The sequence below is a fragment of the Mesorhizobium sp. B2-8-5 genome (genome assembly GCF_006440675.2).
GTDB lineage: Bacteria > Pseudomonadota > Alphaproteobacteria > Rhizobiales > Rhizobiaceae > Mesorhizobium.
In genome coordinates this window covers 4,410,570-5,290,777 of the sequence record NZ_CP083951.1, presented here as the reverse complement: position 1 = coordinate 5,290,777, position 880,208 = coordinate 4,410,570, and the positions used below count along the sequence as shown (strand labels likewise).

The following is an 880,208-nucleotide window of genomic DNA, read 5'->3' as shown; positions in this document are numbered from 1 at the left end:
GCCCAGGGAAGCGGAGTGCGAGATCTTCAACATCTCCGGCGGCGAAATGCTGCCGGTCCGCCGCATTGCCGACGAGGCCTGCGCCCGCGCCGGTATCAAGGCGCGCTGGCGGCCGACGCCGCTCATGCCGGCGATGCTGGCGGCCGGCCTGATGGAAGCGGTGGCGCTCCGGTTGCCTGGCCGGCCCGAGCCGCCGGTCACGCGCTATGGGCTCGGTCTCTTCGCCTATGCGCAAAGCCTCGATCTCTCCAAGGCGAAGCGGATGCTTGGCTGGGCACCGAAGATCTCGTTCGAGCAAGGGCTTGACCGCACGTTTTCCGGTGGGGCGCAGGCATGAGGATCGTCTTCGCCAACAGCGCCTGGGTGAGCGCCGCCGAGCGATTGATCCTGCGCGGCGGCAGTTGGCAAAGTGTCAAGCTGCGCGTCCGCTACGGGCTGATCTTTCACCCAACTGCCGGGCCGGTGCTCATCGATACCGGCTATACGCAGGAAGCTTTGAGCGGGGCGCGACGCGGCCGGATGCTGCGGCTCTACGGTGCGCTGCTGAAACCCGAGCTCAATGCGGCCGAACAGGTCCTGCCGGTGCTTCGGCGTTTCGGCCTGTCGCCCGATGACATCCGCACAATCATTGTCACTCATTTCCACGTCGACCACATTTCGGGCCTGTCGCTGTTCCGCAACGCTCGCTTCATCGCCAGCGATGCCGCCTGTGCGCGGGTCAAGGCGCGCAGCCCGAGGCAGAATCTGCGCCATGGCGTCTTTGCCGAACTCTTCCCGCTGGATTTCGAGGCGAGGCTGGAGGGCCTGTCCGCGAAGCGGAGGGTCGAGGCGCGCGAGGATGTACCCGGCGGCGCCGATCTCTTCGGCGACGGCAGCGTGATCGCGGTCGATCTGCCTGGACATGCCGATGGCCAGTTCGGCCTGCTGTTCAATGGCCTCGACCGGCCGCTGCTCTACGCCGTCGATGTGCAATGGCTGCTCACAGCCTTGACCGAAAACCGCACGCCGGGTTTCCCTGCCACGCTGATCGCAGAGGATGCCGCGGCGATCGAGCCGACCAGCGCCATGCTGCGCCGCTTCCTCGCCACCGGCGGCGAGGTGATGCTCTGCCATGATCCCGCTCCGACATCTTATGATCTCGCGCCGGAGGCCGCATGAGCGGGCTGGCGGAAGCGGCAGGCTGCTTCGCCCTGACACGCTGGGTGTCGCGCAAGACCCGGCCCGGCTTCGAACGCTGGCAGGCGGCCGCCTTGCGGCGCTTCCTTGACCGCGACCTGCCGCGCGCGTCCTTTTACGGCAAGGCGCCGGCGCACCTCACCGACTTGCCGATCACCGACAAGGCGCTGCTGATGGCGCGCTTCGACGAATTCAACATCCACGGTCTCACCGCCACGCAAGCCTGGGCGGCCCTGGCGCGCGATGGCCGCGCCGGATCGCTCACGGTCGGCGCCAGCACCGGAACATCGGGCAATCGCGGCTTGTTCGTGATTTCCGAGGCCGAAAAATACCGCTGGCTGGGCGCGATTCTGGCCAAGGCGGCGCCGGATCTTCTGTGGCGCGGCATGCGCGTCGCCGTCGTCCTGCCGCAGAACACCGGGCTCTACGACAGCGCCCGCAAATCGCGCCTGATCAAGCTCGCCTTCTTCGATCTGACCGCAGGGCCGGAGAGCTGGCGCGGCGCGCTCGAAATGTTCGACCCGACGGTCATCATCGCGCCGCCAAAAATCTTGCGCCATTTCGCGGCCGAAAACTTCCGGCTCCGGCCGAAGCGCGTCTTCTCCGCCGCCGAGACGCTCGATCCGGTCGATCGCCCGGTGATCGAAAATTTCTTCCGGCTGCCACTCGACCAGATCTATATGGCGACCGAAGGCCTGTTCGCGGTGACCTGCCGGCAGGGCGGACTGCATCTTGCGGAAGACTCCGTCTTCTTCGAATTCGAGCCGGCGGGAGAGGGGCTGGTGACGCCGCTGGTGACGGCCTTTCGCCGCCAAACCCAGATCATGGCGCGCTACCGGATGAATGACCTTTTGCGCCTGTCCGGACAGGCTTGCGGCTGCGGCTCGCCGCTGCGCTGCGTCGACGAGATCGTCGGCCGCATGGACGATGTCTTCCGTCTTATGTCACAGGACGGCCTGATCCTGGTCACGCCCGATGTGCTGCGCAACGCCGTGCTCAAGGCCGACCGCCGCATTGACGACTTTCGCCTCGTCCAGACCGCGCCGGACAGGGTCGAGCTCAGGCTTCCACCGACGTTCGCGGAGGAAGCGGCTGTGGCCGCTCATCAGGCAGTCCGCGCGCTGCTGGAAATGCGAAAGGCGGTCGCTACCGTGACGCTCATCCGCGCGCCGCTGCCGCTGGAAACAGGCCGCAAGCTGCGCCGCGTCGAATGCCGCCTGGAGCCGGCGCGGTGAGCGGCGCGGCGATGATGGAAAGGCCTGCGCAGCAGGCCGACCGGGTCGAGAACAAGCCGGCAAAGGTCGAGGCTTTTGTGAGGCTTTTCAACGAGGTGCCGGTGCGCGATCTCATCTCTAACCTGAAGACGAAAGTCGAGACGTTCGAAGTCGCCAGGCGGATTTTTCCGCTGACGCTGAACGACGCCGATGAAGCGCCCAACTGCTATATCTGCTGCCCGACCTGCGCCTATATCGACTATGCGATGGACGAGACGCGCAACTTCGCCGCCCACCCGCTGCTGCAACGCGCGCTCAACGCCCTGATTGGGGCGTGCGCGCCGCTTGTCAGGGCAAGCGGCCTCGACCATCAGGCGCAGGTCAACAACTGGCTTTATTCGACCAACCCGGTGCCGTTGCTCGACCGGCCGGCGGCCGCGTCGCTGCGCGCGGCCCTGACCGGGCGTTTCCCCGATCGCGCCATCGTCATCCGCTCGTTGAACGATATCGCCGATCCAGCGACCATGGCCGCCTTGAAGGCCGAGGGATTCCGCATGCTGGCGGCGCGCCAGATCTACATCTTCGCCGACCGCAGCGCATCGCCCGCAATGACGCGCGACATGAAGCGCGATCGCGCCCGCCTGCGCGCGACGCCGTTCGAGCGGGTCGGCAATGGCGATTTCACTGAGGCCGATTATGCGCGCGCCGAGCAGCTCTACAATATGCTCTATCTCGACAAATACACGCCGCTCAATCCGCACTACACGGCTCGCTACATCGCCGAAATGCACCGACGCGGCATCATCGGCCTGGCGGGGCTGCGCAGGCCGGGCGGCGAGCTGGTCGCCGTCACCGGCCTGTTCGAAAACGGCGGTACGCTGACCCAGCCCATCGTCGGCTACGACACGGGCTTGCCGGTGGCCGACGGGCTTTATCGCATGATGATGGCGATGGGGCAGGACCACGCCACGGCGCGGGGCCTGTTCTTCAACATGAGCGCGGGTGCCGCCGATTTCAAACGCCGGCGCGGCGCGGTCGCCGCGATCGAATACAACGCCGTCTATGCCGGGCATCTTGCGCTTCGCCGGCGCCTGGCGATCCGCGTCATGGAGACCGTGCTGGCGCTGGTCGGCATTCCCCTGCTCAGGAGGTTCGAATTGTGAGCGAGCGGCGTGGGGAGGATCATTGGCAGGCGGCGGCGCTGTCCGCCGATATCGGCAAGCGGCCGAAGCGCATTCTGTTCGACGGCGCGCCGGTGGTGCTGTTCCGCTCGGCGCAGGGCATCGCCGCGTTGTTCGACCGCTGTCCGCACCGGCTGGTCGAGCTGTCGACCGGCAAGATCGTCGGCGGCGAGATCGAATGCCCCTATCACGGCTGGCGTTATGACGGCGAAGGCCGCTGCACCGCGATCCCCGGCCTTGTTGGCGCCATGCCGCACTACCGGGTCCGCCGCTACGCGGCGATCGAGCGCGACGGCGTCGTCTTCATCTCGTCCGGCACGCCGCGGGGCGAGCCTTACCTGCACTGCATGCAGGGCAGGGATATCATCGCGCGGCGGGTTCGCTCATCGACGCAGTCGACGGTGATCGACGCCGCCGAGAACATCCTCGACGCCACCCACACCCACTTCACCCACAAAGGCCTGCTGCGCGGCCTCACCTCCAAGCGCCATCTGGTTCGGGTCGAGGTGACCGGCGGCGAGGGCTGGGTCGAGGCCAGCTACACTGGCGAGGACCGCCAGCAGGGCCTCATCAGCCGGTTGCTCGAAGGCGAGCGCGCGAAAACCATTGGTCGCTTCCGTCATCCCGGCATCGCCGAGCTCGAATATTGGGGCAAGGACGGGCTGGTCCTGGCCACCACCTTTCACCTCCGCCAGGCCGACGAACGCACCGTCGAGGGCGTCGGCTGGCTTATCGGCCGGCGCCAAGGCCTGTTCGGCGAACTCAAGGCGCTGGCCTTCAAGCCGCTCTTCACCGTCGCGCTGCACCAGGACCGCCGGGTGCTGAAATCGGCCAGCGACAACGCTCGGCTGCCGCCGCAGGCCCTGCCGGTGATCGGCCCGCTTGATTTCTTGCGCCGCGACATCGCCGCGATCATGGAAGGGAGGATGCCGGCGGCGGCAGGTGAGGCAAGGGTGCATTATATCGAGCTGTGAATTATAGTTCACATACCTTGATTTGAATGTTTTCGTGAATTATAGTTCACGCATGATCGAGGTCCGGCAGACCGCCGATTTCACCAACTGGCTGGACGCGCTTCGTGACACCGCGGCTCGACAGCGCGTCGTCGCCCGCATCCGTCGGGTCGAGATCGGTAACATCGGTGATGTCAAATACTTCGATGGCATCGGCGAGCTTCGGATCGACCATGGCCCAGGCTACCGGCTCTACTTTGTGAAGATTGGAAACGCCGTGATCATACTGCTCTGTGGCGGCGACAAGTCCAGCCAAAGGCGCGACATCGCAAGGCGAAACAGATGGCAAAGGAGATATGACGATGCCTCTCGAAACCACCCGCTTCGACATTCTCGACCACCTGAAAACTCCGGAGGATCGCTTGGCCTACATCGAAGCTGCCTTCGAGGATGGCGATCCCGCGCTCATTACGCACGCGCTCGGCGACGTAGCGCGCTCCATAGGCATGACGGCCGTGGCGAAAGAGGCTGGCGTTACGCGCGAGGCGCTTTATAAGGCGCTGAGCGAAAAGGGCGATCCGCGCCTCAGCACGCTGTTGGGCGTCACCAAGGCGCTGGGTTTGCAACTTGAGGTCAAGCCTATCGGCCCGGGCTCGCTCAGGGCCTGAAGCGCCTCAACCAGGCCCATTCCATTCGATATCACGCGTCGACGCCGCCTGCAGGCCGATGCGTTGGCGCAATGCCACTCGCGCAACCTCCAGCAGCGCCGGCCATTGTGCCTTCACCGGCGCGGAATCGCCTGGCCAATCGAGCAATTCCTCGCCCATTCGCATCGCTTTGCGAAAGCGGCCGAGGCCGCCTGAACGCAACGCCGCAGGCAGGCCATAGATCCACATCGCGAGTCGCACGGTTTGCGGCGCGGACACATCGGGAATGACTTCCTGACCGTCGCCGAGCACGGCATCCACAAAGCGCGCCGGATTGCGGAAGAAATGCAGGCCGCTCACGGCGCGCGGGTTGCATTCGAGCGGCAGCACGCGGCCATCCGCCTCGCGCATCAGGTCGAAGGAGATCTGCCCGGTCCATGCGGTGCCGGCGACGATGCGCTCGACCAGATCGCGCGCGGCATCGTCCTCGACCCGCTCGAAGAAGATGCCGGCGCCTTTGCCGGCGCGGTAGAGCGAGCGGTAGAGCCCAAGCGCCTTGAGCCTGCCTTCTTGCGCCACCGCATAGGCGCTGATCTCCTTGCCCTCGACAAAACGCTGCGCCACCCAGGGCATGGCGGGCGAGGGCACGATCGCATCGAGGAAATCCGGTGTCGGACGCAGCAGAACGTGGCTGGCGAAGCGCGACCAGACCGGCTTGAACACCAGGTCGCGTGAGCGGCCACGTACCGCCTCCAGATCGTCGCGGGAATTGAGAAGCGTGGTCTCCGGCACCGCCAGGCCAAGCTGTTCAGCCAACCGGATGAAGCTGTGCTTGTTGTGAACCTGCGCCAGCAACCCGATATCGGGGGCGAACAGTTGCGCCGGCATGGTCCTGCCGCGCCAGGCGAGCGCGAGGTGAAAGACCTCCTCGCAGGTCGGGACGACCATCTCGACGCCTTCCGCTCGGACCAGCGCCTCGACCGCCTCGGCATAGGCTTGCGGCTCGAAGCGCGGCGGCGGCAGCCGGCAATAGCGCGCGCAGGCCTTGCTCGCCGCCGCGATGGGCCGCGCCGGCGTGTCGGCCAGGATCACCCTTTTCCCGGCGCCATGGAGAAGGCGCGCCAGATGCAGCGCCACCGGCGCGCGTGCCCCTGTAATCAGGATGGATCTGTCAGCCCTCGGCATCGGTCATTCGCGGTCGTTCCCGTCGCGAGGACCGATGCGCGAAATCAAGGCGATTGGCAATGCAGCTGGTGCCGGCCAGTCTGCCCGATCACTTCCGGCGCGCCTTCGGCTTTTCCACAGCCGCCGGCTTGCTCGGCCAGTGCCAGCCATCGCCCTCGCCATGCGCGGGCTGCGGCCGCGCCACATAGGCGAGCGCGCCATTGGCCTCGAGATAGACGCGCGACAGCATCTCGGCGAGCACGCCCGACGTCACCGCCTGCAGCCCGGCGATCACCAGGAAGAAGCCGGTGATCAGCATCGGCCTGGTGCCGATATCCTGTCCCAGGAAAACCTTGATCGCAAAGAGATAGGCAAGAATCAGCGAGCCGAGCACGCCGAGCACGATGCCGATGCCGCCGAAGAAATGTCCGGGCCGCGTGCGGTAGCGCAGGAAGAAGAACATGAAGACGAGATCGAGCACCACGCGGAAGGTGCGCGAGATGCCATATTTCGACTGGCCGTGGATGCGTGCGTGATGCGTCACCACTTCCTGGGCGATGCGGCGCGGCGTCGTCACCGTCGCCAGCCACGCCGGGATGAAGCGGTGCATCTCGCCATAGAGCCGCACGCTGCGGATGACGCTGCCACGAAACACTTTCAGGCTGCAGCCATAGTCCTTGAGCTGCACGCCGGTGACGCGCGCGATCAGCCTGTTGGCGATGCGCGAGGGCAAGCGGCGCATCCAGAAACCTTCCTTGCGGTCCTTGCGCCAGCCGGCGACGAGGTCGAGATCCTCGGTCAGCAGGCGGTAGACCATGCGTGGAATGTCGAACGGGTCGTTCTGCAGGTCGCCGTCGAGTGTCGCGATGACGTCGCCGCGCGCGGCGTCGAGGCCGGCCTGCATGGCCGCGGTCTGCTTGTAGTTGCGCACCAGTTCCACGCCATGCACATGCGGCCCGTATTGAGCCGCCAGCCGGCGGATCTCGGCGGGTGTGGCGTCGGTGCTGCCGTCGTCGACCAGCACCACTTCCCAGGGCTGGCTGTAATTCTCCATCGCCTGATGGATGCGGACGAGCAGCGGCTCGACATTGTCAGCCTCGTTATACATCGGGATGACGATGGAGAGCTTGTGCTCGGGCATGACGGCGCCCTCGGGCAGTCCCGATGCGGGAATGGGAAGCACGTTCATGGCGGTCATTTCCTTGCCGGTCCTGCCGTCGGGGTTTCCGGCAGCGTCGATTTCGAGGGGAACAGCCAGGCGATCGCACCGGTTGCGACCGCCGAGCAGAGGATGAAGAGATGCAGCGCCAGCGCCGCCTGCAGGCCATCCTTCATGGCAATGCCGGAATAGAGCAACGCGGCTGCGGCGCCCGCCTCATAGGTGCCGAAGCCGGCGACGCCCTGCACCGGCAGGATGGCCGCGGCTTCCGCGCCGACGGCGCCCGGAAAGGCGGTCTGGAAGGAGATGTTGAGCAGCATTGCGAGCAGCCATCCCTGCACGCCGAGCTTCAGCGCCCAGTTGGCGATCGTCCACCACCAGCCATAGCGTGAGCGTCCCGTCGCTTCGGTGAAGATATCGCGCAATTTGCCGAGCTTCGAGACGATCCTGCCGCCAGTGGTCCAGTTATGCGGCGCGCGCGCCCAGCGCGGCAGATACCATGCGGCGGCGATCAGCGCCGCGATGCCGGCGGCCCTGAGCGCCGGATGCAGGCCCGGCCAGACCAGGCAGGCCAGCACACCGACGACGAAAGCGTCCTGCAGCCGAAACCAAAGCAGCGAAGCGCTGGCGCGCACGATCGAGACGCCGAACACCTGGCGCAAGAGGATCGGGAAGGCCGTCTCGCCGCCGCGGAACGGCACGACATTGATCATCGCATTGTGGATCAGGATGACGCGAAGCACGGCGCCGAAGCGGCCGTTCACATCGTCGCGAAACTCGTCGCAGACACGCAGCGCCCTGAGCACATAGGTAACGAACAGCGCCGCCGCCACCGCCACGAAAGCGCCGGGCGTGATGGAGGCGAAAGCATCGCCCACCATCTTCCAGCGCTGGTCGCTGGCAAGCCATGCCAGCAGCGCCAGAGTGACGATTATCGATATCGCTCGCTTCAATCAGGTCTCCAATGGGCCGCCCGGCCGGGGCGGAAGCGCTGTCCCGAGGGCCTGCAAAGCGGCAACTCTCGAATGTCGGCCCGGCCGGCGGCGGTCCGACATCGGATCCGTGCCAGCTTTTTCAAGGCGCTGTTCCTATAGAGCAGCGGCGGCGGCGAATCCACAAGCTTGGTTGGAGCGTCGATCGAGGCGGCGAAAGGCGGGCGGGGTTCGCGCCCGCCCGCTTTGCCGGATAAGCTATGCCGGGATAAGTCTTACTGCCCGGCCATCTCTTTCTTGAACTGGTCGAAATCGACCTGCATGCCGTTGAAGATGGTGCTCCAGTGGCGTGTCAGCGCGGCCATCGCGACGGCTTCCTGGATCTCCTCGTCGGTGGCGCCGGCGTGCTTGGCGTTCTCGGTGTCCGACCAGATACAGTAGCTGCACGGGATCTGCGCCGCGACCGCCAGCGAGATCAGCGACTTCTCCTTCGGCGTCAGCGCCGTTTTGTCGCTGAGCTCGATGGCCTTGACCTCGGCCCACGCGCCGGGCAGACCGGCTTTCGGGAACTGTTTCACGAAGCTCGGCACGCCGCCCATCGTCGACTGGATGTCCTTGAGGGTGGCGTCATAATCATCGGCCCGGGCGGGCGCGGAAGCCAGAGCAGTGGCAAACACGCTCGCGGCGGCGATGAGCGAGGCGGAATGAAGGCAGGAATGCACGGTTGAGACGATGCGATTGACTGACATGATCTTCTCCTCTGGTTTTTGTTAGCCTTACGTTGTAAGGTGTGTGGAAGATGAACCTTACAGTGTAAGTTGTCAAGCGCCGCCATGGATGCACAGAGCAAAAAAAAGCGACCCCGCGGAAAGCTCTCCCGCGAGATGATCGAGGACGCCGCCTTCGAGGTGATCGAGCGGGAAGGGCTTTCCGGCTTTTCGATGCGCAAGCTCGCCGCCAGGCTCGGCTGCGAGGCGATGAGCATCTACCACCACTTCCCCTCGCAGGCGCATCTGTACGAGGCGCTGGTCGACCGGCAGATGAGTAGGCTTGTCATCCCTGACAACAGCCTGCCGTGGCGCGAGCGGGCGCGCGTCGGCATGCAGGAGTTCCGCCGCGTCGCCACCGAGCACCCGGCCTTCGCGCCCTTCATCGTCGTCTATCGCATGAACTCGCCGCCCTGCCTCGCCAAGCTCAACGCCATCATCGGCCTGTTCGAGGATGGCGGTTTCGGCCCCGAGCTCAGCGCCCGCCTGTTCCGCGCCGCCGGCTATTATCTGATGGGCGCGATCCTCGACGAGACGGCCGGCTACGCCAAGGGGCCTTCGGCGGTCACCACCGTCAGCGACGAGGAACTGGCGCGCGACTATCCGAGCGTCATTAAGGCCGGCGCCTATTTCGGCGCCAGCGGCTTCGACAAGACTTTCGAGCTTGGCCTGGAAATGTTTCTGGACGAGATGGAGCGGGTCCGCGAAGCTGCCCGAAACGAACCCGCCAAAAAATAGCGGCGATCTCGCCCAGAAAACCAAGGCTCTGAATGCGCTTCCTCTTTGTCCTTCTCCTCATCGCCGGTGCCGCCATCGGCATCTTCTATCCCTGGGCGATGAGCAATTTTTCCGGCCATGCGATCGGTACTTACCGCGTCTATGAGGGAGGCCGCTTCCGGCCGGTCACCGTGCAACTCGCCGCAAGCGACGCGCCGGTGCGGGTGCTGGTCGACTTGACCGCGCGGGCCGAACGGGTCGCGGGCCAGCAGCGCACGGTGCTGACGCTGACCGCGGCGAACGGCGGCCGCACGGAGCTGGCGTCGGCGCTCTCCTTCAACCACACCGACAATCCCCGCCAGGCGAGCCCGCAGCTGCCCGACAAGATCTTTCGCGACGAGGGCGGCGTCATCGATAGGGTCACGCCCGGTCCTTATGTGTTCACCGTCGGCCCCGGCGATGCCGACGGCATCGACATGCGCGCGGTCGATCTTATCCTGCGCGCCGGCACCGGCTCGATCGACGAACGCGCGCAGCCGGCCGGCTATACGCTGATGGGCGTCGGCCTTGCCGGACTGGCGCTGTCGCTGGTCTTCGGGCGCCGCGGCGGAGGCGATCCGCAGAATCCCAATTCGCAGCCGCCACCGCCACGCTGGGGCCGCAACGGTTCGCCACGAGCATGATGCCGAAAAGTGTGAAGCGGTTTTCGGTCGACATCATGCTCTCTAGAGGTAGGCGCGCATGAATTATCGCCACGCCTACCACGCCGGCAATTTCGCCGATGTCGTCAAGCATGCCGTGCTCGCGCGCCTCGTCGAATACCTCAAGCAGAAGGATAAGGCGTTTCGCGTCATCGACACCCATGCCGGCATTGGCCGCTACAACCTTGCCTCGGTGGAGGCAGGCAAGACCGGCGAATGGCAGGGCGGCATCGGCCGGCTGGCCGAGGCGACGCTCGAGCCGCGGGCGGCGGCGCTGCTTCAGCCCTATCTGGAGGCGGTGCGCGCGCAAAATCCCGACGCCGGCCTCAAGCACTATCCCGGCTCGCCGCTGATCGTGCGACATCTCCTGCGCAACCAGGACCGGTTGACGGCGGTCGAACTTCACCCCGAGGATGCCGCACGGCTGAAATCCGTCCTCGTCGGCGATTTCCAGGCGAGGGTGATCGAGCTCGACGGCTGGCTGGCGCTGGGCGCGCAACTGCCGCCGAAGGAGAAGCGCGGCCTCGTCCTCATCGATCCGCCCTTCGAGGAGGAGGGCGAGTTCTCCAGGCTCGTCGATGGCCTGCTGAAGGCGCATCGGCGCTGGCCGGGCGGCATCTATGCGCTCTGGTACCCGATCAAGGATCGCAAGGCGGTGACCGCTTTCCGCGCGGCGCTGAGGGAGACCGGCATTCCAAAACTGCTCGACATTGCCTTCGATATCCGGCCTGCCTCGAACGAACCCAGCCTCGACGGCAGCGGGATGGTGGTGGTCAATCCGCCCTACACGCTGGAAGGCGAATTGAAGGTGCTGTTGCCCGCCCTTCACAAGGCGCTTGCTCTCCGGCAGCCGTCGCGATGGACGCTTGATTGGCTGGCGGGCGAGTAGGGCGACCGCGCGCCTAAGCCAGCGCCGTAGGCGTCACACCGGTCAGCCGCCGGCTTTCGCGGATCAGATGCGCCTGGTCGGCATAGCCGGCCTCGATGGCGAGCAGCGCGGTCGAAGCTTCGCCCTGCTGCTGTTGCAGGCGCCGGAACCGGTGGAAGCGCAAGATGCGGTCGAGCGTCTTCGGGCCATAGCCGAAGGCGTCCTCGAAGCGGCGTCGCAGCGTCCGTTCGCTCATATGCAAATGGCGTTGCAGGAAGGGAACCAGCGGCGTTTCCGGCGACAGGCCCTCGTCGAGGACACCAAAGGCCCGGCCCATCCGCGGGTCCAGCGCGTCGCGGCCCTCGGTGTGCATGCCCACCGTCTCTTCCAACTGCCGCAGCATGGCCGGCAGATCGGTCGTAGCCTTGATGCGATCCGACAGTTCGCGGGCACGCGTGCCCCATAACTCCTCGAGGTCCAGCCGCCCGCCGACGATTTCGCTGGCCGGCACGCCGAGCCAGCCGGCGGCCGCGCCCGGCCGGAAGCGGAAGCCGACGATCACCGCGCCGGCGGCAGGCGTCTCGATCTGTGGCTCCCTGTCCGGCCCGGCAACGCGGAAGCGGCCGTCGATCCATTGCAGGTCGATCGTCGCGTCAGGCGTGATGACGATGGGCGGAGCGGCGCGCTCGTCCATGCGGTGGACCCAGATCGCACAGAAGGCATCTGCCAGGCCTTTGCCAGCGGGCCGTTCCCGGAAGAAGCCGGTTGTCTGCGCCAGGACCGGTTCCATCTCTTCTCCGATCTGCTCCGGCGGATGCCGGATCGGTGCGACGGTCAATTTGGCCGAAATCTTCAAGGCCGGCCACTTCATCCATGGCAGAACAGACGCAGCCTGATGGCGCCCATCGGCGCGTTTGCCGACCAGATCCGATTTCGGATGTTGGTTTCGAATATAGAAAGGAGTGAGAGAAATGAAAGCTCGCATCACCGTATTGACGCTCGGCGTCGACGATCTGGAAGCGTCGCTCAAATTCTATCGCGACGGCCTCGGCCTGCCGACCGAAGGCATCATCGGTCGGGAATTCGAGCATGGCGCCGTCGCCTTCTTCGAGCTCGCCGGCGGCCTGAAATTCGCCATCTACGAACGCGCCAACATCGCCTGGGATGCCACGGTGCCGCAGAGCGGCCGCAGCCCGACCGAGCTCACCATCGGCCACAATGTCGGCAGCGAGGCCGAGGTCGACGCCGTGATGGCCGAGGCCGTCAAGGCCGGGGCGCGCGTGGTCAAGCCGGCGCAGAAAACCTTCTGGGGCGGCTATGCCGGCTATTTCCAGGATCCCGACGATCACCTGTGGGAGGTCGTCCACAACCCGGCCTCCGTCCCCGAGGACTGAGCGGAGCGAAGCAGATCATCGAGAGGAGGCCGCCATGCCTGGTCAAACCGTTCAAGCGCTTGGCGCTCTCCTCATCGGTGGCGTGTTCGTCTTCGCCGGCATCGAACATTTCCTGAAATTCGGGGCGATGCGCGGCTATCTGGCCGCGCAGAAATTTCCGGCTCCGGCCTTGATGCTGGCCGCCGGTTCGGCGGTCGAGATCGTTGCGGGTTTCCTGCTTGCCGTTGGCATGGCCCGGCCCTTCGCCGCCGGCGCGCTGGTCATCTTCACGCTGGCGACGAACGCGATGCTGCTGCGTTTCTGGGCCAGCGAGGAACCGGAGCGCCAGGTGCTGCGCAATGCGTTCCTGATCAACATCGCGGTCATCGGCGGGCTGCTGCTTGCCGGCACGTTTTAGGCTGTATGGAGGTTCAGGCGATGCCGGTATGACCTGAATCTCCATGCAACCCAATTAGCTGGTCAAGTCTGGAACGAAGTTTTGCGGAAACCATTGTTTTCGCGACCGCTTGACCGCCGCCAAGCGAATCCGCACAGTGTGCGGAACCGACCTTGAGAGGCTGTCATGACTCGCTTCGCCCATTCCGCCCTTGCCGCGCTGGTTGCGCTGTCCACTCCCTTTGCCGCTCCGCTGGGCTTCACCCAGGCGGCGCAGGCCGCAGACCTTTCCGTCTACAGCGGCGACGATGGCAGCGTCTGCGGCGAAAGCTGGGTGCTGAGCAAGATCACCGACCGCTTCTCCTACCAAGTGCATCACGTGCCGCACCTGCCGGATGTCGCGATCACAGATTTCCGCAACATCCGCCAGCATCGCTACGAGCCGGCGAGCGACGAATGGCCGATCGGCCGCCACTATTGCCGCGCCACCGTCAACCTGTCGGACGGTCGCGACCGCTCGATCTTCTACCTGATCGAGGAAGGCCAGGGCTTTGCCTCGATCGGCGACAATGTCGAATTCTGCGTCTCGGGCTTCGACCGCTGGCTGGTTTATAACGGCCGCTGCCGCGTGCTTAGGTAAATTTTCCGGCTGATAGGCAGGCCGGAGGGGCGCTGTCCCGCCGGCCTATCCTTTTCTCTCAACCATCACCGTCACCAGCCCGCGCCAGCAGCAGCGCGCGCTCCCGCTCATTTGCTGTCAGCTCGGCGGCGCGGCGGAATTCGGCGCGGGCCTCCTCCATCTGTCCGAGCCTCGCCAGAAGGTCGCCGCGCACCGTGGGCAAGAGGTGCGACTCTTTCAGCCGCAGTTCGTCCCGCAGCGCATCGGCGATGGCCAGCCCTTGCGCCGGTCCGAACGCCATGCCGGCGGCGACCGCCCGATTGACCTCGACGATGGGCGAGGGCGCCGCCAGCGCGAGCGCTTGGTAATAGGCGGCAATGGCGATCCAGTCGGTGTCGGCCGCGCTCACCGCGCGGGCATGGCAGGCGGCGATCATTGCCTGCAGCTGATAGGGACCGGGCGTCGGCGTGAGCGCCATCGCGCGTTTCAATCGGTCGAGGCCGCGCCGGATCAGCGACCAGTCCCAGCGGCCGCGGTTCTGGTCGAGCAGCAGGATCGGATTGCCGGCTCCGTCGGTGCGGGCGCCGAAGCGCGAGGCGCCGAGTTCCATCAGCGACAGCAGTCCGATCGCCTCCGGTTGCTCCGGCATCAGCGTCGCCAGCAGGCGGCCGAGGCGCAGTGCCTCGTTGCCGAGATCGGCGCGCAGCCAGTCCGGTCCGGAGGACGTGACATAGCCTTCGTTGAAGATCAGGTAGATCACCTCCAGCACAGCAGTCAGGCGCTCGCGCCGCTCTTGCCCGCGCGGCGTCTCGAAGGCGATGCCGGCGTCGCGCAAGGTCCGCTTGGCGCGCACGATCCGCTGGGCGACGGTAGCCTCGGGCACCAGGAAGGCGCGCGCGATCTCCGGCGTCGACAGTCCGCCCAGCATCCGCAGCGCAAGCGCCGCGCGCTGCTCTGCCGGCAGCACCGGATGGCAAGAGGTGAAGATCAGTCGCAACAGATCGTCGTCGATATCCTCGTCGAGCGCCGCCTCGATGTCGGGCATGGCGCACTCCAGCTCGGCGAGATCGACGGCCAGCTGCCGATGCTTGCCGTCGATCAGCACGGTGCGGCGCAGCCGGTCGAGCGCGCGGTTCATGGCGACCCTGGTCAGCCAGGCGGCCGGGTTGTGCGGAATGCCGTCGCCGGGCCAGCGCTCCAGCGCCTCGACAAAGGCATCCTGCACCACCTCCTCGGCCAGCCCGACATCGCGCAGGGTGCGGGTGAGCCTGGCGGCGAGTTTCGGCTGCTCGATCCGCCAGACCGCTTCGACCGTTGCAGTCGTGGTCAATCCTTGAGCTCGTCGAACCCGTCGACGACCTTCTGGACGTCCTCGGGAAAATCGTTCATCTCGAAAACGCGCCGGACCTCGATGACGTCGTTTTCTCCGGCGGGGCAGCGGCGTGCCCATTCGATGGCTTCCTCGGGCGAGCGCACGTCGATCATCCAATAGCCGCCGAGCACTTCCTTGACCTCGGCGAACGGGCCGTCGGTGACGGCTGGCTTGCCGCCATTGAAGGAAACCCGCGCGCCCGAGGACGGCGGATGCAGCCCGTCGAGCGCAAGCAGCACGCCGGCCCGCTTCAGCTCTTCATTGTATTTCATCATCGTCGCCACGGCCTCGGCTTCGGGCCTGACGTCGGGAGCCGCGGTCGCGTAGCCGCCGGGGATCATCAGCATCATGAAACGCATCTTTGTGTTCCTTCGGTTTGCAGAATGCGATGATACGACGAACGGCGATCGTCGGAATCGACAGTCGATACGAATTTAATTGCGATGCCGGTAACCGAGGAGGCGCGGGCATGCGGCCGGCGCCAGCCTGTCTGCCGTCGCTGCCTCAGGCTGCCCTGCCGCCCGATACGTAAGCCTCGATCAGCTCGACCAGTTGCCTCTGCAATTCCGGCGCGTCGAGCATGTTGCGCCGTGCCGCGTTGTGGATCACGCCTTCGATCGCCGAGGAGAGCACGCGCGCCATCGTCTCGGTATCCTTGCGGCGCTTGCGGTACTGCGCGACGGCCGCCGCGTAATGTTCGAGATAGCGCGTCTGGAACGAGGCATGCGCGGCACGCGAGCCGCGGTCGCCGGGCGCCTCGTCGAGGAGCACCTGGTGCAACGTCGGATGGATCGAGTGCGCGCCGATCATGCCGCGCACCAGCTCGCGCGCGAATTGCCTGAGCGGCTTCTCGTCGGCCGCCGCTTCGCGAATCACCGACAGCACATGATCGAAGTGACGGCGCCGGATCGCTTCGACCAGAGCGAGCTTGTCGGGGAAATATTGATAGAGCGAGCCGATGCTGACGCCTGCGGCCTCCGCCACCTTGTTGGTGGAAAAGCCCGCCCAGCCGAGCTCGCTAAGAACGCGAGCACCGGCTTCGATGATCGCCTCGACGGTGGCGATCGAACGCGCCTGGCGCGGCTGCTTGCGCATGCGCGCGGCCGGCTTTGCAATGCGAGTAGACATCCTGGCCCGTCTCCCGAGAATATAAACAGGATACTCACATTCATTTCACCAACGCAAATGGGCCGGAACATGAGCGCCAAGACCTTGCTGAAGAGCCTGCTTGTCTATCAGGCCTGGGCGAATGATGAGCTCGCGGGAAAGATTGCGGGGATGGATCCCTCCCGCGATCCCGAGGAGCGGCGCGCCGCGATCCACCTGATGAACCATATTCATGTCGTGTCGCGGATTTTTGCCGCGCATCTGAGGGGCGTCGCCCATGGCTATGCGAGCGACAATACCCGGACACGCCCGAACCGCGCGCGTTGCGCGTCGCCTTGGCCGAGATCGACGGCTGGTATCTCGACTATCTTGAAACCGTTGCGGAGCAAGAGCTTGCCGACCCGGTCGCCTTCACCTTCACCGACGGCGACAGGGGCTGCATGACGAGGCAGGAGATGCTGACCCATATCGTCTTGCACGGCAGCTACCATCGCGGCGAGATCGGCCGGATGCTGGCCAGGACCGCGCACTCGCCGCCCTGGGACACCTACGCCGTCCATCTGCACGGGGTCGAGCCGGCGCGCCGCCTGCGGCGCGGACGCCAACCGGCGGGCGCTTGATTGTGGCGCCTGAATATGAGCCTTAAGCTCACTTTAAAGCGCTCAAGCTTTGGCCGTCGCGCATGGCCGGTTCATCTGTAGATGTTTCTGCTGGACAAGATGAAGTCGACGTCCGACGGCTTCTTGTCTATTATGAGCACTCTGCTCACATTGTGATGCAAGGTTATGCCGCCGGTCGGTGGAGGATCGGGCGATAGAAGCCGCGCGAAAATCTGTGGGCCAGGCCGTCACTTCGAAAGTGACAGATTCGCTCACAATTTTTCAATGAGATGCATCTTCGAGCGTTTCGTGTAACCAAAATTCAATAACTGAAAATCATTGTGTTGCTTCGCTGGCTAGACAGTCGCGAGTCAGATATGCATAGACACGCCGGGTCACTCACGACCATCGGCAAAACGCAAGGGGCATCGCATGGCAAAGACGACAACCAAGGCGCCGGCGGCGAAAGCGCCGGCAAAGAAGCCGGCAGCTAAGGCTGCCGCGAAACCTGCAGCAGTGAAGAAGGCAGCGGCCAAGCCCGCCGCCAAGGCTCCGGCCAAGGCAGCGGCGAAGGCTGTGGCTAAGCCCGCCGCCAAGAAGCCGGTGGCGAAGGCAGCGGCCAAGCCCGCCGCCAAGGCCGCGGCGAAGCCGGCGGCCAAGCCTGCCGCCAAGAAGCCGACAGCCAAGGCCGCGGCCAAGCCCGCCGCCAAGGCTCCGATGAAGGCCGCCGCCGCCAAGGCACCGGCCGCTGTCAAGAAGGCAGCTCCGGCGAAGAAGCCGGCCGCCAAGAAGTAATCGCGTAGCTTCGCTCGCGAACCGCAACAGGTGAGGGCGGGTGCCACCTTGGCATCCCTCTCGCCAATTCGGTGTCAGAGCGAGCGGAGTTGGAGCGGACGCTCCTCCTAAAAGCTCTCGGAAATTTTGCCGCCAGGCAAAACGTCCGGGAGCTTTTTCTTTGGGGTGCCTGCGCCGGCAAGATGCATTGGCCAATCCGGATTGCCCGGCTGGCCGTTGCCCTTCGGATCCCGATCGGTCAACAGTGCCGTAAACAACTGGGAACCCGATCATGCCGAAACTGCTCTACGCTTCCACGTCGCCCTACAGTTCGAAGGTCCGCATGGCGGCCGCCTATGCCGGCATCGCGATCGACCTCGTGCCGGTCAAGACGGAGGACAAGCCCGCCGATCTGATCGCGGCCAATCCGCTCGGCAAGATCCCGGCGCTGGTGCTGGAGGACGGCCGCTCCATCCATGACAGCCGCGCCATCACCCAGCATCTCAACCGGCTGTCGAAGAGCGCCCTCTTCCCGCGCAATCCGGACAAGCGGCTCGCGGCGGAAGTTCTCGAGGCGCTGGCCGACGGCATCTGCGACTGCGCCCTGTCGATGGTCTACGAGCGCCGCACGCGGCCGGAGGCGATGGTCTACCAGCCCTGGCTCGACCGCCAGTGGACCAAGATCGCCACCGCGCTCGACTTCATCAACGCCAACCCGCCGAAGCTGCCGAAGAAGATCACCGCCGGCCACATGGCGCTGCGCGCCGCCCTCGGCTATCTCGCGTTGCGCTTTTCCGGCCAATGGGAGAAAGGCCACAGCCGGCTCGTGCGCTGGGCCGCGAGGTTTGACGAGAAGTTCCCGGAGCTGAAGGCAAGCGTGCCGGGGTGAGAACTGCCAATTTCCCTCTTTGCGGGGGAGATCAGCAGCTTCGCCGCGGCACTTCTCCATAACGCCGCCCCCACTTGAACCCCATTCCCTTCCATGCTTGCCTGGCATCACCCAAGTCGGAGTGGTGAAGATGGCAAAGCCCTCAACCAGCGCCGCGCCGGACCCGATGGTCGCACGCCTGCGCGCCGCCCTCGGCCGGCGCGCCTTCACCGAGCAGAAGATGTTCGGCGGCACCTGTTTCATGATCAACGGCAACATGCTGATCGGCACCTCGAAGCGCGGGCTTCTGGTACGCGTCGGCAAGGGCGCGCATGCGGCGGCCGCGGCACTTCCTCATGCAAGCACGATGGAGATGGGTGGACGCTCGATGGAAGGCTATATCCGTGTCGCGTCCGAAGGGACGGCAACCGACGCCGATCTTGCCGGTTGGCTCGGCCGCGCATTGGCTTTCGTCGAGACGCTGCCGGCGAAGGCGAAACCGCCGAAGCGGTCGAAATGAGGACGACTGAGGAGCTCGCAGCCCTTCTGTCTTCCGCGGACACAAAAAAACCGGGCGCAAGGCCCGGCTTTTCCGTGTCGTGGCTTTTACGACTTAGAACTTCATACCGACGCCGAACGTGACGCGGTTGTCCGAAGACTTGACCTTGCCCGTGTCGCCGAAGTTCTTGCTGCCGTAGTCGGTGTAGCGATACTCGACGCGGCCGAACACGTTGTCCGTGATCTTGATGTCGGTACCGGCGCCGGCGGTCCAGCCGAGCATGGCCTTGCTGTCGTTCACGCCGGTGACGCTGTCGTCGATCTTCTGGTTCTTCGCAGCGAGACCACCCGTGCCGTAGAGCAGGATTTCCGGGGTCACGGCATAGCCGAGGCGAGCGCGCAGCGAACCTTCGATGCCGGTCTTGGCCGAAAGGCCGTTGTCCGAACCCTTGGTGCCGTTGTAGCCGAGGTCGGCTTCAGCACCGTAGACGAAGTTATCCTGCTGCCAGTTGTAGCCGCCGAAAACGCCGCCGATGAAGCCCTTGGTCTTGGCGTCGACGCCCGGGGCCTTCACATGGCCGCCGAAGCCGTAGCCGAGATTGATACCGGCATAGGGGCCGGCCCAGGAAGCAACCGGAAGCTCGGCAACCGGGGCGGGAGCCGGCGGCTCCTCGGAAACGACGTCGGCCGCGAAGGCGGTACCACCAAGGGCGAACAGCCCGAGCGCAGCAGCGAGCGGCGCGAATTTGAGATTGGTCTTCATTGTTATACTCTCCTTAAGCCACAAGACACTTAGGCTTGTTTGTTCATGAAACGCCCCGGCCCGTCCGGGGGGATAAACGGGCTTGGCGCTCAACGGTTCCAAATGTCGTGCTGAAATGCGGCTGAAGCGAACCTGAACTTGGGTCATATCCCGGCGCGAATGAGGCCGAAAGTTGACGTTGCATCTTCGCAACAGCGAATGTCAGCAGGCTAAATATGTTGCGCTGCACACCGCTTGGTTCAAGGGGTCCAGCGACATATATTGCCGGGAGCGGTGCCCCGAATCCGGCGGGGCGGAAGCGCGTCCGGGCCGCTTCGCCACATTCTTGCCCCAGGTGGAAATGGCATTTAACGCTTGGCCCGTCATATTGTGCCGGCTTCCCGGAATCGTGAAGCCGATTGAGGATTGACAAGATGAGACAAGCCACGGCTGTCGCGCTGGTGACGGGTGGAGCAAGACGGATCGGCAAGGCGATCGTCGAGGACCTTGCCGCCAATGGCTTTGCTGTCGCCATCCACGCCAACCGGTCAAGCAACGAGGCCGAGGCGCTGGCGGAGAAGATCGCGGGCGAAGGCGGCCGCGCCGCCATGGTAGCCGCCGACCTCACCGACATGGAAGCCGTGGGCGGCCTTGTCGGTCGCGCGCAAGCGGCGCTCGGACCTGTCACGCTGCTGGTCAACAACGCTTCCCTGTTCGTCGACGACCGGGTCGAGGATTTCGACTGGCAGGCCTGGGATCGCCACTTCGCCATCCATGTGAAGGCGCCGGCGCTTCTGGCGCGGACCTTTGCCCGCGCCCTGCCTGAAGGCGAAGAGGGGCTGATCGTCAACATCATCGACCAGCGCGTCTGGCGGCCGACGCCACGCTATTTCTCCTATGCGCTGTCGAAATCGGCGCTGTGGACGCAGACCGAGATGCTGGCGCAGGCGCTCGGACCGCGCATCCGCGTCAATGCCATCGGTCCTGGCCCGACGCTGAAGAACAAGCGACAGGACGACGATGATTTCGGCAAGCAGGTCGACGGCCTCATTCTGAAGCGCGGCCCGCAATTGCCCGAATTCGGCGCCACGATCCGCTATCTCTGGCAGGCGCGCTCGGTGACGGGCCAGATGATCGCGCTCGACGGCGGCCAGCATCTTGCGTGGCAGACGCCCGATGTGACAGGCATGGTGGAATGAGTCCCGTAGCCCAAAGACATAAAAGAAACGGCGCCGCCGACGATCTGCCGCCCGATGTCGATCTCGACATCGAGGACGAGGCGGCGGAGGAGATCGTCGAGCCGGAGTCGATCCCGACCGGGCCTGACATCGCCTTCACGGCCATAGACTGGACGCCTCATGCCGGCGACGCCGACGGCATGGTCGGCGCCGAGGTGATCCAGACCTTCGTCAAGCGGCTGCCCAACCAGCCCGGCGTCTACCGCATGATGAACGCCGCCGGCGACGTGCTCTATGTCGGCAAGGCGCGCAGCCTGAAGAAGCGCGTCACCAACTATGCTCAGGGGCGGTTCCACACCGCCCGCATCGGCCGCATGGTGCGCGAGACGGCGACGATGGAGTTCGTCGTCACCCGCACCGAGATCGAGGCGCTGCTGCTGGAGGCCAACCTCATCAAGCGGCTGAGGCCCCGCTTCAACGTGCTGATGCGGGACGACAAGTCGTTCCCTTACATCCTCTTGACCGGCGACCATGTCTCGCCCGGCATCTACAAGCATCGCGGCGCGCGCTCGCGCAAGGGCGACTATTTCGGCCCTTTCGCCTCGGCCGGCGCGGTCGGGCGCACCATCAATTCGCTGCAGCGCGCCTTCCTGCTTCGAAGCTGCACCAACTCCTTCTACGAGAACCGCACGCGGCCGTGCCTGCTCTACCAGATCAAGCGCTGCGCCGCGCCTTGCACTGGCGAGATCTCGCATCAGGGCTATGCCGAGCTGGTCGCCGAGGCCAAGGATTTCCTCTCCGGCCGCAGCCAGAAGGTGAAGACTGAAATCTCGGCCGCCATGCAGCAGGCGTCCGAAGAGCTCGATTTCGAGCGCGCCGCCATCTACCGCGACCGTCTTGCGGCGCTCTCGCATGTGCAGGCGCATCAGGGCATCAACCCGCAGACGGTGGAAGAGGCCGACGTCTTCGCCATCCACCAGGAAGGCGGCCAGACCTGCATCCAGGTGTTCTTCTTCCGCACCGGCCAGAACTGGGGCAACCGCGCCTATTTCCCCAAGGCCGATCCGGCGCTGGAGCCGGCGGAGGTGCTGGGTTCGTTCCTGGCGCAGTTCTATGACGACAAGCTGCCGGCGCGCGCGCTGCTTCTGTCGCAGACCGCGCAGGAACAGGAACTGCTCGCCGAGGCGCTCTCCACCCATGCCGGCCGCAAGATATCCATCTCGGTGCCGCAGCGCGGCGAGAAGAAGGACCTGACCGACCATGCGCTGCAGAACGCGCGCGAGGCACTCGGCCGCAGGCTGGCCGAGACCTCGACCCAGGCGCGCCTGCTCAAGGGTTTTGCCGAGACCTTCGGCCTGGAAAAACCGCCGGTGCGCATCGAGGTCTACGACAACTCGCACATCATGGGCACCAATGCGGTCGGCGCCATGGTCGTCGCCGGGCCGGAGGGGTTCGTGAAGAACCAGTACCGGAAATTCAACATCCGCTCGACCGAGATCACGCCAGGCGACGATTTCGGCATGATGCGCGAAGTGATGCAGCGGCGCTTTTCGCGGCTGCTCAAGGAACATGGCGACGTTCAGCCCGGCCCGGCGGTCGAGGACGAAACAGGCGAGGAAGATCTGGTCGCCGGCAATGGCGGCTTCCCGGCCTGGCCGGACGTCATCCTGATCGACGGCGGCCAAGGCCAGATGACGGCGGTGCGCCAGATCCTCGCCGATCTCGGCGTCGAGGACCGGGTGGTGGCCATCGGCATCGCCAAGGGCCCGGACCGCGACGCCGGCCGCGAGCGCTTCTTCGTCAAGGGCAGGGACTCCTTCATGCTGCCGGTGCGTGATCCGGTGCTCTATTTCGTCCAGCGCCTGCGCGACGAGGTGCACCGTTTCGCCATCGGCTCGCACCGGGCGCGGCGCAAGAAGGAGATGGTCAAAAGCCCGCTCGACGAGATCGCCGGCATCGGCCCGGGCCGCAAGCGCGCCCTGCTGCTCGCCTTCGGCACCGCCAAGGCGGTCAGCCGCGCCGCGGTCGAGGACCTGGTCAAGGTCGACGGCATTTCCGAGCATGTGGCGAAGCTGGTCTACAATCACTTCCACGAGAGCTGAGGGCTGGTCGCGTGCACGGAAGGTTGACCAAGGCGTCCGTGTGGTGAGGGATGTTGCACCTTGGCGATTAGCTCAAACGCCCACCACGTCGTCATTCCAGGGCGGAGCAAGGAGCGCAGCGACGCGGCGCAGACCCTGGAATCCATTCCGTTACCTCTACGCGTTGCAGCGGTTCAGAAAACCTCCGTTCCGCGCGAGGTCACGGAATGGATCCTCGGGTCTGCGCGTCCGCTTCGCTCCCGCTCCGCCCGTGGATGACGAAGTTGCCTGGGCTTCGCCAATCCCCAACGTTGCAAAAAGAGCTTACATCGAAGTTGCCAATCTCTGCCTCTGACGTGAGATGCCCAGGCCAGAGAACGCCGACCTTCGCGCCATTTTTCCCTGTCCAATCGAATCTCGCCTGTTGACCCCCTACATTCGCTTCTGATTTGAGTACGTCTGGCGGAGGAGATTTCCCGAGACAACATGGCACAACGCGCGTTCAACCTGCCGAACATCCTCACCTATGCCCGCATCGTCGCGGTGCCGCTGGTCGTGCTGTGCTTCTTTCTCGAGGGGCATCTGAAGTCGTCCGACTTCGCCCGCTGGTCGGCGCTGGTCATTTTCCTGCTGGCCTCCATCACCGATTACTTCGATGGCTATTTCGCGCGCGCCTGGCAGCAGACCTCCAACATCGGCAAGATGCTGGATCCGATCGCCGACAAATTGCTGGTCGCCACCTGCCTGCTCCTGCTTGCCGCCGACACCGACCGCCATGGCGGCATCGCCGGCTGGTCGCTCTGGGCGGCCATCATCATCCTGTGCCGCGAGATCCTGGTTTCGGGCCTGCGCGAATATCTGGCCGCCTTGAAGGTGTCGGTGCCGGTGACCCAGCTCGCCAAGTGGAAAACCACGATCCAGATGGTCGCCATCGCCTTCCTGCTGGTCGGCCCGGCCGGCGACAAGATCTTTCCGCTGACCACCCAGATCGGCCTGGTGCTGCTGTGGGTCGCGGCGCTCGTCACGCTCTACACCGGCTACGACTATTTCCGCGCCGGCCTCAAGCACATCATGGACGAGTGAAGACAATGCCCACGAAGCTCATCTATTTCGCCTGGGTGCGCGAGCGGATCGGCAAGCCGGAAGAGGACGTCGAATTGCCTTCCGGCATCGAGACGGTCGCCGATCTGCTGCGCTGGCTGAAGTCGCGCGGCGAGGAGTATGAGAACGCGCTGCAATACCCCGACGTCATCCGCGTCGCCATCAACCAGGAACATGTCGGCCACCGCGAGAAGATAGCGGGCGCGCGCGAAATCGCGCTGTTTCCGCCGATGACCGGGGGCTGAGATGGCCGGCGCGGTCGTGCCCGCCATCCGCATCCAGCGCGAGGATTTCGACGTCGCCGCCGAGATAGCCGGCCTGACCGAGGGCCGGACCGATATCGGCGCCGTGGTCACCTTCTCCGGCCTTTGCCGCGACGAGCAGGGTGCGCTGTCGGCGCTCGAGCTCGAGCACTATCCCGGCATGGCCGAGGCCGAGATCGGCCGCATCGCCGCGCAAGCCCTCGAGCGCTGGCCGCTGCAGGGGCTCACCGTCATCCATCGCCATGGCAAGATAGCGCCGGGCGAAAACATCGTGCTGGTGGTCGCGGCCTCGTCGCACCGCCAGGCGGCCTTCGAGGCGGCGAATTTCCTCATGGATTACCTGAAGTCGCGCGCGCCCTTCTGGAAGAAGGAGCATCTCGCCGACGGAACTCAAGGTGGCTGGGTCGAGGCCAAGGAAGCCGACGATCACGCCGCGGACCGCTGGAAGAAACAAGGCGAATAATGCATGTCGCCCAGAAGTGTGCAGCGGTTCTGGGGCAACGACATGCATCAGAAAAAAACTCCCGTTCGGCCATCGAACGACCGCAATCCTTCCCAAGCTTGCCAATCGGTTTGATTTGCTTGGCGGAGCAATCTCATGCTGGACGGGATCGCGGAGTTCTTCATCTTCGGGCTGGTGCCGCTGGTCGTCGGCGTGCTTGCCGTGCCGGAAATGACCAATGCCGGCGAAAAGACGATCGCGGGCGAGGTGACCTATCGCGAACGCATCGCCCTGCCACCCGATGCCGTGCTCGTGGTCGAGCTCACCGACGTCTCGCTGGCAGACGCACCGGCGACCGTGATCGCCAAGCGCAGGATAGCGCCCACCGGCCAGGTGCCGATCAAATTCGACATCGGCTTTGACCCCAAGGCTATCCAGAAGGGCCGGACCTACGCGCTGCAGGCCCGCATCACGGTCGGCGAGCGGCTGATGTTCATCCCTGATACTCGTCATCAGGTCGATCCGCTGGACGGCAAGCCGCAGACGGTTTTGCTGAAAATGGCGCACTGACGTCGTGCGCCGCGCCTGACCGCGCGACTTTTCCGCCTCGAAACCGTGTTCGCCGGAATAAGCCGGCAACGCCAGGCGTTGACTTATGCAGATGGCGGGCAGGCAAAGGGACGATGTCCCTTCACTTAACCGCCAGACCGAATGCGCGGATCGATCTGGCACTCAAAGGAGACCAGATATGAAAAAGCACACGCTCTTTCTCGCAGTCACAAGCATATCGCTGATCGCCTTGGCCGGTTTTGCCAGGGCGGACGATCACCTGTTCAACGCCACGCAGCACGGCCTCAGCTCCGACAGCCAGCCTTTCCAGACCAACAAGGCCGGCCACAGCGGCGACCTTGCGCCTGGACAGGGCAGTCCGTTCGCCGGCGAGGAGACGAAGACGCCGTCTACCGATACCGAGGCGGCGAACGCCCATGCGAATGTGAAAGACCGTCAAGCCAAATGACGTCTGCCCGCCGGGGGGGCCGGCGGGTTTTAAGAGCAATTCCAGGAAAGTGGGACGCGGTTTTCCGTCCGGAATTGCGTGAAACAAAGAGATATTCGCCATTTCCAGGAAATGGTGAAACGCTCTAGCATGCCGGACCGCGTCAACAGCGCGAATAAAAATCCCGTTCGGCCATCGAACGACCGCTATCCTTCCCAAGCCTGCCGGTTTGATTTGCTTGGCGCGAGTTGAGGTCTGTCCGGGTTCCATTCAGCCCAGTTCGATTTGCGGCATGCGCCAGGAACTCAAGCCTGCGGCGTCGCCGCCGCCGGTGTCAGGCCGAAGCGGCGCATAAGGTCCATGATCCTCGCCCGGTCCGGCGGGCCGCCGGCGCCAAAAATGGCAAAGGCCTCGCGGAAATAGTCCGGGCTGATCGCCGCGGGTGTGACCACGCACAACACTTTGGCGGTTTCCGCGGTGTTGTTGTCGAAGCGATGGACCGCGCCGCGCGGAATGCAGAGAGCCTGTCCCACCCCGACCTCGTGTCTCTGGCCGTCGACCGTGAGCGTCAGTACGCCCTCGATGCCGTACATCGTTTCTTCGTAGTGGTCGTGGCTGTGTGCCGGGGCGAGCAGCCGCTGCGAGCCGGGCACGGTCAGTTCGAAGGCCGCGATGCTGCCGTTGGACTGGTCGCCGGTGAGCAGGAAGCGAATGGCGAGGCCGCCGTCATCGCCGATCGTTTCTTCCGCCGGATTGACGCGCACATTGCTGGCTTTCCCTAGCATTCCATCCTCCCATGTGGTAAATCGAATTTACCGAAATGAGTAAACTCAATTTACCAGAATGTCAATGCCCCAATCCACGGACGATCCTCCGAAAAAACCGCCATTGATCGGCGCGCTGTTGCGCGTGCCGGCCTTGGCCATCCACCGCAAGCTGATCAGGGATTTGCGGGCATCCGGCTTCGACGATTTGAGCCCGCCGCATATGGCCGTGATCCAGTATCCAGGACCGGACGGGATGCGTCCGAGCGCGCTTGCCGAGCGGGCCGCGATGAGCAAGCAGGCCATGAACCAGTTGCTGAAGACGCTGGAGGGGATGGGCTATATCATCCGCAGCGCGGCGCCCGACGATGCCGGTGGGACCGTCGTGAACTTCACCGACAGGGGCAGGGCCGCTTACCAGAAGATGGCGGACATCCTGCTCGATATCGAGCGGGAATGGGCCGAGGAGCTTGGGCCGAAGCGCTTCCAGGAATTGAAGACGCTGCTCGGCGATCTCTGGGACACGCCGCTGATCCGCTGATGGCACCAATTGACCGCGCCGCCTCGACCCCCTAGGCTCCCTCGAAAATGGGGATGGGGTTCCCCCGAAACCGCCCTTATGGGCTGATGACTCCTGCCAGGCGTGCTCTCGCGCGGCAGGATTTGTTTTTCCCGCTCGCATCATGCCTGATTTCGTGAAGTGGTTCCGATGCGGAATCGCGTTTGGAAAGGCATTGAAGCGATGACCCTTGCGGCTTGCGCCCTGGTCCTGATCGGCGGTTTCCTCGGCGGCATTTCCCGCTTTTTCCTCTCCGGCGTGGTCGGCCGTGCCATCGGCGAGACCTTTCCCTGGGGCACGTTGCTGGTAAACGTTTCCGGCGCCTTGGCCATCGGCGCCTTCGCAGGCGCGGCGCGGGCTGTCGGCGGCGTATTCGCCGGCGATCTCGTCCGTGACCTGATCGTCGTCGGCCTGTTCGGCGGCTACACCACGGTGTCGTCCTTCTGCCTGCAGACGCTCAACCTCGCGCTCGACGGCGAGGGACGGCTCGCCGCCTTCAACGTCGTCGCTTCGTCGGTTCTGTGCGTGCTGTTCGTCGCGCTCGGCTTCTGGGCCGTCGCCTGGGTAGTGGGCTGAGCGATGATGGACGGACAGATGGCGATGCGGCTCTATCTGGCGGTCGGCTGTGGCGCGGCGATCGGCTCGCTGGCCCGCTTCCTGTCGAGCTATGTCATCGTCTCGCTGCTCGGCATGAACGCGCTTTGGTCGACTGCTTTCGTCAATGTCGTCGGCTCGTGGGTCATCATGGCCTTCGCCACGCTGACCGGGCCGGACGGGCGCCTGATGGTCGGCCCGGCCAGCCGCAATTTCGTCATGGCCGGCCTCTGCGGCGGCCTCACCACGTTTTCGGCGATGAGCCTCGATACATTTATCCTGCTGTTCGACGGCGACTGGCCGCTGGCCGCGACCTATCTCATCAGTGTGGTCGGCCTGTCGTTCGCCGCGGCGTGGCTGGGCTATCTCATGGCGTCCAGGCTCAACCGCTTGCCGGCCGACAGGTGATCGGGCCAACAGGCGATAAGGGAGGAAAAACATGGAACTTCCCGCGCAATGCGCGCTGCTCAGGATATTCTTCGGCGAGGACGACAGAGCAGCCGACGGCAAGCCGCTGCATGAGGCGATCGTCATCAAGGCGCGCGAGACCGGCATGGCGGGCGCGACGGTGCTGAGGGGCCCGCTCGGCTTCGGCCGCTCGAGCGTGCTGCATACCGCCAAGATCCTGCGCCTGTCGCAGGATCTGCCGATCGTCGTCGAGATCGTCGACGCGCCGCAGAAGATCGATGCGCTGATCCCTGAGATCAAGGCGCTGATCACCAGGGAGAAGGTCGAGGTCATCCGCTACGGCGATGGCGACTGAACCCAAAAACAAAGGGCCGGCGAAGCGCCGACCCTTTTCCAGATTTCGACCTACAGGCTCAGCCGACGATCTCGGTGTCCGAGAACCAGTACTTGATCTCCTGCGCGGCGGTCTCCGGCGCGTCCGAGCCGTGCACGGAGTTCTCGCCGATCGACAGCGCATGTACCTTGCGGATGGTGCCCTCGGCGGCGTTGGCCGGGTTGGTGGCGCCCATCACTTCGCGGTTCTTGGCGATGGCGTTCTCGCCCTCCAGCACCTGCACGATCGTGGGCGCCGACGACATGAATTCCACCAGTTCGCCGAAGAACGGGCGATCCTTGTGCACGGCGTAGAAACCTTCGGCCTCGCGGCGGCTCATCCACACGCGGCGCGATGCGACGACGCGCAGGCCGGCATCTTCCAGCATCTTGGTGATGGCGCCGGTGAGATTGCGCCTGGTCGCGTCCGGCTTGATCATGGAGAAGGTGCGTTCGATCGCCATAGGGTCGTCCTTGTTGTGGGAATGGAAATTGGAGTGGCGGGCTCTATACAAGTCGCCCGGCGGCTTGCCAAGGGGAGGCGGCTTCTGGTCAAGGCGAGCCGTTTGCGGGATAATAAGGCTGCTGCATGCGCCTCGGGCGCGAGGTCCGGAGCGTCGCGGCGGCGGAGCCCGAGGCGATGAACCGGCCTTATCTCAGACGCGGCGACATGGCAGGCATAGTTCTCATGGCGGTCATGTGCGCCGTGATCATCTTCGTCCTGCTGGCCCTGCCGCCGCGAGATCACAATTTCGGCTTCGGCCCGGAATGGCAATGCACGCGCATGGGCGAGGGCGACCCGATTTGCGTGAGGCTGGTCTACAACGGCAAGACGACCAAGGCGCCCCAGAAATAGGCGCTAAAGCTCGATCTCAACCGTCACTGTAGGCTCATCGCCCGCCTTGAGGCCTTCCTGCTGGCGCACCGAGGCCTTGATCGGCAACAGCAGGCTGCCGGACGACTTGTCGGGAAAGAGCAATGTTTGCCACCTGGTCTTGCCGATCGCCGCCGTGATGCCGAGCGAGCCCCAAGGGCGCGCCAGCCCCGCCGTCGCCGCCTTGATCCGCGCCGCGACGTCCGTCGGCAGCGTCATGAAATGCCAACCTCCCTTGCCGGGATAGACCCAGATCTCGGCCCGCGTCTCATAGCGCAGCATGGCAGTCCCGCGCTCACGCCGCAGCCGCGACCTGCCGGCCGATCCCGCCATGCAGGTCGAGGCAGCGCTCGAACCAGCGCGCGATGCCGTCGGCATCGTCGAGCAACTGGAAAGGCGAGGCGATGCGGCCCCATTGCAGCGCCCCGAACACGATGTAATCGACAAACAGAGGCGCCTCGCCGCCGATGAAGGGCTGGTAGGTCAGCGTCGAGCGCAGCGGCTCCAGCGCGGCGCGGAAGGCCGAGAGCCCGGCCTCGCGATTGGCCACGACCTCTTCCAGGCGCTTGCCGTAGCGTTGTTCGCGGTTCTCGCGGAAATAGGCCGCGTTCGGTTCGTCCTGCATCGCATGCAGATCGGTCAGAGCCACCGCCGCGATATAAGGGTGGATGGTGAACTGCGACCAGCGCTCGATGAAGCGCGCCGTCGCCTTGCCGCCTTCGCCGCAAAACAGCGTCGGCCGTTCGGGGTAGGCTTCGTCGAGATAGAGCGCGATGGCGAAGGAATCGGCCACCACGCGCTCGCCGTCGCGGATCACCGGCACCGTCTTCGATACGCCGCCCTCGACCTTCGGCACCTCCAGGAAGCGCGTCGGCACCTTGGTGGCGGCGAGCCCCTTGTGCGCCAAGGCCATCTTGGTCTTCCAGCAATGTGGGCTGAAGGGGCGGGCGGTGTCATGGCCGACAAGGTCGTAAAGCAGAATGGTCATTGGCGGGTCCGTTGCTGCGGGTTACGAAGGGGCTGGATTCGGGTTAAGCCGGGTGGGAAGAATGAAGCAGCATTTCATGATGTTTGCGGCCTACAATCAATGGGCCAATGGCCGCCTCTACGATGCCGCCGCCGATCTTGGCGAAGACGAACTCGGTCGCGACGTCGGCGCCGTCTTCGGCTCGATGCTCGGCACGCTGAACCATCTGCTCGCCGTCGACCGCGTCTGGATGAAGCGTTTCACCGGCGAGGGCGACGCGCCCTCGAACACCGCCGCCATACTCTACCACGCCTTGCCGGCCCTGAGGCTGGCGCGCGAGGCCGAGGACAGGAGGGTCGTCGACTGGGTGACCGGGATGGGCGACAAGGCGCTCGCCGGCCGTTTCTCCTACATGACCGTGGACATGCGCACCGTCTCGCTGCGCCTTTCGCCTGCGCTCAGCCATTTCTTCAACCACCAGACCCACCATCGCGGCCAGGCGCATATGGTGCTCACGGTGCTCGGCCGGCCCTCGGTGCCGCTCGACCTGGCGCTGTTCCAGCGCTCCGAGGAAGGTCGCGCCTACGCCTGAAAGCGCGTTGGCCGGAAGAAGTGCTCGATGCGAGTTCTCCGGTAATAGCCGGTCAAGTGGCATATCGGGCTGCATTGTCCATGAATGGCTGAGTTTGCGGCCGGGTTGTTATTGAGAAGTTTTCCAAATTTAAGAAAAGTCAAGGCAACGGCCAACCGGGAGTGTCGAACCGGCCGTGAGGCTCCGCGGCATTCTCCTACCGCGTCGCCGGCTGCGGCGGCGCGCTGACGAGAACCTCCGGCCAGTCGGAGAGCCCGTCACTAAAGGCGATGCCGACGGCGTGTTAACCACACTTGCGTTGAAGCTAATATGTTAGGACTTCTTTTGCGCTCGCGCTGCACAATAAGCCAGTTGCAGTGGGAGCAATGACATGCGCATCGATTTGTCCCCCACGAGTTGGGGCAGGGTCGTGGTGGTCACCGCCGCCGGCACCGCCTTTTTCATTGCCGCCGCCTTCTTCGTCGATTCCTTCAATTTCCCCTCGCTGTCGCCGCAGGCGCTGCTGTGGGCGCAACTCACGGACCTGTTCCTGCCGCTCGTCCTCGGCGGCTCCTTCCTGTTCTTCCTGATGTGGAAGATGCGCCAGCTGGCGATCACGCAGAAGGAACTCAGCGTCATTGCCGCGACCGACAGCCTGACGGCGGTCTTCAACCGCGGCGCCTTCTCGATGCTGGTCGAGGCCTATCTCGAGCGGGCGCGGGGCCAGACGGTCGCCGATGCCGGCGCGCTGCTGATCGTCGATGCCGATCACTTCAAGTCGATCAATGACCGCCTCGGTCACGATTGCGGCGACCAGGCGCTGAGGTTGATCGCGGCGACGATCAAGGGGCAACTGCACGGCGCCGACATTGTCGGGCGTATCGGCGGCGAGGAATTCGCGGTCTTCCTGCCCGGTGCCGACGCCGCGCGCTCCTTCCTGGTCGCCGAATCCATCAGGTGCCGCATCCGCGAGGCCGAGTTTGCACCCGGCGGGCGGCCCTGGCCGCTTTCGGTGAGCATCGGCGGTACCGCCTTCCGCGGCCCGACCACCTACCACGACATGTTCGAGGTCGCCGACCGCCATCTCTACAAGGCCAAGTCCAATGGCCGCGACCAGGTGAGCTTCGAGAGCCCGCGTGGCGGGCTGGCGGGCGACGCCGCCGGCACGGTCCACTAAATCATTTCCAGGAAAGTGCGATCCGTTTAGGCCCGGCAACCGCGCCGTAGCCGCCCGTTGCCGTGCCTGCGGCCCCGGAAGCCGAGGTCAACGGTGGCTGCGGTTGAGCAGTGGCCTGTGCTGGCGGATCAACTGGCGCTCGACATCGAGATAGGGCCTGATCAGGCCGGCCGCGGTCGTGGTCGGCTCCGGCTGGTGCACCACCGCCGTCAGCGTGCCGTGTTCGGTGAGCAGGTTCAGCCACTTCAGCGCCTCCCATTTCGGTGTCGCGCCGCCGCGGCCGGTGAGGCTGCGGTTGATATAGCCGGGATAGGAAAGCAGGCGCTTGCCGGCCGAGGCGCCGCAGGTGCCGATCCTGACTGGCTTGCCTCCGGCGGTGATCCAGGCATAGACGGCTTCGCCGAGTTCGCACACCGTGGGATCGGTTATCGTCACCCGGATGGAGGATCTGTCCCGGCTGAGCCGCATTTCGGCCGCCGGCTTGAAACGCTCGTGATCGAGAAACATCCGCCCTCCTTGCCGCGCGTCCGCACTGACATGGTGAACGCGAGCGGTCCGTGCGGTGTTTCACGCAGCGCTCGAAAAGTTTCATAGGGTGTCGCGGCGCCGCGCATGCCTAGAGCCGGATGATTTCAGGTCTGTTCGACCTGAAATCTGAATCCTGCTCTGAATCAAAGAGATAGAGCATGATGTCGCCCGAAAACCGCTTCACGCTTTTCGGCATCATGCTCTGCCATCAACGGTCCGTTCATCCTTTGGCGGCTAGTGTCGGAGGCTGGCCTCAGCCGATCCGCGAGCGACCGTGTTCGACCTTATCGATTTCAAGGCGGTGCTGGTCATCGCCCTCATCTTCATTCCGCTCGAGCAGCTTCTGCCGCTGCATGCCGAGCAATCGGCGACGCGCCGGCACTGGCTGAACGACGTTGTCTATCTGCTCTTCAACGGCATCGTCATCAAGCTCGGCATGTTGCTGGTGGTCGGCGCGGCGATGCTTGTGGTGCAGCGTTTCGTTCCCGAAGCGCTCACCGCCGCCGTCCAGTCGCAGCCTTTATGGCTGCAGGCAATCGAGGCTCTGCTCGTCGCCGATATCGGCTTCTACCTTGCCCATCGCGCCTTTCACGCGCTGCCGTTCCTGTGGCGCTTTCACGCCATCCACCACTCGATCGAGGAGATGGATTGGCTGGCCGCCCACCGCGTGCACCCGGTGGACCAGATCCTGACCAAGTCGGCTTCGTTCCTGCCGCTGTTCGCGCTGGGTTTTTCCGGCGAGGCGGTTCTTATCTACGTGCTGATCTATCACTGGCAGTCGGTGTTCATCCACTCCAACACGCGCATCAAATTCGGGCCGCTGAAATGGCTGATTGCCTCGCCGCAGTTCCATCATTGGCACCATGCCAACGAACGCCAGGCCTATGACAGGAATTTCGCCGGACAGTTGCCCTTTCTCGACCTGATCGGCGGCACCTTGTTCATGCCGCAACGAATGCCGGAAAAATACGGCGTCGACGAGCCGGTGCCGCAATTCTATCACCAGCAACTTATGTATCCCTTCGTCGCCGCGGCCGAACCGGCCGCGCCGACCGTTGAGGCCGCGCCCGCCGCCGCCAAGCCGGAATGACGGCACGGAAAAGCCCGCCACTGAGGGTGGGTTTTTCGCGGCAGGGTAGTCCTTTGCCGTAAAACTCAGCCGGCGAAACCGCCATATCCGCGCGCCACCGGCTTGACCGAGACGACCGGCTGCTCCGAGGGCCAGAGCACCCCCGCCGTCACCGCGAAGGTGATCAGCGCATCGCGCGCCGCCTCGGCCGAGATTTCTCCACTGCGCGCTGCCTCGCAGGCCTTCACCGCGGCGCCGTAGCTGAGGCGGCGGCGCGACGGCGGAAACTCGGTCAGGAAGTCATGCATGTCGAACAGCGAGGCGATCATGCGCTTGTGGCCGGCGCCGACGCTGAGGGCGACCGGGGTGAAGAACATCCTGTCGTACATTCGGACCTCGTCTATTGGCTGTGGAAGCGGGGGCTGCCGCCTCCGGTCTGGAGGGAGGACGCCACACAACGCGGCTTGCGGCGAGTGGTTCCGCGCGTGCCGATTTTTCCGTACTGGACGTGATCCGTCGCGCAGGCGGCCTATTTCCACATCCCGCGCATGCGGGAACCGAGATCGACCTTGACGCCCGGTTTCTGGCGCGGGTCGTCCTTGAGCGCGGCGCTTGCCCAGGACGACTGCTCGAAGGCCGAAAGCATCGAGGCCGAGATGAAGCGGGTGCGCGAGGCATAGACGTGGCGGTCGCCGCGAGCCGGCTGGTTGTGCGGATAAAAGCGCTGCGGCACGACGAGATGCAGGCTGTCCTTGGCTCTGGTCATCGCCACGTAGAGCAGGCGCCGCTCCTCCTCGATGTCCTCCTTGGTGCCAACGCCGAGATCGGCCGGGATGCAGCCGTCGACGGTGTTGAGCACGAAGACGTTCTTCCACTCCTGGCCCTTGGCCGAATGAATGGTCGACAGGATGAGGTAATCCTCGTCACGATGCGGCGGCCCGGCCTGGTCGCTGGTGGCGTCGGGCGGGTCGAGGGTGAGCTCGGTCAGGAAGCGCTCGCGCGACGGATAGGTCGATGCGATCTGTTCGAGCTGGATGAGGTCGGCGCGGCGCGTGATCGCATCCTCATGGATACGTTCCATATGCGGCTCGTACCAGAGCCTGATCCGCTCGAGGTCGGCCGGCCATTTGGCGCCGGCGCGCAAGCCGCCATAGATGTCGAGGAAGACCGGCCAATCTTGCGCGGCGCGCTGCGGCGGCCGGAAGCGGGCAAGGCCCAGCGTCTCGTCCAGCGATGTCGCCATGGCGTCCACGATCTGCGAGGCGGCGGATGGGCCGATGCCTGGCATGAGCTGCAGCACCCGAAAACCGGCGACGCGGTCGCGCGGGTTTTCGGCGAAGCGCAGCATCGCCAGCATGTCCTTGACATGCGCGGCATCGAGGAATTTCAGGCCGCCGAACTTGACGAAAGGGATGTTGCGGCGCGTGAGCTCGACCTCCAGCGGCCCGCTATGGCTCGAGGTGCGGAACAGCACCGCCTGCGCCTTCAGCGCCGTGCCGGCCTCGCGCTCCGCCAGGATCGCCTGGCAGACATAATTGGCCTGCTCGGCCTCGTCGCGCACGCTGACCAGCTGCGGCTTGTGCGATGATCGCCGCTCGGTCCACAGATTCTTGGTGAAGCGCTCGCTGGCCTCGCCGATCACCTTGTTGGCCGCGCCCAGGATCGTCTCGGTCGAGCGGTAATTGCGCTCCAGCATGACGACCGCTGCTTCTTGCGCAAACTGTCTTGGAAAGTCGAGGATGTTGCGCACTTCCGCAGCGCGGAAGGAATAGATCGACTGCGCGTCGTCGCCAACGACGGTCAAGCCCGCGCCGTCCGGTTTCAGCGCCAGAAGGATCGAGGCCTGCAGCCGGTTGGTGTCCTGGTATTCGTCGACCAGTACATGGTCGAAGCGGCTGGAAAGATGCGCGGCGATCTCAGGCTCCGCCGCCATCTGCGCCCAGTAGAGCAGCAGGTCGTCGTAATCGAGCACGTTCTGCGCCTGTTTGGCCTCGACATAGGCCGCGAACAGCGCCTTGAGCTGGTCCGCCCATGCCGCGCACCACGGGAAGGCCGAGCCCAGCACTTCACCCAGCGGCGCCTGCGCATTCACCGCCCGCGAATAGATCTGCAGGCAGGTGCCCTTGGTCGGAAAGCGGCTTTCGGTTTTCGACAATCCCAGCTCGTGCCGGGCAAGGTTCATCAGGTCGGCGGAATCCTCGCGATCGTGGATGGTGAAGGCCGGATCGAGGCCGATCTGCTCGGCATAATCGCGCAGCAGTCGCGCGCCGATGCCGTGGAAAGTGCCGGCCCAGGCGAGCGCGTCGGCGATGATGGCCGCGTCGCGCCCCAGCACCTCGCCGGCGATGCGCTCAACGCGCTTGGCCATCTCGGCAGCGGCGCGACGGGAGAAGGTCATCAGCAGAATGCGGCGCGGATCGGCGTCCTTGACGATGAGATGGGCGACGCGATGCGCCAGCGTGTTGGTCTTGCCGGAACCGGCGCCGGCGATCACCAGCAGCGGCGCGGCCACCTTGCCGTCGCCATGCATCACCGCCAGCCGCTGCTCGTCGTTCAGCCGGGCAAGATAGGCGGGCGCCTCGAAGGACGAATCACGAGCGGCGATGTTCATCGCCCATCAAGCATCGTTTCCGCTTTGTTCGCAACCGGTATGGCGCTGGCGATTGGCGAAAGCCGACGCGACAGACGATCTTCCCCAGAAGGGGAGATTCTACCGCTTCGGCTCGACTCCCATCGCCGCCGACTGTCGCCGCAGCGCGCGTCTCTCGTCGCCCGGCATGTCCAGCGGTGCGACATCGCCGGGAACCTCATCGATGATCCTCATGGCGACGCGGTAGGCGGTGTAGGCAAACAGACCTGTTAACAGCAGGCGGATCATGGCCATCTCCTTATGCGGTTCGATCGGGTCTCAACCGGGCGCGCGCAGGTTGGTTCCCCTCCAGCCAGCCAAACCGCGCCACGCAACCAAACCGCCACCGCTTCGTTGCCCTTGAGATCAAGGAGCAAACGAGAGGAGCTTGTCATGAAGAAGCTTCCTGTGCTGCTGGCTCTTGCGGCAGGGCTCGTGCTCGTCGCCTGTGACAACAGCGTGCAACCCACCAAGGCGCCGGGCGCTGAAGTCAACCAGAACCCTCAGGTCGACAAGAACCCGGTGCCGAAATCGACCACCGGTGGCGACCAGCAGGGTACAGCGCCGAAGCAATAGGGCAGGGCGGGCTGAATTGTCGTCAGCCTGAAACGAAGAAGGCCGGCGCTGCTTGGGAGGAAGCTGATAGCGCCGGCCAAGCGGGAAAATCAGGCCCGCCGCGGGACCAAAGATAGCTGAGTCTCGACCCTGCGTCATGGTGCGATCGCGGTAGCCGGCTATACAGCCTCGAGCAAATCACCGGAAAATCCCGAAATTCTGCAAGGCTCCACCATTGTGGGGTCTCTGATGCTGCCTTGGGTGACGCGCGATCGGAGCCAACTATGAAGACTGTTGCAACAACTGCCCTTGCTCTCGCCGCGCTCACCGTCGCTGGGCCGGTCATCTGGACGGTCGCGTATAACCATCAGCAACATCTCGGCGACCGGGAACTCATCTCGATCGCTGCCGAGGATGTGGTAAGAGTTGAGCTTGGGGCGATCGCCTACGCCTCCGCCGAGGAACTGCTGTCAAGCAACCCCGGCTGCTGTATCGTCAGTCACTCCAATCACGAGTGGCTGCGGTTTCCGGCGCGCCTCTACGAAGACGGCGTCTCAATCGTGCAGATGAGCTATCTCATCGAAAGGACGCCGAAACCGGAATATTACTTCCGCGAAGTCGCGATCGATGCGGATGGCCGAATATTGGAGACCAGGGGCATTGAGACAGACATGCAAGAGCATTGGTAGCCGGCAATCGCCGCCCGTATCGGCGCATTCTCAATATCGAGGCATGGATGACTAGGAAGCTTGCATTGGGCGCGTTGGCAACAACAGCAATTCTATTGGCAGTATTGGCAGCGGCGTCGTGGTATTCCGGTGAGTTGAATGGGTACTGCGGTGAAACGGGCCAGATCGCATCCGACGCTGCGTTGATTGAGAGCGCGCTCATTCTGGAAGCCCGGGAGTCGGATTTTCCCCGCGCAATTTCCGGCGCCGCTGCCGCAGGCGAATACGCAAAAGATAACCCCGATTGCTGCGCCGTCGAGCGATGGGATCATCCGTTCATGACAAGTCCCTTTTTGACTGTCCTGTCGGGGACGCGTGGATTTGCTGTTACCCTAATCTATCCGCGGAAGCATCCGGATGCTGACGGCGCCTACCAGCAAACAACCAATATAATAGATGGCTGTGGTACGTCGATCGACAGGTACTCGATGTCAAGTGTGCGAAAGCCGATGGCGACGCAGTATTAAAAGGGTTCGAGCATCTCCATTCGAGATGCCGGTGGAAGCCTTTATCAGCACCAGCGACCACACTTTCGCGGAATATCTTGCGCGGCCGGTGCTGGATTCGTTCCAGCGCGCATTCGTGGGGCCTCACGCCACCGCCGAGCGCGCTTGTTGTCCGCCGGCGATCTCGATGTCCAGCTGGCGCTGCGTCAGCGCCGCTTCGGACATGAGCCACTGCTTGAACAGCTCCACCTTGCGGGCGCCGAGCGCCTTGATCGGGCTGACGAAATACCAGCCCGCCGTATTGGGGTGGTGGACCGCGAAAGGAGCCACCAGCCGTTCGGCGCGGATATCGCTTGCCATGTAGGCGCGGTTGGCGACGGCAAAGCCCATTCCGGCATTGGCCGCCTCGTAGGACATCATGCAGCTATCGAAATAGACGCTCCTGGTTTCGCCAAGCACGAAGCTCGCGCCGGCAAAGCCCAGCCACGACTGCCAGTTCTGCGTGCAGGTGTCGGAATGAAGCAGCGTGAAATAGCGCAGGTCTTCCGGCGTCACCTTCGACAGCGGCTTGTCGCCCAGCACATCGTGGAAGAGCTTGCGGCTGCAGACCGGTGTCAGGTCTTCCTTGAACAGCAGTTCCGAGGTGAGGCCGGGGAAGTTGCCGTCGCCATATCGGATCTCGAGATCGTATTCCGAGGTTGAGAATTCATGCGTGGCGTAAGAGGTCGACACCCGCATTTCGATGTCGGGATATTGCCGCTGGAAGGCCGAAAGCCGCGGGAACAGCCAGCGCGCGGCGAAAGTCGGCAGCACGCAGATCCGCAGCACATGCGCCTGCGACTGGCCCGTAGCCTCCATGCTGGCCGCCACGATCCGCTCCAGCGCCTCGCGGACGCGCGCCACGTAGGTCTCACCCTCCGGCGTCAGCGACACGGCATTGCCGCCGCGCTCGAAGATCTTGAAGCGAAGCTGATCCTCCAGGCTCTTCACGCGCTGGCTGACGGCGGAAGCGGTGATGAACTGCTCTTCGCCGGCACGCGTGAAATTCTTGTGCCTCGCGGCGCTCTCCACGATTTTCAGCGAGTTGAGGTTGACCTGACTGAGCAGACGCACGGGGTTTCGTCCTTAAGCTGGGCTTACGCTACCACCAGCATTCCTAAATTTACAGGGGTAGGCGTTTAAATGACTGTTAACCAAGTGTTGCCCCCACCTTGGAGAAAGTAGAATGAACGCCCATACAATTCCCGAACTGCGTTGCGCAATGAGTCGCGAGGCCATCATTGGTCATGAGACGTCCTGGAAAGTGTCTGGTTTCGGCGTCGCCCAGTATCGTCACGGTTACGACCCCGCTCTGCTTGCCGCCATCGAGGAAGCCGCCCTGAAGTTGAAGGCCAGCCATGCCGTGCACAAGCACCTCGACCTCACCTTCATCACCGGCGCCGACCGCTTTATTCCAGAGATCAAGGAGCTTTTGCACGACAAGCTGCGCCTGGAAAGACTGTCCGACATGATGGGCACCAAGCTCGAGCCGTATCCACTGTCGATCGTCGGCTCGACCGTCACCTTCATGAATCCGAAAGACGGTGCGGTCGAATGGCATTGCGACGGCGTTCCGGTGACCGAACTCATTCCGCTGTCGATCAGCGACCCGCTCATCGGCGGCCATCTTGAGATCTATTGCGACGATTCCGAGACCGGCCGCTCGATCCTGGAATCCGGCCGCGATCTGCCGCGCAACAAGATCATGCGCATCGACCACAAGATGAACTATGCCACGCTCGGCCAGTTCCTTGGCGTGCTCCACCGCACCGCGCCGATACAGCTCGGCGAGCGCGTCACGCTGGTGCTCAACCAGCGTTCGGCGATCAAACCCTATGTCGACGATAACCGCATGTTCTACCTTGCCGCCGACAACGACCATGACCGTGCCTGGGTGAACGAACTGGCGGAGGATGTCTGGACCAACCAGCTGCCCGCCTACCGCCGCCATGCCGAGGAGCATCCCGTGCCGCAGCCGACGTCGGAAGCGGTTTCCGGCGCGGCGAGGGAGTCGTGGTAATGAGCCACGACCCGGTCGACCGTCAGCCGCTGTCAAGGTCTCTGAGCCTCGGCCCGGTCGCGCCGGAAAGTCAAAACCGTTCCAGCGTCGCCCCCGGGGCGGCGCTGGCCTTCGCCCTCGGCGCCGTGGCGCTGTGGGCCACCAACGCCCTGGTCGGCAAGACGCTGCTTGCCCTCTATCCGGTGTCGCAAGTGCAGTTTCTGCAGTTTTGCGGCGCGGCCATGGTCTTCGCGCTGATCCGGCTGACGAGCACTCCTCCTTTCCCCCTTGTCGGGGAAGGTGGATCCGCGCTTGCCGCTTACCTTGTCGGCTTCGTGGGCCTGGTCGGCACGATGGTGCTGCAATATATCGGCTTCGCCTCGATGCCGGTTATCGAGGCAAACCTCGTCGCCTACACTTGGCCGCTGATGACCGCCGCGGCGGTTATCCTGCTTGGCCGTCCGCGCCGTCCGCTGCTGCTCGGGCTGGCGGCGGCGCTCGGCTTCGTCGGCGTGGCGCTGGTCATTTCGGGCGGCCGCGCGCAGACCTGGTTCCAAGGCGGCAGCCTCGTCGGCTACCTTGCCGCTTTCGGCTCGGCGCTCTGCATGGCCTTTTACTCGCTCGCCGTCGGCCGCCTTGCCGTGTCGCCGGAGCGCCTGCTGTTGCCCTCGGCGCTGATCGGCGTCGCGCTCACCTTTGCCTGGTGCCTGCATGACGGCGTCGTGCGCCCGACCGGTGCGCACCTTCTGCTCGGCCTCTATCTCGGTGCCGGCCCGATGGGGCTCGGCTATTATTTCTGGTCGCGCGCGGCGAAGCTCGATCATGGCGGCAGGATAGCGGTCGTCGCCTATCTGACGCCGATTGCTTCCACATTTCTGCTGACGCTCTCGGGCGAAAGCCTGTCGATGACGGCGGTTGCCGGCGCCGTCCTCGTCATCGGCAGCTGCCTTGCGGTCGGCGTCGAAGGTACGGAGACCCGGAACGATGTCCAAGACGGCCGTTGACGATGACGAACGCCGCGCCAGGCAGGAGGCGTACTGGCTGGTCAGGGAGTTTGGCGCGGAGGCGCCGCTCTATGCGGCCATGAAGGCCGAAAAGGCCATCGAGCAGAAGGATTTCGGCCGCTGCGCGCGCTGGAAGCGCGTGCTGGAGATCCTCGCGGACAAGCCGCCCGCGGAACTCAGGCGCGGTGTCGCCGCCAAATGACCGATTTGCCGTGGGGCCGCCGAATCGCGCATGTTCGATTATCCGACGGTAGATTATCGCGGCCGTGCCGGAACTTGCCCTGAACTTTGATTTTCAGCAACTTTCATGGCGAATCGAAGTGCTATAGCGCCTTTTGCGCATCCAGGCGGACCGCCTGAGCTATAAAACGCTGGCTATAGCTATTAGAATTCCTAACTTGCGCGTTTCCAGTCCGCGTAGAAACATCGCCCGGTATTGAGTTTCGTAGATTTACTGATTATGGACGGTCCGTTGGGGGACAGGTCCAATTCGATACACCGACGAAAGTCTTAAAAAAGAGCTGGCGATTTGAGGGCCAGCAGAAGGTGAAAAAATTGTCCAACATCGACGACAAGACTGCAATCGAGCTGACCGCCGACATTGTCTCGGCCTATGTCGGCAACAATCCGCTCCCCGCCTCTGGCCTGCCTGATCTGATCGCCAGCGTCAGCGCCTCGGTTCGCAAGCTCGCCAGCGGCAGCGTTGTCAAGGAGGCGGTGGCTCTGACGCCCGCCGTCAACCCGAAGCGCTCGGTTTTCCCCGACTACATCGTGTGCCTGGAAGATGGAAAGAAGTTCAAGTCGTTGAAGCGCCACCTCGCGACCGACCATGGTCTGACGCCGGACGAATACCGCGCGAAATGGGGTCTGCCAGCCGACTATCCGATGGTGGCGCCCAGCTATTCGGCGACCCGCTCGGCGTTGGCCAAATCCTCAGGCCTCGGCCGCAAGCCAGCCGGCGGCGACGCGGGCAAGGGCAAGCGCAAGGCCAAGGCCTGAGGCATGTTGCCCGCAACAGATGATGTCGCGCCATTACCATGGCGCGACCATCTGGCCGCCCTCGGCGCGTTGCGCCGTGGCGTAGCCGCCCAGTCCTCGGTGGACGCGGCCAACGGCGTCAGGGCGCGGCGCATCCTGTTTTCGCTGGGCGATCCCTCCGGCGACATGCTTGCCGCGCTCGACGCGCTTGACCGGTTCGAGCGCGCCATCGTCGAATGCGACGACCCGTCGGCCATCGAAGCGCGAAGACTGAATTGCTTGGTTATCCTGGACCGCCTTGCGGCAAACAGTTCGCCGCGCGCCTAGACTAGCGGTGGGCCTGAGGCGGCTTGACCGGCCGGGCTCGCTTGGAATCCTGCTCGCCGGCAAGGCTTTCCGCCTCAACCGCTGTCATTTCAAGGAGATAGACAAGCATCTGGTAGCGCGTGCGCGAGAGCATTTTGGCCAACTTGCGCGTGATCTCCGCGACATATCGCAACGTTCGTAAATCGCTGGGCGCTCTATCCATCGTGAGCTCCTGATATGGCCAAGTTATTTGGGCCAAGTTACGTGAACCAAGTTATCGTTGGCGCCCACTCACGACTCACGGCGCGCCTACAGGTTTGCAGGTTTGCGGCAAAACTGAAAATCATTTTTGATAAGCATCATGCCTGGCCCGGAAGATTTTGCCGTCCTTTTTTGGTGGTATCGCCACTCGTGGTGCTAATATTGAACCAAAGCCGAACTTGCGGTCGTCTTGCCGCGCTGGGCTGATTTTCCGCCAGGGAATGTTGATCGTAACAGCCCGGCTATGGCCGCTCAGTCCTTATAAGCAGAGCAGAAGCCCGGCGGGTTGTTTTTGCCGATCATGGCGCAGCCGCGCTTGATCTCATCGATCATCATGCTGCAGACATTCTGCCCGTTGCAGGGCGGATTGGTCGCCGGCGACACTTGGATGCACTGCGAGACATACTGGTCCGACTTCGCCTTGCCGGCGGATTGCACGCATGGCCGCGTGTCGTTCTGGCTTGCCTGGGGAGGGGCGGGTTTCGCGGGCGCGGTGCCAGCCGTCGCGGGCGCGGCACTGCCGCCGCTTTGCGGCACGCAGGAGAGATCGCCTTCGGGGCATTGCAATTGGTGCTGCAGCTGCGCCAGCCGCGCCCTGGTCAACTCCGCCCTGCAGGTCTCGACGAGGGTCGAGTACACCGAGCCATCGGCATAAGGCTGGGTGCGGAAGGCGCACTCCTTGTCGCGGAACGGAATCCAGGCGCGCTGCGCGTCGCGCAAGCGCTTCAGGTTGGCGGGAGCGAGACGTCCCGCCAGCGCCTTGTAGACTGCGTTGAGGCCCGCGTCGGCCGAAGCGGCATTCGCTGCCGTGCAGGTAGCAAGGTCGGCCTGCGTCTTCGCTGCCGCGCAGTCGGTGGCTGCCGCGTGGGCCGATGGCGTGGTGAGAAACAGGCTGGCAGCGCCCGCGAAAATCCCGATCACCAGTGAAGCCGAAATGAGCGTGGTCTTGCCTGACATCTGATCTGCCCTCTGCTTGAATCGAACCCCGCCGCTCGCGCCAGCATAGGTTGAGACAACAGCCGCGATCAACGCCAATCCCACGACGCGGCAAGTAAAGCGTGACCGGCGCGGATTGGCTACGACGGAGCAGCGCCCAGTCTCAGGACGGTGCCTCGCCGCTCTCCGCGATCGCTGCGGAGGCTGGAAGGGCAGGGTGCTGTCCTGCCGGCCACTATCTCCGTGTTTTGACGCAATTCCGGACGGCGGCTACGGCGAAGGCGCCGAGCCCAACCGCACACACTTTTCCTGGAATTGCTCTAGTCGTTCATAGGCGACGCCTAAAACACACTCCCGGAATCGATCTGGATCAACAGGTGTTCCGGCGCCCGCGTCTCTGGTCTGTTCGCAATCTTTCCCGCCTGCGGAGAGGTTGGTTGGGCCTGCGGCCCACTCGCGGGCTCAGTCGGGACAGCAGTTTGAGCAGCCTGGTCCTCGAACAGAACCACCTGCGTCGCCAGCGCGGTTGTCGTGGCGACCTGGAAGAAGATGAAGGCTAGGGCGAGATAGCGGATCACGGGCCTCCAAACGCTTCGGCCGGCAACTGGTTCCAGTCCGTCGTGTTTTCTGCTGAACGGCCAAGGCATGTCGCCCAGAAGTGTGCAGCGGTTCTGGGACAACGACATGCAGCAAAACAAAGGCTTAAAGCGCGTCGCCTGAATCCGCTTCAGCGCGACGCGCTTTTAAGTCAGCGCGGCGGGCCTCATCCGAGCCCCTGGCTCTTGCGAAGCGTCGATCTCCCGTGCAAAAGCCGGCCATGCTTATCATCAACGACCTTACGCTGCGCATGGCGGGGCGACTGCTTCTCGATCATGCCTCATTGACCCTGCCGGCCGGCACCAAGGCCGGTCTCGTCGGCCGCAACGGCACCGGCAAGACCACGCTGTTCAAGGCGATCACCGGCGATTTCCCTTCGGAGACCGGCTCGATCAGCCTGCCGAAGAACACCCGCATCGGCCAGGTGGCGCAGGAAGCGCCCGGCACCGAGGAGCCGCTGATCGACATCGTCCTGAAAGCCGATGTCGAGCGCCAGGCCCTGCTCGAGGAGGAAAAGACCGCGACCGATCCGCACCGCATCGCCGAGATCCATACGCGGCTGGCTGATATCGACGCGCATTCGGCCGAATCCCGCGCCGCCACCATCCTTGCCGGCCTCGGCTTCGACGATGCCGCGCAGCGGCGGCCGGCCTCGTCCTTCTCCGGCGGCTGGCGCATGCGCGTGGCTTTGGCTGCCGTGCTCTTCTCCGAGCCCGACCTGCTGCTGCTCGACGAGCCGACCAATTATCTCGACCTCGAAGGCACGCTGTGGCTGGAGAACTACGTCGCGAAATATCCGCGCACGGTTTTGCTGATCTCGCACGACCGCGACCTGCTCAACCGCGCCGTCAACTCGATCGTCCATCTCGACCAGAAGAAGCTGACCTTCTGGCGCGGCGGCTACGACCAGTTCGAACGCCAGCTCACCGAGCAGCGCGAGCTGCAGGAAAAGAGCCGCGTCAAGCAGGAAACTCAGCGCAAGCATATGGAATCCTTCGTCGAGCGTTTTCGCGCCAAGGCTTCCAAGGCCCGGCAGGCGCAGTCGCGCCTGAAGGCGCTGGAAAAGCTGAAGCCGATCGCCGCTGTCGTGAACGACACGGTACGGCCGTTCTCCTTCCCGGAGCCGGTGAAGACGGTGGCTTCGCCGATCGTGGCGCTCAATGGCGTCAATGTCGGCTACACCGAGGGCAGCCCGATCCTGAAGAAGATGACGCTGCGCATCGATGCCGACGATCGCATCGCGCTGCTCGGCGCCAACGGCAACGGCAAGTCGACCTTCGCCAAATTGCTCGCCGGCCGGCTGAAGGCCGAGACCGGCACGGTGACGGTTGCGCCCGGGCTGAAAGTGGCGATCTTCGCCCAGCACCAGCTCGATGACCTGCGTCCCGAGGAAAACGCCTACGAGCATGTACGCCGGCTGATGCCGGACGCGCCGGAAGCCAAGGTGCGCGCCCGCGTGGCGCAATTCGGCCTTGCGACCGAGAAGATGAACACCGCTGCGAAAGACCTTTCCGGCGGCGAGAAGGCGCGGCTGCTGATGGGTCTGTCGGCTTTCGAGGGCCCGAACCTCTTCATCCTCGACGAGCCGACCAACCATCTCGACATCGACAGCCGTGAATCGCTGATCCATGCGCTCAATGATTTTCCGGGCGCGGTGATCCTGATCTCGCACGACCGGCACCTGCTCGAAGCCACCGCCGACCGGCTCTGGCTGGTCAAGGACGGCGCGGTCAATCCCTATGACGGCGATCTCGAGGATTACAAGACCTTGGTCACCGGCGTGTCGTCCAACCGCCGCGAGCAGAAGGAAGCCGACAAGGCGTCCAAGGCCGATCGCCGCCGCGAAGCCGCCCAGCGCCGGGCCGCATTGGAACCGCTGGCGAAGGAAATCCGCGCCACCGAGGCGCTGATGGACCGCATGCGCAAGCGCATCGACCTGATCGAGGACGAGCTCGCCAATCCGGCGGTCTACGAGAAGGATCCCTCGACCGCCACGCGGCTGGCCAAGGAGCGCTCGCAACTGGCGCAGACGCTGGCGCAGAACGAGGACAAGTGGCTGACGATGTCGGCGGAATATGAGGAAGGGATCGCGGAATAGCGCGGTTTCTCCTTCTCCCGCAAGGGGAGAAGGAGGAGCTCTATCTGGCCCTACACCTCGTCCCTAAAACCCGCTACACACCCCGCATGAACCAGCACGCCAAGCTCCGGATCGGCCATTCGGCCTGTCCGCATGATTGCCCCTCCACCTGCGCCCTCGAAGTCGAGTTGCTCGATGACAACCGCATCGGCCGCGTCCATGGCGCCAAGGCGAACAGCTACACGACCGGTGTCGTCTGCGCCAAGGTCGCGCGCTATGCCGACCGCGTGCATCATCCCGACCGACTGCTGAAGCCGTTGGTGCGCGCCGGCGCCAAGGGTGAGGGCGCCTGGAAGGAATCCAGCTGGGAAGCCGCGCTGGACCTCGTGGCGGAAAGATTCATAGCGGCCGAGGCGAATTACGGCTCGGAGACGGTCTGGCCTTATTTCTACGCCGGCACGATGGGGCTGGTGCAGCGTGACGGCATCCAGCGGCTGCGCCACGCCAAGCAATACTCGGGCTTCTTCGGCTCGATCTGCACCAATCTCGCCTGGACCGGCTGGATGATGGGGGCGGGCGCCTTGCGCGGGCCCGATCCGCGCGAGATGGCCAAGTCGGATTGCGTGGTGATCTGGGGCACCAATGCCGTGGTCACGCAGGTCAACGTCATGACCCATGCGATGAGGGCGCGCAAGGAACGCGGCGCGAAGATCGTCGTCATCGATATCTATGACAATGCCACGATGAAGCAGGCCGATCTCGGCCTTGTCCTGAAGCCCGGCACCGATGGCGCGCTCGCCTGCGCGGTCATGCACGTGCTGTTTCGCGATGGGCTGGCCGACCGTGCCTATCTCGAAAAATACACCGACGATCCGCGCGGGCTGGAAGAGCATTTGAAGACGCGCACGCCCGAATGGGCGGCCGCCATCACCGGGCTCAGCGCCGATGAGATACAGGCTTTCGCGCATTTGGTCGGCACGACGAAGAAAACCTACTTCCGCCTCGGCTACGGCTTTGCCCGCCAGCGCAACGGCTCGGTCAACATGCACGCCGCCTCCTGCATCGCCGCCGTCACCGGCGCGTGGCAGTATGAGGGCGGCGGCGCTTTCCACTCCAACTCCGGCATCTTCAAGCTGAACCAGGATGTGCTGGAAGGTACAGCGATGCGCGACCCGAAGGTGCGCTATCTCGACCATTCGCGCATCGGCCCGGTGCTGACCGGTGCGGCGGATGCGCTCTATGGCGGTCTCCCGGTGACGGCGATGCTGATCCAGAACACCAATCCGGCCAATGTCGCGCCGCAGCAGCGGCTGGTGAAACAGGGTTTTATGCGCGAGGACCTGTTCACTTGCGTGCACGAGCAGTTCATGACCGACACGGCCAAGCTCGCCGACGTCGTGCTGCCGGCCACGATGTTCCTGGAGCATGACGACATCTACAAGGGCGGCGGCAACCAGCACATCACGCTCGGCCCCAAGCTGATCGAGCCGCCGGAAGGGCCGCGCACCAACCACTACGTCAATGAGGAGCTTGGCAGGCGGCTGGGCGTCGGCGACCGGCCGGGTTTCGGCCTGACCGAGCGCGAACATATCGACATCATCCTCGGCAAGCGCGGGCTGGGCAGCTTCGACAGCCTGAAGCAACAAAAGTGGGTCGACCTGCAGCCCGGCTTCGACGACGCGCATTTCATCAACGGCTTCGGCCATGCCGACAGGAAGTTCCACTTCCGGCCGAATTGGACCGGGCAGTCGGCGCCCAACCGGCCGCCGAAAAGCATGGGCCTGTTCGGCCCGGTCGGGCGGCTGCCGGAATTCCCCGACCATGTCGAACTGATCGAGTTGGCGGATGAGGAGCATCCGTTCCGGCTGGCGACCTCGCCGGCGCGCAACTTCCTCAATTCCAGCTTTGCCGAGACGCCGGTCTCGAAGGCCAAGGAAGGCAGGCCCGAGCTGCTCATCCACCGCGAAGATGCAGCAGTGCTCGGCATCGAGGATGGCGGCCGCGTCGAGGTCGGCAACCGGCGCGGCGACCTGGTGCTGCATGCCAGGTTCTTCGATGGCGTGAAGCGCGGCGTGGTGATCGCCGAAGGCATCTGGCCGAACAGCGCGCATGAACGCGGCGAGGGCATCAACGTGCTGACCGGCGCCGATGCTCCGGCGCCCTATGGCGGCGCTGCCGTCCATGACAACAAGGTCTGGCTCAAGGCGCTTTGATCGCTTCGGATTAGAAGCGCAAGCGCCCAGAACGCGGATCTGCAGGCCGCACCGCCAGGCATCAATCCGCAAGGGCGTTGCAGATCACCAGTTGGGATTCCGGCCTTCGAGATCGTCTTCCGGGATGATCGGCGGTCGGCGGTCAAGACTGGTGAAAGGGTCCAGATAGGCTGCCTTGCGTGCATTGACCATCGAACTGAACATGGTGTTGAACGTCGCGAGCATTGCCAGCCTCGGGATGCTTGGCCGCGGCAGTTTGAGACGCCGGACGGCAGTTGGGCCGGTGGTGAGGATGTCGGTCATGATGCCCTCCTGTGGCGGCGACAATGGCAGCGCTTCCCACCCAGGTCCTTGGCTTAAACCTGAAGAGTCCTGAATCGCTCTGAAATTGCTTGAAGCGAAGAATCCCAAACGGCCCTGAAGTTCGCCTTCAGGGTCATCTTGGATTATCCTGCCCGCGAGGGTGGTTCTTGGCCAATGGACTTGGAGTTTGGGAACTATCGTTTGAGACGAGCCGAACGGCAGTTGCTGGGCCCGAAAGGGCCGGTGGAGCTTTCGGCACGTTCCTTCGACATCCTCGCCATGTTGCTCGACAGGCCCGACGAGGTGATCGGCAAGACCGAACTTTTCGATGCGGTCTGGCCCGGCGTGGTGGTGGAGGAGAATACGCTGCAGGTCCACATTTCGGCGCTGCGAAAACTGCTGTCTGCCGAGCTGATCGCAACCGTGCATGGTCGCGGTTACAAATATGCAGGCCCCAGGCCCTTCGCGGTTACGGCAGATGATACGGCGGCGTCCAGACCGTCCATCGCCATACTTCCCTTCGACAACATGAGCGGTGACCCGGAGCAAGACTATTTCAGCGACGGGATTACCGAAGACATCATCGTCGAGCTCGGCAAATATAAGGAGTTTCTGGTCATTGCGCGGAACTCCTCCTTCCAGTTTCGCGGCAAGGCGCATGACCCGGCCGAGGTGGCGAGCAAGCTTGGTGTCCAATATGTCGTCGAAGGCAGCGTGCGGAAGATCGGCAACAGGGTGCGGATCGCCGTACAGCTAACCGATGCGTCGTCGATGGCTCATATCTGGGGCGAACATTACGACCGGGAACTCGACGACATTTTCGCCATCCAGGACGAAATCACCCGGATGATTGCAGCGCGTCTGGCCCGGCAGGCCAGAACCGCGATTGCGTCGCGCGCCAGGGCCCGGCCGACCAACAACATGTCGGCCTACGAGTTTTACCTACGGGCGCTGCAACTGGCAGCCGTTTATGACACGGTGCTCGAAGCGGAACCGTTTCTGCACCAGGCGGTAAAGCTTGATCCGCAGTTTGCTGCTGCCCACGCCATGCTAAGCTTTGTGGAGTCCATCAAGTACTATTGGGACTACAACAATCCCGGCCATTTGCATTCCGGACTGGAGATCGCAAGAACAGCATTGGGCCTTGATCCCGACGAAGCCTATGGACATCTCGCCACCGGCTTCGCTCACTTGTACCTCCGTCAATTCAGGCAATCTGAAATCAGCCTTGACCGGGCCGTTGCGCTCAATCCGAACGATCCGTTCATTCTTAGCATCCGTGCTATTTTCCTCAATCACACTGACAGGCCGGAGCAAGGGCTTGATGAAATAACCGAAGCCCAGCGCCGCGACCCATACGCCGTGGGATGGTATGACGACTTCCGCGGCGTTCTGCTGACGACGGCTGGGCGATATCGCGAGGCGGCTGCCTGCTACGCGAAAATGGCCACTGTAACGCCGTGGTCGCTCATTCGTCTTATCATATGCCATTCCGAACTCGGCGAAATCAGGCAAGCGCAAGACGTGCTGGCGAAGGTCAAGGCACATTATCGCGGACTAAGCCTTGACCAGATCATCGATACGGAAGTGGATTTTTATCAGGACGCCACCGTATGCAGCCGCTATCGCGCGATCCTCGATCGTGTTGACAAGGCGGAATAGGCCCGTTGCGGCTTATTGCCTTGCTACTTCGCCGCCTGAGCGTCCAGCGTCTTGATCTCGTCCGCGGCCGCCTTGCGGGCCGCCGCATCGACACCGGACGCGCCTTTCTCCTTGGCGAAGGCAATGAGGGCAGTGCGCGTGTCCTCGTCGCATCCGTCCGAACCCACGCCGTCGACGCCGGCTTTCTTAGCGGCGGCGAGCACGGAGTCGCAGGCGTCCGGAGCGAAGGCGAACTGACCCATGATGGCGCCGAGCGTGAGCGGATCCTGCAGGCGCGGATCGTCGCGGATCGCCTGGATGGTGGCGCTGCCCACCACCTTGGATTTGCGATCCTGCGCGATCTGCGTCAGGTCGAAGATGAACTCGAATTCCGCCTTGTCGACGCCGGCAGGCTTCGACACAAGAATGTCCAGCCCATAGCGGGTGACTTTCTCGGGCGTGACCACCGCGCGCACCACCTTTGCCTGATGGTAGTTGCGCACCAGCGCCCAGCGCGACGGGAGGTCACCGTAACCGGCGAGCAAATCGAGCTGCTTGATGGCGGCGATCTTCTGCTTGTCGGTCTTGGCGGCCTGCGCCTGGGCGAAGACCTTCTTGCCGATGCGGTCGATGATTTCGTTCGCAAGCAGGCCTGAAGCCGGCGCGGCCTGTTGCGTCGCCGCGGTCTGGACGGGGATTTCGGCGAGCGGGCCTTTGGCGTCGACCCAGGCGGCCAGCGCCTTGCGCGCGTCCGGGCCGAAATGGCCCTTCGGCTCGCCGGTGTAAAAGCCTTCGCTCTTCAGCGTCGTCTCGATCGCGGCGCGGATCTCGTCGGGCAGCGCCTTGCCGAAACCGACGAGGTTGTCTTCCGCGAGCCCTGCCGGCGCCTCGCGAAAAGCATCCATCACCGCGGCCGCGATCGCCGCCGTTCCGGCGCTGGAGGCCGGTCCGGAAAAGAGGCCGCTCAGTTCGATGCTTGCCGCGTCGTTGCCGAGCACGCCGGCGCCCATCCTGCCGATGCCGTCATTGTAAAGCGCGATGCGGTCGGTGATGCCTTCGCGCAGCGTCATCAGATGGTCGAAACTATCGAAGGTGAAGGCGTTGGCGAGCTTGCTCTTTGCCTTCAGCGAGCCGCGCCGAGCCGCCTCGCGCCAGGCATGCAGTCGCTCGCGCGGGTTCTTGTCGATGCCGAGACCGTCGTCATAGGCGTCGCCCAGCAGCACCATCGCCTCGACGCTGCCGAGGTTGGCGGCGTTGATCAGCATCGCCGTCGCCTTCTGGTCGTCCTGTGGATAGACCGCGCCTTTGCGCATGAGCTTCGCCTGCAGCAGATAGGCCTGCTGCTCCTTCTTGGCCTCGCCTTCGTCGATCAAGGCTTTCAATTGATCGTCGCTCAAGCCGTCGTCGCGGCGCGACGGCTGGTAGCTGGTCGAATCCAGATTGGCATATTGGGTCGAGGCGTAGAGCCAGAGCGCGTCGCGGTCGCCGGCGTCCGCCAGCGGCTTCAGCATGGCGCGCGCCAAATCCTCGTTCTTGAACTGCTGATTGTCAGAGAGCTGCAGCCGCGCCAGCGCCAGCGCGGCACCTGGCTCGCCGGCGTCGGCGCCGTCGCTCAGGCGCCCGACCAACTGGTCCGGATTGTCGATCTGCATGCCGTCATAGTCGAGGAGCACGCCCGCAAGCCTGATGTCGGCGTCGAGATCCCACGAGGCGTTGAGCAGTTGGATCGCCTCGCGTGGCTGGCGGCCGACGAACTTGCCGTCCATGAGCAGGCCGGCGAGCATCGGCCCGGCCTCGGCGACATTCTTGGTGGCGGCACGCAGCATGGCGATGGCGCGCTTGCCGTCGGCGGGGCCGCCTTCGCCCTTGGCCAGCATGTCGGCCAGCATCGGTATGGCATATTGATCGCTGCCGACGCGCGCCTCCAGCAACTGCCTGGCCTTCGCCGCATCCTGCGAGGTCCCGCGGCCCAGCCGCAGCGCCTTGATGTAAGCCAGCGCCGATCGTCCGGAGCCGTTGGTCCCGGACTGGAAATCCGTCTCGACGGCATGAAAGGCCTTTTGCTGCTCGTCGCTCGTGAAGCCGTCTTCCGTCAGCGTCGTCCGCGCAATCAGCAGCGGCATGGCGGCGCGGAATTGGCTGTCCCATTCGCCGGGCGACTGGCCCTGGGCCGGCGCGTCGATGACGCGTTGCGCGGTCTCGACCACCTTATGCGCGTCGCGGCGCAGCAGCGGCCCTTCGATATACTGACGGAGCAGCGTTTCAAGCGCCGTGAGATGACCGGCAGCGCCGGCCTTCTGCAAGGCATCGAGCGCCATCGCCCGTGTGACCGGCGGTGGACCGGCATCGGCGCCGTCGTGCCGATGCACCGAATAGACCTCGTAGAGCAGATAATTCGCCTCCGGGCTGCCGCCGTCGGCGAGCAGCTTGATCTGCGGGAGGAGAAAGGTAAGTCCCGCCTGGTTGAGCGCGACCTGGACCCGCAGCCATTCAAGCGTCAGCCGCTTTTCCTGCGGCGCGCCGAGCATTGCCGCCTGGCATTTGTCCGCCAGGGTTTTGAGCTTGCTGAGGTCAAAGTCTTGCGGGAAGAGCTCGCCATACTGGACAGGCGGCGCCTTGGCTCCAGGATCGAGCGGCACCGAGGCGCCCCGGTCGCATCCACTGATCGCCTCGGCGAGCGCCGCCTTGTTCGCCGTATCGTCGGGTTTTTCCGAAGATGTCTGGGCCGCGAAGGCCCCGCCGGCAAACGGCGTCAAAGCGAGGCAAGAAAGAACCAGGGTATGCACTGGCCGCAGCATGGGCGTCCCCCCTCGGACACGGTCCGGGTGCAGCCGGACGCACAGGCGCTAAAGTAGCACATCGCACGAGTGATGATGAGTGTGGCGCTTCACATTCACGCAGCGTTGCCTAAGACTGCACCACGCTTTGCGATCTGGCCCAAATGGCTCCGGTCGCATCCGCCAGCTCCGGCGTCTATAGAGGCCCTTGTCTCGGCAACGAGGGAGGATGTCGTGGCCAAGGTCTCGCTTCTGGGCATTCCGCATGACGAGAATTCGTCCTATTTGCGCGGGCCGGCCGAGGCGCCGCCGCTGATCCGGCGCGAACTCGCAAGCGACGCCTACACTTCATGGTCGGAAACAGGTTTCGATCTGACGGACCGCTTCGTCGATCACGGCGACATCGATTTCACCCAGCCCGGCGACCCGTGGCAGCGGATCGAGGCCGAGGTCGGCCGCGCGCTCGACGCCGGCCATCCGCTGATCTCGCTCGGCGGCGATCATGCGATCTCCTGGCCGGTGCTGCGCGCGGTGCGCCGTCGCCACCAGAGCCTCACGATCGTCCATATCGACGCGCATCCGGACATCTATCATGCCTATGAAGACAATCCGCGCTCGCACACCTCGCCCTTTGCCCGCGTCATGGAGGAGAAGCTGGCCGACCGGCTGATCCAGATCGGCCTGCGCACCGTCAACGATCACCATCGCGACCAGTTCAAGCGCTTCGGCGTCGAGGTGGTTGAGATGCGGCATTTCAGGGAAGGGCTGCAGCTCGACCTCAAGACACCCGTCTATATCTCGATGGACATCGACGCTCTCGATCCGGCCTTCGCCCCCGGCATCTCGCACCGCGAGCCGGGCGGCTTCACCACCCGCCAGGTCATCGGCCTGATCCAGGCAATAGACCAACCGATCGTCGCCGCTGACCTGGTCGAATACAATCCGCGCCAGGACCTCTCCAACGTGACGGCGCTGGTCGCCGCCAAGCTGGTCAAGGAAATCGCCGGCATGATGCTGAAGACCAACGGCGCCGCCTGAATCAACGCTTGAATCAATTTGCCAGGGCGGCGTGCTAGAGGATTGTTCCGACTCAGCTTTCGACAGGATCGCCATGCCGCAGCCGCTCAGGATAGCCGTCGCCGGCGCGCTCGGCCGCATGGGCCGGCAGATGGCGCAAACCGTCGCGGCCGATCCGCGGCTGCAGCTCGTCGCGCGCTTCCATCGGCCGGGCAGTACGGACCAGGGACTGCTTGAGCGCGACGAAGCGCTGGCGCTTGCCGATGTGGTCGTCGATTTCACCACGCCCGCGGCTTCCGCCGAGTTGGCCAAGGCCTGCGCCGCGCGCGGCGGTCCGGCGCTGGTGATCGGCTCGACAGGTTTCGACGGCGCTGAACTGGAGGCGATTGCCGACGCCGCGAAGAAGATCGCCGTCGTGCGCTCCGGAAGCTATTCGCTGGGCCTCAACGTGCTGACCGGGCTGGTCGAACAGGCGGCGAGCGCACTCGGCGCAGAAGACTGTGACGTGGAAATTCTCGAAGCGCATCACCGCATGAAGGTCGACGCACCGTCGGGCACGGCGCTGATGCTCGGCGAAGCGGCGGCGCGCGGGCGCGGCGTCGAGCTGGACGATGCGGCGCAGCGCACCCGCGACGGCCACGTCGGTCCGCGCCCCACCGGCGAGATCGGCTTTGCCGTTGTGCGCGGCGGCAGCATCGTCGGCGAGCACAGCGTGAGCTTCCTCACCGAAGGCGAGACGCTCACGCTCTCGCATGCCGCCGGCGACCGCTCGATGTTCGCGCGGGGCGCCATCGCGGCGGCACTCTGGGTCGCCGGGCGGCCACCGGGCGAATATGATATGCGCGACGTTCTCGGCTTCACTGCCTCGTGACCGGGAACCACGCCGGATTCCATTCCACGGCCGCCAAAACGGCTGAAAGCCAGCTGAAAGCTTGGCCATGCCATGACGGTTTTGTGGCGTTCGCCACATGAGCGGCCTGGGAGCGGCCGGCAGGAGGAAATGCGGCGCGGCGCGCCGCCCAGTGGAGGAAATTACGTGACCGGTTTCATCTCTAAACGCGCGCTGCGCTCGATGGCGCTGACGCTTGCCATGGTTGGCGCTGGCGCATCGGCGGCATCGGCTGCCGACAAGATCACCATCATCGTCGGCGGCATGGAAAAGCAGATCTATCTGCCGGCCGTGCTCACCCAGCAGCTCGGCTATTTCAAGGATGAAGGGCTCGATGTCGAGCTGATCAACTCGCGCGCCGGCGTCGAGGCCGAAAACGAATTGCTGGCTGGCGCCGTACAGGGTGTCGTCGGCTTCTACGATCATACCGTCGACCTGCAGTCGAAGGGCAAATACATCCAGTCGATCGTGCAGTTCAGCCAGGCGCCAGGCGAGGTCGAGCTGGTCTCGGCCAAGCATCCCGAGATCAAGTCGCCGGCCGACTTCAAGGGCGCGACGCTCGGCGTCACCGGGCTCGGCTCCTCGACCGATTTCCTGACGCAGTATCTCGCCGTTCGCAGCGGCCTGAAGCCGGGCGATTACACGCTGCTTCCGGTCGGCGCCGGCAACACCTTCATCGCCGCCGTCAAGCAGGACCAGATCCAGGCCGGCATGACCACCGAGCCGACCATCGCCAAGCTCCTCCAGACCGGCGAGGCCAAGGTGTTGGTCGATATGCGCACGCCCGAAAAGACCAAGGCAGCACTTGGCGGCGACTATCCGGCGGCCTCTTTCTACGTCCAGTCGAGCTGGCTCGAGGGCCACAAGGACGAGGCGCAGAAGCTCGCCAATGCCTTCGTCAAGACGATGAAGTTCATCGCCGGCCACTCGGCCGAAGAGATCGCCGACAAGATGCCGAAGGACTATTACGCCGGCAGCAAGGAGCTCTATGTGCAGGGCCTGGCCGGCGGCAAGGCGATGTTCACGCCGGATGGCCGCATGCCGGCCGATGGACCGGAGACCGTGCTGAAGGTTCTGTCGACTTTCTCCAAGAGCCTGCAGGGCAAGCAGATCGACCTGTCGAAAACCTACACGACCGAGTTCGTCGACGCCGCCAAGTAAGCATCAACAGGCGAGGGCGGGCCGATCGGTCCGCCCTTGGAGCAATTCCAGGAAAAGTGTGAAACGGTTTCCGCCCGGAATTGCGTCAAGCAAAGAGATAGAGCGGTTTGGCGTGAAACGACGAACCGCTCTAGAGAACAACGACTTGCGCCGGCTGCCTGAATCAATTCTGCAGCGGCGCCTTCCGGATGCCAAGCTGCGGCAAGCCCTCTGGCTTTAGCCAAAGGCATCCTCGCACCACCACGATAGGAGTGTGCCATGCAGTTGCAGACCATGGCGGCGGAGAAACTGTCTCCGGCCGCGCCGCCGGCCGATGCCGCGATCGCCATCGACGACGTGACGCTGCGCTTCGTCACGCCCGACGGGCACATGATGACGGCGATCCGCGATTTCACCATGACGGTGGCGCGCGGCGAGTTCGCCTGTGTCGTCGGGCCGACCGGCTGCGGCAAGTCGACGACGCTCAACCTGGTCACCGGGCTGTTGCGTCCGACCACCGGCAATGTCCGCGTCATGGGCAATCCGGTGACCGACATCAGCCGCGACATCGGCTTCGTCTTCCAGGCCGACGCGTTGTTTCCGTGGCGCAGCGTCATCGACAATGTCGCCGCCGGCCCGCTTTTCCGCGGCACGCCGAAGAAGGAAGCCTACGAGAAGGCGCGCGACTGGATCGGCCGTGTCGGCCTTTCGCGTTTCGAGAAACATTATCCGCACCAGCTTTCGGGCGGCATGCGCAAGCGCGTGGCGCTTGCCCAGACCTTCATCAACCAGCCCAAGATCCTGTTGATGGACGAGCCCTTCAGCGCGCTCGACATGCAGACCCGCACGGCCATGCAGGACGAATTGCTGGGCCTCTGGTCGGGGCTGAAATCATCCGTCGTCTTCGTCACGCATGACCTCGAGGAAGCGGTGGCGCTGGCCGACAAGGTCTATGTGCTCACCGCCGGTCCGGGCACGGTGAAGAGCGTCTACCGCATCGACCTGCCGCGCCCGCGCGTCATGGCCGACATCCGCTACGATCCGAAATTCATCGAGATCGCCAAGGTGATCTGGAGCGATCTGCGCGAGGAAGTGCAGCTCGGCCAGAGCCGCGGCCTCCAGGCCGGCCATTGACAGGAGACACAGCATGACCGCCATTTCTCCCACCGATCAGGCCGCCGCCCGTGCCACTTCGATCGTCGCCGCCGAAGCGCAGGCAAGGGCACGGCTGCGCAAGCGCCATGCTCTGGTGATTGGCCTGCGCCTCGCAATCCTCGTCGTCTTCCTTGGCCTTTGGGAACTCTGCGCCGATTACAACATCATCGATCCGTTCTTCTTCTCCAGCCCGTCGGGCATCTGGGAACAGATCTGGTCCTGGATCACCGAAGGCACCTCGCAGGGGCCGCTCTGGCTGCAGATCTATGTGACGCTGGAAGAGACCTTCCTCGGCTTCGCCATCGGCGCCATCGGCGGCATCGTGGCCGGCATCATCCTTGGCCGCAACAAGCTGCTGGCGGACGTCTTTTCGATCTACATCAAGATAGCCAACTCGGTGCCGCGCGTGGTGCTTGGCTCGGTGTTCATCATCGCGCTTGGCCTCGGCATGGCGTCCAAGGTGGCGCTGGCTGTCGTCATGGTGTTCTTCGTTGTCTTCGCCAACGCCTTCCAGGGCGTGCGCGAGGCCGACAGGGCGATGATCGCCAACGCCCAAATCCTCGGCGCCTCGCCGATGCAGATCACCACCTCGGTCATCATCCCTTCGGCGATGAGCTGGATCCTCGCCAGCCTGCATGTCTCCTTCGGCTTCGCGCTGGTCGGCGCCGTGGTCGGCGAGTTCCTCGGCGCCAAGCAGGGCATGGGTCTCTTGATCTCCACCGCGCAGGGCGCCTTCAACGCCAACGGCGTCTTCGCCGCCATGATCATCCTGGCGGTGATGGCGCTGGTGGTGGAGTTCATCATCACCCGCTTCGAGAACTATGTGGTGAAGTGGCGCCCGGCGCCGTTCAACGAGCAGGGGGCTTGATTGATCACCGCACACCATCATGTTTGGTGTGCGGTTTCCCCTAAGGTGTATGACAAAGTCATGCGTTTGTGCTATATTGAGGGCATCGAGGAGACGAGTCATGCGAAACTCCCAGCCCCTGACGATCACGCTGCCGCTTGAGATGGCACAGATGGTGAAAAATAAGGTTGCCTCGGGCGAATACGCCACCGAAAGCGAGGTCATCCGCGATGGCCTACGTACGCTTGCGGCGCGTGACGCGGCGGTTGAACGCTGGCTGCGCGAGGAAGTCGTGCCGACGATGCAGGATGCGCGCGCCAATCCTGAGAAGCTTTTGACAGCCGAGCAGATGCGCCGCAATCTCTCGGAGCACATCAACGCGATCGTCGCCAAACCACGCTCCGGTGCATGAAATACCGGGTCAGATTCCACGCTGCAGCCGAGCGAGACATAGCCGAACTGCTGAGCGAACTCGCGCCGAAGGCTGGCGTGGAAATCGCGTTGCGCTTTGTCGGGCGCATTGTCGATTATTGCCTCGACTTTGAGACTTTTCCCGAGCGCGGCACACGTCATGACGAAATCGCTCCGGATTTGCGCACGGTAGGATGGCGCCGACGCGCGACGATCGCGTTTGAAGTCGCCGGTGACAAAGTGATCATCTTGCGGATTCTCTACGCCGGCCGGACGCTTGAATTGCCGGACGAAGAGTAAAAGGGTCGCCACTCGACCTGATCACGCAAGCGGCAGCCGCACCTCGACTTTGAGCCCGCCCGCGGCGGCGTCGCCCAGCGTGACGCTGCCGCCGGCATTCTCGACCACCTCGCGCACGATGGCGAGACCAAGACCGCTGCCTTCCTCAGCCGAGCCGGCGAGGCGGTAGAAGCGCTCGAAGACATGCTCCCGCTCTTCCGCCGGGATTCCCGGTCCGGCATCGCTCACCGTAAGCTCGGCCTCGCCATCCGTCGTCGCCAGCCTCACCGTGACGCTACCGCCAGATCTGGAATAGCGCAGCGCGTTGTCGACCAGGTTGACGATCATCTCGCGCAGCATCGTGCCGTCGCCGACCACCGTCACCGGTCCGTTTTCCTCGAGGCCGAGGTCGATGTCGCGGTTGATCGCCGCCGGCGCTTGCGCTTCCAGCACATGGCGGGCGGCTTCGGTGAGGTCAATGCGGTCGGCGCGCGGCCGTCGGCTGCCAGGTTCCGCCCTCGACAGCGTAAGCAGCTGTTCGGCCAACCGCGCCAATTTGCCCGAGCTCGCCTGCAAGGCGACCAGCGCCTCCTGGCGCCGGTCGGCCGCGGTTTCGCGCAAGGCATAGCTTGCCTGCGTCGACAAGAGCGCCAGCGGCGTGCGCAGTTGGTGCGCGGCATTGGCGATGAAGCGCCGCTGCGCCGCCATCTGCGCCCGCACGCGCTCCATATAGGCGTTGAGCGCTTCGATCAGCGGCCGGATCTCGCTCTGCGCGCCCGGGACCTCGACTGGATCGAGATCGCTGCGGCTTCGCGAGCGCACCGCGTCGCGCAGCCGGATCAGCGGCGCCAGCCCGCGGCGCAGGCCAAGCAGCACGAACACGCCGGCAATAGCCACCAAGGCAAGCTGCTGGGCGAAGGCGCTGAGCCACAGGCGCTTCACCATCGCGTCATGTCCGGCGAGCGTGACGCCGACAGTGACCTTGATCGGCGAATCCGTGCCGGCGCCGATCACGGCATGGCTGAGCGTGGCCAGGCGCAGCGGGTGATCGCGATAGGCAGCCTCGATGCTGCCGCGCTCCGGCGCCACGGGCAGATCGGGATAGCCGGTCAGCAGCCGCCCGCCGGCGGTCTCGACCCGGTAATAGACGCTGTCCCGGTCGCCGGTGTCGAACATCTCGATCGCCGCCGGCGGCACGGTGGCGTCGAGCGCGCCGTCGGCCATTGCCACCTGCTCGGCGATGGCGCGCGCCGAGCCGACCAGCATGCGGTCGGTGACGAGATCCGCGGTCGCCAGCGCGTTGCGCTGGCTGGTCCACAGATTGATGGCGGCGAGCCCGGCAAGCGGCAGCACCACCCAGGCCAGCAATTGCAGGCGAAGGCTGCCGATCCGAAACCTGTCGATCCTCATGGCGCCGGATCGTCGTGGCGCAACAGGTAGCCGAGGCCGCGCAAGGTGGCGATCTGGACGCGCGATCCCTCCAGCTTCTTGCGCAGCCGGTGCACGTAGATCTCGATGGCGCTGGGGTCGGCGTCGGTTTCGAAATCGTAGATCGCGGTCGAGAGCGCCGCCTTGCTCACCGTGCGGCCGGCCTTGACGACCAGCTGTTCCAGCACGGCGTGCTCGCGCGGTGTCAGCGACAACGTCGCGCCGGCAAGCGAGAACAGGCGTGTATTGGTGTCGAAGACCAGATCGCCGCAGGCAATGACCGGCGCGGTGCGGTCGTTGGCGCGGCGCAACTGCACGCGGATGCGCGCTTCCAATTCCTCGATCTGGAAGGGTTTCGCCAGATAGTCGTCGGCGCCTTCGTTGAGGCCCTTGACCCGGCCGTCGAGGCTGGCATTGGCGGTGAGCACGATCACCGGCACCGGGTTGCCGCGCGCCCGCAACCTTTTCAGCACCTCCATGCCGCCCATGCGGGGCAGGGCAAGGTCGAGGATGATCAAGGCATGGTCGCCAGCGGCCAAAGCATGCTCGACATCCTCGCCGTCATGCACGACGTCGACGACATAGCTCGCCTGGCGCAGCGTCTTGCTCAGCCAATCGGCCAGTTCGCGGTTGTCCTCGACAAGCAGCAGCCGCATCGTTTGTCGCTGTTTCCTCCCAATGGCGTCGACCGACGCCAAAGCGCGGCAGGCGGCGTCCAAATTGGTTCCCGAGGCAACCGATAGTATCGATCCGCGCGCAAGGCAAACGTGGTTTCCCGGCGGTCGCCATCCCGGTCGCGGCACCTGCCGAGCCGCTTGTTCGGTCGGGCAAGCGAGGAAATCGAACCGGTCGGTTCAATTAATGTTGACGGTTCGTGTAGCTATGGTGAACACCGGCAGCCCTTACCAGGATGCCGTATCGCGCGACCTTTTCTGTAACCGATTGATATTAAACGATAAGAATGTGGCCGCTGCGTCCTTCGCCCAATTTCAAGATCGAACCGAACGGTTCGGTTCGCAACTTTTCGTGATTGGAAATGGCAATAAGGCCGACCCATTTCGGGGTGGTCCGAGCGACGCGAATTTCCATTACGGCACGCCACTAGACGGACATGACTTTTTGAAATCTGGAGTACCTAAAATGAACAAGATTGCTTTTGCCGCCGCTGCTTTCCTCATTGCCACGGGCAGCGCTTTCGCCGGCAGCGACCATTACAACCCCAACGACGCCAGCCAGTCGGCCGTGACGGCCCCTGCGGGCAACGTCGACCGGACCGTTACCGGCTCGATCAACAAGTTCGAACAGCGCTTCATCAAGAATGCGCCCAGCTCGAACCAGCAGGAATCCGGCCAGGGCCTCTGGGGCAACCACTAAGCTGGTTCCAGTCTGACCAAAATCTGACCATCAACCCATCATCCTTGAATTTGGAGTAACTCAAATGACCAAGATCGCTCTTACCGCTGCCGCCCTCCTCGTCGCCACTGGCGCCGCTTTCGCTGGGTCCGACCACTACAACCCCAACGAAGCCAACCGGCCGGTCGACACCTCGATTACTGCTTCGGTCAAGACTTCGGACGCGAACGTCCAGAAGCCGGCGACCCAGGCTCCTGCCCAGGATCTGTTCGGCAACCGCTGAATGCCCTGGTCTTCCAAGACGTCAAAGCGGCGGGCTTGTCCCGCCGCTCTGTTTTTCTAAGGCCGGCTGCTCCCGGGCAGGCTTTTTCAGGGTTGATCAAGCATTCATCACGAAGCGGTGATGCTGTAACGATGCCCCTGGTGCCGTCGAAGTGGGAGTAAGGGCCGATAGACGGGGCCGATGCCAAGGAAATTCAAGTGTGTCGAACGAGCGGGCAGCACCCGGGCGATGTCCGAGGCTACCCCTGTGCCGATCCACTAGGTCATCTGATCGTCGATCGCGCCTGATCAAACAGCGCAACCCGAAACCAGGAGTATTTGAAATGACCAAGATCGCTCTTACCGCCGCCGCCCTGCTTGTCGCCACTGGCGCCGCCTTCGCTGGGTCGGACCACTACAACCCCAATGAGGCCAACCGGCCGACTGCTTCGGTCGACAGCTCGTTCACCGCTTCGATCAAGAATTCGGGCGCGAATGTCCAGAAGCCGGCGGCCCAGGCCGCTGATCAGGATCTTTTCGGCAACCGCTGAATGGCCTGGTTCCAAGACCTCGAGCGGCGGGCTTGTCCCGCCGCTCTGTTTTTCTACAGCCGGCTACCGGCATTGTGAAATCGCTTCACAAGTATTTGTATCACAAGCATTTGTAATCGTTTGTCTTTTTCTCGGCGAAGTTTGGGCCGACGCTGCCGGGGCCGCTAAAGAAAGCGAGCGGGCCGGGAATAAATCCCGGCCGCCGCGGGTCTTGTCGGCAGCGGGGTCATCCTCCCAAGGCCTCCGCCCCGATGAAGCCGAACGAACAAGGAAAACCGAAATGACCAGGATCGCTCTCACCACTGCCGCAATGCTTCTCGCGATGGGCTCCGCCTTCGCCGGCAGCGATCACTACGACCCCAATGACGTCAACCGGCCGACGGCCGGCGTCGACAGGGCCTATACGGCTTCGGTCGGCAAGCGTGAGGTTGCCAAGCAGGCCGATGTCGACACCTCGATGACGACAGGTTCGGCTGGATCCAAGGCTTGGTCCGACCCGGGCCAGGGCATCTGGGGCAACTGATCTTTGACGCTTTGAACTGTCAAAGGCGGCGGACTTGCTCCGCCGCCTTTTGTCTTATGCGGCGAGCAGCACCGATCCAGTGCGAGGAGATCGACGGTTCGCTCTAGGCCAAATCCTTCGGCCGAACACAATGCGTCAGGCGCGCGCCGTGGAAGTCGAGGTCCACCCAATCCTCGTCCAGCGTGAACCGCGCGAGCGCCGCCGTCGGGAACTTCGCTTCGATCTTCTTGAAGACAGCCTCATCCGATCCGGCGCCGGCCAGCCGCAGCGCAAAATGCTGCAGGCCGGGATTGTGGCCGATCACCAGCAGGCTCTCCGCCTTGGCCTGCCGCACACGCGCCAGGATGGCGCCGGCCGCCGCCTCGTAGAGTTCCTCGGCAAATTGTGCTGGCACATGCTTGGGCAGTTCGGCCGCGACCAGCCGCCAGGTGTCGCGGGTGCGCAGCGCCGGCGAGACCAGCGCCAGGTCCGGCAGCCAGCCGCGCCGGGCAAGCTCGCGCCCTATCAGCGGCGCCGTCTTCAGCCCGCGTGGCCCGAGCGGCCGATCGAAATCGGCGAGGGAGGGATTGTCCCAGCTCGACTTGGCATGGCGCAGGATAAGCAGTTGTTTTACGGGCATTGACGACTCTACGGCGTGATCCGCGCCAGCTGTTCGAGGTCTCTCTCCTCGCGCAGCGGATCCGGCGCCATCACCACCGAGGTGGCGTTTTCGGCATCGTCGGCGAAATGGGCAAGCACGGTGTGGCCCTTTTCCATGCGCGCCTTGCCTTCGGCGACGAGCCCCAGCGCCAGCGGGTAGAGCCGGTGCTCGACCTTCAGCACCCGCGCGGCCAGCGTGTCCTCATTGTCGCCGACCATCACCGGCACGGCGGCCTGGGCGATGATCGGGCCGTCGTCCATCTCGGGGGTGACAAAATGCACCGAGCAGCCATGGATGCGAACGCCGGCGCGGATCGCGCGCGCATGCGTGTCCAAACCCTTGAAGGCCGGCAGCAGGGCAGGGTGGATGTTGACCATGCGTCCCTGCCATTTCTCGACGAGGCCGCGGCCGAGGATGCGCATATAGCCGGCCAGGGCGACGATGTCTGCGCCGAAGCCGGTGAGCGCGGCATCGATCGCGGCGTCATAGGCATCCTTGCTCGGATGGTCGGCGCGCTGGATGACCTTGGTGGCGATGCCGCGCGACTGGGCGATGCCGAGGCCGGCCGCGTTGGCGCGGTCGGAAATGACGCCGACGATTTCCGCCGGATAGCTTGGATCGGCGGCCGCGGCGATCAGCGCCGTCATGTTGGAGCCGCGTCCCGAGATCAGGACGACCGTGCGTTTCCTGCTCATAGGCCGATCGAGCCCCGATAGATGACGCCAGCGTCTCGGCGCGGCACGATGCGGCCGATCGGCGTTACCGTTTCGCCGGCTTCCTGCAGCACTGCCGCCACTTGCGCCGCCTGGCCGGAAGCGACGGCGAGGACCATGCCGATGCCGCAGTTGAAGGTGCGCATCATTTCTTCCGGCGCCACGCCGCCGGTCTTGGCCAGCCACGAGAACACCGGCGGCACGTCGATTGCCTCGAGATCGAGCTCGGCGGAGAAATCCTTGGGCAGCACGCGCGGAATGTTTTCCGGGAAACCGCCGCCGGTGATGTGGGCCAGCGCCTTGATGCCATGCGTGTTGCGGATCGCCTTCAGGATCGACTTCACATAGATGCGCGTCGGCTCGAGCAGCGCTTCCGCGAGGCTCAGTTCCTCGTTGAACGGCGCCGGATCGCTCCAGCCAAGGCCGCTCGTGGCAACGATGCGGCGCACCAGCGAAAAGCCGTTGGAGTGCAGGCCGGACGAGGCAAGGCCGAGCAGCATGTCGCCCTCGACGATGTCGTCGGTCGGCAGCAACTGGCCGCGTTCGGCAGCACCCACGGCAAAGCCGGCGAGGTCATAGTCCTTGTCGTGATACATGCCGGGCATTTCCGCCGTCTCGCCGCCGATCAGCGCGCAGCCGGCCTGCCGGCAGCCTTGCGCGATGCCGCCGACGATCGAAGCGCCCTGGTCCGGGTCGAGCTTGCCTGTGGCGAAATAGTCGAGGAAGAACAGCGGCTCGGCGCCCTGCACGACGATGTCGTTGACGCACATGGCGACGAGGTCGATGCCGATCGTATCGTGCTTGCCGGCGTCGATGGCGATCTTGAGCTTGGTGCCGACGCCGTCATTGGCCGCGACCAGCACCGGGTCGGTGAAGCCGGCGGCCTTCAGGTCGAACAGCCCGCCGAAGCCGCCGATCTCACCGTCGGCGCCCGGCCGGCGCGTCGTGCGCACCAGCGGCTTGATCTTCTCGACCATCAGGTTCCCGGCATCGATATCGACGCCAGCCTCGGCATAGGTGAGCCCGTTCTTGCGCTTGGCCTGGTCGCCTTTGCTCATGGTCGGCTCGTCCCTGTTTGTCATTGCGGGCTCTTCGCATGAATGGTTTCGGGGAGCAAGGATGACGGTCGTCGAGGCGGACAAAACCGTGGAAAGTGGGCGAGGCGATCGAGCTGTCAATCTCCTCCCTTGCGGGGAGATGTCCGACAGGACAGAGGGGTCCCGCCAGCTTTGCGAGTATGGCAGTCAAATTTCCTCTAGAATGGGTGCGACCGTTTCATCCACCCACATACGCCCGTGGGGAACACTAATCTCTTTTCCCACGGTTCGTTGTTGCGATGCCAACCCCTGTTGTTGGTAAAACGCATACTGAACACGCGTCGGATCCTCGCGGCTGCTCGCCGGATGCCCTTCCTGGACATCGCGCCAAATCGAGCCCCAGTCGGGTTTCCAGATTTCGACGAAGCTGCGGAATAGCGCGAGCACGATTTCCGTCCCAAAAGGCTTCGCCTCGGCCATGCAGTTGAGCTCCAAGCAAGCATTGTTCTGACTGTCTTGTGACAGAAAATCGGAACACGCCGCACAATGGATCGACGTTGACGCTTCCACGTCTCCACGGCGCTGGTTCCAGAGGGAAATGCAGTAACCCAATTCTGGAATGGGCTGTCGCGGCGGCATGTCCGTCTTGCTTTGGCCTTTCTCCAGCAGGTGCAGCAGGTTACCGGCTGCCGATGTGTCGATAGGTTCGGATGCCATCGCCTTTTTAAGGGATCTTCCCAATGGAGCCCAGTTGGCGAGCCTCTTATCGGCTGCAGCTAACGCTCGGAAATGCGCTTGAAGTTGCGGGATCAAATCCTCGGCTGTGCGTTTCCTCGGGCCCCAATAGGCGTAGATGTTTACCGACATGCGCGACTCCCCTTGGCGTGCAGCCTATCAGCTTCTTTAGGATCTCGTGTCCAATACCGGCGTTCCTTCGCGCCCTCTCTGGCCCTGCCCGGCCATCTTCCCACGAGGGGGAGATAGCAGTTCCTCCCTTGCGCCCACCCGCTATCTCACTCATTCTTTTTCTCTACAACACGACGGGACATCACGTGACCCTTCCCAACATGATCACGATCATGCGGCTGCTGCTCGTGCCCGCGGTGGTGCTCGCCATGCTGCAGTCGCTTTGGGATTGGGCCTTCGCCGGGTTCCTCGTCGCCGGCATCTCCGATGGCATCGATGGCTTCATCGCGCGTCGCTGGAACGAGTCGTCCAGCCTCGGCGCCTATCTCGATCCCATCGCCGACAAGCTTCTGCTGGTCTCGGTCTTCGTCGTCATGGGTTTTGCCGGCGAACTGCCGCTCTGGCTGGTGGTGACCATGGTCTCGCGTGACGGGTTGATCGTCTGCGCCGTGCTCTTGTCCAGCGTCATGAGCCATCCGGTCGAGATGAAGCCGCTCTTCGTGTCGAAGGCCAACACCGCGGCCCAGATCGTGCTGGCGGCGCTTGCGCTGGGCGAGTTGGCCTTCTCGGTGCATCTCGGCCCGTTGCGGACCGCGCTCATATTGCTGACCGGGGTCTTGACCGTGGCTTCGGCCGCAGCCTATCTCGTGGCTTGGCTAAGGCATATGAGCGGCTATGGCGAAGGCTCCCGGACGAGCAACTCCCAGACCGGCGACATCAAGTCGGGCATCGGCAAGTCGGGCGGCTCCAACACGGGCGCCTGACAATGACGCCGCGGTGATCGCGGCCGACGACAGCTCGGGCGGGCTTCGCCGCCAGGCCTTCTTCTGGCTGGCCACGGCTATCCTGCTGGCGCTGTTCCTCTATGTCTTCTCGGGCATCCTCCTGCCTTTCGTCGCCGGCATGGTGCTCGCCTATTTCCTCGACCCGGTCGCCGACTGGCTGCAGCGGCTCGGCCTCTCGCGCCTGATGGCGACGGTAGTGATCCTGATTGCCTTCATCGTCGTCGTGGTGCTGGCCTTCGTTATCCTGGTGCCGGTGCTGGCCACCCAGATGGCCGATTTCGCCCGCAAGCTGCCGGAATATCTCACCCGCCTGCAGTCGCTGATCACCAGCTTCGACCCGAAATGGCTGGAGCAGCGCTTTGGCGTCAACGCCGCCGGCCTGCGCGACGGGCTGAACTCGCTGCTCACCACCGGCTTCGGGCTGCTCACCACCGTCTTCACCTCGATCTGGAGTTCGGGCGTGGCGCTGGTATCGGTCGTCAGCCTGTTCGTCGTCACTCCGGTCGTCGCCTTCTACATGCTGCTCGACTGGGACCGCATGGTGGCGGTGGTCGACAGCTGGGTGCCGCGCGACTATGTCGAGACGGTGCGCGCGCTCGCCCGCGACATCAACACCGCCACCGCCGGCTTCGTGCGCGGTCAAGGCACGCTCTGCCTGGTGCTCGGCGCGATGTATGCCACGGGTCTGACGCTGACCGGGCTGAACTTCGCCATCCTGATCGGCTTCTTCGCCGGGCTGATCTCCTTCATCCCCTATGTCGGTTCCTTGACCGGGCTGGTGCTCGCCGTCGGCGTCGCCTTCGTCCAGTTCTGGCCGGACTGGACAATGATCGTGGCGGTGGCCTGCGTGTTCTTCGTCGGCCAGTTCATCGAGGGCAACATCCTACAGCCGAGGCTGGTCGGCAAAAGCGTCGGTCTGCATCCGGTCTGGCTGATGTTCGCGCTGTTTGCCTTCGGCGCGCTGTTCGGCTTCGTCGGCCTTTTGATCGCCGTCCCGGCCTCGGCGGCGATTGCCGTGCTGGTGCGCTTCGCCATTGGCCGCTATCTCGAATCGCCGCTTTACAAGGGTCACGCCGCCCGGCCCGTGCCGCCATTGCCAGCCGATCGCGGCGGCGGCCATCGTTCGAAGCGGGGCTGAAATGGCTGCTCAGCCAGCCGATACGCCGCGCCAGCTGCCGCTCGATCTCGGCCACGGCACCGGCTATTCGCGCGACGAACTCGTCGTCTCGGGCACCAATGCGCAGGCGGCATCGCTGATCGACCGCTGGCCGGACTGGCCGTCGCCGGTGGTCGTGCTGGCAGGGCCGCCCGGTTCCGGCAAGACGCATCTCGCCCGGATCTGGCAGGATCGGACGCACGCCGTCGCCATCGATCCCGGCCGGATCGACGAGCACATTGCCGGTCTCGGCACCAGGCCGGCGCTAATCGACGATATCGACAAGTGGCCGATCGACGAGCAGGGCCTGTTCCACCTGATCAACGCCGTGCGCGGCGCGGGCTCGACGCTGCTTTTGACGGCGAGGCGGTTCCCCTCGGCCTGGCGCGTCGCGCTGCCCGATCTCATCTCGCGGCTGAAGGCGGCGGCGACGGTCGAGATCCACGAGCCCGACGACCTTTTGCTTGCCGGCGTCATCACAAAGCTGTTCGCCGACCGCCAGGTCGAAGTCGAGCCGCATGTGGTGCAATACCTGGTGCGCCGCATCGAGCGTTCGCTCGGCACCGCGATGCGCGTTGTCGAGCGCCTCGATCGCGCAGCCCTCGAACGCAAGACGCCGATCACCCGCGCCTTGGCCGCCGAGACCGTCAGCGCCATGGACGAGGGGCAAGGCGAGTTCGATATCTGAGGCCTGTCACGCCCATAGTCCGGCCAGATGCCGGGCCAAAAGATAGACTCCCGTGTGCGCCGCCACATAACAGGCGGCGACTAGGATGAAGAACATCAGGCCGGCGGACCGCGACCGGGCTACGCCGCCATTCCTCTTGCTGGGCCGGTTGTTCCAAACCCACAGGGCAGCGCACAGAATTGCCCAGACCACCATCACCGCAACCGTAAAGCCGTAATAGGCCAGATAGGCCGGGCCGATCAGCGACAGCAGAGCCTCGAGAACGGGCATCGAAAATCCCCCTGGTTCGAAGTCTAGACCGGCGACAAAGTTGGAGGCGAGGGATTATTCGAGCCACGGCGGGCGTTTCCGTGATCAACCCGTGGGAGCACGCGGCGTAGCCGTCCCATTCCGGAACAGTCTTTTCCGGCATCGCTCTTGCAACGCGGACAATGCCGGCTGATCCCGGCCCCGGTCGCGTTCCAGATCGGGTTGTAGGCTCGCCGGGCTCGAGGTGTTGGGGTTCTCGCCCGGCGGGTTTACCGCCGATTCGCCCGCGCCGTTGAATGGCTGGTTCCGCTTGCCCGTGAGCCTGTCCCGCGCCGAGCAGCAAGCTGCCGCCACCCATGGCGAGGCCGCATTGACGCGCGTCGTTGAAGAGGGGAGGATCATAGGTCGCGGAGCACCCATGTCAGCTGCCCTGGAAACATCCGCAACGACGATGATGTTGGTGTTGGCGTCCCAATTGTCTCTGTCTTCCGGCTGTAATGCAGGGACGGCGAGACCGATTTGGTCTAGGAAGGAAGCAATGGTCGGAGTGGCAGGATTTGAACCTGCGACCCCCTGATCCCAAATCAGGTGCGCTACCAGGCTGCGCTACACTCCGACGTCCCGCGGCGTATAGGGGGCGCACGCCCGGAAGGCAACACAAAAACCGAGGTCGGAACTGACGATGCCGCTCAGCGCTTCAGGCTGGCGATCTTCCTGGCGATCGCAGCGCCCTGGATCCTTGCATTGGCAAAGCAGCCGCGAATACTCGGCCGCATGCCGGTGAACCAGAGTCCGGGCAGTTTCGGGTCGTTCGCGGCGCCGTTGAACAGCGGCACGCCCTTGGCGTCGAGCACGCCGAGCCCGCCCAGCATCGTCTCCAGCCCGGTGCGGTAGCCGGTGGCGGCAATGACGATGTCGGGCGCGATCGTCTGTCCATTGTCCAGCACGACGCCGTCCCGCCTGAATTCGCGCAGCTGCGGCACGACGATGATGCGTCCGGCCTTGATGGCATCGACCGCGCCGTCGTCGGCGGCGATCGCCGTATAGTCGGAGCCGAGCCGGCTGGCGCCGCCCGACGGGGCAGGAGGCAGGCCGTATTTCGTCAGATCCCCGAACACCAGGCGCTGCGTTGCCGCCATGGCCGCGTCCGCGAGCCGTGTCGGCAGGCTTGCCATCACCGGCGAGATGCGATGCACCGCGATCTTGCCGATGCGCTTGGGCAGCAGCGAAGGTCCGTTGCGCGCCGAAAGCCACATCTGGCCCGTCTCGACGCGGGAAAGATGGTTGAGCGCGTCGAAGCCGGAATTGCCGGCGCCGACCACCAGCACCTTCTTGCCGGCATAGTCGCTCGCCTTGCCGAAATCGGCCGAGTGGATGATCGATCCTGAAAAATCCGCCATGCCCTTCCAGGCCGGGATGAAGGGTTGCCGGTCGCGCCCGGTGGCGACCACCACATATCGCGCCGCCTTCAAGCCCGCGCTTGTCCGCAGCAGCCAGTGGTCGCCACGAAATTCGATCCCGTCGACCTTGACGCCGAAGGCGATCGGCAGCCTGTGCGTCTCGGCGAAATCGTTGAGATGGCGGATGACGGCGCTGCGGTGCGGGAAGGCCGGCGTTCCCGCGGGATAGGAAACGCCCGGCAGCGAAGAAAGATCGCGATGCGTGTTGAGGTGCAGGTTGTCGTGGCGGCGATGCCAGGGCTCGGCCAGCCGTTCCTCGCGTTCCAGGATCTGCATCGTCACGCCGGCCTTGGCCAGCGCATGCGCGGCGGCAAGCCCCGCGGCGCCCGCGCCGATGACAACCGCGCCTTCCAGTATCGCTGGCTCGCCGACCCCCGACGGCAAGACTTTCGCTTCCGCGCCCATACGTGTCTTTATCGCCGTCATCATGCCTTCAACTGGCACGACCATGTATCTGACATATGCCGCCCACGGGCCAAAAGGAATAGGCCTATGTTGCAAAGACCTCCGGCATTGTGTCGCGGATTTTTGCAAGCGCCGGCTAATGAACCGGGTCGGCGTGGCGATGCACCAGCTTGAACGCGCCGTCCTCCAGCCGGAACACTTCCGTGACCCGCAAGGTCATCTCGGTCGCCTCGCCGTTTCTGCCCATGCGCGCCTTGGCATGCTGCAAGCCACTCCAGAAGGCCAGATCGCCGCTTGCCGACGCCTGCAGCACCTCGAGGTCGGTGTTGCCGCCTTTGTGGAAGCTCGCAGCATCGCGCTCGTAACGGCCGGCAACCGCTTCGGCCCCTTCGAGATGGTCGCCGCGCGGCGAAAAGAACGTCGCCGGCCCGGCACGGGTGACGATCGCTTTCAGCGAGGAGGCGTCGCCATTGACATAGTCCCCGGCAATCTTCTCGCGCTGTTTCATGAAGGCATCGAAGGACGAGCCGCCAGGATGCACCGTCCTGATCCAGGTCTCCAGGCTGGCCATGAAATTCTCGAGGAAGGTGGCGGTGTCGGCGTTGGTCACCGCGCCTTTGTCGTCCAACAGCTCCGAGACATTGCCTATATAGGCCTCCGGCTGCTGCATCACCGGCATGTCGAGGAAGACGAAGGTTTGTCTCAGCGCATGGTTGGAGCCGAAGGCGCCGATCTTGCTCGGGCTGACGCTGACGACCCCCGCGGGCAGGCCCTTGAACACGCTCTTGCCCGGCGGCCGCGAGCCGACATCGAGCGCATTCTTCAGACAGCCCGGGATCGAGCGGTTGTATTCCGGGGTGACGAACAGCACCGCGTCGCATTCGCGTATCGCCGCGCGGAAGGCCGACCACGCCGCCGGCGGGCTGTCGCCGTCCAGATCCTCGTTGTAGAGCGGCAACTCGCCGATCTCGATGAAGCGGCAGCGCACCGAATCCGGCGCGCGGGCGGCGAGCGCCTTGGCGATCTTGCGGCTGAAGGATTGGGCGCGCAGGCTGCCGACAAGCACGGCGAGCTGCAGGACGGGGTGTTCGGTTGCATTGGTCATGGCGAACGTCCGCTTCTGATGGATGGTTCACGGGAAGGCTGGCTCCGGCCGGCCGCCCGACCTTTCGATAATGTCGCCGGCGCGGCGAGGTTCCCAGCGCCGTGGGAACGCAGGGGCGCTTGCGGCCTTGCCGCCGCGCCCATTGCACAGTAATGACGGATTGGCGTGAAATCGGGGCTTCCGTAGAATCCCCGGAGGCGCTGAACGAGGTGCCCGGTCTTCGGGCGGCAAAGAGGTGGTCATGTCCGCGCGCATTTTCAGTCCAGCCAAAACCGCGATGCAGTCCGGCAAGGCCAAGACCGGACATTGGGTGCTGGAATTCGATCCCGCCCAGCGCAAGAAGATCGATCCGCTGATGGGCTACACCACCTCGGGTGACATGCTGAGCCAGGTGAAGCTCACCTTCGACACGAAGGAAGAGGCGATGGCTTATGCCGAGAAGGAAAAGATCGCCTATCGCGTCGAAGAGCCGAAGGAAGCCAAGCGCCGGCAGATTTCCTATTCGGACAATTTCCGCTATGACCGCAGGACGCCCTGGACGCACTGACTTCCCGAGTCTTGCCTCGCCTTGGCGTAGCGCGCATCAGCCGGCCCGGCCGGCCGACGGTCCCGTAGCTCAGCTGGATAGAGCACCGGCCTTCTAAGCCGATGGTCGCAGGTTCGAATCCTGCCGGGATCGCCAGTTTATTCAACGGCTTACGGGACTTGGCTGATTCTGGATCCAACCTTCGCCAACGGCTCGGTCGCGAAAACCTCGTCAGAAATCACTCACCGTCTGCCCGGCCGGGCCGCCGAGATAAGTGTTCCACACATAATCCCGAAGCATTTCCCGATGCTCCACCGTCCGGTGGTGGTACCCCGGTCTTTCGGGGTATGACACGCCGGCGAGGTGAAAGAAGGCGCCGTCGATGAACTCATGGTGCCCGACCACGCCGGCCATGGTCATTGGGCTTTCACGCACCAATGCGACGGCCACATCCTTGTCGGCGTCCAACTCAGAGTAAAAGAGCGCCCAATTTGCGCCTCCAGTATCCAAGCCGAGATTGAGGCGGGGTTCGAAGTTCAGCTGATGGCCAGCTACGGCCGAGAACCGGTAGAAGCAAAAGCCCGCCCACAGGTTCCAGTGCCGGTCTCCCGGCTTTGGCTTGTAGATGTGGTTTTCCCCCGGAAGGAATTTCTTCCCGTAGGCCGCCTTGTCTTCCAACTTGGATGGAATATCGAAGGGGGCGACCGGGAAGCAGTCGTGATCGATGAAGCCGAACAGCTCCGGCTTCAAATGCCTCACGATATTGTTGAATGCCCACGTGATCGCCGATCCGTGCGATCTCGACAGATGCTTCTCAATCCGCATTGGCAGCGCGAGATAGGGGACGCCCCGAATTCGGCAGATGCGGGCAATGGCCTCCCTGGCCTCAGGTTTTGTTGAATTGTCGACGACCACCAGCGTCATTCCCGGCGGCTGGATTTCCCACGCCTTCGTCAAGGCGTCGATCACCCACGGCGTGTTGAAAGCGATCGTAATGCAAACGCGCGATACGCTTGCGTCCAGCAACTGCTTGGCGAGCAGGTGCCCGGATGCCCGTCCTCGACTTTCGAAAATCTTGTAGACGAGTCGGTTGCGAAGCATCTTGGCCTGGATGACGGCCTGGCTTCTGCTTAGTCTGTCCACGATTGGTTTGAATGCCAAGGCTGCCTCTCGAAGCGGCAAACCCCCCGATACTCCTTTGCTTGGCAGCGTAAGAAAAATCAAGCAGCCTGAAGATTTCATCGGGCGGGCAACCCGGCCTCAAATTGACTATCGACACGCATTGGTGCGAACTCGGGATCGCCAGCGCACCGGCGACGATCTGACGACAGCAAACTAAAACGACCACCTCCGCCGCTGGCGCCAAAGGTCCAAGGGGGATCGCCATAGGCGATACCAACCGGCTCTCCTAATTTGCTCGGCAATTGGATAGTCACCGTACGTCTTGAAGAACTGCAGAACGAGCGGACTGGCGAAAGCCTTCTTGCCCCGCGTGTTGTAGTTCCTGATTTTCAGACGGTGAGGGCCTATCGTTCGATTGACTTGAGATAAGGCAATACCGATGCAGAATTGTTCTGCGGCGTCTATCTTTGCGATCTCATGGACGGCAAGCATAGGCGGATGGGCGTCGAGTAGAGCAGATAGGTTGTGGCGGTGTACACCAAGAACGCCGCTGTTCCACATTGGCTCATGGCCGGTCACGACGTAGGCGCCGATCCGAATATTTTGGCCCGCCAGCCTCGGTGTCCAAGCGTGCGGTTTCTCGCGAAGGCGCATAATAGAACGGCTGGGCGATATGGCCTCGAATGCCCTCGAGATGTCGCCAACCGGGTACATGTCCGTATCCATGTAGAGTAATCGGTCACAGCGTTTCAGGATCTCGGCTAGGCACCCGGCCTTGATGCCGAAATGGTAGCGACCGTCGAAGGACATAAGGTCCTTTTGCTCCGCGGAGATCGCCATCGTCTCGACCGGATAACCGCGGAACATATCCGGCCCATCGGTTGCCACTATGATCTTGGCGGCCGGACAATAATGCAGAAGCTTCAGCGCGCTGAGCAGGGCGCCCCGATGATAAATCTCATTCTCGCCATAGGCGATATAACCAAAGACGTCATTCATTGATCAAATGGGAGATGTGTCTGAGACGCTTCCACTACTAACACACGCATGCGCAATCCATTCAAAAGTTTCCCAGTTCAAGTGAGCAGCTAGCCGGGTTCTCGGTAGATTAGCCCCTTGCTCCTGTCCAAAGTTCGCAGTTGATGGTTCCGACGATCCGAGTCTATGTCGCGTGAGCGTTGGGAGAAGGATCTGAATGTCGTCGATTTCCAGATGGTTCAAGGACGCGCGCTCCAAATTGCCGGACCACGTAAAGGTCGGCCGCCACACTTACGGCGTGACATGGCGAAAGGTGTTGTTTCCCACAAGGGACGCTCCGCTGGAGATCGGCGCCTTCTGCTCGGTTGCCGGTCGAGTGCTTTTCATTTGCTCTGGCCAGCATCCAACCGACAGCGCAACATCATTCCCGATCTACAGCCGATTGCTGAAGCAGCCCGAGCCGATCGTGAATGGCGGCAAACCGGCCGGCATCACCGTCGGCAATGATGTCTGGATCGGCAACGGCGCGATGATACTGCCGGGAGTGGAGATCGGCGATGGCGCGATTGTCGGCGCCGGAGCCGTCGTCACCAAAAAAGTGCCGCCCTACGCGATCGTCGGCGGGTCTCCGGCCACCCTGATCAGGTATCGATTCCCGGAGGAGACCATATCGAAGCTTCTGGCGATCCAATGGTGGCGCTGGGACGATGACAAGATCAAGAGCGAGGCGGCCTCGCTCACCGGCCTGATCGAGGCTTTCGTCGAGAAGCATTTTGTGGCAGGCACCGCGGCGAAATAAGGGTTGCGGTGGCGAATGACCAAATCGTGTTTCTTCCTGGCCACGGACGCCAACTACTTTCCATATGCGTGCCTGACAGCGCGCCGGATAATTGATGTCTCGACACCGGTCGACGGCTTTCTGCTCTACACCGGCGCGAGCGAACCGGACCTTGAAGTCGCCCGCCATCTGCTGAAAGGCAAGGTCGAGCTGGTCGATGTCACGGATTTCATGACGAATTTCGGCTTTCGTTTTGGAACATACAGCATTGCCGCTTACGTTCGGCTTTTCGCCGACCAGTTTCCGGTTTTCGAGCCATACGATCGCATCGCATACACGGATTGCGATGTCCTCTTCAACAGAGACATCAATGACCTGACCGGGCAGCGGCTGCGCGCCCCGCTGCTCGCCGCGCATGACGACTATATGTATTTCAGGCCTTCATACCGGCAAAAGCTCAAGCTGGCGCCCGGCGCGCCTTATTTCAATTCCGGTGTGGTCGTCTTCGATATGAACGCTGTCCGGGAGAAGGCCCTGCTGGAGCGGACGCGAAAGACCGCCATTGATGGCAAGATGAATGACCAAAATGCTCTGAACGTCGCCTTCGAGGGCAAATGGCAGACGATGCACCCAAACTGGAATCTGCAATCGCTCGGGACAAGGGAATTTCGCTTCTCGCAGGCCTGGGCCAGGCATTTCGCGGGCGGCAAGCCGTGGGGCAATCAGGTCGGCGTCGAACTCGAAGCGCTGGGCATCTGGCGCGACCTGGCAAAGGACACGCCCTGGCGCAAGCCGTTCGAGCAGCGCATACCCTTCGAGCGCGGCGTGATGAAGCGCTTCATCCGGCGCTTCGACGCTGTTGCCGGTCTTTTCGGCAAGGACGTGCAACGCCGCCGGGCCAAGTATGACGGCACGAAGATGCATCGGATCTACGCCCGGCAGGCGGATGAAGGAGCGATGGCGGTCCAGTTTCCGGAAGTGCTTGGCGGATTCGCCTGATCGGGTCGCGCAAGCCTGGTTTCGCCCTCCGCCGCTGTGGATAGTAACCACCCGGTTACCACGCGCCGGCGCTTGCGTTGCGGCCCGGCATCCGACTCGCCGAAATGGAAGGGCCTGAACCCGTCAGCCCCCGAAGCCCAGCGGCCGTCGTTTTCATGTGCCCCCACGGGATGCGTGCTTGAACGTGTTCCGGAGCATGCGTCGGCCGCCGCTTCGCCCTCATGGAAAACAAAAGCCCGCCGCGGCAATGGGAAACCGCGACGGGCTTGGCGGCGTCCCCGGTGGGACGCCATGGGAAATCGAGGCTACGCCAGCAGGCCGGCGACCTTGGCCGCCTTGCGCAGTGTCTTGCGGGCTTCCACCGGGCTGCGCAGACCGTCGAGCGCATCGCGGCAGACGCGGCTTGCCGAGCGCCAGGCGCCGTCGCGCGCCTGTCCCGGCCAGCGTTGGTCGAGGCATTCCATCGCTTCAAAACAGCTTGATACCTTGCGCTGGCCGTTTGGCTGGAAATCGATCACGACCGGTTCGGAAAACCAGACATCGTTCATCACTTCCTCCGTTCTTATGATCGTCTTTTGGGCAAGCAAGCGACGCCGGATGGCGTCGATGCAGGCCGAGGGCGATTGCCGACCCGCGCGTTAACCAATCACCGCGCATTAGGTTCCGAAGAATTTCAAACCGACGATTGGCAGCGTCCGGACGGGCCCCATGGGCCGGCGGATACGCGATCCGGACTGCTGAAAAATCGCGTGACCAAAGTCACTGACGTGCCCTCGCGGACGGCACTAATGAATCCGGCAGGCTGATGAAAACGCGGGAAGACCTCTCATGCTTATCGCCGTGCTCGCATCCACCATGACCGTCGCCACCTTGATGGCGACCGCTTTCGGACTCTACGAGGAAATGCGGATGAGCCGTGCCCGCGCTGAAACTGATCGTTTGCGCGCGTTTGGAACGGCGCGTCGGTTTTCCGTCAAGTCGCGCGATCGATAGGCCCGACGCCGCCAGGCATGTTCACTCCGCTTCAGTTGGCCATGTGCATCTTTCGGGCCGGAATCCTGCTTTCTCCGGCGGTGTTCGCGGTGCTGGTGCTCTTGTGGCTTTACTATCGATAGGCCGGCTTGTGGAACGCCGATCCGCTCTATTCCACCAGCACATGCGCCTCGCGCGCGGCGACAACAAAGGCCTCCCTGGCATTGTCCGCCGCGACGTCGCCGCGGATCGCCCGGCGGCACTCGCGCAGCGCCGCGCCGTGCGGCGCGCTGCCGGCATCGCGCCATTGGCCGGTCAGCAGTTCGACAGCCTGCTCGGCGTTGGATATGTGGCGGATCGAGCCGGAAACGCCGACGGCGACTTCGACCGGCCTCGAAAACCATCCTTGGATCATCGCCAACCTCCCGAAAAATGTCGGAGAACGATATATTTTACCGTAGAGTTGCTCCGCGAAACGTCAACTTAACGTGAAGCCGTCTCACCGATGCGGCACGCGCTGCTCACCGTCCAAGCGGCCTTCGCGAAAGCTCCATCAGTTCCGCCTCGTCGGTGATGCCCGCCATGTAATTGGCGAGGATGCGCGAGGCGCGCGCCTCCTTCTGCTCGGCGGTCTCGCCCTCGACATTGCCGTTTTCGTAGACACGGCCGAGCATGGCCGTCTCGTCGGGGGTGAATGTGTTGCGTACGACGGACATGGCTTCCTCCTACAGCCCGGTCCCCTTTGCCCGGCTAATATTAGCACGCTTCGAGATTGGGAGTGAGTCGCGGCAACATCGTGGCCGAGGTCTCTTCGACCGGTTACGCCGGCTGCGGTGCTTGCATGCCCGCGGTTGGCCATTGCTTTGCCGGCCTCGTTATATTCTTGCCGAATGAGCGCTTCGCTGATACGCATTAGCAGCGTGGAATTTTTCCGAGTCTGCATTGACTTGCGCCCAGAAAAGCACCGCGCGTTCTGTCCGAGACCAACAACCCCGACGTGGTGGCAACCGGGTTACGAAGGGGTTCTGGTTGAAAAGAAGCAGGGCAGGTCCCGTGTCCAAATCGGGGCATGCTCACCAACGCTCTGGAACTCTGAAGCCATCGCCCCCATGGCCTTCGGAAGAGCATGAACCACGGGGAAATCGATGGTCACCAAGAAACTTACCGCCAACGCAGAAAGTGCGGCAGCCTTTCTCGCGGTGATGGGCAACGAGAAGCGTCTGCTCATCATGAACTACCTGGCCGAGGGCGAACTCTCTGTCGGCGTGCTCGCTGACAAGGTCGAACTCAGCCAATCGGCGCTGTCGCAACACCTGGCCAAACTGCGCAGGTTTGGCCTGGTCGAAACCCGCCGCGATCGTCAGATGGTCTATTACTCCTGCAAGTCTTCGGCAGCGCGCGAACTCCTGGCGCTGCTCGATGGCCTGCTGGCCATGGACAAGCCGCTTGCCGGACCGGCAAGGCAGGCCTTTGTCGAGAGGATGCGGCGGCCGCAGGCCGCCTGAACTGCCTGCACGCACGGACGAGGCCGGGGGGCCTTCGTCCGGTGCGGCGCCTCGATGGCGTGGACGAGAATAGACGGCAATGCGACAGGCAAAGCGCTGGTTTGCGTTTTGCCGGTTTGTTGTAGTCTTACGAATTCTTAATTTAGCGGCCACAAGTCTGCCGGGAAAGCGTCCGAAACGGGAAGACCTGTCAAAAGGAGCCCTTCGGAATGGCCCTCGCCATGACCTACACGTCCACTCAGAAGTTCCTTCACTGGACACTATTCGCGCTCGTCGTCCTGCTCTACGCCCTGACCTATGGTGACGCTTTTTATTCCCGCGGGGATCCTGCGGTCGCATTCTTCTGGCGGTTGCACATTTCGTTTGGTCTTCTCCTGGCCGCGCTCGTGTTCTGGCGAATGGTGCTGCGCGGCCTTAGGCGCGCGCCTGGCCTTCCGTCGGAAATGCCCGCTGCCGAGCAGGCAGCGGCGAAGATCGGGCATTTCATTCTCTATGCCCTGCTCATCGCCATCCCCGTCCTCGGGATCCTGTTGACCTGGTTCCGGGGCGACACGTTGAGCTTCTTCGGCCTGCTTACGATTCCCGCACCCTTCGCCCCGGACAGGGTGACCGCACGCACTATTCGCGAGCTTCATTCGCTCTGCGCGAACGGCATATTGATCATGGCCGGCTTGCACGCCATGGCTGCGCTTTATCACCACTTCATTCGCCGAGACACGGTGCTGACCAGAATGTTGCCGCGGAATCGGTAGTCAGCTGGTTTCCGCTCCATCACTTTTGATTGAAGGCGCCGTGACGGCGCGATCGCGGACGCTCGCAAGACTATGATAACGTGCCTCTTTTTGTTGGTGTCGCCTGATCCTGCCGGGCCGAAGATTACAGATTTGTAAGTCGCCGGGTCGGGCGCTGTTGGCTAAATTTCGAGTCGATCCACACCCCCGGATCATGACGGTGCCGAGCTTCCACTTCGGCTCCGTAAGAGGCTCGCCGCTCCCGGCGGGCCTCTTTCGTTTGCGGTCCCGTGCCTTGCCGCGCTCACCAGGAGCGATCACCGGCTTGGTGTCGTCGGGAAGCTCCTGACTGGCAATGTGGACTCTCGATACCCCGTCGCCTATCGTCTCGCCTGGTTCATATTGCGCAATGGTCCCAGCCGGGGCTCCTGATCCGCGAAGCGCCGGGCAGCGTAGCGTTTTTTGATCTTCGGTGCTGTCGATGTTTGATACGCAAAAAGCCAAGGCCGCTTCGCGCCTGTTGGTGGCCCACTGGGACAATGGCACCCGTCTCGATGCGATACCCGAGACGGTGCGGCCGCAAACGCGCTCCGAAGGATATGCCGTCCAGTCGCATGTGATGGATCGCTCCGCGGCTCCGCTTTTCGGTTGGAAGATCGCCGCAACCAGCCTTGCCGGTCAAAGGCATATCAACGTCGACGGTCCGATGGCCGGGCGCCTGCTGGCGGAGAAGGCGGTCGATGTCGGCGGAGCCGTTTCGCTGGCGACGAGCAGGATGCGCGTGGCCGAGATCGAATTCGCCTTTCGCTTCGGCCGCGAGCTGCAGCCGCGCGCGGAGCCCTATGAGATCGCCGAAGTGATGGATGCGGTGGCGGCATTGCACCCGGCGATCGAGATACCGGACTCGCGATACGACGATTTCTGCGCGGTCGGCGCGGCGCAGCTCATCGCGGACAACGCCTGCGCCAATCTGTTCGTCATCGGCGAGGCCGTGGAAGACGATTGGCGCGACGTGGATCTGGCGAAGCACCCGGTGGTCGGGTTCGTCGCCGGGAAGTCGCGCCATGACGGATCGGGGGCGGCCGTGCTGGGTGACCCCCGGATTGCCCTTCAATGGATCGTCAACGAATTGTCGGGCCTCGGCATCGCGCTACAGCCTGGGCAGGTGGTGATAACCGGCACCTGCGTCAAGCCGATAGAAGTCGAGCCCGGCGATGAAGTCACCGGCGATTTGGGCAGGTTCGGCCGCGTCTCGGTCAGGTTTGTCTGATCGGCCGTTTCAGCGCACGGCGCGCTGCCTTGTGACGACGCTGCGCACGGCGAGCACCAGCACGGTGACGATGATCAGGATCACCGAAGGTGCCGCGATCGCCGGATCGATGTTGTCGCGCAGGCCCATCCACATTAGCCGCGGCAGGGTGATGGCGTTCACCGAGGTGATGAACAAAGTCACGCCGATCTCTCCCAAGGAGAGCACGAGGGACAAAAGGGCCGAGGTGATGATGCCGATCCGTCCGAAGCAACCTCAATCAATCTGGAATTAGGCGGATTGCTGCAACTCTTTGTCCAATAGCCGGACGGTGCTTCCTTCTTTCCTCAGTTCTGAGATGATCTGTCCGACATTCTCCCTTGTGAACCATTCTTCGGGATCAAAATTGGACCCGCCCCAAACTTCCAGGATCGGCACGCAGAGACGCTTCAACGTGCCGAAATAATCCTCCAACAACTCGGCTCGACCGACTACCAGCTGAGTAAAATATCTATCTTCGACCGCTTTGAGACGCGTATGTACACGCATGCCGTAGTCCATACCTCTCCCAAGGATACGGTCCTTCATTCCTCGATGATCGGTGAACAGCGCAATTTTTTCGGCATCTGGCGCATTGGCCGTCGTAATCGCGGCGTGAGCAAGCAGGCTGTGCATCCTGATGAATATGTTCACCGACGTGAGGAACGGATGATCAACGCGACCCTTCAGGCGATGATAATCCTCTCGGTAGCTCTTGGTCGTGACGAAGACAGAGTTCCCATAAGCCCGCCAATAGTCGTACTCACCAAAATAGACCGATCTGCCGTCAACCCGGATACCCTCGACTCCGGTGACATCCTTACCGTCGATGTTCCACAGCCGAGTACGAGGTGACACGTCAGAATTGGTCAACACAATGAAGTCGTGCCATCCAAACGACGCAACGTAGTTCATTTCTTCACTGGCAGTTTTGAGTAGCTTATGTGGACGCTCAAGGGTGAGGAAGTTGTTTGCTGAATCCAAGAGCGCGTAGCTTGACACGACGTGTTTGCCAGCAATCTCTCGCACTTGCTGATCAGTTTCAGTGGTCCCAAAGTCGAGAGCATTGATTTGCGCGATAAACTCCCAGCGCGCACTTTCCGTGAGTGCATCGATTGTTGTCCAATCAACGCCCGGTCCAGTGGCAGGTGCCGCACTCATGTTTTCTACAAGGATTTTCAGAACGGAAGCGGTCACAGATTCCGTGATGGCCTTTGTCATTGCCTGAGTGCGCGTGAGTTCATCCTCTTCACGCGTTTGAACGGCTTCGACATCCCGGAACCGCATGCACCGCTTTAAGATTGTGTCCCACTGCTGATATCTCGATATTTTCACTGATTCTGGACCGACGCTCCGCACGTAGATATGCATGAAGCTGCTTTCGTCTTTGGCTCCAATTGGTGTGGTGCCGTGGGACGGGATATGAACGACCGGATAAGTGACCCCGTTGGTAAACTCGGTAAAGCGAACCTCGCACTGCAAGGTAGGTTCCAGGCGGGTTTTCAAGAGGTTATGGATCGCGTCTGAACGGAAGTGTTCGAGGGGAAAGGCCTCAGACCGCGCCTCCGGATTGCCGTCGTTATCAACCCCAAAATAAACACGACCGCCGCCGTGATTGGCAATCGCAGCGATGTGCCGGGCAATCTTCGCCTGGCCTTCCTTGTTCGACTTCGAGATATCCATCCAAGCTTTAAATTCAACATTTAGCGTTTCGCTGCGGTGCCGCAGGTCCACTTCCATTTGCTGAACATCGGTCAAGACAGCCATCTGTGGGTCCAAACTCTTTCCGTGATGAAATCAAGATGGAGAGTTAAGTGCACGGAGATCAAGGTCTGTTGTGGAGGCGGTGAAGAACGATTGTGGACAAAGGGCTTGAGGGTGGAGAACGGTGGTATGAGCAAGGAACCATAGCGTAGCGGCCGGCGTGGGAATTCAGCCGGTCGCCTGGCAGCGATAGGCTGACGGCATCGCAGGCGGTTAGGTCAAGGGCGGGCATTTCTTTCCGGAGGAGCATGCTGAAGGCACAGCAGCGGCGCTAGCGAAATTTTTTGCGGCGTGAAGGCTCGCCTACTGTCCGCCGCGCATCTTCACCGCCACACTCCGCACGGCGAGCACCAGCACGGTGATGATGATCAGGATCACCGAAAGTGCCGCGATCGCCGGATCGATGTTGTCGCGCAGGCCCATCCACATCAGCCGCGGCAGGGTGATGGCGTTCACCGAGGTGATGAACAGCGTCACGCCGATCTCCTCCCAGGAGAGCACGAAGGACAGCAGCGCCGCGGTGACGATGCCGAACTTGATGTTGGGCATGATGACGCGCGTCGCGCGTTCCCAAACGCTGGCGCCAAGGCCGCGTGCGGCAAGATCGATACGGCGGTCGAGCTGGCTGAGCGACACCAGGATCAGCACCGTGGCGAAAGGCACCGTCATCACCGAATGCGCCATGGCCACACCCAGCCAGGTATCGTAGCCGAAGAAGGAGGTGAGGCCGGAGACCGAGGTGAGCAGGAAATAGAGCGTGACGGCCGAGACCACCGGCGGCACCACCATGGGCAACAGCACGAAGCCGACGAGGGCGGCGGTGAAGCGCGGCTGGAACATCCACACGCCGAGGCTGAAGGTGAGGGCAAGCGCGGTGGAAAGGATGCTGCTGACGACGCCGATCCTGAGCGAGAGCAGAATCGATTCCAGCCAGCGCGGATCCTCGATCAGCGAGCGGTAATGGCGCAGCGACAATTCACCGGTCGGCATGGTCAGCATGCGGCTCGGCGTCAGCGACACCGGGATGACGGCAAGCAGCGGCATCAGCAGGAACAGCGCCACCAGCACGGCGAGGATGAGCGAGACGGGGCCGGGGCGATAAGTCGGCATCGCGCTACACCAGTTGTTTCGGTTTGACGTAGCGGAACAGAAGCGCCATCAGCGCGCCGACGAACACCACCAGAACGACGCTGATCGCCGCGCCAAGCCCCCAGTCCGGGCTCTGGAAGATGCGCAGATAGATCAGCTCCGCGATCATCACGCTGCGGCCGCCGCCGAGGATTGCCGGCGTGACGAAGAAGCCCAGCGAAAAGACGAAGGTGATCAGCGCCGAGCCGATGATGCCGGAGCGCGTCATCGGCACGAACACCGTCCAGAAAGTGCGCATGCGGCTGGAGCCCAGGCCGCGCGCCGCGAGCAGCACGCGTTCGTCCAGGCTGCGCATGGCGGACGCCAGCGGGAACACCGCGAAGGGGATCAGGAAATGCGACATGCCGACGATGACGCCGAACTCGTTGCGCACCAGGGTCAGCGGCTCCGAGATGAAGCCGATCGATTGCAGCCAGATGTTGATCAGGCCGCGGTTGGAGAGCAGCGCCACCCAGCCGAAGGCGCGCGTCAGCACCGAGATCCAGAACGGCACCAGGATGCAGAATTCGGCAAGCACGCGCTGCGTCGGGCTGCCGCGCACCCAGACAACGGTGATCGCATAGGCGGCGGTGACGGAGACGACGGTGACGATCGCCGCGATGCGCAGCGTGCGGATGAACACCGACTGCACGAGGTCATCGGTAAGCAGGGCGTGGTATTGCTCCAGCCCTGGCGTTGGAAGCGTAAAACTCCACTTCACCACGCCGAGGAACGGCCAGGCATAGGCAAGGATAAGGAACAGGAGCAGCGGCGCCATCAGCAGCGCCGCGCCCATCCTGTCGGAGAGGGTGCCTCTCATCGGTTGGAAAATCTCGGCCGGTCAGGCCGAGATGATCTTGGTGTATTCGTCGAGTGCGGCGCCGTAATTCTTGGCGTACCACTCCATGTCGAGCGGGATCTGCTTCTTCATGTTTTCCGGATCGACAGGGTTGATGCGCTTCTTGTCGGCCGGGATCAGCGCGTCGGCCGCCGGGTTCGCCGGGCCTTGGCCGAGCTTGTCGAACATGACGAGCTGCTTTTGCGGATCCTGCGCGCTGGCGATGAACTTCATCGCAGCGTCCTTGCCGCCGGGGTTGTTCTTCAGCACCGCGAGCGCGCCGGGCGAGATCAGGCCCTGGTCCCAGATGAACTTGATCTGGCCGCCCGAGTCCTGCTCGATCAGCGAGGCGCGGGTCGACCACACGATCGCCATCGAGGCCTCGCCGTTGAGCAGAACGCTCTGGCTTTCGGCACCGCCGCCCCAGTAGGAGACGACGTTTTCCTTGAAGGCGGCGATCTTGTCGTGCGCGCGCTTCAGGTCGAGCGGATAGAGCGAGGCCGGCGCGATGCCGTCGGCCAGAAGGGCCGCTTCCCAGCTCGACACGCCCCATTTGTAGAGCGAGCGCTTGCCAGGGAACTTCTTTACGTCGAAGAAGTCGGCCATGCCGGTCGGCGCGTTGGAGCCGAACTTCTGCGAGTCGTAGGCGATCACATAGGAGAAGAAGTAGGTCGAAGCGGCATATTCCCAGCCGAAGCCCGGACGCATCTTGTTCTTGTCGACGACCTTGTAGTCGATCGGTTCGAGCATGCCCTGGCCGCCGAGCGTGATGGCCGAGAACGGATCGACGTCGACCAGGTCCCAGGTCGGCGCGCCGCTCTTGTACTGCGCGGCGATCGCGCCCTCGGTCGGGCCGGAACCGTCCATCTTGACCGGGATGCCGGTGTCCTTGGTGAAGGCCTGGCCATAGGCTGCGTCGTAAGCCGTGATGGCGTCGCCGCCCCAGTTCACCAGCACCAGCCCTTTGGTGTCGGCGAAAGCACCGGTCGAGCGCAAAAGCATCGGCGTACCGGCGAGCACGAGGCCCGCGAGCTGCGCGAATTGCCGGCGCGAGATCTCGCCGCGCTTGGTCCGCTCGGCGAGGGATTCGATGGCCTGTTTCCGAGTCTTGTTGTTCATATCGTCGTTCATGTCAGTTCCCCTTGTTGTCGTTGATTTGAACCGGAAGCCGATGCGGCGATTTCAGGCCGCGGCGGCGCGCTCTATTGTCCTCCGTCCGGAAGGAGGAAACCTTTTTCCGCCGGCCAGGTCAGCCAGACGGAATTGCCTTTGCTCAAGGCCGCGGCCGCGACCTCGTTCGGCACCGAGACGGTGACCTTGGCGCCTTGGCGCGTGGTGAGGTCGAGTTTGGTCGCGGCACCGAGATAGGTCGAGGCGACAGCGGTCGCCGCGATGCCGTTCTCGTTGACCGATGCTTCCGGCGCGATCGACATGTCCTCGGGTCGGATGGCGAGGATGGCGTCGCCCTTTATCGTCTCGGCCTTGCAGCGCATGTTGACGGCGCGGTCCTCGCAGAGCCCGGTCGCGCCACTGTCGGCGGGGCGCACGCCCTTCACCGGCAGCATGTTGATCTCGCCCAGGAACTCGGCGACGAAGCGGTTGGCCGGCCGGTCGTAGACCTCGTCCGGCCTGCCGACCTGCAAGAGCTTGCCGTGGTTGAAGATGGCGACGCGCGACGACAGCGCCAGCGCCTCGCTCTGGTCGTGGGTGACGAAGACGAAGGTGGTGCCGGTTTCCTGGTGCAGCCGCTTCATCTCGGACTGCATCTGGCCGCGCAGGCTCTTGTCGAGCGCCGAGAACGGCTCGTCGAGGAGCAGCACGCCCGGCTCGAACACCAGCGCGCGGGCCAGCGCCACGCGCTGCTGCTGGCCGCCGGAAAGCTGCGCCGGCAGTTTCTTCTCATGGCCCTTGAGGCCGACGCGCTCGACCATCTCGCCGACACGTTGCTTGATTTCCGAGGCGGATTTCTTGCGCACCTTGAGCGGGAAGGCGATGTTCTGTTCCACGCTCATATGCGGGAACAAAGCGTAGCCCTGGAAGACCATGCCGGCGGCGCGCTGTTCGGCCGGCCGGTTTGTTATGTCGACGCCGTCGCTGAAAAGCTTGCCTTCGCTCGGCTGCACGAAGCCGGCGAGGATCATCAGGAAGGTGGTCTTGCCGGAACCTGACGGTCCAAGCAGCGTCAGGAACTCGCCGCGGCCGATATCGAGCGACAGATTGTCCAGCGCTCGGAACGAGCCGAAGCTCTTGCCGATCCCGTTCGCCTTGATTTCTGCGGCCCGGCCGGGTTGCTGCATCCTGGCTCTTTCCTCAGTTCCCAATGAAATCGTAGGCATGGCTGCGGCTCACCGCAACCGAATAGTTTTCGCCTGATCGGCAAATTCGATTCACGTCTGAGAGAGGGAGTGGCGCTGGAACTGCAAATCTCCCCCCTTTGGGCCCCAAGGGGGAGATTGGCTCTCCATCGCCCCGCTCAATCTAAAGCCTGTTCTCCAACAACTTCGCCCTTAGCCAGTCGCTGAACGCATTCAGCACCGGATGCCCGGCCTTCGCATGCTCGAACACCAGGTAATACGAACGCGGCGAGGGGACCGACGCCTCGAACGGCTTGACCAGCCGGCCCTCGCTCAACGCCCGGCGACCGGTCAGCTCGTCGCCCATGGCAATGCCTTGGCCGGCGATCGCTGCCGAGAAGACGAGGTTCATGTCGGAAAAGAAGATGCCGCCTTCGGTATCGGGATTTTCCACCTTGGACAGCGCCAGCCAGCGTGCCCAGTCCTCAGTGTCGGAAAGATGCAGGAGATTGGCGCGCAGCACGTCGGCGGGTTTGGAAAAGCCGCCGATCTTGTTGAGCAGGGTCGGGCTGCACAACGGCGTGAAGTGGACTTCGCAAAGCAGTTCCACCGCCCGGTTCGGCCAGTTGCCGACGCCGAAGGCGATGAAGGCGTCGGCCTCCGGGTTGGAGACGTCGTCGAGCCGCCGCGGCGTCAGCACGGAGAGCGCCACGTCCGGATACATCTGCTGGAATTCGCCGATATGCGTGCACAGGAACATCGAGGCGAAGCCCGGCGGGCACGAGATGCCGAAGGAGCCGCCGACGCCGGCGCCGCTGTTTTGCGTTCCCGCGTCGCCAAGCACGGTCAGCGCTTTCCTGACATCGGCAGCATAACGCTGACCGCGCGGGGTGAGGGCCACACCCTTGCCGATGCGCTGCAAGAGATCGAAGCCGAGATCGCGCTCGAGCAGTCGCAACTGATGCGAGACAGCACTTCGGGTGAGGTGAAGCTCGTCGGCGGCGCGCCAAACGCTGCCGTGACGGGCGAAGCTGTCGAGGGCGCGCAGCGCCTGCGTGGAAGGTATGCGCAAGGGGCCTCAGGTGAACCGAATTTGCACGAACCGGGAAAACATATCACTTTTTGATGAGCCGCTTCACTGCTTTCTTTGAGCCATGGACAAACCGGTGACGACCTCGGCGCAAGAAACCGCGCTCGCCTGCATCGACAACATCCAGCCGCTGCTGTCGGCATGGACGCGCACCATCTTCGATTTCGGCGAGACCGCCTGGCGCGAGTATCAATCGGCCGCCTGGTATGTCGATCGGCTGAAGCGCGAAGGCTTTTCGGTCGAGGAAGGCTCGGGCGGCATGCCAACCGCCTTCTGCGCCCATTGGACGAATGGCGATGGGCCGGTGATCGGCATGTATGGCGAATATGACGCCGTGCCCGGCAACTGCCAGGATGCCGCGACGGTCAAACGCGCGCGGCCGGGCCTGGGCGTCGAGGCCGGCGGGCACACCGATCCACATTCGGGCCTCGGCATCGGCAACCTCGGCGGGCTTCTGGCCACCAAGGCGGCGATGCTGGAGCATGGCATCAAGGGCACGCTGCGTTTCACCGGCGAGCCAGCCGAGAAGGTGAGGGGCTCGAAGCCGATCCATGCCGCGAAGGGCTATTATGACGGCCTCGCCGGCATGATCTCCTTCCATCCCTTCTACATGCTGCCGCTCTGCAACACGGCGCGCTGGGACACGCATTGCGGCGCCGCCTATTCGATGATCTACCGCTTCATCTGCGACGAACCCGAGAATTGGACGCGCGTGGCGAGCGATGGTGCGCCGATCCCGCAGGCGCATTCGGCGGTCAGGGCGCCCGGCGCCAACGATGCGCTGATGATGATGTACATGGCCTCCAAGGCGCTGCGCGATTCCATGCTGACGCATCAGGGCGGCTGGTCGATCAGCGAGGCGATCCTGACGGCAGGGCAGGCGACCGCCGACAATCTGCCGGCGGGGCTGGCCGAAATCCAGTACATGATCCGCGTGCCGACCATTGCCATGGCCGAGCAGGTGACCGCCGTGCTCGACCGCAACGCGGAAGCGGCGGCGAAGATGAGCGGCTGCCGCTACGAGCGCCACTGGGTATCGAAGTCGCGCCCAGGACTGGCCAACCACGCCATGGCCGACATCACCTATCAGTCACTCTCGACCGTCGGCGCGCCGCGCTGGGACGAGGCGGCGAGGGTCATCGCCCGCGAGGTCCAGGTCAACGCCGGCGGCGAGGCGACCGAGAACCCGTTCATCGACGAGCTGGAGCGGCTGATCACGCCGCGCGACGCGGAAGCGATCCTGCGCCGCGACCTGCCGCCGTCGCAGCTGAACTCCACCTCGGACGACTACACCGACATGAGCTGGCACGCGCCGACGTCGCGCTTCTATGTCGCCCGTCCGGCGCTGCGCTCGGCAAACGGCCACGCCTATCCCTCCTGGGTTATGAATGCGCTGGGCGGTATTTCCGCCACCATCGATCCGATGGTGACCTGCGCCGCCAAGACGGTCGCGCTGACGGCGCTGCGCCTGCTGGAAGACAAGGCCGCGCGCGAAGCCGCCATGGACGAATTCGTCAAGCGAACCGGCGGTGGCGTCGGCGGCTCGAACTGGATCGCGCCGCTTTGCGACTACGAACCGCCCATCCATTTCCGCTGGCCGGAATATGTCACCACGCCGCGCGGGCGCGGCTGGTGGATCCCGGCCGCTTCCACCGCATAACTGACCAACAACGACACCAGCTCGAGGAGAACTCCATGACTGTCCATGACCGCATCGTCGCCGAGCCGTTCTCGCTGCAGCGCCGCAACCCCAATGGCGGCACCAAGCCGCTGACCGCGTGGGGCTTCGCCAATGAGACCGACGTGCTGACTGACGTCCTGCTCGGCTCGCCCAATTTCCTGCGCCACCTGTCGACCAGTTCGCTGTCGAGAAAATATCTGCGCGAGGCCCCCTGCAACGTCCAGATCGCGCAGGCGCAGCACAAGGACCTCGTCGCGGCCTATGAGCATTTCGGCGTCAACATCCACTGGCACGAGCCGACGCCGGAACTGCCGATGCAGGTCTATTCGCGCGACTCCAGCGTCATGACGCCTTACGGCGCCTTCATCACCGCCATGGCCAACTGGTGGCGGCGCGGCGAGAACTATGCCGCCATCCGCACCTATGAGAAGCTCGGCATCCCGATCTACGACATGGTGACGGCTGGCACCTTCGAGGGTGGCGACTTCAACGTCATCGAGGAGGGCGTGGTGCTGATCGGCTGCGGCGGCGCCCGCACCCAGGAAGAGGGCGCGCGCCAGGTGCAGGACTGGTTCGAGAAGGAAGGCTGGGAGACGCGTCTTGCCTTCATCGACGAATATTACGTCCATATCGACCTGATGGTGGTGCCGATCGCCGAAAAGCTCACCGCCGTCTGCCTTGCCTGCACCGAGCCCGGCATCGTCGACTGGCTGAAGGGCAAGGGCCACGAGATCATCGACGTGCCCTTCCAGGACACGATGGCGCTCGGCTGCAACTTCATGTCGCTCGGCAAGGATAGGGTGATCGCGCCGACCTCCAGCAAGACGCTGATCGAGAAGCTGAAAGCTCAAGGCTTCGAGGTCGCGGCCGTCGACATGAGCGAAATCTCCAAGACCGGCGGCGGCATCCACTGCATGGCGCAGGCGCTGAAGCGCGTGCCGGCCTAAGGGGCCTTCGAGGTTCGGCGATCGCCCGCGATGAATGTCTATCCCTCTGGCCGCAGGCCAGGGGGGATATTGGTCGCGCGGCCTGTCAGGAGATTGCATCGTTCCGGTTCCGGCCACTCCGATCCTGCGCTAGGCTTCAGCCAACCGAAACAGGATTGCCGCAAGGATGATCGTTCAGGCCTGCATCAACGGCGCGCGACCCGCCGATTTCCACCCCGCCTTGCCGCTCGACCCCGAGGCGATGGCGCGTGACGCCGCCGCCTCCATCGCTGCGGGCGCCGCCGAGTTGCACGTCCATGCACGTGGCGCCGACGGGCGAGAGAGCCTTGCGCCGGAAGCGATGGACAGGACGGTCGCGGCACTCCGCCGCGCCTGCCCGGGCACACTGATCGGCGTCTCCACCGGCGCCTGGATCGAGAACGACGACCTGCGCACGCTTGTCGCCATCTCCGGCTGGCGCGAACTGCCTGACTATGCCTCGGTCAATCTCAGCGAGACGGCCGCGCCCGTGGTCATGGAAAGCCTGCACCAGCGCGGCATCGGCATCGAGGCGGGCCTGGCGTCCGTCGCCGACGCCGAACGACTGGTCGGCCTCGATCATGGCGGCCGGGTGCTGCGCGTGCTGATCGAGATTTCCGAGCAGACGCTGGACGAGGCCTTTGCGGTGGCCGACGGCATCGAGAAGGTGCTGGAACGCGCCGGCATCCGCCGCTCGATTCTGCTGCATGGCGAGAACGCGACGGTATGGCCCTTCGTCGAGCGCGCGGCGGCGCGGAAATTTTCGACCCGAGTGGGATTGGAGGACGGCAAGGAATTGCCGGACGGCAGCGTGGCGGACGGTAATGCGGCGCTGGTGGCGGCGGCGATCGGGATTTATCGCAGAGCGTAGCCACAGCCAATCTCCCCCCTTGCGGGGGAGATGTCCGGCAGGACAGAGGGGAGTGTGAAGGAACGCCAACGCTGGCGACTTTCCATCAATAACCCGCAGACGCAGCAGCTACAAACAGCTGAAAGGTCGGCGGGACAGCACCCCCCTCTGCCCTGCCGGGCATCTCCCCCGCAAGGGGGGAGATCAGCAGTTTCGGGCTCACTGCGTATCGGCGTTGGCCCTCAACTCGGCGCGCTTCTCATCCGACACCACGGCAAGGTCGAGCACCTTCTGCAGGCCTGCCGCGTGCCGGAAGGTGGGTTCGGCCTGCACGCCACTCCTCACCGCCTCGACGAAGCGCTGGTAGTTGGTCGGCACCATGCCGGCATCGAGCTCCTCCCATTTGGCGTTCTCGACGTTGCTACCGACACACGCCTTCAGCATCGAGCCATCGAGATTGTGCACCACCTCGATGGCGCCCTTGTCGCCATGGATGCGCAGGCGCAGTTCGTTGATGTGGCCGGTGGCCCAGCGGCTGGCATGCACCACGCCGAAGGCGCCATTGGAGAAATCGAGCGTCATGGCGAAACTGTCGTTGGCGTCGAGCTGGTACTCGCCGATGCGGTTGTCCGGCGCCTTGTCGAAGGCGCGCAGTCGGCAGAACACATGGTCGATATCGAGCGCCGCGCCATAGCTGGCGAAATCGAGGATGTGGATGCCGACATCGCCGAGCACGCCGTTGGAGCCGTGGCCGCGCGACAGCCGCCATAGCCACTTCGGATCGGTGCGCCAGTCGCCCCAGAATTTCGACACCAACCAGCTCTGCAGATAGGAGGCCTCGACATGCCGCACCGTGCCGATCTCGCCGGCCTGGACCATCCGGCGCGCCTTCTGCAGCGCGGCCACGTTGCGATAGGTGAGGTTGACCATGTTGACGATGCCGGCGGCTTCCGCGGCATCGGCCATTTCGCTCGCCTTGCCGAAATTTTCCGCCAGCGGCTTTTCGCACAGCACCGGCTTGCCGGCAGCGACCAGCGCCATGGTGGTCGAGTGGTGGATGCGGTCCGGCGTGACATTGGCGACCGCGTCGAAATCGCCCCAGTCGAGCGCCGCCTCCAGCGAGGTGAAGCGCTTCGGAATCTTGAAGCCGTCTGCGTACTCGCCGACACGTTTTTCATCGACATCGACGGCCGCCGCCAATTCCACGCCCTCGATGGCGCCGAAACGGCGGGCATGTTCCTGCGCCATCCAGCCGGTACCGAGTATCAAAAGCCGCATTTTCTGCTCCTCCGAGCGATTTGGTTCGATTCAATCATGTGGGGCGAATGTGAGCCAGGCGCGGTATCCGCGCAATCCCAAGCGAAGCAGGGAAGTGCTTTTTTAGCGGAAGCCGGCCTCGCCATGCGCGTGCAGCTTGGGCCCGCGCTCCTCGATCGGCTCCAGCGCTTTCTCGACCGGCACGTTCGGCGCATCGAGGATGGCCGGCTTCGACCCATGCGGGTTGTGCGCCCACTTCACCGCGTTGCGCAGCACTTTCTGGACCGTCGCATCGTGATAGGTCGGGTAGGTTTCGTGTCCGGGGCGGAAGTAGAAGACATTGCCGGCGCCGCGCCGGTAGGTCAGGCCCGAGCGGAACACCTCGCCGCCCTGGAACCAGGAGATGAAGACTGTTTCCAGCGGCTCCGGCACGGCGAACTGCTCGCCATACATTTCCTCGTTTTCGAGCTCGAAGAATTCGCCGACGCCGTCGGCGATGGGATGGCTGGGGCTCGTCACCCAAAGCCGCTCGCGCTCGCCGGCCTCGCGCCATTTCAGCGTGCAGGGCGTGCCCATCAGCCGCTTGAAGATCTTCGAGAAATGGCCGGAATGGAGCACGATCAGCCCCATGCCTTCCCAGACACGTTTTGCGACGCGCTCGACCACCTCGTCGGTCACCGCGCCATGGTCCTTGTGGCCCCACCAGACGAGCACGTCGGTTTCGGCGAGGCGGGATTCCGGCAGGCCGTGCTCGGGCTGCTCCAGCGTCGCCGTCGAGGCGGAGATGGCCTTGTCCGCATTCAGCGCCTTGGCGATGGTCGCGTGCATGCCTTCCGGATAGATGCCGGCGACCACCTCATTGGTCCGCTCATGGATGTTCTCGCCCCAGACGACAGCGCGAATTGTCATGGATAGCCTCGTGTGTGATTGGGAGCCGCCCCGCGCCATAGATAGCGCCTTCGCCCGGTATTGAAAGCGGTTTTCGACCTTCGCCTCGCTGTGCATGGAGCCCGGCATGAAAGTCGCCTTACCAGCCAGCGATATACGTCCTTATGCTTCGACGTTAATTCAACCCTCGCACAGCCAATTGGCAAGCGCCGCGCCTCGGTTACAATGTCCGCCATGGGCGAAGTGCTTGTAGGGACAGCGATCTTTGCTTGCCTGGCGGGGGCCTCGCTGGTCAGCTTGATGGTGCACGAGCGCTTCCCCGCTCACCACCTCAGGGACGACACCAGCGCGGTGGTGCGGCTTGCCGCGAACCTTTTCGTGGTGATGTCCTCGCTTATGCTCGGTCTGATGATCAACTCGGCCAAGAACACGTTTGAGTCCATCAACGGCAACGTACACACCTTCGCCACCGAGATTATTCTGCTCGACCGAACACTCCGGCATTACGGGCCGGAGGCGGACAGCGCCCGGCAGTCGCTCGCTGCCTATGTCCAACGCGTCGTCGACACCTCCACCGCCGACAGCGACACAACCGTCGTCCCGAACAGGCTGTCGGAACTGCTGCTCTATCAGGTCGGAGACATCCTGGCGGGATTGACGCCCGCGGATGCCAAGCAGACCGCCGCGCAACAGGCTGCGACGCAGCAACTCCAGAAGCTGATCGAGCAGCGCTGGATACTGGCCGAGCAATCCGAGGGCGCCATCCCTGCGCCGCTGATCGTGCTGCTCGTGGCATGGCTGACGCTTATTTTCGCCAGCTTCGGCTTCAGGGCACCGCACAATGGCACCGTCGTCTTCACATGCCTCGTTTCCGGAGCGCTGGCGGCGGCGGCGGTCTATTTGATCATCGACATGGACAGTCCCTTCTCAGGCCCGATCCAGGTCTCGTCGACGCCCCTGCAAAGGGCGCTGGCTGAACTAACGACGCAATGAGTTCACCGGCTAGGTTGCCCCGCCAATTCAATCAGCAGCCTTGCCGCCACCTCGGCGCCGTCGGTGCGGATCTTGCCGGCCACTGCCGCAGCACGCGTGCTAGTTTCGGGCGCCAGCGCCACATCCAACGCCGCCGACAACGACTCCGCGCTCGGCACCGCACCGTCATTCGCCCCTATGCCCAGTTCTGCCACCCGCCGCGCCCAGTAAGGCTGGTCGCCGATCTGCGGCACGATCGCCTGTGGCGCTCCCGCCCGCGCAGCGGCAACGGTCGTGCCGGCGCCGCCATGGTGGATGACGGCGGCGACGCGGCCGAACAGCGCCTGCTGGTTGACCTCGCCGACGGCGAAGCAGTCGTCGCGGTCGTCGACGGGGCCGAGCTCGGCCCAGCCACGCGCGATGACCGCGCGAAGGCCCCTGGCGCGGATCGCTTCGATGGCAGTGAAGCCGGCTTCCCTGGCGACCGATATCGAGCCGAAGCCGACATAGACAGGTGGCGGGCCTGCATCGAGAAAGGCCTCCAGGCCATCAGGGAAGGGCCGCTCGTCCGGCAGGATGAAGGCGCCGGTCTGGACGGCGTCGATCAGGTCCGAGTCCGGCCATGGCCCGAGCGTCGGGTCGCAGGCGAGCAGGACGGGATTGCCGTAGACATAGTCCCGGACATTTTCCACCGGGAGCAGCCCGAGCGATGCGCGCTGGCCGTTGACCGCCTCGCCGAAGAGCGCGTTCTTGGTTCGGATATCCATCTCCCACAGCAGCCGGTTGTCGGTCACGCCGGGCGGCAGCGGATGGCTTGGATATTCATGCGGCCGGTTGTGCGGCGACGGCAGCCAGACGGGGCAGAACGTGCCGAGCATATAGCGCATGCCGTGTTGCTCCGCGACCATTCGCGCGGCGGCGCAGGACGGGAAGAGCCCGAACGCCAGCACGGCGTCGCAGCCTTCGGCGGCTGTGCTAAGCGCCTCATATTGCCTGGCGACGATCTCGGCCGCCTGGGCGGAAATCAGCCTGGCCCGGTCCTCGGGCGACGCCGATCGCGACCGGTTGATCATTTCCTTCGCCCATTCGCGCACCGGCGCGAAGGCCGGGGCCATCGTCACGCCGGCGCGGGCCAGGAGGGCCGCAAACTCCGCGTCGCCTGGCGCGCTCACTCTGGCCTCGACGCCGTGCGCCTGCAACGCCGCGCCCAGCGCCGCCAGCGGTTCGACGTCGCCACGCAAACCGTAAGTCGACAACAGGATACGCATTCCGTGCTCCGTTGTGGTTTTTCGGAGCAGCGTTGATACGCCATGGCCGTGGGCTTGCCGCAAGCCCGGGCTGCGCCATATCTACCTTCTGGGAAGGGTCGTTATCGCTTCCTCCGATGAGGTTGCGATCGTCGCCATGGCTTTAAGCGACGGCAAACACCTGGGCGCGTCTTGGCGCCAAGCCCTTCGGATCAGCAAGTGGGGATCGATAACAGCCGGCGACCAGCGCGCCGGCCCGGTTTGGCTTAACCCTGGCGGCCTTCCTGGGCGACCTGGGTGGGGGACCTTGTGAGCCGCGGGACGACGACAAGACGCTTGATCTTGCCCTTTTTGTAAGCGGCGAGGAAGCGGTGGTAGTCCCTGAAGACGACGCAGCCATTGGACTCGGCGCGGCCGCCGCGCAGCATGTAGGTATGCGCGAGCAGGCCGTTGCGGCCGTATTTGTTCCTGCCGCTGGCCGGCGTCAGCCGGATCGCCTCGACGCCATGGAAGCGCGATTCACGGATGGACAGATTGTATGTGTCGGGCGGTGTCGGACCGACATTCTTGCGGTCCACGAAGCGTGGCTGGTCGACCATCGAACCAAGTCCCGAATGCGCCTCCAGCTTCGAGCCGTCGGGCATGTAGACGGTCCTCGCCGAAATATCGTAGACAGCGACGCCATTGCCCGTGGAGGGACCGTTGAAAAGATTGCGGAACGCGCTGCCGAGGCCGCCTCTTTCCGGCGTGTCAGGCTTGGCATAGGCGAGCATCTCTGACGCCTGCGCCTTGCGCTTGGCGGGCTTGGAGTCGGCCCCGAGCGGCTTTGAGCCCGGCACGCCCGGCAGGGCCTGGTCGCCGTTCCTGGGCGAGACCGCCGTCGGCGCGCTTTGCGCGGTGTCGGCCGGCTGCGGCTTGGCCCTGGCCGTCTGCGGCTTCGCGGTCTCTGGTTTCTGCGGCTTGGCCGCGTTCTGTTCGGGCGCCTCGGCAGCGCGCTCGAGCGTGGTGCGCGGGCGAAGGCCGGGCACGGCGATGGTGTCGGGCAAATCGTCCTGCGGCGGCAGCGAGGCGACCTGGTACTCGCCGTCCTGGCCGTTGTCCGGGGTGTCGGCGACATTTGGCGCGTCGCTGTTTTCGAGCGCGACGGCGGTTGGAACGTCCGCCGTATCCTCCTGCGCCACGTTGGCAAGCGCCAGCGCCAGTTCGGAAGCGCCGGCGATTTGGGCCGGCTGCGAACCGAAGCGGGCTTCCGCCGGGGCATCCGGCTCAGTGCCGCCGAAGCGGCTGGCCGAGGGCAGGCTGGCAAGCAGGAACGGCGCGTTCTCGGCGCGGGCAAAGGCTTCGGCAAGCTTCTGCGGCGAAAGCGCGGCCTTTTTCACCACGCCGTCGAAACGGTCGGCGGCTCCGGCGGCCGAAGCCACCACCATCACCTTCTCCTGCGCGACGCTGTCGGGCGCCGGCAGCCTGAGGCGCGCCATCTTGCCGTCGTGGCCTTCATTCTTCGGTTTTTCAGCAGCTTGGCCGTTATGTCTGAAGCTTGTCGCGAGGCTGAAACAGCCGGCGTCGCAGCCACCGATGAGCGAGCCCGCCTGGTAGCCGCCATTGGCGGAAAGGCGCGGCGCCCAGGCGTTGGCGATCAGCCGGCGCTGGTCGCCAAGCGCGATGTTGCGCGGCGAAAGCAGGCCTTGCGGCAATCCATTGGAAGCTGCGGTCAGCGAGGTGCTCACCGAATAGAGCCCCGCCAAGGTGGCGACAGACCATAGGGCGAGAGCGGCGCCGACAGCAGGCACCACGACCCAACGATGACCAGACTTTTTCGAAGTTACCCCCCCATCAGGAGCGTCACCCCGGCTTTTCAAACGCAAAAACGCCATACGACCACTCTCAATCGGCATGCCGGTTTGCGGACCTGGCACCCGTCACGATCACAGTTCGCTGGTGCCCCCTGCACCTTCACGCGTCTGTTGCCGATTGATTCAAAAGATGGACAAAGATGGTTAACCAATCCCTCCACCAATCGCCGATTTGGCGACGGTCCATACGAAAAAAGAGCTCTCAGTGGTCTGCGCCACGGTAGAAATGCTCTCCCTCACCCGACTTGCTGCCCGTTTTTCCGGCCCCTGTCAAGAAACCGTAAAGGCTGGAACCGCAGCGTCTTCAGCCGGCTAGAGGTGGATTTGGGTCAAAATGCGACGGCTTGCAGAGTAGCGGAACAAGCCAGCCGCGAAACCTTTGGGCCTGGCGACGCGGCTTCTGGGTGGCTGGCGGCCAGTTGTTTTTGCGAAAATCACCCCAAAAAAGTCACCCGCCTGCCATCGGAACGATCCCAGCCCCGGCCTTAGGCGAAGCCAAGCCTGATCGGCTGCCTCGCTTGTCCTTGGACTGGCGCTTCATCAGGCGGACCGATGGCGGAGCACGGTTCGCCACTCATGCCAGATCAGCGCCATCACCACGGCATCGAAGAAGGTCAGCACCAGCAGGCCTGGCGAATGCGTGTAGGAGTAGCGATAGACCTGGTAGGCCATGAAGGCGCCGAGCGCCGCCAGCGAGGCCGGGTAGGACCAGAGCTTGCCGCGCAGCAGGCCGATAACCAGAAGCAGCTTAATCAATCCGTGGCTGAGCAGGTAGAAGGCATAGAACTCCTTGCTCGCGACGGAGAACTCGGCGGCCATACGCGACAAATGGGTGGCTATGAAGTCGTTGGGATCCTCGACCAGTTCCTCCTGGGTGAACATGTTGACCCAGGAAGCGATGGTTTCGGTGGTGACGAGGTAAAGCAGGACGGCGCCGATGCACTCGATCAAGGCATGGGCACCTTTTAGCCATACGCTGATCTCAAAGAGCTGGTGAATGCGGTGCTCGCCGGCGGGCTTCAACGATCGACCTTACTTTTGGACCAGGGACATCAGGTAGGAATGGACGCTTCTCTCACGCACTGGATCAGCGCGGCTGCCGGCATCAGCCCCCTCCTTGATAGGACAATGATCGCTATCTCACAATTCGGCGTGCCGCTGATGGTGATTGCGGTCGCCATGCAATGGTGGTCCAGGGACGATCGCCTCCACGTGCGCCATGCCTGCCTGTCCGCCGGCCTTTCCTTCCTGATCGGGCTGGCGATCAACCAGGCGATCCTGCTCTTCGTCCATCGGATCAGGCCGTACGACGCCGGCGTCACGCATCTTTTGATCGCGCCCAGCGCCGACTGGTCATTCCCCTCCGATCACGCGACCGCCAGCATGGCCATCGTCGCCGCCTTCGCCATGCAGGCGCTGCCGCGCCGTACGCTGGCGCTGTTCGTGATTGCGTTCGTCATCTGCTGGTCCAGGATCTTCATCGGAACGCATTATCTCAGCGATGTGATCGGCGGCGCCGCCACCGCCGCCATCGGAGCGCTGGCGGTCCGGCTGACCTATCGGGAGAATTCACGGCTCGACGCCTTCGCCACAAGGATCCTCTGAACGCGCCGCCAAGGCGCCCGACTGCGGAGCGGGATGATGGGACGGCGCATCACAAAAATGACGCCTGGCGTCTCAACCGCGCGAAATCCTTGGGGATTGCCAGGCGCTCCACCAGCCTGGTCAGGCCTTGGTGCTCGCCAGTCATTCACTTGCTGCCTTGCTGTACGGCGCCCGGCACGATCAGCGCTCCCTGGTCCGGCCCCGAATATTTGAAGCCGATAAAAAACAGGGCAATGATGAAAACACAGATTGCCAGCACCGTGACGAGGGTCCTTCCCGGGTTTTCGGCTGGCGGTCTGTCTTCCATGGCAATTCGCCTCGGGATCTAAACTCGGCGACAATGCCGGGGTTCCCGCGCCTCACCGGCGTCAGGGCTGACGCCTCGCCACGAAATTCTTAGAGAGGCGGCTCCGAGCCCGCGGCGCGCATCACAAAAATGACGCGCTCGCTCCGCTATATGCTAGGCTTGATGTGCCAAAACAGGGTTCATCGTTATGGATGCCAGCGAATTGCAGGCCATAGGCGATACGCTGATGCGCGTTGTCACCCCCGATATGAAACCGAAAGACCTGCTCAAGGCGGTAAGAAAACTGCATCCGGATGCCAAGAAGAAGGACATCGCCCGCGCGGCCTTCCACGCCATCATCGCCAATGCCGACCAGGATCTGGGCAAGTCGCGCAATCTCCAGGCCTTCGCGCTTGCCGAGCGCACCCAACAATCGGAATAAATTGCTGCGAATTGTAACCTGGGGCTTGCCGGAAACTTAATAAGCAATCTCTAATTTAATAGTTCGGCCGGCAGCTAGCCCCAACCGGTAATTAGATCCCATGACCAAAAACCTCGGCAATGCCAAACCCAGTGCTCCTGCTAAGGAGATAAACACCTCGCTGTTCAGCAAGGCCGCGCCGGCGGTGTTTCCGCTGGTCGTCGCGGCGCTCGGCTATCTCGTCGGCCGGCATTTCTTCGGCTTTTGACGCGGCCGGCTTGCGGCGCGCGTTATTTCCGGTCAATCCGATCGCAATTGGCCAATGACAATTCGGCCGTCTTGACTATGCCCTTTGGTCCTAGGGCCTAGGTCGTTCTTGTCCTTGGCCGGCCCCAAGCGCATCCTCACGACAGCCGGCGGCCTCGCAAACTCCGGTCAGGCCCGGCCGCCGAACCCAGTATCACCCCCCAAGGCTGCCGGGCCGCCGGCGCGCGGCGAGTTGATCACTCTCGCACGGCCAAGTGACGGGCTGCGCGATCCGCAGTTCCGTTCGGACGCCTTCCAAATCCGCTGCCGACCGAACGCCATGGCGAAGTCGAATTCCGCTGCGCGACGTGCAATTGCTGCGCCATACTCGTTTTTATTCGTGAGGCTTCGCAAACAGGTCGAATAACGGCGAGCCGCTTTGCACTAAAAATCAATAACCCCTGCTTTTCGGCAACTCCAGGCGCGCTAGATCGTATTGGGTCGGAGACAGGCAATTCTTCGAGCGAAGAGCAGGAGCTGTATATGGTAACAAGCGAGCCAGACAGTGTCCGCGTAAAAGCCGTCAATAACCAATGGATCGTGCGCGTCGTCGACGGCGGCAGGCTGACGCAGCAAGTGTTCGATGTCCACGCGCAGGCCGAGGTCTTCGCCGAGGAGGAGCGGCTGCGATTGGGGCTGCCCGGGGAGCCTCCGGCGGAGGAGCCGGTCAGGCCGCTGGGAAGTGGGCGGGCTCGCTGACGGACCGCGGGGGATTGTTGTCCAATGAGGATCGAACGGCTCGCGGATAGCAGACGCCGGCGGTTGGCCCAGCTGCGGCATTGAGAAGGCCAGCGCGCAGAGGCAGGTCGCGCCGCCTACCCCAGATGCTCGGCTCTCAGCTTCTGCTTCATCCGCTCAAGCGCCGGCTGGCCGCCGGCCGCCAGCTCATCCGCTATCTGCGCGAGCTTGTCGTCTGCCTGTCGATATTTGCCGCCCCATGCGCCGAGCGTGGCGAGCACCGGCAAAAGGTCGATGCCGGCATCGGTCAGCCGATAGATCGCCTTCAGGCCGTGGCTCGGGTCGTCGCTGCGGGTGAGGATGCCTTCGTCCTGCAGCGTCTGCAGCCGCTCGGCCAGCGTGCGCGACGAGATGCCTTCGTCGGACTGCAGGAATTCGCGAAAGTGCTTCTTCCCGGCGAAGATCAGGTCGCGGATGATGAGCAGCGTCCAGCGGTCGCCGAGCAGTTCGAGCGACAGGTTGATCGGGCAGCCGGATCTTCCCTTGGTCGACATCGGTATGGTTCCATTTTTAAATCACTTTACTATTGACATCGTTCTCGCGTTGCGTCAAATGGTTCCGAAAGTAAATCATTTGAGCACAGAGGAGCGTCATGAACCAGCAAGCGAACCGCACGGTGGTGGTCGTCGGTGCAACCAGCGAGGTCGGCGCCGAGGTCTCGGCAAAGCTGACCAGGGCAGGGCATGCGGTACGCGGCGTCGCCCGCAGCCTCGGCGTTGCGCTTGATGACCAGGCGGCGCTCGACGCCGCCTTCTCGGGCACCGACGGAGCCTATGTGATGATCCCCTTCGATGTCACCACGCCCGATCTGCACAGGTTCGAGGACCAAGTCGGTGCACGGCTGGCATCATCCATCGCCAAGGCCGGCCTGCGCCGCGTCGTGCTGCTCAGCGGCCTCAATGCCCATCTCAGAATGGGTACCTCGCTTGGCGCCGCTCTGATGGAAGAGCGGCTTGCCGCACTAGGCCTGGAGGAGCTCGTCTATCTGCGCGCCTCCTTCTTCATGGAGAATTTCGTCAAGGGCATGGGCTTCGTCGAGCAGGCGGCGTCCGGCGTCTTCGCCTCGCCCTTCCGCGGCGACCTGCCGATGCCGTTGATTGCCGCCAAGGACGTTGGCGGGCGCGCCGCCGCCCTGTTGAGCGCCGAACATTTTCTGGCCCGGCGCGTCGTCGAATTGCACGGCGGCGGTTCCTACACGCTCGAACAGGCCACCACGATCCTGGGCCGGGCGATCGGCAAGGATGTCGCCTATCATGAAGCGCCGTTCGCCGAAGCGCGGGCCGGCATGGTCGCCAACGGCATATCGGCGAGTTTTGCCGATGCGCTGGGCGAAACGGCGGCAAGCTTCAACAGAGGCGAGCGCTGGGCGCTGGAGGCACCCTCAGCCGAAAACGCCACGCCGACCAGCTTCGAAGCCTGGGCGCAGGCTTTCGCCCGTTCGCGCTGAGCCGCCTGAACCTTCACGGCAGAAATTCCTAGCGAGGAGACCCAAAATGAAAAAGCTCATCCTTCAGATGCAGATGTCGGTCGACGGCTTTGTCGGCTCCGATGAGGATCGTCGCTGGCAGCTCTGGGAATGGGGCGATGACAATGCCTGGGACGAAGAACTCAAGCAGGATTTCAACGCTGTCTTCCAAACAATCGACACCATCCTGTTGAGCCGCAAGATGGCTGAGGAGGGGTATCTGACCCATTGGGGCAACGCGGCGAGAAAATACCCGAAGGATCGCTTCTATGCCTTCGCGCGATGCATCGTCGAGGCTGAGAAGGTTGTGGCGAGCGACAAGCTCGAGGCTTCGCGCTGGGAACGCACCCGCGTCGTCAGTGGCGACCTGCCGCGCGAGGTCGACGCGCTGAAGCAAGGCGCGGGCGGCAACATCGCCGTGTTCGGCGGCGCGGGCTTTGCGGCCGCGCTGATCGCCGCCGGCTTGGTCGACGAGTTCCAGCTCTTCATCAATCCGGCGGTTCTGGGCAGCGGCCGCCGCATCTTCGAGAAGGGCGGTTTTGCCAAGCTGAAGCTCCTCGGCTCGAAGCCCTATGCCAGCGGCATGGTGGTGAGCCGCTACGCGCCGGCACAATGAGGAGCGACACCGAGGTCGCGCCGGCTTGAATCAATCCGTCAGTGCGTCTTCTCAACCGCCTGTTTGGCCGTGCCTTTCGCGCATCGGCGGCGAGCCGCCTCCGCTGACCAACCGCAGGTGCGCGCCTGGCCGGCCGGGTCGTGGCCAAGCCGCCTGGTCGTTGCCCGCGGCGACGAACCAGCGGGCCTCGCGCGATGTCAGGCCGATAAGCACCCGGCCGGCATACTCGGCAGGCGCGCCATTGCCCGCATCGAACACCGCCCAACTGCCGCCGGGCGGCTCCTGCACCGCGACGAACCTCATCGCAGACTCCATCTGTGAAGAGGTAGGCAATATAGCAGGCGCGACTTGGCGTTCCTATGACGTGGCTCACATTGGCACACTTTTGCGGTGGATAGCACGGCTCCGGCTGCAAGCACGCCGTGTTCCACCAGTCTCCTTGGCTGCCGGTCGCCCTATTGACCAGCCTGGTCGGCGTCGGTCAGCGTGCCGAGGAAGGCGACGATGTCGTCGATCTCGGCGTCGCTCAGAGCCGGCTTGTCGCCCGGCTTTTTGCCGTTGAAGGGTGGGTCGGTGTTGAGGTTCGGCCAGTAAGCCTTTGGCAGATCGTCGAATTTGTCGACCGTGCCGTCCGCCTTCTTCGGATACCAGCGCCCGGGATCCGTATCGCGGCTGGCGTAGAAGGCGACCGCCTCGCGCAGCGAGTGGAAATAGCCGTTGTGGAAGAAACTCTTTCGCAAGGCCACGTTGCGCAGGGTCGGCGTCTTGAACAGGCCGCAATATTCGGCGCGGCCCCTGAAATCGGCGCGCAGCGGTCCGCACAGGCCGAGGTCGACATAATTGGGATCGGCGTTGGCGGGGATCGCCCGATTGCGCGGCACGGCGATCGCGATCAGGCCGTAGTCGGTGAACTGCGGCGGCTCGCCGTCATTGGCGGGCTCGCTGAGATGGCAGCTCGCGCAATTGCCCTTCGCTTCGTCCTCGAACAGCATGCGGCCGCGCAATTCCTGCGCCGAGAGCTGCGCCTTGCCGGCGAGGAAAGCATCGTAGCGGCTGGAATAGGGATAGAAATCGGCGCTGCTCTGCTCGAATGTGCCGAGCGCTTCGACCGCGGCGTCGAAGGCATCCTGCGGGTGCTCAAACACATCGGCGCCGAACGCCGCCTCGAAGGCGCCGGCATAGGGCGCCTTGCGCAGCGCCGCGACCACCTCGGCCTCGTCCTTGTTGCCCATCTCGAAGGGCGACAGCAGCGGGATCCTCGCCTGGTCCTTGCCGTGGTCGGCGCGGCCGTCCCAGGTCAGGCCGCCGGTCGGGCCATTGTCGACGCTCTCGTCGCCTTCGTCCTCGGAGTCGTAGAAATGCTCGGTGAAGGCAGGCGCCGCCTGCAGGTAGCGCAGCGACGGCACGGCGCGAACGCCGGGCTGGTCGAGCTTGGCTCCGCCCATCTCGATGGGTGCCGCCGAGGCCGGCCCGAAGGCGTGATTGGGATCGTGGCAGGACGAGCAGGCCTGCTTGCCCGAGGCGGAGAGCGAAGGGTCAAGGAACATCTGCCGCCCGAGCGCCGTCAGCGCGTCGGCGCGGGCGAAGGCTTCCTGGCGCGACATCGGCCCGGGGTGGACACCGGACGGCTCCGCGGTGCTCGCAGGCGCGGTCAAGCCGACGATCGAGGCCGCCAGAAGGGTGATCGCGTGATTTTTCCGTCCCATCGTCTGTGGCGACATCCCTGATTTCCTTCGCCCGATTTCGTTCGCGACGTAAGGATCGAGTGCAACGGATTGATGACTGGCTTTCTCGCTCACGAAACCGTGTTCGGACACTGCGGAAATGTCACATGGGTGACAAGGCTCCGAAGTAGCTCGGCATTGATGCAGTTGCGTTCCTGCATTGCCGTCCTCCAGCCATTCCCAAGCCACGAGGCATTTCCCGATGACCCGATTCTTTCTCTCCCCCCGGTCCTTCCTCTCGCTTTGCCTTGCCTCCACGGCGCTGGCATCGTTCTCCGCTACTGCCCACGCGGCTCCTCCCGGCTACGACAAGATCGACACCGTCGTCGTCATCTACGCCGAGAACCGCAGCTTCGATAACCTCTACGGCGGCTTCCCCGGCGCCAACGGCCTGGCCAACGTTTCGCCCGACCAGGCGCGTCAGCTCGACCGCGACGGCAAGCCGCTTTCCGAACTGCCGCCGGCCTGGGGCGGCTTGACCGGCAAGGGCGTCACGCCGGCGGTGACGGAGGCGCAGAGCGCGCATCTGGCCAACGCCACCTTCGCCATCGACGATCCCAAGGGCTTCAACGAGGGCACCAACGTCGTCACGCACGACCTCTGGCACCGCTTCTACCAGGAGCAGATGCAGATCGACGGCGGCCGGAACGACAAGTTCGTCGCCTGGGCCGATTCCGGCTCGCTAGTCATGGGCCACTATGACGGCTCCAACCTGCCGATGTGGGCGATCGCCAAAAAATACGTGCTGGCGGACAATTTCTTCCAGGGCGCCTTCGGCGGCTCCTTCCTCAACCACTTCATGCTCGCCTGCGCCTGCGCGCCTTATTATCCCAATGCCGACACCAGCCCGGTGAAGGGCCAGATCGCCGTCGTCGAGCCGGATGGCGTGACGCTGAAGCCGGCCGACAACTCGCCCGCCTCGGCGCTGGGCGGCGTGCCGAAATTCGCCAATGACGGCGCCATCACGCCCGACTTCTACGCCGTCAACACCATGCAGCCGCCTTACCAGCCGAGCGCCAACAAGCCGGCTGAGGGCGGTGACGCAGCACTTGCCGATCCGGCTGCGCCCACTACGCTGCCACCGCAGCACGAGATCACCATCGGCGATCTGCTCTCGCTCAAGGGCATTTCCTGGGCCTGGTATGCAGGCGCCTGGCAGGCGGCGCTCGACGGCAAGAACGCCACGCCCGTGCCGAACTTCCAGTTCCACCACCAGCCCTTCAACTATTTCGCGGCCTATGCCCCGGGCACGGCCGCGCGGGCCGAGCACATCAAGGATGGCGGCCTTGACGGCGTGGAGTTCATCAAGGCGATCGACGACGGCAAGCTGCCGTCCATCACCTTCTACAAGCCGCAGGGCAACCTCAACGAACATGCCGGCTATGCCGATGTGACCTCGGGCGACCAGCACTTGGCCGACCTCGTTTCGCATCTGGAGAAGAGCCCGCAATGGGCTCATATGCTGGTCGTCATCACCTATGATGAGAATGGTGGCTTCTGGGATCACGTCACGCCGCCCAAGGCCGACCGCTGGGGCCCGGGCAACCGCATCCCGGCCTTCATCATCTCGCCCTATGCGAAGATGGGCACGGTCGACCACACCCAATACGACACAACCTCGATCCTGCGTTTCATCACCGCCCGCTACGACCTGCCGGTGCTGCCGGGCATCGTCGCCCGCGACAAGGCGCTGCGCAACAACGATCAGCCGCCGATGGGGGATTTGACGGCCGCGCTCGATCTGACGAAGTAGCGTTTCAGAACTGGGTTCCTCTCCCCCGCCAGAGGCGGGGGAGAGGTGTCCGCGAAGCGGAAGGGGGCCTTCGTAGGGCGCTCCCCCTTTCCGTCTCGGCTTCGCCGAGCCACCTCTCCCCCATTTCATGAGGGCGAGGAAACGCCAATCGCCCACGGCCTGCCTCGGCGATTGCCTCAGTGAATTCCCGTCCGCTATCAATGTCTCCGAATTGGAGACCACGCGATGGCAGACCTGAAAGTCAGAACCCGAAACGCCGGCGCGCTCGCCGTCCTGCCGCCGGGCGGCCTGCCGGTGGTCACGACACCGACCGGCGGCACCGTCGATGTGGTCACGCAGGTCAGCGCGTCCGGCTTCAGCCCGCTCGACCTGCTCTACGCCTCGCTGGCTGCCTGCATGGTACTCAGCGCCCGCATCGCCGCCACCCGCCTAGGGGTCGCCGACCGGCTGGGCGAGGTGAGGGCGGATGTGACCGGCGACAAGGCGAAGGACGAGCCGTCGCGGCTGGAAACCTTCAATATTCGCCTGACGATCGCCGGCGACCTCGATGCCGCGACGAAAGAGCGGATCCTGGCGGATGCCGAGGATATCTGCACCGTCTCAAACACGCTGCGCGGCGCGCCGGCACTTCACGCGAAGCTCGGGTGAGGCCGATGGCGCATCTTTCGCCGATCGACTACGCCACCGCTTCCGCCGAGATCCGCGCCGAGCACGACCGCGAGCTCGCGCTGCGCGGCCGCATGACCAACATGAAGCGCATCCTGCTTCACTCGCCGGCCGCGCATCGCATCTACGCCGAATGGTTCACGCTGCGCGACCTCTTGCGCCCCACGCTCGACGACCGCGCCATCTGGCTGTTTTCGAAGGCGATCGCCGAAACGATGCGCGCCGAGATCCCGGTGACCTTCTTCCGCCGCGCGCTGATCGAGAACGGCCTCGATCCCGAGGCGATTGAGCCGTCGACCGACGAGGCGCTGCTGATCGGTTTCGGCAAGGCGGTCGCAGTGGACGCGAATGCCGTCCCGGACGAGACCTGGGCCGCGCTCAAGGCGCGCTACGACGAGACGCTGCTCATCAACCTCACCGCCTTCGCCGGCATCATGGTGGCGACCTGCGTGTTCACCAATGCGGTCAAGGTGGATCTCGATCCGGAGTTGGAGACGTATCGCAGGCGGTGAAGCTGCTGATCTCCCCCGCAAGGACGGAGATTGGCAGCTCGAGCGCCTCGCCACTTTGCCATGAATCGGGTGGTTTGGCCCCGTCGCTCGCCCCACTTTGATGGCAAGCAAGGAGGCAACCCATGACCATCCATTCTCTGAACACCAAGCGCGTCGGCCGCTCCGCCGAATCCCGCGTCGACGCGCAAAACTGGCATGCGCTGGTGTCTGATCTGAACGCCCATGGCTGCGCCGTCGTGCCCGGCCTGCTCTCGCCCGAGGAATGCGCCGATATCGCGGGCCTCTATCCGCATGAAGAGCATTTCCGCAGCCATGTGATCATGGCCCGTCACGGCTTCGGCAAGGGCGAGTATCGCTATTTCAAATATCCGCTGCCTGACCCGATCGAGGGCCTGCGCACCGCGCTCTATCCGCGCCTCGCCACGGTCGCCAATGACTGGAACGAGAAGATGGGCGTGGCGCAGCGTTATCCGGCCGAACACGCCGCCTTCCTGAAGCGTTGCCACGACGAAGGCCAGGTGAGGCCGACGCCGCTTCTGCTGCAATACGGCCCCGGCGACTTCAACTGCCTGCATCAGGATCTTTACGGCGCACTCGCCTTTCCGCTGCAGGTGGCGGTCCTGTTGTCCGAGCCGGGTGAGGATTTCACCGGCGGCGAATTCGTGCTCACCGAGCAGCGCCCGCGCATGCAAAGCCGCGCCGAGGTGGTGCCGCTGAAGCGCGGCGATGCGGTGATCTTTGCGGTTCACAACCGGCCGGTGCAAGGCACGAAGGGGTACTATCGCGTCAACCTGCGCCATGGCGTGAGCCGCTTGCGGTCAGGGCGGCGGCATACGGTCGGGATCATCTTCCACGACGCGAGGTGAGTAGGCAGTAGGCAGTAGGTTAGGTCGAGGCCGAGAAGCGATGAGGGGTTCCTTTATCCCGCGCATTCGATTATTGGCCCTACTCCCTACTCCCTACTCCCTACGAGCCCATGATCCGTCTTGAAAATATCGGCAAGCAGAACGGCCGACAGATCGTCTTCATCGAAGCCTCGGCCGCCTTGCAGAAGGGCGAGAAGGTCGGATTGGTCGGCCCGAACGGCGCCGGCAAGACGACGTTGTTCCGCATGATCATCGGACAGGAGCAGCCGGACGAGGGCCAGGTCTCGGTCGATCGCGGCGTCACCATCGGCTATTTCAGCCAGGATGTCGGCGACATGGGCGGTTTGAGCGCCGTGGCAGAGGTCATGGAGGGCGCAGGGCCGGTCAGCGCGGTGGCCGCCGAGATGCGCGAGCTCGAACACGCCATGGGCGATCCCGACCGCGCCGACGAGATGGACCAGATCATCGAGCGCTACGGCGAACTGCAGCACCGCTTCGAAGAGCTCGACGGCTATGCGCTCGACGGCCGCGCCCGCGAGGTGCTCGACGGCCTCGGCTTCAGCCAGGAGATGATGGACGGCGATGTTTCGAAACTCTCCGGCGGCTGGAAGATGCGCGTCGCGCTGGCTCGCATCCTGTTGATGCGACCCGACGTGATGCTGCTCGACGAGCCGTCGAACCATCTCGACCTCGAAAGCCTGATCTGGCTGGAGAAATTCCTCAAGGATTACGACGGCGCGCTGCTGATGACCTCGCACGACCGCGAGTTCATGAACCGCATCGTCAACAAGATCATCGAGATCGACGCCGGCGCACTAACCTCCTATTCAGGCAATTACGAATTCTACCAGGAGCAGCGTGCGCTGGCCGACAAGCAGCTGCAGGCGCAGTTCGAGCGCCAGCAGGCGATGCTGGCCAAGGAAATCGCCTTCATCGAGCGTTTCAAGGCGCGCGCTTCCCATGCCGCCCAGGTGCAGAGCCGGGTGAAGAAGCTCGACAAGATCGACCGCGTCGAACCGCCGAAGCGGCGCCAGACGGTGGCCTTCGAGTTCCAGCCGGCGCCGCGCTGCGGCGAGGACGTGGCGACGCTGAAGGGCATCCACAAGGCCTATGGCAGCCGCAATATCTATTCGGGCCTCGACTTCCAGATCCGCCGCCGCGAGCGCTGGTGCGTGATGGGCGTCAACGGCGCCGGCAAGTCGACGCTTCTGAAGCTGGTCGCCGGCGCCTCCGAGCCGGACGAGGGCTCCGTCGCGCGCGGCCCGAGCGTCAAGATGGGCTATTTCGCCCAGCATGCCATGGAACTGCTCGATGGCGAGCGCACCGTCTTCCAGACGCTGGAGGACTCGTTTCCGCAGGCCGGTCAGGCGCCGCTGCGCGCGCTTGCCGGCTGCTTCGGCTTCTCGGGCGACGAGATCGAGAAGAAGTGCCGCGTGCTGTCGGGCGGCGAGAAGGCGCGGCTGGTGATGGCGCTGATGCTGTTCGACCCGCCCAACCTGCTGGTGCTCGACGAGCCGACCAACCACCTCGACATCACCACCAAGCAGATGCTGATCGAGGCGCTGGCGCAATATGAAGGCACCATGCTCTTCGTCTCGCACGACCGCCATTTCCTGGCGGCACTCTCCAACCGCGTGCTGGAACTGACGCCAGACGGCATCCACACCTATGGCGGCGGCTATACCGAATATGTCGCGCGCACCGGCCAGGAAGCACCGGGGCTGAGAGGGTAGGCAGCAGGGCCGGCCCTCGGCCGACAGCGCTTCATCTGGCGTCAGAGCGCGTCGTAGACGGCGTCGATCAGGGCCTTGCGGCGCGGGTCCACATCGTCGAAACCCACCATGCGGTTGGTGACATAGCCGAACCCAACCCCGGCGCCGGGGTCGGCAAAGCCGATGGCGCCGCCCCAGCCGGTATGGCCGAATGTCTGCGGCGATGCGCGGCGGGCATAGACAGGATCCTCGATCTGATAGCCGGCGGCGAAGGCGGCTGGCAGCGCGAAGCTGTCGTCCATGCCGCGAAAGCGCGGCCTCGCGGCTTCTTCGATCGCCGCGCGGCCGATCAGGGGCTTGCCCTCAAAGCTCCCGCCCGCCGCCATCATGCCGTAGATACGCGCTAGCGCATGAGCTGTTGACTGGCCGTTGCCGCCCGGCACCTCGGCGGCGCGCCAGGCGCGGTCGTTGGGCGCCAACGCGCGGGGCGTTGGGTTGTCGCATGCATGGGGAAACGGAGAAGCGCGCACGAAGTCGACCCAATCGGACGTCTTCGAGCCCTCGATCATCTCGGCGGCACGGGAATCCTGGGCTTGCGGCAGGCCGACATGGAAATCGGCCCCAAGCGGGACTGCGATCTCTTCCGCGATGAAGCGGCCGATGCTGCGCCCGTCGACGCGCCGCAGCACCTCGCCGGCAAGATGGCCGTAGGTCAGGGCATGGTAGACGCAGCGGCTGCCGGGCTCCCATAGCGGCGACATGGTGGCAAGCGCGTCGGCATAGGGCGCCCAGGCGAGCAGGCCAGCCTCATCCATCGGCACGGCAAGACCGTTCAGCCCGGACTGGTGCGACATCACCTGGTCTAGCGTGATGTATTCCTTGCCGCCCGCCGCGAATTCCGACCAATAGCGCGCCACCGGTGCGGCATAATCCAGCTTGCCGCGCTCCACCAGCATCGCGATCGCCAGCGCCACGACGCCTTGGTCGAAGACCAGACGTTGACCAGCGTGTCACGCCGCCACGGGCGGGTGCGCGCGGCATCCGCATGGCCGCCCCAGAGATCGACGACGGTCCTGCCGTGGGCCACGACCGAGACGCCGCCGCCATGCTCGAGGCCTTGAGCGAAACACCAGGCGAACGCATCGCGCACTCCGGCAAAACGCGGATCGCAGACGCCGTCTATGGTCATGCGCGAATTCCCACCAAATGCGCCTCAACCGAACAGCTTGGTCACAAAGCCGCTGAACCAGGCAAGCTGCGCTGCGTGGTGGGCCGCCATCAACCTGTCCTGTTCGTCCCGGTCCTGCGCGCCGAGCGTTCCGTAGGGCGCGGCTTGCCGTTCCTGCCAGCGCCGAAAGCCGGCCGGACCCTGCTCGGCATGGAATTGCAGCGCATAGGTCTTGTCGCCGATCCGGAACGCCTGATTGGGGAACGTGTCGCTCGAAGCGAGATGCACGGCGCCGGCCGGCACGGCGAAAGTATGAAAGTGGTTCTGCGGCAGGAAGAGCGGCCGGTCGAGGAAATCGCCGGCCTCGGCCGTCGGCGTGATCTCGAAATAGCCGAACTCCCGGATGCCGCTTTCCACCGGCCCGACATCGGCGCCGAGATGCCAGGCGATCTGCTGCGCGCCCTGGCAGATGCCGAGCAGCGGCAGATCGTTGTCCAGGCAATGCTCGATCAGCGCGGCTTCGTCGTTTAGGAACGGGTGTATGTCGGTGTCGAAGACATTGAACGGACCGCCATAGATCACCGCTCCATCGACGGACCCGAGGTCGATCGGATCGCCCTTGAACGGCATCGCAGTCGTGATCGCATGGCCGTTCGCCTCCAGCGTCGTCTGGACATGATCGTCGCCCGGCTCTTCCGAATGCCTGACCAGAACAATGCGCTTCATAGGAACACCTGCCGCTCATGCCGTAGGAATACGATAAAGCTAAGCGGGCTGCCGAAAATGTGCCAGCGCCCAGTTCCGACTGGACGCCGGCAGGCCGCGCAAGCGCGGCGCCGGGGGCTCACCCTCTCGCCAAGCCGCGATCGATCAGCCGCGCCAGGCGCGCCGAGAAGGCCCTGGCGTCGGCCGGCTTGTCGCCGTCGAGCACGCGCGCCTCGTCGTAGAGCAGGTGCGCTGCGTCTTCCTTGAACGCTTTTTCTTCGTCGCCGAGCTTTGCCAGCGCCGCCACGCGCTCATGGCGCGGGTTGATCTCGAGGATCGGCTTGGCGGCCTTGTCGAGCCGGCCGGCGGCGTTGAGCAGACGTTCGAACTGGCGGTCCGGGCCATGCTCCGGCGCGACCAGGCAGACGGCGCTTTCGGTCAGCCGGTCGGAGGCCTTCACGTCCGAGACCTCGTCGCCGAGCGTGGTCTTCACGAAGGCAAGGAACGTCGCGATGGAGGATGGCGTCTCGGCATCCGGCTTTGCTGCGTCCTCGGGCAGCGCAACATCGGCAAGCTCGGCCGCGCCCTGCGTCACCGACTTGAACGGCTTGCCGTCGAACTCCGGCGCCATCGTCACCCAGAAACTGTCGACCGGGTCGGTGAGGAGCAGCACCTCGATGCCGCGCGCGCGAAACCCTTCGAGCTGCGGCGAGGCCTCCAGCCGGGCGCGGTCGTCGCCGGCCATGAAGAAGATCGCCTTCTGGCCTTCCTTCATCGCTCCAACATAGTCGGCAAGGCTGCGCCAGCGTTCGTCCGACGCTGTCGAGCGGAAGCGGGCAAGCTTCAGCAGCTGCTCGCGCCGCTCGTAGTCCTCGTAAAGCCCTTCCTTCAGCACGACGCCGAAATTTTCCCAGATTTTGGCGTAGGCTTCGGCATCGTTGTCGGCGAGCTTTAGGAGATCGCCGAGAACGCGGTTGGTCACGCCCTTGCGGATCGCGGCGAGCAGGGGGCTTTCCTGGATCATCTCGCGCGACACGTTGAGCGGCAGGTCGGCGGAATCGACCAGGCCGCGCACGAAGCGCAAGTAGCGCGGCAGCACGTCGGCGTCGTCGGTGATGAAGACGCGCCGCACATAAAGCTTCATGCGGCCCTTGCGGTCCTGGTCGAACAGGTCGAACGGCCGCGATCCCGGCACGAAGGCGAGCACGCTGTATTCCTGCCGGCCCTCGGCGCGGAAATGGATGGTCGAGGCCGGCTCGTCGTACTGGCCGGCGATGCTGCGGTAGAAATCGGTGTATTCCTCCGGCTTGATCTCGCTCTTCGTGCGCACCCAAAGCGCCGTGCCGTCGGCGATGTCGCGTGGCTCGCCGCCGGGTTTCTCTACGAGCGTGATTGGTACCGGCACATGGCCCGACTGCGACTTCGCCAGCCCCTCGAGCCGATAGGGCGTGGTGTAGGAAGAGGCGTCCTCCATCAGATGCAGCACCACACGGGTGCCGCGCCTGGGCGCCGCCTCGAGCGGCGCCGGCGCGATTTCATAGGTGCCCTTGCCGTCGGACGACCAGCGGAAGGCCTCGTCGCTGCCGGCCTGGCGGCTGATGACGTCGACCCGGTCGGCGACCATGAAGGCCGAGTAAAACCCGACGCCGAATTGGCCGATGAGCTGCGTGTCTTCCGCTGCCTTGCCGGCCTCTACGCGCTCCAGGAAGGCGCGCGTGCCGGAGCGCGCGATGGTGCCCAGCGCCTCCGCCATCTCGTCGCGGCTCATGCCGATGCCATTGTCCTCGACGACAAGCTCTCTGTTGTCCGGGTCGGCCGCGATCGTGATGCGCGGCTTGGCATCGTCACCCAGCAACTCGGGCCGGCTCACCGCCTCGAAGCGCAGCTTCTCGCAGGCATCGGCCGCGTTGGAGATCAGCTCGCGCAGGAAGACGTCACGGTCCGAATAGACCGAATGCACCATCATGTGCAGCAGCCGCGAGACGTCCGCCTCGAATGTCCTGGTTTCCGTATTCTGATCCGTCATCTCGCCTTTCCCAAATCTCCACTCTGCCTGACGCGCCAGAAGCGTTTCGGGGATTCATCCCACGATTGTTCAATTGTGCCGCGGCCCGGGCGGGACCGGCTTCGGCAGGACAATATCGGGATGCGAGGGGAAGGCAACAAGAGGCGGCGAGAGGTATGTGGAAAGCCGACTCCATCGAACGCTCTGCGATCGGATCGGCAGGGGGACTTTGTTTTTAGTGCTCGTTTGTGGCTTTGAAAGTCTTCGCATCGCTCATGTGAATGATGACAAGCAGCTCGCTGTCTTTCCCTTTTGCTGAGCATGCTTTCAGCACCTGCCCTGAGAGAAAACTAACATATGTTAAGAGCGGAAGAAGGGATCACCTAGGGCGGAACCGCATAAGGTTGGGACCGGCGATAACCTTAATTCTGGTTTCCTTTGCCCAGGCTTCCCGAACCGAAGGTAAAGGGATAGATTAGCAATTCGTTAAGTACGCTTGGGGCGAGCGTAAAAGGTGTGTCGTCGATCGTAAGGAATGTGCCGTGATGAATTTCAAGTCTCTGATCAAGCGGGCCGAGGACGTCGATAAGGAATTTCAGGAACTCCAATCGGATCTGGCGGAAGCATTCGAGGACGTTCTTAAAGATGATGAACAGCAGCCCTCGGAGGACGATGCCGTTGCCGGCCAGGAACTGGTGGCAAGCGACGAGAATCCGCCTGCTGAAGAGCCGTCCGGCACAGCGACATCGCGGCTGACACCGCATACCCAGACGCGGCTGGCCGCGCTGGAGGCCGTCGCCGGGCTTTTCCGGGATGGCCAGAGCCATCTGCAGGAGATCGAGGCGAAGCTGGCCGAGATCGCCACCGCGCACCATATGACGCGCGAAGTCCTCAACGTGTTCCATCGCGACGTGTTGCGCTCCAACGAGCTGGAACTGGCAAACCTCGCCCTCACCACGGAACACAAAACGCTTTCAGAACAACTGCTTGACGCCGCCCGCAGGCAGCGCGAACGCGACGGCGCGGCCGAGGCGTGGCAGCAGCGCGAGGCGAGTCTCGTTCAGGACCGGGAGCAACTGCGCTCAGCGCTTGCGGCCGTGCGCCTGGAGCTGGTGGAGATGGGCAACGAGAGCACCAGGCGCGAGACGGAGTTCGGCGAGATCGCCAAGGCTCTGGCGGCCAAAACAGTGGAGCTCGACAGACGCGGCGCCGAGAACAAGCTGCTGCGCGAAAAGCAGGTCGGCCTCTCGGTCGATCTGGAGCAGGCGCAAAAGCGCGAGGAGGAGGCCCGGCACAGGTTCGACGAATTCGCGGCAACCCACGCCGGCGAAACCGCTCACATCGCCGAGCTGATGGCTCAACTCGGCAACCACGAAAAAGAGGAAACCCGACTGCAGAAAACGCTGGAGGCAACGCAAGCCAAGCTTGCCGAAACCGCCGAGATGGCGCGGATCGCCGAAAGCGACAGTGCCGCCGAACTGGCGCGCGGTCAGGCGGAAATGCGCGGTTTGCGTGCTGAGATCCAGGAACTGCAATCGCGCCTGGATCACGTCTCCGCCGACAACGACGAAGCCACGGCCGAGATCGCCAGGCTCAGGGCGCAGTTGAACGATGCCGTCACCGAACGCCAGATTGCGGAGGAAAGGCTCGCCGTTCTCAAGGACGAGAGCGAAACCGACAAGAAGAACCTGTCCGCGGTCAGCACCAATCTCTCACAGCTTTCGCTGCAGCAGGCGTCCGAGCAGATCCAGCTCGATATCCAGAAGCAGGAATGCGAGGATCTGCACGCCGAAGTCGAAGCGCTCAATGCCCGCATCCGGGAATTGCTGCCTTACGAGCGGCTGCATAGGGTGACCGACGCAAGGTCGCGCAAGGATGCCCCGCCTCAGGCCAATGGGATCATCGCGGAAGCGGGGCGCGCCACCGCCCGGCGTGTTGCTCGGCGCAACATGCGGGCAAACGGAAGCTGAGAAATCGCTGCGTAATTCCGGAGATCGCTCTGCCGGCTATTGCCCCGCCATGCCGTCGGCAAGATCCTGCGCCTGCTTGAGCAGCGCCGGGAAGGACGGATCACCTGGCAGGCGCTGGGCCATGCAGGCGCGGTAGTCGGCGTCGCCCTTTTCCCAGGCGGCGTTGGCGGCATCGGTGGCGGTCGAGTCGTCCTGGTCCGCGCCATCATCGCTCTGCTGGGTTTTCTGCGCGGCGGCGTCGGCGGCTGCCCACAGCGAACCGCACGCCGCGATCTTCGGCACGGCGGGCGAGGCGGGCGCTTCGGCAATCAGCACGCGGTCGCCCTTCACGACCGCCACGACGACGTGCTGGTCGTAGATCGGTCCGACATCCTGGGTCCAGCCACCGAGCCGGGCGACCGCCGCATCGGCGCCGTCGGGCTTCTTCAGCGAAAAATCGAGCGTGCCGGAGAATGCCGCGTCGCTGCCGATGGCCTGGGTGTAGAAACTGTCGAGCTTCAGCGCCGCGCCGATATCGGCGGGCAGCTTGAAATCTGCTTCCGTTTCGGCCGATTTGGATTTGAGCCAGCGCTCGGTCAGCCCGCGCGTCGAGACGACGATGCTCGGACCGTCGTCGCTCTGGGCATATCGCAGCCCGTCCAGCATGCCATAGCCGATGTCGGAAGCGTTGAGGCTTTCGATGTTCATGGTGCCCGTCGTTGGAAAGCCCTTGACCGCAAGCGGGCCGAGAATGGCGGCGAGACGCTGCTGCAGGTCGGCCAGCGCCTTCTCGTTCTGGGCATCGAGGGTTTCGATTGCGCTGTTCGCGCTTTCCTGCGCGGTGATGTCGGCAATCGCCTTGTCGCGCGCCGCGACGTAATCGTCTTCCGGCGAGGCGGCGAGCGCCGTGCTGCCCGCCAGTGCAAAGAGAAGCGTTAAAACCAACCGCATGCTGCATCCCAAGATAAGCGATCAAGAACCCTTGCGAGCCATCGCCCGACTTGGCGGCTTTTGCGTGGCGGAAATCAAGGCAGCGGCAAATCTTTATTCCGCTTTGCGCTTCTCCACCTCGGCCTTCCGCAGCAGGAACCGCTGGATCTTGCCGCTTGGTGTCTTCGGCAGTTCGCTGACGAACTCGACCTCGCGCGGATAGGAATGCGCCGACAGGCGCTTCTTCACATGCTGGGCGAGTTCCTCGGCCAGCGCCTCGCTGCCCTTGAAGGCGGGCGCCAGCACCACGAAGGCCTTGACGATCTCGGTGCGCTGCGGATCGGGCACGCCGACCACCGCCGCCTCGTTCACCGCCGGATGCTCTATCAGCGCGCTTTCGACATCGAACGGCCCGATGCGGTAGCCGGACGAGGTGATGACGTCATCGGCCCGGCCGATGAAGGAGACCGAGCCGTCCGGCTCATATTCCACCGTGTCGCCGGTGCGATAATAGCCGCCCACGATCGCCGGCGTCTCGGCCTCGTGGTAGCCGCCGAACCAGCGCAGCGGCGATCTGGCGATATCGACCGCGAGCACGCCCGGCTGGTTGGGGCCGAGCTCGTTGCCTTCGTCATCCAGAACCACCATGCGGTAGCCCGGCGTGGCGAAGCCGGCCGAGCCTGTGCGCACGATATGCGCCAGCCCATGATGGTTGTTGACCATCATGCCGTTCTCGGTCTGGCCGTAATGGTCGTGGATCGGCGCGGCGAGGTTGGCGTCGAACCAGCGGATCACTTCCGGGTTGAGCGGTTCGCCGGCGCTGCTCACGACGCGCAACCTGCCTTTGACGCGCGCCGCGGCCTCGGGCCCTTCCGCCATCAGCAAGCGATAGGCCGTCGGCGAGCCGGCGAGGCTGGTGACGGCCAGGCGCTCGATGATGTCGTAGGTCGATTGGGCGTTGAAGGCGCCTTCGTAGAAGGTGGTGGCGATGCCGAGCTGCAACGGCCCCGTGATGGCGTAGTAGAGCCCATAGGCCCAGCCGGGATCGGCGATGTTCCAGAAGATGTCGTCGGGCGTGAGCCCGATCGCGTCGCGCATATAGGCGCCGAAGGCGAGCAGCGCGCTGAGCGGCACCGGCACGCCCTTCGGGTGCCCGGTGGTGCCGGAGGTCGACATCATCATGAACAGGTCCGGGCCCTTGCGCATCACGGGCTCGCAGTCGGGGGAGGCGGTCGCGAGCGCCGCGCGGAAATCGATGTCGCCGGCGGGCAGCATGTCGCCGCGGCCAAGGATGGTGGCGATGCGCGGACGGTTCTCCACCTCGTCGAGCTTGGCGCGGTTGGCGGGATTGGTCACCACCAGCCTGGCCTTGCTGTAGCTCAGGCGATGCTCGACCGCCTTCGGCCCGAAAGCCGTGAACAGAGGCTGGTAGACCGCGCCGACGCGCCATGTGCCGAGGATCAGCGCCCCCAATTCAGGGATGCGCGGCAGCATGCCCGCCACGACATCGCCAGGCCGTACGCCAAGTTCCTTCAGCATTGTGCCGACGCGGCCGGACATGTCGGCGAGGTCGTCGAAGGAATATTCGCGCAATTCCCCGCCGGCCGAGATCGCGCGGAGCGCCAGCCGGCTCTCGCCCGTGTAGCGACCGCAGCATTCGACATAGGCGTTGATGCCGGTGGCCGGGTCGCCATGAAGGCGCGCGATCTCGTCCTCGATGCGGAATTGCGCAACGGCATCCTCATAGCGCGGCCGCGCTTGCGTCTTGGTCATCGCAATCCTCCCTCGGCGGCGCAGATCTCCCCATGATCGCCGCTGGGCGAGATTGCATGAAAAGAGGACGCGGGTCGATTGCGGCGAAAGTCGAGAGTGAGGCGACGACGGTTGCGCGAAGGAACGCAAGCTTTCGCCGCTCAAAGCGTTTCCAACCAGCAAGTTAGTGGCCAGCTAGCTTTGCGGCAGTTGAATTCCCTGCGCTTCCATGTGCCGTTTCCAGCGGCCGCGCAGCTCAGCCGGCCGGCAGCCGATGCGCTCGTCGAGAAAAGTCGCGGCGGATATCCGGTCGGTGCGGAAATGACGGAAATCCTGGCGCAGCTCGCACCAGGCGGCGAGCAGCCGCACCGTTTCGGCATAGCCGATCATCGTCGGCCAGACGACGCGCTCACTCTCGTCGCCCTGTTCGTTGCGGTAGAAGATACGGATCTTGTGGCCGTTGCGGATCGAGGCCCGCGCCCGCGCGATATCCAGCCCGTCGGGCAGGCTCGCGCGGCTGAGCGGCGCGCCGACGCTGGGCTGGCTGACGAAGGGGCGCAGCCGCTCGGGTACGACGGTGGTGATCTTGGCGATCAGGTCGCGCGCCGCGCCCGCCAGCACCGCATCGCCCTTGTCGGCCACCCATTGCGCGCCGAGCACCGCCGCCTCCAGCTCGTCCGGCGTCAGCATCAGCGGCGGCATGTCGTAGTCGCGGTCGAGCACATAACCGAGGCCGGCCTCGCCCTGGATCGGCACGCGCTGTCCGATGAGGTCGGCGATGTCGCGATAGACCGAGCGGCGCGAGATTTCGAGCTCTTCGGCGATCTGGCCGGCGGTGATCGGCCGGCTCGAGCGCCGCAGGATCTGGATGATCTGAAACAGTCTGTCGGCGCGGCGCAAGGCATGTCTCCTGTTGCCACTATGCTGGCAGCAGGCCTGGTCCACAAGTCGGGGCAGGGTGCCTGAACGGGCGCGTCCAGCCGCGAGGATTTCTTCGTCGGCCAGTCCACGGAGACGACCAAATGAATTTCGTTTCGACCCGCATCATCACGACCGACGTCAAGCGGCTCGTCGCCTTCTACGAGACGGTCACGGGCATCAAGCTCACGCTCTACACCGAGGATTTCGCCGAGCTCGTCACCGCGGCCGGCACGCTGGCGATCGGCAGCACGCGCACGCTTCGACTCTTCGGCGGCGACCATGTCGCTAGCCCCGCCGAGAACCGCAGCGCCATCGTCGAGTTCCGCGTCGCCGATGTCGATGACGCGTACCGTCGGCTGGGCGGTTTCATCGATGGCGCGCTGGTGCAGGCGCCCACCGCCATGCCATGGGGCAACCGCTCGCTTCTGTTTCGCGATCCCGACGGCAATCTGGTGAATTTCTTCACCCCGGTGACGGCGGAGGCGATCAGGAAGTTCGAGCGGTGAGGCAGATCGACAGGGGCGGGCGCATTTCGCCAGTGTTTCCCCTCCTGCCCATCGTCCGAAGCTGCTGCGGAGGATAGTCGTGCAAGGATTGGCCGCGTGCGCACCACCCTGTACTATGGCCTGGTGAATGCAAGGAGGGGAGGGCGCGCATGCGGCTTGATCGGAATCTCTGTCGTTTCAGGATTTGGTCCGTCGTCGCGGGGTTCGCATTTTGGCCCCATGCGACGGCGGCTGACCCCATCGCGCCCGAGCGGATCACTGCCGCGCTATCCAGGCTCGAAGTGCTGGCGCAAGGCGCCGTCGCCAATGGTGATGTTCCCGGCCTCGCCATCGCCGTCGTGCACGACGACGAGGTGGTCTTTCTCAAGGGGTTCGGTCATCGCGAAGCCGGAAAGCCGGAGGCCGTCGATGCCGACACGGTGTTCCAGATCGCTTCGCTCTCCAAGCCGGTCTCGGCCACGGTCGTAGCCGCGCTGGTCAGCGACGGAGCAGTATCCTGGGATTCCAAGGTCGTCGACCTAGATCCGGCCTTCCGGCTTGCCGATCCCTATCCAACCAGTGAGCTCACCATCCGCGACCTGTTTTCGCATCGCAGCGGGCTTCCAGGCACCGCTGGAGACGATCTCGAGGACATAGGCTATGATCGCGCCACGATCCTCCACCGCCTGCGCTTCGTGCCGCCATCGTCGAGCTTTCGCGCCGGCTACTCCTACTCCAATTTCGGACTGACCGAAGGCGCCGTCGCGGCCGCCAAACCGACAGGCAAGCCCTGGGAAGAAATCGCCGAGGAGAAACTCTACCGTCCGCTCGGCATGGCCTCGACCAGCTCCCGTCACGCCGACTTCATGAGGCGCGCCGATCGCGCCGCGCTCCACGTCAGGGTCGACGGCGTCTGGGCTGCCAAGATCAGGCGCGATCCGGACGCCCAGGCGCCTGCCGGCGGCGTCAGCTCAACCGCGCGCGATCTCGCGCAATGGGTACGCCTCCTGCTCGGCGACGGCTCCTATGCCGGCAAGACCCTGATTGCCGCCGATGCGCTGGACCAGACCCACGTGCCCTTGATGACGCGCGGCAAGAACCCGGTCTCCGGCGGCGAATCCTTCTACGGCCTTGGCTGGAACATCGAATTCGGCCGGCACGGCCTGAGCTGGAGCCATGCCGGTGCCTTCAGCGTCGGCGCCCGCACCCTGGTGACGATCTTTCCAAAGGAGAAGCTCGGTATCGTCATCCTCGCCAACGCCTTTCCGACAGGAGTGCCGGAGGGGCTGTCCGACAGCTTCGCCGATCTCGTCTTCGACGGTAAAGTCGAGAAAGATTGGATCGCGGCGTGGAACGGCATCTATGTCGGGCTGTTCGGCCCGATGATCGAGGCGGCCAAGGCCGCCTATGCTAGCCCGCCGCCCAGGCCGACCCCGTCCCGGCGCGCCGGCGCCTATGCCGGCCGCTATGCCAACGACTTCATCGGCGATGCCGTGGTGTCGGGCGCCGGCGAGGGCCTTGTGCTCAAGCTCGGACCGTCAGGGGCGCGATCCTATTCGCTGGCGCATTTCGACGGCGACCGCTTCATGACCTTCCCTGACGCGGAGACACCCGACAGGCCCGCCGGCGTCAGCTTTGCCGTCGGCCCCGACGGCAAAGCGTCGGCGATGACCATCGATTTCCTCGACGACAATCACATGGGCACGCTGCGGCGTATCCCCGATTGAAAGCGGTCGGGCGGTCAGGACGCCCGCCCGTACTGGAGCAGCGCGAAACAGTCGCCGCTGCCTGATTTCGACTGCATCAGCACCGGCTTCGACCGGTCGAGCCATTGCTGGTGCGATTTGGCATCGGCCTCGATCTCATCGACCGGGACAGCTTTGACGAAGCCGCGCCCCTGGCTGAAAAGCCAGCAGGCCCGGGCCAGATGCCTTCTGGCGCGCTGGCGCAGCAAGTCGGCATCGTAGAAGATGTCGAGCACCTCCTGTTTGATCCTGCGTCCCTTTTCGGGATCGGCGACCCCTGTCTGCGCCGGCTCGCCGCCGATCGTCTGCTGCAGGTCCTTGTAGTCGAGCGCAAGCTGTGTGGTGGCGTATTTGATCTCGCTCTCGTCGCGCACGATGTCGAACCACAGCCTGGGATCAAGCTCATTGACGACGAAGGAGGATTCGAAATCGCGCGACAGGTTCAGTATTTCGAAGTCGCCAAGATCGACGTCGCGCTCGACCAGGAGGATCTTGGCCGCCTGTTTGCCGAGCTCTGTCCCCTGTAGGCTGACGGCGGTGTTCTTGCCGCCGAGATCGGGGCTGAGATACGGGCCGCCCTCATCCAGCAGCTCGTCGAACTCATCGAGCGACTGCATGACCGGCGCGCCGCGGGCGATGCGTGCGGCGAGCTTGGCGAGCACCTGCTGCAGCTCGGTCTCGCGTTTGCGCTGGTCCTGGTAGTTCTGTTGGAAGAAGAAGATGAACAGCGAGACGCCGATGCCGATCAGGATCACCCCCAGCTGCGAGAAGACGTTGCGGTAGTATTCCAGCAGTTTTTCGCGGTGGCGCACGTCGTCGCGCACGCTGAGGGCTACGCGCAGATTGACGATCAGCGAGAGGATCAGCAATCCCGCGCCGACTAGGATGAGACCGCCGATGAGGAGGTAGCCATGACCTGCGCTGAAATTCATCTGTGTCGTCCCGAAGCCCCTGAGAGCGCAGACTAAAGCTATTTCGCTCAAATACCTATGGTGCTGCTGGAGCCGCGACGTCGCTCGCCATTGACCCCGCCGTCGATCGGGCCGATATCCCGCGCGAATTGCCACCCGAGATCCCGATGACCTCAGACCTCAGAGAACCGGCCGCCGCGGACGATCCTGATTCCGCCCGAAAAAATGGCGCCGCCTGGCAAGACGACGTCCGCGCCGGTGTGCGCCATGTCCGCGACCTCGCGTCCCTGCCGCTCTCGCCAGCCGAGCGCGCCGCCGCGCAGGAAGCCGCAACCGCGCACAAGGTGCGCGTGCCCAAACCCTATCTCGATCTGATAGACTGGAACGACCCTGACGACCCGATCCGCGCCCAAGTGATCCCGTCGCCCGACGAACTGGTCGCCGCCGAGGGCGAGCTCGACGATCCGATCGGCGACCATGCCTTCAGCCCGGTGTCCAGGCTGACGCACCGCCATGCCGACCGCGTGCTTCTGTTCCCCACCTATCAATGCGCGGTCTATTGCCGCTTCTGCTTCAGGAAAGAGTCGCTGACCTCGATCGGCCGCGGCTATACGCGCGAGGCACTGGAGCCGGCGCTGGCCTATATCGCCGGACACAAGGAAATCCGCGAGGTGATCCTGACCGGCGGCGATCCGCTGTCGCTGCCCGACAAGGCGCTGGCCGAAATCCGCGCCCGCCTGGAGGCGATCCCGCATCTCAGGCTTCTGCGCATCCACACCCGCGTGCCGGTGGCGCTGCCGTCGCGCATCACACTCGGCCTGGTCGAGGCGCTGCATGGCCGGCTGATGGTGACTGTTGTGACCCACTTCAACCATCCGCGTGAGCTCACCGCCGAAGCCGAGGCGGCCTGCCACACGATGCGGCAGGCGGGCTTCGTGCTGCTCAACCAGAGCGTCCTGCTGAAAGGCGTCAACGACAAGGTCGAGGTGCTGGAGGAGCTCTGCCGCGAGCTGATGTACCGGCTGGGCGTGAAACCCTATTATCTGCACCACGGCGACCTCGCGCGCGGCATGGCGCACCGCCGCACCACGATTGCCGAAGGCCAGGCGCTGGTCGCCGAACTGCGCCGGCGCCTCTCCGGCATCTGCAACCCGACTTATGTCATCGACCTCCCCGACGGCGGCGGCAAGGTGGCGCTGGCCGCGAGCCATATCGAGGACCGCGAAGGCGATACCTGGCGGATCAGCGGCCAGGACGGCAAGGTGCGGGAGTACAAGGAAGTGATTGTCTAGACCGCCACGATCTGCGTTACCGGCGTTCGGCGACTGCGCGTGCCCGCCCGACTTTGGCCCCATTGCGCGGCACAAGGAACTCCATCCCGCGCCCTGCATTCTATGAGAGGGGGGTGAAGGAGCGTCGCGTGAAGGCTTTGTTGGGAATTGCCGGCGGCTTCGTGCTGACCTTGGCCGTGTTTGCCAGCGGGCTTGCCTTCGCCACCTGGCTGCTCGCCGCCAAGCCGGTGCGGCAGGCAACGCCTGCGATCGGCGTTTCCGAGCTCTGGACGAAGGATGCCCAGCCGGTCGATCGGCAGGAACAGAACCTTCAACGCATTCCCGCCCGACAGGTAGTGGCTGCGCCCGCCAAGACTGGCGAGCCGGCCAAGACGGATAGCGGAACGCAGACGGCGGCGCTTGGCGGGGCCACGGCGCCTCCTGCGGCACCGCCACTGCAGCCATTGCCCGACGTCTCTGGCCCGGGCCAGCCAGCGCCCGACGCCGGCGTGGCCAAACAGCCGGCGACAGTCGATCAGCAGGCGCAGCAGCAGCAATTGCCCGTCGCCCACTTGCAATGGTGCGCCACCCGCTATCGCAGCTACCGCCCGGCGGAAAACAGCTACCGCTCCTACAGCGGCGAGCTGCGCCCCTGCGTCTCACCCTATTACGATCCCGGCGACGGCCGCACCGCCTCGACGGGCGCAGGCCAGAATGACCAGACAGCAGCGAGCGATCGCCAGAACGCCATGCCTGACGACCGGACGAGCGACGATCAGATGAGCGACGACCAGGCCGAGATGGAAGGCTACGCCCCGTCGGCCGACGGCTACGCCACCACCTATGGCGGCCCGCCGGAAGAGATTTCGCCCGAGGCAGAGGCCACCCGGGAACAGGCATCGGGTCGCCCGGTATCGGGCGACCACGTCGACTACTGCTTCAGCCGCTACCGCTCCTACGATCCGCAGGACAACACCTACCAGCCCTTCGACGGCGGTCCGCGCCGCCAGTGCGAGTAAGATTTCTTCGAACCCTAGCTGGAGGAGCGCTGTCCCCGCCCGCGTCTCCATGGTTCCGCACCCGGTACCCGCCAGAGACCAAGCTGAAACACACGCTTCCTGCAACCGGCATGCCCGCGAAACGCTCAAGCTCGATTGTCGCGCATCCCAACACCCAGGAGGATGCGCCGATGACACCCGACCAGATCAAGCTTGTGCAGGAGAGTTTTCGCGAGGTCGTCCCGATCAAGGAAGCGGCCGCGGCCTTGTTCTACGAGAAGCTGTTCGCTCTCGACGGCAGCCTCAGGACGCTGTTTCGCGAAACCGACATGAAAAAGCAGGGCGCCAAGCTGATGGCGGCGCTGGGCTTCGTGGTGCATGGGCTGTCGCGCGCCGAGACGATCCTACCCACCGTCCAGGAGCTCGCCCGGCGGCATGTCGGCTACGGCGTCGAGGAACATCACTACGCCACCGTCGGCCAGGCGCTGATCGAGACGCTCGAGGTGGGCCTGGGCGAAGCCTTTACACCGCAGGCGCGCGAGGCATGGGCAGCGGCCTACGGCCTGCTGGCGAGTGTGATGATCGCCGCCGCGCGGGACGTGCAATTGGCTGCTTGAGGAAGCCTATTTCTCCTCCTTGATTTCTGGGCGGAGAAAATCATGGGCGAGAAAAGAGGGCAGCGCGGCCGCCGGATTGAGGTCAGGCCTAGTCGAAAACGGTGATTTCTGAGAACCGGAGCGGAGCGTTCTTGAAGTACGTGAGCACCGGAAGCGCAAGAAATCGCCGTTTGCAGGCCGGCCTCACCTGAATCCCGCCACGACCTTCCCCGGATTCATCACATTACCCGGATCGATCATCCCTTTGATAGCCTTCGCCAAATCCCGCTTCACCGGGTCCGCGTGCCGCTCATAGGCATCGCGCTTCTCCAGCCCGACCCCGTGCTCGGCCGAGAATGAGCCGCCGGCCTCGCGCAGACCCTCGTAAAGCACGTCCTCGATCGCTGCGTGCCGCTCATGCGAGACCGGCCCGTCGCAATTGATCGAGATGTGCAGATTGCCGTCGGCGAGATGGCCGTAGACGTATGGTGCATAAGAGGCGTCGAGCGTCTTCAGCCCCGCCGCGATGCGCGCCACATATTGATCCAGCCCGCCGCCCGGCACGGACACATCGAAGGAGGGCGCCATGGGATGCGCGCGCTCGATCTGCTCGGTCTCCTCGCGCAGCCGCCACATCGCGGCGGCTTGCGCCTCGGAGCTCGCCACCAGCCCGTCGATGATGCTGGCCTCTTCCCAGACCGCCGCCAGCCCGTCCTCCAGCACTTGTCGAGCCGCCTCGATGCTGTCGGAGCCGAGCCCCAGCACCAGAAGGCAGGGCGCGTCGAGGGGCAGGCTGCCTGGCGCATAGTTCAGCGCCCGCTGCATGAGCGACGCGAAATTGCGCCACAGGATCTCGGCGCCGGTGAGCCGGGCGCTGGTCAAGTCCAGAAAATGCCGCACGATGCGCTGCGCGTTTCGTGCGTCCGGCACGCCGACAAGCGCGGTGGCGCTGGCGCCGGCAACCGGATCGAGCCGCACCGCCACGCGGGTGACGATGCCCAGCGTGCCCTCCGCGCCGATGAAGAGATGTTTCAAATCGTAGCCGGCGCTGGTCTTGAGCACCCGGGTGAGATCGCAAAACACCCGCCCGTCCGGCAGCACGGCTTCCAGACCGAGCACGCGGTGGCGCATCGTGCCGTTGCGAAACGCCATGATGCCGCCGGCATTGGTGGAAACCATGCCGCCGATCGTGGCGCTGCCGCGCGCGGCAAGGTCAATGCCCGGGTCCAGCCCATGCCGGGCCGCCGCCTCCCGCAACGCGCCGAGCGTCACGCCCGCCTGCACGATCGCCACGCGCGCGAACGGGTCGATCTCCTCGATTTGGTTCAGCCCGCCGAGATCGCAGATCACCTGGCCGGAGCAAGTCGCTGCCCCGCCCGCCAGCCCCGTGCGACCACCTTGGGGGACAAGGCTGATGCCATGCTCCGCACAGAATTTCACCAGCGCCGCAACACCCTCGACATCGCGCGGCCGCACCAGCGCCGAGGCGCCGAAATTGCGGGCATCGAAGCCGGGATCGCGCGACGCGAGCTCGGCGGCGTTCCAGATGGTCGAGGTGGCGCAGGCAATGCGAAGGGAGGTGATGAGGGCTTTGTCGTCGCTCACGCTGGCTGGCTCCATCCAGGAATCCTTATCCTATAGATGCAGCAAAGCATGTGAGCCACCCGCCTTGGCGGGATCAGGATGTCCTGTGAGCGTCTTCCCGCCGTTTGACGTCTTGGATGTTCAGTTCGACAACCAGCTTTTCGGCCCGGCGTGTCCTGATGCCGACCATGATCTTCTGCTCGACCTCGGCAGGTTGGCCGGTGAAGATGTCGAAGACGGTCCAGCTGTTTGGCCGGTCCATTCGAAGCGCGTAACGGTTTGCCATGCTCACATTCCTTTTCGTTTGCGCCTCAGGCGACGGGCCGACCTTGTCAGGCCTTCACCATGACAAATACCGACACCGCCAAGGCGACGATCCAAAGCATCACATACAGCTTCAAGGCGAGCGATCCGTGTGAAGAGAGAGTCGCCAGCCCACGTGTCGCCGCATGCTCCAGGCGCTTGGATCTGACTGGCTCCGCCACGCTGGCGGCCGGCGCCTTGGCGTCGAATTTGCCGAAGGCGTGAGGCGTCGGTTCAGGCATGGAGAGGATCCCGAGTATCGAGGTGGTGGCGGGTGCCGGGAGCGGCGCGCCGGATGACGCGATTGCTTGGGAGAGCGGATTTCAAGGGTGCTTCTTCCTGTGTCGGCAAAGGCGAGGATGCCTGTCTTTATAGACCGCCTGACGGGCGATAGATAGGAATGCCGAAATCAACAGCTGGATTCCGTAAAAATATCGGGCGGAATAATTACGAGACTCGGAAAATATCAGCACGGATGAGAAGAATTTCTGTTTGTTTTTCAGTCTCCAAGCGACGCTTTTTATTTAACCAGGAAAAATAAAGCGCGTCCGCCATCTTGTTCGCAGCGTAATTGGGGTGCATACATAAAATTCGTTGATTTGGTCGAGGTGGCTTTCGTCATAGTGAAGCCTCGCCATCCGCCTCCGAATTTTCGATAGCGAATGCACTGCGCCGCTCCTGGCGCGGCAACTCGCTTCGTTTGAACCCTGAAATGATGCCGGCGTTGACCACGGATGTACTGGCAGCGTCGGACATCGTTTCGGCGGTTCGGCTGGAATTGAAGCGGAAGGCGCATGCGCGCGTTTCCGCAGGAAGCCGCAAGTGACCACTCGCACCACGCCGACCGTCGTTCGCTTCAATGCGGCGTTTATGCTGCCGGGCTTCGATGCGCCGCGGCCGCCCGGCGACTACCGCGTCGATCTCGACGAGGAATCCCTCGAAGGGGCTTCGCGCAGCGCATGGCGCCGCGTGGCCGCCTTCGTTCACCTGCCGGCGATCTCCGCAAAAGAGTCCACGCGGCAAATGGTACCGATCGAACCGGCCACGCTCGAGGCCGCGCTCGTCGAGGACGGGAGACAACCATGACAACCCTCTTGCAACGCAACGCACGCCCCATCCAGCACGGGGCTCCCCCTCGTCTTTTTGACATCGGACAAGCGGTCCGGCTGAAGGGCGGTGTTGGCGCCGGTCCGAAGACTGACGAAATCTATCGTGTCACCGGCACACTGCCGCCAAAGGGAAGCTCCCCACAATACCGCATCCGCAGCGACGGCGAACCGCATGAGCGCGTGGTGACCGAGGACAGTTTGGAGCGCGTCGAGACGCCGGCATCGGACAATGGCATTGCCCTCATCGAAAGGACGTTCGGACATGGCCAGGCCACATAAGCGTTCCAACCGCGAGGCCAGGAAGCCGAAGCAGGAAAGTCTGTTTGGCAATCAGATCCAGTGCGCCGTCATCAATGCCCAGGCGAAGGCCAAGGACTGCGGCGGACCCCGATGAAGGTCGTGATCGAATTTTATCGCACGCGTGTCGCCGACGACGCGCGCGCCGTCATCGGCCGCGAGACGGCGCTGGCGGCCGATCTCGATAACGCCATCGCGATCGCGCGGCTCTTGGCGAGAACGCTGAACATGCCGCAATGGCCGGACGCCGTCACGATCTCCGAAGCCGATGGCGCAGCCCTTTATTCGGAGATCATTGCCGCGCAGGGAGGCGGGGAAAGACGGGTATGAACAGAACCATCCCCAACGACGAAACCGAGCGGGTTCAAAATACCGTATTCGGCGGCTCGCGACATAACGGCGGCATCTTGGGCCATGACTTCAGCGACCTTCAATATGGTCGCCGCGTCGAATTTGATCATTCCTGGACCGTCTACCACGTCTTCACGGGAATTCCCGCCTATGTCGACGGCGTTCCGATGGTCGGTCTCACCCATGCGCATGCGACGAAAAGGATGTTGGATCTCAATCGTCGCAATGCCGCGGGCCGGAAGGAATGGAACGGGACCCGGATGGCACTTGAACATACCGAAATGCGGGCGGATCAAACATGACGCTTGCCTTTCCAAATCCCAGCCGAAGTTTCGACGAGACGCGCAACGCCGTATGCTTCATTGGGCATGACGGTATGTTCCAGGTCCGTTTTTTCGTCGAAGTAGAGGCATTAGGCACATTTGGCGACCATCCTGGCGGCAGGGAAACTGCCGAGAACGCATACCTTTCGGCATTCGACGCGTTGCGCGGTTCCATCCAAGACGCCGCAAGCAAAGCTTATGCGCGCGAGCGGCGGAACTCCTACACCTTGACCTCCACCGGTTTCCGATAGGCGGGGAGCCGATATCGAAAGAACGAGCATGCAGGCAAGCGATGCGGCGGCTGGCAGTCCCCCTGGCTGTCGTCTTACGTGAAAGGATAACGCCGATGCGTTCGATGAAAACCCCCGAGGCACCGCCGGTCGCTATCAAGCCGGTCGTGAGGCGCTCAGACATCATGCCAGTGCGGCTGACGATCAGGAAGGACGAGGCAGCGCGGCGCAAACTCGCGGACACCGACGGGACAGTCAGGCGGGCACGCGAGATCGCGGAACGCAATCGCCTGATTTGATATTCCGCCACCGTCCGTTTGGGCCTTCTATCCTATGACCGGTTGCGACCCCAGGCATACCCAAATCCAGGCCGTACAATGATCCAGCGGGAGAAATGCCATGGCGATGAAGCCCAACTATCGATACGAGCGCAGTAAGCGCGATCAGGCGAAAGCGGCAAAGAAGGAGGCGAAGCTCGCGGCCAAAGAGGCGAAAGGCAAGGTAGTGGAGCAGGAAAACGAGCCGGAGCGGAATACTGACAACGGATGATGCCGCGTCAGGCCAGCCTTGGGGACTGCGATGACAAAGCGAGAGTCCGACCACTTCGAAATCGATGTCGAATGCCCTCGGTGCCACCACCAGGCCAAAACACGCGTAGGCTGGATTCGCACTCACACCCAGATGGAGTGCGAAAATTGCGGCGACATCATCGATATTGAAAACAGGAATTTCAGGTCCCGTGAGGAGCCTTAGGAGGTCACCAGAATAGCGGCCTCGCGGGCGGCGACTATGAACGCCTTTCGCGCGAATGAGGCCGGGCGGCGCCCACTATTCGTATCCGCGCAGGCCTGAACGGCCGCACGATGCTTTTCGCTGCGTTTGCCGCGCCATCTTCTGAGCAGGAAGTCCAGGCACGCGGCCGCGTCGCCGATTGTCTCGTGCCCGCCGCCAGTCAACTCGGTGACAACCGTCACTGGCTGGTCGAATTTTTCATTAGCCATTGCTGGGCTTAGGCCGGCGCCCCCAACATAGCAAGCATTGTTCTTACGGATCTGTCGAAAGGCGACCTCGATCGGGTCGCTCCGGCCGCGCGAAACAAAAAATAGTTTAGACGCGCGAACGCGGGTCATATCCATACGAAGCGACAGCGAAGCTTCTGGACAGTCCGAAGCGGAGCTTCTGGACCGTCCGAAGCGAAGCTGCTGGACAGCCCGACCCGTTTAGCAAGAGGTCAAGCCGGACTGTCCTCGCCGCATCAGCGAGAGTCCACTGTGCGCCCACATTTCCTGCCTGGCTAGCGGAACTATCGAGAAGCGAGCGCCGTTGGGGACGAAAGGGGAATGCAATGGCGCGCGACAAAAGCCAGCCGACGCTTGACGATATCGTCAAGCGGCTAGTGCGGCAGACCGGCATCACCGAAGCTCAGGCGCTCGAACTCATTTACCTTGTCGGCCTGAACTGGCCATCTCTTGTGAGAGAGGCAAAGGCGCTCAAGGCCGGGAAATCATAGTCGGGTCCATGCGCCTGGCATTCGACGTCCCTTGCACGACAAATCCACTTGCATCCTTGCGCGTTCTTTCGTCGCTTGTACGCTGGCGCCGATTGCCGACTGGCTGGAGCAGCTCAATCATCCGTCTGCGACGACGTACTCTGCCGCGACGCTTCCAGCCATCGTAGCCACGGCCGATCCCGCAGCAGACCTAGCTCACCCAGATCGAGCACCCCACCTTCTGCCCCGTGGCCGGGTCCCGCACCGTCTTCGCGAACGTCCGGCGCAGCCCAACCCTGCTGGATGCGACATCCTTGCCGGCGAGATAGGCCGGGTCGCCGACTTCCCAATGGTAGCGTGTGTTTGCAGGCGCCCGTCTCCAGGTGAATTTCGAGCGGTAGGCCACCTTGCCAGGCGTGGTGTCGGCGAACCGGCAGTTGATGGTCGCCGGCATCATGCCCTTGGCGCTCATCGCGCTGACCGCCTTGTCGGCATCGTCGGTCGTCAGCCATTGGTCTATGCTGCTCGTCCGGTATGCGTCCGTGCCAGTTGGCTGGTGCGTCATACATCCTGCAAGCAGCATCAGCGCTACCATGGCGGCCCCTGTCTTGCCTGCTCGCTTGCTGTCTTGCCGATCGATGCCCATGCCCGTCTCCTTCCTGAAGAGAGTGGAAAGTCTCGGGCAAGAGGATGGTCCGCGCGCATCGCTTCGTATATTAGGCGCTTCACACGCCTTGCGAGCTTGGCCGCTATCTCCTCGCGTTGGCAGGGGGAGCGATCGCCCCTGGCACAATGTCGGTGTTTTGGGCCACCTTTATCTGCCAGCCGGCCTGTTCCTTCCCCACCACCAGAAGCAGGATGCCTCCCCGTGTTCCGGCTGGCGAGCCATCCGGAGCAGAGGCGCCGGTCAGGGTCCATCTATAGTGCACCGATGCAAGGCCAGGAGACAACTCGACTACGGACGAGACGACACCCTCCAACCGGCTGTCGCGAAACATAGTCCCATGAGTCGCGCGGTGGGCCGCTTCGATCTCTGCGCGGCTTTTCCACCACATGCCCACGACATTGACGAAATTGGCATCCTCGGAAAACAGCGCCGTGAAGTCGTCCATGTCATGTCTGTTCCAGGCATCGGCAAAGGCAATGGCCGCATCCTCTGGTCTGCCGACCTCCAACCTCATGACATGATCTCCCTTGCTTTGCGCCAGGTTGGGGTGAGACGATAGCGGCATCGGCGGGCCCTGTCACCGCGTTGCCACAGAACTTAGCCGCGCCACTTCCTTAACGGCCCCGATCCCCAAAATTAACCTTTTGTTAACCATTGCCCCGGCACCTTTAACCATTGAGTAAGGATTCGCCTGGACGTGACCTTCGCCGCCCCTTTGCACAACAAATCGATCCGCTTTCGCGCTCGTTCCTTCGTCGCTTTCACGCTGACGCCGGAGGCGCCGATCGCCGACTGGCTGGAGGGATTGGATCACTGGATCGCCAACTCGCCGGGCTATTTCAACGGGCGTCCGGTGGTGCTGGATCTGAACATTTTGCAGCCGGGGCCGGAGGAGATTGGCGCGCTTGTCGGCGTGCTCGGCTCGCGCGGCATCCGCGTCTACGCCATCGAACTGGAAGGCGCCGAGCTCGGGCCTGATTTGCCGCCTCTGCTCGCCGGCGCCAAGGAGGCGACCGCCGAGGGACTGCTCGGCCGGGCAGCCCGCAAGGCGCGAGCGGAAGAACTCGAAATGACCGCCGCCGGGGAGCGGGTGCAGGTGACCCAAGAAACCATCCAAGCGGCGGCGTCGGCCGAGGCTCCGCAGATCGAGATGTCCGGCGACGAGCCGGTCGATCCCGAGCTGGCAAGGCTCGAAGCGGTGCGGATCGAGCCGGCGCAGACCGAGGCGGGGCAGGGCGCCGAGAGCGTGCGGACCGAGCCTTCGGCCGGCACTTTGATGATCAAGGCGCCGATCCGCTCCGGGCAGTCGGTCTTCCATCCGCATGGCGACGTGATCGTGCTGGGCTCGGTCGCGTCCGGTTCCGAAATCGTCGCCGGCGGCTCGATCCATGTCTATGGCACGCTGCGCGGCCGCGCGATCGCCGGCTCGGAAGGCAATATTTCGGCGCGCATCTTCTGCCGCAAGAACGAGGCCGAGCTGCTTGCCGTCGATGGCTGGTACACCACGGCCGAGGAGATGGAAGGCGTCTCGCGCGGCAAGGCGGTGCAGGCCTTCCTCGACAACGACGCGCTGTGCGTGGTGCCGCTCGGCTAGTCCGGCGGCGCAAGCTTCGGACCGGTTTCGCGTGCCAAAGTTGTTAACGAGTCCGCCGTGCCGCGCACGGCCAGAGAATAAAAACCGCCAATGGAGGCTGGATATATGGGCAAGGTAGTCGTGGTCACATCGGGCAAGGGGGGCGTCGGCAAGACGACCTCGACGGCCGCGCTCGGCGCCGCCGTGGCCAAGACCGGCAAGAAGGTGGCGCTGGTCGATTTCGACGTCGGCCTGAGGAACCTCGACCTCATCATGGGCGCCGAGCGCCGCGTGGTGTTCGATCTCGTCAACGTCATCCAGGGCTCGGCGAAGCTGTCGCAGGCGCTGATCCGCGACAAGCGGCTGGAGACGCTCTATCTGCTGCCGGCCTCGCAGACGCGCGACAAGGACGCGCTGACCGAAGAGGGCGTGGCCGAGGTCATCGCCCGGCTGCGCTCGGTGTTCGACTACGTGTTCTGCGACAGCCCTGCCGGCATCGAGCGCGGCGCCCAACTCGCCATGCGCTTCGCCGACGAGGCGGTCATCGTCACCAACCCGGAAGTGTCGTCGGTGCGCGACTCCGACCGCATCATCGGCCTGCTCGACGCCCGCACCATGAAGGCGGAGCAGGGCGAGCTGGTGCAAAAACACGTGCTGGTCACCCGCTACGACGCGGCGCGCGCCTCGCGCGGCGAGATGCTGTCGATCGACGACGTGCTGGAGATACTCTCCACGCCGTTGCTCGGCATCATCCCGGAAAGCCAGGATGTGCTGCGGGCCTCCAACCTCGGCTCGCCTGTCACGCTCTCGGAACCGCTCAATGGTGCCGCAAAGGCTTATCTCGAAGCGGCAAGACGCCTGGAAGGCGAGGACCTGCCGGTGGTCGTCCCCTTCGAACGCAAGGGCTTCCTCGACCGGCTTCTCGGAAGGAGGGCCGCATGAGCATCCTCGATCTCTTCAAGCGGCGCACCAGCGCGCCGGTAGCGCGCGAGCGGCTGCAGCTGCTGCTCGCCTATGAGCGCCAGAGCCGCGGCCAGCCGGATCTCGTCTCCATCCTGCGCGAGGAGATCATGGCGGTCATTGCCAGGCATGTGCAGATCGACCAGGACTACCTCCAGGTCTCGATGGATCGCGGCGCCACCATGTCGACGCTGGAGATCGACATCCAGATCCCCAACAAGAGCGCCGCGCCGCTCGCCATGGCGGGGTGAGTTGATGGGGTAGGCCGATCCGCGCAGCGGATCGGGGAGGGGCGTGCCCTGACGCTCGTCATCCTCGGGCTTGACCCGAGGATCCATTCCGTGACCTTGCCACGAGTTCGGCCGTGGAGAATTCTACAATCGTTGCAACGCTTTAATGCATGTCGCGCAAAAGTGACCTCGGTTTTGCGACAACGACATGCATCAAGCAACGACCTAAAGCGCGTCGCGTGAATCCGTTTCGACGCGACGCGCTTTAGCGTAACGGCATAGATCCTCGAGTCTGCGCGCGTTGCTTCGCTCCTTGCTCCGCCCTGGGACGGCGAAGGCGACAAGCCTCGCTCCCCTTGCCCCATCGATCCGCCTCCCGCTGCCTCACGACAGCGTGGCGCCCGCGTCCTATCTCCATATCTAAACTAGGGATGGAGCCAGGATTGACCGCAGCACAGGAAGCTAACCAACAGGCCCCTGTCGGCGCCATGCCGGTGCTTGGCCTGCTCGGTGCAATGCTCTCCGTGCAGGTCGGCGCCGCCTTTGCCAAGGGGCTGTTCCCGGTTCTGGGCCCGGAAGGCACGACCATGCTGAGGCTCGCCATTGGCGCGCTGATGCTGGCGGCGGTGCTGAGGCCCTGGAAAGTGCTGCCCTCGCGCAAAAACCTGCCCTGGCTCGCCGCCTACGGCATCACCGTCTGCGCCATGAACATGTTGTTCTATGCCGCGCTCGAGCGCATTCCGCTCGGCGTCTGCGTGGCGCTCGAATTCACCGGGCCGCTGTTCGTCGCCACGCTCGGCTCCAGGCGGCTGCTCGACCTTGTCTGGGTGGCGCTGGCCGTCGTCGGCATCGTGCTTTTGTCGCCCTTTGCCGGTATCAGCCGCGGGCTCGATCCGACAGGCGTGGCGCTGGCGCTGGCGGCGGGCGCCTGCTGGGGGCTCTACATCATCTTCGCGCAGAAGGCCGGCGCCGAACTCGGCGTGCGCACCTCCGCCTACGGCATGGCGATCGCCGCCGTGCTGGCGCTGCCCTTCGGCTTCAACGCTGCTCAGGCCTATCTCACCGATCCGCACATCATGGCAGGCGCCGCCGTGGTCGGCCTGTTCTCCAGCGCGCTGCCCTTCTATCTGGAAATGCTGGTGCTGGTCCGCATGCCGGCCAAAGTTTACGGCATGCTGGTCTGCCTGGAGCCGGCGGGCGGCGCGCTCACGGGCTTTCTATTCCTGCATGAGAAGCTCGACCTTTTGCAATGCGCAGGCGTCGCCGCCGTCATTGCCGCCGCTTTCGGCACGGCGGTTGCGGCGCGGCGGCCGATGCCGTTGCCGGCCTGAATCCATCTTCCGAACCAAGGCGATTCCTGGAAATGCGCGAAGCGGTCAGGCCCGGCGCTTCGCCGTGGCCTTCCGTCCGGAGCTGCTTCAAAACAAGGAGGCGCGGTGGTTTGCCGTTTCCGTGAAACAGTGAACCGCTTCGGAGCCCGCTGCTCGGAATTGGTAGGCTTTGGAAAATGCACCTCTGCGGCGGCAATGTTCGGCCGCACCCAGTGGTTGAAATAAGACTTAGGTCCTATGCAAGAATTGCAATAGGTCCGAGTGGACAAGACAAGGGTCGTGGGCCACTTCCTTATGCCTTGCCGATTGGGGATGCTTATGCTGCGACATTGCCGGTGGGGTAGTTCGGCTGACGGGCTGAAGGGTTGGCATGGGGAGAGCGGAATGCGCGCGTCGCGCGGGGGCTGCAGGCTAGTCTTGCCAGCACTGGCAGCGTTGGCGCTTGTCGTCACGCCTTTCAGTCTCTCCATTGATGGTCTCGTCGTGACCAAGGCCTATGCCGGCAAAGGCGGCGGTGGCGGTGGTAATGGCGGCGGTGGAAACGGGAACGGCGGCGGCAACAGCGGCGGGAACGGCAACAGCGGCGGCAACAGCGGGAACGGGAACGGCAATAGCGGCGGCAACAGCGGGAACGGCAACGGCAATAGCGGCGGCAACAGCGGGAACGGCAACGGCAACAGCGGCGGCAACAGCGGGAACGGCAACGGCAACAGCGGCGGCAACAGCGGGAACGGCAACGGCAACAGCGGCGGAAACAACGGCAATAATGATGGCAACAGCGACAATGGCAACAGCAGCGCCAGCGCGGCAAGCACCGCCGATGTCGATAGTCACGTCAATGCTATAACCGGCGACAAGGTCGAGGCCACACGCAACAGAATCCAGGTCACGCACCGCAATGGAATGAAGGAGAAGATCGAGAACGGTCGGTTCAGGATGGAAGACAAGTACGGACGCACCATCGTCGACCGGAAAGCCACCATGGCCGATCTCAATCGCCTGAAGAATCTGTGAGACAGAGTTTGTGAGAGCGAGGTTTTATCGGGATTAGATCTTAAGGGACCGGAGGTCAGCGCTGCAAAATCAGGTTGCCACCTTTTGCTTCGTCTCTGCGGTCCTGATCGTCTTGCGGTAGAACTTGGCTACTCACCTTACCCCCGCCTTCGTGCGGGGGTAATTTTTTGCGCGGCAAGACCTGTCCGTTGCGACATTGGTCAGCCATGGCGCCGGAAATGGTCCGACTGGCCGGGGCATGGGTCGTGGGCCGCTTTCGTCGCCTCGCCGGATGTGAATTCTTGCCCTGGTCAAGACACCGGTTCCGCCTCGGCTGTGCCGTGAGCGGAACTTCGGCCATGCCGAGGCAGAACCGGAACGAAGAGAAAATATGCGAAACCGCCTCTTCAGCAGGCTTGCTTGGCTCGCGCTGCGCGCGTTTAGCGCGCTGGCGCTGACCGTTGCGCCTTGGCACGTCATCTTTGAGGGTTCGCCGAGGATTGCCGTAGCCACGGCCGATGCCGGCAACGGCAATAGCGGCGGGAACGGTGGTAATGGCGGCAACGGCAGTGGCGGCAATTCGGGTTCCGCCGGCGGCTCGAACTCAGGCAATAGCGGCAACAGTGGAAACAGCAATGCCGGCGGCAATTCCGGCAACAGCAATGCCGGCGGCGGCAACCCCAATGCCGGGCCGGGCAACAACAGCGGCAAGGGCAATACCGATCCCGGCGGTAAGAACAATACTGATCCTAGCGGTAAGAACAGCTACACCAACGCGGCAACCGGCGACACGCTCTCGATCGATGGCGACAAGGTTACCGTCATCCATAGCAACGGCATGAAGGAGCAGGTCCAGAACGGCCGTTTCGAGATGAAGGACGCGCAAGGCCGCACCATCATCGAACGGCAGGCGACGGAGGAAGATCTGTCACGCCTGCTGAACCTGTGAGGGTTGAAGAATTGAAGAAAGAGGGAACCTAGTTCCTCAGTTCCTTTCCCTCGCCTCGTGCATCAGCAGCGCCGCCTCGGTGCGGTTGCGCACATTGAGCTTGGCCAGCACCCTGGTCATGTGATGCTTGACCGTCTTCTCCTGCAGCGACAGCCGGGCCGCCACCTCTTTGTTGCTGAGCCCCTCCGCGACCAGTTTCAGGATCTCGGCCTCGCGGCCGGTGAGTTGGCCGAGCGGATCGGGCTTGCTGCCGGTGGGCTGCAAAAGGTCGGAAAGCAGCCTCGCCGACAGGCTCGGCGATACGTAGCTCTGGCCGTTGGCGACGTCGCGCAGGATCTCGGCCAGCGCCTTGGAGCCGACGCCTTTCAGCACATAGCCGCGCGCGCCGGCCTTCAGCGCCAGGGCGACGTCGGCGTTGGTTTCCGACACGGTGAGCATGACGATCTTCTGCTCGGGCATCGCTGAAAGGATGCCGGCCAGCGCGTTGAGGCCGCCGCCCGGCATGCTGATGTCGAGCAGGAGAATATCGGGTGTGCTGGCGCGCGCCAGCCTTTCGGCGTCCTCGGCGCTGGCGCCTTCGCCCACAAGTTCGAAGCCGCCTATCTCGCCGAGGCTGCGCGCCACGCCCTCGCGAAACAGGGGGTGGTCGTCGACTATTGCGATGCGGATGGATGTGCTCACGGTTGCTCCTCGACAGACAAGGTGATCACCAGCCTGGTTCCTCCCGGGCCGGTCAGCGTTTCGAACTGCCCGCCTATGCTTTCGATCCGTTCCCTGAGGCCGGCAAGCCCAAGGCCTTCGCTTCGGGCCGGGTCGAAGCCGGGGCCGGTGTCCAGCACCTCGACCAGGAGCTTGCCGCCCTTCGTCGTGGCTCTGACCTGCTGGCCTTTGCCCTTGCCGTGGCGGTAGGCGTTGTTCAGGCCTTCCTGCACGAAGCGATAGATGCTGATCTTTTCCGAGGTGCCGAGCTCCGGCAAGCGCTCGGGCAGAGTTAGCAACACTTTGGTGCTGGTGCGCCGCTCGTGCTCGGCCACCGCCAGCCGCAAGATATCGGCGATAGCCTGCGTTTCGATCTGCGGCAGCACCAGCCCGTTGCAGATGCCGCGTATCTCGCGCATCGCCTCGCCAAGCGTCTTGTGGATGCCGGCGATCTCGGCCTCGCGCAGCGTGCTCGATGTGGTCGGATCGACCAGCACCGGGCTGTCCATCCTTAGCGCGGCGAGCGCCACCAGTTGCGCCGGCCCGTCATGCAGGTCGGCGCCGATACGCCGCAGATACCGCTCGTTGATGGCGGTGGCGCGGCGCGAGGCGCGCTGGACGCGTTGGCGCAGCGACGAGTTCTGCGCCAGCGCCGCCTGCAATTCGGCAACCTTGGCCTCTAGCGCAGCCTGTTGGGTGACGATGGTGCGGCTGCCGCGGAAAACGATGCCGGAGAGCAGCGCCAGCGCCGCCGCGGTGGCGGCCGCCACCACCAGCCACGTCCATCTGAGCGCCGAGTTCAGCGTTTCCTGGAAATCGTCGGCGACCTCGTAGAATTCCGACACCGCCACCACTTCGCCCGACCAGGGCTCGCGCACCGGATTGTAGATCTCGAACAGCGGCGCGTTCACCGCTTTCTCGTCTCCCGATTCGGGATCGTCGCTGAGGTTGTTGTATTCGGCCACGACATTGCCGGCGAAGGCCGACTTCAGATTGGCGTTGGGCGGAAAGGTTCTGCCGATCAGGGCCGAGTCGTCGGAGTAGAGCACCATGCCGTCGCGTCGCCACAGCTTGAACGACACCAGCCTCTTTCCGAGCGCGCCCTGGCCGAGCGTCTCGTCCAGCGCCCGCTTGACCGAATCGTCGAGCTCGCGGCTCTTGCGCAGGTCAGGCAGCAGCGGCGCGATCACGCTGTCGACATAGAGCGCTGTCGTGGTGGCGGAATTGTGCATCACCCCTTCGCGAATCTGCGACGTCACCCACAGCCCGACCACGAGCATCACCGCCAGAAGGCCGATGCCGCCCGCGATCACGAACTGCCAAGCCAGCGACAGCCCGCTCCAGATTCGTGCAAGTCGCCTGAAATATCTCCCAAACATCGGCCCCGCTCACCCACCCGCTTGCAAGATTATAGGCGAGGGACGGCAATTGCGACACCGACCTTGGTCCGTGCCCATGGGGAAGGTTAATGGCGACGGGTTTGCGCGCTCTCGAACGGGCTTGGCTTCGCCAGCGGCGAGGGTGGCTCTCCCCGAGCGGCAAAAGCCCGCGTCATTCCTGTTGACGGGGAAGACGCGGGCCGGCTGCCACCTGAAATCATGGATGATTTTAGCAATTGCGAGACAACCACCAATCGAGCGCTGGGTCCATACCAAAAGACGTATAACCTGCAAGATATAACCGCCCGCGCCTTGACCCGAGGCGGTCTTTTTTGCGGTTCTTGGCAACGCACTATGGACGCCGGCACAAAAAAACAAAAAAGAAACCAGCGGCTGTCGATCTTTGAGCTCGAAGCTCTGCGGGAAGCTTTCAGGCAGTCCGTTCGTGAGAACGACGTCGCGGAAGCGGAATGGGCGCAGCATGCCGAGCTTTTCGTCAGGAGGGCGCTGCAAAAGGGCGGCCGTCTTACGCGGGCTTGAGCGTTCGGGCGTGGAGCACTTCCAGGAAAAGTGTGAGCGGGTAGGCTCTGCGCTTTCCCGTAGCCTTCCGTCCGGAATTGCGGCATCACGTCTCCAGCCGGTCGGACCATTGCGCTGGCGCGTAGGACCTCAGCGACAATTGCGGGCGCAACGGGAAACGGACACTCTGTCCTTGCGCCGGCTTCCCCCCAAGGAAACCCAATGGTCGGCGCTTTAGCCCGGCTTGTCCGTCAAAGAGCCGTACTCTTTTACCGCCAAGGCAAGCCGGGCTACCTCAGCCGCCGATCCGGCGCGCGCTCATGCTCGATACCGCTTGAAACAGGGCGCAAACTTAAAGAAATGCGCCTTCGCGCGTACCGTGACGCGTGGAGATCCTGCCGCGCCACCGTCGAACAGGGAACGCGTTAGGGTCGAGGCGTCCGACCCGCCGCTTTCGACGGAACGAAAAGCGGGACAAGCGCGTTTTCCGCCGCTATGTCGAGGATCCTTCACCATCGCAAGGCCGAAAGGCCTTTTCAGGCCTCGGTTGCCGAGGCCGAGCGCCTGGCGCGCGCGCAAAAGAATGCCAGGCTGAAGGATCTTCGCACGCACGCTTCGTGGCTGGTGCTCGATCCGCAGGCAAACTTCCAGGAGGAGATCGACTGTTCGGCGTTGTTCGGCGACGACCTGTCGATCCGAAAGGTCGTCCACGACGGCTAATGCATGTCGCGCAAAAGTGTGTAGCGGTTTTGCGATAACGACATGCATGAAAACAAAGGCTTAAAAGCGCGTCGCCAGAATCCGCTTCAGCGCGACGCGCTTTTAAAGCAATTCCAGGAAAAGTGTGTAACGGTTTTCCGTCCGGAATTGCATAAGCACAGAGAGTTAGAGCGGTTCGACGCTTCCGCGAAACGCTCTTTAGCAAAGCGGCGGCTCGAGCCTCAGACCGGCTGTAGCCCGACTGCGCCATCCTCGCGCGACATCTCGATGAGCCGCGCGACCGCCCATGGCGCCATCAGCGCAAAGAACGCCGTGACATCGAGGAAGAGCGACCGTGCCAGATCGAACCCGCTGTGGTCGTAGCAGACTGCGAACTCCATCACGCCTGACCCCTAATTGAACCCACCCATTGCGCCTGCCATTTCACGCGCTCGGCCAGCATGGCCCTGATTTGCATAAATTACAAGGGACAGCTAATTTAGCTGCCGAGTGAGATTCCGCCGGCATGCGCGGCTGCGCTGGCTGAAGGATCTAGGCCGGCTTCGGCCAGAACAGCCAGGCGAGGGCCAACGCCGCAAGCACCCAGAGCGCGATCATGGAAGCGAGCCCGGCCTTGCTCACCGGCTTCTCGCGTCGCGCGGCCTCATCGCGGAATTCCTGCATCAGATCGGACGGGACCAGCTTGACCGCGAGCATGATGCCGACAGGCACGATCAGCAGGTCGTCCAGGTAACCGATGATCGGGATGAAATCCGGGATAAGATCGATGGGGCTCAGCGCGTAGGCCGCGACTGCGCCCGCGGCGGCTTTTGCATACCAGGGCACACGCGGATCGCGGGCGGCGATCCAGAGCGCAACCACATCGCGCTTGATCTTGCGCGCCCACCGCTTCGCCGTATCGAATGTCGACATGCCGCTTATATATGGGTGCGCGGGTCTTCAGGCCATTTGGCGATCGATGGCTCGGCCTCTCAGGCGCAGTCCTTCAACTCGACAACCTCGACGCCGAGGCGGAAGGCCTGGCCATCGGCATAGGAGCGCGCATATTGCTCGGCTTCGAAGGGAAAGATGAGCGTCGTGCCATAGGCGGTGACGCGCACCGTCCACTTCTGGCCCCTGACGAGTTCAACGCCGTGAAGCTTCGCCGTAACCATCTCACCCTCCTCAGATCCGGCACTTCGGCGACATCCGCATAACGTCGCCAAAGTCATTTGAATACAAATAATCCGACCTAATCGTGTCGTTGCGGTCTCGATTCCGACATTGGGTCGTTTACGTCCGTGAAATGGTTCACCGACAGCGGCGCTTTTTTGCGGATGGGCCGCGAGCGGGCTGGATGGCCTGCCTGGAACCGCGACGGCCCCAGGCGGGTTAGGTTCTTGGCTCACAAGGAGACCGCCATGATCCGCAAGCTGAAATCCGGCGAATACAGGCTCTATTCGCGCAAAATCGATCCGAGGACCGGCAAGCGCCGCAATCTAGGCACCTTCAAGTCGCGCGAAGCGGCGGAAAAGCACGAACGCGAAGTGCAGTATTTCAAGCGCCACTAGACCGGTCATCGTCCCACGACAGAATCGCGGCTCGGCCCCGGCTCACCCATGCGGTCGCGGCGGGGTGCGTGGGCGAGGGTGGCCCGGCACGTTCGAGCCGATATGGTCGAGGTCGCAACGTCGCGTCACCATCTCGACCGACCGGGTGTCGACGGTCACGCGCCCCAGAACCTGCACAGTCGTGCGTCCGAGATCCTCGTCGACATGCACGACCTCGCCCTCGAGTCTGAACTTGTCGCCAGCCTTGGCATTGGGCTCGACCATCGAATATTTATGGCTGTCGCCGTCGAGCCTCAGCATCACGCGGTTCTCGTTGCGTTCGACCACGGTGGCGATGACAGCCACCCTGTCGCCTATTTCCACTGTCGGCCGTGTCATCGCGGCCTCCTTTCCGCCTCGGCGATACCTGGCCGACGCAGCCGGCTGGCGCCACGCTGTGTGCCGGCAGCCGCTGAAATAAACGGCAAAACAAGCATTTGGTTGCCGCCGGCCGCCTGCAGCCGCGGGCGGCCGATCACATGAAGCCGGGATTTCGCGGCAGATACTGCGTCCAGTCGCCATAGCCGGGCGATGCCATCAGCAGCATCGGGAAGGTGATGCGCATGCCTTGATCGATCGCGAGGCCGAGCGCGCTCCCGCATGTGCCCGGCAGGAAGGCCGATACCTTCTCGGCCGAGCGATCCGCCGCCAACAGCAACGCCGTTGCAAAGGCATCGCGAACGATATCGGGCCTCGTCACCGCCAGGGGGCCGATATGCCCGCCGGCGTTGATGTATCCGTAGCCGACCGCCTCGCCGCCAGCAAAGAGCAGGACGCCTGTCGTCGACGGATCGGTGCGCAGGTAGCGATGATGCTTCACTCGCGAGGCGCCCAGGGCACGGGCGTCGATCTCGGCAAGTTTCTCCATCGTCGCGGCGCTGTCGTCCATTTCGACGGCGCGCAACGGCGGTTCCGGCAACGCCTTGGTCACCCGTTCGCGCGCGGCGCTGAGAAGGTAGATCGGCGTTTTGGGAAACAAGCCGTGCCGCATGTAAAGCCCCTGCGACACACGATTGAAGGTGAATGTTATAAGTGCCTTGTGGGCTGCGCCTGATGCGCGGGCATGCTCCATGGTCCGTTCCAGCAGCGTGTTTCCGATGCCGCGGCCTTGTCGGCCAGGATCGACGAACAGCTGGGCGAGGAACCAGATATCGCCGCATACCCAGCTCCAGGCGAAGCCGGCAATGTCCCCGTCGTCTTCCGCCACCCACAGGCCGCCGGGGTCGTCCTCGAGCGAAAACAGCTGGAAGTTGGGAGGGCTCGTCGCCGCCATCGGGCCAAAGCCGTGCCGAGTGGTAAGCTCATTGATGCTGGCCACCACCAGCGCATCGGTCGCCACAAGATCATCGGCGCGAGCAGGTCTGTAAACGAGCGACATTGAACAACCTCAGCCACAGAGCGTGAGCCGCAACGCCGATCGTATCAGTTGTCCATGCCTGCCGTCTCGGGCGCCATCAGCAAGCATCGTCCGGGGTCCGAGGCCGCGTTGACCCCCGGCGTTTGCCCACCGATGGCAAGCACGGCAAGCGCCAGCGCCACGCCCAGCGCCTGCCAGCGGCTGATGGTTTCGCCGAGCACGAGATAGCCGAGCGCCAGGGCGAAAGGCGAGGTGAGCGAGAAGAGCAGCGCCGTGATGCGCGGGCCGACCGAATAGATGGTGGCGAAATAGGTCGTGCTGGCAATGCTGATGCCGGCGAAGCTCGATCCGGCAAGCAGCCAGAACTCCCTCGCTCCCATCGTGTGCCAGCCGCCGATCGCCAACGACACCGAGCCGGTCATCACGAAGGTTGCGAGCATCTGCCAGCGGGCAAGCTGGAGCAGGGGAACGCGGCCCTTGAGCTCGCTCAGGAACATGGAGCTCAGCGCGCTGCATAAGGCGGCGGTGACGGCGAAGGCATCGGGGGCGAACATGGCTGGCGGCTGCGAATCCGGAACCGGACAATTGCCGATGCTCACGCCGGCGCGCAGCGCTCGGCTAGGCCGCGCGGGCGCGCGGCGTGCCGAAGATGGACCATGCGGCGGCGACGAGCGCCGCCATCGTGGCAAGCAGCACGCAGAGGCTCGGCAGGTGGAAGACCATGTCGCGCCATCTGGGCTCGACGACGGCGCCGGTGCTGAAAGACTCGCCGCTATACTGGCACAGGATCCACGACGCGCCGCTGCGCACCATGTCGGCGTCGATATCGGAGATCAGTGCTTTCGCGTTGCGTTCGGCTGAGGGCATCGTCGCCATATGGGTGAGCAGCGCCTTGGCGGTGGCGAGGTAGGCGTGGCTGCATTCGTTGAAGGGGCTCTCCTCGTCGCCGAGGCTGCCCGGCATCAGGCCCCAGAGGCAATAGGTGAATTGCAGATTGCCGTGATTGTAGAGCCGCCGGAAGGTCGGGTCGGTCGCGGTCTGGCGCCGGGCGAGCTCGAGGATCTCGCCGCGGTAGCGGGCGATCACGGCCATCTGGCCGTGTGTCAGGCTCGGGATCTGGATGCCGGGAGGAGGCGGGGCGAAGGATCCGCTATGCGCTTCGGCGGGTGCTGCCGCCGTCATGATCGAAAGGGCGGTCGCCAAAAAGAAAATGGCCGCCAGGGCAAGGAACCGTGGCGGCCGACGCATCGAATTTCAGGCGAAGCGGCGGGCAGGGCTGCGCTGGTCGCGCGCCGCGACCACGCGCTCGGCAACCGCGCCGAAGCCGAGCCCGACGACGGTCCATAGCACAAGCTGGATGCCGAGCGAGGCGACGCGGAACTGCCACAGCATCGTCGCCGAGAAGTTCTCCGGTACTTCGTTGATGTCGGGCAGGGCTGCCTTCACCAGCGCGAAGACGACGAGGAAGGCCAGCCCAGCCACGATCGAGGCGTTCCAGGCGCCGAGCCGGGTCCACAGCCGCTGCGCCAGGCCGACCGCCGCCACCATCGCCGCGATCGAGACCACGATCATGATGAAGAACAATTCCGTGCGGTAGCCGATGGTCTCGGCATTGCCGACCGCGGGCGGGTTGGCCGGGTATTTGAGGCCGGGCACCACGATCACCGCCAGGAAGCCGAGCAGCGCGATGAGCGCCGAAGTGCCACGGGGCCCAAGCGAACCCAGCCGGCCATAGGCATAAGCGAAGACCAGCGAGAACAGCCCGCCGAGGGCGGCGCCATAGACCAGCACGCCGGTTGCGAGACCGATGCCGGCCTGCGTGACGCGGCTGACCATCTCGGGCTCCGGCGCCTCGCCGGCCGCCTGGGCCTGCTGTTCCTCGAAGGCGATCGCCTTGTCGACCTGCGGCTCGCCATAGACGCGGGCGAAGGCGAATGCCAGAATCCCCGCAACCAACCCGACAAGCATGCCGCGCAGCAAAAGTTTTCCGACCATGTCGTTAACCCTCTAAGCAATTCCAGGGAAAGTGCGTAGCGGTTTTCCCGTCCGGAATAGCGTTAAGCCAACCCAGCAATTCCAGGAAAACTGCGTGCCGGTTTTCCGTCCGGATTAGACCAAAATCGAAGCGAGTTCAGCGATGCTGAACCGTCTTAGTGGCAGGGGAAGCCGAGCAGGTGGCGGCCGTCATGCACGAATTCGTGCACATAGGTGCCGCGGATCAGCGACGTTGCGCCTTCTTCCGCCCCGACGAAATAGATCGCCAGCATCAACAGCAGGCCGGCGAAGATGGCCCACGGCAGAAGCTCGCGAACCGGAATCGCAACCGGACCGTAGCTGGGGGCGAAGGTGGTGTCGGACATATTGACCTCCCGTGGGATACTGCGTCCCGTTGATCGAACAATGCTGCGGAATAAGGCCTGACTTTCGGCTGGTGCCGATCACAGTGGCGCGACCGTGCCGGACTCGCACCGGCTTCCAATCCCGTATAGCGCTAAAACACTTGTCAGCACTTCGTTCGCCTGTCAACGACATGTAATGGCCAACACGGCTTCGCGCGGCCGAAATTTCACTGGACCACGGAGTTTTGGGATGCTCGCCCGCCTTACGATGATCGCAAGCGGCGCGACGCAGGCCATGCGTAAGGGGCGCTTTCCGAGTAACGAGGGGCTGGAGCCGCAAGCCATCGACCGCGCCGCTGCGCTGGCCGCTGCGCTGCGCAGCGCCGACCGCGTCTGGACAAGCCCGGCGCTGGCCGCGCGGCAGACGGCGGAGGCGCTCGGCCTGGCGGCGACGGTCGAGCCGCTGCTTGCCGAGCAGGATTTCGGGCGCTGGGCCGGCAAAGGCTTCGAGGAGGTGCAGGCAGAAGATCCGGAAGGCATGGCGGCCTGGTTCGCCGATGCGGAAGCGGCGCCCCATGGCGGCGAGTCGCTTGCCGCCGTGGCCTCGCGCGGCGCCGCACTGATGGAGCGCCTGGCCGCCGAGAGCGGCCACACCATCGCGCTCACGCACGCCCTGCCGATCCGCGCGGCCATGGTGCATGTTCTGGGCGCGCCGCTTTCCTCGGTCTGGAAGATCGACATCGAGCCGCTGTCGCTCACCGAGTTCCGCGGCGACGGCCGCCGCTGGGTGCTGCACGCGAGCGGGGTCATCGCCTCTGGTTGAACCCTCTGGGCATGAAAGATCCCGATGAACGCGGTCGGCCTATGAAGCTGCCGTTCCGCGTTTCAGTGATTGCTAACGGAACGGAAACGCCTCGCTGCTATGGTGCTGCCCTGTTGCGAGGAGAGCCTTGCCTGAGGAGCCCGCCGGATATGGCCAATTTTCCCGAGACCGAGCGCCGTCTTCATGCGCGCGAATTCGTGCTCAAGGAAGCCACGATCATCGCCGCCGGCGTCAGGATCGGCTGCTCGGTCAGAAATCAGCACGAGCAAGGTGCGGAATTGCGCGTCGGCGCCGATGTGGAGATCCCGGACCGCTTCCTGCTCGAGGTCCCGGCCGACGATACGGCCTATCGCGCTTTGGTGCGGTGGCGGCGCAACGACCGCGTCGGCGTGGCGCTCTACAGCAACGCGCCGAAGGACTGATGCGCGGCCGTCCCCACCAATTCGTTACTTCATCCTGCCCAAGGCGACGTGCAGCCTGGCATATCGGGAACGCAACCGCCGCGAGCGCGTTCATTGCCGGACCAACAGGGATTTGCGAATGAGCAGGACAGCCGTTTGGGTGGCGCTGCTCGCCATTTACCTGTTGCAGGCCAATGGCCCATGGTGGATCTCCTGTGGTTGTGCAGGGATGAACCTCTGATCGGCTGAGGGTTCCGCCGACGAAGCGAAAGCTGCTCAGCGAAGCGCCACCCACCCCGTCACGAGGATGAGAACCAGCGTGACCAGCGCGCCCGAGACATAGAGGATCGTCCTGACGCTGCCGCCCTTGGCGGCGTTGCCGCCGCGCAGGTAGATGACCATGTGTACGAGACGTATCGCCAAGTGAACCCAGACGAGCACGGCGAGCGTCACCGGCTCGACGCCGACCATCATCGCCAGCAACACGGGCACGACGAAGGGCGCGAGCGCCTCGACCGAGTTCATGTGGACGCGATCGATCCGGTAAAGAGAGTTGTCGTCGTCCGCCGGGATCACCGGCCCTGAAAGCTTGTCTGCAAAACCCTTGGACGAGCCTGAGTAGATCGCCAGCGCGACCGACAGGAGGCAGAGCGCAAGCACGCCGAGGGTGCTCAACCAATAGGCTTCCATTATGTCCAGTGCTCCTCCGATCGCCACCGTGCGGGCCATGCCCCGGGAGGTGCTGTCAGGCCGCCCGGGCAAAAAGCGCTTGGAACCGCTGCAGGTAGAGCGGCCAGCCCTGATCGCCGTCGACCCCGCTGCGTACGCCTTCCCAGCCTTGGCCATGCCGTTCGATATGGCGGTGCTCGATTTCGACCCGGGTCCGGTTTTCCGCCTCGGCCGTGAAGCGGACCTCCCACTCGCTCGTCCTGGCGAGGTCGGTTTCGATCTGCCAGCGCGGGCTGATGTCCCAGCTCAGAAGCAGCCGGTCGGGCGGATCGTAGGCCAGCACGCGGGCGAAGCGGCACTCTGAGCCGTCGACCCCGCGGTCGTAGACGTGGCCGCCGACGTGCGGCTCGAAGATCGTTTCCGCGATCGGCACGGCAAGCAGATTGTGCTCGCGCGGCTTGAAGCTGCCGAAATCCTCGGTGAACACTTTGAAGGCGCGCGCGATCGGCGCCTCGACGACGACGGAATGCCTTACGGGAGCAGGTGCCGGTTGCTTGATCATGTCTCGTCCTTTGTCGGTTGCTCGACGGCCAGCTTGTAGGCCGCAAGCGTCTTCACCCAGAACTGATCGATCTCCGCGCGAAACGCCGCGAGCCCGTCCGGATCGATCCGGTAAATGCGCTCCTTGCCGGAGCGCGTATCAGCCACCAGTCCGGCATCCTTGAGCACCTTCAGATGCTGCGAGACGGCCGGCCGCGTCACGGGCAGCGCATTAGCGAGCCCGCTGACCGAACTGGGTCGGTCGACCAGCAGTTCGAAGATCGTGCGTCGCGTCTGATCGCCGAGCGCAGTCCAGTATTTCGCGTTAGTAGCCACTAACGCGAAAATTAGGACGATGCGTCTGACCTGTCAACCCGGATGGAGAGTGCCACCTGTGGCCGGTCCGATTGGCTGGCCAACCGCCTCTTGGGGCAAGATTTTCCGTTCATTTCCGTGAAATCAGCGCAAACGCCGGGGATTGGTGGAGGCCGCCCCAACCTCGTCATTCTTTGGCGGAGCAGGGAGCGAAGCGACGCGGCGCAGACCATAGAAATCCATTCCGTGACTTGGAAGCGACGCCACGGTGCAGAATTTTGCTCTGTTGCATTCCTGGGTGAAGGCAACGGCCTGGATTCGAGGGTCTTCGCGACGGAGCTTCGCTCCTGCTCCGCCCTGCAAACGATCGCGATGGGCGTTTCGGCCAATCTCCAACGCGTCCCACCTGCCAACGCAAACAGAGCCGACCGGTCAAAATCTCAGTGCAGTGCCACTAATCGACACCGCGCTTGCGTGCTTGCAGATCGCGCGCCGCTTGCTCGATCACAGCGCGGTCGTTGCCCAGCCTGTCGAGCAGCTCTTGCGCCTCGTCGCCCGAAATGCCGGTGCGCATGGCAAGCGCCTCCACCGTCAGCACGTCCGCGCTGTCGATCTCGCGCGTTTCGGGCAGCGCATCGTCCGCCGTCAGCGGCAGGGCGGCCTCGCGGTCGATCTCCAACTCCGCCTGATGCCAGTGCCGTTCATGATTGCCCAGGATGCCGCCCTCGCGCTGAAAGATCTCATAGGCACGCTGCCTGATCTTCTCGGTCCGATCGTCGTCGTCCATCGCCGTTCCTCCTTGCGTGTCACAAGAACGCAGGACAGGGCGGAACGATCCGCGTCGTTCACGAAGTGATCGCCGGCACAATTCCGGCCCTCCACTGCGCAGATTTCTGCCTGGAGTTACGGCCCGTATATCGCAACTGGCTTGCCGAACATGCCGGGCTCGGGTTTTACGCCGAGCCCCGGCCCCTGCGGCACGGCGATGTGCCCTTGCTTGATGACGACCGGGTGCTTCTGGTCGAAATGGCCCTTGATGTATTCCTGGGCGATCCAGGTGCCCTCCATGCGGCGCGGCTCGACGGTGGCGGCCAGATGCACGCAGGCCGCCGCGATGATGTCGCCGCCCCAGGCGTCGTCGCAGCTGTGCGGCAGCGAGCGGATGGCGCAGAGGTCGCGCACCGTCGTCATCTTGGTGAGGCCGCCAAGGCGCGTCACCTTGAAGCCGAAGCCGTCGGCGATGCCGAGCGAGATGGCCCTCAGCACGGCGTTCTGGTCCTCGGTGCTTTCGTCGAGATAGACCGGATGCGTCACGCGGCCCTTCAGCGTCGCGACCTCGTCCATCGTGTTGCAGGGCTGTTCGAAGACGAAGGGGATTTGCTGGCAGAGCCGGTCGAGGTGGATCGCGGCGGCGACCGTCAAGCCTCGGTTGCCGTCGACAGCTAGCCGAGCCTTGTAGCCGACCGCTTCCCACACCTTGTGGACGACGGCCACGTCCTCTTCCAGGTTGCGCCCGCCGATCTTGACCTGCAGGCGCGGGTAGCCGTCCCTCACCTTGTCGGCGGCGATCCGCGCCGTCTCGTCCGGCGCCCCGACGATCAGCGAATAATAGGCCGGCACGCGGTCGGTCAGCGCGCCGCCCAAAAGCGTCGAGACCGGCACGCCGAGCTTCTGGCCGAGCAGGTCGAGGAACGCCATATCGAATGCGGCCTTGGCGTAGCCGTGCCCGCTAAGCCGCTCGTCCATCTGTTTCGCCAGCTGCCTGATCGAGGCGACCTCCGAGCCGGTCAGGCCCGGCGCGATTTCGGCGATCGCGGCGCGGGCGCCAAGCGCATGATGCGGCTGGTAGACCGGGCCGATCGGACAGGTCTCGCCCCAGCCGGCAAAACCATCATCTGTGACGATTTCGACCAGTGTGGAGTCGAGCGCCTCCACGTCGGCGCTGGCCATGCGGTAGACACCGCCTTTAACCGGCAGTTGCGCCGAATAGACGTTGATGCGGTCGATACGCATACGGGCTTCCCTCCGAAGGACACGTCGGCAACGGGGCCTTTGCAGGCCCCGCCTATTACATCCGCGCCCTGGCCGAGGTCGGGTCGTAAGGCGAATCCGCGATCACTTCGGCGGCCCTCCATTCGCCCAGGATCGCGACGTCGAGCTTCGTGCCGGGTTTGGAAAACCGTTCGGGCAGCAGCGCCAGCGCCACGTCATGCCCGAGCGCGTAGCCATAGCCGCCCGACGTGATGCGCCCGACCAGCGCGCCGTCGCTGTAGAGTCCTTCGTTGGCAAGGGAGCTTGCGCCTTCGGTGTCGATCCTAAGCGTCACCGAGCGGCGCTGGTCGTTGCGCTCCTTGTATTTCAGCACCGCGTCGCGCCCGACGAAGTCGCCCTTGTCGAGGCGGATGAAACGCTCCAGCCCGCTCTCCAGCGCGTTGAGCTCGGGATTCATGTCGCGGTACATGGCGCGATAGGATTTCTCGAGCCTGAGCGACTCCAGCGCGTGCAGCCCGACCAGCCGCATGCCGTGCTTCTCGCCTTGCTTCAGGATCGCGTCGAGCAATTGACGCTGATAGGGCAGGGGATGGTAGAGCTCCCAGCCCAGCTCGCCTTCATAGTTGACGCGCAACAGCCGCACGTCGCTGGCCAGAGCCACATTGCCGGTCTTGACGCCGAACCACGGAAAACTTTCGTTGGAAAGGTCGATCTCGGTGAGCGGCTGCAGCACCTCGCGCGCCTTGGGTCCGACGACCGTGAAACAGCCGCGATCGTTGGTGACGTTCTTCAGGCTCACGCTGCCATCGGCGGGGAGCAGCCTGGACAGATCGTCGAAATTCCAGCGCTCGGCACGCGGCGTCGAGATCAGGTAGAACAGATCATCGCCGAGGCGCGCCACCATATATTCCGCCTGCACGCCGCCGTTGGCGGTAAGCTGATGCGCCAGCGTCACCTTGCCGACCGCCGGCAGGCGGTTGGCGATGATCCCGTCCAGCCAGGCGGCCGCGCCTCGTCCCGACACTTCGAACTTGGTCATCGGCGTCATCTCGACCAGGCCGACGGCATTGCGCACAGCGAGCACCTCCTCGCCGACGAGGTTGCCCTTCGGCGTCCAGCGCCAGCTATACTGGTCCTTCGCCTCGACGCCGTCGCGCGCGAACCAGTTGGGCATCTCCCAGCCATTGAGCACGCCCCAGACGGCGCCGAGCTCCGTCAGCCTGTCATAGGAGGGCGCGGTCTTTTGCGGCCGCGCGGCGGGCATGTCCTGTCCGGGATATTTCTGCTCGGCATGCGTGCCCCAGGCCTCGCGCACCTTTTCGCGCGTCCAAGCCTTGTTGGCGTAATCGCCGAAGCGGCGTGGATCGAGGTCGGAGACATCGAGGCTGTTGCCGCCTTCGACGATCCGCTCCGACAGATAATAGCCGATCGTGCCGCCCCACAGGATGCCGCCCGGCACGCCCTCGGCCAGCCACACATTGGGCAGGCCCCAGGCCGGACCCATCAAGGGCAGCTCGTCCGCCGTCATCTGGAAGGGGCCGCGCACATTGGCCTTGATGCCGACGCGTCCAAGCGCCGGGACGAGCTGCAGCGCCTGTTCCCAGTTCCACGACACCGCGTCGAAATCCTCTTCCAGCAGGTCGGCGCCGAACCAGGCGGGAACGCCATCCTCGGCGAAGAGCTTCAGGTGCTCGGTGCGCTCGTAAGGCCCGAACATGAAGCCGTCGCCTTCCTCGCGCAGATAGCCCTCGAAACCTTCGTCGCGCAGGATCGGCATTTCGGGCCGGCCCGCGCGCTTGCGCTCGACCACCTCCGGTACGGCTTCGGTGATCCAGTATTGATGCAGGATCGGGATCGCCGGGATGTCGAGGCCGAGCAGCGCGCCGGTCTGGCGCGCGTAATTGCCGGTGGCGCAAATCACATGCTCGCAGGTGATGTCGCCCTGGTTGGTCTGCACCACCCACTCGCCGCTGGCCGTCCGTTTGAAGCCGGTCACCTCGGTGTTGAGATAGACCTTGGCGCCGAGATCCCGCGCGCCCTTGGCCATGGCATGCGTCACGTCGGCCGGCGCGATATGGCCGTCGTCCGGATGATAGAGTGCGCCGAGCATTTGCTTGTTGTCGAGCAGCGGCCAGAGCTTTCGCGCCTCGTCGGGTGTCAGCAACTGCGCCTGCATGTTCTGCACCTCGGCGACGCTCATATAGCTCTTGTATTCGTCGAGGCGGTCTCTCGAATTGGCGATGCGCAGCTGTCCGCATTTGTGCCAGCCGACCGGCTGCCCGGTCTCGGCCTCGAGCCCTTCATAGATCTCGATGGTCTTGTTGATCATCCGCCCGACATTGATGTTGCGGGCGTAGGACGGGATCAGCCCGGCCGCATGCCATGTCGAGCCGGCGGTCAGCTGCGTGCGCTCGAGCAGCGCCACATCCCTCCAGCCGCGCTTCGCCAGGCCATAAAGGATACCGGCGCCGACGCATCCTCCGCCGACGATCACCACGCGCGCATGTGTCTGCATCAAACCACCGAAACCATATCATTGTTGAACGAGCGCCGCCGAAGCTACAGGCGGGGAAAGCCCGTGTAACGTCTTCAAAAACTGGGGGTCATGATAAGCTGGATTTATGCAACAGGTTACAGCGTGGCGGCCTCGCGACCCGCCGGCATTTCACTGTGCTTGCCCGTCTTGCGCCGTCTCTTGTTTGAAGTCGACTTTGGTGCCGGGCTTGACCATGGCGGCGAGATCTTCGGCATCCCAGTTGGTGAGCCGGATGCAGCCATGCGAGAAGGTCGTGCCGATCTTGCCCGGATCGGGCGTGCCGTGGATGCCGTAGCTTTCGATCGTGAGATCGATCCAGACGACCCCGACCGGATTGTTCGGTCCCGCGGCGATGGTGAAGGGCCGCTTGCTCCTCACCCCCTTGAAGGCGAACTTCGGATTGTAATGGTAGGTCGGATTGTGGACGACGCGCTTGACCTCCGCCGCGCCACTCGGCGCCGGCTTTTCCTCACTGCCGATCGAGGCGGGATAGACCGCAAGCGCCTTGCCTGACGCATCGAGCGCGCGCACCTGGCGGGCGCCCTTGTCGACCTCGACGCTGGCGACGGTCGCGGGAGGGTCGCCGCGGCCGATATCAGGCACCACCAGCGTGGTGTCGGCCTTCCTGAAAACGGTTTTGGGATTGAGCAGCCTCAGCAGTTGTTCGCTGACATGGAAGCGCTCCGCCAGTTTTTCCCGCGCGTTGCGATAGCCGAGCCGCTTCAGATGCGCCATCCGCTCCATGCGGGCGGGGATGCGCCTGGTGAACGGCCCGCGCACATCCTTGGCCGTGATCTCGTAGTTTATCAACACCGGGCCGGCGAAAGTCGCTGTGAGCTTGTCCCAGGTCTCCCGGGTGAGCTTGCCGTCGGAGGGCAGTCCGTTCGCCGCCTGGAAGGCTGCGACGGCCTTGGAAAAATTGTCGGAAAGGCGGCCGTCGATCAGGCCGGGAGAGAAGCGGGCGCGATCAAGCAGGATCTGCGCCCTGAGCACCATCGGATCGACGCCCTTCGGCTCGCCCTCGCTGAATTGCGCCTGGTTGACAGCGGCGAGGTCGAGCTTGGCTGCCAGCGTCCCGCCGCACGCGAGCGCGAGCGCCAACGCAACGACACCAAGCAGCCTGACCATCGACGTCACTCCAGGATCGCGACAAGAGCCTGTCTCTATGACGCGGCACGGCCGATGTGGTTCCTGTCGCGGGGAGTCGCACGAAGATCATCGCGAGTGTGCGCTTTCTCCTATAGACATTTGAATTTTAAGCTGGAAACCAGTTCCCATGAACGCAAAGAACTGGCATTATCGTGCCAGGGCCTGCGCATTTTCTGATTCCATGGCCCCTCGTGCTGGTAACCGACGGCTCCCCAACGCCCCCCGCCCATGCCGTCGGTTGCCCTGTTGGCGCTTTCCGGTCTGAGCCCCATGGGCTTCGTCAGTAGCGGCTGGTCATCGGCTGGAATTGAGCTTCTGGATGCGCCCCTTATCCAGCCGGAATACGCCGTCCGTGCCGCCTTGGATCTCGAAATCGGTTTGCAACTCGTCCCATGAGCCGAGATATTTGCCGCACTCAGCGCAATGGATCGCCGTTTCGGGTTGAGCATCGGCCGGAATTTGCAAACGGATGGTGCCGCAAAACGGGCATTCCAGTTTGTGGTCCAGATACTCGCCAGCCATGGTTGTGCAACATCGCGCAATCGGCACGTCTTCGCAAGGCTGGGATTTTGGCAAGCCTTTGCTTCAGCCCGGCCCGATCTCCTCAAACAGCCAATCGCGAAACGCCTTCACCTTGCGCTGGCGGATCGCCTCCGGCGGGTAGACGAGGTAAAAGCTGGAGACCGCTTTCAGCGCATGGTCGAACGGCCGCACCAGCCGGCCGGTGGCGAGATCGGCGGAAACCAGCATGGTGCGGCCGAGCACCACGCCTTCGCCCTGCACCGCCGACTCCACCGCGAAGGTGGCGGAGTCGAAGGTGAGGCCGCTGTTCGGGTCGATGCCCTCGACGCCGGCACTGGCAAGCCACGCCGCCCAGTCGATGCGGTAGCCGTCGCGGATCAGCGTGTGGTGCCTGAGGTCCTGCGGGTGCTTGAGCGGACGCGGCCCTTCCAGAAGCTTCGGGCTGCAGACCGGAAAGACCTCCTCGCCGGTGAGGAATTCCGACGTCAGCCCGTGATAATGCCCGCCGCCATAACGGATAGCGACGTCGATGCCGTCGCCGCGGAAATTGGTCAGCTTGCCGGTGGTCGAGACGCGCACGTCGATGTCGCCATGCGCGCGGTGGAAACGGTAGAGCCTCGGCACCAGCCACTTGCCGGCAAAGCCGTCCGAGGTGCTGACATTCAGCGTCGAACCCGAATGGCGCAAGGTCGCCGTCTGCGTCGCCAGCGCGAGCTGGTCGAGCGTCTCGCGCACCGCAGCCGCATAGGGCTCGCCGACCGGTGTGAGCCGCACCGAGCGCGTGGCGCGTTCGAAGAGCTGCACGCCGAGCTGTTCCTCCAGATGTTTTATCGCCCGGCTGACGGCGCCATGCGTGAGATTGAGCTCGTCCGCGGCCCTGGAAAAATTCAGGTGCCGGGCGGCAGCCTCGAAGGCCGGGAGGGCATTGAGCGGCGGCAGTCTGCGGGTCATGGCCAGATCGATTTGTGAGTGTTGGTAACAAATCCTTGCCAAACTTTGGTTTGTCCGTCGAGCTTTTTCCAGCCAAAAATCCTCACAGAATTTGTGATCAACACTCACTTCAGATCAAACCTGCGAGGACACCATGGCCACCGTTCACCCCTTCCTCTGGTTCAACCTCGACGCCGAAGTCGCGCGCGACTTCTATCTGTCCGTTTTCAAGAACAGCCGCGCGTTGCAGAGCATCGAGTTCACCGACAAGCCGCACGCGATCTTCGACTTCGAACTGGAAGGCCAGCGCTTTACCGCTTTGAATGCCGGCGGCGTGCCGCCCTTCAACGAGCGCATCTCGCTCTACATCGAGACTGAGGACCAGGCCGAGACCGACTATTTCTGGAACGCGCTGACTGCCGACGGCGGCTCGGAGCAGCCCTGCGGCTGGCTGAAGGACAAATTCGGCGTCTACTGGCAGGTCATTCCCAGCGAAGCCCTGCGGCTGATGAACGACCCGGATCGCGCAAAGGCCGACCGGGCTCGGCAGGCGATGTATTCGATGAAGAAGATCATCCTCGCCGATATCGCGGCCGCCCACGCCGGCCGCGCCTGATTTCAGTCCATCACGGAAAGACGGAGAAGACCCGTGACCAGTCTCCCTATGACATCGCTTAATGGAAAGAAGATCATTGTCGTCGGCGGCAGCTCCGGCATAGGTTTCGGCGTCGCGGCAGCGGCGCTTGCAAGCGGCGCGGAGGTGGTGATCGTCGGCCGTTCGGCCGAAAAGCTGAAGACCGCCGAAAAGCGGCTCGGCGGGGCAGGGCGCGTGACTGGCATCGCCGCCGATATGGCCAATGAGGCCAAGGTGTCCGGCTTGTTCGAGGCAGCCGGCGCCTTCGATCATCTGGTCGCGACGGCCGGCACGCCACCGCCCAATGATCCGATCGGCGAGACCGACATGGATTTCGTACGCGGCTTCGTCGACGGCAAGCTGATCGGCGCGGTGATGCTGGCCAAGCATGCCGTGCGCACGCTGAACAAGGGCGGCTCGATGATCTTCACTTCCGGCATCAACAAGGACCGCCCGCCGGTCCCGGGCGGCTCGGTGGTCTCGGCGGTCGCCGGCTCTTTCAGCTATTTCGCCCGCGCGCTGGCGCTGGAGCTCGCGCCGACCCGCGTCAACATCGTCTCGCCCGGCTGGGTCGATACCGAAATGTGGGACGAGATCGTCGGCGAGGCCAAGTCAGGTTATTTCGAGCAGATGGGCGCGCGTATCCCGGCGGGAAAGATCGCCAAACCCGCCGACATCGCGCCCGCCTATCTCTATCTGATGCAGAACGAATTCATGACCGGCGAGACCGTCCACATCGACGGCGGGCAGCGGCTGGTGTGAGCGGGCAGGGCCAGACCTCTGTCTGAGGATCCGGCCTCATCCATCGCCGCCGCAAGGGCCGGGCGTCGCTTTCCAGGCCTTCGCCGGGCAATGGCGTTTCCGGCGGAACGCCAATATAGATGACGCTTGAATGAGCAGTGCCTCCGCTTCGTCGAGGAATGCCATGCGAAGGGTCATCGTCACCACAGCCATGTGGATTGGCGCCGCGACAGGCGCCAACGCCCATGACTGGTACGAAAACAAGGTCGACCCGGTAACGAACTTCAAATGCTGTGGCGGCACGGATTGCCGCCCCATACCGGAGTCTGCCGTGCAATCCATGGCCGACGGCGGCTATGTCTATCTTCCCGAAGGTTTCAACATCCCGCGAGAGCGCGTGCAGGAATCGCCGGACGGCCGCTACCATATCTGCGAGAACCATTACGTCATAACCAACCAGCCCTATCTGCGCTGCTTCTTCGCGCCGCGGCTCAAGGTCTCGCGGCTGCTCCCGCGCTGATCAAACGATCGCTCCTCGACTACGCTTAGGTCTGGTGATCGACATCAGCCGAATGCTCGGCCTGCGCGTATCCGAAATAGTCCATGATTTCCCGCGCTTCGCCGGCGTCGAAACGGCAAGCCACTTCCGTCGGCAGCCTGGATCGCCAGCCGCCCCTATAATCGGTGATCGGCTGGTTCACCTGGGCGTGCCGGCGAGCGGAATGCGCCGTGCGAACCGCCTTTTCCCGCCCCCATACAACAGGCTGCTTGTGATAGTTCAGAATGCCCGGATCGAAGGCCACGCCGATGAAGCGGCACAGCCGTTCGATGGAAAGCGCCGGCGATTCGATGAAGTCCTCATAGCGCCATAGGATGCTTTCGCCCTTTTCGACGCGAAGCATCGAAGCCTTGCTGTCGGCGATCCATCTTTGGAAGGCCTTGTCGAAATCGCCCTCATAACGCTGCCCGAGCGACGCCACGACATCCCTGCCGTCGCGCGTGACGACGATAAAGCGCGCGCCCGGGATCGTCTCGGTGATCTGCCTTGTATGGTGGATATGGTTCGGAGTCTTTTCGACCCAGACGCTGCGGCGTGAAATGGCCGCCTGCAATAAGACCAGGCTTAGCTTGGTCCATCGCGCTCCACTGTTGGAGACAAAAGCGCTTGTCTCGCGTCGAATGGCGAAGACATCCGGATGGGCAGCCAGTATCCGGGCGAGCAAGGTCGATCCCGTATGCCCACAACCGCAAATGAATATAGAAACCTTGGGCTTCGGAAGAAGCCGCACCACACCCCTGTGCACGATTTTATTCTCCCCCGGAAATTTTAATGAACCTTCTTCTTCCGGAGATTGCAACGGGAAATGCTTATATGCGGTCGGCGACGAACAGATAATTGCCGCTGACGACAGTGATCTGGAGGGCCGGGGCAAGCGCCGGGCGTCCGGCTGGTCCAGCCGGCGGAAACGACCAAGACGTTCTGCCGTCAAACGCGGTGCCGAAGCGCCGCGACGACCACCGCCATCGCCGGCGAGAGCTGTCGCCGGCTTGGGTAATAGAGGTGGTAGCCTGGAAAGGGCAGGCTCCAGTCGTCGAGCACGAGCCTCAGCCGGCCCTCGGCCACATGCTGGCTGACGAGGTCTTCCGGAACATAGGCTATGCCGTATCCGTTCAGCGCGGCGTCGACCATGGGGATGGTCGTGTTGAAGGTAAGTTGGCCCTCCACCCGCACCCTGAGCTCGCGGCCCTTTTTCTCGAACTCCCAGGCATAGAGCCCGCCGAACGTCGTCTGTCGCAGGCAGATACAGTCATGCGCGACCAGGTCCTGCGGTGCTTTCGGGATGGGGCGGCGCGAAAAATAGTCCGGCGAAGCCACCGCCACCAACCGCCAGTCGGCGCCGATGCGCACCGCGATCATGTCCTTGTCGACGTTCTCGCCGAGCCGCACGCCGGCGTCGAAGCGCTCCTCGACGATGTTGCGCATGCCGTTGTCGCTGTAGAGCTCGACGCGCAGGTCGGGATAGTCACGCAGCATCGGCTGCAGCTTCGGCCAGACAACCATCCGCAGCGCATGGTCCGACAGTGTGATACGCACCGTGCCGGCGGGCCTGTCGCGGAAGGCGACCAGGCTCGACAGGTCGGACTCGATGCCTTCGAACCGCGGGACCAGCGACTGGTAGAGCCGCTCGCCTGCTTCCGTGGGCGCTACGCTCCGCGTCGTGCGGGTCAGCAGCCGCACGCCGAGCCGCGCCTCCAATTGCTTGATCGTATGGCTGAGCGTCGATTGCGACGTGCCGAGCTCGGCCGCCGCCCTGGTGAAGCTGCGCTCCCTGGCCACCGTCAGGAACCACAGCAAATCCTTCAGATCCTCGCGCTGCATGGGGCACCATCCTGGCTCGGCCGCTCGTTCAAGCTGTGGCGGTTCGTGGCCACCACTCGTCAATTCATATCAAGAATGGATAAGTTCATGCAGATTGCAATGGCTAATGTGAATAGTGCCAGTGATCTATATAGCCGCCAGCGAAATGACTGGAGGGCCCGACGGCGGGTCGCGGCATATGGATACGACCTACGACAGCCAATTGGCGAAAGCCCAAGCGGTGAAAGCGCCCAGCGCGTGGGGAGCGGTGACATGCCTGTCGCTGCTCACCTTCGTGCTGGTGGCGTCGGAGTTCATGCCGGTCAGCCTGCTCACCCCCATTGCCAATGAACTCGCCATCTCCGAGGGTCAGGCCGGCCAGGCGATCTCCGTCTCCGGCTTCTTCGCGGTCCTCGCCAGCCTGTTCGGCAATGCGCTCTTGTCGCGGCTGGACCGGCGGACCGTCATTGTCCTCTACACGGCCATCCTCGTGGTCTCCGGCCTGGCGATCACCTTCGCGCCGAACTATCTCGTCTTCATGCTCGGCCGGGCCCTGATCGGCGTGTCGATCGGCGGCTTCTGGTCCTTGTCCACCGCTATCCTGGCCCGCATCGTGCCTGGCGCCGACCTGCCCAGGGCGATCGCCATGCTGCAGGGCGGAACGGCCTTCGCCTCGGTGATCGCGGCGCCGCTCGGAAGTTTTCTCGGCGGCCTGATCGGCTGGCGCGGCGCCTTCTTCATCGTCGTTCCGATCGGCCTCCTCGCGATTGTCTGGCAGCTTGCCGTCCTGCCGAAAATGCCCGCGGGTGAGCAGGCTTCGGTCGGCAAAATGCTGGGCCTGCTCGGCAATCGCGTCTTCGCCATCGGCATGGCGGCCACCACGCTCGCCTTCATGGGCCAGTTCGCGCTCTCCACCTATCTGCGCCCCTTCCTCGAAAACGTCACCGGCCTTGAGGTGAATACGCTGTCGCTGGTGCTGCTTGGGCTGGGGCTTGCGGGCCTGGTCGGCACGTCGGCGGTCGGGTTCCTGCTCCGCTTGCATCTCGCGGCCGTGCTGGTCGGCTTGCCGACGGTTCTGGCGCTCATCGCGTTGCTGCTGGTCGCGCTCGGTCCGTTCGCCATCGCGGCCGCCGTCCTGCTGATCGCCTGGGGCCTGTTCACCACGCCGATTCCCGTCGCCTGGAACACCTGGATGACCCGGGTGATCCCGCACGATCTCGAGGCGGGCGGCGGGCTGCAGGTCGCGCTGATCCAGTTCGCCATCACCTTCGGCGCCTTCGCTGGCGGGCTGCTGTTCGATGCCGCCGGCTGGTGGAGCCCCTTCGCGCTCGGCGCCGTGCTGCTTCTCGGTTCGGCGCTGCTTGCCGCCGCGGCGACAGCGCGCGGGAGCAGCCATAGATGACGCGACAACCGGTCAGCCGGCGAACGCTGCTCTGCGCCGCGCTTGCAACCGTGGTCATGCCGCGGCCGGCCAACAGCCAACAGGGCAGGGACCCGGCCAACCAGGAGCCGACCGACATGAGGATCAGGATGACGTTCGATGGCCGGACCATGACCGCCACGCTCCACGACAATCCTTCTGCGCGGGACTTCTTCCCGATGCTGCCGCTGGATCTCAAGATCGAGGACTACGCGCACAATGAGAAGATCGCCTACCTGCCGCGCAAGCTGACCGGGGAGGGCAGCGGTCCATTTGGCAACGAGCAGCCCTACGATCTCTGCTATTTCATGCCCTGGGGCAATCTGGCGATGTTTTACGCCGATTATCGCCATCCCGGGCTGATCAGGCTCGGCCGCTTCGACGGGGGCCAGGAGGCCTTGCACGGTCGCGGCGCTTTCCCTCTTCACATCGAACGCATTTGACGACGTAAAGGAGATTACCATGGACATTCTTCGCGCAGGCACGCGGCCTTCCGGCAAGGGTCCGGCAAGTTGGTTCACCGGCACCGTGCGGATCGATCCGCTCTTCAATCCCTTCGACGCCGAGCGGGTGCAAGGCGCGCAGGTCACTTTCGAGCCCGGCGCCCGCACCGCCTGGCACACGCATCCGCTCGGACAGACGCTGATGGTCATTTCCGGCCTCGGCCGCGTGCAGCGCGAGGGCGGCCCGGTGGAGGAGATCCGGCCGGGCGACATCGTCTGGTTCGCGCCTGGCGAAAAACACTGGCATGGCGCGTCCCCTGCAACCGCCATGACCCACATCGCCCTCCAGGAGGTCAAGGACGGCAAGGTCGTCGACTGGCTGGAACACGTCAGCGACGCCGATTACGGCGCCTGAGCTTCCTGCCCGACCCTGTCTGATTGAACGAAAGGAAAGCAAATGCTCGCAACTGTTCTTCACAAGCCCGGCGACATCCGCTGCGAGGAAGTCGCCGATCCGAAAATCCTGCGCCCGACGGACGCCATCATCAAGCTCTCGGCCAGTTGCATCTGCGGCTCGGACCTGTGGCCCTATCGCGGGCTGCAGCCGGTCGACGGCCCGCAGCACATGGGTCATGAATATTGCGGCATCGTGGTCGAGGTGGGCTGCGAGGTGCGCAATGTCCGTCCCGGCCAGTTCGTCGTCGGCTCCTTCTGCCTCTCCGACAACACCTGCCCGCATTGCCGCTTCGGCTTCCAGTCCTCCTGCGAGCAGCGCGAGTTCATGAGCGGCGCCCAGGCGCCTTACGCCCGCGTGCCGCTGGCCGACGGGACGCTGGTGACGACTTCCGAGGTTCCGCCGGTGGAGCTTATCCCTGACTTGCTGGCGGTGTCGGACGTGCTCGGGACCGGCTGGTACGCGGCCGATGCGGCCGAGGTGTGCGAAGGATCGACGGTGGTCGTCGTCGGCGACGGCGCGGTCGGCCTGATGGGCGTGCTCGCGGCCAGGGAGATGGGCGCCGAGCGCATCATCGCCATGAGCCGCCATGCAAGCCGCCAGAAACTCGCGCGCGAATTCGGCGCCACCGAGATCGTGTCCGAGCGCGGTGAGGAAGGCATTGCGCGCATCAAGGAGCTGACCAGGGGCGTCGGCGCGGATTCGGTGCTGGAATGTGTCGGCACGGGAGAATCCTTCGACCAGGCACTGGCCTGCTCGCGGCCCGGTGGCACGATTGGTTATGTCGGCGTGCCGCATGGCGTGAGCTTCGACGGCCAGCGCCTGTTCTTCGGCCAGAAGCGCATGCTGGGCGGCCCGGCGCCGGTGCGCCGCTTCCTGCCCGACCTGATGGAGCGCGTGCTGCAAGGCCGCATCAAGCCCGGCAAGGTCTTCGACCTCAAGCTGCCGCTGGCCGAGGTGGCGGAAGGCTACCGCGCGATGGACGAGCGCCGCGCCGTCAAGGTCATGCTCGAGGTCTAGGTTTCGCCGGCAGGTGGCCGCGAGCCCTCGGCAGTCGGGCCGAGGACCCGCGCATGTCAGTACCGGGGCACTTCGGCCCACAGTTTGGTGGCAAAGCCGCGCTTGTCGAGCACCCATGACTGGCCGGTGATCACCGCCTTGCCAGCCGCGCATTTGTAGGCATAGACGGCGTCGTGTCCCGTCGCGAAAGCCGGCACGACGTCGACATTCGGGTTGGTCCTGCAGAACTCGTCCGCGCCGGGATTGTCGCGCGCGGCGTTCATCTTCGCGCAGGGCAGGTTGGCGCCGACGAAGCAGGCCAGCAGCTTGCCGTTCATGCAGCGATAGTTGGCTTGCGTCGCAAGCTCCGATTCCTGCGGCGCGCTCTTGGCCTCCGGAAACAGCTTCTTGAATGCCTTGACGGTGCCGGCGTGAAGCGCGTGCGAATAGGGGCGGACCGTGTCGTCGTTCTTCACCTGGCGGCAGAGCTTGTGGAGATCCTGCGCAGCCGCCGCCGTGGCGTTGCCGGCGGCAGCGGCGGTAAAGGCAAGTGCCGATGCAAAAAGGCCGATTGCCGAAAGACGAAACGCCGCCATTGTGACCTCCTCGGACTGGCCGGAGCAAAATCCGCGGAAAACCGTTAGGTCCGATTAAGACCATGCAGGAAGCCGCAAGGATGGCACAATCTGTCAACAAAAAGGAACCGCTCGCCTTCCACTTTGCCGATGACGGGCTGGTGCCCAACCATCCGCGCTGGCCGATGCTCGTCTATCCCGGCGCGGTGCAACTGCCGGACGACGTCGATCCGGCGGCCGTCTTTGAGGGTATTTTCGGCGCCAATGGCTGGGGCGACAGCTGGCGAGACGGCATCTACGGCTTCGTCCACTATCATTCGCGCATCCACGAGGTGCTGGGCATCGCGCGCGGCGCCGCCGAGGTCCGCTTCGGCGGCGATAAGGGCAAGGTGCTCGAGGTCAAGGCGGGCGACGTGGCGGTGCTGCCGGCCGGCACCGGCCACCAGCGCCTGTCCGCCTCGGCCGATCTTCTGGTAGTCGGCGCGTATCCGCCCTTCGGCACCTATGATTTGTGCCGGAGCCCGGAGCAGCACGCCGAGGCACTGCGCACGATCCCGAAGATCGGCCGGCCGGACAAGGATCCGGTCCATGGCGGCGACGGGCCGCTGCTGAAAGCATGGAGCGAAGGCTGAAATGGCAAGGATCGTCGCCATCGAGCATCTGACGCTGGACGGTGTCTTCCAGGCGCCTGCGCGCGCCGATGAAGACACGCGCAACGGTTTTGCACATGGCGGCTGGGGCATTGCGGGCAGCGACCCGCAGATGCAGGAGGTCATCGGACGCGCCATGGCCGGCGGCTGGTCGCTGCTCGCCGGCCGGACGACCTATGAGGATCTTCACGAAGCCTGGGCTGTCCGCCAGCCAGCCAGTCCGATGACCAGGGCGCTGACCGGCGCGCAGAAATTCGTCGCCTCGCATGACGCCGGCTACGAACCGCGCTGGGAGAATTCGACGCTGCTTGCCGGCGATGCCGGGGAGGCCGTGCGCGCGCTCAAGCAAGGCCACGACAAGACGCTGGTCATGTTCGGCAGCGGCAAGCTGCTGCGCGCGCTGATGCGGCACGGGCTGATCGATGAGCTGGTGCTGATGGTCCACCCGCTGGTGCTGGGGGAAGGCTCGCGCCTTTTTGAGCCGGGGCAGGCGCCGTCGGCGCTGAAGCTGTCGGACCTGGTATCGACCGCGACGGGCGTTGCGGTCCTAACCTACGCGTTCGACGGGGAGGGCGCGGCGGAGCGGCTGCGGTAGAAACCGGGCCGCGGCCCACAGCCTATGGATAATGTGTCTTCTTCGGCGCGTAGGTCGACGGATCGAAATCCAGTTCCTTCGGCAGCGGCTGGCTCGAGCACTGCAGGTGTATCTGGCGGGCGAGCAGCCGTCGCTGCTGCTGCTCGTGCTCCTTGGCGGCCGCGACTAGCCCCATGCTGTAGGGGCCAACCAGCACGCCGAAGCCCCAGCCGGGGTTCTGCTTCTCGCGGGTGGCGTAATCCGAGGCCGCCTTGCGGGCCTGCTGGCATTCCGGCGACGCCCATTTCGGATCCTGCTGGGGAAGCGAGGCGCCATAGTCGACTGGGGAGGATACGCACCCAGCCGCTGCCGCGCTCAGCGCGACGATCACCGCAATTCTCATTGTTTGAGTCTCTGCTAATTTAGGGCGAAGACTACACGGAACGCGTCTTCGCACAAGCGAGACGGCTCGAAAGCGGATGGAAGGACCGAGGGCCGCATCGTCGCACTTCGAGCCCGGTTCCCGGATTCTTTTCAACGCCCCGTTCCATTTCCACCCGCCATTTCGTCCTTGGTTCGTCCATCGCAAAAAGGAGAACCGCAATGGCTGGAATGATCGTCATCTACAAGCAGCCGGCGGACGCGCAGGCGTTCGACAAGGATTATTTCGAGACGCACATACCGCTTGCCAAGAAAATTCCGGGTCTCAGGAAATACGAGGTCAGCCGGGGGCCTATCACGGTGCTGGCCGGACCATCCGACATCTACCTGATCGGGATGCTGCATTTCGACGATCTCGACGCCATGAAGAAGGGTTTCGCGAGCCCGGAAGGAAAAGCGGCGGGCGCTGATCGCCGGCTTTACGCACCTGACGAGTCGGGCGTCCAGATGTTCCTTTTCGACAGCAGGGAGGTTTAGAACCTGCGGCTGAGATAAGCCGATCCGCCGAGGCCAAAGCGCCACTCGGCTTCCACGCCCTTGGTCAGGCCGATCCGGCGACCGGCGAGGATCGCGGCCGGGTCGGCTTCGGAACGGGCGAATTCGAAAGGTGGTGCGGTCAGCGGCAGGCGGTTGTGCGAGCCGTCGATGCCGAGCGCCTGGCAAAGCTTGCCGGGGCCTGAGCAGAGCAGCCGCTCGTCATCCATTCCGCGCCGCGCGCGCATGGCGGCGATACCGGATTGCGGTTGGATGGCGCGGATCAGCACCGCGCTGCCCGGCAGGCACACCGCGTTCAGGCACCAATGCAGTCCATAGGAGCGGTACACGTAAGCGGTGCCGGGCACGCCATACATCGGCGCGTTGCGCGGCGTGCGGCCGCGAAAGCTGTGCGAGGCGGGGTCGTCGGGCCGGTACGCCTCGGTTTCGACGACGATGCCGCCGACGCCACTGAGGTCGAGCCTCGCGCCGATCAGCGCGCGTGCCACGACAACCGCGTCGCGGGCGAAGAAGTCGGCGGCGGAGCCAGCACTAAATGGCATGGTGATTGACGTCGATCGGGCAGGCCATCTTTGGCGCGCCGCTCAACCCAAAAGATTGCGCGCCGTGCGCATGAAGATCCGCGAGCCGATCGGGATGAGATCGTCGGGGAAATCATAGTCGGGATTGTGCAGCGAGGGGGTGCGCTCGCCGGCGCCGAGGAAGAACATCGCCGACTTGGCATTGTGGCCGAAAATGCCGAAATCCTCAGAGGCGCGCATCGGCAGCGTCTCCTCGCTGCGTAAAACGCCTTCCTCGTCGAGCGCGCGGTTGAGATGCTCCACCGCGTCCGGCGCGTTGACGCTGGCGACGAAGATTTCGTGATAGTCGAAGCGCACGGTAACGCCGTGCCTGGCGGCGATTTTTGCCGCAAGCGCTTCCGCGGCGGCGACCTGTTCGGCCATGCGCTCGTCGCGGCGCGTGCGCAGCGTCGCCCACACTTCCGCGTAGCCGGGCGCGATGCCGAACACGGCTTCGCCCATCGCGCAATGGGTGACGGTCACCATGCCGAAATCCTCATCAGCGAAGGTCCCGCGCCCGAGCGCTGGGAGCGCCGGCATCAGCTCGCTCACTGCCGGCATCGGCGAGGTGCCGGTTTCCGGCATCGAGGAATGCGCGGTCTTGCCCTCGAGCACGATGCGCATGCCGCGCGAGGCGCAGTTGACGGTGCCGGCCTTCAGCCGCGCCTCGCCGAACGGCACGCCCGGCAGGTTGTGCAGCGAAAACGCGAAATCAGGCTGAATCTCGCCGAAGCGCGGATCGGCGACAACGCCGGCCGCGCCGTTGCCGGTTTCCTCGGCCGGCTGGAACATCAAGACCACGCGGCCGCGTGCCGGCCTTTCGCGCCCGAATTGACGGCCGAGCGCCGCCAGGATCGCCGTGTGCCCGTCATGGCCGCACATATGCGACTTGCCTGGCACCTGCGAGGCATGCGCGACGCCCGAAAGCTCCTCGATCGGCAGCGCGTCGAGCTCCGATCGGAACAGCACCGTCGGCCCGGCCTGTCCGCTGTCATAGACCGCAGCCACGCCATGGCCGCCGAGCCCGGTCAGCACCTTGTCCGGCGCCGTATCGGCGAGGAAGGCGACGACCTCGCTCGCCGTCTTCTCCTCCTCGTTCGAGATTTCCGGCTGGCGGTGCAGCTTGCGTCGCCATTCGGTCAGCTCGACGATGTCTCGATTGGTGAGGGTCATGGGTTGGGGCTCCGATTGGCTTGCCGGTCACACAAACACGATAGGGTTTTTCTCGCGCCGTGCCATGCCGATCAATTCCGATGGTCCATCGGCCTTCGCAAAAACAAAGCCGCTATCTGACCACCTTCACCTGCGGCAGGTCGCGGCTGATCGGGCGGAAGCCGACGCCGTAATACATGTACCGGGCGGCCGGATCCGCCGGGGCGCCGCGGCAGGCGACCAACATGCGCGTGGCGCCCGCGGCTTTCGCCAGCCGCATGCCGTGCAATTGCAAGGCGGTGCCCAGTCCGCGCCGGCGAAAATCGCGATGCGTGCCGACCGGTTCGAATTCGGCGGTCCGCGTCGTCTCGTCCAGCCAGATGATCGCGGTGGCGGCCAGCGTGTCGTCGGGCGCGGCGATGAGCACATGCAGGTCGCCCCGGTACGGCCAGGTCCGCCGCACGCGTTCGAACGCGGCCTCGTTGAAGCGCGACGCCGGCGACCTCATCGTACCAGTCGAGGATTTGCCCGAGCATCGCGGCGCGGTGCGGATGCGTCTGCCAGATCAGATTGGCGGTCTCGACCTCGTGCACCGTGCCGCCGCCGGGCGGCACCCGATGGGGCAGGCAGGCCCATCCCCATGCCGCCAGCCGCCCATCCACGAACCACAGCCGATGCCGCCAGAAGGGGCTGAGCGCATCGAAATCCTTGGCCCAGACCCAGGCCAATTCGCCGATTGTCGCATCGCCGTTAAGCAGTTCCGGCCGCAGCGCCGTCACGTCCTGGGCGAGGCCCTGCATCAGCCTGAGCTCGGTCGGGCCAAGAGTGTCCATGCTCCACCGTTTATTCCGGCAGCCCCGCGAGCCGCAGCGCGTCGGTCACCTCATCGATAATCCCAGGCGCAATCCCGACGGCCGCCGTCCAGCCGCTGATCGTGAAATGCGCATCGAGCGCCATCAGCCGCCTGGCGGAGGCCTTTGCCTCCTCGATCCGCCCGACCCTGGCCAGCGGCGCCGCTAGCCAGCCATGCAGGATGCTGAAGCCCGGGGTCATCTCTACCGCGCGGCGGCCGGCAATGATGGCTTGTTCATGCCGGCCAGACAGAAAATTGCCGAAGCCGATAATGCCTTGCGGCACGCAGCTCATGGCGTCGAGCGGCGAGAGCCGCATCGCCTGCTCGCACCAGGCGATGGCGCGTGCCGCATCGCCGCCATAGGCCACCGGCACGCAGCCGAAGGCATAGACGAAGGCGCAGGAGGCGCTGAGCAAAAGCGCCGCGGCAAACGCCTCGTCGGCAAGCCTGCGGTCATGCTCGACCAGACCGATGGTGAAGCCGGCCAAGGCCAGCGCCATGGCGTCGCCCGACCCATGTTCGATCGCCGCATGAGCGTGGCGGGCCGCCCTGTCGCGATGCTCTGCTTTGAGACCGCCGCGGATGAACAGGGTCTGGTGTGCCCAGGCGGCAAAGCCGTGGGCGAGTGCGTAGGTCGGCTCGATGGCCAGAGCCTGGTCGAGCAGCGGCAGGCCCTTGGCCGCACCTTGCGGCATGAAAGTGTAGACGGCGGGGAGCGCCCGTAGCAGAAGGTCGTAGGCATCGAGACTGTTGGGCCGCTGGCGCTTGACGCGTTCGATCTCGGCCCGGCGCAGGTTGGGCTCGATCGCCGCCACCACGGAGATGGTGATCTCGTCCTGCAGCGCGAACACGTCGGTGAGGTCGCGATCGTATCGCTCGGCCCACAGATGGCTGCCGTCCTCGGCATCGATGAGCTGTCCGGTGATGCGCACGCGGTTGCCCACCTTGCGCACCGACCCTTCCAGCACATAAAGCACGCCGAGCTCGCGCCCGACCTGCTTTACGTCCACCGCGCGGCCCTTGTAGGTGAAGCTCGAATTCCGCGCGATGACGAACAGCCAGCGGATACGCGACAGACCGGTGATGATGTCCTCGACCATGCCGTCGGCGAAATAATCCTGTTCCGCATCGCCGCTCATGTTCTGGAAGGGCAGCACGGCGATCGACGGGCGGGCGGAAGGCTCGGGGCAGGGCGGCTCCTCTACCGAAGGGAGCGGCTGCGCCCCGCCTTCCTCGCGCACGCTGCCGACGAAGCGAAAGCCGCGGCGCAGGATGGTTCGGACGAGCCGCTGCTGCTCGCCGCTGTCCTGGAGGGCATTGCGGGCAGCGTTGACGCGGCTGGCCAAAGTCGCGTCGGAAACGATGCGGCCCTGCCACACGGCGTCGACCAGGTCGTCCTTGCTCACCACCCGGTCGCGGTTGCGGATCAGATATTGCAGAAGATCGAACACTTGCGGCTCGACGGCGATCAGGTCGCTGCCGCGGCGCAATTCGCGCCGGTCGCCGTCCAGTGCAAAGTCCTCGAAATGATACGCCAAAATCAATTGCTCCGGGCCGCGCCGTGAATATGGGACACTCTAATCGCGTCGGGCACGCAAAATCAAAGCGATCTCAAGGGAAAATCAAGAAGTCCTGAAGGCCGCCTGAAAGCGAGCCCGGCCGCGCCGTCGCATAGTCCTCCTGCAAGCAACGCAAACAACTTTGAACAGGAGAACTCAAAATGTCGACCACCGCAGCAATCATCGCTTCCGCCGCGCTCGCTCTCGGCGCAACCGCATCGGCAACCTTCGCGGCCAAGGCCGAGCCAGCGAAATCCGTCGTCCTCGTCCATGGCGGCTTCGTCGACGGCTCGGGCTGGGACGGCGTCTACCAGCAGCTGAAGAAGGACGGCTACGACGTCACCATCGTCCAGAACCCGACCACCTCCTTGGCCGACGACGTCACCGTCACCAGGCGCGCCATCGCCGCCGCCAAGGGCGACGTCATCCTGGTCGGCCATTCCTATGGCGGCGTCGTGGTGTCGGAAGCCGGCACCGATCCCAAGGTGAAGAGCGTCGTCTATATCGCCGCCTTCGCGCCGGACGCCGGCGAGTCGGTCTCCTCGCTGATCGCCAACCCGCCTGCTGGCGCTCCGGTGCCCCCGATCCTGCCGCCCGTCGACGGCTTCCTGATGCTGGACAAGGCGAAGTTCGCCGCCTCCTTCGCCGCCGACGTCAAGCCCGAACTCGCGTCCTTCATGGCCGACTCGCAGGTTCCGTGGGGTGTGGCGGCGCTTGAAGGCAAGGTCACTCAGCCGGCCTGGAAGGTGAAGCCGTCATGGTACCTCGTCGCCACCGACGACCACATGATCCCGCCGCCGGCGCAGCGCCAGATGGCCAGCCGCGCCAAGGCGACGACGGTGGAAGTGGCCGGCAGCCACGCCGTCTATGTCTCCAACCCCAAGGCCGTCGCCGACCTTATCGAAAAGGCCGCCGCCGCGAAAAACTGAAACCGCTTTATCCTTGCGAACAGCCCGGACGCCTGGCGGCGCCCGGGCTTTCCGGCTGCCGCGCCGGCCCCTGATCGAGAAATGCACCGTAAACCGCTGAAATCCTTAACACGATTTTCATTCCGCTCGCCTAACCACTATGGCCATGACAGGGCATGATGAGCGGCTGGTTGCAGGTCTCTCCTCTGAGGGACGCAGCGAAGCCGTGGAAGCAGGCATCCTGCGCGACCAGCTTGCGGATCTGAGCAAGTGCGTCTTCATCTCGATGCCCATAGGCACGGTGCTCTCGGCCCTGATCCTGGCGGTGCAGCTCTTGTCGGGCGGCGGCCTTGCCGCGGTGCTGTGGTTTATCGCGATCGCCTTGATCAATGGCGCGCGTGTGGTGCTTGCCGCTGTTCAGTCGGATGCTGCCGACGACAGGCCGGAGGCGGTGGGTGCGCGGCTTTCCCTCTATGGCCTGCTGGCGCTGGCGTCGGGCGTCGCCTGGTCTTTCCTGGCGCTGCTCAGCGACGGATACACCACGCCGCAGGCGCCGCTCTATCTGATCGTGCTTGCCGGCACCTCGGCCGGTTCGGTCACTTATGGAACCTCCTACGTGCCGGCTTCGATCAACTTCATCGTGCTGCCGCTTCTCACCGCCGCCGGCTGCGTGTTCGCGCAAGGCGGCGTCGAAAATGGCGTGCTCGCCTTCACGATCCTGCTTTTTCTCGGCGGCATGATCAGGAGCGCGCTGCTCGGACAGTCCCGTTTCCGCGAGACCAGCCGCCTCAAATACGAGGCGCGCGAATTCGCCGCCGAGATGGAGCGCAATTCCAGGCGGGACCCGCTGACCAACCTTCTCAACCGCTACGGGCTGGAGCAGGCGATCGCCAAGCTCGGGCTTTCCGACGGCCCGTTCGTCGCCATGCTGATCGACCTCGACGGCTTCAAATCCGTCAACGACACCTATGGCCACAACATTGGCGACGACCTTTTGGTCAAGGTGGCGCGCCGGATCGAGGACCACGCCCCGCGGGGCGCTACGATCGCGCGCATCGGCGGCGACGAGTTCGTGCTGCTTTTCTCCGCCGACAGGTGTCCGCAGCAGGCCGGCGAGCTTGCGTCGGCCATCATCGCGGCCATCGCCAATCCGGATCCGGAGCTGAATTCGGTGCGCGTCGGCGCCTCGATCGGCATCTATCAGGCGGAAAAGCCACGCCTGACGGAAATGCTGCTCAAGGCCGATTTCGCGCTCTATGCGGCCAAGCGCGGCGGCAGGAACGAATATTGCCTGTTCGACGCGGAGCTCGACGCCGCGCTGGAACGCAAGAACCGCATCGAGCGCGACCTGCGCGGCGCGATCGAGGCAGGCCGGCTCTGCTCCTGGTTCCAGCCGCTGGTGCGGCTCGACAGCAACGCGGTCGTCGGCTTCGAGGCGCTGCTGCGCTGGCATCATGACGTCCATGGCGCCATCTCGCCGCCCGAGATCGTCACCGCCGCGCGCGAAACCGGCCTGCTTTCGCTTCTTACCGAGACGGTGTTCCTCAACTGCTGCGCCATGATCGGTGAACTCGTGAAGCAGGGGCGCGGCGATGTTCGGGTCGCGATGAACCTTTCGCCGCGCGAGCTCGAGGCCGGCAATGTCGACGACATGATCCTTACCGGCCTGCGGGCGAACAATGTGCCCGCCGCGATGCTCGAGATCGAGATCACCGAAGAGGCGCCGGTCGACCGCGACCGGGTCGACGAAAAGGTCGGGCATCTGGCGGATGCCGGCATATCGATCGTGCTCGACGATTTCGGCACCGGCTTCTCGACCCTGGTGTCGCTGAAGGACAGCCGCATCCGCAAGATCAAGATCGACAAGGATTTCGTCCGCGACCTGGCGAAATCCGTCGAAGACCAGGCGCTCGTCGAGGCGGTCATCGGCCTTGGCCGGACACTGGGGATCGAGGTGATGGCCGAAGGCGTCGAGACCGACGCCGACCGCATGATCCTGCGCTCGCTGGGCTGCATGATCGCGCAGGGCTATCTGTTTTCGGCGGCGCTGCCGATGCGAGACGCGCTTGCCTTCGACGCCGCCGGCAAATCGGCCGCGGAAGCTCATTTCGAGCCGCAGCGCAATCCCCGCAGCGGCAACGCCGCCTGATCGGTCGCTCGCCCGTGACCCACCAGGCAAGCAGCTTCGAAAGGGTAGGGTTGCCGTGAGGCGCGGCACTCGGAGCGGCGGAGCGCTCCGAGGTGTGACGGGCGTGACTGATCGGGCCGAGGCTTGATTGCCACGTGGTTCCCCCAATCCGTCGCTGCTTCGCAGCGCCACCTTTCCCCCCTCCGGAGGGAAAGGAAGGGAGCCTTGCTGGACGAGCGTCGACGGCAAAAGCTTGGCGCCCTTCCTCTACCCCGTCGATCGGGGGAGAGGTGGCTCGGCGAAGCCGAGACGGAGTGGGGGTCGACCAGAGCTACATTAGACAATGCATGCGGTTCCTCGCCCCCGCCAAAGGCGGGGTGGCTCGGCGAAGCCGAGACGGAGAGGGGGAGCGCCCTCGGCGATTGGCGTGGGCGGCCCGCATGAAACCTTTTGATTTTTGGGCCGTTGTCGCGCGATGCCCCCGGCCAAGCACAAACCGAAACCGGCCGACAGCGCCACGCAGCGCGGTGCAAGCAAGCCGCGTTCGGCGCCGCTGCGCCAGGACAAGCCGCGCCAGTCGAAACCGCGTGGCGCCCCGAAGCCGCGCGCGCAGAAGGCGCGGCAAGACAGACTTCAAGAAGACCAGCTGAAGGACGACGAAGTCCGGCAACGCAAGCCACAGGCAGGCGAGAACCCGCCTGGGCAAAAGGCGCCCGCCGAAGCAGCACCGGAAGCCATCGGCCATGCCGGGTCGCCGCCGCCGGAGGCCGCCGAGCCGGGTCCCGCGCTTTCGCCGGAGGAAGCCGAGCGGGCGCGCAAGAAATACCTTTTGCGGCGCTTCTGGATCAGCGGTCGCGGCTATTGGGGTTTGCACGGCGACAGGCTCGCCTGGCCCCTGACGATCGGGCTGCTCACGCTGATCTGCGTCAATGTCGGGTTCCAGTACGGCATCAATCGCTGGAACCGCGCGATCTTCGACGCCATCGAGCAGCGCGACGCCCACACCGTCTATTGGCTGAGCGGCATCTTCCTGCCGCTGGTCGCCGGCAGCATCAGCCTGGTGGTCGCGCAAGTCTACCTGCGCATGACCATGCAGCGGCGCTGGCGCTCCTGGCTGACCACGGCCGTCATCCAGCGCTGGCTGGCCAGCGGCCGCTACTACCAGCTCAACCTCGTCAAGGGCGACCATGCCAACCCCGAGGCCCGCCTGACCGAGGACCTGCGCATCGCCACCGAATCGCCGGTCGATTTCATCGCCGGCGTCCTCAACGCCTTCCTGTCGGCCTCGACCTTCATCGTGGTGCTGTGGACGATCGGCGGCGCGCTGAGTTTTACGCTGGGCGGCTCCACCATCACCGTGCCCGGCTTCCTCGTCGTCACCGCGGTCATCTACGCGGCGATCACCTCGACCTCGATGTTCGCCATCGGCCGCCGCTTCGTCCAGCTTTCCGAGGACAAGAACCAGGCCGAGGCCGAGTTCCGCTACGTGCTGACGCGCGTGCGCGAGAACGGCGAGAGCATCGCGCTGCTCGGCGGCGAGGAGGAGGAGAACGCCGGCATCGACCGCACCTTCGCCGGCGTGCTCGGCCGCTGGGCACGGCTCACCGGCCAGCACATGCGCACGGCACTGGTCTCGCAAGGCTCCAGCCTGTTCGCGCCGGTGGTGCCGGTGCTTCTGTGCGCGCCGAAATTCCTCGACGGCTCGATGTCGCTGGGCCAGGTGATGCAGGCGGCCTCCGCCTTCGCCATCGTGCAGGGCGCCTTCGGCTGGCTGGTCGACAATTATCCGCGCCTGGCCGACTGGAACGCGTCGGCCCACCGCATCGCCTCGCTGATGATGTCGCTGGACGGGCTGGAGCGCGCCGAAGAGAACGACAAGCTCGGCCGCATCCAGCGCGGCGAGACCGAAGACGGGGCGATGCTCAGCCTCAACGATCTTTCCGTGACGCTCGACGACGGCACCGCCGTGGTCAAGGAAACCGAGGTGATGATCGAGCCCGGCGAGCGCGTGCTGGTCTCGGGCGAATCCGGCTCGGGCAAGTCGACGCTGGTGCGCGCCATCGCGGGTCTCTGGCCCTGGGGCAGCGGCAGCGTCGATTTCCACCCCGGCAAGCGGCTGTTCATGCTGCCGCAGCGTCCCTACATCCCGTCCGGCACGCTGCGCCGCGCCACCGCCTATCCCGCCGCCGCCGACAACTGGAAGACGAAAGAGATCGACGCTGCCCTCGACAAGGTCGGCCTCTCCTATTTGAAGGACCGGCTGGAGGAAGAGGCGCCCTGGGACCAGACGCTGTCGGGCGGCGAGAAGCAACGCCTGGCCTTCGCCCGCCTGCTGCTGCACGCGCCGGACATCGTGGTCCTCGACGAAGCGACCTCGGCGCTGGACGAGAAGAGCCAGGACAAGATGATGCGGACGGTGATCCAGGAACTGCCCCAGGTAACCATCATCAGCGTCGCGCATCGCGCCGAGCTGGAAGCCTTCCACACGCGAAAGATCACGCTGGAACGGCGCCAGGACGGGGCGCGGCTGGTCAGCGACGTCGAGCTCGCGCCGAAGAAGCGCGCGCGAGGCCTGCTGCAGCGCGCGCTGTGGGGCAGCGGCGGGAATGGCAGCAAGGGGTAAGGGCACTCTAACGTGGCGCGTAATCGCCAGCGGCGCTCCCCCGCTCCGTCTCGGCGCTGCGCACCGAGCCACCTCTCCCGCACCTTTGGCGGGGGCGAGGAACCCAAGCTTGCAAAGGCCGCGCCCTTGCCGATTGGCATTTCCTCGCCCCCACAAAGTGGGGGAGAGGTGGCTCGGCGAAGCCGAGACGGAGCTGGGGCAGCGCCGGCATCCGCGATGTTGCACCCCACCTTTGTGCCAACCGACGAACCTTGACGCCGCAACACACCCCAGTCTGTAATCGCCGCAGGGAGGAACCATGGAAAAAATCATCCTGGATTGCGACCCGGGGCACGACGACGCCATCGCCATCCTGCTTGCGGCCGGCAATCCGAACATCGACCTTCTCGGCGTCACCACGGTTTCGGGCAACCACAATGTCGAGAACACCACGCGCAACGCGCTGGCCACCTGCACGGCCTATGGCATCGAGGTGCCGGTGGCGAAGGGCTCGCCCGGCCCTTTGGTCGGCGATCAGGTGCTGGCGATCGAGATCCATGGCGAGACCGGGCTCGATGGCCCCGTGCTGCCGCCGGCCTCGTTCGAGCTCGACAGGCGGCATGCCGTCGACTTCATCATCGATACCGTCATGGCGCATGAGCCGAAGACCGTCACGCTGGTGCCGGTCGGTCCCTACACCAACATCGCGCTCGCGGCCCGCAAGGACCCGCGCATCGTCGGCCGGGTGAAGCGGGTCGTGGCGATGGGCGGCAGCTTCACGCGCGGCAACATCACACCGGCGGCCGAGTTCAACGTCTATGCCGACGTGGAAGCCGCCGACGTGGTGTTCCGCGCCGGCTGGGACGTCACCATGGTGGGCCTCGACCTCACGCACCAGGCCTTGGCCACGCCCGAGCTGCAGGACAGGGTGCGCGCCGTCGGCGGTTCGATCGCCAAATTCATCCTCGATATCTGGGAATTCATCGCCACCACGCATGGCGGCCTCCTGCAGATCGAATATCCCGCCGTGCATGACGCCTGCTGCGTGGCGGCCATGATCGACGCAAGCGTCTTCACCACGCAGAAGGCCGACATCCGCGTCGAGACCGCCGGGCGCTGGACCAGGGGCATGACGGTCTGCAATTTCGAGAAGATGGGCGGCATGCGCCATTTCGGCGGCACGGCGAGCGAGCAGGTGAACTTCCGCCACAGCGTGGCGATGAAGCTCGACCATCAAAAATTCTGCGACCTGATCGTCGACGCGGTCGAGCGGCTGAGCGGCAAGAAGGCCGGCCGAGGTCGCGGCCTTGGCGGTTAGCGTTCCTCGCCTCCATGAAATGGGCTACGGCATGCACACATTCCACGCGGCTGGCCTTTGGCGATAGCGTGCATGGCAGCTTGGCGCATGCATTGTCTTATGCAGCGCTGGTCGACCCCCACTCCGTCTCGGCTTCGCCGAGCCACCTCTCCCCCGATCGACGGGGTAGAGGAAAGGCGCCAAGCTTTTTTGCGTTCAACGCCCGTCCAGCAACGCTCCCTTCCTTTCCCTCCGGAGGGGGGAAAGGTGGCGCTGCGAAGCAGCGACGGATTGGGGGAACCACATGGCAATCAAGCCTCGGCCTGATCAGTGGCGCCAGTCACAGAAGATGTGTGCATAGCGTAGACAAAGTGGGGTAGAGGTGGCTCGGCGCGCAGTGCCGAGACGGAGTGGGGGCCAGCGTCGGCGTCTGCGATCACGCGCCAAACATGCCCGCACTGAACAGTCTGTAGAGCGGCTCGCCGTTTCCAGGCAACGAAGAACCGCCTAGAGTTCCGCATGACAGACTGGAACCACCGGGGAGGGGAGCAGCGATGACCGACGCCATGCCACATGATCCAAGACCGCTTGCGGAGATCGCCAGCTATCACGCCCACATCTATTACGGCGACGCGGCTGAGCGCCGGCAAGCCGAATGGCTGCGCCAGCGCATCAGCGAGCGTTTTCGCGTGCGCCTCGGCAACTGGCGCGACGAGCCGGTCGGCCCGCACGCTGAGGCCATGTACCAGGTCTCCTTCGCCACCGAAGTCTTCGCCACGCTGGTCCCCTGGCTGATGCTGAACCATGGCGGCTTGAGCATCCTCATCCACCCCAACACCACCAACCCCAAGCGCGACCACCTGATCGACCCGATCTGGATAGGGCAGGCCCTCGGCGTGCATGGGGAAGTGCTGGGGGAGGAGGATGAGGCGGAAGAGGCGCTGGAGGTGAATACGGCGCCGACGCTGGGGGTGTGATGGGCGGCGCCGACAAGTTCTACTAAACAGCCGGCGGTCACAATGTTCAGTGTGCCGCAGAACTCCTAGTGAGAGTCAAGGCGGCTCGATTCAGATGCAATCGCCGTTTGTTAATCGGAGGTTTGTGCGTCTAAGATTCAACTTAGATGCCATCCATTTCAAAATTCACTGGACCACCGCGTTCATACGCTTTGGATATGAATTCGTCAAAGATGGCTTGGTTTCCCACAACGATTCTTTCTGGCATTCCCAGTTGTATGTACCGGATTGCCTCGCTGCAGGCGATAGCCGCTTCCAGCGCTGCCATTATATCTTGCTTCGGCACCGTGGCCGCTTCTCGCACCTTCACACGTAACTTCCCAAACCAGTCTGGATCGCCTTCCAGCACTGAGACGAACGTCGCGCGAAAGATTAATATGTCTGCGTCTGAGGGAATTAGGCGACGGGCAACCAGCCGTTCGAGCACATCTTTCGCCAAAGTGAGCCTGAGCGCGCTCGCCATGATTTCTACCCAGCTTAGTGCTCGCCGTAAGTTAGAAATTGCCGAGGGTACGAATTCGGCAAGATGAAATAGAAGGCGGTAAACGAAGGATGCGCTTTCCTTGCCCCCTACAGGGAGGAGTGTAGCTAGTACTGTTTGCGCTCCAAGCGCTATAAAGCTGTTTCCTGCCGTCGCATGCGACGGCGCATCCATTCCATGCGTGTCGCAGGCGCTCAGTATGACGATTGGGCGGCTACGCATCCTTGGCCGGAGTTGCCACACGTCTACCAATTCGGTGCCGATGCTCAGGCCTCCGACGCCATTACCGCTGTCATGTGCCCCATGACCGTCGAAGATCATAATAGGTGCGTCGGATGAGTTTACCGTTTCGACAAACTCATCCACCGTGGTCACCCGGCGGAAGTCCAGAGTGATGCGATTAGGCAGAGCATCATCGAGGCGGTCGAGCGCATGGCGCATGTCATCGCGAAGGGGATCGTCGGACGCGAAAGCACTAACTATTAGCACGTGCATTAGATCGTTAGGTAAGACAGCAGTCCAGGGCCGGCTGACCAGCTCTCCCATCATCAGATTGCCTGGCGTCGCGTTGATTCTGGATGTGTCATAGCGCATCGCGAGCGGAATTCCGTCTATTGGGAGAAGTTCGAGTGGTGCATCGGCGACTATCTTTATGGGTCCTCCGTGCTCCTTCAGAAAAGCGATCCGCTCGGCACCGACTGCCCTTTCCAGCGCGGCTTGGACGCGACCCAGGAGCTTAGGCGACTTCGAGCGCGCGTGGGGGTTCGGCGCTCGAATGTTTCGTGCAAGCTCTGAGAGTTGGGGAAAAACGTGATTCACTTCGGGCCGGAGACGTACGACCGCTGCACAACTCTGCGCGGCCATAAGGCCGACCCCGATGGTGTGGGTCACGAGTTCATGCTGGCGTTCGGCGATCAGTGTGGTCCACTCTTTGCTAGTCGCGAGCATGCGAAATTGTTCCTTATCAATCCGATGCGCGAGCCCCTTCTGATTTTGCACACGGCGCAGCATCATCATCGTCGCGGCGGCCAGGGGAGTTCCTTTGGGCGACAGGCGTTTATATTGATGGCGGAATAAAGCAGGTTCGGTGAGGACAACCTTCGGGTCCGGGAGATACAGACGGTTCCATTCGCGTAGCCCGTTCCCGTCTCGTGCCTTCAATACAGCTCTCGCACTTTCAAGTATTAATCGAGTGTAGTCGGCTTCATGCACGCTTGACCAATGTGGTACCTTTTCACCCAACGCACGCCCCATTCGTCGAAGGACCATTTGGTTTGGAATCGTGCAGTTGTGGCCTATCTCTGGTAGATCGACTGCAATCGGCTTTCGCTGGTCCCAGCGCGGGAGTGCGGCAAGGACCGCCTCAGCGCGGTCCGAAGAAATTTCGTCAGCGTGTTGGGAAAAGAGCGCAAAACAGTAATCACGAAGGGTGAGCAAGGTAAACTCGTCAGGCGGAATTCCTCGGGTCGAGCTTGCAGTTGTCACGTGAAGTACAGGCCTCGGTTGGCGCTTGATCCACGCTGCGGCGCGCTGGGCAGCGCTGTCCGTTCCAGTTAACAGCACCACGCAAAATCCCAGCTCATCCATAATGAGCGACTCAAGTGCAGGCACCATTAGCGGCCGCCAGGCTTGGTGATTCGCGCCACCCATACGCTGGGCGAGGAGAGGGCCTAACGGCCAAATCGGCTCCAAGACGTTTGCAGGCATCTCGACTAATGCCTCCATAGCCCATCGAAGAGGAGGCCACCCGCGCCCGAAGCCTTGGAAGATCGACATTTGCTCGATGGGCTCGTCATCCATGACGAGGAAGTATGATATCACGAGGGGGTCGATGGTCCCCGTGCGACAATCCGGTAAGCGGCCGGGCCAGCCCTCGGATAATGGTGTCGGCCGCAATCGAGAACGGGCCTCTGCTGTCATTCTACTCACAGTCCCCAGGTCGCCAATACCGTCAAGCAGCCTACCGACCTACAGCGGAGACAATCAATATGACGGACCAAACGATGGCACAAATTATGCGAGCCTCCTTGATCTCCATTCTACATCTACTGAGGCATCGATTCGCCAAATGGCAGGTGCGTGCGAAAATTCGCGGCCGACTACACGGGAGCAAGTTAATAAAGTAGGAATCAATCCGGCAATAGACTGGATCAGAGTTTGACCGAGCGCCGATGCCACAGACCTAAATTGGAGCGAAAATGGATGATTCAAACGACCTATTTGGTTCAATAGAGCCAAATAAGAAAAAAACCTCGAAGCAAATAGCACTCTTCAACCATAAAGGTGGTGTCAGCAAGACGACAACAGCCTTTAATCTCGGTTGGATGCTGGCCGAGAAGGGGCAAAAGGTTTTACTCGTTGACTGCGACCCGCAATGCAATTTGACCGGTATGTTTCTTGGGTTTACCGGAGTAGAAGACATAGAGAAAATTTATAACCAGCCCGGGATTAGAAATATCAGGGACGGCTTGGCTCCTGCATTTGAATCGAAGCCAATTCCACTATCTCCGGTTATCTGCGAAAAAATGAAAAAGCAAGAAAACTTGCTGCTTCTGCCGGGTCACATTGGATTGGCTGAATATGAAACGACCCTTGGAATAGCGCAGGAACTGTCTGGTTCTCTTGTAACATTACAAAATTTGCCTGGGGCGCTTTCACATTTATTTCAGATAACAGCATCGGCCAACGACGTGGATATAATTCTCGTTGATATGAGCCCAAGCCTCGGTCCCATCAATCAAAATATTTTGTCCACTAGCAATTTCTTTTTGGTCCCCATGGCTCCCGATTATTTTTCGGTAATGGCGACCGACTCGCTCGCCTCCGTGCTTCCAAAATGGCGAGATTGGTTGACTAAGGCGCTTGGCTCGAAGGTTTTGCAGGAGGCGACGTATCCACTCCCCAATGTGGCGCCAAAGTTTCTCGGAACCATTGTTCAGAAGTATCGTATTAGGAACGAAAAGACGCCTTCTACCGCCTTTCAAAAATGGATCGACGAAATAGAATCCAAGGTTACCAAGACTCTCTTACCGGCACTTGCGGAGAAAGGTATGCTGCTCCCCGAAGCGGCGTATAAGTCTGTGGGTCTGAAGATGGGTGAGCCATTATTGCAGATGTCTGATTTTAATGGGCTTATCGCTCAATCGCAAAAGCACAGCGCGCCAGTATTCGCATTGACCGACGAACAGCTTGAGCAGACTGGCATAGTATTGGAGAGAACCAAGAAATCCATGGCTCAGTTTGAGGGATTGTTTTCACAGGCGGCTGATCGCGTAATTAAGCTAATAAATTTCAGTCAATGACTGTTGCTGCTCAGCAATTCAAGGAAAATATAAAGCGAGTACATGCCCTTCTGGCGCTATACGACGCGCTCACGAGGCAAACAACATCGATTGTTGATCTTAGTGACTTGCTTCGTACATGTCACGTTATGGCCGTAAGTGCGGTCGACCATTACGTCCATGAAGTTACTCGAAGCGCCATGATGGAGATTTTTGATGGTGAGAGAACTCCGACGCCTGCTTACAAGCGGTTCAAGATCAGTATGGAATGCCTCTCGGGTATGGCGACTGTGGCGGCAGCACGAAGCAATGTTGAGGCCGAAATACGTCATCAGCACAGCTTCCTCTCATTCCAGCAACCTGACAAGATTGCCGATGCAATACGCCATGCCGTGGAAGTGAAGCTTTGGGATGAAGTTGGCTTTGCTATGGAAAAGCCTGCAAAAGACGTAAGGGATCGGCTAACTCTGATCGTTGACCGTCGAAATAAGGTTGCACACGAAGCAGATTTAGATCCAACTTATCCCAATACTCGATGGCCAATAAAGTCCTCCGACGTCGCTGATACGCTGAACTTTCTGACTGACATGGTTAGAGCGATAGATTCGCTAATCGGGTGAGTGTTTGGATTGCGAACGAAAGACTTCTAAGCGGGTGCCCGGCCGCTGGCCCGAGCCAGCAGGCCGGCGGGTTGATCGAGACAATTGGAACCGACTGGGGTTCGCTCCTTCGCGAAGCTCATTTTCTGAAAGAGCAGGGCAAATGAGGGAGCGCGGCGCGGAGTTCTTGGCGGATGGATCATCGATAATGTGATGCGCGGCAATGTGAGCGCGGACTTCGTCTCGGTTGCCGAACTGACGACCAAGCTGTTCGCCGATGCCAGGCCAGCAGGTATCGCCGAGGAGGAGATTGAAGTGGAAGGCGGAAGCGCATACGAGGCGATCCAGGCGGCGATAGTCGGCTCCGAGCACAGCGGCAAACCGTAACGATCGGATGGCCATCCATGGGAACATTAGTGTGCCCTAAAAGTTCTCTCAGCAAGTGTCGCACACCCAGGTGGAACCATGGCCGAGTTGGCATTTGCTTTTGTGTATTATTCGGGCCTGACCGGCCACGACATGGTCGGCGCCGTCGTGTCTTTGACTGCGGGGCTTCTTCTCTACAACGTTGTGCACGAAGACCGGCCAAACCGATAGCCGGCCCGACAGTCATGAGCGGCCCAGCTCGAAAGCGGGGGGGTGCCCACGAGCCGGGCCTGACCGGCGGGGACACGGACTAGATGCAGGGCGCCGGCTGACATTGCTATATAAGCGCATGCTAAATTATAGCCATCCGAACGCAGGACGCTTTGGTCTCCCGCGCGCAGGGCCTATGGGGTCGCGCGTCCCCACTCACCCCCCCGCCAATCTCGGCAGCAGAAAAATCTCCGCCCCCGGCGGCAATTCCTTCGACCACGTATCCCGATAAATCACCCCGTCGATCGCCACCGCGATCCCGCGGTCGATCCATGGCTCGATCCCGGGATACTGTTCCGCCAGCTTGCGGAACAGCTCCCTGATGTCCTTGGCCTCGATCTCGTGCTTGGCCTTGCCGCCGGCGACGGCGCTGAGCGAGCCCCAGAGCGTGACGGCGACCATTAGTTCCTCATCGGACGTGAGCTGAAAACCGCTTCGCGCTTTTCGGCATCAGCCTTCCCGCTCCGCCTCCAGCGCCGCCAGAATGCGCGGCGGCGACATCGGGATGTGGGTCATGCGCACGCCCACCGCGTTCGACACCGCATTGGCGATCGCCGCCAGCGGCGGCACGATCGAGGTTTCGCCCACGCCGCGCACGCCATACGGGTGGTTGGGATTGGGGATTTCCAGGATCTGCGTGTCGATCATCGGCAGGTCGGAGCAGACCGGGATGCGGTAGTCGAGGAAGCCCGCGTTCTGCAGCCGCCCGTCCTTGCCGTAGATATACTCCTCGTTGAGCGCCCAGCCGATGCCTTGCGCGGCACCGCCCTGGTACTGGCCCTCGACATAGGTCGGGTGCACCGCCTTGCCGGCGTCCTGCACCACCGTGTAGCGGATCACCCTGGTCGAGCCGGTCTCGGGGTCGACCTCGATGTCGCAGATATGGGTGGCGAAGGAGACGCCGGCGCCGTCGGCGACGAGCTCGCTATGGCCGGCGATCGGGCCGCCGGTCGTGCCCGACTTGGCGGCGATGTCCTTCAGCGACAGCGGCGACAGGTTGCCGTATTTCTCGCCCTTGGCGATGGCATGGCCCTTTTCCCAGACCACGTCGTCGACCGGGATGTCCCACATCTGCGCGGCCCGATCTTTCAGGATCTTGATCGCGTTGCGGGCGGCCGAGATCGTCGCCATCGAGGAGGAGAAGGTGCCGCGGCTGCCGTCGGTCATGTCGTTGTAGCCCAGCGAAGACGTGTCGGCGACGATCGCCTTGACGTTGGAGTAGTCGATGCCGAGCTCTTCCGCCGCCACCAGCGACAGCGAGGCGCGGGAACCGCCGACATCCACCGTGCCCACGGCCAGCGACACCGAGCCGTCCATGCCGATGTTGAGGTCCGTGCAGGTCTGGCCGCCGAAGTTGAACCAGAAGCCGCAGGCCATGCCGCGCCCCTGGTTGGCTTTCAGCGGCGCCTTCATGTGCGGATGCTTCTTCACCGCCTCCAGCGTCGGCCCGATGCCGATCGGCCCGTAGACCGGACCGTAGGAGGCGCGGGTGCCTTCCTGCGCGGCGTTCTTGATGCGGAAGTCCACCGCGTCCATGCCGATCTCGCGGGCGAGCTCGTCGATCGAGCTTTCCACCGCGAAGGCGGCCATCGGCGCCGACGGCGCGCGATAGGCCGCGGTCTTCGGCCGGTTGACCAGCACTTCGAAGCCGACGGTCTTGACGTTCTCGAGCTTGTAGCAGGCGAACGCCGTCATCGCGCCGATCTCGGCCCAGGAGCCGGCATAGGGCCCGCAGCTATAGCGCAGCGTCGCTTCCGCGGCGGTGATGGTGCCATCCTTCCTGGCGCCGATCTTGACGTCGATCGAGGTGGCGCTGGTCGGGCCCGAGGCGCGAAACACCTCGTCGCGGGTCATCACCAGTTTTACCGGGCGACCGGCCTTGCGCGACAGGGCAAGCGCCACCGGCTCGGCCCAGACATGGGTCTTGCCGCCAAAGCCGCCGCCGATCTCCGACGAGGTGACGCGCAGCTTCGAGGCTTCGAGCCCAAGCAATTGCGCGCAGTGCTGGCGGTAGACGAAATGGCCCTGCGTGCAGACCCACAGGTCCGCTGTGCCATCCGGGTTGACGCTCGCCACGCAGGCATGCGGCTCGATATAGCCCTGATGCGTCTGCTCGGTCTTGAACGAGCGCTCGACGATGAAATCGGCCTGGGCAAAACCCTTGTGCACATCGCCATGGCCGAACTGCGTGCGCTTGGTCACGTTGGAGGGTTTCGCCGGCTTTTCCTCCAGCCCCTCGGTGAAGACCTGGTCGTTGATCAGCGGCGCATGGTGCTGCGCCGCCTCGTCGACATCGGTGACATGCGGCAGCACCTCATAGTCGACCTCGATCAGCTTCAGCGCCTGGCGGGCGATGCGGGCATCGATCGCCGCCACCGCGGCCACCGCATGGCCGTCATAGAGCGCCTTCTTGCGTGCCATCGAATTGTCGAGGATGTCGTACATGGCGGCATCGCCGTCGGTGAGGTCGGGCAGGTCCTTCGCCGTGATCACCGCCTTCACGCCGGCGAGCTTTTCCGCCTTGGACGTGTCGATCTTCTTGATGATGGCGTGCGCGTGCGGGCTGCGCAGCACACGGCCGACCAGCTGTCCAGCCATGTTGAAGTCGGCGCCGTAGCGGGCGCGTCCGGTCACCTTGTCGATGCCGTCGGGGCGGATCGGCCGCGTGCCGACCGAGGAGAAATTGCGTCCGGAGTAGCGCGGATCGAAATTCATGATCAGGCTCCCTTCATCACGTTGGCCGCGTCCTGGACGGCGCGCACGATCTTGTCATAGCCGGTGCAGCGGCAGAGATTGCCGGCGAGGCCAAAGCGGATTTCCTCCTCGGTGGGCGAGGGGTTCTTGGCCAGCAGGTCCTTGGCCGCAATCAGGAAACCTGGCGTGCAGATGCCGCATTGCAAGGCCGCGTGCTCCAGGAATTTCTGCTGCAGCGGATGCAACTGGTCGCCATGCGCCATGCCTTCGATGGTCTCGATCTTGCGGCCCTCGGCTTCCGCGCCGAGCACCAGGCAGGAGCAGACCAGGCGGCCATCGACGATGACGCTGCAGGCGCCGCAGTCGCCGGTGCCGCAGCCTTCCTTGGCGCCGGTCAGCCCCAGCCGGTCGCGCAGCACGTCCAGCAGCGTCTCGTCGGGCTGGCAGAGATATTCGACGGCGTCGCCGTTGATGGTGGTTGATACAGCTACACCGGCCATTATTTGCCTCCCGCACGCTTGTAGGCGATAGCGGCGGCCCTTTGCGCCAGCACGCCCGCGACTTTCCGTCTGAATTCGATGGTGCCGCGCTTGTCGTCGATCGGACGGCAAGCGCCGGAGCAGATCTTCGCCAACCGCTCCAGCGTGGCTTCGTCGAGCTTCGAGCCGATCAGCACCTGGCCTGCTTCCTCGACCAGAAGCACCGTGGGCGCCGCGGCGCCGAGCGCCACGCGGGCGGTCTTGATCGCGCCGTGATCGTCCAGCGTCAGGTTCACGCCGGCGCTCACCACCGCGATGTCCATCTCGGTGCGCGGAATGAAGCGCAGATAGGCGTCGCCCGCATGGTCAGGCCGCTTCTCCAGCAGGATCGCCTCGATGATCTCGCCCTTGGCGAGAGACGTGCGGCCCGGTCCGGTCGGCACGCTCTCCACGGCGATGGTGCGCTTGCCCGAAGGCCCGGCGACGACCGCTTGTGCCGCGGCCGCCACCAGCGCCGGCACGCTGTCGGCGGCGGGCGAGGCGTTGCACAGATTGCCGGTGATGGTGCAGCGTCCCTGCACCTGCTTGGAGCCGATCAGATTGGCCGCCTCGACCACGCCCGGCCATGCCTTGCGGAGCGCCTTGTTCTCGCCCAGCACTGCGCAGGGCACCGCGGCGCCGATCCGAAACCCGTCAGCCATTTCGGTGACGTCGGCCAAGCCGCCGATTGCCTTGATGTCGACGATCAGCTCAGGCTCGATGAAGCCGCCCTTCATCCTCACCAAAAGGTCGCTGCCCCCGGCCAGGATCGCGGCCGGTCCTACCGCCTTGGCGAGTTCGCCAACGGCATCTTCGATTGAAAGCGGACGTATGTAACGCATCGTCTCCCCTTGGTCGTCGCTATGTCAGCGACCGTTATAAAGCGTCTGGTTATAATGGCCATCCCGTTCGTGCATGTCCGGGTTGGGCCAGAGCGATGCTCCAGATGCGCCCAGCGGACGGGCCAGGGCGGCGGGCACAGCGGATGCGGCCAAATCGCCTAGGGGGTTCCCTCACTCCGTCTCGGCGCTGCGAAGCAGCGACGGAGCGGAGGAACCACCCATGCGATTGCCCTGAAGAAGGTGCGGGCAGGCGGATGAGGGGCGACGCCACCTCAATGATTGGAATAGCTGTTATTCGTCAAGCGATTGCCGTTCCCGATGTCCATACCGCCTCGAACGACACGTTGCGCAACCCGGCCTTGCGGACCCGTTCGACGAACACCTCATTGACGAAGACCGGGGAGGCCCGCATCGGCAGCTTGAACACTTCCGCCGTCCCGATCCTTTCCGCGTCGAAGGCGTAGCGCTCGATCGCCAATATGTCGCCGTCCTCGAAGCGGACGATCTGCGAGCGCGCCTCGTCCAGCGCGTCGATCACATTGGTGACGTTGAGCAGCCAGACCTTCTCGCCGCGCAGCGCGACGAGCTCGCCATAGGGCCGCAGCGCCGCCGCCAGCGCGTCGACGGCCGGCTGGCGCAAAAGCGGCGCGTGCTCGCCGAGCCAGGGAAAATCGGAATAGAGCCGCTCGCCTTCCTCGACGCGCCGCATCAACGGCGGCTGCCAGCCCTCGAGCGAGCGTCCGTCGAGGCCGAAGAACTCCTCGTAGGTCTCGTCATCGACCGGCAGCACCCATTCCTGCCCTTCCGACACAGCGAATTGATGGATGGTCGTCATCGCCCGATGGCTCCGCGGTTTTCGATGAAGGTCCGGCGATGATGGCGCCGTGCCGGATTGCGACGCCCGGCGGTCGCCGAAAGCGCGCGCGAGGAATCATGCAACGGTTCAAACCGCTATTCAAGGCCACGTGCTATCCAGTCCGCTCGCCGGTTGATAAACGTCGCGGCTGGCGGTCCAGGATGGCGCCTGGCTCGAATGAGAGGTTGGCTCGCGAATGGCCAAGAAGTTCGCATTTCTCCTGGTGCGCGATTTCACCTTGTCGCCGCTGTCGCTGTTCATCGACACGCTGAGGCTGGCCGGCGACGAAGGCGACCGCAGCCGCAGGATCGAGTTCGACTGGGAGATCGTCGGCGAGCGCGGTCTGCCGATCCGCGCCAGCTGCGGCGTCGAATTGCTGCCGACCAGGGCGATGGGCAATCCGGAGGATTTCGACAATGTCGTGGTGGTCGGCGGCCTGCTCGACACCAACCGCAAGCTGAGTTCGGAAAAGGAGGCATTCCTGATGCGCGCCGCCGAAAAGGGCGTGCCGCTCACCGCGCTCTGCACCGGCAGCTTCGTGCTGGCGCGCTATGGCCTGCTCGACGGCTACAGCGCCGCGGTCAGCTGGTTCCACATCAAGGATTTTCGCGCCGAGTTCCCCGATGTGAGCGCCCATGCCGACAGCCTCTATTCCGTCGACCGCGGCCGCGCCACCTGCGCCGGCGGTACCGGTGCGGCCGACCTCGCCGGCTATTTCGTCTCGCAATTCATCGGCCAGAAGGCGGCGGAGAAGGCGGCGAAAATCCTGGTGCTCGACCGCATCCGCTCCAGCCGCGACGTGCAGCCGGTCGGCGACCTTTTCCCCGCCGCCGCGAGCCGCGCGGTGAAGCGGGCGCTGCTCCTGATGGAAAGCAATCTGCAGGAGCCGATCCCCGTGGCCGAGATCGCCGCCAGGCAGAACTGCTCGCGCCGCCAGCTGGAGCGCCTGTTCGGCGCCGAGCTCGGCATCGGCCCGATGGCCGCCTATCTGGCGCTGCGGGTTCATTACGCCAGGTCGCTTCTGGAAGGCAGCGACCTGGCGATCGGCGAGATCGCCTATCGCTGCGGCTTTGCCAATGCCGGCCATTTCAGCCGCGTCTTCCGCCAGCAGACCGGCATCACGCCGACCAATCTCAGGCACCCGAACCGCGCGGCTGCAGCCGCCGCGAAATGATCGGGATGTCTCTGGTCGGGTCGCATGCCCGGCCTGGCCGATTGCGCCGGCGCGGAAACGAACCGTAGCTTCGTGACGAGCGGCGGTTGCGCCGCTGTTTCAACAAGTCGAATTCGCCTTCGGAGAGCCATGCCGCATTATCCCGACGCCATGCCCGGATCGAAAACCCTGTTCGAGCGCGCCAGGAAGGTGATGCCGGGCGGCAACACGCGCACCACGGTCTTCCTCGATCCGTTTCCGATCTACGCCGCGCGCGGCGAGGGCTGCAGGGTCTGGGATGTCGACGGCAATTCCTATTACGACTGCATCAACAATTTCACCTCGATGATCCATGGCTACGCGCATCCGGACATCACCGCGGCCGTGGCAGATCAGCTGCCGTTTGGCACGGCCTTTGGCGCGCCGACGCTGAGCGAGATCGAGCTCGCCGAGCTTCTGGTCGAGCGGCTGCCCTCGGTCGACCAGGTCCGCTTCACCAATTCCGGCACCGAAGGCGTGATGATGGCGATCAAGGCCGCACGCGCCTTCACCGGGCGGCCGAAGATCGTCAAGATCGAGGGCGCCTATCACGGCTCCTACGATTTCGCCGAGGTCAGCCTCGACTCGTCGCCCGCCAACTGGGGCGACCTGCCGAGGTCGACGCCCTATGCCAGGGGCACGCCGCGCGGCGTGCTGGACGACGTGATCGCCGTGCCCTTCAACGACAGCGAGGCGCTGCGCGCCGTCTTCGCCGCCGGGGGCGACGGCATCGCGGCGGTGCTGATCGACCCGATGCCCAACCGCGCGGGATTGATCCCGGCGCGCCGGGACTACCTTCACGCCATGGTGGAGATCGCCCACGCAGCGGGCGCGCTGGTCATCTTCGACGAGGTCATCTCGTTTCGCCTTGGATGGTCGGGCGCGCAAGGGCTGTGGAGCATCGAGCCCGACCTGACGGCGCTTGGAAAAATCATCGGCGGCGGTTTTCCTGTCGGCGCCGTGGGCGGGCGCGCCGATGTCATGGCGGTGTTCGATCCGACCGCCGGCAAACCAGCGCTTCCGCATGGCGGCACCTTCACCGCTAATCCGGTCACCATGCGCGCCGGCCTTGCCTCGATGCGGGCGCTGACCAGGGAAAGCTTTGCCCATCTCGACCGGTTGGGCGCATTTCTGCGCGAAGGTGTCACCGCCTCATTTGAAAAGTATGAGCTTGCCGGCCAATGCGTCGGCCTGGGCTCGCTGTTCAAGGTTCATTTCACGTCGCATCCGGTCACGGATTACCGCTCCATCTATCCCGGCCAGGCTGAGCGGAAAAAATTCGACGCCTTCCACAAGGGCCTGCTTGGCCGTGGCGTGCTCTCCGCCAGCTACGGCCTGTTCGCGCTGTCGACGCCGATGACCGAAGCGGATGCCGGCGCCATTCTTCAAGCGATCGACGAGACCTTGGGCGACGTCGCCGCGCAGTCGTGAAAGCAGGCGGGCCACAGATGACGGTTGCTCCTCATGTCGCGGTGATCGGCGCGGGCACGCTCGGCATGTGCACGGCGCTCGACCTTGTCGAGCAGGGCGCGCGCGTCACGGTGCTCGAAGCCCAGTCGATCGCTTCTGGGTCGAGCGGCCGGTCGGTCGGCGTCGTCGGATCGCAACTGACCGATCCGTTCGAGATCATGCTGCGGGTCCATTCGCTGCGCCGGTTCCGCCAATGGGAGGGCGAGGGGCTTCGCTTCAACCATATCGGCTATCTGCGTCTGGCGCGCACGCCGGCGCAGATGGCGCTGTTCGCGAGATCGGTCGAGATCCAGGGCGAGGCGGGCTTGAGGTCGCGCCTGCTCCGCGCCACCGAACTCAGGAACCTCGTGCCGCACATCAATCCTGACGGGCTCGAAGGCGGGTTGTTCGGGCCCGACAACGGCTTCCTCGACCCGCACGAAATGTGCAATTTCCTGGCCGGCATCGTCCGCGCCAAGGGTGGCGAGATCCGCCAGTACCGCAAGCTGCTTGGCGTGCAACGACGGCCGGGCGGCTATACGCTGGAAACCAGCGGCGACCCGATCGATAGCAAGCGACGACCGATCGATTGCGATGCCGTGGTCAATGCGGGCGGTGCCTGGGCGCCGCAGGTGGCCGCGCTTTTCGGCCAGCGTCTGCACATCTGGCCCGAGCGCCACGAAGCCGTCGTCATCCATCTCGACGAGCCGCTCGGCTACACCATGCCGATGGTCATGGACCTCGTGAACGGCGAAGGCAGCGGGCTCAACTTCCGCCACGAAAAGCCGGACGAACTGATCGCCGAAATCCACAAGGTGAAGTCGATCGCGCCCGAGGATCCCGACAACTACAACGACCAGTGCGAGGAGCAGTCGAAGGTCGACCTGGCGGAGCTGCTTCTGGAGCGCGTGCCCGATCTGCCTGGCGCGCGGCTCGGCCGGGGCTGGGCGGGCCTTTATCCCGTGACAGCCGACCATCGCCCCTTCGTCGGGCCGATAGATCTTTCGGAGCCGACATTGATCACCGCTGCCGGCGCCGGCGGCTACGGCATCCAGCTCGCCCCTGTGATAGGGCAAATCGCGGCGGGTTGGGTGCTTCACGGCGCGCCGGTTTCGGTCCCTGGTTCGCAAAGCCTCGCGCCATCGGCCGGGCGAAACATCCCGGGTCACTGACCGATACGTTTCAGGCCAAGCCGGATGCCTAAGATGCGAGCTTTGCCGTTAACCATCAATTAACTATCCGATCGCCTTTAATAGGGTTCTGGAGGATACTGATTTTGGCCGCGGGCGATGATCTCGCGACTGCCAAAAAATAGAAAAGAGCGGCGGATACCGTCGCCGTCTGCCGGGGAGGCGCCCAGCATCTTAGATGAGGGAGCGCCGGAATGAACATCGAGGAAGCGATCACTGCGGCGACAGCCGGGTCGAGCGCGCTTCTGTCCTGCCTTGGCCAGCCGGTCGTGGCCTATCACGTCACGGCCATCATGCGTGAAACCGACGCAAGGCATGCGCGGCAGATGCAGCTCGCCTTGCTGCGGCGGAGCATCGAGGCCCTTGTCGACGACGGCCTTGAAGACATCGAAGCCGAACGATTTGCATCACAGTTCCATGGTCGCGTCGGCTCGGCCTGGGAGCACCTGCATATGGCCAGCGACACGCCGCATTGATCTCTGCCGGACGGCTTTGTCGGAGCCATATGTAACACCCCGCGGGATGAGGTAGACTACCGGCTACGTCTGGGCTGACGTTCATTGAACGGGGGGCATGCGATGCAGGCGATACCGATAGTCCATCAGCCGGAACCGCCGGCCATCGCCGCGGTATCATCCCTGGGCGGCTATCCCACCGCCGTGCTGTGCTGGCTGCTCTCGGCCGGCGTGTACATCGCCGCCAAATGGGTGGCGCCGGAAATGCCGCCATGGGGGCTGTGCTTCTGGCGGCTCTTGCTGGCCTGCGCCATCCTTTTGCCGATCGTGCACCGCCATCACGGCGCGATGATTGCGCTTCTCAAATCCCGGCCCTTGGAGATCGTCGCCGTGGGGGCGATCGGCCTCACGCTCTGCCAGGGCATGATCTACCATGGCCTGAACGACACCGACGCCACCACGGCCGGCATCATCATGGCGATGTCGCCGATCATGACCATGGTGCTGGCGCGCTTGGTGCTTGGCGAGCCGCTCGGACTCTGGAAGTCGCTCGGCGCGGTTGCGGCACTTGCCGGCATGCTGGTGATCGTCGCGCATGGCAAGCTGGATGCGCTGGTGCAACTGCGGTTCAACATCGGCGAATTGTGGATCGTCGGCAGCGCCTTCTGCTGGGCGCTCTATACGGTGCTGCTGCGCCGCTCCAAGTTCGGCCTCGAGCTCTTGCCGCTGGTCGTGCTTCTGCTCGGCGCCGGCGCGCTGGTCGCGCTGCCGTTCCACCTGTGGGAAATCTTCAACGACGAGCGCTCTGCCCTGAACGGCAATGGCCTGCTCGCGCTCGCCTATCTGGCGGGGCCCGGCGGGGCGCTGATGTATTATCTCTACAACAAAAGCGTGGAGGCGCTGGGCGCAAGCCGGGCAAGCATGCTGCTCTACCTGCAGACGCTGTTCGTCGCCGTGCTTGCCTATCTGCTGCTTGGCGAGAGCCTGCACGACTACGATCTGCTCGGCGCTGCCTTCATCGTAGTCGGGGTCGTGTTGGCGACGGTCATCAAGCCGAGGGCGCTTGCGGCAAAGGCGTGAGGGAACGGCAAATAGCGTCGATCGGCTGTCCGCGCCGCCAGTCGATTTGGTTCCTCGGGCCGTGAGCCGTCCGGACCACGCTTCCCTAAATTAGCCGATTTTGCTATGGCGAGCGGCTGCCTTTGGCGGCGCCGGCCAAGGCCGAAGGGGGATCATGGCGATCGACAAGCGCGTGGACGCATGAACGGCGATCAGCACATGCTGGAACTGCGCGTGCTTGGCGATTTTCAGGTTATGCGCGACGGCCAGCCGCTTGACCTGCCGCCGTCGCGCAAGACGCGGGCGCTGCTCGCCTACCTTGCCGTCACCGCCAGGCAGCACCAGCGCGAGCGGTTGTGCGAGATATTCTGGGACATCCCCGACGATCCGCGCGGCGCCTTGCGCTGGAGCTTGTCCAAGATCCGCCAGGTCCTGGGCGGTGTTGAAACAGCCCTTGCCGCCGATCGCAACGCGGTCGTGCTCAATGTCGCGACGGATTACGCGCGGCTGGCGCCGCTGGTGAAGGCCGACCTTTCCTCCCGCTCGACCGAGGAGCTCGAAGCCGTCCTGGCCTCGATCCGTGGCGGCTTTCTCGCCGACCTCTCGCTCGAGCGCTGCTTCGACTATGAAGCCTGGCGGCAGGCCATCGCCAGCGAGGTGGAGATAGTCGAGCTCGGCATCCTGCGCGAGCTGGTCGAGCGCCTGGCGGACCAGCCGCGGCGGGCGCTGCCCTTCGCCCAGCGCCTGCGCAGCCTCGTGCCCGACGATGCGAGGCTCGCCGCCGAGACCGAGGCGCTGGAGGACAGGGTCCGGTCGGCCGCTGCTCAAGCCACGGGTCGCGCATCGCAGTCCGGTTCCGCCCGGCGGCCGCAAGCCCCGTTGAAATCCGCGTCATCGCAGGATCCCGGCCGCGGCGTGCAATTCTGCCGTGCTCTCGATGGTACCAGGCTCGCCCATGCCAGCACCGGCAGCGGCCCTGCGATCCTGCGCGCCGCGCACTGGATGTCGCATCTCACCTTCGACTGGGACAGCCCGATCTGGCGGCACTGGATGCGGGAACTGTCGCGCCGGAACCGGCTGGTGCGCTATGACGAGCGCTGCAACGGCCTGTCGCAAAGGCATGTCGTCGATATCTCGTTCGAGACCATGCTGTCGGACCTCGAATGCGTGGTCGAGGCAACGGGGCTCGACCGCTTCACCTTGCTCGGCCTGTCGCAGAGCTGCGCGGTTTCGATCGCTTACGCCATCCGCCATCCCGAGCGCGTCTCGGGCATGATCCTTTATGGCGGCTACGTCAAAGGCTGGCGGGCGCGTGGCGACGCGGGCGAGATCGCGACGCGCGAGGCCGCCGCGACGCTGATGCGCGAGAGCTGGGGCAAGCCGAACCCGATGTTCCGCCAGGCGTTCTGCTCCATGTTCATCCCCGGCGCCACGCACGAGCATTTCGCCTGGATGGACGATCTGATGCTGCGCACCGTCTTGCCCGACGATGCCTGGCGCCTGCAGAGCGCCTTTTCTGTGATCGATGTCAGTGACTTGCTGGAGGAGGTGCGCGTGCCGACGCTGGTGCTGCACGCGCGGGACGACAACGTCGCTCCCGTCGAATCCGGGCGCACCATGGCCGCCGGCATTCCCGGCGCCCGCTTCATCGAGCTCGAGAGCCAGAACCACATCCTCCTCGAAGGCGAGCCCGCCTTCGAGGAGTTTATCGACCACGTCCGCGCCTTCATCGCCGAGACGGCGGGCGCGTAGCCAAGCGGTCCAGAAGCTCTCAGCCCCCGGCCAATGGCACGGTGAACACCGTGGCGGTGCCGGTGAGGCAAAGCTCGCCGGCTTCGTTGCGCACCGATGTCTCCAGCTTTGTGATCGGCTTGTCGGCGCGCACGTCCTTGACCTCGACGCGGCCGGTGATCAATTCGCCGACGCCGACCGCCTTGACGAATTTCCACGAGACTTCGAGGAACACCGAGCCGGGGCCGGGCAGATCTTCCGCCACTACCGCGTTCAGGATGCCTGAGGTGACGCCGCCCTGCACGATGAGCCTGCCGAACACCGAAGCCTCGGCCAGCGCCTTGTCGTAATGCAGCGGATTGCGGTCGCCGGTCATCTCGGCGAAGGCGTCGATATCCTGAGGCTGCGTGCGCCGCGAGCGCTCGGCGAAAGCGCCCAATTGCGGTCGCCCTTTGATGACACCGACCCACCCGTCCTTCATCACATGCACAGTCATGGTCTTGCTCCGGTTCGGTTGCGATTGAGGTTCGAGCCGGCCAAGGCCGGCGGCTCGTCCTGGTTGGCCGGCGCCCGGTGGGCCGTCGGCCGCGATGCAGGGGAAGGGGCGCGGCGGGCCGGCATGGGCTGCCCGGCCAGCGCCTGCACCTCTGCCTTCAGCACGGCGCTGAAGCGGCGATGCCGCTCGCCGATATCGTCGAGCGTCCAGTCGAAGCCGGCGATCGCGTCGGTGGTATCCAGGATCTGGTTGGCGATCAGGTCGCGCTGCCGCTGCCAGATGGCGAATGCCGCGTCGGACCCATCGAGGATGGCGCGCGCGAGGCTCTCGGCGTCGCGTAGCGCATCGGAAATGCCGTGCGAGGTGATCGGGTCGCGGAAGAAGCCGGCGTCACCCACCAGCGCCCATCCGGGGCCGTGCGCCTGACGGATATAGCCCGGCACGCCCCGGAACGCCTGCAGGCGGGCCTCCTTCGGCGCCTGGGCCGCTTGTGCTGCCAGCGCCGGCGAAAGCGCTTCGAGCACGTCCATGCGGGCGCGGGCGTGGCCGAGGCGGAAGCGCTGGTCGAACAGGCTCGTCGGCACCGAGGCGACGATGCAGGCGAGGCCGTCATTGGTCGGGATGAACGAGCCGGCGATCCCGTCGCGGAAGTACCAGTGATAGCCGGCGCCCGGCTCGACCGGCGCATAGCCATAGACATGGGCGGCCGACACTGCGCCGCGCCGCAAGGGCTGGGCGTCCACGCATTTTGCCACCAGCGAGCCGATGCCGTCGGCGCCGACCACGATATCGGCGCTGACCCTTACGGATGCGCGGCCAGCGGCGCGGATTTCGATGCCGCGCACCCGCCCGCGCGTGTCGGCGAAGAGGTCGCCGACCGCCACCTCATGCAGGACCTCCGCGCCGGCCTTGCGCGCCGCATCGACCAGGATGCGGTCGAGCACCGTGCGCCGCGGCGCGATCAGCCCGGGGAGGTCCGAACCGGCGGCTAGCGGGACGGCGATCTCCTCCTCGCCATAGTGGAAGGTCGTCGTCTCGATCGGCGGCGTCCCGGCCTTGAGCAGCGGCTCGAGCAGGCCCCAGCGCCAAAGCTGCAACACGGCCGGCCGCATCAGCGCATGCGTCGACAGCGTGTCGGAGCCGTACGGCTTGCGGTCGATCGCAAGCACCTTGAGACCCGCGCGGGCGAGCAGCATCGCGGTCGCCGCACCCGCGCAGCGGGCGCCGACGATGATGGCGTCGTAGTGGCCGCGCCTGGGGGTGGCCATGAGGGAGATGGGATTGGTTGCCATGGTGGTCGTGATCCTCAGGCCGCCTTGCGGCCGTTGCAGTCGAGATGACGCGAGATTTCGGCGGCGATCGCCTCGGCGTCCGCGCCGACGCCGCCGATGAAGTTGGAATCGCGCTTGCGCAGGAAGCGGAAGCCGAGCGCGTAGAGGCCGGGCAGGCAGGTGACGCCGCCCTGATGCGCGAGCTCGCCGTCGGCGCCGAGCGCCAGCGGCTCCAGCCAGCCGAGCGAGCGCGCATAGCCGGTGGCCCAGATGATGCTGCGGATCGATCCGTCGGTGAGCGACAGCTGTTCTGCGCACGCCGCCGGCATCGCAACCGGCTCGGGCCGGTATGGTGTCGCCGCGCCCGTGAAGCGGTCGATCTGGCCGAGCAGGCGCGCCTGCTTCGCTTCCGCCGCGGCCATGTGCTGGCCAAGGTCGCCGGCGAAGGCGATCTCGCGGTCGCCGACGCCGCGCACCCGCCCGGTCAGCTCCACGCCGAGCGCCTGCAGCGTGGCGAGATCGACATCGGCCCTGTCGGGCCGGCCGGCGAGCTGCAGCGACGGCTGGCGTCGCGCGCCTTCCGGATTGGCGAGGTCTTCCCGGCGCTGCGCCATCAGGCCCATTGCGCACAGCCAGAAGAAGATATCCTGGCCGCGCCATGTTCTGGGCAGGCGCGTATGCTTGCCGACCGAAAGCACCACGCGGCGTCCGGCACGGGCGAGCTCGTCGGCGATCTGCACGCCGGAGGACGAGGCGCCGACGACCAGCACGCCGCCGCCCGGCAACTCGCCGGGCGAGCGATATTGCGAGGCGTGAATGCTGAGCGGTCCGCGAAGGGTCTCAGCCGAAAAAGGGATGACCGGCCGGTCGCAATGTCCCGTCGCGACGACGACCGCGCGCGCCGACCACTCGCCGGCGCCGGTGCGCAAGGCAAAGCCGTCGCCGGTCCGCTTGACAGATGTGACCTCGACATTGGTCTCGACGGGCGCATGCCACTGCCAGGCGTAGCGCTCCAGGCTTTCCACGAAAGCCCCTTTGCTCATGAAGCCGTCGGGATCGCCGCCCTCATAGGGCGAGCCGGGCAGGGCGTTCAGCCAGTTCGGCGTGAGCAGCCTGAGCGAGCGCCAGCTCTGCGAGCGCCAGCGCTCGCCGATGCGGCCGCGCTCCAGCACGGCATGGTCGATACCGGCCTGGCCGAGGCAATGGCTGAGCGCAAGGCCAGCCTGGCCCGCGCCGATGATGACGACCACGCGTCTCATGGTTCTGGTCCGTCTGGGAGGAGGCAGGCGGCCCGGATCGGTCCGGATCGCCTGCCGGCTTCGGCTCACTGGATGGTCTTGATGCCGACGGTGACCGGCACGCCCTTGGTCAGCACGTCGAACACGGCCGAACGGGCGCGCGACTGCTCGACCAGCTGCTGCAGCTTCTCGGCCGGCGCGTCGCCTTCGATCTCGAACGACACCTGGATGTTCTGGAAGCCGTTGCGGACCTCGTCGGAAATGCCGAGGATGCCGCGCAGGTCGATGTCGCCGTCGACCGAGCACTTCACCTTGGTGAGCTTGATCCCGCGCGCGGCGGCAATGTTGGCGACGCCAGCCATCAGGCAGCCCGCCAGCCCGTGCAGCAGCCATTCGACCGGGGTCGGCGCATTGTCGGCGCCGCACAGGATCGCCGGATGGTCGGCGTCGGCATAATGCGGCTTCTCGTGCTTCTGCTCTTGGCCAGCGCCGAAGAAGCCATTCATGACGGTCTTGCTGTGCGTGCCCTCGATCCACTCGTTGTGGGCGCGGAACTGGAATTTTGCCAGCTCCGGCTGCCCGGCGACGAAATTGATCGTCGCCAGAAGGTTCGGCGTGTCGACGCCATTGAGCGGAAGCCGTGCAGGTTTGGTGTTGGGTTGCATCTTCATCTCCAAAGGTTCGTTTGCGGCTTGGTTGCCGTGACGGCCTCTGTTTGCCGATGGAGCGTTTGAACCAGAGTGGGTGCGACCGTGGAATTTTTCATACGTCTACCGTTGGAAATTGCGTTGGATGTATCGTTTGAAACGAATGTCGACGCCCGAATGCGCCGGAAACGCAAAAGCCCCCGGCGTGGGGAAGCCCCGGGACTTGTCGAGAGCGTGGTGACGACCGCCATCGGGGGTCATCCGGCGTTGCGGAAGTCCATCCCGTCGGCGTCGGAGGCGTAGCGCATCGAGGTGTAATGGTCGATTTCCGAACGGGCGATACCCAAGTCCTTGAGCAGATGATCGGGCATGGCCTGCATGGCGGCGCGGTCGCTGCGCATCCTCATCGCACGATAGGCAAGCCGCAGCGCACGGCCGGCAAAGCCAATCAGGCTGAGGTCTGCGCCGCTGGGTTCACAGGCGGTGTGCTCCAAACTCGTCATTGTCGTCTCCATCTCTTTGTGGCGTGATCATTCACGTCACCAATGGGAGGACTTGTCGCCGACGACCGGGGGAGCGAGCGTTGGAGCGGGCGTCGAAATTGCCGTGGGAATCTGGTGGTATCTCAGTTTGAAAATATCGTCCTTTGCCAATGCGGCACGGAGCGCTTCGTCGCGAAGTCCTTGGCCTTCTTATTATATCAGTGCTAGCGTATATACGGCTGCGTTACTATGCTCATGTTCAGAGGGGAATTAACTCATGCGCAAACAGAAAACGCTTGGACTGGCGCTTCTGGCTTCTAGTTCGCTTTTCCTCGCCGACGTCGCTTTAGCGAAAGATGCCTACAAAACACCATGCAGGGCGGATGCCCAGCGACTGTGCAAGATGGTCGACAATGCAAAGGGGTTGAGCTGTCTTAAACAGCACATCAGTGAGCTCACTCCTGCCTGCAAAGCGTTTCTCTCCAAGCAATGAACTGTAATAGCCGTCAAGGGTCGTACTGATTACAGGGCGGTGGCGGCCTTCAGGAAATCCGCCGCCCGGCCTCGTCTAGCAAGACGCAATCGTCCGCGCCGAAGCTGAGTTCGATCGCTTCGCCTTCGCGCAGAACGCGGCCATCGATCGGGGCGTTGGCGCGGATGTTCGTCTTGCGGCCTATGTCGACCTCGTAGATGGCGCTGCCGCCGAGATAGGAGGCCGACACGACCCGGCCAGGCAACCGGTTGGCGTCCGCCTTGGCACCCACCGCGAGTTTCTGCGGCCGCACCACGACGGTTACGGCGCTGCCCTGCGGCAGCGCCTTGGGTGAAAGCACATTGACCGTCTGGCCGCTGGCCAGCTTGACTATCGTCGGCCCGTCCGATCTGCTCACCGTGCCCGAAAGCATGTTGGCCTTGCCGAGGAAGTCGGCGACGAAGGCGGTGGCCGGCCGCTCATAGACCTCTTCCGGCGTGCCGATCTGCTCGGCCGAGCCGGCATTCATCACCACGATACGGTCCGACATCGACAGCGCTTCTTCCTGGTCGTGCGTGACGAAGATGGCGGTGATGCCGGTTTCCTTCTGGATCTTCTTGATCTCGACGCGCATCTCCTCGCGCATGTTGGCGTCGAGCGCCGAGAGCGGCTCGTCGAGCAGAAGCACCTGCGGCTCGAAGACGATGGCGCGCGCCAGCGCGATGCGCTGCTGCTGGCCGCCCGACAGCTGCGAGGGCAGTTTCTTTTCGCTGCCCGGCAGCCGCACCATATCGAGCGCCTGGCCGACCTTGCGCCTGATCTCAGGCTTGGCGACGTTGCGGTATTTCAGGCCGAAGGCGACATTGTCGAACACGGTTTTGTGCGGGAACAGCGCGTAACTCTGGAACACCAGCCCGATATTGCGCTTGTAGATCGGCACGTCGTCGACGCGCCGGCCGCCGATCATGATCTGGCCGGCCGAAATGTCGACCAGCCCGGCGATGGAGCGCAGGATCGTCGTCTTGCCGCAGCCAGACGGCCCGAGCAGCGTGACGAAGCTGCCCTTGCGGATCGACAAAGAGAAATCGCGCACCGCGACGAACTTGCCGTAAGCGATGTCGATGTTGCGGAACTCGACCGCCGGGCTGTTCGCCGCGGCGGCCGCGCTCGCGCGTTCCGCCCCGGCCGAGGTCGGCCGGGGATTGAGTGTCGTATCCTTGCCGTCAGGCACCTTTCGAGATCCTGTTCCACTGCTTGGTCCAGGCGTCCTCGTTGGTCGCCCAGTAGGTCGGATCGGCGAAGGTCAACGCCTTCATCGTGCCGGTGGGGTCGAAGGCCGGCAGCTTCGCGATCTTGTCGGTCAGCTTGACCTTGGTCGGGTCGAGCGACGGCGGGTAGCTTTGGCCCTCGGCCACCGCGATCGAGGTCGCCGGGTCGAGCATGAAGTTGATCAGCTCCTCGCATTCGGCCATCGGCGAGCCCTTCAGGATCAGCATGTCCTCCATCCACGCATAGGAGCCGGCCGGATCGAGATAGCCGATCGGATGGCCCTGGTCCTGCAGCGCGGCGACCCGGCCCGACCAGGCGTCGGTCACCACGATCTCGCCCTTGGAGAGCAGGTCCATAAGTTCCGCGCCGGAGCTCCAGAACTTCTTGGCGAGGTCGCGCGTCTCGCGCACCTTGGCCCAGATCGTGTCCATGTCCTTGAGGTTGTTGGGATCCTGTCCGGTGGCCAAAGCCGCGTACCAGACACGCGTCGTCATGTCGGAATAGCCGCCGACCTTGCCGGCATATTTCTTGTCGAGCAGAAGTGCTGCGCCCTTTTCCTCGGCTTCCTCCGGCGAGATCACCTTGGTGTTGTAGGCGATGCCGGTGGTGCCGTAGTCGTAAGGCACGGCCGACAGCTTCGGCGTCAGCTTGCGGAAGGGCTCGATCATCGGCTGCAGCACATTCACCATGTTGGGAATGTTGGCCTCGTTGATCTCCGAGGTCAGGCCGCCATTGACGTATTTGATATAGTAGTTGACGCCCGACGAATGGATGACCTGGTAGTCGCCGGGCTTGGCGGTCTTGATCTTGGTGATGATCTCGTCCTCGTCGCCGAACGTGCCTTGCACCACCTTGATCTTGGTCTTGGCCGTGTAGGGCTGGAAGGCGAATTTGTCGATCGCGTCCTGCACCGTGCCGCCCCAGCCGTCGAAGCGGACTTCCTCGACCGCGGCGAGCGCCCGTCCCATCCACGGCATGGAAAGCCCCGCCGATGCGGCGGCGGCCGCCGTCAGCGTCAGGAAAGTGCGGCGGCTCAGATCGCCATTGGCATACCGGTCGTGCAGCCGTTCCAACCGCTTGGTCGTCGTCAGTTTCATCGTACTTCCTCCTTTGGTTCGCCGCGTCTCTTCAACTTCGTCAGGCTCTGCAGGATCAGGCCGCCGATCAACGGGATGCCGACGGTCACCAGGATCATCACGGTGCCGAGCGCGTTGATCTCGGGGCTGATCGAGATTTTCAGCATGGAAAGGATCTGGGTGGGCATGGTCTCGACGCCTGCCGGCCGCCAGAACAGGCTGGCCGAGGTGTTGTCGAACGAGATGGTGAAGGCGAGCAGGACGCCGCCGACGACCGCCGGGATCAGCAGCGGCAGCGTGATCTCGCGAAAGGACGAGAAGCGCGAGGCGCCGAGCGACAGCGCCGCCTCCTCATAGACCCGCCTTATGCCCACCATGCGCGCCTGCGCGATCAGCACCACATAGGGCACGGCAAGCAGGATATGGCCGAGCACCAGAAGCAGCATCGTGCGCGGCTGGTCGATCGCCTTGATCAGCACCAGAAGGCCGACGCCGAGAATGGTTTCCGGCACCAGCGCCGGCAGGATCACCAGCGTGCTCAGCGCCTGCTTACCTGGGAACTCGAAACGCACCAGCGCGAAGGCCGTGACGACGCCGATGGCGGTGGTGGCGACAGCGGTGACCAGCGCGATCCACAGCGAGGTGCGGAAGGCCGTCAGCACCGCTTCATTGCCCATCAGCTTGGCGTACCATTGCAAGGAAAAGCCGGTCATCGGGAAGCCGCCGAACATCGAGGCGTTGAACGACAGGATGACGGTCGCCACGATCGGCGCGAACATGAAGATGTAGACGCAGAGCGTGACGAAGCCGGTCAGCCGCCAGGCCCATTTGCCTTCCCTGTTCGGTCGCGCAGCCTTCATCCTGCCAACCCCTTCACAATCTGCGACATGCCCATGTAACGGGTGTAGATGGCGGCGAAGAAGCCGAGCACGACGAACAGCACGATCGACAAAGTGGCGCCCATCGGCCAGTTCAATTCGCCCATGATGGTGTCGTAGATCAAATTGCCGAACAGCGCGTCGCGGCCCGAGCCGAGCAGTTGCGGCGTCACATAGCTGCCGGCCGCCAGCACGAAGCAGAGCAGCAGCCCCGCCGCCAGGCCCGGCAGGGAGAGGGGCAAGGTCACCTCGCGGAACGCCTGCGCGCTGGTGCAGCCCATCGAGCGCGCGGCCGAGATCAGCGTGCGGTCGATACCCTCGAGGCTGACATAGACGTTGAGGATCATGTAGGGCAGGAGGAAGTGCAGCAGTCCCAGGATCACCGCGCCCTCGTTGTAGAGCATCTGCAGCGGCTCGTTGATGATGCCCATCTTGAGCAGAGCGACGTTGATGACGCCCTGTTCGCCCAGGATGTTGATCCAGGAAAAGGTGCGGATGGTGAAGCTGATCCAGAACGGCACGATGAGCAGGAGCAAGAGCAGCCATTTGTGCCTGAAGCTCGTCGCCCAGATGAAATAGGCCGGGAAATAGCCGAGCACGCCGCACAGCAGCGCGGTGATCGCGCCGACCCTCAGCGTCTTCAGAAGGAAGCCGGAATAATAGCTGTCGGTGAAGAATTCCTGCCAGTTGGCGGTGGTCAGCGCGCTGGTCTCGACGCCGGCGGTGACGAAGGTGAAGAACGTATAGGCCGCCATCACCGCGATCGGCAGCACCAGGAAGAAGATCAGCAGCAGAAGCACCGGTGCAACCAGCATCCAGGCCAGGCGTGGATCGTACAAGGTCCAGCGATTGTTCATGCGCACCCGAAGGTAGGCGCCTTCTTCGAGGCGCGCTTATGTTCCCGCAGTGAAGATTGTTTCATTGCCGCCGCGATGTCTACAGGCGGTGGCCCAAATTCGATTCAGCCAGGGCGTCGCGCGCCGATAGGAACATGTGGGCCTGGGGGTGTCCAGGCTGACTATAACTAGCAGTCCGACAAGGCGGTCTATGGCGCCAGCGCCAAATACGCGCTCGATGCGAACTGGACGTTCAAGTCTGAATATCTCTACACCGATTTCGGCAAATCGACCGTCAGCCCCGATATCCCTCTTGAAAACGACGTCGCATTCCACCGGGTTCGGGCCGGCCTGAACTACAGGTTCTGACCGTTGCAAATCTCCGGCCCGGCAAGGCTGTCGAAGACCCTGGTGATGCCATATCGGCGCCACTCAATACCGCCGGGCCAACCGTCGCTCGAAGAAGCCGAAGCCGGTCGTCACCAATACCGCCAGCAGGAAATATCCGAGCGCTGCGGCAAACAACGGCTCGTAGACGCGGAAGGTCTGCGCGCGGACGAGGTTCGCCGCGCCCATGAGTTCGAAGACCGTGATTGTGGAGGCCAGCGCCGTCCCCTTCAGGAGCAGGATATTCTGGCCGCCGATCGCCGGCAGCGCCAACCGGAAAGCCTGGGGCAGAAGCACGGAAATCATGATCCGCGTTTTCGACAGGCCGAGCGACTGGCCGGCCTCGCGCTGCCCGTCCGGTATCGACTGTATCGCGCCTCTCCATATCTCGCCGCAATAAGCCGCGGTGTTCAAAGACAGGGTGAGGAACGCATAGCAATAGGCGCCCCGCAACATGGGCCACAACGGGCTGTAGCGGATCGAAGGCACGCCGGCGAGAAGCTGGCCGACGCCGAAGTAGCAAAGGTAGAGCTGGACGAGCAGCGGCGTGCCCCGGAAGGCAAGGATGAAGGCGACCGCCGGATAGCGAAGCCATGCCTTGGCCGACAAGCGGGCAAGCGCCACCGGAATGGCCAGCAGATTGCCGACGAGGGCGCAGCCGACAAACAGGATGACGGTGGTCTGGATGCCGGCCAGGAGCTGGCTGGCGAGGTATTGCCCGAATTCTGTCATGCTATCTGCGCCTCCCGGTCTTGACGGTGGATGTTTCCAGAGCGTGGAAGAGCATCGCCGACAGGCTCGACATCACCAGGAACACGAGGGCGATCGCGCAATAGAACGGGAAATAGGCGCGCGTCGCCCCGGCGGCCATCTTGCCGGCGAGAACCAGCTCCGTGAAGCCGATGAGGCTGACCAGCGAGCTTTCCTTCAGGACGACCAGCCACAGATTGCCGAGCCCCGGCAATGCCAGCGGGATCATCTGCGGCAGCGTCACCAGGAAGAAGGTCTGGCGGCGGGTCAAGCCAAGCGCGTGGGCCGCTTCGGCCTGGCCTCGCGGGATGGCGGCGATCGCGCCGCGAAGGACTTCCGTGCTGTAGCCGCCCTGAACGATCCCGAGCGACAGCGTCGCCGCGACGAAGCCGTTGATCTGAAACTCGGAAGCGAGCCCGGTAAAGGTCACGACCGAACGCACTGCATCGGTCGCGGTATAGTAGACGAGAAAGATGATGAGGATGTCCGGGATGGAGCGGATGATCGTCGTGTAGGCGACGGCGACGAAAACGGCCGTCCGGCGCTTCGAAAGCTTGGCCAGGGCGCCCGCAAGGCCAAGCGCCAGGCCGACGATATAGGCGCTGATCGAAATTTCCACGCTTAGCAAAGCGCCGCGAAGCAATTCGTCGCCCCAGCCCTTGTCACCGAAACCGAGCAAGGTCAGCCAAGACACGATCGAATCCATGCGGCAGGTTCCAATGAGGATGGTGCCGGCCAGAACGGGTGACCGGCACTAGGGCATGATGCCGAAAGGTGCGAAGCGGCTGTCGGACGACATCATGCTCTAGTTCTCGGATTCAGATTTCAGGTCGATACGACCTGAAATCATCCGGCTCCGTGCATCCGATGATCAATCGCCGTAGATGTCGAAGTCGAAATAGCGCTTGGTTATCGTGTCGTATTCGCCGCTGGCCTTCACCGCCTTGAGCGCCGCATTGAGGCGGTCCCTGAGGGCTGTGTCTTCCTTGCGCACGCCGCCGCCGTCTCCGTAGCCGAACATCTTCTCATGCGGCAGGGTGACCTTGATTTCATAGGCCTGGCCTTCCGGCTTTTTCAGGAAGTCCTGGATCTGGATTCCCGCCGCCGCCATCAGGTCCACGCGACCGGCTGTCATGTCGGCGATTTCATCGTCGAGTGTTGGATAGATCTTCACGTCGCCAATGCCGTTCAACTTGTCCTGCATGTAAGTCGCCTGCAGGCTCGCACTCTGCGCCGCCACGGCAACGCCCTTGAAAGTGTCCGGCTTTGCTACGTCGAATTGTCGGGTGTCGGCCTTTGCGCCGACAAGCACGTTGGGCGAATAGTAGTACTTGTCGGTGAAGTCGATAACCTCCTTGCGCTTGTCGGTGATCGACATGGAGCTCCAGATCACGTCGAATTTCTTGGCCAACAGCGCGGGAATGATGCCGTCCCAGGCGATATCGACGATCTCGCATTTCGCCTTCATTTGCGTGCAGACGGCATTCATCAGGTCGATTTCCCAGCCTTGCCATTTGCCGCTGGCGTCCTTGACCGAGAAAGGCGCGTATGGCTCGGCGGCGACGCCGAAACGGATGACGTCGTCGGCTGCCGAGGGAGCGCTGGCGGCGCCGAGGGCCGCCGCTATCAGCGATGCGATGACTGCAAGCTTTTTCATGATGGTTCCCCTTTATTGTCTCTGTTGGATTATCTTTTCGCGATGATGATTTCTCAGGCGATGTTCGAAAACGCTAACAGGTCAAATCAAGGCGATCTAATGCCCTCTGCGGCTGGGTTCATCACCAATAGTTATGACAGTGATGAGGCTTTGGATGGTGCAGTCAGGCCCAAGCCTCGACCGCGATCGAAGCCGTCGTCGGAGTGCTGCGATCGGTCCAACCATAAGTTTTCCCCGCTAGCCTCGTTTCGAAGGAAATAGGCTCGGCCCTGTCCGCCAAATCTCGATTGTGGCATCGTCGATCAGTTCTTTCCCATGGCGACGGAAATGACGGTAGCGAGATCTCGTGCGACTTGAGCTTGCCAGATGAAAAGCGATGCTTGCGGGTCCATCGAGGAGCTGGGCGAGAGGATCGCTTCCGGCCTCTCGCCGGTGAAGGTCGTGGAAGGTTGCCTGGAAAGGATCCACGATCTGAATGGGCAGATCAGGGCGATGATCTTCGTGAGCGAAACCGAAGCCCTCGATGCCGCGCTTCAGGCAGAGCGCGAAATCCGATCAGGCCGCCGGCGCGGTCCGCTGCACGGCGTGCCCATCGCGATCAAGGACGTTGTCGATGTGAAGCACTGGCTGACCACCGGGGGTTCCCGATTGTTCGGCAACCGGGTCGCCCAAGACACCGCGGCCTGCGTCGCCAACCTTCAGGCGGCGGGCGCGATCGTCATCGGCAAGACCAACCTTCACGAACTCTGCGCCGGCGGTCACGACAATCCGTGGTTCGGCAAGGTCGTCAATCCGCTCGACAGAAGCCGTGGCACGGGCGGCACCAGCAGCGGATCGGCCGCCGCGGTCGCCGCGGGCTTCTGCGCGGCGGCGATCGGCACCGATACCGGCGGGTCGAACCGGTCGCCGGCCGCCGCAACGGGACTATTTGGTTACAAGCCGAGCAACGGCTTGATCGATACGAACGGCGTGATGGGCATCGCGCCTTCGCTGGACTGCGTCGGCGTGCTGGCGCGCTCGGCGAGGGATGTTCGCCTGATGACCGAGGCGCTGGCGGGAACGCGGCTCAGCGTTCAGGATGGGAAGCAAAGCGCGTCGAGGACCGGAATGACGATCGGCATCTGCCCCGATCTGACCGGCGCTCCCGTCGACAGCACTGTCGAGACCGCATTGGCCGCGCTGTTTGATCGTTCAAACGTTCGCACGGTGGAAATCGCCTTCGACGGCAGGGAGGAATTCGTCGCCGCGGGCCTGACGATCCTGCAATACGAATTTGCGCAGATCTACCGGGAGCCGATCGAGCGGAATCCTGATCTGGTTGGCGAGGCGGTTCGCGCTTTCCTGCAGGATGGCATCGGCATCGGCGCGGACGTCTACGACAGAGCCGTAGAGGTTCGCGAGGAAGCGCGCAGGCGGGTCATGGCAAGGATGGCGGGCCTGGATGCGCTGGCCGTCCCGACGGCGCCCGGATCGGCGCCGCGACTGTCGGACGAGCTCACGCAGGTGAATGGGGAATTGGTGTCGTGGGGCATGGCCGGCGGCCGGTTCCGCCGCTGGGCGAACATGCTCGCCATGCCGGCTTTGGCTGTGCCCCTGGATGTGCCGGGCGGCCTCCCGGTATCGGTACAGCTTGCCGCTCTTCCCGGCCGGGATGCAGCCTTGCTCGATCTGGTCGAGGCGTTGACCGGAAGCTGACCCGCTTCTCGCGAACAGCCGAAGTTCATAACCTGCAGGAATAAACTTCATTCGCGGGGCTATTGGAACGACGGCTATGCTTCGTTAACATCGGCCTCGCCGTGGGTTGCTTCGGCGGCGTATCGATCGACGGGTGGTCAGCGGCCATGAAGTTCACTGAAAGGGACACGATTGCGAAAGACGCGGAGTTCACGCCCCGCGAGATCGAGATTTTCGCTTCCGTGATGCTGCATGGCACGACGACGAAGGCGGCCGATGCGCTGGACATCACGCAGCCCGCCGTCAGCAAGATGCTTCAGCAGCTCACCGACAAGGCGGATTTCCAGCTGTTCAGGAAAAGCCGCCAGCGGCTGATCCCGACCCCCGAAGCACACATGCTCTATGCCGAGGTGCAGCGGGTTTTCGAATCCGCGCGTGGCATCTCCCGCGCCGCCAGGGAAATCCGCGAGCTGCGCAGCGGCAGGCTGAATATCTGCGCGCTGCCGGCCTTCGGCTCCACGCTGCTGCCGTCCATCATAACCAGTTTCTCGAACCAGCATCCGTCCGTATCCATTTCGCTCGATATCCGCAGCTCCGCGACGGTGGTGCAGAGGGCAAGCCGCAACCAGCTCGACATCGGCATCGGCGTCACCGCGTCGGACGAGAACCCCTCCATCGTCAGGCGCGCGCTGACCGCGACGCCGCCTGTATGCGTCATGCCGGCGGGGCATCGGTTGTCTGAGCTCGACGTCATCCAGGCGGACGATCTCGACGGTCTCGACTTCATCTCGATGGGTTCCGCTGATCCCATGCGGCGGCAGCTCGATGCCTTGTGCGAGGAACGCGGCGTCAAGCGCCTGCTGAAGGTGGAGGCGAGCCTTTCCAGCGCCTGCATCGCGCTCGTCGCCGCCGGGGCGGGCGTGACGGTCGTCGACCGGCTGTCCGCCTGGCTGGCGCGCGACTTGCCGATCGAGATCAGGGACTTCCGGCCGCATCTCGATTTGAATCTCAGTGTCTACCGGCCCTGGGGCGTCATCGCATCGACGGCGGCGGACGCCTTCACCGAGCATCTTATCCAGACCACGCGAAGCTTCATGAACGGCGTGGACGCCGGAATCAGCGCCTTGAGGTCGAGGTCGGCTTAGCCGGCATCGAGATCTAACGGAGCGGCAGGCTGCGGAACAGGCGCTCGATATCGGCTTCGTCATTGTAAACGTGCGGCGACACGCGCATCCTGGTGCCGCGCAGCGTGATATGGACATTGACGCGCTTCAATTCCTGCGCCGCATCCGGCGACAGGCGATCGCCGATATCGAGGATCGAGATATGCGGCGTCGGGTGGCGCGGACGCGCGACCGGGAGCCCCCGATTTTCCGCCTCGGCCCAGACCCACTCGTTGAGGTGGCGAAGGCGCTCGAACACCCGGCTGACGGTCCATTCGCGGATGAGTGTCATGGCGGCGATCGCCACCGGCAGGACCGCGAAGTCGGAGCGTTCGCCCATGTCGAAGCGCCGCGCGCCCGGCAGAAACTCCGCCACCGTCACCTTGTAGAAGTCGGACCGGTCGCCGCCCAGGCGGTTCCATGAATGATGCTCCAGCGTGCGGCCCTCTTCGTGCCAGCGCGGATCGGCGTAGAGGAAGGCCAGGCGATAGGGACCGAGCAGGAATTTGTAGGTGGCAAAGACCAGGAAATCCGGCCGCACGCGACGGACGTCGAAGGGTACCGCGCCCACCCATTGGGTGCCGTCGACGACAAGCGCGGCGCCTGCCGCCCGCGCGGCTTCCGCCACGGCCTCGAGGTCGATCGCCATGCCCTCGAACCAGTGGACGAGGGTGCCGGCAACGACCGCGATCGGACGGCCCGAGTTGCGGATTGCCGATACGATCGCGCCGGTCCAATCCCCGTCGGCCGGTTGCGCGACGATGTCGACAAGAGCGCCCGAGCGCTGCGCCAGATCGTACCAGACATATCGGTGCGAGGTGTGCTCGTTCTCCATGAGAAGGATCGCCGAACCCGCCGGAACCGCCACGTTGGCGGCCGCGATCGCCATGCCGTAGCTGGTGGCGGCGACGATGGCGATGTCGTCGGTGGCGGCGCCGACCATCGAGGCGGCGAGCTGCCGCGCCTGTTCCACATCGTCGTAATAGGAAGCGATGGTCATCTTCCAGGGTTCGGCCTTCACCCTGACGCCTGCCTCTCCGGCCGCGACCGCGGCATTCGGGATCGGAGACATGTAGGCGGCGTCGAGATAGGCCGTCTCGCGGGGTATGGAAAAGAGATCGCGCTGGCAGCTCAGCATGGCGTCACAACCTGAAATCGATCGAAGTGCCCAGCCCGGCCTCGCGGGCGCGAGCATAGACAAGATTGGCAAGCTCGATGTCCTGGGCCGGAACACCGAGGGACCGGTAAAGGGTGATGTCGGCATCGCCGGCACGGCCGGGCTTGATGCCGGCCAGCACGTCGCCGATCTCGCCGCGAATATGGTCGCGGCCGATCTCGCCGCTCTCTATCGCCTCGACCAGTTCCCCCGCGGCCACCAGCGCCATGGGCAGGTAATCGACCCAGATCTTCGATCTGCGCACGCATTCGAGGTCGATCTCGCGGCATGAGGCGACGCTCGCGCCGACCGCGTTGACGTGGACGCCGGGCGGCAGCCATCTGCCGAACAGCACCGGCTGCTTGGACGATGTCGTCGTGCAGATGATGTCGGCTCCGCGAACGGCCTCGCCGGCATCGCGATGCGCCTCCGTCTCGAAGCCGTCGACCGATAGGCTCTCGGCGAAGCGCCGCGCCTTTGCAAGATCGCGGCCCCAGACATGGATCGCCCGGATCGGCCGCACCTGCGAGATGGCCTCGACGTGCCGGCGGGCCTGCTCGCCATAGCCGAGGACGGTCAGCATGGAACTGCCCGGGCGCGACAGCGCCCTCGTGGCGACCGTGCTGGCGGCCGCGGTTCGCCACGCCGTCAACTCTCCCCCGTCGATCAAGGCCACGGGCCGCCCGTGATCCTTATCGAACAGGAAGACGCCGCCGCGGTGAGACGCGAGCCCGTGGGCGAAATTGCCGGGAAACACCGACAGCACCTTCGCCCCGAACAGCGGCCGGTCGTCAAGCGCGGCATACATCAGCGACAGGCAACTGCCTGCCGCTCCCGGCAGGTCGAGCGCGCGCCTGATCTGCTGGCGGGCTGCGCCGTTCGAGGTCTTGAGCAGCGCCGCCTCGGTCGCTTCAAGCGCCAGGGGAAGCGTCAATGCCTGGCGGATCGCGTTCCTGTCGATCAGCAGGAATTCGGTCTCGGCATTCACCTTGCGGTCTCTTCCATTCCACCGACCTCCATATATGCCAGCGTGTGCGCCAGGCTCCGCCGAGCCTAGCATCGCCTTCGCAAGCTCTTGCCCACGACTTTCATAACTTCGTGCGAGAAGCTGCCCATGCGGCATCATGCGCCGACGAATGCATCCGTCGGATCGCGGCACGCGTCGGTTCATAACTTTTGGCCACCAACGGCAGCGGCCAGTTCAATTGACCGTGATTGCCCGCCCGTTGCAATGTTTTTCAGCCAACTCGGATGTCGAGCTGGATATCCGCGGCAAATCATCTGCGCGAAAAAAATAGTACCGATGGAATAGGCAATATCAGAGATAGAAATACACTCGTGATGTTGGTAATTCGGCCATAGAGTGGAATGAAATGCCTAGCCAATATTAAAATAGCTGATTGGCAGGAAGAGTAAAATATTATCGGAGGTTATCAATATGCTCGTCGTGGTCATCGGTTCCGGCATTGTCGGCAGCTCTGCTGCTTATGAATGCGCCAAGGCGGGAGCGGAGGTTGTCGTGCTGGAGGCCGAGAGGATAGCGGGAGGAACGTCGGCGGTAAGCTTTGCCTGGACGAACGCGACAACCAAGCGGCCGCGGCCCTATTTCGATCTCAACGTCGCGGGCATGCGCGCCCATCTCGAACTGAAGCGCGACTTCGGCGCCGCTCCCTGGTTCACGCAAACCGGCAGTTTCGATTGGCGCACGGTGCCGGAGTCGATGGATGATTATTTCGAGAACTTCCGGCAGATGAAGGAGTGGGGCTACGGCGTCGAGTGGATCGACAAGAAGTTGGTCGCCGAGATGGAGCCCGATATCGACATCGCTGCCATTGGCGATTGTCCGGTCTCCTATTATCCGGAGGAGGGCTGGGTCGATCCGGTCCTTTATTCGGCCTGGCTTTTGCGGGCGGCCAAGGAGCGCTGGGGCGCCAAGGTCAGGGTCAACGCGCGCGTGACCGAGATCGAGACCGAAGGCGGCCGCGTCGGGGCGGTTCGCACGGCAGATGGCGAGCGCTACGCCGCCGATGCCGTGGTGAACTGCACCGGCGGCTGGTCCAGCCAGAGGCTCGGCGATGCCCAGGGCATCCCGCTGTCCTCGACGATCGGCGTGCTCGCCTTCACCCCGCCGGTGGCGTTGACGCTGCGCAGCCAGTTGCATGCCGACGATCTGGATATACGGCCGGACGGTGCGGGCCGTATCATGATCCACAAGGTCTCGGTGGATCTGACCTTCAAGAAGCCGCAGCCGCTGAGCCCCGCGGGCGACGAGGCGAAGACGCTGCTGGAGGCGGCAGGCAAGGTCTTGCCTTCGCTTCGCGCCGTGGGTGTGGAAGCGATCCGCACCACCGTGCGACCCTTCCCGGAGGACGGCTACACCTGCGCCGGCGCGATGCCGGACGTCGCCGGCCACTATATGGCCGTGACGCACAGCGGCGTCACCATCGGTCCGCAACTGGGCAGGGTGGTCGCCGACGAGGTCGTACGCGGCAAGATCCATGACGAGATGGAGACGTTTCGTCCGCAGCGCTTCTTCCAGGCCAGCGCAAAACGCGCCGCCACCGCGCATGCATGATCCCTCTTCGAACGCAGGCCCACGATGGTGAAGATTGAAAGATACCAGAAGAACGAGAAGCTCAGCCGGATCGTCGTCCACAACGGAACGATCTATCTTTCCGGTCTGACCGCCGATGACAAGGAAGCCGACACGGCCGGCCAGACCAGGCAGATACTGAAAAAGGCCGATGCGCTTCTGAATGGCGTCGGCGCGGATCGATCGCGGCTGCTGTTCGCGCAGATCTGGTTGAAGGACGTCGAGGATTTCGATGCGATGAACAAGGCCTGGGTCGACTGGCTCGACGGCGCCGAGCCACCGGCCCGTGCCACGGTCGGAGCAAGCTTCGCGCTGCCCGAAATACTTGTCGAAATCCAGCTTACCGCGGCAAGCTGAGGATAGCGCTGCGAAGCGGCGTGCGAACCTGCGAAAAGCCGCCGCTACCTTTCCCTGAATGCCCTTGCGAACGAGTCCATCATCGGGCGTACCAGATACTCGAAGAAGGTCCGGTCGCCGGTGCTGATGAAGGTGTCGACCGGGGTGCCGGGATAGAGCTGTTCTCTCTTGATGTCCTGGGGCAGGGCATCGGTGATTTTCAACCTGGCGCGGAAATAGGGTTCGTGAGTAGCCTCGTCGATCAGCCGATCGGCGGAAATCTCGCTCACCGTGGCCGGGACTTCCGGCGTCAGGCGGGCGTTGAGCGCGGAGAGCCTGAGCTTCGCCTGTTGGCCGACATGCACCTGGTCGATGTCCTTCGGCCGCAGCCTGGCGTCCACCACAAGGCCGGATGACGTGGGCAGGATCTCCATGATCTTTTCGCCAGGCGACACCACGCTGCCTTGCGAATTGTAGGTCGACGACACCACGATGCCCGCCGCCGGCGCGGTGATCGTCGTGCGCTGCAGCACCGCTTGCGCCGCGCGCATCCGCTCCTCGATGTCGGCGAGATTGGTGCGCACATCGTCGAGCTTGGTCAGCGCTTCCTCGACGCGCTGCGTGGTCGCGCGCTCGGTCTGCGCCTGCGCCTCCACGATCTGCGTGTTGGCCGAGGCGAGGTCCGCCTCCAGCGCGCCGGCCTGCCCGACCAGGTCGGCCTCCGAGCGCAGCAGCTGCGAATATTCGGTGCGGTTGGTGAGGCCCTTGTCGAGAAGGTCGGTCTTGATGCCGAGCTCCTTCTTCACCACCTCGGCCTGCTGTTCGATGGCGAGTTTCTGCGCGTTCAAGCCCTTGACCGACTCGCGGTGCATGGCGACGCGCTGCGCCAGGATCGATTGCTCCGAGCGGAACCGTGCAAGCCTGGCGTCGAACTCCTTCTGCTGTTCGCGGATGAGGTCTTCGAATTCCGGCTGGAACGGCGCTGGCGCGGGCTCGACGATCGGCGCCAGCCTGGCGAGGCCGTCGCGCTCGGCCTCCAGCCGCGCGGCACTGGTCTTGAGCGCGATCCACTGTCTTGTCAGGCGGTTGAGATCGGCTTCCGCGGCGGTCCGGTCGAGCATGATGAGGTTCTGGCCTTCCCGCACGTGGTCGCCTTCATGCACCAGCAACTGCCTGATGATGCCGCCGTCGCGGTGCTGGATCAGGATGTTGCCGCCGGTCGCCGCGATCGTGCCTTGCGTGATCACCGCGCCGGCCAGCGGCGCTTTAGCCGCCCAATAGCCGAAGCCGCCGACCATCAGCGCGATTGCCGCGTAGCCGGCGAAGGCCGCGCGCCGGAAATCGGTGCGCGGGCGGCCGTCGAAGGTGAGGCTCTGCGTCATCGTTCAGGACCCATAGCGGATGCTCTGCGAGGCGCGGATGGTCGGTGCGAACGATCCGGTCACCACTGTGCTCTGCCGCGTGCCCTTGCCCGGCTGGCGCAGCACCTCCGCGCTCGGCCCGAACGCCTCGATGACGCCGCCGCGCAGAACCATCACGCGGTTGCAGGCCGCGGCGATGGAAGGGCGATGCGTGATCACGATCGTGGTGACGCCGGCGGCGCGCGCGGCGGCAAGCACTGCCTCGAGTGCCGCCTCGCCGGCGCCATCGAGATGCGTGCTCGGCTCGTCCAGCACCAGGATGCGCGGGTTGCCGTAGAAGGCGCGCGCGAGCCCGATCCGCTGCCGCTCGCCGCCGGACAGCGTCCCGGCGATCACCGTCTGGTAGCCGTCGCGCAGCGAAAGGATCAGCTCATGCGCCTCGGCGCGTTTTGCCGCCTCGACGATTGCCGCGTCGTCCGCGTCCGCGTCGAAGCGGGCGATGTTTTCGCGGACCGAGCCGGGGAAAAGCTCCACTTCCTGCGCCAGATAGCCGATATGCCGGCCGAGCTGGTTTTCGTCCCAGGTCCTGAGTTCCGCGCCGTCGATCCTGACCGAGCCGCCGCTCGGCTGGGCTGCCCCGACAAGCAGCCGCGCCAGTGTCGACTTGCCGGCGCCGCTCGGGCCGATGATCGCTACCGCCTCGCCGGGCCTGATCGCAAAACTCAACCGCTTGAGGATCGGCTCGGCGCCGAACGTGGCATTCGGCGCGATGAAGAAAAGATCCTGCGCCGAAATCGCGCCGGTCGGGTCGGGCAAGACGAGCTTGCGCGCCTCTGCCGGCTGCGCCGAAAGGGCGCCCTCGAGCCGCGTCCAGGCGCGCCGCGCCTCGACGAGCTGCCGCCACGAGCCGATCAACTGATCGAGCGGCTGCAGCGCGCGCGACGACACCAGCGAGGAGGCGAAGATCATGCCGGCCGTCATCTGGCCCTTGAGCACCAGCCATGCGCCGGTGCCGAGGATCGCCAGCTGCAGCATCATGCGCAGCGCCCTGGAAGCGCCGCTGAAGACGGCGTTGGCGCTGGCCGAACGATCATGCAGGACAAGCGCCTCCGCCACATGCCGGCCCCATGCGCGCGCGGCGTTTTCCACCATGCCCATGGCGCGCAGCGTCTCGGCGTTGCGGGCAAAGGCCTGCTCGGCCCGGCTGGCCAAGGCCGAACGCTCCGCCGAGAGCGCATCGTTCCTGCCGATGGCGAACTGGTTGGCGAAGACCAGCACGACGAGCAGCGCCGCGCCGCCGAGCGTCACCCAGAACAACAGCGGATGAATCAGGTAGAGCAGCGCCAGGAAGACCGGCGCGAAGGGCAGGTCGAACAGCACCGCCACGCCGCGCGAGCGGATGAAGGCGCAGACCGAGGCGAGGTCGGTGAGCGGCGACGGCGCGTTCCTGGCGCCGAGCGAAGCGGCGAACATTCTTGCGCCAAGCCTGTCATTGACCGTCGCGGCGACGCGCTGCGTGTAGACTGCGCGGATGGCGTCGAGGAAGCCGAGGAAGCCGAGCGCCGCGATCGCGATGACCGACAGATAGACAAGCGTCTCGAGGCTGGAGGAGGGCAGGACGCGGTCATAGATTTGGAGCAGGTAAAGCGGGATCACCAGCAGCAGAAGGTTGATGAGCAGCGAGAACAGCCCGACATCGGCGATGGCGCGACGCAAGACTGGCCGCAATCCCGACTGTCCCGTCATTTCCCGCACTCCTCTCCAACCCGGATCACGGGCAGTCGCCTAACGTCCGAATCAGGCCGAATGCTCGCTTGCCGTGCCGAGATGCTGCTGCGTGCTGCTTGCGGTGTGGCTGGTCAGCGCCGCCGCCTGGCTTGGCAAGTCGTTCAGCGTATAGGCCCTGATATAGTCGATCTTCATCTCGGCCGGTGTGGCGAGATGGTCCGGCGGCGCGCCGGCTTGGCCGCCGATCGCAAGGTCGACCAGCATGTACATCGGCTTGTTCATATCCGACGGCGTCGCCGCTTCGGCGACCTGCACGCCGTCATAGGTCCAGACCAGCTTGTCCGGCGTCCACAGCAGGCCATACGTGTGGAAGCCGGCGGTGTCCATGGCGTTCACCGTGGATCCGACAGTCGTGTGCTGACCCGTCTGGTTGGTATGCGCGGTCATCAGCAGCGAATTCGGGTTCTGGCCATACTTTTCGATCACGTCGAGTTCCGGCGGCCAGGAGCCGTCCTCCGGCAGCAGCCAGAAGGCTGGCCAGGCGCCGGCATTTTCCGGCAGGTCGGCCTTCATTTCGAAATAGCCATAGGTCTGCGAGAACGAGTCATGCGTGGTCAGGATACCGGAGGTGTATTCGTAATTGTTGATCAGCGGCTTGATGTCGGCCGGCGCCTGCGCGGCGGTGATGGAGAGCACGCCGTTCTGCACGCTGAACGGATGCACCGAGCTGGTCGGGCCGTAGTTGGCGTCGATGTACCATTGCAGCTCGCCATTGCGGGCGAGCGTGCTGCCGTTCGCCGCGCCCCACCAGAAGTTGGTGTCCCAGGTGCCGCCCTGGCTGTTGTGAAGGTTCAGCGTGTTGAACTCGTCGCTGAAGGACAGCGTCATGCCGGACTTGTCGATCGGCAGCTCGAACTGGTTGGGCTGCAGCTTGTCGATCGTCATGTTCTTGAATTCGAGAATCTCGCCCGACCCGAGATTCAGCATCACATTGGGCCCCGCCTGGATCAGGTTCTCGTGGATGGCGGCGAACGACGTGAATCCGTAGCCATCGAGGCGCACGGTATCGTTCGACGCGAAATTGACGATCGAGTCGCTCCCGTTGCCCTTCGCGATGATGAAAGTGTCGGCGCCGCCGCCGCCATCGATCAGGACGTCATTGCCCGCGCCGCCGTCCAGGGTCTGGCCGCCCGCCGTGGCGGTGATGATGTTGTCCAGCGCATTGCCGAAGGCGTAGTTGTGGGCGTTGGTGACGACGAGGTTTTCGACATTGTCCGGCAGCGTGTAGCTCATCCATGTGTTGATCGTGTCGACGCCCTGCCCAGGGTTCTCGAACACCTTGTTGCTCGCCGAATAGAGGTAATAGATGTCGTCGCCGGAGCCGCCATACATGGTGACGTTGACACCGCTGGCGCCCCAGATGGAGTCGTTGCCGGAGGTGCCATACAAGGCAGGTCCGGACGAGGCCGCCGAAAGCCAATGGTTGGAAGCGCCGCTATAGTAAAGAGGAACGCCTACCGCGTTGACGACGAAGCTCATCGGAGAATCCTTCCGCGCTGCCCCGCCCGGAGGTTCATTGCAGGTTCAAACGACCACTTCGAACCAATTTGCAACGTGGACTATGGTTCCCGAAAACAAGCAATTAGTACAGAGAAAATTGCCAGTATTTTTATCGATATTTTGTGAAGATAGAATAAGTGGTATCTAATACAATCATGGCGTGAGTTATTCTCAATTTACTTAATTTTGCAAGATTTTCTGCCACAAGATTGTGCAGACAGCTGCGAATGGATGCGTTTGTCGCAGCGGTGCCACAGGTGGTGGCCGATCGAGTCTTGGCTTTTAGGATTGGAGCGTCCGCTCACGTCTCGCCCATCGCGATCGACTTTTCGAACGCCGCCTCGAGCCCCTTGGCGACGGCATCGTCGAACCCGGCTTCGCACATCGTCTCGATCGCGGCGGCGGTGGTGCCGCGATAGCCGAGGAAGGTCTTTACCGTGTCGGCTGGCGAAGCGTCGTTCAAGTCGAGCAGTTGGCCAGTGCCGGTCAGCACCGTGTTGACGGCGCGCTGCGCGACTTCGGGCTTCAGGCCAAACGCGACGGCGTGGCGCATCATGGCGTCGGCCAAAAGGGCGGGGAAGGCCGGGCCGGATCCGGTCAGGCCGGTGAGATAGTCGATGTCGCGTTCGCTGCCGACCTCGTCCTGGCTGCCGCAGGCGCAAAAGATCGCGCGCACGATGGCGCGGTCCTCGCTGGTGGCATCGCTGCTGGCGATCCAAGGCGTGTAGGATTTCGCGACCTCGGCCGCGGCGTTGGGCAATGTGCGCACAACCCGGCGCGTGCCATGCTTCGCGCCGATCTCGGCAAGGCGGATGCCGGCCATCACCGAAATCACCAGCTTGCCCTTGGCGTCGATGGCGAGCGAGGGCCAGTCCTGCGGCCGTACCGAAAGCATGATGATGTCGCAGCGGTCGGCGAGCGCCTGGTTGTCGTCGGTCCAGAACGCGCCGGCAAAACGATCCGGCTTGGCGCTCCGGTAGGAGAGGGCAAGGTCCTGTGCGCGAACGATGCCGGCCTGAAGCGCGGCATCCGCGATGGCGCCGCCCAGCCAGCCCGCGCCGCCGACGATGCCGAGTCTGATCGAAGCGTTCATGTCTGTTCCCCTCCATTGGAAGGCGCACGGTAGCCGCCCGACTCTAGATCAAAAGATAGAGCATGATGTCATCCGAAAAACCGCTTCACACGTTTCGGCAACATGCTCTAGTCAAAAAATTTGACAGCCTCTGTCGGATCGGCTGGGGGCCGCCCGTCCTTGGGGCATCGATCAACAAAGCAAGGATACCGAGATATGCCGAGCACAATCCACCTGCATCGCGTCCTGGCGACCAAGCCGGAAAAAGTCTACCGCGCATTCATCGAGGCCGATGCGCTGGCCAAGTGGCTGCCGCCGAATGGCTTCACCTGCACGGTCCACGAGTTCGAGGGCAAGGTCGGCGGCAGCTATAAGATGTCCTTCCGCAACTTCACCACCGGCGACAGCCACGCCTTCGGCGGCGAATTCGTCGAGCTCGTTCCGGGCGAACGCCTGCGCTACACCGACCGCTTCGACGACCCCAACCTGCCGGGCCAGATCGAAGTGACCGTGACCTTGAAGAAAGTGTCGGTCGGCACCGAGATCAACATCACCCAGGCCGGCATCCCGGACGCCATCCCCGCCGAGGCCTGCTATCTCGGCTGGCAGGAATCGCTGCGCAACCTGGCCAAGCTCGTCGAGCCCGAGATCAACCAGTAAGTTGAGGTGGGCGGCGGCCGGTGCAACGGCCGCCGCCTTACCCAAGGTAAGTAAAATTTCACCAAGCGCTGTTAAAAGCCGCTTCCATGGATCGCAACAAGAACAACGACCTGTTTGTCCTGATGGCGGCGCTCGCCGCCATCGCGATCTACAACATCGCCTGCGGCATCAGGACAGGCGAAGTCCGCGGCAAGTTGCATTGGGTCGCCCTCGCGGACGATCCGACTCGATTCTGGAACATCGTGGTCGGCAATTCGATTGTCCTGGTGGCGTCGATAGCCTTCCTGTGCGTTCTGTGCGTGCTAAAATCCCGTAAGCTCGGATGATCCGAGGCGACATACCTTTCACACGACGATAAGCAAAATTTCATCGGGCGCGGCTAAACGTGCTCCATGGACCGCAACAAGCACGACGCCGTCTTTGTCCTGGTGGCGGCACTCGGCGCCTTCGCCATCTATAACCTTGCCTACGGCCTCAAGACCGGCGAAATCCGGGGCAGGCTCAGCTGGATTTCGTGTGTGGACGACCCGGCGCGTTTTTGGAGCAACGTTTTCGGCAATGTCGCCGCTGTCGTTGCCTTGTTGGGCTTTCTCTGGCTGTTGCATCTTCGCCGTCGCAAATGACGTTGTGCCCGGCAATAATACCGGGCGCCGGCCGCTGCGGCGTGGACTTACAGCGCCCTTGTGATGCCGCCGTCGACGCGGATGTTCTGCCCGGTGATGTAGGCGGCCCCATCGGAAGCCAGGAACGAGATCGTCGCGGCGATCTCTTCAGACGTGCCGTAGCGCTTCATCGGCACGCTGTCGCGACGCTCATTGGTCGTCGGCAGGCTGTCGATCCAGCCGGGCAGCACATTGTTCATGCGGATGTTGTCGGCGGCATAGGTGTCGGCGAAGATCTTGGTGTAGACGGCAAGCCCGGCGCGCGCCACGGCCGAGGTCGGGAACATCGCGCTCGGTTCGAATGTCCAGGCGGTCGAGATGTTGATGATGACGCCTGACTTCTGCTTCTGCATCACCGGCGTCACCAGCCGGGTCGGGCGCACGGCGTTGAGGAAATAAGTGTCGATGCCCTTGTGCCAGTCCTCGTCGCTGATCTCGATGATCTCCGCGCGCGGTCCGTGGCCGGCGCTGTTGACCAACACGTCGATGCGGCCCCAGCGTTCCAGCGCGCCGTCGGCAAGGCGCTTCAGGTCTTCGTTCGACTGGTTGGAGCCGGTGACGCCGAAGCCGCCGAGTTCCTTGCCCAGCGCCTCGCCCTTGCCGGAGGAGGAGAGCACGCCGACCTTGAAACCGTCCGCCGCCAGCCGCTTGGCCGCCGCAGCCCCCATGCCGCTGCCGCCCGCCGTCACCAGAGCTACTTTTTCCGTCGCCATGTCCTGATCCATCCTGGGTGTTTAGGTTGAAAGCGATCCTGTTAGCATGCGGAGCGCGGGGGATGAACCGGATTGGATTGCGCCAAGGCGTCCGCGATTGGCGGTACGCGCGCTGGCTAAGGCGCTCATCGCCATCTTCGACGGCCACGCGCCGGCCGATGCGAGATTATCCGAAGCGGTTGGCCGCAACGCCGCGCTCGCCGGGCTTGAGCGCGAACAGGCCGCCCTCGGAGGGATTGGCGGCAAGATGCTCCGCGCTCATCGTGAAACGCGCGGAGGTCACGAACAGCGTGTCGAGACCCGCGCCGCCGAAGGCGCAGCTCGTCGGCCAGCTGCAGGGCAGTTCGACGATCCGGTCCAGCTTGCCGTCGGGCGCGATGCGGGCGAGGCAGCTCCCGCCGACCACCCGGCAGTTCCAGACATAACCCTCGGCGTCGAGACAGGAGCCGTCCGGCAGGCCACGCTCGAAACCGGTGAAGAAGGGCAGGCGTTCGCCGAGCCGGCCGGCCTTCTCGTCCCACTCATAGCTGTAGAGCGCGTTCTTCGTCGTATCGGCGGTGACGAAGCGGCCGTCCGGCAGCCACGCCATCGTGTTGGTGATGCCGAAGCGGTCCTCGCTGAGCGACGCCGCCTTGCCGTTGGGACCGACCTGGTAGAGCCCGCCCTCGTCGCTTGCGATGGCCAAGGGCGCGTCGTCCGATCCGATATTGTTGGCCATCGTGCCGACCCAGAACGAGCCGTCCGGCGCCACCACGCCTTCGTTCAGTCTTGTGCCCGGCCGGTCGGCCTCGATCGTCGCCAGCGTCCGGAACGGCCCGCCGAAATCCCACAGCGCAATCGCCTTGCGCAACCCGACGACGGCGCCGCCATCGGCGCGCAGGCCGACCGAGGTGACGAGGTCGTCCGTCGGCCAGTTCTCATGCGCTCCGGTCGACGGGTTCAGCCGATGGATCCGGCGGCCGATGATATCGACCCAGACCAGCCTGCCGCGGCGGTCATCCCACACTAGGCTCTCGCCGACCACGTCGCGCGCGTCGAAGATCAGGCCGGCTTCCGTTTCGCGCATGAGACTTCTCCAGGGCAGGTTCCAGAAATCGGCTTGACATATAGCTTTTGCATGAAATATGAGCAATTGAATAACAACCTGTCATACAGGTTTTGAGGGAGCGGCATGCAGGAGCAGACAGATCCACCGGGCGAACCGAATCCCGGACTGGTCAGCACGGCGATCCAGGCGATCTCCCAGCACATCCGCTCGCAAGGCCTGGCGCCGGGCGATCCGCTGCCCAGCGAAGCCGCCATGACGCGCCAGCTCAACGTCTCCCGCACCGTCGTGCGCGAGGCCTTCCGCTCGCTGTCGGCGATGCGGCTGATCGATATGAGCGCCGGGCGCCGCGCCACCGTCGCCAAGCTCGATACCGGCGCCATGTCGATGGTCATCGAGCACGGCATCACCACCCAGCAGATAAGCGTCCAGCAGGTTTATGACGTCAGGCGCACCATCGAGATGCGCACGGTTGCACTTGCCGCACTGCGCCGTACCGACCAGGAGGCCAAGGCGATCGCCCGGTCGGCCCGGCTGATGCGCGAGAATTTCACGAACCCGGAGACCGTCATGGAACATGACATCGCCTTCCACGAGGCGATCGCGGCGGCCTCGCACAACCCGGTCTTTTCGCTGATCGTCACCGCCTTCAGCGGTGTCACGCGCCGCACCTGGGTGATCGGCTGGCGGACCCGCTCGTCCGGCGAGGCCCAGCTCAAGATGATCAAGGGCCATGAGGACATCGCCGACGCCATCCTCAAGGGCGATCCACGGCTGGCGGCCGAGCACATGGCCGAGCATTTCGACAAGAGCGTCAAGGCGCTGCTCGACGCGGGGATTGCCTGATGAAGATCCGCGCCATCGAAACCGTCCGCATTGAGGAGCGGCCCAATTTGCTCTGGGTCGAGGTTCATACCGACGAGGGCATCACCGGGCTCGGCGAGACCTTCTTCCTGTCGCGCACCGTCGAGGAATATCTGCACGAATATGTCGCGCCGCGGGTGATCGGCCGCGACCCGCTGCAGATCGACCTCCTGGCCGCCGACCTCGTCGGCTATCTCGGCTTCCGCTCCAGCGGCGCCGAAGTGCGCGGCAACTCGGCCTTCGACATCGCGCTGTGGGATATTTTCGGCAAAGCCACCGGCCAGCCGGTCGCGCAACTGCTCGGCGGCTTCAGCCGCCGTTCGATCCGCACCTACAACACCTGCGCCGGCACCGAATACATCAAGGACGCCAAGGGCCAGACGACGGCCAATTACGGCATCGGCGCCGGGCGCGACTATGACGACCTCAACGCCTTCCTCACCCGCGCCGGCGACCTGGCCGGGGAACTGCTGGAGGACGGCATCACCGCCATGAAGATATGGCCGTTCGACCACGCCGCGGAAAAGACGCGTGGCAACGACATTTCCGCCGCCGACCTGAAGGCGGCACTGGAACCGTTTGAAAAGATTCGCAAAGCCGTCGGCGACAAGATGGACATCATGGTCGAGTTCCACTCCATGTGGCAGCTCCTGCCGGCCATCAGGATCGCGGAAGCGCTGAAACCCTACGCCACCTACTGGCACGAGGATCCGATCCGCATGGACAGCCTCGGCGACCTCAGGCGCTACGCCGCGGCAAGCCCGGCGCCGATCTCGGCCTCGGAGACGCTGGGCAGCCGCTGGGCTTTTCGCGACCTGTTGGAGACGGGAGCGGCCGGCATCGTCATGCTCGACATCTCCTGGTGCGGCGGCCTGTCGGAAGCGCGCAAGATCGCCTCGATGGCCGAGGCCTGGCGGCTGCCGGTGGCGCCGCATGACTGCACCGGTCCGGTCGTGCTCGCCGCCTCGACGCATCTTTCGCTCAACGCGCCCAATGCGCTCGTCCAGGAAAGCGTGCGCGCTTTCTACCGCACCTGGTACCGTGATCTGGTCACCGCGCTGCCGGAAGTGAAGGACGGCATGATCACCGTGCCGCCCGGGCCGGGGCTTGGGCTGGCGCTCAGTCCGGACCTCGGCCGCGCCTACACCGTCCATCGCCGCGTCAGCGACGGGACAAGCATTTGAAAAATCCAAAGGGAGGAACAGACATGAAGAAACTCACCGCAATGCTATTGCTCGGCGTCGCCCTGATCGGCGGCCAAACCGTGGCCCGCGCCGACGGGCTCAACATCGTCTTCACCCACCATTCGTCGGCCTCGAACACGTTCTGGCAGGCGGTAAAGAAAGGCTTCGACGATGCCTGCGCCAAGGTCGAGGCGAACTGCAACATGGTCTTCACCCAGACCGAGGGCTCGGTCGAGCAGCAGGTCGCGAACATGCGCGCCGCGCTTGCCGCCAAGCCCGACGCGCTTTTGACCTCCATCGTCGACGACCACGCCTTGGACGACGTCATCAAGGAGGCGCGCGACGCGGGCGTGCTGGTGATCGCCGTCAATGTCGACGACACCGAGGGCACCAAGGGCAATGCCCGGCAGGCCTTCGTCGGCCAGGGTTTCAAGCCGGCCGGCTATTCGCTCGCCAAGGCGATTTCCGAGAGCTTCCCGAAGGATGGCCCGATCAAGGTGCTGGTCGGCATTTCGGCGCCCGGCCAGAATTGGTCGGAAAGCCGCGGCGCCGGCATCATGCAGTTCCTCGATGAGTACAAGGCCGCGCATAAAGACCGTGACGTGTCCTGGGAGCGCATCGACAGCGGCACCGATCTCGCCATCACCTCCGACCGCGTCGGCGCCTATCTGAACGCCCATCCCGACACCACGGCCTATTTCGACACCGGCTTCTGGTGCGCCGGCGTAGCGCGCGTGCTGGCCGATCGCGGCGTGGCGCCCGGCAAGGTGCTGCTCGGCGGCTTCGACCTCGTTCCGGAAGTGCTGCAGCAGATGCAGAAGGGCTATGTCCAGGCGCTGGTCGACCAGCAGCCCTACATGCAGGGCTTCATGCCGGTGATGGAGGCCTATCTGAACAAGAAGATCGGCCTTGCTCCGTCGGATATCGACACCGGCCAGGGCATCGTGCGGCCGAAGCAAGCCGACAGCATCATGGCGCTGTCCGCCCAGGGACTGAGATAAGCTCTCCAACAGCGAGACCCGCATCGGCGGCGCCAGCCGTCGCCGATGCGTCTTAATCCCGAATCCCGGAGCCTTTCGTTGAAGCGCCTGTTCAAGACCTATCTCGAAAAACCGGAGCTGGCCGGACTGATCCTTCTGGTGCTGCTCATCGTCCTGTTCCAGGTGCGCTCGCACGGCGTGTTCCTGAACGCCGACAATCTGCGCGGCATCCTCGGCATCCTGCCGGAGGCCGGCCTCGTCGCCATCGGCGTCACCATCCTGATGATCAGCGGCGAGTTCGACCTCTCGGTCGGGTCGGTGTTCGCGCTGATGCCGATGTCGATGGCGGTGCTGATGGTGCATGGCTGGCCGTTCCCGCTGGCGCTGCTCGCCGGACTGCTGGTCGCGGCGGCGATCGGCTTCATCAACGGCTACATCACCATCCGCTTCGCCATCCCCAGCTTCATCACCACGCTCGGCATGCTGTTCATGGCGCGCTCGCTGACGGTCGTGGTCTCCGGCGGTTTCCCGCCGCTCTTACCCGCCGACCTGCCCAACTGGTTGTTCACCTCCTTCGTCGGGCCGGGCAATATGTTCCGCATGTCCTTCCTGTGGTTCGTTGCGGTCGCGGTGCTGACCTCGCTGATGCTGTCGCGCACCAATTTCGGCAACTGGATCAAGGCCACCGGCGGCTTCCTGCCGGCCGCCGCCTCGATGGGCATCCCGACCGCCAGGGTCAAGATCGTCTGCTTCATGCTGTGCTCGGTGCTTTCCGGCTTCGCCGGCATGCTGCAGGTGCTGCGGCTGGGCTCGCCGCTGCCCTCGATCGGCGAGGGGATGGAGCTGCAGGCGGTCGCCGCCGCGGTCATCGGCGGCGCCTCGCTCACTGGCGGCATCGGCACCGTGATGGGCGGCATCATCGGCACGACGCTGATCCGCGTCATCGACAACGGGCTTGTGCTCAGCCACGTCGACGCCAACTGGTTCAAGTTCGCCATCGGCTTCCTCACCATCTTCGCCGTCGTCGCCAATGCCTGGATGCGAAAACGCGCCAAGGCGATCAAGATGGAGGGCTGAGCCGTGGGCGACGCGATCATCTCGGTGCGCGACCTGCACAAATGGTATTCCGGCGTGCATGCGCTGAAGGGCGTCTCGCTCGACTTCAAGCGCGGCGAGGCGCTCGGCCTTGTCGGCGACAACGGCGCCGGCAAGTCCACGCTGATCAACATCCTGTCCGGCGTCCACCGCGCCGACCAGGGCGAAATCCAGGTCGAGGGTAGGGCGGTCAGCATCGCCACGCCGCGCGACGCCATGGATCTCGGCATCGAGACCATCTACCAGTACAACTCCATGGTCCCCACCATGTCGATCGCCAGGAACCTGTTCATCGGCCGCGAGCCGACCCGCTTCTCGATCCTCGGCGTCGGCATCCTCGACCAGAAGAAGATGGCAGAGGAAAGCATCTGCGCCATCGCCAATGTCGACCTGCATTTGCGCTCGCCGGAGGCCCTGGTTGGCGAGCTCTCCGGCGGCCAGCGCCAGGGCGTCGCCATCGCGCGCGCCATGCATTTCAAGTCGAAGGTGATGATCCTCGACGAGCCGACCAACCATCTCTCGGTCAAGGAGACAAACAAGGTGATCGGCTTCGTGCGCGGCCTGAAGGAGCAGGGGGTGACAGGCGTCTTCATCAGCCACAACATGCATCACGTCTTCGACTGCTGCGACCGCATCGTGGCTATGGCGCGCGGCGAGGTGGTGCTGGACAAGCGTATCGAGGATACCTCGATCGACGAAGTCCATTCCGTGCTGTGAGGAATAGGCGATGAAGGCGCTCGTTGGTCGTAAGGTGCTTCTGACGGGCGGGCTGGGCTCGCTCGGCCGGGCCCAGGCGGTGGCACTGGCGCGAGCCGGCGCGCGCGTGCTGTTGCTCGACCGCCCTGATGCCACGGGCGCGGCGGAGATAGCCGCTGGGTTGGCCGGCGAGGCCGCAGGCGACATTGCCTTCATAGGCTGCGATCTCAACCGGCTGGCCGAGGCGGAAGCGGCGGTTGCCGCGCTTGCGGCGAAGGAAGGCGGCATCGACATCCTGATCAACAACGCGGCGCTGATCATCAACCGGCCGTTCGAGGAATTCTCGCTCGCCGAGTATGAGGACCAGATCCGCGTCAACTCTTCGGCCGCCTTCGCGCTGGCGCGGGCCTGCGCTCCAGGCATGAAGGCCAAGGGCCACGGCAAGATCGTCAACTTCTGCTCGATCACGCTCAACGGCCGCTGGGACGGCTACGTCCCCTATGTCGCGTCGAAAGGCGCCATGCTCGGCCTCACCAAATCGCTGGCGCGCGAGCTTGGGCCGCATGGCATCAGGGTGAACGCCGTATCGCCGGGCGCGGTGGTCTCGGAGGCGGAAGAGCGCGTCTTCGGCGATCGGCTGAAGGAATACAATGACTGGATTCTCGCGAACCAGAGCCTGAAGAAGCGCATCGAGCCGGGCAACGTCGCCGATCTCGTGCTGTTCCTCGTCTCGCCTGCCTCCGACATGATCAGCGGCCAGAACATCGCCGTCGACGGCGGCTGGTGAGGGCTGGCATGGTTGAGCTTCGCGATGGCCGCGCGCGGCTCGTGCTCGCGCCCGACAAGGGTGGCGCGATCGCCCGTTATGATGCGCTTGTCGGCAGTGCGCGGGTTCCGCTTTTGCGGGCAGGGGACGACACCGGCACGTCCGGTTGCCAACTCCTCGTGCCGTGGTCGAACCGCATCTCCGGCGGCGGCTTCACCTTCGACGGCCGCTTCCATGCCATCGGGCCGAATGTGCCCGGTGAAGCCTTGCCGATCCACGGCGACGGTTTCCAGAAGTCCTGGCGGCTTGCCCGCCATACCGACACCGAGGCCGAGCTGATGCTCGATGACGGCGCGATCGGTCCTTACCGCTACGCGGCCTCCGTTGTGTACTCGCTACACGACGGCGCTCTCGAGGCCCACCTTACGGTGGAGAACAGTGCCGGCATGCGCTTGCCCTATGGCCTCGGTTTCCATCCCTGGTTTCCGCGCGGCGCCAGGACCACGCTGAAGGCGAAGGCAGGGCGGGTTTGGCTGGAGGATGAGCGCCATTTGCCAACAGGCGTCGCGCCGCTTGCTGAGCATCCGTGGTGGGATTTCTCGCGGCTCTCGCTTTTGCCGGCGGGTTGGGTAAACAACGCCTTTGTCGGCTGGGATCGTCGCGCTACCATCGTCCAGCCGGCGCAGGGGATTGTGCTTGAGCTGGCAGCCTCGCCGGAGCTGGACGTGTTCATCCTCTATTCCCCGTCGCATGATGCCGGCTTCTTCTGCTTCGAGCCGGTGTCGCACCCGGTCGATGCGCATCATGGCCAGGGGCTGACGGTGCTCGATGATGGGGCGACGATGAGTGTGACGATGCGGCTGGATTGGGTGGAGCTGGGCGCAGGCCCCTTTACAACTCCTTCTCCGCCAGTTCCCTGAACCCGTCCGGCACCGAGCGCGCGCCTTCCAGCGCCACCGTGCCGTAGCCGACGGCCTCCTTGCCGAAGCGCTGCCGGATCTTGTCGATGGCGCGGTCTGCGCCGAAGCGCGCGAGACCTTTTCGGCTGCCGGGCCTGAGCTTCTCGTCCGCCAGGCCGAGCGGCAATTCGAGCTGCAGCTCGGCATGCTCCTCCAGATGCGAGACCGAGATGGCGAGCAGCGAGATGTCGCGCTCGCCCGGATGGGCGACCAGCACACCGCGCACCAGCTCCTCGGCGATCTCGGCCAGCATCGCGGTCGCCTGGATCGGCTGTTCGAGCGTAATCGAGCGGCTCACCGCGCGCATGTCGGCGAAGCGCACGCGCACCGTGACCGTGCGCCCCGGCCGGTCCTTGGCGCGCAAGCGGCTGGCTACGCGGTCGGCCAGATGCAGCAGCGTCGGCACGAAGGCGCGCGCCAGCGCCGGCTTCCTGCCCAGCGCCGATTGCGCGCCGGCCGAATGCGCGCGCCGATGCGTCTCGAGCTTGCGCGGGTCGCGGTTCCAGGCAAGCGCGGCAAGCTTCTGGCCGGCGGCATGGCCGATCAGCCGCTCCAGCGCCCCGCTATGCGTGCGCGCCAATTGCCCGATCGTCTCGACGCCGATTTCCGCGAGCCTGGCCTTGGTCGCGGGGCCGACGCCCCACATCAGCGTGACGGGCAAATCGTGCAGGAAGGCGAGCTCGGTGCCGGGCTCGACCACCACCAATCCGTCTGGCTTGGCGACCTGCGAGGCGATCTTGGCGAGATGTTTTGTCCGCGCCACGCCGATCGAGATCGGCAGGCCGAGCTCGGTCTTCACCCGCGCGCGGATTTTTCGCGCGATCTCTTGCGGAGGGCCAAACAGATGCGTGCAGCCGGCGACATCGGCAAAGGCCTCGTCGATCGAGATGCGTTCGACCACCGGCGTGAAATCGTCGAGCACCTTGATCGCCGCATCGCCGAGACGCTGGTACTCGGAAAAATGGCCGCCGACGAAAATGAGCCGCGGGCAGAGCTCGCGCGCCTTGCGGCCGGACATGCCGCCGCGCACGCCGAAGACCTTGGCCTCATAGGAAGCCGCCAGCACCACGCCGCCGCCGACGGCGATCGGCTTGCCGCGCAATGACGGATCGAGCAACTGCTCGACGGAGGCGTAGAAGGCATCGAGATCGGCATGCAGGATGGTGGCGGCAGCGGCGTCCTTAGCGAGCATCCTGCGCTCCCGTCTGCAGCGCCCGCTTTGCCGCGGTGCAGTATTAGATTTCTCTGTTGGAAAAGGCTGATTTAGGGAACATAAAGAGAACAAAAGCAGTCTAGTGTCAAGGCCCCTATGAGCCTGCTTTCTGTGTCTTCATACAAATGAATGAGCCTGCCTCATTCATTCGAACGAGGCAGCGATCGCACCTGCGAAGGGATCAAGGTGACGTCGCCTTGATCCCGCAGCTTGGCTGGTGCAGCTTCGTAGCCGCCCATCGGCTGGATCCGGCCTATGCTGGTTTGGCGTATTGCTCGGCGCTCAGCACCTCGATGCACTGGAAGGGCTGATTGCCTTCCACCCAGGCGTCATGGCCCGGCGGGATGGTATAGGACGTGCCGGCCTCGAAGGTCTTTTGCGTGCCGTCGGTCATGCGCACGGTGATCGATCCGGACACGACGTAGCCGACATGCGAGACCTGGCAGCTGTCGGTCTTGACCACCGGCTTCACGCATTCGGACCATTTCCAGCCCGGCTGCATGTTCATTCGCGCCAGGGAATAACCCGGCAGCCGGACGATTTCGACGCGCGTCTTGGCGGGCGCGCGGACCTCGTCGGGAGTGTTGTGCGATTTGGATTCGAGTTTTGTAACCTGCATTGCAGCTTCGGCCATGGTATCCCTCCATGCGTGAAGCGGCGCCTGACGTTGCGATCGTCGGCGACCGCGACGTTATTTATAAGCCTTACTATGAGTTATTGCTAATGTAATCGGAGCGACCGCGAGCTCGGCCGGGCGCTTGGCGCGTCGTCGTGGAAGACGGATATGCCAAGCCCTCGGGCGACGGTCCGGGGCCATGCTCAGACCGAAGTCTCATCCATCGAACGCAGAGGCCCGAGGCGCCGATTTCCGGGAAACAACAACGGCCCCATTTCATTGGCTAGCAAGCCGCCGGACAAAGTCCCTTCATCGGCGGTTGACGATGGGTGCCCGCCATTCCTGCGATATGGCGGGCATTCCTTTCGCCCTGGAAACTCTCTTGGAGTGCTGGCCGTGCAACCCGGCAACGTGATCGCGAACCTGTTTGCCGCGCTGCTTTTGGCGGGATTGATCGGCGGCGTCTTCCTCCTCTTCGGCAGGCCGCTCTGGCCACAACGCCATGCCCAGATGGTGGTCCTTCTTCCGATCGACACGATGGCCACCAGATCGGTGCGCAAGGCCTGTGCCGAGCCATGCCTGCCTGCTCGCTTCGATCTCAAGCTTGCGCCAGTCAGGCCATCCGCCGAACGCAGGCGAGGGAACCAGTCCGCGCCTCGTACCGTTGATTGAGCGAAGGGATGGCGCAGGCGGAGGCCGCCATGCATAATTTCGAACTCATCGATCTTTTGTGCGTCATCGACGCATGTGCGAGCGACCTGTCTGCCGGGCGCCTGGTGCCGATGTCGAAGGCCGTCGAGGAATTTCGCGTCCTGACCGGCGATTTCGTCTCGTCGGATGCGGATGCGGCCAACGCCTTGACGCAGGTCGCGCTCGAGCGGGGCTGCGCGGTGCTCTTCGACGAGCAGGCGGGCGCGGATATCATAGGCGAGTTGTGATCTTCCCTAGAAGCAATTCCAAGAAAGGCGCGAGCGGTTTTCCGTCCGGAATTGCGTTCAAAGGGATGACGAGATTGGCGTTCATTTCGCCAGGGTGATCATCCGTCCCGCATACATAGCGCGGTTCCCAAGCTCGGCCGTGCAATCCGATTTAACGGCGGAACTCCCCGTCATTGCGACAGTGTCGCCGACCAGCCGCAGGCAACTGCCCTCGGCGTTCATGTCCGAATTTCCGGCATAGGTGATGGCAGCGTCCGGGGCGTAGATGAAACCGCTCACCACCGAGCCGGATCCGCCGTTCAGCGTCAGCGCCTGGGTGTTGCCGCGCGCCTGGTAGATTGTGATGCCGGCGTAGGGGCCGCTGGCCGGCGGCGACAGGTTCACCTGCTCGTTGGCGTTGATGATGAACTGCGAGTTCTCCATCAGGAAGATCGTCACGCCCTGGCCGCTCAGGCTGCCGTTGCCGCCTGGCTTTATGGTGACGTTGCGCATGATGTAGGTGCCCGGATTGAGGGTAATATTTCCCGACAGCGTCTTGTCGCAGTAGGTACCCGGCGAAAGCGTTATTGTCTTGCCGTTCGGCACGGGCAGGCAGAGCGTGTAGGGAGGCGGAACGACGTCGGCCAGCGGATCGAACGAGGCATACTGGTTTTCCTGCGGCGCGCCGCAGGAAAGGGTGGCGCTGGGCGGCGTCAACCCTTGCGTGCCGCCGACTGTCGAGACGCAGCCAGCGCTGACGATCGCCGAGCCACCCCGGCTGACGGCGTCGGCGGCGTCCGAATTGGCCGCGATCACGCAACCGCTCATCGCCACATTGGTGGAGCCCTGCAGGCTGACCGCACCGTCGGCATTCTGATCGAGCGCGAGCACGCAGGCCTGCGCGCCGGGCTTGATCTTGACCGAGGCGGAGCGCGTCGCCGGCCAGGCCGGCATGCCGGGGACGAAGGCCGGTCGGCTGATGCTCGACGAAACCGAAATGAAGTAGGCGCTCGGATCGCCGCTGGCCCCGGCCTGGAAGGCGGCGACGCTGCCCGTATATTCCTGCGCGTCGGCGGTGCTCATATTGGCCGCGAAGAAGGTCTGGCCGAGTTGCTGCACGTCGCTCGCCGACATGCGCGCCTGGTATTTCGTACCGATTGCAAGGTCGGCCGCGTCAAGCGAATTCTGCAACTGCGCGGCGTCGTCGCTGGTGCCGATCAGGTTGATGGACCCTGCCAGGGCAAGCATCAGCGGCACCATGGCCACCGCGGTCGCGACCGCGAAGTTGCCGCGCCTCGAAGCCCAGAAACGTGCAAACATGGAAGTCCGCCCTCGTCGTATATGCGAAAGTGATAGGCACGCTGTCTCTACGGGCGATTTCCAAAAAAGATAAAATGCAGAAAGTGCTAAAATATATGGTTTTACTAATGGTTACATCTTAAGTCTGAGCGTTTCTGGGCCTTAAGTCTTAGTGTGCGCGGCGCAAGGCGGGGTGGCAGCCGGATGCAGTCCTAACAGCGCAAGTCGAGCGAAATAATTAGGCATTCGTTCATATGATAATGATGACGTAACGGCTGGGATAGCTTGGGTGCGCTCGGCCATGGCCTTTTCAGGTCGGTTCATCAGAAATCTTTTTTCTGGACTGGTCTCTCGACGCTTTTGCGAAGGCAAGGGCGGCAATGTCGCGACCATCTTCGCGCTGACCCTGCCGGTCGTCATCGGCGGCGCCGGGCTCGGCGTCGAGACCTCCTATTGGTACTATTCGAGCCTGAAGCTGCAGGCGATCGCCGACGCGGCCGCCTATGCCGGCGCGTTGGAAAAGATCGCGGGGTCCGACACCGCCACCATCACCGCCGCCGCCACGACATCGGCCGCCTCGAACGGGCTGGGCGGCGGCACCATCGTCGTCAACACCCCGCCGGCGTCCGGGCCGAACACGGCCAAGAAGGCGGTCGAGGTGATCCTCAACCAGAACCTCGACCGCATGTTCACCTCCATCTTCACGCAGACCAAGGTGCCGGAGCAGGCGAGGGCGGTGGCACTGATCACCGATGCCTCCAAAGCTTGCGACATAGCTCTCAGTCTCACGGCTTCGCAGGCGTTGCTCTTCTCCGGCAACACCAACGCGAAGAAAATCGGCTGCGTTGACATGGCGAATTCGAACGCCTCCGACGCAATCAAGATCCAGGGCTCGGCGGCTGTCCAGACCGACTGTCTGATCACCGTCGGCGGCATGGTGCTGAACAATCCGCCAACGATGGTTTGCAAGTCTCCGATCACCCAAGCCCTGCCAGCGGCCGACCCGTTCGCCAGCTTGCCGGCTCCCGCGACCTCAAACCCATGCCAGAAGATCAACGGCAACAAGACGACGCAAACGATCCAGCCCGGGACCTACTGCAGCGGCATGAACCTCAACGGCAATATCACGCTTTCCCCCGGTGTCTACGTCGTCCAGGGCGACTTGAAGATCAATGCGGGTGCCGTCATCCAAGGCAGCGACGTCACGATCTTCATGGCCGGCAGCAACACCGTCAGCATGAACGGCAACGCCACCGTGACGCTGGCCGCCCCGACCACGGGCACCTATTCCGGCGTGCTGTTCTACGGCGACCGGACAGGGACGGCGGCGCAAAGCACTTTCAACGGCAACGCGACTTCGCTTTTGACCGGCGCAATCTATTTTCCCAGGCAGCAGGTCAATTACCTTGGCAATTTCTCGGGTAAGAACGGCTGCACCCAGGTTGTTGCCGACACCATTCAGTGGTCGGGCAACTCGACCATCAACCAGGACTGCTCGAGCCTCGGGATGAAGGACATCCCGGCCACCCAGTCGGTTGCGGTGGTCGAGTAGCGGCCATGCGGCTACGGGCAATCCGCTTCGGCAGGGACCGCGCCGGCATCGCCGCGGTGGAGCTCGCGCTGGTGATGCCGGTGCTGTGCGCCGCTCTTCTGGGCGTCTTGGACGGCTGGTCCTACGTCACCAGCTCGCTGGCGATGCGGGCAGGGGTGAAGACGGCCGCCAACCTTGTCATGGCAGGCGGCACCGACGACAGCGCCACCCAGGCCGCGGCGCTGGCGAGCTGGGAACACAAACCGGACGATGCGGCGATCGCGGTGAGCCGTGCCTACAAATGCGGAACGACCGTGGTCACCTCGACCACCATCTGCAGCGGGCCGAAAGTGCCCTCGGTCTTCGTCCAGATCCAGGCGTCGGGCACCTGGAAGCCGCCTTTCATCTTCGGCGTCTTCCCGCGCGACACGTCGATCGGTCATCTGCAGGTGGTCCGTGTCCGCTAAGCAAAGACGTCAAGCATTTGTCGGCGACATCTCGGGTGGCGCCGGTCTCGAGTTCGCGCTGGTTGCGCCCTTCCTCATCATGCTGCTGTTCGGCATCTTCGCCTTTGGCTGGTCGATGAACAACATCTCCAGCGTGCGCTATGCGCTTGAAGCCTCCGCGCGCTCCCTGCAGCTCAACAACACGCTGACGCAGGCCGACATCCAGGCGGTCGCGACGCAGAAACTGCAGGCGCTGGGCCTGCAGAACGTGAACGTCACCATCACCACCGACCCGGCGAGCGGCGGCTTCCGCATGGCGCACGTCAACGCCAGCTACGCCTTCGTCATCAGCTTTCCTTATTTCAGCGATTATCCGATCAGCTATACCACCTCGGTGACCGTGCCGCTGGTCGGCGGCTAGAAGGTCGATCGCCGCCCAATATCAAGCTGGAACATTAGCGATCTCTAAATCGTGTAAGTTTCGCGCCAGCCCGGAGTGCTAAACTAGGAATTTGCCTGTCATCCATATCGGAAGCGCAGCCATGACCTCTGTTGTTGGAAGCCAGCACGCACCGGCTTGGTGCATCATCCGAGCAAACCTCCTGCGTCGTCGGAAGCCTTCCCGGGCAAGAGTGGCGAAAGCGTTGGCCACCTTGCAAAGGCCTCGGTTTGCGAGACGGATGACAGCGAGCCGAATGCGCAAGGAAAAGCCGCGTCCCGCATAGCTCGGATGGATCTGACGGTCCTTTCCCCGACCGGTTCAGGTGAACACCAGGAGCCGGGCGCCGCGGTACCCACGGATCAGGATGCAGGCGACACGCAAGCCTCGGATCCTTCGCTTTAGGCGCGTCGCGCCGGGCGGACGTTCCGGGTTTGCACGGTTTCGCCCGGGCGGGAATGTCCTTGGGACCATGGTCTGGCGAGACAAGGGCCCTCATTGTTCCAAACGGCCCAAGCGCGCTCGGCCCTTTGTATTTTCATTAAATTTCAATGCGTTAACACGCTATCTGGCGGAGATCGCCGGGCCGCGTCGGCCATGCTCTCATTTCGCGACCGCAATTGCTTAAAGTTTATCCGACGCCGTTAGGAAATTCTCATAAGAGGCTGCCTAGCGGTTGGGCCATGACGACGATTCATCTGCGGAGAAGCAAAATGACATTGCGAAAGACACTTCTGGCATCTCTTGCCATTCTGGCGCTTGCCGCGGCCCCCGCGCTTGCCGACGCTGGCGGCAATGGCGGCGGCAACGGCCATGGCGGCGGTAATGGCGGCGGCAATGGCAATGGAAACGGCGGCGGCAATGCCGGTGGTAATGGCAACGGCAACAGCGGCGCCTCGCACGGCAAGTCGGCTTCGGCTCCGGGGCACAACAAGGGCACCGACAGCGCCTCGAACGACAGCGCGTCCGACGACAGCTCGACCGACAACACGACCACGGCCGCCACGTCGAAGGAGAAGAACCTTCATGCCAAGCTCGGCCGGTTGAACTCGCTGAAGCGCAATCTGAGCGCCTACGAGCATTCCAAGAGCAAGAAATTCGCCGGCGTCCAAGCTTACGTGACTCAGGCCGCGGCGGCCAAGAACGCGCAGGCCAAGCTCGACGCCGCGAACGCCCAATTGACCACCGACCAGAGCAAACTCGCCGACCTCACTCAGCAACTCGCCGATCTCAACGCGACCGACACGACCGGCTTCACGCCCGAGCAGCAGGCCGCTCTCGATGCGCAGGTTGCCGAGGTTCAGGGGCAGATTGACGCCCAGAACACGGCAATCACCGCCGACAATCAGGCGGTCACCGATGCCCAGGCCGCGGTTGACAACGCGCCGCCCCCCACTGACGCGTCCTTGGACGCGGCCCTTGCCGAGATGGCCAACAAGCCGGTCGACGCCGACGTCACCGCCTGGGCCAAGGACACGCTGGCGGGCAAGATCGACGCGCAAGCCGCCGCCACGGCGACAACACCGTAAGGCCGGGCGAACCGACCAGAGGATGAACGAAAAGCCGCCGGGCCCGCCCGGCGGCTTTTTTGTCGGTATGTCGCCGGCCGTGCACTCGCGATTTCAGAAAGAAAATGGCTCGCCTCGATCGAGACGAGCCAAAGCGGGAGCCGCACTGTTGGTGTCGGCTCCCGCTACAGGTTGCCACCTGATTTCACGAATGCTTGCTTTCCTGGGCGATGAAAAGCATGGCGCCGGCCTGGCGGTGAGGATGTTCGGCGCAAAATATCGTGTTACGATACACTTATCGTTGGCACGACAGGCCAGCAACAACTTTTGATGTTCGAACGCCAGCCACGCGGGTATTGCTTCAAACAAGCTGTTGGCGAGGCGTCCTCGTAATCACCCCGACGGGTCGGCACCGGTCCAATGCGTCGGCACGTCAGACCTCGGTCACCTTGTATTCGGCGAAATACAACGCCAATGTAACCCTGCACTCCTCGTCTTGCCCGTCATGGTGCATGGCTTAGACTCCGCCGCCCCCGGCGAACCGAGCCCAGATATGGGGAGTTGAGAAGACGACAGTCGATTCCTCAGGGATAGGGATGTAGCTGTTCCTTCATCGAGCCCCGCCACTGGTTCAGGCGCCAGTCGGCGGGCTTTTGATGGTCGGCCTAACTCGCGTGATCGAGCAGGCGGGTGGCGTCGGGGCGATCCCGGCCCTGTTTGGTCCCGGCGTGATCGATGCCTTCCACGGTGATCGCGAACGTCCCGTTCTCGGTCCTGCCGATGAAGCCCTTCGCCTTGAGGTACCACAGATGGAATTCCAGGTGCTCGCGAGGGCAGCCCGACAGGCGCTCGAGCTCGTCGTCACCGATGCCCGGATTGTTGACGTCCCGCCGGCGCCTCACATAGAGGAGCGACAGCAGATTGGCCTGGATGACGGTATCCCTCTCCATGCCGCCGCCGTCGCGGGCTCCTTCCGTGAGTTCGTGACGAAGGCCAAGATGCTCCCGGTAAAGGATGTCGTACTGAGCCCGTTTGACTGGGTCCCGCAGCGTATTGTGGGCTTCCACGATCTCGCTGAAGCGCGCTTCGTTGCCTGTTTCCCGATTGTCGGGGTGATAGCGCATGGCAAAGTAGCGGAAAATCCGCTCGATGGTCTCAGAATTGGCGTTCGGGCTTATTTCCAGAAGTTCGTAGTAGTCAATGAACATGTAATCGTGCTTCCGAAATTACGGAAACCACCCCCGTCGCGAAGCATTGCTCAAATGCTGCGGACGTGCAAGGCGCATCGCCTTGCCGTGCTGCACCATCGGTTCTAGCAGAAGGATGGGACGCTGAAGCCCATGCTTTCACCCGCCGGCTGAAAAGGGGGCGACGTCCTGTCTGGTAGTGCCTTGGTTCCGATGGCCGATCGGCAAGGGCTTGCGCTGTTCAAGGTCGGAAAACCCTACCGTGTCAGTCCGCTATAGCGGTGGAATAAATTCCGGGTTCTGTTACGTTAGCGCCGTCTGAAATTCAGGTGGCAACCTGGATGGGGCCGACCTCAAGCCCGGCTCCTTTTTGGCTCGCCTCGAAAGAGGCGGGCCATTTTTTTGCAAAGCCGTCGACAATCTCGCGGCTTTCGCCCGAAGCCCCACTGACTTAGGTACGCCATGGCTAATATGGCTTGCAGGATGTAGACTTCGCGGAGTCGGGTTTACAGAGGCATTGGGAGGACAACAAAATGCCACGGGTATCGGAGCTTTTCTTCAAGACGGCCATCGTCTTTCTTATTCTGGGCATCGCCGCCGGGCTGCAGATGGCGATTTCGGGCGATCACGGTGCGTTTCCCGCGCATGCCCACATCAACCTTCTTGGCTGGGTCACCAGCGCCATCTTCGGCGGCTACTATGCGCTCAACCCGGCCAAGGCCGAGCGCCGCATCGCAATGATCCATTACGGCCTCTATACGGTCGGCATCGTGATCATGCTGCCGGCGCTCTACTGGATGCTGGCGGCAGGCCATCCGGAGATCGAGCCGGTCGTGGCGATCGGCTCGCTGATCGTCGCCGCTGCGGTGCTGGTCTTTGGCTTCGTCGTCTTCTCGTCTTCGGAGACGGTCCGCTCGGCTTCGCCGGCCACCGCGCGTTAACTCGGCGAACCACAGGATTGCAGCCGGCTCGGACCACGGTTCCGACGGCTGCAAGCCGGCCGTTTGCGTTGCGCCGCATTGACGTGGTGAAAGGCGGCCCGCCGGCGACAATACAAATTTGATGGCGCCTCGGAACTTTAGCACCGAGGCGTAGCCCGGTCCCTGCGTTCGAGCGGAGAATGCGGAGCGCCGGCTATTGCGGTGCGACGACCTCTCGAAAACGAAAAGACGGTCGGTCAGCAGCCCGGCCGCAAAGCGCCGCTCAAAGCGATTAAGGCAGCAGTTTCGGGAACAGCCACAAGATGAGAGCGTGGATGATGCCGTCGCGCTCGAACGGGCCGGGTATCTTGGCCGGTGCCGAGCTTGCGTCCGCCTTGCGTTCGTCGGTCACGCGGGTCTCGCCATGCACGAGCCAGAGCACGGCCACGAAATAGCCGGCCTGCAGAACCACTGCCGCCAGGAATGTCCAGCCGATCGCCATCCAGACAGATCCCGTGGAGGCGTAAGTCCAACCGAGGATCACCAGAAGCGTTGCCACCATTCCCACAAGAAACTGCGGAAAATACATCTGCCCATCCGAGCGCCGCGGCCACATTCGGTCGTCGACGATCTCGCCCATATCTCTACCCATCTCGACCCATGCACCTTTTCCTAGTGGACCGCAAGCTTGAACGATTTGCCGGCGGGCCCATCGCCCTTTCGTCCGATCCGATAGGGACTAGGGACGCAGGACTTCCGGTGTGACAACTGGGAATTGCGCCAAATCGTTCCCGAGGCTCAACATTCAACGCATGCCTAATGAACACGCGCAGGCGATTGCCCGTGTGTTCGGTTGTCTCTGCACGCAAAAAGGCCCGCCGCGTGGCGGGCCCTTGTCTGTCCTGCTATCCGGATCAGGTCAGGATCAGCACGATCTTGTAAGTGTCGGGGTCGACGATGACGATACGTCCGTCGGCCAGCACGAAATACTCGTAGGATTCGTAGGCAGGCACGATCTTGACGATGCGCGCCGGCAGGCGGTGCAGACGCACCTTGTGCCGCGGAACCTCGACGCCGACAGAGATGTCGAAGCTGACGTCGCGAACCGGTTCGACCCTGGTCTCGTGAATGATCTGCGTGACCTGCGTCTTCTGCTCCACCGTCACGTTGTTGATCGAGGCCGTCTTGTTCTGGTCGGTCTCGACATTGGTGTTGCCCTGGGCGTTCTGTTCGGTGTTGGTACCGGTCTTGCCCTGCGCGTTCTGCTCGGTCTGCATCTTGGTGTTGCCGCCCTGAGCGTTCTGCTCGGTGGTGGTTGTGCCGGACTTACCCTGGGCCTGCTGATCGGTCTGGGTCTTCGTCTTGTTCTGGGCATTCTGCTCGGTTGTCGTACCGGTCTTGCCCTGCGCGTTCTGCTCAGTCTGCATCTTGGTGTTGCCCTGAGCGTTTTGCTCGGTGCTGGTCCCGGTCTTGCCCTGAGCCTGCTTCTTCTTCAGCTGTGTATTGTCCTGAGCATTCTGGTCGGTATTGGCGCCGGCCTGACCCTGGGCCTGCTCATCGGTCTTCATCTTGGCCGTGCCCTGGGCCTGCTCTTCGGTGTTGGCGCCGGCCTTGCCCTGAGCGTTCATCTCGGTCTTCGATTTCGTCTCGCCCTGAGCCTGCCCGCCGGCCTTGCCGCCCTTTTGACAATCGGCCGTGCCGGCCGCGCAATTGTCGCCGCCGCTCGGCTGTGCGGATTCGGTCTGCGCCATCGCGGCGCCGCAACCGACGCCGAGCGCGATCATACTTGTGATAAGCAGATGTTTCATGGGATTTCTCCTCGGAAAATTCGGTCCCTTCACTAGGAAAACCCGGCCCGAAAAGCATTGTTCCGAAATTGCCGCGCCGCGCGCCGGTGACGTTTCTTCGGACGTGCCTGTGACGTTCCCCCGAAAATGGTGTCGGCGAATTTTTTGCAGGAACAAGGCTTGTCGGCCGGCGTTACGCACATTGCCTACCGGCTGTGAAATCGCAGGCGCAGCGTGAGAGGCAATCTATCCAAATCAAGGAGAAGATCGATGAAAATGCACCTCACAACCGCAGCCGCGGGCCTGCTGCTTCTGGCCGGCATCGGCGCCGCCGCCGCCGAGGATGTTATTATCCAGCCCGAACAGGAAACGGTCATCCGCGAATATGTGCATAAGCAGCCGCTGGCGTCGGTCAAGCTTCCCGGCGTCAAGCTCAGCATCGGCAGCGTCCTTCCCGACACCGTCGAATTGCACGAGGTACCGAACGTCAAGTACCGTTACGTCGTCGTCGACAATCAGACGGTCATCGTGGATCCCGGCACGCGCAAGATCGTCCAGGTCATCCAGTAGGATCATTCGCAGCTGAGTTGACGGCCTTGCCGCGGACTGCGGCCGGGCCGTTAACCAGTATTAATTCGTGACCACATGCTAACGGAACCTTCGTTCCGGGCTCGCGTTGCCGCTGCTGTGTTCGAAATTGCCTCATAGAGAACACAAGCATGCGCAGGATGCGGGAATCGGGCGGCGGCGAAACAGGCACGGGTTGGGGGAGGAGACTGACCAACATGTCGAAACGAGAAATCGGAACATCCCGTTCGCTCGGGATGCGTGTCGCCGATCTCAAAGCCAGGATGCGGGACGCCCGGATCACCGAGCATGAGATGAAGACCTTCCAGAAGGTCGCGGCCATCATGGGGGGCGGCGAGGGCTCCCTACGCATAGACGCGGACGATCTGATCGCCGCGTCCTTCGTCACCGAGGCCCCGGGCGAATCGGCACCGAGCTGACAGCGGCCTCCAGCCGAATCCCGATCGATCCAGTCGACCTCCAGCCGCAAGGCGGCGGTCTGCAGGCAAACGGATGCAACGGACGTCAGGGCGCGCCCGGTTGATCCGGGATTCGCAGGCCAAATCCTAAAACTTGCGGTCAAGGCCAATGCGCACGGCGTCCTGGCGGATGGTCGTCATACGCGTTGTGAGGCGTGATCAACAGACGCTGCCGCTCCAGCGGGCGCCGCTGGCCCTGCGGGCGTCATGCCCGTCGCTGCCGACCGGCCTTTGACCGGCGAGGGACTATCCAGGCACGTGTCGGTTCTGTGCCCGGCTTTCGCGTACCCGGCTTCGCCTGACCTTTGCTTCGCGCAGCACCGCGACCGGATCGGCGCCGGTCCATTCGATTCCGGCCTTCCGCGCGAAGACCAGGAACGCCTGCCGCGCCTTGTCGAGATCGATCTCTCCGGTCCGCGCCGCCTCACAGGCGCGGAATGCGTTGGCGTAGCTATCGCCCCGCGTGGCCTGCGGCCATTCCTTGAGAAAGTTCTGCATCCCGGTGAGCGTGGCGATCTCGCGCTTGAAGCCGGCGCCCACGGCAATGGCCACGGGGGCCCGAAGTTCGATGTCGCTTCTGATGGGGCCTTCTTGCATGACTGCGGCATCCTTTGATTTTCAAAGACTTGGGCAGTTTCAATGCCTTCCAATGCAGAGCCGATGCGAAGGTTCCGCCAAATCAATTAGTCGTGGCTGACGGAACAACACCCTGCCGGCGGCGTTTGCCCCGGGAGCTCCCATGTTCGACCTGCCCGTGTTTCCGCCCCGCGGAGGCCAGGCGGAGCTCGCCAACGCAACAGGAGATAAACGATGAAAACCACCCTCATTCCAGCTGTCGCCGGCCTGGCTCTGATGGCCGGCATCGGCATCGCGGCCGCGGACGAGGTGATCGTCACCCCCGAGCAGCAGACCGTGGTCAGGGAATATGTCCACAAGCATCCGATCGCCTCGGTCAATGTGCTCGGCCTCGAGCTCGGCGTCGGCTCGACCGTGCCTGACACCGTCGAGCTGCAGCAGGTTCCGGACGTCCAGTACCGCTATGCGGTCGTCAATGACCATACGGTGCTGATCGATCCCGGCACGCGCCGCGTTGTTCAGGTGATCGAGTAGATTTAGTCCTGAAAGAGCCCGATCCTCTCCCCGGAGCATCGGGGAAGGATCGGGCTCTTCTCGTATCCGGGCATAAGGCCTAAGATAAACAGCGGTTTGGGAGGCAACGAAGCGCGGAAGGAGTCGTTGCCATGCATCATCCACACGTCGAATCACCTGACATTGCCCGCCAAGTCGACAGACTGCTGGCCGAACGCGGCGATGGGCTGCTGTCGATCAAGCAGGCGGTCGCGCTGCTGCGCGAGCGCACCGGAACCGATCGTTCCGACGCCGACCTGGCCGGACTGATCGTCAAGAAGGCCGCGTATCTCGGCATCGCGGTGCTTTCCGACGAGAAGTGAGCCATCACCGGATATTGCTTCAAGATGCGTTTGCGCGCCGCGTCTACACCCAAGACGGCACGCGAAAATTGGGCTAATGTTTGGCTGGGGAACAGTCCCAAACCGTAGGAGGCGACAAAGTGACGGACGACAGGCACGAACGCATTCGCCAACGCGCGCACGAGATTTGGGAGCAGGCCGGCCGGCCTGAAGGCGCGCATATGGAGCACTGGGACCAGGCGACGGCCGAGATCGATGAGGCGGGCAGGCCGAAGAAAGCCGCCAAGAAGGCCGCTGCCGCCAAGGTCGAGAAGCCGAAGGCCGCGAAGGCGGAGAAGCCTGCCAAGGCCCCCAAGGCGCCACCCAAGTCGAAAGCCAAGGGCTGATCGCGTCCTAAAGGATTACGGGCAGTCGTCAGACCGTCTGCCGCATAGTTGACCCACCGGCGACGGCGACCTGCAAAGCCGCGGCCTGCGCCAGCTGCGCGGGCCCACCTCGGCGAGCCTGCCGGGCAGATCGCCCGGCATCGCTTGATATTAGAGAGTGTTAATAAGCCTCGACGCCACAGCTGCAAATCATCGGGGAATTACTGATCAGGTTGAACTGTTTACTGTAGCTTGGCTGCAATATGTGTTCAATAGATGAAATGCTCCCAGTAAAAGTCAGGCATTGAGCGGAAGGCGCAGTTGACTCCGCGCGCTCGCATGCGCCTTTTTCATGCGAGGCTTTCTCTCAACATCCAACTTCGGGGATCAGGCATGCGGGGTATCAACCGTGTCATTTCATTTGCGTTTCTAGCTGTGGCGGGCGGTCTCTCTGCGCCTTGCCAGGCAGCGCCGGTCGAGTACGTCAGGGTCTGCACGGCTTATGGCGCGCAATACCATTACAGTCCCGGCACCGCCACCTGTATCAATGCCAACACGGGCGAGACGCGCAGCTTGACGGAGGACGGTGTGGTCGACGGCAAGACGGCGTTGGCGAGCAAGGTCGACGACATTGACCGCCGCGTCCAGCGCGCCTTCGAGGGTGCATCGGTGGCCTCAGCGCTGGCCGGCCCGGACCTGGTGCAGGGCGAGCATTTCGGCGTGCGCGTCAACTGGGGCAATGCCGGTCAATCCAACGCCATGGGTGTCACCGGCGCGGCGGTTCTTGGCGAGGGCTTCATGCCTGGCGGCAACGGTCGGCTGGCCGGCGCCGCGGGCGTCGGCTTCTCCGGCAAGACGGTCGGCGGCAATGCCGGCCTGCAGTTCACCTGGTAAGCGCGACCGAGGGGCAATCAATGTTCAGATATCTTCTTGCGCCGGCGATCCTCGGCGCGGCAACGCTCCTTGCGGCGCCATCCCAGGCGGCAGTCGCGTATGTCAAGATCTGCTCCGCCTATGGAGCCAATTACTACTATAGCCCGGGCACGGACACCTGCATCAATGCCCAGACTGGCGTGACCAAGAAGCAGGTCGACGACGGCAATGGCGGCGAGATGACCGAGGTCGGTAAGACGGCGCTCGCGGCCCACGTCGATGACATCGACAACCGCATCACGCGCGCCTTTGAGAACGCCTCGATCTCGGCCGCGCTCGCAGCGCCCGATCTCGTCCAGGGCGAGCATTTCGGTGTGCGCGTCAACTGGGGCAATGCCGGCTATGCCAATGCCTTCGGCATCACGGGCGCCGCGGTGCTGAGCGAGGGCTTCGACCATGGGGGCCGGCTGACCAGCACGCTCGGCATTGCCTTCGCCGGCAGCCAGGTCGGCGGCAATGTGGGGCTGCAGTTCAGCTGGTAGGGGAGGCTATCGTCTCCCTTGCTTTCCGGCGTATTGCGCGACCGCGCAAATGAGGGCCAGCGCCGCCATATCGCAGGCGGTCCGCGACGGCGACGGTCCCCTGGCGAAAAGCACCGCGTCCGCGACGGGGATCGTCAGGCCATGCTTTCTGGCGAATGACGTGACTTCGTAGGGCTGGTCGTCAGGCTGTATGTCGATGTCGATACGCTGGTCCATCAAACGAGTTCCTCCCTGGTACGCGGCTTTACCCTCCTTCGCCTGAGACGAATTTAACCACCCGCCGCTCAGCCGCGTCCACCAATTGCCAATTGTATGAAACGATGCATTTTTCGACGGGCGGCCCAAGGGTTGTAGGGGGAGCTGCCTGCCTCACCACGCATCGCTCGACCGGGCAAACCTCATGCGGGCCGCGATCATCGCGCTTTCGCATTCGCTGATCAGCCTGAGATTGCGCAGATACCGCGCCACCGTCTCCGGGAGCCAGGCGGCGCAGGCCTCGACATAGGCGCGGCCATGCACCAGCGTGCCGGTCGAAAGCCGCTCGTCCTTCTCGGCGATCACCTTCAGATATTGCCGGATGAAACGGATGTCGTCGGCGATGTCCTGGCTGGCCATGCGCCAGGCGCCGGCAACGCGTTCGCGCTCGGCGAACGGCAGTGGCGAGAGCAAAGGGCGGGAGAGGTCGGCGAAAGCGCCACGGTTCGCGGTATTCAAGCAAGTCCCCTCAAAGGAAGGGAAATATCGTACTTTATGTACGAAAAACAATCAAGCCGGATTCGTACATTTTGAACGACACTGCGGTTGCGATACCGCGGTTATAAGAAATCTGCGAAAATCTTGTAACCCGGCATCTCCCTTAGGGAGATGGGGCCCTTGGCTCAATTGGCCTCGCAAAAAACCGCTTTCCCATTCGCTCGAACAGTGCTTTAACGCGGCCATCCACAGGGGTGCTCCGTACGGTCGGGGCTGAGATGGCGGCGGCAAGCCTCCGGACCCTAAAGCTGATCTGGATAATACCAGCGGAGCGAGGCGGGCCATGTTTTCCGGCGCACAGATTTCCCTTTATCCCATGGCTGACGATTTCGTCGGCGTCATCCTTGGCGCGTTGGGCGCGCTCGATCCTTACCGCGACAGGCTGAGGATCGAGACCGACGATATCTCGACGCTGCTGGTCGGGCCGCCCGAAGTGCTTTTTCCCGCCATGCGCGACCTGTTCGTCGCGGCGGCGAAGAGCGGCAGGCACTGCGTGCTGTCGGCCGCGGTCTCGCGCGGCTGCCCCGGCGAGCCGGACGACCCGATCTGCCGCTCGGACGAGATAGGCGGCCCGGCGATTCCGCTTGAGGAGCGCAAGCGCGCCGCGCTCCGCGCCGTCGAGGCGACGCCCTCGACCGACCAGCCGGTGGCGGCGCAATTCTCGCTCTATGTGATGGGCACCGGCGACCACATGGACGAGATCTATGGCTGCATCGACTTCCTGAAAAACTCCGGCGTCTTCGACCGCTCGAAGAATTTCTGCACCAGGCTGCGCGGCGATGCCGGCGCGGTGTTCGCCACGCTCGCCGAAGCCTTCTGCCGCTTCGGCCCCGGCGCGGGCCACGTGACGCTCGACATAACGATTTCGGCGAACAGCCCGACCGCGGTTTGAGCCGCGTAGCGCTGCCGAGGTAGATGTGATGGCTGTTTCGTTCGGTTCTACACCGCAAGAAGAGTCTTCCGAGATTGGCGAAAGCCGGGGTGCCGTCCAATCTCCCCCCTTGCGGGGGAGATCAGCCCTTGCTTCCGCCTTCGCCAGGATCTTCCCCGCCGCCATCGCTTTCGCTCTTCTCCTCATCGCCTGGGAGCTCTACGCCCGCCTCGGCGGCATCGCGTCCACCGTGCTCCCCGCGCCCTCGCGCGTGCTGGCGCAAGCCTGGGAGAACCGCTCGGCGCTTGCCGACAACACGCTGCCCACCATCCGCGCCACGCTGGCGGGCTTTGCCTGCTCGCTCGTTGCCGCCTTCATCCTCTCGGCGCTGGTCGACTTCCTGGCCCCGTTGCGCCGGGCGCTGTTCCCGCTGCTGATCGCCAGCCAGACCTTGCCGCTGGTGGCGATCGCGCCGCTGGTGGTGCTGTGGTTCGGCTTCGGGCTGCTGCCAAAAATCCTGCTCGTGGCGCTGGTCACCTTCTTCCCGATGATGGTGGCGCTGGTCGAAGGCTATGCCGCCACGGCCAAGGAGATCAGCCAGATGCTCGCCGCGATGGGAGCAGGGCGCTGGCGCATCTTTTGGCTGGCGCGGCTGCCGTCGGCGCTGCCCTATTTCTTCGCCGGACTGCGCATCTCCATCACCTATGCCGTGGTGGGCGCCATCTTCGCCGAATACGCGGGCGCCGCGAAGGGGCTCGGCATCTACATGCTCAGCGCCAAGAACAATTTCCGCCCCGACCTGGTGCTTGCCGCCGTCGCGGTCAGCTCGGCGCTGACGCTGGCGCTGTTCGGCCTCGCCGTGCTCGTCCAGCGTCTCGCCATGCCCTGGGAAAATGCAGAGGGCGAAAGGGCGGGGCGCGACGGCGGCAAGCCTGTCGGGGAGGGCCGGCCATGACCCGGCTCGAGCTCCGCGACGTGCGAAAGAACTTCGGCGCGCTCGAGGTTCTGGCCGGCGTCTCTCTCCATGTCGGCGCGGGCGAGTTCGTCTCGATCCTCGGTCCTTCCGGCGCCGGCAAGTCGACATTGTTCCAACTGCTCACCGGCGCGATCCGGGGCGAGGGCGAGATGCGCTTCGACGGCGCGCCGCTCGATGGCGCCCGCTTCGCCTTCATGCCGCAGCGCGACGCGCTGATGCCGTGGCGGCGCGTTATCGACAATGCGGCGCTGGGGCTCGAAGTCCAGGGCATGAAGCGGCGCGCGGCGCGCGAGCGCGTGGCGCCGTTGTTCGCCGAATTCGGCCTTGCCGGCTTCGAGCGCGCCTGGCCGGCCGAACTGTCCGGCGGCATGCGCCAGCGCGCCGCGCTCCTGCGCACCGTGGTGCAGCAGCGCGACATGCTTTTGCTCGACGAGCCGTTCGGCGCGCTCGACGCGCTCACCCGCGCCGCCATGCAGCGCTGGCTGGAGACGATGTGGCGAAACTATCGCTGGACGGCGCTGCTCATCACCCATGACGTGCGCGAAGCAGTGCTTCTGTCCGACCGTATCTATGTGCTTTCGGCACGGCCCGCGCGCGTGGTGCGTGAGGTGGCCGTGCCGCTGCCGCGCCCGCGCACCGAGAGCGCGGCGCTTGCCCGCGAGGCCGCGGCGATCGAGGCAGGCATCCTCGACACGCTGCTTGGCCAGTCCGATCCGAATTTCCGACCATCCGATGGAGAATTGAAATGACCGATCTGACCCGCCGCCAGGCGCTGTTTCTGGCCGCCGGCCTGCCTCTTGCCGGGGCCGTCACGCACGCCCGTGCCGCCACCACGCAAAAGATCACGGTCGCGCTCGACTGGACCGTCAACACCAACCACATCGGTCTGTTCGTCGCCCGCGACAAAGGCTTCTATCGCGACGCCGGCATTGACGTGGAAATCCTGCCCTATGGCGATACCGGCTCGGGCACGCTGGTCGCCAACCGTGTCGCCGATTTCGGCATTTCCGGCTCGCTCGGCCTGTTCACCCAGAAGAGTGCTGGCGCCGACCTGAAGGCCGTCTACGCCGTCGTCCAGTCGGAGACCGGCCGCGTCGTCTTCAACGCCGACCGCGCGGCGATCAAGAGCCCGAAAAATCTTGACGGCCTGACCTATGGCGGCTTCGGCAGCGCCTGGGAAAACGCGCTGCTGCGGACCATCATCCGCCATGACGGCGGCAAGGGCGATTTTTCGACCGTGACGCTGGGGACGTCCGCATACGATGCGCTGGCCAACGGCTCGGTCGATTTCACGCTCGAAGTCTCGACATGGGAAGGTGTCGAAGCGGAACTGAAAGGCCTCAAGCAGCGCAGCTTTCGCTACGCCGACTACGGCGTGCCGGACGAGCACACCACGCTGATCGTCTCCAGCAACGGCTTCCTTAGCGCCAATCCGAAAGCCGCCGCCGCTTTCGTCAAGGCGACGCGGCGCGGCTATGCCTTCGCGGTCGATCAGGCGCTGGAGGCGGGCGAACTGCTGATCGCCGCCAACAGGGACACACTCGCCAACCCGGCGCTGATCGACGCCTCGCTGAAGGCGCTGAACGACGGCCATTTCCTGAAGAGTGCCAACGGCGCCATCGGTACGATGGACAAGGCAAAGATGGAGGCGATGGGCGGGTATCTGTTTGCCTCGGGGATATTGCTCGACGGCAATGGCAAGGCGTTGAAGGAGAAGCCGGACATCGAGGCGTACTTCAGCAACGGGTTTCTGGGCGCCTGAGAGGACGAAGGAACGCGGTGTCGCGCCGGAACCCGTCCGGAAATCCGGTGCGGAGCCTAATTCTCAACGATGGCGCGAAGCAGCGCGGTTTTGATGTGCCACCCGGGTTCGCCATGCAGTAACAGGGCGGCCTCATAGAATCTCGCCATGGCCGGGCACAGGCCCGGGAAGTCCTGGTTGGCGTTCGAGATAGCCTCCATCTCGGCCGACGTGCCGCCGATCTTTGTGAAAACGTCGGCGACCAGCGACCAGTCCTGATCGCCGGGCACGGCCGCCGGTAGGCCGCTTCTTTTGGCGGCGCCGAAGGCGCGGAACAGCGCGGCGCCGATCCTGTCCAGGTCAGCCAGGAAATCGTGGCCGGGCGCACTGATCGCGTCCGGCCCGTTGCGCAGGTAATTGTTGCAGGTGGCCGGTGTTTCGCGCGCCATGACATGATTGAGCATGTCGAGTTGCGCCGAAAGCGCTTCCGAAGCGTTGCTGTCGGGGGTCGTGGGTAGGAGTGGCGCATATCTATGCCTCAGATCGGCGACCGCCTGTCTGCTGATATTGCGCACTTATGTTTGGCTTCCGGCCTGGGCCGCGGCAGTGATCTTGCGCAGCATCGCATCGTAGTCGTCCGGAAATTCGCGGGCGATAGCCTCGAATATCTGGAGATCCTGCTTCCGGATCTCGGCATCGATGTCGGCGGTGGTCAGCGTCTGGGGCGGCATCTTTACTGACTGATAGTGGTGATGTCTGCCGCTGCCGAACATCGTTGGCATCACGTTAGTCCCAACGATGCTTACGGGGACGACCGCCGCGACTTGCAACCATTTCCAAGGTGACATCCGCCTGCGCTCCGACACCCTTCTCACTCTGCCCCAAGGCTCAGCGCCTTCTTGCGGTCGGCTTCCGCACGCTTGCGGTTGCCCTTGGCTTCCCACACAGCGCTACGCGATTTGTATGCGCCAGCGAAATTTGGCCTTAACTTGATCGCTTGGTTGAGGTCGGCGATGGCGCCGTCATAGTCCGCTTTGCGGGCGCGGATCGTGCCGCGGCCGAAGTAACCGAAAACGTTATTGCGATCGAGTCTAAGAACCGTTTCGAAATCGCTGAATGCCCCTGTGTCTTCGTGGTGCTTCATGCGGAACATGCCTCGACCGGCATAGATCCTTGCGTTCATTGGATCGAGACGGACGGCGTTTTCGTAATCCGCCGATGCCCCGTCATAGTCCCCCTGGTAGCTGAGGACGCGGCCGCGATCGCTGTAAGTGTCACCGATGTCGGGGCCGATAGTGATCGCCTGGCTGAAATCGGCGATGGCACGGGCATAGTCGCCCTTCGTCTCCCAAAGGATGGCGCGCGCTACATATGCGTCTCGGAAGGTGGGGAACAGGGCAATCGCTTTGCCATACTGCGCGATGGCGCCGTCATAGTCATCCCTGCTGTCCAGCACTTGTGCATTGTTGAAAGCCGCCCTGGCTCCAGGCGGAATGCCACCCGCCGAGGTCGCCGCTCCGCTCTCGATCTTGCCTGACGTCCTTGCCTTCGCCGCCGCCGCAAGCTTGAGGCCCTTGCGGGCGAGGCTCATCTCCGGATCGAGCTTCAGCGCCTGGTCGAAATCGGCGATCGCCCGGCCAAAGTCACCCTTGGCAGCGAAGGCGCCGCCGCGCCCGAAATAGGCCTGCGCGTCATTGGCGTCGAGCTCGATTGCACGGCTCAAATCGGCGATGGCGCGATCCGGTTCGTTCTTTTTGGTCCACGCGACGGAACGGCCCATGTAAGCGTCCGAGTAGTCAGGGTAGAGCCCGATGACCTTGTTGTAGTCCTCGATCGCCGCGTCGTATTTGCCTTTGTCGACAAGCGCGATGGCCCGTCCGACATAGGGCGAGGCATCTTGCGGATCGAGCGCCATCGCCTTGTTGAATTGGGCGATCGCACGATCATATTGGCCCTTGTAGTAGAAGGCGTAGCCGCGATCGACCAGAGCGTTTAGCTTCTTCGAGGATGGCGCGATCGCGTTGCCGCCGGCACCGCCTTTCTTCTGCGTGGCCATCGCTGCTTTGCGCGCGGCGGCGTAGTTTGGATTGTGCGGGTCTAGTTTGGCAGCTTGGTCGAGGTCGGCAATGGCATCGGCGTAGTTTTTGCCGTCGGCTCGCACCATACCGCGTCCGTAGTAGCTTGCGGCGTCTTTCGGATCGATCTCGATCGCCGCTGAAAATGCCTCGATCGCTCGCTTCGGGTCTCCCGTGGCGTACCAGGCCGCTCCGGAACAGAAGAAAGCGCCGCTCGCTTTCGGGTCGAGCCTGATGGCCTTGATGCAATCATCAAGCGCGCCGTCCGCGTCGCCCGCTGCGGCCTTGGCCAGACCACGGCGCATGAGCGGCGCGGCCGCATCGGGAATAATGGCGATGGCCTTGTCGTAATCGGCGATCGCGCGGGTAAAATCCTTCTTGCCATCAAACGCCCTGCCACGGCTGAAATAGGCGAGCGGGCTCTTAGGATCGATAGCGATGGCCTCTTCATAGGCCTCGATCGCTTCGTCATACTTTTCTTCGTGCAAGAGGCTGTCGCCGTTGGCCACCGCGACGAGGACGCGGGGATCACTGGTGTCGATAAGCTTCGCCAACTTCGGATCGGCAAGCGAAAGATCGTCACTCGCACCAGGCTTGACCGCAGACGGGGTTTCTGCTGGCGCAACTGCGGTGGCGCTCTGTTCGTTCGCCGTTATGTCGGAGCCGTCCGCTTTGGTCATGCCATCGGCAGGCTCCCCGCTGACGTCCGCCGCTGCCTTGCGGGCTACGGCATAGTCACCATTGCCGGGATCGAGCTTGAGCGCCTGATCGAAATCGGCGATGGCGCCGGCATAGTCTTTCCGATCCGCCCGCACCATGCCGCGCGCGTAGTAGCTGGCGTCATGCCCGGGATCGATCCCGATCGCCACCGAATAAGCGGCGATGGCGCGCCCGGTGTCGCCCTTGGCGTGCCAGGCCATGCCTTTGCAATAGTGGGCGTCGCGCGCCTTCGGGTCGAGCGTCGCTGCACGATCGCAATCGGCAAGCGCGCCATCGACGTCGCCGGACGTCACCTTGGCGAGCCCCCGGTGAAAATACGCGGCGGCAAAATTGGGGGCAAACTGGATGACCCTGTCGAAGTCGGCGATCGCCTGGCCATAATCGCGTATGGCGGCCCTGGCCCTGCCGCGGCCGAAGTAGCCGAAGCGGTTGTCGGGTTCGAGCGCGATCACCACGTCATAGGAGCCGATCGCCTTGTCGTATTTGCCCATGCCCAGCCAGGCATCGCCTTCCAGGATCGCTTGGAGCGCGCGCTGGTCTTTTGTCTCCAAGGTCTTTGCGGCCAGCGTGTCGTCCGTAGCCGCCAAATTCGGACGGACGATTTGTGGCTTTGGAGCAGCGGCCGCCGCCTTCGGCTGCTCAGGGTCCCGCGACGGTTCAGTTTTGCCCTCATCGCCGGCAGCCTGCTCGTCGCAGCTTGCCGACCGTGCGGAATCCAACTCCACGGCGCGCCGGCAATCCGCCGCCGCGCCGGCCTGGTCGCCCTTGAGCGTCCTGGCGCGGCTGCGGCCCAGATAGGCGTCGGCATTGTCGGGGTCGAGGCTGATCGCCTTGTCGAAATCGAGCAGCGCGCCGTCGACGCCGTATTTCGACAACCGCATCTGGGCGCGCTCGAGCAGTGTCTTGGCGGTCGCCGGATCCCCGCTTGGCTGCGTAGCGGTCGGCTGTTGGCCAGGCAGATTTTCCCAATACGTGCCTGCGCGTTTCCGATCGAGTTCGACCGCTCGCCGGCAATCGCCGATGGCGAGGTCGAAATTGCCGACGAGTGCCTCGGCGATCGAGCGGTTGTAATAGGCATCTGCATTGTAGGGATCGAGGCCGATGACAAAGCTGAATGTATCTATCGCGCCCTTGGGGTCGACCTGCATCGCCTGCAACCCCGATTTGAGGTTCCAAGCAATGGCGGCGGAGTTATCCTGCTTGGCATATAGTTGCGGCGGCGCATATGACTCGGCGACTGCAGCACGGGTTGCCCGTTCGCCCTGCTCCTGCTGATTTGGACGCTGAGCCTTTCTTTGCGGTAGTCGGCGTTGGCCGGATCGAGCGCGATCGCTTTGTCGAGGTCCGCAATTGCCTTGTCGGGATCCTTCGCCTCCCAGACGACTGCCCGCTCGAAATACGATTTTGGATCGTCGGAGCTGATGGCAATCGCTTTGTCGAGGTCGGCAAACGCCTCTCGTGAATTGCCGATCTGGGCCATGGTCATGCCGCGCACGCGGTAAGCTTGGGCGTTGGCCGGATCGCGGCGAACGGCGTCATCCAGATCGGCGATAGCGCGGGCATAATTCTTCTTTGAGGCCCAGCTCTTGGCGCGGTTGAAGTGGAAAGCGGAACTTGCTGGATTGAGCCGGATCGCCTCGTCGAATGCGGCGATGGCGCGGGTATGGTCGCCCTTTTCCTGCCACTCTACTCCAATCGCATTTTGAGCAGAAGCTGGGTTTGGGTCGGTCGCGCCGTCGCCCGGCTCACCGAAAGCCTCGACAATCAGTCGCGTGCAATCGCGCCCCTTGTCCGCATCGATATTGGCGATGCGCTTGCAATCGGCCTTGGCTCGCTTGCGATCACGCTCGGCGATCGATGAGCGGGCCCGGTCTAGGTAAGGAGCGATAGGGTCAATACGGACGCTCTCCGCTTTGTCGTAGTCGGCCTGGGCTCGCGCTGCGTCGCCCTTGTCTTCCCACACAACGCCGCGCACGCCATAGGCCATTTCATTGGCGGGATCGATGTCGATCGCCTTGTCGCAATCGGCGATAGCCCGATCATGCTCGCCTTTCTTGTTGAGCGCCCGCGCGCGATCGGCATATCGGCTTGCATCATCCGGCGTAAGCGCGATCGCTTTTGTGTAGTCCGCGACGGCCCGGTCGAAATCCCCTTTGCTCTCCCAGGCGATGGCGCGATTGGTAAATGCGCGGACGTAAGTCGGATCGAGCGCGATCACCTCGTTCATATCGGCGATGAGGTGGGCAATATCGTTCCTCTGTGCATAGGCCAGGCCGCGCACAAAATAGGCGCTTACGCGAAGATCAGGCACCTCGCCTCTGTCCTCGGCGATTGCGGTGCAGGCGGCAACCTGCCGGTCGGCGGAAAATTTGCTCTCGCTGAAGCAAGTGTTGTAGTCTTTGCCAGCCGCGAATGTTTTGCCGCCGAAAGCACCAAGCACAACCACCCCTGCCAGCGCCAGGAGCGGCCCGCGCGAAAGCCAGGCAACAAACGCGCGCATCAGCGCGGCGGTGTGGCGTGACATGATTGATCCTCCCCCCGGAGTGATCGCGACTGCTCTCGCGGATACCTATATAGTTCTGTTTTTGTTCCCTAATGCAAGCAGAAATTGCGGTGGCTGCATTTATGCCCTTGGATGGGCCAAGTGGCGCTTGGCGAGGACCTTGCGAGAGGGAAGCAAAGCAGCGCCTCAGCTTGGCGGCATCGCTCCCAACGGCTCACATATCGATCATCGACCTTTTCACCCGCCCGATGATGGTGATCGCGCCCTCCAGCTCCGGCGGCGGGATATCCATATAGGACGCCGGCTGGAACGGCGGGTTGTCGTTCGGGCGGTAGCGCTTGTAGGTGGCGCGTCCCGTCTCGTCCGAGATCACGTAGCAGCCATTGGTCACCAGCCGCTTGTCGCGCAAATTGACGAAGATGATCGAATCCGGCGGCGAGATCTTGTTCATCGACGGACCGTCGACGCGCAGCGCGATCCATTCGCCCTCCTCGAGGTCGGCGGTGGGGATGGTCGGATAGTCGGAGAGGTTGACCACGCTGTCCTGGCTGCCGAGCTCGCCGGCGCTGATCCACGACACGATCGGCACGTCGACGGTGACGGGCGAGGGCATGAGGCTGACGGGCGCCGCTTCCGCGCCATCGGCATTGAACAGGAGCCAGCCGGGGTCGACGCCGAACAGCCGGCCGTATTTCTCCGCCGCTTTCCGGGACAATGGCCGATTGCCGTTCTCATGGCTGATCAGCGTGTTCTTGTTGATGTCGCGCAAGGCCCGCGCCGCATCGCTGGGCGAAGCATAGCCGGCCTGGGCGCGCGCCTGCTGCAATCTGTGCCGGGAATCCATCATCGTACAAAATGCCTGAAAATAATCGTCCAAAGTGTACGATTATGCTTGCGCGTCATTCGTACATAACGTACGCTTAGCGCATGATCGTACATTCCGCAAGCTCTTCCGCATCGCCCGCCGGCGGATCCGCCCAGCCCGCCGGCATTCCGGAGCTTATTGATTCCTGGCAGAGCATCGGCGCCTTCGCCGCCGACGTCGGCTGCGGCTACGAGGCGGCGCGGCAGATGCGCCGGCGCGGCCGCATCGCGCCGCAGCACTGGCCGCATGTGATGGCGGCAAGCCGCAGGCACGGCATCGCCGGCGTCAGCTACGAATCGCTGGCCGGCCGCGCCGCGGCCGCCATGCAAGGGGAGGCGGCATGAACGCGCCTCCCTCGATCCATGAATTCCAATCGCCCGGACCGTCCTCCTCCCCGGTCCGGGCGCTTTCCGGGGCGCTTGCCCCGGATCCGGTCGAACCGCCCGCACCCCGGTTCACCGGAGCGGCCGGAGCCGTTCCTCCCCCGGCTCCGGCCGCCACTTGTGGCGGCGCATCCTGCATCCGCACCGAGGACGGAACCGTCATCCTGTTCGACCGGGCGACGGGCCTTGCGGTGTCGGGCCTGACCCGCGCCGCGGCCGAGGCAGCGCTGCTTCGGCTGACCAGCACCGCCTGACTTCAACCGATCGCTGACCTGACCGCGGCCTCGCGGCCGAACCCTGGCGCTCGTCCGCGCCTTCGACAAGCAAATGGAATGAGAAGAATGGCCGCCGCCTACACGCAAAAGGAAATCGACGAGATCGCCACCTGGCTGAAGGAGGGGCTTTCGGCCTCGCGCATCGCCGGCCGCTTCAGCGCCCTGCGCGGCGCTCCGGTCTCGCGCAACGCCATCATCGGCATCGTCCACCGCAACACGGGCCTGAGCGCCATCGGCTTCGCCAATCCCAAGGGCGGCCGCGCCGGCGGCCGGCCGAGGAAGCATGCCGCACGGCCGGATCGCCCCGGCCGGCGCGCCAGGGTGGCCGCTGGAGGCGTGACGCTCTCCGAACCTGCAGCGCTTGCCAGATATGCCGAGCTTGTAGAAGGCGCCGGCGCTGAAGCGCTTGATCTCCGCCTAACTGGGGGCGATGCCCAGTCCACCCTCCGCAGCCGCAGCGCAGCTGCTGCGGAGGACGGGCGGGACAGAGGGGAGCGCTGTCCGGCCGACCTCTCAGCCTGTGGCATCACCACACAAACGGACGCCGTCACCGCCCGCGCTCCCAAGCCAAAGAAATCCAAACCCCGCAAACCCGCGCGCATGCTTCCGCCCGCCTGGCTCACCCCCGGCGGGCGCGAGAAATCCGAAGCGCAGCGCTACAAGCTGCCCGCGCCGCCGCCGCCGGTAAACCCCGGACGCCAGCCGCATGTCGCGGCGATGCGTTTCCTCGACTGCCTGTTCGGCCGCTGCCGCGCGCCGCTCGACTTGGCGCTGCGCGAAACGCCGGAAGACGATCCCGCCGGCGCGCGCCCGGCACCGGACATGCTGTGCTGCGGTTTGCGCACCGCGGGCACGCGAAGCTACTGCGCGCATCACCATGCCAGGTTCCACGGCCATCGCGGGAGGGGGATGTGAGAGGCGAGGCGTATGCGCGCTTGTGTTCCTCGCCCCCGCCGATAGCGGGGGAGAGGTGTCCGCGAAGCGGACGGGGATAGCGCCGACGACGGTAGGACGAAACGCCGCGCGGCGAGAACCCGCTGTCGAGCTTGGCGCTCCACGAAAAACCCCTCTCCGTCGCGGCTTCGCCGCGCCACCTCTCCCCACTTCGTGGGGCGAGGAACCTTGATCCATGCGCGAAGGAACTCAGCCTCTCCCGTTGGCCATCCACCCCGCCACCCACAAAGGACCGCTCCATGCCCCGCAAAGCCGCCAAGAAACCGCAACCCCCGAAACTCCCCAAAGGCGAGGCCGAGCAGGTGCGCATCCGCCGCGAGGTCGGCCACGACTTCGCGCTGAAGACTGACTCCTTCGGCCGCCAGCGCCTCACCACCGGCACTGCGGAGGCGCGGCGCGTCTATGAGGTGTCGAACGGCGGCTACACCTCCACCGGCGGCGTCGTGCGCCTGCGCAATGTCGACCCGCTGGTGGGCATCACCTCGCTCAGCCGGCAGCAGCGTGAGGCAGGAGGGCGCTTCCGCGACGACTTCGAGCGCAGCCAGCGCGAGGGCCTGCAGCCGCAATCCTGGAGCGAGCGCGTCGACGGCGGCCGGATTGGCGGCGGCGTCCCCGACCGCGTGCTGTCAAACGGCCGGGCGCATGCCCACGCTGCCGCTGCGCTCGCCCATTGGGAGGTGGCGGACGTGGTGCGCAAGATCTGCCTCGAAGGCCAGTCGGTGAAGGCCATCGCCGAACGCACAGGCGAAGGGCGCGACGTGGTGGTCAAGCTGCTGAAGGTCGGGCTGGACCTGCTCGCGGTGCACTACGGGATGATAGGGCGGAAGGCGGGGTGAATATTGAGCATCATCTTTACTGAGGAATAACTACAGAGCTACATTGCTGCTGCTGAATTGGCGCGGGACAGCTGTACATATCGTGCGCAAGCATCATGAGACGCTTGGATTGACCAATGAAACATCCCGACGGCACCCTTGCCAGACTTGGCGACAAAGTCCTCGTCTGGGAAGGGAACGAAGGCGTCGTGATCCGCTCCATGGATACTGACGAATATTTCGAGCAGTACCCCAAGGAAGCCTTCGGCTATCTGGAACAAGGGATCATGGTCCTGTCCGAAAAGGCGGGGCTGATCCACTACGTGAAGCCCGAGGAGGGAATGCAGCTGATCGAGTGGAAGAAGTAACGCCCGCCGAAGCAATTTCAGGCACAACCGCTTTGCATCCCAAGATCACTGACGTTCGGCGCCGCCCCTCATCCGCCCTTCGGGCACCTTCTCCCCGTAAACGGGGCGAAGGAAGAGGCGCGGCGCCGGCGACAGCCTCTTTCTCGCCGTTCACGGGGAGAAATGCCCGGCGGGGCAGCGCTGACCGAACGCTTCTCAAGCTCCAGTCTTGTCTGTCTTCGTTGGCTCCTCGCCACCCTCGGGCTTCACCTCCCACCCAAACACACTCCGTCCCCCCAGCAAATGCGACTGGTCCATCTCGCCGGCGACGATCTCCTTCAAGCTCGGCCCCGTCACGTAGCGCTCCATCCGGCGTGACTCGCCGTCCAGCCGCCTGAGCGCCTCCAGTTCCTCGGTTCGTCCGAGCTTTGCCTTGCCCACCGCCGATTTCAGCACGCCGATCGTCTCGTCATAGACCTTCAGCGGCACGGGGAAGGGCTGGCGGTCCTTGCCGCCATGGGCGAGGGAGAAGCGGGCCGGGTCGGAGAAGCGAAAGGGTGCGCCATGCACCACTTCCGAGACCATGGCCAGCGCCCGCACCGTGCGCGGGCCGACACCGGGAACCAGCAGCAAATCAGGAAAATCCTTCGGGCCGCTTTCAATGGCTGAGGCGATGTTGCCGTGCAGGCGGCGCATGACGATGTCGCTCTCGCGCACGTCGTGATGCGCGGGCATGACGAGGTTGGGCAGCAGCGGCTGCGCGGCGGGCTCAGGTTCGGGCCGCGGTTCCAGCAGGGCAAGCTCGGTGAGGATCTTTTCCGGGCTCATGGTCTTGAGCAGCTCGATCTGGCCGCCGCGGGCTTTTTCGGCGCGACGGTCGGTGAGGTTGACGATCTGCCCTTGGGCCTCGCCCTCGATCGCCGCATGCGGCTGGTCGACGAAGCTGGTCAGCCCTTCCGACAGCCAGTGATAGCGGCGCGCCTGGCGGGCGTCGCCGTTCATGCCTTGCTGCACCACCACCCAGCGCCCGTCATCGGTGACGATGAAGCCGTGCAGATAAAGGTCGTAGCCGTCCTGCACGGCGGCGCTGTCCACCTTGGCGACGAGCCGGCTGACGGTGGCCAAAGCCTCACCGTTCAGCCCGACACGGTCGCCGATGGCCAGCAGCTCGCCGGGCGTCTTGCGCGAATGCGCGCCGCGCCCGCCGCAGACATGGATGCCGAGCTCGTTGCTGAGCGGATTTAGCCCCCGCTTCAGCGCGCCGATGACCGAGGTGGTGATACCGGAAGAATGCCAGTCCATACCCATCACGGCCCCAAAAGACTGGAACCAGAAGGGATGCGCAAGGCGCCGCAAAAGCTCGTCGCGGCCGTAATGGTGGATGATCGCTTCGCACAGCACGGCGCCGAGCTTCGTCATGCGCTCGCCCAGCCATTTCGGAACCTGCCCGCCATGCAGCGGCAGGTCGGCGCTGCCGCTTCGCTGCGTCACCTTTCGTTCTCCCTGGAACCGGCAGGGGAATCGCATATGGCGTTTTTTGGGTTGAGTTTAGGCTGAGAAAGGATTCTTTGGAGAGGCAGTTGAGCGAAGGAGCGACTGCCATTTCCTGCCTTGAGAGCTACTTTGGCGCGGTGCCTGATCCCCGCGCGCCCAACGCCACGCACCGGCTTGGCGACCTGATCGTGATGATGATCGCGGCAAGCCTGTGCGGTGCCAGTAATGCGACGGAATTTGCCTTGTTCGCACAGGAGCGCAAGCAAGCGCTGTCGCGGCTGATCGACTATGACGCAGCTCCCAGCCACGACACTTTCTCGCGGCTGCTGCGCCTGCTCGACCCGGAGGCCTTCGGTCGCGCTTTTGCCGCCTTTGCCGCCGCTTTCGCCCGAGCCAGCCGAGAGACGCCCGAGGTGGTATCGCTTGACGGCAAGGCTTTGCGGCGGGCCTACGAGAAGGGCTTGGCAGCCAGTCCGCCGTTGACGGTGTCGGCCTTCGCGGCCGAGACCCGGCTGTGCCTGGCGGCAGTCTCGCCGAGTGATGGTGAGAACGAAGTCGAGGCCGCGCTCAAAGTCGTCGAACTCATTGATCTTACGGGCAGATTGGTCACCGCCGACGCGCTCCACTGTCATACCCGAATGGCTGCGGCCATTACCCAAAGAGGTGGCGATTACCTGCTTGCGCTGAAGGGCAACCGGCGTCATTGGCTGCGCCGTGCCAACTTGAAACTGGCCGACGCGACCCCTTCCATTGCCGAGCGGACCGAGACCAGCCACGGCCGCAACGAATGGCGGCAAGCCGAGATCGTGGCGGCGGCCGAGCCGCTGATGCCTGGCCACCTGGCCTTCATCCGCATCACCAGCCGACGCGATCAGGCCAAGCCGTTGATGCGCCTGTTCATGGCCTCCACGCTCATGTCGCCTCAGCAGGCGCTCGACCTCACTAGAGCTCATTGGCAGATCGAGAACGGCCTGCATTGGATGCTCGATGTCCATCTTGATGAGGATCTCAGCCGGGCCCGCAAGGACAATGCTCCCGCCAACACAGCCCTTCTCAATCGCCTCGCTAGAAACATCCTTCAGGCCGCCGATGCTGCCAAAGTCCCCATCAGCCATCGCATCAAGAAATGCGCCTGGAACGACGACTATCTCATCAATGCAATCACTCATATGCGATAGCCCTGCTGGAACCGGCGACTTAGATGGCATTTCGGCGGAGATTTGCAAGCGGCGGATCTCCCCACAAGGGAAGATCAGCTTGTCGGTGTGCAGCCGCTGCTACCTGCGCCCGTAGAGCCTGTGATGGTGCCGGTAATGGTGCCTGTGGTGGTACCGGTGGGGATAGACGTAGTAATGTCTATGATACCGATGGTACCGGTAGTGGGGATAGCGGACCACGTAGCCGGGATAATCGTCGTAGTAGCGCGGGCCGTAGTAGCGGCCGCCGTAATCGTAGAACGGGCCGCCATAGAACGGGCCGCCGTAGAACGGATAGCCGCCAAACGGTCCGATACCGAGGCCGAAGAATCCCTGAGCGTCTGCCGGCGCGACCGTGGCCACCGCCGACGCGAGGGCGATTGCGGAGGCGAGTAGAAGCTTTTTCATGGCAACCTCCTCCTGAAGGTTCGCATCGACAACGCTTGGCGCGCCGAAAGGCTGCCAAGGAACTGGCGCGCCTGCCCGGAAAATCGCCGGGATTTGAAGTCGCACTCACCCGCCGGCGGTGGACATGGCTAACCGCAGACGCGCACCTGCCGCATGAACCGATGGTCATGACTGCGGGTTCTTACCATTTCGATCCGGCAATGGCGGCGGGCGTGTGCGGCATTCGGCGGGGCGACATAGAAGCTGTCATGGTCGTCATGCTCACCGGGGGCGTAGTTGAGATAGGGGCCGCCCCAATAAGAGCCATAGACCGGCACGGAGCCGTAGCTGTCGTAAAAATCGCCGAATGGGCCGTAGTCGAAATAACTGCCGCCGAGGAATACATTGCCTGCATCCGCAGGCATGACGGTGGTCGCAGCCGAAGCCAGGGCGAGCAGCGAGGCAAACACCAATTTGCGCATGACAAGCCTTCTCCTGAGGTTCGCCATGATAACGCGCGGCACGCCGAAAAAGTCCGGCCGCGTCGCGCAATCAGCAAGATTTGAAGGCTTTGTGAGCGCCGGGAGCCGCCCCGGGGCGGGATCGGCGATCGCGCGGGACGCCGGAGGCGGTTCCCGCGCGATCCACGTTGGCGCGCTTAGTAGCGGTTGTAGCCATTACCGCACACCCGCACTTCCTCCACCACGCGGTGGTGGCGGCGCCAGTGGGTCACCAGTTCGGTGCGGCAATGATGGCGATGATAGCGGTGATGGTAGCGCACCACATAGCCGCCATTATCGTAATCGTCATTGTAGACGTGGCGGTAGTAGCGGTGCGGATAATAGCCGCCATAATAGTCGTCATCATAGCCCGGCCCGATGCCGATACCAAGCTGAACGCCGCCGGCGCTGGCCGGCGCGATCGCGAACGCCGAGGCGATGGCGATCATCGAAGCAAGCAGAAGCTTTTTCATCGCTGCCTCCTTGAGTTTGCAGGACGCCCCTTCGGCAAGACAACGGTTTCGAGCGGTGCATGTTCCCGAAAACCGTCGGGTTGCCGCCCTTGGACAAGGCACTGGCCGCGGCGCCAGCCGCTTGGTCCGGCGCATTGCTGCCTCTCCGTAAGGCAATGAGCTCAGATATTTATTAGCGTATCTGCAACCGACCGGGCGGCGGCGCGTCGCACGCCGGCGAAATATCTCTGATCATTGCCAGGCAGCAGGGAGGCTCGATGGTGTACTGCCCGCCCGTCTGCATGGTCGGCAAGCCTTCGACCGCGACCCAGCCCGACAGATCGTCGCCTTTGGCATGGGTCGACGCGGTGACCGGCGCGCTTTCGAACAAGGCGGCGGTCACGTTGAAAACCCGCCGACCGCCGCCGGCCGGCGCGCCGGAAGCAATTGCAGGCCGCGGAGGAAGGGCGGGGCGTCCGCCAGTCGGCATGACAATGGAGAAAGAAAACTCGCCGGGCTTGCCCCTGGTGCCCAAAGCCCACACGCCCGGCGAGATTTAAGACCTGATCCCCCGATCAGGACCGGCGGGAGGACACCGGCAATCTCTTTATAGCAAGGCTGATGCCAGTCCCGAAACGGGACAGTGATGCTCAATGCCGCAAACTCTGTGCGACGCCTGTTAAGTGTTGCTAATATGCCACGGCCTATCGCCTCAGACAGCTATCGGTTCCGTAGGCATCCGTCGCCGCTTCGCCTCGCTTTGTCGCATCGCCGCGTGCACCGCATGCCGCCATCGGCTATCTCATCCCCAGCCAATTCCGGCGACCCCAGGAGCATCCGATGACCAGACCCACCATTCTCAAATTCGGCCCCGTCGAGCATGCCGAAGGCGGCGACCTGCCGGGCTGGATCGCTGTCGAAGGCTCGCCGACCATGCAGACGGCCGTGCAGCACACCACCGAGGACGGCAAGGTGATGTCCGGCACCTGGCGCGCCTCGCCCGGCACCTATCACGCCACCTACACCGACTATGAATTCGTCCACATGATCGCCGGCCGCATCATCATCACCCCCGACGGCGGCGAGCCGGTCGAGGTCGGCCCCGGCGATGCCTTCGTCGTCGAGGCGGATTTCAAGGGCACCTGGAAGATCCTCGAGCCGGTGACCAAGCATTTCGTCGTCGTGGTGGAGTAGGGGGCTGCGCTGAACCTGCTGATCTCCCCCACGAGGGAGGAGATTGACAGCTTCAGCGCCCCACCTTCGAGATCACCCTTTTCTCCACCTCCGGCTCCAGCGATTCCGCGAATGGCGTCGCCATATGGTGCTGGTCGCGGAAGGCGAGCTTGCCGTCGATGAAGACGTGGCAAATGGTGGCGCTGCAGAAGCGGTCGGTGAGGTCGACGTAAGCGGCGTTGGGAATGCTGTCGACGATGTCGCGTTCCACCGCCGCCATGGCGTCGTTGGCGGCGTAGGCGCGCGTCTGGTCGCAGCGCGAGGGCGTCTCGTCCCGCCACAGCGCCCGCGCCACGCAGGTGTCGACATTGGCGTTGTTGAACGGCACGTCGCGGATGAAGGCGACCTTGAGCCCAGCCTTGCTCAGGCTGGTGAGGGTGGAGCGCAGGCCGGCCCGCCAGTCGGCGTCCTGGCTCCGCGTGTCGCCGCTGCGGCCGGCCATTTTGCGGCCGCTGGTCAGCGCCAGCTCCGAGATGACCACCAGCGCCGGTCTCGCCTCGATGATCTCGGCGATCGCCTGCTCGCGCCAGCGGTCGCACTCGCTGTAGGGACGCTTGAGCTCGGACGACCAGACGCTGATGCGCGAGGCGCGGCAGGAATTCTTCAGCCAGGTCACCACCCGGTAGCCATTCTTCCGGCCCGCCTCGATCAGCGGCGTCGACCAATGGTCGGCATGGGAGTCGCCGAAGAGGGCGATGAGGCGCTGGCCATCGCCGAACACGCAAGGCTTCGGCGTCACGCTCTGGTAATCCTGCACGCAGCCGGCTTCGGCCCGGGCCGTCGACGGTTCGGCGGCGCTGGCGGCGATGATGCGCTGTTCCGGATCGAGGTCGTGCACGGCAAGCCTGGCACTGCCATAGGCGGCTGCGACGCCGGTGCCGGTCAGGAGGAGGGCCGGCACCAGCGCCCGCGCCGCACTGGCCATCAGCCAGCCGTTGCGACGGATCGGGTTCTCGATGAGATGATAGCTGAGAATGGAGAGCGCCAGCGTCACCGCGAGGCACAGCAGCCGCTCGGCCGGCGTCAGCTCCGGCGCCAGCATGCTGGCATAGACGATGACCGGCCAATGCCACAGATAGAGCGAATAGGAGAGCTTGCCGATCCATTGTAAGGGCGGCAGCGCCAGGGCGGCATTCACGCAATTCCATTCGGAATTGCGCGAGCCGTCCCTGGCGCCGGCCGCTCCCGCCTTGAGCAGAAGGACCGTGCCGGCAACCGGCAGAAGCGCCAGAAAGCCGGGGAAGGGAGCGTCCTCGCTGAAGGTGAGATATGCGGCCCCGATCATCGTCAGGCCGGTCAGGCTTAACGCCCGCCCCAGCAGCGGGCGCTCCTGCAACAGCCGTGCCGGCGCCATCGATACGAGGCCGCCGGCGGCAAATTCCCATGCGCGCAGCGGCGAAAAATAGAAGGCCCAGGGCTGCGACACGCTCGTCAGCCAGGCACAGGCGATGAAGGAGACGAGGCCGACGGCGCCGATCGCAATCATGATGGCGCGCTTGCCGGGCTTCATCCAGGCGGCCAGCAGCAAAAGCGCCGGCCAGGCAAGATAGAATTGCTCCTCGACCGACAGCGACCAGTAATGGATGAACGGGTTGCTCGTGGCGTCATTGGCGAAATAGTCGAACGACCAGCGGATCAGCCACAGATTGATCATATACGCCGAGGCGAACATCGCGCCCTTGGAATAAAGCGCCTGCTCCTCCGGCGACAGGATGAGCGCGCCGGCGCAGAGCGTCGCGGCGATGACGAAAAGCGCCACCGGCAGCAGGCGCCGCGCGCGCCGGGCGTAGAAGCGCAAAAGGTCGAGCCGGCCGGTCCCGGAAATCTCGGCGGCGAGATGGCGGGTGATCAGATAGCCCGAGATGACGAAGAAGATGTCGACCCCGGCAAAGCCGCCGGGCAGCGCGGTGAGGCCGAAATGGAAAGCGACGACGCCCGCCACGGCCACCGCCCGCAAGCCTTCGATGTCGGGCCGGAAATCCTGCGCAGGTGTTGACACGAATACGAACCTCACGATGCTTGTTCGTATCCCGCCTCCCTAAAGCCTCGGCCCTATGCGCCGATATCGCAATGCAACAAATCTAACGCGGTGCAACATAAGGGGAGGGCGAGGGCGGCCCTCTCGATCTCCCCCGCCATCACGCCTTCTTCAGGAACTCTGTCTTCAGCACCAGGCCCTTGACCTGCTTGGTGTTGCATTCGATCTCGCCGGGATTGCCGTTGAGCCGGATGTTCTTCACCAGCGTGCCGCGCTTGATCGTTTCCGACGTGCCCTTGACCTTGAGGTCCTTGATGAGGATCACGGAGTCGCCGTCTTTCAGCGGCGTGCCGTTGCTGTCTTTTACGATAAGGTCCGTCATGGCGGTCTTTCATCGGTTGGATGGCCTCGGCCCGCCTATCGCGCCGACCACGGCCTGGTCAAGCTGCGCTGGAACCAAGGGAGGCTCACCACCCAATCATCACTTCGGCCTCGATCTCGACCGGGAAGTTCAGGGGCAGGGCGGCAACGCCGACGGCGGTGCGGGCGTGACGGCCGATCTCAGGGCCGAAGACCTCGAGGATGAGCTCCGAAAAGCCGTTCATCACCGCCGGCGTCTCGGCGAAGCGCAATGCCGAATTGACCATGCCGTGCACGCGGCACCAGCCCGTGATCCGGTCGAGGCTGCCGAGCTCGCGTTTGAGGCTGCCGAGCATCGACAGCCCGACCTTGCGGGCCGAAGCCCGCGCCTCGCCCAGCGACACGCTCTCGCCGACCGCGCCGAACGGGCCGGCAAGCGAGCCGTCCGGCTCCTGCGGCCCGTGGCCGGAGATATAGGCGCGGTCGCCGCGCACATTCACCCAGGGAAAGGGCAGCACCATGCCCGGCGGCAGTTTCAACGGCGGTGGCAGTACGATGCCGAGCGCGGCAAGCTTTTCGTCGGCACCCGGCATGGCACGGCCTTCCTTCTCGCACAGCGCCATTGCGGCGCCGTTGCCGAGCTTTCCGGTTCGCTGGCCATTCGTCAAGAACGGCTTGGATCCGAAGAAGAATGATCTGGGGGCGACTGGTCGGAAGCCTGACCCGCGCGGATCGTGGCCTTGCATCCGCGCGGGCAGGCGCCGCCCCCGCCGGCGGCGCCAAGCCCCCAGCCGTCAGGCTGGCGGCTGTTGGTTCGGCCGTCCGGCCGCTGCTTTCCCCGCCGATCCCAGATGATGAACCGGCTATGGGTCCCCGGAATGGCTACCTTTTGTCTTACGCGGTAGCGGACCAAAACCGTCGAGCACGGCTTCCGGAATTGCTCTAGAAGTGAAGGTCCAGGGGCTGCGGATAGGCTTGGCCCGGTTCGGCGCCCTTCGACGTCAGGCCGGCCGAAGGCACGATGCCGCCGGTGGCCGTCTGATCGAGCGGCTGCCGGCTCTTCTCGGCGCCGGTCTTTGTTTCGGTCAGCGGGATTTTCGTTTTGGCTTCGGCGGCTTGCGACAGCGCAAGCGCCATAATAAGCGCGGATAGAAGGATTTTCATGGCAGCTCCCTGAATTCACCCCGAAGCGACCCTAGCGCCGCTTGTCTCGTCGCGAAGGCCACGCGCGCGGAACACTGTGGAATTCTTTGGAATTCCAGTAATATTAGTGGATGGAAAACAAACGCCGCCGCCGGGAATGGAGATTGTTTGCCGGCGCGCTAGCCAGGAGCGTCGGAGAAGCTCGGCGATTCCCGCCGGAACGCCGAACTGCTTAGGCGGCGAAGAACATCGGGGACCTTTTGCATGGCGCAGCAAATCGCGCAAAAACTAAGGCTGACTTCGGCCTTGCTGGGAACGGTGACCCGCAAGGACCTGGCGGCGGCGTTCCGCGCCGTCAACCCGAACACCGCGTTCGATCTCGGCCGCGCCGACAAATGGTTGCAAGGCCGCGCGCGGCCGCGACAGATGAGCGTCTATGACGACTGGGCGAGGCTGCTCGAACTGGAGCAGTCCGGCGCCTGGATCGCCGAGAGCGAGCTACCGGCCTTCACCGCCGCCATCGCGGCCCGCCACGGCGTCGACAGCGCCGAGCTGGAGCGACGCGCCGGCATGCAGTTCGATGCCTCCTCGCATGACGAGCGCGGCGCCGGCTCCGGGCTTGCCGGAACCTATGCATGCTATTCTCGCGCCTGGTCGCCCTATTATCGCGGCCAGTTGATCAAGGGCCGCCTGTCGATCGAGGCCGGGCCAGGCGTGCATGGGCTGACGGCTACCTATGGCGAGACGTTGCCGACGGGGCACTTGCAACTCGTCGGCCCGGTGATGCCGGCAAAGCGCGGTGTCTATCTGCATCTCAAGGATGTCGGCGGCGACACGCAGTTCTTCCTGTGCCTGTTCCCGCAGACACAGCCGGTCAGCGTGCTCGGCGGCTATATGTGCGGCTCGGCCGTCATTGGTCCCGAAGCGCAGCCCTCGCTGACCCGGATACTGCTGGTGCGGCTGCGCGATGCGGCAACCGGCGCCGCGACATGGGGCGGGTACCTGCCGGCCGGCGGTTCGATTGCCGCCGACCTGGTAAGCCTCGGTATCGGCCTGGAACATCCGGAAGCGGTCGACCGGCAGCTCGACCAGTTCCTTGACGCCTACAGCGATGACGGCGCTATCCAGATTTCACCGGGAGAGTTCCGCGCCATCCTCGACGTGTTCGACCGCCATTGGCTGCAGCACTCGGGTTGACCTAACGCGGTCGTAAAGTTCCATCGGGGGGCGGCGCCGGATGTTGCCGGCAGCCACAGCCCGCACGGTTGTGGTCAGCCCTCATTGCACGTCGATCACGCGAATGTTCTTTGACGCGAATCCGGTTGGCGTTACCGCTACGCGCGTAAAAACTGGGCAAAGGGCTTCCCATGAAGAAGACTTACGAGAAGCCGGTGCTGTCGAAGCGCCAGAAGCTGTCGAGCGTCGTCGCGAACGCCTCGAATCCCGCGCCGAAACACAGGCGCACCGATCACATTGGCTGGCGAGCCGATCGGCTCGCCAGCCAAATTTACGCGCTCGCCGAATTATCCTTCCGCCAAATTTATCCTTCCGCTTGACGCGGCGGACGCCGGCCATATCTTGCTGTCCTGATTTCATCGTCGACCGGGCCGAGACAGCCGATGAAGAAGCCATATCGCAAACCGACGCTTGCCAGACGTGACAGGCTTTCGGCGGTGACCGCCGCAGTGCCATCCTCGGGCTTCACGTTCTGAGTTTCTCAGGAACGCGCCGCAGGCTTTGATCGGTTTTAAGCAAGCACTTTTAAAGCTGAAAGCTGGACCGGCCAGGAGCGGGCGGCACACTTCGAAGGTGCCCGCCCGTCCGGCGCCGCCGCCAAGCTGCTGAAACCCCGTCCGTCCCCAACAGCAACGGTCATGGCGTGACCAGTGGTTTGCGGAGTGCCATTGGCGCGGTGTCCTGTCAACGCCGCCGGCGAGCGGCCCGGGAGCGCCTTTTAGCCGCCTTTTCGTGCCCGAAGCACGCTTTGCGGTCATGCCGGGGCCAAGCCAAGAAGCCCCGAAATAGCGGAATTCCGGGCTTTTCCGATGCCCACCAGGCCGCGCCGCACATATATGCCTATCCGCTTGAATAGGCTGATTTTTCGCCGGCCGGCATGTCACTTCGACCCCGACTTTTTTTGGGTGCAATTCGGCAGTGCAGCATTCGCGCCCGGCGAAGACGGGTCTCGCCGTTGAAAACGGCATCGGACCCATTTGTGTGCCGTTTCATGATCCGCTCATGAAAGACGTGATACAATGTCGCCAACGAATGGGGGAAGTTGCGATGGCCAATCGGTTGTTCGAGGTTCTTGCCAGACGGCGGTCATGGCTGGATCGGATCGCATTGGGGCTGCTTGTCTTTCTGGCGACTCTGGTCGCCGCGCTGATGGGCGGCGCCAGCACCTGAAGCAATTCCGGGAAAAGTGCGAAGCGTTCAAAGCCACGGATCGCCTATTTCCTCTGTCCGATTGCTTTGAATTCGAAGATCGTGGGCCTGAGCCTGACCGGCCTCGGCCGCTCGGTGAGGTCGACGACGCGGACCCACCTGTCAGCGCCGGCACGCAACGTGACTTTCCGGCCAAGCGCCTTCTCAGCCGCCTCGAAAGGCGTCTTGGCTTCCGCCGAATGCACCGCGACGACGGCTCCGCCGTCTATTTCCTCGACGCGATAGGTTTTCATGCGCGCCTCCAGGGCGCCCGCCGTTTCGCTTCTCGCGCAAGCGCCTTTTATATTAGAAATGGCGAATAAAATGCAAGATTCCCACGCCCGGCCATCAGCTGATCGGGGAAGCCTGTACATTGGAGGGCGCGCTGTAGCCGCGCAGGCCGGTTCCGTTGCAGGCCCGGCAGGAAACCAGTTGTCCCGGGCAATTGTCGTGCAATGCACCCGAGGGGTAGCATGTGCCGTTCGACGCCACCTGCTTCCCGCACTCGAACACCTTGCCGGCGCCCAGGCAGCGGGGGCAGGCGAACTTCCTGAATTCGCTCAAGCGAGCCTCCGGCTGTTTCACAGGCGCCCGGGAACGCGCTGATTGCGCCGCGGGTTCCATGACAGACACGGTTTGTCCTGCGTGCGATAGTATACATTAGTTATGGCTAATATTTATAGGGATATCGCCTGCAACGCGCGGTTGGTTCCGTGGGGCCGGCGTATCAGGGCAAGGGTTCCTCGCCGTGGTGAAAGGAGGGAGAGGAAAGGCGGCACACCTCTTTCACCAGCCCGCGCAGCCAGCGATGCGCCGGATCGGCATCGAGCCTCGGGTGCCACAAGAGCGAGATCGTCAGCGCGGCGAGCTTCACCGGCAGCGTGAAGGTGAACAGGCCCTCGCGCAGGGTGCCGGTATAGCGCTCCGGCACGGTGGCGATGAGGTCGGAGCCGCGTGCCAGCGCCAGCGCCTCGGCAAAGCCGCCGACCACGGTCGTGACTTTCCGCGTCAGCTCGGCGCGTTCCAAGGCGTCGTCCACCGGGCCGCGGTCGAGGCCGCGGCGCGAGATCAATATGTGTCGGCCGGCGGCGAAGCGGGCGGCGGTGATGCGGCCTTCGCTCAAAGGATGGCCAGCGCGCGCGACGCCGACGAAGCGGTCGCGGAACAGCGCCTGCGCGCGTATCTCGGGTCCGGTCGAGCCGCCGACCACGCCGGTCTCCAGATCGACCGCGCCCCCGCGCATCGGGCCGCTGTCCTTGTCGGGCTTGGGCACGAAGCGCAATTGCACGCCCGGCGCCTCCTCGGCCACGCGGGCCAGCAGCGCCGGACCGAAATTCTCGACGAAACCATCGCTGTTGCGGAGAGTGAAACTGCGGTCGAGCCGCGCAAGCTCGAGCCGCTCGGCCGGCCGCAGCACCGCTTCAGCTTCCGTCACCAGCCGGCCGACCTCGGCGCCCAGCTCGATGGCGCGCGGCGTCGGCACCAGGCCGCGTCCGGCGCGCACCAGAAGCGGGTCGCCGGTTGTCTCGCGCAGCCTCGCCAGCGCCCGGCTCATCGCCGAGGGGCTAAGCTTCAGGCGCCGCGCGGCCTTGGCGACACTGCCTTCGGCAAGCAGCACATCCAGCGTGACGAGCAGGTTGAGATCGGGTCGCGACATGGCGCGACCATAGCATGGATCCGTCAGACGGACATGGCGTCTGATGCACTGTTCAGGTGCAAACGCTGCGTGTTCCGCCATGTCGATCGCACGCTTATCTTCCCCGGCAAGTTCAATCGACGGAGAAGATCATGGCCGACATCGCCGAAACCCGCGCCGCGCCTGGAAGCCATTCGGCGGCGGGCGCGCTGGCCAGCCTGTCGCTTGCCATGCTCGTCTCCTCGCTCGGCACCAGCATCGCCAATGTCGCGCTGCCGACGCTGAGCGTGGCCTTCGCCGCGTCCTTTGCGGCGGTGCAATGGGTGGTGCTGGCCTATCTGCTCGCTATCACCGTTCTGATCGTCATCGTCGGGCGCCTCGGCGATCTCGTCGGCCGCCGGCCGCTGCTGATTGTTGGCCTGGCGCTGTTCAGCGCCGCCTCGTTTGCCGCCGCGCTCGCGCCGTCGCTGGCCTTTCTGATCGGCGCCCGCGCCGTGCAAGGCCTGGGCGCGGCGGTGATGATGGCGCTGACGATGGCTTTCGTCGGCGAGACGGTGCCGAAGGAACGCACCGGCAGCGCCATGGGTCTGCTCGGCACCATGTCGGCGGTCGGCACGGCACTGGGGCCTTCGCTTGGCGGCGTGCTGATCGCCATTCTCGGCTGGCGCTCGATCTTCCTCGTCAACGCCGGGCTCGGCGCCGTCGCGCTGCTCGCCGCCTGGCGCTTCCTTCCAGCGGCGATGCCCGCCAGCGAAGCGGCTGGCATCGTCCGCCGAGCGATGCCAGCCGGCATCGTCCGACGAGCGACAGGTGTCCATGGCGAGGCGAGGGGTCGTTTCGATATGCTGGGCACGCTGCTGCTTGCCGCCACGCTTGCCGCCTATGCGTTGTCCATGACCATGGGGCGCGGCCATTTCGGCGGCCTGAACATCGCGCTGCTTGGCGCGGCCGCGGCTGGCGCGGTGCTGTTCGTTGTCGTTGAGGCCAAGGTGGCATCACCCCTGGTCAAGCTCGCGCTGTTGCGCGACCCGGTGCTGGCGCCGAGCCTCGCCATGAACGCGCTGGTTTCGACGGTGATGATGGCGACGCTGGTCGTCGGCCCGTTCTTCCTGTCGCGCGCCTTGGGCCTCGGCGACGCGGCAACCGGGGCCGTGCTGTCGATCGGGCCTGTCGTCTCGGCACTGTGCGGCGTCATTGCCGGGCGCGTCGTCGACCGCCTCGGCGCGGCGGCGATGGTCACCGCCGGGCTGATGCTGATGGTCGCCGGCTGCGTCGCGCTGGCCGCCCTGCCAGGCCTCTTCGGCGTTGCCGGCTACGCGGCGGCGATCATACTGCTCACTCCGGGCTACCAGCTCTTCCAGGCGGCCAACAACACAGCCGTCATGGCCGATGTCGACAGGAACGAGCGCGGCGTGGTGTCGGGCATGCTCAGCCTGTCGCGCAATCTCGGTCTCGTCACCGGCACGGCGGTGATGGGCGCGGTGTTCGCCTTCGCCGTGGGGACGGGGAACATCGCGGCGGCGCCGCCTGAGGCGGTTGCCGGCGGAATGCGGTTCACCTTCGCCGCGGCGTCGATGCTGGTGGTGGTCGCAGCGGTGATTGCGGTGGCTGGACGAAGGAGCGAGTGATCTTCCTTGGACCTCTCAAGGGAGAGATTCCAGCCTTCCGTGATCGCGTAATTTCGCCGCCGGCCGCGAAGACTATCTTTGCCTTGCGGCGGTGCCCATTCCGCCTTCGGCCGGTGCCTCGGCTACCCCAACGGACCCCATCCACTGCGGCACCGGCCCATCCTCCCACCTGATCTCGATCGAGCGCCGGAAGCGGATGGCGATGTCCGTCTTGCCCCGGAACCAAAGCGGCGGGCAGCGGTTTACCGGCGAAGGGATGATTCAGAAATTAGGAAAAGAGCAATGAAAACAGTGCTTCTTGCTGCCCTGGCGCTTTTTGTCGCCGCCCCCACCGTGGCTTCCGCGGCCGAGGCCGATATCGTCATCGGCACGCATCACAGGCATCATTACCACCACCGCCCGGCGGTCATCATCAATGAGGAAGGCCACCGCCTGCATCACCGCCATCACGGCACGGTCGCCTTCTATGACAATGGCGAACGCGGCTGGCGTCACCGCCATCACCGCCGTGACGACACCGTCGTCGTCACCGGTTCGATCGGCCACCGGCACCATCATCGTCCGGTCGTCGTCGAGGGCGGCTCCGACTACTGAGGTTCCATCGATCATCGAAGACAAATCCGGTCCGGCTGGCGCGTTATGGCGCATCAGCCGGACCGGATTTTTATGATGCGTCGGGAGGATGCAATCTCCCTACGCTGCGCTTTTCAGCACGCCGGCCTGAACCAGTGCCGCTGCTGGGTTGAGGCTGTCCACCAACCCGGTCGGGATCAGGATGGTGGCGCCTCGCTCCTTGGTCGTCTCATAGATGATGTTCATGGCGCGCAGTTGCAGCGCCGCCGGATGATCGGCATAGGTGGTGGCGGCCTCGACGAACTTGGCCGCGACTTCGGCCTCGGCTGAGCCCAGGATGACGCGCGCTTCCTTCTCCCGCTCGGCCTGTGCCTGGCGCGACATGGCGTCCTGCAGCGCCACGGGGATGGCGACGTCGCGGATCTCGACCGACATCACGGTGATGCCCCATTGGGCCGTCTTGGCGCCGATGACGTCGCGCAGATGCGCGTCGGCGGCCTGGCGGTCGGCAAGCAGCGAGGAGAGCATCGAGGAACCGATCATCTCGCGCAGCGAGGTCTGCGCCACGCGGTCGATCGCCTCGCGGTAGTTGGTGATTTCCAGCGCCGCCTGGCGCGCGTCATGGACGTGCCAGAAGATGACGGCGTCGACATTCACCGGCACGGTATCCCTGGTCAGCGCCTCCTCGGCGTTGAAGGCGGTGGTCTGGATGCGCTGGTCGATGACCGCCACGACATTGTCGAGGACCGGGACGATCATGAACAGGCCGGGACCGCGCACACCCAGCAGATTGCCGGCGCGCAGCACGACGAAGCGCTGCCAGGTGTTGGCCATCTTCAGCGAGGCGGCGATCAGCGCCGCGATGACGAAGAACGGCCCGCCCGCCCATGGCCCGGCAAGCGCGCCGACGCCGGCGCCGATGAGCGCAAAGACAGCGGTGAGGAAAAGGGTGATCGGATTCATGGATAAAGCTCCTGTGTCGCGGCCGGTGACAGGGTCGCGCGATGCCGCAACGGGCCTCGCGAGGAGCGTCGGCGGCCCGGGATGGACCGCCTGGCCGGCATTCTGGGATCGATCACGCTTGTCGCGAGGGCAATCATCGCCGGCGGAGATTTATATGGTGCGGGACGAAAGGTTTCGCCATGGGACTGGCCACCGACGCGCAACCGCATAACAACCGCAAGTGGCCGGCCTCGTCGTGCTGCACACGCAGCTTGTCACCAACGAGCGTGACCTGCTGCCCGCCGCCGTCGCCCAGCCGCCGGACTTCTGCTACGTCAAGAACACGCGCGGCCAGTCCAGGCGGACAAGGCGCTCTACGCTGCCAAGGCAGGCGGACGCGACGCCACGCGGCTGGCTGTGCCAGACGGTGGCTTCCAAGCAATTCCGCTTCCACGGAAGGCGTGAAAAGCGATGGAACGCGCGGGCGCCAGCGCGCGCTCAGGCATCAATCCGCCTCGCCGCCTGAACCCTTGCCGCACGCTGCCAGCACCTTGCCGATTGCGGCGCCTGAGCCTTTCAGCGGAAAGCTTGCCGCGCCATATTTGTCGGCGGAAACCGTCACTTCGCCCTTGCCGCGCAAGAGCGCCAGCAACGGGTCGGCGGGACCGGAGAGCTCGGCGGTGAAGTAATTGTACATCGCCTCGAGCTCGAGCTTTTTGGTCACGCTCTTGCCCCCGGCCTTGAAGGTGAAGGAGCCGCTGATGCCGGGCTCGAGCTGTCCGCCGGCGGCGCCCAGATCATAGCTCAGCACCGGTCTGTCGAAGCAGGCCAGCATCAGATGCGCATCGCCCTTCGGCCCGCCGCAGACCGACGCCGTCATCACGCTGCCGCCCTCGTCTTCTTCCATCTTGGCGGACCAGGCGCAGGAGGCGGCATGGGCGGGCGCTGCGGCCAGCAGGGTGGCCGCGATGGGAGCAGCCATGATGAATTTTGCCAATCCGTTTTGCATGGTCGCCCTCCGAGACATGTGGCGACCATACAGGACTTATGATGGCGTGGCATCCTCGGGAATGCGAAGGAAATGGCGCTTAACACCTTTCCGAAGCGCGGATTGCAGCCTCGACCTTGCCGAGCGCCGGCACCACTGCCTGGAACGCGCTCCGTGCCGCCGATGTCGGGCCGGGCTCGGTCGTCGTGCTGCTCGGCACGGGCGGCGTCTCGATCTTCACGCTGCAGCTCGCCAAGGCGGCCGGGGCCACCGTCATTACTTGGTCCTCGGACGAGAAGCTCGATCGGGCCAAGGCGCTCGGCGCCGATCACCTGATCAACTACCGCGCGACCCGACTGGGACGGCAAGCTGCTGGAGCTGATCGGTCGTCGACAAGGTGTTTTCGCAGAACGAGGCAACCGAGGCCTACACTCACATGGCCGCCGGCGGCCTGCATTTCGCAAGCTGGTGTTCGGGTTGGACTGGTAGCCGACGTTGGAGATTGGCGAAAGAGAATGGGCGACTGATCTCCCCCACGAGGGATCCCACGTGGGGGAGATTGGCGGCTTTGCCGCCGGCTCCACAGCCTGGATCCGCTTTCCGCTACGATCGACAGGGCGCCGCCGATTCGAGCTGACATTTCCGAGTATTCTTGAAATTTTCCGATCGGGTCGATGAAATTCGGGTGAGTTCTTGTCCAGAACAGCAACGGAATTGTCCTGGCATGCATAGATATTTTGCGGCTCTGGACAAGATGTGAACTGGTCCAATACGGTGCCCGTCCAAGTGAAGACGCGCGCGCAGAAAGGCCAGGTTGCTCTTGAAAAAGAACGTCTTCTCGTCGCTCGACCTGCCTGGGCATCTCGACGACCGCGCGCGCTTCGCGCTCTGGCAGGACATCCACGTCGCCGAGATATGGTCGGTCGAATATGCCATCGCGGCCAACCAGCCATTCGCGGCCGAGATCGAAGCCACGCCCGTCGGGCCGGTGGTGCTGGGGCAGATGGCCGGAACCATCCGGCATGCCAGCCGCAAGGCCCGCAACATCGCCGACGACGGCCGCGACGGCTATCTCCTCTTGATCAACCATGGCGACACCAGGCTGAGCGGCGCCCAGGCCGGCCGCGACTACAGCGTGGGCAAGGGCGAAGCCGCGCTGGTATCTGCCTCGGAGGCGCTGGAAATGAGCGGCGGCGACAGCAATGTCTGGGCCAACATCGTCGTTCCGCGCGAGATCCTGGAGAGTGCCTTCGCCCATGTCGAGGACCGGCTGGCACTGACCGTGGCGGCCGACAATGAGGCGCTCGGCATGCTCAGGCGCTATTGCAACTTCCTGGAAGCTGGTCCGGCTCTGGTGTCGCCGGACCTTGTCACCCATGCCACCGAAACGATCGTCGATCTGATCGGCCTGGTAACCGGCGCCAAGGGCGAGCCCGCCGAGCTCGCTGGCATGCGCGGCCTGCGCGCGGCAAGGCTCCAGGCAATCCTCGACAAGATCAGGGACAATTTCGCCGATCCGTCCATCTCGGCCCAGCGCGTTGCCCAGCAGTTGCGGCTCTCGCCCCGCTATGTCCATGACCTCTTGCAGGAAAGCGGGGTGAGCTTCGCCGAGCGCGTTCTCGAATTGCGCTTGCAAAGGGCCCATCGCATGCTTTCCGACAGGCGCAACGACCGTATGCGCATCAGCGAGATCGCGCTGCTGAGCGGCTTCTCAGACGTCTCCTATTTCAACCGCTGCTTCCGCCGCCGCTTCGGCTCGACGCCGAGCAGCGCCAGATAGTTCGCCGGCCAGGGCTAGCGCGTAGCAATGCTGATCTCTGTTTGCGCGAACAGGTAGGAACCCGGCCTCGCGCCGGGTTTCTTGCTTGTGCCGGAAACGAAAAAACGCCGGCCGACGTGAGCCGGGGAGGCGCCAATGCCGCGGTCGCCGGGAGTGAGCGCGCGCCTGTCGGCTGATGCCGAACTGCCACACTGGCCGGACATGCGCGGCAGCGCTTTCCGGGACAATTCCAGTGCGGTGCAGCCCAAGACGCGGGCTGCGAACAATGCAACATCGGGGCTCTTGACGTTAACTGGATCCCGCTGAGCATTTCGGCAGCGGGGTAGCGCAACACCCTGGGGGCAGCAAACAACAATGAAAACGATTCTTCTCGCTACGGCCGTTATTCTCGCATCTGTCGGCATGGCGCCCGCGGCGGACATCAATGAAACCTTGCCCATTGCCGCCGATTACCACTGGTCCGGGCTCTATGCCGGCGTTCACTTCGGTTACGCTGCCGGAAAATCCAATCTCTTCATCTCTGGCGGTGGTATTGGGGGCACCGATATTAACGCTCCTGTCGATCCGGACGGTTTCATTGGCGGCATCCATATCGGCTTCAATCAGGAGATGGCGAACCGCTTCGTGCTCGGTGTTGAGGCGGACATCGCGTACAGTAACGTCGAAGGACTGACGACCCTTGCCAATGGCGGCAGCACTATTCTTAAGAGCGAGCTCCAGTGGTCGGGGTCGGCGCGGCTGCGCGCCGGCTATGCGTTCGATCGGACGTTGCCTTACATCACTGCGGGCGTGGCCGCGGCCAAGTATGAAATTATCGGCATCACCGGCACCTCCAGTGGTGACATACCGCTCCACGACGACACCCATGTTGGCTGGACGGTTGGAGCCGGCGTCGAGCACGCCTTCACCGATAAATGGATCGCTCGGGTCGAGTACCGCTACTCCGATTTCGGCAGCAAGGCTCTCTCGATCGCATCCGGTCTTCCCACGGCGACGAGCGTCGATCTCAAGACGCACGATCTGCGGGTCGGCCTCAGCTACAAGTTCTGATCCGACAGACCGCACGAAACCCTGGCCTCGCACCGGGGTTTGCTTGTGGCGGGGGGAAAGGCGACAGGAATGAGCAGGCCGGTCGGCTGGTGGCCGGATGGCCACACTGGCGCGTCAAGTGCGGCAGCGCTTTCCAGGACAATTCCGCTGCGGTCCAGCCCAAGACGCCGGACGGCGAACAATGCAAGACCGAGCCCGGCATTCGTCCGGACCGCAGGACGCATATTCGAATTCGGGGGCTCCTAATGCATCGCTTTTCAATCATCGCTGCGTCGCTGGTCGCCACGACGTTCGCGTACGCCGCCGACGCACCGCAGCCGCTGGCCGGAGAGACGGTGGTGACGCCGCATATTTCCGGCTACGGCGAGATCTACCTGGGCGGGCTTCGCTTTACCAGCATCGGCGACACCGTGCACGCCGCAGGGGGCGCCGCCCGCGTCAACATTCCGTTCGCCCAGCGCTGGAACTTCCAGGGCGACCTCACCTATGACCGGATCTGGGACGACGATTTCGCTCATTGGGGCGGCGTTGGCGGCGCGATCCACGGATACTACCGGGACCCCGACAGATTTGCCGCCGGTGTGTTCGCGACTTATACGTCGGTGGACTTTGGCGATTTCGACGGGAAGGCGAGTTCCTGGGTGGTCGGTCCGGAAGCCCAGATCTACTTTGGCAATCTTACCCTTTACGGCCAGGCGGCCTTTGGCCGGGCAAACGAGGATTCCCTCAACTCCGACCAATGGAACGTCCGCGCCGTCGCACGCTACTTCGTCCAGGATAACCTTCGCCTGGATGCGGAACTCAGCTTCAGCAGAACGGACCAGGGGGTGAACCTGGACGTATCCGGCGGCGCTCTCCAGGCCATGTACCGGTTCAACGACACACCGTGGTCAGTGTTCGCGCGCTATCAATTGGAGCAGATGAAGATCGGTTCAACCGACCTCGGCGAGACCCACAAATACCTGGTGGGTCTGCGCGCCTCCTTCGGCAGCAAGTCGCTGTTGGAGGAGGATCGCAACGGCGCGGCCATGGACACCTACCGGCCCAACGAGGTGAAGAATTTGAGCGTGAAATGATCGGTGCCGCCTACATCGCGTGGGGTGCTGTTCCGCTGTCTTCCGGCGACAAGCACCCTCACCGGACCGGCTGAAACAGCTCCGCCAGATTGCCGGATGGATCGATCAGCAATATCTGCGATCCGCCTGGACCCGGGACGATTTCATTGCGGAAGCTGAGACTCGCCGCCCGCAACCGGTCAACCTCCTCCGCAAGATCCTCGACGATCAGATGGATGCGGTTCCAGCCTCCAGGGCCTGGCCGCTTGCCGTCGGGCATTGGCCGGCCCGCCGAACTGGTCGGACTGTTGTTGCGGGTTCTGTCATCGCCCCAGCTGTTTCGTTGCCAAAGCAGGTTTCTTCGATCTGGTGGAAGGGCCGACCGCGAGGTCGTCGGGATTTGGCGAAAGCGACGGAGCCGTAGCCTCTACCTTGAGCGGAAAATTACTCGATCAATTTCTCCAGCGTGATCGGCAAATCCCTTATCCTCTTGCCCGTCGCATGGAACACTGCGTTGGCAATCGCCGGCGCGATGCCGACGATTGCCAGTTCGCCCACGCCCTTGCCCCCAAGGGCGGAGGAGTGCGGGTCGGGGATGCCGACCGAGATCGTCTGGATGTCGGGGATATCGGCGTTGGTCGGCAGCATGTAGTCGGCGAAATTGCCGTTGACGATGCGGCCGTGGCGGCGATCGACGATGCCTTCTTCGAGCAGCGCCTGGCCGATGCCCATGATGATGCCGCCCTTCCACTGGCTTTCCGCCAGCTTGGGGTTGTAGAGCCGGCCCGAGTCCAGCGCCGACACGACGCGCGACACGCGCACCGTGCCGAAATCCTCGTCGACGCGCACCTCGACGAAATGCGCGCACCAGGAATGGCGCGAATAGTCGCCTTCGGTGTGCGGGATCGACATGGCTATCGTGGTATAGTTCTTGTAGCGCTCTTCCGGCGTCGTGCTGGCCGGCAGCGTGTCGCCCTTGGCTTCGATCTGGTCGCGGCCGATCGCCACCATGAACTCGGCGATCGACAGCTCCGGCCCTTCGCCACGCGGCGAGGCGATGCGGCCGTCCTTTACCAACAGTGTATTTGCCTGCAGCTTCTGGAAGGGCGAGCGCGGGTCGGAAAGCGCCAGCCCGATCAGCTCGTCCAGCGCCTGGCCGGCCGCCTTGTAGACGGCGCCAGTCATGACGCCGGCAAGCCGCGAGCCGCCGGTGACACCGGCGCGGGCGAAGTGCGAGTCGCCGAGCTTCACCGACACATGCTCCACTGGCACGCCGAGCGTTTCGGCCGCCGTCTGCGCCAGGATCGTGTAAGTGCCCTGGCCCATGTCGATGGAGGAACTTTCGACCTCGACCGAACCGTCGGCCATGAGCTTCACCACCGCCTCGCCATGTGCGCGCCGCACCGGATAGGTGCCGGCCGCCATGCCCCAGCCGATGAACTGGCGGCCGTCGCGCATCGAGCGTGGCTGAGGCGAGCGCTTGGCCCAGCCGAAGGCTTCGGCGCCGGCGGCAAACGCCTCGCGCAACTGGCGTGTCGACCATGCCTTCTTCGCATGCGGATCCTGTTCGGCATAGTTGATCAGCCGCATCTCCAGCGGATCGATCCCGAGTTCATGGGCGAGCTCGTCGATGGCGCATTCGATGCCGAAGGCGCTCGGGTTCTCGCCCGGCGCACGTTTTGCTCCCGGCACCACCGTGTTGACCCGCACGACATTCTGCTTTGAGGAGAAGTTGGGCGTGGCATACATGATCGAGGTGACCGAGCCGAGCGGCTCGACCCACATGCCGTCGACGGCCGTCTCGTTGACGCCGCGATGCACGATCGACTGGATCCTGCCGTCTCTGTCGGCGCCGATGGCAACGGTCTGCCGCGTCGCGGCGCGGCCGCCATAGGACGTGAAATTCTGCGGACGGTTGAGCACCAGCTTCACCGGACGTCCGAGCATCCTGGCGGCAGCCGCCGCGACCGCGCTGTGCGCCAGCGCCAGCGCCTTGGAGCCGAAGCCGCCGCCGATATAGGGCGAGACCAGCCGCACATTCTCGAACGGCACGCCGAACCACTCGGCATAGGTGCGGGCCATGCCGTCGAGCCACTGGCTCGGCTCCCAGATGGTCAGCTCCTCGCCCTCCCACCGCGCGATCAACCCATGCGGCTCCATCGCTGCCTGGAATTCGCGCGGCGTGTTGTAGGCCGCGCAGATGCGCACGGGCGCTGCGGCGAACGCCGCCTGCGCGTCGCCCCATTCCTTGGTCATGGCGTCAATCGGGATGCCGTCGCCGGCCCTGCCGTCGCTCAGGTCGACGATGGCCGGGCTCTCGTCATACCAGACCTTGACGAGTGCGGCCGCCGCCACCGCCTGCTCGAAAGTCTCGGCCACCACGGCCGCGACATGCTGGCCGGAAAAGGTGACCTCGCGCACGAGCGGCGCGTAGGTCGGCTGCGACGCCGGGTTGCCGAGCCAGTCCGACGCGCCCTTCAGCTCCATGATGGTGTCGGGCGTCAGCACGGCGAGCACGCCGGGCGCGGTTTCGGCCGCGCGCGTGTCGATCGCGGTCACCTTGCCTGCGGCTATCGTCGCGCCGACCAGCACCGCATGCGTCAGCCCCTCAAGCTGCTGCTCGAAGGCGTATTTCGCTGCGCCCGTGATCTTGGCCGGGCCGTCGACGCGCGACAGGCGCCCGCCGACCGCTTCGAGGCGCGCGCTGTCGGACGCGGCGTGTTTCATGTCATGAACGGTCATGCCGTCTCTCCCAATTTGAGGATGGCGCGGGCGATCACGCGCGGCGCCAAGGCGATCTTGTAGTGGTTGGCGCCATGGTCGACGGCGCCCTCCATGGCGAGCACGCTCGCCTCGCGGACCGTGGCTTCGTCGAGCGCCTTGCCCTTCAGCGCCTCCTCGACGGCGCGCACGCGCCACGGCTTGGTGGCGACGCCGCCGAGCGCGACACGGATGTCGCGGACGGTGCGGCCGTCGCCTTCGAGCTCCAGCCCTACTGCTGCGCTGGCTGCGGCGAATTCATAGGACTGGCGGTCGCGCACCTTGATGTAGGTCGAGCGCCTGGCCGCGGCCGAGCCGGGGATTTCGATGGCCGTGATGACCTCGCCGGGGCGGATGTCGTGCTCCTGTTCGGCGGTTGCGCCGGGGGCGAGGAAGAAGTCCTCGACTTTGAGCTTGCGTTCGCCAAGATCGACCTCGGCGTCGAAGGCGACGAGCGCCACCGCCAGATCGCCCGGATAGGTGGCGATGCAGGCTTCGCTCGCGCCGAGCACCGCATGGCCGCGCGTCACCCCGCCGATCGCCGAGCAGCCGCTGCCCGGCGCGCGCTTGTTGCAGGCCGGGAAGTTTTGCGGATCGCGGAAATAGGGGCAGCGCGTGCGCTGCATCAGGTTGCCGCCGATGGTCGCCATGTTGCGCAGCTGCGCCGAGGCCGCCTGCCAGAGCGCTTCCGACACGGCCGGGAAAAGGCTTTTCACCTCGGCATTGTCGGCGACATGGCTCATCTTCGCCAGCGTGCCGATCACCGCGCGCTCGGCGGTGACATCGATGGCGTTGAGCCCTTCGATATGGCTGATGTCGATGACGGTCGAAGGTTCGGCGACGCCGCATTTGGCGAGGTCGATGAGCGTCGTGCCGCCGGCAAGCAGCATGGCGCCGGGAAGGGCGGCGGCGTTGCGCGCGGCTTCCACGCTGTCAGCGCGGAGGTAGGAAAAATCTCTCATGAGCGCAGCTCCTGTGCGGCCTGGCGGACGGCGGCGACGATGTTCGGGTAGGCGCCGCAGCGGCAAAGATTGCCCGCCATGTATTCGCGGATCTCTTCGTCGGAGCCGGCATGGCCCTCGCGGATGCAGGCCACCGCCGACATGATCTGCCCCGGCGTGCAGTAGCCGCACTGGAAGGCGTCCTGCTCGAGGAAGGCGGCCTGCACGGCGTGCAGCGTGCCGTCCTCGTCGGCGAGCCCTTCGATGGTGGTGATCGAGCGGCCCTCGACCTGGGCCGCCAAGGTCAGGCAGGCAAGCACGCGCTCGCCGTCGACATGGACGGTGCAGGCGCCGCACTGGCCCTGGTCGCAGCCCTTCTTGGTGCCGCTGAGATGCAGCCGGTCGCGCAGCGCGTCGAGCAGCGTCACGCGCGGCTCGACGTCGAGCGCATGGTCGCGGCCGTTGATGGTGAGGTTGAGGGAAAGCGTGGTGGGACTGGCCTTGCCGTTCAAGACGTGGCCGTCTTCGGGAGGATCGATGATTGTCTGGCTGGTCATAGGGCGTCGGGCTCCGATTGCTGGACGCTAGGCGGATGGAAATGGGGCTTGGGAGGAGAGGGGCAAGGGTAACGGCAGCCTGGGGACGCGACCTTCGCGGTCGTCATCCTCGGGCTTGACCCAAGGATCCATACCGTGACGTTTGCCGAGAAACGCGGCAGGCCAGAATTCTGCACCGGAGCCGCTCGCAGGGTATGGCATGGATCCCAGAGGCTGCGCCGCGTCGCTTCGCTCCTTGCTTCGCCCCAGGATGACGAACTCACGAGCGGATTCGCCAACCACAGGCGTCGCAGAACGCGCGCGGCTCCAGCGGGCAGGGAAAGCTTTCCGTCCTTCTCTACGTGACATACCGCTTCCCCTGGTTATATGATAAAGCCACTCCACTAAAACGGAGGTGCCTCCGTTTATTTAACTGGGGTCTGGCCAGTCATGGTTCAACCCCCCATATTGCGTTGGTGGAGAAAAAAGTGCCCGACCGGGAAATGACCGCTGAAGCGACGCGCGACGCGCAGGCGCCAAAGCCGCTACGCGCCGATGCGCAGCGCAACCGCGACAGACTGGTCGAGGTGGCGGCGCAGACTTTCGCGAGCGACGGCGTCGATGCCTCGCTGGAGGAGATCGCCAAGCGGGCGGGGGTCGGCATAGGCACGCTCTACCGCCATTTCCCGACGCGCGAGCATCTGGTCGAGGTGGTCTACCGCCGCGAGGTGGAAGGGCTCTGCCAGGCGGCTGACGAACTGGCGCGCGAGCATCCGGCCGATGTCGCGCTGGAGCTCTGGATGCAGCGCTTCGTCGACTACATCGCCACCAAGCGTGGCCTCGCCACCAGCCTGCGCCTATTGCTCACCACCAATTCGACGCTGTTCTCCGATACGTCCGGCCGCGTCTCCGGCGCCATGCGAGGCCTGATCGAGGCCGCCGCCGCCTCGGGGAAAATCCGCGCCGACGTCGACGCTTCCGATGTGATGCACGCGCTGGGCGGCATCTACTCAGCGCCGAACACGCCGGATTGGCGAGAACGGTCGGGGCGGCTGGTGAAGCTTTTGATGGATGGGTTGCGGTTCGGGGCGAGGGGCTGAGGCGCCTCAGCTGCCGGCGGCGCCAGCTCCACCCCGACTGGCATTCCCCAACCCACGGCCTACATAGTCGGCACCACCCTCCCTCCCAAAAGGATTCCCCCATGTCCGAACAGCTCACATTGAACGACGGCGCCGCCATCCCCCAGATCGGGCTCGGTGTGTGGCAGGTCGATCCCGACATCACCGCCAAGGTCGTTCGCTGGGGCGTCGGGGCCGGCTACAGGCTGATCGATACCGCCGAGGGTTATCGCAACGAGGAAGGCGTCGGCGAGGCGATCCGCGCCGCCGGCGTGCCGCGATCCGAACTCTTCATCACCTCCAAGCTGCGCAACGGCGCGCATCAGCGTGACGCAGCGCTGCGCGCCTTCGACGATACGATGCAAAAGCTCGGCATCAACAAGATCGACCTCTTTCTCATCCACTGGCCGGTGCCCAGCCAGAACAAATATGTCGAGGCCTGGAAGACGCTGGTCGAGCTGCAGAAGGCCGGCCGGATAAAATCGGTCGGCGTGTCGAACTTCAACCAGGAGCATCTGGAGCGCATCATCGGCGAGACCGGCGTGACGCCGGTCGTCAACCAGATCGAACTGCACCCGCGCTTCCAGCAGCGCGACAAGCGCGAGTTCCACGAGAAGCACAACATCCATATCGAGAGCTGGAGCCCGCTGGGCAGCGGCCGGCTGCTGGCCGATCCGACGCTGGAGAAGATCGCGGAGAAGCACGGCAAGTCGGTGGCGCAGGTCATCATCCGCTGGCATTTGCAGGAAGGGCTGATCGTCATCCCGAAGTCGATCCACCAGGAGCGTATCGCCGGCAATTTCGACGTCTTCGGTTTCGAGTTGGACGCGGACGACATGCAGACCGTTCACGGTCTGGATTCGGCCGACGGCCGGACGGGACCCGATCCGGCCACGGCGGCGTTCTTGTTCTGAGGCGCTGCGCCCCTTTGAGCAGTTCTGCCGACGACATGCCGCCGCTCATCCGGTGAGCGCAGAGATGGTCTTTCGGGACGTCAATCCGGCGACGAAGCTTCGTATCTCGTCAACCAGGCGGTCGCAATCTTCACCCCAGATCACGTGGTCTCTGCCGGCCAGCTCGACGTATCTGGCGCCTTGGATGTGGGTTGCCAAATAGCGCCCTTCCTCTGGGCGTACCCAACGGTCGTCCGTCCTCTGCACGACCAGCGTCGGGACGCGGATCGCCGGCAGGATGTCGCGAACGTCGACTTCGGTACCCCAGCGCCAGAGCGCGATTGCATCGGCGGGCGAGGCCGAATTCCGGAGATAGGCGGCGAACCATTCGCGTTCGACCATGTTTTCGGTCAGGCTCGGCGCTGCATTGCTCATGTCGGCGGGCTTGCCCCATTGCCGCTCCATGGCCGCTACATCGTCGTCCACCTGCGCTACAGTTCTTGCCCAGGGATACTCTTTTGACCAAGTGCCCTTGGCGTAGGTTCCGTTAAGCACCAGCGCGGACGTACGCTCGGGATAGGTGGTGGCGAAAAGCATGCACATCGGACCGCCCTCCGAGCTGCCGAACAACACCGCTCGCGTGGAGCCGACTGCGTCCAGTACCGCACGCACATCCTCCATGCGCTCTTCCAGCGTCGGCAGGCCGACATTGCGGTCGGATAGACCGGTGCCGCGTTTGTCGAATCGGATCAGCCGTGAAAAGGTGCCGAGCCGCTTGAGCACATGCGCGAAGCGCGGCGAGCCCCAGGCAAGGTCGAGATTGGAGACCCAACCGGGCACGTATATGAGGTCAATCAGCCCTTCGCCGGTCACCTGATAGGCAATGTTGATTCCTGCCGATTTGACGTAATGGGTGGTCGGTGGCATCGGCTCGCCGCCGGAAAGGCTCCCACCGGCATTTGCCCCCGAACCGGCCGCCGGCTCGGCGGCCGCAACCGGACGCTTCGAGTAGGGCGATGAACTCATCCGGCGTGTCCGCAGAGCCTCGTACAGTTGGCGCGTTTCCAGTTCTGGCGGCAGCCCGAGATCTCTCTCCAGCGCATCACGGCAGAGCTCATACTGTTTAAGAGCAAGGTTGATGCGGCCCTGCGCGGCATAGGCTCTCATCAATGCCCGGTGGATATCTTCGCGCAGAGGCTCCATTGCGAGCAGTCGCGCAGCCGTGCGCGCACAGGATGAAAGGTCGTTCGAGGCGCTGTAATGCGCCACCAGCCTGTCCAGCGCTGCAACCGCGATCGTTCTCAGGCGCTCGCGTTCAACCCGAAGCCAGTCCTCGAACGGCTCCTCTTTCAAGCCAAGACCGTCGAGCAGCTCGCCGCGGTAGACGGCGAGTGCCTGCTCGAGGTGTTCGGGCGACGATCCTGTCGCAAGCGTCTCGAACCGGGCGACATCGAAGTCGATCTCGTCGAGATACAGGGCGACACTGGCGCCGTCCGTCACAAACCGTCCGCTGCCGCACTTGTGCATGGCCTTTCGGATGGCCGAAACGGCTTGCCTGAGGCTCATCCGGGCCTGGGTTTCGCCATTCAAGCTCCAGAGCAGGGCGGCCAGCTTCTCGCGCGATTGTGCCTGTCCGGCTTGCAGAGCGAGATAGGCCATCATCGCCCGCGCCTTGCGGCTCAAGGTTGGAGTAGCCGCGCCAGTACCGGCGAGACCAAATCCGCCCAGAAGATAAAGATGAGGCCCTATCATTGGGTTCGGCCCCGGCCACGGTTATGGCAATTCTTTCGCTTCGCCCCTGCTAATTCAACCGCTATCTGTCCCAAGCGGTCTTTTTCACGTTTCGATCACGCTGCCTTCTCCAGCTTTATCACGGTCGCGCCAGAGAGTTGGCCGAACCTGAAACGTGGGAGAACCTCAATGCTGCCATTCAGCCCGACCGACTGGCCCTTCCGGCAAGATGACGGTTTCTACCGGCCCCAAGGCAACCCACCCGCAATCTTTCGTCACGACATCGCCCAGGCGCGGTACTTGGAGCGGCAGCTAGCTCAACGGTTTCCCGGCGCTCCCAGAATAAGTCTGCCAATGCTCGTGAGCCGGCTTCTTGCCTTGGCGGCGTCGGCCCGCGCAGCGCTCTCTCGCCGGCGTGCCGGGCGAGGACCCGCCTCGTTTCGGCTTTGAAAGCCTGCCTTCCGATCCACGGCGGGCTTCACCCTAGATCCCGTCTCCGTCCACCAGCGGCACGTCCTCGCCCTCCCATGGGCTCGGCATCGACCCGCGTCCTGCGGTCGGCAGCGGCATCCAGCATCTGAGCTCCGGCTCGGCATATTCGACGATGCGGCCGGGCGAGGAGTCCGACGCCCGCCAGCCTTCCTCGCCGAACTGGTCGGCGCGCGACCAGTAGGCCATGTCGACCTCGGCCGGCCCCTGTTCGGAGGAGCGCACCGTCACCAGGATGCGGCTGCCGTCCCGCGGCGCGCTCGCCATGTTGCGCCACTGTTCGGTCTCGTCCATGCGATCTCCTCCTGCTGAACCAATTCCAGAAAAACCGGCCGTCGCAATAGTCGCTGCCCGCCGGGAAGGGGTCAACCCGAACTTGGAGCGCGACAGGCTTTTCATTCACAACTAATATGTCATTGGCCGCAATCGGACAGACGACGATGGATGAAGGATTGCTGTCTCCAGTGACCCGGCTCGGGCCGGTCCATCTCAGGGTGACCGACATGCCGGCGGCCTTGAATGTCTGGCGCGACGCGCTCGGGTTGGCGCTGCTTGGCGAGGACGCCACCATGGCGGAGCTTGGCGCCGGCGGCCGGACGCTGATCGTGCTCCATGCCGGAGCGGAGGCACCACTGCCGCAGAAGTCGCGCGATCTCTTTCACGTCGCCATCCATATCACCAGCCGCCGCGATCTCGCGCATACAGCCGCCCGCCTCAAAGCATCTGGCTTACGGTCCAGCGCCCAGGATCACCTGATTTCGGAATCGCTCTATGTCTCCGATCCCTCCGGTAACGGCATCGAGATCTGCTTCGACACGCCGGAGCGCTTGCTGCGTCGCGAAATGTCGCCCAACGGCCGCGTGACGCTGATTGCCACCGACGGCAGCGCGCATTCGGGGCTCGAGCCGCTGGACGTGTCGGGCCTGCTGCGCGACCTCGGCAACTCCGGCCATATCGAGCCGAGGATGGCGCAGGATGCCTTTATCGGCCACATCCATTTGCGCGCCCGCGCGCCCGAGATGCTGATGAAATTCTATCTCGGCGTGCTCGGCTTCCGGCCGCATATCCAGTCCCGGACCTTCGGCATGTTCGACTGCGGCACGGAGCGCCGCGCCCATATGGTGGCCTTCAACATCTGGGCGCGCGACGAGCTGCGCGAGCCGCCGCCGGGTGCAGCCGGCCTCGACCATTTCACCATCGAGCTTGGCTCGGCGCAGGAGCTCGCCGCCGTGGAGCGCAGGCTCGAAGCGGCCGACATACCGGTGAAAAGGGACGGTCGCGTTATCTCGACCGCCGATCCGGAAGGCAACCGCCTGCGGCTCGTGGTCCAGGGAGATTGATCGTAGCCGCTGGAAGACGTGGAGAAGTGGAGGAGGGGAAATGTCGCTCAAGGTGATTGGAACCGGCTTTGGCCGGACCGGGACGGATTCGATGCGTGAGGCGCTTACCATGCTCGGTTTCGGCCCTTGCCATCATATGTCGGAGGTGATGGCGCATGAGGAGCAGAAGGCGCTCTGGCGGGCGCTGGCCAAGGGCGCCGCGCCCGACTGGGATAGGCTCTTTGCCGGTTATAAATCCTGCGTCGACTGGCCCTCGGCGCATTACTGGCGCGAGCTGATCGAAATCTATCCCCAGGCGCGCGTCATCCTGACCTGGCGCTCGCCCGAAAGCTGGTGGGAGAGTTTCGAAAAGACGCTCCTGCCCGCCATCGCCGGCAGCACGGACCATGACTCGCTCGGCGTCTCGCTCGTTTCGAAACAGGTTTTTGACGGCCGCCCGCAGGATCGCGCCCACGCGATCGCGATCTATCGGGACAATGTCGAGGCGGTGCTGAATACCGTGCCGGCCGAACGTCTGCTGGTCCACAAGCTCGGCGACGGCTGGGCGCCGCTTTGCGCCCATCTAGGCATTCCCGTGCCGGACGAACCCTATCCCAGCCGCAACTCGACCCAGGAGTTTCGGACGGCGCTGTCGCTGAATTAGACGAGTTCGGGTCGATGAATACAGGCATCCGAACTTTCCGGTCGCTCATCGCATCCTGTCCCTTGTGATATGATCAGGAAAGGGGATCAGGCCATGGGGCAAGCCAGTTTTGATCGCGGTCGAGGCCAGCCCGATGCGCCGCTGGTGATGGCTGCGCGCTTCGGCGAGGCGAACGGTTTCGGCCTGTTGTTCGAGCGCTACCGTCCGCAACTCCATGCCATGGCCCTGTCGATGCTGGGCTACACCGGCGATGCCGAGGACGCGGTCCACGACACGTTCCTCACCGCGCTCGTCCGGCTGGACGGCCTTCGCGATCCCGCCGCCGTCGGCGGCTGGCTGCATTCGATTCTCAGGAACCATTGCCTGATGGCGCTGCGACGGCGCCGGCCCTGTGCCGGACCCGCCGAAACCGAGCGCGCATTCCGCGAGCTTGCCGACGAGGAACGCATCGAGAGCCGCATCGAAAGCCGCGACCTGCGCGACTGGGTGTGGGCTGCGCTGGCGCATCTGCCGGAAATGCAACGCGCTACCGTGATGCTGCGCTATTTCGGCAGCTCGCCGGGCTACGAGGAGATATCGACCGTTCTGGGCGTGCCGGTGGGCACAGTGCGCAGCCGGCTGGCTGACGCCAAGATCAGGCTTTCGGAGCTGCTGCTTGCATCGGCCGGCCTGCCCGACAGGGAGCATCAGAAGCTGGTGGCGGAGCGGCTGGCTTTCTACACCGAGGAATACCGCTCGCTGCAGCGCGGCGGCAAGGAGCGTGTGCTTTCCCACTATGCCGAGGAGCTCGACATCGCCTTCGCCGGCGGGCCGCGCGGCATTGGGCGCCATCTGTTCGGCGAGGCCATCGACGAGGATGTCGGCGCCGGGGTTCGCCATGAGCCGGTGCGGGCGCTGGTCAGCGCCAACGTCACCGTGCTCGAGGGCGATTTCGTCAACCCACCCGAGAACCCGTTCCATTGCCCGCCAAGCTTCGCCATCGTTTTGATCCACGGCGAGCGCCAGGTGCGCATGATGCGCGTCCACACCTGCGAACGGCCGCCGCGCCTCGAGGAATGACATCTTCGTGAAGTTCGCCGGCCCAGCGAACTTTTCGATCCGCCCCATCATCCTGTCTAGGTCACGCGGCCGATTGCCGGCGCGTCAACCACAGCAAGGAGGAATTCCGATGTTTGCCTTTCTCGCAGTCAGATTGAGCCGCGCCGTCGTTCTGGGCTCGCTTGCCATGCTCGCGACGCCGTTGCTTGCCAATGCCGACGATTACGATGCGACGCTGACGGACATCCAGTCGACGATGGGCGGCGTGCCGAGCTTCGTGAAACAGTTCCCGAAAGCCGGTCTGCCCGGCGCATGGGCCGAGGTCAAGGCCATCGAGCTCAGCGACAAGACGGCGCTGCCGCCGAAGGTCAAGTCGCTGATCTCGCTGGCGGTCGCGGCGCAGATTCCCTGCAGCTACTGCATCTGGTCGGACACGCAGGACGCCAAGCGCGCCGGCGCCACCGACGAGGAGATCCAGGAAGCCGTCGCCATGGCGGCTCTGACCCGCCACTGGAGCACCATCTTCAACGGCATGCAGGTCGACTTCGAGCAGTTCAAGAAGGAGATGGGCGGGCAGTGAGACGGTAAGGGGTTGAGGGACTGGGGCAGCAGGGAAATCTGCAGGCTATCGCTTCCTGCTGCCTTACTCCCCCAACACAGGGAGAACATTCACATGACCGCCACTCTTGCCACCGACACCACCTTCCTGACCGCCACCCAACTGGCGGCGGCGATCCGCGAGCGGAGCGTGAGCGCAAGCGAGGCGATGGAGGCGCAGCTGGAGCGGATCGCCGCCGTCAATCCGCTCCTCAATGCCATTATCACCCTCGACGAGAAGGCCGCGCGCGACGGCGCCAGGGCAGCCGACGAAGCCATTGCGCGCGGCAAGACCGTCGGGCCGCTGCACGGCGTGCCGATTACGCTAAAGGACGGCCACGCCACCGCCGGCATGCGCACCACGATCGGCCTGAGGGCCTGGGCCGACCATGTACCGACGGTTGACAGCACCATTGCCGCGCGCCTGCGCAAGGCCGGCGCCATCATCATCGGCAAGACTAATGTGCCGCCGAGACTGCGCGACCTGCAGACCGTTAACCCGATCTTCGGCCGCACGGGCAACCCCTGGGATGTCACGCGCACGCCGGGTGGTTCCAGTGGCGGCGCGGCGGCAGCGGTAGCCGCGGGGCTCGCTCCGCTGGAGATCGGCAGCGACGCCGGCGGCTCGATCCGCGTGCCGGCGCATCTGTGCGGCGTCTATGGCTTCAAGCCGACGCAGGCAACTGTGCCGATCACCGGCAGCTATGCAGATCCCCCCGACATACCGCGCAGCTTCCGATTGCTGTTCGACATAGGGCCCCTTGCACGTGGCGTCGACGACCTCATCCTTGCCCACCGCGTTATCGCCGGCGCCGACGGCCTCGACACCGAAGTGCCGCCGGTGGCGACGGACGAGGAGCCGGAGCCGCCGCTCGACCGGCTGCGCATAGCCTTCGCGCCGGAATTCCCCGGCGTGCCGACCGCTCGCGATATCGCCGATGCGATTGCCGGTCTTGCCAGCGCGATCGACGCCAGCGGCGCACGGGTCGGTCAGGCCCTGCCGTCACATGATTTCGCCGCCGAGCGGGCGCTGTTTTCGGACTTCATCACCTGGTATTCGCAGGCCTTCCAGCCGCCGCTGGAAAACTCGCCCACGCTGTCGACCTATCTCGAGGCGCTCAATCAGAGGGACGAATTCATCTACGCGTGGGAGCGCTTGTTCGGCGATTGGGACGTGCTCGTCTGTCCGGCGATGATGTGCACTGCTTTTCGCCACCGGGAGATGGGAATGCCGATTCCGGTCGATGGTGTCGAGACGCCCTATTGGAGCGCGCTCAGCCACGCCTGTCGCTTCAACCTGACAGGTCATCCGGCCGTCGTCATTCCGATCGGCCTCGACCGAGAAGGCCTGCCGATCGGCGCCCAGCTCGTCGGCCGCCGCCATTCGGACATGAAGCTGCTGGCGGCCGCCAAGGCGCTGTCGCGCCTGACCGACGGCTTTGTCAGGCCGCCGGGATTGTGATCGCGCGGCACGCTCCAGCAAGCATGGCTGAAATCCTTGGCGCGCCGCTGTTTCACACATGCACGTCGCCGAAGGACAGCTCGCCGTCATCGGCGCGGACCAGGAACGCGGCGGCAAGCAGCGCGAGATAGCAGGCGGCCACCCCGCACACGACGACGACGCCAGGGATGGGGCCCAGTGTCGCTACCCGGAACGTGTCCACGAGCGAGGCACCGAAGCCGATCGGAGAGCCTTCGCGCGACAGGCTCGGCGTGGTGATCTTCAGGATCCAGGCTAGCAGCAGGATCGTGTACATGAAGATGTAGTTGCGGCGCAGCCGCCTGATCAGCGCCGCGCGCTGCGAGATCAGGAAACGCGGCGAGCGCAGGCCTTCGCCGAGGATGGCGAGCCAATTGGAGGCATAGTCGGGCTGCGGCGAAAAGATCTGGGCGAAGTAATAGCGCTCGAACTGCCGCACGCGGGCGCGGTAGACGTCGAAAAAGCGGTAGCGCCGCGCCTCGATCCACAAAAGCAGGGTGATCAAAAGCATGGCGAACAAAAGCACGCCGTGATGCGCGCTGGGCGTCGACAGCGACACCGACAGCATCGCCGCCACCACGGTGATCGCCCAGTTGCTGGTGCGGTCGAGCCGGTCGCGCCAGCCCGCCATGCGCGCGATCTCGGCGCGATGGAAATGCGACAGCGTCGTGGTGAATTCGGGAGAACTAAGCTTCAGCGCCAGCGTATCGGAAGCGCGCGGCGGCGCGGCCGCTTCGGTTGATTTTGCTGGCGCGGCCGCCTCTGTCGGCCAAGCCGCGTCGGTTGGTTTTGCGGCCCTTGTCTGGGACATCCCTCTGCCATGCGCCTCCCGCCGCCATGGCCGGCCGGCCCGAGATCGGCCGGCCATACCCAATCCTCATAACGTGCGGCCGGCCAGAATGTTCCCGCCTTTTCAGGCGGATAAGTCAGGATGCAAGCGGGGGAAGACCACCATTCGCGCGCCGCGGAAAGGGCAGCACATCGGCTATCGGCCTGGCATGCTGGGCTGCTGCCACCGCCTCGATCACAAGGTCGAGCGCCGCAAGCGCCGCGCGGCTCGTTTCATCGTCGCCACGCAGGTAATGGCAGGCCCGGTCAAGGTGCAGGTGGGCGGCGGCAAAGTCGCTTTTCATTAGCTTCTCCTTATTGCCCGCCACGGCGCGACCATCGCCGAGTCGCTTTACCGGGAAGCAAAGATCGGCGGCGGCATTTGAATAGAATTGTAGGAAACGGCGCCCGAACTGCTGATCTCCCCCCTTGTGGAGGGCAGAGGGGCGCCGTCTTGCTGCATGTCGCACGCCGGACCTGCAGATGTTAACGCTTCTGGCTGTGAAGCCGCGTTCCTTCGCGCCCCCCTCTGTCCTGCCGGACATCTCCCCCACGAGGGGGGAGATTGGCAGCTCCGACGCCGTGCAACCGAACCACCGGCCAAACCGTTATGACGCGAAATCGAGGGGAGACAGCTTGTCCAAAATACTCAATCGGCGCCGGTCGGTCGTGTTAGCCGCCGCTGCGCTTCTGCTGATGCCCGTCGTCGCCTTCGCCGCCGAGAAGACCGGCATGTCCTCGGAAGGCATTTTCGTCGCCGAACTCATCCTGCTCCTTGTCGTCGGTCGCGGCATCGGCGAGGTTCTGGAAATACTGGGCCAGCCGGCGGTGATGGGACAGCTGATCGGCGGCATCCTGCTTGGGCCTTCGCTGCTTGGCTGGGTCTGGCCGGCGGCCGAGCGGCTGGTCTTTGCCGGTGACGCCTCGCAAAAGTCGATGATCAACGCCATCGCCCAACTCGGCGTCTTGATGCTGCTCCTGCTCACCGGCATGGAGACCGATTTGAGGTTGGTGCGCCGCGTCGGCCGCGCCTGCTTTTCCATCTCGGCCGCGGGCGTGGCCATGCCTTTCGCGCTCGGCTTCGTCGCCGCCCAGTTCATGCCGGCCACGCTGCTTGCCGCCGGCAGCGAGCGCATCGTCGCCGGGCTGTTCCTCGGCACCGCGCTCTCCATATCCTCGGTCAAGATCGTCGCCATGGTGGTGCGCGACATGAACTTCATGCGCCGCGACCTCGGCCAGATCATCGTCTCCTCGGCCATCATCGAGGACACGATCGGCTGGGTGATCATCGCCATCACCATCGGCATCGCCACCAAGGGGCGCATCGAGATCGGCAGCCTGGCCTTCACCATCGCCGGCGTCGCCGCCTTCATGGCGTTTTCCTTCACGCTAGGGCGCCGCATCGTCTTCGACGCCATCCGCTGGACAAACGATACTTTCCGCTCGGAATACGCGGTCGTCACCGTCATCCTCGCCATCATGGGCGCCATGGCTTTGATCACCGACCTGATCGGCGTGCACACCGTGCTCGGCGCCTTCGTCGCCGGCATTTTGGTGGGCGAGTCGCCCATCTTGTCGCGCCACATCGAAGGGCAGTTGCGCGGCATCATCACCGCGCTGTTCATGCCGGTCTTCTTCGGCGTCGCCGGCCTGTCGGCCGATCTCACCGTGCTTATCGATCCGCAGCTCGCGCTACTCACCGTGGCGCTGGTGGTGATCGCCTCGATCGGCAAGTTCGGCGGCGCCTTCATTGGCGCGGAAGTCGCCGGCATGAGCCGCGCCGAAGGCATCGCTGTCGGCTGCGGCATGAATGCGCGAGGTTCCACGGAGGTCATCGTCGCTTCGATCGGCCTGTCGATGGGCGTACTTTCGCATAACCTCTTCACCATGATCGTCACCATGGCGGTCATCACCACTTTGATCATGCCGCCGACCTTGCGCTGGGCGTTGCGTCGCCTGCCGATCGGCGAGAAGGAAAAGAAGCGGCTGGAGCGCGAGGAGGTCGACCAGCGCGGATTCGTCGCCGGTCTGGAGCGGCTTCTGGTGGTGGTCGACGAGGGCGTCGTCGGCCGCTTCGCCGCCTATCTTGCCGGCGTCATCGGCGCCGGCAAGCCGACGACGGTGCTGCATTCCAGCGGCGAGATCGATGCCGAGCCGACCGAGGGGCTGCATCTGGAGGAGATCGAGAAGGGTGCGGAGGACAGCCGCGAGGCGGCGAAAAAGGGCGACGAGACGCCGGCGCGCGAAGCGCCGGTCACCCGCCGCCAGCACGAGGTGCTTTCGGCCGAGGCGGTCGCCAAGGAGGCGCGCAAGGGCTACGGCATGCTGCTCGTCGGCCTCGGCCGCGCGGTCACCCCCAAGGGCGGCTTCTCGCATCGGCTGAATGAAGTCGCCGGCGCATTTGACGGGCCGCTCTGCCTGGTGTTGAAGCCGGCGGCCGCTGGCCGCCAGATGCCTCGGCTCGGCCCGGGATCCGGCAAGATACTGGTGCCTGTCAACGGCACGGCGGTTGCGCGCCGAGGCGCCGAACTGGCTTTGGCCATCGCCGCCGTCACCGGCGCGCCGGTCAAGATGCTCTATGTCGCCAGGGTCGGCCGCGACGAGCCGCGCGACACGGTCTCGCATCGCCGCCGAGAAGCGGTGTTGAAGGACATCGTGGCCCTTGCCGACCGCTACGGCGTCGAGATCGAGACGGCAATCCGCTCGCGGGCCGCCGCCGCCGATGCCATCGCCCGCCAGGCCGGCCGCAGCGTGGCGTTGATCGTCATGGGCGTGGCGCGGCGCCAGGGCGAGGAGCTGATTTTCGGCGAGACGACGACGGCCGTCCTGCGCCGCGGCCCATGCCCGGTGGTGCTGATCTCCGACGAGCGGGTGAAACGCGACGAGAGCGACCGCGAGGCCGTACGCACGGGGACTGGGGCAGGGTGATTGGCCGATCTCCCCCGCAGGGAGGGGATTACTCGCTCCCTCGGCGTCGCCTCGTCCTCACTTGCCTTCGAAGAACGCGTGGATCGCCGCTTCCAGTTTCTCGATGAGCTCGCCGTTGCGGGTGCTGCCGGCCCAGATCAGGGCGTTGAGCCGCATGTCCTTGTTGAGGAAGTTTACCTTCCTGGACTCGAGCAGATAGTCAGCGACCGCAAAGTGCCGCCCCTTGATGGCTTCGATGAGGGCGCTGTTGCGTCCAGTCTTGTCGGCCGCATTGACGTCCGCGCCGTGCTCGACCAGCAGCTTGACGGCATCGAGATGTCCGTTCCTTGCCGCTTCGATGAGCGCCGTCCTGCCGTAATAGTCGGCACGGGCATCGATATCGATACGGGGATGGGCCGCCAGCGCCTGGATGCAGGCGTAATGGCCCTTGGCCGCCGCCAGGCTCAAGGGCGTGCTCTTCCATTTGTTCCTGGAATTGACGTCGATTGCCGGATCCGCGATCAGCGTCATGAGCGCCGCGATGCGGGCATTATGGGCGGCAAGATGCAGCGCCGACCAGCCGTCTTCGTCGGCCTGGGTGATGTCGGCGCCTGCCGCGAGTTCCGCCCGAACGGCTTCGGTGTCGCCCTTCTCCGCCGCGATCAGCAGGTTGGACCACCCCCTGGCGTCGTCGGCTTCCACGCTTGCGCTCACTGCGATGCTCTCCGGACCACGATCGCGCCGAAACCACTGGATATTCGTCGGCCGGCGCTCACCGATCGCGGCTTTTACGGAGCGTTTCACACTCACCGGCGTCCGGCAACGGATTTCGAGCCGGTGCAACTGCCAATCTCCCCTACAAGGGGGCACAAGGGGGGGAGATCAGCAGTTTCCTCACGCCATCTGCAGCTTCTGCCGACTGGGCTGCGGCGGGAAGGCGATGGCGATGCCGGCCGCGCCCAGCCCGATCAGTGCCGAGCCGATGAACAGCCAGTGATAGCTGGCGGTGGCGTCGTAGATCATGCCGCCGGCCAGCGGCCCCAGCGACATGCCGAGGCTGGAGAGCATCGTGGCCGCGCCGAGGATGGTGCCGATGATGCGCAGGCCGAAATATTCGCGCGCCAGCACAGCGTAAAGCGGCATCACGCCGCCATAGGTGGCGCCGAAGATGACGGCCAGAAGGTAGAACTGGTCGAGCTGGCCGACGGTGAGATAAGCGGCGATCACCAGCCCCTGGATGGCGAGCCCGGCGACCAGCACCGGCTTCACGCCCAGCCGGTCGCCGAGCACGCCATAGAGAATGCGCCCGCCAAGGCCGGCGAGCCCCTCGACGCTGTAGATCGATACGGCCGCCATCGGCGCCACGCCGCAGGACATGGCATAGCTCACCATGTGGAAGATCGGGCCCGAATGCGCTGCGCAGCAGGCGAAGAAGGTCAAGCCCAGCACGATGAATTGCGGCGAGCGCAGCGCCTGGCCGACGCTCATGCCGGGATCGTCGGCGGCGGGCGCCGGCGTCCCATCGGCGGTAGTGATTGCCGCCGCGGGTTGGCGCACCAGGAAGACGGCGGGCAAGAGCAGCACCCAGGCCATGATGCCGATATCGAACATGGCGGTGCGCCAATCATAGGCCGTGATCAGCCAGCGCGCGAAGGGCGAGATGGTCATCGGCGCGACGCCCATGCCGGCCGAGACCAGCGAGACGGCCAGGCTGCGGTTGGTGTCGAACCAGGCGGTGGTGAGCGCGATCATCGGCGCGAAGAAGGCGCTGGCCGCAAGGCCCACGATCACGCCATAGCTGAGCTGGAAGACCAACAGCGAATTGGCGCGGCTCGCCACCACCAGCGACAGGCCGAGCAGCACCGCGCCCGCAAGCACCACGGGCCGCGCGCCGACCCGGTCATAGATCGCGCCCCAGGCGAAGCCGCCGAGGCCCATCACCAGGAAGTTCAAGGTCATGGCGCTGGAAATGCCGGTGCGCGACCAGTTCGTGTCGAGCGACATCGGCTCCAGAAAGATCGCCAGCGAAAACATGGCGCCGAGCGCCACGCAGGTCATCAGCGCGCCCGCCGCGACGATGACCCAACGATAGGAATGGTTCATGGTTCTGCTCCCATGCCGAAAGGCATCCTGTTTGATGCGGCACGGTTTTTCCAGTCCACCGGGCCGTTTGCGTCCGAAGGACGCCAGGGCGGGAGCCGATCCTACAATCTGGTTGCATTTTTTATCCGGATTTTTGGCGCCCAAGAGAGTGGAAAGGCGCCGACGAGGAAAGTCAGCGCTCTGCGAAATCCCCCTCTCTGGCATTTTCCAAGCACTTGCTTGGGGACAAGTCCGCTCGCAAATGCCGGAAAATGCTATCTCCCCCCTCGTGCGGGAGATGTTCGGCAGGACCGAGGGGGCGCTGTCCCGCCAGCGTCTCCAACTGTCAGCAGCCTGCAGACCCCCGCGTTGACCGCACAGCAGGCGCTTCTAGATTGAGCCGCAGCATTCAGAAGGAGGCGTCACCCATGGAACTCTATCGCGGCCGGCTCATCGACCATCTGCACCTGGTGGTGCGCGACCTTGAGGCCAGCCGGCATTTCTATGGCGCGGTGCTTGAGGTGCTGGGCATCCCGATCGGCGGCGAAGCCGAGGATTACTTCTGGGTGGACGAGCTGTTCATTTCCGGCATCGACAGCCGCGCGTCGCGCGGCGCGCTCACCGGCCGCCACCATTTCGCTTTCCAGGCCAAGGACCGCGCCATGGTCGACGCTTTCTACCAGGCGGGGCTCGCCGCCGGCGGCAAGGACAATGGCGCGCCGGGCGAACGCCACTACCATCCCGGCTACTACGCCTGCTTCCTGCTCGACCCCGACGGCAACAACATCGAGGCGGTGTTCCACGGCGAAGCGAAGCGAAGTGCTGCGGCGGTGGAGATCAGTTTTTAGGCGCGGCGCCCAGAAACGCCGCGATCAGCTTCAGCATGTTGCCGTCCCGCCCGAACTCGACCTTGTCGAAGTCGCGGCTGTCCTGGCGCTGCGCCTTGGAGAGCTGGTCGAGATAGGCCGTCAGTTCCGCCCTGACCTTCTTGCAGCCGGGATCGTTCTGGGCGGTAAGGCCAGTGCTGAAGGCGACGATCTTGTCCACCATGTCGACGATGCCGGCGCCGTGCACCTTCTCATGCGCGATCAGCCCGGCGGCGAAGGCGTCCCAGCGCCCCTGCAAGGCTGAGCCAAGCTTTCCCGCCGGCTTGGGCAGCGTGTAGGTGATGATCAGCTTCGGCCGCGCCGTCTTCAGCACGCAAGCATTGCCTTGCGGCTGGTAGTCGCGCTGCCAGGTCAGCTTGAAGAAAGTATGCGCGATCACGCGCCGCGCGTTGCCGGCCGAATCTTTGCCGATCACCGGCCCTTTCTCCCCGATCGAGAGATAAAGCTGTTCGGCGCTCTGGCCTGAGACGGCATAGGTCTCGATTTTCTCGACGGGTTTCCAGTCGGCGAGCGCCGGCGTGGACGAAAGCAGGGCGGCGAGGAGGAGGGCGGGCTTCATCGGGCGAGCCATAGCATCGCGCCTCGTTCTGGAGAAGCCGGCCCGCGGATTTTTGGAACCCGCTTCGCCGGTCGCTCGTTTCCTTGGGCAATCATCCCGACCATGGGGGAGGACAAGATGACCCGCAACGATATCATCTCCGTGCTTGGACCGGTCGACGAGGCCGTCATCGCCGACATCGCGCTGACCGGCGCCAGCCTTGAGGAACTGCGCGAGGCCTTCGCCTGGATCGGCGCCGACGAGGCGCTGGTCAACGAGGGCCACGCCATGCCCGGCGTCCGCGTGGCGAAACTGATCGAAATCCTCGACCCTCCCGAGGACGAGCCCGAGACGCCGGGCGCGATAGAGTAGGGCAGCGACGCTTTATCTCCCCCACTTGCGTACCCTCGATGGGGAGATAGGCGGCGTGCCGCCCCTCTAGGTATTCTCACCTACTTGTCCCTCTGCTCCTCTCGTCATAGCCTGCGTCGCCTGGGCGGGAGGAGAGGTTCTTGGACACCAATGTCGTCATCGTCGGCGCCGGCCCTGCCGGGCTCGCCGTCGCGGCCTGCCTCAAACAGGCGGGGCAGGATTTCGTCATTCTGGAAAAGGCCAGTGAGGTTGCACCGGCCTGGCGGCGGCATTACCGGCGGCTGCATCTGCACACGGTGAAATCCTTCTCCTCGCTGCCCTTCGTGCCGTTCCCGAAAAGCCATCCGCGCTACGTGCCGCGCGAAAAAGTGGTCGATTATCTCGACGCTTATGCCGGGCGTTTCGGGCTCAAGCCGCGCTTCGGCGTCACCGTCAAATCGGTCCACCGCGAAGGCGAGCGCCTGCTGGTCCAGACCAATGCCGGGCTGTTCGATGCACGCAAAGTGGTGGTGGCCACCGGCAACAATGCCGAGCCCATCACGCCACGCTTCCCCGGCATCGAGGCCTTCAAGGGCAAGGTGCTGCACAGCGCCGCCTATACTGAGGCCGCGCCTTACGTCGGCAAGGACGTGCTGGTCGTCGGCATGGGCAATACGGGCGCGGAAATCGCGCTCGACCTCGCCGAAAGCGGCGCCAGGCCCACCATCTCGGTGCGCAAGGGCGTCCACATTGTGCCGCGCCAGCTGTTCGGCGTGCCGATCCAGATGGTGGGCATCGCCAGCCGGCCGATGCCGCAGGCGCTGAACGACTGGATGTTTCCGAAAATCCTCGATCTGGCGCTGGGCAAGCTGGAGAGATACGGCATCGTGCGGCCGAAACAGGGCATCCTGCAAGGGATCGAAGCCGGCCGCATTCCGGTGATCGATGTCGGCACGGTGGCGGCGATCAAGGCCGGCCGGATCGGCATCGCGCCGGATATCGCAAGCTTCACCGCCGACGGCGTGAAGTTCGTCGATCGCGTTGAGAAGAAATTCGACGCGGCGATTTTCGCCACGGGCTACCGCCCGGCCTATGACGGCTTCCTCCCGGCGGAGCTCAGGCCGGACAAGAGCGGCGTGAATGCTCGCGCGACGGAGCTCGGCGTCTATCTCGTCGGTTTCTATAACCCGGTCACCGGCCTGCTGCGCGAGATCGGCATCGAGGCGAAGGCGGTGGCGAAGGATATCGCAGGGCAGTGAGGGCGAAGCGTCGAAGCTGCTGGTCTGCCTGCTCGAGGTTGAGATGAGGCGCCTGAATCGGGTGGCTCTCACATCGCCCTCCATGCGAAGCCATCCCATCACACCGAGGACCGCTCAATGCTCACGCTCTACGACTATCTCCCCTCGCAAAATGCCTGGAAGGTTCGCGTCCTGCTCGGCCTGCTCGGTATCGCCTACGAAACCCGTATCGTCTCGATCTTCGAGGGCGAGAGCCACACGGAGGCCTTCCTGAAGCTCAACCCGGCGGGCGCCGTTCCGGTGCTCGCCGTGGAGAATGGCCAGGCGATCGCCGAGTCCAACGCGATCCTCGTCCTCGTTGCGGAAGGCACGTCCTATCTTCCGGTAGACCGGCTTGCCCGCGCCAAGGTGATGCAGTGGCTGTTCTTCGAGCAGTATTATGTCGAGCCGGTCATCGGCTCGCTGCGTTTCTGGACGCTGACCGGCCGCCTGGAGCGCAACCAGGCGCTAGTTGCCGGCAAGCGCGAAGCGGGCGCGCGGGCACTTGGCGCGCTGGAGCGCAGCTTGGTCGACACCCCTTTCCTGGTCGGCGACGCGCTCACCATTGCCGACATTGCTGTCTACGCCTACGCCCACCGCGCAGAAGATTGCGGTTTTGAGCTTGCCGATTATCCGGCGGTCGGTGCCTGGATGGGGCGCGTCAGCGAGGCGATCGGCCCGGACTATCCGGTGCATCCCTACAGCATCGATCCGCATTCGCACGCCTGAGCCACCGGAACACAGCGGCGGGACAGGGCGTTCTCCAAAGGCAGCGTGTCGGGCGTCGCCTCATCGGCACCGCCTGCTTCGCGTCCCAGCCATGGAGATCCGCAATGGTTCGCACCATCGCCGTCGCAATCCTCGCCACTGGCATGATCAGCCTGCCTGCCAAGGCGGCCGAGCAATATTGGGTGGCCCGAGACGCGGTCTCGAAGCAGTGCGAGATCGTGCCGAAGAAGCCCGACGGAACGCTTGTCATCGACCTCGGCAAGAAGAAATACGCCAGCGAGGGTGAGGCGAGGAAGGCGATGGAGGCGATGTCGGACTGCAAGAAGAACTAATGCATGTCGCGCAAAAGTGTGCAGCGGTTTTGCGATAACGACATACATGAAAACAAAGGCTTTAAAGCGCGTCGCCTGAATCCGCTTCAGCGCGACACGCTTTTAGCCGCTGGGATAACGCCTACCGGTCCACAAGAGACATCGTCCGCTCGTTGTAGCGCGGCCCTGACACCTTGTCGGGCGTCAGCGCCATGTCGAGCCCGAGCATCTCGGTGGCGTCGAGCGCGATGTCGGCCGCCGCGACATTCTCTTCCAGATAGGTCCGGCGTTTGGTGCCGGGGATCGGCACGATGTCGATGCCGAAATCGGGGCCTTTGGCGAGCAGCCAGGCGATTGCGATCTGGCCGGGCTTCACCCCCTTGGCGTCGGCGATGTCTCGCACCGTGGCGGCCGCGGCGACATTGGCGTCGAAATTCTCGCCCTGGTAGCGCGGGTCGCCGCGGCGGAAATCGCCTTCGGGATAGTCTTCCGCGCGCCTGACGTCGCCGGCGAGGAAGCCGCGGCCGAGCGGCGCGAACGGCACCAGGCCGATGCCCAGCTCCTTCAGCGCCGGGATGATCTCCGGCTCGAGGTTGCGCTCCCACAGCGAATACTCGCTCTGCAGCGCCGAGACAGGATGCACGGCATGCGCGCGGCGGATGTTGGCGATGCCCGCTTCCGACAGGCCGAAGAAGCGCACCTTGCCCTCGGCCACCAATTCGCCGACCGCGCCCGCGACGTCTTCCATCGGCACCGACGGGTCGACGCGGTGCTGATAAAGCAGGTCGATGCGGTCGGTGGCGAGCCGTTTGAGCGAAGCGTCGACCACCTCGCGTATATGCTCGGGCCGGCTGTCGGTGCCGGACTGCTTGCCGTCGGCGATGCGGAAGCCGAACTTCGTCGCGATCGTCACCTGGTCGCGCCGGCCTTTCAGCGCGCGTCCAAGCAGTTCCTCGTTGACGAACGGCCCATAGACCTCGGCGGTGTCGAGAAAGGTGCAGCCGAGCTCGATCGCCCGGTGCAGCGTCGCGATCGACTCCGCCTCGTCGGCCGGCCCATAGGCCTGGCTCATGCCCATGCAGCCGAGGCCGATGGCCGAGACTTCGAGCCCCTGGCTGCCGAGTTTGTGTTTGCCGAGGCTCATGCGTCTTGCTCCGCCGAATTTTCGATCCGGCTAAATTATAGGGCTGGGCGTGAATGCGTCCAGCGCTGGCCCTATTGACGGCGCAATCGTCGCCATCCTTGCCCGGCGATGACTCCACTGTGGTGACAGCCAATGCGGCACGACAGACTTGTCCTGATATTGCTCTGGCGCGAGCTGGTCGCCGGCCTGCGCGCAACGCCGCGCCGCGATCTCGCCTGGATTGCGCTCGGCGGCGGTGGACTTCTGGCCTATGCGGTTGCGGATATCGTCGTCGCCCTGCATGCCGCGGGTCCGAAGCTGCGGCACGACCAGCTTTTGTGGATGCTTGGACTGCCAGTCGCTTTCGCCGCGCTGGGATGCCTGGCGGGCAATGCAATGTCGCGCCTTTGCCTTTCTCGCGCCTTTGCCCCCTTTCTCAAGGCGCTGCCGCTCGCTTCGGCGGAGCGCTGTCGCATGGCGGCGGTAGGAGCCTTCGCGCTCGGCCTTCCACTCACGCTGATGATCGCCACGGCGGTCGGCTTCGCCTGCGCTGTCATCGGAAAGCCGTTGGCGCCGGCCTGGGGCTTGGGCGCGGCCATCCTGTTTGCCTTGAGCTTCGGCATGGCAGCCTTTTGGCGCCTGCGGCGGCGGCCGCGCCTTGTCGTCGATGCGGCGAGCGAGGCGGCGCCGGTCGAAAGGCCCTGGCTGCGCCGCCTCGACCAGGCGCGTCCAAGCTGGCTTTCCAGCTGGGCCTGGAAACTGCCGGCCGGCAATATACGGCCGTCTTGGAAGCTGGCGACCGCCAGCCTGCTGCTCGGGCTTGCGGCCATCCTTGGCGTATGGGCCAGCCTGGCCGGCCGAACGGCTGGGCCGGCGGCTGTCGCAGGCCTGGCGGGCGGCATTTTTGTTTTCATGCTCAGCCTGCGCTGCCAGCCGCTCGGCTCGCCGGTGCTGCGCACGGCGCCCATCGGTTTTACCCGCGTATGGCTGCGGCTGGTACGACTGCCGCTGCAATTGTCGCTCGCCTTCTTTCTGCTGCCGGCCGGCGCGGCGCTCGCGGCCGAACCGTCGGCCTGGTCGGTGCCGGTCGCGAGCGGCCTTTGGCTGCTGGTGCTGAACGGCGCCTATGCGGTGTTCGGCGCCTATTTCCTCAATGCGCCCTTCGTCGCAATGCTGAGTTTCGCCGGCGCGCTCGCCTATGCCGGCTACGAGACGCTCGAATATGGCCGTACCGTGCTGATCGGCTTGGCGGCGCTGGTGTTTTTCTTGTGGCACCGAACCCGACAGAGATATCGCAATGGCTGAAGTCCTCACCATTAAAGAGCTCAGCGCCGGCTATCGCGGGCGCATTGTCGTTCGCGGCATCGATCTTTCGCTCCGTCGGGGCGATATAGTCGGCCTGCTCGGTGCCAATGGCTCGGGCAAGTCGACGCTCATCAGGGCGATCACCGGCCAGATCCCGTTGATCGGCGGCAGCGTGGCGATCGACGGCATCGACCTCGCCGCCGCGCCGGAACGCGCCAAAGCCGGCTTCGGCCTTGCCATCGAGCCCCACGAGCTGCCGGCGCTTTCGGGACGCCAGTATATCGAGCTCGTCGCCTCGATCCGTGGTTGCGCGCCAAACGACCTGCCAAACGGCGACCTGCCGGGCGGCGACCTCCTGGAGCGACTAGACCTTGGACGCTGGATCGACCGCCCGATCGCCGAATATTCGCTCGGCACGCGAGCCAAGATCGCCATCGTCGCGGCGCTTCTCGGCCGGCCGCCGCTTCTGATCTTCGACGAGACGCTGAACGGCCTCGACCCGGTCGCTGCCTGGGAGGTGAAACGCGTGATCACCGCGCTCTGCGCGAGCGGGCGGCGTGCCGCCATCGTCTCGACCCATGTGGTGGAGGCCGTGCCGGCGCTCTGCAATCGCGCGGTGCTGATGGCCGACGGCAGCCTGAGCCGAAGCTGGGATGCGGCTCAGCTGGCCGAAGCGGGCAGGGCGCCTGGGGCGTTTGAGGAAAGCGTCATGCAGGCGTTGCGCATGCGGGCCGCTGCCTGATGTCGACCTAAGCCCTCGGCAGCATGCGGCGCATGATCAGCGATGCATGCCCGCCGACGCCGTGTGCCGCGTCCCGGCGTTCGACCACTTCGAAGCCATGCTTGCGGTAGAAGGCGATCGCGCGGTCGTTGCCTTCGATCACTTCCAGCGCGATGCTGGGGATGCCGGCATGCGCGGCAAGCACCGCGTGCAAAAGGTCGACCGCGAGACCGCTGCCGAACGCCTGCGGCTCGATATGGAGCCGCTCCAGCATGACATCGCCCTTTGCGTTCATCGCCGCCATGGCGTAGCCGGCGATCGAGCCGTCGGCGCCTTCGGCGACGAAGGACATCTTGTCCTCGTCGTCGAGCTCGGCCGCGAGCTGGTCCGGCGCATGCCTTTCGTCGGAAAGCCGTGCCACGGTTTCGTCGCCCATGATCGGCGCATAGGTCCGCCGCCAGGATTGGCCGAGCAGCCGCGATACATCGGCCAAGTCGTTCCTCGTCATCGCCCGGATGCGGGTCATCTTCGTGGTCCTTGTTACAACCTGAAGATAGGGCGAAGCGCGGGGCGCGGCCAACCCCGCGCGAGCGGCTCCGGATGCAGCAGACGCAAGAGGGATGCCTTTCGGCTCAGGCAGCGCTGGGCGCCGGCAATTCTTCGCGATCGCGCATCTTGCGCCCGAGGATCACCAGCTGGCGCGCCGTGTTGTTGCGCAGGCGGCGCAGCCGCCATTCGAGCCCCGTCTCGATGGTGATCCGCTTGGCGTAGATGCTGGAGCGCATGCCGGCTTTGTCGGTGGCGACCTTCACCGGATCGTCGTAGAAGGCGCAAATCTTTTCGGCGTCCATGCCGGGCGTCGAGAGCCATTGCGGGATATAGGTCGACGCAAGCCGGTCGACGTCGGTCACCACCCGGTTGATGCCGATGCCGGGCGTCGGGCACGTCGTCCAGAACGCGTCGCCGATGGTGACGACGCCGGCGCGACGATGCTGCCTGGTCGTCGTCAGGCTGACCTGCCTCACTTCGACGGCCCCGGCGACGGCGAAGTTGCCGCATTGCCTGGCGATCTCCGGCATCAGCTCGCAAAGCATTTTCTGCGGATTTTCGCGGAACGCCCGCGTCCATTCCTCGGCCACGGTGCGATAGGCGAACATGTTGCCCCGCATGCGGTCGCCGATCGGGAAGACGCTGAGATAGGCGACACGATCCGCCGGGTTCCTGGCGTAGCAGGCAAGGGCCGGGTAGGCGCATTGTTGCGGCGTGATCGCGAGGTCGAATCCGATCGATAGCGAATGCGCCTTCGATTCCTCGACGCGTTCGATGCCGATGGCGCGTCGCACCGCCTCGCCGTAGCCGGTGGCCACCACGAGCAGTCGGGCATCGATGACGGAACCGTCGGTCAGCACCAGGCGCTGCCGGTCCGGCCCGGTCGAAACCTCGGCGACCTTGCCCACCGTCAGCGGCACCTGCCGAGGCAGGGCCTGCCGCATGCCGTTGACCAGCGCGCCGTAGGAGAAAGCAAATTCCCATTTCCGTTCGCGCCGGAAGAACTGGCCGAGGCGGAAGACGTGGATGTCGGTCATCGGCGTGACCAGGGGCCTGATGGCAGGGCCAAGGCCGAGCTTCTCGAACACCTGCATCTGCTTCATGCCGATCTTCTCGGCCCGGAACTCGTCGTGATGCACCAGATGCGGGTCGACCAGCGCCACCTTGCGGCCGGCTTTGCCCAGCACCGCGGCCAAGCTCGTGCCCGCCAGCCCGGCGCCAACGATCGCCACTTCGACTTCGGCCGCGCCAGCCTGGACGGCGGGCGTTTCGCGGCCCTGTGCGGTGCTCATTGTTCTGCTCTCCACAGCCCACGGCGAAATATCTAGAGTAGCTGAAACAATCTCAAGCAACCCAGGCGCGAGCAGGGTAGCAATGGAAAATTAGGTTAATCCGCGGCACTGCCCGACACGTGCCGCCGGTCGATAGCCCGCCGCCGAGCCGATAGAGACGGCAGCGGGCCATTGGTGCGACGGGAGTGCTGTCCCGCCGAGCAGGAGACACTGCTCGCCACGATCTAACTCAGCTTCGCCAAGGATCGCGACTTACGGATTGGTAAGATCGCTCACGATCATGTTCCCGGGCCGGGCCGGCGTCTTGCCGGTTTGGTCGAACGCAGTTTCCCCTGGGTCACGCCCGGCGCCACTCGGTTTTCCCGCCTCGCGGAACCGTCGGCCGAAGATCATCAGGTGCCGCGCGGTATTGTTGCGCAGGCGGCGCAGGCGCCATTCAAGCCCGGTCTCGGTCGTGATGCGCCTGGCATAGATGCTGGCGCGCATGGCTCTTTCGTCGGCGGCGATCTTGATCGGATCGTCGTAGAAGGCGCAGATCTTGTCGGCCGCCATGCCGGGCGTTTCGAGCCAGGCGGGGATATGCGTCGAGCCGAGGCAATCGACGTCGGTAAGCACCCGGTGGATGCCGTCGCCTTGCGCCGGGCAGGTCGTGGCGAACGCATCGCCGATGAAGACGACGCCGTCGCGGCGATGGCCCTGCGTCGTCGTCAGGCTGACCTGCCTCACTTCGACCTCGCTGGCGACGGCGAAGTTGCCGCACCGCTCGGCGATCTCCGGCATCAGCTCCATGAGCATCTTTTGCGGGTCTTCGCGGAACGTCCGCACCCACGGATCGGCGACGGTCCGGTAGATGAACATGTTCGCCCGCATCCGCTCGCCGATCCGGAAGATGGTAAGAAAGGCAATGCGGTCGGCGATCCGCCTTCCATAGAAGGTGAGGGACTGGAGGCCGAATTCCGGCGGGGTGATCGCCAAATCGAAGCCCATCGTCAGCGAATGCGCCTTCGATTCCTCGACGCGCTCGACGCCGATGGCGCGTCGCACCGCCTCGCTGTAGCCGGTGGCCACCACCAAGAGCCGGGCTTCGATGACGGAGCCGTCGGTGAGCACCAGGCGCTGGCGGTCCGGTCCCGTCGAGACCTCCGCGACCTTGCCAATCGTCAGCGGCACTTGCGGAGGCAGAGCCGCGCGCAGGCCGTTGACCAGCGGCGTGTAGGAAAAGGCGTACTCCCAGCCTTGCTTGCGCTCGAACAGCTGGCCGAAGCGGAAGACATGGACGTCGGTCATCGGCGTGACGAGAGACCTGAAGACCGGGCCGAGGCCGAGCTTCTCGAAAAGCCCCATCTGCTCCGCCCGGGTTTTCTCGGCCCGGAACTCTTCATGGTGGATGCGATGCGGATCGACCAGCGCGACCTTGCGGCCCGCCTTGGCGAGCGTCATCGCCAGAACGGTGCCGGCGAGCCCGGCGCCGACGATCGCCACTTCGACCTCGGACCGCCCAGGCGGCGCGCCAGCTGTCTCGTGGTGCTCTGCGATGCTCATTTTCCGTCTCCAGGGGCCGCCGGGATGACATCATGCCGCCGCGTCCTCCAACGCGGCGCCATTGCCGAACCATCTATGAATTCCAGTCCGCCTGCCTCGTTGAGTGTATGCAGCTTGCGGCCGGCCCAGCCGGCGCCTGGGTTGAGGATCGTTTCGACGGTCTGTTCCATGCCGCTATCGTCGAGTCGGGTGACCCGCGCTATGCCGAGCCCGGCGCCATAGCTCCTGCGGCAATCCTGCACCGGGCGCAGGAGCTGGCCGCCGCGGCTGACCATGCGGCCCGCCGGCCGTGCCGAGGCGATGTCGATCAGCAACGGGTTCTTCGGATGCGCCGTCCACGGTCCACGGAAATCCGGCGCCGACCACAGATGCAGCTGGTCCGAGAAGGAGCCGCCGCCGTCGCGCACGGTGGCGAACATCCACCAGCGTCCGCCATGCTCGGTGAGCGTGGCGTCGCTGGCGACGATGTCCGACAGAAGCGTCGCTTCCTTCACCCAGCCGCCCGGGAAGGCGGTGGCGCGGTAGAGATCGACGCTGCGGTTGGCGCCACTTTCCGGAACCATCCACATCTGGCCGTCGCGCTCGAAGACGAAGGGGTAGGAGAGGTGGTAGGGCAGTTCCAGAACCGGTTTCGGGGTGCCGGCCGGTCCGTTCGGACCGAAAGCCACGGCCGAAAGGATCGCCTTGCCGGTGCGGTGGATGTAATCCTCGACGAACAGCGTCACCTGGCCGCGATAGAGCACCGGGAACGGGTCCGCGTAAAAGCGGCTGCCGTCGTCCGGCAGATCGCGCCAGCCCGATTGCGGATGGGCGCGCAGCTCGTAGAGGTCCTTGCCTCCGGTCTCGCGCCAGCCGACCCGCCAATGCGGGGCGTTGTAGCAGAGATGGTATATCTGCTGCACGATGCGGCGCGCCGTCGCCTTCGCCGCACGCACGCCGAGCTTCGTGGCCGACGGCATGGCCGGAGCCGGCGCCTCGGATGACGGTTCGGGCAGCACCGGAAGCGACGAGCGCGCGGCACCGCTGACCGCCGCGACGATCAGGCTGGCGCTACGCGCCAGCCTGTCCTGGAAGGAAGCCAGCGCGATTCCGTGATATTCGGTGCCGAGCCGCCCTTCGGCGACGGTCGCACCGTTCTGTTCCAGACGGGCGAGCGGGGTGCGGCCGGCAAGGATCAGCGCCAGCAGGGCCTCTTCGCCGCAGGCGCCGTCATAGGTCAAGCGCCAGATCCGTCGACGCTGCGGCTCGACATCGCCGATGAGATCGACGGTGATATCGGCCGGCGCGGACGCTCTCGCATGGCCGGCCAGTGTCGAAAGTGGCACACGCCTTGCCGTGCCATTGGCGGGCAGCCGATGGATCAGCGTCTCAAGTTGGAACAGCGCCTCGGCGGCGCGCGGCACGCCGCCCGCCGCCGGCCGGGCGTCGACGGCAAGCTCGACGCCGGGCAGCAGCGACAGCCGCTCAGCCAGCGCCACATGGAAAGCGCGCACGCAATCGCCGTCGAGGCGCAGGGTCAGGCGCATCGCCAATCCCCGGGCGACTCATATCCGGTGCCGGCGGACCAGCCGGCCAGGTCAAGCTCCCGACGCATGCGCACGATGTCTCCAATTTTTACGCTGCACTTAAATTTCTACTGCGTTGGTGCAAACTTCGTGCCAGTACCGCATCAATTTATGAACATAATTAACAGTGTTTTAATCGTTGCCGGGAATAGCTAGGCCAACGCCGCATTTCTCGTCTTGCCGGCCGATGGAGCGTTGTCGGAGCGACCTTTGCAATCACCCCTGCTCATGGTGCCTCAGCCGAACGCTCCGGAGGCGATCGCGCCGGCGCCGGCCTATTACGCGCCCGCGCCTGCCACGGTCGAGCTTGGCGATCTCGGCCGCATCCTGCTGCGCCGGCGCAAGCTGATCTTCGCAACCGTCGCGCTGCTCACCATCGCAACGCTGATCTACACCTTTCTGACGCCGGCGCTCTACTCCTCGACCGCGCAGATCATCATCGATCCGCAAGACCTCCAGGTCGTCACCAACGATGTCAATCCGAGCCGCATTTCGCCCGATGGCGGCATCACCCAGGTCGAAAGCCAGGTGAGCGTGGCCCAGTCGAACGGCGTCCTGCTGCGCGCCATCAAGGCGACCAACCTGACCGAGAACCCGGACTTCAACGGGCAGGGCGGACTTGGCCGCTGGCTGGGCATGTTCTTCGGCTCCGGCGACGGTGACAGGACGGCTGAGACGCTTGATGCGCTGCGCCGCCGCCTGGCGGTGAAGCGCGATGACAAGGTGCTGGTCCTCAACATCATCATCACCGCCAAGAGCGCCGACCTGGCGGCGGAACTCGCCAACGCCATCGCGCAGGCCTATCTCGACGACCAGGCGGAAGCGCGCTCGAAGGCCGCCGCCGACGCTTCCGACGCGATCAGCGCCCGGCTTGATGACCAGCGCAAGCGCGTCGAGGAGGCGGCCAACGCCGTCGAGACCTACAAAGCCGAGCACAACATGGTGATGGCGGCCGGCAATCTGGTCAGCGACCAGGAACTGACCGACCTCAACACGCAGCTGACCGCCGCGCAGACCCGCACCGCGCAGCTCAAGGCGCAGGTCGACCAGCTGCGCCGGCAGGGCGGCGCGCCGGACGCGACGTCGGAGGCGATGCGCTCGCCGGTGATCGCCAGCCTCAGGGCGCAGGAGGCGACGCTGGTCGATCAGATCGCGCAGTTCGGCACCGAGCTCGGGCCGCGCCATCCCTCGATGATCTCCGCGCAGCAGCAGCTGAGCGACCTGCGCAAGCTGATTTCGCGCGAGCTCGGCCGCCTCGTCACCGCCGCCGAGACCGATTACGAACGCGCCTTGGCCAACCAGAAGGCGCTGGAGGCCAAGGTGGCGTCGCTGAAGGGCAAGTCGCTCGACACCGACCAGGCGTCGGTCAGGCTGCGCGAGCTGCAGCGCGATCTCGACGCCGTGCGCACCGTCTATGCCAATTACCTGCAGCGTGCCCAGGAAACGCGCGAGCAGACCAACGTCAACAGCACCAACGCCCGCATCATCTCGCAGGCCATGCCGGCGCTGAAGAAGAGCTGGCCGCCGAAGGGGCTGCTTGTGTTCGGCGCGATCTTCGGCGGGCTGGCGCTGGGCGTCGGCATGGCGCTGATCGCCGAATATCTGTCGCCGACCGTGCTGTCCGCCAACCAGATGCAGTCGGCCATCGAGGCGCCGGTGCTGGGCGTGTTGCCGGGCAAGGCGCGGCGCCGCTCCGGCGGCGCGGCGCAAAAGACCGACGCCGTGGCGGGGCTCGCGCTGCAGCGCATCGCCGCCGCCACCAGGCGTCCGCCGGACTGGCCGCTAGTCCCCTCGATCCTGGTGGCGTCGTCGCCCGAGGACAAGGCCCAGCGGTCGAGGGTTGCATGGCAACTCGCCAACGCGGCGGCGGCCAGGGGGCGCCGCGTGCTGTTCATCGACATCAATGCCGGCAAGGGCCAGAAGGATCCGCAGCCCGGCGTGCTCGACGTGCTGCGCGGCGAATATCCGCTCGACGCGGTCAGCCGCTATGCGCCCGGCAGTTCCGTGGCGCTTATCGGCAGAGGCCGGCCGACCGCGGTGTTCCAGGAAGCGCAGGCGCTCTATTTCGCCCATCGCATGCTGGCCGAGGCCAATCACAGCTTCGAGCTCGTCGTCGTCGACGGCGGCGCGCTGGCGGACGACCTCAACGTCCTGCCGCTGGTCGCCATGGCCGACGAGATCCTGCTCGTCGCTAGGCTGAACGCGACGCCGATGCGCGACGTCGCCTCTACCTCCGAAGCGGTCTCGGTCATGGGGCGGCTGCCGACCGGTGCCATGCTGGTCGACGAGGCGGCCTGACATGGCCTCGACCCTGGCTGGTTCCGCTGGGCCTGTTCCTGCTTCGGGCCACGGCATGGCCGGCCCGCGCACTGTCCCTGTCGACACGCTGACCCGTCTCGGCATCACCGTCGCTGTGCTGCTTCTGTTTTCCGTCTCCGGCGGCATGCTGTGGCTCGCCGGTTACAATTACGACGGCCTGCAGGGCAGTCCGCTGAGCAAGATCCACCCGTCCACCTATCTCTTCGTGCTCGTCTTCGTCTGGCGCTCCTGCACCTTCGGCAATCCGGTCGGTTATGCCGTCTACGTCGCCAACAAGCGGCCGGCCACGACGCTGATGGCGGTGATCTCGACGGTGCTTCTCTTCGTCGTCATCCTCAGGCAGCGTCCCGGCATGGCCGGCATGATCGACACGTTCGTCGCGCCGGCGCTGCTCGTGCTGCTGCTCAGCGAGGATGACGAGAAGACCTTTGCCCGGCTGCAGACCGTCATCCATGTCGTCATGACCGTGAATGCGCTGCTGGCGCTGTTCGAGTTCGGCACCAAGCATCTCGTGTTCCCGTATCGGTTCGACGGCGCGGTGTTCGTCAACGATCTGCGCTCGACGGCGTTGCAGGGGCACCCGCTCTCCAATGCCACTGTCACCTCCATCTATGTGCTGTCGCTGCTGTCCGGCTCGCGTTCCCTGTCGACGCCGCTCAGGCTGGCGCTCGTCGGCCTGCAGTTCTGCGCGCTGGTCGTCTTCGGCGGCCGCTCGGGAATGGTGCTGACGATCCTGCTCGGCGGCGTCTATTTGCTCATCCGCGGCGTGGCGCAGCTCACGACCGGACGCGTCAACCTGCTGGGCGCTGCGCTGGTGATCATGCTCGCCGCGCTGCTGCCGCTGGCGCTCGCGCTCGCCGGTTACTACGGCTTCTTCGACGCGCTGCTCGAACGTTTCGTCTCCGACAGCGGCAGCGCCAATGCCCGCGTCGAGATGTTCGATCTCTTCAGGCATCTGGAACTGCGCGACCTGATCGTCGGACCCGATGTCGACCTGCTCGACAGCATGCGCCGCATCAGCGGCCTGGAACAGGGCATCGAGAACCCGATCCTGCGCCTGACACTTTACCAGGGGGCGTTCTTCACGCTTCTGATCTTCTTCGGCTTCGCGCTGTTCATGCACGAGGTCGCGCGCCGCTGTCATCCGGGTATCTGGCTGCCGATGCTGGGCTGGCTCATCCTGCTCAACACCTCCGAAAGCATCGCCTCCAAGACGACGCTGATGACCAAATTCGTGGTGATGGCGCTGGCGCTTTATCGGCCGGCGAGGGTTGTGCGTCAACGGATGCAGGCATAGCGCTCTACGGCGCCCCCCCTGTCCTGCCGGACAGGGGGGGGCGCGACGGAACTCCGCAACTCGCATTATGCGTTCACAGGCTGACCAGCCTCACTCCTCCGTGTCCCAAGCAACACCAGCGGCACCGCGACCAGATTGATCGCGATCACCGAAAGCCAGATGGCGCCCGGCCATTCTCTTCGCGTGGCGAAGTAGAAAGTCGAAAAGGCGAGCGGGGCGACTATGGAGGCGAGGCTGACGGCCGAAGCCAGCACGCCCTGCAACTGCCCCTGGCGTTCCGCATCGACCTGCCTTGTCGCCAGCGCCTGGAAGGCCGGCGTGCCGATGCCGGAGAGTGCGAAGACCGGCATGATGGCGAACACCATCCAGCCTTGGTCGGCGAAGGCCATTGTGGCGAGGGCGATGCAGGCAAAGCCGATGCCGGCGACGAAGGCCTTACGCTCGCCGAGCAGCCGCGCGGCCGGACCGGGCAGGAAGGCCTGCGCCAGCGTCTGGCAAAGGCCGAATGCGCCCAGCGAAAGTCCGATCCAGAGGCCGTTCCAGCCGAACGTGTCGAAGCCCCAGAGCGCCCAGCAAGTGCCATAGGCCTCGCCGGCGCCGGAGAGGATGAAATAGACCAGAATGATGGGAAGCAACCCTTTCATCGAAAACACCCAGCGCAAGGGCTTCAGCGGGTTGAGCGCTGCAAGATCGATCCTCTGCCGGGCCGGCATACGCGGCTCCGGCAGGACGAAGACGGCCAGGAGCAGGTTCGCGGCGTTGAGCAGCGCGGCGGCAATGAAGGGCAGCCGGATCCAGTGGTCGCCGAGCACGCCGCCCAGAACCGGCCCGATGATGAAGCCGATGCCGAACATGGCGCTGAACAGGCCGAAGCGGCCGGCGCGCTTATCATGCGGCGTGATGTCGGTGATGTAGGCCGTTGCCACGGAGATGTTGGCGCTGGTCAAGCCGGCGATGGCGCGACCGATGAACAGCATCCAGAGCTGCGGCGCGAAGGCCATGATAAGGTAGTTGATCGCGGCGCCCGCCAGCGAAATCAGCAGGACCGGACGGCGACCCAGATTGTCGCTCAAGGCGCCGAGGACCGGCGCGAAGAGGAACTGCATCGCCGCGTAAAGCGCGGTCATGATGCCGATATACGCGACGATATCGGGGCTGTGCGTCACCTCCTCGAGGAGGCGCGGCAGGATGGGAAAGACGAGCCCGATGCCGACGGCGTCGAGGCAAATGGCGGCAAAGATGACGATGACGGGTTTGTTCATGAGGGATTGATCTCCGGGAGTGAAGGCCGTCTTGCTCATGGCGGCAAAGGGGTCGAACCTCGCCCCGCCTGGGCATCAAACGTCGGTATACTGAGTTTAAATTTATACTGAGTACATATATCGGCGATCGATGGCGCGGAGTCAATGGAAATATGTACTGAGTACAAAAATCATGCTACCGGAAGCCATGCCAGAACCGTCCGACCGCCGCTCCAGAAAGCGCCTCGCCACCAGCAAGGCCATCTCCGATTCCGCCACGCGCCTGTTCATGGAGCGCGGCTTCGATCATGTGACGGTGGACGAGATCGCCGAAGCCGCCGACGTCGGGCGCATGACGGTCTTCAACCACTTCCCGCGCAAGGAGGACATGTTCTTCGACCGCGACGAGGAGGGGCGCGAGATGCTGCGCGAGGCCGTGCGCCGGCGTGAGGCCGGTGTCGCGCCACTGGAGGCGTTGCACCTGCTCGCGCGCAGGCTGGTCGCCGAACGCAGCCCGGTAGTCGAATTCTCCGCCAGAAGCGAGCGCCTGGTGCCGACGGTCGCCGGCAGCGAAACGCTGAAGGCGCGGGCGCGGGCGATCCGCGACGAACTGGCCGACCTGGTGGCTACGGCGCTGGCCGAAGCGGTCGGGCGCGATCCCGCCGATCCCGACGCGCAGCTCGCGGCCAGCCTGCTGCTGGCAACGTGGACTGTCGCCTTCCTCGAGGCGCATCGAACCTTCCGGCAGACCCGCAGCCGGGAGAAAGCGAACGATGTTTTCCTGGCGCTCGTCGACAAGGGGGCTGCAGGCCTGAAAGCCGCGATGACCGGCACGCCTTATCTGTGAGCAATGCAGGCTCGACGTCCCGAACGAAGCGCGGGCTGTCGGCCAGCTCTTGGGTGAAACCAGACCTTTAGCGCGATTTATTGATTCAACAAGTCAAGCGCGCGGCATCGTCAGCCCGAGCGCTTCGACCATCGCCGGGTCGAGCGCGCGCGTGGTGTCATCCATCATGCCCATGCCGTCGAATAGGTCCCAGAATGCCCAGGGGAAGCCGGCGGCTTCGGCGCTTTGCCGGACATCGGCGATGTAGCGGGCGCGGTCGGGATTGGGCGCTGCGGTGTATCGGGCATCGGTGCGCAGCGCGCCGAATTCACCCATGATGATGCGCTCAGGCGTGATGCCGTTTCTGTCCGCCCAGTCGCTCACCTGCTTCAGGTAGCCGTCGATGAAGCGGCGGTCGGGCTGGGCGTCGAAATAGACTTTCAGCACCTTTTCGGTCTCTTCGTAGGCGGCCCTCTTGGCCTCGTCGGACCTTTCCGTGTCCGCAGCCATCCTTGCCCTGACCGAGGCCAGCGTCTTGTCGAGCGAGCCCGCCGAAGCCGGCCACGGCACGTTGTTCAGCGCGCGGTACACCGGCTCGCGCATCCACGGCGCGCCCTGATGGCTGAACAGATAGGGTTCGTAGAAGTGGAAGGTGAACAGGATCGGCTCGAATTCCGCCAGCGGCGCCGGATCGAGCGCGGTCAGCCCGCGCACCATCGAGCCGCAGCCGCCGGTGGCGAGCAGCGGCAGCTTTCGCGCCGAGCCCCGCGCGGCGGTCAGAAGCGCGGCCTGAACCGTGAGCCAGACATCGGAAGAACAGTCCTGCGGCGGTTCGTTGACCGGCTCCAGCGCGACCCTGCCGGGCGCCATGCCTTCGAGCATGCCGGCCACCTCGCCGACGAAGACGTGGTAGCGCGCAAACTCAGGCGCGCTGGTGCTGGAATACATGGGGTCGGGATTCCAGTAATGCGTAGCGCCATTGGCTTGAACGTTGACGATGACGCCGAGATCGGCGGCGACGGCCGCGTCGATCGCCGCGCTCAGCATTGCCATGAGGTCGGCGCGCTGGCCCGCATCGGCTGCAAGGAAAGGGCCCGGATCGACGGGCAGGCGGATGAAATCGAGGCCGCTGGCGCGCAGCCGGACAAGGTCGGCCAGTGTCGGCACCGGCCGCTGCGATTGGAAGGGCGGCCAGTCATAGTCGGTGCGGGGCGCGGGAAATTCGCGCGTCAGCGCAAACCACGGCCAGGTGTTGACGCCGCGCCTGAAAGGCCATGCGCCGGTTGCGGCCTGCGCCGAATATGAGAGTGGCGAGACCACTGTCGCCAGTGGCGCCGTTGCCGCGGCCAGTGCTGCGCCGAGGATACGGCGGCGCGACCAGCCGGCCGTGTGTGGGCCAGTCATGCGTGCTTGGCGCGGTCGGCTTTCGCCGGCGCGGCGGTGGCAACGCCGAGCTGCCGCAGCGCTTCCTTCTCATAAGCGCTAAGCACGTCTTCCCAGCGGAAGGCCTCGCGGGCGCGGGCCCGCGCCGCCTTGCCGCAGCGTGCCGCCAACGCGTCGTCGGCCAGCGCCTCGTCGATACGTTGGCTCAGGGTCTCGGTGTCGCTGAAATAGATCGCCGCATCGCCGGCGACCCAGCGGTTGTAGCGGTTGTCATGCGCGATCACCATGTTGCCGGCGGCCAGCGCCTCGACCAGCGAGGGGTTGGTGCCGCCCACAGTATGGCCGTGCATATAGGCGCGCGCATGATAGCGCAGCGCCTTCACCACCGCCTGGTCGTAGATCGCGCCCGGCATGATCACCGCGTTGCCCGCCGCAGCGCGCACGGCGCGGTGGTAAGGAATGTCGTCATTGAGCGTGCCGAGCACCACCAGCTTCATGTCGCCGCGATCGCGGCGGCGGAAGGCTTCGATGATCGGCAAGATGTTGTTGTCGGGCTCGATCCGCGCGATCGAGACCAGATATTTGCCAGGCTCGAGCCCGAGCGCGCGAATGGGTTCCTCCGGCGCCGAGGTCACCGGGTCCGCGCCATAGGCGATCGTGGCGATGGCGCTGCGCTGCCGCCTTGTCGCCAGATGGTCGGCGATCGCCGGGTGGTCGGCGACGAGCCGGTGCGAGAGCCAGGCGCCGATCCATTCGTTGAGCCAGAACCAGCTGCGCGCCGCCGGTCCCCATTTCGGCCGCCGCCACTCGATGCCGTCCATATTGGTGAGGATCTTGCGCCCTCTGAGCCTCAACCAGGTCAGGAACACCGCGCCGTTATAGCCCAGCACCAGGCAGACACCCGGCCGCCTGGCCGCGTCGAGCACGCACTGCCAGTCGAATTCCAGCGTCGCGCGCGGACCCTTGGAGGCAACCTCGATGGTGATGAGCTCGATGCCGCGCCAGGTCTCGCTCGTCACCCTTTGACCGACGCGCTCGACCTCCTTCTGGCAGTAGACGCCGACCTTCCAGCCGCGTCCGGCCAGGAAAAGCGCCAGCCGCTCGGCGAAGGTTTCGAAGCCGCCGTGAGAAGCCGGAATGCCGCGCGTCCCCAGGATCAGGATCGAAGGCTTTTCGATCAGGGTGGAAGGTCGTTCCGGTTTCAAAATAAAGGATTCCCCGGGGTCCGGTCATGGTTGTTGTTAAATCAATGACACGCCCAGCAACTTCCGTGCCAGGGTACCCCCAGGGCGAATATTCACATGAAGGTGTAAAATTTCTCTTCAGAACGCATGGCTTGCTTCATTATCGGTCAACTTTCGCGACGTATCTGTATCGATACGGGGCACGGCCGGGTTCCTGGGTCGCAGCAGGGCGTTCAAGACCCGGCATGATCCTTGCTCCCGGGCCTGCAGTGGCCACCGCTGGGTAAGGCGGCGTGCGGATTTGGCATGAAGTTCCTTCCGCGCTTGAAGGGTCCGGTGCTGAGCGGACCCGGGGTGCAAGGTGGAAAAGATAGCGATGCGCATCGCCTGCGTTCATCAGGGCTACGAGCTCTATGGTTCGGACCGCAGCTTCGCGGAGAGCGTGGCTGCGCTGCGCGCCGCGTTTCCGGCCGCCGAGATCGAGGTCGTGCTGCCGCGCGAGGGGCCGATCGTCGATATCCTCAAGCCGCATGCCAGCCGCATCGTGTTCGAACCGCTCTGGGTGCTCCGGCGCCAGGCGATGCTCAAGCTCGCCACCATTGAGATGGCGCGGCTGCCGGCGGCGCTCTGGCGCGCCTGGCGGCGCATGCGCGACAACGACCTGACCTATATCAACACCTCGATCATCGCCGACTATGCGCTGGCCGCGCGGCTCCTGCCGCGCAAGGCGCTGCTGCACATCCACGAGATCCCGGAAGGCGTCCTGCGCAAGGTGCTTGTCGCGCTGATGAGCTGGAGCAAGGCGGATCTGATCTTCAACTCGCGCGCAACGCGCGCCACCTTCGGCGATCCGCCGGCCCTCGATGCCAAGGGGCGGCGCACACATGTCGTCTACAACGGCGTTGCCGGTCCCGCCGCGGCCCTGCCGGTGACCTATGATGGCAGCCGCCCGCTCAAGGTCCTGCTGCTTGGCCGCGTCAACCGTATCAAGGGGCAGGAGGTGCTGCTTGATGCCGTCGCCTCGCTTCCCGCCGAATTGCGCGACCGCGTCGAGGTCCGCCTGGTGGGCGGTGCCTTCGAGAGCATCGAACGCGAGCAGGCGTTGGCTGAACTGGTCGGGCGCATGGGGCTGACCGGGCATGTCGAGGTGCTGCCTTTCGTCTCCGACCCCGCCGACCATTATCGCTGGGCCGACATCGTCGCGGTGCCGTCGCGCCGCCCGGAGTCGCTCGGCCGCGTCGCCATCGAGGCGATGGGCTGGGGACGGCCGCCTCTGGTGTCGGCGATCGGCGGGCTGGTGGAAGTGGTGGCCGATAGCGAGACCGGCTGGCATGTGCCGCCGGGCAACTCAGCCGCCCTTGCCGGCAAGCTCGGCGAAATCATCCTGCGGCCGGATCTGTGGCGCGACTTCGCCGCCGCCGGTCGCGCGCGCTATGAGGCGGTCTTCAGCGAGCCGATCGCCGCCGCCGCGATCGTGGCGATCGTGGCCGACAAGCTTAAGGCGACGCCGCCGCGGCAGGGGCGGGCGCGTGTCGCCCGCGAGGCGGAGACGAGCCCGTGAAGTTCACCTTCCCGGCCCATCTGGTGCGGCGCCTCATGCTGATGATCGGCGGCGAGGCGATGCAGAGCGGCTTCCATTTCGCCCTCAACATCGCGCTGTTGCATCTTTTGTCGGCCGAAGGTTACGGGCTCTTCGCGCTGGCCATGGTGATGGGCGGCGTCGGCTTGTCCTATATCCGCTCGCTCACCGCCGTTCCCGCCACAATATGGATGAGCAAAAGCGCCAACAGCGCCGGCGTCGACGCCTACGACGTGACCTTCGGATCGGCGGCGCTGGTGGTGGCGCTGCTGATGGCATTGGGCACCGGGCTGCTGATGCGCCTCCTGGGCGACCCGAGCGGCATCGGCGCCGCCTGCTTCGTCGGAGCCTGGTCGCTGCGCAGCCATATGCGCACCGCCTTCTTCGCGCGCCGCATGCAGCTCGTCGTCTCCATCAGCGACGCCGTGTTCACGATCGCGGGCATAGTGCTCGCAGGAGCGGCGATCTGGTTCTTCGCGGACGCGCTTCAGGCCACCTTCTACGCGCTTACCGCGGCCAATATGGTCGGCATCGCCGTGCTGGTGAGGCTGGCGCGCCGCAGGCTGCGTATCTCCTTCCGGGCCCCGACCTTGCGGCGCTATGCAAAGCTCTGGCCGCAGCTTTGCTGGTCGGGGTTCAGCGCCACCACCACCAACATCCAGGGGCAATGCCTGGCCCTGCTGGTCGCCGGCATCGCCGGACCCGCGGCTTACGCGCCGCTGGCGGCGGTGCTGGTGCTGTTTGCGCCGCTGCGCATCTCCAGCCTTGCCTTCTCGAACATGACGCAGCCGGAACTCGCAAAGCTGGTGCGCAACAAGGAGTTCGACCGCGTGTGGACGCAGGCCAAGATCTGGGCGCTCGTCATGGGGCTTGGCAGCCTGGCCTATGGTTGCGGCATCCTGTTCATCTTGCCGATGATCAAATCCCAGGCCCTGCAGCATGCCTCGGTCGGGCTGATCGGGCTTTTCGCCATCGCCAATTATGTACCGATTATGGCCTATGTCATGCCGCGCGTGGTCCTCGAGATCCTCGGCGATTTCCGCATCGTCGCATTCATCACCATGGCCGGCGCGATCGTCGGGCTGGCGACGATCGGGATTCTGCTGGCCATCGCGCCGTCGACATGGTCGCTGGCGGGCGCCGCGGTCTCCGAGACCTTCGTGCTCGTGGCCTCATGGTATTTCGCTGCTCACCGTATGTGGAACTCCAAGCACCCGAACGAGCAGCGCCCCAGCGTGTTCGGCGCCTGGCGCCGCGCGGCCACGCTGGCAGTGCAGAGACGATAGGAGAATGATGTGGTAAGCCAGGCAATGCCGATGGCCGCAATGACGACCGGCTTGGCCGACGATGAGGCCGCACCGCACGCCGCCGGCGCCGCCAGCGGCGCTTACGTGGCGCAACTGCACACCAGTCTCGAAGCGGTCAAACCGCTCTGGCTGCGTCTCGAGACAGAGGGCGTGTGCACCGGCCACCAGCATTTCGCCTGGGCCGAAGGGATCGTCGAAGGGCTCGTGCCGCAAAAAGCCGATCTCGCCATCGTCGAGGTGAGGGACGCCGCCACGGGCGAGCCGAGGATGCTTGTGCCGCTGATGCGCCGCCGCGCATTCCACCATTGGGTGATCGAGTGGCTGAGCTGCGGCGTGTGCGACTATTCCGCGCCTTTGCTCGCCGACGCGACGCCGTGGACCAGGCAATCCGCCGAGGCTGCCTGGACGGCTGTGCTTTCCGTGCTGCCGCCGGCCGACCGCATCCACATCGTCGGTATCCCGAAGGAGGTCGGCGGTGTCGCCAATCCCCTGGCGCTGCTTGCGCCGGCGCGCGATTCCATCCACTCGCACTACGGCATCGCCATGGACGGCGACGCCGAAACCGTCGTCAAGCGCATCTGCCGACCGTCCTTCGTCAAGGCGCTCAACAAGGACTTGCGTCGGCTCGATCGCAATGGCGGCCTGGCCCTGGTCGAGGCCGACACGCCGGCCCTTGTGGACTCCATCTTCGGCAAGCTGGTCGAGATGCGGCTCAGCCGTTTTCGCGAGCTCGGCCGGTTCGATCTGCTCGCGCAGCCGCCGGTGGTCGATTTCTACCGCGAAGCCGCGCATCGCGGCCTGACGGACGGTTCGGTGCGGATCTTCGGCCTGCGCGCCGGCGAGGTCATGGTCGCGGTCCAGTACCTGGCGGCTCATCTGGGCACCTTGCATGCGCTTCTGATCGCGATCGACCAGGGCGCGGTGCCCAATGTTTCGCCCGGGCTCTGCATCATGGGCGAGCTGATCCGATGGGGGCGCGGCGCCGGCTTCGACTATTTCGACCTGTCGGTCGGCAACCAGAGCTACAAGGAACATATGGGCGCGGTGAAGTCGGTTCTGTCCGAACTTTGCTATGGCATTACACTGAAGGGCGTGGCGGCGAGCGAGGCCATCAAATACCGCGGCCGGGGCGTGGCTTTCGTGCGTGACAACCCGCGCCTGTTCAAGGTCGCGCAGGAGTTCATGCAGCGCTGGCGGCGACTGCGGGCGCCGCGGTGAACGGCAGCCTGCGTCCGGCAAATTGACTCATATTGAGCTCTCCGCCATGTTTATGGGCGGCCGCATCTCCAGCGGCGGCGTGTTCGAGTGAGGCCATGGTCAGTCCTGTCGCCAGAGAAAAGTCCCGCCGCGCCGCGGTGAAGACCGCGCTCGACCGCCACAGGGTCTATGTCACCGCGCAGCGTTTTTCCGGCGGTTCCTACAGCGCCCGCGTGCTGGTCGACGGCGAGGCCTACTGGGTCGACGAGTTCCGGCTGAGCCAATTGCGGCAGGGGCTGACGCCGGCCGAGCTGGAACTGACGCCGGCGATTGACGATTGATCCAGTTCCCTTGCTCCGCCGCGATGTAGGAAAATCCGAAATGCTGGCGGGACAGCATCCCCCTCTGTCCTGCCGGACATCTCGCCCGCAAGGGGGGAGATCAGATGTCATCACCGCTTTCGCCAATCGCCAACGCTGCAGAAGAGGCGCCGGCAGCCAAGCTGCCAATCTCCTCCCTTGCGGGCGAGATGTCCGGCAGGACAGAGGGGAGAGCGACGGAACGCGGCGCCGGCAAGGCGAGCTTGCCATCCCTCCCGCCTGACCCATGGCCGCCAACCTCAAACCCTACCGCGCCAAGCGCGAATTCTCCCGCACGCCCGAGCCGGCGGGCAGCCTCGCGGGCGGAGAGGGCAACCGCTTCGTCGTCCACAAGCACCACGCCACGGCCGACCACTACGATCTTCGCCTGGAAGTCGGCGGCGTGCTAAAAAGCTGGGCGGTCCCGCGCGGTCCTTCGCTCAACCCGGCCGACAAGCGTCTCGCCGTCGAGACCGAGGACCATCCGATCGAATATATCGACTTCGAGGGCGTCATCCCCGAGGGCGAATATGGCGGTGGGCCGATGATCGTCTGGGACACCGGCACCTGGGCGCCGATGGAAGATGTCGAGAAGAGCCTCAAGACCGGCGCCTTCAAGTTCCGCCTTGCCGGCGAGAAGCTCAATGGCGGCTGGATGCTGACGCGGCTGAAGCCCAAGCCCGGCGAGGATGAGAACAAGAAGAACTGGCTGCTCTTCAAGGAGCGCGATCTCGCTGCCGATTCCAAGCTCGACATCCTCGAAGCGCGGCCGGAAAGCGTGAAATCGGGACGGCACATCGAGGAACTGGTCGCCGTGAAGAAACCGCCGCGCTTGCCGCCGAAAGCCGGTTCGCTGAAGCCCGGCGCGCTGCCCGGCGCTGTGAGAGGCGACCCGCCAAGCCGCGTCGAGCCGCAGCTCGCCACGCAGGTGCCGAAACCGCCGGGCGGCGATGATCCCGCCGGGCGCACCGGCGAGCTCTGGCTGCACGAGATAAAATTCGACGGCTACCGCACCATGGCGCATGTGGTGGATGGAACGGTGAGATTGATGACCCGCGCGGGCATCGACTGGACGAAACGCTATGGCGATCTCCCGCAGGCCTTTTCGCGGCTGCCGGTCAGCCGGGCAATCATCGACGGCGAGATCATGGTGCTCGACGACAAGGGCATCTCGCGCTTCGCGCTGCTGCAGGACGCGCTGGCCGAGGGCGCCGGCTCGAAACTGCATTTCTACGCCTTCGACCTGCTTCACCTCGACGGCTGGGACCTGCGCAAGGCGCCGCTGCAAAAGCGCAAGGCCCTGCTTGCCGAACTGCTCGCCGGCCAGGCCGCCAACGCCGCCATCCAGTATAGCGACCATGTCGAGGGCGACGGCCGCGGGCTCTACCAGCAAGCGACGGAACTCGGGCTGGAAGGCGTCGTTTCCAAACGCGCCGACGCCATCTACCAAAGCGGCCGCACCAAGAGCTGGACCAAGGTGAAGGCGCAAGAGAAAGGCGACTTCGTCATCGCCGGCTACACCGTTTCCGACCGGGCTGAAGGGTTGGCGGCGCTGGGCATGGCCGAATTCGAGAATGGCGAACTGCACTATCGCGGCAAGGTTGGCACCGGCTTCGACAGCGATATGGCACGGGATCTCCTCGCCCGGCTGGAACGGCTGACCGCCGGCGCTACGCCGCCCGAAGGCGCGCCGCGCGAGATCATGCGCGAGATGCACTGGGTGAAGCCGCTGCTGTCGGCCCGCATCCACTATGCCAACCGCACCGCCGACAATTCGCTGCGCCACGGGGTCTTTCGCGGCCTGCGCGATATCGGCGGGCTCACCACGCCGGTGCCGGTCAAGCGCAAGCGGCTGATCGCCGAGTCCGATCTTGCCACCATCTGGGTGACCAATCCGGAACGGCGGCTGTTCGGCAAGACCGGGCCGACCAAGCTCGACATCGCCGTCTATTACGCGCTGGTCGGCGATTTCATGCTGCCGCACATCATCGGCCGTCCGGTCTCGCTGGTGCGCTGCCCGACAGGGCGGCCGCAGGATTGCTTCTTTCAGCGCCACGCCTTCACCGGCATGCCGCCTTCGGTGGCGGTGTTCGAGAGCAGCAATTCGGAAGGCGAGACGAAAACCTATCTCTCGGTCGAGGACGCCAAGGGCTATCTGGCGCTGGCGCAGTTCGGCGTGGTGGAATTCCACACCTGGGGCACGCACCGGTCAAAACTCGACAAGCCCGACCAGATCGTCTTCGACCTCGACCCCGGCGAGGGGATTTCCTGGCGCGAGGTGGTGGAGGCGGCGGTCCACATCAAGGGCGGGCTGGAGAGCCTTGGCCTGGTGCCTTTCGCGAAAACCTCCGGCGGCAAGGGTATCCACATCACCGTACCGGTGACGCGCAAGCAGAACTGGAAGAAACTGCACCAGGTGAGCAGCGCCATTTCGACTTTGCTGGCCGCGAGCGCGCCCGACACCTTCACCACCACGATGGGCAAGGAAAACCGCAAGAAGCGCATCTTCATCGACTTCCACCGCAACGCCCGCGGCCACACCTCGGCCGCGCCTTACTCGCTGCGCGCCCGCACCAACCTGCCGGCCTCGACTCCGGTAAGCTGGACCGACCTGGAAACGATCGACGCGCCGGAGGACCTGAACTACGCCTCGCTGCCGGGGCTCCTGGAGACGTCCGGCGATCCCTGGGCGGAGATCGATGAGGCGGCCAGGGATTTGCCGGTGGTGGAGAATGGGCTGTAGCCTCTCGGCATCGTCGTTCTAGGGTCTGCGCGCGTGCCTTCGCTCCTTGCTCCGCCCTAGAACGACGAAATGTCGAGGCCTTCAGCCAATCGCCGGCGTCTCAATTCCTCTCCATCGACGCTCGATACAATTTGAACTATCCTCCGTCGCAACTCCGCCCGAAAACACTTCGCTAGGGTTTTACCGCTACGATCAAAGGTCGGTGTAGGATTTCCACGGCGCTGTTCGTCCTACGGACGAAGCGCTGCAAAGAGCATGGTCCAAAACGTGGGAACCGGTTTTTGGACAAGACCATGCTCCAACATAGTGTCAGTGCATGGCCGCGTAGGAGTTCATCATGGCGCCCAGGGCAAGTTGGAAAGGTTACCTCAAGCTCAGTCTCGTCAGCTGTCCGGTCCGGCTCTATCCGGCCACCAGCGCGAGCGAGCGCATCTCGTTCAACCAGTTGCACAAGAAGACGCATAACCGCATCAATATGAAGCCGGTCGATCCCGAGCTCGGCCTCGTCGAGCGTTCGGATTTAGTGCGCGGCTACGAATATGAGGACAAGCAATATATCATCATCGACGACGCCGACCTCGATGCGGTGAGGATCGAATCCAATCATACGATGAACATCGAGGCCTTCGTCGACGAGGGCGAGGTCGACGTCATCTACCAGGACGCGCCCTATTACCTGGCGCCTGACGGCGCCATGGCCGAGGAAACCTTCGCGGTGCTGCGCGAGGCGATGCGCAAGTCCGGCAAGGTCGCCATCGCCCGCCTGGTGCTTTCCAGCCGCGAGCGCGTGGTGACGATAGGCGCGCGCGAGAACGGCATGTTCGTCTGCACCTTGAGGAACCCCAACGAAGTGCGCGGCACCACTGAATATTTCGGCAACATCCCCGATGCCAAGCCAGACGCGGAAATGCTGCAGCTGGCCGAGGCGCTGATCAAGCAGAAGGAAACCCACTTCGATCCGAAGAATTACGAGGATCGCTACGAGGTGGCGCTGATGGCGATGATCCGCGAGAAGCTCAAAGGGCACAAGCCGATCATCGCGGCGGCGCCCGAGCGCGGCAATGTCATCAACCTGATGGATGCGCTGAAAGCGAGCCTCTCGCAGCAGGCGAAGCCCCCGGCCAAGTCGAAGAGCAAGGCCGAGGAAGCACCCGTAAAACCCGCCAGGAAGGCGGCCGCCGGCGGCGGCGCGCCTGAGAATCCGCTGAAGGCGAACCTGTTGAAGGCCGTCGGCAAGAGCAAGAAGTGACGGGAAATGCAGGGCCAGTGATCGTTCCCGGCGCCGTCTTCGGCGTCATCGGCGCGCTAGCCGCCTTTCCGCTGCGGCTTGCCGTGCGCGAGGTCGAGCGCCGCCACGCGGAGCTGAGGCGCGGCGTCACCCGCCGCACTTCACATGTCGTGTTCGGCCGCGCGCTTCTCGCCAAGGCGACGAAAGCCGGCGATGTCGAGATCGAGCGCCGCGCGAAGGCCGAGCGCGAAGCCGGCCGCGCCCTGGTCAGCGAGAACGGTTTCCTGCGCCTGCTTGGGCTGATGAAGGCGCCCGAAGCGTCCTCGCTCTCCAGGCAATCGCTGATCGATCAGTCGCGGCTTGCCGGCGGCGATCTCGACATGTTGTCGCTGTTCGACGCCTTCGAGCATGACGCCGAGCCTTATTCCTTCCGCGACCTGATCCTGGCGAGGAAATATGCCGGGCTGATCGCCAGCGGTGCGTCCTGGGGCGCGATTGCGCGCTCTGTCCACCGCTCCGGCCCGGTCGCGTCGCTCACCGCCAAGTCGCTCAACCTCGGCTCGCAGCATGGCCGGCCCGACACGATCTATCTCGACGAGGGCCGAAGCGAGCTCGACGGCCAATTGCTGTTCGATCTCGGCCCGCCGGAAGACGACACGCTGGAGGAGCTCTTCGCCGAGGCGGAGATGGCGGAAGAGGAGGGGCGCCACGACGATGCCGCGGCCCTTTACCAGCGCTGCCTGGCGATCGATCCCAAGGATGCGATTGCCGCCTTCAACCGCGCCAACTGCCTGCGCGGCGCCGGCCGGATTGCCGAGGCCGCGCATGATTACGCGCGCGCGATAAAACTCGACCCGGGCTTCGTCGAAGCCTGGTTCAATCTCGCCGGCCTGATGAGCGACGAGGGCAAGGTGGCGTCCGCGCGCAGGCATCTGCAGAAGGCGATGGCGCTCGACAAGACCTACGCCGATCCGGTCTTCAATCTCGCGCGGCTGGAGTTCGACGGTGGCAATCTCGTCGAAGCTCGGCGGCTGTGGATGCGCTATCTGGAGCTGGATGCGGTATCCGAATGGGCGCGGACTGCGCAGAAGGGGATACAGTTCGTGGATCTGCATATGGCACGCACGGCGGGGTGACGATGATTGGCGAAGGCCGTCGCGACAGCCAATCTCCCCCCTTGTGGGGGAGAAGTCCGGCAGGACAGAGGGGGGCGCTGTCCCGCCGGCCTCTCAACCTCTTGCGGCCGCCGGTTCTGGAGTTGTCTTCATGTAAGCGGCGAAGCCGGTATTCCTTCGCGCCCCCCTCTGGCGTGCCGGACATCTCCCCCACAAGGGGGGAGATCAGCAGCTTCGCCGTCGCGCCGGGAACAATCCCATGACCACTTTCCTCTTCGACGGCTTCGACACCGCCCCCGTCACCATCCTTCTCGCCCACGGCGCCGGCGCGCCGATGGATTCGCCTTCCATGACGGCCACCGCCAAGGCGCTCGCAGCGGCCGGTTTCCAGGTCGCGCGCTTCGAGTTCCACTACATGGCGGCGCGCCGCTACGGCCATCGCAAGCCGCCGCCGCGCGCCGAGACGGTGAACCCGGAATATGTGAAGGCGATCCTCGACCTGCGCGCCAAGGGCGTGACCGGCAAGCTGATCATCGGCGGCAAGTCGATGGGCGGCCGCGTCGCTTCGATGGTCGCCGACGAGATGTACGCCAAGGGCGAGATCGCCGGACTGGTCTGCCTTGGCTATCCATTCCATCCGCCGGCCAAGCCGGAGCAGTTGCGCACGAAGCATCTCATCGACCTGAAAACGCCGACGCTGATCTTCCAGGGCACGCGTGATGAGTTCGGCACCAAGGACGAGGTCGCGACCTACGGGCTTTCCCCGGCCATCGAGGTGGTCTGGTTGGAGGATGGCGACCACGACTTGAAGCCGCGCAAGGCGATCTCGGGTTTTTCGACGGCGGATCACCTGAAGACGGTGGCGGAGACGACAAAGGCGTGGGCGGAGCGTCCACATCGGTCGTCATCCTAGGGCGAAGCAAGGAGCGAAGCGACGCGCGCAGACCCTAGGATCCATGCCGTGACGTTAAAGCGTTGCAACGGTTCAGGATTTTGCTCCGCCCCGTTTCACAGCGAAGGTCACGGCATGGGTCCTCGGGTCAAGCCCGAGGATGACGAAGCGAGGGGTGTCCTCGGCAAATGAAACTCGCCACCTTCAACGTCAACAACATCAACAGCAGGCTGGAAAACCTGCTGGCTTGGCTCGCCAAAGCAAAGCCCGACGTCGTCTGCCTGCAGGAACTGAAGTCCCGCGACACCCAATTTCCGCTGACCCGGCTCGCCAAAGCCGGCTATGGCGCGGTGTGGAAGGGCGAGCCGGCCTGGAATGGCGTGGCGATCCTCGCGCGCGGCGCCGAGCCCGTCCTGACGCGCGACGCGCTGCCCGGCGACGATGCCGATCGCCAGGCCCGCTACATCGAGGCGGCGGTCGACGGCGTCGTCATCGCCTGTCTCTATGCCCCCAACGGCAACCCGCGGCCGGGGCCGAAATTCGACTACAAGCTCGCCTGGCACGAGCGCTTCGCGGCGCATGCGGAGCAACTGCTCGACACCGGCCTGCCGGTGGTGCTGGCCGGCGACTTCAACATCGTGCCCGAGCCGCGCGACATCTATGCCACTCGCTCTTATGACGATAACGCGCTGGTGCAGCCCGAAAGCCGCGCCGCCTTTGCCGCGCTGATCGAGCAGGGCTGGACCGATGCGCTGCGTAAGGTTTTTCCCAGGCAAGAAAAACTCTACACCTTCTGGGATTATCGACGGAACCGCTGGCCGCGCGACGCGGGCCTGCGTCTCGACCATATATTGCTGTCAAAGAAGCTGGCGCGGAAACTGAAAGCGGCCGGCATCGACCGCGACGTGCGGGGAGGCGACAATCCCAGCGATCATGCGCCGGTCTGGGTGGAGTTGGGGTGAGAAAACAAAAATCCCCGCCGTAGCGGGGATCGTTGAGAATCAAAATCCTGAGTGCCCGATCATGGGGGCGGAGCGGGCGGAGGCGAGCCCGCCACAATCGCGGAAAGCTTGCCTCTGCGGATCAAAACCGGCTTCTCGTAAGTCTTCTTCATGAGTTGCCCTCCAATACTCCAGCAGATGATCTCAGATGAGTGGTTTCTGTCAAGCATTCGACCAGAGCGGCCGTTCGACACCTGGGGAAAGCCTCCTGCCGGTAGAACCGTGGTCCAATAGTTTCGATAGCACAGGCGTTCTCCCGCCGGCGTCTCAATCATGCGCCTTCCACAGCAACGACTTGCGGTGTTGGTGTCTAACGCTAATCTGCTGAAGAGTTGGAGGGGGTAAAATTTCATGCTCGTGGTCTTGAACACGTGTCTCCAGCCGTTGCCGCCTCGCAATGGCTAATACCATCCTCGTCGCCCTCATCTCCGCCCTCGTCCTTGCCTGCGCTGTAGCTCTCGTCGCGATCGCGCTGCGCTGGCGCCGCAAGCGCCGCAGGGCGCGCGGCAACCCCAATGCGGCGGGCGACTATGCGCCGCGCGCAGCCTGGGGCGACAGCCGCGGAGCGCTCAACTATTCGTCCTTCGTCTTCATGGATGTCGACGGCGACGGCAAGTTCGGACAGGCCGACCGGCCGATCGCCGGCATTGTGGTAAGGGCCTATGACGAAAAGGGCGCATTCCTCGCCGCGGTGCGAACCAACAATGGCGGCTTCGCCAATTTCGTCATGTCGGCGAAGAAACATCGGGCCGTCCTGTGCGCGCCCGGAACCTACCGGTTTTCGGTCTCGGTGCCGAAAGGCTGGCGCGTGAGCACCGGCAATGAGGATCAGTCGCTGCGCCTCGACACCATGCCCGGCGCGCCGTCAGGTCTCGCCGGCGAGGACTTGCCGAAGGCGGTCGGTCTCTCGCCAGGACGCTTCATTCGCGGCAGGACCGTGACCGAAGCGGCGCTTCAGGTCATGGGCAAGGGCAGGGTGCTGGAAACCAGAGCGCTCCCGCCTGGCGAGTTCCTTGTCGGTCTCTCCTCCGACGCCGACACGCTGACGATCTCTGGATCGGGTCTCGACCGTCGCCTGGCGCTTACCCCCTATCCGGCCGATCTCGGACTTTTGCGACCGGACGCGATCGCAGCCGATGCGGCACTCGAAGCGATCGACTTCGACGCTGTCACCACCCTGCCTTTTCAGAAAATCCCCTGCGGCCATGCCGGTCTCGACTGGCGCAACCTGAACGCCCTGACGAGCCAGTACGTCAAGGACAGCGAGGGCTATCTCAACGGCAATCTCTCACGCGGCCGCGTTGCCTATACCAGCAGCGGCCACCCGGCGGAGTTTGCCGGCACGACACCCTTCGGCTTTCATTCGATTATGCTCACCGCCGCATGGCTGGCTTCGGAAGGCGAGGTCGCATTGGTCGAAAGCTGGCTCGATGACGAACTGGTCGCCAGCGACGAGATCGCGCTCTCGGCGTTGGCTCCGGTCCACTACGCACCGATGCTGAAGGCGGTGACGCGCGTGCGCATTTCCACGAAGCACTATTGGCAAGCTGTGCTGGACGGTTTGGTGCTGGTGCGCTGAATCCGCCGAAATTGCTCGACGCCGATCAAGTTGTGCGATCGTCAGGCCGAGATTGCCGGCGTCGGCCTTCGCGTATTGTCAAGAAGCGCGGGGATAACCGGTCAGATCACCGGCCCGGTTCCATTGATGGGACCTGAACCGGCGCCGTTGATTGCCGTGATGGCCGAAAGCTTGCCCTTCCTGGCGAAGGTTGGCTTCTCGTAGACTTTCTTCATATTCTCGTAGACTTTCTTCATATTCCGAGTCCCCGATACACCCAAAACAGCATGCCGGCCGACAACAAGCTGTCGGTCCAACATGCCAAGCCGGCATGTTCGATCGTAGGCCGATCAGTCCGTCGAAACCGGAGCGTTCGCCGTAACTGCCGAAAGCCTGCCCTTCCGGATGAGGTTGGGCTTCTCGTAGACCTTCTTCATAAAAAATCTCTCCAAACGCTCGCGCCAACCTGAGCAGCGCCTATGGCTGCTTCCCAGTCGGGCCTAACGATCGCTATTCCCGATGATCAACCCGGGAGGGGGTTGGAAGGGCTGTTCAATGCCGTGACTGTCGAAAGCTTGCCTTTGCGGATGAAGATAGGCTTCTCGTAAATCTTCTTCATGCTAATGGCTCTCCTGAAAATCCCCGCCGGATAATGTCATAAGAGCGTTTCCTGTCAACCAATGCGAGTGGTTGAGGTCTTTATTCTTGGGGAGTGTGGCTTTCTGCTCACGCGACCGGCTTTCAACGAAGAGAAAGACCTCAATGCCTCGAGCTAGTCGGCGGGATATTGGTCCGCCGGTCGAGTAAAGTTGAAAAGCCGGCCGTCGTTGGGCGGAAGAGCACGCCCCGAGGCCGAAGCAGATTAATCTTTCCTCGTGTGATGTCTTGCACTTAGCCTGGCAAGAAAGCTCGGCTAGGATGGCTGATGCGCCTTCCGCATTCAGGCGGGAGGAACGGGGGGTGGATGAAGCGATCGACCGACAGGCTGCTGGCGCTGGCGATGCTGATCGTCGGCATTGCCTGCTTCGCCAAGTTCTGTCTGGCGTTGGGCGGCAAGCCGCTGGCGACGGCGCGGCTGGAAGTCTTCGGCGTGGCCGGCGTGCTGTCGGTCCTTGCCGGGCTGCTTTTCCTCGCCGGCCTGCTGCCGGGCGCCGCCAGGCACGATCCGGCCGCCCCCTTGTTCGGCCGCGACGCCGAGATCGCGCCGGCCGGCCATCCGCGGCTGCGCCGTGCAGCACTCGCTTTGCCGCTTTTGGCGCTGCTCGTCATCGTCGCCGACCAGTTCGGCCCGTGGCGGACGCAGCGGCCGGATGGCGAACCGGCGAAGGAAGTCGCCGCCGCGCCGGCGGAACCGGCGCCTCGGCCATCCGAGCCGAAGCCCGAGCCGGAGGCGAGCACAAAACCAACCACGCCGGAGGCGAGCGCAAAACCGACCACGCCGGAGGCGAGCGCAAAACCAACCACGCCGGAGGCTAGCGCAAAGCCAACCGCGCCGGAGGCTAGCGCAAAGCCAACCGCGCCCGCATCCGCGCAGGAAGAAGTCGCGAAATCCGCGCCGCCGGCAGAGCCAGTTGCGGCTCCCGTTCCGCCGTCGCCGCCAGCCATCGCGCCGCAGCCTGCCCAACCGGCACAGCCCACCGAGCAGACGGCGCTCGCGCCCGCAACGCCGCCACAGATAGCGGCGCCGCCTCCACTGGCGCCTCCGGCCCAGCCGACCGCGCCGGAAGGCCACCGCGACGCCGTCGTCTGGCTGGCGGTGTCGGCCGACGGCCACGAGATCATGAGCGCAAGCACCGACCGCATGATCAAACTCTGGGACATCGACGGCAAGCGGCTGATCCGCGATCTCGGCGAGCACAAGGACATGGCGCGCAGCGCGCTTTTCATGCCCGACGGCAAGACCGCGCTGACCGCCGGCGACGACGGCGAGATCGTGCTGCGCCAGCTATCCGACGGCACGGTGCTGCACGTCTTCTCCTCAGGGGCGAACGGCGGCGTCCGGCAACTGAAGGTCAGCCAGGACGGCAAACTCGCCGTCAGCGGCCACGACACCGGTTCCGTCGTCGTCTGGGACCTGGAGAAGGGGACGGTGTCGCATGTGCTGCCGGGCCATGACTGGTCGGTGAACTCCGTCGCCATGTCGCCCGATGGCACCAGGGCGCTCACGGGCAGCATCGACGGTGAGCTGAAGCTCTGGGATATCGTTTCGGGCAAGCAACTGCGCAGTTGGCACGGCGACGACCGCGGCGCCTATGGCGCGGTCTTCCTGGCCGACGGCCACCACGCGGTGACCGGCAGCGGCGACTACACGATAAAACTCTGGGACCTCGACAGCTTCAAGGAAGTGCGACGTTTCGAGGGCCATTCCGGCACGGTCTACGCGCTGGCCCTGTCGGCCGACGGCAAGCGGCTCGGCTCCGTCTCGCTCGACGGCACGGCGCGCATCTGGAATATTGACACCGGCGCCGAGATCGCCGAGTTCGACCCCGGCACCGGTCCCATGTATTCGGTCGCCTTCGCCGCCGACGGCACGCTTCTGACCGGCGGGATCGACCGCACCATCCGCGACTGGCCGGCCGCGGGAGGCGATGGCACGGTGCTGTTCGCGGGGGCGCCAGAGTAGCATTTAATTGGAGCTATATTTCAGTTCTGCCCCAACTTGCGCTATCAACTACTGTTGGTTGCAAATGGGCGGGTGATCTTGAGCAATTTCGAATGGCCGAGTAGGTCGCAGACGGAAGTCTATAGTCCACGTCCGCCGCGTCCCGGGCCTGCCCTATGCCTCGCCCTAGTGGTGCTGGCCGGCTTCGTTCTGTTTGGGCCAGTCCTGAATTATTACCAGCAGTGGTCCGCAATAAGGAAGGCACAGGCCGCCATTCTGGCGAAGGACTATGCGGAAGAGTATCGCCAGCTTTCTTTACTGGCGAATATGGGTAATCCCGATGGCCAGTATGGTCTCGGGGGCCTGTACTGGCAGGGCCAAGGCGTCGCGCAGAATCGCCAGTTGGCTCTCTATTGGTGGCGGAAGGCTGCGGATAGAGGAAACGCCCGGGCTGCCTACGGCATCGGTCGAGCCTATTACGTCGGCGAGGGCGTGGAGAAAGACGACAAGGTTGCGGCGACTTTTGTGAGAAAAGCCGCCGACAATGAAGACCCGAACGGGCAGAGTTTGCTCGGGACGCTTTATGCGCGCGGTCACGGTGTCGATCAGGATTTCAGCAAGGCGTTCCAATGGTGGATGAAGGCCGCTGCGCGTGGCCAGGTGGACGCGCAAGCCGCTGTCGGCAACGCTTACGCTCTGGGCAGCGGCGTTGGAAAGGACGATGCTCAAGCTGTCGTCTGGTATCGCAAAGCGGCTGAGCAAGGTTACATCCCTGCGCAGTCAGCGCTAGGCTCTGCCTATTCGACGGGCAAGGGTGTTGCCAGGAGTGACACCGAGGCAGCGTCATGGTGGCTGAAGGCGGCCAAGCAGGGTGACGTTCCAAGCCAGCTGTGGGTGGCTTATGCCTACGCAAACGGCATAGGCATCGCCAGGGACGGCAAAGCCGCCGAGTTCTGGTGGCTGGCAGCTGCGAAAACAGGCAATGCCGATGCCGAGTTCAGCTTGGGTCAACTCTATTATCTCGGAGTACTGGGAAAGCCGGACTATCCGGAAGCAGCCAAATGGTTCCTGAAGGCGACGGAACACGGCAACGCCCGGGCAAAGACCTACATCGATCTTATGAGGCAAAACGGCCAGTTCGACAGCAAGACGCTGTGAGGTGCTTTGTCATTGACGCCCCGCGGCTCGAACCTAGTTCTCCTCGCATGGCGCCACGCCTGCGACGCGTGCCCGCCCGACTCACGCAAGGAGTACCTCCTTGAAACGCTTCTGGACCGGCGTTCTCATCCTCATTGTAGTCTGCCTGGCGGGTTTCGCCGCCTATGCCTGGAAGCCGGCGATCGACCCGATCGAACCGCCGCAACGCGCCTCCTTCGACCACGCGCTGATCGTGAAGGGGGCGGTGGTCGCTTCGGTCGGCAACTGCACGGCCTGCCATACCAAGCCCGGCGGAAAGTCCTTCGCCGGCGGGCTGGCGGTGCCGACGCCATTCGGTACCATCTATTCCACCAACATCACGCCGGACCCCAAGACCGGTATCGGGCGCTGGTCGGAAGCTGCCTTCAGCCGGGCGATGCGGGAAGGCGTCGAGCGCGACGGCGATCACCTTTATCCGGCCTTCCCGTTCGACCATTTCACGCTGGTCTCCGACGAGGACAACAAGGCGCTCTATGCCTATCTGATGACGCGGCATGCCGTGGAGAATCGACCTCCCGCCAATGAGCTGCCGTTCCCGCTCAACCTGCGCTTCGTGCTGGCGGGCTGGAAGCTGCTCTTCTTCGACAAGGGCGCCTATCGCGAGGATGCCTCGCAGAGCGCCGAATGGAACCGCGGTGCCTATCTCGTCGAAGGGCTTGGCCATTGCGGCGCCTGCCACACGCCGCGCAACCTGCTGGGCGCCGAGCGGAAAGGCGCGCATCTGGCAGGCGGCGAAGCAGAGGGCTGGGATGCCTTCGCGCTCGACAGATCGTCCTCCGCGCCAATCCCATGGACGCATGACAGTCTCTTTGCCTATCTACGCCAGGGCTGGCATGCCGATCACGGCGTGGCCAACGGACCGATGGCCGAGGTCACCGGCAATCTCGGCCGGCTTCCCGATACCGATATCAGCGCCATTGCCACTTACCTGGTCTCCCAAATGGGCGAGCCGGCGCCGGAGCGCGCGGCGGCAGCCGAGGACATCCGCAAGAAGCTTTCGATCGACCAGGGCGGCACGCCGATACCGGCAAGCGCCACCACCGGCAGCCCGACCAGCCGCGGCGGCGCGATCTACCAGGCGGCCTGCGCCACCTGCCATGACGGCAGCCGCCCGCAGCCCTTCGGCGGCATCGATTTCCATCTCTCCAGCACGATCGCCGCGCGCGATCCGCAAAATGCAATCAACGTCGTGCTCTTTGGCCTGCCGGCGGCGAGCGGCCGGGAGAGCCCGATCATGCCGGGCTTCGCCGCGACGCTGACCGACGATCAGGTGGCGGACCTGCTCGGCTATCTGCGCGAGGCCTATGCCCAGAAGCCGGCATGGGCGGACGCGAAAGCGAAGACCGCCGACACCAGGAGCGGCAAATACCGGGTCAGCGTCCGGCCTTCGGACGGCATCGAGCGCAGCCCGGACAATGTGGGAGCCAAGGACTGATGGTCAAGCTCAACGTCAATGGCACGTCACATGACGTCGACGTCGATCCGGCGACGCCGCTGCTCTATGTGCTGCGCAACGATCTGAAGCTCAACGGCGCCAAGTTCGGTTGCGGCCTCGGCCAGTGCGGCGCCTGCACAGTGATGGTCGACGGCAAGGCGGTCTTTTCCTGCCTGACGCCGGCCATGCTGGTCGAGGGGCGCGAGATCAAGACGGTCGAGGGCCTTGGCACCATCGACGATCCCGGCCCGATGCAAAAAGCTTTCATCGAACAACAGGCGGCGCAATGCGGCTATTGCATTGCCGGCATGATGATGCGGGCGCAGGCGCTGCTCGAGGCAAAGCCCGATGCCGCCGACGCCGACATCAGGCAGGCGCTGGAGCCCAATCTCTGTCGCTGCGGCACGCATATGCGCATCCTTCGAGCCGTGGCCCGCGCCCGCGACCTGATGCAGGGCAAGTCCGCCGGCAACATGGCGCCGGCAGCCGCCACCGGGAGGGGATGATGAACGCACCGAACCTGCTTCCCGATATCACCCGCCGCGGCTTCCTGGCGGGAGCCGGCGCGCTGGTCGTATCCTTCGCCATCCCCGCCGAGGCGCAGCAGGGCGAGGTACCGAGCGCGCCCGGCGCCCAGACGGCGAAACCCGAATTGCCCGGCAGTCTGGCTGATACGCCCTCGCTCGACGCTTGGATCCGCATCGACGCCGACGGTTCAATCACCGTCTTCACCGGCAAGGCCGAGCTTGGCCAGGGCACCAAGACGTCGCTGCGCCAGATCGCGGCCGAGGAGCTCGAGGTCGAGCCGGCGGCGATCAAACTGATCACCGCCGACACCGCGCTGACGCCGAATGAAGGCTACACCGCCGGCAGCCAGACGATCCAGAATTCAGGCACCGCCATCCGCTATGCCTCGGCGCAGGCGCGGCAGATCCTGATCGCCAAGGCCAGCGAAAAGCTCGGCGCGCCGGTCGAGGCGCTGAAGGCTGAGGCGGGAGCGGTCGTCGGCCCGAACGGCGCCAAGGCCGGTTATGGCGAACTGGTCTCGGCCGATTTCCTTCATGTCGATGCGGCGGCGGATACCAGGCTCAAGCCGCCGGCAGCCTATCGCGCGATCGGCAAGCCTTTCGCGCGCGTCGACATCCCGGCCAAGGTCACCGGCGGCGAGGCCTATGTCCAGGACATGCGCCCGCCGGGCATGGTTCATGCCCGCGTCGTGCGGCCGCCGAGCTACGGCGCGAAGCTCGCCGACTTCGCCGATGTCGCGGTCAAGGCGATGCCTGGCGTGATCGCCGTGGTGCGCGACGGCGATTTCCTCGCCGTGGTCGCCGAGCAGGAGTTCCAGGCCGTGAAGGCCATGCGCGCCATGGCCGCCGTCGCGAAGTGGCAGGAGCAGCCTGCGCTTCCCGACCCGAACGATATCTCGGCTTTCCTGGAAAAGGCCGTGTCGAAAGTCGGCACGGTGACCTCCGTCGGCGCCGACAGCGCGCCGGGAGCCAGGACGCTCCAGGCGCAATTCACGCGCGCCTACCAGATGCACGGCTCTATCGGTCCATCGAGCGCGGTGGCCATGCTCGACAATGGCCTGACGACGGTCTGGACGCATACGCAAGGCGTCTATCCCGATCGCAAGGCGATCGCCCAGATGCTCGGCGTGCCGCAGGAGAAGGTGCGCTGCATCCACACCGAGGGCTCGGGCTGCTACGGCCACAACGGCGCCGACGATGCGGCGGCCGACGCCGCGCTGATCGCGCAGAAAGTGCCGGGCAAGCCGGTGCGCGTGCAATGGATGCGCGACCAGGAGCATCTATGGGAGCCATACGGACCGGCGATGCTGACCAGGGCGAGTGCCACGCTCGACCAGAACGGCAACATCGTGAACTGGCACTACGACCTGTGGAGCAATAACCATGGCACGCGGCCGGGTTCCGCCGGATCGTTGATCGCCGGCAGGCTGATGGAACGGCATTTCCCGCCCGATCCCGCCGAGCTGCAAATCTCTCCGCTCGGCAATGGCGACCGCAACGCAATCCCGCTCTATGACGTGCCCAACCAGCGCGTGAACTGGAACTTCGTCGCCGACATGCCGGTGCGCGTGTCCGCGCTGCGCGGCCTCGGCGCCTATTGTAACGTCTTCTCCATCGAAAGCTTCATGGACGAGTTGGCGGTGGCGGCGAACGCCGATCCGGTCGAATACCGCCTGCGCCACCTGAAAGACCCGCGCGCCAAAAAGGTGATCGAGGTCGCGGCGCAAAAATTCGGCTGGTCGAAGGATGCTTTGCCGGAAGGCCGGGGCAGGGGTTTCGCCTTCGCTAAATACAAGAACCACGCCGCTTATCTGGCTGTTGCGCTGGAGGCCGATGTCGACAGCGACAGCGGCGCGATCAAGGTGTCGCGCGTCGTTGCGGCGGTCGATTGCGGGGAGGCCGTCGCCCCGGATTCGATTATCAACCAGACCGAAGGCGGCATATTGCAGTCGATGAGCTGGACGCTTTACGAGGCCGTGCATTTCGATCGAACGCGCATCTTGAGTCCGGACTGGTCAACCTATCCGATCCTGCGCTTCAGCGCGGTGCCCGACAATATCGAGGTGCAAGTCGTCGATAACCCCGGCACGCCTTATCTCGGCGTCGCCGAAGCCGCACAGGGCCCTACCGCTGGCGCCATCGCCAACGCATTCCGGAATGCGACCGGCAAGCGCATATACGATCTGCCTTACACGCGAGAGAGGGTGAAGGACGTGCTGGGGGTTTAGGGCGCTTATCTCCCCTCGAGGAAGATGTCGCCGAAGGGACAGGGGAGTTCACTGTACAAGTTACGTGCGCGCCGTCATCCTAGGTGGATAGACAAACCTACCAGTCAGCGTCCCGTCCCATCATGCTCAACCTCCACCTCGTCGAAGCCTCGATCGCCGACCTGCGCAGCGGGCTGGAAGACGGCACCGTCACCAGCGTCGAGCTGGTCGGTGCCTATCTCAACCGCATTGTGCATTACGACCGCCACGGCATCGCGCTGAACGCGGTCCCCATCCTCAATCCGAACATGTTCGAGGAGGCGGAAGCTTCGGACCGCCGCCGCCGAGAGGGCAAAGCCCTCGGCCCGCTCGACGGCATCCCTTACACCGCCAAGGACAGCTACAAGGCCAAGGGCCTGACGGTCGCCGCCGGCTCGCCCGCCTTCCAGCATCTCGTCGCCGGCGAGGACGCCTTCACCATCGCCAGGCTGCGCGCCGCCGGCGCGGTATTGATCGGCCTCACCAACATGCCGCCGATGGCCAATGGCGGCATGCAGCGCGGCGTCTATGGCCGCGCCGAGAGTCCGTACAACAAGGACTTCCTCACCGCCGCTTTCGCTTCCGGCTCGTCCAACGGCTCGGGCACGGCGACCGCCGCGTCCTTCGCCGCCTTCGGCCTCGGCGAAGAAACCTGGTCGTCCGGTCGCGCGCCCGCTTCCAACAACGCGCTGGTGGCCTACACGCCATCGCGCGGCGTGATTTCGGTGCGCGGCAACTGGCCCTTGGTGCCGACCATGGATGTGGTGGTGCCGCACACGCGGACCATTCCCGACATGCTGGAGCTGCTCGACGTGATCGTCGCCGACGATGCCGAGACGCGCGGCGATTTCTGGCGCGTGCAGCCCTGGGTGGCGATTCCGAAAACATCGGCGCTGCGGCCGGCGAGCTACGCCGCGCTTCCGCTGCAAGGCGCGCTGAAGGGCAAACGCCTCGGCGTGCCGAAAATGTATATCGGCAAGGATGATGGCGCCGACCGCCCGATCGAGACGCGCGCCTCGGTGCTGGAGCTTTGGCGTCAGGCAGCGCGCGATCTCGAAGCGCTCGGTGCTGAAGTGGTCGAGGTCGATTTCCCCGTCGTCTCCAACTACGAGCGCGACCGTCCGGGCGTGCTGTCGATGGTCGACCGTGTCCTTGTGCCGGCTGAATTCGCCGAGCGCGAGATCTGGGACCTGTCCATCTGGTCCTGGGACGATTTCCTGCGCGCCAATGCCGATCCCGCGATCCCCGATCTTGCTTCGGTCGACGGCGCAAAGATCTTTCCGCAGCCGCCGGGCACCTTGCGCGACCGTTATGGCGAGGTCGATTTCGATCTGGCGCGGTATGTCGAGCGGGCGAAGCAGGGCGTGGCGCCGCTCGCGGACATTCCCACCATCGAGGAGGGCCTGAAAGGCCTGGAGACAACGCGCCGTATCGATTTCGAGGACTGGCTCGATGCCAACCGCCTCGACGCCGTGGTGCTGCCGGCGGTCGCCGATGTCGGTCCGGCCGATGCCGACGTCGACGAGGCTTCCGCACGGCTTGCCTGGCGCAACGGCACCTGGGTCGCCAACGGCAATCTCGTGTGGCGCCATCTCGGCATCCCGACGGTGACGGTGCCGATGGGAACGATGGCCGATATCGGCATGCCGGTCGGCCTCACCTTCGCCGGCAAGGCTTATGACGACGTGGCGTTGCTGACCATCGCCGGCGATTACGAGCGGGCCACCAGACGCCGCACCGTTCCGCCGCGCACGCCGGCGCTGGCCGGCGATGTGTTCGAGGGCAGGGGCGCGGCTGCCGGCGATGCGCCGCTCACGCTGGCGCTGACCGCCGAGACGACGCGCTCCGGCGACACCGACGAGATCGGGATCGTGTTGGACGTCGGCGCGGACGAGCCGGCCGCGGTCAAGGTTCACGTCAATGGCGAGCCTGTCCTCATGCGGGCGGAGGGCAACCGCCATACCGGTCGGGTGGTCGTGCCGGTATCGACGCATCAGGGCTTCCACAGCGTCTGGCGCGGCGCCTATGGCTCGATCGTCACGGCCATCGCGCGCCCGCCCGACGGGCACTGTAAGGGAACCTTCACGATCACTGGCGGGATCGGGTGACAGGCCACCACCGATCTGGCAGAGTGACCTTAAGAGGCCGGGCTGGTCCGTTGTGTTTACTGCTCGGAGGGGGATTTGTACGCTGGCGGCTCAGTGCGATTGCGTGCCGGAGTTCGGTTCAGGCTGATCCGCATCGTCGTGGCATTGGCGGGGCTTGCCGTGGTGCTCGACGGCTGCGCCAATCCCAAGGTCATCGAAAGCGCCGTGCCCCAGGCTGCCGCGCCGAAAGCCGCAACACCGAAGCCTGCCAAAGTGGCCGTCGCCTCGCCGGCCGCCTCACCAGCGGTGGCGCCCGTTGTCGCGTCCCGGCCGTCCTGCACCGACCAGTGGAAATCCCACGGGCATACCACCCAGCCGGAGGCGCAGGCTTTCGCGAAAAACTGCCTCGCGGGGCAGGGCGCGCTGACAAAAATGGTCGATCATAAGACCGTGACGCGCAAGCTGGCCTACCTGATCGATGCCGAAAAGCCGCTGAGCGGTCTCGAGCCTTCCGACATAGGGGTTTTCTGCCCCGGCTATCTGCGCCAGGACCGCGGCGGCCGCGCCGTGTTCTGGCGTACGCTGCTTGCCGACCTGGTCAGCGCGGAATCCGTCAACAGCAGCTCCGCCGCCTATTGGGAAGAGGACCAGGACCAGTATTCGATCGGCCTGCTGCAATTGTCGCTTTCGGACGAGCAGAGATACCATTGCGGCTTCAAGTCGGAGGTCGACATCACCGATCCCGACCGCAACCTTGCCTGCGGCGTCAAGATCGTGACGATGCTGGTCGGCGCCGACGGTGCGCTCGGCGGTGGCCAGGGCACTGAAATGAAGGGCATCGGCGCCTACTGGCAGAATTTGCGCCGGCCTTCCGAAATGCGCGGCAAGCTGATCGCCGCCACCCGCGCGATTCCGCAATGCGTGGCCGACCCGAGGAATGCCTAGGCGGATAGCAGGACGATTGGCGGCACAGACCGGCGAGGCGCGTTATCTCCCCTCTTGTGGGGGAGAAGGATGCGGCGCTACTCCAGCCAGTCCACCACTAGCGCCATCACACCGAACACCGCGCCGGCCGCGCACACCGCGTTCCAGCCGCCCCAGGCCCAGGCAATGCCGGCCAGCAGCGAGCCGATTGCGCCGCCGATGAAGAAGATGCCGACGAACAGCCCGTTGATGCGGCCACGTGCCTTCGGCTGCAAAAGATTGACGGCACGGCGGCCCAGCGTCTGCTCGCCGACGACGCCGATATCGAGCAGCACCGCGCTTGCCCTATCAGCACCAACGGCAGCCATGCGCCACCGGCCTCGACGGCCCCGGCCGTGGATGGTGCGTTTCGGCCCTGTCTTGTTCTTGACCCATCCCCCACCCACGCTATCTTCGCCGCCATGCCAGAGACCGCCCCCTCCGCCGCTGCGCCGCTGATCGTCATCGATCTGCAGACCAACATGTTCGACGGCCGTTTCGAGCCGCCGATCCACGACGCCGACACGATCGCCGAGCGCGCCCGCAGGCTGATCGACTGGGCGCGGCGTTCCGGCCGCAAGGTGGCGTTCATCCGCCATGACGGGCCGGAGGGCGACCCGCTGGCGCCGGGCGCTTCCGGCTGGCCGGTATGGCCGCTGCTCGGCCAGGCCGCCGACGAACCGACCTTCGGCAAAAGCGTCGGCAACGCCTTCTCCAACCCAGACCTCGCCGAATGGGTGGCGGGGCAGGGTGCTGACGACGTCGTGCTTCTTGGCGCCCAGACCGATTTCTGCGTCGCCGCTACCGTGAAGGGAGCCTTCGCCGAGGGGCTTGGGGTCACCGTGGTCTCCGACGCGCATTCGACGCTGGATTCACTGAAGGAGAAGGCGCCCGATATCATCGCTCGCCACAACGAGGCCTTCGAGGGGCAGGGCGCGCGGATGACGACCACGGCGGAGCTGGTTGGGAGTTGAGCGCTTTCTTCCTTCTCCCCTTGTGGAGCACCCCTATCCGTGGCCTTCGGCGACACCTTCTCCCGCAAGGGGAAAAGGAATAACCCAACCCAAGGAGCCTATCTTGCCCACCCTCGATCTTCCCGCCGAAGGCGGCTGCCGCTGCGGCCGCGTGCGCCTGAAGATTTCGGCAAAGCCGCTGCTCACCATGGCCTGCCATTGCACCGGCTGCCAGTCGATGTCGTCCAGCGCCTATTCGCTGAGCGCGGCAATCCCCTCGGAAGGTTTCGAGGTGACCAAGGGCGAGCCGGTGGTCGGCGGCCTGCATGGCGCATCGAAACACTATTTCTGCGGCTATTGCATGACCTGGATGTTCACCCGACCGGAAGGGATCGACTGGTTCGTCAACCTGCGCCCGACCATGCTCGACGAGCATGCCTGGTTCGCGCCCTTCATCGAGACCTGGACCAGTGAGAAATTGCCCTGGGCGACGACATCGGCCGCGCACAGCTACCAAGCGCTGCCGTCCTTCGAGGAATATGAGCCGCTGGTCGCCGAATACGCCGGCACGCAAGGCTGACCAAAAGCGGGGCCGGTCAAAAAAGCGGCGAGGTCGCCGTTGCCATTTCCGTTCATGGTCGACGCGGCCGTTGGGGGCGCATTGTTGGGGATGTGCTTGGGCGTCCGCGTCGACCACGGCGGCCTCATACCGCAGACTGCATCATGGCACATTTGCCGCCCGCTGAAACTTCCGCGAAAACGGTATATGGCGGCTCTTTCCTTCTCCCTTTTTGGGAGAAGGTGGCCGAGCGAAGCTCGGTCGGATGAGGAGTGTTCCAGCCTGGCGATATCGCTTGCTCAGCCGTGGCCGTGCGGCCCCCACCGGCGCCTCATTCCTTCCAGCAACCGTCTCGGCGCTGCGCGCCGATCCGCCTTCTCCCACAAGGGGGCCCGCAAGGGGGAGAAGGCGAAGGCGAAACACTTTCTCCCTCGATCCGCATTGACCTGGTCCGCCCGGCCGGCGACGACTGAGGCTTTCCTTTTCAATGGATTGCATCGTGGACCAGACTCATTTTCTCAACGCCAGGCTTGCCGACGGCACGGTCGCTGACCTCGCCGTCGCCGGCGGCCGTTTCAGCGCCATCGTGCCTGCAGCCAATGCGACGACGCCGCCGGCTGGCGCCATCGATCTCGCCGGCCAACTCGTGCTGCCGGCTTTCGTCGAGGGTCATATCCATCTCGACACCTCCTTCTATGGCGATGCCTGGCGCCCGCACATTCCCTGCACCAATGGTTTTGACGTGCGCGAGCGGGTCGCCTTCCAGATGCGCAATCTCGAGCAGGCCGCGCCGATGGAAGAGCGCGCGAAAAGCCAGCTCGAGCTCTGCGTCGGCAATGGCAGCCTTACCATGCGCAGCCATGTCATGGTCGACGCCGCGGTCGGGCTGAAGCATGTCGAGACGATCCTTGGCGTGCGGGAGAAATACCGCGACTTGATCGACATCCAACTCGTCGCCTTCCCGCAGAGCGGCATTCTGTCCTCGCCAGGCACCGCGGAGCTGCTCGACGAGGCGCTCAAGCTCGGCTGCGACCTGATCGGCGGGCTCGATCCGGCAAGCTTCGACCGCGATGTGAAAGGCCATCTCGATGTCGTCTTCGGCCTTGCCGAAAAGCACGGCGCCGGCGTCGACATCCACCTGCATGACCGCGGCACGCTTGGCCTGTTCGAGATCGAGGAGATCGTCGCCCGGACCGCGGCACTGGGCATGCAGGGAAAAGTCGCCGTCAGCCACGCCTACGGGTTGGGCGACATCTCCGCCGATGCGTTGGCCGGAGCCGGCGAGCGGATCGCTGCCGCCGGCGTCGCCATCATGACCAACGCGCCCGGCGATCATCCTTTCCCGCCGGTGGCCGCGCTGCGCAAGGCGGGCGTCACGGTCTTCGCCGGCTCCGACAACATCCGCGATTCGTGGTGGCCCTATGGCGATGGCGACATGCTCAACCGCGCCAACATGATCGGCTACCGCTCCGGCTTCTACGAGGACCGGGAACTGGAAGCCGCTTACGACGTGGTGAGCCATGCCGGCGCCAAGGCGCTCGGGCTCGAGGGCTACAACATCGCCGTCGGCGCCAAGGCGGATTTCGTCGCGCTGAAGGCAGAGCATGTCCCGGAAGCGGTGGTCGCTGTGCCGAAGGAGCGCACCGTCTATCGCGCGGGCAGGGAAGTGGCGCGAGGCGGGAAGGTGGCGGCGTAGGACGTCGTCTCCTGGAAGGCGGGCCTTCGCTTGACAACGTCTATTCGGATGCCGCACGTTTCCGTGCAGCTTGGGGACTTGGCCATGAAGAAAGAATATTCAAAGCCGACGCTCGTCCGTAAAGGCCGGCTCTCGGCGCGGACCGCGCAGCAGGCCGGATCGGATTCGCAGGCGCCGGAGTAAAGCGCGCCGTTCCTCTCGGCTGAATGTATCGGCGATAAGACCAAGCGTCCGACATTGCAGGCACGCAGTCCGGCGACTGGCGCGCCGCCGCATGGTCGATCCCACAAATTAGTTTGCATGCATATGTTTCAAGCCCCTCCGGTTTCGTGAAGCATTTCACCGTTCGCGCGCAATCCACCGGTTACAGACGCATCGCAAAAGCGGCACCGGGAAGAGGCGGCACCGGTTTTCCGCCGCTGATCTATGGAGATTTCCATGTTCAAAAGTCTTAACCGAATCCGCGCCGCCTTCGAGCGGGCCAGCAAGCGCCGCCGCACGACGCGTCAGCTGAACGAACTGCCGGCGGAGGTCCAAAAGGACATTGGCTGGCCGGAACAGTCGAACCACCTCGACGAGATCCGGTTGCCGTTCTGATCGCGGCCGCCTGCGGGCACTGGCAGACGGATCGGGGGTTGCTATCCCAGCCACCACCATAAACCGCCGACCGCCAGCGCGATCAGGACCGCAACGCCGGCAAGCATCAGATAGGATCCCATGATCATCTCGTTGATGATCTTCTTGATGCTGGCGCGGTCGTTGAGATTGGGGAAGGGCTCGTTGGGCAGCGCGACCCCGAGGAAATCGCAAAGCGGCGCCCAGCCGTCGCTGACCTTGAACACCAAAAGCTTCTCCGGCGGCACCGCCGCCTTCACCTCGTCGATATAGGAATTGTAGCGCGCCACCGCTTTATCGCGGTCGTTCATCACGCCCTTCAGCGTTCGGCCCCAGATCAGCTTGCGCGACATATCGCCGAACTTGCGGCCGAAGGGTGTGAGCCATTCCAGCACTTTAAATTGCCAGACGTTCTCGGTGAAGTAGATCGTGTCGATTGTGCTGTCATACCAGGCTTCGCCTCCGCGCGGATGCAGCGTCAACAGCACTTTAGCGTCGGGATAAGCGGCCATCAGCTCGCGCCACACGCAGCAGCCCGGATTGTCGACGGTCGCCCGGTAGTTGGAAAAGACCCGGTTCCAGTCGTGCTGGCTGCCCGGCGGGCTATTCGCCACCTTGCGCCAGAAGTCGAGGTGGCCCTTGTTGGCCTTGTTGATGATGACTTCCTGCATATGGTAGCTCGGAAAGCCCAGCCGGTTCAGCGCGGCGAAAGTCGACCACGTGCCGGTGCGGCCGAAACCGGCCCCGATGACTTCGAGTGTCATGCGCGTCCCCCCTTGGTCCGGATTGATTTTCTCTCGGCTTCCGGTTCTTTGGCCGTGATCGTGCGCCCGGCCGGCCGATCGCGCAATGGCTTTCCATTAGCGTCGCACAAGTTTTGTGGACCAAATGTCGCCTGGACGATGCGCCATGGCCGTTTTGTGTATTCACGCGAAAGGCGCGGCCTGATAATAGGTCAACCAAGCTGACCTAAATAAGCACTGCGGGAGGTGCGCCTTGACCCTGTTGAATCTTCTGGCCTCGCGCTCCTCGCGCATGAAGGCTTCGGAAATCCGCGAGCTGTTGAAGCTGCTCGACCAGCCGGACATCATCTCCTTCGCCGGCGGCATTCCCGACCCGTCGCTGTTTCCGGCCGAAGCCATCGCCGATGCCTACCAGGCTGTGCTGGGCGGCAAGGAGGCGGGGGCCGCGCTGCAGTACCAGGTCAGCGAAGGTTTCCTGCCGCTGCGCAAATGGCTGGCCGGTGAAATGGGCAAGCTCGGTGTCCCGTGCGACGAGGGCAACATCTTCATCACCTCCGGCTCGCAGCAGGGGCTCGACTATCTCGGCAAGCTGTTCCTGTCGCCCGGCGACACGGCCTTGGTCACCTGGCCGACCTATCTCGGCGCGCTGCAGGCCTTCAACGCCTACGAGCCGCGCTACGACCGGCTCAACCCGGCCGGCGGCAACATGACGCCGGAGGCTTATTGCGCCGCGGCGGCCGCCCCCTCTGCTTTTTCCAAAGGGGGCGGCAAGGTGAAGTTCGCCTATCTGGTGCCGGATTTCGCCAACCCGACCGGCAACACGCTGGACGCCAAGCAGCGCGAGGCGGTGCTCGACCTTGCCGGCGAACTCGACATCGCCGTCATCGAGGACGCGGCCTACCGCGCGCTGCGCTATGACGGCGAAGGCGTGCCGCCGATCCTGGCGCTCGACTGCGCCCGCTCCGGCGGCATCGATCATGCGCGCACGCTCTATTGCGGCTCGTTTTCGAAGATACTGTCGCCCGGCATGCGCGTCGGCTGGGTCTGCGCGCCGCGCCATGTCGTGGAAAAGCTGGTGCTGATGAAGCAGGCATCCGACCTGCACAGCCCCTCGATCAACCAGATCGTCATGCACCGGGTCGCCGAGACCATCTTCGATGCCCAGGTGGACAAGCTGATCGGCGCCTACCGCAAGCGCCGGGACGCGCTGCTTTCGGCGCTGGAAGCCAACATGCCCGACGGTATTTCCTGGAGCCGCCCGGACGGCGGCATGTTCGTCTGGCTGACGCTGCCGGATGGCGCTGACGCCACCGAACTTTTGGCGCGCTCGGTCAAGGATGCGCGCGTCGCCTTCGTGCCGGGCAACGCCTTCTACGCCGACGGCACCGGCCGCAACACGCTGCGCATGTCGTTCACCCTTGCCGACGACCGCGCGGTGAACGAAGGCGTGCCGAGACTGGCGAAGCTGCTGCGGGGGTAAGCCGGCTATCACCTCATTCTCGCGCAGGCGTGATTGGTAGTGCGCAGCCGTGATTGTCCGCGGGGCCGATTCCTCGGCTAGTGTCGCTACCGATCCAACACCCCCTGGATCGACCCGACCTTGGGGTCCCACCTCCATGGTCCGAACGAAGAGCCCCGACGGCCTCCACCGGCGGGGCTTTTTTTGTTGTCCAGGCAGGCGGTCGCGGCAGCTTGCCCTTTTTCGGGCCGCTTTTCCGCTACGCTGCGTTCTTCAGGGAGGATCAAATGACAACCTTGCGTCTCGGCTTCATCATGCTTGTCCTTGTCGCCTCCGCCGGCCATGCGGCGGCCTTCGAGATCTCCAGCCCGTCGGTTTCGGACAGCAAATGGGACGCGAAATATCTCGGCGACAAGCCCGGCTGCGGTGGGCAAAGCATCTCGATCGCCCTTGCCTGGAAGGATCCGCCCGCCGGCACCAAGAGTTACGCGCTGACCATGTTCGACACCGACGCCAATGGCGGCAAGGGTTTCTGGCACTGGCTGGCCTGGAACATCCCGGCGAGCGCCAAGGGTCTGAAAGAAGGCGCCGGCGCGCAGAGCGGCAAGCGCATGCCCAAGGGGGCGGTGCTCGGCAAGGGCGGCGTCGGCCGCGCCGGCTATTTCGGCCCATGCCCGCCGCCGGGCAGCGGCCAGCATCACTATGTCTTTACGCTCTATGCACTGGGCGAAAAGACGCTGCGTACGCCGGACAATCCGTTACCGGACATGGTCTCGGTCGCCGCCAAGAGCTCCGCGCTCGGCGTGGCGAGTGTGACGTATACATTCGGGAGGTAGCCAATCTCCCCTCAAGAAGGGAGATTAACCCTTACTCCGCCGCCTCCAGCTTATCCTGCGTCTTCGTCTCGAAGTCGCTGGCGTCGTGGCGCTCGCGCAGCTGGAAGGCCGGATCGCCGGACATGCGGTTGACCATGCGGCCGCGGCTTACCGCCGGCCTGGCGTCGATCGCGTCGGCCCAGCGCTGCACGTTCTTGTATTCATGCACCGAGAGGAACTGCGCGGCGTCGTTGTAGCTGCGGCCCTTGGCCAGCCCGCCATACCAGGGCCACACCGCCATGTCGGCGATGGTGTAGTCGGGGCCGGCAAGATACTCGCTCTCGGCCAGGCGGCGGTCGAGCACGTCCATCTGCCGCTTGGTCTCCATGGCGAAGCGGTCGATGGCATATTCGATCTTGTGCGGCGCATAGGCGTAGAAATGGCCGAAGCCGCCGCCGAGATAGGGCGCCGAGCCCATCTGCCAGAACAGCCACGAGAAGGTTTCCGCGCGCGCCGCGCGCTCGGTCGGCAGGAACGCGCCGAATTTTTCGGCGAGATAGGTGAGGATCGAGCCGGATTCGAACACGCGCACCGGCTTCGGCTCGCTGCGGTCCATCAGCGCCGGGATCTTCGAGTTCGGGTTGACCCCGACGAATCCGCTGCCGAACTGGTCGCCGTCGCCGATCTTGATCAGCCAGGCATCATACTCTGCGCCCTTGTGGCCGAGCGCCAGCAACTCCTCCAGCATGATCGTAACCTTCTGGCCGTTGGGCGTGGCCAGTGAATAGAGCTGCAGCGGGTGCTTGCCGACCGGCAGTTCCTTCTCATGCGTCGGGCCCGCGATCGGCCGGTTGATCGAGGCGAACTGACCACCATTGGGCTTGTTCCAGGTCCAGACTTTCGGCGGGGTGTATTCGTCCATGTTGGCGGCCCTGTGTTTCGTAAGCGGCGGGAAGTCCGCCGCGGATGCTGCTAGACTTAGGTGCGGTTCCGCGCGCGTCAAAGAAAAAAGTTCAATCTTCGTTGAACTAGCGCTTGTGCCAGTGCCTTTCCCTTCTCTCCTTGTGGGAGAAGGTGGATCGGCGCGCGACGCCGAGACGAATTAAGTGTTCCAGCGGAGTGAGGCGTCTGTGCTCCCTGGAGTCCCCTCATCAGTCGCCTTCGGCGAAACCCTCTCCCACAAGGAGGCAAGGGGGAAATCCGCCCTTGCGCCGCGCTCCTTCGGCCATACTTATAAGCAGAGACCCCGCAATGCAGGATGGATCGATGACCATCGAGAAAATTTCGCGCTCCGTCGTTGCCGTGCGCGCCACGGTGCCGGACGACGCTTTCACCGCCAATGCGCTGGGCACGCGCCGCGAAGGCAGCGGCGTGGTGATCCGCGACAATGGCCTGGTGCTCACCATCGGCTATCTCATCACCGAGGCCGAGGAGGTGTGGCTGACCGACCAGGACGGCCGCGTGGTCGCCGCGCACGCGCTTGCCTATGACCAGGAAACCGGCTTCGGCCTTGTTCAGGCGCTGTCGCCGCTCAACCTTCCGGCTGTGCAGTTCGGCAATGCCAGGAAGACCAATGTCGGCGATGCCGTGACGCTCGCCGACGGCATCGGCCAGCAGGTCGACGCTCACATCGTCACCAAGCAGGAATTCGCCGGCTACTGGGAGTATCTGATCGACGAGGCGATCTTCATTGCGCCCGCCCACCCATCCTGGGGCGGGGCCGCGCTGTTCGATCGCGACGGCAAGCTGCTAGGCGTCGGATCGCTGCGCCTGCAGATGAGCCGCGCCGGCGAGGTGGCCGACATCAACATGGTCGTGCCGATCGATCTTCTGACGCCGATTCTGGACGATCTCATCAAGCGCGGCCAGGCGGCCAAGGCGCCGCGTCCGTGGCTTGGCGCCTTCTCGGCCGAGTCGAACGGCATGGTGGTGGTGATGAGCGTGGCCGAAGGTGGCCCGGCCGCCCAGGCCGGCCTGCGCCAGGGCGATATCATCTCCGACGTGCGCGACGGCGAAGTCGACGGTCTGGCCGATTTCTACAGAAAACTCTGGCAGAACCCGGCCGGCGCGGAGATTCCGCTGCGCGTCGTGCGCGACGGTCGCGAGACCTGGCTGCGCGTCAAATCCGCCGACCGCAATTCCTTCCTGAAGAAACCGCAGTTGCAGTAGAAGCGCCGATGCATCCCCGGCTGCTGAGGTCCTTTCTGGCGGTCGCGCGAACGCGCAACGTCACGCGCGCGGCGCAGGAGCTCCATCTCGCCCAGTCGAGCGTCAGCGACCAGATCCAGGCGCTGGAGGCCGAGCTTGGCGCCAGCCTCTTCACCCGTTCGCGACAGGGGCTGGAACTGACGCCGGCGGGCGAAACGCTGAAACCCTATGCCGAGGACCTGCTGGCGCTTGCCGACGACGCCCGCGCCGCCATCGATGCCACCAGCGCCGAGGCGGCCGGCAGCCTGTCGATCGGCGCGCTGGAGACGATCGCCGCGGCAAGGCTGGCGCCATGGCTTGCTGGTTTCCGCGCCGACCATCCCGGCATCGATATCAAGCTCCGGATCGCCGGCAGCGGCGAGTTGCTGCGCCGGCTGGGTGACGGCGAGATCGACGTCGCTTTCTGCTTCGAGCGACCCGATGCTGGTGAGCCGGACCGGCGCCTTGCCAGACGCGCCGTTGCGGTCGAGCCGCTGGCGCTGATCGCGCCTCCGGGCGACAACCGTGCGGATGTCGATCTGGCGGCGCTGGCCGAAAAGCCTTTCGTCGCCACCGAGACCGGCTGCGTCTACCGCGCCATGGTCGACAAGGCGTTTGCCGAGGCAGGTCTTGGCAAGCCAAGGCTGGCCGCCGAAGCCGGCAGCATCGACGCCATAGCCGGGCTGGTGGCGGCCGGCGCCGGCTTTGGCCTTGTGCCGCGGCTGGCTGTCGTCGCCGCGATTGATCGCGGCGAGGTGGCCGAGCTCGCCTGGCCCGGCTCGGTCCGCTCGGCGGACGTGGTGATGATCTGGCGCCGCCGCCGCGTCCAGCCGCCGGCGTTGAAAGCGTTGCTGACCGCTCTAGGGGAGGGCTTCGTCCCGGTCAAACCAGCCGGTGCCCGCCCTCGACATGCAGCGTCTCTCCCGTCGTAAAGCCATTGCCGATCAGGAAGCGGATTGCGTCGGCGATGTCCTCCGGCCTTCCGACCCGCCCCACGGGTAATCGCTCCGCCATGGTGGCCAGCGTCTGCGCCTTCCTGTCGCCCGCGACAAACTCCCATATCGGCGTATCGATCCAGCCGGGCGACACGGCGTTGACGCGGATCGGCGCGAGTTCCACAGCCAGCGCTCTTACCAGCCCTTCCAGCGCCGCGTTGACGGCTGCGACCACCGAGCCGCGAGCCGCCGGCCGATAGGCCGCGATGCCGGAGACGAAGGTGAGCGAACCTGTCGGCGGCAGCTTCGGCGCGCCATGCTTGGCGAGAAGCAGCGGCCCGTAAAATTTGCTTTCGACCACCCGCTGCGCGGCCGAAAGCTCGATCTCCGGCAACAGCCGGTAGGCGCCTTCGATGGCGGCGGCGGTGCTGACGATATGGTCGAGCCTGCCGATGCGCTCGAAAAGCGCTGCGACCCCGTCCTCGCGGCTTATATCGACCACGGCTGTCTCGAGCGTGCCCGGCTGGCCGAGTTCTTCCCGCGCCGCGCTCAGCTTCGCTTGCCCGCGCCCGGCGATGATGACGCCGGCTCCTTCCTCGAGACAGCGCTTGGCGAGCGCCAGCCCCATGCCCGAGCTGCCGCCGACGATCAGGATTCTCTGCTTGTCCATGTCCATGCCTTTCCTTTGCCTGGACAGGGTTTGGCAGGCCGCTGCGCGAAGCGGAAACGGAAGAATCCGATGGTGCCATAGGAAGCTCCGATGGCGGGGGTCGACGCGCTCGCCCCACTTCTACCGCAGGCTTTGGCATAACCGGTCGCGAGACCTGGCCGCGCATGAAATCCGCCGGCCGCGGCTCTTCCTGAGGAACCGCAACCGCGGCAACCTTGACTTGGGCGCGGCCCGATCCAGATGCACGGTACGGGCTCCGAGTTCATGCATTGCGCACCACTCCTGATCGTCGACGCCTTCAGCAGACGAATGCCCGCCGAAAGGAGATATCTGTGAACAACAAGTCGCTTATCATGCTGGCAACGTCGTTGGTTTCCGGCCTCGTATTTTCATTCGGCGCAACGCCCATGGCGGCCGCGCAGAGCGCGGCAACCGACATCGTGGTCGGTGCCGACACGACCTTCCCGCCATTCGAGACCGAGACGAATGGCGAAGTCACGGGCTTCGACATCGACATGATCAAGGCGATCGCCAAGGCCGAGGACATGACGGTCAGCCTGAAAACACTGCCGTTCAACGGGATCATCCCGAGTCTGCAGGCCGGCTCGATCGACGCCGCGGTTGCCGGAATAACGATCAAGACCAGCCGCATGCAGAACGTCGATTTCAGCGACGCCTATTACAAATCCGGCCTTTCGGTGCTGGTGAAGAAAGACTCCGGCATCAAGGGCTTCGACGATCTCAAGGGCCACGTGGTCGCGACCAAGAAGGCAACCTCGTCGGTCGACTACCTGACCGGTCATGGCTTCGCGCCGGATTATGTGAAGCAGTTCCAGAGCATCGATGCAGCCTATCAGGCGCTCGAAACCGGCGGGGCCGACGCGGTCATCTTCGACAATCCTGTCAACGTCAACTTCAAGGCCGGCCACGACAACGTCGAGACCGTAGGCCCGCTGCTGACTGGCGAATATTACGGCATCGCCATCAGCAAGCAAAAGCCGGAGCTTGTCGAGAAGATCAATGCCGGCCTCGCCAAGATCAAGCAGAGCGGCGAATACCAGAAGCTTTTCGAAAAATATTTCGGAGGCGATACCAGTGGTGTCGTCAACGAGGTTCAGAAACCGGCTTCCATCGCGATTTCGGGCTGAGGCCGTTCGGATCATCCAAACGGCAGATCCCTTCAGCGTTCCTCCGGCAAGTCGACGCGCATGGCGCCAGCCGTGCCATGCGTGTCTTCTGACGAAGCGGGCGGGAATAGCGATCCAAGGCACGGTTTATGGGCCCCATCTGGCAAAACCTACCCGTCATCCTCGATGGCCTGCGGCTTACCATCCAGTATTCGATCGTCGCCATCATCCTGATGGTGGTGATCGGCCTGTGCGCGGCGCTGATGCGCTTGTCGACTGTTGCGCCCCTGCGCTGGATCGCCACCGGCTATGTCGAGATCTTCCGGTCCACGCCGCTGCTGGTGCAACTCTTCTTCATCGTGCTTGGATTGCCGGCGATCCTGCCCGTCAACCAGTGGTTCGGACAGCTGACTTATCCCATCCTCGCCGCCGCCTTCACGCTCAGCCTGAACGAGGGCGCCTATGTCACCGAGATCATCCGCGCGGGCATTCTCGGCGTCGACCGGGGCCAGAAGGAGGCGGCGCAGTCAATTGCCATGAACGGCTTTCAGACGATGCGCTATATCGTTCTGCCCCAGGCGTTCAAGCGGATGATCCCGCCGCTGGTCAACCAGGCTGCCCAGACGATCAAGGATACCTCGCTGCTGGCGCCGGTCGGCATCGCCGAGCTGGTCTACAAGGGCGAGATCGTGATTGCCGAGACCTTTGCGTCCTTTGCGATCTGGGGGCTGATTGCCGCCCTCTATTTCGTCCTCATCTTCTCGCTGTCGAAGTTCTCGTCCTACCTGGAGAGGAGGCTTCAAGTTGATAAACGTTAAGGACCTTCACAAGTCCTTTGGCCACAACGAGATCCTCAAGGGGATAACCACTCATGTGGAGGAAAAGGAGGTCGTCGTCGTCATCGGTCCCTCGGGAAGCGGCAAGAGCACTTTTCTGCGCTGCCTGAACGGCTTGGAGGCAGCAACCAGCGGCGAGATCGAAATCGCCGGCATGATGCTGACCGACCCGAAGACAAACATCCACCAACTACGTCAGCATGTCGGCATGGTGTTTCAGCAGTTCAACCTGTTCAAGCACCTGACCATTCTGGAGAATGTCACGATCGGGCCGCGCAAGGTCAAGAAGATCCCGACCGAGGAGGCCAACAGGGTCGCGCGCGAATTGCTGGCCAAGGTCGGTCTCGTCGGCAAGGAAGCGAATTATCCGGACGAGCTGTCCGGCGGCCAGCAGCAGCGCGTGGCAATCGCGCGCTCGCTGGCGATGGGACCGAACGTCATGCTCTTCGACGAGCCGACCTCCGCGCTCGATCCCGAAATGGTGGGCGAGGTGCTTCAGGTCATGAAGACCCTCGCCGTTGAGGGCATGACGATGGTCGTGGTCACCCATGAGATGGGTTTTGCCCGGGAGGTCGGGCACCGTGTGATCTTCATGGATGACGGCATGATCGTCGAGGAGGGAGCGCCGAAAGCGCTTTTCTCGGATCCGCAGAGGAACCGCACAAAGAGCTTTCTGGCGAAAATTCTGTAGCCTTCGGCCCGGCGGTCGTCGCTTCAATTCGCAAATGAGGAGCCCGTTGGATCAAGCCGTTTGGCGCCTGCTGACAGAAACTGGCACCAGCCGGCGCTACAACCGCTGCGGAATCGTCCACACTGGTAGCGACGAAAGACGAGGTGACGATGGCCCCGATAAAGGTCGACCCGGACAAGGTGCGCGAGTTCCCCGATGCCGACGGCTTCTATGCCTGGCTGGCCGACAACCACGCCGGCGAAAGCGAGGTCTGGATCAAGGTCCACAAGGTCGGGTCTGGTCTCGCCTCGATCACGCCGAAGGAGGCGATCGACGTCGTGCTCTGCTTCGGCTGGATCGACGCGGTGCGCAAGTCGCTCGACGACAAGAGTTTCCTGCAGCGCTACACCCCGCGCGGCAGGAAGAGCATCTGGAGCAAGATCAACATCGACAATGTCGCGCGCCTGATCGAGGCGGGCCGCATGACCAGCCACGGCTTGCGCGAGGTCGAGGCGGCCAAGGCCGACGGCCGCTGGGACCGCGCCTATGGCGGATCGAAGGAGATGACCATCCCGCCCGACCTGCAGGCCGCGATCGATGCCGAGCCGAAGGCAAGGGCAATGCTGGAGAAGCTTTCGGCGCAGAACCGGTTCGCGCTCGCTTTTCGCACCCACAACATGAAGACCGAGGCGGGCCGCAAGAAGAAGATCGCCGATCTGGTGGCGATGCTGAAGCGCGGCGAGGCGATCCACCCGCAGAAGAAGAAGCCGTAGACGCAAACAAAAACGCCGCCCGGAAGGAGGGCGGCGTTTTCGGGAAGCGATGATCCTGAACCCTTTACAAGCGGTCCGGGATCATCCGGTCATGAAGTTCGAAACGCGTCAGGCCTTATGCGGCCTTCTTCGCAACATGCTTCTTTACATGGTGCTTGCGCACGTGATGCTTCTTGGCGTGATGCTTGGAGTGCTTCTTCACGTGATGATGCTTGCGGGCATGATGACGGTGATGCTTGCGATGATGCTTCTTGTGCTCGGCCTTGGCGGCGGGCTTGGCCGTCTCGGTGGTCGCGGCCGGAGCAGTCGTCGTCGTGGTCGCGGTGGTCGTCGCGGCGGCGTTGGCTTCGGTGGTGCCCAGCGCCGGCACCGCGAAAGCGAGCGCGACGGCAAGGCCGAGTGCGGAAAGAACGGTCTTTTTCATAATCGGCATTCCTTGGTTAAGAACAATGTCCTGTGTCGCGCGCCGCAAATCATCGGCTGCTCCGGTGCCGCTTATGGCAGGCGCTCTTTTCGCGAGTTTTTCCCGACTGTTGAATCTTGTTTCTGGATTGTGTCCGGCGCGTCGTCGCCCTCGTGCATTGGGCAAAGGTGACCGCGTAGCGACCCGCGAGGGTGCGCTTTCAGATGCGATAGCGTTCCTCGGCAGCGGTGAATATTGCTGGGGTTCGGAATTGCCCGTCACTCATGAACTGAATCGCATAATGATTGCGAACTCTTCACTCTAATCAATCGGTGCGATCGATGCGATCTTGCTGTCGACACGCACAACCGAAGGAGCGGAAGCAATGACCGGCCACACAGATCATTCCGGCAAGGTGGCGCTCGTCACCGGCGGCAATCGGGGCATCGGCCTGGAAACGGCGCACCAACTCGCCGAACTCGGCTTCACCGTGCTGATCGGCGCGCGCGATCTTGCCAAGGGCGAGGCGGCGGCGAAGCGGCTTGGCGGCAAGGTCGAAGCCATCGCGCTGGATGTCGCCGCGCCCGAGGCGGCCGCGCGCGCCGCGGCCGAGGTCGAGCGCCGCTTCGGCCAGCTCGACGTTTTGGTCAACAATGCCGCCATCCATTACGACCCTTCGGCGCGATCGCTCAAGCCCGACTGGACGGTGATCCGCGAGGCCTTCGAGACCAATGTCTTCGGCGCCTGGCGCGTCGCTGCCGCCTTCGCGCCGCTGCTCGGTGCCTCCGGTCATGGCCGGCTGGTCAACGTCTCGTCGGAAGGCGGCTCGCTCGCTTCGATGGGCGCCGGCGCCCCGGCCTATTCGACCAGCAAGGCGACGCTCAACGCGCTGACCCGCATCCTGGCCGCGGAGCTGCGCGGCGCGGGCGTGCTGGTCAACTCGATCTGCCCCGGCTGGGTCGCCACCGACATGGGCGGTCCCGGCGGACGCCCGGTGGCGCAGGGAGCGGCCGGGATCGTCTGGGCCGCGACCTTGCCCGACGACGGCCCGACCGGCGGCTTTTTTCGCGACGGCAAGCCGCTGCCGTGGTGAGCGCGTCGATGAGATGGATATTTCCCAATTTGGGTAAGTACCCTTTGTTCCCAGTTTGGGAAATGGCTATATGGGTGCATGCAAATCGTCAGCAGGAAAACGCTCGTCACCTTCTGGACGAAGCATCCGCAATCCAGAATGCCGCTGACGGCCTGGTTCAATGCATCGAGCAAGGTCGACTGGAAGGGACCGGCTGACGTCAAGGAACAGTTCGGCGCAAATGTCGATTTCGTAGCTGATAACCGTCCGGTGTTCGACATTGCGGGCAATAAGTATCGGCTGATTGTGCATGTAAGCTACACGTTCAAGAGAGTGCTCATCAAATTCGTCGGCACTCACGTCGAGTACGACAAGACAGACGCGGAGAAGGTGTGATGGACAACATCCGACCCATTAAGACCGACGCCGATTACGATTGGGCGATTGCGGAGATCACTCGCTATTTTGACAAGGAGCCCGTTCCCGACACGCCTGACGCCGATCGTTTCGATGTTCTTGCTGAACTTATCGAAGCATACGAGACAAAAAAACACTACCCTATTGCGGAAACCGACCCGGTGGACGCGATCACTGCTCATATGGAGATGGCCAATCTCAGCAGGCAAGCGCTGATAAAGCTGCTCGGGTCAGCGTCGCGAGCATCTGAGATTCTAGCCCGCAAGCGAGCGCTGACGATGGACATGGTTTTCAAGCTCAATCGTGAATGGCATATCCCTGCAGAGGTTCTGATCGTCCCTTACCACTTGGCCGATCAGGGCAACACAAAGGACAGAAAAGCCGCCGCTCGCGCTTGACCGTCCCGGGGCGCCTCATCACCATACGACCGCCCCTTGATCGTCTCCGGCAACTGGTCATCCCAATCTTCTGCCATGCTACGAAAATAGCATTCTCGGCCCGCGACATGTGGTGCTAGGCTCGCGCCCGTGCCCCCAAGGCACGCCGTGGCCCAGCCCGCAAACAAGAGGACCCGCGAGAGGAGGAGCGGCAGAGCGGGATCGAGGCTCCAATCCAAAATCCGAAGGAACTGTTGAACCATCGCGAGGCAGCCGCGTTTCCCATGGCTGCCATATGGGAGGAACCACCAGTGAAAGCATCCTATCTCGTCTCGGCCGCGCTCCTTGCGGCATCCGCAATGCCGGCCGCGGCCGGCGAAATCTCGGACGGCAAGGTCAAGATCGGCATCCTCAACGACCAGTCGGGCGTCTATGCCGATTTCGGCGGCAAGTGGTCGGTCGAGGCCGCCAAGATGGCGGTCGAGGATTTCGGCGGCAAGGTGCAGGGCGCGCCGATCGAGATCGTCAGCGCCGATCATCAGAACAAGCCCGACATCGCCTCCAACATCGCGCGCCAGTGGTACGACACCGAGCAGGTCGACGCGATCATGGAGCTCACGACGTCTTCCGTGGCCTTGGCCGTCCAGGGGCTTTCCAAGGAAAAGAAGAAGATCGACATCGTCACCGGCGCAGCCTCCACCGACCTCACCGGCAAGCAGTGCTCGCCCTATGGTTTTCACTGGGCCTATGACACCCATTCGCAGGCTGTTGGCACCGGCGGCGAGTTGGTCAAGCAGGGCGGCGACAGCTGGTATTTCATCACCGTCGACTATGCCTTCGGCTATTCGCTCAAGGACCAGACCGCCAAGCTGGTCGAAGCCAGCGGCGGCAAGGTGCTGGGCGAGGTGCGCTATCCGCTCGGCTCCACCGACTATTCCTCCTTCCTGCTCCAGGCGCAGTCCTCCGGCGCCAAGATCGTCGGGCTTGCCAATGCCGGCCTCGACACCTCGAACTCGATCAAGCAGGCGGCGGAATTCGGCATCGTCGCCGGCGGCCAGCGGCTGGCGGCACTTCTCTTCACGCTCGCCGAAGTGCATGGGCTCGGCCTCCAGGCGGCGCAGGGCGTGGTGCTGACCGAAGGCTTTTACTGGGACCGCGACGACAAGAGCCGCGAATTCGCCCAACGCTTCTTCAAGCGCACCAACCGCATGCCGAACATGATCCAGGCCGGCACCTACTCGGCGGTGACGCAGTATCTGAAGGCCATCGACAAGGCCGGCACCGACGAGACCGGGGCCGTGGCCAAGGAACTGCATGAAATGCCGGTCAACGACGTCTTCACCGCCAACGGCAAGGTGCAGGCCGACGGCTCGATGGTGCACGACATGTATCTCTACCAGGTCAAGAAGCCGGAAGAGTCGAAGAAGGACTGGGACTACTACACCTATCTGGCGACCATTCCGGGCGACAAGGCCTTCATGAAGGCCGAAGACAGCGGCTGCCCGCTCGTCACCAAGTGACGCTCGACACCGCCACCGCTGTTCGCCCGGACAGCACCGATCAGGCGCCGCGGGTGGTGCTTTCCGCCCGCGGCCTCAGGCGCGACTTCGCCGGCTTCGTCGCGGTGAAGGATGTCGACCTCGACGTCCATCACGCAAAAATCCATGCGCTGATCGGCCCGAACGGCGCCGGCAAGACCACCATCTTCAACCTGTTGACCAAATTCCTGCAGCCGACCAGCGGCAGGATCGAATTGCTCGGCACCGACATCACCCGCGCGCCGCCGGCTAAAGTGGCGCGTATGGGCCTCGTCCGTTCCTTCCAGATATCGGCGATCTTTCCGCATCTCTCCGTGCTCGACAATGTGCGCGTGGCGCTGCAGCGTCCGGGCGGGCTCGGCTACCAGTTCTGGCGCCCGGTCGCCGCACTGGATCAGCTCACGCCAAGGGCGAGCGAGCTGCTCGCCATCGTAGGTCTTGACGACGCGGCGTATCGGCTCGCCGGCGATCTTTCCTACGGCCGCAAGCGCGTGCTGGAGATCGCGACCACGCTGGCGCTCGACCCGAAAGTGCTTCTGCTCGACGAGCCGATGGCCGGCATGGGACATGAGGATGTCGGCATGATCTCCGGCATCATCCGCTCGTTGGCGAAGGACCGCGCCGTGCTGATGGTCGAGCACAATCTTACCGTGGTTGCCGACCTCTGCGACTGGATCACCGTCATGCAGCGTGGCCAGGTGCTGGCGGCCGGCGACTATGCCACCGTCAGCCAGGACGAGCGCGTGCGCGTCGCTTACATGGGAACCGAGCATGAGTGAGCCGCTGCTTGCCGTGCGCGACCTCCACGCCTGGTATGGCGAAGGCCATGCGCTGCACGGCGTCGACCTCGATGTCAGGCGCGGCGAGACCGTGACGCTGCTCGGCCGCAACGGTGTTGGCAAGACGACGACGTTGCGCGCCATCATGGGCCTGATCCGCAAGCGCACCGGCTCCGTCACCTTCAACGGCAAGGACCTGATCGGCCTGCCGCTTCACCGCGTCGCCCATCAGGGCATCGGCTTCGTGCCGGAGGAGCGCGGCATCTTCGCCACCCTCACCGTCGACGAGAACCTGATCCTGCCGCCGGTCGTGGCCAAGGGCGGCATGAGCGTGGAGGAAATCTTCGAGCTCTTCCCCAACCTCAAGGAACGCCGCGACAGCCAAGGGACAAAACTGTCCGGAGGCGAACAGCAGATGCTGGCGATTGCGCGCATCCTGCGCACCGGCGTCGAGATGCTTTTGCTCGACGAGCCGACCGAAGGCCTGGCGCCGGTCATCGTCCAGCGCATCGGCGAGCTGCTGGCGACGCTGAAGAAGCGCGGCATGACCATCCTGCTGGTGGAACAGAACTTCCGCTTCGCCGCCCGCATCGCCGACCGCTTCTACCTGATGGACCACGGCAAGGTGGTGGAGGGTTTTGCCGTCGGCCAGCTGTCCGCGCACACCGACAAGCTGCACGAAGTGCTGGGGGTATGATCGCGCCATGTTGACGGTCTTCGGCATCCCCATCCAGGCCTTGCTCGGGCAACTCCTTGTCGGCCTGATCAACGGCTCCTTCTACGCCATGCTCAGCCTCGGCCTCGCCGTTATCTTCGGCCTGCTGCGCATCATCAATTTTGCCCATGGCGCGCTCTATATGCTGGGTGCCTTCATCGGCTATCTGCTGCTGGTGCATTTGGGCATCGGCTACTGGCCGGCGCTGGTCCTTGTGCCGCTTATCGTCGGCCTGTTCGGCATGGCGGTCGAGCGCCTCGCGCTGTCGCGGCTCTACCGCCTCGACCCGCTTTACGGCCTGCTCTTCACCTTCGGCCTCGCCTTGGTCATCGAAGGCGTGTTCCGCTATTACTACGGCGTCTCGGGCAATCCCTATGCCGTGCCGACACTGCTCGCCGGCGGAACCAATCTCGGCTTCATGTTCCTGCCCAATTATCGCGGCTGGGTGGTGGTGGCTTCGCTGATCGTCTGCATCGGCACCTGGCTGCTGATCGAAAAGACGAGGCTTGGCTCCTATCTGCGCGCGGCGACCGAGAACCCGCAACTGGTGCAGGCCTTCGGCGTCAACGTGCCGCTGCTGCTCACGCTCACCTACGGGCTGGGCGCGGCCCTTGCGGGGCTCGCCGGCATTCTCGCCGCTCCCGTCTACCAGGTCAGCCCGCTGATGGGTTCGGACCTGATCATCGTCGTCTTCGCCGTCGTCGTGATCGGCGGCATGGGCTCGATCCTGGGCGCGATCGTCACCGGCTACATGCTCGGCCTCGCCGAGGGCCTGACCAAGGTTTTTTACCCGGAGGCCTCGAACCTGGTCGTGTTCGTCATCATGGTGATCGTGCTGCTCTTGCGCCCGGCCGGCCTGTTCGGAAGGGATGCCTGAGATGAGCGAGGCAACCCTTCACCAGGAACGCGCCGCCGCCTCGCTCAGGCTCGAACGGGCACTGATAGCGCTGGGCATCGTGGCGCTGATTGCCGCGCCCTTCTTCGTCTATCCGATCTTCGTCATGAAGATGCTGTGCTTCGCCTTGTTCGCCTGCGCCTTCAACCTCTTGCTCGGCTACACCGGCCTGCTTTCCTTCGGCCATGCCGCCTTCTTCGGCGGTGCGGCCTATTTCTGCGCCTACGCCGTGAAAGCCTGGGGCTGGCCGCCGGAGGCAGCCATCCTGCTCGGCACCGCGGGTGCCGCGGGCATGGGCCTCGTCATGGGCTTCCTCGCCATCCGAAGGCAGGGGATCTATTTCTCGATGATCACGCTTGCGCTGGCGCAGATGTTCTATTTCTTCTGCGTCCAGGCGCCCTTCACCGAGGGCGAGGACGGCATCCAGGGCGTGCCTCGCGGCCACCTCTTCGGCGTCATCGACCTCAACGTCACCATGAACATGTATTTCTTCGTGCTCGCCGTCTTCCTCGTCGGCGCCTTCGCCATCTGGCGCATCGTCAATTCGCCCTTCGGCATGATCCTGCGCTCGATAAGAGAAAACGAGAACCGCGCCATTTCGCTCGGCTATTCCGTCGGCCGCTACAAGCTCGCCGCCTTTGTCATGTCGGCGGCCCTTGCCGGCTTCGCCGGCGCGACCAAGGCGATCGTCTTCCAGTTCGCCACTCTCACCGACGTCACCTGGCAGATGTCGGGCGAGGTGATCCTGATGACGCTGCTCGGCGGCATCGGTACCATGGTCGGTCCGGTGGCCGGCGCCGGCCTTGTCGTAGGCCTGGAAAACACGCTTGCCACCTCTGGCTTCCCGGTGACCATCGCCACCGGCCTGATCTTCATGATCTGCGTGCTCATCTTCCGGCGCGGCATTGTCGGCGAGGTATATGCGAGGTGGCTGGCGCCGGCGGCCGAGGACGGCAACCGCGGCAAGCTTTGATTCATGGCTTTGAGCGATCAGCCGACCGTGGCTGGATCGCCGAAGCCTGCCTTCAGGCTGCGCGCTTGGGTTCGACCGCGAACGGGCTGAGCCCGAGCCAGGTTTGCATCTTCCTGCCGATGGCCTTGTCGCCGGTCAGGACGACCTTCACGCCGGCTGTCTCGACGGTCAGCAGGCCCATCCAGATTGCGGTCATCGTGTGGAGATCGGTCGAGACGTAGAGGTCGACCTCGAAGCCCGGATCGTACCAGCACAAATCGACCTCGCCATGCTTCTCGACGATCAGCCACCACGAGCGTTTCGACGCCGGAAGATCCTGATACAGAAATTGTATCACGGTTCTTCCGTCGGGCAGCGGCGAGGGGTTCAGATTACGCCGCATATCCCACATTAGCAGGGACGGATCGAGGTTCTTCAACGAGAGCCTGGACTCGACCCATTTCTGTCCCCAAAAGCCCATTGCCTCGACGACCGGGCGCAAATCGCGTCCCGCCTCGGTCAACCGATAGTCGAAGATACCCTTCTCGCCGGGGACTTCCCGGCGCTCCACGATCCCCGCCAGCTCCAGCTCCTTCAGCCGTTGCGACAGAAGGGTCGGCGACATTTTCGGCACGCCGCGGCGCAGGTCGTTGAAGCGGGTCGAGCCCGCCACCAGTTCGCGCATCAGCACCATCGTCCAGCGGGTGCATAGCACCTCGGCGGCCATCGATAGCGGGCAGAACTGCTTGTATCCGTGCTGGGCCATGATCTGTGTCCTCCCTCGAAGCTGGGTGGAACATTAGACCTTCATGAATGAAGCGGCGAGTACAGAAACTGTACCGGCCCGGTACAGATCGCGGACTGGTTGGCGCGAGCCCTGCCGTGCGAGCCGTTTGGCCGACGCACGGGATACCCCTGTGCGCAGCAACCAGGAGACTGACCATGACCGCTTACCTTATCGCGGATATCAAGGTGAAAGATCCGAAATGGATACCGGACTACGCCGCGACCGTGCACGACCTCGTTCACAAGCACGGCGGCAGATATCTGGCGCGCAGCGGCAATGTGAAGACGCTCGAGGGCAAGCCCCTCGACACGACGCTGATCGCGCTGATGGCCTTCCCATCGGAAGCGGCGGCCCACGCCTTCACCAATGATCCGGCCTACGCCCCCTTCGTGTCGGCCCGACAAGGTGGCAGCGACAGCCGGTTCCAGCTGATCGACAACACCGACCTGGCCGGAACGATCTCGTACCTGCCGAAGGGATGATCGGCAGCCGCCGCATCGAACCCGCGATCATCAAGCACAAACAGCCACGGCGCTTGCCTGTCGCGCCGCCGTATTTTCGGCGGCCGGCAAGCCGTGCTTTTTCAGGAAGAACGGAATGAACATGACACCACACTTTTGGAACAGGCTTCTCATGGCAGCGGCCGCGCTGACGGCCTTTACGACCTTCGCGCAGGCCCATCAGCATGCGGCTGCGTCCGTGTCCGGCGCCAGCCCGCTGGCCGACAAGGTGCGAGCGGCCAACAGCCGGTTTCTCGACGTCAAGGCCGCTACGGCCGAGGGCTATGCGCCTATTCCTTGCGCCAGTGGCATCACTGGCGGCGCCATGGGCATCCACTACGTCAACGGCCAGTATCTGAAGGACGACAAGATCGATATCGCCCGTCCGGAAGCGGTCATGTACGAGCCGATGGCCGACGGCGCGCTGAAGCTGGTGGCGGTCGAATACATCACCTCGAAGGGGCCGGCGTCGCTCGACGGCCAACTGTTCAACTTCAACAGCGCGCCCAACCGCTACGGTCTGGGCGAGTTCTACGAACTGCATGTCTGGGCCTGGAAGGGCAACCCGACCGGCACCTTTGCAGACATGAACCCGAAAGTGTCGTGCGAACACGCGATGACGCCGAGCCAGTAGACGCTGGAGATTGGCGAAAGCCAGGATGACTGCCGATCTCCCCCTTGTTGGGAAGATCGGCAGCTTCGACGCCTCACTCCACCGGCACTTCCAACCCTACCTTGACCCGGTCCATCGCCACGAACGTGCGAAACCTTTTGACGTTGTTGTTTGCGAAGAACAGCCGCCGGGTCAGCGCTTCGTAGTCGGCCATCGTCGCCACGGTGACGACGAGGATGAAATCGGCCTCGCCGGTGACGTAATAGCATTGCTGCACCTCGGGCACTTCGGCAAAGCCGCGCTTGGCGGCGTCGATCAGCTCGGCGCGCTCGCTCTCCACCTCGACCTCGACGAAGATGGTGATCGGATGGCCGACCTTGGCCGGATCGACCAGCGCGACATTGGCGCGGATGACGCCCGTTTCCTCCATGCGCTTGATGCGCCGCTGCACGGCCGGCGCCGAGAGGTTGACCTTCTCGCCGATGACGCGCTGCGGCGTGGTGTTGTCCTTCTGCAGGATGGCGAGGATGGCGCGGTCGAAGGCGTCGAGTTCGGGCGAAATGGACATGGCAGCGTTCCAGACGAAACAAACTTGCATTTAAAGCGCCAAAACAGAGCGCCTTTCTCGCTTCGCTTGCAATAAATTTCAGCACATCAAAGGCGCAGAAAGGCCGACCCATGTTCCTGCTCAACCGCCACCCGGATCATCGCCAGCCGCTGACGGAGGAAGACGCCACGACGCTTGGGCTCGCCGGCGCCGGAGAGGCCGAGCGCTTTCTTGCCGCGCGCGAGAACCATGCCGAGACGCCGCTGCATCCCTTGCCGGCGCTGGCGGGCGAACTCGGCATCGGCGCCCTTTACCTCAAGGACGAGGGCAAGCGCCTCGGCCTCGGCAGCTTCAAGGCGCTCGGCGGCGCCTATGCCGTCATGCATCTGGTGCTGGAGGAGGCCGGCAGGCGGCTCGGCCGCGCCGTCGATGTCGAGCAACTGCACAAGCCGGAGGTGAGGGCGATCGCCGCGCAAATGACCTTCGCCTGCGCCACCGACGGCAATCATGGACGCTCGGTGGCGCAGGGCGCCGGCCTCGTCGGCGCGCGCTCCGTCATCTTCGTCCATTCGGGCGTCAGCGACGAACGCGTGGCGGCCATCGCCCGATTCGGCGCTCAGATGGTGCGCGTTGCTGGCGACTACGACCAGTCGGTCAGGGAAGCCGCCCGCGTCGCCGCCGAGCGCGGCTGGACCGTCGTCTCCGACACGTCCTGGCCGGGCTATGAGCGCATTCCAGGACTGGTGATGCAGGGCTACACCGTGATCGTGCGCGAAGCGCTGAAGCGTTTGCCTGAGCCGCCCACCCACGTCTTCCTGCAGGCTGGCGTCGGCGGCTTCGCCGCGGCGGCGGCCGGCCATCTCGCCATCAGGCTTGGCGAGGATCGGCCGAAGACAATCGTGGTCGAGCCCGCGCGGGCGGCGTGCGTTTACGCCACCGCCAAGGCCGGCCGCCCAGTCGCCATCGCGCACAGCAAGCCCACGGTGATGGCGATGCTCGAATGCTATGAGCCGTCTTTGGTCGCCTGGCGCGTGCTGTCGCGGATCGGCGATGCTTTCATGACGGTCGAGGAAGAGGATGCGATCTCGGTGATGAACCGCCTGGCGCGACCCAAGGCGAACGATCCGACGATCGTCTCCGGCGAGAGCGGCGGGGCGGGGCTCGCCGGGCTGATCCGCGCTGCCGGCGACAGGAAAATACGGGCGGCTCTCGGTCTCGACTCCAGCTCCCGCGTGCTGATCATCAACTCCGAAGGCGCGACGGATCCCGGCCGCTATGCCGAGCTGGTCGGCATGGCGCCGGACGAGGTCGCAAACGCAAGGCTGCCGGCATGAGCAATCTGACGATCAACGCTGACCGGCTCCTGGGCCGCATCGAGGAACTCGGCGGTATTGGCCGCGACGCGCAGGGACGGCTCGTGCGCGTCGCCGCTTCCGACATGGACAAGCTCGGCCGCGACCGCCTCGTCGGCTGGCTGGAAGAGGCTGGGCTTGAGGTCGCCGTCGACCGCATCGGCAACATTTTCGGAATCTGGAAGGATGGCGCCAACGAAAGCCAGGCGCCGCTCATGCTCGGCTCGCACATCGACACGGTGATCGACGCCGGCATCTATGACGGCTGCTATGGCGTGCTTGCCGGCCTCGAAGCGATCGAGAGCCTGAAGGAGGCCGGCTTCGCGCCGGCGCGCCCGCTCGTCGTTGCCGCCTTCACCAACGAGGAGGGCGTGCGCTTTTCGCCCGACATGATGGGTTCGCTGGTCTTTGCCGGCGGCCGCGACCTCGGGGAAGCGCTGGCCTCGGTCGGCACCGACGGCACGGTGCTGGGCAAGGAGCTCGAGCGCATCGGCTATGCCGGCAACCACGAGCCCGGCTTCCTCATGCCGCATGCCTATGTCGAATTGCATGTCGAGCAGGGGCCGGTGCTGGAGCGCGAAGGCATCGCCATCGGCGCCGTCGAAAACCTGCAGGGCATTTCGTGGCAGCGCATTACGATCGACGGCGAGGCCAACCATGCCGGCACCACGCCCATGTCGATGCGCCGCGATGCGGGCGTCGCCGCCGCGCGGGTGATCGGCTTTCTCGCGGACCGGGCCAGTGCGTCGTCGACGCGCACGGTCGCGACCGTCGGCACCATCGCTTTCGAGCCCAACGCCATCAACGTCATCCCGTCGCGGGCGACCTTCACCATCGACCTGCGCGACCCGGTTGAAACGCACCTTCGCGAGGAGGAAACCGCGCTCGCCGCTTTCCTCGACCAGCTTGCCGAAAGCACCGGCGTCACCATCCATGCCGAAAGCCTGGCGCGGTTCGAGCCGGTGACCTTCGATGCCCGCATCGTTTCGCTGATCGAGGATGGCGCCAAGGCCGCCGGCCTTTCGTGCCGGCGCATGACCTCGGGCGCCGGACACGACGCGCAGATGATTGCGCGCATCGCGCCGTCGGCGATGATCTTCGTGCCGAGCCGGGGCGGCATCAGCCACAACCCGGCCGAGTTCACCGCCGCCAGCGAGCTTGTTGCCGGCGCCAATATCCTGCTCGGCGTCGCCGCCCGGCTGGCGGCCGACTGATAGGGGGCTGGTGTCTACGGCGTTTCGGCGGCACGCCGTCAGGCCAAATACCACCAAAAATAGTCAAGTTGGCTGTATCGAATCCTTCCGAAGCGAACATTCGGCGACATCTGGTCGAAACAGAAATCAATCACTTAGCCAATTAAGGCGCCGGAATCGCGCCGGAATCGCACCCGCCAACAGAATTCAGTGCCTAGCAGGAAGACTAGCATGCTGCTTCTCAACCAACGTCCAGAATACAACCAGCCGTTGGTTGCCGCTGATGCCGAGTCCCTCGGCATGGCCGGCGGCGCTCGGGCAGAGCATTACCTCAAGGCGCGCGACAACCATGCGGAAACGCCGCTGCATGCCTTGCCGGCGCTGGCCCAGAAGCTCGGCATTGCGGCGCTTCACGTCAAGGATGAGGGCCAGCGTCTTGGCCTGGGCTCCTTCAAGGCGCTGGGCGGCGCCTATGCCGTTATGCGGCTGGTGCTGGAGGAGGCCGGCAAGTGGCTCGGGCGCGATGTCGATATCAGCGAGATAAACGACGCCAGGGTGCGCGAGATCGCGTCGAGCATGATCTTCGTCTGCGCCACCGACGGCAACCACGGCCGTTCCGTGGCGCAGGGCGCCAGCCTCGTCGGCGCGCGCTCGGTGATCTTCGTCCATGCCGGCGTAAGCCGTGAGCGTGTCGCGGCCATCGCCCGCTTCGGCGCCGAGATCGTCGAGGTCGAGGGCGGCTATGACCATGCGGTGCGCGAAGTCGCCCGCGTCGGCGCCGAGCGCGGCTGGAAGATCGTCTCCAACACGTCCTGGCTGGGCTATGAGCGCGTCCCCGGACTGGTCATGCAGGGCTACACGGTGATCGTGCGCGAGACGTTGCGGCGCATGGCCGAGCCGCCCACGCATGTCTTCCTGCAGGCCGGCGTTGGCGGCTTCGCCGCGGCGGTCGCCGGCCATATGGCTGTCATGCTTGGCTCCAGGCGGCCGAAGGCCGTGGTGGTCGAGCCGCGGCGCTCGGCCTGCGTCTACGCTTCGGTTGAGGCCGGACGTCCGGCAACGATCGCAAATCAGGAGCCGACCGTGATGACGATGCTCGAATGCGCCGAGCCGTCCTTGGTCGCCTGGCGCGTGCTGGCGCGCGTCGGCGATGCCTTCATGACGGTGGAAGAGGAGGACGCGGTCGCGGTGATGAAGCGGCTGGCGCGGCCGCTGGGCAGCGATCCGGCCATCGTCTCCGGCGAGAGCGGCGGGGCAGGACTCGCCGGGCTGGTCCGCGCCGCGGGCGACAGGCATAAGCGCACGGCGCTCGGCCTCGATAGGCATTCGCGCGTGCTCGTCATCAACTCGGAGGGCGCGACCGACCATGGCCGCTTTGCCGAGTTGGTCGGGATGGCGCCGGAAGAGGTGTTCCTGCAGACTGCGTGAAAGCAATTCCAGGAAAAGTGCGGAGCGGTTTTCCGTCCGGGATTGCGTCGAGAAAAGAGCAATTCCAGGAAGAGTGCCGAGCGGTTGGGCTCGGCGACTTCGCCGTAGCCTTCCGGAATTGCGTCGAGAAAAGGGGCTTGAGGGGCGACGATGGCTGAACTCGACCAACAGGCTTTGCACAGCGAGATGACGGCGTGGCGGCGCGACCTGCACGCCCATCCCGAGTTCGGCTTCGAGGAAAAACGCACAGCGGCGTTCGTCGCGCAAAAGCTGCGCGACTTCGGACTTGAGGTGGCCGAAGGCGTCGGCGGCACCGGCGTCGTCGGCACGCTGACCCGCGGCAGCGGCAATCGCGCCATCGCGCTGCGCGCCGACATGGATGCGCTGCGCATCGCCGAACAGGGCACGCAAGCCTGGCGCTCGCAAACACCCGGCACCATGCATGCCTGCGGCCATGACGGCCATACCTCGATGCTTCTCGGCGCGGCAAAGCTGCTTGCCCGCGAAGGCGGCTTCGACGGCACGGTGCGCTTCATCTTTCAGCCGGCCGAGGAATGGGGCAGGGGCGCGCTGGCCATGCTGGACGACGGCCTGCTCGAGCGCTTCCCTTTCGAGGAGATATTCGGGCTGCACAACATGCCTGGCCTGCCCATCGGCCATTTCGAGACCCGCAGCGGCCCGGTCATGTCGGCCGAGGACAATTTCGAGATCGTGCTCAAAGGCCTCGGCGGCCACGCGGCGCGGCCGCATGCCGGTCAGGAGGCGCTGGTCGCCGCCTGCGCGCTGGTCGTCAATTTGCAGACCATCGTCTCGCGCCGCCTGAGCCCGGCCGATATCGGCGTCGTCTCGGTGACCGAGTTCATCACCGACGGGACCCGCAACGCGCTGCCGGGGCTGGCGCGCATCTTGGGCGACTGCCGGAGTTTCCGGCCCGAGGTGAGCGCCGCGATCGAGAAAGAAATGCGCCGCATCGCCGAGGGTACTGCCCAGGCCTATAACGTCGCGGCTGAAGTCGCTTACACCCGCGAGTTCGTGCCTTTGATCAACGACGCGGCGCTGGTGGACGAGGCACTTGCGGCGGCCCGAGCCGTGCTGGCCGACGACGCTGTCCGCGTCGCGGCTGAGCCGATGACCGCCTCGGAGGATTTCGCCCGCTTCCTCGACCATGTCCCCGGTTGCTTCGTCTTCATGGGCAATGGCGGCACCGCGCCGCTGCACAACCCGGCCTATGATTTCAACGACGAGGGCCTGCTGCACGGCGCGCGTTTCCATGCGGCGGTGGTGAGGAGACGGCTGGGCGGTTAGCAATCTCCCCCCTTGTGGGGGAGATGCCCGGCAGGGCAGAGGGGGCGCTGTCCCGCCAGCGTTTCAGGCTGTCGCAGGCGAACAGCTTTGCCAGCAGCCTTGATCGAAATTCCTGCAACGCCGCGATCCTTCACGCCCCCCTCTGGCCTGCCGGCCATCTCCCCCACAAGGGGGGAGATTGGCTGAACCGCCCCCGGTAACTCTTTCTTCTCTGCTTTCATGCAGTATTGCTGCGACGGGACGGCAAGAACAAAGAATGGCGGACGACGACAAACGCAACGGCAAGTTCTGGGCGCAGGCGCTCGACCGGGCTCATCTCGGCTTGTGGGACTGGAATCTGTCGACCGGCGATTGCTATTATTCGCCGACCTGGTCGAAGATGCTGGGCTATGAGGCGGACGAACTCGCCAACACGCCCGATCTCTGGCTGAAGCTCACCCATCCCGACGACCGCCAGCGCGCGCAGGAGAGCGGCGACCGGCACATTGCGGGCATCGTCGATTCCATCGAAACCGAGCTGCGCCTGCGCCATAAGGATGGCCATTGGGTCTGGGTGCTCGACCGCGGCGGCATTGTCGAGCGCGACGCCGACGGCAAGCCGCTCAGGCTGATGGGCGTGCAGACCGACATCACCCGGCAGAAAGAGGCCGAGGCGGCGCTCGAGCAGGTCAATGTCCGCTTCCGTCTCGCGCTTGCCGCCAGCGGCACCGGCATCTGGCACCACGATATCGGCACCAGGAAAAGCTATTGGGACGCGCGCACGCGCGAGATATTCGGCCTCGTTGCCGATACCGATGAGGTGACGGCCGACCTGTGGCACACCTATCTTCATCCCGACGACAAGGACGCCACCGAACGGGCCCACCAGATCGAGCCCGGCTCTAGCAGCGTCGTCGCCTCGCAATACCGGATCGTCCTTCGTGACGGCGAAGTCCGCCATATCGAGTCGCTGGTGCGTTTCATTGCCGGCGTCGGTTCGGCCGGCCAGATTTTGGGTACGGTGCGCGACATCACCGAGGAGAAGAGGCGCGCCGAGGAGCTTGCCTTCGCCGCGCGTCACGACGCCCTGACTGGGCTGCTCAACCGTTCGGCCTTCGACCGGCTGCTTGCCGAGAACATCGCCATGGCCGGGCGGCTGCCGCTTGCCGTGTTCTATGTCGACCTCGACTACTTCAAGGCGCTCAACGACTATGCCGGCCATGCCGCCGGAGACCTGGCGCTGAAGAGCGTCGCGGCTGGCATCCTCGCCAGCCTGCCCGCGTCGGCGCAGGCGGCCCGCCTCGGCGGCGACGAATTCGCGCTGCTGGTGCCGAACTGCAATGACGCCTGTGCCGAGCACCTTGCCCGCGCCGTGCTCGCCGCGGTGCGCAACGCCGATCTTGGCTCTGCCATCACCTCGCGCAGGCTTGCCGCCAGCATCGGCATCGCCTTCGTGCGCGACCGCAACATGACGGTGGCCGACGCGCTCGCCTGCGCCGACGATGCCTGCTACGCCGCCAAGGCCGGCGGTCGGGACCGCTTCGCGGTGTTTTCGCCGGAAACGACGTCGGGCGCCGGCGGCCTCAACGCCGCGCGGCTGGCCGCCGACCTGGTCGATGCGATGGAGGACGGCCGGCTGAAGCTGTTCGGCCAGGAGATCCACCGGCTCGGCCAGCCATGGGAAGACAGCCGCCACGTCGAGGTGCTGGCCAGGCTCGAGGCCCGCAACGGCAAGATGATCCCGCCCGGCGATTTCATGCCGGTCGCCGAACGCTTCGGCCTTGCCGCCCGGCTCGACCGCTGGATCATCCGCGCCGCGCTGACGCGCCACGGCGAGGCGATGCGCGCGGGCGCCATCTCGCTCGACTTCAACCTGTCGGCGCAGACGCTTTCCGATCCGCAGCTCTGGGATTTCGTCGACGAGGCCATCGCCGACAGTGGCGCGCCGGCGTCGGCCATCGGCTTCGAGATCACCGAGACCGCCGCCGTCACCAATTTCGATGCCGCGGCGGAGTTCGTGCGCAAGGCGAGGCTCCGCCATTGCCGCGTCAGCCTCGATGATTTCGGCGCCGGCATGAGCTCGTTCGAATATCTCAGGCGCTTTCCCATCGACGCCATCAAGATCGATGGTTCCTTCGTCGAGCACATCGCCGAAAGCCGCTTCGACCGTGAGATCGTTTCGGCGATCACCGGCATCGCCCGCTCGATGGGCGCCGCGGTGGTGGCGGAAAAGATCGAGGAGAAAAACGCGCTGGAGATCCTCATGGGCATGGGCGTCGCCTATGGCCAGGGCTATTTCCTGCACCGGCCCGAGCCGCTGGAAGCGATCGTGGCAAGAGCGACCGGCGGCGCGCGGGGGATGCGGGCTGGTTAAGTGTCTCCTCCGTCGGGGGAGAGATCAGCCACCCATCAGCCACCTCAGCACGCCCGCCGAAGCCACTCCGACCACCACGGTCGGCAGCATCGACAGCCTCGTCGCGGCAAGCACGGTTATGGCCAGCGCGGCGAGATCGGCCGGGTTCCTCGAGACGAAGTCCGGCGCGATCACCGAGATCAGCACGCAGCCGGGCGCGGCCGCCATCACCGCCGTGGCGCGCGGGCCGAGCGTGTGGTTCCTCAGCACCACATAGCCGCCGATGCGGGTGAGGTACGTCACGCCGGCCATCGCCAGGATGGCGAGCACGGTCATCGGATCGATCATCTCTCACCTGCCAGGAACCACGCGGCCACCAGGCCGGACAGCGCGCCGGCCGCCACATACCAGGCGCCGGGGACGACAAGATAGACGAGCACCGCCACCACCAGGCTGACCAGCCAGGGCCGCGCCGCGGCAACGCCCTTCCACATGCCGCGAAGCAGCACCAGGAAGACGGCCGGGAAGGCCATTGCAAAGCCGTATGTTTCGACGTCGCCAAGCACCGGCCCGAGTGCCGCGCCGCAAGTCGTGAACGCCACCCAGGCGAGGTAGAAGGGCAGGCCGGCGCCCAGATAGAAAGGCAGGCTGAAGGCCGGCCGCAGGCCGGCGGCGGCGCGGCGCTGTGCATCGGCCAGGCCCACGGCCCAGCTCTCGTCGCACATCAGGAACAGCGCCGGAAGAACCTGTCGCTTCGGCAAATGCTTGATGAACGGCGCAAGTGCGGCGCCCATCAGGAAATGCCGGCTGTTGACCAAGAAGGTGATGGCGGCGATCAGCAAGATATGCGGCGGCGAGGTCCAGAGCTGGATGGCCGCGAATTCCGAGCCGCCGGCGAAGTTGAGCCCGGTCATCAGCGGCACCTCGACGACGCCGAGGCTTTTCTGCGAGGCCTGCGCGCCAAGCACCAGCGCGTAGGGGATGATGCTGAGCAGCACCGGCGTCGAGGCGGCGAGCCCGCGCCGGAACTCGGCACCGCGTCCATCGGTGCTTTGGCCCTCGGCGAGGGCGATCTCGGAAATGCTCATGGCTTTGCCTGCGGCCGGCCTTGCGGCCGCCGTTCTCCCGCTCGGTTGTCGGTTATCGGTTGCCGGACCATAGCCGAAACGCCCGGCAATCGGGTTGCGAAGATACGCCGCTTCTGCAAATATTTGGCAGCAGATGGCGTATTTTGATCAAAAGTTAGAATTTGACACCATGAAGCTGGATGAGATCGACAGGCGCATCCTGCGCGCCTTGCAGCGCGACGGGCGCATGGCCAACAACGATCTAGCCAGGGAGGTAGGCCTTTCGCCGTCGCCCTGCCTGCGCCGCGTCAAGCTCTTGGAGGAGGCCGGCGTCATCGATCGCTATGTCGCGGTTCTCAATCCGGCCAAGATCGGCCGCGGCCAGACCTTCTTCACCCGCATCTGGCTGAAGCAACAGGACGAGGACACGATCGAGCATTTCGCCGCCGAGGTGGCGAAGTTCCCGGAAGTGATGGAGTGCTACCTGATGCTGGGCGATTGCGACGCCATGGTGCGGATCGTCGCCGCCGGCATCGACGACTACCGCCGCTTCCAGTCGGAGCATCTGAGCCGCATCAAGGGCGTGCAGAACGTCAAGACGGATGTGCCCAGCCAGACGATCAAGCAGACCTCGGAGATGCCACTATAGGGCATTCTCCTTCTCCCCCTGTGGGACCCACAAGGGGCGAAGGGGAAGTCCTCAATGATGCGCGTGGCTCTCATTCCGTTTGCGCGTCGCCGCCGCCTTTTTCGCCGAAGCCGATCTGTCCGCCGCGGAGCGCTCGCCGGAGGCCTTGCCGCCCGTCCTGCCGCCCTTGTGCGCGGCCGGATTGCCGGTGTGCTTGCCGCGGCCGGAACCGCCTTCCTTCTTGCCGCCGGCGTCGTCCTTGTTGACGGTCGCCCAGGCGCGCCGCTCGGCTTCCTTTTCGGACACGCCGCGCTTTTCATAGCCTTCGGCGATATGGTCGGCCTTGCGTTCCTGCTTGTCGGAGTATTTCGATTTGTCGCCACGTGGCATTTGCTTGCTCCTTGTTGCGCTGAGTGAAATCGGCCTCAGGAACCTTTCTTCTTAGCGACGTCGCCGAGGTCGGACCGTTCTGGATCCTTGTTGTTCTCGCCAGCCGCGTCGCGGTTCTTGTCGGGATCGTCCTTCGGCCTCAGATAGCCCGGTGGGCGGTTGCCCTTCGGGCCCTCCCAGCGCGGCCATTGCTCGGTCGTTCCGGGCCGTCCCGGATGTGGTTCGTTGCTCATGGTCTGCCTCGCTTTCGTAGAAGGGTCAGCCCTCCGCCTTCATGGTCCGTGCGATCTCGAGCAGCTTGTCACGGTCGTGCCCGTGCTCGCGGATCAACTCCCGAGCCTGCTTCGGCGAAAGATCGGTGTGCTCCGCCAGGAAGCGCACATCGGGATCGTCGCCGCCCTTGGTCGGCAAATTGCCGGTCGCTGGCGCATCGGCGGCGCCCGGCCGGTTCGGTATATTGTCGTTCGCCTGGGTCATCGCAGGCCTCCTTCGATTTCCGCCGTATCAGGTCGCCGTCTGGGACTGCCTGCGGCGTGCTTGCTTCTTGCGGCGCAGCACCTCGTCGGTGCCGACGATGTCCTTCGAGCCGCCGGTGATCGCGGTCGAGACCACGGCCGGCGGATCGCTTGCCGGAAAGGAGTCCTCAAGGCCGGACTGCAACTGCTCTTCCAGCGTGTCCGGATCTTCCGAACGGCCTTCGGCGCGGCGTCCGTCGATCTCTTCCAGATCTTGCTTGGCGTCGGGATGCTCGCGCACATTGCGCAGAGTCGACACGATGAGCTCGACGGCGAATTCCTTCATCTCCTCGCCCTGCGGCGCGGCGACGTCGGTCTCCTCGATCAGCCGCACCAGCGATTGTTCGAGCTTGTCCAGTTCGCGTATCCCCTGGCAGAGCGCCAGTTTCTGCGCCAGCGAATGAATCAGCAAAGGACCGAAGATCGAATAGGCCTGCATGCGGGTCTCGTCGACGCGTTCGGGGTGAAGTGTATGCAAGGACATTGGTGCCTCCATGTAACGCCCTGCGGCGACGGCTTCGCTTGAGGCGGCCGGCCCTTAAGGGAACTGGAGGAGGGGGAAGAGGTTCCATCCCGGGCTGGAAGTCGCGGAACAGCTGGAAGTCGCGGGACACGAAAATGGCGTCCGCGTTTCGCGGACGCCATTTGAAACTCAGCGCTGACCGCCCTTACGGCCGGCCTCGGAGGCGCGCTGGCGGTCTTCGGCGAAGTTGCCGCTGCCACCTCGATGCTGGCCGGCGCTGCGCTGACCCATGTTGCGGTCCTCGGCCTGCTGCTGCCCGCTGCCGCGATGCTGGTCTTCGCGGTTCTTGTGGCTCTGCTGGCCGGCCTTGACGTGCTGTTCGTGGGTTCCGCCTTGATTGGGCATATCGAATTCTCCGTTGTTTCGGATTTTTCTTGAGGGTGAATTCAAGGACGCGTCCAACATCCCTGAGTAAGGAGAACAGGCGCCGGCAACCGATGTTCCGGCCGAAACATTTCGTGACTCGGTCAGACTGAAGTCCGATCCGGCCCGCGCATTGGGCCGGCCTGTGCAACCAAATCTCTTTTTGCGAATTGGTGAGCGGCCGACGAAAAAGCCCCCTCCATCGCCGGCCATCATGGTGTCCGCCGGTCGCCCCCCGCGCAATTCCGGCGGACACCAATATCCATAAACAAGAAGGCCGCGCAGTCGGCTTCGGAGCGAGACGACGTTTTGACCTATATCTCTGCAAAGCCCGCTCGGCAGGATGCCGAAAGCCTGCCTGCCAACGACAACCAGCGTACCACCCGTGCCGATCTTTCGTTCCTCGATGTCATCAACGACGAGAACGAGGTCGCCGACATTGCCAGGCGCGCGGAGCGCCTCGGCCATGCCGCGCTCATTGCAATGGCACTCGGCCTGGCGGCCCTGCCGTTGCTCTACCTGATGCTGATGTGAGCCAGGCCGGCCGGCCGCTTGGCCGGCCGGCGCCATCTCCGGGAAAGAGCCTCTCATCTTCCGGAGAAGAAGGCGTCATCTTCCGGAGAAGGTCATCTTCCGGAGAAGAAGGCGTCGAGCGTGGCCGCCGTTTCGATCGGCGACTCCTCCGGAAAGAAGTGGCCGCCGGGCATCGCTCCGCCGCTGGCATCGTCGGCCCAGTTCCGCCATATGCCCAGCGGTCCGTCTTCGTCCCGATACCATTCGGCCAGCGCCCCATGCTCGCTCCACAGCGCCAGTAGGGGGCAGGATATACGCCGGCCGGCCTCCCGGTCCGCATGGTCGTGCACACGGTCGAGCGAAGCCGCCGCGCGATACTCTTCGCAGATGGCGTGGATATGCGCCGGATCGCGCAGGGCATCGACATAAGCCTGCCGCACGCCGGGCGGGAACGCGTCGGCTGCGGATCCCCAGCCGGAAAGCGCATTGTCGACGATTGCTTCGCCCGCCGCCGCCAGTATCGTCTCCGGCAGCGGCTCGGTCTGCGCCAGCAGCGACCACGGCCAAAAGCTTAGTGCGAGCCTCGCATCGGCCCGGTCCCAGGCCTCCGCGGTAGGGACGATGTCGAGCACGGCGAGCTTCTCGACGCGGTCCGGATGATCGAGCGTCAGCCGGTAGGCGACGCGCCCGCCGCGATCATGGCCGGCGACCAGGAAACGTTTGAAGCCGAGTTCTTCCATAAGCACGACCATGTCGGCGGCCATGGCGCGCTTGCCATAGGGCGCATGGTCGGCGGCCGATGGCGGGCAGGAGCTTTGCCCATAGCCGCGCAGATCGGCACAGACGACGGTGAAATCCCGCGCCAGGCTGGGCGCCACGTCGCGCCACATCACATGCGTCTCGGGAAAGCCGTGCAGCAGAAGCAGGCCGGCCCCACTGCCTGCTTGGCGGGCGAAGATACGCGCCTCGCCGGTGTCGATTTCCAATGCCTCAAAATCGGCGAACATGCTTGCCTCCTGCGGGATGCGGCGCTGAGGGCCGAACGCCTCAGGTCCAGGTCGAGTCCAGGGTCAGCGACGCCTCGAAGATCTGCGCCTTCTCGGTGCGCAGCTTCACGGTGATCTTCAACTGTTCGGTCCCGGGCGCCTCGTCGCGGGCGATGTCCTGCAGGATGCGCAACGCCTCAAGGCGGGCGCGCTCGCGGTTGGCAAAAAGCTGCCCTTGGTCGTCAACCTGGCCATGCTCGGCGTTATAGAGGTCAAAATAATAGCGTTCCATCGATGAAGCACTCCAGGCGATTCGCAAGTTCAATCCCTGGCCGCGATCATGGTTCCAAGCGGTTGATCCTGAGGGGAAATCCGCAGCGCGCCCGCCCTTGCTGCGCGGCCGCCCGCAACCGGCCCAGCCTTGCGGCGTTAGCTGTTGCGAATGGAGAACTCCGAATGCTGGAATCGCTCTACCTCAACCTCGGCCAGCATGACGCCCTGTCGGAAGAAGAGAAGGCGCTGCTCGTCGGCGCGATGTCGCTCGAACGATATGTCGCCGCCGGCGAGGATATCGCCACCGAAGGCACGCGGCCGACCTACAGCACGCTGATCATCGACGGGCTCGCCGCCCGTTACAAGGTGCTGGAGGATGGCGGTCGGCAGTTCACCTCACTGCAGGTCGCGGGCGATTTCGTCGACCTGCACGCTTTCCTGCTGAAGACGATGGATCACGGCATCATGGCGCTTTCGCCGTGCCATGTGCTTGCCGCCGAGCATGGCAAGCTGAAGACGATCACCGAGCAGGCGCCGCACCTCACCCGGCTGTTGTGGCTCGACACGCTGGTCGATGGCGCCATTCACCGCGAGTGGATCGTGGCCATGGGCCGGCGCTCCAAGACCTCCCATCTCGCGCATCTGATATGCGAGCTCTTCGTCAGGCTGCAGGTGGTGAAAAAGACCCGCGAGATGAGCTTCCATCTGCCGCTCTCGCAGGCCGAACTCGCCGACGTGCTCGGCCTCTCCGTCGTCCATATGAACCGGGTCATCGGCACCCTGCGCCGCATGAACGTGATCAACTGGACAAGCCATATGGTCACGATCCTCGACTGGGAGCGGCTGGTTACGATCGCCGAATTCGATCCAACCTATCTCAGCATGACGCGCGAGCCGAGATAGGCATCTAGCTGGGCGGGGTCTTGGAGCGCGACCACAACTGGTCCAGCATGGTGAGCGCGGCACTCGGCTGGGCGGGCCTCAGGAGGCCTTGCTGCGCGGCGACCTTCTTGAAGGCGGCAAAGGCGATGGCCGGACGGCAGGTGCCTGCGATCGCGTCGTCCACCAGCCGGGCCGCTTCGAGATAGGCTGGCGCGTCCTTGTTCTTCCATGTGCCTCCGAGCGCTTTCTTGGCCTCCGCGACGGTGGTGACCACCATCGTGCCGCCATTGACGAAGCGTATGGTGAGGGGCAGGAAACGGCTCATCGGTCGTTCACCACCCGAGCCATTCGCGCGTCCGCCAGGCAAGGCCGGCGAAGGGAGCGGCCGTGATCATGACGGCGGCGAGAATAAAAAGCGGGCTGTTCATAGACAAGAATTTCATGTTTCACCGTAAAAATTTCGGATGGCGATAAACGATGACTCCGCCAGTCGGTTGCATCCGGCCGGCCAGTTCGAGGCTACAAATCTGAGCCTACATATTGCTCGCGGGCCGGGCCGGCGGCGCCGGCCGGTGCGGCGGACGCGGGCGCGGCCTGAGCGGCACATCCGCCAGCGAGGCGCGGATCACCCTGACCGGGATTGGCGGCGCTGCGGCACGCCGGCGCAGCATTGCCGCCGAGAGGCTGCCGATGAGAGTTCGAACGTCCATGGGACTCCTCCTGAAGAGTCCCCCCAATGACGAAGGGTTAGCACCGCGGCCGGGCGGCCGCATTTAACTTTGATGTATGCCCACGCGTCTCGGCGAGGTGCGACGAGCCGAGGGCCAACCTTTTCCGTTGGCATGCGTTGTCCTCTGAAAAGGAGACCACCATGCCGACCACCAGCCGAACGAAAACCGACACGGCCAAAAAGTCATCCGCCGGCAAGAAGACAGATACGGCCAAGACCGCGCGCAGGCAGCGCGGCGTCCAGCGCAAGGTCGATGCCACGGACCGCAGCAAGCCGAAGCCCAAAGCCCCGGGCGCCATGCAGGCCGGCGCCCGGAGATACCCCACGCCGCCTTTCCCAAGGCAGCATCACCCCAAGCCCGGCGAGGAATGGGCGATCGAACCGGCGCCGCTCTATGACGCGCCGTTCTGGCAAGGGTCGGGCAAGCTCAAGGACAAGGTCGCGCTGGTTACCGGCGGCGATTCCGGCATCGGCCGCGCCGTGGCCGTGTTGTTCGCACGCGAGGGCGCCGATGTCGCCATCGTCTATCTCAGCGAGGACCGTGACGCCAAGGCGACGAAGCAAGCGGTCGAGGCGGAGGGCAGGCGTTGCATCACTTTGCGCGGCGACGTCGCCAAACGTGCCTTCTGCCGCAAGGCGGTGGATGAGACGGTCAAGGCCTTCGGCAGGCTGGACGTGCTGGTCAACAACGCGGCTTTCCAGGTTCACTCGGCCGATTTCGCCGATCTCACCGAAGCGCATTTCGACACCACGCTGAAGACCAATCTCTACGGCTATTTCCACATGGCGCAGGAAGCCTTGCCGCACATGAAACCGGGTTCGGCGATCGTCAACACCGGGTCGGTCACCGGCATCGAAGGGTCGAAGGAACTGGTCGACTATTCGATGACCAAGGGCGGCATCCACGCCTTCACCCGCGCGCTTTCCGGCAACCTTATCGGCAAAGGCATCCGCGTCAACGCGGTGGCGCCGGGTCCAGTCTGGACGCCGCTCAATCCGTCCGAGAAGGAAGCGGAGGACGTTTCGCAATTCGGCGCCAAGACGCCGATGAAGCGGCCCGCTCAGCCGGAGGAGATCGCGCCGGCGTATGTGTTCCTGGCCTCGCCGCAATGTTCGAGCTACATCACCGGCGAAATCCTGCCGATCATCGGGGGTTACTGACCCATGAGGAGGATCTCATGAAAAAAGCGCTTCTCATTGCGGCTCTGACCCTGATCCCGGCCCTGCCGGCGGCGGCCCAGACCGCCGCGCAACCGAAGGACCAGCAGGCGCAGAACTGCCAGGCCAAGCCCGATGCCAACGACCAGCAGCAAAAACAGAAGCAGCAGGCCGATACGGATGAACTGTCGAAACAGCTCGGCAATTGCGGCGGCGTGCTGAAGCCGCCCCCGACCGGCGACAAGAACGCGACGCCGCCCCCGCCGACAGGCAGCGACATGCCGGTGATCAAGCCGGGCGAAGTTCCGCCGCAGACGGGTCAATGAAACCCGCATCCAAGGTCAGTGCTTGCGCTTCTCGTCCGCCGCCGGCTTGACGGCCGGCGAGCCTTGGGCTTCGCGCATTATCTGTAATGCCTCGTCGCGGGTGAGGCCGCATTTGCGGGCAAAATAAGCCGCTTCACTGATCTCGGCCGGGGAGGCCGCCGCAATCTCGGAAGGAGCTTGCCTGTCTTTCTTCTTGGCCATCGGCTCACCGCGCCATGAATCACTTAGTCAGCTAAATATATATCCATTGTACCTCATTGCAAATTCCGGAGACGGACCCGCTCAAAATCGTTCGAACCGCCGCTCCACATTGCGGGCGAATTTTGCCCGCTCCTCGCGAGTAATGTTCTCCACCGAATATTTAGCCAGATAGAGGTGTTTCTCCGTGCGTCCGCACATGGATTTCAAGCCGCGCAAAAGCACCTTTCTGCCCGGGTCCTGCATATAGAGCCTGGTGTACCACCATGGCGAGCCGAAGGTGGTGACCACGCCCATCCGGCGGATGTTCAGAAGCGCCGGTTTGATCGTGCCGCCATCCGTCGATAGTTCGAAGGCAACGCCCGGCCGCCACACGCGGTCGAAATATCCCTTGAGAACAGCGGGCATGCCCGACCACCAGGTCGGGAAGCAGAACACGCACGCTTCCGCCCATTGCAGTGCGTCGATGTAGACCTGCAGATCCGCCGGCGCGGGCGACGGACCGGCGTGCCCCTTCAACTCATCGACCCGCATGACGGGGTCGAATTTCATGGCATAGAGATCGAAGTCGACGACCTCGTCGCCCCTGGCCTTCAGGATCTCCACGACGCGCCGGTGCAGCGACGCCAGGTAGCTGTCCTGCGCCGGATGCGCGTAGACGACATTGACCTTCATCGCATGGCCCCCGCGCCTCTGATCCCGGCCTGAGGCTAGTTGAACGCCATTGCTTTGCCTAGGCTTGAGCATTGGTCGTACGCGGCCACTCATCGATAGGTGGCCGGAACCATCGCGCCGGCACCGGGTTGTGTTCAGCGGGCCGCGTCAGCCGGACCCGGTGGCAAAGAGAATACGGCTTGGTTTCTCCGGCTTCACGCCCTGGCCAACGAAAAGGCAGTCGAGCTCTTATCCCACCCGGCCCGCTCCGTATTGGCTTGGGCAGCAAATGGCAGAACAGACACAATCCGACAAAGCCGCCATAGAACCGCGCAAGGGCATGCCAAGCCCGCGCCTCGGCGAGGCGGAATTCAAACAGCGCTACAGGAAATTGTTCTACGACCCGGCCTTCGAGGCGGAAGCCGACGCCATCGGCCGGCTGGCCCAGATCGCCTGGCGGGCCTATAGCGACGAACGCAAGAGTCCGGTGACCCGGAAGGCGGGGCAGGGCTTCCACGACCCCGGCTACGACCTTTCGGTCGAATGGATCGCCGCCCATGATGCGGTCGAGGCCGCGCAGCGCCGGCACGAGGATAAGGCCGCGCCCTCGCGCATCCTGATCATCAACGGCTCGTCGCGCAGCGAGCATACCTGTCCGGGCGAGATGTCGAAGAGCTTTCGCCTGGTCGAGTTGGCGCGACGCGCCATTGCCGACAAGCAGGGCTTTTCGGTCGAGGTGCTCGATTTGGCGCGGCTCGCTTCGGAATACGGCCGCAAGATCTACCCCTGCAAGGCATGCTTCTCGACAGCGGCGCCCCTCTGCCACTGGCCGTGCTCATGCTATCCGAACCACTCTCTCGGCCAGGTCCAGGACTGGATGAACGACATCTATCCGCTGTGGGTCGAAGCGCATGGCGTGATGATTGTCACGCCCGTCAACTGGTACCAGACGTCATCGCCGCTGAAGTTGATGATGGACCGGCTGGTCTGCGCCGATGGGGGCAATCCTGACCCGACGCTGACGCAGGGCAAGGGTGCAGAGCTTGCCAAAAAGGTGGAGCTGGCCGGCTGGGACTATCCGCGCCATCTCGCCGGCCGGCTGTTTTCGGTCGTGGTCCATGGCGACACCGAAGGCGCCGCCAATGTACGGCACGCGCTCGCCGACTGGCTGCGTTCGATGAAGCTCGACGCGATCGGTGAGGTGGCTGAGCTCGACCGCTATATCGGCTACTGGAAGCCCTATGCGAACAGCCACGACGAGCTCGACGCCGACAAGGACATCCAGGCCGAAGTGATCAACGCCGCTTTGGCCCTGGCCGAAGCAGTCGGGAAGCGTCGGGCAGGCGACTTTCCCACCATCGGCGCCCGGTTCGAGGATCCGCGTCAGAAGTGAGGGGAAGATGCCGCGCTGGCTCGACGAAGGCTGGGTACTGCTGAAGGAAAGCGTGACCGGCTATATCGATGACAATGCGCTGAGCCACGGCGCGGCGATCGCTTTCTACGCCACCACGTCGCTGGCGCCGATCCTTTTGATCGTCGTGGCGATCGCCGGTGTCGCCATCGGCAATGATGCGGCCCAGATCGCGCTGTCGGCCGAGATTTCGGGCGTTATGGGGCCGCAAAGCGCCGACCTTCTGAAGGCCACTGTCGAGAGCGCCGCGCAGCGCTGGTCGAGCACGCTTGCCACGCTGATCGGGCTGGTGACGCTTTTCGTCACCGCGTCGGGCGTCTTCGGCGAGATGCAGCAGTCGCTCAACGAAATCTGGAAGGTGAAGCCCAATGGCGTGTCGCTGTCGCGCTTGGTGCGGGCGAGGGCGGCGAGCCTCGGTCTCGTCGCGGCGCTCGGCTTCCTGCTGCTGGTATCGCTCGCGGCAAGCACGGCGATCTCGGCGCTGAGCGAATTGATCAACCGGCGCCTGCCGTTCGGTGGCCTGATCGTCAGCGGCGTCAACACGATCGTCTCTTTTGTGCTGATCGCGCTGCTCTTCGCCGCGATCTACAAGGTCCTGCCGGACCGCACGCTCAAATGGCGCGATGTCGGCATCGGCGCGCTGGTCACCGCGCTTCTCTTCACCATCGGCAAGTCGCTGATCGGCTGGTATATCGGCACCAGCGCCATCGCCACCTCCTACGGTGCCGCCGGCGCGCTGATGGTCGTACTGGTATGGGTCTATTATTCGGCGCAGATTTTTCTCTTCGGCGCCGAGATCACACGCGCCTATTCGGTGCGCCGCGGCAGCCGGCGCGACCTCGCGCCGGTCATGGCAGACGCAAACGACCGGACTGCGCAGCGCCATGCCGAACAAGTAGCCAGACCCGAGGCGACGATGCCGGCCAGCGCTGGCACAGTCAGCAGGGAGGCTCCTCGGTCACCGGCATTCGGCGGCGAGATCGTCGCATGGATTGTCCTCAGCAGCTTGGTCACCCTGCTTGTCACACGGGTCCTGCGCCGCGAAGGCTGATACCAACCTCGGACGCCTTACCGCCGTTCTTCCTGACGTTTCTCGATTTCGTAGGATAGCCAGCGGCAGAACATGCCGATAACCGAGGTAGCGGCTCCGCCGAGCAGGCAAGCAACCAGCAACGGACTTTTCGATGCGCTGTCCCAGCTGACGATCGCCAGCAGCGTCACGCTCACCGTGGAAATCAGATACCCTGCACCCTTGAGAAGATGAAGCGACGATCTGGTCATGCTGGCCCGCCTTGCAATGGAACTGACAACCCTGATCGAGGTTCCATTTCAGTCGTCCGTAGCTGGCGGGAGCAAGGAGGATGTTTGGAACCGGCTATCATGTGGTCGCCTCAGACCGGGAGGCAGGCATGGTGGGTCACGGAATAGCCGAACCTGCCGAACTGGCAATTCTGGCGAATGCACTCAATGCCTTCTGCGTGAAACACGGCATTGCCGGCGAGATCGAGCGCGAACAGGTTGCGCTGAAAATCATGTGCCTTTTCAGGCGGGGCGTCATTGACCCTGGCCAGCTATCGGCGGAACTCGAAAGCTGGGCCGGCAACAACCGACGTGCCGGGTAGCCGGCCGGGCGAGCCCTGCAACCTCACGCCGACGGGGCGGATTCTTGTGGGACGACTTGACGAAGACTTGAGTCCCTTCATCGTCAGCTGTTTGAACGCCCACCATTCGCGATTGGTGGGCGCCCGTTCGAAGATAGGTCATCCAGTTCAAGGGACGAGACTGGATGACATGCTGCACCGCATATCAGGTGGCCGTAGTTTGGCATACGCGATATTCGCTGCTCGCGGTCCTACTAGCTTTCGGCACGTGCATTGAGGCGCTTTGCCGCAAGATACATTACTGCCGACGCGGCACGGTTCCTGTCCCAGCCCGCAGCTTCCGCCTGTGCTAGCAGGCCATCGAGAGAGCCAGCCAACGCCTCTTGGCAATCGCTGTCGTATCGGGCGGCGTTTACCTCATGAACGGGTTTTCTAATGGCGAGTTCTGCCATTGAAGGTTCCTCATCATTTATCCAGGTTTGGTGCGAGGCGCCCCGACAATGGTCGTGGGCGCCCCGATCGTCATTGGTGATGTGACGGCTGGGCTCTTCCGATGGCGGGAGGGATTGCTCCGTCCTCGACCAGGATATCCTTCCTGCGCGCGAACGCGGCGAAAACGCCTCGCGCGGTTTCCGCGTCGACGTCGCCAACCAAGGCCGCCTTACAGGCGCGGATCGCCGCTTTCTGCTCCGGGCTATTGCCGCACCAGTCGATCGCGAACTGATAGGCATCGACGACGGTGTTTAGTTGCCGGGGAAAGCCCAGTCCGACCCAAACGCGAAGGGGTTTCTCGAAAGGTTTGGAAAGCATCGCGAACTCCCATATAACCGCGATACTTTCAAGCAGTCAGTCCGCCGCCGCGGCCGCCTTTGCCGGTCATCCATGGCAAGGGGACGCTCACGTCCTCGAGAATTTTGACCGACTTTGCGAAACCGCGAAAGGCATCTCTGGCGGCAGTCAGCGGATAGCCGCTGTCGAATGCCCGCTGGCAGGCACGAAGGGCCGTTTCAAATATGGTTCCGCGCCTGTTCCTGGGCCACGCGCAGAGAAACTCCAGGGCATCTTCCAGGCACGCGATTTCCTGGATAAGGCTGTTTTCGGTCTTCACGAAAACAGGGCTGTCGAATATCCGATCGTTCATAAGGTCCTCCAATCGAACGAACAATTGAGTTTAGGCGAAGGCTTGGGACCGACAGCGGCCAAGCCCAGCGGCGATATGGGTTTGTGGATTTTGACCGTCAAGAGCTTCCCGGTCGCTACAAGAACCGGCGCGCCAATTCTGTTACCCGCAACGGCTTTATCGGTCCTGCAATTCGGCGTGATCGTTGGGTGGCATGGGCAAGGGCGGTCGCCATTCGATTGAACGTGGGTCCAACCAAGCAGCAGCGAGCCCCGGCAATCTGCCGGGGCTCGCTGGAAGCTGGACCAAGGGAAAGCTGCGCCCGTGCGCGGATCGTCGCTACGCGGCTTCAGCCGCGACATTGACCGCGGATTCGGCGAGCTGGGTGAGCGCCGCGTCCGTTTCCTTTTCTTCGTTCAGCGTCTTGTCGAGCAGGGTGACGGCTTCGGTCAGGCCGAGCTCCTGCGCCCAGGTCCTCAGCGTGCCGTAGCGCGAAATCTCATAGTGCTCGACGGCTTGAGCAGCGGCCAGCAGACCTGCGTCGAGCGACGGAGATCCCTTGTACTCGTCCATGATCTCGGCGCCTTCCTCGGTGATGCCCATAATGGCGGCACACGTCTTGCCCGCCGGCTTCTTGTCGATCACCTCGAAGACTTCCTCGAGACGCGCGACATGTTCTTCGGTCTGGTCGCGATGTTTTTCGAACGCGGCCTTCAGCGCGTCATCCTGTGCCGCCTTGGCCATCTTCGGCAGCGTGGCGAGAATCTTCTTCTCGGCGAAATAGATGTCCTTCAGCGTGTCGTGGAAAAGTTCGTTCAGGCCCTTGTTCGAGGCCGCCTTCGTCGTCGCCATATCTGCATCTCCTGGTGAGGTTGGATCATCAACAACACGGCCTGACTGAACTTGTTCCAGAAAGAAATTCATGCGGGGCCCCGCCCAAAACATCATTTGTTATTGACCTGGCTCTGGTATGGAAACGGGCCGGCGGTAAGACGGTTCGCAGCCCATCTATAGGAACCACTGCGCCACGAGCCCCACCGACGAGGCTGCCATTGTCAACGTCGATAGCCAGCCAAGCGCCCGCAGCCAGCCTTGCAAAGGGAGCTCCCCCATCACGTCCTTGCGGCCGGCCATCAGCATCATGACGATCATCACGGGAACGGCGCATATGCCATTGATGATGGCGCTCCAGTAAAGCGCCTTGATCGGGTCTATCGGTGTGAACATGATCCCGGTGCCAAGAGCGGTCGCGGCGGCGAGCGTCGCGTAGAACGCCACGGCTTCCTTCGGCTTGCGCTGCAGCCCGACCGGCCAGCGCAACGCTTCGCCGACGGCGAAAGCCGCTGACCCAGCCAGCACCGGCACAGCCAGAAGCCCGGTGCCCATAATTCCCATCGAGAAAATAATGAAGGCGAATTTTCCGGCCGCCGGCTCCAGCGCCTTTGCCGCGTCGGTGGACGAAGCAATGTCCGTCACCCCTGCCTTGTGGAGGGTGGCGGCCGTAGTGAAGATAATCGCGATGGCGATCAGATTCGAAAAGGCCATTCCGACCAGCGTATCGGCGCGTATCCGCCGGAAGGCTCTGGGCGCCTGCCACGGCGCCCACCTCAGCGGCTTGGCGGTTGGCTTGAGCTCTTCCTCTTCAACCTCCTGCGAGGCTTGCCAGAAGAACAGATAAGGCGAGATCGTCGTGCCGAGGATTGCCAGCAGCGTGGTGAAGAAGGCGCCGCTCCATTCGATGTCCGGAATGAACAGTCCTTTGGCCGCGTCCGCCCAAGGCACATTCGCGGCGAACATCGCGGCAACATAGGCGAACAGGCTCAAAGTGGTCCATTTGAGGACTTTCACATAGCGGGTGTAGTCGAGGAAGACGATCGCGCCGATACAGACGATCGCGAAAGCGATCACATAGAGCGGACTCGGCCCGCCGACGAGCAGCTTCAATGCATCTGCCATGGCGCTGAGATCGGCGCCGATATTGATGACGTTGGCGAGGAACAGCAGCATGACGACCGCGTAAAGCAGCGAGGCCGGATAGTGCCGGCTGAGATTGCCGGAAATACCTTCGCCCGTGGTGCGCCCGATACGGGCGGCGATCTCCTGGATCGCGGCCATCAGCGGGAAGGTGAACAGCATGACCCAGCCGATGTTGAAGCCGAGCTGGGCGCCGGCCTGGCTGTAAGTTCCGATACCGGACGGATCGTCGTCGGACGCGCCGGTAATGAAGCCTGGCCCGATCGTGCGGAGGAACCGCTGGAACGGGCCCTTTGCCGGCGTGTTGCTTTGTTCTCCCTCGACCTGGGAACCGACCTCGGTCATTGCCGGCCTTTCCAGCTTCGCTCAAGCGGGAAAGAAGCGGCCGTCGGGGCGACGGGCTGCGCAAGAGGCTGGGTGAGGCTTTTCCGCATAAAATGAGCACCGGCTAATGAAGGCATGATGTAACCGGCGGACATGACGTCGGTTCCACCGGGACCGCCACCTTGGGATCGCGGCCACACGGTCATCATCAACATTTGTTTGGCCAGCCCGCATTTGCGTCGGCGCCGCAGCGTCGCCGCGCAGCGTGACCTCGACCCCGAGCGCCTTTCGAGCAGCCTCGAACGGCGCCATCGCCTCGACGGCGTGGCTTGCAAGGACGGTCTCGCCGTCCAATTCCTAGACGCGATAGGCCCTCATTGCGCCGGGTCCCCGCAGCCATGCGAGTTTGAGCGGCAACGCGAGGCGTTGAAAGTCCATTTGATATGAGAGGCGGCTAATTCGTCACGAATTGCAGCGACTAGGTCGCAACATCGCTGCAGGCACAGCCCCCGGCCGCTCTTTCAGTACAGCAAGTGCCAGACGCTCGCTCCGGTGCGGGCGTCCAGCGCTCTTCTGAGACGGGCGCTCAGTTATTGCCGGCGAGGTCCCTGGTCGCCTTGCAGAATTCATCGTGGGACTTCGCGATCGTCTCGTCTGCGCAGTCTTTCTTCATGGACGCGCGATCCTCTTCGGTAAGCGCCATCCAGGCTTTCTTGAACTCATCGCCCGGCCTCATGGTTTTCATGCCAGCATCGGTGAAGAAGGGCGACATTTTCTGGGGATCGTCCAGCGCGGACGTTCCGGTGTTCGCGCCGGCAAATGCCGAGCATGTCATGACCGAAATCGCGAACGCACTCATCAAGATCACTTTGGTTTTCATGGTACGCGTCTCCCTGCCTAATTTAGAAAATCCGCATCGAGATAGCGTTCTTGACGCGAAATAGTTCCAGCTAGCGGACGAAAAACAAGCAAGGCAATCGAGTATCATTCCCATCGCCTGCCTGGCGCACGGCGGTCCGGGCAGATTGTTCGCAGTTTTCACCGATTGACGAAGAAGACCGTGAGGATTTGACCCGTGAGTTCCGGCTAACGCGGCTCTCTCGTCATCGAGAGATAGGTCGGGTCGAACTCGGCGATCTGCTGGAGCTTCTGCCAGTCGAGGATCGTCACCGTATGGTTCGCCCAGGCGATCACGCCGCTGTTGCGCAGCGCGCTGATGACGCGGTTTATATGCACCACCGACAGGCCGAGCACATCGGAGAGCTCGGCTTGCGAAACGGGCAGATGGAAGCTCATGCCGTTGGTGCGCTTGACCACCTGCAGCCTGACGAACAGCTCGCAGAACAGATGCGCCAGATGCGAGACTTTCGAGCGCCGCCCCATGGCGACGATCCACTCGCGGTGGATGGCGCCGTCGATCAGCGTGTCGAGCCACAACAGCCGCGTCAGGTGCGGCGCCCGCTCGGTGATGCTGCGCAGCTTCGAATGATCTGCCAGGATGACGCGGCAGGGCGAGAGCGCGATGACGCCATGATCCATGGTCTTCAACAGGAAGGCATAGAGGTCGACGAATCGCCAGGAACCTGCAGCGAGGTGAATTGCCGGCCGCCATCGGCAAGCACCTTTAGCGGGCAGCGAGGACGTCGCCGAGGACCGGCGGCCGCTGGAGATGCTGCTTGCGCATCTCACCCATTCCGACAAGCCGTTCATGGGCAGCATCGCTTCGCCGGCGGCCGCCGAGGCGGTGATCGACCTGACCGCAGCCGCGATCGGCCGGCCGGCGCTCCCCGGCGAATGCAATCTTGTCCACCTCATCAAGGCCACGCCGCCGCTCACCTATTGGCCGAATCCGTTGAAGTGCCTGCGGGCGATCGCGCTGAAGGGCGAGGCGAGCATGGTCTCGTCCTGTATGATGATGGGCGCGACGGCGCCCGTCACCGTGGCCGGCGCGCTGATCCAGGGCTACGCCGAGGTGCTGGCCGGGCTAGCGTTGGCACAGCTCTGGCGCCCGGGCGCGCCGGTGGTGATGGGCTTCCTCGCCTATCCGTTCGACATGCGCCGGATGCAGCCCAACTTCGGCGACCCGGCTTCGCAGCTCGTCCAGTTCTACGCCGCGGAACTGGGCAGGCGGCTCGGCGTGCCGGCGCGGGGCGACGGCGCCGTCACCTCGGCCAAGGTCGACGATGCGCAATCCGGCGCGGAAGGGGGCAGGATGCTTTCGGCCGCGCTGTCCTCGGGCGCCCATTTCATCCTGCACGCCGCGGGCTGGCTGGAACAGGGCCGCACGGTGTCGCGCGAAAAATTCCGCCGCGGCGCCGCGGCGCTGGCGGGACTCCGCCTTGGCCGGACGGTAGAACCGCCCGCGCCGCTCGAGCGAGGAATCGAGACGGAGCTACGCGACCGTATCGAGCTCGCCTGACCAGCCAAAGGAAAAGGCGCTGCCGCGAGGCAACGCCTTCGTTTTCGGGAAGCCGGCTGCTACCAGCGCTGCATGTTATACCAGTCGTCGATGTCGCGGCGCACGCGATCCTTCTCCAGGCCGTAGCGTTCCTGGATCTTGCCTTCGAGCTGGTCGCGCTTTCCCGCAATGCGGTCGAGGTCGTCGTCGGTGAGCTTGCCCCACTGTTCCTTGACCTTGCCCTTCATCTGCTTCCAATTGCCTTCGACGCGGTTCCAATCCATTGCCGGACCTCCTGTTGGACACGGAAGGCTAACGGCAACGCCGTCGCGAGGTTCCTGCCGAAAAGCTTTTCTGCGTCGAGATCCTGCACCGAGCCCAACGACATGGCCGAAGGAGGTTTCATCTGGCGGTCATATTGAACCGGCAAACTGGCAAGCGCTGAACCAGGCCCCTCCGGTCAGCATGTTCCCAAGACTTCTCTTGCCCGGCTCCTGGTCCGGGCTTCTTTTTAGGCGCCGCTTCGAAGGGGTGCCACAGATGGCCTGACCGTTCTTAAAAATCCGCGAGCAGCGGAACATTCGCCTGGCGCCGATGTTCTTGAATGCAGGATGGCGCGCAGCCCGCTTCCCCCGCGAAAAGCGCGCCACCCGGGGCTCAGGCCCGAGCAAGCCCGCCTCGGCCGTCCCTCGCCGGGACGGGCTTTATTGTGACGAGATTGGAAGACCATGCTCCACGAAGCAGCAAGGATCGCTGAAGAGGCCCATCGCGGACAAACGGACAAGACCGGCCGGCCCTATATCGAACACTTGCGACGCGTAGCCGATGCCGTCGAAACGCTTGACGAAAAGACCGTCGCTTACCTGCATGACGTCATTGAGAAGGGCGAGGGCTGGACGCTCGACCGGCTACAGTCGGCGGGTTTTGGATTCGTGGTCGTGGCTGCCGTCGATGCGCTGACGAGGCGTCTGGACGAGAGCGAAGAGGGCTTCATCTGCCGCGCCGTCTCCAATGAACTGGCGCGGCCGGTAAAGGAGGCGGATCTCAAGGACAATCTTTGGCAGGCTCACCAGGCGGGTGCTCCGGCGGAGAGATACGAGACCGGCCTGACCATCCTTGATCGTCTGGATGCAAGGGGCTGAACCTTTAATGCATGTCGCCCAGAAGTGTGCAGCGGTTCTGGGACAACGACATGCAGCAAAACAAAGGCTTAAAGCGCGTCGCCTGAATCCGCTTCAGCGCGACGCGCTTTAAGACTGCGATGCGATCGCCTTGGCCTCGCGAATAAGCGAGTTCCAGTTCAAGCCGACCAGATAGATGAGGTCGAGCGCCTGCGCTTCGCCTATTTCCGTTTCGCTCACCAGCCGCTGCACGAACTCGTCCAAGGGTAGGTGGTTCTCATTCCAGATCGGGTCGTCGTCCGCCGTTGCCCTTTCTCTTCCAAGGTCCAACGCCTTGTCGGCTGGCTCGTTGCCCTCAGCTGGTTGGCTCTCGATCGCAACACCATCTTCGGAAGTATTATTTTGAAAAGCCTTGTCGATCAGGAAATTTAGCGCTATGTATGGAAGATCGATCTTGCTGAAAGAACGTTGTTTTCGCGCTAAATGGCGCACTTACGATCTTCCCTCTCAATTTCGAAGATAGCGTCGCTCGGCGATTGTCGGGCGCGTATAATTTTGCGTCGATTTGTAAGGAGATCGCAATGACTACTGGAACGGTGAAGTTCTTCAATGCCACCAAGGGTTTCGGCTTTATCGAGCAGGGCGGCGGCCAGCCGGACGTGTTCGTCCATATTTCAGCCGTGGAGCGCGCAGGACTGCGCTCTCTGGTCGAGGGCCAGAAGGTCAGCTTCGACATCGTGAAGGATGCTCGCAACGGCAAGAGCTCGGCAGACAATCTGCAAGCCGCCTGATCACAGCGCCTCGGGGTCCTTTGACCACGGATGTACTGGCATCGGCCGCACACGCGCGTTGGAGAAGGTCGGGCTGTGCCCGGCCTTTTTTGTTCTAATGCATGTAGCGCAAAAGTGACCTCGGTTTTGCGACAACGACATGCATCAAGCAACGACCTAAAGCGCGTCGCGTGAATCCGTTTCGACGCGACGCCCTTTAGGCAATTCCTGGAAAAGTGTGACGCGCTTTTTCGTACGGAATTGCGTGAAACAAGGAGAAAACAATGAAGTCGCTACCGGATACCGGCCTGTTCAAGCCGGTCCCATCCCGCACGGAAGCCAAGACCGACACGACGTCCCGCGTCGCGCGACAGATACAGGACCTGGAAGCGGCTGCCCGGGCTGCCAAGACAAAGCGGTTGCGCGAAGCCAGGCTGGCGCAAGAGGCCGACGCACCTCCCGTCGCGCCGAAGAAACCAGCCCGCAAGCGCTAGCCAGCAAAGGCTGGCCGGCAGGTCATACTGCGAGAGCAGGCAGGAGGAAGTTTCCAGGGCGCCTCGATTGGTTGAACGCAGCGGCCTCGACCCCAAGTTCGCCAATCGCATGACGCGACTGATGGGGGGAGGGCGAGGCTTTTATGCGCCCCGATCCACCTGAAGCAGGTGTTCCATGGACCCGTCCGGCAAGGATCGCTCGCTGAGCGCCTTTTCCAGATCGTTGCGATTGTCGCGGCCGCTGGCATCGGGCAGGTCGAGCGCGGTAAGCGCCTGTTCATCGAATTCCACGATCGCCCCATAGAGTTGCGCGACTTGCAGAACCAACTCCTCGATGTCCTCGCGGGCGATGTTTTCGGCGAGATTTAGGAGCCTTATCTCCTCAGCCACCAAGACCAGATTCACGACTCCGTGAGCCCACAGGGCGGTCTGTACCCGGCTGTGGGCGTCGTCTCTCAGCTTGTTTGTGTATCTCATCCGCATGGAAAACCCTCCCTTTCACGGACGGTTTGTCCCTTTGATTCGATGATGCTCCCCTGGCCCTGGAATGGCAAGTGGAAATTAAAAAATAGAAATGATATCAGTCAGTTATGATAGAGCACGTAGTGCTTGGTAGACGCATCGTTGGCATCGTTGGTCTGTTGCGGTTTTGACTCACAGAGCGACCTTGACGTTTCATTGGACGTAACCTAGTTAATTGCAAAATAAGACATATACTAACTCGTGGCATTTGTAGCCTTTAAAGGGAGGCACACGTGGCTGAACTTGAGCGTCCGCAGCGTTTGCAGATCATGCTCAATGACGAAGAACTCGCGGCTCTGGAGAACTGGCGCTTTGAAAAGCGCATGCCCAGCCGCTCCGCGGCGGTGCGGGAGCTTTTGCGCCGCGGCCTCGCCTCGGAAGGGTTTCTGATGGCGGAAATCGGGATCAAGTCGCAGGATTTCGGCGTCGTGCGACCGGCGAAAGCGCACGGCGACGCCGAGAACTCGGCCGATTAGGATGTTGCCTTTATGCAGTCCGGCGCTACCTTCAGCATATGACAAAAATCGGGGGGATTATCCGCCAGGACGCAAGCGCTGACGCACGCCTGGCGGCCATCGTCGATTCTTCCTACGACGCCATCATCGGCAAGGATCTGAACAGCATCATCACCGATTGGAACCAGGCGGCTGAGCGCGTCTTCGGCTACAGCGCTGAAGAGGCCATCGGCCAGTCGATCCTGATGCTGATCCCCGATCATATGCAGAACGAGGAGAGCGAGATCATCGCTCGGATCCGCGGGGGTGAGCGCATCCCTAGCTTCGAGACCACCCGAAGGCGCAAGGACGGATCGCTGGTTGCCGTTTCGCTGACCATCTCGCCGATCAAGAACAGTGCCGGCGACATCGTCGGCGCATCGAAAATCGCCCGCGACATCACCGCCGCCAAGGAAAGCGAGCGCCGCATCCGGCTTCTGATGCGCGAAGTCAACCATCGGGTAAAGAACCAGTTCGCGGTGATCCTGTCGATGGTCAGGGAAACCAGCAAGCGCTCGACCGATCCTGTCGAGTTCGAGCAGATGATCCGCTCGCGCATCATGGCGCTGTCGCGCTCGCACGATTTGCTTGTCACCTCGGAATGGGCCGGCGCCAGCCTTTTCGACCTGATCCAGGAGCATTTGAAGCCCTTCGGCCACGAAGAGCGCATCTCGCTTTCCGGGCCGCTGCTTACGCTGCAGTCCAATGCGGTGCAGAATCTCGGCATGGCCTTCCATGAGCTCGGCACCAACTCGGCCAAATACGGCGCGCTGGCGGCCGAGGGCGGCCGCGTCGAAATCACCTGGAAGGTCGAGGCCGGCCCCGAGGCGCAGCGGCGCTTTCATCTTCTGTGGCACGAGACGTCCGGGGCGACAGCAAGCGAAGCCGGGCGGAACGCGGCCGACCGCAAGGGTTTCAGCGACCGCAAGGGTTTCGCCGACCGCAAGGGTTTCGGCACGGTGGTGCTGCAGCGGGTGGCGCCGCAGTCGCTGAGCGGTTCCTCAAGCCTCGAACGCGCTCCCGGCAGCGTCAAGTGGGAGCTCGACGCGCCGCTCGAGGCAATCGTCGTGCCGCAGCTGGGGGCGGAGGACGAAACCGACTTCAGCCTCTGAGAGGCTGCGCCCCCTGGCGCGCGGGGCTGCCCACCCGGTCGGCACCTTGCAGCTTCATAGAAGCGTAATTACATCAATGGCTAAGCGTGCGATGTCCACGCGAATGCAATTGCTTTGGTCAAGCTTCATCCATGGAGGTTGTCATGGCAAGCAAACTGATGGAAGCAAGAAGGAGCCAGGACTGGATCACTCTGGTCCTCGCGATTTGCCTGTTCATCTCACCCTGGGTCATCGGATTCACCGCGGCGATGGTGCCCGCGTGGAACGCCTGGATAGTCGGCGTTCTGCTCGGCGCGCTGGCGCTGGCGACGCTTTCGGTGTTCGCCGAATGGGAGGAATGGGTAAACGTCGTCCTCGGGCTCTGGCTGATCGTGTCGCCCTGGCTGCTGGGCTTTGCGGCCGACACGCATGTCATGGCCACGCACGTCGTGCTCGGCGTGCTGGTGGTCGCGGCATCGGCCTGGGCCGTCTGGGACTTCCGTCATCCCCACGCGCATGCGTGAGCGGTGACTGAGCGGGAGCCCGCCGCGCAAGCGGCGAGCCCCTGGTATTGCGGTATCGGGGCATCGGGCTGGACGGTGATTGCGGCGTTCACGCAATTGCTGCAAGCGGGAACCTTTTGGTGCATTCTTGGGAATGGTCTCGATGCTCAACCCCGACACCCCCGCCAAATGCTGCTCCTATTGCGGCGGCCGCGATCATGATTTCGAGGAATGCCCGAAGCGAAAGGCCGACGCGGAGAAGGAAAAGGTGGCGCGGGCGGCTGACGCTATGCCTTTGTTCGCCAGCGAAGATCCCGCGGCAAAATCCTAGGGCCGCGATCCTTCGCGCCCGCTGTCCCGCCGACATCCACGTTGTCCGCTCCAGCACTCATCCGCTCGGGAGCACCCGCAGCCTCCGCAAAGATCTTGCCCTTGATCCCGCCTCGCGCCGTCGAGGCACGGTCGGGCGCCCGCGCGCCGCGCCCTGACTTTTTCTGGGCTGGTCGCGGAACGGCGTTGATCCGGTCTATGATCACGACGGGGGTGCGCGGGTGGCGGACATCATCTCGATCAGAACAGGCGCGGAGCCTGCCGGACGGCTGTCGGCGGGACGCTTGCGGCTGGCCGCCTTCACGGCGATCACCGCGTTCATGATCGCCGGTCCGGCCGCGGAGCAAATCTTCGGGGTGCAGACGCCATGGCTGCGCTCCTGGACCATGTTCAGCGCGATCGGGCTGGGCATCATCGACGCTTCCTTCGAAATCCGCCGGCCGGACGGCGCGCTCATCCCGCTCGACCGTTTCGAGATGCTCGGCGCTCCTCGCGGCGGCAGGCTGAAGCGGATCGCAAGCCGCGAGGAACTGGCATCCGTCGTCAAGCGGCTCTGCACGGCCGCCGGGCAGGGCGCCGACATCCGCGTCCGCGCCCGGCTGGGCACGCGCAGCGGCTGGCAGATAATCCATACCGATGCCGAAAATGCCTGCGCCGGCTGACGCGATCACCGATTGGATGAGCTGGCGTTCGGCGCACGCCGTGGCGGCGCGCTTCGTCGGCTGGGCGGTCGGTACGGAGGGATCGTCGCGCTCGTCCGCATTGATCCGCATCGGCCTGGCGATGCTGTTCTGGTCGCGCTGGGCCGGCGAATTGCTGCTCTACAGGGACCAGTCGGCGATCGGCCTGTTTCTGGCAGCCAACTTCTTCGTCGCGACGACGCTGCTGTTCGTTGGCTATCAGAGCCGCGCCGCCGCTGTCTGGGCCGGGTCGGTCGGGCTGGTGATGTATTATTATTTCGGCCACCAGCTTGGGCGCGAGCCCTGGACTCACCACCATACCTATCTGCTCGCCGTCGCGGCACTTCTGGTCGCGCTCACCCCATGCGGCCGCTCCTATTCGCTGGACCGCTACCTGGCGGTGGCGCACGCCGAGCGCAGGGGCATTGCGCCGCCGGCGGAGCGCGGCAATCTGTGGGGGCTGCGGCTGATCGTGGTGCAGCTGTCGGTGCTCTATTTCTTCGCCGCCTTCGACAAGTCGAACCATGCCTTTCTGAGCGGCGCGCGGATCGAGCAGATCTTCCTCTGGTTCTATGCGGGTTCGGATTACCCGGCCGGCCTTGCCTTGCCCGCCACGATCGTATCCTTCGGCGTGGTCGCGCTCGAATATGGCCTTGCCTTCGGCCTGCCGTTCCGTGCGACGAGGCGCTATCTGGTCCTGCCGGGCCTGGCCTTTCACGCCATCATCTATCTGACGCTGCCGGTCTATACGTTCAGCGCGACCATGGCGTTGCTCTATCTTGCCTATTTCGATGCGGATGCCGTGGACAGGATCATCGCGCGGCTCCAGGGGATCGGACCGACACCGAATGCCAGAGGGGAAATTTCGTGAAGCGTGGTTTGTCGTTCCCGGGCGCCGTCGTCGTCGCGGCCACCGGCCTGGCCATGGTCTGGGGCTCGGCGCGTGCCGGCAGCGCGGCGGACTATTATCCCAGGCGCGCGTGGGACGCCTTCAACGGCGGCCAGATGAACACATCGATCCTGGTGTTCCGCGACCGCAACAGGAACGGGATCTACGATCTCGGCGACCGGCCGATGTCGCATGTGGCCGTCGAGCTCGGCAAGCCGAATGGCGACACCATCATGCGATGGACCAATGTCAGCGGCTTTGCCAACTTCCGGATGTCGGTTCTCCAGCGCAAACTCGAGGTTGTCGATCCCGGGCATTATTCGTTCCGGGTCGTGCCTCCGCCGGGCTTTTCCGTCACCACCGCAAACGCGTCCCAGGAAAGCGATTATGCGGCTTCTCCCGGCTCGCCGGGCGACATGATCGCGCAGCGCACGACGCATCCGGTCGGCCTTGCCGCGGACCTGACGGTCAGCGGCGTAGCCGCTCCGGGGGCGCGAATTTCCCTCACCGGGCCTGACGGGGCAGGCGTCGCCGCCAAGGTCGATCCGGATGGGCGCTTCAGCGCGCCCGTGACATCAGGCGAATGGCTGGTCGAGGTTTCGGCCGACGGGGCGACCGAACGGCGCAAAATCATGGTCGGCGAGGCGCCTGTCGTGCTGTCCGCGTTTTCGGGCAAGGGCGGGTCCGCCGAGGGGCCGCTGCCCCGACAGCACGTCGTCGGCTTCGACGACCTTATGACGACGTCGGGCGTGTTCGAAATTCCGTCCGGCTATGGCGGGCTCGACTGGTACAATCTCGTTGCCATGCACCAGCGATTCACCGACGGCCCGGGTTACATCAACACGACGATGTCCGGCGAATTCATCGCCTATAACAGCTCAGGCCACCCCGGGCAGGTGTTCAGCGACAAGCCGTTCGATTTCACGGGCGCCTATTTCGGCGTCGGCTGGAACGACGCCGAGGGCGAGACGCTTGTTCTCAAGGCCTGGCGGGGCGACCAGCCGGCCTATGAGGATCAGCTTGTGCTGTCCGCGAGCGGCCCAGTCTATTTCGCGGCCGACTACACGCGCATCACGCGGCTCGAGATCCGGACGCTGCATTCCTGGCAGGCCGCGATGGACAACTTCGCCTACCGCACCGGTCCGTAGAGCAATCCCAGGAAAACTGCGCAGCGGTTTTCCGTCCGCGCGCAAACAAAGACTTGATCCAGGTTCGTTTGATCCGCTTCGGCGCGACGCGCCTCAAGGTCAAGCCGCGTCAGCAAGACGATCGCCAGGAAGCGCCGCAGGAACCGACATTGCCGGAATGGCCGGAACCGGTGTTGTGGTGGCCGGTGCCGCCACCGCCGCCCGAACTGCCATTGCCGCCGGTTCCACCATTGCCGGTGCCACCGTTGCCGCCGTCGCCGCCATTGCCGCCGGTTCCGCCATTGCCGGCGCCACCGTTGCCGCCATTCCCGGTGGAGCCGCCGTTGCCGACGCCACCGTTGCCGCCGTCGCCGCCATTCCCGCCGGAGCCGCCATTGCCGGCGCCACCGTTGCCGCCGTCGCCACCATTCCCGCCGGAGCCGCCATTTCCGGCGCCACCGTTGCCGCCATCGCCGCCATTCCCGCCGGAGCCGCCGTTGCCGGCGCCACCGTTGCCACCGTTGCCGCCATTCCCGCCGTCGCCGCCATTTCCGCCGGAGCCGCCATTCCCCCCATTCCCGCCGTTGCCCCCTGTGGCCTGAGCCAGAAGAGCGCGGTTGGCGTCCTGGATGAGCGCAGCCGGGTCCATCGACCGGTGGACTCCGTCCCGCGGCTCCGACAGGACCGACGCGGCGTGGGTTGCCATGGCCGTCGCCAGCAGCATGGTCGATGCGAGCAGCACCGCTGCCGAATTGCTTTTGAGTTGTGGGAAGATGGGGCGCGCGATGTCGGCATTCGCCGCCGATGTGAAAAACCGCGGACGCCCAGCCGACAAGACAGGCTCCGCCCCGATTCTGCTTGAGATGATATCAGCCACCCGCATACCCCCGATCCCGACTTATAGACCGGTTCGGCGCGCGTTCTTCGACCATGCCAGAAAAAGTCAGGGTCCGGCGCGGTGCCCGTGCGGCTGGCATCCGCGGTTCGGTTTGGGGAGGGCCCGCCGAGGCTTCAAATCACCTTGCAGCTCCTAAAGCGACGCACGCGCCGCCGCCTCGGCGAACGAGATGTCGCCCTTGATCTCGCGCATCGCCATCGAGGTGACGGTGCGGCGAACGCCAGGCAGCCGGCTGAGCTCCTCGCGCAGCATCCTGTCCAGCGCCCTCATGTCGACGGTAACGATCTGCAGGAGATAGTCGGCCTCGCCGGTCGTGGCGTAGCAGCGGCGGATCAGCGGGTGTTTCCTCACTGCCGCCTCGAAGGCGTCCGACACTTCGAAGTCGATCGACACCTGGATGAAGGCCTCGATGCCGAAGCCGATCGAAGCGGGATCGACACGGGTGGAATAGCCGCGGATGACGCCGGCCTCTTCCAGTGCCTTCACCCGTTTCCAGCACGGCGTCTTGCTCAGGCCGACCTCTTCGGCGAGCTCGCCGAAGGAGATGCGCGCGTCGCGCTCCAGGGCTGCCACTATTCTGCGGTCGAGAGCATCCAACATCGATCGTTCTCCGATATGGCAAGAATGATGTAAAATTGTCCTTCATTTCACGCCATTTGGATAACAGAAAGGAACAATGTTCAAGCACAAAGCGCTATCCTTGCCGCACGGTCGAAAACCCCGCCTGCGAGGAGGCTGCGCCATGGACAAATCCGACTACCACGCCCGCATCGAGGCGCCCGAGATGCGCGACTACGGCGTCTATCTGCAATGCGACAAGCTGCTCGCCTGCCAGAAGCCGCTTGCCGACATGGTCAACGCAGACGAGTTGCAGTTCCAGGTAGTGCACCAGGTCGAGGAATTGTGGATGAAGCTCATCGCCTACACACTGGTCGATGTCCTCGACTATCTGGAGAGGCAGGACACGCACCGCATCGTCACGCTGATGGGCCGCGTCCACCGGCTGATGCGCATGATGACGGCGCAGCTCGATCTCCTGGAGACCATGTCGCCCAAGGAGTACCAGCAGATCCGCCTGCAGCTCGGCAATGGCAGCGGCCAGGAATCGCCGGGCTTCAAGCTTTTGCTGCGCCTGCCGCCGGATCTTTGGCGGGCCTTCAAACATACCTATCTCGATGGCCGCGGGCTGACCGTGCAGGACATCTATGACGAGCATTACCACCACGGCGATGCTTACGTCGTGGCCGAGGCGCTGATCGAATTCGACGAGCTGTTCCAGAAATTCCGCGCCAATCACCTCTATCTGATCCACCGCTCGATCGGGCTCGGCGCGAAGTCGCTGAAGGGCCGGCCGGTGGAAATCCTCGAAGGCGGCGCCCGCCACCGCTTCTTCCCCGATCTGTGGGACATACGCTGCGACATGACCGATCGCTGGGGCGCCGAATACGGCACCGTGCGGGAATCGATCAGCCATCCGGGCTGAGCCTTTTTCCTCGCCCCGCGCGAAGCGGGGGAGAGGTGGCCGCGTAGTGGCCGGAGAGGGGCCTTCATAGAGCGCAGAGTTGGCGGGAAGGGCTCGTCGCGTGGCGTTCATGCTGCGGCCGCCGGCGCAGCCCCCTCTCCGTCGCGGCTTCGCCGCGCCGCCTCTCCCCGCCTGCGGCAGGGGCGAGGAAGCGGGCGCTCCAAACAATTTTCCCCATCCCTGTCGGAACCATCTCCCTCCGCCCGTCCTTGGGGCATCAACAGACAAACCCGGAGGAACATCGTGGAAACGCAATCGACCTGGCAGACCGCCGCCATTCTCGTCGCCCGCCTGATTTTCGCCGCCATGTTCGCCATGGGCGTCGCCTTCAAGCTGATGGATATGGGCGCCACGGCCGGCTACATCGCCGCCGCCGGCTTCCCGTTCCCCCTGTTCCTCGCCTGGTGCGCGGCGATCCTTGAAACGCTGCTGGTGATCGCCTTCCTGACCGGCGCCTTCATGACGCCGCTGGCGCTGATCGGCGCGATTTATGTCGTCTTCCTCGGCTTTGCCTTTCACGGCCCGTCACACTGGACGGCGGACCAGGCCGAGTTCGGCGCCTTCATGTCGCATTTCCCATTCGCCGCCGGCCTGCTCTACGCCGCGGTCCACGGCCCGGGCAGCGTGCTCGCGCTCAAGCAGGGCTGGCCGGGCCGGGCATGACCCTTCCTTGTCCCCGTTCTACGGGGAGAAGGTGCCCGAAGGGCGGATGAGGGACGGCGCCTGCATTTCCGGGCAAGGCGCCCTCCCATCGCCTCACATCTGGTCGTTATACGGCTCCTTCATCTGCCCGACCATGCGGGCCAGCTTGGAGAAGGACGGCATGTCCGCTTCCGGCTGGCACTGGTTGGCGAGTTCGAGCAGGCGGATCGGGAAATTGATGGCGTCGCGGTTCGATGCCGAGATCGCTTCCGAGCGCTCCTCGCCGGTCTCGCCGGCTTCGGCCTTGCGCAGCGCGATGTCGATCTCCTCGACGCTGAGCACGCCTTTCTTGACGAGCACATGGTTGATTGCGGCGACAGCCATCAGCAGGCCCTCGAGCTGAAGATTGGCGACGTTCATGGCGTTCCTCCCATTGACCTCGCCTCAAGAACGCATGAGGGGCGTTTCCGATCCGGACGGGGAAAGCCGGCGCGGTTCAGGCCTCCATCCACCGCTCGCCATATTCGCTCCAGAGCTGCCTGATCTCGCGGTTGCCGAGCGGCGGCGTCTGGCGGTCGCCATAGAAGACGGCGACGGCGCTGAGGTCGTATTGGCCCTCGGCCTGGGCGATGAAGCGGATCGCTTCGCCGAGTGGTCTCGAATGGAAGATCGGATCGGCCTGGCCTCGGCCAAGGCTGCGAACGCCCGAAATGCTTGCAGGTACATGCCGCATCCGAAAGACGGATGCCATGGCAGGTCTGTCCATGCCGCTCTCCGCGATTCCCTTGGGGAATGATCCCATAAGCTCCGGCTAATGACCAGCCTGGGGGGGACAACCGGCCACAGCAAGAGAGCGGCCAAGAGAGCGGCAAGGCACAACCGTGAAACGAAAAAGACCTGGAAAGAAAGGGCCGGGCGCAATAGCCCGGCCTTCCTTTCTGCGCGGCCGTCGCAAGCAGCCTGCGCTCACTACTTTGGACGGTCGCGGCTGGTGCAGCCGGACCGGAAATGTCTACCTGTGCCAGCGATGCAGCCAGTCCGGGTCTGGATCGGAATTCCTGCTGATTGCCATGCCGGCCAGCAAGCCGACCAGGCCGCCGATCAACATCGCGGTCGAGAAGGTGCCGGGGTTCTGCTGCACCGTTTCCGAAACGCTATGCGCCTGGCTGCGCAACTGGCTTGCGGCGCGCGACGCGCGGTCGGAGGCGCCGCTGTAGAGGTTCGAAGCGCGGTCGGCCGCGCCCCGGTACCAGCCATGCGCAGTCTCGGCGGCCTCCTCGGCCTGTTCGGAAAGCGCGCGGTTCAGACGGTTCACCTCGCGCTTCAACTCGGCGATCTGCTTCTTCATCGCGTCTTCCGATGCACGCGTGGCACGCGCGCTGCTACGCGACGCGGGACGGTTGCGCGCGGCGGTGGCTTTCACGTTGCCGTTGGCTGAATTGGTGGTGCTGGTGTCATTGTCTGCCATCGGTCTCTCCTTTTTGCCTCCTGGAACGGCCATCACGCCTCATTGTTCCCGCGAGCGCGCCGCCCGGCCGCGGAGCGTGCTCCACGGCCCTGCGCTGCAAGCCCGATGCCCTTACTTGCCGCAGTTCTTGTCGTTCACGTTCGGCTGCATCGTGCCGGCGGTGCTGTTGTTGGCATCGCCCACCGCGCCTTGCGGACTGCTCGGGCAGTTCTTGTCGGCGTTTGAATTCATGTCGCCGCCGGTGACACTGCCGGTCGTGCCGGTATCGGGCGGCGCGGCTTGGTCGGGCGACGGGCTGGCCGGCGTCTTCGGCTCCACGGTAATGGTCTGGCCGCTGCCGCCACCCTCATTTCCGGCGGTGCCGGCGGTCTGGGCCATCGCCGCCGTGGCGAGGCCGATGGTCAGCGCCGAAGCTGCAAGAATCTTCGTAAGCATGATCTTTCTCCTCTGTTGCGAGACGGTCGTCCGTCACGTTGCGACTAAGGATGGAACCCGTCGGACCAAGGTTGGTTCCGACAAAATTTGTTGTAATCTGGCCCGGCGTTTCAATTTATGGGTGTGGCGCGCCGCGCGCTGCGATTTTGAGGAATGTAGGAAAATGTACCTAGAAGCTATTGCCCGGTGAAGGCAGCTATGCTACTATTTTGTCCATGGTGCTGATTTGCGCCAACGACCCGCCGCCCGGCGGGTTTTTTGTTTTTCGCGCCATCCATTCTTTCGAAGCGCTGGCGGACGCCCTCTCTGTCCTGCGGCGCTTTCAACATTTTTGCCTGAGGCCCAGATGCCACGCTATGCCACCATCGTCACCGCCGATGACGGCGCTGAGATCGTCAGCGCCATCGGCGAATTCGAGGGGTCGAGCCTGCCGCGCGGCTCAGGCCGTGTCGAGCAGGTCGCGCCAGGCGTGCGCATCGGCATGGTTCGCGGTGGCCCTGATGAGGCCGTCGCCGGTTTCGGTTTTCCGCGCCAGGACCTCGGCCCGTCCTCCGTCCGCGCGGTGACGGCGAAGCTGAAAGCAATGGCCGCGCCGGCCGCCGATGCCCGGACCGCCAAGCAGGCCAGCGCCAGGCCACGCAGGAAACCAGCGCGCAAGGTCCGCAAGGTCAAGGCGGCGAAAGCCGCGCCATCGCAAGCGGCCACCCATGGCTGACGAAAGCAGGCGCCGCGCCGGCGCGAAGCGGGCAAGCCGAAAGCCGAAGGGCCCCCAAGCCGGGGCCGCTCTGGCCACTCGCCCGAAGCGCCCGCGAAAAACGCTCGTCGACTATTTCGCGGCAGCCCTTCGCGCCGATTTCCGCGCCCATGGCGCCGGCGTCATCGCCGCGGTGCGGGCCGAAAAACCCGAGCAGTATCTGAAGGTCGTGCTGACGCTGCTGCCCAAGGATTTCTCCGAAAGTGTCGATGCCGATAAAACCAGTCTCGGGCAGTGGAGCGATGAGGAGATCCGCAGCCGCATCCGTAGCCTCGAAACGAGCCTCCGGCCGCTCCTCGACAGTGATGCAAACCTATCTGGCGCTGCTCGAGGAGATGGACCGACGCCGTCGCCGCAATCTTCTTCAGGCCTACGCGCCGTACAATCGGCAGGCTGATTTTCACGCGGCAGGGGCAACGAACCGCGAGCGCCTGTTCATGGCCGGCAACCAGCTCGGCAAGACCAGGGCAGGGGGCGCGGAATGGGCCATGCATCTCACCGGCCGCTATCCGGACTGGTGGGTGGGCAAGGTGTTCGACCAGCCCGTCAGGCTCTGGGCCGCCGGCGTCACCGGCGAAGGCACGCGCGACAACCCGCAGCGCGTGCTGGTCGGCCCGCCGCAGCAACAGGCAGAATGGGGCACCGGCATGATCCCGGCCAATGCCATTGCCGACACGGTTATGGGGCGCGGCGCGCCGGGAGCGCTGGACAGCGTCGTCGTGCGCTGGGGCGGTGGCGGCGACGTGCAGGCCGGCGAAAGCGTGCTCTCGTTCAAGAGTTACGAAAAGGGTCGCGAGAAATGGCAGGGCGAGACGCTGCACGGCGTGTGGTTCGACGAGGAACCGCCGCTGGACATTTATTCGGAGGGCCTCACCCGCACCAACGCGACCGACGGCATAACGATCGTGACGTTCACGCCGCTGTTGGGGATGAGCGATGTGGTGCTCAGGTTTTTGAGCGCGGAGGCGGTGTATAGGATTGGGAAGGGGTGACTGCACTTTCCGTGGCAGTCGCCCAGACTGTCAGCTTCCCAAGCTGAACGCGCGGGTTCGATCCCCGCTACCCGCTCCGCCTTGCTTCGCAAGGGTTTGCGCCTACATGATGGGAGTTAGCTTTCTCGGCGTTTTACAGGCGGTTTTACAGCTTTTGTTCACGATTTCGCCTTTTTGAGATGGCGATCGCTCTGAAAAGCATGACATGAAATCGTGTGGAACGACCTTCGGCCCAAAAATTAGGGATTGACCTTCTTGTTCGTGTTGGCCTCTTGTCACTTCGGAAAATGTTGAATCGCAGCGCTGGGGCAAGCCGATGACGATAAAGCTCCCTGTTGCTCTCGACAGAGATCCTATTGGCAATGCGATCTTTGAGATTCGCTTTTCTACACCGTTGGCGAGCGGCGTCTCGGATTTGTTGCCCGGGCTGATGTTTCGCCGGTTGAACAAGCGCTACTCCAAGGCAGTTACTCTGCCTGCCGGCGAAATTCCCCTGGCAATAAGAAGCCAATTGCCGAATAGCGAATATCAGGCTGTGAAGTCGCTACAGGGCGATCGCAAAAGTCTTAACTTCGCCGAGCGCTCCCTCACAGTCGAGGTGGTGAAGCCTTACCCGGGATGGAAAGAGTTCAAGGCCCTCATATCCGAGGCCCTCGACACTATCCGCGAGACCGGCATAGTTTCGAAAATCGAACGCTGCTCGCTCCGATACATCAACGTATTGCAGGGCGAAGGTGTCCCGTCTAACGTCTTTGATGCATTGAATATCACAGGCGATGTCGGGAAGTTCCCAATTGCCGAAAATGGTTTCCATCTTAGAGTTGAAACGCCTCTTGCAGACGGCCTTCTTGCGATTATTCAATTGTTCAGCAGCGCAAACATAGAGGTTCGCAACGGCGATTCGGTTGAGTCGATGGACGGAATTATGCTCGACATCGACTGCTTGCATACGGGAGTATTTGATAATTTTCTCAGCGATTACTCCGGGGTAATTGAGGAGATACACACTCAGGAGAAGCGAGTTTTCTTTTCAATGATAAACGACGCGACTCTGAAGGCATTTGGACCACGGTGGGAGGCTAAGTGATGCTCCATATCAATCCTCGGTTGCGCGATACCAGCTCGACCATGAGTTCGCAGCGCGCGGCGGCTTTGCTGGCAATGTTGGCGACACTTCCCATGACTGCGGCTACTCCCCATGCGGCGACACCGCAGTTCGTTGTTTCTCACCCAAAGAGCGCTTTGTCGAGCGAAGTCTCAGCGCTTTCCATTCGCGAGCCTGATAGTGACGCCCAACTCGCGTCAGACCTACATGCGCTTTTCAAAAGGATCGCTGCGTCGCAAAGTGACGTCGAAGACGAATATCTGCCAGCACTCTACGAAGACAGGGCAGCACTCTATCGACTGTTCTGAATGGCTATCCAACCGACTTCTTCTACGAATCCGGGCTATTGCCAGACGAACTGGCAAAGGTATTCCCCTATTATCTGAGCCATGCCAGCAAGGACGAACTGCGAAAGCGAATTGAAGGGTATCCAAACGACCGCAATTTTTTTGCGACTTCTTGGGATGGCCCCGCAGAACCTCTTCAAGGTGATGGCTGGAACGGATTCATAAAGATCGACTTCCAATCTGGTACGCGGATCGAGTTGGGTGGCATCGTAATTTCGAATAGCTGCGATATCGACCCACAAAACCGGAGTATCAGCAACCGTAACATTATCTTCGCGCCTATAATTGCCCTTGATGACTATGCCGCGCGACTGAGAGGACTCAGCAGTGATAAGGTGTCGGGCCACCTCGATGCGATCAGGACCCAACAGAAGACCGACTTGTTCTATCTCCCCGCCTCGAAGCGGACTCCCGAGGCCGTGGTCCGGTTTGACGATATCTCGTCCCAGCCCCTGAGTGTTTTTGTGAACTATAAAGACCGCGAGCGGCTTTTTCGGCTCAACACCTACGGCTTCTACGTTTTTCTGATGAAGGTTTCCATCCACTTCACACGCTTCGGCGAGGCATTAGATCGACAATAGGCTATGTCTCGTTCAGCTTCCGGCCCCGCTCCTTAATCGCCGCTGACATAGCGGCGGATCAGGTTGAAGATGTGTTGACGAACTCGGTGTCCGATTTCAAACTACTTGGTTCATGCAATGATTCGGAAAGAGATCTGAAATGCGTCTCATCGTGAGCATGGATCCAAATAAGCAACGAGCGGCTGAGGCACTTCTTGCGAACATCGGGAAGCATGGCGCCATCATGGCGGCCGATTGTGACCAGGATGCTATCGGTCTGCTGATGAAATATGGCCTGGTTCACTTCGAGAGCGGCTGCAAGGCCATCGATTTCACGCCGAAAGGCAAGATCGAATGCCAGACCCGAATGCTTCGCGTGAACTAGTCAGGATTTTCTTGCCTCCCTGAGCTTCTGGATGCGCTGGCAAGCGTGCCATCGTTGTCATCGGAGAGCGACAGTAACCGCTCAAGCATCTCCCGACCTGTCATCGCATTTGTCGATTTGCCGAGCGGCAGTAGGATCTTGCCGCCTTCGCTGAAGTAAAGATGAGCGGTCTCGCCTGTCCTCAGCGGACAGGCGTATAGCCTCGTGGTGCTGCGGTTTTTAAGCGCGGCGGAGGTGGAGAGGATCGGTAAGGGGTGAGCCTCGCGTGACCAAGGTTCCGCCCCGCGCGAAGCGAGGGGTGGCCGCGTAGCGGCCGGAGACCGGTCGGCGCCAGTCCCCCTCTCCGTCGCGGCTTCGCCGCGCCACCTCTCCCCCCTTCGCGTGGGCGAGGAACTGGAGCTTTGCGAAACCGCGCCGAAACCATGATCTGCGATGCCGCTTTGGCAGCAACCGAAGGTCGAGTAGCTTCCGGCCGCGATCCGGAGCCGACATGCGACCTCTCCCGAACCTGCTTCTTGCCTGCGTGCTGCTCTCGGCCTGCTCTGGCTCCGCCGGCGACTGGCGCGCCGATGCGATCACTGCGGCCGAAGCCAGGATGCGCGGCCTGATCAACGATCCGGCGGCAACCTTCTCGCATGTCGATCTCACTGGCGACAGCGCGACCGGCCAGACCTGCGGTGTCGTCATCAGCAAGGTCGGCATCTTCACCAAGGAAGCGCGCTTCATCGTCTATATCGACGGTGCCGGCCCCTATGTCGAACCGGGCCTCGGCTCGCCCATGTCGCAGGCCGACTTCGACTGGGCGTGGAAGAACGATTGCGTCAACGAAGGCTACAAGGGCTGAACGCTTTCCTCGCCCCGCGCGAAGCGGGGGGAGAGGTGGCCGCGCAGCGGCCGGAGAGGGGCCTTCGCAGGGCGGCAGCATCTCCGAGTGATCCGTGTCCGTTCATCCAAGTTGGCGCCGCCCCCTCTCCCCACTCACGTGGGGGCGAGGAACTGGAGCTTTCAAAACGATTTCCACCGCTTATGGTGCGCGAATGCGCGGTCGCGCGATTTGCATGCCGTAAGGGATTTCGGGAATGTATGTAGGCCGTTCTTACCGGTTGCTGGACTTCGCGCTCTGGTCGCGGCGCAGCGTCATCTACATGATAGTGGTGAGCGGGTTGGCGATCACCGCCTACCGCCTTCCGGCGACATCTGGGTTCTCGGTGCCATGGTCGGTCGTGCTGGTGCTCGGCACCACGGTGTCGCTGGTCGCCGGGTTCAAGAATTCGCAGGTCTTCACCCGCGCCAACGAGGCCCTGCAGGCCTTTTCACAGATCACCGCCAGCAGCCGGATGCTGTCCGGCTTCTGCCGCGATTTCATGGATGCTGCCGCCGCCCGGCAGCTGATCTACCGCCATCTTGCGTGGCTGACGGCGCTGCGCTTTTCGCTGCGGCGGCCCATGCCTTGGGAATCGCTGGCGAAAGCAGCCAACATCGAGTTCCGGCGGCGCCGCTATCACATCCAGGAGGATAAGACGTCGCTTGCCGAGGAACTGCGTAGGCTGCTGGGCGAGGAAGCCGAAAGCGTGCTGAAATCGCCGCAGCCGGCGATAGAACTTCTCGACTGGCAATTGGCCGAGGTCAACGGCTTGCTGAAGAGTTCAGCCGTTCCGACGCAGGTCTACTCCGAGCTGGTCAAGCTGATACGCGACTTTCAGGACCAGCAGGCCCGTTGCGATCGCATCAAGAACAATCCCTATCCCCGGCAATACGCGATCGTGAGCTCGATGTTCATGATCATCTTCTGCACCTTGCTGCCCTTCGGGGTCGTTCCGGTCTTTGCCGATATGGCCAAGCTGGGCGGCGTGCTCGGCTGGATCTCGATCTGGCTGACCATCCCGTTCAGCGCGCTGCTGGGCTGGGTCTACATGTCGCTGGACCTGGTCGGCGAAAGCAGCGCCAATCCGTTCGAAGGCAACGCCAACGACGTGCCGATCTCGCAAATCTGCCGCGACATCGAGATCGAACTGCGCCGGGGGCTTGGCGAGACCACGCTTCCAGCGCCGCTGGCGCCGGTGAACAACATCGCGACGTGATGGCTCCAGTTCCTCGCCCCGCGAGAGCGGGGAGAGGTGGCCGCGCAGCGGCCGGAGAGGGGCCTTCGTAGGGCGTTTAGCCTCCCGTTCTTCTGTCGAAAGCCGGCGCCGTCCCCTCTCCGTCGCGGCTTCGCCGCGCCACCTCTCCCCGCTCTCGCGGGGCGAGGAAGTGGAGTTGCCATGTCCCGCCACGTTACCTTCATGACCATCGACGATGCCGGACATTATTCGCCCAGGCAGCGCGCCGAGATCGTCGCGGCCTATCCCGAGCACGAGCGCGAAGCACGCGCCAAAGGCATTCCGGTGCTGGGCTCCGGCCGCATCTTCCCGGTGGCGGAAGAGACGATCGCCTGTGAGCCCTTCAAATTGCCGCGCTGGTGGCCGCGCATCGGCGCGCTCGATTTCGGCTGGGACCATCCGTCGGCCGCGGTCGAGCTTGCCTGGGACACCGAAGCCGACGTCGTTTATGTGACGAAAGCTCACCGCGCCTCCCAGCAGACGCCGGCGATGCAGGCGCTGGCGCTGAGGGCCTGGGGCGAATGGCTGCCCTTCGCCTGGCCTCGCGACGGCCGCCGCGAAACGCTGGAAGGTGCCGGCGTGGCTTTGGCCAAACAATATGCCGCCCACGGGCTGAACATGCTGACCGGCCACGCCCGCTTTCCCGACGGCTCGGTCTCGGTCGAGGCCGGACTGATGGACATGCTCGACCGCATGCAGTCCGGCCGCTTCAAGGTGTTTTCCACCCTTCACGCATGGTTTGAGGAATTCAGGCTTTTTCATCGAAAGAACGGCCAAGTGGTGAAGCTGCGTGACGATCTCATGGCCGCGACACGCTACGGCGTAATGATGCTGCGCGAGGCGATCGTCGACCCGGCGGAATTCAAGGCGGCGAGAAGGCCGGCGGGACAGAGCGACCCGCTGGGGGCGTTTCGGTAGGCGTTGGAACTGCCTTCCTCGCCCCGTTTACGGCAGGGCTATCGCATATGAGTGATCGCATTGATGAGATAGTCGTCGTTCCAGGCGCATTTCTTGATGCGATGACTGATGGGGACTTTGGCAGCATCGGCGGCCTGAAGGATGTTTCTAGCGAGGCGATTGAGAAGGGCTGTGTTGGCGGGAGCATTGTCCTTGCGGGCACGGCTGAGATCCTCATCAAGATGAACATCGAGCATCCAATGCAGGCCGTTCTCGATCTGCCAATGAGCTCTAGTGAGGTCGAGCGCCTGCTGAGGCGACATGAGCGTGGAGGCCATGAACAGGCGCATCAACGGCTTGGCCTGATCGCGTCGGCTGGTGATGCGGATGAAGGCCAGGTGGCCAGGCATCAGCGGCTCGGCCGCCGCCACGATCTCGGCTTGCCGCCATTCGTTGCGGCCGTGGCTGGTCTCGGTCCGCTCGGCAATGGAAGGGGTCGCGTCGGCCAGTTTCAAGTTGGCATGGCGCAGCCAATGACGCCGGTTGCCCTTCAGCGCAAGCAGGTAATCGCCACCTCTTTGGGTAATGGCCGCAGCCATTCGGGTATGACAGTGGAGCGCGTCGGCGGTGACCAATCTGCCCGTAAGATCAATGAGTTCGACGACTTTGAGCGCGGCCTCGACTTCGTTCTCACCATCACTCGGCGAGACTGCCGCCAGGCACAGCCGGGTCTCGGCCGCGAAGGCCGACACCGTCAACGGCGGACTGGCTGCCAAGCCCTTCTCGTAGGCCCGCCGCAAAACCTTGCCGTCAAGCGATACCACCTCGGGCGTCTCTCGGCTGGCTCGGGCGAAAGCGGCGGCAAAGGCGGCAAAAGCGCGACCGAAGGCCTCCGGGTCGAGCAGGCGCAGCAGCCGCGAGAAAGTGTCGTGGCTGGGGGCTGCGTCATAGTCGATCAGCCGCGACAGCGCTTGCTTGCGCTCCTGTGCGAACAAGGCAAATTCCGTCGCATTACTGGCACCGCACAGGCTTGCCGCGATCATCATCACGATCAGGTCGCCAAGCCGGTGCGTGGCGTTGGGCGCGCGGGGATCAGGCACCGCGCCAAAGTAGCTCTCAAGACAGGAAATGGCAGTCGCTCCTTCGCTCAACTGCCTCTCCAAAGAATCCTTTCTCAGCCTAAACTCAACCCCAAAAACGCCATATGCGATTCCCCTGCCGTTTACGGGGAGAGGATGCCGGCAGGCAGGTGAGGGGCAGCGCCAGCGTCTCAGAGAGTGGCGCTGCCCCTCATCCGCCCTTCGGGCACCTTCTCCCCGTGAACGGGGAGAAGGGATTGAGACCGATGCCGTGACGCCTGCCGTAGAGCGCGGCGGTGCAGAATTCTGAAGCTGTTCCAATGCTTTAGCGTCGCGACATGGATTCTAGGCCTGCGCCCGTCGCTCCGCTCTTGGATTACGAGGCGCGGTTCTAGCCCACCCGCAATGCCGCCAATCCCGGCCTCTCCAAAATCCTCAATCCAGCAAGTCAGCGAACGCCACCGCGCCTGCGATCGGCCGCGATCGCGTGCGCGCGCCTCTTCCAAAGCCAGCCATGCCGGAGAAGCTGATGGTCCACATCATTCCTCTCTTCACCGATCAGCGCCGCCCCGATGCCGGCAATGGAACGCCCAACGCTTCGGCGGCTAGGCAGTCCGATCCCTACTGGCAGGAGGTTGCCGCTCACTACGAACGGCGCATGGCGCAGCAGCAGGCCTTCGACACCGAGATCGCCGCGCGCAGGCTGTATGGCGAGATCGCGAGCGCCGAGGCCGACACCGTGGCCAATGCGCCGGCCGACGGCGAGGGCCTGCACCACGCCATGTATGGCGAGGTCGATCCGTATACCGGGCGTGTCGTCCTGAAGGGCCGGTTCGACACGCTATTCGACAATTTCCTGAAGCAGGCGCCGCCCGAGCTGCGCGCCGGCCTTGCCAGCCGCAAGCCGGCCCTGCGAGAGGCAGGCTCGGTGCGCATGGCGATGCAGCAAAATCAGCGCCGCGCCCAGTATGAGCAGGACCAGCTCGCGGCGGCCCAGGCCGAAGAGCTCGACACCATAGCGAAGAACGACCCGGACGATCACGCTGCTTTCGATGCCGCCCGCCATGCCGGCCTCGATCTCATCGGCAAGATGAACCTCGATCCCGAGAGCAGGCTGCAGGCCGAAGCCGGCTGGCGCGAGAGCACGGCAACGGCACGGGTGGAGGCGCTGATTGCGCGGGATCCTCGTGGCGCACTGGAGCTGTTGCGAGGCGGGATCGCTCAGCAGGCACAGCCGGGCGGCGGCCAGACATTCAAAAACGACAGGGGCCAAGACGATGGATCGTAAACTCGACAGCGGAACGGTCTTGGATGGCGCTGAGGAGCAAACCAACGACACTGGCGAACAGGCCGGCGCCAAGGACCAGACCGCTGAACTCGCCCCGCTCTATGACAGGGTGGAGCAGGCGCTGAAGAAGCACCCGCCCGCCGACGCCCTAGCGAACAATGATCGGCCGGTCGCAGCGGTACTTGCCGATCTCACGCCGGACGCCACCGATGCGCTCTATCGGCGTGCGCGTGCGGCGGCGACCTCCCAACTGATCGGTGCCCGCGCCAATATTTCGATGGCCTTTCAGAACGCCCCGAAGGCTTTCGCGGACACCCGCAGCTACGCCGGGGTCATGCCCAAGCCCGAGGACTTCGCCTACGTCTTCGGCGTCGAGGAGGGCCGCCGGCAACTGGCGAAATTCGACCAGAGCCTGGAGATGGGCAAGCAGGCCTTCGACATGCGTGTCATGTCGGCTCGGGATATAAACAGCCAGCTTCTGGACGCAGCCGTCGGCGCGGCGAATTCGCCGGAGGGCCAGTCGCGCTATCGGGTAGCCGCCGCTGCCGCCCAACACGTGCTGGAAGCCAGGCAGAACGATCCGGCCGGCGAGGCCATCAAGGCGTTTCCGCAGGCGAAAGAGGCCTGGCACTTGGCGGCCGACCAGGGCTGGCGCGATCCTGCCGCGGTCCAGAATGCACTGGCCCTGACCATCGCCACACAACGCCATCTCGGCATGGAGAACGCTCAGCCCGTGCCGCAATCGGTGCTGAAGGACCTCGGCGCACTACCGCCGCAAGACAGGTGGGCCGGGATGAACGGCCTGCTTGCCGGAACGACGGATCCGGCCCTCAAGACGGCGATGTCGCGGCAGTTCGCCGGGGCTGGGTTGCTTGGAGGACAGGCGCAGACGCCGGGAGCAACGATCGTCGGCCCGATGGCTGCCCAGGACCAACTGGATTTTGAGACCACTCAAGCTCTGCCCGAATCCGCCGCAGGTGGCGTTGCCGACCAAGAGGCAAAATTGGCGAGCCTCTTCGGTACGCTCTCTACCCCGGCTGACCGTGAGGCGATGCTACGTCATCTTCTGGCGACAAGTTCAGCCCGGACAGAGACAAGCGCGGTAGACCGGACGCGTCGCGAGTCAATAGTCGATCCCCGGATGATGCTCGACGTTCCGAAAGCGGTTGAGCTCGGTCTAGTAAACACCAACCAGGTCGAAAACTATATCCCTACGCTTCGGGATAAGGTTGGCGGCTTTTTGGTCGGCGATACTAAGCCGGACAGCGTGTGGCGCAATATTGCGCGGTCGTTCGTCGGTTCTGAAGGCGGTGGTGAGGAGGGGCTTTCCGTAGCCGACATCACGCCGATTGGCGCTCTTTTCGCGGGAGACCAAGCTCTCACTTCCGCACTTTATGGCAACTATGGCGACGCAGCACTCAATGCTCTAGGGGCGGTCCCCGCCGATCGGCTGGCGTTCATAGGCCTAAAACAAGCTGGCAAAATCGCCAGCCCCTTGGTCGAGAAAGTACCGAGGGTTTTGAAATGGTCGGACGAACTGGGTGAAGGGGCTGAGGCTCTTATCCCAAATGATAGTAGTGACCTCGCCAAGTCGGCGGATGAAGTTCTTCCAGACGTAGCTAACCGTAACGAAGGAGTAGACGATCTATTCAAGCCCGGGTTGGGGCCGGCACCAGAAGCTGCAAGTGGCGAAGCAAAGACGCCGACCGGTCAGTTCTATAGTGTGGTATTTGAAACAAAGCTCGATCCTGCATTGTATCCTGGCTTCTCACGTCCGAACCATTTCCAGGCAGCCAATGAAGCCCTGCTGGTGCTCATGGAAAGGGAACCGGATTTCGCAAAGATTCTGCGAGAAGGCGGGATTAGCCTTCAGCGGACAAAGAGGGGGCTTGTCCCCCGGACTGCGCCTCCCGGCTACACATGGCATCACGCCGACGAACCCGGTGTGATGCAACTCGTTCCTAGATACCAACACGATCTTGGCACTATCTTCCAGAAAACCCTTCATCCGGATCGCCGAGGAGGATTTTCCATATGGGGAAAATAATGAAGTTACTGGATGTCGTTGGGAGGTTGTCGGATTTTGATGAAGAGGACACGATTTATGTATCTGAGCCTTGGACGGAAGATTCCGATGCAATGGTTGCGACCGCGCCCGACGATACTATGGTGCCGCCAAAGGCGGCAGCCAAAGCGGGTCTGACCTATTTCATCGAAATATTCATTGCGATTGAGGTCACAGAGGGATGGATCGGGTCGCAGAAGGAAAAGCCCAGTCTGTCAGCAATCTGTGACAGGCTGATTTATTACGCCACCTATGACGCGTGAGAGGGAAAATGGCGACCGACAAGCGTTATGAAGGAAAGCCGCTGCTCAGGCTCCTTGAGCTCTATGTGCTGAAGGCGATTGGAGAACTCTCTCGGGAGTCGGAAAAATCGTTGAACGCCATGGCTCCCAAGTTGCAGGCCATCTATGGCGGCGACGGACGGTGGGAAGATGCGATCGCCAAGGCTCTTCACATGCCCGACACGATGCCGGAGGCAATCCGGGATATGTGGAAGAAAAACCTCAAAATCGCCCAGGACAACAAGGTGACGCTCACGCCTCAGCAATTTGCGGAAATGTTCGTGGACAACAACTTCGCCGGTTGAGCTTACGGTAACGGCTCCTGGTTCCCTGGGTTGCCAACGGCACATTGCGAGCGGGCGCATATCATTTATCTTCCGATATTATAACGAAAATTTCTCCGATTTGCGTCGCTCTCCTGTAGACTAAATCATCAGCAACGGATTGGTTAAATATAGTGCTAACGCAATTTTCTGTTTTAGAAAACTCTATGCTGTGCTTTCCGGCGGGAAAGGAACAGCATGGAAGAGAGTTTATGTCATAATCCATTATAGATAAATTGTACGATTTTCCATAGTCGGCGATGCTGAGCTCGAACGATTTTCCAAATCGGATGTCACAATAATACCTTCTGCTGCACTGAGAATTTCCGCTAAAATATTGCCCATCGGTCATCCGGACAACAAATCGAACCGAATATTTTTCGCCCTTCACCTCGGAAGGGTATGCCGGATTTGTTGGCAAAGTAGCCAAAAGAGCGAACGCGAGACAAAGGAATCGATTGAATAAAAAAGGCCCTCGAGTCCGATCCATAAAGGAGTGTCTGTCAATCACGAGGCGTTCCTTATGATCCACGTCGGATAATTCGTCCATCAGAAACGAAAATGATTTCGACAAAGATGTGGTGAAAGAGCTCAGCCTGAAAAATAATGTTCCAGAACTCAAGGCGCGCCACCGGCATATAACCATGGGGACAATTCCGAGACATACGCCGAGGCCAGGGCGTCAGAGTTTCTAGACCAACACGTCGCTGGCAGGCCTCGCTGCTGACCGGCCGGAGTCTGTCCATGCCCATCCGCATCGTTCCCGCCACGCTGCGGGACCTTTCCTACATCGCCGCCAATCTGCGCCCCGAGGACCGGACCGAGATCGACTGCCAGCTCGATCATTGGTCGCCGGCGCTGCTGGCGCTGACAGCACTTCAGGGCTTTGCCTATGTCGCCGAGTTCGACGGCAATCCGGAGGCCGGGTTCGGCGCGGCCGAGCAGCGCGGCGGCCTGTGGATCGCCTGGAGCTGGGGCACGCGCCGCATGAGGCGCTGCGTGCCCGAGATTACGCGCTTCTTCCATACCGTGCTCGGGCCCCAGGTCGCAGCCAGGGGCGCCTGGCGGGTCGAGGCGAGGGCGCTTGCCGAGAACGATCTTGCCTTGCGCTGGCTGGACAGGCTTGGCGCCACGCAACGCTGCCGCCTGCCGGGTTACGGCAGGAACGGCGAAGATTTCTTCCTCTATGACTGGATAAGAACCTCTAACCTCGGGGAAAGCAGGAACCATGTGTCTCTTTCAAAAACCACCGGAACTGAAGCCGCTGCCGCCGGTGCCGACCGCGCAGGACAAGGACGTGCAGGCGCGGGAAGCAGCACTTCGCTCTGAGCTCGAGCAGCGCCAGGGCACGCTCTCCACCGTCAAGACCGACCTTGCGCCGAGCGACGTCGCCGGCCGGCGCCGCGTGCTGCTGGGAGTATGACGTTATGACGGCGATGAAACGAAGCTTCCGCCGACGCGTGCTGGACTGGTGGTACTGGAGGCGGCATGCGCGGTTGGTGAAGCGCAGGGGCTAGCAACCTTCTTCCAGGAGGAAGGGAGCACTACAGTTGGTCGTCGAGCCACTCGCGCAAATCCCGATCCTCGCTTTTTTTGGTGGCGGGTGGCGAAGGCCGCGTCCAAGCGTACCAGATCGCAGCAAGCACGCCGGCGCCCCAGATGCCGGCGAAAATATGCTCGACGAAATCCATGTGGCGATCCCCGGTAGCCGCATGGATATTAGTAGCATCGAATTTAGCAATACAGAATACAATTCACGCCTGATAGCGAGATCACGCCCCCTTCCTCGCGAACGCCCAGACCATCAGCGGGTATTCCTCGTCGTTGCTCAAGTCCCGCCACACCCCATAAGCCCGCACCGGGCCGCCGATATGAGCCTTGGCGCAGGCCTTGTTGCCCCAGCCGAAGGCCTGCACGTCGTCTTCACCAAAGCCGCCTTCGACCATCAGCTGCTTCAGCCCCGCGGGCGTCCAGCGGTTGTAGTCGTGCGGGCGGGCATGCACGCGAAACAGGAAGGGCGTCGCCACCATAGCCCAGCCGCCGGGCTTCACCATGGCATGGATGTTGGCCACCGCCGCCTGCGGGCGCTGCACATGCTCCAGCACCTGGTCGGCGATGACAATGGAATATTGCTCCTCGGTGCGATCCCGGCAGATGTCGAAGCCCGGGAAATCGACCGAGCGGTAGTCCGGACACAACGCCCGCCAGTAGCGGTTCCAGCCCGGTGAGATCTCGATCACGTCGCGCGACTTGCGGTGGGCCGCTTCGAGGAAAACCGTGAAGGCTTCGATCTGGCGGATGCGCAGCCAGTTGCGATTGTCATAGCGAAGCAGTCGCTTCACGACGTGTTTGCCGCGATTTTTCAAGGCGCCGGCAAGGCTTGTCATTCTCGACCTCCTCCTGCCCGCCGCGACAGGTCTGTAGCACCGAGAAGTGCGCAAAAGATGACAGCGCAATCTTTTCCTCGCCCTCGCCAGAGGCGGGGGAGAGGTGGCCGCGTGGCGGCCGAGAGGGGGCTGCGCCAGCTTCGCGGGATAAGGCTCAATCGTTCTCCATCATACGCAACGCGGCGCCAGTCCCCCTCTCCGTCTCGGCTTCGCCGAGCCACCTCTCCCCACTCTCGTGGGGGCGAGGAACAGCCCCGCCAAACAAGCGAGATTCCCATGACCGATTCCCGCGCCCGCGATATCCTGTCGCGACAGGCCGAACTCGAGACCGAACGCGCCACTTACGAACCCGTCTGGGAGGCGGTGGCGGAGTTCTGCGATCCGGATGCGCCCGATATCTGGTCGGGTCGCCGCAGCAGCCGCTCAGACAGCCAGGCCGAGCGGCAGGAGCGGCGCGGCTCACGCGTCTACGCCAACACCATCAACTCCGCCGCCAACCGGCTCGCCGCCGGCCTGGAGAGCCTGATCATCCCGCAGTCCGAAAAATGGCACGGGCTGACCACGGCCGAGATGAATGACGAGGAGACCGACGAAGAGAAGGAATGGGCGGAAGCCTTGCGCGATTTCCTGTTCGCGTTGCGCTATTCCGCCAACTCCAATTTCGTGCCGGCGACGCAAGCCTGCCTCAGGAACGTCGTGCGCTACGGCCCGGCCTATCTCTATGCCGAGGAAGGTTTTGGCGGCACGCCGATCCGCTACGCCTCGATCCCCGTGGTCGAAGGCTACCTGTCGCGCAACCGCTGGGGCCAGGTCGACATTTTTCACCGCCGCTACGAGCGCACCGCGCGCCAGGCGGCGCAGCTTCTGGGCTATGAAAAACTGCCGGCGCGCATCAAGGCGCTCGTCGACGACCCCGCCAAATGCGAGGAGGAGATCTCGCTCATCCAATGCGTCCAGCCGCGCGACGAGCGCCGTATGTACCGCAAGGGCGGCTCCTACCAATATCTCGACCAGGCCTTCGCCTCCTACCACGTCATCGAGGACGAGGAGGAGATCGTCAAGGAGAGCGGCTTCCGCACTTTCCCGGTCTCGACCTTCAACTGGCGCCGCTACGAGGGCGACGCCTATGGCATTTCGCCGGCGATCGAGGCGCTGACCACGGTCCGCGAGGAGAATGCCGTGCGCCGCTCGGGCCTGCGCGCGCTGCAGCAGATCACCGATCCGCCGACCGCGTCCAAGGCCAGGCTCGATTATGTGCCGGTGCTCAATCCCGGCGAAAACTATCCGGGCCTGATCGACGACAATGGCCGGCCGCTGATCCAGCCGATCGCCACCGGCCAGAACCCGAGCTATGCCTTCGACTATGCGGCGAGCCGCGCGGAAGAGATCCGCGACATGATGTTCGTCAATCTGTTCCAGACGCTGGTGCAGAACCCACAGATGACCGCGACCGAGGCGCTGATAAGGCAGGAGGAGAAGGGCGCGCTGCTTGGGCCCTCGGGCTCAATCATCCAGGCCGGCTTTGCCGCCAATCTCGACCGCGAGCTGTCGATCCTCGAGGACAAGGGCCTCTACGACCAGGACAGCCGCTTCCGCCCGCCGGACAGTCTGGCGGGCAAAGCGGTGCGGCCGACCTTCACCGGCCCGCTCGACGTGCTGCGCCGCTCGGCCGAAGCCCGCGATACTATCCAGGTGGTGACCACCGCCATGCAGATGGCGCAGTTCGATCCCGGCATCATGGACAATATCGACGGCGACGAGGCGATCCGCGTCGTGCAGAGCGCCGGCCGCAGTCCGCAGCGCATTTTCCGGCGCAAGGACGAGGTGGAAGGTCTGCGCGGAGCGAGAGCCCAAGCGCAACAGGCGCAGGCCGGGATGGCGGCGATCGCCACCGCCGGCAAGGTGGCGAAGGACGCGGTGCCGGCGGCCGTCCAGGCGCGCGACAGCGGCCTGCTCGACAGCCTGCAGACGATGATGCAGGGCGCCCAGGCTGGCGGTGGCGCAGCTGGCGCTCCGGCCGGCGGCGCGCAAGGCGCGATGCCGGGTGGGCAGGGCGCCGGCTCCGCGGGCGGCGGCGCCAATGGTGGCGCATGAGCCGCAAACGCTTCGCCCGCCCCTCCGACGCCGGCGGTCCGCTCGCCGCGCGAGAGGCGCTGGCCAAGGCCTATCGCCGCGTCTTCTCGGGCGAGGACGGAGAGCTGGTGCTCGCCGACCTTACCGCCGCGACAGGCTACTACCGACGCCCGTCCTACGGCGATTGGCTGGCGCGCACCAAGACTCCCGAAGGCTTCGAACTGCACAGCGCGCTGAGCAACGCGCGCGCCGAAGTGGTGCAGCACATCATGGGGTTTCTCACGCTGGAAGACGCCGACCTAGCGGCGCTGGAGAAAGCGGCGCGGGCGGAGGAGAGGTGAGGCGCTGAAGCCGCCAATCTCCCCCCTCGTGGGGGAGATGCCCGGCAGGGCAGAGGCGGGCGCTGTCCCGCCGGCCTTGCCGTGTTTTCTCAACACCATTGGCCGGAATTCTTGGTTGAATCCCATACGGACTCGCTCGAGGTAGATACTCTACGGCGCCCCCCTCTGTCCTGCCGGACATCTCCCCCACAAGGGGGGAGATCAGCTGTCGCGCGCGTCGCGCCCTGACGAGCATCCTCGCTCCTTTCACCACTCAGGCTCCAGCCGAACCCACCCCGTCCGCGCCGCCGAACCGGCCGCCATCTCCGGCGGCTCGCCGCCGCGCGCCCTCTCGAACCGCCCCCGGCAGGAAACAGCCAATGGTCCACATCATCCCCCTGTTCGTCGGCGAGCGCCGGCTCGATACTGGCAACGCGGTGCAGTATCCGGACACCTCGCCGGTCGGCGAGGCGATGCAGCAGTTCGGCGACAGGTGGCAGGCAGCCGCCGAGCGTTACGAGCAGCGCAAGGCGCAGCAGCAGGCCTTCGACACCGAGATCGCCGCGCGCCGGTTGAACGGCGAGCTCGCCCGGGCCGAGGCCGACGCCATGGCCAATTCCCCAGCCGACGGCGCCGGCCTGCACGAAACCATGTATGGCCAGGTCGATCCGTACACCGGCCAGTTGGTGAAGATCGGCCAGTTCGACACGCTGTTCGGCAATTTCCTGAAGCAGGTGCCGCCCGAGCTGCGCCCCGGCTTTGCCAGCCGCAAGGAAGCGCTGCGGGAGGCGGGCGCGATACGCCTGGCGCTGCAGCAAAATCAGCGCCGCAAGCAATATGAACAGGATCAGCTGGCGGAGGTCCACAGCGCCGAGTTCAGCAACATCGCGCAAAGCGACCCGAACGACACCGCCGCCTTCGATGCCTCTCGACAGGCCGGCCTCGACCTCCTCGCCAAGATGGACCTCGACCCGCAGATTAGGCTGCAGGCCGAAGCCGACTGGCGCGCCAGCACGGCGAAGGCGCGGATGCAGGCGCTGATCGCCCAGGACCCACGCCGCGCCGCCGAGATGCTGAGCGCCGGCCCGGTGGCAAGCGACGGCATGGGCGAGACTGTGCGCACGCAGCTTGGTGCCGGAGCGCAGGGCAAGGAAGCGACGGTAAAAGGCCAAAAAACGCCGGACGAGATGGTGGCGCAGGCGTTCGGCGAACGCCAGTCGCCGGATAGCGACACAGCTATTCCGCTCGATGCCATCACTTATCTGAAATCCGGCGACCTCGCCGCGCTGAAAGCCCAGGCCAACAACGCCACCGCGCCCAGATGATCGGCGCGAATGCGCGAGTGATGCTCGCCGAGCAGAACGCGCCGGCGGTTATCGCTGTCACGGGCAAATATCCTGAGGGGGAAAAGCCGACCGCGCAGGACTTCGTCAACGTCTACGGCGCCGACGAGGGCTCAAACCGTTTCGAGCATTTCCGCATTACCACCAGCGCCGCCAAGGCCTATTCCGACATGCATGCGGCGTCGAACCAGGCGATCCATGCCGAGCTCCTGCACTCGCGGCCTGGACCCGGCAGTTCATTGGAAGTGAGTGAACGCTACGAAGTAAAGGCTGGTGCCGCCCAACTGATTATCGCGGCCCGCAACGCCGATCCTGTCGCTTATGTCGGCAATCTGTTTCCCGGTGATGCTCCGGACTGGAGCAAGGTCAAGACGCCGCAAGAATTTCAGGCCGCCATCAACTGGGTCTGGGCTGCCCAGAAGCGGCTCGGTTTCAGCAGGACCTTGGCCGTCCCGCAGAATTTCTCAGACAGCCTTGGCGCAAGATATGTCGATGAGAGCGTGCCATTGCAGCAGCGCACCATCGAACTGAGCGAGACTCTAAAGGCAATACGCAACCCCGAGGCGCGCTTCACCTTTGCCGGACAGGTCTTCCAATCTGCCTTGGCTCGCATCCGGCAGAACGCGGCGGACAATCCAAAGATTTCCCCCGCGGAGCTGGAAGCCCAGGAAAAAGCTCTCCAGGTTAATTTGCTCCAGATGGCCGAGCACCCCGCTCGGGTACGGTTCGACGCCGGCTCATGGTGGCAAAAGCCGCTTGCAGCTGCGAACGACACCGTCAGGCTCATTGCCAACGGCGCGACTTTCGGTCAGGCTGACAAGTTCTCCGCCGGCATGAACTCGCTCTTCTCCGACAAGAGCTACGACGAGCTGCAGGCAGCCGAACAAGCTGAAACCGAAGACGCCAACGACCGTGCCGGCTCAGCCGGGATAGCCGCAAATCTGCTCGGTGCCTTCGCTTCCGGCCACGGCTTTCAGAGCGCCGGCCTTACCTTCACGGGCAAGCTGGGAGCCGAAGCCCTTGAGGGGCTGCCTGGTTTCTTGGCAAGAAGCACTACTGCGGCTGCCGACGGCGCCATGTTCGGTGGCGTGGATGCCGCGCTCAACGGCCGGGATATCGTGCGCGAAATGGGCTCCGGCGCGCTCTTGGGCGCGGGCGGGAATGCTCTTGCCGAAGGGCTTGGCGCGATTGGCCGAAAGGTGGTGGCCAAAATTGCCGGGCGGCCCATCGATGCAAAATCCTCTTTCGGCACGGATGTTGAAACAGACGCATCGTCCTATCGGGCTGACCCTAAGGCGAATGAAAATTCCACCCTCCCAAGGGACGCTGGCGAGGCCCCCCTTGGTCCTGAAGGCGCAACCAACGCCTCCGATGGTCCCGGGTTACACCTGTTTTACATGCCGCATTGGACGGACGCGCAACGACTTGCGGCAGACCTGAAAGTCGCGGCTCTAAACGCGGTTGAGAAGATAGTAACTCCGTCGACTCGCGCGACGACGTCAGCCAGTGTCAGGTACAAAGCCGAAGGAAACGAAGTGCCTATCGGCCATGACGTGGATCATGTACACGATTTGCAATTGGGAGGTGCCGAGGCGACGCATAACATGGCTCCGCTGGATTCAAGCGTGAACCGTAGCTTGGGTCCCCAGATATACCATCAGATAAAGCATCTGCCTCACGGGACGAGAATTGGCAAGGTAACGATCGGAGATCGATGATGTTTCCAAAGTTTCGGCAAAGCTTTTCTCCAGACGCAGGCCGCAGACCTGACTCCGTGAACATCGACACTGGCGTGCCAAGCCTGAATGAACTGCTTTCCAGTTTCGGTGGCGTGTCGTTCAACCACGGCCTTTACCGGATCGTCCGTGCCCAGGATTTGGCCGCGTGGAGCAACAGAATAATCTTGGGCTTCCCCGCATTTGCCGGGCGCATTACCTGTTTTGGATACGATTGGTTGGGCAGGACATTCGCCATTGACACCAAACGAACCGAGGAAGGCGAGCCTGGTGTGGTGATGTTCGAACCAGGGACCGGTGAAGCGCTTCAGATACCGGCCAATGTCCGGACTTTTCATGAAACCGAATTGGATGAGTATCAGGATGCCGCGCTGGCTTCGAATTTTTATGCGACATGGCGCGCCAACGGCGGCGCCGAACCTGCCTATAACCAATGCATCGGCTATAACGTCCCGCTCTTCCTGGGCGGCAAAGACGATCGTGAAAATCTAGAACTGACGGACCTGGAGGTTTATTGGCATATCACGGCTCAGCTCATCGCGAAGGTGAGGGGCTTGCCCCCGGGGACGCGCATAAACGTCAAAGGTGGGTGACTTCGAGAAAGCTGAATTCGACCCTGCAGCTCAACCCAATCCTGCGCAACCGGCCGCGGTTCGGGGCGGGTGATGAGAAATCCAGGGCTGCCTCCTTTTTCAACGCGGCCAGCTTGCTTGCAACTGAGAAGTTGTATATATCTATAATGCAATTATAGATTGCAAGGCATGGAATGTAAGGGGCCAACGGTCATTCTCGTCTTTGGTAGTGTCTGGTGAACCGGCGGTCTGGAATTCGAACTTACTATACGTACAAAGGGGGACTATATGGGTGCAGGTTCTGCCGCGATGCTGCTCGGGGCTCTGGTTCCGACGTTTTTGCTGAGCCGCTTGTTGCTCTGGATCACAAAGCGCTGGAACGGCGGCGTGCCGCGCCTGTTGGTGGTGCATGTCATTTGCGGCGCGCTCGCCGTTGTCGCCGCCGCATATGGCTACTCGCACACCGGGGCGCCGGATTGGTCTCGCAGTCCACTCTACGTTGTTGCTCAGTTGATCTGGCTGATTGTGGATTTCCTTCGCGGCCGCCGCCGCCGGCAAAGCCAGCCTGCAAGCTGACGGCACTCGGACCGCTCGAATCGATCCTTTTAGCCAATGGACAACGTTCCAGAGCCAGATTTCAGCAGCGTCACGCGCTTGCCTCCTGCTGATGTCAGCACCGGAGACGATGACCTCGATTCCGCCCTGGTCGAAGCCCGTCAATATCTCAAGTTCTATAACTGGGTCCTATCCATCAAGGGCGAATATTTTGGATATGGAGCCGAAGGAATAATCTACGTCTTTCTTTTTGAAATAGAGCCTGGGCGACCCGAGGTGAACCGATGGATTTGGGTGATCGTTGGCGATGTGCCGCCGACATATATCCCTGCTGATGACGCCGCCACGCCTTTCGAAGCTCTTGATGGCTACATTGGTGCCCTCGAGGAATGGGTCGAGGCGGCGCGGCAAGGAAAGTCGGTGGCAAAATTGATACCAGTCAACGTCGATGCAAGTCCCGCCAACGCGGAAATGCTGGCTGGTCGCCTCAAATTCCTTGACGAGAGGATTTTGCCAGAGCTCAAAGGTGATTGAGCGATGTTGGCCGTCTTGGTTCTAAGGGCTGGTCGACGAGTGGAATGGAAGTGCACTGCCATCGCAATTGCCGATTGACCCGGCCAACAAGATCGTCCTGCCTCGCGATGTCCATCGGGTAACAAGCTAGGTCATCGTGGAATCAGTTACTTGAGCACTTGGGAGGATAGTAGTGAGATATATCTTAACCGAGGGGCAGTTAGACGCGCCGGCCGAATCCGCGGTCGTCGATGGACTGTCTGCACACTTCGGATTCGAGTTACCGAGGGACTATACCGACTTCCTCAAAGAGCATAATGGGGGCGAAGGTTTTGTCCACGATAACTACATTATTTTCTTTAAGGCTGAGGAATTGGCCGACTTCAACCGAGAATATGAGGTAGAAAAATATGCACCAGGTATTCTCTTGTTCGCGTCTAACGGAGGAGGTGAAGCATATGGGTTTGATACTCAAGATCCAAATATGCCAATCGTGCGCGTTCCGTTCGTAGGTATGAACAGAAAGTTAGCTTTGAAAACGGCGCGTAACATAGCTGACTTATTTTCTCGACTGGCGGAATGAAAATGAGCGACAAAAGGGAATATTCGCGCAGAAAGGGCATGGAGCTGTTTGAGATTACACCCATTATCGTTGGTGGTGATCCAATCAGCCCGGAGAATAAAATCTTGGTGACCAGGCAAGAGCACTTTGAATTGGTACGCTTTTGGAATCGGACTATCGGGGATTTGCGTAAAGCGGCGCGAGCGGAGAAGTAGGCGGCGTTGAGGCTTCCGATGTCCTCACCAAGCTGATTTATCAGCCGCAGGCGTCGCAATTACGGTGGCAATGCACTTTCGCTTTGGCGATACGCCCTCAGCTCTTAAGTGGCTGCGAAAATTTAACATAAAACGCGGCCTGCACTTACATGGAACGCCTCCCGACCTGGACGGATATCGACCCGGCAATTTTAGCATTGAACTGCCAGCCGATTATTACCCAACTGAGCCATGAGCAGATCAATATAGGTGCGCTCCTATTAAAGGCTGATCTGAAATTGGCTGTATTCGCTCAACACGACTATTCGTTCTCGTCAGCTAAGGGGCGCACCCGATATCGACGAAATTTAGTAGCGCTTCGTTCCCGTCATCGTCCCGAAGGGTATAGAACGCTTGATATTCGGTCTCAGCTGGTCGCCATTCGAAATCCTTGACGACATCCGGGTCCACCGCGAACATATAGGAACGCATCGGACCGTAGATGAAGCCATGCTCGCCTTCCTTCGTCAGAATCTCTGCGGCAGTGGCTCCCTGTAGGCGATGCTTGTCCTCCGTGAAGACGGCTTTGCCTTGACCCTGTCGGACAACGGTTACAACAATTCCTGACCTGATCTCCTTGAAGAGCACGCCCCTTGGGCAGCTTTTCGACAGAGCTTCCGGCTGATCCAGGTCGTCGGATCGCGCTGCGCCGGATAGCAAGGCAAACACCGCCGCCGCGACGAGAACGAGTGGTCGCAATCATACCTCCTATGATTGTATTCTGAAAAGATCGCCGCAATGGTTGTAGCCGGTTTTATCGAAGGGTCCAACCGGATTTCGTCCCTTTGGCAAATCTGGCCGAGCCAGAATTACGGTGACCGGGCAGCCAATCTTCAGAAAGGCTTCGTTGCCCAGCCGCCGGTCAATACTCTCAACGTTCGCGGAATCCGGGTTTAATCACTGTCTGGCGCTAGTCCGACTCGACTCCTTTGCCTACTCACGATTGAGTGGTTAGCGGGGGGACGATGAAGCGGATAACCAAAGAGCAGCTTGCTAGCATCCATCGCGCAGCCTTGCGCCGTTGGCGTCGCCACGTTGCACGGCGATCCGTTGCCCGGCAAGCCACAGACTATACGCCCGCCGAATTGCGGATAGTGCCTCCTCAGAACCTGTCGTTCGCCAAAAATTTTCGTGAAACGATGTCGTTCATTGATAGTCTCCGAGATGCAACCCTTTTGACGGGAGACGCCCGAAGAAGAGTCTACGTGGATCTGGTCCCGGTGCAAAACTTGTCGGTCCCCGTAGCAATTGTCTTAGCTGCCGAATTTCATCGATGGTCGTTGATTAAGCGTGTACGCTTAAGGCCTCGGAACTCCTCTCGATGGGCTCCGGCGGTTAGGAACTTGCTGTCCGATCTGGGAGTGTTCGATCTTCTGGGTGCAAATCCCGTCTCCGGCGATTCCGCTGCCCTTGAAAATTATACCCTCACTCCATTGGAGTCAGGAGTCCGGTTCGACGGTAAGAAAATTGACGAATTGCAGTCTCATTTCTCGGCGACCCTGAAAGGGTTTACCAGAAAGCCGGAACTGTTTGAGGGATTGATGGAAGCTGCTGAAAACGCGATCTCTCACGCTTATCCTTCAGATTTCCAGCCGACCCACCCGTACGCGGGCCACCGTTGGTGGGGAGCAAGTTGCCTCGATATCAAGGAAATGCGACTGCGGTTCTTTATTTTTGACCAAGGGGCAGGGATACCCTTCACCCTTCCTAAAGGGCCGTTATACGAACGTATTTTGGCGTTCGTCGCTGAGCGGTCTGCTGGATTGATTTCCGACGACGCGCACATGCTCAGGGCAGCGTTCGAAGTAGGCAGGACGAGCACCGGATTGAACAACAGAGGTCTAGGACTGCAGCGAATGGCAGACGTAGTACGCGGTTCGGGTTCAGGCTTTCTCCGCATCATAAGCGGAAAAGCTGAAATCGTTCATCACCATGATGACCGGATTGTCAGCCACGGCTTGCCGTCGCATATTGGCGGCACACTTATCGAATGGAGCATGCCGGCAGACATTTTTATGGAAAGCTCCGGGGATCACGCCCATGCGCACGATTAGCATCGCGAGGGACTTCACACCCTATCCGGGTGGGCGCTACAAGAGAAACGGCAAGGGAAGCGGGCAGGAGTTCAGAGAAGAGTTTCTTGTCCCACTTTTCAAGAAGAATGAGACTGCCGTAATTGAATTAGAAGGCGCCAGCGGCTACCCGCCTTCATTTTTGGAAGAGGCCTTCGGGGGATTGGTAAGAGAGGGATACGCCCCTGAGGAAATAAAGCGTCGGATTCGTTTAGTTGCTACTCCGGCATATGATTCCTACACTCGACTGATTTGGCAGTATGTCGAGAGGGCCCAGCGGTTGCATGCCCAGCACTGACGTCGTTGCATCTCTTGGGCAGACACTCATAGCAGCTGGGACTGGTGCGCTCATTGCCAATTTTATCGCTGAATTGGTCAAGGGTCTCGTTCGCAAAAGCCAAGCGCTAGAGGCAGCAAGGGATGAGGATCTATCCACTCTTTTGAAAATTGTCGAAGAGATGCAGGATCTTGCGACTGAATACTGGACAGCGACTGGCGTCGAACTCGGCGCGCGAGAGCCAGTCCTCAGAGCAAAAATTGTCGCTCGCCAGCAGCTGGCACTAGAGCTGATAGCTCACTTGTTCAAAGAGAACGCCAAGCGCGATTGTGACGTGATGTTCACAAAAATAATGGATGTGGTGGGTGGCGACGAATTTGGAGAACCAGATCGTGCGGCGTCACCAGAGCGACTGGCTGCAGTATATCAATACGGCATGTCCTTTCTTCACCTCGCAAAAAAGTCTCGTCGAGGGTTAAAGCGAGGCCTTCTGGCATGATACGCCGGCGGGGCGTGCCCCCGCCGGGCGTCAGCCCTCAATAATCGCCGTTGTAATACCGGTCGTCGCAGGGCGCGGTGTAGATGCGGCCGTAACGGTCTTGGTAGCGGCAGAGCTGGTCGCCGCGGCGCTGCGGGGTGGTGGCCGAGCCGACGACGGCGCCGAGCAGAGCGCCGCTCGCGGCACCGATCACCGTGCTCTTGGTGTTGCCGCCGATCGCCTGGCCGACCAGCGCGCCGCCGGCGCCGCCCAGCAATGCGCCGGTGGTGGCCCGCTGCTGGCCTTCGGTCTGCGTCTCGCAGCCGGCAAGTGCCGCAGTCATCAGCACCGCCAGAATAGCCTTCTTGATGATCATCACTAGAACTCCTCTGAAGCCCCAGGGACTGACGACGGGGGCGAACCGAGCTGAACTGCGGTCGCATTGCGGCGGAACGGCGGCGGAGCCCGCTCACGAAGTGAATCACGGTTTCGCGGCGGTTGAACGCCATGGTTTCCAAACCGGAAAGATCAGCCTCAACAGGACGATGGTGCTCCCGCCTGAATCAGAATGCGAAGTTCCTAGGCCGCTTCGTTACGCATCGCTTCCCTGGCGGCAGCGGTCAGAAACCCGGAACGGCTGTAGCCGTGACGTTCGGCGTAGCGGTCGATTTCGCCGAGAACATCCTCCGGAATGGTGACGTTGACGCGCACGACCTTTGCCGCTTCCGTCTTCAGCGTGACGAGGATGGCAACGCCCGCACGGTTGTCCTCGTCGGCCATCACGTCCTCGAGCGATGACGGCTCGGGAATGGCCTCACCGTCTTCGACCAGACCGTCGACATGGAAGGCAAGCGCCTCTTCGGCCAGCGTGCGTGCCTCGTCGAGGCTTGTCCCGGCCGTGACCACGCCGGGGAAATCGGGGAACGAGACGCCGAAATCGCTGTCCGCGTCCTTGTGGATCAGTCCAATATAGTGACGCATATATCTACCTCAGCTTCAGGCCGGATTGTTTCTCGATAGACTTCAACGTGCCGATCGGGATGTCACGTTTGGGATGCGGCACCGTCACTCGACCCGGTTTAGTGCGGTGCTTGAACTGGGCGTGACTGCCCTTGCGAGCCACCTCGAACCAGCCATCGGCCAGCAACTTGTCGATGACATCGGCGCTTTTCATGTTGTGTATTAATACACATAATTCAAGGGCGCGTCCATAATCTGACCGCCAATAGTGTCCAGCCTTCGCTGTCGCTCCGGGCGTTCATTGTTCGGAAGCCAGGCAATTGGCTTTCCGTCCGCCGCGCGGGCCACGCCTGACCCCCAGAAAATTCCCCCCAAGAATGGAGAAATGACATGACCCGAGGACTTCCCCGGACCCTTTCCCGCGCCGCTGCCCGCGAGGCTGGCCTTGCGCCACCGAAGCTCGGGCTGAAGGCCGTGACGAGCGGCCAGGGCGGAAGCTACCGCACCGTCTTCACCTTCACCGGCATGCAGGTGCCGGTCACCGATGCGCTGGCCTATGCGAGCCAGAAGATCTTCGACTTTTTCGACGGCAAGGTGCGCATCAAGGGCGGCACGGCAAGGCTGCAGTTCGCGGTGCTGACCGCGCGTGCCTCGACCATCAACGACGGCGCCGCGCTTACCTGGGGCATAGGCTCGGCGGCGGCTTCCGGCGCCACGCTCGCCGGCACGATGGTCAATGTGCTGGCCTCCACCAGCCGCACATTGGATGGGACGGGCGCCGCGCTTTCCACCGCCTCGACGGCCGACATCGCCGCCGCTGCGACGCTCGACGGCACCACGACGCCGGTCGACCTCTACCTCAACCTTGCGTTTGCCACCGGCACGGATATCGACGCCGACGGCACGCTTGCGGTGACCGGCACGATTACGCTGCTGTGGGAGAACTGGGGCGATAACGCGTAGGCGTTGAGGCTCTTCCTTCTCCCCTTGCGGGAGAAGGTGGCCTCGCGAAGCGAGGTCGGATGAGAGGTGCTCCAGCTTGGCGCATCCTCATCAAAATCATCAACGCATCATTCCTTCCAACACTCCTCATCCGTCTCGGCGCTGCGCGCCGATCCACCTTCTCCCACAAGGGGAGAAGGAGAAGAAAGGAATCTTAATCATGACAGATCTGGCAGAGGCCGGGTCCGTGGCTTCGCGGCCGGCGGGCAACCTGGAGACGCCTCCGGTTTCCGGGGACAACGGGTCCGCCCCGGCGACGGCCAAAAGTTGGTTTGACGGTCTTTCCGAAGGCAACCGCAAGCTCGCTGAAGCCAAGGGCTGGAACAAAGCCGAAAGCCTCGATCGGGTTTTCACATCCTATGCGGAACTGGAGCGTCAGCAGGGCGAAAGCCTGCGCGTTCCGGGCAGGGACGCGCCGAAGGAGGAATGGGACAGGTTCCATTCCAGATTGCCGGAAGCGATGCGTCCGCTGACCTCGGCCGAAAAAGTCGAATACCGGCGGCCCGAAAACCTGCCGGAAAACTTCGCCTATTCGGACGAGCTCGCCAATGCCTCGAAGGCCTGGGCGGTGGAAGCGGGCGCCAGCCCGAAGATCGCCCAGGCCTATCACGACCGCTTCGTCGGCTACATGGCCGAGCAGGCCGCCGCCCAGCAGGCGGCGCTGTCGCGCTCGGTCGAAGCCACCCATGACGAACTCGTGCGCGACTGGGGGCCGACCGGCAGCGACGGCTTTCGCCAGAAGCTCGAGGTCGCCAACCGGGCGATGAAGAGACTCGGGCTGGTCGACGCCTACAAGCAGAAGGGCATCCTTCTGCCCGACGGCGCGCTGACCGATCCGCAGATCGCCCGTGCCTTCCATGCGATCGGCGAGGCGATGTTCCGCGAAGACACGATCGACGCCGATGGGGCGCCGCGGGGGCAGAACCCCTTCCGGCGGAACGCCGTCGGCGAGCGCAACATTTCGGCCATCTCCGCCCTTGTCAAAAGCGACCCTCAACGCGCCCGGCGGCTCGCCAGGGATGCCGGCGAAAACCCGGATCTCTGGATGCCCAACAACCCGCTCTAGCTGAGCAACCCGCCGTCTCAACCAACCTCAAAGGAACAAAAGAATGGCAGACGCCTATACCCGCATCGCGGACGCGATCGTTCCGTCCGTCTATGCCCAGTACTCGTTCGAGGAGCACGTCCAGTCCCTCGAAATCTACCAGGCCGGCATCCTGTTTTCCGATCCGGCGATTTCCGCGAAGCTATCGATGGGGGGCCGCTCGGTCGACATGCCCGGATGGAAGGATCTCGGCAACGATCCGTCGGAGCCGGTCAACGACGATCCGGCCGACTCCATCGAGATGAAGAAGATCGGCTCGCGCCGCGAGGTCGCCGCCCGCAACGTGCGGGCCCAGGCCTGGGGCGTTCCGGACCTGACCGCGATCCTTGCCGGCGACGATCCGCAGAAGCTGATCGTGCGGCGCCAGACCGAATACTGGCAGCGCGCCAACAAGCTCACCCTGCTCGGCATCCTGAAGGGCGTGCTCGCCGACAATGTGGCGAACGATGGCGGCGACCTGGTGCGTACCACCGGCGCCTCGATCGTCGACACCGACATCATCGAGGCGGCCTACCTGATGGGTGATCGTGCGGACAAGTTCCGCACCATCTGGATGCATTCCAAGCAGATGAAGGCCCTCAAGCTCGCCGACCTGATCGACTACGTGCCGTCCTCGGAGCAGGGCGAGCCGCTGATCCCCTATTACATGGGCCTGCGCTGCGTGGTCGACGACGACATCCCGCAGGCTGCGGGCGTCTACACGGCCTTCATGTTCAAGGACAAGGCGATCCTCTGGAACGAGCTGCCGGTCAACTCCGAAGGCGGCCCGCTGGAGTTCGACCGCAAGCCGCGCCAGGGCCATGGCGGCGGCGTCACCGAAATGGTGGGGCGCCGGCATTTCGTGGCCCATGTTCCCGGCACGCGCTTCCTCGATGCTTCCACCGCCGGCGAGTTCGCCACCGACGCCGAGTTGGCGCTGGCGATGAACTGGGACCGCACGGCCTCCAGCGTGAAGAACATGAGCTTCATCGCGCTGAAGACGACGGAAGCGTAAGGGCGCAGGTTTCCTCGCTCCCACGAAAGTGGGGGCGAGGTGGCCGCGTAGCGGCCGGAGAGGGGGAACGCCCTTCGCGAAGCGCGAGGCCAGGTCTTCAGCCGGTTCTGGTCTATCACAGGGCGTCCCCTCTCCGTCTCGGCTTCGCCGAGCCACCTCTCCCCCGCATTCGCGGGGGCGAGGAACCGAGCATTTTCTCACCCACCCACCACGGATCACCGACCCATGGCCATCACCCCGCTCGACATCGCCAACATGGCCTTAGCCGTTCTCGACGAGGCGCCGATCGACAGCCTCGACCAGGACGTCAAGGCCGCGCGGCTGCTCAACCTGCATCTCGATCTCACCCGTGAGGGCGAGCTTGCCAAGCACGCCTGGGTGTTCGCCATCCTTTCGGCGCAGGTCGCGGGCGCCGACACCGGCAGCGGCAATTGCACGCTGAACCATGCCTATGAATTGCCGGCCGACTGCATCCGCCCGTTGCCGCCGACCGCCAATGGCGAGCCGGACGGCCAGCCGATCTCCTGGCGCCAGGAGGCGGGGCTGATCTATTCCGACCAGGCCGGGCCGCTGACCATCCGCTACCTTGCCAACCTGACAGACCCGAACGACTGGGACGCGCTGTTCACCGAGGTGCTGGTCGCGGCCCTGGCGATCAAGATCGCGCATCCGCTGACCCACAAGGCCGGCATGATCGACATCGCCCGCGCCGCCTATGACCGCGCGCTCGACGCGGCCTTCAGCGCGAACGCCATCCAGCGTGGCGGCCGGCTCTATACCGGCGCCTGGGCGACCCAGCGCGGCGATTTCCGTCTTTGATTTCACGCATGTCTTTGCCCCGAAACCGGTTCCCGCTTTCGGGAGACATGCTTTGAGGAGCTTTCGCTAAATGACGGCGCTCTATCCGGTCCAGGATGTTTTCACCCGTGGCGAGATCTCGCCCAGGCTCCATTCGCGCGCCTCGCTCGACCTCTACCGGGCAGCGCTCGCCAAATGCGAGAACTTCGTCACCCTGCCGCACGGCGGCATCCGCGCCCGCGGCGGCACCTACTTCGTCAACGAGGTGAAGAACTCGGCGAAGAAGACCCGCGGCATCCCCTTCATCTTCTCTTCCGAGCAGGCCTACTGCCTGGAGTTCGGCGACCGGTACATCCGCGTTTATGCCTATGGCGCGCGCGTCGGCACGGTCGAGATCGCCTCGCCCTATCTGGAAGCCGATCTCTTCGAGCTCGCCTATGTGCAGTCGGCCGACCAGATGTGGATCACCCATCGCGACTATCCGCCCAAGGTGCTGACCCGCGAGGCGCACACCACCTGGACGCTGAGCGATTTCCAGTTCCTGGACGGGCCTTACGACGACATCAACGATACCGGAACGACGATGACGCCGGCCCAGACCGGCGCCGTCCACCCGATCATGACCGGCCTGACCACGCCGAGCGGCACGGTGTCCGGCGCCTATGCTCATGGCGACGAATGGCAGGCGTTCACCGATGCCTTGGGCCGGTTCTACGATCCGGACCACGGCAATGGCTGGATCGCCTATGACTTTCCCGGCGCGGCCACCAAGATCTGCGATGCCTATTGGATCGTGGCGTCTGCCGGGAACCCGGAATACACGCCCGTCTCGTGGACGTTCGAGGGCTACGACGGCACCAACTGGATCGTCCTCGACACGCGCGCGGCTGAAACCGGGTGGAGCCGAAGCGAGCGGCGCTTTTATGAGTGCGCGAACAAGATCGCGTTCCAGTCCTACCGCCTGAACTGGTCAGCCTCGGACGACAGCAACCAGAACGACAGCGCCATCAACGACATGGGCTGGCACGAGGCCGGCGACAGCATGACGCCGTTCAATCTCACCGCATCGTCGATCGTCGGCATCAATGACGGCGCCGGCTTCCAATCGACCGATGTCGGACGCGCGATCCGGCTGCTGGGCTCCGACGGCATCTGGCGTTGGGCGAAGATCGCGAGCGTCGTCAGCACCACCGTGGTCACAATCAGGCTCTACGGACATTCGCTGCCGAACCTCACGCCGATCACCCGCTGGCGCCTCGGCACATTCGTACCGGGAAAATACGTGGAATCGGGCTCGCTCTACGAAGAGCGCCTAGCCTTCAGCCGGCGCTTCTCGGTCTATGTCTCAGCCACCGGCGACTTCGACAATTTCGCGCTCGGCGAGAAGGATGACGATGCGCTGGAATTCGTCCAGGCCGGCGGTGGCCAGGCCAACGACATCGTTTGGATCGCCGATTCCGACGGCGCGCTGCTGATCGGCACTTCGGGCGGCATCCGCGCGCTGTCCGGCTCCGGCATAGACGAGGCGCTGACGCCGTCCTCCTTCAAGAACCGCCGCTCGCGCACCTTTGGCTGCGCCCGCATCCGCCCGGTCGATGCCGGCCAGTCCTTCCTCTATGTCACGCGCTCGCGCCGCTCGATCGCCGAACTGGCGCAGGCGCAGACCGGCCGCTTCACCTCCGACGACATTGGGCAGATTTCCGAGCATATTGCCAAGCAGGGTGTGGTCGAGCTCGCCTTCCAGACCGACCCGGACCCTATGCTGTGGTTCCCGCTCGATAATGGCGAGCTCGGCGGCTACACCCACCAACCAAGCCAGGAGGTGCGCGGCATGCACCGCCACCGCTTCGGCGGCGAATTTTCCGGGTCCGGTTGGGCGGTCGTCGAAAGCGCGGTGGTCACGCCCGGACAGAACGGCGTCGACGACATCTGGCTGATCGTCAAGCGCAGCATCGGCGGCGCGACCAAGCGCTACATCGAGGTGATGCAGCCGCCCTTCGAATACGGCGCGCTGGAAGACGCCTTCCAGGTCGATTGCGGGCTGACCTATTCCGGCGCGCCGGTCAATGTCGTCTCCGGCCTCGGCCATCTCAACGGCGAGAAAGTCGGCGTGCTGGCCGACGGCAAGGTCTTTCGCGGCATCACCGTCGCGTCCGGCCAGGTGACGCTGCCTGGCAGCGCAACCGCCGCCAAATGGCAGGTCGGGCTTCCGTTTCAATCGCAGGCCGACACGCTGGAGCTCGACGTCGGCGGCCAGGACGGCTCGCTCGTTGGCCGCCGCAAGAAGGTGGCGAAGCTGATCCTGTCATTGCTCGAGACCGACCCCACGGGGCTTGAGGTGCAGTCCTTCCTGCGCGGCCGCTGGGAGGCCGTGCGCATGCCCTCGATCGTCGCGCCGGACGGCAAGGCGAAGCTCTATACCGGCAATGTCGAGGTGCCGATCGACGACTCCTGGGAAGGGCAGGGCAGGGTAAGGATCCGCCACATCAACCCCACGCCCTGCACGATCCGGGCGTTCACGCCTGTGTTCGACGCGGAGTCGTAGAAACAGCTGATCTCCCCCACGAGGGGAAGATTGGCTCTCCGCCGTCCCGCTCATCAATTTCCCACCCAAGGAACTCCCAATGACACCCCATGCCGAAGCTCTCGGCAGGGCGCGAACGGCTGCGGATTTCGCCGCCGTCATCGCCTTGCTCGACACCGACCTTTCGCAAGCCATCGCCAGCCGCCAGGGTCTGATGCAAGCGGAGGACTGCGCCATTTTCGGCGGCGACCTCGCCGCCGCACGGGCGGCACTCGATGGCTGCAACGACACGATCGCGACGCTGGAACGAGCAATTGCCGTCGCCGGCAGCCGCCGAGCCACCGCCGCCGAGGCCGAGGCCCGCGCCGACATCGAGGCGCTGGCCGACGAGATCGAAGGCAAGGCGGCACTTCTCGGCACCCGCTGGCGTGCTGTTCGCCGGCTGGTCGAGGAATTGCGCGAGGAATTGTTCGAGGCCGATGCGCTGTCGCGCGCCATCGCTACCGCCAACGGCCTGTTCGACGCCGCCGGCTTGCCGCGCCTGAAGGTGAGCCTTGCCGCCACCCGCCGCGCCGCCATGGCCGGTCCGCGTGCGCCGGTGCCGGCGCGCCTCAGCCGGGCCGGCCTCGCGGCCGACCGGCAGCTTCTTTCGCTGATCAGCACCGGCGGCGCGCTCGACCCGCGCCCGGCGCTGCGCGCGCCCGTCGCGGGCGCGACCAGGAAACCCAAGACCCCGCGAGGCTGAACCATGTGCACATTAGCTCTTCTTGGACTGGCAGGCACGGCCGTCTCGGTCGGCGGCGCCCTGATGCAGGGCGCCCAGCAGCAGCAATTGGCCAACTACCAGGCCAAGGCCTACGAGCAGCAGGCGCAGGCCGATGCGCAAAGCGCCGCCTTCGAACAGAGACAGGAGCGCCGCAAGCAGGACCTGCTCGAAGCCCAGGCGCGCGCCCAGGCGGGCGCTTCCGGAGTCGGCATTGCCGGCTCGCCGACCGAGGTGCTGGCGGCGAACGCCCGGCAGGGTCAGGTCTACCTCGATGCGACTCTGTACAATTCACGGCTGCGCCAGAACAACCTCAACACCCAGGCCGCCATCTCGCGCTTCCAGGGCAAGCAGGCGATGACGGCCTCGATCTTCAAGGCCGGCGGCAGCCTGATCGACGGGCTGTCGGGCCTCTACGATCCGGCCAAATCCGTGACCTTGGGCGGGTCGTCGCTTTCGCCTCGGGCGAGCAGGGCCATCATCGGCGGCTACACGGGGCTATATTGAAATGGTCCACGTCATCCCCCTGTTCGTCGGCGAGCGCCGGCTCGATACCGGCAACGTGGTGCAATATCCGGACACCTCGCCGGTCGGCGAGGCGGTCCAGCAATTCGGCGACCGGTGGCAGGCAGCCGCCGAGCGCTACGAGCAGCGCAAGGCGCAGCAGCAGGCCTTCGACACCGAGATCGCCGCGCGCCGGTTGAACGGCGAGCTCGCCTAGGCCGAGGCCGAGACAGTAGCCAACGCGCCCGCCGACGGCGCCGGCCTGCACGAAGCCATGTATGGCCAGGTCGATCCGTATACCGGCCAGGTGGTGAAGACCGGCCAGTTCGACACGCTGTTCGGCAATTTCCTGAAGCAGGCGCCGCCAGAACTGCGCCCCGGTCTCGCCAGCCGCAAGGAAGCGCTGCGAGAGGCGGGCGCAATACGCCTGGCGCTCCAGCAAAATCAGCGCCGCAAGCAATATGAGCAGGACCAGGTCGCGGAGGTCCATACCGCCGAGCTCGACAACATCGCGCGAAGCGACCCGAACGACAACGCCGCCTTCGACGCCTCCCGGCAGGCCGGCCTCGACCTCCTCGCCAAGATGGACCTCGACCCGCAGATCAGGTTGCAGGCCGAAGCCGCCTGGCGCGCCAGCACGGCGAAGGCGCGGATGCAGGCGCTGATCGCGCAGGATCCGCGCCGCGCCGCCGAGATGCTCAGCGCCGGCCCGGTGGCAAGCGACGGCATGGGCGAGACTGTGCGCACGCAGCTTGGTGCCGGAGCGCAGGGCAAGGAAGCGACGGTAAAAGGCCAAAAAACGCCGGACGAGATGGTGGCGCAGGCGTTCGGCGAACGCCAGTCGCCGGATAGCGACACAGCTATTCCGCTCGATGCCATCACTTATCTGAAATCCGGCGACCTCGCCGCGCTGAAAGCCCAGGCCAACAACGCCACCGCGCCCAGATGATCGGCGCGAATGCGCGAGTGATGCTCGCCGAGCAGAACGCGCCGGCGGTTATCGCTGTCACGGGCAAATATCCTGAGGGGGAAAAGCCGACCGCGCAGGACTTCGTCAACGTCTACGGCGCCGACGAGGGCTCAAACCGTTTCGAGCATTTCCGCATTACCACCAGCGCCGCCAAGGCCTATTCCGACATGCATGCGGCGTCGAACCAGGCGATCCATGCCGAGCTCCTGCACTCGCGGCCTGGACCCGGCAGTTCATTGGAAGTGAGTGAACGCTACGAAGTAAAGGCTGGTGCCGCCCAACTGATTATCGCGGCCCGCAACGCCGATCCTGTCGCTTATGTCGGCAATCTGTTTCCCGGTGATGCTCCGGACTGGAGCAAGGTCAAGACGCCGCAAGAATTTCAGGCTGCCATCAACTGGGCTGGAGCAGCTCAGCAGCAGTTGGGTTTCAATAAAAGGTTGCCGCTGCCTTGGGATTTCGCTGACCGAAAGGCGGCGGAATACATCGATCCAAGCAAGCCCTTCAACCAGCGTCTTGCCGAGTTGAGTTCGCTTGTCCTGGCGGTTCGCGACCCGGGCGCACGCAGGGCAATTTCGAAGCAAATCGCGCTGCTGGTGGAAGCCCGGTGGCGAGCCAGAGCCGCTCAGGATCCGAGCATCACGCCGGAATTGCTGGAAGCGCAGGTTGGGGTACTCAAAAAGGGGCTCGACTGGGTCGGCGAGCATCCCGCCCAAGCCCAATACAGCACCATGTCGTGGCTGCGGCAAGCCGGCGTGGCATTCGGTGATATCGGCCGAACCGTTGCCAAGGGTGCGACCGCTGGAGGCGCGGACAGTCTCGTCGCGAAGCTGACCCCTTCGCAGGCGGGCGAAAGCTACGAGCAGCGTCGGGCCCGCGAGCAAGCTGAGACGGAGGATGCGGAGGATCGGGCCGGCTCCGCCGGTTGGGCAGCCGAGGCCCTTGGCGCCGGCTTGTCCGGCTACGGCGCCGCACAGGGCCTATTTGGTTTGCTGGGCCGAGCAGGAATCGGCGCGGCGGAAGGCGGTGGCCTAGCCGGCCTCGGCACACGCACGGCCGTGGGAGCCGCCACCGCGGCGCATACGGCGGGGCATACGCCTACAACACCGATGAAAGCATTTCCGAGGGCGTACTCACCGGCGCGATTGGGGGTGCCGGCCTCAATGTTCTTGCCGAGGGGCTCGGCGCGATTGGCCGCAGCGTCATAACACGTCTCAGCGAGCGTGCCGCTGTTGCTAAGCCGAAAGCCGTTTTCGATAGTGAACCTCCATCTGCTTCGCCTGTTGAGGTAGAAGAGCTTCCCGTTTCCGCCGACAAGGCACCGGAGATAAGAAGACCCTATGCGCATTTGGAAGATCCTCCTAATGTCGCGCCCGGAAAGAAGCCAACAAACAAGCAACGGATGACAATTTACGAGGAAAATCGGAGAATAAACGGTGGGGTCCTAAGATCGGATAAGAGCGGAGTAGAATTAGTCATAGCCCAAAAAAGCCAGAGCGGTGTAACTCCCCCAAGGAATGAAGCGCATATCGATCACATAGATCCGGTCAGGCCGGCTGACAAGGCTAAGACACCAGGATCAAACAGCTATAGAAACCTGCAACTCCTCGCGGGATTTGAGAACGTAGAAAAATCGAATAAATAGGTGAAAGACATGGCTGGGTGGAAATTCAAAGATTCTAAAAATCTAGCTGTTATCTCGACTCGAAAAATATTCGACCGAGGCGGATGGATTGCATATGTCTCGCATGATGCGGAAGATAATTCGTGGCAATTTTATGGAAATGAAGCTGAAGTTGATCAAGATGAGCTAATTTTAGTGGGTTTGGTCGAGATAGTGGAGCTTGACGAGACTGTTGAACAACTTGCGGATTTGCCGTTAGGCTGGCATGCTTGGCGCGATACAAAAACCTCGCCGTGGAAGCGAGGCAAAATGCCTCCTGAACCCCCAGAGTCAACGAACTAGTTTCGTCGTACTAGTTTCTTCCGCCGTTGGTGTCACTCTTGGAGATCGTGGTGTTCGAGACATTCCGAAAAAACTTCCCGGTGTATAGCAGGATGCCGGCGGACAGAGCCGATTTTTCGCTGGATACGAAAATCCATGGGTTGAACGAACTGTTCGCGAATTTCGGCGGCGCCTCGTTCAAACATGGCCTGTACCGGATTATCCGAGCGCAGGATGTGGCGCGATGGAATGCCAGGGTTATCCTGGGTTTTCCCGAATTTGCCGGACGGATCACCTGCTTTGGCTACGACTGGCAGGGCTCGGCGTTTGCAGTCGATACCGGAAGGCTGGAGGAAGGCGAACCCGGCGTCTTGATGTTTGAGCCCGGCACCGGAGAAGCGCTGCAGATTCCCTCCAATCTCCAAACCTTCCACGACGTTGAACTCATGGAGGATGACGATGCGGCATTGGCCTCTAACGGTTATGCAATGTGGCGCGAGAGCGGTGGCGCCGAGCCAACCTATTCCCAATGCATAGGCCACAAGAAGCCGCTGTTTCTCGGGGGTGAGGACACAATCGAGAATCTGGAATTGTCGGACCTGGATGTCTATTGGCATATCATGGGCCAAATCATCGCAAAGGTAAAAGGCCTGCCACCTGGAACCCCGGTCCGCATGTCACCTTGAGCTGAGACGGATAGGTGCTTAGCTTCGAATTACCGCGACAGAGGACCGGTATCTTTACGCTCCCGGCTTCGTTCCCAGGGTACGGTTTTGCCGGTTTCACAGTGACAGTGGGAGGTACGGTGACGGTGCACGATTTCCTGTCGCGATCGTTTGCAGCCAAAGGGTGCACTGTCACCGGAATTCGATTTCAGCCATGGATACTACGGACCCGCAAACAGCACCGAGAAGGTGATGATGCGTCAGCAAGGAGACGCATTGAGCTGGGCGATGCCGGGACCAGGGGTCGGTCGAGCTTGAGAGTGCGATACCACGCGCAGTTGAGTCGGTTGGTTCCAGAGCGGCAGCGTAAGCAGAACGATCCATTGCGGGCAAATTCAATGAAGCGGCTTCACTTGCGCAACCTATGGAAGAGTTCGCGAACAGAACCGCAAAAGATGGGCCAGGACTAACCGCCCGATTTCAGCCCACGCACGGACCCCAATCTTTCCCGCCTCGCTTTTGCGAGGCTTTTTTCATGGAGCAAGCTTATGGCCCGACCTGCAACTGCCGCCATTCGTCTGTTGAGCGGCGAGCGCGAACCTGTGCGCCTGGCGACCACCGGAAACATTACCCTTTACGGCCTGCAGACCATCGACGGCGTGGCCGCCCAAGTTGGCGACCGAGTGCTGGTCAAGGACCAGGCCGACCAGACCCAGAACGGTATCTACACCGTCAGCGAGGGCCAGTGGTACCGCGCCGCGGACGCCCGCGCCGCGCGCACCATGCAGAAGGGCACCACCGTGCATGTGCAGGAGGGCGCCGTCTCGGCCGATCGGGTCTATGCCTTCGAGACGCTGGATCCGGTGATCGGCGCCGACCCGATTGTGCTTAGCTTCTATCTCTCGCAGGACACGCTTGGCGGCGCGGTGAATGCTGCCAATGCCGCCGCGGCGAGCGCGGCCGCAGCACTCACCTCCAAGAACGCGGCGGCCACCAGCGCCACCAATGCGGCAGGCTCGGCCACGGCCGCCACCGGCTCGGCAAGCGCCGCGTCAACCTCCGCCACCAATGCCGCAACCAGCGCCACCAATGCCGGCAATTCGGCGACGGCCGCGGCCGGCTCCGCTTCCACGGCCTCAAGTTCGTCCACCAGCGCCGGCACATCGGCAAGCGCCGCCACCGGCTCAGCGACGGCCGCGTCCAACTCCGCCACCGCCGCTTCCGGATCCGCCACCAGCGCCGCGACGTCGGCCTCCAACGCGGCCGCGAGTGCGGTCGCTGCCGCCAATGCGCTGGCAGCACTTGGCTATACCTTTTCCACCAGCACCACCGACGCCGATCCCGGCAACGGCACGCTGCGGCTGAACAATGCCAACGCCGCCTCCGCCACTGCGGCCTATATCGACAACCTCGATTCCAGCGGCGCCACGGTGAGCGGCGTGCTCGACGGCTTCGACGACAGCACCAACGCCGTCAAGGGCCAACTGACGCTGCGCTCAAAAGCGTCGGCGGCAATCGCCTATGTCTACAACGTTACCGGCTCGGTGGTGGACGGCACGGGCTATCGCAAACTGACGCTGGCCTGTGTCAGCGGCGCCGGCACCTTGCCCAACACCACCGACGGCATCTGGCTGATCTTCGCCCGCGCCGGCGACAAGGGCGCGGACGGGCTGGGCAGCGGCGACTTCACCGGCCCGGCCTCCTCGGCGGCTGACAATATCGTGACCTTCGCCGGCACCACGGGCAAGGCCGGAAAGGACAGTGGTGTGGCGGTGGGAAGCCTCGTCGCCGGCCCAGCCTCGGCTGCGACCGACAACATCGCCACATTCAACGGCACGACCGGGAAAGTGGTGAAGGACAGCGGTGTGGCGGTGGCTGGCTTGGCGCCGAAGGCCAATGCCTCTTTCACTGGCACCTTCAGCCCGCCCACCAACGCCATTGCATTGAACACCCTCGCTGATAGCGCGGCGGTGTCCGTCCTTGGTCGTTCGATCAATTCGATCGGCGCACGGGCGGACATCGCGGCTGGCTCCGATGACACGATCCTGCGGCGCGTGTCCTCGGCACTCGGCTTTGGGCAGCTCACCGCCGGCATGGTGCCGGCCGGGCTGGTGACCTATGCAATGCTCGCATCCGGTGCCATCGCATCCAACAGCGAGTTTCAGCTTGGAACGGCAAGCAAGCTTCTGACGGCGGCCGCATTAAAGTCGACCGTAGCCTACCAGACACTTACGTCCGGTGCATCGGTCTCGTGGGATATGTCGCTCGGCAACAATGCTTCGTCGGCGGCTGGCACGAACGTGACGATCGGCAATCCGACAAATGCGGTGCCCCAGTTCGGGTTCGTGCTCAAGATCACCGCGGTGACATCAGCTCGCACCGTGAGCCTGAGCGCGAATCTCGTGCTCGCTGCGGGCGTCGAGAGCTTTCCGATCACCATCCAGACAACGGAAACCGTCTTCCTGTCCGGCTTTGTCGATACGACGAGTCGCCTTGTCATCACCAGTGTTTTGAGAACCTAACAGGAGAACTCGATGTCCATTCTCGTCCGCAAGATCAATGACGTTTGGCAGGAGTGGCACGGCTCCTCGATCGTGACCCAGATGGTCGGCACCTACACTGCTGTCTATGGTGACGGCCGGCAGGTGGAGACGCCATGCGATCCCTATCCTGTCGAAATCCAGATGAACGGCGACAGCCTGCGCGGCTTCTATGACCAGGACCTCTGGACGATCGAGGAGGTCGAGGCGGTGGGCGGCAGGATTGCTGTGCCCTTCGAAACGCCGGAAGGAAAACAGGTCGTCGGCGCACCGTCCTATGTGGAAACCGGTGAAGTGATCCAACAGGTCTATCAGGTCGAGGATACCCCGCCGCCACCGGAACCGCCGACGGCAGAGGAGAAGGTCGGTGCTATGCTGGCGACTTTCCATCTCTCGATCAGCGAGGTGAAATCCGTGCTCGGGCTAGGTGTCTAAGATGCTGCCTATGGATCAACCGCCGCCATCGAGGCCCTACATCACGGCGAAGCCGGCAATCATCCAGAGGGTCCCACCTGACCTCCTCAAGCCGGGCCGCATCAAAGAAGCCATTCTGCCTGGAATTATACCGCTCCCGCCCTCTGGTGGCATTCTGCTAGATTTCATTGGCCAGCTCGGTAGTACGACTAGTGGTTTGACTACAGTCAGCTTTGGTTCATTGACTTTTCCTAACGACGCCCTGGCCGTGGTCGCGTTCGCTGGGCTCAGCACCAACAACGTTGTATGCTCAAGCATATCAATTGGCGGAACAAATGGGACGCTTCACGCAGCAAATGCCTCATCTACGCGTAAGGTGGGCATAGCCTCTAGGGTTGTGGCGGCGGGACCACTAGCGATCTCTGTAACCATGAGCGGCAGCGGGGGCTCATCTGCCTCGTATGGTGTTGGTGTTTGGGCTCTCCGCCGCCTCAAGAGCGCAACACCGACCGGCGCGGCAGGTAACGACGCCTCGTCCACGACATGCTCGATCAGCCATAATCAGGCTAGCCCCGGTGTTGCGATATACTGCTCAATGGACACTAACACCGGCTCGTCCGTGCTTAGTTCTGCGCAAACAGTCTACTACCGGTCGGGCGATGCTAACGGACGAACCTTCACTTACGCCAGTTCTAAGAACGTGGCCACTCAGACACCCCACACTGAAATCCTGACAATCAACACGTCCACCAACGTGGCCATTGTCGGTGGGGCATGGCAATAATGCTTACTGCGAGGGGTCCCCAACAAGGAAGACTACTTTATGCGATGGCGGCTTCGAACACCGCTGGATCGTCACTCGGTCGCCTTCGATGAAGGATATCTCGGCTTCAACGATATTGGCAGCGTTGGGCGAGAAATAGAACACACTTTCCGGAGCCGCTACCCGGTACATAGCCGCGCCGGCAGTTTGCCCACCTTCATTCATCGCTCGTTCAAAAAGGCTCTGAAGATCATTCCAGAACTCGGGATTGCCGGTTTTGTCCTCGACTTTCAACCATTGCTTGCCGGTCGATGTTAGTGCCCTGAAGAGCGATGATAAAGCTTCCATACAATCCTGCCCTAATCTTGTGTGTGGCACAGTCTTATAGACCGGGCTGGGACGCTCGCTCCACCTGAAATTTTCCAACTTCGAACCTGCCCGACCCCGGGCGGAAAGGAACCATCGTGGACCGCAACTTCGCGCGTGCCCTTTCGCTCGTCCTCTCGTCCGAAGGCGGCTGGTCGGACAATCCCGCCGATCCGGGCGGCGCGACCATGAAGGGCGTCACGCTGACCAATTTCCGCCGCTACGTCAAAGCCGACGCCACCAAGGCCGATCTTCGCAAGATCAGTGATGACCAGGTGGCCACGGTTTACCGTCGTTTCTATTGGGATGCGGTCGTCGGCGCCGACCTTCCTGCCGGCGTCGACTATGCCGCCTTCGACTTTGCCGTGAACAGCGGGCCGGGCAGGGCGGCGAAATATCTTCAAGCTGTGCTCGGCGTCGCCCAGGACGGCCGCATCGGCCCGGCCACGCTCGCCGCGGCAAGGGGAAAACCCGCCGGTGTCGTCATCGACGCGCTCTGCGATGCGCGGCTTGCCTTTCTCGAAAGGCTGCCGACGTGGCCGAGCTTCGGCCGGGGCTGGAGCGCGCGTGTCGCCTCGGTGCGCCGGCAGGCGCTGCTGATGTCGGCCACGCCGCTGACGACGACGATATCCGTGCCGACGGCGCCAGCATCCGCCGATGGTGCGGGGCCAACCGCGCCGCCCGCGGACGCAGGGTCGCATGCCGGCGGTGAGGCGCCCGCCGCGCCACCCAAATCCGCATCGCCCACCAAGGCAACCGGCATCCTTGCGCTGATCGCGCTGGCGCTGGGCTCCCTGGCTGCCTGGGCCATGCATCTTCCCTGCAATCTCTCCGGAGTCTTCTGCCAATGATTGCCGTCATCATCCGTATCGCCCTGCGCTATGGCGCGGGCGTGCTTGTCGCCCGCGGCCTTCTGGGAGCTGACGACGCCTCGGCGTTCTCCGCCGATCCCGACATCCAGATGGCGCTGGAGACCGGTCTCGGTCTTGCCATCGCCGCCGCGGCCGAATGGTGGCACCTGCTCGCGCGCCGGTTCGGCTGGGAGCACTGACATGGAAAACCTCAAGGAACTGCTCACCGAGCTCATTGACCAGACCAAGCCGTATGTGGTCGTCGGCGCTGCCTGCTTCGTCGCGGGGCTTCTCATCGGAGCGCTGCTATGAGCGCGCTGCTGGCATGGCTTCTCACCAATCCGACAATCCTGGCCATCGGCGCCGGCCTTGTCGGCGCCCTCGGCTGGGGCTTCCACCAGCGCCTCGCCGGCGCGCGGGCCGAGCGCGGCAAGCAGGCCGAAGCCGAGGTCGCGGCCCGCAATGTCGCCGACCAGGTCGACAACGATATCGGCGCTTTGCCGGCTGAGGCGGTCAGAAAGGAGCTGAAGTCATGGGCAAGCGACTGATCGTCGCCGCCATCGCCGCCGCGCTTGCCGGCTGCACGACGGCCAGGGGCGGCTTCTGCGTCGTCGCCTCGCCGATGCGCCTCTCCGCGAGCGCGGTCGACAGCCTGTCTGACCAGGAGGCGAGGGCGCTGCTCGCCCACAACCGCAAGGGCGAAGAACTCTGCGGCTGGAGGCCGTGATGCACGACATTTTCGATCTTCTGGGCATCAAGGGCCAGGTCGTGGCGGCGGGGCTCGCCGGCGGCGTGCTGCGGGCGCTGTCGCGCCATCGCTATAAGCTGCGCGAAATGGTTGCCTCGCCGATCTGCGGCGCCCTGGCCGCCGCCTATCTGACATTGCCTGTCGTCGCCTGGGTCCGGGCAAGCAGGCTGCCGATACCCGATACAGCCGATGACACCACCACGCTTGCCGCCGCTTTCCTCATCGGCGTTTGTGCGATGTGGATTTCGGATATCGTCTTCGAGGTGGTGGTGCGGAGATTCAGGCAAACGCCGGATTCGTGATCGCGACAGCGTCGAAGCCGTGCAAGCATATATTTTCGAAACAGACAGGGGCAGACCGTCCACGCCGGATACTTCGATGCCGGTGTCAGCGATTAGCCGCTCGAACCGCTGGAAGAACCCGGCCGCAACGCCTATCTATGGAGCAATCCAAAGGAGGTGTGACATGGCTTCTTCCACCGAACGCGCGGTCCTTGCGGGCGGCTGCTTCTGGGGCATGCAGGATCTGATCCGGCGCCTGCCCGGCGTGATCTCAACGCGAGTGGGCTACAGCGGCGGCGATGTACCGAACGCCACCTACCGCAACCACGGCACCCACGCCGAGGCGATCGAGATCAACTTCGATCCGGCCAGGACAAGCTTCCGCACGTTGCTCGAATTCTTCTTCCAGATCCACGATCCGACGACAAGGAACCGCCAGGGCAACGATATCGGCATGAGCTACCGCTCGGCGATTTTCTACACCAGCGATGAACAGAAGCGGATCGCCGAGGACACGATAGCCGACGTCGACGCGTCCGGCCTGTGGCCTGGCAAGGTCGTCACCGAACTCGCCCCGGTCGGGCCTTTCTGGGAAGCAGAGCCCGAGCATCAGGACTATCTCGAGCGCTATCCCAACGGCTACACCTGCCATTTCGCGCGGCCGGGCTGGAAGCTTCCGGTCCGCCAACAGGCGGCCGCGTCATAGTCAGAGGCCAGGCTGTTTCATACAGCCTTTACGCGCTTTGATCCGCCCGCCGTGCCGGAAGGCATGGCGGGCTTTTTGCGTTCCGGCCGCCGTCCCGGGCGGGCAACCTCAGCCCTTGGCGCGGTGGCCTTCGTGTTCGTGGCTGCCGATCCAGTGGGCGCGGATGCGGTCGCTGGCTTCGAGATAGGCCATGTCGATCAAATAGGTCAGAAGCTTCTCGCCATCGGCCTCCGCCTTCTGGCGAAGTTCTCGTAAGATCCCCTGCGCAAACTGCAGGTTTTCCATTTTGCTAGGCTGGTCCATGGATGCCCCCAAATGTCTGTGCGGTAAGTTTGGCTCACTATGCTTGTACGAACATTGTCACCACGCTCGCGGCGAAGCTGTACTCGGTTGCACTGATGCCCGATCAACGAACCTGTTGGACATTGCGCGGAAATGTCGATATTTTACGCGCCCAATCGGATGGCGACCATGCACGAAGACGAGGGCAGCACTCCTGACAAGTTGCAAGCCATGCTTGACGTGATTGCCAGGAGCGAGCCCTTGAGCGAGAGCGGGCAGGCGGATTTCGGCCGGTTGAGGGCCGACGCCGCCAAGGCCGCCGGCGTGCTGATCGAATTTTACGGCGATGCGGCCCTGGAACGGGCCAAGCTCATCGAGCGCCGATCGCCCCAGTCGCATTTCGCGCGTATGGTCGCGGCTGAAGTCGGCAGGCGCGGCAAGCGAAGCTGATCCGCAAACAATCGGCGAAAGCCGCTTCAAGACGATCTTCGCCTCCCCAGCCTTGCGCCAAGCCGCTGCTCGACCTCTTCCTCGACATTGTCCAGGAGATAGGACATCAGGTCGTGTCCGATCGATCGCGCTAGGTCCTTGGCTTGCCCGACATGGTTGCGGATCTCGCGCAGCGCCCGCTCTTCGCACGCGGCCTCGTTCGTCAAATCGACGAACCAGCCGGGATAGAGCGCTGCCTCGCCCGCCCCGTCAACGCAACATTGGCCGACGGCCAGGATCTTGCGCAATCCCATCTTTTCGGAATGGACCCTATAGACCTCCCTGAAGCCGGCCCTGCGCTCCACGGCCTTGCGGATAGCCAGCCGAACCCTTGAGCGGTCGTCCTTATCGATGCTTTGCATGCATCGTTCAAGCGAGGCGCCGTGGGAGAACTCATCGAGTGTCAGACCGAAATAATCTGAAAGATTGGTATCGCCGTAGACACGGTCGCGCTTGATGTCCCAGGTCCAGAACCCGTCGATCGGTGGATACCGCATATGCATGTTGCGGCCGTGTTCAGGCGCCGATGTCATGAAAACCGCCCCGTCCGGTTTCAAGATTCGGCAGCACTATGTAGCAAAAAATGAAAGAAACAAAGATGGCCTTTTGTACAAGGCCGGAAGTCATAAGGCTTGCTGCCAATGGCATTTCGGGATGTCATATTTGATATAACCAGAAAGAGGGCGAAGAGAAAATTTCTTGAGCCGAAAGAATTTTCACTTTGGCGTTGCAACTGCAGCTTCGTATTTCACATGGTAAGCGCAGTGGGCAAGCAGGCAAAACAATCCCGGAGGTGTACTTTCCGCAAGAAGCATGACTGAAAATTCTTATATTTTGTAAAACGGATAAAATTCTTTGCGTGCTGCTGTCTGGAACCAGGCCGGCTTACGGCCTCATGTTCGCCGCATCCCACAACGCTAACGTCAGCTGATTGGCTGGCAAACCGACCGGTGGTTGAAAATGCGAAACTTCCAGAAAGCCCGAGCATATCGGCCCACGGCCGGGCGTTTTTCCGGACGTGCCGGAGGCACCGGTGGACCGAAGATCATCGTTCTGACTAAAATCCGCCAAGAACTCAACCTAGGCCGACCTTTGCAGTGGCTCCGGGCCGGCTTCAGCGCCTGCCGCCGAATCATCGGCGATCCGGTCATGCTCAAACTGTTGCGCCGCGGGGAGGGCTTGCAACCAGGGCTCGCGGCGTCCGATCCACAGCTCGTAGCTCGGCGTCAGCCCTTCGGTCGGAGCAATGTCCAGGCTGCCGATCGTGACCTCGGCCTCATTATCGCCGACGAAAGGAACGCGGCTTCCGCATGTGGGGCAAAAACTCCGAGCGCCATAGTTGCTGGTGATGCCGGTGGTTTCGAACGCTCTTAGCGGCCATACGGCGTAGGCATGGAAGGCCGATCCGCTTGTCTTGCGGCAGTCCTTGCAGTGACAGAGGCCGACCCGGAGTGGCTCGCCATTGACGCGGAACTGCACGCCGCCACACAGGCAACTGCCGCTGCGCGCGATTTCAGGCATTGCCGTTCCTCCTGCGGTTGTGCATGGAGCCGCGTTTCTCTCGCGCCCGGCAAGTCCCGCTGCTGGCTGCTAAAACCCGCAGGAGGTTGCAATGGTTCCGCGCCGGCGCGCAAGAAGCATCGGTCAATCGGGAAAGTTGATCGGCTCCTCGCACCGATAGACGCGGCACTCGCCGCCTTTGGTCGGAACCGTCGTCGAGACAGGCACTTCCGGCCAGTCGCACTCATTGCCGAATTGCCGGACGAACCGGTCATAGGTGTCTGGACCCGTGGTCAAGACCACGGCATGGTCGCTTTTGATCAGCGCCTGCGTCTGCGCGCAAGTCATGACGCGCGTATCTGGTCGGGCATAAGCAGCGCTCGCGGCGCACAACATTGTGCCGCCCAACAATATCTTGCCTGCGGTAAGTGCGATCGACGAGGGTCTCATGGGACACCAGGTTTTTGACGTTTCCGGGTGCCGAATATGGATCGCGGCTAGAACACCGCAAGATATTTGAGCAGCGAAATGATGCCGATGATGATGACGATGATCTGCGCGATCTGCCGCGCGCGGGCATCGAGCGGCAGCCGTTGCACCAGGTAGAGCACCAGGATCACCACCAGGAAGGTGATCAATATGCCGATAAGAACCGATGCGCCCATATGCCTGCCTCCGTTTTATCCCAAGGTTGCCCAGATCGGGCTGCCTCAAACGTTGCGGACGGGAGAATGGTTCCACGAAGGTCAAGTGGAACAGGAGACTTGGCGAAGACGTTGTTCAGCATCTTTGAATATTAAAGGGTGGGAACGTGAAAGACGTATTCAGCACCGCTGCCGTTATCGCCTCGATCGCGATCGCCATCGCGCTTATGTTTTTGGTTCCCATCAAACTTGAGGCCAACCCCGGGCAGCCAATGGTGTCGGCTCACTTGGCCAGTCCTGAATAGCATCGGCCCGGAGGTGAGCGGAACATGCGTGCCGCTTGCGAGTTGACTTGGTCATAACGGCGCTGGGTTCGCGCTTCAGAAAGAGGAAAAGTCCATGGGTCTCGGCACAATTCTTATAATCATTCTTATCCTTGCCCTGCTGGGCGGCTTCAGTGGCTTGGGCGGCGGGCCGTTCTACGGCACGGGCTACTATGGCGGCGGTGGTCTGGGGCTGGTTCTTGTCATTGTCATCATTCTGGTTGTGCTCGGACGGATCTGATAGCCGCCCAGCAATCAAGCCAGCGCATCCCTCAGCTTCGCCGCCAGTTGTTCCAGCGTGAACGGCTTGGCGATGAAGTGCACATCGTGGTCGAGCACGCCATTGTGAACGACCGCGTTGCGGGTGAAGCCGGTCATGAACACCACTTTCAGCGATTGGGAATGCCCGCGTGCCTGTTCGGCCAACTGACGGCCGTTCATGCCCGGCATAACGATATCCGTCAGCATCAGTGCGATGGCCGCATTCTCGGCGAGCTTGCGCAGCGCCTCCTCACCGCTGGCGGCCTCGACGACCGTGTAGCCGAGCTCCAGCAGCGTAGCGGCCGTCGAAAAGCGCACGCGGGCGTCATCCTCGACGAGCAGCACGGTTTCGGTGGCCGGGACATCGCTCCTGCCACTTGCTTTTGGCGGCGCTGCCGCCTCTTCTGGGCCTGTGAAACGTGGAAGATAGATCTTGATCGTCGTGCCTTCGCCGAGTTCCGAATAGATTTTGACGTGTCCGCCCGATTGCTTGACGAAGCCGAACACTTGGCTGAGCCCGAGCCCCGTTCCCTTGGTTGCAGGCTTGGTGGTGAAGAACGGCTCGAAAGCCTTGGCCATGATGTCGGGTGACATGCCAGCGCCGGTGTCGGTCACCGCGATCATGACATACTGGCCAGCCTTCACCTCCGGATGCGCCACCGCATAGGCTTCATCGAGATAGCAATTGGCCGTCTCGATGGTGAGCTTGCCCTTTTCGTCCATCGCGTCGCGCGCGTTGACCGCCAGGTTGATGATCGCGTTCTCGACCTGGCTCGGGTCGGCATGCGTTTTCCAGAGTCCGCCCGCCAGCACCGTTTCGATCTCGACCGCATGGCCGAGCGCGCGGCGCAAAAGGTCCGACATGCCGGCGACGAGGCGATTGGCGTCGACGATCTGTGGCGCCAGTGGCTGCTGCCTGGAAAAGGCAAGCAGCCTGGCCGTGAGATTGGCGGCGCGCGCCGCCGCGTCGGCGGCCGCCTCGACGAAGCTCTGCACGTCATGTTCGCCGCGAGCTAGCTTGCGCTGCGCGATGTTCATGGCGCTGGTGATAACGGCCAGCATATTGTTGAAATCATGCGCGATGCCGCCCGTGAGCTGGCCAACCGCTTCCATCTTCTGCACCTGGCGAAGTTGCGACTCCGCCTTTTCACGCGTCTCGATCTCGTTGAGCAGCGCAGCGTTCTTCGCGCTCAAGGCGTCTTGCGCCGTAGCCACCTCGTGGAAGCGGCGGCTGGATTGGCGGATCGTGTAGATGCCGAGCAGGAAGATGCCCAGCAGCGCGGCGAACGAGCCGGCGCGCAACCAGCCTTCGATTTGCTCCATGCGCTCCGCGCGGGAAGCGAGGCTCGCGCCGTCGATGCGCCGGATCGCGTCGATATTGGCGCGGATCTGGTCCATATCCAGCTTGCCCCGGCCGCCGCGCACGATGTCCAGGGCCTTGGCCGTGTTGCCCATGTCGTAGAGCCTGATCGTCTCCGCGAGTTCGGCCTGCTTGCGGGTAATCGCATCCTTGATGCCGACGGCCTGCTGCGCCCTGTCGCTGCCGGCCGGAAACATCTCGTCGATGCGCCTGAGCAGCGCCGGCAGCGCATCGACCGCATGCTGATATGGCAGCAGGTAATTCTTCTCGCCTGTCAGCAGATAGCCGCGCTGGCCGGTCTCGGCGTCCTGGGCGAGCGATAGCAGGCCCGACAGCAACTGCTGGGCTTCGAACGCTTCGCGGCTGGCGTCGCGATCCGCGATCTGCGCTTCGGCGAGGATGGCGCGTGCGCCAATGATCAGTGCGACAGTGGCAAAGCCGGCAAGGAGCGGAAGCGCTTGCCATCGCAGGGCGCGTCGCAGTCGGACGATCATTGCTTTGTCAGCCCTGAGGAAATCATGAAATTCGCCAAGTCGTAGGCGGCGGCAAAGCGCAAGGCAATAGCCAAGTCCATCAGGCAATGAATGCAGCAAGTTAGCCAGGTCTGGCTATGTCAAACTTTAACGACAGCGCGCTCGGCCGATGCCAAAAGGAAGATTCCGCCGCGGCTGCGTTTGGCGGTCGACCGGCACTCCTCCACGGGTCTCGTTAGCTCTGGCGTCCGCTGCATTCGAGGCAGACAATGCTGTGTCCAGGACAACTCAGCCGATGCGTGCCTCCTGGGCAGCAATGGCCATTTGAGCTCAGCCAGCGCGCGCAAACGAAAACTTTCTTGGCCCCATGACAACGGGAGCATTCCTGCGGACGCATCAATTCCTCCCGTGGCGGGACGCGATGTTCCGCTTCAACGACCGTATTCATCCGTTTAGTCCCCAACGCCTGGATATCGGTCACATATGTTAATTCACTATTCTTTACATTAGGGTTTATGAACGTGAAAGGCATGAAAGCGAGACAAGGCTTTCATGCGCTTGCGCGCTTTCCCTTTGCGCTGGCCTTGTTAAATGTGGTGCCGCCCGATGCGTCGACGGATTCTGGCGGGGGCAGGGCAGGCAACGGGAACCTTCTTGCAATGACTTGGACTGGCGCCGGCGCGCTTTTCATCCTCGTGCTCACCTATGCTGGCGTCGCCGTCGGCCGTATCCCGGGCCTGCGCCTCGACCGCGCCGGCATTGCGCTGCTGGGCGGCGCCGCCATGATCGCCATCGGCGCGATCGGCATCGATGATGCCTACAAAGCCATCAATTTCGACACCATCACGTTGCTGCTCGGCATGATGATCGTCGTGGCGCATCTGAAGGTCTCCGGCGCGTTTCGGGCGCTCGGCGGCTTTGCCATCGAGCATGCCCATGCACCGTTCATGCTTTTGGTGATGGTGACGCTGTTGACCGGCTTGCTCTCGGCCTTCCTGGTCAATGACGCGATCTGCCTGGTGATGGCGCCGATCGTCGTCCACGTCACACGGGTCATCAACCGCAACCCGGTGCCTTACCTCATCGCCACCTGCACGGCCTCGAACTGCGGCAGCGTCGCCACCATTACCGGCAATCCGCAGAACATGGTGATCGGCGCGCTGTCCGGCATTTCCTATCCGGCTTTCACGCTGGCGCTCGCGCCGGTGGCGCTGTTCGGCCTGCTCTCCGTCATCGTCATCGTGCGCATCGTCTACCGCGCCGAATTCTCCCGCCCTGCCGAACTCAGCCCAGAAGTCTATCGCGGCCGCATGCTGCCCGGGCAGGTGTTGAAGGCCACCATCGTCTGCGTGTTGCTGGCGCTCGCCTTCTTTGCCGGCGTTCCCGTCGCCAAGGCAGCACTGATTGCCGGCGCCTTCCTGCTGGTCACCCGGGCAATCAAGCCGCGGCGCATCTACCGCGAGATCGACGGGCCGCTGCTCTTCATGTTCGCCGGCCTGTTCGTGGTGGTGGCCGGAGCCGAGCGCACGCTGCTCACGCCCGATATGATCGCTTGGGCGAAGAACATCGGCCTCGACGATGTCTGGCGGCTCTCTGGCTTCACCGCGGTGCTTTCAAACATCATGAGCAATGTGCCGGCGGTACTGGCGCTCCGGCCCTTCATCCCTGGGTTGGAAAACCCGGAGCGCGCCTGGCTTGTCGTGGCAATGAGCTCGACGCTTGCCGGTAATTTCACGCTGCTCGGCTCGGTCGCCAATCTGATTGTCGCCGAGCAGGCAAAGGCGGCCGGCAAGGAGCTTTCCTTCTCCGCCTTCTTCAAGGTCGGCCTGCCGCTGACGCTGGTGACGCTTCTGCTCGGTACGGCCTGGCTGGCCTGGTCCTGAGAATGCGGTCCCTTCGGACCGCTCTATTCGGATCGCAGGGAGCGCTACGGTCCGGCTTAGCCTTTGCCCGTCATCCTTGCCCGTATCAGCGTCGCGGCGGCGTGGCCGGCGGCGGCGACGTAGTCGGGGTCGTGATGGATCAGCATGCTGGAAAAGGCGCCGTCCATCAGAAGCACGATCTCGCGCGCCAGCATTTTCGCCTCGGCGACATCGTGGCTTGAAAGCGCGCTTGCCAGCCATTTTTCGAAATTGGTCTTGTGGCGCGCCCCAGCCTTCACCGCCGGATGCCCCGGCGTCGCGGCCAACTCTGCCGCCGTGCGCAGGAAGCCGCAGCCCTTCCATTTGGGGTGGCGCGCCACCCGCGCCAGGTTGGTGAAGATTGCTTCCACCTTTTTATCCGCGCCGCCCTCCGCCGCCTCGAACCAGCCGGCCATCTGCTCGAGATTGGGCTGGTCGCGGCCGTCGAGATAGGCCGCGATCAGGTCGTCCTTGCTCTTGAAGTGATAGTAGAGCGTGCGCTTGGTGAGCCCCGCTTTTTCGGCCACCGCATCGACACTGACGCGGCCGATGCCTTCGGCATAGAACAGCTTGGTCGCCGCATCGACGAGGCGCTTTCGGGTGGGATTGGCCTTTTCGCTCATGTTCGTAGTATACCGACTAGTGAATATACAAGCAATCGAAAGCCTGCTCCTATCCCGCCGAACTGCCGGAAAGGAAAAGTCATGACCGACCTTGTACTGAGCGAGACGCGCGACGACGTCGTCATCCTCACCCTCAACCGCCCCGACAAGCTGAACGCGCTGAATTACGCGCTGATCGACCGGCTGCTTTCGCTTCTTGACCTGATCGAGACGGACGATGGCGTGCGCGCCGTCATCCTTACCGGGGCAGGGGAGCGCGCCTTCTCCGCCGGCGCCGATATCCGTGAATTCGCGGTGAGCGTTGAGGCAGGTACGGATGTCGCGCTGCGCGATTTCGTGGCGCGCGGCCAGCGCCTGACGGCGCGGCTGGAGGCATTTCGCAAACCGGTCATCGCCGCCGTCAACGGTCTCGCCTTCGGTGGCGGCTGCGAAATCACCGAGGCGGTGCCGCTGGCGATCGCCAGCGATCGCGCGCTGTTTGCAAAGCCCGAGATAAAACTCGCCATGCCGCCGACATTCGGCGGCACGCAGCGCCTGCCGAGACTGGCCGGTCGCAAGCGCGCGCTGGAACTCCTCCTCACCGGGGATGCGTTTTCACCCGCCCGGGCGCTGGAGCTCGGCCTCGTCAACCAGGTCGTGCCGCACGTTCAGCTGATGCCGGCCGCGCTCGACCTCGCGCTGCGTATCGTCAGCCATTCGCAGGCGGCGGTGGCGAGTATCCTCACCGCTGTCGCGCGCGGCCTCAACCAGAGCATCGCCGAAGGCCTGCTCGTCGAAGCCGAACAATTCGCCCGCATGGCTCCCACGGCCGATCTGCGCGAAGGCCTGAGTGCCTGGATGGAGCGACGCAAGCCGATCTATGACGGCACATGGATGCATATCACCCGGCCGGCCGGGACAAGACGAGCGGCGCGGTAGCGCGATCGAACGGCGAGCGGGGGCATGCCAGGTGATTGGTCCGGCACTATGCCACCGCTTTGAGCTGCGCCGGCGCCTGTACGCGCGCGGCTGCCGCCAGCATGTCGGTCTGGGTAATCAGGCCGAGTATATGCCGCTCGCTATCGACGATCACCACGGCATGGCTGCGCCCGTCGGTCAGCACGGGCAGCAGGCTCATCGCCGGCGTGTCGGGTAAGGCGGTGCCGGCCTTCGACATCACCCCTTTCACCGTATCGGTGGCTCTCGTCAGCTCGCGCAGGCCTACCGCGCCGGTGAGTTTGCCGTCCGTGTCGACCACCGGCAGAGTGCGGATGTTGTGATCGATCAGCTGTTTGCGTGCTTCGTCGGCCAAGGCGGTTTCCGGCACCGAGATCACATCGCAGGACATGATATCTTTGCACAGGAGCGTGCGCTGCGAGCGCACCATCGCCTGCAACTCGACCTGACGCAGCAGGCGCTCCAGGTCGTCGCGGTCGATGTCGAAAGTCTCGTCCAGCGCGGACAGCGCCGCATCGACATCCTCGGGCCGGAAACCGACACGCTCGGCCGGCGGCCGGTCGGCGGTGCCGTGGCCGCCCGCGGGTTGATGCACGTGCGGATAGCTGCGTCGTGACAGCTTGTGGAACAGAAAACCGAGCGTCACCAATATGATTGAGTTCAGCGCCACCGGCACAAAAGGAAACAGGAAGCCGGCGGCGGCAACGGCCGGCCCCCCGAGTACGCCGGTAAGCGCTGCTGCGCCGCCCGGCGGATGCAATGAGCGCGAGAATGACATGGCGGCGATTGCCAGCGCCACCGCAAGGCCAGAGGCGATCACCGTGTCGTGCACAAAATGCGCCACCGTCACGCCGACCAGCGCCGAGATCGTGTTGCCGCCGATGATCGACCAGGGCTGCGCCAACGGGCTCGAGGGAACGGCAAAGAGCAACACCGCCGAAGCACCCATCGGCGCCACCAGCATTGCTACATCCGCGCCCTTGCCCATCGCAAACCCGCTGATCACGCCGGTCAGCGCGATGCCGATCACGGCACCGATGCAGGCGATCAGCCGTTCGCGCAGCGTGGCGCCGGCCAGGATCGGAACAAAGAGGCGGAACGCCATGGCGGGTCCTGGATCGATTGGGGTGGAATTGCGTTGCTCGCAATGCCGCTGAAACCACGGATTTGGAAGCCAAACCAATCCGTATATTCACAGCCTGGGAGAATATTATTGCGCCGCCAGCTGCGTAGGACATGCCGCCAGCGGCCTCGGCTTTCTCAATCGCGCCAAGGCGTTACGGCCGTTTGCGGAATCGGCCCTGCAATCGCCGGCCACGCTACCTCTGCTTTGGCCTGGCGTTGAATCCCAGCGCGCCGAGCACCTTCACCGCACCACTCTTGCCCCTTCGAAATCGCCAGAGGCTAGCCGCGCACCCGTGGCGAACTCATAGGCGGTGCCGAGGATCGCCTTTGGTGGATAAAGACGGTCTTCCCAGGCCAATTCATAGGTCGTGGTCGGCGCGAAGCCGTGCTCGGCGAAAAACCGGTCAGCCCCAGCCGGTCGTAGTCCTCTATCGCGCGCAAGATATGCGCGCGCGTCACGCGATCCCAGGCAATCATTGCATTGTCCTCCTTCAGACAGACTTCACCTCACCGCCGTCCATGCGCAGCGTCGAGCCGGTCATCCAGCGTGCCGCCGGCGAGACGAGGAAGGCCATCAGCTCGGCGATCTCCTCCGGGTCTCCATATCGGGCGATGCCGGCTTCTTTCGGAAAATTCGCCGCGCATCCTCGACGCTCATCTTGTGCAGCGGTGCCCAGTGCTCGAGATAGGGAGCATCGCCGGCCGGTCATCACGGTCCCAGCAACACGCTGTTGACCTGCACGCCATCGGCAATGTGAAGGCTTGTGAAGGTCCCGCCTGCACGTTGCTTTTCGCCGACCATACGCGCGGTCACAGACGCCGCTGGTGCAGCATGGCCGCCTGTGGCAACCGGGCAAAGCAGGCCGCGCACCGGCACAGGCACAAGGATCATGACCACAACTAAATCGAGCGAGGCGCGGCGCGCCTCGCTCGATTGGTAGGTCGGATCAAGGGGCTACCTCGATACGGCCCTTCATGTTGGGATGGAAGCGGCAGAAATAGTCGACCGCTCCCGCCGCCTTCAGCGTGACCTTGCCCTTCGACTTTGCCGGGATCATCACATCCCAGCCGCCTTTGACCGTGGCGGTGTGGGCGAGAATATCGTTGTTCGTCCACTCGATCGTATCGCCGACCTTGGCCTGAATGCTTGCCGGCGAGAAGACCAGCTTGTCGATCGTCACCTTGATCGTGGTCGAAAGCGCCGGCGAAGCGATGAGCGTCAGCGCCATGGCAAGAAGCAGCGGCCTCATTTCAGCATGCCGGCGACATGTTCGGCATGCTGCTCGTGTCCCTGGAAGATCTTGAGACCAGTCTCCAGCAGGCTCTTCAGTTCGGCATTGCTGGCCGATGGGATTAGTAGGGTTTCGAGCGCGCCGTTGACCTGCTTGTGATAGGCGACTTCGTTATCGATATAGGCCTTGTCGAAGGCAGCCCCTTTCAACTTCGCCAGTTTGGCGCGTTCTTCCTCCGCCGCCTTGGCCAGCGCCTTGCTGGTGTCATTGTCCTCGGGCGTGACCTTCAGCTTCTTCACCAGGTCGAGCGCCTGCTTGTTCACCGCCTCATGGTCGCGCGCCATGTCCTTGGCGAAGTCGACGACCGCCTTGTTCTTGGACTTCTCGATGGCCAGCTTGGCCGCTTCGATGTCGATCGCGTCGGCCGTATAGGCGATGTGGGCGATCTGCGGGTCGGTGGGCTTTTCGGCGGCTAGCGCCAGCGGCGCGGTGCTGACGAAGAAAAGGGCTGCGAGGGCGGCGGTCGGTCGCATGAACATGATATCTCCTTCGCCCGGCGCGCATGGCCCTGGGCTCATCTGGTGTTGACTGCCATTGGATGCGGGCGAGAACGAAATGTTCCCGGGAAAAGACCGAAATTAGTGCTCGAATCCGAGCCCTGTCATCACCGCCTGCGTCAGCCGATCGCAGCGCCGGCCGGCGAAGGGGAAGGCGTCGAGCAGCAACGGGCCGATCTCGTCATCGAGCGCCTTGCGCACCAGGGCACGCGCCCGGTGCAGCCTCGTCTTCACCGTTTCCTGCCGGATACCCAAAAGCTCGGCGGTTTCCTCGATGCTCAGGCCCTCGATGACACGGGCTACGAAGACGGTGCGATAGACATCGGGAAGGCTGTCGGTCGCCCGTTCGACAAGTCCCAGAATCTGCCGCTGCGCCATCGTCCGCTCCGGATCGTCACCTGGATTCAAGTCGTTTTGGTTCAAGGGAAACCGGATGATCTGCGCCTCCGGGTTTTCGGGCATCGCTACGACGCGCTTGCGCTTGCGCAGCCGGCCGAGCGCTTCGTTGATGACGATGCGTGACAGCCAGGTGGAAAGCGAAGCCTCGCCGCGAAAGGCACCGAGATTGGCGAAGGCGCGCATATAGGCCTCCTGCACGACGTCTTCGGCCTCGGCGTCGTTGCGCACGACGCCGCGCGCGATGCGGTAGAGCCGCTGGTTGTGCGTCTTGATGATAGTGCGGAACGCACCCGGATCGCGCGAAAGCGCCCGTCTGACCAATGCCATGTCGCCGGCCCTGGCCGCACCGATTTCGGCGGCTTCAATAGCAGGCTGTCTCATCTCGCCCCGATCTCCCGGCAACGTTACATCCGCGATTGGATGCGCCTGCCGACAAAAGGTTCCCGAGTGTAGCATCGGCAATGCTACTTCTTCGACCGAGGCTTGTCTGCCGGTCGGAATCTTGCGCCGATTAGCCTGTCACCCGGCCGCGGCTGCCGCTGCCAGCCCGCGCAGAATATCGGCCTTGAGGTCCTCGACATCTTCCAGCCCGACCTGCAGCCGGATCAGCGAGCCGGCATACGAACCCCTGGCAAGTATGCGGTCGCCGAGGAAGACCGGAACGGCGAGGCTCTCATAGCCGCCCCAGGAATAGCCGAGACCGAAGATCTTGAGCGCATCGAGGAAGGCATGCTGCGCCTTCTGCCCGCCGCCGTTGAGCACGATCGAGAAAATGCCGCTGGAGCCGCAGAAATCGCGCTTCCAGAGCGCATGGTCGGGATGGCTTTCCAGAGCCGGGTGCAGCACCTGCGCGACGCCGGGCTGCTCTTCCAGCCAGCCCGCGATCTCGAGCGCGCTCTTGCGGTGATGGTCGAGCCGCACTCCCATCGTGCGCAAGCCGCGCAGCACCTGGTAAATGTCGTCGGGTCCCGAACAGCAGCCGAGCGTGCAGAAGCCATCATAAAGCTGCTTCCAATGGGTCTCGTTGGCCGACACCGTGCCGAGCAGCACGTCGGAATGGCCGGCCGGATATTTCGTCGCCGCATGGATCGAGATGTCGACGCCATGGTCGAGCGGCTTGAAATAGAGCGGCGTCGCCCAGGTGTTGTCCATCATCACGATAGCGCCGGCAGCATGCGCAGCCTTGGCGATAGCCGGGATGTCCTGCACCTCGTAGGTGTTCGATCCCGGCGATTCGGTGAACACCACCTTTGTGTTCGGCTTGATCAGCGATGCGATGCCGGCGCCGATGCGCGGCTCGTAGTATTCGACCTCGACGCCGAGCCGCTTCAGCATCGTATCAGCGAAGTGGCGCGTCGGGTGGTAGACGCTGTCGACGATCAACAGGTGGTCGCCGGCGGCAAGAAAGGTGAGTAGCGGTATCGTCACCGCCGCCAGCCCGGAAGGCACCGCGATCGTGCCGGCCGAGCCTTCCAGCGCATCGACGGCGAGCGTCAGCGCGTCCATCGTCGGCGTGCCGCGCGTGCCGTAAGTGTATTTCTGGCTGCGCCTGGCCATCGAAGCGGCGTCGGGATAGAGCACCGTCGAGGCATGCACGACCGGCGGGTTCACGAAGCCGAAATAGTCGCGCGGGTTGTTGCCGGAATGGGCAAGCAGCGTGTTGATGCCCATTTCGATGCCGTCTCTAGCCATGGTTCGTCGCCTGTCGAATGATGTCAGCGGACCAGCCATAAAGCGGCGGCAATGCTGGCGCAACCGCGCCGAGCCCGCCAAAAGCCGATCTTCCGCTGGGCCAATGCAAAGGCGCGCAAGCCCAGTAAAGGCACCGCTATTGCCGCTGCGGATTCTGGCGCCGGACCACCGATTCGCGGCGGCGCAACTTGGCTGATTTGTTCGCATCGCCTGCCGGTTTCATGTGCTCTTGTCCGCAATTCAGGCATTTGCGGCAATTGCTTTTCAAACCTCTCTGGAATCGGTCATTTCCCTTGACCTCACAGGAATAATCGCCTTCGATGCGTTTCGTGAATGGGAGGCAGCGCATCGGCAACCGATGCGGGTCCGGGAGTGGGCCTTGAAGTGGGAGCTGCGTTCACAAACGAAAAAAGATCAAGCGTCGCCTGGCGATAGGGGCGCCTGTAACAGAAAAGGGTCTGTGGGTCATGAAACACATTGCAATCGGCATTCTTGGCGCCGCCGCGCTCGGGTTCATGGCGTCCGCCGCTTCGGCCGGCACGCTCGATACCGTGAAGCAGAAGGGCTTTATCCAGTGCGGCGTCTCGACCGGCCTCGCCGGCTTCTCGGCGCCGGACGACAAGGGTGACTGGAAAGGCATCGACGCGGACTTCTGCCGCGCCGTTGCGGCCGCTGTCTTCGGTGACGGCTCCAAGGTCAAGTTCACGCCGCTCAGCGCCAAGGAGCGTTTCACCGCCCTGCAGTCAGGCGAGATCGACATCCTGTCGCGCAACACCACCTGGACCAGCAACCGCGACAGCGCGCTCGGCCTCGATTTTGTCGGCATCACCTACTATGACGGTCAGGGCTTCATGATCAACGCCAAGAAGCTGCCCGGCGTGAACTCCGCGCTGCAGCTTTCGGGCGCCGCCGTCTGCGTGCAGAGCGGCACCACCACCGAGCTCAACCTCGCCGACTACTTCAAGAAGAACAAGATGGAGTACAACCCCGTCGTGTTCGAGAAGCTCGAAGAAGTCAACGCCGCCTATGACGCCGGCCGCTGCGATGCTTACACCACCGATCAGTCCGGCCTCTATGGCATCCGTCTGACGCTCTCCTCGCCGGCCGACCATGTCGTGCTGCCCGAGATCATTTCCAAGGAGCCGCTCGGCCCGGCCGTGCGCCAGGGCGACGACCAGTGGGCGCATATCGCGCGCTGGACGTATTTCGCGCTGCTCAACGCCGAGGAAGCCGGCATCACGCAGGCCAATGTCGACGAGATGAAGACGTCGACCGATCCGAACATCCAGCGCCTTCTCGGCACTGAACCCGACGGCAAATACGGTGCCGATCTCGGCCTCTCCAACGACTTCGTTGTCAACATCGTCAAGGCGGTCGGCAATTACGGCGAAATGTTCGAGCGCAATGTCGGCTCGGGCAGCCCGCTCAAGATCGCGCGCGGCATCAACGCGCTGTGGACCAAGGGCGGCCTGCAATACGGTCCGCCGATCCGCTGATTGAAACGTGATCCGGGAGGCAGATCGTCTGCCTCCCGGTTTCTCTTTCCAGGGGACGGTCCATGGCTTCGCAGGAAATTCTTCGCGGGGAGCCGAGTCGCGGCTCCTTCATCAATGACCCGAGAATACGCAGCCTGTTCTTTCAGACGCTGGTCGTGATCCTCCTCTTTGGCTCGATCTGGTGGATCGTCAACAACGTCATCGAGAACCTTCAGCGCCTGCACATCGCTTCAGGCTTCCAATTCCTCAGAAGCAGGGCCGGCTTCGACATTTCCGACACGCCGATCGCTTATACGTCTGACTCGACCTATTTCCGCGCGCTGGTCGTCGGTTTGCTCAACACGATCATCGTTGCCGTCGCCGGCATCGTGCTTGCGACCATCGTGGGCTTCGCCATCGGCATCGGCCGCCTGTCGCAGAACTGGCTGATCCGCAAGATCTGCACCGTCTATGTCGAGATATTCCGCAACATCCCGCCGCTGCTGGTCATCTTCTTCTGGTATTCCGGCGTGCTGGCCGTGCTGCCGCCGCCACGCGAGAGCATCCACCTGCCTTTCGGCTCCTTCCTCAACCAGCGCGGCTTCTATTTTCCGCGCGCCGTTTGGGGGGATGGCTCCTGGCTGATCGGCGTCGCACTGCTGCTCGCCATTGCAATGGCCTGGTTCGTCGCCCACAGGGCGCGACAGCGGCAGAAGGCGACCGGTCAGCAATTTCCGGTCTTCTGGACATCGGTCACGCTTATCGTCGGCCTGCCGGTGCTGGCCTACCTGCTTAGCGGCATGCCGCTCACCTTCGATTTTCCGAAGCAGTCGACCTTCAACCTGACCGGTGGCTTCTGGGTCAAGCCGGAATTCTTGTCGCTGTTGCTGGCGCTCTCCTTCTACACGGCGGCCTTCATCGCCGAGATCGTGCGCGCCGGCATCAGGGGCGTCAGCAAAGGCCAGAGCGAAGCAGCGGCGGCACTCGGCCTCCGCTCCGGTCCGATCCTGCGGCTTGTGGTCATCCCGCAGGCGATGCGCATCGTCATCCCGCCGCTCACCAGCCAGTATCTCAACCTGACCAAGAACTCCTCGCTGGCGATCGCCATCGGCTATCCGGACCTTACCGCCACCGCTGGCACGGTCCTCAACCAGACCGGCCAGGCGGTGGAGGGCGTGTTCATCATGATGATCGCCTATCTGGTGCTGAGCCTTGTGACGTCCTTTGTCATGAACATCGTCAACGCCAGAATGGCGCTGGTGGAGAGGTAGGGCCATGCAGGAACACGACATGTCCTGGGTGCGCACCGAGATGGCGCTTGCGCAGCCGGCCCCGCCTACCGAACGCGGCGCCTATGCCTGGGTGCGCAAGAACCTGGTCGGTTCGGTCGGCGACACCGTCCTCACAATTCTCGGCATCGCCATCGTGCTGTGGATCCTACCGCAGGTCATCAGCTGGGCTTTCCTCAATGCCCAGTGGACCGGGCCGGACCGCACCGTCTGCACCACCGTCACACAAGGCGGCATCCAACCCGACGGTTGGACCGGCGCCTGCTGGGCCTTCGTCAACGCCAAGTTCGGCCAGTTCATGTTCGGCACCTATCCGATCGAGGAGCGCTGGCGGCCGATCCTGGTCGCCATCCTGTTCGTGGTGCTGTTGGTGCCGATGCTGATCCCGCGCGTGCCGGGCAAAAGACTGAACGCGATCCTGCTTTTCGCAGGATTGCCGGTCGTCGCCTTCTTCCTGCTGCTCGGCGGTGTGTTCGGCCTGCCGGCTGTCGAGACTGCGCGCTGGGGTGGGTTGCTGGTCACGCTCAGCCTTTCTTTTGTCGGCATTGCGGTGTCGTTGCCGCTCGGTGTGATCCTGGCGCTCGGCCGGCGCTCGAAGATGCCGATCATCAAGGTGCTTAGTGTCATATTTATCGAGACGGTGCGTGGCATCCCGTTGATCGTGGTGCTGTTCTTCGCCAGCGTCATGCTGCCGCTGTTCCTGCCCGTGGGCGTCACCTTCGACAAATATCTGCGTGCGTTGATCGGCGTGTCGCTGTTTGCCGCCGCCTATATGGCCGAAGTGATTCGTGGTGGCCTGCAGGCGATCCCGAAGGGCCAGTATGAGGGCGCCGACTCGCTCGGCCTCGGCTACTGGCAGAAAATGGGCCTGATCGTGCTGCCGCAGGCGCTGAAGCTGGTCATCCCCGGCATCGTCAACACCTTCATCGGCATGTTCAAGGACACCAGCCTGGTGCTGATCATCTCGATGTTCGACCTGCTCGGCGTGGTGAAGCAGAATTTCGCCGATGCCAACTGGGCGACGCCACAGACCGCGAAGTCCGGCCTGATCTTTGCCGCCTTCGTATTCTGGCTGTTCTGCTTCGGCATGTCGCGCTATTCAATGTACACCGAACGCCGGCTCGACACCGGCTATAAACGATAAAAAGGGAACAGGTTATGGCCACCGAGAACGCCGTCAGCGCGGAAGAAATCAAGGTCAACGCCGCCAAGATGCACATCTCAACTACCGATGTCGCCATCGACATCGTCGGCATGCACAAATGGTATGGCGAGTTCCATGTGCTGAAGGATATCAACCTCAAGGTGATGCGCGGCGAGCGCATCGTCATCTGCGGTCCGTCCGGTTCCGGCAAGTCGACCATGATCCGCTGCATAAATCGGCTGGAGGAGCACCAGAAGGGCAAGATCATTGTCGACGGCAAGGAACTCACCAACGATCTGAAGAAGATCGACGAAGTGCGCCGCGAGGTCGGCATGGTGTTCCAGCATTTCAACCTGTTCCCGCATCTCACCATCCTCGAGAACTGCACGCTGGCGCCGATCTGGGTGCGCAAGATGCCAAAGAAGCAGGCCGAGGAGATCGCCATGCATTTCCTCAAGCGCGTCAAGATCCCGGAGCAGGCCAACAAATATCCGGGCCAGCTCTCGGGCGGTCAGCAGCAGCGCGTGGCGATCGCGCGCTCGCTGTGCATGAACCCGCGCATCATGCTCTTCGACGAGCCGACCTCGGCGCTCGATCCGGAGATGATCAAGGAAGTGCTGGAGACGATGGTGGGGCTGGCGGAAGAGGGCATGACCATGCTGTGCGTGACCCACGAGATGGGCTTTGCCCGCAAGGTTGCCAATCGCGTGATCTTCATGGATCAGGGCCAGATCGTCGAGCAGAACACGCCGGCCGAGTTCTTCGACCATCCGCGCCATGAGCGCACGAAGCTCTTCCTGTCGCAGATCCTGCACTGAGGCGGAGCCCGGTAACAGGTTGCTCGGAGGTTGCTCGAACCACCCCTCGGCTTCGTCATTCTAGGGCGAAGCAAGGAGCGAAGCGACGCGGCGCAGACCCTAGAATCTATGCTGTGACATCGAGGTGTTGCTGCGGTTCAGAATTCTGCACCGTCGCGCCCTACGGCAGAGGTCACGGCATGGATCCTCGGGTCAAGCCCGAGGATGACGAACTCACGAACGGGTTCGGCCAATCTCGAGAGCTGCGACAAATGTGGCCGACTTACCGCGCCTGATGCGAAAATTCCTGCGATATCTGGCAATGCTCGTCGCAGCGGTGGTGCTTGCCGCCGCGCTCTGCACGCTGGTGCCGCGCCCGCTCTGGCCAGCCGCCGCCCGAGGCGAGGGGACGCGGCACATATTGGTGCTGAGGAACCCGATCCACACCGACATCGCCGTGCCCCTCGATGATGGCGTGCGCCGGCGCTTTGCCTTTCTCGCCGACGCCGGTCTGCCGATCGAGGCGCCAGGGGCGCGCTACATCGTCTTCGGCTGGGGCGGCCGCGCCTTCTATCTGGAAACCCCGACATGGTCGCAGCTGAAGGCCGCGCCGGTGTTGAAAGCGCTCACTATCGACGCTTCGGTGATGCATGTCGATGTCGCCGGCGCGATCAAGGAGCAGCATCCCGCCGTCGCCGGCTTCGACATCGACGAAGCGCATTTTGCGGCGCTGCTCGACCATATCGCGGCGAGTTTTCGGCAGGGGCCGGGTGGCCCGATGGCGATCGAGAATGCTGGGTATTCAACCTTCGACCGCTTCTACGAAGCCAACGGCCATTTCAACGCCCTGGTCGGCTGCAACACCTGGACGGCGGCTGCGCTGCGCACCGCCGGCCTGCGCACGGGATGGTGGAACCCGCTGCCGGTGACGCTGTGGTGGTCGTTGCGGTTGTATGATTAATGCATGTCGCGCAAAAGTGTGCAGCGGTTTTGCGATAACGACATGCATGAAAACAAAGGCTAAAGCGCGTCGCCTGAATCCGCTTCAGCGCGACGCGCTTTAGTAGCAATTGGCGAGCGCCTCGTTCCTTCGCGCCAGCCTATCCGGTCGTCTGCCGCTCTACCGCCTGACCACCTTCCGCTCCTCCCAGCCATAGAGCCAGTCCAAGTCCGCGGCGAGCTTCTCCGCCGGCCGCGTCGCCAGCACCAGGTTGCGGACGATCGCCACCGGTCCCCTGGCATGCCAGGCCAAGCGATTGAGCGCGCCGCGTTTCAGCACTTTTTCGACGCGCGGCCGTCTGAGATTCTCCCAAACCGTCAGGCTCTGCCTTGGATCGCCCGGAAAATCGGCGACCAGATTGGCGAGCATCGAGGCGTCCTCGATTCCCATCGCCGCGCCTTGGGCCGCGAACGGCGTCATGGCATGCGCAGCGTCACCGATCAGCGCGATGCCGTCCGGCGTTGCCCAGCGGCGCTGCTCGACCGTGTGGATGGGGAACGCCGTCCAGGGGCCGGCGAGTGCTACCAGCCTCGACAGTGCCGCCGCCGTGCCTCGGATGGCGCCTGAGAGGATCGCAGGGTCCGCATGGCCGGACCAGCTTTCGGCGATGCGCTCGCCCTTGGTGAAGGCCGCAAGGTTGAAGGCGCGGCCCTTGCTCACCGGATAGGCGACCATGTGGAAGCCGGGATGCAGGAAGGTGGTGACGCAGTTTGCGGCGCCGATTTGCGCAAAGGCCTGGCCGGCGGCACTTTCCGCAGGGACCGTCGCGCGCCAGGCGAGCTCGCCCGAAAAGCGACTCGCCGCAAAGCCGGCCGTCTTGGCAAGCCCCGCGCGAAGCGAAGACCAAACACCGTCCGCTCCGATCAGCAGGCCGCCCGTGACACTCGTCGCTTTGCCGTCGATCTCGACCGTCGCGGTCACGCTTTGCGGGTCGAGGGCGATGCCGGTCACGCGCGCCCCGGTGACAAGCTCTATATCTGGCCGGTCCGCCGCCGTGGCCATCAGCGCTGCCTGCAGGTCGGCGCGGTGCGCCACCAGGTAGGGCGCGCCCCAGCGTTTTTCTCCGGCTTCCCCGAGCGGCACACGCGCCAGCTCGCGCAGGCTTCCCGCGTCCTTCAGCACCACCGCTTGCGGCCGGATCGCGTTGGGCAGCAGGCGGTCGAGCACGCCGAGCCGGCGCAGGATGCGGGTCGCGTTGGGGGAAAGCTGGAGGCCGGCGCCGGCCGCTTCGAGTTGCTTTGCCTGCTCGAACAATTTTACCGGGAAGCCGCGCTCGGCAAAGGCAAGCGCCGCCGTCAGCCCGGCGATGCCAGCCCCGGCGATGACGATTTGCCGGGACCGTGTTTCAGCCATGATCTAGCAGTCGTTCGTGATCTGCAGGGTCAGGCGGCCTGGTCGACATAGAGGCAGCCGGCCGGCTGCGTTTCCGTCGCCTTCAGCGACGCTGAATAGCGGTAGAGCGTCGAACAGTAGGGGCAGACCTTCTCATTGTCGTCGCCCATGTCGAGGAACACATGCGGATGGTCGAAAGGCGGATTGGCGCCGGTGCACATGAATTCCTTGACGCCGATCTCGATGACCGGGTGGCCCGCGTCGTTCTGGAAATGGGGAATGCTGCCGCCTGCCATCGTCGTCTCCAATTGGGTTCGGCCAGTGGGTGTGACCAGTCTGCATCTGGAGCATAACAGGTCCGTTTGCAAGATCGATGAAATCAAACTGTCGCAAAAGGCTGGCAGAGGATAAGTTGAGCCGGTTAAGCGCATGGGGCCGGTGTCGGAGCGATTCCGTGACGATCATGCGTCACAAAGACATGTTAGAGCGTCGTTGAACGGCAATATGCGGCGCCTCCTAGGGACGGCTGCGGGCAAGAGCGGGAAACCATGAACGAACTGAAGCCTGTGCAGAGCGAGTTCATCACCGTCGAGGCGGCAAGCCCGGACGGCGGCAATCCCGACCGTTTCGTCAACCGCGAATTTTCCTGGCTGCAATTCAACCGCCGCGTGCTGGAGGAATCGCTGAACGAGCATCATCCGCTGCTCGAACGCGTCCGCTTCCTGTCGATCTCGGCCGCCAATCTCGACGAATTCTTCATGGTCCGCGTCGCCGGCCTTGCCGGCCAGGTGCGCGAGGGCATCGCGCTGAAAAGCCCGGACGGCCGCACGCCCGAGCAGCAGCTCGAGCAATTGCTGCGCGAGGTCGAGCGTCTGCAGGAGGACCAGCAGAAGAGCCTCTCGGCGCTGATGGTCCTGCTCAACAAGGAAGGCATCGAAAGCATCACCCGCGATGCGCTGACCAAGGACGAGAAGGCCTGGCTGGAGGAGCATTTCCAGGAACAGGTTTTCCCGGTGCTGACGCCGCTGTCGATCGACCCGGCGCATCCGTTTCCGTTCATTCCCAATCTCGGTTTTTCCATCGCCCTGCAGTTGCGCCATCGCAAGAATGGCGAGGAGATGAGCGCGCTGCTGCGCTTGCCGGTGGCGCTCAAGCGTTTCATCCGCCTGCCCGACCGCAAGAACCATGTCCGCTTCATTCCGCTGGAGGAAGTGGTCGGTATCTATATCGGCAAGCTTTTCCCCGGCTACGAGGTCAAGGGCTCCGGCACGTTCCGCATCATCCGCGACAGCGACATCGAGGTCGAGGAAGAGTCGGAAGACCTGGTGCGCCTGTTCGAAACGGCTCTGAAGCGACGCCGCCGCGGCTCGGTGATCCGCATCGAGTTCGACACGCTGATGCCGGCCGCGTTGCGGGACTTCGTCGCCGGCGAGCTCGGCGTCTCGTCGAGCCGCATCAGCGTGCTCACCGGTCCGCTGGCGCTCAACCAGATCTCCGAGATCGTCGCCATTCCGCGCGACGACCTCAAATTCACGCCCTACAATCCGCGCTTTCCCGAGCGCATCCGCGAGCATGGCGGCGACTGCTTCGCCGCCATCCGCGAGAAGGACATCGTCGTCCATCACCCATACGAGTCCTTCGACGTGGTGGTGCAGTTCCTGCGCCAGGCCGCCGCCGACCCGGAAGTGGTGGCGATCAAGCAGACGCTCTACCGCACCTCCAACGACAGCCCGATCGTGCGCGCTCTGATCGACGCCGCCGAGGCCGGCAAGTCGGTCACGGCGCTTGTCGAGCTCAAGGCGCGCTTTGACGAGGAAGCCAACATCCGCTGGGCGCGCGACCTCGAACGCGCCGGCGTGCAGGTCGTGTTCGGCTTCCTGGAGCTGAAGACCCACGCCAAGATGTCTTTGATCGTGCGCCGCGAGGATGGCCGGCTGCGCAACTACGTGCATCTCGGCACCGGCAACTACCACCCGGTTACCGCCCGCATCTACACCGACCTGTCCTTCTTCACCACCGACCCGACGATCGCGCGCGATGTCGCGCAGCTCTTCAATTTCATCACCGGCTATGCCGAGCCCGCCGAGGAGATGCGCCTTGCCGTATCGCCCTTCACGCTGCGCAACCGCATCCTGAAACACATCTCGGACGAGATCGTCCATGCCCGCGAAGGCCGACCGGCGCGCATTTGGATGAAGATGAATGCGCTGGTCGATCCGACCATCATCGACGCGCTTTACGACGCCAGCCGCGCCGGCGTCGAGGTCGACCTCGTCGTGCGCGGCATCTGTTGTCTGCGGCCGCAGGTGCCGGGTCTTTCCGAGAATATCAGGGTGAAATCAATCGTCGGCCGCTTCCTTGAGCACAGCCGCATCTTCTGCTTCGGCAACGGCCATGGCCTGCCGTCGGACGAGGCGGTCGTCTACATCTCGTCGGCCGACATGATGCCGCGCAATCTCGACCGCCGCGTCGAGACCCTGGTGCCCATCACCAATCCAACTGTGCATGAACAGGTGCTTGGTCAGATCATGCTGGGCAACATCATGGACAACCAGCAAAGTTTCGACGTATTGGCTGACGGCACCTCCCGGCGCGTTGTGCTGGAGGAAGGCGAAGAACCGTTCAACGCGCAGGAATATTTCATGACCAATCCGAGCCTCTCCGGACGGGGCGACGCGCTGAAATCGCATGCGCCCAAGCGCATCGCCCAGTTCAAGCGCCGCAAGAAGAACGGCGCCGCGTGATTGCAGTTTCCCAGGGCCGGCTTCAGGACCGGCGGCCGCTGTCGATCATCGACATCGGATCGAACTCGATCCGCCTCGTCGTCTATGAGGGGCTGGCACGCTCGCCCACGCTTCTGTTCAACGAAAAGATGCTGGCCGGCCTCGGGCGCGGCATCGTTTCGACGGGCAAGCTCGACCCCGAGGCGGTGACGCGGTCGATGGAGGAATTCCGCCGTTTTCGCGCGCTTTCGGATCAAGCCGGCGCCGAGCATATGTATGTGCTGGCCACCGCGGCGGCGCGCGAGGCAGGCAACGGCCCCGATTTCATCCATCGCGCCGAGGACGTTCTGAAAACCGAGATCCGCGTGCTCACCGGTCGTCAGGAAGCCTATTATTCGGCGCTCGGCGTCATTTCCGGCTTCCATCCGGCCAACGGCATCGCCGGCGACCTTGGCGGCGGGAGCCTCGAACTGATCGACATCAATCGCGAAACGATCGGCGAGGGCATCACGCTGCCGCTCGGCGGCCTGCGCCTGCAGGATATGGCGAAGAACTCGCTCGTCCAGGCGCAGAAGATCGCGCGCCAGGAACTGGCGCGGGCAAAGCTGCTCAAGGGCGGGCAGGGCAGGGTCTTCTACGCCGTCGGCGGCACCTGGCGAAACCTCGCCAGGCTGCACATGGAGATGACCAACTACCCGCTTGGCGTCATGCACAACTACGAGATTTCGGCCGACAGTGCGCAGGCTTTCCTGAAGCAGGTGGCCAAGGGCGAGGTCGAGAAGGTGAGGGGCATCGAGGGCGTCTCCAAGAACCGCCGCTCGCTGCTACCCTACGGCGCAGTCGTGTTGCAGGAGATCATGACGGCGATGCAGCCCTCGAAGATCGTCGTTTCGGCGCAAGGCGTGCGCGAGGGGTTCCTTTATTCGCTGCTCGACGCCGAGGAGCAGAAATCCGATCCGCTGATCTCGGCCGCGGAGGAACTGGCGCTCTTACGCTCGCGCTCCGTGCACCATGCGCATGACCTGGTCGAATGGACCGGCAAGGCGTTCAAGGCCTTCGGCATCGACGAGACGGAAGACGAGGCGCGCTACCGCCATGCCGCCTGCCTGCTCGCCGACATCGGCTGGCGCGCGCATCCCGAATATCGCGGCAGGCAGTCGCTCAACATCATCGCGCACGCTTCCTTCATCGGCGTCGACCATCCCGGCCGCGCCTATCTGGCCCTGGCCAACGCCTACCGCCATGACGGCATTTTCAACGACGGCATCGCGCCGGAGATCAAGGCCCTGGCGCCGCCCAGGCTGCTCGAGCGCGCCCGCGTCCTGGCGGCGATGATGCGCGTGGTCTATCTGCTCACCGCGGCGATGCCCGGCGTAATGCCGCGGCTGAAATGGGAAAGCCGCGGCAACGGCGCGCTGGCCCTGGTGTTGCCGGCCTCGCTTTCCGACCTCTATGGTGAGCGCCCAGCCGGCCGGCTGGCGCAACTGGCACGTATCACCAACCGCCGCCTCATGCTGGCGGTCGAGGGCGGGCCGAGCGTTTCGGTGAAGTAACGGATCAGGTGACGTCGGCGCCGATCCCGAACCCACGCCCGTCCGCCGACCATGCGCCGGCGCCGGCCATGGCGAGCGCCAGGAAGCCGCCGGCAATGGCGATGTCCTTCATCAGCATCTGCTGGTGCAGGAAGGCGAGGGTCGCATCTTCACCACCTTGGCCGTAATGGCCGATGAAACCTGCAACCACACAGAAGGCGGCAAGCAAAAGCGCCACGATCCGCGTCTGGAAACCGACAAGGATCAAAAGCCCGGCAATCAGCTCGAACAGGCCTGTGCCCCAAGCGGCCAAGGTCGGCAGCGGCAGGCCGAGGCCCGTGAAATAGCTGATCGTGCCGCCGATATTGGTGAGCGCCTGGAAGCCCGACGGCACGAAGAGCGCGGCCAACAGAAGCCGTGAGACCAGAAGCAACGCGTTGCGAAACATGGCCGACCTCCCTTGCCGGCGTATGAGGCCGGCTGCCGCTGCAGTCTACGCCTGCAACGAAAAAGCGGCGCGGAAAATTCCGCGCCGCTCGCGTTTAAGGCTTGGGAGGGGAGCAATTCCAGGAAAAGTGCGAAGCGGTTTTCCGTCTGGAATTGCGTCAAACAACAGTGCCTCAGGCGCGCTTTGCGTCGATCGAATAAGCGCCGGCGCCGGACGAGGCGAGCAGCAGGAAACCGCCGGTGATGGCGAGGTTCTTCATGAAATGGATCATCTGGTTCTGATCGGCCCAACCGGTGTGGGCGACAAGAGCGGTCGCAATGGTGAAGATCGCAAGCACCCAAGCGGCGATCCGGGTCTGAAAACCGAGCAGGACAGCGAGCCCGCCAAGCAATTCGATCAGGCCGACAACAACGGCCGTCACGGTCGGCACCGGCAGACCCATCGCGCCGAAATAGCCGGCGGTGCCGGAAATGGCGGTGAGCTTGCCGAAGCCGGAAAGCAGGAAGATGGCCGCGAGCAGGATGCGGCCGAGCAGGATCGTCGTGGAACTGTTGGACTGGGCGCCGGTACCGGCGACGGAAGAGTTGATGGACATGGCGGTTCTCCGAATGGGTTGAATACCCAGTCAGATAGACGATGTGGACTGTTCACCAAAGCCGCCTATGCGACGACACATTGTTCACAGAAAGATGTTTCGATATCTGCCGGGAGGGCGCGAAAATCATGTCGGCGGATTGGTATGAGGCAGTAAACTGTGCTGCCGCAAAATCCCTATCGCTTCGTCATCCACGGCGAAGCAAGGAGCGAAGCGACGCGGCGCAGACCCGAGGATCCATTCCATGACTTCAAAGCGGCCGCCGCGGTGGAGATTCTGCTCCGCTGTGCCCATGCCCGAGGTAACGGCAGGGATTCCAGCGTCTCCGCGACGGAGCTTTGCTTCTGCTTCGCCCTGAATGACAAAATCGGCTGCGGCAGCCTGCAACTGTCGAATGGGGGAGCTGTGCTTACCCCGGATGCGTCATGTCCTCTGGCCGCACCAGCCGATCGTAATCGGCTTCGCTGACCAGCCGGGTGGCCAAGGCCTCCTCGCGCAAGGTCGTGCCGTTCTTGTGCGCGGTCTTGGCAATCTTGGCGGCGTTGTCGTAGCCGATGGTCGGCGCCAGCGCCGTCACCAGCATCAGAGAGCGCTCGAGCGCGGCCTTGATGTTGTCCTCGCGCGCCTCGATGCCGACCACGCAATTGTCGGTGAAGGAGACGGAAGCATCGGCCAGCAGCTGCACCGACTGCAGGAAATTGTAAGCCATCAGCGGGTTGTAGACGTTGAGCTCGAAATGGCCCTGGCTGCCGGCGAAGGCAAGTGCTGCATTGTTGCCGAACACCTGCACGCAGACCTGCGTCAGCGCCTCGCACTGGGTCGGGTTGACCTTGCCCGGCATGATCGAGGAGCCCGGCTCGTTTTCCGGCAGCGACAGCTCGCCGAGACCCGACCGCGGGCCGGAGCCGAGCAGGCGGATGTCGTTGGCGATCTTGAACAGCGCCGCGGCCGCCGCGTTGATGGCACCATGCGAGAACACCATGGAATCATGCGCCGCCAGCGCCTCGAACTTGTTCGGGGCAGTGACGAAGGCGATGCCGGTGATGGCGGCGATACGGTCCGCCACCTTTTCCGCGAAGCCGACCGGTGCGTTGAGGCCCGTGCCGACGGCGGTGCCGCCCTGCGCCAGCTCCTGCAAACCGGGCAGTGTCAGCTCGATGCGCTTGATCGAGGAGGCGACCTGCGCCGCATAGCCGGAGAATTCCTGGCCAAGGGTCAGCGGCGTGGCGTCCTGCGTGTGCGTGCGGCCGATCTTGATGATGTGATTGAAGGCGCGAGCCTTGGCGTCGAGCGCCTTGTGCAGATGATGCAGCGCAGGGATCAGGTGATGCGCGACCCGCTCGGCGCAGGCGATGTGCATGGCCGTCGGATAGGTGTCGTTCGACGACTGGCTCATGTTGACGTGGTCGTTCGGATGCACCGGCTTCTTCGAACCCATGACGCCGCCGAGCATCTCGATCGCCCGGTTGGAGATCACCTCGTTGGCGTTCATGTTGGACTGCGTGCCCGAACCCGTCTGCCACACGACCAGCGGGAAATGATCGTCGAGCTTGCCTTCGATGACTTCCTGCGCAGCGTCGACGATCGCCTTGCCGATGGCCGGATCGAGCCGCTTCATCTCCATGTTCACTTCCGCGGCGGCACGCTTGACGATGCCGAGCGCGCGCACGATCGAGGCCGGCTGCTTTTCCCAGCCGATCTTGAAATTGCCCAGCGAACGCTGCGCCTGCGCGCCCCAATAGCGGTCGGCCGCGACCTCAATGGGGCCGAACGTATCGGTTTCGGTTCTGGTCTTTTCAGCGCTCACGGCAAGTCTCCGTCTGTCGATTTGGGCAAGGGCGTATCGCGTTGCACAAACCGCATCAAGCGGAGATTGCGGGCGGGGAAGATGCAAATCGGTTGAAGGGCGCGCCTCTTCCTTCCCGCTCTGGGCGAGACGGCGGTGACGGCCAATCTCCCCCTCGTGGGAGATGCCCGGCAGGTCAGAGGGGGGCGCGAAGGATCACGGCGTTTGGAAATCCTTCGGGCTGTTTCGAACAGGAGCGATGGGCTGGCGGGACAGCGCCCTCTCTGGCCTGCCGGCCATCTCCCCCACAAGGGCAGGGCTATCGCATATGAGTGATCGCATTGATGAGATAGTCGTCGTTCCAGGCGCATTTCTTGATGCGATGACTGATGGGGACTTTGGCAGCATCGGCGGCCTGAAGGATGTTTCTAGCGAGGCGATTGAGAAGGGCTGTGTTGGCGGGAGCATTGTCCTTGCGGGCACGGCTGAGATCCTCATCAAGATGAACATCGAGCATCCAATGCAGGCCGTTCTCGATCTGCCAATGAGCTCTAGTGAGGTCGAGCGCCTGCTGAGGCGACATGAGCGTGGAGGCCATGAACAGGCGCATCAACGGCTTGGCCTGATCGCGTCGGCTGGTGATGCGGATGAAGGCCAGGTGGCCAGGCATCAGCGGCTCGGCCGCCGCCACGATCTCGGCTTGCCGCCATTCGTTGCGGCCGTGGCTGGTCTCGGTCCGCTCGGCAATGGAAGGGGTCGCGTCGGCCAGTTTCAAGTTGGCATGGCGCAGCCAATGACGCCGGTTGCCCTTCAGCGCAAGCAGGTAATCGCCACCTCTTTGGGTAATGGCCGCAGCCATTCGGGTATGACAGTGGAGCGCGTCGGCGGTGACCAATCTGCCCGTAAGATCAATGAGTTCGACGACTTTGAGCGCGGCCTCGACTTCGTTCTCACCATCACTCGGCGAGACTGCCGCCAGGCACAGCCGGGTCTCGGCCGCGAAGGCCGACACCGTCAACGGCGGACTGGCTGCCAAGCCCTTCTCGTAGGCCCGCCGCAAAACCTTGCCGTCAAGCGATACCACCTCGGGCGTCTCTCGGCTGGCTCGGGCGAAAGCGGCGGCAAAGGCGGCAAAAGCGCGACCGAAGGCCTCCGGGTCGAGCAGGCGCAGCAGCCGCGAGAAAGTGTCGTGGCTGGGGGCTGCGTCATAGTCGATCAGCCGCGACAGCGCTTGCTTGCGCTCCTGTGCGAACAAGGCAAATTCCGTCGCATTACTGGCACCGCACAGGCTTGCCGCGATCATCATCACGATCAGGTCGCCAAGCCGGTGCGTGGCGTTGGGCGCGCGGGGATCAGGCACCGCGCCAAAGTAGCTCTCAAGACAGGAAATGGCAGTCGCTCCTTCGCTCAACTGCCTCTCCAAAGAATCCTTTCTCAGCCTAAACTCAACCCCAAAAACGCCATATGCGATTCCCCTGCCCACAAGGGGGGAGATCAGCACCCCAGCGGCGGCCCGACAATATCGATGCCGTTCTTGGCGCACAGGCTCGTCAACACCTCAATCATCTCCGGCGTCGGCGCTGCCGCCGGCGGCAGTTCGGCTCGCTCCGCAGGGCGGCTAGCCTTGCGCACCATCGTCTCGAAATCCGAACCGCGCGTGACGGTGAGCGTATGGGCGCCTTCGAGAGACTCGACCTTGTAAGTGTGCGGCAGGCCTTTCGGAGCGAGCACCGTTTCGCCGGCGCCGGCAAGCCGCTCGCGGCCGTCGACGACAAAACGTATCCGGCCTTCGAGGATATGAAACACCTCGTCCTCATTGCGGTGCACGTGCAGCGGCGCGGAATCGCCGTAGGGCTGGCGGTGCTCGATGATGCAGATGCCGTCCTCGCCGTCGGCCGACGAAACCTGGATGGCAACGAGCGTGTTGTTGAACCAGAGGAGTTCCTTGCCTGCGATCGTCGTGTTGATCATTGTCATCATTGCTCTCCCTTGTTGAGTGCCGACAAAGCGGCTTCGACGGCGACCTAAGCAAGGACGAGCCGGTGATGGAAATCGAATGATCATATGGGGCGGATTGATGCGATGAATTTGAACGCGCTCGACCTCAATCTGGTGAGGGTGCTCGACGCGCTGCTGTGCGAGAAGAGCGTGACGCGCGCCGGCGAGCAGATCGGCCTCAGCCAGCCGGCTGTGAGCGCCGCGCTCAACCGCCTGCGCCATGCGCTCAACGACCAGCTCTTCGTGCGCCGCGGCAACGACATGGTGCCGACGCCTCGCGCCGAAAGCCTGGCGGAGCCGGTGCGCGCGGCGCTGCGCGAGATCGAGCGCGCCTTTCAGCCGGCGACCGATTTCGATCCGGCAAGGCTGGAACGGACATTCACCTTCATGGGCGCGGATTTCTTCTCAATGCTGCTTATGCCGCCCTTCGCCGCGCGCATTGCGGCGGTGGCGCCCGGCGTATCGTTCCGTTTCCTGGACAGCGCCATCGGCGACGTCTCGAAGCTGTTGCAGGACGATCGGATCGACCTTGCGCTGGAGCGCCCGCTGGAGGTCGCGGAGTGGGTCTCAAGCGTGGCGCTGTTCGGCTCGCCCTTCGCCATTGTCGCGGCGAAGGACAATGCGGCGCTCGGCCAGGCCGGCATCGCCGAGGGCGAAGAGGTGCCACTCAACCTGTTCTGCGCGCTGCCGCATGCGCTGCGCTCCATCGATGGATCGATGTCGGGCTTCACCGATGATGCGCTGGGCAGGATGGGCCGGGCGCGTCGCGTCATGCTTGCTTTGCCGCACTTCCAGGCCGTCGCGCTGGCCGTGGCGAACGGGCCTTATCTGGCTGCGGTTCCAACGCAGTTCGCTGTAGCGGCGGCAAAATCCCTGCCGATCGGCATCTATCGGGCGCCGATCCCGATACCATCGCCGGCGGTCAGAATGTACTGGCACGCCCGCCGCGATGATGAGCCACCGCATCGCTGGATCCGCGAGCAGATACTCGATGAGGTGGGAACGCTCGGCTTCAAGGACTGGGACGGCACCGCAAGTGCTCTCCCGGGGGTATAGCTGCCGTTGGAGCGGGAATGCAGTGCTGAGCAACGCGGACGGTCAAGCGCGGGAGCGATCGCCGGTATGAACCTTATCCGGCTGAGGCTAACCCGACCGGCGCGGGCTGGCGCAGGCCCAGCCGGCCCGCGACGAAATCCTTGACCTGGCGCACGGCCTGTTCGCGCGTGACGCTGCCCGGCTGCAGGCCGAGCCTGAGCCATAGCCCGTCGATCAAAGCGGTGACGCCAAGCACGATCTCCTCGGCCAGTTCCGGCGCAGCGAGGCCGCGCAGGCCGGATAAAAGGTTCGAACGCATGCGCGCGTGGATCACCTTCTGGATACGTGCCAATTTCTCGTCGCGCGGCACCTCGGCGCAGAGTGACAGCCAGGCATGGCAGAGCGGCGGCAGGAACAAATGCTCCTCGAAATTGCCTTCGATCACCGCATCCAGCCGTTCCATCGGCGTCCGCGCCCGCTGAAGCCTGGCGACCACCGCGTGACAGAGCACGGCGTTGGCCTCGCGCATGGCGTGCTCGAACAGCTCCTGCTTGTTGCGGAAATAATGCAGCACGATGCCCTTCGACGCGCCGGCCTGGGCCGCGACCTTTTCCAGCGTCGCGCCGGCGATGCCTTCGCGCTCCAGAACGGCGAAGGCCGCCTGCCGCAGCTCCTTGCGGCGTATGTCGCTGAGACGCGTGAGTTTCACCGGGTCGATCCTCGCATGACGAATCCATGTTGACATTTTCGTCCGCTCAGATCAACAATTGACCAATGGGACAATAACATGACCAAATGGTCAATAGCCGATATGAGGAGAACCGAAATGTTGCGCATGCTTGCAAATGGCGTCTGTGTCGCGGCCCTGATGCTGGCTTCCGAGGCGACCCGGGCCGCCGAGGCCGAGAGCTGCAAAACGGTCCGCATGGCCGAGCCCGGCTGGAACGATCTCGCCTTCACCACCGGCGTGGCCAAGGTGCTGCTCCAGGCGCTCGGCTACGAGCCGCAGAGCGAAGTGCTCGGCATCAACGTCATCTATGAGGGGATGAAGAACAAAGACCTCGACCTGTTCCTCGGCTACTGGGATCCGGCGATGGTCACCTATTACGAGCCCTACAAGAAGGACGGTTCGATCGAGAATGTGCGCGTCAACCTGGTCGGCGCCAAATACACTTTCGCCGTGCCGACCTATGTCTGGGATGCCGGCGTCAAGGACCTGTCGGACCTGCACAAGTTCGCCGACAAGTTCGGCAAGAAGATGTACGGTATCGAGCCCGGATCCAATCAGCTCATGATGGACGCCATTGCCGATCCGCAATACGGCCTGGACGGCTGGCAGGTGGTGGAATCGAGCGAGGCCGGCATGCTTTCGGAGGTCGGCTACGAGATCAAGGAGAAGCAGTTCATCGTCTTCCAGGGTTGGGCGCCGCATCCGATGAACACGATGTACGACTTCAAGTATCTGACCGGCGGCGACAAGTTCTTCGGCCCGAATTTCGGCGCAGCCACCGTGACCACGCAAGTGCGCAAGGGTTTTCTGCAGGAATGCCCCAACGTCGCAAAGTTTCTGAAGAACCTTGCCTTCGACATCGACATGGAAAATGTCGGCATGGGCTACCTCATAAATGACGGCATGAAGCCGGAGGACGGGGCGCTGAAGTCGATCGCCCAGCACAGGGACCGTCTCGATGCGTGGCTTGCCGGCGTCACCACCTTCGATGGCAAGCCCGGTCTTGCCGCGGTCAGGGAAAAGCTCGGACTGTGAGGCCGGCGCGATCGGAGTCTGAGGAGCAAGAGGTAGAGCAGGCCGCCTGGGCCGGGCGCAAGAGTATCGCCGAGGTCGGCGGTCTCGATCTTGCCTATGTCGAGATCGCCGGTTCGGAGCCGCCGCTTGTCCTTGTGCATGGCTTCACCGACACCAGCCGCAGCTTCTCGCTGCTGGCGCCGCATCTTCCCGGCCGCCGGCTGATCATGCCGGACTTGCGTGGCCACGGCGGCTCGCAGGCGGGTGAGGGTTTTGGCGTCGCTGGTTTCGCCGACGACATGGCCGGGCTGATCCGGCGCCTGCGGCTCGAGCGGCCGGTCGTCGTCGGGCATTCGCTGGGTGGCATGGTGTCGATCGCGTTGGCCGCTCGGCATCCGGAACTGGTCGGTGGGCTGGTGATCGTGGCCAGCACGCTGAGGCCCGATTTCGGATCGCATCACCAACTGATCGATGGCGTGGCAGCGCTTCGTGATCCGATCTCGCCGTCCGATCCTTTCTATGACTGGTGGCATGCCTGCCGGCCAGGTGTGTCGCGGGCCTTTCTCGCCGGCCTCGCGAAGGACGCATCCGCGATTCCCGCGGCGCGCTGGCACGCCATTCTCGAAGAAGTCCGCCGCACCGATCTGACCGCCGCGGCGCGGGCCGTGCAGGTCCCGACGCTGATCATCGCCGGCGGGCGCGATCCGCTCTTCGGCGCGGCGCACCAGCACACACTGACCGGGGCGCTGGCCGGATCGCGTCTGGTGTGGGCACAGGATTGCGGTCACAACCCGCATTGGGAAGACCCGGCCTTTGTCGCCGAGGCAATAGCGGGCATGCTGCCGGCCGCGTGACTATCTCAGCAGCGAACGGGCCGTAGGCGTCAGATGCAACGTCTCTGCCGGCTTTGTGGAAGCGGCTTGCAAGGCTTCATGGATCGCCCGCCATGCCGGCGAAGCGGCGAGGGCGGGCCGACGGCCGGTATGGGCATCGCCATCGTCGAACCCTGCGACGATGACGAAGACGTTTTCAGCGGCACGCACGGGCAAACGCGGAAAGGTGTTTTCGGCATGGTCGCTGACGAAGGCGCCGAGCAGCCCGGGGCCATCTGCCGCGAGCAACGGGACCGCCTCCGCCTCGAAACGCCCGGCAGAACCGGCCTCGGCGCCTCGCCGCAAATGATGAATCGAAATCTCAACAAAACCAGGCAAACGCCTTCCGCTGTTCATACTTTCAGCTTCGGCGGCTGTCGGCCGCTGTAAGTCTGAGAGGTCGAACTCCGCACCCCGCCATGCCGGTTTGAGCAACAACACGTTGTCGGAATCGATCATCGTCGCATTGGCGGCATCCCGATGCGCTGCCCAGACGGGGCCGCCATAGAAGGCGCTCAGCGCGTCCTTTCTCGTCTCCATATCCTCGAAACCGCGCAGCCAGACGAACATGTCGGGGCGGTCGAGATCGCGGAACTGGCCGATGACGGTCATGCCTGTCGCTTCCTGCGTTTCGACGAACTCCCGGTCGAACAGCGCGATCAGCGTATCGCGCTGCCCTGGCTTCAGCGTGTATTGCCGAAGCTCGACGACGGGTGAGGCAAGGCGGGAAGGTCGGTTCACGGTCAGAATCTCAAAACAGGGTGATCATCCTGTTTTATAAACAGACCGGTTGTCCTGTTTTGTCAATCTGGTATCGTGATTTTTCCCTTCTCCCGTTGCGGGAGAAGGTGGATCGGTGCGCAGCGCCGAGACGGATGAAGGGTGTTCCAATGGAGTGAGACGCTGGCTTTCCCCGGGAGCACCTCTTATCCGCCCTCACTTCGTTCAGGTACCTTCTCCAACAAGCGGAGATGGGGAGATCGCAATGGCGATACGCAAGAAACGCACAAACGACCCGGAAGGCATGCGCCGGCGCGTCCTCGACGTGGCGGAGGACTCCTTCCAGGCGCGCGGCTATCACGCCTCGAGCCTCGGTGATCTGATGGCCGCGGCCGGCGTCACCGGTGGCGCGCTGCATCACCATTTTCCGACCAAGAAGGCGCTGGCGCTGGCGGTGATCGAGGAACGGGTGGCAGCGGCGGTCCAGAAGACCTGGATCGACCCGGTGCTGGCGGCGTCATCGGCCCGCGAAGGCGTGCGGGCCGTGTTCGAGGCGGTGGCTGCGGAGTTGGAGCAACAGGGCTATGCGCGCGGCTGCCCGCTCAACAACCTGGCGCACGAGCTGTCGCTGGCCGACGATGAATTCCGCCTGGCGCTCGCCAGGATCTTCGCCGGCTGGCGAAGGGCGATCGCCGATAAGATCCGGGCCGACCAGCTGGATAGCGGGCAGGGCAGGACCGATCCCGATCGCTTCGCCGCGCTTGCGGTGGCTGCTTATTCCGGCGCCATGTCGATGGCCAAGACGTCACAGGATGCAGGGGTGCTGCGGGAGTGTTTGAGGGCGCTGGAAGGTTTCGAGCCATCGCAGAGCGGGTTGACGGCAAAGCGGCGGCGTCGCGTGTTGCCGCGGCGGATGATCGGTTGATGCCGGCGGGGCACAGGCGTGAAGGATCGCGTCGTTTGACAATTACACCTCACTCCCTCAACGGCTTGATCGTCTCGAATCCCACCTCGCTCTGCGCGCTCGTCCCCTCATCGTACCGCCGTGCCAGCACCGCCTGCAGGTCGGGCGAGTAGAGCGCCGTGAACGTGTCGATCACGTTGCCCGTATCGCCGGTGATCGTTTCGCCGACCACGAGCACGTTGTATTTGCAGTCGCCGAGCTTGTAGGTGTCCTTGCCCTTGACGGCCAAAGCCAGTGTCTCGGTGCCCTTCGGCGCCTTTTTTGAAGACAGTCGCACGAATTCGGTCTTGCTCTTGGCGCCCGCTTTCAGCGGGAACAGCTTCTTGAGGTCGCCGAGCGGGATCATCGACAGCCGTCCGGTGTCGCTGTCGCGGAACACTTCGATCAGCCCGGCATAGAGATACTGCGTCTGCGGCGAGTCCGATTCATACTTGTTGGCGACCGCGACCATGCCGCCGGACGCCGGCCGGAATTCGCTGCGGATGCCGGCCTTTTCGAGCGCGAAGCCGGCTTTGGCGGTTTTTGCGTCCACGCAGTCCGCGGCCTGCGCGGCGCCGGCGAGCATGGCGAACGCCATGCCGGTTGTCAGGGTTTTCATGCCTTCCTCCGCTGGATGCATGTGCCAAAGCAATGACAGACCCCCGCCGCGCTGTCGACCCAAGAGCCTGTCATGCCTTGGCATGAAAAGTCTCCAGGCGCTGGCCGGGCATTGAACTGGACGAGGCGGTTCAAGGGTGTTTAATCGGGTGACGATGAATCGCTCTTCGCCAACAACCGTTTCGCGCCGCATCTTCATGGCTCGGTTGGGCGGCCTCGCTGCCGCCGGGGTCTTTCCGCGCGTGGCCTTCGGCCAGACGGGCCGACGCATCCAGCCGGTCGACGCCACCTTCCTCTTCATCGCCGATATCCATGCCTGCCGCATGGCGAGCGGGCTCAGCCCCAACTGCCTGCAGGAAGGCAAGACCGATGCAGCGCTTCTGCGCAACGTCGCGGCCCTGAACGCCATTGCCGACAAGGAGTGGCCGGCCGAGATCAACGGCGTTTCCACCGGGCTGCATTCGGCCGGCACCCGCATCGGCACGCCGCTCGGCCTCGTCACCGGCGGCGACATCACCGATGATGGCGGCGGCCAGGTCACCGAGCCCAGCGAAGGCACGCAGCTTCTGCAGTTCTCCCAGCGCTATCAGGAAGGCGTCGGGCCGGACCGCGTTCACATCCCGGTCTATGTCGGGCTGGGCAACCACGATCTCGACCAGAACGGCTCGCCGCCGCATGTCGACTGGTATCGCCGCGAACTGCGCGACTATGTCGAGGTCAACCATCGCCCCGGCGTATTCTTCAAGCCGCCGGTGCCGGCGACCGAATATGACGTCGACACCGACTGCTATTCCTGGGACTGGGGCGGCCTGCATCTTATCCAGACGCACCGCTTCGCCGGCGACACCGGCCATGGCGCGCCGAGCAGCCTGCCTTGGCTGAAGCAGGACCTCGCCACCTATGCCGGCGACGGTCGTCCAGTGATCTTGTTCCAGCACTATGGCTGGGACACTTTCTCGATCGAGCGCTGGGATCCGGTGAAACGCACATACGATGACGACGGCTCCGGCCGCCCGCACTGGTGGGGCGAGGCGGACCGCCAGGCGCTGCTGGCCGCGATCAAGGGCTATAATGTGATTGCCGTCTTCCACGGCCACCAGCACGAAGTGCCGATGATCTACCAGCGCGACGGGCTCGATATCGTCAAGCCGAAGGCGGCCTATATGGGCGGCTTCGCGCTGGCGCGCGTGACGGCCGACAAGCTGGACGTGGTGCTGGGCGAAGCGGCCGGCGACCACGGCGAGATCGTCTTCACCAACGCCTTGGCCAAGCAATTCCAGACATGAAAAGGCCGCCTCGCGGCGACCTCCATAGTCCTGTCGTCAAGGCAAACTGCTGAGCGGTCAGAACGCCCTTTTGACCTTGTCCTTCACGTCGCCATAGGCCTTCTGCACCTTGCCGGCGAGCTTGTCGGCAGCGCCTTCGACCTGGGTCCGCCGGTTGCCGGTGGCCTTGCCGGCCGCCTGCTTGACCGAACCCTTCATTTGCTTGGCAAGACCGGCGACCTGATCCCTGTTCACCATGCGCGCATCTCCTGGGTGGAGCCTGGATGCGAGAACCGCATCTCGCGTCCAAACGGACGCGGAGTTTTTTGGTTCCGCAAACCGGCGGCGCGACAATGACTTTCGGCTCGAAGGTGAAGCGGTTAGGTTTGCGCCGCAATCAGCATCAAGAGAGGTCAATCTTGGCGGAATTCACCCTCTATATCGGCAACAAGTGCTTTTCCTCCTGGTCGCTCAGGCCATGGGTGGCGATGAAGCAGCTGGAGATCCCTTTCGAGGAGGGCTTCGTGCGGCTGCGTACGCCGCAGACGGCAGCCAACCTCGCCAAGGTGTCGCCGACCGGCCTAGTGCCGGTTTTGAATCATAAGGGCAGGATCGTTTGGGAAACGCTTGCCATCCTTGAATATCTTGCCGACCTCTATCCTGGGAAAAAGCTCTGGCCGGAAGACCTCGGCGCCCGTCAACTGGCACGCTCGGTGGCGACCGAGATGCATTCCGGCTTCCGCGAGGTGCGCTACGGCTGGCCGATGAATCTGCGCCGGCCGAAATCCCATAAGCCGCTCGATGCCGAGGGCGAGGCGCAGCGGGCGAGGATCGAAGCGATCTGGCGTCGGTGCCGCGAACAATATGGTGACGGCGGCCCGTTCCTGTTTGGTCATTTCACCGCGGCCGATGCGATGTATGCGCCGGTGGTGACGCGCTTCGACACCTATGGCGGTGAGCTGGCGCCCGTCACCCGCGCCTATGTCGATGCGGTATTGGCGACGCCCGCGATGCGTCACTGGTATGCGGAAGCCGCCAGGGAGCCCTGGCCGGAGCCCGGGCCGCACGAACAGGATTGAGCGCGGCCGGGTCCGCAAATTGCGTCGACGGCTCTGATGGGGGACTTCAAGCCTTGGCGGCGCGGCCTATGTGAAGAAGCGGGCCGGGCTCCTGGAGATTTCTCATGACAACCGCAAATTCAATACTCCCGGGCAAGGTCGCCCTTGTCACCGGCGCTTCGTCCGGCATCGGCGAGGCCACCGCTGTGGCCCTTGCCGCGGCCGGCGCGAAAGTCGCGGTCGCCGCCCGTCGTGCCGATCGCCTCGAAGCACTGGTTGCGCGCATGGAACATGCGGGCGGCAAGGCGCGCGCCATCGAAGCCGACATTGCCAAGGCCGGCGACATCACCGCGATGGTCGACAAGGTCATATCCGAGTGGGGACGGCTCGACATCCTCGTCAACAATGCCGGCGTCATGCTGCTTGCCCCCGCGGCCGAAGCCGATCTCGACGACTGGCGCCAGATGATCGAGCTCAACCTGATCGGGCTGATGGCGGCCACCAAGGCGGCGCTGCCGCACTTGAAGGCTTCGAAGGGCCATATCGTCAACGTCTCCTCGGTGGCCGGTCGTGTCGCCAACCCGGGCGCGGCCGGTTACGCGGCGACCAAGTTCGGCGTGGTGGCTTTTTCGGAATCGCTGCGCCGCGAGGTCTATGCCGACAAGGTGCGCGTCACCGTCATCGAGCCGGGGCCTTGTGCGTACCGAACTTGGCGATCACATCACCAACGCGCAATCCAAGGCCGGCCTCGAACACCGTCTCGCCACGATGGAAGCGCTGACCGCCGAGGATATTGCGAACGCCATTTTCTATGCCGTCAGCCAGCCGCCAAGGGTCAACGTCAACGAGATACTTATCCGTCCGACCGATCAGGAGCGCTGAGCAATAGAAACGCCTCTCGCGCTTGTTATGGCGCGGGAGGCGCTTTTGCCGTCAACCGTTCTCGATTGCTCGTGAATTGCCGACGGCTTGAATAGAAACGGCTTGCAATGACATTGGTTCCGCAGCCGACGAATTTTTTATCCTTTTTGCGGATAGCCCCAAACGCCCGCCACGATGTGATAAGAATGCTGCAAGGCCAGGGATGCGGACGTCCGCAATTTAATCTGACGCCATGTTGCTTTGTGCGTGGTCATGGCCGAAAGACGCTCTGCCATTTCGGCATCAGCCTCCGGGCAGGAGAAGATTTTGACCGCTACCTCGAATGAATCATGTGGGCAGGCCTTGCCGAAACCGGCAGGCACACGCTGATGGCCGCCAAACGCGTGCCATCAACGCCGATCGCCGCCGATGCGACCATCGCCGACATGGTCGACACCCTTGACAAGCCGATCGAATATGTTCGCCGAGTGCTGGAAAGGCTCGAACGCTGCAAGCGCGCGCATGGCGATGCCCAGGTGCGCGTTGGCGTGCGCGGCCGCGCCGAAGCCCCGAACTACCTGATCGAGTATGTGCGGGAAGACGCCAAGACCCGTCAGCGCACCAGCTATCAGGATGCCGCCTACAGCGGCAGCACGCATCGTGAGCTGGCGCCGCACCACATCGAGGACGCCAGGAACTGGTCGCCCGAGGAAATGAACATCACGGCGGTCTCGGCGCTGATCGGCCGCTTGCGCAACCCCAATGCGCCATCATCGCGCTTTTCTGACGAGGACTGACATGGCCATAAAATTCTCCGCCAAGGACCAGCCGGCAGCTCCGCCCGCCACTGCCAAGCCAGCCAAGCCGGCGGCGAAGCCGGACGCGTCCGCAGAGGTTGCGACCGATCTGTTCAAGTCGTCGGCCGAAGCGCCGGCGCGCAAGACCAGAAAGAAGTAGCGCCCTTGCCGCAGGACGCCGGTCGCACAGCCAGGCCGCTCGGGCTGCCCGGTCAGTCCTTGGTGTCTGTCGACGAGGATGCCGGTACGGTCGGCGTATTCGATTGCCAGAGCTGCGGCGCCTGCTGCTCTTATTCGGCCGACTGGCCGCGTTTTTCGACCGAGGATGACGAACATCTCGACCGCATTCCGGCCGAGCTGGTAGCCGCGGACCAATCCGGCATGCGCAGCGAGGGCGGCCGATGTTCAGCGCTCACCGGCGAGGTGGGCAAGCACACGGCCTGCGGCATCTATGATCTCCGCCCCGATGTCTGCCGCGCCTGCATGCCGGGCGGTGACGACTGCCTGATGGCGAGGGCAGCGCATGGGCTCGAACTGCCTATCTCCCCGCTTGTGGGAGTTGAGGACTGGTCCGCCTAGCGGACGCGAAGCCAACTGCTTGGCTTTGCGAAGGACGAAAACCCGGCAGGGCAGAGGGGGCGCTGTCCCGTCGGCGTCTCAGCCGAACTTCGATCGGACATCCGAATAGATTTCAAAGAAAAGGGACTGAGAGGCCGCGTTCCTTCGCGCCCCCTCTGGCCCGCCGGCCATCTCCCCCACATGGGGAGATCAAGCTCTCCGCCGCTTGCCGACACCCATTCCTCCCGGTACCTTCCCGTCGGGCAGGGCTGCGGAGGAAATCCATGAGCATCGAATTCCTGTTGACGTCGCTGATCATCGTGGCTTCGCCTGGCACCGGCGTCCTCTACACGCTGAGCGCCGGCCTCTCGCGCGGCGCGCGGGCTTCAATTATCGCCGCCTTCGCCTGCACGCTGGGCATCATCCCGCATATGGCGGCCGCGATCACCGGCCTCGCAGCGGTGCTGCACACAAGCGCCATCGCCTTCGAGACGCTGAAATATCTCGGCGTCGCCTATCTGCTCTACATGGCCTGGAACACGTTGAAGGAAAAAGGCGGCCTCAGCATCGACGAGGACGCCGCGCCGCGCTCGACCGCCAGGACCATCACCTCCGGCGTCCTGGTCAACATCCTCAACCCGAAACTGTCGATCTTCTTCTTCGCCTTCCTGCCGCAATTCGTCAGCACCACCGAGCCGCATGCGCTGCCCAAGATGCTCGAGCTCTCCGGCGTCTTCATGCTGATGACCTTCGTCGTTTTCGCCATCTATGGCGTGTTCGCGGCGTCGGTGCGCAGCCACATCGTGTCGCGGCCGAAAGTGCTGACCTGGATGCGCCGCAGTTTTGCCGCCGCCTTCGTCATGCTCGGCGCCAAGCTGGCGCTGGCCGATCGCTAACGGACGGTCAGCCCTCGGTTTCGGAAGCCTCGTCGCTTCCGGAACCGGCCGCAGCCCGAACCCCGAGCCGCCAGGCAGAAGGCGGGACGCCGATCATCTTCTTGAAGGCGCGGCTGAACGCCGCTTCGGATTCATAGCCGATGTCCGCAGCGATGCTGGCGACGTTGCTGTTGCCGGCGCTGAGCAGTTCCGAGGCGATCTGCATGCGCCATTTGGCGAGATAGTGCATCGGCGGCATGCCGACGATTCTGGTGAAGCGCTCCGCAAGCACGGTGCGCGACAATGCCGACTCCTTCGCCAGCGCCTCCACCGTCCAATTGTGCGCCGGCCGGTCGTGGATCAGCGCCAGCGCCTTGCCCAGATGCGGATCGCGCAGGCCCGCCAGCCAACCGGTCTGTTGCGGCGGCAGCGATTCCACATAGCGGCGCAGCACGTCGACGAACATCAGCTCGCTGAGCTTGGTGAGCACTGTTTCGCTGCCGGCCCGCTTGTCAGCCACCTCCGAGACCGCCTGCCTGATGAACTGGCCGAGCCACCCGCCATCGCCCCTGGCGTCGCCGGCCTTGATGGCCGGCGGCAGCGCTTCGAGCAGCGGATTGAAGGGCAGGGCATCACAGGCGAGATAGCCGCAGATCAGCCTGACCGAGCGCGACCCGCCGCCGGCGCAGTTGATGTAGAAAGGCATTCGGCCCGCAGTCGCTATGTCGAGCACGTCGGCCGTCGGCGGGTCGGCGCGCAAGTCGGGATGACTCGACATGATGTGCGGGTCGCTTCTGGTGAAGACCACGACTTCGCCGGCTTCCATCGGGATCGGCTCGTCGCCGATGATCCGCGCGAAGCAGTGGCCGGCCGTTACCACATGATAGGAAATCAGATGATCCGCGCCGGGAAGTACCTTGGGCAATATCGACGACGGCGCGGGCGAATGGACGGCCCACGGGTCGTGGCCTTCGATGTCGAAAAACGTCGCGCCGGTGAGGCGCACCGTTTTCAAAAGGTCAGAAAGAGCATCCCCGGCCATTCCACCCATTTCCCGCAAGCCGCGCGGCAATCCGGCGCGACATCCCTTTCCAGTTCCGGACGAGCTGTCAAGTAAGGCGGACGCCCCGTCATTCCGTTCAATGGCGGAAGCTTTAAACCCCGACAGCGCTGTGCGGTGCCGTCTCAACCGGCGCTGAGCACGGTCGAACCAAACCTGGATAAGGATCGAAAGTCATGACGGTACATAAGGGCGGGTGTTCTTGCGGCGCCGTGGAAATCGAAGTCCACGGAACCGCCGAGGCAATGGGCTACTGCCATTGCGGTTCCTGCCGGTCGTGGTCGGCGTCTCCGGTGAATGCCTTCACGCTGTGGAAGCCACGGAACGTCAAGGTCACCAAGGGCGCGGAGTTTCTATCCGGCTTCAAGAAGTCCGAAATGAGCGACCGCCAGTTCTGCACCAAATGCGGCGGTCATTTGATGACGGATCATCCGCCGCTCGGGCTGGTCGACGTCTATGCCGCCACCATACCGACGGTGGAATTCAAGCCGGGGGTCCATGTCAACTACGCAGAGACGGTCCTGCCGATGAAGGACGGACTACCGAAGCTGAAGGATTTTCCCGCCGAGCTCGGCGGCTCCGGCATCGCCGTCCCGGAATAGGTCCGGACGATGGCCGACGATTTCAGACAACCGCAATTCACGACAGGAGAACAGCAATGGATATCGCGACGTTTCGCGCCACGCAGGAGCCGATCAAGGATCTTTATCGCAAGGACGCGCGGGCGGCACTTCTTACCTTGAAGGCCAGGGGCAATGCCGACGACTCGAAGGTGACCTGCAAGGTCGAGACCGGACGCGGTCTTGCCTTGGCGGGCATCCATCCGAAGGCCGGCGGCAGCGGGCGGGAGCTTTGCTCCGGCGACATGCTGCTGGAGGCGCTGATCGCCTGCGCCGGCGTCTCGATGCGGGCGGCCGCGGCCGTGCTGGAGATTCCGATCAAGTCGGCGGAGATTTCCGCCGAGGGCGACGTCGATCTTCGCGGCACGCTCGGCGTCACCGAAGGCGTGGCTGTCGGCTTCAAGGAAATCCGCCTGCGCTTCGACATCGAGTCGGATGTCGAGCAAAGCCGGCTGACCCAGCTCATGGAACTCACCGATCGCTACTGCGTGGTCTTCCAGACCATCCAGCGCAGTCCCAAGACCTTCGTGAAACTCAATCGGGTCGTCTCGTAGGCCGCGGCTTGCCCGGGATCCAGATCCTGGCGGGGACGGATTCCGGACTGGGCCTGAGCGCGGCTCTTCCGCGCCAGGCCCTATCCTTTCACATAGCCCATCGCCTCGACGATTTGCCCATCCGCGACACGCATCAGGTTGACGCCGCGCAGCGACCTGCCGTCGGACATCCAGAAGCGCCAGCGGATCGTAGCGCGGTCGCCGGCGACGAACGTCTCTTCGACATCGAAGCGGGTGCCGGGTCCGGTGGCGATCGCCGACCACAATTCGACGCAGGCGGCCTTGCCGATGCGGCGGGCGCCGTCCGGCGCCGGCGTGGTGTTCTCGATCACGCAGTCCTGCGCCACCAGTTCGTCCAGGGCCGACGGATCGTGACGCTGGAAGACGTCGTTGTAGCGCCGCATGATTTCCGCCGTCTCGGCGGAGCGCTTGGCCGCGGCGATGTCGATGATCAATTCCTGGGTCATTGGATTTTCCTCCTTCCGTTTCAGTGGTCTGCAAGGTTCGCCTTGAGCGTGATCGAGGCGACGCCGGCCAGTGCCCGCGAGACGAGGCAGGCTGCCTTGGCCTTTTGCGCCAGCCGCTCGAAGTCCTCGGCCGAGATGCCGGCGATGCCCGCCTCGGTCTGGAACTCGATGCGGGTAATCGTCGGCCCGGCCGTGGTCGCGCCGAGATGCACCTTGGCAATGGTGTGGATGCTCTTGGCCGTGTGGCCTTCGCCGCCGAGCACGGCGGTAAGCGCCATCGAGAAGCAGCCGGCATGCGCGGCCGCTATCAGCTCTTCCGGATTGGTGCCCGGGCCGTTCTCGAAGCGCGACGGGAAGGAATAGGCGCCTTCGAACACGCCGCTGCCCAGCCGCAGCCGGCCGGATCCTTCCTTGAGCGTGCCCTGCCACTGGGCCGAGGCTTCACGGATTGTCATGGCTGGTCTCCTCTCTGTTTGTGGGAAAGTGTGGTGGTCACGCGCCGTCGATGACGACCTTGCCGAAGACGTCGCCCCGCTGGAAATGACGGCAGGCCTCGCGCGCCTCGGCGAAGGGGAAGACCTTGTCGAGGACGGGTTTCAGCCGGTGCGTGGCGACAGCGGCAAGCATCGCCTCCAGCCCGTTGCGGCTGCCGACGAACAGCCGGCCGATGGTGACGAGGCTGCGCTGGTAGACGGCGCCCGGGATCTCGACCGATTTGCCGTTGTGGTCCTGCACGGTGAGCAGCACGATGCGCCCGTAAAGCGCGCTGGCGATCAGCGATTGCGTAAAAGTCGCCGGGCCGCCGGTCTCGACGATGAGATCGATCCCGCCGGTCGCCTCGCGCAATTTCACGCCCCATTCCGGCGTTCCGGCTACCGCGATGACGACGTCGGCGCCGAGCGCCCGCAGCCTTTCGGCTTTCTCGGCGCGCGAGGTGACGGCAGCCACGCGGCAACCCATGAGCTTGGCGAACTGCAGCACAAACAGCGCGACGCCACCTGAGCCAATGGTGAGAACCCATTGTCCGGGCTTTGGAATCTCGGCGCCCGTCAGCGCGCTCCAGGCGGTCAGCCCGGCGCAGGTGAAGGTCGCCGCCTCTTGCCAGGAGAGGTGGTCGGGCAGCCGCACGGCCCATTGCTCGTCGAGCAGCGCGTATTCGCAAAGCATGCCGTCCAGCGTGCAGCCGAGCTGATCGACGATGCCCGGATGCATGCGGCCGTCGATCCAGCGCGCGAAATAGCTGCCGGTGACGCGGTCGCCGATGGCAAAGCGGGTCGTACCGTCGCCGACCGCGACGACTTCGCCGGCGCCGTCGCTCAGCGGCACGATGCCGGCGCGGGGTGCCAGAGGATAGGTGCCGTTGAGGATCATCGTGTCGCGGCGATTGAGCGAGGTGGCGCGCACCCGCACGACGATCTGACGCGGACCTGGCTGCGGCATCGCCTCCTCGCGCAACGCCAGTTTGTCGATGCTGCCTTGCCCCTCGAGCCGATAGGTTTGCATTGTTGTCTCTCAAATATGTAGACCGATTTACATATTATGTAGACCGATTGTCATATTATGGGCAAGCCCTATAATGCAAGCTCCTGACAGAGGTTGACAGTCGAGAGGTCGACGTGGCGACGGACACACGCACCCGCATGATCGAGGCGACCGGGCTGCTCATTCGGCAGCGCGGCTATCACGGCACGTCGCTCAACGACATTTTGAGCGCCAGCGGCGCGCCCCGCGGGTCGCTCTATTTCCATTTCCCGGGCGGCAAGGACCAACTGGTCATCGAAGTGACGCGCGCCAGTGTCGCCGATGTGACCGAGCGGCTTGGCGCCGCGCTGTTGGAGGAAAGCGACCCAGCCGTTGCCGTGCACCACATCTACCAGTCGGTGGCCCGCATGCTGGAAGAGAACGAATTCTCGCTCGGCTGCCCGGTCGCGCCGTTGGTGCTCGATGCTCCGAACGATGTGCCGGACCTGGCTGAAATCTGCCGGTCGGCCTTCGAGCAATGGATCGGACTGCTGCGCCAGGCTTTCGTCAGGGCAGGGGTGCCGGAGCGGCGCGCGCAGGCGCTGGCCCTGCTGGTCGAATCTTCGCTGGAGGGCCTTATGGTGATCGCCCGCGCCACCCGCGACCGCACGCCGATCTTGACTGTCGCCGACGAAGTGGCCGCGCTGGTCGAGCAAGCGGTGCTTGCCGGCAAGGTAGCCCGGGAGGCGGACGCTACCGCCTTAGGATAAAGGGCTTTGCCGGCTCCGGAAATATCGGCTTAACTCCCCAGGTCTTGCCGCGACGGGGCGGCCGGCGAAGCGGTTTCGGGAGCAGGCGTTGGGGCGCAGACAGTCGGATCAGGCGGTTCGCGGACCGCAATTTGCCAGGAATCTCGACTGGAACCGCGCATTTCAAGTACAACGGCCTCCGCCGAGATGGCGCTTTCCGGCTCGGGGAGGTGCCTGCCGGCGGCGTTGACTGGACGCCGCTGCTTTCGCGCCGGCCGCTGCAACCGGACACGCGCCATGTTTCTCGCGTGGCAGAAACGAGCGGGCCGGTTTCCTGCTGGCCGAGCAAGGTATTTCGGTCGACCTCGCGGAAAGGCTGGTCGCTGCGCGGCCTCTAGCGGATGGGCCGTCGCTTCCTTCGTTGGTGTCGATCTGGAAGGCGTGAAGGCCATGCTGGACGGACCGGGCAATGAAGGCTGAGGGAAAGCTCGCGGCCGGCCTGAAGGCGTTGCGGCGACTTATCTTCACGGCGAAGCGATTTCGTTTCGGAATGCCGATCAAACGTTGATCGCCCCGATAATCCTCGCAAAACAAGAAAGGGCGCCTCTGGGCGCCCTTTCCGTATCAGCTTGGTAGCCTGGATTAGAAGTCCATGCCGCCACTCAAGCCCGTTTGCGGGCTTGAGCAATGTTAGTTGATGGGCGTGCTTTATGGACTTCTTAGAAGTCCATGCCGCCCATGCCACCCATGCCGCCGCCAGGCATACCGCCGGGCATGCCGCCAGCCGACTCCTTCTTCGGAGCCTCGGCGATCATGGCTTCGGTGGTGACCAGCAGGCCGGCGACCGAGGCCGCGTCCTGGAGAGCGGTGCGCACGACCTTGACCGGATCGACGATGCCCATGGCGATCATGTCGCCATATTCGCCGGTCTGGGCGTTGTAGCCGAAGGTCGCGCCCTTGTTCTCCAGGATCTTGCCGGCAACGATCGATGCTTCCGCACCGGCGTTGGACGCGATCTGACGGGCCGGAGCCTGCAGGGCGCGACGAACGATGTTGATGCCAGCGGTCTGGTCGGAGTTGGCGCCGGTTGCCTTGATGTTCAGCGAAGCGCGCAGAAGCGCGACGCCGCCGCCAGGAACGATGCCTTCTTCGACGGCCGCGCGGGTCGCGTTGAGGGCGTCATCGACGCGGTCCTTCTTTTCCTTGACTTCGATCTCGGTCGCACCGCCGACGCGGATGACGGCAACGCCGCCGGCCAGCTTGGCGAGACGCTCCTGCAGCTTCTCCTTGTCGTAGTCCGAGGTGGTCTCCTCGATCTGCTGCTTGATCTGGGCAACGCGGCCCTGGATCTCGGCCTTCTTGCCGGCGCCGTCGACGATGGTGGTGTTCTCCTTGGAGATCGACACCTTCTTGGCGCGGCCGAGCATGTTGAGGCCGACATTCTCGAGCTTGATGCCGAGGTCTTCGGAAATGACCTGGCCGCCGGTGAGGATGGCGATGTCTTCCAGCATGGCCTTACGGCGGTCACCGAAGCCCGGCGCCTTGACGGCGGCGATCTTCAGGCCGCCACGCAGCTTGTTGACGACCAGCGTGGCCAGAGCCTCGCCTTCGACGTCTTCCGAGATGATGACCAGCGGCTTCGAGGTCTGCACGACAGCCTCGAGGATCGGCAGCATGGCCTGCAGGTTGGAGAGCTTCTTCTCGTGGAGAAGGATGTAGGCGTCTTCCAGGTCCGCAACCATCTTGTCGGCGTTGGTGACGAAGTAGGGCGACAGGTAGCCGCGGTCGAACTGCATGCCTTCGACGACTTCGAGCTCGGTCTCGGCGGTCTTGGCCTCCTCGACGGTGATGACGCCCTCATTGCCGACCTTTTGCATCGCTTCGGCGATCATCGAGCCGACCGAGGCATCGCCATTGCCGGCGATGGTGCCGACCTGGGCAACTTCTTCCGAGGTCTTGATCTTCTTGGCGTTCTTGATCAGCGTCGTGACGACGTCGCCAACGGCGAGGTCGATGCCGCGCTTCAGGTCCATCGGGTTCATGCCGGCGGCAACCGCCTTGTGGCCTTCCTGGACGATCGACTGCGCCAGAACCGTTGCGGTCGTGGTGCCGTCGCCGGCGATGTCGTTGGTCTTCGAAGCGACTTCGCGGACCATCTGTGCGCCCATGTTCTCGAACTTGTCCTCGAGCTCGATTTCCTTGGCGACGGTGACGCCGTCCTTGGTGATGCGCGGGGCGCCGAACGACTTGTCGATGACGACGTTGCGGCCCTTGGGGCCGAGGGTGACCTTCACCGCGTCGGCGAGGATGTTGACACCGCGCAGCATGCGCTCACGGGCATCGCGGGAGAATTTTACGTCTTTGGCAGCCATGTTTTAGCTCCTGGCAGGGGCTCGGGAAGAGCCCGAAGATGAAGATTCAGGTGAGGCCGATGATCAGCCGATGATACCCATGATGTCGGATTCCTTCATGATCAGAAGGTCTTCGCCATTGAGCTTGACTTCGGTGCCCGACCACTTGCCGAACAGGATGCGATCGCCGGCCTTGACATCCAGCGGCACGAGCTTGCCTGCTTCGTCGCGGGCGCCGGAACCGACGGCGATGATCTCGCCTTCCTGCGGCTTCTCCTTCGCCGTATCCGGGATGATGATCCCGCCGGCGGTCTTGGATTCGGATTCGACCCGGCGAACGACCACGCGGTCATGAAGCGGGCGGAACTTGGACTTTGCCATGTTTTCTTCCTCGAATGAGAACGGTGAGAACTGTTCCTCCATCCGGCGAGGCCGGATACGGGTTAGCACTCACCAAAGACGAGTGCTAACGTGGCGCTGAAATAGGCCGGCGCCTTGCCGGAGTCAAGGCGCGCGCAAGGGGGAGGCGACGCGAAATTTTTCTCACGCGGAACGCCAGCCCGAAAAGCACCGGGTGTCGCGAGGCGCCGACGAGCAATCTCGTCCGTCAGTCCCGGCGCTTCGGCGACCGCAGCACCAGCAGCGGGCAGCGTTCAGCGATCCCGTATGAGCCGGTCGAGGCCAGCCGGACATCATCGAAGAAGGTCTGGGCTTCCTCGATGAGTGCTGCCGCGGGGGCGAAACTGTAGATGACCGACGAGTTGCGGTAGACGTCGATGGTTCCGATGACCGGCAGCTCCCATCCTGTGCGAGCCGCAAGCTCCTCGCGATCCGGAAACAGCGCTTCGAATTGTTCGAGGATGCCCCTAACCGGTATGATGTAGTCCGGCGCGCCGCCGATTGCGGTTATCGCCACGCGCCATTTGAGCTCGTGGAAGGTTGCGACGCCGCCGCTCAGCGCCAGGGCGCGGATATCCTTCGGGTCGTCTGGAGTCCCGGGGGAAGCATAAAGCCTGATGCCGGCGCGCCCGTCTGCTTTCAGCGCACGCGCGATCGAAGCAAACAGTGTGCGCCTGGGGTCCGCGGCGCCGATGACCGTAAGGCATCCATCGCCAATCAGCGCATCGACGCTTGCGCCTGGAAACGGTAGGTCGAACCAGTCGCCTTGCACCGCCTTGCGCGTTTCTGTGTCGCCTGGCCAGATGCCGGCAATCATGTCGGCGGATTCGTCGACCGCCGTCATACTGGCTCCCAGCCCGGCGAGCTCCGGCGTCACGCCGAACATCACGACGTGCGACCGGGCAAGGTCGAGCTCGCGGTCGTAAGTTTCGACCACCTCCGCCGGCGGCCGCAGAGGTGAGCCGAGCAACTGCCAGTGCTTGCGAATTGCATTCCAATGCTCTGTCATGCAAACCCCAGCCCAGCAGCGCGTTGTATTCGATTGAATAATCGACGACGCTCGATAAGCCAAGTGAGGGGCGGGCATGGCGCGCATCGCGGTGATCACGCACGAGTTCGACCGCTTCCAGAGCCGGCGCGGACTGCTGATGCGCCGCGATAGCCCATATATGCTCTTCGACCTGCTGGAAGAGCTGAAGCGCCGCGGCCATTCGGTCCAGATATTGAGAGGCACCTCGGCGAGGCCGGCCGCCGACATCGCGGTGTTGCATCTGGACGTGACCGTGACGCCGCCCGACTATGTCGATTATGCGCGCCGCTTTCCCTTCTGCCTCAACCTTGCGGCCGCCGACATTTCGAAACGCCGCATCAGCGGCGCCGTGATTGGCCAAGGCGACGACTGGCAGGGGCAGGTCATCGTCAAGAGCAGCCTCAACCATTGGGGAACGCCGGAACAGCAACTGAACCAGCGCGCGCGGCGCGCCGGCAGGCCGGAGCCATTTCCCGGCGTCGAACCTTTCGACAAATACGAGATCCATGCCTCGCTCGCCGACGTTCCGGCCGAGGCCTTCGAGCGCCAGGATCTGCTCGTCGAGAAATTCATTCCCGAGCCGGAGCCGGACGGTTTTGCCGCCCGCTTCTGGCTGTTCTGCGGCGAGCGCGAGCGCTGCACCCGCCATGTCTCGCCGCAGAGCCTCGTCAAGGGCGACGACACCATCCGCCGCGAGGCGGTTCCGGTTCCGGACGAACTGCGCGCGCTAAGGCGCCGGCTCGGCTTCGACTACGGAAAATTCGACTTCGTCATGCATGAGGGCAGGGCGGTGCTGCTCGATGCCAATAAGACGCCTGGTCGCGCCCGCAATCTGTCGAGCTTCATCGCCGCCGGCAATGCCAATCTCGCCGACGGCTTCGAAGGACTGATCCGGCAGGTTTCATAACCGACCGTCTAGATGTTCATGCCGCCCGACACTTCGATCCGCTGGGCGTTGACCCAGCGATTGTCGTCGGAGAGCAGCGAGGCGATCATCGGCCCGATATCGTCGGCGACGCCGGCGCGGCCGAGAGCGGTGACGCCGGCCACCATGCGGTTGATCTCGGCGTTGTCGCGCACATGGCCGCCGTTGAAGTCGGTGGCGATCGCGCCGGGCGCCACGGTGTTGGCGGTAATGCCGCGCTGGCCGAGCTCCTTGGCGAGGTAGCGCGTGAAGACTTCGATGCCGCCCTTCATCATCGCGTAGGCCGACGATCCGGGCGCGGCGAAACGGGCCAGCCCGCTCGAGATGTTGATGATGCGGCCGCCATCGTCGATCAGCGGCAGCAGCGCCTGGGTGAGGAAGAACACGCCCTTGAGATGGGTGTTCATCAGCGTGTCGAATTCCTCCTCCGTCGTCTCGGCGATCATCTTGCGCAGGCCGGTGCCGGCATTGTTGACGAGATAGTCGAAGCGGTCGCGCTGCCAGGTTTCGAGAAGCGTCTTCTTCAACGCCTCGACGAAAGCCGGGAAGCTGGCGATGGCGCCGGTATCCAGCTCAAGCGCGGCGGCCCGGCCCCCGGCGGCCTCGATCTCGGCGATTGCCGTCTTCGCCTCGTCGGCGCGAGAGCGATAGGTGACGATGACGTCGACACCCCGGCGGGCGAGGTTGACCGCGGTGTTGCGGCCGAGGCCGCGGCTGCCGCCGGTGATGAGGGCAATGGGACGAGTGGTCATGGCGAAATCTCCTTCTTCTTGGATGGAGATGCATATACTCGCCTGATCGCCCGATATAATCGGGCATGGATTGCCAACACTATTCAGTTCATGCGAACAATCGGCGATGGATCGGTTTGACAGCATGCGGCTCTTCACCCGCGTCGTGGAACGCCACAGCTTTACCGCGGCTGCCGCCGATCTCGGCCTGCCGCGCTCCAGCGCCACCGCCGCGATCAAGCGGCTCGAGGAGCGGCTCGGCGTGCAACTGCTCCGCCGCACCACGCGCCACGTCACCACGACGCTCGACGGCGAGGCCTATTACCAGCGCTGCCTCGGCATTCTCGCCGACATCGAGGACGCCGAGGGCACCTTTGGCGCGCATGAAGTGCGCGGGCGGCTCAGCATCGACATCAACGGCCATTTGGCCCGCACCCTGGTCATCCCGGAATTGCCGGCGCTGCTCGCGCGCCATCCCGGGCTCAGCGTGCATATCGGCGAGGGCGATCGCTTCGTCGACCTGGTGCGCGAGGGCGTCGACTGCGTGGTGCGTGCCGGAACACTGCCCGACAGCGAGATGATCGCGCGCCGCATCGGCATGGCGCGCGAAGCGACACTCGCCAGCGCCGCCTATATCGAGCGTCACGGCCTGCCGAGCACGCTGGACGAGCTCGCTGGGCATATGATGATCGGCTTCGTCTCGTCGCGCACCGGCCAGGTGATGCCGCTGGAGTTCACCGTCGACGGCAAGATCCGCGAGATCGTGCTGCCATCGCGCGTCACGGTCTCCAATTCCGACACCGCCGCCACGCTGGTGCGCCAGGATTTTGGCCTCTACCAGGCGCCGCGCCGCCGCTTCGCCGCCGACATCGAGGCCGGCCGGTTGGTCGAGGTGCTGCCCGGCAACCCGCCGACGCCGACGCCGATCTCGGTGCTCTATCCGCGCAGCCGACAATTGTCGCCACGGGTGCGGGTGTTCGTGGACTGGCTGGTGGAGATCCTGGGGCCGAAGCTGGATGTGTCTTAGGAGATCTTCGCAATGCTGGCGAGACAGCGCCCCCCTCTGGCCTGCCGGCCATCTCCCCCACGAGGGGGGAGATCAGCTGTCGCGCCGGCTTTCGCCACTCTCCGACGTTGAAGAAAGGGCGCCGCCGGCGAAGCTGCCAATCTCCCCACCTGTGGGGGAGATGTCCGGCAGGACAGAGGGGGGCGCGAAGGAACTCCACGATTCCATTCTTCAGCAAGCCGAGACCTATAGAAACAACCGTAACTGCGTGTGAATGATCGACCGATAGTCGTCGATCGTGCGCCGGCCTTCTTCCTTGTCCTGCGTCAGCGCCAGCCGCACGACGCCGCCGGCAAGCTGGAAGATGAGGAACACGACGCGCCCGAACGCCTCGCGCCGCTCCGGCTCGATCATCGGACCGACATGGTCGCAGAACATCTTCGCCTGGTGCCGCGTCTCGGCGATGTCGAGATGCTGCAGCGCCTTGTCGGCCTGGATGGCGTTCTGCAGGTCCTGGATGGCCGGGTCGGCAGCGACGCGGGCATAATAGTCGTCGAGCAGGCGGTCGGCCGCCGCGGTCACGTCGCCCAGCCCGCCTATCTCGGCGATGATGGCGCCGAATCGCGCCCGGCTTTCCTCGGAAAACCGCTCATAGAGCATCGCCAGGATCGCCGACTTCGACGGGAAATAGTGATAGACGGTGGCGATCGGCCCGCCGGCCAGCGCGCCGACTTCCTTCATCGTCACCGCGTCGATGCCCTTTTCGCCGATCAGCCGCATGGTGGTGGCGAGGATCGCGTCGATGCGCTCGCGGCTGCGCTCCTGCTTCGGCCTGCGCCGCGGTTCCGTCGCCCTTCGCCTGATCTGCGTCATGCACCAAATCTCGTGAAAGCCGCGAATTCGTGGTTGACAAGAAACATGATCAAGTATCAGTTTCGTGAAATACTGACAACTTGTCAGTTTTTCGATCGAGCTGCAAGGGAGGGGCACTCGTGACCGCATCGCAAGCCGCGCAGGCGGAAAATGACGACTGGCTTGTCGGCAATCCGACCGGACTGCAGCTCGCCTCGGCGCTGTGGATCGGCTCGGTCGGCCTGCTCATCCTCGGCCTTCAGCCGGTGCTGCTCGGCGCGCTCTACACCGAAGGGCATGTCACCGGCGACGAGCTCGCGCTGATGGCCACCGCCGAGATGATCGCGATCGCCATCGGCTCGGGCGTAGTGGCGATGCTTCTCCCTGCCAGGAACATGCGCTGGAAGAGCGCGGTGCTGCTCGTGCTGCTCGCGCTCGCCAATTTCTGGACCGCTTATGCCGGTACTCCCAATGCGCTGATCGGCGCTCGCACGCTGGCCGGGCTGGCGGAGGGAGGGCTGGTCGCGGTGGCCACCGAATTGATCGCCCGCTCGCGTCGAGCCGAGCGCATCGGCGGCTATTTCGTGACGCTGCAGACCTTGGCGCAATGCGCGCTGGCGCTGATCCTCGCGCTCTATGCCGTGCCGCGAGCCGGCTCGGCCGGCGGCTTCATCGCGCTCGGCATCGTCTGCCTGCTGTCGCTGGTCGTGGCCTGGACCGTGCCGGACGACTATGCCGACCTGCCCAAGGAAGAGCAGTTCGCCAACGTGGCGACCGTGCCGGCGATCACCGCGCTCTTGTCGATCTTCTGCTATTTCATGTTCTTCGGCGCCGTCTGGGCTTTCTTGGAGCCCATCGGCGCGCAGTTCGGCATTGATGGCCGCACCGTCGGCTTGATGGTTTCGGCGAGCCTTGCCGCGCAGGTGGTCGGCGCCATGACCGCGACAATCTTCGAGGCGCGCATCGACTATCGTTTTGCCATCACGACCATCGGCATTGTCGCGGCGGCCAGCTCGGTGCTGCTTGCCTCCGGCCCGGGTCTTTCGATGTTCTGGGCTGTGGCGCTGGTGATGGGCTTCATCCTGCTCTTCATCGTGCCTTACCAGATCCGCCTCGCCATCACCGCCGACGAGACGCGCACCGCGGCACTCCTGGTGCCGGCCGCGCAACTCTTCGGCCTCGCCATCGGCCCGATCGCCGCCTCGTTGCTGATAGACGGCGCGAACTTCCGGCCTGTGCCCGAATTCGCGGCCGCCACCGCTCTGGCGAGCGTGCTTTTGCTCGGCGTCTTCGTGCTGGTCGCGCGCCGGCGCGGCCGGGCCTGAGCGGGAGGATTAGGATGGCAGCCGCCTGGAGCAACTGGTCGGGCTTCGTCACGGCTTCCCCTCAATTGATCGCGACCCCGGCCGATGCCGGGGAACTGGTCGAGCTGGTGCGCTCGGCGCCCGGACCGCTGCGCGTGGCCGGCGCCGGCCATTCCTTCACGCCGCTGGTGCAGTCGGACGGCACCATCGTCTCGCTGGAGAAGATCGAAGGGCTGGTCTCGCATGAGGCGGCGGCCAACCGGGCGCGGGTGAGGGCGGGCACGCGGCTCGGCGCCCTGATGCACATCCTGCAGGACATCGGCCAGGGCCTGCCCAACATGGGCGACATCGACCGCCAGGCGATCGGCGGCGCGCTGGGCACGGCAACGCACGGCTCGGGCTCCTCGCTCGGCGCCTATCACACGCAGCTCGAGGCGCTGCAGCTGGTGGATGGGCAAGGCAAGCTGCGCGAATACAGCCGGGCAGACGACCTTGACATGATCCACGCCACCGGCGTCGCGCTGGGCAGCTTCGGCGTGCTGACCGAAGTGACGATGAACAACATCGCTACCTATCGGCTGCGCCGCCGCAAATGGGTCCTGCCGGTCGGCGACATGCTGCGCGATTTCGAAACGATGATGGCCGCGCATCGCTCGGCCGAGTTCTATTACATCCCCTTCGCCGACTATGTGCAGTTCATTGCCAGCGATCTCAGTGACGCGCCGCCGACGCTGCGGCCGACCGAGGACGACGAGGAAGGGCTGGCGACGCTGCGCAAGCTGCGCACCACTTTGCGCTGGCTGCCGTTGCTGCGCCGCGCGCTGATCAGGGGCGCGGTGAAGAAAATGCCCTCCGAGGACTATGTGCAGGACTGGCTCAACGTCTACGCCAGCGACCGTCGCACCAAATTCAACGAGATGGAGTACCACCTGCCTTACGAGGAAGGTCCCAAGGCGTTGGCCGAGATCATCGCGCTGACGGAGAAGCACTTCCCGGAAGTCTATTTCCCGATGGAGGTGCGTTCGGTGGCGCCCGACGAATTCTGGCTTTCGCCTTTCTACAAACGGCTGACCTGCTCGATCGCCATCCACCACGATGCGGCGAACGACCCGCTGCCCTTCATGCGCGCCGCCGAGCCGATCTTCCGCAAGTATGGCGGCAGGCCGCATTGGGGAAAGATGCACGGCCTGAAGGCGGCGGACTTCAGGAAACTCTATCCGCGCTGGGATGATGCCATGGCGGTACGCCGCGACATCGACCCCAAAAACCGTTTCGTGTCGCCCTACATGGCCGGCCTGTTCGGCATCGAACCCAGCCCTTTTGGCATCCGACGATGAGCGCCTATTTCACTGCCCTGTCCGACGCATTGCGGGCCGCCGAGATTTTCCGGCCCTGCCTGGTGCTCGACCGCGACCGGCTGGACGGCAACATCGCGCTGGTGAAGGAGAGGCTGGCGCCGGGCTTGGCGGTGCGACTGGTCGACAAGTCGCTGCCTTGCATGCCGCTGCTCTCGCACATCGCGCGAGCACTCGAAACCAACCGCTTCATGACCTTCCATCCGCCGGTGACGCAGGCCGTGCTCGACGCTTTTCCCGAGGGCGACCTGCTCTATGGCAAGCCGATGCCGGTGCGCGCCGCCCGGGCCGCGCTGACGAGAGGCGGCGCCGGCTGGTGGTCGCGCGTCTGCTGGCTGATCGATACGCAGGAGCGGCTGGCGGAATATGGCGCGCTCGCTGCCGCGCTCGACACCGAATTGCGCTTCGCTTTCGAGGTGGACGTCGGCCTGCATCGCGGCGGTTTTTCCAGTCCTGCCGAGATTAACGCGCTCACGATTCCAAAAGGTCTGCGCTGCGAAGGCATCATGGCCTATGAGGCGCATGCGCCGGAGATACCTGGCCTGTTTGGCGGTGCGGCCAAGGCGCTGAAGCGGGCCTCTGCCAAGGCCGCCGAGTTCGCCGGCGCCCTCGACCCGGACCAGCGCCGCATCCTCAACATCGGCGGCTCGAAGACAGCGCTACTGCACGGCTCGGGCGTCGCTAACGAAGTGTCGATCGGCTCGGCTTTCGTGCTGCCCAAGGATTTCGACACGCCCGGCCTGGGAGGCTTCCAGCCGGCGGCATTTATCGTGACGCCGATCCTCAAGGCGCTCGATCCGATGCTGCCCGGTCCACCGGCGGTGTCGCGCACGTTGCGGGCGCTCGGCCTCTTCCCGCGCAAGGGCTGCTATCTCTACGGCGGCAAGTGGATGGCCGAACCGGTGTTTCCCGAAGGCATGAGGCCGAACGGCTTGATCGGTCTGTCCTCCAACCAGCAGTTCATGGGGCTGCCCGCGGGCGCGGACGTGAAGCCCGGCGACTACGCCTTGCTGCGGCCGACACAGAGCGAGGCGGTCCTGCAGCATTTCGGGGCGATCGGGGTGTTTTCGGCCGGGCGCATCGTGGAGTTCTGGCCGGTGCTGCCGATGGGGTGAGGGACGCTTCGGCGCTCGCTATTAGCACTGGTGACCGTGAGGTCGTCATTCTAGGGTCTGCGCTCCGCTTCGCGTCGCTCCGCCCTAGAATGACGAAGGCGGGACCTATTCGTTGACTCAGTCAACTAAATGATTGATCCTGTCCAAGACAGGAGGAAATCCCCATGACGATCCACGACCGCCCCGGCAAGGAGCGCATCGACACGGTCCGGTCCTTCAACCGATTCTACACCCGCCAGATCGGCCTGCTCGACGAGGGCCTGTTGAGGAGCCCGTTCTCGCTGACCGAGGCGCGGGTGCTCTATGAGCTTGCGCATCGCGACGGGCTCGTCGCCAGCGACCTGATCCGCGAGCTTGGCCTCGACCCCGGCTATGTCAGCCGTCTTCTCAAGAAATTCGAGGAGCGCGGCCTGGTCGAGCGCGAAGCCACCGAGGCGGATGCGCGCCGCGCCTCGATCGCGCTGACGCCCGCGGGCAGGCAGGCCTTCGCGCCGCTCAACCAGGATTCGCACGACCAGGTGCGGGCGCTGCTCGATCGCCTGGCGCCTGTCGACCAGGAGCGGCTGGTCAAGGCCATGCGTACCGTACAGGAGCTGCTCGGCGACAAACCCGAACCGAAGGAAGCCTACATCCTGCGGCCGCTGCAGGTTGGCGACATCGGTTGGATCACGCGCCGCCAGGGCATGCTCTACACGCAGGAGTATGGTTGGGACGGGACCTTCGAGGCGCTGGTCGCCGAAATCCTTGGCGAATTCGTCAAGAAGTTCGATCCGAAGTGGGAGCGTGCCTGGATCGCCGAGCGCGCGGGCGAGGTTGTCGGTTCCGTCTTCGTCGTGCGCAAGTCGCCGGAGGTGGCGAAGCTCAGGCTGCTCTATGTCGAGCCATCGGCGCGCGGCCTTGGCATCGGTGCGCGCCTGGTCGACGAAAGCATCGCCTTCGCGCGCGCCAAGGGCTACAAGACGCTGACCTTATGGACCAATGACATACTGGGCGCGGCCCGCCGCATCTATCAAGCAGTGGGTTTCAAGCTGGTCGACGAGGAACGCCACCATTCGTTCGGCAAGGACCTTGTCGGGCAGACGTGGGATCTGGAACTTTAGCTCTTTGCCTTCTCCCACAAGGTGAAGGGAAGGCGCTCACCCCTTCACCGGCAACCAGATCTCCAACCCGCCATTGCCGGTGCGCGCGTCGAATTCGGGTCCATAGCGCTCGAATTCCGGCGCGTCGGCGATTTCGTGGCCGGATGGCGGCAGCCAGCTGTTCCAGATCGTGTTGATGGTCCGGCGGATGGCCGAGATGTGCTCGCGATGCGAGAACACCGCGTATTTCCGCGCCGGCACCCGCACGCGATAGAAATCCTTCGGCAGATCGGAGAAATCCGTCACCTCGACCCCGACGACATAGTCGAAATTGCCGGCATCGTCGCCATTCGTGCACACGCCGTAGAAGACGCCAGGCACTTCGCCTGGAATGTTGCCGATATAGGGTGCGAAGCGCTGCCATTGCATTGGAATGCCGGCGCTGGTCTCGCAGCTGTAGCGCTCGCCGAGACCGGCGATGAGGAAGGGGCGGCTGGTCTCGAAGCGCGGCGGCTCGAGAGTGGTGAGAAGCGAACTGTCCATCAGAATGGGCTCCACGAGGTCGAGGTTTTGGGTCGAGCCTTGCGCGCGCACCAATTCCGGCGTGGTGCCGAACGCCTCGCGAAAGGCCCGCGTGAAAGCCTCATGCGAGCCGTAGCCGGCATCGAGCGCGACCAAAAGAATATCGGGCGCGCCGCCGGCCAGCTTGCGCGCCGCTTCGCTCAAGCGGCGCGCTCGCATATAACCCATGACCGATCGTCCCGTGGCGGCGCCGAAGGCGCGCGTCACATGGAAGCGCGACACGCCGCTGCTTGCCGCTATTTCGTCGAGGCTGATCGCGTCCGGCAGATGGCTTTCGACAAACCACAGCGCTTTCTCGGTCGGGTTCATGTTTCCTCGCATCTGGCGGGGCGACACTAGTCCCCGCACCGGCGGCCAGTTTGATCGAAATTGCGCTTCAAGCGAAGTCGAATGACGTTGACAAGCCAAGGCAGCGTATTCTATTTGGTAATGTTATTACATATCAAAACGAAGCAAGCGACTTGCGGCACCGACACGAGGATCCCGCCATGTCTTTCGCGCCATGGGCGGACAGAAGCCGTTGCGACTCGCACGCGGACAACCTACGATGGCTGCGCCATGGTCCCCGAGCCGCAAGGCGAGGGGTGAAAAGGGAACACGGTGAGATCCGGTCTGGATTGAACCCGTGGCTGCCCCCGCAACTGTGAGCGGCGAGCTCCATCCGAAACGCCACTGGCCGGCAAGGCTGGGAAGGCGGATGGCGCAACGACCCGCGAGCCAGGAGACCTGCCATCGACATGAGTTGACCGGACGGGGTGTGCCGGGAGGAGACGCGGGCGCCGGTCTTGTCGGCCGGCTCGTCCAGCATCCTTCCGTCGCCATTTTGGAAAGTGACGGAAATGTTGGACGCCTCGAGAGCAATTCCAGGAAAAGTGTGTAGCGGTTTTCCGTCTGGAATTGCGTCAAAACAAAGAGATAGAGCGGTTCGCCGTTTCCGTGAAACGGTGAAACGCTCGAGCCATCGCATCATCGTCTGTTCTCTGTGTCGCGATACCGTGACCGGACTGAGGTCCGGCGAGGGTTTGTGCGCCGACCTGCGTTCCAGGCTTTCCTTGCAGCCGGCGCCTTCCTTTGCCGTCGAGACCATCGACTGCATGGCGGGTTGCGCGCGGCCGCTCACCGTGGCCTTCAAGGCGCAAGGCAAAGCCACCTATCTCTTCGGTTCCATCGACAGGGGCACCGACGCCGGCGCGCTGGTGGAATTTGCCAGGCTCTATGCCTCGCTGCCCGACGGCTGGTGCAATTCCGGCCAGCGCCCGGCAAGGCTCGCCGGCAAGATACTGGCGCGCATCCCCGCCGCGGGTAAGGCCAGGGAGCAAGTCCGGTGAGCGCGCCCCTGCTTGAAGCCCGCGATCTGGGCGCCACGGCAAACGGCCGGACGCTGGTCGAGGATGTCAGCCTGTCGCTGGCGGCGGGTGAGCGCCTCGCCATTATCGGCCCGAACGGCGCCGGCAAGACGACTCTGCTGCGAATGTTGTGCGGGGCGTTGTCGCCGAGCCACGGCGAGGTTCGCCTGGCCGGGCGCCGGCTGGATAGGATCACCGCCGCCGAGCGGGCGCTCAGCATCGCCGTCGTCGGCCAGACGGACCAGCCGGATCCACGGCTGGCGCTCATCGACTATGTCGAGCTTGGCCGCGTCCCGCATGCCGGCCTGAGGCGCCGGCACGACGACCGCGACATCGTCGTCGAAGCACTGCGCCGGACGGGGCTCTTGCCACTGCTCGCGCGCAGCATCGGCTCGCTCTCCGGCGGCGAGCGCCAGCGCGCACAGCTCGCCCGTGCCATCGCGCAAGAGCCGAAGATCCTGTTCCTCGACGAGCCGACCAACCACCTTGACCCGCGCGCCCGCGCAGAACTGCTCGAACTGGTGGCCGAATTCAGCATGACCGTGGTCGCCGTGCTGCACGATCTCGCCTTGGTGGCGCCCTTCGCCACCAACGTCGCGGTGATGAGCAACGCCCGGCTGCACGCGCTGGCGCCGCCCCGCGAGGCGCTGGCGCAGCCGCATATCCGCGAGGTTTTCGGCATCGACGTGCTGCGCCTGCGGCACCCGACCGAGGACCGCGAGCTCACCGTCTTCGAGCTGCCCACGCGCGCTTCCTCGTCATCCTGAGCCTGCCCAACCCAAACAAGGAGCACCACCCCGTGAAACGCCTCGCTTTGTCGTTTGCCTTCTCGCTTCTCGCCTCGGCCGCCTTCGCCTTCCCGGTCACCGTCGACAGCTGCGGCAAGCCGCTCACCTTCGATGCACCGCCAAAACGCGCCGTCATCCAGGACCTCAACATGGCCGAGATGGCCTTCGCGCTGAAGCTGCAGCCGTCGATCGTCGGGCTTACCGGCATCACCGGCTGGTACAAGGTCGGCCCCGAGTTCAAGGCCGAGCAGGGCCCCATCCCGGAGCTGGCGCCAAAATATCCGACGCTGGAAAGCCTCGTCGCCGTGCAGCCGGATTTCTTCTTCGCCGGCTGGTACTACGGCATGAAACCGGGCGGCGAGGTCACGCCCGACACGCTCGCCCCGCACGGCATCAAGACGCTGGTGCTGACCGAAAGCTGCGTCCATCTCGACAAGAACCGGCCCGCCGCCTCGATGGACTTGCTCTATGGCGATGTCGAGAAGCTCGGCAAGATCTTCGGCAAGGAGACGGAGGCCGAAAAGCTGGTCGCCGGCTGGAAGGCCGAGCTTGCCGATATCACCGCCAAGGTCGGCGACCGCAAGGGCACGCGCGTGTTCCTCTACGATTCCGGCGAGGACAAGCCCTTCACCGCCGGCAAGTTCGCCATTCCCAACGCCATGATCGCAGCCGCCGGCGGCGAGAACATCATGGCCGACATGGAGACGAACTGGGGCAACACCGACTGGGAGACGGTCGCCTCGCGCAATCCGCAGTTCCTTATCCTGCTCGATTACCAAGATGGCGGCGGCTACAGGAAGCTGTTCGATTTCCTTAAAGTCCATCCGGCCATGAAGGAGACCGACGCTGTCAGGAACGAGCGCTTCGTCGCGCTGCGCTACGCCGAGCTGACGCCCGGACCCGCCAATATCGAGGCGATCGGCAAGATCGCCAGGGCCATGTATCCGGAAGCGTTTTAGGTCTGGGGTTCTGAAGGGGTGGGGATGGCTTCATTGACGGATCGTGTGCCTGTGAATCGACCGCTTTGGAGATTGGCCAAAACACTCGCGACTTCGTCATCCACGGGCGGAGCAAGGAGCGAAGCGAGGCGGCGCAGACCCAAGGATCCATTCCGTGACGCCGAGGCGTTGCCGCTGCTCAGAATTCCGCACCGTGGCACTTCTCGTGCCAGGTCACGGCATCTACGCGACGGAGCTTCGCGCCTGCTTCGCCCCGGAATGATGGGTGGACGGCCCCTTGCGGCATCGACGAAGTCGCGGATGCCTCGGCTAATCCCGAACGCCGGTATCGCGGCGGCAGGTCCCACGCCGTGAATCTGCGCCGCCGATCGTTCGCTTTGGCCATGATGCTTGGCGCGACGCTGCTGGTCGCGCTCGGGCTGCTTTCGATCGCCTATGGCTCGACGCTGATACCTCTGCGCCAGGTCGTCGGCGCGCTGATGCATGCGGCCGGACTGGGCAGCCAGAGCCCATCCGCCCCGGTCGGTAGCATCGTCGTCGACCTGAGGCTGCCGCGCACGTTGCTGGCGATCGCCGTCGGCGCCGGCCTTGGCGCGGTCGGCGCGCTGCTACAGACGGTCACTCGCAACGACCTCGCCGATCCGTTCCTGTTTGGCCTCTCCTCGGGCGCGGCGGCGGGCGCGGTCTCCGTCATCACCGTATTCGGCGACACGTTCGGCGTCTGGACGCTGCCGCTTGCCGCCTTCACCGGCGGCGTGCTGGCGGCGGCGATCGTGCTTCTGCTGGTGTCGCGGGTGAAGGGGCAGGGGCCCGAGCGGCTGATCCTGGCCGGCCTCGCCGTCTCATTTCTGTTCACTGCCTTGACCAACTATCTCGTGTTCGCCGGCGACCAGCGCGCCGCCCATTCGGTGTTGTTCTGGACCATGGGCGGGCTCGGCCTGGCGCGCTGGGACAATATCGGCCTTGCCGCCTTGGGCGCCGGCATCATCCTCATCTATGGCCTGTGGAACCACCGCCGCTTCGATGCTTTCCTCGCCGGCGAAAGCGCCGCCGAGAGCCTTGGCGTGCCGGTGGCGAGGATGCGCCGCGCGACATTCCTCGTCGCCGCCCTGGCGACCGCCATTCTCGTCGCCGTGGCCGGCGTCATCGGCTTCGTCGGCCTGATGATCCCTCATCTCAGCCGGCCGCTCTCCGGCCCCTTGCATCGCAACCTGATCATCGCCTGCGCGCTGTTCGGCGCCATCCTGCTGTTGGCCAGCGATTTGCTGGCCCGCACGCTCTTGCCGCCGCAGGAACTGCCGATCGGCATCATCACCAGCTCGCTCGGCGCGTTCTTCGTCGTCACCTTGCTGATGCGTAACCGGCTCTGATCGGTAATTAGACCGTCCAGAAATAGCGCACGATGTGGAAGAAGATCGGCGCAGCGAAGACCAGGCTGTCGGTGCGGTCGAGCATGCCGCCATGAACCTTCGATCAGGTGGCCCCGGTCCTTGACGCCCTGGTCGCGCTTGATCGCCGAGGCGGCGAGTCCGCCGAGAAATCCCATCGTGCAGGCGACGAAGGCGTCGGAGCTATCTTCACCGGACACTAACCATCGACGCATCGGGAGCCTGATATCTCGATTTGCCGGCTATCTGGCACAAAGCATCCACTTGAATAGTAAGCACGCTTATTATATGTATCGCTCATGGTTTCAGATGGTATCGACAGATTGGGATTTTTGATCCACGACGTGCAGCGCCTGATGCGCAAGCGTTTCGAGGTGCGTGCCAGTGGGTTGGGTCTTTCCTCGGCGCAATGGCGGCTGATGGTGCGCGTTGCCAAGGAAGAAGGCATCACCCAGGCGCGGCTGGCTGAGTTGCTCGAAATCGAGCCGATCAGCGTCTCGCGCCTCGTCGATCGCATGGAGGAGGGCGGCTGGATCGAGCGCCGCCAGGATGCCACCGACCGGCGCGTGCGCATGATCTTCCCGACCGAGAAGGCGAGCGCCGCTTACGCCGATGTCAAAAGCCTTGCCGGCGAGGTCTACGAGGAGTCGTTGACCGGTGTTTCGCCCCAAGAGCGGCGCATCCTGATCCGGGTGTTGGACACGATCGTGCAGAACCTGACGGATGGCGAGGCATCGTCCCTCGAAAAGATAAAGAGCAGGGAAGGGGCGGCGGCATGAGCGCGGTAGCCAAGCGGGAAGACGACAACGTCACGAAACTGAGTGCGTCGGCGCAGCCGGTCGCCGAGGCCCCCGCGCAGCCGGCTGCCGCTCCGGTCGCGGTGGCGCCTGCGCCGCAGCCGGCTCCGGCCGCGCCGAAGAAGAAGCGCCGTCTCGGCCGCTTCCTGTTGATGGTCGCCTTGCCGCTGGCCCTGCTCGTTGGCGGCGCGTATGTCTGGGTAACGGGCGGCCGCTATCAGGAAACCGAGAACGCCAATCTGCAGCAGGCCAGGATTTCGGTCGCTTCCGACACGGCCGGTCGTATCGTCCAGGTCGGTATCGCCGATAACCAGCTGGTCAAGCAGGGCGACCTCCTCTTCGTCATCGATCCCGAGCCTTACAGGATCGCGCTCGCCCAGGCCGATGCGGCGGTCGCCGCCGCGCGCCTCAATGTCGAGCAGTTGCGCGCCGCTTACAGCCAGGCGACGGCGCAGGAAAGGTCCGCCTCCAGCGAAGTCGACTATGCGCAGTCGCAATATGGCCGCGCCGCCGATCTCGCGCAGAAGGGCATCAACGCCAAGTCCTCGCTCGACCAGGCCCGCAACGACCTCGACAAGGCCAAGCAGCAGTTGGCTGTCGCGCAGCAGGGCATCGTCAGCGCCAAGGCGGCTCTCGGCGGCAATCCGGATATCGAGACCGACAAGCATCCGACCGTGATGGCGGCCTTGGCCGCGCGCGACAAGGCCGCCTACGATCTGGCGCAGACAACCGTGAAGGCGCCGGCCGACGGCGTCATCTACCAGGCCGCCTCCTTCAAGGTCGGCCAGTATGTCTCCGTCGGCACGCCGCTGTTCGCACTGGTCGAGACCGGCGACACCTGGATCGACGCCAATTTCAAGGAGACCCAGCTCACCAACATGAAGCCGGGCCAGAAGGCCGAGATCGTCGTCGACACTTATCCGGGCCGCACCTTCGAGGCGATCGTCAAGGCGATCGGCGCCGGCACGGGCGCGGAGTTCTCGCTGCTGCCCGCGCAAAACGCCACCGGCAACTGGGTCAAGGTCACGCAGCGCATTCCCGTACGCCTGGAACTGACCGATCCCGATGCCAAGATGGCGCTGCGCACCGGCATGAGCGCCACCGTCAGCGTCGACACCGGCGTGGCGCGCGGCCTGCCGTCGATCTTCGGCCACGCCGCGGCAGGGGAGCACGCGCAGTAACGACAGCGAGGTCCGTCGCGACGCGGCGGGCATCGAGGGGATTGGTCTGATGGGACGAGTGACAAGGATCAGCGAGGCAAGCCGCATGGCGGCTGGTCCGAAAGCTGGGGCCTCGTCGCGGCCCCGTCGGTCCTCAGGTTTCCGGGCGGCAGGCATCCGCTCCAACAGAGACTTTCGGTCGATGTAACCCCCACATCGATAGTCGCGTCCCACCGCGATGAACGTCTCTCAACGGAAGGCTTTGCCGCCCGGAAACCTAGAGCCGGATGATTTCAGGTCTGTTCGGCCTGAAATCTGAATCCGCCTCTAAATCAAAGAGATAGAGCATGATGTCGCCCGAAAACCGCTTCACACTTTTCGGCATCATGCTCTAGTGTACACGTTTTTGTTACCTGCTGGAAGTTCAGCATCATGAGCACGCCCGAAGCCTTCAAGGAAGTGCCGCATCGCGGACTGATCACGGTCGCGCTGATGCTGGCGACGATCATGCAGGCGCTCGACACCACGATCGCCAATGTCGCGCTGCCGACCATGACCGGCGACCTCGGCGCGTCGCCCGACAACATCAACTGGGTGCTGACCTCCTATATCGTGGCCGCGGCAATCATGACGCCGGTCACCGGCTGGCTTGCCGACCGGCTTGGCCGCAAGGAGCTGTTCCTCGCCTCCGTTGTCGGCTTCACCATCTTCTCCATGCTCTGCGGCCTTGCCTGGAGTCTCGAGACGATGGTGCTCTTCCGGCTGTTGCAGGGCGTGTTCGGCGCGGCCATCGTGCCGCTGTCGCAGACCTTCCTGCTCGACATCAACCCGAAGGAGCGCCATGGCCAGGCGATGGCGATCTGGGGCGCCGGCATCATGCTTGGGCCGATCCTGGGGCCGACGCTCGGCGGCTGGCTGACGGAAAACTTCAACTGGCGCTGGGTGTTCTTCATCAACCTGCCGGTCGGCATCCTCGCCTTCCTCGGCATGGCCGCCTACCTGCCCGTCATCGCCAAGCGCGTGCGCGGCTTCGACTTCTTCGGCTTCGCCATGCTGTCGATCGGCGTCGGCGCGCTGCAGCTTCTGCTCGACCGCGGCGGCGAGGTCGATTGGTTCAACTCCGCCGAGATCTGGATCGAGCTCGCTCTGTCGCTCACCGGCTTCTGGGTGTTCATCATCCACACGGTGACATCAGAGCATCCCTTCATCGATCCAAAAATCTTCCTCGACCGCAATTTCGTGACCGGGCTGGGCTTCATCTTCGTCATGGGTGTGCTGATCCTGGCCTCGATGTCGCTGTTGCCGCCGATGCTGGCAAACATCTTCGGCTACCCGACCGTGACCATCGGCGTCGTGTTGGGTCCGCGCGGCATCGGCACGATGATTTCGATGCTGGTCGTCGGCCGCATCATGCACAGGATCGATGCCAGAATCCTCGTCGCCATCGGCTTCCTGCTCACCGCGCAGTCGCTCTATACGATGGCGAGCTTCACGCCGCAGATGGACAATTGGCTGATCATCTCTTCGGGCGTCGTCCAGGGTCTCGGCATGGGCATGGTGTTCGTGCCGCTGTCGACGGTCGCCTTCGCCACGCTCGACGCGCGCTACCGCACCGACGCCACCTCGCTGTTCAGCCTGGTGCGCAATCTGGGCTCGTCCATCGGCGTATCGGTGGTGGCGGCGCTGATGGTGCGCAACACTCAGATCAACCACACCGAGCTTTCGGCCTTCATCAACCCGTACAACCCGAACCTGTGGGCCGCGTCTCCGGCGGCGGCCGCCGGCGATCCCGCAGCGCTTTCGCAGGTCGACCGTGCGGTGAATGCCCAGGCGATGATGATTTCCTACATCAACGACTTCAAGATCCTGATGGTGATGACGCTGGCCGCGATTCCATTCGTCGTTCTGCTGCGCAAGCCCAGGGCCGCGCCCGTAGGCGGGGCGCCAGCGGCGCATATGGATTGATAAAGTCGCTGATCTAAGCCGGCCGCTTCAACGGCCCAGCACCAACGCCCAATAGCGCAGCGCCGGATCTCGGCCGTCGCGCACGTAAGCCAACCCGAAACGGCTGAAGTCGGTATCGAGCATGTTGCGGCGGTGTCCGGCCGAATGCATCCAGATGTCGAACAGCTTCTCAAGGTCGAAACGGCCCTCGGCGATGTTTTCGGCTGCGGCGCCATGCACGCCATTGTCCTTCATGCGCGAGGCGAAATCCTTGCCCCAGCCGGTGGTGTGGCTCATGCGCTCGCGCGAGGCCATATAGCCGGCCTGCTGCAATGCCGCCTGTTCGAGCTGCGTGTCAGGGGCCAGCGCCGGCAGCCCTGCCGAGGCGCGAAGACCGGCCAGTGTCGCCGTGGCGGACGAAGAGACGCCGGCGCCTTCGCCAGTCGGCACCGTGACGGTGCTGCAGGCGGCGATGCCGACAAGCGCCGCAAGGCCGGCGGCCTTGAGCAGAAAACGGCGGTTCGGGTCGGGGAGGGCTGTGATGGCGATGCTCATCCGGCCTCTGATACCGGCGATCGTGGCTTTTGCCGGGCAGGCGATGAAAATCGCATGAGGCGGCGACTTTTCCCGGAAGATCGATTATGATGCGGTCGTTCTTGAAGTGGCAGCCACGGGCGGCCACCGCAGGCGGTGACCGACCCGCGCTGATCTGGCGCATGATTGCTTGGCGAGAACCTCCTGGTTTTCGGGCTCATGCTCTGACAAAGGGAGGACGGTTATGGCCGGTTTTCATGTCATGACGGACGCGCGCGGGATGCATGTGCAGCCCACGGTGCGCCACATCTCCACCTCGGACCTCTGGGATGCGCTGAAGCTCGGCGCCGAGGATTTCTGGGCCAAGCCGTCGCACTATGTGTTCCTGTGCCTGATCTATCCGATCGTCGGCCTGATCCTGACGCGGTGGAGCTCCGGCTCCAACGCCATTCAGCTCGTCTATCCGCTGATGTCGGGCTTCGCGCTGATCGGGCCCTTCGCGGCCATCGGCCTCTATGAGATCAGCCGCCGGCGCGAGCTTGGCATGAGCAGCCGCTGGCATCATGCGCTCGACGTGCGCCATTCGCCGGCGCTGCCCTCGATCGCGGTCATCGGTATCCTGCTCTTCGCGCTGTTCCTTTTGTGGCTGTTCGCCGCGCAGTCGCTCTATACCGGCCTGTTCGGCGCCGAGCCGCCCGCCTCGGTCGGCGCCTTTGTGCGCGACGTGCTGACGACCGGCAAGGGCTGGACGCTGATCCTCGTCGGCAACGCCGTCGGTTTCGTTTTCGCCGTCGTCGTTTTGGCCACCACCGTCATTGCCTTTCCGCTGTTGCTCGACCGCGATGTCGGCGCCGTCTCGGCGATCGAAACCTCGGCCCGCGCCGTCATGGCCAATCCTCTGACGATGGCGCTTTGGGGGCTTACGGTCGCCGTGCTGCTGGTGGTCGGCTCGATCCCGCTGTTTGCCGGGCTTGCCGTCGTCATGCCGATCCTCGGCCACGCGACCTGGCATCTCTACCGCAAGGTGGTCGAGCCGGAACAGATCCGGCCTGTACGCCGGCCGATGTAGACGGCTGCGTTCTTGGAGGCGACGGCTATCTTTGCGCCTCGGTCGCCATCTTCAGGGCCAGCGCCGTCAGCACGGTGCCCATCATCCAGCGCTGCACGACCAGCCAGAACGGCCGTCCGGCGAGGAAATTCGCGATGGAGCCGGCCGTCACGGCGATGATGGCGTTGACGGTGAGGCTGATCGAAATCTGCGTCACGCCGAGCACCAGAAGCTGCGACAGGACATGGCCCTTGGCCGGATTGATGAACTGCGGCAGCAACGACAGATAGAGCACCGCCACCTTCGGATTGAGCAGATTGGTCATCAGCCCCATCACGAAAAGCTTGCGCGGCCTGTCTCTGGGCAACTCGCGGACCTGAAAGGGCGAGCGCCCGCCGGGCTTCAGCGCCTGCCAGGCGAGCCACAACAGATAGAGCGCGCCGGCGAAGCGAAGCGCGTCGTAGGCATAAGGCACGGCGAAGATGAGCGCGGTGATGCCGAAGGCCGCCGACACCACGTAGAACAGGAAGCCCAGCGCCACGCCGCCGAGCGAGATCAGCCCGGCTTTCGGCCCTTGCGACAGCGAGCGCGAGATCAGGTAGATCATGTTCGGCCCCGGCGTGAGCACCATGCCGAGGCAGATCAGCGCGAAAGTGAGATGGTTGGCGGCGTCGGGCATCGATGGCTCCGGAAAGTGCCCGAGATGTGCGCCGCTTCGCGGGAACTCGCAAGGGGTTGGCGGCTGGTACCCGTTGCGCCAGTGCGCCTTATCCGACCACGCGCAGGTTCGACAACTCGTTGGCAATCTCCTTGAAGTTGTCGGAGAGCGTTGCGCCGGTCGCGTTCCAGAACAGCTTGGCCGGTTTGCTGGGGTCGGTCGGATCCTTGCGGAAGCGGGAATCGGAAGAGCAGGCCTTCAGCGCGGCCATCGCCTTCTGGTCGCTTGAACTGGTCGACGACATGTCGAGCGCCACCGTCATCACCATGATCTTGGCCGCCTTGGCGTTGTCGCACAGCTTCGCCATCTGCTCGTTCATCGCCGCGGTGTAGTTGCTCGACGAGTAGTTGAACTGGCCGATGGCGGTCGACGTGCCGCCGAACAGGCGGGTGACCGAGGTGCCGTTATAGCCGACGCCGGTATAGCCGTAGGCGGCATAGGTCGACTTGTTGCCGGCCGGGTCGGAATTGACCGTCGAATAGGTGTTCTCGCCGTCGGTGAGAACGATGACGACCTTGTCGTTGCCGCGCTCGGATTCCGGACGGCCTTCGGTAAAGGGTTCGGCGCTCGATACGGTGCGCCAGCCCCAGGCCGTGCCTTCGGGTACATTGGTGTTGCCGTTGGGTTGCATCAGGTCGATCGCCGCCTTGATGGCCGCAAGCCCGTCCGCATTGGTGACGTCGGTGAGCGGCGTGATCGGCGTGGTGGTGCAGCTGTAATTCGGGCCGGCACCTTTCGACAGCACCGGCGCATCGATCGGCCGAGGCATGAAATACTTGGCCATGTTGGATTGGCGCGTCTTGCCGGTGGTGCTCGTCGGATCGTCGTTCCACCAGCTGTTGGCGGCGCCGTAGGTGACCGGGTTCGGCTCGTCCGGATCCTGGGTCACCTTCCACTGGTTGCCTGGCTCGTCGGGCGCGAACATCGGCACGAACATCGTCGCCGGATCGCCGACGCCGATGCCGGTGTTGTTGGGCCCGCCCGAGGCCGGCGTGTCGTCGACATTGTAGGGATAGGGGCGCACTTCCACGCAACCCTGCCAACTGGCGAACGGGCCATAGGTGTCGTTGTAGTCATATTCGTTGTGGCTGCGCTTGCAGGTGTTGTCGGAGCGGTACTGGTCGCACACGACGCGTTTGCTGCCGACGATGCGCTCATGGCTGGTCACCACCTGCATGTCGCGATAGAGCGAGAAGCGGCTCAACACCTGGTTTTCGGTTTCCCCCCAGCCGGTGCCTTTCTTGTACCATATGCCGCTGATCTTCTGGGCGTATCTGTCGGGCGCGTTCAGCGTCGACCAGTCGAAATTCTCATTCGCTATCGGCGACAGCCCATAGACGTCCATCCACGGGGCGTTGTCGTTGTCGGGCCCAACATTGACCGATGCCGCGAACGGCACGAGGCTGAACTGGACCGGCTTGTCGATCTGCTTGATCTGCGATGCCTGCTGCGCCAGCGTGTCGACAAGCTGCTTGGCGGCCTGCTTGAGCAGGTCGATGCGCTTCTGTCCCGTGCCTGTGCCAGGCGTTGTCATGGAGCCCGAATTGTCGAGCACCATCGCCACTTCCAGCGTGTTCTTCAACCGCACCTGGGAGCACATCTCGAGCTGGATCGGCTTATGCGCGTCGCCGTCGGATGCGCCATTGAGCAAGGCCGCGGCCGGATAGAAATACGGATGATAGGTGAGCGTCGCGCAAAGCTTCATCAGGCCGCCGCCGGTCTGGTTATTTGGCAGGGTGACATCGAGCGAAAGGTTGCCGGGCTCGATACCATTGAGGTTGGAATTGAAGAAGCCGGCCGCGTAGGCCCTGATCTGATCGTCGGTGGCTCCTTGCGAAAGCCGCACCGCGGCGGCGAAATTGGCAGCGTCGAGCGCGTTCAGCACCATCTGCTTTTCGCGGTTGAGCTCGCCGAAATCGACACCCATGGCTACTGCGCCCATCAATGGCACCATGGCGATCGCTGTCATGAGCGCATAGTTGCCGCGGCGGTCACGGCAGAATTGATGCCAGAATTTGCGCATTTTTTCTTGAGCGGCCCCCCGCCGGCGGATTCTCTGTCGGGCCACACTTCCACAAAACGCTGAAGGACCGGTTTGGCAAACCGCTCGATTGCTTAACGGCGACTTCACTTACCGCTAACCAAACCAGTTGCCATGGTATGGCCCACGATGAAACGCCCGCCTAGAGCAATTCCAGGAAAAGTGCACAGCGGTTTTCCGCCCGGAATTGCGTTGAAACAAAAGGCTAGAGCATTTCGCCGTTTCCGTGAAACGGTGAAATGCTCTAGCGGCGGGCGTCCTCGATCGTTTGCGGTGCGGCTCAGCTGACGATGCGCAGGTTCGACAGCTCGTTGCCGATCGCCTTGAAGTCGTCCGACAGCGTGGCGCCGGTCGAGTTCCAGAACAGCTTCGCCGGCTTGGTCGGGTCGGTCGGATCCTTGCGGAAGCGCGAATCCGATGCGCAGGCCTTGAGGGCAGCCATGGCCTTCTTTTCGTCGGTCTTGGTGTCAACCAGATCGAGCGAGACGGTCATCACGATGACCCCGGCAGCTTTGGCATTGGAGCAAAGCGTCTGCATGTTCTCGTCGAGCGCGGCGGTATAGTTGCTGTCGGTGTAGGTGGTCTTCGGCACCGCGCTACTCGTGTTCATGAACATGCGTGTCACGCTGCCTGAACCGGGGTAGGTCAGCCCGGTATATCCGTAAGCTGCGTAGGTGGATCGATTGTTGGCATAACTGGCGTCGCCGATGGCGCTGTAGGTGTTGGCGCCGTCGGTCAGAACAATGACCACCTTGTCGTTGCCTTTCTCGCTGTTCAACCGGCCTTCGGTGAACGGCACGTTGCTGGACACGGTGCGCCAGCCCCAGGCCATGCCTTCGGGCACGTTGGTGTTGCCGGTCGGCGCCATATCGTCGATGGCGTCATCAAGTTCCTGTTTCTCAGCCGCCACGCTGACATCCTTGAGCGGCGTAATCGGGCTGGTGGTGCAAGCCGCATTCGGACCGTCGCCAGCGCTCGCGGAGGCCGAACCATATGGCTTGACCAGGAAGTACTTGCGCATGTCGGACTGACGTTGCGACGCTGTCGGGTTGGATGAATAGGGCCAGTCCGCCCACCAGTTGTTGCTGTAGCCGTAGCTGACGCTGCTTACGTCGTTGTTGCCGTCGCGATTGAAATCGCGCCAAAGCGTGCCGGCCTCGTCGGGGGCGAACATCGGCACGAATAGCGTGGCCGGATTAGCGCTGTCCGGCGTCGTATCGTCGTCGTTGTATGGGTATGGCCTGGCCTCCACGCAGCCCTGCCAGCTCGCATAGCGGCTGGTGGTGTAGACGTATGTCGGGGACGGCGTGACCCAATGGCCTTTACTGCAGGTGCCGTCTTTCTTGGTGACATCGCAGACATACTGCTTCGGAGGCTGCACCGTTTCGCGGTCAGACTCGACGGTCATGTCGGAATAGAGGCTGAAGCGGGTGAGTGGCTGATCCTTGGTGTCTCCCCAGCCGTCGCCGCGTTTGTACCATATGCCGCCGACCTTCTGCGCGTACTTGTTGGCGTCGTTGGCGGACGTCATTGTAGACCAGTCGAAATCTTCATGGTGGATCGGCGAGACGCCGTTCAGATCCATCCACGTATCCTGGTCATGCGTCGGGCCGACATTGACGGAGGCCGAGAACGGGACCAGCGAGAACTGCACCGGCTTCGAGATCTGTTTCATCTGCTGCGCCTGCTGCGCCAGCGTGCTGACCAACTGTTTCGCTGCCTGCTTTAGGAGGTCGATGCGTTTCTGGCCAGTGCCTGAACCGTTCGTGCTCATCGAGCCGGAATTGTCGAGCACCAACGCTACTTCGAGCGTGTTCTTGAGACGGACTTCCGATCTGGCCGTCACATTTATGTTGGTTTCTCCAGCGGTACCGCCATTGAGCATCATAATGGCCGCTGGCAGGAAATAAGGCTTGTACTTGAGTGAAGCCTGGAGGATCAGCGTGCCGCCGCCGGAATTGTTGTTGGGCAAGGTAACCGTCAACGCCGTGTTCGCCGCAGTGACATGCGCAAGATTGGCTTCGAAGAATTGCTTGGCAAAGGCCTTTACTGCGTCGTCGCTGGCCCCCGTGACGATCTGCTGTGCCGTCGCGATGCCCGCGGCGTCGAGCGCGTTCAATGTTTCCTGCTTCTGCCTGACCAGTTCGGTATAGTCTATGGCAACCGCGACGCCGCCCATCAGTGGTATCATCGTGATGGCCGTCATCAAGGCGTAGTTTCCCCGCCTGTCGTGAAAAAAATCGCGGATCATTGTGCTTACCCCCGCCAAAGATCCATGTTGGAGTACGACCATGGTCGCAGTTGGTTTGGTACTATGGTCATAAATCGTTAAATTTCAGCTTTCGCGAAACTGTCAAGAACGCGGCGCCTCTTTGACTGCGCGTTAACCCTGTGCAACCGGCGGTCCGCCCATGGCGGATACCTGTTGCCCCGTCCGCGCTTGACGGAAGGGCAGGTCGGGAAAGCTGGTGACAGGATGAGGCGCTTCGGCTATGCGGGGCGGACCGCGGCGGCCTTCAGCGCGACGCGGTTCATGATCGAAATCAGGGACACGGCATGGCGGATTCGCCTGACATCATCGCTTCGCTCGACGATCTGGCGGGGCGCTACGCCGCCATACTGTGCGACGTATGGGGCGTCGTGCACAACGGCGAATGGCATTTTCCGGCCGCTGCCGCCGCACTTGCAAGGGCGCGCGCGGCCGATGTGCCTGTCGTGCTCATCACCAATTCGCCGCGTCGCAGCGCCGACGTCGTCGCCCAGATGAAGGTGATCGGCGTCCCTGGCGATGCCTGCGACCGGGTCGTCACGTCCGGCGACGTGACCCGCGACCTGATCGCCGATGGCCCGAGGAAGATCTTTCATATCGGCCCCGAGCGCGATTTCACGCTCTATGACGGGCTCGATGTCGATCTGGTCGAGGAATTCGAGGCCTCGGGTATTGTCTGCACGGGCCTCTATGACGACGAGGTCGAGAAGCCCGCCGACTATGCCGAACTGCTGCAGCGGCAGCGTGCCCGCAATCTGCCGTTCATTTGCGCCAATCCGGATATCCTGGTGGAGCGCGGCGAGCGCACCATCTGGTGCGCCGGCGCGCTCGCGCGGGATTACGCGCAGTTGGGCGGGCGCACGCTGATCGCCGGCAAGCCCTTCGCGCCGATCTACGATGTCGCCATGAAGGAGGTCGCCGGCCTTCTTGGCCGCGCCGTCGAGCGCGGCGAGGTTCTCGCCATCGGCGACGGCATGATGACGGATGTCAAGGGCGCGGCCGACAACGGCTTCGACGTGCTCTATGTCTCGGGCGGCATCCACGCTCGCGACTATGGCGATCCGCTCCGCCCCGACCCCGAAAGGCTGGCGGGCTTTCTCGAAAAGCACGGCTACCGGCCGGTCGCCGTCATTCCGCGTCTGCAATAGGTTGGTGGTCTGGCCATGACGGACGCCTCGATATGAAGCAAGCTTTCGAACGTCTTTCCGCGGTCGCGCCACTGCCCGCGCATCTGCGCGGCGGCGTCGTAGCGATCGGTAATTTCGACGGTGTCCACCGCGGCCATCAGTCCGTCCTGGAGCGCGCGCTGACCGAAGCCCGCCGCAGCGGCGTGCCCGCTTTGGTGCTCACTTTCGAGCCGCATCCGCGCAAGATCTTCCGGCCACAGGTGCCGCTCTTCGTGCTGACGCCGCCACCGATGAAGGCGCGGCTGCTTGCCGGGCTTGGCTTTGCCGCCTTGGTCGAGCAGCCGTTCACGCGCGAGTTCGCCTCGCTATCGCCCGAGGCTTTCGTGACCGATGTGCTGGAGAAGAACCTCGGCATCCGCCACGCCATCACCGGTTTCGACTTTCATTTCGGCAAGGACCGCCAGGGTGGCCCGGCCTTTCTGATGGCTGCCGGAGAACGGCATGGCTTCGGCGTGACGCTGGTCGATGCCTTCCGCGATGAGGGCGCGGAGGTGGTTTCATCGAGTCGCATCCGGGGACTGCTCGCCGAAGGCAAGGTGGAGGAGGCCGCCGGCCTGCTCGGCTACCGTTTCACCGTCGAAGCCGAGGTGATCGGCGGCCAGCAGCTTGGCCGCACCCTCGGCTTCCCGACCGCCAATATGCGGCTTTCGCCGGAAGCGGCCTTGAAGGAAGGGATTTATGCCGTCCGCTTCCGTCGCGCCGACGGCACGCTCCATGATGGCGTCGCCAGCTTCGGCCGGCGTCCCACCGTCGACGACAATGGCGCGCCGCTGCTCGAAACCTACGTCTTCGATTTTTCCGGCGATCTCTATGGCCAGACCTGCCAGGTGTCGTTCTTCGGCTTCCTGCGGCCGGAGCTCAAATTCGACGGCCTTGATGCGCTGGTGGCACAGATGAAAAAGGACGAGGCCGAGGCGAGGGCGCTGCTGGCGGGCGTGCGCCCGCTCTCGCAACTGGACGCCGAGATCGCGTTCTAGGCCGTAGTGACGATTTAAGGAATTGGGATTCCCACGGGCCGGCAAATCAGATTCAACGCTGATTTTTGGGGATCAGTGATGAACTGCGACGCGCTTCGGGACGACCAGTGGGACCGGATCAAGGGCTTTGTTCCGGGCGGCAGAAAGGGCAAGCGTGGCCCGCGTGCCGACAACCGGAAATTCCTCGACGCGTTGTTGTGGATGGCGCGGTCAGGCGGGCGCTGGCGCGACCTGCCGGAGCGGCTCGGGGATTACCGGTCGGTGAAGCGCCGCTACTATCGCTGGATCGAGATGGGCGTGCTGGACGACATGCTGGCCGCACTCGCCCGCGAAGCTGATCTCGAATGGCTGATGATCGACTCAACGATCGTGCGGGCGCACCAGCACGCCGCCGGGGCACGCAAGGTCAAAGGGGGGCGGATGCCCAGGGCCTGGGCCGGTCTCGCGGCGGCCTAAGCACCAAAATCCACGCGGCTACCGAGGCGCTCGGCCTTCCCCTGCGCCTGATCGGCACGCCCGGCCAGCGTAACGACATCGCCTTTGCCCACGACCTGATCAACGGTATCGACGCCCATGCCACCATCGCCGACAAGGGATACGACGCCGATCACCTCGCCGATAGCATCGCGCAAGGGGGCGCCGAGGTCGTCATCCCGCCCAAGCGCAACCGCAAGGTCCAGCGACCCTACGACCGTGATCTCTACAAGGAGCGAAATCGAATCGAACACTTCTTCAGCAAGCTCAAGCAGTTCAGGCGCGTCGCAACCCGATACGACAAACTGCTCGCCAACTTCATGGGCTTCGTCAAACTCGCCGCTATCGCCATCTGGCTCAAATAGTTAAATCGTCACCACCGCCTAGTGCGTTTCACGGAAACGGCGAAACGCCCTATCTCCTTGTTTTGACGCAATTCCGGACGGCCACGGCGAAGTCGCCGGGCCCAACCACTACACACTTTTCCTGGAATTGCTCGGATCGTCTTCAGTCTGCCGCTCGATCAAAGGCTGACTCGCATGGGTGAAGCATTTCACCGACCGCGGGCGCTTGATTGCGCAGAAAGCGCTAATGAAGATAGACCTAATGGTGTGGGCCGTTGTCCTGCCCTGCGCAGCGCTGTTCATCCTCTGCGACGGACTTAGCGCGCATTGGGGCAAGACCGGCAGCGGCCGCAGCCTGGCCATCGTCATGCTGCTGTCGCCGGTATCCTACTTCATGTTTGCCTTCATCAACACGCGACTGAATCTTGCCGTTACCGGCGCGCTGGTCAATACGATTGTGGTGGCCGGCGCAGTCCTGGTCGGCGCGGTCGTCTTCAAGGAGGACGTTTCGAAAGCCCAATATCTCGGCATTGCGCTGGCACTTGCCGCAGTCACGCTTCTCAACGCCGACTGACGGAAGCCTACCGCTTCAGCGCCAGGCCGATGGCGATGAAGCTCCATCCCTGGAAGACCAGGTCGATCGCCAGGAAGATGCCAAGCACCCAAAGGCTGTTCACCGGCCAGCCCATGGCGATCATCAGGCCGAGCAGAATGGTGATGATGCCGGCCGCGAGCAGCCATCCCCAGCCTTGCTGCGGCCGGTGATTGAAGGCCACCCAGGACCGCAGAAGCCCCGAAGCGACGAGCGCGATGGCCAACAGCAGCGTCAGCAGCGCCGAGGCGAGCAACGGGTTGTCGAAGGCGAAGAAGCCGGCGACGGCGTAGAGCAGGCCGCTCAGCAGCCAGTAGAAGAAACGTCCCCAGGTCTTGACTCCGAAGGCGTGGATGATCTCGATGACACCTGCCATCAGCATCAGCCAGCCGACGACATAGACCGAGGCGACGGTGGCGATGAACAGATTGCCGAAGGCGATGCCGCCGAAGATCAGCAGCAACACGCCGAGCGCCACGAACCATCCCCATTTGTCCCGCGTCTGGCCGATCACGTCCTTGAGAGCGTCGCTTGGCAGAGTCATGGTTTCATCTCCCTCGAAATTCACCACCGGTCGTGCGGCGAAAGGAAGCTAAACCCAACGGCATTGTCCGTCCAGCAACACGGGCCCAGCCCGCGGGCGGCCGGCTGTTCCATGACCTTCCTACCACGATCGAGAATCGCGACGATTTGATAGCCACCGGGCGGGCGGCGCGAGAGCATGCGCTTTCCTTCAAGCCCGGGGGTGAGCTCGGCCGCTACATCGTCGACGAAACCCTGAGCCGGTTCCGGAATACCGGACAGGCAAGCCGCGTATCCCGGCAACCATAAAGGCGGCTATTGTCGCGACGGCCGGACTTCGTCCGGGAACGGCGCAAGCGTCGCCTCCAGTGTCTCCCGGCCGGCCTGCTCCCAGCCTCGCGCCACGAATTCTCTGGCCTTCGCTTCGTATGGAGCACGGGCCGCGGGCGAGGTGATCCACTCCCGCATGGCGCTTTCCCATCCTTCGACGTCGAGCGGATCAAGGCAGAGTCCCGACGAGCCGACAACTTCGGCGATGGCTCCGCCCGTGGAGGCGATCAGCGCCTTCCCATAGGCCAGCGCCTCGACGGGCGGCAGCCCATATCCTTCATAGAGCGACGGATACACGCAGAACGCACTGTTGCGGTAAAGGCGGGACAACGTTGCGTCGTCGACGTTGTCGAGATGGACAAGACTCTTGCCGTAGTCGGGATGGCTGTGAAGCTTCGCCAGGATCCCGTCGACCATCCAGCCGCTGCGGCCGACGAAAACCAGCTTCATGCCGCTGCGCGCGACCGTTCCGTCCAGGACGATGCGCCTCCAGACATCCATGAGCAGCGAATGGTTCTTGCGTGGCTCGATGGTGGAAACGAACAGGATATAGCGATCCGTCTCGATCCCGTCCGGCATGCGGCTGTCCGCCTTCGATTCGCGGGCGCTGTCGCAGCCGAGAGGGACTTGTTTCAGCTCCGGCAGATGGACGCCGAGCTTGGCGGCATAGTCCTCGACGTCAGTGGTGACGCGCCTCGACGTTAGGATGAAGCGGTCTGCCAGCCCGACCGCCAGGTTCACGTAGTCGGTGAATCTCTTGACGTCGTGCGGCTTGTACCAATCGGGAAACTGGATCGGAATGATGTCGTTCAAGAGCACGATCAGCTTTGCGCCGGCCAAGCGCGCCTCGCGCGAAATGACCTCGATATCGGTATGCGCCCAGTCGTTGTTCATCAACAGCAGATGGTCGCCGGGCGAAAGATCGTATTTGTCGCCGGCCACAGTCCTGAGCGGGACGATACGAGCGCGTGAACGGTCCTCGCGAGCGACCTGCCGCTGCTCGGTTTCCTTCATCAGCCGGTTTTCGATCCGCTCGAGGAAACGAAGAAAAGGGCTGCCGGGATGGCGCCGGCCGAACGCGCCAATTTCCGTTATCAGCATCCGGCGCGGTCTTATGATCGTCATCAGCAACCGCCGCGCCCATTTCGGCCAGCGATCGTAGAACCTTATCTTGATGCGGGCCGGGTCCGGGTAAAAGCTCATGTCGCATGAAATGTCGCCGGCGATGATTTCCGCTGCCATACCAGGCGAAACCTGTCTAAGGACCCGCTCGATCGGGTCGAACACGGTGAACGCCACATCGGAAGCCTTGAATGCGGCCGCCGCGGCCGCGTAGTGGCGTTGCACGCGGACCAGGCCGACCGGAGGGCCGAGCCAACGCACCATGCTCGAGAGATCGACGACGAGACGCATCATGCGGGCCGCATCAGTTGAGCCGCATTCTTGCGGGACGCGCGATCATCCTGCGCCAGGCCAGTCGAGGTCCCAGCGCGAGCGTCCTGAAGGAGGGCGCGCCGACAGCCGCGAGGAACAGCAGCTTTAGAGTGAGGGCGAGGGGTATGTCCGCGGTTCGCAGCAGCAACTCGATGTCGCGTCTCTCCGGGCTGGAGATGCCGACCCCCATGGCGGCGCGCGACGCCAGAAAGCTTGCGATGGCCTGCGCGGGTTGGCCGTTCGCGTCGAACGGCTCGGCGCGATGGCGACGCAGCAGCGCCGACTGCCTGGCCAATGCCGCCGCTGCCTTTTGCTGATCTTCCTTCATGCGTGATACCTGTCCCGGATGCGATCTCAGCTTCACGAGCCGCGCATCCATGTTGGCCAGTTTTCCCGTTTCGGAAAGCCGCAGCCATAGATCGTAGTCTTCCGCGTGGGTGAATGCGCGGCGGTAGCCTCCCGCGCGCCGGACGGCCTCGGTCCGAAACATCACTGTCGGATGAAGCATGGGATTGTATCTGGCAAGCGCTTCGCGCAACGGGTCGCCGCCTGCGGGGACGTCAAGCGGCCTCAACGGATTTCCGTCCCGGTCGATCTGCAACCCCGCCGTACCGAGCAACTGCAGATCGGCATCCGCGTCGAAACACGCCACCTGCAGGCGCAACCTGCCGGGCAGCGAGACATCGTCACAATCCATGCGCGCCACAAGAGGGGCCTGCGCGAGCGAAAGCCCCATGTTCAGCGCATCGACGATCCCCTTGCCGCGGCTGGCGACAAGCCTGACGCGGCTGTCGCGGTCGCTGATCGACGTCGCGATCGCGGCGGTGTCGTCGCGAGATCCATCGTCGACCACGATGACTTCGATATCCGCCAGATCCTGGTCCAGGATGCTTTGCAGGGCCTCGCCGACATATTGCGCGCCGTCTCGCACCGGAATGATCACACTCACTGTCGGCAATGGAACTTTCCTTGCGATAATCGGTCGTGACCGAATGGCCGTTGAATTGTCGAATGTCGGCGGCCTGGTTTCAAAATTCCAATTCCAAAGTTTCGTCGGTCTGTCGACTGTCAATCTCTTTGTCCGGCCGATCCGAGTGCGATCTCAAGCGCGGGAGCGAGCAGTCGCAGGACCGCCTCGCGCTTTTTCGCCTTCAAAGAAAGGTCGCCGTCGAGGCCGACTTCATGAAGCCAGCTTCCCCGCCATTCGCAATAGGCCTGTCTGAGCTCAATTCCCGGCAAGGCGGCGAATGCGGTTATCGGCCGTTGCGGCACCGCGTTGGGATCCGCATTCCGATAGAGCACTTCCCAATTGGCTCCGCCGGTGTCGAGGCCGGCGAACCAGTCGAGCCCGAAATCGAGAGGCTCGCGGCCGACGGCGTCGAACCGAAAGAAGCAATAGCCGGCCCACAAATACCATCGCGCGCCTGCCCAGCGCAGATCGCCGTAAAACGCCGCGTCTTCAAGAGGTTCGAAGGGGTCGCATGGCTTCGTCGGGAAAAGGTCCTGGTCGAGGAATCCGAACGCGGCCGGCGCGCCAGGCTTCAGGATGTTGCGCCACATCCAATTGAGCGCCGCGCCGTGGGACCGGCTCGGGTTCCTTACGGTCCATGGATTGGCCGGCAGCCTGACATAGGCGGCGCCGTGAGCCGCGCATACCTGCCTGTTCTTGCCCGCGGAAGCTTCTCCGACGCTGTTGTCGGCCACGATGTGGAGATCGTGGCGAACAAGTCCGCTCGTCAGCCGCAACTGGAGATCCAGGCATTGAGCATCGCCGAAGGCAACGGTCAGCAGGACATGGCGACCCCGGGCGGCCTCGCGGATGCCCTGGATGTCGCCATCCTTGGCCGGCTGGCGCAGAAACCTCCGGTCGATTCTCCGGTAACGGGCAGTTTTGACGGCGTGCAGCAGCGGCTGCAGTCTCAGCCATTGCCGCCAGTCATATTCGCGCAGGGCCCTTGGCACGGCTGTGGCGGCTTTCAGTCGAACCCGGCTTCGCAGGCGCGATCGCCCCGTGGAACTTTCATGAGCGCGCTCCGGTTGGTCTTGGCGGGAGAAAGCTAGAACGCGACAGCATCCAAGTCTCTTGATAACCGGCTATATACAGCATATTCGTGGTTTCAACACGGCCAACATTTAGGCGCCCGGCCGTGTTTGTTTGATTGGGGAAGTCTGGGGCGCACCCGGAGTCTCTCTCCGTCGATCCGACTTGGGGGATAAGGCGGCGCTCCGGAAAATGAGATGAAAATCTGCTGCGCAATCTCTGCCCTCTTCATGAATGGGGGGCTGCAAAGGGATTGCCTCAACATCAGCGACCGACTGGTCCGGCGCGGCCATAGCGTGACGATCCTGACGACCCGCCAGGTCGGTCATGTCGAGAGTTCGGCTGCGATAAAAATCCAGCCGGCACGGGTTCTCTCGAACCCTGGCACCGAATATGCGCTGGGTAGGACCGTGCTGACGGCCAGGCGGGACTTCGACTGCGTGGTCGGTTTCAACAAGATGGCGGGCCTGGATATCTACTATGCCGGCGACCCGCCCTATTTTGTGTCGAAGCTCGGGTGGTGGCGGCCGTTTTCGCCCCGCTTCATGCGCCAGCAGAAGCTCGAATCGATGATCTTTGCCCCTGGCAACGCCGTGCAGATCATCGCACTCAGCGAACACCAGGCAACGCTTTACCGCAACTTCTGGCGGACGGAGGAATCGCGCATTCACGTCGTCGGACCGACGCTCGATCCGAAACGCCGCAGACCGGAGCTGCTGGCTGTCGACCGCAATGAAATCCGCGATCGTTTTGGGCTTCCGCGCGAAACGGTCATCGCCTTGACCATCGCCAACAGGTTGAAGGTGAAGGGTCTCGACCGGGCGATAAAAGCGCTTCAGCCGTTCCCGGAGATCCATTGGCTGGTCGCCGGCCTTCGAAAAAACAGCGAGGAGGAAACGCGGCTTCTCGGCCTGATTGCCAAAGCCGGCATATCGAAAAGGGTCACTCTGCTGGGCATCCAGGAGGACATCCCGGCGGTCGTGGTCGCGAGCGACTTCATGCTGCACCCGGCTCGCCTGGAAAATACGGGCACGGTTATTCTCGAGGCGCTTGCAAACGGCCTGCCGGTCATCGCATCGGACGCCTGCGGATATGCAAAATATGTCGGAGCCAGCGGGGCGGGACTGGTTGTGGCCAGTCGCGACGACCCCGAAATCTGGCGGCAGGCAATCCTGAAAGCCGGCAACCCGGCGGTCCGGGACCAATGGCGCGAGGCGGCTCTTGGCTACGGCGCGTCGAACCCGCTTACCGGCGGACTGGAAGCAGCCTGCGATCTGATAGAGACGCTGCGCCACAACCGGCGCTCCGTTTAGCGCAGCGACACCGGCGATTACAAATCGTCAAGGGCGATGCCGCTTATCGGCGGCATTGGGTGAAAAGCGACCCCCACCGGCCACGGCCGGCCGATCGCGTCCTTCATGGCATCGCTTTGGTCGACTTCCCTCCAGATGTGGCCGGCGCATCCTGTCGTGAGGGAAGGTAGTCCCAATGGCACTGCCGTCCAGAGTCGCCGCTATTGCAAAGATGTGCCGAAGCTGGTGTCATCCCGTTTTGCACCACTGGTGAGGCACGGTGATGAAGCGCTCCTTTGGGCTTACCCTGTTTTCCTCAACTCTCGCTCTGTGCGCTGCCGCTTCGGCGTCCGCTTCCGCAGCCCAGCCTGGCGATCCGCCGGCCGGCATTGCCAAGATAGAGACGGTGGTCGTCATCTTCGCGGAGAACCGCGCTTTCGACAATCTCTATGGCCATTTTCCTGGCGCTGACGGCATCGACAAGGCGAGCCAGGAAAGCCTGCAGCAGCGTGACCGTGACGGCTCCGTGCTGTCCGAACTGCCGCCGGTGTGGGACGGGCTGACCGCCAAGGGCGTCACGCCGCCGGTGACACAGGCGATGACCGAACACCTTGCGAACGCGCCGTTCACCGTGAACGACGCGAAGGGTTTCAACGTCCCGCTTACGGTCGTGACGCACGATCTCTGGCATCGCTACTACCAGAACCAGATGCAAATCGACGGCGGCAAGAACGACATGTTCGTCGCCTGGGCCGATTCGGGCGCCATGCCGATGAGCAACTGGGACGCCTCCAAGACCGACATGTGGGCGGTCGCGCAGAAATACGTGCTGGCCGACCACTTCTTCATGGGTGGGTTCGGCGGCTCATTCTTCAACCACCAATGGCTGATCTGCGCCTGCGCGCCCTACTACGCCGATGCCGACAAGAACCCTGCCAAGCCGTCGATCTCGGTGACGGACGACAGTGGCACGGCGCTGAAGGTCGCCGACAATTCACCGAAATCGGCGCGCGACGGCATCCCGAAATTCGTCTCCGACGGCAACCTGACGCCGGATTTCTACGCGGTAAACACGATGCAACCGCCTTTCCAGCCGAGCGGCAACGATCCGGCGCCTGGCGGCGATCCGCGCCTAGCGGATCCGGCCAAGCCGACGACCCTCCCACCGCAGACCGAGCCGACCATCGGCGACATGCTCAGCCTCAAGCACATAAGCTGGGCATGGTATTCAGGCGCCTGGCAGTACACCCTCGACCACGGCAACCACACGCCGATCCCGAATTTCCAGTATCACCACCAGCCGTTCAACTATTACGCCAACTTCGCGCCTGGCACCGAGGCCAGGCGCGAACATTTGCGCGACGCGGGGCTGGGAGGCGTGAGCTTCACCCAGGCGATCGACGATGGCGCCCTGCCGCAGGTTTCCTTCTATAAGCCGCAGGGCAATCTCAACGAGCATTCCGGCTATGCCGACATCCAGGCGGGCGACCGCCATATCGCCGATGTCATCGCGCATCTGGAGAAGAGCCCGCAATGGCCGCACATGCTGGTCGTCGTCACCTATGACGAGAATGGCGGCATCTGGGATCATGCCGCGCCGCCCAAGGGCGATCGCTGGGGGCCCGGCACGCGCATCCCCGCAATCATCGTTTCGCCCTTCGCCAAACACGGCTATGTCGATCACGCGCCCTATGACACCACCTCGATCCTTCGCCTCATCACGGAGCGTTTCGAACTGCCTGTGCTGCACGGCATCGTGGTTCGCGACCGGGCCGTTGCCGCGCATGGCGAGCCACCGCTCGGTGACCTTACCGGCGGGCTCGACCTGAATTGATGGCCCGTATCTGGAGAACGAGGATGGACGCTGACAGAATTGTCGCGCTGGTCACCGCTGGCGGCATCGAGCTCACCGACCGCCGGCGTAACGCTACGGATGACGGTTGGTCGCTCAGCTTCGCCAACGGTGCTACGGTGGAAGTGGGTGACGACGGCTCTGCGCGCATTGGCGGAAAAGGCACCAAGGCCGTGGCTAGGTTGCTGGACCAGCCGGTCGCGCCGCGCGACACCTGATCTGGTGGCCGTCCTCATCCGGATGCTGCCGACCATGTTACGGATTTTAAGTCAAATTTTACCGAACGCACGGCATGGCTTGAGCGCTGGCAGATGGTGCTGCCGGCGCGTTTCGCGTAAGGGGTGACGATGCGTATTGTCGGGACGATTCCGCTGGCCGTCGCCATGGGCCTGCTCAGCGCGCCTGTCGCCCAGGCGGGCGAGGGCAGCTGGATATCCGGCGACTGGTACCTGACGCTCGGCGCCACCGCGCTGGTCGCGCCGAATTTCGAGGGCGGCAAGAAATACATGCTCAGCGCCCAACCGATCGTCTCGCTCGGCAAGGTCGGTCCGGAGGCGCGCTTCACCTCGCGCAACGACAACATCTCGCTGGCGCTGATCGATGACGGTTCCGTCCGCGCCGGCTTGACCGGCAAGTTCATATTCTCGCGCGAGAGCAAGGACGAGCTCAAGGGCCTCGATCCCGTGCGCTGGGGCGGTGAGGTGGGCGGCTTCTTCGAATTCTATCCGCTGGATTGGCTAAGGGCGCGCGCCGAGCTCAGGCACGGCATCCGCTCCCATAACGGCTTCGTCGCGGACATCGCCGCGGACGCCTTCTATGACATCACGCCGACCGTGCGCATTTCCGGTGGTCCGCGCGTTTCGTTCGCATCGTCCGACTATTTCGACGCCTATTACGGCGTCAACGCCAAGGAAGCGGTCGCTTCGGGCCTGAGCGAGTACCATCCCGGCGGCGGGCTGAAGTCGACGGGGCTCGGTGGCGCGATCACCTGGAAAGTGACCGAGCCGATGACGGCGAGCGTCTTCACCGAATATTCGCGCCTGATGGGGCCGGCGGCCGATTCCAGCCTGGTCAAGGAACGCGGCGACCGCAATCAGTGGACCTTCGGTGTCTCGACCACTTACCGCTTCAATTTCACCATGTAGGCCGTGAAAGCGGCTTCATGCCTTGAAATCCGCGCTTTATTCCTGCCGCGCCATCCGCTAAAAGCCACGCCATGACGAGCTTTTCGCGCCTTTTCGCGATCGCGATACGAATTACGGGCCCGGTGTTCCGGGCGGCCTGAGCGCCGCTGGAGCCGCCGGGAGTTTTCGCGCGCGCCCCTCGCGCTTTTCAAGAAAATGCTGGTTCAACGCCCGGGCTTCCCGCCGCCGGGCAACGCAGATGGCAGATCAATGACCGACACCGTTGAAACGATCGACTATTCCAAAACGCTCTATTTGCCGCAGACGGACTTCCCGATGCGTGCCGGCCTGCCCGAGAAGGAGCCTGGTCTGGTCAAGCGCTGGCAGGACATGGACCTTTACAGGAAGCTGCGCGAAGAGGCCGCCGGCCGCGAGAAATTCGTGCTGCATGACGGGCCGCCCTACGCCAACGGCAACATCCATATCGGCCATGCGCTGAACAAGATCCTCAAGGACGTCATCAACCGCTCCTTCCAGATGCGCGGCTATGACGCCAACTACGTGCCGGGTTGGGACTGCCACGGCCTGCCGATCGAATGGAAGATCGAGGAGCAGTATCGCGCCAAGGGCAAGAACAAGGACGAGGTGCCGGTCAACGAGTTCCGCAGGGAATGCCGTGAGTTCGCCCAGCACTGGATCAAGGTGCAGGGCGACGAGTTCCAGCGTCTTGGCGTCATCGGCGATTTCGACAATCCTTATACCACCATGGCGTATCATGCCGAGTCGCGCATCGCCGGCGAACTGTTGAAATTCGCCTTGTCCGGCCAGCTCTACCGCGGCTCGAAGCCGGTGATGTGGAGCGTGGTCGAGCGCACCGCGCTCGCCGAGGCCGAGGTCGAGTATCAGGACTATGAGAGCGACACGATCTGGGTGAAGTTCCCGGTGGCGAGCCTCGCCCAGCCGGTCGCCGGCGCCGCGCTGGACGAGGCAGCGCTCGACCTCGTCGAGGCGCATGTCGTCATCTGGACGACCACGCCCTGGACCATCCCCGGCAACCGCGCCGTGAGTTATTCGCCGCGCATCGCCTATGGCCTCTATGAGGTCACGGCGGCCGAGAACGCCTTCGGCCCGCAGCCCGGGGAGAAGCTGATCTTTGCCGACGCGCTGGCGCAAGAGTGCGCCGCCAAGGCCAAGGTCGCACTGAACCGGCTTCACAGCGTCTCGGCCGAACAGCTTGGGAAGCTTACGCTTTCGCATCCCTTCAAGGGCCTCGGCGGCGGCTATGAGTTCCCGGTGCCGATGGTTGCGGGCGAGCATGTCACCGACGATGCCGGCACCGGCTTCGTGCACACCGCGCCCGGCCATGGCCGCGAGGACTTCGACGCCTGGATGGAGGCCGCGAGCGAACTGCGGGCGCGAGGCGTCGACACCGTGATCCCCTTCACGGTCGACGATGCCGGCTTCTTCACCAAGGATGCGCCGGGCTTCGGCCCGGGGCGCGAAGGTGGCGCGGCGCGCGTCATCGACGACAATGGCAAGAAGGGCAACGCCAATCAGGCCGTCATCGACGAACTGATCAAGCGCAACGCGCTCTTCGCGCGCGGCCGGCTGAAACACAGCTATCCGCACTCCTGGCGCTCCAAGAAGCCGGTCATCTTCCGCAACACGCCGCAATGGTTCGTCTATATGGACAAGGACCTCGGCGACGGCACGACGTTGCGCAGCCGCGCGCTGAAGGCGATCGACGACACCCGTTTCGTTCCGGCGGCGGGCCAGAACCGCATCCGCGCCATGATCGAGGAGCGCCCCGACTGGGTGCTGTCGCGCCAGCGCGCCTGGGGTGTGCCGATCGCGGTCTTCGCCGACGAGGACGGCAATGTGCTGAAGGACGAGGCCGTCAACGAACGCATCATGGACGCTTTCGAGAAGGAAGGCGCCGACGCCTGGTTCGCCGAGGGCGCGAAGGCACGCTTCCTCGGCAATCACGACGCCTCGAAATGGCACCAGGTGATGGACATCCTCGACGTCTGGTTCGATTCCGGTTCGACCCATGTCTTCACGCTGGAGGACCGTCCGGACCTCAAATGGCCGGCCGACGTCTATCTCGAAGGCTCGGACCAGCATCGCGGCTGGTTCCATTCCTCGCTGCTCGAAAGCTGCGGCACCAGGGGCAGGGCGCCTTACGACACGGTCATCACCCATGGCTTCACCATGGACGAGGAAGGCCGCAAGATGTCGAAGTCGCTCGGCAACACCGTCGTGCCGCAGGACGTCATCAAGCAGTCCGGCGCCGACATCCTGCGGCTCTGGGTGGTCACGACCGATTATTGGGAAGACCAGCGGCTCGGCAAGAACGTGCTGCAGACCAATATCGACGCCTACCGCAAGCTCAGGAACACCATCCGCTGGATGCTGGGCACGCTTGCGCATGACGACGGCCGGGACGTGCCGGTCGAGACGATGCCGGAACTGGAGCGGCTGATGCTGCACCGGTTGTCCGAGTTGGACGAAATGGTGCGCCAGGGCTACGACGCCTTCGAGTTCAAGCGCATCACCCGCACGCTGCTCGACTTCATGGTGGTGGAGCTTTCGGCCTTCTATTTCGACATCCGCAAGGACGCGCTTTACTGCGACGGGCCGTCGAGCCTGCGCCGCAGGGCGGCCGTGCAGGTGGTGCGCCACCTCTTCGAATGCCTGGTGAAGTGGCTGGCGCCGATGCTGCCCTTCACCACGGAAGAAGCCTGGCTCGACCGCCATCCGCAAGCCGTGTCGGTGCATCTCGGCCAGTTCCCCGCGATCCCGCAGGACTGGCGCAACGAGGCGCTGGCCGAGAAATGGCGCAAGGTGAGGCAAGTGCGCCGCGTCGTCACCGGGGCGCTGGAGATCGCGCGCGCCGAGAAGCTGATCGGCTCTTCGCTCGAGGCGGTGCCGGTGGTGACGCTCGACGACGCGGCGCTGGAGGCCGCGATCGCCGATGTCGATATGGCCGAGATGGCGATCACCAGCGATCTCGTCGTCAAACACGGCAAGGCCCCGGAAGGCGCCTTCACGCTCGACGACGTCAAGGGGGTGGCGGTGGTGGTGGAGAAAGCCGAGGATCGCGGTCTGGTCAAATGCGCGCGCTCCTGGCGCTACACCGCCGATGTCGGGCAGGATCCGGAATTTCCGGATGTCTCGGCCCGCGATGCCGCCGTGTTGCATGAGCTGAAGGCCCTTGGGCGGCTGTAGTCCTGTCGATAAGCCGGTGCACAAATGCCACGCCGGGCGGCCTGAAACCGCCCGCGCGTTGCCCTTAACAAGTGGTTGAGGTAAACACGCGACACTCCGGCAGACAAATTGTCGCCGGATTTCCATCGCAAATGCGGGGAAGAAGGGGACCGTGCCCTTGGCCGGTGGCGACTGAAAGGCTGTTAGAGTGGGACTTTTTGGCATGACCGACAGAACGTTCGCGCGCGCCGCGCTGATGGCGCCGCTTGTGGTATCGGCCATCGCCCTGTCAGGCTGCGTGGGTTCACCGACCTATGGAACCGACAAGACGGCAGCCGCGCAGCTCTTCGACGATGTCTCCGCGGCTGCCTCGATCACCCCGAAGCGCAAAGATCCGATCGACTACAAGCCGCGTCCTGATCTGGTGAAGCCCGCTCCCGGGCAGAAGGAAAGCCTGCCGCCGCCGCAGCAAAGCATCGAGACGGCGAGCGCCGACTGGCCCGAATCGCCTGAGGCGCGCCGCGCCCGGATCCGCGCCGACGCCACCGCGCACCAGAACGATCCGAATTACCAGCCGGAAGCCGTCGAGGATATCCAGACCAATCCCGAGGCGGTGAAGAAGGCATTGGCCGAATCGGGCTCCAGCCACCCGCCGGCCTGGTCGCCGGATGACAACTCGGCCGCGCGCCGTGCGCAGATTCAGCGCAGCCTTGCCGAACAGAAGCAGGGCGATCCGACCGTTCGCAAATATCTGAGCGAGCCGCCGCTTGCCTATCGCCAAGCTGCCGGCACCGCGCCGCAGAACGAGCTCGGCGAGGACGAATACAAGAAGGAGCGCCGCCTCAAGGCGCAGGCCGAAGGCAAGAAGGGCGGCTGGTTCGACTGGCTAGGGCTGTGAACAGTCAGTAGTCAGTAGTCAGTAGTCAGTAGTCAGTAGTCAGTAGTCAGTAGTCAGTAGTCAGTAGTCAGTAGTGACCTACTCACTACTCACTTCACCCGCCATTCCGTCTCTCGCGAAAAAAGTCCTTGAGGATGAGGGCGGCATCGCTCTCGCCGATCCCCGGATAGACGTCCGGCGTGTGGTGGCAGGTGGGTGAGGCGAAGAAGCGCACGCCGTTGACCACCGCGCCGCCTTTCTCGTCGGCGGCGCCGAAATAGAGCCGCCGCAGCCGGGCGAAGGAGATCGCGCCGGCGCACATCGCGCAGGGCTCCAGCGTCACATAGAGATCATGGCCGGTGAGACGTTCGCTGGCGAGCTTCCGGCAGGCCTCGCGGATCGCCAGCATCTCGGCATGCGCGGTCGGGTCCGAGAGCTCGCGCGTGCGGTTGCCGGCTTTCGCGACCACCGTGCCGCCGTTGGCGATCACAGCGCCGACCGGCACTTCGCCGCGGCTGGCGGCCGCCTCGGCCTCTTCAAGCGCCAGGGCCATGAAATCCGGTCGTTTCAAGCCGTTTCCATTCCGATTACTTCTCGCCACCCGAGAGTGATCCTGTTATTTAGCGCGAGACCCTGAAAACCGGAATCGGTTTTTGCCGCGCCGCTGGATGCGCAAAATCAAGATGACACTGCCTGCGTTGGGCGTCCGCAAGGGCGCGCGGCGCTGTAGCAGGTGAAGCCGAGCAAAGTAATGGACGACGACAAGAAATCTCCACGCGGGCCGCGCAAGGGCTACTCCAGACCGACGGGCGGGCGTGACGGAAAACCAGCCCACGGCGCTAAGAAGCCGTTCGCCAAGCCTGAACGACCGATGGCTGCTGAAGGCGAGCGCCGCGACTTCAAGCGCAGCCACAAGCCACGCGAGACGGGCGAAGGCGCTGGGCGCGCCGAAAGGCCCTTCCGCAAAGGTCCGCGCGCCGAAGGCAAGCCCTTCGAGAAGCGCGAGGGCCGCAAGCCTTACACACCGCGCGGCGACCGGTCGATGGCTGCGGAGGGTGAGCGCCCTGCGCGCGATTTCAAGCGCAGCTATAAGCCGCGTGAGATGGGGCCGCGTGAAATGGGTGAAGGCGGGGAGCGTGGCGACAGGCCGTTCCGCAAAGGTCCGCCGCGCGATGGCAAGCCTTTTGAGAAACGTGAGGACCGCAAGCCTTACGCACCGCGTGGCGACCGACCGGCTGCTGCCGAAGGCGATCGGGGCGAACGACGATTCGACCGCCCCAAGCGGGCATTCGACGACCGTCCCAAACGCGATTTGGCCGACCGGCCGAAGCGAGACTTCAGCGATCGTCCACGCGGAGCTGGCGGAAAGCCGGAAGGCGGCTTCAAGCCACGGCCGCATCCCTCGGAAGCTGCGCCCGAAAGCGGCGAGCGCATCGCCAAGCGGCTGGCGCGCGCCGGCATCGCCTCGCGCCGCGACGCCGAGGAACTGATCGCGGCCGGTCGCGTCAAGGTCAACGGCAAGGTGCTGGACTCGCCGGCCTTCAATGTCGGCGCCAACGACATCATCCATCTCGACGGCACCGAGATCCCGCCGATCGAGCGCACGCGTCTCTTCCTGTTCCACAAGCCGGCGGGCGTCGTCACCACCAACCGCGATCCGGAAGGCCGCAAGACCGTTTTCGACGTACTGCCGTCCGACCTGCCGCGGCTGATGACGATCGGCCGGCTCGACATCAACACCGAGGGCCTGCTGCTTTTGACCAATGACGGCGGGCTGTCGCGCGTGCTCGAACTGCCGGCCACCGGCTGGCTGCGGCGCTACCGCGCGCGCGTCCACGGCAAGGTCGAGGAGAGCGCGCTCGCCGGCCTGCGTGAAGGCATCGCCGTCGACGGCGTCTTCTACGGCTCGATCGAAGCCTCGCTCGACCGCGAGCAGGGCACCAATGCGTGGCTGACCCTGGGCCTGCGCGAAGGCAAGAACCGTGAGGTGAAGAACATCCTCGGCGCGCTTGGCCTCGACGTGACGCGGCTGATCCGCATCTCCTACGGACCGTTCCAGCTCGAGGATTTGCCCGAGGGCCATGTGCTGGAGATCAAGGGCCGCGTGCTGCGCGAACAGCTCGGCGAACGGCTGATCGAGGAGTCCGGCGCCAATTTCGATGCCGACATCCAAAAGCCGTTTTCCAACAAGCCGGTGCGCGGCGGCGGCCCTCGCCGCGAAGAGGTCGACCGGCCGAAATTCACGCGCGACGGCGACCACCGGCCGATCGGCGAGGGCGGTCTGATCAAGGCGCGCAAGCGCCGCGAAGGCAGCCGCGACGAGGCGCTGAGCAAGCTCTCGACAAAGCCGGACAGGGCGTTTGGGCCGGACCGGGCGTTCGGCGAGCGCGGCCCTAAATCCGACCGCGGCGGTTTCGGCGAAAAGCCGCGTGGTGGCTTCGGCGACAAGCCTCGTTTCGGCGGCAAGAAATCCGAGCGCGAGCAGCGGCCGATCGAACCGCCGGGCCAGCGCAAGGCCAATGTCTGGATGGCGCCGGGCGCTCGACCGATCGGCAAGGGCAGGGCGGAAGCCGATGCCGCCAGGGCCGCCGAGGCGAAGGCGCGCAAGGCATCCTACAAGCCGGGCGGCAAGGGCAAGCCGGGCGCGAAGCCGTTCGGCAAGCCCCGCGGCGAGCGCCGCGAAGGCGATGGCGGCGACAGGCCGCGCGGTCCGAAGAGGGGCGGCAATGCGGATCGTCGGCGGTGAGTTCCGCGGGCGTCCGCTGGCGACGCCGAAAAGCAATGCCATCCGCCCGACCACCGACCGCACCCGCGAGGCGGTGTTCAACGTGCTCGCGCATCGCTATGCCGAAAAGCTCGAAGGCGGCCGCGTGCTCGACCTCTTCGCCGGCACCGGCGCGCTTGGACTTGAGGCGCTGTCGCGCGGCGCCGCCTACTGCGTCTTCATCGAGGAATCGACGGAGGGGCGCGGCCTGATCCGCGAGAACGTCGAGGCCTATGGACTCACCGGCCGCACCAAGATTTTTCGTCGCGACGCCGCTCATTTGGGTGAGGCTGGCACGCTCTCGCCCTTCGGCCTGATCTTCGCCGACCCGCCCTATGGCAAGGGGCTTGGCGAACGCGCGCTGCGCTCGGCCAAGGCCGGCGGCTGGCTGTTGCCCGGCGCCTTGTTCGTGGTCGAGGAGGCGGCCTCGGCGCCGTTCGAGGCAGGCCCGGGTTTTTCCGTGGTGGACGAGCGGGGCTATGGCGAAACGGTCATTCGCTTCATCGAGGTTGGCTAGCGCCGCCTCGAAAATGACTCACAATTCACTTTGCCTTGCCAACAACCTTGCCTATCGTCGCGCAACCGCGACCGGAGAACTTGATGAGACGAACAGGAATTGGGCTGCGCGCAGCGCTTCTGGCCAGCGCGCTGGCGCTTGCGGCGGCCGCTCCGGCCCGCGCAGCCGATGACGGCGAGGTCAAGGATTTCCTGCTCGACAACGGCATGGAAGTGGTGGTCATCCCGGACCACCGCGCCCCGATCGTCACTCACATGGTCTGGTACAAGATCGGCAGCGCCGACGAGCCTCTCGGCAAATCCGGCATCGCGCATTTCTTCGAGCACCTGATGTTCAAGGCCACGACCAACCACGCCGCCGGCGAGTTCGACCGCGCCGTGTCCGAGATCGGCGGCTCCAACAATGCCTTCACCTCCTACGACTACACCGCCTTCCACGAGACGGTGCCGCCTTCCGCCCTCGAACAGATGATGGGCTTCGAGGCCGATCGCATGCGCAACCTCATCCTGACAGACGATGTCATCAAGACCGAGCGCGACGTGATCCTGGAGGAGCGCCGTTCGCGCATCGACAGCAATCCGCAGGCGGTGCTCGACGAGGAGGTCGACGCGACGCTCTGGCAGAACCAGCGATACCGCATTCCGGTGATCGGCTGGATGCAGGAAATGGAGCAGTTGAACCGTCCGGACGCGAAAGCCTTCTACGACGCCTACTACCGGCCGAACAACGCGGTGCTGGTGGTGGCCGGCGACGTCGATCCCGACGCGGTGAAGGCGATGGCCGGGCGCACCTACGGCAAGGTCGCCCGCGGCCCGGACCTGCGGCCGCGCATCCGCCCCGTGGAGCCGGAGCAGAACACGAAGCGCACGGTGACGCTCACCGACGCGCGCGTCTCGGTGCCGAGCTTTTCGACGCAATGGGTCGTGCCGTCCTATCACACGGCCAAGCCCGGCGAAGCCGAGGCGCTCGACCTGCTTGCCGAGATCCTCGGCGGCGACAACCGCAGCAGGTTGTACCAGCAGCTCGTCGTCAAGCAGGGTATCGCCTCAGAGGCCGGCGCCTACTTCCAGGGCACCATGCTCGACGCCACCAACTTCACCGTCTATGGCGCCCCGCGCGGCGACGCCAGGCTTGCCGATGTCGAGGCGGCTGTCGATGCCGAGATCGCCCGCATCGTCAAGGACGGCGTGAGCGACGATGAGCTGGAGCGGGCCAAGACCCGCTATGTGCGCTCCATGATCTTTGCGCGCGACAAGCAGGACGACATGGCCAACATGTATGGCTCGACGCTTGCCACGGGCGGCAATGTCAAGGACGTCCAGGAATGGCCGGACCGCATCCGCAACGTGACCGCCGATGAAGTCAAGGCGGCTGCCGCCCGCTACCTCGTGCTCGATCGTTCCACAACCGGCTATCTCTTGCCGCAGCAGCAGGCGGGGAATTGATGATGAGCATGGTTCTTGGCCATACGATCGCTTCTCCTTCTCCGGCGAGCGAGGAAGGCAAGCTCTATCGCGCCGTCGCCACCCTTTGCTTCGCCCTGTTCTTCCTGCTTTTGCCGGTGCTTGCCGCGCGCGCCGAAATGAACATCCAGGAGGTGAAGTCGAAGAAGGGCGTCACCGCTTGGCTGGTGGAAGACCATTCGATTCCGCTGGTTGCGATCCGTTTCGTTTTCGACGGCGGCACGGCGCAGGACCCCGCCGGCAAGGAAGGCCTGGTCAACCTGATGACCGGCCTGTTCGACGAGGGCGCCGGCGACCTGGACAGCGAGGCCTTCCAGTTGAAGCTCGACGATGCCGGCGCGGAGATGAGTTTTCAGGCGGCGCGCGATGGCACCTATGGCTCGATGCGCATGCTGTCCGACCAGAAGGACGAGGCTTTTGGCCTGCTGAAGCTGGCGGTGAACAGCCCGCGCTTCGATCAGGCGCCGATCGACCGCATCCGCGCCCAGACACTCTCCGGCATCCTCGCCAATGAGCGGGACCCCAATACGATCGCCCAGCAGCGCTGGCTGCGCGCGATCTATGGCCAGCATCCCTACGCGCGGCCGGACGAGGGCAACAAAGACAGCCTCGAAACCATCACTGCCGACGACCTCAAGGCCTTCCACAAGGCGAACTTCGCCCGCGGCGGCCTGCATGTGGCGGTCGTGGGCGACATCGACGCCGCCACGTTGAGCGACAGGCTTGACGAGGTGTTCGGCGACCTGCCGGCCAAGCAGACGCTGGCGCCGGTTGCCGACATCACGCCCAAGCTCGGCCAGCAGCTCGAAGTGAATTACGATCTGCCGCAGACCTCCCTGCAGCTTGCCTGGCCGGGCGTGAAGCGGAGCGATCCCGATTTCTACGCCGCCGTGCTGATGAACGAGATTCTCGGCGGCTCGACTTTCACGTCGCGCTTGTATGAGCAGGTGCGCGAGAAACGCGGCCTTGCCTATAGCGTCAGCTCCGATCTCGTCGATCACGAGCATTCCAACGCCCTGCTGGTGACGACGGCGACGCGTTCCGACCGCGCCGCCGAAACGCTTTCGATCGTGCGCCAGGTGGTGAAGGATATGGCCGAGAACGGCCCCACCGAGGAGGAGCTCGCGGCCATCAAGAAATACATGGTCGGCGCTTACGCCATCAGCAATCTGGATTCGTCCAGCTCCATCGCAGCGACGCTGGTGGAGCTGCAGATCGATGATCTCGGCATCGATTATATCAAGCGGCGCGCGGCTCTCATCAACGCGGTGACGCTGGCCGACGTGAAGGCGGCGGCTAAGAAGCTCCTGTCGTCCGACCCCGCGGTGATGGTCATCGGGCCGCCGCTGGTGCAGGTGGCGGGAGGCGGCAAGGGATGAGCCCGACCTTCGGGGTGGCCTTTGGCGGCGGCGGCGCGCGCGGTCTCGCGCATATCCACATCATCGAGGCTCTCGACGATCTCGGCATCAAGCCGGTGGCGATTGCCGGCTCGTCGATCGGCGCCATCATGGGCGCCGGCATGGCGTCGGGCATGAAGGGTGCCGAGATTCACGATTATGCCCGGTCGATCCTCGGCAGCCGGGCTGAAGTGGCCGCGCGCATGTGGCGCTCGCGGCCGGGCACGATCGCTGAGGCCATGCAGGGCGGCATTCGCGTCAGCCAGTTCAACATCGAGCGCATTCTGAAGGCTTTCCTGCCCGAGGCGATCCCGCAGACGTTCGAGGCGCTGAAGGTTCCGCTCAAGGTGACGGCGACCGACTATTTCGGCCACAGCCTTGCGGTGTTCGCCGAAGGCGACCTGCATTCGGCGCTTGCCGCTTCGGCGGCCATCCCGGCGGTCTTCCGCCCGGTGACGCGCGAGGGCCGCGTGCTGATCGATGGCGGTATCTACAACCCCGTGCCTTTCGACCTCATCGAGAAGGACGCCGACATCATCATCGCCGTCGATGTCGTCGGCGCGCCGAGCGAGGCCGAGCGCAGGCATCCGACCACAGTCGACCTGATGTATGGCGCCACCCAGCTGATGATGCAGTCGATCATCGCCAACAAGCTCAGGCAGCACCCGCCGGACATTCTGATCCGGCCGAATGTCTCGAAATACCGCGTGCTCGAATTCCTCAAGATCGAGACGCTGATGGCCGAGACGGTCGAGATCAAGGACGAATTGAAGCGCGCCGTCGAGAAGGCCGTGGAAGCGCATGGCGGCAGGCAGGGAGAAGGGCGGTTTAGGTAGATCCGTGGAAGGCTCAGGCCTCGGCCAGGCTGGATCGCCGGTGTAAGCCGCCTCTCGACCTGTCGCGGCGCGCATTTTACCACTAGCGGCGAACAGACCGCACATCATAATGTCGCGCCCATTCGAAGTGCCTTGAGGCCGCATGACCAAGCTCCTTTTCACCCGCGTTCCTTTCAACCCGGTCTCTCTCGGGCTCGTCTGCAATTTCATTGCGCACTATCCGCCCTTTGATGGATACGAGTTTGGACAGATGGTGAAGTCCTTGCGCTTCCAGATCGAGCAGCAGACGCACCTTATCGGTTCCATCGACGACGCGATCGTTGCTTACGTCGGCTGGATCGTGACCAACTGCGAAATTGCCGAAACGTGGGTTGCAAACAAGGGGCCGCTCAATCCCGATCCCGGCGGCACTGCCATTGCCGCGACGATTATGGCAACGCGCTCGTCCTCGCACATCCTGCCGCTGATCAAGGAAGCGAAACTGCTCAACCTCGACAAGTCGGTCTACTGGAAGCGCGACTTCATCGACGCCCGCGGTGCAATGAAACGCGCCGTCCGCAAACGGGACGCGTGATGGAACAGGCTACCCCAGGCGAGGCGCTGACCCAGGAAATCCTGATCCGCCTCGGCGACCGTTACGCCTCGATGTTCGTGCGCATCTGGCAACCGGCCGGCCAATCGCGCGGCACCGTGTTCTGCCTGCACGGCTTTGCCGGCAATGGCTCCGATTTCGATTACCTAGCGGCGTTCCTCTGCCGCAACGGCTATCTGGTGATCTGCCCCGACCTGCTCGGACGAGGGCGCAGCGCCTATCTCGGCTCGGGCTACGATATGGATCTCTATTCCAGGTGCCTACGCGCGCTCAGCCAGTTTGCCGGTAAGGAGAACCATTTCGTCGGCACGTCATGGGGCGGGCTGATCCTGCTTCTATTTCTCTACGCGAACCGCGGTCGCGTCGACAGGATCATCCTCAACGATGTCCCCCTGATTGGCGGGCCGAAGGTCGACGCCTTACGAAACGAAGCCATCCGCGAAGCCGCGCTTGTATTCCAGACGCGCGCCCAGGCAGGGGAATATCTGCGTGCCTCAAATCCAGGCATGGGGCGGGTGGAGAGGCCGGTCCTCGACCGCTTCATCGATAACAGAATTGCCGCGAGGGCTGGCGAGTTTCGTTTGGCCTACGATCCGGCCACGACCGGGAATTTCGAGGCCATGACCGGCCGCGAATACGACCTGTTTCCCATGGTCGCTAAGCTCGACGCCCAGGTCATGCTCATGTACGGCCGCGAGAGCGGGTTCATCGACAGGCAGGCCTTTGAACGATCCCGCTGCGCCCGACCCGATCTTTGCATCGTCGACAATATCGATGTCGGCCATCCGCCGTCGCTGATGACGCCCGATCAGGCTCTCCTGATCTTCGGGTTTCTGTCCGCCATGTGAGCAGTATCCGTCATGGCGGCATCGCACTTCGATGAAACATATACCCGATTGCTCTCAGCTGATCTCGATCGCGACGACGCGGCCGAAAATCCGTATAGAATCCTGATTTGCACCACGCCGAGAACCGCCGGCCATACCTATTGCCAGGTCATGCGGCATTTTGGACTTGGCCTGCCCACTGAATACTTCCAGTGGCAATTCGCGGTACCGCTCATGCGGCGCTGGACGGGAGACGACACATTCGACGTCCCGGCGCTCGATCGCGGTGCGTCGTCATATGGAAAGCATCTTCTGATGCGGCGCTCAGTCGAAGGCGTATTCGCGGCCAAGCTGTTTTTCGGCAATCTGGACTTCGCCCGCCTCTCGATCGGCGAGGATGATGCAAGCTCGTTCTATGTATTCCTGTCCCGCCGGAACAAAGTCGATCAGACGGTCAGCCTGCTTTCGATGCTGCATACTGGTCAGCCATTCGATGGCGGGGAAACGCTGCCCGGTGTCCCTATGTTGAGAACGATAAGTCAGAAGGCGGTTATTGACACCGTGCGACACATCGCGGACTCCGAGGCAAAGTGGCGGAGCTACCTTTCGACCATTGACGTGACGAGGGTTGCTCATGTGGCCTATGAGGATTTCGTCGTCAATCCCCACGACAATGTGAAGGCGACGATGCGGAACTGGTTTCCAGCCCGCAATCTGCGCAATGATGCCCTCGCTGCAAATGGTCGCTACAGCAACGACGCCTCCGTAAAGTCGATTATCGCAAGACAGTTCGGAGGCTTGATCCGTCAACTTTGGCGCGACATGCCTGTCGAGGCGGAGCAGAGCCGATCAGCGCCTTGACACTTGGACGGACATGCCGCTCGCCGGGCGCAGCGCCAGCGCATAGTCGAAGCGGATAACGTCGTCGGCGCGAGTAAAGGCGAACTGGCGCACGACCGCGCGAACCGCCTGCTCCACCTCGAGTCGGCCCAGGCGTGCGCCCCCGCACATACGTGGTCCGGTTAGGAAGGGAATGAAGGCGCGGCGGTCGAAACTGTTGTTGATGAACTCCTTGCGGCTGGCATCGAAAGTCCTCGGATTTTCCCAGAATTCAGGATGCTGGTGCACACCGACGACGGACAGCATGATAAGTTGCCCGGCCCGTAGCGACGTGCCATCCAGAACCGCATCGGTGCTTACCTCGCGGGTCAGGAACGGTATAGGTGGGAAATAGCGCATCGTCTCGTTGATGAAGCAGTCAGTAAACGGTGTCTGTGCCTTGCCGCCAGCAATCTCACTATAGATACGCTCCTGCACCTGCTGGTTGGCGCCGAGCCTATCGATCACCCACTGCACTGTCGTGACGGTGGTTTCGACGCCAGCGAACAGATTCATCACGAATTCTTCGATCGGGGAAAAGCCGTCGATCCCGGCTGCTCTTTCCGAGAAACGGTCCATTTCCGCGGCCGCCCGCGGATCCGCCATCAGTTGCGAACCGAAATCCGCGATGACCGCGCGGGCATCTTGGATGGCGCTGTCTCTTTCGGCATTGGTTGGCGTGACCCAGGAATAATACTGCAGGCGGCGCAATGTCTCACGGACTCGGTCGAAAAGCACAGCGGTTGGTCGCGCTTCCGCGACAAGTCCGAAGGCCTGATAGAAAATGGTCATGGCGCCGGTGAAAAGCGCCTGGTGGATTCCTGCGAGGGAGGTCTCGCAATCGGCAAGGTCGCCACTGAATATATCCGACACGCTTTGCCCATGGGCGGGTTTGGCCGCCGCGAGATAGCGATCCTGGGTGATGGCGCGTCTTGTCGCCCATTCCTCGTCATTGGTGTTGAAGCGGCTGAAGCCGAGGGCCGAGATCAGCGAGAAGTTCTTCCGGAACAGGGCAGGCGACTTGACGATCTCGTCGACGCTCTCCGGATGGTCGAATACGATGAGGTTGCCGATTTCCTTAGCGCCGGTTGCTCGTCCATCATCCTGGCCGCTCCGCGCGAATAGGTTGTAGACGAGACTGTTGAGCATGCCTTCAATTTGTGCTGGATCGCTCACCCTACCTCCATGTCTGAACGCACGACCACTTCGGTATTCGTTCAGCTAACGATGTCCCTTATTGTTGCAAAAATGCGACAGTCACGCCGCAAAGTCGTTGGCATCCCGCAGCGGCAATAGGCGGTTATAAACTTGTCTGCAATAACAACCCGGCTGGAATCTGGGTGGGGACTTAAATGCATTCGCAGGGCACGGGTAAATTTTTAGCTACGGTGGCGGCTTCGGCTGCCTCCCTAACGGCAACAGGCGTGGCCACGGCTAACGCAACCGAGGCGCAGCCCTCGGATCAGACGGTCATCGATTCGCGCATCAAGATGTCGTTCGAAGGCTCGTACTTCTGGAACAATCTCCATAACAACGACAAGCTGAGCAGCGACAAGCTGGGTAAAGGCAACGGTGATATTTCCGGGGCAGTTTCGCTGACCAAGCAGATCTCTCCGGACTGGGATTGGCGTCTTGCCGCCGCTGTCCAACTCGGCAAGGACCGCTCTGCCCTCCTCTTCGAGCAGCCTGAGACGAACCCTGAGGGCCTTGTTACAGGGACTTACAGCGACGGCTACAGCTTCCAGACTTTCGATTTTGACGTCGGCAAGCACGTCAAGGTGCAACAGGCCGATATCCGTTTCTTCGGCGGCCTGCGGCTAGTGCATTCCGATGAAACATTGGGCGAGATTTCCGAAAAGTTCACCCCCACCAATCCTGCCGACAAGGGCATCGCCGCTGACAAGATCGGTACGGCCGAGTACTGGGGCATCGGCCCGCGCGTTGGTGCGGAAGCTTACTATCCGGTTGGCGAGAACTGGGGCCTGACAGGCTCGGCTTCGGGCGCAGTCATGTGGGGCCGCCGCACCGCGCGTGTCGGTGTCAATATTTCGTCCACAAACCCAGACGAACACTTTTCCGAAACTCTGGCCAGTCAGGGCTCGAATGAAACGGTCTCGAACCTCGACGCATCGCTTGGCCTGAGCTGGACGCCGATAACGAACGCCACCTTCACTGCTGGTTACAAGATCGAGGCTTGGCACAATCTGCTTGTGAACGCAGATCACAAGAATCAGGTTTTCCAAGGCCCGTTCCTGCGCCTCGAAGTAAAGATGTGATCGCGGCGGCCGGTCAGGGTGACTTCGGAGACAGGTTTCGAGTCCAGGTTCGCATCTAACAGGAACGTTAAACTGCACTATGTCGCGGCGGGCTCCGGCCCGCCGATCCTTTTCCTGCACGGCCTTCCCGACCATGGCCTTGGTTGGCGCAGGCAGATCGAGGCTCTACGCGGCAGTTTCAGGGTGTTGGCACCGGATTTGCGCGGATTCGGGCGAAGCGACGCGCCGCGCGGACATGCCCACTACACGCTGCTGCCGCATCTGGTCGAGGACGTGCTTTCGGTGCTCGTGGCCGAACAACTCTCCCAGGCCTCGATCGTCGGTCATGACTGGGGCGGAACAATTGCCTGGTGGCTGGCCATGCGGGTCCCGCAGGTGGTTCGCCATCTGGTTGTCCTTTCCTCCCCTCATCCGCGCAACTATCTGCGCGCCATCGCCGATCCAGCCAACGCCCGGTATTTCGCCTATGTGCGCCGCTTCCAGGAGGCAGGCGCGTCCGCCATGCCGGCGCCGGAGGAGCTTGCCGGATGGGTCGCCGACGAGGCCGACCGACAGGCTCTCGCAGCGTCGCTCCGGCATTCCGATCCGGAGGCGATGCTGGGTTACTACAGGGCCAACATTCCGCTCGGCAGGGTGCCGGACATCGGTCAATTGCCTCTGGTCAAAGCACCTACGCTGGTGATGTTCGGCGCCCACGATCCCTATGTTCCGGCCAGTGCTTTCGAAGGCACATTCCGCGAAGTCGACAACATCAGCTCCGTGGTGGCGCTGCCCGACGCCGGCCATTTCATCCATCATGAGGCCGCCAGTTTCGTCACGCGTGAGATCGAGGGCTGGGTGTCGCGGCCGCTGTCGAGCTTTCGGGTCGCGGGATAGAGACGCGATCGGCAATCGAGCCGGGCAGCGTCAGCACGGTTGCCACTTTGAGCCCTCGTTGCTGTGAGGTTTCCAGACAAGGCGTTGGGCCCTCTTCATGCCCCCTTGCGTTCACCCTTGTTTTCGGATTAGATTTCGCTTGAGAAAACCTTTTCCCAAATCGCCCTGCACTTGCTGACCTCATCCGTCATCACCACGCAGGCCGATAAGGGAAAACCTTTTCCCAACTCAGGGAATGGTTGCACGATATGTCTTCGGATGCCTCACCTGTCTCCGCCAAGCTGCCGGTCACGCTGCGCGAGGTCGCTGCCGCGGCCGGCGTCAGCGTCGCCACGGCGTCGAAGGCGCTGAACGGGCAGGGGCGGATGACGGCGGAGACGCGCGAACGCATCCGCGAGACGGCGCGGCTGCTCGGCTTCCGGCCGAACAGCCTGGCCCAGAGCCTCCTGCGAAAACGCTCGTTCACCGTCGGGCTGCTTACCAACGATACTTATGGTCGCTTCTCGCTGCCGCTGATGGCTGGCGTTTCGGATGCGCTGGTCGACAAGGGCGTCTCGGTGTTCCTGTGCAATGTCGAGGATGACCAGCGGCTCGGCCAGCTGCATGTCGAGGCCATGCTTGACAAGCGCGTCGACGGCATCGTCGCCACGGGAAAACGCATCGACCGCCATCTGCCGGTCGATCTCTCCAACTTGCGCATTCCGGTCGTCTACGCCTTCACCCAGCCCGATCCCGGCGCGGTCGGCCTTGTCTCCGACGACGCCGGCGGCGCGCGGCTGGCGGTAGAGCAGTTTTTGCGGCTCGGGCGCCGGCGCATTGCCCATGTCACCGGACCGGCGAGCTTCGAGGTGGTGCACACGCGGGCCGGGGCGTACCGCGATGTCCTGACGGAGAACGGCTTGCCCGCAGCCGAGCCGCTGCTGGGCGCATGGTCGGAAGCCTGGGGCCACGATGCCGTGGCAAGACTGTTCAGCAAGGCGGGCAGGGAGGGGTGGCCGGACGCCGTCTTTTGCGGCAACGACCAGATTGCCCGCGGCGTCATCGACGCGCTGCGCGAGCGCGGCATAAGGGTGCCCGAGGATGTTGGCGTCATCGGCTTCGACAATTGGGAGATCGTGGCCGAGGCGACGCGTCCGCCGCTGACTTCCATCGACATGAACCTGGCGAGCCTCGGGCGCGAGGCCGGGCTTGCCCTGCTTTCGCTCGTCGACGGCCAGCCGGCCGTGCCGGGCATCAGGAAACTGCCGTGCCGGCTGGTGGTGCGTCAGTCATGCGGCAGTCCGCCGCAATGAAGCAACAAGGCCACGCGCCCGAACAAGCAGGGCGGCGTGGCCAAAACAGGGAGGAGAACCATGAGGAGGAGTAAGATGAAGACCATTTTTGCCAGGCTGGCGCTTGCGGCAGCCGTCATTGGTGGCGGCCTGCAGGCGGCGTCCGCCGAAACCGCCAACATCTGGGTGCGCGCCGACGGCTCGAACTTCATGCCGCGCATCGTCGACGCCTTCAACAAGGCGAACAAGGACCAGGTCAAGCTCGACATCATCCCCAACGCCGAGATCATCCCGAAATATGGCGCGGCCGCCGCCGGCGGCACGGCGCCCGACGCGCTCTCGCTCGACCTGATCTACACGCCGTCCTTCGCCGCCGCCGGCCAGTTGGAAGACATCACCGACTGGGCGAAATCCTTGCCCTATTTTTCGAGCCTGTCGCCGGCGCATGTGAAGACCGGCACCTATAAGGACCGCATCTACGGCCTGCCGTTCTCGGCCGACGCCTCGGTGCTGATCTGGAACAAGAAGCTGTTCAAGCAGGCGGGGCTGGACCCCGAGAAGGGCCCGATCAACTGGGCCGAGATCGAGGCCGACGCCGAGAAGGTCAACGCGCTCGGCGGCGACATCAAGGGCTTCTACTTCTCGGGCAATTGCGGCGGCTGCAACATCTTCACCTTCACGCCGCTGATCTGGGCCTCGGGCGGCGACATCCTGTCCGAGGACGGCTCGAAGGCGACGCTAGACAGCCCGCAGTTGCGCGGCGCGATCGACCTCTACCGCTCGATGGTCAAGAAAGGGCTGGTGCCCGAGGGCGCGCAGACCGATACCGGCGCCAATTTCTTCGCCGCCTTCGCCGGCGGCAAGATCGGCATCTCGCCGTCCGGCGCCTTCGCCATCGGCGCGCTCAACACGCAGTACCCGGATGTCGACTACGGCATCACCTTCCTGCCGGGCAAGGATGGCGGTTGGTCGTCCTTCGCCGGCGGCGACAATTTCGTCGTCACCAAGGGCACCAAGAAGATCGCCGTGGTGAAGGAGTTTTTGGACTTCGCCTATTCGCTCGAGGGCCAGACCATCCTTGCCAAATATGGCAGCTTGCCGGTGCGCAACGACATCGCCAAGGATGCGCTCAAGGATCTCGACCCGCGCTACCAGGTGGCGGCCGAGGCGATGGCCAAGGGCAGGACGCCCTATTCGGTGGTGTTCAACGACCTGATCAACTCTGCCAACGGTCCGTGGACGCAGATGATCAACGAGGTGTTCTTCGGCGACGACGTCGACGGCGCCATCAAGAACGCGCAGGATACGATGCAGTCGATCATCGACCAGGCGCCGAACAAGTAGACACCAGGGCCAGCCGGCGGCGAGGATCGCGCAACGCCTCGCCGCCAAGGCTCTGACCGGCCGCCCGCTCCGTCTCCCTGGCCGGGCGGCCGGATGATCCATCGCTGAATGGCAGGGACTGACGCGTTGAGAAAAGACCCCTTCATCCGGCCGCTTCGCGGCCACCTTCTCTCCGGGGAGAAGAGTTTGGCGCCGACGCTTGCGATCTCCTCTCCCCTTGGGGAGAGGTCGGATTGCCCCGGATTGCCCTTCGCAATCCGGTCGGCAATCCGGGTGAGGGGGCGCCGGCGGGCTGGCTCCTCCTTCTCCCTTTGTGGGAGAAGGGGGAGCGAAGCTCGGTCGGATGAGGGGCGCTCCAGGGAACGCCGACGCCTCACTCCGATGGAACACCCCTCATCCGTCTTGGCGCTGCGCGCCGATCCACCTTCTCCCGCAAGGGGAGAAGGGGAGGCCCAGCCATGACCGCCATCGCCACCACCTCCGCGCCCGCCCGAGCCCGCGCACGCACCAGCCTGCGGCAATGGGTGGGCCTGCTCTATGTCCTGCCGGCCGTCGCCCTGGTCACCGTCTTCTTCGTCATCCCGCTCGGCATGACGGCGTGGATGTCGCTGCACAACTGGCCGCTGATGGGCGAGCATTCCTTCATCGGCCTCGACAACTACTTTGCCATCCTGCGCGACACGCGCTTCTGGAATGCGCTGAAATTCACCTTCTATTACACGGTGATCGTCACCATCGCGATCTTCGCCGTCGCCTTCCCGCTGGCGATCTTCATCGAAAGACCGCGCCCGCTCACCAATCTCTACCGCACCGCCTTCTTCATGCCGGCGGTGGTGGGTTTTGCTTCGGCAAGCCTGCTCTGGTCGTGGCTCTTGAATGTCGATTCCGGCCTGTTCAGCCCGGCCGCCTTCGACCTCGGCCTGACCGGCAAGAAGGTCAATCTTCTCGCCACCTTCCAGCCGGCCTTCTGGTCGATCATCGCCATGGTGGTCTGGAAGGTCGCCGGCTTCACCATGATCATCCTGATGACCGGTCTGCAATCGATCCCGCAAGACCTGCAGGAGGCCGCCGTCATCGATGGCGCCGGCCCGTTCGCCAGGTTCAGGGCGATCACCTTGCCGCTGATGCGCCGCACGCTGGCGCTGGCGCTGATCCTGTCGGTCGCAGGCTCGATCCTGGCCTTCGACCAGTTCTACATCATCCTGCGCGGCGGCCCGCGCAACCAGACGCTGACGGCCGTCTACTGGATCTTCAACCAGTCCTTCGTCTCGTTCAAGCTCGGCTACGGCGCGGCACTCTCCATGGTGCTGCTGGTCATCCTGGTGGCGCTCAGCCTCATCCAGCTCTGGCTGCTGCGCAAGCCCGAGGGGCTCGACTGATGGCTAAGGCGATGTCGCAAAACCGCAAAGCGGCCTTCAGCCTCGCCAGGCACTCGACCGGCATCGTCGCCTCGGTGCTGTTTCTGGCGCCGATCGTGTGGACGGTGCTGTCGACCTTCAAGCCGGCGCAGGAAGCGCGCCAGCCGCCGCTGCCGCCCTGGCCGACCACCGGCTTCTCGATCGAGAATTATCAGACGCTGAACTCCTTCGGCGACGGGCTCTGGGTCTCGGCGCAGAACAGCATCTATGTCTCGGTGATGACGGTGCTGCTCTCGGTTCTGGTCAGCGTGCTCGCCGGCTACGGTTTTTCGCGCTTCCGCTTTCCGTTCCGGGATTTCTTCTTCGTCCTCATCCTGTCGACGATCATGATCCCGTTCCAGTCGATCCTGACGCCGATCTTCCTGGTGCTGACGAAACTCGGCCTGCACAACACGCTGACCGGGCTGGTCTGCGTCTATGTCACGCTGCAGCTGCCTTTCTCTATCTTCATGATGCGCAACGCCTTCGACGCCGTGCCGCGCGAGATCGAGGAGGCCGCGCGCATGGACGGCGCCAACAACGTCACCATGCTGGTGAAGGTGATGCTGCCGCTGGTCTGGCCCGGCGTCGTCACCATCGCGCTGTTCGCCTTCCTCGGCGCCTGGAACGAGTTCCTGGCAGCACTCGTGCTGATGACCGACCAGTCCAAATTCACCTTGCCGGTGATGATGACCGCGCTTCAGTCCGGCCGCTTCGGCGCCATCGACTGGGGCGCCGTGCAGGCCGGCGTCACGGTGATGATGGTGCCCTGCCTGATCCTCTTCCTGGCGCTGCAGCGCTTCTACATCCGCGGCCTCATGGCCGGGGCCGTCAAGTAATTCGAATGGAGTGAAATCATGACCGCATCGCAGCCCGCCGCGCAGACCGGCACCTCCGCCAGGCCGAAGCTTGCCTTCCGGCCGCTTCCCGTGCCGCAGGTCGATGTCCGCGGCTTCTGGGGCGACCGTGTCGATGCCGTGGCCGCCAAGACCGCCGGCATCCTCTACGACCGTTGTGTCGAGGCGCGCATGCTGGAGCAGATCGATCCGGACGTGCCGTCGCCGGGTGTCGTCATCCCCTTCCATGTCAGCGACGGTTTTACCGCGCGCACCGTGACCACCCAGATGTTCTGGGATTCCGACTGGGGCAAGACGATCGAGACCGCGGCCTATTCGCTCTACCGCCGCCGAAATCCCGATCTGGAAAAGAAGATCGACGCCGTCATCGACATGTACGGCAAGCTGCAGCAGGAGGACGGCTATCTGTCGAGCTGGTACCAGCGCATCCAGCCCGGCCTGCGCTGGACCAATCTGCGCGACTGCCACGAGCTCTACTGCGCCGGCCACCTGATCGAGGGCGCGGTCGCTTACTTTCAGGCGACGGGAAAACGCAAGCTGCTCGACATCATGAGCCGCTATGCCGACCATATCGCCGACACCTTCGGTCCGGAGCCCGGCAAGCGGAAGGGCTATTGCGGCCATGAGGAGATCGAACTGGCGCTGGTCAGGCTCGCCCGCGTCACCGGCAACGACAAACATATGAAGCTGGCCAAATACTTCATCGACCAGCGCGGCCAGCAGCCGCATTACTTCGACGAGGAGGCGCTGGCGCGCGGCGCCGACCCGAAGGATTTCCACTTCAAGACCTACGAATACAACCAGTCGCACAAGCCGGTGCGCGAGCAGGACAAGGTCGTAGGCCATGCGGTGAGAGCCATGTACCTCTATTCCGGCATGGCCGACATCGCGACCGAATATGGGGACGATACGCTGAAGGAGGCGCTCGAGCGGCTCTGGGACGATCTCACGACGAAAAGCCTCTACGTCACCGGCGGTCTGGGTCCGTCGGCCGACAATGAAGGCTTCACCAACGACTACGACCTGCCCAACGAGACCGCCTATGCCGAGACCTGCGCTTCGGTCGGCCTGGTGTTCTGGGCGAGCCGCATGCTGGGCATGGGTCCGAACGCGCGCTACGCCGACATGATGGAGCGGGCTTTATACAACGGCTCGATCTCGGGCCTGTCGCTCGACGGCTCGCTGTTCTTCTACGAGAACCCGCTGGAGAGCCGCGGCGGCCACCATCGCTGGAAATGGCACCGCTGCCCGTGCTGCCCGCCCAATATCGGCCGCATGGTGGCCTCGATCGGCAGCTATTTCTACGGCCTCGCCGACGATGCGCTGGCGGTTCACCTCTATGGCGACTCGACCGCGCGCTTCGAGATCGCCGGCCGGCAGGTTACCTTGGTCCAGACCTGCAACTATCCCTGGGATGGCGCGGTCGCGATCGAGGTCGGGCCGGAGGCGCCGATTGCGTTCACGCTTCATCTGCGCATGCCTGCTTGGTGCCGGAAGGCAGCGCTTCGGATCAACGGCAAGCTGGTCGATCTCGAAGCGGCGACGGTCGACGGCTATGCCGCGATCCGCCGCGAATGGCGCCAGGGCGATAAGGTCGAGCTCGATCTCGAAATGTCGATGGCGCGCCTCTTCGCCAACCCGCAGGTGCGGCAGGACATCGGCCGCGTCGCGCTGGCGCGCGGCCCGCTGATCTACTGCGTCGAGGAAACCGACAATGGCGGCGGGCTGCATCGCATAGCGCTATCGCGCACGGCCAGGCTCGAGGCCAACAAGGAGCCGAACCTGCTCGGCGGCGTGGTCACGCTTTCGGCCATCGGCAGCCGGGCCGAAACGAAGAACTGGGGTCACGATCTCTATCGCCCCGAACCGCCGGCGACGAAGGAGACGAAGCTCAAGGCCATTCCCTATTTCGCCTGGGACAATCGCGACCCCGGCGAGATGCTGGTCTGGCTGAGCGAGGGGTAGGGCACCTGCGTCGTCTCGGCGGGACGAACTTCCGCCGGCAAGTCCTTCACGAATGGGTGTGCAAGCCTACTGGATATTTGCAACGGCGGCGGATAGTGCCGACGCTCGATCGGGCGTTTCGGCATTCATGCTCACTTCCGTCACCAGCTTGCGGCGCAGGGCCGTGACGTAATCGCGCGGCTCCTTCGGTGACATCACGAAGGCCTGTGAGCCGCCGATAACCGACTGCTCAAAGTAGGAAGCCAGCGGTTGGCGAGGGTCCTCGTCGTCGGCCGGAATGGCGATCGCGTTGATCGTGTAACCCTTGGCGATGGCGTTTTCCCGGCTTGGCTGCACGGGCAGCCCGTCATTGTTCTCGCCGTTCGAAGAGATGTCGATCACCTTCTTCATGGCATTTCCTGGAAACTCGTCGAGCAGGAGGCTTCCGACATCGATTGCCGTCGAAACCGAAGTTCCGCCCCGGCCTCGACGGATATGGCCGGTGTCGCCCGTCTTGCTGATCACCGACGCGGCCGCCTTGGCATCGTCCAGTCCGCAGATGCGTGTCCAGGGCAGCACGGTGCGCGAGCGACCCGGGCTCGACCATTCGAAATAGGCCACGCCGATGCAACCGAGATAGTTCTGGGAGATGGCGCGGATGATCTCGGGCGAGGTGAGCGCTTCGGCGTGGCCTTCACGCTGCATGTCGGCGATCTTGGGATCGATCGAGGAGGAGAAATCCACGGCGAAGACCACGGCTACGTCGACACGCATCGACGCCAGACCGACGTTGTTTGCATCCGCGACAGGTCCCCAAAGTATTGAGGTCGCGAATGTCGCCAGTCTCAGCAATGAATTGATATGCCTGATCGGCCCCGCATCAGAGCCAAAAGTCCCATGAATACATTCGACCATCTTATTTCCCCCTCTGACAAGAAACTTGTCGAGAAATCAGCTATTCCCCTTTCGGGGGATGCTAAATGAAGTGCGTCACGATAACGCTTGGAATGGCGGGCTTGGCGTTTGCGAGGCGTTAGTTTTGAGTTAGAATTTCGTCAGGCTGGGGGCCCGTTGGCAATGCAGGGTGGGAAAGGCTTCATTGCTGGCAGGATTTCTCTCTTCGGTGGTTTTCGAATTGAGAGGGAAGCTGGCAGTGAGCTCTTGCTGACCGGAAAGCGCGGTGCCGCTATCCTCGCCTATCTTGCCCTTTGTCCCGGTATGGCGGCGCCACGCGAGCGGCTGGCCGACCTACTTTGGAGCGACAGCGACAGCGAACACTCACGCAACAGCCTGCGGCAAACGCTCAGTGTCCTGCGCCGGGATTTGTCGCGCGCGGGTATGGATATCATCCAGTCCCACAAGGAGCTGATTGGGATAAAGGCAAACGCGGTGCGGGTTGACGTGGAGGACTTCGAAGCCGGCCTGTCTGGCCGGTCCGCTTCGGAGCTCGAAACCACCCTGGCGCTTTATACGGGGCCGTTTCTCGACGGGTTTCATGTCGGCACCAATGTTTTCGACGATTGGGCGGCGCAGGAACGCGAAAGGCTGCTGAGCCGCGCGCTTCCGTCGCTGGAGAAGCTCGCTCGTCTCGTGGATGCCGAAAGCGGGCTTGCCGTGGCCGATCGAATTCTGGCCATGGAACCGACGCGGGAGGAAACCTACCGGCTGAAGATGGAACTGCTCGTTGCGGGCGGTCAGCGAGACCAGGCGTTGCGAACCTTCGAGGCTTGCAGAAGCGTCTTGAGGAAGGAGTTCGGTGTCGATGTCAGCGCCGAGACACGAACGCTTTGGCAATCGCTGCTTTCCTCCACAGAGTCACCGTCAAATCCGCAGACGGCCAACGGAGCCATCGCCGGTCAGCGCTCGGGACGCCCATCCATCGCCATGGCCGAGTTCGTCAATCTGACGGGACAGCGCGGCGACGACTTCTTCGCCAAGGGTCTGGTCCACGATATCACCACGGCGCTCTCCGAGGTGGCCGACTATATCGTTATCTCGGCCCTCGAGAAAAACGGCGAGGAGCCGAGGGCGCAGGACAGCTTGCGGGCGCGTTACACGCTGAAGGGCAGCGTCCAGCGGTCGGGAGACGGGCTGAGGGTGAACATCCAGCTTGTCGATGCCGCGGGTGGCCACAATGTCTGGGCTCAGAAGTTCGACGGCCAATCGGAAAGCGCGCTTCAATTCCAGGACAGGATCGCGCAGTCGGTCGTGCTGGCGGTGAGCCTTGAGCTTCAGTTGACCAACTGGAAGGTTCGCGACAAGAGCCCGCCCGGTCCTCCCGAAGTGCGCCGGCTGGTGAACGAAGCCCTGATGAAATATTTCGAGATGACCCGGGACTCGTTGCTGGTCTCGAAGGATCTCGCCGAAAAAGCTCTGGCGATTGCGCCCGACAACGTCCGCGCGAAACGGACGCTGTCCATCGCGACGACCATGGGGGGGGCGTTCGGCGCCTTGCCTCGCAAGCAGGAGTATATCGACCGTGCGATCGAGCTTGCCGAGGACGCGGTAAGGGCCGTGCCCGACGACGAAATTGCCCGCTGCATCCTGTCATTCGCCTACGAATGCGATGGCCGGATCGACGAGGCGATCGTGCAATGCCAGCACGCAATCAGCCTCAATCCGAGCTATCCCAGCGGCCACGGCGATATTGCGATGCTCTTCGCGCTGCGCGGACAGGTCAGCGAGGCGGTGCGCGCGGCCAACGAAGCGATCCGGCTTGGAACGCATGACGTCATCGACTTCTGGCGTCACCACGGCCTGGTTTTGGCGCTGTTTGCCGGTCAGGACGATCGGCGGGCACTCGAAGTCGCCCGCAAGGTGGTCAGGACAAAGCCGGGATTCGTGCGCGGCGCCCTTTATTGGGCGGCAACCGCTTCGGCGACAGGGAACAATGAAGAGGCCTCGCGGGCCATCCATCACTGTCTGTCACAGCTTCCACATCTCAACCTGGGCAATGTCGCTCCTGGGTTCATGCCCCGCTATGTGAGGGACGACCATCACGGCAGGTTCCTCGAGATGCTGTCGAGAGCCGGCCTTCCTAGCTCCTGATCCGCGAACCTTCGACGGACCGAAGGCCACTCTTGCGTGGCACCGCTACAAATGCACGAACGCCGTCAGCGGCAGGTGGTCGGAGGCGACGCGGGACAGCGGCGTGTCATGCGCCTCGACGCCTGAAACCAGATCGTGCCGGTTGCCCATGATGCGGTCGAGCGCCAGCACCGGCAGGCCGGATGGGAAAGTCGGCACCGCCGGCGGCGTCGGGCCGAATGTCGTGTGCAGCGTGTTCAGCGCCGAGCGGTTGCCGAGCCGCCATTCGTTGAGGTCGCCGAGCAGCAGCGTCGGCCTTTCGTCGGCGCTGCTCATGATGTCGAGCACGACGCGGGCCTGTTCCGAGCGCGAGCGGCGCAGCAGGCCGAGATGGGCGGCAATGACCCGCAGCGACCGTTTCTCGTCGAGATCGATCTCGGCGACCAGCGCGCCGCGCGGCTCCAGCCCCGGCAGCTTGATCTGGTGGACGTCGCGCACGCTGCCGCGCTTGAACAGAAGCACGTTGCCGCGCCAGCCATGTCCCTTGCCGTTGCCGATGACCGGCACCGGCACCAGCCCGGTATCGTGTTCGAGGCGGGCAAGATCGAGCAGACCGGCGCGGTCGCCGAAGCGGTTGTCGGCCTCCTGCAGGGCGATCACGTCGGGGCTGATTTCGCGGATGACGCGCCCCGTCCGCTCAGGATCGAACCTGCGGTCGGTGCCGATGCATTTGTGGACATTGTAGGAGGCAACGACGATCTCGGCGCCGTTGACGCGCTTGCGCGGCGTCGCCCGCGCCTTGCGCGCGCTTCTGCCGCGGATCGAGAGCAGCACCGTCTCGGGCAGACTGCGTCCTTTGATGTCGTCTATCTCCATGATCCCGATGCTCGATTTCCTGCTCTAAAGATAGGGCGATCCCAGCCACAGCAAACGGTCGAAGACGCGGATTATGAACGGTCTTTCCCTCAGCGTCTGCAGCGTCACCGGCTGGGCCGTGGAGATGGCCGCCGCGATGCGGGCGTCGATCTCGGCGGCGAAGTTTTCATCCAGGACTTCCATGTCGATCTCGAAATTCAGCCTCAGCGAGCGGGCGTCCAGATTGGAGGAGCCGACATAGGCCCACACGCCGTCGATCGCCATCAGCTTCGAATGGTCGAACGAGCCTTCATGGCGCCAGACGCGGCAATAATGTTTCAAAACCTGGTCGAACTGCGCCGTCATCGCATGGTCGACAAGGAAAAGGTTGTTCACCGCCGGCACGACGATGTCGATTTCGACGCCGCGCCGGCCGGCCGTGGTCAGCGCGCTGATGAATTCGCGGTCCGGCAAGAAATAGGGCGACATGATGCGTATCGATTTGCGGGCCACCGAAAACGCGCCCATCAGCAGCTTGAGATTGGTTTCGTTGGACGCGTCCGGTCCGGTCGCAACCGCGCGCACCAGCATCGGCTGTCCGGGCGGCGGCACCGCGCGCTCGACCTGCCAGGGCCCGTCCTTCAGGGCCTCGTTGCCGGCAAAGCGCCAGTCCTCGGCGGCAACCGAGAACAGATCGGCCACCACCGGCCCGGTGACTTCGAAATGCGTGTCGCGCGAACTGTCGGAACCGGCGAATTCGGCCGAGAAACCCTTGCGGATGTTCATGCCTCCCGTGAACGCCACCGTGCCGTCGACGATCAGGATCTTCCTGTGGGTCCTGAGGTTCGCATAAGGAAGTCTCAAGCCCATGACGATGTTGCCGTTGAAGAGATCGACGGTGACGTCGGCTTCCCTGAGCTGCTTCAGGATGCTGGGCACCGAGTAGCGCACGCCGACGGCGTCGATCAGCACCCGCACGGTGACGCCGCGTTTGACGGCATTGCCGAGCGACTGGACGAAAAGCGCGCCCACCGCGTCATTGTCGAAGATATAGGTTTCGAGCAGCACGCTTCTTTGCGCCGCGTCGATCGCCCGGCACATCGCCGTATAGGCCTCGTCGCCGGTCTTGAGCACGGCGATGGTGTTTCCCGATGTGAGCGGACGCCGCGCCACCCTGTCGCCAAGCGTCTTCAGCCCGGTGAAGCGCTGGCCGAATTCGGCGCTGATCAGGGCTTCCAGCGCGACGTCGCGGTCGTGCCTGGCGGCAGCCGCCTCGCTGGAAACGGGACGCATGGCGCTGATCGTCGCGCGGCGGATGCGGTTGATGCCGGCAATGGCGTAGATGATCGCGCCGAGAAAGGGTGACAAGAGCATCACGCCCACCCAGCCGGTGGCCGCGCGCACGTCTTCCTTCGTCATGATGGCGTGAACGATGCCCACCGCCGCCATCGCCAGCGACAGGATCAGGATAAGCGTGGACCAGTGACTCGCAATCGCCTCGAACATCGGCCCGACTATTGTGCGAGCCGGCGCGGAAGGCAATGCGGGTGGGTTATTCCCGCGCTCCTTCGGATACCTGAGACCGGGTGGCAAGAACCGCGGTCATGCGCTCGGCCAATTCCGCGACGGGCCGGCCCTTTCCCAGGCATAAATGGAGACCACCATCGAAGGCTCGGCGCCAAGTCGAGCATAGGGCCGGATGCGATGCCCGATCGTCACGCTCCGCGGCAGCAGCGACAGCCCGAGCCCGGGGCGGCGGCTTTCTCATCGCCGCGATACCGCCCTGGATCGTCGCGGTGCTGCACGACATGACCGGCGGTTTTCGCGCCGGCTGGCTGCTGCACCTGCCTGTATCGCCATCGTGACAGTGCTGACCTTGCATCTCGCGCCGACAGCTACGGGCGGTCCATGAGGCTGCCTACCGTCAACGCGCTGGCATAGGTTCGTGCCACGGTGTGACCCAACCGTGTAACCGTGGCTTTGCCGTGTCAGCCATCGGTCGAGATGGTTACCGCCCTCCAGGCTTCGATCTCTTGCTGCAGGCGCTGGATACGCTCGACCACGAGCCTGAGGGCGTCGCTGCCAAGCAGGAGCTGCGGTGGCGGGGCTTCGGATTCCACCAAAGCCAATACGGCCGTCGCAAGCTTGTCGGGATCGCCAAGCTGCTTGCCGCTTTTCGCCTGTCGGGCCTCTCGGATCGGATCGAAAAGCGCATCGTAGTCGCCGATGGACCTTTCGGTCCGGACCATGGAGCGCCCGGCCCAGTCCGTCCGGAAAGAGCCGGGGCAGACGGCCGTAACCCGAACGCCGAACGGAGCCATTTCCGAACGCATCACTTCCGATATGCCCTGGAGCGCGAACTTGCTGCCACAGTAGTAAGCAATGCCCGGCATTGTAATCATGCCGCCCATCGACGTGATGTTGACGATGAATCCGCGGCGTCGCTCGCGGAACCTGGGAAGAAACGCCTTGGCGACCGCCACGGCGCCGAAGACGTTCACGTCGAACTGACGCCGCATCTCTTCGAGCGGGGACTCTTCAAGCACGCCCTCGTGGCCATAGCCGGCATTGTTGATCAGGACGTCGACGGGTCCGTGCTCTTCCTCCGCCTGCGCGACGACGTCCGGCACGCGGTCGAACTCCGTGACATCGCAGATGACCGTCCGGATCGCGGGAAGGGCTCTGGCAAGTGCCGCGCGTGACGTCTCGGACCGTACGGTGCCAATGACCGTATGGCCCATCTGGATGGCGGCGGAGGCGATGGCGAGGCCAAAGCCGGAATTGGCGCCGGTGATGAAGAAGGTCTTTTTTGCCATGATTTGCGGTCCTTCATTGATGGAGTGCGCCTTGGCAAATAGTATGGGGCGATGGTGTCTTCGATTGCGATTTCTATGAATGGCTTGCCAAATCCTATTGAAGCGGACGTCGGACGAAGACGGGAACTGGTCGAGTTGGCCATAGCTCTCGCCGAACGCATTGGATACAATGCGACCGCGCTTGAGAGCGTGCGGGTGCTCCGGACGGAGGCAGTGCTCCATGACGTCCCGGTGCTTTATGAGCCGGGCGCGGTGTTCGTCCTGCAGGGGAGCAAGCGGGGCATCCTGGAGCGGGAGGTCTACCTCTACGATGAAGAACATTATCTGGCCGTATCGGTGCCGGTTCCGTTTCGAATGGAGTCGACGGCCAGCCCCGATCGCCCGCTGCTTGCGGTCTATGTCGAGTTCGACATGCGGCTGGCGGCCGAGATTGCAGCACAGCTGGAGACGCATTCCGCAATGGCAAGCGGCAGGCCGCGAAGCCTCGTCTCGAGCAGGATGGGCTCCGACATCGAGGATGTCCTGCTGCGCCTGCTGACGGCGCTTCGCAATCCTGCCGAGACCGCCGTTCTTGGATCAAGCCTTCTGCGCGAGCTGCATTACCGGGTCCTGATTGGTCCGCAAGGCGGCGCGATGATCGCGGCCCTGCAGCAAAGGGGCCGGTCGGGGAGGATCGTGCGGAGCCTCGCATGGCTGCGGGAAAACTACAGCTCCGAAATCTCGGTCGGCGATCTGGCGGGAGAAGCAGGCATGAGCGTGCCTTCCTACCACGTTCATTTCAAGGAGATGACCGGAAGCAGCCCGATGCAGTACGTGAAAGCGATGCGGCTGCACGAGGCAAGACTGATGATCGTACGCAAGGGCACGATCGCTCAGGTCGCGGCTTCGGTCGGCTATGCGAGCGCGGCTCAGTTCAGCCGCGACTTCAAGCGGCATTTTGGACGGACGGCTTCTGAGGAGATGAACTGGGTCCGTCGTCACTTGGGCGAGCTCGCCTGGGCGGAGTAGTCCGCCATTGGCGCTCAGCCGGCTTCAGGGGCCTTTGGCTTCCTGAAGAAGCCCGACAGAATGTTCGGACCCGCTTCGCCGGGCCGCAACCTGATTCCGTCCTCGAAGCAGTTCAGCGTCACGCACTCGAAGCCGCTGGCCGCGAGGAGCGCTACCAGCGAGTCGCGGCCGAAATGGTGCAGGTGCTCGTTGGGCAGCCGCATGCGCCACTTGGCGAACCATGTATCGCCGTCGGCGCCGAGCTCGCGCCAGCGGCAATAGGGGACGGCGACGGCCAGGTGACGGGTCTGAAGGCGCGAGAGGAAACTGAGATCCGGGATGTGCTCAAGCACATCGAACATGGCGACGAGGTCCCAGGTGCCGGCGAGCGCCTGATCCCAATCGACGAAGCGAACCCCCTTTGGCAGGGGGAATTCAGCGATGTCGCAGCCGGCGCAATCGGCGACGCCGGTTATCTTGGCGGCTTCGATGAATGTGCCGGTGCCATATCCGATTTCCAGCACCGAGCGAGGAATCTCGCCGGTAATGCCGAGCACCCAGCCAAGCCGCTGATAGCCGAGCTTGATGGTCCGGTCGCTCAGGTCCTCGTAGTAGGAAATGTATTTCTTGTCATATTTGATCGGCGTGAAGTCGATCTGGTGGATCACGCCGAACCTGTCCATCTCATAGTTGTCCAACATGTCCGCGCGGCCTCCGGATGCCGAGTTCCTTACATGGTCAATGACACGCAGCCACGGTTCTAAGCGCCTCGGCACGTGAAGGCGCGGGCAAAGCCCCGATCCGCCGAACAGAGGCGTAGAACCTTGGATAGTCGCCGGAGCACAAGTCGAGCAAGCGAAGAAACGCCGGAACCTCTTCGCTGTAGACGGCGGTCGCGGCAAGCTTTGCGTTGTTGATCGGGCTATCGAACCAGGCGTCATATCCGCGGTATCCGGCCCATCGCTTGCCGCGCATTTGCCGGTAGCGTATCCGCAACCTGTCGATCGTGGCGGCTTTGGCGGCCGCCATCCGCTCCGGGCTGCGCGGGCTTCCATAGACCTGGCTCAACTCGTCCCGGGTTTTCGATATCAGTCCGAGAAAATCCGCCTTGCGCTTGCGATCGACTTCGTAACTGCGCAATCCGGCGCGATTGCCGGTGGCGCGCAGCCATTTCCTCGTACCGGTGGTTTCGACGGCAACCGCGAAAGCCTCGTTGAACGCGGAGTCGCCGTTCACATAGACTTTCTGATGCGCCAGCTCATGGAAGACAAGGCTTGCCAGATAGGTGTCGTTCTGACGCAGCATGGTGCTGAGCAGCGGGTCGCTGAACCAGCCCAGCGTGGAATAGGCCGTGATGCCCGTCACATAGACGTCCAGCCCCTGTCGCTGCAGTTCAGCGGCATTTCCGAGCGCGTCCTTGCGCGAAAAATAACCCTTGTAGGGAACGCAGCCGAACACCGGAAAGCACCATGTTACCGGCGCGAGAGAGAATTGCGGCGCGGCAAAGACCGCCAAGGTCACGTCGTTCCGACCGACGTCGACATAACTGCGATAGCTGCTGTTATCGGGCAGCGCCAGTGCTTCCGTGGCAAAGCGACGTATGGCGCTGGCCGAGGTCAACTTGGCGCGCAACGCCTCTGGCGTCGAAGGATCATGGATCAGCTTCGCAACATTCTTGCGCGCGGCCATGATCCCGACATGGCCCTCCAAAGACTGCGCATAGTAGGAAATGCTGGTGCATCCGGTCACGCCGGACGCCATGATCGCAGCGGCAAGCAATCGAAAAACGCGCTTCAAAGCTTGCCCACCGCCTGCTCATCTCCCATGGAGCAAATGTCTCCATTTGCTCCCGTGTCTCAGGCGCGTCTATTTTCGTCAAGACCTGGAGGGTAGCGGGCCGGACACTCGATTTCGCAGCGGTAATCAGGCAATACGGCGCTTAAACGAAAATCTCACCCTCGCCGCGCGGCCAGCCGCAGCCACGGCGCGAGATGGAACGCTGCCATCAACAGATACATCGGCACCATGCCGCTGAGCGCCGAGGCGCCCGACATGCACATCATGTCGTGGTCGCCATAAGCAGCCGTCAGCAACGCCATTGCTGCGAAGGTGGGCGCCGCGGCGAGACAGAGCCAGTCGGCAAGGCCGAAGCCGCTCAGGCCGGCCGGGCGAGGGGAGTCGATGCTCATGATATCCACCTTCTGAAGCGGGCAGGTTTCAAGCCCATAGGAACAAGGGCGAAGCGATCGGCTACGGCGGCGCAACTCCACGCCGCCGGTTCCGCTTCATGCTCAGGCGTTCTTGTTGCGGAACGCCGCTTCGCCGGCATCCGACACCTCGACCCATCTCTGGTCGGGGGCGGCACCTGCTTCGTAACTGTCGTGCCAGTTCCACCATTTGTAGGTCTGGGTCTGCGGATAGCCCTCGGGCGAATCCTCCCACACCTCCTGACGGCCGAGTGGCGTGACGTCGAGATAGCTCCACACGGTGCCGAACGCTTCGTCGCCCCGGTTGTTGACGAAATAGGTGCGGAAGATGCGCTTGCCGTCATGGATGAAGACGTTGTGGCCGTGCCATTCGTCGACGCCGAAATCCTTATCCCAGCTGTCGGTGATCGTGTACCAGGGCATCTTCCAGTCCATGCGCTCCTTCAGCCGCCGGATGTCGGCCTGCGGCGCGCGCGAGGCATAGGCAAGCGTGGTGTCGCGGGCGTTGAGGTGCGCGAGGTTGCCGACCTGGTCGGCGCCGAGCGAGCAGCCGCGGCAGGCATGTTCCGGCCAGCCAAAGACGCCGGGCTCGAAGAAGGCGCGGTAGACGACAAGCTGCCGGCGGCCTTCGAACAGGTCGAGCAGGCTCGCCTTGCCGTTCGGGCCTTCGAACACATAGTCCTTCTTGACTTCCATCCACGGCATGCGGCGGCGTTCGGCGGCCAGAGCGTCGCGGGCGCGGGTGACGGCCTTTTCCTTCACCAACATCTCTTCATAGGCGCCTTCCCACGCTTCCTGCGAAACGACCGGCGGTGTCTTCATGTGTTGGGTCATTGCTCTTGTCCCGTTCTTGGGTTTGGTTGGGGGTGACGAGGACAGACATAGGGCCGCATCCGGCTATGGTGAGAGTTACAAGTGTGGCGCGATTTGCTGCAGCGGGCTTTGAGGCGGCGGCATGGACTCGCTGATCAACGCCGCCGGCCGCGCGCTTGCCGCGGGCGATCCGCTCGGCGCCTTGAAGCGCGTCGCGCTGCGCGACGATGCGCCGGCGCTGGCGCTGCGCGGCATCGCCATGGCGCAGCTCGGCGATTTCGCCAAGGCCAAGGCGTTGCTGAAGGACGCCGCCCGCGCCTTCAGCCCGAGGGAAGCGGTAGCGCGTGCGCGTTGCGTCGTCGCCGAGGCCGAGATTGCGCTGGTCTCGCGCGATCTTGGCTGGCCGGAGAAGGCTCTGCGATCCGCCCGTGCGACGCTCGCCGCGCGTGGCGACCGGTTGAACGCTGCCTATGCCGGCAGTCTTGAGGCGCGCCGCCTCATCCTGATCGGCCGCCTCGACGAGGCCGAGCGCCTGCTGGCGGACTTCGATCCGGCGCCGCTGCCGCCGGTGGCGCGCGTCGCGCATGAACTGGCGGCCGCCGGCATAGCCGTCCGCCGCCTCAGGACCAAGGCGGCGCGCTCGGCCTTCGGCCGGGCATCGCTTGCCGCCTATCAAGCCAACATCCCGGCATTGAAGGCCGAAGTCGAAGCGGCGTCCTTGGTGCTGAACACGCCGGTCGGCCGGCTGATCGCGCGCGGCATCGAGAAAGAACTGCTGCTCGACGAGGTGGAAGCGCTGCTGACCTCGGGCGCGCTGGTCGTCGATGCCTGCCGCAACGTCGTACGCCAGGCCGACGCGGTCGTTTCGCTTGCGACCCGGCCTGTATTGTTCGCGCTGGCGCGCACGCTTGCCGAGGCATGGCCGGCGGATGCCTCGCGCGAAGTGCTGCTGAGGCGCGCCTTTCGCGCCAGGCACGCCGATGAATCGCATCGCGCGCGGCTCAGGGTCGAGATGGGACGGCTGCGCGCCGAGCTCGCCGGGCTGGCGGAAATCAACGCGACGGCCGCCGGTTTCACGCTCACGCCGGTCAGCGCCGCTGAGGTCGTCGTGCTGGCGCCGCCGGTCGAGGAGGAGCACGGTGCGGTGATGGCCTTCCTGACCGACGGCGAGGCCTGGTCGAGCTCGGCTCTGGCGATCGCGCTTGGCGCCAGCGCGCGCACCGTCCAGCGCGCGCTGGAGCAGCTTTCGGCCGAACACAAGGTGCAGGCCGTCGGCCGCGGCCGGGCGCGCCGTTGGATGATGCCGCCGGTGACCGGATTCCCGACTGTGTTGTTACTCCCGGGTCCGCTGCCCAGCGACTAGTTTCCCGACACTGGATCGAGGAGACGTCATGAAACTGATCAGATTGCGGGCGCCAGGCGGCCTGGAAAAACTGGAACTGGTTGATGAGGATCGGCCCGAAGCCGGACCGGGAGAGTTGCTGGTCCGGATCCGGGCGTGCTCGCTGAATTTCCACGACAGCATGGTTGTCACGGGCAAGAAGCCCTGCGCCGACGGCCGTATTCCGCTATCCGATGGCGCGGGCGAGGTGGTTGCTGTCGGGGACGGTGTCGAAGCATTCAAGGCTGGCGATGCCGTCGTCAGTTGCTATTGGCCCGATTGGCTGGGCGGCGAGGCTTCGCGCGCGAACAAGCGGGGCGAATTGGGCGACGATTTCGATGGCTATGCACGGGAGTATGCGTGCATGCATTGGCAGGCTTTCACGAAAGCGCCGGCGGGTTACACCCACGTGGAGGCGGCTACACTCACTTGCGCCGGGGTCACTGCCTGGAGAGGCCTGGTGGTGTGCGGTCAGGTGAAGCCCGGCGATACGGTGCTGATCCTCGGCGCGGGCAGCGTGTCGCTGTTCGCGCTGCAGTTCGCCAAGATGGCTGGTGCCCGTGTTATTGCTACATCCTCCTCTGATGCGAAACTCGAAAAGCTACGGCGACTCGGCGCCGATGCTCTCATCAACTACAAGGCCGTGCCGGACTGGGGGAGCAAGGCGAGGGACCTGACCGATGGGCGCGGTGTCGATCATGTAGTCGAGGTCGGCGGTCCAGGCACGCTGGCCCAGTCGATAACGGCTTGCAGGATAGGCGGCCACATCGCTCTGATCGGGGTGTTGACCGGCTTCGCTGGAGAAGTGTCGATCCCGGCGCTGTTTTCCAATCAGATCCGCGTTAGTGGAATTTCCATCGGGAACAGGGCTGACCAGGAAGACATGGTCCGGGCGATAACGGTCAATGGCCTCAGGCCCGTGATCGGTCGCAGTTTTCCGCTGCACGAGATTGCTTCGGCCTTCAGGTCGTATGAGAGCCAAAAGCATTTCGGCAAGGTCTGCGTCGAACTTTAAGGCGCCGGCTTCGGTAAATTCGCGACTGTGTTGTTACTCTCAGGTTTGAAGCCGGGCGGCTAGAGTCGAAGCTGACACAAGAGACTGATGGAGATTGGAAAATGAAACGAGCCGCTGCCGAGATCCTGCGTGAATTCGGACCGTTCCCCGGCGTCGAGCGCGTCAACGGCGTTACCTATGACGGCGAAAATGTCTGGTTCGCCAGTGGCGACAAGCTGAACGCGCTCGATCCCGACAGCGGCATGATCGTGCGTACGATCGATGTCGCCTCACATGCCGGTACTGCCTTCGACGGCGAATATCTCTACCAGATTGCCGAGGATCGTATCCACAAGGTCGACCCGAAGATCGGCAAGGTCGTCGCAACCATTCCTGCCCCCGGCAACGGCGGTGACTCAGGCATGGCCTGGGCCGAGGGTTCGCTCTGGGTCGGCGAATACCAGGCACACAAGATCCATCAGATCGATCCTGAAACCGGCAAGGTGATCCGCACGATCGAATCGAAGCGCGTCGTCACCGGCGTCACCTGGGTCGATGGCGAGCTCTGGCATGCCACCTGGGAGGGCGAGGAGGGCGATCTGGTGCGCGTCGATCCCGACACAGGCGACGTGCTGCAGGAACTGGCGATGCCCTCCGGCGTGTCGGGGCTGGAATCCGACGGCGGCGGCTGCTTCTTCTGCGGCGGCGGGAGCAGCGGCAAGATCAAGGCCGCGCGGCGCCCGGGACACGGCGGTGGCAAGTAACGGGCTAATGGATTGGGCGGCCTGATCAGGCCGCCTCGCGTGCCGGCCGCGGCATGGGCTTGCTGGAGGCCTTGGCGGCGTTCGGCCCGTCGACATGCGCCCAGGCCGGCCGCTCGAACAGGAAGGTGCCGAAGCCGATGCGCTTGACGATGAAGTAGAGCACCACCGGGCTGACGACCGAGACGAGCAATACGGCGAGGCTCAGCATGCCGGTGTCGGTCAGAAGGCCGCTTGCCAGCATGACGCCGCGGAAGATCGACATCGGGATGGTGAAGGCGATATAGACGACCAGCGAATGCTCGCCGAGCCAGCGCAGCCATTCCATCGAGGCGAATTTCGACAGGAAGCCGCCGGCGACGCAGAGCGCCACCGCGCCGGCGACGGCAAGCGACAGATGCAGCGGCGGCCATGCCGCCAGGCCCATCTGCATGCCGACCGGCTGCACTGCGTAGCCCGGCGAATAGACGAGCAGGCCGTTGACGAGCGCCCAGGCAAGCAGGCCCGCAACGGCGATCGCCGGGCGAGCCTGTGTCCATTCGACCAGCCGGAATATCAGCGGCGCCAGGACGAAGCCGAGATAGAAGAACACGAAATAGGCCGCGAACTGCTCGAGCGCATAGCTGTCCGGCTTCGGCGCCCACATCTGCAGCGCGGCGGCGAGCGGGATGACGATCCAGTGCGGAACGCGAAGCTCCCGCAGCAGTCGTATGACGATCCCGAAAACCGCCAGCATGTAGATGAACCACAGGACGCCGTAGGGCTGGACGGCGGCCATCGCGAGATCGTGCAGCATGCCGGCGGGGTCGCGGCTGAAGATGCCGATCTTCAGCCCGATCGAGATGACCGCCCAAAGCACATAGAAATAGAGGTAATGGACGACGCGGCGGTCGACATAGCGCCGCCATGGCCGTTCGATCACCTGCGACAGGAACAGGCCCGAGATCAGGAAGAATTCCGGCATGCGGAACGGCGTCGCGAAGCCGATGACATAATGCAGGAAGCCGACGCCGCCGGTGTATTCACCGGTGTTGTAGGCGGCATACATCATCACCACCAGGATGATGGAAAGACCTTTTGCCGTATCCACCCACGGCATGCGGTTCGGGTTGCTCATGAACGATCTCGAGGAAAATTCAACTGCCGCAATTGTAGCGGACGGGCGCGTGCCCCGCAGCAACAAGCTTACGATATCGTAAACGGAAGCCTTGTCCGGGGCCGATGTTAACCATCGTCCAGCGCTGAAACCACGGCGGCGACACGCGTCTCGCGCATCGCTATCGCGACGATCGCACCCGACAGGAAGGTCAGCGCCGCGATTGCCCCGATCGCCGCGGAGAAGCCGAAGAAGTCGGCGATCAGGCCTGCCGACAGCGCCCCGATCGCATAGCCAAGATCGCGCCAGAAGCGATAGACGCTGAGCGAGCGCGCCCGCCAGGAGGGATGCGATGCGTCCGACACCGCCGCGATCAGGCACGGATAGACCATCGCCGTGCCGAGGCCCAGCAGCAGGCTCGCCAGCAGCCACCAGCCGAAATCGCGCGTCATGGCGGTGATCATAAGCCCGGCCGCCTGCACCCACATGCCGGCGACGATCAGTCCCTTGCGGCCCCAGCGGTCGCTTAATGGCCCGGTGGCGACCTGGAGGATGCCCCACACCGCCGGATAGACCGCCTTGAGGATGCCGATGCGCTCGATGCCGAGCCCGTTGGCAACGAAGAAGAGCGGAAACAGCCCCCAGCTCATGCCGTCGTTCAGATTGTTGACCAGGCCCGCCTGCGAGGCCGCGAACAGGTTGCGATCGCCAAACGAGGTCCGCATGAAGATCTCGCGGAAGCCGAGCGGCGAAGCTGCTTTCGGATGGTTCGCCAGCTCCAGCCGCACATGCTCGCGCGTGTCGCGCACAAACAGGATCGATAGCGCGGCACCCAGGATCGCGTAGCCGACGCCGAGATAGATCGGCACGGGACGAAAGCCGTAGCGGCTCGCGAGGTAGCCGGTCAGAAAAGCGGTGACGCCGACGGCGAGGTAGCCGGCGAACTCGTTGAGGCCGACGGCGAGCCCGCGCGATTTCGGCCCGACCAGGTCCACCTTCATGATCACCGTCATCGACCAGGCGAAGCCCTGGTTGATGCCGAGCAGCGCGTTGGCGGCGACAATCCAGCCCCAGCTCGGTGCTGAGATGATGATGAAGGGCACCGGCAGGCCGAACAGCCAGCCGAGGATCAGCACGCGCTTGCGGCCCCATGTGTCGGCGAGCTGGCCGGAGACGAGGTTGGCACAGGCCTTGACCGCGCCGAAACTGACGATGAAGGAGACGACCAGCGTGGTGGAAGCGACGCCGAACTCCTCCGCGCCGATCAGTGGCACCACGGTCCGCTCGATACCGACCATGCCGCCGACGAAGGCGTTGATCAGCACCAGCAGCGCGAACTGCTTCCAGTTGGCCTTGAGGCCAAGAGCGACGGCGGGCGCCGCTGTGCTCAAGATTTCGCCCCGGCGTTGATGGCCCGGGTCTGGGCGGCCTCCGGCGGCGGGGGAGGGATGTCGGCGGTCATCGCGGCGACGAACTCACCCTCGTCCTCGATGCGGAAGGCCTTGTTGAAGCGCCGCTCGAAGCCGATGGTCGATGTCGGCTTGCCGCTCAGCGAGCGGCCGCAAACAGAACCGGAATAGGCGCCGGGCAGCACCTCGATGTGATCGGGCAATTCCTTCAGGCGACGCACGCTGGCGTAGAGCGCGCGGGCGCCGTCCTCGGCGTTTGAAGCAAGCTCGGTGCGGCCGAGATCGCCGACCATCAGCGTGTGCCCGGTGAGCACGAACCAGGGTTCGGTCGATCGCGTCCGGTCGGTGACCAAAAGGCTCAAATGTTCCGGCGTGTGGCCCGGCGTATGCATGACGGTCGCCGTCACATTGCCAAGCTCCAGCACCTCGCCGTCCTTGACGCGCCGGAACGGGAAGTCGGCCGCAGCGCCTTCGAACAGCACGTAGTCGGCGCCCGTCGCTTCGGCAAGCGTACGCCCCACCGAGATATGGTCGGCGTGGATATGCGTATCGACGACATAGAGGATGCGCATGCCGGTCGCGCGCGCCGCCTCGACATAGGGCGCGATGTCGCCGAGCGGATCGACCACGGCCGCGGACGCCTTGCCGCCGCAGCCGAACAGGTAGGAAGCGGCAACCGGGCCGCTATGCAGGAACTGCCTGAGAATCATCGCTTTTTCCTCCGAGCAGGCGAACGGCCGGGCAGCGTGCCCTGCTTGACAGTCCGAGCTGAAACTGTCATTCAATAATTCTATTGAATGACGATGCGTTAGTAAAAAGGCGATGTCAATCCGCAATCCGAAACAGGCGCTGTACGAGCAGTTCGCGATCGTCGCCAAGGCGCTCGGTCATCCGCAACGCCTGGAAATGATCGAGCATCTCGCGCAAGGCGCGCGCAGCGTCGAGGCGCTGGCGGTCAAGCTGGGCCAGCCTGTCGCCAACATTTCCCAGCATCTGCAGGCGTTGCGCCGCGCCGGCATCGTCTCGGCCGAGCGCGACGGCAAGTTTGTCCGCTACGCACTCGCGGATGAAAGCGTGCTCTCCGCTTTCGCCTCGGTGCGCGGCGTCGCCGAGCGGCATCTTGCCGAGGTCGACCGCATCGTGCGCGGCTATTTCGACGCGCGCGACGACATGCGGCCGGTCACGCGCGACGAGCTCCGCACGCTGATGCGCGACGGGCTGGTGACGCTGATCGACGTTCGTCCGGCCGATGAATTCGCGCTCGGCCATGTGCCGGGCGCAATCAATGTGCCATTGGGGGAAGTCAGGGCGTGGTCTGCCACCGTCGCTCCCGACCGGGAGGTCGTCGCCTATTGCCGCGGCCCGTGGTGCGTGATGTCCTTCGAGGCTGTCGCGGCGTTGCGCTCGCTCGGGTATTCCGCGCGCCGCCTCGAGGACGGCATGCCGGAATGGAAAGCCGCCGGTCTGCCGGTGGAAGTGGCGGCCTGATGGTGCGGCTGACTAGACCGTGCGGAATGCCCGCGAGCGGAAAGGCCGCTGAGCGTCGATTTCGCTAGAGCTCGCGGTTCAAGCGTTAGTTGCGCCACATCTGCGATGATAACAATGACGAGCAAAGCAGCCGTGTCCGCTTCGAGGCCGGAATCAGAAGCGGTTCAGCAGCCCGCGCGGAAGGTCCAACGCCTTCTTGAGCCAGGGGCTGCGTGGCGGGACTACGGCAGCCCTCGGCGAAGGCATCGCCGAGCAACTTTCCTGCATTTTCGTCCATGAAGGACTGTTAAGCACCACGTCGCAGCGCGCGAGGTGAGCCTGCCCCGCAAAAACCAAACAAGCGTAACCTCCCACTGGAAACGTCTGGCCGTCTCCCCGACATGAAGAGCCCAAAGCAGCCGTCGGCACCCGAGGTGCGCCGCCCGGACAATAATCGGCGATCTTGTTCCAGGAAAAGACGTTCTGGTCGGTTTCGCAGCGAGCGAGATAATCATTGGAACCTGCCGCAAGACAGGAATACTGACCCAGATCGAACTCACCATGCGGAGCGAGACACTTTGCGTCCGCCGAGGTTGCGGCAGCGATCACGGCAAATGCCACGGCAGATACGAACAAATCCAGGGTGTATCGATTCAAATCGCGCCCTCCAATCGGACTGATCGCATGTCCGGATTGCGGCAGAATTCTGTATGGCGTTCAGCGCAATCAGTGGCGATTGCCAGGCACTGCGGTCATCGACCAAGTCGATGGCCATGCTAAGGCGCGGGCGCGACGTCCGGCACGTGATCTCCACCTCACCGCACGCGCCGATCCCGCGCGGCGCGTTCTTTCCTCGGCGGGAAGGCCGCAGCCGCACGACGGCATGCCGGAATGGAAAGCCGTCGGCCTGCCGGTGGAACCTGCTGCGTGGGGCCTGGCTAGTTGGAAGGCGCGGAACGTCGGGAGCCGAGAGACCGCAGACTACGGACATCGCCTCGGCTCGATTTGGAACTGGCCAATAGGCAGCCCGTCTTCCCGGTATTATGGCGCAAACGCCACGGGGCCGGCGACAGACCTAAACCCACATGTCAGCGGATGGCTGGCATGAAGCGGTCGTGGCGTCTTTTCGTATCCCTATGTGTTGTAGGCGTAGCGCTTGTCGCCGCTGAACACCCGGAAGGTTTCGCCTCTCAACACCGCCTCATCGGGATAGCGGCCATAGCCGCCCCCGTCGAAATTCCAGTCGCCAAGGTATCCGGTGCGGTGTTCTTTCCCGAGGTGATCAATGTAGACGATATAGCCGAAGACCCAGAATCTCAGGTTCGACAAGCTCTCCGGTCCATCCAAGCTGTGCTGGACCTCTTCAAGCTGGCGGTTCCCGTCGTCATATATGATTTCGGGCGGGAAGACGTGCTCGCTGTCTGGCGCAATCGTGACAGGCAGAGACAGATAGGTTTTCTTGTTGCGGTAGACTGGTCGTTTCGGAACCATCGCGGCGAACAGGTGGTCGAAACAGACCTCCGTGACCACGGCGGATTTGTCCCCGTAATTGGTAAACCCGATTGTGACCGTGGCGTATTTGGCATTGTCGAGCGGATCAGCATTCCCGGCGCGTCCAAACTGCAATTTGCTCAGTCGCAAGCGCGGACGGTCGGCGGCAATGATGGCGTCTACAGAACGCTTGTTTTCTCTCCAAAGCAGAATTGTGGAAGCGCCGAGAACGCCCGTGAAGAGCGTCAAAACAAAGGTATAGAGCGCAAGCGGGTCACTTATCGTCCGCTGCCAAATGGTTTCGCCGTCTTCCTTGCCGGTGTCTTTGGCTGCGTCTTCGGTGGCGGTCTGTTGCTGAGTTGGTGGATGGGGTGGCTGAGATGACTCAAGCCACCATGGATCAGCATGGGCCGCGACTGATACCATCGCGAAAAGCCCAATCGCGGTTAGACATTTTAGCGCCCCCTGCACGGCGAATTGTTCCTCTACTGTTGATCGCTGCCCTAGGTTGCCTCGTTGCCGTCCATGTACTGAGACAGGTTTCCCCTCCTAGCAGGGGAGGCTTCAGCGTTTCTGAAGAAATATTTGAACTTGGTGCTTTGAGGGTTCCCGAAGCAATCAATGTAGTTGATGCAGCCATACGTGTAGATAGCCGCGCCACCCCCTTGAATCATCTCCCGCTCAGAAACGGAGACCGGAAGATTATCTCTCTTATGGCTGAAGCCATAATGACTCCCCGGAGCCAAGCTGCCTTTCGACATTGGGAGATCGCGCGGGGCCGGTATGAGGGTGACGTGGGCGGGCAAGGGGAATGCTTCAACCCATATACTTGCCCAAGTGGTGCACTCATAGGCGGGCGTTTTCCCGAAATTTCTGACCTCCATCACGACGATGGGTTCATATGTTTCAGAAAACTCAAGGTGCGAAGTGGCCGGGAAAACGTAGGCCCGCAACTCTCGCTCGCTATGCGCCTTGGCTTCAGCGATGGACCTTTCGGCCAAATCGGCAGAGCGAACGGCAGCTCTGGTGGACGCCTGCATGTCGATGGATTGTTGAGCGGCGTTCGCCTCAATCAAAGTCATCTGGCGCTCTCCAGCCAGCCAGAGATTTCGGGTAGAGGACCAGAGCGCGGCGGTGAAGCCGGCGATGACAATCGTAGCCAGAGCAGTGATAAGCCCGTCATTGTCATCGACAAATTCTCTGAGCTTGATGAGGATGACAAAAGCAAGGTTATAGGTAGCGCAGTGTTCATTCTGCTGCTCTGCTGCTTTTTCGCATACTTGGCCCATAAGACCTGACTGCCATATCGCAACAAGCAGCAGCGCGCCGACAACGGCGACCACAGAAATTACTCTTAGTGGTGTAGGCTTCAGCATCCCCCGACCCCCGCCTGAAGGAACTAGATATCCTCTAGTTTGACACCTTCATTGCCGGTGGCCGCAAGAGCCGCCAGAAAGAAATGCGCGGACATAGTTGCCCGTGCCAGCTTGTTGGCAATGCCTAGCGCGCCCCGGATGACATGCCCGCGCTTGAATAGCGGGTTCGGGTTGTTGCGGCGCTTGATGGAAATCGCCCGAGCGTTGAAGCCAGGTTCCAGCATGTGAAGCACAGTCCTCGACATGCTTCATGTCTTCGATGAGCTTTTCACGCTGCGCCTGGTTGGCCTGTAGCTTCCCGCCGATCTCGGCATGAAGCTTGATGAGTGCGTAAAGTGCGGGTTTGTGTTCCATGCTCTGAATTTAGGGGCGAAGCGGATTCAAATCCCGTGGCGTTTGCGCCATAATACCGCGTCTTCCTAAACTGCTTTCCAGCCCGCCATCTTGCAGTTGGTAACACTGACATCAGGAAGGAAGCCATGCCGTCTACGGTTGATTTGGAGCGTTGGCCGGACCTGCCTTACGCCGCCTGGAAGGATACCTACGATAATCTCCACCTTTGGACCCAGATCGTCGGTAAGATCCGCTTGATGCGCGAGCCCTGGCTGAACCATTCCTGGCATGTCCCGCTTTATGTGACCGTGCGCGGCCTTACCACTTCGCCGATCCCCGATGGCGACCGGGCATTCCAGATTGATTTCGACTTCATAGACCATCTGTTGTGGGTGAGGACGAGCGAGGGTCACTTCCGCCAGGTGATGCTCGCGCCGAAGACTGTCGCGGAATTCTATGGCGAGGTGACCGTCGCGCTTGCCGAACTCGGGCTCACGACACCGATTTTCGCGCAGCCGTCCGAAATCGCCGACGGCATCCCGTTCGCACAGGACCATGTCCACGCCTCCTGCGACCGCGACTATGCGACCCGCTTCTGGCGCATCCTGCTCTCGACGCACGAGGTCTTTTCGCGGTTCCGTACGGGATTTTTGGGCAAGGTCAGCCCCGTCCATTTCTTTTGGGGCGGCTTTGATCTGGCGGTGACTCGCTTTTCAGGCAGGCGCGCGCCGCTGCATCCTGGCGGTATTCCGCGCTTGGCTGACACCGTCACCCAAGAAGCCTATTCGCATGAGGTGAGCAGCGCCGGCTTCTGGCCGGGCGGCGGGCCAATCGACTATCCAGCCTTCTATTCCTATGCTTATCCGGCACCCGACGGCTACGCGTTGGCGGTCGTCGAGCCGCAGCAGGCATTCTTCTCCAAAGAGCTGGGTGAATTCCTTCTCCCGCTCGATGTTGTGCGCCATGCGGGGGATCCGGATGCCACGCTCATGTCGTTTCTGCAGAGCAGCTACGAGGCGGCGGCGATACTTGGCAAATGGGATCGTGATGCGCTCGAATGCTCTGTCGGCGTGCCTTGCCGGCCGCGCCCGTTGTGACGCGGCAAAGCTGAATTCAACGACTGACATGGGCAATACGCGCTGATGTTGGGCTCTGCCTGGTCACAGGCGAGCCGTTGCAACGTTGCCGCAGATATCAGTCCTTGGCGCGCTCGACATAGGAGCCGTCGGCGGTCATCACCACCACGCGCGTGCCGGCGGAGATATGCGGCGGCACGGCGGTGCGCACGCCGTTGGAGAGCATTGCCGGCTTGTAGGACGAAGACGCCGTCTGGCCCTTGGTGACCGGCTCGGTGTCGACCACCTCGAAGGTGGCGCGCTGCGGCAGCACCAGCGAGATCGGCACGCCGTTGAACTGCGCGAGCTGGACGGCCATGCCTTCCTGCAGATAGGGCGCCATATCACCGACCACGGCTTCCGAGGCCACGACCTGGTCGTAGCTTTCCGGGTTCATGAAGTGAAAACCTTCGCCGTCGGAATAGAGGAAGGTGTGCTCGCGCTCCTCGACATAGGCGCGCTCGACCATTTCGGTCGTGCGGTAGCGCTCCGAGACCTTCACTCCGTCGCCGATGCGACGCATGTCGAGCTGGGTCACCGGCGTGCCCTTGCCAGGGTGGATGTTTTCGGCAAAGAGGATGACATAGAGCTTGCCGTCCTTATCGACGACGTTGCCTTTGCGTAAGGAACTGGCGATGACCTTGACCACGGTATTCGATCCCATTCGAGTTTGTCGGCCTGCAAGCGTCGATTTCCGCGAAGCGGCGACGGCGGCCATCGCCTGCGCCCTAGCGCATCTTGCGCTGAACCGCCAGCCTGCCGAGCGATTTTCCTGCCCATGACCGCCGCCTCGCCCTGGTGGACGCCGCATATCCATGCCGACCGCCGGCCACGGCTGATGGCGCGCAATGCTATCGCCGCCGCCCTTCGCGGCTGGTTCGCGCAACGCGATTTCGTCGAGGTGACGACCTCGGCGCTACAGGTTTCACCGGGCAACGAGGCGCACCTTGCCGCCTTCGCCACCGAGGCGATCGGGCCCGACGCGTCGCGCCGGCCGCTCTATCTCCACACCTCGCCCGAATTCGCCTGCAAGAAGCTGCTCGCCGCCGGCGAGGAACGCATCTTCAGCCTCGGCCCCGTCTGGCGCAACCGCGAGCGCGGGCCGCTGCATCACCCTGAATTCACCATGCTCGAATGGTACCGCGTCGGCGATACGGTTGAACGCCTGATGGACGATTGCGCCGACTTCCTGGCGCTCGCCGCGGAAAAAGCCGGCGCCAAAAGCTTCCGTTTCCGCGGTCGCGAGGCCGATCCCTTCGCCGAGCCGGAGCGGCTGAGCGTGGCGGAGGCTTTCCTGCGCCATGCCGGCATCGACCTCCTGGCGACCGTCTCGGTCGACGGCAGCACCGATCGCGACGCGCTTCACGAAGCGCTGGTCCGAGCCGGACTGCGCACCGCGCCCGACGACAACTGGGCCGACCTGTTCAGCCGGGTGATGGTCGAAAAGATCGAGCCGGCGCTGGGGCAGGGGCGCGCCACCATCCTTTACGGCTATCCGATTTCGGAAGCGGCGCTCGCCCGGCCGAGTGCCGAGGATCCGCGTGTTGCCGAGCGCTTCGAGCTCTATTGCTGCGGCGCCGAGCTCGCCAACGCCTTCGGCGAGCTCACCGACCCTGCCGAGCAACGTCGCCGCTTCATCGCCGAGATGGACGAGAAAGAGCGCGTCTATGGCGAGCGCTATCCGCTGGACGAGGATTTCCTCGCTGCCTTGGCCAACATGCCGCAAGCCAGCGGCTCGGCCCTCGGCTTCGATCGGCTGGTGATGCTGGCGACGGGCGCCGCAAGGATCGACGACGTGATCTGGGCGCCGGTGGCGTGATGTCAGCGGCCGTTGGCCTTTGAGTCAGGTCGGGATTTTCCCCGACTCTGCAAGGCCAGGAATTGTTTGTAACCTTTGCGTCCCATGCGGGCGCGCAAAGCCTCGCGCGTCTCGGCTTCTCCGCATGCCGCCAGGATCTCGTCGAAATGATCGGCCAAAATATCCTGAATTGCAGGGTCGTTGAAATATGCATTCAACGGAACCCCATCCGGCACGCTGGGGGCATCCATCAGGGTCCAGAAAGCACGTCCGTGGGTCGAGACAAAATCCCGGGCACGTGAAGCCAGTTCGCGCACGATGGCGCTTCGCCGCGCGCACGAGCGCTGATGGGCGGCTTTGCTGAATGTCCTCAGGCCCGGCATGGAGGGCTGCGCGCCATGCGCGTTGCTTCCGTGAATTCGGTAGGCCGAAAGCGGAAGATCTATGCAGGCCGAACCAGCCAAGGCATGCACGAACGGCATGAAATAATTGTCGGTCGCGGCATTGCCGACAACGGCCCGAGATGGCTTGCATCGGGCAAGATAATGCCGCTTGTACATGTTCGCCGTTCCAGGCGACCAGTGCCAGCCGGGTTCGTGCGGTTCTATCACCGTTGAGTGTTGCCAGAGCAACTCGCGCTCTCGTCCTCCCAAGATCATGTGATCTGAATTTGAGCGATCGGGATCGAAGGGCCTGCCCACCCTGCGGTGCAGCAGCCATGCAAAACCGGAAGACAGCGGCCGCCCGGCATGGTCGGTTTCAAGAACGCCGCTCGACGTCGCCGCTATCGTCGGGCAGTCGCGATGAAGCTGGGCGTGGAAGGCCGCGAAGGTCGCGAACAGGAAATCGTCGGCGTCCACGATACAGACCAATTCCCCCGCCAGGCGATCCACGACGTGAAGGAATGCGCCCATCTGGTGCAGGTTGCTGTCCAGATATTCGAACGCCAGCCTGGGGTCGGTATTCTCGAACCCCGCGATGACATCGCGACTGTCGTCGGTCGAGGCGTTGTCGACGACGAGGCATTCGAAGTCGTCATAAGTTTGCGATAGAACGCTCGATATCGCTTGGCCGACATAGCGGCCGTAATTGTGGTTGATGATGAGGAAGCTGATTTTCGGCGCGGTCATTATCGTCTCGGCTTCCTCTTCAGGAAGGCGCGGAGATCGCGGGACAACATTTTGCGAAGGACGCGCATCGGAATTCCGCCTCCGAAACCCGCTCTGAGGATAGATCTTGCGTGTGCGCCGGAAAACCGGGCCGTGACCTCTCTGCTGAATCCTTTGGCACCGAAGACAGACCTCAATTGCGGCGCGTTGCGCTTGAATATCTCGACCGCGATCTCATTGCTGAAATAGTCGCGCAACTTATCAGGGTTTTCCCGTGTGACCCGGTCTACGACAGGCCAAAACTCTGCCCCCAGAAGCCAGTCGAAACGGTCGCTTTGTTCGATCAGGAATCTTACGCTTTCATATGTGAATTGCTCCAACTTGATAGTGTAATCTCTTGTTCCGCTACGCATGCCCTCGATGCTTTCACCGGTCGCGAAATAGTTGCTTGAGTGCAGGCGATAGCCGGACAAGGGCATGTCGATCAGAGCGCTACCGGCAACGGCATGGCAGATCGTATTGAAATAGCCGTCCGCCGACGTCATCCGCGGGTTGCTGCCGTCGTCCAGGCTCAACAGACGCAGCACCGATGTACGGAACATGTTCGCGCTGCCCGGTGCCCAGAGCCAGCCTATTTGCCGCCGCGGTATGGTCGCCGTGCTGGCGTCGAGGAGCCGGTATTGCGAGGGGGACACCGTCGGCAGCCGCAACACGGTCTGCTCGCCTCGAAGGCCTCGTTGCGCGTCCGGTCTGTTCAACTGGAGTTGCTGGTAGGAGGCCGTCAGGGCCTTGCCAGTCGAATCCATCTCGGCGACGTTGGCTGACGTGAAGCCGACGCTTCGTTGCAACGCCATGTGCACCTGGATGTGCGTCGAAGCGTAGTTGTCGAACAGCACATCATCCGCGTCCACGAAGGTCACGAATCCGCCATTCACCTTGTCCAGTGACCACAGGGCAGCGCCGAGCTGGCCGCCGTTTTGCGTCAGCGTCTCGAACCGGAAACGCGGATCGCCCTCGACATGCCGGGCAATCACCTGCACGCTGTCGTCGGTCGAGCCGTTGTCGATGACGATGCACTCGAAATGCGGATAGTCCTGCCGGCGTATGGAATCGATTGCCGCGCCGACATAGCGGCCGTAATTCCAGTTGATGACGACGAAGCTGACGAGCGGCGGCGACAGCGCGCCGCCGGCCAGTTCGCCGATGTCGCGTCCAGCGATCGTGAATGACTTGGCCGCGACGATCCCGTTCTTGCGAATGATGATCTGCTGGTCCCGGTGCAACAGCTCGTATTCCCCGGCGACCTGGCTCAGGAAGGCTTCGATCCCTGCCTCGGGGCGCCTGGCCATCGGCAGATCCGGTCCCCACCGATGATCGTCCAGGATCATCACGCCGTCATTGTCGAGCAGGTCCCAGGCCAGTCGGGCATCGCTGTAAGTGGCTGTGGCGGAATGGTCGCCGTCGATATAGATCACGTCGTATAGCCGGTGTTCGGCGGCAAGGCCCGGCAGGATCGTTACCGTGTGGCCCTTGCGTTTCTCGACCCGGTCGGCGAAGGGCTTGAGATTGCGGTCGAAGCGTCGTTCGACCTCGGCCATGTCCGATTCATACTTCGAGCCGACATGCTCTTCGCCGCCTTGGAAGCTGTCCACGCAGGTGATGCGGGATTTTGGCAGGAACTGCAGGAAAAACAGCGCCGAACGGCCCTCGAGCGAGCCGATTTCGAGCACCGCCGTCGCCGTGCCGGCCTTGTCGCCGAGAAGCTTCTCCCAAAGCTTCAGGTGATGGGAGGTCCAGTCATAGGTAAACTCTCCACCGACGAAATAGTCCATCCTTCCCCCATTTTAGCCCGGCGCCATCAGCTCGGCGCTGACGCGCGCGGCCAAACCCCTTCATCAGAGCGTGAACGCTCTTCCCGCGATCGGAACCCCTTCCTGTCGCTTTGGGCGATTTGGTCGCGGTATCCTGATTGCCCGCCGCCCATTGCACAAGCGGCAATGGAACAATAGATGGTGCGGTGGCATCCATAGATGGTGCGGTGGCAGCCACGGATGGACGCGGCCGGATCCGGCTTGGCAGACCGCGTGAACAAACAGGAACAACCTTATGACCGATAAGCTCGACGCAGCGAAATTGACCGATCGCGTCGCGGCGCTCGTCGAGGCTGCCAGGCGCGCCGGCGCCGACGCGGCCGACGCGGTCACGGTGCGCGGCCGTTCGGCCGGCGTCTCGGTCCGGCTGGGCAAGGTCGAGGGCACCGAATCGTCGGAGAGCGAGGATGTGTCGCTACGCGTCTTCGTCGGCCAGCGTGTGGCGAGCGTCTCGGCCACCGCCGCATCCGACCCGAAGGCGCTTGCCGAGCGTGCCGTTGCCATGGCCAGGGTTTCGCCCGAGGATCCGTTCCAGGGCCTCGCCGATCCGGCGCTGCTCGCCCGCAATTTGCGCGATCTCGACCTCTTCGACCCGACCGAAGTTTCCGCCGACCAGCTCAAGGAAGCTGCCCTTGCCGCCGAAGCGGCCGCATTGGCGGTCAAGGGCGTCACCAATTCCGCGGGCAGCAGCGCTGGCGCCGGCCTTGGCGGCCTGGTTCTCGCCACTTCGCATGGCTTTGTCGGCCAGTATGTCGCCTCGCGTTTCTCGCGCTCGACCAGCGTCATTGCCGGAGAGGGCACAGCGATGGAGCGCGACTATGAATTCTCCTCGCGCCAGCATTTCGCCGATCTCGACGCGCCGGAAGAGATCGGCCGCAAGGCCGGCGAACGCGCGGTGCGCCGCCTCGGCGCCCGCAAGGCGGCGACCGGCCCGGTCGACGTGGTGTTCGATCCGCGCGTCGCGCGCGGCATAGCCGGCCATCTGGCCGGCGCCATCAACGGCGCCGCGGTCGCCCGCAAGACCAGCTTCCTGCGCGACATGATGGGCAAAGCGGTGGCCTCGGCCGCCGTCACCGTCACCGACGAGCCTTTGCGGCGGCGCGGCCAGGCCTCGCGCCCGTTCGATGGCGAGGGCGTCGAGGGCGACAAGCTGCTGATGGTCGAGAAGGGCGTGTTGAACCACTGGTTCCTGTCGACCTCGGCCGCGCGCGAGCTCGGTCTCGTCACCAATGGACGCGGCTCGCGCAGCGGCTCGTCGGTTTCGCCATCCTCGACCAACTTTGCCATCGAGCCAGGCGAGCGTTCGCCGCAGGATTTGATCGCGTCGTTGAAGAGCGGCTTCTATGTCACCGAGGTCTTCGGCCAGGGCGTCGACATGGTGACCGGTGAATACAGCCGCGGCGCTTCCGGCTACTGGATCGAGAACGGCGCGCTGGCCTATCCGGTGGCCGAGGTGACGATCGCCTCGAACCTGAAGACCATGTTCCTCAACATGGTGCCGGCCAACGATCTCGACCGCAATTTCGGCACGGCGGCGCCGACGCTCCTGATTGAAGGGATGACCCTTGCCGGCGCTTGACCAATTGACTTCGAATGAGGCCCGAGACGACCTCGCTCTGCTGCGCGAGGCCGCCCGCGAGGCCGGCGCCATCGCCATGCGCTATTTCGGCAACAACCCGCAGGTGTGGATGAAGGGCGGCACCTCGCCGGTAAGCGAGGCAGACCATGCCGCGGACGCCTATCTGCGCGAGACCTTGCTCAAGGCGCGTCCGGATTATGGCTGGCTGTCGGAGGAGACCGCCGACGACCATGCCAGGCTGTCGGCCCGCCGCACCTTCGTCGTCGATCCGATCGACGGCACGCGCGGCTTTCTCGATGGCCTGCATTCCTGGTGCGTCAGCGTCGCCGTGGTCGAGGACGGGCGTTCGCTCGCCGGCGTGCTCGAATGCCCGGCCAAGCGCGAGACCTATTGGGCGCTGCCGGGCGAGGGCGCCTATCTCAACGACAAGCGCATCCACGTGCGGCCGCTGGGCGAAAGCGTCGATATCGGCGGACCCAAGCCGCTGGTCGACTTGATGCCGGAGGCCTGGCAAGACAGGCTGCGGCGGACGGCCTACATTCCTTCGCTTGCCTATCGGCTGGCGATGATCGCCGCCGGCAAGCTCGACGCCACCTTCGTCAAGCCGAGCGCGCATGACTGGGATATCGCCGCCGCCGATCTGATTCTCACCGAGGCCGGCGGCGCATTGCTCGACCGTACCGGCAAGCCGCCGCGCTACGCCGGCGAGGTGATCAATCACGGCGCGCTCGCCGCCGGCAGCGGCGAACTGCTTGCCGTGCTTGCCGGCGTCGTTGCCGGCATTGACCAAGGGTGAGTCGGCCCGCAGTTCCAAAATCGGCCGCTTTGGGCTAAACGTTTCACAAAACTCATGAATCTGCGAAGGGTCGGCATGGCCGTGGAAGACGGAAAGAAGCAGCTTTTGCACCTGGTTTTCGGTGGCGAGCTGAAAAAGCTGGGTGGAACCGAGTTCCGTGACCTCGACTCCCTCGACATTGTCGGCATCTATCCCGACTATCAGACCGCGCTTGGCGCCTGGAAAGCCAAGGCGCAGGCCAGTGTCGACAATGCCCATATGCGCTATTTCGTTGTTCATCTGCACCGTCTGCTCGATCCAGAATCGAAGGTCGGCGGTTGACGTCGATGGAGCATGAAGCGGTGAAAGGGGCGACCAGGCGGCGCGCCGCCAGGCGCGGCGGAACGCGCACGCTGTGGCGGCGTATCCGCGAGCCGTTGGCGCAGTCGAGTTTCGTCAAGAACTTCATCGCCAGCCTGTTCGCCTGGTTCCTGCGGCTGATTCGCCTCACCAGCCCGCTCGTCGAGGGCTCGACGCAGGTAGCAGGCGGCGCTTATGCCCATCTCGAGCCCGGCATCATCGCGCTCTGGCATGGCCAGCATCTTCTGACCCCCGCCTATTACCCCAAGGGCCGGCAGCTGGTCGCCATGGTCTCGCGCAGCGCCGACGCCGAGCTCCAGGCGCTCATGATCGAGAAGTTCGGCATCGAGGCGGTGCGCGGCTCCGGCGGCCGCAACAGTTCGAGGCATCTCGACAAAGGTGGCGCCAAGGCCTTGATCGCGCTCAAGAAGTCGCTCGTCGCGGGCAAGAACGTCGCCATGATTGCCGACATTCCGAACGGCACGCCGCGCGACGCGGGGCTTGGCATCGTTCTCCTGGCAAGGCTTTCCGGCCGGCCGATCCTGCCCTCGGCTATCGCCACCAGCCGCCGCAAGGTGCTGGAGAAGAGCTGGGACAAGACCACCATCAACCTGCCTTTCGGCCGCTCCGCGGTCATCGTGGGGCCGCCTGTCTTCGTGCCCGCCGATGCCGACGATGCCGAGATGGAGCGCAAGCGCCAGGAGGTTACTGCCTCTCTCAATGTCGCGACGGCTGAGGCTTATCGCCTCGTGGACGGCGGCAAATGAGCGAGCGCTGGGCGCGTGCGGCCCTGACTGCCTATCGCTATGCGGGGGCGGCCGCCTATCCGCTGATCGGCCCCTATGTCGCCTGGCGCGCCTCGCGCGGCAAGGAGGATCGCGTCCGCCGCCGCGAACGCTATGGCGTCGCCGGCCGTCCCCGTCCAGAAGGGCCGGTGATCTGGATCCATGCCGCAAGCGTGGGCGAGACGATCGCGGTGGTGCCGCTGGTCGAGAGCATCCTCGACTATGGCGTCAACATCGTCCTGACCACCGGCACCGTGACCTCGGCCAAGGTCGCCGAAGAGCGTCTCGGCAGCCGCATCATCCACCAATATGTGCCGCTCGATCTCAAGCCGGCGGTAAGCCGCTTCCTCGATCACTGGCGGCCGGAACTGGCGATCATCGCCGAATCGGAAATCTGGCCGATGACCATCCTGGAGCTTGGCGCCCGCAACGTGCCGCAGGTTCTGGTCAATGGCAGGTTGTCCGACCGCTCCTTCATGTCCTGGAAGAAGCGCGCCGGCGTTGCCGAGGCGCTGTTCGAGAATCTTGCCCACGTCATCGCCCAGTCGGATGTCGACGGCGAGCGGTTCCGTGCGCTCGGCGCCAGGCCGGTCACCGTCTCCGGCAACCTCAAGGTCGACACCAGCCCGCCGCCGGCCGACGAGCGAGCCTTAGCCACCCTGCAGCGCCAGATCGGCGGCCGTCCGACCTGGGCTGCGATCTCGACCCACGATGGCGAGGAGGTCGTGGCCGCGGAGGTCCATGCCAGCCTGCACAAGCGCCATCACGGGCTCTTGACCATCATCGTGCCGCGTCACCCCGATCGCGCCGATGCGCTGGCCGCGCAGATTTCCGGCATGGGCCTGTCCGTGGCAAGGCGCGGCAAGGGTGACCGCATCTCCCACGATACCGACATCCTTCTCGGCGACACGATCGGCGAAATGGGCCTTTACCTAAGGCTGACGGAGATCGCTTTCGTCGGCCGCTCGCTGACTTCGCAAGGCGGCCAGAACCCGCTCGAGCCGGCGATGCTCGAAACCGCAGTGCTGGCCGGCCGTAACGTGCAGAATTTCCGCGAGGCCTATCAGCGTCTGCTCGACAGCGGCGGCGCCAAGCTGGTGCGCGACCGCGACATGCTGACCGGAGCCGTCAATTTCCTTTTGAGCAACGAAGTGGCGCGCCATGAGATGATGGCGGCGGGTGCCGCCACCGTCGACGAAATGCGCGGCGCGCTTGCCCGCACGCTGAAATCGCTGGAGCCCTATATCCAGCCTCTGGTCGTCAAGGCGCGCCTGAAAGGCGCAAACGGGCGCTAGATCATGATGCCAAAAATCGGGACCGGTTTTTGGAAAAGTCCATGCGCGAAACCGAGACGCATGGGGCAGGCGCGATGACCAGCGAAGCGCCACCCTTCTGGTGGGAAAAGCCGGACTGGCGCGTGCTTGCGCTGTCGCCCGCATCGGCGATCTATGGGCTGGTCGCCGGCCGCCGCATGCGCCATGCCCCGCGCGAGAAGGTAGAGGCGCCGGTGCTGTGCGTCGGCAACCTGACCGTCGGCGGCAGCGGCAAGACGCCGGTCGCCATTGCCTTGGCCAAGCAGGCCAGGCACATGCAACTCACGCCAGGCTTCCTGTCGCGTGGCCATGGCGGCTCGTTCGCCAGGCCGCATGTCGTCGACGCGCATCATGACGCCGCCAAGCATGTCGGCGACGAGCCGCTGCTTCTGGCCGAACATGCCCCCGTCGCGGTGACGGCGAACCGCGCCGCCGGCGCGAAGCTGCTCATCGAGGAACATGGCTGCGACTTCCTGATCATGGATGACGGCTTCCAGTCGGCGCGAATCCACATCGACTATGCGCTGGTCGTGGTCGACGCCCGCTTCGGCATCGGCAACGGCCGCGTCATCCCGGGCGGGCCGCTCCGCGCCAGGGTCGTCGACCAACTGGTCTTCACCAGCGGCCTGCTGAAGATGGGCGAGGGGGCCGCCGCCGACGGCGTCGTGCGCCAGGCGGCGCGCGCCGGCCGGCCAATCTTCCTGGCGCAGGTCGAGCCGGCCAACCCGTCGCGCTTCGCCGGCGGCCGCTTCCTGGCCTTCGCCGGCATCGGCCATCCGGAGAAATTCTTCGATACGGTGCGCGGCGCGGGCGGCGAAGTCGCGCTGTCGCGAGCCTTCCCGGACCATCATTTCTACGCCCAGGACGAGCTAGGCGACCTCCTGACGCTTGCCCGGCAGGAGGGGCTGCGCCTCGTCACCACGGCAAAGGACGCCGCGCGGCTGCGCCATGGCGAGACGCCCGCCGGTTTCCTCGACCAACTGGACGTGCTCGATATCGAGGCCGTGTTCGAGCTCGATCACGTGCCCGAACGCATCGTAGACGAGACGCTCGACGCCTGGCGCCTGCGCAAGATGCGCGGCTGAGCTTCGAGCGTGGTGCCGAAAAGCGTCAAGCGGTCTTCAGGTCCAGCGCCGGCTTGCCCGGTGCCCGCCGTCAATTGCCGTCGATCAGCCGGCGGAAGTAGCGAACCGTCTCGCCGAGCCCATCCTCGAGAGCGACGCGAGGAGACCAGTCCAACGTCGCTCGCGCCAGATCTATGTCGGGCTGGCGCTGGCGGGGATCGTCTTGCGGGAGGGGCTTGAACTCGATTTTGGACTTGCCGCCGACGATACCCAATACAAGTTCGGCCAGTTTCAGGATCGTGACTTCCGTCGGGTTCCCAACGTTGAGGGGGCCCACGAAATCGTCGGGCGTAGCCATCATCCGAACCATCGCGTCGACGAGGTCGTCGACATAGCAGAAGCTGCGCGTGTGGCTTCCGTCGCCGTAGATGGTTATGGGGTCGTTCCGCAGGGCCTGGACAATGAAATTGCTGACCACCCGTCCATCCGACGGGTGCATGCGCGGGCCGTATGTGTTGAATATGCGCACCACCTTGATCGGTAATTTCGACTGGCGCCAGTAGTCGAAGAACAGCGCCTCGGCGCATCTCTTGCCTTCGTCGTAGCAACTGCGCGGCCCGATCGGATTGACGTGGCCCCAATAGGCCTCGGTCTGAGGGTGGACTTGCGGATCGCCATAGACCTCGGATGTCGATGCCTGAAGGATCCTGGCTCCGGAAGCGCATGCGAGATCGAGCATGTTGATCGCTCCATAGACGCAGGTCCTGGTCGTCTCGATCGGAATGCGCTGATAGTGAACGGGCGAGGCCGGGCAGGCGAGATTGAAGATCTCATCCGTTTCGACTTTGAGCGGCACGGTAACGTCGTGCCTGAGAAACTCGAAATTTGGATTGCCCAGAAGGTGACGGATGTTTTCCTCCGAGCCGGTCGAAAAATTGTCGGCACATATTACCTGGCGTTCTTGTGCCAGCAGCAGGTCGCATAGATGCGAGCCGATAAAGCCGGCCCCACCCGTCACAAGAACCTTCACGATAACCCCCGTACCCATCGCCCTTTGCTGTCTAATAGCCTCAGAAAAGCGAAAGTGTCAGCACTGAAATGACGGCCTGGGACCGTCGATGGGAGGGGGAAGAGGAGGTGGCTACGGCTATCCTGCGCGCCGCATCGCCTTCAGGACCGCCTCGTCGCGCTCGACATTGAGCTTGCTTTCGAAGTCGAAATGCCAATCCCTGTCGCGCAGCGCGGAAGTCGAGGCGTCGCGGCGCCGGATTTTCTGGTCGAGGTCGGCGAGCGAGCGCGACCAATAGTGATTGATCCTCAGGATATCGAGCTGGGGAGGCACGCCGGGCGCGATGGTCCGTCGATGGGTGTCCATCCCTTCACCGGACAGGAATTTCGACTGATGGACGCCCGGCTTGTAGACCAGGCGGGGATTGAGGATTGTCTTGACCGTCGTGATGTCCAGCCCGGCTCGCATCGTGTAGGCCTCGACCACCCGCCGTTCCGGGCGCTCGACATGGCCGGAGGAGCCATAGAACGCTTGCCAGACGCAAACGCCTGGCAGGTCGCGATAGTCCCTCAGAACCGAGGGAACGTCACGTCCGTCGGGCGCGAAAAGAAACTCATCGATGTCGAAGAATCCGATCCACAACGCTTCACGCCAGTGCCTGCGGATGCAGTCCCTATAAGCCGACAGCTGCCCCACCGGCCGCGGCCAGTCGACCAGCGTAACCAGCCCCTCCTGCATGAACGGGTTCAACACGGCTTTGAAGTCGTCGGTCGAGAAGTTGTTGTAGAGATAGAAATGCTCAAATCCCACATTCTGGTGGAACCTGATCCATTCGGCCAGGAACGGCGCTTCCTCACGGAAGATGGCGCAGGCCGTCAGCTTGAATCGGGGCGCCCTCGACACTGCCCGATCGCGCAATCTCGCACGCATGACAAGCGGCATGCGAACAAGGGTCTTGAGAGATTTCCTGAAGTTTTTCAATGCAGTGCCCTAAGCGGTCGAGGTCGATGGCCGCGGTGCCATGGGCTCGCATGGCCTATCCCCGCTTGCGCAATTCCGGGTGCATCTCGATCTCGCGGGCAAGCGAGACCGCCGCGTTCACATAGGGCTCCTGCCGGGCGACGCTCCAATATTTGAGCTCGTCGAGGGGAATGTTCTCGCCCGTCACCGCGCAGCGCACGAAAGAGCCGGGACTGGTGACCTGGAAGTCGCCGTCGAGATAACGGATCCGGGCTTCCCTGCCGCCCGGGCCTTCAAAACGGTTCATCATGAAAGGGCGCTTGAGTTCATCGGGTTTCAATCGCCACAAATCGCAAGCAACGTCAAGCTTGACGCAATGCTCATCCAGTATGGCTGAGCGGCAAAATGGTTTCCGGAATCCGGCATGGACATCGCCTCGACCCGCCTGAACACGCTGATCAATGAGGCGCTCACGCCGCAGGCGGTGCCGTCGCCCAAGGCCGATCCGGCGACGACGGCTTTGATCAAGGCGCTGATCCAGCCGCCGGCGCCCACGACGGGGCAGGCGGCGCAAATCGCGGCCCAGTCGCTGCAAAGCGCGCAGCCGCGCCAGGCCGCTCAGGCATCGCAACGCCTGTCGTCCTCCGAGGTCGAGGACGCCTACCGGGCCGTCATGGAGCCCGATGCCGCCGCCGACGATACGCCGGCAAGACCCTCGACCGGCCGGGCGGCGACGGATACCGATCAGGCCCCACGCGGCTTCGTTCCGCCACCGGCAGCGGTTACCGACAATATGTCCAAGCCCGCGGTTGCGCCCGCATTATCCACGTTTTCGCCGGCCATCGCTTCCGCTTCAGCGCTGGTCGCGGCCAATGCCAACGCGCCTCAGCCGCGCGGTGCCTCCGTCCGCCCGGCTGGACATGCCCCGCGATCGGAAGCCGCGCCGATATCCCTTTGGACGATCTCGGTTGTCACGGCCATCGTCTCTGCGGTGACGGCAACGATCATGGTGCTGCTGCTTCGCTAACCCCGCTCAGAGCAATTCCAGGAAAAGTGTGAGCGGTTAGGCTCGGCGACTTCGCCGTTGCCTTTCCGTCCGGGATTGCGTCAAAAAATAAGGAGATGGAGTGGTTCGCCGTTTTCGTGAAACGGTGAAACGCTCCAATGCATGTCGCCCGGAAGTGCGCAGCGGTTCTGGGACAACGACATGCATCAAAACAAAGACTTAAGCGCGTCGCCTGAATCCCTTTCAGCGCGACGCGCTTTAGCCGTCGTCCTGAAGGAAAGCTTCGAGCTTTTCCGGAGCAAGCCCTGCCTGTTCGGCGATGCGCCTGGCAAGGTCCGCCGCCGCCGCGCGCGGCCGGCCGACCGGGCGGTCCATCCAATAAGACACCGGATTGAGCGCGACGCGCTCATCGACGGCGACGATACGGCCGGACCCGATCTGGTCCGCCGTGAGCGGCGGTCGCGCCAGCGCGATACCCAGCCCGTGCGCCGCCGCGTCGAGCACCAGATTATAGTCTTCGAAACGCCGGTCCTGTGGGCGCGGGCGATAATCCACATCCTGCGCCGCGAACCAGGCGCGCCAAGCGGAAGCGTCGGAATCGTTGATCAGCGGGAATTTCAGCAGCCGGGCTGGGTCGCCTCGTCCGATCTCCTTCGCCAACTCGGGCGAGGCGATCGGGAAAACATGCTCCTCGAAAAGCTGCACGGAGACTCGGCCCGGGATGCGGCCGCGCCCGCAGCGCACCGAAAGGTCGATGCCTTCGTCGGCGAGGTCGGCCTGGCGGTTGTCGACGTCGAGCACGATGCGCAGCTTGGTCGGATGGTTCTCCAATGCGGCCATGCGCGGCATCAGCCATAGCCCGCTCACCGACGGGATCGAAGCCAGCCGCACCACGGCGGTGCCGCGCGGCTCGACCCAGCGGTCGGAGTTGACCGAGATCAGCGCGAAGGCCTCGGTGGTCCGCAAATGCAGGCGGTTACCCTCGATCGTCAGCGTCACGCCGCGCGCGTTGCGCTCGAACACCTTCAAGCCAAGCCAGTCCTCCAGTTTGGCGATCTGGCGGCTTACCGCGCCATGGGTGAGGTTGAGTTTTTCAGCCGCCGCGGAAAAACTCCCCATACGCGCCGCCGCATCGAAGGCGCGCAAGGTTTCGAGCGGCAGTATCTGGTCAGAGCTGTGACCCACATTCACAGCTGACCCTCGAATTGGTCGTTTGTCAATTGCCCGGCAATGGCGTTTTCTGCGTCCATGGCAAGGAAAGACGAGGTTACGGCAATGAGCGCTTACACCGGCACGTTGAATGAGACACAGCGCATGGACACCGCCGCCGCGGTCGCGGTGACGTTGACGGTCATCGGCTGGGCCTCGGCTTTCCCGGCAATCCGCGCCGGCCTTGCCGCCTTCCAGCCGCTGGAGTTAGGGGCGCTGCGCTTTGCCATCGCGGCGGTTCCGGCCGCCATTTTCCTCGCGGTGAAGCGCCCGGCGCTGCCCAGCATCGACGAATTGTGGCGCTTCGGCTTCGGCGGCGCCATCTTCGTCGCGCTCTACACTGCCATGCTCAATTTCGGCGAGCTCACCGTCTCGGCGGGCGCGGCCGGCTTCATCATCAATGTCAGCCCGATCTTCACCGCCATCATGGCGATGGCGCTGCTCGGCGAACGCTTCTCGCGTTTGGCGTGGCTGGGCACCGTCATCTCCTTCGCCGGCATCGGCATCATCGCGGTCGCGGACGGACACGGACTGCATTTCAACGCCGGCGCGCTGCTGGTGCTGGGTTCCGCCCTGTGCTCCGCCGTCAACACCATCGTGCAAAAGCCGCTCTTTGCCCGCCATCATCCGCTGACGATATCCGCTTCCAATATGGTGCTCGGCGCGCTCTGCCTGTCGCCGTTCTTGCCGGAAGCGTTTTCGCAGGCAGCGGTCGCCGACACCGCCGGTCTCGGCGCCGTCATCTATCTCGGCATCGTGCCCTCGTTGATCGCCTATGCCGCCTGGGCGACCGCGCTGTCGCGCCTGCCGGCCGCGCGCGCCTCGAACTTCCTCTATCTCGTCTCGCCGACCTCCGCCTTGATCGGCTTCTTCTGGCTGGGCGAAGTGCCGTCGCCGCTCGGCATCCTCGGCGGCGCGCTGGCGCTGGGCGGCGTGATCGTGGTGAATTTGAAGCGGTAGATCAGAGAGTTGGGATCGTTTCCAGGCTCGAATCGACAAGTTGAGTTCGTCACTTGCGGCCCCTGTGATGCGGACGTGAGGCAAGCTATCCTGATCCGCATTGACGGAGGGGATCGGGATGGGAAGAGGCTTCATTGCCACGGTTTTCTGCCTGCTGATGCTGAGCGGGAAAGCCGACGCGGGCTGGTACCAGGTGGAAAACTACGAAGGCTCCATCGGGCCGAACCCGGTCCATTTCTCCCTGCAGCGCTATGCCAGCTTCGGCAGCGGCATCAGTGTCGAAGGAAGCTACTTCTACGACGCCAGGCAAAGCCCGATTGCGATCTACGGCAAGGCGGAGGGCTCAAAGCTCACGCTGTGCGAGATCGCGGACGACAAGGAATTTCAACGCGTCCTCGTCATGGGGTCGAGGACACCCGTCGACACCACGGGATGTCCTTTCTCTCTCGAGGTCAGTGACAGCGGCGCGGCGGGAAGCTGGAGCAAAGGCGTGGACAAGTTTCCCGTTACGCTCAGAAAGGTCGCGAGTCTCGACGATACAGGCGACCTGAAGATCGACGGGACCGTCGAAATTCCCTTTTGGGCTGAAACGAACCGCGACAGATTTGCAGGGATCTACACGAAGTCCGACGCCGGCATCTGCATGACGAAAATGCTGGTGATCGACAAGAAGAAAAAGAAGGCCGTTCAGGAGATCGGCTTCGACGATGAGGACTGCAACGCCGGTATGTCGACGACGCCCATTTACATGAATGTGCAAAAATGGGTGGAGAGCGGCAAGGTCATCATTTCAGTGGATTTTGGAGGCGGCAAATTCGCAAGCGCGAACGACTATGTCCTCAACCTCAAGACAAGAAAATACCATCTGAAGAAATGATGCTCAGGCACATCTGACCAACCTTGGCAATGCGCAACAGCCAAGAGATCACCGCCGCCCGAACAGCCTTTCTATGTCGGCGAGCTTGAGCTCGATATAGGTCGGGCGGCCGTGGTTGCAGGTGCCGGACCCGGGCGTCGCCTCCATCTGGCGCAGCAGCGCGTTCATCTCCTCGGCCTTGAGCAGCCGGCCTGACCGCACCGAGCCGTGGCAGGCCATGGTCGCGGCTATTCTGTCCAGCCGTTCCTTCAGCGTCTCGACAGTGTCGTTGTCGGCGATCTCGTCGGCAAGGTCGCGCACCAGCTGCTGTACATTGGTCTCGCCCAGCATCGACGGCGTCTCGCGCACCGCCACCGCGCCGGGGCCGAAGCGCTCGAGGCCGAGGCCGAATTTGGCGAGCGTGTCGGAATGCATCGCCAGCCGCTCGGCATCTTCTTCCGGCAGGTCGACGATCTCGGGCAAAAGCAACATCTGCGAAGGCACCGCGCGCGCGTGCAGCGCATTCTTCAGCGCCTCGTAGACCAGCCGCTCATGCGCGGCATGCTGGTCGACGATGACGAGCGAATCCCGCGTCTGGGCGACGATGTAGTTCTCATGCACCTGCGCGCGCGCCGCGCCCAATACCATGCCGAGCAGCGCCTCAGTCGGCTCAGCGACGCCGGCCCGAGCGTCGGCACTGGCGAGCGGGCCGGTGTCGAAGGCGGCCTGCTCGTTCTCGGCAAAGCCATTGGACCGCGGCCTTGGTTCACCATAGCCCATGTCGAGGGGCCGCTGCGCCGAGCGCAACGGATCGAAGCCTCCGGAGCCGGAAGCGTGATAAGCGGCCTCGTAGCTGCGATGGCCGTTGGCCGGGCCGGCATGCGAGTAGGGCGCCGCCCCCGGCCGGAATGCCGCCATCATGCCGGCGGCCCCCGTGGTCGCCGCGCGGATGCCAGCGCCGGCCAGCGCCTCGCGGATGGCGCCGACGATCAGCCCGCGCACCAGGCCGGGATCGCGGAACCGCACATCGGCCTTGGCCGGATGCACGTTGACGTCGACGGTCGATGGATCAAGCGACAGGAACAGCACGGTCACCGCATGCCGGTCGCGCGGCAGAACGTCGGCGAAGGCGCCGCGGATTGCGCCGGCGATCAGCTTGTCGCGCACCGGCCGCCCGTTGACATAGGCATATTGCTGCAACGCGTTCGCCCGCGTGTAGGACGGGATCGAGACGTGGCCGGCCAGGTGGACACCCCCCCGCGCGGCATCGATGGCAATGGCATTGTCGGGAAAATCCTTGCCCATCACCTGCGCGACGCGGACAAGGCGACCTTCCGGCGTGTCGTCCGTAGCCGGCAGTTCCAGCGTCGAGCGGTCGGGACCGGCAAGCGTGAAGCGCACGGCCGGGAAAGCGATCGCGATGCGCTTCACCACGTCGCCGGTGGCCGAGCTTTCGGCGCGCTCGCCCTTCATGAATTTGAGCCTGGCCGGCGTGGCGAAGAAGAGGTCGCGCACCTCGACCGTGGTGCCGCGATTGGCCGCCGCCGGCTTCACCGGTAAGACGCGGCCGCCGTCGATGCCGATCTCGGCCGCGCTGTCGCCGCTTGCCGTGCGCGAGCGGATCGACAGCCGCGCGACGGAACCGATCGAGGGCAGCGCCTCGCCGCGGAAGCCGAGCGAGCGGATGTCGTGGATGTCGTCGGAGAGCTTCGAGGTGCAGTGCCGCGCGATCGCCAGCGCCAGCTCCTTTTCGGGAATGCCCGAGCCGTCATCGGTGACGCGGATGAGGTTCAGACCGCCGCCCGCCGTGACGATCTCGACGCGCGACGCGCCAGCATCGAGGGCATTCTCGACCAGCTCCTTCACCACGCTCGCCGGACGCTCGATGACCTCGCCGGCGGCGATCTGGTTGATCATCGTTTCGGAAAGCTGGCGGATCGGCATGCGGTCATTATAGGCGGATTCGCGGCCGGTGGGGGAGGGACAGAATGACGGCGGCTGTGGATCAGCTGGCGGCGCGGATCTCGCGCACCCCCTTGCGCAGCCGTCGCCGCAACAAGTTGCGCAGCGTCACCCCATCGCCGTAGCCGACCTTGGCCGCGATCTCCTCGACGCTGTCCGATGTGGTTTTCAAGAGATGCACCGCCTGTTCGACGCGCAGATCCTGGAAGAAGGACAGCGGCGTCTTGCCCAGCACATCGTTGACGCGCCGTGACAGTGTGCGCTTGCTGGCGCCGAGCGCCGCGGCCGCCTCATCGAGGTTGAAACCGTCGGCAAGCCGTCCACGCGCCCAGCGTTCGAAGCGCTCGACCAGCGGATTCGAATGGGCAAGGTGATCTGAAATTGCGTAGGCAGATTGGAGCGGCCGGCTGTCGACGATCAGATATTTCGCGGTCAGCGCAGCGAGTTCCGGACTTGCCTGCCGGATCACCAGCAAAGCGAGATCGATATGGCCGAGCGCTGCGCCCGCGGTGACGAATTGGCCGTCATTGACCAGCATGCGCGAAGCGTCGAGCCGTACTCCGGGATAACGCTGCCTGAACATCGGCGCCAACCACCATGTCGTCGTCGATGGCCGTCCGTCGAGCAGGCCGCTTTCGGCGAGAACGAAGGTGCCGATGCACGCCGCGCCGATGCGTGTGCCGTCGTCGGCACGAGCCTGCAGCGCTTCGACCGCCGCGCCGACATCGCTCCGCTTCAGGGCAGCGCCCAGTGGCTCGGGCATTTTCTGGCCGAGCGCAGGGATCAAAAGCCAGTCGGGGGCTGGTTCGCTGCCAATCGGCACGGCTGGCACTTGCATTCCCTGTGCGGTGCGCACGCTGTCGCTAACCCCCACGATGGTGGTGACGAAGCGGTTGGGCGGCGCCGGCAGCATGGCGGCGAGTTCGTTGGCCGTGCCGAAGACGTCCAGAACGCAGGCCAGCCCGGTGTCGAATGCGCCGTCGAGAACAAGTACGGAAATGTTCATGGCAAGAATGATATCAAAGAAGTCATTTCTGCCAATACTGTTTTCGCTTCAGTGCTGCGACCCTGCTCTGCGACGGTCGATCTGGCCGTGCACCGAAGGAGAGAAGAAATGATCAAGCTTGCACTGTTCGCCCGTTTCGAAGCCAAGCCCGGCAAGGAAAAGGACGTCGCCGCCTTCCTGCAGGCGGGGCTACAGCTTGCCAACCGGGAGGCCGGGACGCCGATCTGGTTTGCCCTGCAGCTTTCGCCAAGCGTCTTCGGCGTTTTCGACGCCTTTCACGACGAAGCCGGGCGCGAGGCGCATCTCACCGGCGAGATCGCCAAGGCCTTGATGGCCAATGCCGAGACGCTGTTTGCCGGACCGCCGACCATCGACAGGATCGATGTGCTCGGGTTGAAGAACGACGGCTCGGTGTGAGCCTGTCGGCCGCACCGTGAACTGGCCATACGCCGGCTTGCGGTGCGCGGTTTCACGCCTGCGCCACCAGCCAGTCCCTGACCCTGCGCGCATTATCACTGAGGTCGCGGTTCTTCGGCCAGATCACGTGGAAGCCGATGCCGGTCCGCATCACATGGTCCGTCACCGGCACCAGCAGCCCGGACGCAACCAGCCGCTCGACCAGATGCCGCCATCCGAGCGAGATGCCTTGCCCCTCCATCACCGCCTGGATCACCAGGGCATAATCGTTGATGCGCAAGCCGCGCTCTGCGTTACGCAGGCTGGTTCCGGCCGAAGCAAACCATTCATCCCAGTTCGGCGCCTCGCGATAGGGCTCCTCGAGATGTATCAGCCGGTGCGTGGCCAGTTCCTCGACCGTCCTCGGCTTGCCGAATTTGGCGAGATAGCTCGGTCCCGCGACCGGGAAGATCTCCTCGTCGGAGAGCGACAGCGAGTGATAGTCCGGCCAGTCGCGCGGCACGCCGCCGCGCACCCCGAGCGGAATGCCCTCGGCGATGATGTCGAGATCGCGGTCGGCGGTCTGGATGCGCAGGTCGACGCCCGGCAGTTCGTCGCGGAACTGCTGCAGGCGCGGCATCATCCAGAACGAGCCGAAGGCTGTCGAGGCGGCAAGCGTCACGTGCCCGCCCGTCGCCTGCAGGCGCAGGTCCTCCGCCGATTTGCGGATATGCGACAGGCCGAGCGAGACGTCAGCATGGAAGCGCTCGCCGGCCTCCGTCAGAATCACCTGGCGGTGGCGCCGTTGGAAGAGCTTGGCGCCGAGCTGCTCCTCCAGGCCGCGCACGGCATAGGAGACGGCCGCCTGGGTCATGCCGAGTTCGCGTCCGGCGGCGGTGAAGCTCGACAGCCGGCCCGCGGCTTCGAAGACGATGAGGCTGCCGGCTGAGGGCAGGAGGTGGCGCAGGCTTCGCATAAGGTGAGCTTATACAGAAGATCAGGATTTTCCAGCGTCACAGCCATATTTTGCCTCGCTAACGTGAGTGGCGGGAAGAAGGAGGCTCCATGAACGCACCGGCCGTTGAATTGACCGAACAGACCCACCGCCGCGGCGGTGGCCGTCTTGGCCGCAAGGCGCTGAGAAGCACGCCGATCGCGTCCTTCCCGACCCTTGTCCGCAAGATCCCCGCCTATGAGATCGTGCCTGACGAGGCGGTGGAGCTGATCCACGAGGAATCGCTCAAGATCCTCGAGGAGGTGGGGTGCGAATTCCGCGACGACGGGGCGATCGAGCTCTGGAAAGCGGCCGGCGCGGACGTGCGGGAGACGCGTGTCCGCATCGACCGCGCTTTGCTGATGGAACTCGTCTCGAAGGTTCCGGCGGAATTCACGCTCAACGCGCGCAACCCCGAGCGCACCGTGCGCGTCGGCGGCAAGAACTCGATCTTCGTGCCGATGTATGGCGCGCCCTATATCCGCGACCTCGACAACAAGCGCCGTTACGGCACGCTCGCCGACCTCAACAATTTCCACAAGATGGCCTACATGGCGCCGGCGCTGCATTCGTCGAGCTCGGTCATCTGCGAGCCGATGGAAATCGCCGTGCCGAAGCGGCATCTGCACATCATCCATTCGGCGCTGAAACATTCCGACAAGCCGTTCATGGGCATCGTGACGTCGAAGGAACGCGCCGAGGACACGATGGCGATGGCTGGCATCGTCTTCGGCGAGGACTTCGTGCGCGACAACCCTGTGCTGGTGGCGATCACCAACTGCAATTCGCCGCTGGTGTGGGATGCCACCATGATCGACGCCATGCGGGTCTATGCCAGCCACAATCAGCCGCTGATCCTGGCGCCCTTCGCGCTGTGCGGCGCGTCGACCTCGGCTTCCGCCGTCGGGGCGGTGGCGCAAGTCAACGCCGAGGCGCTTGCCGGCGTGGCCCTGACCCAGCTCATCCGCCCGGGCTCGCCGCAGATCTACGGCCAATTCATGGTCACCGTCGACATGAAGACCGGCGCTCCGATGGGCGGCACGCCGGAGGCGGCCCAGATGATGTATCTGATGGGTGCGCTGGCCAGGAAATACAAATTGCCCTGGCGCACCTCCGGCTTCCATGTCGGTTCTAAGCTCAACGACGCGCAGGCCGGCTATGAGGCGAACATGCTGATGCATGCCGCGATCCTCTCGGGCGCCAATTACATCTGGCATTCCGCCGGCTGGCTGGAAGCGGGCCTCACCTGCGGCTATTCGAAATTCGCCACCGACTGCGAGCAGCTCGTCGGCTGGTACAAATATGCCGGCGGGGTGCCTTTCGACGATTTCAAGGAGGCGATGGCGGCGATCCGCGAGGTCGGTCCGCAAGGGCATTTCCTCGGCACGCAGCACACGCTCGAGCATTTCGAGAGCGCCTTCTTCATGCCGAACATCATGGACTTCAACTCCTTCGAGCAGTGGAACGCCGAAGGCGCGAAGGACCATGACACGCGCGGTCGCGAAAAGGCGCGCGCCATGCTCGCCGACTACCAGGAACCGAAGCTCGACGAGGGCATTGCCGAGGGTCTCGCGGATTTGATCGCGCGGCGTGAGGAAAAGCTGCCGGACAGCGTTAGTTGATGGATTGCAGCGTTAGTTGAAACCAACCGGGCGAAGACCTGAAGAAATCAATGGGAGAACGAGAATGACACTTTTCAGAAGCAATGGTGACAGGGTCCCGGCCGCTATCGAAGCGATGGCAGAGGAGGCGCGGGAGGGTCGTGTCGACCGGCGCGAATTCCTGGCTCTGGCGAGCGCCTTCGGCGCGTCGACGGCTTTCGCCTACGGCATGCTCGGCCTTGCCGCGCCGACCAAGGCACTCGCCGATGAGCCCAAGAAGGGCGGAACGCTGCATGTCGCGATGTCGGTCAAGGCGCAGAAGGACCCGCGCACCTATGACTGGACGGAGATGGCGAACATCACCCGCACCTGGCTGGAGCCGCTGGTACGCTACACGCACCAGTTCACCTTCGAGCCGGTGCTGCTGGAAAGCTGGGACGTCAATGACGACGCCACCGAATACACGCTGCATCTGCGCAAGGGCGTCACCTGGAACAATGGCGATGCCTTCAACGCGGACGACGTGGTCGCCAATCTGAACCGCTGGTGCGAGAAGGGGGCGTCCGGCAATTCCATGGCCGCCCGTGTCGGCGCGCTGATCGACGCCAAGACCGGCAAGGCCAAGGATGGCGCGATCACCAAGGTCGACGACCACACGGTCAAGCTGAAGCTCAACGAAGCCGATATCGCCATCATCCCGGGCCTCACCGACTATCCGGCCCTGGTCGTCCACCGCGACTTCGACAAGGATGGCGCCGATCCGATCAAGAAGCCGATCGGCACCGGAGCCTTCGAGCTGGTGTCTTATTCGGTGGGGTCGAAGGCGGTCGTCAAGCGCCGCGAGAACGGCAAGTGGTGGGGCGGCGAAGCACCGCTCGACGGGGTCGAGTTCATCGACTACGGCACTGACTTCAACGCCACGCTGAATGCCTTCGATTCCGGCGAGATCGATCTCGATTTCGAGACGCCGGCCGACTTCATCGACCCGCTCGACAAGATGGATCTGGTGAAATCGGAGGTGGCGACGGCAACCACGCTCGTTGCCCGCACCAACGTCACGCACAAGCCCTATGACGACAAGCGGGTGCGCAATGCGCTGCAAATGGCGGTCGACAACAACCAGGTGATGCAGCTCGGCTACAATGGCCGCGGCACGGTCGGCGAGAACCACCACGTCAGCCCGATCCATCCCGAATACTACCCGCTGCCCAAGAAGGAGCGCGACGCCGCCGGCGCCAAGAAGCTGATGGCCGACGCTGGCCAGGCTGACTTCGAGCATGAGCTGATCACGGTCGAGGACGAATGGCAGAAGAACACCGGCGACGCGATCGCCGGCCAGTTGCGCGACGCCGGCATCAAGGTGAAGCGCACGGTGCTGCCGGGCTCGACCTTCTGGAACGACTGGACGAAATATCCTTATTCCATGACCATCTGGTACATGCGCCCGCTGGGCGTCCAGGTTCTGGCGCTCGGCTACCGCACCGGCGAGGCCTGGAACGAAACGGCTTATTCCAACCCGGATTTCGACGCCAAGCTCAAGGAGGCGCTGTCGCTCATCGACGTCGCCAAGCGCAAGGAGGTGATGAAGGACGTCGAGACGATCCTGCAGGACTCCGGCGTCATCGTTCAGCCCTTCTGGCAGAAGCTCTACTGCCATATGAACAAGAAGGTGAAGAACTACTCGATGCACCAGACCTATGAAATGGACTTCCAGAACGTCTGGCTGGATGCCTGAGAAGGACAGCGCAAGGACTTCATGAGCCGCAAAAAAGCCGATATGCAGGATGCGTGGTGGCGATCTTGCCACCACGCCGCCGAACCTCCGGAGATCCTGCATGAAGCCGATAGTGCTTGCCGCTGCCATGTCGATTGCGTTGCCCGGCGCCGCGCTTGCCGGGCCGGCGTCCAACGCCGTGAAGTTCTTCTACGTGCCGGAAGTGAAGTTCGAGGCGGACGCCAAATATCGCGACCGCTTCACCGAGCCGGTCACCAGGCTGTTCGAAGCCAACGACAAGGCGCAGAAGGAGAAGCCCGACGAGGTGTCCTGCATCGATTTCGACCCGGGCCTCGACGCCCAGGATTTCGATCAGAAGACCCTGTCGAAGACGCTGAAGCTCGCCGAGACCGTCAATGGCGACACCGCCGAGGTGACGACAAACTTCAATCTTTTCCCGGAAGGCGATGACTCCAAACGCGAAATGGTGTGGTCGCTGAAGAAAGTGGACGGCAAGTGGAAGATCGCCGACATCACCTCCAAGACCAGCGGCTGGAAGCTCAGTGCGCTGGAATGCGGCGCCTCGACGGAGTGATGCCGTGCTTCGTCGTCTCGTCCTTGCGCTGTCGAGCTTGTCGATGCTGGCCGCGGGGCTGAACGGCGGCGCCTCGGCGCAGGGGCTCTTCGGCGCGCCGCCGCCGAGCGCGTCCTCGGGCGACAATGCGCCGGCGGACGACAAGTCGCCGCCTGTGGTCGACAAGTCGCCGCCGGCGGACGATACCTCGCCGCCCGCCGCAACCCAGGCGCCGGAAAACAAGCCGGTCGAACTGCCGCCGCCCGCGCCTGTCCTGCCTGGATCGCCGACAGCGGTGGTCAAGCCCTTCTACGAACATCTCGGGCTCGAGCTCGATCCGGCCCAGCGCAAGAACTTCGTCGATCCGGCGAAAACCGTGCTCGACAAGAGCGATGCGCTGCGCGCCTCGGGGCAGGGCGAATGCCTGGATCCCAACATGGCGCTCGACAATGCAGATTATGACAAGCTCGCCATCGACAAGAGCCTGCGCACCATCGAGGCCGTCAACGGCGATCAGGCCAAGGTGGTCGTGGCCTTCGTCGTCGAAGGCCACCAGCATCGCCTCGAGTGGAAGCTGAAGAAGGTCGGCGGCGGCTGGAAGATCTCCGATCTTCTGTCGGTGACCGGCGAATGGGCGCTCAGCCAGTACCAGTGCGAGTGATGGCGATTAAAGATCAGCGCCGGCGATCCTTCGTGCCCCCTTCTGTCCTGCACAGAGGGGGGCGCTGTCCCGCCGGCTTCTCGCAACAAATTTCAGCCCCTGCCGCGATAAGGCGCGACGCCGGTATCCGGCAGCCATACGTCCTTGGGCGGCGCGCCGGTCTGCCAGAAGACGTCGATGGGGATGCCGCCGCGCGGGAACCAGTAGCCGCCGACGCGCAGCCAGAGCGGCTTCGTCGCCTCGACGATGCGGCGGCCGATCATCACCGTGCATTCCTCATGGAAGGCGCCGTGGTTGCGGAACGAGGTCATGAACAACTTCAGCGATTTCGATTCCACCAGCGTCCGGTCGGGTGCGTAGTCGATAACGATGTGGGCGAAATCGGGCTGGCCGGTGACCGGACAGAGCGAGGTGAATTCCGGGCAAGTGAAACGCACGATCGCCGGCGGGCCGTCGCCGCGCTGGAACGGCACGGTCTCCAGGACCGCCTGGTCGGGGCTCTGTGGCGTCTCGACGTGCTTGCCGAGCTGGGTGAGGTTCTTGGCGTCGGTCATGGGCAACTCCTTGCTGCCGCCGACGGTTCGACGGGCGGCAGCGCGATCATTTGGCGCCGCGTTCAATTGGGCGCGGCGCGCTCATTAGCACAATTTGATTTTGAAACGGCAGGAAGAAGATGACCAGCAACGACCCGCTTCTCCAACCTTACCAACTCAAGCATCTGACGCTGAAGAACCGGGTGATGTCGACCAGCCATGAACCGGCCTATTCCGAGGACGGCATGCCGAAGGAGCGCTACCGGCTCTACCACGCCGAAAAGGCCAAGGGCGGCATGGCGCTGACCATGACGGCGGGCTCGGCGATCGTTTCGCGCGACAGCCCGGCCGCCTTCGGCAATCTGCATGTCTATGACGACCGCATCGTGCCGTGGCTGGCTGAGCTCGCGGATGCCTGCCATGAGCATGACTGCAAGGTGATGATCCAGATCACCCATCTCGGTCGCCGCACGGGCTGGAACAAGGCCGATTGGCTACCGGTGCTGTCAGCCTCGCCGGTGCGCGAGCCGGCGCATCGCGCCTTCCCGAAGACCATCGAGGAGTGGGACATCGAGCGCATCGTCGCCGACTATGCTTCGGCCGCGCAGCGCTGCCAGGCGGCCGGCCTCGACGGCATCGAATTCGAATCCTACGGCCATCTGATGGATGGCTTCTGGTCGCCGCTGACCAACCATCGCGACGACGAGTTCGGCGGCTCGCTCGACAACCGGTTGCGCTTCACCGACATGGTTCTGGATGCGGTGCGCGCCGCGGTCGGTAAAGAATTCATCATCGGTATTCGCATGGTTGCCGACGAGGATTTCGAAAAGGGCATCTCGAAGGAGGTGGGCGTCGAGATCGCCAGGCGGCTCGCCAATTCCGGCAAGGTCGATTTCCTCAACATCATCCGCGGCACGATCGAAACCGATGCGTCGCTGACCAAGGTCATTCCGGTGACCGGCATGCGCTCATCGCCGCATCTCGATTTCGCCGGTGAGGTGAGGGCGGCGACGAAGTTCCCGACCTTCCACGCGGCGCGTATTTCCGACGTCGCCACCGCCCGCCACGCCATCGCCGCCGGCAAGCTCGACATGGTCGGCATGACGCGCGCCCATATCGCCGATCCGCACATCATCCGCAAAGTGATGGAGGGCCGCGAGCACGAGATCCGCCCCTGCGTCGGCGCCACCTATTGCCTCGACCGCATCTATGAGGGCGGCGAGGCGCTTTGCGTCCACAACGCCGCGACCGGCCGCGAGGCGACCATTCCGCATATCATCGCCAAGAGCGAGGGACCGAAGAAGAAAGTCGTGGTGGTGGGCGCTGGCGCCGGCGGCCTGGAGGCCGCCCGCGTCGCAGCCGAACGTGGCCATCAGGTGACTGTGCTGGAAGCCTCAAGCCAGGCCGGAGGACAGGTGCGCTTGGCAACCCAGAACCCGCGCCGCAAGGAACTGATCGGCATCATCGACTGGCGATTGGCCGAGCTCGACCGTCTCGGCGTTGAAATCCGCTACGACACCTGGGCCGAGAAGGACGATGTCCTGGCGCTGTCGCCGGATGTGGTGATCGTCGCCACCGGTGGCATGCCGCAGAACCCGCCGCTGACGGCCGGCGACAATCTGGTGACCTCGAGCTGGGACATCATGGCCGGGAGCGTCAAACCGGCCGAGAACGTGCTGCTCTACGACGACAATGGCGGCCATCAGGGCATGGGCGCCGCCGAGCTGATCGCCAACAGTGGCTCGAAGCTGGAATTGGTTTCGCCCGAGCGCTTCTTCGCGCCGGAAATGGGCGGCCTGAACCACGTGCCCTATATGCGCGCCTTCCATGAGAAAGGCGTCACCGTCACCATCAACACCCGCCTGCGTTCGGTTCGCCGCGAGGGCAACCAGCTCGTCGCCGAGCTGGCGTCGGACTTCGCCGACGGCTGGCGCGGCGAGCGGCGCATCGACCAGGTGGTGGTCGAGCACGGCACCGTGCCGCTCGACGATCTTTATCTGTCGCTCAAACCCCTGTCGAAGAACGGCGGCGCGGTCGACTATGAGCGGCTGGTGAGCGGCGGCGACATCTTCCCCGCGCGCAATGCCGAAGGCGGCTTCGTGATGTTTCGCATCGGCGACGCTGTCGCCTCGCGCAACATCCACGCCGCCATCTATGACGGCATACGGTTCGGGATCAGGATCTGAGGGTTGTGACGCGCAACGGACCTTTGCAAGGAGAGCCACCTGCCGCTTGGTCCGTTGCGCGCCGCGCCCGGTCGGTTTTGCCGGCCGTGCGATTTCAAAACAGCTTGGCAGACGCCATGCAAAACACGGTGATGACCAGCAGCCCGCCCGCGATGCGTTCGCCTCTGGTCATTTTCGCCCGCAGCTGGGTTTGCGTCGCCTGATCGGCGCCGGCGAGCTGTCTGCTGGCGGAGGCGACAAGCGCGCCCTGCACGCCGGCGGCGATCAGCGCCGTCAAAATGCCCAGCGCCAGCACCTTCTCCATCGAGCCGAAAGCACCTTCGTGGAAGAAATACCAGAGCAGTATGCCGGTCAGGAACGCCAGGCCGGAGGCGCCGAGCTGCGGCCGGATGAAACGCTCTGCCTTGATCTCCGGATCGCGGGCGACAGCGATAGTCGTGCCGGCCCAGAACACGCCGGCCATCACGTGCAGGCCGATGGTGACGATATAGACATATTGCATGACCGCATTCCTCTCTGCCGCCCGCCGCGCGTCGCAGCATGTCGACGCCATCAATAAGACAAAGTTAGATATCTAACGGTTAGATGTCAATCATGAAGCCAGATTTCATGTTCCAATCGCTTTGCTCTACTGTCAGGTCATGACACCGTTTGACCATCCGCCCGTCGGCATGAATCTCGCCCGCACCTCGAAAGTGGTGGCGCAGGCTTTCGATGCCGCGATGGTCGAGGCCGGCGGCACGCTGCCGGTATGGGTGACCTTGCTGTCGGTCAAGTCGAAGGAACTGGCGAACCAGCGCGAGCTTGCCGGGATGATCGGCATCCAGGGCGCGACGCTTACCCATCACCTCAACGGCATGGAGGCGCAAGGGTTGCTGACACGCCGCCGCGATCCGGAAAACCGCAGGGTCCACCAGGTGGCGTTGACGGAAGCCGGCGAAGCGCTGTTCGAAAAGTTGCGCCTCGCGGCGGTCGCCTTCGACAAGCGTCTGCGGGCTGGTATCCCCGATGACAAGCTCGCCGAATTCACGGAGGTGCTTGCCGCGTTGCGGGCGAATGTGGGAGGCATCTAGCCGGTTGTATTTGATTCGATTGGCAGTCAATGCTATATGACCATACTAGTCATATAGCGGAGCTTGGCGATGCGGGAAATTCAACTGAAGGATGCCAAGGCAACGCTTTCGGCAGTAGTCGATAAGGCGGTTGCAGGAGAGCCTGCCATCATCACGCGGCATGGCCGCAAGCAAGCTGTGATCCTGTCGTTCAAGGAATACGAAAGGCTATCGCACGTGCCAAGCTTTGGACAGTTGCTGGCAGCGTTTCCGGGGGGCGAAGACGACATTGCCCCTCGCATCCACAAACCTGTGCGGAAGGTTGACCTGTAAAGGCGGCCTTTCAGCCGATGTTTTTGCTGGACACCAACATCATTTCAGCAATGGCGCCGTCAAAAAGGAATGAGCGGACGGAGCTGGCAGATTGGCTCGATCGGGCCAGTGACTATTTGTTTTTGTCCGTAGTCACGGCCTCAGAGATCACCTCTGGAATCGCAAAAGCCGAACGCGAGGGCGCAACGACGAAAACAGCACTACTTCGTCAATGGTGGCAGGCAATTGAATATCTTTATGGCGAAAGGATACTGCCTCTCGATCTGCGCACGGCGCATGCTGCAGGCTTGATCCTTGATCGTGCCCGGGCGCATCAGCCAGGGTTTGAGGACATTGCGATCGCTGCGACGGCTGAAGTGCATGGCTTGACGATCCTGACGGGCAATGAGCGCCATTTTGCACCTCTCGGCGTGCCGATGCTCAATCCGCTGAAGGTGCTGCCGTCCTTGTCTGACGAGCGGTCAGTTCAGTCGTAACCCGCTATCGCGCCGAAGGCGTAGTGGCGCAACTTGAGCGCCGCGATCAACGCGGTCAGCTTCGCCTTGCCGTCGAAGGTGTCCTGGAACATCTCGTCATGCATGAGCAGGATCAGCTTGTTCGGCTTGGCGAAATGACCGTAGCCGAACAGATGATCGATCTCGCTGATCAAGTGGTCGACGCTCTGCACCGGCTTGCCGCTGTCCTCATGTACCCATTCGTGGTCCCAGCCATAGAGCCAGAAGCCCGACGCCGCGACGAACTCGTAGTCCGGATCCTCGCGCCCCGCCTCCGCCAGCCCGAGCGAATTGTCGTCCTTCGAGTAATTGGGCAGCCGGAACACGTCGCGTCCTGGCAGCCGCGCATGCACGGCCGGCTTCAAGCCCAGCACGGCGTTCGCCCTGAGCATGTCGGCGACCACGCCTTCGGTGTCGCCGTAGAAATGCCGGTAGTGATTGTAGGCATGGCTGTAGCTGTGGTTGCCGATCGTCACCAGCGGCATCGATTTCGCCCGCTGCAGCAGTGCCCGGTTGGTGGCGTTCGCCTCGGCATGCATGCCGACCATGAACAGCGTCGCCGGCACCTGCTCGGCCTGCAGCACGTCGAGGATGTTGCTGGTGCCGTTCAGCGGCCCGTCGTCGAAGGTGAGATATACAGTGCGGTCGGCGGCCAAAGCCGGCGACGCGACAAGCAGCAGAAGCGACAGGATAAAACGAAGCGGCATCCGCAAGAACTGCTTGCGATCATGGCAAGACGCTATGGCAGCGTGGATCTTATCGAGCATGGCTGGATGCCGAGATGCGTTGAGATTCAGGTCAGGCCGAGTCGAAAATGGTGGTTTCCGAGAACCGGCCTAGTCCGGCCGTAGCCCTGATTTAACTGCCACATCACTCATGAGTGCTTCGGCCGGCGAAGGCCGGAAGCGCAGGAAGCCGCCATTTGCAGGCCGGCCTCACCTGAATATCGGCGCATCTCAAGCCAAGCTGCCTTGCAGCACTTTCAGCTTCGCCTTTTTCGGGCTGCGCGCCAAAAGCCATTCGCGCGCCTTGTCCTGCGGCATCGGGAAGGCGATTGAATAGCCCTGCACCTGATCGCAGCCGATCGCCATCAGCGAGTCGAGCTCGGCTTCAGTCTCCGCACCCTCGGCGACGATCGAGATGCCGAGCCCGCGGGCAAGCTCGGTGATGGCGCGCACGATCTTGGAATTGTCGCCGTTCTCGTTGATGTTCTGGACGAAGCGGCGGTCGATCTTCAGCCGGTCGATCTCGTTCGGGTTGACGTGGCTGAGCGAGGCATAGCCGGTGCCGAAATCGTCAAGTTCGAGATGCACGCCGGCGGCGCGGATGTGGCGGAGCTTCGCGGCGATGCCGGTCTTCTCGTCGTCGAGGATGACGGATTCGACAATTTCCAGCGCCAGCTTCTGCGGCCGCAGCCCGGCACGCTCCAGCGTGCCGAACAGGAAGGTGTCGAAATCGGACTCGCGCAGCTCCGTGCCCGAGACATTGACGGCGATGCGCCCGAAATCGATGCCGGCGCGGTCCCATTCGGCGGCTTCCTCGATCGCCTTGCCGATGACGATGCGACCGATATCCGGCATGAAGCCGCATTTCTCGGCGACCGGAATGAACTCGCCGGGCGAGATCATGCCGCGCGTCTCGTGCTTCCAGCGCACCAACGCCTCGATGCCGCTGATCTTGCCGCTGGTCAGCGACACCTGCGGCTGGAAATAGACCTCGAAGCTCCTGTTGGCGATCGCCGTACGGATGTCCTGTTCGAGCTGCTTGCGATAGTCGAGCTCGCGGCGCAGTTCCTCGGAGAAGAAGGAGAAATTGCCGCCGCCGAGCTTTTTGGCGGAATAGAGCGCGAGATCGGCATGGACGAGCAGGTCCTGCGCGTTGTCGGCGTCGACCGGATAAACCGCTATGCCGGCGCTGGCTCCGGGCATGACGGTCGTGCCTTGGAACGTGATCGGCTCGTTGATCTCATCGAGGATGCGTTTGGCCAGCGCATGGATGTCCTCGGTGGTGCCGGCGCCGTTGAGGATCATGACGAACTCGTCGCCGCCGAGCCTGGCGCAGAGATCCGACGCGCGGCAGGAATCGCGCATGCGCTGCGCCGTCACCACCAGCACATAGTCGCCGGCGGCATGGCCAAGCGTGTCGTTGATCTGCTTGAAGCGGTCGAGATCGAGCTGGATCACCGCAAGGCGCTCGCGGCGGCGGTGCGCTCCCTTGATCAGGGTTTCGAAATGGTCGGTGAGGAAGGTGCGGTTGTGCAGCCCTGTCAGGCCGTCATGCACGGCGATGAAGGCCATCGAGTTGCGGGCATCGACCAGCTCGCGCGTCTTGCGCAGGATGGCGTTGGACATCGGCCGGAAGATGAACAGCGCCACCAGCACGATGACGCCGAGCGTGGCGAAGAACAGCGTGCGATGCAGGTCGAGGATGTTGCTGGATTTTTCGTCGGCGAAGGCGCTGATGCGCTGGCCGAGCGCGGCATAGCCGGACATCGTCGCGTTGGCGACGGAGGCGTCGAGGCCGACGCGTTCGCCGCTGCCTTTATAGCCGTCGTTCTGCATGCCAAGCTGCGAGGCGAAGGACGAGACCAGCCTGTCGCCATTGGCGACGAGGCCGATCGAGAAGTAATCGAGGTGGAAAGGCTTGCTGAACAGGACGTATTCGATCGACTTCGGGTCGTTGCGCGCCGGCGAGAGCGGGTCGGCGCCGGTCTCCTTGAGCAGCCGGTCGTAGTTGGTCTCGAACTCGCCCGTCGCCTGCTTGAGCGCGGTGACCAGTGCCGGCTGCTTGTCGCGCGAGGCGGCGCCGGTGGCGCTGGCCAGGAAGACGATGCGCTGCGACAGCGCCTTCTGCGTCGAGACGATGTCGAGCAGCGCATGATTGTGCTGCTGCTGCGCCATCAATTGCTGCAGAAGAATGAAGGAGGCCACCACCATGGCGGCGATGATCGCCAGCGCCAGCCAGTAGCCGGTCTTGATGAGCAGGATCAGCTTGCGCGAAACGCTATGCACTGGCTGCTGCGACATAACTGGGTGACCCCTCCGGTCGACGGATTTCTGCCTGGATTCGTGGCGGGAAAACGCTTGCCTTGAAAGGGTTAACAGGTCGGCAAGGGACGCTGGCGGCATGCGCGGCGGCGCGGCAAAGCTCGCAAGATGGTTATCATGTCCTTTCCCGCTCACCCCATTTTTGATCGTATCGCGGCCGCGCCTTCGCAAAGAATTGCGACCGGGCTTTCGCGGCGCCACCGAAGCGGTCGCTTTTGCGATGGATTTTTTGCAGCCATGGCGCGACAGTCCGGCCTCGAACCGAACAGGGCCGGACCATGAGCAAAGCATTCCTTTCCCACATCGACAGCGAGCTCCAGGGCCTCAAATCGGCCGGGCTCTACAAGTCCGAGCGGGTGATTTCCTCGATGCAGTCCGCCGAGATCGAGGTCGGCGGCGAAAGGGTGCTGAACTTCTGCGCCAACAACTATCTCGGCCTCGCCGATAGCCCGGATTTGCGCGACGCGGCAAAGCACGCGCTCGACCGCTACGGCTATGGCATGGCCTCGGTGCGCTTCATCTGCGGAACGCAGGAGGAGCACAAGCAGCTCGAGGCGACGATCTCGTCTTTCCTCGGCATGGACGACACCATCCTCTACTCCTCCTGCTTCGACGCCAATGGCGGCCTGTTCGAGACGCTGCTCGGCGAGGAGGACGCCATCATTTCGGACGCGCTGAACCACGCCTCGATCATCGATGGTGTCAGGCTTTCCAAGGCCAAGCGCTTCCGCTACGCCAACAACGACATGGCCGATCTCGAAGCGCGGCTGAAGGAGGCGAAGGACTGCCGCTTCCGGCTGATCGCCACCGACGGCGTGTTCTCGATGGACGGCATCATCGCGAATTTGCACGGCGTCTGCGACCTCGCCGAGAAATACGACGCCATGGTCATGGTCGACGACAGCCATGCGGTCGGCTTCGTCGGCAAGAACGGCCGCGGCTCGGCCGAGCATTGCGGGGTCGAGAGCAGGGTGGACATCATCACCGGCACGCTCGGCAAGGCGCTGGGCGGCGCCTCCGGCGGCTACACGTCAGGCAAAAGCCAGGTGGTCGACTGGCTGCGCCAGCGTTCACGGCCCTATCTCTTCTCCAACACGCTGATGCCGGCGATCGCCGGCGCCTCGATCAGGGTGTTCGACCTGATCCGTCATGGCGACGCCCTGCGCGAGCGCCTATATGCCAATGCGGACCGGTTCCGCTCCAAGATGGGCAAGCTCGGCTTCACGCTGGCGGGCGCCGATCATCCGATCATCCCGGTGATGCTGGGCGACGCCGCACTGGCGCAGGAGATGGCCGCGCGCATGCTGAAGCGCGGCATCTATGTCATCGGCTTCTCCTTCCCGGTGGTGCCGAAGGGCCAGGCCCGCATCCGCACGCAGATGTCGGCCGCCCATTCCAGCGCCGATATCGACAGGGCGGTCGCGGCCTTCGGCGACGTGGGAAAAGAACTGGGTGTAATCGCTTGACCCACGCCGAGGAAAACAGAAGTCGGCCATGACGATCGATGTCACGAGCAGGATCGAGATCGCCAGGCCACGCGCGGTCGTCGCCGCCTTTTCCGCCGATCCGGACAACGTGCCCCGCTGGTACGTCAATATCAAATCGGTCGAATGGAAGACGCCCCGACCCGCGCAGGTAGGATCGAGAATTGCATTCGTGGCGCAGTTCCTCGGACGGCGGCTTGTTTACACCTACGAAATTGTAGATCTCGTGCAGGGCGAGCGGCTGGTGATGCGAACTGCCGAAGGACCATTTCCCATGGAAACGAGTTATGCATGGCGCGATACCCGAGAAGGCGCTACCCATATGGCGCTCCGGAACCGCGGCATCCCGACAGGCTTTTCCCGTCTCGTGGCACCGTTTATCGCCCTAGCCGTTCGGCGTTCGACCGATCGAGACTTGCTCCGGCTGAAGAACATTCTGGAGGCGGCGCACTGATGAAACCGATCCATCGAGACAGGCAAGATTTTTGAGGAGCGTCTGATGTCCAACATGATGAAGGCGCTGGTGAAAGCCAAGGCCGAGCCGGGCATCTGGATGGAAGAGGTGCCGGTGCCGGAGATCGGCCCCAACGATGTGCTGATCAAGGTCAAGAAGACCGCGATCTGCGGCACCGACGTCCATATCTACAATTGGGACCAGTGGGCGCAGAAGACGGTGCCGGTGCCGATGGTGACGGGCCACGAATTCGTCGGCACCGTTGCCGACTACGGCGCCGCGGTCACGGAATATAAGGTCGGCCAGCGCGTCTCGGGCGAAGGCCATATCGTCTGCGGCCATTGCCGCAACTGCCGCGCGGGCAGGGGGCATCTCTGCCGCAACACGCTGGGCGTCGGCGTCAACCGCCCCGGCGCCTTCGGCGAGTATCTGGCCATCCCGCAGCACAATGTCGTGCCGATCCCCGACGACGTGCCGGACGAGATCGCGGCGATCTTCGATCCGCTCGGCAATGCGGTACACACCGCATTGTCCTTCGATCTCGTCGGCGAGGACGTGCTGGTCACCGGCGCCGGGCCGATCGGCATCATGGGCGCGCTGGTCGCGCAATGCGTCGGCGCGCGCAAGGTCGTCATCACCGATATCAACCCGGTGCGGTTGGATCTGGCGCGAAAACTCGGCGTCCAGCACGTCGTCGACGCCTCGAAGGAAAAGCTACGCGACATCATGCCGTCGATCGGCATGACCGAAGGTTTCGACGTCGGGTTGGAGATGTCGGGCGCCGCCCCCGCCTTCCGCGACATGATCGACACCATGAACAATGGCGGCAAGATCGCCATCCTCGGCATCGCGCCCACCGGCTTCGAGATCGACTGGAACAAGGTGATCTTCAAGATGCTGCATCTGAAAGGCATCTACGGCCGCGAGATGTTCGAGACCTGGTACAAGATGATCGCCCTGGTGCAAGGCCCGCTGGATGTCTCGGGGCTTATCACGCATCGGATCGGGATCGACGATTTCCAGGTCGGATTCGACGCGATGCGCAGCGGCAGTTCGGGCAAGGTGGTTATGGATTGGTAGGGGCCTCTGGAGAGATGTCGAGTTCCTTCGCCCCTCGCGCTAGCGTCTATTTCCATTCAGATGCCAGACTGGTCTCCAGCGCAGCCACGCCCTTCGCTATCGCCGTCCGTTCCTCCGCACTCAACCTCCCCAGCAACGCCTGCTCAAACGCCTTCGCCAGCGGCACCATCTCGCGATAGGCCGCGAGCCCCGCTTTGGTCAGCGCTAGATGCTCGACGCGGCGGTCGTTCTCGTCCGGCGTTCGCGTCAGCCAACGCCGTCGCTCCAACTCGGCCACCGCGCGCGACACCTTGGTCTTGTGCATGGCCGACTGCTCGCCGAGCTCCGTCGCCGTCATCGTGCCGCGCTGGCCGAGGCCTGACAGCGTGCGCCATTCCGGTCGGGTCAGGCCGTGGCGCTCCTTGTAAATCCGGGAGAATTCGCGGCTGACCGCATCGGCAAGCCGATAGAGCCTGTAGGGCAAGAAGCTTTCCAGTTCGAGGATTTCAGGGTCGTTGACCGCGTCGCTTCCGCTTATCATGTCCCGCGTCTCAGCGTTGCCATTGATAGTTACATTTTCAATGGTTACAAATGAAACCAGTTTGGTCAATCCGGGAGGAACCGATGGCCTTTTCCTACATGCCGGGCTTCGGCAATGACTTCGAGACCGAGACGCTGCCCGGATCGCTGCCGCAGGGTCGCAACTCGCCGCAGCGGCCGGCCTACGGCCTCTATGCGGAGCAGCTTTCGGGCTCTCCGTTCACCGCTCCGCGCGGCACCAACGAGCGCTCCTGGCTCTACCGCATCCGTCCGAGTGTGAAACACACCGGCCGCTTCAAGGGGGCGAGCTATCCCTTATGGAAGACCGGGCCGAATATCGGCGACCACGAGCTGGCGCTCGGCCAATATAGATGGAATCCGACGCCGATGCCCGGCGAACCGACGGACTTCATCTCCGGCATGCGCACCTTCACCACGGCCGGCGACGCGGTCGGCCAGTCAGGCATGGCCGCGCATGTCTATGTCGCCAACCGCTCGATGGAGGACGACCATTTCTTCAACGCCGACGGCGAATTGCTGGTCGTGCCGCAGGTCGGCGCGCTGCGCTTCGTCACCGAAATGGGCGTGATCGAGCTTCGGCCCGGCGAGATCGCCGTGCTGCCGCGTGGCCTCGTCTTCAAGGTCGAGCTCGCCGATAAGGAAGCGCGCGGCTATGTCTGCGAGAATTACGGCGCCAAATTCACCATGCCCGACCGCGGCCCGATCGGCGCCAATTGTCTGGCCAATCCGCGCGACTTCAAGACGCCCTGCGCCTGGTTCGAGGAGAAGGAGACGCCCTGCCGGCTGATCGTCAAATGGTGTGGTTCGTTCCATGTCACCGAGCTCGGCCACTCGCCGCTCGACGTGGTCGCCTGGCACGGCAACTATGCGCCCTACAAATATGATCTGGCGACGTTTTCGCCGGTCGGCGCCATCCTGTTCGACCATCCCGATCCATCGATCTTCACCGTTCTGACGGCGCCGAGCGGAGAAGAGGGCACGGCCAATGTCGACTTCGTCATCTTCCCGCCGCGCTGGCTGGTGGCGGAAAACACGTTTCGGCCGCCCTGGTACCACCGCAACATCATGAGCGAGTTCATGGGCCTGATCCACGGCCAGTACGACGCCAAGGAGGAAGGGTTTGTCCCGGGCGGCATCAGCCTGCACAACCAGATGCTGGCGCACGGGCCGGACGCCTTCGGCTTCGAGAAAGCGACGCGAGCGGACTTGAAGCCGGTCAAGCTCGACAACACCATGGCCTTCATGTTCGAGACGCGATTCCCGCAAATGCTGACGCGCTACGCTGCGGAACTCGGCACCTTGCAGGAGAACTACATCGACTGCTGGGCCGACCTGAAGAAGCGCTTCAACGGCACGCCCGAGGGCGACTGGTCTTGAGTACCGAAAAGCTGGATCGGCTGGTCGTGCTTGGCTCCAAGGGCGGCCCAGCGGTCCGGCCGGGCGGACCTTGGCCGAGTTCGTCGCTGGTGGAGATCGGCGGGCGCAATATCGTCGTCGATTGCGGGCTGGGCGTCACGCGCGGCCTAGTCGATGCCGGCATGAGCCTCAAGGCGCTCGACCTGATCTTCATCACGCATCTCCATTCCGACCATCTTCTCGAGCTCGGGCCGATGATCCACACCGCATGGACGGCGGGTTTGGCGACACCGGTCAACGTCTTCGGGCCGCCCGGCACCGGCCATTACTGGCGGCGCTTTTGCCAGGCGATGGAGTTCGACATCGAGATCCGCATCGTCGACGAAGGCCGGCCGGATATTCGCGACCTGCTTTCGGTCGAGGAGTTCGGCGAAGGGCTGGTCCTGGAGGAGCGTGGCCTGACGGTGACGGCGCTGCGCGTCGACCACCCGCCGGTGATCGACTGTTTCGCGCTGCGTTTCGAGCATGGCGGCAGAAGCGTGGTGTTTTCCGCCGACACGGCGTTCTTTCCGCCGCTGGCCGACTTTGCCAAAGGGGCCGATGTCCTCGTCCACGAGGCCATGCTGGAGGAAGGTGTGGAAAGGCTGGTCGCTAGGACCGGCAATGGCGCTCGGCTGAAAGAGCACCTTTTCGCCAGCCACAGCCTCGCCGAGGAGGCGGGTCACATCGCCAGCGATGCCGGCGTGAAGCGACTGGTGCTCAACCACCTCATTCCAGCCGACGATCCCGCGATCGGCGAGGCCGACTGGGTCGCCGCTGCTAGGAAATCGTGGGCCGGTGACTTGACGATTGCCCGAGACGGCCTTGTTGTGGGGTTAAGCGGTCAGAAGGCCGCGTCAGGAGAGGAAACCGCATGAAGCTTGCCACATTGAAGAACGGGACCCGCGACGGAAAACTGGTCGTCGTCTCGCGCGATCTGACCCGGTTCACCGACGCTTCGTTCCTGGTGCCGACGCTGCAGGCCGCGCTCGACGATTGGCGCCGCATCGCCCCGCATCTGGCGGCGATGGCGGAATCGCTGGAGACCAATGCGGTGCCGTCGGCGCGCTTCCACGAGCATGACGCCCATTCGCCGCTGCCGCGCGCCTATCAATGGGCGGACGGCTCGGCCTATGTGAACCATGTCGAGCTGGTGCGCAAAGCGCGCGGCGCCGAGATGCCGGCAAGCTTCTGGACCGATCCGCTGATCTACCAGGGTGGCTCCGACTCCTTTATCGCGCCGCGCGACCCGATCCGTATGGCCGAGGAAGCCTTCGGCATCGATATGGAGGCGGAGATCGCCGTCATCGTCGACGACGTGCCGATCGGCGCCGGGCTGGCCGAGGCGAAAGAGGCGATCCGGCTGGTGATGCTGGTCAACGACGTGACGCTGCGCGCCATCACCGGACCGGAACTGGCCAAGGGCTTCGGCTTCTTCCAGTCGAAGCCATCTTCGGCCTTCTCGCCGGTCGCGGTCACGCCCGACGAACTGGGCGATGCCTGGGACGGCGGCAAGGTCAGCCTGCCGCTGCTCGCCGATCTCAACGGCAAGCCATTCGGCCGCGCCAATGCCGGCATCGACATGACTTTCGATTTCCCGGCGCTGATCGTGCATGCCGCAAAGACCCGGCCGCTCGCCGCCGGCACCATCATCGGCTCGGGCACCGTCTCCAACAAGCTCGATGGCGGCCCGGGGAAACCGGTTTCGGCGGGAGGCGCCGGCTATTCCTGCATCGCCGAGCTTCGCATGATCGAGACCATTGACAGCGGCGAGCCCAAGACGCCTTTCCTGCGTTTCGGCGACACGGTGCGCATCGAGATGAAGGACAAAGCCGGACATTCGATCTTCGGCGCCATCGAGCAGAAGGTCGAGAAATACGAGGGGTAGGCGATGACTGGCGAAGCGCTCTATGTGCTGTTCGTGCTCTGGGCGCTGGCCATGCTGGTGGTCTTCGTCCAGGCGACGCGGCTGAGCTACCGCATCGAGGCGCGTTCGCGCCTCGACAGCGATGTGGTCGCCCGCTTCCGTGCCGGCGGACCGGGCTGGCAGAGCCGGATAAACGAGATTCTGCGGAAGGCCGCCGGCCTTTAGGATAGCCGGCGGTTTGGTTCTTCGGCTGGCTACGCCGCCTTGCCGTCCAGCTTGATCACGCCGCGCTTGATCTGGTCCTGCTCGATCGACTCGAACAGCGCGCGGAAATTGCCCTCGCCAAAGCCTTCGTCGCCCTTCCTCTGGATGAACTCGAAGAAGATCGGTCCGATGACGGTCTTGGAGAAGATCTGCAGCAGGATCTTGGTCGTGCCGCCGTCGACGACGCCTTCGCCGTCGATGAGGATGCCGTGCTTCTTCATGCGCTCGATCGGCTCGTCATGGCCGTTCACACGGGTCTGCGACATCTCGTAGTAGGTGTCGGGTGGGCCGGGCATGAATTTCAGCCCGTTGGCGGCGAGCTTGTCGGTGGCCTCGTAGATGGCGTCGGTGCCCACCGCGATGTGCTGGATGCCCTCGCCATTATACTTCTTGAGATACTCGGCGATCTGGCTGGTCTCGTCCTTGGACTCGTTCAGCGGAATGCGGATCTTGCCGCAGGGCGAGGTGATGGCGCGGCTGACCAGGCCGGTGATCTTGCCGTCGATGTCGAAGAAATGGATCTGCTTGAAGCCGAACAGGTCGCGGTAAAAATCCCACCACTTGTCCATGTTGCCGCGATAGACATTGTGGGTGAGGTGGTCGAGGAAATAGAAGCCGACGCCTTCGGGCTTCGGGTCGCGCTCGGCCAGCCATTCGAACTCGGCGTCATAGGCCGAACCCTTTTCGCCATAGGCCTCGATGAAATAGATGAGCGAGCCGCCGATGCCGACGATGGCCGGTACGTCCAACGCCTTGTCGGCGCCTTCATAGGGCGTGGCGCCCTTCGACACGGCGTGGTCGAAAGCGTGCTTGGCATCGACCACGCGCCAAGCCATCGAGGCGGCGCAGGGGCCGTGCTTGTCGACGAACTTCATCGCATGCGAGCCGGGCTCGGCATTGACGACATAGTTGATGTCGCCCTGGCGCCAGACGGTGATGTTCCTAGTGCGGTGCCTTGCGACCGCGACATAGCCCATGCGGGTGAACAATTCGGCGAGCTTTTCGGGCTCTGAATGCGCGAACTCGACGAACTCGAAACCGTCGGTGCCAGCGGGGTTCTGCTTGCTGATCCTGGCGGGTGGGGCGTCGTGCGGGAAGGGGCCCATGGCAGTCCTCCGAAAGCTGTTGCGGCCGTGCTTGGCCAACTTTCATGATAATAGCGCGGAGCGTCCGCACGGTGCTTGCATTCAACCGCTTGAAATGCTCATCATGCGCGCAAATTGTGCATGATTGGAGAAAAATTCATGGATGATGCGCGCCTGGACCAATTTGACCGCAAGATATTGGCGCTTTTGCAGGATGATGCGCGATTCACCAACAACGATCTGGCAGAGCGGGTGAACCTCTCGCCATCGCAATGCTCGCGCCGCCGCCTGCGGCTGGAGGACGATGGCTATATCAAGGGCTACCGCGCCGTGCTCGACCGCGATCGCCTGGGCTTTTCGCTGGTCAACGTCATCTCGGTGACTTTAGCCACCCACAACCGCGACAACGCGCGCCGCTTCGGCGAACTGGTGGCGCGCCTGCCCGAAGTGCAGGAGGCGCACGCGCTGACCGGCGAGATGGATTACATCCTGAAGGTGGTGACGCCCGACCTCAAATCATTGTCCGAGTTCGTCAACGGCGTGCTCTTGCCGCATGAATCCGTACAGCACGTGAAGACGGCGATCGTGCTGGAGACGCTGAAGGAAACCGGCGCGCTGCCGATATAGAGAAGCGGATTTCGCGGATTGGCATCGCGCCAACGCGCTAAGCCTCAGTCTCTCTGCTGCTGGATCAGCCCGTAAAGATTGGTGCAGCGCGCCCCTGAACGGCAATAGGCGAACACCGGGCCTTCGAGTTCGTCGAGCGCCTGGGCCTGGTCCTCGACATTGTCCATGGTGATCTGGCCGCTGATCACCGGGATATAGCGGAAGCCGAGCCCGGCTGCCTCGGCCGCCGCCTGGACGCTCCCGGCGGAAGGCTGGCCGGGCTGCTCGTCGTCCGGCCGATTGCAGATCACGCTCTTGAAGCCGGCGTCCTTGATGGCGGCAATGTCCTGCGGCTGGATCTGGCCGGAGACCGAATAGTCGTCGCTGATCTGGCGGTATTCCATGGTGTCGTCCTCGCAATCTCTTTGGCCGCAGTCTTGCCACTCGGGGTGAGGGGCGGCAATCCGCATTGAAGGAATTCTCTGCCAAATAGACATAGCCGGCTGGAAAATCCAACTAGGCCAATTTTGACCCGGTTGGGAACGCGCCTGGATCCGCAGCAGAGCGTGGCATGCCGGGCTATTGGCACAACTCAATCTTCTTGCGCGCCGCATGGATTTGGCGACCCGGCCTTGCCCGGAGTTGGAAGCGACTTTAAACAGGCGCGACCCTCAAACGAAGGAACCTCCAATGAGCATTCGTCGCATCGATGTCGGCCCGCGCATGAGCCAGATCGTCATTCATGGCAACACCGTCTATCTGGCCGGCCAGGTCGGCGAACCCGGCGGCAACGTCGCATCGCAGACCCGCGACATCCTGAAGACCATCGACGAATTGCTGGCCAAGGCCGGCACCGACAAGACCAAGATCGTGCAGGCGATCATCTGGCTGGACGACATGAAGACCTTCGCCGAGATGAACGCGGAATGGGACAAGTGGGTGCCGCAGGGCCACACGCCCGCCCGCGCCACCGGCGAAGCCAAGCTCGCCACCCCGGAATATCTGGTCGAGATTATCGTCACGGCGGCGCTGTAAGGGCGCGGCGCCGGAACTGCCAATCTCCCCCTTGTGGGGAGATGCCCGGCAGGGCAGAGGGGGGCGCTGTCCCGCCACGCCACCGCGATCGTCATCCTCGGGCTTGACCCGAGGATCCATGCGGTGACCTCTGACGTAGGGCGCAACGGTGCAGAATTCTGTAAACGTTGCAAAGCCTTAGCGTCACGGCATGGATTCTAGGGTCTGCGCGCGTCGCTTCGCTCCTTGCTTCGCCCTAGAATGACGACAGCGATGGGCGGGGATCACTCACCCCTGCGACGGCGTGAACCGCGCCACCAGCGTATGGCTCTCCGCCGGATAGACAAAGCGCACATGCGTCACCGGGTGCTCGGCGCTCCAGGTGCGGCGTTCGACCACCAGGCAGGGCGCGCCCGGGTCGATGTCGAGCGCGTCGGCGATTGTCTCGTCGGCGGCCATGGCGCGGATTCGGTGCTCGGCCTCGCTCCACGGCACGCGGCCGATCAGCCAGGGGCCCGGCGCGATCTCGAGAAATTCCTCCTCGCTGGCTTCGGCCACGGCTGAGAGATTGATCAGCCGCTGCTCGAGCGCGAATGGTCGCTCGCCGGCGAAATGCAGGCCCTCCAGCGCCAGCACCGGACCCGGTGCGGAAAGTCCGAGCAGCGCACGGTCCTCGGCGCTGCTGCGCCGCTTGAGGCGTTCCAGCCGTTCATAGCGATAGGGCAGGCCGAGCGCCTCGACTTCGATCCGGATGTCGTGCAGTTCCAGCACCGCTGCCTGCGACTGCGGCTGGCGCACGAAGCTGCCGGAGCGGCGGCGGCGCTCGATCAGCCCGGCCTTGGCGAGTTGCGACAGCGCCTTGTTCACGGTCATGCGCGAGCAATTATAGTGAGCCGTCAGCTCATGCTCGAAGGGGATGCGATGGCCCGGCGCCCAGGCGCCCGAGAGGATCTTTTCGCGGATGTCGGACAGGATGCGCTGATGCAGCGAGAGGATCTCGCCGCCCTCGACATCATCCGTTTCGACAAGGCTCATCGGATGTTTCCTGTTCAGCTCTGCGAGAGCGCGGTCATGACGTCGCGGAATCGCTTGGCAACCGCCTCGCGCCTCGCATGCTTGCCGCCGCTGACCTGCTTTTCGCCATGCACCCAGACGCAATCGACATTGCTGCCATTGGCAAAGATCCAGGCGTCGAGGATCGCGTCGCCCGCCTTGCCGGCCAGCGAGGGATGGTTTTGGTCAAGCGAAACGAGATCGGCAGGGCCGCCGGCGGCAATTCGCGACGGGCCGGCGCCAAGAGCCTGGCTGCCGCCGTCGAGCGAAGCGTCGAACAGCGCGCGTCCCGTGGATCCGCCGGCGCGGGCCAGCACATTGCGGGCACGGTGGACGAGGCGCTGCGAATATTCGAGCTGCCTCAACTCGTCCGGCAGACCGATCAGCACATTGGAATCGGAGCCGACGCCGAAGCGGCCGCCGTGCTCGATGAACAGCGGCGCGGCAAACGTGCCATCACCGAGATTGGCCTCGGTGATAGGGCAGAGCCCGGCGATGGCGCCGCTTTTGGCCATGGCGATCGTTTCGGCCTCGGTCATATGCGTGGCGTGGACCAGGCACCAGCGTTTGTCCACCGTGGCGTTGGTAAGCAGGAATTCGACCGGACGCTTGCCCGACCAGGTAACGCAGTCCTCGACTTCCTTCACCTGCTCGGCGACATGGATATGGATCGGCCCGTTCGGCGCCATCGCCGCGACGGCATTGAGCTCGTCCGGCGTTGCGGCGCGCAGGCTGTGCGGCGCGACACCGACGACAGCCTGCTCCAATGGGCGAACGCCCTCGCGAGCTTTCTCAAGCAGTCGTCCGAAACGCTCGACATCATTGATGAATCGCCGCTGGCCTTCGTTGGGTGCGGTGCCGCCGAAGGTAGAATGAGCATAGAAGACCGGCAGCAGCGTCAGCCCGATGCCGGTGTCGGCGGCCGCGGCGGCGATCCGCTCCGCCATCTCCGCGATATTGGCGTAAGGCTGTCCGTCGCGGTCGTGATGCAGGTAATGAAATTCGCCGACGCGCGAGAAGCCGGCCTCCAGCATTTCGACATAAAGCTGTGACGCGACCGCCTCGACCTGGTCGGGCGTCATCGACAGCGCGAAGCGGTACATCACCTCGCGCCAGCTCCAGAAACTGTCGGCCGAAGGGCCGCGCAGTTCGGCAAGACCCGCCATGCCGCGCTGGAAGGCGTGGCTGTGCAGGTTAGGCATGCCGGGCAGGACGATGGCATGACGCTCGTCGCCGGCTTGCGCGGAAGCGCCGGCCTCGACCGTCGAGATGCGGCCGCCGTCGAAAGCGATCCTTACATTGCTCTGCCAGCCGCCGGGCAGCAGCGCCTGTTTCGCAAAGATCGCCGTCACCTTTATCTCCGAATCTCGATGCGAGAGCGACATTACCACTTGCGTCGCTTTTCAATATGTATATACATAATCGTCATCCAAGCAAACGGAAAAGATGATGGATGGAGCAAACAACAAGAGCGGCCATCGGGTCTGGCGCAATGCGCGCCTAGCGACCATGGCCGAGGGCGCGGCCGGCCTCGGCATCGTCGAGAAAGGCGCGGTCGTCGCGCGTGATGGGCTTATTGTCTATGCCGGTCCCGAGGCCGATATGCCGGCCGCTGCCGGGCAGGGCGCCGACACTGTCGATTGCGCTGGACGCTGGATCACGCCCGGCCTGATCGACTGCCATACGCATCTTGTTTATGCGGGAAACCGCGCCAACGAGTTCGAAATGCGGCTGGCCGGCGCCACGTATGAAGAAGTGGCGCACGCTGGGGGCGGCATCGTCTCCTCGGTCAAGTCGCTGCGCGCCGCCAGCGAGGACGAGCTCGTCGCTGAGACGCTGCCGCGTCTCGACGCGCTGATGGCCGAAGGCGTCACCACCGTCGAGGTGAAATCGGGCTACGGCCTCGACCTCGAGGACGAGAAGAAGTCGCTGCGCGCCGCCCGCCGGCTGGGCAATGAGCGCCCTGTCACGGTCCGCACGACTTGTCTTGCTGCCCACGCGCTGCCGCCCGAAGCCAAGGGCGACAAGGACGCGTTCATCGATCTCGTCTCCGGCACGATCCTGCCGGAAGTCGCCGCCGAAAAGCTCGCCGACGCCGTCGACGGTTTTTGCGAGGGCATCGCCTTCTCGCCGGAGCAGATGGCACGCGTCTTCGACAAGGCCAAGGCGCTTGGCCTGCCCGTAAAACTGCACGCCGACCAGCTTTCCAACCTGCATGGCGCGGCCCTTGCCGCCCGCTATGGCGCGTTGTCGGCCGACCATCTCGAATATACGGACGAGGAGGGCGCCACGGCGATGGCCAAGGCCGGCACCGTGGCGACGATCCTGCCTGGCGCCTACTACTTCATCCGTGAGACGAAGAAGCCGCCGGTCGATCTCTTCCGCCGCCACGGCGTGAAGATGGCGGTCGCCACCGATTCCAATCCCGGCACCTCGCCGCTCACCTCGCTGCTGCTCACCATGAACATGGCCGCGACGCTGTTCGGCATGACTGTCGACGAATGCCTTGCCGGCGTCACCCGCGAGGCCGCGCGTGCGCTGGGGCTTCTCGACAAGACCGGCACTTTGGAAACCGGCAAATCGGCCGATCTCGCCATCTGGGATATCGAGCGCCCGGCCGAACTCGTCTACCGCATGGGCTTCAATCCGCTCCATGCCCGTATCTGGAGAGGACAATGACCGAACTGACCCTGACGCCCGGCAACGCGACGCTTGCCGACTGGCGCGCCATCTATCGCGGCGCCGTGCCGAAACTTGACGCCGCTTGCCGGCCGAAGATCCGGGACAGCGCCGAGGCGGTCGCCCGCATCGTCGCCAAGGGCGAGCCCGTCTATGGCATCAACACCGGCTTCGGCAAGCTGGCCAGCGTCCGCATCCCGGCCAGCGATCTCGAAACACTCCAGCGCAACATCGTGCTTTCGCATGCCGCCGGCGTCGGTGAGCCGATGCCCGTCGCCGTTGTGCGGCTGATGATGGCGCTGAAGCTCGCCAGCCTGGCCCAGGGCGCCTCCGGCGTGCGGCCTCAGACCATCGAATTGCTTGAAGCCATGCTCGCCAACGACGTCATCCCCGTCGTGCCCGCGCAAGGCTCGGTCGGCGCGTCCGGCGACCTCGCGCCGCTCTCGCATATGACCGCGGTGATGATCGGCGTTGGCGAATGTTTCACGCCGCATGGCCGTTTCCCGGCCAAGGTCGCCTTCGTCTCGCATGGGCTGGAGCCGGTGACGCTGGGCGCCAAGGAAGGCCTGGCGCTGCTCAACGGCACCCAGTTCTCGACCGCCTATGCTCTCGCCAGCCTGTTCGAGGCCGAGGTGCTCTACCAGTCGGCGCTGGTCGCCGGCGCGCTGTCGACCGACGCGGCACGAGGCTCCGACGCGCCCTTCGACCCGCGCATCCATCTTTTGCGCAAGCATCGCGGCCAGATCGAAACGGCGGATGCCCTGCGCAACCTCATGGCCGGCAGCGCCATCCGTGAATCGCACCGCGTCGGCGACGAGCGCGTGCAGGACCCGTACTGCCTGCGCTGCCAGCCGCAGGTGATGGGCGCCGCGCTCGACGTGCTGCGCAAGGCCGCCGACACGCTTGAGACCGAAGCCAATGGCGTCACCGACAATCCGCTGATCTTCGCTGAGGACGACACCGCGCTTTCGGGCGGCAACTTCCACGCCGAGCCGGTGGCCTTCGCCGCCGACATGATCGCGCTTGCCGTCTGCGAGATCGGTTCGCTGTCGGAGCGTCGCGTCGCCATGCTCGTCGATCCGGCGCTGTCCGGCATGCCGGCCTTCCTGACGCCGAAGCCCGGCCTGAACTCGGGTTTCATGATCCCGCAGGTGACGGCCGCGGCGCTTGTCTCGGAAAACAAACAGAAGGCCTATCCGGCAAGCGTCGATTCGATCCCGACCTCGGCCAACCAGGAAGACCATGTCTCGATGGCCGCCCACGGCGCGCGCCGCCTGCTCGGCATGATCGAGAATGCGACCGCCGTCATCGGCATCGAGCTGCTGGCCGCGGCGCAAGGCTGCGACTTCCATCAGCCGCTCGCGTCTAGCGAAGCGCTGGAAGCGGTGCGCAAGCTGGTCCGGGCCGAGGTGCCGCATCTCGACAATGACCGGCATTTCCATCCCGACATGGAAAAGGCCATCGCCATGGTCCGCAACGGCGCCGCCGTGAAGGCGGCGAGCGCTGTCGCGCTGCCTTCGATTGCGGGAGCCGCATGATGGCAACGCCGTCCTGGCTCACCGTCACTCAAGGCACCGCGCCGCTACTGGTCTCCATCCCGCACACCGGCATTGACCTCGCTGGCCTCGACAACCGGCTGGTCTCGACGTGGCTCGGGCAACGCGACTGCGATTGGTGGATCGACAAGCTCTATGATTTTGCGATCGATCTCGGCGCGACCGTCGTGCACACCGCGATCTCGCGCACCGTCATCGACGTCAACCGCGATCCGTCGGGCGTTTCGCTCTATCCCGGGCAGGCGACGACCACCCTTTGCCCCACGGATACCTTCGATGGCGATCCGCTCTACCGCATGGGCGAGGAGCCGACGCCGGCCGAGATCGACCAGCGCCGCGAGACCTATTTCAAGCCTTATCACGCCGCCTTGCAGGCCGAGATCGATCGGCTGCGCGGCATGCACGACAAGATCGTGCTCTACGACTGCCATTCGATCCGCTCGGTGCTGCCGCGGCTGTTCGAAGGCACGTTGCCGGTCTTCAACCTCGGCACAAATGACGGCAAGAGCACCGATCCTGTGCTGCAGCAAAAGGTTGCCGCCATCCTCGCCGCGACCGGCGAAACCTGGGTGGTCAACGGCCGCTTCAAGGGCGGTTGGATCACCAGAAGCTTCGGCCGGCCTGAAAATGGCGTGCACGCGCTGCAGATGGAACTCTCCAACCGCGGTTACATGCGTGAGCCGTCGGAAAGGGGTTCGCCGGAAAATTGGCCGGTGCCTTACGACGCCACCTACGCAGCGCCGATCCGCGCCACGCTGAAAACCATCCTCGAAACCGCCATTGAATGGGCCGGGCGCTGAGGCGCCGCCTTACTCGAAAGGGACAATGATGAACGATCCCCGCCACAACATCCGCGAAGTGCGCAGCCCCCGCGGCGACAAGCTCAACGCCCGCTACTGGACGACCGAGGCGCCGCTGCGCATGCTGATGAACAACCTCGACCCGGAGGTCGCCGAGAATCCGAACGAGCTCGTCGTCTATGGCGGCATCGGCCGGGCGGCGCGCACCTGGAACGACTTTGACCGCATCGTCGCGTCGCTGAAGACGCTGGGCGAGGACGAGACGCTGCTGGTGCAGTCCGGCAAGCCGGTCGGCGTCTTCAAGACCCATTCCAATGCGCCGCGCGTGCTCATCGCCAACTCCAACATCGTGCCGCATTGGGCAACCTGGGAGAAGTTCAACGAGCTCGATAGGAAGGGCCTGATGATGTACGGCCAGATGACGGCCGGCTCCTGGATCTATATCGGCACGCAAGGCATCGTTCAGGGCACCTACGAAACCTTCGTCGAGGCCGGCCGCCAGCACTACAACGGCAACCTCAGGGGCAAGTGGATCCTGACCGGCGGCCTCGGCGGCATGGGCGGCGCCCAGCCTCTGGCCGCCGTCATGGCCGGCGCCTCCTGCCTAGCCATCGAATGCAACCCCGACTCGATCGATTTCCGCCTGCGCACCCGCTATCTCGACGAGAAGGCCGAGACGCTCGACGAGGCGATGGAAATGATCGACCGCTGGACCAAGGCCGGTGAGGCGAAGTCCGTCGGGCTGCTCGGCAACGCCGCCGAGATCGTGCCGGAGATGTTCAGGCGCGGCATCCGTCCCGATATGGTCACCGACCAGACCTCGGCGCACGACCCCATCAACGGCTATCTGCCCAAGGGCTGGACCATGGCCGAATGGCGCGAGAAGCGCGTCTCCGACCCCAAGGCCGTCGAGAAGGCCGCCCGCGCTTCGATGCGCGAGCATGTCGAGGCGATGGTGGCGTTCTGGAACGCCGGCGTGCCGACGCTCGACTACGGTAACAACATCCGCCAGGTCGCCAAGGACGAGGGTTTCGAGAACGCCTTCGCTTTCCCGGGCTTCGTGCCGGCCTATATCCGCCCGTTGTTCTGCCGCGGCATCGGTCCGTTCCGCTGGGCGGCACTCTCCGGCGATCCGGAAGACATCTACAAGACCGACGCCAAGGTGCGTGAACTCACCCCCGGCAACACCCATCTGCACAACTGGCTGGACATGGCGCGCGAGCGCATCTCCTTCCAGGGCCTGCCGGCGCGCATCTGCTGGGTCGGCCTTGGCGACCGCCACCGGCTCGGCCTCGCCTTCAACGAGATGGTGGCCAAGGGCGAGCTCAAGGCGCCGGTCGTCATCGGCCGCGACCATCTCGATTCCGGCTCGGTCGCCTCGCCGAACCGCGAGACCGAAGCGATGAAGGACGGCTCGGACGCCGTTTCCGACTGGCCGCTGCTCAACGCGCTGCTCAACACCGCGTCGGGCGCCACCTGGGTGTCGCTGCACCATGGCGGCGGCGTCGGCATGGGCTTCTCACAGCATGCCGGCATGGTCATCGTCGCCGACGGCACGGCGGATGCCGCCAAGCGCCTGGAGCGCGTGCTGTGGAACGACCCGGCGACCGGCGTCATGCGTCATGCCGATGCCGGCTACGACATCGCCATCGAGTGCGCCAAGGAGCACCAGCTCAACCTGCCGGGCATCCTGGGCTAGAGCATGATGCCGAAAAGTGTGAAGCGGTTTTCGGACAACATCATGCTCCCAACCAAAAAGACAGAGCCGGATGATTTCAGGTCGAATCGACTTGAAATCATCCGGGGCTAGGCCGATGCGCATCCTTCGTGCCGCCGATTACCGCGTCATGCCGTGGAAGAATGGCGGCGGCACGACGACCGAAATCGCCGTTTCCCCGGCCGGCGCCGGGCTCGATGATTTCGACTGGCGCGTCTCGATGGCCCGCGTCGAAACCAGCGGGCCGTTCTCCAGCTTCGCCGGCATCGACCGCACGCTGTCGGTGCTGGAAGGCGAGGGGATTATCCTCGACATCGCCGGCCAGCCGCCGGCGCAACTGACCGCGGCTTCGGCACCGCTCGCCTTTCCGGGCGACGTGCCGACCGGGGCGGCGCTGATTGGCGGTCCGATTACCGATCTCAACGTCATGACCCGCCGTGGTCGCATGGCTCACAAGGTCGAGTGTCGGCCGCTTGCCAGTGAGATTCGCATCGCGCCGCGCGCCGACACGACGCTGGTTCTGGCCGTCGGCGGAGGCTTCACGCTCTTCACGGAGGATGCGCCGAGCCTGGGACCGCTCGACACGCTGATCCTCGATCGCGACAGCCCGGAATTGCGGCTTCAGCCCAAGGGGCAGGGCCGGCTTTTCGTGATCGAGCTCCATCGCCTCGCCGCCAACCATTAACGGCTGTTGCCAAACATGATCGCGGCTTGGGTGAATTATCGCCCGGCCCCTTGCATGTATCACGAAAAAGCCTGAATTCTTGCCCTGATCCAACCGGGGGCGGAGAGCGAGGGGCGTTCGGCCACGAGCTGCCGAAAGGGCACGCCCCTGTTGTGGTGCGCAAGACAAACTTTCGGCCAACCAGTCATGCAACCAATTGCAATTGAACCGGTTTTAGGGGCATTGCCGTGGCGGTGACGCCGCATTGCGCCCCCGCTTACGGAATTTTCAATGAACATTCAGACGAACCCGAACAAGATCGAACAGACAAGCGCCGGCTTCCCGGTGGTGACGGAAGCGCCGATACGCTCCAATTTCCTGCCCGAGGACCGGCTGCGCGCCTTGGGCGTTGCGCTCGCCAAGGGCGAAGTCAAGGAATTGTTCGGGCTCGCTCCGTTCGAGTTCCAGGCCCGCATCCGCGACAGCGCCAAGAAAATCCTCGAAGTCTACCGCTCGACCAACGCCGCCCAGGCCAAGGGCGAGACCATCACGCCGGCCGCGCAATGGCTGCTCGACAACAACTACCTGGTCGAAGAGACCATCTTCCAGGTCAAGCGCGACCTGCCGCGCCGCTTCTATCGCCAACTGCCGACGCTGACACTTGGCGACGGCACGGTGCTGCCGCGCGCCTTCGTCGTTGCCTGGGGCTATGTCGAGCATTCCGACAGCTCTGTCTCGGCCAATATGTTCAAGGCGATCGTCGAGGGCTTCCAGTCGGTCGAGCCGATGAAGATCGGCGAGCTCTGGGCGCTGCCGTCGCTGCTGCGCTTCGTGCTGATCGAGAACCTGCGCCGCATCGCCGTGCGCGTCGATCGTACCAGGCAGATGCGCCACATCGCCAACGAGGTCGCGGACCGTGTTCTGGCGACCGACGACAATGCCGACCGCACGAGGATCCTGTCCAACTACGGCACGCATGCGCAGGACACCACCTTCGCCACCCAGCTGCTCTACCGCTTGCGCGACGGGTCGCAGAACGCCGGCCGCGCGCTGGAATGGCTGGAAGGCGAGCTCGAAAAGACCGGCTCCGACGCCGAGGAGATCATCATCTCCGAGCATCAGACGCTCTCCAGCGGCAACGTCACGACCGGCAACATCATCCGTGGCCTGCGCCTCATCAACGACGTCGACTGGACGGTCTGGTTCGAGGGCGTCAGCCGCATCGACACGCTGCTGCGCCAGAAGACCGATTTCGCCGACCTCGACTTCTTCTCGCGCGACCAGTACCGCACGGCGATCGAGCAGCTGGCGCGCCGCTCGGATCTGTCCGAATACCGGGTGGCCGAAAAGGCGATCGAGCTTGCCGGCCATACGCCCGGCGTCACCGACGCGTCCGGCGTGCCCGAAACCGCCGACCCCGACGTGCATACCGACGTCGGCTTCTTCCTGGTTGGCCCGCGCCGCCAGGAACTGGAAAAGGCGATTGGCTACCGGCCGCCTTTCTATGTGACCTTCAAGCGCGGCTTTGCCAGCGCCGGCTGGCTGGGCATCGTCGTGCCGGTCTTCCTTTTGACGGCGCTGCTGCTCGTGCTGTCGGGCAGGGCGCTCGCCAATCTCGGCCTGTCGGTGGAATCGATCACGCTGATGCTGGCGCTGTTCGCGGTGCCGGCAAGCGAAGGCGCTCTAGCCTTCTTCAACACCGTGGTGGCGCTGTTCCTGAAACCGACCAGGCTTGTCGGCTACGATTACAACAAGCACGGCATCCCGGCTGAATCGCGCACTCTGGTCGTGGTGCCTTCGCTGATCGGCTCGCGCGACGACGTCGAGGAAAATATCCGCAACATCGAGGTGCATCACCTCGCCAACACGGCCGAGGAGATCCACTTTGCGCTGTTGTCCGACTGGCCGGACTCCAAGACCGAGATCGACGCCGCCGATATCGAGATCCTGCAATATGCCCGCGACGAGATCGCCAGGCTGAACGCCCGCTATCCGTCGGAAGGCTCGCCGCGCTTCTATCTCCTGCATCGCCGCCGGCTCTACAATCAGGCGCAGGGCTGCTGGATGGGATGGGAGCGCAAGCGCGGCAAGCTGCATGAGCTGAACCTCCTGCTGCGCGGCGACAGCGACACCACCTTCCTGCCGCTCAACGTGCCGCTGCCGGAAAAGGTCGTCTATGTGATGACGCTCGACGCCGACACGCGCACCACGCGCGATGCGGTTTCGGACCTGGTCGGCAAGCTTGCTCACCCGCTCAACCGCCCTCATTTCGATCCGGTCAAGCGCGTCGTCACCGCCGGCTACACCATCCTGCAGCCGCGCATCACCGCTTCGCTCACCAGCGGCGACGACGCCTCCTTCTTCCAGCGCGTCTTCTCGGCCAATCGCGGCCTGGACCCTTATGTGTTCGCCGTTTCCGACGTCTATCAGGACGTCTTCGGCGACGGTTCCTTCACCGGCAAGGGTCTCTACCATGTCGACGCCTTCGAGGCGGCGCTGAAGAACCGCATCGACGAAAACACCATCCTCAGCCACGATCTGCTCGAAGGCGCGCTCGCGCGGGCCGCGCTGGTGACGGATGTCGAACTGGTCGAGGACTATCCGACACGCTACTCGGTCGACGCCTCGCGCCACCATCGCTGGGCGCGCGGCGACTGGCAGCTGCTCGGCTACATCTTCGACCCGCGCTCCGGCGTGCCTGCGCTGTCGCGCTGGAAGATGGTCGATAATCTGCGCCGCTCGGTCACCCCGATCTTCTGGGTGATGGCCTGTATCGCCGGCTGGACGCTGCTGCCCTTCACCCAGGCGGCGCAGTGGCAGGCCCTTCTGATCCTCAGCCTCTTCATGGCGCCGACCTTCGACATCGTGAACGGCATCCTGCCGAAGAGCGGCGACCAGACACCGCGCGGCCATTTCTCCGCTTTGGCGCGCGACACCGTGTTCGGCACCGCGCTCGTGGCGCTCAAAGTGCTGTTGATGGCGCATCTCGCCTGGATGATGGGCGATGCCATCGTCCGCACCATCTACCGGCTCTTCGTCAGCCGTCAGAACCTGCTCGAATGGCGCACCGCCTCGCAGGCCGCCAAGAACAGCGGCAGCGATCTCGGCGCCTATTACGGCATGATGTATGGCGCGGTGATCATCGGCGTCGTCGGCCTCGCGATTCCGGTGCTGGCCGATTCCACCGGCGCCTTCGTCGCTTTCTTCTTCGCCATCTTCTGGATTGCTTCGCCCGCCGTCGCCTGCTGGATCAGCCGCTCGGCCGAGACCGAGGACAGACTGCGCATTTCGAGCGCGGACATCCACGCGCTGCGCACCTTCGCGCGCCGCACCTGGCATTATTTCGAGACCTTCGTGACGGCCGAGCAGCATCACCTGCCGCCGGACAATTTCCAGGAAAGCCCGGCGCCGGTGGTGGCGCCGCGCACCTCGCCGACCAATATCGGCGTCTATCTGCTTTCGGTGGTTTCGGCGCGCGATTTCGGCTGGATCAGCCTGTCGGATGCCATCACCCGCATCGACGCCACGATGACGACCATCGAGAACATGCCGCGCGATCGCGGCCATCTCTACAACTGGTATGACACGACGACGCTGAAGCCGCTCTATCCGCTCTACATCTCCGCTGTCGACAGCGGCAATCTCGCTGGACATCTGGTTGCGGTGGCCGCCTCCTGCGCCGAATGGGCCGAAGCGCCGTCGGTGCACCTGCAGGGCGATTTCGAAGGCATCATCGACACCGTCACCATTCTCGACGAAAGCCTGGACGAGCTGCCGGACGACCGTCGGCAACTGCGGCCGCTGCGCCAGCGCCTGGCCGACCGTCTCGACGGGATGCGTCGCGCGGTTGCGACCATCAAGGCACAGCCTGAGATGGCGTCGATCCGCACTATCAACCTTGCCGTGCTGGCTGGCGAGATCCGCAAGCTCGCCACCGCCATCCACACCGAGGCGGCCTCGCCGAAAAGCGATGTCATCGCCGACTGGGCGGAGCGGCTGGAAGCGACCTGCGAGGCGCATGTGCACGATTCGCACAATGACGAGAGCGCGGTCGCCGCTCTGCGCGCCAAGCTGCTTGCGCTGCGCGAGCGCTGCCGCCGCTATGCCTTCGAGATGGATTTCTCCTTCCTGATGCGCCAGGAGCGCAAGCTGCTCTCGATCGGCTACCGGGTCGAGGACCGCCAGCTCGACGAGAGCTGCTACGACCTGCTTGCCTCGGAAGCGCGGCTCACCAGCCTGTTCGCCATCGCCAAGGGCGACCTGCCGACCGAGCATTGGTTCCGTCTCGGACGGCCGATCGTCGAGATCGGCTTCCAGGGCGCGTTGATGTCCTGGTCGGGCTCGATGTTCGAGTATCTGATGCCGCCGCTGGTGATGAAGGAGCCGCAGGGCTCGATCCTCAACCAGACCAGCAAGCTCATCATCAAGCGCCAGATCCAGTATGCGCGTTCCAAGAACGTGCCCTGGGGCATTTCGGAAGCGGCCTACAATGCCCGCGACCGCGAGCTCACCTACCAGTACACCAATTTCGGCGTGCCCGGGCTCGGCCTGAAGCGCGGCCTTGGCCAGAACACCGTGATCGCGCCCTATGCGACGATCCTGGCCGCCCAGTTCAGTCCGCGCGAGGCGGTGCAGAACCTGCAGCGGCTGCGCTCGATCGGCGCGCTTGGCCGCCACGGCTTCTACGACGCGGTCGATTTCACACCGCAGCGCGTGCCTGAAGGCACCGACCACGCCGTGGTGCAGAACTACATGGCGCACCATTCCGGCATGTCGATCGCCGCGGTAGCCGACGCCATTTTCGAGGGCCGGCTGCGCGAGCGTTTCCACAGCGATCCGGTGATCGAGTCGGCCGAGCTTCTGTTGCAGGAGAAGGCGCCGCGCGACATTCCGACCGCAACCGTCAGGACAGAAGCGGACGAGCGATCCAAGGACGAAACCGAGACCGAGAGCCCCGACAGCCGCGTCATCCTCGATCCGATCAAGGCGCTGCGGGCGACCAACGTCATGTCCAACGGCCGCTATTCGGTCATGGTCACCGCGACGGGCTCCGGCTACAGCCGCTTCGGCGAGCTTGCCGTCACCCGCTGGCAGCCGGATCCGAGCGAGGACCGGCTCGGCTCCTACATCTTCCTGCGCGACACCGCGACGGGTGACTGGTGGTCGGCCACGGCGGAACCGAAGCGCGCCGAGGGCGAACGCGTCCAGACGCTGTTCGGCGACGACAAGGCGAGCTTCACCAAGACATTGGGCTCGCTGCGTTCCGAAGTCGAATGCATCGTCATTTCCGAAGGCAATGGCGAAGGCCGCCGCATCACCCTCTACAATGACGGCGCTGCCGACCGGCATATCGAGGTGACCTCCTTCACCGAACTGGTGCTCGGCAACGAAGCCTCTGACAACGCGCATCCGGCATTCTCCAAGATGTTCGTCGAGACCGAGATCGCGCCGAACAACGGCGCGATCTTCGCCACGCGGCGCAAGCGCGACAAGAACGACCCCGACCTCACCATGGTGCATTTCGTCACCGACCCGTCGGGCCCGTCGCGCGATGCCGAGGCCGAGACCGACCGGCGCGCCTTCATCGGCCGTGGCCGCACCATTGCCGATGCCGTCGCTTTCGATCCCGGCGTCAGGCTTTCGGGCAGCCAGGGCTTCACGCTCGACCCGGTGGCAGCACTTCGCCGCCAGGTGCGCGTGCCGGCCAACAAGAAGATCTCGCTGACCTTCTGGACCGCCGTCGGCGCCAATCGCGCCGAGCTCGACGAGGCGATCGCCCGCCTCGACCACCAGGAGAGCTTCGCCCGCCAGGCCATGCTGGCCTGGACGCGGAGCCAGGTGCAGACGCGCCATCTGGGCCTCAGCCTCACCGACGCCGCCAATGTGCAGAAGCTGGCGCGCTACCTGATCTATCCCGATCCGTTCCTGCGCCTGCCGGCGGAATCCATCGCGTCGGGCCTCGGCCGCCAGTCGAGCCTGTGGCCGACCAGCATCTCCGGCGATTTCCCGATCTTCCTGGTGCGCATCGGCGACGTCGCCGATCTCGAGATCGTCGCCCAGGCGCTCCGTTTCCAGGAATATATGCGGGCGCGGGGCATGATGATCGACTTCGTCGTCGTCAACGAGCAGGCCTCGTCCTATGTGCAGGACCTGCAACGCGCGGTGGAGACGCTGTGCGAGAACAGCCGCCTGCGTGGCCGCGAGCTCGGGCCGCGCCAGCACATCTTCGCGGTGCGCCGCGACCTGATGGATGAGCCGACCTACAAGACCTTGCTGTCGGTGGCGCGCGTCGTGCTGCACACGCGCAACGGCACGATCTTCGACCAGCTCGAACGCGCCGAGACCGCGGCCCTGCAGGCCCGCGATGCCTTGCTTCAGGCCGAGGGCGGCTCGCCGCGCGAACCTGTTCCGCCGCTGCCTTTGCCGGTGCCGGCAAGCCATGGTGGAAGCGATGTCGCCGCCGACGGCAGCGGTCTCAGCCTGTGGAACGGCTTTGGCGGCTTCGACGGTGACGGCCGCCACTATGTGACCCGGCTGACCGGCCGGCGCTCGACGCCGCAGCCCTGGATCAATGTCATCTCCAACGCTGCCTTCGGCTTCCACGTCTCGGCGGAAGGCGCCGGCTTCACCTGGAGCCGCAACAGCCGCGACTACCAACTGACGCCATGGTCGAACGACCCGGTGTCCAACCGGCCGGGCGAGGGCTTCTATGTCTTCGACCACGCCAGCGGCAAGGCATTCTCGCCGATGGCCGCGACGGTCCGCGATCCGTCGATGACCTATGAGACCTGGCATGGCCAGGGCTTTTCCACCTTCCGTTCGAAGCGCGGGCATCTGTCGATGGACCTGACGCAGGTGGTCGATCCCGTCGATCCGGTGAAGATCACCCGGCTGCGCATCCAGAATTCGGGCTCCGTGCCGGCGCGTCTGCGCGTCTATGCCTATGCCGAATGGGTGCTCGGCGGCCACCGCTCGCGCACTGCGGCGACCATAGTGCCGACGCGCGACGCGGCGACATGCGCGCTTCTGGCGCAGAACCCCTATGGCCTAGACTTCGGCGAGCGTGTCGCCTTCCTGGGGGCGAGCCATCCAATCCATTCGGTGACCGCCGACCGCTCCGAATTCGTCGGCAGGCACGGCACGACGGAGTATCCGCAAGCCGTGCTCGGCGGGCTTGCGCTTTCCGGGCGCATCGAGGCGGGCGACGACCCTTGCGCGGTTGTCGCCAGCGACATCGACATTCCGGCCGGTGGCGACGTGACGCTGCTCTGGCTGCTTGGCGACGCGGCCACGCCCGCCGAGGCAAGCGCCCTGGTGCAGACCCATCGAGGCAAGGATTTCGACCAGCGCCTGGCCGACAATGAAAAGGCCTGGCGCGGCTTCCTCGACACCATCCAGGTCGAGACGCCCGACGAGGCGATGAACGCCATGGTCAACCATTGGTTGCCCTACCAGGCCGTTGCCTGCCGCATCCGCGCGCGCTCGGCCTTCTACCAGGCGAGCGGCGCTTTCGGCTTCCGTGACCAGTTGCAGGACACGCTCGCCCTTCTGGCGCACGACCCGAAGCTGGCGCGTGACCAGATCCTCAATGCCGCGCGCCGGCAGTTCCCGGAAGGCGACGTGCAGCACTGGTGGTTGCCGCGCACCGATGCCGGCGTGCGCACCATGATCTCGGACGACGTCGTCTGGCTGGCGCATGCGACGGCCCGCTACATCGAGGTGACCGGCGACGCCGCCATCCTCAAGGAGCAGTTGCCCTTCATCGACGGGCAGCAGCTCGGCGAGGACGAGCATGACGCCTTCTTCACGCCCGAGATCACCAAGAACACCGCGCCGCTCTATGATCATTGCGCGCGGGCGCTCGATCTGGCGATCAAGCGCAGCAGTCCTGCCGGCCTGCCGCTCATCCTCGGCGGCGACTGGAACGACGGCATGAACCGTGTCGGCGAGGGCGGCAAGGGCGAGAGCGTGTGGCTGGGCTGGTTCCTGCTGAAGACGCTCACCGACTTCGCGCCTGTCGCCAAGGGACAGGGCGACGCCAAGCGGGCGCAGGCGTGGGTGAAGCACGCGGACGCGCTGAAGCGGGCCCTGGAAAGCACCGCCTGGGACGGCCAGTGGTACCGGCGCGGCAGCTTCGACGACGGCACGCCGCTCGGCTCGCACAATTCGCACGAGTGCAAGATCGATTCCATCGCCCAGTCCTGGAGCGTGCTGTCGGGCGAGGGCGATCCCGCGCGCTCGACGACGGCCATGGAACAGGCGACCGAGATGCTGGTCGACGACGATCTCAAGATCGTAAAGCTGTTCACGCCGCCCTTCTCGAAAAGCGAGAAAGACCCCGGCTATATCAAGAGCTACCCGCCAGGCGTGCGCGAGAATGGCGGCCAGTACACCCATGCCGCCACCTGGTTCGTGATCGCGCTGGCCGAGATGGGCCGCACCGACGAGGCCTACCGCTGCTTCTCGATGCTGAACCCGGTCAATCACGCGGCGGACGAGGCAGCGGCCGAGCACTATCGCGTCGAGCCCTATGTCGTGGCCGCCGACATCTATGCCGGCGAAGGCAAGGGCGGCCGTGGCGGCTGGACCTGGTATACGGGGTCGGCCGGCTGGCTTTACCGCGCCGCGGTGGAAGGCATCCTCGGTATCGAGCGGCGCGGCAAGGAGATCACGTTTAGGCCGAAGCTGCCCGCGCACTGGGACGGCTACGCCGCGACGCTCAAGATGTTCGACGGCGAAATCAAGCTTCGCGTCATCCGCGACAAAAAGACCAAGTCGATCTCGCTAGAAGTCGACGGTTCGAAGAAAAAATCGGCCTCTTTTGAGCCGAAGGCCGGCGGCAAGGCCGCGGTCGTCGTCAGGATACCAGCGTAAAATCAAAGGCTTGGCCTATCGGCCGCGCGTCCCTCGGGATGCGCGGCCGATCGCCGTTTTTTACTTGGCGAGGCTCCCGCGCCCGGGCGCGTGCCTTACTTTACGGCAGGCTAAGCAAGAGCTTGTGATTAAAAATGTGGCAGCGCGGGGCAAGTGCCATTATTTTGCCGCAAGGCTGACATTTCACCTTTTATCTCAAACCGTTAGGCGATCACGTCAGATTTCGTACCGTCGTCATCTTTTGTTCGCTAAATGGGAACGGAAGGGATAGACGACGCATTGTTTCGCGACACATTAACCGATACGTGTCAAAAAATGGTGCGGTGCACAATACGGGCATTGAGCACGGACAAGAGTTTGGCGGAGTAGCTGAAGTGTCACTTCTGCAGATCTACTTTAGAGCGCTGGGTTATCTGGCGGCCGACAAGAAGCGCGTCGCGCTGATTTGCTGCGCCAATATCGCGCTCGCGGCGATTGCAATCCTCGAGCCGATCCTGCTCGGCCGGGTGATCGGTGCCATTTCGGAAAAAGGCCCGGTGTTTTCGACGCTCGCCGTCTGGGCCGCTCTCGGCATCTTCAACGTCGTCGCTTTCGTGCTGGTGGCGCGCGGCGCCGATCGCTTCGCCCATGCCCGCCGCTCCGAAGTGCTGTGCCAGTCCTTCGAGCGCGTGATCACCATGCCGCTCGCCTGGCATCACCAGCGCGGCACGTCCAATTCGCTGCACACGCTGCTGCGCGCCGTCGAGACCCTGTTCAGCCTGTGGCTCGAATTCATGCGCGTGCATCTCTCGACCGCCATCGCGCTGGTGCTGCTGGTGCCCACCGCGCTCGCCATGGATATCCGCATGTCCATCGTGCTGCTCGGCCTCGGCGTGCTCTACGTTGGCATCGGCCGCATCGTCATGCGTCGCACCAAGTCGGGGCAGACCGCCGTCGAGCGCCACTACCACACCGTCTTTGCCCATGTCTCCGACAGCGTCAGCAATGTCGCCGTGCTGCAGAGCTACAACCGCATCGGCCATGAGACCGCGACGTTGAAGCGTTATGTCAAGGACCTGCTCGACGCGCAGAACCCTGTGCTCGACTGGTGGGCGATCGCCAACGCGCTGAACCGCCTGTCGTCGACCATCTCGATGATGATCGTGCTGTCGATCGGCGCCTATCTCGTTACCCAGGGCCAGCTCCGCGTCGGCGACGTCGTCGCCTTCACTGGCTTTGCCGGAATGCTGATCGCCCGTCTCGACCAGATGTCGGCCTTCACCACCCAGATTTCCGAGGCGCGCGCCAAGCTCGAGGACTTCTATCGCCTTGAGGACTCGGCCGCCGAAACCGTCGAGCCCGATGGCCTGCGCGAACTCGCCAACGTCACCGGCCATGTGCGCTTCGAGGACGTCAGCTTCGAGTTCGCCAATTCCGGTCACGGCATCGAGGACGTCTCGTTCGAGGTCCAGGCCGGCCAGACGGTCGCCATCGTCGGTCCGACCGGCGCCGGCAAGACGACGCTCATCAATCTGTTGCAGCGCGTCTTCACGCCGTCCAGCGGCCGCATCCTGATCGACGGCGTAGACACCCGCACGGTGACCCGCAAGTCGCTGCGCCATTCGATCGCCACCGTCTTCCAGGACGCCGGCCTGCTCAACCGCTCGATCGAGGACAACATCCGCGTCGGCCGCGCCGATGCGAGCAATGACGAGGTGCACGCTGCCGCCAATGCCGCCGCCGCGCAGGACTTTATCCTCTCCAAGAGCTGCGGCTACGACACCGTCGTCGGCGAGCGCGGCGGCCAGCTCTCGGGCGGCGAGCGCCAGCGTATCGCCATTGCCCGCGCCGTGCTGAAGGACGCGCCGATCCTGGTGCTCGACGAGGCGACCAGCGCGCTGGACGTGGAAACCGAGGACCGCGTCAAGGAAGCGATCGACGAGCTGCGCCGCAACCGCACGACCTTCATCATCGCTCACCGCCTGACCACGGTCCGCGACGCCGACCTCGTCGTCTTCATGGACAAGGGCAAGGTGGTCGAGTCCGGTGGCTTCACCGAACTGTCGCTGCGCAACGGCCGCTTCGCCTCCCTGTTGCGCGCTGGCGGCCTGCTCAACGACGAAGAGGTCCGCCGCCTCAGCCGTCCGGTTACGGAAGCGGCGTGATCCTAGAGCTCCCCCTTCTCCCGCAAGGGGAGAAGGCAAGGGCGCGCTCCCGCCTGCGACATCCGTCCAATTGCCCCAAACCTCATGCCGGTCTATTTAGGTCGGCATGAGCGACACCACCTCACGGCTAGCCGCCTGGACCGATCTCGCCAACCCGACGCGCTTCGTCGGGCTGGCGGACAAGATCATTCCGTGGCTGGCGGCGGTCGCGGCGATCCTGCTCGCCATCGGCCTCTATATGAGCTTCACCGCGCCGGAGGATTTCCAGCAGGGCATCACCGTGCGCATCATGTACATCCACGTGCCTTTCGCCTGGCTGGCCATGATGTGCTACACGATCATGGCGATCGCGGCGCTGGGCACCCTTGTCTGGCGTCATCCGCTGGCCGATGTGGCGCTGAAATCGGCGGCCCCGATCGGCGCCACCTTTACGGCACTGGCCCTGATCACCGGCTCCATCTGGGGCAAGCCGATGTGGGGCACCTGGTGGGTGTGGGATGCGCGGCTGACCTCGGTCTTCGTGCTTTTCCTGATGTATCTCGGCATCATCGCGCTGACCCGCGCGCTGGATGATGCAGGCCGCGCCGCCTGGGCCGCCGCCATCATCACCCTGGTCGGCTTCATCAACATCCCGATCATCAAATTCTCGGTCGACTGGTGGAACACGCTGCACCAGCCTGCCTCGGTCTTCCGCCTCGGCGGTCCGACCATCGATCCCTCGATGCTGTGGCCGCTCGCCGTGATGGCGCTCGGCTTCACCGTGCTTTTCTTCGCGCTGCACCTGATGGTGATGCGCACCGAGATTTTCCGCCGCCGGGTGACCGCGATGCGCAGGGTCGCAGCGCGACAGGCGGAGCGGGCTTAACCTTCTCCCACAAGGGGAGAAGGGGAGCTACCCCATCCGTCCCCTTGCCGCCACCGGCAGCGTTTCCAGCACCTTGTCGCCGTCGATCAGGTGCACCTGGTCGAACAAATTCGTCACCACGCAGCAATGATCGGGCACGACGCGCACGCGCTGGCCGATGCCAAGGCCCGCGCCGTCCGAGAGTGTCACGGTGCCATGCTCTTCGCTCAATCCGGTGACCCGCGCGCCCGGCACCCCGAGCAGCTCGCCGAACTCGGGCAGCCCGAGCGTATCTGAAGACAGCGCCTTGCTGCCGCTGTCGAGGATGGCGCGGGTCGCAGTCGGATGGCTGACCACCGTGGCAAGCACCGTCAGCGCGCAATCGTCCAGCGTGCCGACGCCTTTGGCGACCTGGTAGCGGTCGAGATAGATATAGGTGCCGGGCCGGTATTCGGTGACGACGCTGTCTTCGCCGGAGCGCCACATATCCGGCGTGCCGCCGCTGGAGATGCGTTCGCATTCGAGTCCCGCTGCCGCAAGCGCGTCGCGCGCGGTCTTCAGCCAGGCTTCCGCCTCGCCGGCGCGCCCTGCGGCCGGATAGGTCATCAGCCCGCCGAAGCTTAGGCCCTTGGCCTTGTCGATCACCTTTGCCAACGCAAGCGCGTCGTTGGCGCTCTGCACGCCGCAACGGCCCATGCCGGTATCGCACTCGACCAGCACGGACAGCGGATGACCGGCATCGATAAAGGTCGCGGCAAGCCCTTCCAGCGTATCGTGGCTGTCCGCCGTCACCGAGAGTGTGACACGGCCATGCAGCGCCTTCAGCCGCTCCAGCTTGGCGCGGCCGAGGATGTTGTAGGGCAGGAAAATGTCGGTCAGCCCGGCATCGGCCATCACCTCCGCCTCGCCGATCTTCTGGCAGGTGATGCCGACGGCGCCGGCCGCCACCTGCTTCTTTGCCCAGTAAGGCAGCTTGTGCGTCTTGATATGCGGCCTGAGCTTCAACCCATGCGCGTCGGCATGCGCCTGCGCCCTTTTGATGTTGGCTTCGGCGCGGGCCGCATCGATGAGGATCGCCGGGGTGTCGAGGTCGTCTATGCTTGCCATGGGATCACCGTCCAAAGCATGTCTTCCGAGCGGCAACCGCCGCGGGATAAGACATTGCGTTAAAACAAATCAGTTGGGTTTATGGCCCCGAAAGCCGCCCATGTCACGGGGCCAACCCGTCAGTTTGCGTCGACAGCGGGCGGGCATTGGGCTATTCGGATGGGCAGATTTCAGCAGGCAACGGCCGGGAGGAAACACGACCATGAAGCGCTCCAAGATCAACGACATCATCCGCGAAGCCGACGCCTTCATCCGCTCCTTCGGCTATATCATGCCGCCCTTCGCCTATTGGTCGCCGGAAGAGATGAAGGCGCATAAGGGCGATTCCCCGGCCATCTTCACCTCGCGCCTCGGCTGGGACATCACCGATTACGGCCAGGAGAAGTTCGACGAGCTAGGCCTGTTCCTGTTCACCGTACGCAACGGCCGCTACGAGGACATGAAGCTCGGCATGGGTATGCTCTACGCCGAAAAAATCATGATCTCGCGCAAGGACCAGCTCTCGCCAATGCACCGCCACAACATCAAGGCCGAGGACATCATCAACCGCGGCGGCGGCAAGCTGGTGCTGGAACTCTTCATGCACGACCGCGATGGCGGCATCGACCCGAAGGCGGAGGTGTCTGTGCCGGTCGACGGCACCATCCACCGGATGCCGGCCGGCGGCCTGCTGAAGCTCGATCCGGGCCAGAGCGTGACGCTCCTGCCAGGCGTCTGGCACGCCTTCTGGGCCGAGGGGAAGGACGTGCTGATCGGCGAGGTCTCGACCGTCAATGACGACCTTACCGACAACGTCTTCCGCGACCCGATCGGCCGCTTCTCCAACATCGACGAGGACGTCGCGCCGCTGCACCTCTTGGTGTCGGACTACGAGAAGTGGGTGGGGTAGGCGAGGGACGCTTCGCTACCGCGCATACTTATCCGCCTTCCTGTTCCCAAGCAGCAGCTTGCGTTCCAGATGCGCCCGGAGCTCGCCGTAATAGGCGGTGAGGAAAGCCTTTGAATCGATCGGCTCGACCCTGGCGCCGATCTTGCGGCCGATGGTCTCCGCGACCGCTTTGAGCGCCGAATAGTCGTCGCGGCGCAGCACTTCTTCCAGCTTCTGCAACTCGGCGATCCCATAGGCGTCGAGCTGCGCGGGGCTGAACTGGAAGCGCGCCGCGATCGGATCCTTGCGCTGAGAAAGGTCTTCGACCAAGGCCACTTTCGGCGCCTCGACCACCCAGGTGCCGGCGAGCAGGTCGCCGATCCTCAGCCGGTCGCGGTTGAACAGCGGAAACAGCGAGAACAGCAACGCCCAGACAAGACCGAAGATGGTCGACAGCGTGTCGGCGACATCGGCGCTGGCGCGCGCGGCGAGGATCGACAGCGGCAGAAAAACTTCGATCTCGCGCATCAGATTGCGCGCGATGACCTGGTCGATGGTGAGGCCGGCGCCGCTGCGTGACGCGACCCTCACGCCAACCATGCGCTTGCCCGGCGTGGCTGCCCGCCGGCCCGCTTCGAAGGCGATGAAATAGACGTTGCGGAGGAAGAAGATGAAGATGATCCAGACGATGAACAGTGGCTGCGCATCCTGGATACCAAGCCCGGCAAGGCCGAAGATCATCACCAGCGAGACGACCACGGCCGCGACGACGATGATCACCACGTCGAGCAGGAATCCGGAAGCGCGGGTGCCAGCATCCGCCAGCTTGACCCGCAGGTCCACGCCTTCGGGTGTCACCAGCGGACGTATCAGCGCGGCAGGGTTCTTTGCCTTGGCTGTCCTAGCGGTCGCCATGCCGCACCATCCGCAACAGGTAGAAATATGAGATCCAGAGCGCCAGCATGCCGCCGCCGATCGAATAGCGGGCGAGGTCGCTGGTGATCGTCTGCCGGCCGATGCCTTCCAACAGTCCGGCGAAAAGCAGCATCACCGTGACGCCGATCATGGCGGTCGCCGCCACGCGCCCGGCTTGGGCGGCGGCGGCCATGCGGGTGAGTTCGCCGGGAAAGGCGATGCTGGTGCCGATGCGCATGCCGGCAGCTCCCGCGATGGCGATGGCGAACAGCTCCGTCGTGCCGTGGATCGAAAGCCAACCCCCGAGCTCGAAGCCCAGGCCCTTGGCGGCATAGATCTGGAAAATGGCGCCGAGCATGCAGCCATTCATCAGGATGATCAGCACGCTCGGCACGGCGAAGGCGAAGCCCAGCGCGAACGCCAGGATCGAGACCTGCGTGTTGTGCGTGAAGAGATAGGCGGCAAAGCCCGACAGGAAATGATCGCCGCCGCCGTAAAGCACGCTGCGCAGCGTCTCGGCCGACGAATCCGGGTTGCGCCCGCCCGCCAGGCTCGGCGCGATGATGGCGTCGTACCAGCGCTTGTCCGATGCGACCAGCCAATAGCCGGCAATGGCACCGATGACGGTGAGCCCGACCGATGTCCATACTTCGCGCCAAAGGTCGCGGATCGCCGCCGGCCAGTCGTGCAGGAAGAAATCGCCGATGCGCGTTCTCAAGCTCCGCCGGGCGCCATAGAGATAAAAATAGCCGCGCAGGCACAGCGCCTCGAGATAGGCGATCAACGCGCTGTCGAGCGAGGTCGCGCGCGCCACCGAAAGCGACGACAACGCCGAACGATAGAGCAGGGGAAGCGACAGCAGCTCGTCTTCCGAGAGCGCGCGCGGCGCGCGCTTCTCGACGCGCGCAAGCAGCGCCTCGAAGGCTTTCCAGTCGGCCTCGCGCTCCTGGCGGAAGCTTGCCAGCGACTGGCGCACGGAATCGGTGCCGGCCGACAGCGTCATAAGAGGTTCTCCTCCTTGAGCTGGATATAGCGCTCGACCAGCGCCGGACCGAGCCGCTGGTGGTCGGCCTCGATGACATGCGCGCCAAGCAGCCTGAGCCTGCCGATCACCACCTGCCGCTGCCGCAAGAGGTCGCCGGCGGTGACGGAGCGGGCGACATCTTCGGGTGCGGCCGGCGCCATGTCGGCCAGCGTTTCGAGCTCCACATCCTTCATCAGCATGAACAGCACCAGATGCCGCTCGGTCAGCCGGCCAACGGTGCGCAACATCAATTCGGCGCTGATCGGATCGACAAAATCGGTGAAGACGATGACCAGCGAGCGCCGGTCGAGCTTGGCCGAAAGCGTGGTGAGCGCCAGGGTGAAGTTGGTCTCCTCGGTCGAATAGTCGATCTCGGCGGCGCGCTTCTGGATCATGGTGAAGCTCGGCGAGCCGCGCACCGCGCCGCTCGACACGCGCGGCCTGGCGTCGAAGGAGAACAGGCTGACGAGGTCGCCGCCCTTGAGCGCGATGAACGCCGACAGAAGCGCCGCCGTCACCGCGCGATCGACCTTCGGCACCCCGTCGACCGGCTCGCACATCAGCCGGCCGCTGTCGATGGCCAGAACGATGTTGTTGTTCTCCTCGATCCGGAACTCGCGCGCCAGAAGCTTGCCGTGCCGGGCGCTGCGCTTCCAGTCGATCATGCGCCGCCCCATGCCGGGCTGGTAATCCTTCAGCGCTTCGAACTCGCGGCCCTGGCCGGCGCGCTTCTGCGCATGACCATCGGCAAGGGCGGAACGCTGCAAGAGCGTGATCGCCTCGTCGCGCGCGCTGCTGACATCGGGCAGCACCGCGACCTTGCGGTCGACCGGCAACACGACCTGATTCCAGATCAGCCCGAATGGACCCTGCCAGCGCAGCCAGAGACGGTCGAAGCCGGCGATGCCGCGGCGGATGGCCTCGAATTCGAGATCGAGCGTGCCGCCGCTGGCCGGCAGCGCGCCGCCGGTGCCGGCCAATGGCTGGACCCGTTGGTCGTGCCCGACACGCGCCTGCAGGCGGCGCAGTCTTGCCCCGGCACCGGCCGCGATGTGCAAGGTGAAGCGCCCGCCGATACCCACCTGCGGCGGCGCCGTCAGTGTGGCCTTGAGCGAGGCGCGGCCCCTGCCTGCGGCTGCGTCCACCGCCAGGAAGGCAAGCAGCAGGCAGATCCACAACAGGCCGAGATACCAGACATGCGGCAATGCGAGCGCGATCAGGAAGGCGGGGATCGCCCCCGCCGCAGCTGCCCAGACCGCTCGGCCGCTCGGATAGATCAACGCGGCGCTTCCGTATTGTCGACGAGGTCGGAGACGATCTGCTCGACCAGCCGCCCGTCGATCTGCGCCGCCGGCGAGAGAACCACACGGTGGCGCAGCGCCGGCACGGCCAGCGCCTTGACGTCGTCCGGGATGACGTAGTTGCGGCCGTCGAGCGCCGCCCTGGCGCGCGCGGCTCTCGCCAGCATGGCGCCCGCACGCGGGCTGGCGCCGACCTCGAGGTCGGGGCTTTCGCGCGTGCCGCGCACAAGCGCCGCGATATAGCCGACGACATCGTCGACCAGCGTGACGTCGCCGACCGTGGCAAGCGCAGCTTCCAGCGTCTTGCGGTCGGTGCGCGCCTTGATGCCGTATTGCTCGATATCGTGCGAGGCCGAGCCGCCGCCGTGATGAACAATGATGGCGCGCTCTTCCTTGAGGTCGGGATAGCTCACCCTGTGCTTGAACAGGAAGCGGTCGAGCTGGGCTTCGGGCAGCGGATAGACGCCCTGATGCTCGATCGGATTCTGCGTCGCCACCACCATGAAATTACCGCCGAGCGAATGCGTGGTGCCGTCGAAGGTGACGGCGTGCTCCTGCATGGCTTCGAGCAGCGCCGCTTGCGTCTTCGGCGGCGTGCGGTTGATTTCGTCGGCAAGCAGAAGATCGCAGAAGATCGGGCCGCGCGTCAGCGTGAACTGCCCGCTCTGGAAATTGTAGATGTTGGAGCCGACGATATCGCCGGGCATCAGGTCGGGCGTGAACTGGATACGGCCATAGGCGACGCCGAGCGCCTGCGCGAAGCAGCGCGCCGTCATGGTTTTGGCGGTGCCCGGCGGGCCTTCGAGCAGGATATGCCCGCCGGCAAACAAAGCCGTCAGCATCAGGTCGACGGTATCGCGCTGTCCGGTGATCGCTTTCGCGACTTCTTCCCTGATCGCGCCCGCCAGGGCTTTCACTTCATCGACGTTCACCGAGCCTCCTTGCCGTCCAGTCATGCAGCTGTTCGGCTGCTTCATGCATTGCGGCCAAATTATTGGATTCGTTCGCGGCCTTGAAGCGCCGGCTGAAGCCATGCGTCTCGCCCTTGTCGCGGGAATCGAGCCAGCGGTCGAGCGCCTCGCCCTGCAGCCCGTGCGGCGCGCCGAGCAAGGCGCCGGCGCGCTGCCGCACCAGCGTTGCATAGCGGTTGCCAAGTTCTTGCAGCCGCCCGGCGCGCCTGAGCAGCATCGCCGTCGTGTCGACCAGCGCCTGCTTGCCGAAGGCGATGGCGCGGCCTTCGGTGCGCGGTGGGCCGAAGCGGCCGAGCCCATGCAGGAAGGCGAGCGCGGCCGCCACCAGCACCGACAGCGTCAGCGCCAGAAAGGGCGGTTCGACCAAAAGCTTGGCAAGATCGTATTTCTGGCCGATGCCGTGCAGTGTCAGGTCGAACATGACGGCGCCCTTGGCGGGCTCGATCATGGCGATCATGTCGAGCGCGGCGGCTGCCGTCCGCTCGTCCTTGAGCCCGGCATTGTTGATGAAATCGGGATCGGTGAGGATGTAGAAGGGTTCGTTGTCGAGCTCGGTCAGGATAGCCCTGCCGTTTCCGGCCGCGATCAGCGGATGGTCGTCCGCCACCCATAGCAGTTCCTCCGGCGCGGGCACCGTTCGGCCGGCGATATTGATCTGCGAGAGCGTGTTCTTCGCCTCGCCGAGCTTTGCCTTGGCGATGCGGCCGAGCCAGTCGTTGACGACCGTATTGGGCAGCCGCTCGACCTTGGTCTCCCAGCCGTCATGGCTGAACAAGGGAAAGGTCTGCCATTTCGGCAGGACGAAAAGCGTGTCCTTGCCGGAGCGCAGCTTGATGATGCGGTCGAGCGCGGCCGGGTCGCTGCCCGGCGCGATGGTGACGATGAGCAGAAAAGTCGAGGCCAGCGGCGACGCCAGGTCCTTCTCGCCGCGCTCCATCGGCGGCGCCTGTCCGTTGGCGAGCTTCAGCCATTCGACAAGCCCTGCATAGCCGGTGCCACCCTTCGAAAACGGCGTGGCGCCGCCCTCGGGCTGGCGGAAATCGGGCGCATAGGTGGACAAAAGGAAAAAACCGGCCGCCGCCAGCAGGCTGGCGAAGATGCCCCAGAACAGGGTTCTGCGGCTGAACGGCGCCTCGGTCGTCTCGGCGGGCTGCGCGCTCATGCCCAGGCATCCCGGAAGGCGAAACGCTCATAGGCGCCGCGCGCCTGCCGCCAGCCCTCGGCGCCGACGGGACGGCGGGCAAACAAGGCTGCCTCGACGATGCGGGCGATCTCGCTGAACGCGGCGCGGGGCCGCGCGGGGATAGAGCCCGCGGCGGCGATATCGCGCGCGGTGAGCGACGGGCGCAGGAAGTTGGGCAGCCGGGTGGCTATGTCGGCGACGCTGCGGCGCAACAGAAGATGCACCGCCTCGTCAAACTCGCCGCGCGCGGCGAGCGCATCGGCCTCGGAGAGTAGGATCTGGGCGGCCCCCGCGTCAGGGCGCCATTCTTCCCTCGCTTCGGTTTCTTCGCGTTTCCGCCGCCATGGCAGGCGCCAGGCAACGCCTTTGGCCTCGAGGAAAAGCAGGAAAGCAATGATCGCGACGCCGATGATTACCGCCCCCCAGAACAGATAGATCATGTAAGGGCCGAGCTTAGCTAGGCCCTCCAGTACAGGCTTCAGCCATTCGGGAGGCTCGGGCCGCACATAGGTCGGCAGCCCGAACTGGATCGAATCGTCGGCCAGCAACTGCTTGTGCAACTGCGCCAGCCGTCCGGCCTCATCCGTCGCTGCGGCTGTCACCCGCTCGTTCCCCCTGCAACCTGCGGTTCGGGGCCGACACTGGCAATACGCCATGACAATTGCAAGCGCACTGGACTTAGCCCTTCAACCTTGGCAAATTTACTTTGAAGTCATCGGTCGGATACGGTGGTGACTCGGGGGAAATTATCATGACTACTGCGACATTGGGACAACCCGGCAGATTCGAGATCGGCAGGGTATTCAGCAACACCTTCGGCGTGATTGGCCGAAACATCGGACTGTGCGTGGGCTTGGCGGCTTTGTTTGCGGGCCTGCCGGCATTGCTCGTCAGGCTGTGGACCCAGCCGCAGATCGACGCAATGATGCAGCGCGACCCCGCCACCATGGCCGACCCAGGCGCCATGTTTCGCAATTCCTACATCACCATCATCGCCGGGCTGATCTCGTTTGTGTGCGCGCTGCTGCTGCAGTCGGCGCTGGTGCGGGCGACCATCGAGGACCTCAACGGCAAGCGCCCGTCCTTCGGCGACTGCATCCAGATTGCGATCCGCTTTCTGCTGCCGACGCTTGGCATCGGCCTTCTCGTCGGTCTCGGCGCGGGTATCGGCCTGATGCTGTTGATCGTGCCGGGCATCATCCTCTGGCTCGGCTGGTCGATGTCGGTGCCGGTTCTGATCCAGGAGCGGCGGGGCGTGTTCGGCTCGATGTCGCGCAGCCGGGTTCTGACCAAGGGCAGCCGCTGGGCGCTGTTCGGCCTGTTCCTCATTCTCATCATCATCGCGATGATCATCCAGTGGGGAATATTGCTCGTTCTTGTGCTGTTCGGCGGCATCATAGCCGAGATCGGAGCCGCGCTGGTGCAGACCGTGGTGTCGATGGTGCTGTCGATCGCCACGGCGGTGAGCTACGTCGAACTGCGCCAGGCGAAGGAAGGTGCAAGCATCGACGAACTGGCGGAGATCTTCTCGTAAGGAACGCCGCGGAGTTGCGCTCGATCGCGGGGCGCCGAACCCCCGCAGCCTCAATGACAACAGCGATGGTCTGCCTGCACGCTGGTCCGGCACAGGCACGACGAGGTTATCGCCACGTCCGCCTTGGCAAGTGCTGCCGCGAGCTTCGCCTGCAACCCCGGCAGGTCCTCTTTCTCGCCGCGTCGCTTCAGGCATTCGACCAGCCCGTGCAGCGCCCAGACATTGTCCGGGTGCTGGGCGCAGCGCTGCACGGCGCCGCTCAGGCCCAGATCGTCGCGATAGACCTGCTCGGCCTCCGCCGCATGGCCCTGGTCGAGCAGGAGTGCCGCCAGCGCGTGGCGCGGCGGGTGCATCCAGGCCCATGGTTCGGTGTAGGAGAGATTATCGTCGAGCTCGACCGCGCGCCGCAGATGCCCGTAGGCCTCATCATGCCGGCCCTGGTGGTAGGCAAGCTCGCCGTCGAGCAGGGTGGCGCCGACCGCGAGCGAGGCTTTTGTCGGGTTGCTGAGGAAGCGGCGCTCCGGTGCAATGCTGTCGATTTGCCGGCTAAATAGCTCGCGCTCGCGCTCGGCTGCCGCGAATTCGCGCAGCGTCGCATGCGCCACGCCCTTGGCGTAATGCTGCAGCGCGGCGGTCACCACATAGAGTTCGGGCTCGCCATTCATCGGCTCGTCGATGATCTCGCGCCAGCGCCCGAAGCGCACCTGCACATGCGATTTCATCGCATGGTAGCCCTCGACCGTCTGCGTCAGTTTCGGCCGCCCGGCAATGCTGACGACGTCGCGCGTCACCAGGCTGCGCACCTTGTCGGCGGCCCACAAGGCAGGGCGGTACTGGCCAAGGAACGTGCAGGTGAACATCATCAGATGCAGGTCGTGGCAGCAGCCAAGCAGGTAATAGGTCGGCTCGCCGGCATAGGCGAGGTAGAGATCGTTGGCGCGCACCGCCTTCTCGCTGGCGATCTTCGCCTTCTCATACTCGCCGCAGAGCACGTAAATGTGCCCAGGCATATGGTTCATGTGGCCGGCATCGGGGCACATCGTGCCCAGCCGCTCCGCCGAGCGCGTGCCACGCTCGGGCTGCGTCGACATTTCGAGCAGATGGATGTGAAGATGCAGCGCCGCCGGATGCGGCGCAGCACCTGCCTCGTCCGAGAGCCGGATCGAACGTTCGCAGATTTCCAGCGCTTCGAGCACGTCGGAATTCGGCGCCGGCGCGCCGGTCTTGAGGTTCCACAGGCGCCGCACCGTGCGCATCATCAGCGCCTCGACCGTCAGCGTCATCACGTCATGGTCGTCTGGAAAGTCGCGATAGACCTGACGCATCGCGGCCGCATAGGCGTCGTCCCATTTTTCGAACTCGGCCGCGCTCACGCCATGCGGCTGCTGGAATCGGGCGGCCAGCGCCTCGATCAGCCGCTGCTCGACGCGGGTTGCTTGCGCCGCGTTGGCTTGTGCAAGCCGCGCATGCTCGAAGCAGCGCCTGGCGACATGGTCGGCCTCGGCCTTGCCATGTTCCTTCCAGGTCAAATTGTAGAAAGGCCCGGCGGCATAGGCGATGCCCCAATGCACGAAGGCGCAGCCGGGATCGGTCTCCAGCGCCCTCTCGAAGCATTTGATGCCTTCCTCATGGTTGAAGCCGTAGCACCAGTTCAGCCCGATATCGAACCAGCGTTGCGTTTCCGCCGAGGATGTGGAGATGGGGCGGCGGTATGTGCCGAGGTCGAAGTGATCCATGGATTCCCCGTGCAGGCTTTCGACCTAGCACCGATAGTCTACGTAAAGTGCGACGCAAGCTGCTCAACAGGGTCTTTATCTGGGCGAACCAATAGCCAGAAAATTAGGCCTGTGGCAGCCCCGAAGATTCCTGCCAGTGAGCATGTATATAAAACTGAACCGATTTCGTATGAAGCCTGCCATGGAGCGAGGCAGAGAGCAAAAACTGGAGCAAAAACAGCTAGATAGCCAACGGCGATGTATATCCAAAAATGCCGCCAGCGCCTCCGCGTTAGAATGTAGAAGGCCGGGATTCCAATTATAGCCTCCAGAAAATAGAATACGAGGCACACAAATATGAAGCCCGATAGCGGCGCCGTTTCAGGATGGCTCGCATGCCAATTGTAGCCGGGCAGGATCGCCGGGATAACGGGTGCAAGGAAGAAAGCCCAACGGGCGCGCATCAGAACTCTCAATAGCGACAAGATGCTCAGGAGCGATTGGTCGACGAGCCAGATTACAGACAGATACGCTGTTGCCGTGTCAAGGCGAGCACGCCGTGCAAAAAATTGCACGGGATTCGTCGCAGATGGCCACCCAAGCGGCTTCTCGCTCGGGTAGCTGGCCGGCTCGGTCCTGGGAGGATCAGCTCTCCAGCCACACCTTCTCGAAATGCTGCTCGAGCGCCTGGTGCTGTTCGCAACCCTGCACGCCCTTGCGATAGGTGCGATAGACCGAGCGCCAGTAGGGCTGGATGATGATGCCGGAGTCGCGCAGATTGGTCTCGATCTTGGCCATGATCTCCTTGCGCGCCGCCGCGTCGGGCGTTGCCAGCGCCTTGTCGAGCAGTTCGTCGAACTCCTTGTTCGCGTAGGCGCTTTCATTCCAGGCCGCGCCGGACTTGTAAGCTAAAGCCAGCACCTGGACGCCCAGCGGCCGGCCGAGCCATTCGGTGCAGGAATAGGGGAACTTGCTCCAGTCGTTCCAGAAAGTCGCGGCCGGCAATACCGTGCGCTTGACCTTGAGGCCCGCCTCGCGGATTTGCGCCGCGATCGCATCGGCGGTGCTCTTTTGCCATTCGATGTCGACCGAGATCAGCTCATATTCGTGGTCGGCCTTGCCGGCTTCGGAAATCAGCTTCTTGGCCTGATCGACATCGCGCACCGCAGGGCCGATATCGGCGAATTCTGGATGCATGGGGCCGACATGGTGGTTGTCGGCGGGTTTTCCGTGACCGTCGAGGCCGAGCTTCAGCACGGCTGCATTGTCGACGGCGAACTGGGCGGCGCGGCGCACCTTGACGTCGTCATAGGGCGCGTTGGAGACATTGAAGCGCGCGACGATGGTCGAGCCGGTGGCGATCTCGGAGTTCTGCAGGCCCATCTGGTCGGTCTGCGACACGGCGTCCGAAGCGGTCTCGTGATCGGTGTCGATCTCGCCGGATTCGAAGGCCGACAGCATGGCGTTGGGGTCCGAGCCGTAGTCGACCCATTTGATGCCGTCGAGATAGAATTCGCCCTTCCACCAGGGCTTGTCCTTGCGCTTCACCTCCGCGCCCGTCTCGGCGTCCCAGCTCACCAGTTCGCATGGGCCGGTGGTGATGGCCAAAGCCTTCTTCGGGTCGGCATCGCCCTCATAGGAGCGGTGCATGATCAGCGCTGGATAATCGGCCATGCCGGCGATCAGCGAGATGTCGGGCTTTGGCAGGTTGATCTTGACGGTATGGTCGTCGATCTTCTGGATGCCGCCGTCGACCGGCTTCTTGGTGTCGGCGTTGACCAGCGCGCCCATGCGTGCGGCAACCGAATTGCCGGCGACCGAGGCGTCGCACCAGCGGTTGAGGTTGTGGATCACATCGTCGGCGTTGAAAGTGTCGCCGTTCGACCAGGTGATGCCCTTGCGCACGTGAAGCGTGATCGTCTTGGCGTCATCGCTGGTTTCCCAGCTTTCCAGCAGCCAGGGCTCGAAAGAAAAGTCGGTGTTCCAGCGCACCAGATATTCGTTGCACTGACGCGCGACATTCGACATCTCGACGCCGTCGAAGGTGCGCGGGTCTTTAAAGCCTTTGACGTTCATCGCCACGCGCAGCACGCCGCCCTTTTTCGGCTCGGCGGCGCGGGCAGGCGAGGGAGCGATCCCGCCCAGCGCCATCGCGCCGGCGGCGCTGACGCCAAAGCCGGCCATCAGCGCCAGATATTCGCGCCGGCTGATCGCGCCCTTCCTGAAATCGTCGGCGATCGGCCTGGCGCGCGGGTGCAGTTTTCTGTCGGTCAGCATGAACTTCATCGTCGTTCCCTCTGTTGTTGGGCGCCCGGGGACGCCATGCGCGGGGGCGGATGCGACCGCCGGAGCGCCATTGCCTGCGAAGGATGATAGGTCTGCTTTCCGCAGGGAAATGTTTGGTTTTCCGCAGTTCTTGTGCGCTGTTCCGCAGGGGGACAGCTGATCTCCCCCCTTGTGGGGGAGATGTCCGGTAGGACAGAGGGGGGCGCTGTCCCGCCATACGTCTCAGCGGATTGGAGATGTCTTCTCAGGCAGATGTCGGACGTTAGGAAACCGAAGGGTCGCGATCCTTCGCGCCCCCCTCTGGCCTGCCGGCCATCTCCCCCACGAGTGGGGAGATTAGCGCTCCGCCACCGGCACCCAGCCTTGCATGTCGCTGATAATCCTTCGAAACGCCGCCGCCGCGCGCGGCACCGTCGCCCGGGCGCGCAAAAAGCTGTGCACCAGCCGCGGCTCCTCGCGCCACCACGCTTGTCCGCCGGCGGCAAGGATGCGGTCGCGATAGGCCTCGCCGTCCGACGACAGCGGATCGCATTCGGCGGTGACGATCACCGTCGCCGGCAGACCGGAGAAATCACGAGCCATGAGTGGAGAAAGGGTCGGGTCGTCAGGCGATTGCCCAGGCGCGGAGCGGACGCGGCGGTAGAACTCGATGTCGGCGAGCGTCAGCAGCGGCGCCTCGGCGTGCTCGACATAGGAACGCCCGCTCCCGTCGCCGCCCAGGCCGGGATAGATCAACATCTGGCCGATGGCATGCCGCGCATGATGTCGCGTCGCTTGCGCCACCGCGGCGGCGAGGTTGCCGCCGGCGCTCTCGCCACAAAGCAAGATCGGCAGCGTGCTGGTCGCGGCGACCCATTCGAACACGGCAAGAGCATCGTCGAAGGAAGCTGGATGAAGATGCTCCGGCGCCAGCCGATAGTCGGCCGAGACCACCTCGAAACCGGTGCCGGCGCAGATTTCGGCACAGATGTCGTCATGGCTGTCGAGATCGCCGAGCACGAAGCCGCCGCCATGATAATAGACGACGATCGCCGCTGCCGCCTTGCCCGCCATGCGGTAGCGCCGGACTGGGATGGCATGCGCCGCCGTGGCGACGAGACCGTCGCTGGTCGTCACGCCTTCGGGATGTCCTTGATGGAAAGCCACGCACATTTTGTCGTACACGGCGCGCTGCTCGGCGATCGGCGCGGCCACGATCTCCGGCGGGTACCAGCTGTCGACCTTGTCGATATAGTCCCACACCTCAGGGTCGAGCCGATCGGCATATTTGCCGCGCCTCGCCGAATTGCTTGGGTTGCTGGCCACTGTCGTCAGAGCTCGGCGTAGAGCCGCGCCGCGTTCTCGAAGGTGAAGCGCAGCGGCACCGAACCCTCGACCTGCCAGACATTGACCGTGTCGCCTGCCATCAGCCGGCAGGCGTCGAGCGTGTTGGCGACGGCGCCGCCATAGAGCCGGTTGGCGAGGTTGAGGACGCCGGTCTGATGCATGGCCGCACTTGCGCTGCCGCAAGCGTCCTTGACCAGCAGCACGCGAAAGCCTCGCGCCACCGCGTCCTTCACCGTGGCGTCGATGCAGGCCTCGGTCCAGACGCCGGCGATCACCAGCCATTCGATGCCGGCTGCCTTGAGCTTGTCCCCGAAATCGTTCTTGCCAAAGGCGCTGGCTTGCTGCTTGACCAGAGTGGCTTCGCCGTTTTGCGGCGCCACCTCATGGCAGATCGCCGTCAGCGGATCGTCCTTGTCGGAGAAGGCCGACTTGCCGCTTTCGTCCACCGGGTGGAAAGGCCGCGCCTCGGCAAGATCCACGATATAGGCCCAGTGGTGGAGCGGCACGAAATTGCGCCGCGCCGCCTCCTGCAGGCGCTGCACATTGGCGAGGATATCGGCAAACCCCTCGACCAGATAGCGTCTGTCCTTGCGATGCTCCTCCTGGAGATCGATGAACACCGCGGCCACCGTGCCGCGTCGAATGGAAATGGGCGTTTTCATGCGTATGCTCAAACTTCATCATTCCAGGGCGAAGCAGCCGCGCAGCGGCGTCGCGAAGACCCTGGAATCCATGCCGTTACCTTGATCGTCAATTGCTGCCTAACAGAATTCCGCACCGCGGCGAAGCGGAGACGGAACGGCATGGCTTCTAGGGTCTGCGCCACGTCGTTTCGCTCCTTGCTTCGCCCTGGAATGACGACGGCACAGGTGTTGCGGCCAATCGCCAAGGCTTGCGATGCCGGACCGGCGCTCATCGTGCTTGCCTGCATCAAAGCTGCGGCTCCAGAAACTCATCCTCATAAGGAAAGCGCGAGAGCAGTTCGGTGCCGGTCTCGGTGATCAGTATCTCGTCCTCGAGCTTGACGCCTTCGCGGCCGCCTTTCTCGCCGATATAGCTTTCCACGCTCACCACCATGCCAGGCACGATGATGCCGTCGCGGCCATAGGTCTCGTAGTCCATCGAGTGCGCGATGAAAGGCGTTTCGCCATGCATGCCGACGCCGTGCATGACCGAGGTGTAGCGCTGGTCGACGAAGCGATCGGGGATTTTCCACGCCTTCTCGGCAATCTCGCGGAACGCCATGCCGGGCTTCACGATTGCGATATTGTGCTGCACCTGGTCGTGCGCCATGCGGTAGAGCGATTTCTGATAGGGCGTCGGTTTGCCCGGGCCGCAGCGGAAGGTGCGCGAGAAGTCGGAATAATAGCCGTAGCAGCCGATCGTGTCGGTATCGAGCGCCAACAACTCGCCCGGCCTGATCTTGCGGCCGCTCGCCTCGTTGAACCATGGATTGGTGCGCTGTCCCGAGGTGAGCAACCGGGTCTCGATGAACTCGCCGCCTTGCCGGATCACCTCGCCATACATGATGGCGAACAGCTCGTTCTCCGAAACGCCGGGCTTGATCGCCTCGCGCACTGCCGCCACCGCGGCCTCGGCGCCGGCCATCGAGGCCAGCAGGCACTTCACTTCCTCTGGCGTCTTCACCGCGCGCACCGCCAGGATCTCGCCCTGGCAGTCCTTGACCTCGCAGCCGCGCCTTTCCAGGGCCAGCGCCTGGAGATGGCTGCAGCGGTCGAGGCCGAGCTTCATCGATCCGCCGCCATGCTTCTTCAACAGCTCGGTGATCTCGTCGGCGAACGGTCCGGCGGTCTCGTCATCGCGACCCGAGACCGACGACCAGACCAGCTTGGAAGGCCGCGCCTCGTCGATCGTGTCGAGCACCATGGAGACGTGGTAGCTCTGCGGATATTCGAACAGCACGATCGGCCCTTCGGTCGGGATGAAGAAGTACCGCGTCGAGTTGCGCAGGAAATAGCCGAACATGTTGCGCGAGCCGGTGGCATAGCGCTGGTTGTAAGGGTCGAACAGCACGATGCCGCCATAGCCCGCCTCGCGCATCCAGGCACGCAACTTGGCCAGCCGCCCCTTGCGCAGCGCGTCCGCGTCGATGAAGGACGGCTCGGTGTCGGAAAGCCACATGCCGCCGGCGGGATCGGCCGCGGCCGGATGGCGCATGCGGTCCTTGAAATCCACATCCTCGGTGCTGTCGGGGTCGAATACGACGATGCTCATGGGTGCCTAGCCTTGGGTCGATTGCAGGTCCAGAACATGCCGTAGGAGGAGCGGCCGCATTGTGCGAAAAACCGCTTGGGTTATGCGAGATGCCGCCCGGATTAGTCGCCAAATCCGCGTTTCGCCAGTTCCACCTGATAGGCGCTTCGCGGATGCCGTTTGCGTCGCCATATGTTGAGAAATACGACCAGCGTCAGGTACCCGATCGTTGCAAGCAGGCCCGACAAAATTCCAAGCAGACTGATGGATATAAGGACAGCAAAAAAACCGAGCACCACAATGGCATAGTACAAGACCAAGGCCCAGACATACTTCTCCATTTGAGAACTACTCATATCAATGCCTTCTCATCGCCTTCGGCGCGTGCCCATGCTCTTCGCGAAACGCCCGTGCAAAGCTCGACATCGAAGCGAAGCCGCACGCTAGCGCCACGTCGCGCACCATCAGCGTCGAATGCGCCAACAGGTCGGCCGCGCGCTTCAGCCGCAGCCGCCGGTAATATCCGTTGGGCGAGACATCCAGTTCGGCGCGGAAATTGCGCTCGAGCTTGTCGGACGACACGCCGAGCCTTGCCGCCAGCTCCGCCATGCCGAGCCGCTCTTCCACAGCGTCCTCCATGATGGCGATGGCCGATAGCACCAGCTCGTTCTGGACGCCAGTGCGCAGCCTGAGCGGCATCAGCTTGCGGTCGACGCTGGAGCGCAACGGAGAATGCACGAACCATTCGGCGACGCCCGCCGCTATCTCGGCGCCACGGTCGCGCGTGATGATCTCCAGCATCATGTCGAGGCTGCCGACGCCGCCGGCCGAGGTGAAGCGCTTGCGGTCGATGACGAAGAGATCGCGCCGAAGCTCGATATCCGGAAAAGCTTCGGTGAAGGCGGCCTGGCTGGTCCAGTGCAAGGTGCAGGCATGGCCGTCGAGCAGGCCGGCGCGGGCGAGGAAGAACGCCGCATCGGCGACAGCGCCGATATGCGCGCCGCCACGCAGGCTTTTGCGGATCCAGCTCATCGCCTCGTCGGCCACGACATGGTCGGCATCGCCGCCCGAGCAGACGACGATGCGGTCGACCTTCGGCGCGTCGGAAGCGCAGAAGCCCGGCTGGATGACGACGCCGTTGGAGGCCTCGACCGTGCCCCGGTCTGCGCCGACGATCACCCAGCGGTAGCATTCGCGCCTGGCAAGCACGTTGGCCGCGCGCAGCGGCTCGATGACGGAAGAAAACGCCATCATTGGAAAGCCGGGAAAGACCAGCACCGCGAAGGTCAAAGGCGCTCCGCCCGCCACCTGTTTTGGCTGGTTGCGTGAACTCATGGCTGGCGGCCGTAGCGCGGCAGCACGATATCGGCGGTAAGCGGCGCGAGTTCCATGCCGCTCGCCAGCTCCGGGTTCAGCCAGATCATCTCCTCGATCTCTGCCGCCGGGACCGGCTCGCCGGTGATGGAGAGTTCGAACAGCTCGGCCTCGACGAGGGCGCGTCAGGCTCATTGACGGCGGGCGCCGAGAAGGAACCGAGATGGAAGGCCTCGGCCGGATCGACGGCAACGCCCAGCTCCTCGCGCAATTCGCCCGCAAGGGCGGCGGCCGGCAACTCGTCCGGCTCGATCTTGCCGCCGGCCTGCATGAAGGCGCTGGTACCGCGCTTGCGCACCAGAAGCAGTCTGGCGTCGTCGTCGCGGATGACAGCGGCGGCGATGCGGATCGTCCTGGCCCTCGCTGATCTGGAATGACTGGAGGTCACGATAGGCTGTTTCCCGACGGCGGTTTTGGTGGCAGAGAGAGGTGGACTGTAGCCGGCCGCGCGGCCGGCTTGCAACGGAGAGATCAAACGATGTTCGCGGCAACGGCAATCGACACAAGCAACAAGCCGGCCTTCTACAAGGAGTTGGCCACGCAATTGAAAGCGCTGCTGGAAGGCGAGGGCGATTCCGTCGCCAATGCCGCCAACACGGCGGCGCTGATCTATCAGATGGTGCCCGGTCTCAACTGGGCCGGCTTCTATTTCCTCGCCTCCGAGGACGAGCTGGTGCTCGGGCCCTTCCAGGGCAAGCCGGCTTGCGTTCGCATCGCCGTCGGCAAGGGCGTCTGCGGCAAGGCCATCGAGCTCGACATGTCGATGCTGGTCAAGGACGTCAACGAATTTCCCGGCCACATCGCCTGCGATGCCGATTCGCGTTCCGAGCTGGTGGTGCTTTTGCGCGACGCTGAAGGCGCGTTCGGCGTGCTCGACCTCGACAGCCCGCTGCCCGGGCGCTTCGACAAGGAAGACCAGGCCGGCATCGAGAAACTCGCCGCGATCTATGTCGCGGCGTGTGAGTTCGAGGACAATGACGAAGACGAAGACGAAGACTGAGAGGTGAGGCCGGCCCCGGCCTGCCTCAGGCGAACCTTACCAGCACCAGGCTGAAGCCCGCGATGAAGATGAACGCCGAGAAGGCCAGCATCAGTGGCCGCAGGCCGCGCGAGCGCAGCTCGGAAATATCGGCCTGAAGGCCCATGGCGGCGAGCCCCATGGTCAGCATGATCTGCGCGGCTAAAGCGATCACCGAGTGGAACTGGGCCGGGATCGCGACCAGGCTGTTCAACGCCACGATCGCGACGAAAGTGGCCACGAACCAGGGCATCGGCGGCTTTGCGCTGGATGCGTCGGTGCTGCCGCGGCGCGCCATCAGGCCGAGCGCGATCACCATCGGCGCCAGCATGGCGACACGGGTCAGCTTGGCGACGGTCGCGGTCTCGCCGGAGAGCGTGCCGTTCTGGAAACCGGCGCCGATCACCTGCGCCACCTCATGGATCGAGGCTCCCGCCCATAGGCCGAAAGCATGCTGGTCGAGCCCAAGCACGGGTGCCAGCAGCGGGAAGACTAGCATGGCGACGGTGCCGAACAGCGTGATGGCGGCAACCGCGTAGGTGACATCCTCGTCGCGCGCGTCGGTGACGATGTTGGTGGCGACGATCGCCGAGGCGCCGCAGATCGAGGTGCCGGCGGCGATGAGCTGCGCGAGCTTTCGGTCGACGCCGATCAGCCGGCCGAGCGTGACGGTGAAGAGGAAGGTGGCGGCGAGCGTGGCGGCGACGATGCCGACGCCGCCAAGGCCGATGCCCGCTACCTGGCCGAGCGTGAGCTGGAAACCCAGCAGCACGATGGCGAAGCGCAGCAGGCGCTTTTGCGAAAAGGCGATGCCGGCCTTGGCATGGGCAGGAACGCCGAGCACGTTGGAATAGACCATGCCGGCGACGACCGCCAGGATCATCGGGCTGAACAAGGTGAGGCCGGAGAAACCGCGCGCAGAGTAGGCGACACTGGTGATCATCGCCACCAGCACCAGTCCCGGCACGACGCCGGTTGAGATCGAGGTTGGGGCAGGGCGCTTGCGCTCGGCCTTGGCCGAGTTCAGGCGATTTGGAAGATCGTTCGCGGTGGCGGGCAGGAAGGACAATTCAATTCTCCAGGCGCTTCGCAGCCGGAATGCCATTCCAAAACCAATCTTTCCAACGAATTATTCGGGTTATAATGATCGATTTTTACGAACGATGCGGGAGAGGTTCGCCGGATCGGGCGAGGTGCCTGCCGTGTCGACGCTGCCGGCTTGACAGCATCTCGGCTCCCGGTCCAATTTCCGGCCATGACCGCCTTTTTCGCAAATCCGCAGCGACGCCGCCGTTCGAAGGAGCGGCAAGCTGATTGCGTGAAGACAAAGGCCGGCTAGCAAGTCACCCGGTTCGTCCGTCCCAGCCCCGCCCATCGCAACGATCGGCGGGTTTTTGCATTTGGAGTGTCTGAATGAGCGTCGTTTCTTCCCTGGAGTTTCGGCCGGCCGAGCCGGCGGACGCCGCGGCAATCAAGGCCGTCGTGCGCGAAGCCTATGCCAAATGGGTGCCGGTGATCGGCCGCGAGCCCTTGCCGATGCGCGCCGATTACGACAAGGCCGTCCGCGAGCATCCGTTCGAGCTCGCCATCGAGAACGGCCGCATCATCGGCCTGATCGAAACCATTGCGCGTGACGATCATATCTGGATCGAGAATGTCGCCGTGGCTCCCGAGGCGCAGGGCAGGGGCATCGGGCGCAAACTGCTCGACAGCGCCGAGCGCAAAGCCGTTGAAGCAGGCCTTCGCGACCTTCGCCTGCTGACCAACAGTGCCTTCGTGACAAATGTGTCGCTGTACAAAAGGCTCGGCTATGCCATCGATCGTGAGGAGCCGTTCATGAACGGCACCACGGTCTATATGAGCAAGAGCCTTCCATGACCACGGCAACCAGAGACGGAGTTCGGCGAATGGCTGCCCGGATCAGATTGAAGCAACTTCCCGGTCTTCATGCGATTGCACGGCTTGAAGCTGGAGAAGGCATTCCCGACTGGGCAGACGGACCAGGCTTCGTCAGCATCAGCAGGACGGACGACGAACTGTCGATCGCCTGTTTGCAGGAGCGTGTCCCGGCTGCCGTCAGGCAGGACAACGACTGGGTCGCCTTCAAATTCGAAGGCCCATTTGCTTTCGGCGAAACCGGCATCGTGCTGTCGGTAATCAGACCGCTGTCGGAAAATGCTCTGGGCATCTTCGTCGTCTCTATCTTCGACGGCGACCACCTGTTGGTGAAGGCCTCGGACGAGGCCGCGGCGATCCGGTTGCTGGGCGAAGCAGGACACACTGTTCTAACTCTGTGGCGGCGGCATTCGCTCTGGCGCAACGCCTGACGCGCTGGCTCAAACACTTCAAGCTTGCGTTTGACAGAGCACATGCCGCATCGTTATTTCTGGCGATATATGACGACCACCTCACCACAATCGACCAAAAGCGGCCCGCAGGGAGCGAAACCATGTCACACGATCTGCAATTCTATATCGACGGCGCCTGGGTCGATCCCGTGGTGCCGAACACTCTCGACGTCATCGACCCCTCGAACGAAGACGCTTTCGCCCAGATTTCACTCGGCTCCAGGGCCGATGTCGACAAGGCGGTGGCCGCCGCCAAGCGCGCTTTCGCCACTTTCGGCTTCACCTCGGTCGAGGAACGGCTCGATATCCTCCACTGCGTCATCGAAGTCTACAAGAAGCGCAGCAAGGACCTTGCCCTCGCCGTTTCGCGCGAGATGGGCGCGCCGCGTCAGATGGCGCTGGACAGCCAGGTCGGGGTCGGCCAGGCGCATCTGGAAAAGATGGCCGAGGTGCTGAAGAGCTTCCAGTTCCGCCACGTCAAGGGCTCGGCGCTCATCGTCAAGGAGCCGATCGGCGTCGTCGGCCTGATCACACCGTGGAACTGGCCGCTGAACCAGATCACCTGCAAGGTCGGTCCCGCGCTTGCCGCCGGCTGCACCATGGTGCTGAAGCCGTCGGAGATCGCGCCGCTCGACGCCATCATCTTTGCCGAGATCATCGACGAGGCCGGCGTGCCGAAGGGCGTCTTCAACCTCGTCAACGGTGACGGTCCGGGCGTCGGCCAGGCGCTGGCCAGCCATCCCGATGTCGACATGATGTCCTTCACCGGCTCTACCCGCGCCGGCATCCTGGTCGCCAAGGCGGCGGCCGACACGGTCAAGCGCGTGCATCAGGAGCTCGGCGGCAAGTCGGCCAACATCCTGTTCCCCGATGTCGATCTGGAGCGGGCCGTCACCAAGGGCGTCGCTGGCTGCTTCGGCAACAGCGGCCAGTCCTGCAACGCGCCGACCCGCATGTTCGTGCCGCGCGACCGCCACGACGAGGCGGCCGGCTACGCCAAAAAGGCGGCGGAGAAATTCACCGTCGGTCCGGCCGACGCGCCCGCGTCCAAGCTCGGCCCGGTGGTCAGCCAGATCCAGTTCGACAAGATTCAAGCTTTGATCCAGAGCGGCATCGACGAGGGCGCCACGCTGGTGGCCGGCGGCCCCGGCCGCCCGGCCGAGCTCAACCGCGGCTACTACGTCCGCCCGACCGTCTTCGCCAATGTCACGCACGACATGCGCATCGCCAGCGAGGAAATCTTCGGGCCGGTTCTGTCGATCATGCCTTACGACACGGTGGAGCAGGCGGTCGAGCAGGCCAACGACACCGTCTATGGCCTTGCCTCCTACATACAGGCCAAGGACATCGAGAAGGCGCGCGACGTGGCTGTCCGCATGCGCTCCGGCAATGTCTACATCAACTACCCGACCTGGGACGCCGGCCTGCCCTTCGGCGGCTACAAGCAGTCCGGCAACGGCCGCGAATATGCCGAATATGGGCTGGAGGATTTCCTCGAGATCAAGGGCATCGCCGGTTACGAAGCGGCGGAGTAGGCATCACGGGTCGAACCAGGCCTCCGAAGAAGCTTAAGAAGGGCGCGGCCTCGGCCGCGCCTTTTCATTTGGGCTGACCTCGCAGGTCAGACGTGGCCGTAGAAATCCCGGTGCACGGCGACGGAATAGGCATAGTCCAGCAAGGTCGACCAGCTGAACACGGGCATGTCGATTTCGCGCTGTATCGCCCGGCCAAAGGGCTGAAACCCGGTGCACTCCAGAACCATGGCTCCCATGTTCGAATGGGCGGCGGCGAAATCCTTCGCGACCTTGACGATGTCGAGCTCAGCCAGGTCATAATCCGCGGTAGGGATTTCGGGCCGGATGTCCTTTGTCCAGAGATTGTCGAATTGTGGGGTCTTGCCGTCATCCTTGGCGCCGTGGACGATATAGTTCGTTCCGAGCGTCACGCCGACCGAAGTCAGGTGCCGGTCACTGAGCCGGTCGCCCTCGGCGACGAGAATGCCGACGACCCTTTCGGGACCGATGATCATCTGGGCGAGGGGTACCTGCAGCAGGCTCGACGCGAAAACCGGCACATCGACGCTGGCCGCGATCTCCTTCTGGAACCAGGCGAAGTAGCCGCATTCGGCGGCGATCGCGCGACATCCCATGCGTTCCAGCTTCCGCGCGGCCCTGACAATCGGCTCGAGCAGGGCTTTCTTGTCGTCGCCGCGGACGAGGTTCTGGATGTCGACGCCTTCGGCGATTTCATACTGGATCGGGAACGGATAGGCGCTGGCGTTTCGCACGTCGCCGGGGAACCCGGGATAGATCTCGTCGAGGATGATGATGCCAAGGCCCATTCCATAGCAGGAATGATTTTTGCGGGCGTGAATTCGTTGAACCCCTGAATCGCGAGCCGTCATCCAAGTCTCCGCACATCGTTGCGGCGAAGCTAGTTGCTTATGAATGCCCCAGGAAATAGCGTTTCGTTATGATCATCCAAAGACGCTTATGAAGGTGCCCGTCATGCTTTCCCGACGCAGTGAGATATCCGTGCGCCGTGTGCGCAGCCTGCTGACGGTGCTGGAACTGAACTCGTTCACCCAGGCCGCGGAAGAGCTGGGCCTTACCCAGCCGGCCATCTCGCAGCACGTCACGCAGCTGGAAAAGCAATTGGGCTTCACGCTCCTGGTCCGCGACCGCGAAGGGCTTCGGCTCAGCCCCGCCGGCAGTTCGCTGCTGCCCGGGCTGCGGCGGCTTGTTGCGGGCAACGAGGCGATCGTCGATCAGCTCGCTTCGCTCAGCCTCGGCACCGAGCAGATCCTGCGGGTTGCAAGTGTGGCGTCCTTCGCCGCGATGTTCATTGGCCCCGCCTTCCATGCGCTGCGGCCCCGGTTCCCGAACCATGTGCTCGATATCGTGGAGATCGACAGCGAGGAAACGTTTCAGCTCGTGAGGTCGAACGAGATCGATTTCGGCATCAGCAGCGTGTTCGTTCCGTCGCCCGGTCTGCTGTTCGAGCTGCTCTGCCAGGACGGCGCATGCGTGGTCCTGTCGACAACGCATCCTCTCGCCGCCAGATCCGAGCTTGCCGACGAAGAGGTGCTTGCCGAACCTTTCATCCGCTTTCCCTCGGGAACGACATCGGGCAATTGGCTGGCCATGATGTCGGAGCGGTCCGGCCTGCAGTCGAGAACCGTCGTCGAGGTGCGCCAGCTTATGACCGGCTGCCAGCTCGCGCAGCAGAACATCGGCCTGACCGTCGTCCCCGAGATCGCCGCCAGATCGTGCCCGCTGCCCGGCCTGGCCGTTGTTCCCTTGCGGGATGGCCTGCCGCCGAGAAAGCTGGGCGTGGTCACCAGCGAGTTTCACCAGCCGTCGCTATTCGAGAATGCGGTTCTCGCGGAGCTTCGCAGGATGATCCAGCCGGTCGAAGTTAAGCCGAGAGACGCCCTTCAGCGGCAGGCAGATGGTTGAAAAACGCCGACCAGATCACGAGTTCGTCCGCCACGCGAAATGCTCATACGTCACACGCCAGGGATCGCCATCGGCGGCTCTTTCCTCCCCGATCCAATGAAAGCTGTCGGCCGTGATCTCGGTGAAGCGCCATCTCGCTTGCAGGCCCCGCCAGTCTTCCCCGATCTGGACGATGTCCTTGCCCTCGGCCCGCCCGACCTGGCGTGAATAATCCTGGTTGAGCGGATCGCTCCAGATGATGTGCCAGCCGCCGATCCCGGGATCGAAGACGCGCAGGGTCGTTCCATACATGGTGGACGGGGCAGGGCGCCTGGGCCTGATCCAGAGGTCCTGAATGGCGCGGCCTTCGAGCACCCAGCCGAAATGGCATTCGCCAGTCGATTTCTGGATGGCGCCGTCATCGAGGTGATGGATCGTGTCCATGTCCCAGCTCCCGACCAGCCATCCGTAGAGACTCATCTCCTTCCGCCGCTCGGTTGGAGGACCTTCGGACGCAAGGGCGGTGAAAAACGAGGACATTGGCGTGATCTTTCTCAACCGAACGGCAGGGCAGCGGCCATGCGCTGACAACCCTCGCAGCGTTGCCGGTTCCGGGCTTGGGAAAAATTGCTGTAATGCGGCGATGGATCAAACTGCCGGCAAGGCGAACCGGCGGTCCACGCATCATGCTTTGAATGCGAGATGTCAGCGGGACGCTGGTGGGAAATATGCCCCGTCTATTCCCCGTCAATCCGGCACCATCTCGCGATCCGGGCAAGCTCATTTGCTGCTGCTCCGCATCCATGTGGAGGCGTTGCCCATCGGATAGCCGCGCAGGCCATGCCCAGATATCGATATCGACCGGGGAGTTGGCCTTGCTGACTGAGGGCGGCGAGCGGCCCGGCAGCACTTCGAACAGAAAGAGCCCCGCCGGCGAGATGCCTGCGGGGCTCTTTCAGCGGACGTGTCGATTACCGACGATCGCTTCCGCGACCATCATGGTGGCTGCCATGCGCACCGTTCAGGCACTGGGTCCAGTAATCGTCATGATTGCTGCAGGAATTGATAGTCGCCTGCTGAGCATAAGCCGAGCCAGCGAGCCCAGAAACAGCAACAATTGCAAGAACTGCATTACGAAGGAACTTGGTCATTTCATCTTCCTTTGTTTTTAAATCCGGTCGCGCCGGTCGATGACGGTTTTGCCGCGCATTCGTTTCGGTCCGATGGCGCCTGGGCGCGTATTTGTTTCGAAAAGGAAACTGCGCGATGGCGGCAGATCGATTCGGCCGGGGGCCTTGAACTCATTTGCACGCAAATGTTTCAGGGCGAACTGTTCCGGTTACGGGCCTCATGTTTCCGTGCAATGCGACGGAAACATTCATCGACCATTTAGCTCGCCATAACGAAGGCAGCAGGGATCGACCCCCTCACTGCCACGGCGAACCAGGGATGAGATCTATGTCGATACTGAAGACGTTGAACCGCATGGGCGCGGCCCTGAAATATGCGCAGGATGCCCGCAACCCGACGCGGATGCGGAACGGGCTGCCGTCCGACAATCAGTCGGATGTTTGCTGGCCGGTAATGCCGACAACCAAACATTTGTCGTCGAACATTTGGGGCGCGATCTGAAATAGCGATCGTTCCCAAGCCGGATCATTGATGTGCGATGGCACGATCACGTTGCAAGTTTCGGGTAACGGGCCGCAACCGCGCCTCTCGGCATCTCCCGAGCTCGTCGCGAGTGTGTTTGCGGCTTACCCACGTCCCGCCTCGATGATACCGACCATCGCCCGGGTAAATTCGACCATGCTGTTTGCCGTCATGGCCGCATTGTCGGGAGACTGCCCGATATGCTCGGCCGCTCCGCAGCATGACCGGCGGATGCTGTCGTAGTATGGATCTCTCTCATCGTCCGGCATCGTCGCCAAATTCAGCGCGCGACGATGGATCATGCGCAACAGCTGCGCCAATGCCGTTTCGACACTCATGCGTTTGCTCCGCATCGGTCGGGCGTCTCGGCATACTGGGTGCCGGATCGTCGATCGGGGACCTCCCGATTCGAACAGGCTGCGCTTCAGCCGTTAACATATCGTTTATTGCTAATATAACCGCAGATCGGGCGTAGCTCAGCCCATGGCGAAGCCCACTGTGATGTTTGGCAACTCGCGGAAACTTGTGGCTGGGGAACCTGGATTCGAACCAGGACTAACGGAGTCAGAGTCCGTGGGTCTACCGTTAACCTATTCCCCAGCAGGCGCGATTGGTATCGCGCGAAGCGGGCGGCTCATGCGCCGCGAGCGCTGCCTTGTAGCCGCCATCAAAAAATAGTCAAGCCCACAGCAGAGATCAACCGCAGGCTTTTTGAGCCTTTGTCCGATGCGTGTCGTTCCCCCAAAACCGCTCCGCGCTTTTGGGGGACATGCATTGGCTCCGCCGCCAGGCGCCGAAGGCTTCAGTTCTCCTCGCGGCTATATTGCGAATGCTCGAAATAGAGCACCACGCCAAGGCCGATCAGCAGCGGAATAATGAGATAGAACAGGCGGAACACCAGAAGGGCGGCGAGCACGCCGACTGGGTCCATGTCCGAAAGGCCGGTGAGGAAGACGAACTCGAACACGCCGAGCGCGCCCGGCGCGTGCGACAACAGCCCGATCGAGAACGACACCATGAACACGCCGAGCACGACGAAATAGCCGGGATTGCCAACCTCGGGCAGGGCAAAATAGATGATCGCGGCGGCCCCAAGCAGTTCGACCGGCCCGATCAGCAATTGCCGCGCCACGATCGGCAGCGCCGGATAGTGCAGCTGGAAGCTGCCTATCTTCAGCGGTCTCAACCCCAGCCAGCTGCCGAAGGCATAGGCGCCGACGAGGATGAGCATGGCGAGCCCGGTGGCGAAGGCCGCGCCATGATGTGGCGCGCCGGTGAAGCGATCGATGATCTGCGGCTCGAACAGCAGCACGAGGCCGCCGAGGAAGATGCTGGACAGGATGAAGGTGAACCAGCAGATCGCCACCAGCACGCCGACCTCCTGGCCGGTCAGTCCCCGCGTCGCATAGGCGCGGTAGCGGATGACCGCGCCGGAAAACACCGAGCCGCCGATATTGTGCGACACCGCGTAAGTGGTGAAGGAGCACAGCGTGACGAACAGCCACGATACCTTCTTGCCGATATGCAAGAGCGCGATGTGGTCGTAGCCGGCGAGCGCGGCGTAGGCGACGATTGAGCTCAGCGCCGCGAGCAGCCAGCCGCGCGGCGGGATGGCGGAGATGCCGATCCAGACATCGTTGAGCGAAATGCCGCGCAGTTCGTGAATGAGCAGCCACAGCGAGAATGCGACGGCCGCGATGCCTATGACCGGCCAGAAATAGCGCCTCCAGTTCATGGCGTCGTCATCATGCGTTGCAGCTCATTGATAGATGTGCCCAAAACCCTTTCGAACCCTCATTTGAGACATGCCCGATTGAAGCCGGCTATTCAACCGGCAAGACATTGCCCCAACGTGACGCTGGCAAAATGCGACGTTAGCGAAATTCGGCCATGCGCTCTTGGTGATTGCGAACGGCGCTGCTACTCTGCCCCCAACTTGAAACAAATCGAGGTGCCTGCTGCGTCCGTTCCCGGTTCGCGCGGCGCCGGAAGGAACTGAAGTGGAAGACCACGATACCGGCGCGGGCGCGTCGGCAGTGGGCATGTCCGGGGCATTGCCGACGCAGTCGGCGGGCCCGCACACGGCGCGATTCAGCCGCCACGCGGGTGCGCACCAAAGACATGCCGACCCCAGACATGCCAACCAGAGGCAGGCTGGCGCAAGTCAGGCTGACCAGCACGGCGATCAGCCGAAAGGCAAGACGCGCAAGCGCCGCAAGCGCAGGCGCGGCCGCAAGGTGTTCGCGCGCGACGACAGCGGTACGCTGCCGCATGCCGCGCCTGCCAGCACGGCGGCAAACCAACCTCGGAACGCGCCGCCACAGGTTGAGCCAAGGCTGTCGGTCCCGCCACGTCCGCCGCAGCAGGAATTGCCGGTTTTCGCCGCGCTCGACCTCGGCACCAACAATTGCCGGCTGCTGGTCGCGGTGCCCGGCCGTCATGGCCAATTCCGCGTCATCGACGCTTTCTCGCGCATCGTCAGGCTGGGCGAGGGGCTCACCGCCAGCGGTCGGCTAAGCCAGGCCGCGATGGACCGCGCCGTCGAGGCGCTGAAGATCTGCGGCGAGAAACTGCGCAACCGCAAGATCAGGAAAGCCAGGCTGATCGCCACCGAAGCCTGCCGTTCGGCCGCCAACGGCGTCGAATTCCTGGACCGCGTCGAGCGCGAGGCCGGGCTGAAGCTCGAAATCATCGACCGCCAGACCGAGGCCCGCCTTGCCGTTTCCGGCTGCGGCTCGCTGGTCGAGCGCGACACGCAGGGCGTGGTGCTGTTCGATATTGGCGGCGGCTCGTCCGAAATCGCCCTGATCGACCTGACCGGGCGGCGCTCTCCGCGGCTCGCCAATCACATCGTGTCGTGGACCTCGCTGCCTGTCGGCGTGGTGTCGCTCGCCGAGCGCTTCGGCGGACGCACGGTGACGCGCGAGACCTTTGCCGCCATGGTCGACGACGTGGCTACGCGGCTGAAGGTCTTCGACGGCCGCGACCGGCTCGCGCATGTACTGGCCAGCCCGAACTTCCATCTGCTCGGCACCTCCGGCACGGTGACGACGCTGGCCGGCGTGCATCTCGATCTCGAGCGCTACGACCGCCGCCGTGTCGATGGCCTCTGGATGGATCGCGACAGCGTCGATCGTATGATCGAGCGGCTGATCGGTTGGGATTTCCAGCAGCGCTGCGCCAATCCCTGCATCGGCGCCGACCGCGCCGACCTGGTGCTCGCCGGCTGCGCCATACTGGAAGCGATCCGCGGCGTTTGGCCGTCCGAGCGGCTGCGCGTCGCCGACCGCGGCCTGCGCGAGGGAATCCTGAGCGAACTGATGGCCGATGACGGCGTCTGGCGTGGCGATGGTGGGCGCCGCGCATGATCCCAAAAGGTGGCCGCGTTGTTTTGATCAGCAGTCAACCCCCACTCCGTCGAGCTTCGCTCGACACATCTCCCCCGATCGACGGGGGAGAGGAAAGGCGCGAGGTCATCAGCCTTGGCTCCCTTCCTCCCCCTCCAGAGGGCTATCGCATATGAGTGATTGCATTGATGAGATAGTCGTCGTTCCAGGCGCATTTCTTGATGCGATGGCTGATGGGGACTTTGGCAGCATCGGCGGCCTGAAGGATGTTTCTAGCGAGGCGATTGAGAAGGGCTGTGTTGGCGGGAGCATTGTCCTTGCGGGCCCGGCTGAGATCCTCATCAAGATGGACATCGAGCATCCAATGCAGGCCGTTCTCGATCTGCCAATGAGCTTTAGTGAGGTCGAGCGCCTGCTGAGGCGACATGAGCGTGGAGGCCATGAACAGGCGCATCAACGGCTTGGCCTGATCGCGTCGGCTGGTGATGCGGATGAAGGCCAGGTGACCAGGCATCAGCGGCTCGGCCGCCGCCACGATCTCGGCTTGCCGCCATTCGTTGCGGCCGTGGCTGGTCTCGGTCCGCTCGGCAATGGAAGGGGTCGCGTCGGCCAGTTTCAAGTTGGCACGGCGCAGCCAATGACGCCGGTTGCCCTTCAGCGCAAGCAGGTAATCGCCACCTCTTTGGGTAATGGCCGCAGCCATTCGGGTATGACAGTGGAGCGCGTCGGCGGTGACCAATCTGCCCGTAAGATCAATGAGTTCGACGACTTTGAGCGCGGCCTCGACTTCGTTCTCACCATCACTCGGCGAGACTGCCGCCAGGCACAGCCGGGTCTCGGCTGCGAAGGCCGACACCGTCAACGGCGGACTGGCTGCCAAGCCCTTCTCGTAGGCCCGCCGCAAAGCCTTGCCGTCAAGCGATACCACCTCGGGCGTCTCTCGGCTGGCTCGGGCGAAAGCGGCGGCAAAGGCGGCAAAAGCGCGACCGAAGGCCTCCGGGTCGAGCAGGCGCAGCAGCCGCGAGAAAGTGTCGTGGCTGGGAGCTGCGTCATAGTCGATCAGCCGCGACAGCGCTTGCTTGCGCTCCTGTGCGAACAAGGCAAATTCCGTCGCATTACTGGCACCGCACAGGCTTGCCGCGATCATCATCACGATCAGGTCGCCAAGCCGGTGCGTGGCGTTGGGCGCGCGGGGATCAGGCACCGCGCCAAAGTAGCTCTCAAGGCAGGAAATGGCAGTCGCTCCTTCGCTCAACTGCCTCTCCAAAGAATCCTTTCTCAGCCTAAACTCAACCCAAAAAACGCCATATGCGATTCCCCTGCCCTCCAGAGGGGGGAGAGGTGGCGCCGCGAAGCGGCGACGGAGTGGGGGAAGCCCTCCGTGAAACGCGAAGCCGTCGCAAAACCGGCACGATGAAGCGAGCGAGAAAAAGCGGACCAGAAATCCTGATGCCGAATCTCAGGACCAGGCCAGCGAAAAGTGGCGATCGGTTTTCTCACAGGATCATGCTCGGGCAAGAAATCAGGCAATGACCAAGAAACCCGAAAAGCCAGGATCTGCCGGCATTCGCGTCCTCAAGACCAGGATCAAGAAGAAGAGCGGCTTGAAGGAGTCTTCGCGCCGCTGGCTCGAGCGCCACATGAACGATCCTTATGTGCAACGCTCCAAGGCCGATGGCTACCGCTCCCGCGCCGCCTACAAGCTGATCGAGATCGACGACAAGCATCGTCTGCTGAAGCCCGGCATGAAAGTGATCGACCTGGGCGCCGCGCCCGGCGGCTGGTGCCAGGTGGCGGCGGCGCGGACGAAGTCCACGGCGGACAATCCGCATGTCGTCGGCATCGACTATCTCGAAATGGACGCGGTCCCGGGCGCCGTTATCCTGCGGATGGATTTCCTCGATCCCGATGCGCCGCAAAAACTTGCCGAGGCGCTGGGCGGCCAGCCGGATGTGGTGCTGTCCGATATGGCGGCGCCCACGACCGGGCACCGCCGCACCGATCATCTGCGAACCATGCATCTGTGCGAAGTCGCGGCCGATTTCGCCCTGCACGTGCTCAAGCCCGGCGGGCATTTCCTCGCCAAGACATTTCAAGGCGGCGCCGAGAACGAGCTTTTGTCACTGCTGAAGCAAAATTTCCGCTCGGTCCATCACGTCAAGCCACCGGCCTCGCGGGACGAGTCGGTGGAGCTTTACCTGCTGGCGAAGGAGTTCAAAGGTCCTGGAACTTCGTCATTCTAGGGCGGAGCGAAGCGTAGACCCTAGAATCCTGTGTGTTGGTTCTGGCATGGATTCCAGGGTCTGCGCGCGTCGCTTCGCTCCTTGCTCCGCCCTGGAATGACGAAGTCACGCAGGGCGGCGCCGTGAGCTACTTCCCCGCTGTCCCCGCCGTTTCCAGCGTCTTTGGCGTGGTCAGGCGGCCGTGGCCCGAGACGGCGTTGCCGGCGTCCGGCGCCAGCCGCATGAAGGTGATGGATGCCGCCGCCGAAACGGCCGCCACGATGAAGAAGGCGATGTGGAAGTCGCTGAGCGTCAGCGGCCCGCCATGGATGGACGTCGATACTTCGAGGATGCCGCCAGCAAGTGCTACGCCGAGCGCGATCGACAATTGCTGGAAAACCGCCGTGATCGGCGTCGCCTTGCTGGTGTCGGCGGGCGCGATCTCGGCATAGGAGAGCGCATTGACGCCGGTGAAGAACATCGAGCGGATGAAGCCGCCGACCAGAAGTATCGCCAGCATCAGCGCATAAGGCGTCTGCGGCGTGAACAAGCCGTAGATCGCGATCGAGGCGGCCGCGACAAGCGAGCCCCAGATCAGCACCCGACGGAAGCCGGCGAGGCGGAAAAGCAGTGCCGTGACGAACTTCATGCCGATGGCGCCGATCGCCGAGACGAAAGTGATCATGCCCGACTGGAAGGGCGTGAGCCCGAAGCCGATCTGGAACATCAGCGGCAAAAGGAACGGCACCGCGCCGATGCCGATGCGAAACAGCGAGCCGCCGAGCACGGAGGATCGGAACACCTGGTTGCGGAACAGCTCCAGCGCCAAGAGCGGGTTCCTGGCGCGCCGGGCATGGAGGAGATAGAGCACCCCCGAGACCACGCCGACGGCGACAGTGATGAAGCCCGCCATCGGCGGCAGCGCCGGCAGGCTGACGACGGAAAGGCCGAACACGACGCCGGAAGCGGCAAGCCCCGAGAGCACGAAGCCGGGGAAATCGAGCGGCGGCGTCTGGGCAGGCTCCGTCTTGGGCAGATAACGCGTGGCGAGCCACATGCCGATCAGGCCGATCGGCACATTGATGAGAAAGATCCAGTGCCAGGTGAAATAGGTGGTGATGAAACCGCCGATCGGTGGGCCGACCAGCGGGCCGACCAGCGCCGGCACGGTCAGCCAGGACATTGCCGCGACCAGCTCGTTCTTCGGCGTGGCGCGCACCAGCACCAGCCGGCCGACCGGCGTCATCATCGCGCCGCCCATGCCTTGCAGGAAGCGCGACACAACGAAAGCCGGCAGCGAATTGGCGAAGGCGCAGGCGACCGAGCCGGCGATGAAGACGCCGATCGCGGCGCGAAACACGTTCTTGGCGCCGAACCGGTCCGCCATCCAGCCGCTGATCGGAATGAAGATCGCCAGCGACACCAGATAGGCGGTCAGCGCCAGCTTCAGCGCGATCGGGCTGGTGTGGATGTCGACGGCGATCGCCGGCAGCGACGTCGCGATCACGGTCGAATCCATGTTCTCCATGAAAAGTGCGACCGCCAGGATGAGCGGGATGATGCGGTTCAAGGGAAACGCCCTGAGTTGTCTTCGCGATTCTAGGCCCGGCTTGGGGGCGAACCGGTGCGACCGGGCGGTTATCACGCCTCGGCCCGGATGTCGCATTAAATTGCTGTCACTTTTGCGGGATCGCAACCACTGGTAGGGCAAATTTTTCGGCGGAATGTCGTTCTACCGGGCGTATTGTCATACTACCGATCTGTATGGAGTGCTGACATGGACGACATCGTCTCCACAGCTGACGTCGAACGCAAACTCTCCTTCATCCTGCGTGGAGCCAGTGAGGGACAGAGCTATGTCGTGGTCAGCAATGGGCGGCCTGTGGCGCGGATCGTTCCCGCCGACACGCAGGAACTATTGCCCTACTCGCGCGCAACGTTGTTGTCGCGGCTCGAGCGACAGCCGGTCGTCGCGGTCGAAAACTGGACACGCGACGATACTTACGAACGCTAGCGATGAAGGCTTTGGTTCGAAACGGGTGCCGTCACCTCGCGCAACGATCGGCTTTTCAACCGCGACAGGACGTGTTACCAGCCAGCGCCAATCCTGAAAGGGAAGATGAGAGTCGGCGCTGGCCAATCGGCCCAGCGCCTTTTCCGCATTCAAAAGGACTGGCCATGGCAAAAATCATCGAAACGTCCACCGGAGCGCTGGCGCTGACCTTCGACGACGTGCTCTTGCAGCCCGGCCATTCCGAAGTCATGCCGGGCGAGACCGACATCCGCACCCGTATTGCCGGCGACATCGATCTCAACGTGCCGATCCTGTCGGCGGCGATGGACACCGTCACCGAGGCGCGGCTGGCGATCGCCATGGCGCAGGCCGGCGGCATCGGCGTCATCCACCGCAATTTCTCGCCGGCCGAGCAGGCCGAGCAGGTCAGGCAGGTGAAGAAATTCGAGTCCGGCATGGTGGTGAACCCGGTCACCATCGGCCCGGACGCCACGCTGGCCGACGCGCTGGCGCTGATGCGCACCTATTCGATTTCGGGCATTCCAGTGGTCGAGAATGGCGGCACCGGCGGCCACACGGTTGGCCGGCTCGTCGGCATCCTCACCAACCGCGACGTGCGCTTCGCTTCCGATCCGGCGCAGAAGGTCTACGAGCTGATGACGCGTGAGAACCTGATCACGGTCAAGGAGAATGTCGACCAGGACGAGGCCAAGCGCCTGCTCCACAAACACCGCATCGAGAAGCTGGTGGTGGTCGACGGGAAGGGCAATTGCGTCGGCCTGATCACCGTCAAGGACATCGAGAAGTCGCAGCTCAACCCGCACGCCACCAAGGACGCGCAAGGCCGCCTGCGCGCGGCGGCCGCCACCAGTGTCGGCGACGACGGTTTCGAGCGTGCCGAGCGCCTGATCGACGCCGGCGTCGACCTTTTGGTCATCGACACCGCGCACGGCCATTCGCAGCGTGTGCTGGACGCGGTGGCGCGGGCGAAGAAGCTCTCCAATTCCGTGCGCATCCTGGCTGGCAATGTCGCCACCGCCGACGGCACGCAGGCGCTGATCGACGCCGGCGCCGACGCCGTCAAGGTCGGCATCGGCCCGGGCTCGATCTGCACAACCAGAATCGTGGCCGGCGTCGGCGTGCCGCAGCTTTCGGCGATCATGTCGGCGGTGGAGACGGCGCATAAGTCTGGCGTGAGCGTCATTGCCGACGGCGGCATCAAATATTCGGGCGATCTGGCCAAGGCGCTTGCCGCGGGCGCTAGCGCAGCAATGATCGGCTCGCTGCTTGCCGGCACCGACGAGAGCCCGGGCGAGGTCTATCTGCACCAGGGCCGCTCCTTCAAGGCTTACCGCGGCATGGGCTCGGTCGGCGCCATGGCGCGCGGCTCGGCCGATCGCTACTTCCAGGCCGAGGTCCGCGATACGCTGAAACTGGTTCCGGAAGGCATTGAAGGGCAGGTTCCCTACAAAGGACCTGTGGCTGGCGTGCTGCACCAGCTTGCAGGCGGCCTGAAAGCCGCTATGGGTTATGTGGGTGGACGTGACCTTGCAGATTTCCGCGAGCGCGCCACTTTTGTGCGCATATCCAATGCCGGACTTCGTGAAAGCCACGCCCATGACGTCACGATCACCCGCGAAAGCCCCAATTACCCGGGCGGACTTTGATCGAGAGGCCGATCGGCCCGACCGCCAGGGGCTGTGGCGTGGCTTGAGCGTGGCGGTGCTGCGGCTGTCGCGGCACGCGGCGGCCCTGTCCATTGCCTCGATTGCGCTTTTCCTCGTCATGACGGCGCTGGAGTTTCTCTATTTCCAGCGCTTGAGCGGCGGCTTGGCCGCGCTCGACATGCGCGTCGCCGGCTTCACGCCCGACGAAGGCATGGCGTGGCTCACAGCACTCGGCCGTCGCGGCGGCGAGATCATCATCGTCTGGCACTATTTGACCTTCGACCTTTTGTTCCCGGCGCTGCTGTCGCTGACGCTGGTCAGCCTCATCCTTGCCTTCGGGCGGCGGCTCAGCACCTTCCGCGCCATGCCGGCGCAGCTGCAGGCCCTGTTCGCGCTCGTGCTGGTACTGCCCTATACGGTCGCCGACTATGCTCAGAATTTTGCCCTGGCGCGGCTGCTCTCCGATTTCCAGCTGGCCAACCCCGATTCGCTGGCCTTCGCCTCTTTGCTGACCGTCACCAAATTCGCGCTGCTGGCCATTCCATTCTTTGTCGTCGCATTCTTCGCGCTGGCCGGGCAGCGGCGGCGCTGACGGGAGAGAGAGGGCGGACAAATGCACCAGACCGCCATCTTCTGGCCGATGCTGGCGCATGTGCTCCTGGTCTACATCGTCTATCTGGTGATGCTGAAGCGGCGCTATCTCGCCGTGAAGTCCGGCGAAGCGAAGGTCGGCCAGTACAAGGTCCGCTCCACCGAGCCGGCCTCGAGCGTCACAGTCGCCAACAATCTGATCAACCAGTTCGAACTGCCGGTTCTCTTCCACGTGCTCTGCCTGGCGCTGTTCGTCACCAATGGCGTGAACTACCTGACGCTGGCGTTGATGTGGCTGTTCATAGTCACGCGCTATGTGCACGCCTGGGTGCATCTCGACAGAAACTATGTGCTGCACCGCAGCCGCGCCTTCTTCCTTGGCGCGGGTATACTTCTTATCGCCTGGTTCTGGTTCGCGCTGCACCTGCTCGCGGTGGTGTGACGCTAGAGCGTTTCACCGTTTCACGGAAACGGTCTATCTCTTTGTTTTTACGCACTTTTCCTGGAATTGCTCTAAAGGTCGAACACCGCGATGCGGCGCTTGTCGAACTTGATGCCGATCTCGCCGCGCACCAGCCTCAGCGCCTGCTCGCCGAAAACGGCGCGCCGCCAGCCCTGCAGCGCCGCCACGTCGGCTTCGTCGCCCTCGGCGGCTATGCGGTCGATATCGTCGCTGGAGGCAAGCACCTTGGTGGCGACGCCTTCCTTCTCCGCGACGATCCTGAGCAGCACCTTGAGCAGCTCCGACGCCGCGCTCGATCCTTCCTGCGGCTGGACGCTTTTCGGCAGTTTCGGCATCGCATCCTTGGGCAGGGAAAGGGCGGTATTGACCGCGCCAAGCAGCGCGGTTGCCGTCGCGGAGCGCTCCCAGCCTTTCGGCGTGGTGCGCAGCTTGCCGAGCGCCGCCGCGTCGCGCGGCGCCTGCTGCGCGATCTCGTAGATCGCATCATCCTTGAGCACGCGGCCGCGCGGCACGTCGCGCTCGCGCGCCTCCCGCTCGCGCCAGGCGGCCACCGCCTGCACGATCGCCAGCTCCTGCGGCTTGCGCAGCCGCATCTTCAGCCGCTTCCAGGCATCCTCGGGATGCGGATCGTAGGTCTCGCGCGAGGTGAGGACATCCATCTCCTCGTTCAGCCAATGGGCGCGGTCCTCGCGCTTCAGCTCGGCGCTGAGATGCTGGTAGACCTTGATCAGATGGGTGACGTCGGCGAGCGCGTATTCGAGCTGCTTGTCGGAGAGCGGCCGGTGCCGCCAATCGGTGAAGCGCGAGGATTTGTCGAGCCGGGCTCCGGTGACCTTCTGGACAAGCTGGTCATAGGAAACGCTGTCGCCGAAGCCGCAGACCATCGCCGCCACCTGCGTGTCGAACACTGGATGCGGCACCAGATTGCCGAGATGGACGATGATTTCGATGTCCTGCCGCGCCGCGTGGAAGACCTTCAGCACCGCTTCGTTGGCCATGAGCCGGAAAAACGGTTTCAGGTCGATGCCGGGCGACAACGGATCGATAAGCGCCTCAATCCCAGGCGCGGCGATCTGGATCAGGCAGAGGATCGGCCAGAAGGTCGTCTCGCGAATGAATTCGGTATCGACGGTAATGAATTCCGACTTTTCGAACGCCGCGACAACGCTCTCGAGTTCTTCTTGTGTGGTGATGACCTGCATCAAATCGCTTTTGGCACAATATTAAGCCTCTTTCAATTTCAGCCGGGCGCGCTTTCGTCAAGCCGCCGCAGCGTAAGCGGTGGCCCGATCGCCGGATTCTCCCATGCGAAATCGCGCCGCGTGCCGACGCGCCAACCCGCAATGTCCCTCAAGCCGTCGTGGTCCGCTCCACGGCTGCTTTCAGAATCGGCAGCGTGCCGTCCCAGTAGAGGCTGGCATGCGGCCGACATCTAGCCCTGCATCATGTCGGTTCGGTCACGCTGCGCCAGACGTCGGACAACGGTGCCGCGATTGTGATCGACTTGACGATGGGCGAGCGGTTCATGCCTCGTAGGCCCGCGCCGGTACTCTCTCTCCGGTCGTGTCGGATCCTGTTCCGTCCGTTACGGCGTTCGGCGACGGTCGCCGGCCAAGCGCGCCCGCTGCCGCCAGGCTGAGCACGATGAACGGTATGCCGATGCCATAGGCCGAGCGGATGCCCCAGTGGTCCGAGACGAAGCCAAGCAGCGGCGGACCGAGCAGGAAGGCGACGAAGGAGATCTGCGACAATGCGGCAACGTTGATCGCGGCGGAGCGGTCCGTCATCTGGGCGGCCGCCGAAATCGCCAACGGAAAGATCGCGCTGCAGCCGATGCCCATGAGCGCGAAGCCCAGCATCGAGACGAAGGGCAGGGGCGAGAAGAAGACGATGAATACGCCGGCAGCCATCGTTGCCAACAACACGCGCGCCACGCCGCTCGGCGAGTGGCGGTCGACGATGCTGTCGGCGAAGAAGCGTGTCGTCGCCTGCGAGAAGGCGAACAGCGCCACGGTGATCCCGGCAATGAAGGGCCCTGAGTCGAACACAGCGCGCATATAGATCGCCGACCAGTCCATGCTGGCGCCTTCCATCAGCATTGCCGACAGCGTCACCGCGACGAGGATGAGGATCGGCAACGTCGGCCGGGCGAACATCGGCGCTTTGTCGCCTGACGTGACGAAGCGGGCGGGCGCCGGTTGGAAGCCGCCGAGCAACAGCGCCACCGCAACCGCCACCATCGGCACCGCCAGCGCCAGATGCAGTTGCGGCGACAGGCCGAGATGCGCCAGCGCGCCGCCGAACAGCCCGGCGCCGAAGAAGCCGATGCTCCAGAACGAATGCGCCCGGTTCATGATGCGGCGCTTGAGCAGGAACTCGGTCCTGTCGGCCTCGACATTCAAGATGATCTCGATGCTGCCGATCATCAGTCCGACCGGGAGCAGCATCAGGAACAACGCGGCCGGGCCCGGCGCGTGCACCGCGACGGAATAGGCAAGCGCCAGCAGCGGCACCAGCCACAGCAGCGCGCGGCGAAAGCCGACGCGCTCCAGGATCGGCGTCGCCAGCGTCAGCGCGATCAGCGTGCCGATCGGCGTCCCGATCAGGGCGAGTCCCAGCGTGCCGTCCTCGATCTGCATGGCATGCTTGATGTCGGGCAGGCGCGGAAAGATGTTGCCCATAGCGAAGGAATAGATCGCGAAGCCGGCATAGACGCGGTGCTGCGGAGCGAGTTTCAGGCCAAGGGTCATCACGGGCAATCCAACAAGGAGATTTTGGCGAGCGAACTCTTCGGGGTCCGCCAGCGACTCTGTTTCTTGCATGAACAGGCAAAACATGCAATAACGTGCACAAATAAATAGGATCGTGCATGCTCACCGAAGAACGCCACCAACTCATTCGCGACCGGCTTGCGGCGGACGGAAAGGTGCTGGCCGGAGAGCTCGCCAGCCGTTTCGGCGTGTCGGAAGACACGGTGCGCCGCGATCTCAGGGAATTGGCGAAGGCCGGGCAACTGCGCCGCGTCTATGGCGGCGCGGTCGCTTCCGCGCCCTTTGCCGCCGCGACGCTCAGCCAACGCAGCCGTCATGCGATCGAGGAAAAAACGCGGCTCGCCAAGGCGGCGGTCGGACTGCTGAGCGCGGGGCAGTCGCTGTTCATCGACGGCGGCACGACCAATGAGGCGATCGCCAGGGCGATCCCGCGCGACATCCAACTGACCGTCGCCACCAATTCGCTGGGCGTCGCCTCGGCTCTGGCGGACCTTCCCCTGGTCGAGCTGATCGTGCTCGGCGGCCGCTATGTGCCGGATCTCGGCACCTGCGTCGGCGCCGACACGCTCGCCGCCGTGGCGCAACTCGGCGCCGATCTGTTCTTTCTGGGTTCCTGCGGGCTGGATGTCGCGCGCGGCGTCACCGCCTTCGATTCGGCCGAAGCCGAGGTGAAGCGCGCCATGGCGAAAAACAGCGCTGGTATCGTCATTGCCGTCACCAACGACAAGCTTGCCACCGCCGCGCCCTATCGCGTGGCGAACGCGGATGCGATCCGCCATCTCGTGGTGGAAAAGAGCGCGCCTCCCGCCACGCTCGCCGCTTTCCAAAGCCAGGGCGCGCAGATCCACTTTGCTTGAGCGGCCGCGGCAGTGCGCCTGTGTGACCGCTTGCCTTGACAAAGCCGGCCTCTCATGCGCTTTTCGCGCCAATTTTCGAGCCGGGCCGATGCCCGCAATTTCCGGACTTTACCCATGACCACGCATCGTTACCGCAGCCACACCTGTGCCCAGTTGAGAAAGAGCGACGTCGGCAATTCCGTCCGCCTGTCGGGCTGGGTGCATCGCGTGCGCGACCATGGCGGCCTGCTTTTCATCGACCTGCGCGACCATTACGGCCTGACCCAGATCGTCGCCGATCCGGATTCGCCGGCCTTCAAGGTGGCCGAGACACTGCGCGGCGAATGGGTGATCCGCGTCGACGGCGAGGTCAAGGCGCGGCTGCCGGAAACCGTCAATCCAAACCTGCCGACCGGCGAGATCGAGATTTTCGCGCGCGAGATCGAAGTGTTGTCGGCCGCCAAGGAGCTGCCGCTGCCGGTGTTCGGCGAACCTGAATATCCCGAAGACATCCGCCTGAAATACCGCTTCCTCGACCTGCGCCGCGAGACGCTGCACAAGAATATCGTGGCGCGCACGAAGATCATCGCCGAGATGCGCAAGCGCATGGGCGAGGTCGGTTTCACCGAATTTTCGACGCCGATCCTCACCGCCTCGTCGCCGGAAGGCGCGCGCGACTTCCTGGTGCCGTCGCGCATCCATCCCGGCACCTTCTACGCGCTGCCGCAGGCGCCGCAGCAGTACAAGCAGCTGATCATGGTCTCCGGCTTTGACCGCTATTTCCAGATCGCGCCCTGCTTCCGCGACGAGGATCCGCGCGCCGACCGCCTGCCGGGCGAGTTCTACCAGCTCGACCTCGAAATGAGCTTCGTCGAGCAGGACGACGTGCTCAGCACGATGGAGCCTGTCCTCCGCGCGGTCTTCGAGACGTTCGCCGCCGGCAAGCCGGTGACGCAGAAATTCCGCCGCATTCCCTATGACGAGGCGATGCGCACCTATGGCACCGACAAGCCGGACCTGCGCAACCCGATCGAGATGCAGGCGGTCTCGGATCACTTCCGCGACTCCGGCTTCAAGGTGTTCGCCAACATCCTGGCCAACGATCCGAAGGCCGAGGTGTGGGCCATTCCGGCCAAGACCGGCGGCAGCCGCGCCTTCTGCGACCGCATGAATTCCTGGGCGCAGGGCGAGGGGCAGCCGGGGCTCGGCTACATCTTCTGGCGCAAGGAAGGTGAAAAACTCGAAGGCGCCGGCCCGATCGCCAAGAACATCGGCGAGGAGCGCACCGAGGCGATCCGCCAGCAGCTCGGCCTCGCCGATGGCGACGCCGCCTTCTTCGTCGCCGGCGACCCGAAGAAGTTCGTCACTTTCGCGGGCGCGGCGCGTACGCGCGCCGGCGAGGAGCTGAACCTCGTCGACCGCGAGCGCTTCGAGCTGTGCTGGATCGTCGACTTCCCGTTCTTCGAATGGAACGAGGACGAGAAGAAGATCGACTTCGCCCACAATCCGTTCTCCATGCCGCAAGGGGGCATCGACGCGCTGAATGGTGAGGAGCCGCTCGGCATCAAGGCGTTCCAGTACGACATGGTCTGCAACGGCTTCGAGATCGCATCGGGCGGCATCCGCAACCACCTGCCGGAAACCATGGTCAAGGCGTTCGAGATGGTCGGCCTGGACCGCGCGACGGTGGAGGAGCGCTTCGGCGGCCTTTACCGCGCTTTCCAGTATGGCGCGCCGCCGCATGGCGGCATGGCGGCGGGCGTCGACCGCATTGTCATGTTGCTCGTGGGCGCCAAGAACCTGCGCGAGATCACCATGTTCCCGATGAACCAGCAGGCCTACGACCTGCTGATGAGCGCGCCTTCCGAAGCCACCCCGCAACAGCTGCGCGAGCTGTCGCTGCGCGTCGCCGTGGCGAAGAAGGACTGACGGCAGCCTAGCAACTGCCCTTTCTCCCCGTCACTGATACGGGGGAGAAATGTCCGGCAGGACAATGAGGGGCAGCGCGGGTGCTGGCGATTTGCACGCGGTCGTAACAGCTGAGGCCTTCTGACAGGCAGTCGGTTCAGCACCGAATTACATATTCGCAAGCGTCGGCGCTGCCCCTCATCCGCCTGCCGGCACCTTCTCCCCGTATAGTGACGGGGAGAAGGCAGCTAATTCGATCAGTCCTGGTTCGCCTTGACCTTGACGCCCAACGTCTTCGGCAGGTCGAGCGGGTTGGACATGGCGCCGGCCATGATCAGCGCGAACGGCACCGACGACGGCGGCTCGGCCGAGATTTCCAGGCTCTTCGGGTCGTCGAGGAAGGTGTTGACGGCAGCCGACACCTCGGCCGTCAGCTCGGGATTGTTGAGCTGCGCCATGCCGAACGGCACGATCGCCTTGGCCTGGTTGGCGACGTCCTTGGACGACATGCCCTGCTGCTTGCCGACATAGTCGAGCACCTTGCCGGTGAGCGAATCGTCCTCGAAGCGCACCGAGGCGCCGTTGAAGGAAAGCTGCTGCATCAGGCCGAGCATGGCCATGCCTTGCGCGGAATTGTCGGCGCCTTCCGGTTGGGCGGCGAGCTTCTTCTGCATCTCCTGCATCGACTTGATGAAGTCGACCGTGTAGCCGCCGAGGTCGAAGGTCATGCCGAGCGTGCCGGCATTTTCGACCGAGACGTCATATTTCGACAGCTCCATCTTGCCGTCGCTCGGCTGCCAGGTGCCGGCCATCGCGATGTTGCCCGAGATGTTCTGGTAGCCCAGCGCCTCTATCGCTTCCTTCGACTTCGGATCGTCGATCAGCGTCAGGTCGGCGGTGAATTTTTCGGTGTTGGCGGTGAAGTCCATCGCCTTGCCGTCGGCCGGCGGGGTGATCTGGACCGCAAGCCCGTCCATCGCGAACGCCGTCTTGTCGCCGACCTTGACCGTCATGTTGGAGAGCTCCGCCGACTTGTACATCATCAGCGAGCCGAGCGGATCGGTGCCGCCTTCGGCGGGAACCTTCATGTCGTGGATGACCACCGGGCTGAGGTTGAGCGTCACGCCGTCCTTGCTGTGCTCGAAAGGCGAGGTCGAGACGGTGGCGATCTCATAGCCGCCATTGGCTTCGCTGACCCCTTCCAGCTTCACGTCGCCGATCGGCAGCGCTTCCTTCTCGGCCGCCGGCTTGATGGAGACGCCCTGCAGCACGGCGTTCGAATCGTCGCCTGAGACGCCGGTCCAGGAAATCTCGACGCCCTGGGCGGCAAGGGCTGCCTTGATGCGCTCGGCCACCGCCGGATCGGCGGCGAAGGCTGCGTTGAGCGGCAGCGTCAGCAGAAAGGTCGAAAAAGCCAGTTTCTTGAGCGTTGAGCGTTGGATTGTCATGGCGAGTTCCCTGTCCTGATTGGCTATGTGAAATTGTTTTGAAATCTGCTCCATCACCATTCCGTGACGAACGGGACGGGAAAAAGGCATTTCCGGCCCCATTTGTCGAAAACGGCGATGAAAAGCAAACGCCGGTCGGCAGCCATTGCCCGATGCGGTGAATTTGTCATGAAGACCGCGGCTTTCCTTCGCCAGCGCGTTGCATTGCCAGATAGCGGCCGCATGTAACGGATTGATGTTGGCCGGCGTCGTGTTGCCGACTAAGCCTGTTGCAGATCGGCGGCAAATTGCAGCCGCCGCGGCGCCGCTTCCGTGAAATCCTTCACACCGCCGGCTGCGTGTCTATAGCCGCGGCGAATGCGCCGACGTTCACGCGGCGCTTGCCGCGAATCACCCGCTCGGCTAGTCCAAATCCATGGGAAAAAGGCTTTTGCCGCCTGATAACAATGGCGGCGGCGATAAAATCGAACCGGTCGATCTGAAGGAAGCGCTCGAGCGGCGCTATCTGGCTTACGCGCTGTCGACCATCATGCACCGGGCGCTGCCGGATGTGCGCGACGGACTGAAGCCGGTCCATCGCCGCATCATGCATGCCATGCGGCTGCTCCGGCTCAACCCCGATCAGGGCTTTGCCAAATGCGCCCGCATCGTCGGCGACGTGATGGGCAAGTTCCATCCGCATGGCGACCAGTCGATCTACGACGCCCTGGTGCGTCTCGCGCAGGATTTCTCGATGCGCTACCCGCTGGTCGACGGGCAGGGCAATTTCGGCAACATCGACGGCGATAACGCCGCCGCCATGCGTTACACCGAAGCGCGCATGACAGAGGTGGCGAGCGAACTGCTTGCCGGCATCACCGAGGATGCAGTCGATTTCCGGCCGACCTACAATGAAGAGGACGAGGAGCCGTCCGTCCTGCCGGGCGCCTTCCCGAACCTGCTCGCCAACGGCTCGTCGGGCATTGCCGTCGGCATGGCGACTTCCATCCCGCCGCATAACGCGGCTGAGCTTTGCGACGCAGCGCTTCATCTGATCGAGCATCCGGACGCGCCGGTGGCGAAACTGATGGATTTCGTCCAGGGTCCGGATTTCCCGACCGGCGGCATCATTGTCGACAGCCGCGCCTCGATCCTCGAAGCCTATGAAACGGGCCGTGGCGGTTTTCGCGTGCGCTCGAAATGGGGTCAGGAAGACCAGGGCAGGGGCACCTGGAGCATCGTCGTCACCGAAATCCCCTACGGCGTCCAGAAGGCCAGGCTGATCGAGAAGATCGCCGAGCTGTTGATGGCGCGCAAGCTGCCGCTGCTCGAAGACGTCCGCGACGAGAGTGCGGAAGACATCCGCGTCGTCCTGGTGCCGAAGAGCCGCACGGTCGATCCCGGCATCCTGATGGAATCGCTGTTCAAGCTCACCGAGCTCGAAAGCCGCTTCCCGCTCAACATGAACGTTTTGTCGCGCGGCAAGGTGCCGAACGTCCTGTCGCTGAAGGGCGTGCTGAAGGAGTGGCTCGACCACCGCCGCGAGGTTTTGATCCGCCGCTCGAAATACCGGCTCGGCGAGATCGAGAAGCGGCTGGAAATCCTCGCCGGCTATCTGATCGCCTATCTCAACATCGACGAGGTCATCCGGATCATCCGCGAGGAGGATGAGCCCAAGCAGGTGATGATGGCCCGCTGGTCGCTCACCGACAACCAGGCCGAAGCGATCCTCAACATGCGCCTGCGCGCGTTGCGCAAGCTCGAAGAGATCGAGATCCGCAAGGAATTCGACGGCCTCACCGCCGAGAAGAAGCAGATCGAGGCCCTGCTGGCTTCCGACGCCAAGCAATGGTCGACGATCAAGTGGGAAGTCACCAAGATCCGCGACACGTTCGGTCCGGAGACCGAACTCGGCAAGCGCCGCACCCAGTTCGCCGATGCACCCGAGCATGACCTGACCGACATCGCGCACGCCATGATCGAGCGCGAGCCGGTCACCGTCGTTGTATCGGAAAAGGGCTGGCTGCGCGCCATGAAGGGCCACCTGACCGACCATTCGCAGCTCGCCTTCAAGGAAGGCGACAGCCTGAAGCTCGCCTTCCATGCCCAGACCACGGACAAGATCCTGGTCTTCACCACCGGCGGCAAGTTCTACACCATCGGCGCCGACCGGCTGCCGGGCGGGCGCGGCCATGGCGAGCCGATCCGCATCATCGTCGACATGGAGAACGATCAGGACATCGTCACCGCCTTTGTTCATGATCCCAAACGCAAGCTGCTGCTCGTCTCCTACGACGCCAACGGTTTCGTCGTTTCGGAGGAAGAGGTCGTCGCCAACACCCGCAAGGGCAAGCAGGTGATGAACGTCAAGGCCCCGGACGAGGCCAAGCGCTGCATGCCGGTGTCGGGCGACCATCTCGCCATTGTCGGCGAGAACCGCAAGATGCTGGTCTTCCCGCTGGCCGAAATCCCGGAAATGGCGCGCGGCAAGGGCGTGCGCCTGCAGAAATACAAGGATGGCGGCGTGCTGGACCTGAAGACCTTCACCCTCGAGACGGGGCTCTCCTGGCAGGATTCGGCCGATCGCACCTTTACCAAGTCGCGCGAGGAGCTTGCCGAGTGGATCGGCGCGCGCGCCGCGGCCGGCCGCATGGTGCCGAAGGGTTTCCCCAGGACGGGCAAATTCGGGTAGCGAGGCTCCCCTTCTCTCCTTGTGGGATAGGAAGCGGTCCGCGTTAGCGGACGAAAAGCCAATTGCCTGGCTTTTCGAGCTTCGAACGCCCTGAGCCTGCAAAGGGCCAGGGATGGCCGATCCACCACCCGGCCGGGTCCCCGCTGCTTCGCAGCGTCCCGGCGTTCGCTGGCCTTTCATCGTGCCACTGGCACGATGAATTCGCTTCGCGAACCGGCTGCTCACCCCACAAGGGGAAGGCAAGGACGAACATTTGGACTATCGTCACGATTACTGCACTATGATGGTGCATAAGCATCCATTGAACCATCGGGCAGGGGAGAAACGCACGCTTGAAGCGAGCTGAGATCCAGAAACCGGGGCAGCGCCTGTTCGGCCTGTCGACGCCGCTCAGGGCGGCCGTCATCCCGCCGCTGTCGGCGGCGCGCTGGCTCCTGGTGCTGATCGCCGCCGCCGGCGTCTATTTCTTCCACGGTTTCCTGTTCCCGGTGCTGGCGGCGCTCGTCATCGCCTTCGCCAGCTGGCCGCTCTACCGCCGGCTGCTCGTCGCCGTCGGCGGCAACCGCACCATCGGCGCGACCTTGGCCATACTTTTCATCCTCACCTTCCTGGTGGTGCCGATCGCGCTTGCCGGCACCTACGCCATCAACGAGCTGCGCGAGTGGGTGACCTGGGCGATCGAGACCAATCGGCACGGCGCGGTGACACCGGGTTGGATCGCCACCATGCCGGTCGTCGGCGAGTGGCTGAACGAGCAATGGACGGGCTACCTCGGCCATCCCGGCGGCATCGGCGAATTGATCCAGCTGATCAGCGGCTCCAACATCGGCAGCATCTATCGCGGCGCCTTGGCCGCCGGCGGCAGCGCCTTCGGCCTGTTGCTCACACTTCTGTTCATGATGATCGCGCTGTTCTTCGCCTATCGCGACGGCGAGTCTTTCGCGGCCCAGGTCGATCGCCTCGGCGAACGCATCCTGCCGACGCGCTGGGAGCGTATCTCGCGCGTCGTGCCGGCAACCATCTCCTCGACGGTCACCGGCATGACCATCATCGCCATCGGCGAGGGCCTGGTGCTCGGCATCGCCTATTGGCTCGCCGGCGTGCCGTCGCCGGTGACGCTCGGCGCGCTCACCGGCATCATGGCGCTGATCCCGGGCGGTGCGCCGCTCTCCTTCACCCTGGTGTCGATCTACCTCGCCGCCAGCGGCAAGGTTTTCGCCGGCGCGGCCCTGTTCATCTGGGGCGCGGTCGAGCTCTTCATCGTCGACAAGACCTTGCGGCCCAAGCTCGTCGGCGGCCCGATCAAGCTGCCGTTCCTGCCGACCTTTTTCGGCCTGATCGGCGGCGTCAAGACGATGGGTTTCCTCGGCCTGTTCATCGGCCCGGTGTTGATGGCGTTGCTCGTCGCCATCTGGCGCGAATGGCTGCGCGAGGTCGAGATCATGGACGAGCTTCCGCCTGTCGCCGACGAGGCCGGCGCGCCGCCCCGGATCGAGGCTGCCGCCGAGCCAAGGAAGATTCAGGCTGGGTGATGCACCGCGAGATCCGCACGGCGCTTGCGGCCCACATGCAATTGCCAGAGCGAATGCGCGACCAGCGTTACGATCATGATGCCGCCGCCGATCAGGCTGTTGCGTGACGGTGTCTCGGCGAAGATCATCCACACCCAGACCGGCGCCAGGATCGTTTCCAAGAGATAGAACATCGCGACTTCCGCGCCCGAGATGTATTTCGGTCCGTTGGCGAGGCAGAAGAACGCGATCGGCATGACGACGCCGCCGTTCAGGATGATCCACCACGGCGCTTCGACTTGAAAGCCGGTTCTGGAGACCATGAACGCCGCCACCCCAAAAGGCAGGATCACGCCGATAAGCGCGGTAAAGCCCATGTCCTTGCCGCTGGCGCGCGAGATGGTGATGGCGCAGGCAATCAGGAAGGCCGAACACAATGCCATCAGGTCGCCGAACAAATATCCGGTGCCGACGGAATCGCCGACGATGATGGCGACGCCGACGATCATCAGCGCCATCGCGGCGAGGGTCAGCGGTCGCGGCCGCTCCTTCAGGAACAGCCACGACAGCAGCGCCGCGAAGACGGTGTTGAAGGCCAGGATGAACACCAGATCGGCTGTCGATGTATGATAGACGGCTGTCATGAAGGCGACCGCGCCGAGCCCGTAAATCACGGCCACGACCAGCCCCGACCAGCCGGGTATGAGCTGCGGCGCATTCTTGCTGTACAAGCGCCAGACCGCCCACATGATCAGCGCCGCCGCCAAGGTGCAGCCGGTGCGCAGCAAAAGGATGGTCCAAGCTTCGCCATCCGCGAGCCGGATCAGCGGAATATCTATGCTCAGCACCAGCCCGCCGATGGCGGTGACGAGGAGGCCTTTCTGGTGATCGGTGTGGGAAGACATGTGATCGTTCTCGAGACAAAGCGAGAGCAAGCGCCGGCGCGATTGCACACCTCGCGCGCGAGGGCGCGCAAGACCGGCGTCTTCTCCCTTGAAACACAATAAGGGCGGGTTCGGGAAAACTGTTTTAGCGACTGACCGCTTCGTGGTCGTAGCGTTCCCAGCCTTTCGGGCCGAGATGCTCCTGCGGCATGAAGCGCATCTTATAATTCATCTTGCGCGAGCCGTTGACCCAGTAGCCGAGATAGACGTGGGGCAGTCCCATCGCCTTGGCGCGGGCGATGTGATCGAGGATCATGAAGGTGCCGAGCGAGCGGTCCTCGAAGTCAGGATTGAAATAGGAATAGACCATCGACAGGCCATCGGCCATCTTGTCGGTGAGCGCGACCGCGATCAGCTCGCCATGGCCCTTGCCGGTGATGAACGTGTCGGGGCCGCGACGCCGGTATTCGATGATCTTGGTGTCGACATGCGTGTCTTCCACCATCATCGCATAGTCGAGCACGGTCATGTCCGACATGCCGCCACGGCGATGGCGGGCGTCGAGATAGCCGCGGAAGAGCGAGTATTGCTCGGTCGAGGGCTGCGCGTCATGCATGGCGCCGACGAGGTCGGCATTGTGCTGGATGACGCGGCGCATGTTGCGGCTGGGGCTGAATTCCTGTGCCAGGATGCGAACCGAGACACAGGCGCGGCACGACTCGCAGGCCGGACGGTAGGCGATGTTCTGCGAGCGCCGGAAGCCGCCTTGCGTCAGCAGGTCGTTCATCTCCGGCGCCTTGTCGCCGACAAGGTGCGTGAACACCTTGCGCTCGAACTGTCCCTCCAGATAAGGGCACGGCGACGGCGCGGTCAGGAAGAACTGCGGCGACTGGGTCGGATGCTGCGTCATCTAATCTTGGAAACGCTCCTGCGAATCGCTCTACCTTTGGCCCGGTCAGCGAAAAATTCAACAGGATTGTGCGGACGCGACGGGCTTGACCTGTTCATATTTAAGCATAGGCGGCGCGGCGGTCTGATCGACACGGCGGTGGAACGCCGTCAGATATCGGTGCGGGTGACCACCGTGCCGAGCAGCAGGTCGTGCAGCGTGCGCTTGCGGTCGGAGAACAGCGTGACCAGGAGCACCAGCGGCGTCAGGATGACGTTGCCAGCCCAGAACAGCACCGAGTGAACCACGGCCGTCATGCCGTCGATGCGGCTGCCGTCGAGCTTCTCCAGGCGGATACCCATGATCTTCATGCCGGTCGTCGCCTGGCCGCGGCTGCCCAGCGTGTTCCAGATGTAGAGAATGGCGACCATCGGCACCAGCACCGAAAACAGCGCCCAGCCGAGGCCGAAAGTCAAAAGCCCGAGAATGGCTACCAGGATGGCGAAGGGAATGGTCAGCAGCGCGACGAAGAAATAGTCGAGCAGGAAGGCGAAGATGCGCCTTGTCCGCACCCCGCGATAGGCGCGAGTGTTCATATCCGTTCCTCAATCGCGGCATCCGCTTGAGGATGCCTGCCGCCCTTTTCAAATGGTGAGGGTGGCCCGGAATTCAAGGAAGGTGCGCGCGGGCGGACCGGCGCGATATCAGAAGATGCCGGGGCAGAGCCTGTAGCGGACCCGCCCGAGATAGTCGCGATACTCCTCGGTGAGCGCCAGGATGCGCTCCTCGCGCAGGATGCGATGGATCTGGAACAGGGTGATGATCGCGTAGACGGTGAAATTGTAGATAGAGAAGCTCGACAGCAGGAAAAGGATGTGCCCCGCCAGGTAGCCGGCATAGATCGGGTGCCGCACGAAGCGGTAGGCGCCGCCGGTGACGACGCCGCGATTGGCGGGCAGGATGGCGAAGGAGCGGCCAAGCGATATCTTGCCCCAGATCACCAGCCACAGCGCCAGGAATTGCAGCGGCGCCGCGATATAGAGCGGGATGATGGCGATTCCGTCCTGGAGCGATACGAAACCCGAGCCGAAACCGGCCGTCAGCGAGATGAATACCGTGAAAGGGCTCCAGTCGCGGACAATCGGTCGGCGCGCCAGCAGCAGCCAGGTAAAGGTCAGGACGTCGGAGATCATGAGCAGCAGGATGTTCAGCCGGCCCGGATCGATGACGAGGTGACGCGCACCGCGATAGACGAAGACCGCGGCGACCACCAGCGCGATGAAACGGAACAGGCCCTCGCGAAGGTCGGTGAGGATCTCGCTGCTTCGCAGCCCGGACCAAAAACCGATCTCTGCGCCAGGCAGCACATCGCTTTTGGAAATCGTCAACCCTGCCACCCCGGTGGTCCCCTCGACATGGACCATTGCACGCAAGCCTTGCCGTGCGGTTAAGGTTTCGCCTGCTTTTGGTTGCATTGGCGGATTCGCCTGCGAGGGAATGGTGTGTTGCCTGTTGAACATGACATTCTTCCCGGTCTAGCTTGCTGCGGCGCACAAAGGGGACGGGGACATGGACTACGACATGCTGGTCATCGGCAGCGGCCCTTCGGGCCGCCGCGCCGCGGTGCAATCGGCCAAGCTCGGCAAGTCGGTGCTGGTGGTCGACCGAGGCCGGCGCCTGGGCGGCGTCTCGGTGCATACCGGCACCATCCCGTCGAAGACGCTGCGCGAAACGGTGCTCAACCTCTCGGGCTGGCGCGAACGCGGCTTCTACGGGCGTGGCTACCGGGTCAAGCAGGACATTTCGATCTCAGATCTGGTCGACCGGCTGCACAAGACGCTCGACCATGAGGTCGAGGTGCTGCAGCATCAGTTCATGCGCAACACGGTGAAGAGCGCGCGCGCCGCCGTGAAGTTCCTCACGCCGAACAAGGTCAGCCTGACCGCCGACAATGGCGACTACAGCGAAGTTGGCTTCGCCAACGCGCTGATCGCCGTCGGCACCAGGCCGCACCGGCCGGCCGACGTGCCCTTCGACAAAAAGCGCGTCTTCGACAGCGACGAGATGCTGGAACTCCACCATCTGCCGCGCACGCTGACGGTGATCGGCGCCGGCGTCATCGGCGTCGAATACGCCACCATCTTTTCCGCCCTCGACGTGCCGGTGACACTGGTCGAGCCGCGCAACACCATCCTCGACTTCATCGATCGCGAGATCGTCGACGACTTCATTCACCAGATGCGTGACCGCGGCATGACCATCCGCCTCGGCAGCACGGTGAAGGAGATCGCCTCGAAACCCGACCACGCCGAAGTGACGCTGGCCGATGGCCGCACCATCCGCTCCGAGATGGTGCTCTACGCAGCCGGCCGCACCGGCAATGTCGCCAGCCTCGGCCTCGACACGGTCGGCATCGAGGCCGACGCCCGCGGCCGCATCAAGGTCGATCCGCATACCTTCCAGACCACGGTTTCAAACATCTACGCGTCCGGCGACGTCATCGGCTTCCCGAGCCTGGCTTCGACGTCGATGGAGCAGGGCCGGGTGGCGGCTTGCCACGCCTTCGGGGTCCACCTGCCGCCGCCGCCGGAGAGCTTTCCCTATGGCATCTACGCCGTGCCGGAAATTTCCACGGTCGGCCTGTCGGAAGAACAGGTGCGCGACAGCGGCGCAGCCTACGAGGTCGGCCTGGCGCGCTTCCGCGAGACCTCGCGCGGCCACATCATGGGCGTTTCGAGCGGCTTCCTGAAGCTGTTGTTCTCGGTCGAGACGCGCCGCCTGCTCGGCGCCCACATCGTCGGCGAGGGCGCTACCGAGCTCATTCATATCGGCCAGGCGGTGATCAACCTCGGCGGCACGGTCGACTTCTTCGTCAACAACACCTTCAACTATCCGACGCTGGCCGAAGCCTACAAGATCGCCGGCCTGGACGCCTGGAACCGGATGGGGCAGGGCTAAGGGATCGGCCAAGCTGGCCGGTCAGCCTTCCATCTGCGACAGCAGCGAAAGCATGACGTCGGCCGAAGGCATCGGCAGCACCGCCTCGATCTCGGCCGGCCGCACGCCGGCGATGGCGTCTGCATCGCCCGCCACGGTACCGAGCGGCCCGCGGAACCCGTGCTTCGACCAGGCGAGTTGCTGCAGCTTCGGGCTGGTCAGCGCTTCGAGCAGCGGATCGACCGCCGGATCGATGACGATCAGCGGATGCGCCGAATAGACGGTGGGGCGCGGATAGAGAATCTCCGGCTTGGCGCCGGCGCCGGCCTGCACGCGCTGCCAGCGCTCCGGATCGGCAAGCGCCCATTCCACGAGCTGGTTTTCGTAGCCCACCACCATCGGCTCGGCGCCGAGCCCTCCGGCGATATACTGGTCGAACAGCTTGCCCGACGAGGACGATTTCAGGCCCATGCTGCGGAAGATCGACTTCGCCTCCTCGCCATGCCGGGCAAGCAGTTCCTGCGTCGCCACGTCGCCGCTCATCAGGCTGAGCACGAGCCCTGCGAACATGAAGCCGGAATTGGAGCGGTTGGGGTCGGTGGAGACGATGCGTGCGCGGCCATAGAGTTCGGAAATGCCGAGATCCGACCAGTTCTTGCCGGCCAGGATGGCATCGAGCAGCGCCTTGAGGTCGAGCTGGTTGCAGCCGCCCTTGGCGGCGACGGTGACCAAGCCGCTCTTCTTCAGGCCTTCGACCACCGGGCCCCAGGTGTAGACGACGATCGGCGAATTGAGCACCACCTGGTCGTTGCGGATCGAGACGCCGCTCTTACGCGCGAGATCGACCATGATCGACGAGGATGGCCACAGGAATTGCGGCTTCTGCGTCAGGAGCGCCGGCTCGCGCACCATCTCGACCGAACCGGCGACACGGGCGTCGAGCTCCAGCCCGTAGCCACCAAGCGCGCCGATCACATCGGGGTCGGCCAGGAAAGCCTGCTTCTCGCCGCCGACGAAGCCGAACAGATGCGCGCGGTTGCCGAGATAACCGCGAAACTCCGGCCGGTCCTTGAGCGTCAGATAGCCGCCCGTTCCGGCCGCGGCGGCGGCAAGCAGTCCCAGTCCGAAAGCGCGGCGAGAAAGGGCCATCAGCGACCGATATCCTCTTTCAGCGACTCCTGGATGAGTCGAAGGTCAACGTCGAGCGTGCCAAGCTCGGAGTCCGCCTGGCTGTCGGCATAGTGGACGAAGGCGTCCTGCAGCTTGGTGATCACCGCGCCGACAGTGGCAAGCCGCTGTTGGCTTGGCGCGCGGCGATCGGCAAGCGTGCCATAGCCTTCCGCGACTTCCGCCGCCTGCAGCACGTAATAGGTCAGGAAGCGCCGCACGGAAGCAGCGCTTGCCGGTTTCGCCTCGACCTTGGAGATGACGTCGGCGGCGATATCGGAAAGGTTCTTCACCTTGGCTTTTATGTCCTTGTCGGCGATAGAGCCGGCCGCGGCCGCCAGCCGGTCGGCCGCCGGCTGCGCCTGCGCCAGCAATTCGCGCGCGAACGCCACTTGGCCGCCGCCGATCGAGCGCAGGTCGAGCCCTTCGAACAGCTGACGTGGCGCCAGCACGAAGATCAATCCGGCAAAGACCAGACCCGAGATCACCGCCGAGACCAGGAAGGGGAAGTGGGTGAACGTGCCGAGACCAATCAGCAGCGCGGCCGACACCAGCCCCGCCGCGATCCAGTTCCAGTCATTGCCGAACAAGCCGCGCATGGTTGGCCTTAGTTGTAGCCGCGCGCCGCGCGGAAGGCACCAGCAAGGTCGCCGCCGCCGTCGAAGACACGCGCCGAGGTCGCCTTGGCGAGACTGTCGAGCTGGCTCTTGTCGGCATCGCCGAAGGTGATCCCGAACACCGGCACCCGCAGCGGCGCCTGGCGCCACTCAGCCAAGAACGGCTCGGCGATGCCATCGGTGCGGCCGTCCGTCATGATGACGATGGCCGGCAGGTATTTCGGCAGGTCGGGCGTCGTCAGGATCTTCTGCAGCGCCTGCGAGGCGCAGGCATACATGTCGGTACCGCCGCCGGCGCGCTGCTGCGCCACGTCGCCAAGCAGCTGGTTCTGGCCCGCAGGATCACCGGTCGCGTCGAAAATGTCGCGCACTTTGCTGTCGAAAGGCAGCACGAAAATGTGGTCGGACGGCGTCCATTGCACCAGCACTTCGCTCGACTTTTCCGGCGTGAACAGGAACTGCGCGGCCTGCTGCAACTGCGTTTCGCCCTCGTTCTCCATCGAACCCGAGAAGTCGAAGCAGAGCGCCGTCAATGACGGTTTGCGCAGCGCCTGCTGGTAGAGGTCAAGCGCCTTGCGGATCACTGCGGGTTCCGGCATGCGGATCGACGTCACCAGCTTGCCCGGATCGAAATTCCAGTCGGGCTCGGCCGTCGCCTGGACCGCGGCGCCGCCGAGCGGCAGTCGCCGGCCAGTGTCGGCGATGCGCTTGCGCACCGTGTCCGACTGCAGATAGGCGAGCAGGTCGGCGAAGAACTTTTCGACATCGGCGCCGCGCCCGTGATCGATGAAGCCGAGCGGGGAATCGCCGACCGCGACGCCATCGGCCGGATAGACCGCGTAGAGCGGCTCGTCGCCCATTTGCTTCAGCCTGTCGTTGGTCTCTTTCAGCGTCGCCTCGTAATTCCACATCGCGTCATAGAGCGTGCCCTTGCGCGCGGCATCGACATAGAGGTCGGCCAGCCAGCCTGAAGACCCGGAAGAGCGCTCGACGCCCTGCAACAGGGCGCCGACCGTGTCGTGCACGGAGGGATTGTCGAGGTCGCCGGGCTGGATCACTTCCTTGCCGCCGAGCGCGCTGGAAAGCATCGCCAGATAGGCGCTAGCGCCGGAATTGGACTGCGTGGCCGATGTCATCAGGAACTTCAGCTTGCCGTCCTTCACCGCGGCAAGGATGTCCTTCATGTAGACTTGCCTGCCGATCCAGCCGAGTTCGGCGGCCTTGGATTTGCGCACGCCAAGGATGACCGGCATCTGCGCGATCGAGGTGAGGTTGCGTACCTTGCGGCCGGTATCGAACAGGTCGACCCAGACGCTCGACGCCGGCCAGACCGCGTCCTGATCGAGCCCGCTGGCCTTCTGCAGGCCGAGGCCGATATCGAGCGAGCCTTGGTAGGAGATGGTGCAGGTCGCGCCCTGCTTGGCGCAGAACTCCTGCACGATCGGCTCCAGCACCGTGTTCTCGGAACCGGAGACGATCGAGAATTTGACGTTGCCCGAATTGCAGGCCGCCAGCAGCAGCGCGGCCGCCAACGCCAGAACGGACGAAAGCTTCATTGGCATCGAGGCCCCGTCAGCCCTGGGTGAGCGCTTTCTTGAGGTCGGCGGTCATCTGGTCCATCTGCTTTTCGGCGTCGGCCCGCTTTTGCCGGCCTTGCTCCTGGACCTTGAGCACACCTTGCACGGTGTCGATCAGATCGCGGTTGGCCTGCGCCAGCGTCTCGACATCGACGATGCCGCGCTGCGCCTGCTCCTCGATTGAGATGGCCTGATCCTTCATCATCTTCGATGTCTGGCGGATCATCTCGTTGGTGGCGTCCGTTACCGTCTTTTGCAGCTCCAGCGCCGACTTCTGGTTGGTCAACCCAAGCAGGATGACCATCTTCTGTTTCCAAGCCGGCACGGTCAGCACCGAGGTGGCCTGCAGGTTCTCGATCAGCGTCTCGTCGCCCGACTGCACAATGCGGATCTGTGGCAATTGCTGGATGCCGAGCTGGCGCGCCTGCACCAGATAGAAGATGCGCTTTTCCAGCCGGTCGAGCGCCTGCACGGCGTCCTGGTAGGTTTGCGCCTCCAGGGAGCCGGCGGTGTCGGCGCTCTTCGCCTCCGCCGCGGCCTTCAGCTTCGGCAGTTCGTCGGCGCGGTAGTTGTCGACGAATTTCTTGCCGGCCTGCACATAGGCGTCGAGGTTGAGGATGGAGTCCTTGGTCTGCTCGTGCAGGTCGTCGAGCACGGCGATGTCGCGCCTGAGCGTGTCCTTATGACGGTCGAGCTCAAGGCCGATACGGTCGATCTGACCGGCGACGTCCTCGTACTTTTCCTTGAAGCGCTCGAGCCGTGCCTTGAACGAGGAGAACAAATTGCTCAAGAACCCTTCGTCCTTCAGCGAAGCCGGATCGAGGTTCTTGGCCTTCATGATGATGTCGGTAAGCAATGTGCCGGTGTCGCCGAGATCGCGGTTGCGGATCTGCGACAGAATCTTGTCGGCATAGTCGCTGACCGCTTGCTGGGCGCGGTCGCCGAAGACCGAAATCGCCGCTCGGTCGCGAATATCGATGCCGCCTTCGATCCTGGCGACCTCGCCCGGGCTGGCGGCAATGGCGGGCAACTTCGAAGTGTCGTCGAGCAGAGTGATGCTGTTCTCGTCGGCCATTGAGACCTCCCCCTCGGTGAACAGTATCTCGATAGACAGTGTGTGACAGACATATGACAATGGCCGGGCGTGGCGCTTGGGCCGTGAAATAGATTACATTTCCGCGCCTATGCGGAGGGACCCCTCGCTTCTGCAGCCGGCGCCGCCAGCCATTGTCGCACGATCGCGGCGTCCGCATCGCCGAATTCATGGCCCGAGGCGACGATGCGCGCGTCGACCTCGGCGCGGCGCTCGCTGAACAGCGTGACCAGGGCAGGAGCGAACAAACCGTAGGTCTGGTCGGCGGCGCCGGCGACGATCAGCACCCGTGTGCCGCTAAGATCTGACGTTGGAGGATTGTCGAGCACCGGCATCGCCCTCAACAGCGCCGCCTGCTTGACCAGGCCGGGATGGAGCAGCATCAGGCTGGAGACGACATTGGCGCCGTTCGAATATCCAAGGAAGGTCGCGCGTTGCAGGTCGAGCCCATGCTCCCTCGCGGCTTCCGTCGCGAACTTGGCATAGGCGGCCGTCTCGGCACGGATGGAGGTTTGCTCGAAACTGGTCGGTGTGATTCGCTCGAACCAGCGAAATCCGTCCTCCTGCCGAATGCGGCCGCGCGCCGCGACGATCACCGAACGCGGCGCGATCTGCATCGCCAGCGGCAGCATCGTCGTCTCGTCCACGCCTGACCCGTGCAGCACGAAGAGGCAGTCGCCGCTGGCGTTTGCCGGCTTCAGCAGACGGTAGGGAAATGTCAGATCCTCGCGCAGGATGCTGTTTTCGTCGCTATATTCGAACACGCTCACATCCATTTGATTCCATGAGAGATTCGTTGATTTGCCGGCTTCAAAACGGAATATTTTCGCGCTCCGCGAAAGTTGATTGAACCAGGCGCAATTCAGGCCGTTTTTCCGCCGATACACTCCCCCTGGGAGGAATCGAAGCGGTGCGCCCCGGGGGTCGCATTGCTGGCTATGAACAACCAGCTTTGAGGCCTTTTGTCGATGACCACCCCTGTTTCCAACGATCGCGACAAGCGTAACGATCGCGACAAGCGTATCGTCGAGCGCGATACGCGGATCGACGTGCTGCGCGCACTCGCGCTGCTCACCATTTTCGTCGACCATGTGCCTGGCACGGTCTTCGAGAATTGGACCTATAAGAATTTCGGGTTTTCCGATGCGGCGGAGGCCTTCGTGCTGATTTCCGGCATCTCGGTGGCGCTGGCCTATGGCACGAAGTTCAAGCCGGGCGGCCGATTGCTCGCGACCTTGAAGATGTGGCGGCGCGCTGGCGTGCTCTACATCTCCCACATCGTCATCACGATGGTGGTGATCGCGCTGTTTTGCGCCGCCGCGCTGTTCGCGCACCGGCCGGAAATCCTGACGATGATCAACATCGAACCCTTGATGCGCAACACGCCGCAGGTGCTGCTCGGCATCGTCACGCTCGGCCACCAACTCGGCTATAACAACATCCTGCCCGTCTATGCGGCGCTGCTTCTGGCGGCGCCTGCTTTCGTGCTGTTCGTCAGCTATCGGCCCGTGCCGGCGCTGATCGCGTCCGGCCTGCTGTGGTTCGTCGCCGGCATCTGGCAGATCGCGCCGCCGAACTATCCGGAGCCAGGCCTTTGGTTCCTCAACCCGCTGTCCTGGCAGTTCCTGTTCAACATCGGCCTTGCCGCCATGCTGCATGTGAAGCGCGGCGGGCGGATCCCGGTCAATCCGTGGCTGCTTGGTGCCGCCGGCATCTATGTGATCGGAGCGGCGATCTGGGTGCACAGCCCGCTCTGGGGGCAGATCACCTGGTTCGACCTACCGGTGGTGATCGGCGGCTTCGATAAGACCTTCCTGTCGCTGCCGCGGCTGCTCCACATCCTGTCGGTCAGCTATCTGATCGTGGCGCTGCCGGCTGTCTCGAACCTCTTCCGCGTCCGGCCCGACAATCCTTTGGCGATCCTCGGCAAGCGCTCGCTACCGGTGTTCATCGCCGGCACGCTGCTTGCCATGGCGGCGCAGGTGCTGAAGCTGATCAATCCGGGCGGCCCGGCCTACGACACGCTTCTGATCGCTGCAGGCATCGCCATGCAACTCGCGCTTGCACTCTACCTCGAATGGCTTGCGAGCCTCGGCCCCTCCCGCGCCAAGCCGGTGCGCGAGGAGCCTGCGCGTGCGACGTTCGGCGTGCAGCCGCTGCCGGCGAGGGCGGGCGGCTACTGACCGCAGCGCAAGGAAAGTGTCGGGTGGTCTATCCGCGCGGAATTACCTGAGCCCGCTCAGGCTTTCGGCGCCGGACCGGTCGAGCCTCTGACGACGAACTCGACGCCCATCGTCTCGCGCCGCACCGCGCCGTCATGGTCGAGGATCATGTGCGCGGCGCGGCGGCCGATCTCGATGATCGGCTGGGCGATCGTCGTCAGCGGCGGCGTGGCCAGCGCGCCGTCCGGCACGCCGTCAAAGCCGACAATGGAGACATCGCCGGGAACATTGAGGCCGCGTGCCCTCAGCCAGTCGATGGCGATCAGGGCCATGCGATCCGACATAGCCAGGATGGCGGTCGGCGGTTCCCCCTCGGCAAAGATCGCCTCGAGGCCGGCCCTGGTGCTTTTTTCTTCGTTCTCGGTCTCATAGACCGGGATTTTCGCCGTATCGATGCCGAAGCGGGAAAGCTCCTCGAAGTAGCCGGCAAGGCGATCGCGCGTTCCGGTGTAGACCGCGCTGCGCACCGCTTCCGGCGTCGCGAAGCCGGTGCGATTGTCGGCAAAGCCGAGCGACAGGACGGCGAAGCGGCGATGGCCAAGCTCGGCGAGATGGCGGGCGGCAAGCTTTGCGCCTGCGACATTGTCGACTCCGATGGCCGACACGGTCTCGTCCTGGAAGCCGAGCTCCAGCGCAACGAAGGGCAGCCTGCGCTCGCGCGTCAGATCGACAAGGCGCGAGCCGCCTTCGATGCAGAACAGCACAAAACCGTCGACAAGCGCACTCTGGATGTTCCAGGCGAGCTTTTCCTGGTTGGCGGCCGAAACCAGCGCGATGCCTGCGCCGGTGGCGTCGCAGGCTTCGGAAATGCCGGCCATCATGACGCGGGCGAAGGGATCGTCGAAGAAGTACGAAAGGGGCTCGGTGGTGGCGACGCCGATGGCGTTGACCTTGCCGGCGCGCAGCAGGCGGCCTTTCGGGTCCGGGCCGGCATAGCCCATCTGCTCCGCGACCGCCTTCACCCGTTCCCGCACTTCGGCGCGCACGATCTCGGGGCGGCTGAAAACATTCGAGGCCGTGCCATGCGAGACGCCGGCGGCCTTGGCGATGTCGGCCAACCTGATCGGTCTTGCCTGGCCTTCGAGGAGTGATGCCATGTCGTTCCTCCGAATCCGGTCAACGCGACGAACATGACCGCTGAATTGTCGCCGGTCATCTAACATTTTTGTTGGATCGATTCAAATTCAGTTGACGTCGGGCAAATAAGGCCTACGATTTGAATCGATCCAAATTTCCGCTTCATGGTGGAGTGGATTTCGACAGGAGTATGCCATGCATCCGGTGAGCTATTTGTTCGAGGATATCTACCGCAACGATTGGGGCATCGCCTCGGTCATCGTCAGCGAGAAGCGGCGTGGCAGGTCGAGTCCATGGAGGCGCGCCCCGCGCTTTCTCGTGGAGCGCAAGCGCGGCTGAGCCGCGGTGATTTTCAGCGCCGATAGATTGGATCGGTTCAATCCTAAGGAGAAATGGTCATGCATCCGATTGGTCATCTGTTTCAGGACATCTACCGCAACTATTGGGGCATCACGCCCGGAACCGAGCAACCTGAACGGCGCCGCGGCGGCGGGTTGCCTGCGCGCCAGCGCAAGCGGCGTTTCGGCCAAAGATAGGTCAGGCCAAAGACAGGTCAGGGTCGCGGGCGCCAGAGCGCCGAGACTGCGATCGCCACCCAGCCGGCGATCAGAAGGGTGCCACCGATCGGCGCCGACATCGGGAACAGCCGCGAGCCGAGAAAGTCGCGGGCAAGCAGATCGCCGCAGAATAGGAGCAGGCCCGCGAGCAGGACGAGGCTGGCGATCCTGAGACAGCGGTTGCCGCCGGCAAGGCCGATGGCAAGGAACACGGGCGCATGCATCAGCAGGAAATTGGCTGCGGTGCCGGTGAAGGCGCCGCCGCGATGCGCCGCCGCCGCCGACAGCGCCACGCCGGCCGCGCCGACGAGGCCGGCTGCCAGCACGAGGACGCGGCTCCTGCCGCCTGATGCTTGGCCCGTAAGGCTCATCTTGGATGCTCCATGCTGCGCTTGGGCGGTGCGCCGATCAGGATTCGCCAGCTTCAAGCAGCATATGCCGTGCGCGGCGCGACTGGACAATCCAGTTGTAGGCAGCACCCAGCGCCATCAGCACCGATGTGCCCAAAAACACCGAGCGCATACCGAAATGCCCACCGACGAAACCGCCCGACAGCGGTCCCGCGACCTGGCCGACATATTGCGCCGAGATCGCCAGGCCAAGCACATTGCCGCCGATCCCGTCGGGGATGTTGTGGCGGATGACGCTGGTGATGCAGGGCAACAGCCCGCCCAGCGCCAGGCCCATCAGGAAGCGCAGGCCGATCAACTGCCAGCCAGTGGTGACGAAGGCCTGCGGAATAAGCAGCAGCGCCGAAATCGCGAGCGCACCGACCACGACGTTCCAGTGGCCGACGCGGTCGGCGAGTTTTCCCAGCCAGGACGATGACAGGATGGTGCCGAGCGCCGCCGCCGACATGACGACGCCAGCGACCATGGTCACCTTGCTCTGGTCTTCGACGAGCTGCTGCACATAGACGGTGATGATCGGCTCGATCGACATGGTGGCGAAGGCGAGCAGCATGCCGGTGGTCAGCATGGCGACGATCGGCCGCTTGTCGGGGATCTGCGACCAGCCGCTTTTCGGCTTCGCCGTCGAGGCGCGCCTGGGCGCCGGCGGATTCTCCTTGATCAGGAAAGTCGTCGCCAGGAACGCCAGGAAGATGACGGCGCCGGAAAGCAGGAAGGTCGCGCGGATGCCGATCAGCGGCGGCAGCAAGCCGCCGAGCAGCGGACCGACCAGCGAACCGGCGGTGATACCCGCCGCGAGCACACCCAGCGCCCAGCCCGAGCGCTCCTTCGGCGTCTGCATCGCGACTAGGATCGTGGAGCCCGACGAATAACCGCCGGCAAAACCGATCAGCAGCCGAAGCAGCACCAGTTGCCACACACTCTCAACCATCCCGGTCAGCGACATGCAGATCGCCATGCCGAACGAAGCGCGCACCAGCATCAGCTTGCGGCCGTAGCGGTCGCCCAGCCGTCCCCACAAGGGCGCGACCAGCGCGGCCGCGAAGAAGGTCGCGCCATAGGCGATGCCCGACCACTGCACGATCGCCGCGTGGCCTTCGGCGCCGAGCTGCTCGACGTAAAGCGGCAGGAACGGCAGAAGCAGCGTCATGGCGACAAGCGTGCTGAACGAGCCGGCGAAGCAGACGGCGAGGTTGCGTCGCCAATGGATGTTGAAGTCGCTCTGTTCGGATTCGTTGGGCGTCATGTCATGCGTGCCGATGCTGGGGTTGTTATGGATACCAATTTGGGATACCAAGCCGGTATTCGTCATGGACCTGACACTCACCGCTGTCAATGCGGGCGCTGTCGATGCGGCTCCAGAAAGCGAGATGACAATGTCGCAGATGCAAAATGTCGAAAGACAGCTTCGCGAAATGATCCTCGGCCTGGAGATCGGCCCTGGCGAACGTTTGACCGAGCGTTGGATCGAGAGCCGGTTCGGCGCTTCGCGAACGCCGGTGCGGGCGGCGCTGCTGCGCCTGGAAACGGAAGGGCTGATCGGCCGCGACGGCCGCGGCTGGACGGTGGCGCCGATCAACCTGGCGGAGCTCGGGCAGATCGCCGTCTACCGCGAGGCGGTCGAGGTCGCCGCGGTTCGCCTGACGGCGGCGCTCGAAGACCGTGGCGGCACCGAGGTGATCGCGGCGATGCTCGATTCCTGCGATGCCGAGACGCCGCGCGAGGAATGGCACCGCGTCGGCATGGATTTCCACATTGAGCTGGCCAGGCTTTCCGGCAACGAGTTTCTGCTCAGGGCCGTTCGCGACGCGATGACTAGGCTGTCGCGGGCGCGCTGGCTGGAGGTGCGCGATGAAAAGGCGCTCGGTCGTGCCTGGGCCGAACATCATGCCATCCTTGCCGCCGTCAAGGCCGGCCACGCGGACGAAGCGGCGGGTCTGCTCTCCGCTCACATCGCCGGCAGCCGCGATCGGCTTGTCAGCTCCTTGCATGACGATCGGCGCGGCCTGCGCGCCAGAGGATTCGCCGTGGTCGGGGCGTAAGATGTCGTGTGGCCATTCGCATTAGCAGGCTTGCAACATGGCCGGGAGAATGCTGTAGGAGACGAGGGGGATGAAGGCAGACTACCGTTGACCATCTTGCTGAATTCGCGGACGCATGGCCACACTCTCACGAACCGCCGCAAAGCTGTTCTATTACGCGCGCAATTTCGCGCGTGACCGCGCACCGCAATCCCTGTTCCGCGACCGCCTGGCCAGCCGGCTCGAGCAGGCGAGGCTCTCGGGCAAGACGGTTCGCGAGCGACTGAATTACTACAACAAGCTGGAACACCCGTTCGTGCCGAGTCCCGACGCCGTGGCCGTCGGCAAGCTGCCGTCCGCGTCCAGCATGTATTATTACGATCTCAAGGAATTCGCCCGCTATTTCGATCCCGGCCTGCTGATCGATTTCGAATATGGCGATGTCGTCGGCATTCCGGAGGTGCCGAGGATCGTCAAGGACCGCCCCATTGGCGACGACAACGCCAATGGCGTGCTGATGAAGCTGAACAAGTTCCGCCACTTCTACATGCCGCCCGACAAGCTGTCTTTCGCCGACAAGCGGCCGATGGTGGTCTGGCGGGGGCATCTCAATAATCCGCTTCGCACCCGCTTCGTGGAAAAGGCCGCTGACCTGCCGTTTTGCGACGCGGGTTCCCACAAGCCCGACGCGCCGGACGGATACCGCAAGCCGTTCCTGAACATCGAGCAGCAGCGACAGTATCGCTACATCGTCTCGCTCGAAGGCAATGATGTCGCGACAAACCTGAAATGGATCATGAGCTCCAATTCGCTCTGCCTGATGCCGGAGCCGACCTACGAAACCTGGTTCGCGGAAGCCCAGGTCGAACCCAATGTCCACTACGTGCCGCTGCGGCAGGATTTTTCCGATCTGGTCGACAAGGTGGCCTATTTCGAAAAACACCCCGCCGAGGCGGGGCGGATAACCGCCGCCGCCAACGCCTATTGCCGCAAATTCGGCAATGAACAGGACGAGCAGGCGATCTCGCTGCTCGTCCTCTACAAATATTTCGTGCTGAGCGGGCAGATAAAGCCCGACGCGGAAGTCTGGCGCTTCATCGCCGGCTGAACGTCCGGCCGCAGCCCTAAGCGTGAGAGCGGTCGAACACCTTATCGGCCGGCCCGAAACGGTCCCTGGCGGTGAACTGCTGGTGCCAGTAGGGATAAAGCACCGGCGGCCGGCTGACGACGTCGAGGCGCTGCCGCTCCTCCTCGGTGAGCGAAAGGCTGGCCGCGGCGAGGTTGTCCTTGAGCTGCGCCTCGTTGCGGGCGCCGATCACCAGCGAACTCACAGCCGGGCGGCCAAGCAGCCAGGCAAGCGCGACCTGCGCCCCTGAGACGCCGCGTGCCTTGCCGATCTCGTTGAGCACGTCGACGATGCGCCACAGGCGGTCCTCGTCGCGGATCGGCGGCTCCGTCCAGCCGCCGACCTGGCGCGCGGTCGGGCTGTCGCGATGGTATTTGCCGGAGAGCAGGCCGCCCGCCAGCGGGCTCCAGACCAGCACGCCCAGGCCCTGGTCGACCGAGATCGGCAGCAATTCATATTCGGCCTCGCGCGCTTCCAGCGTGTAGTGGATCTGCTGGGTGACGAAACGGGCCTGATGGCGGCTGTCGCTGACGGCAAGAGCCTTCATCACCTGCCAGCCCGAATAATTGGAGCAGCCGATATAGCGGATCTTGCCCTGGTTGACCAAGGTGTCGAGCGCCGCGATCGTCTCCTCCAGCGGCGTGAGCCCGTCCCACTGGTGGACGAAATAGATGTCGATGACGTCGGTCCTGAGCCGCTTCAGGCTCTTCTCGCATTCGCGGATCAGATGGTGGCGCGACAGGCCTTCGTCATTGGGGCCGGTGCCGATGCGCATGCGCGCCTTCGAGGCGATCAGCACGTCGTTCTTGCGCTTGCCGCCAAGCGCCTCGCCGATGATCTCTTCCGACAATCCGTTGGAATAGACATTGGCGGTATCGATGAGGTTGATGCCGGCATCGATGCAGGTGTCGATGATGCGTTTGGCTTCCGAGAGATCCGAATTGCCGACGGCGGCGAACGGACCGGCGCCGCCGAAGGTCATTGTGCCAAGCGTCAATGTCGAGATTTTCAAGCCCGATCGGCCCAGCGTGCGGTATTCCATGTCAGTCCTCGCAATTTGTTTGAAGAGGCGCCGTGGCGAGCGCCGGGAAGAGGCGAGGGGATTTGTAGGACAATTCCCGCCGCTTGTCGCCCCGCTATCGATACGGACCGATCACATATCTTCGAGGCCTGCTGCCGGACGATTGCAATAAAACCGTCATTGCGCCTCTGTATCTCAGTCGATTTACGGAGTGTCCGCCCGGAGACGGAGCGGATTCCGAAGCGATGATGGCCGACAGGCAGACGGAGCTGCGCGATGAATGAAGTGAAACCGAATTCCGGGGCGAAGGATTGGCTGGAAGCCGAGCTCGAGGATACGCTCGACGAGGACTATGAGTTGGAGCTTTCCGAGCCGGCGCTCTCGCTCGAGATCGCCAAGATCTACAAGAAGTCGCATCCGCCCTCCATGGAGCGCATGACCTATTTCCGCGAGCTGCTCAGGCTGCAGTCGGAATTGATCAAGCTGCAGTCCTGGGTCGCCTACCACAAGAAGAAGCTGGTGGTGGTCTTCGAAGGCCGCGATTCCGCCGGCAAGGGCGGCGTCATCAAGCGCATCACGCAGCGGCTCAATCCGCGCATCGCCCGCGTCGTGGCGCTGCCGGCGCCGACCGAGCGCGAGAAATCGCAATGGTATTTCCAGCGCTACGTGCCGCATCTACCCGCGGGCGGCGAGATCGTGCTGTTCGACCGCTCCTGGTACAACCGCTCCGGCGTCGAGCGGGTGATGGGCTTTGCCAATGGGGACCAAGTCGAGGAGTTCTTCAACGACGTGCCGGAATTCGAGCGTATGCTGGTCCGTTCCGGCATCACGCTCGTCAAATACTGGTTCTCGATCACCGATGAGGAACAGCAGATGCGCTTCCTGATGCGCATCCACGATCCGATGAAGCAGTGGAAGCTGTCGCCAATGGACCTGCAGTCGCGCGTGCGCTGGGAGCAGTACACCAAGGCCAAGGAAGAGACCTTCGCCCGCACCAACATTCCGGAAGCGCCCTGGTTCATCGTCGAGGGCAACGACAAGAAGCGGGCGCGGCTGAACTGCATCGACCACCTATTGCAGCAGATGCCGTATGAAGAGGTTCCGCACGAGGACATCTCGCTGCCCGACCGCGTCTTCAACCCGTCCTATGAGCGCCAAGTGCTGCCGCGCGAGCTCTACGTGCCGGAGAAGTATTGAGGCCTTTTCCTTCTCCCCGTTTCACGGGGAGGTGAGGAGTGGTCCGCGCAGCGGGCGAAAAGCTAATTGCTTGGCTTTTCGAACGACGAACGCCCGAAGGGCGGATGAGGGGCTGCGCCGGCGTCGGCGATTGAGCCCCAATTCGCTGCCATTGCGGGCTTGCCGCTGATCTCAAAGGCCGCGCCGCCCTCATTGCCCTGCCGGGCATTTCTCCCCGTATAGTGACGGGAAGAAAGAGCTGTACTCACGCTCGCCCGATCATCACATGCAAAGCGTTCGCCGTCGCCACTTGCTCGTTGCAGCGATAGCCGAGCTTCACCATGTCGAGGCCGGCGAAAAGATGCTCGCCCGAGCCGAGCAGCACCGGCGAAATCGCCAGATGCATCTCGTCGATCAGCCGTTCCTGGAGATATTGCCGGAAAGTCGAAACACCGCCGCCGATCCGCACATCCTTGCTCCCGGCCGCGGCCTTAGCCTGTTCGAGCGCCGAGTGGATGCCGTCGGTGACGAAGTAGAACGTCGTGCCGCCTTCCATCGTGATTGGCGCGCGTTTGTAGCGGGTCAGCACGAAAGTCGGAACATGATAGGGCGGGTTGTCGCCCCACCAGCCTTTCCAGTTGTCGTCCGGCCATTCGCCGCGGATCGGCCCGAACATGTTGCGGCCGAGAATGTAGGCGCCGACATTCTCGAAACTGCGGATGGCCAAGTCGTCGTCGACACCGGTCGCGCCGCCATCCTTGCCAATCACCATCTGGTGGAATGTCCGGGTGGTGACCAACCATTTGTGCAGGGTCTCGCCACCGACACCGAGCGGATGTTCAAGCGTCTGATCGGGACCGGCGCCGTAGCCGTCGAGCGACAGGGTAAAACCGTTGACACGCAGCTTGGACATGATTGCCTCCTAAACCAGTTGTAATTCGCAATCGGTTGTTGAGTAGCCTGGCCGATTGCGAAATGCAAGCGGTATTTTCCGGCAATCGAGTCGGGCAGCGTCGGGATCGTCGCCGGAAAGGCAGCTGCCCGGGATATTGGGGCGAAGCGGGTAAGGGATGCCGTCGCAATTTTTCGTCGAGAAAAGCGATTAGCTGGGCAACTCTGGGCCGGCAGCATCAAGAATGCGTTCAATGGCAACGCGTAGCGCCGGCAAATTGTCTGTCACGACAGCCCAGACGATGGCTTCGGAAGTCTTGTGATATTCATGACGCAGGATGTTGCCTATGCCACTTCTGCAACCGTTCGATCACATCGTTCCTGCTCATAGATCCATTCTAATGGATCCCGTCAGAGTTCCAAAATCGCGAGGCAGGTCTAGCCCTTCAGCATCTGCGCCACCACCGGCGCAAAATAGGTCAGCACGCCGTCGCAGCCCGCCCGCTTCAGCGAAAGCAGCGATTCCAGCATCGCCTTCTCGCCGTCGATCCAGCCATTGGCGGCGGCTGCCTTGATCATCGAATATTCGCCCGACACCTGATAGGCGAAGGTCGGCATCTGGAGTTCGTCCTTCAGCCGGCGGATGATGTCGAGATAGGGCAGGCCGGGCTTCACCATCAGCATGTCGGCGCCTTCGGCGAGGTCCTGCTCGGCCTCGCGCACCGCTTCGTCCGAATTGGCGTGGTCGATGTAGTAGGTGTTCTTGTCGCCCTTGAGCAGGCCGGCAGTGCCGACCGCCTCGCGATAGGGCCCGTAGAAGGCCGAGGCGAATTTCGTCGCGTACGACATGATCGCCACGTCCTGGAAACCGTTGGCGTCGAGCGCGTCGCGGATGGCGCCGATGCGGCCGTCCATCATGTCCGACGGCGCGATGATGTCGGCGCCGGCCGCCGCCTGGATGACGGCCGCGGCGGCGACCTGTTCCACCGTCTCGTCATTGACGATGATACCGTCGCGCAGGATGCCGTCATGGCCGTGGCTGGTGAACGGGTCGAGCGCGGCATCGGTGATGATGCCGATTTCCGGCACCGCGTCCTTGATGGCGCGCGTGGCGCGGTTGATGACATTGTCGGGGTCGAGGATATGCGATCCCGTCTGGTCGCGCAGCGCAAGCTCGACATTGGGGAAGGTGGCGATGGCCGGGATGCCGAGCTTGGCGGCGCGCTCGGCCTCCTTCACCGCGAGGTCGATGGATAGGCGGTAGACGTCCGGCATCGCGGCGATCGGCTCGCGCGTGTTCTTGCCGTCGACGACGAAGATCGGCCAGATCAGGTCGTTCACCGAAAGCTGGTTCTCCTGCACCAGCCGGCGCGACCAGTCGGCCTTGCGCATGCGCCGCAGCCGCCGGCTGCCGGTGATCTCGTCGACGCTGCGCGCGCCGGCAGGCTTTGCGGGGGTGAATTTGTTCATGGTCAAACTCTCTTTTGCGCCGGTTTTTTATCACGCGTCTCCGCCGCTGACCAATGCGACACGATTGTGCCAGGGACGTGGCACACGTTCCTTCCCCCACTTTGTGGAGGGCGAGGAACCTCCTAGGGCTGCCCGTTCCCCGACAGGATCTGCGCCGCGCCCCTGATCGCAACACGGAACGCCTCGTCGAAGCTGACGCCGCGGACCTGCCAGCGATAGGTCTTGCCGCGATCGGCCAGCCGCCAGTCGGCGATCCAGCCGAGGTCCTTGTCGCTCCACACGATGCTGCCGGCGAGCGCCCGGGCCGCTCCCGCTTTCTTCGCGAGTTTGTCGAGCTTTGCCATATTGGCCGCCGCGACCGCCTTTTCGTCGAGGCCGCCGACCTGCCTGGCCTTTGGAAAGGCAATGCGCATCAGCAGTGGACTTGTGGCGTTGGCGAAGGATTCCCTCATCGTCTTGCCGTTGTCCTCATCCGCCGTCAGCACGAAATGCCGCGAACCCTGCTCAGCGGTCATGAAGACAGCGACAGGCGGCCGCTCGCCGAGCCAGGGCCTGCTGCCGAGCTGGGCCAGGAGCTTGTCGACGACGGCCGGCTTATAGAGGCAGGTGAGATCATGCGGCCGGTCATGCGTGCCTTGCTCGTCATGGATCGGGATGCCTTCGAGCCGGTCGCGATAGCGGAAGGATTGCACGAAGTCGGCCGCTTTGTCGCGCAGGGCCAGCATCTCCGGCTTCTGCGACAGGCGCTGGTCGCCCGAGACCTTGACCAGCACCTTGTCGAGGCAATCCTTGAAGCCGATCTGCCGGTTTACGTCTCCAGTGCCGGTGACGATGGTCTGAGATTGATAAAGCTCGTTCGCAGTCGCGGCCTCGGCAGGGCAAGACATCCGTAGGATGGCGTTCAGGCCGATCGCTGCAGCCGCGAGGCGGGAAAATCCGGGCATGGCTTGCCGTCCGGTTCAAGATGCACATTTTCTAGCACCGGGTGCGTGCGGTGGCCAAGGCGGATTGCCGGCTAAACGAAGGAGCAAGGCATGACCTTGATCTGGTTCATCTATGCCGCCTGGCTGCTGCTGATTGTTTATCTGACCGTTCAGGCAATCGGCGTGAAACGCGATACCGAGCCGCATTTGCTGCAGAGCTTCGGTTTGATGTTTGCCATGATCGCCGCCTTCCTGCTGCCGCGCCTGCCGTTGTTCGGCTTCGTCAACTTCGCCCCGTCAACGCGGCCCTGGGCGGCATCGGCGCGGTGATCGCCGTCGCCGGCATGGCGCTGCTGGTCTGGGCGCGGCAAATTCTCGGCCGCAACTGGAGCCAGACCGTCTCGGCCAAGCAGAACCATAACCTGGTGAGATCCGGCCCATACCGCAGCCTGCGCCATCCCATGTACACGGGCGGCCTGCTGGCATGCCTGGGCTCGGCGATCGTGGTGGGCGGCCCTTTCGTCTTTCTGTTCATCCTGCTCGGGCGATTTTCATCTGGCGTGTCGGCGCCGAGGACCGGCTTCTGGCGCGGCAATTTCCCGATGAATTCCCCGACTATGCGCGCTGCACGAACGCGCTTATCCCATTCGCATGGTAGCCTGCTTGCCGCGAAAGACGCTGCCTTATCCGTGGCACTCGACAATTGACGTTGGCCCGGTCGCCGCTTAGCACTTCTCCTCCCGCAGGCGCGGGGGAGGATTCTCTCATTATGGATTTTGGCGGAGGCGACGAGATCCGCTTCGAGCGGCTGGGCAAGGCGGGTGTGGTTACGTTGACCCGGCCGAAGGCGCTCAACGCCGTCACGCACGACATGGTCAACGCGCTCGGCAAGGCGCTCGATGCCTGGGAAGAGAACGCCGGCATCAATGTCGTCGTCGTCAAGGCCGAGGGCAGGGCGTTTTCCGCCGGCGGCGATATCCTGCACATCTACGAGGCCGGCCGCGCCGGCAAGCCGCCTGTCGACTTCTTCGCCGACGAGTACCGGCTCAACGCCCGCATCGCCCGCTTCAAGAAACCCTATGTCGCGCTGATCGACGGCATAGTCATGGGCGGCGGCGTCGGCATCTCCTTCCACGGCTCGCATCGCGTGCTGACCGAAAACGCGCAGTTCGCCATGCCGGAGGTCGGCATCGGCTTCTTCCCGGATGTCGGCGCCAGCCACCTGCTGCCGGATCTCGGCGGCTCTTTCGGCATGTATCTCGGATTGACCGGAAATCGCATCCGTTACGGCGATGCGCTTTGGTCGGGGCTTGCCACGCACACTATCAAGGCGGAGGATCAGGCGGGGTTGCTCGACGAACTGGCGACCAGCAACGATCCGAATGCCGAGCTGCGCGATTTCTTCGTGCCGGCAAAACGCGAGACGGAGCGGCAGGACCTGGATTCGATCGCGCGCCATTTCTCAAAAGGCTCGCTGGCCGATATCGTCGCCAGTCTCGAACAAGCCGCCGCCGGCGACGCTTTTGCCGCCAAGACGTTGGCGACCTTGAAAACCCGCTCGCCGACCAGCCTCAACATCGCCTGGCGCCAGATCAGCGCCGGCTCGACGCTGTCGATGGACGAATGCATGAGGATGGAGTTCCGCATCCTGAACCGCATGCTTGCCGGCCACGATTTCTATGAAGGCATCCGCGCCGCCATCATCGACAAGGGCTCTACACCCAAGTGGCGGCCGGCGGGGCTGGATGAGGTCGATGCGGCCGAGATCGACGCCTATTTCGCGCCGCTCGGGGATAAGGAACTCGCCCTGTGAGCGAAGTCACCTCCAGGCGCGTGGTGCTGCAGCCCTCGACCACCGAGGTGATCTTCGCCTGGTTCCAGCGCGTCATCGCCGGCTACTGCCTTTTGTTCGGCATCCTCTATTGGATCCGCCTGATCGGCATCTATCCGGGCGAACTGTGGCGCTTCGACCTGATGCCTGTGCACTGGCAGGTGGCGGCGGCCATGCTCGCCGTCTTCTTCCCCTTCGCCGCCGCCGGCCTCTGGATGCTGGCGTCGTGGGGACCGGTGATCTGGTTCATCTGCGCGGCGACCGAGACGGTGATGTATGCCGGCTTCCCCGATCTCTTCGGCCATCGGCTGCTGATCGTCGTCTCGCATGCCTGCGTGGCCTTGCTCTACATCGTCTTTCGCGTCACCATATGGCTGCAGAAGCGCCAGCTTCGCCAATGAGCATGATGCCGAAAAGTGTGAAGCGGTTTTCGGATGACATCATGCTCCACCCATAAAGCCGGCCGATGGCCTGCCTCCGCGGGGCGCTTTCTCAGCCCCGTTTCACCCCAAGATCCATTGGCTAAATCTTTAGGTTAATTGTTCTTGCTCGGGTGACCGATCGTTAAGCGTCTTCCGAAACCTCTTACCGGTAAGCTCTTGTTAGCCCTGGCGTTTAAGTCGAATTTTATGAGTATTCGATAGTGTCGCGATCAAGGTGAAAAACAAAAAATCACCAAGGCGACAAACGAGAGGCAAAGACAATGATCAATTCGCGTCCGGCGGCGAAGACCGCAAACGTATCCGACGATCGCCGCGAGGCTATCCGCTCGCTGTACATGGAATCGCTGCAGCTGGTGGAGCGTCTGCACCGCCGCCTGCTTGACGTGATCAAGGACGAGTTCGACCGCAACGGCCGCTCCGACATCAACGCCATCCAGGCGCTGCTGCTCTTCAACATCGGCAATTCGGAGCTGACCGCCGGCGAGCTGCGCTCGCGTGGCTACTATCTCGGTTCGAACGTCTCCTACAATCTCAAGAAGCTGGTCGACCTCGGCTTCATCAACCACCAGCGCTCGCGCATCGACCGCCGTTCGGTCCGCGTCTCGCTGACGCCGAAGGGCAACGAGGTGGCCGACGTCGTCGCCGGTCTCTACGAGCGCCATGTCGGCTCGATCGAGGCCGTCGGCGGCATCAACACCGACGAGTTCAAGCAGATGAACCGCGCGCTGCAGCGGCTCGACCGCTTCTGGAACGATACCATCGCGTATCGTATGTGAGTGCTTCGGAATTGGGACGGGAAAGCCGCGCCGAAGAAGCACGGCCCCGGGGGAAAAGAATAAGAGGCCGGCGCCGAAGCGCGCCGGTCTTCTTCTTTATTGCGAAGGCGGGCATCTGCGGGAGCTTGACCGTCGCTCCGCACGCATGAAAGCTCTGCGCCTGAAGGGCAGGGCACAGATTTCATAAGGACGCGCTGGCATCTTGCGATGCAAAAAAGCATCGCTGCCTCTTCCTTCACCTTGCCGCCGCATGCAAATCGCGGGCCAAGGCCACGTTGCCGCCATAATCGCGGTCAATGCGAGTGGTGGGTGATGCTGCGGGCCTATGCCTTGCGCTCCTTGGAACCTGCGTTGCGGCGGCGCGTTCTGGCGGCCGACCGATGCGGGTCATGGTTGGCGAATTGTTAAGTTTGCCGCCCCTAGAGTGTGGACAAAGCCGCCCGGCAAGCGAGTTGAGCGAGAGCGATAAAGCAAGAATGTCTGCCATGAGAACCAGCCGCCGTTTCTTCCTTACCGGAGCCTCCGCGCTCGCCGCCGCCGTGGTCGCCGGCCATGCGAGCGCCCAGGATGTGATCGGGGATATCCTGAAATCCTCGACGCGCGGCAATTGGGACGATCAGTTCGACGCCCGCGGCACCGACACCAACAAGGTCGCGTCGACGCTGCCGATCTTCAGCCAGCAGACGGTGGCCTTCACCGAGCAGGCGGTGGCGCAGTATCAGAACATCGTCTCCCAGGGCGGCTGGGAACAGGTTCCGGCGACCAAGAAATTGCAGCTCGGCGTCGACGATCCGGATGTCGTCCCGCTGCGCAAGCGCCTGATGGTGTCGGGCGACTTGCCGCAGAGCGCCGGCATTTCGACGGCCTTCGATTCCTATGTCGACTCGGCGGTCAAGCGCTTCCAGCTCCGTCACGGCCTGCCGGCCGACGGTGCCATGGGCAAATACACCTACGCCGCGATGAACGTGTCGGCGCAGGTCCGGCTCGGCCAGTTGCAGACCAACCTGCAGCGCCTGAAGGAAAAGGCCGGCACGCTCGGCGACCGTTACGTCCTGGTCGACATTCCGGGCGCCCAGGTCGAAGCGGTCGAGAACGACCGCGTCGTGCTGCGCCACACGGCGATTGTCGGCAAGATCGACCGCCAGACGCCGATCGTCAACTCGAAGATCAACGAGATCATCGTCAATCCGTACTGGAATGCGCCGGTCTCGATCGTGCGCAAGGACATCATTCCGCTGATGCGGAAGGACCCGAACTACCTCAAGGACAGCCACATCCGCCTGTTCGCGCCGGACGGCAGCGAGGTCGATCCGATGACCATCGACTGGTCGACGGACGATGCCGCGAAATACCGTTTCCGCCAGGATCCCGGCAGCAACAATGCGATGGCCTCGGTCAAGATCAACTTCCCGAGCCCGGACGGCGTGTACATGCACGACACGCCGCAGCAGAGCCTGTTCGGCAAGCTGATGCGCTTCGATTCCTCGGGCTGCGTGCGCGTCCAGAACGTGCGCGACCTCGTCACCTGGATCCTGCGCGACACGCCCGGCTGGGATCGCCAGCATTTCGAGGCGGCGATCAAGACCGGCGAGAACACGCCGATCAATGTGGTCAATCCGGTGCCGGTCCACTTCCTCTATCTCTCGGCATGGTCGACGGCTCCGGGCGTCGTGCAGTTCCGCGACGATATCTACGCGCTTGACGGCGCCACCGAGCTGCAGATCAGCTCCGCGCAGTAAGCATCTGATTCTTAAAAGAAAAAGGCCGCTCTCGCAGCGGCCTTTTTGTTTGGGCGACGCAATGCGCGCCTTACAGCAATTCCAGGAAAAGTGTGTGCGGTTTCCGTCCGGAATTGCGTGAAAGTAAGGAGATAGAGCGGTTCGCCGCTTCCGTGAAACGGAGCTTGGGCGTGGGGGCAGTCGGGGCCCGTCTTCGGCTTTCCGAGCGGTCCGGGAGCCGCCTGCAACAAGACAATCGCGCCAGCATGGCAAGGCCTTTGCCGCACCCGGGCCGTGCGGCGCAGCCTCAGATGGCGCCCTGCGGATATCCGGTGGGCTGCTGGAACTCGTCCTGCCGATGATCTCCTGACAAGAATGACAAGCCCGGCGCCGCGGCGATGGCCGCGGTCGGCGTTGAATGTCAGCGTAGCTCGTAAAAAGTTGGTAAACCACTTTACGCAACCGCTTTACTAGCCAATTTTTATGGGATAGCGTTTGGCTCGTTGCTGGCTGGGGCGGACATGAGCACCATCAATGAAGTCGCGATAATGGCGAGGGTGTCGACCACCACCGTGTCGCGCTATCTCAACAATCGCATCGAGCTTCCGGCGGAGACGGCGGCCCGCATCGACGCGGCCATCGTGGCGCTCGACTATCGCCCGAACATCCTCGCCAAGCGCCTGAGCCTTGGCCGCTCCGAGGCGATCGGCATGATGACGCCTGAAATCGCCAACCCGTTCTTTGCCGAACTGGCCGCCGCCGTCGAGGACGAGGCGGAAAAGCACGGCTATTCCGTGCTGATGAGCAGCACCGGCGGCAACCGGGAGCGCGAGCTCGCCAGTCTCAGGCGGCTGAAGGACGGCCATGTCGACGGGCTGATCATGATGACCAACCGGCCGGACGACGGCTCGCTCGCCGCCACGCTTCACCATTACGGCCACATCGTTCTGATCGACGAGGACATTCCGGGCGTCAACGTTCCGAAAATCTTCGTCGAGAACCGCGAAGGCGCTCGCGCCGCGACGCGCCACCTCATCGAGGCCGGGCACCGGCGCATCGCCCATATCGGCGGCCCGGCGAAGCTGTTCAGCGCCATCGAACGACTGGCCGGGTACCGCGACGCCATGGCCGAGGCGGGGATGGAAGTCGACGACGGCGATGTCCGCCAGGGCGAGTATTCGCGCGCGTTCGGCCGCGCAGCCATGTTGGACATACTGGCCGGCGGCCAGCCGCCGACGGCCGTTTTCGCCGGCAGCGATTTCATTGCCATCGGCATCATGGAAGCAGTGCGTTCCAAAGGCCTCAACGTGCCGCAGGACATCTCGCTGGTCGGCTTCGACGACATGCCGTTTGCCGACCTCCTCGCGCCAGGCCTCACCACAATCCGCCAGCCGACCGCCGAACTCGGCCGCATCGGGTTCAGCACACTCAAGGCGCTGATCGACAAGGCGTCGCCGCCTGAACTCACACGGCTCCCGGTCGCGCTGGTCAAGCGCAACTCAGTAGCGCCGCCACGCTCCTGAGACAGACAGTTCGCAACCAAGAAAGGGGAATGAAACAAATGACAAGATCTATCATGAAATCAATAGCGTACGCCGCTTCTCTCGGGCTTGGCCTGGTGGCCGGACCGACACTCGCCGCCGACTTCAGCGCTGTCTATGTGATGTCGGACAATCTCGGCGACATGGGCTTCAACGACAACGCCGCCACCGGCTTCGCCCGCGCCGAGAAGGAAGGCGTCAAGACGCGCCTGCTGCAGGCATCGCCGACCGATCCGCAGCTCTGGCGCCAGAATCTCGAGGCAGTGTCGAATTCGGGCGAATGGAGCGTCGTCTTCACCGGCCCGAACATGCACGACAACCTGGCCGATGTCGCGCCGCAGCATCCCGACCAGAAATATGTCTTCTTCGACGACGAGTTGAAGCAGCCGAATGTTCTTTCGGTGAAATACGCGCAGAACGAAGGCTCCTATCTCGCCGGCGCGCTGGCCGCGATCGCGGCGACCGATAAAAAGGATTTTCCGCTCACTTCCGGCGATCCGAAGATCGCGGTGGTCGCCGGCATGGACCTGCCGGTCATCCAGGACTTCATCCTCGGCTTCAAGCAGGGCGCCAAGACCGTCGTGCCGGACATCGACGTGCAGGTGATCTTCATCGGCAACTTCAACGATGCGCAGAAGGCTTACGACCTGACCAAGACCGCGATCCAGAACGGCGCCAACGTCGTCTTCAACGTCGCCGGCCCAGCCGGCCTCGGTATCCTCAAGGGCGCGGCGGACTCCAAGAAATACGCCATCGGCGTCGATTCCGACCAGAGCGGCCTGCACCCGGACAATGTGATCGCCTCGATGATCAAGCAGATCGGCAACTCGATCTACGACTCAATCAAGCAGATCCAGGACGGCAAGGCCGAGTTCGGCAAGCTCAAGGTCTATGGCCTCGCCAATGAGGGCGTCGGCCTGGTCTACAACGACAAGCTGGTGCCCGCCGACATCAAGGCCAAAGTCGACGCCGCCAAGGCCAAGGTGGTCAGCGGCGAGATCAAGGTCGACACTGCTTTCAAGTAAGCCTCCCAGGACCTTGAACGGGACGCTGCCAAGGCGGCGTCCCCCCCATGCCGACCAGGAAGCGTGCCCCAGGAAGCGTGCCGATGAGCGACCCGGACATCATCTTGAGCCTTGCAGGCATCGCCAAGTCGTTTGGCGACAAGGCCGCGCTCAGCCATGTCGACCTCGAAGTCCGGCGCGGCGAGGTTCATGTCATCTGCGGCGAGAACGGCGCCGGCAAGTCGACGCTGATGAACATCCTTGCCGGCATTCACCAGCCGAACGCCGGCTCCATCGTGCTGAACGGTAAGACCGTGACGATCGCGGACCCTATTGCCGCGAGCCGCCTCGGCATCGGCATGGTGCACCAGCACTTCACGCTGGTGCCGTCCATGAGCGTGGCTGAGAACCTGTTTCTCGGCCGCCAGCCGCGCCGGCTGGGTATCTTCTCCGACCGCCGGCAGATGGTCGAGCGCGCCCGCGAACTGATCGCGCGCTACAACTTCCGCCTCGATCCGGAAGCGCCGGTGCGCACGCTTTCGGTCGGCCAGCGCCAGCGCGTCGAGATCCTGAAGGCGCTGGCGTTCGACGCGGATCTCTTGATCCTCGACGAGCCGACCGCCGTGCTGACTCCGCCCGAAGTCGATGAACTGATCGGTGTGGTCGACGGCTTGCGCACCAGGGGCCGCACCATTCTTTTCATCACCCACAAGCTGCGCGAGGTGAAAGCCGTCTCCGACCGCGTGACCGTCATTCGCCATGGCCGCAGCATTTCGACGCGCAATACGGCCGATGTCACCGAAGCCGACATCGCCCGCGACATGGTCGGCCGCGACGTATTCCTGGTCGGCCGCGACGTATTCCTGGTCGGCCGCAAGGGCAGTGGGCAGCGCAGCTTCGGCGCCCCGGTCCTGACGCTCGACAGTGTCAGCATGACCAATCATTCAGGCCGGCGTCTGCTCGACCGCATCTCTCTCCAGGTACGCGCCGGCGAGGTTCTGGGCATCGCCGGCGTCGACGGCAACGGCCAGACCGAACTCGCCGAGGCGATTGCCGGGCTGATGCCGGTGCAGGCGGGCAGGATCCGTTTCGGCGACCGGGATTTGACCGACGCTGACCTCTGGGAGCGCCAGCAGGCCGGTCTCGGCTTCGTGCCGGAAGACCGCCTCGACCGTGGCCTGAGCGTCACGATGAGCGTCGCCGAGAACGTCGCAGCGACCAACTACAGCCGCGCCGGATTGCTGTCCGGCGGCCTGATCAATCGGCAGAAGCTGGACAGCTTCGTGGGCGAGAAGATCAAGGAGTTCGACGTGCGCGGCGCGCAGCCTGCCACGCAGGCCGGCTGGCTCTCCGGCGGCAACATGCAGAAACTGGTGATTGCCCGCGAGCTGGAGCGCGACCCATCGCTGCTCCTGATCTGCCAGCCGACGCGCGGACTGGACATCGGCGCGTCCGAATTCGTTCACGCGCGCATCCTGCAGGCCGCCGACCGAGGCCGCGCCGTGCTCCTGATCTCGTCCGAGCTCTCCGAGATCTTCGCGCTCTCCGACAGGATCGGCGTCATGTATTCGGGGCGCATGATGCGCGTGCTCGACCGCGCCGAGGCCGACGAGGAGACCGTCGGATATCTGATGAACGGCGGATCGAAGGAGGCTGCATAATGGCGCCGGCGCTGTCCAATTTCCTGCGCGTCATTCGCGCGCCGCTCGCCGCGATCCTGCTCACGCTGGCGCTCGGCTTCCTGCTGGTCGCGTCGATCACGGATGAGCCGGTCCGCGCCTATCGCGACCTGCTGCTCGCCAATTTCGATTCGCTCGGCAACTTCGCCCTGTTCCTGAACCGCGCCACGCCGCTCACCCTGATCGCGCTCGGCGTCGTCTTCTCGTTTCGCGCCGGCATCTTCAATGTCGGCGGCGAGGGCCAGCTCTACGCGGGCGCGGTCACCACCACCGTCGTCGCCATCGCCGGCGCTTCGCTGCCGGCCTTTATGCTGATGCCGCTCGCCATCGTCGCCGGTTTTCTTGCCGGCGCGGTGGTCGGCTGGATTCCGGGCGTGCTCAAGGTGCGTCTCGCCGTCGACGAGGTGGTGACGACACTGATGCTCAACATCATCATTCTCCTGATCACCTCCTGGCTGGCCAACCAGGTGATCCGCGATACCACCGCCTATGGCGCGGTGAGCTGGATGGTGCCGAGCTCGATCTGGCTGCCGCCCTTGCCTTTCGTTCCGCGCGCCACCAGCGGCTTCCTTGTCGCCGCCGTGCTTGCCGTCGTCTCATGGATCGTGCTGTTCCGCACCCGATGGGGCGCGGAGGTTCGCGCGGCCGGCACCAATCTGCGCTTTGCCGAGGCCACCGGCGTGCCGGCGGCGCGGCGGGTGATCTCGGCGATGGTCATTGCCGGTGGATTGGCCGGGCTGGCCGGAGCGCTTTATGTGCTCGGCGTCGGACACCGCTTCGAGCAGAATTTCTCGCCGAGCTACGGACTGGTCGGCCTGACCTGCGCCCTGCTTGCCCGCGTCCATCCGATCGGTTCGCTGGCGACCGCGCTCTTCTACGCCGCGATGCTGAATGGCGCTGCCTACATGCAGATTTCCACGGATGTGCCGCGCTCGCTGGTCAACCTTTTGACGGGCCTGCTCGTGCTGCTGATGACGGCGCGGCTGCGTCGCGCCGCCCAGGCAGCGTGAGGAGGTAAGGAATGAACCTCGCATCGCTGCTCGCCGCGGTCCTTGAACAGTCGACCCCGATCCTGCTTGCCGCGCTGGCGGCAATGATCACCTTGCGCGCCAACATCCTCAATGTCGCGGTCGAGGGCATGATGCTGGCGGCCGCCTTCGCGGCCATCGCCGTCGGCGACTGGAGCGGCAGCGCCTGGCCGGCCTTCCTGTCGGCGCTGGTGGTCGCGGTGGTGCTTTCGCAGCTTCTGGCGCTGCTGACCTTGCGCTTCTTCGCCGACTTCATCGTGGCGGGCCTTGGCATCAACCTGCTCGCCGCAGGCGGCACGCTCTTCATCCTCGAGCGCTACTACAACAGTCCGGGCGGCCTGAGGCCGATCGCCTTTCCCGACATCTGGCATGTTCCGGCCGGATCGCTGTCCTGGCTGCCTGTGCTCGGCCCGGCCTTCGAAGGCCAAAGCATCATCGTGCTGATCGCACTTGTCGTGGTCCCACTCACCTATGTCTTCCTCTACAAGACGCCGCTCGGCGCCAGCCTGCGGGCCGCGGGAGAGGACGAGCACGCAGCGCGTTCCGCCGGCATCCGCATCGCTGCCATGAAGGCCCTGTCCTTGGCGATCAGCGGCTTGCTGGCCGGGCTTGCCGGCGCGCAGCTTGCCATGGACAAGCTGCATTTCTTCCTGCCGGACATGACCAGCGGCCGCGGCTTCATCGGGCTGGCCGCGACGCTGTTCGGCGGCGGCCAACCCTGGATGACGGCTGCGGCGTCCTTCCTGTTCGGCTTCTTCGGCGCGCTGGGCGACCGCCTGCAAGTGTTCGCCATCCCCTCGCAGTTCGTGCTGATGCTGCCCTATCTCGCCGCCATCATCGGCCTGACCTTCGCCCGCTGGCGCATCCTGGTGCGCAACCGCCCGGCCAGAATTCAGGACAATCCCCAATGACGAAGCCGATCATCCTCGACTGTGATCCGGGCAATGACGATGCCCTGGGCATCCTGGTCGCCGCCGGCCATAAGGCGCTCGACCTGAAGGCGGTGACGACGGGTGCCGGTCATCTCGCCGGGGACCGCACGGCGCGCAACGGCGCCATCGTCCTTGCCGTTGCGGGGCGCAGCGACGTTCCGGTTTCGGCCGGCGCCATGGGGCCGTTGGTGCGCGAAAGGCTGATCGCCGGCATCCTCGACCAAACCGGTGCGCTCGACCCGGAGCGGCCGGACCTCGAAGCGGTCAACCTCGATCCACGCCACTCCAGCGACCTCATCGCCGAGATGGTCCTTTCAGGCGCCGCCGAAACCGTCGTCACCACCGGTCCGCTGACCAATCTGGCCATGGCGCTGCGGCGCAATCCCGGCCTGGCGGAGAGGATCGGGCGCATCGTCTCGCTCGGCGGGGCCTGGGGGCTCGGCAACAAGACAGCGGCGGCGGAGTGGAATGTTCTATGCGATCCGGAGGCGGCAGCCATCGTGTTCGGGGCCGGCATTCCTTTGACGCTTGTTCCGGTCGACGTGGGACCGCAGGCGGTTATCACCGAAGGATTGATCGCGGACGCCGAGGCGATTGGCGGCAAGGTCGGGCTCTTCGCCGCCGAGCTCCTGCGCTCGCTGAACACGACATTCCGCCCGGGCGTGTTCGGGCCCGGCGCCATGCCGCTCAACGATCCCGTGGCATCGCTCGTAGCGGCCGAACCCTCCCTGGCCAGGACCGTTCCGGCTCGGGTCGAGGTCGAGCTCGCCGGCAAGTTCACCTATGGCCGCACGGTCATCGACTTTGCCGGACGTTCGGGGCCGCCGAACGCCGAAATCACCGTCGAGCTTGACGGGGAGGGCATCCACGCCGCTTTCATCGCCGCACTGAAGCGGCTGGCCAGCCGGTCTTACAAAACAGGAGAGGAAGTATGACAAAGAGCCGTCGCGTCCTGATCGCGGGCGAATCCTGGACCGTTCATTCGATCCACCAGAAGGGTTTCGATTCCTTCACCACGACGGAGTACGCCGAAGGCGTGCGCTGGCTGCGCGACGCCCTCGAAGGCGGTGGCTGGGACGTTGTCTACCAGCCGGCCCATGTCGCCGCGCGCGACTTCCCCTTCAGCGCCGGCGAACTGGCGAAGTTCGACTGCATTATGCTGAGCGACATCGGCGCCAACACCCTGTTGCTCCATCCCGACACGTTCGTGCGGTCGAAGACGCTGCCCAATCGCCTCGAAGCGATACGCGACTATGTCCTCGGCGGCGGCGGACTGGTGATGATCGGCGGCTATATGACCTTCCAGGGCATCGACGCCAAGGCGCGCTATCGCGACACCGAAGTCGCGGAGGTGCTGGGCGTGGAAATGGAGGCGGGCGATGACCGCGCCGAGCGACCGCAAGGCGTGAAGCCGCGTGTTGCCGCAGCAAGTCACCCGATCGTCGGCGGGCTGGAAGCGGAATGGCCGGCGCTGCTCGGCTACAACCGCTTTGCCGCCAGGCAGAAGGCGACGGTGGTCGCGACCGTCGGCAACGATCCCTTGATCGTCGCGGCGGAATTCGGCAAGGGGCGGTCGGTCGCATTCGCGTCGGATTGCGGGCCGCATTGGGCGCCGCCCGCTTTTGTCGATTGGCCGGGCTACACGACGCTCTGGCGGCAGATCGTCGGCTGGGCGGCGGGAGCCTGACATGGTGACGCTCAACATCATGCGCTGGGGCGACCGCGGCGCGCCGAAGACGATGGTGGCGCTGCACGGCATCACCGCCAATGCGGGCGCCATGACCGAGCCGGCGCGTGTGCTTGCCGCGCGTGGCTGGCAGGTGATCGCTCCCGACATGCGCGGCCACGGCGAAAGCGCGCGGGGCGACGGCGATTTTTCCTTCGACAGCCTGCTCTCCGATTTCGCCGGGAACCTGCCTGCCGCGCCGGATGTGCTGCTTGGCCATTCCTTCGGCGGCACGCTGGCGCAGCTTGGCGTGTTGCGCGGCCTGTTCCGGCCGAAGGCAATGCTTCTGGAAGACCCGGTCTCGCATTTCGCCGACAAGGCGACGCCGAAGGGCATGTTGGACTGGGACGAAGCAAATCTGCCCCACGACATCGAGGGGCTGCTGAAACTCAATCCCGGCTGGTCGCGGCGGGACGCCGCCTGGAAAGTCGTGTCGCTCGAGCAGATCTCGTTCGATGACGCGCGTTCAGCCTTCGCCGGCAACGCGCCCTGGGATCTGCGGGATGAGGCGGCGCGCCTGGCCCGGATGCTGCCGACGGTTTGGGTCCTGCCGGAAATGAGCCGGTTTGTCCCGCCCGACGACACCGCGCGCCTGCGGGCAGAGGTCGGCGAGCGGTCTGTCGTTGTGATGCCCAATGTCGGCCATAGTATCCATCGCGACGCCACGCAGGCATTCGTCGACATAGTCGAGACACTGGGAGCCGGCACTTGGTTCGACCGCTGAACGACGGGCACGATTTCGTCTTCCAACTGGGAGGGCATGCGCCGCGGCTTTCCGTCAGGGCTGGCGAGCAATTCACGGTGTTCACCGAGGACTGCTTTTCCAGCAAGCTGACGAGCGTCGACGGCAAGCCGCGCGAGGTCGCGCCCTATCCGAAAGTCAACCCGCTGGTCGGTCCGATCGCCGTTGAAGGGATCAGGGCCGGCGATATCATGGCGATCCGCCTGCATCGCCTGGAGCCCGCTCGTGACTGGGGTGTGGCGACGATTTCGCCGAATTTCGGCTTCCTGTCGGGAACCCGCGCCTCGCCCAACTTGCAGCAGGAGCAGGACGAGCGGGTGTGGATATGGCGCCTCTCGCCGGATCGAACGCAGTTGACCACACGGACCTCCTCCGGCCGCACGCTGCGCGCCGGCTACCGGCCTTTCCACGGCACGTTGGGCGTCGCGCCCGCTCATGGCGAGGTTCGCCTCGGCGTCGTTCCCGGCGACTTCGGCGGCAATTTCGACATCCCGGACCTGAGGGAAGGCGCGACGCTCTACCTGCGGGCGAATGTCGATGGCGGGCACATCTATATCGGTGACGGACATTACGCGCAGGGCGATGGCGAGATCGCGGGCACCGCGGTCGAGGGCGCCTTCTTCACTTCCCTGTCCGCCGAGAAGGCGATGCCGGATGAGAGCTTCGACTGGCCGCGCCTGGAGACTGAAAGCCATATCGGCGTCATTGGCTGCGCGCGGCCGCTGGACGACGCCGCCCGCATCGCGGTCGCCGGGCTGGTGCGCTGGGTGGCGCAACGGACAGGCCTGGACACGATGGACGCGCATCAACTGGTCAGTCAGACCTGCAGCCTGCGCATCGGCAATGTAGTGAATCCCGCCTTCACGGCGCTTTGTTCCGTGCCCAAGGCGGTTCTGTCGCCATAGAGCGTTCCATCAAACGCTGAATCGCCCGGGCGGAATGGGACTCCGCCCGCATGATACGCCAGGTGACGTCTGGCCGGCTGGACGCGACGCTGGCAATTGCCCATGGTCGGTCGACCAGCCGGAATCGCGCCATGGACGTCGCCGTCTTTATTCTCGTCGTGCTCGCCTTCGTAACGGTTTCCGGTGCGCTGGTGCGGCTGGTGCGCGTGCCGCTGCCGGTGCTGCAGATCGCGATCGGCGCCGCCCTGGCCTGGCCGGCACGCGGCCTGCATGTCGAGATCGACCCGGAGCTGTTCCTCCTGGTATTCATTCCGCCGCTTCTGTTCGGTGACGCCTTCTCGGCGCCGAAGCGCGAACTGATAGCGTTGCGCAGCCCGATCCTCGACCTCGCCATCGGGCTCGTCTTCTTCACCATCGTCGGCTTCGGTTACGCCTTGCACTGGCTGGTGCCGAGCATCCCGCTGGTCGTCGCCTTCGCTCTGGCCGCCGTGCTGTCGCCGACCGATGCGGTCGCCGTGTCCTCGATCGTCGACCGCAATGTCGTCCCGGCGCGGCTGATGCACATATTGGAAGGCGAATCCCTGCTCAACGACGCCTCGGGTCTGGTGATGTTCCGCTTCACGGTCGCGGCGGCGCTGACCGGCAGCTTTTCGTTCGCCGAGGCATCTCTGAGCTTCTTCTTGGCTGTGGCGATCGGCATTCTCGCCGGCATCGCGGCGCTGTTCATCGCCGCGAAGTCGTTGCAGATCCTCGGCCGTATCACCAGCACACCGGCCGAGGCGCAGGTGCTGGTCATGGTGCTGTTGCCCTTCGTCGCCTATCTGGTCGCCGAGCATTTGAACGCGTCGGGCGTTCTGGCGGCGGTCACCGCCGGTCTTCTGACCGGATACTCCGGCATCGTCCGCCACATGGCGGTCTCGGCGCGCATCCAGACGATCTCGCTCTGGTCGATGCTGATCTTCATCTTCAACGGCTCGCTCTTCATCCTGCTTGGCCTGCAACTGCCCGACATCATCCGCAAGGTGCCGCCGGAATTGACGACCCGGCATTGGCTGTTCGAGCCGGCATTGACCGTGCTGTTGCTCACGCTCTGCCTGATCGGGCTGCGCTATGTCTGGATCTGGATTGGCGACATGGGCGCCGTGCTTGCCGCGCGGCTCGGCAGGCGCAAAGCCGAACCCTTTGGCTTTCGCGTCAGGCTTGCCGGCTCCATTGCAGGCGTGCGCGGCGCGGTGACGCTGGCCGGCATCCTGTCCCTGCCGCTTACCTTGCAAGACGGCTCGCCCTTTCCGGCCCGCGACCTCGTGATCTTCCTCGCTGCCGGCGTCATCATCTGCTCGCTGGCGATCGCCAGCCTTGCCCTGCCAACGGTTTCGCGAGGCCTCGTCGAGCCCGGCGAGCATCCAGGTGCGGCCGAAGAGCGCCGCGCCCGCGTCGGCGCAGCCAACGCGGCCATCGCCAGGATCGAAGGCCTCGCCAGCGACGGCAGTGAAGGGGAGGCGCACATGAAGCTTGCCATCGCCGAGAGCGTCGCATCCATCTACCGGCGGCGCATCTCGCTCTCCGACGGCGCCGACGAAGCGCGCGCCGAGACCCGCGAATCCGGGCGGATCGAGCTCGGATTCAGGCTTGCCGGCATCGAGGCCGAGCGGGCCGAACTGCAGGCGATGCTTCGCCGTGGCGACATCAATGACCATACGGCGCGCAAGCTGTTCACCGAGATCACCTTCTCGGAAGCGATCCTCAAGGGCCGCGAACCGCGGGATTAGAACTGGACTGGTTTGTCTTGGCGCAAACCGGCCAGCAAATTTCGCGCCGCAAACGTGGCGGCCCGGAAACAACTGTGTTAATGCGCGGCGACCTCGCAGACCTCCGGCCCCAAGGGAAAGCAAGCCATGTCAAACGCAGCGGCAGCCTCCAGCAAATTCGAATCCTTCTTCGAGACCACGCTTGCCGACGCCGATCCGGAAATCTTCGGCGCCATCCGCAACGAGCTTGGCCGCCAGCGCCACGAGATCGAGCTGATCGCGTCGGAAAACATCGTTTCGCGCGCCGTGCTCGAAGCTCAGGGCTCGATCATGACCAACAAATATGCCGAGGGTTATCCGGGCAAGCGTTACTATGGCGGCTGCCAGTTCGTCGACGTGGCCGAGGAACTGGCCATCGAGCGCGCGAAAAAGCTTTTTGGCTGTAACTTCGCCAACGTTCAGCCGAACTCGGGCAGTCAGATGAACCAGGCCGTGTTCCTGGCGCTGTTGCAGCCCGGCGACACCTTCATGGGCCTCGACCTGAATTCGGGCGGCCATCTCACCCACGGCTCTCCGGTCAACATGAGCGGCAAGTGGTTCAAGGTCGTCTCCTATGGCGTGCGCAAGGAAGACCATTTGCTCGACATGGACGCGATCGAGAAGACCGCGCATGAGACGAAGCCGAAGCTGATCCTGGCCGGCGGCACCGCCTATTCGCGCATCTGGGACTGGAAGCGTTTCCGCGAGATCGCCGATTCGATCGGCGCCTATCTGATGGTCGACATGGCGCATATCGCCGGCCTCGTCGCCGGCGGCATGCATCCGTCGCCGTTGCCTCATGCCCATGTCGTGACCACGACGACCCACAAATCGCTGCGCGGTCCGCGCGGCGGCATGATCCTGTGCAACGACGAGGACATCGCCAAGAAGATGAATTCGGCGGTGTTTCCGGGCTTGCAGGGCGGCCCGCTGATGCATGTCATCGCCGCCAAGGCGGTGGCGCTCGGCGAGGCGCTGAAGCCGAGCTTCAAGGCCTATGCCGAAAGCATCGTCGCCAATGCCAAGGCGCTGGCGTCCAGCCTGCAGGAGACGGGCCTCGATATCGTCTCCGGCGGTACCGACAACCATTTGATGCTGGTCGACCTTCGGCCGAAGAACGCCACCGGCAAGCGCGCGGAAGCCGCCCTCGGCCGCGCCAACATCACCTGCAACAAGAACGGCATCCCGTTCGATCCGGAAAAGCCGTTCGTGACGTCGGGCGTACGCCTCGGCACGCCGGCCGGCACCACGCGCGGCTTCGGCCAGGCCGAATTCCGCGAGATCGGCAAGCTGATCGCCGAGGTGCTGGACGGGCTGAAGGTGGCGAATTCCGACGACGGCAATGCGGCCGTCGAGGCCGCCGTCAAAGCCAAGGTGACGGCGTTGACCGACCGCTTCCCGCTCTACCCCTATCTCGGCTGATCCACGCTCGGTTGCCCTCCGTCGGTTGACCGCGCGACATACGTCATCTTTTATCCTTGCGCTTCGCGCCGCTCCTTGATCGGGCGGCGCGGCTTACCGGAGACCTGATGATGCGCACTTTCCGTCTTGCCACCCTGGCCCTGTCTGGCTCGTTGGCCGTTTTCGCCCTGTCCGGCGCGGTTGCGCAGGAGCAGGCGCAGCCCGGCTCCGACATGCCGGCCACCAATACCTTCGGCAAGTGGACCACCATCATCGATACGCTCGATACCGGGCAGGATGCGCACAAGACCTGCGCCGCCTCGACTGCATTCGTCGACGGCGACGGCAATGCCGGATCCCTGACGCTGTCGATCTCGACCGGCGATGCGCTGCCGCCGGACGCGTATCCGGCCATCATGTTCATCATCGACAACGGCAACCTGCCGACCGGCGACAAGATCGCCGCGACCTTCGGCGACCCTGGCGTGAAGGTCGCTGCGACCGTGACCTCCAACGGCGCCGCCGGTGGTCGTCCCAGCTGGATGGTCGACAACCAGGCCAAGGCCAGCCTCGCCCTGTTGCGCGCCATGCGCAAGGTCACCTCGCTCGATGTCACCTTCGGCAAACAGAAGGTCACCAGCATCCCGATGGACGGCTTCACCAAGGCCTATCGCAACCTAGGCGCATCCTGCGGGTTTCCGACCAAGGATGTTGCGCCCTGACGCCTGTCGGCCAGCGGGGTGGGGCGCTGGCAATCTTGCTTATGCCTCGCTATCTCTGAGGCATGAAAGGCTCTAAGCCTTTCGCCCACAGAATCGCGAACCCAAGGCTCTCCATGCGCTGTCCCTATTGCCAGTCCGAAGATACGCAGGTGAAGGATTCGCGTCCCGCCGAGGACGGCGCGGCGATCCGCAGGCGGCGGGTGTGCCCCGATTGCGGCGGCCGTTTCACGACTTTCGAGCGCGTCCAACTGCGCGACCTTGTCGTCGTCAAGAAGTCCGGCCGCAAGGTGCCTTTCGACCGTGACAAGCTGCTGCGCTCCGTCGAGATCGCCGTGCGCAAGCGCAATGTCGACCCCGAGCGCATCGACCGCGCGGTCACCGGCATCGTGCGCCAGCTCGAAAGCTCCGGCGAAACCGAGGTTGCTTCGGGCGAAGTCGGCCGGCTGGTCATGGATGCGCTGAAATCGCTGGATGACGTCGCCTATGTCCGCTTCGCCTCGGTCTATCGCAATTTCCGCGAGGCCAAGGATTTTCACGAGCTGCTGGGCGAATTGAAGGGCGACGAGGAAAAAACTGAAGAGGACGCCGGCTGATCATGGCGGGACCGCGACTGGACGAGGCCGCGCAGGCGGCCCTTGATCGCCGTTTCATGGCCGCGGCCATCAGGTTGTCGCGCCGCAATGCCGGCCGCACCTCGACCAACCCTTCCGTCGGCACCATCATCGTGCGCGACGACGGCGCCGGCCCGATGATCGTCGGTACCGGCGTGACGGCCGTCGGCGGCCGCCCGCATGCCGAGACCGAAGCGCTGGCCGAGGCCGGCGAACTCGCGCGTGGTGCTACGGCTTACGTGACTTTGGAGCCTTGCGCCCACCACGGCCGCACGCCGCCTTGCGCCAACGCGCTGGTCAATGCCGGCGTCGCGCGCGTCGTCGGCGCGGCGAGCGATCCCGATCCGCGCGTCTCCGGCAAGGGCTACGCCATCCTGCGCGCCGCCGGCGTCGAGGTGATGGAGAAAGTGCTGGCCGCCGAGGCCGCCGAGCAGATGGCCGGCTATCTGACTCGTTCTCTGAAAAAACGCCCGGAAGTAACTCTGAAGCTTGCGCTTTCGAGTGACGGCAAGATCGGCCGCAAAGGCGCGGGCCAGGTCGCCATCACCGGCGAGATCGCGCGGCGCGACGTCTATCTGATGCGCGCCGAGTCCGACGCCATCCTGGTCGGCATCGGCACCGCTCTCGAGGACGACCCGGCGCTGACCGTGCGCCTTCCGGGACTGGAGAACCGCTCGCCGGCGCGCATCATCCTCGATCGGCAGATCCGGCTGCCGGAGACATCCAAGCTGGTATCCGGCGTCGACCGCGTGCCGCTCTATATCGCCGCCTGTCTGGAAGCCGACCCGCACCGGCGGGCGGCGCTCGAACGCGCGGGCGTGCGCTTCATCGGCACCGAAACCCACAATGGCGTGGTCGCCTTGCCGGAATTGCTGGAAGACCTTGCCGCGCTTGGCATGGCAAGCGTTTTGGTCGAAGGCGGCGCCAAGGTAGCCAAGGCCTTCATCGAGGAAGACCTGGTAGACCGCATCGTCCTGTTCCAGGGACCTGAGGCGATCGGCAAAGACGGTATTGCATCGCCTATCGACGCCGACCATATCCCGGCAGGTTTTCTCAAGCTGCGTGATATGCGCTTCGGCGAAGACAGTTACGCCGAGTGGGTAAGACCATGATCCCAAAAAGTGGGAACCGGTTTTTGGGTTAGATCATGGTCAAAATGAAAGACGCTCTCTGATGTTTACTGGGATTGTGACTGACGTTGGCACTGTCGCTACCGTGAAGCCGCTGGCCGAAGGCGTTGGGCTGCGCATAGACACCACCTATGATCCCGAAACCATCGCCATCGGCGCCTCCATCTCCTGCGGCGGCGTTTGCCTGACGGTTACGGCGCTCCCCGAGCATGGTTCCAACGCGCGCTGGTTCGAAGTCGAGGCCTGGGAGGAGGCGCTGAGGCTCACCACGGCTTCAAGCTGGAAATCCGGCACCCGGATCAATCTGGAACGGGCGCTGAAGATCGGCGATGAGCTCGGCGGCCACATCGTTTCCGGCCATGTCGACGGCACGGCCGAGATCGTCGAGCGCAAGGAGGAGGGCGATGCCGTGCGCTTCACGCTGGAAGCGCCGCGGCATCTGGCGAAGTTCATCGCGCCGAAAGGGTCGGTCGCGCTCGACGGCACCTCGCTCACCGTCAACAAGGTCGAAGGCACCCGCTTCGACGTGCTGCTCATCCATCATTCGCTGAGCGTCACCACCTGGGGCCAACGCCAGGCCGGCGACTGCGTCAATCTCGAGATCGACACCATGGCCCGCTATGCCGCGCGCCTGGCGGAGGCGGCGAAAGAGGGGCTTTGACTAAAGTCGTGAGGCCGCGCCGTTCAACACTGCGTCCCGCTTCACTTCTGCTCGCGCCCCTCGTAAGCTTTTCACCTGTCCGGAGGGGAAAGCCATGACCAACCCGTCGCAACAAGTCATGAGGCTGGGTTTCGGATTTGCCGTGTCACAGGCGCTGCGCGTCGTCATCGAACTCGGCATTCCCGATCTTCTGGCTTCCGGCGAGCAGTCAGTTGAAGATTTGGCGGCCGCCACGAAGACGGATGCGGAATCGCTCTATCGCGTCATGCGGCTTCTGGCGCCGGAGGGGGTCTTCACTGAAGTTCGCCCTCGTCATTTTACCTTGATGGAGGTGGGAGCGGCGCTTCGTTCCGATCGACCCGGACCACGCGACTTCATCCGGATGGTCAACAGCGAGGCCTATCTTGCGTTCGAGCAGCTTCTGCATTCCGTCCGCACCGGAAAGCCGGCCTTCGACAAGGTGTTCGGAAGTCCGAGGTTCGATTGGCTTTCGGCCCATCCGGAACAGGCTGCCCTGTTTCAGCGAGCTATGATTGCCCAGGGCCAAGGCAGCAACGAGGCGGTCGCCGACGCCTATGATTTCAGCCGATATACGCGGGTCGTCGATGTCGGCGGCGGGCATGGACAGCTTCTCTCGGCCATCCTTGCCCGCAATCCCCATTTGAGCGGGGTTCTTCTCGATCTCGCCTCCGGAGTGGCGGCGGCGCGCCAGGAGGCCGGGAGCGATCCGTCGCGCACCGACTTCGTCGTCGGCGACTTCTTCGACAGCGTCCCCGTCGGCGACGTCTATGTAATCAAGAAGGTGATCCACGATTGGGACGATGAACGCGCCGAGTTGATCTTGCGCCGTTGCCGCGAGGCAATGCAAACGCATGGCAGGGTGCTTGTGGCCGAGACGCTCGTCCCTGCGGGCGACGAACCAGCCCAGATCAAGGCCATCGATGTGGTGATGCTCGCGGTCACCGGCGGCCTTGAGCGGACCGAGGCGCAATACGCCAGGCTGTTCGAGGCCGCAGGGCTGAAGCTCGAGCGAGTGATCGACACCACCGCGCCGATCTCGATCCTTGAGGCTTCGCCTGCCTAGCCAAACAAAGTACCGAAACATCGCGCTGCCCCGGGATCTGAATCCTTCGAGAGATACAGCGTTGGTGTCGGTCCGCCAATCTTCCGCTTGCGATAAACCCGGCTTCGGCCTAAGTCACCGGCAACCCCCCGGAGACTTTTATGGCAGGCACATCCCAACACGGCAAAGCGTTCATTCGCCCGAAGGCGAAGGCGCATCTGCTCATTGTCGAAGCGCGCTTTCACGACGATCTCGCCGACGCGCTGCTCGAAGGTGCGACCGGCGCGCTCGACGAGGCTGGCGCCACATATGACGTCGTCACGGTTCCTGGCTCGCTCGAAATACCCGCTGTCATCACCTTCGCGCTCGATGGCGCGGCCGAAGGCGGCACGCATTACGACGGTTTTGTCGCGCTAGGAACCGTCGTCCGCGGCGACACCTACCATTTCGACATCGTCGCCAATGAATCGAGCCGCGCGCTCATGGACCTTTCGGTGCAGGAGGCGATCGCGATCGGCAATGGCATTCTGACCACAGAAAACGACGCGCAGGCATGGGCGCGTGCGCGAAAGACGGAAGGCGACAAGGGCGGCTTCGCCGCGCGCGCGGCGCTGACCATGATCGCGCTCAAAGAGAAATTCGGAGCCCAATCGTGACCGAGCCCGCCTCGACCGGAGCGGTACGCCACGCCAACAAGCGCGGCGCCGCCCGTCTTGCCGCCGTCCAGGCGCTCTATCAGATGGATGTGGCCGGCAGCGGCGTTTTCGAGATCACGGCCGAATACGAGACCTTCCGCCTCGGCAAGGAAGTCGATGGCGCGCTCTATCGCGAGGCCGACGCGCAATGGTTCCGCGCCATCCTGATCGGCGTCGTCGAGAACCAGAAGACCATCGACCCCGTCATCCGCCAGGCGCTGACCGAGGATTGGCCGCTGTCGCGGCTGGATTCGACGCTGCGCGCCATTCTGCGCGCCGGCGTCTATGAATTGATGAAGCGCGAGGATGTGCCGGTGGCCGTCATCGTCTCCGAATATGTCGACATCGCCAAGGCGTTCTACGAGGAAGACGAGCCGAAGCTGGTCAACGCCGTTCTTGATCGCGTCTCGCGCCGGGTTCGCGGCGAGGGGCGTGACAAGGACGCTTCGTGACAGCCGCAACGGCCGGGGTCGCCGAGGCCGGCAGGGAAGGGCGTCGCACGGCGGTGCTGCTTGCCGCCGCGCAGGCGATCGTCGGTTCGGCCGCGCCGATCGCCATTTCGCTCGGCGCGCTGGCCGGACAATATCTGCTCGGTGCCGACAAATCCCTGGCCACCGCGCCGGTCACCGGCTTCAACATCGGCGTGGCGCTCGGCGCCTTGCCAGCCGCCGCCATCATCCGCAGCCTCGGCCATCGCGGCGGCTTCATGATCGGCACCATCGTCACCGCGCTCGGCGGCCTGATCGCGGCGCTCGCGCTCTATCAGGCGAGCTTCTGGCTGTTCGCCTTCGGCCTCTGCGTCATCGGTGTCGGCGGCGCCTTCGTCCAGCAGTTCCGTTTCGCCGCCGCCGACAACGCGCCACCCGAATTCAAGGCGCGTGCCATCTCCTTCGTGCTGGCGGGCGGCATCATCACCGCCATCCTCGGGCCGCAGATCGTCATCTACACACGCGAATTGCTCGCCCCGGTGATGTTTGCGGGATCCTTCGCCTCGATCCTGCCCCTGGCGGCGGCCGGCGCGCTCATCCTGTCGTTCCTGCGGGTTTCCTCGCGGACCGACGCCGTCTCTGAAACCGCTGCAAGCGACGCCCGCCCGCTGATCGAAATCGTCACCCAGCCGCGTTTCGTCGCCGCGTTGTTCTGCACCGTCGGCAGCTACGCGCTGATGAGCTTCGTCATGACCGGCGCGCCGCTCGCCATGGTCGGCTGCGGCCTATCGGAAGACAATGCGACGCTTGGCATTTCCTGGCATGTCATGGCGATGTTCGGGCCGAGCTTCTTCACCGGTTCGCTGATCCACCGCTTCGGCGCCGAACGCATCGTCGCGACTGGTCTTATCCTGCTGATCGGCTGCGGCGCCGTGGCGCTTTCCGGCTTGGCGCTGTGGCAGTTCTGGACGGCACTGATCCTGCTTGGCCTCGGCTGGAACTTCGGTTTCATCGGCGCGACCGCCATGGTCGCGGCCAGCTACCGGCCTTCAGAAAAGAGCAAGGTCCAGGGTTTCCATGATTTTGTCCTGTTCGGCTCCGTCGCCTTTGCCTCGCTGATGTCGGGCGCGATCTACAACGCCTGGGGCTGGACCATGCTGAACTGGATCGTTTTCCCGGTCGTAGTGCTTTGCTTCCTGGCGCTTGGCACGCTCAAGCTGCAGGGCTTGCGTGCCGCCAACTGACATTACGCTGTCGGGACCGGGCCGGGCACCGGCCTCGCGCGGGGAACAAAAATATTGCGCTGATCCCCCTACTTATGAAACCGTGTACCCCGACTGGCCGTTATAGCCGTGCTCATATGCGGCCACCGGATCCTCGGTTCATAGCAAGGGATTTCACAATGTTTTCAATCGGAAAGCTCGCCGTAGCTGCCATCGCGCTCGGCCTTGCCACCGCCTCGGCCAACGCCCAGGTAGTCGTCTCCTCGAAGATCGACACGGAAGGCGGGGTGCTGGGCAACATCATCCAGCTCGTGCTCAACGCCAACAACATCAAGACGACGGACCGCATCCAGCTCGGCGCGACGCCGGTGGTGCGCAAGGCGATCACCGCCGGCGAGATCGACATCTATCCCGAATATACCGGCAATGCGGCCTTCTTCTTCCAGAAGGCCGATGATCCGGTCTGGAAGGATGCCGCCAAGGCGTACGAAACCGCCAAGAAGCTGGACTACGACGCCAACAAGATCGTCTGGCTGTCGCCGTCGCCGGCCAACAACACCTGGGCGATCGCGCTGCGCAAGGAAGTGGCCGACGAGAACAAGCTCGTCACCTTGACGGACTTCGGCAAATACGTCGCGGGCGGCGGCAAGGTGGTGCTCGCGGCTTCGGCCGAGTTCGTCAATTCGGCCGCAGCGCTTCCGGCCTTCCAGACGACCTATGGCTTCACGCTGAAGCCCGACCAGTTGATCACTCTCTCCGGCGGCGATACCGCGGCGACGATCGCAGCCGCCGCCAACCAGACCAACGGCGCCAACGCCGCCATGGTCTATGGCACCGATGGCGGCATCCAGCCCTCCGGCCTCGTCGTGCTCGAGGACGATAAGGGCGTTCAGCCCGTCTACCAGCCGGCGCCGATCATCCGCGAAGAGGTCTTGAAGCAGCACCCGGAAATCGAGGCGCTGCTGAAGCCGGTCTTCGCCAAGCTCGACCTCGTCACGCTGCAGGAGCTTAACGGCCGCGTGCAACTGGGCGGCGAGCCAGCGAAGGGCGTGGCGGAGGACTTTTTGAAGAAGAACGGGTTCTTGAAATAGATCGCGGCATAACAAGTGCGGGCTGGAGAGGTGCGGTTGGCGGAACTGCTGTTCTCCCGCCGGCTTTCGCCAACCGCCAAGACCGCAAGGGGGAGGCCATGACCCTGCGTTTCGACAAGCTCGGCGTGGTCATCGCCGCGATCGTCGCCTACGCCGCTTTCCTGGCCCCCTTTGCCACGTTCCGCGCCAACCGCATCGTACCCGGGCAGGCGCGTTCGATCCTCGAGTCGTTGCCGCCCACGCTTGGCATGCTGTTGCTGGCGATAGTGATCGCGGCCGCCATCGTCGCCTTGCTGCGGACGCCGCTCACCCTAAGGCTGGCCGCCAGCATCGTGGCGCTCGCCGCACTCGCCGTCCTCATCGGCGTCGCCGGCGGTTTCCTGACACCGGCCGGCAACACGTTCGCCCGCATCGCCCCGGCGTCCGGTTTCTGGCTGCTGATCTTTGCCTTCACTCTGCTCCTCGCCGATGTGCTGACCAGGCTGAACCTTTCGCCCTGGTCACGCGTCGGCGTGCTCGTGCTTGCAGCGCTTGCCATCGCCGTGCTGCTCGTCTCGGGAAGCTGGGACAGCCTTTCCATCCTCAAGGAATATGCCGGCCGCGCCGACAGTTTCTGGGCCGAAGCCTCCAAGCACGTCACGCTGGCGCTTGGCTCGCTGGCCGGCGCGGTGATCGTCGGCATACCGCTCGGCATCTTTTGCCATCGCGTCGAGAAACTGCGGGCAGGCGTGCTGAATGTGCTCAACATCATCCAGACTATTCCGTCGATCGCGCTCTTCGGCCTGCTGATCGCTCCGCTCGGCTGGGTTGCCGTGCACGTGCCGGGAGCCGCCGCGGTCGGCATCAGGGGCATCGGCACCGCGCCGGCCTTTGTCGCGCTCTTCCTCTATTCCTTGCTGCCGGTGGTGGCCAACACCGTGGTTGGGCTGGCTGGCGTACCCCGCGCGGCCAATGACGCCGCGCGCGGCATGGGTATGACCGACCGCCAGCGCCTGTTCGATGTCGAGTTCCCGCTCGCCTTTCCGGTGATCCTGACCGGTATTCGTATCGTGCTGGTGCAGAATATCGGCCTCGCCACGATCGCCGCGCTGATCGGCGGCGGCGGCTTCGGCGTATTTGTTTTCCAGGGCGTCGGCCAGACGGCGATGGACCTCGTGCTGCTCGGCGCGCTGCCCACCGTGGCGCTGGCTTTTGCCGCGGCCATTATCCTCGACGCGGTCATCGAAATGGCCGCCACCAGGCGCAGGGCAGTTGAAACGGCATGATCGAGATCGAAGGCATCACCAAGCGCTATGACCAAACGACGGTGGTCGACAATGTTTCGATGATCATCGAACCCCGAACCATCGCCACCATTGTCGGCACGTCGGGATCCGGCAAGACGACGCTGCTCAGGATGATCAACCGGCTGGTCGAGCCGACCTCCGGGGTCATCAAGCTCGACGGCGCCGACAACCGCTCCGTGCCCGGCTATCAGCTGCGCCGCAGCATCGGCTACGCCATCCAGGGTCACGGCCTGTTTCCGCATCGCACGGTGGCGCAGAACATCGCCACCGTGCCGCTGCTGCTCGGCTGGGACAGGGACCGCATCAAGGCGCGCGTCGACGAGTTGATGACACTCTACCAGCTCGATCCCCAGGCCTATGGACCGCGCTATCCGCACGAGCTTTCCGGCGGCCAGCAGCAGCGCGTCGGCGTCGCCCGCGCTTTGGCCGCCGAGCCCAACGTGCTTTTGATGGACGAGCCCTTCGGCGCGCTCGACCCGATCATCCGCACCAAGGCGCAAGAGGATCTGCTGGCGATCCAGAAGCGTTTCGGCACCACCATCATCCTCGTCACCCACGACATGGAAGAGGCTGTGCACTTGGGCGACAAGATCGCCGTCATGGATGCCGGCAAGCTGGTGCAATACGCCAAGCCGGCAGAAATCCTGGCGAGGCCCGCAAGCGATTTCGTCGAGACACTGGTCGGCGCCAGCGAAAGGCCGTTCCGTCTGCTGTCGCTGGGGCCTGTGCGCGATGCCGTGGAGCCGGGCGGCGCCGAAGGCGAGGCGATCCCAGGCGAAGCTACGCAGCGCGACGCGCTGGCCGAGCTGTTGTGGTCGGGCCGCCCTGCGCTGCCGGTGAAGGGCGCCGACGGCAAGCTCATTGGCCGCGTCACCATCGAATGCTTGGTGAAGCGCGCGGCGAGGCCGCAATGAAAGCCTGGCTGCCCGCGCTGCTGAGGCTGGCCGTTCTGGTGGTGCTGGTGGTCTTCATCACCAGCCCCAACTGGTTCGAGCCGCTGCTGAAGCCCCTGACCGAGAATGGCGCGCCGGCAATCTACAACCAAGGCAGCCTGCTGTCGCTGACCTTGCAGCATCTGCGGATCGTCCTGGTCGCGACGGTGGCCGCGACGATCGTCGCCGTGGCGCTCGCCATCCTGGTCACCAGGCCGGCCGGCGCCGAGTTCCTGCCCTTGTCGCGCAGCCTGGTCAATATCGGCCAGACCTTTCCGCCGGTTGCCGTGCTGGCGCTCGCCGTGCCGGCCGTCGGTTTCGGCGAAAAGCCGACGCTGATCGCGCTCTTCCTCTACGGATTGCTGCCGATCTTCGAAAACGCGCTGACGGCGCTCACCACGTTGCCCGGCAACGTCATGGAAGCGGCGCGTGGCGCCGGCATGACCGGTTGGCAAAGGCTGATGAAGGTCGAGCTGCCGCTGAGCGCCCCGGTGATCCTCGGCGGCATCCGGCTCTCGGTCGTCATCAGCCTCGCCACCGCGACCATCGGATCGACCGTTGCCGCCAAGACGCTTGGCGAGGTGATCATCGCCGGCCTGATCTCGAACAACCTTGCCTTCGTGCTGCAGGGCGGCCTGATCGTCGCGGCGCTTGCCGTGCTGATCTATGACGGCCTGTCGGCGGTCGAACGCTACGCCGCGCGACGCATGGGGCAGGGGGCGGAATAACGCTACGTCTGAGGATTGGCGAATGTGCCCCAGCGTCATTTCAATCGATCTAATTCCAGGCTTGCGCTGGCACAACAATTCCCGCCCTCTTCTTTTGGGCGAAAGCCGGGCAAAAACCGAACAATATCTTGACGTTCCAAGCCCTGTTTCGCATACACCCCAGCCAAGGGGTGGAATCCGTGCGCGGCATCCATCTCCGTTCCAACGGCCCAGGGAGGGGTTCTTTTGGGCCAACAATCGAGGAAAATCCGGCAATGACCATCATTACCGCCGTCATCGCCTGCGGCTTGCTGTCAGTTCTGTACGCCATCTGGGCGACACGTTCGGTCCTTGCGTCCGATCAGGGCAATCAGCGCATGCAGGAAATCTCCGCCGCCATCCGCGAAGGCGCCCAGGCCTATCTGGCGCGCCAGTACACGACCATCGCGGTCGTCGGTATCGTCGTTCTCCTGCTTGCCTGGTGGCTGCTTTCGATCACCGCCGCTATCGGCTTCCTGATCGGCGCGGTGCTCTCGGGTGCCGCCGGCTTCATCGGCATGCATGTCTCGGTGCGCGCCAATGTGCGGACCGCGCAAGCCGCTTCGAACAGCCTTGCTGCCGGCCTCGACATCGCCTTCAAGTCGGGCGCCATCACCGGCATGCTGGTGGCGGGTCTGGCGCTGCTGGGCGTCTCGATCTACTACGCCATATTGACTGGCCCGATGGGCCTGCAGCCGAATGACCGCGTCGTCGTCGACTCGCTGGTTTCGCTCGGCTTCGGCGCTTCGCTGATCTCGATCTTCGCCCGTCTCGGCGGCGGCATCTTCACCAAGGGTGCGGACGTCGGCGGCGACCTCGTCGGCAAGGTCGAGGCCGGCATTCCGGAAGACGATCCGCGCAACCCGGCCACCATCGCCGACAACGTGGGCGATAATGTCGGCGACTGCGCCGGCATGGCCGCCGACCTGTTCGAAACCTATGCGGTGACCGTCGTCGCCACCATGGTGCTCGCCGCCATCTTCTTCGGCGGCACGGCCGCGCTGGGTGCGTCGATGCTCTATCCGCTCGCCATCTGCGGCGCCTGCATCCTGACCTCTATCGTCGGCACCTTCTTCGTCAAGCTTGGGTCGAACGGCTCGATCATGGGCGCCCTCTACAAGGGCCTGATCGTCACCGGGCTCTTGTCGATCGTCGGTCTCGCCATCGCCACTTCGGCCACCGTCGGCTGGGGCGAGGTCGGCAATGTCGCCGGCATCGCCATCACCGGCAAGAACCTGTTCACTTGTGGCCTCATCGGCCTCCTGGTGACCGGCCTCATCGTGGTGATCACCGAATACTACACTGGTACCAACAAGCGCCCGGTGAACTCGATCGCCCAGGCTTCCGTGACCGGCCACGGCACCAACGTCATCCAGGGCCTCGCGGTCTCGCTGGAATCGACCGCGCTGCCTGCCATCGTCATCGTCGGCGGCATCATCGCCACCTACCAGCTCGGCGGCCTCTTCGGCACCGCGATCGCCGTCACCACCATGCTCGGCCTTGCCGGCATGATCGTGGCGCTCGACGCCTTCGGCCCTGTTACCGACAATGCCGGCGGCATTGCCGAAATGGCCGGCCTGCCCAAGGAGGTGCGCCACTCCACCGACGCGCTCGACGCTGTCGGCAACACCACCAAGGCCGTCACCAAGGGCTATGCCATCGGCTCCGCCGGCCTCGGCGCGCTGGTGCTGTTCGCGGCCTATTCGAACGACCTGAAATTCTTTGCCGCCAATGGCGACAAGTATCCTTACTTCCAGGGCATGGGCGAGGTCTCCTTCGACCTCTCCAATCCGTATGTCGTCGCCGGCCTGATCTTCGGCGGCCTGATCCCCTACCTCTTCGGCGGCATCGCGATGACCGCCGTCGGTCGCGCCGCGGGCTCCATCGTCGAGGAAGTGCGCAAGCAGTTCCGCGAGGACAAGGGCATCATGGCCGGCACCTCGAAGCCGAACTATGCGCGCGCCGTCGACATCCTGACCAGGGCGGCGATCCGGGAAATGATCATCCCGTCGCTGCTGCCCGTGCTGGCGCCGCTCGTCGTCTATTTCGGCGTGCTGCTGATCTCGGGCTCCAAGGCCTCGGCCTTCGCGGCGCTCGGCGCCTCGCTGCTCGGCGTCATCGTCAATGGCCTCTTCGTCGCCATCTCGATGACCTCCGGCGGCGGCGCCTGGGACAACGCCAAGAAGTCGTTCGAGGACGGCTTCACCGACAAGGACGGCGTCAAGCACCTGAAGGGCTCCGAGGCGCATAAGGCATCGGTCACCGGCGACACCGTCGGCGATCCCTACAAGGACACCGCCGGCCCGGCCGTCAACCCGGCGATCAAGATCACCAACATCGTCGCGCTGCTCCTGCTCGCCGTGCTCGCGCACGGCTGATCGCGGCGGCTATTCCATGACAAAGCCCGCGGGAGCGATCCCGCGGGCTTTGTCTTTCGGCATGACATCCTTCATGCTTTCCGCCCCGGGGGGCACTCAGCCGGCCTCTGGCCTTTCGCTGTCATGGCGATAGCGGGCCAGCAACGCTTCGGCATCCGGTTCGCGTTCGGGCATTGGCGGTAAGCCGCGAGTCTGGCGCAGCATGGCAATGAACGCGCCGTGGCGAAATTGGCGGCGGAAGGAACGCGCTCGCGGATGTATGCCGAGGGCAGCCAGCAGCCTGCGTTTGAGGTAGCGGAAGCGCTTGAGGGGAGCCGGTTCCTCGGCGTTGCCAAGAATCCTGACGCGCAACGCGTCTGGCGAACTCATCGCGTTCATCAGTTCTTCCTGCTCCTGCGCCGTATCACGCGCATAGCTGCCTTCGCGCTTGCCCGAATGCAGCATGAGCACGGTCAGATGCGGCATTGTCGCAATCACCGCACCGTTGCGCCATGCACGGAACAGCCAGTCCTGGGAACTCTCGCAGACGCACTGGCTGGCCGGGCGCCATGGCCCAAGCCTTGGCAGAGACGTTCTCCGGACCATTTGCGCGGAGCCGAAGCCGACTGTGGTGACCGGGTCATAGAAGCCGTGCCGCCCCGTCCCGAGGATCATATGCCTGGAACCTTTGCTCGCGGCCGACTCGATGACCGCACCCCGGGCGATCACCACATCGGCGCCGGTGGCGTCGATCCAGCCGCTCATGGACGTCAGATGGTCGGGAAACCATAGGTCGTCATGGTTCAATATGGCAACGAAACGGCCGCGTGCTCTGGCAAAGCCGATATTGTTAGGCCCCGACTGCTCGCCGAAGTTCACGGGAAGATCGATATAGGAGATGCGGGCGTCGCCGAAAGCGGCAACCGTTGTCGCGGTGTCCGGCCGGCACGCATCACCAATCACCATGGCTTCCCAGTCCTGCAGGGTCTGGCCAACGAGGCTCTTCAGCGTTTGATGCAGCACCGCCGGACGATTGTGCGTCGCTATCACGACCGAGACCAGCGGTTCGATCGGTCCGATCGCCGCGCCTTGACCGGCCTGTTCCACGCTACACCAGCTTGTAGGGGATCTGTTCGGTGTCCGGCGGCAGGCGCCAATGGTCGGGCGCGTCATAGGCGTAGGCCTTGTCGACGAGGTTGAGCACCAAAGCAGTCTCCGCTCCGAGCGCGACGACACCGTGCCAGACGCCGGGCGGAATGATGACGATAGCGGGCCTGACCGCTCCGACAATCTTGTGCCAAACCGTGCCGAACGTCGGCGAGGCCTTGCGACCGTCGAACAGCGAGATTCGAACGCTGCCCACCGAGCAAAAAAGCCGGTCGGTTGTGACGCCATGGGCATGCCATCCCGTCACCGCGCCGGGATAAAGCGTGCGCTGAAACACCTGTCCGACCGGAAGTCCGTCGAGATCCCATTCCTCGCGAAAAACCTCGGTGAGGTAGCCGGTCGAAGTCGCGACAGGTCGGATTTCCTTGAGCGCGACGCCGTCGATTGTCGGCGCTTCGACGACAAGCCAGTCAGGTGTCACGGTTTGCCGGTCAGGCGTGCCTGTCGCCATCCAACCTTGCGGCACAGTACGATCGCTGTTGCTCATGACCGGTCCCAATCCCCAGCAAATTGATAGGGGGACGCCGGAATATAAGCAAGTATGCGTCTTGGCCGCACCTAAACAAAACCCCGCCGGCTAGGCGGCGGGTTTGATTGTTCTGCAGGCCGTCGATAGACTTAAGGCGTACCGCCGCTGCCGCCGCCGGGGATGCCGGGCGCCAGCTTGCTGGCGCCGCTGATGATCTGGCTGAGGAAGTTCTGGTCCTTGCCGCCGGTCGGCGTCGTCCTCGAGATGAAGTCGAAGATCTTGCCGTCCTTGAGGCCGTAGTTGGCGATCTGGGTAACGCGGCCGTCGGCGCCGAAATAGACCGCCAGCACATGCTGGTCGATGATGCGGGGATTGTCGAAGGCGACATAGCGCTTGCGCGTTTGCGAGATGTAGTAGAAGGCCTCGTTGTCGAAGGTCGCCGTCGTCGACGGCGTGCCCAGCGCCAAAAGCACCTGCTCGCGGCTCGACCCGACCGGCACCGAATCGATCGCCTGCTGGTCGATGACGTAGCCTTTCGTCAGCGTTTCGCTCGGATGGAGATCGCCGAACATCTTGGACGAATTGCAGGCGGAAAGCGCTGACACCACTACCAGCAGCGAAGCCACGCCCAACGGGGCGGGCGCAAAGAACGACTTGAATTTCAGCGCACCCAACAACAATTCTCCATCACATCCCCGCAACTTGCGCTGGGCCGCAAAACCGGTAAACCAGCTTGCATGCCGATGCAACAAGGCCAAATCAAACAACAGGTCCCCAGGAGACCGCCCTCAATGTTCCAGCGCCTTTTTGGCCGCGAACGCAATGCCAACCGCGCTATCACCGACGCGCTCTACGCACGAATCGTGGCGGCGGCGCGGCAAGCGGTGTTTTATTCCGACTGGAATGTGCCCGATACGCCGCTCGGCCGCTTCGAGATGCTGTCGCTGCACATGTATCTCGTCCAACACCGGCTGCGTGGCGAGCAAGGTGTGGCCGCCGAAGTCGCGCAAGTGCTGATCGACGAGTTCTTCCTCGATGTCGAGCATTCGCTGCGCGAACTTGGCATCAGCGATGTCGGCGTGCCCAAGCGCATGAAGAAGCTGGCAAAGATGTTTTACGGCCGTACGGCCGCTTATGACGACGCGCTCAAGGAAGACGACCGGGTGGCGCTTGCGGCGGCGCTCGCCCGCAACGTCAGGCCGGACTCCGGCCCCTGGCCGCAGGCGCCGCTGCTGGCGGACTATGTCTGCGAGGCTAGCCAGAAGCTTGCCGCGCAGCCGACCGAATCGATCGTCGCCGGCATCGCCGCGTTCCCGTCCGCCGGGGCCGCGTGAAGGAGGCCGGGATGAAAGACGACGAATTGCGCAGCCCTGTATCCTTTGTCGCCAATGTCGCACGGCTGCCGCAAAAGGGCCTGCCTGTCCTGGTCGAGGCCGATGAGCGCCAGCGCGAGGCGCTTGCCGCCGAATACGAACTGCTTTCGGTCGAAAACTATCGCGCCGAACTGCTTGTGGCCTCCTGGAAGCGCAATGGCGTCAAGGTCACCGGTCGCGTCGAGGCCGACATCACGCAGGCCTGCATCGTCACGCTCGATCCGGTCACCGCGCATATCGACGAGCCCGTCGAGGCGCTGTTTCTGCCCGAGCAGTCGAAGCTTGGGCGCGAGGGTTTCGAGGGCGGCGGCGAGATGATCCTCGACGCCGACGGACCGGACAGTCCGGAAATATTTTCCGGCGACACCATCGATGTCGGCGCGCTGGCCGAACAGTTTTTCGGCCTGGCGATCGACCCCTATCCGCGCAAGCCGGGAGCCTCGCTCGACGTCGCCGGCGACGATCAATCCGAAGAAAGCGAATTCCAGAAAAAGCTGCGTTCGCTGCTCGGAAAATCCTGAGAGTGGTCCGGATTTTGGAAAAGTTGGTTGTGCCTAGGCGCAAAACCGCTATTTTCGCCGAACCTTCGCGAGCCCCCTTACCCTGGCAGGCGTCAGCCGCAAGCCAGGCAACCCGTGAGAAAAGCACTACGTGATCAGGATTTCCATCGATGCCATGGGCGGCGATCACGGACCGAGCGTGGTCATCCCGGCGCTGATGACGGTCGCCATCCGCCGCCCTGACATCCGCTTCGTCATCTATGGCCGCGAGGACGTGGTGCGTCCCGAACTCGCCAAGTTCCCGAAACTCGCCGAGATAAGCGAGTTCGTCCATTGCGAGATCGCGGTGCGCATGGACGACAAGCCGAGCCAGGCGCTGCGCCATGGCCGCTGGAAGTCGTCGATGTGGAAGGCCGTCGAAGCGGTCAAGAACGGCGGCGCGCAGGCCTGCATCTCGGCCGGTAACACCGGCGCGCTGATGGCGATGTCGAAATTCTGCCTGCGCACCATGGCCACCATCGACCGCCCGGCGATCGCGGCGCTCTGGCCGACGACGCGCGGCGAAAGCGTGGTGCTCGATGTCGGCGCCACCATCGGCGCGGATGCGCACCAGCTTATCGATTTCGCCATTCTGGGCACCGGTATGGCGCGCTCGGTGTTCGGCATCGAGCGGCCGAGCGTCGGCCTGCTCAATGTCGGCGTCGAGGAGATCAAGGGCCAGGAAGAAGTCAAGGAAGCCGGCCGCATGCTGCGCGAGGCCAACATGGCCTCGATGAATTATCGCGGCTTCGTCGAGGGCGACGATATCGGCAAGGGCACGGTCGACGTGGTGGTTACCGAGGGTTTTGCCGGCAACATCGCGCTCAAGACCGCCGAGGGCACCGCAAGGCAGATCGCCGGCTATCTGCGCGCCGCCATGAGCCGCACGTTCATGGCCAAGATCGGCTATGTCTTCGCCAAGGGCGCCTTCGACAGGCTGCGCGAGAAGATGGATGTCGGGCGCTCCAACGGCGGCGTCTTCCTGGGATTGAACGGCATCGTGGTGAAGAGCCATGGCGGCGCCGATTCGGACGGCTTCGCTGCCGCCGTCGAACTCGGCTACGACATGGTGCGCAACAATCTGCTTGACCGGATCGAGGCCGACCTCGATCTGTTCCATGCGCGCAATCCGACCGCGCAGGCAAACAGGAAATCCGGCGTCGCCGACGCCGAGGAATAGGACAGAGCCTTGATCAGATCAGTCGTGCGCGGCAACGGTGCCGCGCTGCCCCGCCGCATCATGAAGAATGCCGACTTCGAAGGCATGGTCGAAACCTCGGACGAGTGGATCGTTCAGCGCACCGGCATTCGCCAACGCCACGTCGCGGCCGACGACGAGACGACAGCCTCGCTTGGCGAGGCGGCGGCGCGCGCGGCGCTGGACAGCGCCGGCATGACGCCCGCCGATATCGACCTCATCATCCTGGCGACCTCGACGCCCAACAACACGTTCCCGGCGACCGCTGTCGAAATCCAGAACCGGCTCGGCATGCATCATGGCTTTGCCTTCGATATGCAGGCCGTCTGCTCGGGCTTCGTTTATGCGGTCGCCACCGCCGACCTTTATATCCGGGGCGGCCTGGCCAAACGCGTCCTGGTGATCGGTTCGGAAACATTCTCGCGCATCCTCGACTGGAGCGACCGCTCGACCTGCGTGCTGTTCGGCGACGGCGCCGGCGCGCTGGTTCTGGAAGCGGCAGACGGAGCGGGCGCGATTACCGATCGCGGCGTGCTGGCGGCGAGCCTGCGTTCGGATGGCGTGCACAAGGACAAGCTCTTCGTCGACGGCGGTCCTTCTACCACGGGAACCGTCGGTCATCTGAGGATGGAAGGCCGTGAAGTGTTCAAGCATGCCGTCGGCATGATCACCGATGTCATCGAGGCGACCTTCAGCGAGGCCGGCATAACAGCCGAGGACCTCGACTGGTTCGTGCCGCATCAGGCCAATAAACGGATTATTGACGCTTCCGCCAAGAAGCTCGGGATTGCCGAGCAGAAAGTGGTGGTCACCGTCGATTTACACGGTAACACCTCGGCTGCCTCGGTGCCGCTCGCTTTGTCGGTGGCCGTCGCGGATGGCCGCATCAAGAAGGGCGACCTTGTGCTTCTCGAGGCGATGGGTGGAGGTTTCACCTGGGGCGCGGTATTGCTCCGCTGGTAAGTGCCGAACTCGCCGGTTCGGTTCTTGACCTTGCCGGATCAATTACTTAGGCTCTGCCTTTACCTGTATCGATTTACGTTTTTGCGAGCAGATGGGACGGTCGCATGGGGGGAAAGACACTTACGCGTGCCGACCTTGCTGAAGCCGTTTACCGGAAGGTTGGCTTGTCGCGAACTGAATCGGCGGAGCTCGTCGAGGCTGTCCTCGATGAGATCTGCGAGGCAATCGTCCGCGGCGAGACGGTGAAGCTGTCGTCCTTCGCCACCTTCCATGTCCGTTCCAAGAACGAGCGCATCGGCCGCAACCCCAAGACGGGCGAGGAAGTGCCGATCCTGCCGCGCCGGGTGATGACGTTCAAATCGTCGAACGTGCTCAAGAGCCGGATCCTGCGCTCGCATCAGAACAGCAAGGGCAAGGGCGGCAAATAGTTTGCTGGCGAATGCGGTTGAAAACCGCCGGCCATTTTGACGTCGGGCTTGAATATCGTTTCATAAATCGCTGAAATAAGGCACGATTCGGCATCATGAGCCGGATCGCGGTCCAGTGTGGAGGATTGGCCCATGGACAAGAGCCCCGACGCTTTCCGCACCATCAGTGAAGTCGCGGAAGATCTCGATCTGCCGCAGCATGTGCTGCGGTTCTGGGAGACGCGCTTCACCCAGATCAAGCCGATGAAGCGTGGCGGCGGCCGGCGCTACTACCGGCCGCAGGATGTCGAGCTGATCAAGGGCATCAGGCATATGCTCTACGATCAGGGCTATACGATCAAAGGCGTGCAGAAACTGTTGCGCGAAAACGGCAACCATTTCCTGGTCGCCATCGGCAATGGCGACATGGCCGCCGTGGAGGCGATCGCTCAGCGCCGCCAGGCCGAGCAGGTGCCGCTGACGGCGGCCGCGCAGCCGCGCGGCGACGAAGACGCGCTGGTCGGCCAACCGAAGGTGAAGCCCAGCCGCCGTTTCTTCGGCCTCGGCAAGAGCGACGACGAAGGTCCGGTACAGCCAGACGCCTCGAAATTGTCGCGTGACAATCGCGCCTTGCTGCAGGAGGCGCTGTTCGACTTGCTGGAATGCAAGCGCCTGCTCGACCAGGTTCGTTGAACGGTCGTCATTCGACTTGATGCCGCGCGCTCGGCCTGCCGGAACTGGCTCTGCGTCCATGCGTTAGGCCTTCTCGAAGAGAAGGACAAAAAGCATGGCACCGTTTTCGACCCTCTCCGACGTTGATATCGACAAGCAGGTCGCGGCGCTTTCGCGACAATTGCACGATCTCAAGAAGGTTTTGGCCAGGCGCGGCGACGCCTATTACGAGGATGGCCGCGAGGCGGCGTCCGACTATTATTCGCAACTTGCCGATCGCCTCCACGAGGCGCTGCCGGCAATAAGGCGCAGGGGCAGGGCTATTGAGCGTACGGCGCGAGATCATCCGGCGACGGCCGCCGCCGTCGGGCTGGTCGTGGTCGGATTGCTTGCCGGCCTTCTTATCAGCCGGCGCTGATCGATCGACGCGATATGAACAGAAATGGCGGCCGTCCTCGACGGCCGCCATTTCCGTGCCATTTGGCTACAGCGATCAGTTCGCGAGCTTGAGCCGCGTCTTCGGATCGACCTTCATGACCTGACTGCACTTGCCGTAGACGGTGCCGTTCTTGTCGGTGGCATCGGTATAGGTGCCTTTGCAATCCAGCTGCAGCACCAGGCACGAGCCATGGCCCTTACAGACCGCGCCGCCGTCGCCGGTTGGATGGGTGCCGGCAAAGGCCGGAGCCGGGACCGAGCCGAAAGCCGAAAAGACGAGAGCCGCGGCGAGGCTGATACGCTTGAAGTTGGTCATTTGAGCATTTCCTTCCATTGGTTGTTGGGATCGCCGTCCTGGCGTCCCGTTGGGTTGAGGAGCACCTTCGCGGTGCCCATGACCGCTTAGTGCTGGCCCCAATGGAAAGGTTCATATGCCGCGCGATTTTTTTCGTTTGGCCGGCGACGTCTGTGTCAGCCGTCAAACTTATCGGTGCCCCGCATCACGCCACCGGCAATTCGGGGCAGGCGGCGCGGATAATACGCTTTCGCCGCCAGCTTGTCGGTCGGCGTCACGAACCGCGGATTGCGGTCGACGATCTTTCGCCACAGCGTCAGTTCGTTATAGCGCGTCGGGGCGGCGGGATTTGGCCGATAGCCGAGCTTCATGGCGAAGCGGGCAACGAGGGCCGGATGGCGAAGCGTGACGACGGCACGGGCGACCGCCAGTAGCAGGCGGTGTCTGGCCGAAAGATCAGCGCAGGCCCCATTAGACGCAGTCCGGAGTGCGGTTCGGCATCACCGGATGTTTAAGCCGAAGAGTCCGATGGGAAGACTGGTCCGCTCTGGCGGCGAAGGCCTGCCTTCCCATCGGCAGAAGGGAAGGATCAGGCCTTCTTCGGAGCCATCGTCTTGTGGTGGTGATGATGGTGGTGGTGATGGCGGTGATGATGCCTGTGGTGATGACGATGATGGTGATGCTTCTTCATCGGAGCCGCGTCGGCGCTGGTGGCGCCGAGGATCGGCATGGTGAACGCCAGGGCCAGAGCCAGCCCGAGCGCGGAGAGGAGGGACTTCTTCATGACTTCGTTTCCTTTTTACGCGGGCCTTCCGAGATTCACCGGAGCAAATCGGTGACCCAAGCCTCGCGATAGGGACTATCCTCCTGGTTTTTTTCGACAATTTTTCCCAAATGTAGATTTTTGTTTCTGGATTGTTTCTGGGGACCCTCTTGCGCCGCGCGCCCGCCCTGGCCTACGAGGATTGCGCGCTCCTTGGAAATCCAAGGATGCGGCTGCCTGGCCTCACATAGGCGGCGCGATGCCGTGATTCCCGACCACGACCCGGTTGGCCACGAGCTTGCCGTCGCCGCCGCGCTCGGCGTTGACGAACACCGCGATGCCCGGCGTGAGATCCGCCGGCGTGGCGGCGGCGAATGTCACGATCGGTGTCGTCTGCGGAATCGCGATCTGCTTCTTCTGGCCGTTGTCATAGGTGAGCGTGACCGTGCGGCCTTCGATCTCGGTGACGTCGGCGACGGTGCCGTTGGTCATGCGGCTGTTGGGCTGCAGATCCCAGTCGCGGTCGCCTTCGCCCGTGCCCTTCAGGGCCGCCGGGAAGACCACGACTTCCAGCGCGCCGCTGCCGCCATCGGCCTTGGAAATCGAGGCGATGCCAAGAAAATCGCCTTGCTTGATATCGGCTGCCGATGCCTTGGCGACGCCCGAGATCTTCCAGCCGTCGGCAAGCGCGATCGCATCGGTCTTGCCGTCGCGGTCCTTCACCGTGAGCGTCGATCCGGCAACGCCGACGACGGTGCCTCGAACGCGTGTGGCGTACGCCGCCTGCGCTTCCGTCGCGCCGACGACGCTTGAGATGGCGCCAAGCAAAATTGCGAACGATTTCAAATTCATGGCATTCGATCCTTCCGTGAAACGCCCGGCGCGCGGGTTTGGCTGCCGGTGACGGTGAGCTAACGAATCGAGGCGTCGAAAATGCCGGCGAATCCGGTCGAGGATCTTCAAAAGAACTTGATTGAGCGCCGAGCGGCCTTACATCTACGGGGCCCGAGGCATTCGGCCAAAACGCAGCTTCACGATGGCGTGACGCCGTATGGGTGCTCTTGGCAAATCATTTGTTAACGAGCATTCTCCCGCCGTCTCAGGCAACACCCACATTTCATCCGACCTGTTTCATCTTTAAGGAGTTGCCATGCCCAACACCGTACGAAACGCTGTTTCCAACGATATCATTGCCGCGTCCGGCCTCAATCCGTTGAAAGCCGCTCGCGAAACGAGGGGATACACGATCGAGGAACTTTCTTTGACCTGCGGCCTGGCCGTGGGCGAGATCGTCGACATCGAGGACGGCAAGGACGTCGACCCCGCCAAGCTCCGGCGCATCGCTTCCGCGCTGCAAGTGCCGGAAGAGGAATTGATCAGGGTGCCGTCCGCAGAGAATCGGCCCACACAGCAATAGAGACGCCAGAAGCGTCCATCCAGAAGCCCGCCGAGGGTTGGCCCGGCGGGCTTTTTAGTGCCTGCGAGGCGCAGGCGCTGGCTCTTGCCAATAACCGCCATGCCATGCGATTCGCCGAGCGCTGCTGTTCGACAGACCTGACGAGGGATTCACCATGAGCTTGGAATCGGTCCGCGCCTTTCTGGCCGAGCACGCGCCCGATGTTGAAGTCATCGTCACCGAAGCAAGTTCCGCAACAGTGGCGCTGGCGGCGGAGGCGCACGGCGTCACGCCGGCGCAGATCGCCAAGACGATCTGCCTGCGCGTCGCTGACGAGACCATGCTGGTCGTGACCAGCGGCATCGCCAGGCTCGACAACCGCAAATTCAAGGACAGGATGGGCGGCAAGCCGCGCATGCTCGGCGGCGAAGAGGTGCTGGCAGTCACCAGCCATCCGCCGGGCGGCGTCTGTCCGTTCGGCCTGCCGGCGCCGCTGCCCGTTTATTGCGATCTGTCGCTCAAAGCCTTCGGCGAGGTCGTTCCGGCAGCCGGCGCCACCAATGCCGCGGTGCGCATCACGCCGCAGCGCATGGCCGATCTGGTCGGCGCCGTATGGGTCGACGTTTGCCAGTAACAATTGCCGCCTAGATATCTTTTTATGGTTCGTCGAGGGCCGTCGCGCGGTTTTGACCGACGTTCGGCCGCGACCGCTCGCTTTCCATTTGGTTCGGTACGGGCGCCCGCTGCCCGTGCCTTTAGCCGTTGCGCATCGAGCAATTGGAAAAGCGTCGACCAACGGCCAAATTCTGGACATTAGTCTTGACAGAAATACATATGTTCAATACCGGTCAAGCAACCGAACAGCATGCGATATGGGAGGAATACGGTATGGCATCCAACATTTCGTTGACGGGCCTTGCCCGCGATCTTGAGGAACGAGCCAAGTCGGGCAAGCCCATCCGCATCGGCCTGATCGGTTCCGGCGAAATGGGCACCGACATCGTCACCCGCGTCGCCCACATGTCCGGCATCGAGATCGGAGCCATTTCGGAACTCAACCTGCCGGCGGCCAGCAAGGCCGTCGATATCGCCTTCCAGGAAACCGGCCATGCGCGCGAGGTTTCCAACACTTCGGCGATGACCTCGGCCATGGAGGCCGGCAAGATCGCCGTCACCAGCGATTCCAGCCTCGTCATCGGCAATGACCTCATCGACGTCGTCATCGACGCGACCGGCGTTCCGGCCGTAGGCGCCGAGATCGGCCTGCACGCCATGGAGCATGGCAAGCATCTGGTGACGATGAATGTCGAGGCCGACGTCACCATTGGCGCCTACCTCAAGAGCGAGGCCGACCGTCTCGGCGTCACCTATTCGCTGGGCGCCGGCGACGAGCCGTCTTCCTGCATGGAACTGATCGAATTCGTCTCCGCCATGGGGCATCCGATCGTTGCCGCGGGCAAAGGCAAGAACAACCCGCTCAACATCGACGCCACGCCTCCGGACTATGAGGAGGAGGCGAAGCGCCGGCATATGAATGTGCGCATGCTGGTCGAATTCGTCGACGGTTCGAAGACCATGGTCGAGATGGCGGCGATCGCCAACGCGACCGGGCTGGTCCCCGACAAGCCCGGCATGCACGGTCCGGCTGCGACGCTTGGCGAATTGTCCAAGGTGCTGGTGCCCGAGAAGGACGGCGGCGTGCTGTCGAAGGTCGGCGTCGTCGACTACTCGATCGGCAAGGGTGTCGCGCCCGGCGTCTTCGTCGTCGCCGACATGTCGCATCCGCGCATCTCGGAGCGCATGGAAGACCTGAAGATGGGCAAGGGCCCGTATTTCACCTTCCATCGCCCCTATCACCTGACCTCGCTGGAAGTGCCGCTGACCTGCGCCCGGGTCGTGCTTTACGGTAAGGCCGACATGGTGCCGCTGGCCAAGCCCGTGGCCGAGGTCTGCGCGGTCGCCAAGAAGGATCTGAATCCCGGCGACAAGCTCGATGCCATCGGTGAGTATTGCTATCGCGCTTGGATCATGACGGCTCCGGAGGCCCATGCGGCGCGCGCCGTTCCCTGCGGCCTGCTGCAGGGCGGCTCCGTCACCCAGCCCATCAAGAAGGGCGAGCTCATTACCTATGCCAACGCGGCGCCCGCGCCGGGCTCGAAGATCGCCGAACTGCGCGCCCGCCAGGACAAGCTCGTTTACGGCGCTGTGGAGGCGTGATCATGGCTGGAGCCAGCAAAGCCGTCGTGGATAGCCGGGCCAACCTGCCTTTCGTCTATCGCCAGTACAGCCCGGAGCAGCTCCGGGAGGTGCTTCATAAGATGTACCTCATCCGCCGCTTCGAAGAGGGCGCCGAAGAGTGCTACATGCGCGGCCTCATCCACGGCACCATGCACCTGTCGATCGGCCAGGAAGCCAGCGCCATGGGCATCTGCATGCCGCTCGCCGAGGATGACCAGATCACCTCAACGCATCGCGGCCATGGCCATTGCATCGCCAAGGGCGCCGAGGTCAGCCGTATGTTCGCCGAGTTCTTCGGCAAGACCACCGGTTACTGCAAGGGCCGCGGCGGCTCCATGCACATCGCCGATGTCGCCAAGGGCAATCTCGGCGCCAACGGCATCGTCGCCGGCGGCATTCCGATCGCGGTGGGTGCCGCACTTTCCGCCAAGAGGATGAAGACCGGCAAGGTCGTGGTCTCGTTCTTCGGCGACGGCGCCAACAATGAGGGCGCCTTTCATGAGGCGCTGAACATGGCGGCGATCTGGAAGCTGCCGGTGATCTTCGTGTGCGAGAACAACGGCTACGGCATGTCGACCTCGACGGCGCGCTCGACCGCGGTGAAGAACATCGCCGAGCGGGCGGCCGCCTATTCGATGCCCGGTGTCATCGTCAACGGCAATATCTTCTCCGAGGTCGCCGAGGCGTCTTTCAAGGCGGTGGAGCGGGCGCGCGCGGGCGAGGGGCCGACGCTGATCGAATCCAAGACCTATCGCCATCGCGGCCATTCCAAGAGCGACCGCAACCGCTACCGCACCAAGGAAGAGATCGAGGACTGGATGGCGAACCGCGATCCGATCACGCTGTTTGAGACCGAACTGCGTGACTTCGGCTTCATCGACGACCAGGGCATCCAGGCGATCCGCGACGCGGTCGCCAAGGAGATCGCCGACGGCATCGAGTTCGCCAAGGCGAGCCCGGCGCCCGAGATCGCCGCCCTTGCGGACTACGTTTACACGGAGCATGCGTGATGGATGCCGTGGTGCGTGAACTGAGCTACGCCCAGGCGATCCAGGAAGCCATGGCTATCGCCATGGACATGGACGAGCGCGTCTTCCTGATGGGCGAGGACATCGGCGTCTATGGCGGCGCCTTCCAGGTGACGGGCGATCTTGTCGAGCGCTACGGCAGCGACCGTGTCATCGACACGCCGATCTCGGAACTGGGCGGCGCCGGCGTCGCGGTGGGCGCCGCCGTCACCGGCATGCGGCCGATCTTCGAATTCCAGTTCTCGGATTTCGCCACGCTCGGCATGGAGCAGATCGTCAACCAGGCGGCCAAGATGCGCTTCATGCTCGGCGGCGAGGTCTCGGTGCCCCTGGTGATGCGCTTCCCGGCCGGCTCCGGCACGGGCGCCGCCGCCCAGCACAGCCAGAGTCTCGAGGCCTGGCTCGGCCATGTGCCCGGCCTGAAGGTGATACAGCCGGCGACGCCGCACGATGCCAAGGGCATGCTGCTTGCCGCGGTCGCCGATCCGGACCCGGTCATGATCTTCGAGCACAAGCTGCTCTACAAGATGAAGGGCCATGTGCCGGAAGGCCATTACACCGTTCCGATCGGCAAGGCCGAGATCCGCCGCGAAGGCCGCGATCTCACCATCGTCGCCACCTCGATCATGGTGCAGAAGGCGCTCGATGCCGCGGCCGTGCTGGAGGGCGAGGGCATCGACATCGAAGTGGTCGATCTGCGCACGATCCGGCCGCTCGACAGGCAGACCGTCATCGACAGCGTGAAGAAGACCTCGCGCCTGCTCTGCGTCTACGAGGCGGTGAAGACGCTCGGCATCGGCGCGGAAGTGAGCGCGCTCGTCGCCGAAAGCGAGGCGTTCGACTATCTCGATGCGCCGATCGTGCGGCTCGGCGGCGCCGAGACGCCGATCCCCTACAATCCGGACCTGGAAAAGGCGACGGTGCCGCAGGTTCCCGACATCATCGCCGCCGCCCGCGACCTCGTGAAAGGGGTCCGCTGAGCGATGCCGACCGAAGTCATTCTTCCCAAGGTCGACATGGACATGGCGACCGGACAGATCTCGCGCTGGTTCGCCGAGGAAGGCGCCAAGGTCAAGAAGGGCGACGTGCTCTTCGAGATCGAGACCGACAAGGCGGCGATGGAGATCGATGCGCCGGCCAGCGGCACGCTGCGCAACGTCACCGGCAAGGAGCGCGTCGACATTCCCGTCGGCGAGCCGGTGGCGTGGATTTATGCCGATGACGAAGTCTACGCGCCAATCTCCCCCCTTAGGGGGGAGATGCCGGCGAAGCCGACAGAGGGGGGCGCTGTCCCGTCAACCTCTTATTCTGTCGCGCCCCCGTCTGGCCTGCCGGCCATCTCCCCCACGAGGGGGGAGATCAGCCAATCGCAAGGGCCTGCCCGAGCCACGCCTTTGGCTCGACGCTTGGCCCGTGAGGCAAATCTGGACCTCTCGGCTATAGCAGGCAGCGGTCCGCGCGGCCGTGTTGTGCGCGCCGACGTTGAGGCAGCAGTTGCCAGCAAAGACGCGGCCGCCTCTGCTCAGCCCGCCGCCGAGATTCCGGCCGGCGCTCCATCCGCTCCGGCCCCAGCACCCAAGCCGATGTCGGACGACCAGGTGCTGAAGCTGTTCGCCGAAGGCTCCTACGAGCTCGCGCCGCACGACAACATGCGCAAGACCATCGCGCGCCGCCTGGTCGAGGCGAAATCCACCATCCCGCATTTCTACCTGACGCTCGACTGCGAGCTCGATGCGCTCTTGGCACTGCGCACGCAGTTGAATGCCGCGGCCCCGATGAGGAAGACCGACAAGGGCGAAGCGCCGGCCTACAAGCTCTCCGTCAACGACATGGTCATCAAGGCGATGGCCATGGCGCTGATGGCGGTGCCGGACGCCAACGCGTCGTGGACCGAGAGCGCCATGGTCAAGCACAAGCACGCCGATGTCGGCGTCGCCGTGTCGATCCCCGGCGGCCTGATCACGCCGATCATCCGCCATGCGGACGAAAAGACGCTGTCTGTCATCTCCAACGAGATGAAGGACCTGGCGAGCCGCGCCAGGAGCCGCAAGTTGAAGCCGGAAGAGTATCAGGGCGGCACCACCGCTGTGTCCAATCTGGGCATGTTCGGCATCAAGGACTTTGCCGCCGTCATCAACCCGCCGCATGCGACGATTTTGGCGGTCGGCGCCGGCGAGGAGCGTGCGGTGGTGAAGAAGGGCGAGATCAAGATAGCCACCGTGATGTCGGTGACGCTGTCGACCGATCACCGCGCGGTCGACGGCGCGCTTGGCGCGGAATTGCTCGGTGCCTTCAAGCGCTTGATCGAAAACCCGATGGGCATGCTGGTGTAAGCCAACCCTGCAGGCCCTTGATCCGGCTTGCTCTTAACGCCACGGACCCTCCGATCACCGACTTGTCAGGCCGGCAGCTCGTAGGAAACCCGGCCTAGCGCTTGAAGCCGCCGCTATTTCGTTCCACATCGGGCGCTATGAACGGCAAGATGCGGGAATGGTTTCGGAATTGGCGGTGGGCCTTGGCCGCATCGCTATTCCTGCATGCCCTGATTGCAGCGTTCTTGTTCCTTGGCTTGCCGAGACCCGACCAACAGCCGGATCAGCAGGAACAGCCGGTCAATGTCGCGATCGTGCCGCCGCCCGATCAGCCCAAGCCGAAGCCCGCTCCAAAGCCGCCGCAGCCGACGCCTGAAAAGAAGGCTGAAAAGCCGCCTGAGCAGGCCGTGCAAAAGCCACCGCCTCCGCAGCCGCCGAAACCGCAGGGCATTCCGGTTCTGAAGCGCGTTTTCCAGTATGGCGAGAAGGATACCGGCCCGGAGAAATCTCTGAACGGAGGCAGCGCTCCAGCCAACGCGCCGTCGCCAGCCCAAAATGAATCAGCGAAGCCGCCGGTCGCACCGAAGCCGGCGCCCGACCAGCCAGCCGCTGCAACGCCCGAGCAGCAGGCCAGCAAGGCCCAAGAGAAGCCGGCAACCGCCCCGCCGGACGAAAAACCCGCGCAAAGCGAGGAGAAGCAGGCGACCGAGGACACTGACAAGCAGCAGCCGGACAAGGCGTCGCAACCCGCCGAGAACCAGGCGGCCGAAGCGCCAAAGCCGTTGACGGCCGAAGCCGGCGACAAGCCCGCACCTCCATCGTCAACCGAAAAGGCAAAGCCTAAACCTTCCAAGGCGATGAAGTTCAAATCGGCAAGAGCCTTGAGAGCGCCAAGCGGGAACCCAGGAAGGTCAAACCCCGCCGACACCGAGGTTGCGGGATCGCCGATCTATTCCGGCCTGCCGGGCGTCAGAAAGCTCTACTCGCCGGGTGCGACCGGCAACGCGCTGGCCACAAGCTCGATGGAGAGCGTGCCGCGCGATCAGCGCGTTGCCAATCTTTGCGCCAACGTTCTGAACCAGGAATTGCAAAGTGCCGATTACTCGCCCAAATGGCTGCCGACTATTCCCCTGAAGCAGGGCAATGTTCTTAACCCTACGCAGGCTGCCTTCAGCACGACAACGCAATGGTACGATCTGAGCTTCCGCTGCGAGGTCGACGCCGATGCAACGAGGGTCCTGTCCTTCAACTTCCGTGTGGGGGGACTGGTCCCGCCCGGTGAGTGGACCCGGCGTCGTTTCCCCAGTCTCCGCTAGAGCATGATCCCGAACCGAAGGTCAGCGAATGCAAAAGTGGGAACCGGTTTTCGGAGAAGATCATGCTCCAACAAAGAGTTGGATCAGGCCGGAACGCCAAGCCCCGCCAATTGCCGGCCGACTTCGTGCCAGTCGGCGCAGACGAAATCGGCGCCGGCAGCCTTCAGCCGCGCACCGTGCTCGGGATAAGTGTGCGCGCCGCCGGTATAGCCGATCGCGATCATGCCGGCCGCGACTGCGCCTTGGACGCCGAGCGGCGAATCTTCGACGACAATGCAGTCGGCCGGCTTCGCCCCCATTTTCTCGGCGGCGTAGAGGAAGATGTCGGGCGCCGGCTTGCCGTTCTTCACCATCGAGGAGGAAAAGATCGCTTCGCCGAAGAAGCGTGACAGCCCGGTCACCGACAGGCTGTGGTTGATGCGTTCGACCGAGGATGACGAGGCGACGCAGCGGTCGCCGGCAAGCGCGCTCAGGAATGGCGCGATGCCCGGCGTCGGCTTCAGCTCCTCGGAAAAGAGCAGCTTGGTCTCGGCCCAGATATCGCCGTCGGCGGCGGCCGGAAACTGATGGCCGGTCAGTTCCTTGATTTTGACGATGATGTCGGACTGCTTCATGCCGATGCATTGGGCGATGATGCCGCCATGGACGCCGGGCATGCCGTGTTTCTCGTAGACGCGCTCATAGGCTTTGGCGGCCAGCGGTTCGCTGTCAACGAGAACGCCGTCGCAATCGAAAATCATCAGTCTAGGTTGCGCCACGCGCTTCTCCCGGCTCCTGTGCCAATGCGCACATCGCTATCGATAAAAAGTCAGATGTTCAATAGTCGGGCGGCTCCGTCCCCAACGCCTCAAAGCTGGCGCAGCGCCTCGCTCACCGGCGTGGATCCAAGCGCGCGCTGCATGGCCTGGCGCGACTGCGCGCGGTCGGGTGTGATCCAGTTGGGCTCGGCGCCGAGGAAGCGGTCGAGAAAGGCCACGGCATAGGCGGGCATTTCCGTTGCGTTCTCGCGGTAAGACCACCAGGTTCGCAGGTCGTCGGCGCATTTGTCGATGCTGGGCGCCGTGCCGAACTCCTGCTCGTGCACGGCCAGGATCGCCGATACGCAGTAGTTGGTATAGAGGAAGCCTTCCGGCCAGAAGCGCACGATTTCCGCCGTGCCGGCATTGGCCTCGCTCTCGATCATGTCGGTGAGGCCGGAAATCTCCCGCGCCGGCGCCTGCCGGATCAGCTCGCGCAGCACAAGCCCGGCGGCGAAGACGATGAAGTCCGCGCGGTCGACGGCAGCGAATCGCTTCTGCGCTTCCATGACTTCGATCCAGTCGAGGAAAGCGCGCGTCAACTTGGCCTCGTCAATCTCGAAGCGCACGCCGAACGTTTCGGACACCACTTTCGCGCTGCTGCGGAAGGTGGCGCGGAACCAGCGCAACTGCCGCAGCCGGTGGCGAAGGTCCGGCATAAGCGCGAGTTCGTGCCTGAAAGGCAGGTCCATGTCTCATTTCCCGTTTGACGGCAGGCTAGCACAGGCGTTGCCGATGCCGAAATCGGTCAGCCGCCTGTGGAGCGTTATGACGGCAAATATAATACATGTTGACATTCGAGGAAACAAATGTTCTCACTTTCGGGTCATCTCACCTCCGTCCAATATGCGTCGGAGGAACGAGAGTCGGGAGGAGTACCGAATGGCGATCTGGCAGTGGGCGCTGCTTCTGCTGTTTGTTGTCTGGGCGCTGCAATCGCTGGGCGTCTGGCTGCAGATGCGGCATTATTCGGACGTCTTCAAAGGCGTCACCGGAGAGTTCAAGGACGGCTTCGTCGGCGCTGGCAATTTCCGCGGCCGGCTTGCCAAGGGCACCATCGCGCTGGTCGTCGTGACGCCGGATCTGATCGTGCGCCGCATGATGGTCATGAGCGGCCGCTCGGTGCTGACCAAGTTCAAGCGACATGAAGAATTCGAGGGCGTCCCCCTCGATCGACTCCGGTCCAACCCTGCGATCATGGGGGAGGGGGAACCCGGTGTGGCCGAGGCCGTGAAACGGGCGATCGAGCAGATCGACCGCGCGCGGTCGGAGCCGGGGAAGAAGCCGGGCCTGTCCGGCTTGAACGTAGCAAGGGCATAAACGGACGCCGGCAGCCGGCTGGGAATGACCGGCAGGGGTCATAAGGAGGAGAAATGTCTGTAATTTCGTTATTGGCGCAGCATGCCGACCTGGCGGTGCATAACCTGCATGTCGCAGGCACCATGGTCTCGGATGCTGCCTGGCACGGCAAGCTCGGCGTCGAGCATGCCACCGATCATCTTGTTGTCCTGGCGCAGGCGACGACCGACAACGCGCCGGTCACCGCCGATCAGCTGAAGGAACAGCTGAAGAACGTGCAGCAGGAAGAGCAGCTCGGCTGGCTGACCGCGATCGGCAAGTATTTCATCGGCATCTTCCAGAAGGGCGGCGAAGTGTTCGCCGGCTTCGTCACCGGCATCATCCCGACGCTGGTGGTGCTGATGACCGCCTTCTACGCCGTTACCGAACTGGTCGGCGAAGAGCGCGTTCATGGCCTGGCGCGCGGCGCCGGCCGCATCGCGCTGACCCGTTATACGGTGCTGCCGGTCCTGTCGGTGTTCTTCCTCACCAACCCGATGGCTTACACCTTCGGTTCTTTCCTGGAAGAAAAGCACAAGCCCGCCTTCTACGACGCGGCCGTGTCCTACGTGCATCCGCCGCTCGGCCTGTTCCCGCATATCAACCCCGGCGAATATTTCGTCTGGGGCGGCATGCTGGTCGCGCTGCTCGACCTCGAGAAGCGGGGCGTCATCGCCAACGGCTACCATGTCAAGGTGGCCATCTGGTACGCCATCGTCGGCCTCGTCGTCATCCTGCTCAAGGGCATGCTGACCGAGCGCATCACGGCCATCATGGCACGCCGCCAGGGCGTCGAGCTCTAAGGGCGGGAGGACACCATGGCCAAGACATACAAGGCAGTAAAGATCTCGAAGGGGTCCACCGGCTGGGGCGGTCCGCTGGTCATCGAGCCGACCGAACAGCGCAGCAAGGTCGTGTCGGTAACCGGTGGCGGCATTCATCCGGTGGCGCAGCTTATCGCTGATATGACCGGCGCCGAGGCGGTCGACGGCTTCAAGGCGCCGCCGATCGAAAGCGAAATGGCGGTCGTCGTCGTCGATTGCGGCGGCACCGCGCGCTGCGGCGTCTATCCGCGCAAGCGTATCCCGACCGTCAATCTGACGCCGGTCGGCCAGGCGGGTCCGCTGGCCCAGTTCATCACGGAAGACATCTACGTTTCGGGCGTGAAGCCGGCCAATGTCACAATGGCGGACGGATCCGAAGCGGTCACCACTGCGGGGGGAGCAGCATCGATGAGTTCAAGCAACAACACTGCATCCAGGGCGGCCGAGCCGCTGCCGAGCGAGGGCGGGCTTATCGGCCTGATCAGTTCGATCGGCCGCGTCATGGGCCGCGTGGTCGGCATCTTCTTCAATTCCGGCCGCCGCACCATCGATCAGGTCATCCGCAACGTGCTGCCCTTCATGGCCTTCGTGACCATGCTGATCGGCCTGATCCTCTATACCGGCATCGGTGACGTGCTGGCGCAGCCGATGGGTCCGCTGGCCAACAACATCGTCGGCCTGCTGGTCATCTCGGCCATCTGCGGCCTGCCGTTCCTGTCGCCCATCCTGGGACCGGGCGCGGTCATCGCGCAGGTGATCGGCGTCGCCATCATCGGCCCGCAGATCGCCAACGGCACCATCTCGCCCGCCATGGCGCTGCCGGCCCTGTTTGCCTACAACACCCAGGTGGGCTGCGATTTCGTTCCCGTCGGTCTGGCGCTCGGTGAGGCCAAGCCGAAGACGATCGAAATCGGCGTGCCGGCGGTGCTCATCAGCCGCCAGATCATGGGCCCGGTCTCCGTGCTGATCGCATGGGTCGTGTCCCTGATCGTGTTCTAAAACACTAGTAAAACGAGGTTCGCCATATGTCGGTTCTTCTCAAGACACGGGTCACTGCTATCGGACCCGAAGTGGCGGACCTCGCCGAAGGCGGCGTGGTCATCCTGTTCGCGGATGGCTCGCCTCCGGAATTGGCCGAGGTTTCCGTGCTTCATCTGGCAGAGCAGGGACCCAGTGACGACGCACCGCAAAAAGGCGCGTCGATCACGCTCGGACCGGTTTCGGCTGTGATAACGGCGGTCGGCTCCACCGCGTGGAGCAAGGTCCGCGAGATGGGTCACGTCGTCATCTCCTTCAACGGAGCGACCGAGGCTGAAAGGCCGGGCGAAGTCTGCGCATCCGAGGTCGATACCGGAGCGCTCGTGGCGGCGCTTACGCCGGGCGCTGTCATCACCATCGCCGCCTGATAGTATCCGCGCTGTCTGTCGACGGCGCCACAAACCTAGAGTTATTGCCATGGAACGCTCGACCATCGTCAGAGTGCACGAAGGTTTGCACGCCCGTCCCGCCACGCGGTTCGTGAAACTCGCCAAGGGTTTCGAATCCGATGTCGAGCTGGTTAAGGACGGCAAGGCGGTCAGCGCCAAGAGCTCGGTCAAGCTGATGCTGCTGGCGGTCAAGGAAAACCAGGAAGTCACCGTGCGCGCCAACGGCGCCGACGCGATCGAGGCTATCGAGGCGCTGATAGGCTATCTGGAGAACCCGCGCGCCGGCCTCGACGACGAGGGCGAGGCTGCCGACGCCGGCTCCGAAGTCACAGCCGCCTTGTCCGTTCCGCAGGCCACGCCGCCGACTGCCGCGTCGCCGGATGGAGCACCAAAACTCCAGGGTATCGCCGCCAGCGAAGGCGTGGCCATCGGGCCGGCCTTTGCCCATTTCCCGCCGGAAATCGAGGGGCCGGGCAGGCGCCTGCAGGCCGATGAGATCGACAGTGAGCTCGAGCGCTTCCGCGGCGCTGTCGCCAGCGTCCAGGCGCGCATGGACCGCACGCTTGCGGAGAACAATCTCTCCGCCGGCGACCGTGGCATCGTCGCGGCGCTGCGCGACATAGCCGCCGACGACAGCCTGACCGGCGAGGTCGAAAGGCTGATCCGGGGCGGTGACGACGCGGTCTCGGCGGTCATTGCGGCCGCGGCCACCATCGCCGCCGATTTCAGCGCGGTCGACGACCACTATCTCAACGCCCGGGCCGACGACGTCCATGCCGTCGGCCGGCAGATCTGCCTGGTGCTGCTCGGCCAGGACGAAGTCAGCCTGGAGACGATACCGCAGGGCGCGATCCTCATTGCCGACGACATCGGCGCCTGGGATCTGGCGCGCGCGCCGCTGAAGCGCATCGGCGGCGTGATCTGCGGCCATGGCGGCGCCACCTCGCACATCGCCATCATCGCCCGCTCGCACGGCATTCCGGCCGTGCTGGGTCTGGGGGATAAGATCAACGAGTTGCGTGCGGCCAAGGAGGTCGCCATCGACGGCAATGCGGGGCACGTTCTCGTCGACCCCGACGAGGCCACGCGTACTGATTTCAACAGGCGCGTCGAGGCGGCGGCGCAGGAGCGCGCGGGCCTCAAGGTGTTCAAGGGCGTGACCCCGAAGCGCGCCGACGGCACCGTAATCGAGGTCGCGGCCAATATCGGCTCGCTGGAGGAGATCGAGGCGGCGCAGGAAGCCGGCGCCATGGGCGTCGGGCTGTTCCGCACCGAGCTGCTCTTCATGCGCCACATGCATCTGCCGTCGGAGGACATGCAGGCCGAGACCTACAGCGCCTTGGCCAAGGCGTTTGCGCCACATTCGGTCATCGTGCGCACGCTCGACATCGGCGGCGACAAGCCGATCGCCGGCATCGAGTTTCCGGACGAGGAAAATCCCTTCCTCGGCTGGCGCGGCATCCGCATGTGCCTGGACCGTCCCGACATCTTCAAGCGCCAGCTGCGGGCGCTGTTGCGCGCCGCCGTCCATGGCAACATCAAGGTGATGCTGCCGATGGTTTCGGAAATCGCCGAAGTGACGCGCACCCGCGCGCTCGTCGAGGAATGCGCGGCGGAATTGAAGGCCGAAGGCGTGCCGCATGCAAGCTTCGACCTCGGCGTGATGATCGAGACGCCCGCCGCCGTGCTGATCGCGCCGGCCCTGGCAAGGGAAGTGGCGTTCTTCTCGATCGGCACCAATGACCTCACCCAGTACATCATGGCCGCCGACCGCCTCAATCCGACGGTCGCCAAGCTCAATGACGTCACCAATCCGGCGGTGATGTCGGCGATCGAGCTGACGGCGAAGGCGGGTGTCGCCGCCGGCATCATGGTGGGCATGTGCGGCGAGGCCGCCGGCCGTCCGGACCTGATCCCGGCCTTCGTCGGGATGGGCCTGACCGAACTCAGCATGAGCCCGGCCTCGATCCAGCGCGCCAAGAAGACGATCGCGGCCATGGCGGCCGAGCGATAGCGGATCCTCGCGGCGGGTTACGTCAGATGCGCGAGCAGCGTGGCGAGAACCGGTGTCAGTTCCTGGACGGCATTGGCCTGGGCGCAGGCCTGCCGGATGCGATCCTCCCGCACTTCGGCCGCCAGCACCGCGATCTCGAGAATGTCGGGCTCGGGCGTGCCGTCGGCCTTGGTCGCCAGTCCGCAGGCAAGCACCACTGGCGCAAGGCATCTGATGTCGAGAGACCGGTCGCCGGCTATCGCCGGGCCTGTCCCGATCTCGCCAGGCTGAACAGGACGGTGGTTGAGGCATTCGACGAGGAGAGCAGCGCAGGCCGCCGCGACCTCATCCGTGGATGCCGCGTCGCCCGTCGCGGCAGCCAGAAGATCGGCGTGGCGCTTGCGCATCGCTGCGTGCACGGCGGAAAAGCCCGCCTCGTGAACGCGCGGATTGTCGATGCCGTAGCCGGCGAGAACCGCGCGGGTCAGATAATACATGTCACGCCTGAACTGGCGTTCGCCGCCGATCTGCCGGTCTTCGTCGCCTTGCGGGAAATAGGTCCGCAGGCTTTTGACGGTCGTGCCGTCGACCTTGAGCGGCCGGGAGTGCGGAACGAAGGATTCGGCGATCGTCAGCGCCTCGTCGACGGCCCTTGCGGCATGGCCAAGCAGGCTGCGGCCCGGGAAGGGCGGCAAATTGCCGGCGATGTCGTGCGAGGTATCGCCGGTGCTGTCGTGGCGGTTCTGGCGGATCGCGTCGCGCAGTTCCCGAAGCCGGTCCTTCAGGTTGGCGCGGACGTCTTCGGAAATTTGTCGCAGCATCGCCAATTGCCTCGAAACGCTGAAGCCGGTCAGGGCTTGGGGCGCCAGTCACCCTCTCTAGATTGTTCGTCTCGATTGGTAGATCAATAGGCAATATTTAACCAGCATGCAGAATCGGCGAGGCAGCATCATCGCCGGGCTTGGAGGGGAAATTGGGCAGGCGGCGGCAGGGCGAATCCGAAAACGGCAGGGCGGCGGCTGAGGCATCCGAGCAGGTCGTCAGCGAAAGCCGGACCGACCGCCTCAGGATCCGCGCCGCCTGGATGTATTTTGTCGAGCAGATGACGCAAAACGAGATTGCCGACGTGCTCGGCGTCGGCCGCGTCACCATCGTGCGCATGCTGGCGGAGGCGAGGGCGCGCAACGAGGTGAAGATCACCATCGAGAGCGAGCTTTTGGAGATCGTGCGGCTGGAGCGGGCGCTGGAGAAGACCTTTGGGCTGCAGCAGGCGCTGGTCGCGCCGCTCACAGACCCCAACGCCGATCCAATCCCGGCAATCGCCGCCAAGACCGGCATGTTCCTGTCCGACGCGATGAAATCCGGCATGCGGGTCGGCGTCGGCTGGGGCGTGACGCTATTCCATACCTTGCCCTTCATCAGCGCCAAATCGCTGACTGATTTCAGCGTGATTTCGCTGCTTGGCGGCGTCGGCGTCGCGCGCCGGGTCAATCCGGCCGAGTTCGCCTGGCGCTTTGCCCAGATATTCCAGGGCGACGGTTATCTGATGCCGACGCCGGCCGTCGTCGACAGCGTCGAGACCAAGATCGCGCTGGTCGAGCGTTGCGGCCTGCAGGAGATTTTTGAAATGGCCGACGCGCTCGACGCCGTTCTGCTGAGCGTCGGCGGCATCGCTTCGGCCACCACCTTCTCGCGCGGCGGCTTCCTCAAGGAAGCGGACCGCGAGGCCCTGCTGGCGCGGGGCGCCGTCGGCGACCTTCTGTTCCATTTCTACGACCGCAATGGCGATCTGGTCGACCATCCGGTCAACAGCCATGTGATGTCGGTGGATGTCGATCGCCTGCGTAAGGCGCCGATCCGCATCCTCACCTCCGGCGGCGCCGAGAAGACCGAGGCGCTGCTCGGTGCCATGAACCTGATTGCGCCGACCATCCTGATCACCGACGAAGAAAGCGCGCGCCGCATGCTGGCCGCGCATGCAGATTAGGCTGCAGGCATAAACTCGCCTGGCACATTCGTGCCGTCTTCGTGGGGGATTTCAAGGAAAATGGTCGGAGTGGCCGGATTCGAACCGACGACCCCTTGACCCCCAGTCAAGTGCGCTACCGGGCTGCGCTACACTCCGGACCGGGTGGCGATGTATCGTGATAAGGCGGTGCGGGTCAACCGAATTCGAAGCCTATCGCGCAGCTGAAATTGCAAGGAGGGGTTCAGGTCGCGCCAGCCGCAATTCCCGCTGGTGCCGGTACTCTAGCGCGATCGCGCCCCAGATCAATCCGAGCAACAGGTAGAGATGGCGCCAGTGGTCGATGTCGATGAAGGTGCCGAGCCCGATATTGCCGAGATAGGCGACATAGGCGCAAAGCAGATAAGGCTGCCACGGCCGGTCGCGTAGAAGGATGCGGAATCCGGCCCCGATCGTCCATAGCGTCAATGTCAGGAACGAGACGAAGCCGAGCCAGCCGTAATCCATCAACGCCTTCAGCCAGATGTCGTGCGTGTCCTCGCCATAGATCGTGCCGAAGACCAGCGGGCCGATGCCGAACGGGTGCTCCATCGCCAGCTGGAAGCCGATCGAATAGCGGGCGAAGCGGCCAAGCCGCGCCGTGTCGTAACTCTGCTCGAGTTGCGCGCGCTGCGTGAACATGTCCGACACGCCGGGCAACTGCAGGATGACGATGAAGGCGATGACCAGCAGCGCCACGGCCGCGATCGTCATCACCACGACCCGCAGCCGGAACCTGCCGCTGGCGCTCTGCAGGAAGAGGCATGCGGTGAGCAGCACCGCCGACACGGCGAACATGCCCCAGGCACCGCGCGAGAAGGAGAAGAAGATGCCGGCGCTGATGATGAGCAGCGGCACCGCCAGGAGCGGCATCCGCGACACCGGGCCGGTGAGCAGCAGATAGAGCAGATAGGTGCCGGGCAGCACTAGGAACGGTCCGAACACGTTCGGATCCTGGAAGGCGCCGGCCGCTCGGTCGTATTTGGTGAACATCTCCGCGCCGGGAAAGGCATGGAAATAGCCGGCAATGCCAAGCAGCGACGTCGCCACCGCCGAGACGACATAGGCGATGAAGATAAGCCGGTAGAGGCTGGGCTGGACCGAGGTCACCGAGGCGAAGAACACCGCGCTGAAGGCCAAAAACAGCGAAACGGCGAGATAGAGCGGCGTGTTGGCCAGGTCGGCCATCTGCGTCATGGCGATCATGCCGCCGATGTTCATCGCCACCAGAAGCACCAGCAAGGGCACGATCGCGCGCGAGATCCGAAGCCCGAAAAGCGCCCATACCGCAATCAGCCCGGCCATGTAGATTTCATAGGGCGCCGGCTCGCTGATGACGAAGCCGGAAAGCAGGATGCCGACGCCGATCGCAGCCGATGCGATCAGCGAGATCAACTTGGCGTTGACCGCCGAGGGCGGCAAGTTGTTGACCGCCCGCGGCGGCAACTGGTTGACTGCCGATGGCTGCAACTGGTTGACAGCCTGTGGCGGCAATTCACTGGCGATGGCGCTCAATAGGCGTTTTCCGTGTTGAGCAGGCGGATCGGCGTCAGGAACAGGATGCGCAGGTCGAACAGCATCGACCAGTTCTCGATGTAATAGAGGTCGTATTCGGTGCGCATGCGGATCTTTTCGTTGGTGTCCATCTCGCCGCGCCATCCGTTGATCTGCGCCCAACCGGTGACGCCGGGCTTGACCTTGTGGCGGGCGAAGTAGCCGTCCACCACCTCGTTGTAGAGCAGGTTGTGCGACTGCGCGGCGATGGCATGCGGGCGCGGCCCAACCAGCGACAGCGAGCCGAACAGCGAGTTGAAGAACTGCGGCAGCTCGTCGATCGAGGTCTTGCGGATGAAGCGGCCGACGCGGGTGACGCGCGGATCGTTTTTGGTCACTGTCTGCTTGGCGGTCGGATCGGACCGGTCGGTGAACATCGAGCGGAACTTGTAGACTTCGATGATCTCGTTGTTGAAGCCGTGCCGTTTCTGCTTGAACAGCACCGGACCCTTGCTGTCGAGCTTGATCGCGATCGCGGTGACGAGCATCACCGGCGAGAAGACGATGATCCCGATGAGTGAAAAGACGATGTCGAAGGCGCGCTTAGCGACCGAATCCCAGTCGTTGATCGGCTTGTCGAAGATGTCGAGCATCGGCACCGAGCCGATATAGGAATAGGCGCGCGGCCGGAACTGCAGCGCGTTGGAATGTGCCGAAAGCCGGATATCGACCGGCAGCACCCAGAGTTTCTTCAGAAGCTGCAAGACGCGCGATTCGGCGGTCAGTGGCAACGACACGATCAGCATGTCGATGCGCGCGATGCGGGCGAATTCGATGAGCTCGGAGATGGTGCCGAGCTTCGGATAGCCGGCGACGATCGGCGGCGAGCGCTTGTCGTTGCGGTCGTCGAAGATGCCGCAGATGCGGATGTCGTTGTAGGGCTGCTTCTCGACCGAGCGGATCAGCTGCTCGGCCGCCTTGCCGCCGCCGACGATGAGCGCGCGGCGCTCCATGCGGCCGTCGCGCGCCCAGCGCCGGATGAGGCTGGACATCACGAGTCTCAGGCCGAAGATCAGCGCGAAGCCGGCCGCGAACCAGGTGCCGAACAACAGGCGCGAATAGTCTTCCGACGCCTTGATGGCGAAGGCGGTGAGCGCCATCAGCGCGAAGCTGCCTGCCCAGACCAGCAGCACGCGGCCGAAATTCGCGAGGGGGCGCATCAGCGCCGCGATCTGGTAGCGATCGGTCACGTCGAGCAGCACCACGGCCAGGAACGACGTAGCCGCGATCGCCAACGGATACTGCCAGGCCAGATAGCTGAAGAAGCCGACATAGTAGAAATAGACGCCGAGCCCAGACAGGAACAGCATCGCGAACTCGACCATGCGCAGCACGCCGCTGACCATGATCGGCGACATGGTATCACGCCGGTATTGCGAAGCGACCTGGCGCGCCACATCGTTGATGCCGCCAGGCTTTTCGCCATCGGCGGGAGCATCGTAGTTGCGCACCGCATCCATGGAAAAGCGGTGCGCGGGGTCGATCTCATTCATGGGAACTGTCCGCGAGCTTCGCGCAACTGCATAGCAAAAGAGAGCTAAGAAAGCCTTGAAACAACCGGTGGTTTTGGAGTTGTTGCGGCCCGCGGCCTATTTGTTCAGTGCCGCGAAATAGGCCTTCTCGATATCGGCGGCCATGACATCCGCACCGAATCGGGCCTTCAGCTCATCGGCTTGCGGCATCAGTTTTCGATAGCCGTCAAAGTCGCTGAGCGCCGCCCCCATTTTGGCGGCGAGCTGGGATGCGTCGGGGCGGATCAGGGCAGGGGAGCCTTCGCCGAAAATTTCCGGAATGCCTCCGACAGCGGTCGCGATCATCGGCATGCCAGCGGCTAAAGCTTCGAGCACGATATAGGGCATCGCCTCCGCGCGGGATGGCACCACAATCAACTCGGCCAGAGCGAAAGCCTGTCTCGCCGGCATGGGCGGCAGGAATCGGACGTGGCTTTTCAGGCCGAGTCGCTCCACTTGCGCGTGGTAGCGCGGCAGGTCGTCGCCGTCGCCGACCATCACGGCGCTTAAGCGGCGTCCGAGCTCGTCGCCGGCCATAGCCAGCGCATCGATGAAGATATCCGGGCCCTTCAGGTCGCGCATCATGCCGATGTACAGAAAATCGGCGGCATTCGCTGCCGTCGTCACCGGTTCGAATTCGGTGGCGCGCAGGCCGTTATAGACAAGCGTGTTGGGTATGGGCGGCTCGCCGACCTTGCGGCGATAGGTGTTGCGCTCGTAGTCGGAAACGAACAGCAGGCAATCGGTGAAGCGCGCCATGAAACGCTCCAGGCCGAAGAACAGCTTTCCCATCGCCGTCGTTTCGTCATAGTGGAGGGAGCCGCCATGCGGCGAATAGAGGCGGGCAACGCGAAACCTTGATACCCGCAACAGTGAGCCGAACAGCCGGGCATAGGCGCCACCCTTGGCGCCGTGCCCGTGCAGCACGTCCGGCCGCAATTCCTGGATGATTCGATAGGTACGCCAGGCCGAGGCGAGGTCGCCCGGCCCGACATGACGCTGCATCGGCGTGCGATGGACGCCGAGCGCGAGGCTGTCCTTCATCGCCTCGAACAAGCGCTCCTCATAGTTGCCGCCGGTGGTCGAATCGCAGACGATTCCCACCGCATGGCCGGCGGCGACCTGCGCCTCGGTCAGGTCGCGCACGTGCCGGAAGATTCCTCCGACAGGTGAGCGAAAGCAGTGGACGATCCTGAGATTCACCGCCACGACGGGTTTTTCAGAACAGGCGTTCGCGGACGTAGACGGTGTCGCCGGGCAGGAGCGGATCGGATGTCAGAACCCGACCGGTCATCACCTTGCCGTTGATGTCGCGGGTGATGTCGACGCTCCCCTGATTGGCGCGCGGCGTGAAGCCGCCGGCGATGGCGACCGCCTTTTGCACGGTGAGTCCCGGCACGTAGGAATACTGGCCGGCGGCACCCACTTCGCCCATGACGAAGATCGGCCGGTAGCGGTCGATTTCGACCGAAACGTCGGGATCGCGCAAATAGCCTTGGCGCAGCTTGTCGGCGATCGCCTTTTCCAACTGCTGCGCGGTGTGGCCACGCGCCGGCACCGCGCCGACCAGCGGGAAGGAGAGATAGCCGGACTGGTCGACGCTGTAGGTGTTGCTCAACCCATCCTGCTCGAACACCGTGACACGGACGCGGTCGCCGGCGCCGAGTCGGTAGGGCTGATCGAGCACTTCATGGAAGGCGGCGGGTGTCGGGCGGTAGCTCGAACAGCCGGTCAGCAGCGACAGGGCAAGCAAAGCGCGAAAGAGGGAAGCAGTGCTTTTCATGACCGGCCAGGAACCTTCATCGCTCTTGCCGCAAGTCGCGGCCAACCCCAGGAAAGTGCGACCGTTATCATCCTGTTAGGGTTAATGGGTGGTAAAGGAGCTTGGTCCGGGAGCGCGGAGATCGGCAAAAAGCTCAATTGTTCTATTGCTTTCGCGCAATCTTCTTTGAGTGCTCTCTAATAAGCGCTCATTCTGATCTTAACGGGTGAGTTACCATAGTTGTTTACGGTCCATCCTCGACTCAAAGTTCGGAGCAGGATGCATGTCCGTTCAGTCCGCGGCCGCAGACGTCGATGTCGATCTGAGACAGCTCTTCGCCAGCCTGGCGAGGAACTGGCTGCGCATTGTCTTCGTGACGCTTCTGGTCACCGGGCTGGCCTTCGCCTTCGCCTGGCTCGCGACGCCCTACTATAAGGCGACAGCCAAGCTGGAGATCGGCTCGCGCGAATCGGAATACACCCGGCCGCCGGGCACCAACGATGACGACAAACCGATTCTCGACGAGCAAGGCGTTGCGACTCAGGTCCAGATCATTTCCTCGCCCGACATCCTCAAGCAGGTGGCGACCAAGCTCAACCTGGACAAGTTGCCGGAGTTCGACGAAACGCTGAAAATGTCGTCGCTCGGGCGCGTGCTTGTGCTCGTCGGCTTGAAAAGCGATCCCTTCGATATCCCGCCGGAAGAGCGCGTGCTGAATGCCATGCACGACAAGCTCAATGTCTACGCCGTTGAAAAGACGCGTGCGATCGCGATCGAGTTCGCCTCGAAGGATCCCAAGCTCGCCGCCGACATCGCGAACGGCATCGCCAACGCCTATATCGCTTCGAAGGGCGACGCCAAGCTCGAATCGAACGCCGCCGCCACCGACTTCCTGGCGCCGGAAATCGCCGACCTGCAGAATCGCGTCAAGGACGCCGAGGCCAAGGTCGCGGCCTTCCGTGCGCAGTCCGATCTCTTGATGGGCGGCAACAATGCGGTGCTTCCGACGCAGCAGCTCTCTGAGCTGTCGAGCGAGTTGTCGCGCGTGCGCGCCAGCCGAGCCGCCGCCGAGGCGAGCGCCGAGAGCGTGCGCCGGGCGCTGCAGAATGGCGGTTTGCTGGACAGCGTGCCGGAAGTCCTGTCTTCCGAACTGATCCAGCGCCTGCGCGAGCGCCAGGTGGAGCTCAGGGCCAACATCGCCGATCTTTCCACGACCCTGCTCGACAACCATCCGCGCATCCGGGCGCTGAAATCGCAGCTGGCCGATCTCGACGGTCAGATTCGCAATGAGGCGCAAAAGATCATCCGCGGCCTGTCGGCCCAGGCCCAGACGGCCAAGGCCCGCGAGGATCAGCTGATCGCGGACGTCAACACGCTGAAAGCCGCCTCGGCGCGTGCCGGCGAGCAGCAGGTGCAACTGGACGCCTTGCAGCGCGACGCGAATGTTCAGCGCCAACAGCTTGAATCCTATATGGCAAGTTACAATGCGGTGGCTTCGCGCAAGGATCGCAGATACTCGCCTGTCGCGGCGAGCCTGATCGCGCAGGCCCAGGTGCCGTCCCAGCCCTATTTCCCGAAGATCGGGCCGATCACCGGCGCCGCCGCCGCTGCTTCGCTGCTGCTGATGGCGATCGGCACGCTGCTTGGCGAGCTGTTCTCGGGCCGCGCCATGCGTCCGGCCGCCGGCGCCCGCTTCGCCGATATCGAGCAGGTGGCGATGCCCGCGACCCGGGTGGAACCGATGGTCGCCGAAGCACATGGCGAAGGTCGGGCCTTTGCGCCTTACGAGGAAGCTGCGGCGGGGCATTCGATCGCCGAATCGGAACTGCCGAGGCCGGCCGAGCACGAGTTGGCCGAGGTTCGCGCTGCGGCTGTCAAGCAGGCCGAGCCCAGCGAATCGGCCCCGGAGCCAAGGCAATCCAGGCTGGGCGAGATCGATGTCGACAAGGCCGCGGAGAAGCTGATCGCTTCCGGCGCCGCGCGCGCGATCTTCGTGTCGCCGGAAGGCGACGAGGCGGCCGCGTCCGCCGTGCTCGTGGCGCGCGAAGTATCGGATGCCGGCCTGCGTGTGCTGCTTCTCGATCTCACCGCATCGGGCGCGGCGTCGCGGCCGATGCTGGACACAAGCCTCTTCCCCGGCATCACCAATCTGCTCGCTTCCGAAGCGCAGTTCAGCGACGTCATCCACCCCGATCTCTATTCGGATGCGCATGTCATTCCGGTCGGCACCGCCGATCCTGTCCGCGCCATGCGCGCCGCCGACCGGCTGCCGATCATCATGCAGTCGCTCACCACGGCCTATGATCTCGTCGTGGTCGAGTGCGGCCCGGCCGACGCGCAAGGCATTGGCCGCCTTGTCGGCGACGGCACCGAAGTCTTCCTGTCCATGTTGGAGGCCGACGACCAGGTGACGCAGGCCGCGGTGAAGCTGATCGAGAACGGCTATCCCAACCTGACGCTGGTCACGCCGGTCGGCCACGAACCGGGAGATCCATTGCCAGGACGCCGGTCGGCTGCGTAAGGCTGGAGGCCGACAAGGCTGTCCTGCGCTGCCGCGGCGCTTGCTAAGGACAACCGCGAGGAACCGGAGGCCGAGACCGCAGCGAATCGAGCACGGCTCAGTCGGGGGGCATGACAGTCCTTAGGTGCAAGACCGAGCCGGGGCATTTCTCGGCGGCCCCCGCACTTTACATCGGCGGCATAGCACCTAGTTTTGATGTTTCGCGCTGCGCACTTTGGTGCGTGGATGATCAAGAGCGGACCGTGAACCCTAGGCCGGTCCCTCGAAACTCCCAAAGGACAGCTGTTATGACACAGGCCAAGAATGGCGACACTGTACGTATCAATTACACTGGGCGTCTGGTCGACGGCACCCAATTCGATTCTTCCGGCAGTGAACCGTTGCAGTTTACACTGGGCGAAGGACAGGTAATTCCTGGTCTCGAAACGCATGTCGAAGGCATGGAGGTCGGCACGAAAAGCACCGTCACCGTTCCCGCTGACGCCGCGTATGGTCCCCATCGCCCCGAAGCGGTCGTAGTCATCGACCGCGCCAGCGTGCCGGAAAACATCAACGTCGATATTGGCACCCGATTGCAGGCCCGCACCCGCGAGGGACGTCCCATGCAAGTAACGGTCATCGGCGCGGACGAAGCCAGCGTCAAGCTCGACGGCAATCATCCGTTGGCCGGAAAGGACCTGGTGTTCGACGTTGAATTGGTCGAGATCGTTCAGGCGGCGTAGTTAGAACTGAACGACTGCCCCAGGATCGCAGTCAAGAGCGCTACGAGAAAGTTATTTCCGCGTGGCCCTCCAAGGGAGAGGCAGAGGATTCGCGATTGTCACGGTGCGCGATCGGTCAGGGCGTTGGCCCCTTCCTGCCCGGCGCAATGCGCGCAGCAATAGATGATATCGCCCTGCTCGACGCCATGTCCCATGATCCGCACCCTGCAATGAGGGCAGATCGGCGCAAGCTTCTGGATCGCGCACTCGAAGCTGTCAAACGTGTAGGCTTGCCCGCCCAAGCTCACTAGGAATGCCTTGTCATAGTCGTTGCCGCACTGGTCGCACTTAGCCATGGCCATTCTCCTTCTGGGTGCGAAAACCTCTCGGCACTCGATAGGTTCCGTCGAGTCCCTCAGGGTCTCGGCCCGCTTGCCGCATCGCCCCGAAACGCGACGGCGACTGTGCGACTCTTACCAAGCCTAGCTGTCGTCCTCGGTTGCGGCAGGTGCAGCCTGTCCGGCAGCCTTGCGGCGCAGCATCTTGGTCAACTTCCAGACCGTCGGATTGTTCTTGATGAAGGCCTTGGCCCGCGCGCCTTGCCGCATCGTCGTCGCCAATGCGCGGCCTTTCAATGTCAGCGGCGCAAGCACCTCGAAATGCTGGATCTCGAGATCGCACCAGAGCCGTTTGTAAGGCTCGTCGCCGACCGAGAAGTCATAGACCTTGAAGCCGAGATCGCAGGCTTCCTGGATATTGTCGAAGAACAGGAAGTCGCCGGGGCTGGTGAAGGCGAGATCGTCCTCGGCGATGGCGCCGAACTCGCAGATCAGCCGCTTGCCGGAGCGGCTGGAGCCGGTAACCGCGCGCAGTTTCCCCGCCACGTCCAGGCCGTGCAGCAGGAAGGACGGTTTTTCCTCCGTCAGCGCATCGGTAAACAGCGTCCGGAAGAAGTCGCGCACTTGCCTGTCGCCGAAGACATTGGCGATGCCCATCTTGGCGAAACGCACTTCCTTCATCTCTAGGAAGGCGTCGAGCAGCCTGTCGACCTCTTCGCGAGTGTGCGCCTCGATGCGGCGGAAAGTGCCGACCGCCTCGAACTTGCGCGTCTGCGAACGGTGCTTCTTGCGCTTGCGCTTGCCGCTCGCGCGCGACAAGAGCGCGTCGAACCCGCCGTCGAGATCGACCGCGAGCGCAAGGTTCGGACTTGGGAAGCCGGACAGTGCGGCGAGCGGGTTGGCGACGCCGTCGAGGTCGGGCAGCAGCCTTTCCAGCGAGATCAGGTCGATGTCCGGCCGCGTTCGGGCGACGACCTTGAACACCGAGCGGATCGCCCGACCGTCGATAGCCGGCAGGAAACGTGGATCGGCGGCGGCGAAATTGCCGTTGGCGTGGCGCCCGCCGGCGAAACGGGCAACCTTGAATGGGCCGCGTCGTACGACTTCCAGCGCAAGCGAAAGCGCTGGACGGCCATCGCAGGTTAGCGTCGCGACAACCATGTCGGCGCCGGTCGCGGTTGCCCAGTTGTTTACCCAGGATGCGCTTTGCGCTGGCGCGAACAGCGCCGAGCCGCAGAATTGAACGTAGTCGGCCAGCCCGGCACCGTCTTTTGCGGTCGCAGTCCACCGACCCTGATCGGCTCGCATGGGTCGCGCGGAAGTCTCGTTGGCCGCGACCCGGTTGCCGTCAAATGACGCGGCGGCGTCAACCATCCCTCAATCCTTAAGACGTATTGGTTCCGACTTGGGGGTTCGCATAGGCGCAACTCGTGCTTGGATGAGCCTAGGCGCAAAAGGTGAAGGAATGATCGACGGGGGCGAGGCAATCCGGAAACTGGCGCTGAACCTTGCCCGCTACTCCGGTCTCGCGCCTCTGGCGCGGCCGTTTGTCGGCGGCATCGGCGCTATCCTGATGTTGCACCGCGTCACCGCGACACCGGAGAAGCCGAACAGCGTCAACCGGCATCTGAACATCGCGCCCGCCTTCCTCGACAGGCTGATCGCGGACATGAAGGGGCGGGGCTATGCCTTTGTTTCCCTTGATGAAGCGATCGAGCGCATCGAGACGGGTGGCAAGAGCGGCCAGTTCGCCACGATCACCGCCGACGACGCCTATCGCGACAACATGACCGAGGCGCTTCCGATCCTGGAAAAGCACGCCGCGCCGATCGCCATCTACGTCGCCCCCGGCCTGATCGACGGCGCCGTCGATCTCTGGTGGGACGTGATCGAGGATATCGTCGACACCAGCTCGCGCCTGACACTGACTATGGCGGGAAAGCCGACGGTGATCGATTGCTCGACGCCAGGCAGGAAGATCCAGGCCGTCGCGCGGCTGAACGCCTGGCTGACCTTGGAAGTCTCCGAGGAAGAGCAGGGCGCTGCGTTGCGCGAACTTGCTCGTTCCAATGGGTTCAAATTCGGCTCGGGCCGCCCATGCACCTTGATGAACTGGGATGAGCTTCGCACCATGGCCGCGCACCCGCTGGTGACTATCGGCGCCCACACCGTCAATCATCGGAACTTGAAGCGGCTGTCCGAAGCCGATGCGCGCCATGAGATCGGCGACGTCCGCCGCATCCTGGCCGAAAGGCTTGGCGAGGAGCCGCGTCATCTGGCTTACCCCTATGGCTATGCCAGCGCCGTCGGTTGCCGCGAGGTTGGCTTTGCCCGCGACGCAGGCTATGCCTCGGCGGTGACCACGCGGCATGGTGTGCTGCGCGCCGAGCATGCCGGCTTCCTGCACGCGCTGCCGCGCATCTCCGTCAATGGCCGCTATCAGAGCGTGGCGCATATCCGCACGATGCTGTCCGGCATCACCACGCCGCTCGCCAATGCGGGCAAGATGGTCGTTACGATATAGGCCTGCGCCTTGATCAGCACTTATGGAAATAACGGTAGGTGTCGGGCGCGCTCATCCATTTGAGCTGCGTTTCAAGCCCGCCATGCGCCTTGATCCAGCCTCTGATGTCGGATGCGTAGGCCTTCCACAACAAGGCGGTCATGTCGGGCCGGTGCGCCAGATGGAAGCCGAAGCTCGCCGCCGGCGTCACGCAGATGCGATTGCGTGGAACATAGCCGAGCAGCACGGTGCAGGCCGACTGGCATTTGCCGACGATGCGCACATCGACGCCGCGCGCCGCAAGCCCCTTCCAGCGCTGGCTATAGGCGGCGACGCTGCCGCCGTGAGCGTCCGAGACATTGATGGTTTCCGCTGTCGCGATCGAAGCGGCGAGTGAGCCGGTCAGAACGATCAGCCCCGCGAACATGGTCTTCAGCATGCCGAGCCTCCCTGCCGAGCTATGCACGAGGCAGGGTAGGCGCGCACCCGATCACGTCTGAATCACATTCGTGTTTTTGCTTGCCCGGCGCCGGCGAGCTCAGCCCTTCGGGCGTGGCTCGATGATCAGCCATTTGATAATGGCCATGGCCGGCAGAACCCACAGAAAGCCGCTGAGCAGGAAGAAGAGGAGATGCGCCGTCGGCCCGTATTCGGCGAGCCTGGTGACCGCGACGGCCGACGCGATCAGCGCGTAGATGACGACCAGCGCCACCAGCAATATGGTTCCGATCAGCTTTTTCAGGCGAATGGGCATGTCGCGGTTCCGTTGACCCGCTCCGCTTAGGCCGAATGAAGAAAGCGCGCAACCGTCGCGGCCCGGCGCGACGGCGTGCCGCGCTGTCCGGTCTTGCCAGTTGGGCGGCCTTGGTCCACCACTTCAGCCTTTCAACGACCGGAAAAACGCCTATGGCTGCCCTCACCGCCACGGCCCCCTATGCCGCCCGAGACCGCGACCTCCAGAACCGCGCACTGGTGCGTGGCTGGCTTTACGTCGTGCTGCTCGTGCTGTTCGCGCTGGTGCTTGTCGGCGGCTCCACTAGGCTCACTGGCTCGGGGCTGTCGATCACTGAGTGGCAGCCGATTCACGGCGTCATCCCGCCGCTCAACGACGTCGAATGGCAGGAAGAGTTCCAGCGCTACCAGCAGATCCCGCAATATACCGAGATCAACAAGGGCATGAGCGTCCAGGACTTCAAGTCGATCTTCTGGTGGGAGTGGGCACATCGCATCCTGGCGCGCAGCGTCGGCGCGGTCTTTGCCTTGCCGCTGCTGTTCTTCTGGGCGACGCGCCGCATCGAGCGAGGCCTTGGACTGAAGCTCGTCGGCATCCTTCTGCTCGGCGGACTGCAGGGCGCAATCGGCTGGTGGATGGTGGCTTCCGGCCTGGCCGACCGCGTCTCGGTCAGCCAGTACCGGCTGGCGACGCACCTGACGCTTGCCGCGCTGATCTTCACCGCGACGATGGTGGTCGCGCGCGGGCTGGCGCCGCATTCGGAGCCCGCCGCCGACCGGTCGACGCAGCGGCTCGCCGGTTTCATCGTGCTTCTCGCGCTGGTCCAGATCTATCTTGGCGGGTTGGTCGCCGGGCTGCACGCCGGCCTTTCCTACAACACATGGCCACTGATGGACGGAAAGGTGATCCCATCCGATCTGCTTCTCCTGAAGCCCGCCTGGCTGAACTTCTTCGAAAATCCGAAGACGGTGCAGTTCGTCCACCGGTTGGGCGCCTATACCATCTTTGCCGTGGCGCTCTGGCATATGATCGCGACGTGGCGGCGCCAGCCCGGCACCACCCATGCCCGCCGGGCCACGCTTCTGTTCGCGCTGGTGGTGGTCCAGGCCTCGATCGGCATCGGCACGCTCTTGATGCAGGTGCCGCTGCACATGGCGTTGACGCATCAGGCGATCGCGCTTGTCCTGCTCGGCTTCGCCGCCGCGCATTGGCGAGGCACCAAGGGCGCTTACCCGCTTCCGACGGAGATTACCGTCAAGAGCTGACGGTCACATCGAGAACAAATGCGACCGCGTCGTCGGCTCGTTGTCGAATTCGGCCTGGCGGACAGCGGCGGCGGACGTCGTCGATTGGTCCTGATCGGCCTTTTTCGCGTCGGCCGCCTTGAGCGCGGCGAACTTGGCCTCCAGCGCCGCGATCTGCTGCTGCAGCTTGGCGGCATCGACCTGGTCCTGGGCGGCCTTGGCCTGATCTTCCAGGGCCCGGATCTGCTTTTCGAGGTCGGCCTCCTGGGCCGCGCTGTCGGACGACGTGGATGAGAAGTACTGCACCGCTGGGACCGAGCTGGAGATCGCGCTGACCATGGGAATTCCTTTGAGGAGGGCCGATTCCATCAATAGCCGATCATGGTGAATCGGCGGTTACCGCGGTCGGTCCTGCCTCGGTGATCAGAATTGCGACCGAACCTTTCGAACGGCCTCGGCCACGGCAAGCTCGCGCTCCTCGTCAACCGCATTTTTGTCCTCGCGATGCCACGCTGCCGACAGGCAGCCATAGGCGATCGCATGGTCGAGGATAGCGCGGGGCGACTGTCCGAGCGTTTTGCCAAATACCTCGGCCATATGCGCGGTTCGGCGCGGATCGAGGCAGAGATCGTCGCGGTCGAGCGGGTTGTAGAACATATTCGCCGCGTCGAAGCCGGGATCGCCAAGCACGCCCTTGGGATCGATCGCCAGCCAGCCGCGCGGCCCGAACAGGATGTTGTCGTGATGGAGGTCGCCATGCAGCGGGAGGACTGCGTGCGGATCGGCAAGCAGCCGCTCTGCGATCACTGCCGCCTCGACGTAAAGGGTCTCCCGGTTGGCATCGCGGTCGGCCCTTGCCGCCTTGAACAGGCTTGCGAACCTTTCCCGCAACGGCTGCAGGTCCGATGGAGGCGCGTGCTCCGAAGGCGAGAAAAGCCTGGTCATGACCTCGGCGGCAATCGCCGTCGCAGCAGCGTCGCCATGCTCCGCAAGATGTTCGGAAAGCAGCCTGTCGCCGGCATATTCGAGCAGCATGCGATTGCCGTCACGGCCGAGCAGCCGCACCGCGCCTTCGCCGCGCCGCCAAGCGAGGTAATGCTCGCCGCGCAACTCGTCCGCGACGTCGTCGAAGGGTTTCAGGTCCTTGACGATGGCAACCGAGCCATCGTCCCGCACGACCTTCCAGATCCGGCTGGAAAAGGTCTCGGCAATGAGCTCGGGAGCGCTGACCTTCCAGCGCCCAGGGAATGCCTGCATGACCGCTCAGTGTTTGATGCCGAGCATCAGGTCGAGATTCTGCACCGCGGCACCCGACGCGCCCTTGCCGAGATTGTCGTAGACGGCCATCAGCAGCGCCTGCGCCCGCTCGTCATTGGCGAAGACGTACACCTTCATCCGGTTGGTGCCGTTATAGATCTCCGGATCGATTTCCGGCATGCGCTCCATATGCGTGTAGGGCGCGACCTCGACCACGCCGCCGTCGATCGACGCATAGTGATCGGCGATCGCCGCGTGAAGCTCCGCGCCTGTCGGCACGCGGTCGAGACCCGCGAGCTGCAGCGGCACCACGGTGATCATGCCCTGCGCGAAATTGCCCACCGCCGGCTGCATGATCGGGTCGTGCGACAGCCTCGCATACGTGCGGAGCTCCGGCACATGTTTGTGCTGCAGCGTCAGCCCGTAGGGCAGGAATTCGGGCGCGTCCTCGCCCTTGCCGACATAGTCCTCGATCATTGGCCGGCCGCCGCCGGAATAGCCGGAGATGCCGTTGACGGTGATCGGGAAGTCGGCAGGCAGAAGGCCGGCTGCAACCAGCGGCCGCAGCGTCGCGATCGGCCCTTGCGGCCAGCAGCCCGGATTGGCGATGCGTTTCGCGCTGCCGATCTTCTTCGCCTGGTCCTTGTCCATTTCCGCGAAGCCATATTCCCAACCCTCGGCCACGCGGTGCGCGGTCGAGGCATCGATCACCTTCGTGGTGTCGTTCGTAATCAGCGACACGCTTTCCTTGGCCGCCGCGTCGGGCAGGCAAAGGATCGCGACGTCGGCCGCGTTGAGGAATTCGGCGCGGGCGGCGGCCTCCTTGCGGCGTTCCGTCGGGATGGAGATGATCTCCAAGTCGCCGCGGTCGGCCAGCAGCGCCCTGATCTGGAGGCCCGTCGTGCCGTGTTCGCCGTCAATGAAGATTTTCGGTTTCATCGCTTGCCAAATTCCTTGCGATTCCAATGTTATATGCCGTTGGCGTGATTTACTGCTACATGATTGCCGTTGCTCAGTTCGTCGAGCCGCGCCTTTCGCTCCGCCAACAGGCCGAGATAGTGCATGGCAATGATCGATCCGGCGATCGCCGTTATATCGGCATGATCATAGGCCGGCGCAACCTCGACGACGTCGGCGCCGACGATGTCGATCTGGCCGAGCTGGCGCAGCGTCGACAGCATCTTGGCCGAGGAGGGGCCGCCTGCCACCGGCGTTCCGGTGCCCGGCGCGAAGGCCGGGTCGAGGCAGTCGATGTCGAAGGTGAGATAAGTCTTCTTGCCGCCGGTGCGCTCGACGATCGCATAGGCGATGTCGGAGGCGCGCATTTCCTCGACCTCGTGGCCATAGAGGATTTTTATGCCGAATGTGTCCGGTGCATGAGTGCGGATGCCGATCTGGATCGAGCGATCGGGGTCGATGATGCCTTCATTCACCGCGCGGGCGACGAAGGAGCCGTGGTCGATGCGCTTGCCGTCATCCGGCCAGGTGTCCTGATGCGCGTCGAACTGTACGAGCGCCAGCGGCCCGTGGATCGCGGCGTGCGCCTTGAGCAGCGGCCAGGTGACGAAATGGTCGCCGCCGAGCGTCAAAAGGAACGTGCCTGATTTCAGGATCTTGGCCGCCTCGCGCTCGATCGTGCCAGGGGTCTTCTGGTGATTGCCGCTGTCGAGCAGGCAATCGCCATAGTCGACCACCGAGAGGTGCTCGAACAGGTCGCGCGAGAACGGATATTGCGGATCGTTGTCGAGGATCGCCGAGGCGCGGCGGATCGCCTGCGGCCCGAAGCGCGCGCCGGGCCGGTTGGTGACCGCGGCGTCGAAGGGAATGCCCCACACGACAGCGTCCGCGCCCTTCACGTCCTTCGTGTATTTGCGCCGCATGAACGACAGCGCGCCGGCATAGGTCGGCTCGAACGACGCGCCCGTCTTGGAACGGGCGGTGAAGGCATGGTCGATCTCGTTGTTCGCCATCAGGAATCCTCGGTTTTCATCGGGGCAGCCACAACTACAGAACCGGCACGCAACATGCCAGTCACAGCTTGCGGAAACGAAGCGGCGCTCGGCGAGTGCCACGCCAACACAGGATTTGTATCATTATGGCTGAGACGGCTCTGCTCAACCTTGCATCCGCGCCCGCGGCGACCCGTGTCGGCACGGCGGCCGGCGCGCGCTTCCTGGTGCTGGATTCCTGGCGCGGCATCTGCGCGCTGCTGGTGGCGCTGTTCCACTTCCCGACGACCTCGATGGTATCGCAGAGCGCTTTTGTCGGCGGCTCCTATCTGTTCGTCGATTTCTTCTTCGTGCTCTCCGGCTTCGTCATTGCCAGCGCCTATGGCGGGCGGCTCGCCGGGCAGGACGACCTTGCACGGTTCGCGCTCGTGCGTTTCGGCCGCATCTATCCGTTGCATCTCCTGATGCTCGCCGCCTTCGCCGGCTTCGAGGCGCTGCGGCTCGTGCTGCCGGCGCTTCACGGAACGGGCCCGGCGCCCTTCACCGCAGGCTTCGACCTGAAGAGCCTGGTCGCCAACCTTTTCCTTCTGCAGGGCATGGGCGTTGAGGATCATCTGAGCTGGAATGCGCCGAGCTGGAGCATTTCGGCCGAGTTCTTCACCTATCTGCTTTTCGCCGCCATCGTCTTCACCGCCGGCCAGCGTGCCTGGATATGGCTCGTTGCCGCAGCCGCGACGGCGCCCCTTTTCCTGCTTGCGGTCTCGACGCGTCATATGGACGTGTCCTTCGATTTCGGCTTCATCCGCTGTCTTTACGGCTTCTCGCTCGGCGCGCTGCTTGCCTGGTTTCAGCACGATTCCATTGCAGAGGCGCGACAGGCGCTGAGCGGCGGGGCAGGGCGCCTCGCCTGGACGCTGGCCGAGCTGGCGATGATCGTCGTGATCGCGCTGTTCGTTTCGGTGGCTGGAACGAATGACGCCGGCATTGCGGCGCCGGTCGTCTTCGCGCTGGCGCTTTATCTCTTTGCCCATGAGGGCGGGTGGGTCAGCTTGGCCTTGCGCAGCCGGCCGATGCTGCTACTCGGCTCGCTCTCCTATTCGATCTACATGGTCCACATCTTCGTCCAGGCCCGCATGATCAATGTCGGCGGCCTGATCGAACGCAAGCTCGGGCTCGGCATAGTCGGCGACCTGATGCTGCGCGGTGACCATGCGACCGGCTTCGGCACTGGCTCGCCTTGGATCGGCTTCGCGGCTTTGATCGCCATGCTGATCGCCGTCATCGTCGCGTCCTGGATCACCTGGCGATTCGTCGAGATGCCCGCGCTCGCCTGGTTCCGCCGCCTTTCCAAGCGGATTTGACCCAAGCAATTCCAGGAAAAGTGTGAAGCGGTCAGGTTCGGCGACTTCGCCGTAGCCTTTCCGTCCGGAATTGCGCCAAACAAGAAAACAACTAGCCGGCTTCGTTCACCGGCCTGTCATGGGCGTCGCCTAACCGGGTTCCGACCCGGAACGGAGCGATTCCCCGATGCGAACACTCTGGCTGAGCCTTCTTCTGTCCATCGCGCTTGCCGCAATCTCCGGCGAAGGTTTAGCCGGCGAGACGCGCGCCGCGCAAATCCTCGACCGCTTCGAGCATGCCAACCAGTGGCGCGATCATGTGATGATCGCCGCGCATCGCGCCGGCAGCATGCAGGCCGGCAAGACGCTCTACGCCGAGAATTCGCTGGCCGCGGTCGAGGGCTCGATCGCGATCGGGGCCGAGATCGTCGAGGTCGACGTCCGACGCGCGAGAGACGGCGAGTTCGTCATCATGCATGACAGCTGGCTCGACCGCACGACCACGTGCAAGGGCGAGGTGGTGAAATACACGCTTGCCGAGTTGAAGAAATGCCGGCTGGTGATCGAGGGCACGGGCGCCGTCACCAATGAGCCGGTGTCGACGCTGCGCGAGATGCTGCTCACGACCAGGGACAGGATCCTCATCAACCTCGACAACAAGCTGGAGGTGACCGACCTGCCGGGCATGATCGCCGAGGCGCGCGATCTCGGCATGGCCGATCAGGTGATCGTCAAGGAGAACCTCTGGAATCGGCAGCGCATTGACACCGCGAGCGCAGCGCTTGCCAAGGCCGGCGGCGGCTTCCAGTTCATGCCGATCCTCGCCGACGACGCTGTCCACGATGCAGCTTTCGCCGGCGAGGTCGACAAGGCGTTCGCGCCGCATGCCGTCGAGCTGATCAACTGGCGCAACGGTGCCGAGACGCTGACTTCGACCGGCGGTCCGCTGTTCGGTAACCATATGCGAGCGGAAGCGGCGCGCGGCGATTGGCATCTCTGGGCCGACACCTACGCCATCGTCAACAAACCGGGCGGCTTCCTTGCCGGCGGGCGCGGCGACGAACTCGCCGTCGCCGCCAGCCTGCCGCGCGAAGCCTGGGGGTTTTGGGTCGACCGCGGCGCCACCATCATTCAGACCGACGAGCCGAAAGCGGCGATCGAGTGGCTGAAGGCGAACGGTTATCGGGTGCCTTATCCGACGGAGAGCAAGCAGGCTGAGCCGGCGCATACGGCGAGTATTAATTAGAGCGCGTTGGCGCTTCACCCCGCCCGGCGCTTCGCGCCGACCTCCCCATCGAGGGGAGGTAGAGCGTCGTGCGAACTCCTCTTCGCTACGCCTGCGAAGTCGATGAGATTAAGCGGACCTTCGAACGTATGGCTCGGCGCCCTACCTCCCCTTGATGGGGAGGTCGCGCCGCAGGCGCGGGCGGGGTGATAGCGCCGACCTCACGCCGCTTTCGCCACCCCATCCAACTCGTTCAGCACATCATCCGCCGACAGCTCCAGCTCCGCCGCAGCAAGATTCTCCCGCAGATGCCCGACCGACGATGTGCCCGGGATCAGCAGGATGTTGGGCGACCGCTGCAGCAGCCACGCCAGCGCCACCTGCATCGGCGTCGCGCCAAGCCGTTCTGCGACCCCAGACAGCGTCGACGATTGCAGCGGGCTGAATCCGCCGAGCGGGAAGAACGGCACATAGGCGATGCCGTCGCGCGCCAGTTCGTCGATCAGCGCGTCGTCGTCCCGGTGCGCCAGATTGTACTGGTTCTGCACGCAGATGATATCGCAGATCCTGCGGCCGTCCGCGATCTGCGCGCGGGTGACGTTGCTCAGGCCGATATGGCGCACCAGGCCCTTGCGCTGAAGCTCGGCAAGGGCAGTCAGGGGCGCCTCGATCGAGCCTTCCGCCGGGCCATGGGTGTCGAACATGATGCGCAGATTGACCACTTCGATCGCGTCGAGCCCGAGATTGCGAAGATTATCGTGCACGGCCTGCGTCAGTTCCTCGGACGAGTAGGCCGGCAGCCACGAGGCATCGCTTCCGCGGCGGGCTCCGATCTTGGTGACGATGACGAGGTCGTCAGGATAAGGCGCCAATGCCTCGCGGATCAGCTTGTTGGTGACGTACGGACCGTAATAATCGCTGGTGTCGATATGGTTCACGCCTTGCGCCACCGCTTCGCGCAGCACGGCGATCGCCGCGTCATGGTCCTTCGGCGGACCGAACACGCCCTTGCCCGCAAGCTGCATGGCGCCATAGCCGATGCGATGAACGGAGCGGTCGCCGAGTTTGTAAGTGCCGGATTTGTCTACGCTGGACATCGTGTTCTCCTTCGCTGTCGGCGAGGGAGATAGGGCATGGCCGCTGTCCCGATAACCGGGTATAACCAGCACGACCTGTGCGGAACTAAGAACAATGGCGGCTGATCTCAACGATCTCCAGGCATTTATGGCAGTGGCACGCGCCGGCGGCTTTCGCGAAGCGGCCCGCGTGACGGCGGGCAGCGCGTCCGTGCTCAGTGAAGCCATCCGCCGTCTGGAAACCCAACTTGGTGTGCGGCTCTTCAATCGTACAACGCGCAGTGTCGCCCTGACCGAGGCAGGCGCCAGCCTGCTGGCCCGGCTTGCCCCGGCGCTGGGCGAGGTCGAAGCGGCGCTTGATGTCGTGAACGGCTTTCGCGACCGGCCCGCCGGCACGTTGCGCCTCAATGTCCCGATCAGCGCGTCTCGGTTGGTGCTGCCAAGAATCGTTCCGGGATTTCTCGCGGCCTATCCGGCCATCCGGCTGGAGGTGATCGCGGAGGAAAACTTTGTCGATCTGCTGGCGGCCAGTTGCGATGCCGGCATCCGCTATGACGAGCGGCTGGAGCAGGACATGATCGCCGTGCCGATCGGGCCACGCGTCCAGCGCTTCACCACCTCCGCCTCTCCGGCCTATCTCGATCGGCACGGCCGGCCGCAACACCCGCGTGACCTGCTTGGGCATGCGTGCGTGCGCGGTCGCTTTCCGAGCGGGGTCATGACGCCTTGGGAATTCGAGCGCGACGGCGAGGTGGTGCGGGTCGATACCAGGGGACCATTGCTCGTCAGCATCGGTGGCGGCGTCGATCTAGCCATCGATGCGGCGATCGCCGGCGTCGGCATTCTCTGGCTCTTCGAGGACTGGGTGCGCCCGCATTTCGAGAGCGGCGCGCTGGAACCCGTGCTGGAGCCGTGGTGGCAGGAATTCTCCGGGCCGTTTCTGTACTATCCCGGACGCCGGCTGGTGCCGGCGCCGCTGCGCGCCTTCATCGACTACATCAAGACGCCAGCCGGACATTGGTAACGGAAAACAAAAAAGGCCGCCCGGAGGCGGCCTTTCGGAAAGCTGGAACCCGTAACGCTTAGCGCTTCGAGAACTTGGCCCCAAGCGCTCTTTAACGCTTGGCAAACTTGGCCCCAAGCGCCTCTTAGCGCTTGGAAAACTGGAAGCTGCGGCGAGCCTTCGCCTTGCCGTACTTCTTGCGCTCGACCACGCGGCTGTCGCGGGTCAGGAAGCCACCCTTCTTGAGCACCGTGCGCAGGCCCGGCTCATAGTAGGTCAGCGCCTTGGAGATGCCGTGACGCACAGCACCCGCCTGGCCGGAGAGGCCGCCGCCGATGACGGTGGCGACGATGTCGTACTGGCCGGCGCGGTTGGCCGCGACGATCGGTTGGTTGAGGATCATCTGCAGCACCGGACGCGCGAAATAGCTCGCGAATTCCTTGTCGTTGACGGTGATCTTGCCGGAGCCCGGCTTCACCCAGACGCGCGCGATGGCGTTCTTGCGCTTGCCGGTGGCGTAGGCGCGGCCCGACTTGTCGAGCTTCTGGACATGCACGGGCGCGGCCGGCTGCGCGGCGACGGTGCCGAGTTCTGCGAGCGAGGAAAGCTCAGCCATTACGAAGCCCTCTTGTTCTTGGAGTTCAGCTTGGCCACGTCGAGCGTGACGGGCTGCTGGGCGGTGTGCGGATGCTCGGCGCCTGCATAGACGCGGAGATTCTTCATCTGGCGACGGCCGAGCGGGCCGCGCGGGATCATGCGCTCGACGGCCTTTTCGACGACGCGCTCGGGGAAACGGCCCTCGAGCAGTTGGCGCGCGGTGCGCTCCTTGATGCCGCCGGGATGGCCGGTATGCCAGTAGTAGACCTTGTCGGTGTACTTCTTGCCGGTGAACACCACCTTGTCTGCATTGATGACGACGACGTTGTCGCCATCATCGACATGCGGGGTGAAGGTGGGCTTGTGCTTGCCGCGCAGATGGTTGGCGATGACAGTGGCCAGACGACCGACGACGAGACCTTCGGCGTCGATCAGCACCCACTTCTTCACCACATCCGCAGGCTTCTGCGAAAAGGTAGCCATGGTTTTGCTCTCAGGTTGACCTTTCCCGTCCACGAGGGACAAGAGAAGGCGTTTCTTGTTGCTTGGATTGACGGGAGAGCCGGAGCCGCCCCCGTCAATAACAAAACGGCGGCCGTTACGGGCCGCTGCTTCGGGTCGGCTTATAGGCGAGGGCGGCTGATGCGTCAAGGCAATCGAAAACGAGTTGCGCGGATAAAGTAAAGCAAAAACAATAGCTTGGTATAGTGGTATTATTTTACCACATCGTTTTCCCGCTTCCTCGGGATTGAATAGGTGCCGGTGGCGTGCGCGACGGTGTGACCGTCCGGGCCTGCGACGATGTCGATGTCGAACACCATCAGGCTCTTGCCGAGCTTCAGGATGCGGCAATGGCCGTCGATCGGACCGGCCTCGGCCTTGCGCATGAAGTTGATGTCGAGGTTGACCGTCACCGAAAGCGCGTCAGGCCCGGCGTGGCTGAGCACGCAGACGTAACCGCCGATGTCGGCCAGCGTAAACAACGACGGACCCGAGACCGTGCCGCCGGGGCGCAGATGCCGCTCGTCGGCGTTCAGCCGCACCGTGCAGCCGCCCGGAAACACATCGATCGCCTCATAGGAGGTGAAATTGTCGTTGAGCTGTGGATAGACGCTTGCCATCAGCGCATTGACTTCCGCCGCGTTGAGCATTGGCTTCAGATTGCTTTGGGCTGGCATCGGCGCGTCCTATATGATGAGCAGTTCCGGGCAGTGCGCCTGGACCAAACGGTGCGACGGAGAAAACACGTCTCGCGGCTGTTCTTCAACCGGCAGCGTGCTAGTTCTGTTGCTCCATGAGCACGAGGTTTTGAAAGTGGCCGAAGTCGTCGCCATCAAGCCCGCCGTCACCGACGGCCCTGTTCTTGTCAGCCAGGACAAGGGCATCTTGCGCCTCACACTCGCCAACCCGCCGGCCAATGCGTTGTCGCTGGCGGCGATGGCGGCGCTGCAGGCTGAGTTCGATCGCGTCAAGGCCGACAGATCCGTGCGCGTCATCATCCTGGCGGCATCCGGCAAGGTGTTCTGTGCCGGTCACGACCTCAAGGAAATGACGGCGCACCGCGCCGAGCCGGATCGGGGCAAGGCGTTCTTCGAAAAGACCTTCGCGGCTTGCGCAACCTTGATGCAGACGATCGTGCGCCACCCAAGACCGGTGATCGCCGAGGTCGACGGCCTTGCCACAGCCGCCGGCCTGCAGTTGGTCGCCAGCTGCGACCTTGCCATCGCTTCGCACGAGGCGAGTTTCTGCACGCCTGGCGTCAACATCGGCCTGTTCTGCTCGACCCCCATGGTGGCGCTGTCGCGCAACGTCTCGCGCAAGCAGGCGATGGAGATGCTGCTCACCGGCGAAACGATCGACGCCGCGACCGCCAAGGAGTTCGGCCTGATCAATCGCATCGTGCCGCGCGAATATCTGAATCAGGTTGTCAACAAATACGCGCAAACCGTTGCTTCCAAATCGTCCTTGGTGGTCAGGACCGGCAAGGAAGCCTTCTATGCCCAGGCCGAAATGGGGCTCGCCGACGCCTATGCCTATACCGGCCGGGTGATGGTCGAAAACATGCTGGCGCGCGACGCCGAGGAAGGCATCGGCGCCTTCATCGGTAAGCGCAAGCCCGAATGGGTCGACGATTAAGATGGCTCGAATAGAGACTTTTGTCCCTGGGATGCTTCACCGTTTGAGCCTCCACGATCCTATTGATGCGACTTATTATGCATACGAGTTGGACGGTCGAAGGTTGTTGCAAATCAACACCTCAGGAAGAAAACACCGTGAGATTCCCGACAAGGTGAGCCAGTCCATTCAACTGGACCACGATTCCGCGCGCCAACTCTTTTCGATCTTGAAGGATCATTTTGGGTTTAAATGAGTGCTCATTACCCTCGCTCCCGTCCCTGAAGTTTCGACGTGGCTGCCCGCAAGCAACTGACGCGGCTGAAAGCGCCCTATCTCAAGCGCATCCTGCTTGAGCCGTCGCGCGTCTCCGACTGGGAGCAATACCCCTGGAACTTGCCGATATTCCGGGATCGCGAATTCGAGTTCGAATTCACGAGCGCCATCACCGTCATCGTCGGCGAGAACGGCACCGGCAAATCGACGCTGCTTGAAGCCATCGGCGCGCTGGCCGGCTATGACGAGGCGGGCGGCGGAAAAGGTTACATGCCGGTCGACCATTCGCGTGCTGTCGACAAAAGCGGTGCTGCACTCGGCGCCACGCTCCGCGCCCACTGGCTTCCCAAGGTCACTGCTGGCTGGTTCTTTCGCGCCGAATCCTTCTACTCCGTATCGCGTTATCTCGACCGAGCCGCACTGGATGTTGGGGCGGCGCCGCCCGATTTCCTGTCATGGTCGCATGGCGAGGGCTTTATCCGCTTCTTCGAGGAGCGTTGCCGCAGACAGGGCATCTATATCCTCGACGAGCCGGAAAGCGCGCTGTCGCCGACGCGCCAGATCGAACTGCTGAAACTGCTTCGACGCATGGAGCGGTCCGGCACCGCGCAGGTGATCATGGCCACGCACTCGCCGCTGCTGATGGCTTGTCCGAACGCGCGGCTTTTTCGCATCGGCCGCTTCGGCCTCGACCGCATCGATTTTCAGGACACCGATCATTTTCGCATGATGCGCGATTTCTGCAGCGATCCTGGAACCTTTTTGGAGGAGGCGCTGCGGGATGACGATGAGTTGCAGTGAGCAAATGGCACAGGACGATCTCAACTGGCGGATGGAACAGGCGTGTCGCGAGGCATGGCCTTCGGCGCTCGAGATCGTTGCCAATGGCTGGCTGTTACGGCGCTCGGGCGGCCGTATCCGGCGCAGCAATTCCGCCAACCCCTTGCGCGGCACACGCGGCGCGCCGGGGAAGGTAATCGATGCCGCCGAAGCGTTCATTGTCGGCCACGGCCAGACGCCGTTGTTTCGCATCCCCGACATCGCCGCCGAACTGGAGCCCGAGCTTGACCGTCGCGGTTACGGAAGGGAAGGCGGCACGATCCATCTTCATGCCGATATCGACGCGCTCGCGGGAGGCGGCTACGACGACGTCACGGTTTCCCCGGCGCCAAGCGGGCGCTGGTTTGAGGCACGCTTTCGCACGGGCGGTTATGACGGCGCGGAACAGCGGGTTTTTCGCGAGATGACGCGTTTGATTGCGGGCGACAAGGCATTCGTATCGTGCGCGCGCGACGATGAAGTCGTCGCCTTTGCCTTTGGCGTCATCCGCAATGGGCTGCTTGTCGTCGAGGCGGTTGAAACCGACGCCAGATTCAGGCAGCAGGGGTTCGGACGCAGGACGGTTGGCGGGCTGATCGGCTGGGCGAGGCGAGCGGGGGCCAAGGCGGGCTGCCTGCAGGTGGTTGTCGACAATACGCCCGCCCGCGCACTCTATGCTTCTCTCGGCTTCAGCCGGGAACTCTATCGTTACCATTACCGCAGGAAGACCGTCGCAGCATGAACCACGATACCTACGACAACAGCTACATCGCCGGCATCCTGAATTCGGTGAAGACGATCGCCATGGTCGGCGCCTCGCCCAACGATGTGCGGCCAAGCTACTTCGTGCTGAAATATCTTTTGGCCAAAGGCTTTTCGGTAGTGCCGATCAATCCCGGTCACGCCGGTAAGCAGATTCTCGGACAGACGGTCTATGGCAGCTTGGCCGATCTGCCGCATCCGGTCGACATGGTGGATGTTTTTCGGGCTTCGGCGTCAGTGCCGGGCATTGTCGACCAGGTGCTGAAGCTCGACCCGTTGCCCAAGGTCGTCTGGATGCAGCTTGGCGTGCGCAACGACGAGGCCGCGGCCCGCGCAGAAGCTGCCGGCATCAAGGTGGTGATGAACCGCTGTCCGAAGATCGAATACGGCAAGCTGTCGGGCGAGATCGGCTGGACCGGCGTCAATTCCGGCGTGCTGTCGTCGAAGAAACCCTTGATGCGCCAGGGGTTCCAGAGCTTGGGCGTAAGGCAGAAATAGGCGCGCGGTAATTCGCGCAAAATTATTCCGGGAAGAATTTGGATTTTTTCCTGGCGTTCGTCGCAGATCGCACGCCGCAAGGTATTTTCTTCTTTGCATTCACGAGCGCGCTTCGGCATGAATGCCCGGCGATTTTCGAAAGGTTAGGAGAGGGAGGTTTCGATGACCCGTACGCCTGGTTTCAACACTTTAGCCATTCATGCCGGCGCCAAGCCCGATCCGGCGACTGGCGCGCGCGCCACGCCGATCTACCAGACCACCTCTTTTGTCTTCGACGATGCCGATCATGCCGCCTCGCTGTTCGGGCTGAAGGCCTTCGGCAACATCTACACCCGCATCATGAACCCGACGCAGGCGGTTCTCGAGGAACGCGTCGCGGCGCTCGAAGGCGGCACGGCGGCGCTCGCCGTCGCTTCGGGCCACGCCGCGCAGGTCATCGTCTTCCACAATCTGATGCAGCCGGGCGACAACTTCATCGCCGCCAACAAGCTTTATGGCGGCTCAATCAACCAGTTCGGTCATGCCTTCAAGAACTTCGGCTGGGAAGTTCGCTGGGCAGAAGCAAACGATCCGGCGACTTTCGAGAGCCAGATCGACGACAGGACCAAGGCGATCTTCATCGAGAGCCTTGCCAACCCCGGCGGCGTCTTCGTCGATATCGAGAAGATTGGCGACATCGCCCGCAAGCACGGCCTGCCGTTGATCGTCGACAACACGCTGGCCTCGCCCTATCTGGTCCGGCCCATCGAGCACGGCGCCGACATCGTCGTCCACTCGCTGACCAAATTCATTGGCGGCCACGGCAATTCGATCGGCGGCGTCATCGTCGATGGCGGCACCTTCGACTGGTCGAAATCGGGCAAATACCCGATGCTGTCGGAGCCGCGCCCTGAATATGGCGGCCTCGTCCTGCACGAGACCTTCGGCAACTTCGCCTTCGCGATTGCCGCCCGCGTGCTCGGCCTGCGCGACATTGGTCCGGCGATTTCGCCCTTCAACGCCTTCCTGATCCTGACCGGCCTGGAAACGTTGCCGCTGCGCATGCAGCGTCATTGCGACAATGCCGCGAGCGTTGCCGGCTGGCTGTCGAACCATCCCAAGGTTGCCTGGGTGAACTATCCCGGTCTTCCAGGCGACAAGAACAACGCGCTGCAGAAGAAATATTCGCCGCAGGGCGCAGGCGCGGTGTTCACCTTCGGCCTCAAGGGCGGCTACGAGGCCGGCATCAAATTCGTCGAGGCGCTCGAACTGTTCTCGCACCTCGCCAATGTCGGCGACACCAAGTCGCTGGTCATCCATCCGGCCTCGACCACGCATCGCCAGCTTTCCGACGAGCAGAAGGTCAAGGCCGGCGCCGGACCCGACACCGTCCGCCTTTCGGTCGGCATCGAGGACGTCAACGATATCGTCGCCGATCTCGAGCAGGCGCTCGGCAAGGTCTGATGATGTCGGCCTTCCTTGCGGTCAACACCGATGCCGTCGAACCGGAGGCCGGCGCGCCGGCCCCGGATCGAATGATTTCGGGCGATCCCAAATTCCGCACCTGGAACGTCGAGGAGCGTGACGGCGGCCTCTATGCCGGCATCTGGGAAGCGACGCCGGGCAAATGGCGCATCGTCTATGACGAATGGGAGTTCTGCCACATCCTGTCCGGCGTCTCGGTCATCGCCGAGGACGGCGGCGAGGCGCGCACCGTGCGGGCCGGCGATAGCTTCGTGCTGCGGCCAGGGTTCAAAGGCACCTGGGAAGTGCTCGAGACGACGCGCAAGGAATATGTGATCAAACTTTGAATAGGCGCCATTGCCGCGTCATTCTATGGCGAAGCGGTGTAGGCCTGGCCCTAAAATGTGACGGCAATCCGCTCCAGCCCATGAAAGTGATAGCTGTCGCGGAAGCGCGGCGTCTCCGCCAGGCGCAGTTCCGGCAACCGATCGAACAGCGCCTTCAGCGACACCTGCAACTCAAGCCGCGCCAGCGGTGCGCCGATGCAGAAATGGATGCCGGCGCCGAAGGAGACGTTCTTCTGGTCCGAGCGGGCCGGATTGAAGGTGTCGGGCTCGGCAAACGCCAACGGGTCGTGATTGGCCATGCCGAGCAGCAGCGCCACCATCTCGCCGGGCTTGACCAGAATGCCCGGCGACACTTCGATCTCCTCATAGGCATAGCGCAGGAACATGTGCAGCGGCGCATCGAAGCGCAGGCATTCCTCGACGGTCGCGACATTCGCCTCGGGTGTCGCAAAGAAGCGGCGCGGATCGCCGCCTTGCGCAAGGATCGAGCGCACCGCATTGCCGGTCTGGTGCACGGTCGCTTCGTGGCCTGCGTTGAGAAGCAGGATGGCCGAGGATACCAGCTCGTTTTCCGAGAGTTTTTGGCCGTTGTCCTGGGCCTCGATAAGCAGCGATAGCAGATCGTCGCCGGGCTTCTTGCGGCGCTCGGCCACATAGCCGCGCAGGAAGTCGGAAAAATCGCGCGCGGCGCGGTTGGCAGTGTCCTCGACCTCGCGCGTGCGGCCATGCATGTACATGGTGACCATTTGATGCGACCAGTCGACCAGTCGCGGCCCCATCTCGGTCGGAACGCCGAGCATTTCGGCGATGATGGTGATCGGCAAAGGCGAGGCGTAGGCGGGCAGAAGGTCGACGCCCTTTGGCTCGAAGCGGTCGATCAACTCGTTGGCCAGCAGCTCGATGCGCGGTCGCAGCCGCTCGACCTGGCGTGAGACGAAGGCGCGGTTGACCAGCGTGCGAAGCCGCGTATGCACCGGCGGCTCCAGTTCCAGCATGGAATTGGCCTCGATGGCGTCGAAGGCCGCGAGATGCGAACGGTCGTCGCCGACGCCGCGGCTGTCGGGAATCCCCGCCGGGTTCTGGCGGCCGAAACGGCGGTCGCGCAACAGCCGGTTGACGTCGTCGAAGCCGCCAAAGCACCAGAAGCCGTAGTCTTCCCAGAAGAAGGCGTTGGCAGTGCCGTGCAGGAAGGCGTAGGCCTCGTAAGGATTCTGCACGAAGGCTGGCTCGTGCGGGTCGAGACGCAGGCGGCGGCTGGCGAGATCAAACTCAAGATAGGAAGGCTTCAAATCGGTCATGCCTGACCATTAGCGCGCCTTGTCAGCCCGATGCCAGACCGTATCTTGTCGCCCGTGAAATCGAACCGTTGAGCCAGATTGCCGGTTTGAAGCCTAGCTGCGCGCAGAAATGATCTAGCTGGGTATTCGGCTAGCCGGCAGCGTCAGTGGCCCGTCTTCAGGATACCCGCCACCTTCGCGGCAATCGCCGTGTCGAGCGCCGGCCAATTCGCCAGCAACTCGCGCGGAAAGCGATAGGTGAGGCTGAGATCGTCGCCGACCTGGATGTCGCGCTCGCAGGGCGCCAGCGATTCCTCCGCGCTCGGACCGCTGAGGCAACGGGCGACGAACGGATCCTTGCCCGGACGTTCGGCGACGGCCAGAACCTCGTTGAGATAGCCTGATTTTTCCGTGAAGGCGTAAACCGTCGTGCCGCCCGGACCGGGCGTGCCCGGCTTTTCGATCAGGGCGCTGTAGATCGGCACGAACCGGCCGCTCATGTCGCGCGACATCATCCGCGGCTCGAACGACAGGAAGATGATCTTCCTGGTCGTCGCGTGGTTGAAGTCGTCGCGCGCGGCCGCGCTGTAGCCGTCCATTTCGGGATAGCGCAGGTAGAGGTCGAGCCGCGAGGCGATGCCGTCGCGCCTGGCCTGGTCGAAGCGGATGAAGTTTGCCGGCACGCTGATCAGATTGTTGCCCATGACGATCTGGCGCACCGTCATGTCATCCGTATAGCCGGCCATGGCGATCGACCGGCCGAGCCATTTGCCGCCGACGCTGATGGCCACCGAAAGCAGCGCCAGCGCCGCGAAAATGTAGAAGACCCGCCTCATTAAGGTCGAGTCGACGACCTGGAACTCCGGGCTCTCGGCAGCCGTTGCGTCTCTCATCTGCTCTTTCCCGATCCGCCCACCTGTCCTTCGGCGGCACAGCCTGCGCGGCATGGCTTTTGCAGCGCGTTGGCACGACTGTGCGTTTTCATGGTAAACGGTTGGTAAATATGGATCCTGTTGTGCTTGTTCTTTACGCTTTTGCTGTTGGTCTAACGGCCTGCGGGCTGTCCGGATCGGTCATGGAACTGCTGTCAGGCCGGCGCCTGGCCTTTGCCGAGCCTTATGTTTCGCCTGTCCATATCCTGCGTTCGCTGGCGGCAACGGCTTGCGCCGGACCGTTCATGCTCACCAACGAGGCCTTGACCGCCCGGCGTGAGGGCCGCATAGGCGCGATGGCGCTGTTGTCCTGTGGTTGCACGGCCATCGCCTGGGCGCTGGCCCTCGGCGTCGTGCTCATCGCCATTGCATCCTGGGCGACCGCCAACCTAGGGTCTTTCGAATTCGCTGGTTGAGACGAATCGGAGACGAAAAATGCCGGTCTATGCGATCGATGGGAAGGCGCCTGAGTTCGAGGACGCCGATACGAACTGGATCGCGCCCGACGCGACGCTGATCGGCAATATCACGATCGGCCGCAACGCCGGCTTCTGGTTCGGCGTCGTCATCCGCGGCGATGGCGAACTCATTGCGATTGGCGCCGACACCAATGTGCAGGAGCATACGATCATGCACACCGACCCCGGCTTTCCACTGACCATCGGCGAAGGCTGCACGATCGGCCACAGGGCGCTGCTGCATGGCTGCATGATCGGTGACAACAGCCTGATCGGCATGGGCGCCATCGTTCTGAACGGCGCCAGGATCGGCAACAACTCGCTGGTCGGCGCCGGCGCCCTGGTGACCGAAAATAAGGTTTTTCCCGACAATTCGCTGATCGTCGGCTCGCCCGCCAAGGTGATCAGGACACTGGACGAAGCGGCGATCGAAAGGCTGCGGGTCTCGGCGGCTCACTACGTGGCCAATGCCAAACGCTTCAAGGCCAAGCTCAAGACGGCGTGACGGCGGCGGCCCGCTTCGCGCGTGGTCATCCGTGGCGATTGGTCATCGCTTCACGCAACAGAAAGGCGCCGGCCTCGAAGCCGGCCTGCTCGGCGCCTTCCAGTGCCGTCTCATAGTCGTCGATGCGAGTCCGCAGCGACGGGTCCGCGCCTGAAAGGAGCAACAGACGGATCGCGTCGGCGTCACGCCGGGACACCGCATAGTGCAGTGGCGTCCAGTCGTTCACGCCGCGCATATCCGGGTCGGCGCCGTGTCCAAGCAGGACTTGGACGACATCCAGCCTGTCCGGCCGTTCCGTCGACAACGCGGCAATGATCGAGGGAAAGCCGGCAGGATCTTCATAGTTCGCGTTCGAGCCGGTATCGAGCAGCGCGGTGATGAACGCCGCCGGGCTCCAGTAGATCGCATATTCCAGCGGATGACCAAGGCCGAGCTCGAACGGCATCCTCTCGTCGAACCAGCGCGGCGCTTCACCAAGCGCTTTGCCAAGGGTCTCGAAATCACCTGCTTTAAAGGCGTCGTCGATCGCCCGGAACAGCTTGGCGCGCTCGCATCGGTCTTCAGGGATCTCTAACATGATCGCGTTACCCGGATTTGCCTTTTCCTTTCTTCTCGGCAGGTTTGATCCGTATCCGCATGGACCCGCCTTTGGGATTTTCGATGTCGAAGGCGGCCGTTTTCCTTACCAGGTCGCTCAGTTTGCTGAAGCCGTAGGTACGCGGGTCGAAATCGGAAAAGAGATTTGAGAGCTGCTTGCCAAAGGTGCCCAGGAGCACCCAACCATCCTCACTCTCCATCTGGCCGATGACCTTCTTCAGAATGGGCGTAGCTGCCGTCGGCGCCTGAAGCGGCTTCGTCGCAGGAGCAGTATCTTGAGCGTTCTCCGCGCCATGGAGAAGGTTTTCGGTATAGACGAAACGGCGACATGCCTGCCGGAAGCTCTCTGGGGTTTTTTGCTCCCCAAATCCGAACACGTCGACGCCTTGCTCGCGTATCCGCGAGGCAAGGCGAGTGAAGTCGCTGTCGGAAGAAACCAGACAGAAACCGTCGAACCGGCCGCTGTGCAGCAAATCCATCGCGTCGATCACCAGCGTGATATCCGAAGCGTTCTTGCCCGTGATGTAAGCGAATTGTTGCTGCGGAATGATTGCGTGCTTCGACAGAACCTCTGCCCACCTCTTCGACCGGGCGTTCGAGAAATCACCATAGATGCGGCGAACGCTTGCCTCGCCGATCTTCGCGATTTCCTCGAACAGTCCGTCGGCAATCTTCGCGGAGGCGTTGTCGGCGTCGATAAGAACCGCAAGGCGAGGTGATCGGGGTTCGTTCGGCATACAGAACATCCCTCGGTTGGCGCGCAGACAAACAGGAGAAGAGTTTCGCGCTATCTTCTGTTGTAGCAGAAGGCCCCCCAAACAGAAATTCAGGCCATCGGAAGCGTATCGTCAGAAACAGCGGAGCCGGCCCCGGGGACAGGGGCCGGCTCCTAAAACCCGGTCGTTGGGGACGGGGAGGGTGGGGACTCGACCGGGCTTTCTCCTTGGGCACGCCGCCGCATCATGGGCGGCGTACCCGATCGCTTTGGCGCCCTAGCGGACGCTGGCGACCGCGTCCTCGCGGCCGTCGTTGATCGTTACCCAAGCGCCCGAATTCTCCGTCGATTGACGTTTGAGATAGGTGTAGACCGTGTCGTTCCAGGCGAGCACTTTCGGCTCGAGATTGTCGAGGATGAATTCGCCGAGGCTGGTGCGCACCGTGAGTACCGCATGGCCGTCGCCATTCGGCTGGCGCACCACCGTCATCAGCAGATTGCCTGCCGGCACGCCGACGGCCATCAACTCGCGGCGCTTCTCCAGCGCGTAGTCCTCGCAGTCGCCATAGCCTTTGTCGGGATAGGCCCAGTATTCCTCGACACCGTAGATCTCCATATCGGTGCGAGGCTTGACCCGGACGTTGACCGAATTGTTGACGTTGACGATCGTCGCCCACAGCTTGCGCGTCAGCTCGACCGGCGGACCCTTCGGCGTCCGTTGGTTGCATTCGACCGGAATGCGCTGGCAGAAATCGTAGTGGCCGACCGGCTGGGTGGTGCGGCCACCCGTATGCATGAAAGCCGGTCCTGCGCTTGCCGTGCCCCACGCGGAAAGCTGCATCGCCATTGCCAAGAGCAACAGCTTGCCCCTCGTCATTTTCATTGTTGTAGTCTCCCCGTTTGAGGAGACTGTGCCACGTTGGGATTTATTTGACGCAAAAACCCGAAGTAGACGTTGAATAAAACGCCAGTAGAATAAACATAAAATTTGAACTATCGGAATTTCGGATTGTTCAGATTTTCATCCGGCCCGCGCAAGATTCTGATGTCACTGGCGGCCCGCGTCCGACCTCCCAAGAGGACAACAAAAAACCGGCCGCTAAGGGCCGGTTTGCTTTGCTTGTGTCAGCTCGTCTCAGGAGCGGGCTTCAGCTCGTCTCAGAAGCGCGCGTCGCGCGTCTCAGGAGCGCGGCGCGTTGAATTCCTGATCGAGCGTTTCCGGCCGCTGGATAACCGCGAACTCGATGGCGACGCCGTCCTCGAAATGGCGCACCACCTGGCCGCGCATCGTGCCTAACGTGACCTGGACGCCGATCGCCGGCTTGACGTCGATTTCGACGGCAGCACCCGAGAGCGACAGGTCGATGATGCGGCACTGATACTGGCGCCCGTCGGTGAGCTGCAGGACGCTCATCGGATTGCGCGGCGCCACGCGCTCGTGGCGGCGGTCCTCGGGCAGGTCGAGCTCATGCTTGTTGGCAAGCCAGGTGAGCTGCGCGGCAAGCTTGTCCTTCTTGCGGTCCGAGGCGATGACGGTCATGGCGAAACCGTCCTGCGACGTGCGCGTCACGATGCCTTCGACACGGCCGATATGGTCGATATAGGCGATGACCTTCTCGCCCGGCATGCCGATCCGGTCCGTACGCAACGCAACATTGCCGGGCGACATATCGATCACCTGGCAAGGATGCTCGGTGCGGTCTTCCAGCATGAAGCGCCCGTAAATCTTGACGCGGACACGCTGAAAGTTGCGCCTCTCAGCTCGTGACGGCGCATATTCTACCGCCGCTGACCTCATGACTGCCTACACCCCGTTGGCATTCCGCGCGACGATGCGAGGAATTTCACCCGAAAAACTACAGCAAAGCAGGTTAACAAACGGGAAAGTCGGCCGCAAAAGCCTGGGCCTGGGGGCTCGCGCGACGCGGAAAAACTTACCGGGAGCGACCGGGAAACCTTACACGGCCGGGCTCACTCGTGACGCCCGCCGTCGAGGACGACGAGATGGCGGATGCGGCGCACGCGGCCGAGCGCCGAAATGGTCTCCGGAGGATCGAATTCGGCCGGAACGAGCGAGGGGACGTCGATCGCCGGACGGTTCTTCAGGAACATCGGCTCCTTGTCGGGATCTATCACCCGGATCGTATCGATGAGCGCGTCGGCGAGCGGATCGGCGCCAAGCCAGAACGGCTTGTCGGCGGCGCTGACGATGCCGAGGCAGCGCGGGTTCTGGGCGCCCCCGTCCAGCGGCAGCGCCATGAGCTCGAATTTGTTGGAACGGCCGTTGCGGCTGAACCCCTCATAGGTCATGAGCAGAACCGATTTCTGGTCGAAAACGCCCTGCATGAGCCGCGACACAAGCCGCTGATCCTTCTCGCGCCAGAGCGAAGGGAAGGAGAATCCCTTGAGCTCCCGGCCATAATAGGCGCAGAGCCGCGTGCCGGCGAGCCGGAACACCGCCTCGCCGCGCGTGTCGCGCTCCAGGATGAAGGTGTCGGCCAGAAGCGACTTGATGTCGGCCGGCTCCACCTCCGATCGTTTCGGGGCGAGGCGACCATCACGCAGCTGGTTCCAATATTGGAACAGCGCGATTGATCCTTTTTCATTCATGTCCATTCCGCTCCGCACAATCTGTCTTTTGATGTCCCATCGGCGAACAGACAGGGCGCCCTCCGATGACCTTCATGCGGTGCGGAGCAGGATGCGTGCCAGTATCGTTAACGTTTGTTCACGCCTCGGGGTCGTTAAGGTTAACAAGTGGTTTACATAGCGTGCCGCCGAAGCCTGTGGCACATCAAAACCACTCCAAAACGGTCGTTCCTGCAGCGATCGGCAGCACTTCAGTCACGAGTTTATGGGGAGCAGGGGACTCGACCGGCCGTTCAGGGAAATCCTGGACGGCCTTCTTTTTGATTCGCTCCGTTCTGATTCGCTCCTTTTCTGATCTGGGCTGTGGCGATTAGCCGTTTGTGATTCGAAAGGGCGTGATCTACATGCTCGCCGAAAGCCCTAAGCCCCAGACCCACAAAGGCGCATGAGCGAGCCTGTAAGCCCCACCGAAACCGAACCGACGCCGGACGAGGCTTCCGAGCCGCGCCGCCGCGAACCCGTGTTCAACCTGCCGCCGGTGGTGCTCGCCGTGATCGGCATATGCGTGGTCGTCTATCTGCTGCAGCAATATGTGCTGAACGAAGCGCAGCAAATGACGCTGCTCTACGACGGTGCCTTCATTCCGGTGCTGTACACCGGCCAGTACGGCTTCGACTGGTTCCTGTTCACGCGTCCGTTCACCTATGCGTTCATGCATGGGGGCATTGCCCATATCGCCATCAACATGATCTGGCTTGCAGCCTTCGGTTCGCCGCTCGCCAATCGTCTCGGCGCGCTGCGTTTCGCGATATTCTACGCCGTGACAGGGCTGGCTTCGGTTGTTCTGTTCTGGGCGCTGCATCCCTATGGCGAGGCGCCGCTCGTCGGTGCCTCGGGTGCGATCTCCGGCATGATGGGCGCGGCTGCGCGCTATGGGTTCCGCGTCGACCGCTCTTCAGGCAGCGCGGCCTTCGCCGGCGAGCCGCTGCCGATCTCATCCGTGTTGCGCTCGCGCGGCGTCATGACCTTTCTTGGCGTTTGGATGGTGATCAATCTGGCCACGGGCCTGCTTGGCTTCGCGCCGGGCATCGACGGTCAGATCGCCTGGGAAGCCCATATCGGCGGCTTCGTCGCCGGCTTTTTCGGGCTGCGTTTTTTCGACCGTCCGATGGCTGCCGCCTAGAGCATGATCCCGAAAAGTGGGAACCGGTTTTCGGAGAAGATCATGCTCCAACAAGAGATAGATCAGGATGGCGATTCAACGAAACGCCGTCCTGATCTAGTCCTCAGGCGCACTTGAAATGCAATCAATCACGGCGCACGATGTTACCCAAGCACCCAGTGTCTTCCTAAGGGCGCCGGGGCTCAAAAGCCGGTCAGGGCGGGAGCCGGCGTCAAAGGCAGTGGAGGACGCCATGACGGTTAAGGCAATTCTTGAAAGCAAGGGCCATGACGTGTTCACGCTCGGGCCCAATGAAAAACTCAGCGAGGCCATTCGCATGCTGGCCGAGCACAGGATCGGCGCGCTCGTCATCACCAATGGCGATCGCAAGATCGTTGGCATTCTCTCGGAACGCGATATCGTCAGGGTGGTGGCCAAGGAGGGCGCCGCCGCGCTCGACATCGCCGTGCGCTCGGCGATGACGCCGAAGGTCAAGATCTGCAACGAAAACCACACGGTCAACGAGGTCATGGAGATCATGACGCGTGGGCGCTTCCGTCATCTGCCGGTGGAAAAGGGCGGCCAGCTTGATGGCATCGTCTCCATCGGCGACGTGGTCAAGCGCCGCATCGAGGATGTCGAGCGCGAAGCCGAAGAGATGAAAGCCTACATCGCCACGGCCTGAAGCAAACGGAAAGGTGCCGCCGGCGTTTCGTCCGGCGGCATTGGGCGCTAGAGCAATTCCAGGAAAAGTGTGCGCGGTTTTCCGTCCGGAATTGCGTAAAACAAAGGCACTAATGGTTGTCGAGTTGGGCGCGCACGAGCTCAAGCCCGCGTCGGGTGATGCGGTAAAGACCGCCGATCGTTGAGGAAACCGCCTTCTTCCGCCCCAGCTTTCGGAAGAGCTCCAGGTCGAAGCCTGGATAGCGCCAGGCGTCGCGGGTCAGGCACAGGACCAGGCGATCCTCCTGCTCTCGTTCTTCTCTATTTCGATGCGCCCGCCCTGCGCGAGCAGGTGCAGGAGCACTGTTCCCCACAGCGCCGCGCGTCCTCTTGGACGCGCAAAGGACGCTGTGGCACCCTTATTTGGCGCATGATCCTTTCCGAAAATCGATTTCGATTTTCGGGGTCATGCGCTGCGCGAAATGTCCATTGGAGAATTCCCGGGAAAACAACAAAAACCAGCGCCGCGGGACGTCGCGGCACGGGGTTCCAGGTTTTTCCGCCCCGCCTCGCTTAGGAGGTCAGGGCTTCACCGGGACCGAGCGTAAGTGGACATCCACTCTCCATTGGGATGGACGTTTCTTAGGCGAAGGTGGCGGAAAAGGCCAGCGTACGGGCTTTGCGCTTGTCTCGCCGAGCTGTTTGCACTAGCGAGTGTTGCGATTTTCGCAACATGATATGCAAATCGAACCACCCCAAGCAAGCCATCCGACAGGCCTCCATGAGCATCATCGACACCCGCACCCCCGACGCAAAACGTCTGATCCCCGGCGCCACCGGCGACTGGGAGATCATCATCGGGCTCGAAGTGCATGCGCAAGTGATCTCGGAGGCAAAACTCTTTTCCGGCGCCTCGACGTCGTTCGGCGCAGCGCCCAACGCCAATGTCAGCCTTGTCGACGCGGCGATGCCCGGCATGCTGCCGGTCATCAACGAGGAATGCGTCAAGCAGGCGATCCGCACGGGGCTCGGCCTGAAGGCCGCGATCAATCACAAGTCGGTCTTCGATCGGAAGAACTATTTCTATCCGGACCTGCCGCAGGGCTACCAGATCTCGCAGTTCAAGCAGCCGATCGTCGGCGAGGGCAAGGTGATCGTCTCCGTCGGGCCCGACCGCCAGGGCGAGTTCGAGGACATCGAGGTCGGCATCGAGCGCCTGCATCTGGAACAGGATGCCGGCAAGTCGATGCATGACCAGCATGCGACCATGTCCTATGTCGACCTCAACCGCTCCGGCGTGGCGCTGATGGAGATCGTCTCCAAGCCCGACATCCGCTCGGCCGACGAGGCCAAGGCCTATGTGACGAAGCTGCGCTCGATCATGCGCTATCTCGGCACCTGCGACGGCAACATGGACGAAGGCTCGCTGCGTGCCGACGTCAACGTCTCGGTGCGCCGTCCGGGCGGCGCCTTCGGCACGCGTTGCGAGATCAAGAACATGAACTCGATCCGCTTCATCGGCCAGGCCATCGAATATGAGGCGCGTCGCCAGATCGCCATTCTGGAGGACGGCGGCAAGATCGACCAGGAGACACGCCTGTTCGATCCGGTCAAGGGCGAGACGCGTTCGATGCGCTCCAAGGAAGAAGCGCATGACTACCGCTATTTCCCGGATCCCGACCTTTTGCCGCTGGAATTCGACCAGGCCTATGTCGATGCGCTCGCCAGGAACCTGCCGGAGCTGCCCGACGACAAGAAGGCGCGGTTGGTCGATGCGCTCGGCCTCTCGGCCTATGACGCCTCGGTCCTGGTATCGGAAAAGCCGATCGCCGATTATTTCGAGAAGGTGGCGGCAGGGCGCGACGGCAAGCTCGCCGCCAACTGGGTCATCAACGATCTCCTTGGCCAGCTGAACAAAGCTGGCAAGGGCATTGAAAATGCTCCGGTTTCGCCCGAGCAGCTCGGCGCTGTTCTCGACCTGATCAAGGAAGGCACGATCTCCGGCAAGATCGCCAAGGACCTATTCGAGATCGTCTGGAACGAGGGCGGCGATCCGCGCCAGCATGTCGAGAGCCGCGGCATGAAGCAGGTCACCGACACCGGCGCCATCGAGAAGGCGGTCGATGAGGTCATCGCCGCCAATCCGGAAAAGGCCGAGCAGGCGCGCGCCAAGCCCACCATGGCCGGCTGGTTCGTCGGCCAGGTCATGAAGGCGACCGGCGGCAAGGCCAACCCGCAGGCGGTCAACGATCTCGTCAAGGCCAAGCTCGGCATCGAATAACGGTGTTTGTCCGCACCGCCAGCGACCGCGACATTGCGGCTATCCGGGCACTGCTGGCCGAGACCTGGCACGCGGCCTGCGACGCCATCTATGGCGCCGAGCGGATCGATCGAACCATCGCGCTTTGGTGTTCGCCGGAAAAGTTGAAAGCGCGCATCGAGCGGCCGCATGCGGAGTTCCTGGTCGCCGACGATGGCAAGCGCATCGGCGGCGTCGCCTATGCCGAGAGCGCCGACCAGGGCGCTTCGATCGATCTGGAGCAGCTTCATGTTGCACCGGACCTGCAGGGCCGGGGATTGGCGGCATGCTGCTGGACGAAGTGATGGAGAGCTTCCCCGAAGCGCGCGCGGTACGCGTCGAGGTGGCGGAAGCGAACAAGCGCGCCGTCGCCTTCTATATGGCGAACGGTTTCGTCCAGGTCAGCCGCGCCGACAATCGCGGGCCTGCGGAGTTCGGCGTCGCGTCGCTGCTCCTTGAGCGGCCGCTGATCGCCTGATCGCTCGACGCCACCGCAATTGCTTCACGTTGTTGCGAGCGGCGCGCCCAATGCCAGCTTTCATTTGACGGCCGAAAGCCCGGCGGCAATGCTGCGGCAGCCGACGCGCCGGCGACAGTCCGGTCGACCGGCAGCACGGTGATGAGGGGGACTGCCATGCCGAGCTTGCCGGAACTGATGCCGACCGAGGTGTCGGACGAGACGTTTGGCGGCGTGACCTATCACGTCGCCGGCGAACTGGTGCCCGTGCTGTCGGTCGATGTGACCAACATGCCGGTCTATTTCGAACACCACATCCTTTTGTGGAAGAACACCACGATCACCATCGGCCTGAAATCGTTGAAGGGCGCGCTGAAGCGCATGATCGCGGGCATGCAGATCTTCGTCACCGAGGCGTCCGGGCCGGGCGTCATCGCCTTCAGCCGCGACGGGCCGGGCCATATCGTGCCGATCCATCTTCGGCGCGGCGAGGAGATACAGGTGCGCGAGCATCAGTTCCTGGCCGCGACCGCCAGCGTCGACTACACGTTCGAGCGCGTCCGCGGCCTTGGAACGATGCTGTTCGGCCAGAGCGGCTTCTTCATCGACCGTTTCCGCGGCGAGACGGGCGACGGCATCGTCTGGCTGCACGGCTACGGTAATGTCTTCGAGAAGGTGCTGGCGCCCGGCGAGACCATCGACATCGAGCCAGGCGGCTGGCTGTTCAAGGACGCATCGGTGAAGATGGATACAAGGATCGACCGCCTTTCCAGCGGCTTCTTCGGCGCCGCCATGAATTTTGTCGTCAACCGCTTCACCGGACCGGGCCGCGTCGGCATCCAGTCGATGTATCTGCACATGCCGTCGGAAGAGTGACGCCGGGCCTGATCGAACGAACGTCCGATCAGGCGGAGGGAATTTCCACATTGTCGATCAGCCGCGTCGTGCCGAGCCAGGTCGCCGCCAGCAGGCGGCCGTCACGATCCCGCTGCCAGGGCTCGAGCGTGACACTCGCGCGGGCGGCGACGTACTCGACCTTTTGGAAACCCGCGGAGACCAGGGCCTTCGCGGCGGCGTCGGTGACGCCGGCTTCATCCGCGCCGGTTGAAAGCGCCGCCGCCGTGCGGCGCAGGATCACGTTGAGCTTGCGCGCGATGTCGAGCTCGGCTGCGCCCAGATAGGCGTTGCGCGACGACATGGCGAGGCCATGAGCATCGCGCACGGTCGGTGCGCCGACGATCTCGACGGGCAGGTCGAGATCGCGGCAGAGCTGCCTGACGACGCAGAGCTGCTGGTAGTCCTTCTCGCCGAACACGGCGCAATCGGGCGCCGCCTGCAGAAAGAGCTTGGCCACCACGGTCGCGACGCCGTCGAAGAAACTCGGCCTGAAATCGGTCTCCAGGCCGCGGGAGGGGCCTCCGACCGAGATTTTCGTGGCGAAGCCGAAGGGATACATCTCGCTCACGTTTGGCGTGAAGGCGAGATGCGCGCCCGCATCCCGTAACCGGTCGAGATCGCGCGCCAGCTGGCGCGGGTATTTGTCGAGATCTTCCGTCGGCGCGAACTGCGTCGGGTTGACGAAGATCGAGACCACGCAGCGCTCGGCCCGTTCGAGCGCGATCCTGACCAGCGAGATATGACCGTCATGCAGCGCTCCCATGGTTGGCACCATGGCCACCTTGAGGCCGGCCTGCCGCCAGTCCCGGACCTGCGCGCGAAGGGCGGTGACGCTGTCGACGACGATTGGCGCGTTCATGTCTTGTCCTTGCCGGATGCCGTCGTGAAGACGTGGTCGGGGCCGGGGAAGGCGCGGCTCCGCACCTCGGCTGCGTAGCGCGCCGCCGCATCCGCTATCGCGCTGCGCAAGTCGGCGTATTCCTTGACGAATTTCGGCACGCGGTCGACGGTCAGGCCGACCATGTCGTCGATCACCAGGATCTGGCCGTCGCAGTCGGCGCTGGCGCCGATGCCGATGGTCGGTATGGAAATATGACGGGTAAGCTTCGCGGCCACGGCTTCCATCGTGCCTTCGATGACGGCCGAGAAGGCGCCGGCTTGTTCCACCGCCTCGGCATCGCTGAGCAGCGCGGCGATATTGTCCTCCGTCCGGCCCTTGATCTTGTAGCCGCCGTCCTTCTCCACCGATTGCGGTTGCAGGCCGATGTGGCCCATGACCGGTATTCCCTCGGCGGCGATCGCGGCGATCCGGGAGGCCATGTCGACGCCGCCTTCGAGCTTCACGGCCTGGCAGTCTGTTTCCCCGACGATCCGCCTTGCCGACGCCGCGGCCTGCGCCGGCGAGGCCTCATAGCTGCCCGCCGGCATGTCGACCACGACGCAGGCCCTGGCCGAGCCGCGCATCACGGCCTGACCGTGCGCGATCATCATCTCCAGCGTGGCGCCGAGCGTTGTGGTGTGGCCATGCAGGACCATGGCGACGCTGTCGCCGACCAGCAGCAGATCGACATGGGGATCGAGCAGGCGGGCGACGGGATAGGTGTAGGCGGTAAGGCAGACGATCGGCACGCCGCCCTTGCGGCGGCGAATGTCTTCGGCGCTGATCCGGCTGTCGGCGGACGGATCCCGGGTCAATCGTCACCTCCCTCAAGCCGCGCCCGAAACGGGCGGGCCGAGCTTTAGAAAGACAGGCGGCGCTTGGCAAGCCGCGTTGCCGCCGGCGGCACAACTGCATCGATTTAATGCATGTCGCCAAAGGTACGGAGCGGTTCTGGGACGACGACATGCTTCAAGACAAGGACGCACGAAGCATTTACGTGGGGACATGGCAAAACCCTTGCCTTCGCGGTGGCGTGACGCCATAAGCAGGGAAAAGGCGCAGCCGCTGCCGCCGTGAGGATGTGGATGAAAACTTTCCTGCTGCAGTTTTTCACTTGGTGGAACAGCCAGACGCTCGGCACGCGCTTCCACACCTGGCGCTTCGGCAAGAGGGTCGGCGAGGACGAAGCCGGCAACGTCTACTATGAGGGCGGCATCGATTCGGAAGGTCGCACCCGCCGCTGGGTCATTTATCGCGATTATTCGGAAGCCTCGAAGATCCCGCCGGGCTGGCATGGCTGGATCCATCATCGCGTCGATACACCTCCACCGAGCGAGAGCTACAAGGCTCGCGACTGGCAGAAGGAGCATCGGCCGAACCTGACCGGAACGCCCGGCGCCTATCGTCCGCAGGGTTCCATCCTGACCAACCAGCATCGCCCGCAGGTGACTGGCGACTACGACGCCTGGACGCCGGGGTCGTAATCCCTCGGATCGTAATCCAAGACGCCGCTTCGGTCCTTTATCGCCACAATTGGCATTTAGCTGCTTGCTGACTGCGCAGCCATGACTAGCCTTGGGCGTTGAGAGAATCACCCGGGCGCAACCACCGGTATTTTGCATGAGCTCTTTCGGCCATACCTCAAAGGCGCTGATCGCGGCGGCGTCCATTCTGGTTGCCTCGACGGCGGCCTTCGCCGCCGCGCAGGCGCCGGCCGCGGCACCCGCGGCCTCCGACCGCGTCACCAATGCGGTGGCCGAGTTCGCCGGCATCGACAAGATCACCGGCCGCATCATCACCTTCGACGTCTATATCGACGAAACCGTGCAGTTCGGCGCTTTGCAGGTGACGCCGCGCGTCTGCTATTCGCGGCCGGATACGGAGCAGCCGAAGACCGATTCCTTCGTCGAGGTCGACGAGATCACGCTCGACCGCAAGATCCGCCGCATCTTCACCGGCTGGATGTTTGCCGAAAGCCCGGGCCTCAACGCCGTCGAGCACGCCGTCTATGACGTCTGGCTCAAGGGTTGCAAGCAGAAGTCGGACGTGCCGCCGCCGACCGCGGCCAAGGCCGACACGGCCAAGCCGAAGACCGAAGCCGCCAAGCCCAAGGCTCCGGCGCAACCGGCCGACGCCGCATCCGAGCCGGCTGACGCGGCGCCGGCCCCGGACGATACCACCGACACGAACTGATCTCGGAACCTGCCCGCCCTTTGGCCGTTCAAATCGGCAAGGCGAGGAGGATTCCGCGATGACTGTCACGAAAACAATCACCGCCAACAAGCAGGAGCTTCTCGATATCGAGAAGGGCTTTTGGTCAGGCGATTCCGCCTACTATGAAGCCAATGCCGATGTGGAGTGCCTGGTGGCGTTCCCGCAGATGGCGCAGGCGATGACCAATGCCGATCTCGCAAAGACCGCAACCAAGCCCAACAAATGGCGCGACCTGGACATCAAGTTGAAGGGCATGGTCGAGCCCGGCAGCGACATCGTCATGCTGACCTACGAGGCGCGCGCAACGCGCGAGAACGGCGAATCCTATGCCGCTTTGGTCAGCACCGGCTATGTCCATCGCGCCGACGGCTGGAAGATGATGTTCCATGCGCAGACGCCGATCGAGGCGGCAGAGCGAACTCAAGGATAAAAGACGGCCTCGCCCTTCAGCGCTTCGGCGAGCAGCTTCTCATACTGGCCGCGCGGCACGTCGACGGCGCCGAAGCGCTTCAGATGCTCGGTGGTGAACTGCGTGTCGAGCAGCGCGAAGCCGCGCGCCTTCAGCCGCTCGACGAGATGGTAGAGGCAGGTCTTTGAAGCGTCGGTCTCCCTGGCGAACATGCTTTCGCCGAAAAACACGCGCCCGAGCGAGACACCGTAGAGGCCGCCGACCAGGCGTTCCCCGCGCCACGCCTCGACCGAATGGCAGTGGCCCAGGCGATAGAGATCGACATAGGCTTCGCGGATCGGCGCATTGATCCAGGTCGAGCGGCGCTCCTCGCGCTTTTCGGCGCAGCCGTCGATCGTCGCCTCGAAATCGAAGTCGTAGCGGATCTCGAACGGATGCTTGCGGATCGTCTTCTTCAGGCTGCGTGGCGTGTGGAACCCGTCCAGCGGAATGATGCCGCGCGTTTCCGGCCGCACCCAGAACACTTCGGGGTCGTTGGCACTCTCGGCCATCGGGAAGACACCAGAGGCATAGGCCCTGAGCAGCAGGTCGGTCGGAATACGATAGCCTGGCGCGTAGGGGCGGGTCATCGCATCCCCGTGCTATTCACCCTTGGCCAGGTATTTTTCCAGCCAGTGGATGTCGTAGTCGCCATTGGCGATGTCGGGATTGCCGACAAGGTCGCGGAACAGCGGCAGCGTCGTCTTGATGCCGTCGACGACGAATTCGTCGAGCGCGCGGCGCAGCCGCATCATGCATTCGACGCGGTTGCGGCCATGCACGATCAGCTTGCCGATCAGACTATCGTAATAGGGCGGGATTTTGTAGCCGGAATAAACGCCGGAATCGACGCGGATGCCGAGGCCGCCGGGCGTATGGAAATGCGTGATCGTGCCGGGCGAGGGCGTGAAGGTGCGCGGATCCTCGGCGTTGATGCGGCACTCGATGGCATGGCCGTTGAACTTGATGTCTTCCTGCCTGACCGACAGCCCGCCACCCGAGGCGACGCGGATCTGCTCGTGCACGAGGTCGATGCCGGTGATCGCTTCGGTGACCGGATGCTCGACCTGAAGACGCGTGTTCATCTCGATGAAATAGAACTCGCCATTTTCGTAGAGGAACTCGATCGTGCCGGCGCCCGAATAGCCGAGATCGGCAATCGCCTTGGCGCAGATGCCGCCGATGCGCGAACGCTCCTCGGCATTGAGCGCCGGCGAATTGGCTTCCTCCCAGACTTTCTGGTGGCGCCGCTGCAGCGAGCAGTCGCGCTCGCCGAAATGCACGCCGCGGCCAGCGCCGTCGCCGAACACCTGCACCTCGATATGGCGCGGCTTCTCCAGGTATTTCTCGATATAGACGGCGTCGTCGCCGAAGGCGGCACCCGCTTCCGACTTGGCCGTCTGCAGCGCGACTTCGAGGTCGGCTTCGCTATGCGCCACCTTCATGCCGCGGCCGCCGCCGCCGGCGGAGGCCTTGATGATCACCGGATAGCCGATCTCGGCGGCGACGCGCTTGGCTTCCTTCTCCTCGCTGATCGCGCCGTCGGATCCAGGCACGACCGGGATGCCGAGACGCTTTGCCGTGCGCTTGGCCTCGATCTTGTCGCCCATGATGCGGATATGGTCGCCCGACGGGCCGATGAAGGTGATGTTGTGGGCCGCCAGGATGTCGGCGAACTTGGCATTCTCCGACAGGAAGCCGTAGCCCGGATGCACGGCGTCGGCGCCGGTGATCTCGCAGGCGGCGACGATCTGGTGGATGTTGAGATAGCTTTCGCGCGAGGGCGGCGGGCCGATGCAGACGCTCTCGTCGGCAAGCCGAACATGCATGGCGTCGGAATCCGCGGTCGAGTGGACCACCACCGTCTGGATGCCGAGCTCCTTGCAGGCGCGCAGCACGCGGAGCGCGATTTCGCCGCGATTGGCGATGAGGATCTTCTGGAACATCTCTTGGTTGTTCCCAGCTCTACTCAAGGACCACCAGCGGCATGCCGTATTCGACCGGCTGGGCATCCTCGATGAGGATCGCCGTCACCGTGCCGGCGCGCGGCGAGGGGATCTGGTTCATCGTCTTCATCGCTTCGATGATGAGCAGCGTCTGGCCTTCCTTGACCTTCTGGCCGACTTCGATGAACGCCTTGGCGTCGGGCGAGGGTGCCAGATAGGCGGTGCCGACCATCGGCGAGGGCACTGCGTTCTTGGACACATCGGCGGCCGCGGCTGCCGTTGCGGGCTGAGCCGCTGCCGCGGCAACAGGAGCAACCGCGGCAAGCGGCGCGGCGACGGCGTGGACGGCCTGCGTTTGGCGCGAGACGCGCACCTTGAGGTCGCCGAGTTCGACCTCGATCTCGGTCAGATTGGTGTCGTTCAGAATGCCCGCCAGATCGCGGATCAGCTGCTGGTCAACACCGGTCTTTTTTATCGACATTTTCGAGCCTTCTGTTTGGGAGCCGGTCACAGGCGAGCCGCCAGTGCCTGCAGCGCGAGGGTGTAGCCGAGCGGCCCGAACCCGCAGATCATGCCGACAGCGACCGGCGCGACCATGGAGACGTGGCGGAAGGGCTCCCGCGCGTGGATGTTGGAAAGATGGACTTCCGCGACGGGCAGCGGTGCTGCGGCGCGGATGGCGTCGTGAATGGCGATCGATGTGTGGCTGTAGGCGCCGGGATTGATGACGATGCCTGCCGCCTTCTCGCTGGCTTCCTGGATCCAGTCGACCAGATCGCCTTCATGGTTGGATTGGCGAAAATCGATCTCGAGCCCGAGCGCGGCGCCGGCCGCCTTGCAGTCCTCGGCGATGGCCGCAAGCGTCTTGCCGCCATAGATCCCCGGTTCGCGCTTGCCGAGCGCATTGAGATTGGGACCGTTGAGGACGAAAATCGTTTTCAATATGCCGACCTTGTTCTACGCCGACCCCAAGCCGGCGCACTGCGCCTCTATAATGGGCATAGCCGCCCGCGAAAAGAGCGCAAGTGCGTTCTTTCGCTGTCCACAGCGGCCGGCTTTTGCACCGCGGGCGTCTAGAGCGCGCTCTTTGCCTCTTCGATCTTTTCCGCCAGAACCTGCTGGCCGAGCGCTCCGAAGATCACCTCGTTGCCAACCACATAGGACGGCGTGCCGGTGATCGACAGTTTCGTCGCAAGGTCATAGGTGCGCGAAAGCGTTTCGGCGATGCGCGGATCCTTCATCTTCTCGCGCAGCGCTGCCTCGTCGGCGCCGAGCGAAAGCGCAACCTTGATGGCGGTCGCTTCGGTGGCGCGGCCCTGGCCGCCGAGCAGCGCGGTGTGGAATTCGCCGTATTTTTCCGGGTGCATCAGGTGGAACGCCATGGAGACGACGCTGGCCTTCTGCGAGTCCGGGCTGAGGATCGGGAATTCCTTGAGCACGAAGCGCAGGTCCGGGTCGGACTTGGTCAGCACCTGCATGTCCTCGATGGCGCGTTTGCAGAAGCCGCAATTGTAATCGTAGAACTCGACGATCGTGATCTTGCCCTTCGGATTGCCGACGACGCCGTCGAAGGTGGAGTTGAAGATCTCGTCCTTGGAGTCCTTGATCACGCCAAGTGCTGCGAGCCGCTGCTCTTCCTTCTGCTTGGCCTCGAGCGCGTCCTGCACCTCGAGCAGAACTTCCGGGTTCTTCAGGAGATAATCGCGGATGATGCCTTCGACCTCTTTGCGATCGATCTTGGTGTCGGCGGAAACCTTGGTGTCGGTCGAGGACGTGACCTGAGCCAGTTGCACGGTGTCGGCCCTCGCGGCCTGCGGGTTTCCCGCCACGAAGCCGAAGGCCAACATCCCGAGCGCCACAGCCAGACCGCCAGCGCTGCCAAGCAGGATTGCCTTGTTCATGATTGTCGATCCTTTTGCCTTTTCCGGTCCGCCTTGGTCGCCGCCAACGTCCGGGAGGTTCATTTGAGTTTGTTCGATGGCGTGTAGTTTATAATATCCTGCGCGCGGACCCAGCGGGGTTCGCCGCGCTTCAATTTCTGTTGAGCGCGCATGGCGAAGATCTTAGCGTTTTTGTAGTCGCCCGCATAATAGTGGCCCTCGGCGGTGGCGAGATCGGCAGCCGGAATCTCGCCGAGTTCGCCATATGCCTGCGCCAGAAAGCGATAAGCGTCGGCATTTTCCTTGTCCCGCCCGACGCCATTGTTGAGCTGGACCACTGCCTTCTGAGTCGAATCGGGCGTTCCCACCGCCATCAGCGCCTGGCCGAGCGAGACCAGCAGCAGGCCGGAGCGCGCTGGATCGAGGCTGACCGCCTTGGCATAGGCGTCCGCCGCATCCTTCGACTTGTTGGCCTTCATCAGGATATCGCCGCGCAATTCATGGAAATAGGGGTTCTTCGGTTGTTCCTTGATCAGCGCCGCCGTCTTGGTGAGCGCCGCGCCCGGACTGCCGAAGAGATAGGTCTGCTGCGCATCGCCATAGCGCGAGGCAAGGCTGGCCGGGTTCTTGCGCATCAGCCGCGCGACGGCTGCCTGGCCCTGCATATAGGCGGCGATCTTGATGCGCATCATGTCGTGCCGCTGCTGCAGCGACGGCGGGTCGACAACGTTGACGAACGGGCTCTGCTTGACGAGCACTTCCAGGTTGGCGATGCGCTCCTGCGGCATCGGATGGCTGATCCGATAGGGGTCGACATGGGTGCCGGCGAGCGAGAGCGCGCTCTGGAAGCGGCCGAAGGTCTTCAGCATGCCCATACCGGATTGGCCGGTGGCGTTGAGATAGGTGATCGCCGAACGGTCGGCGGTGATTTCTTCGGTACGCCGATAGGCGAGGATCGAGCGTTGCGCCATCTCGCCGCCGCCGGCGGCGACCCCCATGCCGGCGCCGGCAAGGCCGCGGCTGTTGGTGGTGGCGCCGGCCACCATGGCGCCGGCACCAAGCAGCGTGGCCATGATGGCCATGGTCTTGGCGCGGTCGAGCTGGTCGCGCAATTTCTGCTGGTGACCGCCAGCGATATGGCCGGCCTCGTGCGCGATGACGCCAATGATCTCGTTCGGCGTTTCGGCGGTCACCAGCGCGCCGGTGTTGATGAACAGTCGCCGCCCGGTGACGAAGGCGTTGAAGCTCTGGTCGTTGACCAGAACGATGTCGATGCCGTCATTGGCAAGCCCCGCGGCCTCGAAGATCGGCCGGGCATAGTCGCGCACCAAGGCCTCGATCTCAGCGTCGCGCACCACCGGCACGCCTTGCGCAAAGGCGCTGACCGAGCTCGACACGGCGACCGCGGCGGCAAGCAGAAGCGTCGCGAAGTCGCGCGCAGTTCGGCTGAGGGAGGTCGATTCGCCAAGCGATGGTCGGGGTCGGCTCAACATAAGGTCCACTGGTAGACGAGCGGGCGAAAGATGAAAAGTCGGCGCCGGTAACTTCCTGCGCGCTTGTGATCCCCACATCAATCGGGCATTTGTGCGGCGCTGCCCTCGAACCGGGGCGGTTCAAGGGCGATCCAGGACGGCTTCCGCCCAGGAATTTCGCCGGATAATGGCAGTTGGAAGAGGTCAAATGGTCGTTTCGCTTTCACGCCGAGGGGAAGTCGAGCCCTTCCACGCCATGGACATCCTGGCCGAAGCCAACCGGCTGAAGGCCGCCGGAGTGCCCGTGGTGTCGATGGCCGTCGGCCAGCCATCGGATCCCGCGCCGGTCGGCGTCCGCGAGGCAGCGGCCGCGGCCCTGCGGCATGGCCGCATCGGCTACACCGACGCCTTGGGTCTCGCCGATCTGCGCAAGGCGATCGTGGCGCATTATGGCGAGCACTATGGGATCGACGTCGCGCCGTCGCGCATTGCCGTCACGACCGGCTCGTCCGCCGCCTTCAACCTCGCTTTCCTGGCCATGTTCGATCCGGGCGACCGCGTCGCCATCGCCGCGCCCGGCTATCCGGCCTACCGCAACATCATGGCCGCGCTCGGCATCGAGATCGTCGAAATCGAGCTCGGCGCGGATGCCTATCTGCATGCCGAGCACCTCAAGGCCGCGCATCGCGACAAGCCGCTGAAGGGCGTGCTGTTCGCCAGCCCCGCCAATCCGACCGGCGCGGTCATTCCGGCGGATGAACTTGCCGCGCTGGTGAAGACGGCCGAGGAACTCGGCATCGCCGTGATCTCGGACGAAATCTATCACCGGCTGGCCTACGCGGCGCCAGATGTCACCGCGCTGGCGCACGGCGCCGGTGTCACCGTGATCAATTCCTTCTCGAAATATTATTGCATGACCGGCTGGCGGATCGGCTGGATGGTGCTGCCGCAAGAACTGGTGCGGCCGGTCGAGCGTGTCGCCCAGAGCCTCTACATCTCGCCGCCGGAGCTGTCGCAGGTCGCTGCGATCGAGGCTTTCAAGGCGACCGAAGAGCTGGAAAAGGTGAAGGCGCGTTATGCCTGGAACCGCGACCTTCTAATGAAACGCCTGCCAGAACTCGGCTTCGCGCTCGCCGCGCCGATGGACGGCGCCTTCTATGCGTTCTGCGATGTCACCCGCCACACCAACGACAGCATGGCTTTTGCGCGCAAGATGCTGGCCGAGGCGCATGTCGCGGCGACGCCCGGCCGTGATTTCGACCCGCAGCAGGGCCATCGCACCATGCGCTTTTCCTATGCCGGCAGCCATGACGAGATGGTCGAGGCGCTGGCGCGCATCGAACGCTGGCTGAAATAGAAGCCATGCCGGAACTCGAGCAGGCACTGGCCGAAGTGGCCGCCGAAATGGCGCAGCGTACCGATCGCGGCGAGGTGGCGACCTACATCCCGCAGCTCGGCAAGGTCGACCCGAAGAAATTCGGCATCGCCGCCGTGACCAATGACGGCCGCGTCATGCTTGCCGGCGATGCCGATCAGCCCTTTTCGATCCAGAGCGTCTCGAAAGTCTTCACGCTCACGCTGGCGCTTGGCAAGGTCGGCGATGCGCTATGGCATCGCGTCGGCCGCGAGCCGTCCGGCAATCCGTTCAACTCGATCGTCCAGCTCGAACACGAGAACGGCATCCCGCGCAATCCGTTCATCAATGCCGGCGCCATCGTCGTCTCCGACGTCCTGCTCGCCGGCCATCAGCCGCGCGAGGCGATAGGCGAAATCCTGCGCTTCATCCAGTTCCTCGCCGATGACGAGACGATCATCATCGACCGCGAGGTGGCGGCATCCGAGCGCGCCACCGGCTACCGCAACTTCGCCATGGCCAACTACATGAAATCCTTCGGCAATCTCCATCACGAACCGGAGCTGGCGCTGGGTGTCTATTTCCACCATTGCGCGATTGCTATGAGCTGCCGCCAACTCGCCATGGCCGGCTGCTTCCTCGCCAATGGCGGCAGGAACCCGGCGACCGGGCATTCGGTCGTCTCGGCCGAACGGGCGCGCCGCATCGGCGCACTGATGCTGACCTGCGGCCACTATGACGGTTCCGGCGACTTTGCCTTCCGCGTCGGTATCCCAGGCAAAAGCGGTGTCGGTGGCGGCATTCTCGGCATCGTGCCAGGGGTTGCTTCGCTGGCGGTGTGGTCGCCCGGACTCAACGAGAACGGCAACTCCAAGCTCGGCTCAATCGCCATGGAGAAGCTCGCCCGGATGATGAACTGGTCGATCTTCGCGCCGTAAAGCAGCAAAGTGCTGGCGGTTTTCCACCCGGAACTGCGCTAAAAAGGGCTGTCGGCGAAATGAAAAATCCCGCGCCGGGTGCGGCGCGGGATTCTTTCAAAAGATCAGCCTAACAACCTGAAAGGCTTAGAAAAAGCCTTTGCGCTGCCACCAGCCGCCGCGCTTCGGCTTGTCCTCGGCCTTGGCTTCGTCGCTTACATTCGACGACACGACGGGAACAACCGGCGCGTCGACTGACTGTGGCTTGCGCCGCGTCGGGTGGGCGCCGGCGGCAGGCTCCGCCTCGGATGCCGCAGCTGCCACGGGCTCCGGCTCGGCAGCCACGGGCGCGACCTGGGCCTCGGCCACAGGTTCGGACACCGTCTCGGCCGCGGCTTCCTCGACCACCTTCTTAGCCCTCGAACGGCGGGGCTTCTTCGGCTTTTCGATCGCCTCGGCATCGTCATTAGCCGCCGCCGGAGCGGCAGGTTCTTCCGCGGGAGCGGCTATTGCCGGCTCGCTTACGGCGTCCTGGCCTTCAACCGACTCACGCTCGATATCGCCGACAGTTTCGCCGGCAACGGCGTCTGAAGCTTCGTCCTCACGGCGGTTGCGCTTGCCACCGCGCTTCCCGCGCCGGCGCTTCTTTCCGGAACCGTCGTCGGCAGCGGCCGCCACGGCCTCGTCGCCGGCGGTCACCTCCTCGGTGGTCTCTTCCGTTGCATCATCATCGGCTTCGCCGGCTTCCATCGGCGCCGCCGCGGCGTCCCCGTTGTGGTCGCGGTCGCGATCCCTGCCGCCGCGCCGCCGCCGACGCTTGCGACGCTTGCGATCACGGCCTTCGCCATCCTCGGATCGCTGCTGATGCTGGCCCTGCTGCGCGTGGCGCGGCTGTTCAGCCTGGACCGAGACTTCCTCTTCATCTTCCTCGACGACGATCTCGTCCTCGGGCTCTTCCGGCTCGACATAGGCCGGCAGGCTGCGCACCTCGACAAAGCCTTCCGGCTTCTCGGCAACGGCGCCGCGGAAGATCGCGTAGTGCTGAGTGCCGAGCGTCTCGTCGGCCTCGATCGTGATCGTCAGGCCGAAGCGGGCTTCGAGCTCCAGCAGGTTGGCGCGCTTGTGGTTGAGCACATAGAGCGCGGTCGCCGCCGGTGTGCGCACGATGATGTGGCTGCGCGAATCCTTGAGCAGGAATTCCTCGATCGCCCGCACGACCATCAGCGCCACGGAGGAATCGGAGCGCACATGGCCCGTGCCACCGCAATGCGGGCAAGGCTTCATGGTCGATTCCAGCACGCTGGCGCGAATGCGCTGGCGCGACATTTCCATCAGGCCGAAGTGTGAGATGCGGCCGACCTGTATACGGGCGCGGTCATTCTTGAGGTGATCCTTCAGCCGCTTCTCGACGGAGCGGTTGTTGCGGTTCTCCTCCATGTCGATGAAGTCGATGACGATCAGGCCGGCAAGGTCGCGCAATCGCAACTGCCGCGCGACTTCCTCTGCCGCTTCCAGATTGGTGTGGAGCGCGGTCTCCTCGATCGAATGCTCCTTGGTGGAGCGGCCGGAGTTGACGTCGATCGAAACCAGCGCCTCGGTCTGGTTGATGATGATGTAGCCACCGCTCTTCAGCGTCACCTGCGGCTGCAGCATGCGATCGAGCTGCGCCTCGATACCGTTGCGCACGAAGATCGGCGTGGTGTCGCGGAATGGCTGAACCACCTTGGCGTGGCTCGGCATCAGCATGCGCATGAAATCCTTGGCCTCGCGGTAGCCGTCTTCGCCGGAGACAAGGATCTCGTCGATGTCCTTGTTGTAGAGGTCGCGCACCGAACGCTTGATCAGGCTGCCTTCCTCATAGACCAGGGCAGGGGCCGAGGACTGCAGCGTCAGGTTGCGGACGTTCTCCCAAAGCCGCATCAGATATTCGTAGTCGCGCTTGATCTCCGCCTTGGTGCGGCTTTCGCCGGCGGTGCGCAGGATGACGCCCATGCCCTGCGGCACGTCGAGATCGGTCACGACCTCCTTCAGCCGCTTGCGGTCCTGGGCGTTGGTGATCTTGCGCGAGATGCCGCCGCCGCGCGCCGTGTTCGGCATCAGCACCGAATAGCGGCCGGCAAGCGACAGATAGGTGGTGAGCGCCGCGCCCTTGTTGCCGCGCTCTTCCTTGACCACCTGCACCAAAAGGATCTGGCGGCGCTTGATGACTTCCTGGATCTTGTACTGGCGACGCACCGGCTTGCGGCGGTTGCGGATTTCCTCGAGCGCGTCCTCGGCGCCGACCGATTCGACCTCGTGCTCGTCCGAGTGCGAGGCCGAGACGTCCTCCAGCATGCCGCGATCATTGTCGCTGGCGGCGGCTTCGCCGCTCTGCTCGGGCTGATCCGCCTGCGGGACCGCCTCGGAAATCACATCTGCTTCGATGCTGGCGGCAATCGAGGTCGGGCCACCTTCGGATGGCTTGCCATCCTCATCGTCCGTGGCGTCATCTCCGCCAGCTTCGCCGGCGGATTCTTCAGCCGCTTCCGATACGGCCTCGACGGCCTCGGAGACTGCTCCGGCATTTTCTGCCGGGGTATCGGCGGTCTCGCCGCCGGCTTCCTCGCCCCTGACAACCTCAGCGGCGGTTTCGTCAGCTATAGCCTCGACCGTGCTTTCCTCGTTCTCCGAGGAAGCGTGCTTGTGCTCGCCGCGGTCGCGGTTCTTGCCGCCGCGCCGGCGGTTGCGCCGGCCGCCGCGATCGCGCGCCTGCTGCTCTTCGCCGTTCTCGGCCTCCTCGTCGTCTTCGTCTTCGGCCTCCTGCGCTTCGGCGCGCAGCAGGGCCTGACGGTCGGCGACCGGGATCTGGTAATAGTCGGGATGAATTTCACTGAAGGCGAGAAAACCGTGACGGTTGCCGCCATATTCGACAAAGGCTGCCTGGAGGGAAGGTTCGACGCGGGTTACGCGGGCGAGGTAGATGTTTCCTTTGAGCTGCTTTTTGTCCTGGGATTCAAAGTCGAATTCTTCGATGCGGTTACCGCGAACGACAACAACGCGTGTTTCCTCCGGGTGGGAGGCGTCTATCAGCATCTTGTTGGGCATTATTTTGTTTCCTGCCGGCAGCCGACAGCCGCAGCTGGCGTGGCAATGCCCGCCGCTGTGCGCCTGTATCTGTGTGCATGCCGGATAATTGAACGTCCGCCGGCCGCCGCTTGAGCGCAATGGCGGTGCCGCCCGCAGCCATTATGGCGCGGTTCGATGCGGACCTTTCCATGATTGCGCTTGAAGCCATCGGCACCCAGCAGAACCTTTGAACCAAAGCCCGGGCTGAGCCGGACCAGCTTGTTTGCTCATAAAGAGCCGGCACGGGACCAACCCGGCCGTTTTCCTCACGCAAGCGATTCCCCGCCACGAGGGCACGCCTGCGAAAATCGTCGCGACCACCCGAGCCTGGAAGGGTAAGGAGCCGCCTTTGCATCCAACCTTTGGCAGGAAACTGCTGAGGCGAGCGGTTCCAGGATTGCAGTGATCCAACGTCGCTTTTATGATTTGGCGGGATGGAAGGCAACCCCGATTTCGGATGCCGGCAAAAAGCGCTTCCCCCGGGGAACGTGCCTTCTTCCCGCTCCATGAAAGGCTTGGTTAACCTTCTCTGAATACCAATCGTTAATCGAGTTGGCGGCCTGACAGGCACTCTGCGAGAAAACCGGGCGCAATGCGTCAAACCGGGAGCGACGGATAAGAGATGGGACCGGCGGGCGCCGCAGACAAGAGGGGTGGGGCCGCTGGGCATTTCCTGCGCGTGGCCTGGACTGCCTTGCTGCTGGCACTGTTGTTCTGCCTTACAGCCGCCGCGCGTGCCGACACCCTGCTTGGCGCGACCGGCTACAAGATGGCCGGCGACGCCACAAAGATGCGCATCGTCGTGAATTTCGACCGCGAGCCGGACGTCAAATGGTTCCTGCTGCGCGGCCCCAATCGCCTCGTCGTCGATCTGCCGCGCACGCGATTCGCGCTCGACGCCAAGGATGTGAAGCCGCGCGGCCTTGTACGGGCCGTTCGCTACGGCGATCAGGGACATGGCTCGCGCCTGATCCTCACCGGCAAGGGCCCTTTCGCCGTCGACAAGCTCGACGTGCTCAAGAACGACGACGGCAGCGGCTATCGCATCGCCATCGATATGTCGGCTGCCTCCGAGCGGGAGTTCGACGAAGCTCTCGCCAACCAGTCGCTGACGACCGGTTCGACGGTTTCGACCGAAAAGGGCGAGCGGGTCGGCACCGGACCGGTCTCGGCGCCCGGCCATCGCTTCACGGTGGTTATCGATCCCGGCCATGGCGGCGTCGATGGTGGCGCCGAAAGCTCCGCCGGCACGGTCGAGAAGGATGTCACGCTCGCTTTTGCCAAGGAACTGCGCGACAAGCTGGCCGCGGTCGGCAAATACGATGTCTACATGACACGCGACAACGACGTGTACCTGGCGCTGGACGAACGCGTGCGCATCGCGCGCCAGCACGAGGCCGACCTCCTGATCTCCATCCATGCCGATACGATCGCCGTCAAAGGCCTTCGCGGCGCCACGGTCTACACGCTCTCGGACAAGGCTTCCGATCCGGAGGCCCAGGCGCTCGCGGATCGCGAGAACCTGTCCGACCAGTTCGCCGGAATGAAGATCGAGGACGACAACAAGGAAGTCACCGACATCCTGATCGACCTGATCCGCCGTGAAACGCATGGTTTCTCGATGAGCTTCGCCCACACGCTGGTCGGTCAGCTGTCGACCAGCGTCGGCCTGATCAACAATCCGCAGCGCTCGGCCGGCTTCAGGGTGCTCAGGGCTCCGGACGTGCCGTCCGTCCTGGTCGAGCTCGGCTACCTCTCCAACGTCAAGGACGAGGCGCAGCTGCTCAACGCTGACTGGCGCGGCAAGGCGGCGCAAAGCATAACCAACGCGGTTGCCCTGTTTGCCGCCGCCAAGACCGGAACCGCGACGGGTGGCTGACCCCGCCGCCCACGACCGCCGGACGTCTACAACCACAAGCAGCGTTGCATGACGACAACACCCGGCGTTATTATTCGCCAACCGAGTCCTCAAATTTCGCGCTGCCGTATTTTGTCCACATGGTCGCGACATGGGTTTTTCGATTGCGGATTGGGACCGCCCCTGGAAGCTTGCGCGACTGTCGGCTTCGTCTAGGAAATTCCCGAACCTCGGACTGGAGCGGGCATGATTCGTCTCATCGGCTATTTCTTTGGCATCGGCACGACGCTGGCGCTGCTGGTGGCGGGCGGTCTTGCCATCTACATCAGCCATCTGACGAAGGACCTGCCCGACTACGAGGTTCTGGCCAAATACGAACCGCCGGTGACGACGCGCATCCATGCCTCCGACGGCGCGTTGATGGCTGAATATGCGCGCGAGCGGCGTCTCTATCTGCCGATCCAGGCCATCCCGGACCGCGTCAAGGCCGCCTTCATGTCGGCCGAGGACAAGAACTTCTACAACCATCCGGGCATCGACATCACCGGTCTTGGCCGCGCCATCATCGTCAATCTGCAGAATTTCGGTTCCGGCCGGCGGCAGGTCGGCGCCTCGACGATCACCCAGCAGGTGGCCAAGAACTTCCTGCTCTCTTCCGATCAGACCTATGAGCGCAAGATCAAGGAGATGATCCTGGCCTTCCGCATCGAGCAGGCCTATTCGAAGGACCGCATCCTCGAGCTCTATCTCAACGAAATCTTCTTCGGCTTCGGCGCCTATGGCGTCGCGGGCGCCGCGCTCACCTATTTCGACAAATCGGTCAACGAGCTGACGGTCGCCGAGGCGGCTTATCTCGCCTCGTTGCCGAAAGGCCCGAACAACTATCACCCCTTCAAGCACGCCGACCGTGCCCTGGAGCGCCGCAACTGGGTCATCGACCAGATGGTCGAGAACGGCTACGTCACCCGCGAGGAGGGCGACAAGGCCAAGGCCGAACCGCTCGGCGTGACGCCGCGCCGCAACGGCTCCTATCTGTTTGCCGGCGAGTACTTCACCGAGGAAGTCCGCCGCCAGATCATCGCGCGCTACGGCGAGAATGCGCTTTACGAGGGCGGCCTGTCGGTGCGCACCACGCTCGATCCCAAAATCCAGCTTATCGCCCGCAAGGCGATGCAGAACGGCCTGCTCAAATACGACATGCTGCGCGGCTATCGCGGTCCGGTGACGCATATCGACGTTTCCGGCGACTGGGGCGTGCCGCTCGGCAATGTGAAGGGCCTCGAGGACGTGCCGGAATGGACGCTGGCCGTCGTGCTCGACAGCTCGGCAACCGGCCTGACCATCGGCATCCAGCCGACGCGGCAGATTTCCGGCGATCTGGTCAAGGAACGCGTCCAGGGCACCGTCAGCAAGGAGGACATGGGCTTCGCCATGCGCCACTTCGTCAACGGCAAGTCCGTCAGGGCAAAGTCTCCGGCGGAAGTGCTGGAGCCCGGTGATGTGGTTTTCGTGCAGAAGAATGACGGCTCCGACAACACCTACATGCTGCGCCAGGTGCCGGAGGTCGAGGGCGGCCTCGTCGCCATGGATCCGCACACCGGCCGCGTGCTCGCCATGGTCGGCGGCTTCTCCTACGCGCAGTCGGAATTCAACCGCGCCACCCAGGCGATGCGCCAGCCCGGTTCCTCGTTCAAGCCGATCGTCTATTCGGCGGCGCTCGACAATGGCTACACGCCGGCCTCGGTGATCATGGACGGCCCGATCACCATCCAGAGCGGCAACACCACCTGGACGCCGAAGAACTATGACGGCACGGTCGCCGGCCCGGCCACCTTGCGCTCTGGCATCGAGAAGTCGCGCAATCTGATGACCGTGCGGCTGGCCAACGACATGGGCATGAAGCTGGTCGTGGAATATGCCGAGCGCTTCGGCGTTTACGATCATCTGGCGCCCTATCTGCCGATGGCGCTGGGCTCCGGCGAGACGACCGTCATGCGCATGGTCTCGGCCTATTCGATCATGGCCAATGGCGGCAAATCGATCAAACCGTCGCTGATCGACCGCATCCAGGACCGCTACGGCAAGACGGTGTTCAAGCAGGACGAGCGCGGCTGCGAAGGCTGCAACGCCACCGAATGGAAGAACCAGCCGGAGCCGGAGCTGGTCGACAATTCCGAGCAGGTGCTCGACCCGATGACCGCCTATCAGATCACCTCGATGATGGAGGGCGTCGTGCAGCGCGGCACCGGCGCCACCGTCGGTGAGCTCGGCCGCCACATCGCCGGCAAGACCGGCACGACCAATGACGAGAAGGACGCCTGGTTCATCGGCTTCACCCCGAACCTCGTCGTCGGCCTCTATATGGGCTACGACACGCCGCGCGGCCTTGGCCATGGCGCCACTGGCGGCGGCTTGGCAGCCCCGATCTTCAAGGACTTCATGCGCGTTGCGCTCGACGGCAAGCCGAACACCGACTTCCAGGTTCCCGATGGCATGAAGCTGATCGCAATCAACCGCAAGACCGGCATGCGTGCTGCCGAAGGCGATCCGAACACCATCATCGAGGCTTTCAAGCCCGGCACCGGTCCGGCCGACAGCTACTGGGTGATCGGCATGGGCGCCGATGGCTCCAACGGTTCCGGCGCGGGGCTGTCGCCGCAGGCCAACCAGGCCATCCAGGACGGCGGCGGCGGCCTCTACTGACGTTGCCGGATTTCGCAATGGGCCGGCAGGTTGGTGCCGGCCCATTTCGCTTTACAGGCGGCGATGCCGTGCCTATGTATCGCGCCTATTCCGAAAAGACCGAAAAGAACAGGACCGAACGAAGAGCCATGCGCGCGGAAACGCTCAACATTGTCGACGAGATCAGGCAGGCGATAACCCTGCTGAGGAGGCATCTTTGACTGGGACCAGGCTGTAAAGCGGCTTGAATACCTGAATTCGCGCGCCGAGGATTCCAGCCTCTGGAATGATCCGATCGAAGCGCAGAAGCTGATGCGGGAGCGCCAGGAGCTCGAGGACGGCATCGCCGCCGTCAAGGGGATGACGCAGGCGCTGGAAGACAATATCGGCCTGATCGAACTCGGCGAGGAAGAGGGCGACGACGGCATTATCGCGGAAGCGGAGGCGGCGCTGCGTTCGATGCAGGGCGAGGCGAAGGCCCGCCAGGTCGAGACGCTGCTCTCGGGCGAGGCCGACGCCAACGACAGCTATCTCGAAATCCATGCCGGCGCTGGCGGCACCGAGAGCCAGGACTGGGCCTCGATGCTCCTGCGCATGTACACGCGCTGGGCCGAGCGCCGCCGCTTCAAGGTCGAGGTTCTGGAAATCCATGACGGCGAAGAAGCGGGCATCAAGTCCGCCACCGTGCTGATCAAGGGCCACAACGCCTATGGCTGGCTGAAGACCGAGTCCGGCGTCCATCGCCTGGTGCGCATTTCGCCCTACGACAGCAACGCGCGGCGCCACACCTCCTTCGCCAGCGTCTGGGTCTATCCGGTCATCGATGACTCGATCGAGATCAATGTTTCCGAATCCGACGTGCGCATCGACACCTATCGCTCCTCGGGTTCGGGCGGCCAGCACGTCAACACCACCGACTCGGCGGTGCGCATCACCCATCTCGCGACCGGCATCGCGGTCGCCTGCCAGGCCGAGCGCTCGCAGCACAAGAACCGCGCCAAGGCCTGGGAAATGCTGCGCTCGCGGCTTTACGAGGAAGAGCTGAAGAAGCGCGAGGCGGTCGCCAATGCCACCGAGGCGTCGAAGAGCGACATCGGCTGGGGCCACCAGATCCGCTCCTACGTGCTGCAGCCCTATCAGCTCGTGAAGGATCTGCGCACCGGCGTCGAAAGCACTTCGCCGTCGAGCGTGCTCGACGGCGATCTCGACGAGTTCATGGAAGCCTCGCTCTCGCATCGCATCGAGGGCGGCGCGGGCGAAGCAGTGGCGGACCTCGACTAGGCGTCCCCGCGTCGCACGAGGGAGGAGCCGGTGACGCGCAAACTTACCGGAAAATGCTTCTGCGGCGCAGTCCACTATGAGGTTGCGGACGAATTCGTTTATGCCGCCAACTGCCATTGCTCGAATTGCCGGCGCACCACGGGGTCGGCGTTCAAACCCTTCGCCGGCATCGAGCGCGAAAAGTTTCGCCTGACCGCCGGCGATGACCCGCTGCTGATCTACGGTGACGAAACTGGCCACGACGCGCATTGCGGGCGATGCGGCTCGCTCATCTATTCGTTGGTCCGCGACGGCGCCTATGTGCATATCGCCATGGGGACGCTGGTCGACGATCCGACCATACGGCCGACCGCCCACATCTTTGTCGGGTCCAAGGCGAAGTGGTTCACAATCGCCGACGACCTGCCGCAATATGATGGGCATGTTCCCGGCTGAACGCTTGGAACCAGCTTGAGCCGAATCCCGTTGTCCGGCACCAGTTCCGTGCGGCTAACCGGTCGTTAACCAAGCCGGCACACGATTCTGGATAGCAGGGGTTGGCGTGAAGCGCGGCTTGCCGATGCAAGCGGATGCTTGCGCCAACCGAGGAATCAGCCCAGCCTTTGCGCTGGGAGTAAAAGCATTTATGGCCGGGTGCGGCATATCTGCGACCGACGATCCGGCCACTGGGAAGATACGTTCCGGGAACGGGCAAGCGAAAACGCTTGATGCTCGAAAGGAACGTTTCGATGTCTGCTGCCATATCAAGATCGGCCCAAGCCGTTCGACCGGCTGGCCGACTTTTGTTCTCCCTGTTCGCTGTTGGAGCCATCTCGGTGCTGGCGCCGCCGGCCATCGCGCACGACGCCCAGCCTACGGCGGTCATGCCGCAAGGCTGGAAATACCCCTTTGCCTGTTGTGCCAACTTCGATTGCAAGGAGGTGCCGCAGTCATCGATCAGCGAGCGGCCCGAAGGCTATGTCATAAAAGGCACGGGCGAGGTGGTGGCCTATAGCGACAAGCGGGTCAAGAATTCGCCCGACGGCGAATATCACTGGTGCGCGCATCAGGCCGGGCTCGACGCCGGCAAGACGATCTGCCTGTTCGTGCCGCCACCCTCTTACTAGGGCTTTGGACCTGCCGCGGGAGGCAAGACGCGGGCCTCGATCCACGGCAGCAGAAGGCTGCATACCCTGCTGACAGACGGTTGTCAGGACGGCTTCTTTATGTTGCCTTGCCACGGAGCAATTCCAGGTTTTCCGTTCGGAATTGCGTGAAAGAAGCGCGTGGCGGACAATGGGAGAGGTGAGTTCATGACCATCAAGGGAAGCTGCCATTGCAAGGCGACAACCTTCGAGGTTGCCGAGGCGCCGCGGACGGTGACGCAATGCACATGCTCGTTCTGCTCGAAGCGCGGGTCGCTATGGGCGTATTATGTGCCGTCGCAATTCAAGCTCACGAGCCCGCCGCAGAACGTCTCCTTCTACCGCTGGGGCTCAAAGACCGTAAAGCATGGTTTCTGCGCCACCTGCGGCTGCGGCACCTTCACCGAAACGCCTGATTGGTCGACCGGAAAGCCGGACTTCGACAACCCGAAGATCAGCGTCAATTCGCGCCTGTTCGACGATTTCGACCTGGATAAGGTCGAGGTGGTGGTCATCGACGGCAAGAATTTGTGGTAGACGCGAAGCGGGAACGACCGCCGGACTTTGCCGGCCGCATTCCCGTTCCGTTTTTCGCCGCATTTCATGCTACAAGGCTGCGGAAGGGCTGATTTGGCGCGGCCGCAAAGGCCGCGAATTGGAGAGGGACCAATCTCATGAAGAAGACTGTGCTCGTCGCCGTGGCGACGGCTCTATTGGTGAGCGCCTGCACCACCACCGATCCGTATACCGGCGACCAGAAGATCTCCAATACGGCAGCCGGCGCCGGCCTCGGCGCGCTGGCTGGTGCCAGCCTCGGTCTGCTGGCTGGCGGCAATGACCGCCGCAACGCCCTGATCGGTGCCGGCATCGGCGCGCTCGCCGGCGGCGCGATCGGCGCGACGATGGACCAGAACGAGGCGGAGCTTCGCCGTCAGCTGCAGGGCACCGGCGTCAGCGTCACCCGCAGCGGCGACCAGATCATCCTCAACATGCCGTCCGACATCACCTTCAATGTCGACCAGGACGCGGTGAAGCCGGGCTTCTATCCGGTGCTGAATTCGGTCGCGCTGGTGCTGAAGAAATTCCGCCAGACCACGGTGGACGTTTTCGGCCACACCGATTCGACCGGCGGCGACCAGCACAATTTCGATCTGTCGCAGCGTCGCGCGCTTGCCGTCGCAAATTACCTGTCCGGCCAGGGCGTCGATCAGCGCCGCTTCGCCGTCACCGGCTTCGGCAAGACCCGCCCGATCGCATCCAATGCGACCGCCGCCGGCCGCGAGCAGAACCGCCGCGTCGAAATCCAGCTGTCGCCGCTCACCTGAGAGAAAACGGAGCGTAGAGGCGCAAAACTCCATCAAGGCAAACGGCCCCGTACGGGGCCGTTTTTGTTTGAAATGGTCCAAAGATGGGATCGAAGGTCTTAGGGCATTAGCTTTTTCTAATTGATACTTTTCCGGAACCCGTGAAAGGACTACCATCCTGCTGTTCCAGAGGGGATGGGGTGGTCAATTGGCCGCGCAATCAACACCTGCCGCCCCGGTCTTGCACGGCCAGATCAAGGAATCTGGGAGGAATGCATGACAAGAACAGTTCGCTTGGGGCGCTGCGGCGTCCTCGCTTTGGCGTGTCTTATCGGCACATCGTTCGGGGTAGCGACGGCCCGGGCCGAGGACGCCAACAAGGCCGACATCGAAGCCTTGAAGAAATCGCTGGCCAAGTATGAAGATTACACGGTCGCTGTCCGCGACCTCTATTTGTCGACAGTCGGCTGCGTCCACTATAGCGGCGAGAAGATAGACGGCGCGATGTACTATCCGAAGGGCGCGATGGGCATCCATTTCGTCAACGTCCCGAGCGTCGGCAAGCCGCTCGACCCGATGAAGCCCAACGTCCTGATCTACGAGCCGACGAAGAAGGGCTTGAAGCTGGTCGGCGTGGAATGGCTGGTGCCGCTGACACCGGACACCAAGGCGGCCCCGACATTGTTCGGCCAAAAATTCATGGGGCCGATGGAAGGCCACTATCCGCTCATTCCGAGGGAGTTCGTCCACTACGACCTGCATGCATGGCTGTTCAGGGACAATCCGAACGGCATGTTCAGTCCAACGAACCCGAATGTGAAATGCAGCAAGGCCGAGTTCCCGATGCTTGAGAAGCCGACCAAGATGATGCCGGGACCGATGTAGGCATCGCCTTTGGCCGGCTTGCTTCGGGCGAAGCAGAAAAAGAAAGCGGCCCCGTTTACGGGGCCGCTTTCATTCCAGGCTATGCTGGTATCGACTTCAGACCTTCGCGACGATCCGCATGAAGGCCGGCACGTCGTCGCCGAAGCCGACGGTCGAGTCGTCTTCTTCCTGACGGTGGCGGCCGGGGCGGTCGCGCTGCGGACGAGCGTCGCCGCGCTGTTCGTGACGGTTGCCCGGGCCCTTGCGCTCGTTCTCGGAACGGATCGCGTCCTTGCGGGCGCGGCGTTCGGCGATATCGGCCACTTCGGCGACGGGCTGTTCCTCGCGCGCGGTATCGGGCGTCTCGTCGCGCTTGGCGTGACGGTCCTTCTTGCGCTCGCCGCGTTCTTTGCGATCGTCCTTGCGGTCCTCGTCCTTGCGGCCGGCGCGACGTGGGGCGCCGCGGCCGCGGCGCGGCTGCTCCTCGCCCTCGCTCTCGGTCACGGTCGACAGGTCGCCGTCATGCCACTCGATCTTGGTGCCGATCAGCCTCTCGATCGCGTCGACATATTTGGTGTCGGAGCGGGTGGCGATGGTGAAGGACTTGCCGGCGCGGCCGGCGCGGCCGGTGCGGCCGATGCGGTGGACATAGTCCTCGGCATGGATCGGCACATCGTAGTTGAAGACGTGGCTGACGTCGGGAATGTCGAGACCGCGCGCGGCGACGTCCGAGGCTACGAGGTAGCGCAGCTTGCCGTCGCGGAAATTGGCGAGCATCTGCATGCGGGCGCGCTGGTCCATGTCGCCATGCAGCGCGCCGGCATCGAAATCATGCTTCAGCAGCGAGCGGAACAGCTCCGATACTTCGATCTTGCGGTTGCAGAAGATGATCGCGTTCTTCAGTTCCGCGTCTTCGGCCTTGATCAGGTTGCGCAGGGTCTCGCGCTTGTCCCATGGCTTCGCGCCGGATTTCACCAGCCGCTGCGTGATGCTGGTTGCGGTGGAGGCCGCCTTGGAAACCTCGACACGGACCGGCGCATGCAGGAATTTCTCGGTGAGCTTGGTGATCTCCGGCGGCATCGTCGCCGAGAAGAACAGCGTCTGGCGCGTGAACGGGATCATCTCGCAGATGCGCTCGATGTCGGGAATGAAGCCCATGTCGAGCATCCGGTCGGCCTCGTCGATGACGAGAATCTCGACGCCGTTGAGAAGGAGTTTGCCGCGCTCACGGTGGTCGAGCAGGCGGCCGGGCGTAGCTATCAGCACGTCGGCGCCGCGCTCGAGCTTCTTGTCCTGCTCGTCGAATGAGACGCCGCCGATCAGAAGCGCGATGTTGAGCTTGTGGTTCTTGCCGTATTTGATGAAGTTTTCCTCGACCTGCGCGGCCAGCTCACGGGTCGGTTCGAGGATCAGCGTGCGCGGCATGCGGGCTCGCGCCCGGCCCTTTTCCAGGCGCGTCAGCATCGGCAGCACGAAGGAAGCGGTCTTGCCGGTGCCGGTCTGGGCGATACCCAGCACGTCCTTGCCGAGCAGCGCATGCGGGATGGCGCCGGCCTGGATCGGCGTCGGCTTGGTGTAGCCGGCATCGGTGACTGCGGAGAGCACCTTCGGCGACAGGCCGAGGTCTGAGAATGTCAACGCTTCTTGAGCGATCGTGGTGTCTGAGGACAAGTGTTTGTTGTCTTTGTTGGTTGGGAAAATCGCGACACAGTAGCCGCGGCAGGCGCCGCGCGCCTGCAAGATCGGTGTTGCAGTTAGGCGCAAGTCCTCGATTTGTCAACAGAAACGGACCGAAATACAGCGATTGTGAAGACGTAACCTTAATCGCGACGCTTAATCGAAACAGTATCGTTGCGCCGGCTCAGTAGCGGAACTGCTCGGCAAGGATGCGTTCGTTCCATGAATGGTTCGGATCGAACAGCAAAGTTGCCGTCGCCGTCGGCGATTCCCGCACGGTGATGGAGGCCACCGCCTTGACCTCTGTATGATCGGCCGCGGCATTCACCGGGCGCTTTTCGGCTTCCAGGATGTCGAAGCGTATGGTCGCCTTGTTGGACAGCAGCGCCCCACGCCAGCGGCGCGGTCGGAAAGGACTCACTGGCGTCAGCGCCAGAAGCGGCGCATCGAGCGGCAGGATCGGCCCATGCGCCGACAGATTGTAGGCGGTGGAGCCGGCGGGCGTCGCGATCATCACGCCGTCGCAGTTGAGCTCCTCCAGCCGCACCTGGCCATCGACGGTGATGCGGATCTTCGCCGTCTGGTAGGACTGGCGCCACAGCGCCACCTCGTTGATGGCCGGCGCCGAAACGGTTTCGCCGTCATGCGTCACCGCGACCATTTCGAGCGGCCGGATCGTCTCGGCGACCGCGGCGGCGATGCGTTCCTCGAGGCCGCCGGCGCGATATTCGTTCATCAGGAAGCCGATGGTGCCACGGTTCATGCCGTAGACCTTCTTGCCCGTGCTCATCGTGTCGCGCAGCGTCTGCAGAAGAAAGCCGTCGCCGCCCAGCGCAATGATGATCTCGGCCTCCGCGACAGGCACCTGCCCATAGCGCGCCGACAGGCTTTCCAGCGCCGCGCGGGCGTCGTCGGTGTCGGAAGAGACGAAGGCGAAACGGCTGGCGGCTTTGCTCATGGCTCCCGGAGGGCGACCGTCTGCGGGGCCGCGCCGGCGACGGCGTAGCATGCGCCGCCCGTATCTGTGAAGGGCGCTGCGCGGGCCGGCGGGTCACATCCGACAATCGCGCTTCGTGACAGCCGCGACACGAATGTGATGACTGCTATGGTTAAGGCGAAGCTTAAACACTCGTAAAGCCGGATCGATCATGTTAGCCGACAGTGGATGGGTTGGCGGGGGCTGGCCAGTCGAGAGACCTGTCTATTGCCGGTAACGCGTCTGATCATAGTCTTCCTGATGATGGGAAGTTTCGCGCTCATGTTCGCTGAACTGGTGCGCCATTCCGAAGAGATGAGCCAGCGGCCACAGCCGACGGCCTCCCGCTGCGGTGACGCCACCGGGACACCTTGTCCGCAAAGGGCGCTGTAGCCCGCCCAGGATGATATTCGCCGAATGCGCGCATGAACGCCGCGCGGTCGCGATGACCGCGGTTAGTCGATCTTCGGTGAGATCTCGTGGGATTTTCCATCAGTCTCGGTTCTGCGCGCATATGCCGGATCCAGCAGGTCGCGAAAACGACGCTCGCTACATTGCCCTGTAATTCGCAAGGTTCTATGTGTCTTTTCGACAGAATCTTGGAGCGTGCGCGCTTCGAAAACAAATCGGCGCGATAATGCATGGAATAACCCGGAAAGATCGTCGCGCCGTGCTGGTCGCCGGTGGCAGCGGCTTCATCGGTTCGCATCTGGTCGATCGTCTCTTGCAGCGCACGGATCTCGAACGCCTGGTTGTGGTTGACAACCTATGGACCGGCTCGCGCCAGAATCTTGCACACTTTGACGATCCCCGATTGAGCCTCGAGGTGGAGAGTGCGGAGATATTTGCCACCTCACAGCGGTTCGATGAAATCATTCACTTGGCATCGCCCGCTTCGCCGCGCTGGTACATGAGCGATCCGGCTCGCACTATTCGTGCCAATATCAGTGGAGCTTTCAACCTTCTGGGTTTGCTCAAACCCGGCGGCCGCTTCTGTTTTTCATCTACCTCAGAGGTGTACGGCGATCCGCTGGTCTCTCCGCAACCGGAGAGTTATCGAGGTTCAGTGGACTGCACGGGCCCCAGATCCTCCTATGACGAAAGCAAGCGTTGCACGGAAGCGCTGTTGTTTGAGACCCAACGCACGCAGGGACTCGACGTGAGAGTGGTGAGGCTCTTCAACGTATATGGGCCCCGCACGCGTATAGATGACGGGCGGGCGATTTCGAACTTCATAAGCCAAGCGCTCACGACTGGAGTGCTGACCGTCTACGGCGACGGTCTGCAATCGCGCAGTTGGGGTTATATCGATGACATTGTCGACGGATTGGAGCGTTTCTTCTGGCGCGATCACATTTCGTATCGCGGCCCGCTCAACATCGGTAACAATTACGAGGTTCCGGTCCTTGAGATCGCAAAATTCATCTGCTCCCTGGTTCCGGGCAGCTCAATCGTTCATCATGAACCGGTTCCTCAAGATCCGACGAATCGTTGCCCGGACCTGACCTTAGCCAAACGTATTCTTCCAGGTTGGGAAGCTGCTACAGGCTATCGGGAAGGCATTCGACAGACCCTTGAGTGGTTCCGGAGCCAGCTCGTCGCTCCTGCCGCGGCCCAGGCCTAAGATTGCCTAAAGTGTCGCCGGCATCCGTCAGGAAGGCCGGCTTCTCATCGATACCGTTTCCAATCGACCTTCGAAATACGGCATGAAGACCGTCTCGAATGCCTTGAGCGCCGCGCCGATTGCCTGGTGCATGTCGAGATAGCGGTATGTCCCGAGCCGGCCGCCGAAATGAGTGTTTTCTTCCCGGCGCGCGCGCGCCTGGTAGCGCTCGTAGATCTGTTGGTCGGCGCGGGTATCGATTGGATAGTAGGGTTCGTCGCCGCGACGAGCGAAATGTGAGAATTCGCGACCGATCAACGTTCTGTTGCTGTTGAATTCCCGCTCAGGGTTGAAATGCCTGAACTCAACGATGCGCGTGTAAGGCACGGCTTCGTCGGCGAAATTCATGATGGCGGTGCCCTGATAGTCCGGCGTATCCATATGTTCGAATTCGATGTCGATCGTTCGCCATCCGAGGTCCCCTTCGGCGTAATCGAAATACCGGTCGATGGCGCCTGTATAGGCAACGGGAATATTTTTGGGTAGCGATCCTTTGATCTCGAAGAAGTCGACGCCCAGCCTGGTCTCGATCTTCGGATGCGCAAGCATCTTCTTGAAGATCGCGGTGTAGCCGTCGAGCGGCTGTCCCTGGTATCGGTCGTTGAAATAACCGTCCTCGAATGTATAGCGCACCGGCAAACGCGCGATGATCTGCGGCGGGAGTTCGCGCGGATCGGTCTGCCATTGCTTGGCGGTGTAGCCTTTGATGAACGCTTCGTAGAGGGGGCGCCCGATAAGGGAGATGGCTTTCTCCTCGAGATTGGCCGGCTGCCGGTCGCCGAGTTCGGATGATTGCTCGGCAATCAGCGCCCGCGCTTGATCGGGGCTGAGCCGTTTGCCGAAGAACTGGCAGATCGTCGCCAGATTGATCGGCAGGGAATAGACCTGGTCGCGATATGACGAGTACGCCCGGTGCCTATAGGAGCTGAATCGCGTGAAGGCGTGCAGGTATTCCCAGACCTCTTTGTTCGGCGTGTGGAAGAGGTGAGGCCCATAGCGATGGATTTCGGCACCCGTTGCCGGGTCGATCTCGGTGTAGGCGTTGCCGCCGACGTGGGCGCGTCGGTCGATCACCAGCACGCGACGCCCCAGCTTCGTCGCAATACGCTCGGCAAGTGTTACGCCGTAGAACCCGGCCCCTACGATAAGAAGATCGACGCCGTTCAACATGCCTTTGCCTGGTCGGCGGCGTGAACCGGACGCAAGTCGAGCGCGACGGTCGAAAGTTCGGTTGCCTTGAAGTGTTGTCGGCGGACATGCCGCCACAGCGTTTTCTTCAATCGATACACCTGTCTGAATGTCTTCAGCCGGAGGGCGTAATCCAGCATCATGCGCAGGCCGATGGCGGTCTTTGATCGCCAACGGCGACCCTTTCGGTCCACAGCCTCATAGGAGATCGGATAAAATTCATCCAGGCCAAATCTGGCCTGCAACTGCGCGTATTCCGCTTCGCGCGTAAGGCCGTTTTCCAACATCACTTGGGCAAGCGCGGTTCCGACAGGGCGTGTGTGACGGATCGACAAATTATCGAACACGGCGGACTTGCGTCGATTGTCGGCGCGCAGCCGCGTCCAAAGCGAATCCAGGCCGAAGCCACTCATTGAACGTTCGAAGAGCGGCAACACCTTGAGCAGTATGTCGGCCCGGAGGCAGGGAGCCATAATCTCGATCTTGTCCACGAAGCGGAACTCGAAACTGTCGCAGCGCATGAATGACAAATGCGAAAAGTAGCTGTCGAGCGTCAGGGAGGGCTGGCCGACATCGAGGTCGAGCCGGCGCATATTCGCAAATATGGCCTCGATGGTCTTTCGATCGGCCTCGAGATCGTCATCCGGAAGCCAGAAATACTGATAGCGCTGAAGCAGGTCAGGCTGCTGACGGAACAGTGCGAAAAGGCCGTCCCACTTGCCGCCTTTCTGATCCGCCCGTCTTTCGTAAGGCAAGCCGAAGGCCGAAGGATCGGACCCGTAATAACTGACAATCAGGTCGAAATTACATTCAGGCTCGTCCGCGCCCCAGCCACGGTGCAGGGACCTGTCGCCGGCTCTGACGATCACGAGATCGCGGTGGTCGGCCGGCACCGGAGATTCGCTGACGATGTTCATGCTGCGATGGGCTGCCTTGCTGCTTGGTTGCGCTTACGCCAACGTTGCTCGGTTCAGAAGGTTGAACGCTAGGAACGCTTGCCGCAAGACCGGCGGCCGGTTATCGACTGAGGGCTAATTCGGCATTCGCGAAAATGCCCCGTGTCAGGATGACTATCCATGAAGCTGATCGTTGTTACCCCGGCCGGGCGCGAGAAATACCTTGGCGTGCTCAGCCATCATGTTCTGAAGAGCTCTCGTGTCCACGAATGGCATCTGTGGGACAACTGCCGCAACGAGCAGGATCGCGCCTACCTTAGGCAATTAGCGAGCGCCGATTCGCGGATCAAAATCAAGACGTTGCCCCAGGCCAATGGAAGTTTCGACGTCATCGGACGCTTTTTCCGTTTCTGCGACGATCCCGATGCTTTCTATCTGAGGCTGGACGATGACATTGTGTTCCTTGAGGATGGTTTTTTCGAAAAGTACATGGAACGGGTGTTGCCAGAACGGGGCTCGGCCCTGTGGTATGCGCCGCTTATCATCAACAACGCCATCTGCAACACATTCATTAAATACCTCTCTGCGGTTCAGATCGAAGGGCCGCTGACGTGCCAGGCGATGTGCCCGTTCTCTTGGTCCCATCCGACTTTCCCGCTTGCGATGCATCCGGTTCTGATCGAAGCGGTGCGCACCGGCCGCCTGGGCGATTTCCGGGTGCCCGACCGCGAAGTCAGGGCATCGCGGTTCTCCATCAACGCGATCGGCTTTTTCGGATCGGAAATAGTTGAGCTGGGAGACATTTTTCATCCTCAGGGAGACGAAGAAGAGTGGCTGTCGGCTGTGCTGCCCGTAAAGCTTGGGCGGCCGGGCAAGGTTTTCGGCGATCTGATTGCGGCGCACTTTTCCTTCTACACGCAAGAGAAGGCGCTTTTGGGCACCACGATCCTCGAAGATTATTATGATCTGGCCGGACTGCCGGCGCCTGTCTACAAGAAGACTGTGGTTCGGCTGAAGGACCGGTTGAGGCCCTGGAAGAAAAACCGCAATGGAACTCCGCCGAAATATACGATCACGCTCTCGAAAGATCGGGCGGATCCAATGCGGTAGGATGGCAGCATCGAAAGCCGCTGGTTTCGCCATTCGGAAGCGCCGGACCGTATCGTCCGCCGTCGGTCTCCTTCACCTCCGCAGGTGGCAGCCGGCCTTGCGCTTGCCCGCAACATACTCGTCGATGAGCTGCCGGTAGCGCACCTTGCCGAAACTCGGAAAATGGCCGCCATGCACGACCGAGACGTTGAGGTCGCGGATAGCAAGCAGCGTCCCGACATAATCCTGAATATCGGAGTGATAGACGTCGTCGATCAGCGGCCCGTCATAGACGATGTCGCCCGACAGCAGGATGCCGGTCCTTCTCTCGTAAAGCGCGATGCCGCCGGGCGAATGTCCAGGCGTGTGGATGACCTCGAAGGCGCGCTCACCGAGATCGACGACATCGCCGTGCTCGAGCAGCCGGCCCGCCGGTGCCGGCAGGATCAGGTAGCGCGCCGTATCCCAGCCTTCCGGCGCGCCATCGAACATCTCCTCATTGGCGTAACGGTCGGCGACCGTCCATTCATTGCGCGGATCGGCAAGGATTTGGGCTTCGGCCGAATGCACGCAGCGATCGGGGAATTCGTGATGGCAGCCGATGTGGTCGAAATGCGTGTGGCTGGCGACGCAGGTCAGCTTGCGCTCGCTCAACAGCGGAACATGGCGCCGTAGGCTGAAATGGCCGAGGCCGGTATCGAACAGCAGGTCTCGGTCGCGCCCGCGCACATGCCAGATGTTGCAGCGGAAGAACGGCTTTATCCACGGCTCATGGATGAGCGTGACGCCGTCGCCCATGCGGATGGTTTCGTACCAGTCCGGAGCCTCGATGACCGGAAGCATACCCATGGATCAGTCCGCCAGCAGGATGATGTCTTGAGCGTTGCATGAAACCGGGATCGTGTCGCCTGCCTGAACGGTGGCAGAAGCGGGAGCCTTGGCGATGAACTGCAATGCCGGGTCCAGCATCGAGGTGGCCAGCACGCGCTTGAAGCTGCCCTGGAAGACGACATCGCCGACCTTGGCCGTGCCCAGCGTGACATCGCTTTTTACTTCGCCGAGAACCAGGTGCTCGGGCCGAATGGCGAGCGCGACCGGGGCGCCGGCAGACGACGCGCCAGGCAGTGAAATCGCCCCGACTGCGGTCGAGGCCGTGACGATCCCGTTCTTCGCCTCGGTCACGGTGCCTGCAAGGATCGTGCTTTCTCCCATGAATGTGGCCGAGAAGCGTGTCGCCGGCCGCGCATAGACCCGCTCGGGCGGGCCTTCGTCCTCGATGCGTCCGTCATTCATCACCACGCAATGGTCGGCCAGCGCCATCGCTTCTTCCTGGTCGTGGGTGACATGGATGAAGGCGGTGCCGACGCGCTTCTGGATCGCCTTCAACTCGTCCTGCATCTGCCGGCGCAGCTTCAGGTCCAGCGCGCCGAGCGGCTCGTCGAGCAGAAGCACCGCAGGCTCGATGACTAGCGCGCGGGCGAGCGCCACGCGCTGGCGCTGGCCACCGGAAAGCTGATGCGGCTTCTTGTCGAAGGCGGCCGCCAGCCCGACAAGCGCAAGTGCCTCGCGCGCCTTCGCCGCTCGGGTCGCGCCGTCGACGCCTTGCATGCGCAGCCCGAAGCCGACATTGCCGCCGACGCTCATATGCGGAAACAGCGCATAGTCCTGGAACACGGTGGTCGTCGGGCGCTTGGCCGGCGGCACCGCGGTGCAATCCTGGCCACGAATGAAGATCTTGCCCTCGCTTGGATTGACGAAACCGCCGAGGATCGAAAGCAGCGTCGTCTTGCCGGAACCGGACGGGCCGAGCAGGATCGTATAGCTGCCGGGCTCGATCGCCAGCGAGACGTTCTTCAGCACCGGGAGCTGGCCGAAGCGGTGCGAGACGTTGCGGATGTCGACCAAGGGCGCGCTCATGCCGGCTTTCTCCGCAACAGCGTCAGTTCGAAAAACACCACCAGGACGATGGAGACGGCAAAGACCAGCGAGCCAACGGCATTGGTCTTGGGATTGAGGCCGGAGCGCAGGAGGTTCCAGATTTCCACGGGCAGCGTCGTCTCGAAACGGGTGAGCAGGAAGGAGATGACGAACTCGTCCCAGGAGAAGGTCATCGACAGGAAGAAGCCTGCGAAGATTGCCGGCGCCATCACCGGCACGGCGATCATCAGCAGCACCTTCCACTCGGCGGCGCCGAGGTCGCGCGCGGCGCGCTCGATGTTGATCTGGTGATCGCCCATCTGGCTGTAGATGATGGCGAAGCAGAGCGGCAGGTTGATCACGACATGGCCGATGCCGGCCGCAAGCAGCGATTTCGGCACGCCGGCCCAGTTGAACAGCACAAGCAGGCCCATGCCGATGATGAGGTAGCTGACGGTGAGCGGCAGCGTAATCAACCCGCGCAGGATGGCCGAGCCCGGCAGCACGAAGCGCGCGAAGCCCCAGGCCGACAGAAAGCCGAGCGTGACCGAAGCAAGCGAGGAGAGCACCGCCACCAGCAGCGAATTGAACAATGCCGAGGTGAGCTTCGCGTCGGACAGCACCGCCTGGTACCAGCGCAGCGATGGGCCGGTGAATGGCGGGATGGGGAAGGAGGTCGCCTGCAGCGAAAACAGCACAAGCACGACCACCGGCAGGAAGATGAAGCCGTAGACGGCGATGGCGTAGACCCAGGCGGCGAGGCGGACGGCGGCGCGCATGATTAGGCCCGCTCGATCTTCAGCCAGCGCGCGCAGGCGAGATAGGCGATGGTGACGACGGCCATCAGGATGATCGACAGCGCGGAGGCCAGCGGGAAATCGCCGCGGCGGCCGATCTGCATCATGACGAGCTGCGGCATGAGCAGCTCGTTGTTGCCGCCGAGTATCTGCGGCGTGACGTAGTCGCCGATGCAGAGCACGAAAGTCAGAAAGGCGCCGACCATGATGCCCGGCAAGGTGAGCGGCAGCACGACATGCAGGAAGGTGCGCACCGGTCTCGCGCCGAGATCGGCGGCCGCCTTGCGATAACTCGGGCTGAGCTGCTTGAGATTGGCGAAGATCGTCAGCGTCAGAAGCATGACGAAGAAATGCACGAAGCCGGTGACGGTAGCGAAGCGCGTGTTGGCGAGCTGGAGCGGTTCGCCGATCAGGCCGATGCCGGTCAGCGCCCGGTTGATGACGCCGTTCTGCGCCAGCACCAGCAGCCAGGAATAGGAGCGCACGACATAGGAGGTCCAGAACGGCAGCACGGCCAGCATTAGCGCCAGCCGCTGCCACCGTTCCGGCACCATCTCGGCAAGGATCCAGGCAAAGGGATAGGCGAGCAGGATCGAGATCACGGTGACGATTGCCGTGACCTCCAGCGAGTTGACCATCGCCCGCCAGTAGGACGGGTCGGTGAAGAACTGGCTGTAATTGGCCAAAGTGAAGCCGCCGCCTTCATGCGCCGTGAGGCTGGAAAACCCCATGGCGATGAAGGGCAGCACGAAGAATGCACACGTCCATGCCAGCGCCGGCGTGACCAGCGCCCAGGGCAGGGCACGCGAATTGTTTCCCGCGGATGCCATCGGCCGATTTACTGCGCCTGCAGCATCTCGGTCCACATGTCCTGCATCTTCTTGTCGAGATCGGCGTTCGGCGCCGGATAGGCCTGGGCGCGGGCGAGGAAGCCGGGCTGCTCGTCGAAGCGCAGGATCTTCTTCTGATCGTCGCTCAGCGCCGCCTTCTTGTTGGACGGCATCCCCCAATAGCAGGAAGAGGTTGCAAGCCGCGCCTGGCCTTCCGGGCTCATGATGTACTGGATAAATTTCAGCGCCATGTCCTTGTTCTTGGAATCCTTGAACATGGCGAGCGACTGCGACCACAGCACAGCACCCTCTTTCGGGATAGAGAAGTCGAGCGCCGGGTTCTCCTTGGCAAGGCCGGCCGTCACCCATTCGCCGCCGCCGACCAGAATGTCGACTTCGCCGGTGGCTAACGCGGTCTGGCTGGCGGTGACTTCGCCGACGAGCTTGGCATTGGCCTTCATCTTGAGAAGCTCGGCCTTGAGCGCCGGCAGGTCGGCTTCGGTGAGGTCGGCGGTCTTCTTGCCGATGGCCAAAGCGGCCATGCCGATCACCGGCAGGTAATAGTCGTAGATCGCGACCTTGCCCTTGTATTTGTCGCTGGTGAGCGAGGCCAGCGACTGCATGTCGGCCGGATCGACCTTGGTCTTGTTGAAGCCGATCGTGTTGTAGCCGAACTTTTCGGTGATGCCGTAGCGCTTGCCGTCGACGACGGTGGACTTGTCCATCTTCACTTCCGGGAAGAGGTCGGCGAAGGGCAATTTGTCCTCAGGCAGCGGCTCGAACAGGCCCTTTTCGACGCCACGCGGCACGTCGATGCTATCGATCACCATCACATCCCAGTCGCCAGGCTGCGACTGCTCGACGATTGCGAGACCTGCACCGGTGCCCTCGAACTCCTTGACGTTGACCTTGACGTTGTTGGCCTCCTCGAAGGGCTGCAGCAGCGCCGGATCGGAATGGTCGCACCAGATCAGCGCGTTGAGGTCGGCGGCCTGGGCGCCGCCGGCCGCGAGCAGCAATGCGGCTGTCGCGCAGGCGGCTGAAAGATGAGATTTCAGAATGGAAAGCGGATTCCGGACATTGACGGTCATCGAGTGTTCTCCCTGCCTTTGCTGGCTTGTTGGAAGAAAAGTTGAACCAATTCTAAAATTGAGTCAATTATGATTTGTGGCAGAGAGGCTGGTATGAGCGGATTGCGCGAACGGCAGAAGGCGGACCGGCACCGCCGCATCATCGATGCGGCGACGGCGCTTTTCCGCGAGGCCGGCTATGAAGGCGCCAAGATCGAAGCGATCGCCGCACAGGCCGAGGTCTCGATCGGCACCATCTACAACTACTACCAGAACAAGGGCGACATCCTCGGCGCCATCGTTTCAATGGAAGTCAACGAGGTGCTGAATGCGGGGCGAGGGGTGGTCGCCAGCCCCCCGGCCAATGTCGGCGACGCGCTGGACACGCTGATCGGCATCTATATCGAGCACTCGCTGAATTATCTGAGCAAGGAGATGTGGCGTCAGGCGATGGCGATCTCGACCCAATTGCCCGACAGCCCCTTCGGCCAGGCCTACACCGCGCTCGACCGCGCGCTAACCGAACAAATAAGCGCCCTGATGGCGCGGCTGCAGGAGATCGGCCTCGTGCGGCCGGACATCGACGGGCCGGCGGTGGGAGAGTTGATTTTCAACAACATGAACATGATGTTCATCGAGTTCGTCAAGCGCGACGAAGCGAGGATACCGGAGCTGCGCGCGGCGGTACGAAGGCAGAACCGGATTTTGGTGTCGGCGATTGGGGTGTGAGCCCTCAGGAAAGGTCCCGGCATGCAAGGTTCGCTTGATGAGCGGGCGCTAATCGAGTTTCAGGATGCGCCCCTTGTCGAGACGGAATATTCCGTCATTGCCCCCCTGGGACTCAAAATCGGTCTGCAAATCGTCCCATGTGCCGAGATATTGCCCGCAATCAGCGCACCTGATTGGCGTTGAAGGCTGGGCGTCGGCCGGGATCTGGAGGCGGATCGTCCCGCAAAAGGGGCACTCCAAAAGGTGATCCAGATATGCGCCTGCCATTGTCTTCATTCAGGGAACCTCGGCGTCGAATTCAACCGCAAATCCTGCGTCGATCGCGGCTCGAGCGATGTGATCGCCAAGTTGCCAATCCGTCAGCTCGCAGAGTGGGAACATCTCTCTCACGGCATGGACAGAGTCGGCGATCGAAATGCTCGTGTCGTCGACCTTATCGATCAGGTAACGGACAATCGCCTGCCGAACGTCCGACGAAATGGCTGTCTGGGCGATCGTGAGCATCTCCGACCCTACGAATGGAGCCGCATTTCCTCGCCCTCGGCCATCGTTGCGTCGAAGGCCACGGGAATGCCGTGAACGATGCAGGCCGCCGCCAACATACCCTCCAACTCGTGGTCGCTGGTTCTGCAGGCAGGCATAAGTGTCCGGATGGCGCGGATTGCCTGTGAGATGGAAAGGAACCGGGCTCGACCCCTGGAAAGGACATAGGCCTCGGTCGCCTTTTCAACCGTGACGCTGTGAAAAGCGTTGGTCATTGCGAGTTCCTCCCTGAACCCAAACCAACGTGATTTACGCCCTATTTTCAGCGGCCATCAAGCATATGTACGCTTCCGGACAATCAGCCGGAGACAACGTCGAAATGGCGTTGCTCTTCCTCGCCATAGGCACCGTGCGTGAGCTTAATCAGTCCGCTGCGATCGACGATCGTGATCTCGCCGCGTCTGGCTTGGACCAGCCCCCTATATTCAAGCATTTGCAGGGCCGTTGTGACCCCTGGGCGCCGGGCGCCAAGCATGGTCGCCAGAAATTCGTGCGTCAGGTAAATCTTGCTTCCTGAAGAGCGATCGTGGACCATGAGCAGCCACCGAGCCAGTCGCTCCTCGATCTTCGAGTGGCCGTTGACCAGCGCGGTCCGGGAGGCCTGGATGAGGAAGGCGTTGGCATAGCGAAGCAACGATCGGCCAAGGGTCGGGCTTTTTGCGAGAGCCGCGCGAAGATTTTCAACCGGCAGGCACCAGCCCTGGCCAGCGATCTGAATATAGGTCTCGTTGGGAGAGCTCTCCTGGCCGAGAATGACCGTAACACCCGTCATACCATCGTGGCCGATGATGCCGACTTCGCTTTGGCGCCCCCTAGTCATGGTAGCGACTACCGAAGCGATCCCCGTCTCGGGAAAATACACCTGCTCTATCGGCTGATAGGCGACCTCTAGCTGTTCTCTGATGCCCAGTTCGACGTGATGCATCGACGGCTGCAAGAGGGCGAAATCGTCACGGGCGAGGGATTTCAGTACGTGGTTGCGAAAAGTGGATTGAGGCATGGCTCTTCTCCCGTTGCGGGCAAGAGCACTTTCCTCTCACTGTCGGCTGCATCCGTACGTGCCTGGCGGCCGATATCGAAAGCATAGGCTTCGGACGGCCGATTAGCAACGACGCTCGCTTGCATGCCAAACTTTGCATGCCGGATTTCGCATCGTTTCGCTTGATGATTTGCGCGAGTGTCACAAGCCTTGGCTAGGGCGGCACGTTACCCCTGCGTATACCCCTTAACCCCCGGCGTTGAAAAAGATAGCGGCTTTGCAAAGTGTTAGGCGATTGAACGAGCCCGCCAGCTCAAGTGCCGCGTTTAGATTTGCGGGGAAGACTGACTTTCTGGTGCCCCCGGCAGGGATCGAACCCGCGACCTTCGGTTTACAAAACCGCTGCTCTACCAGCTGAGCTACAAGGGCATGGCGCTCCGGTAGCATATTTCGTGCGCCAGTAAAGACAAAACTCCGTTTCGGCTTGCTAATGGATCCGGCGCTAAGCCGGCATGCTGAAAAGCGTCGCGCCGCTTCCTACATCTTGCTCAGGTGCAATCGCATCGAACGGGGTGCCGCATGATCAGATTCGTCATCATCCTGCCGCTCATCGTCGTGACCTGGCTGCTGCTGGTAAAGGTCGTCAGCGATCTGAAGAAGGCCAATATCGACTGGACCGGCGTCGCCACCTTCGTCGGCTTTATCGTGCTGGCCTTCTGGCTGAGGCATGTCACGGGGATGGGATAGAGTGAGTAGTCAGTAGTCGATAGTGAGTAGTGAGTATTTGTCGCCAGCCCTGCAGGCTCCTACCGCCTACCGACTACTCACTCGATCCTTCGAACCTTTTGCCGCTTCGCCACGACTGATCTCCCGAGAGGCGAATGGTCGCCTCGATCAAGGATCCAGGAGATCATCATGTTGAAGCGTACCCTTACGTCCGGCCTCGTCGCCGTTTTCGTTGCCACCGGCGCGCTCGCCGCCACGGTCGAAACGTCCTCGGCCCATGGCAATCATCATCATCACCACCATAACCATCATCACCACAATCATCACGGCAAGCCCTGGTGGTGGCACCACAATCATCACCACCACCACGGCAAGGTGATCATCTTCCTTTGACGAGAAGACCATTTGTCTTCGAAGGGCGGCCTCGGGCCGCCCTTTTTTGCATTTCGGGCGATCGGCAGTCGGAGGCGGAGAAAGGCCGCAAAAATCGTCGGCGAAAAAATCTCGAAAATCTTCGAACCTTTTTTCGGCTTGCTGCGACCCATGATCAAGAGGCGGATGGTTCGCCTCTCCACCGAAACCCAGGAGATCGTCATGTTCAAGCGCACCATCGTTTCCGGCCTCATCGCCACCACCGTCGCCGCCGGCTCGCTCGTCGGCACCGTCCAGCCTTCGGCCGCCCACGACCATCATCACCGCCGCGAACTCGGCATCGGCATCGCCGCCGGCGTCGGCGGTTTCGTGCTCGGCAGCCTGCTCGCCCAGCAGCCCCGTACGGTCTATGTCGAAGACGACGGCTACGACTCGATCCACGTCCGCCGCTGCTACGCCCGCTACGCCAGCTACGACGAGCGCTCCGACACCTATATGAGCTACGACGGCCCGCGTTATTGCAGGCTCTAAGGGGAGCCAAATCAACGACAGGAAAAGGGGCTGTACGCGCCCCTTTTCTTGCGTTCGAGCACTACGCATCCGCCCGTTTGGTTTGAGGCGGACAGCGTTCTTAGGAATTGGGTTTCAGCTCGGGCAACGCCAATCCCGCCATGCGGCAGGCGCCGCTGACTGAAGCGTCGTTTATCGCGACGAGTTCAAAGCTGTTTCCGGCATCGGGATAAATCTTGCCGATGAACGGTTCGCTGCCGCCAGGAGAGCCCTTGTCGTCGACATAGCCGCACACCACGGTCTCGTCGCGGCCGTTCAGCGTGCGCTCTCCGGCAAGCATCGTTCCGAACTTTGCGGCGAGAGGGCTTTTCAGGTGCTGGCGGACGCCGGCGGTGATGATCTCCTCCAGGGCCAGTGAAATCGGAATAGGATCGACCTGTGGTTTGCTGCTAGGGCTGCCGACGGGTGCTGTCGGCGGCGGTGTCGTCGCCACGCATCCGCAAAGCGAGGCGGCGGATAGGAGATAAGCTGTTTTCCGCATCCATGCCCTTTCGCATGCATTCAAACGCCGCGGCAAGACAGCCCTGCGTCCGGCTCGGCAGTGGCCGGCCGGCTCTTGCGCAGCAACCACCGATGTACAGCGATTTTGCAAGCGTCTAGTCTGGCTTGGACGCCAATCGAGGGGAGGGTGGCTTGGACAATCAGGATCCCAAGGAAGAACGGGTCGAACCGGTTTTCCGCAACGGCACCATCACCATCGTCGGCATTCTGCTGGCGTTCTCGCTAGGCTTCATCACCCATTGGGCGGCCAACCCGATCCCATGGCAGACCTACCATCTGATTGCCGTCCTGCCGATCCTGGTCGGCATTGCGCTGCAGATCCGGGCTCTGGCCATTCTGCTCGACATCAAATCCCTGCAGCGAAGCATTCATGACCGCGCCAGTCGCATATTCATCGCCGGCCTCATCTTGGCGGCCTGTGGCGTCGGCCTGGCCATCCTGCTCGATTTCTTCGACATATCGGCCAAGAGCGCTTTGCCGGGCGCTTCCTAGTCAGAACGCTTTGCCGCCGCCGATCATCTTCGTCACTTCGACCGCGGCGTCGCGCACCAGCGGACCGATCTCGGCCAGTCGCTCGGGCGTGACCCGCACCGTTGGCCCGGACACCGAAACGCCGCCGATCGGCTCGCCATACTCGTTGAAGATGGCGGCGGCCACGCAGCGCATGCCGGGATGGCGTTCCTCGTCGTCGACCGACCAGCCGCGACGCTTGATGGTCGCGAGGTCATGCGCCAGCGCCGAAATGTCGGACAGCGTCTTGTCGGTATAGCGCTGCAGGCCCGCCTTGCGCAGGATGGCCGCGACCCGTTCCGGCTCGAGATGCGCCAGCACCGCCTTGCCGATTCCGGAAGCATGGAAGGGGCTGCGCGTGCCCGGCCGGAAGAAGGCGCGGATCGCCTGGTGCGTCTCGACCTGGCTGACGAAGACGACGCAATCGTCCTCGGCGACGCCGAGATTGGCCGTTTCGCCGGTCTTTTCCATGAGTTCCTGCATGACGATGCGGGCGCGGTCGACGAGCTTGCGCCGGCGCAGGAAGGCCGCGCCCATGCGGTAGGTCTCAACGCCGACCGACCAGAGCTGGTCGGTCGTATCGAACTCGACCATGCCGTGGTTTTCCAGTGTCGTCAGCATGCGATAGGCGGTGGAGGCGGCAATGCCGCTTTGCGCCGCGATTTCGCTGAGCGACAGCCCGCTGGCCTCGGCGACAATCGCGAGGATCCGCAGCGCCCGGTCGAGCGACTGCACCGACGCCGTTTCGGATGGGCCGTTGAAGGCGCGCGGCCGGCCGCGCTGGCGTTTTTCCGTCGTTTCCATGCGTCATTCTCGCCGATTTGCCGCCGGATGCAATGAAAAAGTTTTTCAGTGATCGTCGCGGTGGATTTTCTGGAAAACGAAAAACAAAATAAAATCAGCTAACAAGAGGGGTTTTCTAGAAATGAAAAAATATTCTGAAAAAATTGAAAAATCGAAGGCGCACTGGCATTGTCAAGCCAACCAACGAAATGGAGGCTTGTCATGGCCAGGATGCGTGCTGTCGACGCAGCGGTCCTCGTTCTCGAAAAGGAAGGCATCACCAATGCCTTCGGCGTGCCCGGCGCGGCGATCAACCCGCTCTATTCGGCACTGAAGGCGCGCGGCACCATACGCCACGTGCTCGCCCGCCATGTCGAGGGCGCTTCGCATATGGCCGAAGGCTATACGCGCGCCAAGGCCGGCAATATCGGGCTGTGCATCGGCACCTCCGGTCCGGCCGGCACCGACATGATCACCGGCCTCTATTCGGCCTCGGCGGATTCGATCCCGATCCTCTGCATCACCGGCCAGGCGCCGCGCGCCCGTCTCAACAAGGAGGATTTCCAGGCCGTCGACATCGCTTCGATCGCAGCACCCGTCGCCAAATGGGCGGTCACCGTCATGGAGCCGTATCTGGTGCCGATGGCGTTGCAGAAGGCGTTCCACCTGATGCGCTCCTCGCGGCCCGGGCCGGTGCTGGTCGACCTGCCGGTCGACGTGCAGCTTGCCGAAATCGAATTCGACATCGACGCCTATGAGCCGCTCGCTCCGTTCAAGCCGGCGATGACGCGCACCCAGGCCGAAAAGGCGCTTTCGATGCTCAACGAAGCGGAAAAGCCGCTGATCGTCGCCGGAGGCGGCATCATCAACGCCGACGCTTCCGATCTTTTGATCGAGTTCGCCGAAGTCACCGGCGTGCCGGTCATCCCGACGCTGATGGGCTGGGGCGCGATCCCCGACGACCATCGGCTGATGGCCGGCATGTGCGGCCTGCAGACCTCTCACCGCTACGGCAACGCGACGATGCTGGCGTCCGACTTCGTCTTCGGTATCGGCAACCGCTGGGCCAACCGCCACACCGGCTCGGTCGACGTCTACACCAAGGGCAAGAAATTCATCCATGTCGACATCGAACCCACCCAGATCGGCCGCGTCTTCGCGCCGGATCTCGGCCTCGTCTCGGATGCGGGCGCCGCGCTGAAGATCCTGCTCGACGTCGCCACCGAATGGCGCACCGCCGGCAAGCTGCGCGACTGGTCGGGCTGGGCCAAGGAGTGCCAGCAGCGCAAGAAGACGATGAAGCGCAAGACGCATTTCGAGCAGGTGCCGCTGAAGCCGCAGCGCGTCTATGAGGAAATGAACAAGGCGTTCGCCCGCGACACCACTTATGTCACCACGATCGGCCTGTCGCAGATCGCCGGCGCGCAGTTCCTGCACGTCTACAAGCCGCGCAACTGGATCAATTGCGGCCAGGCCGGCCCGCTCGGCTGGACGCTGCCGGCGGCACTTGGCGTGCGCGCCGCCGATCCGGACCGCGACATCGTCGCGCTCTCCGGCGATTACGACTTCCAGTTCATGATCGAGGAACTGGCCGTCGGCGCGCAGCACAAGCTGCCCTACATCCACGTCGTCGTGAACAACGCCTATCTCGGCCTGATCCGCCAGGCGCAGCGGGGTTTTTCGATGGACTACGAGGTGAGCCTCGCCTTCGAGAACGTCAACCGTGCAGGCGATCCGGAGGCGGGCTACGGCGTCGACCATGTCGCGGTCGCCGAGGCGATGGGCTGCAAGGCGGTCCGCGTGAAGAAGCCCGAGGAATTCGCCGGCGCCTTCAAGGAAGCGCAGCGGCTGATGAAGGAGCACCAGGTTCCGGTCGTCCTCGAATTCATCCTCGAGCGCGTCACCAACATTTCCATGGGCACGGAAATCGACAAGATCACCGAATTCGAGGAACTTGCCGAACGCAACGAGGATGCGCCGACGGCCATCATGATGTTGGATTGAGTTTCAGGCGGGCGAAGGAGAAAAAGCATGCCGCGTTTTTCAGCCAATCTTTCGATGCTCTTCGGCGAGCATGAGTTCCTCGACCGTTTCGACGCCGCGGCCCGCGCCGGCTTCAAGGGCGTCGAATATATCGGCCCCTATGATCATGCGCCGGACGTCGTCGCGGCTTGCCTGAAGAAGAACGGCCTCAGCCAGGTTCTCTTCAACCTGCCGACCGGCGACTGGGCGAAGGGCGAGCGCGGCATTGCCGTGCTGCCGGACCGCGTGCCGGAATTCCGCCAGGGCGTCGCCAAGGCGATCAGCTACGCCCATGCGCTGGGCTGCGAGCAGATCAACTGCCTGGCCGGCATCGCGCCGCAGGGGGCTGACCGCACGGTGTTGGAGAATGTCTTTGCCGACAATCTCGCCTTCGCGGCCGAGAAGCTGGAGCAGGCCGGGATCAGGCTGCTGATCGAGCCGATCAACACCCGCGACATACCGGGCTTCTTCCTCAACTTCAGCGACCAAGCGCTGGCGCTGATGGACCGCATCGGCTCGAAGAATATCTTCCTGCAATACGACATCTATCACATGCAGATCATGGAGGGGGATCTCGCCCGTACCATCGAGGCGAACCTCGGCCGCATCGCGCATATCCAGCTTGCGGACAATCCCGGCCGTCACGAGCCGGGGACGGGCGAGATCAACTATCCTTTCCTCTACGACCACATCGACCGCCTCGGCTATTCCGGCTGGATCGGCGCCGAGTACAAGCCGAAGGCCGGCACGGAATCCGGGCTCGGTTGGTTCCGCGAATTCGCCGGGCAGGGAAGCGCCGCGGCTTAAGAGCCGGCGATGAAACAGCTGATCTCCCCCCTCGTGGGGGAGATGGCCGGCAGGCCAGAGAGGGGCGCGAAGGAACGCGACCTCGACAAACACGACGGAGAACTTTCATGGAAACCATCGGTTTCATCGGTCTCGGCATCATGGGCGCGCCGATGGCGGGGCACATTCTCGACGCCGGCTACAGGGTCATTGCCAGCGATCACCGCTCCAAGCCGCCGGCCGATCTCTTGGCCAAGGGCCTGAAGACCGTTTCCGGCCACAATGCGGTGGCCAAGGCCGCCGACATCATCGTTACCATGGTGCCTGACACCCCGCAGGTCGCCGACGTGCTGTTTAGCGAGAACGGCGTTGCCTCCGGTCTGTCGAAGGGCAAGCTCGTCATCGATATGAGCTCGATCTCGCCGATCGCGACCAAGGAATTCGCGAAAAAGATCAATGAGCTCGGCTGCGATTACCTCGACGCGCCGGTATCTGGCGGCGAGGTCGGCGCCAAGGCGGCGTCGCTGACCATCATGGTCGGCGGCGAGGAAGAGCCATTCGAACGCGCCAGGCCGGTGTTCGAGAAGATGGGCAAGAACATCACGCTGGTCGGCCCGAACGGTGTCGGCCAGACCACCAAGGTCGCCAACCAGATCGTCGTGGCGCTCACCATCGAAGCCGTCGGCGAGGCTCTTGTCTTTGCCTCCAAAGCCGGCGCCGATCCGGCCAAGGTCAGGCAGGCGCTGATGGGCGGGCTCGCCGCTTCGCGCATCCTCGAAGTGCATGGCGAGCGCATGATCAAGCGCACCTTCGCGCCGGGCTTCCGCATCGAACTGCACCAGAAGGACCTCAATCTGGCGTTGGAAGGCGCCAAGGCGCTGGGCGTGTCGCTGCCCAACACTTCAACGACACAGCAGCTGTTCAATTCCTGCGCCGCCAATGGCGGGTCCAGCGAAGATCACTCGGCGCTGGTCAGGGCGCTGGAGCGGATGGCGGCGCATGAGGTTGGCGCGGAAGCAACGCAAGCCAAGGGCAAGGCGGCTTAGGTCAGGAGCGGGCGGCTCAACGTTCCCACGCCGCCTGCTCTTTTCCTGTCAGAGAACGGGTTCCTGCGTCGTCGCTGGGACCCGTTTTCGCTTCGATGCCCCGGCCTCGAGGCGCGCTCAGCGCTTCAGGAATACGTTTGCCGCATAGAGGCTGATCGCTGCCGCGTTCGATACGTTGAGCGAGTGGATGGCGCCCGGCATGTCGAGGCGAGCGAGCGCGGCGACCGTCTCTCGGGTCTTCTGGCGCAGGCCCTTGCCTTCGGCGCCCAGCACCAGCGCGATCTTTTCGCCGTCGAAGGTCTTTTCCAGCTCTGCCGGCCCTTCGGAATCGAGTCCGATGGTCTGGAAGCCGGCCTCGTGCAACTGACCCAGCGCATCGGCGAGGTTCTTCACCTCGATCTGGTCGATATGCTCCAGCGCGCCGGAGGCGGATTTGGCCAGCACGCCGGATTCCTGCGGGCTGTGGCGGGCGGTTGTGATCAGCGCGCCGGCGCCGAAGGCGACCGCGGAGCGCAGGATCGCGCCGACATTGTGCGGGTCCGTCACCTGGTCCAGCACCAGCACCAGCTTTGTGTCGCCGAGCGCGTCGAGGCGCTTGGCCTTGAGCGGCTCCGCCTCGATCAGCACGCCCTGGTGCACGGCGTCGGACCCGGTGATCCTGTCGATGTCCTTCGGTTCGACCAGCTCGGCCTTGAAGGGCAGGGCGGCAAGGTCGTCGATCGAAAGCCGCTCGGCTGCGTTGCGGGTCACCAGCATCTGCCTGATCCTGCGGCGCGGATTGTCGAGCGCGGCCCGCACCGTGTGCAGGCCGTAAAGCCGCACCAGTCCGTCGGCGGGCGCGTCGCCCGGCTGCATCGGCTGGCGCGGCCGGAATGCCGGCGGCCCGCCCGCTTTCTGGTCGCGGTGCGCGCGCCTCAGCTTGGCGTAGTGGGTGTCCTTGCGCGTGCCGGGTTTGTTGCTTTTATCGTCGCTCATGGCGGCTTCTATAGCCGTCCCGTCCGGCTAAGGATATGGGCTGAAGACATGAATGCCGGACATCCTCGAAAAACCCTCGCCGCGCCGGTTGACACCCACCGGCCTTGCCGCCATAAGGCGCTTCGCTGATTTCGGAGAAGATCTTACTCGGGCTTCGGATCGGCGAAAATGCCTCGTTGCATGGCTCCGGCGGCAGACTGGAGAGGTGCCCGAGTGGTTAAAGGGGACGGACTGTAAATCCGTTGGCTTAGCCTACGTTGGTTCGAATCCAACCCTCTCCACCACTGCCGGCCCGGAAGCCCTGAAACGAAAAGTCTCGGACCGAAAGTGCATGGCGCTTTTCGGGTGAATCCGGTACCTCAGTGCAGGGCGCGGGTATAGCTCAGTGGTAGAGCAGCAGCCTTCCAAGCTGAATATGCGGGTTCGATTCCCGCTACCCGCTCCAGATTTTCCTCCTCGCATCCCCCAAAGAAAACGCCGCGCGCCGTGGCACGCAGCGTTTCCATCTTATCCAGCCGTTTAGCTGTTGAAGGCCGAGGCGACCTGATGGTTCTGCGGCACCTGGCCGTTCGGCGTCAGCTTGTCGACGATGCCGGGCAGCGCCGTGGAGAGCTGCTGCAGCAGTTCCTGCTCGTTCATACCGGTGCGCTGCGCGATTTCGCGGATCACCGCCGGGCCGAGCGCCGAGCCGAGATCGCCCGGGTTGATCGACTGGTTCTGGCCGGTGCCGACCCACGAGTCGGCGACGTTGCCATGGCCGGCATTCTTCAGCTTGTCGAGCAGGCCGCCGAGACCGCCGAGCAGGCCGCCATCGGCGGACGCGTCGGTTCCCGCGGGCGTCGGCGCCGGCGCTTGCGGCGTGGCCGCCTCTTCGCTTCTGCCGCTCAGCATCTTGCCGACCAAAAGCGCGCCGAGCGCGATCATCAGGGGTTTGGTGATATTGCCGCCCGGAACGGCGTTGTCGAAAAGGCCCATAGTGGATCTCCTTGTCCAGCCAAGTCCGCCCGGCCCCACAATGGCGCAAACGGACGGAATTTCAAGCTGTCTTGAGCTTTTGACAATCATATGACCATGATGGCGCGGCGGGGAAATTTGGAGGGAAATTATGGGCATTATCAGCTGGATCATTCTGGGCATCGTTGCCGGCTTCATCGGCAGCAAGATCGTCAACAAGACCGGTCAGGGCATGATCATGGATATCGTGCTCGGCATCGTCGGCGCCATTGTCGGCGGCGTTATCTTCAGCGCGTTCGGCGCGTCGGGCGTCACCGGCCTCAACATCTGGAGCTTGATCGTCGCTGTGATCGGCTCGGTCGTCGTGCTCTGGGCCTATCACCAGATTTCCGGCAAGCGCACGCTGTAGAGGCAAGCAAAGCCGCATTTGACCGGCTGCTGAAGGTCGACCCATTCCGGGTCGACCTTGGTTGGACTCGTGTCGTCAGGCGACCATCGCCAGCCGGCGTTTTCTTTCGTCGAGCGAGACGATGGCGAGGCCGCTGGCCATCACCAGCAGGATGCCGCAGACGGCGAGCGCGTTGGGAAACTGGCCGAACACCAGCAGTCCCGAAATAACCGCCCAGACGGTGAAGCAGTAATAGAAGGGCGCGACCGCGCTTGTCGGCCCGACCCGGTAGGCCATGAAGATGAAGAAATGGCCGAAGATCAGGAACAGGCCGGCGCCGGCGATCAGGAGCAGATGATGTCCTTCCGGCATCACCCATTGCTCGGAGACGAGATGCGCCGCGCCTGAGCCGACCAGCACCACCACGATAGCCGAGATGGCGACGATCATGCCCGGCACCTCGGCGTCCACCTTGCGCCCGGCAAGGTCGCGCACCGCCGCGAAGGCGGCGTTGCCGAGCGCGAGCAGCGCATAGACCGAAATGCCTTGCATGGTCGGCTGCGCCACCATGAGCGCTCCGACAAAGCCAAGGCCGATCAGCGCCATGCGCGTGGCGCCGATCTTTTCGCCGAACAGCATCGAGGAGCCGACCAGCACGATGAGCGGCGTGACCTGCCCGAGCGCGGTGGAATCCGCGATCTGCATGTTGGCCAAGGCGACGACATAGCAGAGGATCGCCAGAAGCTCGAACAGGTTGCGGCGCAGCACCTTGCGCTCGAAGAGCAGCGGGATCTGCCTTGCGTAGCCAAGCATCAGAAGCAGCGGCACGCCCCACAGCGTGGCGGCCGCGCCGCGCAGAAGGAGCACTTCATAGGGCGGCAGTCCGGCGGTCGCGAGCTTCATCATCGTGTCGTTGACGAGGTAGGACCCCGTCGAGACGGTCATGAACAGCGGACCGCGGATGTTTGCTGGAATGAACTGCATCCGGCGAACAAGATCAGAGCGGCGCGCCGGCGGCAATGGGCCAGCCCGGAGCCTTTGATTTTACGCGCGGCGCCCCTATATCCGCGCCATATCCCACTGAAATCGACCGTTGGTTCGGGTCGAGCGGGAATCCGCTCAGCCACAAGGCACTTGTGTTTTTCGGCCGTTGTCGCTAATCGCCCCGCATTCGACTGAACTGAAGGTCAAGGCCGTCCAAGGAAAGAGACTATGGCAAAAGGTAAATTCGAGCGCACCAAGCCGCATGTGAACATTGGCACGATCGGCCACGTCGATCATGGCAAGACGTCGCTGACGGCGGCGATCACGAAGTATTTTGGCGAATACAAGCGCTATGACCAGATCGACGCGGCGCCGGAAGAGAAGGCGCGCGGCATCACGATCTCGACGGCGCATGTCGAGTATGAGACGGCCAACCGTCACTATGCCCATGTCGACTGCCCCGGCCACGCCGACTATGTGAAGAACATGATCACCGGTGCCGCGCAGATGGACGGCGCGATCCTGGTCGTGTCGGCGGCCGACGGCCCGATGCCGCAGACCCGCGAGCACATCCTGCTTGCCCGCCAGGTCGGCGTTCCCTCGATCGTTGTGTTCCTGAACAAGGTCGACCAGGTCGACGACGCCGAGCTTCTGGAACTGGTCGAGCTCGAGGTTCGCGAGCTTCTGTCGAAGAACGAGTTCCCCGGCGACGACATTCCGATCGTCAAGGGCTCGGCGCTGGCTGCGTTGGAAGATTCCAACAAGACCATCGGCGAGGACGCCATCCGCGAGCTGATGGCCCAGGTCGACGCCTACATCCCGACACCGGTTCGTCCGCTTGACAAGCCGTTCCTGATGCCGATCGAGGACGTGTTCTCGATCTCGGGCCGCGGCACGGTGGTGACCGGCCGCGTCGAGCGCGGCATCGTCAAGGTCGGTGAGGAACTGGAGATCGTCGGCATCCGTCCGACCACCAAGACGACCTGCACGGGCGTGGAAATGTTCCGCAAGCTGCTCGACCAGGGCCAGGCCGGCGACAACATCGGCGCGCTCTTGCGCGGCGTCGACCGTGAAGGTGTGGAGCGCGGCCAGGTTCTGGCCAAGCCCGGCACGGTGAAGCCGCACAAGAAGTTCGTTGCCGAAGCCTACATCCTGACCAAGGACGAGGGCGGCCGTCACACGCCGTTCTTCACCAACTACCGTCCGCAGTTCTACTTCCGCACGACGGACGTGACGGGCATCGTGACGCTGCCGGCCGGCACCGAGATGGTGATGCCCGGCGACAACATCACCGTCGACGTCGAGCTGATCGTGCCGATCGCCATGGAAGAGAAGCTGCGCTTCGCCATCCGTGAAGGCGGCCGCACTGTCGGTGCCGGCATCGTCGTCACCATCAAGGAATAATCGATCCGGCACTTGCCGGTTCGACACGGAAAGGGCGGTCTTCGGGCCGCCCTTTTGCTTTGGAGTGGCATCGCGCGGCCCTTTTCAATTCTGTTGCAAGCCCCGTCCCCGCAACTAGTATGGGTTGTACCCGAGGGGCTTGCCAGACGTGGTTTCGACATTCCGTTCAAAGACCATGCGGTGTTGGCGCGGGCTGCTTCGGCTGGGATTGGCCGCTGCCGCAGGGCTGGCCGCGCTCAGCGCCGCCGCAAAGGAAACGCCCGCGGACTACGGTCCGGCGATGCGCTTCGTCGTCGTGCGCAGCAGCGCGCCGGGCTGCGAGCCGAACTGCCCGGAATGGATTTCCGCCGAAGGCACGATCGAGGCCGGCACGCCGGCGCAGCTGAGACGTCTGCTGAAGACGCTCGGCGGAAGGCCACTGCCGATCGTCGTCAATTCTCCCGGCGGCAATGTCGATGCCGCGCTGCAGCTTGGCCGCATGGTCCGCAAGAACAAGCTCGATATCGCGGTCGGCATCACGGAGTTTTCCGGCTGCTCGCCGGGGATGAAGAACTGCCTGGACAATGGCCGCAAGGGCCAGCCCTATTCCGGCGTCGCTTATGACAGCGGCGCGATGTGCAATTCGGCCTGTCCGCTGATGTTTGCCGGCGGCATCCGCCGCGTGGTCGGCGAATGGGCCTATCTCGGTGTGCATCAGATCACCACCACCTACCAGCGCGAGAAGCTGCTCTACCGCACGACCTATCGGATCGTGAACGGCAAGAAGAAGATCGTCAGCACCAGGATCGTCAGCCGCAAGAACGCCGGCAGCTACAAGACCTATGAGATGAGCAGGACGGTCGAGAAGCGGCTGTCGGCCTATTTGAAGGAGATGGGTGTCGAACAGGGCGTGCTGGGCGTGATGAAGGCGACGCCTGCCAGCGACATCAGGCAGATCGAGCCCGAAGACATGCTGGAGATGAAACTCGTCACCAGTCTCGATTCGCTCGACCTGCTGACCGAGAGAACCATCTGCCAGCGCAATCCAGCGCCAGCGAATTGTCGCGAGGTTCCCGCGAACGGCGTGCCTGCCGCGGTCGCGGCCGTCGAAGCCGGGCCTTCACCCATTGCGCCGGTTCCCGCGCCGGCGCCGCAGGCCCGCGAACAGGAGATGCGCTTCGTTCTTGTTCGCGGCAGCAATCCGCTTTGCAATCCCGATTGTCCGGAATGGATTTCGGCGGAAGGCACGATCGCCGCAGGTACGGCTGACAAGCTCCGCCAACTGCTCGATACGATCCGCGAGCGCCGGTTACCGGTCGTAATCAACTCGCCGGGTGGAGATGTGCAGGCTGCGCTTGCCGCGGGCAGGCTGATCCGCGAGCGCGGGTTGGATGTCGCAGTCGCCCGAACGGATTTTCTCGATTGCGATCCGGGCGCAGTGGGGTGCGTCGCGGCGGACGGTCTCCATGCCGGGCTCACCATCGATGCAGGCGCCGAATGCGACGCGGCTTGCGCGGTGATGATCGCCGGCGGCGTCCGGCGCCTGGTTGGCGCCGGTGCGCATTTTCTGGTGCATTCCATGGGCATGGAAGACAAGGTCAGGGCCTACCTCGACGAGATGGCGGTCGGCTCGGGCTTTTTCGTCGCCATGCAGTCGGCCGAATATGCGAAGCACAGGGAACTCAGCCGGGACGAACTGAAGACATTCGGGCTGACAACCGGGCCGCAATCGGTCGACGCGCTGACGGGCGCCACCATTTGCAGATCCGCGCCCAGGCCGGACAATTGCCGGGTTCTTCCGGCCGCCGATGCCGAGGCGAAGGCGCCAGCGAAGCTGTAGAGCAATTCCAGGAAAAGTGTTTACGGTTTTCCGTCCGGAATTGCGTAAACAAAGGAGATAGCGCGTACTGGCCATCGAGGCAGGTTGAGCGGGGCAGGGCGCTGCCACTATCCTGCTCGTGCTTTTATACACAGTGGAGGAGCGGCGATGAGCGAGGACATCCCGACTTTATATGCGTGGGCCGGTGGCGGCGAGGCGCTGAACCGGCTGACCCGGACCTTTTATGACAAGATGGCTGCGGATCCGGTCGTCGGGCCGGTATTCAGGCACATGTCGCCGGATCACCCGGCGCATGTCGCCGCCTTCATCGGCGAAGTCTTTGGCGGGCCGAAGACCTACAGCGAGAAACATGGCGGCCATCGCGAAATGGTGATGCATCACCTTGGCAAGCACCTGACCGAGGAACAGCGCCGCCGCTGGATCAATCTCCTTGCCGACGCGGCGGACGAGGTCGGCCTGCCGGACGACCCCGAATTCCGCTCCGCCTTCATAGGCTATGTCGAATGGGGATCGCGGCTGGCGAAGATGAACTCTAATCTGGGCGAGACCTGCGATCCCGAGACCGAGCCGATGCCGGCCTGGGGCTGGGGCGTGCCGGGCGGACCTTATAAGCCGGCGGCCGGGAAATCTTAAAGAGCGGGCGCGCCCGCGATCGATTGCTGGCAGCCATGCAATTCAGATTTCCGGCAAAGGGTCCAAAACCGCTACCGAGTGCTCTTTACAGAGTGCCCGGAAGCTTTTAGGAAGCGCCTGCGCCGAACAAGCGCATGCACGGGCATAGCTCAGTTGGTAGAGCGGCGGTCTCCAAAACCGCAGGTCGTAGGTTCGAGCCCTGCTGCCCGTGCCATTTCTCCAAACGGCAAAACAAAGCTCTTCCGGTTGAAAATCGGCGGGTGGCTTGCCATATGATGGGAATTGGGGCATAAGCCCCGCATAGCCGGGACGGGACGACTGGATGGTTCCGAGGCGGCGTTAGGACATAAAGCGGACCCTTGCCACTTGCGTGGATTAAGAATCGGTTTTATGTAGACAAGACAGACACGCGACGCGTGGAGCTGGGAAGCCGGCTTTACGCGTCTGATTTGCGTGGGTGAAATAGCGGCGCTGATTCGCGCCGTATAGAGCCCAGGCGGCACGTCCCGGTCAGCGGGATCATCCAGGAGGCCCGGCCAACGGGTCTTGAAACAGGCGGCACATGGCTTCGAAAACCACTAATCCCTTCACCTTTCTCCAGCAGGTTCGCGCGGAGACGGCCAAGGTGACATGGCCTTCGCGGCGCGAAACCATGATCTCGACCGTGATGGTCCTGGTGTTCGCGGTGATCGCGATGCTGTTCTTCTTCGCTGCCGATATTCTGATGGGCTACGCGATCGAGTGGATCCTGGGTCTCGGACATTAATTCGGCGGTTTACGGAGAGGTCGTGAAATGACTGCACGGTGGTATATCGTCCACGCCTATTCGAACTTCGAGAAGAAGGTCGCCGAGGACATCGAGAACAAGGCCAAGCAGAAGGGCCTGTCCGGCGATATCGAGCAGATCGTCGTGCCGACCGAGAAGGTCGTCGAGATCCGCCGTGGCCGCAAGGTCGATGCCGAGCGCAAGTTCTTCCCGGGCTATGTGCTGTTGAAGGCCAATCTGACCGATGCCGTGTTCTCGCTGGTCAAGAACACGCCGAAGGTCACCGGTTTCCTGGGCGACTCCAAGCCCGTGCCGATCACCGAGACCGAGGCGCAGCGCATCCTGAACCAGGTTCAGGAGGGCGTCGAGCGGCCGAAGCCTTCGGTCACCTTCGAGATCGGCGAGGCGATCCGCGTTTCGGACGGTCCGTTCGCGTCGTTCAACGGCGTCGTCCAGGAAGTGGACGAGGAGCGTGCCCGCCTCAAGGTGGAAGTTTCGATCTTCGGGCGCGCCGTGCCCGTCGATCTGGAATTCGGACAGGTCGAAAAGGGCTGATCCGTACACCCGCGCCGGAAGGCGTTGGTACACCCGCGCCGCGAGGCGTCGGGAGCGGCGGCAGACGCCGCATGAACGGGTGGGAGGCGAAGGTGGCACAGCCGGCCGCCGGAACCGCACCACCAGACTGCAACCGCCGGCGTTGCCCGAGAATGGGGCCGGCATGAGAAAAGGCAGGAATAGAGATGGCTAAGAAAGTTGCAGGCCAGCTCAAGCTCCAGGTTGCCGCGGGCTCGGCCACGCCGTCGCCCCCGATCGGCCCGGCGCTTGGTCAGCGCGGCATCAACATCATGGAATTCTGCAAGGCGTTCAACGCACAGACCCAGGAGCTCGAGAAGGGATCGCCGATCCCGGTCGTCATCACCTACTACCAGGACAAGTCGTTCACCTTCGTCATGAAGACGCCGCCGGTGAGCTATTTCCTGAAGAAGGCAGCCAACCTGAAGTCGGGCTCCAAGGAGCCGGGCAAGGTCAAGGCTGGCACGATCAGCCGCGACAAGGTGCGCGCGATCGCAGAGCAGAAGATGAAGGACCTGAACGCAAACGACGTCGAGGCGGCCATGCGCATGGTCGAGGGTTCCGCCCGCTCGATGGGCCTGGAAGTGGTGGGCTAAGATCATGGCAAAGATTGCAAAGCGTATTGCCAAGAGCCGCGAAGGCATCGATCCGAACAAGGCTTACGCCCTCTCCGAGGCGCTGCAGCTGCTCAAGGATCGGTCCAAGGTTAAGTTCGACGAGACCGTCGAGATCTCGATGAACCTCGGCGTCGATCCGCGCCATGCCGACCAGATGGTCCGCGGCGTGGTCAACTTGCCGAACGGCACCGGCCGCTCGGTGCGCGTCGCGGTGTTTGCCCGTGGCGACAAGGCCGAGGAAGCCAAGGCCGCCGGCGCCGATATCGTTGGCGCCGAGGACCTTGTCGACATCGTCCAGAAGGGCACGATCGATTTCGATCGCTGCATCGCCACGCCGGACATGATGCCGCTGGTTGGTCGTCTGGGCAAGGTTCTCGGCCCGCGCGGCATGATGCCGAACCCGAAGGTCGGCACCGTGACCACCGATGTGGCCGCGGCCGTCAAGGCTTCGAAGGGCGGCGCCGTCGAGTTCCGCGTCGAGAAGGCCGGCATCGTCCAGGCCGGCGTCGGCAAGGTCTCGTTCGACGTCAAGGCGCTGGAAGAAAATGTCCGCGCCTTCGCCGATGCGGTGACCAGGGCCAAGCCCGCGGGCGCCAAGGGCAACTACGTCAAGAAGGTGTCGGTCACCTCGACGATGGGCCCCGGCCTCAAGCTCGACATCGCGACGCTCGCCGCGTCGTAAGTGTCATCTGATCGGCTAGGCCGATCGCAAAAGAATTCCGGACCGCCGATCCGTCGGCGACCCGGAACCCCGGAAGCCGAAAGGTTTCCGGATATCCTGTCCGAGATTGCAGGCGGCCCAAAAGCCTTAATTCACTTGGGCCTGCATGAGACGGGTGAAGACCCGACAAAGGAGCCAAGCTCCAATGAAAGGTTCGAACCGTGTTTGCCTTTTGTCTGCGCACTATCCGGCGTGCCGGCTGGTGTGGCGAAAGGGGGCAGGATCCTCGAGCGTCGTTCGGGAGATCCGTACTGGATGGCCCGGCCGGCAAAAGGCAACCCGACGCCTGACCTCGTTAATGGGGCAGGGGTCAACTGGAGATAGGCAGTGGACAGAGCGGAAAAACGCGAACTCGTCACGGGCCTGAATGATGCGTTTTCAAGCGCTGGTTCAGTCGTCGTGGCCCACTACGCCGGTATCACCGTCGCGCAAATGAACGACCTTCGGTCGAAGATGCGCGCCGCCGGTGGCACCGTCAAAGTCGCGAAGAACCGTCTCGCCAAGATCGCTCTTCAGGGCACGGACTCCGCATCGATCATCGATCTGTTCAAGGGACAGACGCTGGTCGCTTATTCGGAGGATCCGATTGCGGCGCCGAAGGTCGCGTCCGATTTCGCCAAGGGGAATGACAAGTTGATCATTCTCGGTGGCGCGATGGGTACGACCTCGCTTGACGCCGACGGTGTGAAGGCACTCGCCACACTACCGTCGCTCGACGAGCTGCGCGCCAGGCTGGTTGGCATGATCGCCACGCCGGCTACCCGGATCGCCCAGATCGTCAATGCGCCCGCGGCTTCGGTCGCGCGTGTCATCGGCGCTTACGCCCGGAAGGACGAGGCGGCATGAGGCCGTTCCTCGCTGTCAACAACACACGTTCGAACCTAGTGAAGGAATACAAAAATGGCTGATCTCGCAAAGATCGTAGACGACCTTTCGAAGCTGACCGTCCTCGAGGCGGCCGAGCTGTCGAAGCTCCTGGAAGAGAAGTGGGGCGTTTCGGCTGCCGCTCCGGTGGCGGTTGCCGCTGCTGGCGGCGCTGGTGCCGCTGCCGCTGCTCCGGCTGAAGAGAAGACGGAATTCGACGTCGTTCTCGCCGATGCCGGCGCCCAGAAGATCAACGTCATCAAGGAAGTCCGCGCCATCACGGGCCTTGGCCTCAAGGAAGCCAAGGACCTGGTCGAAGCGGCTCCGAAGCCGGTCAAGGAAGGCGTTTCCAAGGCCGACGCCGACAAGTTCAAGGCTCAGCTGGAAGCAGCTGGCGCCAAGGTCGAGCTGAAGTAAGCCTGTTAGGCGAGGGCGGACGGTCTCGCGCCGTCCGCCCCCTCCCTTGACGAAGGGAGGGTTCTGTTGCGCGAGGCGTTTGAAAACCTCTTTCCTGAGGGCCGAAAAGCGGCCTTCCGGAAACGGGTTTTCTCCCGTTTTAGCCGGTAGCCGCCAAACCATTGGCAGGGCGGCCGGAAAACAGATAGGGGCAGCCGCCAAGGCCGCCCGTTGGTGCAAGGCGAGCCGCGGCGAGGTTCGTCCCGAGTTTATAGCTAAGGAGCGACGATGGCCCAGACCCAGACTTTCAATGGCCGCAGACGCGTACGCAAGTTCTTCGGAAAGATCCCGGAAGTTGCGGAGATGCCGAATCTCATCGAGGTTCAGAAGGCATCCTATGACCAGTTCCTGATGGTGGACGAGCCCAAGGGCGGCCGTCCGGACGAAGGGCTGCAGGCCGTTTTCAAGTCGGTCTTCCCGATCTCCGACTTTTCCGGCTCCTCGATGCTGGAGTTCGTGAAGTACGAGTTCGAGGCACCGAAATTCGACGTTGACGAGTGCCGTCAGCGCGACCTGACCTATGCTGCCCCGCTGAAGGTGACGCTGCGCCTCATCGTGTTCGATATCGACGAGGATACCGGCGCCAAGTCGATCAAGGACATCAAGGAGCAGGACGTCTACATGGGCGACATGCCGCTCATGACGTCGAACGGCACCTTCATCGTCAACGGCACCGAGCGCGTCATCGTCTCGCAGATGCACCGTTCGCCGGGCGTCTTCTTCGACCATGACAAGGGCAAGTCGCACTCGTCGGGCAAGCTTCTGTTTGCCGCGCGCGTCATTCCCTATCGCGGTTCGTGGCTCGACATCGAGTTCGATAGCAAGGACGTCGTGCACGCCCGCATCGACCGCCGCCGCAAGATTCCGGTGACGTCGCTCTTGATGGCGCTCGGCATGGACGGCGAGGAGATCCTGTCGACCTTCTACAACAAGATCACCTACAAGCGCGCCGGCGACCACTGGCGCATTCCGTTCAACGTCGAGCGTTTCCGCGGCCTCAAGGCCGTCGGCGACCTGGTCGACGCCGACACCGGCGAGATCGTGGTCGAACAAGGCAAGAAGATCACCGCCCGCCAGGCTCGCCAGCTCGGCGAGAAGGGTCTCAAAGCCATCAAGGCGACCGACGAGGACCTGCTCGGCAACTACCTTGCCGAGGACATCGTCAACTACGCCACCGGCGAGATCTTCCTCGAAGCCGGCGACGAGATCGACGACAAGACGCTGAAGGTGCTGCTCGGCACCGGCGAGGACGAGATCCAGATCCTGGACATCGACCACGTCAACGTCGGCGCCTACATCCGCAACACGCTCAACGTCGACAAGAACGAGAGCCGCCAGGACGCGCTGTTCGACATCTACCGCGTCATGCGCCCGGGCGAGCCGCCGACGCTCGAGACCGCCGAAGCCATGTTCAACTCGCTGTTCTTCGACAGCGAGCGCTACGACCTGTCGGCCGTCGGCCGCGTCAAGATGAACATGCGCCTCGAGCTCAAGGCCGAGGACACCGTGCGCGTGCTGCGCAAGGACGATATCCTGGCCGTGGTCAAGACGCTGGTCGAACTCCGCGACGGCAAGGGCGAGATCGACGACATCGACAATCTCGGCAACCGCCGCGTGCGTTCGGTCGGCGAGTTGATGGAGAACCAGTACCGTGTCGGCCTGCTGCGCATGGAGCGCGCGATCAAGGAGCGCATGTCCTCGATCGAGATCGACACGGTCATGCCGCAGGACCTGATCAACGCCAAGCCGGCGGCTGCCGCCGTGCGCGAGTTCTTCGGTTCCTCGCAGCTGTCGCAGTTCATGGACCAGACCAACCCGCTGTCGGAGATCACCCACAAGCGCCGCCTGTCGGCGCTTGGACCGGGCGGTCTGACCCGCGAGCGCGCCGGCTTCGAGGTGCGCGACGTGCACCCGACGCATTACGGCCGCATCTGCCCGATCGAAACGCCGGAAGGCCCGAATATCGGTCTGATCAACTCGCTGGCTACCTTCGCGCGCGTCAACAAGTACGGCTTCATCGAAAGCCCGTACCGCAAGATCGTGGGCGGCAAGCTTACCAACGAGGTCGTCTACCTGTCGGCGATGGAAGAGGCCAAGCACTATGTCGCGCAGGCCAACGCCGAGCTCGACAAGAACGGCAGCTTCGTCGACGAGTTCGTCATTTGCCGTAACGCCGGCGAAGTGATGATGGCGCCGCGCGAGAACGTCGACCTGATGGACGTCTCGCCGAAGCAGATGGTGTCTGTCGCAGCAGCGCTCATCCCGTTCCTCGAGAACGACGACGCCAACCGCGCGCTGATGGGCTCGAACATGCAGCGTCAGGCCGTGCCGCTGGTGCGCGCCGAGGCGCCGTTCGTCGGCACTGGCATGGAGCCGGTCGTCGCCCGGGATTCGGGCGCGGCCATCGGCGCCCGCCGCGGCGGCGTGGTCGACCAGGTCGACGCGACCCGTATCGTCATCCGCGCCACGGAAGACCTCGATCCCGGCAAGTCCGGCGTCGATATCTACCGGCTGATGAAGTTCCAGCGTTCGAACCAGAACACCTGCATCAACCAGCGTCCGCTGGTGCGCATGGGCGACCGCGTCAACAAGGGCGACATCATTGCCGACGGTCCCTCGACCGAGCTCGGCGATCTGGCGCTCGGCCGCAACGTGCTGGTCGCGTTCATGCCGTGGAACGGCTACAACTACGAGGACTCGATCCTGCTCTCCGAGCGCATCGTGGCCGATGACGTCTTCACCTCGATCCACATCGAGGAGTTCGAGGTCATGGCGCGCGACACCAAGCTCGGGCCGGAGGAAATCACGCGCGACATTCCGAACGTTTCGGAAGAGGCGCTGAAGAACCTCGACGAGGCCGGCATCGTCTATATCGGTGCCGAGGTGCAGCCGGGCGACATCCTGGTCGGCAAGATCACGCCGAAGGGCGAAAGCCCGATGACGCCGGAAGAAAAGTTGCTCCGGGCCATCTTCGGCGAAAAGGCCTCGGACGTCCGCGACACCTCCATGCGCATGCCTCCGGGCACCTTCGGCACGGTCGTCGAAGTGCGCGTCTTCAACCGCCACGGCGTGGAGAAGGACGAGCGCGCGATGGCGATCGAGCGCGAGGAGATCGAGCGTCTGGCCAAGGACCGCGACGACGAACAGGCGATCCTCGACCGCAACGTCTATGCGCGTCTTTCCGACGTGCTGGTCGGGAAGGAAGCGATCGCCGGACCGAAGGGCTTCAAGAAGGGCTCGAAGCTGTCGAAGGACACGCTCGACGAGTATCCGCGTTCGCAGTGGTGGCAGTTCGCAGTGGAGAACGAGAAGCTCCAAGGCGAACTCGAGGCTCTGCGCGGCCAATATGACGAGTCCAAGAAGGCGCTCGAGCAGCGTTTCATGGACAAGGTCGAGAAGGTGCAGCGCGGCGACGAAATGCCTCCGGGCGTCATGAAGATGGTCAAGGTCTTCGTGGCGGTGAAGCGCAAGATGCAGCCGGGCGACAAGATGGCCGGCCGTCACGGCAACAAGGGTGTCGTGTCGCGCATCGTCCCGGTCGAGGACATGCCTTTCCTCGAGGACGGCACGCATGCCGATATCGTGCTCAACCCGCTGGGTGTGCCGAGCCGCATGAATGTCGGCCAGATCCTGGAAACGCATCTGGGCTGGGCTTGCGCAGGCATGGGCAGGAAGATCGGCGAGCTGATCGACGCGTATAAGGGCGGCGGCGATATCAAGCCGCTGCGCAAGACGCTGGAAAGCTTCATGCCGGCCAACGACCGCAACGAGCCGATCCGCGAGTATGACGACGAGAGCATCGTTCGCCTGAGCGAGCAGATGCGCCGCGGCGTCTCCATCGCGACACCGGTGTTCGACGGCGCGCATGAGGCCGACATCAACACCATGCTGGAGCAGGCAGGCCTGCACACCAGCGGTCAGTCGCAGCTCTATGACGGCCGCACCGGCGAGCCGTTCGATCGCAAGGTGACGATGGGCTATATCTATATGCTCAAGCTGCATCACCTGGTGGACGACAAGATCCACGCGCGTTCGATCGGTCCGTACTCGCTCGTCACCCAGCAGCCGCTGGGCGGCAAGGCGCAGTTCGGCGGCCAGCGCTTCGGCGAAATGGAGGTCTGGGCGCTCGAAGCCTACGGTGCCGCCTACACGCTGCAGGAAATGCTGACGGTGAAGTCGGACGACGTCGCCGGCCGCACCAAGGTCTACGAGGCGATCGTGCGCGGCGACGACACGTTCGAGGCGGGCATTCCGGAGAGCTTCAACGTTCTCGTCAAGGAAATGCGCTCGCTGGGCCTCAATGTCGAGCTGGAGAACACCCAGGTCGAAGAGACCCCGACGCGTCTGCCCGACGCAGCCGAGTAAAGCCTACGGCGCGCCGCTCTAGGATGCGGCGCGCCCTTCAAATTTTTCGGTCGGGCAACCGGCCAGTCTGCGGACATTTCGTCCGCGATCGATGCAAGGGGTTATCGAGGACCCCGAAAAGGAGAACGGCATGAACCAAGAGGTCATGAATCTCTTCAACCCGCAGGCGCCTGCGCAGGTGTTCGATTCCATCCGGATCTCGCTTGCCAGCCCAGAGAAGATTCTGTCCTGGTCGTTCGGCGAGATCAAGAAGCCGGAGACCATCAACTACCGCACCTTCAAGCCGGAGCGTGACGGCCTGTTCTGCGCGCGCATTTTTGGCCCGATCAAGGACTATGAGTGCCTGTGCGGCAAGTACAAGCGCATGAAGTACAAGGGCGTCATCTGCGAAAAGTGCGGCGTCGAAGTCACGCTGTCGCGCGTCCGCCGCGAGCGCATGGGCCATATCGAGCTCGCCGCGCCCGTCGCCCATATCTGGTTCCTGAAGTCGCTGCCTTCGCGCATCGGCACGCTGCTCGACATGACGCTCAAGGATATCGAGCGTGTGCTCTATTTCGAGAACTACATCGTCACCGAGCCCGGCCTCACCGCGCTGAAGGAGAACCAGCTCCTCAGTGAGGAAGAGTACATGCTTGCCGTCGACGAGTATGGCGAGGACTCTTTCACCGCCATGATCGGCGCCGAGGCCATCCATGACCTGCTTGCCGGCATGGACCTGGAGAAGATCGCCGGCGACCTGCGTTCGGAGCTGGCTTCGACCACCTCCGAGCTCAAGCAGAAGAAGTATCTGAAGCGGCTCAAGGTCGTGGAAAACTTCATGGAATCCGGCAACCGTCCGGAATGGATGATCATGAAGGTGGTTCCGGTGATCCCGCCGGACCTGCGTCCGCTCGTCCCGCTGGATGGCGGTCGCTTCGCCACGTCCGACCTCAACGATCTCTATCGCCGCGTCATCAACCGCAACAACCGCCTGAAGCGGCTGATCGAGTTGCGCGCGCCCGGCATCATCGTGCGCAACGAAAAGCGCATGCTGCAGGAAGCCGTCGACGCGTTGTTCGACAACGGCCGTCGCGGCCGCGTCATCACCGGCGCCAACAAGCGTCCGCTGAAGTCGCTGTCCGATATGCTCAAGGGCAAGCAGGGCCGGTTCCGTCAGAACCTGCTCGGCAAGCGCGTCGACTATTCCGGCCGCTCGGTCATCGTGACCGGTCCGGAGCTGAAGCTGCATCAGTGCGGCCTGCCGAAGAAGATGGCACTCGAGCTCTTCAAGCCCTTCATCTACGCCCGCCTCGACGCCAAGGGTTTCTCCTCGACCGTCAAGCAGGCGAAGAAGCTGGTCGAGAAGGAACGTCCGGAGGTCTGGGATATCCTCGACGAGGTCATCCGCGAGCATCCGGTGCTCCTGAACCGCGCGCCGACGCTGCACCGCCTCGGCATCCAGGCGTTCGAGCCGATCCTGATTGAAGGCAAGGCGATCCAGCTGCATCCGCTGGTCTGCACCGCCTTCAACGCCGACTTCGACGGCGACCAGATGGCGGTCCACGTGCCGCTGTCCTTGGAAGCGCAGTTGGAAGCCCGCGTGCTGATGATGTCGACCAACAACATCCTGCACCCGGCCTCCGGCGCGCCGATCATCGTGCCGTCGCAGGACATGGTTCTCGGTCTCTACTATCTCTCGATCGTCAACCAGAACGAGCCGGGCGAAGGCATGGTGTTTGCCGACATGGGCGAGCTCCAGCATGCGCTGGAGACCAAGGCCGTGACGCTGCACGCCAAGATCAAGGGCCGCTTCCGCACCGTCGACGCCGAAGGCAAGACGGTGTCGAAGATCTACGACACCACCCCTGGCCGCATGATCATCGGCGAACTGCTGCCGAAGAACGTCAACGTGCCGTATGAGACCGCCAACCAGGAGATGACCAAGAAGAACATCTCCAAGATGATCGACACCGTCTACCGCCACTGCGGTCAGAAGGAGACGGTCATTTTCTGCGATCGCATCATGGCGCTCGGCTTCGCGCATGCCTGCCGCGCCGGCATCTCGTTCGGCAAGGACGACATGCTGATCCCGGATTCCAAGATCAAGCTGGTTTCCGAGACCGAGGCTTTGGCCAAGGAATACGAGCAGCAGTACAATGACGGCCTGATCACCCAGGGCGAGAAGTACAACAAGGTCGTCGACGCCTGGGCCAAGTGCTCGGAAAAGGTCGCCGACGAGATGATGGCCCGCATCAAGGCGGTGGAGTTCGAGGACAATGGCCGCCAGAAGCCGATGAACTCGATCTACATGATGTCGCATTCGGGTGCGCGCGGTTCGCCCACCCAGATGCGTCAGCTCGCCGGCATGCGTGGCCTGATGGCCAAGCCCTCGGGTGAAATCATCGAGACGCCGATCATCTCGAACTTCAAGGAAGGCCTTACCGTGCTCGAGTATTTCAACTCGACCCACGGCGCCCGCAAGGGTCTGGCCGACACCGCCTTGAAGACGGCGAATTCGGGTTACCTCACCCGCCGTCTCGTCGACGTGGCGCAGGACTGCATCGTCAACTCCGTGGATTGCGGCACCGACAAGGGCCTCACCATGCAGCCGATCGTCGATGCCGGTCAGGTCGTCGCTTCGGTCGGCCAGCGCGTGCTGGGCCGCACCGCGCTCGACGACATCAACCATCCGGTCTCCGGCGAATTGCTGGTCAAGGCCGGAACGCTGATGGATGAGCGCGATGTGGAGCAGATCGAAAAGGCCGGCGTGCAGTCGATCCGCATCCGCTCGGCGCTGACCTGCGAGGTCAGGACCGGCGTGTGCGCTGTCTGCTACGGCCGCGACCTGGCCCGCGGTACCCCCGTCAACCAGGGCGAGGCCGTCGGCGTCATCGCGGCGCAGTCGATCGGCGAGCCGGGCACCCAGCTCACCATGCGTACCTTCCACATGGGCGGCACGGCGCAGGTGGTGGATAGCTCGTTCCTTGAAGCCTCCTATGAGGGCAAGGTGCAGATCCGCAACCGCAACGTGGTGCGCAACTCGGAAGGCCAGCAGATGGTCATGGGCCGCAACATGGCGGTGCTCATCCTCGATGAGACCGGCAAGGAGCGCGCCACGCACCGCGTCGCCTATGGTTCGCGTATCTTCGTGGACGATGGCGACAAGGTGAAGCGCGGCCAGCGTATCGCCGAGTGGGATCCCTATACCCGCCCGATCCTCACCGAAATCGAGGGCAGGGTGGCGTTCGAGGATCTGGTCGACGGCATCTCCGTGCAGGAAACGGCCGACGAGTCGACTGGCATCACCAAGCGTGAGGTCATCGACTGGCGTTCGACGCCGCGCGGCAGCGACCTGAAGCCCGCGATCGTCATCCAGGACGCCAAGGGCAAGGTCGGCAAGCTGTCGAAGGGCGGCGATGCACGCTTCCTGCTCTCGGTCGAGGCCATCCTCTCGGTCGAGCCGGGCGCGCATGTCCGTCCGGGCGACGTGCTTGCGCGTATCCCGATGGAAAGCGCCAAGACCAAGGACATCACCGGCGGTCTGCCGCGTGTTGCGGAATTGTTCGAGGCTCGCCGTCCGAAGGATCACGCCATCATCGCCGAGATCGATGGCACGATCCGCTTCGGCCGCGACTACAAGAACAAGCGCCGCATCATCATCGAGCCGCATGACTCGACGCTCGAGCCGGTGGAGTACCTGATCCCGAAGGGCAAGCCGTTCCATCTCCAGGACGGCGACGTCATCGAGAAGGGCGACTACATCCTCGACGGCAACCCGGCGCCGCACGACATCCTGGCGATCAAGGGCGTGGAGGCGCTTGCCTCCTACCTCGTCAACGAGATCCAGGAGGTCTACCGTCTGCAGGGCGTGTCGATCAACGACAAGCACATCGAGGTGATCGTTCGCCAGATGCTGCAGAAGGTCGAGATCACCACACAGGGCGACTCGACCTACATTCCGGGCGACCACGTCGACGTCATCGAACTGGAAGAGGTCAACGAGCGCCTGATCGAGGACGGCAAGAAGCCGGCCGAAGGTCAGCCGGTGCTGCTCGGCATCACCAAAGCCTCGCTGCAGACGCCGTCCTTCATCTCGGCCGCTTCCTTCCAGGAGACGACCAGGGTGCTCACCGAGGCCGCGGTTGCCGGCAAGACCGACATGCTGCAGGGCCTGAAGGAAAACGTCATCGTCGGCCGTCTGATCCCGGCCGGCACGGGCGGTACGATGAGCCAAATCCGGCGCATCGCAACCTCGCGCGACGAGCTCATCATCGACGAGCGCCGCAAGGCCTCCGGTGTCGAGGTCGCCGACCCGATGCTGACCGACATGGTCAACGCCGCGCAGTGAGCGGCTTGACATGAGAAACGATGAGAAGGGGCCCACGTGGCCCCTTCTTGCATTTCAAAAGCGTGATCCCGAAAAGTGGACACCGGTTTTCGGAAGAGATCATGAGAGTAAAGAGACCAGATCAGTATGACGGTTCTATTAGCCGTCATACTGATCTGGCTTCACGAACGAGGAAGAACTATGAGCAGCAAGACTTGGACGGCTGTCGACGACTACATCGTTTCCTCTCTTTTCGAAGCGGATCCCGTTCTGGATGCGGTGCTTGAGGCCAACCGCGATCAGGGCCTGCCGGCGATCGACGTGTCGGCCGCGCAGGGCAAGCTGCTGTCGCTGCTGGTGCGCATCCGCGGTGCGAAGAAGGTGCTGGAGATCGGCACGCTCGGCGGCTACTCGACCATCTGGATGGCGAGGGGATTGCCGGCGGACGGCAAGGTCGTGACGCTGGAGCTCGATCCGCACCACGCCAAGGTCGCGCGCTCGAATTTCGAGCGGGCAGGGGTTTCCGACAGGGTCGACCTGCGCGTGGGCCCTGCGCTGCAGTCGCTTGGCAAGCTGGCGGACGAAGATGCCGGACCGTTCGACCTCATCTTCATCGATGCCGACAAGCCGAACAACCCGAACTATCTGATCCGGGCCATGAAGCTGTCGCGCCCAGGCACCGTCATCGTCTGCGACAACGTCATCCGCGACGGCGCGGTCGTGAAAAAGAACAGCGGCGACGCCAATGTCGAAGGCGCTCGCGCCGCGTTTTCGTTCATCGGCGGCGAGAAGCGGCTGGACGGCACCGCCATCCAGACCGTAGGCGCCAAGGGCTATGACGGCTTCGCCATTGCGATCGTCGAGTGAGGATGCCGTTGGCCTCGGCGCGTTGCCGCCGCCTCAGTCGAAGAACGCCTCGACCACGTTGCGCTTGCCGAGCATGAAGGCGTCGGCGACGTGCTGCAGCGGCGCGAGGTCGGCATCCGAAGTGCCGGCGCGAACGATCTCGGCGAAGCGCTTGTAAAGCATCGGATATTCGGCCTCGGGCTCGTCGTGGACGACCTTGCCGTCGACAGCGAGCTTAGCGCCGCCGCCCGACAGCACCATCTTGCCCTTGTCGGTCTCGGCGACGATGTCCCAGCTCTGCGGGCCGGTCTGAAGCCAGTCGAGCTCCATCGTCACCGGCAGGCCGTTGGACGTGCGGAAGGCGACATGGGCCGCGACCGGTGCCGCGCGGTTCTCCGGAAAATCGAGCACGGCCGAGGTGATGAACATAGCAGGCAGGATGTGGGTGGCGATCGACAGCGCGTTGATGCCCGGATCGAACACGCCGAAGCCGCCGGGTTCCCAGATCCATTCCTGGTTCGGGTGCCAGCGGCGCACGTCTTCCTTCCAATTGATGGCGGCCGAAGTCAGTCTGGCCGAGGCAAGGAATGCGCGCGCGGCCTCCACCGCCGGCGCATAGCGCGAATGCCAACTGGCGAAGAGCGAGACGCCGTTCTCTTCGGCAAGCGCCTTGAGGTGTTCGACTTCGCTGACCGTGGCGCCCGGCGGCTTTTCGAGGAACACATGCTTTTTCGCCTCCAGCGCGGTGCGCGCGGCGTCGTAACGGAACTGCGGCGGCATGCAGAGCGAGACCGCCTCGAGGCCGGGTTCGGCCGCAAGCATGGCTTCGATCGTTGGATAGTTCGGGATCCCGTCGACTTTGCCGTGGCGGCTGGCCGCTGCGGCGAGCTGAAAGTCGCCATCCTTGGCGACCGCCGGCAAATGCTGGTCGCGCACGATCTTGCCCACGCCGACGATGCCGAGCTTGATGGGACTGCTGGTCATGGAAACTCCAAGGAATGAAAGTGTGTCTAGGCAGGACAGATTTGTCCGGCGGGTCTGGGAAATATGACGGCTGGCCGCGCTTTTCAGATCGGCTCTTCAAAGGTGACGATCGAAACTTCGCCCTCCAGTGCGCCCTGATAGGCCGACAGATGCGGCTCCTCGTCGGGCTCGCCCTCCATGTCACCGATCTGGTCGAGTTCGGCCTCGGCGTAACCTTCCGCGGCGAGCGATTCGAGCGCGCGGCGCACGGCAGAATCATCGTCGGGCGCCACCAGCATCACATGCACGCCCTCCGGCTTGCCGCCTTTCTTCTTCCAGACCCGCCCGGTGATGATCGTGACCGGCCGTTCTTCATTGTCGTTCACGGCTGATTCCTCGTTTCCCCGGAGATTGTCCGGTGCAAGCCGCCTTTTGGCACGAAGCAAGGGCACAGGACAGCGCAAAGCCGGTCACTTTCTTCCTCGCTCTTGAAAAAAGACGCAAGAAAATTACATGCGTTTTTCGCATGGCTGCCCAGCTTTCGGTTGGACGCAATATTTGCCGCGCCGGGGTTGACGGACCCTGGGGTTGCGAGTAGAAGCCGCGACGTCAGAACCGATGTGAGGCTCTCCTTTCCGAAGCGACACGCTTCGGAGTTTGCCTCAAACAGGGTTCGTTTTACGAGCGAAAAGACATTTCCGGCGCGCATGAAGCGGCTTCCGCTTCCTCTGCAATTTGTTCGGGCAGGACCGCGAAGCGCGGTGTGTTGCCCGAATTTGCGTATGGGAATGACGCTTTGAGCGGCCCTGACAGGGCAGACACGGAATTGAGAGACAAGAGGGTTTAATGCCTACCGTCAACCAGCTGATCCGCAAGCCGCGCCTGGCGCCGGTGAAGCGTAACAAGGTCCCGGCCATGCAGCAGAACCCGCAGAAGCGGGGCGTCTGCACGCGCGTCTACACCACGACGCCGAAGAAGCCGAACTCGGCGCTGCGCAAGGTGGCCAAGATTCGCCTGACCAACGGCTTTGAAGTGATCGGCTACATCCCCGGCGAAGGCCACAACCTTCAGGAGCACTCGGTGGTCATGATCCGCGGCGGTCGCGTCAAGGATCTGCCGGGCGTCCGCTACCACATCATCCGCGGCGTGCTCGACACGCAGGGTGTGAAGAACCGCAAGCAGCGTCGTTCGAAATACGGCGCCAAGCGTCCGAAGTAAGGGTTTCCCATGTCCCGTCGTCACAGTGCAGAAAAGCGTGAGATCAATCCGGACCCCAAGTTCGGCGATCTGATTGTCACCAAGTTCATGAACGCCGTCATGTATGACGGCAAGAAGTCGGTTGCCGAGACCATCGTCTATGGCGCGCTGGACCAGGTCCAGGCCAAGACCAAGCAGGAGCCGGTCACCGTCTTCCATCAGGCGCTCGACAATGTCGCGCCGCATGTGGAAGTGCGCTCGCGTCGCGTCGGCGGCGCCACTTACCAGGTTCCGGTCGACGTGCGCCCCGAGCGTCGTCAGGCGCTGGCCATCCGCTGGCTGATCGCCGCGGCCCGCAACCGCAACGAGACCACCATGGTCGACCGCCTCTCGGGCGAGCTGATGGACGCGGCCAACAACCGCGGCACGGCCGTCAAGAAGCGTGAAGACACCCACAAGATGGCGGAAGCCAACCGCGCCTTCGCGCATTACCGCTGGTAACGCGAAAGAGACTGAGAGGCACCTCCCATGGCCCGCGAATACAAAATCGAAGACTACCGCAATTTCGGTATCATGGCGCATATCGACGCCGGCAAGACGACGACGACCGAGCGCGTCCTCTACTACACGGGCAAGTCGCACAAGATCGGCGAAGTCCATGACGGCGCTGCCACCATGGACTGGATGGAGCAGGAGCAGGAACGCGGCATCACCATCACGTCGGCCGCGACCACGACCTTCTGGAAGGGTCGCGATGGCAAGATGCGCCGCTTCAACATCATCGACACCCCCGGACACGTCGACTTTACCATCGAGGTCGAGCGTTCGCTGCGCGTGCTCGACGGCGCCATCGCGCTGCTCGACGCCAACGCCGGCGTGGAGCCGCAGACCGAGACCGTGTGGCGCCAGGCTGACAAGTACCATGTGCCGCGCATGATCTTCTGCAACAAGATGGACAAGATCGGCGCCGACTTCTACCGCTCCGAGGAAATGATCGCCTCGCGCCTCGGTGCGCAGGCCGTCGTCATGCAGCTGCCGATCGGCGCCGAGACCGAGTTCAAGGGCGTCGTCGACCTCGTCGAGATGAACGCGCTCGTCTGGCGCGACGAGACCCTGGGCGCTGCCTGGGACGTTGTCGAGATCCCGGCCGACCTGAAGGAAAAGGCCGAGCAGTACCGCGAAAAGATGATCGAAGCCGCCGTCGAGATGGACGAGACCGCGCTCGAGAATTACCTCGAAGGCAAGATGCCGTCGAACGACGAGATCCGCGCGCTGATCCGCAAGGGCACCATCGCGGTCAAGTTCTACCCGATGTTCTGTGGCTCGGCCTTCAAGAACAAGGGCGTGCAGCCGCTGCTCGACGCCGTTGTCGAATACCTGCCGTCGCCGATCGACGTGCCGGCCATCAAGGGTGTCGACGCCAAGACCGACGCCGAGATCGAGCGTCATGCCGATGACAACGAGCCGCTGTCGATGCTGGCGTTCAAGATCATGAACGACCCGTTTGTCGGTTCGCTGACCTTTGCCCGCATCTATTCGGGCAAGCTCGCCAAGGGCACCTCGGTCGACAACACCGTGAAGGGCAAGAAGGAGCGCATCGGCCGCATGCTGCAGATGCATGCGAATTCGCGCGCCGACGTCGAAGAAGCTTACGCAGGCGACATCGTCGCCCTGGCTGGCCTCAAGGACACGACCACCGGCGACACGCTCTGCGATCCGCTGCACCCGGTCATCCTCGAGCGCATGGAATTCCCCGATCCGGTCATCCAGATCGCTATCGAGCCGAAGACCAAGAACGACCAGGAAAAGATGGGCCTCGCGCTGCATCGTCTGGCGGCCGAGGATCCGTCCTTCCGCGTCAAGACCGACGAGGAAAGCGGCCAGACCATCATCGCCGGCATGGGCGAGCTGCATCTTGACATCATCGTCGACCGCATGCGCCGCGAGTTCAAGGTCGAAGCCAATGTCGGCGCGCCGCAGGTGGCTTATCGCGAGACGATCACCCGCACCCACGAGCAGGACTACACGCACAAGAAGCAGACCGGCGGTACCGGCCAGTTCGCCCGCGTCAAGATCATATTCGAGCCGAACACCGAGAGCGAAGAGTTCGTGTTCGAGTCCAAGATCGTCGG

938 protein-coding genes, 9 tRNA genes, 13 pseudogenes and 4 riboswitches (2 of these 964 cut by a window edge) are annotated in these 880,208 nt (G+C 63.8%); of the genes and pseudogenes, 559 read left to right on the top strand and 401 right to left on the bottom strand.

Translation table 11 applies throughout. The features are described from left to right. The 7 genes and pseudogenes from FJ430_RS26295 to FJ430_RS26265 form a co-directional block, all read left to right on the top strand. On the top strand, positions 1-337 hold the final stretch of the coding sequence (locus FJ430_RS26295; protein ID WP_140703196.1) for an NAD-dependent epimerase/dehydratase family protein. 647 nt of this gene lie to the left of the window's left edge; only the last 337 of its 984 coding nucleotides appear in the window; its start codon lies off the left edge, out of view; its stop codon occupies positions 335-337. Beyond that, the gene (locus tag FJ430_RS26290; RefSeq protein ID WP_140703198.1) at positions 334-1,158 is read left to right on the top strand and encodes an MBL fold metallo-hydrolase; all 825 of its coding nucleotides are present in this window, start codon (positions 334-336) and stop codon (positions 1,156-1,158) included. The genes FJ430_RS26295 and FJ430_RS26290 overlap by 4 nt, the downstream gene beginning before the upstream one ends. Then, positions 1,155-2,411 carry a F390 synthetase-related protein gene (locus FJ430_RS26285; RefSeq protein ID WP_140703200.1) on the top strand — a complete coding sequence of 419 codons (1,257 nt, stop codon included), beginning with the start codon at positions 1,155-1,157 and terminating at the stop codon, positions 2,409-2,411. The genes FJ430_RS26290 and FJ430_RS26285 overlap by 4 nt, the downstream gene beginning before the upstream one ends. Beyond that, entirely contained in the window at positions 2,408-3,553 is a 1,146-nt protein-coding gene (locus FJ430_RS26280; protein WP_226891924.1) for a GNAT family N-acetyltransferase, read from the top strand. The genes FJ430_RS26285 and FJ430_RS26280 overlap by 4 nt, the downstream gene beginning before the upstream one ends. Then, the gene (locus FJ430_RS26275) at positions 3,550-4,545 is read left to right on the top strand and encodes a Rieske 2Fe-2S domain-containing protein (protein ID WP_140703204.1); all 996 of its coding nucleotides are present in this window, start codon (positions 3,550-3,552) and stop codon (positions 4,543-4,545) included. The genes FJ430_RS26280 and FJ430_RS26275 overlap by 4 nt, the downstream gene beginning before the upstream one ends. 52 nt (positions 4,546-4,597) lie before the next feature. After that, positions 4,598-4,804: pseudogene (locus FJ430_RS26270) on the top strand (type II toxin-antitoxin system RelE/ParE family toxin); the annotation flags it as partial. Positions 4,805-4,946: 142 nt separating this feature from the next. Continuing rightward, positions 4,947-5,192 carry an addiction module antidote protein gene (locus FJ430_RS26265; protein ID WP_413467804.1) on the top strand — a complete coding sequence of 82 codons (246 nt, stop codon included), beginning with the start codon at positions 4,947-4,949 and terminating at the stop codon, positions 5,190-5,192. A 6-nt stretch (positions 5,193-5,198) separates the two neighbouring features. Here FJ430_RS26265 and FJ430_RS26260 read toward each other — a convergent pair whose 3' ends face one another. From FJ430_RS26260 to FJ430_RS26245, 4 genes are all read right to left on the bottom strand, one after another. Then, on the bottom strand, positions 5,199-6,356 hold the full coding sequence (locus FJ430_RS26260; protein ID WP_140703208.1) for an ATP-grasp domain-containing protein: 1,158 nt from the start codon (positions 6,354-6,356) through the stop codon (positions 5,199-5,201). A gap of 88 nt (positions 6,357-6,444) precedes the next feature. Continuing rightward, positions 6,445-7,524: a glycosyltransferase family 2 protein gene (locus tag FJ430_RS26255; RefSeq protein WP_140644506.1), complete on the bottom strand. Its 1,080-nt coding sequence runs from the start codon at positions 7,522-7,524 to the stop codon at positions 6,445-6,447. A gap of 5 nt (positions 7,525-7,529) precedes the next feature. After that, the gene (locus FJ430_RS26250) at positions 7,530-8,447 is read right to left on the bottom strand and encodes a lysylphosphatidylglycerol synthase domain-containing protein (protein WP_140651834.1); all 918 of its coding nucleotides are present in this window, start codon (positions 8,445-8,447) and stop codon (positions 7,530-7,532) included. Between the two features lie 254 nt (positions 8,448-8,701). After that, complete coding sequence (locus FJ430_RS26245) at positions 8,702-9,175, bottom strand: carboxymuconolactone decarboxylase family protein (RefSeq protein WP_140703210.1); 474 nt, start codon at positions 9,173-9,175, stop codon at positions 8,702-8,704. Positions 9,176-9,310: 135 nt separating this feature from the next. Between FJ430_RS26245 and FJ430_RS26240 the strand changes: the two genes are divergently transcribed. From FJ430_RS26240 to FJ430_RS26230, 3 genes are read left to right on the top strand one after another with little or no spacing between them, the layout of a single operon-like run. After that, entirely contained in the window at positions 9,311-9,931 is a 621-nt protein-coding gene (locus FJ430_RS26240) for a TetR/AcrR family transcriptional regulator (protein ID WP_226891923.1), read from the top strand. Between the two features lie 32 nt (positions 9,932-9,963). Further along, positions 9,964-10,593 (top strand): hypothetical protein, encoded by a 630-nt coding sequence (locus FJ430_RS26235; RefSeq protein WP_140703214.1) that lies wholly within the window; start codon positions 9,964-9,966, stop codon positions 10,591-10,593. A 58-nt stretch (positions 10,594-10,651) separates the two neighbouring features. Then, positions 10,652-11,500 carry a 23S rRNA (adenine(2030)-N(6))-methyltransferase RlmJ gene (locus FJ430_RS26230; RefSeq protein ID WP_140703216.1) on the top strand — a complete coding sequence of 283 codons (849 nt, stop codon included), beginning with the start codon at positions 10,652-10,654 and terminating at the stop codon, positions 11,498-11,500. A gap of 13 nt (positions 11,501-11,513) precedes the next feature. Here the strand turns inward: FJ430_RS26230 and FJ430_RS26225 are convergent, their stop codons facing one another. Next, a complete protein-coding gene (locus FJ430_RS26225) occupies positions 11,514-12,269 on the bottom strand; it encodes an AraC family transcriptional regulator (protein ID WP_140703218.1) in 756 nt (251 codons plus the stop codon). Positions 12,270-12,450: 181 nt separating this feature from the next. On the opposite strand from FJ430_RS26225, the gene FJ430_RS26220 reads away from it, so the two are divergent. The 3 genes from FJ430_RS26220 (at position 12,451) to FJ430_RS26210 (ending at position 13,888) form a co-directional block, all read left to right on the top strand. Then, positions 12,451-12,873, top strand: coding sequence for a VOC family protein (locus FJ430_RS26220; protein WP_140703220.1), 423 nt, complete (start codon positions 12,451-12,453; stop codon positions 12,871-12,873). 34 nt (positions 12,874-12,907) lie between these two features. Continuing rightward, the gene (locus FJ430_RS26215) at positions 12,908-13,270 is read left to right on the top strand and encodes a DoxX family protein (RefSeq protein WP_140703223.1); all 363 of its coding nucleotides are present in this window, start codon (positions 12,908-12,910) and stop codon (positions 13,268-13,270) included. 165 nt (positions 13,271-13,435) lie between these two features. After that, a complete protein-coding gene (locus tag FJ430_RS26210) occupies positions 13,436-13,888 on the top strand; it encodes a hypothetical protein (protein ID WP_140644515.1) in 453 nt (150 codons plus the stop codon). 58 nt (positions 13,889-13,946) lie between these two features. Here FJ430_RS26210 and FJ430_RS26205 read toward each other — a convergent pair whose 3' ends face one another. From FJ430_RS26205 to FJ430_RS26190, 4 genes are all read right to left on the bottom strand, one after another. Next, complete coding sequence (locus FJ430_RS26205) at positions 13,947-15,197, bottom strand: RNA polymerase sigma factor (RefSeq protein ID WP_140703226.1); 1,251 nt, start codon at positions 15,195-15,197, stop codon at positions 13,947-13,949. Further along, a complete protein-coding gene (locus FJ430_RS26200; RefSeq protein WP_140644517.1) occupies positions 15,194-15,598 on the bottom strand; it encodes a YciI family protein in 405 nt (134 codons plus the stop codon). The genes FJ430_RS26205 and FJ430_RS26200 overlap by 4 nt, the downstream gene beginning before the upstream one ends. A 145-nt stretch (positions 15,599-15,743) precedes the next feature. Next, the gene (locus tag FJ430_RS26195; RefSeq protein ID WP_140680075.1) at positions 15,744-16,334 is read right to left on the bottom strand and encodes a TetR/AcrR family transcriptional regulator; all 591 of its coding nucleotides are present in this window, start codon (positions 16,332-16,334) and stop codon (positions 15,744-15,746) included. 78 nt (positions 16,335-16,412) lie between these two features. Further along, the gene (locus tag FJ430_RS26190) at positions 16,413-16,607 is read right to left on the bottom strand and encodes a hypothetical protein (protein ID WP_226892270.1); all 195 of its coding nucleotides are present in this window, start codon (positions 16,605-16,607) and stop codon (positions 16,413-16,415) included. 62 nt (positions 16,608-16,669) lie between these two features. Between FJ430_RS26190 and FJ430_RS26185 the strand changes: the two genes are divergently transcribed. From FJ430_RS26185 to FJ430_RS26170, 4 genes are all read left to right on the top strand, one after another. Continuing rightward, positions 16,670-16,966 carry a DinB family protein gene (locus FJ430_RS26185; protein WP_319022994.1) on the top strand — a complete coding sequence of 99 codons (297 nt, stop codon included), beginning with the start codon at positions 16,670-16,672 and terminating at the stop codon, positions 16,964-16,966. 411 nt (positions 16,967-17,377) lie between these two features. Next, positions 17,378-17,740: a hypothetical protein gene (locus FJ430_RS26180; RefSeq protein WP_181175234.1), complete on the top strand. Its 363-nt coding sequence runs from the start codon at positions 17,378-17,380 to the stop codon at positions 17,738-17,740. 271 nt (positions 17,741-18,011) lie between these two features. Beyond that, entirely contained in the window at positions 18,012-18,608 is a 597-nt protein-coding gene (locus FJ430_RS26175) for a glutathione S-transferase (protein ID WP_140703228.1), read from the top strand. 130 nt (positions 18,609-18,738) lie between these two features. After that, a complete protein-coding gene (locus FJ430_RS26170; protein ID WP_140651847.1) occupies positions 18,739-19,107 on the top strand; it encodes a TfoX/Sxy family protein in 369 nt (122 codons plus the stop codon). Positions 19,108-19,200: 93 nt separating this feature from the next. Here FJ430_RS26170 and FJ430_RS26165 read toward each other — a convergent pair whose 3' ends face one another. Further along, positions 19,201-19,848, bottom strand: a complete 648-nt coding sequence (locus FJ430_RS26165) for an outer membrane protein (RefSeq protein WP_140644522.1) — start codon at positions 19,846-19,848, stop codon at positions 19,201-19,203. 413 nt (positions 19,849-20,261) lie between these two features. Here FJ430_RS26165 and FJ430_RS26160 point away from each other — a divergent pair, with 413 nt between their 5' ends. The 7 genes from FJ430_RS26160 (at position 20,262) to FJ430_RS26130 (ending at position 25,910) form a co-directional block, all read left to right on the top strand. Next, positions 20,262-21,026 (top strand): SDR family oxidoreductase, encoded by a 765-nt coding sequence (locus tag FJ430_RS26160; RefSeq protein WP_140703230.1) that lies wholly within the window; start codon positions 20,262-20,264, stop codon positions 21,024-21,026. Next, positions 21,023-23,107 (top strand): excinuclease ABC subunit UvrC, encoded by a 2,085-nt coding sequence (gene uvrC / locus FJ430_RS26155; protein ID WP_140703232.1) that lies wholly within the window; start codon positions 21,023-21,025, stop codon positions 23,105-23,107. Before FJ430_RS26160 ends, uvrC begins: the two co-directional genes overlap by 4 nt. 465 nt (positions 23,108-23,572) lie before the next feature. Then, a complete protein-coding gene (gene pgsA, locus FJ430_RS26150; RefSeq protein ID WP_040984724.1) occupies positions 23,573-24,169 on the top strand; it encodes a CDP-diacylglycerol--glycerol-3-phosphate 3-phosphatidyltransferase in 597 nt (198 codons plus the stop codon). 5 nt (positions 24,170-24,174) lie between these two features. Then, positions 24,175-24,432: a molybdopterin converting factor subunit 1 gene (moaD, locus tag FJ430_RS26145; protein ID WP_140651850.1), complete on the top strand. Its 258-nt coding sequence runs from the start codon at positions 24,175-24,177 to the stop codon at positions 24,430-24,432. Position 24,433: 1 nt separating this feature from the next. Beyond that, positions 24,434-24,913 carry a molybdenum cofactor biosynthesis protein MoaE gene (locus tag FJ430_RS26140; protein WP_140703236.1) on the top strand — a complete coding sequence of 160 codons (480 nt, stop codon included), beginning with the start codon at positions 24,434-24,436 and terminating at the stop codon, positions 24,911-24,913. A 135-nt stretch (positions 24,914-25,048) separates the two neighbouring features. Next, on the top strand, positions 25,049-25,462 hold the full coding sequence (locus FJ430_RS26135) for a YbaY family lipoprotein (RefSeq protein WP_140703238.1): 414 nt from the start codon (positions 25,049-25,051) through the stop codon (positions 25,460-25,462). Positions 25,463-25,640: 178 nt separating this feature from the next. Further along, positions 25,641-25,910: a hypothetical protein gene (locus tag FJ430_RS26130; RefSeq protein WP_140703240.1), complete on the top strand. Its 270-nt coding sequence runs from the start codon at positions 25,641-25,643 to the stop codon at positions 25,908-25,910. 284 nt (positions 25,911-26,194) lie between these two features. On the opposite strand, the gene FJ430_RS26125 is transcribed toward FJ430_RS26130, so the two are convergent. After that, complete coding sequence (locus FJ430_RS26125) at positions 26,195-26,674, bottom strand: cupin domain-containing protein (protein ID WP_140703242.1); 480 nt, start codon at positions 26,672-26,674, stop codon at positions 26,195-26,197. 64 nt (positions 26,675-26,738) lie between these two features. Between FJ430_RS26125 and FJ430_RS26120 the strand changes: the two genes are divergently transcribed. The 4 genes from FJ430_RS26120 to FJ430_RS26105 all read left to right on the top strand — a co-directional run bounded on the left by FJ430_RS26120 (position 26,739) and on the right by FJ430_RS26105 (position 28,569). Next, positions 26,739-27,194 carry a MarR family winged helix-turn-helix transcriptional regulator gene (locus tag FJ430_RS26120; RefSeq protein WP_140651854.1) on the top strand — a complete coding sequence of 152 codons (456 nt, stop codon included), beginning with the start codon at positions 26,739-26,741 and terminating at the stop codon, positions 27,192-27,194. Positions 27,195-27,234: 40 nt separating this feature from the next. Continuing rightward, positions 27,235-27,297: riboswitch (Fluoride riboswitch) on the top strand. Between the two features lie 98 nt (positions 27,298-27,395). Next, the gene (gene crcB, locus FJ430_RS26115) at positions 27,396-27,788 is read left to right on the top strand and encodes a fluoride efflux transporter CrcB (RefSeq protein WP_140703244.1); all 393 of its coding nucleotides are present in this window, start codon (positions 27,396-27,398) and stop codon (positions 27,786-27,788) included. A 3-nt stretch (positions 27,789-27,791) separates the two neighbouring features. Beyond that, a complete protein-coding gene (gene crcB, locus FJ430_RS26110) occupies positions 27,792-28,214 on the top strand; it encodes a fluoride efflux transporter CrcB (protein WP_140703251.1) in 423 nt (140 codons plus the stop codon). Between the two features lie 31 nt (positions 28,215-28,245). Continuing rightward, positions 28,246-28,569, top strand: a complete 324-nt coding sequence (locus tag FJ430_RS26105; RefSeq protein ID WP_140703259.1) for a DUF190 domain-containing protein — start codon at positions 28,246-28,248, stop codon at positions 28,567-28,569. Between the two features lie 58 nt (positions 28,570-28,627). Here the strand turns inward: FJ430_RS26105 and ndk are convergent, their stop codons facing one another. Next, the gene (gene ndk, locus FJ430_RS26100) at positions 28,628-29,050 is read right to left on the bottom strand and encodes a nucleoside-diphosphate kinase (protein ID WP_041010781.1); all 423 of its coding nucleotides are present in this window, start codon (positions 29,048-29,050) and stop codon (positions 28,628-28,630) included. A gap of 125 nt (positions 29,051-29,175) precedes the next feature. Here ndk and FJ430_RS26095 point away from each other — a divergent pair, with 125 nt between their 5' ends. Continuing rightward, on the top strand, positions 29,176-29,442 hold the full coding sequence (locus FJ430_RS26095; protein WP_140703261.1) for a hypothetical protein: 267 nt from the start codon (positions 29,176-29,178) through the stop codon (positions 29,440-29,442). A gap of 3 nt (positions 29,443-29,445) precedes the next feature. On the opposite strand, the gene FJ430_RS26090 is transcribed toward FJ430_RS26095, so the two are convergent. After that, the gene (locus FJ430_RS26090; protein ID WP_140703263.1) at positions 29,446-29,742 is read right to left on the bottom strand and encodes a DUF1905 domain-containing protein; all 297 of its coding nucleotides are present in this window, start codon (positions 29,740-29,742) and stop codon (positions 29,446-29,448) included. A gap of 13 nt (positions 29,743-29,755) precedes the next feature. Further along, a complete protein-coding gene (locus FJ430_RS26085; protein ID WP_140703265.1) occupies positions 29,756-30,448 on the bottom strand; it encodes a glutathione S-transferase family protein in 693 nt (230 codons plus the stop codon). 61 nt (positions 30,449-30,509) lie between these two features. Here FJ430_RS26085 and FJ430_RS26080 point away from each other — a divergent pair, with 61 nt between their 5' ends. Then, the gene (locus FJ430_RS26080; protein ID WP_140703267.1) at positions 30,510-31,019 is read left to right on the top strand and encodes a DinB family protein; all 510 of its coding nucleotides are present in this window, start codon (positions 30,510-30,512) and stop codon (positions 31,017-31,019) included. A 370-nt stretch (positions 31,020-31,389) separates the two neighbouring features. Next, on the top strand, positions 31,390-32,175 hold the full coding sequence (locus FJ430_RS26075; RefSeq protein ID WP_140703269.1) for a GGDEF domain-containing protein: 786 nt from the start codon (positions 31,390-31,392) through the stop codon (positions 32,173-32,175). Positions 32,176-32,262: 87 nt separating this feature from the next. Here the strand turns inward: FJ430_RS26075 and FJ430_RS26070 are convergent, their stop codons facing one another. Continuing rightward, positions 32,263-32,682, bottom strand: a complete 420-nt coding sequence (locus tag FJ430_RS26070) for a hypothetical protein (RefSeq protein WP_140703271.1) — start codon at positions 32,680-32,682, stop codon at positions 32,263-32,265. Between the two features lie 295 nt (positions 32,683-32,977). On the opposite strand from FJ430_RS26070, the gene FJ430_RS26065 reads away from it, so the two are divergent. Continuing rightward, entirely contained in the window at positions 32,978-33,793 is an 816-nt protein-coding gene (locus FJ430_RS26065) for a sterol desaturase family protein (protein ID WP_140703273.1), read from the top strand. Between the two features lie 65 nt (positions 33,794-33,858). Here FJ430_RS26065 and FJ430_RS26060 read toward each other — a convergent pair whose 3' ends face one another. From FJ430_RS26060 to FJ430_RS26050, 3 genes are all read right to left on the bottom strand, one after another. Then, entirely contained in the window at positions 33,859-34,161 is a 303-nt protein-coding gene (locus FJ430_RS26060) for a DUF982 domain-containing protein (protein ID WP_140703275.1), read from the bottom strand. 140 nt (positions 34,162-34,301) lie between these two features. Continuing rightward, complete coding sequence (locus tag FJ430_RS26055) at positions 34,302-36,383, bottom strand: ATP-dependent helicase (RefSeq protein WP_140703277.1); 2,082 nt, start codon at positions 36,381-36,383, stop codon at positions 34,302-34,304. Between the two features lie 99 nt (positions 36,384-36,482). Then, on the bottom strand, positions 36,483-36,650 hold the full coding sequence (locus FJ430_RS26050) for a hypothetical protein (RefSeq protein WP_181175235.1): 168 nt from the start codon (positions 36,648-36,650) through the stop codon (positions 36,483-36,485). A gap of 144 nt (positions 36,651-36,794) precedes the next feature. On the opposite strand from FJ430_RS26050, the gene FJ430_RS26045 reads away from it, so the two are divergent. The 3 genes from FJ430_RS26045 (at position 36,795) to FJ430_RS26035 (ending at position 38,151) form a co-directional block, all read left to right on the top strand. Next, entirely contained in the window at positions 36,795-36,977 is a 183-nt protein-coding gene (locus tag FJ430_RS26045; protein ID WP_140648177.1) for a hypothetical protein, read from the top strand. Positions 36,978-37,240: 263 nt separating this feature from the next. Next, a complete protein-coding gene (locus FJ430_RS26040) occupies positions 37,241-37,645 on the top strand; it encodes a hypothetical protein (protein ID WP_140651865.1) in 405 nt (134 codons plus the stop codon). A gap of 65 nt (positions 37,646-37,710) precedes the next feature. Beyond that, positions 37,711-38,151: a hypothetical protein gene (locus FJ430_RS26035; protein WP_140648175.1), complete on the top strand. Its 441-nt coding sequence runs from the start codon at positions 37,711-37,713 to the stop codon at positions 38,149-38,151. Positions 38,152-38,274: 123 nt separating this feature from the next. On the opposite strand, the gene FJ430_RS26030 is transcribed toward FJ430_RS26035, so the two are convergent. Continuing rightward, positions 38,275-39,243, bottom strand: a complete 969-nt coding sequence (locus FJ430_RS26030) for a LysR substrate-binding domain-containing protein (protein WP_140648174.1) — start codon at positions 39,241-39,243, stop codon at positions 38,275-38,277. 112 nt (positions 39,244-39,355) lie between these two features. Between FJ430_RS26030 and FJ430_RS26025 the strand changes: the two genes are divergently transcribed. The 5 genes from FJ430_RS26025 (at position 39,356) to FJ430_RS26005 (ending at position 42,477) form a co-directional block, all read left to right on the top strand. Beyond that, a complete protein-coding gene (locus FJ430_RS26025) occupies positions 39,356-40,189 on the top strand; it encodes a hypothetical protein (protein WP_181175236.1) in 834 nt (277 codons plus the stop codon). Continuing rightward, complete coding sequence (locus FJ430_RS26020) at positions 40,189-41,172, top strand: DMT family transporter (protein WP_140648173.1); 984 nt, start codon at positions 40,189-40,191, stop codon at positions 41,170-41,172. Before FJ430_RS26025 ends, FJ430_RS26020 begins: the two co-directional genes overlap by 1 nt. Then, positions 41,153-41,374 carry a hypothetical protein gene (locus FJ430_RS26015; protein WP_140648172.1) on the top strand — a complete coding sequence of 74 codons (222 nt, stop codon included), beginning with the start codon at positions 41,153-41,155 and terminating at the stop codon, positions 41,372-41,374. Before FJ430_RS26020 ends, FJ430_RS26015 begins: the two co-directional genes overlap by 20 nt. Before the next feature lie 353 nt (positions 41,375-41,727). Further along, positions 41,728-42,171, top strand: a complete 444-nt coding sequence (locus FJ430_RS26010) for a MucR family transcriptional regulator (RefSeq protein WP_140648171.1) — start codon at positions 41,728-41,730, stop codon at positions 42,169-42,171. Positions 42,172-42,174: 3 nt separating this feature from the next. After that, entirely contained in the window at positions 42,175-42,477 is a 303-nt protein-coding gene (locus FJ430_RS26005) for a hypothetical protein (RefSeq protein ID WP_140648170.1), read from the top strand. Positions 42,478-42,969: 492 nt separating this feature from the next. On the opposite strand, the gene FJ430_RS26000 is transcribed toward FJ430_RS26005, so the two are convergent. Continuing rightward, the gene (locus FJ430_RS26000; protein WP_226891922.1) at positions 42,970-43,674 is read right to left on the bottom strand and encodes a lysozyme inhibitor LprI family protein; all 705 of its coding nucleotides are present in this window, start codon (positions 43,672-43,674) and stop codon (positions 42,970-42,972) included. A gap of 320 nt (positions 43,675-43,994) precedes the next feature. After that, positions 43,995-44,231, bottom strand: coding sequence for a hypothetical protein (locus FJ430_RS25995; protein WP_140703283.1), 237 nt, complete (start codon positions 44,229-44,231; stop codon positions 43,995-43,997). Between the two features lie 239 nt (positions 44,232-44,470). On the opposite strand from FJ430_RS25995, the gene FJ430_RS25990 reads away from it, so the two are divergent. Together FJ430_RS25990 and FJ430_RS25985 are read left to right on the top strand one after the other, a co-directional pair. Next, complete coding sequence (locus FJ430_RS25990) at positions 44,471-46,348, top strand: ABC-F family ATP-binding cassette domain-containing protein (RefSeq protein ID WP_140703286.1); 1,878 nt, start codon at positions 44,471-44,473, stop codon at positions 46,346-46,348. 86 nt (positions 46,349-46,434) lie between these two features. Next, positions 46,435-48,540 carry a molybdopterin-dependent oxidoreductase gene (locus FJ430_RS25985; RefSeq protein ID WP_140703289.1) on the top strand — a complete coding sequence of 702 codons (2,106 nt, stop codon included), beginning with the start codon at positions 46,435-46,437 and terminating at the stop codon, positions 48,538-48,540. 84 nt (positions 48,541-48,624) lie between these two features. On the opposite strand, the gene FJ430_RS25980 is transcribed toward FJ430_RS25985, so the two are convergent. Then, entirely contained in the window at positions 48,625-48,843 is a 219-nt protein-coding gene (locus FJ430_RS25980) for a hypothetical protein (protein WP_140648072.1), read from the bottom strand. A gap of 201 nt (positions 48,844-49,044) precedes the next feature. Between FJ430_RS25980 and FJ430_RS25975 the strand changes: the two genes are divergently transcribed. Beyond that, a complete protein-coding gene (locus tag FJ430_RS25975; RefSeq protein ID WP_226891920.1) occupies positions 49,045-50,505 on the top strand; it encodes a winged helix-turn-helix domain-containing tetratricopeptide repeat protein in 1,461 nt (486 codons plus the stop codon). 23 nt (positions 50,506-50,528) lie between these two features. On the opposite strand, the gene FJ430_RS25970 is transcribed toward FJ430_RS25975, so the two are convergent. Further along, on the bottom strand, positions 50,529-53,282 hold the full coding sequence (locus FJ430_RS25970) for a tetratricopeptide repeat protein (protein WP_140703293.1): 2,754 nt from the start codon (positions 53,280-53,282) through the stop codon (positions 50,529-50,531). Between the two features lie 213 nt (positions 53,283-53,495). Between FJ430_RS25970 and speB (FJ430_RS25965) the strand changes: the two genes are divergently transcribed. The 7 genes from speB (FJ430_RS25965) (at position 53,496) to FJ430_RS25935 (ending at position 59,020) form a co-directional block, all read left to right on the top strand. Beyond that, entirely contained in the window at positions 53,496-54,299 is an 804-nt protein-coding gene (gene speB / locus FJ430_RS25965) for an agmatinase (RefSeq protein WP_140703295.1), read from the top strand. Positions 54,300-54,372: 73 nt separating this feature from the next. After that, complete coding sequence (dapB, locus tag FJ430_RS25960) at positions 54,373-55,149, top strand: 4-hydroxy-tetrahydrodipicolinate reductase (protein ID WP_140703297.1); 777 nt, start codon at positions 54,373-54,375, stop codon at positions 55,147-55,149. Between the two features lie 201 nt (positions 55,150-55,350). Continuing rightward, complete coding sequence (locus FJ430_RS25955) at positions 55,351-56,328, top strand: ABC transporter substrate-binding protein (RefSeq protein ID WP_226892256.1); 978 nt, start codon at positions 55,351-55,353, stop codon at positions 56,326-56,328. Positions 56,329-56,586: 258 nt separating this feature from the next. After that, the gene (locus FJ430_RS25950; protein ID WP_140703299.1) at positions 56,587-57,441 is read left to right on the top strand and encodes an ABC transporter ATP-binding protein; all 855 of its coding nucleotides are present in this window, start codon (positions 56,587-56,589) and stop codon (positions 57,439-57,441) included. A gap of 13 nt (positions 57,442-57,454) precedes the next feature. Continuing rightward, positions 57,455-58,330 carry an ABC transporter permease gene (locus tag FJ430_RS25945; RefSeq protein WP_140703305.1) on the top strand — a complete coding sequence of 292 codons (876 nt, stop codon included), beginning with the start codon at positions 57,455-57,457 and terminating at the stop codon, positions 58,328-58,330. A gap of 100 nt (positions 58,331-58,430) precedes the next feature. Next, positions 58,431-58,721: a type II toxin-antitoxin system ParD family antitoxin gene (locus FJ430_RS25940; RefSeq protein ID WP_140648064.1), complete on the top strand. Its 291-nt coding sequence runs from the start codon at positions 58,431-58,433 to the stop codon at positions 58,719-58,721. Continuing rightward, complete coding sequence (locus tag FJ430_RS25935; RefSeq protein WP_140703307.1) at positions 58,718-59,020, top strand: type II toxin-antitoxin system RelE/ParE family toxin; 303 nt, start codon at positions 58,718-58,720, stop codon at positions 59,018-59,020. The genes FJ430_RS25940 and FJ430_RS25935 overlap by 4 nt, the downstream gene beginning before the upstream one ends. A 21-nt stretch (positions 59,021-59,041) precedes the next feature. Here FJ430_RS25935 and FJ430_RS25930 read toward each other — a convergent pair whose 3' ends face one another. Beyond that, positions 59,042-60,409, bottom strand: a complete 1,368-nt coding sequence (locus tag FJ430_RS25930) for a sensor histidine kinase (RefSeq protein WP_140648062.1) — start codon at positions 60,407-60,409, stop codon at positions 59,042-59,044. Continuing rightward, positions 60,406-61,083: a response regulator gene (locus tag FJ430_RS25925; RefSeq protein WP_140648061.1), complete on the bottom strand. Its 678-nt coding sequence runs from the start codon at positions 61,081-61,083 to the stop codon at positions 60,406-60,408. The genes FJ430_RS25930 and FJ430_RS25925 overlap by 4 nt, the downstream gene beginning before the upstream one ends. A 22-nt stretch (positions 61,084-61,105) precedes the next feature. Here FJ430_RS25925 and FJ430_RS31720 point away from each other — a divergent pair, with 22 nt between their 5' ends. The 4 genes from FJ430_RS31720 to FJ430_RS25905 all read left to right on the top strand — a co-directional run bounded on the left by FJ430_RS31720 (position 61,106) and on the right by FJ430_RS25905 (position 63,115). After that, positions 61,106-61,801, top strand: a complete 696-nt coding sequence (locus FJ430_RS31720) for a DUF680 domain-containing protein (protein ID WP_319022993.1) — start codon at positions 61,106-61,108, stop codon at positions 61,799-61,801. A 64-nt stretch (positions 61,802-61,865) separates the two neighbouring features. Further along, positions 61,866-62,063, top strand: a complete 198-nt coding sequence (locus FJ430_RS25915; RefSeq protein WP_140648059.1) for a DUF680 domain-containing protein — start codon at positions 61,866-61,868, stop codon at positions 62,061-62,063. A gap of 322 nt (positions 62,064-62,385) precedes the next feature. Beyond that, a complete protein-coding gene (locus FJ430_RS25910; RefSeq protein ID WP_140648058.1) occupies positions 62,386-62,592 on the top strand; it encodes a DUF680 domain-containing protein in 207 nt (68 codons plus the stop codon). A 280-nt stretch (positions 62,593-62,872) separates the two neighbouring features. Next, entirely contained in the window at positions 62,873-63,115 is a 243-nt protein-coding gene (locus FJ430_RS25905; protein WP_140648057.1) for a DUF680 domain-containing protein, read from the top strand. 103 nt (positions 63,116-63,218) lie between these two features. Here the strand turns inward: FJ430_RS25905 and FJ430_RS25900 are convergent, their stop codons facing one another. From FJ430_RS25900 to FJ430_RS25885, 4 genes are all read right to left on the bottom strand, one after another. Next, entirely contained in the window at positions 63,219-63,734 is a 516-nt protein-coding gene (locus FJ430_RS25900; RefSeq protein WP_140648056.1) for a SixA phosphatase family protein, read from the bottom strand. An 8-nt stretch (positions 63,735-63,742) separates the two neighbouring features. Next, complete coding sequence (gene purN, locus FJ430_RS25895) at positions 63,743-64,450, bottom strand: phosphoribosylglycinamide formyltransferase (protein ID WP_140651889.1); 708 nt, start codon at positions 64,448-64,450, stop codon at positions 63,743-63,745. Further along, entirely contained in the window at positions 64,447-65,526 is a 1,080-nt protein-coding gene (purM, locus tag FJ430_RS25890) for a phosphoribosylformylglycinamidine cyclo-ligase (RefSeq protein ID WP_140648079.1), read from the bottom strand. The genes purN and purM overlap by 4 nt, the downstream gene beginning before the upstream one ends. Before the next feature lie 186 nt (positions 65,527-65,712). Then, the gene (locus FJ430_RS25885; RefSeq protein ID WP_140703309.1) at positions 65,713-66,372 is read right to left on the bottom strand and encodes an Imm52 family immunity protein; all 660 of its coding nucleotides are present in this window, start codon (positions 66,370-66,372) and stop codon (positions 65,713-65,715) included. A 185-nt stretch (positions 66,373-66,557) separates the two neighbouring features. On the opposite strand from FJ430_RS25885, the gene FJ430_RS25880 reads away from it, so the two are divergent. Genes FJ430_RS25880 through hdaA form a run of 3 tightly spaced genes read left to right on the top strand, consistent with a single transcriptional unit; the run spans position 66,558 to position 69,040 of the window. Further along, on the top strand, positions 66,558-67,175 hold the full coding sequence (locus tag FJ430_RS25880; RefSeq protein WP_140703311.1) for a CDP-alcohol phosphatidyltransferase family protein: 618 nt from the start codon (positions 66,558-66,560) through the stop codon (positions 67,173-67,175). Continuing rightward, positions 67,087-68,334 (top strand): AI-2E family transporter, encoded by a 1,248-nt coding sequence (locus tag FJ430_RS25875; RefSeq protein WP_413467803.1) that lies wholly within the window; start codon positions 67,087-67,089, stop codon positions 68,332-68,334. The genes FJ430_RS25880 and FJ430_RS25875 overlap by 89 nt, the downstream gene beginning before the upstream one ends. Before the next feature lies 1 nt (position 68,335). Beyond that, positions 68,336-69,040, top strand: a complete 705-nt coding sequence (hdaA, locus tag FJ430_RS25870; protein WP_140703316.1) for a DnaA regulatory inactivator HdaA — start codon at positions 68,336-68,338, stop codon at positions 69,038-69,040. Between the two features lie 6 nt (positions 69,041-69,046). Here the strand turns inward: hdaA and FJ430_RS25865 are convergent, their stop codons facing one another. The 5 genes and pseudogenes from FJ430_RS25865 to FJ430_RS31780 form a co-directional block, all read right to left on the bottom strand. Beyond that, entirely contained in the window at positions 69,047-69,310 is a 264-nt protein-coding gene (locus tag FJ430_RS25865; RefSeq protein WP_140703318.1) for a hypothetical protein, read from the bottom strand. A 518-nt stretch (positions 69,311-69,828) separates the two neighbouring features. After that, a tRNA-Pro gene (locus FJ430_RS25860) sits at positions 69,829-69,905 on the bottom strand. Positions 69,906-69,978: 73 nt separating this feature from the next. After that, positions 69,979-71,154 (bottom strand): flavin-containing monooxygenase, encoded by a 1,176-nt coding sequence (locus FJ430_RS25855; RefSeq protein ID WP_140703645.1) that lies wholly within the window; start codon positions 71,152-71,154, stop codon positions 69,979-69,981. A 136-nt stretch (positions 71,155-71,290) separates the two neighbouring features. Beyond that, entirely contained in the window at positions 71,291-71,662 is a 372-nt protein-coding gene (locus FJ430_RS31785) for a YybH family protein (protein ID WP_226892255.1), read from the bottom strand. 36 nt (positions 71,663-71,698) lie between these two features. Continuing rightward, positions 71,699-72,259, bottom strand: a pseudogene (locus FJ430_RS31780) (NADPH-dependent FMN reductase); the annotation flags it as partial. Between the two features lie 241 nt (positions 72,260-72,500). Between FJ430_RS31780 and FJ430_RS25840 the strand changes: the two are divergent. Then, positions 72,501-72,806, top strand: coding sequence for an ETC complex I subunit (locus FJ430_RS25840; protein WP_140645008.1), 306 nt, complete (start codon positions 72,501-72,503; stop codon positions 72,804-72,806). A gap of 58 nt (positions 72,807-72,864) precedes the next feature. Beyond that, positions 72,865-72,941: transfer RNA gene (locus FJ430_RS25835), tRNA-Arg, on the top strand. Between the two features lie 75 nt (positions 72,942-73,016). On the opposite strand, the gene FJ430_RS25830 is transcribed toward FJ430_RS25835, so the two are convergent. Then, positions 73,017-73,946, bottom strand: coding sequence for a hypothetical protein (locus tag FJ430_RS25830; protein ID WP_140703320.1), 930 nt, complete (start codon positions 73,944-73,946; stop codon positions 73,017-73,019). A gap of 174 nt (positions 73,947-74,120) precedes the next feature. After that, a complete protein-coding gene (locus tag FJ430_RS25825) occupies positions 74,121-74,906 on the bottom strand; it encodes a hypothetical protein (protein ID WP_140703322.1) in 786 nt (261 codons plus the stop codon). 196 nt (positions 74,907-75,102) lie between these two features. Here FJ430_RS25825 and FJ430_RS31710 point away from each other — a divergent pair, with 196 nt between their 5' ends. Together FJ430_RS31710 and FJ430_RS25815 are read left to right on the top strand one after the other, a co-directional pair. Next, positions 75,103-75,684 (top strand): CatB-related O-acetyltransferase, encoded by a 582-nt coding sequence (locus FJ430_RS31710; protein WP_140703324.1) that lies wholly within the window; start codon positions 75,103-75,105, stop codon positions 75,682-75,684. 15 nt (positions 75,685-75,699) lie between these two features. Beyond that, a complete protein-coding gene (locus tag FJ430_RS25815) occupies positions 75,700-76,662 on the top strand; it encodes a glycosyltransferase family 8 protein (protein WP_140703326.1) in 963 nt (320 codons plus the stop codon). A 305-nt stretch (positions 76,663-76,967) separates the two neighbouring features. On the opposite strand, the gene FJ430_RS25810 is transcribed toward FJ430_RS25815, so the two are convergent. Further along, on the bottom strand, positions 76,968-77,210 hold the full coding sequence (locus FJ430_RS25810; protein ID WP_095816412.1) for a DUF982 domain-containing protein: 243 nt from the start codon (positions 77,208-77,210) through the stop codon (positions 76,968-76,970). Between the two features lie 280 nt (positions 77,211-77,490). Here FJ430_RS25810 and FJ430_RS25805 point away from each other — a divergent pair, with 280 nt between their 5' ends. Next, the gene (locus FJ430_RS25805; RefSeq protein ID WP_181175237.1) at positions 77,491-77,655 is read left to right on the top strand and encodes a hypothetical protein; all 165 of its coding nucleotides are present in this window, start codon (positions 77,491-77,493) and stop codon (positions 77,653-77,655) included. 148 nt (positions 77,656-77,803) lie between these two features. Here FJ430_RS25805 and FJ430_RS25800 read toward each other — a convergent pair whose 3' ends face one another. Together FJ430_RS25800 and FJ430_RS25795 are read right to left on the bottom strand one after the other, a co-directional pair. Beyond that, positions 77,804-78,049, bottom strand: a complete 246-nt coding sequence (locus tag FJ430_RS25800) for a DUF982 domain-containing protein (RefSeq protein ID WP_140703328.1) — start codon at positions 78,047-78,049, stop codon at positions 77,804-77,806. A 106-nt stretch (positions 78,050-78,155) separates the two neighbouring features. After that, the gene (locus tag FJ430_RS25795; RefSeq protein ID WP_140645003.1) at positions 78,156-78,350 is read right to left on the bottom strand and encodes a hypothetical protein; all 195 of its coding nucleotides are present in this window, start codon (positions 78,348-78,350) and stop codon (positions 78,156-78,158) included. A gap of 429 nt (positions 78,351-78,779) precedes the next feature. Here FJ430_RS25795 and FJ430_RS25790 point away from each other — a divergent pair, with 429 nt between their 5' ends. The 3 genes from FJ430_RS25790 to FJ430_RS25780 all read left to right on the top strand — a co-directional run bounded on the left by FJ430_RS25790 (position 78,780) and on the right by FJ430_RS25780 (position 81,140). Next, entirely contained in the window at positions 78,780-79,139 is a 360-nt protein-coding gene (locus FJ430_RS25790; protein WP_040988334.1) for an ArsR/SmtB family transcription factor, read from the top strand. A 209-nt stretch (positions 79,140-79,348) separates the two neighbouring features. Beyond that, a complete protein-coding gene (locus FJ430_RS25785) occupies positions 79,349-79,891 on the top strand; it encodes a cytochrome b (protein ID WP_140703330.1) in 543 nt (180 codons plus the stop codon). A 460-nt stretch (positions 79,892-80,351) separates the two neighbouring features. Next, positions 80,352-81,140, top strand: coding sequence for a 2-keto-4-pentenoate hydratase (locus FJ430_RS25780; RefSeq protein WP_140703332.1), 789 nt, complete (start codon positions 80,352-80,354; stop codon positions 81,138-81,140). Positions 81,141-81,149: 9 nt separating this feature from the next. On the opposite strand, the pseudogene FJ430_RS25775 reads toward FJ430_RS25780, so the two are convergent. The 7 genes and pseudogenes from FJ430_RS25775 to FJ430_RS25745 form a co-directional block, all read right to left on the bottom strand. After that, a pseudogene (locus FJ430_RS25775) lies at positions 81,150-81,383 on the bottom strand (ABC transporter permease); the annotation flags it as partial. 27 nt (positions 81,384-81,410) lie between these two features. Next, complete coding sequence (locus FJ430_RS25770) at positions 81,411-82,925, bottom strand: helix-turn-helix domain-containing protein (RefSeq protein ID WP_140703334.1); 1,515 nt, start codon at positions 82,923-82,925, stop codon at positions 81,411-81,413. Between the two features lie 300 nt (positions 82,926-83,225). Beyond that, on the bottom strand, positions 83,226-84,032 hold the full coding sequence (locus FJ430_RS25765) for an ABC transporter permease (protein ID WP_140680640.1): 807 nt from the start codon (positions 84,030-84,032) through the stop codon (positions 83,226-83,228). 4 nt (positions 84,033-84,036) lie between these two features. Beyond that, complete coding sequence (locus tag FJ430_RS25760) at positions 84,037-84,870, bottom strand: ABC transporter permease (protein WP_140703336.1); 834 nt, start codon at positions 84,868-84,870, stop codon at positions 84,037-84,039. A gap of 21 nt (positions 84,871-84,891) precedes the next feature. Continuing rightward, positions 84,892-86,007 carry an ABC transporter substrate-binding protein gene (locus FJ430_RS25755; protein WP_140703647.1) on the bottom strand — a complete coding sequence of 372 codons (1,116 nt, stop codon included), beginning with the start codon at positions 86,005-86,007 and terminating at the stop codon, positions 84,892-84,894. Positions 86,008-86,090: 83 nt separating this feature from the next. Next, the gene (locus FJ430_RS25750; protein ID WP_140703338.1) at positions 86,091-87,185 is read right to left on the bottom strand and encodes an ABC transporter ATP-binding protein; all 1,095 of its coding nucleotides are present in this window, start codon (positions 87,183-87,185) and stop codon (positions 86,091-86,093) included. Positions 87,186-87,366: 181 nt separating this feature from the next. Beyond that, the gene (locus tag FJ430_RS25745; protein WP_140703340.1) at positions 87,367-88,254 is read right to left on the bottom strand and encodes a LysR substrate-binding domain-containing protein; all 888 of its coding nucleotides are present in this window, start codon (positions 88,252-88,254) and stop codon (positions 87,367-87,369) included. A gap of 82 nt (positions 88,255-88,336) precedes the next feature. Here FJ430_RS25745 and FJ430_RS25740 point away from each other — a divergent pair, with 82 nt between their 5' ends. The 3 genes from FJ430_RS25740 (at position 88,337) to FJ430_RS25730 (ending at position 91,789) form a co-directional block, all read left to right on the top strand. After that, positions 88,337-89,932 (top strand): amidohydrolase, encoded by a 1,596-nt coding sequence (locus FJ430_RS25740; RefSeq protein WP_181175238.1) that lies wholly within the window; start codon positions 88,337-88,339, stop codon positions 89,930-89,932. Positions 89,933-89,967: 35 nt separating this feature from the next. Then, entirely contained in the window at positions 89,968-90,900 is a 933-nt protein-coding gene (locus FJ430_RS25735) for a dimethylarginine dimethylaminohydrolase family protein (RefSeq protein WP_140703345.1), read from the top strand. Between the two features lie 166 nt (positions 90,901-91,066). Beyond that, the gene (locus tag FJ430_RS25730) at positions 91,067-91,789 is read left to right on the top strand and encodes a 3-keto-5-aminohexanoate cleavage protein (RefSeq protein WP_140703347.1); all 723 of its coding nucleotides are present in this window, start codon (positions 91,067-91,069) and stop codon (positions 91,787-91,789) included. Positions 91,790-91,987: 198 nt separating this feature from the next. On the opposite strand, the gene FJ430_RS25725 is transcribed toward FJ430_RS25730, so the two are convergent. Both FJ430_RS25725 and FJ430_RS25720 read right to left on the bottom strand, forming a co-directional pair. Further along, positions 91,988-93,046 carry a Gfo/Idh/MocA family protein gene (locus FJ430_RS25725; protein WP_140703349.1) on the bottom strand — a complete coding sequence of 353 codons (1,059 nt, stop codon included), beginning with the start codon at positions 93,044-93,046 and terminating at the stop codon, positions 91,988-91,990. A 102-nt stretch (positions 93,047-93,148) separates the two neighbouring features. Next, positions 93,149-93,934, bottom strand: coding sequence for a ThuA domain-containing protein (locus FJ430_RS25720; protein WP_140703351.1), 786 nt, complete (start codon positions 93,932-93,934; stop codon positions 93,149-93,151). Positions 93,935-94,147: 213 nt separating this feature from the next. Here FJ430_RS25720 and FJ430_RS25715 point away from each other — a divergent pair, with 213 nt between their 5' ends. Then, a complete protein-coding gene (locus FJ430_RS25715; RefSeq protein WP_226891918.1) occupies positions 94,148-94,906 on the top strand; it encodes a DUF4239 domain-containing protein in 759 nt (252 codons plus the stop codon). A 2-nt stretch (positions 94,907-94,908) separates the two neighbouring features. Here FJ430_RS25715 and FJ430_RS25710 read toward each other — a convergent pair whose 3' ends face one another. The 3 genes from FJ430_RS25710 to FJ430_RS25700 form a co-directional block, all read right to left on the bottom strand. Then, positions 94,909-96,153, bottom strand: coding sequence for a glycosyltransferase (locus FJ430_RS25710; protein ID WP_140703353.1), 1,245 nt, complete (start codon positions 96,151-96,153; stop codon positions 94,909-94,911). Positions 96,154-96,398: 245 nt separating this feature from the next. Continuing rightward, positions 96,399-98,006, bottom strand: coding sequence for a tlde1 domain-containing protein (locus tag FJ430_RS25705; RefSeq protein WP_140703355.1), 1,608 nt, complete (start codon positions 98,004-98,006; stop codon positions 96,399-96,401). A 519-nt stretch (positions 98,007-98,525) separates the two neighbouring features. Beyond that, positions 98,526-98,936: a DUF2127 domain-containing protein gene (locus FJ430_RS25700; RefSeq protein ID WP_413467802.1), complete on the bottom strand. Its 411-nt coding sequence runs from the start codon at positions 98,934-98,936 to the stop codon at positions 98,526-98,528. Between the two features lie 111 nt (positions 98,937-99,047). Between FJ430_RS25700 and FJ430_RS25695 the strand changes: the two genes are divergently transcribed. Then, a complete protein-coding gene (locus FJ430_RS25695) occupies positions 99,048-99,590 on the top strand; it encodes a phosphatase PAP2 family protein (protein WP_140703359.1) in 543 nt (180 codons plus the stop codon). Between the two features lie 145 nt (positions 99,591-99,735). Here FJ430_RS25695 and FJ430_RS25690 read toward each other — a convergent pair whose 3' ends face one another. Beyond that, positions 99,736-99,897 carry a hypothetical protein gene (locus tag FJ430_RS25690; RefSeq protein ID WP_181175239.1) on the bottom strand — a complete coding sequence of 54 codons (162 nt, stop codon included), beginning with the start codon at positions 99,895-99,897 and terminating at the stop codon, positions 99,736-99,738. A 226-nt stretch (positions 99,898-100,123) separates the two neighbouring features. Here FJ430_RS25690 and FJ430_RS25685 point away from each other — a divergent pair, with 226 nt between their 5' ends. The 3 genes from FJ430_RS25685 (at position 100,124) to FJ430_RS25675 (ending at position 101,302) form a co-directional block, all read left to right on the top strand. Next, complete coding sequence (locus tag FJ430_RS25685; RefSeq protein WP_319022991.1) at positions 100,124-100,318, top strand: hypothetical protein; 195 nt, start codon at positions 100,124-100,126, stop codon at positions 100,316-100,318. A 100-nt stretch (positions 100,319-100,418) separates the two neighbouring features. Beyond that, the gene (locus tag FJ430_RS25680) at positions 100,419-100,565 is read left to right on the top strand and encodes a hypothetical protein (protein ID WP_181175240.1); all 147 of its coding nucleotides are present in this window, start codon (positions 100,419-100,421) and stop codon (positions 100,563-100,565) included. 521 nt (positions 100,566-101,086) lie between these two features. Continuing rightward, positions 101,087-101,302 (top strand): hypothetical protein, encoded by a 216-nt coding sequence (locus FJ430_RS25675; protein WP_140703363.1) that lies wholly within the window; start codon positions 101,087-101,089, stop codon positions 101,300-101,302. A gap of 116 nt (positions 101,303-101,418) precedes the next feature. Here FJ430_RS25675 and FJ430_RS25670 read toward each other — a convergent pair whose 3' ends face one another. Then, positions 101,419-101,835 (bottom strand): winged helix-turn-helix transcriptional regulator, encoded by a 417-nt coding sequence (locus FJ430_RS25670; RefSeq protein ID WP_140644987.1) that lies wholly within the window; start codon positions 101,833-101,835, stop codon positions 101,419-101,421. Positions 101,836-101,933: 98 nt separating this feature from the next. Here FJ430_RS25670 and FJ430_RS25665 point away from each other — a divergent pair, with 98 nt between their 5' ends. Together FJ430_RS25665 and FJ430_RS25660 are read left to right on the top strand one after the other, a co-directional pair. Beyond that, entirely contained in the window at positions 101,934-102,788 is an 855-nt protein-coding gene (locus FJ430_RS25665) for an NmrA family NAD(P)-binding protein (protein ID WP_140703365.1), read from the top strand. A 46-nt stretch (positions 102,789-102,834) separates the two neighbouring features. Continuing rightward, a complete protein-coding gene (locus FJ430_RS25660; RefSeq protein WP_140703368.1) occupies positions 102,835-103,422 on the top strand; it encodes a dihydrofolate reductase family protein in 588 nt (195 codons plus the stop codon). A gap of 51 nt (positions 103,423-103,473) precedes the next feature. On the opposite strand, the gene FJ430_RS25655 is transcribed toward FJ430_RS25660, so the two are convergent. After that, positions 103,474-103,725, bottom strand: coding sequence for a hypothetical protein (locus tag FJ430_RS25655; protein ID WP_140644984.1), 252 nt, complete (start codon positions 103,723-103,725; stop codon positions 103,474-103,476). A 152-nt stretch (positions 103,726-103,877) separates the two neighbouring features. Beyond that, positions 103,878-105,143, bottom strand: a complete 1,266-nt coding sequence (locus FJ430_RS25650; protein ID WP_140703370.1) for a cytochrome-c peroxidase — start codon at positions 105,141-105,143, stop codon at positions 103,878-103,880. 205 nt (positions 105,144-105,348) lie between these two features. Here FJ430_RS25650 and FJ430_RS25645 point away from each other — a divergent pair, with 205 nt between their 5' ends. The 5 genes from FJ430_RS25645 to FJ430_RS25625 all read left to right on the top strand — a co-directional run bounded on the left by FJ430_RS25645 (position 105,349) and on the right by FJ430_RS25625 (position 110,676). Next, positions 105,349-106,899: an acid phosphatase gene (locus FJ430_RS25645; RefSeq protein WP_140703372.1), complete on the top strand. Its 1,551-nt coding sequence runs from the start codon at positions 105,349-105,351 to the stop codon at positions 106,897-106,899. 225 nt (positions 106,900-107,124) lie between these two features. Then, positions 107,125-107,547, top strand: coding sequence for an OsmC family protein (locus tag FJ430_RS25640; protein WP_140703374.1), 423 nt, complete (start codon positions 107,125-107,127; stop codon positions 107,545-107,547). Between the two features lie 5 nt (positions 107,548-107,552). Continuing rightward, a complete protein-coding gene (locus FJ430_RS25635; protein ID WP_140703376.1) occupies positions 107,553-108,077 on the top strand; it encodes a hypothetical protein in 525 nt (174 codons plus the stop codon). A gap of 122 nt (positions 108,078-108,199) precedes the next feature. After that, entirely contained in the window at positions 108,200-108,943 is a 744-nt protein-coding gene (locus tag FJ430_RS25630; protein WP_140703378.1) for a 2OG-Fe(II) oxygenase, read from the top strand. A 110-nt stretch (positions 108,944-109,053) separates the two neighbouring features. Further along, the gene (locus FJ430_RS25625) at positions 109,054-110,676 is read left to right on the top strand and encodes an ABC-F family ATP-binding cassette domain-containing protein (RefSeq protein ID WP_140703380.1); all 1,623 of its coding nucleotides are present in this window, start codon (positions 109,054-109,056) and stop codon (positions 110,674-110,676) included. A gap of 41 nt (positions 110,677-110,717) precedes the next feature. Here FJ430_RS25625 and FJ430_RS25620 read toward each other — a convergent pair. From FJ430_RS25620 to htpG, 3 genes and pseudogenes are all read right to left on the bottom strand, one after another. Then, positions 110,718-111,844, bottom strand: a pseudogene (locus FJ430_RS25620) (serine hydrolase domain-containing protein). Between the two features lie 24 nt (positions 111,845-111,868). Next, on the bottom strand, positions 111,869-112,549 hold the full coding sequence (locus FJ430_RS25615; protein ID WP_140703382.1) for a type 1 glutamine amidotransferase: 681 nt from the start codon (positions 112,547-112,549) through the stop codon (positions 111,869-111,871). Positions 112,550-112,667: 118 nt separating this feature from the next. Next, the gene (gene htpG, locus FJ430_RS25610) at positions 112,668-114,554 is read right to left on the bottom strand and encodes a molecular chaperone HtpG (RefSeq protein WP_140703384.1); all 1,887 of its coding nucleotides are present in this window, start codon (positions 114,552-114,554) and stop codon (positions 112,668-112,670) included. 524 nt (positions 114,555-115,078) lie between these two features. Between htpG and FJ430_RS25605 the strand changes: the two genes are divergently transcribed. Beyond that, on the top strand, positions 115,079-116,503 hold the full coding sequence (locus FJ430_RS25605; protein WP_140703386.1) for a hypothetical protein: 1,425 nt from the start codon (positions 115,079-115,081) through the stop codon (positions 116,501-116,503). A 36-nt stretch (positions 116,504-116,539) separates the two neighbouring features. On the opposite strand, the gene FJ430_RS25600 is transcribed toward FJ430_RS25605, so the two are convergent. The 3 genes from FJ430_RS25600 to FJ430_RS25590 form a co-directional block, all read right to left on the bottom strand. Continuing rightward, positions 116,540-117,433: a hypothetical protein gene (locus FJ430_RS25600; protein ID WP_140644975.1), complete on the bottom strand. Its 894-nt coding sequence runs from the start codon at positions 117,431-117,433 to the stop codon at positions 116,540-116,542. A 93-nt stretch (positions 117,434-117,526) separates the two neighbouring features. Next, positions 117,527-119,185 carry an acyl-CoA synthetase gene (locus FJ430_RS25595; protein WP_140703388.1) on the bottom strand — a complete coding sequence of 553 codons (1,659 nt, stop codon included), beginning with the start codon at positions 119,183-119,185 and terminating at the stop codon, positions 117,527-117,529. Positions 119,186-119,359: 174 nt separating this feature from the next. Further along, entirely contained in the window at positions 119,360-120,064 is a 705-nt protein-coding gene (locus FJ430_RS25590; RefSeq protein WP_140644973.1) for a helix-turn-helix transcriptional regulator, read from the bottom strand. A 122-nt stretch (positions 120,065-120,186) separates the two neighbouring features. Here FJ430_RS25590 and FJ430_RS25585 point away from each other — a divergent pair, with 122 nt between their 5' ends. Beyond that, positions 120,187-120,591 carry a VOC family protein gene (locus FJ430_RS25585; protein ID WP_140703391.1) on the top strand — a complete coding sequence of 135 codons (405 nt, stop codon included), beginning with the start codon at positions 120,187-120,189 and terminating at the stop codon, positions 120,589-120,591. Positions 120,592-120,740: 149 nt separating this feature from the next. Continuing rightward, entirely contained in the window at positions 120,741-122,297 is a 1,557-nt protein-coding gene (locus tag FJ430_RS25580) for a serine hydrolase (RefSeq protein WP_140703393.1), read from the top strand. Positions 122,298-122,311: 14 nt separating this feature from the next. On the opposite strand, the gene FJ430_RS25575 is transcribed toward FJ430_RS25580, so the two are convergent. After that, positions 122,312-123,247 carry a hypothetical protein gene (locus FJ430_RS25575; protein ID WP_140703395.1) on the bottom strand — a complete coding sequence of 312 codons (936 nt, stop codon included), beginning with the start codon at positions 123,245-123,247 and terminating at the stop codon, positions 122,312-122,314. Between the two features lie 146 nt (positions 123,248-123,393). Here FJ430_RS25575 and FJ430_RS25570 point away from each other — a divergent pair, with 146 nt between their 5' ends. The 3 genes from FJ430_RS25570 to FJ430_RS25560 all read left to right on the top strand — a co-directional run bounded on the left by FJ430_RS25570 (position 123,394) and on the right by FJ430_RS25560 (position 126,112). Beyond that, the gene (locus FJ430_RS25570) at positions 123,394-124,518 is read left to right on the top strand and encodes a KamA family radical SAM protein (RefSeq protein WP_140703397.1); all 1,125 of its coding nucleotides are present in this window, start codon (positions 123,394-123,396) and stop codon (positions 124,516-124,518) included. A 128-nt stretch (positions 124,519-124,646) separates the two neighbouring features. Beyond that, positions 124,647-125,516, top strand: coding sequence for a BA14K family protein (locus FJ430_RS25565; protein WP_226891914.1), 870 nt, complete (start codon positions 124,647-124,649; stop codon positions 125,514-125,516). A 170-nt stretch (positions 125,517-125,686) separates the two neighbouring features. Beyond that, complete coding sequence (locus tag FJ430_RS25560) at positions 125,687-126,112, top strand: globin family protein (RefSeq protein WP_140703399.1); 426 nt, start codon at positions 125,687-125,689, stop codon at positions 126,110-126,112. Between the two features lie 183 nt (positions 126,113-126,295). Here the strand turns inward: FJ430_RS25560 and FJ430_RS25555 are convergent, their stop codons facing one another. From FJ430_RS25555 to FJ430_RS25545, 3 genes are all read right to left on the bottom strand, one after another. Further along, positions 126,296-127,696, bottom strand: coding sequence for an FAD-binding oxidoreductase (locus tag FJ430_RS25555; protein WP_181175241.1), 1,401 nt, complete (start codon positions 127,694-127,696; stop codon positions 126,296-126,298). A gap of 73 nt (positions 127,697-127,769) precedes the next feature. Then, positions 127,770-127,961: a hypothetical protein gene (locus FJ430_RS25550; RefSeq protein WP_140644967.1), complete on the bottom strand. Its 192-nt coding sequence runs from the start codon at positions 127,959-127,961 to the stop codon at positions 127,770-127,772. 46 nt (positions 127,962-128,007) lie between these two features. Next, positions 128,008-128,220 (bottom strand): hypothetical protein, encoded by a 213-nt coding sequence (locus tag FJ430_RS25545; RefSeq protein WP_140658401.1) that lies wholly within the window; start codon positions 128,218-128,220, stop codon positions 128,008-128,010. Between the two features lie 580 nt (positions 128,221-128,800). Between FJ430_RS25545 and FJ430_RS25540 the strand changes: the two genes are divergently transcribed. The 7 genes from FJ430_RS25540 to FJ430_RS25510 all read left to right on the top strand — a co-directional run bounded on the left by FJ430_RS25540 (position 128,801) and on the right by FJ430_RS25510 (position 130,837). Continuing rightward, positions 128,801-129,064 carry a hypothetical protein gene (locus FJ430_RS25540; RefSeq protein ID WP_140703403.1) on the top strand — a complete coding sequence of 88 codons (264 nt, stop codon included), beginning with the start codon at positions 128,801-128,803 and terminating at the stop codon, positions 129,062-129,064. Further along, positions 129,061-129,366, top strand: coding sequence for a hypothetical protein (locus tag FJ430_RS25535; RefSeq protein WP_140703405.1), 306 nt, complete (start codon positions 129,061-129,063; stop codon positions 129,364-129,366). Before FJ430_RS25540 ends, FJ430_RS25535 begins: the two co-directional genes overlap by 4 nt. A gap of 111 nt (positions 129,367-129,477) precedes the next feature. After that, positions 129,478-129,714 carry a hypothetical protein gene (locus FJ430_RS25530; protein WP_140645013.1) on the top strand — a complete coding sequence of 79 codons (237 nt, stop codon included), beginning with the start codon at positions 129,478-129,480 and terminating at the stop codon, positions 129,712-129,714. Then, entirely contained in the window at positions 129,711-130,037 is a 327-nt protein-coding gene (locus tag FJ430_RS25525) for a hypothetical protein (RefSeq protein ID WP_140703407.1), read from the top strand. Before FJ430_RS25530 ends, FJ430_RS25525 begins: the two co-directional genes overlap by 4 nt. Then, complete coding sequence (locus FJ430_RS25520; RefSeq protein ID WP_140703409.1) at positions 130,034-130,309, top strand: DUF1488 domain-containing protein; 276 nt, start codon at positions 130,034-130,036, stop codon at positions 130,307-130,309. Before FJ430_RS25525 ends, FJ430_RS25520 begins: the two co-directional genes overlap by 4 nt. 95 nt (positions 130,310-130,404) lie before the next feature. Then, positions 130,405-130,587: a hypothetical protein gene (locus tag FJ430_RS25515; RefSeq protein WP_140658411.1), complete on the top strand. Its 183-nt coding sequence runs from the start codon at positions 130,405-130,407 to the stop codon at positions 130,585-130,587. 100 nt (positions 130,588-130,687) lie between these two features. After that, positions 130,688-130,837, top strand: a complete 150-nt coding sequence (locus tag FJ430_RS25510; protein ID WP_181166977.1) for a hypothetical protein — start codon at positions 130,688-130,690, stop codon at positions 130,835-130,837. A gap of 200 nt (positions 130,838-131,037) precedes the next feature. On the opposite strand, the gene FJ430_RS25505 is transcribed toward FJ430_RS25510, so the two are convergent. Further along, positions 131,038-131,289: a DUF982 domain-containing protein gene (locus tag FJ430_RS25505; protein WP_140658413.1), complete on the bottom strand. Its 252-nt coding sequence runs from the start codon at positions 131,287-131,289 to the stop codon at positions 131,038-131,040. 344 nt (positions 131,290-131,633) lie between these two features. Here FJ430_RS25505 and FJ430_RS25500 point away from each other — a divergent pair, with 344 nt between their 5' ends. Beyond that, positions 131,634-131,798 carry a hypothetical protein gene (locus FJ430_RS25500; RefSeq protein WP_181166978.1) on the top strand — a complete coding sequence of 55 codons (165 nt, stop codon included), beginning with the start codon at positions 131,634-131,636 and terminating at the stop codon, positions 131,796-131,798. A 190-nt stretch (positions 131,799-131,988) separates the two neighbouring features. Here the strand turns inward: FJ430_RS25500 and FJ430_RS25495 are convergent, their stop codons facing one another. Together FJ430_RS25495 and FJ430_RS25490 are read right to left on the bottom strand one after the other, a co-directional pair. Next, positions 131,989-132,423 carry a hypothetical protein gene (locus FJ430_RS25495; protein WP_140703413.1) on the bottom strand — a complete coding sequence of 145 codons (435 nt, stop codon included), beginning with the start codon at positions 132,421-132,423 and terminating at the stop codon, positions 131,989-131,991. A 103-nt stretch (positions 132,424-132,526) separates the two neighbouring features. Continuing rightward, positions 132,527-132,958: an SgcJ/EcaC family oxidoreductase gene (locus FJ430_RS25490; protein WP_140703415.1), complete on the bottom strand. Its 432-nt coding sequence runs from the start codon at positions 132,956-132,958 to the stop codon at positions 132,527-132,529. 183 nt (positions 132,959-133,141) lie between these two features. On the opposite strand from FJ430_RS25490, the gene minC reads away from it, so the two are divergent. The 6 genes from minC (at position 133,142) to FJ430_RS25460 (ending at position 138,480) form a co-directional block, all read left to right on the top strand. Next, positions 133,142-134,038 carry a septum site-determining protein MinC gene (gene minC / locus FJ430_RS25485; protein WP_140703418.1) on the top strand — a complete coding sequence of 299 codons (897 nt, stop codon included), beginning with the start codon at positions 133,142-133,144 and terminating at the stop codon, positions 134,036-134,038. 105 nt (positions 134,039-134,143) lie between these two features. Further along, positions 134,144-134,959, top strand: a complete 816-nt coding sequence (gene minD / locus FJ430_RS25480; RefSeq protein WP_140644956.1) for a septum site-determining protein MinD — start codon at positions 134,144-134,146, stop codon at positions 134,957-134,959. Further along, a complete protein-coding gene (gene minE / locus FJ430_RS25475) occupies positions 134,956-135,228 on the top strand; it encodes a cell division topological specificity factor MinE (protein ID WP_140644955.1) in 273 nt (90 codons plus the stop codon). The genes minD and minE overlap by 4 nt, the downstream gene beginning before the upstream one ends. A gap of 422 nt (positions 135,229-135,650) precedes the next feature. Beyond that, the gene (locus FJ430_RS25470; RefSeq protein ID WP_226891912.1) at positions 135,651-136,538 is read left to right on the top strand and encodes an EamA family transporter; all 888 of its coding nucleotides are present in this window, start codon (positions 135,651-135,653) and stop codon (positions 136,536-136,538) included. 384 nt (positions 136,539-136,922) lie between these two features. After that, positions 136,923-137,552 carry a hypothetical protein gene (locus tag FJ430_RS25465; RefSeq protein ID WP_226891911.1) on the top strand — a complete coding sequence of 210 codons (630 nt, stop codon included), beginning with the start codon at positions 136,923-136,925 and terminating at the stop codon, positions 137,550-137,552. Positions 137,553-137,922: 370 nt separating this feature from the next. Beyond that, positions 137,923-138,480, top strand: a complete 558-nt coding sequence (locus tag FJ430_RS25460; RefSeq protein WP_140703425.1) for a hypothetical protein — start codon at positions 137,923-137,925, stop codon at positions 138,478-138,480. A gap of 36 nt (positions 138,481-138,516) precedes the next feature. On the opposite strand, the gene FJ430_RS25455 is transcribed toward FJ430_RS25460, so the two are convergent. Both FJ430_RS25455 and FJ430_RS25450 read right to left on the bottom strand, forming a co-directional pair. Further along, the gene (locus tag FJ430_RS25455; RefSeq protein WP_140644951.1) at positions 138,517-139,161 is read right to left on the bottom strand and encodes a LuxR C-terminal-related transcriptional regulator; all 645 of its coding nucleotides are present in this window, start codon (positions 139,159-139,161) and stop codon (positions 138,517-138,519) included. Beyond that, entirely contained in the window at positions 139,158-140,558 is a 1,401-nt protein-coding gene (locus FJ430_RS25450; RefSeq protein ID WP_140644950.1) for a sensor histidine kinase, read from the bottom strand. The genes FJ430_RS25455 and FJ430_RS25450 overlap by 4 nt, the downstream gene beginning before the upstream one ends. 354 nt (positions 140,559-140,912) lie before the next feature. Here FJ430_RS25450 and FJ430_RS25445 point away from each other — a divergent pair, with 354 nt between their 5' ends. Further along, positions 140,913-141,098 carry a hypothetical protein gene (locus FJ430_RS25445; RefSeq protein ID WP_140644949.1) on the top strand — a complete coding sequence of 62 codons (186 nt, stop codon included), beginning with the start codon at positions 140,913-140,915 and terminating at the stop codon, positions 141,096-141,098. A gap of 474 nt (positions 141,099-141,572) precedes the next feature. After that, positions 141,573-141,797: a hypothetical protein gene (locus FJ430_RS25440; protein WP_140658427.1), complete on the top strand. Its 225-nt coding sequence runs from the start codon at positions 141,573-141,575 to the stop codon at positions 141,795-141,797. A 221-nt stretch (positions 141,798-142,018) separates the two neighbouring features. On the opposite strand, the gene FJ430_RS25435 is transcribed toward FJ430_RS25440, so the two are convergent. The 3 genes from FJ430_RS25435 to FJ430_RS25425 form a co-directional block, all read right to left on the bottom strand. Beyond that, on the bottom strand, positions 142,019-142,180 hold the full coding sequence (locus FJ430_RS25435) for a hypothetical protein (protein WP_181175249.1): 162 nt from the start codon (positions 142,178-142,180) through the stop codon (positions 142,019-142,021). Between the two features lie 148 nt (positions 142,181-142,328). Next, positions 142,329-142,709, bottom strand: coding sequence for a YkvA family protein (locus FJ430_RS25430; RefSeq protein WP_140703427.1), 381 nt, complete (start codon positions 142,707-142,709; stop codon positions 142,329-142,331). A 59-nt stretch (positions 142,710-142,768) separates the two neighbouring features. Then, positions 142,769-142,951 (bottom strand): hypothetical protein, encoded by a 183-nt coding sequence (locus FJ430_RS25425; RefSeq protein ID WP_036258067.1) that lies wholly within the window; start codon positions 142,949-142,951, stop codon positions 142,769-142,771. Positions 142,952-143,197: 246 nt separating this feature from the next. Between FJ430_RS25425 and FJ430_RS25420 the strand changes: the two genes are divergently transcribed. Beyond that, positions 143,198-143,347: a hypothetical protein gene (locus FJ430_RS25420; RefSeq protein ID WP_112100506.1), complete on the top strand. Its 150-nt coding sequence runs from the start codon at positions 143,198-143,200 to the stop codon at positions 143,345-143,347. A gap of 42 nt (positions 143,348-143,389) precedes the next feature. Here the strand turns inward: FJ430_RS25420 and FJ430_RS25415 are convergent, their stop codons facing one another. The 6 genes from FJ430_RS25415 to FJ430_RS25390 all read right to left on the bottom strand — a co-directional run bounded on the left by FJ430_RS25415 (position 143,390) and on the right by FJ430_RS25390 (position 147,103). Then, positions 143,390-143,725: a hypothetical protein gene (locus tag FJ430_RS25415; protein WP_140644945.1), complete on the bottom strand. Its 336-nt coding sequence runs from the start codon at positions 143,723-143,725 to the stop codon at positions 143,390-143,392. A 136-nt stretch (positions 143,726-143,861) separates the two neighbouring features. After that, positions 143,862-144,725, bottom strand: a complete 864-nt coding sequence (locus FJ430_RS25410) for a GNAT family N-acetyltransferase (RefSeq protein WP_226891909.1) — start codon at positions 144,723-144,725, stop codon at positions 143,862-143,864. A gap of 83 nt (positions 144,726-144,808) precedes the next feature. Further along, positions 144,809-145,297: a DMT family transporter gene (locus FJ430_RS25405; protein WP_140703431.1), complete on the bottom strand. Its 489-nt coding sequence runs from the start codon at positions 145,295-145,297 to the stop codon at positions 144,809-144,811. 64 nt (positions 145,298-145,361) lie between these two features. Continuing rightward, positions 145,362-145,946: a hypothetical protein gene (locus FJ430_RS25400; protein ID WP_140703433.1), complete on the bottom strand. Its 585-nt coding sequence runs from the start codon at positions 145,944-145,946 to the stop codon at positions 145,362-145,364. Positions 145,947-145,997: 51 nt separating this feature from the next. Beyond that, a complete protein-coding gene (locus FJ430_RS25395) occupies positions 145,998-146,738 on the bottom strand; it encodes a CbtA family protein (protein WP_140703435.1) in 741 nt (246 codons plus the stop codon). A gap of 155 nt (positions 146,739-146,893) precedes the next feature. Next, positions 146,894-147,103, bottom strand: coding sequence for a CbtB domain-containing protein (locus tag FJ430_RS25390; RefSeq protein ID WP_140658443.1), 210 nt, complete (start codon positions 147,101-147,103; stop codon positions 146,894-146,896). After that, a riboswitch (adenosylcobalamin (AdoCbl) riboswitch) is annotated at positions 147,104-147,247 on the bottom strand. An 85-nt stretch (positions 147,248-147,332) separates the two neighbouring features. Between FJ430_RS25390 and FJ430_RS25385 the strand changes: the two genes are divergently transcribed. Beyond that, positions 147,333-147,905: a histidine phosphatase family protein gene (locus FJ430_RS25385; RefSeq protein WP_140703437.1), complete on the top strand. Its 573-nt coding sequence runs from the start codon at positions 147,333-147,335 to the stop codon at positions 147,903-147,905. A gap of 149 nt (positions 147,906-148,054) precedes the next feature. Further along, the gene (locus FJ430_RS25380; RefSeq protein ID WP_140658448.1) at positions 148,055-148,327 is read left to right on the top strand and encodes a PilZ domain-containing protein; all 273 of its coding nucleotides are present in this window, start codon (positions 148,055-148,057) and stop codon (positions 148,325-148,327) included. A gap of 255 nt (positions 148,328-148,582) precedes the next feature. Here the strand turns inward: FJ430_RS25380 and FJ430_RS25375 are convergent, their stop codons facing one another. From FJ430_RS25375 to FJ430_RS25335, 9 genes are all read right to left on the bottom strand, one after another. After that, entirely contained in the window at positions 148,583-148,981 is a 399-nt protein-coding gene (locus FJ430_RS25375) for an MAPEG family protein (RefSeq protein ID WP_226891907.1), read from the bottom strand. A 70-nt stretch (positions 148,982-149,051) separates the two neighbouring features. Continuing rightward, positions 149,052-149,537: an SRPBCC family protein gene (locus FJ430_RS25370; RefSeq protein WP_095770074.1), complete on the bottom strand. Its 486-nt coding sequence runs from the start codon at positions 149,535-149,537 to the stop codon at positions 149,052-149,054. Further along, positions 149,534-149,851 (bottom strand): ArsR/SmtB family transcription factor, encoded by a 318-nt coding sequence (locus FJ430_RS25365; protein WP_181175242.1) that lies wholly within the window; start codon positions 149,849-149,851, stop codon positions 149,534-149,536. The genes FJ430_RS25370 and FJ430_RS25365 overlap by 4 nt, the downstream gene beginning before the upstream one ends. 433 nt (positions 149,852-150,284) lie before the next feature. After that, on the bottom strand, positions 150,285-150,617 hold the full coding sequence (locus tag FJ430_RS25360) for a DUF2934 domain-containing protein (RefSeq protein WP_140703443.1): 333 nt from the start codon (positions 150,615-150,617) through the stop codon (positions 150,285-150,287). A 116-nt stretch (positions 150,618-150,733) separates the two neighbouring features. Next, positions 150,734-151,843 carry a mandelate racemase/muconate lactonizing enzyme family protein gene (locus tag FJ430_RS25355; RefSeq protein WP_140703445.1) on the bottom strand — a complete coding sequence of 370 codons (1,110 nt, stop codon included), beginning with the start codon at positions 151,841-151,843 and terminating at the stop codon, positions 150,734-150,736. 55 nt (positions 151,844-151,898) lie between these two features. Continuing rightward, the gene (locus FJ430_RS25350) at positions 151,899-154,337 is read right to left on the bottom strand and encodes a GcvT family protein (RefSeq protein WP_140703447.1); all 2,439 of its coding nucleotides are present in this window, start codon (positions 154,335-154,337) and stop codon (positions 151,899-151,901) included. Between the two features lie 150 nt (positions 154,338-154,487). Beyond that, positions 154,488-155,486 (bottom strand): L,D-transpeptidase family protein, encoded by a 999-nt coding sequence (locus tag FJ430_RS25345; RefSeq protein ID WP_140658459.1) that lies wholly within the window; start codon positions 155,484-155,486, stop codon positions 154,488-154,490. Between the two features lie 315 nt (positions 155,487-155,801). Next, positions 155,802-156,029, bottom strand: coding sequence for a hypothetical protein (locus FJ430_RS25340; protein WP_140644929.1), 228 nt, complete (start codon positions 156,027-156,029; stop codon positions 155,802-155,804). 63 nt (positions 156,030-156,092) lie between these two features. After that, entirely contained in the window at positions 156,093-156,980 is an 888-nt protein-coding gene (locus tag FJ430_RS25335) for a transcriptional regulator GcvA (RefSeq protein WP_140703449.1), read from the bottom strand. Between the two features lie 133 nt (positions 156,981-157,113). Here FJ430_RS25335 and FJ430_RS25330 point away from each other — a divergent pair, with 133 nt between their 5' ends. The 3 genes from FJ430_RS25330 to FJ430_RS25320 all read left to right on the top strand — a co-directional run bounded on the left by FJ430_RS25330 (position 157,114) and on the right by FJ430_RS25320 (position 158,854). Beyond that, positions 157,114-157,575: a VOC family protein gene (locus FJ430_RS25330; RefSeq protein ID WP_140658471.1), complete on the top strand. Its 462-nt coding sequence runs from the start codon at positions 157,114-157,116 to the stop codon at positions 157,573-157,575. A gap of 33 nt (positions 157,576-157,608) precedes the next feature. Beyond that, on the top strand, positions 157,609-158,355 hold the full coding sequence (locus tag FJ430_RS25325; protein WP_210242086.1) for an SDR family oxidoreductase: 747 nt from the start codon (positions 157,609-157,611) through the stop codon (positions 158,353-158,355). A 163-nt stretch (positions 158,356-158,518) separates the two neighbouring features. After that, positions 158,519-158,854, top strand: a complete 336-nt coding sequence (locus FJ430_RS25320; protein ID WP_140703451.1) for a hypothetical protein — start codon at positions 158,519-158,521, stop codon at positions 158,852-158,854. 25 nt (positions 158,855-158,879) lie between these two features. Here FJ430_RS25320 and FJ430_RS25315 read toward each other — a convergent pair whose 3' ends face one another. Together FJ430_RS25315 and FJ430_RS25310 are read right to left on the bottom strand one after the other, a co-directional pair. Next, the gene (locus tag FJ430_RS25315; protein WP_181175243.1) at positions 158,880-159,824 is read right to left on the bottom strand and encodes a sulfotransferase family protein; all 945 of its coding nucleotides are present in this window, start codon (positions 159,822-159,824) and stop codon (positions 158,880-158,882) included. Next, positions 159,821-160,714, bottom strand: coding sequence for a LysR family transcriptional regulator (locus tag FJ430_RS25310; RefSeq protein WP_140644923.1), 894 nt, complete (start codon positions 160,712-160,714; stop codon positions 159,821-159,823). The genes FJ430_RS25315 and FJ430_RS25310 overlap by 4 nt, the downstream gene beginning before the upstream one ends. Positions 160,715-160,892: 178 nt before the next feature. Here FJ430_RS25310 and FJ430_RS25305 point away from each other — a divergent pair, with 178 nt between their 5' ends. The 4 genes from FJ430_RS25305 to FJ430_RS25290 are packed head-to-tail and all read left to right on the top strand — an operon-like array spanning position 160,893 to position 164,030. Further along, positions 160,893-162,095: an MFS transporter gene (locus tag FJ430_RS25305; protein ID WP_140703455.1), complete on the top strand. Its 1,203-nt coding sequence runs from the start codon at positions 160,893-160,895 to the stop codon at positions 162,093-162,095. Then, entirely contained in the window at positions 162,092-162,556 is a 465-nt protein-coding gene (locus tag FJ430_RS25300; RefSeq protein ID WP_140703457.1) for a cyclophilin-like fold protein, read from the top strand. Before FJ430_RS25305 ends, FJ430_RS25300 begins: the two co-directional genes overlap by 4 nt. Positions 162,557-162,575: 19 nt before the next feature. Continuing rightward, complete coding sequence (locus tag FJ430_RS25295; RefSeq protein WP_140703459.1) at positions 162,576-162,971, top strand: cupin domain-containing protein; 396 nt, start codon at positions 162,576-162,578, stop codon at positions 162,969-162,971. A gap of 42 nt (positions 162,972-163,013) precedes the next feature. Beyond that, positions 163,014-164,030 (top strand): zinc-dependent alcohol dehydrogenase family protein, encoded by a 1,017-nt coding sequence (locus tag FJ430_RS25290; protein ID WP_140703461.1) that lies wholly within the window; start codon positions 163,014-163,016, stop codon positions 164,028-164,030. Between the two features lie 56 nt (positions 164,031-164,086). On the opposite strand, the gene FJ430_RS25285 is transcribed toward FJ430_RS25290, so the two are convergent. Further along, positions 164,087-164,605 (bottom strand): hypothetical protein, encoded by a 519-nt coding sequence (locus tag FJ430_RS25285; protein ID WP_140703463.1) that lies wholly within the window; start codon positions 164,603-164,605, stop codon positions 164,087-164,089. A gap of 80 nt (positions 164,606-164,685) precedes the next feature. Here FJ430_RS25285 and FJ430_RS25280 point away from each other — a divergent pair, with 80 nt between their 5' ends. Together FJ430_RS25280 and FJ430_RS25275 are read left to right on the top strand one after the other, a co-directional pair. Next, positions 164,686-165,216, top strand: a complete 531-nt coding sequence (locus FJ430_RS25280; protein ID WP_140703465.1) for a cupin — start codon at positions 164,686-164,688, stop codon at positions 165,214-165,216. A 1-nt stretch (position 165,217) separates the two neighbouring features. Then, positions 165,218-165,829 (top strand): dihydrofolate reductase family protein, encoded by a 612-nt coding sequence (locus tag FJ430_RS25275; protein WP_140703467.1) that lies wholly within the window; start codon positions 165,218-165,220, stop codon positions 165,827-165,829. A gap of 22 nt (positions 165,830-165,851) precedes the next feature. Here FJ430_RS25275 and FJ430_RS25270 read toward each other — a convergent pair whose 3' ends face one another. After that, the gene (locus FJ430_RS25270) at positions 165,852-166,211 is read right to left on the bottom strand and encodes a hypothetical protein (RefSeq protein WP_140644915.1); all 360 of its coding nucleotides are present in this window, start codon (positions 166,209-166,211) and stop codon (positions 165,852-165,854) included. Between the two features lie 200 nt (positions 166,212-166,411). Between FJ430_RS25270 and FJ430_RS25265 the strand changes: the two genes are divergently transcribed. Further along, the gene (locus FJ430_RS25265) at positions 166,412-166,726 is read left to right on the top strand and encodes an EthD family reductase (RefSeq protein ID WP_140703470.1); all 315 of its coding nucleotides are present in this window, start codon (positions 166,412-166,414) and stop codon (positions 166,724-166,726) included. Here FJ430_RS25265 and FJ430_RS25260 read toward each other — a convergent pair. From FJ430_RS25260 to FJ430_RS25245, 4 genes are all read right to left on the bottom strand, one after another. After that, positions 166,723-167,286: a DNA-3-methyladenine glycosylase gene (locus FJ430_RS25260; protein ID WP_140703472.1), complete on the bottom strand. Its 564-nt coding sequence runs from the start codon at positions 167,284-167,286 to the stop codon at positions 166,723-166,725. The genes FJ430_RS25265 and FJ430_RS25260 overlap by 4 nt on opposite strands. A gap of 42 nt (positions 167,287-167,328) precedes the next feature. Then, the gene (locus FJ430_RS25255) at positions 167,329-168,477 is read right to left on the bottom strand and encodes an amidohydrolase (RefSeq protein WP_140703474.1); all 1,149 of its coding nucleotides are present in this window, start codon (positions 168,475-168,477) and stop codon (positions 167,329-167,331) included. Between the two features lie 112 nt (positions 168,478-168,589). Then, on the bottom strand, positions 168,590-168,964 hold the full coding sequence (locus tag FJ430_RS25250) for a GNAT family N-acetyltransferase (RefSeq protein ID WP_210242087.1): 375 nt from the start codon (positions 168,962-168,964) through the stop codon (positions 168,590-168,592). 335 nt (positions 168,965-169,299) lie between these two features. Beyond that, the gene (locus FJ430_RS25245; protein WP_140703477.1) at positions 169,300-170,847 is read right to left on the bottom strand and encodes a winged helix-turn-helix domain-containing protein; all 1,548 of its coding nucleotides are present in this window, start codon (positions 170,845-170,847) and stop codon (positions 169,300-169,302) included. Between the two features lie 182 nt (positions 170,848-171,029). Between FJ430_RS25245 and FJ430_RS25240 the strand changes: the two genes are divergently transcribed. The 5 genes from FJ430_RS25240 (at position 171,030) to FJ430_RS25220 (ending at position 178,780) form a co-directional block, all read left to right on the top strand. Beyond that, complete coding sequence (locus tag FJ430_RS25240; protein ID WP_140658502.1) at positions 171,030-171,797, top strand: alpha/beta hydrolase; 768 nt, start codon at positions 171,030-171,032, stop codon at positions 171,795-171,797. A 205-nt stretch (positions 171,798-172,002) separates the two neighbouring features. Further along, positions 172,003-173,925 (top strand): putative bifunctional diguanylate cyclase/phosphodiesterase, encoded by a 1,923-nt coding sequence (locus FJ430_RS25235; RefSeq protein WP_226891905.1) that lies wholly within the window; start codon positions 172,003-172,005, stop codon positions 173,923-173,925. Positions 173,926-174,379: 454 nt separating this feature from the next. Continuing rightward, positions 174,380-176,527 carry an ABC transporter ATP-binding protein/permease gene (locus tag FJ430_RS25230; protein WP_226891903.1) on the top strand — a complete coding sequence of 716 codons (2,148 nt, stop codon included), beginning with the start codon at positions 174,380-174,382 and terminating at the stop codon, positions 176,525-176,527. A gap of 298 nt (positions 176,528-176,825) precedes the next feature. Then, positions 176,826-177,824, top strand: coding sequence for a nucleoside hydrolase (locus FJ430_RS25225; protein ID WP_140703481.1), 999 nt, complete (start codon positions 176,826-176,828; stop codon positions 177,822-177,824). Positions 177,825-178,357: 533 nt separating this feature from the next. After that, on the top strand, positions 178,358-178,780 hold the full coding sequence (locus FJ430_RS25220; protein ID WP_226891901.1) for a DOPA 4,5-dioxygenase family protein: 423 nt from the start codon (positions 178,358-178,360) through the stop codon (positions 178,778-178,780). A gap of 142 nt (positions 178,781-178,922) precedes the next feature. Here FJ430_RS25220 and FJ430_RS25215 read toward each other — a convergent pair whose 3' ends face one another. Next, positions 178,923-180,914, bottom strand: a complete 1,992-nt coding sequence (locus FJ430_RS25215) for a CHAT domain-containing protein (protein ID WP_140703483.1) — start codon at positions 180,912-180,914, stop codon at positions 178,923-178,925. 584 nt (positions 180,915-181,498) lie between these two features. On the opposite strand from FJ430_RS25215, the gene FJ430_RS25210 reads away from it, so the two are divergent. The 3 genes from FJ430_RS25210 to FJ430_RS25200 all read left to right on the top strand — a co-directional run bounded on the left by FJ430_RS25210 (position 181,499) and on the right by FJ430_RS25200 (position 183,567). Beyond that, a complete protein-coding gene (locus tag FJ430_RS25210; RefSeq protein WP_140703485.1) occupies positions 181,499-182,602 on the top strand; it encodes a ParA family protein in 1,104 nt (367 codons plus the stop codon). Further along, the gene (locus tag FJ430_RS25205) at positions 182,599-183,201 is read left to right on the top strand and encodes a HEPN domain-containing protein (protein ID WP_140703486.1); all 603 of its coding nucleotides are present in this window, start codon (positions 182,599-182,601) and stop codon (positions 183,199-183,201) included. The genes FJ430_RS25210 and FJ430_RS25205 overlap by 4 nt, the downstream gene beginning before the upstream one ends. A gap of 192 nt (positions 183,202-183,393) precedes the next feature. Then, entirely contained in the window at positions 183,394-183,567 is a 174-nt protein-coding gene (locus tag FJ430_RS25200) for a DUF768 domain-containing protein (protein WP_140703488.1), read from the top strand. Between the two features lie 405 nt (positions 183,568-183,972). On the opposite strand, the gene FJ430_RS25195 is transcribed toward FJ430_RS25200, so the two are convergent. The 5 genes from FJ430_RS25195 to FJ430_RS25175 all read right to left on the bottom strand — a co-directional run bounded on the left by FJ430_RS25195 (position 183,973) and on the right by FJ430_RS25175 (position 188,705). Next, a complete protein-coding gene (locus FJ430_RS25195; RefSeq protein ID WP_140703490.1) occupies positions 183,973-184,218 on the bottom strand; it encodes a MoaD/ThiS family protein in 246 nt (81 codons plus the stop codon). Between the two features lie 48 nt (positions 184,219-184,266). After that, complete coding sequence (locus FJ430_RS25190; protein ID WP_140703494.1) at positions 184,267-186,531, bottom strand: xanthine dehydrogenase family protein molybdopterin-binding subunit; 2,265 nt, start codon at positions 186,529-186,531, stop codon at positions 184,267-184,269. 2 nt (positions 186,532-186,533) lie between these two features. Continuing rightward, positions 186,534-187,010, bottom strand: a complete 477-nt coding sequence (locus tag FJ430_RS25185; RefSeq protein WP_140703496.1) for a (2Fe-2S)-binding protein — start codon at positions 187,008-187,010, stop codon at positions 186,534-186,536. Further along, positions 187,010-187,870 carry an FAD binding domain-containing protein gene (locus tag FJ430_RS25180; RefSeq protein WP_140703498.1) on the bottom strand — a complete coding sequence of 287 codons (861 nt, stop codon included), beginning with the start codon at positions 187,868-187,870 and terminating at the stop codon, positions 187,010-187,012. Before FJ430_RS25180 ends, FJ430_RS25185 begins: the two co-directional genes overlap by 1 nt. Before the next feature lie 298 nt (positions 187,871-188,168). Next, on the bottom strand, positions 188,169-188,705 hold the full coding sequence (locus FJ430_RS25175; RefSeq protein WP_140703500.1) for an imm11 family protein: 537 nt from the start codon (positions 188,703-188,705) through the stop codon (positions 188,169-188,171). A gap of 217 nt (positions 188,706-188,922) precedes the next feature. Here FJ430_RS25175 and FJ430_RS25170 point away from each other — a divergent pair, with 217 nt between their 5' ends. From FJ430_RS25170 to FJ430_RS25145, 6 genes are all read left to right on the top strand, one after another. Beyond that, on the top strand, positions 188,923-189,900 hold the full coding sequence (locus tag FJ430_RS25170) for a GlxA family transcriptional regulator (protein WP_140703502.1): 978 nt from the start codon (positions 188,923-188,925) through the stop codon (positions 189,898-189,900). Between the two features lie 129 nt (positions 189,901-190,029). Then, positions 190,030-191,349 carry an aspartate aminotransferase family protein gene (locus FJ430_RS25165; protein ID WP_140703504.1) on the top strand — a complete coding sequence of 440 codons (1,320 nt, stop codon included), beginning with the start codon at positions 190,030-190,032 and terminating at the stop codon, positions 191,347-191,349. A gap of 17 nt (positions 191,350-191,366) precedes the next feature. Then, on the top strand, positions 191,367-192,539 hold the full coding sequence (locus FJ430_RS25160; RefSeq protein ID WP_140703506.1) for an NAD(P)/FAD-dependent oxidoreductase: 1,173 nt from the start codon (positions 191,367-191,369) through the stop codon (positions 192,537-192,539). A gap of 212 nt (positions 192,540-192,751) precedes the next feature. Beyond that, positions 192,752-193,033 (top strand): hypothetical protein, encoded by a 282-nt coding sequence (locus tag FJ430_RS25155; RefSeq protein ID WP_140703508.1) that lies wholly within the window; start codon positions 192,752-192,754, stop codon positions 193,031-193,033. A 102-nt stretch (positions 193,034-193,135) separates the two neighbouring features. Beyond that, complete coding sequence (locus tag FJ430_RS25150; protein ID WP_140703510.1) at positions 193,136-194,092, top strand: DMT family transporter; 957 nt, start codon at positions 193,136-193,138, stop codon at positions 194,090-194,092. Positions 194,093-194,272: 180 nt separating this feature from the next. Beyond that, positions 194,273-195,823, top strand: coding sequence for an alpha/beta fold hydrolase (locus tag FJ430_RS25145; RefSeq protein ID WP_226891899.1), 1,551 nt, complete (start codon positions 194,273-194,275; stop codon positions 195,821-195,823). Positions 195,824-195,842: 19 nt separating this feature from the next. Here FJ430_RS25145 and FJ430_RS25140 read toward each other — a convergent pair whose 3' ends face one another. The 5 genes from FJ430_RS25140 to FJ430_RS25120 all read right to left on the bottom strand — a co-directional run bounded on the left by FJ430_RS25140 (position 195,843) and on the right by FJ430_RS25120 (position 199,957). Further along, the gene (locus FJ430_RS25140) at positions 195,843-196,298 is read right to left on the bottom strand and encodes a MaoC family dehydratase (protein WP_140703512.1); all 456 of its coding nucleotides are present in this window, start codon (positions 196,296-196,298) and stop codon (positions 195,843-195,845) included. Then, positions 196,295-197,590 (bottom strand): NAD(P)/FAD-dependent oxidoreductase, encoded by a 1,296-nt coding sequence (locus tag FJ430_RS25135; RefSeq protein WP_140703514.1) that lies wholly within the window; start codon positions 197,588-197,590, stop codon positions 196,295-196,297. The genes FJ430_RS25140 and FJ430_RS25135 overlap by 4 nt, the downstream gene beginning before the upstream one ends. Positions 197,591-197,604: 14 nt before the next feature. Next, entirely contained in the window at positions 197,605-198,828 is a 1,224-nt protein-coding gene (locus FJ430_RS25130) for a flavin-containing monooxygenase (protein ID WP_140703516.1), read from the bottom strand. 65 nt (positions 198,829-198,893) lie between these two features. Beyond that, the gene (locus FJ430_RS25125; protein ID WP_224529713.1) at positions 198,894-199,472 is read right to left on the bottom strand and encodes an OsmC family protein; all 579 of its coding nucleotides are present in this window, start codon (positions 199,470-199,472) and stop codon (positions 198,894-198,896) included. 239 nt (positions 199,473-199,711) lie between these two features. Beyond that, complete coding sequence (locus FJ430_RS25120; RefSeq protein WP_140703519.1) at positions 199,712-199,957, bottom strand: DUF1127 domain-containing protein; 246 nt, start codon at positions 199,955-199,957, stop codon at positions 199,712-199,714. A 256-nt stretch (positions 199,958-200,213) separates the two neighbouring features. Between FJ430_RS25120 and FJ430_RS25115 the strand changes: the two genes are divergently transcribed. After that, complete coding sequence (locus FJ430_RS25115) at positions 200,214-200,429, top strand: hypothetical protein (protein ID WP_140703521.1); 216 nt, start codon at positions 200,214-200,216, stop codon at positions 200,427-200,429. A gap of 49 nt (positions 200,430-200,478) precedes the next feature. Here the strand turns inward: FJ430_RS25115 and FJ430_RS25110 are convergent, their stop codons facing one another. The 7 genes from FJ430_RS25110 to FJ430_RS25075 form a co-directional block, all read right to left on the bottom strand. Further along, complete coding sequence (locus FJ430_RS25110; protein WP_140703523.1) at positions 200,479-201,639, bottom strand: ABC transporter ATP-binding protein; 1,161 nt, start codon at positions 201,637-201,639, stop codon at positions 200,479-200,481. Beyond that, on the bottom strand, positions 201,632-202,774 hold the full coding sequence (locus tag FJ430_RS25105; RefSeq protein ID WP_140703525.1) for an ABC transporter substrate-binding protein: 1,143 nt from the start codon (positions 202,772-202,774) through the stop codon (positions 201,632-201,634). Before FJ430_RS25105 ends, FJ430_RS25110 begins: the two co-directional genes overlap by 8 nt. Beyond that, positions 202,771-203,613: an ABC transporter permease gene (locus FJ430_RS25100; protein WP_140703527.1), complete on the bottom strand. Its 843-nt coding sequence runs from the start codon at positions 203,611-203,613 to the stop codon at positions 202,771-202,773. The genes FJ430_RS25105 and FJ430_RS25100 overlap by 4 nt, the downstream gene beginning before the upstream one ends. Further along, the gene (locus FJ430_RS25095) at positions 203,610-204,488 is read right to left on the bottom strand and encodes an ABC transporter permease (protein WP_140644883.1); all 879 of its coding nucleotides are present in this window, start codon (positions 204,486-204,488) and stop codon (positions 203,610-203,612) included. The genes FJ430_RS25100 and FJ430_RS25095 overlap by 4 nt, the downstream gene beginning before the upstream one ends. A 411-nt stretch (positions 204,489-204,899) precedes the next feature. Continuing rightward, positions 204,900-205,586: an ABC transporter permease gene (locus FJ430_RS25085; protein ID WP_140652264.1), complete on the bottom strand. Its 687-nt coding sequence runs from the start codon at positions 205,584-205,586 to the stop codon at positions 204,900-204,902. Between the two features lies 1 nt (position 205,587). After that, on the bottom strand, positions 205,588-206,310 hold the full coding sequence (locus FJ430_RS25080) for an ABC transporter permease (protein ID WP_140703529.1): 723 nt from the start codon (positions 206,308-206,310) through the stop codon (positions 205,588-205,590). A gap of 165 nt (positions 206,311-206,475) precedes the next feature. Continuing rightward, complete coding sequence (locus FJ430_RS25075; RefSeq protein ID WP_140644880.1) at positions 206,476-207,261, bottom strand: transporter substrate-binding domain-containing protein; 786 nt, start codon at positions 207,259-207,261, stop codon at positions 206,476-206,478. Positions 207,262-207,627: 366 nt separating this feature from the next. Between FJ430_RS25075 and FJ430_RS25070 the strand changes: the two genes are divergently transcribed. Together FJ430_RS25070 and FJ430_RS25065 are read left to right on the top strand one after the other, a co-directional pair. Then, positions 207,628-208,956: an amidase gene (locus FJ430_RS25070; RefSeq protein ID WP_140703531.1), complete on the top strand. Its 1,329-nt coding sequence runs from the start codon at positions 207,628-207,630 to the stop codon at positions 208,954-208,956. Between the two features lie 146 nt (positions 208,957-209,102). Continuing rightward, on the top strand, positions 209,103-210,080 hold the full coding sequence (locus FJ430_RS25065) for a LysR substrate-binding domain-containing protein (protein ID WP_140703533.1): 978 nt from the start codon (positions 209,103-209,105) through the stop codon (positions 210,078-210,080). Between the two features lie 13 nt (positions 210,081-210,093). Here FJ430_RS25065 and FJ430_RS25060 read toward each other — a convergent pair whose 3' ends face one another. Together FJ430_RS25060 and FJ430_RS25055 are read right to left on the bottom strand one after the other, a co-directional pair. Beyond that, positions 210,094-211,236 (bottom strand): aminotransferase class V-fold PLP-dependent enzyme, encoded by a 1,143-nt coding sequence (locus tag FJ430_RS25060; protein WP_140703535.1) that lies wholly within the window; start codon positions 211,234-211,236, stop codon positions 210,094-210,096. Between the two features lie 4 nt (positions 211,237-211,240). Further along, positions 211,241-212,242: an ornithine cyclodeaminase family protein gene (locus FJ430_RS25055; protein ID WP_181175244.1), complete on the bottom strand. Its 1,002-nt coding sequence runs from the start codon at positions 212,240-212,242 to the stop codon at positions 211,241-211,243. A gap of 450 nt (positions 212,243-212,692) precedes the next feature. On the opposite strand from FJ430_RS25055, the gene FJ430_RS25050 reads away from it, so the two are divergent. Next, positions 212,693-213,829, top strand: a complete 1,137-nt coding sequence (locus FJ430_RS25050; protein ID WP_140703539.1) for an NAD(P)/FAD-dependent oxidoreductase — start codon at positions 212,693-212,695, stop codon at positions 213,827-213,829. A 24-nt stretch (positions 213,830-213,853) separates the two neighbouring features. Continuing rightward, positions 213,854-214,204 carry a RidA family protein gene (locus tag FJ430_RS25045; RefSeq protein ID WP_140703541.1) on the top strand — a complete coding sequence of 117 codons (351 nt, stop codon included), beginning with the start codon at positions 213,854-213,856 and terminating at the stop codon, positions 214,202-214,204. A gap of 44 nt (positions 214,205-214,248) precedes the next feature. Here FJ430_RS25045 and FJ430_RS25040 read toward each other — a convergent pair whose 3' ends face one another. From FJ430_RS25040 to FJ430_RS25025, 4 genes are all read right to left on the bottom strand, one after another. Beyond that, positions 214,249-215,565: an HlyD family type I secretion periplasmic adaptor subunit gene (locus FJ430_RS25040; RefSeq protein WP_140703543.1), complete on the bottom strand. Its 1,317-nt coding sequence runs from the start codon at positions 215,563-215,565 to the stop codon at positions 214,249-214,251. A gap of 3 nt (positions 215,566-215,568) precedes the next feature. After that, a complete protein-coding gene (locus FJ430_RS25035; protein ID WP_140703546.1) occupies positions 215,569-217,290 on the bottom strand; it encodes a type I secretion system permease/ATPase in 1,722 nt (573 codons plus the stop codon). A gap of 51 nt (positions 217,291-217,341) precedes the next feature. Next, positions 217,342-218,811, bottom strand: a complete 1,470-nt coding sequence (locus FJ430_RS25030) for a family 16 glycosylhydrolase (RefSeq protein WP_140703549.1) — start codon at positions 218,809-218,811, stop codon at positions 217,342-217,344. A gap of 322 nt (positions 218,812-219,133) precedes the next feature. After that, positions 219,134-219,925, bottom strand: a complete 792-nt coding sequence (locus FJ430_RS25025) for a pyrroline-5-carboxylate reductase family protein (RefSeq protein WP_140703552.1) — start codon at positions 219,923-219,925, stop codon at positions 219,134-219,136. Positions 219,926-220,120: 195 nt separating this feature from the next. Here FJ430_RS25025 and FJ430_RS25020 point away from each other — a divergent pair, with 195 nt between their 5' ends. From FJ430_RS25020 to FJ430_RS25010, 3 genes are all read left to right on the top strand, one after another. Next, positions 220,121-220,564, top strand: coding sequence for an SRPBCC family protein (locus tag FJ430_RS25020; protein ID WP_140703555.1), 444 nt, complete (start codon positions 220,121-220,123; stop codon positions 220,562-220,564). Between the two features lie 86 nt (positions 220,565-220,650). After that, the gene (locus FJ430_RS25015) at positions 220,651-220,890 is read left to right on the top strand and encodes a hypothetical protein (RefSeq protein WP_140644868.1); all 240 of its coding nucleotides are present in this window, start codon (positions 220,651-220,653) and stop codon (positions 220,888-220,890) included. A gap of 66 nt (positions 220,891-220,956) precedes the next feature. Next, positions 220,957-221,187: a hypothetical protein gene (locus FJ430_RS25010; protein WP_140703557.1), complete on the top strand. Its 231-nt coding sequence runs from the start codon at positions 220,957-220,959 to the stop codon at positions 221,185-221,187. 47 nt (positions 221,188-221,234) lie between these two features. Here FJ430_RS25010 and FJ430_RS25005 read toward each other — a convergent pair whose 3' ends face one another. Both FJ430_RS25005 and FJ430_RS25000 read right to left on the bottom strand, forming a co-directional pair. After that, positions 221,235-221,939: an SDR family oxidoreductase gene (locus FJ430_RS25005; RefSeq protein WP_140703559.1), complete on the bottom strand. Its 705-nt coding sequence runs from the start codon at positions 221,937-221,939 to the stop codon at positions 221,235-221,237. A 166-nt stretch (positions 221,940-222,105) separates the two neighbouring features. Beyond that, complete coding sequence (locus tag FJ430_RS25000; protein ID WP_140703561.1) at positions 222,106-223,005, bottom strand: SMP-30/gluconolactonase/LRE family protein; 900 nt, start codon at positions 223,003-223,005, stop codon at positions 222,106-222,108. A 105-nt stretch (positions 223,006-223,110) separates the two neighbouring features. On the opposite strand from FJ430_RS25000, the gene FJ430_RS24995 reads away from it, so the two are divergent. The 7 genes from FJ430_RS24995 (at position 223,111) to FJ430_RS24965 (ending at position 229,489) form a co-directional block, all read left to right on the top strand. Further along, on the top strand, positions 223,111-223,830 hold the full coding sequence (locus FJ430_RS24995) for a FadR/GntR family transcriptional regulator (protein ID WP_140652236.1): 720 nt from the start codon (positions 223,111-223,113) through the stop codon (positions 223,828-223,830). Beyond that, positions 223,830-225,032: a mandelate racemase/muconate lactonizing enzyme family protein gene (locus tag FJ430_RS24990; protein WP_140652234.1), complete on the top strand. Its 1,203-nt coding sequence runs from the start codon at positions 223,830-223,832 to the stop codon at positions 225,030-225,032. Before FJ430_RS24995 ends, FJ430_RS24990 begins: the two co-directional genes overlap by 1 nt. Positions 225,033-225,055: 23 nt before the next feature. After that, the gene (locus tag FJ430_RS24985; protein WP_140703563.1) at positions 225,056-226,033 is read left to right on the top strand and encodes a sugar ABC transporter substrate-binding protein; all 978 of its coding nucleotides are present in this window, start codon (positions 225,056-225,058) and stop codon (positions 226,031-226,033) included. A 78-nt stretch (positions 226,034-226,111) separates the two neighbouring features. Then, positions 226,112-227,089 (top strand): ABC transporter permease, encoded by a 978-nt coding sequence (locus FJ430_RS24980; RefSeq protein WP_140652230.1) that lies wholly within the window; start codon positions 226,112-226,114, stop codon positions 227,087-227,089. A 3-nt stretch (positions 227,090-227,092) separates the two neighbouring features. Next, positions 227,093-227,824, top strand: a complete 732-nt coding sequence (locus tag FJ430_RS24975; RefSeq protein WP_140703565.1) for an ATP-binding cassette domain-containing protein — start codon at positions 227,093-227,095, stop codon at positions 227,822-227,824. A 10-nt stretch (positions 227,825-227,834) separates the two neighbouring features. Then, a complete protein-coding gene (locus tag FJ430_RS24970; protein WP_140703567.1) occupies positions 227,835-228,590 on the top strand; it encodes an SDR family oxidoreductase in 756 nt (251 codons plus the stop codon). A gap of 8 nt (positions 228,591-228,598) precedes the next feature. Beyond that, positions 228,599-229,489, top strand: a complete 891-nt coding sequence (locus tag FJ430_RS24965) for an aldose 1-epimerase (RefSeq protein ID WP_140703569.1) — start codon at positions 228,599-228,601, stop codon at positions 229,487-229,489. On the opposite strand, the gene dinB is transcribed toward FJ430_RS24965, so the two are convergent. Continuing rightward, positions 229,461-230,720, bottom strand: coding sequence for a DNA polymerase IV (gene dinB / locus FJ430_RS24960; RefSeq protein WP_140703571.1), 1,260 nt, complete (start codon positions 230,718-230,720; stop codon positions 229,461-229,463). The two genes, FJ430_RS24965 and dinB, sit on opposite strands and share 29 nt — an antisense overlap. A 274-nt stretch (positions 230,721-230,994) precedes the next feature. Next, positions 230,995-231,375: a cupin domain-containing protein gene (locus FJ430_RS24955; RefSeq protein WP_140644857.1), complete on the bottom strand. Its 381-nt coding sequence runs from the start codon at positions 231,373-231,375 to the stop codon at positions 230,995-230,997. A 369-nt stretch (positions 231,376-231,744) separates the two neighbouring features. Here FJ430_RS24955 and FJ430_RS24950 point away from each other — a divergent pair, with 369 nt between their 5' ends. Together FJ430_RS24950 and FJ430_RS24945 are read left to right on the top strand one after the other, a co-directional pair. Then, the gene (locus FJ430_RS24950) at positions 231,745-232,029 is read left to right on the top strand and encodes a hypothetical protein (protein ID WP_226891897.1); all 285 of its coding nucleotides are present in this window, start codon (positions 231,745-231,747) and stop codon (positions 232,027-232,029) included. A gap of 29 nt (positions 232,030-232,058) precedes the next feature. Then, entirely contained in the window at positions 232,059-232,295 is a 237-nt protein-coding gene (locus FJ430_RS24945; protein WP_140644856.1) for a hypothetical protein, read from the top strand. 81 nt (positions 232,296-232,376) lie between these two features. On the opposite strand, the gene FJ430_RS24940 is transcribed toward FJ430_RS24945, so the two are convergent. Continuing rightward, positions 232,377-233,594 (bottom strand): TadE/TadG family type IV pilus assembly protein, encoded by a 1,218-nt coding sequence (locus FJ430_RS24940; RefSeq protein WP_140703575.1) that lies wholly within the window; start codon positions 233,592-233,594, stop codon positions 232,377-232,379. Positions 233,595-233,874: 280 nt separating this feature from the next. On the opposite strand from FJ430_RS24940, the gene FJ430_RS24935 reads away from it, so the two are divergent. The 4 genes from FJ430_RS24935 to FJ430_RS24920 all read left to right on the top strand — a co-directional run bounded on the left by FJ430_RS24935 (position 233,875) and on the right by FJ430_RS24920 (position 237,518). Then, positions 233,875-235,125, top strand: coding sequence for a TadE/TadG family type IV pilus assembly protein (locus tag FJ430_RS24935; RefSeq protein WP_140645010.1), 1,251 nt, complete (start codon positions 233,875-233,877; stop codon positions 235,123-235,125). A gap of 5 nt (positions 235,126-235,130) precedes the next feature. Then, the gene (locus tag FJ430_RS24930; RefSeq protein WP_140644854.1) at positions 235,131-235,571 is read left to right on the top strand and encodes a TadE/TadG family type IV pilus assembly protein; all 441 of its coding nucleotides are present in this window, start codon (positions 235,131-235,133) and stop codon (positions 235,569-235,571) included. After that, positions 235,561-235,971 carry a TadE/TadG family type IV pilus assembly protein gene (locus FJ430_RS24925; RefSeq protein WP_140644853.1) on the top strand — a complete coding sequence of 137 codons (411 nt, stop codon included), beginning with the start codon at positions 235,561-235,563 and terminating at the stop codon, positions 235,969-235,971. Before FJ430_RS24930 ends, FJ430_RS24925 begins: the two co-directional genes overlap by 11 nt. 731 nt (positions 235,972-236,702) lie before the next feature. After that, positions 236,703-237,518, top strand: a complete 816-nt coding sequence (locus FJ430_RS24920; RefSeq protein ID WP_140703579.1) for a hypothetical protein — start codon at positions 236,703-236,705, stop codon at positions 237,516-237,518. A gap of 644 nt (positions 237,519-238,162) precedes the next feature. Here the strand turns inward: FJ430_RS24920 and FJ430_RS24915 are convergent. Beyond that, on the bottom strand, positions 238,163-238,705 hold the full coding sequence (locus FJ430_RS24915) for a DnaJ domain-containing protein (protein ID WP_140644851.1): 543 nt from the start codon (positions 238,703-238,705) through the stop codon (positions 238,163-238,165). A gap of 512 nt (positions 238,706-239,217) precedes the next feature. On the opposite strand from FJ430_RS24915, the gene FJ430_RS24910 reads away from it, so the two are divergent. Continuing rightward, the gene (locus tag FJ430_RS24910) at positions 239,218-239,625 is read left to right on the top strand and encodes a hypothetical protein (protein WP_095820511.1); all 408 of its coding nucleotides are present in this window, start codon (positions 239,218-239,220) and stop codon (positions 239,623-239,625) included. A gap of 271 nt (positions 239,626-239,896) precedes the next feature. Here FJ430_RS24910 and FJ430_RS24905 read toward each other — a convergent pair whose 3' ends face one another. Both FJ430_RS24905 and FJ430_RS24900 read right to left on the bottom strand, forming a co-directional pair. Next, on the bottom strand, positions 239,897-240,244 hold the full coding sequence (locus FJ430_RS24905) for an exopolysaccharide production repressor protein (protein WP_226891896.1): 348 nt from the start codon (positions 240,242-240,244) through the stop codon (positions 239,897-239,899). Positions 240,245-240,518: 274 nt separating this feature from the next. Beyond that, entirely contained in the window at positions 240,519-241,412 is an 894-nt protein-coding gene (locus FJ430_RS24900; protein WP_140703584.1) for a DUF1236 domain-containing protein, read from the bottom strand. 249 nt (positions 241,413-241,661) lie between these two features. Between FJ430_RS24900 and FJ430_RS24895 the strand changes: the two genes are divergently transcribed. Continuing rightward, positions 241,662-241,961, top strand: a complete 300-nt coding sequence (locus FJ430_RS24895) for a DUF1236 domain-containing protein (protein WP_140703587.1) — start codon at positions 241,662-241,664, stop codon at positions 241,959-241,961. Between the two features lie 215 nt (positions 241,962-242,176). Further along, positions 242,177-242,398, top strand: coding sequence for a hypothetical protein (locus FJ430_RS24890; protein WP_140652209.1), 222 nt, complete (start codon positions 242,177-242,179; stop codon positions 242,396-242,398). A gap of 285 nt (positions 242,399-242,683) precedes the next feature. Here FJ430_RS24890 and FJ430_RS24885 read toward each other — a convergent pair whose 3' ends face one another. Continuing rightward, positions 242,684-243,034 carry a DUF982 domain-containing protein gene (locus FJ430_RS24885; RefSeq protein WP_140652207.1) on the bottom strand — a complete coding sequence of 117 codons (351 nt, stop codon included), beginning with the start codon at positions 243,032-243,034 and terminating at the stop codon, positions 242,684-242,686. 213 nt (positions 243,035-243,247) lie between these two features. Between FJ430_RS24885 and FJ430_RS24880 the strand changes: the two genes are divergently transcribed. The 5 genes from FJ430_RS24880 (at position 243,248) to FJ430_RS24860 (ending at position 245,647) form a co-directional block, all read left to right on the top strand. Then, a complete protein-coding gene (locus tag FJ430_RS24880; RefSeq protein ID WP_140645400.1) occupies positions 243,248-243,547 on the top strand; it encodes a DUF1236 domain-containing protein in 300 nt (99 codons plus the stop codon). Between the two features lie 131 nt (positions 243,548-243,678). Then, positions 243,679-243,888: a hypothetical protein gene (locus tag FJ430_RS24875; RefSeq protein WP_140645401.1), complete on the top strand. Its 210-nt coding sequence runs from the start codon at positions 243,679-243,681 to the stop codon at positions 243,886-243,888. A gap of 119 nt (positions 243,889-244,007) precedes the next feature. Next, positions 244,008-244,253, top strand: coding sequence for a DUF2934 domain-containing protein (locus tag FJ430_RS24870; RefSeq protein ID WP_140645402.1), 246 nt, complete (start codon positions 244,008-244,010; stop codon positions 244,251-244,253). Between the two features lie 372 nt (positions 244,254-244,625). Then, positions 244,626-245,126, top strand: a complete 501-nt coding sequence (locus tag FJ430_RS24865; protein ID WP_140703590.1) for a porin — start codon at positions 244,626-244,628, stop codon at positions 245,124-245,126. Between the two features lie 20 nt (positions 245,127-245,146). Then, on the top strand, positions 245,147-245,647 hold the full coding sequence (locus tag FJ430_RS24860; RefSeq protein ID WP_140703592.1) for a porin: 501 nt from the start codon (positions 245,147-245,149) through the stop codon (positions 245,645-245,647). A gap of 6 nt (positions 245,648-245,653) precedes the next feature. Here the strand turns inward: FJ430_RS24860 and FJ430_RS24855 are convergent, their stop codons facing one another. Both FJ430_RS24855 and FJ430_RS24850 read right to left on the bottom strand, forming a co-directional pair. Then, positions 245,654-245,863 carry a hypothetical protein gene (locus FJ430_RS24855; protein ID WP_140703594.1) on the bottom strand — a complete coding sequence of 70 codons (210 nt, stop codon included), beginning with the start codon at positions 245,861-245,863 and terminating at the stop codon, positions 245,654-245,656. 153 nt (positions 245,864-246,016) lie between these two features. Beyond that, complete coding sequence (locus FJ430_RS24850) at positions 246,017-246,361, bottom strand: hypothetical protein (protein ID WP_140703596.1); 345 nt, start codon at positions 246,359-246,361, stop codon at positions 246,017-246,019. A gap of 219 nt (positions 246,362-246,580) precedes the next feature. Next, positions 246,581-246,693, top strand: a riboswitch (TPP riboswitch). Between FJ430_RS24850 and FJ430_RS24845 the strand changes: the two genes are divergently transcribed. From FJ430_RS24845 to FJ430_RS24830, 4 genes are all read left to right on the top strand, one after another. Then, entirely contained in the window at positions 246,684-247,292 is a 609-nt protein-coding gene (locus FJ430_RS24845) for a YkoF family thiamine/hydroxymethylpyrimidine-binding protein (RefSeq protein ID WP_140652197.1), read from the top strand. Its footprint overlaps the riboswitch before it by 10 nt. 109 nt (positions 247,293-247,401) lie before the next feature. After that, positions 247,402-248,226, top strand: coding sequence for an ABC transporter permease (locus FJ430_RS24840; protein WP_226891890.1), 825 nt, complete (start codon positions 247,402-247,404; stop codon positions 248,224-248,226). Then, complete coding sequence (locus tag FJ430_RS24835; protein ID WP_140703602.1) at positions 248,223-248,996, top strand: ABC transporter ATP-binding protein; 774 nt, start codon at positions 248,223-248,225, stop codon at positions 248,994-248,996. The genes FJ430_RS24840 and FJ430_RS24835 overlap by 4 nt, the downstream gene beginning before the upstream one ends. Beyond that, positions 248,993-250,009, top strand: coding sequence for an ABC transporter substrate-binding protein (locus tag FJ430_RS24830; protein WP_140703606.1), 1,017 nt, complete (start codon positions 248,993-248,995; stop codon positions 250,007-250,009). The genes FJ430_RS24835 and FJ430_RS24830 overlap by 4 nt, the downstream gene beginning before the upstream one ends. A 56-nt stretch (positions 250,010-250,065) precedes the next feature. On the opposite strand, the gene FJ430_RS24825 is transcribed toward FJ430_RS24830, so the two are convergent. The 5 genes from FJ430_RS24825 to FJ430_RS24805 all read right to left on the bottom strand — a co-directional run bounded on the left by FJ430_RS24825 (position 250,066) and on the right by FJ430_RS24805 (position 256,133). Beyond that, positions 250,066-250,563, bottom strand: a complete 498-nt coding sequence (locus tag FJ430_RS24825; RefSeq protein WP_226891888.1) for a hypothetical protein — start codon at positions 250,561-250,563, stop codon at positions 250,066-250,068. After that, positions 250,564-250,770 (bottom strand): hypothetical protein, encoded by a 207-nt coding sequence (locus FJ430_RS24820; protein ID WP_226891886.1) that lies wholly within the window; start codon positions 250,768-250,770, stop codon positions 250,564-250,566. It abuts the gene before it with no gap. Between the two features lie 89 nt (positions 250,771-250,859). After that, the gene (locus FJ430_RS24815; protein WP_140703608.1) at positions 250,860-253,931 is read right to left on the bottom strand and encodes a tetratricopeptide repeat protein; all 3,072 of its coding nucleotides are present in this window, start codon (positions 253,929-253,931) and stop codon (positions 250,860-250,862) included. Continuing rightward, complete coding sequence (locus FJ430_RS24810) at positions 253,904-255,307, bottom strand: tetratricopeptide repeat protein (protein WP_140703613.1); 1,404 nt, start codon at positions 255,305-255,307, stop codon at positions 253,904-253,906. Before FJ430_RS24810 ends, FJ430_RS24815 begins: the two co-directional genes overlap by 28 nt. 193 nt (positions 255,308-255,500) lie before the next feature. Continuing rightward, complete coding sequence (locus FJ430_RS24805) at positions 255,501-256,133, bottom strand: helix-turn-helix transcriptional regulator (RefSeq protein ID WP_140645412.1); 633 nt, start codon at positions 256,131-256,133, stop codon at positions 255,501-255,503. A gap of 80 nt (positions 256,134-256,213) precedes the next feature. On the opposite strand from FJ430_RS24805, the gene FJ430_RS24800 reads away from it, so the two are divergent. The 5 genes from FJ430_RS24800 to FJ430_RS24775 all read left to right on the top strand — a co-directional run bounded on the left by FJ430_RS24800 (position 256,214) and on the right by FJ430_RS24775 (position 258,946). Then, entirely contained in the window at positions 256,214-256,495 is a 282-nt protein-coding gene (locus FJ430_RS24800) for a hypothetical protein (RefSeq protein WP_140703615.1), read from the top strand. Then, positions 256,492-256,788, top strand: a complete 297-nt coding sequence (locus FJ430_RS24795) for a hypothetical protein (protein WP_140703618.1) — start codon at positions 256,492-256,494, stop codon at positions 256,786-256,788. The genes FJ430_RS24800 and FJ430_RS24795 overlap by 4 nt, the downstream gene beginning before the upstream one ends. A gap of 87 nt (positions 256,789-256,875) precedes the next feature. Next, the gene (locus tag FJ430_RS24785; RefSeq protein ID WP_140703620.1) at positions 256,876-257,724 is read left to right on the top strand and encodes a GcrA cell cycle regulator; all 849 of its coding nucleotides are present in this window, start codon (positions 256,876-256,878) and stop codon (positions 257,722-257,724) included. Between the two features lie 278 nt (positions 257,725-258,002). Further along, complete coding sequence (locus FJ430_RS24780; protein WP_140703622.1) at positions 258,003-258,599, top strand: DUF6456 domain-containing protein; 597 nt, start codon at positions 258,003-258,005, stop codon at positions 258,597-258,599. Positions 258,600-258,715: 116 nt separating this feature from the next. Further along, positions 258,716-258,946, top strand: coding sequence for a hypothetical protein (locus FJ430_RS24775; RefSeq protein WP_140703624.1), 231 nt, complete (start codon positions 258,716-258,718; stop codon positions 258,944-258,946). A 195-nt stretch (positions 258,947-259,141) separates the two neighbouring features. On the opposite strand, the gene FJ430_RS24770 is transcribed toward FJ430_RS24775, so the two are convergent. Then, entirely contained in the window at positions 259,142-260,416 is a 1,275-nt protein-coding gene (locus FJ430_RS24770) for a DUF763 domain-containing protein (RefSeq protein ID WP_140703626.1), read from the bottom strand. An 89-nt stretch (positions 260,417-260,505) separates the two neighbouring features. On the opposite strand from FJ430_RS24770, the gene FJ430_RS24765 reads away from it, so the two are divergent. Then, positions 260,506-261,597 carry an ISAs1 family transposase gene (locus FJ430_RS24765; protein WP_226891885.1) on the top strand — a complete coding sequence of 364 codons (1,092 nt, stop codon included), beginning with the start codon at positions 260,506-260,508 and terminating at the stop codon, positions 261,595-261,597. A 99-nt stretch (positions 261,598-261,696) separates the two neighbouring features. Here FJ430_RS24765 and FJ430_RS24760 read toward each other — a convergent pair whose 3' ends face one another. The 4 genes from FJ430_RS24760 to FJ430_RS24745 all read right to left on the bottom strand — a co-directional run bounded on the left by FJ430_RS24760 (position 261,697) and on the right by FJ430_RS24745 (position 263,489). Continuing rightward, complete coding sequence (locus FJ430_RS24760; RefSeq protein ID WP_140645419.1) at positions 261,697-262,023, bottom strand: hypothetical protein; 327 nt, start codon at positions 262,021-262,023, stop codon at positions 261,697-261,699. 128 nt (positions 262,024-262,151) lie between these two features. Next, on the bottom strand, positions 262,152-262,484 hold the full coding sequence (locus FJ430_RS24755; RefSeq protein ID WP_140645420.1) for a hypothetical protein: 333 nt from the start codon (positions 262,482-262,484) through the stop codon (positions 262,152-262,154). Positions 262,485-262,660: 176 nt separating this feature from the next. Continuing rightward, a complete protein-coding gene (locus tag FJ430_RS24750) occupies positions 262,661-262,975 on the bottom strand; it encodes a hypothetical protein (RefSeq protein WP_140645421.1) in 315 nt (104 codons plus the stop codon). A 172-nt stretch (positions 262,976-263,147) separates the two neighbouring features. Continuing rightward, positions 263,148-263,489, bottom strand: a complete 342-nt coding sequence (locus FJ430_RS24745; RefSeq protein ID WP_140710803.1) for a hypothetical protein — start codon at positions 263,487-263,489, stop codon at positions 263,148-263,150. A gap of 305 nt (positions 263,490-263,794) precedes the next feature. Between FJ430_RS24745 and FJ430_RS24740 the strand changes: the two genes are divergently transcribed. Then, the gene (locus tag FJ430_RS24740; protein WP_140645422.1) at positions 263,795-264,148 is read left to right on the top strand and encodes a cupin domain-containing protein; all 354 of its coding nucleotides are present in this window, start codon (positions 263,795-263,797) and stop codon (positions 264,146-264,148) included. 52 nt (positions 264,149-264,200) lie between these two features. Here FJ430_RS24740 and FJ430_RS24735 read toward each other — a convergent pair whose 3' ends face one another. The 4 genes from FJ430_RS24735 to FJ430_RS24720 form a co-directional block, all read right to left on the bottom strand. Further along, positions 264,201-266,186 carry an acyltransferase family protein gene (locus FJ430_RS24735; protein ID WP_140710805.1) on the bottom strand — a complete coding sequence of 662 codons (1,986 nt, stop codon included), beginning with the start codon at positions 266,184-266,186 and terminating at the stop codon, positions 264,201-264,203. A gap of 139 nt (positions 266,187-266,325) precedes the next feature. Next, positions 266,326-266,547 carry an alkylphosphonate utilization protein gene (locus FJ430_RS24730; RefSeq protein ID WP_140710807.1) on the bottom strand — a complete coding sequence of 74 codons (222 nt, stop codon included), beginning with the start codon at positions 266,545-266,547 and terminating at the stop codon, positions 266,326-266,328. Positions 266,548-266,632: 85 nt separating this feature from the next. Beyond that, positions 266,633-267,193 carry a RidA family protein gene (locus FJ430_RS24725; RefSeq protein ID WP_413467801.1) on the bottom strand — a complete coding sequence of 187 codons (561 nt, stop codon included), beginning with the start codon at positions 267,191-267,193 and terminating at the stop codon, positions 266,633-266,635. Between the two features lie 274 nt (positions 267,194-267,467). After that, a complete protein-coding gene (locus FJ430_RS24720) occupies positions 267,468-267,689 on the bottom strand; it encodes a hypothetical protein (protein WP_140710809.1) in 222 nt (73 codons plus the stop codon). 243 nt (positions 267,690-267,932) lie between these two features. Here FJ430_RS24720 and FJ430_RS24715 point away from each other — a divergent pair, with 243 nt between their 5' ends. From FJ430_RS24715 to FJ430_RS31650, 3 genes are all read left to right on the top strand, one after another. Beyond that, positions 267,933-268,865, top strand: coding sequence for a hypothetical protein (locus tag FJ430_RS24715; RefSeq protein ID WP_140710811.1), 933 nt, complete (start codon positions 267,933-267,935; stop codon positions 268,863-268,865). 170 nt (positions 268,866-269,035) lie between these two features. Then, positions 269,036-269,224, top strand: coding sequence for a hypothetical protein (locus FJ430_RS24710; protein WP_140710813.1), 189 nt, complete (start codon positions 269,036-269,038; stop codon positions 269,222-269,224). Between the two features lie 727 nt (positions 269,225-269,951). After that, positions 269,952-270,074 carry a hypothetical protein gene (locus FJ430_RS31650; RefSeq protein WP_264296028.1) on the top strand — a complete coding sequence of 41 codons (123 nt, stop codon included), beginning with the start codon at positions 269,952-269,954 and terminating at the stop codon, positions 270,072-270,074. Between the two features lie 44 nt (positions 270,075-270,118). On the opposite strand, the gene FJ430_RS24705 is transcribed toward FJ430_RS31650, so the two are convergent. From FJ430_RS24705 to FJ430_RS24695, 3 genes are all read right to left on the bottom strand, one after another. After that, positions 270,119-270,346, bottom strand: coding sequence for a hypothetical protein (locus tag FJ430_RS24705; protein WP_140710815.1), 228 nt, complete (start codon positions 270,344-270,346; stop codon positions 270,119-270,121). A gap of 94 nt (positions 270,347-270,440) precedes the next feature. After that, entirely contained in the window at positions 270,441-270,656 is a 216-nt protein-coding gene (locus FJ430_RS24700; RefSeq protein WP_140710817.1) for a hypothetical protein, read from the bottom strand. 163 nt (positions 270,657-270,819) lie between these two features. Beyond that, on the bottom strand, positions 270,820-271,749 hold the full coding sequence (locus tag FJ430_RS24695) for a LysR family transcriptional regulator (protein ID WP_140710819.1): 930 nt from the start codon (positions 271,747-271,749) through the stop codon (positions 270,820-270,822). A gap of 131 nt (positions 271,750-271,880) precedes the next feature. Here FJ430_RS24695 and FJ430_RS24690 point away from each other — a divergent pair, with 131 nt between their 5' ends. Further along, positions 271,881-273,356, top strand: a complete 1,476-nt coding sequence (locus FJ430_RS24690) for an MFS transporter (RefSeq protein ID WP_140710821.1) — start codon at positions 271,881-271,883, stop codon at positions 273,354-273,356. Between the two features lie 282 nt (positions 273,357-273,638). After that, on the top strand, positions 273,639-273,950 hold the full coding sequence (locus FJ430_RS24685; RefSeq protein ID WP_140710823.1) for a hypothetical protein: 312 nt from the start codon (positions 273,639-273,641) through the stop codon (positions 273,948-273,950). A 99-nt stretch (positions 273,951-274,049) separates the two neighbouring features. Here FJ430_RS24685 and FJ430_RS24680 read toward each other — a convergent pair whose 3' ends face one another. Beyond that, complete coding sequence (locus FJ430_RS24680; protein WP_140710825.1) at positions 274,050-274,892, bottom strand: slipin family protein; 843 nt, start codon at positions 274,890-274,892, stop codon at positions 274,050-274,052. 220 nt (positions 274,893-275,112) lie between these two features. On the opposite strand from FJ430_RS24680, the gene FJ430_RS24675 reads away from it, so the two are divergent. Next, entirely contained in the window at positions 275,113-275,397 is a 285-nt protein-coding gene (locus FJ430_RS24675) for a hypothetical protein (RefSeq protein ID WP_140710827.1), read from the top strand. On the opposite strand, the gene FJ430_RS24670 is transcribed toward FJ430_RS24675, so the two are convergent. Further along, positions 275,377-275,880 carry a hypothetical protein gene (locus FJ430_RS24670; RefSeq protein ID WP_226891884.1) on the bottom strand — a complete coding sequence of 168 codons (504 nt, stop codon included), beginning with the start codon at positions 275,878-275,880 and terminating at the stop codon, positions 275,377-275,379. The genes FJ430_RS24675 and FJ430_RS24670 overlap by 21 nt on opposite strands. A gap of 104 nt (positions 275,881-275,984) precedes the next feature. Between FJ430_RS24670 and FJ430_RS31705 the strand changes: the two are divergent. From FJ430_RS31705 to FJ430_RS24650, 4 genes and pseudogenes are all read left to right on the top strand, one after another. After that, positions 275,985-276,348: pseudogene (locus FJ430_RS31705) on the top strand (zinc-binding dehydrogenase); the annotation flags it as partial. A gap of 331 nt (positions 276,349-276,679) precedes the next feature. Further along, entirely contained in the window at positions 276,680-277,639 is a 960-nt protein-coding gene (locus FJ430_RS24660; RefSeq protein WP_140652146.1) for an AraC family transcriptional regulator, read from the top strand. A 354-nt stretch (positions 277,640-277,993) separates the two neighbouring features. Further along, a complete protein-coding gene (locus tag FJ430_RS24655) occupies positions 277,994-278,689 on the top strand; it encodes an outer membrane protein (protein WP_140710829.1) in 696 nt (231 codons plus the stop codon). Positions 278,690-278,934: 245 nt separating this feature from the next. Next, complete coding sequence (locus FJ430_RS24650) at positions 278,935-279,765, top strand: hypothetical protein (protein WP_140710831.1); 831 nt, start codon at positions 278,935-278,937, stop codon at positions 279,763-279,765. Between the two features lie 58 nt (positions 279,766-279,823). Here FJ430_RS24650 and FJ430_RS24645 read toward each other — a convergent pair. The 4 genes and pseudogenes from FJ430_RS24645 to FJ430_RS24630 form a co-directional block, all read right to left on the bottom strand. Further along, a pseudogene (locus FJ430_RS24645) lies at positions 279,824-280,054 on the bottom strand (VOC family protein); the annotation flags it as partial. A gap of 134 nt (positions 280,055-280,188) precedes the next feature. Further along, a complete protein-coding gene (locus FJ430_RS24640; RefSeq protein ID WP_140710833.1) occupies positions 280,189-282,486 on the bottom strand; it encodes a xanthine dehydrogenase family protein molybdopterin-binding subunit in 2,298 nt (765 codons plus the stop codon). Continuing rightward, on the bottom strand, positions 282,483-283,466 hold the full coding sequence (locus FJ430_RS24635) for an FAD binding domain-containing protein (protein WP_140645438.1): 984 nt from the start codon (positions 283,464-283,466) through the stop codon (positions 282,483-282,485). The genes FJ430_RS24640 and FJ430_RS24635 overlap by 4 nt, the downstream gene beginning before the upstream one ends. Continuing rightward, entirely contained in the window at positions 283,463-283,912 is a 450-nt protein-coding gene (locus FJ430_RS24630; protein ID WP_413467884.1) for a (2Fe-2S)-binding protein, read from the bottom strand. The genes FJ430_RS24635 and FJ430_RS24630 overlap by 4 nt, the downstream gene beginning before the upstream one ends. Positions 283,913-284,484: 572 nt before the next feature. Between FJ430_RS24630 and FJ430_RS24625 the strand changes: the two genes are divergently transcribed. Then, positions 284,485-285,081: a TetR/AcrR family transcriptional regulator gene (locus tag FJ430_RS24625; protein ID WP_140645526.1), complete on the top strand. Its 597-nt coding sequence runs from the start codon at positions 284,485-284,487 to the stop codon at positions 285,079-285,081. Between the two features lie 101 nt (positions 285,082-285,182). Next, positions 285,183-286,013, top strand: a complete 831-nt coding sequence (locus FJ430_RS24620) for an aldo/keto reductase (RefSeq protein WP_140710835.1) — start codon at positions 285,183-285,185, stop codon at positions 286,011-286,013. Between the two features lie 45 nt (positions 286,014-286,058). Here the strand turns inward: FJ430_RS24620 and FJ430_RS24615 are convergent, their stop codons facing one another. Next, complete coding sequence (locus FJ430_RS24615; protein WP_226891883.1) at positions 286,059-287,654, bottom strand: alpha/beta fold hydrolase; 1,596 nt, start codon at positions 287,652-287,654, stop codon at positions 286,059-286,061. A 552-nt stretch (positions 287,655-288,206) separates the two neighbouring features. Beyond that, entirely contained in the window at positions 288,207-288,506 is a 300-nt protein-coding gene (locus tag FJ430_RS24610; protein ID WP_140710839.1) for a hypothetical protein, read from the bottom strand. A 146-nt stretch (positions 288,507-288,652) separates the two neighbouring features. Here FJ430_RS24610 and FJ430_RS24605 point away from each other — a divergent pair, with 146 nt between their 5' ends. From FJ430_RS24605 to FJ430_RS24585, 5 genes are all read left to right on the top strand, one after another. After that, positions 288,653-289,552: a VOC family protein gene (locus FJ430_RS24605; protein WP_140710841.1), complete on the top strand. Its 900-nt coding sequence runs from the start codon at positions 288,653-288,655 to the stop codon at positions 289,550-289,552. A 91-nt stretch (positions 289,553-289,643) separates the two neighbouring features. Then, positions 289,644-290,195 (top strand): sulfotransferase family protein, encoded by a 552-nt coding sequence (locus tag FJ430_RS24600; RefSeq protein ID WP_413467800.1) that lies wholly within the window; start codon positions 289,644-289,646, stop codon positions 290,193-290,195. A 93-nt stretch (positions 290,196-290,288) separates the two neighbouring features. Next, positions 290,289-291,254 (top strand): RNA polymerase sigma factor, encoded by a 966-nt coding sequence (locus FJ430_RS24595; protein WP_140710845.1) that lies wholly within the window; start codon positions 290,289-290,291, stop codon positions 291,252-291,254. A 166-nt stretch (positions 291,255-291,420) separates the two neighbouring features. Further along, positions 291,421-291,813 carry a carboxymuconolactone decarboxylase family protein gene (locus tag FJ430_RS24590; RefSeq protein ID WP_226892252.1) on the top strand — a complete coding sequence of 131 codons (393 nt, stop codon included), beginning with the start codon at positions 291,421-291,423 and terminating at the stop codon, positions 291,811-291,813. A gap of 93 nt (positions 291,814-291,906) precedes the next feature. After that, positions 291,907-293,292 carry an amidase gene (locus tag FJ430_RS24585; RefSeq protein WP_140710847.1) on the top strand — a complete coding sequence of 462 codons (1,386 nt, stop codon included), beginning with the start codon at positions 291,907-291,909 and terminating at the stop codon, positions 293,290-293,292. A 52-nt stretch (positions 293,293-293,344) separates the two neighbouring features. Here FJ430_RS24585 and FJ430_RS24580 read toward each other — a convergent pair whose 3' ends face one another. Next, positions 293,345-294,121, bottom strand: a complete 777-nt coding sequence (locus tag FJ430_RS24580) for a DUF2270 domain-containing protein (protein ID WP_140645447.1) — start codon at positions 294,119-294,121, stop codon at positions 293,345-293,347. Between the two features lie 115 nt (positions 294,122-294,236). Then, the gene (locus FJ430_RS24575) at positions 294,237-294,443 is read right to left on the bottom strand and encodes a hypothetical protein (protein WP_140652129.1); all 207 of its coding nucleotides are present in this window, start codon (positions 294,441-294,443) and stop codon (positions 294,237-294,239) included. A gap of 391 nt (positions 294,444-294,834) precedes the next feature. Between FJ430_RS24575 and FJ430_RS24570 the strand changes: the two genes are divergently transcribed. Continuing rightward, positions 294,835-297,066, top strand: coding sequence for a cation:proton antiporter (locus FJ430_RS24570; protein ID WP_140710888.1), 2,232 nt, complete (start codon positions 294,835-294,837; stop codon positions 297,064-297,066). 57 nt (positions 297,067-297,123) lie between these two features. Here the strand turns inward: FJ430_RS24570 and FJ430_RS24565 are convergent, their stop codons facing one another. Both FJ430_RS24565 and FJ430_RS24560 read right to left on the bottom strand, forming a co-directional pair. Then, the gene (locus FJ430_RS24565; protein WP_140710849.1) at positions 297,124-297,759 is read right to left on the bottom strand and encodes an ankyrin repeat domain-containing protein; all 636 of its coding nucleotides are present in this window, start codon (positions 297,757-297,759) and stop codon (positions 297,124-297,126) included. Between the two features lie 180 nt (positions 297,760-297,939). Continuing rightward, a complete protein-coding gene (locus FJ430_RS24560) occupies positions 297,940-299,148 on the bottom strand; it encodes an MFS transporter (protein WP_140710851.1) in 1,209 nt (402 codons plus the stop codon). A gap of 407 nt (positions 299,149-299,555) precedes the next feature. Here FJ430_RS24560 and FJ430_RS24555 point away from each other — a divergent pair, with 407 nt between their 5' ends. Further along, positions 299,556-299,975, top strand: coding sequence for a VOC family protein (locus FJ430_RS24555; RefSeq protein ID WP_140710853.1), 420 nt, complete (start codon positions 299,556-299,558; stop codon positions 299,973-299,975). Here FJ430_RS24555 and FJ430_RS24550 read toward each other — a convergent pair. Further along, a complete protein-coding gene (locus FJ430_RS24550) occupies positions 299,965-300,573 on the bottom strand; it encodes a DUF922 domain-containing Zn-dependent protease (RefSeq protein ID WP_140710855.1) in 609 nt (202 codons plus the stop codon). The two genes, FJ430_RS24555 and FJ430_RS24550, sit on opposite strands and share 11 nt — an antisense overlap. A gap of 117 nt (positions 300,574-300,690) precedes the next feature. Between FJ430_RS24550 and FJ430_RS24545 the strand changes: the two genes are divergently transcribed. The 4 genes from FJ430_RS24545 to FJ430_RS24530 all read left to right on the top strand — a co-directional run bounded on the left by FJ430_RS24545 (position 300,691) and on the right by FJ430_RS24530 (position 303,241). Next, entirely contained in the window at positions 300,691-300,924 is a 234-nt protein-coding gene (locus tag FJ430_RS24545; protein WP_140645458.1) for a hypothetical protein, read from the top strand. 140 nt (positions 300,925-301,064) lie between these two features. Continuing rightward, entirely contained in the window at positions 301,065-302,162 is a 1,098-nt protein-coding gene (locus FJ430_RS24540; RefSeq protein WP_140710857.1) for a flavin-containing monooxygenase, read from the top strand. 117 nt (positions 302,163-302,279) lie between these two features. Then, positions 302,280-302,909, top strand: coding sequence for a glutathione S-transferase family protein (locus tag FJ430_RS24535; protein WP_140710859.1), 630 nt, complete (start codon positions 302,280-302,282; stop codon positions 302,907-302,909). Between the two features lie 104 nt (positions 302,910-303,013). Beyond that, the gene (locus tag FJ430_RS24530; RefSeq protein ID WP_226891882.1) at positions 303,014-303,241 is read left to right on the top strand and encodes a hypothetical protein; all 228 of its coding nucleotides are present in this window, start codon (positions 303,014-303,016) and stop codon (positions 303,239-303,241) included. A gap of 121 nt (positions 303,242-303,362) precedes the next feature. Here the strand turns inward: FJ430_RS24530 and FJ430_RS24525 are convergent, their stop codons facing one another. Then, positions 303,363-304,364 (bottom strand): aldo/keto reductase, encoded by a 1,002-nt coding sequence (locus FJ430_RS24525; protein WP_140710861.1) that lies wholly within the window; start codon positions 304,362-304,364, stop codon positions 303,363-303,365. 132 nt (positions 304,365-304,496) lie between these two features. Between FJ430_RS24525 and FJ430_RS24520 the strand changes: the two genes are divergently transcribed. Both FJ430_RS24520 and FJ430_RS24515 read left to right on the top strand, forming a co-directional pair. Then, positions 304,497-305,648, top strand: a complete 1,152-nt coding sequence (locus tag FJ430_RS24520) for a hypothetical protein (protein ID WP_140710863.1) — start codon at positions 304,497-304,499, stop codon at positions 305,646-305,648. Continuing rightward, the gene (locus FJ430_RS24515; RefSeq protein ID WP_140645463.1) at positions 305,641-306,390 is read left to right on the top strand and encodes an ABC transporter ATP-binding protein; all 750 of its coding nucleotides are present in this window, start codon (positions 305,641-305,643) and stop codon (positions 306,388-306,390) included. Before FJ430_RS24520 ends, FJ430_RS24515 begins: the two co-directional genes overlap by 8 nt. Before the next feature lie 7 nt (positions 306,391-306,397). Here FJ430_RS24515 and FJ430_RS24510 read toward each other — a convergent pair whose 3' ends face one another. The 4 genes from FJ430_RS24510 to FJ430_RS24495 all read right to left on the bottom strand — a co-directional run bounded on the left by FJ430_RS24510 (position 306,398) and on the right by FJ430_RS24495 (position 311,278). Beyond that, positions 306,398-306,895, bottom strand: coding sequence for a GNAT family N-acetyltransferase (locus FJ430_RS24510; protein ID WP_140710865.1), 498 nt, complete (start codon positions 306,893-306,895; stop codon positions 306,398-306,400). 106 nt (positions 306,896-307,001) lie between these two features. Further along, positions 307,002-308,210, bottom strand: coding sequence for an FAD-dependent monooxygenase (locus FJ430_RS24505; protein ID WP_140710868.1), 1,209 nt, complete (start codon positions 308,208-308,210; stop codon positions 307,002-307,004). Positions 308,211-308,462: 252 nt separating this feature from the next. Beyond that, positions 308,463-309,752, bottom strand: a complete 1,290-nt coding sequence (locus FJ430_RS24500; protein ID WP_140710870.1) for an FAD-dependent oxidoreductase — start codon at positions 309,750-309,752, stop codon at positions 308,463-308,465. After that, positions 309,749-311,278 carry a formyl transferase gene (locus FJ430_RS24495; RefSeq protein ID WP_140710872.1) on the bottom strand — a complete coding sequence of 510 codons (1,530 nt, stop codon included), beginning with the start codon at positions 311,276-311,278 and terminating at the stop codon, positions 309,749-309,751. The genes FJ430_RS24500 and FJ430_RS24495 overlap by 4 nt, the downstream gene beginning before the upstream one ends. 249 nt (positions 311,279-311,527) lie before the next feature. On the opposite strand from FJ430_RS24495, the gene FJ430_RS24490 reads away from it, so the two are divergent. Both FJ430_RS24490 and FJ430_RS24485 read left to right on the top strand, forming a co-directional pair. Next, positions 311,528-313,615, top strand: a complete 2,088-nt coding sequence (locus FJ430_RS24490) for a GumC family protein (RefSeq protein WP_140710874.1) — start codon at positions 311,528-311,530, stop codon at positions 313,613-313,615. A gap of 1 nt (position 313,616) precedes the next feature. Then, positions 313,617-314,933: a VpsF family polysaccharide biosynthesis protein gene (locus FJ430_RS24485; protein ID WP_210242123.1), complete on the top strand. Its 1,317-nt coding sequence runs from the start codon at positions 313,617-313,619 to the stop codon at positions 314,931-314,933. 65 nt (positions 314,934-314,998) lie between these two features. Here the strand turns inward: FJ430_RS24485 and FJ430_RS24480 are convergent, their stop codons facing one another. After that, positions 314,999-316,195: a TCR/Tet family MFS transporter gene (locus FJ430_RS24480; protein ID WP_140710876.1), complete on the bottom strand. Its 1,197-nt coding sequence runs from the start codon at positions 316,193-316,195 to the stop codon at positions 314,999-315,001. A gap of 187 nt (positions 316,196-316,382) precedes the next feature. Between FJ430_RS24480 and FJ430_RS24475 the strand changes: the two genes are divergently transcribed. Beyond that, positions 316,383-317,021, top strand: coding sequence for a TetR/AcrR family transcriptional regulator (locus FJ430_RS24475; RefSeq protein ID WP_140645470.1), 639 nt, complete (start codon positions 316,383-316,385; stop codon positions 317,019-317,021). A 93-nt stretch (positions 317,022-317,114) separates the two neighbouring features. On the opposite strand, the gene FJ430_RS24470 is transcribed toward FJ430_RS24475, so the two are convergent. Both FJ430_RS24470 and FJ430_RS24465 read right to left on the bottom strand, forming a co-directional pair. Continuing rightward, entirely contained in the window at positions 317,115-318,404 is a 1,290-nt protein-coding gene (locus FJ430_RS24470; protein WP_140710878.1) for a glycoside hydrolase family 5 protein, read from the bottom strand. Continuing rightward, complete coding sequence (locus FJ430_RS24465; protein WP_226891881.1) at positions 318,401-319,588, bottom strand: DUF1972 domain-containing protein; 1,188 nt, start codon at positions 319,586-319,588, stop codon at positions 318,401-318,403. The genes FJ430_RS24470 and FJ430_RS24465 overlap by 4 nt, the downstream gene beginning before the upstream one ends. Before the next feature lie 340 nt (positions 319,589-319,928). Here FJ430_RS24465 and FJ430_RS24460 point away from each other — a divergent pair, with 340 nt between their 5' ends. From FJ430_RS24460 to FJ430_RS24415, 10 genes are all read left to right on the top strand, one after another. Beyond that, complete coding sequence (locus FJ430_RS24460) at positions 319,929-321,128, top strand: glycosyltransferase family 4 protein (protein ID WP_226891879.1); 1,200 nt, start codon at positions 319,929-319,931, stop codon at positions 321,126-321,128. Next, positions 321,125-322,432 carry a hypothetical protein gene (locus FJ430_RS24455; RefSeq protein ID WP_140710882.1) on the top strand — a complete coding sequence of 436 codons (1,308 nt, stop codon included), beginning with the start codon at positions 321,125-321,127 and terminating at the stop codon, positions 322,430-322,432. Before FJ430_RS24460 ends, FJ430_RS24455 begins: the two co-directional genes overlap by 4 nt. A gap of 30 nt (positions 322,433-322,462) precedes the next feature. After that, positions 322,463-323,671 carry a GNAT family N-acetyltransferase gene (locus FJ430_RS24450; RefSeq protein ID WP_226891878.1) on the top strand — a complete coding sequence of 403 codons (1,209 nt, stop codon included), beginning with the start codon at positions 322,463-322,465 and terminating at the stop codon, positions 323,669-323,671. 95 nt (positions 323,672-323,766) lie between these two features. Continuing rightward, complete coding sequence (locus tag FJ430_RS24445; RefSeq protein WP_140710884.1) at positions 323,767-323,991, top strand: hypothetical protein; 225 nt, start codon at positions 323,767-323,769, stop codon at positions 323,989-323,991. 265 nt (positions 323,992-324,256) lie between these two features. Continuing rightward, entirely contained in the window at positions 324,257-326,752 is a 2,496-nt protein-coding gene (ligD, locus tag FJ430_RS24440; RefSeq protein WP_140710030.1) for a DNA ligase D, read from the top strand. Positions 326,753-327,089: 337 nt separating this feature from the next. Next, positions 327,090-328,001 (top strand): Ku protein, encoded by a 912-nt coding sequence (locus tag FJ430_RS24435; RefSeq protein WP_140652088.1) that lies wholly within the window; start codon positions 327,090-327,092, stop codon positions 327,999-328,001. A gap of 17 nt (positions 328,002-328,018) precedes the next feature. Continuing rightward, on the top strand, positions 328,019-329,116 hold the full coding sequence (locus FJ430_RS24430; protein WP_140710158.1) for a tetratricopeptide repeat protein: 1,098 nt from the start codon (positions 328,019-328,021) through the stop codon (positions 329,114-329,116). 238 nt (positions 329,117-329,354) lie between these two features. Next, positions 329,355-330,008, top strand: a complete 654-nt coding sequence (locus FJ430_RS24425; RefSeq protein WP_140710032.1) for an alpha/beta fold hydrolase — start codon at positions 329,355-329,357, stop codon at positions 330,006-330,008. Positions 330,009-330,175: 167 nt separating this feature from the next. After that, a complete protein-coding gene (gene xth, locus FJ430_RS24420; RefSeq protein ID WP_140710034.1) occupies positions 330,176-330,949 on the top strand; it encodes an exodeoxyribonuclease III in 774 nt (257 codons plus the stop codon). Between the two features lie 436 nt (positions 330,950-331,385). Continuing rightward, positions 331,386-332,567 (top strand): hypothetical protein, encoded by a 1,182-nt coding sequence (locus FJ430_RS24415; RefSeq protein WP_140710036.1) that lies wholly within the window; start codon positions 331,386-331,388, stop codon positions 332,565-332,567. A 101-nt stretch (positions 332,568-332,668) separates the two neighbouring features. Here the strand turns inward: FJ430_RS24415 and FJ430_RS24410 are convergent, their stop codons facing one another. Continuing rightward, positions 332,669-332,803 (bottom strand): putative RiPP precursor, encoded by a 135-nt coding sequence (locus FJ430_RS24410; protein WP_413467799.1) that lies wholly within the window; start codon positions 332,801-332,803, stop codon positions 332,669-332,671. 707 nt (positions 332,804-333,510) lie between these two features. On the opposite strand from FJ430_RS24410, the gene FJ430_RS24395 reads away from it, so the two are divergent. The 7 genes from FJ430_RS24395 to FJ430_RS24365 all read left to right on the top strand — a co-directional run bounded on the left by FJ430_RS24395 (position 333,511) and on the right by FJ430_RS24365 (position 343,585). Next, positions 333,511-335,169: a WD40 repeat domain-containing protein gene (locus FJ430_RS24395; protein ID WP_140710038.1), complete on the top strand. Its 1,659-nt coding sequence runs from the start codon at positions 333,511-333,513 to the stop codon at positions 335,167-335,169. Between the two features lie 168 nt (positions 335,170-335,337). Further along, complete coding sequence (locus tag FJ430_RS24390; RefSeq protein ID WP_140710040.1) at positions 335,338-336,306, top strand: SEL1-like repeat protein; 969 nt, start codon at positions 335,338-335,340, stop codon at positions 336,304-336,306. Positions 336,307-336,406: 100 nt separating this feature from the next. Next, on the top strand, positions 336,407-337,780 hold the full coding sequence (locus tag FJ430_RS24385; RefSeq protein WP_140710042.1) for a c-type cytochrome: 1,374 nt from the start codon (positions 336,407-336,409) through the stop codon (positions 337,778-337,780). Then, the gene (locus FJ430_RS24380; protein WP_140710044.1) at positions 337,780-338,286 is read left to right on the top strand and encodes a (2Fe-2S)-binding protein; all 507 of its coding nucleotides are present in this window, start codon (positions 337,780-337,782) and stop codon (positions 338,284-338,286) included. The genes FJ430_RS24385 and FJ430_RS24380 overlap by 1 nt, the downstream gene beginning before the upstream one ends. Beyond that, positions 338,286-340,535: a xanthine dehydrogenase family protein molybdopterin-binding subunit gene (locus FJ430_RS24375; RefSeq protein ID WP_140710046.1), complete on the top strand. Its 2,250-nt coding sequence runs from the start codon at positions 338,286-338,288 to the stop codon at positions 340,533-340,535. Before FJ430_RS24380 ends, FJ430_RS24375 begins: the two co-directional genes overlap by 1 nt. Before the next feature lie 122 nt (positions 340,536-340,657). After that, on the top strand, positions 340,658-342,661 hold the full coding sequence (locus FJ430_RS24370; protein ID WP_140710048.1) for an amidase: 2,004 nt from the start codon (positions 340,658-340,660) through the stop codon (positions 342,659-342,661). 99 nt (positions 342,662-342,760) lie between these two features. After that, positions 342,761-343,585, top strand: a complete 825-nt coding sequence (locus FJ430_RS24365) for a hypothetical protein (protein ID WP_140710050.1) — start codon at positions 342,761-342,763, stop codon at positions 343,583-343,585. Positions 343,586-343,662: 77 nt separating this feature from the next. On the opposite strand, the pseudogene FJ430_RS24360 reads toward FJ430_RS24365, so the two are convergent. Further along, positions 343,663-343,925: pseudogene (locus FJ430_RS24360) on the bottom strand (MFS transporter); the annotation flags it as partial. 100 nt (positions 343,926-344,025) lie between these two features. Between FJ430_RS24360 and FJ430_RS24355 the strand changes: the two are divergent. From FJ430_RS24355 to FJ430_RS24340, 4 genes are all read left to right on the top strand, one after another. Then, positions 344,026-344,577, top strand: a complete 552-nt coding sequence (locus tag FJ430_RS24355; protein ID WP_140645491.1) for an isochorismatase family protein — start codon at positions 344,026-344,028, stop codon at positions 344,575-344,577. Between the two features lie 103 nt (positions 344,578-344,680). Next, entirely contained in the window at positions 344,681-345,136 is a 456-nt protein-coding gene (locus FJ430_RS24350; RefSeq protein WP_140645492.1) for a GFA family protein, read from the top strand. A gap of 466 nt (positions 345,137-345,602) precedes the next feature. Further along, on the top strand, positions 345,603-346,811 hold the full coding sequence (locus tag FJ430_RS24345) for an amidohydrolase family protein (protein ID WP_140710052.1): 1,209 nt from the start codon (positions 345,603-345,605) through the stop codon (positions 346,809-346,811). 438 nt (positions 346,812-347,249) lie between these two features. Further along, a complete protein-coding gene (locus tag FJ430_RS24340; RefSeq protein WP_226891875.1) occupies positions 347,250-347,408 on the top strand; it encodes a hypothetical protein in 159 nt (52 codons plus the stop codon). A gap of 41 nt (positions 347,409-347,449) precedes the next feature. Here FJ430_RS24340 and FJ430_RS24335 read toward each other — a convergent pair whose 3' ends face one another. After that, positions 347,450-348,190: a sulfotransferase family protein gene (locus FJ430_RS24335; RefSeq protein WP_140645495.1), complete on the bottom strand. Its 741-nt coding sequence runs from the start codon at positions 348,188-348,190 to the stop codon at positions 347,450-347,452. Positions 348,191-348,461: 271 nt separating this feature from the next. Between FJ430_RS24335 and FJ430_RS24330 the strand changes: the two genes are divergently transcribed. Together FJ430_RS24330 and FJ430_RS24325 are read left to right on the top strand one after the other, a co-directional pair. Then, entirely contained in the window at positions 348,462-349,649 is a 1,188-nt protein-coding gene (locus tag FJ430_RS24330; RefSeq protein WP_181175562.1) for a PLP-dependent aminotransferase family protein, read from the top strand. Positions 349,650-349,915: 266 nt separating this feature from the next. Further along, complete coding sequence (locus tag FJ430_RS24325) at positions 349,916-350,464, top strand: YbhB/YbcL family Raf kinase inhibitor-like protein (protein ID WP_140710056.1); 549 nt, start codon at positions 349,916-349,918, stop codon at positions 350,462-350,464. Between the two features lie 31 nt (positions 350,465-350,495). Here FJ430_RS24325 and yghU read toward each other — a convergent pair whose 3' ends face one another. Continuing rightward, a complete protein-coding gene (yghU, locus tag FJ430_RS24320) occupies positions 350,496-351,365 on the bottom strand; it encodes a glutathione-dependent disulfide-bond oxidoreductase (protein ID WP_140645498.1) in 870 nt (289 codons plus the stop codon). Between the two features lie 344 nt (positions 351,366-351,709). Here yghU and FJ430_RS24315 point away from each other — a divergent pair, with 344 nt between their 5' ends. Together FJ430_RS24315 and FJ430_RS24310 are read left to right on the top strand one after the other, a co-directional pair. Then, positions 351,710-352,612: a S1C family serine protease gene (locus tag FJ430_RS24315; RefSeq protein WP_140710058.1), complete on the top strand. Its 903-nt coding sequence runs from the start codon at positions 351,710-351,712 to the stop codon at positions 352,610-352,612. A gap of 8 nt (positions 352,613-352,620) precedes the next feature. Continuing rightward, complete coding sequence (locus FJ430_RS24310) at positions 352,621-353,562, top strand: LysR family transcriptional regulator (RefSeq protein ID WP_140710060.1); 942 nt, start codon at positions 352,621-352,623, stop codon at positions 353,560-353,562. On the opposite strand, the gene FJ430_RS24305 is transcribed toward FJ430_RS24310, so the two are convergent. Then, positions 353,513-354,241, bottom strand: coding sequence for an SDR family oxidoreductase (locus FJ430_RS24305; RefSeq protein WP_140710062.1), 729 nt, complete (start codon positions 354,239-354,241; stop codon positions 353,513-353,515). The genes FJ430_RS24310 and FJ430_RS24305 overlap by 50 nt on opposite strands. Before the next feature lie 326 nt (positions 354,242-354,567). On the opposite strand from FJ430_RS24305, the gene FJ430_RS24300 reads away from it, so the two are divergent. From FJ430_RS24300 to FJ430_RS24285, 4 genes are all read left to right on the top strand, one after another. After that, a complete protein-coding gene (locus FJ430_RS24300; RefSeq protein ID WP_210242118.1) occupies positions 354,568-355,383 on the top strand; it encodes a basic amino acid ABC transporter substrate-binding protein in 816 nt (271 codons plus the stop codon). A 128-nt stretch (positions 355,384-355,511) separates the two neighbouring features. After that, complete coding sequence (locus FJ430_RS24295; protein ID WP_140645502.1) at positions 355,512-356,180, top strand: amino acid ABC transporter permease; 669 nt, start codon at positions 355,512-355,514, stop codon at positions 356,178-356,180. Further along, positions 356,167-356,889: an amino acid ABC transporter ATP-binding protein gene (locus tag FJ430_RS24290; protein WP_140645503.1), complete on the top strand. Its 723-nt coding sequence runs from the start codon at positions 356,167-356,169 to the stop codon at positions 356,887-356,889. Before FJ430_RS24295 ends, FJ430_RS24290 begins: the two co-directional genes overlap by 14 nt. Before the next feature lie 149 nt (positions 356,890-357,038). Beyond that, a complete protein-coding gene (locus FJ430_RS24285) occupies positions 357,039-357,641 on the top strand; it encodes a YdeI/OmpD-associated family protein (RefSeq protein ID WP_140710064.1) in 603 nt (200 codons plus the stop codon). A 115-nt stretch (positions 357,642-357,756) separates the two neighbouring features. On the opposite strand, the gene FJ430_RS24280 is transcribed toward FJ430_RS24285, so the two are convergent. Continuing rightward, positions 357,757-358,065 (bottom strand): hypothetical protein, encoded by a 309-nt coding sequence (locus tag FJ430_RS24280; protein ID WP_140710066.1) that lies wholly within the window; start codon positions 358,063-358,065, stop codon positions 357,757-357,759. Positions 358,066-358,429: 364 nt separating this feature from the next. Here FJ430_RS24280 and FJ430_RS24275 point away from each other — a divergent pair, with 364 nt between their 5' ends. The 8 genes from FJ430_RS24275 (at position 358,430) to FJ430_RS24240 (ending at position 364,810) form a co-directional block, all read left to right on the top strand. Further along, positions 358,430-359,137 (top strand): SDR family NAD(P)-dependent oxidoreductase, encoded by a 708-nt coding sequence (locus tag FJ430_RS24275; RefSeq protein ID WP_140710068.1) that lies wholly within the window; start codon positions 358,430-358,432, stop codon positions 359,135-359,137. A 78-nt stretch (positions 359,138-359,215) separates the two neighbouring features. Then, the gene (locus FJ430_RS24270) at positions 359,216-359,512 is read left to right on the top strand and encodes a type II toxin-antitoxin system HigB family toxin (protein WP_140710070.1); all 297 of its coding nucleotides are present in this window, start codon (positions 359,216-359,218) and stop codon (positions 359,510-359,512) included. Then, positions 359,512-359,931, top strand: a complete 420-nt coding sequence (locus FJ430_RS24265; RefSeq protein ID WP_140710072.1) for a helix-turn-helix domain-containing protein — start codon at positions 359,512-359,514, stop codon at positions 359,929-359,931. The genes FJ430_RS24270 and FJ430_RS24265 overlap by 1 nt, the downstream gene beginning before the upstream one ends. Positions 359,932-360,221: 290 nt before the next feature. After that, the gene (locus FJ430_RS24260; RefSeq protein ID WP_140710074.1) at positions 360,222-361,430 is read left to right on the top strand and encodes an ABC transporter substrate-binding protein; all 1,209 of its coding nucleotides are present in this window, start codon (positions 360,222-360,224) and stop codon (positions 361,428-361,430) included. Then, positions 361,427-362,227, top strand: a complete 801-nt coding sequence (locus FJ430_RS24255) for an ABC transporter ATP-binding protein (RefSeq protein WP_140710076.1) — start codon at positions 361,427-361,429, stop codon at positions 362,225-362,227. The genes FJ430_RS24260 and FJ430_RS24255 overlap by 4 nt, the downstream gene beginning before the upstream one ends. Beyond that, complete coding sequence (locus FJ430_RS24250; protein ID WP_140645511.1) at positions 362,220-362,924, top strand: ABC transporter ATP-binding protein; 705 nt, start codon at positions 362,220-362,222, stop codon at positions 362,922-362,924. The genes FJ430_RS24255 and FJ430_RS24250 overlap by 8 nt, the downstream gene beginning before the upstream one ends. A gap of 7 nt (positions 362,925-362,931) precedes the next feature. Further along, positions 362,932-363,819 (top strand): branched-chain amino acid ABC transporter permease, encoded by an 888-nt coding sequence (locus FJ430_RS24245; RefSeq protein WP_140645512.1) that lies wholly within the window; start codon positions 362,932-362,934, stop codon positions 363,817-363,819. Between the two features lies 1 nt (position 363,820). Next, positions 363,821-364,810 (top strand): branched-chain amino acid ABC transporter permease, encoded by a 990-nt coding sequence (locus FJ430_RS24240; RefSeq protein ID WP_140710078.1) that lies wholly within the window; start codon positions 363,821-363,823, stop codon positions 364,808-364,810. 52 nt (positions 364,811-364,862) lie between these two features. Here FJ430_RS24240 and FJ430_RS24235 read toward each other — a convergent pair whose 3' ends face one another. After that, on the bottom strand, positions 364,863-365,555 hold the full coding sequence (locus FJ430_RS24235; RefSeq protein WP_140710080.1) for a winged helix-turn-helix transcriptional regulator: 693 nt from the start codon (positions 365,553-365,555) through the stop codon (positions 364,863-364,865). A gap of 176 nt (positions 365,556-365,731) precedes the next feature. On the opposite strand from FJ430_RS24235, the gene FJ430_RS24230 reads away from it, so the two are divergent. Both FJ430_RS24230 and FJ430_RS24225 read left to right on the top strand, forming a co-directional pair. Then, complete coding sequence (locus FJ430_RS24230) at positions 365,732-366,058, top strand: DUF1330 domain-containing protein (protein ID WP_140645515.1); 327 nt, start codon at positions 365,732-365,734, stop codon at positions 366,056-366,058. Positions 366,059-366,179: 121 nt separating this feature from the next. After that, positions 366,180-366,710 carry a hypothetical protein gene (locus FJ430_RS24225; protein ID WP_413467883.1) on the top strand — a complete coding sequence of 177 codons (531 nt, stop codon included), beginning with the start codon at positions 366,180-366,182 and terminating at the stop codon, positions 366,708-366,710. 73 nt (positions 366,711-366,783) lie between these two features. Here the strand turns inward: FJ430_RS24225 and FJ430_RS24220 are convergent, their stop codons facing one another. Then, on the bottom strand, positions 366,784-367,257 hold the full coding sequence (locus tag FJ430_RS24220; protein WP_140645516.1) for an Lrp/AsnC family transcriptional regulator: 474 nt from the start codon (positions 367,255-367,257) through the stop codon (positions 366,784-366,786). A 110-nt stretch (positions 367,258-367,367) separates the two neighbouring features. On the opposite strand from FJ430_RS24220, the gene FJ430_RS24215 reads away from it, so the two are divergent. The 5 genes from FJ430_RS24215 to FJ430_RS24195 all read left to right on the top strand — a co-directional run bounded on the left by FJ430_RS24215 (position 367,368) and on the right by FJ430_RS24195 (position 374,867). Continuing rightward, the gene (locus FJ430_RS24215) at positions 367,368-368,570 is read left to right on the top strand and encodes a diaminopropionate ammonia-lyase (RefSeq protein WP_140710082.1); all 1,203 of its coding nucleotides are present in this window, start codon (positions 367,368-367,370) and stop codon (positions 368,568-368,570) included. Beyond that, positions 368,567-369,802, top strand: a complete 1,236-nt coding sequence (locus FJ430_RS24210; protein ID WP_140710084.1) for a Zn-dependent hydrolase — start codon at positions 368,567-368,569, stop codon at positions 369,800-369,802. Before FJ430_RS24215 ends, FJ430_RS24210 begins: the two co-directional genes overlap by 4 nt. Before the next feature lie 210 nt (positions 369,803-370,012). Continuing rightward, positions 370,013-371,209 (top strand): diaminopropionate ammonia-lyase, encoded by a 1,197-nt coding sequence (locus tag FJ430_RS24205; protein ID WP_140710086.1) that lies wholly within the window; start codon positions 370,013-370,015, stop codon positions 371,207-371,209. A 150-nt stretch (positions 371,210-371,359) separates the two neighbouring features. Next, the gene (locus tag FJ430_RS24200; RefSeq protein ID WP_140710088.1) at positions 371,360-372,514 is read left to right on the top strand and encodes a M20 aminoacylase family protein; all 1,155 of its coding nucleotides are present in this window, start codon (positions 371,360-371,362) and stop codon (positions 372,512-372,514) included. Between the two features lie 256 nt (positions 372,515-372,770). After that, a complete protein-coding gene (locus FJ430_RS24195; RefSeq protein WP_140710090.1) occupies positions 372,771-374,867 on the top strand; it encodes an EAL domain-containing protein in 2,097 nt (698 codons plus the stop codon). A gap of 24 nt (positions 374,868-374,891) precedes the next feature. On the opposite strand, the gene FJ430_RS24190 is transcribed toward FJ430_RS24195, so the two are convergent. Next, positions 374,892-375,194 (bottom strand): AzlD family protein, encoded by a 303-nt coding sequence (locus FJ430_RS24190; RefSeq protein WP_140710092.1) that lies wholly within the window; start codon positions 375,192-375,194, stop codon positions 374,892-374,894. Continuing rightward, the gene (locus tag FJ430_RS24185) at positions 375,191-375,934 is read right to left on the bottom strand and encodes an AzlC family ABC transporter permease (protein ID WP_140710094.1); all 744 of its coding nucleotides are present in this window, start codon (positions 375,932-375,934) and stop codon (positions 375,191-375,193) included. Before FJ430_RS24185 ends, FJ430_RS24190 begins: the two co-directional genes overlap by 4 nt. A 169-nt stretch (positions 375,935-376,103) precedes the next feature. Here FJ430_RS24185 and FJ430_RS24180 point away from each other — a divergent pair, with 169 nt between their 5' ends. After that, complete coding sequence (locus FJ430_RS24180) at positions 376,104-376,562, top strand: Lrp/AsnC family transcriptional regulator (protein ID WP_140640880.1); 459 nt, start codon at positions 376,104-376,106, stop codon at positions 376,560-376,562. 51 nt (positions 376,563-376,613) lie between these two features. On the opposite strand, the gene FJ430_RS24175 is transcribed toward FJ430_RS24180, so the two are convergent. The 5 genes from FJ430_RS24175 to FJ430_RS31775 all read right to left on the bottom strand — a co-directional run bounded on the left by FJ430_RS24175 (position 376,614) and on the right by FJ430_RS31775 (position 378,314). After that, the gene (locus FJ430_RS24175; protein WP_140652014.1) at positions 376,614-376,931 is read right to left on the bottom strand and encodes a plasmid stabilization protein; all 318 of its coding nucleotides are present in this window, start codon (positions 376,929-376,931) and stop codon (positions 376,614-376,616) included. Positions 376,932-376,966: 35 nt separating this feature from the next. Next, positions 376,967-377,164: a hypothetical protein gene (locus FJ430_RS24170; protein WP_140640884.1), complete on the bottom strand. Its 198-nt coding sequence runs from the start codon at positions 377,162-377,164 to the stop codon at positions 376,967-376,969. 25 nt (positions 377,165-377,189) lie between these two features. After that, positions 377,190-377,408 carry a hypothetical protein gene (locus tag FJ430_RS24165; RefSeq protein WP_140631380.1) on the bottom strand — a complete coding sequence of 73 codons (219 nt, stop codon included), beginning with the start codon at positions 377,406-377,408 and terminating at the stop codon, positions 377,190-377,192. Between the two features lie 27 nt (positions 377,409-377,435). Further along, the gene (locus FJ430_RS24160) at positions 377,436-377,930 is read right to left on the bottom strand and encodes a hypothetical protein (protein WP_140710096.1); all 495 of its coding nucleotides are present in this window, start codon (positions 377,928-377,930) and stop codon (positions 377,436-377,438) included. A 168-nt stretch (positions 377,931-378,098) separates the two neighbouring features. Then, a complete protein-coding gene (locus tag FJ430_RS31775; RefSeq protein ID WP_095768385.1) occupies positions 378,099-378,314 on the bottom strand; it encodes a KGG domain-containing protein in 216 nt (71 codons plus the stop codon). Positions 378,315-378,641: 327 nt separating this feature from the next. Here FJ430_RS31775 and FJ430_RS24150 point away from each other — a divergent pair, with 327 nt between their 5' ends. Continuing rightward, positions 378,642-378,866, top strand: a complete 225-nt coding sequence (locus FJ430_RS24150) for a hypothetical protein (protein WP_140710098.1) — start codon at positions 378,642-378,644, stop codon at positions 378,864-378,866. A gap of 92 nt (positions 378,867-378,958) precedes the next feature. On the opposite strand, the gene FJ430_RS24145 is transcribed toward FJ430_RS24150, so the two are convergent. Further along, the gene (locus tag FJ430_RS24145) at positions 378,959-379,852 is read right to left on the bottom strand and encodes an alpha/beta fold hydrolase (protein WP_140710100.1); all 894 of its coding nucleotides are present in this window, start codon (positions 379,850-379,852) and stop codon (positions 378,959-378,961) included. 40 nt (positions 379,853-379,892) lie between these two features. Then, the gene (locus tag FJ430_RS24140) at positions 379,893-380,123 is read right to left on the bottom strand and encodes a DUF6894 family protein (protein WP_140640894.1); all 231 of its coding nucleotides are present in this window, start codon (positions 380,121-380,123) and stop codon (positions 379,893-379,895) included. A 164-nt stretch (positions 380,124-380,287) separates the two neighbouring features. Between FJ430_RS24140 and FJ430_RS24135 the strand changes: the two genes are divergently transcribed. Beyond that, a complete protein-coding gene (locus FJ430_RS24135) occupies positions 380,288-381,007 on the top strand; it encodes a Crp/Fnr family transcriptional regulator (protein ID WP_140640895.1) in 720 nt (239 codons plus the stop codon). A gap of 4 nt (positions 381,008-381,011) precedes the next feature. Here the strand turns inward: FJ430_RS24135 and FJ430_RS24130 are convergent, their stop codons facing one another. Together FJ430_RS24130 and FJ430_RS24125 are read right to left on the bottom strand one after the other, a co-directional pair. After that, positions 381,012-381,311, bottom strand: a complete 300-nt coding sequence (locus FJ430_RS24130) for a DUF982 domain-containing protein (RefSeq protein ID WP_140710102.1) — start codon at positions 381,309-381,311, stop codon at positions 381,012-381,014. Positions 381,312-381,519: 208 nt separating this feature from the next. Next, on the bottom strand, positions 381,520-381,696 hold the full coding sequence (locus FJ430_RS24125; protein WP_181167016.1) for a hypothetical protein: 177 nt from the start codon (positions 381,694-381,696) through the stop codon (positions 381,520-381,522). 161 nt (positions 381,697-381,857) lie between these two features. On the opposite strand from FJ430_RS24125, the gene FJ430_RS24120 reads away from it, so the two are divergent. After that, a complete protein-coding gene (locus FJ430_RS24120) occupies positions 381,858-382,877 on the top strand; it encodes an SDR family oxidoreductase (protein WP_140710104.1) in 1,020 nt (339 codons plus the stop codon). A gap of 17 nt (positions 382,878-382,894) precedes the next feature. Further along, entirely contained in the window at positions 382,895-383,200 is a 306-nt protein-coding gene (locus FJ430_RS24115) for a hypothetical protein (RefSeq protein WP_140640901.1), read from the top strand. Between the two features lie 15 nt (positions 383,201-383,215). On the opposite strand, the gene FJ430_RS24110 is transcribed toward FJ430_RS24115, so the two are convergent. Beyond that, complete coding sequence (locus FJ430_RS24110; protein WP_140640903.1) at positions 383,216-383,401, bottom strand: hypothetical protein; 186 nt, start codon at positions 383,399-383,401, stop codon at positions 383,216-383,218. Between the two features lie 81 nt (positions 383,402-383,482). Then, complete coding sequence (locus tag FJ430_RS24105; RefSeq protein ID WP_140868836.1) at positions 383,483-384,073, bottom strand: NAD(P)H-dependent oxidoreductase; 591 nt, start codon at positions 384,071-384,073, stop codon at positions 383,483-383,485. A gap of 268 nt (positions 384,074-384,341) precedes the next feature. Here FJ430_RS24105 and FJ430_RS24100 point away from each other — a divergent pair, with 268 nt between their 5' ends. Beyond that, positions 384,342-385,445, top strand: coding sequence for a flavodoxin family protein (locus tag FJ430_RS24100; RefSeq protein ID WP_140640907.1), 1,104 nt, complete (start codon positions 384,342-384,344; stop codon positions 385,443-385,445). Between the two features lie 7 nt (positions 385,446-385,452). Then, the gene (locus tag FJ430_RS24095; RefSeq protein WP_140710108.1) at positions 385,453-386,514 is read left to right on the top strand and encodes a YihY/virulence factor BrkB family protein; all 1,062 of its coding nucleotides are present in this window, start codon (positions 385,453-385,455) and stop codon (positions 386,512-386,514) included. Between the two features lie 17 nt (positions 386,515-386,531). Here FJ430_RS24095 and FJ430_RS24090 read toward each other — a convergent pair whose 3' ends face one another. Then, positions 386,532-386,744, bottom strand: coding sequence for a hypothetical protein (locus FJ430_RS24090; RefSeq protein ID WP_140651994.1), 213 nt, complete (start codon positions 386,742-386,744; stop codon positions 386,532-386,534). Between the two features lie 80 nt (positions 386,745-386,824). Between FJ430_RS24090 and FJ430_RS24085 the strand changes: the two genes are divergently transcribed. Beyond that, entirely contained in the window at positions 386,825-387,085 is a 261-nt protein-coding gene (locus FJ430_RS24085) for a hypothetical protein (RefSeq protein WP_140710110.1), read from the top strand. Between the two features lie 233 nt (positions 387,086-387,318). Here FJ430_RS24085 and FJ430_RS24080 read toward each other — a convergent pair whose 3' ends face one another. From FJ430_RS24080 to FJ430_RS24050, 7 genes and pseudogenes are all read right to left on the bottom strand, one after another. Continuing rightward, on the bottom strand, positions 387,319-387,516 hold the full coding sequence (locus FJ430_RS24080) for a hypothetical protein (RefSeq protein WP_140640913.1): 198 nt from the start codon (positions 387,514-387,516) through the stop codon (positions 387,319-387,321). A 70-nt stretch (positions 387,517-387,586) separates the two neighbouring features. Continuing rightward, positions 387,587-387,874, bottom strand: a complete 288-nt coding sequence (locus FJ430_RS24075; protein WP_140640915.1) for a DUF982 domain-containing protein — start codon at positions 387,872-387,874, stop codon at positions 387,587-387,589. A gap of 28 nt (positions 387,875-387,902) precedes the next feature. Continuing rightward, on the bottom strand, positions 387,903-388,205 hold the full coding sequence (locus tag FJ430_RS24070) for a DUF982 domain-containing protein (protein WP_140710112.1): 303 nt from the start codon (positions 388,203-388,205) through the stop codon (positions 387,903-387,905). A 318-nt stretch (positions 388,206-388,523) separates the two neighbouring features. After that, on the bottom strand, positions 388,524-389,036 hold the full coding sequence (locus tag FJ430_RS24065; protein ID WP_140640919.1) for a ferritin-like domain-containing protein: 513 nt from the start codon (positions 389,034-389,036) through the stop codon (positions 388,524-388,526). Positions 389,037-389,192: 156 nt separating this feature from the next. Further along, on the bottom strand, positions 389,193-390,503 hold the full coding sequence (locus tag FJ430_RS24060) for an Nramp family divalent metal transporter (RefSeq protein WP_140710115.1): 1,311 nt from the start codon (positions 390,501-390,503) through the stop codon (positions 389,193-389,195). Between the two features lie 565 nt (positions 390,504-391,068). Further along, entirely contained in the window at positions 391,069-391,362 is a 294-nt protein-coding gene (locus FJ430_RS24055) for a hypothetical protein (protein ID WP_140640923.1), read from the bottom strand. Positions 391,363-391,568: 206 nt separating this feature from the next. Beyond that, a pseudogene (locus tag FJ430_RS24050) lies at positions 391,569-392,107 on the bottom strand (Crp/Fnr family transcriptional regulator); the annotation flags it as partial. Positions 392,108-392,151: 44 nt separating this feature from the next. On the opposite strand from FJ430_RS24050, the gene FJ430_RS24045 reads away from it, so the two are divergent. Continuing rightward, positions 392,152-392,901: a trimethylamine methyltransferase family protein gene (locus FJ430_RS24045; RefSeq protein ID WP_140710117.1), complete on the top strand. Its 750-nt coding sequence runs from the start codon at positions 392,152-392,154 to the stop codon at positions 392,899-392,901. A gap of 59 nt (positions 392,902-392,960) precedes the next feature. On the opposite strand, the gene FJ430_RS24040 is transcribed toward FJ430_RS24045, so the two are convergent. After that, the gene (locus FJ430_RS24040; protein WP_140640927.1) at positions 392,961-393,164 is read right to left on the bottom strand and encodes a CsbD family protein; all 204 of its coding nucleotides are present in this window, start codon (positions 393,162-393,164) and stop codon (positions 392,961-392,963) included. A 444-nt stretch (positions 393,165-393,608) separates the two neighbouring features. Between FJ430_RS24040 and FJ430_RS24035 the strand changes: the two genes are divergently transcribed. Next, positions 393,609-394,022 carry an HD domain-containing protein gene (locus FJ430_RS24035; RefSeq protein ID WP_140651983.1) on the top strand — a complete coding sequence of 138 codons (414 nt, stop codon included), beginning with the start codon at positions 393,609-393,611 and terminating at the stop codon, positions 394,020-394,022. Between the two features lie 108 nt (positions 394,023-394,130). Here the strand turns inward: FJ430_RS24035 and FJ430_RS24030 are convergent, their stop codons facing one another. Beyond that, positions 394,131-394,493 carry a hypothetical protein gene (locus tag FJ430_RS24030; RefSeq protein WP_140710119.1) on the bottom strand — a complete coding sequence of 121 codons (363 nt, stop codon included), beginning with the start codon at positions 394,491-394,493 and terminating at the stop codon, positions 394,131-394,133. A gap of 89 nt (positions 394,494-394,582) precedes the next feature. Here FJ430_RS24030 and FJ430_RS24025 point away from each other — a divergent pair, with 89 nt between their 5' ends. Both FJ430_RS24025 and FJ430_RS24020 read left to right on the top strand, forming a co-directional pair. Then, positions 394,583-394,792 carry a cold-shock protein gene (locus tag FJ430_RS24025; protein ID WP_140640931.1) on the top strand — a complete coding sequence of 70 codons (210 nt, stop codon included), beginning with the start codon at positions 394,583-394,585 and terminating at the stop codon, positions 394,790-394,792. 263 nt (positions 394,793-395,055) lie between these two features. Continuing rightward, positions 395,056-395,265, top strand: coding sequence for a hypothetical protein (locus tag FJ430_RS24020; RefSeq protein WP_140640933.1), 210 nt, complete (start codon positions 395,056-395,058; stop codon positions 395,263-395,265). A gap of 141 nt (positions 395,266-395,406) precedes the next feature. Here FJ430_RS24020 and FJ430_RS24015 read toward each other — a convergent pair whose 3' ends face one another. Beyond that, on the bottom strand, positions 395,407-395,748 hold the full coding sequence (locus FJ430_RS24015) for a hypothetical protein (RefSeq protein WP_140710122.1): 342 nt from the start codon (positions 395,746-395,748) through the stop codon (positions 395,407-395,409). Positions 395,749-396,020: 272 nt separating this feature from the next. Between FJ430_RS24015 and FJ430_RS24010 the strand changes: the two genes are divergently transcribed. The 6 genes from FJ430_RS24010 to FJ430_RS23985 all read left to right on the top strand — a co-directional run bounded on the left by FJ430_RS24010 (position 396,021) and on the right by FJ430_RS23985 (position 400,922). Further along, a complete protein-coding gene (locus tag FJ430_RS24010; protein ID WP_140640937.1) occupies positions 396,021-396,263 on the top strand; it encodes a hypothetical protein in 243 nt (80 codons plus the stop codon). A 38-nt stretch (positions 396,264-396,301) separates the two neighbouring features. Continuing rightward, entirely contained in the window at positions 396,302-397,393 is a 1,092-nt protein-coding gene (locus FJ430_RS24005; RefSeq protein ID WP_140710124.1) for a sensor histidine kinase, read from the top strand. 143 nt (positions 397,394-397,536) lie between these two features. Then, entirely contained in the window at positions 397,537-397,896 is a 360-nt protein-coding gene (locus FJ430_RS24000; protein WP_140651981.1) for an SPW repeat protein, read from the top strand. A gap of 530 nt (positions 397,897-398,426) precedes the next feature. Then, entirely contained in the window at positions 398,427-398,867 is a 441-nt protein-coding gene (locus FJ430_RS23995; RefSeq protein WP_140710126.1) for a hypothetical protein, read from the top strand. Beyond that, on the top strand, positions 398,851-399,756 hold the full coding sequence (locus tag FJ430_RS23990) for an HTTM domain-containing protein (protein ID WP_181175560.1): 906 nt from the start codon (positions 398,851-398,853) through the stop codon (positions 399,754-399,756). The genes FJ430_RS23995 and FJ430_RS23990 overlap by 17 nt, the downstream gene beginning before the upstream one ends. After that, on the top strand, positions 399,753-400,922 hold the full coding sequence (locus tag FJ430_RS23985) for an SdrD B-like domain-containing protein (RefSeq protein ID WP_140710130.1): 1,170 nt from the start codon (positions 399,753-399,755) through the stop codon (positions 400,920-400,922). The genes FJ430_RS23990 and FJ430_RS23985 overlap by 4 nt, the downstream gene beginning before the upstream one ends. 109 nt (positions 400,923-401,031) lie before the next feature. On the opposite strand, the gene FJ430_RS23980 is transcribed toward FJ430_RS23985, so the two are convergent. Then, positions 401,032-401,607, bottom strand: coding sequence for a hypothetical protein (locus FJ430_RS23980; RefSeq protein ID WP_181175561.1), 576 nt, complete (start codon positions 401,605-401,607; stop codon positions 401,032-401,034). A 324-nt stretch (positions 401,608-401,931) separates the two neighbouring features. Continuing rightward, on the bottom strand, positions 401,932-402,399 hold the full coding sequence (locus FJ430_RS23975; RefSeq protein ID WP_140710132.1) for an Lrp/AsnC family transcriptional regulator: 468 nt from the start codon (positions 402,397-402,399) through the stop codon (positions 401,932-401,934). Positions 402,400-402,541: 142 nt separating this feature from the next. Between FJ430_RS23975 and FJ430_RS23970 the strand changes: the two genes are divergently transcribed. Both FJ430_RS23970 and FJ430_RS23965 read left to right on the top strand, forming a co-directional pair. Continuing rightward, positions 402,542-403,282: a tryptophan 2,3-dioxygenase family protein gene (locus FJ430_RS23970; protein ID WP_140710134.1), complete on the top strand. Its 741-nt coding sequence runs from the start codon at positions 402,542-402,544 to the stop codon at positions 403,280-403,282. A gap of 279 nt (positions 403,283-403,561) precedes the next feature. After that, the gene (locus FJ430_RS23965) at positions 403,562-403,984 is read left to right on the top strand and encodes a DoxX family protein (protein WP_140710136.1); all 423 of its coding nucleotides are present in this window, start codon (positions 403,562-403,564) and stop codon (positions 403,982-403,984) included. A 93-nt stretch (positions 403,985-404,077) separates the two neighbouring features. Here FJ430_RS23965 and FJ430_RS23960 read toward each other — a convergent pair whose 3' ends face one another. From FJ430_RS23960 to FJ430_RS23945, 4 genes are all read right to left on the bottom strand, one after another. Next, the gene (locus FJ430_RS23960) at positions 404,078-404,383 is read right to left on the bottom strand and encodes a hypothetical protein (RefSeq protein ID WP_140651970.1); all 306 of its coding nucleotides are present in this window, start codon (positions 404,381-404,383) and stop codon (positions 404,078-404,080) included. 76 nt (positions 404,384-404,459) lie between these two features. Continuing rightward, positions 404,460-404,729, bottom strand: coding sequence for a hypothetical protein (locus FJ430_RS23955; protein WP_140640957.1), 270 nt, complete (start codon positions 404,727-404,729; stop codon positions 404,460-404,462). Positions 404,730-404,975: 246 nt separating this feature from the next. Then, on the bottom strand, positions 404,976-405,431 hold the full coding sequence (locus FJ430_RS23950; protein ID WP_226891873.1) for a hypothetical protein: 456 nt from the start codon (positions 405,429-405,431) through the stop codon (positions 404,976-404,978). Between the two features lie 111 nt (positions 405,432-405,542). Next, on the bottom strand, positions 405,543-405,866 hold the full coding sequence (locus tag FJ430_RS23945; protein WP_140710138.1) for a hypothetical protein: 324 nt from the start codon (positions 405,864-405,866) through the stop codon (positions 405,543-405,545). A gap of 346 nt (positions 405,867-406,212) precedes the next feature. Here FJ430_RS23945 and FJ430_RS23940 point away from each other — a divergent pair, with 346 nt between their 5' ends. The 11 genes from FJ430_RS23940 (at position 406,213) to FJ430_RS23890 (ending at position 413,026) form a co-directional block, all read left to right on the top strand. Next, the gene (locus FJ430_RS23940; protein ID WP_140710140.1) at positions 406,213-406,581 is read left to right on the top strand and encodes a hypothetical protein; all 369 of its coding nucleotides are present in this window, start codon (positions 406,213-406,215) and stop codon (positions 406,579-406,581) included. Beyond that, a complete protein-coding gene (locus tag FJ430_RS23935) occupies positions 406,574-407,017 on the top strand; it encodes a hypothetical protein (RefSeq protein WP_226891872.1) in 444 nt (147 codons plus the stop codon). The genes FJ430_RS23940 and FJ430_RS23935 overlap by 8 nt, the downstream gene beginning before the upstream one ends. Before the next feature lie 40 nt (positions 407,018-407,057). Next, positions 407,058-407,612 (top strand): terminase large subunit domain-containing protein, encoded by a 555-nt coding sequence (locus FJ430_RS23930; RefSeq protein WP_264296027.1) that lies wholly within the window; start codon positions 407,058-407,060, stop codon positions 407,610-407,612. Next, a tRNA-Gly gene (locus FJ430_RS23925) sits at positions 407,586-407,688 on the top strand. The genes FJ430_RS23930 and FJ430_RS23925 overlap by 27 nt, the downstream gene beginning before the upstream one ends. A 240-nt stretch (positions 407,689-407,928) precedes the next feature. Beyond that, positions 407,929-408,699 carry a TIGR04255 family protein gene (locus FJ430_RS23920; RefSeq protein WP_140710144.1) on the top strand — a complete coding sequence of 257 codons (771 nt, stop codon included), beginning with the start codon at positions 407,929-407,931 and terminating at the stop codon, positions 408,697-408,699. Further along, positions 408,699-409,025: a hypothetical protein gene (locus FJ430_RS23915; RefSeq protein ID WP_140710146.1), complete on the top strand. Its 327-nt coding sequence runs from the start codon at positions 408,699-408,701 to the stop codon at positions 409,023-409,025. The genes FJ430_RS23920 and FJ430_RS23915 overlap by 1 nt, the downstream gene beginning before the upstream one ends. 38 nt (positions 409,026-409,063) lie before the next feature. Continuing rightward, entirely contained in the window at positions 409,064-409,645 is a 582-nt protein-coding gene (locus tag FJ430_RS23910; RefSeq protein WP_140710148.1) for a hypothetical protein, read from the top strand. A gap of 139 nt (positions 409,646-409,784) precedes the next feature. After that, a complete protein-coding gene (locus FJ430_RS23905) occupies positions 409,785-410,009 on the top strand; it encodes a hypothetical protein (protein WP_140710150.1) in 225 nt (74 codons plus the stop codon). 490 nt (positions 410,010-410,499) lie between these two features. Further along, complete coding sequence (locus FJ430_RS23900) at positions 410,500-410,853, top strand: hypothetical protein (RefSeq protein WP_140710152.1); 354 nt, start codon at positions 410,500-410,502, stop codon at positions 410,851-410,853. 235 nt (positions 410,854-411,088) lie between these two features. Continuing rightward, positions 411,089-412,090 (top strand): bestrophin family protein, encoded by a 1,002-nt coding sequence (locus FJ430_RS23895; protein WP_140710154.1) that lies wholly within the window; start codon positions 411,089-411,091, stop codon positions 412,088-412,090. Positions 412,091-412,270: 180 nt separating this feature from the next. Then, entirely contained in the window at positions 412,271-413,026 is a 756-nt protein-coding gene (locus FJ430_RS23890) for a terminase large subunit domain-containing protein (protein ID WP_140710156.1), read from the top strand. Between the two features lie 38 nt (positions 413,027-413,064). On the opposite strand, the gene FJ430_RS23885 is transcribed toward FJ430_RS23890, so the two are convergent. Next, complete coding sequence (locus tag FJ430_RS23885; RefSeq protein ID WP_226891871.1) at positions 413,065-414,156, bottom strand: ISAs1 family transposase; 1,092 nt, start codon at positions 414,154-414,156, stop codon at positions 413,065-413,067. Between the two features lie 457 nt (positions 414,157-414,613). On the opposite strand from FJ430_RS23885, the gene FJ430_RS23880 reads away from it, so the two are divergent. The 6 genes from FJ430_RS23880 (at position 414,614) to FJ430_RS31645 (ending at position 419,464) form a co-directional block, all read left to right on the top strand. After that, complete coding sequence (locus FJ430_RS23880) at positions 414,614-415,372, top strand: hypothetical protein (protein ID WP_181175590.1); 759 nt, start codon at positions 414,614-414,616, stop codon at positions 415,370-415,372. Next, positions 415,362-417,419 carry an HNH endonuclease gene (locus FJ430_RS23875; protein WP_140710791.1) on the top strand — a complete coding sequence of 686 codons (2,058 nt, stop codon included), beginning with the start codon at positions 415,362-415,364 and terminating at the stop codon, positions 417,417-417,419. Before FJ430_RS23880 ends, FJ430_RS23875 begins: the two co-directional genes overlap by 11 nt. Further along, positions 417,419-417,700, top strand: coding sequence for a hypothetical protein (locus FJ430_RS23870; RefSeq protein WP_140710789.1), 282 nt, complete (start codon positions 417,419-417,421; stop codon positions 417,698-417,700). Before FJ430_RS23875 ends, FJ430_RS23870 begins: the two co-directional genes overlap by 1 nt. Positions 417,701-417,708: 8 nt before the next feature. Next, complete coding sequence (locus FJ430_RS23865) at positions 417,709-418,023, top strand: hypothetical protein (protein ID WP_140710787.1); 315 nt, start codon at positions 417,709-417,711, stop codon at positions 418,021-418,023. Between the two features lie 762 nt (positions 418,024-418,785). Further along, complete coding sequence (locus FJ430_RS23860; protein WP_140710785.1) at positions 418,786-419,370, top strand: hypothetical protein; 585 nt, start codon at positions 418,786-418,788, stop codon at positions 419,368-419,370. After that, the gene (locus FJ430_RS31645) at positions 419,339-419,464 is read left to right on the top strand and encodes a hypothetical protein (protein ID WP_264296026.1); all 126 of its coding nucleotides are present in this window, start codon (positions 419,339-419,341) and stop codon (positions 419,462-419,464) included. Before FJ430_RS23860 ends, FJ430_RS31645 begins: the two co-directional genes overlap by 32 nt. Before the next feature lie 121 nt (positions 419,465-419,585). On the opposite strand, the gene FJ430_RS23855 is transcribed toward FJ430_RS31645, so the two are convergent. After that, positions 419,586-419,732: a hypothetical protein gene (locus tag FJ430_RS23855; protein WP_181175589.1), complete on the bottom strand. Its 147-nt coding sequence runs from the start codon at positions 419,730-419,732 to the stop codon at positions 419,586-419,588. 81 nt (positions 419,733-419,813) lie between these two features. Then, complete coding sequence (locus FJ430_RS23850; RefSeq protein ID WP_140710783.1) at positions 419,814-420,428, bottom strand: methyltransferase domain-containing protein; 615 nt, start codon at positions 420,426-420,428, stop codon at positions 419,814-419,816. A 276-nt stretch (positions 420,429-420,704) separates the two neighbouring features. Here FJ430_RS23850 and FJ430_RS23845 point away from each other — a divergent pair, with 276 nt between their 5' ends. From FJ430_RS23845 to FJ430_RS23805, 9 genes are all read left to right on the top strand, one after another. After that, entirely contained in the window at positions 420,705-422,522 is a 1,818-nt protein-coding gene (locus FJ430_RS23845; protein ID WP_226891869.1) for a portal protein, read from the top strand. Next, positions 422,519-422,842 (top strand): hypothetical protein, encoded by a 324-nt coding sequence (locus FJ430_RS23840; RefSeq protein ID WP_140710781.1) that lies wholly within the window; start codon positions 422,519-422,521, stop codon positions 422,840-422,842. The genes FJ430_RS23845 and FJ430_RS23840 overlap by 4 nt, the downstream gene beginning before the upstream one ends. A gap of 359 nt (positions 422,843-423,201) precedes the next feature. Further along, positions 423,202-424,146 carry a hypothetical protein gene (locus FJ430_RS23835; RefSeq protein ID WP_181175588.1) on the top strand — a complete coding sequence of 315 codons (945 nt, stop codon included), beginning with the start codon at positions 423,202-423,204 and terminating at the stop codon, positions 424,144-424,146. Beyond that, complete coding sequence (locus FJ430_RS23830) at positions 424,143-425,882, top strand: hypothetical protein (protein ID WP_140710778.1); 1,740 nt, start codon at positions 424,143-424,145, stop codon at positions 425,880-425,882. Before FJ430_RS23835 ends, FJ430_RS23830 begins: the two co-directional genes overlap by 4 nt. Before the next feature lie 56 nt (positions 425,883-425,938). Then, positions 425,939-426,493, top strand: a complete 555-nt coding sequence (locus FJ430_RS23825) for a T6SS immunity protein Tdi1 domain-containing protein (RefSeq protein ID WP_226891868.1) — start codon at positions 425,939-425,941, stop codon at positions 426,491-426,493. 267 nt (positions 426,494-426,760) lie between these two features. Then, complete coding sequence (locus FJ430_RS23820; protein ID WP_140659360.1) at positions 426,761-427,048, top strand: hypothetical protein; 288 nt, start codon at positions 426,761-426,763, stop codon at positions 427,046-427,048. 36 nt (positions 427,049-427,084) lie between these two features. Next, complete coding sequence (locus tag FJ430_RS23815; RefSeq protein WP_140659359.1) at positions 427,085-427,561, top strand: hypothetical protein; 477 nt, start codon at positions 427,085-427,087, stop codon at positions 427,559-427,561. Between the two features lie 172 nt (positions 427,562-427,733). Then, the gene (locus FJ430_RS23810; protein WP_140659358.1) at positions 427,734-428,123 is read left to right on the top strand and encodes an SMI1/KNR4 family protein; all 390 of its coding nucleotides are present in this window, start codon (positions 427,734-427,736) and stop codon (positions 428,121-428,123) included. A 2-nt stretch (positions 428,124-428,125) separates the two neighbouring features. After that, positions 428,126-428,317 (top strand): hypothetical protein, encoded by a 192-nt coding sequence (locus FJ430_RS23805; RefSeq protein WP_140710776.1) that lies wholly within the window; start codon positions 428,126-428,128, stop codon positions 428,315-428,317. Positions 428,318-428,635: 318 nt separating this feature from the next. Here FJ430_RS23805 and FJ430_RS23800 read toward each other — a convergent pair whose 3' ends face one another. Next, a complete protein-coding gene (locus FJ430_RS23800; protein WP_140710774.1) occupies positions 428,636-429,055 on the bottom strand; it encodes a hypothetical protein in 420 nt (139 codons plus the stop codon). Positions 429,056-429,699: 644 nt separating this feature from the next. Between FJ430_RS23800 and FJ430_RS23795 the strand changes: the two genes are divergently transcribed. The 3 genes from FJ430_RS23795 to FJ430_RS23785 are packed head-to-tail and all read left to right on the top strand — an operon-like array spanning position 429,700 to position 431,204. Then, positions 429,700-430,410, top strand: coding sequence for a hypothetical protein (locus FJ430_RS23795; RefSeq protein WP_181175586.1), 711 nt, complete (start codon positions 429,700-429,702; stop codon positions 430,408-430,410). Next, entirely contained in the window at positions 430,397-430,726 is a 330-nt protein-coding gene (locus tag FJ430_RS23790) for an STAS-like domain-containing protein (protein WP_181175585.1), read from the top strand. The genes FJ430_RS23795 and FJ430_RS23790 overlap by 14 nt, the downstream gene beginning before the upstream one ends. Continuing rightward, positions 430,713-431,204: a hypothetical protein gene (locus tag FJ430_RS23785; RefSeq protein ID WP_140710770.1), complete on the top strand. Its 492-nt coding sequence runs from the start codon at positions 430,713-430,715 to the stop codon at positions 431,202-431,204. Before FJ430_RS23790 ends, FJ430_RS23785 begins: the two co-directional genes overlap by 14 nt. A gap of 37 nt (positions 431,205-431,241) precedes the next feature. Here FJ430_RS23785 and FJ430_RS23780 read toward each other — a convergent pair whose 3' ends face one another. The 3 genes from FJ430_RS23780 to FJ430_RS23770 all read right to left on the bottom strand — a co-directional run bounded on the left by FJ430_RS23780 (position 431,242) and on the right by FJ430_RS23770 (position 432,357). Next, a complete protein-coding gene (locus FJ430_RS23780; protein ID WP_140536753.1) occupies positions 431,242-431,559 on the bottom strand; it encodes a YMGG-like glycine zipper-containing protein in 318 nt (105 codons plus the stop codon). A 203-nt stretch (positions 431,560-431,762) separates the two neighbouring features. Further along, the gene (locus FJ430_RS23775; protein ID WP_140710768.1) at positions 431,763-432,164 is read right to left on the bottom strand and encodes a type II toxin-antitoxin system HicB family antitoxin; all 402 of its coding nucleotides are present in this window, start codon (positions 432,162-432,164) and stop codon (positions 431,763-431,765) included. 4 nt (positions 432,165-432,168) lie between these two features. Beyond that, positions 432,169-432,357, bottom strand: a complete 189-nt coding sequence (locus FJ430_RS23770; protein ID WP_140710766.1) for a type II toxin-antitoxin system HicA family toxin — start codon at positions 432,355-432,357, stop codon at positions 432,169-432,171. 176 nt (positions 432,358-432,533) lie between these two features. Between FJ430_RS23770 and FJ430_RS23765 the strand changes: the two genes are divergently transcribed. From FJ430_RS23765 to FJ430_RS23700, 14 genes are all read left to right on the top strand, one after another. After that, positions 432,534-433,106 (top strand): hypothetical protein, encoded by a 573-nt coding sequence (locus tag FJ430_RS23765; protein WP_140710764.1) that lies wholly within the window; start codon positions 432,534-432,536, stop codon positions 433,104-433,106. Positions 433,107-433,305: 199 nt separating this feature from the next. Beyond that, entirely contained in the window at positions 433,306-434,211 is a 906-nt protein-coding gene (locus FJ430_RS23760) for a hypothetical protein (RefSeq protein WP_140710800.1), read from the top strand. A 43-nt stretch (positions 434,212-434,254) separates the two neighbouring features. Continuing rightward, on the top strand, positions 434,255-435,244 hold the full coding sequence (locus FJ430_RS23755; RefSeq protein WP_140710762.1) for a Coat protein: 990 nt from the start codon (positions 434,255-434,257) through the stop codon (positions 435,242-435,244). A 225-nt stretch (positions 435,245-435,469) separates the two neighbouring features. Beyond that, positions 435,470-436,063, top strand: a complete 594-nt coding sequence (locus FJ430_RS23750) for a hypothetical protein (RefSeq protein ID WP_140710760.1) — start codon at positions 435,470-435,472, stop codon at positions 436,061-436,063. 70 nt (positions 436,064-436,133) lie between these two features. After that, positions 436,134-438,587: a hypothetical protein gene (locus tag FJ430_RS23745; RefSeq protein ID WP_140710758.1), complete on the top strand. Its 2,454-nt coding sequence runs from the start codon at positions 436,134-436,136 to the stop codon at positions 438,585-438,587. A gap of 79 nt (positions 438,588-438,666) precedes the next feature. Further along, positions 438,667-439,311, top strand: coding sequence for a hypothetical protein (locus FJ430_RS23740; RefSeq protein ID WP_140710756.1), 645 nt, complete (start codon positions 438,667-438,669; stop codon positions 439,309-439,311). Positions 439,312-439,314: 3 nt separating this feature from the next. After that, on the top strand, positions 439,315-439,836 hold the full coding sequence (locus FJ430_RS23735) for a hypothetical protein (RefSeq protein WP_226891866.1): 522 nt from the start codon (positions 439,315-439,317) through the stop codon (positions 439,834-439,836). Between the two features lies 1 nt (position 439,837). Further along, positions 439,838-440,050, top strand: a complete 213-nt coding sequence (locus FJ430_RS23730; protein WP_181175584.1) for a hypothetical protein — start codon at positions 439,838-439,840, stop codon at positions 440,048-440,050. A gap of 57 nt (positions 440,051-440,107) precedes the next feature. Beyond that, positions 440,108-440,782, top strand: a complete 675-nt coding sequence (locus FJ430_RS23725; protein ID WP_181175583.1) for a hypothetical protein — start codon at positions 440,108-440,110, stop codon at positions 440,780-440,782. Then, a complete protein-coding gene (locus FJ430_RS23720) occupies positions 440,779-442,011 on the top strand; it encodes a hypothetical protein (RefSeq protein WP_140710754.1) in 1,233 nt (410 codons plus the stop codon). Before FJ430_RS23725 ends, FJ430_RS23720 begins: the two co-directional genes overlap by 4 nt. Before the next feature lie 446 nt (positions 442,012-442,457). After that, positions 442,458-442,769 carry a hypothetical protein gene (locus FJ430_RS23715; RefSeq protein WP_140710752.1) on the top strand — a complete coding sequence of 104 codons (312 nt, stop codon included), beginning with the start codon at positions 442,458-442,460 and terminating at the stop codon, positions 442,767-442,769. A gap of 50 nt (positions 442,770-442,819) precedes the next feature. Then, positions 442,820-443,434, top strand: a complete 615-nt coding sequence (locus FJ430_RS23710; protein WP_181175582.1) for a T6SS immunity protein Tdi1 domain-containing protein — start codon at positions 442,820-442,822, stop codon at positions 443,432-443,434. Positions 443,435-443,961: 527 nt separating this feature from the next. After that, positions 443,962-445,935: a hypothetical protein gene (locus FJ430_RS23705; RefSeq protein ID WP_140710750.1), complete on the top strand. Its 1,974-nt coding sequence runs from the start codon at positions 443,962-443,964 to the stop codon at positions 445,933-445,935. A gap of 12 nt (positions 445,936-445,947) precedes the next feature. Next, a complete protein-coding gene (locus FJ430_RS23700) occupies positions 445,948-446,388 on the top strand; it encodes a hypothetical protein (RefSeq protein WP_140710748.1) in 441 nt (146 codons plus the stop codon). A 766-nt stretch (positions 446,389-447,154) separates the two neighbouring features. On the opposite strand, the gene FJ430_RS23695 is transcribed toward FJ430_RS23700, so the two are convergent. Next, positions 447,155-447,478 carry a hypothetical protein gene (locus FJ430_RS23695; RefSeq protein WP_140710746.1) on the bottom strand — a complete coding sequence of 108 codons (324 nt, stop codon included), beginning with the start codon at positions 447,476-447,478 and terminating at the stop codon, positions 447,155-447,157. A 116-nt stretch (positions 447,479-447,594) separates the two neighbouring features. Here FJ430_RS23695 and FJ430_RS23690 point away from each other — a divergent pair, with 116 nt between their 5' ends. From FJ430_RS23690 to msrA, 6 genes are all read left to right on the top strand, one after another. Next, positions 447,595-448,347 (top strand): glycoside hydrolase family 108 protein, encoded by a 753-nt coding sequence (locus FJ430_RS23690; protein ID WP_226891865.1) that lies wholly within the window; start codon positions 447,595-447,597, stop codon positions 448,345-448,347. Beyond that, complete coding sequence (locus tag FJ430_RS23685) at positions 448,344-448,547, top strand: hypothetical protein (protein ID WP_140545445.1); 204 nt, start codon at positions 448,344-448,346, stop codon at positions 448,545-448,547. The genes FJ430_RS23690 and FJ430_RS23685 overlap by 4 nt, the downstream gene beginning before the upstream one ends. 108 nt (positions 448,548-448,655) lie before the next feature. Continuing rightward, a complete protein-coding gene (locus FJ430_RS23680) occupies positions 448,656-448,895 on the top strand; it encodes an ABC transporter permease (RefSeq protein WP_140710742.1) in 240 nt (79 codons plus the stop codon). Further along, positions 448,880-449,074, top strand: a complete 195-nt coding sequence (locus FJ430_RS23675; RefSeq protein WP_140710740.1) for a hypothetical protein — start codon at positions 448,880-448,882, stop codon at positions 449,072-449,074. The genes FJ430_RS23680 and FJ430_RS23675 overlap by 16 nt, the downstream gene beginning before the upstream one ends. Then, complete coding sequence (locus FJ430_RS23670) at positions 449,074-449,397, top strand: hypothetical protein (RefSeq protein ID WP_140710738.1); 324 nt, start codon at positions 449,074-449,076, stop codon at positions 449,395-449,397. The genes FJ430_RS23675 and FJ430_RS23670 overlap by 1 nt, the downstream gene beginning before the upstream one ends. A 163-nt stretch (positions 449,398-449,560) precedes the next feature. Further along, entirely contained in the window at positions 449,561-450,082 is a 522-nt protein-coding gene (gene msrA, locus FJ430_RS23665; RefSeq protein ID WP_140710736.1) for a peptide-methionine (S)-S-oxide reductase MsrA, read from the top strand. Between the two features lie 108 nt (positions 450,083-450,190). Here the strand turns inward: msrA and FJ430_RS23660 are convergent, their stop codons facing one another. After that, complete coding sequence (locus FJ430_RS23660; protein ID WP_140659348.1) at positions 450,191-450,385, bottom strand: hypothetical protein; 195 nt, start codon at positions 450,383-450,385, stop codon at positions 450,191-450,193. A gap of 168 nt (positions 450,386-450,553) precedes the next feature. Here FJ430_RS23660 and FJ430_RS23655 point away from each other — a divergent pair, with 168 nt between their 5' ends. Next, positions 450,554-450,814: a hypothetical protein gene (locus FJ430_RS23655; protein ID WP_140640973.1), complete on the top strand. Its 261-nt coding sequence runs from the start codon at positions 450,554-450,556 to the stop codon at positions 450,812-450,814. A 26-nt stretch (positions 450,815-450,840) separates the two neighbouring features. On the opposite strand, the gene FJ430_RS23650 is transcribed toward FJ430_RS23655, so the two are convergent. The 4 genes from FJ430_RS23650 to FJ430_RS23635 all read right to left on the bottom strand — a co-directional run bounded on the left by FJ430_RS23650 (position 450,841) and on the right by FJ430_RS23635 (position 453,018). Then, complete coding sequence (locus tag FJ430_RS23650; protein WP_140710734.1) at positions 450,841-451,386, bottom strand: hypothetical protein; 546 nt, start codon at positions 451,384-451,386, stop codon at positions 450,841-450,843. A gap of 547 nt (positions 451,387-451,933) precedes the next feature. Further along, on the bottom strand, positions 451,934-452,374 hold the full coding sequence (locus FJ430_RS23645; RefSeq protein WP_140710732.1) for a GFA family protein: 441 nt from the start codon (positions 452,372-452,374) through the stop codon (positions 451,934-451,936). Between the two features lie 123 nt (positions 452,375-452,497). Continuing rightward, positions 452,498-452,701 (bottom strand): hypothetical protein, encoded by a 204-nt coding sequence (locus FJ430_RS23640; protein WP_319022990.1) that lies wholly within the window; start codon positions 452,699-452,701, stop codon positions 452,498-452,500. A gap of 149 nt (positions 452,702-452,850) precedes the next feature. Further along, positions 452,851-453,018: a Thivi_2564 family membrane protein gene (locus tag FJ430_RS23635; RefSeq protein WP_095819989.1), complete on the bottom strand. Its 168-nt coding sequence runs from the start codon at positions 453,016-453,018 to the stop codon at positions 452,851-452,853. A gap of 378 nt (positions 453,019-453,396) precedes the next feature. Between FJ430_RS23635 and FJ430_RS23630 the strand changes: the two genes are divergently transcribed. Continuing rightward, positions 453,397-453,561, top strand: a complete 165-nt coding sequence (locus FJ430_RS23630) for a DUF3309 family protein (protein ID WP_082048942.1) — start codon at positions 453,397-453,399, stop codon at positions 453,559-453,561. 14 nt (positions 453,562-453,575) lie between these two features. Here FJ430_RS23630 and FJ430_RS23625 read toward each other — a convergent pair whose 3' ends face one another. Continuing rightward, complete coding sequence (locus tag FJ430_RS23625; protein WP_226891862.1) at positions 453,576-455,435, bottom strand: CHASE3 domain-containing protein; 1,860 nt, start codon at positions 455,433-455,435, stop codon at positions 453,576-453,578. Positions 455,436-456,073: 638 nt separating this feature from the next. On the opposite strand from FJ430_RS23625, the gene FJ430_RS23620 reads away from it, so the two are divergent. After that, positions 456,074-457,297, top strand: a complete 1,224-nt coding sequence (locus FJ430_RS23620) for an anion transporter (RefSeq protein ID WP_140710730.1) — start codon at positions 456,074-456,076, stop codon at positions 457,295-457,297. Between the two features lie 56 nt (positions 457,298-457,353). Here FJ430_RS23620 and FJ430_RS23615 read toward each other — a convergent pair whose 3' ends face one another. Further along, positions 457,354-457,938, bottom strand: coding sequence for a TetR/AcrR family transcriptional regulator (locus FJ430_RS23615; protein ID WP_140640981.1), 585 nt, complete (start codon positions 457,936-457,938; stop codon positions 457,354-457,356). Positions 457,939-458,019: 81 nt separating this feature from the next. On the opposite strand from FJ430_RS23615, the gene FJ430_RS23610 reads away from it, so the two are divergent. Beyond that, positions 458,020-458,856, top strand: a complete 837-nt coding sequence (locus FJ430_RS23610; protein WP_140710728.1) for a crotonase/enoyl-CoA hydratase family protein — start codon at positions 458,020-458,022, stop codon at positions 458,854-458,856. A gap of 46 nt (positions 458,857-458,902) precedes the next feature. Here FJ430_RS23610 and FJ430_RS23605 read toward each other — a convergent pair whose 3' ends face one another. Next, positions 458,903-459,979 carry an HPP family protein gene (locus tag FJ430_RS23605; RefSeq protein WP_140710726.1) on the bottom strand — a complete coding sequence of 359 codons (1,077 nt, stop codon included), beginning with the start codon at positions 459,977-459,979 and terminating at the stop codon, positions 458,903-458,905. 511 nt (positions 459,980-460,490) lie between these two features. After that, positions 460,491-460,753, bottom strand: a pseudogene (locus tag FJ430_RS23600) (SDR family oxidoreductase); the annotation flags it as partial. On the opposite strand from FJ430_RS23600, the pseudogene FJ430_RS23595 reads away from it, so the two are divergent. Beyond that, positions 460,751-460,903: pseudogene (locus FJ430_RS23595) on the top strand (CGNR zinc finger domain-containing protein); the annotation flags it as partial. The pseudogenes FJ430_RS23600 and FJ430_RS23595 overlap by 3 nt on opposite strands. A gap of 43 nt (positions 460,904-460,946) precedes the next feature. Here FJ430_RS23595 and FJ430_RS23590 read toward each other — a convergent pair. From FJ430_RS23590 to FJ430_RS23575, 4 genes are all read right to left on the bottom strand, one after another. Further along, entirely contained in the window at positions 460,947-461,249 is a 303-nt protein-coding gene (locus tag FJ430_RS23590; RefSeq protein ID WP_140710724.1) for a cupredoxin family copper-binding protein, read from the bottom strand. Beyond that, positions 461,246-461,770, bottom strand: coding sequence for a DUF4142 domain-containing protein (locus tag FJ430_RS23585; protein WP_140710722.1), 525 nt, complete (start codon positions 461,768-461,770; stop codon positions 461,246-461,248). Before FJ430_RS23585 ends, FJ430_RS23590 begins: the two co-directional genes overlap by 4 nt. A 99-nt stretch (positions 461,771-461,869) precedes the next feature. Beyond that, positions 461,870-462,568 (bottom strand): RNA polymerase sigma factor, encoded by a 699-nt coding sequence (locus tag FJ430_RS23580; protein WP_140710720.1) that lies wholly within the window; start codon positions 462,566-462,568, stop codon positions 461,870-461,872. 138 nt (positions 462,569-462,706) lie between these two features. Continuing rightward, entirely contained in the window at positions 462,707-463,879 is a 1,173-nt protein-coding gene (locus tag FJ430_RS23575; protein ID WP_140710718.1) for a cystathionine beta-lyase, read from the bottom strand. 467 nt (positions 463,880-464,346) lie between these two features. Between FJ430_RS23575 and FJ430_RS23570 the strand changes: the two genes are divergently transcribed. The 5 genes from FJ430_RS23570 to FJ430_RS23550 all read left to right on the top strand — a co-directional run bounded on the left by FJ430_RS23570 (position 464,347) and on the right by FJ430_RS23550 (position 469,545). Then, positions 464,347-465,375: an amino acid ABC transporter substrate-binding protein gene (locus FJ430_RS23570; protein ID WP_140640998.1), complete on the top strand. Its 1,029-nt coding sequence runs from the start codon at positions 464,347-464,349 to the stop codon at positions 465,373-465,375. A 62-nt stretch (positions 465,376-465,437) separates the two neighbouring features. Further along, positions 465,438-466,625: an amino acid ABC transporter permease gene (locus FJ430_RS23565; protein WP_140641000.1), complete on the top strand. Its 1,188-nt coding sequence runs from the start codon at positions 465,438-465,440 to the stop codon at positions 466,623-466,625. Positions 466,626-466,629: 4 nt separating this feature from the next. Then, complete coding sequence (locus FJ430_RS23560) at positions 466,630-467,787, top strand: amino acid ABC transporter permease (protein ID WP_140641002.1); 1,158 nt, start codon at positions 466,630-466,632, stop codon at positions 467,785-467,787. Between the two features lie 68 nt (positions 467,788-467,855). Further along, the gene (locus FJ430_RS23555; protein WP_176477089.1) at positions 467,856-468,605 is read left to right on the top strand and encodes an amino acid ABC transporter ATP-binding protein; all 750 of its coding nucleotides are present in this window, start codon (positions 467,856-467,858) and stop codon (positions 468,603-468,605) included. A 274-nt stretch (positions 468,606-468,879) separates the two neighbouring features. Continuing rightward, complete coding sequence (locus FJ430_RS23550; protein ID WP_140710716.1) at positions 468,880-469,545, top strand: TIGR02117 family protein; 666 nt, start codon at positions 468,880-468,882, stop codon at positions 469,543-469,545. Positions 469,546-469,704: 159 nt separating this feature from the next. Here the strand turns inward: FJ430_RS23550 and FJ430_RS23545 are convergent, their stop codons facing one another. Both FJ430_RS23545 and FJ430_RS23540 read right to left on the bottom strand, forming a co-directional pair. Then, positions 469,705-470,937, bottom strand: a complete 1,233-nt coding sequence (locus FJ430_RS23545) for an FAD-dependent monooxygenase (protein ID WP_140710714.1) — start codon at positions 470,935-470,937, stop codon at positions 469,705-469,707. A gap of 29 nt (positions 470,938-470,966) precedes the next feature. Next, positions 470,967-471,212 (bottom strand): zinc-finger domain-containing protein, encoded by a 246-nt coding sequence (locus tag FJ430_RS23540; RefSeq protein WP_140656878.1) that lies wholly within the window; start codon positions 471,210-471,212, stop codon positions 470,967-470,969. 252 nt (positions 471,213-471,464) lie between these two features. Here FJ430_RS23540 and FJ430_RS23535 point away from each other — a divergent pair, with 252 nt between their 5' ends. After that, the gene (locus FJ430_RS23535; protein WP_140641008.1) at positions 471,465-473,660 is read left to right on the top strand and encodes an RNA degradosome polyphosphate kinase; all 2,196 of its coding nucleotides are present in this window, start codon (positions 471,465-471,467) and stop codon (positions 473,658-473,660) included. Beyond that, positions 473,657-475,192, top strand: coding sequence for an exopolyphosphatase (ppx, locus tag FJ430_RS23530; protein ID WP_140656882.1), 1,536 nt, complete (start codon positions 473,657-473,659; stop codon positions 475,190-475,192). Before FJ430_RS23535 ends, ppx begins: the two co-directional genes overlap by 4 nt. Before the next feature lie 4 nt (positions 475,193-475,196). On the opposite strand, the gene FJ430_RS23525 is transcribed toward ppx, so the two are convergent. The 5 genes from FJ430_RS23525 to FJ430_RS23505 all read right to left on the bottom strand — a co-directional run bounded on the left by FJ430_RS23525 (position 475,197) and on the right by FJ430_RS23505 (position 479,977). Next, positions 475,197-475,619, bottom strand: coding sequence for a DoxX family protein (locus FJ430_RS23525; RefSeq protein ID WP_140710712.1), 423 nt, complete (start codon positions 475,617-475,619; stop codon positions 475,197-475,199). 172 nt (positions 475,620-475,791) lie between these two features. Continuing rightward, the gene (locus tag FJ430_RS23520) at positions 475,792-476,214 is read right to left on the bottom strand and encodes a DoxX family protein (protein WP_140710710.1); all 423 of its coding nucleotides are present in this window, start codon (positions 476,212-476,214) and stop codon (positions 475,792-475,794) included. Positions 476,215-476,623: 409 nt separating this feature from the next. Continuing rightward, the gene (fumC, locus tag FJ430_RS23515; RefSeq protein WP_140710708.1) at positions 476,624-478,021 is read right to left on the bottom strand and encodes a class II fumarate hydratase; all 1,398 of its coding nucleotides are present in this window, start codon (positions 478,019-478,021) and stop codon (positions 476,624-476,626) included. Between the two features lie 298 nt (positions 478,022-478,319). Beyond that, positions 478,320-479,543, bottom strand: a complete 1,224-nt coding sequence (locus tag FJ430_RS23510) for an ISAs1 family transposase (RefSeq protein ID WP_226891859.1) — start codon at positions 479,541-479,543, stop codon at positions 478,320-478,322. Then, positions 479,495-479,977, bottom strand: a complete 483-nt coding sequence (locus tag FJ430_RS23505) for a cupin domain-containing protein (protein WP_140641018.1) — start codon at positions 479,975-479,977, stop codon at positions 479,495-479,497. The genes FJ430_RS23510 and FJ430_RS23505 overlap by 49 nt, the downstream gene beginning before the upstream one ends. Positions 479,978-480,082: 105 nt before the next feature. Here FJ430_RS23505 and FJ430_RS23500 point away from each other — a divergent pair, with 105 nt between their 5' ends. Then, complete coding sequence (locus FJ430_RS23500) at positions 480,083-481,054, top strand: LysR family transcriptional regulator (protein WP_140711044.1); 972 nt, start codon at positions 480,083-480,085, stop codon at positions 481,052-481,054. A gap of 73 nt (positions 481,055-481,127) precedes the next feature. On the opposite strand, the gene betI is transcribed toward FJ430_RS23500, so the two are convergent. Beyond that, a complete protein-coding gene (gene betI / locus FJ430_RS23495; RefSeq protein ID WP_140711045.1) occupies positions 481,128-481,778 on the bottom strand; it encodes a choline-responsive transcriptional repressor BetI in 651 nt (216 codons plus the stop codon). 81 nt (positions 481,779-481,859) lie between these two features. Here betI and choX point away from each other — a divergent pair, with 81 nt between their 5' ends. Next, entirely contained in the window at positions 481,860-482,798 is a 939-nt protein-coding gene (gene choX, locus FJ430_RS23490; protein WP_140711046.1) for a choline ABC transporter substrate-binding protein, read from the top strand. Further along, positions 482,795-483,631, top strand: a complete 837-nt coding sequence (locus FJ430_RS23485) for an alpha/beta fold hydrolase (protein ID WP_140711047.1) — start codon at positions 482,795-482,797, stop codon at positions 483,629-483,631. The genes choX and FJ430_RS23485 overlap by 4 nt, the downstream gene beginning before the upstream one ends. On the opposite strand, the gene FJ430_RS23480 is transcribed toward FJ430_RS23485, so the two are convergent. Further along, positions 483,632-484,390, bottom strand: coding sequence for an NIPSNAP family protein (locus FJ430_RS23480; protein ID WP_319022989.1), 759 nt, complete (start codon positions 484,388-484,390; stop codon positions 483,632-483,634). A 244-nt stretch (positions 484,391-484,634) separates the two neighbouring features. Between FJ430_RS23480 and FJ430_RS23475 the strand changes: the two genes are divergently transcribed. Beyond that, positions 484,635-485,294, top strand: a complete 660-nt coding sequence (locus FJ430_RS23475; protein WP_140711049.1) for a TetR/AcrR family transcriptional regulator — start codon at positions 484,635-484,637, stop codon at positions 485,292-485,294. A gap of 49 nt (positions 485,295-485,343) precedes the next feature. Here FJ430_RS23475 and FJ430_RS23470 read toward each other — a convergent pair whose 3' ends face one another. Next, entirely contained in the window at positions 485,344-485,931 is a 588-nt protein-coding gene (locus tag FJ430_RS23470; protein ID WP_140711050.1) for a hypothetical protein, read from the bottom strand. Between the two features lie 154 nt (positions 485,932-486,085). Here FJ430_RS23470 and FJ430_RS23465 point away from each other — a divergent pair, with 154 nt between their 5' ends. Then, complete coding sequence (locus FJ430_RS23465; RefSeq protein ID WP_140656900.1) at positions 486,086-487,216, top strand: metallophosphoesterase; 1,131 nt, start codon at positions 486,086-486,088, stop codon at positions 487,214-487,216. A gap of 57 nt (positions 487,217-487,273) precedes the next feature. Here FJ430_RS23465 and FJ430_RS23460 read toward each other — a convergent pair whose 3' ends face one another. After that, positions 487,274-487,453 (bottom strand): CsbD family protein, encoded by a 180-nt coding sequence (locus tag FJ430_RS23460; RefSeq protein ID WP_140678495.1) that lies wholly within the window; start codon positions 487,451-487,453, stop codon positions 487,274-487,276. Between the two features lie 161 nt (positions 487,454-487,614). Between FJ430_RS23460 and FJ430_RS23455 the strand changes: the two genes are divergently transcribed. From FJ430_RS23455 to FJ430_RS23425, 7 genes and pseudogenes are all read left to right on the top strand, one after another. Continuing rightward, positions 487,615-488,274, top strand: a complete 660-nt coding sequence (locus FJ430_RS23455) for a glutathione S-transferase family protein (protein WP_140711051.1) — start codon at positions 487,615-487,617, stop codon at positions 488,272-488,274. A gap of 104 nt (positions 488,275-488,378) precedes the next feature. Then, positions 488,379-488,909, top strand: a pseudogene (locus FJ430_RS23450) (SDR family NAD(P)-dependent oxidoreductase); the annotation flags it as partial. A 40-nt stretch (positions 488,910-488,949) separates the two neighbouring features. Next, positions 488,950-489,135 (top strand): hypothetical protein, encoded by a 186-nt coding sequence (locus FJ430_RS23445; RefSeq protein ID WP_226892269.1) that lies wholly within the window; start codon positions 488,950-488,952, stop codon positions 489,133-489,135. 368 nt (positions 489,136-489,503) lie between these two features. After that, positions 489,504-489,911: a hypothetical protein gene (locus tag FJ430_RS23440; RefSeq protein ID WP_095768506.1), complete on the top strand. Its 408-nt coding sequence runs from the start codon at positions 489,504-489,506 to the stop codon at positions 489,909-489,911. Between the two features lies 1 nt (position 489,912). Further along, entirely contained in the window at positions 489,913-490,071 is a 159-nt protein-coding gene (locus FJ430_RS23435) for a hypothetical protein (protein ID WP_181175604.1), read from the top strand. Positions 490,072-490,133: 62 nt separating this feature from the next. Beyond that, the gene (locus tag FJ430_RS23430) at positions 490,134-490,490 is read left to right on the top strand and encodes a YkgJ family cysteine cluster protein (RefSeq protein ID WP_181175605.1); all 357 of its coding nucleotides are present in this window, start codon (positions 490,134-490,136) and stop codon (positions 490,488-490,490) included. A gap of 263 nt (positions 490,491-490,753) precedes the next feature. Further along, complete coding sequence (locus FJ430_RS23425; protein WP_140711052.1) at positions 490,754-491,365, top strand: LysE family translocator; 612 nt, start codon at positions 490,754-490,756, stop codon at positions 491,363-491,365. Positions 491,366-491,372: 7 nt separating this feature from the next. On the opposite strand, the gene FJ430_RS23420 is transcribed toward FJ430_RS23425, so the two are convergent. After that, the gene (locus FJ430_RS23420) at positions 491,373-492,386 is read right to left on the bottom strand and encodes an AraC family transcriptional regulator (protein ID WP_181175606.1); all 1,014 of its coding nucleotides are present in this window, start codon (positions 492,384-492,386) and stop codon (positions 491,373-491,375) included. A gap of 194 nt (positions 492,387-492,580) precedes the next feature. On the opposite strand from FJ430_RS23420, the gene FJ430_RS23415 reads away from it, so the two are divergent. Then, positions 492,581-493,006, top strand: a complete 426-nt coding sequence (locus FJ430_RS23415) for a GFA family protein (RefSeq protein WP_140711054.1) — start codon at positions 492,581-492,583, stop codon at positions 493,004-493,006. 56 nt (positions 493,007-493,062) lie between these two features. Continuing rightward, positions 493,063-493,578, top strand: coding sequence for an OsmC family protein (locus tag FJ430_RS23410; RefSeq protein WP_140711055.1), 516 nt, complete (start codon positions 493,063-493,065; stop codon positions 493,576-493,578). Between the two features lie 80 nt (positions 493,579-493,658). On the opposite strand, the gene FJ430_RS23405 is transcribed toward FJ430_RS23410, so the two are convergent. The 3 genes from FJ430_RS23405 to FJ430_RS23395 are packed head-to-tail and all read right to left on the bottom strand — an operon-like array spanning position 493,659 to position 495,548. Beyond that, positions 493,659-494,045, bottom strand: a complete 387-nt coding sequence (locus FJ430_RS23405) for a nuclear transport factor 2 family protein (protein ID WP_140711056.1) — start codon at positions 494,043-494,045, stop codon at positions 493,659-493,661. 20 nt (positions 494,046-494,065) lie between these two features. Further along, entirely contained in the window at positions 494,066-494,500 is a 435-nt protein-coding gene (locus tag FJ430_RS23400; protein WP_140711057.1) for an OsmC family protein, read from the bottom strand. Between the two features lie 37 nt (positions 494,501-494,537). Next, entirely contained in the window at positions 494,538-495,548 is a 1,011-nt protein-coding gene (locus FJ430_RS23395; protein ID WP_140711058.1) for a zinc-dependent alcohol dehydrogenase family protein, read from the bottom strand. Between the two features lie 113 nt (positions 495,549-495,661). Between FJ430_RS23395 and FJ430_RS23390 the strand changes: the two genes are divergently transcribed. Then, positions 495,662-496,276 (top strand): TetR/AcrR family transcriptional regulator, encoded by a 615-nt coding sequence (locus tag FJ430_RS23390; RefSeq protein ID WP_140711059.1) that lies wholly within the window; start codon positions 495,662-495,664, stop codon positions 496,274-496,276. A gap of 698 nt (positions 496,277-496,974) precedes the next feature. Here the strand turns inward: FJ430_RS23390 and groL are convergent. From groL to FJ430_RS23375, 3 genes are all read right to left on the bottom strand, one after another. Further along, complete coding sequence (groL, locus tag FJ430_RS23385) at positions 496,975-498,627, bottom strand: chaperonin GroEL (RefSeq protein WP_140641057.1); 1,653 nt, start codon at positions 498,625-498,627, stop codon at positions 496,975-496,977. A gap of 63 nt (positions 498,628-498,690) precedes the next feature. Beyond that, a complete protein-coding gene (gene groES, locus FJ430_RS23380; protein ID WP_006203049.1) occupies positions 498,691-498,987 on the bottom strand; it encodes a co-chaperone GroES in 297 nt (98 codons plus the stop codon). Between the two features lie 226 nt (positions 498,988-499,213). Beyond that, positions 499,214-500,014 carry a class I SAM-dependent methyltransferase gene (locus FJ430_RS23375; RefSeq protein ID WP_140711060.1) on the bottom strand — a complete coding sequence of 267 codons (801 nt, stop codon included), beginning with the start codon at positions 500,012-500,014 and terminating at the stop codon, positions 499,214-499,216. Positions 500,015-500,090: 76 nt separating this feature from the next. Here FJ430_RS23375 and FJ430_RS23370 point away from each other — a divergent pair, with 76 nt between their 5' ends. Continuing rightward, positions 500,091-500,942 carry a hypothetical protein gene (locus tag FJ430_RS23370; protein ID WP_140711061.1) on the top strand — a complete coding sequence of 284 codons (852 nt, stop codon included), beginning with the start codon at positions 500,091-500,093 and terminating at the stop codon, positions 500,940-500,942. Between the two features lie 8 nt (positions 500,943-500,950). Here the strand turns inward: FJ430_RS23370 and FJ430_RS23365 are convergent, their stop codons facing one another. After that, a complete protein-coding gene (locus tag FJ430_RS23365; protein ID WP_140711062.1) occupies positions 500,951-501,712 on the bottom strand; it encodes an SDR family NAD(P)-dependent oxidoreductase in 762 nt (253 codons plus the stop codon). A gap of 106 nt (positions 501,713-501,818) precedes the next feature. Here FJ430_RS23365 and FJ430_RS23360 point away from each other — a divergent pair, with 106 nt between their 5' ends. Further along, complete coding sequence (locus FJ430_RS23360) at positions 501,819-502,718, top strand: LysR family transcriptional regulator (protein ID WP_140711063.1); 900 nt, start codon at positions 501,819-501,821, stop codon at positions 502,716-502,718. Positions 502,719-502,943: 225 nt separating this feature from the next. Here FJ430_RS23360 and FJ430_RS23355 read toward each other — a convergent pair whose 3' ends face one another. Continuing rightward, the gene (locus tag FJ430_RS23355) at positions 502,944-503,570 is read right to left on the bottom strand and encodes a TetR/AcrR family transcriptional regulator (RefSeq protein ID WP_140711064.1); all 627 of its coding nucleotides are present in this window, start codon (positions 503,568-503,570) and stop codon (positions 502,944-502,946) included. Between the two features lie 119 nt (positions 503,571-503,689). Here FJ430_RS23355 and FJ430_RS23350 point away from each other — a divergent pair, with 119 nt between their 5' ends. From FJ430_RS23350 to FJ430_RS23335, 4 genes are all read left to right on the top strand, one after another. Next, on the top strand, positions 503,690-504,874 hold the full coding sequence (locus FJ430_RS23350; protein WP_140711065.1) for an MFS transporter: 1,185 nt from the start codon (positions 503,690-503,692) through the stop codon (positions 504,872-504,874). 14 nt (positions 504,875-504,888) lie between these two features. Next, a complete protein-coding gene (locus FJ430_RS23345) occupies positions 504,889-506,190 on the top strand; it encodes a D-arabinono-1,4-lactone oxidase (RefSeq protein ID WP_140711066.1) in 1,302 nt (433 codons plus the stop codon). Beyond that, positions 506,187-507,323, top strand: coding sequence for an alanine racemase (locus tag FJ430_RS23340; RefSeq protein WP_140711067.1), 1,137 nt, complete (start codon positions 506,187-506,189; stop codon positions 507,321-507,323). The genes FJ430_RS23345 and FJ430_RS23340 overlap by 4 nt, the downstream gene beginning before the upstream one ends. 164 nt (positions 507,324-507,487) lie before the next feature. Continuing rightward, positions 507,488-508,423, top strand: a complete 936-nt coding sequence (locus tag FJ430_RS23335; RefSeq protein WP_140711068.1) for a bifunctional helix-turn-helix transcriptional regulator/GNAT family N-acetyltransferase — start codon at positions 507,488-507,490, stop codon at positions 508,421-508,423. Positions 508,424-508,459: 36 nt separating this feature from the next. On the opposite strand, the gene FJ430_RS23330 is transcribed toward FJ430_RS23335, so the two are convergent. Continuing rightward, a complete protein-coding gene (locus FJ430_RS23330; RefSeq protein WP_140711069.1) occupies positions 508,460-509,293 on the bottom strand; it encodes an AraC family transcriptional regulator in 834 nt (277 codons plus the stop codon). A gap of 233 nt (positions 509,294-509,526) precedes the next feature. Next, positions 509,527-509,733, top strand: a riboswitch (cobalamin riboswitch). Between the two features lie 246 nt (positions 509,734-509,979). Here FJ430_RS23330 and FJ430_RS23325 point away from each other — a divergent pair. The 4 genes from FJ430_RS23325 (at position 509,980) to FJ430_RS23310 (ending at position 513,447) form a co-directional block, all read left to right on the top strand. Further along, entirely contained in the window at positions 509,980-510,312 is a 333-nt protein-coding gene (locus FJ430_RS23325; protein WP_246674319.1) for a DUF1636 family protein, read from the top strand. Further along, positions 510,309-511,097, top strand: a complete 789-nt coding sequence (locus tag FJ430_RS23320) for an ABC transporter ATP-binding protein (protein ID WP_140711071.1) — start codon at positions 510,309-510,311, stop codon at positions 511,095-511,097. Before FJ430_RS23325 ends, FJ430_RS23320 begins: the two co-directional genes overlap by 4 nt. Before the next feature lie 32 nt (positions 511,098-511,129). Continuing rightward, positions 511,130-512,077, top strand: coding sequence for an ABC transporter substrate-binding protein (locus tag FJ430_RS23315; protein ID WP_140711072.1), 948 nt, complete (start codon positions 511,130-511,132; stop codon positions 512,075-512,077). A gap of 383 nt (positions 512,078-512,460) precedes the next feature. Further along, the gene (locus FJ430_RS23310) at positions 512,461-513,447 is read left to right on the top strand and encodes a FecCD family ABC transporter permease (protein WP_140711081.1); all 987 of its coding nucleotides are present in this window, start codon (positions 512,461-512,463) and stop codon (positions 513,445-513,447) included. Positions 513,448-513,454: 7 nt separating this feature from the next. On the opposite strand, the pseudogene FJ430_RS23305 reads toward FJ430_RS23310, so the two are convergent. Continuing rightward, positions 513,455-513,641: pseudogene (locus FJ430_RS23305) on the bottom strand (phosphatidate cytidylyltransferase); the annotation flags it as partial. A 123-nt stretch (positions 513,642-513,764) separates the two neighbouring features. Here FJ430_RS23305 and FJ430_RS23300 point away from each other — a divergent pair. The 3 genes from FJ430_RS23300 (at position 513,765) to FJ430_RS23290 (ending at position 517,387) form a co-directional block, all read left to right on the top strand. Continuing rightward, positions 513,765-514,244, top strand: coding sequence for a MarR family winged helix-turn-helix transcriptional regulator (locus tag FJ430_RS23300; protein WP_140641096.1), 480 nt, complete (start codon positions 513,765-513,767; stop codon positions 514,242-514,244). Then, positions 514,241-515,443, top strand: coding sequence for an HlyD family secretion protein (locus tag FJ430_RS23295; RefSeq protein ID WP_140711073.1), 1,203 nt, complete (start codon positions 514,241-514,243; stop codon positions 515,441-515,443). Before FJ430_RS23300 ends, FJ430_RS23295 begins: the two co-directional genes overlap by 4 nt. A gap of 411 nt (positions 515,444-515,854) precedes the next feature. Further along, the gene (locus FJ430_RS23290; protein ID WP_140711074.1) at positions 515,855-517,387 is read left to right on the top strand and encodes a DHA2 family efflux MFS transporter permease subunit; all 1,533 of its coding nucleotides are present in this window, start codon (positions 515,855-515,857) and stop codon (positions 517,385-517,387) included. A gap of 27 nt (positions 517,388-517,414) precedes the next feature. Here the strand turns inward: FJ430_RS23290 and FJ430_RS23285 are convergent, their stop codons facing one another. Continuing rightward, positions 517,415-517,921 carry a CAP domain-containing protein gene (locus tag FJ430_RS23285; protein WP_140711075.1) on the bottom strand — a complete coding sequence of 169 codons (507 nt, stop codon included), beginning with the start codon at positions 517,919-517,921 and terminating at the stop codon, positions 517,415-517,417. 223 nt (positions 517,922-518,144) lie between these two features. Between FJ430_RS23285 and FJ430_RS23280 the strand changes: the two genes are divergently transcribed. After that, positions 518,145-518,969 (top strand): DUF2189 domain-containing protein, encoded by an 825-nt coding sequence (locus FJ430_RS23280; protein ID WP_140656965.1) that lies wholly within the window; start codon positions 518,145-518,147, stop codon positions 518,967-518,969. Between the two features lie 25 nt (positions 518,970-518,994). Here FJ430_RS23280 and FJ430_RS23275 read toward each other — a convergent pair whose 3' ends face one another. From FJ430_RS23275 to FJ430_RS23265, 3 genes are all read right to left on the bottom strand, one after another. Beyond that, positions 518,995-519,627, bottom strand: coding sequence for a LysE family translocator (locus FJ430_RS23275; RefSeq protein ID WP_140656967.1), 633 nt, complete (start codon positions 519,625-519,627; stop codon positions 518,995-518,997). Between the two features lie 88 nt (positions 519,628-519,715). Beyond that, positions 519,716-521,689 (bottom strand): pilus assembly protein, encoded by a 1,974-nt coding sequence (locus tag FJ430_RS23270; RefSeq protein ID WP_140711076.1) that lies wholly within the window; start codon positions 521,687-521,689, stop codon positions 519,716-519,718. Between the two features lie 298 nt (positions 521,690-521,987). Beyond that, positions 521,988-523,958: a TadE/TadG family type IV pilus assembly protein gene (locus FJ430_RS23265; protein WP_140711077.1), complete on the bottom strand. Its 1,971-nt coding sequence runs from the start codon at positions 523,956-523,958 to the stop codon at positions 521,988-521,990. 305 nt (positions 523,959-524,263) lie between these two features. Between FJ430_RS23265 and FJ430_RS23260 the strand changes: the two genes are divergently transcribed. The 4 genes from FJ430_RS23260 to FJ430_RS23245 all read left to right on the top strand — a co-directional run bounded on the left by FJ430_RS23260 (position 524,264) and on the right by FJ430_RS23245 (position 527,532). Further along, positions 524,264-525,124 carry a TIGR01459 family HAD-type hydrolase gene (locus FJ430_RS23260; protein WP_140711078.1) on the top strand — a complete coding sequence of 287 codons (861 nt, stop codon included), beginning with the start codon at positions 524,264-524,266 and terminating at the stop codon, positions 525,122-525,124. A gap of 32 nt (positions 525,125-525,156) precedes the next feature. After that, the gene (locus FJ430_RS23255; RefSeq protein WP_140711079.1) at positions 525,157-526,140 is read left to right on the top strand and encodes a bifunctional riboflavin kinase/FAD synthetase; all 984 of its coding nucleotides are present in this window, start codon (positions 525,157-525,159) and stop codon (positions 526,138-526,140) included. A gap of 78 nt (positions 526,141-526,218) precedes the next feature. Further along, a protein-coding gene (locus tag FJ430_RS23250; RefSeq protein WP_226891851.1) for an IS5 family transposase occupies positions 526,219-526,979 on the top strand; the annotation gives its coding sequence in 2 pieces (ribosomal slippage) (positions 526,219-526,558 and positions 526,558-526,979; 762 coding nt in all). A gap of 226 nt (positions 526,980-527,205) precedes the next feature. Next, complete coding sequence (locus tag FJ430_RS23245) at positions 527,206-527,532, top strand: hypothetical protein (RefSeq protein WP_140641115.1); 327 nt, start codon at positions 527,206-527,208, stop codon at positions 527,530-527,532. Positions 527,533-527,539: 7 nt separating this feature from the next. Here FJ430_RS23245 and FJ430_RS23240 read toward each other — a convergent pair whose 3' ends face one another. The 3 genes from FJ430_RS23240 to FJ430_RS23230 all read right to left on the bottom strand — a co-directional run bounded on the left by FJ430_RS23240 (position 527,540) and on the right by FJ430_RS23230 (position 530,785). Beyond that, positions 527,540-528,094, bottom strand: a complete 555-nt coding sequence (locus FJ430_RS23240) for an HdeD family acid-resistance protein (RefSeq protein WP_140704295.1) — start codon at positions 528,092-528,094, stop codon at positions 527,540-527,542. Positions 528,095-528,387: 293 nt separating this feature from the next. Further along, positions 528,388-529,818, bottom strand: coding sequence for a glycosyltransferase family 4 protein (locus FJ430_RS23235; protein ID WP_140704293.1), 1,431 nt, complete (start codon positions 529,816-529,818; stop codon positions 528,388-528,390). Between the two features lie 10 nt (positions 529,819-529,828). After that, positions 529,829-530,785 carry a glycosyltransferase gene (locus FJ430_RS23230; RefSeq protein WP_226892248.1) on the bottom strand — a complete coding sequence of 319 codons (957 nt, stop codon included), beginning with the start codon at positions 530,783-530,785 and terminating at the stop codon, positions 529,829-529,831. A 35-nt stretch (positions 530,786-530,820) separates the two neighbouring features. Here FJ430_RS23230 and FJ430_RS23225 point away from each other — a divergent pair, with 35 nt between their 5' ends. From FJ430_RS23225 to FJ430_RS23195, 7 genes are all read left to right on the top strand, one after another. After that, a complete protein-coding gene (locus tag FJ430_RS23225; protein WP_226891849.1) occupies positions 530,821-531,897 on the top strand; it encodes a hypothetical protein in 1,077 nt (358 codons plus the stop codon). Positions 531,898-532,074: 177 nt separating this feature from the next. Then, a complete protein-coding gene (locus FJ430_RS23220) occupies positions 532,075-533,190 on the top strand; it encodes a glycosyltransferase family 4 protein (protein ID WP_140704285.1) in 1,116 nt (371 codons plus the stop codon). 262 nt (positions 533,191-533,452) lie between these two features. Next, complete coding sequence (locus tag FJ430_RS23215; protein WP_140704283.1) at positions 533,453-535,003, top strand: acid phosphatase; 1,551 nt, start codon at positions 533,453-533,455, stop codon at positions 535,001-535,003. 23 nt (positions 535,004-535,026) lie between these two features. Beyond that, a complete protein-coding gene (locus FJ430_RS23210) occupies positions 535,027-535,239 on the top strand; it encodes a hypothetical protein (RefSeq protein ID WP_140704281.1) in 213 nt (70 codons plus the stop codon). Positions 535,240-535,368: 129 nt separating this feature from the next. Continuing rightward, positions 535,369-536,166: a MipA/OmpV family protein gene (locus FJ430_RS23205; protein ID WP_140704279.1), complete on the top strand. Its 798-nt coding sequence runs from the start codon at positions 535,369-535,371 to the stop codon at positions 536,164-536,166. Positions 536,167-536,415: 249 nt separating this feature from the next. Continuing rightward, complete coding sequence (gene ileS, locus FJ430_RS23200) at positions 536,416-539,373, top strand: isoleucine--tRNA ligase (protein WP_140704277.1); 2,958 nt, start codon at positions 536,416-536,418, stop codon at positions 539,371-539,373. A gap of 202 nt (positions 539,374-539,575) precedes the next feature. Further along, positions 539,576-540,250 (top strand): hypothetical protein, encoded by a 675-nt coding sequence (locus tag FJ430_RS23195; protein WP_140704275.1) that lies wholly within the window; start codon positions 539,576-539,578, stop codon positions 540,248-540,250. Between the two features lie 94 nt (positions 540,251-540,344). Here FJ430_RS23195 and FJ430_RS23190 read toward each other — a convergent pair whose 3' ends face one another. After that, positions 540,345-540,800 (bottom strand): nucleoside deaminase, encoded by a 456-nt coding sequence (locus tag FJ430_RS23190; RefSeq protein WP_140704273.1) that lies wholly within the window; start codon positions 540,798-540,800, stop codon positions 540,345-540,347. A gap of 180 nt (positions 540,801-540,980) precedes the next feature. On the opposite strand from FJ430_RS23190, the gene FJ430_RS23185 reads away from it, so the two are divergent. The 8 genes from FJ430_RS23185 to FJ430_RS23150 all read left to right on the top strand — a co-directional run bounded on the left by FJ430_RS23185 (position 540,981) and on the right by FJ430_RS23150 (position 549,486). Next, positions 540,981-542,975, top strand: coding sequence for a pseudouridine synthase (locus tag FJ430_RS23185; RefSeq protein ID WP_140704271.1), 1,995 nt, complete (start codon positions 540,981-540,983; stop codon positions 542,973-542,975). Further along, positions 542,956-543,510 (top strand): 16S rRNA (guanine(966)-N(2))-methyltransferase RsmD, encoded by a 555-nt coding sequence (rsmD, locus tag FJ430_RS23180; RefSeq protein WP_140704269.1) that lies wholly within the window; start codon positions 542,956-542,958, stop codon positions 543,508-543,510. Before FJ430_RS23185 ends, rsmD begins: the two co-directional genes overlap by 20 nt. Before the next feature lie 83 nt (positions 543,511-543,593). Then, positions 543,594-544,955 (top strand): M16 family metallopeptidase, encoded by a 1,362-nt coding sequence (locus tag FJ430_RS23175; protein WP_140704267.1) that lies wholly within the window; start codon positions 543,594-543,596, stop codon positions 544,953-544,955. A gap of 2 nt (positions 544,956-544,957) precedes the next feature. After that, positions 544,958-546,352, top strand: a complete 1,395-nt coding sequence (locus tag FJ430_RS23170; protein ID WP_226891847.1) for a M16 family metallopeptidase — start codon at positions 544,958-544,960, stop codon at positions 546,350-546,352. Continuing rightward, entirely contained in the window at positions 546,349-547,206 is an 858-nt protein-coding gene (locus tag FJ430_RS23165; RefSeq protein WP_140704263.1) for a patatin-like phospholipase family protein, read from the top strand. Before FJ430_RS23170 ends, FJ430_RS23165 begins: the two co-directional genes overlap by 4 nt. A 142-nt stretch (positions 547,207-547,348) precedes the next feature. Continuing rightward, a complete protein-coding gene (locus FJ430_RS23160; protein WP_140704247.1) occupies positions 547,349-547,780 on the top strand; it encodes a hypothetical protein in 432 nt (143 codons plus the stop codon). After that, positions 547,780-548,646, top strand: a complete 867-nt coding sequence (locus FJ430_RS23155) for an alpha/beta hydrolase (protein ID WP_140704245.1) — start codon at positions 547,780-547,782, stop codon at positions 548,644-548,646. Before FJ430_RS23160 ends, FJ430_RS23155 begins: the two co-directional genes overlap by 1 nt. A gap of 12 nt (positions 548,647-548,658) precedes the next feature. Beyond that, positions 548,659-549,486 (top strand): Stf0 family sulfotransferase, encoded by an 828-nt coding sequence (locus tag FJ430_RS23150; RefSeq protein ID WP_140657007.1) that lies wholly within the window; start codon positions 548,659-548,661, stop codon positions 549,484-549,486. On the opposite strand, the gene FJ430_RS23145 is transcribed toward FJ430_RS23150, so the two are convergent. After that, on the bottom strand, positions 549,475-550,680 hold the full coding sequence (locus tag FJ430_RS23145) for a cytochrome P450 (protein WP_140704243.1): 1,206 nt from the start codon (positions 550,678-550,680) through the stop codon (positions 549,475-549,477). The two genes, FJ430_RS23150 and FJ430_RS23145, sit on opposite strands and share 12 nt — an antisense overlap. Before the next feature lie 176 nt (positions 550,681-550,856). Between FJ430_RS23145 and FJ430_RS23140 the strand changes: the two genes are divergently transcribed. From FJ430_RS23140 to FJ430_RS23110, 7 genes are all read left to right on the top strand, one after another. Then, positions 550,857-551,780, top strand: coding sequence for an Lpg1974 family pore-forming outer membrane protein (locus FJ430_RS23140; protein ID WP_140704241.1), 924 nt, complete (start codon positions 550,857-550,859; stop codon positions 551,778-551,780). Between the two features lie 18 nt (positions 551,781-551,798). Next, positions 551,799-552,656, top strand: a complete 858-nt coding sequence (locus FJ430_RS23135; protein ID WP_140704239.1) for an alpha/beta fold hydrolase — start codon at positions 551,799-551,801, stop codon at positions 552,654-552,656. A gap of 248 nt (positions 552,657-552,904) precedes the next feature. Further along, positions 552,905-553,948, top strand: coding sequence for a LacI family DNA-binding transcriptional regulator (locus FJ430_RS23130; RefSeq protein WP_140704237.1), 1,044 nt, complete (start codon positions 552,905-552,907; stop codon positions 553,946-553,948). Between the two features lie 75 nt (positions 553,949-554,023). Next, positions 554,024-555,271 carry an ABC transporter substrate-binding protein gene (locus FJ430_RS23125; protein WP_140704235.1) on the top strand — a complete coding sequence of 416 codons (1,248 nt, stop codon included), beginning with the start codon at positions 554,024-554,026 and terminating at the stop codon, positions 555,269-555,271. 458 nt (positions 555,272-555,729) lie between these two features. Beyond that, entirely contained in the window at positions 555,730-556,650 is a 921-nt protein-coding gene (locus tag FJ430_RS23120; RefSeq protein ID WP_140656515.1) for a carbohydrate ABC transporter permease, read from the top strand. Beyond that, positions 556,650-557,507: a carbohydrate ABC transporter permease gene (locus FJ430_RS23115; RefSeq protein WP_140704232.1), complete on the top strand. Its 858-nt coding sequence runs from the start codon at positions 556,650-556,652 to the stop codon at positions 557,505-557,507. The genes FJ430_RS23120 and FJ430_RS23115 overlap by 1 nt, the downstream gene beginning before the upstream one ends. An 18-nt stretch (positions 557,508-557,525) precedes the next feature. Continuing rightward, positions 557,526-559,490: a glycoside hydrolase family 127 protein gene (locus tag FJ430_RS23110; RefSeq protein ID WP_140704230.1), complete on the top strand. Its 1,965-nt coding sequence runs from the start codon at positions 557,526-557,528 to the stop codon at positions 559,488-559,490. Positions 559,491-559,556: 66 nt separating this feature from the next. Here FJ430_RS23110 and FJ430_RS23105 read toward each other — a convergent pair whose 3' ends face one another. Continuing rightward, entirely contained in the window at positions 559,557-560,384 is an 828-nt protein-coding gene (locus FJ430_RS23105; protein WP_140704228.1) for a DUF1194 domain-containing protein, read from the bottom strand. A 162-nt stretch (positions 560,385-560,546) separates the two neighbouring features. Here FJ430_RS23105 and FJ430_RS23100 point away from each other — a divergent pair, with 162 nt between their 5' ends. Beyond that, positions 560,547-562,517: a BTAD domain-containing putative transcriptional regulator gene (locus FJ430_RS23100; RefSeq protein WP_140704353.1), complete on the top strand. Its 1,971-nt coding sequence runs from the start codon at positions 560,547-560,549 to the stop codon at positions 562,515-562,517. A 45-nt stretch (positions 562,518-562,562) separates the two neighbouring features. On the opposite strand, the gene FJ430_RS23095 is transcribed toward FJ430_RS23100, so the two are convergent. From FJ430_RS23095 to FJ430_RS23085, 3 genes are all read right to left on the bottom strand, one after another. Further along, positions 562,563-563,372 (bottom strand): endonuclease/exonuclease/phosphatase family protein, encoded by an 810-nt coding sequence (locus FJ430_RS23095; protein WP_181175280.1) that lies wholly within the window; start codon positions 563,370-563,372, stop codon positions 562,563-562,565. 24 nt (positions 563,373-563,396) lie between these two features. Next, positions 563,397-564,857 carry a phospholipase D-like domain-containing protein gene (locus tag FJ430_RS23090; RefSeq protein WP_140704226.1) on the bottom strand — a complete coding sequence of 487 codons (1,461 nt, stop codon included), beginning with the start codon at positions 564,855-564,857 and terminating at the stop codon, positions 563,397-563,399. A gap of 482 nt (positions 564,858-565,339) precedes the next feature. Continuing rightward, on the bottom strand, positions 565,340-566,167 hold the full coding sequence (locus tag FJ430_RS23085; RefSeq protein ID WP_140704224.1) for an oxidoreductase: 828 nt from the start codon (positions 566,165-566,167) through the stop codon (positions 565,340-565,342). Positions 566,168-566,242: 75 nt separating this feature from the next. On the opposite strand from FJ430_RS23085, the gene FJ430_RS23080 reads away from it, so the two are divergent. Then, entirely contained in the window at positions 566,243-567,175 is a 933-nt protein-coding gene (locus FJ430_RS23080; RefSeq protein ID WP_140704222.1) for an AraC family transcriptional regulator, read from the top strand. A 14-nt stretch (positions 567,176-567,189) separates the two neighbouring features. Here the strand turns inward: FJ430_RS23080 and FJ430_RS23075 are convergent, their stop codons facing one another. From FJ430_RS23075 to FJ430_RS23060, 4 genes are all read right to left on the bottom strand, one after another. Then, complete coding sequence (locus FJ430_RS23075; RefSeq protein ID WP_140704220.1) at positions 567,190-567,855, bottom strand: class I SAM-dependent methyltransferase; 666 nt, start codon at positions 567,853-567,855, stop codon at positions 567,190-567,192. 37 nt (positions 567,856-567,892) lie between these two features. Continuing rightward, positions 567,893-568,915 carry an aminopeptidase gene (locus FJ430_RS23070; protein ID WP_140704351.1) on the bottom strand — a complete coding sequence of 341 codons (1,023 nt, stop codon included), beginning with the start codon at positions 568,913-568,915 and terminating at the stop codon, positions 567,893-567,895. A gap of 191 nt (positions 568,916-569,106) precedes the next feature. Beyond that, positions 569,107-569,343 carry a hypothetical protein gene (locus FJ430_RS23065; protein WP_140704218.1) on the bottom strand — a complete coding sequence of 79 codons (237 nt, stop codon included), beginning with the start codon at positions 569,341-569,343 and terminating at the stop codon, positions 569,107-569,109. A 102-nt stretch (positions 569,344-569,445) separates the two neighbouring features. Continuing rightward, entirely contained in the window at positions 569,446-570,195 is a 750-nt protein-coding gene (locus FJ430_RS23060) for a DUF899 domain-containing protein (RefSeq protein ID WP_140704216.1), read from the bottom strand. Between the two features lie 121 nt (positions 570,196-570,316). Between FJ430_RS23060 and FJ430_RS23055 the strand changes: the two genes are divergently transcribed. The 3 genes from FJ430_RS23055 (at position 570,317) to FJ430_RS23045 (ending at position 573,313) form a co-directional block, all read left to right on the top strand. Beyond that, positions 570,317-571,537, top strand: a complete 1,221-nt coding sequence (locus tag FJ430_RS23055) for a helix-turn-helix domain-containing protein (protein ID WP_140704214.1) — start codon at positions 570,317-570,319, stop codon at positions 571,535-571,537. Between the two features lie 28 nt (positions 571,538-571,565). After that, the gene (locus FJ430_RS23050) at positions 571,566-572,570 is read left to right on the top strand and encodes a zinc-dependent alcohol dehydrogenase family protein (protein WP_140704212.1); all 1,005 of its coding nucleotides are present in this window, start codon (positions 571,566-571,568) and stop codon (positions 572,568-572,570) included. A 101-nt stretch (positions 572,571-572,671) separates the two neighbouring features. Continuing rightward, complete coding sequence (locus tag FJ430_RS23045; RefSeq protein WP_140704210.1) at positions 572,672-573,313, top strand: DUF6923 family protein; 642 nt, start codon at positions 572,672-572,674, stop codon at positions 573,311-573,313. A gap of 25 nt (positions 573,314-573,338) precedes the next feature. On the opposite strand, the gene FJ430_RS23040 is transcribed toward FJ430_RS23045, so the two are convergent. The 3 genes from FJ430_RS23040 to FJ430_RS23030 all read right to left on the bottom strand — a co-directional run bounded on the left by FJ430_RS23040 (position 573,339) and on the right by FJ430_RS23030 (position 576,525). Beyond that, positions 573,339-574,427 (bottom strand): acyltransferase family protein, encoded by a 1,089-nt coding sequence (locus FJ430_RS23040; RefSeq protein WP_140704208.1) that lies wholly within the window; start codon positions 574,425-574,427, stop codon positions 573,339-573,341. A 107-nt stretch (positions 574,428-574,534) separates the two neighbouring features. Then, the gene (locus FJ430_RS23035; protein ID WP_226891845.1) at positions 574,535-575,797 is read right to left on the bottom strand and encodes an MFS transporter; all 1,263 of its coding nucleotides are present in this window, start codon (positions 575,795-575,797) and stop codon (positions 574,535-574,537) included. Then, entirely contained in the window at positions 575,794-576,525 is a 732-nt protein-coding gene (locus tag FJ430_RS23030; RefSeq protein ID WP_140704204.1) for an MBL fold metallo-hydrolase, read from the bottom strand. Before FJ430_RS23030 ends, FJ430_RS23035 begins: the two co-directional genes overlap by 4 nt. Positions 576,526-576,637: 112 nt before the next feature. On the opposite strand from FJ430_RS23030, the gene FJ430_RS23025 reads away from it, so the two are divergent. Then, positions 576,638-577,303, top strand: a complete 666-nt coding sequence (locus FJ430_RS23025) for an ArsR/SmtB family transcription factor (protein WP_140704202.1) — start codon at positions 576,638-576,640, stop codon at positions 577,301-577,303. 153 nt (positions 577,304-577,456) lie between these two features. Here the strand turns inward: FJ430_RS23025 and FJ430_RS23020 are convergent, their stop codons facing one another. The 4 genes from FJ430_RS23020 to FJ430_RS23005 all read right to left on the bottom strand — a co-directional run bounded on the left by FJ430_RS23020 (position 577,457) and on the right by FJ430_RS23005 (position 580,373). Beyond that, positions 577,457-577,939 carry a hypothetical protein gene (locus FJ430_RS23020; RefSeq protein WP_226891843.1) on the bottom strand — a complete coding sequence of 161 codons (483 nt, stop codon included), beginning with the start codon at positions 577,937-577,939 and terminating at the stop codon, positions 577,457-577,459. A 477-nt stretch (positions 577,940-578,416) separates the two neighbouring features. Continuing rightward, positions 578,417-579,199 (bottom strand): hypothetical protein, encoded by a 783-nt coding sequence (locus FJ430_RS23015; protein WP_140704200.1) that lies wholly within the window; start codon positions 579,197-579,199, stop codon positions 578,417-578,419. Positions 579,200-579,276: 77 nt separating this feature from the next. Next, a complete protein-coding gene (locus FJ430_RS23010; RefSeq protein ID WP_140704198.1) occupies positions 579,277-580,149 on the bottom strand; it encodes a hypothetical protein in 873 nt (290 codons plus the stop codon). A 23-nt stretch (positions 580,150-580,172) separates the two neighbouring features. Further along, complete coding sequence (locus tag FJ430_RS23005; RefSeq protein WP_140704196.1) at positions 580,173-580,373, bottom strand: hypothetical protein; 201 nt, start codon at positions 580,371-580,373, stop codon at positions 580,173-580,175. Between the two features lie 255 nt (positions 580,374-580,628). Between FJ430_RS23005 and FJ430_RS23000 the strand changes: the two genes are divergently transcribed. Continuing rightward, entirely contained in the window at positions 580,629-581,579 is a 951-nt protein-coding gene (locus tag FJ430_RS23000; protein ID WP_140704193.1) for a DUF5996 family protein, read from the top strand. A 97-nt stretch (positions 581,580-581,676) separates the two neighbouring features. On the opposite strand, the gene efp is transcribed toward FJ430_RS23000, so the two are convergent. Next, positions 581,677-582,246, bottom strand: coding sequence for an elongation factor P (gene efp / locus FJ430_RS22995; RefSeq protein WP_140542739.1), 570 nt, complete (start codon positions 582,244-582,246; stop codon positions 581,677-581,679). 129 nt (positions 582,247-582,375) lie between these two features. Between efp and epmA the strand changes: the two genes are divergently transcribed. After that, positions 582,376-583,416: an EF-P lysine aminoacylase EpmA gene (gene epmA, locus FJ430_RS22990; RefSeq protein WP_140704190.1), complete on the top strand. Its 1,041-nt coding sequence runs from the start codon at positions 582,376-582,378 to the stop codon at positions 583,414-583,416. A gap of 2 nt (positions 583,417-583,418) precedes the next feature. Here epmA and FJ430_RS22985 read toward each other — a convergent pair whose 3' ends face one another. Next, complete coding sequence (locus FJ430_RS22985; protein WP_140704188.1) at positions 583,419-584,525, bottom strand: glycosyltransferase family 2 protein; 1,107 nt, start codon at positions 584,523-584,525, stop codon at positions 583,419-583,421. After that, on the bottom strand, positions 584,525-586,336 hold the full coding sequence (locus tag FJ430_RS22980; protein WP_140704186.1) for a glycosyltransferase: 1,812 nt from the start codon (positions 586,334-586,336) through the stop codon (positions 584,525-584,527). The genes FJ430_RS22985 and FJ430_RS22980 overlap by 1 nt, the downstream gene beginning before the upstream one ends. Positions 586,337-586,610: 274 nt before the next feature. On the opposite strand from FJ430_RS22980, the gene FJ430_RS22975 reads away from it, so the two are divergent. From FJ430_RS22975 to lpxK, 6 genes are all read left to right on the top strand, one after another. Beyond that, entirely contained in the window at positions 586,611-587,954 is a 1,344-nt protein-coding gene (locus FJ430_RS22975; protein WP_140704184.1) for a TldD/PmbA family protein, read from the top strand. After that, the gene (locus tag FJ430_RS22970; RefSeq protein ID WP_140704182.1) at positions 587,941-588,750 is read left to right on the top strand and encodes a 3'(2'),5'-bisphosphate nucleotidase CysQ; all 810 of its coding nucleotides are present in this window, start codon (positions 587,941-587,943) and stop codon (positions 588,748-588,750) included. The genes FJ430_RS22975 and FJ430_RS22970 overlap by 14 nt, the downstream gene beginning before the upstream one ends. A 75-nt stretch (positions 588,751-588,825) precedes the next feature. Continuing rightward, positions 588,826-589,071 (top strand): DUF4170 domain-containing protein, encoded by a 246-nt coding sequence (locus tag FJ430_RS22965; RefSeq protein WP_140641199.1) that lies wholly within the window; start codon positions 588,826-588,828, stop codon positions 589,069-589,071. 5 nt (positions 589,072-589,076) lie between these two features. Beyond that, on the top strand, positions 589,077-589,856 hold the full coding sequence (locus FJ430_RS22960) for a lysophospholipid acyltransferase family protein (RefSeq protein WP_140704347.1): 780 nt from the start codon (positions 589,077-589,079) through the stop codon (positions 589,854-589,856). Continuing rightward, positions 589,853-591,169 carry a lipid IV(A) 3-deoxy-D-manno-octulosonic acid transferase gene (gene waaA, locus FJ430_RS22955; RefSeq protein ID WP_140704180.1) on the top strand — a complete coding sequence of 439 codons (1,317 nt, stop codon included), beginning with the start codon at positions 589,853-589,855 and terminating at the stop codon, positions 591,167-591,169. The genes FJ430_RS22960 and waaA overlap by 4 nt, the downstream gene beginning before the upstream one ends. Positions 591,170-591,243: 74 nt before the next feature. Continuing rightward, on the top strand, positions 591,244-592,272 hold the full coding sequence (lpxK, locus tag FJ430_RS22950) for a tetraacyldisaccharide 4'-kinase (protein WP_140704345.1): 1,029 nt from the start codon (positions 591,244-591,246) through the stop codon (positions 592,270-592,272). Between the two features lie 70 nt (positions 592,273-592,342). Here lpxK and FJ430_RS22945 read toward each other — a convergent pair whose 3' ends face one another. From FJ430_RS22945 to FJ430_RS22935, 3 genes are all read right to left on the bottom strand, one after another. Continuing rightward, on the bottom strand, positions 592,343-593,299 hold the full coding sequence (locus FJ430_RS22945) for a UDP-glucuronic acid decarboxylase family protein (RefSeq protein WP_140704178.1): 957 nt from the start codon (positions 593,297-593,299) through the stop codon (positions 592,343-592,345). A 99-nt stretch (positions 593,300-593,398) separates the two neighbouring features. After that, complete coding sequence (locus FJ430_RS22940; RefSeq protein ID WP_226891841.1) at positions 593,399-594,163, bottom strand: glycosyltransferase family 92 protein; 765 nt, start codon at positions 594,161-594,163, stop codon at positions 593,399-593,401. 133 nt (positions 594,164-594,296) lie between these two features. Next, positions 594,297-594,530, bottom strand: a complete 234-nt coding sequence (locus FJ430_RS22935; RefSeq protein ID WP_040986608.1) for a DUF2093 domain-containing protein — start codon at positions 594,528-594,530, stop codon at positions 594,297-594,299. Between the two features lie 114 nt (positions 594,531-594,644). Here FJ430_RS22935 and FJ430_RS22930 point away from each other — a divergent pair, with 114 nt between their 5' ends. After that, positions 594,645-595,247 (top strand): hypothetical protein, encoded by a 603-nt coding sequence (locus FJ430_RS22930; protein WP_140704174.1) that lies wholly within the window; start codon positions 594,645-594,647, stop codon positions 595,245-595,247. A 237-nt stretch (positions 595,248-595,484) separates the two neighbouring features. Here the strand turns inward: FJ430_RS22930 and FJ430_RS22925 are convergent, their stop codons facing one another. Further along, a complete protein-coding gene (locus FJ430_RS22925; protein ID WP_140704343.1) occupies positions 595,485-596,411 on the bottom strand; it encodes a LysR substrate-binding domain-containing protein in 927 nt (308 codons plus the stop codon). Positions 596,412-596,501: 90 nt separating this feature from the next. Here FJ430_RS22925 and FJ430_RS22920 point away from each other — a divergent pair, with 90 nt between their 5' ends. Beyond that, positions 596,502-597,395, top strand: coding sequence for a DMT family transporter (locus FJ430_RS22920; protein WP_140704171.1), 894 nt, complete (start codon positions 596,502-596,504; stop codon positions 597,393-597,395). Positions 597,396-597,513: 118 nt separating this feature from the next. Then, positions 597,514-598,272, top strand: coding sequence for a hypothetical protein (locus FJ430_RS22915; protein ID WP_140704169.1), 759 nt, complete (start codon positions 597,514-597,516; stop codon positions 598,270-598,272). 48 nt (positions 598,273-598,320) lie between these two features. Here FJ430_RS22915 and mutL read toward each other — a convergent pair whose 3' ends face one another. Together mutL and FJ430_RS22905 are read right to left on the bottom strand one after the other, a co-directional pair. After that, positions 598,321-600,195 (bottom strand): DNA mismatch repair endonuclease MutL, encoded by a 1,875-nt coding sequence (gene mutL, locus FJ430_RS22910; protein WP_140704167.1) that lies wholly within the window; start codon positions 600,193-600,195, stop codon positions 598,321-598,323. 61 nt (positions 600,196-600,256) lie between these two features. Next, positions 600,257-601,219 carry a GlxA family transcriptional regulator gene (locus FJ430_RS22905; RefSeq protein WP_140704165.1) on the bottom strand — a complete coding sequence of 321 codons (963 nt, stop codon included), beginning with the start codon at positions 601,217-601,219 and terminating at the stop codon, positions 600,257-600,259. A gap of 108 nt (positions 601,220-601,327) precedes the next feature. Between FJ430_RS22905 and FJ430_RS22900 the strand changes: the two genes are divergently transcribed. Further along, positions 601,328-601,636, top strand: a complete 309-nt coding sequence (locus tag FJ430_RS22900) for a putative quinol monooxygenase (protein WP_140641219.1) — start codon at positions 601,328-601,330, stop codon at positions 601,634-601,636. 52 nt (positions 601,637-601,688) lie between these two features. On the opposite strand, the gene FJ430_RS22895 is transcribed toward FJ430_RS22900, so the two are convergent. Then, positions 601,689-602,591, bottom strand: coding sequence for a LysR substrate-binding domain-containing protein (locus FJ430_RS22895; RefSeq protein ID WP_140641221.1), 903 nt, complete (start codon positions 602,589-602,591; stop codon positions 601,689-601,691). An 89-nt stretch (positions 602,592-602,680) separates the two neighbouring features. On the opposite strand from FJ430_RS22895, the gene FJ430_RS22890 reads away from it, so the two are divergent. From FJ430_RS22890 to FJ430_RS22875, 4 genes are all read left to right on the top strand, one after another. Continuing rightward, entirely contained in the window at positions 602,681-604,231 is a 1,551-nt protein-coding gene (locus FJ430_RS22890; protein WP_140704163.1) for a trimethylamine methyltransferase family protein, read from the top strand. 64 nt (positions 604,232-604,295) lie between these two features. Continuing rightward, entirely contained in the window at positions 604,296-605,945 is a 1,650-nt protein-coding gene (locus tag FJ430_RS22885; protein ID WP_140704161.1) for an ABC transporter substrate-binding protein, read from the top strand. 100 nt (positions 605,946-606,045) lie between these two features. Next, positions 606,046-606,519 carry a DUF3828 domain-containing protein gene (locus FJ430_RS22880; protein ID WP_140704158.1) on the top strand — a complete coding sequence of 158 codons (474 nt, stop codon included), beginning with the start codon at positions 606,046-606,048 and terminating at the stop codon, positions 606,517-606,519. 4 nt (positions 606,520-606,523) lie between these two features. After that, entirely contained in the window at positions 606,524-607,159 is a 636-nt protein-coding gene (locus FJ430_RS22875; protein ID WP_140704156.1) for a hypothetical protein, read from the top strand. A 92-nt stretch (positions 607,160-607,251) separates the two neighbouring features. Here FJ430_RS22875 and queF read toward each other — a convergent pair whose 3' ends face one another. Beyond that, positions 607,252-607,713, bottom strand: coding sequence for a preQ(1) synthase (gene queF / locus FJ430_RS22870; protein ID WP_140704154.1), 462 nt, complete (start codon positions 607,711-607,713; stop codon positions 607,252-607,254). A 119-nt stretch (positions 607,714-607,832) separates the two neighbouring features. Between queF and FJ430_RS22865 the strand changes: the two genes are divergently transcribed. After that, the gene (locus FJ430_RS22865) at positions 607,833-609,878 is read left to right on the top strand and encodes an FAD-dependent oxidoreductase (protein ID WP_140704152.1); all 2,046 of its coding nucleotides are present in this window, start codon (positions 607,833-607,835) and stop codon (positions 609,876-609,878) included. A 94-nt stretch (positions 609,879-609,972) separates the two neighbouring features. On the opposite strand, the gene FJ430_RS22860 is transcribed toward FJ430_RS22865, so the two are convergent. After that, positions 609,973-610,380 carry a hypothetical protein gene (locus FJ430_RS22860; RefSeq protein ID WP_140704150.1) on the bottom strand — a complete coding sequence of 136 codons (408 nt, stop codon included), beginning with the start codon at positions 610,378-610,380 and terminating at the stop codon, positions 609,973-609,975. Between the two features lie 139 nt (positions 610,381-610,519). Here FJ430_RS22860 and FJ430_RS22855 point away from each other — a divergent pair, with 139 nt between their 5' ends. From FJ430_RS22855 to FJ430_RS22845, 3 genes are all read left to right on the top strand, one after another. Then, the gene (locus tag FJ430_RS22855) at positions 610,520-610,951 is read left to right on the top strand and encodes a MarR family winged helix-turn-helix transcriptional regulator (RefSeq protein ID WP_140704148.1); all 432 of its coding nucleotides are present in this window, start codon (positions 610,520-610,522) and stop codon (positions 610,949-610,951) included. Positions 610,952-611,020: 69 nt separating this feature from the next. Next, on the top strand, positions 611,021-611,263 hold the full coding sequence (locus FJ430_RS22850; RefSeq protein WP_140704146.1) for a type II toxin-antitoxin system Phd/YefM family antitoxin: 243 nt from the start codon (positions 611,021-611,023) through the stop codon (positions 611,261-611,263). 17 nt (positions 611,264-611,280) lie between these two features. Further along, positions 611,281-611,739 carry a type II toxin-antitoxin system VapC family toxin gene (locus FJ430_RS22845; protein ID WP_140704144.1) on the top strand — a complete coding sequence of 153 codons (459 nt, stop codon included), beginning with the start codon at positions 611,281-611,283 and terminating at the stop codon, positions 611,737-611,739. Here the strand turns inward: FJ430_RS22845 and FJ430_RS22840 are convergent. Both FJ430_RS22840 and FJ430_RS22835 read right to left on the bottom strand, forming a co-directional pair. Next, positions 611,730-612,464, bottom strand: coding sequence for a polysaccharide deacetylase family protein (locus FJ430_RS22840; protein WP_140704142.1), 735 nt, complete (start codon positions 612,462-612,464; stop codon positions 611,730-611,732). The genes FJ430_RS22845 and FJ430_RS22840 overlap by 10 nt on opposite strands. 249 nt (positions 612,465-612,713) lie before the next feature. Continuing rightward, the gene (locus FJ430_RS22835) at positions 612,714-614,783 is read right to left on the bottom strand and encodes a putative bifunctional diguanylate cyclase/phosphodiesterase (protein WP_140704140.1); all 2,070 of its coding nucleotides are present in this window, start codon (positions 614,781-614,783) and stop codon (positions 612,714-612,716) included. A gap of 299 nt (positions 614,784-615,082) precedes the next feature. Between FJ430_RS22835 and FJ430_RS22830 the strand changes: the two genes are divergently transcribed. From FJ430_RS22830 to tdh, 3 genes are read left to right on the top strand one after another with little or no spacing between them, the layout of a single operon-like run. Continuing rightward, on the top strand, positions 615,083-616,270 hold the full coding sequence (locus FJ430_RS22830) for a glycine C-acetyltransferase (RefSeq protein ID WP_140704138.1): 1,188 nt from the start codon (positions 615,083-615,085) through the stop codon (positions 616,268-616,270). Positions 616,271-616,298: 28 nt separating this feature from the next. Continuing rightward, a complete protein-coding gene (locus tag FJ430_RS22825) occupies positions 616,299-616,742 on the top strand; it encodes an SRPBCC family protein (RefSeq protein WP_140641242.1) in 444 nt (147 codons plus the stop codon). Positions 616,743-616,787: 45 nt separating this feature from the next. Further along, complete coding sequence (gene tdh / locus FJ430_RS22820) at positions 616,788-617,822, top strand: L-threonine 3-dehydrogenase (protein WP_140704136.1); 1,035 nt, start codon at positions 616,788-616,790, stop codon at positions 617,820-617,822. 46 nt (positions 617,823-617,868) lie between these two features. Here the strand turns inward: tdh and FJ430_RS22815 are convergent, their stop codons facing one another. Further along, a complete protein-coding gene (locus FJ430_RS22815) occupies positions 617,869-618,342 on the bottom strand; it encodes a MarR family winged helix-turn-helix transcriptional regulator (protein ID WP_140704341.1) in 474 nt (157 codons plus the stop codon). Positions 618,343-618,425: 83 nt separating this feature from the next. Between FJ430_RS22815 and hmgA the strand changes: the two genes are divergently transcribed. Genes hmgA through FJ430_RS31770 form a run of 4 tightly spaced genes read left to right on the top strand, consistent with a single transcriptional unit; the run spans position 618,426 to position 621,849 of the window. Continuing rightward, positions 618,426-619,739, top strand: coding sequence for a homogentisate 1,2-dioxygenase (hmgA, locus tag FJ430_RS22810; RefSeq protein WP_140704134.1), 1,314 nt, complete (start codon positions 618,426-618,428; stop codon positions 619,737-619,739). Next, positions 619,736-620,635 (top strand): MBL fold metallo-hydrolase, encoded by a 900-nt coding sequence (locus tag FJ430_RS22805; RefSeq protein WP_140704132.1) that lies wholly within the window; start codon positions 619,736-619,738, stop codon positions 620,633-620,635. Before hmgA ends, FJ430_RS22805 begins: the two co-directional genes overlap by 4 nt. Then, on the top strand, positions 620,632-621,645 hold the full coding sequence (locus tag FJ430_RS22800; RefSeq protein ID WP_140704130.1) for a fumarylacetoacetate hydrolase family protein: 1,014 nt from the start codon (positions 620,632-620,634) through the stop codon (positions 621,643-621,645). Before FJ430_RS22805 ends, FJ430_RS22800 begins: the two co-directional genes overlap by 4 nt. Positions 621,646-621,648: 3 nt before the next feature. Further along, positions 621,649-621,849: a BrnA antitoxin family protein gene (locus FJ430_RS31770; protein WP_413467798.1), complete on the top strand. Its 201-nt coding sequence runs from the start codon at positions 621,649-621,651 to the stop codon at positions 621,847-621,849. 29 nt (positions 621,850-621,878) lie between these two features. Here the strand turns inward: FJ430_RS31770 and hppD are convergent, their stop codons facing one another. Next, positions 621,879-622,994: a 4-hydroxyphenylpyruvate dioxygenase gene (gene hppD / locus FJ430_RS22790; RefSeq protein WP_140704128.1), complete on the bottom strand. Its 1,116-nt coding sequence runs from the start codon at positions 622,992-622,994 to the stop codon at positions 621,879-621,881. Positions 622,995-623,132: 138 nt separating this feature from the next. Between hppD and FJ430_RS22785 the strand changes: the two genes are divergently transcribed. After that, a complete protein-coding gene (locus FJ430_RS22785; protein ID WP_140656389.1) occupies positions 623,133-623,600 on the top strand; it encodes an Lrp/AsnC family transcriptional regulator in 468 nt (155 codons plus the stop codon). Positions 623,601-623,644: 44 nt separating this feature from the next. On the opposite strand, the gene FJ430_RS22780 is transcribed toward FJ430_RS22785, so the two are convergent. Next, positions 623,645-623,983 carry a TIGR01244 family sulfur transferase gene (locus FJ430_RS22780; protein WP_140704126.1) on the bottom strand — a complete coding sequence of 113 codons (339 nt, stop codon included), beginning with the start codon at positions 623,981-623,983 and terminating at the stop codon, positions 623,645-623,647. A 286-nt stretch (positions 623,984-624,269) separates the two neighbouring features. Between FJ430_RS22780 and FJ430_RS22775 the strand changes: the two genes are divergently transcribed. Then, positions 624,270-624,614 carry a RidA family protein gene (locus FJ430_RS22775; protein WP_112098006.1) on the top strand — a complete coding sequence of 115 codons (345 nt, stop codon included), beginning with the start codon at positions 624,270-624,272 and terminating at the stop codon, positions 624,612-624,614. A 267-nt stretch (positions 624,615-624,881) separates the two neighbouring features. On the opposite strand, the gene hutC is transcribed toward FJ430_RS22775, so the two are convergent. Both hutC and FJ430_RS22765 read right to left on the bottom strand, forming a co-directional pair. Further along, on the bottom strand, positions 624,882-625,628 hold the full coding sequence (gene hutC, locus FJ430_RS22770) for a histidine utilization repressor (RefSeq protein ID WP_140641260.1): 747 nt from the start codon (positions 625,626-625,628) through the stop codon (positions 624,882-624,884). A 14-nt stretch (positions 625,629-625,642) separates the two neighbouring features. Beyond that, complete coding sequence (locus tag FJ430_RS22765) at positions 625,643-626,998, bottom strand: formimidoylglutamate deiminase (RefSeq protein WP_140704123.1); 1,356 nt, start codon at positions 626,996-626,998, stop codon at positions 625,643-625,645. Positions 626,999-627,095: 97 nt separating this feature from the next. On the opposite strand from FJ430_RS22765, the gene hutI reads away from it, so the two are divergent. The 8 genes from hutI (at position 627,096) to FJ430_RS22725 (ending at position 644,945) form a co-directional block, all read left to right on the top strand. After that, positions 627,096-628,325: an imidazolonepropionase gene (hutI, locus tag FJ430_RS22760; RefSeq protein ID WP_181175276.1), complete on the top strand. Its 1,230-nt coding sequence runs from the start codon at positions 627,096-627,098 to the stop codon at positions 628,323-628,325. Then, positions 628,322-629,863, top strand: coding sequence for a histidine ammonia-lyase (gene hutH, locus FJ430_RS22755; protein WP_140704117.1), 1,542 nt, complete (start codon positions 628,322-628,324; stop codon positions 629,861-629,863). Before hutI ends, hutH begins: the two co-directional genes overlap by 4 nt. After that, positions 629,863-630,681, top strand: a complete 819-nt coding sequence (gene hutG, locus FJ430_RS22750; RefSeq protein ID WP_140704115.1) for an N-formylglutamate deformylase — start codon at positions 629,863-629,865, stop codon at positions 630,679-630,681. The genes hutH and hutG overlap by 1 nt, the downstream gene beginning before the upstream one ends. Before the next feature lie 25 nt (positions 630,682-630,706). Further along, positions 630,707-632,380, top strand: coding sequence for a urocanate hydratase (gene hutU, locus FJ430_RS22745; RefSeq protein ID WP_181175272.1), 1,674 nt, complete (start codon positions 630,707-630,709; stop codon positions 632,378-632,380). Between the two features lie 115 nt (positions 632,381-632,495). Further along, positions 632,496-633,083, top strand: coding sequence for a HutD family protein (locus tag FJ430_RS22740; RefSeq protein ID WP_140704113.1), 588 nt, complete (start codon positions 632,496-632,498; stop codon positions 633,081-633,083). Positions 633,084-633,353: 270 nt separating this feature from the next. Continuing rightward, on the top strand, positions 633,354-641,936 hold the full coding sequence (locus FJ430_RS22735) for a GH36-type glycosyl hydrolase domain-containing protein (protein WP_140704111.1): 8,583 nt from the start codon (positions 633,354-633,356) through the stop codon (positions 641,934-641,936). A gap of 374 nt (positions 641,937-642,310) precedes the next feature. After that, positions 642,311-644,080 carry a glucan ABC transporter ATP-binding protein/ permease gene (locus tag FJ430_RS22730; protein ID WP_140704109.1) on the top strand — a complete coding sequence of 590 codons (1,770 nt, stop codon included), beginning with the start codon at positions 642,311-642,313 and terminating at the stop codon, positions 644,078-644,080. A gap of 106 nt (positions 644,081-644,186) precedes the next feature. Continuing rightward, a complete protein-coding gene (locus tag FJ430_RS22725; protein ID WP_140656364.1) occupies positions 644,187-644,945 on the top strand; it encodes a heme ABC transporter permease in 759 nt (252 codons plus the stop codon). Positions 644,946-644,972: 27 nt separating this feature from the next. Here the strand turns inward: FJ430_RS22725 and FJ430_RS22720 are convergent, their stop codons facing one another. Next, positions 644,973-646,031: a D-TA family PLP-dependent enzyme gene (locus tag FJ430_RS22720; protein WP_140704107.1), complete on the bottom strand. Its 1,059-nt coding sequence runs from the start codon at positions 646,029-646,031 to the stop codon at positions 644,973-644,975. Between the two features lie 202 nt (positions 646,032-646,233). On the opposite strand from FJ430_RS22720, the gene FJ430_RS22715 reads away from it, so the two are divergent. Continuing rightward, the gene (locus FJ430_RS22715) at positions 646,234-646,920 is read left to right on the top strand and encodes a D-lyxose/D-mannose family sugar isomerase (RefSeq protein ID WP_140704105.1); all 687 of its coding nucleotides are present in this window, start codon (positions 646,234-646,236) and stop codon (positions 646,918-646,920) included. Between the two features lie 15 nt (positions 646,921-646,935). Here FJ430_RS22715 and FJ430_RS22710 read toward each other — a convergent pair whose 3' ends face one another. The 6 genes from FJ430_RS22710 to FJ430_RS22685 are packed head-to-tail and all read right to left on the bottom strand — an operon-like array spanning position 646,936 to position 652,895. Beyond that, positions 646,936-647,814, bottom strand: a complete 879-nt coding sequence (locus FJ430_RS22710; protein ID WP_140704103.1) for an RDD family protein — start codon at positions 647,812-647,814, stop codon at positions 646,936-646,938. Beyond that, positions 647,801-648,817: a stage II sporulation protein M gene (locus FJ430_RS22705; RefSeq protein WP_140704101.1), complete on the bottom strand. Its 1,017-nt coding sequence runs from the start codon at positions 648,815-648,817 to the stop codon at positions 647,801-647,803. Before FJ430_RS22705 ends, FJ430_RS22710 begins: the two co-directional genes overlap by 14 nt. Continuing rightward, entirely contained in the window at positions 648,814-650,118 is a 1,305-nt protein-coding gene (locus FJ430_RS22700) for a DUF58 domain-containing protein (RefSeq protein ID WP_140704099.1), read from the bottom strand. Before FJ430_RS22700 ends, FJ430_RS22705 begins: the two co-directional genes overlap by 4 nt. Beyond that, entirely contained in the window at positions 650,115-651,071 is a 957-nt protein-coding gene (locus FJ430_RS22695) for an AAA family ATPase (protein ID WP_140704097.1), read from the bottom strand. The genes FJ430_RS22700 and FJ430_RS22695 overlap by 4 nt, the downstream gene beginning before the upstream one ends. Further along, on the bottom strand, positions 651,058-652,272 hold the full coding sequence (locus FJ430_RS22690; RefSeq protein WP_140704095.1) for a DUF4350 domain-containing protein: 1,215 nt from the start codon (positions 652,270-652,272) through the stop codon (positions 651,058-651,060). Before FJ430_RS22690 ends, FJ430_RS22695 begins: the two co-directional genes overlap by 14 nt. After that, positions 652,269-652,895, bottom strand: coding sequence for a DUF4129 domain-containing protein (locus FJ430_RS22685; protein WP_226891839.1), 627 nt, complete (start codon positions 652,893-652,895; stop codon positions 652,269-652,271). The genes FJ430_RS22690 and FJ430_RS22685 overlap by 4 nt, the downstream gene beginning before the upstream one ends. Positions 652,896-653,044: 149 nt before the next feature. Between FJ430_RS22685 and FJ430_RS22680 the strand changes: the two genes are divergently transcribed. After that, positions 653,045-653,827, top strand: a complete 783-nt coding sequence (locus FJ430_RS22680) for a hypothetical protein (RefSeq protein WP_140641295.1) — start codon at positions 653,045-653,047, stop codon at positions 653,825-653,827. 50 nt (positions 653,828-653,877) lie between these two features. Here the strand turns inward: FJ430_RS22680 and FJ430_RS22675 are convergent, their stop codons facing one another. The 8 genes from FJ430_RS22675 to FJ430_RS22640 all read right to left on the bottom strand — a co-directional run bounded on the left by FJ430_RS22675 (position 653,878) and on the right by FJ430_RS22640 (position 663,130). Continuing rightward, positions 653,878-655,563: a hypothetical protein gene (locus FJ430_RS22675; RefSeq protein WP_140704091.1), complete on the bottom strand. Its 1,686-nt coding sequence runs from the start codon at positions 655,561-655,563 to the stop codon at positions 653,878-653,880. 624 nt (positions 655,564-656,187) lie between these two features. Next, positions 656,188-657,828 carry an ABC transporter substrate-binding protein gene (locus FJ430_RS22670; RefSeq protein ID WP_140704089.1) on the bottom strand — a complete coding sequence of 547 codons (1,641 nt, stop codon included), beginning with the start codon at positions 657,826-657,828 and terminating at the stop codon, positions 656,188-656,190. Positions 657,829-658,164: 336 nt separating this feature from the next. Beyond that, entirely contained in the window at positions 658,165-659,133 is a 969-nt protein-coding gene (locus FJ430_RS22665; RefSeq protein WP_140704087.1) for an alpha/beta hydrolase, read from the bottom strand. Positions 659,134-659,138: 5 nt separating this feature from the next. Continuing rightward, positions 659,139-659,816 (bottom strand): isochorismatase family protein, encoded by a 678-nt coding sequence (locus FJ430_RS22660; protein ID WP_140704085.1) that lies wholly within the window; start codon positions 659,814-659,816, stop codon positions 659,139-659,141. Between the two features lie 268 nt (positions 659,817-660,084). Continuing rightward, complete coding sequence (locus FJ430_RS22655) at positions 660,085-661,389, bottom strand: M24 family metallopeptidase (protein WP_140704083.1); 1,305 nt, start codon at positions 661,387-661,389, stop codon at positions 660,085-660,087. 101 nt (positions 661,390-661,490) lie between these two features. Then, positions 661,491-661,709, bottom strand: a complete 219-nt coding sequence (locus tag FJ430_RS22650) for a hypothetical protein (RefSeq protein ID WP_226891837.1) — start codon at positions 661,707-661,709, stop codon at positions 661,491-661,493. A gap of 16 nt (positions 661,710-661,725) precedes the next feature. Next, positions 661,726-662,703, bottom strand: coding sequence for a GlxA family transcriptional regulator (locus tag FJ430_RS22645; RefSeq protein ID WP_140704079.1), 978 nt, complete (start codon positions 662,701-662,703; stop codon positions 661,726-661,728). Between the two features lie 85 nt (positions 662,704-662,788). Further along, on the bottom strand, positions 662,789-663,130 hold the full coding sequence (locus tag FJ430_RS22640; RefSeq protein ID WP_319022988.1) for an NUDIX domain-containing protein: 342 nt from the start codon (positions 663,128-663,130) through the stop codon (positions 662,789-662,791). A gap of 90 nt (positions 663,131-663,220) precedes the next feature. On the opposite strand from FJ430_RS22640, the gene FJ430_RS22635 reads away from it, so the two are divergent. Then, positions 663,221-663,742, top strand: a complete 522-nt coding sequence (locus tag FJ430_RS22635; protein ID WP_140659758.1) for a GAF domain-containing protein — start codon at positions 663,221-663,223, stop codon at positions 663,740-663,742. Between the two features lie 25 nt (positions 663,743-663,767). Here FJ430_RS22635 and FJ430_RS22630 read toward each other — a convergent pair whose 3' ends face one another. Then, positions 663,768-664,829, bottom strand: coding sequence for a YeiH family protein (locus tag FJ430_RS22630; protein WP_226891835.1), 1,062 nt, complete (start codon positions 664,827-664,829; stop codon positions 663,768-663,770). Between the two features lie 344 nt (positions 664,830-665,173). On the opposite strand from FJ430_RS22630, the gene FJ430_RS22625 reads away from it, so the two are divergent. The 3 genes from FJ430_RS22625 to FJ430_RS22615 all read left to right on the top strand — a co-directional run bounded on the left by FJ430_RS22625 (position 665,174) and on the right by FJ430_RS22615 (position 667,643). Then, positions 665,174-665,638 carry a GNAT family N-acetyltransferase gene (locus tag FJ430_RS22625; protein WP_140704075.1) on the top strand — a complete coding sequence of 155 codons (465 nt, stop codon included), beginning with the start codon at positions 665,174-665,176 and terminating at the stop codon, positions 665,636-665,638. A 29-nt stretch (positions 665,639-665,667) separates the two neighbouring features. Then, positions 665,668-666,087 carry an ACT domain-containing protein gene (locus tag FJ430_RS22620; RefSeq protein ID WP_140704073.1) on the top strand — a complete coding sequence of 140 codons (420 nt, stop codon included), beginning with the start codon at positions 665,668-665,670 and terminating at the stop codon, positions 666,085-666,087. A gap of 122 nt (positions 666,088-666,209) precedes the next feature. Next, positions 666,210-667,643 carry an aldehyde dehydrogenase family protein gene (locus FJ430_RS22615; RefSeq protein WP_140704071.1) on the top strand — a complete coding sequence of 478 codons (1,434 nt, stop codon included), beginning with the start codon at positions 666,210-666,212 and terminating at the stop codon, positions 667,641-667,643. A gap of 86 nt (positions 667,644-667,729) precedes the next feature. Here the strand turns inward: FJ430_RS22615 and FJ430_RS22610 are convergent, their stop codons facing one another. After that, positions 667,730-668,449 (bottom strand): aspartate/glutamate racemase family protein, encoded by a 720-nt coding sequence (locus FJ430_RS22610; protein WP_210242091.1) that lies wholly within the window; start codon positions 668,447-668,449, stop codon positions 667,730-667,732. A gap of 151 nt (positions 668,450-668,600) precedes the next feature. Here FJ430_RS22610 and FJ430_RS22605 point away from each other — a divergent pair, with 151 nt between their 5' ends. Then, positions 668,601-669,566: a LysR family transcriptional regulator gene (locus FJ430_RS22605; RefSeq protein ID WP_181175271.1), complete on the top strand. Its 966-nt coding sequence runs from the start codon at positions 668,601-668,603 to the stop codon at positions 669,564-669,566. A 15-nt stretch (positions 669,567-669,581) separates the two neighbouring features. Here the strand turns inward: FJ430_RS22605 and FJ430_RS22600 are convergent, their stop codons facing one another. Both FJ430_RS22600 and FJ430_RS22595 read right to left on the bottom strand, forming a co-directional pair. Beyond that, positions 669,582-670,025, bottom strand: a complete 444-nt coding sequence (locus FJ430_RS22600; RefSeq protein WP_226891833.1) for a hypothetical protein — start codon at positions 670,023-670,025, stop codon at positions 669,582-669,584. Between the two features lie 491 nt (positions 670,026-670,516). After that, positions 670,517-670,696 carry a hypothetical protein gene (locus FJ430_RS22595; protein WP_140704062.1) on the bottom strand — a complete coding sequence of 60 codons (180 nt, stop codon included), beginning with the start codon at positions 670,694-670,696 and terminating at the stop codon, positions 670,517-670,519. Between the two features lie 307 nt (positions 670,697-671,003). Here FJ430_RS22595 and FJ430_RS22590 point away from each other — a divergent pair, with 307 nt between their 5' ends. Next, positions 671,004-671,177, top strand: a complete 174-nt coding sequence (locus FJ430_RS22590; protein WP_181175269.1) for a hypothetical protein — start codon at positions 671,004-671,006, stop codon at positions 671,175-671,177. A gap of 125 nt (positions 671,178-671,302) precedes the next feature. Here the strand turns inward: FJ430_RS22590 and FJ430_RS22585 are convergent, their stop codons facing one another. The 3 genes from FJ430_RS22585 to FJ430_RS22575 all read right to left on the bottom strand — a co-directional run bounded on the left by FJ430_RS22585 (position 671,303) and on the right by FJ430_RS22575 (position 672,933). Next, the gene (locus FJ430_RS22585; RefSeq protein WP_127306973.1) at positions 671,303-671,536 is read right to left on the bottom strand and encodes a hypothetical protein; all 234 of its coding nucleotides are present in this window, start codon (positions 671,534-671,536) and stop codon (positions 671,303-671,305) included. Between the two features lie 188 nt (positions 671,537-671,724). After that, positions 671,725-671,798, bottom strand: a tRNA-Gln gene (locus FJ430_RS22580). A 202-nt stretch (positions 671,799-672,000) separates the two neighbouring features. Then, positions 672,001-672,933 carry a lysylphosphatidylglycerol synthase transmembrane domain-containing protein gene (locus FJ430_RS22575; RefSeq protein WP_140704059.1) on the bottom strand — a complete coding sequence of 311 codons (933 nt, stop codon included), beginning with the start codon at positions 672,931-672,933 and terminating at the stop codon, positions 672,001-672,003. 265 nt (positions 672,934-673,198) lie between these two features. On the opposite strand from FJ430_RS22575, the gene FJ430_RS22570 reads away from it, so the two are divergent. Next, positions 673,199-674,566, top strand: coding sequence for a Ppx/GppA phosphatase family protein (locus FJ430_RS22570; RefSeq protein ID WP_140704057.1), 1,368 nt, complete (start codon positions 673,199-673,201; stop codon positions 674,564-674,566). 142 nt (positions 674,567-674,708) lie between these two features. Here FJ430_RS22570 and FJ430_RS22565 read toward each other — a convergent pair whose 3' ends face one another. After that, the gene (locus FJ430_RS22565) at positions 674,709-675,800 is read right to left on the bottom strand and encodes an ISAs1 family transposase (protein WP_226891831.1); all 1,092 of its coding nucleotides are present in this window, start codon (positions 675,798-675,800) and stop codon (positions 674,709-674,711) included. 274 nt (positions 675,801-676,074) lie between these two features. On the opposite strand from FJ430_RS22565, the gene FJ430_RS22560 reads away from it, so the two are divergent. Then, positions 676,075-676,788: an RlmE family RNA methyltransferase gene (locus FJ430_RS22560; RefSeq protein ID WP_140641333.1), complete on the top strand. Its 714-nt coding sequence runs from the start codon at positions 676,075-676,077 to the stop codon at positions 676,786-676,788. Positions 676,789-676,915: 127 nt separating this feature from the next. Here FJ430_RS22560 and FJ430_RS22555 read toward each other — a convergent pair whose 3' ends face one another. Then, on the bottom strand, positions 676,916-678,337 hold the full coding sequence (locus tag FJ430_RS22555; RefSeq protein WP_140707417.1) for an MFS transporter: 1,422 nt from the start codon (positions 678,335-678,337) through the stop codon (positions 676,916-676,918). A 207-nt stretch (positions 678,338-678,544) separates the two neighbouring features. On the opposite strand from FJ430_RS22555, the gene FJ430_RS22550 reads away from it, so the two are divergent. From FJ430_RS22550 to FJ430_RS22535, 4 genes are all read left to right on the top strand, one after another. After that, positions 678,545-678,781 (top strand): type II toxin-antitoxin system Phd/YefM family antitoxin, encoded by a 237-nt coding sequence (locus tag FJ430_RS22550; protein WP_140707419.1) that lies wholly within the window; start codon positions 678,545-678,547, stop codon positions 678,779-678,781. Positions 678,782-678,945: 164 nt separating this feature from the next. Next, on the top strand, positions 678,946-680,448 hold the full coding sequence (gene guaB, locus FJ430_RS22545) for an IMP dehydrogenase (RefSeq protein WP_140707421.1): 1,503 nt from the start codon (positions 678,946-678,948) through the stop codon (positions 680,446-680,448). Next, on the top strand, positions 680,372-681,040 hold the full coding sequence (locus FJ430_RS22540; protein ID WP_226891830.1) for a hypothetical protein: 669 nt from the start codon (positions 680,372-680,374) through the stop codon (positions 681,038-681,040). Before guaB ends, FJ430_RS22540 begins: the two co-directional genes overlap by 77 nt. A 21-nt stretch (positions 681,041-681,061) precedes the next feature. Then, a complete protein-coding gene (locus tag FJ430_RS22535; RefSeq protein ID WP_140707423.1) occupies positions 681,062-681,481 on the top strand; it encodes an MAPEG family protein in 420 nt (139 codons plus the stop codon). 71 nt (positions 681,482-681,552) lie between these two features. Here FJ430_RS22535 and rnd read toward each other — a convergent pair whose 3' ends face one another. Both rnd and FJ430_RS22525 read right to left on the bottom strand, forming a co-directional pair. Then, complete coding sequence (rnd, locus tag FJ430_RS22530; RefSeq protein ID WP_140707425.1) at positions 681,553-682,704, bottom strand: ribonuclease D; 1,152 nt, start codon at positions 682,702-682,704, stop codon at positions 681,553-681,555. Between the two features lie 321 nt (positions 682,705-683,025). Further along, entirely contained in the window at positions 683,026-684,252 is a 1,227-nt protein-coding gene (locus FJ430_RS22525; protein WP_140707427.1) for an MFS transporter, read from the bottom strand. Between the two features lie 119 nt (positions 684,253-684,371). Between FJ430_RS22525 and FJ430_RS22520 the strand changes: the two genes are divergently transcribed. Then, positions 684,372-685,130 carry a DeoR/GlpR family DNA-binding transcription regulator gene (locus tag FJ430_RS22520; RefSeq protein WP_140707429.1) on the top strand — a complete coding sequence of 253 codons (759 nt, stop codon included), beginning with the start codon at positions 684,372-684,374 and terminating at the stop codon, positions 685,128-685,130. A 114-nt stretch (positions 685,131-685,244) separates the two neighbouring features. Further along, positions 685,245-687,038, top strand: coding sequence for an aspartate--tRNA ligase (gene aspS / locus FJ430_RS22515; RefSeq protein ID WP_140707431.1), 1,794 nt, complete (start codon positions 685,245-685,247; stop codon positions 687,036-687,038). A gap of 236 nt (positions 687,039-687,274) precedes the next feature. Here aspS and FJ430_RS22510 read toward each other — a convergent pair whose 3' ends face one another. Beyond that, positions 687,275-688,465: a hypothetical protein gene (locus tag FJ430_RS22510; protein ID WP_140707433.1), complete on the bottom strand. Its 1,191-nt coding sequence runs from the start codon at positions 688,463-688,465 to the stop codon at positions 687,275-687,277. A 415-nt stretch (positions 688,466-688,880) separates the two neighbouring features. Between FJ430_RS22510 and parC the strand changes: the two genes are divergently transcribed. Both parC and FJ430_RS22500 read left to right on the top strand, forming a co-directional pair. Beyond that, on the top strand, positions 688,881-691,136 hold the full coding sequence (parC, locus tag FJ430_RS22505; RefSeq protein ID WP_140707435.1) for a DNA topoisomerase IV subunit A: 2,256 nt from the start codon (positions 688,881-688,883) through the stop codon (positions 691,134-691,136). Between the two features lie 332 nt (positions 691,137-691,468). Then, positions 691,469-692,668, top strand: a complete 1,200-nt coding sequence (locus tag FJ430_RS22500; RefSeq protein WP_140707437.1) for an AI-2E family transporter — start codon at positions 691,469-691,471, stop codon at positions 692,666-692,668. On the opposite strand, the gene FJ430_RS22495 is transcribed toward FJ430_RS22500, so the two are convergent. The 4 genes from FJ430_RS22495 to FJ430_RS22480 form a co-directional block, all read right to left on the bottom strand. Next, complete coding sequence (locus tag FJ430_RS22495; RefSeq protein ID WP_140707439.1) at positions 692,656-693,552, bottom strand: DMT family transporter; 897 nt, start codon at positions 693,550-693,552, stop codon at positions 692,656-692,658. The genes FJ430_RS22500 and FJ430_RS22495 overlap by 13 nt on opposite strands. A 124-nt stretch (positions 693,553-693,676) precedes the next feature. Next, entirely contained in the window at positions 693,677-694,441 is a 765-nt protein-coding gene (locus FJ430_RS22490; protein WP_140659119.1) for an arginyltransferase, read from the bottom strand. 149 nt (positions 694,442-694,590) lie between these two features. Continuing rightward, positions 694,591-695,016 carry an RDD family protein gene (locus FJ430_RS22485; protein WP_140707441.1) on the bottom strand — a complete coding sequence of 142 codons (426 nt, stop codon included), beginning with the start codon at positions 695,014-695,016 and terminating at the stop codon, positions 694,591-694,593. A 108-nt stretch (positions 695,017-695,124) separates the two neighbouring features. Beyond that, entirely contained in the window at positions 695,125-695,817 is a 693-nt protein-coding gene (locus FJ430_RS22480; protein WP_226891827.1) for a methyltransferase family protein, read from the bottom strand. Between the two features lie 172 nt (positions 695,818-695,989). Here FJ430_RS22480 and sthA point away from each other — a divergent pair, with 172 nt between their 5' ends. Next, the gene (gene sthA / locus FJ430_RS22475) at positions 695,990-697,378 is read left to right on the top strand and encodes a Si-specific NAD(P)(+) transhydrogenase (protein WP_140541258.1); all 1,389 of its coding nucleotides are present in this window, start codon (positions 695,990-695,992) and stop codon (positions 697,376-697,378) included. A gap of 21 nt (positions 697,379-697,399) precedes the next feature. Here the strand turns inward: sthA and FJ430_RS22470 are convergent, their stop codons facing one another. From FJ430_RS22470 to FJ430_RS22450, 5 genes are all read right to left on the bottom strand, one after another. Further along, on the bottom strand, positions 697,400-698,506 hold the full coding sequence (locus FJ430_RS22470) for a hypothetical protein (RefSeq protein ID WP_140707445.1): 1,107 nt from the start codon (positions 698,504-698,506) through the stop codon (positions 697,400-697,402). Further along, positions 698,506-699,123, bottom strand: coding sequence for a 5-bromo-4-chloroindolyl phosphate hydrolysis family protein (locus FJ430_RS22465; RefSeq protein WP_140707447.1), 618 nt, complete (start codon positions 699,121-699,123; stop codon positions 698,506-698,508). The genes FJ430_RS22470 and FJ430_RS22465 overlap by 1 nt, the downstream gene beginning before the upstream one ends. A gap of 8 nt (positions 699,124-699,131) precedes the next feature. Next, entirely contained in the window at positions 699,132-700,697 is a 1,566-nt protein-coding gene (locus tag FJ430_RS22460) for a substrate-binding domain-containing protein (RefSeq protein ID WP_413467797.1), read from the bottom strand. A gap of 16 nt (positions 700,698-700,713) precedes the next feature. Continuing rightward, entirely contained in the window at positions 700,714-701,793 is a 1,080-nt protein-coding gene (locus FJ430_RS22455; RefSeq protein ID WP_140707451.1) for a toxic anion resistance protein, read from the bottom strand. Between the two features lie 107 nt (positions 701,794-701,900). Then, a complete protein-coding gene (locus FJ430_RS22450) occupies positions 701,901-702,575 on the bottom strand; it encodes an alpha/beta hydrolase (protein WP_226891826.1) in 675 nt (224 codons plus the stop codon). Positions 702,576-702,779: 204 nt separating this feature from the next. Between FJ430_RS22450 and FJ430_RS22445 the strand changes: the two genes are divergently transcribed. After that, positions 702,780-703,994: an OpgC family protein gene (locus FJ430_RS22445; protein ID WP_140707453.1), complete on the top strand. Its 1,215-nt coding sequence runs from the start codon at positions 702,780-702,782 to the stop codon at positions 703,992-703,994. Between the two features lie 56 nt (positions 703,995-704,050). Here the strand turns inward: FJ430_RS22445 and FJ430_RS22440 are convergent, their stop codons facing one another. Next, positions 704,051-705,130 (bottom strand): LacI family DNA-binding transcriptional regulator, encoded by a 1,080-nt coding sequence (locus FJ430_RS22440; protein WP_140707455.1) that lies wholly within the window; start codon positions 705,128-705,130, stop codon positions 704,051-704,053. 175 nt (positions 705,131-705,305) lie between these two features. Between FJ430_RS22440 and FJ430_RS22435 the strand changes: the two genes are divergently transcribed. Both FJ430_RS22435 and FJ430_RS22430 read left to right on the top strand, forming a co-directional pair. Continuing rightward, positions 705,306-705,449, top strand: coding sequence for a hypothetical protein (locus tag FJ430_RS22435; RefSeq protein WP_181167102.1), 144 nt, complete (start codon positions 705,306-705,308; stop codon positions 705,447-705,449). A gap of 59 nt (positions 705,450-705,508) precedes the next feature. After that, on the top strand, positions 705,509-705,646 hold the full coding sequence (locus FJ430_RS22430; protein ID WP_210242101.1) for a hypothetical protein: 138 nt from the start codon (positions 705,509-705,511) through the stop codon (positions 705,644-705,646). A 17-nt stretch (positions 705,647-705,663) separates the two neighbouring features. Here the strand turns inward: FJ430_RS22430 and FJ430_RS22425 are convergent, their stop codons facing one another. Together FJ430_RS22425 and FJ430_RS22420 are read right to left on the bottom strand one after the other, a co-directional pair. Continuing rightward, entirely contained in the window at positions 705,664-706,038 is a 375-nt protein-coding gene (locus tag FJ430_RS22425) for a DUF423 domain-containing protein (RefSeq protein WP_140707457.1), read from the bottom strand. A gap of 37 nt (positions 706,039-706,075) precedes the next feature. After that, a complete protein-coding gene (locus FJ430_RS22420) occupies positions 706,076-707,323 on the bottom strand; it encodes an MFS transporter (protein ID WP_140707459.1) in 1,248 nt (415 codons plus the stop codon). A gap of 130 nt (positions 707,324-707,453) precedes the next feature. On the opposite strand from FJ430_RS22420, the gene FJ430_RS22415 reads away from it, so the two are divergent. Together FJ430_RS22415 and FJ430_RS22410 are read left to right on the top strand one after the other, a co-directional pair. Further along, entirely contained in the window at positions 707,454-708,119 is a 666-nt protein-coding gene (locus FJ430_RS22415; RefSeq protein WP_140707461.1) for a GntR family transcriptional regulator, read from the top strand. Between the two features lie 115 nt (positions 708,120-708,234). After that, positions 708,235-709,206 carry a glycosyl transferase family 90 gene (locus FJ430_RS22410; RefSeq protein WP_140707463.1) on the top strand — a complete coding sequence of 324 codons (972 nt, stop codon included), beginning with the start codon at positions 708,235-708,237 and terminating at the stop codon, positions 709,204-709,206. A 16-nt stretch (positions 709,207-709,222) separates the two neighbouring features. On the opposite strand, the gene FJ430_RS22405 is transcribed toward FJ430_RS22410, so the two are convergent. Further along, the gene (locus tag FJ430_RS22405) at positions 709,223-710,266 is read right to left on the bottom strand and encodes an aldo/keto reductase (RefSeq protein WP_140707465.1); all 1,044 of its coding nucleotides are present in this window, start codon (positions 710,264-710,266) and stop codon (positions 709,223-709,225) included. Positions 710,267-710,521: 255 nt separating this feature from the next. Between FJ430_RS22405 and ppk2 the strand changes: the two genes are divergently transcribed. Next, positions 710,522-711,442 (top strand): polyphosphate kinase 2, encoded by a 921-nt coding sequence (gene ppk2, locus FJ430_RS22400; RefSeq protein ID WP_140659106.1) that lies wholly within the window; start codon positions 710,522-710,524, stop codon positions 711,440-711,442. Between the two features lie 244 nt (positions 711,443-711,686). On the opposite strand, the gene FJ430_RS22395 is transcribed toward ppk2, so the two are convergent. The 4 genes from FJ430_RS22395 to FJ430_RS22380 form a co-directional block, all read right to left on the bottom strand. Continuing rightward, positions 711,687-712,334 (bottom strand): dihydrofolate reductase family protein, encoded by a 648-nt coding sequence (locus FJ430_RS22395; RefSeq protein ID WP_140707467.1) that lies wholly within the window; start codon positions 712,332-712,334, stop codon positions 711,687-711,689. A 189-nt stretch (positions 712,335-712,523) separates the two neighbouring features. Beyond that, positions 712,524-712,616 carry a hypothetical protein gene (locus tag FJ430_RS22390; RefSeq protein ID WP_246677319.1) on the bottom strand — a complete coding sequence of 31 codons (93 nt, stop codon included), beginning with the start codon at positions 712,614-712,616 and terminating at the stop codon, positions 712,524-712,526. A 134-nt stretch (positions 712,617-712,750) separates the two neighbouring features. Next, positions 712,751-713,782: a porphobilinogen synthase gene (hemB, locus tag FJ430_RS22385; protein ID WP_140707469.1), complete on the bottom strand. Its 1,032-nt coding sequence runs from the start codon at positions 713,780-713,782 to the stop codon at positions 712,751-712,753. A 122-nt stretch (positions 713,783-713,904) separates the two neighbouring features. Then, positions 713,905-714,726, bottom strand: a complete 822-nt coding sequence (locus tag FJ430_RS22380) for a DUF2066 domain-containing protein (RefSeq protein WP_140707471.1) — start codon at positions 714,724-714,726, stop codon at positions 713,905-713,907. Between the two features lie 96 nt (positions 714,727-714,822). Between FJ430_RS22380 and FJ430_RS22375 the strand changes: the two genes are divergently transcribed. From FJ430_RS22375 to FJ430_RS22230, 30 genes are all read left to right on the top strand, one after another. Then, a complete protein-coding gene (locus FJ430_RS22375; RefSeq protein WP_140707473.1) occupies positions 714,823-715,035 on the top strand; it encodes a hypothetical protein in 213 nt (70 codons plus the stop codon). Next, positions 715,032-715,412, top strand: a complete 381-nt coding sequence (locus FJ430_RS22370; RefSeq protein WP_140707475.1) for a methyltransferase family protein — start codon at positions 715,032-715,034, stop codon at positions 715,410-715,412. The genes FJ430_RS22375 and FJ430_RS22370 overlap by 4 nt, the downstream gene beginning before the upstream one ends. 62 nt (positions 715,413-715,474) lie before the next feature. Next, a complete protein-coding gene (locus FJ430_RS22365; RefSeq protein WP_140707477.1) occupies positions 715,475-716,518 on the top strand; it encodes an enoyl-CoA hydratase/isomerase family protein in 1,044 nt (347 codons plus the stop codon). Continuing rightward, the gene (locus FJ430_RS22360; protein ID WP_140641396.1) at positions 716,515-716,937 is read left to right on the top strand and encodes a DUF6163 family protein; all 423 of its coding nucleotides are present in this window, start codon (positions 716,515-716,517) and stop codon (positions 716,935-716,937) included. The genes FJ430_RS22365 and FJ430_RS22360 overlap by 4 nt, the downstream gene beginning before the upstream one ends. A 302-nt stretch (positions 716,938-717,239) precedes the next feature. Next, positions 717,240-717,755 carry a transcriptional regulator LdtR gene (ldtR, locus tag FJ430_RS22355; protein ID WP_040983294.1) on the top strand — a complete coding sequence of 172 codons (516 nt, stop codon included), beginning with the start codon at positions 717,240-717,242 and terminating at the stop codon, positions 717,753-717,755. Positions 717,756-718,240: 485 nt separating this feature from the next. Next, complete coding sequence (locus tag FJ430_RS22350) at positions 718,241-719,494, top strand: L,D-transpeptidase family protein (protein ID WP_140641397.1); 1,254 nt, start codon at positions 718,241-718,243, stop codon at positions 719,492-719,494. Positions 719,495-719,994: 500 nt separating this feature from the next. Next, positions 719,995-720,996, top strand: coding sequence for a LacI family DNA-binding transcriptional regulator (locus FJ430_RS22345; protein WP_140707479.1), 1,002 nt, complete (start codon positions 719,995-719,997; stop codon positions 720,994-720,996). 53 nt (positions 720,997-721,049) lie between these two features. Continuing rightward, positions 721,050-722,039, top strand: coding sequence for a BMP family ABC transporter substrate-binding protein (locus FJ430_RS22340; RefSeq protein WP_181175480.1), 990 nt, complete (start codon positions 721,050-721,052; stop codon positions 722,037-722,039). An 83-nt stretch (positions 722,040-722,122) separates the two neighbouring features. Further along, positions 722,123-723,679, top strand: a complete 1,557-nt coding sequence (locus tag FJ430_RS22335) for an ABC transporter ATP-binding protein (protein WP_181175481.1) — start codon at positions 722,123-722,125, stop codon at positions 723,677-723,679. Continuing rightward, positions 723,679-724,707: an ABC transporter permease gene (locus FJ430_RS22330; protein ID WP_140641405.1), complete on the top strand. Its 1,029-nt coding sequence runs from the start codon at positions 723,679-723,681 to the stop codon at positions 724,705-724,707. The genes FJ430_RS22335 and FJ430_RS22330 overlap by 1 nt, the downstream gene beginning before the upstream one ends. A gap of 11 nt (positions 724,708-724,718) precedes the next feature. Beyond that, on the top strand, positions 724,719-725,636 hold the full coding sequence (locus tag FJ430_RS22325; RefSeq protein WP_140707489.1) for an ABC transporter permease: 918 nt from the start codon (positions 724,719-724,721) through the stop codon (positions 725,634-725,636). Beyond that, positions 725,633-726,592 carry a nucleoside hydrolase gene (locus tag FJ430_RS22320; RefSeq protein WP_140707491.1) on the top strand — a complete coding sequence of 320 codons (960 nt, stop codon included), beginning with the start codon at positions 725,633-725,635 and terminating at the stop codon, positions 726,590-726,592. The genes FJ430_RS22325 and FJ430_RS22320 overlap by 4 nt, the downstream gene beginning before the upstream one ends. Beyond that, the gene (locus tag FJ430_RS22315) at positions 726,589-727,344 is read left to right on the top strand and encodes a glutamine amidotransferase (RefSeq protein WP_140707493.1); all 756 of its coding nucleotides are present in this window, start codon (positions 726,589-726,591) and stop codon (positions 727,342-727,344) included. Before FJ430_RS22320 ends, FJ430_RS22315 begins: the two co-directional genes overlap by 4 nt. Position 727,345: 1 nt before the next feature. After that, entirely contained in the window at positions 727,346-728,107 is a 762-nt protein-coding gene (locus tag FJ430_RS22310) for an alpha/beta fold hydrolase (RefSeq protein ID WP_140707495.1), read from the top strand. Continuing rightward, positions 728,092-729,030: an acetamidase/formamidase family protein gene (locus tag FJ430_RS22305; RefSeq protein WP_140707497.1), complete on the top strand. Its 939-nt coding sequence runs from the start codon at positions 728,092-728,094 to the stop codon at positions 729,028-729,030. The genes FJ430_RS22310 and FJ430_RS22305 overlap by 16 nt, the downstream gene beginning before the upstream one ends. 131 nt (positions 729,031-729,161) lie before the next feature. Further along, the gene (locus FJ430_RS22300) at positions 729,162-730,799 is read left to right on the top strand and encodes a Na+/H+ antiporter (protein ID WP_140707499.1); all 1,638 of its coding nucleotides are present in this window, start codon (positions 729,162-729,164) and stop codon (positions 730,797-730,799) included. A gap of 126 nt (positions 730,800-730,925) precedes the next feature. Beyond that, positions 730,926-732,239 (top strand): serine hydroxymethyltransferase, encoded by a 1,314-nt coding sequence (gene glyA / locus FJ430_RS22295; protein ID WP_140707501.1) that lies wholly within the window; start codon positions 730,926-730,928, stop codon positions 732,237-732,239. A gap of 110 nt (positions 732,240-732,349) precedes the next feature. After that, positions 732,350-732,940: a hypothetical protein gene (locus FJ430_RS22290; RefSeq protein WP_140707665.1), complete on the top strand. Its 591-nt coding sequence runs from the start codon at positions 732,350-732,352 to the stop codon at positions 732,938-732,940. A gap of 113 nt (positions 732,941-733,053) precedes the next feature. Further along, positions 733,054-733,533 (top strand): transcriptional regulator NrdR, encoded by a 480-nt coding sequence (gene nrdR / locus FJ430_RS22285; RefSeq protein WP_027167964.1) that lies wholly within the window; start codon positions 733,054-733,056, stop codon positions 733,531-733,533. Positions 733,534-733,535: 2 nt separating this feature from the next. Then, a complete protein-coding gene (gene ribD, locus FJ430_RS22280; RefSeq protein ID WP_181175482.1) occupies positions 733,536-734,663 on the top strand; it encodes a bifunctional diaminohydroxyphosphoribosylaminopyrimidine deaminase/5-amino-6-(5-phosphoribosylamino)uracil reductase RibD in 1,128 nt (375 codons plus the stop codon). A gap of 61 nt (positions 734,664-734,724) precedes the next feature. Further along, positions 734,725-735,342: a riboflavin synthase gene (locus tag FJ430_RS22275; protein ID WP_140707503.1), complete on the top strand. Its 618-nt coding sequence runs from the start codon at positions 734,725-734,727 to the stop codon at positions 735,340-735,342. A gap of 94 nt (positions 735,343-735,436) precedes the next feature. After that, positions 735,437-736,426, top strand: coding sequence for a methyltransferase (locus FJ430_RS22270; RefSeq protein WP_140659089.1), 990 nt, complete (start codon positions 735,437-735,439; stop codon positions 736,424-736,426). Positions 736,427-736,566: 140 nt separating this feature from the next. Next, the gene (gene ribH, locus FJ430_RS22265) at positions 736,567-737,061 is read left to right on the top strand and encodes a 6,7-dimethyl-8-ribityllumazine synthase (protein ID WP_140641425.1); all 495 of its coding nucleotides are present in this window, start codon (positions 736,567-736,569) and stop codon (positions 737,059-737,061) included. Beyond that, entirely contained in the window at positions 737,058-737,552 is a 495-nt protein-coding gene (nusB, locus tag FJ430_RS22260; RefSeq protein ID WP_140707505.1) for a transcription antitermination factor NusB, read from the top strand. The genes ribH and nusB overlap by 4 nt, the downstream gene beginning before the upstream one ends. Next, positions 737,549-738,772 carry an MFS transporter gene (locus tag FJ430_RS22255; protein WP_140707507.1) on the top strand — a complete coding sequence of 408 codons (1,224 nt, stop codon included), beginning with the start codon at positions 737,549-737,551 and terminating at the stop codon, positions 738,770-738,772. The genes nusB and FJ430_RS22255 overlap by 4 nt, the downstream gene beginning before the upstream one ends. Positions 738,773-738,930: 158 nt before the next feature. Continuing rightward, positions 738,931-739,842, top strand: a complete 912-nt coding sequence (locus FJ430_RS22250; RefSeq protein WP_140707509.1) for an ABC transporter substrate-binding protein — start codon at positions 738,931-738,933, stop codon at positions 739,840-739,842. A 98-nt stretch (positions 739,843-739,940) separates the two neighbouring features. Then, the gene (locus FJ430_RS22245; RefSeq protein ID WP_140707511.1) at positions 739,941-741,107 is read left to right on the top strand and encodes an ABC transporter permease; all 1,167 of its coding nucleotides are present in this window, start codon (positions 739,941-739,943) and stop codon (positions 741,105-741,107) included. Next, positions 741,104-742,042: an ABC transporter ATP-binding protein gene (locus tag FJ430_RS22240; protein WP_140641435.1), complete on the top strand. Its 939-nt coding sequence runs from the start codon at positions 741,104-741,106 to the stop codon at positions 742,040-742,042. Before FJ430_RS22245 ends, FJ430_RS22240 begins: the two co-directional genes overlap by 4 nt. Beyond that, the gene (locus FJ430_RS22235) at positions 742,039-742,788 is read left to right on the top strand and encodes an ABC transporter permease (RefSeq protein WP_140707513.1); all 750 of its coding nucleotides are present in this window, start codon (positions 742,039-742,041) and stop codon (positions 742,786-742,788) included. Before FJ430_RS22240 ends, FJ430_RS22235 begins: the two co-directional genes overlap by 4 nt. A gap of 254 nt (positions 742,789-743,042) precedes the next feature. Beyond that, positions 743,043-745,184 carry a sodium-translocating pyrophosphatase gene (locus tag FJ430_RS22230; protein WP_140707515.1) on the top strand — a complete coding sequence of 714 codons (2,142 nt, stop codon included), beginning with the start codon at positions 743,043-743,045 and terminating at the stop codon, positions 745,182-745,184. A 96-nt stretch (positions 745,185-745,280) separates the two neighbouring features. Here the strand turns inward: FJ430_RS22230 and FJ430_RS22225 are convergent, their stop codons facing one another. From FJ430_RS22225 to FJ430_RS22215, 3 genes are all read right to left on the bottom strand, one after another. Continuing rightward, the gene (locus FJ430_RS22225; RefSeq protein WP_140707517.1) at positions 745,281-746,270 is read right to left on the bottom strand and encodes a glycosyltransferase family 2 protein; all 990 of its coding nucleotides are present in this window, start codon (positions 746,268-746,270) and stop codon (positions 745,281-745,283) included. A 1-nt stretch (position 746,271) separates the two neighbouring features. After that, the gene (locus FJ430_RS22220; protein WP_226891823.1) at positions 746,272-746,817 is read right to left on the bottom strand and encodes a dTDP-4-dehydrorhamnose 3,5-epimerase family protein; all 546 of its coding nucleotides are present in this window, start codon (positions 746,815-746,817) and stop codon (positions 746,272-746,274) included. Between the two features lie 131 nt (positions 746,818-746,948). Then, entirely contained in the window at positions 746,949-747,473 is a 525-nt protein-coding gene (locus FJ430_RS22215; protein WP_140641443.1) for an outer membrane protein assembly factor BamE, read from the bottom strand. Positions 747,474-747,590: 117 nt separating this feature from the next. Between FJ430_RS22215 and FJ430_RS22210 the strand changes: the two genes are divergently transcribed. From FJ430_RS22210 to FJ430_RS22180, 7 genes are all read left to right on the top strand, one after another. After that, positions 747,591-748,133 (top strand): ubiquinol-cytochrome C chaperone family protein, encoded by a 543-nt coding sequence (locus FJ430_RS22210; protein ID WP_140658592.1) that lies wholly within the window; start codon positions 747,591-747,593, stop codon positions 748,131-748,133. Between the two features lie 11 nt (positions 748,134-748,144). Beyond that, positions 748,145-748,693, top strand: a complete 549-nt coding sequence (locus FJ430_RS22205) for a YceD family protein (protein ID WP_140658591.1) — start codon at positions 748,145-748,147, stop codon at positions 748,691-748,693. 130 nt (positions 748,694-748,823) lie between these two features. Beyond that, positions 748,824-749,891, top strand: coding sequence for a phosphate acyltransferase PlsX (gene plsX, locus FJ430_RS22200; RefSeq protein WP_140707519.1), 1,068 nt, complete (start codon positions 748,824-748,826; stop codon positions 749,889-749,891). Positions 749,892-749,900: 9 nt separating this feature from the next. Continuing rightward, positions 749,901-750,872, top strand: coding sequence for a beta-ketoacyl-ACP synthase III (locus FJ430_RS22195; protein WP_140707521.1), 972 nt, complete (start codon positions 749,901-749,903; stop codon positions 750,870-750,872). Between the two features lie 104 nt (positions 750,873-750,976). Next, positions 750,977-751,300, top strand: a complete 324-nt coding sequence (locus FJ430_RS22190) for an integration host factor subunit alpha (protein WP_023815657.1) — start codon at positions 750,977-750,979, stop codon at positions 751,298-751,300. A gap of 132 nt (positions 751,301-751,432) precedes the next feature. After that, on the top strand, positions 751,433-751,972 hold the full coding sequence (locus FJ430_RS22185; RefSeq protein WP_042640150.1) for a MerR family transcriptional regulator: 540 nt from the start codon (positions 751,433-751,435) through the stop codon (positions 751,970-751,972). Between the two features lie 94 nt (positions 751,973-752,066). After that, positions 752,067-752,369: a DUF883 family protein gene (locus FJ430_RS22180; RefSeq protein ID WP_140658588.1), complete on the top strand. Its 303-nt coding sequence runs from the start codon at positions 752,067-752,069 to the stop codon at positions 752,367-752,369. A 75-nt stretch (positions 752,370-752,444) separates the two neighbouring features. Here the strand turns inward: FJ430_RS22180 and FJ430_RS22175 are convergent, their stop codons facing one another. The 4 genes from FJ430_RS22175 to FJ430_RS22160 form a co-directional block, all read right to left on the bottom strand. After that, on the bottom strand, positions 752,445-752,705 hold the full coding sequence (locus FJ430_RS22175; RefSeq protein ID WP_140707523.1) for a hypothetical protein: 261 nt from the start codon (positions 752,703-752,705) through the stop codon (positions 752,445-752,447). A gap of 155 nt (positions 752,706-752,860) precedes the next feature. After that, complete coding sequence (locus FJ430_RS22170; protein WP_140658586.1) at positions 752,861-753,055, bottom strand: hypothetical protein; 195 nt, start codon at positions 753,053-753,055, stop codon at positions 752,861-752,863. 218 nt (positions 753,056-753,273) lie between these two features. Then, entirely contained in the window at positions 753,274-753,468 is a 195-nt protein-coding gene (locus tag FJ430_RS22165) for a hypothetical protein (protein ID WP_140641457.1), read from the bottom strand. 222 nt (positions 753,469-753,690) lie between these two features. Continuing rightward, on the bottom strand, positions 753,691-754,299 hold the full coding sequence (locus tag FJ430_RS22160) for a hypothetical protein (protein WP_140641459.1): 609 nt from the start codon (positions 754,297-754,299) through the stop codon (positions 753,691-753,693). 298 nt (positions 754,300-754,597) lie between these two features. Here FJ430_RS22160 and FJ430_RS22155 point away from each other — a divergent pair, with 298 nt between their 5' ends. From FJ430_RS22155 to FJ430_RS22125, 7 genes are all read left to right on the top strand, one after another. Then, positions 754,598-754,864 (top strand): helix-turn-helix domain-containing protein, encoded by a 267-nt coding sequence (locus FJ430_RS22155; RefSeq protein ID WP_140641461.1) that lies wholly within the window; start codon positions 754,598-754,600, stop codon positions 754,862-754,864. 154 nt (positions 754,865-755,018) lie between these two features. After that, positions 755,019-755,477 carry a YbaK/EbsC family protein gene (locus tag FJ430_RS22150; RefSeq protein WP_140658582.1) on the top strand — a complete coding sequence of 153 codons (459 nt, stop codon included), beginning with the start codon at positions 755,019-755,021 and terminating at the stop codon, positions 755,475-755,477. Positions 755,478-755,731: 254 nt separating this feature from the next. Continuing rightward, complete coding sequence (locus FJ430_RS22145) at positions 755,732-757,060, top strand: NAD(P)H-dependent oxidoreductase (protein ID WP_140707525.1); 1,329 nt, start codon at positions 755,732-755,734, stop codon at positions 757,058-757,060. 2 nt (positions 757,061-757,062) lie between these two features. Continuing rightward, positions 757,063-758,091 (top strand): thiamine pyrophosphate-dependent dehydrogenase E1 component subunit alpha, encoded by a 1,029-nt coding sequence (locus FJ430_RS22140; protein WP_140641465.1) that lies wholly within the window; start codon positions 757,063-757,065, stop codon positions 758,089-758,091. Next, entirely contained in the window at positions 758,091-759,089 is a 999-nt protein-coding gene (locus FJ430_RS22135) for an alpha-ketoacid dehydrogenase subunit beta (protein ID WP_140641599.1), read from the top strand. Before FJ430_RS22140 ends, FJ430_RS22135 begins: the two co-directional genes overlap by 1 nt. A gap of 3 nt (positions 759,090-759,092) precedes the next feature. Further along, positions 759,093-760,442 carry a pyruvate dehydrogenase complex dihydrolipoamide acetyltransferase gene (locus FJ430_RS22130; RefSeq protein WP_140707527.1) on the top strand — a complete coding sequence of 450 codons (1,350 nt, stop codon included), beginning with the start codon at positions 759,093-759,095 and terminating at the stop codon, positions 760,440-760,442. 137 nt (positions 760,443-760,579) lie between these two features. Further along, the gene (locus FJ430_RS22125) at positions 760,580-761,737 is read left to right on the top strand and encodes a DUF930 domain-containing protein (RefSeq protein ID WP_140707529.1); all 1,158 of its coding nucleotides are present in this window, start codon (positions 760,580-760,582) and stop codon (positions 761,735-761,737) included. An 83-nt stretch (positions 761,738-761,820) separates the two neighbouring features. Here FJ430_RS22125 and FJ430_RS22120 read toward each other — a convergent pair whose 3' ends face one another. Both FJ430_RS22120 and FJ430_RS22115 read right to left on the bottom strand, forming a co-directional pair. After that, positions 761,821-762,495, bottom strand: coding sequence for an HAD family hydrolase (locus FJ430_RS22120; protein WP_140707531.1), 675 nt, complete (start codon positions 762,493-762,495; stop codon positions 761,821-761,823). Between the two features lie 89 nt (positions 762,496-762,584). After that, positions 762,585-763,226, bottom strand: a complete 642-nt coding sequence (locus FJ430_RS22115) for a hypothetical protein (protein ID WP_140641473.1) — start codon at positions 763,224-763,226, stop codon at positions 762,585-762,587. Positions 763,227-763,416: 190 nt separating this feature from the next. Here FJ430_RS22115 and FJ430_RS22110 point away from each other — a divergent pair, with 190 nt between their 5' ends. From FJ430_RS22110 to ptsP, 5 genes are read left to right on the top strand one after another with little or no spacing between them, the layout of a single operon-like run. Beyond that, positions 763,417-763,854, top strand: coding sequence for a transcriptional regulator GutM (locus FJ430_RS22110; RefSeq protein WP_140682591.1), 438 nt, complete (start codon positions 763,417-763,419; stop codon positions 763,852-763,854). 53 nt (positions 763,855-763,907) lie between these two features. Beyond that, on the top strand, positions 763,908-764,675 hold the full coding sequence (locus tag FJ430_RS22105) for a PTS glucitol/sorbitol transporter subunit IIC (protein ID WP_127867858.1): 768 nt from the start codon (positions 763,908-763,910) through the stop codon (positions 764,673-764,675). A gap of 15 nt (positions 764,676-764,690) precedes the next feature. Beyond that, positions 764,691-765,695, top strand: a complete 1,005-nt coding sequence (locus FJ430_RS22100) for a PTS glucitol/sorbitol transporter subunit IIB (RefSeq protein WP_140641477.1) — start codon at positions 764,691-764,693, stop codon at positions 765,693-765,695. A gap of 26 nt (positions 765,696-765,721) precedes the next feature. Then, complete coding sequence (locus FJ430_RS22095) at positions 765,722-766,102, top strand: PTS glucitol/sorbitol transporter subunit IIA (protein WP_140658568.1); 381 nt, start codon at positions 765,722-765,724, stop codon at positions 766,100-766,102. Between the two features lie 49 nt (positions 766,103-766,151). After that, positions 766,152-768,137 (top strand): phosphoenolpyruvate--protein phosphotransferase, encoded by a 1,986-nt coding sequence (ptsP, locus tag FJ430_RS22090; protein WP_140707533.1) that lies wholly within the window; start codon positions 766,152-766,154, stop codon positions 768,135-768,137. A gap of 17 nt (positions 768,138-768,154) precedes the next feature. On the opposite strand, the gene FJ430_RS22085 is transcribed toward ptsP, so the two are convergent. Continuing rightward, positions 768,155-768,937 (bottom strand): hypothetical protein, encoded by a 783-nt coding sequence (locus FJ430_RS22085; protein ID WP_140707535.1) that lies wholly within the window; start codon positions 768,935-768,937, stop codon positions 768,155-768,157. 152 nt (positions 768,938-769,089) lie between these two features. On the opposite strand from FJ430_RS22085, the gene FJ430_RS22080 reads away from it, so the two are divergent. Then, on the top strand, positions 769,090-770,103 hold the full coding sequence (locus FJ430_RS22080; protein ID WP_140707537.1) for a sugar-binding transcriptional regulator: 1,014 nt from the start codon (positions 769,090-769,092) through the stop codon (positions 770,101-770,103). A 61-nt stretch (positions 770,104-770,164) separates the two neighbouring features. Here the strand turns inward: FJ430_RS22080 and FJ430_RS22075 are convergent. From FJ430_RS22075 to FJ430_RS22055, 5 genes are all read right to left on the bottom strand, one after another. Beyond that, a tRNA-Pro gene (locus tag FJ430_RS22075) sits at positions 770,165-770,241 on the bottom strand. A 54-nt stretch (positions 770,242-770,295) separates the two neighbouring features. Then, on the bottom strand, positions 770,296-771,543 hold the full coding sequence (locus FJ430_RS22070; RefSeq protein WP_226892246.1) for an O-antigen ligase family protein: 1,248 nt from the start codon (positions 771,541-771,543) through the stop codon (positions 770,296-770,298). Between the two features lie 89 nt (positions 771,544-771,632). Then, positions 771,633-773,168: an undecaprenyl-phosphate glucose phosphotransferase gene (locus tag FJ430_RS22065; RefSeq protein ID WP_140707539.1), complete on the bottom strand. Its 1,536-nt coding sequence runs from the start codon at positions 773,166-773,168 to the stop codon at positions 771,633-771,635. A 96-nt stretch (positions 773,169-773,264) separates the two neighbouring features. After that, positions 773,265-774,395, bottom strand: coding sequence for a glycosyltransferase family 4 protein (locus FJ430_RS22060; protein WP_140707541.1), 1,131 nt, complete (start codon positions 774,393-774,395; stop codon positions 773,265-773,267). Between the two features lie 10 nt (positions 774,396-774,405). Beyond that, positions 774,406-774,969 (bottom strand): polysaccharide biosynthesis/export family protein, encoded by a 564-nt coding sequence (locus FJ430_RS22055; protein ID WP_140658553.1) that lies wholly within the window; start codon positions 774,967-774,969, stop codon positions 774,406-774,408. 262 nt (positions 774,970-775,231) lie between these two features. Between FJ430_RS22055 and FJ430_RS22050 the strand changes: the two genes are divergently transcribed. After that, complete coding sequence (locus FJ430_RS22050; protein ID WP_140707543.1) at positions 775,232-777,469, top strand: GumC family protein; 2,238 nt, start codon at positions 775,232-775,234, stop codon at positions 777,467-777,469. 287 nt (positions 777,470-777,756) lie between these two features. Beyond that, the gene (locus FJ430_RS22045; protein WP_140707545.1) at positions 777,757-778,191 is read left to right on the top strand and encodes an FKBP-type peptidyl-prolyl cis-trans isomerase; all 435 of its coding nucleotides are present in this window, start codon (positions 777,757-777,759) and stop codon (positions 778,189-778,191) included. A 98-nt stretch (positions 778,192-778,289) separates the two neighbouring features. On the opposite strand, the gene FJ430_RS22040 is transcribed toward FJ430_RS22045, so the two are convergent. Then, positions 778,290-778,526 (bottom strand): hypothetical protein, encoded by a 237-nt coding sequence (locus FJ430_RS22040; protein ID WP_140707547.1) that lies wholly within the window; start codon positions 778,524-778,526, stop codon positions 778,290-778,292. 126 nt (positions 778,527-778,652) lie between these two features. Then, complete coding sequence (locus FJ430_RS22035) at positions 778,653-779,882, bottom strand: GNAT family N-acetyltransferase (protein WP_140707549.1); 1,230 nt, start codon at positions 779,880-779,882, stop codon at positions 778,653-778,655. A 91-nt stretch (positions 779,883-779,973) separates the two neighbouring features. Here FJ430_RS22035 and FJ430_RS22030 point away from each other — a divergent pair, with 91 nt between their 5' ends. Continuing rightward, positions 779,974-781,032 (top strand): polysaccharide deacetylase family protein, encoded by a 1,059-nt coding sequence (locus tag FJ430_RS22030; protein WP_140707551.1) that lies wholly within the window; start codon positions 779,974-779,976, stop codon positions 781,030-781,032. Positions 781,033-781,045: 13 nt separating this feature from the next. Here the strand turns inward: FJ430_RS22030 and FJ430_RS22025 are convergent, their stop codons facing one another. Next, positions 781,046-781,450 carry a hypothetical protein gene (locus FJ430_RS22025; protein ID WP_140707553.1) on the bottom strand — a complete coding sequence of 135 codons (405 nt, stop codon included), beginning with the start codon at positions 781,448-781,450 and terminating at the stop codon, positions 781,046-781,048. Between the two features lie 99 nt (positions 781,451-781,549). Beyond that, positions 781,550-781,765 carry a DUF2842 domain-containing protein gene (locus FJ430_RS22020; protein ID WP_040999884.1) on the bottom strand — a complete coding sequence of 72 codons (216 nt, stop codon included), beginning with the start codon at positions 781,763-781,765 and terminating at the stop codon, positions 781,550-781,552. 152 nt (positions 781,766-781,917) lie between these two features. On the opposite strand from FJ430_RS22020, the gene FJ430_RS22015 reads away from it, so the two are divergent. After that, positions 781,918-783,009: a COX15/CtaA family protein gene (locus FJ430_RS22015; RefSeq protein ID WP_140707555.1), complete on the top strand. Its 1,092-nt coding sequence runs from the start codon at positions 781,918-781,920 to the stop codon at positions 783,007-783,009. 3 nt (positions 783,010-783,012) lie between these two features. Here FJ430_RS22015 and FJ430_RS22010 read toward each other — a convergent pair whose 3' ends face one another. From FJ430_RS22010 to speB (FJ430_RS21995), 4 genes are all read right to left on the bottom strand, one after another. Further along, positions 783,013-783,327, bottom strand: a complete 315-nt coding sequence (locus tag FJ430_RS22010) for a hypothetical protein (protein WP_140707557.1) — start codon at positions 783,325-783,327, stop codon at positions 783,013-783,015. An 84-nt stretch (positions 783,328-783,411) separates the two neighbouring features. Continuing rightward, positions 783,412-784,245, bottom strand: coding sequence for an aminoglycoside phosphotransferase family protein (locus FJ430_RS22005; RefSeq protein WP_140707559.1), 834 nt, complete (start codon positions 784,243-784,245; stop codon positions 783,412-783,414). 6 nt (positions 784,246-784,251) lie between these two features. After that, entirely contained in the window at positions 784,252-785,184 is a 933-nt protein-coding gene (gene argC, locus FJ430_RS22000) for an N-acetyl-gamma-glutamyl-phosphate reductase (protein WP_140707561.1), read from the bottom strand. Positions 785,185-785,213: 29 nt separating this feature from the next. Beyond that, the gene (gene speB / locus FJ430_RS21995; protein WP_140707563.1) at positions 785,214-786,215 is read right to left on the bottom strand and encodes an agmatinase; all 1,002 of its coding nucleotides are present in this window, start codon (positions 786,213-786,215) and stop codon (positions 785,214-785,216) included. Between the two features lie 125 nt (positions 786,216-786,340). Between speB (FJ430_RS21995) and FJ430_RS21990 the strand changes: the two genes are divergently transcribed. Then, a complete protein-coding gene (locus FJ430_RS21990) occupies positions 786,341-787,555 on the top strand; it encodes an acyltransferase family protein (RefSeq protein WP_140707565.1) in 1,215 nt (404 codons plus the stop codon). 166 nt (positions 787,556-787,721) lie between these two features. Next, complete coding sequence (locus tag FJ430_RS21985; RefSeq protein ID WP_140707567.1) at positions 787,722-788,780, top strand: glycerophosphodiester phosphodiesterase family protein; 1,059 nt, start codon at positions 787,722-787,724, stop codon at positions 788,778-788,780. Between the two features lie 200 nt (positions 788,781-788,980). Here the strand turns inward: FJ430_RS21985 and FJ430_RS21980 are convergent, their stop codons facing one another. Beyond that, on the bottom strand, positions 788,981-789,856 hold the full coding sequence (locus FJ430_RS21980; RefSeq protein ID WP_140707569.1) for an aldo/keto reductase family oxidoreductase: 876 nt from the start codon (positions 789,854-789,856) through the stop codon (positions 788,981-788,983). Positions 789,857-789,950: 94 nt separating this feature from the next. Here FJ430_RS21980 and FJ430_RS21975 point away from each other — a divergent pair, with 94 nt between their 5' ends. After that, entirely contained in the window at positions 789,951-790,859 is a 909-nt protein-coding gene (locus tag FJ430_RS21975) for a LysR family transcriptional regulator (protein WP_140707571.1), read from the top strand. Between the two features lie 124 nt (positions 790,860-790,983). Here FJ430_RS21975 and rpsI read toward each other — a convergent pair whose 3' ends face one another. From rpsI to FJ430_RS21960, 3 genes are all read right to left on the bottom strand, one after another. Next, a complete protein-coding gene (gene rpsI, locus FJ430_RS21970) occupies positions 790,984-791,454 on the bottom strand; it encodes a 30S ribosomal protein S9 (protein WP_140641525.1) in 471 nt (156 codons plus the stop codon). After that, positions 791,454-791,918, bottom strand: coding sequence for a 50S ribosomal protein L13 (rplM, locus tag FJ430_RS21965; protein ID WP_140641527.1), 465 nt, complete (start codon positions 791,916-791,918; stop codon positions 791,454-791,456). The genes rpsI and rplM overlap by 1 nt, the downstream gene beginning before the upstream one ends. A 230-nt stretch (positions 791,919-792,148) precedes the next feature. Beyond that, on the bottom strand, positions 792,149-792,613 hold the full coding sequence (locus FJ430_RS21960) for a PaaI family thioesterase (protein ID WP_140641529.1): 465 nt from the start codon (positions 792,611-792,613) through the stop codon (positions 792,149-792,151). 136 nt (positions 792,614-792,749) lie between these two features. Here FJ430_RS21960 and FJ430_RS21955 point away from each other — a divergent pair, with 136 nt between their 5' ends. From FJ430_RS21955 to FJ430_RS21930, 6 genes are all read left to right on the top strand, one after another. Further along, positions 792,750-793,571: an enoyl-CoA hydratase gene (locus FJ430_RS21955; protein ID WP_140707573.1), complete on the top strand. Its 822-nt coding sequence runs from the start codon at positions 792,750-792,752 to the stop codon at positions 793,569-793,571. A 273-nt stretch (positions 793,572-793,844) separates the two neighbouring features. Then, a complete protein-coding gene (locus FJ430_RS21950; protein ID WP_140707577.1) occupies positions 793,845-794,627 on the top strand; it encodes an AAA family ATPase in 783 nt (260 codons plus the stop codon). A gap of 4 nt (positions 794,628-794,631) precedes the next feature. Continuing rightward, positions 794,632-795,387, top strand: coding sequence for a GNAT family N-acetyltransferase (locus FJ430_RS21945; RefSeq protein WP_140707579.1), 756 nt, complete (start codon positions 794,632-794,634; stop codon positions 795,385-795,387). Next, positions 795,384-795,905: a CoA-binding protein gene (locus tag FJ430_RS21940; protein ID WP_140707581.1), complete on the top strand. Its 522-nt coding sequence runs from the start codon at positions 795,384-795,386 to the stop codon at positions 795,903-795,905. Before FJ430_RS21945 ends, FJ430_RS21940 begins: the two co-directional genes overlap by 4 nt. A gap of 162 nt (positions 795,906-796,067) precedes the next feature. Continuing rightward, positions 796,068-797,348, top strand: a complete 1,281-nt coding sequence (locus tag FJ430_RS21935; protein ID WP_140707583.1) for an O-acetylhomoserine aminocarboxypropyltransferase — start codon at positions 796,068-796,070, stop codon at positions 797,346-797,348. Between the two features lie 2 nt (positions 797,349-797,350). After that, the gene (locus FJ430_RS21930; protein WP_181175485.1) at positions 797,351-797,695 is read left to right on the top strand and encodes a cupin domain-containing protein; all 345 of its coding nucleotides are present in this window, start codon (positions 797,351-797,353) and stop codon (positions 797,693-797,695) included. A gap of 50 nt (positions 797,696-797,745) precedes the next feature. Here FJ430_RS21930 and FJ430_RS21925 read toward each other — a convergent pair whose 3' ends face one another. Beyond that, positions 797,746-798,993, bottom strand: coding sequence for a cytochrome P450 (locus tag FJ430_RS21925; RefSeq protein WP_140707585.1), 1,248 nt, complete (start codon positions 798,991-798,993; stop codon positions 797,746-797,748). Positions 798,994-799,136: 143 nt separating this feature from the next. Then, positions 799,137-799,865 (bottom strand): hypothetical protein, encoded by a 729-nt coding sequence (locus tag FJ430_RS21920; protein WP_140707587.1) that lies wholly within the window; start codon positions 799,863-799,865, stop codon positions 799,137-799,139. A 182-nt stretch (positions 799,866-800,047) separates the two neighbouring features. Between FJ430_RS21920 and FJ430_RS21915 the strand changes: the two genes are divergently transcribed. Further along, complete coding sequence (locus FJ430_RS21915) at positions 800,048-800,320, top strand: DUF6949 family protein (RefSeq protein ID WP_413467796.1); 273 nt, start codon at positions 800,048-800,050, stop codon at positions 800,318-800,320. Positions 800,321-800,339: 19 nt separating this feature from the next. Then, positions 800,340-800,867 carry a gamma carbonic anhydrase family protein gene (locus tag FJ430_RS21910; RefSeq protein ID WP_140707589.1) on the top strand — a complete coding sequence of 176 codons (528 nt, stop codon included), beginning with the start codon at positions 800,340-800,342 and terminating at the stop codon, positions 800,865-800,867. Positions 800,868-800,892: 25 nt separating this feature from the next. On the opposite strand, the gene FJ430_RS21905 is transcribed toward FJ430_RS21910, so the two are convergent. The 5 genes from FJ430_RS21905 to FJ430_RS21885 form a co-directional block, all read right to left on the bottom strand. After that, on the bottom strand, positions 800,893-801,444 hold the full coding sequence (locus FJ430_RS21905; RefSeq protein ID WP_140707591.1) for an ankyrin repeat domain-containing protein: 552 nt from the start codon (positions 801,442-801,444) through the stop codon (positions 800,893-800,895). A gap of 7 nt (positions 801,445-801,451) precedes the next feature. Next, positions 801,452-802,201 (bottom strand): NYN domain-containing protein, encoded by a 750-nt coding sequence (locus FJ430_RS21900; protein WP_140707593.1) that lies wholly within the window; start codon positions 802,199-802,201, stop codon positions 801,452-801,454. 255 nt (positions 802,202-802,456) lie between these two features. Then, positions 802,457-803,062, bottom strand: a complete 606-nt coding sequence (locus tag FJ430_RS21895) for a transglutaminase-like cysteine peptidase (protein ID WP_140646920.1) — start codon at positions 803,060-803,062, stop codon at positions 802,457-802,459. Between the two features lie 297 nt (positions 803,063-803,359). Then, positions 803,360-803,977 carry a PilZ domain-containing protein gene (locus tag FJ430_RS21890; protein WP_140646921.1) on the bottom strand — a complete coding sequence of 206 codons (618 nt, stop codon included), beginning with the start codon at positions 803,975-803,977 and terminating at the stop codon, positions 803,360-803,362. Positions 803,978-804,150: 173 nt separating this feature from the next. Further along, the gene (locus FJ430_RS21885) at positions 804,151-804,789 is read right to left on the bottom strand and encodes a PAS domain-containing protein (RefSeq protein WP_140646922.1); all 639 of its coding nucleotides are present in this window, start codon (positions 804,787-804,789) and stop codon (positions 804,151-804,153) included. Positions 804,790-805,213: 424 nt separating this feature from the next. On the opposite strand from FJ430_RS21885, the gene FJ430_RS21880 reads away from it, so the two are divergent. Then, a complete protein-coding gene (locus tag FJ430_RS21880) occupies positions 805,214-805,951 on the top strand; it encodes a rhomboid family intramembrane serine protease (RefSeq protein ID WP_140707595.1) in 738 nt (245 codons plus the stop codon). A 232-nt stretch (positions 805,952-806,183) separates the two neighbouring features. Then, entirely contained in the window at positions 806,184-806,615 is a 432-nt protein-coding gene (locus tag FJ430_RS21875; RefSeq protein WP_140646924.1) for a CBS domain-containing protein, read from the top strand. Positions 806,616-806,724: 109 nt separating this feature from the next. On the opposite strand, the pseudogene FJ430_RS21870 reads toward FJ430_RS21875, so the two are convergent. After that, positions 806,725-806,969, bottom strand: a pseudogene (locus FJ430_RS21870) (YjhX family toxin). A gap of 405 nt (positions 806,970-807,374) precedes the next feature. Between FJ430_RS21870 and gatB the strand changes: the two are divergent. From gatB to FJ430_RS21855, 4 genes are all read left to right on the top strand, one after another. Further along, complete coding sequence (gatB, locus tag FJ430_RS21865) at positions 807,375-808,874, top strand: Asp-tRNA(Asn)/Glu-tRNA(Gln) amidotransferase subunit GatB (RefSeq protein WP_140707597.1); 1,500 nt, start codon at positions 807,375-807,377, stop codon at positions 808,872-808,874. Positions 808,875-808,876: 2 nt separating this feature from the next. Continuing rightward, positions 808,877-809,197, top strand: a complete 321-nt coding sequence (locus tag FJ430_RS31700; protein ID WP_319022987.1) for a GNAT family N-acetyltransferase — start codon at positions 808,877-808,879, stop codon at positions 809,195-809,197. Then, entirely contained in the window at positions 809,179-809,370 is a 192-nt protein-coding gene (locus tag FJ430_RS31695) for a hypothetical protein (protein ID WP_319022986.1), read from the top strand. The genes FJ430_RS31700 and FJ430_RS31695 overlap by 19 nt, the downstream gene beginning before the upstream one ends. A 156-nt stretch (positions 809,371-809,526) precedes the next feature. Continuing rightward, the gene (locus FJ430_RS21855) at positions 809,527-810,225 is read left to right on the top strand and encodes an AIM24 family protein (protein ID WP_140646928.1); all 699 of its coding nucleotides are present in this window, start codon (positions 809,527-809,529) and stop codon (positions 810,223-810,225) included. Between the two features lie 28 nt (positions 810,226-810,253). On the opposite strand, the gene panC is transcribed toward FJ430_RS21855, so the two are convergent. Together panC and panB are read right to left on the bottom strand one after the other, a co-directional pair. Continuing rightward, on the bottom strand, positions 810,254-811,105 hold the full coding sequence (panC, locus tag FJ430_RS21850; protein ID WP_140707599.1) for a pantoate--beta-alanine ligase: 852 nt from the start codon (positions 811,103-811,105) through the stop codon (positions 810,254-810,256). Continuing rightward, positions 811,102-811,941, bottom strand: coding sequence for a 3-methyl-2-oxobutanoate hydroxymethyltransferase (gene panB, locus FJ430_RS21845; protein WP_140707601.1), 840 nt, complete (start codon positions 811,939-811,941; stop codon positions 811,102-811,104). Before panB ends, panC begins: the two co-directional genes overlap by 4 nt. A 270-nt stretch (positions 811,942-812,211) precedes the next feature. Here panB and FJ430_RS21840 point away from each other — a divergent pair, with 270 nt between their 5' ends. The 3 genes from FJ430_RS21840 (at position 812,212) to FJ430_RS21830 (ending at position 813,770) form a co-directional block, all read left to right on the top strand. After that, the gene (locus FJ430_RS21840; protein WP_140646931.1) at positions 812,212-812,610 is read left to right on the top strand and encodes an NADH:ubiquinone oxidoreductase subunit NDUFA12; all 399 of its coding nucleotides are present in this window, start codon (positions 812,212-812,214) and stop codon (positions 812,608-812,610) included. 136 nt (positions 812,611-812,746) lie between these two features. Further along, positions 812,747-813,319 (top strand): DUF2155 domain-containing protein, encoded by a 573-nt coding sequence (locus FJ430_RS21835; protein ID WP_140646932.1) that lies wholly within the window; start codon positions 812,747-812,749, stop codon positions 813,317-813,319. 58 nt (positions 813,320-813,377) lie between these two features. Beyond that, a complete protein-coding gene (locus FJ430_RS21830) occupies positions 813,378-813,770 on the top strand; it encodes a hypothetical protein (protein ID WP_140707603.1) in 393 nt (130 codons plus the stop codon). On the opposite strand, the gene aat is transcribed toward FJ430_RS21830, so the two are convergent. The 6 genes from aat to FJ430_RS21800 form a co-directional block, all read right to left on the bottom strand. Continuing rightward, on the bottom strand, positions 813,761-814,378 hold the full coding sequence (aat, locus tag FJ430_RS21825) for a leucyl/phenylalanyl-tRNA--protein transferase (RefSeq protein ID WP_140707605.1): 618 nt from the start codon (positions 814,376-814,378) through the stop codon (positions 813,761-813,763). The genes FJ430_RS21830 and aat overlap by 10 nt on opposite strands. Positions 814,379-814,390: 12 nt before the next feature. Beyond that, positions 814,391-815,734 carry an acetyl-CoA carboxylase biotin carboxylase subunit gene (gene accC, locus FJ430_RS21820; RefSeq protein ID WP_140707607.1) on the bottom strand — a complete coding sequence of 448 codons (1,344 nt, stop codon included), beginning with the start codon at positions 815,732-815,734 and terminating at the stop codon, positions 814,391-814,393. A 19-nt stretch (positions 815,735-815,753) separates the two neighbouring features. Next, a complete protein-coding gene (gene accB, locus FJ430_RS21815; protein WP_140646936.1) occupies positions 815,754-816,215 on the bottom strand; it encodes an acetyl-CoA carboxylase biotin carboxyl carrier protein in 462 nt (153 codons plus the stop codon). Positions 816,216-816,241: 26 nt separating this feature from the next. Further along, a complete protein-coding gene (gene aroQ, locus FJ430_RS21810) occupies positions 816,242-816,676 on the bottom strand; it encodes a type II 3-dehydroquinate dehydratase (RefSeq protein WP_095767887.1) in 435 nt (144 codons plus the stop codon). Between the two features lie 131 nt (positions 816,677-816,807). Then, complete coding sequence (locus FJ430_RS21805; protein ID WP_140707609.1) at positions 816,808-817,635, bottom strand: DsbA family protein; 828 nt, start codon at positions 817,633-817,635, stop codon at positions 816,808-816,810. 59 nt (positions 817,636-817,694) lie between these two features. Next, positions 817,695-819,107, bottom strand: a complete 1,413-nt coding sequence (locus FJ430_RS21800) for a M48 family metalloprotease (protein WP_140707611.1) — start codon at positions 819,105-819,107, stop codon at positions 817,695-817,697. A 187-nt stretch (positions 819,108-819,294) separates the two neighbouring features. Between FJ430_RS21800 and FJ430_RS21795 the strand changes: the two genes are divergently transcribed. Beyond that, entirely contained in the window at positions 819,295-820,443 is a 1,149-nt protein-coding gene (locus tag FJ430_RS21795; RefSeq protein WP_140707613.1) for a pyridoxal phosphate-dependent aminotransferase, read from the top strand. A 5-nt stretch (positions 820,444-820,448) separates the two neighbouring features. Beyond that, positions 820,449-821,378 (top strand): glutaminase, encoded by a 930-nt coding sequence (locus tag FJ430_RS21790; RefSeq protein ID WP_181175483.1) that lies wholly within the window; start codon positions 820,449-820,451, stop codon positions 821,376-821,378. A gap of 126 nt (positions 821,379-821,504) precedes the next feature. Here FJ430_RS21790 and FJ430_RS21785 read toward each other — a convergent pair whose 3' ends face one another. Continuing rightward, complete coding sequence (locus FJ430_RS21785) at positions 821,505-824,441, bottom strand: Rne/Rng family ribonuclease (RefSeq protein WP_140707617.1); 2,937 nt, start codon at positions 824,439-824,441, stop codon at positions 821,505-821,507. 643 nt (positions 824,442-825,084) lie between these two features. Between FJ430_RS21785 and FJ430_RS21780 the strand changes: the two genes are divergently transcribed. The 9 genes from FJ430_RS21780 to FJ430_RS21740 all read left to right on the top strand — a co-directional run bounded on the left by FJ430_RS21780 (position 825,085) and on the right by FJ430_RS21740 (position 833,596). After that, a complete protein-coding gene (locus tag FJ430_RS21780; protein ID WP_140646942.1) occupies positions 825,085-826,341 on the top strand; it encodes an N-acetylmuramoyl-L-alanine amidase in 1,257 nt (418 codons plus the stop codon). A 225-nt stretch (positions 826,342-826,566) separates the two neighbouring features. After that, positions 826,567-829,023 carry a penicillin-binding protein 1A gene (locus FJ430_RS21775; RefSeq protein ID WP_140707619.1) on the top strand — a complete coding sequence of 819 codons (2,457 nt, stop codon included), beginning with the start codon at positions 826,567-826,569 and terminating at the stop codon, positions 829,021-829,023. Positions 829,024-829,040: 17 nt separating this feature from the next. Further along, on the top strand, positions 829,041-829,223 hold the full coding sequence (locus FJ430_RS21770; protein ID WP_181175487.1) for a hypothetical protein: 183 nt from the start codon (positions 829,041-829,043) through the stop codon (positions 829,221-829,223). Further along, positions 829,152-830,283 (top strand): peptide chain release factor 2 gene (gene prfB / locus FJ430_RS21765; RefSeq protein ID WP_140707675.1). Its coding sequence is split into 2 segments (ribosomal slippage): positions 829,152-829,217 and positions 829,219-830,283, totalling 1,131 coding nucleotides; the frame shifts between segments, so codons are not numbered across the junction. Before FJ430_RS21770 ends, prfB begins: the two co-directional genes overlap by 72 nt. A gap of 30 nt (positions 830,284-830,313) precedes the next feature. Next, a complete protein-coding gene (locus tag FJ430_RS21760) occupies positions 830,314-830,718 on the top strand; it encodes a GFA family protein (protein ID WP_140646945.1) in 405 nt (134 codons plus the stop codon). A gap of 293 nt (positions 830,719-831,011) precedes the next feature. Beyond that, a complete protein-coding gene (locus FJ430_RS21755; protein WP_140646946.1) occupies positions 831,012-831,389 on the top strand; it encodes a hypothetical protein in 378 nt (125 codons plus the stop codon). Positions 831,390-831,575: 186 nt separating this feature from the next. Beyond that, positions 831,576-831,944, top strand: coding sequence for a GFA family protein (locus tag FJ430_RS21750; protein WP_140646947.1), 369 nt, complete (start codon positions 831,576-831,578; stop codon positions 831,942-831,944). A 137-nt stretch (positions 831,945-832,081) separates the two neighbouring features. Continuing rightward, positions 832,082-832,732 (top strand): OmpA family protein, encoded by a 651-nt coding sequence (locus FJ430_RS21745; RefSeq protein ID WP_112099652.1) that lies wholly within the window; start codon positions 832,082-832,084, stop codon positions 832,730-832,732. A 255-nt stretch (positions 832,733-832,987) separates the two neighbouring features. Then, positions 832,988-833,596 carry a hypothetical protein gene (locus FJ430_RS21740; RefSeq protein ID WP_140707621.1) on the top strand — a complete coding sequence of 203 codons (609 nt, stop codon included), beginning with the start codon at positions 832,988-832,990 and terminating at the stop codon, positions 833,594-833,596. Between the two features lie 96 nt (positions 833,597-833,692). Here FJ430_RS21740 and FJ430_RS21735 read toward each other — a convergent pair whose 3' ends face one another. Then, positions 833,693-835,246: a DEAD/DEAH box helicase gene (locus FJ430_RS21735; RefSeq protein ID WP_181175484.1), complete on the bottom strand. Its 1,554-nt coding sequence runs from the start codon at positions 835,244-835,246 to the stop codon at positions 833,693-833,695. 190 nt (positions 835,247-835,436) lie between these two features. Further along, complete coding sequence (locus tag FJ430_RS21730) at positions 835,437-836,210, bottom strand: NAD kinase (protein WP_140646950.1); 774 nt, start codon at positions 836,208-836,210, stop codon at positions 835,437-835,439. Positions 836,211-836,865: 655 nt separating this feature from the next. Between FJ430_RS21730 and FJ430_RS21725 the strand changes: the two genes are divergently transcribed. Continuing rightward, positions 836,866-837,852, top strand: a complete 987-nt coding sequence (locus tag FJ430_RS21725) for an NAD-dependent epimerase/dehydratase family protein (RefSeq protein WP_140707625.1) — start codon at positions 836,866-836,868, stop codon at positions 837,850-837,852. Positions 837,853-837,879: 27 nt separating this feature from the next. On the opposite strand, the gene glf is transcribed toward FJ430_RS21725, so the two are convergent. Then, positions 837,880-839,061: a UDP-galactopyranose mutase gene (gene glf, locus FJ430_RS21720; protein ID WP_140707627.1), complete on the bottom strand. Its 1,182-nt coding sequence runs from the start codon at positions 839,059-839,061 to the stop codon at positions 837,880-837,882. Then, a complete protein-coding gene (locus FJ430_RS21715) occupies positions 839,055-839,996 on the bottom strand; it encodes a hypothetical protein (protein ID WP_140707629.1) in 942 nt (313 codons plus the stop codon). The genes glf and FJ430_RS21715 overlap by 7 nt, the downstream gene beginning before the upstream one ends. A 159-nt stretch (positions 839,997-840,155) precedes the next feature. On the opposite strand from FJ430_RS21715, the gene FJ430_RS21710 reads away from it, so the two are divergent. Beyond that, positions 840,156-841,085 carry a hypothetical protein gene (locus FJ430_RS21710; protein ID WP_140646955.1) on the top strand — a complete coding sequence of 310 codons (930 nt, stop codon included), beginning with the start codon at positions 840,156-840,158 and terminating at the stop codon, positions 841,083-841,085. A gap of 72 nt (positions 841,086-841,157) precedes the next feature. On the opposite strand, the gene FJ430_RS21705 is transcribed toward FJ430_RS21710, so the two are convergent. From FJ430_RS21705 to FJ430_RS21685, 5 genes are read right to left on the bottom strand one after another with little or no spacing between them, the layout of a single operon-like run. Continuing rightward, complete coding sequence (locus FJ430_RS21705) at positions 841,158-841,913, bottom strand: MBL fold metallo-hydrolase (protein ID WP_140707631.1); 756 nt, start codon at positions 841,911-841,913, stop codon at positions 841,158-841,160. Positions 841,914-841,916: 3 nt separating this feature from the next. Continuing rightward, positions 841,917-842,981 (bottom strand): ABC transporter ATP-binding protein, encoded by a 1,065-nt coding sequence (locus FJ430_RS21700; RefSeq protein ID WP_140707633.1) that lies wholly within the window; start codon positions 842,979-842,981, stop codon positions 841,917-841,919. Next, positions 842,978-843,760: an ABC transporter permease gene (locus FJ430_RS21695; RefSeq protein ID WP_140707635.1), complete on the bottom strand. Its 783-nt coding sequence runs from the start codon at positions 843,758-843,760 to the stop codon at positions 842,978-842,980. Before FJ430_RS21695 ends, FJ430_RS21700 begins: the two co-directional genes overlap by 4 nt. A 2-nt stretch (positions 843,761-843,762) precedes the next feature. Continuing rightward, positions 843,763-844,608, bottom strand: a complete 846-nt coding sequence (locus tag FJ430_RS21690) for an ABC transporter permease (protein ID WP_140707637.1) — start codon at positions 844,606-844,608, stop codon at positions 843,763-843,765. 8 nt (positions 844,609-844,616) lie between these two features. Further along, complete coding sequence (locus FJ430_RS21685) at positions 844,617-845,699, bottom strand: spermidine/putrescine ABC transporter substrate-binding protein (RefSeq protein ID WP_140707639.1); 1,083 nt, start codon at positions 845,697-845,699, stop codon at positions 844,617-844,619. A gap of 93 nt (positions 845,700-845,792) precedes the next feature. Here FJ430_RS21685 and FJ430_RS21680 point away from each other — a divergent pair, with 93 nt between their 5' ends. Next, positions 845,793-846,407, top strand: a complete 615-nt coding sequence (locus tag FJ430_RS21680) for a TetR/AcrR family transcriptional regulator (protein WP_140657589.1) — start codon at positions 845,793-845,795, stop codon at positions 846,405-846,407. A gap of 276 nt (positions 846,408-846,683) precedes the next feature. On the opposite strand, the gene FJ430_RS21675 is transcribed toward FJ430_RS21680, so the two are convergent. The 4 genes from FJ430_RS21675 to FJ430_RS21660 form a co-directional block, all read right to left on the bottom strand. Beyond that, complete coding sequence (locus tag FJ430_RS21675; protein ID WP_140707641.1) at positions 846,684-846,911, bottom strand: hypothetical protein; 228 nt, start codon at positions 846,909-846,911, stop codon at positions 846,684-846,686. A gap of 8 nt (positions 846,912-846,919) precedes the next feature. Next, positions 846,920-847,165, bottom strand: a complete 246-nt coding sequence (locus tag FJ430_RS21670) for a hypothetical protein (RefSeq protein ID WP_140657593.1) — start codon at positions 847,163-847,165, stop codon at positions 846,920-846,922. A gap of 83 nt (positions 847,166-847,248) precedes the next feature. After that, on the bottom strand, positions 847,249-847,950 hold the full coding sequence (locus tag FJ430_RS21665; protein ID WP_140707643.1) for a Crp/Fnr family transcriptional regulator: 702 nt from the start codon (positions 847,948-847,950) through the stop codon (positions 847,249-847,251). 332 nt (positions 847,951-848,282) lie between these two features. After that, positions 848,283-848,358 (bottom strand) — tRNA-Thr (locus FJ430_RS21660). A gap of 150 nt (positions 848,359-848,508) precedes the next feature. Between FJ430_RS21660 and FJ430_RS21655 the strand changes: the two genes are divergently transcribed. The 3 genes from FJ430_RS21655 to FJ430_RS21645 all read left to right on the top strand — a co-directional run bounded on the left by FJ430_RS21655 (position 848,509) and on the right by FJ430_RS21645 (position 849,558). Next, on the top strand, positions 848,509-848,676 hold the full coding sequence (locus FJ430_RS21655; RefSeq protein ID WP_095767587.1) for a hypothetical protein: 168 nt from the start codon (positions 848,509-848,511) through the stop codon (positions 848,674-848,676). A gap of 168 nt (positions 848,677-848,844) precedes the next feature. Further along, positions 848,845-849,048, top strand: a complete 204-nt coding sequence (locus tag FJ430_RS21650; RefSeq protein ID WP_140707645.1) for a hypothetical protein — start codon at positions 848,845-848,847, stop codon at positions 849,046-849,048. Between the two features lie 201 nt (positions 849,049-849,249). Further along, positions 849,250-849,558, top strand: a complete 309-nt coding sequence (locus tag FJ430_RS21645; protein ID WP_140646966.1) for a BA14K family protein — start codon at positions 849,250-849,252, stop codon at positions 849,556-849,558. 100 nt (positions 849,559-849,658) lie between these two features. Here FJ430_RS21645 and FJ430_RS21640 read toward each other — a convergent pair whose 3' ends face one another. Then, complete coding sequence (locus tag FJ430_RS21640) at positions 849,659-850,030, bottom strand: hypothetical protein (protein ID WP_226891821.1); 372 nt, start codon at positions 850,028-850,030, stop codon at positions 849,659-849,661. A gap of 200 nt (positions 850,031-850,230) precedes the next feature. Between FJ430_RS21640 and FJ430_RS21635 the strand changes: the two genes are divergently transcribed. Next, positions 850,231-850,590, top strand: coding sequence for a hypothetical protein (locus FJ430_RS21635; protein ID WP_140646967.1), 360 nt, complete (start codon positions 850,231-850,233; stop codon positions 850,588-850,590). Here the strand turns inward: FJ430_RS21635 and bhcR are convergent, their stop codons facing one another. Then, positions 850,591-851,412: an HTH-type transcriptional regulator BhcR gene (gene bhcR / locus FJ430_RS21630; RefSeq protein WP_140707648.1), complete on the bottom strand. Its 822-nt coding sequence runs from the start codon at positions 851,410-851,412 to the stop codon at positions 850,591-850,593. Positions 851,413-851,613: 201 nt separating this feature from the next. Between bhcR and gcl the strand changes: the two genes are divergently transcribed. The 3 genes from gcl (at position 851,614) to FJ430_RS21615 (ending at position 855,245) form a co-directional block, all read left to right on the top strand. Next, positions 851,614-853,395, top strand: a complete 1,782-nt coding sequence (gcl, locus tag FJ430_RS21625; protein ID WP_140707650.1) for a glyoxylate carboligase — start codon at positions 851,614-851,616, stop codon at positions 853,393-853,395. A gap of 27 nt (positions 853,396-853,422) precedes the next feature. Further along, positions 853,423-854,220 (top strand): 2-oxo-tetronate isomerase, encoded by a 798-nt coding sequence (gene otnI / locus FJ430_RS21620; RefSeq protein WP_140707652.1) that lies wholly within the window; start codon positions 853,423-853,425, stop codon positions 854,218-854,220. 107 nt (positions 854,221-854,327) lie between these two features. Further along, positions 854,328-855,245 carry a 2-hydroxy-3-oxopropionate reductase gene (locus FJ430_RS21615; protein ID WP_140707654.1) on the top strand — a complete coding sequence of 306 codons (918 nt, stop codon included), beginning with the start codon at positions 854,328-854,330 and terminating at the stop codon, positions 855,243-855,245. A gap of 117 nt (positions 855,246-855,362) precedes the next feature. Here the strand turns inward: FJ430_RS21615 and FJ430_RS21610 are convergent, their stop codons facing one another. Continuing rightward, entirely contained in the window at positions 855,363-856,220 is an 858-nt protein-coding gene (locus tag FJ430_RS21610) for a TrmH family RNA methyltransferase (RefSeq protein ID WP_140707656.1), read from the bottom strand. Between the two features lie 199 nt (positions 856,221-856,419). Here FJ430_RS21610 and FJ430_RS21605 point away from each other — a divergent pair. Together FJ430_RS21605 and FJ430_RS21600 are read left to right on the top strand one after the other, a co-directional pair. Further along, positions 856,420-856,504: transfer RNA gene (locus FJ430_RS21605), tRNA-Tyr, on the top strand. 87 nt (positions 856,505-856,591) lie between these two features. Next, a tRNA-Gly gene (locus tag FJ430_RS21600) sits at positions 856,592-856,665 on the top strand. A 74-nt stretch (positions 856,666-856,739) separates the two neighbouring features. On the opposite strand, the gene FJ430_RS21595 is transcribed toward FJ430_RS21600, so the two are convergent. Then, positions 856,740-857,195 (bottom strand): YidB family protein, encoded by a 456-nt coding sequence (locus FJ430_RS21595; protein ID WP_140646973.1) that lies wholly within the window; start codon positions 857,193-857,195, stop codon positions 856,740-856,742. Between the two features lie 130 nt (positions 857,196-857,325). Between FJ430_RS21595 and FJ430_RS21590 the strand changes: the two genes are divergently transcribed. Then, positions 857,326-857,583, top strand: a complete 258-nt coding sequence (locus FJ430_RS21590) for a GlsB/YeaQ/YmgE family stress response membrane protein (protein WP_027170387.1) — start codon at positions 857,326-857,328, stop codon at positions 857,581-857,583. Between the two features lie 75 nt (positions 857,584-857,658). Here FJ430_RS21590 and FJ430_RS21585 read toward each other — a convergent pair whose 3' ends face one another. Then, the gene (locus FJ430_RS21585; RefSeq protein ID WP_140707658.1) at positions 857,659-858,546 is read right to left on the bottom strand and encodes a DMT family transporter; all 888 of its coding nucleotides are present in this window, start codon (positions 858,544-858,546) and stop codon (positions 857,659-857,661) included. Positions 858,547-858,774: 228 nt separating this feature from the next. On the opposite strand from FJ430_RS21585, the gene tuf reads away from it, so the two are divergent. The 13 genes from tuf to FJ430_RS21520 all read left to right on the top strand — a co-directional run bounded on the left by tuf (position 858,775) and on the right by FJ430_RS21520 (position 875,937). Further along, entirely contained in the window at positions 858,775-859,950 is a 1,176-nt protein-coding gene (tuf, locus tag FJ430_RS21580; protein ID WP_140646975.1) for an elongation factor Tu, read from the top strand. Between the two features lie 175 nt (positions 859,951-860,125). Beyond that, positions 860,126-861,769 carry a hypothetical protein gene (locus FJ430_RS21575; RefSeq protein ID WP_413467882.1) on the top strand — a complete coding sequence of 548 codons (1,644 nt, stop codon included), beginning with the start codon at positions 860,126-860,128 and terminating at the stop codon, positions 861,767-861,769. A 147-nt stretch (positions 861,770-861,916) separates the two neighbouring features. Further along, on the top strand, positions 861,917-862,402 hold the full coding sequence (locus tag FJ430_RS21570) for a group II truncated hemoglobin (protein ID WP_140711221.1): 486 nt from the start codon (positions 861,917-861,919) through the stop codon (positions 862,400-862,402). Between the two features lie 138 nt (positions 862,403-862,540). Continuing rightward, positions 862,541-862,616, top strand: a tRNA-Trp gene (locus FJ430_RS21565). 348 nt (positions 862,617-862,964) lie between these two features. Continuing rightward, positions 862,965-863,168 (top strand): preprotein translocase subunit SecE, encoded by a 204-nt coding sequence (gene secE, locus FJ430_RS21560; protein ID WP_027170383.1) that lies wholly within the window; start codon positions 862,965-862,967, stop codon positions 863,166-863,168. A gap of 27 nt (positions 863,169-863,195) precedes the next feature. Continuing rightward, positions 863,196-863,723 (top strand): transcription termination/antitermination protein NusG, encoded by a 528-nt coding sequence (gene nusG / locus FJ430_RS21555; RefSeq protein ID WP_140545994.1) that lies wholly within the window; start codon positions 863,196-863,198, stop codon positions 863,721-863,723. Positions 863,724-863,908: 185 nt separating this feature from the next. Continuing rightward, positions 863,909-864,337, top strand: coding sequence for a 50S ribosomal protein L11 (gene rplK / locus FJ430_RS21550; RefSeq protein ID WP_095765524.1), 429 nt, complete (start codon positions 863,909-863,911; stop codon positions 864,335-864,337). Positions 864,338-864,341: 4 nt separating this feature from the next. Further along, on the top strand, positions 864,342-865,040 hold the full coding sequence (gene rplA / locus FJ430_RS21545; protein ID WP_140646978.1) for a 50S ribosomal protein L1: 699 nt from the start codon (positions 864,342-864,344) through the stop codon (positions 865,038-865,040). 366 nt (positions 865,041-865,406) lie between these two features. Continuing rightward, positions 865,407-865,925, top strand: a complete 519-nt coding sequence (gene rplJ, locus FJ430_RS21540; RefSeq protein WP_140545996.1) for a 50S ribosomal protein L10 — start codon at positions 865,407-865,409, stop codon at positions 865,923-865,925. Positions 865,926-865,979: 54 nt separating this feature from the next. Further along, positions 865,980-866,360, top strand: coding sequence for a 50S ribosomal protein L7/L12 (rplL, locus tag FJ430_RS21535; RefSeq protein ID WP_059189560.1), 381 nt, complete (start codon positions 865,980-865,982; stop codon positions 866,358-866,360). 267 nt (positions 866,361-866,627) lie between these two features. Next, positions 866,628-870,764 (top strand): DNA-directed RNA polymerase subunit beta, encoded by a 4,137-nt coding sequence (rpoB, locus tag FJ430_RS21530; RefSeq protein WP_140659836.1) that lies wholly within the window; start codon positions 866,628-866,630, stop codon positions 870,762-870,764. A 130-nt stretch (positions 870,765-870,894) separates the two neighbouring features. Then, complete coding sequence (gene rpoC, locus FJ430_RS21525) at positions 870,895-875,091, top strand: DNA-directed RNA polymerase subunit beta' (RefSeq protein ID WP_140646980.1); 4,197 nt, start codon at positions 870,895-870,897, stop codon at positions 875,089-875,091. A gap of 180 nt (positions 875,092-875,271) precedes the next feature. Further along, a complete protein-coding gene (locus FJ430_RS21520; RefSeq protein ID WP_140711222.1) occupies positions 875,272-875,937 on the top strand; it encodes an O-methyltransferase in 666 nt (221 codons plus the stop codon). 33 nt (positions 875,938-875,970) lie between these two features. Here the strand turns inward: FJ430_RS21520 and FJ430_RS21515 are convergent, their stop codons facing one another. Together FJ430_RS21515 and FJ430_RS21510 are read right to left on the bottom strand one after the other, a co-directional pair. Then, on the bottom strand, positions 875,971-876,900 hold the full coding sequence (locus FJ430_RS21515) for a Gfo/Idh/MocA family protein (protein WP_140711223.1): 930 nt from the start codon (positions 876,898-876,900) through the stop codon (positions 875,971-875,973). A gap of 83 nt (positions 876,901-876,983) precedes the next feature. Then, complete coding sequence (locus FJ430_RS21510) at positions 876,984-877,265, bottom strand: transcriptional regulator (RefSeq protein ID WP_140646983.1); 282 nt, start codon at positions 877,263-877,265, stop codon at positions 876,984-876,986. Between the two features lie 460 nt (positions 877,266-877,725). Between FJ430_RS21510 and rpsL the strand changes: the two genes are divergently transcribed. The 3 genes in view from rpsL to fusA are tightly spaced (at most 27 nt apart) and all read left to right on the top strand, a layout consistent with a single transcriptional unit that may run on beyond the window. Next, entirely contained in the window at positions 877,726-878,097 is a 372-nt protein-coding gene (gene rpsL, locus FJ430_RS21505; RefSeq protein WP_006202128.1) for a 30S ribosomal protein S12, read from the top strand. 9 nt (positions 878,098-878,106) lie between these two features. Continuing rightward, entirely contained in the window at positions 878,107-878,577 is a 471-nt protein-coding gene (rpsG, locus tag FJ430_RS21500) for a 30S ribosomal protein S7 (protein WP_027170372.1), read from the top strand. Between the two features lie 27 nt (positions 878,578-878,604). Continuing rightward, a protein-coding gene (gene fusA / locus FJ430_RS21495) for an elongation factor G (RefSeq protein ID WP_140646984.1) crosses the window boundary here: on the top strand, positions 878,605-880,208 show its 5' portion. Its footprint extends 487 nt past the window's final position; only the first 1,604 of its 2,091 coding nucleotides appear in the window; its start codon is at positions 878,605-878,607; the stop codon falls past the right edge of the window.

Bases quoted from the DNA above. Each gene is read 5' to 3' on its own strand.
- FJ430_RS22330 (WP_140641405.1), top strand. From the start codon at position 723,679: ATGGCGCCGGCGCTGTCCAATTTCCTGCGCGTCATTCGCGCGCCGCTC.
- FJ430_RS25300 (WP_140703457.1), top strand. From the start codon at position 162,092: ATGACGCGACAACCGGTCAGCCGGCGAACGCTGCTCTGCGCCGCGCTT.
- FJ430_RS25190 (WP_140703494.1), bottom strand. From the start codon at position 186,531: ATGAATTTCGATCCGCGCTACTCCGGACGCAATTTCTCCTCGGTCGGC.
- FJ430_RS25460 (WP_140703425.1), top strand. From the start codon at position 137,923: ATGCGAAACCGCCTCTTCAGCAGGCTTGCTTGGCTCGCGCTGCGCGCG.
- FJ430_RS23500 (WP_140711044.1), top strand. From the start codon at position 480,083: ATGAATTTGAACGCGCTCGACCTCAATCTGGTGAGGGTGCTCGACGCG.
- FJ430_RS24505 (WP_140710868.1), bottom strand. From the start codon at position 308,210: ATGAGCACCGCACAGGGCCGCGAAACGCCCGCCGTCCAGGCTGGCGCG.
- FJ430_RS22040 (WP_140707547.1), bottom strand. From the start codon at position 778,526: ATGGCTAAGTGCGACCAGTGCGGCAACGACTATGACAAGGCATTCCTA.
- FJ430_RS24895 (WP_140703587.1), top strand. From the start codon at position 241,662: ATGAAAATGCACCTCACAACCGCAGCCGCGGGCCTGCTGCTTCTGGCC.
- FJ430_RS22495 (WP_140707439.1), bottom strand. From the start codon at position 693,552: ATGTCTTCCCACACCGATCACCAGAAAGGCCTCCTCGTCACCGCCATC.
- FJ430_RS23470 (WP_140711050.1), bottom strand. From the start codon at position 485,931: ATGAAAACCCTGACAACCGGCATGGCGTTCGCCATGCTCGCCGGCGCC.
- FJ430_RS22550 (WP_140707419.1), top strand. From the start codon at position 678,545: ATGGACGACATCGTCTCCACAGCTGACGTCGAACGCAAACTCTCCTTC.
- FJ430_RS25560 (WP_140703399.1), top strand. From the start codon at position 125,687: ATGACACCCGACCAGATCAAGCTTGTGCAGGAGAGTTTTCGCGAGGTC.
- FJ430_RS31775 (WP_095768385.1), bottom strand. From the start codon at position 378,314: ATGCCCAATCAAGGCGGAACCCACGAACAGCACGTCAAGGCCGGCCAG.
- FJ430_RS24040 (WP_140640927.1), bottom strand. From the start codon at position 393,164: ATGGATTGGAACCGCGTCGAAGGCAATTGGAAGCAGATGAAGGGCAAG.
- FJ430_RS24480 (WP_140710876.1), bottom strand. From the start codon at position 316,195: ATGAACAAACCCGTCATCGTCATCTTTGCCGCCATTTGCCTCGACGCC.
- FJ430_RS21690 (WP_140707637.1), bottom strand. From the start codon at position 844,608: ATGGCATCCGCGGGAAACAATTCGCGTGCCCTGCCCTGGGCGCTGGTC.
- FJ430_RS22015 (WP_140707555.1), top strand. From the start codon at position 781,918: ATGGCTGCCCTCACCGCCACGGCCCCCTATGCCGCCCGAGACCGCGAC.
- FJ430_RS23330 (WP_140711069.1), bottom strand. From the start codon at position 509,293: ATGAACCCGACCGAGAAAGCGCTGTGGTTTGTCGAAAGCCATCTGCCG.
- FJ430_RS24015 (WP_140710122.1), bottom strand. From the start codon at position 395,748: ATGCGGATGAGATACACAAACAAGCTGAGAGACGACGCCCACAGCCGG.
- FJ430_RS23860 (WP_140710785.1), top strand. From the start codon at position 418,786: ATGCCCATCCGCATCGTTCCCGCCACGCTGCGGGACCTTTCCTACATC.
- msrA (WP_140710736.1), top strand. From the start codon at position 449,561: ATGGCTTCTTCCACCGAACGCGCGGTCCTTGCGGGCGGCTGCTTCTGG.
- FJ430_RS25170 (WP_140703502.1), top strand. From the start codon at position 188,923: ATGGCCAAGAAGTTCGCATTTCTCCTGGTGCGCGATTTCACCTTGTCG.
- FJ430_RS21890 (WP_140646921.1), bottom strand. From the start codon at position 803,977: ATGAGGTCAGCGGCGGTAGAATATGCGCCGTCACGAGCTGAGAGGCGC.
- FJ430_RS24445 (WP_140710884.1), top strand. From the start codon at position 323,767: ATGGTCAGTCCTGTCGCCAGAGAAAAGTCCCGCCGCGCCGCGGTGAAG.
- glf (WP_140707627.1), bottom strand. From the start codon at position 839,061: ATGTTGAACGGCGTCGATCTTCTTATCGTAGGGGCCGGGTTCTACGGC.
- FJ430_RS23025 (WP_140704202.1), top strand. From the start codon at position 576,638: ATGTCAATCCGCAATCCGAAACAGGCGCTGTACGAGCAGTTCGCGATC.
- minE (WP_140644955.1), top strand. From the start codon at position 134,956: ATGAGCATCCTCGATCTCTTCAAGCGGCGCACCAGCGCGCCGGTAGCG.
- FJ430_RS31770 (WP_413467798.1), top strand. From the start codon at position 621,649: ATGACTGGCGAAGCGCTCTATGTGCTGTTCGTGCTCTGGGCGCTGGCC.
- FJ430_RS24875 (WP_140645401.1), top strand. From the start codon at position 243,679: ATGCATCATCCACACGTCGAATCACCTGACATTGCCCGCCAAGTCGAC.
- FJ430_RS24415 (WP_140710036.1), top strand. From the start codon at position 331,386: ATGGCTAATACCATCCTCGTCGCCCTCATCTCCGCCCTCGTCCTTGCC.
- FJ430_RS21920 (WP_140707587.1), bottom strand. From the start codon at position 799,865: ATGAGAGACGCAACGGCTGCCGAGAGCCCGGAGTTCCAGGTCGTCGAC.
- FJ430_RS22860 (WP_140704150.1), bottom strand. From the start codon at position 610,380: ATGCAATATGTCTATATCGTCACCATCGGCCTGCACGTGATGGCCGGC.
- FJ430_RS22165 (WP_140641457.1), bottom strand. From the start codon at position 753,468: ATGAAGAAGTCCCTCCTCTCCGCGCTCGGGCTGGCTCTGGCCCTGGCG.
- FJ430_RS23850 (WP_140710783.1), bottom strand. From the start codon at position 420,428: ATGACAAGCCTTGCCGGCGCCTTGAAAAATCGCGGCAAACACGTCGTG.
- FJ430_RS24120 (WP_140710104.1), top strand. From the start codon at position 381,858: ATGCCGACCACCAGCCGAACGAAAACCGACACGGCCAAAAAGTCATCC.
- hppD (WP_140704128.1), bottom strand. From the start codon at position 622,994: ATGGGCCCCTTCCCGCACGACGCCCCACCCGCCAGGATCAGCAAGCAG.
- ldtR (WP_040983294.1), top strand. From the start codon at position 717,240: ATGATCAATTCGCGTCCGGCGGCGAAGACCGCAAACGTATCCGACGAT.
- FJ430_RS24425 (WP_140710032.1), top strand. From the start codon at position 329,355: ATGACCACTTTCCTCTTCGACGGCTTCGACACCGCCCCCGTCACCATC.
- rplK (WP_095765524.1), top strand. From the start codon at position 863,909: ATGGCTAAGAAAGTTGCAGGCCAGCTCAAGCTCCAGGTTGCCGCGGGC.
- FJ430_RS23880 (WP_181175590.1), top strand. From the start codon at position 414,614: ATGGTCCACATCATTCCTCTCTTCACCGATCAGCGCCGCCCCGATGCC.
- FJ430_RS24845 (WP_140652197.1), top strand. From the start codon at position 246,684: ATGTTTTCCGGCGCACAGATTTCCCTTTATCCCATGGCTGACGATTTC.
- FJ430_RS22315 (WP_140707493.1), top strand. From the start codon at position 726,589: ATGACAAAGAGCCGTCGCGTCCTGATCGCGGGCGAATCCTGGACCGTT.
- FJ430_RS25390 (WP_140658443.1), bottom strand. From the start codon at position 147,103: ATGTCCGACACCACCTTCGCCCCCAGCTACGGTCCGGTTGCGATTCCG.
- FJ430_RS25885 (WP_140703309.1), bottom strand. From the start codon at position 66,372: ATGTCGGTAAACATCTACGCCTATTGGGGCCCGAGGAAACGCACAGCC.
- FJ430_RS22275 (WP_140707503.1), top strand. From the start codon at position 734,725: ATGTTTACTGGGATTGTGACTGACGTTGGCACTGTCGCTACCGTGAAG.
- FJ430_RS24545 (WP_140645458.1), top strand. From the start codon at position 300,691: ATGACCCGCAACGATATCATCTCCGTGCTTGGACCGGTCGACGAGGCC.
- groL (WP_140641057.1), bottom strand. From the start codon at position 498,627: ATGGCTGCCAAAGACGTAAAATTCTCCCGCGATGCCCGTGAGCGCATG.
- FJ430_RS26195 (WP_140680075.1), bottom strand. From the start codon at position 16,334: ATGCGCAAGCAGCCGCGCCAGGCGCGTTCGATCGCCACCGTCGAGGCG.
- FJ430_RS26000 (WP_226891922.1), bottom strand. From the start codon at position 43,674: ATGTCAGGCAAGACCACGCTCATTTCGGCTTCACTGGTGATCGGGATT.
- FJ430_RS23240 (WP_140704295.1), bottom strand. From the start codon at position 528,094: ATGACTCTGCCAAGCGACGCTCTCAAGGACGTGATCGGCCAGACGCGG.
- FJ430_RS24230 (WP_140645515.1), top strand. From the start codon at position 365,732: ATGACCGCTTACCTTATCGCGGATATCAAGGTGAAAGATCCGAAATGG.
- FJ430_RS23605 (WP_140710726.1), bottom strand. From the start codon at position 459,979: ATGGCGTTCCGCCTCTTTGTTCCGATCCTGGCCGGCGCCACGCTGCGC.
- FJ430_RS24515 (WP_140645463.1), top strand. From the start codon at position 305,641: ATGGCTGAAGTCCTCACCATTAAAGAGCTCAGCGCCGGCTATCGCGGG.
- FJ430_RS22625 (WP_140704075.1), top strand. From the start codon at position 665,174: ATGAGCGTCGTTTCTTCCCTGGAGTTTCGGCCGGCCGAGCCGGCGGAC.
- FJ430_RS22010 (WP_140707557.1), bottom strand. From the start codon at position 783,327: ATGGTCAGCGCGATCTCCAGCTCGGTCCCAGCGGTGCAGTACTTCTCA.
- FJ430_RS22585 (WP_127306973.1), bottom strand. From the start codon at position 671,536: ATGAGTGTCGAAACGGCATTGGCGCAGCTGTTGCGCATGATCCATCGT.
- FJ430_RS22525 (WP_140707427.1), bottom strand. From the start codon at position 684,252: ATGACCCTTGGCCTGAAACTCGCTCCGCAGCACCGCGTCTATGCCGGC.
- FJ430_RS25685 (WP_319022991.1), top strand. From the start codon at position 100,124: ATGCGCGTTGTCACCCCCGATATGAAACCGAAAGACCTGCTCAAGGCG.
- FJ430_RS24375 (WP_140710046.1), top strand. From the start codon at position 338,286: ATGAACGCACCGAACCTGCTTCCCGATATCACCCGCCGCGGCTTCCTG.
- FJ430_RS23155 (WP_140704245.1), top strand. From the start codon at position 547,780: ATGGAACAGGCTACCCCAGGCGAGGCGCTGACCCAGGAAATCCTGATC.
- FJ430_RS23355 (WP_140711064.1), bottom strand. From the start codon at position 503,570: ATGACGCAGATCAGGCGAAGGGCGACGGAACCGCGGCGCAGGCCGAAG.
- ligD (WP_140710030.1), top strand. From the start codon at position 324,257: ATGGCCGCCAACCTCAAACCCTACCGCGCCAAGCGCGAATTCTCCCGC.
- FJ430_RS25750 (WP_140703338.1), bottom strand. From the start codon at position 87,185: ATGCAGCAACCCGGCCGGGCCGCAGAAATCAAGGCGAACGGGATCGGC.
- FJ430_RS24345 (WP_140710052.1), top strand. From the start codon at position 345,603: ATGGATTGCATCGTGGACCAGACTCATTTTCTCAACGCCAGGCTTGCC.
- FJ430_RS25795 (WP_140645003.1), bottom strand. From the start codon at position 78,350: ATGTCCGTCGTACGCAACACATTCACCCCCGACGAGACGGCCATGCTC.
- FJ430_RS25790 (WP_040988334.1), top strand. From the start codon at position 78,780: ATGGTCACCAAGAAACTTACCGCCAACGCAGAAAGTGCGGCAGCCTTT.
- FJ430_RS25395 (WP_140703435.1), bottom strand. From the start codon at position 146,738: ATGGTCGGAAAACTTTTGCTGCGCGGCATGCTTGTCGGGTTGGTTGCG.
- FJ430_RS25155 (WP_140703508.1), top strand. From the start codon at position 192,752: ATGAACATCGAGGAAGCGATCACTGCGGCGACAGCCGGGTCGAGCGCG.
- FJ430_RS24100 (WP_140640907.1), top strand. From the start codon at position 384,342: ATGGCAGAACAGACACAATCCGACAAAGCCGCCATAGAACCGCGCAAG.
- FJ430_RS22590 (WP_181175269.1), top strand. From the start codon at position 671,004: ATGTCGATACTGAAGACGTTGAACCGCATGGGCGCGGCCCTGAAATAT.
- FJ430_RS25115 (WP_140703521.1), top strand. From the start codon at position 200,214: ATGCGCAAACAGAAAACGCTTGGACTGGCGCTTCTGGCTTCTAGTTCG.
- FJ430_RS21830 (WP_140707603.1), top strand. From the start codon at position 813,378: ATGACTGTCACGAAAACAATCACCGCCAACAAGCAGGAGCTTCTCGAT.
- FJ430_RS22445 (WP_140707453.1), top strand. From the start codon at position 702,780: ATGACCACCCCTGTTTCCAACGATCGCGACAAGCGTAACGATCGCGAC.
- rplM (WP_140641527.1), bottom strand. From the start codon at position 791,918: ATGGCTACCTTTTCGCAGAAGCCTGCGGATGTGGTGAAGAAGTGGGTG.
- FJ430_RS23915 (WP_140710146.1), top strand. From the start codon at position 408,699: ATGCTCCATATCAATCCTCGGTTGCGCGATACCAGCTCGACCATGAGT.
- FJ430_RS21775 (WP_140707619.1), top strand. From the start codon at position 826,567: ATGATTCGTCTCATCGGCTATTTCTTTGGCATCGGCACGACGCTGGCG.
- hutI (WP_181175276.1), top strand. From the start codon at position 627,096: ATGGATGGAGCAAACAACAAGAGCGGCCATCGGGTCTGGCGCAATGCG.
- FJ430_RS24510 (WP_140710865.1), bottom strand. From the start codon at position 306,895: ATGACCCGCATCCGGGCGATGACGAGGAACGACTTGGCCGATGTATCG.
- panC (WP_140707599.1), bottom strand. From the start codon at position 811,105: ATGAACGCGCCAATCGTCGTCGACAGCGTCACCGCCCTTCGCGCGCAG.
- FJ430_RS25405 (WP_140703431.1), bottom strand. From the start codon at position 145,297: ATGTTCGCCCCCGATGCCTTCGCCGTCACCGCCGCCTTATGCAGCGCG.
- FJ430_RS25970 (WP_140703293.1), bottom strand. From the start codon at position 53,282: ATGCTGCGGCCAGTGCATACCCTGGTTCTTTCTTGCCTCGCTTTGACG.
- FJ430_RS24800 (WP_140703615.1), top strand. From the start codon at position 256,214: ATGATCGTACATTCCGCAAGCTCTTCCGCATCGCCCGCCGGCGGATCC.
- secE (WP_027170383.1), top strand. From the start codon at position 862,965: ATGGCTTCGAAAACCACTAATCCCTTCACCTTTCTCCAGCAGGTTCGC.
- ptsP (WP_140707533.1), top strand. From the start codon at position 766,152: ATGGAACGCTCGACCATCGTCAGAGTGCACGAAGGTTTGCACGCCCGT.
- FJ430_RS23905 (WP_140710150.1), top strand. From the start codon at position 409,785: ATGCGTCTCATCGTGAGCATGGATCCAAATAAGCAACGAGCGGCTGAG.
- FJ430_RS26215 (WP_140703223.1), top strand. From the start codon at position 12,908: ATGCCTGGTCAAACCGTTCAAGCGCTTGGCGCTCTCCTCATCGGTGGC.
- FJ430_RS23870 (WP_140710789.1), top strand. From the start codon at position 417,419: ATGAAGTTACTGGATGTCGTTGGGAGGTTGTCGGATTTTGATGAAGAG.
- FJ430_RS24615 (WP_226891883.1), bottom strand. From the start codon at position 287,654: ATGATGGCCTATCTCGCTCTGCAAGCCGGACAGGCACAATCGCGCGAG.
- FJ430_RS23865 (WP_140710787.1), top strand. From the start codon at position 417,709: ATGGCGACCGACAAGCGTTATGAAGGAAAGCCGCTGCTCAGGCTCCTT.
- FJ430_RS25085 (WP_140652264.1), bottom strand. From the start codon at position 205,586: ATGACAGAATTCGGGCAATACCTCGCCAGCCAGCTCCTGGCCGGCATC.
- FJ430_RS22145 (WP_140707525.1), top strand. From the start codon at position 755,732: ATGGCATCCAACATTTCGTTGACGGGCCTTGCCCGCGATCTTGAGGAA.
- FJ430_RS25950 (WP_140703299.1), top strand. From the start codon at position 56,587: ATGCAGTTGCAGACCATGGCGGCGGAGAAACTGTCTCCGGCCGCGCCG.
- FJ430_RS22365 (WP_140707477.1), top strand. From the start codon at position 715,475: ATGGATTTTGGCGGAGGCGACGAGATCCGCTTCGAGCGGCTGGGCAAG.
- FJ430_RS24785 (WP_140703620.1), top strand. From the start codon at position 256,876: ATGGCCGCCGCCTACACGCAAAAGGAAATCGACGAGATCGCCACCTGG.
- FJ430_RS24355 (WP_140645491.1), top strand. From the start codon at position 344,026: ATGCCAGAGACCGCCCCCTCCGCCGCTGCGCCGCTGATCGTCATCGAT.
- FJ430_RS22690 (WP_140704095.1), bottom strand. From the start codon at position 652,272: ATGAGCGCGCAGCCCGCCGAGACGACCGAGGCGCCGTTCAGCCGCAGA.
- ribH (WP_140641425.1), top strand. From the start codon at position 736,567: ATGGCAGGCACATCCCAACACGGCAAAGCGTTCATTCGCCCGAAGGCG.
- FJ430_RS31720 (WP_319022993.1), top strand. From the start codon at position 61,106: ATGGCGTCGACCGACGCCAAAGCGCGGCAGGCGGCGTCCAAATTGGTT.
- ndk (WP_041010781.1), bottom strand. From the start codon at position 29,050: ATGGCGATCGAACGCACCTTCTCCATGATCAAGCCGGACGCGACCAGG.
- FJ430_RS21915 (WP_413467796.1), top strand. From the start codon at position 800,048: ATGGAACTGCTGTCAGGCCGGCGCCTGGCCTTTGCCGAGCCTTATGTT.
- FJ430_RS25840 (WP_140645008.1), top strand. From the start codon at position 72,501: ATGTCCGCGCGCATTTTCAGTCCAGCCAAAACCGCGATGCAGTCCGGC.
- FJ430_RS25430 (WP_140703427.1), bottom strand. From the start codon at position 142,709: ATGTCGACATTCGATACGGCGAAGCGGTGGGCGCGCAAGATCAAGCGC.
- xth (WP_140710034.1), top strand. From the start codon at position 330,176: ATGAAACTCGCCACCTTCAACGTCAACAACATCAACAGCAGGCTGGAA.
- FJ430_RS22985 (WP_140704188.1), bottom strand. From the start codon at position 584,525: ATGACCGCGCCGAAAATCAGCTTCCTCATCATCAACCACAATTACGGC.
- minD (WP_140644956.1), top strand. From the start codon at position 134,144: ATGGGCAAGGTAGTCGTGGTCACATCGGGCAAGGGGGGCGTCGGCAAG.
- FJ430_RS23400 (WP_140711057.1), bottom strand. From the start codon at position 494,500: ATGACAATCCGTGAAGCCTCGGCCCAGTGGCAGGGCACGCTCAAGGAA.
- FJ430_RS26255 (WP_140644506.1), bottom strand. From the start codon at position 7,524: ATGAACGTGCTTCCCATTCCCGCATCGGGACTGCCCGAGGGCGCCGTC.
- FJ430_RS23960 (WP_140651970.1), bottom strand. From the start codon at position 404,383: ATGAACGTCGCCAATCTTCAGCTCGAGGGCCTGCTGATGGCTGTCGCC.
- FJ430_RS25425 (WP_036258067.1), bottom strand. From the start codon at position 142,951: ATGGTTACGGCGAAGCTTCACGGCGTTGAACTCGTCAGGGGCCAGAAG.
- FJ430_RS24070 (WP_140710112.1), bottom strand. From the start codon at position 388,205: ATGAACGATCGGATATTCGACAGCCCTGTTTTCGTGAAGACCGAAAAC.
- FJ430_RS22055 (WP_140658553.1), bottom strand. From the start codon at position 774,969: ATGAAAAGCACTGCTTCCCTCTTTCGCGCTTTGCTTGCCCTGTCGCTG.
- FJ430_RS23105 (WP_140704228.1), bottom strand. From the start codon at position 560,384: ATGGTCGAATGTATTCATGGGACTTTTGGCTCTGATGCGGGGCCGATC.
- FJ430_RS23705 (WP_140710750.1), top strand. From the start codon at position 443,962: ATGGCCCGACCTGCAACTGCCGCCATTCGTCTGTTGAGCGGCGAGCGC.
- FJ430_RS23970 (WP_140710134.1), top strand. From the start codon at position 402,542: ATGGACAAATCCGACTACCACGCCCGCATCGAGGCGCCCGAGATGCGC.
- FJ430_RS24780 (WP_140703622.1), top strand. From the start codon at position 258,003: ATGCCCCGCAAAGCCGCCAAGAAACCGCAACCCCCGAAACTCCCCAAA.
- FJ430_RS23420 (WP_181175606.1), bottom strand. From the start codon at position 492,386: ATGGCCGGGGATGCTCTTTCTGACCTTTTGAAAACGGTGCGCCTCACC.
- FJ430_RS24110 (WP_140640903.1), bottom strand. From the start codon at position 383,401: ATGGCCAAGAAGAAAGACAGGCAAGCTCCTTCCGAGATTGCGGCGGCC.
- FJ430_RS22900 (WP_140641219.1), top strand. From the start codon at position 601,328: ATGATCAAGCTTGCACTGTTCGCCCGTTTCGAAGCCAAGCCCGGCAAG.
- FJ430_RS24200 (WP_140710088.1), top strand. From the start codon at position 371,360: ATGGCTGAACTCGACCAACAGGCTTTGCACAGCGAGATGACGGCGTGG.
- FJ430_RS26095 (WP_140703261.1), top strand. From the start codon at position 29,176: ATGCGCCTCGGGCGCGAGGTCCGGAGCGTCGCGGCGGCGGAGCCCGAG.
- FJ430_RS24265 (WP_140710072.1), top strand. From the start codon at position 359,512: ATGGACAACATCCGACCCATTAAGACCGACGCCGATTACGATTGGGCG.
- FJ430_RS22865 (WP_140704152.1), top strand. From the start codon at position 607,833: ATGACCAGCAACGACCCGCTTCTCCAACCTTACCAACTCAAGCATCTG.
- hutH (WP_140704117.1), top strand. From the start codon at position 628,322: ATGACCGAACTGACCCTGACGCCCGGCAACGCGACGCTTGCCGACTGG.
- FJ430_RS24750 (WP_140645421.1), bottom strand. From the start codon at position 262,975: ATGAAAAAGCTTCTGCTTGCTTCGATGATCGCCATCGCCTCGGCGTTC.
- FJ430_RS26105 (WP_140703259.1), top strand. From the start codon at position 28,246: ATGGAACTTCCCGCGCAATGCGCGCTGCTCAGGATATTCTTCGGCGAG.
- FJ430_RS25940 (WP_140648064.1), top strand. From the start codon at position 58,431: ATGCGAAACTCCCAGCCCCTGACGATCACGCTGCCGCTTGAGATGGCA.
- FJ430_RS26040 (WP_140651865.1), top strand. From the start codon at position 37,241: ATGAAGACTGTTGCAACAACTGCCCTTGCTCTCGCCGCGCTCACCGTC.
- FJ430_RS21900 (WP_140707593.1), bottom strand. From the start codon at position 802,201: ATGCCGAACGAACCCCGATCACCTCGCCTTGCGGTTCTTATCGACGCC.
- FJ430_RS24855 (WP_140703594.1), bottom strand. From the start codon at position 245,863: ATGGACCAGCGTATCGACATCGACATACAGCCTGACGACCAGCCCTAC.
- FJ430_RS23575 (WP_140710718.1), bottom strand. From the start codon at position 463,879: ATGGCTAGAGACGGCATCGAAATGGGCATCAACACGCTGCTTGCCCAT.
- FJ430_RS25530 (WP_140645013.1), top strand. From the start codon at position 129,478: ATGAAGGTCGTGATCGAATTTTATCGCACGCGTGTCGCCGACGACGCG.
- FJ430_RS23535 (WP_140641008.1), top strand. From the start codon at position 471,465: ATGAACGAACTGAAGCCTGTGCAGAGCGAGTTCATCACCGTCGAGGCG.
- FJ430_RS22650 (WP_226891837.1), bottom strand. From the start codon at position 661,709: ATGGAGAAGTATGTCTGGGCCTTGGTCTTGTACTATGCCATTGTGGTG.
- FJ430_RS25500 (WP_181166978.1), top strand. From the start codon at position 131,634: ATGGCGCGCGACAAAAGCCAGCCGACGCTTGACGATATCGTCAAGCGG.
- FJ430_RS22780 (WP_140704126.1), bottom strand. From the start codon at position 623,983: ATGGAATACCGCCAGATCAGCGACGACTATTCGGTCTCCGGCCAGATC.
- FJ430_RS22540 (WP_226891830.1), top strand. From the start codon at position 680,372: ATGCCGGACTTCGTGAAAGCCACGCCCATGACGTCACGATCACCCGCG.
- FJ430_RS23555 (WP_176477089.1), top strand. From the start codon at position 467,856: ATGCACATCTCAACTACCGATGTCGCCATCGACATCGTCGGCATGCAC.
- FJ430_RS22485 (WP_140707441.1), bottom strand. From the start codon at position 695,016: ATGAACACTCGCGCCTATCGCGGGGTGCGGACAAGGCGCATCTTCGCC.
- FJ430_RS25025 (WP_140703552.1), bottom strand. From the start codon at position 219,925: ATGAACGCTTCGATCAGACTCGGCATCGTCGGCGGCGCGGGCTGGCTG.
- FJ430_RS26240 (WP_226891923.1), top strand. From the start codon at position 9,311: ATGATCGAGGACGCCGCCTTCGAGGTGATCGAGCGGGAAGGGCTTTCC.
- FJ430_RS22520 (WP_140707429.1), top strand. From the start codon at position 684,372: ATGCTCACCGAAGAACGCCACCAACTCATTCGCGACCGGCTTGCGGCG.
- FJ430_RS24170 (WP_140640884.1), bottom strand. From the start codon at position 377,164: ATGAGCAACGAACCACATCCGGGACGGCCCGGAACGACCGAGCAATGG.
- FJ430_RS23760 (WP_140710800.1), top strand. From the start codon at position 433,306: ATGACAGATCTGGCAGAGGCCGGGTCCGTGGCTTCGCGGCCGGCGGGC.
- FJ430_RS25030 (WP_140703549.1), bottom strand. From the start codon at position 218,811: ATGAGCTTCGTCGTCAACGCGGTAGGCGTTCCTCTTTACTATAGCGGC.
- FJ430_RS25180 (WP_140703498.1), bottom strand. From the start codon at position 187,870: ATGCGTTACATACGTCCGCTTTCAATCGAAGATGCCGTTGGCGAACTC.
- FJ430_RS23775 (WP_140710768.1), bottom strand. From the start codon at position 432,164: ATGCGTCACTATATTGGACTGATCCACAAGGACGCGGACAGCGATTTC.
- FJ430_RS21740 (WP_140707621.1), top strand. From the start codon at position 832,988: ATGACAAGAACAGTTCGCTTGGGGCGCTGCGGCGTCCTCGCTTTGGCG.
- FJ430_RS23695 (WP_140710746.1), bottom strand. From the start codon at position 447,478: ATGGAAGCTTTATCATCGCTCTTCAGGGCACTAACATCGACCGGCAAG.
- FJ430_RS24500 (WP_140710870.1), bottom strand. From the start codon at position 309,752: ATGAGCATCGCAGAGCACCACGAGACAGCTGGCGCGCCGCCTGGGCGG.
- FJ430_RS24065 (WP_140640919.1), bottom strand. From the start codon at position 389,036: ATGGCGACGACGAAGGCGGCCTCGAACAAGGGCCTGAACGAACTTTTC.
- ileS (WP_140704277.1), top strand. From the start codon at position 536,416: ATGACCGACACCGTTGAAACGATCGACTATTCCAAAACGCTCTATTTG.
- FJ430_RS26050 (WP_181175235.1), bottom strand. From the start codon at position 36,650: ATGATCCGCCTGCTGTTAACAGGTCTGTTTGCCTACACCGCCTACCGC.
- FJ430_RS22775 (WP_112098006.1), top strand. From the start codon at position 624,270: ATGAGCATTCGTCGCATCGATGTCGGCCCGCGCATGAGCCAGATCGTC.
- FJ430_RS22150 (WP_140658582.1), top strand. From the start codon at position 755,019: ATGAGCTTGGAATCGGTCCGCGCCTTTCTGGCCGAGCACGCGCCCGAT.
- FJ430_RS25715 (WP_226891918.1), top strand. From the start codon at position 94,148: ATGGGCGAAGTGCTTGTAGGGACAGCGATCTTTGCTTGCCTGGCGGGG.
- FJ430_RS23475 (WP_140711049.1), top strand. From the start codon at position 484,635: ATGGCGATACGCAAGAAACGCACAAACGACCCGGAAGGCATGCGCCGG.
- FJ430_RS24965 (WP_140703569.1), top strand. From the start codon at position 228,599: ATGGTTGAGCTTCGCGATGGCCGCGCGCGGCTCGTGCTCGCGCCCGAC.
- FJ430_RS24205 (WP_140710086.1), top strand. From the start codon at position 370,013: ATGCTGCTTCTCAACCAACGTCCAGAATACAACCAGCCGTTGGTTGCC.
- FJ430_RS24930 (WP_140644854.1), top strand. From the start codon at position 235,131: ATGCGGCTACGGGCAATCCGCTTCGGCAGGGACCGCGCCGGCATCGCC.
- FJ430_RS26020 (WP_140648173.1), top strand. From the start codon at position 40,189: ATGAGCCACGACCCGGTCGACCGTCAGCCGCTGTCAAGGTCTCTGAGC.
- FJ430_RS24000 (WP_140651981.1), top strand. From the start codon at position 397,537: ATGGCAAGCAAACTGATGGAAGCAAGAAGGAGCCAGGACTGGATCACT.
- FJ430_RS24695 (WP_140710819.1), bottom strand. From the start codon at position 271,749: ATGTCGCGACCCGATCTCAACCTGCTCGTCACGCTGGATGTGCTGCTT.
- FJ430_RS21835 (WP_140646932.1), top strand. From the start codon at position 812,747: ATGAGCTCTTTCGGCCATACCTCAAAGGCGCTGATCGCGGCGGCGTCC.
- FJ430_RS24055 (WP_140640923.1), bottom strand. From the start codon at position 391,362: ATGAAAACCAAAGTGATCTTGATGAGTGCGTTCGCGATTTCGGTCATG.
- FJ430_RS24670 (WP_226891884.1), bottom strand. From the start codon at position 275,880: ATGCAAAACGGATTGGCAAAATTCATCATGGCTGCTCCCATCGCGGCC.
- FJ430_RS22430 (WP_210242101.1), top strand. From the start codon at position 705,509: ATGCATCCGATTGGTCATCTGTTTCAGGACATCTACCGCAACTATTGG.
- FJ430_RS22980 (WP_140704186.1), bottom strand. From the start codon at position 586,336: ATGGACTATTTCGTCGGTGGAGAGTTTACCTATGACTGGACCTCCCAT.
- FJ430_RS25945 (WP_140703305.1), top strand. From the start codon at position 57,455: ATGACCGCCATTTCTCCCACCGATCAGGCCGCCGCCCGTGCCACTTCG.
- FJ430_RS24995 (WP_140652236.1), top strand. From the start codon at position 223,111: ATGCAGGAGCAGACAGATCCACCGGGCGAACCGAATCCCGGACTGGTC.
- FJ430_RS24690 (WP_140710821.1), top strand. From the start codon at position 271,881: ATGGCCGACATCGCCGAAACCCGCGCCGCGCCTGGAAGCCATTCGGCG.
- FJ430_RS25290 (WP_140703461.1), top strand. From the start codon at position 163,014: ATGCTCGCAACTGTTCTTCACAAGCCCGGCGACATCCGCTGCGAGGAA.
- FJ430_RS22720 (WP_140704107.1), bottom strand. From the start codon at position 646,031: ATGGCAAGCATAGACGACCTCGACACCCCGGCGATCCTCATCGATGCG.
- FJ430_RS23525 (WP_140710712.1), bottom strand. From the start codon at position 475,619: ATGTTTCGCAACGCGTTGCTTCTGGTCTCACGGCTTCTGTTGGCCGCG.
- FJ430_RS23460 (WP_140678495.1), bottom strand. From the start codon at position 487,453: ATGGTGAACAGGGATCAGGTCGCCGGTCTTGCCAAGCAAATGAAGGGT.
- FJ430_RS25615 (WP_140703382.1), bottom strand. From the start codon at position 112,549: ATGAAGCGCATTGTTCTGGTCAGGCATTCGGAAGAGCCGGGCGACGAT.
- rnd (WP_140707425.1), bottom strand. From the start codon at position 682,704: ATGCAGGTCATCACCACACAAGAAGAACTCGAGAGCGTTGTCGCGGCG.
- FJ430_RS21585 (WP_140707658.1), bottom strand. From the start codon at position 858,546: ATGCAGTTCATTCCAGCAAACATCCGCGGTCCGCTGTTCATGACCGTC.
- FJ430_RS25265 (WP_140703470.1), top strand. From the start codon at position 166,412: ATGGCTGGAATGATCGTCATCTACAAGCAGCCGGCGGACGCGCAGGCG.
- FJ430_RS23835 (WP_181175588.1), top strand. From the start codon at position 423,202: ATGGTCCACATCATCCCCCTGTTCGTCGGCGAGCGCCGGCTCGATACT.
- FJ430_RS22245 (WP_140707511.1), top strand. From the start codon at position 739,941: ATGACCCTGCGTTTCGACAAGCTCGGCGTGGTCATCGCCGCGATCGTC.
- FJ430_RS25730 (WP_140703347.1), top strand. From the start codon at position 91,067: ATGATCGTTCAGGCCTGCATCAACGGCGCGCGACCCGCCGATTTCCAC.
- FJ430_RS21790 (WP_181175483.1), top strand. From the start codon at position 820,449: ATGCCGGAACTCGAGCAGGCACTGGCCGAAGTGGCCGCCGAAATGGCG.
- FJ430_RS23625 (WP_226891862.1), bottom strand. From the start codon at position 455,435: ATGATCGTCCGACTGCGACGCGCCCTGCGATGGCAAGCGCTTCCGCTC.
- FJ430_RS26190 (WP_226892270.1), bottom strand. From the start codon at position 16,607: ATGCGCGGCAAAAATCCGCGACACGACATGAATATGGTTCATCAGGTG.
- FJ430_RS25135 (WP_140703514.1), bottom strand. From the start codon at position 197,590: ATGGCAACCAATCCCATCTCCCTCATGGCCACCCCCAGGCGCGGCCAC.
- FJ430_RS24905 (WP_226891896.1), bottom strand. From the start codon at position 240,244: ATGGGCGAGATCGTCGACGACCGAATGTGGCCGCGGCGCTCGGATGGG.
- FJ430_RS25980 (WP_140648072.1), bottom strand. From the start codon at position 48,843: ATGACCGACATCCTCACCACCGGCCCAACTGCCGTCCGGCGTCTCAAA.
- FJ430_RS23610 (WP_140710728.1), top strand. From the start codon at position 458,020: ATGACCGACCTTGTACTGAGCGAGACGCGCGACGACGTCGTCATCCTC.
- FJ430_RS31710 (WP_140703324.1), top strand. From the start codon at position 75,103: ATGTCGTCGATTTCCAGATGGTTCAAGGACGCGCGCTCCAAATTGCCG.
- FJ430_RS22085 (WP_140707535.1), bottom strand. From the start codon at position 768,937: ATGCTGCGACAAATTTCCGAAGACGTCCGCGCCAACCTGAAGGACCGG.
- FJ430_RS23790 (WP_181175585.1), top strand. From the start codon at position 430,397: ATGCGCACGATTAGCATCGCGAGGGACTTCACACCCTATCCGGGTGGG.
- FJ430_RS25640 (WP_140703374.1), top strand. From the start codon at position 107,125: ATGGCAGACCTGAAAGTCAGAACCCGAAACGCCGGCGCGCTCGCCGTC.
- FJ430_RS21715 (WP_140707629.1), bottom strand. From the start codon at position 839,996: ATGAACATCGTCAGCGAATCTCCGGTGCCGGCCGACCACCGCGATCTC.
- FJ430_RS25380 (WP_140658448.1), top strand. From the start codon at position 148,055: ATGGCCAATTTTCCCGAGACCGAGCGCCGTCTTCATGCGCGCGAATTC.
- FJ430_RS24680 (WP_140710825.1), bottom strand. From the start codon at position 274,892: ATGAATCCGATCACCCTTTTCCTCACCGCTGTCTTTGCGCTCATCGGC.
- FJ430_RS24920 (WP_140703579.1), top strand. From the start codon at position 236,703: ATGACATTGCGAAAGACACTTCTGGCATCTCTTGCCATTCTGGCGCTT.
- FJ430_RS22250 (WP_140707509.1), top strand. From the start codon at position 738,931: ATGTTTTCAATCGGAAAGCTCGCCGTAGCTGCCATCGCGCTCGGCCTT.
- FJ430_RS24475 (WP_140645470.1), top strand. From the start codon at position 316,383: ATGCCAGAACCGTCCGACCGCCGCTCCAGAAAGCGCCTCGCCACCAGC.
- hemB (WP_140707469.1), bottom strand. From the start codon at position 713,782: ATGAACAAATTCACCCCCGCAAAGCCTGCCGGCGCGCGCAGCGTCGAC.
- FJ430_RS25015 (WP_140644868.1), top strand. From the start codon at position 220,651: ATGGATCGCAACAAGAACAACGACCTGTTTGTCCTGATGGCGGCGCTC.
- lpxK (WP_140704345.1), top strand. From the start codon at position 591,244: ATGACCAGCGAAGCGCCACCCTTCTGGTGGGAAAAGCCGGACTGGCGC.
- FJ430_RS23815 (WP_140659359.1), top strand. From the start codon at position 427,085: ATGGACAACGTTCCAGAGCCAGATTTCAGCAGCGTCACGCGCTTGCCT.
- FJ430_RS23570 (WP_140640998.1), top strand. From the start codon at position 464,347: ATGAAACACATTGCAATCGGCATTCTTGGCGCCGCCGCGCTCGGGTTC.
- FJ430_RS22715 (WP_140704105.1), top strand. From the start codon at position 646,234: ATGAAGCGCTCCAAGATCAACGACATCATCCGCGAAGCCGACGCCTTC.
- FJ430_RS22030 (WP_140707551.1), top strand. From the start codon at position 779,974: ATGATCGACGGGGGCGAGGCAATCCGGAAACTGGCGCTGAACCTTGCC.
- nusG (WP_140545994.1), top strand. From the start codon at position 863,196: ATGACTGCACGGTGGTATATCGTCCACGCCTATTCGAACTTCGAGAAG.
- nrdR (WP_027167964.1), top strand. From the start codon at position 733,054: ATGCGCTGTCCCTATTGCCAGTCCGAAGATACGCAGGTGAAGGATTCG.
- FJ430_RS22885 (WP_140704161.1), top strand. From the start codon at position 604,296: ATGACACTTTTCAGAAGCAATGGTGACAGGGTCCCGGCCGCTATCGAA.
- otnI (WP_140707652.1), top strand. From the start codon at position 853,423: ATGCCGCGTTTTTCAGCCAATCTTTCGATGCTCTTCGGCGAGCATGAG.
- FJ430_RS21670 (WP_140657593.1), bottom strand. From the start codon at position 847,165: ATGACCAACGCTTTTCACAGCGTCACGGTTGAAAAGGCGACCGAGGCC.
- FJ430_RS22470 (WP_140707445.1), bottom strand. From the start codon at position 698,506: ATGGCCCTTTCTCGCCGCGCTTTCGGACTGGGACTGCTTGCCGCCGCC.
- FJ430_RS24575 (WP_140652129.1), bottom strand. From the start codon at position 294,443: ATGAAAAGCGACTTTGCCGCCGCCCACCTGCACCTTGACCGGGCCTGC.
- FJ430_RS22710 (WP_140704103.1), bottom strand. From the start codon at position 647,814: ATGGCGACCGCTAGGACAGCCAAGGCAAAGAACCCTGCCGCGCTGATA.
- FJ430_RS23110 (WP_140704230.1), top strand. From the start codon at position 557,526: ATGACCGCATCGCAGCCCGCCGCGCAGACCGGCACCTCCGCCAGGCCG.
- hdaA (WP_140703316.1), top strand. From the start codon at position 68,336: ATGGCTGCTCAGCCAGCCGATACGCCGCGCCAGCTGCCGCTCGATCTC.
- FJ430_RS25010 (WP_140703557.1), top strand. From the start codon at position 220,957: ATGGACCGCAACAAGCACGACGCCGTCTTTGTCCTGGTGGCGGCACTC.
- FJ430_RS25165 (WP_140703504.1), top strand. From the start codon at position 190,030: ATGCCGCATTATCCCGACGCCATGCCCGGATCGAAAACCCTGTTCGAG.
- FJ430_RS24270 (WP_140710070.1), top strand. From the start codon at position 359,216: ATGCAAATCGTCAGCAGGAAAACGCTCGTCACCTTCTGGACGAAGCAT.
- hutC (WP_140641260.1), bottom strand. From the start codon at position 625,628: ATGAGCCTTGTCGAAACGGATGATGTCGAGGGCGGCGAGATCCTCTCG.
- FJ430_RS24090 (WP_140651994.1), bottom strand. From the start codon at position 386,744: ATGACCAGATCGTCGCTTCATCTTCTCAAGGGTGCAGGGTATCTGATT.
- FJ430_RS22290 (WP_140707665.1), top strand. From the start codon at position 732,350: ATGCGCACTTTCCGTCTTGCCACCCTGGCCCTGTCTGGCTCGTTGGCC.
- FJ430_RS25120 (WP_140703519.1), bottom strand. From the start codon at position 199,957: ATGACGAGTTTGGAGCACACCGCCTGTGAACCCAGCGGCGCAGACCTC.
- FJ430_RS25230 (WP_226891903.1), top strand. From the start codon at position 174,380: ATGCCCCCGGCCAAGCACAAACCGAAACCGGCCGACAGCGCCACGCAG.
- FJ430_RS25145 (WP_226891899.1), top strand. From the start codon at position 194,273: ATGAACGGCGATCAGCACATGCTGGAACTGCGCGTGCTTGGCGATTTT.
- FJ430_RS23590 (WP_140710724.1), bottom strand. From the start codon at position 461,249: ATGAGGCCGCTGCTTCTTGCCATGGCGCTGACGCTCATCGCTTCGCCG.
- FJ430_RS25705 (WP_140703355.1), bottom strand. From the start codon at position 98,006: ATGGCGTTTTTGCGTTTGAAAAGCCGGGGTGACGCTCCTGATGGGGGG.
- FJ430_RS25020 (WP_140703555.1), top strand. From the start codon at position 220,121: ATGCCGAGCACAATCCACCTGCATCGCGTCCTGGCGACCAAGCCGGAA.
- FJ430_RS23075 (WP_140704220.1), bottom strand. From the start codon at position 567,855: ATGTTGGACAACTATGAGATGGACAGGTTCGGCGTGATCCACCAGATC.
- FJ430_RS26005 (WP_140648170.1), top strand. From the start codon at position 42,175: ATGTTGCCCGCAACAGATGATGTCGCGCCATTACCATGGCGCGACCAT.
- FJ430_RS25580 (WP_140703393.1), top strand. From the start codon at position 120,741: ATGCGGCTTGATCGGAATCTCTGTCGTTTCAGGATTTGGTCCGTCGTC.
- FJ430_RS25225 (WP_140703481.1), top strand. From the start codon at position 176,826: ATGGAAAAAATCATCCTGGATTGCGACCCGGGGCACGACGACGCCATC.
- FJ430_RS25735 (WP_140703345.1), top strand. From the start codon at position 89,968: ATGACTGTCCATGACCGCATCGTCGCCGAGCCGTTCTCGCTGCAGCGC.
- FJ430_RS22345 (WP_140707479.1), top strand. From the start codon at position 719,995: ATGAGCACCATCAATGAAGTCGCGATAATGGCGAGGGTGTCGACCACC.
- FJ430_RS22975 (WP_140704184.1), top strand. From the start codon at position 586,611: ATGACCGATAAGCTCGACGCAGCGAAATTGACCGATCGCGTCGCGGCG.
- FJ430_RS25505 (WP_140658413.1), bottom strand. From the start codon at position 131,289: ATGGCTAATGAAAAATTCGACCAGCCAGTGACGGTTGTCACCGAGTTG.
- FJ430_RS21985 (WP_140707567.1), top strand. From the start codon at position 787,722: ATGCGAACACTCTGGCTGAGCCTTCTTCTGTCCATCGCGCTTGCCGCA.
- FJ430_RS22850 (WP_140704146.1), top strand. From the start codon at position 611,021: ATGCGGGAAATTCAACTGAAGGATGCCAAGGCAACGCTTTCGGCAGTA.
- FJ430_RS22440 (WP_140707455.1), bottom strand. From the start codon at position 705,130: ATGGCATCACTCCTCGAAGGCCAGGCAAGACCGATCAGGTTGGCCGAC.
- FJ430_RS22105 (WP_127867858.1), top strand. From the start codon at position 763,908: ATGTCTGTAATTTCGTTATTGGCGCAGCATGCCGACCTGGCGGTGCAT.
- FJ430_RS25825 (WP_140703322.1), bottom strand. From the start codon at position 74,906: ATGAATGACGTCTTTGGTTATATCGCCTATGGCGAGAATGAGATTTAT.
- FJ430_RS26075 (WP_140703269.1), top strand. From the start codon at position 31,390: ATGCGCATCGATTTGTCCCCCACGAGTTGGGGCAGGGTCGTGGTGGTC.
- FJ430_RS23255 (WP_140711079.1), top strand. From the start codon at position 525,157: ATGAAGCAAGCTTTCGAACGTCTTTCCGCGGTCGCGCCACTGCCCGCG.
- FJ430_RS25295 (WP_140703459.1), top strand. From the start codon at position 162,576: ATGGACATTCTTCGCGCAGGCACGCGGCCTTCCGGCAAGGGTCCGGCA.
- FJ430_RS24525 (WP_140710861.1), bottom strand. From the start codon at position 304,364: ATGAGCCTCGGCAAACACAAACTCGGCAGCCAGGGGCTCGAAGTCTCG.
- FJ430_RS22705 (WP_140704101.1), bottom strand. From the start codon at position 648,817: ATGACGCTGTCGGCCGGCACCGATTCCGTGCGCCAGTCGCTGGCAAGC.
- FJ430_RS24145 (WP_140710100.1), bottom strand. From the start codon at position 379,852: ATGTTCGCCGATTTTGAGGCATTGGAAATCGACACCGGCGAGGCGCGT.
- FJ430_RS24580 (WP_140645447.1), bottom strand. From the start codon at position 294,121: ATGTCCCAGACAAGGGCCGCAAAACCAACCGACGCGGCTTGGCCGACA.
- FJ430_RS23100 (WP_140704353.1), top strand. From the start codon at position 560,547: ATGCAGGGTGGGAAAGGCTTCATTGCTGGCAGGATTTCTCTCTTCGGT.
- FJ430_RS25910 (WP_140648058.1), top strand. From the start codon at position 62,386: ATGACCAAGATCGCTCTTACCGCCGCCGCCCTGCTTGTCGCCACTGGC.
- FJ430_RS23040 (WP_140704208.1), bottom strand. From the start codon at position 574,427: ATGAGCAACCCGAACCGCATGCCGTGGGTGGATACGGCAAAAGGTCTT.
- FJ430_RS21695 (WP_140707635.1), bottom strand. From the start codon at position 843,760: ATGCGCGCCGCCGTCCGCCTCGCCGCCTGGGTCTACGCCATCGCCGTC.
- FJ430_RS22350 (WP_140641397.1), top strand. From the start codon at position 718,241: ATGAGAACCAGCCGCCGTTTCTTCCTTACCGGAGCCTCCGCGCTCGCC.
- FJ430_RS26220 (WP_140703220.1), top strand. From the start codon at position 12,451: ATGAAAGCTCGCATCACCGTATTGACGCTCGGCGTCGACGATCTGGAA.
- FJ430_RS25740 (WP_181175238.1), top strand. From the start codon at position 88,337: ATGGACAAACCGGTGACGACCTCGGCGCAAGAAACCGCGCTCGCCTGC.
- FJ430_RS26165 (WP_140644522.1), bottom strand. From the start codon at position 19,848: ATGAAGACCAATCTCAAATTCGCGCCGCTCGCTGCTGCGCTCGGGCTG.
- FJ430_RS22915 (WP_140704169.1), top strand. From the start codon at position 597,514: ATGGGAAGAGGCTTCATTGCCACGGTTTTCTGCCTGCTGATGCTGAGC.
- FJ430_RS24140 (WP_140640894.1), bottom strand. From the start codon at position 380,123: ATGGAACGCTATTATTTTGACCTCTATAACGCCGAGCATGGCCAGGTT.
- FJ430_RS21935 (WP_140707583.1), top strand. From the start codon at position 796,068: ATGACCCGTACGCCTGGTTTCAACACTTTAGCCATTCATGCCGGCGCC.
- hutG (WP_140704115.1), top strand. From the start codon at position 629,863: ATGGCAACGCCGTCCTGGCTCACCGTCACTCAAGGCACCGCGCCGCTA.
- FJ430_RS22050 (WP_140707543.1), top strand. From the start codon at position 775,232: ATGTCCGTTCAGTCCGCGGCCGCAGACGTCGATGTCGATCTGAGACAG.
- mutL (WP_140704167.1), bottom strand. From the start codon at position 600,195: ATGCCGATCCGCCAGCTTTCCGAAACGATGATCAACCAGATCGCCGCC.
- accC (WP_140707607.1), bottom strand. From the start codon at position 815,734: ATGTTCCAGAAGATCCTCATCGCCAATCGCGGCGAAATCGCGCTCCGC.
- FJ430_RS23295 (WP_140711073.1), top strand. From the start codon at position 514,241: ATGAGCGCGGTAGCCAAGCGGGAAGACGACAACGTCACGAAACTGAGT.
- FJ430_RS26180 (WP_181175234.1), top strand. From the start codon at position 17,378: ATGGCAAAGACGACAACCAAGGCGCCGGCGGCGAAAGCGCCGGCAAAG.
- FJ430_RS22490 (WP_140659119.1), bottom strand. From the start codon at position 694,441: ATGACGCAGCATCCGACCCAGTCGCCGCAGTTCTTCCTGACCGCGCCG.
- FJ430_RS25270 (WP_140644915.1), bottom strand. From the start codon at position 166,211: ATGAGAATTGCGGTGATCGTCGCGCTGAGCGCGGCAGCGGCTGGGTGC.
- FJ430_RS25260 (WP_140703472.1), bottom strand. From the start codon at position 167,286: ATGCCATTTAGTGCTGGCTCCGCCGCCGACTTCTTCGCCCGCGACGCG.
- FJ430_RS23370 (WP_140711061.1), top strand. From the start codon at position 500,091: ATGGCGCGCATCGCGGTGATCACGCACGAGTTCGACCGCTTCCAGAGC.
- FJ430_RS22735 (WP_140704111.1), top strand. From the start codon at position 633,354: ATGAACATTCAGACGAACCCGAACAAGATCGAACAGACAAGCGCCGGC.
- FJ430_RS26225 (WP_140703218.1), bottom strand. From the start codon at position 12,269: ATGGAACCGGTCCTGGCGCAGACAACCGGCTTCTTCCGGGAACGGCCC.
- FJ430_RS22645 (WP_140704079.1), bottom strand. From the start codon at position 662,703: ATGAGTTCACGCAACCAGCCAAAACAGGTGGCGGGCGGAGCGCCTTTG.
- choX (WP_140711046.1), top strand. From the start codon at position 481,860: ATGTTGCGCATGCTTGCAAATGGCGTCTGTGTCGCGGCCCTGATGCTG.
- FJ430_RS23290 (WP_140711074.1), top strand. From the start codon at position 515,855: ATGAGCACGCCCGAAGCCTTCAAGGAAGTGCCGCATCGCGGACTGATC.
- FJ430_RS22600 (WP_226891833.1), bottom strand. From the start codon at position 670,025: ATGAGTCTCTACGGATGGCTGGTCGGGAGCTGGGACATGGACACGATC.
- FJ430_RS25990 (WP_140703286.1), top strand. From the start codon at position 44,471: ATGCTTATCATCAACGACCTTACGCTGCGCATGGCGGGGCGACTGCTT.
- FJ430_RS24395 (WP_140710038.1), top strand. From the start codon at position 333,511: ATGAAGCGATCGACCGACAGGCTGCTGGCGCTGGCGATGCTGATCGTC.
- FJ430_RS22800 (WP_140704130.1), top strand. From the start codon at position 620,632: ATGAAGCTTGCCACATTGAAGAACGGGACCCGCGACGGAAAACTGGTC.
- queF (WP_140704154.1), bottom strand. From the start codon at position 607,713: ATGACCGACGCCAAGAACCTCACCCAGCTCGGCAAGCACGTCGAGACG.
- FJ430_RS23270 (WP_140711076.1), bottom strand. From the start codon at position 521,689: ATGCGCAAATTCTGGCATCAATTCTGCCGTGACCGCCGCGGCAACTAT.
- FJ430_RS23150 (WP_140657007.1), top strand. From the start codon at position 548,659: ATGGCGGCATCGCACTTCGATGAAACATATACCCGATTGCTCTCAGCT.
- argC (WP_140707561.1), bottom strand. From the start codon at position 785,184: ATGAAACCGAAAATCTTCATTGACGGCGAACACGGCACGACGGGCCTC.
- FJ430_RS24530 (WP_226891882.1), top strand. From the start codon at position 303,014: ATGGTTCGCACCATCGCCGTCGCAATCCTCGCCACTGGCATGATCAGC.
- FJ430_RS22855 (WP_140704148.1), top strand. From the start codon at position 610,520: ATGACACCGTTTGACCATCCGCCCGTCGGCATGAATCTCGCCCGCACC.
- FJ430_RS25585 (WP_140703391.1), top strand. From the start codon at position 120,187: ATGAATTTCGTTTCGACCCGCATCATCACGACCGACGTCAAGCGGCTC.
- FJ430_RS23890 (WP_140710156.1), top strand. From the start codon at position 412,271: ATGTCCCGCCACGTTACCTTCATGACCATCGACGATGCCGGACATTAT.
- FJ430_RS23725 (WP_181175583.1), top strand. From the start codon at position 440,108: ATGTATGGCCAGGTCGATCCGTATACCGGCCAGGTGGTGAAGACCGGC.
- FJ430_RS24710 (WP_140710813.1), top strand. From the start codon at position 269,036: ATGAAGAAGACTTACGAGAAGCCGGTGCTGTCGAAGCGCCAGAAGCTG.
- FJ430_RS23895 (WP_140710154.1), top strand. From the start codon at position 411,089: ATGTATGTAGGCCGTTCTTACCGGTTGCTGGACTTCGCGCTCTGGTCG.
- FJ430_RS21990 (WP_140707565.1), top strand. From the start codon at position 786,341: ATGGCTGAGACGGCTCTGCTCAACCTTGCATCCGCGCCCGCGGCGACC.
- FJ430_RS23335 (WP_140711068.1), top strand. From the start codon at position 507,488: ATGACGATCCACGACCGCCCCGGCAAGGAGCGCATCGACACGGTCCGG.
- FJ430_RS25695 (WP_140703359.1), top strand. From the start codon at position 99,048: ATGGACGCTTCTCTCACGCACTGGATCAGCGCGGCTGCCGGCATCAGC.
- FJ430_RS23560 (WP_140641002.1), top strand. From the start codon at position 466,630: ATGCAGGAACACGACATGTCCTGGGTGCGCACCGAGATGGCGCTTGCG.
- FJ430_RS22960 (WP_140704347.1), top strand. From the start codon at position 589,077: ATGGAGCATGAAGCGGTGAAAGGGGCGACCAGGCGGCGCGCCGCCAGG.
- FJ430_RS22095 (WP_140658568.1), top strand. From the start codon at position 765,722: ATGTCGGTTCTTCTCAAGACACGGGTCACTGCTATCGGACCCGAAGTG.
- FJ430_RS24940 (WP_140703575.1), bottom strand. From the start codon at position 233,594: ATGTTTGCACGTTTCTGGGCTTCGAGGCGCGGCAACTTCGCGGTCGCG.
- FJ430_RS25815 (WP_140703326.1), top strand. From the start codon at position 75,700: ATGACCAAATCGTGTTTCTTCCTGGCCACGGACGCCAACTACTTTCCA.
- FJ430_RS24755 (WP_140645420.1), bottom strand. From the start codon at position 262,484: ATGCGCAAATTGGTGTTTGCCTCGCTGCTCGCCCTGGCTTCGGCTGCG.
- FJ430_RS22175 (WP_140707523.1), bottom strand. From the start codon at position 752,705: ATGACCAACTTCAAGCGTATCAGCCTCGCCGCGGCTCTCGTCTTTTCG.
- FJ430_RS21665 (WP_140707643.1), bottom strand. From the start codon at position 847,950: ATGCCTCAATCCACTTTTCGCAACCACGTACTGAAATCCCTCGCCCGT.
- FJ430_RS21975 (WP_140707571.1), top strand. From the start codon at position 789,951: ATGGCGGCTGATCTCAACGATCTCCAGGCATTTATGGCAGTGGCACGC.
- FJ430_RS22320 (WP_140707491.1), top strand. From the start codon at position 725,633: ATGACGAAGCCGATCATCCTCGACTGTGATCCGGGCAATGACGATGCC.
- FJ430_RS21800 (WP_140707611.1), bottom strand. From the start codon at position 819,107: ATGTTGAGCCGACCCCGACCATCGCTTGGCGAATCGACCTCCCTCAGC.
- FJ430_RS24275 (WP_140710068.1), top strand. From the start codon at position 358,430: ATGACCGGCCACACAGATCATTCCGGCAAGGTGGCGCTCGTCACCGGC.
- FJ430_RS22880 (WP_140704158.1), top strand. From the start codon at position 606,046: ATGAAGCCGATAGTGCTTGCCGCTGCCATGTCGATTGCGTTGCCCGGC.
- FJ430_RS22460 (WP_413467797.1), bottom strand. From the start codon at position 700,697: ATGAAGCTTTCGTCCGTTCTGGCGTTGGCGGCCGCGCTGCTGCTGGCG.
- ribD (WP_181175482.1), top strand. From the start codon at position 733,536: ATGGCGGGACCGCGACTGGACGAGGCCGCGCAGGCGGCCCTTGATCGC.
- FJ430_RS21910 (WP_140707589.1), top strand. From the start codon at position 800,340: ATGCCGGTCTATGCGATCGATGGGAAGGCGCCTGAGTTCGAGGACGCC.
- FJ430_RS26080 (WP_140703267.1), top strand. From the start codon at position 30,510: ATGAAGCAGCATTTCATGATGTTTGCGGCCTACAATCAATGGGCCAAT.
- FJ430_RS26025 (WP_181175236.1), top strand. From the start codon at position 39,356: ATGAACGCCCATACAATTCCCGAACTGCGTTGCGCAATGAGTCGCGAG.
- FJ430_RS26055 (WP_140703277.1), bottom strand. From the start codon at position 36,383: ATGAACATCGCCGCTCGTGATTCGTCCTTCGAGGCGCCCGCCTATCTT.
- FJ430_RS25855 (WP_140703645.1), bottom strand. From the start codon at position 71,154: ATGGGCGCGGAAGCGAAAGTCTTGCCGTCGGGGGTCGGCGAGCCAGCG.
- FJ430_RS23300 (WP_140641096.1), top strand. From the start codon at position 513,765: ATGGTTTCAGATGGTATCGACAGATTGGGATTTTTGATCCACGACGTG.
- FJ430_RS25370 (WP_095770074.1), bottom strand. From the start codon at position 149,537: ATGATCAAGCAACCGGCACCTGCTCCCGTAAGGCATTCCGTCGTCGTC.
- speB (WP_140707563.1), bottom strand. From the start codon at position 786,215: ATGGCGAACAACGAGATCGACCATGCCTTCACCGCCCGTTCCAAGACG.
- FJ430_RS23615 (WP_140640981.1), bottom strand. From the start codon at position 457,938: ATGAGCGAAAAGGCCAATCCCACCCGAAAGCGCCTCGTCGATGCGGCG.
- FJ430_RS25490 (WP_140703415.1), bottom strand. From the start codon at position 132,958: ATGAGGTTGGAGGTCGGCAGACCAGAGGATGCGGCCATTGCCTTTGCC.
- FJ430_RS24330 (WP_181175562.1), top strand. From the start codon at position 348,462: ATGAAGGCTTCGGAAATCCGCGAGCTGTTGAAGCTGCTCGACCAGCCG.
- FJ430_RS25065 (WP_140703533.1), top strand. From the start codon at position 209,103: ATGAAGTTCACTGAAAGGGACACGATTGCGAAAGACGCGGAGTTCACG.
- FJ430_RS24235 (WP_140710080.1), bottom strand. From the start codon at position 365,555: ATGGCCCAGCACGGATACAAGCAGTTCTGCCCGCTATCGATGGCCGCC.
- FJ430_RS25305 (WP_140703455.1), top strand. From the start codon at position 160,893: ATGGATACGACCTACGACAGCCAATTGGCGAAAGCCCAAGCGGTGAAA.
- FJ430_RS26125 (WP_140703242.1), bottom strand. From the start codon at position 26,674: ATGCTAGGGAAAGCCAGCAATGTGCGCGTCAATCCGGCGGAAGAAACG.
- FJ430_RS24945 (WP_140644856.1), top strand. From the start codon at position 232,059: ATGCATAATTTCGAACTCATCGATCTTTTGTGCGTCATCGACGCATGT.
- FJ430_RS21590 (WP_027170387.1), top strand. From the start codon at position 857,326: ATGGGCATTATCAGCTGGATCATTCTGGGCATCGTTGCCGGCTTCATC.
- FJ430_RS24185 (WP_140710094.1), bottom strand. From the start codon at position 375,934: ATGAGCATTTCCGAGATCGCCCTCGCCGAGGGCCAAAGCACCGATGGA.
- FJ430_RS24880 (WP_140645400.1), top strand. From the start codon at position 243,248: ATGAAAACCACCCTCATTCCAGCTGTCGCCGGCCTGGCTCTGATGGCC.
- FJ430_RS25785 (WP_140703330.1), top strand. From the start codon at position 79,349: ATGGCCCTCGCCATGACCTACACGTCCACTCAGAAGTTCCTTCACTGG.
- FJ430_RS25665 (WP_140703365.1), top strand. From the start codon at position 101,934: ATGAACCAGCAAGCGAACCGCACGGTGGTGGTCGTCGGTGCAACCAGC.
- FJ430_RS24450 (WP_226891878.1), top strand. From the start codon at position 322,463: ATGGCCGCAATGACGACCGGCTTGGCCGACGATGAGGCCGCACCGCAC.
- FJ430_RS21940 (WP_140707581.1), top strand. From the start codon at position 795,384: ATGAACCACGATACCTACGACAACAGCTACATCGCCGGCATCCTGAAT.
- FJ430_RS25100 (WP_140703527.1), bottom strand. From the start codon at position 203,613: ATGAAGGCTGCGCGACCGAACAGGGAAGGCAAATGGGCCTGGCGGCTG.
- FJ430_RS24025 (WP_140640931.1), top strand. From the start codon at position 394,583: ATGACTACTGGAACGGTGAAGTTCTTCAATGCCACCAAGGGTTTCGGC.
- FJ430_RS26200 (WP_140644517.1), bottom strand. From the start codon at position 15,598: ATGCGTTTCATGATGCTGATGATCCCCGGCGGCTACGCGACCGCGGCT.
- FJ430_RS23650 (WP_140710734.1), bottom strand. From the start codon at position 451,386: ATGACATCGGCGCCTGAACACGGCCGCAACATGCATATGCGGTATCCA.
- FJ430_RS24280 (WP_140710066.1), bottom strand. From the start codon at position 358,065: ATGAAAAAGACCGTTCTTTCCGCACTCGGCCTTGCCGTCGCGCTCGCT.
- FJ430_RS26160 (WP_140703230.1), top strand. From the start codon at position 20,262: ATGAGACAAGCCACGGCTGTCGCGCTGGTGACGGGTGGAGCAAGACGG.
- FJ430_RS25330 (WP_140658471.1), top strand. From the start codon at position 157,114: ATGGCCACCGTTCACCCCTTCCTCTGGTTCAACCTCGACGCCGAAGTC.
- FJ430_RS22435 (WP_181167102.1), top strand. From the start codon at position 705,306: ATGCATCCGGTGAGCTATTTGTTCGAGGATATCTACCGCAACGATTGG.
- rplA (WP_140646978.1), top strand. From the start codon at position 864,342: ATGGCAAAGATTGCAAAGCGTATTGCCAAGAGCCGCGAAGGCATCGAT.
- FJ430_RS23210 (WP_140704281.1), top strand. From the start codon at position 535,027: ATGGACGCTGACAGAATTGTCGCGCTGGTCACCGCTGGCGGCATCGAG.
- FJ430_RS24195 (WP_140710090.1), top strand. From the start codon at position 372,771: ATGGCGGACGACGACAAACGCAACGGCAAGTTCTGGGCGCAGGCGCTC.
- FJ430_RS23840 (WP_140710781.1), top strand. From the start codon at position 422,519: ATGAGCCGCAAACGCTTCGCCCGCCCCTCCGACGCCGGCGGTCCGCTC.
- FJ430_RS22830 (WP_140704138.1), top strand. From the start codon at position 615,083: ATGAGCAAAGCATTCCTTTCCCACATCGACAGCGAGCTCCAGGGCCTC.
- FJ430_RS24295 (WP_140645502.1), top strand. From the start codon at position 355,512: ATGGGCCCCATCTGGCAAAACCTACCCGTCATCCTCGATGGCCTGCGG.
- FJ430_RS24890 (WP_140652209.1), top strand. From the start codon at position 242,177: ATGTCGAAACGAGAAATCGGAACATCCCGTTCGCTCGGGATGCGTGTC.
- FJ430_RS23060 (WP_140704216.1), bottom strand. From the start codon at position 570,195: ATGACCCAACACATGAAGACACCGCCGGTCGTTTCGCAGGAAGCGTGG.
- FJ430_RS23340 (WP_140711067.1), top strand. From the start codon at position 506,187: ATGAGCGCCTATTTCACTGCCCTGTCCGACGCATTGCGGGCCGCCGAG.
- FJ430_RS24935 (WP_140645010.1), top strand. From the start codon at position 233,875: ATGGCCTTTTCAGGTCGGTTCATCAGAAATCTTTTTTCTGGACTGGTC.
- FJ430_RS21595 (WP_140646973.1), bottom strand. From the start codon at position 857,195: ATGGGCCTTTTCGACAACGCCGTTCCGGGCGGCAATATCACCAAACCC.
- FJ430_RS22605 (WP_181175271.1), top strand. From the start codon at position 668,601: ATGAAGGTGCCCGTCATGCTTTCCCGACGCAGTGAGATATCCGTGCGC.
- FJ430_RS24810 (WP_140703613.1), bottom strand. From the start codon at position 255,307: ATGTCACGCCACACCGCCGCGCTGATGCGCGCGTTTGTTGCCTGGCTT.
- guaB (WP_140707421.1), top strand. From the start codon at position 678,946: ATGGCAAAAATCATCGAAACGTCCACCGGAGCGCTGGCGCTGACCTTC.
- FJ430_RS24180 (WP_140640880.1), top strand. From the start codon at position 376,104: ATGAAGCTGGATGAGATCGACAGGCGCATCCTGCGCGCCTTGCAGCGC.
- FJ430_RS21645 (WP_140646966.1), top strand. From the start codon at position 849,250: ATGTTCAAGCGCACCATCGTTTCCGGCCTCATCGCCACCACCGTCGCC.
- FJ430_RS23655 (WP_140640973.1), top strand. From the start codon at position 450,554: ATGCACGAAGACGAGGGCAGCACTCCTGACAAGTTGCAAGCCATGCTT.
- FJ430_RS25250 (WP_210242087.1), bottom strand. From the start codon at position 168,964: ATGAGGTCGCCGGCGTCGCGCTTCAACGAGGCCGCGTTCGAACGCGTG.
- FJ430_RS25800 (WP_140703328.1), bottom strand. From the start codon at position 78,049: ATGATCCAAGGATGGTTTTCGAGGCCGGTCGAAGTCGCCGTCGGCGTT.
- FJ430_RS24885 (WP_140652207.1), bottom strand. From the start codon at position 243,034: ATGCAAGAAGGCCCCATCAGAAGCGACATCGAACTTCGGGCCCCCGTG.
- FJ430_RS22045 (WP_140707545.1), top strand. From the start codon at position 777,757: ATGACACAGGCCAAGAATGGCGACACTGTACGTATCAATTACACTGGG.
- FJ430_RS25520 (WP_140703409.1), top strand. From the start codon at position 130,034: ATGACGCTTGCCTTTCCAAATCCCAGCCGAAGTTTCGACGAGACGCGC.
- FJ430_RS21960 (WP_140641529.1), bottom strand. From the start codon at position 792,613: ATGCCAGCCCAAAGCAATCTGAAGCCAATGCTCAACGCGGCGGAAGTC.
- FJ430_RS22455 (WP_140707451.1), bottom strand. From the start codon at position 701,793: ATGGCCGACGAGAACAGCATCACTCTGCTCGACGACACTTCGAAGTTG.
- FJ430_RS25810 (WP_095816412.1), bottom strand. From the start codon at position 77,210: ATGAACGATGTCTGGTTTTCCGAACCGGTCGTGATCGATTTCCAGCCA.
- FJ430_RS25070 (WP_140703531.1), top strand. From the start codon at position 207,628: ATGAAAAGCGATGCTTGCGGGTCCATCGAGGAGCTGGGCGAGAGGATC.
- FJ430_RS25925 (WP_140648061.1), bottom strand. From the start codon at position 61,083: ATGCGGCTGCTGCTTGTCGAGGACAACCGCGAACTGGCCGATTGGCTG.
- FJ430_RS24915 (WP_140644851.1), bottom strand. From the start codon at position 238,705: ATGTTCATTGACTACTACGAACTTCTGGAAATAAGCCCGAACGCCAAT.
- FJ430_RS25900 (WP_140648056.1), bottom strand. From the start codon at position 63,734: ATGCCCGTAAAACAACTGCTTATCCTGCGCCATGCCAAGTCGAGCTGG.
- FJ430_RS21905 (WP_140707591.1), bottom strand. From the start codon at position 801,444: ATGTTAGAGATCCCTGAAGACCGATGCGAGCGCGCCAAGCTGTTCCGG.
- FJ430_RS24600 (WP_413467800.1), top strand. From the start codon at position 289,644: ATGCGTGAGGCGCTTACCATGCTCGGTTTCGGCCCTTGCCATCATATG.
- FJ430_RS23010 (WP_140704198.1), bottom strand. From the start codon at position 580,149: ATGCTGAAGCCTACACCACTAAGAGTAATTTCTGTGGTCGCCGTTGTC.
- FJ430_RS22930 (WP_140704174.1), top strand. From the start codon at position 594,645: ATGGACATCGCCTCGACCCGCCTGAACACGCTGATCAATGAGGCGCTC.
- FJ430_RS25205 (WP_140703486.1), top strand. From the start codon at position 182,599: ATGACTGTTGCTGCTCAGCAATTCAAGGAAAATATAAAGCGAGTACAT.
- FJ430_RS24760 (WP_140645419.1), bottom strand. From the start codon at position 262,023: ATGAAAAAGCTTCTACTCGCCTCCGCAATCGCCCTCGCGTCGGCGGTG.
- FJ430_RS23065 (WP_140704218.1), bottom strand. From the start codon at position 569,343: ATGAGCATCGACTCCCCTCGCCCGGCCGGCCTGAGCGGCTTCGGCCTT.
- FJ430_RS25255 (WP_140703474.1), bottom strand. From the start codon at position 168,477: ATGACCCTCACCAATCGAGACATCGTCGAGCTGACCGAATGGCGACGC.
- FJ430_RS23125 (WP_140704235.1), top strand. From the start codon at position 554,024: ATGAAGACCATTTTTGCCAGGCTGGCGCTTGCGGCAGCCGTCATTGGT.
- FJ430_RS26060 (WP_140703275.1), bottom strand. From the start codon at position 34,161: ATGTACGACAGGATGTTCTTCACCCCGGTCGCCCTCAGCGTCGGCGCC.
- FJ430_RS21980 (WP_140707569.1), bottom strand. From the start codon at position 789,856: ATGTCCAGCGTAGACAAATCCGGCACTTACAAACTCGGCGACCGCTCC.
- FJ430_RS25760 (WP_140703336.1), bottom strand. From the start codon at position 84,870: ATGAGAGGCACCCTCTCCGACAGGATGGGCGCGGCGCTGCTGATGGCG.
- yghU (WP_140645498.1), bottom strand. From the start codon at position 351,365: ATGGACGAATACACCCCGCCGAAAGTCTGGACCTGGAACAAGCCCAAT.
- FJ430_RS25150 (WP_140703510.1), top strand. From the start codon at position 193,136: ATGCAGGCGATACCGATAGTCCATCAGCCGGAACCGCCGGCCATCGCC.
- FJ430_RS25340 (WP_140644929.1), bottom strand. From the start codon at position 156,029: ATGGCTGGCGAGTATCTGGACCACAAACTGGAATGCCCGTTTTGCGGC.
- FJ430_RS22340 (WP_181175480.1), top strand. From the start codon at position 721,050: ATGAAATCAATAGCGTACGCCGCTTCTCTCGGGCTTGGCCTGGTGGCC.
- FJ430_RS24605 (WP_140710841.1), top strand. From the start codon at position 288,653: ATGGATGAAGGATTGCTGTCTCCAGTGACCCGGCTCGGGCCGGTCCAT.
- FJ430_RS25050 (WP_140703539.1), top strand. From the start codon at position 212,693: ATGCTCGTCGTGGTCATCGGTTCCGGCATTGTCGGCAGCTCTGCTGCT.
- FJ430_RS23630 (WP_082048942.1), top strand. From the start codon at position 453,397: ATGGGTCTCGGCACAATTCTTATAATCATTCTTATCCTTGCCCTGCTG.
- FJ430_RS25670 (WP_140644987.1), bottom strand. From the start codon at position 101,835: ATGTCGACCAAGGGAAGATCCGGCTGCCCGATCAACCTGTCGCTCGAA.
- FJ430_RS23360 (WP_140711063.1), top strand. From the start codon at position 501,819: ATGGATCGGTTTGACAGCATGCGGCTCTTCACCCGCGTCGTGGAACGC.
- FJ430_RS24805 (WP_140645412.1), bottom strand. From the start codon at position 256,133: ATGATGGATTCCCGGCACAGATTGCAGCAGGCGCGCGCCCAGGCCGGC.
- dapB (WP_140703297.1), top strand. From the start codon at position 54,373: ATGCCGCAGCCGCTCAGGATAGCCGTCGCCGGCGCGCTCGGCCGCATG.
- FJ430_RS22300 (WP_140707499.1), top strand. From the start codon at position 729,162: ATGGACGTCGCCGTCTTTATTCTCGTCGTGCTCGCCTTCGTAACGGTT.
- FJ430_RS23715 (WP_140710752.1), top strand. From the start codon at position 442,458: ATGGCTGGGTGGAAATTCAAAGATTCTAAAAATCTAGCTGTTATCTCG.
- FJ430_RS25680 (WP_181175240.1), top strand. From the start codon at position 100,419: ATGACCAAAAACCTCGGCAATGCCAAACCCAGTGCTCCTGCTAAGGAG.
- FJ430_RS22595 (WP_140704062.1), bottom strand. From the start codon at position 670,696: ATGACCAAGTTCCTTCGTAATGCAGTTCTTGCAATTGTTGCTGTTTCT.
- sthA (WP_140541258.1), top strand. From the start codon at position 695,990: ATGGACTACGACATGCTGGTCATCGGCAGCGGCCCTTCGGGCCGCCGC.
- FJ430_RS24625 (WP_140645526.1), top strand. From the start codon at position 284,485: ATGACCGCTGAAGCGACGCGCGACGCGCAGGCGCCAAAGCCGCTACGC.
- FJ430_RS24595 (WP_140710845.1), top strand. From the start codon at position 290,289: ATGGGGCAAGCCAGTTTTGATCGCGGTCGAGGCCAGCCCGATGCGCCG.
- FJ430_RS23050 (WP_140704212.1), top strand. From the start codon at position 571,566: ATGAAACTGATCAGATTGCGGGCGCCAGGCGGCCTGGAAAAACTGGAA.
- FJ430_RS26290 (WP_140703198.1), top strand. From the start codon at position 334: ATGAGGATCGTCTTCGCCAACAGCGCCTGGGTGAGCGCCGCCGAGCGA.
- FJ430_RS24410 (WP_413467799.1), bottom strand. From the start codon at position 332,803: ATGAAGAAAGTCTACGAGAATATGAAGAAAGTCTACGAGAAGCCAACC.
- FJ430_RS22125 (WP_140707529.1), top strand. From the start codon at position 760,580: ATGAACGGCAAGATGCGGGAATGGTTTCGGAATTGGCGGTGGGCCTTG.
- FJ430_RS22005 (WP_140707559.1), bottom strand. From the start codon at position 784,245: ATGCAGGCATTCCCTGGGCGCTGGAAGGTCAGCGCTCCCGAGCTCATT.
- FJ430_RS25350 (WP_140703447.1), bottom strand. From the start codon at position 154,337: ATGCAGACACATGCGCGCGTGGTGATCGTCGGCGGAGGATGCGTCGGC.
- FJ430_RS21520 (WP_140711222.1), top strand. From the start codon at position 875,272: ATGAGCAGCAAGACTTGGACGGCTGTCGACGACTACATCGTTTCCTCT.
- htpG (WP_140703384.1), bottom strand. From the start codon at position 114,554: ATGACGGATCAGAATACGGAAACCAGGACATTCGAGGCGGACGTCTCG.
- FJ430_RS23750 (WP_140710760.1), top strand. From the start codon at position 435,470: ATGGCCATCACCCCGCTCGACATCGCCAACATGGCCTTAGCCGTTCTC.
- FJ430_RS25710 (WP_140703353.1), bottom strand. From the start codon at position 96,153: ATGCGTATCCTGTTGTCGACTTACGGTTTGCGTGGCGACGTCGAACCG.
- FJ430_RS23055 (WP_140704214.1), top strand. From the start codon at position 570,317: ATGGACTCGCTGATCAACGCCGCCGGCCGCGCGCTTGCCGCGGGCGAT.
- FJ430_RS25360 (WP_140703443.1), bottom strand. From the start codon at position 150,617: ATGGACGACGACGATCGGACCGAGAAGATCAGGCAGCGTGCCTATGAG.
- FJ430_RS23940 (WP_140710140.1), top strand. From the start codon at position 406,213: ATGCCACGCTATGCCACCATCGTCACCGCCGATGACGGCGCTGAGATC.
- FJ430_RS24610 (WP_140710839.1), bottom strand. From the start codon at position 288,506: ATGGACGAGACCGAACAGTGGCGCAACATGGCGAGCGCGCCGCGGGAC.
- FJ430_RS25045 (WP_140703541.1), top strand. From the start codon at position 213,854: ATGGTGAAGATTGAAAGATACCAGAAGAACGAGAAGCTCAGCCGGATC.
- FJ430_RS26135 (WP_140703238.1), top strand. From the start codon at position 25,049: ATGCTGGACGGGATCGCGGAGTTCTTCATCTTCGGGCTGGTGCCGCTG.
- FJ430_RS24535 (WP_140710859.1), top strand. From the start codon at position 302,280: ATGCTCACGCTCTACGACTATCTCCCCTCGCAAAATGCCTGGAAGGTT.
- FJ430_RS25930 (WP_140648062.1), bottom strand. From the start codon at position 60,409: ATGAGGATCGACAGGTTTCGGATCGGCAGCCTTCGCCTGCAATTGCTG.
- FJ430_RS22840 (WP_140704142.1), bottom strand. From the start codon at position 612,464: ATGCCGCTTCGTTTTATCCTGTCGCTTCTGCTGCTTGTCGCGTCGCCG.
- ppk2 (WP_140659106.1), top strand. From the start codon at position 710,522: ATGAATGAAGTGAAACCGAATTCCGGGGCGAAGGATTGGCTGGAAGCC.
- FJ430_RS24165 (WP_140631380.1), bottom strand. From the start codon at position 377,408: ATGACCCAGGCGAACGACAATATACCGAACCGGCCGGGCGCCGCCGAT.
- FJ430_RS23275 (WP_140656967.1), bottom strand. From the start codon at position 519,627: ATGCCCGACGCCGCCAACCATCTCACTTTCGCGCTGATCTGCCTCGGC.
- FJ430_RS25210 (WP_140703485.1), top strand. From the start codon at position 181,499: ATGGATGATTCAAACGACCTATTTGGTTCAATAGAGCCAAATAAGAAA.
- aat (WP_140707605.1), bottom strand. From the start codon at position 814,378: ATGACCCGCCCCTACGCGCCAGGCTATCGTATTCCGACCGACCTGCTG.
- FJ430_RS22905 (WP_140704165.1), bottom strand. From the start codon at position 601,219: ATGAACATTTCCGTACTTGTTCTCGACGGCGCATTCGACACCGGGCTG.
- FJ430_RS22110 (WP_140682591.1), top strand. From the start codon at position 763,417: ATGGCGATCTGGCAGTGGGCGCTGCTTCTGCTGTTTGTTGTCTGGGCG.
- rpsL (WP_006202128.1), top strand. From the start codon at position 877,726: ATGCCTACCGTCAACCAGCTGATCCGCAAGCCGCGCCTGGCGCCGGTG.
- FJ430_RS24305 (WP_140710062.1), bottom strand. From the start codon at position 354,241: ATGGACATGGACAAGCAGAGAATCCTGATCGTCGGCGGCAGCTCGGGC.
- FJ430_RS24210 (WP_140710084.1), top strand. From the start codon at position 368,567: ATGAGCAATCTGACGATCAACGCTGACCGGCTCCTGGGCCGCATCGAG.
- FJ430_RS23115 (WP_140704232.1), top strand. From the start codon at position 556,650: ATGGCTAAGGCGATGTCGCAAAACCGCAAAGCGGCCTTCAGCCTCGCC.
- FJ430_RS22615 (WP_140704071.1), top strand. From the start codon at position 666,210: ATGTCACACGATCTGCAATTCTATATCGACGGCGCCTGGGTCGATCCC.
- FJ430_RS25200 (WP_140703488.1), top strand. From the start codon at position 183,394: ATGCGCGGCAATGTGAGCGCGGACTTCGTCTCGGTTGCCGAACTGACG.
- FJ430_RS25105 (WP_140703525.1), bottom strand. From the start codon at position 202,774: ATGAAACTGACGACGACCAAGCGGTTGGAACGGCTGCACGACCGGTAT.
- accB (WP_140646936.1), bottom strand. From the start codon at position 816,215: ATGTCGATAAAAAAGACCGGTGTTGACCAGCAGCTGATCCGCGATCTG.
- FJ430_RS23070 (WP_140704351.1), bottom strand. From the start codon at position 568,915: ATGGCGTCCGGCGTGACCGGATGCACCAGCATTTCCTACTATGCGCAG.
- FJ430_RS23875 (WP_140710791.1), top strand. From the start codon at position 415,362: ATGGATCGTAAACTCGACAGCGGAACGGTCTTGGATGGCGCTGAGGAG.
- FJ430_RS24310 (WP_140710060.1), top strand. From the start codon at position 352,621: ATGCATCCCCGGCTGCTGAGGTCCTTTCTGGCGGTCGCGCGAACGCGC.
- FJ430_RS21570 (WP_140711221.1), top strand. From the start codon at position 861,917: ATGAGCGAGGACATCCCGACTTTATATGCGTGGGCCGGTGGCGGCGAG.
- FJ430_RS24730 (WP_140710807.1), bottom strand. From the start codon at position 266,547: ATGACGGACCTTATCGTAAAAGACAGCAACGGCACGCCGCTGAAAGAC.
- FJ430_RS25275 (WP_140703467.1), top strand. From the start codon at position 165,218: ATGGCAAGGATCGTCGCCATCGAGCATCTGACGCTGGACGGTGTCTTC.
- FJ430_RS22135 (WP_140641599.1), top strand. From the start codon at position 758,091: ATGGATGCCGTGGTGCGTGAACTGAGCTACGCCCAGGCGATCCAGGAA.
- FJ430_RS23545 (WP_140710714.1), bottom strand. From the start codon at position 470,937: ATGGCTGAAACACGGTCCCGGCAAATCGTCATCGCCGGGGCTGGCATC.
- FJ430_RS22740 (WP_140704113.1), top strand. From the start codon at position 632,496: ATGCGCATCCTTCGTGCCGCCGATTACCGCGTCATGCCGTGGAAGAAT.
- FJ430_RS23585 (WP_140710722.1), bottom strand. From the start codon at position 461,770: ATGTTCATGCGACCGACCGCCGCCCTCGCAGCCCTTTTCTTCGTCAGC.
- dinB (WP_140703571.1), bottom strand. From the start codon at position 230,720: ATGCTCGCTAAGGACGCCGCTGCCGCCACCATCCTGCATGCCGATCTC.
- FJ430_RS24970 (WP_140703567.1), top strand. From the start codon at position 227,835: ATGAAGGCGCTCGTTGGTCGTAAGGTGCTTCTGACGGGCGGGCTGGGC.
- FJ430_RS23900 (WP_140710152.1), top strand. From the start codon at position 410,500: ATGCGACCTCTCCCGAACCTGCTTCTTGCCTGCGTGCTGCTCTCGGCC.
- FJ430_RS25650 (WP_140703370.1), bottom strand. From the start codon at position 105,143: ATGTCGCCACAGACGATGGGACGGAAAAATCACGCGATCACCCTTCTG.
- FJ430_RS23745 (WP_140710758.1), top strand. From the start codon at position 436,134: ATGACGGCGCTCTATCCGGTCCAGGATGTTTTCACCCGTGGCGAGATC.
- FJ430_RS24795 (WP_140703618.1), top strand. From the start codon at position 256,492: ATGAACGCGCCTCCCTCGATCCATGAATTCCAATCGCCCGGACCGTCC.
- FJ430_RS22155 (WP_140641461.1), top strand. From the start codon at position 754,598: ATGCCCAACACCGTACGAAACGCTGTTTCCAACGATATCATTGCCGCG.
- FJ430_RS26085 (WP_140703265.1), bottom strand. From the start codon at position 30,448: ATGACCATTCTGCTTTACGACCTTGTCGGCCATGACACCGCCCGCCCC.
- FJ430_RS23220 (WP_140704285.1), top strand. From the start codon at position 532,075: ATGAAAATCTGCTGCGCAATCTCTGCCCTCTTCATGAATGGGGGGCTG.
- FJ430_RS22270 (WP_140659089.1), top strand. From the start codon at position 735,437: ATGACCAACCCGTCGCAACAAGTCATGAGGCTGGGTTTCGGATTTGCC.
- FJ430_RS22310 (WP_140707495.1), top strand. From the start codon at position 727,346: ATGGTGACGCTCAACATCATGCGCTGGGGCGACCGCGGCGCGCCGAAG.
- FJ430_RS24005 (WP_140710124.1), top strand. From the start codon at position 396,302: ATGACAAAAATCGGGGGGATTATCCGCCAGGACGCAAGCGCTGACGCA.
- crcB (WP_140703251.1), top strand. From the start codon at position 27,792: ATGATGGACGGACAGATGGCGATGCGGCTCTATCTGGCGGTCGGCTGT.
- FJ430_RS23140 (WP_140704241.1), top strand. From the start codon at position 550,857: ATGCATTCGCAGGGCACGGGTAAATTTTTAGCTACGGTGGCGGCTTCG.
- FJ430_RS25320 (WP_140703451.1), top strand. From the start codon at position 158,519: ATGCGAAGGGTCATCGTCACCACAGCCATGTGGATTGGCGCCGCGACA.
- FJ430_RS22660 (WP_140704085.1), bottom strand. From the start codon at position 659,816: ATGAAAACGCCCATTTCCATTCGACGCGGCACGGTGGCCGCGGTGTTC.
- FJ430_RS25175 (WP_140703500.1), bottom strand. From the start codon at position 188,705: ATGACGACCATCCATCAATTCGCTGTGTCGGAAGGGCAGGAATGGGTG.
- FJ430_RS21680 (WP_140657589.1), top strand. From the start codon at position 845,793: ATGAGCGGATTGCGCGAACGGCAGAAGGCGGACCGGCACCGCCGCATC.
- FJ430_RS25420 (WP_112100506.1), top strand. From the start codon at position 143,198: ATGATCCGCAAGCTGAAATCCGGCGAATACAGGCTCTATTCGCGCAAA.
- FJ430_RS25160 (WP_140703506.1), top strand. From the start codon at position 191,367: ATGACGGTTGCTCCTCATGTCGCGGTGATCGGCGCGGGCACGCTCGGC.
- FJ430_RS23565 (WP_140641000.1), top strand. From the start codon at position 465,438: ATGGCTTCGCAGGAAATTCTTCGCGGGGAGCCGAGTCGCGGCTCCTTC.
- FJ430_RS25140 (WP_140703512.1), bottom strand. From the start codon at position 196,298: ATGACTGTGCATGTGATGAAGGACGGGTGGGTCGGTGTCATCAAAGGG.
- FJ430_RS22395 (WP_140707467.1), bottom strand. From the start codon at position 712,334: ATGTCCAAGCTGCGTGTCAACGGTTTTACCCTGTCGCTCGACGGCTAC.
- FJ430_RS25440 (WP_140658427.1), top strand. From the start codon at position 141,573: ATGTCGAGGATCCTTCACCATCGCAAGGCCGAAAGGCCTTTTCAGGCC.
- purN (WP_140651889.1), bottom strand. From the start codon at position 64,450: ATGAGCAGGAAACGCACGGTCGTCCTGATCTCGGGACGCGGCTCCAAC.
- FJ430_RS21875 (WP_140646924.1), top strand. From the start codon at position 806,184: ATGACGGTTAAGGCAATTCTTGAAAGCAAGGGCCATGACGTGTTCACG.
- FJ430_RS24325 (WP_140710056.1), top strand. From the start codon at position 349,916: ATGACAACCTTGCGTCTCGGCTTCATCATGCTTGTCCTTGTCGCCTCC.
- FJ430_RS21610 (WP_140707656.1), bottom strand. From the start codon at position 856,220: ATGAGCGACGATAAAAGCAACAAACCCGGCACGCGCAAGGACACCCAC.
- epmA (WP_140704190.1), top strand. From the start codon at position 582,376: ATGACCGCCGCCTCGCCCTGGTGGACGCCGCATATCCATGCCGACCGC.
- FJ430_RS21925 (WP_140707585.1), bottom strand. From the start codon at position 798,993: ATGACCGATTTGAAGCCTTCCTATCTTGAGTTTGATCTCGCCAGCCGC.
- FJ430_RS24485 (WP_210242123.1), top strand. From the start codon at position 313,617: ATGGCCTCGACCCTGGCTGGTTCCGCTGGGCCTGTTCCTGCTTCGGGC.
- FJ430_RS24335 (WP_140645495.1), bottom strand. From the start codon at position 348,190: ATGACACTCGAAGTCATCGGGGCCGGTTTCGGCCGCACCGGCACGTGG.
- FJ430_RS23185 (WP_140704271.1), top strand. From the start codon at position 540,981: ATGGACGACGACAAGAAATCTCCACGCGGGCCGCGCAAGGGCTACTCC.
- FJ430_RS23845 (WP_226891869.1), top strand. From the start codon at position 420,705: ATGACCGATTCCCGCGCCCGCGATATCCTGTCGCGACAGGCCGAACTC.
- FJ430_RS24590 (WP_226892252.1), top strand. From the start codon at position 291,421: ATGCTCGCGACGCCGTTGCTTGCCAATGCCGACGATTACGATGCGACG.
- FJ430_RS22890 (WP_140704163.1), top strand. From the start codon at position 602,681: ATGAACGCACCGGCCGTTGAATTGACCGAACAGACCCACCGCCGCGGC.
- FJ430_RS24815 (WP_140703608.1), bottom strand. From the start codon at position 253,931: ATGCAGGTCGACCCCAAGGGCGCGATAGATACATTCAGCTTTGTCATC.
- FJ430_RS24720 (WP_140710809.1), bottom strand. From the start codon at position 267,689: ATGAAAATCCTTCTATCCGCGCTTATTATGGCGCTTGCGCTGTCGCAA.
- gcl (WP_140707650.1), top strand. From the start codon at position 851,614: ATGGCCAGGATGCGTGCTGTCGACGCAGCGGTCCTCGTTCTCGAAAAG.
- FJ430_RS25550 (WP_140644967.1), bottom strand. From the start codon at position 127,961: ATGGCAAACCGTTACGCGCTTCGAATGGACCGGCCAAACAGCTGGACC.
- FJ430_RS21930 (WP_181175485.1), top strand. From the start codon at position 797,351: ATGTCGGCCTTCCTTGCGGTCAACACCGATGCCGTCGAACCGGAGGCC.
- FJ430_RS22575 (WP_140704059.1), bottom strand. From the start codon at position 672,933: ATGAACTGGAGGCGCTATTTCTGGCCGGTCATAGGCATCGCGGCCGTC.
- FJ430_RS24955 (WP_140644857.1), bottom strand. From the start codon at position 231,375: ATGGCCGAAGCTGCAATGCAGGTTACAAAACTCGAATCCAAATCGCAC.
- FJ430_RS25755 (WP_140703647.1), bottom strand. From the start codon at position 86,007: ATGAACAACAAGACTCGGAAACAGGCCATCGAATCCCTCGCCGAGCGG.
- FJ430_RS22725 (WP_140656364.1), top strand. From the start codon at position 644,187: ATGAGCGACACCACCTCACGGCTAGCCGCCTGGACCGATCTCGCCAAC.
- tuf (WP_140646975.1), top strand. From the start codon at position 858,775: ATGGCAAAAGGTAAATTCGAGCGCACCAAGCCGCATGTGAACATTGGC.
- FJ430_RS23170 (WP_226891847.1), top strand. From the start codon at position 544,958: ATGAGCATGGTTCTTGGCCATACGATCGCTTCTCCTTCTCCGGCGAGC.
- FJ430_RS24560 (WP_140710851.1), bottom strand. From the start codon at position 299,148: ATGAACCATTCCTATCGTTGGGTCATCGTCGCGGCGGGCGCGCTGATG.
- FJ430_RS23955 (WP_140640957.1), bottom strand. From the start codon at position 404,729: ATGGACAGACCTGCCATGGCATCCGTCTTTCGGATGCGGCATGTACCT.
- FJ430_RS22670 (WP_140704089.1), bottom strand. From the start codon at position 657,828: ATGAAGTTCATGCTGACCGACAGAAAACTGCACCCGCGCGCCAGGCCG.
- FJ430_RS24285 (WP_140710064.1), top strand. From the start codon at position 357,039: ATGGCCCCGATAAAGGTCGACCCGGACAAGGTGCGCGAGTTCCCCGAT.
- FJ430_RS24990 (WP_140652234.1), top strand. From the start codon at position 223,830: ATGAAGATCCGCGCCATCGAAACCGTCCGCATTGAGGAGCGGCCCAAT.
- FJ430_RS22535 (WP_140707423.1), top strand. From the start codon at position 681,062: ATGCACCAGACCGCCATCTTCTGGCCGATGCTGGCGCATGTGCTCCTG.
- FJ430_RS24190 (WP_140710092.1), bottom strand. From the start codon at position 375,194: ATGATCGATCCGATGACCGTGCTCGCCATCCTGGCGATGGCCGGCGTG.
- FJ430_RS21880 (WP_140707595.1), top strand. From the start codon at position 805,214: ATGAGCGAGCCTGTAAGCCCCACCGAAACCGAACCGACGCCGGACGAG.
- FJ430_RS23175 (WP_140704267.1), top strand. From the start codon at position 543,594: ATGAGACGAACAGGAATTGGGCTGCGCGCAGCGCTTCTGGCCAGCGCG.
- FJ430_RS23405 (WP_140711056.1), bottom strand. From the start codon at position 494,045: ATGACCCAGGAATTGATCATCGACATCGCCGCGGCCAAGCGCTCCGCC.
- FJ430_RS24245 (WP_140645512.1), top strand. From the start codon at position 362,932: ATGTTGACGGTCTTCGGCATCCCCATCCAGGCCTTGCTCGGGCAACTC.
- FJ430_RS24020 (WP_140640933.1), top strand. From the start codon at position 395,056: ATGAAGTCGCTACCGGATACCGGCCTGTTCAAGCCGGTCCCATCCCGC.
- FJ430_RS24555 (WP_140710853.1), top strand. From the start codon at position 299,556: ATGGAACTCTATCGCGGCCGGCTCATCGACCATCTGCACCTGGTGGTG.
- FJ430_RS23635 (WP_095819989.1), bottom strand. From the start codon at position 453,018: ATGGGCGCATCGGTTCTTATCGGCATATTGATCACCTTCCTGGTGGTG.
- FJ430_RS22420 (WP_140707459.1), bottom strand. From the start codon at position 707,323: ATGACGCCCAACGAATCCGAACAGAGCGACTTCAACATCCATTGGCGA.
- FJ430_RS22100 (WP_140641477.1), top strand. From the start codon at position 764,691: ATGGCCAAGACATACAAGGCAGTAAAGATCTCGAAGGGGTCCACCGGC.
- FJ430_RS22230 (WP_140707515.1), top strand. From the start codon at position 743,043: ATGACCATCATTACCGCCGTCATCGCCTGCGGCTTGCTGTCAGTTCTG.
- FJ430_RS23005 (WP_140704196.1), bottom strand. From the start codon at position 580,373: ATGCTGGAACCTGGCTTCAACGCTCGGGCGATTTCCATCAAGCGCCGC.
- FJ430_RS22655 (WP_140704083.1), bottom strand. From the start codon at position 661,389: ATGAGCATCGTCGTATTCGACCCCGACAGCACCGAGGATGTGGATTTC.
- FJ430_RS21515 (WP_140711223.1), bottom strand. From the start codon at position 876,900: ATGACCAGCAGTCCCATCAAGCTCGGCATCGTCGGCGTGGGCAAGATC.
- FJ430_RS24860 (WP_140703592.1), top strand. From the start codon at position 245,147: ATGTTCAGATATCTTCTTGCGCCGGCGATCCTCGGCGCGGCAACGCTC.
- FJ430_RS25385 (WP_140703437.1), top strand. From the start codon at position 147,333: ATGCTCGCCCGCCTTACGATGATCGCAAGCGGCGCGACGCAGGCCATG.
- FJ430_RS25770 (WP_140703334.1), bottom strand. From the start codon at position 82,925: ATGGCTGTCTTGACCGATGTTCAGCAAATGGAAGTGGACCTGCGGCAC.
- FJ430_RS22410 (WP_140707463.1), top strand. From the start codon at position 708,235: ATGGCCACACTCTCACGAACCGCCGCAAAGCTGTTCTATTACGCGCGC.
- FJ430_RS24715 (WP_140710811.1), top strand. From the start codon at position 267,933: ATGGCGCAGCAAATCGCGCAAAAACTAAGGCTGACTTCGGCCTTGCTG.
- FJ430_RS25645 (WP_140703372.1), top strand. From the start codon at position 105,349: ATGACCCGATTCTTTCTCTCCCCCCGGTCCTTCCTCTCGCTTTGCCTT.
- FJ430_RS25635 (WP_140703376.1), top strand. From the start codon at position 107,553: ATGGCGCATCTTTCGCCGATCGACTACGCCACCGCTTCCGCCGAGATC.
- FJ430_RS25280 (WP_140703465.1), top strand. From the start codon at position 164,686: ATGGCACAATCTGTCAACAAAAAGGAACCGCTCGCCTTCCACTTTGCC.
- FJ430_RS24125 (WP_181167016.1), bottom strand. From the start codon at position 381,696: ATGGACGTTCGAACTCTCATCGGCAGCCTCTCGGCGGCAATGCTGCGC.
- FJ430_RS22115 (WP_140641473.1), bottom strand. From the start codon at position 763,226: ATGGACCTGCCTTTCAGGCACGAACTCGCGCTTATGCCGGACCTTCGC.
- rpoC (WP_140646980.1), top strand. From the start codon at position 870,895: ATGAACCAAGAGGTCATGAATCTCTTCAACCCGCAGGCGCCTGCGCAG.
- FJ430_RS22785 (WP_140656389.1), top strand. From the start codon at position 623,133: ATGGATGATGCGCGCCTGGACCAATTTGACCGCAAGATATTGGCGCTT.
- FJ430_RS23085 (WP_140704224.1), bottom strand. From the start codon at position 566,167: ATGGCAAAAAAGACCTTCTTCATCACCGGCGCCAATTCCGGCTTTGGC.
- parC (WP_140707435.1), top strand. From the start codon at position 688,881: ATGGGAAAAAGGCTTTTGCCGCCTGATAACAATGGCGGCGGCGATAAA.
- FJ430_RS22415 (WP_140707461.1), top strand. From the start codon at position 707,454: ATGTCGCAGATGCAAAATGTCGAAAGACAGCTTCGCGAAATGATCCTC.
- FJ430_RS23645 (WP_140710732.1), bottom strand. From the start codon at position 452,374: ATGCCTGAAATCGCGCGCAGCGGCAGTTGCCTGTGTGGCGGCGTGCAG.
- FJ430_RS24215 (WP_140710082.1), top strand. From the start codon at position 367,368: ATGTTCCTGCTCAACCGCCACCCGGATCATCGCCAGCCGCTGACGGAG.
- FJ430_RS24060 (WP_140710115.1), bottom strand. From the start codon at position 390,503: ATGACCGAGGTCGGTTCCCAGGTCGAGGGAGAACAAAGCAACACGCCG.
- FJ430_RS21895 (WP_140646920.1), bottom strand. From the start codon at position 803,062: ATGAAAATGACGAGGGGCAAGCTGTTGCTCTTGGCAATGGCGATGCAG.
- FJ430_RS23310 (WP_140711081.1), top strand. From the start codon at position 512,461: ATGATGCTTGGCGCGACGCTGCTGGTCGCGCTCGGGCTGCTTTCGATC.
- FJ430_RS22680 (WP_140641295.1), top strand. From the start codon at position 653,045: ATGACTACTGCGACATTGGGACAACCCGGCAGATTCGAGATCGGCAGG.
- FJ430_RS21785 (WP_140707617.1), bottom strand. From the start codon at position 824,441: ATGCCCAACAAGATGCTGATAGACGCCTCCCACCCGGAGGAAACACGC.
- FJ430_RS25675 (WP_140703363.1), top strand. From the start codon at position 101,087: ATGGTAACAAGCGAGCCAGACAGTGTCCGCGTAAAAGCCGTCAATAAC.
- FJ430_RS23260 (WP_140711078.1), top strand. From the start codon at position 524,264: ATGGCGGATTCGCCTGACATCATCGCTTCGCTCGACGATCTGGCGGGG.
- FJ430_RS22815 (WP_140704341.1), bottom strand. From the start codon at position 618,342: ATGATAAGCGGAAGCGACGCGGTCAACGACCCTGAAATCCTCGAACTG.
- FJ430_RS21840 (WP_140646931.1), top strand. From the start codon at position 812,212: ATGAAAACTTTCCTGCTGCAGTTTTTCACTTGGTGGAACAGCCAGACG.
- FJ430_RS23365 (WP_140711062.1), bottom strand. From the start codon at position 501,712: ATGACCACTCGTCCCATTGCCCTCATCACCGGCGGCAGCCGCGGCCTC.
- FJ430_RS26090 (WP_140703263.1), bottom strand. From the start codon at position 29,742: ATGCTGCGCTATGAGACGCGGGCCGAGATCTGGGTCTATCCCGGCAAG.
- FJ430_RS25310 (WP_140644923.1), bottom strand. From the start codon at position 160,714: ATGCAGCGCGAGGATCTGAAGGATTTGCTGTGGTTCCTGACGGTGGCC.
- FJ430_RS22610 (WP_210242091.1), bottom strand. From the start codon at position 668,449: ATGGGCCTTGGCATCATCATCCTCGACGAGATCTATCCCGGGTTCCCC.
- FJ430_RS23820 (WP_140659360.1), top strand. From the start codon at position 426,761: ATGGGTGCAGGTTCTGCCGCGATGCTGCTCGGGGCTCTGGTTCCGACG.
- FJ430_RS22190 (WP_023815657.1), top strand. From the start codon at position 750,977: ATGGGGGGAAAGACACTTACGCGTGCCGACCTTGCTGAAGCCGTTTAC.
- FJ430_RS22825 (WP_140641242.1), top strand. From the start codon at position 616,299: ATGACGATCGATGTCACGAGCAGGATCGAGATCGCCAGGCCACGCGCG.
- FJ430_RS25510 (WP_181166977.1), top strand. From the start codon at position 130,688: ATGGCGATGAAGCCCAACTATCGATACGAGCGCAGTAAGCGCGATCAG.
- FJ430_RS23235 (WP_140704293.1), bottom strand. From the start codon at position 529,818: ATGATGCGTCTCGTCGTCGATCTCTCGAGCATGGTGCGTTGGCTCGGC.
- FJ430_RS22130 (WP_140707527.1), top strand. From the start codon at position 759,093: ATGCCGACCGAAGTCATTCTTCCCAAGGTCGACATGGACATGGCGACC.
- FJ430_RS24240 (WP_140710078.1), top strand. From the start codon at position 363,821: ATGAGCGAGGCAACCCTTCACCAGGAACGCGCCGCCGCCTCGCTCAGG.
- hmgA (WP_140704134.1), top strand. From the start codon at position 618,426: ATGGCCTTTTCCTACATGCCGGGCTTCGGCAATGACTTCGAGACCGAG.
- FJ430_RS23685 (WP_140545445.1), top strand. From the start codon at position 448,344: ATGATTGCCGTCATCATCCGTATCGCCCTGCGCTATGGCGCGGGCGTG.
- FJ430_RS25985 (WP_140703289.1), top strand. From the start codon at position 46,435: ATGAACCAGCACGCCAAGCTCCGGATCGGCCATTCGGCCTGTCCGCAT.
- FJ430_RS25005 (WP_140703559.1), bottom strand. From the start codon at position 221,939: ATGGCGACGGAAAAAGTAGCTCTGGTGACGGCGGGCGGCAGCGGCATG.
- FJ430_RS23935 (WP_226891872.1), top strand. From the start codon at position 406,574: ATGGCTGACGAAAGCAGGCGCCGCGCCGGCGCGAAGCGGGCAAGCCGA.
- FJ430_RS24985 (WP_140703563.1), top strand. From the start codon at position 225,056: ATGAAGAAACTCACCGCAATGCTATTGCTCGGCGTCGCCCTGATCGGC.
- FJ430_RS26120 (WP_140651854.1), top strand. From the start codon at position 26,739: ATGCCCCAATCCACGGACGATCCTCCGAAAAAACCGCCATTGATCGGC.
- FJ430_RS25690 (WP_181175239.1), bottom strand. From the start codon at position 99,897: ATGGAAGACAGACCGCCAGCCGAAAACCCGGGAAGGACCCTCGTCACG.
- FJ430_RS23950 (WP_226891873.1), bottom strand. From the start codon at position 405,431: ATGGCAGACAATGACACCAGCACCACCAATTCAGCCAACGGCAACGTG.
- FJ430_RS23465 (WP_140656900.1), top strand. From the start codon at position 486,086: ATGAATCGCTCTTCGCCAACAACCGTTTCGCGCCGCATCTTCATGGCT.
- FJ430_RS24035 (WP_140651983.1), top strand. From the start codon at position 393,609: ATGCTCCACGAAGCAGCAAGGATCGCTGAAGAGGCCCATCGCGGACAA.
- FJ430_RS24620 (WP_140710835.1), top strand. From the start codon at position 285,183: ATGTCCGAACAGCTCACATTGAACGACGGCGCCGCCATCCCCCAGATC.
- FJ430_RS24175 (WP_140652014.1), bottom strand. From the start codon at position 376,931: ATGCCACGTGGCGACAAATCGAAATACTCCGACAAGCAGGAACGCAAG.
- FJ430_RS26140 (WP_140703236.1), top strand. From the start codon at position 24,434: ATGGCCGGCGCGGTCGTGCCCGCCATCCGCATCCAGCGCGAGGATTTC.
- FJ430_RS23770 (WP_140710766.1), bottom strand. From the start codon at position 432,357: ATGAAAAGCGCCGATGTCATCGACAAGTTGCTGGCCGATGGCTGGTTC.
- FJ430_RS24130 (WP_140710102.1), bottom strand. From the start codon at position 381,311: ATGAGCCGTTTCCTGCCCCTCACCATACGCTTCGTCAATGGCGGCACG.
- FJ430_RS24655 (WP_140710829.1), top strand. From the start codon at position 277,994: ATGAAAACGATTCTTCTCGCTACGGCCGTTATTCTCGCATCTGTCGGC.
- FJ430_RS22235 (WP_140707513.1), top strand. From the start codon at position 742,039: ATGAAAGCCTGGCTGCCCGCGCTGCTGAGGCTGGCCGTTCTGGTGGTG.
- FJ430_RS26130 (WP_140703240.1), top strand. From the start codon at position 25,641: ATGAAAAAGCACACGCTCTTTCTCGCAGTCACAAGCATATCGCTGATC.
- FJ430_RS24740 (WP_140645422.1), top strand. From the start codon at position 263,795: ATGACCAGACCCACCATTCTCAAATTCGGCCCCGTCGAGCATGCCGAA.
- FJ430_RS23440 (WP_095768506.1), top strand. From the start codon at position 489,504: ATGGCCGCCAAACGCGTGCCATCAACGCCGATCGCCGCCGATGCGACC.
- FJ430_RS21710 (WP_140646955.1), top strand. From the start codon at position 840,156: ATGAAGCTGATCGTTGTTACCCCGGCCGGGCGCGAGAAATACCTTGGC.
- FJ430_RS23805 (WP_140710776.1), top strand. From the start codon at position 428,126: ATGAGCGACAAAAGGGAATATTCGCGCAGAAAGGGCATGGAGCTGTTT.
- FJ430_RS25495 (WP_140703413.1), bottom strand. From the start codon at position 132,423: ATGGGCATCGATCGGCAAGACAGCAAGCGAGCAGGCAAGACAGGGGCC.
- FJ430_RS25875 (WP_413467803.1), top strand. From the start codon at position 67,087: ATGGCGAAGGCTCCCGGACGAGCAACTCCCAGACCGGCGACATCAAGT.
- FJ430_RS25195 (WP_140703490.1), bottom strand. From the start codon at position 184,218: ATGGTCGCCGTCACGCTCTGGGGCTCGCTCAGCGCCGTCGCCGGCGGC.
- gatB (WP_140707597.1), top strand. From the start codon at position 807,375: ATGAGCATCATCGACACCCGCACCCCCGACGCAAAACGTCTGATCCCC.
- FJ430_RS22035 (WP_140707549.1), bottom strand. From the start codon at position 779,882: ATGGTTGACGCCGCCGCGTCATTTGACGGCAACCGGGTCGCGGCCAAC.
- FJ430_RS22160 (WP_140641459.1), bottom strand. From the start codon at position 754,299: ATGAATTTGAAATCGTTCGCAATTTTGCTTGGCGCCATCTCAAGCGTC.
- FJ430_RS23735 (WP_226891866.1), top strand. From the start codon at position 439,315: ATGTGCACATTAGCTCTTCTTGGACTGGCAGGCACGGCCGTCTCGGTC.
- FJ430_RS24685 (WP_140710823.1), top strand. From the start codon at position 273,639: ATGAAAACAGTGCTTCTTGCTGCCCTGGCGCTTTTTGTCGCCGCCCCC.
- rpsI (WP_140641525.1), bottom strand. From the start codon at position 791,454: ATGGCTGAGCTTTCCTCGCTCGCAGAACTCGGCACCGTCGCCGCGCAG.
- FJ430_RS22240 (WP_140641435.1), top strand. From the start codon at position 741,104: ATGATCGAGATCGAAGGCATCACCAAGCGCTATGACCAAACGACGGTG.
- FJ430_RS25955 (WP_226892256.1), top strand. From the start codon at position 55,351: ATGGCGCTGACGCTTGCCATGGTTGGCGCTGGCGCATCGGCGGCATCG.
- FJ430_RS23580 (WP_140710720.1), bottom strand. From the start codon at position 462,568: ATGAGACAGCCTGCTATTGAAGCCGCCGAAATCGGTGCGGCCAGGGCC.
- FJ430_RS24820 (WP_226891886.1), bottom strand. From the start codon at position 250,770: ATGCCAACGATGTTCGGCAGCGGCAGACATCACCACTATCAGTCAGTA.
- FJ430_RS22945 (WP_140704178.1), bottom strand. From the start codon at position 593,299: ATGGGTACGGGGGTTATCGTGAAGGTTCTTGTGACGGGTGGGGCCGGC.
- FJ430_RS23160 (WP_140704247.1), top strand. From the start codon at position 547,349: ATGACCAAGCTCCTTTTCACCCGCGTTCCTTTCAACCCGGTCTCTCTC.
- FJ430_RS21805 (WP_140707609.1), bottom strand. From the start codon at position 817,635: ATGAACAAGGCAATCCTGCTTGGCAGCGCTGGCGGTCTGGCTGTGGCG.
- moaD (WP_140651850.1), top strand. From the start codon at position 24,175: ATGCCCACGAAGCTCATCTATTTCGCCTGGGTGCGCGAGCGGATCGGC.
- FJ430_RS24220 (WP_140645516.1), bottom strand. From the start codon at position 367,257: ATGTCCATTTCGCCCGAACTCGACGCCTTCGACCGCGCCATCCTCGCC.
- FJ430_RS24340 (WP_226891875.1), top strand. From the start codon at position 347,250: ATGTTCAAAAGTCTTAACCGAATCCGCGCCGCCTTCGAGCGGGCCAGC.
- FJ430_RS23830 (WP_140710778.1), top strand. From the start codon at position 424,143: ATGATCGGCGCGAATGCGCGAGTGATGCTCGCCGAGCAGAACGCGCCG.
- FJ430_RS23375 (WP_140711060.1), bottom strand. From the start codon at position 500,014: ATGACAGAGCATTGGAATGCAATTCGCAAGCACTGGCAGTTGCTCGGC.
- FJ430_RS22465 (WP_140707447.1), bottom strand. From the start codon at position 699,123: ATGCGCGGCTTGTTCGGCAATGACTGGAACTGGATCGCGGCGGGGCTG.
- FJ430_RS25935 (WP_140703307.1), top strand. From the start codon at position 58,718: ATGAAATACCGGGTCAGATTCCACGCTGCAGCCGAGCGAGACATAGCC.
- FJ430_RS23165 (WP_140704263.1), top strand. From the start codon at position 546,349: ATGAGCCCGACCTTCGGGGTGGCCTTTGGCGGCGGCGGCGCGCGCGGT.
- hutU (WP_181175272.1), top strand. From the start codon at position 630,707: ATGATGAACGATCCCCGCCACAACATCCGCGAAGTGCGCAGCCCCCGC.
- FJ430_RS23265 (WP_140711077.1), bottom strand. From the start codon at position 523,958: ATGATCCGCGATTTTTTTCACGACAGGCGGGGAAACTACGCCTTGATG.
- FJ430_RS22895 (WP_140641221.1), bottom strand. From the start codon at position 602,591: ATGCGAAGCCTGCGCCACCTCCTGCCCTCAGCCGGCAGCCTCATCGTC.
- FJ430_RS25805 (WP_181175237.1), top strand. From the start codon at position 77,491: ATGCTTATCGCCGTGCTCGCATCCACCATGACCGTCGCCACCTTGATG.
- FJ430_RS24775 (WP_140703624.1), top strand. From the start codon at position 258,716: ATGAAACATCCCGACGGCACCCTTGCCAGACTTGGCGACAAAGTCCTC.
- FJ430_RS22560 (WP_140641333.1), top strand. From the start codon at position 676,075: ATGACCAAGAAACCCGAAAAGCCAGGATCTGCCGGCATTCGCGTCCTC.
- FJ430_RS25600 (WP_140644975.1), bottom strand. From the start codon at position 117,433: ATGCGGTTGGTTTTAACGCTTCTCTTTGCACTGGCGGGCAGCACGGCG.
- FJ430_RS25035 (WP_140703546.1), bottom strand. From the start codon at position 217,290: ATGACGGGACAGTCGGGATTGCGGCCAGTCTTGCGTCGCGCCATCGCC.
- FJ430_RS25725 (WP_140703349.1), bottom strand. From the start codon at position 93,046: ATGCGGCTTTTGATACTCGGTACCGGCTGGATGGCGCAGGAACATGCC.
- FJ430_RS25415 (WP_140644945.1), bottom strand. From the start codon at position 143,725: ATGACACGGCCGACAGTGGAAATAGGCGACAGGGTGGCTGTCATCGCC.
- FJ430_RS23045 (WP_140704210.1), top strand. From the start codon at position 572,672: ATGAAACGAGCCGCTGCCGAGATCCTGCGTGAATTCGGACCGTTCCCC.
- groES (WP_006203049.1), bottom strand. From the start codon at position 498,987: ATGGCAAAGTCCAAGTTCCGCCCGCTTCATGACCGCGTGGTCGTTCGC.
- FJ430_RS26175 (WP_140703228.1), top strand. From the start codon at position 18,012: ATGCCGAAACTGCTCTACGCTTCCACGTCGCCCTACAGTTCGAAGGTC.
- FJ430_RS23675 (WP_140710740.1), top strand. From the start codon at position 448,880: ATGGGCAAGCGACTGATCGTCGCCGCCATCGCCGCCGCGCTTGCCGGC.
- FJ430_RS22170 (WP_140658586.1), bottom strand. From the start codon at position 753,055: ATGAAGCTCGGCTATCGGCCAAATCCCGCCGCCCCGACGCGCTATAAC.
- FJ430_RS25125 (WP_224529713.1), bottom strand. From the start codon at position 199,472: ATGCAACCCAACACCAAACCTGCACGGCTTCCGCTCAATGGCGTCGAC.
- FJ430_RS25355 (WP_140703445.1), bottom strand. From the start codon at position 151,843: ATGCGTATCGACCGCATCAACGTCTATTCGGCGCAACTGCCGGTTAAA.
- FJ430_RS25075 (WP_140644880.1), bottom strand. From the start codon at position 207,261: ATGAAAAAGCTTGCAGTCATCGCATCGCTGATAGCGGCGGCCCTCGGC.
- FJ430_RS25465 (WP_226891911.1), top strand. From the start codon at position 136,923: ATGCGCGCGTCGCGCGGGGGCTGCAGGCTAGTCTTGCCAGCACTGGCA.
- FJ430_RS25220 (WP_226891901.1), top strand. From the start codon at position 178,358: ATGACCGACGCCATGCCACATGATCCAAGACCGCTTGCGGAGATCGCC.
- FJ430_RS23785 (WP_140710770.1), top strand. From the start codon at position 430,713: ATGCCCAGCACTGACGTCGTTGCATCTCTTGGGCAGACACTCATAGCA.
- FJ430_RS25780 (WP_140703332.1), top strand. From the start codon at position 80,352: ATGTTTGATACGCAAAAAGCCAAGGCCGCTTCGCGCCTGTTGGTGGCC.
- FJ430_RS24105 (WP_140868836.1), bottom strand. From the start codon at position 384,073: ATGAAGGTCAATGTCGTCTACGCGCATCCGGCGCAGGACAGCTACCTG.
- FJ430_RS23130 (WP_140704237.1), top strand. From the start codon at position 552,905: ATGTCTTCGGATGCCTCACCTGTCTCCGCCAAGCTGCCGGTCACGCTG.
- FJ430_RS31695 (WP_319022986.1), top strand. From the start codon at position 809,179: ATGCTGCTGGACGAAGTGATGGAGAGCTTCCCCGAAGCGCGCGCGGTA.
- FJ430_RS22675 (WP_140704091.1), bottom strand. From the start codon at position 655,563: ATGGATCACTTCGACCTCGGCACATACCGCCGCCCCATCTCCACATCC.
- FJ430_RS22220 (WP_226891823.1), bottom strand. From the start codon at position 746,817: ATGAGCAACAGCGATCGTACTGTGCCGCAAGGTTGGATGGCGACAGGC.
- FJ430_RS25515 (WP_140658411.1), top strand. From the start codon at position 130,405: ATGCGTTCGATGAAAACCCCCGAGGCACCGCCGGTCGCTATCAAGCCG.
- FJ430_RS22065 (WP_140707539.1), bottom strand. From the start codon at position 773,168: ATGAATGAGATCGACCCCGCGCACCGCTTTTCCATGGATGCGGTGCGC.
- FJ430_RS22965 (WP_140641199.1), top strand. From the start codon at position 588,826: ATGGCCGTGGAAGACGGAAAGAAGCAGCTTTTGCACCTGGTTTTCGGT.
- FJ430_RS25095 (WP_140644883.1), bottom strand. From the start codon at position 204,488: ATGAACAATCGCTGGACCTTGTACGATCCACGCCTGGCCTGGATGCTG.
- FJ430_RS25660 (WP_140703368.1), top strand. From the start codon at position 102,835: ATGAAAAAGCTCATCCTTCAGATGCAGATGTCGGTCGACGGCTTTGTC.
- FJ430_RS23755 (WP_140710762.1), top strand. From the start codon at position 434,255: ATGGCAGACGCCTATACCCGCATCGCGGACGCGATCGTTCCGTCCGTC.
- FJ430_RS23285 (WP_140711075.1), bottom strand. From the start codon at position 517,921: ATGAGCATCGCCATCACAGCCCTCCCCGACCCGAACCGCCGTTTTCTG.
- FJ430_RS24705 (WP_140710815.1), bottom strand. From the start codon at position 270,346: ATGAAAACCTATCGCGTCGAGGAAATAGACGGCGGAGCCGTCGTCGCG.
- FJ430_RS23030 (WP_140704204.1), bottom strand. From the start codon at position 576,525: ATGATTCTCAGGCAGTTCCTGCATAGCGGCCCGGTTGCCGCTTCCTAC.
- FJ430_RS22620 (WP_140704073.1), top strand. From the start codon at position 665,668: ATGGCTGCCCGGATCAGATTGAAGCAACTTCCCGGTCTTCATGCGATT.
- FJ430_RS26245 (WP_140703210.1), bottom strand. From the start codon at position 9,175: ATGTCAGTCAATCGCATCGTCTCAACCGTGCATTCCTGCCTTCATTCC.
- pgsA (WP_040984724.1), top strand. From the start codon at position 23,573: ATGGCACAACGCGCGTTCAACCTGCCGAACATCCTCACCTATGCCCGC.
- FJ430_RS23680 (WP_140710742.1), top strand. From the start codon at position 448,656: ATGAGCGCGCTGCTGGCATGGCTTCTCACCAATCCGACAATCCTGGCC.
- FJ430_RS23435 (WP_181175604.1), top strand. From the start codon at position 489,913: ATGGCCATAAAATTCTCCGCCAAGGACCAGCCGGCAGCTCCGCCCGCC.
- FJ430_RS24045 (WP_140710117.1), top strand. From the start codon at position 392,152: ATGCTGCTTGCGCATCTCACCCATTCCGACAAGCCGTTCATGGGCAGC.
- FJ430_RS31650 (WP_264296028.1), top strand. From the start codon at position 269,952: ATGGCCAATCGGTTGTTCGAGGTTCTTGCCAGACGGCGGTCATGGCTG.
- FJ430_RS23520 (WP_140710710.1), bottom strand. From the start codon at position 476,214: ATGTCCATCAACTCTTCCGTCGCCGGTACCGGCGCCCAGTCCAACAGT.
- FJ430_RS25625 (WP_140703380.1), top strand. From the start codon at position 109,054: ATGATCCGTCTTGAAAATATCGGCAAGCAGAACGGCCGACAGATCGTC.
- FJ430_RS25345 (WP_140658459.1), bottom strand. From the start codon at position 155,486: ATGGTCAGGCTGCTTGGTGTCGTTGCGTTGGCGCTCGCGCTCGCGTGC.
- FJ430_RS25595 (WP_140703388.1), bottom strand. From the start codon at position 119,185: ATGACCAAGACGCAAGCGCGGCCGCGCTATGAGGATGCCGTTGCGCAA.
- FJ430_RS23120 (WP_140656515.1), top strand. From the start codon at position 555,730: ATGACCGCCATCGCCACCACCTCCGCGCCCGCCCGAGCCCGCGCACGC.
- FJ430_RS25185 (WP_140703496.1), bottom strand. From the start codon at position 187,010: ATGGCCGGTGTAGCTGTATCAACCACCATCAACGGCGACGCCGTCGAA.
- FJ430_RS22335 (WP_181175481.1), top strand. From the start codon at position 722,123: ATGAGCGACCCGGACATCATCTTGAGCCTTGCAGGCATCGCCAAGTCG.
- FJ430_RS23660 (WP_140659348.1), bottom strand. From the start codon at position 450,385: ATGGACCAGCCTAGCAAAATGGAAAACCTGCAGTTTGCGCAGGGGATC.
- FJ430_RS24830 (WP_140703606.1), top strand. From the start codon at position 248,993: ATGACCGATCTGACCCGCCGCCAGGCGCTGTTTCTGGCCGCCGGCCTG.
- FJ430_RS26015 (WP_140648172.1), top strand. From the start codon at position 41,153: ATGTCCAAGACGGCCGTTGACGATGACGAACGCCGCGCCAGGCAGGAG.
- FJ430_RS26235 (WP_140703214.1), top strand. From the start codon at position 9,964: ATGCGCTTCCTCTTTGTCCTTCTCCTCATCGCCGGTGCCGCCATCGGC.
- FJ430_RS21730 (WP_140646950.1), bottom strand. From the start codon at position 836,210: ATGAGCAAAGCCGCCAGCCGTTTCGCCTTCGTCTCTTCCGACACCGAC.
- rpoB (WP_140659836.1), top strand. From the start codon at position 866,628: ATGGCCCAGACCCAGACTTTCAATGGCCGCAGACGCGTACGCAAGTTC.
- FJ430_RS25000 (WP_140703561.1), bottom strand. From the start codon at position 223,005: ATGCGCGAAACGGAAGCCGGCCTGATCTTCGACGCGCGCGACGTGGTC.
- FJ430_RS24250 (WP_140645511.1), top strand. From the start codon at position 362,220: ATGAGTGAGCCGCTGCTTGCCGTGCGCGACCTCCACGCCTGGTATGGC.
- FJ430_RS23245 (WP_140641115.1), top strand. From the start codon at position 527,206: ATGAAGATAGACCTAATGGTGTGGGCCGTTGTCCTGCCCTGCGCAGCG.
- FJ430_RS21780 (WP_140646942.1), top strand. From the start codon at position 825,085: ATGGGACCGGCGGGCGCCGCAGACAAGAGGGGTGGGGCCGCTGGGCAT.
- FJ430_RS23425 (WP_140711052.1), top strand. From the start codon at position 490,754: ATGAGCATCGAATTCCTGTTGACGTCGCTGATCATCGTGGCTTCGCCT.
- waaA (WP_140704180.1), top strand. From the start codon at position 589,853: ATGAGCGAGCGCTGGGCGCGTGCGGCCCTGACTGCCTATCGCTATGCG.
- FJ430_RS23765 (WP_140710764.1), top strand. From the start codon at position 432,534: ATGACCCGAGGACTTCCCCGGACCCTTTCCCGCGCCGCTGCCCGCGAG.
- FJ430_RS21705 (WP_140707631.1), bottom strand. From the start codon at position 841,913: ATGGGTATGCTTCCGGTCATCGAGGCTCCGGACTGGTACGAAACCATC.
- FJ430_RS25535 (WP_140703405.1), top strand. From the start codon at position 129,061: ATGACAACCCTCTTGCAACGCAACGCACGCCCCATCCAGCACGGGGCT.
- FJ430_RS24635 (WP_140645438.1), bottom strand. From the start codon at position 283,466: ATGAGAGATTTTTCCTACCTCCGCGCTGACAGCGTGGAAGCCGCGCGC.
- FJ430_RS23395 (WP_140711058.1), bottom strand. From the start codon at position 495,548: ATGCAAACCTATCGGCTCGAGGGGCAAGGCAGCATCGACAAACTGGCG.
- purM (WP_140648079.1), bottom strand. From the start codon at position 65,526: ATGAGCAAAGGCGACCAGGCCAAGCGCAAGAACGGGCTCACCTATGCC.
- FJ430_RS23670 (WP_140710738.1), top strand. From the start codon at position 449,074: ATGCACGACATTTTCGATCTTCTGGGCATCAAGGGCCAGGTCGTGGCG.
- FJ430_RS25720 (WP_140703351.1), bottom strand. From the start codon at position 93,934: ATGACAATTCGCGCTGTCGTCTGGGGCGAGAACATCCATGAGCGGACC.
- FJ430_RS21885 (WP_140646922.1), bottom strand. From the start codon at position 804,789: ATGAATGAAAAAGGATCAATCGCGCTGTTCCAATATTGGAACCAGCTG.
- FJ430_RS26260 (WP_140703208.1), bottom strand. From the start codon at position 6,356: ATGCCGAGGGCTGACAGATCCATCCTGATTACAGGGGCACGCGCGCCG.
- FJ430_RS23780 (WP_140536753.1), bottom strand. From the start codon at position 431,559: ATGATCATCAAGAAGGCTATTCTGGCGGTGCTGATGACTGCGGCACTT.
- FJ430_RS24495 (WP_140710872.1), bottom strand. From the start codon at position 311,278: ATGCGCCTGACCCTGCGCCTCGACGGCGATTGCGTGCGCGCTTTCCAT.
- FJ430_RS24650 (WP_140710831.1), top strand. From the start codon at position 278,935: ATGCATCGCTTTTCAATCATCGCTGCGTCGCTGGTCGCCACGACGTTC.
- FJ430_RS22920 (WP_140704171.1), top strand. From the start codon at position 596,502: ATGAGCGCTTACACCGGCACGTTGAATGAGACACAGCGCATGGACACC.
- FJ430_RS25285 (WP_140703463.1), bottom strand. From the start codon at position 164,605: ATGGCGGCGTTTCGTCTTTCGGCAATCGGCCTTTTTGCATCGGCACTT.
- FJ430_RS21770 (WP_181175487.1), top strand. From the start codon at position 829,041: ATGGGCCGGCAGGTTGGTGCCGGCCCATTTCGCTTTACAGGCGGCGAT.
- FJ430_RS23000 (WP_140704193.1), top strand. From the start codon at position 580,629: ATGCCGTCTACGGTTGATTTGGAGCGTTGGCCGGACCTGCCTTACGCC.
- FJ430_RS23215 (WP_140704283.1), top strand. From the start codon at position 533,453: ATGAAGCGCTCCTTTGGGCTTACCCTGTTTTCCTCAACTCTCGCTCTG.
- FJ430_RS26210 (WP_140644515.1), top strand. From the start codon at position 13,436: ATGACTCGCTTCGCCCATTCCGCCCTTGCCGCGCTGGTTGCGCTGTCC.
- FJ430_RS24435 (WP_140652088.1), top strand. From the start codon at position 327,090: ATGGCGCCCAGGGCAAGTTGGAAAGGTTACCTCAAGCTCAGTCTCGTC.
- FJ430_RS23205 (WP_140704279.1), top strand. From the start codon at position 535,369: ATGCGTATTGTCGGGACGATTCCGCTGGCCGTCGCCATGGGCCTGCTC.
- FJ430_RS22845 (WP_140704144.1), top strand. From the start codon at position 611,281: ATGTTTTTGCTGGACACCAACATCATTTCAGCAATGGCGCCGTCAAAA.
- FJ430_RS22835 (WP_140704140.1), bottom strand. From the start codon at position 614,783: ATGTCGCAGCAGCCAGTGCATAGCGTTTCGCGCAAGCTGATCCTGCTC.
- FJ430_RS23280 (WP_140656965.1), top strand. From the start codon at position 518,145: ATGGCCGGTTTTCATGTCATGACGGACGCGCGCGGGATGCATGTGCAG.
- FJ430_RS24470 (WP_140710878.1), bottom strand. From the start codon at position 318,404: ATGACTGGCCCACACACGGCCGGCTGGTCGCGCCGCCGTATCCTCGGC.
- FJ430_RS25080 (WP_140703529.1), bottom strand. From the start codon at position 206,310: ATGGATTCGATCGTGTCTTGGCTGACCTTGCTCGGTTTCGGTGACAAG.
- FJ430_RS25765 (WP_140680640.1), bottom strand. From the start codon at position 84,032: ATGCCGACTTATCGCCCCGGCCCCGTCTCGCTCATCCTCGCCGTGCTG.
- FJ430_RS24835 (WP_140703602.1), top strand. From the start codon at position 248,223: ATGACCCGGCTCGAGCTCCGCGACGTGCGAAAGAACTTCGGCGCGCTC.
- FJ430_RS24585 (WP_140710847.1), top strand. From the start codon at position 291,907: ATGACCGCCACTCTTGCCACCGACACCACCTTCCTGACCGCCACCCAA.
- FJ430_RS26230 (WP_140703216.1), top strand. From the start codon at position 10,652: ATGAATTATCGCCACGCCTACCACGCCGGCAATTTCGCCGATGTCGTC.
- FJ430_RS24115 (WP_140640901.1), top strand. From the start codon at position 382,895: ATGAAAAAAGCGCTTCTCATTGCGGCTCTGACCCTGATCCCGGCCCTG.
- FJ430_RS26045 (WP_140648177.1), top strand. From the start codon at position 36,795: ATGAAGAAGCTTCCTGTGCTGCTGGCTCTTGCGGCAGGGCTCGTGCTC.
- FJ430_RS23195 (WP_140704275.1), top strand. From the start codon at position 539,576: ATGACCGACAGAACGTTCGCGCGCGCCGCGCTGATGGCGCCGCTTGTG.
- FJ430_RS23730 (WP_181175584.1), top strand. From the start codon at position 439,838: ATGGTCCACGTCATCCCCCTGTTCGTCGGCGAGCGCCGGCTCGATACC.
- FJ430_RS23640 (WP_319022990.1), bottom strand. From the start codon at position 452,701: ATGACTTGCGCGCAGACGCAGGCGCTGATCAAAAGCGACCATGCCGTG.
- FJ430_RS22205 (WP_140658591.1), top strand. From the start codon at position 748,145: ATGAAAGACGACGAATTGCGCAGCCCTGTATCCTTTGTCGCCAATGTC.
- FJ430_RS24910 (WP_095820511.1), top strand. From the start codon at position 239,218: ATGCCACGGGTATCGGAGCTTTTCTTCAAGACGGCCATCGTCTTTCTT.
- FJ430_RS25450 (WP_140644950.1), bottom strand. From the start codon at position 140,558: ATGTTTGGGAGATATTTCAGGCGACTTGCACGAATCTGGAGCGGGCTG.
- FJ430_RS23505 (WP_140641018.1), bottom strand. From the start codon at position 479,977: ATGACAATGATCAACACGACGATCGCAGGCAAGGAACTCCTCTGGTTC.
- FJ430_RS22020 (WP_040999884.1), bottom strand. From the start codon at position 781,765: ATGCCCATTCGCCTGAAAAAGCTGATCGGAACCATATTGCTGGTGGCG.
- betI (WP_140711045.1), bottom strand. From the start codon at position 481,778: ATGTCAACATGGATTCGTCATGCGAGGATCGACCCGGTGAAACTCACG.
- FJ430_RS22210 (WP_140658592.1), top strand. From the start codon at position 747,591: ATGTTCCAGCGCCTTTTTGGCCGCGAACGCAATGCCAACCGCGCTATC.
- FJ430_RS21855 (WP_140646928.1), top strand. From the start codon at position 809,527: ATGCCGAGCTTGCCGGAACTGATGCCGACCGAGGTGTCGGACGAGACG.
- FJ430_RS25060 (WP_140703535.1), bottom strand. From the start codon at position 211,236: ATGCTGAGCTGCCAGCGCGATCTCTTTTCCATACCCCGCGAGACGGCC.
- FJ430_RS24550 (WP_140710855.1), bottom strand. From the start codon at position 300,573: ATGAAGCCCGCCCTCCTCCTCGCCGCCCTGCTTTCGTCCACGCCGGCG.
- FJ430_RS21650 (WP_140707645.1), top strand. From the start codon at position 848,845: ATGTTGAAGCGTACCCTTACGTCCGGCCTCGTCGCCGTTTTCGTTGCC.
- FJ430_RS26070 (WP_140703271.1), bottom strand. From the start codon at position 32,682: ATGTTTCTCGATCACGAGCGTTTCAAGCCGGCGGCCGAAATGCGGCTC.
- FJ430_RS25630 (WP_140703378.1), top strand. From the start codon at position 108,200: ATGACCATCCATTCTCTGAACACCAAGCGCGTCGGCCGCTCCGCCGAA.
- FJ430_RS25525 (WP_140703407.1), top strand. From the start codon at position 129,711: ATGAACAGAACCATCCCCAACGACGAAACCGAGCGGGTTCAAAATACC.
- FJ430_RS23975 (WP_140710132.1), bottom strand. From the start codon at position 402,399: ATGTTGGATGCTCTCGACCGCAGAATAGTGGCAGCCCTGGAGCGCGAC.
- rsmD (WP_140704269.1), top strand. From the start codon at position 542,956: ATGCGGATCGTCGGCGGTGAGTTCCGCGGGCGTCCGCTGGCGACGCCG.
- FJ430_RS25545 (WP_140658401.1), bottom strand. From the start codon at position 128,220: ATGCCTGAACCGACGCCTCACGCCTTCGGCAAATTCGACGCCAAGGCG.
- FJ430_RS23090 (WP_140704226.1), bottom strand. From the start codon at position 564,857: ATGTTCGAGGCGATTGCGAGTCACTGGTCCACGCTTATCCTGATCCTG.
- FJ430_RS21685 (WP_140707639.1), bottom strand. From the start codon at position 845,699: ATGACCGTCAATGTCCGGAATCCGCTTTCCATTCTGAAATCTCATCTT.
- FJ430_RS24520 (WP_140710863.1), top strand. From the start codon at position 304,497: ATGCGGCACGACAGACTTGTCCTGATATTGCTCTGGCGCGAGCTGGTC.
- tdh (WP_140704136.1), top strand. From the start codon at position 616,788: ATGTCCAACATGATGAAGGCGCTGGTGAAAGCCAAGGCCGAGCCGGGC.
- FJ430_RS22185 (WP_042640150.1), top strand. From the start codon at position 751,433: ATGGACAAGAGCCCCGACGCTTTCCGCACCATCAGTGAAGTCGCGGAA.
- FJ430_RS26170 (WP_140651847.1), top strand. From the start codon at position 18,739: ATGGCAAAGCCCTCAACCAGCGCCGCGCCGGACCCGATGGTCGCACGC.
- FJ430_RS21755 (WP_140646946.1), top strand. From the start codon at position 831,012: ATGTCTGCTGCCATATCAAGATCGGCCCAAGCCGTTCGACCGGCTGGC.
- FJ430_RS23855 (WP_181175589.1), bottom strand. From the start codon at position 419,732: ATGGATTTCGTCGAGCATATTTTCGCCGGCATCTGGGGCGCCGGCGTG.
- FJ430_RS25240 (WP_140658502.1), top strand. From the start codon at position 171,030: ATGTCGACCACCGCAGCAATCATCGCTTCCGCCGCGCTCGCTCTCGGC.
- FJ430_RS21945 (WP_140707579.1), top strand. From the start codon at position 794,632: ATGGCACAGGACGATCTCAACTGGCGGATGGAACAGGCGTGTCGCGAG.
- FJ430_RS23930 (WP_264296027.1), top strand. From the start codon at position 407,058: ATGGCCGGCAACCAGCTCGGCAAGACCAGGGCAGGGGGCGCGGAATGG.
- FJ430_RS22510 (WP_140707433.1), bottom strand. From the start codon at position 688,465: ATGACAATCCAACGCTCAACGCTCAAGAAACTGGCTTTTTCGACCTTT.
- aspS (WP_140707431.1), top strand. From the start codon at position 685,245: ATGACCACGCATCGTTACCGCAGCCACACCTGTGCCCAGTTGAGAAAG.
- uvrC (WP_140703232.1), top strand. From the start codon at position 21,023: ATGAGTCCCGTAGCCCAAAGACATAAAAGAAACGGCGCCGCCGACGAT.
- FJ430_RS23620 (WP_140710730.1), top strand. From the start codon at position 456,074: ATGACTTGGACTGGCGCCGGCGCGCTTTTCATCCTCGTGCTCACCTAT.
- glyA (WP_140707501.1), top strand. From the start codon at position 730,926: ATGTCAAACGCAGCGGCAGCCTCCAGCAAATTCGAATCCTTCTTCGAG.
- FJ430_RS24095 (WP_140710108.1), top strand. From the start codon at position 385,453: ATGCCGCGCTGGCTCGACGAAGGCTGGGTACTGCTGAAGGAAAGCGTG.
- FJ430_RS23080 (WP_140704222.1), top strand. From the start codon at position 566,243: ATGAATGGCTTGCCAAATCCTATTGAAGCGGACGTCGGACGAAGACGG.
- FJ430_RS25655 (WP_140644984.1), bottom strand. From the start codon at position 103,725: ATGAGGTTCGTCGCGGTGCAGGAGCCGCCCGGCGGCAGTTGGGCGGTG.
- FJ430_RS23095 (WP_181175280.1), bottom strand. From the start codon at position 563,372: ATGGAGATAGACGACATCAAAGGACGCAGTCTGCCCGAGACGGTGCTG.
- FJ430_RS22380 (WP_140707471.1), bottom strand. From the start codon at position 714,726: ATGCCCGGATTTTCCCGCCTCGCGGCTGCAGCGATCGGCCTGAACGCC.
- FJ430_RS23945 (WP_140710138.1), bottom strand. From the start codon at position 405,866: ATGCTTACGAAGATTCTTGCAGCTTCGGCGCTGACCATCGGCCTCGCC.
- FJ430_RS21745 (WP_112099652.1), top strand. From the start codon at position 832,082: ATGAAGAAGACTGTGCTCGTCGCCGTGGCGACGGCTCTATTGGTGAGC.
- FJ430_RS24900 (WP_140703584.1), bottom strand. From the start codon at position 241,412: ATGAAACATCTGCTTATCACAAGTATGATCGCGCTCGGCGTCGGTTGC.
- FJ430_RS25215 (WP_140703483.1), bottom strand. From the start codon at position 180,914: ATGGTGCCTGCACTTGAGTCGCTCATTATGGATGAGCTGGGATTTTGC.
- FJ430_RS23920 (WP_140710144.1), top strand. From the start codon at position 407,929: ATGACGATAAAGCTCCCTGTTGCTCTCGACAGAGATCCTATTGGCAAT.
- FJ430_RS24135 (WP_140640895.1), top strand. From the start codon at position 380,288: ATGCTGGAATCGCTCTACCTCAACCTCGGCCAGCATGACGCCCTGTCG.
- FJ430_RS25040 (WP_140703543.1), bottom strand. From the start codon at position 215,565: ATGACGCAGAGCCTCACCTTCGACGGCCGCCCGCGCACCGATTTCCGG.
- FJ430_RS24865 (WP_140703590.1), top strand. From the start codon at position 244,626: ATGCGGGGTATCAACCGTGTCATTTCATTTGCGTTTCTAGCTGTGGCG.
- FJ430_RS23550 (WP_140710716.1), top strand. From the start codon at position 468,880: ATGCGAAAATTCCTGCGATATCTGGCAATGCTCGTCGCAGCGGTGGTG.
- FJ430_RS25905 (WP_140648057.1), top strand. From the start codon at position 62,873: ATGACCAGGATCGCTCTCACCACTGCCGCAATGCTTCTCGCGATGGGC.
- FJ430_RS22405 (WP_140707465.1), bottom strand. From the start codon at position 710,266: ATGGAATACCGCACGCTGGGCCGATCGGGCTTGAAAATCTCGACATTG.
- FJ430_RS21750 (WP_140646947.1), top strand. From the start codon at position 831,576: ATGACCATCAAGGGAAGCTGCCATTGCAAGGCGACAACCTTCGAGGTT.
- FJ430_RS24640 (WP_140710833.1), bottom strand. From the start codon at position 282,486: ATGACCGTTCATGACATGAAACACGCCGCGTCCGACAGCGCGCGCCTC.
- bhcR (WP_140707648.1), bottom strand. From the start codon at position 851,412: ATGGAAACGACGGAAAAACGCCAGCGCGGCCGGCCGCGCGCCTTCAAC.
- crcB (WP_140703244.1), top strand. From the start codon at position 27,396: ATGACCCTTGCGGCTTGCGCCCTGGTCCTGATCGGCGGTTTCCTCGGC.
- FJ430_RS23540 (WP_140656878.1), bottom strand. From the start codon at position 471,212: ATGGCAGGCGGCAGCATTCCCCATTTCCAGAACGACGCGGGCCACCCG.
- FJ430_RS22635 (WP_140659758.1), top strand. From the start codon at position 663,221: ATGTTCGCGGCAACGGCAATCGACACAAGCAACAAGCCGGCCTTCTAC.
- FJ430_RS24160 (WP_140710096.1), bottom strand. From the start codon at position 377,930: ATGTCCTTGCATACACTTCACCCCGAACGCGTCGACGAGACCCGCATG.
- FJ430_RS24225 (WP_413467883.1), top strand. From the start codon at position 366,180: ATGACACCACACTTTTGGAACAGGCTTCTCATGGCAGCGGCCGCGCTG.
- FJ430_RS21575 (WP_413467882.1), top strand. From the start codon at position 860,126: ATGCGGTGTTGGCGCGGGCTGCTTCGGCTGGGATTGGCCGCTGCCGCA.
- FJ430_RS23345 (WP_140711066.1), top strand. From the start codon at position 504,889: ATGGCAGCCGCCTGGAGCAACTGGTCGGGCTTCGTCACGGCTTCCCCT.
- FJ430_RS25130 (WP_140703516.1), bottom strand. From the start codon at position 198,828: ATGAGACGCGTGGTCGTCATCATCGGCGCGGGCCAGGCTGGCCTTGCG.
- FJ430_RS23990 (WP_181175560.1), top strand. From the start codon at position 398,851: ATGCCTGCGCCGGCTGACGCGATCACCGATTGGATGAGCTGGCGTTCG.
- FJ430_RS26285 (WP_140703200.1), top strand. From the start codon at position 1,155: ATGAGCGGGCTGGCGGAAGCGGCAGGCTGCTTCGCCCTGACACGCTGG.
- FJ430_RS31785 (WP_226892255.1), bottom strand. From the start codon at position 71,662: ATGAAACAGCGCGAGAAGATTGCCGGGGACTATGTCAATGGCGACGCC.
- FJ430_RS21615 (WP_140707654.1), top strand. From the start codon at position 854,328: ATGGAAACCATCGGTTTCATCGGTCTCGGCATCATGGGCGCGCCGATG.
- FJ430_RS25865 (WP_140703318.1), bottom strand. From the start codon at position 69,310: ATGCCCGTTCTCGAGGCTCTGCTGTCGCTGATCGGCCCGGCCTATCTG.
- FJ430_RS21725 (WP_140707625.1), top strand. From the start codon at position 836,866: ATGCATGGAATAACCCGGAAAGATCGTCGCGCCGTGCTGGTCGCCGGT.
- FJ430_RS23410 (WP_140711055.1), top strand. From the start codon at position 493,063: ATGGATATCGCGACGTTTCGCGCCACGCAGGAGCCGATCAAGGATCTT.
- FJ430_RS24075 (WP_140640915.1), bottom strand. From the start codon at position 387,874: ATGCTTTCCAAACCTTTCGAGAAACCCCTTCGCGTTTGGGTCGGACTG.
- FJ430_RS24315 (WP_140710058.1), top strand. From the start codon at position 351,710: ATGACCATCGAGAAAATTTCGCGCTCCGTCGTTGCCGTGCGCGCCACG.
- FJ430_RS24085 (WP_140710110.1), top strand. From the start codon at position 386,825: ATGTTTGGAACCGGCTATCATGTGGTCGCCTCAGACCGGGAGGCAGGC.
- FJ430_RS25575 (WP_140703395.1), bottom strand. From the start codon at position 123,247: ATGAATTTCAGCGCAGGTCATGGCTACCTCCTCATCGGCGGTCTCATC.
- FJ430_RS25915 (WP_140648059.1), top strand. From the start codon at position 61,866: ATGACCAAGATCGCTCTTACCGCTGCCGCCCTCCTCGTCGCCACTGGC.
- FJ430_RS23740 (WP_140710756.1), top strand. From the start codon at position 438,667: ATGACACCCCATGCCGAAGCTCTCGGCAGGGCGCGAACGGCTGCGGAT.
- FJ430_RS22140 (WP_140641465.1), top strand. From the start codon at position 757,063: ATGGCTGGAGCCAGCAAAGCCGTCGTGGATAGCCGGGCCAACCTGCCT.
- FJ430_RS25335 (WP_140703449.1), bottom strand. From the start codon at position 156,980: ATGACCCGCAGACTGCCGCCGCTCAATGCCCTCCCGGCCTTCGAGGCT.
- FJ430_RS23720 (WP_140710754.1), top strand. From the start codon at position 440,779: ATGATCGGCGCGAATGCGCGAGTGATGCTCGCCGAGCAGAACGCGCCG.
- FJ430_RS21795 (WP_140707613.1), top strand. From the start codon at position 819,295: ATGGTCGTTTCGCTTTCACGCCGAGGGGAAGTCGAGCCCTTCCACGCC.
- rpsG (WP_027170372.1), top strand. From the start codon at position 878,107: ATGTCCCGTCGTCACAGTGCAGAAAAGCGTGAGATCAATCCGGACCCC.
- FJ430_RS25605 (WP_140703386.1), top strand. From the start codon at position 115,079: ATGAATTTCAAGTCTCTGATCAAGCGGGCCGAGGACGTCGATAAGGAA.
- FJ430_RS23015 (WP_140704200.1), bottom strand. From the start codon at position 579,199: ATGGTATCAGTCGCGGCCCATGCTGATCCATGGTGGCTTGAGTCATCT.
- FJ430_RS23980 (WP_181175561.1), bottom strand. From the start codon at position 401,607: ATGGCAACCCACGCCGCGTCGGTCCTGTCGGAGCCGCGGGACGGAGTC.
- FJ430_RS22025 (WP_140707553.1), bottom strand. From the start codon at position 781,450: ATGCTGAAGACCATGTTCGCGGGGCTGATCGTTCTGACCGGCTCACTC.
- FJ430_RS22325 (WP_140707489.1), top strand. From the start codon at position 724,719: ATGAACCTCGCATCGCTGCTCGCCGCGGTCCTTGAACAGTCGACCCCG.
- FJ430_RS22180 (WP_140658588.1), top strand. From the start codon at position 752,067: ATGGCACCGTTTTCGACCCTCTCCGACGTTGATATCGACAAGCAGGTC.
- FJ430_RS22425 (WP_140707457.1), bottom strand. From the start codon at position 706,038: ATGAGCCTTACGGGCCAAGCATCAGGCGGCAGGAGCCGCGTCCTCGTG.
- rplL (WP_059189560.1), top strand. From the start codon at position 865,980: ATGGCTGATCTCGCAAAGATCGTAGACGACCTTTCGAAGCTGACCGTC.
- FJ430_RS24370 (WP_140710048.1), top strand. From the start codon at position 340,658: ATGCTCAACCTCCACCTCGTCGAAGCCTCGATCGCCGACCTGCGCAGC.
- FJ430_RS25570 (WP_140703397.1), top strand. From the start codon at position 123,394: ATGACCTCAGACCTCAGAGAACCGGCCGCCGCGGACGATCCTGATTCC.
- FJ430_RS21675 (WP_140707641.1), bottom strand. From the start codon at position 846,911: ATGCTCACGATCGCCCAGACAGCCATTTCGTCGGACGTTCGGCAGGCG.
- FJ430_RS23700 (WP_140710748.1), top strand. From the start codon at position 445,948: ATGTCCATTCTCGTCCGCAAGATCAATGACGTTTGGCAGGAGTGGCAC.
- FJ430_RS23415 (WP_140711054.1), top strand. From the start codon at position 492,581: ATGACGGTACATAAGGGCGGGTGTTCTTGCGGCGCCGTGGAAATCGAA.
- FJ430_RS22935 (WP_040986608.1), bottom strand. From the start codon at position 594,530: ATGATGAACCGTTTTGAAGGCCCGGGCGGCAGGGAAGCCCGGATCCGT.
- FJ430_RS24380 (WP_140710044.1), top strand. From the start codon at position 337,780: ATGGTCAAGCTCAACGTCAATGGCACGTCACATGACGTCGACGTCGAT.
- FJ430_RS25445 (WP_140644949.1), top strand. From the start codon at position 140,913: ATGGACGCCGGCACAAAAAAACAAAAAAGAAACCAGCGGCTGTCGATC.
- FJ430_RS24080 (WP_140640913.1), bottom strand. From the start codon at position 387,516: ATGGCAGAACTCGCCATTAGAAAACCCGTTCATGAGGTAAACGCCGCC.
- FJ430_RS24570 (WP_140710888.1), top strand. From the start codon at position 294,835: ATGCCCGTCGTCGCCTTCGCCGCCGAGAAGACCGGCATGTCCTCGGAA.
- FJ430_RS21655 (WP_095767587.1), top strand. From the start codon at position 848,509: ATGATCAGATTCGTCATCATCCTGCCGCTCATCGTCGTGACCTGGCTG.
- FJ430_RS21700 (WP_140707633.1), bottom strand. From the start codon at position 842,981: ATGAGCGCGCCCTTGGTCGACATCCGCAACGTCTCGCACCGCTTCGGC.